The following is a 914675-nucleotide window of genomic DNA, read 5'->3' on the forward strand; positions in this document are numbered from 1 at the left end:
ACCGCAACAGCGGTGCAATCTGCGGCGCGCGTTCGGCGTAGCGTGAGAGAAACGCCGGGTAGGCTTCGGAATGGGTGATGTTCATGCCACCCACACCGGCCAGCAGGAATTTTCGCCCCACCGAAGGCATGCCGTCGTACAGGTCGACCTTGATCCCGGCCTGACTCAGCACTTCGGCCGCCATCAAACCGGCGGGGCCGCCACCGATGATGGAAACGTGGGGGGAGAGGGCGGTTGAAGGCTGAGTCATGGAGTGCGCTGCGGTTTGGCGGGATAAGCGGCGCATTCTACCAGCACAGATCCCTGTGGGAGCGGGCTTGCTCGCGAAAGCGATTTAACATCCAACATTGATGTCGACTGATACACCGCTTTCGCGAGCAAGCCCGCTCCCACATTGGAACTGTGTCGTTTCAAATGGCTGGTTAAAAAATAACCACCGCTGTGCAGGCTATATCCAGCATGGCCTGTAGGAGCTTTCACTCAGGTTATCCACAGGCAGTTCCACAGGCATTGTGGGTAAAGACTCATACCTCAATGACAGCCTGATGACTGCCAGACCCGTTGCGCACTGTGATGCAGGATTCCATGACGGCGCGCCAACGCCTTGCGGTCCTTGCTGTAGCCGCCGCCGATGACCCCGACCACTGGAATATCCCGGCCCAGGCAATGGCGCATAACACTTTCATCCCTGGCGGCGACGCCTTCGTCTGTCAGCTTCAGGTAGCCGAGCGCGTCATCTTTATGCACATCGACGCCGGCGTCGTACAACACCAGGTCAGGTTGGTAGAGCGGGAGCAAATAGTTGAGCGCATCGTCCACCACCTTCAGGTAATCGGCATCGCCCATGCCCTTGGGCAGTGGAATGTCCCAGTCACTTTCGGCTTTGCGTGCAGGAAAGTTCTTCTCGCAGTGCAGGGAAACGGTCACCGCTTCCGGGGTGTTGTGCAGGATCCGTGCAGTCCCGTCGCCCTGATGCACATCGCAGTCGAAGATCAGCACCCGATTCACACGGCCACTTTCCAGCAGGAAATGGCTGATCACCGCCAGGTCGTTGAAGATGCAGAACCCGGCAGGATGGTCGTAATGCGCGTGATGGGTGCCGCCGGCCAAGTGACAGGCCAAACCATGTTCCAGCGCCTGCTCGGCCGCCAGCAGCGAGCCGCCAACCGCACGTACTGTGCGCCGGGCCAGGGCTTCGCTCCACGGCAGGCCGAGGCGCCGCTGGTCTTCGCGGGACAACTCGCCGCCCATGTAGCGTTCGATATACGCAGGGTCATGTGCGAGCGCGAGAATCTCTGGCGGGCAGAGGTCGGGGCGCAGCAGGTCGGCGTCGCGAGTCAGTCCGCTGTCCACCAGGTGATCGCGCAGCAGGCGAAACTTGTCCATGGGGAAGCGGTGATCCGCCGGGAACTCGGGACTGTAGTCTTCGTGGTAGATCAGGGGCAGGGGCATGGCTGATTTATACAGGACGGTCGGTAGGAATGAGTGAAGGATCCTACCAGCGATGTAGACTTGCGGCATGGGAACGGGGGGGCTGATGGAACCGATACTGGAACTCGAGAGCGCGCGACTGCTGTTGCGGCAGTGGCGCGACGAGGATTTGCCGGAGTTTGCGGCGATGTGCGCCGATCCACAGGTGATGCGATATTTTCCGGCGCCCTTGAGTCGTCTGGAAAGTGCCTCGCTGATCGGACGGATTCGTGGCCATTTCGCCGAGCATGGCTTCGGTCTCTGGGCGCTGGAGCGCAAGGACACCGGGGCATTTATCGGTTTTACCGGGCTCCTGGTGGTCGGCTTCGACGCGCGTTTTACCCCGGCCACCGAAATCGGCTGGCGCCTGGCCCGAGAGCACTGGGGCCTTGGCTACGCCAGTGAAGCGGCGTGGACCGCTCTGCGCTGCGGGTTTGACCGGTTGGCGCTGAAAGAGGTCGTGTCCTTCACCACCGAAACCAACACGCCGTCGCAGAAAGTCATGCAGGCAATCGGCATGCACCATGATTCAGCCGATGATTTCGACCACCCGATGCTCGCGGCCGATCATCCCCTGCGTCACCATGCGCTGTACCGCATCACCCGTGAACAATGGCTGCAAACCTTGCATGGATAAGCCTGCACGGACGTTTACAATGGCTCCCATGGGCCCTGGCCAGAAATTGAATCGACCGTCGCAGCCAAGACTGCGCGGCATGCGTTGTGTGAGGAGAGTCTGAATGAGCCAAGTGTTGGATGATCTGGTTGACCTGCTGACCCTGGAACCGATTGAAGAAAACCTGTTCCGTGGCCGCAGCCAGGACCTGGGTTTTCGTCAGCTGTTCGGTGGTCAGGTGATCGGTCAGTCCCTGTCGGCGGCCAGTCAGACGGTCGAAGAAGCGCGCCATGTGCATTCGATGCACGGCTATTTCCTGCGTCCGGGCGATTCTGCGTTGCCTGTGGTTTATCAGGTTGATCGGGTGCGCGACGGTGGCAGTTTCAGCACGCGCCGGGTGACGGCGATCCAGAAGGGCAACCCGATTTTCACTTGCAGTGCGTCGTTCCAGTACGACGAAGAAGGCTTCCAGCATCAGTCCGAGATGCCCACTGTAGTCGGCCCGGAAAACCTGCCGTCAGAGCTGGAGCTTGCTCAGCAGCGTGCGCACCTGATTCCCGAGCACATGCGCGAAAAGTTGCTGTGCCCGAAACCGATCGAGTTCCGACCGATCACCGAGAAAGATCCCTACAACCCGCAACCATCCGATCCGATCAAGTACGTCTGGTTTCGCGCCGACGGTGCCTTGGCCGACTCTCCGGCGCTGCACAAATACCTGCTGGCCTATGCCTCGGACTTCGGTCTGTTGACCACGTCGATGCAGCCCCATGGCAAATCGGTCTGGCAGAAAGACATGCAGGTCGCCAGCCTCGATCACGCGCTGTGGTTTCATCAGGATCTGCGCGCCGATGACTGGTTGCTGTATGCGATGGACAGCCCGTGGGCCGGCAATTCCCGTGGTTTCTCCCGTGGCAGCGTGTTCAACCGCGCCGGGCAACTGGTGGCGTCGGTCACTCAGGAAGGTTTGATTCGCCACCGCAAGGATTGGGCATGAGCCTGGCCGAGGTGCGGCACTGGGTGTTCGACATGGACGGCACCCTGACGGTGGCCGTGCATGACTTCGCGGCGATCCGCGTGGCGTTGGCGATTCCTGCCGAAGACGACATCCTGACCCACCTCGCCGCGCTGCCGGCCGATGAAGCCGCCGCCAAACATGCGTGGTTGCTGGAACACGAACGGGACCTGGCGCTGGGGTCGAAAGCGGCACCGGGCGCGGTAGAACTGGTGCGTGAACTGGCCGGGCGCGGTTATCGCTTGGGCATTCTCACGCGCAATGCTCGCGAACTGGCGCACGTCACGCTGGAGGCGATCGGCCTGGCCGACTGCTTCGCGGTGGAGGATGTGCTGGGTCGTGATGAGGCACCGCCAAAACCGCATCCCGGTGGGTTGTTGAAGTTGGCCCAGGCCTGGAATGTCCCGGCCAGTGAGATGGTGATGGTCGGTGATTATCGTTTTGATCTGGATTGCGGTCGGGCGGCAGGGGCGCGGACGGTGTTGGTGAACCTGCCGGATAATCCCTGGCCTGAGTTGACGGATTGGCATGCTGCCGATTGCGTGGTGTTGCGGGAAATGTTGTCGGTTTGAGGGACCCATCGCGAGCAGGCTCGCTCCCACAGGGGATCTTCAGTGTTCACAAAACCAATGTGGGAGCGAGCTTGCTCGCGATGGCGTCAGGTCAGGCACCACAAAAACTCACTGACCGAACAACGCCTTCTGCCCCTGCGGCGAGTTAAACATCCCATCCCCGTCATGCCCGACCCCGGGCACTTCAATCAGTTGCTGACTCAACCCCTGAGGATGCAGCCGCTTCAGATAAGCAAAATAATTGCGCCCGCGAGCCAATCGATTGGCTCCCTGAGCTTGGGCCTCACAGCTTTTATCCAGCGCCGGCTGCTTCGGGTCGTTGTCCTGCTGCCCGAGTAGATAAACGACATCGCGTTTGACGTAGTTTTCCTTCAACTGCTTGGCGGTTTGCCCTTCGGCATAGGCGGGTAAATCCGCCAGTCCATATTTCCAGCGATTGAAATTCGGGCAACCGGCGTGTTTGAACGCCACCGGCCGTCGCTCGTCGAAGTACGCATAAGACGACGGGTTGGCAATGACGTAACGCACCTGTATGTCGGCCTCCTTGAGCGCTGGCTGCTCGTGGCCCAGCAACGCGTATCGCTGCACCACCTGAGCGCCGCCGGAGTGACCGGCGATGACAATCTGCTTCACGTCCGGAAACTGTTTTCGATCACCGATTCGGGCGATGATTTCGTCGAGCGCCGCGTAGGAACTCATGGAAAACGGAGCGCTGGATTCACCGCCCGCCATCCAGTCATTGCCCTGCCAGCGCAATACGCTGTCAGCCACGGGATGGGCCGCGACGTCGGTTTCATTGAGAAATTGCGGGGCGATCACCAAGGTGCTCGCGGTTTGCCCGGCCTGTTCGGTCGCGTGCACGGCGCTCTGGCGATAGGTGTCGGCATTGCGCAATCGACCATGGATGATGATCAGCACGCGTTCGATTTTCGTCGGCGCCGTGCCGATGCCCACCGCGATTTCACCTGCAGTCAGCAGCAGGCGTCCGGAGCTGACTTCCTTGACCGCATGCTCGGCAGCCTGGGCGTTTGCGCAGGTGATCAGTAGAGCTAACAGCCACTTATTCATTTATAGGTTTTTCGCTGCAAAGGTGTCGCACTGGCCAACCTGGCCTTGCGCGAATCCGGTTTTGAACCAGCGCACCCTTTGCGCCGACGTACCATGAGTAAACGAGTCCGGCACCACACGCCCCTGACCTTGCTGCTGCAAACGGTCATCGCCGATGGCATTGGCGGCGTTCAAGGCTTCTTCGATGTCACCGGGTTCCAGCCAGTTCAGCCGTTTCTGCGCATTGTTGGCCCAGACTCCGGCCAGGCAATCGGCCTGCAGTTCCTGGCGTACCAACAAACCACCGTCGCCTTCCATCTGACGGCCCTGTTGGCGGGCGGTCTGAATTTTCGCCGACACACCGAGCAAGGTCTGCACATGGTGTCCGATTTCGTGAGCGATCACGTAGGCCTGAGCGAAGTCGCCAGCGGCGGAAAAACGTTGGGACATTTCCTGGAAGAAACTCATGTCCAGGTAGACCTTCTGGTCCGCCGGGCAATAGAACGGGCCGGTCGCCGATGTCGCCAGGCCACAGGCCGAGTTGACGCGGTTGCTGAACAGCACCAGGGTCGGGTCCTTATATTGACGACCGGCCTGCTGGAAAATCTGACCCCAGGTGTCTTCGGTATCGCCGAGGATCGAACGCACGAACTCGGCTCCTTCATCAGTGGCCGGTGGCGCCTTGCGGGTTTGAGTCGGGGCCGGTGCCGACTGCTCGCTCATCTGCCCGGTCAGTTGTCCGAGGATTTGCATCGGGTCCTGGCCGGTCATCCAGCCGATCCCGACGATCAAGATAATCGCCGTCAGGCTCAGGCCCTTGCCGCCCCCAAAGCGCATCCCGCCGCCACCGCCGCCGACATCATCTCCACGGGCATCGACCACGTTGTCGCTGCGTCGGCCTTTTTTCCATAGCATGTGGGAATCCTCTGATTGTCCGTGGGGATGAGTGTTGCTGCTGAGTAGGAGCGGCGCCAGTCCGGTCGTCCATCTTTTGTTGCGCACAGCAGCCTTCCCGGCAACCTGTGGTGGGTGGCCGGGAGTCTTCCAGACTCGTATTGAACACGGACAACCCATCTAATTCCTTCAGGCGACGGGTTTTTATCGAGCAGGCGACCGCCTGCGTCGAGGGAATTACCGGTCGAACGCCTCCCACACTGCTGGCACCAGACTTTGTGGTGAGGTGGATTTGATCGCGAGGGGTAGGGTTCCAGATTTCGCATTCGGACGGTTGTCTTCTAGAATCGGACAAATTTTGTGTGGAACCTCCCATGGCCGGCAGTCAGATCGAACGTGTTTTCAGCGTGCTTGAAAGCCTCACCGGAGACCCTCGTGGCCTGCCGATGCAGACGCTGGCGGCGCAACTGGATATTCCCAAAAGCGCGACCCATCGGTTACTCGCCGAACTGATTCGGCTGGGTTACGTGCGACAGAATCCGGAGAACCTTCGGTACCACCTGTCGACCAAACTGGTGGCCATGGGTTTCCGTTACCTCTCGGGCAGTGGCGCCGATATTGTGCAGCCGGTGCTTGATCGCCTCGCCCAGGAAACCGGCGAGCTGGTGCGGCTTGGGGTGATTGAAGGTGAGCGGCAGATCTGGATCGCCAAATCCCAGGGCGCCCGTTCCGGCCTGCGCTACGACCCGGACATGGGCCGCGATGCACCGTTGTTTTACACCGCGTCGGGGCACGCGTGGCTGGCGTGCATGAGCGATGCCGAAGCCTTGTCGCTGGTGGAGCGCCAAGGTGACGAGCGGCCGAGGGACCTCGGGCCGAATGCACCGCGTTCCAACATCGAACTGCTGGAACGCCTGCGTATGGCGCGGGAGCAGGGTTATGCCTGGGTCGAGGAGAGTTCGGCGGTGGGCACCTCGGCGATTGCTGCGGTGGTGCGGCATCCGAGTGATGGTCGAGTCATCGGTGTGCTGAGCATCGCCGGGCCCAGCGCGCGGATGCCGGGGGCGCGACTGCATGAGTTGGCGCCGCTGTTGTTGAAGTTTACCGAGGAGCTGTCGGCGGCCAGTCTGGCGTCTGAGCTGTTCAGTTGATGGTTTCCCCTGTAGGTGCAAGGTTTGCTCCTACAGAAGCTGTGCGCTGTTCGCACGCTTTCTCTGTTTGCTTATGTGAGAATCTGGAATCGGGTTCTAAATTATTGGTGTTCGTCTTTCCTGTAAGGGATGCTTTTAAATAGTTGATGCAATACACAAGGGATACCGAATGACCGTCAGCACTCCGCTCTCCGGCGTAAACCAACCCTTCAAAGGGATTCTGCTGATCGTCGTTGCGACCTTCCTGTTTTCCAGTCACGACGCCTTGTCGAAATACCTCTCGGGCTTCTACCCGATCGTCATGGTGGTCTGGGCCCGGTATGTGGTTCACACCTTACTGATGGCCGGGATTTTTCTGCCGCAATCCGGACTGGGTGTCCTACGAACCAAACGGCCGTTACTTCAGCTGTTGCGGGCGTTGTGCTTGTTGGGCACCAGTCTGTTTTTCACCACCGGCTTGCAGTACATCCCCTTGGCCGAAGCCACTGCGGTCAACTTTCTTGCACCGGTTCTGGTGACAGCGCTGTCGGTGCCACTGCTGCGCGAGCACGTCACGCGTGGCCAGTGGATTGCGGTGATTTGCGGATTCATCGGCGTGTTGATCATCGTCCATCCCGGCGGAGAACTCTTTACCCCAGCGGTGTTGCTGCCGCTCTGCTCGGCGCTGTTTTTCTGCTTCTATCAGTTGCTCACCCGCAAGCTAAGCAACATCGATAGCCCGACCACCAGCAACTTTTTCGCTGGGTTGTGCAACACATTGGTGATGAGTGCGCTGGTGCCATTCTTCTGGCAAGTCCCCAGCCTGGGCCATGGATTCATGATGGTGGCGCTGGGCGCCTGCGGGATGACGGCTCACCTGTTTCTGACGCAAGCCTTCCGCCACGCCGCCCCCGCGTTGTTGGCGCCGTTCGGTTATTGCCAGATTGTCTTTGCCGGTTTGCTGGGCTGGTTGCTGTTTTCTCACACGCCGACCCTGACCACCGTGGTCGGGATCGCGGTGATTTGTTGCAGCGGGTTGGCAGCAGCCTGGCAGCAGAGTCGTCGGTGAGAGCAGCAGGGCAGGCCTGGAATCAGGCCTGCCGGGGGAGGGGGGGTTTACGGGGTGACGGTCGGAATCTTGCGCGGTGCCATGAAGTACATCCAGATCAGCGCGATGAAGTACATCGCCGGAATCATGGTGAACAGCACGGTGTAGTTGTTGTTGGTGATCGTCAGAATGTGGCCGACCAACTGGGTCATGAACATCCCGCCGATGGCCGCGCACATGCCACCGAAGCCGAACACCGTACTCATCATGTGTTTAGGTGTGTAGTCCATCACCAGGCTCCAGATGTTCGCGGTCCAGGCCTGGTGCGCACCGATGGCCAGGGAGATGGCGAACACGGCGACCCACAGGTTGCTTGAGCCGGCAGCCATGATCACGCCGATGATGCAGCAGGCGAACAGGAACATGGACATCAGTCGCGCCTTGATCGGGTTGACCCCGCGGCCGATCAGGAACGAGGACAGGATCCCGCCGCCGACGCTGCCGAAATCGGCAGTGAGGTAGATGATGATCAGCGGGATACCCATTTGGGTCACGTTGATTCCCAGGTTGTATTGCTGATTGAGGAACGGTGGCAGCCAGTAGAGGTAGAACCAGAACACCGGCGCGGTGATTGCGTAAGCCAGGGCGAAGGCCCAGGTGCCACGCATGCGCAGGATTTTCGAGAACGGTACGCGGGATTGTTCCGGTTCGACTTCCTTCTGGATGTAGTCCAGTTCCGATTGTTTAACGCTCGGGTGATCTTCCGGGTTGAAGTACTTCAAACCCCAGAACACCAGCCAGATCCCGCCCAGTGACGCCATGCACAGGAACGCGGCCTGCCAGCCCCAGACATGCAGGATCAGCGGCAACAACATGGGGGTGAACATCGCACCGACGTTGGTCCCGGCGTTGAAGATGCCGGTGGCCACGGCGCGTTCGCCGGCCGGGAACCACAACCGGGTGGTCTTCACGCACGCCGGGTAGTTGGCGGCTTCCGTCAGACCCAGAATGAACCGGCAGACCATGAAACCGACGGCCGAAGTGGCCAGGCCATGGGCGCCGGTCGCCAGGCTCCAGAGCAGCACGGCGAAGAAGAACACGCGCTTGACGCCGACCCGATCGATCAACCGGCCTTGCAGCACGAAACCGATGGCGTAGCCGACCTGGAACCAGAAGTTGATGTTGGCGTAGTCCATCGCCGTCCAGCTCATTTCCTTGGCGAGGATAGGCTGCATGACGCCCAGTGCGGCGCGGTCAATGTAGTTCAGGGTGGTTGCGAAGAACACCAGCGCCAGCATGCCCCAACGGGTTTTGCCGACCGCCATCGCGCCGCGGATCTTGTCGCCGATGCCGCCAGTGGCAGGAGTCATGGAGGAGCGCTCCACGGGAGAGCTTTGAGAAGGAGTCATGTAGGCCACCGATTATTTTTATGTGGTGTTCTGGGTCTTTGGTCACCGAGACCGATGTGTGTGACCGGGCTCAATGTGGAGTCGATGTTGCGCAGTGGACGAAAAATCGTCAATTCGCCAAGGGCCATTGTGTTCGATAATCGCACGCAAAACTAACCGGGTAGTACACTTTGAATTGCTGTGTCGATTCGACCGGCCAATAATTCGCTCACAGATAAACGCGATCCCTGTAGGAGCTGTCGAGTGAAACGAGGCTGCGATCTTTTGATCTTAAAAACCGACATCAAAAGATCGCAGCCTCGTTTCACTCGACAGCTCCTACGTAAAAGCGAAAGCGTGCGATGTCGATAACAAGACTGTCTCCAACACCGGGAGTCGAAATATGCAGCGTTCCATTGCCACCGTGTCCTTGAGCGGTACCCTGCCGGAAAAAATTGAAGCCATCGCCGCCGCCGGTTTCGACGGGGTGGAGATTTTCGAGAATGACCTTCTCTACTACGACGGCAGTCCGCGGGAAATTAAACAGATGTGCGCCGATCTCGGGATCGCGATCACGCTGTTTCAACCCTTCCGGGATTTCGAGGGCTGCCGCCGCGACCGTCTGCCGCGCAACCTGGAGCGGGCCGAGCGCAAGTTCGACCTGATGCAGGAACTGGGCACGGACCTGGTGCTGGTGTGCAGCAACGCCTCGGCCGACGCCATCGGCGATGAACAGATTTTAGTCGACGACTTGCGCCTGCTGGCCGAACACGCCGGTGCCCGTGGTTTGCGGATCGGCTACGAAGCGCTGGCCTGGGGCCGCCACGTGAACACTTATCAACAGGTGTGGAACATCGTCCGTCAGGCCGATCACCCAAGCCTCGGCGTATTGCTGGACAGCTTCCACACGCTGTCGCTCAAGGGGGACCCGAGCGCGATTGCCGAGATTCCCGGCGACAAGATTTTCTTCGTGCAAATGGCCGACGCGCCGATCCTGGCCATGGACGTGCTGGAGTGGAGCCGGCATTTCCGTTGTTTCCCGGGCCAGGGCGAATTCGATCTGCCGGGTTTCCTCGCACCGATCATCAAGAGCGGTTACACCGGGCCGTTGTCGCTGGAGATCTTCAACGATGGCTTCCGCGCCGCGCCGCCACGGGCCAATGCCGCCGACGGTTTGCGCTCGTTGCTGTACCTGGAAGAGAAAACCCGCGAGCGTCTGGCGCAGGAATCCACGCCACCGGCCACTGTCGACATTCTGTTCGAGACGCCCAAGGCCAGCGAGTACAACGGCATCGAGTTTCTTGAATTCGCCGTGGACGAAAGCCTTGGCGCCAAGCTGTCCCATTGGCTGGAGCGGCTGGGTTTCGTCAAGGCAGGGCAACATCGTTCCAAGAGCGTGAGCCTGCTGCGCCAGGGTGATATCAACCTGATCCTCAACTCCGAGCCTTACTCGTTTGCCCACAGTTTTTTCGAAGCTCACGGCCCCTCGCTGTGCGCCACCGCCGTGCGGGTCAAGGACAGCGCCAGTGCGCTGGCGCGGGCCGTGGCCTATAAAGGTCAGCCGTATCGCGGGCTGGTTGGCCCCAATGAACTGGAACTCGCCGCGGTGCGCGCGCCGGATGGCAGCCTGATTTATCTGGTGGACCAGGACGCCGATGTCTACGGTACCGACTTCAATCTGCAACCCACTGCCGTGGCCAGCGGCGGCCTCAAGCGCATCGACCACATGGCCATGGCGCTGCCGGCCGACAGCCTCGACAGTTGGGTGCTGTTCTATAAAAGCCTGCTGGATTTTGAGGCCGACGATGAAGTGGTGCTGCCTGACCCGTACGGTTTGGTAAAGAGTCGGGCGCTTCGCAGCCGGGACAGTTCGATCCGCTTGCCGCTGAACATTTCCGAGAACCGCAACACCGCGATCTCACACGCGCTGTCGAGTTATCGCGGCTCCGGTGTGCATCACATCGCCTTCGATTGCGACGACATCTTTGCCGAAGTCAGGCGGGCCAAGGAGGCGGGCGTACCGCTGCTGGATATCCCGCTCAATTACTACGATGACCTCGCCGCACGGTTCGATTTCGACGACGAGTTTCTCAGCGAACTGGCTTATTACAACGTGCTCTACGACCGAGATGCCCAGGGTGGCGAGCTGTTCCATGTGTATACCGAGCCGTTTGAAGGACGCTTCTTCTTCGAGATCATCCAGCGCAAGAACGGTTACGCAGGTTACGGCGCAGCCAATGTCGCGGTGCGACTGGCGGCCATGGCCAAATCCCGCAGTGGTGCCTTACGTCAGGCAAAGTTGTAGGAAAATCGTAAACACGGGTACAAACCGCTGCCGCGCGGCTTCCTTCACTGTGCGGCGCGGCCCATAATCGCCAACCTGTGCAGTGATGGCCGTGAGCCCGCAATGACGATAACTTCAGAACTCTCCGCAGCGCCCGACGAGCCGATTGTCGAGCCGCGCAAGAGTCGCAAGAACAACCCGGAAAAGACCCGCGAGAACATCCTTCAAGAGGCGATTGTCGAGTTCGTCCAGCAGGGACTTTCCGGCGCTCGCGTCGATGCGATCGCCGAGCGCATCCACACCTCAAAACGCATGATCTATTACTACTTCGGCAGTAAGGAACAGCTCTATGTCGAGGTGCTGGAGAAGCTCTACGGCGATATTCGCAGCACTGAAAACCGCTTGCACCTGACCGAGCTGGCTCCGGTCGAGGCTATTCGGCGGTTGGTGGAATTCACTTTCGACCACCATGATCACAACGTCGATTTTGTGCGTATCGTCAGCATCGAGAACATTCACAACGCTGAATACGTGAAGCGCTCCGATGCGATCAAGGCGATGAACAACACCATTCTCGATTCACTGGGCGAGATTTTGCGTCGCGGTGCTGAGGACGGTGTGTTCCGTGCGGGGCTCGTGCCGTTGGATGTGCATCTGCTGATCAGCTCGTTCTGCTTTTATCGCGTGTCGAACCGCCATACTTTCGGTGAGATCTTTCAGGTCGACTTGCCGGACGAAAGCATCAAGCAGCGTCATCGCGAGATGATTTGCGAGTCGGTTTTGCGCTATCTGCAGGCCTGATGTGGGGTGAGGGGATTGCCCCCTCGCCACATCCGTTCAGCCATTCATGCTCTGAAAATGTTCCAGCATTCGCTGCGCATCCGGCACCACGCCACTGAACAACTCAAACGCCTTCACCGCCTGAAACACGGCCATGTTGCCGCCATCCAGCGTGCGGCAACCCAACGCGCGGGCATTGCGCAGCAGTTCGGTTTCCAGCGGGAAGTAAACGATCTCCGCCACCCACAACTCACCGCGAAGCAATTCCACCGGCACTGGCATGCCCGGCAGTTTTTTCATGCCCATGGGGGTGGTGTTCACCAGGCCGTCAGCCTGGGCCAGGGTGCTCGGCAAGTCATGGCCCGCCACAGCCCGGCCGACGCCGAAATGTTGATTGAGATTGTCTGCCAGGCTCTGGGCACGGCTGATTTCCACGTCGAAAATGCTCAGCAGCTGTATGCCTTCACTCAATAGGGCATGGGCCACTGCCGCGCCAGCGCCACCGGCGCCCATTTGCACGACGCGCTCAAGGGCAACGCCCTTCAAGCCTCGACGAAAACCCTCGGCGAACCCCAGGCAATCGGTGTTGTGGCCGATGCGTTTGCCGTCCTTCAGCACAACCGTGTTTACCGCCCCAATGCCTCGGGCTTCCGGTGACAATTCGTCGAGCAGCGGGATGATCGTTTGCTTGCACGGAAAGGTGATGTTCAGGCCTGTGAAGTTCATCCGCTCGGCGGCTGTCAACAGATCGGACAGGGCGCCGCTGTCGAGTTTCAACTGATCCAGATCGATCAGGCGATAGAGGTAACGCAAACCCTGGGCATCGCCTTCATGCTCGTGCAGCGCCGGGGTGCGAGAAGCCTGGATGCCGGCGCCGATCAGTCCCGCCAATACCGCGTTGTTCTGAGCCACGGCCTTCACCCCTTCAAACGTTGACTGAAATGCTCCAGCGCCAGGCGATAGCCGTGGCTGCCGAAACCGGCCATCACCGCCGTGGCGATGGCCGAAACAAACGAGTGGTGGCGGAAGGGTTCGCGGGCATGAACGTTGGACAGGTGGACTTCGATCACCGGCAATTCGCTGGCGACCAGGGCATCGCGGATCGCGACCGAGGTGTGGGTCCAGGCGGCCGGGTTGATGACGATCCCGGCGCAACGGCCGCGCGCGGCGTGAATCCAGTCGAGCAGTTCGCCTTCATGATTGGTCTGGCGAAATTCCACTGCCAGGCCGAATTCTTCGGCGGCACGACCGCATAACGCTGAGATGTCGGCCAAGGTTTCGTGGCCGTAAGTCGCCGGCTCGCGGGTGCCGAGCAGGTTCAGATTCGGGCCGTTGAGCACCAGAACGATAGGGGGCATCGGAGTCTCTCCACTTATTATTTTTGGCATTGGCCGAGGGTTTCAGCCTGTGGAGATAAATTGTACTAGCTGGTTAATTTGGTCAATTGAAGAGGCGGTTCTCAGGGTTAATGTGTGCGGTGATCGGACGGTTTCCGCTTTTCAGCGGGGCAGATGCTCCACCAGAAAATCGATGAAGGCCCTTAAGCGCAGCGGCATATGGCGAGTTTGCGGGTAGAGCAGGGTGAACGGTCGCGAGCGTCCGCCATAAGGCTTGAGCACTTCCACCAGCGAACCATTGGCCAGTTCGTTTTCGACGATGAAACGATAGGTCTGGAACAGTCCCGCGCCATGTTTGGCCAAGGTCACGCCGCCCAGTACGTCGTCGGAACAACTGAGATTGCCCTCGGCCAGAATCTCCCGGTGCACGCCATTGTCGTTGAACAGCCAGGCAATCCGCCGACCGCTGCTGGGTAACTCATACTGGATGCACTCGTGCTGTTTGAGATCGTCCAGTGTTTGTGGAATACCCGCGTGCTTGAGGTAGTCGGGGCTGGCAATCATCACCAGCGCGGCATCTTCCAACTGTCGGGCGATCAGGCCGGAATCCGGAATCGCCCGCACGCGGATGGCCATGTCATAGCCTTCACCAACGAAATCGATGTTGCGATTGCTGATGTGCGACTCGACCTTCACCGCCGGAAAGCGGGCCCGAAATGCCGGCAACAGCGGCAGAATCCGGTGATGGGCATAGGTGGTGGGAATGCTGATGCGCAAGGTGCCGGAAGGCTGTTGCTGCTGACCCATGACCTCACGCTGGGCCTCGACCAGTTGCGCCAGCGCCGGGCGACATTCCTCGTAATACCGCCGACCACTGTCGGTCAGTTTGACGCTGCGGGTGGTGCGGGCGAACAACTGCACGCCCAGGCGTTCCTCCATGCGCGACACCGAGCGGCTCACGGCTGCGGGCGTCACACCCGCCACCAGCGCGGCGGCGGTAAAACTGCCGGCTTCGGCCGCCAGACAAAACAGTTCGATGCTGCCCAGCTGAAGATCGTCGAATTGACGCTGCATGATTGATTACGCCGAGGATCAAATGAAGTGTGTGACTCAGTGTTTATCAGATGCCTGCACACAGATACAGCGAGTTCGTGATGAGCAAACCAGTCGGGCTGATTTCCTGACAAGCCAAGACAGCCGTCCTCGGGACGGCTTTTTTGTAGGCGCGAGGAAAGGATTGCTTACCATTTTGCGGTGTTATCCACCGGCCCGAGCCGAGCCTTGGCGCTAGTCTCAAAAGTCGCAGTGATGATTCAACACAGCGCCGGTTATCGGATTTTCCAGGGAATGTCGGGTCTTCGGGCTCATTAACCTAACGGATGGGTTAGCATGAGATTATTCAGCTACAAAGGGTTTTCAATGGTGATCATGTTGCGCGATGAGCACTGCCCGCCGCATGCGCATGTGGATGCCGGCACCTGGAGTGCGCGCTTCAAATTCAGCTTCTGGCACAACAGTGTCGAGCTGTGGGACGTGGTTCCTCATTCTCGCAGGCCACCTGTGGCGGTGCTGGAAGGGTTGCGTCACGCGCTCGGACAACCCGCTCATTTGCGCCGCGCCCGGTGTGTCTGGTGGGACAAGCTGCACACGGTCTGCCTCGATCATCAGATATGGGACTGGCAAACCTGCGAAGTCGTGGTGGTGAAAAGGGTCGCCAGTACGACCTGCATGATTGGCTCGGCTTGCTATGAGCCCGATACGAACAAGACCCTGCTGGCGCTGATGGGCGTTCCGGAGGGCGTGGAGATCGAACTATGAAAACGATAACAGCAAAAATGTTGGTGGATCGGCCCGTCACCGAAGCCGTGCTGGATGAAGCCGTCCAGCGTGGCCAAGTGCGCCACAAAGGCGGCCTGCGGGCGACGTCGGTGACTTTTGTGGAACCGTGCCTGGCGGTCAATTTCATTGATGGCAGTGGCGTGCTGTTGCCCGTGCAGCACTATCCGGAGTTCGATGATTTCGACGTCGAGGATTTCGCAGACCTGAAAGTCGGCTTTTCCGGGACAGCCCTTTGCCACGAGGGCAAGGATCTGCAGGTCTCCATCGCCGGGATGGTTTCGGCCAGCAAGCCGCTGATGGACATGGCCGCGTCGGTCATCGCCTCGCGTAATGGTCGCCAAAGCAGCGCCGCCAAAGCAGAGGCTGCGCGGGCCAATGGCCGTAAGGGCGGGCGCCCGCGCAAGACAGATATCACCCTTTAAGCACGCACAAAAAAGCCGTCGTGATGACGGCTGATTTGTTTCTGCCAACGGCAATCAACGACGGGTCAACAACACCCCGGATTCCATGTGGTGGGTCCACGGGAACTGGTCGAACATTGCGCATCGGGTGATGCGATGGGTGTCGTGCAACTGGGCGATGTTGGCCGCCAGGGTTTCCGGGTTGCAGGAGATGTAGAGGATGTTGTCGAAGCGACGGGTCAGCTCGCAGGTGTCCGGGTCCATGCCGGCGCGAGGCGGATCGACGAAGACGCTACCGAACTCGTAGCTCTTCAGATCGATACCCTGCAGACGACGGAAAGGACGAACTTCGTTCAGGGCTTCGGTCAGCTCCTCGGCGGACAAGCGCACCAGGGTGACGTTATCCACAGCGTTTTCACTGAGGTTGCTCAACGCCGCGTTGACCGAGCTCTTGCTGATTTCGGTGGCCAGCGCTTTGCGTGCGCGAGTGGCGAGGGGCAGGGTGAAGTTGCCGTTGCCGCAATACAGTTCCAGCAAATCGTCGGTGCGATCGCCCAAGGCATCGTAAGCCCAATTCAGCATCTTCTGGTTCACGGTGCCGTTGGGCTGGGTGAACGCGCCTTCCGGTTGGCGGTAGCTGAAGGTGCGGCCGCCGACTTCGAATTGCTCGACCACATAATCATGGCCGATGACTTCGCGCTTGCCCTTGGAGCGACCGATGATGCTGACGTTCAGGTCCGCCGCCAGTTTCGACGCGGCGGTGTGCCAGTGCTCGTCCAGTGGGCGGTGATAGCACAGCGTGATCATCGCATCGCCGGCCAGGGTGGTCAGGAACTCCACCTGGAACAGCTTGTTGCTCAGGGCCGCACTGGCTTGCCACGCCGCTTTGAGCTTGGGCATCAGCTCATTGATGCGCAGGCTGGCGATCGGGAACTCTTCGATCAGGATCGGCGTGCGTTTGTCTTCCTGGGAAAACATCGCGTAGTGACGATCACCGGCTTCGCGCCACAGGCGAAACTCCGCGCGCAGGCGGAAGTTTTTCAGTGGCGAGTCGAACACCGCAGGTTCTGGCGCACCGAACGGGGCCAACAGATCACGCAGGCGCGTAACCTTTTCTTCGAGTTGAACGGCGTAAGCCTGGGAATCAAAAGTCATGCGTTGAACCAACCCAACTTGATCACGAACAGAATCGACAGAATCACCAGTGCCGAGTTCAGCTCACGGCCGCGGCCGGACAGCAACTTGATCGCGGTCCAGGAGATGAAACCGAAGGCGATGCCGTTGGCGATGGAATAAGTGAACGGCATGGCCAGAGCGGTGACCACGACCGGTGCGGCGACGGTGATGTCGTCCCAGTCTATTTCGGCCAGGCCGGATGTCATCAATACCGCGACGAACAGCAGTGCAGGCGCGGTAGCGAAGGCTGGAACACTGGCCGCCAATGGCGAGAAAAACAGCGCCAACAGGAACAGAATCGCCACGACAACGGCGGTCAGGCCGGTGCGGCCACCGGCACTCACGCCGGCTGCGGATTCGATGTAGCTGGTGGTGGTCGACGTGCCCAGCAGCGAACCGGCCATGGCCGCGGTACTGTCGGCGATCAGGGCACGGCCCATTTTCGGCATGTGGCCGTCCTTGCCCATCAGGCCCGCGCGCTTGGCGACGCCGATCAGGGTGCCGGAGTTGTCGAACAGGTCGACGAACAGGAAGGAGAAGATCACGGTGACCAGACCGACGTCCAGGGCACCTTTGATGTCCAGTTGCAGGAAGGTCGGGGCCAACGACGGCGGCATCGACATCACGCCGCCGAACGGAGTAAAGCCCATCACGATCGAAGCGATGGTCACCGCCAGAATGCCGATCAGTACCGCGCCGCGCACTTTCAACGCTTCAAGCGCCACGATCAGGGCAAAGCCGAGGGTCGCGAGGATCGGGGCCGGTTGTTTCAAATCGCCGAGGCCGACCATGGTGGCCGGGTTGCTCACCACGATGCCCGCGTTATGCAGGGCGATCAGGGCCAGGAACAGGCCGATACCGGCGGCAATCGCCGAACGCAGCGGCAACGGGATGCTGTTGATGATCCATTCGCGGATGCGGAAGATCGACAGCAAGAAGAACAGCACCGCCGAGATGAATACCGCACCCAGCGCCACTTGCCAGGTGTGGCCCATGTGCAGGACAACGGTGTAGGTAAAGAAGGCGTTCAGGCCCATGCCCGGCGCGAGAGCGATCGGGTAGTTGGCGATCAGTCCCATCACCGTGGAGCCGATGGCGGCTGCCAGGCACGTGGCGACGAACACCGCGCCCTTGTCCATGCCGGTCTCGCCGAGGATGCTCGGGTTGACGAACAGAATGTAGGCCATGGCCAAAAAGGTCGTGAAGCCCGCCAGAATCTCGGTCCGCACGTTGGTGTTATGTGCCTTGAGTTGAAACAGCCTTTCCAGCATGTCTGCTCCCCGTGGCGCGCCAGGCGCCGTGAATGTATCGACCTCAACAGCAAAGCACAGACCGCTGCAGGCGCCTGGTAATTTTCTGTGGGTCGGAAAAAGCCGCGCATCATACCAGCAGCGTGGGGCTATGGCTGCTTATGGCTGCGATCGTCGTCGATGTTTTGCGGTAAAGCCAAGTGCGCCATACTGCGCGCTGGTTTTGGGGGTACTTATGTATTGCATGAATAAACGTCTGATTGCCGTATTCGCAACGGCGATCGCCATGTTCCTGGGGGCACACACCGCCTCGGCCGCATCGGCGGCACCGCTGAGTCAGGTGAAAGTACTCAAGGTCGAGTCGCCGGGCTGTGGTTTTGAAGATATTGCCGAGGGGCAGGCGCAGACCCGCTGCAATCACAGCGGACCGAACATAAAGATCTACGTGCTGGAAGTCGGTTACGGTCGTAGCGCGCATGTCGGGCTGGACGGTTTTGAGGTGAACGGCACCCGGACCCCGGTCTGTGCTTTTGATAACGGCAACCTGACTGAGTGCACCGTCGGGAAAAAAACCGTCGGCTATCTGTATGTCTTCGATCTGGCGGGTAAACAGGAAGGCACGTTCACCTTCAGCAACACGTCGATCAACGCCCCAGGCAATACGCTGTCGACGCAGCTTTACATCAAGTAACGGCGGGCTCGAACAAGGGGCAGGAAAGCTGACTACGCTTTAAAGATCTTCCAGTGGACTGCGCCCATGACCTTTAGAGCTCTGATTACCCTCGCCGAGGGCATCGATGACCTGCAAGCAGTGACCCTGATCGATGTGCTGCGCCGTGCCAAGGTTGAAGTGGTGGTGGCCAGCATCGAGGGACGGCGCATGCTCACCTGCGCGCGCGGCACCCGAGTGACGTCCGATGCGATGTTGGTGGACGTGCTGGCACAGCCGTTCGACCTGATTGTCCTGCCCGGCGGCGCTGTGGGGGCACAACATCTGGCGGCGCATCAACCCCTGCAACAATTAATCAAGGATCAAGTGGCGGCCGGGCGCCTGTTCGCCGGCATCGCCGAGGCCCCGGCGCTGGCGCTGCAAGCCTTTGGCGTACTGCGTCAGCGGCGCATGACCTGCCTGCCTTCGGCCAGCCATCAACTGTCGGGGTGCAACTTCGTCGATCAACCAGTGGTGGTCGATGGCAACTGCATCACTGCCCAAGGTTCAGGGGCGGCGTTGCAATTCGCCCTGACGCTGGTGGAACAACTCTGCGGCAAAGCCACGCGAACGACGGTGGCGGGGGAGTTGGTGGTCTAGAGAGTGCCCCGGGCAAACTGCTTCAAGCCTTCACTTCTTCCGCCGCCACATGCATGCGGTCGCGGTTAGCCAGTGTCGGGAACAGTTTGATCCACGCCCCGGTCACCACCAATGTGCCAATACCGCCCATGACCACCGCTGGCACGGTGCCGAACCAGTGGGCAGTCAAGCCTGATTCAAACTCGCCCAACTGGTTCGAAGCGCCGATGAACAGACCGTTCACGGCACTGACCCGGCCGCGCATTTCGTCCGGGGTTTCCAGTTGCACGAAGGAGGCGCGGATCACCATGCTGATCATGTCCGCCGCGCCCAACACCACCAACACCGCCAGGGAAAACCAGAACGAGGTCGACAGGCCGAACGCAATGGTCGCGACACCGAATACACCCACTGCGGTGAACATGACTCGTCCGACTTTGCGTTCCACGGCAAATCTCGCCAGGTACAGCGACATCAGCAACGCACCGACTGCCGGCGCCGAACGCAAAAGGCCCAGCCCCCAAGGGCCGGTCAGCAGAATGTCCTTGGCGAACACCGGCAGCAACGCCGTCGCACCCCCGAGCAATACCGCAAACAGATCCAGAGAAATCGCCCCGAGAATGTCCGGACGACTACGAATGAAACGGATGCCCGCCAGCAGCGAATCCAGGGTTGCCTTGCCCTTGTTCAGCGGTGTCTGCCGTGCAGGCAGGTTGAGCATCAGCATGCACGCGATGATGTAGAGGATCACCGTCGGACCGTAGACCCAGACGCTGCCGAAGGCGTAAAGCAACCCACCGAGGGCCGGGGCAACGATAGTCGCCGATTGCTGTGCGGATTGGGCGGCGGCAACGGCGCGGGGAAACAGCGCGCTGGGCACGATGCTCGGCAACAGGGCCTGGGTGGTCGGCATCTCGAAGGAGCGCGCGGCACCGAGCAGGAATGCGAGGATGAAGATCATTTCCCGGGTGACATTGTCGGTCGCGCTGCCGATGGCCAGCGACAGGGCGATCAATGCTTGCAGGGACTGACAGATAGCCGCGACCTTGCGCCGGTCATAGCGGTCCGCAACATGCCCGGTGTGCAGCATGAACAGCACTCGCGGGGCGAATTCCACCAGGCCGACCAGGCCCAGGTCGAGCACATTGCCGGTCAATTGGTAGAGGTTCCAGCCAATGGCCACCGTGAGCATCTGGAAACCGCTGGCGGTAAACACCCGAGCCAGCCAAAACGCAATAAATGGGCGGTGATGACGTAACAGCAAGGGCGCTTGGCTGGGCATCTGAGGGCCGGTCTTGAGCGAGGGGAGGGTCGAGATTATCACCAAACTGTAACCAAAAGTTGCAGGGCTGGGGAATTTCGTTAGCTAGACACCGATATGCCTGGCTGTCATCAGTGAGGCAACCTGTCACGCGTCAAAAGACCACACCGTCCATCGTCAAAAATGGGACTACTCTTTTAACGTTGCTTGATCCAGATCAAGACCGCTCGTGGAATTGATCCGGTGGCCAGATGGCCAGACTCCCTACGTTGTGATGTTTGTAAAAAAAGAACGAATTCAAATTCGCCACACTCCATATCCGTGGGGGCAGTGGGTGTAGGCCAAAAGCCTTCAGCCGGTATTACCTGACAGAGGAAGACTTATGTTCGGTTTGGAGGCACTTGATCTCGCCCGGATGCAGTTCGCGTTCACCATTTCGTTTCACATTCTATTTCCCGCCATCACCATTGGCCTGGCGAGTTACCTGGCGGTGCTCGAAGGCCTGTGGCTGAAAACCCATAACGACACATACCGCGATCTGTACCACTTCTGGTCGAAGATCTTTGCCGTCAACTTCGGCATGGGCGTGGTCTCCGGGCTGGTCATGGCCTATCAGTTCGGCACCAACTGGAGCCGTTTCTCGGACTTTGCCGGCTCGGTGACCGGTCCGCTGCTGACGTACGAAGTACTCACCGCTTTCTTCCTCGAAGCCGGTTTCCTCGGTGTCATGCTGTTCGGCTGGAACAAGGTCGGGCGCAATCTGCACTTCTTCGCCACGGTCATGGTCGCCATCGGCACCTTGATCTCGACCTTCTGGATTCTCGCTTCCAACAGCTGGATGCAGACGCCGCAAGGCTATGAAATCGTCAATGGCCAGGTCATTCCGGTGGACTGGCTGGCGGTAATCTTCAACCCGTCGTTCCCGTACCGTCTGTTACACATGTCGACGGCGGCGTTTGTCGCGACTGCTTTCTTCGTCGGTTCCTCGGCGGCCTGGCATTTGCTGCGTGGCAAGGACAACCCGGCGATCCGCACCATGCTCTCGATGGCCATGTGGATGGCCTTGATCGTGGCGCCGATTCAAGCCGTCATCGGTGACTTCCACGGCCTCAATACGCTCAAGCATCAGCCGGCGAAAATCGCCGCGATCGAAGGTCACTGGGAGAATCATGGCGATGAACCGACCCCGCTGATCCTGTTCGGCTGGCCGGACATGAAAGAAGAGCGGACCAAATTCGCGGTAGAGATCCCGTATTTGGGCAGCCTGATCCTCACGCACTCGCTGGACAAACAGGTCCCGGCACTCAAGGAATTCCCGCCTGAAGACCGACCGAATTCGACCATCGTGTTCTGGTCGTTCCGGATCATGGTCGGGCTCGGCTTCCTGATGATCTTCACCGGTTTGTGGAGTCTGTGGCTGCGTAAACGCGACAAGCTCTATACCTCGCGTCCGTTCCTGTACCTGGCTTTGTGGATGGGGCCGTCCGGCCTGATCGCGATTCTTGCCGGTTGGTTCACCACTGAAATCGGCCGTCAGCCGTGGGTGATCTACGGGCTGATGCGCACGGCGGATGCGTCCTCCAATCACAGCTTCATGCAGATGAGCATCACGTTGATCATGTTCGTCGTGGTCTATTTCGCGCTGTTTGGTGCCGGTCTTGGCTACATGATGCGCCTGGTGCGCAAAGGGCCGAAGATCGACGAAGGCAAGGAAACCAATGAGGGTGGTCCTGGCCAGAAACGCACGCCGTCCCGTCCGCTGTCCGCCGCCGATGACAACGGTGACGGCGACCACAGCCCCAGCCTGACCAAGGAGATTTGACTCATGGGTATTGATCTTCCGCTGATCTGGGCCGTGATCATCATCTTCGGCATCATGATGTACGTGGTCATGGACGGTTTCGATTTGGGGATCGGGATTCTCTTCCCGTTCATTCCGGGCAAGACCGATCGTGACGTCATGATGAACACCGTCGCGCCGGTCTGGGACGGCAATGAAACCTGGCTGGTGCTAGGGGGCGCGGCATTGTTTGGCGCCTTCCCACTGGCGTATTCGGTGGTGCTTTCGGCGTTGTACCTGCCGCTGATTTTTATGCTGATCGGGCTGATCTTCCGCGGTGTGGCCTTCGAGTTCCGCTTCAAGGCCAAGGACGACAAGCGCCATCTCTGGGACAAGGCGTTCATCGGGGGCTCGCTCGCCGCGACCTTTTTCCAGGGCGTTGCGTTGGGTGCGTTCATTGATGGATTGCCGGTGGTCAATCGCCAATTTGCCGGTGGCTCACTGGACTGGTTGACGCCGTTCACGCTGTTCTGCGGTGTGGCGCTGGTGGTGGCTTATGCGCTGCTCGGTTGCACGTGGCTGATCATGAAGACCGAAGGCAAGTTGCAAGAACAGATGCATGACCTGGCTCGGCCACTGGCTTTCGTGGTGTTGGCGGTGATCGGTATTGTCAGCATCTGGACCCCGCTGGCCCACGCCGAGATTGCGGCTCGCTGGTTCACCCTGCCGAACCTGTTCTGGTTCCTGCCGGTGCCGATTCTGGTGCTGGTGACCATGTACGGTCTGATCCGAGCGGTGGCTCGCAATGCGCACTATACGCCATTCCTGCTGACCCTGGTGCTGATCTTCCTCGGCTACAGCGGTTTGGGCATCAGCCTGTGGCCGAACATCGTGCCGCCGTCGATCTCGATCTGGGACGCCGCCGCACCGCCGCAAAGTCAGGGCTTCATGCTGGTGGGCACGCTGTTCATCATCCCGTTCATCCTGGGTTACACCTTCTGGAGCTACTACGTGTTCCGCGGCAAGGTCACCCACGAAGATGGCTATCACTAGAGCACGCGACAGTGGCGCAGGGCTGAGACCTGCGTCATTTCGTCAGAGGAGATTGCGATGAAGGCGGGTAAACATTCCTTACAGGAAATCGAAGCAGCAGAGAAAAAGCCGCTCTGGCAGCGACTCGGCTGGCTGGCGATGATCTGGACCGGCAGCGTTGTGGCGCTGTTTATCGTGGCCAGCCTGATGCGGATGTTCATGAATGCCGCGGGCCTGACGACCCACTGATTTTTTGTGTCAGATCCCATCCCGTTGCCTTGCGGCACGGATTTACAACCCTCCTTCGCTGGAGGGTTTTTTTTGCCTGGGATTATTTTCGGGCTTTAAGGATCACGAACTTGGGTGTGGCCGCCACTTGCTCGACGCCGCGGAACAACCGCGCGAGCTTGCTGTGATACCCCAGATGACGATTGCCGACGATGTACAACGCGCCGCCAACCACCAGAGCCTCTCGGGCCTGCTGGAACATGCGCCAGGCCAGGAAGTCGCCGACGACTTGTTGTTGGTGAAACGGTGGGTTGCACAGTACGACGTCCAGAGACTGAGGTTCCTGACCTGCCAAACCATCACCAGCCCGTACAACCACTTCCCGGTCACCCAGCGCCGCGCGCCAGTTTTCGGCTGCCGATTGCACGGCCATGTACGACTCGTCCACAAGCGTGTAGTGGGCCTCGGGGTTTTGCAGGGCGCTGGCGATGGCCAAAACCCCGTTGCCACAACCGAGGTCGGCAACCCGCGCTGAGCCGAGGTTTTTTGGCAGGTGCGGCAAAAACGCTCGCGTGCCGATGTCCAGCCCTTCGCGGCAGAACACATTGGCGTGATTCAGCAGTTCGATCTCAGGGGCGTCGAGTCGATAACGGGTCGGGTAGGGGGACACAACGGGTGCTTTGACCTCAGCGGTCGCGATCAATAGCCGAGCCTTTTTCACCGCCAACGAGGCTTGCACCGGGCCGATGTAGCGTTCCAGCAGATCGCCTGCGGCTCGGGGCAAATGCTTGATCATCGCTGCAGCAATCACCTGAGCCCCCGGCGCCAGTTGGCCCTGCAAGCGAATCAATTGCTCTTCCAGCAAGGCGAGGGTTTTCGGTACCCGAATCAGTACCCGGTCAAAGGGGCCTGAAAAGGCCTCACTGGCAGGTACGCTTGGCACCGCATCAAACGCCTGGCCATTACGGATCAGATTTTTTTCCAGTCCCTGAAAGGCCAGGAACGAGTCGCCGCTGCTGGTCACTTGAACCTTGCCCACCAGGCTGGCGGCCACTGCGCCGAAGCTGTCGTTGAGCACCAATACCCGAGTGTCGGCCGAGGGTTGTTGGTCAGCCAGATGGGTGAGCAGGTATTCGTCTGCGGCATCAAACGCCTGCAGCGGTTCGTTCTGCTGTTCGGGCTGGCGGATCAGGTCGAGTCGGGCGAAGGGTGTTTCGAGCAAGGGCATGAGGCGGGGCTCTGGGTAATCAACGGGGTCATCAACAGGTGTCCCGCGGCCCAAGGGCGTTGAAGCGGGCGAGACCGTCCGAGTGTACTGCGTCGTGAAGGTTCACACGTCATCACTCAAGAAGGACCGCAAATGGTACGTTTTTTTCTTTTGGATTACTTGCAGGTTTTCTGGATCAACGCATCGCGCTGCTATTTAGAAAACCATCCTTGGCGGCGGCGATGACTGCGGAAATCTTGTTATTGACTCCCAGTTTCAGAATCGCGCTTTGCACATGAAAATTGACCGTACGTGCGCTGAGATTAAGGATTCTGGCACTCTCATACGCAGTCTTGCCATCAGCCGCCAGTTTCAACACATCGATCTCGCGGGGGGACAAATGCGGCACGGGTGGCTTCGTCGATTTCCTGGGCAGTGTCTGTACGATCAACGCATGCAGATGGCGCCCGATGAACACTGAAAAACCGAGGTTTTCATACAGCTCAAAGGCAGTGATCGGGCAATGGCTTCTGGCCAGGCTCAGAATGCTGCAAACACCACTGTCCTCGTCATGGACCGATTGCGACCAGCCGTGCTGCAGTCCTTGTTTCTCAAGCGAGTCCCATAACCACGGGGTCTTGGAAAAAAGTTCTTCGCTCCAAAGGACAGGCAACCTGGAATGATTGCAGTGAGCCACTACCGGGTCTATTGCGTTGAAATTTTTTTGTTCATATTCAATGTTCCAGTCCGTAGGGTAGTTGTTGAGCTGGACTGTATTAAAGTGGTCAGTTTTTGTTGGGTATGTTGTTGAAAAGGCGAAAAATTTAAAGCCTATATTTTTCGCGAAACCCAGTGAAATCCGGTAGGCGACATCAATCTCCGTTGTTCGCGATAATTGGTTGAGTTGTGATTCCTTCCACCTCTCCATTGTGTCTCTCCAGGTGTGGCATTACTTGGGGTGTCTTTTTGGATCCAAGATCCTGCAAGAGCCGAGTGTAGGAGGTTTCCTATATTCGTGTGAGACTTTTTGGCTTTATTTGCGATTTTTAAATAAGTATCTGGTTCTAACGTTGGCGAGAGCTGGTGTAGATAACGAAATGTCGGGCTTATTACAATCAGGTTTGGATTTGTGTGTTAACCGGGTGGTTAATGTTAAGTCGTATGATGAAGTTAATATGAATGAAGCTCTGGCTAAAGCCACTACAAATCACCGGTGTTTAAGCCACCCGCTTTGCGGGACACTAGGGTTATCTGTTGAATGGAGCACCCCATGACCGCCAGTGCAGAAAAATTCACTCGTCAGACCTTGCTCGACGTCCAGTCGCTGACCCCCAGTCTGTTTACCCTGCGGACCACCCGGGATCCGGGTTTTCGTTTTCGTGCGGGGCAATTCGCCCGGCTGGGCGTAACCAAGGCTGACGGCAGCACCGTATGGCGCGCCTATTCCATGGTGTCGTCGCCCTATGACGAGTTCCTCGAATTCTTTTCCATTGTGGTGCCAGGGGGGGAGTTCACCAGTGAGCTGAGTCGGCTGGGAGTCGGCGATACGCTGCTGGTCGAGCGCCAGGCCTTTGGTTACCTGACGCTGGATCGCTTTGTCGACGGCCGTGATCTCTGGTTGTTATCCACAGGCACCGGCCTGGCGCCGTTTCTGTCGATCCTGCAGGACTTCGAGGTCTGGGAGAAGTTCGAACGAATCATCTTGGTCTACAGTGTGCGCGAAGCCCGGGAACTGGCTTATCAGGATCTCGTCAGCGGGTTGGCCCAGCGCGACTATTTAGCGGAGTTTGCGCACAAGCTGCAGTTCATCACCACGGTCACGCGCGAGCAGCATCATGGCGCTCTGAGCGGGCGGATCACTGCGCTGATCGAAAATGGCGAGCTCGAGCGGGCGGCAGGCCTGACGCTGACGGCCGAGCACTCGAGGGTCATGCTCTGCGGCAATCCGCAGATGATCGATGACACGCGCAAATTGCTCAAACAGCGCCACATGCACTTGAGCCTCAGTCGCCGACCGGGGCAAGTGGCGGTGGAAAACTACTGGTAAAAAAAACGGCGCCTCAAGGGCGCCGTTTCTTGTTTGACTAACGTGTTCAGGGCCGATTGTTCTGAGCCTTGAGCAAATCGCGGATCTCTTCCAGCAGCTCTTCTTCCTTGGTCGGAACCGGCGGCAGCGTTGGCGCAACGGCTTCTTCGCGTTTCAGACGGTTGATGGCTTTGACGCCCATGAAGATCGCGAAGGCGACGATGATGAAGTCAATCAGGCTCTGGATGAATTTGCCGTACGCCAGCACTACCGCCGGGATATCGCCGTTGGCTGCTTTGAGCGTGACGGCCAGGTCACTGAAGTCCACCCCCCCGATCAGCAGGCCAATGGGTGGCATCACCACGTCGCCGACAAACGATGAAACGATCTTGCCGAAGGCGGCACCGATGATGATACCGACGGCCATGTCGACCACGTTACCTTTGACCGCGAAGGCCTTGAACTCACTTATCACGCCCATAGGTTATTTCCTTGTTACAGATGAGGTTGGTGAGAACAGTGTAAATCAGCATGATGCTTCCTGCTCGAAACAACTGCTTACAGAGCTTGCCGGCTACATTGCCATCACTCTGCTCGGGTAGCCGGGACTAAGGGGCTCCAGCGCGCTCGCTGAACATTTTATCCGTCGATCACTCGCCTCAGCCGAGTGGAAGGAGGTGCAGGATAAAACTATAGAAAGTAGGGGTATTCGCACTGGGTTGATGCAAGGCAATGTGCGGTAGATGAAGTTTTATATGAATGGTTTGCAGGGTGTAAAGACTCGCGCCTCAAACAAATTACCTGTGCTAAATATCTGAAGGCCATTATATTGCCATTGGCTTGGTTGTTCATATTGTAAGTTTGGCTTAACAGTTGGGTTGTACGTTCGGGTTTTAAATGGCTAAGATTTGTACAAGTTTCGATTTTTGTTTCATTGGACAAGACTAGTATTTGATTGGGTGTGTCGGGGCGGGAAGTTGTACAAATTTTTATAATTAGTAATGCAGTGAATATATTCCAGGGGCTGAACAAGTTGCTACCGGCGATCCGCTGGGTAACTTCGCCGCGCTGATCCGCACCAGCTGAGCTATCATCGCGTTTTTTGCCGGGAGTTCAGATGGCCAAGGCCAAGCGCATGTACGGCTGCACCGAGTGCGGCTCAACCTTCCCCAAGTGGGCTGGCCAGTGCGGTGAGTGCGGGGCCTGGAACACCCTGACTGAAACCATGGTGGAGAGCGGTGGCGCCGCAGCCCCCAGCGGTCGCACCGGCTGGACCGGTCAACAGGCGCAGATCAGGACCCTTGCCGAAGTCAGCGTCGAAGAGATTCCGCGTTTTTCCACAGCCTCCAGCGAGCTCGATCGAGTGCTGGGCGGTGGTCTGGTAGACGGTTCGGTGGTGCTGATCGGCGGTGATCCGGGTATCGGCAAATCGACCATCCTGCTGCAAACCTTGTGCAACCTCGCCAAAGTCATGCCGGCGCTGTACGTCACCGGCGAAGAATCCCAGCAGCAAGTGGCCATGCGCGCCCGCCGTCTCGGTTTGCCTCAGGATCAACTGCGGGTGATGACCGAAACCTGCATCGAAACCATCATCGCCACGGCCCGTCAGGAAAAGCCCAAGGTGATGGTGATCGATTCGATTCAGACGATCTTCACCGAGCAACTGCAATCGGCACCGGGCGGCGTGTCCCAGGTCAGGGAAAGCGCGGCGTTGCTGGTGCGCTATGCGAAGCAGAGCGGCACGGCCATTTTCCTGGTCGGTCACGTGACGAAAGAAGGTGCATTGGCCGGGCCGCGAGTGCTGGAGCACATGGTCGACACGGTTCTGTATTTCGAAGGCGAATCCGATGGGCGTTTGCGTTTGCTGCGAGCGGTGAAAAACCGTTTCGGCGCCGTCAACGAACTGGGCGTGTTCGGTATGACCGACAAGGGGCTGAAAGAAGTCTCCAACCCGTCAGCGATTTTCCTGACCCGTGCGCAGGAAGAAGTGCCGGGCAGTGTGGTCATGGCGACGTGGGAAGGGACGCGGCCGATGCTGGTGGAAGTCCAGGCACTGGTGGATGACAGCCATTTGGCCAATCCCCGTCGGGTAACGCTGGGGCTGGATCAGAATCGTCTGGCGATGTTGTTGGCGGTGCTGCACCGTCACGGCGGCATTCCGACCCACGATCAGGATGTGTTTCTCAACGTGGTTGGCGGGGTGAAGGTGTTGGAAACGGCCTCCGATCTGGCGCTGATGGCGGCGGTCATGTCCAGTTTGCGCAACCGGCCACTGCCCCATGATCTGCTGGTGTTCGGCGAGGTGGGGCTTTCCGGCGAAGTACGCCCGGTGCCGAGTGGCCAGGAGCGCTTGAAAGAGGCTGCCAAACACGGCTTCAAACGCGCCATCGTGCCCAAGGGCAATGCGCCGAAAGAGGCGCCGCCGGGGTTGCAGATTATCGCCGTGACGCGTCTGGAACAGGCGTTGGACGCGCTGTTCGAATAAATTTCCAGACAGAACACAATCCCTGTGGGAGATTCTATGGTTGAGGGGAAGCCCTCAACTGACCTTTGACTGATATTCGCTTTGCCCTTTCAGCAAGGCGAATGCCACCCGCGCAAGCTTGCGAGCCAGCATCACCAGCGCCTCAGTGGTGCTGAAACCCCGGGCTCTTTGGGCTTCGTAAAACCCTTTCCAGGCTTTCGTACGGCTAGCCGACATCGCTGCATTGTGCAGAAGCCGGCGAGCCTCGGGGTCACCGCGCTTGGTCAAACTGCGGCGACCGTCCTTCTGTCCTGATTTAGACACCCGTAAATCCATGCCCAGGAAGGCGATAAACGCATCCGCGTTTCTAAAATCCCCGCGCTGAAACGCAGTTATCAAGCGAGCCCCAGTCAAAAATCCAATGCCTTCAACTTTCAGGCAACGTTTCAGTTGACCGAGTAAACCGGCTTCTTTGAGCTGATCGTTGATCGTCTTTTCGATCAGCGTTTCAAGCTGCTGCATGGACTTCACTTGTTCTGCAAAAGCCGCCTTCAGCAGCGACTCATTCGACCAACTCTGCACCAGGCCAACCCTAGCCTGGACCAAGGCAGCCCGGCGACGGAAGAGGCTCAGGAGCTGGCGGTACAGCGGTGATGGTGGGGTCCAAGGGCGCAACTCCTCGGCTTCGTTCTTCAGGTAACGGGCCAGCAACTTGGCGTCCAGCGCGTCGGTTTTGGCGCGGATCTTTACGCCTTCGCGATAATGTTTGAGTTCATAGCCTCCCACCATGTAAATCGCGCATCCGGCCTCATAGGCTAGATCAGCAAAGTCCAGGTGATAGATGTTGGTCGCCTCAATGGCAATAGCCACCGTCCCCGGCAACGTCTTCAGCCACTGCTTGATGGATGTTTTAGTGTTAGGAATCTCTTCAAGCAAATCGTTATCCGCCTGATAAATCACCAGTTCATTCTTGGCGACATCCACGCCCACGATCGGTTTTGATAGAGAGACCGGCATTGCCATAGGATTTCCTCCGAGATAAGGTTTGAGCACTTGAAGGGCTCACCCAGAGGCGCAGGCTTGTTCCTATCGTCGGTCTAGCCAGATGCATTCTTTATCGGCGCTTGGGTGAAAGGAGGAGGGGCGAAATCTCCCACGGTCTGTACTGCGTCAACAGTCAGAATCGAGCCTTGTCCCTCCTCCTCCCTTCAAGTCCTACCATACAAGCGAGCTTGCTCCCACAGGGTTTGTGTTGGGCTGTCAGACTTCGATCAAGGCGCCCAATTCGCGCTCCAGTTCCTCGGGATCCCCCAGGTTGAGTTCAACCAACCGCCGCAGGCGTTCGATGGATTCCAGGCTGATGTGTTTGCAGACGAAGCCGAGCTGGCCACGGTCATCGTGGGTCAGCAGCACATCCATCTTGATAGCGACTTCATCAGTCAGATGAATATCGACGCAAAAGTGATGCTCCCGATTCCCCAGCCACGGTTCGGGCTTTTCGATCAACAGTCCCTTGAGTGACAGGTCGATCAACTTCACAGGCCAGATGAATTCCCCTTGGCTCAGCTCGGTTCGGGCATCGAACGCGATACGTTTGAAGCGGCGGCGATCGGCAGGGTGCTCGCTCATGGCGCAATCCTCGTAAATGTTCGCTGACTATAGACCCGCATTGTCAAAGGCGGCCAGCAAAGTGATGGCTCAACCCATGTCGGGGGATGGCCTTTGCGGCCGTTAGCGCTAAACTCGGGATGGCTGTCTTTCTTGTCCACCCTGGCTGGAATCATAAAATGAAAAATAATAATAGCCTGCTACGCCACTTACCCTGGCTGCTGCTGGCAATCGTAGGGGCGTGCGCCCTTGGTGTAGTGGCATTGCGCCGAGGCGAGGCGATCAACGCCTTATGGATTGTGGTCGCCGCTGTGGCCATCTATCTGGTTGCGTACCGTTACTACAGTCTGTTCATCGCTAACAACGTGATGCAACTCGACCCGCGACGGGCCACCCCCGCCGTGCTCAATAATGACGGTCTGGACTACGTCCCCACCAACAAACACATCCTCTTCGGTCACCACTTCGCGGCCATCGCTGGCGCGGGGCCGTTGGTCGGTCCGGTCCTGGCGGCGCAGATGGGTTACCTGCCCGGTACGCTGTGGCTGATTGCCGGCGTGGTGCTGGCCGGTGCCGTTCAGGACTTCATGGTCCTGTTCATGTCCACTCGCCGCAACGGCCGTTCCCTCGGCGACATGGTCCGTGAAGAAATGGGCCGCATCCCCGGGACCATCGCGCTGTTTGGCTGTTTCCTGATCATGATCATCATCCTCGCGGTGCTGGCGCTGATCGTTGTGAAAGCCCTGGCCGAAAGCCCTTGGGGCATTTTCACGGTGATGGCGACCATCCCGATCGCGATGTTCATGGGCATTTACATGCGCTACATCCGCCCGGGCCGCATCGGTGAAATTTCCGTGGTCGGCGTACTGCTGCTGCTGGGTTCGATCTGGCTGGGCGGGCAGATTGCCGCTGATCCGGTCTGGGCCAAGGCGTTCAGCTTCACCGGCGTGCAGATTACGTGGATGCTGGTTGGTTACGGTTTTGTGGCCGCCTCGTTACCGGTCTGGCTGATTCTGGCGCCGCGTGACTACCTGTCGACGTTTCTGAAAATCGGCACCATCGTGGCGTTGGCGATCGGCATCCTGATCACCATGCCTGAGCTGAAAATGCCGGCGCTGACCCAGTTTATCGACGGTACGGGGCCGGTGTGGAAAGGCGGTCTGTTCCCGTTCCTGTTCATCACCATCGCCTGTGGCGCGGTCTCCGGTTTCCACGCGCTGATCTCCTCCGGCACCACGCCGAAACTGCTGGATAACGAAGTCAACGCCCGTTACATCGGTTACGGCGGCATGCTGATGGAATCCTTCGTCGCCATCATGGCGATGGTGGCGGCGTCGGTGATCGAGCCAGGTGTGTATTTCGCCATGAACAGCCCGGCGGCAGTCGTCGGCAGTGACGTGGTGGCTGTGGCTCAAACCGTCAGCAGTTGGGGCTTTGCAATTACCCCGGAAGCGTTGCAAGCGGTGGCCAAGGACATCGGTGAAACCACCATCCTGGCCCGTGCCGGCGGTGCGCCGACCCTGGCGGTCGGTATCGCACAGATCCTGCACAGTGTCCTGCCGGGTGAAAACACCATGGCGTTCTGGTACCACTTTGCGATTCTGTTCGAAGCGCTGTTCATCCTGACCGCCGTCGATGCCGGTACCCGTGCCGGCCGCTTCATGCTGCAGGACTTGCTCGGTTCCTTCGTGCCAGCGCTGAAACGCACTGAATCCTGGACCGCCAACCTGATCGCAACCGCCGGTTGCGTGGCGATGTGGGGTTGGTTGCTGTACCAGGGCGTGATCGATCCGCTGGGTGGCATCAACACCTTGTGGCCGTTGTTCGGTATCTCCAACCAGATGCTGGCCGGTATCGCGCTGATGCTGGCGACCGTTGTGCTGATCAAAATGAAACGCCAGCGCTACGTCTGGGTGACCATGCTGCCCGCTGTGTGGCTGCTGATCTGCACCACCACCGCAGGCTTCATCAAGCTGTTCGACGCCAACCCGGCGATCGGCTTCCTGTCGCTGGCCAAGAAGTACAGCGATGCGCTGGCCAACGGTCAGATCCTCGCCCCGGCCAAGGACATTACGCAGATGCAGCACGTAATCTTCAACGCCTACACCAACGCAACGCTGACGGCGCTGTTCCTGTTCGTGGTATTCAGTATCCTGTTCTATGCGCTCAAGGTCGGTATTTCCGCCTGGGGCAGCAAGGAACGTACGGATAAAGAAGCGCCATTCCAGGCTCTGCCGGATGCGTAATCGAGGAGTGCAGCATGTTCAATGACCTGAGTCGCCTCGGTAAATACCTCGGTCAGGCCGCGCGCCTGATGGTCGGCATGCCCGACTACGACAATTACGTCGAGCATATGCAAACCAAACACCCGGACAAACCGGTGATGACTTACGAGATGTTCTTCCGGGAACGCCAAGAGGCTCGTTACGGTGGCAAGGGTGGGCCGAAGTGCTGTTGATCTACTAGTAGCGGGTTATCAGATGTAATGTGGAGCGGGCTTTTGTGGGAGCGAGCTTGCTCGCGATGCAGACAACTCGGTATATCGTCAACACCGAGGTGATGCCATCGCGAGCAAGCTCGCTCCCACAGGACCGCTCCCTTTTTTTGTGTAGTAGAAGGAGATCCAGTTTGTCCTCTCCCATCCCAGTCACAATCCTCAGTGGCTTTCTCGGCGCGGGAAAAACCACGCTGTTGCGCTACCTGCTCAAAGCCGAACATGGCCTGAAAATCGCCGTGATCGAGAACGAATTCAGCGACGCCGGTATCGATACCCAACTGTTGGGCGACGAACCGGTGCAAGTGATGACGCTGTCCAACGGCTGCGTCTGCTGCACCATCCACACCGACCTGACCAAGGCTTTGTACCTGCTGCTCGAACGCCTGGACAGCGGCGAAATCGCCTTCGACCGTCTGGTGATCGAATGCACCGGCCTGGCCGACCCGGCACCTGTGGCCCAAACCTTTTTCATCGATGAAGAGCTGCGCGAGCGCTACATCCTTGACGGCATCATTACCCTGGTCGATGCGGCGCACGCGGACACTCACCTGACTCAAACCATTGCTCAGGCGCAGATCGGTTTCGCCGACCGCTTGCTGGTGAGCAAACGCGATCTGGTGGACGAGGCGACCTTTAACGCGCTGAGCGAGCGCCTGACCCGCATCAACCGTCGCGCACCGATCCGCGTGGTCGAGCACGGCAAGATCGATCTGGCCGAATTACTCGACGTGCGCGGTTTCAATCTCAATGCAGACCTTGGCGGAGGTGTCAGCCTGCGCCCGGTGAGCAAAACGCCGTCCATCGACCGCATTTCCAGCCTCGTGCTGCGCACCGACAAGCCGCTGGATATCGATAAACTCAGCGAGTTCATGAATGAACTGCTGGAGGACCATGGCAAGCAATTGCTGCGCTACAAAGGCGTGTTGAACATCCTTGGCGAGCCGCGACGCATGGTGTTTCAGGGTGTGTTGAAGTTATACGGATTCGATTGGGACACGGAGTGGGCGGACGATGAAACGCGTGAAAGCGTGATCGTGTTCATTGCCGATGATTTGCCGGAAGAGAAAATCCGTGAGGGGTTTGCGCGGGTGGCTGCAACCTGAAGCACTGTCGGCGTCTGCTATGGCCTCATCGCGAGCAGGCTCGCTCCCACATTGGATCTCCTGTGGACACAGAATATCTGCGCGCCGCGGATCAACTGTGGGAGCGAGCTTGCTCGCGATGGCGATTTAACCGGTAACACGATTTTGGCTAGAAACCGAAACAGTATTTAGCAATGTTTCCTCCAGCAGATCCAGATGCCGGCTCAGTAGCGTCTCGGCCTTCCGAGCATCCCCGCGCTCAACCGCATCCAGAATCCCCTCATGCGCCTGCCACACGCAATAACCCTCGGCCTGCGCATCAAACTGCGCAATCGCCAGCGAAGTAAGCGGCACCAGGCTGCCAAGAAAATGCGCCAAAGGTGCATTCCCCGCCATTTCGGCCAACCGTAAATGAAACTCCCCGGACAACCGAATTGCCGGGCCACGCTGATCGCGCTCCAGACACCGGCGCTCACTATCGATCAAGTCGCGCAGACGATTGAGGTCTTTCGGGCGAGGCTGCTGACAGGCCAGCCGTACCAGCGTGAGCTCGGTCAGTCGTCGGGCATGCAGCGTCTGCCGAGTCTGCTCGGCATCGGGCGCGGCGACTCGGGGACGATGATGGGTCCGAAGGATAATGATCTGCTGATGGGACAGCTGCGTCAGCGCGCTACGAATGTCACTGCGTCGAGCGCTGAACATCTGCGCCAGGCTGTCTTCAGTAAAGCGACTGGCTGCATGGATGCGCTGTTCGAGAATGGCATCGAATACCCGTGAGTAAAGATCATCCGCCGACGGCTTCCCAGTGTTCGTTCGGGGGAAGGGCAGGGCAGTGAGGGTTTGCGGTGAGGCGAAGCTGTTCATGGCCTGTCTCCAGTTCGAAGCGGACTCAACTGACGAGGTTGTCGTCCGGAATATTCAGTTCGATGCCCATCCGCTGGCCTTCCCGAAGGATGTGCCGACGCATTTCGGCGCTGGCCTGGGCGCTGTTTTTACTGCGAATAGCGCGCACCACGGCTTCGTTCTCCTCAAGGCGCTCAGCCAAATGCTCCGGGGAGTTGCGCAGCACGTCGGCGCTTTGCTTGAGGGCGTTGCTGGTCTGTTGCACCACACTCTGGAAAATAGGGTTAGAGGTCAGCGTGAACAGCTCTTCGTGAAACGCGATGTAGGCGTTCACCCCGGCTTCGCTGTCGTTGGCTTCCAGCGCTTCGCGCATGTCCATCAGGGTCAGGCGTAGTTGCCCGACTTCCTTGCTGCTGATCGATTGCGCCACCAGGCCGACAATGAACGGTTCAAGCGTGTAGCGCAGTTGCAGCACGTCTTCCAGACTCGCACCGGCGACTGCGCTGTCGTGGCTTTGGCTGTCGCTGAGATTGGCCTCCAGCACCACCACACCTTTACCCGGCATGGAGCGCACCAGTCCGAGGGTTTCCAGCACGATGACGGCTTCGCGCAGGCTCGGGCGGCTGATACCCAGTTGTTCGGCCAGCTCACGCTGCCCCGGCAGCATTTCGCCGGAGCGCCACTGACCACGGGCCAAAGCGGCCCGGAGTTTCTCTACGACTGAATTGACGACGGTTGACGTGGTGATCACTGTTCGCTCCATGAGCATCCAAAACGATTGATGACCGTGCCTGCCCGTGGGCAGGCACGGCGATTATTCAGAATTCCTGCTGATGCGCAGGGCCGACAGGTTTTCTCGGCTGGAAGGTATAACCCACCTGGCCAGAAAGTACTTTGTTCGCCCGTTGAATATCGATGTCCTTTTCCCAGCGCGCGATGGCCACGGTGGCGACGCAGTTGCCGATCAGGTTGGTCAGCGCCCGGCCGATGCCCATGAACCAGTCCACTGCCAACACCAGCACCAGGCCGACCACCGGAATTGCCGGGATCGCCGTCAGTGTCGCCGCCAGAATCACCAGCGCCGAGCCGGGAATCCCGTGGGCACCTTTGGAGGTGATCAACGACACCAGCAGAATCGTCAGCAGGTCGGTCATGGCCAGCGGCGTGCCGGTGGCATTGGCGATGAACACGATGGCGAGGGTGAGGTAGATCGAGAAACCGTCCAGGTTGAACGAGTAACCGGTCGGAATCACCAGCCCGACTGTCGAACTGCCGATGCCCAGATGCTCAAGCTTGCGCATGATTTGTGGCAGCACGGCGTCAGAAGAAGCGGTGCCCATGACAATCAGCAGTTCTTCGCGCAGGTACTTGAGCAACGGCCACATCTTCAGGCCCGAAAGGCGCATCACCAGGCCGAGAATCAATGACACAAACGCGAAACAGGTCAGGTAAAACAGGCCAACCAGGCTACCCAGGTGCTGCAGCGAATCCAGGCCATATTTGCTGGTGGTGAAAGCGATGGCGCCGAACACGCCGATCGGCGCCAGACGCACGATCATGCCCATGATGCGGAAGATCACGTGGCTCAGCTCATTGATCAGCCGGGAAATCCCCGACGCTGCTTCGCCCACCAGGTTCAGCGCACTGCCGAACAGCACCGAAAACAGCAGCACTTGCAGAATGTTGTTCTCCGCGAAGGCGCCGATTACCGAGGTTGGAATCAGGTTCATCAGGAACTGGGAAGTGGTTTGCATGTGCTGACCGCGCTGGGCGATGTCGCCCATGTCGGCAGCGGAAAGCTGATCCAGATGAATGTTCGCGCCGCTGCCGATGCCGGTGGTGAAAGCGAACACCAGACCAATCACCAGGGCGATGGTGGTCAGGATTTCGAAGTAGATCACCGATTTCAGGCCGATGCGTCCGACTTTCTTCAGGTCGCCAGCACCGCTGATGCCGCTGACCACTACGCAGAACACGATCAGACCGATGAGCATCTTGATCAGTTTGATGAAGCCATCGCCGAGCGGTTTGAGCTGGGCGGAGTATTCAGGAAGGGTCAGCCCGCAGACGATGCCGAGCACCAGTCCGAGAACCACTTGGAGGAAGATTGAACGCGAGCACCATCTGAGCATGGGAGGAATCCTGGTCGGTGTCCTGGCTGCCGTGCGCTACGCGCATCAGATTCAGGACTTAATTATTGTGGTCTTACCGGTATGTCCAGTGCAGGCGCAGTCTAGGCGCTGTTTTTGGGTGATCGCAAGCAGATTTTGAGTAATTGGCATGACCGGTCTTACCAGTTGGGTGCAATGCCCCGACCTTGAGCCTTTTCGCGGTTTGAAAAAAAAATGCGGACGAAAAAAAACCGGCCATCACTGGCCGGTTTTTTCATTGCTGCGGTTTAGCGGGCTGATTAAGCGCCGTATACCGGCAGCTTCTTGCAGATGGCCTTGACCTTCTCACGAACGGCGTCGATCACCGCTTCGTTGGAAAGGTCAGCCAGGATGTCGCAGATCCAGCCGGCCAGTTCTTTGCACTCTGCTTCCTTGAAGCCACGAGTGGTCACAGCCGGAGTACCGAAGCGCAGGCCGGAGGTGACGAACGGGGAGCGTGGATCGTTTGGCACGGAGTTCTTGTTCACGGTGATGAACGCTTTGCCCAGAGCGGCGTCAGCGTCTTTACCGGAGATTTCCTGCTTGATCAGCGACAGCAGGAACAGGTGGTTTTCAGTACCGCCCGATACCACGTCGAAACCGCGCTCGATGAACACACCGGCCATGGCCTTGGCGTTCTTCACCACTTGTTGCTGGTAGGTCTTGAACTCAGGCTGCAGCGCTTCCTTGAAGCAGATCGCTTTAGCGGCGATCACGTGCTCCAGCGGGCCACCCTGGGCGCCCGGGAATACCGCGGAGTTCAGTTTCTTCTCGATGTCGGCGTTGGCGCGAGCCAGGATCAGGCCGCCACGTGGACCGCGCAGGGTCTTGTGCGTGGTGGTGGTCACGACGTCAGCGAAAGGCACCGGGTTCGGGTAGACGCCAGCGGCGACCAGACCGGCCACGTGGGCCATGTCAACGAACAGGTAGGCGCCAACTTTGTCAGCGATTTCGCGGAAACGCGGGAAGTCCAGAATCTGCGAATAGGCAGAGAAACCGGCCACGATCATTTTCGGCTTGTGTTCAACCGCCAGACGCTCGACTTCGTCGTAGTCGATCAGGCCGTTGCCGTCGATACCGTACTGAACGGCGTTGTACAGCTTGCCGGAGGAGGAAACGCTGGCACCGTGGGTCAGGTGACCGCCGTGCGCCAGGCTCATGCCCAGGATGGTGTCGCCCGCTTGTAGCAGAGCCAGGTAAACGGCGCTGTTGGCTTGCGAACCGGCGTGCGGTTGAACGTTGGCGTAATCGGCGCCGAACAGTTCTTTTGCACGGTCGATGGCCAGTTGCTCGACCACGTCGACGAACTCGCAACCACCGTAGTAGCGCTTGCCCGGGTAGCCTTCGGCGTACTTGTTGGTCAGTACCGAGCCTTGAGCTTCCATGACCGCAGGGCTGGTGTAGTTTTCCGAAGCGATCAGCTCGATGTGTTCTTCCTGGCGCTGAGCTTCTTGCTCCATGGCGGCAAAGAGATCGGCGTCGTACTTGGCAATAGTCAAATCACGGCTGAACATGGCGGTCCTCAAGGATCGGGGCAGAAAAGGGGGGCATTCTAACCCAATGGGTTTTAGATGGCATATGAAAGGACATCATGTCGCAGACAAGTGGGCTTCATGACGGGATCAGCGGTGATCGTGCCAGCGGGTGATAGGTGATCGTTCCCACGCTCTGCGTGGGAATGCCTCACTGGACGCTCTGCGTCCGCTTCGGCATGTGACGCGGAGCGTCACTGGCTGCATTCCCACGCAGAGCGTGGGAACGATCAACCTCAGTCGAACATGAAGAGCGCATCATTGCTGAACTGCGCCTCAAACCGGCTCGCCGGCATCGGCCGCCCGAACAGATAGCCCTGAACCTCGTCGCAACCATGCTCACGCAGGAAGTCGAGTTGCTCGTGGGTTTCCACGCCCTCGGCGATAACCGCCAGATTGAGGCTGTGGGCCATGGCGATGATCGCGCGGGCAATCTGTGCATCCTGCTCGCCCGACGGCAGGCCGTCGACAAAGGTGCGGTCGATTTTCAGCACGTCGATGGGGAACTGCTTGAGGTAGTTGAGCGATGAGTAACCGGTGCCGAAGTCGTCGACCGCGATGCTCAGGCCGAGATTTTTCAGCCCGGCGAGAATCTGCATCGCTTCACTGACTTCGCGCATCAGGATACTTTCGGTCAGCTCCAGCTCCAGGCACGCTGGCGGCAGGCCGGTTTCCTTGAGGATGGTGGCGATCCGCGTCCCGAGTTGGCCGTCGGAGAATTGCCGGGCCGAAATGTTCACCGACACCTTGGGTACCCGGACCTTGGCCTGATGCCAGGTCTTGAGTTGACGGCAGGCCTCGCTGATCACCCAGTCGCCGACATCCACCACCAGCCCGAGCTCTTCGAGCACCGGAATGAAGTCTCCCGGTGGCACCAGACCGCGTCGCGGGTGACGCCAGCGCAACAAGGCTTCGGCGCCGGTCAGGCGTTTGCCATCGCCGCTGAACTGCGGCTGGTAATACAGCACAAATTCGTCTTGCTCCAAGGCATGACGCAAGTCGCTTTCCAGCTCCAGACGCTCCAGGGCGCTGGCGTTCATATCGGCCTGATAGAACTGGAAGTTGTTCTTGCCACGCTCCTTGGCGTGATACATCGCGGTGTCGGCGTTTTTCATCAGCTGGCTGAGTTCGTTGCCGTCCTGAGGGCTCAGGGCGATGCCGATACTGGCGGTGACGAAGAACTCGCGGCCTTCAAGCACGAACGGTTTCACCAGGCTGGCGAGAATCTGTTCAGCCACATGAATTGCCCGGTTCAAGGCGATTTCACGGTTGGCCCGCGGTTGCAGCAGCAAGGTGAATTCATCGCCGCCCATGCGCGCCACGGTGTCGTCATCATCGACACAGCCGAGCAGGCGCGTGGCCATTTCCTTGAGCATGCGATCGCCGGCGGCGTGGCCCAGGGAGTCGTTGATCGGTTTGAAGCGGTCCAGGTCGAGGAACATCAGCACCACCCAGGACTTTTGCCGTTCGGCCGATTGCAGCGCCGTGTGCAGGCGATCCTGGAACAGCGTGCGGTTGGGCAGGTGGGTCAGGGCGTCGTAATAGGCGAGGCGGTGAATCCGCTGCTCACTGGCCTTGCGTTCGCTGATGTCGCTGAAGAAGCACACGTAGCTGGCCAGATCACCTTCGTCATCCAGCACCGCCGTGATCCCGACCCAGGCCGGGTAATGCTCGCCATTGCGTCGTTTGAGCCAGACTTCGCCTTCCCACGTGCTGTGCTGATGCAATTGCTTGAGCACGTAACGCAGGTGGGCTTCCTGCTGTTCGTCGACGGTCAGCATGTTCGGCAACTGGTCGAGCACCTGCTCTACCGCATAACCGCTGACGCGGCTGAAGGCTTCGTTGGCCTGGACGATGTAGCCGGCCGGGTCGGTGATCAGGATCGCCGAGGTCGAGTGCTCAAATACGGTCGCGGCCATGCGCAGGTCTTTTTCGGCCCTGCGTTGCTGACTGATGTCGCGACCGACGCCCAGCACGCCCTCGAATGCACCGTGTTCGTCCCAGACCAGCACCAACCGCAGTTCGATAGGAATCTTGCGCCCGTCGGCCCGCAGGCAGTCGAACAAAAACAGTTGGGTCTGCACCTGGCTGCGCAACAGCGCCAGTTGCTCCGGTTTATTCAGCGCTTTGCTGACCCGGTCCATCAGGCTGTAAATGCCGGTCAGCTGTTGCGGGTTGGCGATGGTCGATTGCCAGCCGTTCTGGAAAATCCAGTCGGCGTCGTAGCCCAGCACGGCTTGCACCGACGGGCTGACGTAGTTGAGCGCCATCTTGCTGTCGGTCGAGAAAATCACGTCGCTGATGCTTTCTGCGAGCATCCGGTAACGCTGCTCGCTGTCGCGCAGGGACTCACTGGCTTCAATCTGATCGGTGATGTCCTTGGCCACGCCGATGATTCGCGTGACCTGATCGTGCTTGTCCCGCGCCAGCGCCTGTTCGCGGATGTCGAAGCGCCGCCATTTACCGTCCCGGTGGCGGAAGCGCAGCTGGCATTGCATCAATTGTCTGTAACCGGTCTGGCGCTGGGTTTGGCGCGAGCGGTGGTAGAAGTCGGCATCTTCGGGGTGCAGCAGAATTTCCCAGAAATACTCGCCCATCTGGTGCAGTTCGGTTCGGTTGTAACCGAGCGTCTGGCCCAGGTGATGGTTGCTGAAAATCATTCGCTGGCTGATCACGTCTTGCACGTACAGATGATCCGGTACGGTGCGCACCACGTCGGACCAGAATCCTTCGCGCTCCAGCAGCGACAGTTCGACGAGCTTGCGGCTGGTGATGTCGGTGATGCTCAGGATTACCGCTTTATAGTCATCCTGGTCTTCTGGCAGACGCAGGACCAGCCACAAGTGCTGGTCTCGGCCATTGGCGTCTTGCAGTTTGATTTCCAGTTCAAGCTGTTTCTGCTGGTTGAGCACCGCATCGAGCACTTGATTGCCGATCGCGGTTCCGTCCTGCGGGTTACCGTCGATCAGCAGTTTCCAGGCTTGATCGCACGTGTTGACGTTGAGCAGTTGCAGGGCGACCAGGTTGACCTCGGTGATGCGCAGTTCCTGCAGCAGTTGCTGGCGCTGTTCCGGTGTCTCGAGCCAGGCCTTCAGTTGTTCGCTGCTGTGCAACTGAGCCTTGTCGAAGAAGCTTTTGAGCCCGGACACGTCGAGTACACACAAGGCGACGCCGGTGCCTTCGAAAATATCCTGGTAACGTCGACGGCCTTCGTGCACCTGGCGTTGACGGCGGCGCATGTTCAGCAGGGCGATGAACGGCAGCAGCGAGAAGGCCAGGCCCAGAAGGCATTTGCCGATGAACGCCGGCAGCAGCTGTTCGATCATCCGTTGCCGGTCGAACAACCCGCGCAGTTGCCAGTCGCTACTGCTCAGGGGCACGGTCAGCACGCTGTTGGCCACATCGTCCTCGGTCAGTTCGCCGGGCTTGGCCAAGGGTAGTGACTCATCGCGACTGATGACTTGGTGATTGAAGCGGTTTTCCACCAGCCACAGCGGACGAATTCCGGTTTCGTTTTGTTGGGTCAGCGATGAGAAAAATGTCGGCGTCAGGCGCAGAACCCAGTAGCCGCGAGTGCTGCCGCTGGCTTGATGCAGCAGCAGATGCACCACCGAGCCGTCATTGGCGTTGCTGAAATAATGGGCCTGGGCGTGACTGCGCCGGACCAGTTCGCTCAGGTAGTCGGCATCGTCGCTGTTGTCGGCGCTGTCGGTGAGGACTTTTCCGGAAGGGCTGAGCAGCGCGAGGCTGCGCAGGTCAGGCAAGGATTTTTGCAGTTTGCGAAACAGCGCCTGCTGTTCGTCGGCGCTTTGCGGTTGTTCGACGATCGGTAGCAGGTTGAGGGCGATCTGGGCGTTCAGCGCCATGTTCAGGCTGACTTGCGAGGCCAGATCGGCGGTGTAGTCGATGGTGTACTGACGCTGGTGTTTTTGGGCATCACGAAGCTGATCCAGCAACTGCCAGAACAGCAGTGCGAGCAACAACAGGACGAGCGCCGCCAGCGCGCCCTTCAAGGATCCACGCAGGGGTGAGCCGGTCGCAGGATTGAGTGCGCTCACGGAAGATGGGGGAGTGACATTAGACAAACTGTAATCCTGCGGTTTGGCTGGACTGGCGCGACGTGCACTATAAGCCGGACGCCCGAAGGGCGGCTAGCATGCCTTGAGTTGTGGCAAAGTGCCAGTCCCGCTCGGCTGGACTGCCTTCCGTCAATCAGGTAGCTTTGCCGGTTACGCGGGAGCGTTCCAGCTCCTAGAATCAGGCTTTTTCAGCGCGCACGCATTGATACCCCTCAATCGGACGACGCGCACGGCCTGGCCGGGCATCGCCCGCGCCCCAATCATTCATCGTTCACTGACCCTAGGTTCTCCATGGCTCAATACGTATTCACCATGCATCGGCTGGGTAAAGTTGTTCCGCCGAAGCGGGAAATCCTGAAAAACATTTCGCTGTCGTTCTTCCCGGGCGCCAAGATTGGCGTACTCGGCCTCAACGGTTCGGGTAAATCCACGCTGTTGAAAATCATGGCGGGCGTCGACACCGAGTTCGAAGGCGAAGCCCGTCCGATGCCGGACCTGAACATCGGCTACCTGCCGCAAGAACCGATCCTGGACCCGACCAAGACCGTGCGTGAAGTGGTCGAGGAAGCGGTCAGCGTGATCAAGAACGCCCAGGCGCGCCTGGACGAGGTCTACGCGGCTTACGCTGATGAAGATGCCGACTTCGACAAACTGGCCGCCGAACAGGCCAAGCTCGAAGCCATCCTGCAAGCCAGCGATGGTCACAACCTGGATCGCCAACTGGAAGTCGCCGCCGATGCGCTGCGTCTGCCGGCCTGGGATGCCAAGGTCGAATTCCTGTCCGGTGGTGAGAAGCGTCGTGTGGCCCTGTGCCGCCTGCTGCTGTCCGCACCCGACATGCTGCTGCTCGACGAACCCACCAACCACCTGGACGCCGATTCCGTCGCCTGGCTGGAGCACTTCCTGCACGATTTCCCGGGCACTGTGGTAGCGATCACGCACGACCGTTACTTCCTGGACAACGTTGCCGGCTGGATCCTCGAGCTCGACCGCGGCGCCGGTATCCCGTACGAGGGCAACTATTCGGGTTGGCTTGAAGCCAAGTCCGATCGTCTGGCTGCCGAATCCAAGCAGCAGTCGGCTCACGAAAAAGCCATGAAGGAAGAACTGGAGTGGGTGCGCAAAGGCGCCAAGGCCCGCCAGTCCAAATCCAAGGCTCGTCTGCAACGCTTCGAAGAAATGCAATCGCAGGAATTCCAGAAGCGCAGCGAAACCAACGAGATCTACATCCCGGCCGGTCCACGCCTGGGCGACAAGGTCATCGAATTCAAGAACGTTTCCAAGGGGTATGGCGATCGCGTGCTGATCGACAACCTGTCGTTCTCCATGCCTAAAGGCGCCATCGTTGGCGTGATCGGCGGTAACGGTGCCGGTAAATCGACCCTGTTCCGTATGTTGATGGGCAAGGAAACACCGGATTCGGGCAGCATTGAAGTCGGCGAAACCGTGCAACTGGCGTGCGTCGATCAGAGCCGCGAAGACCTGGACGGCAGCAAGACTGTGTTCCAGCAAATCTCCGACGGTTCCGATCAGATCCGCATCGGCAACTACGAGATCCCGTCGCGCACCTACGTCGGTCGCTTCAACTTCAAGGGCGGCGATCAGCAGAAGTTCGTCAAGGACTTGTCCGGCGGTGAGCGCGGTCGCTTGCACCTGGCCCTGACCCTGAAAGAGGGCGGCAACGTCCTGCTGCTCGACGAACCGTCCAACGACCTCGACGTTGAAACCCTGCGTTCCCTGGAAGAAGCCCTGCTGGACTTCCCGGGCGCTGCCATTGTGATCTCTCACGATCGGTGGTTCCTTGACCGCGTCGCGACTCACATCCTGGCGTACGAAGACGACTCGCAAGCGGTGTTCTTCGAAGGCAACTACACCGAGTACGAAGCCGATCGCAAGAAACGCCTCGGCGAAGCGGCTTCCCAGCCGCACCGCGTCCGGCACAAAAAACTGGCCTGATTTCAGGTTGGTTGTATGAAAAAACGGAGCCTTCGGGGCTCCGTTTTTTTTTGTCTTTCAGATAGACCGAGGTGCGACATTCGCGAGCAAGCCCGCTCCCACATGGGATTTATCCAGGCGGAAAATCTTTAATCCAATGGAGATCTACTGTGGGAGCGAGCTTGCTCGCGATGGCGATTCCCAAATCAGTGCAAACCGGGATCTGATAATCCCTAATCGGGTGCAATAAAGAGCTTTTCAGGTGCGTATTTATATCAAGCGCACCATTTAATTTCATAATTGCGACATTTTGTTCTGTCATGGTGCGCAATCAGTTTGCTAAAGTCCGGCCCAATCTGTTCCAACGACAATAAATTTGCCGAGACTTTTCCATGATCGAATCCGTTGAATCCTTCCTTGCCCGCCTGAAAAAACGCGACCCCGATCAGCCTGAATTCCACCAGGCTGTGGAAGAGGTGCTGCGTAGCCTGTGGCCGTTTCTTGAAGCCCATCCGCACTATCTGACATCCGGTATTCTGGAGCGGATGTGCGAACCGGAGCGGGCGGTCGTTTTCAGGGTTTCCTGGGTCGACGATCAAGGCAAAGTGCAGGTCAACCGCGGATTCCGCATCCAGATGAACAGCGCCATCGGTCCGTACAAGGGTGGGCTGCGTTTCCATCCTTCGGTGAACCTTGGCGTGTTGAAGTTCCTTGCCTTCGAGCAGACCTTCAAAAACTCGCTGACGTCGTTGCCGATGGGCGGTGGCAAGGGTGGTTCGGATTTCGATCCCAAAGGCAAAAGCGACGCTGAAGTCATGCGGTTCTGCCAGGCCTTCATGAGCGAGTTGTACCGTCACATCGGTGCAGACGTTGACGTTCCGGCCGGTGATATCGGCGTCGGTGCTCGGGAGATCGGTTTCCTGTTCGGCCAGTACAAGCGCCTGAGCAACCAGTTCACCAGCGTGTTGACCGGCAAGGGCCCGAGCTATGGCGGCAGCCTGATTCGCCCGGAAGCCACCGGTTTCGGCTGTGTGTACTTCGCTGAAGAAATGCTCAAGCGCAGCGGTGAAACCGTCGAAGGCAAGCGCGTGGCCATCTCCGGTTCCGGCAACGTTGCGCAATACGCGGCGCGCAAAGTCATGGACCTGGGCGGCAAAGTGATTTCGTTGTCCGACTCCGAAGGCACGCTGTACTGCGAAAGCGGTTTGACCGAAGAGCAATGGCTGGCGGTGCTGGAGCTGAAAAACGTCCAGCGCGGGCGCATCAGTGAACTGGCCGGCCGTTTTGGCCTGGAGTTCAAGGCCGGCCAGCACCCATGGGCGCTGAGTTGCGACATCGCGCTGCCTTGCGCGACACAAAACGAACTGGATGTCGAAGCAGCTCGCACGTTGCTGCGCAATGGCTGCATCTGCGTGGCGGAAGGCGCGAACATGCCGACCACCCTTGAAGCGGTAGACCTGTTTATCGAGGCGGGGATTCTGTTCGCGCCGGGCAAGGCGTCCAACGCCGGTGGCGTCGCGGTGAGCGGGCTGGAGATGTCGCAGAACGCCATGCGCCTGCTGTGGACCGGTGGTGAAGTGGACAGCAAACTCCACGCGATCATGCAGTCGATCCACCACGCTTGCGTGCATTACGGCGAAGAGAATGGCCGGATCAACTACGTCAAAGGCGCGAACATCGCCGGCTTCGTCAAAGTTGCCGACGCGATGCTCGCCCAGGGCGTGGTTTAAGCCGGTTCGATACGGATGATCTCGATCACCTGATCGCCCGCCGGACGTTGCCACAGCACCTCGTCGCCGAGTTGCGCCCCGAGCAGCGCCCGGCCCAGCGGTGAACCCCAGTTGATCAGGCCCGCAGACGCGTTGGCCTGGTCTTCACCGACCAGTTGCACGGTTTGCTCGGTGCTGTGTTCGTCGGCGAAGGTCACGCGGCTGCCGATCTGCACTTTTTGCGTTGAGTTGGCGGCGGTCACGACCTGAGCGCTTTGCAGGCGCTGGTTAAAATACCGCAAATCGCGTTCAAGGTCCGCCAGGCGCTGCTTGTCGGCGTGCTCACCTTTGGCCGATTGCTCGCTGTGCAGGTGTTGTAATTCGGCGACTTTCACCTGCAACTGGGCCAGTCCCGTGGGCGTGACGTAATTGGGCTGTGCGCTGACTTGCCGTTCGACAGGCTGATCGGCTTGCGCGGCGGCGTTATCTTCATTGACGAAGGCACGACTCATGGTTTTCTCCCGTTATAGGGTTTGGGCCATGGTCGCAGGCTTTTAGTTTCGACAGATATCTGTGGGCGACTTATTGCGAGCGAAAAGCACGAGCGGCGTCCTGATCCTTCTGCTGCTGCCAGGCTTTGTCCCGGTCGTCCCAATGGTGGCTGCGATAATCCTCACGGTCCTCGCTTTCGCGCATTGCCTGACACTGACGGAAGCCATCGCTCCAGCCCTCGGCGTATTGCTTGTCCTTGAGGTAACGCGGAACGTTTTTACGAAACTCTCCGGTGATTGCCCCCGCCGCCTGCCGGCCACTGCTGCACCCGTCATCGAAGCCATCGGCGAATGCCGGTGGATAACCCTTGGCGATCAAATCCTCGTGGGTCGTCTGGCAACCCGCGATCAACATCAGCAAACCCACCACACCCACGCAACGCCACATCTCAGACTCCCAGGCCGTCAACGGCCTATGGGAGAAGTCTAGGAGTGGATTCGTGAGGTGTTTGTAGAAGGTCTGTGAAAAAACCATTCAACACCTCAGTACAACTGTGGGAGCGAGCCTGCTCGCGAAGGCGGTGGATCAGCCAACATTGATGTCGACTGATACTCCTCATTCGCGAGCAGGCTCGCTCCCACATGGGAATTGCGGTGTTTTCGAGCTAGTAGTGATACCACTTCACCTCAAGCATCACTTCGTTCTCGGGCGAAGCCAGGTGGCTGAATTCGCGCTGGGCACTCAGGCGCAAACCCAGGTTGCGCGATAATTCCCACTGCTGGTTCAGACTCACGCTACGGCGCACTTCGCCGTTGGTGAAGAAGTCGCCCTTGGCTTCCAGGCTGAAGTTGCCCAGCGGGTTTTTCCACAGCACGCCGCTGTTGAAGCCTGCTGCCGGGGCGATGAAGCCGGCGAAGTCGTTGTTGTGCTCAACGCGCACGGTGCCCAAAGCAAAGCCAAGCATGTCGTCGCCCAGTTGCCAGGTCCCGCCGCCACCGCCATTGACGTGGCTGACCAGGGTTTCGTCGTCATGCTTGCCCGGCACGCGCTCCAGGCCGCCGGTGACTTGCCACGAGAGTGGTTGCAGCAATTCATTGCGCGGGGTCAGGGAGCGGATGGTCGCCAGGTCCAATTGCTGCAACTGCCAGTGATTGCCTTCGTACTGGCGCAGTTTCATTTGCAGGATTTCAATCTGCGCGCCGAGGGGGAAGCTTTCGGCGTTGTCGTTGAGGTCGTGATACGCCATGCGCAAGCCATACTCGCCAAACGCCTTGTCGCCCCGAGTGCCGATGCCGGCCTGCCAGGTGCGCGATTCATGGCCGTCCTCGGGCAAGCCGGGTTGCGGGATGTCCAGTTCCGGTGCCGGGTTCTGGTTGATCGCCCGCAGCAATTCAAAACTGCGCTGCGCCCGTTGCGGATCGCGTTCCTGGCCGTTGGCGCGGTAGCGCTCCAGGCGATAGGCCGCGTCGATGATCAGCGCCTGACGGTCCTTGGGTTGAGCCTTGAACGCCGGCTCTTGCAGTTGCTTCTGGTCGGCGCTGACTTTCAGCACCCATTCCTCTTCTTCATGGGTCAACGGCTCGGCGCGGCTCAGCAGTTCACGTTCGCGAGACGGTCGATACTGAATGGACTCCACCAGTCCGGCTTCTTTCACCGCTTTGACGGTGTCCGTAGGAATCGCGGTCAGCGGGAACTGTTCGGTCAATCGCAGGCTCGGGCGGGCGACTTGCAGCAATTCCAGCAGACGATAAGAGCAGTTTTCATCGAAGAAAAAATAATCGAACTGGATCTGCTTGAGCTCCCAGACGTGCTCGACCATGCGCTCGGTTTCTGCCTGGGTCAGATTGAGGCGGTATTCCCACAGATCGCGGTTCTCGAGACTGCGGTACTCCGAGAGTTTTTCTTGATACGGCACCAGCGCAAACAAGCCGGGATAGCCGCCCATCAAGCCTTTCCAGGCATACAGGATGCTGTTGTCCGAGCCTTCGATGTACGCGCCAAAGTTGATTGCATAACTGAGCAGGGCAGTTTGATCGCTCTGCACATTGGCCTGGTCGATGCGCAGCAATGTGTGGCCGAACATCGATGACGGACTGTTCAGATACGCCGCCGGGAAAATCATCACCGCACTGTGGGGCGAAACATCCTTGAACCATTGCTTGAATTCACTGCAGTCCAGTGTCGGCAAATCGTTCAACTTGAGCTGCGCCTTCAGCCAACGGGTGCGGGCCGGGTAGACGCATTGCGCATGCTTTTCACCGGCACTCGCCGGGGCGTACAGCGCTTGCACGGTCGCCGCCAGTTCACGGTCAGGATGTTCATTGCCATCGGCGGCGAGGAAGAATTTTTTGTCGCTGACATAGCTGCGCCAGCCGCCGAGTTTGGCGGTTTCGTAGTGACCCAGGGAAATCCAGAAGGGGTCATTGGCCAATTGCTGCAAACGTTGATTGTCGATTTTGGGCGTGGCAGACAGCGGGGCGCAGACACAGAGCGCCAGCCAGACAAGGCGTTTGAGCATAGTGAGCAACTTAAGTCGAAAGGAACAAAAACCCAAAGGGGCAGGCCAAAAGGGCCAGGTTCAAAAAATAAAACCCGCTCCGAGAAGGAGCGGGCATGTCGAGCTTAAGCTTGCGTAGCGTACTTGGCCAGACGAGGATCGCTCTTCAGAACGGCCAGGGTGTTGGTATGCACGTCGTCAGCGGTCACGTCAGCCTTGCTGAAGATCTGCTGGAAGTGCTCATGAGTGACGGCGGCGAAATGCGCACGGTCTTCCGGCGCCACGCCCAGTACCACGGCGTAAGTGGTCAGCGCTTCGCCCTGACCTTTTGCCATGTCTTCAGAGAGCTCGTTCATCATGCCATTCATGGCAATCCAGGATTTGCCGCCATAGGTCAGCGACGCATTAGTCGAGCAACCGTTGGTACCCGAGGTCATACCGAACGTTGCGTTGCCGGAAGTGCCGTTGGTGGTGGATGCCAGGAAGTGAGCCGGGGTGCCACGCTGACCTTCGAACAGCATGTTGCCCCAACCGCAGTCCGGGCCGCCTGGCGCCTGAGCCATGGCGTTGATGGATACAGCGGTGAAGAGAGTACCGAGAAGAATCCGTTTCATAGCTTTGTTCTCTTTATGTGCATACCAATGGACAGGGGTCTGGCCCGATCTGGCGCCAGTGGGCCGGTTATTGTTCCAGCCGCGCAGTTTGGAGTTTAGGCACGTTCCGCAGGTTCCGTGATTTTTTGCGAAACATTCGTTGAAAACATTGATTTAGGCCCGTCCCGCCTGGAGATGCCGCTTTGTCTATGCTTTGGCTAGAGGCGCGCCTTGCAAGTGAGGTATGGGCAGCGCCAGAATGCCGCTATCTGCCCCGCCTGATGTAAGGAAGCCCGATGCCTGATCCTGTTGCTGCCAGCTTGCGTCTAGCGCCCGAAGCGCTGACCCGTCCGTTTTCCGCTGAACAGTTCAGCTTCTCTACCACCAATGATTTGGAGCCCTTCCGCGGTGTGCTTGGCCAGGAACGTGCGGTCGAAGCCTTGCAGTTCGGTGTGGCAATGCCACGCCCCGGTTACAACGTATTCGTCATGGGCGAGCCCGGCACCGGCCGGTTTTCGTTCGTCAAACGCTACCTGAAAGCCGAAGGCAAACGCCTGCAGACCCCGGCGGACTGGGTCTACGTCAACAATTTCGATGATCCTCGCGAACCTCGCGCGCTGGAGTTGCCGTCGGGCACCGCTGGCGCCTTTATCGAAGACATCAACGGCTTGATCGACAACCTGCTGGCGACTTTCCCGGCCGTGTTCGAGCACCCGTCCTATCAGCAGAAGAAAAGCGCCATCGACCGCGCCTTCAACCAGCGTTACGACAAGGCGCTGGACGTGATCGAGCGCCTGGCGCTGGAGAAGGACGTTGCGCTGTACCGCGACAGTACCAATATCGCCTTTACGCCGATGAGCGAAGGCAAGGCCGTGGACGAAGCCGAATTTGCCCAGTTGCCGGAAGCCGATCGCGAGCGTTTTCACGACGACATTTCGTGGCTGGAAGAGCGGCTGAACGAAGAACTCGCCAGCCTGCCGCAATGGAAGCGTGAGTCGAGCAATCTACTGCGCCAGCTCAACGAAGAAACCATCACCCTGGCCTTGCAGCCATTGCTTTCTCCGTTGTCCGAGAAGTATGCGGAAAACGCGGCGGTCTGCGGTTACCTGCAAGCCATGCAGGTGTACCTGCTCAAGACCGTGGTCGAGCAACTGGTGGACGACAGCAAGACCGACGCCATCGCCCGCAAGCTGCTGGAAGAGCAATACGCGCCGAGCCTGGTGGTCGGTCATCCGTTCAGCGGCGGTGCGCCAGTGGTCTTCGAGCCGCACCCGACTTACGAAAACCTGTTCGGCCGCATCGAGTACACCACCGATCAGGGCGCGCTCTACACCACGTATCGACAGTTGCGTCCGGGTGCGCTGCACCGCGCCAACGGCGGCTTCCTGATTCTCGAAGCGGAAAAAATGCTCAGCGAGCCGTTTGTGTGGGATGCACTCAAACGCGCGCTGCAATCGCGCAAATTGAAAATGGAATCGCCGCTGGGCGAGATGGGCCGTTTCGCCACCGTGACCCTGACTCCGCAACACATTCCGTTGCAGGTCAAAGTGGTCATCATCGGCGCCCGACAGCTCTACTACACGCTGCAGGACCTCGATCCGGACTTCCAGGAGATGTTCCGCGTCCTGGTGGACTTCGACGAAGACATTCCGATGGTCGACGAAAGCCTGGAGCAGTTCGCCCAGTTACTTAAAACCCGCACCTCCGAAGAAGGCATGGCGCCGCTGACCGCTGATGCGGTGGCACGCCTGGCGACTTACAGTGCTCGCCTGGCTGAGCACCAGGGGCGTTTGTCGGCGCGGATCGGTGATCTGTTCCAACTGGTCAGCGAGGCGGATTTCATTCGCCAACTGGCCAGTGATGAAATGACCGACGCCGGGCACATCGAACGTGCGCTCAAGGCCAAGGCCACGCGTACCGGGCGCGTCTCGGCGCGGATTCTCGATGACATGCTGGCCGGGATCATCCTGATCGACACGGACGGCGCGGCGGTGGGCAAATGCAACGGGCTGACAGTGCTGGAGGTCGGCGACTCGGCGTTCGGTGTGCCGGCGCGGATTTCCGCCACGGTCTATCCGGGCGGTAGCGGCATCGTCGACATCGAGCGCGAGGTCAACCTCGGTCAGCCCATTCACTCCAAAGGCGTGATGATTCTCACCGGGTACCTGGGCAGCCGTTACGCCCAGGAATTCCCGCTGGCGATTTCCGCGAGTATCGCCCTGGAACAATCCTACGGTTACGTCGATGGTGACAGTGCATCGCTGGGCGAGGCTTGCACCTTGATTTCGGCGTTGTCGAAAACCCCGCTCAAGCAGTGTTTTGCGATCACCGGCTCGATCAACCAGTTCGGTGAAGTGCAGGCGGTGGGTGGGGTCAACGAGAAGATCGAAGGCTTCTTCCGGCTCTGCGAAGCCCGCGGACTGACCGGTGAGCAGGGCGCAATCATTCCCCACGCCAACGTTGCCACGCTGATGCTCGACGAGAAAGTGCTGACGGCGGTGCGTGCGGGGCAGTTCCACGTCTACGCCGTGCGCCAGGCTGATGAAGCCCTGAGCCTGTTGGTCGGCGAGCCGGCCGGTGCGCCGGATGCCGATGGCCAGTTCCCAGAAGGCAGCGTTAACGCGCGGGTGGTGGAACGCTTGCGGGTCATCGCAGAAATGATCAGCGAAGAAGACCTCAAGGAAGCCGAGAAAGAAGCTGCACAGGAAGCACTGGTCGAGGCCAAGCCGGCCTGACCGATCTGAAGGATCACACCGATCCATTGTGGGAGCGAGCCTGCTCGCGATGAGGCACTGCCATCCAACACATGTGTTGGCCGGAAGTCCGCTATCGCGAGCAGGCTCGCTCCCACACTTGTATTAAGTGAACGCTGAAAAAAGTGCCATCACTCTGGCGTCAATATTCACACAATGACCATTCGGCGCCTTCTGGTCTAACTTGACGTGCTAGTCAGACTTTTCCTCTATTCTCAGGTCAAGGATATCGACAGTAATCACTGGATCGAGACAGCCCTCCCGTGGGGGCTGAACACCGGATCTACCGAGGGTCGCCGCCATGTCGCGCAACCTCTGCCTCACCCGTCAATGCCTGGGCCTTGTGACCCGTATCGAGTGTGCCATCCGCCCATTGGCGGGGGATACGGGCATGTGGACCTTACTCTTCGCTGCTGGAATGGCCGGCGAACAACCTTCTGCCATCAAAGCCCAGGGCCCGTTTCATGGTCCTTTTGTGGCTGAGTCGATCCTCGACACCATTGTTGAAAGTCTCACCCTGCACGGCTATGAGCTGGCCGATGATCCGCAAATCTGGTGCCTGCACCTGCAAGCCCAGCTGCGGGAAATCAATGGTGGCCGCTGCCGCAACCCTGGAGGTTTCGAGTTTCGGCCCGAGCACTGAACAGGCTATTGAGCAAGGCTGGACGTGTCCGCCTTGTCGAGTTTGACCTCGAAGCCATATTGCACGGTGGAGAGATCGGTTCGTTGATAGGTTTCCAGACGGGCAGGCTGCCCGTAGAAATAATGCACCCCCAATAATGCCGGGCCTTCTGCGCTCGCATCGTGGCTGACCGAAAGAATCTCCTTCAGATAATTGCCGCTGTCGTCCTTGGCGAAGAAACGCCAGTCCTGGGCGGGAAACTGTTTCAGATCAACCACCAGCGCATTGCCTTTGAGCGCCAGGCCTTTGGGCAACTGGTGGGCGTCGATGGTTTTCTTTTCGACGGTGGCGAGAAACAGCGGCATGGAGCCCACCGCATAAGCCGGAGTTTCTGGAAACAGGTTCAAGTCGTAGGTGATGGTGCCGCGCAAGGGATCGACCTGGTAAGCCTCTGGCGGCAATTCGATCGGCTCATCGCGTTTGCCGTTACCGTCCTCGGTAAAGAAGCTGACCGGGCTTTCGCCGGGGCTGAAGGAGGTGCCGAGCAGCTCATCATTGAAGCTTTTGGGGTGATCGAACTCGATACGCGCGGCGCTGGGGTCTTCGACCGACTGACTGATGCTGACGCTCTTTTTCAGTTGTTCCTCGCCAAGCGTGGCGCCCTTGAGCCAGATCGGGGCCTGGTCGTCGTACACCACCACTGGCAGCGTCAGCGGCTGGATGGTCTTTTGCGTGGTGTGTGGGTCGAAGCGAAGTACCGGCAGGTTCAGGTCCTTGCGGGTCACCGTGGCGGTTGAAAAGTCCAGTACGCTGACCTCAAGCGTTTCGATCGGCCCGTTGAAGTACACCTTGGAATACTGGTGGCTCTGTTGCTTCTCAAAGGCGCGATGCTCTTCCTCGATCTGTTTCTCGAAGCTCTCGCTCCAGGCTTTCTGCTGTTGCATTTTCGCCAGTTGCTTTTGATAGAAGGCTATTTGTGCTGCCGTTTCGTTGATCGAGCCTGAGCGCGAGAGAAGTTGTCCGGTGCTGTCCTTGGCCTGGACGATCAGCGGGTTCAGCGGTGTTTCGCCGAGCTCGGGGGCCTGTGGCGCGCTGTTGTTGAATTCGATTTCGGCGTAGTTGTTTGCAAGGTTCAGCAGGGTGACGCTGAGGTTGTCGTTGGTGCGAGTCTGGCCAACGTCCTTTTTCGTCAGGTCGAAGCTGTAGAGCCGGCGCGGCGCGATCACTTCCACCTTGCCTTGCAGGCTCACCGGTTGTGGCTGGTTCTTGTTTTCGACATCCAGACCATCGATGAAGGGGTAGGTCACCGTCAGGTCGTCGGGGTTGGTCAGGTTTGAGCTCGATGGGCTCAGTTGAATTCCAGGATCGGTTTCAGACCATTCCGGCTGAAACGGGATGACGCGTTTGTTGCTCAGAGTCACCGACTGCCATTCAAGACTATGGGGAAAGAGAAACGCGGCCGGAATGTTGAAGTTGAAGGGGAACACCGGTTGCAGGTCGGTCAGATAGTCAGAACTGGAATCTTTGTACAGCACGAACAGACCGTTGATGTACGTGTCGACCAAGGCTTGTGGGGTGGGGTAGTGCTTGAGGACGGCGAGGGCGTCCTCGCCATATTCTGTTTCCACCGGTTTGCTGTCGAGCTTGAGTTGCGCACGCTCGAGCAACAACAGTGAGCCGCCGAGTTCAGCCACGGCTTCCTTGAGTTTTGGGTCCTGAATCGCATCCAGAGACTTCTCGAACTGTGCAGTCTTTTCCTCGAGGCTGACCTGGCGCTTCTCATCGCTGGGTGAGCAAGCGCTCATCAGCAAAGCCAGGCAAATTCCGGCGCTCGTTAAAGGCAATCGCACATCCATTTCCCGTCTTCCTGTCCGATGTCGCTGAGCTGTCAATGCTTTGGACACTAGCAGAAAAACCTTGTCACACACGCGCAGGTTGCGGATTTCCCGATGGTTTCCGGCTGCTTCTGGGTATAGACAGGTGGCTGGTATACTCGCGGACATTTCCAGTCCAATGTGTGAGATTTAATGGAACGCTTTATCGAAAATGCAATGTACGCCAGCCGCTGGCTGCTGGCGCCGATCTACTTCGGTCTCTCCCTTGGGCTGCTGGCCCTGGCGCTGAAATTCTTCCAGGAAGTCTTCCACGTCATCCCTAACGTGTTCTCGATGGCCGAGTCGGATCTGATTCTGGTGCTGCTGTCACTGATCGACATGGCGCTGGTAGGCGGTTTGCTGGTGATGGTGATGATTTCCGGTTACGAGAACTTCGTTTCCCAACTGGATATCGATGACGACAAGGAAAAGCTCAACTGGCTGGGCACCATGGATTCCTCTTCATTGAAGATGAAGGTGGCCGCTTCCATCGTGGCCATTTCGTCCATCCACCTGCTGCGCATTTTCATGGACGCCAAGAACGTCGATCCCGAGCATTTGAAGTGGTACGTCATCATCCACATGACCTTCGTGATTTCGGCGTTTGCCATGGGTTATCTGGATAAGCTGACCAAGCACTGATCGTTTTATCGCTATACCCAACCGCCCGTCTGTTGCGAAACAGACGGGCGGTGTCGTTTGTGGCTTGTACTTTGATGCGCCGAGGCCTATGCCTGTAAGGATCTTGGCTCGCCACTGTGTGAGGTGTGTTCATGAACCTGCAAGAGTTGAATGCCTATGCCATCGCCGGGAAGGTTGATGAGCTCAACCTGATCTCGATGGAAGGCGGGATCTACCTGTTGGAAGCGCGGATGCATGGCGCGGCGTATCCATTGAGTGATGCCCGCGGCCAGACGTTTCATCTGCGTTCGGTCGAGCATGCGCGTGAATTGCTTCATTCCTTCCCCAACTTGCCATTCAACCTTGTGCACACCTCGGTTCATGATGAAATGTGCGGGCTGGGGGGCAGCACCGAAGAGAGTCTGAAGGTCCCGATCGGGTGTCAGCACTGACGCCCCTCATCAACACAATGGCATCTGTGCTAGTCTGCTGGCCCTTTTGGTTCCGGGCGCTCCGGGGCGCGCTGTGTACGCACGGCAAGTTCCAGGGCTGTCCGCACAGCGGAGCAGTGTCATGTCCGAAGTAAATCTGTCCACCGACGAAACCCGCGTCAGCTACGGTATTGGCCGTCAGCTGGGCGATCAACTGCGCGACAACCCGCCACCGGGCGTTAGCCTGGACGCGATCCTGGCAGGTCTGACCGACGCTTTCGCCGGCAAGGAAAGCCGTGTGGGTCAGGAAGAAATGTCCGCGAGCTTCAAAGTCATTCGCGAAATCATGCAAGCTGAAGCAGCTGCCAAAGCTGAAGCCGCTGCTGGCGAAGGCCTGGCATTCCTGGCTGAAAACGCCAAGCGTGACGGCATCACCACCCTGGCTTCCGGCCTGCAATTCGAAGTGCTGACTCAAGGTGAAGGCGCCAAGCCAACCCGTGAACATCAAGTGCGCACTCACTACCACGGCACTCTGATCGACGGCACTGTGTTCGACAGCTCCTACGATCGTGGTCAGCCTGCAGAATTCCCGGTTGGCGGCGTGATCGCTGGCTGGACCGAAGCCCTGCAACTGATGAACGCCGGCAGCAAATGGCGTCTGTACGTGCCGAGCGAACTGGCTTACGGCGCTCAAGGCGTTGGCAGCATTCCGCCGCACAGCGTACTGGTATTCGACGTCGAACTGCTCGACGTTCTGTAAGACCTGGCCCGATGCTACGTCGGGCTAATGTGGGAGCGAGCTTGCTCGCGATAGCGGCTTATCAGTTGACAGAGATGTTGAATGCTAGCCAGTCATCGCGAGCAAGCTCGCTCCCACAGTTTTTTGCGGCGTCTCATATTTCGATCTTGTGGTGCAGTTCGCTTGTCGGGCGCAATGCCCGGGCATAGCAGAACAGAAACAGATTGCGCACCAGTTCCTTGAGCACCACCGGCTCGCTGGAACTCAAGCCGTTGACGTCCAGATCGCCCTGATCCTGCAGCTCGTTCAAGGCTTCTTCTTCAAGCACCGCACAGACTTCCCCGGTTTCCCGATGCAGGATCCTGAGGTAAGGGTGTGGGCGGTCCAGCCAGGCATCGATCAAATAAGTCATGGGTCTCATCTCCATTGATTGGGTTTCAATGAGAATAATTCTTATTCATCAAATAGCAAGGACCTATTGGCAGTTTGTGTTTTTTTAAGGGTAAAGGTTGCGTAAGGTCAAAACGGCTGGCGTTTGGCTATTGCGAGGGATTGTTGGGCGAAGCGGGGAGGATGAAGCACCATCCCACGCAGGACGCGGGATGGAATACAGCAGGCTCAGACTTTTCTGACGAACTCGGATTTGAGCTTCATCGGGCCGATGCCGTCGATCTTGCAGTCGATGTCGTGATCACCATCGCACAGGCGGATGTTCTTGACCTTGGTGCCGACCTTGACCACCAGCGACGTGCCTTTGACCTTGAGGTCCTTGATCACGGTGATGGTGTCGCCGTCCTGCAGGACGTTGCCGACCGAATCCTTTTTCACGGTGTCATCGGACACTGCTTCGGCTTCGCCGCTGGCGGACCACTCGTGGGCGCACTCAGGGCAGATCAGCTGGGCGCCGTCTTCGTAGGTGTATTCGGAATTGCATTTTGGGCAGGGTGGCAACGTGCTCACTAAAGCTCCTTGGATTGAGGATCGCTAAAAGTCGCACATTATATAGGGTTTTAGGCGGAGGAGGGGTGACAGCGAAAGATCGCAGCCCCTAAGGAGCTGCCGCAGGCTGCGATCTTTTGATCTTGCTGTAAAAATCAGTGCGTGCGGGCGACCGCAAACTCACTCAATTCGACCAGTGCATCGCGGTATTCGCTGGCAGGCAGCGCGTCGAGGCATTTGATCGCGCGGGCCACGTAATCACGGGCCAGTTGCGCGGTGTAATCCAGCGAACCTGAGGCTTCCACGGCTTCGCGGATGCTTTCCAGGTCTTCGATGCCGCCTTTCTGAATCGCCTTGCGCACCAGTGCAGCCTGCTCCGGCGTGCCTTCGCGCATGGTGTAGATCAGCGGCAGGGTCGGTTTGCCTTCAGCCAGATCGTCACCGACGTTCTTGCCCAGGGTCTCGGCGTCGCCTTTGTAGTCCAGCAGGTCGTCAACCAATTGGAACGCCACGCCCAGATGATCGCCGAATGTACGCAGGGCTTCTGACTGTTCCGATGTCGCTTCGCAGAGCGCTGCAGCACTGTGGGTTGATGCTTCGAAGAGCATCGCGGTCTTGCCGCGGATGACTTCCATGTAGGTTTCTTCGGTGGTGCTGGCGTCACGAACCTTGGACAGCTGCAACACTTCGCCTTCGGCGATGATGCGCGTGGCTTGCGAAAGGATTTTCATCACCGGCATGGAGCCCAGTTCGACCATCATTTCGAAGGACCGCGAATACAGGAAGTCACCCACCAGCACGCTAGGGGCGTTGCCCCACATGGCGTTGGCCGTCGAGCGGCCACGGCGCATGCCGGACATGTCGACCACGTCGTCATGTAGCAGGGTGGCGGTGTGCAGGAACTCGATGGTTGCGGCCAGCAGGCGCAGGTCATCGCCTTCGCGACCCAGAGCCTTGCCACACAGCAACACTAATAGAGGGCGCAGGCGTTTACCGCCAGCCGAGGTAATGTAATCGCCGATTTTCGATACCAGCGGCACTCGGGAAGTCAGCTGCTTCTTGATGATGCCGTCGACGGCGCTAAAATCGTCCGCCACCGCGCGGTAGAAAGCTTGGGGTTGCATCAGCGACAGTTGCTCCAGAAGGGTTGCGCGGCATGCTAGGACCCACGTCGGCAGGTGTCAAGGTACGATGGACGGCCTCTTGCATCGCCCCGGCAGCTTGCGTACAATCGCGCACCCTGAACTTCCTGGGCAGCACCTGCCTTACGCAATTGCAAACAGGCCTTCCAGCCCAATGCAGCCATGCCAGCCAATACCTCTTCTTATAAAGAGCTGGGTGAGCAGGATTATCGGAGAAATACCATGTCGTACGCAGTAATTGTTACTGGTGGCAAGCAATACAAGGTCGCCCCAGGTGAATACCTGAAGATCGAAAAACTGGAAATCGCTACCGGCGAATCCGTTACTTTTGATCGCGTTCTGTTGGTCGCCAATGGCGATGACGTGAACATCGGCGCTCCAGTTGTTGCTGGCGCTACCGTTGTGGCTGAAGTGATCTCCCAAGGTCGTCACGATAAAGTCCGCATCATCAAGTTCCGTCGTCGTAAGCACCACATGAAGCGTATGGGCCACCGCCAGTGGTACACCGAGATCAAAATCACCGGTATTCAGGCTTAATTTCAGCCTAATTCCTCACTAGGAGAATTGACTCATGGCACACAAAAAAGCTGGTGGTAGTACCCGTAACGGTCGCGACTCAGAAGCCAAACGCCTTGGCGTGAAGATGTATGGCGGCCAGGTTATCATTCCGGGCAACATCATCGTGCGTCAGCGCGGCACCCAATTCCACGCCGGTTACGGTGTTGGCATGGGTAAAGATCACACTCTGTTCGCTAAAATCGACGGCGTGATCAAGTTTGAAGTAAAAGGCGCTTTCAACCGCCGTTACGTGAGCATTGTCCCGAAGACTGAAGTCGTCGCGGCATAATTACGTAGTTGCTGGAAAAGCCCTGTCTCGCGACGGGGCTTTTTCGTTTGTGGGGTGAGTCTCTTGCAAAGCTGTTTGTGATGGGCTCCAGCGCTGGATTTGCGGTCGTTGATTGAGGTCGCTGCGCTCATTTTTGCAAGAGTCTTATGTCTTAGTGTTTTTCGGCTCGTCCGTATGACGAGAGGCGTTTTGTTATGAAGTTTGTTGATGAAGTATCGATTCGAGTAAAGGCCGGCGACGGCGGCAACGGTTGCATGAGCTTCCGTCGCGAAAAATTCATTGAAAACGGCGGCCCGAACGGCGGTGACGGTGGTGATGGCGGCTCGGTCTACATGATCGCCGACGAAAACCTCAACACCCTGGTGGACTACCGTTACACCCGGCACTTTGATGCCGAGCGTGGTTCCAACGGCGGCAGTACTGACTGCACCGGCAAGAAAGGTGAAGAGCTGGTCCTGCGCGTTCCGGTCGGCACCACTGTCATCGACTCCGCTACTCAGGAAGTGATTGGCGACCTGACCAAGGCCGGTCAGCGTTTGTTGGTTGCTCACGGCGGCTGGCACGGTTTGGGTAACACCCGATTCAAGTCCAGTACCAACCGTGCTCCGCGTCAGACCACTCCGGGCAAGCCGGGTGAGGCGCGTGATCTGAAGCTGGAAATGAAAGTGTTGGCTGACGTCGGTCTGCTGGGCTTGCCGAACGCTGGTAAAAGTACCTTCATTCGTTCGGTATCGGCTGCCAAGCCGAAAGTCGCCGACTACCCGTTCACCACGCTGGTGCCGAACCTGGGTGTGGTCAGCGTCGATCGCTGGAAAAGCTTCGTGGTCGCGGACATTCCGGGCCTGATCGAAGGTGCTTCCGATGGCGCGGGCCTGGGGATTCGCTTCCTCAAGCACTTGTCGCGTACCCGTTTGCTCCTGCACCTCGTGGACATGGCGCCGCTCGATGACGCCAGCGCCCCGGATGCTGCTGAAGTGATCGTCAGCGAGCTGACCAAGTTCAGCCCGTCCCTGGCTGAGCGTGATCGTTGGTTGGTGCTGAACAAGTGCGACCAGATCCTCGAAGAAGAGCACGATGCTCGCGTCAAGGAAATCGTCGATCGCCTGGAATGGACCGGTCCGGTCTACGTGATCTCGGCTATTTCCAAGCTGGGCACCGAGCGTCTTTGCCACGACATCATGCGTTACATGGAAGACCGTGCTGATCGCCTGGCTAACGACCCGGTTTACAAAGAAGAGTTGGCCGAGCTCGATCGGAACATCGAAGACGAAGCCCGTGCTCAGCTGCAGGCCCTGGATGACCAGCGTGCCCTGCGCCGTAGCGGCGTGAAGTCGGTCCACGACATCGGCGACGATGATTGGGACGAAGAAGATGTGGATGACGAAGACGGTCCGGAAATCATTTACGTGCGTGACTGATTCGTTGCGATAAACTTAAACGCCGCTCACTAGAGCGGCGTTTTAGTATCTGGAAATCGATAGTTGGTCACGAATAACCACGAATAACGTTATGGGCAGTGCCAGGTCGCGCTGTCCTCAAGCTAAGGTTGAAGATGATGCGGAGCAAGGTGACAGGTGCGCAGCGTTGGGTCGTGAAGATCGGCAGCGCTTTGCTGACGGCGGACGGCAAGGGCCTGGATCGCGCGGCAATGGGTGTTTGGGTCGAGCAGATGGTGGCTTTGCATGAGGCTGGCGTCGAGCTGGTGCTGGTGTCCTCCGGGGCAGTGGCGGCCGGCATGAGTCGCTTGGGCTGGACCGTACGACCCAGTGCGATGCACGAGTTGCAGGCCGCTGCCGCCATCGGTCAGATGGGGTTGGTGCAGGCCTGGGAGTCGAGCTTTGCCGAGCATGGCCGGCATACCGCGCAGATTCTCCTGACCCACGACGACTTGTCCGACCGCAAGCGCTACCTGAACGCCCGCAGCACCTTGCGCGCGTTGGTCGAGCTGAAAGTTATTCCGGTGATCAACGAAAACGACACTGTGGTCACTGACGAAATCCGTTTCGGCGACAACGACACGCTCGCGGCGCTGGTGGCCAACCTGGTCGAGGCTGATCTGTTGGTGATCCTCACAGATCGCGATGGCATGTTCGACGCCGATCCGCGCAACAACCCTGACGCCAACCTGATTTACGAAGCGCGCGCTGACGATCCGGCGCTGGATGCGGTGGCGGGCGGTACGGGTGGTGCGCTGGGTCGTGGTGGCATGCAGACCAAATTGCGTGCTGCGCGGCTGGCGGCTCGCTCCGGTGCGCATACCATCATCGTTGGTGGGCGTATTGACCGTGTGCTGGATCGCCTCAAGGCGGGCGAGCGCATCGGCACCTTGCTGTCGCCTGAGCGTGGCCTGTTGGCGGCGCGCAAGCAATGGCTGGCCGGGCACCTGCAAACCCGCGGCACGCTTGTGCTGGATGCCGGTGCGGTGACTGCGCTGTCCAAAGGCAACAAAAGTTTGCTGCCAGTGGGTGTCAAACTGGTCCAGGGCAGCTTCCGTCGTGGCGAGATGGTGGTTTGCGTGGCGCCGGACGGTCGTGAAATCGCCCGAGGCCTGGCCAACTACAGCGCGCTGGAAGCACAAAAAATCATTGGTCAGTCGTCTGAGGCGATTGTCGGTCTGTTGGGTTACATGGCGGAGCCGGAACTGGTTCATCGCGATAACCTGATCCTGGTCTGAAGGAATACCTGAATGCGCGTGGCAAAAGGATTGTTGGGTCTGCTGTTGGCGATGCCGCTGCTGGCCTCGGCCGAGGAGATTGGTCAGGTGTCGACGGTGTTCAAGTTTGTCGGTCCGAACGACCGCATCGTCGTCGAAGCGTTTGATGATCCAAAGGTTGAGGGCGTGACCTGCTACCTGTCGCGGGCCAAGACGGGGGGCGTGAAGGGTGGCTTGGGGTTGGCTGAAGATCGCGCAGAAGCGTCTATCGCTTGTCGTCAGGTCGGGCCGATCAGCTTCAAAGGCGAATTGAAGGATGGTGACGAGGTGTTCAAGGAGCGCACGTCACTGGTGTTCAAGACCATGCAGGTGGTGCGATTCTTCGACAAGAAGCGCAATACGCTGGTGTACCTGGTCTATAGCGATCGTGTGATCGAAGGCAGTCCGCAGAATGCGGTGACGGCGATTCCGATTTTGCCGTGGCGTTAAGCTCTGTTTGATTGACTGGCGAGCCGTTCGGCTCGCCATTTTTTTGTTTGTTGAATTGATGTGCTTCCAGCGCGAAGGGATTCGTATGCGTTCGTTTTTACTGTTGTCGGTTTTTTGCTGTTCGGTTTCTGGTTGGGCGTCGGCCGAGCCGTTTTATGCCGCAAAGTCGCTGGCGCACCCGGTGATAAAGGGTTCTCAGGACAGTGGCGCGACGCTGGCGTTTATTCGTGAGGCGGGCGGGGTCAGCGCTTATTCCTGTGTGTGTGAATCGCCCGGCGATGCGCCGCAGCTACTGGAAAACTACGGAGATGCGAGTGTCGAGTCGGTGTTCTATGCCAATCTCGACGGCGACCTCCAGACGTTGATTGTGTTGACTCGGGCTCAGGGGCGCTCGGCCCTTCATGGTTATCGATTCATCCCGCAGGCGGGCAAGTACCGCCGACTCGAAACGCTTCAGTCAGTACTGGATCGAATCGCCAGCAGCCAAAAAAACCTCAATGCCGCGCTGGTCCAGCGTGAGCTGGGCAAGTTGCCGCCTTATGACTACGGTCGGTCCATGGTGAAAACCGGCGTCGCCGAATTTGATGCGCTCGATCCTGTTGGTGGAACACTGGTGGGGTATTTCGGCGTTGATGGTGTGCCGGCCAGCGCAGGGCAGGGGCCGGATGATGGTCATCGCGACACTTACAAAAAGACTTTCGAGCAGCGTGAGGGGCGTTGGCTGACGCTCACGTACGAGCGTGTCTATCGCGCTGAGGATGATGTCGGCTCTGCCTATCGGGTTAGCCGGATGGCTTGGGAGGCCGATCCGAAGCGCTATAGAGGGACAGAAGATGGTGTGTCGGTGTTGCTGAGTGAGGGGAGGCTGCTGGCGCGAGGTGCATTTGTTCAAGGCAAGCAGTCTGGCGACTGGGTCATCGTCGAAGACTCGGGTGATGAGTCCAGGGGTGCCTACGTGGACGGGTTGCGTCAGGGCCGCTGGATTATCAGCGACGGCGAGACCGTTTCCGAAGGTCTGATTGTCGACGACTTTTATGAGGGGCGTTGGACGGTTCGTGAGGGCTCCAGTGAAGACGAGCTGACGGGATTCGATACCTACAAGCACGGCGAGCCTGATGGTCCTACCGAGCGCCTGCGTAATGGCGCGATTGTCCTGCATGGCGATTTTGTGCGGGGCAAACAGCAGGGTTACTGGATAACCACGTGGGGTGAGGGCAGTTATCTGTCGGGTGTCCGGGAAGGCACCTGGAAGTTGAAGGTTGAAGACGGGCGTGTACAGACCGTCAACTTTGTCGGCGGCAAAAAGCAAGGGGAGTTGCGCGAGGTTGATGCGGCAGGCGTTCTGCGGCTGGTTGAGCACTATCGCGCCGATGTTCTTGATGGGCTCAGGCAAACTTATGCTGCCAATGGCAAGCTCACCTATTCGGCCACTTATGCCAATGGTCAGATCGAGGGGCGAGCGCTGACCTATAGCGACGATGGTGTTGTGCTGCGTTCGGATGTCTCATGGCGGAACGGTTCGATAGACGGCGCGTTTCGTGACTATCACCCCAATGGGCAGCCCGACAGGGTCGCTACCTACGAAGCCGGCGAGCCGATCGGCAATCTTCAGTCATTTGATGAAGCTGGCGTGTTGGTCGAGGATAAAAATTATTGCCATGTGGCGGATGGCAAATACACCAGCATCAAACTCTGCGGCAAGCAGCGCGGCGGCTTTAATAACGGCAAATTCGACTATGAGGCCGAATATCTCTTTGGCAGTGAGCAAAGTATTCGGGTCGAGAAAGATGGGCGGAAGGTTCGCGAGGTGTTGTTGGGCCCGGATGATCGGGTCACGCGCAACGACTACTACCCCAACGGGCAGTTGAAGTGTTCGGAGGCCATGCAGGGTTTTCGCCTGATCACCGTCGAGGGAAAAGAATACAAGGACTACGCTTCTGCCAGGCGTGAGGGCGAGAAGGTCTGCTATTACCCTACGGGCGTGGTCGAGCGGCGCTTCAACTTCAAGGATGACAAGTTGGTAGGTTGCTACACCGGTTACGACGAGGCGGGTGTGCAGAACTTTCCGCCGCCACAAGGATGTCCGCCACCGAAGCCGGTTGTATTCAATTTTGGTGAATAAGTGAGGGGTGGGTGAGCGCATCCGTGGGTGGATGTGCTCCCTGCGCGGGGTTTTGGTCGGGTTATACAGCCAAATCGCAGGCAATAAAAAACCGACCCTGAGGTCGGTTTTTTAACAAGCTTATCGCTTATGCGGCAACAGCAAGGTTCAGAGCCTTGACGTGACCGTTCAGGCGGCTCTTATGACGAGCAGCCTTGTTCTTGTGGATGATGCCTTTATCGGCCATACGGTCGATAACTGGCACGGCCAGAACGTAAGCAGCTTGAGCTTTTTCAGCGTCTTTTGCGTCGATGGCTTTAACTACATTCTTGATGTAGGTACGAACCATGGAACGCAGGCTGGCGTTGTGGCTGCGACGCTTCTCAGCCTGTTTTGCACGTTTTTTGGCGGAAGGTGTGTTGGCCACCGTCGAGCTCCTCGAAAGACTTTTTAGGAAATAGCAAACAAAATAGGCCGCGAATCATGCCGATGAGTTGATGTCTTGTCAAGGGCGGTTGAGACGTTCCGCTAAGTGGTAGGTATAAAGAGGCGGGATATTTATTTCCGGCGCTTGACCTGTAAACTCGCGAGCTTTGGCTCTGTGCTGCTGCGGCGCGGAGTATCGCATAAGTAGGCGCTTTGTTCGCCTGCTGTTTATCGACAGGCACAAACTCTTTCAATGAATCTGCTCAAATCGTTGGCCGCCGTCAGCTCTATCACGATGCTTTCCCGGATTCTGGGGTTCGTTCGTGACACCCTTATCGCGCGAACATTTGGCGCGGGGATGGCGACCGACGCCTTCTTTATCGCCTTCAAACTGCCTAATCTGCTGCGGAGGATCTTCGCCGAGGGGGCTTTTTCCCAGGCATTCGTGCCGATTCTTGCCGAATACAAAAGCCAGAAGGGCGAGGAGGCGACGCGAACCTTCATTGCCTATGTCTCGGGCCTGCTGACGCTGGTGCTGGCATTGGTCACCGCTTTGGGCATGATCGCTGCGCCGTGGGTCATCTGGGCGACCGCGCCGGGTTTCGCCGATACGCCGGAAAAATTCGAGCTGACAGCCAGCCTGTTGCGCGTGACCTTTCCTTATATATTGCTGATCTCCCTGTCTTCATTGGCCGGGGCGATCCTCAACACCTATAACCGTTTTTCGGTGCCGGCCTTTGTGCCGACTTTGCTCAACGTCAGCATGATCGTCTTTTCGGTGTTCCTGACGCCGTACTTCGATCCGCCGGTCATGGCGCTGGGCTGGGCAGTACTGGTGGGCGGTCTGGCGCAATTGCTCTATCAGCTGCCGCACCTGAAAAAGATCGGCCTGCTGGTGTTGCCGCGACTGAACCTGCGTGACAGCGGCGTCTGGCGGGTCATGAAACAAATGCTGCCGGCGATTCTCGGTGTATCCGTGAGCCAGATTTCGCTGATCATCAACACCATTTTCGCCTCGTTCCTGGTCGCCGGTTCCGTGTCATGGATGTACTACGCCGACCGTTTGATGGAATTACCGTCCGGTGTGCTGGGCGTGGCGCTGGGCACGATTCTTCTGCCGACCCTGGCCAAGACCTACGCCAGCAAGGATCGCCAGGAATACTCGCGGATCCTCGATTGGGGGCTGCGCCTATGCTTCATGCTGGTGTTGCCGTGCTCCCTGGCGTTGGGGATTCTCGCCGAGCCGTTGACGGTTTCTTTGTTCCAGTACGGCCAGTTCAGCGCGTTTGACGCCTCCATGACCCAGCGGGCGCTGATCGCTTATTCGGTCGGTTTGCTCGGGATTATCGTGATCAAAGTGCTGGCGCCTGGCTTTTATGCGCAACAAAACATCCGCACTCCGGTAAAAATTGCAATTTTCACCCTGATCGTTACCCAATTGTTCAACCTGGTGTTGATTGGCCCGCTGGCCCATGCCGGCCTCGCACTGGCCATCAGCATCGGTGCGTGCATTAACGCCGGCCTGCTGTTCTATCAGCTGCGCAAGCAGCAGATGTATGAGCCGCAACCGGGTTGGGCGAAGTTCAGCTTCAAGCTAGTGATTGCAGTGTTGGTGATGTCCGCTGTGTTACTGGTCGGAATGCATTTCATGCCAGCCTGGGATCAGGGGCATATGCTGGAGCGGTTCCTGCGTCTGGGCGCGTTGGTCGTTGCCGGTGTGGGGGCTTATTTCGGCATGTTGCTGTTGATGGGCTTCCGTTTGCGCGACTTCAATCGCAAAACGCTGAGCTGAGGTCACGACCTCGATAAACACGGGCGAGCCGGCGGTTTTGTCGGCTCGATCACTTTGGGTTACGGTGTTGCCTGTCGTCGGCCGCCGGGTGTGGTTATAATCGACCACTTTATGAGCAAGAAGCGCGTTATGCAGCTGGTTCGAGGCCTCCACAACTTGCGCCCCCAGCATCGGGGCTGTGTCGCCACTATTGGCAACTTTGACGGTGTTCACCGTGGCCACCAGGCTATCCTGGCGAGGCTCCGTGAGCGTGCGCTCGAGTTGGGCGTGCCCAGCTGCGTGGTGATTTTTGAGCCGCAGCCGCGAGAGTTCTTCGCGCCGGACACGGCGCCGGCTCGTCTGGCCCGGCTGCGGGATAAACTGCAGCTGCTGGCCGAGGAAGGTGTCGACCGGGTCCTGTGCCTGGCCTTCAACCATCGCCTGAGCAAACTCAGCGCCGCCGAATTCGTCGACACCATTCTGGTGGACGGCCTCGGTGTACAACATCTTGAGGTCGGTGACGATTTCCGTTTTGGCTGTGACCGGGTAGGGGATTTCGATTTCCTGCAACAGGCCGGCGTCCTGCAAGGCTTTACCGTCGAAGCGGCGCAAACCGTCGAGCTGGACGGTATTCGCGTCAGCAGCACCCAGGTCCGCAATGCCCTGGCCGCTGCCGATTTTGCCTTGGCCGAGCGACTGCTCGGGCGTCCGTTCCGGATTGCCGGGCGGGTCCTGCATGGCCAGAAGCTGGCGCGCCAGTTGGGTACGCCCACAGCCAACATACAACTCAAGCGTCGTCGCGTGCCGCTGACCGGGGTTTACCTGGTCAACGTCGACATCGACGGCAAGACCTGGCCAGGCGTCGCCAACATTGGCGTGCGGCCAACCGTTCAAGGTGATGGCAAAGCCCACCTTGAAGTGCATCTTTTAGATTTTGCCGGCGATCTGTATGACCGGCGTTTGACGGTGGTTTTCCACCACAAGCTGCGTGAAGAGCAGCGTTTCGCCTCTCTGGAGGCGCTTAAGACGGCGATCAATGCGGATGTTGCCGCCGCCCGTGCCCTGTCGCACCTAGCGCCAATCGCTAATGAAGAGCCTTAAATGACCGACTATAAAGCCACGCTAAACCTTCCGGACACCGCCTTCCCAATGAAGGCCGGCCTGCCTCAGCGCGAACCGCAGATTCTGCAGCGCTGGGACAGCATTGGCCTGTACGGTAAGTTGCGCGAGATTGGCAAGGATCGTCCGAAGTTCGTACTTCACGACGGTCCTCCGTACGCCAACGGCACGATTCACATCGGTCATGCGCTGAACAAGATTCTCAAGGACATGATCATCCGCTCGAAAACCCTGTCGGGTTTCGACGCGCCTTATGTTCCGGGCTGGGACTGCCACGGTCTGCCGATCGAGCACAAAGTCGAAGTGACCCACGGTAAAAACCTGGGCGCGGACAAAACCCGCGAACTGTGCCGCGCCTATGCCACCGAGCAGATCGAAGGCCAGAAGTCCGAATTCATCCGTCTGGGCGTGTTGGGCGATTTCGCCAACCCGTACAAGACCATGGATTTCAAAAACGAGGCCGGTGAAATCCGTGCCTTGGCAGAAATCGTCAAGGGCGGTTTCGTGTTCAAGGGCCTGAAGCCTGTGAACTGGTGCTTCGATTGTGGTTCGGCCCTGGCTGAAGCGGAAGTCGAGTACGAGAACAAAAAGTCCTCGACCATCGACGTGGCGTTCCCGATTGCCGACGAAGCCAAGCTGGCTGCCGCTTTCGGTCTGCCGTCGCTGGGCAAACCCGCTTCGATCGTGATCTGGACCACCACCCCGTGGACCATCCCGGCCAACCAGGCGTTGAACGTCCACCCGGAATTCAACTACGCCCTGGTCGACGTCGGCGACAAACTGCTGGTGCTGGCTGAAGAGCTGGTCGAGTCGTGCCTGGCCCGTTACAGCCTGGAAGGCTCGGTCATTGCGACCACCACCGGTAAAGAGCTGGAACTGATCAACTTCCGTCACCCGTTCTACGACCGTCTGTCGCCGGTTTACCTGGCGGACTACGTTGAACTGGGCGCTGGCACCGGTGTGGTTCACTCCTCGCCAGCCTACGGCGTGGATGACTTCGTGACCTGCAAGAAGTACGGCATGGTCAACGATGACATCATCAACCCGGTTCAAAGCAACGGCGTTTACGTACCGTCGCTGGAATTCTTCGGCGGCCAGTTCATCTGGAAGGCCAACCCGGCCATCGTCGACAAGTTGACCGAAGTGGGTGCGCTACTGCACACCAGCATCATCGAACACAGCTATATGCACTGCTGGCGTCACAAGACCCCGCTGATCTACCGCGCCACCGCGCAGTGGTTCATCGGCATGGACAAAGAACCTGTGACCGGCGACACCCTGCGCAAGCGGGCGATCAAAGCCATCGAAGAGACCAAGTTCGTTCCGACCTGGGGCCAGGCGCGCCTGCACTCGATGATCGCCAACCGTCCGGACTGGTGCATCTCCCGTCAGCGCAACTGGGGCGTGCCGATCCCGTTCTTCCTGAATAAGGAAAGCGGCGAGCTGCACCCACGTACCGCCGAACTGATGGAAGAAGTCGCCAAGCGCGTCGAAGTCGAAGGCATCGAAGCCTGGTTCAAGATGGACGCCGCCGAGCTGCTCGGTGACGAAGCGCCGCAATACGACAAGATCAGCGACACCCTGGACGTCTGGTTCGATTCGGGCACCACGCACTGGCACGTTCTGCGCGGTTCGCACCCGATGGGCCACGAAACCGGTCCGCGTGCCGACCTGTACCTGGAAGGCTCGGACCAGCACCGTGGCTGGTTCCATTCGTCGTTGCTGACCGGTTGCGCCATCGACAACCACGCGCCATACCGCGAACTGCTGACTCACGGCTTCACCGTCGATGAGTCCGGTCGCAAGATGTCCAAGTCCCTGGGCAATGTGATCGCGCCGCAAAAGGTCAACGACACCCTGGGCGCCGACATCATGCGTCTGTGGGTCGCTTCCACCGATTACTCGGGTGAAATGGCAGTTTCCGAGCAGATCCTGCAGCGCAGTGCGGACGCCTACCGGCGGATCCGTAACACCGCGCGCTTCCTGCTCTCCAACCTGACCGGCTTCAACCCGGCCACCGACATCCTGCCGGCCGAAGAAATGCTGGCGCTGGACCGTTGGGCCGTGGACCGCACCCTGCTGCTGCAACGCGAGCTGCAAGAGCACTACGGTGAATACCGCTTCTGGAACGTCTACTCCAAGATCCACAACTTCTGCGTGCAGGAGCTGGGCGGTTTCTACCTCGACATCATCAAGGACCGTCAGTACACCACTGGCGCCAACAGCAAGGCCCGCCGTTCGGCGCAAACCGCGCTGTACCACATCTCCGAAGCGCTGGTGCGCTGGATCGCGCCGATCCTGGCATTCACCGCCGATGAACTGTGGGAATACCTGCCGGGCGAGCGTAACGAATCGGTAATGCTCAACACTTGGTACGAAGGTCTGACCGAGTTGCCGGAAAACGTCGAGCTGGACCGCGCCTATTGGGAGCGGATCATGGCGGTGAAAGTCGCGGTCAACAAGGAAATGGAAATCCAGCGCGCGGCCAAGGCCGTCGGTGGCAACCTGCAAGCCGAAGTGACGCTGTACGCCGAAGAGGCGCTGAGCGCCGACCTGGCCAAGCTGAGCAACGAACTGCGCTTCGTATTGATCACTTCGACAGCTACCGTTGCGCCTTTTGTTCAGGCACCGGCGGACGCGGTAGTCACCGAAGTCAGCGGTTTGAAACTGCAAGTGGTCAAGTCGAGCCACGCCAAGTGCGCCCGTTGCTGGCACTGCCGTGAAGACGTCGGCGTGAACCCGGAACATCCGGAAATCTGCGGTCGTTGCGTCGATAACATCAGCGGCGCAGGCGAGGTTCGTCACTATGCCTAATGCGGCTGGCCGTTTCGGACGGCTGAGCTGGCTCTGGTTGAGTTTGCTGGTCCTGGTCATTGACCAGGCCAGCAAGTTCTACTTCGAAGGCAAGCTCGAGATGTACCAGCAAATCGTGGTGATCCCCGATTTGTTCAGCTGGACCCTGGCCTACAACACGGGCGCGGCGTTCAGCTTCCTGGCCGACAGCTCCGGCTGGCAGCGCTGGTTGTTTGCCCTGATCGCGGTCGTGGTCAGTGCGGTGCTGGTAGTGTGGCTCAAGCGTCTGGGGCGCAACGAAACCTGGCTGGCCGTCGCTTTGGCGCTGGTGCTGGGTGGCGCGTTGGGTAATCTGTATGACCGCATTGCCCTGGGCCATGTGATCGACTTCATTCTGGTGCATTGGCAGAACCGCTGGTATTTCCCGGCGTTCAACTTTGCCGACAGTGCTATCACTGTCGGTGCCGTAATGCTTGCGCTGGACATGTTCAAAAGTAAGAAGACCGGAGAAGCCGTTCATGACTGAACAGGTATTGGCTGAGCAACGCATCCGCCAGAACACGGAAGTCACTTTGCACTTTGCACTGCGCCTGGAGAACGGCGACACCGTCGACAGCACCTTCGACAAAGCCCCAGCGACCTTCAAGGTCGGTGACGGCAACCTGTTGCCAGGGTTCGAAGCTGCACTGTTCGGCTTCAAGGCTGGCGACAAGCGTACGCTGACGATTCCGCCGGAAAACGCTTTTGGCCAACCCAACCCGCAGAACGTACAGATCATCCCACGCTCGCAGTTCAAGGACATGGAACTGTCGCCTGGCTTGCTGGTGATCTTCAACGATGCGGCGAATACTGAGCTGCCTGGTGTAGTGAAAGAGTTCGATGACGAGCAAGTGACCATCGACTTCAACCACCCGCTGGCCGGCAAGACATTGACCTTTGACGTCGAGATCATCAACGTCAAATCGCTGTAACTGACTGAATAGGGTCAAATGTGGGAGCGAGCTTGTTCGCGATGAGTATCTGACATTCAACATTGAAGTTGACTGACACTTCGCCATCGCGAGCAAGCTCGCTCCCACATAGGTTTTTCATTGTTTTCGCGCGCAAGACACGAGGCACAGCATGCAAATCAAACTCGCCAACCCCCGTGGCTTCTGCGCCGGTGTGGACCGGGCGATCGAAATCGTCAACCGCGCCCTGGAAGTCTTCGGGCCGCCGATCTACGTGCGCCACGAAGTGGTCCACAACAAATTCGTCGTCGAAGACCTGCGCGCTCGCGGGGCGATCTTCGTCGAAGAACTGGATCAGGTGCCGGACGACGTCATCGTGATCTTCAGTGCCCACGGTGTTTCCCAGGCCGTGCGCACCGAAGCTGCCGGTCGTGGCCTGAAGGTGTTCGATGCCACCTGTCCGCTGGTGACCAAGGTACACATTGAAGTGGCGCGCTACAGCCGCGACGGCCGTGAATGCATCCTCATCGGCCACGCCGGTCATCCGGAAGTCGAAGGCACCATGGGCCAGTACGATGGCAGCAATGGTGGCGCGATCTATCTGGTCGAAGACGAGAAAGACGTCGCCTCCTTGCAGGTGAACAACCCTGAAAAACTGGCGTTCGTGACCCAGACCACCCTGTCCATGGACGATACCAGCCGCGTCATCGACGCCCTGCGTACACGCTTCCCGGCGATCGGTGGCCCGCGCAAGGACGACATCTGCTACGCCACGCAAAACCGTCAGGATGCGGTCAAGCAACTGGCCGACGAGTGCGACGTGGTACTGGTGGTCGGCAGCCCGAACAGCTCAAACTCCAATCGCTTGCGTGAACTGGCCGAGCGCATGGCTACCCCGGCCTACCTGATCGACGGCGCCGAAGACCTGCAAAAGAGCTGGTTCGAAGGTGTCGAGCGAATCGGCATCACCGCTGGCGCCTCCGCACCGGAAGTCCTGGTGCGTGGCGTGATCCAGCAGTTGCACGCGTGGGGCGCTACCGGCGCCGATGAACTGGCCGGTCGCGAGGAGAACATTACCTTCTCCATGCCTAAAGAGTTGCGCGTCCGCTCCCTGCTTTAACGCTTTTGCCCCCTGGGCACAGCGCCTGCTCAGCCTTATGGCTGCGCAGGCTGACGCGACCGGTCGCGGCCAGCACCACCTGGAGCTGAGTGACCGGTTCGCGGGCTGCGCAAATGTGCAATGTCCCCGCTTGAAAGGCCCGTCCGGGCATCTGTGGTTCGCCAATACTGTTGAAACGTATGTATCGCCTGACCGGCCAATTACCGACAATCTGCACCCGAGTGTCACTCGCGCGCTCAATCAGCAGCGGATTGCTGTTGTCCTCCGCCCCTTTGCCACTGATATCCAGAATGATCCGCCAGCCCTGACTCCAGTCGTCGTTGATGCCGTGAATCACGACGCTCTGGTTGCGTGTGATGGCAACGGTTCTGGCGTTGCGTATACCGCTGATAAGCGACTCTGCCACCTGCTCGCGATGGTTCGATTCAGTCAGTGCCGCAAACGCCGGACTGACCAACAGCAGAACAATCCCGACAATTGTCAGTCCCATGAGCAGTTCGATCAGGCTGAAACCTCGCTGATGCATGTCATCTCCCTCCCTGGAGTGCTGCGGCCCGCGCGATCCCTGCGCGAGTAATGGCAAAACAACCGTACATCCGCCGGTCGAATGTTCTAGCGTGTAGAAGCAGGTATAGCCGACGGCAACGGAGGGCACCGATGGATCATCGTACAAAAGGTTTCACGCTGATCGAGTTGCTGATCGCGCTCGCGGTGCTTCTGATCCTGATCACGCTGGCCGTACCGGCATTTACCCGTTCAGTGCAAAGCACCAAGGCCGACACCGAAATCGGCGATCTGCAACGCGGACTCAATTTCGCCCGACTGGAGGCTATCGACCGTGGTGTCACCACCCGGCTGCGCCCGACGGCCGGCGGCAGCGTCTGGACCGGAGAATTAACGGTCTTTGACGGTACTGGCAATCCGGCCAATGTATTGCGGGTTGTTCCAGCGATGAGCAGCGGTGCGACTCTGACGCTAACCTCAGGAGTGACCGCCATCGATTTCAACAACCTTGGCGGGTTGTCGGCACCGTCCACGGCGGTGGTGATCAGCTACGTACGGGGGGCGCAAAGCAGGACACTGAATGTGTGTTTGAACGGACGAATTCTATTGGGTGGAAGCTGCGGATGAGGGGATGGAGCAAGCGTGCACAGGAGGGCATGACGCTGATCGAAGTCTTGGTTGCGTTGTTGATTCTGACGGTGGGGCTGTTGGGGGCGGCAGCGATTCAGCTCAATGCGCTGAAGTACACTGACAGCGCGCGGATGACCAGCCAGGCGAGTTTTATCGCCTACGACATGATGGACCGCATTCGCGCCAACTCCGGTGCCGACTACACCGTCACGCCTCCGACCTCAGGCAACCTGAGCGTCGCCCGGGATCAGGACCTCTACGACTTCACCACCAACATTGTCAATTTCGGCGGCGCCACTGCCACTGGAAGCGTTACGCTCAATCAGCGGGTGTACACCATCACCATCACTTGGGATGACTCGCGGGCTGCGAATATTGCCAATTCGCGGCGCAGTTTCGTCCTGACCAGTCGCGCCACCGTCGATCCGATGCCATGAACCAGACCAACAGAGGTTTCGGCCTGATCGAGTTACTGATCGCCCTGGCGTTGAGCCTGGTCGTGGTCCTGGGCGTGGCGCAGATTTTCATCGCGGCCAAGAATACTTATGTCAGCCAGAACACAGCTGCCGCCATGCAGGAAGATGCGCGTTTCGTGATGAGCAAGCTGATTCAGGAAATTCGCATGGTTGGCATGTTCGGATGTTTGGGGACAGTCACCGATTCAAGCTCGGCAGGTGACTTCAAAGCCAGCCAGACAACGCCGATCAGTTGGGACAGCGCCAATCTCAAACTGACACTGGTGACTGCCGATGTTGGCGGCAGCGGCGGGGTGCCGACCTGGACGGTGGTTTCCGATTGTCGGAACAATGCAACGGCCTACACCGGCACCCGAGTTCCGGCGTCGGGCGAGTTAGCGTTTCCGATCCGGCGCTTGATCTACAGCTTCAGCAACAATCAACTGCTGATGGGTGTCGGCACCGGCACGCCGACTCAGGCGGTGCTGGTTAACAACGTCAGTGCCTTCAACGTGAGCTTCGGCCTCGCCAGTTCCGCTACTGATGTGGCCGCCTCAAGTTACAGCAGCAACCCCTCTGATTCGGCGCGAATTCGTAGTGTTCGCCTGACGTTAACCCTCACCGACCCGAACAACCGGGTACGCAATCAAACCTTCAACGTGGTTGCCGCTCTGCGCAACCGCTTGCCATGAGGGGAGGGCCGATGAGTATTTCTTCCGTGACCCCTCACACCCAGCGTGGCATGGCGCTGCTGGTTAGCCTGGTGTTTCTTCTGTTGCTGACATTGATCGGTCTTTCATCGATGCAAAACGCCACCCTGCAGGAAAAAATGGCTGCCAGCGTGACCTTGCGCAATCAGTCGTTCCAGGGCGCCGAGTCGGCGTTGCGCGTAGGTGAAAGCGCGGTGCAACTGGAGACCTTTTCGTTGCCGGTCTGCAGCGGCACCACCCGATGCGCGCCACCGGCCGAGTCGTCGACAATCACTGGCGCCGGATTCAATTCCACCTCGGGGGTGACCTGGATCGCCTCCGGCAGCGGTTTTTACGGGGTGCAGAACATCGGCACCACCCTGACCGCCGTGAATGTGCCAAGCAACACCTCGACAACTCTGTACCGGGTGACCGCAGTCGGCATCGCGGGTAACTCGCGCAGTGTGGTGGAGAGTATCTATGCGAAGTACTGAACGGCACGCCGGTCTGTGGCGCCTGGTTTGCGGCGTATTGTTGGGTTTTTATCTTTCAGCGCCCGCGTATGCCTTCACTCCGTCGGATTCACCGCTACTGAGCGCTGCAGCCGTCGCACCAAACGTGATGTTGTTGATCGACGATTCGGGCAGCATGAACAGCATCATCTACGCTGCGGGGTTCGATCCGGCAGTGCACCGAACCCCGGCCCGGCAATGCAATGCGCTGCTGGGGCTGTGTCTGGGTTTCTCCAACATCACCGGTGACACGGTCTTCCTCTCCAGCTTGCCGACGTCCGGCTGCTCCAACGGTTACTACGCGTTTTACAACAACAACCTCACGCCCCAGTGCCTCAAGCTGCCCGATCCGGTAGGTAACGAAAATACCCGATATTCAGCGGATTACATTTCGTACTTGGTGGGGCTGGCCAACGGTAGCAACCGTGATTTCACCACGGGCTCAATCCCCACCGATTACCGCATGAACGTTGCGCGCAAGGCGGCCACCGATCTGGTGACCACGAACCGCGGGCTGCGTATAGGTCTGGCAACGTTCAACCCGGTCAACAGCAACAACGCTGGCAATGGTGGCTACATCGCCCGTTCCATCAGCGATCTGGCGGACCAAGCCAACTACAGCGCCCTGATTACCTCGATCAACGGTTTGAGTGCGGTCGCCAACACGCCGCTGGCGGAAACCTATTACGAAGTCACCCGCTACATGCGCGGCATGGCGCCGTTCTACAACTCGACGCCCGCCACCTACACCAGTCCGATCCAATACCGCTGTCAGAAAAACTACGGTGTGGTGATTACCGATGGCTTGCCCACCTTTGACCGGACCTTCCCGACCACCGATACCTTGGGCGGTACCCGACTGCCCAATTGGGACGGTGTAAACAACGACGGCCCCGGCGGCGACGATGAGGGCGACACCCTTTATCTGGATGACATTGCCAAATTCGCCTTCGACATCGACATGCGCACGACGGGCACCGATTCTGCGAGCAAAAGCTGGGACGCAGCAGATTTTCCAAAGCAGAACATGAACACCTACACCGTCGGTTTCGCCACTGCGAATCAGATGTTGTCGGACGCGGCGGCTTACGGGCAGGGCAAGTATTACCAGGCGACCGACAGTGCAGGCCTCAACAGTGCACTCTCGTCCGCCCTGAGCGACATCACCTCCAAGGCCGGCTCCGGCGGCGGTGGCGTCGCCAGCGGGACCACTGTGGCCAGCGGTTCGAGTTACTTTCAGACCAGTTTCGATCCCAAGGACTGGCGCGGCACGATAAAGTCCTACGGATTTACCTCCGCTGGCACGGTCAACACCGCCTCGGTGTTGTGGACAACCGATACCGCCATCGTGCCCGGTGCCACGGCGCCGATCTATCAATCCTGGAACACCCTGACCAATTCGGCTGTGACACTGGCCTACGCCAGTTTTTCCCCTGCCCAGCAAACTTCCCTCAACCAGAGTTTGCCCACCGGCATCACCGGCAGCGATCTGGTGGAGTGGAGCAAGGGCACCAACAAGGCCGGCCTGAAAGTGCGCAGTGTGCTGCTTGGCGACATCATCAATTCGCCGTTGGCCCTGGCATCGCCCACGGATAAAACCGCGTCCGATCTGTCAGGCGACACCACTTACAGCACCTATCTGGCAACCAAAGCGGCAAGCATGAACGCCAGCCTCGTGGTGAACGCCAACGACGGCTTTGTAAACGTCATCAGCACGGCCAACGGCACACGGCGTTACGCTTTTATGCCGTCCAGTGTGTTGCCGTCACTGCGCTACATCGCCGACCCGACTTACATAAACGGGGTGAGCCACAAGTTTCTGGTGGACGGCCAGGTGGGCGTGTTCGATGCCCAGCTCAACAGTGCCTGGAAAACCCTCGCGTTGGGCGGGGCAGGGGCGGGGGGGCGAACCTTCTATGCGCTGCAACTGTTCGACGCATCGGCCGGTAACGTAACGAAAGCGTTGTGGGAGATCAGCGCTCCGGCCACAGCAAATACGGCGAACGTTTTCAATGATCTGGGTTATGCCTACGCACGACCGGAAGTGGCACGCTTGGCCGACGGTCGATGGGCGGCATTCATCTCCAACGGTTATGGCAGCAACTCCGGGGTGGCAGCGTTGTACGTGGTCGACATTCGCGACGGCACGCTGATCAAGAAGATAGTGGTCGACGGTGCCGAGACCACCAACGGCCTGTCGTCGGTGAAGCTCAGGGTCAACTCGCAGAATGTGGTGCAGGCAGCCTATGGCGGCGACCTGAAAGGGCGTCTATGGAAGTTTGATTTGAGCGCCACCGCCCCGGAGTCGTGGGATCTGGCGTTTTCCCGCAAACCGCTGTTTACCACCGCAGGTGGCGTCACCCAGCCGATTACCGCGCAACCCTTGCTGGCAGACAACTCGCTGGGAGGGAAGGAAGTATTTTTCGGTACCGGTAAATTCAATGAGACTGCTGACAAGACCAACAAAGACCTTCAGTCGTTCTATGCCGTGTGGGATGCGGAAGGTGGCTCCGGGCAAATCACAACATCCAGCTTGCAGGCGCAGTCGGTGACGGGCGTGTTCTCGGGTAGCAGTGGGCAATTCATCACCACCAGCCAGAACGACGTGACCTATCCGGCGAAAAAAGGCTGGTACCTGCCGCTGGTGTACAACAACGTGCTAACCGGTGAGCGGGTGATCAATCAGGCCAGTCTGGTGGCCGGCCGGATCGTGTTCACCACGGCCAGCGTGGACACCACCGACCCATGCGCCAGTTTCGGCACCGGCAAACTGGTCGAGCTGGATGCATTCAGCGGTAAGATGCTCAATTACGCCGTGCTCGACAGCAATGGCGACGGGTTGGTCGACATCAAGGATTCGATTTCCAGCGGGGTGATTTTCACCGGTGGTATTCCGACGCTGAACGCGATCGTCAACAATGCGTCCAGCAAGATTGTGAGCGACTCCAGTGGTGGCATCGGCTCCCTGGCGGAAAAGCCCGGCAGCGGCGGCAGTCGTCGCATCATGTGGCGACAAATACAGTAAGTGAGAGTTGAGGCATGCGCAGATCCAACCGAGGTTTTACCCTGATCGAAATCATGATCGTGATTGCGATCATCGGGATCGTCATCACCATTGGCTACCCGAGCCTCACCGAGTACGTAAAAAAGGGCCGTCGAACTGAAGTCGCCGGCCTGCTCTCCGAACAGGCGCAGATCCTTGAACGCTTCTATTCGAAGAATAATGTCTACACCAATGCCACCGGGCTGAGCGCCGGTAATGACTTTTACACCATCAAGCCGACCATGACCGATCAGACCTTCCTGCTGACGGCGGAGCGCAAGCCAGGCAAGGCCATGGCTGCTGACAAGTGCGGTGATTTCACCATCACCAACACTGGCGTCAGAAGCATGGTCAATGCGACGGCCACGACTAAGGATTGCTGGGGTCGTTGAGTTCCTTTTTCGGGTGCCTTTTGTGCCCTCTGTCTATTTAACGGTTGGATCAGAACATGACCAGGCAACAGCAAGTGGTGATTGTCGGCGGCGGTGTGATTGGCTTGCTGACGGCGTTCAATCTCGCGTCTGAAGTGCACAGTGTTGTGCTGCTGGATCGTTCGAGCGTCGGTCAGGAGTCGTCCTGGGCGGGTGGCGGCATCGTTTCGCCGCTTTACCCGTGGCGCTACAGCCTGGCGGTCACCGCGTTGGCGCATTGGTCCCAGGATTTTTATCCACAGCTCGGTGAGCGACTGTTTGCTGCCACCGGTGTCGATCCCGAGGTGCATACCACCGGGTTGTACTGGCTGGATCTGGATGACGAGGCCGAGGCGCTGGCTTGGGCTGGGCGGGAAAACCGTCCGTTGCGGGCTGTGGATATCTCGGCGGCTCACGACGCGGTGCCGGTGCTGGGGAGCGGTTTTTCCCGGGCGATCTACATGGCCGATGTGGCCAATGTGCGTAATCCGCGGCTGGTAAAGTCCCTCAAGGCTGCGTTGCTGGCGCTGCCGAACGTGACGATTCATGAGCAGTGTGAAGTCAGCGGGTTTATCCGTGAAGGCGCAACGGTGGTCGGGGTGCAGACCTCGGCGGGAGCGATTCATGGCGATCAGGTAGTGCTGACCGCAGGTGCCTGGAGCGGTGATTTACTCAAGAGCCTGGATCTGGAGCTGCCGGTCGAGCCGGTGAAAGGGCAGATGATTCTGTACAAATGCGCAGCGGATTTCCTGCCGAGCATGGTTCTGGCCAAGGGGCGTTATGCGATTCCCCGGCGCGACGGGCACATTCTGATCGGCAGTACGCTGGAACATGAAGGCTTCGACAAGACGCCAACCGAATCTGCCCTGGAGAGCCTGAAGGCGTCGGCGGTGGAGTTGATTCCTGCACTGGCGGATGCCGAGGTTGTCGGCCACTGGGCCGGGTTGCGACCGGGCTCACCGGAAGGCATTCCCTACATCGGTCGGGTGCCAGGGTTCGAAGGGCTTTGGCTCAATTGCGGGCATTACCGTAATGGCCTGGTGTTGGCGCCGGCGTCATGTCAGTTGTTTGCGGATGTGATGCTGGGGCGTGAGCCGATCATTGATCCGGCGCCGTATGCACCGGCTGGACGGATCTGAGACTCAATCCAATCCAAGTTTCTTGAGCCTGTAGCGCATCGACCGGAATGAAAGATTCAACCGCTGAGCCGCCGCCGTGCGGTTCCAGCGGGTTTCTTCCAGGGCCTGGAGGATAAGGTTGCGTTCGACGTTTTCCAGGTAGTCTTCCAGGTTGTCGATCTGTGTCAGGTCCGGCACACCGCCTTCCGGGTTGCAGTTGCCTTCGGCCAGTCGCAGGTCGCTGGCTTCAATTTGTTTGTTTTCGCACAACGTGTGCGCCCGTTCGAGCACATTCTCCAGTTCCCGCACATTGCCGGGGAAGCGATAGCTTTTCAGCGCATCGAGGGCTTGGGGGTGGAGTTTTGCGGCGGGTTGGCCGGTGCTGATGGCCAGGCGTTTGAGCACATGGCTGGCGAGGGATTCGATGTCGTCACGGCGTTCGCGCAAGGGCGGCACCCGTAGTTCGATGACGTTCAACCGGTAGTACAAATCCTGGCGAAAACGTTCGGCGGCGACTTCGGCGTCGAGGTCTTTATGGGTGGCGCAAAGAATACGCACATCGACCACGGTTTCCTGCTGCTCGCCGACACCGCGAACGGCTTTTTCCTGTATTGCCCGTAGCAGTTTGACCTGCATCGCCAGCGGTAAATCAGCCACTTCGTCGAGGAACAGGGTGCCGCCATGGGCCGCCTGGAACAGTCCGGGTTTGTCTTCGATGGCGCCGCTGAAGCTGCCTTTGCGATGCCCGAAAAACTCGCTCTCCATCAATTCCGACGGAATCGCCCCGCAATTGACCGGGATAAACGGTTGGTTGGCGCGGGGGCCTTGCTCATGGATCAGTCGCGCGACCAATTCCTTGCCACTGCCGGATTCTCCGCTGATGTACACCGGCGCCTGGCTGCGGGCCAGTTTGTCGATGTGTTTGCGCAGAGCGCGCATGGGCAGTGAATCACCCAGCAGCCGGCGATCGATGGCGATGCCGGTACCGCCCGGCGCAGGCAACCGAAGCGCGCTGCTGACCAGTTCCCGCAGGCGAGTGAGGTCCACCGGTTTGGTCAGGAAGTCGAAGGCGCCGGCCTTGAGGGCGTTGATCGCCGTTTCCAGGCTGCCGTAAGCGGTGATCATTGCCACCGGTACATTTGGGTGGCGTTGCTGGATGTGCTGCACCAGCTCAAGGCCGGTACCGTCCGGCAGGCGCATATCGGTCAGGCACAGGTCGAACGTTTCTCGCGACAGCAGGGCCTGGGCTTCGCCGAGGTTGCGGGCACTGAAGGTGTCGAGTTTCATCCGTCCCAGGGTGATTTCCAGGAGTTCGCGGATATCCGGTTCGTCGTCGACGATCAGGACTTTTTGCCGTGGGCTCATGTTCAACTTTGTTTCCGTCCGTGAGCAAAGGTGATGCGAAAGCAGCCGCCGCCTTGGCGTGGATTGAAGTCTAGGCGGGCCTGGTTGCTTTCGCACAGCTCACGGGACAGATAAAGCCCCAGACCGGTGCCTTGGGGGCTCGTGGTGAAGAACGGTTCGAACAAGTGCACATAATGCTCCGGTGCCACGCCGGGGCCGTCGTCCAGGATTTCGAGGACCGGCAGCTGGCTGTCCGGGTCGACGAACAACTCAAGCCAGACCTGCGCCAGGTCGTGATTCAAGGCGCTATGGCGCCAGGCGTTGCGCAACAGATTGTCGAGAATCTGAGTCAGTTGGTCTGGATCCATCAGGGTTTTGAAGTCTCCTGAGCCGATGCGCAGATGAATTTGCTGATGTTCGGTCGCCCCCTCGCGGGTTTCGTTGACGAACTGTTCCAGCCACGGCTTCAGATCAAGCCGTTGCGCCACGGTTTGCTGGCGACGGGACAGTTGCAGGACGTTTTCGATTACCCGATTCATTCGCTGAGAGTGGTCTTGAATAATCTGTGTCAGACGTCGATCCGCGCGGTTCAGTTCCTCCGATTCCTGCAATAGCTGCGCGGCATGACTAACGGCGCCCAGTGGATTGCGGATTTCATGGGCGATACCGGCGGTCAGGTGACCGAGGGCGGCGAGCTTCAATTGCTGGGCTTGTTGAGCGATTTGCGCGAGGTCTTCGAGAAAGACCAGGGTCTGGTGGTGTGGGCTTTGGTCCAGGGCAATGAAGCTCGGTTGCAGCTCCAGACTGCTACTGGCGACTTTCAGGCTCTGGGGGCGCAGCGTCGGATTGTTGAGCCACAGTTGCAGGCGTTCGACCAGGCTGGGTAGGTAGTCGTCGATCAGCTCGCCTGAAAGATTTTCCCTGCCTAACAGGTTCAAGGCGCTGTGGTTGGCCAGTTGAACCCGCCGCTTGTCGTCGAGTACCAGGATGCCGGTACGCATGCGTTGCAGGATCAGTGCGTTGAGGGCTTCGAGGCCGACGACTTCGCTGGCCCGTTGTTCGGCGAGGGTTTCGCTGACCTCCAGGCGTCGGCTCAGCCCTTGCACCAGCAATGCCGCAGCAAAACACAAGGCACCGAGCGTGCCGACTTGCAGGTAATCGTTGGGGGTGGCGGGATGGCTGAAACTCAGGAGGAAGCTCAGCCCGACGATGCCAAGTGCGCCAACGGCGGCAATCAGCAGGCCGATGCGCCCTCGCAACAAGGTGTTACTGATGGCCACCGATACGATCAGCAAGTTGCCGATGGCGCTGGCCACACCGCCGGCGGCGTAGAACAGACCGCACAGAAGCAGGACGTCGGTCAGCGCCAGGCTGAACAGTTGCGCCGGGCGCCGGGTGTTCCCGAGGAATACCACCAGCAGGATATTCAGCACCAGGTAAAACCAGCTGCCACTGCGCAGCAGGTCATCATTGCTGAACGTCAGCAGCTGGTTGTCCATGTTGCTGGAGATCAACAGCACCAGGGTGATGCCGATGCTCAAACGGTAAAGGTGATAGAGGCGCAGCAGTCGCCGGGCCTGTTTGCTGCCGGGACTGGAGGTCTCAGCGATCACTGGAGCCCGGGCCTTGCTCAAGATGAGCCTGGCTGCAATACCACTGTTGTTGAAGGCTCAGCGCGCGGTCGCGTGGCAGGTGTACGCCGCAATGGGCGCAGCGGACCATCGGGGCCGCTTCCAGCTCGGCAGAGGACTTGGGCACGGAAGCCTGGCCCTTGAACTTGCGCCAGAACCATACCGCAGCGGCAATCAGGGCGATCCAGAACAGTAAACGAAGCATGATGAGCTGCTATTCGACGAGTGATGAGTGAGTTTAGCCAAGGACATGACCAGCGCACAGCGTAATCATCGAGCCCATAAAAAAGGAGCCTCGAAAGGCTCCTTTTTGTACAACCCGATGCGTCAGTCAAACACGCCGAAGGTCATGTAGCTGAACCACGAGCGGTCGCTGTTGTTGGCTTCGGACTCGTGTTCCTCTTCTTCGATCACGTCGCCATTTTCATCTTTAGGCTTGAGATCGTTCGGAATCGCGTCCTTGGCGTCCTGGAACTGCTTCTGCACGTCCTGGTTGGCGCGGGTTTCGCCCGGCGGCAGCGGTGGACGGGACTCGATCAGGCCCAGGGTTGCCTTGCTCAGCCACGAACGGTTGTCGGCTTCGGCCACCGAAGGCTGGAACTGACCGTCGACCAGGCTTGGATGGTTCGGGTAGTTGAGCTTCAGGGTTTCAAGGCTGGTAGCGGCCAGGTCGTCCAGGTGCAGACGCTGGTAGGCCTCTGTCATCACCGCCAGGCCGTCACCGACCGAAGGGGTTTCCTGGAAGTTTTCCACCACGTAGCGACCACGGTTCGCGGCGGCGACATAGGCCTGACGGGTCAGGTAGTAGTCGGCAACGTGAATCTCGTAGGCCGCCAGCAGGTTGCGCAGGTAGATCATGCGCTGCTTGGCGTCCGGCGAGTAGCGGCTGTTGGGGAAGCGGCTGGTCAGTTGGGCGAACTCGTTGTAGGAGTCGCGAGCGGCGCCCGGGTCACGCTTGGTCATGTCCAACGGCAGGAAGCGCGACAACAGGCCGACGTCCTGGTCGAAAGAAGTCAGACCCTTGAGGTAATACGCGTAATCCACGTTCGGGTGCTGCGGGTGCAGGCGAATGAAGCGCTCGGCGGCGGACTTCGCCGCTTCAGGCTCGGTGTTCTTGTAGTTGGCATAGATGAGCTCGAGTTGAGCCTGATCGGCGTAGCGACCGAACGGATAACGCGACTCCAGCGCCTTCAGCTTGGCTGTGGCGGCGGTGTAGCTATTGTTGTCCAGATCGTGCTGAGCCTGCTGGTACAGCTCGACCTCGCTCAGGTTTTCGTCTACGACTTCCTTCGATGAGCAAGCAGCGGTCAATGCGAGGATGGCGATCAGCAGCAGGTGTTTCACTTGCATGGCGGCTTGCGTCCCTATGACGGCCGCTGTCTTGGGCGGGGCCGTCCTGTTATGATGAGCGCCCCGTTGAATAGCCTCGGGGCAAAAGACGCCGTATTTAACCACAAGCGCGCAGCCGAAACCAAAGGCTGTGCCGACGCCTAGTCTGAGCATGTCCGATAAAATTGAACTTCGCGCAGAGGTGCCGTCCGAATTGGGCGGCCAACGCCTCGATCAAGTCGCCGCACAATTATTCGCTGAGCACTCGCGCTCGCGCCTTTCCGCCTGGATCAAAGACGGCCGCCTGACTGTGGATGGGGCGGTTATCCGCCCGCGAGACATCGTTCATGGTGGTGCCATTCTTGAACTCACTGCCGAGCAGGAAGCTCAGGGCGAATGGATCGCTCAAGACATCGAGCTGGACATCGTCTATGAAGACGACGACATCCTGGTGATCAACAAACCCGCGGGTCTGGTGGTGCATCCTGCCGCCGGCCACGCAGATGGCACCTTGCTCAACGCCTTGCTGCACCACGTGCCGGACATCATCAATGTGCCCCGTGCCGGTATCGTGCATCGCCTGGACAAGGACACCACCGGTCTGATGGTAGTGGCCAAGACCATTCAGGCGCAGACACAGCTTGTCACGCAATTGCAGAGCCGCAGCGTAAGCCGGATCTACGAGTGCATCGTGATCGGTGTGGTCACTGCCGGCGGCAAGATCAACGCGCCGATCGGTCGTCACGGTCAGCAACGCCAGCGCATGGCCGTGATGGAAGGTGGCAAGCAAGCCGTCAGTCATTACCGCGTGCTCGAGCGTTTCCGCTCCCACACTCACGTGCGGGTGAAGCTGGAAACCGGTCGTACGCACCAGATTCGTGTGCATATGGCTCACATCAACTTCCCGTTGGTCGGAGATCCTGCCTACGGCGGTCGTTTCCGTATTCCGCCGGCAGCCAGTGTGACCATGATCGAATCGTTGAAGGCGTTCCCGCGTCAGGCGCTGCATGCGCGGTTCCTGGAGCTGGATCACCCGACCACCGGTAAACGCATGAGCTGGGAATCGCCACTGCCGGACGATTTCGTCTGGTTGCTGACGCTGCTCAAGCAAGACCGCGAGGCGTTCATCGGATGAGTGACTGGCTGATTCCCGACTGGCCTGCGCCTGCCGGGGTGAAAGCCTGCGTTACCACCCGTGCGGGCGGCGTCAGTCTGGCGCCGTTCGACAGCCTCAACCTCGGCGATCACGTCGATGACAGCCCAGAAGCTGTTGTCGAAAACCGCCGTCGCCTCACCGATCACTTCTCTATTCAGCCGGCCTGGTTAAAGCAGGTTCACGGCATTGCCGTGGCCCATGCAGACCCAAGCCTTACGGCCACTGCCGATGCCAGCTGGACGGCAACGCCCGGTATCGCCTGCACGGCGATGACCGCGGATTGCCTGCCGGCATTGTTTTGCGACCGTGCAGGCACTCGCGTCGCGGCGGCCCATGCCGGTTGGCGCGGATTGGCGGCGGGTGTGCTGGAAGCGACTCTAGACACGCTGGCCGTGCCACCAGAAGAAGTGCTGGTCTGGCTCGGTCCTGCCATTGGCCCGCAAGCCTTTGAAGTCGGCCCTGAAGTGCGCGAAACCTTCGTCGAGCAATTGCCCGAAGCCGCCAAAGCCTTTGTGCCGAGTCAAAATGCTGGCAAATTCATGGCCGACATTTACGAGCTGGCGCGCTTGCGTCTGGCGGCTCGCGGCGTCACCGCTGTTTATGGTGGCGGTTTCTGCACCGTGACCGATCCTCGCTTCTTTTCTTACCGCCGCAGCCCGCGCACCGGTCGGTTTGCCTCTTTAGTCTGGATCGAACGCTAGACTTCTCTGATCTACATCAACTGTACGACGCTTGAATCTTCCAGAATCGACCACATCTAGTGAGGTATCCGGCAGGCTTCTTCATTCAGGATGTTTTATAGGTCCGGCCTGCTCAAAAGGAAGGTGACCCATGCGTATAGACCGTTTAACCAGCAAGTTGCAGTTAGCCTTGTCCGACGCCCAATCCCTGGCCGTCGGCCTCGATCATCCGGGCATTGAACCGGCGCACTTGATGCAAGCCATGCTTGAACAGCAGGGTGGTTCGATCAAACCCCTGCTGATGCAGGTTGGTTTCGACGTCAATAGCTTGCGTAAAGAGCTGACCAAAGAGCTCGACCAACTACCAAAAATCCAGAACCCGACCGGCGACGTCAACATGTCGCAGGATTTGGCACGCCTGCTCAATCAGGCCGATCGTCTGGCCCAGCAGAAGGGCGACCAGTTCATCTCCAGCGAGCTGGTGTTGCTCGCCGCCATGGACGAGAACAGCAAGCTCGGCAAATTGTTGCTCGGTCAGGGCGTCAGCAAGAAAGCCCTGGAGAACGCGATCAACAACCTGCGCGGTGGTGAGGCCGTCAATGACGCCAACCACGAAGAGTCGCGCCAGGCGCTGGATAAATACACCGTCGACCTGACCAAGCGCGCCGAAGAAGGCAAGCTCGATCCGGTGATCGGCCGTGACGACGAAATTCGCCGGACCATTCAGGTCCTGCAACGCCGAACCAAGAACAACCCGGTGCTGATCGGTGAGCCTGGTGTTGGTAAAACCGCCATCGCCGAAGGCTTGGCCCAGCGCATCATTAACGGCGAAGTGCCCGATGGACTGAAAGGCAAACGTCTGCTGTCCCTGGACATGGGGTCGCTGATTGCCGGTGCCAAGTACCGTGGCGAGTTCGAAGAGCGCCTCAAATCCCTGCTCAACGAACTGTCGAAGCAGGAAGGGCAGATCATTCTGTTCATCGACGAACTGCACACCATGGTCGGCGCCGGTAAAGGCGAAGGCTCGATGGACGCGGGCAATATGCTCAAGCCTGCGTTGGCCCGTGGTGAACTGCACTGCGTCGGCGCGACCACGCTCAACGAGTACCGCCAATATATAGAGAAGGACGCGGCCCTCGAACGGCGTTTCCAGAAAGTCTTGGTGGACGAGCCGAGCGAAGAAGACACCATCGCGATTCTGCGTGGCCTGAAAGAGCGCTACGAGGTTCACCACAAAGTGGCGATCACCGACGGCGCGATCATCGCTGCGGCCAAGCTCAGTCATCGCTACATCACTGACCGTCAGTTGCCGGACAAGGCCATCGACCTGATCGACGAAGCGGCTAGCCGCATCCGCATGGAGATCGACTCCAAGCCGGAAGTGCTCGATCGACTGGAACGTCGTCTGATTCAGCTGAAGGTGGAATCCCAGGCGCTGAAGAAAGAAAGTGACGAAGCCGCGATAAAACGCCTGGAAAAACTCCAGGAAGAAATCGTTCGCCTCGAACGTGAGTATTCGGACCTGGAAGAAATCTGGAACGCGGAAAAAGCCGAAGTTCAGGGTTCTGCGCAGATCCAGCAGAAAATCGAACAGTCCCGTCAGGAACTGGAAGCCGCCCGCCGCAAAGGCGACTTGAACCGCATGGCCGAGTTGCAGTACGGGATCATCCCGGACCTGGAGCGCAGCCTGCAAATGGTCGACCAGCACGGCAAAACTGAAAACCAGTTGCTGCGCAGCAAGGTGACTGAAGAAGAGATTGCTGAAGTCGTTTCGAAGTGGACCGGTATTCCGGTGTCGAAAATGCTCGAAGGCGAGCGCGACAAGCTGATGAAGATGGAAAGCCTGTTGCACCAACGTGTGATCGGTCAGGACGAAGCGGTGATTGCCGTTTCCAACGCCGTGCGGCGGTCCCGCGCCGGTTTGTCCGATCCGAATCGCCCGAGCGGTTCGTTCATGTTCCTCGGCCCGACCGGTGTCGGTAAAACCGAGCTGTGCAAGGCGCTGGCCGAGTTCCTCTTTGATACGGAAGAGGCGATGGTGCGGATCGACATGTCCGAGTTCATGGAGAAACATTCCGTGGCTCGTCTGATCGGCGCGCCACCAGGCTACGTAGGCTATGAAGAGGGCGGTTACCTGACCGAGGCGGTGCGTCGCAAGCCTTATTCGGTGATCCTCCTGGACGAGGTCGAGAAGGCCCACCCGGACGTCTTCAACATCTTGCTGCAAGTGCTGGAGGATGGCCGACTGACCGACAGTCATGGCCGCACGGTGGATTTCAAAAATACCGTGATTGTCATGACCTCCAACCTCGGCTCGGTGCAGATCCAGGAATTGGTCGGTGATCGTGAGGCGCAGCGTGCGGCGGTGATGGATGCGATTTCCACGCACTTCCGGCCGGAGTTCATCAACCGGGTCGATGAAGTGGTGATCTTTGAGCCGTTGGCTCGGGATCAGATCGCGGGCATTACCGAGATCCAGTTGGGTCGCCTGCGCAGTCGCCTGACCGAGCGCGAGCTCAAGCTTGATCTGAGCCCTGAGGCTATGGATAAGCTGATCGCGGTAGGTTACGACCCGGTTTACGGCGCGCGGCCGCTCAAACGAGCGATTCAGCGCTGGATCGAGAACCCGCTGGCTCAGTTGATTCTGTCCGGTCGTTTCATGCCGGGCGATACCGCCAACGGCGTTGTGGAGAACGACGAAATCGTATTCGTCTGATTCACGGCGGCTTTAAAATTGAAGAGGCCTCGCATTGCGAGGCCTTTTTTTCGCCAGGCTGTTGAACTGAAAGGAAAAGGCTTGTAAAGTGCGCCCCGCAGTAAGTCGCTCCGAAGGGTTCCAGCTCCCCAAGCCGGAATCTGAAATAAGTTGCAAATCATTAACTTGAAAGCAATTTAGGGGGTTGACAGAGGTGCTTAAAATTGTAGAATAGCGCGCCTCAGACACACGAACGCAGCGATGCGAACGGGTCGAAGAGAACGCAAAAAGCTTCATCGTTGTAAATTGAAATATGTAGTTCCGTGATAGCTCAGTCGGTAGAGCAAATGACTGTTAATCATTGGGTCCCAGGTTCGAGTCCTGGTCACGGAGCCAATTTCAAGCCGGGGTATAGCGCAGTCCGGTAGCGCGCCTGCTTTGGGAGCAGGATGTCAGGAGTTCGAATCCCCTTACCCCGACCATTTTTGGGTCGTTAGCTCAGTTGGTAGAGCAGTTGGCTTTTAACCAATTGGTCGTAGGTTCGAATCCCACACGACCCACCATTTTTGAAACCAGTTCACGCTGGAATCAGATCTTAAGATCAGAGGCCAAAAGCACTGATCGAAGAAGGCGACTTTTTAAAGGTCGCCTTTTTATTACCGGGGTATAGCGCAGTCCGGTAGCGCGCCTGCTTTGGGAGCAGGATGTCAGGAGTTCGAATCCCCTTACCCCGACCATATTAAAAATCCTCGTATCGAAAGATACGGGGATTTTTTTTGTCTTCGAAAAATGTTCCAGACGCAAAAAAGCCGCGCTTCTCGACGGAAAAGCGCGGCTTGGTTCTCAGACGCTTAGGCGCCGTCTTGGTCTTTCAAGTGCTCGAACAGGCCTTTTGGCATTTTCTTGCCATTGGCTTCGTAGTTAGCTTTCACGTTATCGAATGCCTCTTGCTCGTCGATGAAGCCGTCATGGTTGGTGTCGATCTTGTCGAAATTGGACTTCGGCGCGACTTTCTGGAATTCGGCACGGGAGACCTTGCCGTCGTCATCGGTGTCGGTTTTTGCCATCGACGCATCGCCACACTTGCCTTCGCCACATTTGCCTTCAGGCGTCTTCACGACCTGTTCGGCCGAGGCCAGCAGGTAACCCTGAGTCAGGGGTTGCGAGGCGAACACAGCGCCGGACAACATCATGCCACCGGCCAAAACAGCGCCGAGCAAACCGATAGTGTTTTTGGTGGTACGGGACATTTCAATACTCCTGGGTTGCACGACACAACCGTTCGATAAAGGACGCCACGTCAGTGCGGCGATAACCGTAGCAGGCGGGGTGCCTTGCTCGGGTGTGGCCATTTAGCGGGCGTGGTGTATCGCTACTGTGTCGCGTAAGGGGGAGTTTGTAAGCGAAGGGGATGAAACGGCGGGGGAGATACAGTGAGACACAGTTCTCCAAATCAATGAATAACAAATGTGGGAGCGAGCTTGCTCGCGATAGCGGTCTGACATTCAGCGCATCTGTTGAATGTTAAGCCGTCATCGCGAGCAAGCTCGCTCCCACAGTGGATGTGTGTCAGTGCAGTTTGAGTCGCGGCTCAGTCCCGCGACCGATCTTGCTACCCAACATCAGCATCGCCGTGCGAAACGCGCCATACAGCGCCATCTGGTGCATGCGGTACAGCGACACGTAAAACATCCGCGCCAGCCAGCCTTCCAGCATCACGCTGCCGGTGAGGTTGCCCATCAAGTTACCCACAGCCGAAAAACGCGACAGCGAGATCAGCGAGCCATAGTCGGTGTATTTATACGCAGGCAGAGGCTTGCCTTCGATCCGCAACTTCAGCGATTTGGCCAGCAACGAAGCCTGCTGATGCGCAGCCTGGGCGCGCGGCGGCACATTGCGATCGGTGCCCGGCTGCGGGCAGGCCGCGCAGTCACCGAAGGCGAAGATGTTCTCGTCGCGGGTGGTTTGCAGGGTCGGCAGTACTTGCAGCTGATTGATCCGGTTGGTCTCCAGGCCATCGATGTCCTTGAGGAAACCCGGTGCACGAATCCCGGCGGCCCAGACTTTCAGGCTGGCGTTGATGACTTTGCCATCGGCGGTAATCAGGCTGTCGGCCGTCACTTCACTGACGGCGGCATTGGTCATGACGTTGACCCCGAGTTTCTCCAGGGTTTTATGCACAGGCCCGCCGATACGTTCCGGCAGGGCGGGCAGCACCCGTGGTCCGGCTTCGATCAGGGTGATGTGCATGTTTTCCGGTTTGATCCGGTCAAGACCATAGGCGGCCAATTCATGCGCAGCGTTGTGCAGTTCTGCGGCCAGTTCTACTCCGGTAGCACCGGCGCCGACGATGGCGACGCTGATCTGCTCGACCTTGTCGGTCTGCCCGGCATGGGCGCGCAGGTAGTGGTTGAGCAATTGCTGATGGAAACGCTCGGCCTGTTTGCGGGTGTCGAGGAACAGACAGTGTTGCGCCGCGCCCTGAGTCCCGAAATCGTTGGTGGTGCTGCCGACCGAGATCACTAGCGAGTCGTAACCCACTTCGCGTGCCGGGACCAGTTCAATGCCGGCCTCGTCGTAGGTGGCGGCGAGCTGGATTTTCTTCTGTGCGCGATCAAGCCCGCTCATGCGCCCCAGCTGGAACTCGAAGTGGTTCCATTTCGCCTGGGCAACATAGTTGAGTTCGTCTTCGGAAGAGTTCAGGGAACCTGCCGCCACTTCGTGCAACAGCGGTTTCCAGATGTGGGTCAGGTTCGCGTCGACCAGCATCACACTGGCCGTGCCGCGCTTGCCCAGAGTCTTACCCAGACGGGTAGCCAACTCCAGACCGCCGGCGCCGCCGCCAACGATGACAATACGATGAGTCATGGGGATATCTCGCAAGGCTAAAAGAAATCGGTGCAATTACCCGAGCGAGCGCGATGCGGCTCATAGCGTCAGGTAACTGATAAATCGGCTCAACAGGCCTAAACCAATGGTCACTGCCAACACCACCACCAGGAGCATCCACGGCCGGAAAGGCCGGCGCTCGACTTGGTGCTGGGACAGTTGCAGGTACTCTTCGACATGCTTTTGGTCGTCGGGGTTCAGGCGGCTGGTCATATTGGGCCTCGTCAGGGGGTAGACGTTGCTAAATGTGTAGAAGCTACAGCAGGCTTTAGCCCACATTGAACGGAGCATAGCCGCTGGCAGGAATGGGCTCGACGCTCACCGTATCGTCCAGGCGAATGATTCCACTTTGTAACACCCGGGCGGTGATTCCGCCATGTCCGCGAACGGCCTGAAAGGTCCCGGGGCCGAGGTTGTTCTCGAGGCGGGCGCAGGGCTGACACCAGCCCGTAGTTTCGAAAATCGCCTGTCCGATCCTGAAGCGACGGCCCTTGAGACTGAAGAGATTGATGCCGCTGACGACGATGTTGCGTCGCAAATCCTGCGCTAACACCGGTTGATCCGCCGGGCGGCCCATCAGCGAGTTGATCACCGCCAGATGCTCCCATTGAATCAGCGTGACCTGCCGCGCATTGCGTATGCCGGGACGCGTGTGATCACCGGTCAAACCGGCTTCAAGCCGCGCCTCCACGGCATCGAGTTCGATCATCTGAGAACGTGACTGCGGCCGCACGCCGATCCAGCGAACGCGACCCGTTTGCGGCACTTCGGCAATCAGCTCCTGCAATGGACTCACAGGCTGATCCCGACATCGAAAACAATGCTGCGGCCCAGGTTGCTGCGCAGGAAATCCGGTGCGTCCGGGTGTGCGAACAGCACACGGGCGAAGGTTGGACCGACCAGCGACAACGAGCGCCAGCCCTGGCGCAGGTATTCGGTCGGTGGCGGGAAATGGCTGTTGAGGTCCAGCACTTCGCGCTTGAGGCTGGCGAAGGCGATGATGTCCAGTTCGCCCAGGTCCATGCCGCGTTCTTTGTAGTTGTGCGCTTTTTTGCGCAAGGTCGGCGCCAGTCTCAGCAGAAACTCATTGGCCGGAATGCGCCGGGGCTTGGCCTCGCGGCGCACCAGCGAACTCAGGGAAAACGCGCTGCGCCGGCGTTGCAGCTCGTCGCGCCATTCGTCGTTGAGGCGTCGGCCTTCATCGAGCACGAAAAACACTTCGAAACTGGCGTCACGAAACAGCACGTCCGGCGGCTCTCCGGCGGGGGCGAATTCATCGGCGCGATAGGGAATGTTCAGGCCTTGCAGCAGGCGCTGACAAACCCAACGCTCACGCTCCCATTTGCGGGCATTGGACAGGAACGCGTTGGCTTGCTCGGCCGCGATGGTCAGCAGGCGTAAATAATCTGAGTCATCCATAGGCCCAAGCTTAGCGTTCATTTGCGACAAGCAGAAAGCGTGAAACGGTAAAGAGGGGAACTGGGCACTTGGAAAGGGCGGTGTAGACTGATGGCCATTACGCATATGCGCTCAAACGAGGAGTCGAACGTGAAATATTGGCCGGTGTTGTTGCTCAGTCTTCTGCCTCTTTGGGCGCAGGCGCTGGAGGTGGGTGAGCGGCTGGCGCCGTGGACCTTGCTTGATCAGTTCGATCAGGCCTTCACGCTCGATAATCAGACTCAGACGCTGCTGGTGGCGCGCAGCATGGACGCCGCCAAACTGGTCGGCGCCGCTCTGCAGGGTCAGCCCAAGGGCTACCTGGAGGCTCGGCACGCGGTGTTTGTGGCGGACATCCAGCGCATGCCTCGAATGATCGCGAAAATGTTCGCAGTACCGGCCATGCGCGATTATGCCTATCGAGTGATGCTTGACCGTGATGGGCGCGTGGCGCCGCGCTACCCCGGGTCCGTGGATAAAGTGCTGTGGCTGCAGCTCAAGGACGGTCAGTTGGTGGATCAGCACGAATACGCCACGGCTGCGCAATTGCGTGAGGCGCTGGAGAAGGCCCTGCCTTGATCGGCGCAAAGCTTGCGTAACCGCAGACACTGACAACATCTGGGTCATCCATAGGCCCGTGCTTAGCGTTCAAATGTGATCGCAATGAAGGCAGTTCATCGCAGAGGTTGCGACCTGCCGGATTTGCGGCCTGCCATCCCCCGCAACACTCCTCATCCCACGCCCGGTTCAGGGCATTGCACAAAACGGATAGCGATCTGCGTAAAGCGGATATTGCCCCGTGCCTGTCGCCTTTACCCTCGGCTGTACGGACGTTAGCCGTGTTGCCGACGATCTTAAAATAACAACAAGAGATAAATGCCATGCGCAAGATCGACGTACATGAGGTTATCGACAACGCACGATTCAACCGCTTTCACTGGATGGTGCTGTTCTGGTGTGCCCTGATCATCATTTTCGACGGTTACGATTTGGTGATCTACGGCGTGGTGCTGCCGATGCTGATGAAAGAGTGGGGGCTCAGTCCTCTGCAAGCGGGCGCACTGGGAAGTTATGCACTGTTCGGGATGATGTTCGGCGCGCTGTTCTTCGGCCCGCTGTCAGACAAGATCGGCCGCAAAAAAGCCATCACGATCTGCGTGATGCTGTTCAGCGGTTTTACCGTGCTCAATGGTTTTGCCCGCAACCCCACCGAGTTTGGCCTCTGCCGGTTCATTGCCGGGCTTGGCATTGGCGGGGTGATGCCTAACGTCGTGGCGCTGATGAACGAGTACGCGCCGAAGAAAATCCGCAGCACGCTAGTGGCGATCATGTTCAGCGGCTACTCGGTGGGCGGCATGCTTTCGGCGGGGCTCGGTATCGTGCTGATCCCGAGTTTTGGCTGGCAATCGGTGTTTTACGTGGCGGTGCTGCCGTTGCTGTTGTTGCCGTTGATCATGTACTTCCTGCCCGAGTCGGTGGGTTTCATGCTGCGTCAGGGGCGCAATGAAGAGGCGCGCAACATCCTGCAGCGGATTGAGCCGGCTTACGTCGCGCAAACTGGCGATCAGTTGCACATGAGCGAAGTGAAGGGCACTGGCACTCCGGTGTTGCAACTGTTTCGCGAAGGTCGTGCGCTGCGCACGCTGATGTTGTGGCTGGCATTTTTCTGCTGCTTGCTGATGGTCTACGCCTTGAGTTCGTGGCTGCCAAAACTGATGGCCAACGCTGGTTACAGCTTGGGCTCGAGTCTGTCGTTCCTGCTGGTGCTCAACTTCGGCGCCATTTTCGGCGCGGTGGGCGGCGGTGTGCTGGGGGACAAACTCAACTTGCCTCGGGTGTTGGCGGTGTTCTTCGCCGTGGCTGCCGTGTCGATCACCTTGCTGGGTTTCAACAGCCCGATGCCGCTGTTGTACCTGTTGATCGCCATTGCCGGCGCCACCACCATCGGCTCTCAGATCCTGTTGTACGCCTGCGCCGCGCAGTTCTACTCCATGACCATTCGCTCCACCGGTTTGGGTTGGGCGTCAGGTATCGGGCGCAACGGTGCCATCGTCGGACCGCTGCTGGGCGGTGCCTTGCTCGGGATCAGCCTGCCGCTGCAACTGAACTTCATGGCCTTTGCCTTGCCCGGTGCGGTGGCCGCCATCGCCATGACCGTGTTCGCCATCAGCAGTCGGCACAGTGCTAAACAAGCGCTGTCGGGCCTGCGCAACGAATCGCCTGACGGGGCTGTCGGCGAGGTTTCATGAAAACCTTATTCCAGGACTTTTCCCTGTCTGCGGCAGTCGCCGGATTTGTCGCCACGGTGATTTCCTACGCAGGCCCGTTGGTGATCATCTTTCAGGCTGCCGAGACCGCGCACCTCTCGCGGGAGGTGCTGTCTTCCTGGGTCTGGGCGATTTCCGTCGGCAGCGCGGTGCTCGGTATCGGTTTGAGCCTGCGTTACCGCGTCCCGGTGATCATCGCGTGGTCGGCGCCGGGTTCGGCGTTGCTGGTGGCGCTGTTGCCGGGGATCTCCATGCCGGAAGCGGTCGGCGCGTATCTGGTCAGCAGCCTGATTATCTTTCTGGTCGGGGTGTCGGGGGCGTTTGACCGGATCATCGGCAAACTGCCGGCGGCGATTGCGGCAGCGATGCTGGCGGGAATTTTGTTCAGCTTCGGCACCGGGTTGTTCGTCTCGTTGCAGGGCAAGCCGCTGCTGGTGCTGGCGATGTTTGTCACGTACCTGATCTGCAAACGGTTGATGCCGCGGTATGCGGTGTTGATGGTGCTGGTGGTGGGCTGCTCGATGGCTTTTCTCGCCGGTGATTTGCACCGCGAGGCGTTGGTGATCGGGTTGGCCACGCCGGTGTGGATCACCCCCGCGTTCAGCCTGAGCGCGACCCTGAATATCGCCTTGCCGCTGGTGATGGTGGCGCTGACCGGCCAGTTCGTTCCCGGCATGGCGGTGCTGCGCGCCAGCGGTTACGCAACACCGGCCGGCCCGATCATCGCCAGCAGTGCGGTGGGCACGGCGCTGTTGGCGCCGTTTGGTTGCCATGGGCTGAATCTGGCCGCCATCACCGCGGCGATTTGTACCGGGCGCGAGGCCCATGAAAGTCCCGGCAAACGCTATGTGGCCGGGGTTGTGGGCGGGCTGTGTTACCTGGTGCTGGGGATCTTCGGCGCCACCCTGGTTTCACTGTTTTCGGCGTTCCCCAAAGAACTGATCGCGGCCTTGGCCGGGCTGGCGCTGTTTGCTGCGATTGCCGGGGCGTTGGCCGGCGCAATGGCCGTGCCGAATGATCGCGAAGCCGCGTTGGTGACTTTTTTGACCACCGCGTCGGGCATGTCGTTGTTGGGTTTGTCCGCCGCCTTTTGGGGGCTGATTTTCGGCATGGTCACGCACTTGTTGTTAAACGCCCGTCGTCCCGTTCCCCACCGCGAGTCCGCGGCGGCTGAAGCACTTCAACCTGTCGATCAATAAAAATAAGAGAAAAAACGATGAAGCAGATTCTTCCAACAACCGGTTCAGTGTTGTCCATGGCTGTCGTCTCGAGTTTCTCCGCCGGTGCGATAGCGGCCGAGAGTGGCTTCATCGAAGACACCACTGCGACCTTGCAAGCACGCAATTACTATTTCAGTCGGGACTTCTCCGACATCGTCGGGGCCAACCAACAATCGAAGGCCGAAGAGTGGGCGCAGGGCTTCATCCTTAACGTCAAATCCGGTTATACCCAAGGCCCCGTCGGTTTTGGAGTGGATGTCATTGGCCTGCTCGGCCTCAAGCTCGACAGCAGCCCGGATCGGGTCAATACCGGTTTGTTGCCGGTGCAGGGTGACGGGCGCGCGGCGAATGATTACAGCCGTCTGGAAGGCGCGTTGAAGGTGCGTGTCTCCAAAACCGAACTGAAGGTGGGTGAGTTGCAACCCAACCTGCCGGTACTGGCCTTCAGTGATATCCGTTTGCTGCCGCCCAGCTATCAGGGTGCGAGCATCAGCTCAAACGAGATCAATGGCCTGACTGTGCAGGGTGGCCACTTGAGTTCGACCAGCCTGCGCAACGAGGCTGGCGACGAAAAGATGCAAGCCATGCTCGGTCACGTACCGCAGCGTCAGGTCAGCAGTGATGGCTTCAACTTTGCCGGCGCCGATTACGCTTTCAACGATAAACGCAGCTCGGTCAGCGCTTGGTTCGGGCAACTGGAAGATATCTACAACCAGCGTTTTCTCGGCCTCAAGCATAGCGAGCCACTCGGTAACTGGATCCTGGGCGCCAACCTTGGTTATTACGATTCGCGCGAAGACGGCAAAAAGCTGCTGGGCAACATCGATAACCAGGCGTTCTTCTCCTTGCTGTCAGCCAAGCGTGGCGGCCACACGTTCTATGTCGGCTATCAGGGCATGTTCGGCGACAGTGCATTCCCGCGAGTGTTTGCCAACATCAGCCCACTGGGTAACGAGGTGCCGACCTACGAGTTCGCCTACACCGATGAGCGCTCCTGGCAGGCGCGTTACGACTACGATTTTGCGGCCCTCGGCGTGCCGGGGCTGACCAGCACCGTGCGCTACATCACCGGCAACAATGTCGATACCGGCAAAGGGTTCGAGGGCAAGGACCGCGAACGCGATCTGGACATCGGCTATGTGCTGCAGAGCGGCAGCCTCAAAGGCCTCGGGATCCGAGTGCGCAACGCGATGGCCCGCTCCAACTACCGCAGTGATATCGACGAAAACCGCTTGATCCTCAGTTACACATGGACGCTGCTATGACCACTGAAAAAGAACAACCCACTTACAAAATCGGCTTGCAGGTCAAGCTGGAGCAATTGACCGAGTCCGTGCTGCAAACCGAGGAAGACATGCGCTTTGCCAATCAACTGGCGCGCACGGCAGGTGAGCGGGTGAAGGCGAGTGCGCTGAGCATGCAGTCTTCGGCCAGTGTGCTGGAAGACCTGAACCTCTACATGCAGCGTCTGGATCAAGTGTTCGACGAGCTCGGCAGTCAGTCGATGCGCATCGGCGCGATTGTCGGCAGCATCCAGGACATTTCCCGTCAGACCAACCTGTTGGCGTTGAACGCAGCCATTGAGGCGGCGAGGGCGGGCAGCCATGGCCGAGGGTTTGCGGTGGTGGCCGATGAGGTGCGCAATCTCTCGCGTCAGGCCGCGGACTCCAGCGCGCAGATCCGGCAAATCGCTACGGGGCTGGAACAGTCCGCTGAACAGGCACGCCAAGGTCTTCAGCAGTTGTCCGGCTCCACACGTCTGGGTCTGGAAAAGGCCGGAGTGGCCCTGCACTCGATGGGCGAACTGCAAAGCGGTGCGGTTGCCAGGGTCGAGGTGGTCGAACGCATCATGGCGCGCTTGGCCGGTTTGCATGATCTGGCCTTGCAGGCGAAACGAATGATCGTGTGAGTCGTGCTGCGTGCCAGTGATTACAGGTTGCTGGTGCAATCACCCATGACTTCGTACGTCACGCGATGGGTCTGGCCTTGATGATCGACGTACTCCATGGTCGCCGGCACAACCCCGCAGGCGGTCGCGGTGTTCGACACTGAAACCACTTCGGCGATGTCCAGAGGCTGTGCAGGGTTGTACGAGGTAGCGGTGGGTTCGTTGCCGGCGGCCATGGCCGAGGTGGCGACAACGGTCAGAAACAGGCTGATCAGGGTTTTCATTTTTCTGTGCTCCGTGTTGATTCCGATACCTGAATTCTAGTCTTTGCCCGCGACCGATAAAGGGGCCCGCGCCTGATGCAGCCTTACATGAAACGTAACAGTCACCGCCCGTGGAGGGCTTATGGATCTGCTCAATAACTTGCGGGTGTTCGTCCGCGTGGTGGAGTGCGCAAGCTTTACCGCCGCCGCCGATGCGCTGGACCTGTCGACCGCGCAAGTGTCGCGACTGGTGGCTGATCTGGAGCAGCATGTGCAAGCTCGCTTGCTGCAACGCACCACGCGGCGGTTGAGCCTGACTGAGGCCGGTGAACGCTTTTTGGTGCGCAGTCGGCAAATACTCGAAGAAATGGAGGTGGCAACGGCAGAGGCCCGCGGCGCCCATCTGAAACCGAGTGGACGGCTGCGGGTTCACAGCATGAATGGCCTGGGCGTGCTGATCACGCCATTGATCGCCCGTTACAGCGAGCTTTACCCCGATGTGGTGTTTGAGCTGACCCTGTCGCAGCGCAATCCCGATCCACTGGAGGAAGGGCACGATGTGGTGATTTCGATTGCCCATGAACTGGCCGACTCGCAAATGGTTGCCCATGCGATCGGGCAGATTTATAGCGTGCCCTGCGCCTCCCCGGAATACCTGCAACGGCATGGCGTGCCGCACACACCGCTGGCGCTGAACGATCATCGGTGCCTGCGCATGCTCGACCCGTTGTACAGCGATGAATGGGTGTTCCGGGACGAAGTGGGAGAGCATGCCGTCAGCCCGGCCAGGACCTTTCAATGCAACGTCGCCGAGTCGATGGTCAAGGCGTCGGAGGCCGGCATGGGGATTAGCCTGATTCCGTTCTACACCGCGACGCGCTCCTTGAGCGATGGCACCTTGTTGCGCTTGCTGCCGGCCTGGCGCCCCCGTGAGCGCAACGTGTATGCGTTGTACCCGTCGCGGCGATTTCTCGATGCCAAGGTCAGGACCTGGGTGGACTTTCTCAAGGCCGAATTGCCCAAGCTATTCGCTGAACACGAGGCGGTGATGAACGATCCACGGCATTGGGCCTGACGTCGAAGGGCGTGCGAAGGGCGGTGTAGACTGAGGGCCTGTTCTCTTTCGGCAAGACAAGGGAGTGTGCGCAGCCATGATCGGCGCCGAGTTGCTGTCACCTGAAACCCTCACGGCAGGGTGGTTGATCTATGTACCCGTGCTGATCTGGGCCGTTGCGCGAGCGCCGTGGGTCGAACTGTTCAGCGACAGTCGCCGCCAACATCTGTTGTTCGGCACGGTGTTCGCGCTGTTCATGCTCTGGCTGGTGCGACAAGACTTCGACACCGGCGTGTCCTACCACTTCATTGGCATGACCGCCGTGACCCTGTTGCTCGACTGGCCGCTGGCGATTGTCGGCGGGTTGGTCGCGCAAGCAGGACTCGTGCTGCTCGGGCGGCAGGATCTGGCGGCGATGGGGGTCAACGGCGCGCTGCTGATTCTGCTGCCGGTGCTGATCACCGAGTGCTGCGCGATCCTGGTGGAGCGAGCGCAACCGCGTAATCCCTTTGTGTATATCTTCGTGTCCGGGTTTTTTGCAGCGGCGCTGTCGGCGTTGCTGTGCCTGCTATTGGCGCTGTGGCTGCTGTGGTTCGACGAACGTTTCGCCATGCCGTATTGGCTGGAAGATTTTGTCGGATATCTGTGGCTGCTGATTTTCCCGGAAGCGTTCATCAACGGCATGGTGGTCAGCGCGCTGGTGGTTTTCTGCCCCGAGTGGCTGGAGACGTTCAATCGCACGCGCTACCTTTCGGCACCCTGGAAGGACGACGATCCCAAATCTTGATCCACATCAAAGGCAAAAACCGCTCACGAATCCATGCTCTGGAAAACCTTCAGGAGCATCGAAATGAGTGTCTACGAATGGGCAAGGCAGGAGTTGCGTCAGAGTCTGGATGGGGCGCAGGAAGTGGGGTTTGATCCGGGATTGAGCCTGCGCGCCTTGCTCAGTGCAGTGGTGCAACAGAGCAAGGCAGTGCGCAGCGCCGAAGACCTGGCCGATGAGTTGCGTTTTCTTGCGGAAAACCTCGATGACAGCCAGGACTACGGTTTTATGCGGCCTTGAAGATCAGTGGCGCGGCTCGAAGTCTTCGCTGAACAGGTCGTCTTCGGCATCCGGGCTGACCGGAATCTTGTGTTCTTCCGACGCCCAGGCGCCCAGGTCAATCAGCTTGCAACGGTCCGAACAGAATGGCCGGAATTTGTTTTCCGGGCTCCATTCAACAGGGGCGCCGCAGGTTGGGCAATCGACGGTTGGGGTTTGGCTCATGACTGGCCTCCACGCAAAGTAAGGTAAAAGTGATGCAGGCGTTCGACCTCGCTGTGCAGCCAGGCGAGGTCGCGGTCGTTGACCACCACATCGTCGGCATGGCTCACGCGGTCCTGTCGGCTGGACTGGGCCTTGAGGATCGCCTGGACCTGTTGCTCGCTGGTCTGGTCACGCTGCAGGGTGCGCTCGATCTGTAGTTGTTCCGGGGCATCGATCACCAGTACCCGTTGGGTCATGGCGTACTGCCTGGACTCGATCAGCAGCGGCGAAACCAGAATCGCGTAAGGCGATTGTGCCTTGGCCAGATGATCGGCGATTTCCTTGGCGATCAACGGATGCAGCAACGCTTCGAGCCAGCGGCGTTCCTCAGGCACTTCGAAGATCAGTTTGCGCAACGCCGCGCGATCCAGCTGCCCGTCGGCTTGCAATACGCCGGGGCCGAAGTGTTCGGCGATTTTGGCCAGCGCCGGGCGACCCGGTTCTACCACCCAGCGCGCCGCGTGATCGGCGTCCACTACGTGCACGCCCAGGTCGATGAAGTGCTGGGCAGCCGCGCTTTTGCCGCTGCCGATGCCGCCGGTCAGGCCGAGAATCCAGGGTTTTTCCACAGGGGTATTCATTTCAAACCGACAAACTGCCAATAGAAGTCGGTTATTTGACCACCCCAGAGCAAGGCAATCCAGCCGGCAATTGCCAGAAAGGGTCCGAAGGGGATCGGCGTGGAGGTTTTCGCGTTGCGCAATCGCAGCAAAATCACGCCGACAACGGCGCCCACCATCGACGATAACAGGATGGTCAGTGGCAAGATCTGCCAGCCACCCCAGGCGCCGAACATCGCTAACAACTTGAAATCACCGTGGCCCATGCCGTCCTTGCCGGTGATCAGCTTGAACAGCCAGAACACCGACCACAGCGCCATATAGCCGGCCACCGCGCCCCACAACGCTTCATGCAAGGACACGAAAAGTCCGAAGCTGTTGACGATCAGCCCCAGCCATATCAGCGGCAGCACCAGCACATCCGGCAGCAGTTGGTGCTCGGCATCGATCAGGCTCATGGTCAGCAACCCCCAGCTCAGAACCAGCGCCATGCAGGCCTGCCAGCCGAAACCGAAATGCCAGGCGATGAACGCCGAGAGCAGACCGCAGGCCAGTTCGGTCAGCGGGTAGCGTTTGCTGATGGCTGCCGTGCAGTTCGAGCATCGACCCCGCAAGAGCAGATAACTGAGCACCGGAATATTTTCCCAGGCGCGGATTCGATGGCCGCACTGTGGGCACTGGGAATGGGGCAGCATCAGGTTGAAGGTTGGCAGCGGTGTTTCGCCTGGCAAGCCCAACACTTCACGAGCCTCCTCACGCCATTCGCGATCAAGCATTTTTGGCAGGCGCCAGACCACCACGTTGAGAAAGCTGCCGATCAGCAGGCCGACCAACAGGGCGGCGATCACGAAGGTCAACGGGTGGAGGGTCAGAATGTCGTTCAAGGGCATGTCAGATCGCTGTGCCGAGTTGGAAGATGGGCAGGTACATCGCAACCACCAGGCCTCCGACGATAACACCCAGCACCACCATGATGAACGGCTCCATCAGACTGGTGAGGTTATCGACCATGTTGTCCACTTCGTCCTCATAGAAGCTCGCGACCTTGTCGAGCATATCGTCCAGCGCGCCGGACTCTTCGCCAATCGCGGTCATCTGGATCGCCATGTTCGGAAAGATACCGGAGGCGCGCATGGAAAAATTCAGCTGCATACCGGTCGATACGTCCTGCTTGATGCGCAGCACCGCGCGCTTGAACACGATGTTGCCGGTAGCGCCGGCCACCGAATCCAGGGCTTCCACCAGCGGCACTCCTGCCGCAAAGGTCGTCGACAGCGTGCGGGCGTAACGGGCCACGGCCGACTTGTACATCAGCGTGCCAATCAGCGGCAGTTTCAGCAGCCAGGTGTCCATTCGGTCCCGAAAGGCTTGCGACGTTTTAAACGCGTGGCGCACACCGAAGATGGCCGCGATCAGCACGCCGAGCATCGCCCACCACCAGTCCTGCATGAACTCCGAGAGGCCGATGACCATCACCGTGAAGGCTGGCAATTCGGCGCCAAACCCTTTGAATACCGATTCGAACTGCGGCACCACTTTGACCAGCAGAATCCCGGTCACAATGATCGCGACGAACACCACTGCCAGTGGGTAGGTCATGGCTTTCTTGATCTTGGCCTTGAGGCTTTCGCTCTTTTCCTTATAGGTCGCCACTCTCTCCAGCAGGGTATCGAGGGCACCAGCCTGCTCACCGGCATCGACCAGGTTGCAGTAGAGCTCATCGAAGTATTTAGGCTTTTTGCGCAACGACGCGGCGAAACTGTTACCCGCCGCGACTTCCTGCTTCACCTCGTCGACCAGTGTGCGCATGGCCGGGTTATCGAAGCCCTCACCGATGATGTCGAAGGACTGCAACAGCGGCACACCGGCTTTCATCATGGTCGCCATTTGCCGGGTGAACAGGGCAATGTCCTGGGCCTTGATGCGCTTGCCCAGGTTGAAAATCGAGGTGGACTTCTTGCGTACCTTGCCGGGGGTGATGCCCTGCTTGCGCAATTGGGCCTTGATCAACGCCGGGTTCTGACCGCTCAATTCGCCCGTCATTCTGGTGCCTTTGCGGTCTGTGCCTTCCCAGGCATAGACGCTGATTTTTGCTGCTTTGACCGCCATATTCAGTCCTTGGTGACCCGGTTGATTTCTTCAAGGCTGGTGATGCCTTGCATGGCCTTGAGCAGGCCTGACGTGCGCAGGTCGTTGAAGCCGTCTTTACGCATCTGACTGTCGATTTCCAGTGAATTGCCTTCGGCCATGATCAGCCGTTGCAGGTCCTGTGTGTTCTTCACCACTTCATAAATCCCGACTCGCCCTTTGTAACCGCCGTTGCAGTAATCGCAACCGACCGGTTCAAAGATCGTGAACGAGCCGATGCGTTCCTCGGGGAAGCCTTCCTTGAGCAGCGCTTCCCGGGGGATCTCGATGGGTTTCTTGCAATGGCTGCACAGCTTGCGTGCCAGGCGCTGGGCAATGATCAGGCTGATCGAAGTGGCAATGTTGAAACCCGGAATGCCCATGTTATGCAGGCGAGTCAGGGTTTCGGCGGCGCTGTTGGTGTGCAGGGTCGACAGCACCAGGTGTCCGGTCTGGGCGGCTTTGATGGCGATTTCGGCGGTTTCGAGGTCGCGGATCTCGCCGACCATGATCACGTCCGGGTCTTGACGCAGAAACGAGCGCAGCGCCTGGGCGAAGTCCATTCCCTGTTTGGGATTGACGTTGACCTGGTTGATGCCTTCCATGTTGATCTCTACCGGGTCTTCGGCGGTGGAGATGTTGATGTCCACGGTGTTGAGAATGTTCAGCCCGGTGTAGAGCGATACGGTCTTGCCCGAGCCGGTGGGCCCGGTCACCAGAATCATCCCCTGTGGCTGCTTGAGGGCGGCCATGTACAGGTCTTTCTGGTCGGGCTCATAGCCGAGGGCGTCGATGCCCATTTGAGCGCTGGACGGGTCGAGGATCCGGATCACCACTTTCTCGCCCCACAGGGTCGGCAGGGTATTGACCCGAAAGTCGATGGATTTGCTCTTGGACAGGCGCATTTTGATCCGCCCGTCCTGGGGGCGGCGCCGTTCGGAGATGTCGAGACTGGCCATGACTTTCAGTCGCGCGGCAATGCGATTGGCCAGGTGAATCGGTGGCTTGGCGACTTCACGCAAAATACCGTCGGTGCGCATCCGCACTCGGTAGGTCTTTTCGTAGGGCTCGAAATGCAGGTCGGAAGAGCCGCTTTTGATCGCGTCCAGCAACATCTTGTGAACGAAGCGCACCACGGGCGCGTCCTCGGCATCCTGGCCGGCGATGGCGTCTTGCTTGTCATCGATCGACTCGATGTCCACGCCATCGAGGTCGACGTCGGCCATGTCTTCGAGGCCAGTGCCTTGGGTATCGAAAAATTTTTCGATGGCGTCGCTGAGCTTGTCGTCCTCCACCAGGATGGCTTCGGTAGTCAGCCCGGTACTGAACTGGATGTCATTGATGGCCTGATGATTGGTCGGGTCGGAAACGCCCACGAACAACTTGTTGCCGCGCCGCCAGAGGGGCAGGGCGTGGTGCTGGCGAATCAACTTCTCGCTGACCAGACCCTTGGGTTGGGTTTCCTTGTCCAGACAGTTGAGGTCGAGCAAGGCCATGCCGAAGTGTTCCGAAGCGATCTCGGCGACCTGGCGACTCTTCACCAGTTTGTTCTGCACCAGATAACTGACCAGGGAGATTTTGTTGCGTTGGGCTTGCTGAAACGCCTGTTGCGCGCTTTTGTCAGTGAGCAGCTCGGCCAGGACCAATTGCTTGGCCAGACCGCTAAGGGCGATGTCATTCATTGGGATACCGGACGCAGACAGTTCATGACTTATAGCCTAGTCAAGCGGTGGAACCAAACCAGCGGCGTTCAGGTGACAAAAAGTGTCAGATAGTGCGGATTCTGGGGGTAGGAAAGGGCGATGCACTCGCCTCAGGTCCCCGCCAACAGGGAGCGCGGCGCTTGGCATGGGCTGTGCTGCGCCTAGCTCAGATCATGAGATTTCGACTCATGCATGGAGCTTGTCTATGAAGACTCAAAAAGGTTTTACCCTGATCGAGCTGCTGATCGTGGTGGCGATCATCGGGATTCTGGCGACGTTTGCGTTGCCGCAGTACTCCAAGTATCAGGCCCGGGCCAAGGTAACTGCCGGGCTTGCAGAGATTACGGCGTTGAAGGTTCCGTTTGAGGACCTTATGAATCAAGGGACCAATCCGGATCTGGCAACCGTCGGCGGAACCCTCACGACCTCCAACTGCACAACCACAGTCGCTGGGGTCGCGACTGATGGTACCGGTACGATCGGATGCACGATTCTCAACGCGCCGGGACCGGTTCTGAGTAAAACAATCACGCTGACGCGTGCGCTGACTGGCTGGACGTGTGCCACCACCGTTGCTCAGGAATACTCGCCTAAAGGCTGCACAGGCGTCTGATCCTTACGCGCTGATGAATACCCCGCCTCTTCCGATGCGGGGTATTTTTTTGTTCGCCGTTCGGGGCAAATTGAAGTAATTGAGAAAACTTCCAACAATTCATGGCCTTAGGCCTGCGGCAAAACCCGCAACTTGCATGTCGATAATTTCCAAGTCATGCAATTTGCATGATTCCGAAAATCAGGTGTTTTTGTAAGTTGTTGATTTATATGTATTTGTTGACTGTTTCAAAGTTGGCACAGCGTTCGCACTATCTCCAGTAACCCTGCTGACAAGACACGCAGCAGACTTTATGAAAAACAGGAGTTACTCGTATGAAGAAGTTCGCTATCGCTGCCGCTACTGCTACCGCGCTGACCCTGACCATGGCCAACGCTGCATTTGCACAGACCACTCAAACCACCCAGGCTCCGATGACTCTGGCGGCGGGTGAAGTGACCAAGGCCAAGGAAGCTACTTCCGACACCTGGATCACCACCAAAGTCAAAAGTGACCTGGTGACTGAAAAAGGCATTCCTGGTACCGATATCAAAGTTGAAACCAACAAAGGCGTCGTGTCCCTGTCGTCCACCGTTGCGGTGACTGAAGCTCAGAAAGCCACCGCCGTGGCGATCACCAAGAAAATCAAAGGCGTCCAGGCGGTCTCCGCTGACGGCCTGAAAGCCGAGTAAGACAAGACTTCTCGCCTGGACTGGGAGAAGGCGCGACAGGCGGGCCGAGCAATACGTCTGCCGCCTCAGGAGAGTTCATGCGAAAGGCCATAAGGATGTGGCCATTACAGGCCCCGGCATTCGTGTCAGGGCCTGTTCTATTTGTGAGCGACGCAAAACCAAATGTGGGGTCTACGTAAGATTGTGGTGGACTCAGTTACCGCGCTTGCTGGTGATCTGCTTCAAACGATTACCTTCAAAACGCAGGTACTGATACATCCCGCCGTTGGGTCCGTAGGTCCATTCCTCGACTTGAAACTCTTCCCGTCGGTTAGCGCTGCGCTTGTAGCCCAACAGATCACGGCTGACCGGTTCACCGCATTTCTGCAGCACTTCGCTGGACCTGTCCCCGACACTGACCAATTGACTGCCACAGCGCAGGGTGTCGGCTGCCGAGGCCTGACTGGCGGCCATCGCCAGAGCCAGGCTCATCAGCCATTTCGCGCCCATCACTCGGCGTCCAGGTGCAGCGGCGTAACCACCCGACCGTCACTTTCCGCTTCACCGAGGCTAGCGTCGATGAAGTACACGCGGTCATCGGCCAACTGACCCTTGTCGACCAGATAGTCCTTGATGCTGCTGGCGCGTTCCTGACCCAACTCACGCAACAGCACGTCGCTGGAACTCCAGAACTTGATCACGCCTTCGCGCATTTTTACCGTGCGTTCTTCCTTGCCCAGGTCCTTCCATTCGGCGGGCGGCTGGGTTTTCAGGCGCGTGCGGTAGATCCCTTCCAGCAGTGGACCTTTTTCGTTATCAGGTACTTCCAGCAATGAAGCCTTGGCCGGCACCTTGTCACCGCGACGCTGGAGCATTTTGTAGTAGTTGTACTGATACTCCCGTTCCAGACGTTGTTCGGCGATCAGCGGGCCATCGCTGCTTGCAGCTGCCGTGCCTTCGATTTCCAGGCGCAGGGCCGGACGTTCCTTGAGGGCCTGGGACAGTTTGACCAGCGAGCCCTCGGCCTCCTTGCTCAGGTCGCTTGAACCCGGGGCAAACGACACGGTGCCCAAATCTTCCGAACCACCACCACTGACCAGTCCGCCAATCATTTTGAATGGCGCTGCGGCGGCTTTGACGATCAGGTTGCGCAAGGTCTGCCAGACAATCGGCATGATGCTGAACTGCGGGTTGTTCAGGTCGCCAGTCACCGGCAGTTCAATGGAAATCTTGCCATCGACGTCCTTGAGCAACGCGATCGCCAGTTTCAGCGGCAGGCTCACGGCGTCTGGGCTGTCGACTTTCTCACCCAGTTGCAGTTGCTCGACCACCACTTTGTTTTCGGCCTTGAGCTGGCCCTTGGTGATCATGTAATGCAGGTCGAGATTGAGGCGGCCCTTGCGGATGCGGTAACCGGCGAACTTGCCGGAGTAGGGCGTGAGCGTGGTCAGTTCAACACGTTTGAAACTGGTGGCGATGTCGAGGCTGGCCATTGGGTCGAACGGGTTGACCGAGCCCTTGATGGTGACCGGTGCATAGCGGTCGACCTTGCCTTTGATATCCACGCTGGCCGGTTTCGCCTGACGGCTGTCGATGGTTCCAATTTGCCCATTGAGCTGTTGAACGGCCGTGGCGAAATTCGGGGTCAGGCTGAAGTCGGCGAAGTTGGCCGAGCCGTCATTGATGGCAATGCCACCCACGTGGATGCCCAGCGGTTTTTCCTTGCTGGCAGGTTTAGCCGCCGCGGTTTTGGCACCGGAGTCGGCCGGTTGCGGGATCAGCAAGTCGTCGACGTTAGTGGTGCGGTCATCGTTGATCATGAAGCGCACATAGGGCTGGAACAGGTTGACCTTGTCGATCGACAGGCTGTCGCCGTGCTGATAGTTCAGGCCTTCGAGCACCAACTGCTGCCACTTGAGGAAGTCGCGGGTTTTAAGGGTGTCGAGGGTATGCAGTTGATCGACCTGAGCACGGCCGGTGACGCTGAATGCCAGCGGCTCGGTGCTTTTCAGATCGACCGCCAGATCACTGCCGAGCATGCCGCTGCGCAGTTCCAGGCGAATGAACGGGTTGATATAGGACTGGGCGACGCGCAGGTCGATGTCCCTGGTTTGTACTTTTAACCTGGCGCTGACCGGGGCGAGATTGACGACGCCGTCTGCGGTGATCTTGCCTTGTTTGCCCACGCCCGTATCGAGCTTGAGGTTAAAAGGCGAGCCATTGAGGCTGTCGAAATTCTGCAGGTCCAGGTTCAGCGGGCCGACATCCAACGCGACGGCAGGTTGCGCCTTGCGGTCAGCCAGATGCACCTGGTAATTGCGCAGTTGCACGTCTTTGAGCAGCACCTGCCATGGTTTGCTCGGTGGCGCCGGGTCGGGTTTCGGTGAATCGGCGGCTGCCGGGGTGCTGGCCGGTTCGGCGTTGGCTTTGGCGGCCGGTTTGGACGGTTGGCTGGCGAACAGTTTTTGCCAATCGAGTTGCCCGTCGGCTTCGAGGGCGGCCCAGGTTTCCAGTTTCTGGCTGCGGATCTTGCCGACGACCACTTGCTGCTTGGCCAGGTCGACGGTGGTTTCGCTGATGTCCAGACGCTCGAGTTTCGCCAGCGGTCGACCGTCTGGTGCCTTGATCGCGAACGGCGCGATGCTGACGGCGACGTTGCTCAACAGCAGTTCGGTCTCTTTGGATAGGTTCAGTTTGTAGTCGGTGCTGAGGTTCATGATGCCGTCTTCGAGTACCAGTGGCACCGAGTCACGCACGTAGGGCCAAAAGGATTTCATCTTGCCGTCGGTGATTTTCAGCTTACCTTCGGAGGCGAGCGGGATCAGGCTGAAATTTCCGGTCCAGTCAAGCTTCCCACCTCCCGGGCCAACGGCCATCAAGGTCATATCGGCACTGTCTTCTGGCAGGGTGCTGAGGTTCTTCAACTCGAAATCGAGTTGGTCGTAGAGGAATTCAATGGGCTCGCTGGGCCGCGCATCCTGGAAGTGCACATAACCACTGGCGAGTTTGATCCGCTCAATGCGCAACGGGAACGGTTTGGCGTCCGGGTCGGCCGGGGTCGGTTCACTGGCGGGGATTTTGAACAGGCCAAGCAGATTGAGCTTGCCGTCCTTGCCGAAGAGGATTTCGGTCTTGGGTTTGTCTATTTCGATATCGGACAGGTGCAGCGCCTTGGTCCAGAGGCTGTCGATCTGCAAGTTTGCATACAGCCGCTCGAAGCCGACCTGCTCCTTGCCCGGCTCGCCGATGATCAGGCCCCACAGGGTCACTTCAAGGCTGAAGGGGTTGAGTTCGATACGCTGGATCGTCGCGGGCGTCGTCGCGTAGTTGGCCAATTGTTGATTGGCCACCCGCAACGCGATGCCCGGCAAAATCAGAAACCCCAGCAGGCTGTAGAGGGCTAGAGCGGTCAACAGAGCGCCAATAGCGCGAATCAATCCTTTGGGCATGTGCGGCTTCATCTGTCTGAATCGGAGTGCGTTGGAGTATGGCACGCGATTCCGGTTCCGAAGTGATCATGCTTTATAGGATTTATCTGATTTTCCGGACGAATCTCAGAGCTGCAGAATCAGGGTTTTCAGTGGCGGCTGCTCATCCATTGACGGAAAATCGCCGCCCGGCTTCATCACGGTCCACTCGCGCACCGGCCGGCCGGCTTTCTCTGCACAACGCAAAACCTGCTCGCGCCAGTCGTCCATGCTGACTTTTGCCAGGTTGTTGCAGCAGATCAACACGCCATTGTCGGCGGTGGTCAGCAGTGCCGGCTTCAGCAGGCTCTGATAGTCGCGCAGCAGGTCGACGGTGCCAAAAGCGCTCTTGGCCCAGGCCGGCGGATCCAGCAGCACCAGGTCGTACTGACGCTGTTCCAGACGCTGATAGCTCGGCAGTTTCTGCCCGCGACGCTGGCTGATCGGCAGGCCGGCCAACTGGCGGATGGCTGGGAAGTAGTCGGACTGGACGAAGTCCATGGTCGGCAACTGCGGATTGAGCAGGCCGTTCTCACGGCCGACGGCCAGGTTGCCCTCAGCGAAATCGAGGTTGCAGACTTCGCTCGCGCCACCGGCCGCCGCACTCAGGCCAACGCCACAGGTGTAGGCGAACAGGTTCAGTACGCTTTTGTTTTTGCTGTGCTGCTTGACCCAGCCGCGCGTGTTGCGCAGGTCGAGGAACAGCAGCGGATCCTGGCCGGCGTGGCGGCCGCGAACCCGGTAATTCAAGCCCCATTCGTGACCGATCAAGTCTTGCAGGGCGGCCTCGTCGGCGCGGTAGACGGTGTCTTCACGGTCGATACGCGAGTTGCCACGGGAGCGATCGTTGTAGACCAGCAGCGTTTCGAGACCCAGGTGCTGATTGATGGTGTCATGCAGTTGCAGCAGCGCATCTCGTTCCAGCGACTGGTGAAAGCTTTGCACCAGCAATTGTGGGCCGTAGCGGTCGATCGTCAGGCCGCCGGCGCCTTCCTGGCTGCCGTGGAACAGACGATAGCAATCGGTGCCTTGCTGATGCAGTTCGGCCAGCAAGTCCTGACGACGATCGAGGGCGGCGCGCAGCGCCTGATTCAAGGAAGACATGCCGGGCGCCTTGCAGGAGGGAATTTGGCGCGGGAGTTTAACAGCATTGCACCTGATCCCGAGTCACTGATCGTTCCCTCACTCTGCGTGGGAATGCCTCTATGGACGCTCTGCGTCCGCTTCTGGGACGCGGAGCGTCCCGGGCTGCATTCCCACGCGGAGCGTGGGAACGATCATGCAGGCAGGATCAGGTCAGCAAACCCATCCGTCGTTTGGCGCGGTGCACCGAGCCGTTACGCACCGCCCAGCGCAGCATCGGCACGCTGCGATTGACGCTGGCGCGGATCAGCTTGCGTTGCAGCGGGCTCTGGCTGACGCCAAGCATGTCACTGGCCCAGTCCGGCAGCAGGTCGATCCCGGCCTTCATCATCAACCCGCCGAAAGGTCTGGCCAAACGGCTGGGGGATGGGGCGTTCAACAACAGCCGTAACACCTCTCGACTGCGCTCATCGCACAGCAGTTGTGGGCGAATGCGTTCAAGGTAATCGGCAATTTCCACCCGCGAACGCGGTACGTCACGGGCGCCGAGCCGTTCGGCGACCAGCGCGATTTCCGCGTAGTAACGGTTCTGATCAGCAAGGGAAAGGTTGGGATTGCGGTAACGCAAATGGGCGGCGAGGAAGTTGCTGACTTCGGCCACGTGCACCCAGGTCAACAGATCGGGATCGCTGGCGGCGTAGGGCCGGCCATCCGGTGCCGTGCCGGTCACTTGCAGGTGGATGGTGCGGACTTTCTCGATCAACCAGTCGGCGTCCTTTCGCGAACCGAAAGTGGTGCCGGAAATGAACTGCCCGGTGCGGCGCAGTCGGCCGATCATGTCCTCGCGAAAATTCGAATGGTCCCAGACACCGGCCAGGGCCAGTGGATGCAGTGCTTGCAGCATCAGGGCGCTGATGCCGCCGATCAGCATGCTGCTGAAGTCGCCATGCACTTGCCAGCTCACCGAGTCGGGGCCGAACAGGCCGGGATCACCCTTGGGGTTTTCCAGGTCGAGCTTGCCCAGGGACAGACCGGTCAGGCTCATGATCTGGGTTTCGATGCGGGTTCGAATGAATTCCATGGCGACTCAGTGGCGGAAAAGGAGGCGCGGCCATTAACGGCCGCGCAGGCTTTTGACACAAGCGATTACTGGTTCAGGCGTTTATCGACCAACTCCTGAACCACGCTCGGGTCAGCCAGGGTCGAGGTGTCGCCCAGGCTATCCAGTTCGTTGCAGGCGATCTTGCGCAGAATGCGCCGCATGATCTTGCCCGAACGGGTTTTCGGCAAGGCCGGCGCCCACTGGATCAGGTCCGGTTTGGCGAAGCTGCCGATTTCCTCGCTGACGTGAGCCAGCAGTGCTTTCTTCAGTTCGTCACTGGGCTCGGTGCCGTTCATGGGGGTGACGAAAGCGTAGATGCCCTGACCCTTGACGTCGTGCGGGTAACCGACCACCGCCGCTTCGGCGATGCTGTCGTGCAGCACCAATGCGCTTTCCACTTCCGCGGTGCCGATGCGGTGTCCGGAAACGTTGATCACGTCGTCGATGCGCCCGGTGATCCAGTAGTCACCATCCTCATCGCGCCGTGCGCCGTCGCCGGTGAAGTAGTAACCGGGGTAGGGCTTGAAGTAGGTGTCGACCATTCGTTGCGGGTCGCCGTAGACGCTGCGGATCTGCGCCGGCCAGCTGGATTTGATCGCCAGCACGCCGCTGCCGGCGCCTTTGATTTCCTTGCCCACTTCATCAAGCAGCACCGGTTGCACACCGAACATCGGTTGTGTGGCGCAGCCGGGTTTGATCCGTTGAGCGCTGACCAATGGGCTGAGCATGATGCCGCCGGTTTCGGTCTGCCACCAGGTATCGACGATCGGACAGCGCTGTTCGCCGACGGCATTGAAGTACCATTCCCACGCTTCCGGGTTGATGGGCTCACCGACACTGCCGAGTAATCTGAGGCTCGCGCGGGAAGTTTCCTTCAACGGTTCGGGGCCTTCACGCATCAGGGAACGCAGGGCGGTCGGGGCGGTATAGAAAATGTTCACATGGTGCTTGTCGATCACCTGCCAGAAGCGCGAGCTGCTCGGATAGCTCGGCACGCCTTCGAAGATCAGCGTGGTCGCGCCGTTGGCTAGAGGACCGTAGACGATGTAGCTGTGGCCGGTGACCCAGCCGACATCGGCGGTGCACCAGAAGACTTCGTCGTCGCGGTAGTCGAGTACGTACTTGAAGGTCATCGCCGCTTGCAGCAGGTAGCCGCCGGTGGTGTGCAGCACGCCTTTGGGTTTGCCGGTGCTGCCAGAGGTGTAGAGGATAAACAGCGGGTCTTCGGCGTCCATCGGCTCAGGCGGACAATCGTCGCTGACGTCGCGCAGCGCCTGGTGATACCAGATGTCCCGGCCCTCGACCCAGTCCACTTCGCCCTGAGTGCGCTCGACCACGATGACGGTGCTGACGTTCGGGCAACTGAGCAGCGCCTTGTCGACCTTCTGCTTGAGCGGCACGACTTTACCGCCGCGCACGCCTTCATCGGCGGTGATCACGGTGCGGCAGTCGGCATCGAGAATCCGGTCACGCACAGAGTCCGGAGAGAAACCACCGAACACCACCGAATGCACCGCACCAATGCGCGTGCAGGCGAGCATGGCGTAGGCCGCTTCGGGGATCATCGGCATGTAGATGCACACGCGGTCGCCTTTTTTCACGCCACGGCTTTTGAGCACGTTGGCCAGGCGACAGACGTTGTGATGAAGTTTTTTGTAGGTGATCTGAGTGGATTCGGCAGGGTCGTCGCCTTCCCAGATGATCGCGATTTGATCGCCGCGCTTTTCCAGGTGACGGTCGATGCAGTTGTAACTGACATTCAACTTTGCGCCGGCGAACCAGCTGGCCTCACCGGTTTTCAGGTTATAGCGCTGGACGGTATCCCACGGCTTACTCCAGTCGAGAAAGCGTGTGGCCTGTTCGGCCCAGAAGGTGCTGGGGTGTTCGATGGATTGGCGGTACAGGCGCTTGTAGTCGTCTTGACTTAATTGTGCAGCCCGGCGGACGGCATCGGCTTGGGGGAACGTGCTGATATCGAACATGACGGTTCCTTATTCTTGTTTTGCGACAAGAGGGGAGCTGCGCGACCCTCGTAGGAGCTGCCGAAGGCTGCGATCTTTTGATCTTGTTTTTAACAATCAAAATCAAAAGATCGCAGCCTTCGGCAGCTCCTACAGTGATAGCGCACGCCACCGATTTTGCGGTAAACCCGGTGCCGTGGAATTGTCGATGTTGTAAGTAGAAGGGGCGGGTAAGCCGCCCCTTCAGCCTATCACCCGCGGTGACGACCGCGGAAGTAGTTGATCAGGCCTTGGGTCGAAGCATCGTCAGCCGGGGTTTCTTCGCTGCCGACCAGGCGGTTGTAGACGCCTTTGCCCAGCTCTTTACCCAGCTCCACGCCCCACTGGTCGAAGGCGTTGATGCCCCAGATCACGCTTTGTACGAAGACTTTGTGTTCGTACATCGCCACCAGTGCGCCGAGACGACGCGGGCTGATGCGCTCAACCACCAAAGTGTTGCTCGGACGGTTGCCCGGGATCACCTTGTGCGGTGCGATTTTGTGCACCTCTTCTTCGCTCATGCCTTTGTCGCGCAACTCGGCTTCGGCCTCGGCAAGGGTTTTGCCCAGCATCAGCGCCTGGCTTTGCGACAGGCAGTTGGCGTACAGCCACTGGTGGTGGTCGGACACCGGGTTGAAGCTGACGATCGGCACGATGAAGTCGGCCGGGATCAGTTGGGTGCCCTGGTGCAGCAACTGGTGATACGCATGCTGACCGTTGCAGCCCACGCCACCCCAGATCACCGGGCCGGTGTCGGTGGAAACCGGGGTGCCGTCCTGACGCACGCTCTTGCCGTTGGATTCCATGTCCAGCTGTTGCAAGTGCTTGGTGATGTTACGCAGGTAGTGGTCGTACGGCAGGATCGCGTGGCTCTGTGCGCCCCAGAAATTTCCGTACCACACACCGAGCAGGGCCAGCAGCACCGGCATGTTCTGCTCGAACGGCGCGCTCTGGAAATGCTGGTCCATGGTGTAGGCACCGGACAGCAGTTCCTTGAAGTTCGACATGCCGATGGCCAGGGCAATCGGCAAACCGATGGCCGACCACAGCGAGTAACGGCCGCCAACCCAGTCCCACATCGGGAAGATGTTTTCTTCGCGGATCCCGAATGCCACCGCCGCTGCATTGTTGCTGGAGACAGCGATGAAGTGACGATACAGCTCGGCTTCCGAGCCACCCTGAGCCAGGTACCAGGCGCGTGCGGCCTGGGCATTCTTCAGGGTTTCGAGGGTGTTGAAGGATTTCGACGAAACGATGAACAGCGTGGTCTCGGCGCGCAGTTTCATGGTCAGTTCGTGAAACTCACTGCCGTCGATGTTCGCCAGGTAGTGGCAGCGCACGCCCTTCTGGGCGTAAGACAGCAGCGCTTCGGAGACCAGCTCCGGGCCGAGGAACGAGCCACCGATGCCGATGTTCACCACGTCAGTGATCGGCTTCTCGGAGTAACCGCGCCACAAACCGTCGTGGATACGGCCCACGAGGTCGGTGATCTGGTTCAGGACCTTGTGCACTTCCGGCATCACGTTGACGCCGTTGACCTTCAGCTTGTCGCCGACCGGACGACGCAGGGCGGTGTGCAAGGCCGGACGACCTTCGGAGGAGTTGACGATTTCGCCTTCGAACAGCGCTTTGATCGCGCCCTGGAGGTCGACTTCGTTGGCCAGGCCCACCAGCAGATCGCGGGTCTGAGCGTTGATCAGGTTCTTCGAGTAGTCGAGAAACAGGCCGCAGCTGCTGAGGGTGAATTGGGTAAAGCGCTGCGGATCGGCATTAAAGGCTTCGCGCATGCTGAAATCTTGCATGGCTTGGCGGTGGTCATTCAACGCTTGCCAGGCGGGCAGAGCGGTAACGTCTTGAGGGGTGCGGTAATACGCCATCGCTGCGGGTTTCCTTTTTACTTGAACGGCCTTTTGAACACTAAAAATACCGGAGCGCTGTGGGGTGGGCGTCCGGTCAACTGCGTCGACACGATTTCATGACACAGGGCGAATACAGTAAACCTCGCGCTGCGATCTGTCTTGACTTTGTCTGACCCGTTCCCGGTACTTTTTTATACATCAAGCAGGGAACGGTCCGACAAACGGAAGGGGGAGGGGCTAAGACGGGATCAGGCGACCTGAACCGGGGGGGCTTCGGCGCGATGCCGCTTGGCTTTGAGCATGATGGCGTGCATGAGTGTTTCCCCAGGTCGAAATCGAACGGCGGGCATTGTGCCCAAAGGCTTGAGGGCCAGCAATGGGGCGTGTGGAGTCACCGCCGAACCCCTGTGGGAGCGAGCAAGCTCGCTCCCACAGGGGCAATGGGGTGCTTTTAGGCAGTAGCGTCGAGGTTCAGATGCAGGTTATCGATCAACCGCGTAGTGCCCAGGAACGCTGCCACCAGAATCACCAGATCCCGATCTTCCGCCGTTGCCGGGCGCAAGGTCTGGGCATGACGAATTTCCAGATAGTCAGGACGCAAACCCGCCGCTTCAAGCTGCTTGATCTGCGCACCGATCAACGCTGGGAAATCCCGTTCGCCCTGTTTGATCGCGTCGGCAATCTGGCTCAAGCCGCGATACACAATCGGCGCAACGGCCCGCTGTTCTTCACTGAGGAAACCATTGCGCGACGACAGCGCCAAACCATCGGCCGCACGTACGGTCGGTTCGCCGATGATCTGGATCGGCATGTTCAGGTCATGCACCAGGGCGCGGATTACCGCCAGTTGCTGGAAGTCTTTCTGGCCGAAGATCGCCAGGTCTGGCTGGACCATGTTGAACAGCTTGGTGACTACCGTCGCCACACCTTCGAAATGCCCGGGACGGCTGGCGCCGCAGAGGCCTTCTGAGAGTTGCGGAACGCTGACGCGGGTCTGACCGGCCATGCCGTCGGGGTACATTTCTTCAACAGTTGGCGCGAACAGCAAGTGGCAACCGGCCTGGAGCAGTTTCTCCTGATCGGCTGCGAGGGTGCGCGGGTATTTGTCGAGGTCTTCGCCGGCGCCGAACTGCAACGGGTTGACGAAAATGCTCGCGACCACGAAATCCACCCGTTGGGAGGCTTTGGTCACCAGTGCCACATGACCGCTGTGCAGGTTGCCCATGGTCGGCACGAAGCCGATGCGCTTGCCTTCACTGCGGGCACGGGCCACGGCGGCCCGCAATTCGCGTACGGTTTTTACGGTGTTCATGCAGAGAATCCGTGTTCGATACCTGGGAAAGTCGCCGCTTTGACTTCAGTGACGTACGCACCGAGCGCTGCTTGAATGTTTTGTTGCCCGGCCATGAAGTTCTTCACGAACTTCGGTACACGGCCAGTGATCGACAGGCCGAGCATGTCGTGCAGAACCAGTACCTGGCCGTCGGTGCCACTGCCGGCGCCAATGCCGATCACCGGAATACCCACAGCCTGGGTGATTTCCTGGGCCAGTTCACTCGGTACGCACTCGAGCAACAGCATGGCTGCACCCGCCTGTTCCAGAGCGATGGCATCAGCGCGCATCTGGCGTGCCTGGTTCTCGCTACGGCCCTGGACTTTGTAACCGCCGAGGATATTCACCGATTGCGGTGTCAGCCCCATGTGCGCGCACACCGGGATACCGCGTTCGGCCAGCAGACGGATCGAGTCCGCCAGCCACAGCGCACCTTCAACCTTGACCATGTGCGCACCCGCCTGCATCAACAGGGCGCTGTTGGTCATGGCTTGTTCGGTGGTGGCGTAGGCCATGAAGGGCAGGTCGGCGAGGATCAACGCATCGGTGTTACCGCGTTTGACGCACGCTACGTGGTAAGCCATTTCAGCGGTGGTGACCGGTAGGGTGCTGTCGTGACCTTGCAAAACCATGCCAAGGGAGTCGCCCACCAGCAGCACTTCGACACCAGCCTCGTTGCAGGCGTGGGCGAAGGTCGCGTCATAGCAGGTCAGCATGGTGATTTTTTCACCTTTTTGCTTGAGACCTTGCAGAGTGGTCAGGGTGATGGCTGGCATGAAAAGTTCCTCATTCAGGCGCTATGAAAACTACTGCGAGTAACGCGCGTGATTCTTCGTTAAATACAGGCGCACGGTCTGTTGTCGTGCTTTTAAGGCCTGGATTGCGCCCTTCAACGCCGTGTTGGCGGCAGCGGGACGCCTATAGTCGTGAGGAGAACTCGGGAAGTCAATTGCGTGTGTTACCGCATTGTTACGCGTGGGGTGTTACCGGGGTAACTGATGCGATTCAGCAACTACCAATCTCATGTTCGACACAAAACCAATGTGGGAGCGGGCTTGCTCGCGAAGGCGGTGTGTCAGTTAATATTGATGCCGAATGGCACACCGCCTTCGCGAGCAAGCCCGCTCCCACAAGGGATTTGCATTAATTCGGAGGGAGGCGTTCCAACCCGACGAACGGGCAGGCAGCGAGCAAGTCACTCAGGCTGCGGCCATCGGCCAGACGCAAATCCGCAGGCGCCAGTTCGGCCAGTGGATAGAGAACGAAAGCTCGTTCCTGCAGATGGTAGTGAGGCACCTTGAGGCGAGGTTCATCGATCAGCCGGTCACCGAACAGTACGATGTCGAGATCCAGCGTACGCGGCCCCCAACGTTCAAGGCGCTCGCGGCCCTGTCCGTTCTCGATGGCTTGCAGCGCATCCAGCAGCTCCAGCGGCGGGAGCGTGCTGTCGAGGGCGGCAACCGCGTTGGTATAACGCGGTTGACCGGGCAACAGCGAGTCGCTCTGATAAAACGTGGAAACCCCGATCAGTTCGGTCTGCGGCAATTGTGCCAGCGCCTCGACGGCGCTGCGCAATTGTTCGGCGGGGTCAGCCAGATTGCTGCCCATGCCGATGTAGATGCGTTCCATGGATTACTCGCCCGTGGCGCTCGGTGCGCCGGCGGTGCGTTTGCGCTTGGCGCCACCGCTACGGCGACGTTTGCGTGGAGCGCCAGTGCCGTCATCCTTGCCGCTGAGGTCGCGGATCATGTCGCGACGTTCGCTGTCATTGGCGTCCTGATAATCCGTCCACCATTCGCCCAGGCCATCGGTCTGCTCGCCAGCGCTTTCGCGCAGCAGCAGGAAGTCGTAACCGGCACGGAATCGTGGGTTGTCCAGCAACAGGTCGGCGCGCTTGCCGCTGCGGCGTGGCAGACGCTCCTGCATGTCCCAGATCTCGCGGATCGGCATGGTGAAGCGTTTCGGAATCGCGATGCGCTGGCACTGTTCGGCGATCAACTCGTGAGCCGCTTCCTGCATGGCCGGAATCGGCGGCATGCCACGCTCTTGCAGGCGCAACACGCGGGCCGGCAGGGCAGGCCAAAGCAGCGCCGCAAACAGGAACGCCGGGGTCACCGGTTTGTTCTGTTTGATCCGCAGATCGGTGTTGATCAACGCTTCGCTGATTAGCGTGTGGGTATAGGTCGGGTTGTATTCCAGCGACTCGGCACTGGCCGGGAACAGCGGATCGAACAACTGCAGGTCGACCAGCATCTCGAAGGTGTCCGCGGCATGGCCGGAGAGGAACAGCTTGAGCACCTCTTCGAACAGACGGGCCGATGGGATCTCGCGCAGCATCGGCGCCAGTTCGCGGATTGGCGCGGCGCTGTGTTTTTCGATGCCGAAATTCAGCTTGGCGGCGAAACGCACGGCTCGCAGCATCCGTACCGGATCTTCCTGGTAGCGTTGCTTCGGGTCGCCGATCAGGCGGATCAGGTGATTGCGGATGTCGTGTACGCCGTTGGCGTAATCGAGGATGCGCTCGCTGACCGGATCGTAATACAAGGCGTTGATGGTGAAGTCGCGGCGTTGCGCGTCTTCTTCCAGCGTGCCGTAGACGTTATCGCGCAGGATGCGCCCGCTCTCGTTTCGCGAGGACTGGTTGCTGTCTTCCTCTTCGTCGTTTTGCGGGTGATTGGCGCGGAAGGTCGCGACTTCAATGATTTCGCGGCCAAAGTGGATGTGCACCAGCTTGAAGCGACGACCGATGATCCGCGCGTTGCGGAATTCGGCTCGTACCTGTTCAGGCGTGGCACTGGTGGCGACGTCGAAATCTTTTGGCGTGATGCCGAGCAGCATGTCACGCACACAGCCGCCGACCAGGTAAGCCTGGTAACCGGCGTTCTGCAGGCGTTCGACGATGTTCACCGCGTAGCGACTGAATTGGGCTTTTTGCAGCGAATGTTGGCCGCTGTTGAGCACTTCAGGCGTACTGCGAATGTGTTGCGTATGACGCTTGGGAGAACGGAATGACTGGAACAGCTTCTTCAGCATGGGATGCACTGTTTGAAGGAATGTTCGGCCAAAACGAAGAATGACCGCATGATGGGCGGGGATTCTAGCATTTAGTCGGGGGATGGTGTAGGAAGCTGCGCAAGCGCTTGAAGGAGTGGGCTTGTTGGTGCGGATTGGCTCTATGTAGCAGCTGCTACAAAGTCTAAACGCCAGAAACTACAAGGGGAGCCGAAGCTCCCCAAGAAAGTAGTTGCATGCTCTATTTTTATTTTTGATTCGGGCTTTTTGTTTTTGTTAAGTGCCCTCGCCATGAAGCTTTTCCTTCATGGCCCTCCCAATCGGGAGCCAAGAGCAAACGGATTGCTTTGGTCGCTGTGTTGCAGTGATCTTGCGATCCAACCAGTTCAGGCTCTGTCTTGTGACAGTTTTTGTTGTTCTCGGCCTGGTCGTGGGGCAAGCCCCAAATACAACGCCTCTCCAAAAGAATCAGTTAGCTGCGCCTCTCGCCGTCTTGTTTTTATTGTGCGTGAGTCGATACGTCTTATTTTTATTGTCTTGTGCATTGCTTGTTATTGTTCTTGTACCAAACATATAGCAGGGGGCGTGCCAACTTTTGCGAGACCCAGCAAAACAAGGGGTTAGGCCGGCGAGTGTGCTTTTCAGAGGCCAAAAAAAACCGGGGCTTCGTTACCGTAAGCCCCGGCTTCTGTTACGTGAAAAAACTGAGGTAACAGTTTTTCCACAGTGTCACGTGTTGCCCGCACATCAGACAGGTGCGGTTCAGCTCTCGCTGGCCACCCCGGTCTTGCGCCGCGGAATGCCCAGGCGCTGACGGCGTTCCCACAGGCATTTGCGACTGACACCGAGTTTGCGCGCCAACTCGGTTTCGGTCATGTGGTCCTGATGCTCGAGAACGAAGTGCTGGAAGTAGTCTTCCAGTGACAGGTCTTCGGTCGGCTCATGGCTATTGTTACCGGCAGCGCTGCCCTGTTGTGGAGGCAGGCCGATGAAATCGTCATCGTCCAGATCGCTCAGTTCAATGTCGATACCCAGCAGCTCGGCGGAAATCTCCGGGCTCTCGCACAGGATGACCGCACGTTCTACTGCGTTTTCCAGCTCCCGAACGTTACCCGGCCAAGAGTAATGACGAATGGCCTGCTCGGCATCCGGGGCGAACTTCAGGTCGGTGCGGTTGACCCGTGCGCTCTGCCGCGCCAGGAACGCGGTGGCAATTTCATTGACGTCGGCGCCACGTTCGCGCAGGGCCGGTAGTTTCAGGGCGATCACGTGAAGGCGGTAATACAAGTCTTCACGGAACTGGCCGATCTTCGCCAGGCTCTTGAGGTCCCGGTGAGTCGCGGCGATCAGGCGCACATCGACTTTCTGGGACTGCACCGAACCCACACGACGAATTTCACCTTCCTGCAGCACGCGCAGCAGGCGGGCCTGGGCTTCCAGTGGCAGTTCGCCGATTTCGTCGAGGAACAAGGTGCCGCCGTCGGCCGCTTCGACCAGGCCGGCACGCCCGGCGCTGGCGCCAGTGAACGCGCCTTTTTCGTGGCCGAACAGTTCGGACTCGATCAGGCTTTCTGGAATGGCCGCGCAGTTCACCGAAATCATCGGCGCCTTGGCACGTTTGGACAGGTTGTGCAGGGCGCGCGCCACCAGTTCTTTACCGGTGCCGGATTCGCCCTGAATCAAAACATTGGAGTCGGTTGGCGCGACTTTGCGGATCTTGCTGTACAGATCCTGCATCGGCGGGCAGGAGCCGATGATGCCGATTTCGCCGTTGTTGTTGCTGGCGCCCGGTTTCGCGGCGCCGTTGCCGGCTTTGCTGACGGCAGGCTCACCGCTGGCTTGCACAGCTTGACGGTCACGCAGGATTCGCGCGACGGCCTGGAGCATTTCGTCATGATCGAAAGGCTTGGCGATGTAATCCACCGCGCCCATCTTCATCGAGTCGACCGCCGAACGCAGGCTGGCGTAGCTGGTCATGATCAGCACCGGTGTGCCCTGGCCGAGTTTGATCAACTCGGTGCCAGGCGCGCCAGGCAGACGCAGGTCGCTGACGATCAGGTCGAACGTGGGAATGGTGAAGCGTTCTTGTGCTTCCTGCACTGAACCGGCTTCGCTGACCTGGTACTGGTTACGTTCCAGCAGGCGGCGCAAGGCGGAGCGGATAATTGTTTCGTCTTCGACGATCAAAATGTGCGGCATTGATTCGATACTCTCGACGGTCTCAGTTCACAGCGGACGTCGCTTCGACATGACGCGGCAAGGTCACCCGGATACGGGTGCCGCGTTGGCTTTGAACATCAGCCGGGCTGTCGATGGTGATTTGTCCATAATGCTCTTCAACGATGGAATAGACCAGTGCAAGGCCCAGACCGGTGCCTTCGCCAGGATCCTTGGTGGTGAAGAAAGGTTCGAACAATCTATCCATGATGTTCTTCGGAATACCGCTGCCTTCGTCTTCCACGATCAAGTCGACCGTGTGTTCGCCGGCTTCGCTTTTGACCCGCACCGCACTGCCGGGAGGCGAGGCATCGCGGGCGTTTGAGAGCAGGTTGATCAGTACTTGTGCAAGCCGCTGCGGATCGCCTTCGACCCAGTGATCGGGATCGCACAGGTTGTAGAACTGCACTTCGAAATTGCGCCGGTTCAGGGCCAGCAAACCGATGGCATCCTGGGCCACTTCCGCCAGACAGACGGGCTCGTCGCTGTGCTGATGACTGCCGGCGTGGGCGAAGCTCATCAGCGACTGAACGATGCGCGACACGCGTTTGGTCTGCTCCAGGATCTGCCCGCTGATCTCCTTCAGTTCGCTGTCTTCTTCGCGCTCTTCGCGCAGGTTCTGCGCCAGGCAAGCGATGCCGGTGATCGGGTTGCCAATTTCATGGGCCACGCCGGCAGCCAGTCGACCGATACTGGCCAGACGCTCGGAGTGCACCAGTTTGTCTTCGAGCATCTGGGTTTCGGTCAGGTCTTCTACCAGCAACACCAAGCCGCTGTTACCCGGTGCGAGCGGTTCATCGATCGCGGCTTTGTGCAGGTTCAGCCATCGGGTCTGGCCGTCGAGGGCCAGGTGCTGTTTGTGCAAATGTTCGTCCGGCAGATTGATGAAGCCTTGCAGCAGCTCTTTCCATGGATCGGCGATGGTGCTCAGGCGCGAACCGACCACACGCTGCGCGGCAATCCCGGTCAGCTCCTCCATGGCTTTGTTCCACATGAGGATTTCCTGATCCTTGGCCAGCGAGCAAACGCCCATCGGCAATTCCTGCAGGGTCTGGCGGTGATAGCGGCGCAGGGCATCGAGTTCGGCGGCAAGCCCGGTCAGGCGTGAATGGTAATCCTCGAGGCGACTTTCGATGAAGTGGATGTCTTCGGTGACGTAGTTTTCGCCGCCGGCCTTATAAGGCAGGAAAGTCTCGACCATGTCCTGAGCCACACTCGGCCCCATCAGGCCGGAGAGGTTGGCTTCGATGCGGTCGCGCAGGCGGCGCAAGGCATAAGGCCGGCGCTCGTCGAATGGCAGATAGAGGTCGCGCAGTGCTTGTTCGACTTCTTTCTGCGCAGCCTTGGCGCCCAAGGGTTTTGCCAGCTGCGTGGCGAATTCCTGAGGCGAGGCGGCGTGCAATTCGCGGCGTTGCGGGCGACGTACGTTGTCCACGGCGCAGGCTTCGGCGGCGCTGGCTTCTTCCGGGCTGGCGTTGGTGAACAGCGAGATCAGGGTGAACATCAGCACGTTGGCGGCCAGCGAGGCGATCGCTGCCATGTGCCAACTGGTGTCGTCCAGCACGTAGATCATGTTCAGCAGCGGGATGTAAAAGCCCTGCAGATTGCCGACCAGAGGCAGCAGCATGGTCACCAGCCACACCAGAATCCCCGCGAGCAAGCCGGCGATGAAACCGCGGCGGTTGGCGGTCGGCCAGTACAGTACCGACAGCACGCCCGGCAGGAACTGCAGGGTGGCGACAAAGGCGACGATGCCCAGATTCGCCAGATCCTGTTCCGCGCCCAGCAGCAGGTAGAAACCGTAACCGGCCATGATGATCGCGACGATCAGTCCCCGGCGGGTCCACTTCAGCCAGCGGTAGATATTGCCTTCGGCCGGCGGCTGATAGAGCGGCAGCACCAAATGGTTCAGCGCCATCCCGGACAGGGCCAGGGTGGTGACGATGATCAACCCGCTGGCTGCCGACAAACCGCCGATATAGGCCAATAGCGCCAGGGCCTTGCTGTTGGCGGCGATGCCGATACCCAGCGTGAAGTATTCCGGGTTGGTGGTCGCGCCGAGTTTCAGACCGGCCCAGAGAATCAGCGGTACCGCCAGGCTCATCAACAGCAGGAACAGCGGCAAGCCCCAGCTCGCACTGACCAGCGAGCGTGGGTTGAGGTTTTCGGTAAATGTCATGTGGTACATGTGCGGCATCACAATCGCCGAAGCGAAGAACACCAGCAGCAGCGTACGCCACGGGCCTTCCTGCAATGGCGTGTGCAAAGCGGCGAGGGCGGTCTGGTTTTGCAGCAGCCACAGTTCCAGCTGTTGCGGGCCGTCGAACACGCCGTACAGCGCGTAGAGACCAACGCCACCGATGGCAATCAGTTTGATCACCGACTCGAAAGCAATCGCGAACACCAGGCCTTCGTGTTTCTCGCGGGTGGCGATGTGGCGCGAGCCAAAGAAAATCGTGAACAGCGTAATCAGTGCGCAGAAGCTCAGGGCCACGCGATGCTGCACCGGCTCGCGGGTGAGGATGCCGATGGAGTCGGCCACCGCCTGAATCTGCAACGCCAGCAACGGCAGCACGCCGATCAGCATGAAGATTGTGGTCAGTGCGCCGGCCCAGGTACTGCGGAAGCGGAAGGCGAACAGATCGGCCAGCGACGACAGCTGATACGTGCGGGTGATTTTCAGGATCGGATACAACAGCACCGGCGCCAGCAGAAACGCGCCGGAGACGCCCAGATAGCTGGACAAAAATCCGTAGCCGTATTGATAGGCCAGGCCCACCGTGCCGTAAAACGCCCACGCACTGGCGTAAACGCCCAGCGACAGGGTGTACGTCAGCGGGTGGCGAATGATCGCCCGGGGGATCATGCCCCGTTCGCTGACCCAGGCTACGCCGAACAGCACCGCCAGGTAGGCGGCGCTGATCAGGATCATCTGGGTCAGGCTAAAGCTCATCGGCATCTTTTTGGCTCTGCAGGATGAAGGTCACGACGATCAGAATCAGCCAGAGCAGATAAGGGCGATACCAGGCGCCAGTGGCGTCGATCCACCAATCCATGATGGCCGGGGAGAACAGATAAATCCCCACTACCAGGAGCAGGACCAAGCGATAGATGTACATCCCGGCCTCTCTTTTTTATGCGCGTGCCCGAAAACGTGCGGCGATGGTAACGGATGGGCGCGCCACTGCAAGTGTGATCACTGTAGTTGCGCTTCGGGCAGGTTGAGTGTGCGCGGGATCAACACGGCATCCCAGTGGGCGATGCCCCAGTTCAACACTTCCCGTGGGGTGGCGTAAGCCAGTTCGGCACCTGGATTCTGCCCCAGTGCGCGCAACGCACGCAGCAACAAGGGAGTCGCCTGATCTTCGGTCAGCGGCGGCGAACGGTAGGACTTGCCGAGCTTGTTGCCATCGGGCTGGGTGATCAGCGGGATATGCAGATAGCGCGGTTGCGGCAGGCCAAGCAGTTCTTGCAGGTAGAGCTGGCGCGGTGTGGAGTCGAGCAGATCAGCGCCACGGACAATATCGGTGATGCCTTGCCAGGCGTCGTCCAGCACCACCGCCAGTTGATAGGCGTAGAGCCCGTCGCGGCGGCGGATCACGAAATCGCCGACCTCCCGGCCCAGGTGTTGTCGGTATTCGCCTTGCACCCGGTCGATGAAGTGATATTCCAGCTCGGGGACACGCAGGCGAATCGCGGCGTCTTCAGTGCCATGGCCGGCGTTGCGGCACAGCCCAGGATAAATCCCGTGATAGGGCGCAAGAGTTTTGCGTGAGCAGGTGCACGCGTAGGCCAGGCCGTGATTGAACAGGCGATTGAGGACTTCGGCGTAGGCATCGTGCCGGTCACTTTGTCGGACCATTTCGCCATCCCACTCGAAACCGTAGCTTTCCAGGGCTTTAAGGATCGCCGCTTGAGCGCCGGGCTCTTCCCGTGGCGGATCGAGATCTTCCATGCGCATCAGCCAACGGCCACCCACCGAGCGCGCGTCGAGGTACGAGGCCAGCGCTGCAACCAGCGAACCGAAATGCAGATGTCCACTGGGCGTGGGGGCGAAGCGTCCGATGTAGGGGGAGGAGACGATGGCAGTCATAAGGGCGATATTACTTGCATGGGCGTGCACCAACTACCTGTGGTTTTATGCCGAGGCGAATGTCAGAAACAAAAACGGAGCGTTCGCACGCTCCGTTTTTCGTTCAAGTCGAGATTACTTGCCGACTTGCTTTTCCTTGATTTCCGCCAGGGTCTTGCAGTCAACGCACATGTCGGCGGTAGGGCGGGCTTCCAGTCGCTTGACGCCGATTTCGACGCCGCAGGACTCGCACCAGCCATATTCTTCGTCTTCGATCAGTTGCAGCGTCTTGTCGATCTTCTTGATCAGCTTGCGCTCGCGGTCGCGGGCACGCAGCTCGAGGCTGAATTCTTCTTCCTGGCTGGCACGGTCTGCCGGGTCCGGGAAGTTGGCCGCTTCGTCTTTCATGTGATCAACCGTACGGTCGACTTCCTGCATCAAGTCCTGTTTCCACTTATTCAGGATCTTGGTGAAGTGAGCGCGCATGGGCTTGCCCATGTATTCCTCGCCCTTTACTTCTTTGTAGGGTTCGAAACCGCTGATCGACTGGTTTTGCTGCTTTGCTTGGGTGGGCATGAAATGGACCGCCTCTACTCTTGTAATCCATTGCGCAGGATTGCTCCATCACCGACACCTGCCGGCCCTGCGGCTGCAAGCGGGCGAACTTACCAGATCAAATCGGACCGCGCTACTCCCGGATGTCGAGGTAGTGGCCCGTTGTGCTTGCAAATGATTGCAAAGCCTTGTCTGGCGGTGCTGGAGGCCTGATCAATTATTGATTTTAGTCAAACCTGAGACACTCGCTTGAGTCGTTTGAGACCAGCGTTATATCGGTCTGACCGCTTTAGGTTCTCGCTCGTTCCTGCGCTTGGGTAGAATTGGTTTTTTTCCCCGTTGAAGGAAGGCTAATGGCTCAGTCCTACAGTGCCCGCAGTCGCGCGATCGAACCTTTCCATGTCATGGCGCTGCTGGCGCGGGCCAATGAGCTGCAAGCCGCTGGTCACGACGTGATCCACCTGGAAATCGGCGAACCCGACTTCACCACCGCCGAGCCGATCATTCAGGCCGGCCAGGCCGCATTGACGGCGGGGAAGACCCGTTACACCGCCGCGCGCGGCATTCCCGAGTTGCGTGAGGCCATTTCCGGCTTTTACCAGCAGCGTTACGGTTTGAACATCGATCCGCAGCGAATCCTCATCACGCCTGGCGGTTCCGGTGCGTTGCTGCTGGCCAGCGCCTTATTGGTGGATCCGGGCAAACACTGGCTGCTGGCGGACCCGGGATACCCGTGCAACCGGCACTTTTTGCGGTTGGTGGAAGGCGCGGCGCAGCTTGTTCCTGTAGGTCCGGACGTGCGCTATCAACTGACGCCGGACCTGATTGCCCGCCATTGGGATCACGACAGCGTCGGCGCCCTGGTGGCGTCGCCCGCCAACCCGACCGGGACGATCCTGACCCGCGATGAGCTGGCGGGCCTGTCTGCCGCGATCAAGGAGCGCCACGGTCATCTGGTGGTGGACGAGATCTATCACGGTCTGACTTACGGGACCGATGCGGCCAGCGTGCTGGAAGTCGATGACAGTGCCTTTGTACTGAATAGTTTTTCCAAGTATTTCGGCATGACGGGATGGCGACTTGGTTGGCTGGTGGCACCTGAAGCGGCGGTCGGTGAGCTGGAAAAACTCGCCCAGAACCTCTACATCAGCGCCCCGAGCATGGCTCAGCACGCCGCTCTGGCCTGCTTCGAACCCGCGACCATTGCCATTCTCGAAGAGCGTCGCGCCGAATTCGGCCGTCGTCGGGATTTCCTGCTGCCAGCCCTGCGAGAGTTGGGCTTTGGTATCGCCGTCGAGCCTGAAGGCGCGTTCTACTTGTATGCCGATATCAGCAAGTTCGGCGGCGATGCCTTCGCGTTCTGCCGACATTTCCTCGAAACCGAACACGTGGCGATTACTCCGGGTCTGGACTTCGGTCGTTATCAGGCTGGCCACCACGTGCGGTTTGCCTACACCCAAAGTCTTCCGCGCCTACAGGAAGCGGTCGAGCGGATTGCGCGCGGCTTGAAGAGCTGGCAAGGCTGATGCGTTTTCATCCTCCCCTCGAAGAAGGCCGTTTGATTCGTCGTTACAAGCGTTTTCTCGTCGATATCGAAACCGTTAACGGCGAGTTGCTGACCATTCACTGCCCGAACACCGGTTCGATGCTTAATTGCCAGGTTGAAGGCGGACAAGTCTGGTTCAGCCGTTCCAATGACCCCAAGCGCAAGTTGCCCGGCACTTGGGAAATCGGCGAAACCCCGCAGGGACGCTTGTTTTGTGTGAACACCGGACGGGCCAACGGATTGATCGAAGAGGCACTGCGAGCCGGTGTCATCACCGAATTGAACGGCTTTACTGAGCTGAAACGCGAAGTGGCCTACGGTCAGGAAAGCAGCCGCATCGATTTCCGCCTCGATTACCCGAACGGGCCGGCTTACGTGGAAGTCAAAAGCGTCACTTTGGGCTTCGATGGCTCATCGGTAGCGGCATTTCCCGATGCAGTGACCCAGCGCGGGGCCAAGCATTTGCGCGAATTGGCGCATTTGGCCCGGGACGGAATTCGTGCCGTGCAGTTGTATTGCGTCAATCTCACCGGCATCGACGCTGTGCGTCCGGCAGAAGAAATCGATTCGGCCTACGCCGCAGCCTTGCGTGAGGCGGTGTCGTGCGGGGTCGAGGTGCTGGCCTATGGCGTGCACTTGACCCACGAGGAAATGCAGGTCGATCGGCGCCTGGACGTGTTGCTCAACGGTTAAAGACTGACCCAGATCCCTTGCTCGTCTTCGCGACAGGCGACGGTGGTCAGGGACTGCCCGGCGCAAGGGCCGGCGACGCATTCCCCGTCTTCGATCAAAAACAGTGCGCCGTGGGTCGCGCACTGGATCAGGCTGTTGCTGGGATCGAGAAACTGGTCGGGCTTCCATTCCAGTCCCACGCCACGGTGCGGGCAGCGATTGATGTAGACGTAAACCTGGCCGCCACGGCGCACGGCAAAGAGCTTCTGGCCATCGATGTCGAAACCGCGACTGCTGGCATCGGCCAGCTCAACGCCTGCACAAAGAAACTTCATGTCTATCCTCAAGTCCTGCGGCTCGTGACTGGATATGTCCGAGCTTGACGTTCAAATGCAAACAATTATCAAATGGCTGCCTTGCCTGTCGGGTTCAGGTGCCAGATGCCGAGGATACTTGGCCTGTCATCTCGATGCCCGGGAAAACCCTTAAAGGAAGCTGTTTATGCGCTTGAGTACCCGCGTTGCTGCGCTCTGTGTCGGACTCCTCGTCAGCCACCACGCCGCAGCGGCCGAGTTGCCACAACGTTGGGTCAGTGCCGGTGGAGCTTTATCGGAATGGATCAGCGCGCTGGGTGGTGAATCGAAACTGGTCGGTGTCGACACCACCAGTCAGCACCCGGAATCGCTCAAGGCATTACCAAGCATCGGGTATCAGCGGCAGCTGTCAGCGGAGGGTATTTTGAGCTTACGCCCGCAGATACTGGTCGGCACCGAGGAAATGGGACCGCCACCGGTACTTTCGCAGGTTCGCAGTGCAGGCGTGCAGGTCGAACTGTTCTCGGCCCAGCCGGATCTGCCAACCTTGCAGGGCAATTTGCAGCATCTGGGCAAGTTACTCGGCGCTGAAGTTCAGGCTTCGCAGGTGTTTCAGACTTATCAACAGCAACTCGATCAACAAAAGATCCGGGTCACTCGGGCACAGTTGAAGGAAAAAACGCCGGGCGTGCTGTTGTTGCTTGGCCACGCGGGCGGCAAACCGCTCATCGCTGGCAAGGACACCGCCGCCAATTGGTTGCTGCAACAGGCCGGCGGGCACAATCTGGCCACGCATACCGGCTACAAACCCTTTTCTGTCGAATCCCTGGTCAGCCTGGATCCCGAGGTGCTGGTGTTTGCCGATCGTGCTCTGACCGGCGATGCGGCCCGTGCGGCGTTGTTCAAGGAGAACCCGATCCTGTCATCGACCCGCGCGGCCAAGGACGGGCGAGTCATGGAGCTTGATCCGACTTTATTGGTAGGGGGCTTGGGGCCGCGGCTGCCCGATGCGTTGAAAAACCTGTCTGACGCTTTCTACCCCGGTTCGGCCGGCCAATGACCATCCTGGTTAAACCCCGCGCTTTATTCATTGGTCTGATCCTGCTGTGTTTGCTGGCCATCTGGCTGTCGTTGGCGCTTGGGCCGGTAAGCTTGCCGCTGTTCGACACCTTGCGTGCGGCCCTGCGGCTGGTGGGTGTACCGATCGCGCCCGACGGACTGGAGCAGGCCGAACTGATCCTCGGGCAGATTCGCTTACCGCGAACTTTGTTGGGTTTGGCCGTGGGAGGGGTGTTGGCATTGTCCGGCGTGGCGATGCAGGGGTTGTTTCGAAATCCTCTGGCTGATCCGGGGCTGGTCGGCGTCTCCAGCGGTGCGGCGTTGGGCGCGGCGATTGCGATTGTCGGTGGCTCGGTATTCGGCGGACTGCCCGAATCCTTCGGGCCTTATCTGTTATCGCTGTGCGCATTTCTCGGCGGGCTTGGCGTGACGGCGTTGGTGTATCGACTGGGCCGGCGCAACGGGCAGACCAATGTCGCGACCATGCTGCTGGCCGGTATTGCGTTGACTGCGCTGGCCGGCTCCGCTGTGGGGCTGTTCACCTATCTGGCGGATGACGCGACGCTGCGCACCCTGACGTTCTGGAACCTGGGCAGCCTCAATGGCGCCAGCTATTCGCGGCTCTGGCCGTTGCTGCTGATCAGTGCCGGCGTGGCGTTGTGGCTGCCGCGCCGGGCCAAAGCCTTGAATGCGTTGTTGCTGGGTGAGTCGGAGGCCGGTCACTTGGGTATCGATGTCGAAGGGCTCAAGCGCGAATTGGTGTTTTGCACAGCGTTGGGTGTCGGTGCGGCGGTGGCCGCGGCGGGGATGATCGGGTTTGTCGGCCTGGTGGTGCCGCATCTGGTGCGATTGCTGGCGGGCCCTGATCATCGTGTGCTGTTGCCAGCGTCAGTACTGGCGGGGGCCAGTCTTTTGTTGTTTGCCGACCTGGTGGCGCGACTGGCCCTGGCGCCGGCCGAATTGCCGATCGGGATCGTCACGGCTTTCATCGGTGCGCCGTTCTTTCTGTATTTACTGCTCAGAGGGCGTGCCTGATGTTGCGAACGCAAAATCTGCAAATCCGTCGAGGCCCAAAGATTGTCCTCACGGACATCACGCTTGAGCTCAAGCCGGGCGAAGTCCTCGGTGTGCTGGGACCTAACGGGGCCGGTAAAAGCACCTTGCTCGGCGCCTTGTGCGGCGAGTTGCATGCCGATCACGGCAGTGTCTGGCTTGACGAGCGCGAGTTGAGCGATTGGAAGGGGACGGCGCGAGCGCAGCGCTTGGCGGTATTGCCGCAGGTCTCGACCCTGGACTTCGCCTTTCGTGTCGAAGAAGTGGTCGGCATGGGCCGCTTGCCGCATCAAAGCGGCCGGGTTCGCGATGACGAAATAGTTGCCGCCGCATTGCGCGCAGCCGATGCCGGGCATTTGAGTGGCCGCAGCTATCTGGCCTTGTCCGGTGGCGAACGTCAGCGAGTGCATCTGGCGCGGGTTCTGGCGCAGCTCTGGCCGGGCGAAGCAGGGCAAACATTGTTGCTCGATGAGCCAACGTCGATGCTCGACCCGCTTCATCAGCACACCACGTTGCAAGCCGTACGCGAGTTCGCCAATCGCGGCGCGGCGGTGCTGGTGATCCTGCATGATCTGAACCTGGCAGCGCGCTATTGTGATCGCCTGTTACTGCTCGAAGGCGGGCGTCCGGTGGCGCTCGATACACCGGAGCAGGTGTTGCGCCCGGAACCACTGAAGGCCGTGTTCGGGCTGGAAGTGCTGGTGCAGCAACACCCGGAGCGTGGGCATCCGCTGATCATCGCCCGCTGAGTTTTTTATGGAGTGAAAACATGCGTGGGATTTTGATGCTGGCCTTGCTGATGCTGAGTGCCTGTCAGCATGTTTCGACTCCGCCGCCGGTTGTCGGCGAGATCCGGGACCTGCGCAGTGGTCAGGCCCTCACGGCAGAGGAGCTGGTTGCGCGGTTGGAGACGCCTTCACGGCTGATCGTGGGCGAGCAACATGACAATCGCGATCACCATGAACTGCAATTGTGGTTATTGCAGTCGCTGGGCGAACGGCGAGCTCAAGGCAGTCTGTTGCTGGAAATGCTCACGCCAGATCAACAGCCGCGTGTCGATGATGTTCGTCACGCCTCGACACCATCGGCGGATTTGCCCAGTGCATTGGCCTGGCAGTCTGGTTGGGAATGGAATCTGTACGGGCCGATCGTTCGTTTTGCCCTGACCCAGCAATACCCGCTGCTGGCAGCCAATCTGGACACGCTTGAAGTCCGTGCCGTTTACGCTAACCCTCCGACATTGAGCGGTTCGCGCTCCAACGCTGCTTCAGTCAAAGACGAGTTGCTGATGCAAGTCAGCGACTCCCACTGTGGCCTGCTGCCGAAATCGCAGATGCCGGCAATGCTGGCGGTCCAGCAGCAACGTGACCGACGGATGGCCGAGCGCTTGTTGGCGGCACCCACGCCTTCACTGCTGTTTGCCGGCGCTTACCATGCGCGCAAGGATGTCGGCGTGCCGATTCATGTGCTTGATCTGGGAGAACCCCAGGCGCCTGTGGTGTTGATGCTGGCGGAGCAGGGTAGCGAGGTCACACCGGCCATGGCTGATTACGTCTGGTACACACCTGCCACGCCGCCTCAGGATTACTGCGCGCAAATGCGTAAGCAGTTTGGCAAGTGATCGAACGACTTTTCTCCAGGCAAAAAAAGACCCGGCAAGAGCCGGGTCAAATAACCGTGATTAGCCTGATGAGGAGATATCTGAGAGTCCGAACCAAGGGCTTTTCAAATATCGACCAGTCTCGCGACCAGTTGTGATAATCATAGCGATTCTCATTACCAAGTCAACCGCTGATTCCTCAATTATTTGAAATGCGCTGTTAGTATGTGGGAAACGCCCGTAACCATTGGGTTTCAGCCTGTGCGGTTGAGCGAGCTCAGCTGAATGATCTGCTTGTTCAGCAGGTCGATGCGTCGGGCCATGCTCTCGATCAGACTGTGGGCGATCTTCGGATTGTTTTGGGTCAGGCTGAGAAACTGATCCTTGGGGATCAGCATGACAGTGCTGGGTTCGCTGGTGATCACGCTAGCGTTACGCTTCTCGCCGGTGAACACCGCCATCGCGCCGAAAATCTCGTCCTTGGGTACATCGCCGACTTTATGCCCGTCGACAAAGGCTTCGGCGTGGCCATCAATGATGACGAATACGTGATCCGCGTCTTCGCCCTGATGGATCAACACTTCGCCACTGGCTACGCGCTGAAAACCATTTGTGCTTCGAAATTCGGGTTGTTTCAGGCGGGCGAGTGCGTCGGACAGCAGGGCGGACTGACCGGCCATGTATTGAAGAAACAACTCCGAACGCTCCGGGTCGGCGTAGATGTGCTGAAAAACCTCGGTGCGCAGATACGGCGTCAGAGCCAAAGGGCTATCGCTGCGAAAGCGGCAGCGCGGCAGTTCCATGCCCTGACGCAAGCCGACCAGATCTCCCTCGTGCAAATAGAACAATGCCCGATCGTCGATGCATCCATGCAGCAGGCCATTGTCCAGCACAAACAGTTGATCGCCGGGTAACAGGACGGCCAGATCATCGACGGCTGAAAATTCCAGGCTCGGTCCGCAGGGCATCAAACCTTCCAGCAGCCGGACGGGAATATGTTGCAGTCGGTTGATCAGCGCGTCGGCGTAAGCCGGTTGTTCCCCAAGTAGGTACATGGTCGCTGCGTCCGTTCAGTTCTTGTGACGTGACGAGATAGCTTCCAGCTGTTTGTTCAAGGCGTCCTTGCGCTCGGCGGGAATGTCGTTCCAGTGCACATCCATCAGGGCACCTTCGATGGCATATAACAACACCTTGGACGCCCGAAACCCGCGCGTGCGCACGGCCCGATAAGCATCCACCGCCCCCAGGCGACGCAAGTCCGAGGCGCTGTGGATGCCCACGGCATGCAGCCACTGCGCCGACGTCTTACCGAGATTCTTCAGGTGCTGCAGTTCATCATTCATCAAGCCTCCTTGCGACGGCCGAACGGTGCGTGGGCGAGCTTCTCAGGAGTGTAGCCATCAGTAGGAAAAGCGTGATTGTTTGGTCGGTTTCGACGCAAAAGCTTCTAAGAAGCAGATGTCTGGAGAGAGAGGAAATGTCTGCGAGTGCAGGAGAGGCAGGCAACACAATCCCTGTGGGAGCGAGCTTGCTCGCGAAGACGTAGTGTCAGTCGACATCAATGTTGAATGTCATACCGCCTTCGCGAGCAAGCTCGCTCCCACAGGGATCGTGTCAGATGCGGGTATTAGCGGGTGCGATAACGCAGGCGTGTACCGAAATTCATCGACATCAGGATCTCGTCAGCACTCAGCTCTGGCGGGAAGTAGGCGCCGGAGATCTGTGCGTGAGCAAGGCTTGCACCTTCCAGGGAGGCATTGCGAAAGTCGATGCCGCGCAAGTCGGCGGAGCGGAAGTAGGCATCGGTAAAGTCGACGCCGTCGGCGTTCAGTTCACGCAGGTCCAGACCCCGGAAATCGCCACCGACCATGTCGATAGGTCCGTCTTTTGGGCGCTCGTTGTTGAAGCCAGTGATGTCGTCTTTGTGCAGCAACGCATAAAGCGGGGTGTCGAGAAGTTTCGGCTGGCTCATGTCAGATCACCTGTTGGTTTTATGACGCCAGTATAGTGCCACTATTTGGCAGCCGTGAAGCCGGCGAAGGCTTCACGGCTGAAATAGTTTCTTACAGACCCGGCAGGCGCTGGCGAATCTGTGCAACGACTGTGTCGAGGGTTCCGCTTTCATTGGTCTGAACGCGTTTGCTGCAGAGAATCTCTGCTGGCGTCAGAGCCTCGCGAGTCGCTTGCTGGGCTTCGATAACCGCCAGGTTGGCGTCGGACGGGTCCTTTTTGTCTGCCTGACGCAGGGCCAGCCAGCTCTCGATCACCGCTTGCGGCGCATTGCAGTCGAGGATCAGGAATGGCGCGCCGGTGGCTTCGGCGATTTTTGCTGCGCCGTCACGCTGGTCGCGCTTGAGGTACGTCGCATCGATCACCACCGGGAAACCAGCACGCAGGATCAGCGCGGCAATTTCATGCAGGTGGGTGTAAGTGGCGGCGCTGGCGTCGGCGCTATAGATGCCGGCCTGAGGGTCGTTTGGCACGGTTTGCTCGCCGAACAGACGTTTGCGCTCTACATCGGAACGCAGGCGAATGGCGCCCAACGCTTCCACCAGGCGCATGGCCACGCGGCTCTTGCCGACGGCAGAAACACCGTGGGTGATGGCCATGAAGCGCGAAGGGATGGTGCTGTAGCTTTCCGCCAGGTTGGCGTAATTGCGGTATTGACGCAGGGTGGTGGCTCGCTGCACAGGATCGGCCTCTGCCGGCATGCTGAACAGGCTGACCTTGGCGCGAACCAGTGCGCGGTAGGCTTTATAGAAGTTCAGCAACTCCAGGCCCTGGTAATCGCCGGTCAGTTCCAGGTACTGGCTGATGAAGCGGCGCGCCAGGCTCTTCAGGCCACGGTCTTCCAGGTCCATCGCCAGGAAGCCGGTGTCGGCATAAACGTCGGTGAAGCGGAACGGTTCGTTGAACTCGATGCAGTCGAAGATCACGACCTTGCCGTCGATCACGGTGGCGTTGCCCAGGTGGATGTCACCGTGGCATTCACGAATGAAACCTTCTGCCTTGCGTTGGGCGAACAGTGGCTTGAGGCGTTCGAAGCTGCTTTCGGCCCAGGCTTGCAACGCATCCAGTTGCAGCAGATCGGCCTTGTCGCTGAGGAACGGGCGGATCTGTTCGAAGTTCTGACGTACCGGCGCCATCACGCTGTCCGGCGTGCCGGCTTCGTGTTCGGCAGGCACTTTCGGTGCGCTGAGGTGGAATTGGGCAATCTGCGCGGCCATCTCGTCGATGTGCGCGGTAGTCAATTCGCCGTTGGCTTGCAGCGTGCTGAGCAGTTGGCTCTGTGGGAATTGACGCATTTTCAGTGCGTAATCGACGACCGGACCCTCGCCACCCAGTTGTGGTGCTTCGGCGCTGCCGGTGATTGGCAACACTTCGAGGTACAAATCGTTGGTCAGGCGCTGGTTAAGACGCAGCTCTTCCCCGCAAAAATGCTTGCGGGCGTCGAGGTTGGTGAAATCCAGGAAGCCGAAATTCACGGGCTTCTTCACTTTATAAGCAAAGGGGCCGGTGAGGATTACCCAGGAAATATGGGTTTCGATGACCTGGAACCCGTCTACGGGATGCGGGTAGAGGGCCGGGTTTTGCAGGGCAGCGATCAGGGACTGGCTCACAGGCGATCCTTCAGAGTCTGGGGAAAATTCACGGCCGCCATTATGGCCGCAAGTCCGTCTGACGCAAACCTCGGAGGGCTCCTGTTGAGTATGAATAAAGTGCGTATAATCCGCCGCCATGACTCGTACTCGATCCCCCCGCACCCCCAAAAAACCACCTTCCAAGGGCCTGCGCCCCTGGCTGGGCTGGGCCCTTAAACTCAGTCTGGTCGGCCTTGTGGTGCTGGCCGGGTTCGCGGTTTACCTCGACGCGATCGTCCAGGAGAAGTTCTCCGGCAAGCGCTGGACCATTCCGGCCAAGGTGTACGCGCGCCCGCTGGAGCTGTTCGTCGGACAAAAGCTCAGCAAGGACGATTTTCTGACCGAACTCGATGCCTTGGGCTATCGACGCGAAAGCGTGAGCAATGGACCCGGCGCGGCGGCGGTCAGCGGCAATACTGTCGACTTGAATACCCGTGGCTTCCAGTTCTATGAAGGCATGGAGCAAGCGCAACCAGTACGGGTGCGTTTCTCTGGCGACTACGTGGCCGAACTATCGGCGACCAACGGTTTGAAACTCTCTGTGGTGCGGTTGGAGCCGCTACTGATTGGCGGGATTTACCCGAAAAATCTCGAAGATCGCATTTTGATCAAAATTGATCAGGTCCCGCCGTATTTGCTCGAAACACTGGTCGCTGTGGAAGACCGGGATTTCTACAGCCACTGGGGCGTGTCGCCCAAGTCGATTGCCCGAGCCATCTACGTCAACACCTCGGGCGGCAAGATGACCCAGGGCGGCAGTACGCTGACGCAACAATTGGTCAAGAACTTCTACCTGACCAGCGAACGCAGCCTGACCCGTAAACTCACCGAAGCCATGATGGCGATGTTGCTTGAGCTGCATTACGACAAACGAGAAATTCTTGAGGCTTACCTCAATGAAGTGTTCGTCGGTCAGGATGGGCAGCGCGCGGTGCACGGTTTCGGCTTGGCAAGCCAGTTTTTCTTCGGGCAGCCGTTGTCTGAACTGAAGCTGCATCAAGTCGCGATGCTGGTGGGCATGGTCAAGGGGCCGTCCTATTACAACCCTCGTCGTAACCCTGAGCGGGCGCTGGAGCGGCGCAATCTGGTGCTCGATGTTCTGGGGGAGCAAGGCGTTGCCACCGCCGAGCAGGTTGAGGCGGCGAAGAAAATGCCACTGGGTGTGACCACTCGCGGCAAGTTGGCGGACAGCTCGTTCCCGGGCTTCCTCGATCTGGTCAAGCGTCAGCTGCGTGAAGACTATCGCGACGAAGACTTGACCGAAGAAGGTCTGCGGATTTTCACAAGTTTCGACCCGATCCTGCAGATGAAAGCCGAGGCGTCGGTCAACGACACCTTCAAGAGGCTCTCCGGGCGCAAGGGTTCCGATGAGGTTGAAGCGGCCATGGTTGTGACCAACCCGGAAACCGGTGAAGTCCAGGCCATGATTGGTAGTCGTCAGGCAGGTTTTGCCGGCTTCAACCGTGCGCTGGATGCTGTGCGACCGATCGGTTCTTTGATCAAACCGGCGGTTTATCTGACAGCCCTTGAGAAGCCGAGCCAGTACACCTTGACCAGTTGGCTGTCGGACGATTCCTTCTCGGTCAAAGGCGCGGACGGTCAAGTCTGGAAACCGCAGAACTACGATCGCCGCTCCCATGGCACCGTATTTCTGTATCAGGGGTTGGCGCATTCCTACAACCTGTCGACCGCGCGTCTCGGGTTGGCGGTGGGCGTACCGAATGTCCTGAAGACCCTGGCACGTCTCGGTGTGAGTCGTGAATTCCCGGCCTTCCCGTCGATGTTGCTGGGTGCTGGCGGTCTGACCCCGATCGAAGTGGCGACCATGTACCAAACCCTGGCCAACGGTGGTTTCAATACGCCGATGCGCGGGATCCGTAGCGTATTGACCGCTGAAGGCGAACCGCTCAAGCGTTATCCGTTTCAGATTCAGCAACGTTTCGATCCGGCCTCCATTTACCTGATCCAGAGCGCCATGCAGCGGGTCATGCGTGAAGGTACCGGCAGTTCGGTTTACAACGTGTTGCCGAAAACCCTGACCCTGGCCGGCAAGACCGGTACCAGTAACGATTCGCGGGACAGCTGGTTCGCCGGTTTCAGTCAGGACCTGCTGGCTGTGGTCTGGCTGGGTCGCGATGACAATGGCAAGACACCGTTCACCGGTGCCACCGGTGCGCTGCAGGTCTGGACCAGTTTCATGCGCAAGGCCGATCCGCTGCCGCTGGACATGCCGCAACCAGACAACATTGTTCAGGCCTGGGTTGATTCGCGTACCGGACAAGGCTCTGATGCCAACTGCCCAGGTGCCGTGCAGATGCCGTATATTCGCGGCAGCGAACCGCCTCCCGGTGCCGCTTGCGGTGGCGAAAGCCCTGTTTCCGGCGAAACGGTGATGGATTGGGTCAAGGGCTGGATGAATTAAGCAAAGAGGGTTTCAAGTGAACAAGTGGTTGATTCCAGCGGTTACCGCCGTGGCTTTGCTCAGCGGTTGCTCCTCCGTACAGCGCGGGTCGATTCCGGTTGTGGATTCCGGTAGCGCCGTTTCGAACAGTGAACGGGTTTCGGCAAATGGCGGTTTCCGTCAGACGACGACTAAGCGTCCTGCGCAAGCCCAGACCCAGGCAATTCCACAAGGTGATACCGGCGTCGTTGTGATGGTGCCAGGTGGTGGTGCAGTGTCGTCGGCACCGATCAGCACTGCGCCGATCACGCCCGGCCCGATTACCCCGGGGCCGATCGATACTTCGCCGGTCCAGTCGGCACCGATCAATCAGGGCAGCTACAGCATGCCGTCGACGCCGAGCGGGATTCCTTCGGCGAACTCCGGCGGCTTGTCTGCCGACGAGCAATTGGACGGTCCGGTTCTGGCCTTGCTGACTACCGCTCAGCAGCAACAGGCGAGCGGTGATCTCAACGGTGCTTCCTCCAGCCTCGAGCGCGCCCAGCGTGTTGCGCCGCGTGAGCCGCAAGTGCTTTATCGTCTGGCTCAGGTGCGTATGGCCCAAGGCGATGCGCCACAAGCCGAACAGTTTGCTCGTCGTGGCCTGACCTTCGCCAATGGTCGTCCGGCACTTCAGGCCAGCCTGTGGGGATTGATCGCTCAGGCGCGTGAGAAACAGGGTGATTCTGCTGGCGCAGCATTGGCCCGTCAGAAGGCCAAGGTTTCGCTGTGATGGACGCGCGTTTTCCGAAGATTGCCGAACAGTTGCTGTTGATCGAGCGCGAGCTGCGGGTTCAGGGTTGGTGGGACGAGGTCTCGCCCTCCACCGAAGCGCTTTCCAGTGTCGAACCCTTCTCGGTCGATACGCTGGATTTCGAGCAGTGGCTGCAATGGATCTTCCTTCCGCGGATGAAGGTGATCCTCGAGCAGGATCTGCCCTTGCCAAACGCTTCGGGAATTCAGGAGATGGCCGAAATGGTCTTCGCCGCCCGTAATGTCCAGGGCAAGGACCGGCAGTTGCAGGTGCTGCTCAAAGAGTTTGACTTACTGATCACCGCCTCCCGCTAAACCGGAGGCGGCCAGTGTCTACTGGCAGTTATCCGCAATCTGCTTTTGTGCTTCGGTGATGCGCTCCTGACGTTGCTGGTCGGTCAGGCGGCGCATCTCGCCTTCGACATCCTCCCGTATTCGCGGATTGTTCTGCAGTTGAGCCAGGTTCGTCCGCGCCTGTTCGCAGAACTCCTTTAGCTGGGCTTGCTGCTCGGTGACCTGTTTTTTCACTTTTTTGTCGATGGCCTGTTGATCGCCAATGGCACCGCTGCGTGGCGGCGGTGTTTGGTTGCTGGCCGGCGAGGAGGGCGTGACCACGGTGGTGGCTTCCTGACCTTGCGGCGGCTGGGCGTCGAAGTGGGTAACGCCCTGGGCGTCGACCCATTTGTAGATCTGAGCGGCCATGCACAAAGGGCTGATGCCAATCAGCAGGCTGACGGTCAGGAAAAACGTTCGCATGCCATTTCCTTGTATTGGGTTGCGCAATTGAAGCTAACACAGTTGCTGTTTAGCGGTTTTTTCTTGCTTTCTCATGTGCTTAGTTCAATAAAGCACATAGACGACTTGACTTGGAGAGGACGAAACAGAAGAATCCAAAGTCCGCTGTAGAGGGACTGCCAGAAGCAGGCCCGCTCAGCAGATCATGAGGCGCACATCCGCGCCGACCTGTTACACCCGCAACGCGTTACCTCGCGCTGGGTGGGAAAGGCCCGCAACACTTGGGACGATCCCAATACTTGCTCAGTCAGTGCTGACGTAGTCGGCGACCACCGTCGCTCATGCTCTGCTGAGAAGTAAACCTATTAAGACCCGTCCTCTTTTATGTGGGCGGTATTCTGGCGTTTTAGAGGTGAACAACGTGGAGCTTTTATCTGGCGGTGAGATGCTCGTCCGCTTTTTGCGTGACGAAGGCGTCAAATATATCTACGGGTACCCGGGTGGTGCTCTTCTTCATGTCTACGATGCCCTGTTCAAAGAACCGGAAGTGACCCACATCCTGGTTCGTCACGAACAGGCTGCGACCCATATGGCTGACGGCTATGCCCGTGCCACCGGTAAAGCCGGCGTGGTACTGGTGACTTCCGGTCCTGGCGCAACCAATGCCATTACCGGCATTGCCACCGCCTACATGGACTCCATTCCGATGGTGGTCATTTCCGGCCAGGTGCCTAGCAACATGGTGGGCACCGATGCGTTCCAGGAAACCGACATGATCGGTATCTCCCGGCCGATCGTGAAGCACAGCTTCATGATCAAGCACGCGTCGGAAATCCCGGAAGTCATGAAGAAGGCGTTCTACCTGGCGCAATCCGGTCGTCCTGGTCCGGTCGTTGTCGATATCCCGAAAGACATGACCAACCCGGCCGAGAAGTTCGAATACATCTTCCCGAAAAAAGCCAAGCTGCGTTCCTACAGCCCGGCCGTTCGCGGCCACTCCGGGCAAATCCGCAAGGCGGCAGAAATGCTCCTGGCGGCCAAGCGTCCTGTGATGTACGCAGGCGGCGGCGTGATTCTCGGTGGTGGCTCCGCGCCGCTGACCGAATTGGCGAAGATGCTCAACCTGCCAGTGACCAATACCCTGATGGGGCTGGGTGCCTACCCTGGCACCGACCGTCAGTTCATCGGCATGCTCGGCATGCACGGCAGCTACACCGCTAACCTGGCGATGCACCATGCCGATGTGATCCTTGCAGTCGGCGCTCGTTTCGATGACCGCGTGATCAACGGCCCGGCCAAGTTCTGTCCGAATGCCAAGATCATTCACATCGACATCGACCCGGCTTCGATTTCCAAGACCATCAAGGCAGACGTGCCTATCGTCGGTCCGGTCGAGAGTGTCCTGACCGAGATGGTCGCGATCCTCAAGGAAATCGGCGAGACCCCGAACAAGGAGTCCGTTACCAGTTGGTGGAAGCAAGTTGATGAGTGGCGCGGTGACCGCGGCCTGTTCCCTTACGACAAGGGCGACGGCAGCGTCATCAAGCCGCAGACCGTGATCGAAACCCTGTGCGAAGTCACCAAGGGCGATGCCTTTGTGGCCTCCGACGTGGGCCAGCACCAAATGTTTGCGGCGCAGTACTACGCGTTCAACAAGCCGAACCGCTGGATCAACTCCGGTGGCTTGGGCACCATGGGCTTCGGTTTTCCAGCGGCCATGGGCATCAAGCTGAGCTTCCCGGATGACGACGTCGTTTGCGTGACGGGCGAGGGCAGTATCCAGATGAACATTCAGGAACTGTCCACCTGTCTGCAATATGGCTTGCCGGTGAAAATCGTCATCCTGAACAACGGTGTTCTGGGTATGGTTCGCCAGTGGCAGGACATGAGTTACGGCAGCCGTCACTCGCACTCTTACATGGAATCGTTGCCTGACTTCGTCAAGCTGGCCGAGGCCTATGGTCACGTCGGCGTGCGCATCACCGAATCGAAAGATTTGAAGTCGAAGATGGAAGAAGCGTTCGCCATGAAGGATCGTTTGGTGATCATCGATGTTTCGGTCGACACCAGCGAGCACGTCTACCCGATGCAGATCAAAGACGGCTCCATGCGCGATATGTGGCTGAGCAAGACGGAGCGTACTTAATCATGCGGCACATTATTTCCTTGCTTCTGGAAAACGAACCCGGCGCTCTGTCTCGTGTAGTCGGCCTGTTCTCGCAGCGCAACTACAACATCGAAAGTCTGACCGTGGCACCTACCGAGGACCCGACATTGTCGCGTCTGACGCTGACCACGGTTGGTCACGATGAAGTTATTGAGCAGATCACCAAAAACCTGAACAAGCTGATCGAAGTGGTCAAGCTGGTCGACCTGTCGGAGAGTGCTCACATCGAGCGCGAGCTGATGCTGGTCAAGGTCAAGGCCACCGGTGCCCAGCGCGCCGAGATCAAACGCACTACCGATATTTATCGTGGGCAGATCGTTGATGTCAGCGCTAGCGTGTATACCGTTCAATTGACCGGTACCAGCGACAAGCTAGACAGCTTCATTCAGTCCATTGGCACCGCCTCGATTCTGGAAACCGTCCGCAGCGGCGTAACCGGCATTGCCCGCGGCGACAAAGTACTCAGCATCTAAACCAAATTAGCGAATGGCCTGAACGGCCTGGATATATAGGGGAATTTCATGAAAGTTTATTACGAAAAAGACTGCGACCTGTCGATCATCCAGGGTAAGAAAGTTGCCATCATCGGTTACGGTTCCCAGGGCCACGCTCAAGCGTGCAACCTGAAAGACTCCGGCGTTGACGTTACTGTTGGCCTGCGTAAAGGTTCGGCCACTGTTGCCAAAGCCGAAGCTCACGGCCTGAAAGTGACCGACGTTGCTTCCGCTGTTGCGGCTGCCGACCTGGTCATGATCCTGACCCCGGACGAGTTCCAGTCCGCTCTGTACAAGAACGAAATCGAGCCGAACATCAAGAAAGGCGCCACCCTGGCCTTCTCCCACGGCTTCGCGATCCACTACAACCAGGTTGTTCCGCGCGCTGATCTCGACGTGATCATGATCGCGCCGAAAGCTCCGGGCCACACCGTGCGTTCCGAGTTCGTCAAAGGCGGCGGTATTCCTGACCTGATCGCTATCTATCAGGATGCTTCCGGCAACGCCAAAAACGTTGCACTGTCCTACGCTGCTGGCGTTGGTGGCGGTCGTACCGGCATCATCGAAACCACCTTCAAGGACGAGACTGAAACCGACCTGTTCGGCGAACAAGCCGTTCTGTGCGGCGGTACCGTCGAGCTGGTTAAAGCCGGTTTCGAAACCCTGGTTGAAGCTGGCTACGCGCCGGAAATGGCCTACTTCGAATGCCTGCACGAACTGAAACTGATCGTTGACCTCATGTACGAAGGCGGTATCGCCAACATGAACTACTCGATCTCCAACAACGCTGAATACGGCGAGTACGTGACCGGTCCGGAAGTGATCAACGCCGAATCCCGTCAGGCCATGCGCAACGCCCTGAAACGTATTCAGGACGGCGAATACGCCAAGATGTTCATCAGCGAAGGCGCTACCGGCTATCCTTCGATGACCGCCAAGCGTCGTAACAACGCCGCTCACGGTATCGAAATCATCGGCGAGCAACTGCGCTCCATGATGCCGTGGATCGGTGCCAACAAGATCGTCGACAAAGCTAAAAACTAAGTCGCGCACTTGTACGAAAAACGCGGCCTAGGCCGCGTTTTTTCGTTTGGGTGGCTGGTTCTGGTATAAAGCTGCATCGTTTGCGGCCGAACCGTCGTCCCAGACACCTGTCCAAACTTTCCACCCCGTTGCAAGGTAATGTCCATGAGCGAACGTCCCGAAGAGCCAAACCAGGCTTCTGACGCCGAAAGCCTGCTGCCCATCGATGAACACATCGAGGAAGGGCATGACGCTGAAGGTCGTAAAGTCCGGCATCGTGGTATCTATCTTCTGCCGAATCTGTTTACCACTGCGAACTTGTTCGCAGGGTTTTATTCCATCATCAACTCGATGAGTGCCCAGAGCGCCTTGAGTGCCGGTGATTCGATTGGTGCGAGCAAGTATTTTGCTTTTGCAGCGATCGCGATTTTTGTCGCGATGGTGCTCGACGGCCTCGATGGTCGCGTTGCCCGTATGACCAATACCCAGAGCGCCTTCGGTGCCGAGTACGACTCGCTGTCCGACATGGTCGCCTTTGGTGTTGCGCCAGCATTGTTGGCATTCGGTTGGGCCTTGGGCGACATGGGTAAGGTCGGCTGGATGGTCGCCTTCATTTATGTAGCCGGTGCGGCGTTGCGTCTGGCGCGTTTCAACACCCAGGTCGGCACTGCGGACAAGCGCTACTTCATTGGTCTGGCCAGTCCGGCTGCTGCTGGTGTGGTTGCAGGCATTGTCTGGGCGTTCAGTGATTACGGCATTCAGGGCTCGAAGATGTCCTTCCTGGTTGCGCTGATGGTCGCTGCCGCCGGCATGCTGATGGTCAGCAACATCAAGTACAACAGCTTCAAGGAGTTGGATCTGAAAGGGCGCGTACCTTTCGTGGCCATCCTCGCGGTGGTGTTGGTGTTTGCCGTAGTGTTCAGTGATCCGCCGCGCATCCTGCTGCTGGTTTTCCTCGCTTATGCGGCTTCTGGTCCGGTGCAGTACCTGTTGCGTCTTCGTCGGCACAAAAAAGCCGAGTGATGTAATTTCCCTCATACTCCGCAGTCTGTTGGTGCATCTGTTCTCCAATGCTGCGGAGTTGCCATGCTGATCAAAGTCTCCAAAGCGTCTGACTGCCATGAGTCGGACGTCACGCCTGAATCCTTCTATCTATCTCGCCGCAACGTACTCGGTGCCGCTGTCGCCGGCTTGGCCGTGAGCAGCTTGCCGCGTTGGGGCAGTGCTGCCGATGCTGCGCGTTATGCGGATGTCGAGCCTGGCAAGGCGCCTTCCTGGTTTGCCGAAAAACTGCCTGCTACCAAATGGGGGGCGGTCAACGTCAAGGATGAGGCGATCACGCCATTCAAGGATGCGACCCATTACAACAACTTCTATGAGCTCGGCACCGATAAAGGTGATCCTGCCGCCAACGCGGGCGCACTGAAAACCGAGCCTTGGAGCGTGGTAGTAGACGGGGAGGTGGGCAAGCCGGGGCGGTATGCACTGGAAGACTTCATGAAGCCTTATCAGTTGGAGGAGCGTATTTACCGTCTTCGCTGTGTAGAGGCCTGGTCGATGGTGATTCCATGGATCGGATTTCCCATCTCGGCCCTGCTCAAGGAAGTCGAGCCGACTTCCAAAGCCAAATTCATTCGCTTCGAAACCCTGCAAGATCCCAAGAGTTTGCCGGGGCAGCGCTCCGGTTTTGCCTTGATCGATTGGCCATATGTGGAAGGGCTGCGCCTGGATGAGGCGATGAACCCGTTGGCGATTCTTGCCGTGGGTATGTACGGGCGGGAGTTGCCGAATCAGAACGGCGCGCCTCTGCGTTTGGTGGTCCCGTGGAAGTACGGCTTCAAGAGCATCAAATCCATCGTGCGGATCAGTCTGGTGAGTGAGCAGCCGAAAACCACCTGGCAGAGCATTGCCTCGGATGAGTATGGCTTTTATGCGAACGTGAATCCTGCGGTCGACCACCCTCGTTGGACTCAGGCGCGTGAGCGGCGTTTGCCGAGTGGATTGTTCAAGCCCAATGTACGGGACACGCAGATGTTCAATGGCTACTCGGATGAAGTCGCCTCCTTATATACAGGGATCGATTTGCGGAAGAACTACTGATGCGATTTCCGTTTTGGCGAATTGGCGTCTTTACAGCTGCTGCGGTCTGGCCGCTGCTTTGGTTGTATCAGGCCTGGGAGGACGTGCTGGGGCCTGATCCGGGCAAGGTGCTGGTTGACCGGTTGGGGCTGGGGACGCTTGTCCTGCTGCTCATTACGTTAAGCATGACGCCTGTGCAGAAGCTTACCGGTTGGGCGGGGTGGGTTGCTGTCCGGAGGCAACTGGGGTTGTGGTGCTTCGCTTATGTGGTTTTGCATTTGAGTGGGTATACGGCGTTCATCCTCGGCTTTGATTGGTCGCAGCTGGGTGTCGAGTTGCGGAAACGGCCGTACATTATTGTCGGGACGCTGGGTTTTCTCTGTTTATTGGCCTTGGCGGTGACCTCAAATCGCTATAGTCAGCGGCGTTTGGGGGCTCGCTGGAAGACATTGCATCGTCTTGCCTATGTGGTTCTCGGCCTTGGATTGCTGCATATGTTGTGGATCGTGCGTGCTGATCTTAAGGAGTGGGCGGTTTATGCCTCTATAGGTGCATTGCTACTAGTGTTGCGACTACCCCCCGTAGCCCGCCGAATCCCACGATTAATAGCCAAAAAGACATCTCCTGCACGAAAAGCGTAATTAGGTGTTGACGGCAGATTCTGGAAGTCTATAATTCGCCCCACTTCCGGCGCAGTCGAAACGGAAAATTCCTTGGTAAACAAAGAGTTACGCGGTTTTCGGCAGTGAGTTGCTTCAGGTCATCGAAGCGCGAAAGGGGTTGAAAAAGAGGTGTTGACAGCAGCGAGTAACGCTGTAGAATTCGCCTCCCGCTAACGAGAGATCGAAAGCGCAAGTGGTTGAAGTTGCAAAGGAAACTTTGAAAGCTTCGAAAAATAACCGCTTGACAGTAACAGAGGCTGCTGTAGAATGCGCGCCTCGGTTGAGACGAAAGATCTTAACCAACCGCTCTTTAACAACTGAATCAAGCAATTCGTGTGGGTGCTTGTGGAGTCAGACTGATAGTCAACAAGATTATCAGCATCACAAGTTACTCCGCGAGAAATCAAAGATGTAACCAACGATTGCTGAGCCAAGTTTAGGGTTTCTTAAAAACCCAAAGATGTTTGAACTGAAGAGTTTGATCATGGCTCAGATTGAACGCTGGCGGCAGGCCTAACACATGCAAGTCGAGCGGCAGCACGGGTACTTGTACCTGGTGGCGAGCGGCGGACGGGTGAGTAATGCCTAGGAATCTGCCTGGTAGTGGGGGATAACGCTCGGAAACGGACGCTAATACCGCATACGTCCTACGGGAGAAAGCAGGGGACCTTCGGGCCTTGCGCTATCAGATGAGCCTAGGTCGGATTAGCTAGTTGGTGAGGTAATGGCTCACCAAGGCGACGATCCGTAACTGGTCTGAGAGGATGATCAGTCACACTGGAACTGAGACACGGTCCAGACTCCTACGGGAGGCAGCAGTGGGGAATATTGGACAATGGGCGAAAGCCTGATCCAGCCATGCCGCGTGTGTGAAGAAGGTCTTCGGATTGTAAAGCACTTTAAGTTGGGAGGAAGGGCATTAACCTAATACGTTGGTGTCTTGACGTTACCGACAGAATAAGCACCGGCTAACTCTGTGCCAGCAGCCGCGGTAATACAGAGGGTGCAAGCGTTAATCGGAATTACTGGGCGTAAAGCGCGCGTAGGTGGTTTGTTAAGTTGGATGTGAAATCCCCGGGCTCAACCTGGGAACTGCATTCAAAACTGACAAGCTAGAGTATGGTAGAGGGTGGTGGAATTTCCTGTGTAGCGGTGAAATGCGTAGATATAGGAAGGAACACCAGTGGCGAAGGCGACCACCTGGACTGATACTGACACTGAGGTGCGAAAGCGTGGGGAGCAAACAGGATTAGATACCCTGGTAGTCCACGCCGTAAACGATGTCAACTAGCCGTTGGGAGCCTTGAGCTCTTAGTGGCGCAGCTAACGCATTAAGTTGACCGCCTGGGGAGTACGGCCGCAAGGTTAAAACTCAAATGAATTGACGGGGGCCCGCACAAGCGGTGGAGCATGTGGTTTAATTCGAAGCAACGCGAAGAACCTTACCAGGCCTTGACATCCAATGAACTTTCCAGAGATGGATTGGTGCCTTCGGGAGCATTGAGACAGGTGCTGCATGGCTGTCGTCAGCTCGTGTCGTGAGATGTTGGGTTAAGTCCCGTAACGAGCGCAACCCTTGTCCTTAGTTACCAGCACGTCATGGTGGGCACTCTAAGGAGACTGCCGGTGACAAACCGGAGGAAGGTGGGGATGACGTCAAGTCATCATGGCCCTTACGGCCTGGGCTACACACGTGCTACAATGGTCGGTACAGAGGGTTGCCAAGCCGCGAGGTGGAGCTAATCCCAGAAAACCGATCGTAGTCCGGATCGCAGTCTGCAACTCGACTGCGTGAAGTCGGAATCGCTAGTAATCGCGAATCAGAATGTCGCGGTGAATACGTTCCCGGGCCTTGTACACACCGCCCGTCACACCATGGGAGTGGGTTGCACCAGAAGTAGCTAGTCTAACCTTCGGGAGGACGGTTACCACGGTGTGATTCATGACTGGGGTGAAGTCGTAACAAGGTAGCCGTAGGGGAACCTGCGGCTGGATCACCTCCTTAATCGACGACATCAGCTGCTCCATAAGCTCCCACACGAATTGCTTGATTCATTGAAGAAGACGATAAAGAAGCAGCCCGAAATTGGGTCTGTAGCTCAGTTGGTTAGAGCGCACCCCTGATAAGGGTGAGGTCGGCAGTTCGAATCTGCCCAGACCCACCAATTTTGTGTGGGAACCTGTAGAAATACGGGGCCATAGCTCAGCTGGGAGAGCGCCTGCCTTGCACGCAGGAGGTCAACGGTTCGATCCCGTTTGGCTCCACCACTACTGCTTCTGTTTGTTGAAAGCTTAGAAATGAGCATTCCATCGTGATGATGGTGAATGTTGATTTCTAGTCTTTGGATTAGATCGTTCTTTAAAAATTTGGGTATGTGATAGAAAGATAGACTGGACAACACTTTCACTGGTGTTGGATCAGGCTAAGGTAAAATTTGTGAGTTGCTCTTAATTGAGTATTATCGAATTTTCGGCGAATGTCGTCTTCACAGTATAACCAGATTGCTTGGGGTTATATGGTCAAGTGAAGAAGCGCATACGGTGGATGCCTTGGCAGTCAGAGGCGATGAAAGACGTGGTAGCCTGCGAAAAGCTTCGGGGAGTCGGCAAACAGACTTTGATCCGGAGATGTCTGAATGGGGGAACCCAGCCATCATAAGATGGTTATCTTAAGCTGAATACATAGGCTTAAGAGGCGAACCAGGGGAACTGAAACATCTAAGTACCCTGAGGAAAAGAAATCAACCGAGATTCCCTTAGTAGTGGCGAGCGAACGGGGACTAGCCCTTAAGTGGCTTTGAGATTAGCGGAACGCTCTGGAAAGTGCGGCCATAGTGGGTGATAGCCCTGTACGCGAAAATCTCTTAGTCATGAAATCGAGTAGGACGGAGCACGAGAAACTTTGTCTGAATATGGGGGGACCATCCTCCAAGGCTAAATACTACTGACTGACCGATAGTGAACTAGTACCGTGAGGGAAAGGCGAAAAGAACCCCGGAGAGGGGAGTGAAATAGATCCTGAAACCGTATGCGTACAAGCAGTGGGAGCCCACTTTGTTGGGTGACTGCGTACCTTTTGTATAATGGGTCAGCGACTTATTTTCAGTGGCGAGCTTAACCGAATAGGGGAGGCGTAGCGAAAGCGAGTCTTAATAGGGCGTCTAGTCGCTGGGAATAGACCCGAAACCGGGCGATCTATCCATGGGCAGGTTGAAGGTTGGGTAACACTAACTGGAGGACCGAACCGACTACCGTTGAAAAGTTAGCGGATGACCTGTGGATCGGAGTGAAAGGCTAATCAAGCTCGGAGATAGCTGGTTCTCCTCGAAAGCTATTTAGGTAGCGCCTCATGTATCACTGTAGGGGGTAGAGCACTGTTTCGGCTAGGGGGTCATCCCGACTTACCAAACCGATGCAAACTCCGAATACCTACAAGTGCCGAGCATGGGAGACACACGGCGGGTGCTAACGTCCGTCGTGAAAAGGGAAACAACCCAGACCGTCAGCTAAGGTCCCAAAGTTATGGTTAAGTGGGAAACGATGTGGGAAGGCTTAGACAGCTAGGAGGTTGGCTTAGAAGCAGCCACCCTTTAAAGAAAGCGTAATAGCTCACTAGTCGAGTCGGCCTGCGCGGAAGATGTAACGGGGCTCAAACCATACACCGAAGCTACGGGTATCACTTAGGTGATGCGGTAGAGGAGCGTTCTGTAAGCCTGTGAAGGTGAGTTGAGAAGCTTGCTGGAGGTATCAGAAGTGCGAATGCTGACATGAGTAACGACAATGGGTGTGAAAAACACCCACGCCGAAAGACCAAGGTTTCCTGCGCAACGTTAATCGACGCAGGGTTAGTCGGTCCCTAAGGCGAGGCTGAAAAGCGTAGTCGATGGAAAACAGGTTAATATTCCTGTACTTCTGGTTATTGCGATGGAGGGACGGAGAAGGCTAGGCCAGCTTGGCGTTGGTTGTCCAAGTTTAAGGTGGTAGGCTGGAATCTTAGGTAAATCCGGGATTCTAAGGCCGAGAGCTGATGACGAGTTACCCTTTGGGTGACGAAGTGGTTGATGCCATGCTTCCAAGAAAAGCTTCTAAGCTTCAGGTAACCAGGAACCGTACCCCAAACCGACACAGGTGGTTGGGTAGAGAATACCAAGGCGCTTGAGAGAACTCGGGTGAAGGAACTAGGCAAAATGGCACCGTAACTTCGGGAGAAGGTGCGCCGGTGAGGGTGAAGCATTTACTGCGTAAGCCCATGCCGGTCGAAGATACCAGGCCGCTGCGACTGTTTATTAAAAACACAGCACTCTGCAAACACGAAAGTGGACGTATAGGGTGTGACGCCTGCCCGGTGCCGGAAGGTTAATTGATGGGGTTAGCTAACGCGAAGCTCTTGATCGAAGCCCCGGTAAACGGCGGCCGTAACTATAACGGTCCTAAGGTAGCGAAATTCCTTGTCGGGTAAGTTCCGACCTGCACGAATGGCGTAACGATGGCGGCGCTGTCTCCACCCGAGACTCAGTGAAATTGAAATCGCTGTGAAGATGCAGTGTATCCGCGGCTAGACGGAAAGACCCCGTGAACCTTTACTATAGCTTTGCACTGGACTTTGAATTTGCTTGTGTAGGATAGGTGGGAGGCTTTGAAGCGTGGACGCCAGTTCGCGTGGAGCCAACCTTGAAATACCACCCTGGCAACTTTGAGGTTCTAACTCAGGTCCGTTATCCGGATCGAGGACAGTGTATGGTGGGTAGTTTGACTGGGGCGGTCTCCTCCTAAAGAGTAACGGAGGAGTACGAAGGTGCGCTCAGACCGGTCGGAAATCGGTCGTAGAGTATAAAGGCAAAAGCGCGCTTGACTGCGAGACAGACACGTCGAGCAGGTACGAAAGTAGGTCTTAGTGATCCGGTGGTTCTGTATGGAAGGGCCATCGCTCAACGGATAAAAGGTACTCCGGGGATAACAGGCTGATACCGCCCAAGAGTTCATATCGACGGCGGTGTTTGGCACCTCGATGTCGGCTCATCACATCCTGGGGCTGAAGCCGGTCCCAAGGGTATGGCTGTTCGCCATTTAAAGTGGTACGCGAGCTGGGTTTAGAACGTCGTGAGACAGTTCGGTCCCTATCTGCCGTGGACGTTTGAGATTTGAGAGGGGCTGCTCCTAGTACGAGAGGACCGGAGTGGACGAACCTCTGGTGTTCCGGTTGTCACGCCAGTGGCATTGCCGGGTAGCTATGTTCGGAATAGATAACCGCTGAAAGCATCTAAGCGGGAAACTAGCCTCAAGATGAGATCTCACTGGGACCTTGAGTCCCCTGAAGGGCCGTCGAAGACTACGACGTTGATAGGTTGGGTGTGTAAGCGCTGTGAGGCGTTGAGCTAACCAATACTAATTGCCCGTGAGGCTTGACCATATAACACCCAAGCAATTTGCGTCGAAAGGCCAGATTGCGGTGTGTGAAGACGAAACGAACCGAAAGTTCGAGATACTCACAAAACACCCAACTATCGCATACCCATTCGCTGGAGCGTGAACCGAAAGGTAAACGACCTGGCTACCGAATTTCTTGACGACCATAGAGCATTGGAACCACCTGATCCCATCCCGAACTCAGCAGTGAAACGATGCATCGCCGATGGTAGTGTGGGGTTTCCCCATGTGAGAGTAGGTCATCGTCAAGATTAAATTCCGAAACCCCTATCTGCGTATGCAGGTAGGGGTTTTGTTTTGCCCGCAGGAAAGTGGCTTTCAGTTAAAGCACAAATTTGCACAGTTATTTTCGATCCATGACACTAGAATAGGTCCAACTTTTTCGGAGCCAGAGCCTTTATGCCAGATCCGGTTGACGCCCCAGGGCTGTCAGAATTACCGCTGGACGACTTGGTAGCGTGTCATGAGTGCGACTTGCTGATGCGCAAGCCGGAACTTGCCCATGGCGAGAAAGCGCTCTGTCCGCGCTGCGGTTACGAGCTCTACGCCCATCGGCATAACGTCGTACAGCGCAGTCTCGCGTTGGTTATCGCCGCTCTGTTGTTGTATATCCCTGCGAACTTTTTACCCATCATGCAACTCCATCTACTCGGGCAGTCATCGCATGACACTGTCTGGAGCGGCGTTGTTGGCCTGTTCGATACCGGAATGCAGGGTGTTGCAGTCGTGGTGTTTCTCTGCAGCATGGGAATCCCGTTGCTCAAGTTGCTTTGCCAATTGGTTGTACTGCTGAGTATTCGTTTTGATATCGGACGCAGTTACGGCCTGTTGCTCTACCGCATTTATCACCATTTACGCGATTGGGGGATGCTCGAGGTCTACCTCATGGGCGTACTGGTGGCGATCGTCAAACTGGCAGATATGGCAGCAATTACCGTCGGGCTCGGCCTGGCGTGCTTTATCGGTTTGTTGTTGGTTCAGGTCTGGTTGGAGGTTGTGATGTCGCCCCATCAGATCTGGCAGGCTTTATCAGGAGAGGATGCCCATGCGGGCGATTGATGCAGGCATTCTGATTTGCGCCGAATGCCATGAACTGAACAAGCAGGAAGCGGACACCGACGAACAGGTCTGCACCCGTTGCGGTGCGCTGGTTCACGCCCGTCGCCCGAACAGTGTGATGCGTACCTGGGCGTTGCTGGTGACCGCCGCGGTTCTCTACATCCCGGCCAACGTGCTGCCGATCATGACCGTCAGTTCACTGGGGCAGGGTGATCCCAGCACGATCATGTCTGGTGTGATCCAACTGGTTCAACACGGCATGATTCCAATCGCCGCCGTGGTTTTTATCGCCAGTATTCTGGTACCAACGTTCAAATTGGTGGGCATCGCACTGCTGCTGTTTTCCGTGCAGCGCCGGCAGCCACTGTCGGCTCGCCAACGCATTTGGATGTACCGCTTTATTGAGTTCATTGGCCGCTGGTCAATGCTCGATATCTTTGTGATCGCCATCCTGGTGGCGGTTGTGAATTTCGGCCGGCTTGCCAGCGTCGAAGCCAATCTTGGCGCCATCGCTTTCGCCAGTGTGGTGATTCTGACGATGCTTGCCGCAGTAACTTTCGATCCCCGACTGATTTGGGATAACACGGAGTCGGACGACGACCATGACTGATTTGCCTACAGCAAAAACCCGACCGGCCTCGAACTGGTCAGCTATTTGGGTGTTGCCCCTGATCGCCCTGATCATCGGTGGCTGGCTCGGCTGGCGTGCCTACAACGAGACCGGCATCGAGATTCAGGTGCGTTTCGAAAGTGGTGAAGGCATTCAGGCCAACAAGACCGAAGTCGTCTACAAAGGCATGTCGGTGGGTAAGGTAAAGACCCTCAAACTTGATGATGAAGGCAACTCCAAAGGCGTGATCGCCACCGTCGAAATGAACAAGGACGTGGAGCCATACCTGCGGACCAGCACCCGTTTCTGGCTGATCAAACCGAGCGTGACGCTGGCCGGCATCACTGGCCTGGAGACACTGGTCTCGGGTAACTACATCGCGATAAGCCCGGGCGAGGGTGAGCCGACGCGCAAGTTCAAAGCCCTGGCCGAAGAGCCGCCGCTGTCGGACGCCCAGCCCGGTTTGCACCTGACGATCAAGGCTGATCGCCTTGGCTCGCTGAATCGCGGCAGTCCGGTGTTCTACAAGCAGATCAAGGTTGGCCAGATCAAAAGCTACTTGCTCTCCGAAGACCAAAGCACCGTCGAGCTCAAAGTTTTCATCGAGCCGACCTACGCCAAACTGGTGCGCAAACACACGCGTTTCTGGAACGCCAGCGGCATCAGCATCGACGCCAACCTGTCGGGTGTGAAAGTGCGCAGCGAGTCGCTGGCGAGCATCGTCGCCGGCGGTATCGCGTTCGCCACACCGGAGAACCGCAAGGACAGTCCGCCAACCGATCCGAGCCTGCCGTTTCGTCTCTACGAAGATTTCGATGCAGCCGCCGCCGGTATTCGGGTCAAGGTCAAACTCAGCGACTTCGAAGGAATGCAGGCTGGTCGTACACCGGTTATGTACAAAGGCATCCAGGTCGGCAATCTGAAAGCGCTCAAGATCGATCCAGATCTATCCAGTGCCACCGCCGAATTGACCCTCGATCCTCTGGCTGAAGATTACCTGGTCGAAGGCACCCAGTTCTGGGTGGTCAAACCGTCGATCTCGCTTGCCGGTATCACCGGTCTCGAAGCGTTGGTCAAAGGTAACTACATCGCCGTGCGTCCAGGAGACAAAGGCGCCGCACCGCAGCGCGAGTTTGTCGCACGGCCGAAGGCACCGCCGCTCGACTTGCGTGCGCCAGGATTGCACCTGGTGCTGTTCACCGAAAACCTCGGTTCGCTGGAGGTCGGCAGCCCGATTCTCTACAAACAGGTCAAGGTCGGTTCGGTCCAGAGTTATCAGTTCTCACGCACTAAAAAGCAGTTAGTGATTGGTGTACACATCGAGAAGGAATACGAAGGTCTGGTCAACGCCTCGACACGATTCTGGAATGCCAGCGGCATTACGCTGACGGGTGGATTGACGGGTGGAATCCAGGTCAAAAGTGAGTCGCTGCAAAGCCTGATGGCCGGCGGCATTGCCTTCGAAACCCCGGAAGCCAAGGCACCGTTGCAGAAGCGGATTCCGCGTTTCCGTTTGTTCGCCAGTCATGATGAGGCGACGCAAAAAGGCGCCGTGGTAACGATCAGGGTTGATCGCGCCGATGGTTTGCGCAGCGGCACGCCGATTCGCTTCAAAGGCCTGGATGTCGGCAAGATTGAAGACGTCGACCTCAGCGATGACCTGCAATCGGTGCTGCTGACGGCACGAATCACCGAAGTGCCGGAGCGTATCGCTCGGGTCGGTAGTCAATTCTGGGTGGTCAAACCTGAACTGGGTCTGATCAAGACGTCCAACCTCGAAACGCTGGTCACTGGCCAATACATCGAAGTACAACCGGCCGCGAAAAACCTCGGCCCGCAGAAGAACTTCGTGGCCCTGGCCAATCCGCCGGAAACCGCTAAACAGGAAGCCGGTTTGAGTCTGGTGTTGAGCGCTGCCCGCCGTGGTTCGCTGAAAACCGGTGTGCCGGTCACTTATCGCGAAATCACCGTGGGCAAGGTGACAGGCTATGAACTCGGCCAGACGGCGGACCGTGTGTTGGTGCACATCCTGATCGAGCCGAAGTACGCGCCGTTGGTGCGCAGCGGCACGCGGTTCTGGAACTCCAGTGGTTTTGGCTTTGATTACGGCTTGTTCAAGGGGGCGACGATGCGTACCGAATCGCTGGAGACGCTGATTCAAGGCGGCATCGCTTTCGCCACGCCAGATGGCGAACGCATGGGCAGTCCGGCGCTAGCTGAGCAAACGTTCCCGCTGTTCGATAAGTTCGAAGACGAATGGCTGACCTGGGCGCCGAAGATCTCAATCGGCAAGTAATCTAGCGGCGTCTGCGCTGCCGCCATCAAAGCCACTGAGAGTCGTCAATAAAAAAGGCCGCAATCCAATGGATCGCGGCCTTTTCGTATCTAACGGTTTAACTCAAACCGCATCCAGCTCCGGCTCGTCCGCTTCAACATTAACGGCAGCCTTCACTTCATCGTGACGACGAATGTACTTCCAGTCCGCCTCATCGATGTAGATCCCGTTCGGCCCGCTACCACCTTCCAGGTCAATCGCCACACTGGCGCAGACCTGCGGCTTCACACTCGCCAGGATCGGTACGAAGCCCAGTTGCAGGCTGGTTTCCAAGAGCGCTGCCTGGTTCTTCTCGTCGATGTCCGCTGCCTCGTCGAGGTAGTACGGCAGGCGCACGCGACCGGCTTGGTCGCGGTCCATCAAGTGCAACAACAAGTACATGTTGGTCAGCGCTTTGATGGTCATCGTGGTGCCGTTGGATGCCGCTCCGTCGATGTCGGTGTGGATAACCGGCTGACCGTTGACCTTGGTGATCTCGAACGCCAGCTCGAACAAATCCTTGAGGCCGAGCTGGTTGTGGTTCGCCGCCACCAGCCGCGCCAGATATTCCTTGGCTTCTTCGTTCTTGTTGTCCTGATCGGCGCTTTGGCTCAGGTCGAAGACCGAAAGGGTTTCGCCTTCTTCGTACTGGCCGGCGCTGTGGATGATCTGGTCGATGTGCTTGAGCGCTTCCTTGTTCGGCGCCAGTACGATGCGGAAGCTTTGCAGGTTGGAGACCTGACGCTTGTTGATCTCGCGGTTGAACAGCGCCAGTTGATGCTCAAGGCTGTCGTAGTCGCTGCGGATGTTGCGCAGGGTCCGGGCGATGTCGGTAACGGCGGCACGACGCGCCTTGCCAAGGGTCAGGGCTTCGTCGGTGCGGTGTGCGTAAGCGTTGATCAGCAGTTGCAGGCGACGCTCCATATCGTCTTCGCTGTCGAACTTGGCCACACCCTTGAGGCGGACCTGAGCGTACAGCGCCTCGATCTGACCGTCGCTGCGCTGCAAACCTTGCCAGCTGTCCTGATAGTCATTGAGCAGCGGCAACAGGTTGTCCATGGAATCGTCGATCGGGTCCATGAACGGCGTACCGAACGGCAGGTCTGCAGGCAACAGTTGACGGCGGCGCAGGGCGTCGTCGAGGGTGCGTTGCTTGGCTTCCATGTCGCCGATCTGCCGGCCGACCAGTTGCAGTTTGGCCGACAGTTGCTGGACGCGTTCGGTGAAGGCATCGCTGGAGCGCTTCAATTCGTCCTGCGCCGCTTCCATCTGCGCCAGTTGTTCCAGTTTGTCGCCTTCCTCGGCGCTCAGGGTTTGCGCGCGGCGGAAATCTTCCAGGGCTTTCTGCGCATCCAGCACTTGCTGGTACATCGCTTCGGTCTGGGTCTTGCTCGCGGCGCGGTCGGCGGCCACGGCTTGCTGGGTTTTCAGTTGCTTGAGTTCTTTGTCCAGACGCTCTTTCTGATCGCGCAACGCGGCGCGGTCAGCCAAGGCTTGCAGGGCCGGCGGCTCGATGTGCGAGATGTCGATGGACAGTCCCGGTACTTCGAAGCGCTCGCCTTTGAAGCCGTCGAGAATCAGCTCCATGGATTTGACCCACTGACCGTCCTCGTCCAGCGTAATACCGTGCTCACCCAACGGCAGGCTGAACAGTGCGCTGTTGAACAGGCGCATCAGACGCTCGACATCCTGTTGCGAGAATTCCTCGCGCAGACGGGCGTAGCTGTTGTTGTCGGCATGATCGAGTTGCTGTTTCACCGACTTCAGGCGTTTTTCCAGATCCCGCAGACGCTCTTCCAGATCTTCGGCGCTGAACTGTCGCGACTGCGCCAGCGCACCGGCCAGTTCATCGTGCGCGTCCTTGGCCGCGAGCAGTTGCTGCTCAAGGACTTTGACGTCAGTGACCAAGGCGAAGCGATGCTTGAGCACCGACAGCTCGCCGAGCCAGCGCTGGATGCCGGAAATTTCCCGCTCCAGACGCATCAGCTCTTGAGTGCCGCCGCGCTGATCGTTTTGCAACGCGTCTTGCTCGTTGCGGTAGTGCTCGGCCTGAATCGTCAGTTCTTCCTTGCGCGCACTGGCGTAGTCCGACCAGGTGCCGAGCAGGGAATCGAGCAGCGGCGAGATCCGGTGCAGTTTGCCGCGCAGGATATTGCGCTGGGTCACGCCTGCCGCAAGGGCTTCGACCAATGGGCCGGCAGTGACTAGCGAGTTGTAGTCCTGTTCCATGCGACGGACATCGCGGAAGGCTTCTTCGCATGCGGCGATGTAGTCGACGCTACCGGAACGCAGGCTGTGTTCAAACGCATCAAGAAACAGCTGCTTGAGCTTGGCTGCGGTGATTTCGCGCATGTGCAGCAGGTTGATGAACAGTGCGCGGAAGGTCTTCAGGCTCTGCTCGCTGGTGGAGCGCAGCGGGATCAGCGTCAGGTCCAGCGGGATCGAGGTGTGACCGCCGACCAGCAAACGACGCAGTTCATCAGGCTTCAACTCGTAGGCTTTCAGTCCTTCGCGCTCAAGGTTGGTGAACAATTCTTTCTGACGCAGGCAGGTGTCGTTTTTCTGGTAATGGGCCAGATCCAGTTTGCCAGCGTAGGCAAAGAACTGGTGACCGAAACCACCGCCCGGGCCGCGACCGACCACACCAATCACATGTGGACCGTGAGGCAGCGAGACTTCGACCAGGATGTAGCTGGTGTCCGAGGCGAAGTAGAAGCGCCGGGATTGTTCCAGGCTGTACTTGCCGAAACTCATGTCCGACATGCGCGCCAGAATCGGGAACTGCAAGGCGTTGATCGAGGCGGATTTGCCGAGGTTGTTCGCGCCGTAAACCGACAACGGTTCTTCCAGCGGGAACAGGCCGAGGCTGTAACCGGCGGTGTTCAAAAGGGCAAAGCGGCGAATGCCGTAGCGTTCCTTGCTCATGCGTCGGTCTCCTGTTCTTCGGCAATGGCGCGGGCCATGGCGTCTTCTTCGCTTTCTTCAGCGAAGTCGCTGAGATCGAGCGGGTCATCGGTTTCCAAAAGCTTTTCGTCGCTGTCGTCATCGATCAGCACCGGAACCGGCAGAGGCAAGACGCTGTGCAGGCTGGCGGCCAGGTCACGGTCTTGCTGGACCGACAGGCAGACATCGAGGAAGCGGTGCATCGGCGGCAGGAAACGGTAGATGCCGTTTTCTTCGCCGGCAAAACCGAGCTGGGTCATGCGGCGCATGATTTTTTCTTCGAGTTCTTCGACGGTCTGCACTTCGGCCTGGATAAACAGGTCGCGGTACTTCTCCAGCAGCGATGGCAATTCATCGCGGCCGAGGCTGCCACCGTCGAGCACGGCGACTGGATCGCGGCCCTGGTCGGCCAGATGCTCGACGAGAATGAAGGTGAACAGCGCCAGACGTTGTGCGGTCTTGTTCACCGCCGCAGCAGCGAGGTCCGGGACGAAGTAGTAGAAACCACGGGTGTCGCAGACCAGTTCAAAGCCCAGCGCCTTGAACAGCGTGCGGTACTGGTCCTGGAAGTTCGACAGTTGCGCGTACAGCTCGGGGTCGCGGCGGCTGACGTGATAGCCCTTGAACAGCTCGCGAAAGATCGGCGCCAGCTGGGACAGTTCGTTTAGATCAAGATGCATGAGGGGTGCTCGCAGAATCCTCGGCGGCGGTGTCGCGGGCCGAGAGCAGGGCGAAGGAGCGCAGGCTGACCTGATGCTCGTGAGTGTGGTAATCGCGGCGTTCCAGACGCTCGCGTGTGAAGCGCTTTTCCCGCGACAGGCGCGAGAACCAGTAAAGCAATTCGTCGGTAGCGCCGTCCGGCTCCTGCTCCAGCAGCCAGGTCATCAAGTCCGGCATCGGCAGGGCGTCTTCGCAGCGTTCGAGCATTTCCCGAACCGTGCGTGGCGCGCGCGGCGCTTCGCCTTTCTGAGTCTTGTGGGCCTTGGGGAAGCGCGCCGGTTTCGGCTCGAAGCGGGCCAGCGCATAAACGTAGGCTTCAACCTGACTGGCACTGCCGAGGAACGTGCTTTGCGGGCGGGTGAACATCGGCATCGCCGCTTGTGGCACCGCATCGATGCCTTTGCGACGAATGGCCGACAAGGCCAGCGCCGCGCCGCGGGTCACGGCGTTGTGTCGACGGGCTTCTTCACGCAGCGGCAGCAACAGCTCGCGGGCGTGACGCAGGGTCAGCTGGGCGCTGGTCTGCATTTCGAGGATGCGCGCGTGGGTGCGCAGCAGCATGTCGTCATCGACCAGATGGCCGAGGCGCTGCTGCTCCGTGAGCATTTTCAGCAGCACGTTCTCGACCTTGCGCACGCCTTGTTCGAAGGCGCCGTCGGCGTTCACCAGCTGAATCATCGGCTCGACGTATTCGTCCCAGGTCGCCAGTACTTCAGCGTAACGCTGACGCAGGGGAATCTGTCGGTCGCTGGTCTTGGCTCGCTCGGCGACGGCCACCAGGGCCTGTTCGTCGTTGGCGAGTTTTTTCAATACGTCCCGTACGCGCATGTCGAGCAGGCGCAACTGGCGCGCCAGGTCGTGGCCGTCGCGGATGTCGAAGGCGTCCTGGATATAACCGGCCAGGCGCTCGAGATGGCGCAGATAGGCTTCGATCTCCAGGCACAGGCCCAGACGGTGCTCACGGCGCAGGTAAGCGAGGAAGTCGTGGATCTGCGCATTGAGCTCGAAACGGTTCGGGCTTTTCGCCACGGGAACCAGAATGTCGAGGCGGATCCACACGTCCAGCAGGCTGGTGATGTCCTGCGGCGTACTGTCGAGTTGCTGGGCGGCCAGTTGCGTGCGCAGTTCGTTGAGGCTCAGTGTGCCTTGGTCGAAGTGCTCGCACAGTGGCTCCAGAAGTGCCCAGTGTTCAGCGAGGGCGCGCAAGACGCGCTTGGGTTCGATCATCGGAATGGCCGGCTGGTTGACGAATAAAAGCAGCGATTGTACTGCATCACGCCCGTTGCGATTCACTCTCGGGACGGACAGTTGGCTTTCTATCGATCAAGCGTGGGCGATCTTGAGCGAAGGGCGGTAGAATCACCGCACTTTAGTTATCCACAAGTGGCCGACCTTTGCTTATCGAGTCCCGTCGCCGCGCTTATTTGACCGCCATGCAGGTGGTCAACTGGCTGCCGCGCACCGAATTGCCCTTTGCAGCGCCCTCGCGCCCCGAATTGCTGGAGATGCCCGAGCCGTTGGTCGTCGCGCCGGTTGCTCCGGTTGCGCCCGTGCCTGTGGCTGATTCGCCCGTGGAACCAGTGGCCAAACCGGTCGAACGGGTGAAAATCGAGGTGCCACGGCCATCGCTGGCCAGCACGCGCACGAATGCCAAGGTTGAAGAGCAGGCCGCTCCGGTTGTGGCCAAGGCGCCAGTCGTGCCGCCACCGCGTTTCGCCCTGCAATTACTGCGGGCCGGGCGTTGCCTGCTGCTGGTGGAGTTACCCACAGGCGAATCCTTCCAGACCCGCGACCCCGCCTATCTGTTGCTCAAAGACATGTTGCGCGCCGCCGGTCTGCCGGACAGCCCGCAGATCGTCGGCGAGCCGGTGCGTTGGCCGCTGTTGTCTCGGGGCACCATGGATCAAGGCCCGGAAGCGGCTCGCGACTTCGTGCAAGGTTTTCTCTCCGCCCGGCTGGAAGACGCACCGTGCGTTTGCGTGTGGCTGATCGGCCTGCCGGCGGTGCGTTTTGCCGGTGAGGCGAACGCTGAATCCTTCAACCGTGAACTCCAGGTCGACGGCCTGGGCTCGGTCTGGGCCCTGCCGGGCCTGGAATTATTAATGGAAGAGCCACAGCGTAAGGCTGATGTCTGGCAAGCCATGCGTCGGCTGATGGCGCGCTGGAAAGAATCGAATGAGTGACGCTGTATCGTTCCGCCCGATGACCGAGGTGGACCTGGACGCTGTACTGAAAATTGAATACGCGGCTTACAGCCATCCCTGGACTCGCGGGATTTTTCTCGATGGGCTGGGCAAATATCAAATATGGCTGATGTTTGAAGGCCAGCAGCAGGTCGGCCACGGTGTGGTGCAGATCATCCTTGATGAAGCGCATCTGCTGAACATCACCGTCAAACCGGAGAACCAGGGCCGTGGCCTGGGCTTGACGTTGCTGGAGCATTTGATGTCCCGGGCGTATGACGCCAAGGCGCGGGAGTGTTTTCTGGAAGTGCGCGACAGCAACCGTGGCGCGTTCAAGTTGTATGAGCGTTATGGGTTTAACGAGATTGGGCGTCGACGTGATTACTACCCGGCGGTGGGTGGGCGTGAAGATGCGGTCGTCATGGCCTGCACCCTCGTTGACTGAGCTGTTTTAAAAGCTTCGCGAGCAAGTCGGATCGCCGCACCGCCGCTCCCACATTGATTCCAGTCGATCACAGCATTTGTGTACGACACCGATTCAATGTGGGAGCGGGCTTGCTCCGGGCGGCGATCCGACGAAGGCGGCTTGTCAGGCGCTAGAGAATCAACGATTACCGTCCATCGGATCCCGCCGCGCCAGTTCCTCTTCATCCAGCCCATTGCCTCCGCCGATGTCGTCTTCATCGACAATGCTCAAATCCCAATCGGCCTGGCCACCTTCACCCGCTTCGTGGGCGTCGCGTGCGCCGTCTTCACGGATCAGGGTTTCCGGGCTCATGTCGTCGTCGGTGGACTCATGGTCATCGGTCGAGGCCCCGGTCATGCCGGCTTCACGTACGCGTTCCCGAGGCATCAGGCGTTCACGCTCCGTTTGCGTCAGCTCGTCGCCGATTTTGGCGCTGGGTTCTTCCTCGTCGAAATCCAGCTCATGCATCGAACCCATGCGGTCTTCGTTGTCATCGATGGGCTCGGGTTGCACCGCATCGTACGGACGTCGTGATTCAGTCATGGCAATTCCTCATACTGTAGGCCTTACTAGGGTGGACCCCCTGGGCTGCTGAGAATTCCTCCGGCATGGAAAACCGGGTATCTGCATCTGGCGCGTGACCCCGACAGATGGTTGTCTGTCATAGAAGCGCATCATTCTCGAGGCTTCATTGCATGAACGAATTACAAGATCTGATTGATAACAACGAGCGCTGGGCTGACGCAATCACCAAAGAAGATCCTGATTTCTTCGCCAAGCTGGCCCGTCAGCAAACCCCGGAATACCTGTGGATCGGTTGCTCCGACGCCCGGGTGCCGGCGAACGAGATCGTCGGCATGCTGCCTGGCGATCTGTTTGTACACCGCAACGTGGCCAACGTGGTGCTGCACACCGACCTCAACTGCCTGTCGGTGATTCAGTACGCGGTCGACGTGCTGAAGGTCAAACACATCCTCGTGACCGGCCACTATGGCTGCGGCGGCGTGCGCGCCTCGATGCAGGACCGTCAGTTGGGCCTGATCGACGGCTGGCTGCGCTCGATTCGCGATCTCTATTATGAAAAACGCGAAGAACTCGCCAAATTGCCGACTGAAGAAGAGCGGGTCGACCGCCTCTGCGAATACAACGTGATCCAGCAAGTGGCCAATGTCGGGCACACCAGCATTGTGCAAAACGCCTGGCACCGCGGGCAGAGCCTGTCTATTCACGGCTGCATCTATGGCATCAAGGACGGTCGCTGGAAAAGCCTGAACGCTACCATTAGCGGTTTCGAGCAATTGCCGCCGCAATACCGTCTGCGTCCGGTCGAGGCGTTGTAACGCCCTTCAGCATAGACTTCGCCGGCGCCAGTGCTGCAGAAACAACTGGCCGTCGGCGTTCGGCGATTCATCGTAGCCGGTGATCCAGCCTCGGCAGTCGAACGAGCCGCACTGGCAGGCGAACTGACGCAAGAGTTTGTCTTCGGTGGAAGCGTAGTCCATCGTCAGTCGGTCGCCTTTTTTGATGTCCTTCAGCGCCCACAACCACAGCTCGCTCATGTCGAGAAATACGTTTGGGTCGCAGGAGTGTCGCAGCAGCCCGCAGAAGCGCGGGTCGTAGACATGGATGCCATGGGCCAGTTGCCGGGTATGCCGGCACCGATAAGGCAGCAGATGCCCCGAAGCCCGACAAATTCGGCTGATGCGTGGAAAATCCCGAAGTACTGCGACGGCTGCCGCCGATCCGTTGGTGTTGTCGATAATCTCGAAGTCGGCCCTGGAGGGGAATCCCAGGCGAACGGGCAGCTCCGCAAATGGATAAATCCCGTCGGGAGGTTGTGCAAGCGTCTCGTGCAGGGCGTGGGTTTTCATAACGATCCTTGTCGGCTGGGTGCTGCGACTTCCATCAGCTGACGATCCTGTCAGCTCTGCAACACATGGGTACGACTCAAGCCTCTCGCAAATGAAATGGCGGGTCTACTGTCAGTTATGACAGTGGATCCGCCGTTCATCGTTTTACAGGGTCGGAACAGGGGTCGCAGGCGCGGGTATCGGAGCTTTCAGCTGTTTGAGCTGAGATTTGATCGGTGCCGTCGCGCACTTGGCCACGGCTTTTTCGGGCGTCAGGTTGCGAATCGAGGTGTAGAACAGCTCGCAGGTTTTGTCTGCCTGGGCCACTTGCCAGGTCTGGGTGCAACTTCTCAGTTCAATGTCGGGATTGCTGTCCGGTTGGCGGCCCATGGCGGCCTGCCAGCACGCGGCACTCAAATCCTGGCCCATGACTTTAAGGCCTGCGGCATCGGCCTTGGCCTGGGCATCGCTGCCGGTATAGCTTTCCGGGTCGGCGGCGTACCAAATGTAGCTTGGGTGGTTGGAACCCAGCACTGGCACTTTCACCCCGTCGCTCGGACTGATGCTGACCAGGCCCAGCACGTTCACGGTCGGCCCGTATTGCTGCTTGATCCAGTTACGCACTGGCGCGCCGAAGGCGACCATCGGCAACGCCAGACCACTGGCATTCTGGCTGAGTTGCTTGACCATCGTGGTCTGATAGTCCTTGAAGTAGTCGTAGACGCCTTCCAGATCTTTGCCAGCGTTTGACGGCGCTGCAATCGGTGCAATGTCGATGATGGTCTGGTAGCCCGGCGTCTGGTCGGCCGGAATTCCGTTGACAGTCAGCAGTGTGGCCCAGCGATCGGTGGTGGCGGATCGCAGGTAATCCTGAGCCTGGGTCAACGAATAGTCGGGTGGGAAGTGCAACAGTTCAACGCTTTTGCGGTTTTCCAGGGCCATGCCCAGTGGCAGGAACAGATACCAGCTATAAGCCCACTTGCCGTCGGCATTCAGCTTGCTGGCGCCGGTGTAGGCGAGATCACCGGCATCGAGCAACGCCGCCAACGGTTTTTCATAGCCACGGGGTACGCCGCTTATTTCGGCGTAGAGCTGCTTGTTATCGGTTTTGACCAGCACTTTCGCCGCGCTGTAACCATCGCGCTGCACGCTTTGGGTCAGGTAATGCTCGACCGTTTGCTCCAGCGTCCAGTTGCGAAAGCAGATCACGTTGCAGTTGTTGGGGTAAGCGAACAGGCGGGTGACGCGTTCGGTACTGCCCAGCTTCAGGTCGACATCGGCATGGGCGGCGGCACTCAGGGTGAGGGCCGCGAGGGTGAGTCCTGCGAATTTGAACATGCTCAGATCCTTTTCAGCGTGTGGGCCCTTGGCTTCGGGACGCATACATACTGAAACAGACTAGACCGAACATGAAGTGGGGGCCGATAGATATATCGGCCCTTCTTTGCGTTAAGGCATCACCGGCGGCGTATACGTCAGCGTCGTCCCCAACGCCCACAGCAGAAACAGCACCAGCGGCGTGTGCACCAGCAGTTGCACGAACGAAAACCCGATCAAGTCCCGCGCCTTCAATCCGAGCACACCCAGCAGCGGCAGCATGTAGAACGGGTTGATCAGGTTCGGCAGGGCTTCGGCGGCGTTGTAGATCTGCACGGCCCAGCCCAGGTGATAGTTGAGGTCGGTGGCCACTTGCATCACGTACGGCGCTTCGATGATCCACTTGCCGCCGCCGGACGGGATGAAGAACCCGAGGATCGCCGAGTACACGCCCATCAGCAGCGCGTAGGTGTCGTGGGACGCGATTTGTACGAAAAAGGTCGAGATGTGGTGAGCCAGCGTCTGAGCGTCAGTCCCTTTGACGGTGGTCATCAGTGCGGCGATCGAACCGTACAACGGGAACTGGATCAGTACGCCCGTGGTGGTCGGTACCGCGCGGGACACCGCGTCAAGGAAGCTGCGTGGGCGCCAGTGCAGCAGGGCACCGAGCATGATGAACAGGAAGTTGTAGGTGTTCAGCCCGGAAATCGCACTGATCGCCGGTTTGGTCGAGAACTCGTGGAACAGCCATCCGGCCGCCAGCAGCACCAGCAAAATCGTCAGCAGCGGGCTGTGCTCCAGCCATTCGCCGGGGCGGGTGCGCGGTTGCAACGGCGGCAGGTTAAAGCTCGGATCGATGCCGCAGGCTTTGGCATCACGGGCCGAGTTCGGGCCGGGTGCAGTGGCGTAGGCAATGATCAGCGAGATCACAATCAGCGCCAGCAACATCACGCCGGACTGCCAGAGAAAGATTGTTTGCGTGAAAGGAATCACCCCGGTGATCGACAGAATCGACGGCGGCAGGCTGGCCGGGTTGGCCTGCAATTGTGCGGCGGACGAGGACAGGCCCAAGGCCCACACCGCGCCGAGACCCAGGTAGGCGGCGGCACCGGCGGCACGGTAATCCATTTTCAGATCGGTACGGCGGGCGAGGGCGCGCACCAGCAAACCGCCAAACACCAGCGACAGCCCCCAGTTCAGCAGCGAAGCGACCATGGAGATCAACGCAACCCAGGCCACGGCCGAGCGGCCGTTTTTCGGGATCCGCGCCAGCCGGTCGATCAGCTTCACTGCCGGTGGCGAGCTGGCGACCACATAACCGCCGATGACCACGAAAGCCATCTGCATGGTGAACGGGATCAGGCTCCAGAAGCCGTCACCGAAGGCCATGGCGGCGTCGGTGGGTTTGGCGCCCATGAACAGAGTGGCCACGGCGACGATAATCACCGCCAGTGCGGCAAACACCCAGGAGTCGGGAAACCAGCGTTCGGCAAAACTTGAGCAGCGCAGGGCAAAGCGGGCGGAGCGGGTATCTTCGATATCAGCGGCCACGGGTGTACCTCGAATTTTTATGTTTGTTGTGGTCTTTGGGGCCGCAAAGGCCCGTCTAGACAGGTGCCAACAGTAAAACAATCGGTTCTATTTTGTGACGAAGTTTTACGAGTCTAGGACTTTGGTCTAACGGGTTGTCCGTTGGCGCGTTTGCGTAGACCATGGGCGCCTTGGTTTTTCGCCTATGCCAGAGTTCTTTTCATGACCGCCAACACCCACGCGCACCCGGCGCCGTTCACCCGCTCGGACTACAAGACCCTCGGCCTTGCGGCCCTGGGCGGCGCGCTGGAAATCTACGATTTCATCATTTTCGTATTTTTTGCCCTGACCCTCAGCCAGCTGTTCTTCCCACCGGAAATGCCTGAGTGGCTGCGACTGCTGCAAAGCTTCGGGATCTTCGCTACCGGTTATCTGGCGCGGCCGTTGGGCGGGATTCTGATGGCACATTTCGCCGACCGACTGGGCCGCAAGAAGGTCTTCAGCCTGAGCATCCTGATGATGGCGCTGCCCTGTCTGCTGATCGGCATCATGCCGACCTACGCGCAGATCGGTTATTTCGCGCCGCTGCTGCTGTTGGCCCTGCGAATCCTCCAGGGCGCGGCGGTGGGCGGCGAAGTGCCGAGCGCCTGGGTGTTCGTCGCCGAGCATGCACCCGTCGGGCATCGCGGTTATGCCCTCGGTTTCCTGCAGGCCGGGCTGACGTTTGGTTACCTGATCGGTGCACTGACGGCGACGTTTCTGGCACAGGCGTTCACCCCGGCAGAAATCCTTGATTACGCCTGGCGTTACCCGTTCCTGCTGGGCGGCGTGTTCGGCGTAATCGGCGTCTGGCTACGCCGCTGGCTCAGCGAAACCCCGGTGTTCATGGCCATGCAGGCGCAACGTGATGCGGCCGTCGAACTGCCGCTGCGCACGGTCTTGCGTGAACACCGTCTGGCCATGCTGCCGGCGATGATCCTCACCTGCGTACTGACCTCGGCGGTGGTGGTGTTCGTGGTGATCACCCCGACCATGATGCAGAAAACCTTCGGTATGACCGCCAGCCACACCTTCGCCCTGAGTGCCTTGGGCATTGTCTTTCTGAATATTGGCTGTGTACTCGCCGGGCTGCTGGTCGACCGCATTGGCGCCTGGCGCACGGTGATGCTCTATAGCCTGCTGCTGCCGTTGGGCATTGGCGTGCTCTATACCTGCCTGATCATCGGTGGCAGCTGGATCGGTCTGGCGTATGCGGTGGCCGGCCTTGGTTGCGGGGTGGTCGGCGCGGTGCCGTCGGTGATGGTCAGCCTGTTCCCGGCGCGGATTCGTGTCTCGGGGATTTCCTTCACCTACAACATTGCCTACGCCGTCTGGGCGAGTATCACACCGTTGTTGCTGATCGGTCTGATGCCGTGGAGCCCATGGGTCTGCGTGATTTTCTGCGCGGTGATGGGGGTTGTGGGGGTGAGCTGTGCCGCGTATTTCGGGACGCGGATGCCTAATGTCGGGAGCCGTAGCGTGGCTTCAAGCCAGGGCAAATCGTTGAAAGACTGCGTTAATCCGTAACAGGCACCGACTTCCCGCGTAGCGGGTGAGCGGGATAAAAAATGGGCACGCCAACGAGGTTGGGTGCCCATTTTTTTATGCCTGACGAATCAGCTGACTCGGCTTTGTTGCTTGGCGAAAATCGCCGCTATCTCGGGTTCATCCAGATAATCCAGCATTCGCTCCACCAACAAATGCACGCCGTCAGCCATGCGGCTGAGCGCCAGGGCTACGGAGCGGCGTGAGCCGTCCACATCATCGGCGAGGTTGGCGGCAATAGCGCTGATGGACAGCAAATCTTCCGAGGCATTGGCGAGAAGGGTTTCAGGGTTGATGCCCGGGCTGACACTGAAGAGCTGGCCGTTGCGTTTTGGTGGTTTTGGGTCGGCTGGCGGGAAGTGATGGTCGAGGGCGCGCTCGGCGGCTTCGTTGAGTTTGTTTGAATCGGAGCTTTCGTAGGGGGAGATTGGGTCGGCGTCTGGCGGGTTGGGTGTGACTTTGAACATGATCTTCAATTCCTTGAATGATGCTGACAACACTTCGCCGACTAAACGAAGGGGTGGCAGCTGTACGCAGGTTAGTCGGACCGGGGAATTGAAGAAGCCGGCGCACCCGAAGGTGCCCTACGCACAGCCACCATCAAATGCAGGTAGGAAATACCTGTCTGACAGAAGCTTGTGCAACTTCAATTACCAGCGAGCGACTAAACCCGATCACTGATGGGCAGTGACAGGAACCAAGTTACCGACCGCCCCCAAGGCGCACAAGCCGGCGGATTCTGGCGTAGCCGTAGGCAACGACGCAAGGTGTTGTAGCTTGCAGGAAGTAACCTAGAGGCGTTTTAAACAAGCGCTGTCGAGCGGTGTTTAGTTTCCGGAAATGTTGGGAAGAAACGATGTCTCGACAACCATTCGGCTTCTGGCGACACGACGCGCATCAAGATGCCTAACTATTTTTGTAGGACAACCCTGAAACACTCTTCAGAAAATATCCCCCAGGCCGATGGCTAGGCTGCATACCGCTTTCTATCCCTGTCCATCGGTGTATCCCCATGTTCAACAAACGCTTGAAGCAGGAGCTGTCGGCTCTTCGCGAAGAACTCTCCAGCCTCCAGCAAGTGAAGGAAAGTCTGGAAAGCGAGATGCTGGTCCTGACCCTCGATGCCGATGGGCGGATTCAATCGGTCAACCAGAACTTCATCGGCGAGATGCTCTACAAAAGCAGCGACCTGATAGGGCGGCACATCGAAGACATCGTCCCGGCCCATGTGAAGTCCGACGAATTCCACCAGCGCTTCAAGGTCGCGTTGACCCGTGGCGAGCACTTTGCCGGCACGGTGCGATTGTTGCGTGGCAATGGCCAGGAAGCCTGGCTGCGCTCGATCGTGCAGCCGGTCCGGTCCGCAGGCGGCCAGATCAAGAACTTCTCGATTTATTCCAGCGACCTGACCCGCACCATCGAAGCGTCTCGTGAGCATGAGAACCTGATCGGCGCGCTTGTGCGCTCCACGGCAGTGATCGAGTTCGACCTCAATGGCAACGTGCTGGCGGCCAACGAACGGTTCCTCAGCGGCATGGGTTACAGCCTGGCGCAGATCAAGGGCAAACATCACCGCATGTTCTGCGAACCCGAGGAAGCCAACAGCGCCGGGTATCAGGACTTCTGGCGCCGCTTGAATGCAGGCGAGTATGTCGCCGAGCGTTTCAAACGGATCGACAGCCACGGTCGCGTGGTCTGGCTGGAGGCCTCCTACAACCCGGTGGTCGATGCCAACAACAAACTCTACAAAGTGGTGAAATTCGCCACGGTGATTACCGATCAGGTCAATCAGGAGCAAGCCGTCGCCGAAGCGGCCAACATTGCCTACAGCACCTCGCAGCAAACCGACAGCAGCGCGCAGCGCGGTAACGCCGTGGTGACTCAGGCGGTCAACGTGATGCGTGATCTTGCCACGCACATGCAGACCGCCGGTGAAGGCATCGAAGCGCTGAACGAGCAGTCGCTGGTGATCGGTACCATCGTCAAAACCATCAGCGGGATTGCCGAACAGACCAACCTGCTGGCGCTCAACGCGGCCATCGAAGCGGCCCGGGCAGGGGAGCAGGGACGTGGTTTCGCGGTGGTGGCGGACGAGGTCCGGCAATTGGCTTCGCGCACCAGCCAGGCAACCGATGAGATTGTCGGCGTAGTGCGGCAGAACCAGGACATGGCGCGCAACGCCGTGGCGCTGATGACCGAGGGCAAACTCCAGGCTGAACAGGGGCTGGCGCTGGCGGCAGAGGCGGGGACGGTGATTGTCGAGATTCAGGACGGCGCACAGAAAGTGGTGAACGCGGTCGGGCAGTTTGCCAATCAGTTAGCGACTTGATGCCTGCCATCGCGCCGTAAATCGCTACAATCGGCGTTTTTCCCAGGAGCAGCCATCATGAGCGTTTCTCACCGCCGTCCGGTTCCCTTGGCCAAGGCTTATCGCCTGCTTAATCACGGCCCGACCGTGTTGGTCAGTGCGGCCCATGACGGTCAGCGCAACATCATGGCGGCGGCCTGGGCGATGCCGCTGGATTTCGAGCCGCCGAAAATTGCCGTGGTGCTGGATAAGTCCACCTGGACACGGCAATTGCTCGAGGCTTCGGGCACGTTTGTGCTGAATGTTCCCTGCGCCGCCCAGGCCGATATTGTCCAGACCGTGGGTTCGACGTCCGGCCTGGAATTGACCCGGGACCAGGGCCGGGACAAGTTCCAGGTCTATGGCTTGGCGACCTTCAGCGCTGAATTGATTGATGCGCCGATGCTCGAAGGCTGCGTCGCCTGGCTGGAATGCCGACTGCTGCCGGAGCCAGGCAATCACCAGCAGTACGATCTGTTCCTGGCCGAAGTGATTGCCGCTCAGGCAGACGAGCGGGTGTTCAGTGACGGTCGCTGGCACTTCGAAGGGCAAGACGCGTTGCGCACCTTGCACCATGTGGCGGGCGGGCATTTCCTGAAAATCGGCGATCCGGTGGACGGCAAAACCTTGCAGCCGTAAGCAGCCAGCCTTTCACACCCAGACGTCATTCTGCGCCGTGCGCTCGCCACCTTCGTTGCCCGTGTTCAGCACGCCTTTGGGTTCGATCAGCAGGAGTTTCACCTCCTGCTCGGCGAACGGTTTGTGCTCGACACCTTTTGACACCACATACATTTCGCCGGCGTTCACCAGCACGTGGCCATCGCGTAAGTCGATGCGCAGTTGCCCTTCGAGCACGATGAAGGTTTCGTCGGTATCAGGGTGATCGTGCCAGATGAAATCCCCCAGCAGCTTCACCACCTTGAACTGGTAGTCGTTCATTTCGGCGATGACCCGAGGCGTCCAGTACGGTTCGATCCTGGCGATTTTTTCAGCGAAGTTCAGGCTTTCGTAAGCTTTCATGAAGCAGCTCTCGTGGTTGATCGTAAATCCACGATAGCCGGCGCATCGGCGTGCTTCTTGAACGATTGTGCGTGGCTCAGCGGCGGTGCATTTTCATCCAGCGGGCCGGCGACAGGCCGTAGGTTTTGCTGAACTGCCGGGTCATGTGGCTTTGATCGGTGAAGCCTGCGATCAGCGCGGCGCTGACCAGTGACTGGCCCTGGAGCAGCAGCGAGCGGACCAGGTCGAGGCGGCGCATGGTCAGGTATCGATAAGGGCTGGTGCCGAACAACAGGCGAAAATCCCGCGACAGACTCCAGCGATCGCGACCGCTGTGTTGCGCCAGTTCTTCCAGCGTCACGGTGCGATCCAGCGCGCTGTGGATGAATTCCCGCGCGCGTTCGGCGGCCACGTAGTCGAAGCTTTGGCGGGTGGCAGGCACTCCGGAAACGCTGTTCAAGGCTTGGGCCAGATCGAACAGCGCATCCTGCTCTTCCAGAGGATCGAGGGGGCAATCGAGGCTTCGCAGCAGCACGGCGGTGGCGGCGAACAAACGTGGATCGTTCGACAGGCCCGTCTTGATGAATGGCAACGGCTGGCCGCCGAGCATCTGCTGGATCAGCGCCGGTTCGATGTACATCATTCGATACTGGAACCCGGTCTCGGTGCCGGCTTCGCCATCGTGAACTTCGTCCGGGTGCAGCACCATGGTCCCGCCCGGCAGACTGTGGCGCCAGCCACCGCGGTACTGAAAACTCTGCACACCGGCCAGGGTATGGCCGATGGCGTAGGTGTCGTGGCGGTGAAGGTCGTAGCCGTGACCAGCAAAAAACGCTTCGAAACGCTGAAGCCCGCCGACGTCGGGCGCGCGGTGGAACCAGTCGATAGGGGGCGTGTGCTTGGCCATGGTGGTGTTGCCTTGAACTCGATGCTGAACACGTTACCCCACTGACTAGCCGCCTGTCTGCTGCCGTTCGAATCACCCAGCGGGTAGAAAATCCCGGACTAATGTTGCAAGGTGTTGCATATTTTTTAAGCCACGAAGGCGATCCCACATCATGGAAATATCCCACCTGAGTTACGCCGCTCCGTTGTTGTCGTTGGCGCTGTTGTGGACGGTTGCGGTGGTGACGCCGGGGCCGAACTTCTTCAACACCGCGCAACTGGCTGCCAGTTGCTCCCGGCGCCACGGGGTTGTCGCCGCACTCGGCGTGGCCACGGGCACGGTGCTGTGGGGATTGGCGGGTGGCCTGGGCATCAAGTCGCTGTTCAGCGCTGCGCCGACGCTCTACCTGAGCTTCAAGATTGCCGGCGGTTGTTACCTGATCTATCTGGGATTGAAGCAGTTCAAGCGCAAACCACCGAGTGTACCGGGCGATAGCGGCTCGCTGAATGGCGCCGGTTGCACGTTGTTATCGGCTTATGGCCGGGGCTTTGTGGGCAACATGACCAATCCCAAGGCTGCGCTATTCGTTGCAACGATTTTCGCCACGGCCATGCCGGCCTCGCCGCCACCGATGTTGCTGGCGCTGGCCGTGCTGACCATGGCGACCTTGTCATTCAGTTGGTATTGCAGCGTGGCGCTGCTGTTCGCCAACCGTCGGGTTGCGGGTGCCTATGATCGTTCGCGTAAATGGCTGGATCGCTTCGCCGGCAGTTGCTATCTGTTGTTCGGCGCACATTTGGTGGCCAATCGTTGAGGAGTTTTGAATGAGCAAACTGCGGGTAGGCATTATTTTTGGCGGCCGTTCGGCTGAACACGAAGTGTCGCTGCAATCGGCGAAAAACATCGTCGATGCGCTGGACCGTTCGCGCTTCGAGCCGGTGCTGATCGGCATCGACAAGCAAGGCCATTGGCATCTGAACGACCCTTCGAACTTCCTGCTCAACCAGGAGAACCCGGCGCTGATTGCCCTTAACCAGTCCAACCGTGAACTGGCCGTCGTGCCGGGCAAGGCCAGTCAGCAATTGGTGGAAACCTCCGGTCAGGAACTGCTGGGCCACGTCGATGTGATCTTCCCCATCGTACACGGCACCCTGGGCGAAGACGGTTGCCTGCAAGGCTTGCTGCGTATGGCCGATCTGCCGTTTGTCGGTTCCGATGTGCTCGGTTCGGCCGTCTGCATGGACAAGGACATCAGCAAGCGCCTGCTGCGTGACGCCGGGTTGGCGGTCACGCCGTTCGTCACCCTGACCCGCGCCACCGCGGCGCGCACCGGGTTCGCCGAGGTGCAAGGCAAACTCGGTCTGCCATTGTTCGTCAAACCGGCAAACCAGGGATCTTCCGTTGGCGTAAGCAAAGTGAATGACGAAGCCGAGTACGCGGCAGCAGTCGAGCTGGCCCTGGGTTTCGATGAGAAAGTCCTGGTCGAGTCCGCCGTCAGCGGTCGCGAGATTGAATGCGCGGTACTCGGCAACGAAGACGCCATCGCCAGCGGTTGCGGCGAGATCGTGGTGCGCAGCGGGTTCTATTCCTACGACAGCAAATACATCGACGCTCAAGCGGCTGAAGTGGTGGTGCCGGCTAACATCAGCATCGAAGCCAGTGAGCGCATCCGTGCCCTGGCCGTCGAGGCGTTTCAGGTGTTGGGCTGTTCCGGGCTGGCGCGGGTCGACGTGTTCCTGACCGACAGCGGCGAAGTGCTGATCAATGAGATCAACTCGTTGCCCGGCTTCACCCGCATCAGCATGTACCCCAAGTTATGGCAGGCCACCGGTATGACTTACAGCGAGCTGGTCAGCCGTTTGATCGAACTCGCGCTTGAGAAACATCAGGCGCGACAGGCGCTGAAGGTCTCTCGCTAGGCTGAGTACAGCGTGTGCCGGCCTGACTTCCGGAGTCGACCCCTGATCAAGCCTGCTTTATCGGTTTGATCAGGCTTTGCGCGGGTATACCGAACAAATCGTGAAGTTTCCAGATCATCGGAAGCGTCAACGCACGTTTGCCATTGAGCACTTCATACACTCGGTTTGTGCGGCCAATGGCGGGTGCGAGGTCAGCAGCAGACAGACCGGACTGCTCCATACGAAACTTGATTGCATCGATCGGATTGGGCAGATCCACCGGAAACTGCTTCGATTCATAGGCTTCAATAAGCGTGATCATAATGTCGAAGTAATCACCCTCAGGGGTGCCAGGCTCTGGTTCGTTGTCGAACAGCGCTGACACGTTCTTAAGGGCTGCACGATAGTCCTCGTCAGTGTGAATGGGGCGAATGTTCATGGGTTACTCCATCTCGACGGTATCAGCGTCGATTGCGTCGTACTGTTTGTGAGTGCCAACTCTATCCAAGAAGCAGTCATTTGCAGGTAGGAAAAGGCTGCGTGAAGTGGCTGATCAGGATTTATCAGGCATAAAAAAGGGCCTACCTCCCGGTAAGCCCTTGCTCATTCTCGCGTACGACTCAATCCCCCAACGCCGCCCCCTCACGCCGCGGATCGGCCCCGCCCGCCAACGACGTTTTCCCTTGCGCATCCTTCACCCGGACAATCGCCTGGGTCCCGCTGGTCATGTCGATCTCGTTCACGCTGTGCCCTTTGTCTTTCAGCGCCTGAATCAGTGCCGGGCTGAACTGCCCCTGTTCCAGCTCCGTCGGGCCGTTGCGGCTGCCGAAGTTGGGCAGGCTGATGGCGGCTTGTGGGTCGAGGTTCCAGTCGAGCAGGCCGATGGTGGATTTGGCGACGTATTCGATGATCTGCGAGCCGCCGGGGGAGCCGATGGTGGCGAGGAATTCGCCGCTCTGGCGGTCGAAGATCAGGGTCGGTGCCATGGACGAGCGTGGGCGTTTGCCGGGTTCGACGCGGTTGGCAACCTTCTGGCCATTCTCTTCGGGGATGAACGAGAAGTCGGTCATCTGATTGTTCAGCAGGAAACCCTGAACCATCAGGTGCGAGCCAAACGCGGATTCCACGGTGGTGGTCATGGACACGGCGCCGCCTTCGTCATCCACCGCCACCACTTGCGAGGTGGAGATGCGCAGCGGCGAACGGTCCGGTGCGTAGGCGACCTGAATGCCCGGCGGGGTGCCGGGTTTGGCCGTGCCCATGCTGCGATCGCCGATCAGGGCGGCGCGGTCGGCCAGATAGGCTGGGTCCACCAGACCTTTGACGGGGACGGGCAGGAAATCTGCGTCGGCCACGTACAGCGCACGGTCGGCGTAGGCCAGGCGTTCGGCCTCGGAGATCAGGTGTACGGCTTCAGGCGCCGGTTCGATGCCCGCAGGTTTGTTTGTCTTGACCGGTTTGAGCGGCGCCAGGGCAAAACGTGGGTCGCGGGTTTCCAGGGCCTGCAAGGTGCCGAGGATCTGCGCCACGGCGATCCCGCCTGACGACGGTGGTGGCATGCCGCAGACCTGCCAGCGTTTGTAGTCGGTGCACAGCGGCGCTCGCTCCTTGGCGCTGTAGCCGTTGAGGTCGTTCAGCGACAGGCTGCCCGGGTTGGCGTGGCCCTGAACCTTGGCGACGATCTCCTGTGCGACGGGGCCTTTGTACAACGCATCCGGTCCTTCCTTGGCGATGCGTTTGAACACCGCGGCCAGTGCCGGGTTTTTCAGTTGTGTGCCTGCGGCTTTCGGGCTGCCATCGGCATTCAGGAAGTAGGCCGCCATGTCCGGCGAGCGTCGAATGGACGAGTCCGAGGCGATCAACTGGTGAAGGCGTGGCGAGATGGCGAAGCCTTGCTCCGCGAGTTTGATCGCCGGTTCGAACAGCTGCGCCCACGGCAGATGACCGTGTTTCTGATGGGCCAACTCAAGCGCTCGCAACACGCCCGGTGTCCCCACCGAACGACCGCCAATCTGCGCCTGGGTGAACGGCATCGGTTTGCCGTCGGCTTGCAGGAACAGCTTCTCGGTGGCGCCGGCCGGAGCGGTTTCGCGACCGTCATAAGTACGTACAGCTTTGCCATCCCACAGCACGATCAACGCACCACCGCCAATGCCCGAGGATTGCGGCTCGACCAGGGTCAGCACGGCTTGCATCGCAATCGCGGCATCGATTGCCGAACCGCCCCGGCGCAACATTTCCCGCCCGGCCTCGGCCGCCAGCGGATTGGCCGCGGCCGCCATGTGTTTCGAGGCGTATTGGGTTTGCAGGTCTGTGCGATAACCCGAAGCGACTTCCGGCGCAACAGGCAACGTCGAAGTGGTCGGGGCACTACAGGCTGCGAGGGTTAAAGCAGCGGCGATCAGCGAAAGGGCTGACAGGCGATAGCGGCTCAAGTGGAAGGCTGAGAACACGTGGGGGCACTCCGTCCGTGGGAAAGATCAGGGGACTTTATCGGCCGAAAGGAAGTGACGCAAACCAAGGTCTACAGCAAAGATGCTTTTGCCCTTCATGACTCCACGGATTTTCTGTAGGGTCGAGGGCAACAGACTGGCCAGAAGATCAACAAGAGGTAGACATGCAGACCGAGTTCCCCACCCAGCCAAGTTACCGTACCCAGCGTGATCAATTCCTGGCCGTCGCGACCGCGGCCGGTGCGACGCTGACCGAGTACCCGCATCCGCTCAAAGGGCCGTTCGGTGAGCCGTTGAGCACCGATGTGGCGGTGCTGGGTGATCCGGGCGCCAAGCGTTTGCTGATTGTGCTGAGTGGCACCCATGGCGTCGAAGGCTTCTATGGTTCGGGATGTCAGATCAAGTGGATGCAGGAGCTGGGCAAGCGTTCGCTGCCGGCCGATGTCGCAGTCGTGATGATCCACTTGATCAATCCCTGGGGTACTGCGTGGCTGCGTCGGGTCAACGAAGACAACATTGACCTGAACCGCAATCACCTGAACTTCGACCACGCATTGCCAGATAATCGGGCCTACGCAGCGTTGCATGAAATCTATGCCTGCACGCAGTTGCAGGGCCCGGAGCGTGATCGCGCCGATGCCTTGCTCGATGAGCAAATCGCCGAACACGGCTGGCCAGCGGTGATGTCGATTGTCGAGGGCGGCCAGCACCGTCATCCCGAGGGTTTGTTTTACGGCGGATTGGCACCGAGCTGGTCGAACCGCACGTTGCATCAGATCATTCAAAAGCATGTCTCGCATGCAGAAGTGGCGATGTGTTTCGACTTGCACACCGGTGCCGGGGAGTACGGGCATCCGATGTTGCTGACCATCACCGAAGCGGCGTATCCAGCGCTTGCAGATGCGCAGGCCATTTATGGTCCCTGGCTCTATACCTTGCACACAGGGGCCGACACGCTGAGCGAAACCGGCGTCGCCGCCACCGCCACCGGCTACACCTCGCAGGCGTTGATCAATGCGTTGCCGAACGTGCGGTTGATGCCGTTTGTGATCGAGTGCGGGACGTATCCCGGCGCCGAGGTTCATCGTCATCTGCGCGATGATCACTGGCTGCACTTGCATGGCAATCCGAGTGATGCCGTGGGGCGCGGGATCAAACTGAATCTGGTTGAGCAGTTCTATCCCGCCGACAGCGACTGGCAGGCGATGGTCTGGCTGCGCACCTGGCAGATTTGGGAGCGGGCGTTGTCAGCATTGCCGGCCATTCGCTCCTGACGTGATTTACGGGGAAGTGGCCTCTGGTTGCCCGAACTCGTGCGGTTCAAATCCTCCTGCAACCGCAGCAGGCTTTCTTCGCCGACGCGGATGAAGCCACTGCGGGGCTGATCCAGGTCGAGGGTGATGGTGAAGACCATGGCAATCAGGATCGCGAAGACGGCCGTCGAACCGTGCCGTCGACGGTGGCCCAGGCCATAGCTGTAAGCGATCAAACCCAGCGCACCGATGGCCACGACGAACAGCAGATTGATGACGGTTGCCGGGACATGATTGTCCTGCGCGGCGCGGCGCTTTTCATTGACGTTGTAGACGTCGGTCAACGATTGGATCACCAGGTTCATGGCGGCTGTCGCTTCGCCCTGGGCCTCGGCGGCGGCAGCCAGATTCCATAACTGATCTTCAATCGCCCTGGACGATTCGCTGGCTGCTTTCAGCAATTTCTCGTCCGTGCCGGCGCGCATGAATTCAATCCGCGCCGAGACATAATCCTTGAGCAACGCCGACATCTTTGCGCGCAGATCAGACGGCAGCAGCTTCGTTCGAAGATAGGTTGAGCCGATCACCGTGACTTCATCTTGAATCAATGTTTTGCGCGCTTCGAAACGTGAGGTGGCCATGGCGAAGTTGAAACCCAGCAACAACGCGAGCAGACCGAGGAGGGCGGTTTGCAAAACGGTGAGGTGGGATCGGTTCGAATCACTGCTGTGCGTTCGGTGATGACGGCCGAGACGAAAAGCGAGTTCCAGCACCACGCAGAAGATGGCGACCACGATGAAAAACAGAATGATCTCGTCCAGGCCCCAGTGCATAGGGTGGTCTCTCTGCGTTTAAGCTTTGGCATTAACTGTAGGAGAGAACCGCGAAGAGCGGGCATTAACCGCTCTGTGGGCCGGGAGCACTTTTCTCGAGGCATAAAAAAACGGCCTACCTTTCGGTAAGCCGTTTTTAGTACTTGGTGGCTACACAGGGACTTGAACCCCGGACCCCAGCATTATGAATGCTATGCTCTAACCAACTGAGCTATGTAGCCAAGTGGCGCGCATTATTGGCTCGTAACAGAGATGTGTCAAGCGTAAATCTAAAATATTTCTCTACGCTTTCAACCGCTTATCCGCCTGCCCCGAAAAAACGGGTCAGGAAAGGGCGTCAACTGAGCTGAAATCTCCCGGTATTGGCACTCAAGGCCTTGCTGCCCTGGCTCAAGGTGTCCGCCGCCAGGTTCACCGCCCGCGCGCCTTCGAGCAAGCGTACCGCCGCCTGATCGACTTGCTGGATGTTGCCGCTGACCTCGTCGGCGGTGGTCGCTTGCTCGTCGACCGCTGTGGCGATCTGCGCCAGGGTGTCGGTGACGCTTTGCACGGCACTGGCAATTTCCCCCAGGCGTTCGCCGAGGCCAGTGACGGCCTGGGCGTCGGACTGAGCCTGGCCGCAAGCGGCTTCCATCAGGCTCACCGCTTCGTTCACGGTACTGCGCAGGCTGTCGACAGTGCCGGCAATCTGCGCGGTGGAGGACTGGGTGCGTTGCGACAGGCTGCGCACTTCATCGGCCACCACCGCAAAGCCACGGCCTTGCTCACCCGCGCGAGCGGCCTCGATGGCGGCGTTAAGTGCCAACAGGTTGGTCTGCTCGGCCACCCCGCGAATGGTGTCCACCACCAACTGAATCTGCTGCCCTTGTTCACTGACCCGGCCCAGTGCCGCCGCGGTGTCGTTCAAGCGCTGATTGAGTTGCTGAATACTTGCCGTCGTGCGCTGGCTGTCACGGCTGCTGTCGGCGGCGATGCGCTGAGTGTGCTGAGCGCTGCCGGAAGCCTGTTCGCAACTCTGGGCGACCCCTTGAGAAGTCGCGGCCAATTGCGTGGCTGCCGCCGCGATCTGGCTAATCTGCAACTGCTGAGCTTCGACTTCCCCAAGGGCACCGCTGGAGTGATGGTTGAGGGTGCGCACCGCGTTGCTCAGCTGCAAGGTTTCGTGATCGACACCCAGCAGGCTGTTGCGCAGTTGCACCACCGCGACGTTGAGGGCGGTGCTGATGGCGGCCAGTTCGTCGCGGCCTTCTACCGGGACTTGCAGGCTCAGATTGCCATCGCGCAAGGCTTCGGCCAACAGGGTAATGCCGCTGGCGCTGCGACGGATCGAGGCCTGCAAGCAGATGAACAGGTACAGCGCGGCCAGCAGCAGGCAGCCAAAAATGGTCGCTACCAGGATGAACTGGCGGATGGCAGAACCGTGGTAATAGTCCAGACGCTGATCCAGCGACACCAATGACTGCTGACGCAGCGAAGCGAGGTCGGAGAGCAGGGTGTCGAGGCTGCGTTCGAACTCTTCCGGCTTGAGCTTGATGCTGCCGCCGAACACGCCGTCATCGAGCACTTTCAACTCGGCGTCCAGGTGCTTGAGGCTGTCATGGTATTGCCCGGCCCAGGCTTGCAACGCGCTGGGCAGTCGGGCTTCCAGCAGGCTGGCGGTTTTGACCAGCTGCTCCCGGGCATCGCCGATGCGGCTGCGCAAGTCGCGCAATTGCAGACGGCTTTGAAGGGTGAACTGCCCGGACACCACTGATGCCTGGCCAACGCTGGCGAGACGGCCGACTCGCTCAATCAGGTCTGGCGCGTGCTGCGTGGAGATCTGGGTCAGCAGATAAGTTTCCAGCCACGGCGCCAGCGTCAGGCGATTGTCCATGGCAATTTGCTCGCGCAAGGCTTGCAGGGCACTCAAGGCATTGGTGAAACGATCGTAACCGTCCGGCCACCAGCCGACGCTGCTCAAGCTTTTCGAGTCGAGGCCGTTGAGGGCGGTTTGCAGGGCTTGATAACGAGCCAGGGTTTCGCCCTCGGCGCCTTCGGTTTGCAGTGCGTTGCCGAGGTCCGAGGTGGCTTGGGCGACGGCGGGCTGAACCGTATCGAAAGCAGCCATCGCCGCGATCGTCGCGGGTGTCGGCTGACGATTGGTTTCCGTGGCGCGCCAGCGAGCCGCGCGGTCACGCTGGGCGGCGAGCAGATTATCCAGTGCATCGAGGGCGAGCAGTTGCCGAACCCCGGCACGCTCGCCGGAGATCAGGTTCAGTTTGTCGCGATAGTCCTGACCGATCATCCACAGGCTGCCCGTCAGCGGCAGGATAAACAGGAGAAACAACAGCTGAAATTTGCGTGCGAAGCCAAAACGCCCCAGCAGCCCGATCCCCGGTGATAAAAAAGCCTGCATGCCCCATGACTCCTCTGGACACCACGCGCCATTGGCGTGCGTCACAACCGTTGCGGTCGCGACCTGTGCCCTTTTAAAAGGCCTCGAAAGTTCACCCTCGTCAGCTCTGTAGGCCGACTCTGTAGCGAAACTTCCCATTCTCGGTCCCCTTTGTAAGGGGCCGCGTTGAAGCGGATTACCAAGGCAAGATTCAGACCATGGCGTTGCGCTATCACCTTTTCAGTGATGAAAATCGAAGTCGTTAGCAGGCTAAGGGGATGGCGCTGCTGCACCGAAAAATGGCACATTGACGCACCTGCCCGTGTGCACCCATCTGTTGTACGGAAACTCTTATGGCTATCAGCAATGTCCAGACCGGCGCGCAGCCGGCATCCGCGACTTCACAAAGCAGCCCTTTGGTCATGCGCATCATCGGCGCCGTGGCGCTGGCGCATTTGATCAACGACTTGATCCAGTCGGTGCTGCCGTCGATCTATCCGATGCTCAAGGCCAACTATGGCCTGACCTTCACCCAGGTTGGCCTGATCACTTTGACGTTCCAGCTGACGGCTTCGCTGTTGCAGCCGTGGGTCGGTTACTACACCGATCGGCACCCCAAACCCTGGCTGTTACCGGCCGGGACGGTTTGCACATTGATCGGCATTTTGATGATGTCGGTGGTCGGCAGTTTTCCGATGATTCTGCTGGCTGCAGGGTTGATTGGCATCGGCTCCTCGACCTTTCACCCGGAAGCTTCTCGCGTGGCGCGATTAGCGTCTGGCGGGCGGTTTGGTTTGGCGCAGTCAACGTTTCAAGTCGGCGGTAATGCGGGTTCGGCCCTCGGCCCGTTGCTCGCTGCGGCGATCATCATTCCGTTCGGTCAGGGCAATGTGGCCTGGTTCGGACTGTTCGCGGTGTTTGCGCTGTTCGTGCTTTATCGGATCAGCCGCTGGTACGCCAACCACCTGAGTCTGTTCAAACTCAAGCAAGGCCAGGCGGCGACGCATGGCTTGTCGAAGAACCGCGTGATCAGTGCACTGGTGGTGCTCGGGTTGCTGGTGTTCTCCAAGTATTTCTACATGTCCAGCCTCACCAGTTACTTCACCTTCTACCTGATCGAGAAATTCGACCTGTCGGTGGCGAGTTCGCAGTTGCATCTGTTCCTGTTTCTCGGAGCGGTAGCGGCGGGGACCTTCTTCGGTGGGCCGATCGGAGACAAGATCGGGCGTAAGGCGGTGATCTGGTTCTCGATCCTCGGCGTCGCGCCGTTCACCCTGATTCTGCCCCACGTTGATCTATTCTGGACCAGCATCCTCAGCGTCGTGATCGGCTTCATCCTGGCGTCAGCATTCTCGGCGATCGTGGTGTATGCGCAGGAACTGGTGCCGGGCAATGTCGGAATGATTGCCGGGGTGTTCTTCGGATTGATGTTCGGCTTTGGCGGGATTGGTGCGGCGTTGCTGGGGCATCTGGCGGATGTACACGGCATTGAATACGTGTACTTCCTGTGTTCGTTCCTGCCGTTGTTTGGTGTGCTGGCGATCTTCCTGCCAAGAACCAAAAAGGCTTGATAGCTCACCGTCCTGTAGGAGCAAGCTATGCTCCTACAGGAGCGTGGGGTACAAGAAAGCCGCGTATGAACGCGGCTTTTTCTTGGGCGAGTGTTTGACGCGTTATCAGACTTTGGCGGGGTTCTGTTTCTCCGGATCAATGCCATAAAGAGCAATCGCCTCGGCTACTTTCTCCCGCGGAAAAGTGCCTTCGTCCGCCAGAGCCTTCAATGCGGCGACGGCAATAAAGTGGCGATCGACCTCGAAAAATTTGCGCAGTGATTCGCGCGTATCCGATTGGCCGAAACCATCTGTGCCCAGCGCGATGAAGCGACGTTTGGGCACGAAGGGGCGGATTTGATCGGCGAATATTTTCATGTAGTCGGTCGCGACCACGATGGGCCCCTGTTTGTCCTGCAAGCTGCTTTCTACATGGCTGACGCGTGGCGTCTCTTGCGGGTGCAGCAAGTTCCAGCGCTCGACGTCCTGACCTTCTCGACGCAGTTCGGTCAGGCTCGTCACGCTCCAGACTTCACTGCTGACGCCGAAGTCCGACTCCAGCAGTTGTGCGGCGGCGATGACTTCCAGCAGGATCGAGCCGCAGCCCATCAGTTGCACATGCTTGTCGTCGGTCTGCACGGTAGTGGCCGGAAGCGGGTAAAGGCCTTTGAGAATCCCTTGTTCGGCTCCTTCGGGCATGTCCGGGTGGGCGTAGTTTTCGTTGAGCAGGGTGATGTAGTAGTAGATGTCCTCGTTCTCGACGTACATTCGCCGCATGCCGTCCTGGATGATGACGGCCAACTCGTAGGCGTAGGTCGGGTCGTAGGACACGCAGCAGGGGACCGTTGAAGACAGCACGTGGCTGTGGCCGTCGTCGTGTTGCAAACCTTCACCCATCAAGGTGGTTCGGCCTGAAGTTGCGCCGAGCAGAAACCCCCTGGCGCGCGCATCACCGGCGGCCCAGGCGAGGTCGCCTACGCGCTGGAAGCCAAACATGGAATAGAAGATGTAAAAGGGGACGGTCATGACGCCGTGGGTGCTGTAAGAGGTACTGGCCGCAATCCAGGAGGAGATCGCGCCGGATTCGTTCAGCCCCTCCTGCATGATTTGCCCGTCCTTGGCCTCTTTGTAGTAGCTGAGTTGGCCCGCGTCCTGGGGCGTGTAGAGCTGGCCGACATGGGAGTGGATGCCAATTTGGCGAAACAGGCTTTCCATGCCGAAGGTCCGTGATTCGTCCGGGACGATGGGCACGATCACTTTTCCGATATTCGGATCCTTAAGCAGCGTCCCCAGGATGCGTACGAAAGCCATGGTGGTGGAGATTTCGCGTTCGCCCGTACCTTTGAGCTGTGTGTTCAGGGTCGATAGCGGTGGGATCAGCAAGGGCTGCGCAACACTGACTCGCTCTGGAATGTAGCCACCCAGCTCGGTGCGCCTGGCTTGCAGGTAGCGCGCTTCAGTACTGTCCACAGCAGGTTTGAGGTAGGGCATATCACCCAGTTGATCGTCCGTGATTTCCAGCGAGAAACGATCGCGGAAGGCCTTGATCGCATCGTCGCCCATCTTCTTGAGCTGGTGATTGATGTTCTGTCCTTCGCCCGCTTCGCCCATGCCAAAGCCTTTGACGGTCTTGGCCAGGATGACGGTCGGTCCGCCGGTGTGGCGCATGGCCGCAGCATAGGCGTTGTAGACTTTTTCCGGATCGTGGCCGCCGCGAGAAAGCTTCCAGATCTGTTCATCCGTCATGTCGCTGACCAATTCCAGCAACTCAGGGTATTTGCCGAAGAAGTGCTCGCGTACGTAAGCGCCGTTCTGGGATTTGTAATTTTGATATTCGCCGTCAACGCACTCCATCATGCGCTGGCGTAGCAGACCGCTTTTGTCCTTTTCCAGCAAGGCATCCCAGCCACCGCCCCAGATCACTTTGATCACATTCCAGCCTGCCGCCCGGTACAGGCTTTCGAATTCCTGGATCACTTTGCTATTGCCGCGAACCGGGCCGTCCAGGCGCTGCAGGTTGCAGTTGACGACGAAGATGATGTTGTCGAGCTTTTCCCGGCCCGCCAGGGAGATGGCTGCCAGGGACTCTGGTTGGTCCATTTCCCCATCGCCCAGGAACGCCCAGACTTTTCGACCCTGGTGTTCCTTCAGGCCGCGATCTTCCAGATAGCGCATGAAACGTGCCTGGTAAGCCGCGGTAATCGGCCCAAGCCCCATGGATACAGTGGGAAACTGCCAGAAATCGGGCATCAGCCGAGGGTGTGGATACGAAGACACGCCATCGCGATCGGTCTCGCGACGAAAGTTATCCAGTTGCTCTTCGCTCAGTCGACCTTCGAGGTAGGCGCGCCCGTAGATGCCTGGTGAGGAATGGCCCTGGATATACACCATGTCGCCTCCGAACTGCTCGGTCCGGCCACGGAAGAAATGATCGAAACCGACGTCGTAGAGGATGGCGGCCGAGGCATAGGAGGCGATATGCCCGCCAACGTTCGAATGCTTTCCGGCGCGCAACACCATGGCCAGGGCATTCCAGCGGATGTAGGCATTGATCCGTCGCTCCACGCCCAGGTCGCCGGGATAAGCTTGCTGCCGGTCCACGGCAATGGTGTTGACGTAGGGAGTGGTGACACGCCCATAAAAGTCACCGTGCTGGCTGACATCGAAATCCAGCAACTGATCGATCAGGTAATGGGCTCGAGGGCGGCCTTCGACGTTCAAAACCGATTCAATGGATTCGAGCCATTCGCGAGTCTCTTGTGGATCCTCGTCGAGAAACACTGATTGTTGTGCCATCGTCGTCTCCTGGATAGTGCAGCGGGGACACCGAGCCGTTCGGTGCCCTGGCGAAGGGGGCGGTATGCGCCGTTTCTTCAGAATTCTTGTAGTTGCAAGTGCAACTATGTGCGGAACTTATCGTGCTGCGCGCTACAATTGCAACTAAATCGATTTCATTGGAAGGGTGAAACATGTCTTCAAGCGAGCCGGATACCTGGTTCAGATTCGTCAGGGCCCACCGGTGCCTGATACGGGAAATCGAGCGCCGCCTGGCTGCGGCCGGGTTGCCTGCTTATGCTTGGTATGATGCGTTGTGGGGGCTGGAAAGCGGACCAGGTGGCACTCGACGCATGAATGAACTGGCAGATGTGATGGCTATCGAACGCTACAACCTCACGCGCTTGATCGACCGCCTGGAAGCCGAAGGGCTGGTGGAGCGCAGTCGTGCCAGCGAGGATGGTCGCGGAGCCTGTGCCTCCATCACTGAGAACGGCAAAGTGTTGCGCAAGAAGATGTGGCTGGTTTACGAAAGCGCCGTTGACGAATTGTTTCTGTCGCAATTCGATGATCAGCAACAACGCTTCTTCAGTGACGCCCTGGAGCGCGCGGCCAGTGCCGCACGAAACAGCGCGCGGGCGGAGTGACCAGTGACTGTTCATTGCAGAAGATAGCGCCGCATTGCCTGCTCGACGTGCTCCTGTGGAATCTTGTTTTCCTGGGCCAGGGCGCGCAGCGCCAAGGTGACAATCCAGCGCTTGTCCACCCTCTTGCCTGAGATCGGATTGGCCGATAGCGATTCGGTTGAGTCAGCGCCAAGGGCCACGAAACGGGAAGTGATGTGCGCACCGATCTGATCGGCTACATGCTGTGCGTAGCCGGTCACGGCAATGACCGGGGAGTCCTCTGCATTCAAGCATTCGCGCAAATGCGAGGTGCGCCGGGGCATGCCGGGATGCACTCTGTTCCAGTGTTGCGCGCTATCGGCATCCCGCGCCAGACGGGTATAGCTGGGACAACTCCAGAGCTCGCTGGCCACGCCCCAATCGTCACGCAACATCCGTGCAGCCGAAATCACTGCGCGCAAGGTCAACCCGGCGCCCAGCAGGCGAACTTTGGGTTGCTCTGTGCCGGTGTCCATCTCGTTGACTTTGTACATTCCCTTGAGGGCCTGGCTCGCACTGAGACCACTTATTGGTCCAATGAAGTCATTGGGCTCATCGTGAAGTGCCATGTAATAAAACCCGTTGCTGCCGTCGACATACAAACTCTGCAAGGCCGCAATCGCAATAGCGCGCGCCTCAGCGCCGCTGGCTGGATCGTACGGAAGGCATTGCGGATTTGCGGTCAGCCAGAGCGGCACCCAGGGATGAGCCCCCTTGGGCCAGGCGCAGGACACCGTTTCAATGTCATTGCAGAAAATCCCACGCTGATCGGACTCGCTCGACAGTGCGCAAAGCTCTGCCGAAGTCGCGGAACTGGTTAGATACAGCAGGGGCTTTTCGCTGGCGCAGGCCTGTGGGCTGAACCGCAGTGGCCAGGCGCTGATTCGTGTGTGCGCTGCTTCAACGCCAGGTTGCTTGTTGGATCGCACTACCCAAATGTTCTTGGCTGTTCCCGGATCTCGTTCCAGGCGATTGGCGATATCGATCATGGTGTAGAGCGGTGAAGAGAATCCCTCATTGGCCTGATGCGCAAACGTCTGGATTTTTTCGATGCAGGCCTGGGCTGCCAGGCCGGTCTCCCGCGTTGTGCTGAAACTGGAAAAACCGATCATATTTCAAAGCACTCCGTGCGTTCCGTCGTCCTTGCACCATACTGCACGCCTCGATATGATTGCAAATGCAATGATATTCAGAGCCGCCAAATGGAGTCGAGCTATGACCATGAGCGTCATTGGTCGCGTACTCAATCAACAATTCGGATGGAGGAAGATGGCAATCCCAAGACAAAAAAATCCCCGTATCAGCGAGTGATTACGGGGATTTTCAGTCTATCGAGTTCCGTGTAAATCCACGGTCACCGTTACACGTTGAAACGGAAGTGCATCACGTCGCCGTCTTTAACGATGTAGTCCTTGCCTTCCAGACGCCATTTACCGGCTTCTTTGGTACCGGCTTCGCCTTTGTACTGGATGAAGTCGTCGTAGGCGATGACTTCGGCGCGGATGAAGCCTTTTTCGAAGTCGGTGTGGATCACGCCAGCGGCTTGTGGTGCGGTGGCACCGACGCGGACGGTCCAGGCGCGGACTTCTTCGACACCGGCGGTGAAGTAGGTTTGCAGGTGCAGCATTTCGTAGCCGGCGCGGATTACGCGGTTCAGGCCAGGCTCTTCGAGGCCCAGGGCTTCGAGGAACATGTCTTTCTCTTCGCCGTCATCCAGCTCGGCGATTTCGGCTTCGATCTTGTTGCAGACCGGAACCACCATGGCGCCTTCTTCTTCGGCGATGGCTTTGACGATGTCCAGCAGCGGGTTGTTCTCGAAACCGTCTTCAGCGACGTTAGCGATGTACATGACCGGCTTGGTGGTCAGCAGGTGGAAACCACGAATCACCGCTTTGTCGTCGGCGCCCATGGTCTTCATCAGCGTGCGCGCAGGCTTGCCGAGGGTGAAGTGAGCAATCAGTTGCTCCAGCAGGCCTTTCTGGACCACGGCGTCCTTGTCACCACCCTTGGCGTTGCGAGCGACTTTCTGCAGTTGCTTCTCGCAGCTGTCGAGGTCGGCGAAGATCAGTTCCAGGTCGATGATTTCGATGTCGCGTTTCGGGTCGACGCTGTTGGAGACGTGAATCACGTTCTCGTCTTCGAAGCAGCGGACTACGTGGGCGATGGCATCGGTTTCACGAATGTTGGCGAGGAACTTGTTGCCCAGGCCTTCACCTTTCGAGGCGCCGGCCACCAGGCCTGCGATGTCGACGAATTCCATGGTGGTCGGCAGGATGCGCTTGGGATTGACGATGGCTGCCAAGGCTTCCAGACGCGGATCCGGCATCGGCACGATACCGGTGTTCGGTTCGATGGTGCAGAAGGGGAAGTTCTCGGCCGCGATCCCGGATTTGGTCAGGGCGTTGAATAGGGTGGACTTGCCGACGTTAGGCAGGCCGACGATGCCGCAATTGAATCCCATGGTGTTTTCCCCGAGGAGTGAGTCAGGCCTTCTGGCTGTGCAGGTTTTTCATCGCACGGTTCCATTCACCGGCGAGGATATCCGGCAGCACGCCGAGGGCAAAGTCGATGCTGGCATCGAGTTTTTCCTGTTCGGCGCGTGGCGCACGACCCAGGACGAAATTTGAAACCATACTGGCAACGCCCGGGTGGCCAATGCCAAGCCGCAAGCGGTGAAAGGTATTCTGATTGCCCAATTGCGCGATGATGTCGCGCAACCCGTTGTGCCCGCCATGGCCGCCGCCCTGTTTGAGCTTGGCAACACCCGGTGGCAGGTCGAGTTCGTCATGCGCCACCAGTATTTCTTCAGGCGTAATGCGGAAGAAGCCGGCAAGTGCCGCGACGGCTTGGCCGCTGCGGTTCATGTAGGTGGTGGGAATCAGCAGACGAACATCCTGACCCTGATGCGAATAGCGCCCGGTCAGGCCGAAATATTTGCGATCCGCCACAAGGTTTACGCCTTGTGCGTTCGCGATGCGCTCAACAAAAAGGGCCCCTGCGTTATGCCGGGTCTGTTCGTATTCAGCGCCTGGATTACCCAGGCCAACGATCAGTTTGATGGCAGTCACGATAGGGGCCCTTCCTTGGAGTGGTGGATAACATCGCCGCGACAGTGGTGTGCGGCGAAAGTGGACGACAAGTGCTCATTTACCATTATGTAAACTCCGCGTTCTCGCCCGCTTTCTCGCTACGCTCTAGTCCGCGATGTTTCCGGTCACTCCGGCGAACAGAGTGAAATTACTCTGCTGCGCCTTCTTCAGTAGCTTCTGGAGCAACACGTGGCGCGTGAACGTTGGCAACAGCCTTGTCATCGCCGTGTGCCAGAGCAACAAACTCAACGCCTTTAGGGGCTTTGAGGTCAGACAGGTGAATGATCGAGCCGACTTCGGCGTTAGTCAGGTCAACTTCGATGAATTCAGGCAGGTCTTTTGGCAGGCACGAAACTTCGATTTCAGCAACAACGTGCGAAACTTCGCCGCCTTTCTTGATCGGAGCTTCTTCACCAACAAAGTGTACAGGCACGATAGCGGTCAGTTTCTGGCCAGCTACAACGCGTACGAAGTCAGCGTGCAACACGTGGCCTTTGGCCGGGTGACGCTGCAGAGCTTTGATGATTACGTTTTGCTTGGTGCCGCCAACGTTCAGCTCGATGATGTGGCTGTAAGCCGCTTCGTTTTCGAGCAGTTTGGCAACTTCTTTAGCCAGCATGCTGATGGATTCAGGGGCTTTTTCGCCACCGTAAACTACAGCAGGTACCAGGCTTGCGAGACGACGCAGGCGGCGGCTCGCACCTTTCCCCAGGTCGGAACGCACTTCAGCATTCAGAGTAAATTCGTTCATGTTGTATCTCCAAAATAACCACATTCGCCCCAGCGTTTGCGACCAGCGCTAAAGGCGATATGGGCAAAAAAGCCCCGCCCCGACAGGAATGCCGGGGCGGGGCGCTTTTCGTCAACGAGATAATCGAAAAGGGCAGGGCCCTTAACGGAACATCGCGCTGATCGATTCCTCGTTGCTGATGCGGCGAACCGCTTCGGCAACTACCGGCGCGATATCCAGTTGACGGATACGCGAGCAGGCTTGAGCAGCAGCGGACAACGGGATGGTGTTAGTCACCACCAGTTCGTCCAGCATTGAATTTTCGATGTTTTCGATCGCCCGACCGGACAGCACAGGGTGTGTGCAGTAGGCGAAAACCTTGGCAGCGCCATGCTCTTTCAGGGCCTTGGCCGCGTGGCACAGAGTGCCGGCGGTATCGACCATGTCATCGACCAGAATACAGGTACGCCCTTCGACATCACCGATGATATGCATCACTTCAGAGTGATTAGCTTTCTCACGGCGTTTGTCGATGATCCCGAGATCCACGCCCAGGGATTTGGCAACAGCACGTGCACGCACGACGCCGCCAATGTCCGGGGACACGATCATCAGGTTTTCGAAGCGCTGATCTTCAATGTCATCCACCAATACGGGGGAGCCGTAGATGTTATCTACCGGAATATCGAAGAAACCCTGGATTTGGTCAGCATGCAGATCAACCGTGAGAACACGGTCGATGCCGACTACGGTAAGCATGTCAGCAACGACTTTCGCGCTGATAGCTACACGTGCGGAACGCGGACGGCGATCCTGACGGGCATAACCAAAGTAAGGAATAACAGCAGTGATACGAGTAGCCGAGGAGCGGCGGAAGGCATCAGCCATCACTACCAGTTCCATCAGGTTATCGTTGGTCGGAGCGCAAGTCGGCTGAATAATGAAAACATCTTTACCGCGGACGTTTTCATTGATCTCGGCAGTAATTTCGCCGTCGGAAAACTTACCGACAGAGATGTCACCGAGAGGGATATGCAGCTGACGTACAACACGCCGAGCCAGATCGGGGTTAGCGTTCCCCGTAAAGACCATCATCTTGGACACGCGCAGTACCTAGAGGCTGAGGGTAACCTGGATGAGTATAGAAAATGGCAGGGGCGGCTGGATTCGAACCAACGCATGGCAGGATCAAAACCTGCTGCCTTACCGCTTGGCGACGCCCCTGTATCTGTTGCAACGAGTACCCAGTACTCGATTCCTTTTAGAGCAGACTTTGCAGCTTGCGATGCAACATCGAAACGTTGCTTCCCTTTGCTACAAACCCTGTAAGGGTCTCTGTAAGAAGGGCCGAGACTTTATCAGCTTCAGCTTTGCTTGGGAAGCCCCCAAACACACAACTTCCAGTTCCGGTGAGTTTTGCTTCGGTAAATTTGCCTAACAAATTCAATGCGTTACGTACATCTGGGTAACGCCTTGCTACCACCGGTAAGCAGTCATTTCGACTGTTTCCCTTGGGAACGGGGCGCACTTTAATGGGAGAAGAGTTACGTGTCAACAACGGATCTGAAAAAATTTCTGCTGTACTTACAGAGACTTGCGGCACAAGCACGAGATACCAAGGTTCTTCGGGGTCTACAGGGGTCAGTTTCTCCCCCACGCCTTCGGCAAAAGCCGCGTGCCCACGCACGAAAACCGGGACGTCGGCGCCAAGCGTCAGGCCCAAAGTGGCCAACCGATCCTCATCCCAACCCAGTTGCCAGAGATGATTGAGGCCGAGCAAAGTCGTCGCGGCATTTGAACTGCCGCCACCGATGCCACCGCCCATGGGCAGGATTTTTTCGATCCAGATGTCGATACCGAGCGAACAACCGGATTGCTCCTGAAGTTTTTTTGCTGCTCGAACAATCAGATTGCTGTCGTGAGGAACGCCATCGAATTCGGTGTGCAACCGAATCACGCCGTCATCACGAACGGCGAACGTGATTTCATCGCCGTAATCGAGAAACTGAAAAATAGTCTGCAACTCGTGATAACCGTCTTCACGGCGGCCGAGGATGTGCAACATCAGATTGAGTTTGGCCGGGGAGGGCAGCGTCAAGCGCGGAGCGGTCATGTTCACTGCCCCAGTTTGCGAGGTTGCCATTCCTTGATCACCAGCGTGACGTCAAGGTCGGTGCCGTGCAGTTTGATCCGCTCGGGCAGCCAAAAGCCGTTTTGCTCGGCATAGCTGAGGTATTCGACCTGCCAGCCATCCTGCTCAAGATTGGCCAGGCGGCTGTCGGCATCCAGCGTCAGGCGGCTTTTACTGTTCGGGGCCGGGAGCCCGCGAACCCACCAGGCGAGATTGGACACCGGTAACTTCCAGCCCAGTTGTTCTTCGACCAACACTTCAGGTGTCTGCGCTTCATAGCGGCCCTGGTTGGCGACTTCCAGCGAGACCTTGCCGGGGCGACCGGTCAGGCGTGCTGCACCGCGACCCAGGGGGCCGGAGAGGCGAATGTCGTAGTAATCCTGTCGCTGCAGCCAGAACAACGTGCCACTGCCCGAGTCTTTCGGGGCGCGAATGCCGATCTTGCCGTTGATCTGCCAGCCGTCGAGGCTGGTCAGTTGCTGTTTGTACTCGCGCCACTGGGCCGTGTTGCCTTTGCCTTGGACTGATTCGCGGGCACCGAAGCCCGCGCAACCGGCGAGCAGGGCGATGAAGCTGAAAACAATGAGGTGGCGCAAAAACATAATCTTAAAGAGTCTCTGATCCGGTCAGGCGCTTGATGGTGCTGCGCAGGATGGGGCTGTCGGGCTGTTCCTTGAGGAACTTGCTCCAGATTTGCTTGGCTTCCCGTTGCTTGCCATTGGCCCACAGGACTTCGCCCAGGTGCGCGGCGACTTCCTGATCGGGGAAGCGCTCCAGCGCCTGGCGCAGCAGGCGTTCGGCTTCGTCGAGATTGCCCATGCGAAAATTCACCCAGCCGAGACTGTCGAGTACCGCCGGGTCTTCCGGATTGATCTTGTGTGCCTGTTCGATCAGGGCCTTGGCTTCGGCGTAGCGTGTCGTACGGTCGGACAGGGTGTAGCCGAGGGCGTTCAACGCCATCGCATTGTCCGGGTCGCGCTTGATGATCAGGCGCAGGTCTTTTTCCATCTGCGCCAGGTCATTGCGTTTTTCCGCTTGCATGGCGCGGGTGTACAGCAGGTTCAGATCGTCCGGATATTGCTGCAAGGCTTGCTTCAATACATTCCAGGCCTTGTCGGGCTGTTTATTGGCGGACAGGGTTTCGGCTTCGATCAAATACAACTGAATCGCGTAATCGGGCTGCTCACCGCGCTCCGCAGCCAGACGGCTTTGGGCTTCGGCGGTCTTGCCATTGCTCATCAGGATATCGGCCTGACGCAATTGCGCTGGCAGGTAATCGTTGCCCGGGCCGACCTGGGCGTACTCGATCAGCGCGCCTTGAGGGTCGTTGCGCTCTTCAGCGATACGACCGAGGTTCAGGTGCGCCGAATCGACGTGGCTTTCCCGGGCAATCAGGTCTTCCAGATAGCCCTTGGCCTCATCCCAGGCCTTGGCTTCCAGGCAGACCAACGCCAGGGAGTAACGCAGTTCGTCGTCTTCGGGGTACTGCTGAACCAGTTTCGAGAACTCGACTTTGGCATCGTCCATGCGGTTCTGTTCAACCAGCATGCGCGCGTAAGTCAGGCGCAGGCGTTTGTCGTCCGGGTATTTCTTGATGCTTTTTTGCAGCAGCGGCAAGGCTTCATCGCCACGACTGAGCGTCTGCAGCAGGCGTGCGCGCAGCAGGATGGGCGCTATTTCGCCTTCGTCCGGTGGATTGTCTTCCAGCAGGCCCAGCGCACCCTTGGCGTCACCGTCCTGTTGCAGGAGCAAGGCTTTGCCGAAAATCAGCTGACTGTTGTTCGGATGGCGCTGCAATAAACGGTCAAAACTTTTCATCAGGCCGTTGCGCGTGTCCTGGTCGGTATCGGCCGCAGACAGGGCGAGGAAGTCGAAATGCGTGTCGCCCTTGCCTTGCAGGACTTTCTCCATATAGACCATGGAGTCGTCATAACGCCCGGCACGAGCCAGTTGCACAGCAGCGGCCCGTTGCGCCTCAAGGTCTTGCGGCGCGTTTTTCGCCCAGATCAACGCGGTGTCCAGGGCAGCCTGATCGGCGCCCAGGTACTCGGCGATACGGAATGCCCGCTCGGAGATGCCCGGGTCCTGAGTATTGATCGCCTGGGTCACGTAGTTGTCCAGGGCAATGTCGAAACGATTGCGCTGGCCAGCCAGTTCGGCACTCAACAGGCTGAAGATGGTTTCTTCACTGAATGAGCTGTAAACCTTGGGCTTTTCAGGGGCCGGAGTGCTGTCTTCGACCGGCGGCGTACCGTCCGACGAAACGGGTGCCAAGGCCTGGCAGCCGCTGAGGAAGACAAAAGCGAGGAGCAACGCGGAAGATCTATTCATATAGGAAGAGGACGACTAACCTGCGGTCGGATCATCATGACACAAGCCTTCAGCCAAACATAACCGAGTCTCAATTGGTGTCTTTATAGAGGCGGGTCATTGGGACAATAGTCAGCGGTAGTTGTTCTGGCTCTGTCGAAGTAGGACAATTGCCGGCTTCACGTCACCATCAGCGACTTTGAATGGCCTTCCTTGCACTCGGTATTAACCACAAGACTGCTTCAGTAGGCGTCCGCGAGCGCGTGGCCTTTACCCCTGAGCAGCTGGTGGAGGCCTTGCAGCAGCTCTGCCGACTCACCGACAGCCGCGAAGCTGCGATCCTCTCCACCTGCAATCGCAGTGAACTCTATATAGAACAGGATCACCTTTCGGCAGACGTCATATTGCGCTGGCTGGCCGATTACCACCATTTGAGCCTCGAAGAGCTGCGCGCGTGTGCTTATGTGCACGAAGATGATGCGGCAGTTCGTCACATGATGCGGGTGGCCTCCGGGCTCGATTCGCTGGTGTTGGGCGAACCGCAGATTCTCGGTCAGATGAAATCGGCCTACGCCGTGGCCCGCGAGGCCGGCACCATCGGTCCGTTGCTCGGGCGGCTGTTCCAGGCCACGTTCAATTCGGCCAAACAGGTGCGCACCGACACTGCCATTGGCGAGAACCCGGTGTCTGTGGCGTTTGCCGCGGTCAGTCTGGCGAAACAGATTTTCAGCGACCTGCAACGCAGCCAGGCCCTGCTGATCGGCGCCGGCGAGACCATCACCCTGGTTGCCCGCCATCTGCACGAATTGGGTGTAAAGCGCATCGTTGTCGCCAACCGCACCCTGGAGCGCGCGAGCATTCTGGCCGAGCAGTTCGGCGCCCACGCGGTGTTGCTTTCGGACATCCCGGCGGAACTGGTGCGCAGCGACATCGTCATCAGCTCCACTGCCAGCCAGTTGCCGATCCTGGGCAAGGGCGCGGTGGAAAGCGCCTTGAAACTGCGCAAGCACAAGCCGATTTTCATGGTGGATATCGCCGTCCCCCGGGATATCGAGCCAGAAGTCGGCGAACTGGACGACGTTTACCTCTATAGCGTCGACGACCTCCACGAAGTGGTCGCCGAGAACCTCAAAAGCCGCCAGGGTGCAGCCCAGGCGGCGGAAGAGATGGTCTCGATCGGTGCCGAAGATTTCATGGTCCGCCTGCGTGAACTGGCGGCGGTGGATGTGCTCAAGGCCTATCGCCAACAAAGCGAACGCATGCGCGACGAAGAATTGCAGAAGGCCCAGCGAATGCTGGCCAACGGCAGCAGCGCCGAAGACGTGCTGGTGCAACTGGCGCGGGGCCTGACCAACAAACTCTTGCACGCACCGAGCGTGCAGTTGAAAAAGCTCTCTGCCGAAGGCCGCCTCGATGCGCTGGCCATGGCCCAGGAACTCTTTGCCCTGAATGAGGGCTCATCGGATAGCTTTTCGGATAAGAAACCGCAATGAAAGCGTCACTGCTCAATAAGCTGGACATCCTCCAGGACCGTTTCGAGGAATTGACCGCCTTGCTTGGCGACGGCGAAGTCATTTCCGATCAGACCAAATTCCGCACCTATTCCAAGGAATACGCGGAAGTCGAACCGATTGTCGAAACCTATAAACAGTTGCTCAAGGTACAAAGCGATCTCGAGGGTGCCCAGGCGCTGCTCAAGGACAGCGACCCGGACATACGCGAAATGGCCGTGGAAGAAGTCCGCGAAGCCAAAGAGCAACTGATCGACATCGAAGCCGGCCTGCAACGCATGCTGCTGCCCAAGGATCCGAACGATGGGCGTAACGTGTTCCTCGAAATCCGCGCCGGCACTGGCGGTGACGAGGCGGCGATTTTCTCCGGCGACCTGTTCCGCATGTATTCGCGTTACGCCGAGCGTCGCGGCTGGCGGGTGGAAATCCTCTCGGAGAACATCGGTGAGCATGGTGGCTTCAAAGAAGTCATCGCCCGCGTCGAAGGCGACAACGTCTACGGCAAGCTGAAATTCGAATCCGGTGCCCACCGCGTACAACGGGTTCCAGCCACCGAGTCCCAGGGCCGCATCCACACCTCGGCCTGCACCGTAGCGGTGTTGCCCGAGCCGGACGAGCAGGAAACGATCGAGATCAACCCCTCGGATTTGCGCATCGATACCTACAAATCCTCCGGGGCCGGTGGTCAGCACGTCAACAAGACGGACTCGGCGATCCGCATCACGCACTTGCCATCCGGTATTGTCGTTGAGTGCCAGGAAGAGCGTTCCCAGCACAAGAACCGCGCCCGGGCGATGTCCTGGCTGTCGGCCAAGCTCAATGATCAGCAGACCAGTGCCGCTGCGAACGCTATCGCAAGCGAGCGTAAATTGCTGGTCGGTTCGGGCGATCGCTCGGAGCGGATCCGGACGTATAACTTTGCCCAGGGGCGGGTCACCGACCATCGGGTCAACCTGACGCTGTATTCCCTCGACGAAATCCTCGCGGGTGGCGTCGATGCGGTGATCGAGCCGTTGCTGGCCGAATACCAGGCCGACCAATTGGCAGCGATAGGTGAGTAAATGACGATCATTGCCAGTTTGTTACGCGCCGCCGACCTGCCTGATTCGCCTTCCGCGCGCCTGGATGCCGAGTTGTTGCTGGCCGCTGCGTTGGGCAAGTCCCGCAGTTTTCTGCACACCTGGCCCGAGCGCATTGTTCCAAGCGAAGCGGCGCTTAAATTTGCCGAGTATTTGCAGCGCCGCCGTGGCGGCGAGCCAGTGGCCTACATCCTCGGGCAGCAAGGTTTCTGGAAGCTTGATCTGGAAGTGGCGCCGCATACGCTGATCCCGCGCCCGGACACCGAACTGTTGGTAGAAGCGGCGCTTGAACTCCTGCCAGCCACACCTGCCAAGGTCCTCGATCTCGGCACCGGCAGCGGCGCCATTGCGTTGGCCCTGGCCAGCGAGCGTCCGGCCTGGAAGGTGACCGCCGTGGATCGCGTGCTCGAAGCCGTGGCTTTGGCCGAGCGCAATCGCCAGCGCTTGCACCTGAACAACGCCACCGTGCTGAGCAGTCATTGGTTCAGCGCTTTGGAAGGTCAGCGCTTTCAACTGATCATCAGCAACCCGCCTTACATCGCCTCCGCCGACCCGCATCTGGTGGAAGGCGATGTGCGCTTCGAACCGGCCAGTGCCTTGGTGGCTGGCGTCGACGGGCTCGACGATCTGCGTCTGATCGTCGCCCAGTCGCCGGATTATCTGGAGGCGGGCGGTTGGCTGATGCTTGAACACGGTTACGATCAAGCCACTGCGGTACGCGATTTACTGCTGACCCGCGGTTTTGAAGAAGTCCACAGCCGCACCGATCTGGGCGGTCACGAACGTATCAGCCTGGGGCTCCTGCCGTGCTGAATGATCAGGAATTGTTGCGCTACAGTCGGCAAATTCTGTTGCAACACGTCGACATCGACGGCCAGTTGCGGCTGAAAGAAAGCCGCGTATTGATCGTCGGTCTTGGCGGTCTCGGCTCGCCGGTTGCGCTGTATCTGGCAGCCGCCGGCGTCGGTGAATTGCATTTGGCGGACTTCGACACGGTCGACCTGACCAACCTGCAACGCCAGATCGTCCATGACACCGACAGCGTCGGCCTGAGCAAAGTCGACTCGGCGATCCGCCGACTGACTGCAATCAATCCCGAGATTCAGTTGATCGCCCATCGCACCGCGCTGGACGAAGATTCCCTGGCCGCCGCCGTGGCTGCGGTGGATCTGGTGCTGGACTGTTCCGACAATTTCTCCACCCGCGAAGCGGTTAACGCTGCGTGTGTCGCCGCCGGCAAACCTCTGGTCAGCGGCGCAGCGATTCGGCTCGAAGGTCAGTTGTCAGTGTTTGACCCGCGCCGTCCGGAAAGCCCGTGCTACCACTGTTTATATGGTCACGGCAGCGAAGCCGAACTGACGTGCAGCGAAGCCGGTGTCGTAGGCCCTTTGGTTGGCCTGGTGGGCAGCCTCCAGGCGCTGGAAGCCATGAAATTGCTGGTCGGGTTCGGCGAGCCGCTGGTGGGGCGCCTGTTGTTGATCGATGCCTTGGGCTCGCGCTTTCGTGAATTGCGGGTCAAGCGTGATCCGGGCTGCAGTGTCTGTGGTTCGAAGCATGCGTGAAGCGCCGATCGGCGTGTTCGACTCCGGCGTCGGTGGGCTTTCGGTGCTGGCCGAGATCCAGCGTTTGCTGCCCAACGAGTCACTGTTATACGTCGCCGATTGCGGGAATATTCCCTACGGCGAGAAAACCCCGGAATTCATCCGTCATCGCTGCAGCGTGATGGCCGGTTTTTTTCAGCAGCAGGGCGCCAAGGCCTTGGTGCTGGCCTGTAACACGGCGACGGTCGCTGGCGTTGCAGACTTGCGGCGCGATTATCCCGAGTGGCCCATCGTCGGCATGGAGCCGGCGGTCAAGCCGGCCGCTGCCGCCACCCGCAGCGGTGTGGTCGGTGTGCTCGCCACCACCGGCACCTTGCAGAGTGCCAAGTTCGCCGCGTTGCTCGACCGATTCGCCACCGATGTGCGAGTCATCACTCAGCCGTGCCCCGGCCTGGTGGAGCTGATTGAAAACGGCGATCTGCACAGCGAGGCATTGCGCCAGTTGCTGGCCAGGTATGTCGAACCGCTGCTCGGTGCCGGGTGCGACACGATAATTCTTGGCTGCACGCATTATCCCTTCCTAAAGCCGTTGCTAAAGCAGATGATCCCCGATGACATCAGCTTGATTGATACCGGCGCCGCTGTAGCGCGGCAACTTCAGCGATTGTTGGCCGAGCGGGAGTTGCTCGCCGAGGGGCCTGCACGTGCTGCGCAGTTCTGGACGAGTGCCGATCCGGAGCATTTCAGAAATATCTTGCCGATACTGTGGAATACCGCTGGCGTTGTGCGAAGCTTCAAGGAGTAAACAAAACTCGGGGCAAGCGAGTAATTGGGGTGAACTTCTGATTAAGCGTCGACTTCTATAGCATCAAGCAACAAAAAAACCATACGAAATCGTTCGGAAAAGGATGTTTCTAATGAAGCGACTATTCTGCTTGGCCGCGATTGCGGCCGCACTGATGGGGCACAGTTTTACCGCACAGGCGGCAGGCGTGGAGTTCGCGGTCGGCCAGACTAGCGAGTCGACCATGACCTATCGACTGGGCATGCAATTCGATTGGGACAAGAGCTGGTTGCAGAGTGATATCGGTCGTTTGACCGGTTACTGGAGCGGTGCCTACACCTATTGGGAAGGCGACAAGACCTCCAGCAACCACAGCCTGTCGTTCGCGCCGGTGCTGGTTTACGAGTTTGCCGGGCAGACCATCAAACCTTATGTTGAGTTGGGGGTTGGCGTAGCAGTGTTCGCCAATACCGAAGTCGAAAACAACAATCTCGGCAATGCCTTTCAGTTTGAAGACCGGTTCGGTTTTGGGCTGCGCTTTACGGGCGGACATGAAGTCGGGATTCGTGCGACGCACTATTCAAATGCCGGGCTGAGCAGCCCGAACGATGGTGTAGAAAGCTACGCGCTGCATTACACGATGCCGTTGTAAGCCTAGGCATCGATAAATGTGGGAGCGGGCTTGCTCGCGAATGCGGTTGATCATTCAACATTGATGTTGACTGACAGGCCGCCATCGCGAGCAAGCTCGCTCCCACATTAAATCTTCATTGGTCTGACTTTCAGCGATACGCCGTGGTAATCCCTTGGCGTTCTTCGATGCATTCCGGTGCGCCCATCTCGAACTCCCGGCAGATCAACGGGCGTTTTTCATAGATAGTGCACATCATCGTGTTGCGATCCAGCGCGGCGCACCAGCCGTCATCCAGACGCAGCATGACTTCCCCGCCCCAGTCATCGGTATCGATAAAACGTTCGGGCACGCCCGTGTCCGTGATCAGCATGACTTCGAGCTGACAGCAGCAAGCTGCGCAGGTCGAGCATGTGACCGCAGGCTCGGCGATTTGCGTATGGGGAATGGTTTTCATGGCGCCCAGTGTAAGGCAGTGGGCCGGTGCTGTGTGAAAGGCCTGACGGACGCTTGGTCGTCGGGTTCGAACAGGTTGATCTCATGGCTGCGATTCAGCAGCCAGGTGCGATCAGCCCCGAGATGCGGGTGATTTCACGGCTGGTCCTTGATCGGCGGATTGCTGCGCACCATGCGTTTACCGATCGCCAGTTTCCCCCGGTTGGATACTTTCGATAATGGCCAAAGGTCGGCCATGAACAACGCCGGAAAGGCTAATTCCAACGGACGATTCTTTAGTTCAGCGAAGATGTAGCGTGCGGACTTGTCCACCGGCCAGCTGAGTGGCATGGGGGCGTTTTGCGCCGTCAGCGGTGTCTCGACAAACCCAGGACTGACCACGGTGACTTCGATGCCTTGCGGTGCAAGATCAATTCGCGACGATTCAAACAGGTAACGCAGCCCGGGCTTTGAGGCGCCATGAGCCTCGGACCGCGGCAGCGGCAGGTAGGTGACCGAGCTGGCGACGCCCACCAGATGCGGCGCGGTGCCAGCGCGCAAGAGTGGCAGGGCAGCCTGAATGCAATAGCTGCTGGCAAGCAGGTTGGTGCGCACTACGTGCTCGACGATCGACGAATCGAACTGCTGAACGTCGACGTATTCGCAAGTGCCGGCGTTGAGGATCACCGTGTCCAGAGCTCCCCACGCCTCAGCGATCTGCTCGCCGATTTCTCGCACGGTCTGGCTGTTGGTCAGGTCACCGGCCACCACCAGCACTTGTCCCGGATAACGCTGGGACAAGACTTTGAGTGGCGCCACCGAGCGAGAGCTCGCGGCGAGGTGAGCACCGGTTTTCAGTATTTCTTCGGCCAGCGAGGCGCCAATGCCGTTGCTGGCACCCGTCAACCAATATCGCCGTGGAGGTGTAAAACTCATCCCATTCTCCTTTTCAGTCAGGTCATTGCCCGGCATTTTGTCGCGATGGCAGGTTCTTGAAAGCGGCCAGCGCCCGTTGGCGAGAGGTGTTCAGATTGACGATCGGCGACGGATAATCCACCGCGCCAAACAGGCCGCCGAGGTTCGCCGGGTTGTGCACTTCTTTCTTGTTCAGCTTGGCCAGCTCCGGCAGCCAGTGCTTGATGAACAGCCCCTCGCTGTCGAATTTCTCCGACTGGCTCAGCGGGTTGAAAATCCGGAAGTAGGGCGCCGAATCGGTGCCAGTGGACGAGCTCCACTGCCAGCCACCGTTGTTCGCCGCCAGGTCGCCATCGATCAGATGACGCATGAAAAAACGCTCGCCTTCACGCCAGTCGATCAGCAGGTTCTTGGTCAGGAACATCGCCACCACCATGCGCAGGCGATTATGCATCCAGCCGGTTTCAAGCAATTGGCGCATGGCCGCGTCGATAATCGGCAGGCCGGTCCGCGCCTCTTGCCAGGCCAGGAGTTCATCTGGGGCATCGCGCCAGGCGAGGGCTTCGGTTTCCGGGCGGAAGGCGCGATGACGCGAGACCCGTGGGTAGCCCACCAGTATGTGTTTGTAGAACTCACGCCACAGCAATTCGTTGATCCAGGTGACGGCGCCGACCTTGCCACTTTCGAACTCGCCCTGATTGCTTTGCAGCGCGGCGTGCAGACACTGACGGGGGGAAATCACCCCGGCTGCGAGATAGGCCGACAGCTGACTGGTGCCCGGTTTGGCCGGGAAATCGCGTTCGTTTTTGTAGTGGTCGATCTGGGCATCGGCGAAGGTGATGAGGCGACGCTGGGCTTCGGCTTCACCGGCTGGCCAAAGGCTGCGCAAGCTGTCGCTGGGCGTGGCGAAGCCTTCAACGTTTGATGGGACCTTGTCGCTGCTGATCGCCAGCGTCGCCTGTACGGCGGGTGCGGTGACCCGCCTCGGTAACGACCCGTGCAGGCGGTCGTAACACACCTTGCGGAATTGGCTGAACACCTGAAAGTAAGTGCCCGTTTTGGTCAGTACGGTGCCTGGTTTGAACAGCAATTGATCAAGGTAGCTGTAAAAGTCGATGGCATTGGCTTTCAGTGTTTCGGCCACGGCTGCGTCACGACGGCTTTCATGAATGCCGTACTCCTCGTTGACGTGCACCGCGTCAATCTTCAACTGTTGGCAAAGATCGAGCAGCACCTTGGGTGCCTCATCCCAGCGAGATGCCTTGCGGATCAACAAGGGAATGTTCAGCTCACCCAACGCGCTGCGTAACTCGCTCAGGTTGCGCAGCCAGAAATCCACTTTGCACGACGCGTCATCGTGCTCCAGCCATTGCTCCGGGCTTAGCAGATACACCGCCACAGTCGGGCCGCGGGCTGCGGCGGCCGAGAGGGCGGTGTTGTCATGGAGGCGCAAGTCGCTGCGCAACCAGATCAATTGCAGAGAGGGGTCCGCACGATTCATTAAAAATTCGCCATTAAATGAGCCCACGTTGAACCAGGCCCTGATGCGCCGCTAACGGATCTTCAGCCAGGAACAAATCAGTAATCTTGAACGTTCGTGCGGACAACTCGGCGTGGTGGATGCAAACCGTGGGTCCGGCAATCATTTTTGGGCAACTGACACCATTCAAAAGTTTCGGCAGCTGCGAAAGGTTCATCGCTTTGCTGGAATACAGCAGTACGCCGCGGGCTTGAAGGTGATCGACCGCCAGCGCGAGTTCGCCGGCGGGAAGTGGCCAGTCGAACACCTCCACCGGGCAATCGGCGCTGCTGATCAGCCAAGCGGTCAGCCACAGGTGAGGTTCCAGTGGCAGGTCCGATTGATTGATCAACAACAGTGGCGCGGTGCGTAACTGACGGTTGTTATGGTAGATGCGTGCGCCAAATTTGCTGCGTAACCAGGAGTAAAAAAACACCCGTTCCATCTGTGCACCGAACTGTCCTTGCCACCGTTGCTCCAGTTCAGCCAGTAATGGCATCAGCAGTTGTGCGCACAAGGTCCGCGGTGGATACAGCGCCATCGCCTGATTGACGGTGTCATCGAGGGTGCGTTCGTTCAGTTGAGTGACTGCTTGCAGCAGCGTATGGCGCAGCACTTGCCAATCGCTTTCGACGGACTCGGTAAAGGCCTGGGGGGTGTTGAGCAGTTGCTTGACCTGGCTGACGGCCACGCCGCGGTTGAGCCAGGTGAGAATCGTCAGGATGCGTTGAACGTGTTCGGCAGAGAACAGCCGATGCCCCTTGGGCGTGCGTTGCGGCACGATCAGGCCATAACGCCGTTCCCAGGCCCGCAGGGTGACGGCGTTGACCCCGGTCTGCCGCGCGACCTCACGGATCGGCAGCCAGCCTTCGTCGAGGGCTTTCTTGAAGTCGGCGCCGAGGTCTTCGCTGGCGCTGGTGTCGAGTGGGCTTTTCATTCGATTGTCATTAGATCGCGTTTCGCAGGCTGAGATTTTCTGGATGCGGTTGCAGGTAAACCTGTTGCGCAATGTATGGATCCGGGTGTTGGCGGAAGTAGTGTTTGAGCAGCGTCAACGGCACCACCAGCGGCACGATACCGTGGCGGTATTGGCCGATGACGTGCTGCACTTCCTGTTTGTCTTCAGGGCTGATCGTCTGTTTGAGATAGCCACTGATGTGTTGCAGGACATTGGTGTGGGTGCGGCGTGTGGCGCATTTTTTCAATGCCGCCATCAGCTCGCTGAAATAGCGTGGACCGAGTTCGTTCGGGTCGGTCTGACCCATGTTGCCCAGCAGGTTGCCCAGCGTTTTGTATTGCACCGGGTTGTGGGCCATCAGCAGGTATTTGTAGCGCGAGTGAAAGTCCGTTAGACCACGGCGAGTCAGGCCTTCGCGCAGCAACTGCTGCCAGGCGCTATAGGCGAACACGCGGGTAAGGAAGTTTTCCCGCAGTACCGGGTCGTTGAGTCGGCCGTCTTCTTCCACCGGCAAATCCGGATGCCGCGCGCAGAACGCCTGGGCGTAGATGCCACGGCCACCACCGTCCACCGGCGCACCGTTGGCGTGGTAGACCTTGACCCGGTCCAGGCCGCATGACGGGGATTTCTGCATGAAGATGTAGCCGCAGAGGTCACCCAGTTCGGCGGCCATTTTCTGACCGTACTCGGCCAGCGGCTGAGTGACATTGAGTGTTGTGTTAACGGTTCCGACGGCTTCGGGATGTTGTGGATCGCCAACCAGACGGATCGGCTCCCGAGGAATACCGAGGCCGATGGCGACTTCGGGGCAAACCGGGACGAAATCGAAATAGTCAGTGAGGGTGCGACTGCACAGCTGCGACGCCTTGTGCCCGCCGTTGTAACGCACTTCTGCGCCCATCAGGCAGGCGCTGATGGCAATCTTCGGTTTCACGGTGACGTCGGGCATCGGAGCACCTCGAATCTAAACCTATACAGACTGCTTGGTCTGTACAACATAGCTTCATCATAGATTCAAAGGTGTACAAGTCAAACTGTTTGTATAGGTTTTACAGTGGGCCTCCTGCCGGCACGTTGCGGTTCACTGCAGATGCGCATGCAAGCGGCGGGCGGCTTCCTGACCGCTGAGCCAGGCGCCTTCGACGCGTCCGGACAAGCACCAGTCGCCACACACATAGAGGCCCAGATCGGCATCGGCCAGGGCTCCCCATTCATGGCTGCTGGCGGGGCGGGCGTAGAGCCAGCGGTGGGCGAGGCTGAAGGTCGGGGCGGGCATGGCGTCGTGTAGCAGCTCGGCAAATGCGCCGTGCAATTGCTCGATCACCGCTTCCTTGGACAGGTCGATATGTTGCCGGCTCCAGGCGCTGGTGGCGTGCAGAACCCAAGTGTCGAGTGTGTTGTCTCGCCCGGGTTTGCTACGGTTGCGAGCCAGCCAGTCGAGCGGGCTGTCCTGTACGAAGCAACCTTCCATGGGCGTATCCAGCGGTGTCTCGAACGCCAGCGCGACAGCCCAGGTCGGGTCCATTTTCACTCCGGCGGCGGCACCGGCGAGTTTCGGCGCGGAGGCCAGCAGTGCAGTCGCCTGAGGCGCCGGTGTGGCAATAATCACATGACTGAACGGGCCGTGGGTGAAGCCTTCGGCGTCCTGCAGGTGCCAGTGCTCCTCGCCGCGATAGACCTCGGTGATGCGGCAGGCGAAATGCACTTCCAGGTCGCCGAGCAGGCCGCGGGTAATGGCGCTCATGTGCGGCGTACCGACCCAGCGCGTCTGTTCGTCAGGCGACAGGCTGAGCTGGCCGCCATGGTAGGTGTAGAGCTGCGGCATCCATTCAGCGACCCAGCCGTTGCCTTGCCAGCGCTGGACTTCAGTGACGAAGCGGCGATCGCGGGCAGTAAAATATTGAGCGCCCAAGTCCAGAGCACCCGCATCGCTGCGCTTGCTCGACATGCGTCCGCCACTGCCGCGGCTTTTATCGAAAAGTTGAACGACATGCCCGACCTCTGTCAGGGCCTGGGCGGCGGAGAGCCCGGCGATGCCGGTGCCGATGATTGCGATTGGTACAGTCATAGGGGCCTCGTTTACCTTTCTGTACAGACTACGCCGTGGTTGAAACCTGTACAATATTGTTTTTTGGTATAACTTTTAGCGTTCTCGTTCTGACAGCTTGGCCTATTGTTAATCACAGAGCCTGCCCGATACCAAAGATCCCTGCTTATAAAAATAGACTAGTGATCAGGGTAAAACGCTACGCGAGGAAGTAGTCATGCACATATTGCTGACCGGCGGTACTGGTTTGATAGGACGTCAACTCTGCCGCCTCTGGTTGAGTCAGGGACATCGCCTGACGGTCTGGAGTCGCAAACCTGAAAAAGTCGCGAAAATCTGCGGTGCCCAAGTGCGCGGAGTGGCTCGCCTCGAGGACATTGGCCGGGAGCCGGTGGATGCGATTATCAACCTCGCAGGTGCACCGATTGCTGATCGTCCCTGGACAACCAGACGCAAAGCGCTGTTGTGGAGTAGCCGCATCACCCTGACCGAAACCCTGCTGGCCTGGCTCGAAACCCGTGAACAAAAACCACAGGTGTTGATTTCGGGGTCTGCGGTCGGTTGGTACGGTGACGGGGGCGAGCGGGAATTGACCGAGAAGTCTCCACCGGTCATCGATGATTTCGCCAGCCAGTTGTGCATCGCCTGGGAAGAAACCGCCCAGCGTGCCGAAGGCTTGGGCATTCGCGTGATCTTCATTCGCACCGGGTTGGTGTTGTCGGCTGAAGGCGGCTTTTTGTCGCGGCTGTTGCTGCCGTTCAAAGTGGGGCTGGGCGGGCCTATCGGCAGTGGTCGGCAGTGGATGCCATGGATCCATATCAACGATCAAATCGCCCTGATTGATTTTCTTCTGCATCAGGAAGACACCAGTGGTCCTTATAATGCCTGCGCGCCCAAGCCGGTGCGCAACCGCGAGTTTGCCAAGACGTTGGGCAGCGTGCTGCACCGCCCGACGTTCATGCCCATGCCAGCCCTGGCGTTAAAGGTGTGTCTGGGCGAGTTGTCATTGCTGTTGCTGGGCGGCCAGAAGGCCGTACCGGCTCGCTTGCTGGAAGCGGGTTTCACTTTCCAGTTCACTGATTTGCGCGCGGCACTGGACGACCTTTCCAGCCGCCTTTGAAATAGGACGTTGCATGACTGATCACGCATTGCTTCTGGTCAATCTGGGCTCACCGGCCTCCACTTCGGTGGCGGATGTGCGCAGTTACCTCAATCAATTTCTGATGGACCCGTATGTGATCGACCTGTCATGGCCGGTGCGACGTTTGCTGGTGTCGCTGATCCTGTTCAAGCGCCCCGAGCAGTCCGCCCACGCCTATGCCTCGATCTGGTGGGAAGAGGGCTCGCCGTTGGTGGTGCTCAGCCGTCGCCTGCAACAAGCCATGACTGCCCAGTGGACCCACGGTCCGGTGGAGTTGGCGATGCGTTACGGTGAGCCGTCTATTGAATCGACGCTGGTGCGCCTGGCGGCTCAGGGTCACAAGAGGATCACGATCGCGCCGCTCTATCCACAGTTCGCCGACAGCACCGTGACCACGGTGATCGAGGAGGCCAAGCGGGTGGCGCGCGATAAGCAGCTGGATGTGCAGTTTTCGATTCTCCAGCCGTTCTACGATCAACCGGAATACCTCGATGCGCTGGTGGCCAGCGCCAAGCCGTATCTGCAGCAGGATTACGATCACTTGCTGTTGAGCTTCCACGGTTTGCCGGAGCGGCATCTGAAGAAAATCGACCCTACCGGTCACCATTGCTTCCAAAGCGATAATTGCTGCCTGAACGCTTCGCCAGAAGTATTGGCGACCTGCTACCGCGCCCAATGCCTGCGCACTGCCTCCGAGTTTGCCAAGCGGTTGGGGCTGCAGGACGGCAAGTGGTCAGTGTCGTTTCAGTCGCGATTGGGTCGGGCGAAATGGATCGAACCCTACACCGAAGCGCGCCTTGATGAGTTGGCTGGAATGGGCGTGAAGAAAGTGCTGGTGATGTGCCCGGCGTTCGTCGCCGATTGCATCGAGACGCTGGAAGAAATCGGTGATCGCGGCAAAGAGCTGTTCCGCGAAGCGGGGGGAGAGGAGTTGGTGCTGGTGCCGTGCCTTAACGACGATCCGCAGTGGGCGCGGGCGTTGAGCACCTTGTGCGAAAGAGCCCCGTTGGCGCTTTAAAAGCTTCGCGAGCAAGCCCGCTCCCACATTTGATCGGTGTCGAACACAAAATCTGAGTTCACCGAATATCAAATGTGGGAGCGGGCTTGCTCGCGAAGGCGTCCTGTCAGTCAGCGATAATCTTGAGCCTGCTTACAGCAGCGACTCATTCGCCTTCTTGTGCTTCCAGCTGTCATTACCCGGCAGCAACAGGTTCAGCGCAATCGCCGTCACCGCGCACAGCGCGATGCCTTTGAGGCCGAAGTCGTCCGGCCCTGTGCCGGTGCCGACCAGTACGCCGCCAATCCCGAACACCAGGGTCACCGAGACAATCACCAGATTGCGCGCTTCGCCCAGGTCGATCTTGTGGCGAATCAGCGTGTTCATGCCCACGGCCGCAATCGAACCGAACAACAGGCACAGAATCCCGCCCATCACCGGCACCGGAATGCTTTGCAGCAGCGCGCCGAACTTGCCGATGAACGCCAGGCTGATGGCGAAAATCGCCGCCCAGGTCATGATCTTCGGGTTGTAGTTCTTGGTCAGCATCACCGCGCCCGTTACTTCGGCATAGGTGGTGTTGGGTGGACCGCCAAACAGGCCGGCTGCGGTGGTGGCAATGCCATCGCCGAGCAGGGTGCGGTGCAGGCCGGGGTTCTTCAGGTAATCGCGACCGGTCACGCTACCAACTGCGATCACGCCGCCGATGTGCTCGATGGCCGGGGCCAGAGCCACCGGAACGATGAACAGAATCGCCTGCCAGTTGAATTCCGGCGCGGTGAAGTGCGGGATCGCAAACCACGGTGCAGCGGCAATTTTCGCGGTATCAACGACGCCGAAGTAGAACGCCATCGCAAAACCCACCAGCACGCCAGAAATGATCGGTACCAGGCGGAAAATGCCTTTGCCGAACACCGCGACGATCAGGGTGGTCAGCAGCGCTGGCATCGAGATCAGCATCGCCGTCTGATAATGAATCAGCTCGGTGCCGTCGCCAGCCTTGCCCATCGCCATGTTGGCGGCGATCGGCGCCATGGCCAGGCCGATGGAAATGATCACCGGGCCAATCACCACCGGTGGCAGCAGACGGTCAATGAAACCGGTGCCTTTGATCTTCACGGCAAGGCCGAGGAAGGTGTAGACGAAACCGGCTGCCATCACGCCGCCCATGGTCGCCGCGAGGCCGAACTGGCCTTTGGCGAGAATGATCGGGGTGATGAAGGCAAAGCTCGACGCCAGGAACACCGGTACCTGACGCCTGGTGACGATCTGGAACAGAATCGTCCCCAGGCCTGCGGTGAACAGCGCCACGTTCGGGTCGAGGCCGGTAATCAGCGGCATCAACACCAGGGCGCCGAAGGCCACGAACAGCATCTGCGCACCCGACAACACCGTGCGCCAGAGCGGATCGTTGAACTCTTGCTGCATGCTCAAGCGTCCTTCTGCTTGGTGCCGAAGATCTTGTCACCGGCATCGCCCAGGCCTGGGATGATGTAACCGTGTTCGTTCAGTTTTTCGTCAATGGACGCGGTGTAGATGGTCACGTCCGGGTGAGCCTTCTCTACGGCGGCAATGCCTTCAGGGGCAGCCACCAGCACCATCGCGCGGATATCCCGGCAACCGGCCTTTTTCAACAGGTCGATGGTCGCGACCATGGAACTGCCGGTGGCGAGCATCGGGTCGATGATCATCGCCAGGCGTTCGTTGATTTCCGGAACCAGTTTTTCCAGATAGGTGTGGGCCTGCAGGGTCTGCTCGTTGCGGGCCACGCCGACGGCGCTGACTTTGGCGCCCGGGATCAGGCTCAGCACGCCTTCGAGCATGCCGATGCCGGCGCGCAGGATCGGCACTACAGTAATTTTCTTGCCGGCGATTTTCTCGACCGACACCGTGCCGCACCAGCCTTCGATGTCGTAGCTTTCCAGCGGCAGGTCTTTGGTGGCTTCATAGGTCAGCAGGGCACCGACTTCCTGAGCGAGCTCACGGAAATTTTTCGTGCTGATGTCGGCGCGGCGCATAAGGCCGAGTTTATGGCGGATCAGCGGATGGCGGATCTCGAGGATGGGCATGGGAAAGGCTCCGGCGGCGGGCAAAAAAACCGGCCTAGATTAATCTATCCGAGGGTGTTGTCCTATAGACATACAGAACGTTAGTCCACAAACGCTTGATCTGGCCTCGCTTGATGCGTACCTTTGCCCGCTTTTCCTGAACCGCCACCCCCTGGAGAACGCCATGCCCGCAGATCTCGAGCATATCCGTCAAATCATGCGAGAGGCTGACTGCCTGTACACCGAAGCTGAAGTCGAGGCGGCCATCGCCCGCGTCGGTGCACAAATCAACGACCAGCTGGCTGAAAGCAATCCGGTGGTGTTCTGCGTGATGAACGGCGGGCTGATTTTCTCCGGCAAGCTGCTGACCTATCTGAACTTCCCGCTGGAAGCGTCCTACCTGCACGCCACCCGTTATCGCAACGAAACCAGCGGCGGCGATCTGTTCTGGAAAGCCAAGCCGGAAGTCTCGTTCCTCGACCGCGACGTGCTGATCATCGACGACATCCTCGACGAAGGTCACACCCTGGGCGCGATCATCGACTACTGCAAACACGCCGGCGCCCGTGCTGTGCACACCGCCGTGCTGATCGACAAGGACCACGACCGCAAGGCTCGCCCGGACCTGAAAGCCGATTTCGTCGGCCTGCCATGCATCGACCGTTACATCTTCGGTTACGGCATGGACTACAAAGGTTACTGGCGTAATGCCAACGGGATTTTCGCCGTTAAAGGCATGTGAATGAGGTGACTGTCTGCGCAGTTTGCTTGAGCTGCGCGCTCAGCCCTGTCCGGCCAGCCAGCGTTCGCTTTTGCGACGAGCCTGTTCCAGATTATTCACATAGGCCAACTGGCGCTGCTCCCGATGAATCCCCGCGCGCCTGAGTTTCAGGCGCACCCGTGGGGCGGTTCCTACCAGAATCAGGCCGATGCCGTCGGTGCGGTAATCCCTGAGGATATTGTCGAAGGCAGCCAGCGCCGTCATGTCCAGCATGGGCACAGCGCTCATCTCGACGATCACCACTTTGACCTCCGGACTGAATTTGCGTAGCACGCCCAAGGCTTTTTCGGCCGCGCCGAAGAACAGCGGCCCGCGTATCGCATAGCAACGAACATGCTCCGGCATATCCCGTAAGGCTTGATGGAACTCGCGAGGCAGTTCGGCGGTGTCCGTGAGATCGCTCATGCGTTTGATGAACAGACCGGCGGCCAACAGCAGGCCGACGGCGACAGCCATCACCATGTCGAACAGCACCGTCAGGCTCAGGCAGGTCAGCAAGACCAGCACATCGCTGCGGGGCGCAATGCACAAGGTATGCAGCACGTGCCGGGCTTCGCTCATGTTCCACGCCACCATGACCAGCAACGCGGCCAATGCAGCCATCGGCAGGTAGCTGAAAAGTGGCGCGAGGACGAGTATCGCCATCAGCACCACTGCGCTGTGAATAATGGCGGCCAATGGCGAAAAGGCTCCGCTGCGCACGCTGGTGGCACTACGGGCAATCGCCGCCGTGGCGGTAATGCCGCCGAACAGCGGTGCGATCAGGTTGCCCAGGCCCTGGCCCAGCAGTTCTGCGTTGGGGTCGTGTTTGCTGCCGGTCATGCCATCTGCCACCACCGCACACAACAAGGATTCGATGGCCCCGAGCATGGCAATGGCGAACGCCGGCGCCAGTAACTGACGGATCAAGTCGTAAGACAGGTGCAGAGGCTGGCCGTCGGGACCGGGTAAATTCCACGGCCAATCGAAGCTTGGCAGGAACGGCGGAATGCCCGGATGGCTGACGTTTTCGACCATATAACTGAAACGCTCACCCAATGTCGCCACCGCCAACCCGCTGTGTTCCAGCGCCAACCCCAGGAGCGCCCCGATGGTCAGCGCCACCAGATGCCCCGGAATCCTCGGCACCCACCGTGGCCAGACAATCAGAACGGCCAGGCATGTGATGCCTATGATCCCGTCCCCCAACCGGGCGCTGGGCAACGCCAGTATCAATACACCCAGCTGTTCGATGTAGTGTTCTGCCTGGCCAGCGGTGTTCAGGCCCAGCAGGTCCTTCAATTGCAGGGTGGCAATGACAATGCCGATCCCGGCGGTAAAGCCCAGGGTGACCGGATATGGAATGTACTGAATCAACCGTCCGGCTCGGATCAGCCCCAGGGCAATGAGGATGACGCCGGCGAGCATGGTGCAGAGCAGCAGGCCGCCCAAGCCATATTGTTGGGTGATGGGCAGCAGAATGACCACGAACGCAGCGGTCGGCCCGCTGACGTTGAAACGCGAACCTCCTGTCAGCGCGATTAAAGGCGCGGCGATCAGCACCGTATACAACCCTTGCTGGGGGGGCACACCCACGGCAATCGCCAGGGCCATGGCCAACGGGATGGCGATAATCCCTACCGTCACCCCGGCACTGATGTCGCCGCGTAAGCGTCTGAGGGTATAGCCGGCGCGCCAGGTCTGACGCCAGGCGGCGAACAACGGGGGAACGGAGAACGACATGAGCACTCCACGGAAGACGGCGCACCGTTGAACGACGGCTGAAAGCTCTTTCAGTATGGCCAGCCTCGCACTGCGAAGTATTGACCCATATCGCTAATTCGCGCGGTTGATCCTCATGCTAGAGTGCTCGGCTTCGCCTTGGGAGCCTGTCATGAGCCTTTTGATCCGCAGCTGCGCCGCCCTGTTGCTGACCCTCAGCCTGCCTCTGGCGGCCGCCCCGGCGCCGATGCACGCGCAGTTCCTGCCCCCCGATGATCTGACCCTGCGTGACGCGGAACCCGAGCAGCAACAGCTGTTGCAGGTCACCGAATACTCGGTGGTGGTCGGCAGTCAACGCCAGTCCAACCAGCAGCCGATTCCGGTGACATCACCGTTATTGATCCGTCTCAAGGGCAAATCCTTGAACAAGGGCGCGACCATCAACCAGGTGCTGGTCAATTTCGATGGCGAAAGCAAAAGCCTGAAAAAGCCGATCTACGACGACAAAAGCAAAACCCTGACGCTGTTTTATCCGATGGCTCAGTACCGGGTGGTGATCGACTTGTTGCGCAATGACACGGTGTATTGCCAGTTCCTCAGCTACGCCAATGGCCATGTCTGGGCCGATCTGCACACGGGCGCTGTTCGTCCGCGTTGAGCCCGGTGGCAAGGGAGGGGTAAACTGCCCGCCCCGTGAAATGTCTGCGAGCTGGAGTCGGCAATGCGTAAAGATAAGAAGCAAGTGATTGGTGACGAGATCGGCGATGAGCAGATCAAGCTGTTCCTCGATTTCGAACCGGTCGACGCCACGTCGCCGTCGCTGCACAAACTGATCAAGGCCTATCGCGGCCTGCGCATCGATGACTTCGGGCGTTTTCTGGCGTTCTTCGTCGAAGCCGGTCTGGATCTGGACGGCAAGGATGAGCACGGCAATGACTTTGTTGCCCTGATCAAGGATCAGCGTAACGCGGCCGAGTACATCGAACTGATTGCCAAGGCCCGCGGTTAAACGGCTGCCCGAATCGGTGGTGTTTGTGCTGGCCCCATCGCGAGCAAGCTCGCTCCCACATTGGATCTGTGTCGTTCACAAAACCCCTGTGGGAGCTTGCTCGCGATGAGGCCGGGACTAGCCCTGGATATCCCGGATCATCCATTTCAGCGGCCATAAAAAAACGCCCCGCTCTCAATGAGAACGGGGCGTTTTTTATGCGGCCAAATCAAGCGTAGCTTTCGGTCTCGTTGCTGGCTTCAACCAGTTCCAGCGCGACGTTGTTCTGCACGTTGATCTTGCGATAAAGCGCAGCGTCGGTTTCCAGAACCTTTTCCCGGGCCGGGAAGATTTCCGCCAGTTTGGCAGCCCATTCACCAGAAGTTTTGTTCGGGAAGCATTTTTCGATCAGTTCCAGCATGATCGAAACGGTCACCGACGCGCCAGGCGAAGCGCCGAGCAGGGCAGCAAGCGTACCGTCCTTGGCCGCGACCAGTTCGGTACCGAACTGCAGAACGCCGCCCTTTTTCGGGTCTTTCTTGATGATCTGCACCCGTTGGCCGGCCACTTCCAGGCGCCAGTCTTCGGCTTTCGCTTCAGGGTAGAAGCGACGCAGGGAATCCAGGCGCTGCTCCATCGACTGCATCACTTCGCTGACCAGGTACTTGGTCAGGTCCATGTTGTTTTTCGCCACGGCCAGCATCGGGCCGATGTTGCCGGCGCGAACCGACATCGGCAGGTCCATGAAGGAGCCGTGCTTGAGGAACTTGGTGGTGAAACCGGCGTAAGGTCCGAACAGCAGGGACTTCTTGCCATCGACTACGCGGGTGTCCAGGTGCGGCACCGACATCGGTGGCGAACCCACGGCCGCCTGGCTGTAAACCTTGGCCTGGTGGTGTTTGACCACTTCCGGGTTGTCGCAACGCAGCCACTGGCCGCTGATCGGGAAGCCGCCGAAGCCTTTGCTTTCTTCGATGCCCGACGCTTGCAGCAGCGGCAGTGCCGCGCCACCCGCGCCGAGGAACACGAATTTGGCGTCGACGTCACGGGAATTGCCGTTGTTGACGTCCTTGATGCTGACGGTCCAGCCACTGCCGTTACGCTTGAGGCCGGTCACGCGCTTGCAGTACTTGACCAGGGCATCGGGTGCGCTGGTCAGGTGCTTGAGCAGTTGATTGGTCAGGGCGCCGAAGTTGACGTCGGTGCCGTTCATGACGCGGGTGGCGGCGACGACTTCGTCGGCCGGCCGGCCAGGCATCATCAGTGGCATCCACTCGGCCATGGTGGCCTTGTCTTCGGTGTACTCCATGTCCGAGAAAGCGTGGTGCTTGCTCAGCGTCTTGAAGCGTTCCTTGAGGAAGGAAACGCCATCGTCGTTCTGGACGAAGCTCAGGTGCGGCACCGGGCTGATGAACGTCTTGCACGAGCCGAAGGTGCTTTTCTTGGTCAGGTAGGACCAGAACTGCTTCGACACCTCGAACTGGGTGTTGATGTGCACGGCTTTCTTGATGTCGACGGTGCCGTCGGCGGCCTGCGGCGTGTAGTTGAGCTCACACAGCCCGGCGTGACCGGTACCGGCGTTGTTCCACGGGTTCGAACTCTCCGCGGCACCGGAATCCATCAGCTCGACGACTTCCAGCTTGATCGCGGGGTCGAGCTCTTTGAGCAGTACAGCGAGGGTGGCACTCATGATGCCCGCCCCAACCAGTACTACGTCGACTGCTTCGTTATGCGCCATTTAACGCGTCTCCAAAATCTGCAGCACCAAATTGTCGGCATGGCTGCCAGGCGTTCAGGGGCGTGTCAGTGATGCCCCAAGTACCCATGGCAGTATCGCCATGTCCGAATCTTCGCAATTTTTCGCAACTTCGACGGACGCTACCGGCCGGGTCTAAAAGAGTTACATGAACTCACTTCAACGCGCGGCTGGCAATTCGACTTATGGTCGATACATCCGTTTGTGCAACCAAATCCGTAGAGGACAGGCTTCAGGATCCGGTATTCGAGGCGTACTCGGTCCTGTGTCGTTGGGCTGTTTCAGACGCTAATGGTGCATATTCAGACGCAAAACTATTCATTTGCTCGCCACACTCTTGTGAAGTTGTGAAAACCCGTTTTTTTCACGCTCTTTTGAAGACGTGAACCTCAAAAAAGGGCTGCCCCAGCCTGGCACCGTGCCCGGATGGATTGCCGCCATGGGATACATGACAGGCAAAACGGGCAAACAGCTCAGTGACCGAGCGTAATGACAGCTCTGCAGATTCGCGAAAAGTGGGGTTTTTGCTCAAGGAACAGCAAGCGCGCCAGCTTCACTCGATCTGTGTGGGCGGCTCTCTGTAGGGCGGTGCGGGGTGTCAATACAAGCGCATTGACGATGCTGCGAGGCCCGATCAGGAGACGTCCTTATAATCGGGGGGAGATTGTAGCGAAGAAACGCAGGGAAATGGTCGTGTTTAATGACTTTTATTAGGTGTTCGGTCAGGTGGTCAACAGGTGTTGAGCCCGCGCACGTGGCTGGCGCTGGCTGACACGGGCGCTAGGGGGCAGGGGATGGTGCAGCCAGTTGAGACGGATTTCTTCGATTTCGACCCAGTCATCACCCATCGGCTGGAGGCTGCACTGTTTGAATGCCTGGCAATGGCCGTTGCGGTCGAGCAGGGCGAAGCAGCGATGCAGAGGGCGTGGGTTGAACAGCGAAATGAGATAGCGCATGGCGAAGTACCTTGTGGGGTGACTGCTGTGAAGGTTGCCAGCGAGCCGTGACGAGCAAGTGTATGGGCGGTGACATCTCTGTGACAGGAACCGCGGTCTGAAGGGTTTGTCAGAGATTTCAGTAATCACTGTGGGGTGCTGGTTAGCCGCAGTGGCGCACCGCTATACTGCCGGCCTGTTTGTGCCTGATTCTGGAGAGAAGAGCATGTTGCAACGCCTGTTGTTCGGTTTGATCACTGTGACCAGTTTGACCCTGGTTGGCTGCGCCCACAGCCCGCAACAACTGAATCCGGAACCCAAGCTGACGACTCAGCTGGCACCGGTCGGTCATGGTCAACCGGTGGTGGTGCGTGTGGTGGACGGTCGTCCGTCGCCGACGTTGGGCACCCGTGGTGGCCTGTACCCTGAGACCAGCGCGATCACCGTGCAGGGCGCGCAGATTCTGCCGAAGTTGCAGGCCCAGGCCGAAGCGGCCGTGCGGTTGCTGGGTTTCACGCCAACCAACAATGCACCGAATGCACCGCAAATAACCGTGACCCTGGCCGAGCTGAAGTATCAGTCGCCTAAAGAAGGCATGTACGTGACCGAAGCGACCATCGGCGCGACGTTCCGCTCCGATGTGCAGAATGCCAATCGTCGTTACAGCGGTCGTTACGGTGCGTCCCTGGATCAACGTTTTGGTATGGCGCCGAATCAGGAAACCAATACCAAGCTGGTCAGTGATGTGCTGAGCGATGCGTTGACGCGTCTGTTCAAGGATCCGACCGTGGGTCAGGTTCTCGGCGAATAAACTTTCGTCGAAATCAAAAAAGCCCGGTGCCAGCAATGGCCCCGGGCTTTTTCATGCTTGCTGATTTTTGGTGGGAGTGCGCCCATCCCCTGTGGGAGCGAGCTTGCTCGCGATGGCGGCGTGTCAGGCGGCATCAGTGCTGAATGTTAAACCGTCATCGCGAGCAAGCTCGCTCCCACAGGGGGGCAGCGGTGTCAGGCCGCTTGTGAATAAAAATCCAGAACACTCACGCCCGTCAGCAAATCCGTCTCCGGCAAATCCGCATGCTGATGCCCACTCAATGCGCAGTACACCAGCCAGTGGCGGTCCTGGACATTGAAGGCGAGGCTGCCAACGAGGTTTTGTTGTTCGTCGCTTTGAGCAATGAGGTAGAGGCGATCCTGGTTTTCGGCGTGCAACATGACGGTTTCCGTGTCCGTTTTGAGGGGCGCCAGACTGGCGTATTCAAATGACGGCGCCGTGACACAGGACAGGAATCGGTCAAATGGTTCGTTATTTGTCGGAAAGCAAGGGCAGGTGGCGAGGCTTTCGGTAGAATTCGCGCCGCGGTCGTCGGTTCGGCGTCTGCCACCTGTTTTGCTGAGGTTCGTGATGTCGTTGCATTTGATTTCGCTGTTTACCAACCATCCCGCCAAGTTGATCAACCTGTTGGCCTTGTTGTTTGCCTTTCCGGGCGGCTGGTTGCTGCATGCCACTCGCCGCCGCGAACAGCGCGCGCTGGCCATTCTCCAAGCGCAAAGCCAGAGCCGTCGTATCGATGAACCGACGTTGATGCTGGATGGGGCGACCTTGCGCATGAACCGGTTTTTCTATGGGTTCGGTTTTGCCTGCCTGGGGTTGGCGCTGCTGGTGTCGTGGATCAGCACTCGGGTTTGAATTGCTAAAAAGCAAAAGATCGCAGCCTCGTTTCACTCGACAGCTCCTACAGGGCGAACGCTATCCCCTGTAGGAGCTGTCGAGTGAAACGAGGCTGCGATCTTTTGATCTTGCTTCAAAAAGACGTTACAGCGGTAAACCTGCTTTCACACGGTACTGATTGCGCACCGGCGTCGCGTATTGCAGGACCATGAACGGACGATGCTCCTCAGGGCATGCGTCCAGACGCTGTTGCCATTGCTCCTGAGCCTTGGCCAGTTCATCGGCCGCAAACACCTCGGAGGCTTTCGGCACCTGCAATTGCGGGTCGGCGTCTTTCCACTGGGCGTAAGCCAGATAATGCACCGGGAACAGGCGGTAGCCGCCGAGGATCTGCCGGTCCATCTCGATCGCCAATTGCTTGGTGTCGTCGAACAGTTCAGTGATCGGCGAGGCGAAGTTCACATGCACGCGGCCCTTGTAGCCGGTGATGCCCTTGGCAATGCTCACATCGTCCTCGCCCGGCACTTTGGTGTAGCTGCCGGTGGTGGCGCGGATGAACAGTTCGCGCGCCTTGGCTTGATCGCACGGGTCATATTCGTAGCTGATCGACACCGGGGTGAGGTTCAGCGAGCGAATGACTTCGCCAAACGGCTCGTCCTTGCGGCTCATGTGGAACATCTTGAGGATGGCCGACTCAGTGCGGTCGTCGCCGTCCTTGGCCCGGCCTTCGGCCTGGGCGATCCAGATCGAGGCGCAATCCTTGCGGATCGAGTGGTTGATGTAGGCCGACAGCAGCTGATACGCCGCCATCTTCTCGCGTCGACCGGCGATTGAACGGTGCACGATGAAGCTCTTGTTCAGGCGCATCAGATCGCTGACGAAGGGCTTTTGCAGCAGGTTGTCGCCGATCGCGATGCGCGGTGTCGGCAGGCCGGCGTGGTACACGGCGTAGTTGACGAAGGCCGGGTCCATTACGATGTCGCGATGGTTGGCGATGAACAGGTAGGCGCTGCCGGACTTGAACTGCTCGACGCCGGTGTACGTCACACCGTCCGTGGCTCGTTCGATGGTGTGGTCGACGTACATCTCGACTTTATCCTGCAACGTGGCCACCGACGTAACGCCGGCGAACTCACGGCGCAGCCGATGAGCTATAAGAGGTTTGAGCATCCAGCCGAAAGCACCGGCAAAACGCGGGAAGCGGAAGTGGATGAGGATATCTAGAAACGCCTTGTCGCCGAGCAGCCGGTCCAGCACTGCCGGGACTTCGCTGTCATTGTAAGGTCGGATGGCATCGAATTCGCCCATCATGCTCTCTTGTTAGAAACGGCTAGGGTAAGTAAAGGTTTTGATCGAAATCCAACGGGGTACGGTCTGAAAAGTTAGCCAGACAAAAATAGCCCTGCAAATAGACCGGCGATTATACGCACAAGTCACCTGGGAGACCGCGATGCTGGAAACCGAGCGCTACGAATGTCCGTATTGTGGTGAAGAGGCTGAGGCCGTTCTGGACTTGTCCGGGGGCGATCAGACCTATATCGAAGACTGTCCGGTGTGTTGTCGCCCCATCACGTTTGTTCTGCAGACTGACGGTCAGGAATGGTTGCTCGAAGTTCACAGCGAAAACGAATGAAAGGGGCACCCCATGCAGCGAATCTACGAGCCGGAAAACCTCATGGAAGGTGAGTTGCTGCAAAGCATGTTGGCCAGTGAGGGCATTGAAGCGCATCTGGTGGGGCGCGATTTGCTCGGTGGCAGCGGCGAATTGCCGATCTTTGGACTGCTGGGCTTGTCAGTCGATAACGACGAGGCCGAGTACGCCCGGGAGTTGATCACCGCGTACAATGCCGCGCTGCCACTGCCCGGCGATGAACCGGAGAGTTTTCCCGGCACGCTGGTCTGTTAGGCTGACGTTCGTTTATCAAGAGTCGTGTTGCCCCATGTGTGGACGTTATGCCCTGTTTCGCTGGAACCCCGCCTTCGCGGCCCTGCCTGGCTTCCCCGCCGATCAGCAGGCCCAGTGGAATATTTCTCCCAACGATTCGGTGCTGATGCTGCGAGCCGGCGTTGACGGTCAGCGTGAGCTGGCCCGCGCGCGTTGGGGTTTGACGCCGCCGTGGCTGACCGATTTGTCCCGCACGCCAGCCCATGCCCGGGCCGAAACCGTTGCCGAACAACCGATGTTTCGCCAGGCCCTGCGCGAACGCCGTTGCCTGCTGCCGGCCAACGGTTTTTACGAATGGCGCGGCACGACCCGCAAGCGCCCGTATTGGCTGACCCCGGGGGAGGGCTCGACGCTGTTCTTTGCGGCGATTTGGGAAGCGTATCCAGTGCAAGAGCAGGTGTGGCTGAGTACGGCGGTGATCACTCAGCCGGCGGCGAGTCAGCGCCGGCCGTTGATACTCGATGCGGCGGGGCAGGAGGCGTGGCTTAATCCCGAGACTCCGCTGCATGCCTTGCAAGCGTTGCTCGCCAGTGAGCCCGCGGCGTTGCGCGAGCGGGTGTTGGCGAATCTGGTGAATGATCCGAAGCTCAATGGGCCGGAGTGTTTGACCCCCGGCTGATGAGTTGTCTGGGCTGGCCCCATCGCGAGCAAGCTCGCTCCCACAGGTTTTGTGAACGCCGCAAATCCCTGTGGGAGCGAGCTTGCTCGCGATAAGGTCCGCAGGACCTTCCAGCTATTTTTAAACCTTGAACTGATTGATCAACCGCCGCTGCTGCTCAGCCAGCTTGGTCAGGTCCGCACTCGCCGCACTCGATTCATCCGCTCCGCCCGCCACTTCATTGGCCACTTGCCCGATGTTGATCACGTTCCGATTAATGTCATCAGCCACCGCACTCTGTTCCTCAGCCGCACTGGCAATCTGCGTGTTCATGTCGTTGATCACCGACACCGCCTGAGTAATCGTCTCCAGTGCCTCGGCCGCTTTCGCCGCGTGCTGCACGCTTTCGTCGGTACGGTTCTGACTGTCCTCCATCACCCGCACCACATCGCGCGTGCCTTGTTGCAGCTGCTGAATCATGGTCTGGATTTCTTCAGTGGCTTTCTGAGTCTTCTGTGCCAGGTTGCGCACTTCATCGGCTACCACCGCAAAACCGCGTCCCTGTTCGCCGGCGCGGGCCGCTTCGATGGCGGCGTTCAAGGCCAGCAGGTTGGTCTGCTCGGCAATCCCGCGAATCGCCGTCAGGATCGCATTGATGTTCTCGCTGTCCTTGGCCAAGGTTTGCACCACGCCGACAGCCTTACCGATTTCTATCGCCAGTACGCCAATGGAGTTCGACGTATCGCGCACGATTTGCATGCCCTGCGCCGCTGCCTGATCGGCATGGCTGGCGGCTTGCGCAGCCTGGGTCGCGTTGCGCGCCACGTCCTGGGCGGTCGCTGTCATTTCATGCACCGCCGTGGCCACCTGATCGATCTCGGCCATTTGCTTGTGCACGCCGATGTTGGTGCGGATGGCGATGTCGGCGGTGTGTTCCGACGAGTCGCTGACGCTCTGCACCGAAGTCACCACTTGGGTGATCATCACCTGCAACTTGGCCAGGAAGGTGTTGAAGCCTTTGGCGATTGAGCCCAGTTCGTCGGCGCGGTCGCTGGTCAGGCGGCGAGTCAGGTCGCCTTCGCCCTGAGCGATGTCGTCGAGCATCGCGACCATCTGCTTCAGCGGCCGGGCAATGCCGTGGCCCACCAGCCAGATCACCAGCAAGCCGACACCGGCAATCAACAAGCCGACCATGGCCATGCCGAAGGTGTCGGACTTGCGCTGGGCGTCCAGATCGCCCTGAAGTTTTTGCAGATCGGCCATCACTGCGTTCAGCGGCAATTGCAGCATGAGGGTCCAGCGAGCGTCGGTCTGGCCAATACCGAACGGCAGGTACAACTCGATCCGGCCCAGGGCCTTGTCGACGGTGTAGGTGACTTCGCCGCGCTTGAGATTGGCCATGTTGGCGATCTGCTGGCTGTCGAGGATGTCGCTGACTTTCTCGCCGAATTTGCTCGGATCCTTGGTGTAGGCAACGATCCGGCTGTTGCCGCCAATCAGGGCCATTTCGCCAGCGCCGCTGTACAACTTCTGATTCGCGCCGAGGAGCATTTCCTGGATGAAGTTCACCGACAGGTCGGCGCCGACGATGCCTTGAAAGGCGCCGTTGAGCATGATCGGTTCTATAAAGGAGGCGAGCATGACGATCTTGTCGCCGACCTTGTAGGGCGCCGGATCGATCACGCAGGATTTTTTGGTTTCTTTCGAGCACAGGTAGTACTCGCTGGCGCGAACGCCGGTGGACAGGGTTTTCTGGTCGTCGACGTCCACCAGTTTGTCCAGGCCCAGGCTGCCGTCTTCGTTGCGGAACCACCACGGCAGGAAGCGACCGTTGCTGGCGTCGATGCCGACCACCTGGGTGTCGACGTAGGCCGCATCGTTGTGATCGAGGGCGTTTTTTTCCCAGCCGATGTAGGTGCCGAGAATTTTCGGGTTCTTGGTGACGTTTTCCTTGATCAGGCTGATCAATTGCTCACGGCTCAGGTTTAACTGTGGCTGGCCATCGGCACCCGGTGTGCCGATCAATGCGTTGACTCGCACCAGTCCGCCGGCAATCAGTAGTGGCGCTTCGAGCTCGCGCTGGATCTGGCTGACCTGGGTTTGCGCCAGTGACGTCAGGCGCTGTTCGATGACTTGCTCGAATTGTGCCTGGGTCCGCTGCTGGACCATGTCTTGTGTCCGTGCGCCGGAAAACAACGCGTACAGCACCAGGGCTGCCACGACACTAAGAACGATGGCGCCGGCGAGGGCCGCCACGGAAAACTGGATCGACTTGAATTTCATGGGTGCTCCGCACGCAAGAGGACGTCTGCGGTGCTGTATCGGCGGGGTGTCGATGGCCATGAGCGGGGTTTGGCGAATTGGCTGTTTTGGAATGTTTGATGTCGTAAATGAATTAGTGTGTGCTACACGTCCGTTGTATCTGGCGTCGATACAATTCCACGCCTAGGATACGCCGCATGTTTTCAGGGAGATTTTTGATGAGTAAGACATTGGTTTTGTGTGCATTGAGCGCAGGTTTGCTGCTCGCCGGTTGTCAGTCGGTCAACACCACCAGTGGTGGCGCGGTGGGCGTTGAGCGTAAACAGTACATGTTCAGCATGCTCTCGACTGACGAGGTCAACCAGATGTACGCCCAGTCCTATCAAAAGACTGTCGGCGAGGCGAACACCAAAGGCGTGCTGGACAAGACCAGTAACGAGGCCAAACGTGTCCAGGTCATTGCCGACCGGCTGATTGCCCAGGCGCCGGTTTTCCGTCCGGATTCGGCCCAATGGAAGTGGGAAGTCAACCTGATCAAGAGCGACGAACTCAACGCCAACTGCGGGCCTGGCGGCAAGATCATTTTCTACACGGGGCTGATCGACAGCCTGCAACTCACCGACGATGAAATCGCCGCGATCATAGGTCACGAAATCGCCCACGCCCTGCGCGAGCATGGTCGTGAAGCGATGTCCAAGGCTTACGGCATCGAAATGGCCAAGCAAGGCGCCGGTGCCTTGTTCGGTCTGGGTCAGGACAGCCTGGCGTTGGCGGATACCGTGGCCAACTACGGCATGACCTTGCCCAACAGTCGCGCCAATGAAAACGAGGCGGACCTGATCGGCCTGGAGCTGGCCGCTCGCGCCGGTTACAACCCAAACGCCGCGATCACCCTGTGGAACAAGATGACCAAGGCCTCGGAAGGTTCGCCGCCGGAGTTCATGAGCACTCACCCGGCGTCGTCGAGTCGTATTGCTTCGTTGCAGGCGGCGATTCCGAAAGTCATGCCGTTGTACGAGAAAGCCAAGAAGTCCTGACAGTCATGTATTGAGGCTTCCGGCCTCATCGCGAGCAAGCTCGCTCCCACATTGGTTTTGTGATCGACACTGACCCCTGTGGGAGCGAGCTTGCTCGCGATGAACGATGACGCGGAGTCACTGACTTACCGCGTCAAACCCACCCGCTGCTCTGCATCGCCTTGTACACCGCGACAATGGCGAGGATGAAGAACGCCGACGCCGCCAGGCGACGGATCAGGGTGAGCGGCAATTTATCCGCGGCAAAGTTACCCGCCAAAACCACCGGCACGTTGGCAATCAACATCCCGACGGTGGTGCCGATGATCACCAGCCACAGTTCCGGGTATTGCGCCGCGAGCATCACCGTGGCGACTTGAGTCTTGTCGCCCATCTCCGCAAGGAAAAACGCGATCAACGTGGTCAGAAACGGTCCGAACTTGCGGGCGGTGCTGGCTTCGTCGTCGTCCATCTTGTCCGGCACCAGGGTCCACAATGCGGTCGCGGTGAAGCTCGCGGCGAGGATCCAGTGCAGCGTCGCATTCGAGAAGAAACTACCGACCCAGGCGCCTACCGCGCCGGCTGCAGCGTGGTTGGCCAGGGTTGCAGCGACGATACCGGCGATGATCGGCCAGGGTTTGCGAAAGCGAGCGGCGAGAATGAGCGCGAGCAGTTGCGTCTTGTCGCCGATTTCGGCCAAGGCAACGATTGCGGTGGGAACGAGAAGTGAATCCAGCATCAGGGTTTTCCTAAGGGGCGGGTCGACACGGCTATGACACGTACAGCCTTCCCGCCCCGGGTAAGGTGTTCGTGTCATAGGTCTTGTCAAACCCTGCGATCCGTCTGATGCGGACGCTTGGGTCGCATACGCCATGGTCTGTTGACCAAGTATGTTGACGTATGCCGGACGAGCATGGCGCTCGTGGGAGACTACTCCCCTAGGACGGAGCGGATTCTGCCTAGGCAAAATCCGTTAGGCAAGCACTTATTTATCAGCCGCGTTTGGCCCGATAGATTCTGAAACCCTGTCCCTCGGCCTTGATTGCACACACGCCGAGGTGCTCTTCGATCAGCGGTTGGTACTTCAGGAAGCTGTTGGCTACCAAGCGCAGTTCGCCGCCGTTTTTCAGATGTTTGGCTGCTTTTCGCAGCAAGTTCTCGGTAGCGAAGTAGTCGGTGTGAACCCCGACATGGAACGGTGGGTTGCTCAAAATCGCACTCAAACCCATCGGTGCTGCGTCGATGCCGTCACCGGTAATCACATCAGCTTCCAGACCGTTGGCAGCCAATGTCATTTGACTACTGGCAGCCGCAAACGCATCCACATCAAGCAAGGTGACCTGGTTGTGTGGATAACGGCGTTTCACCGCTGCTCCCAACACACCGGCACCGCAACCGAAGTCCAGCAAATGGCCGCTCGGCAATTTGTCCAGATGCTCCAGCAACAGTGCGCTGCCGCGATCCAGTCGACCGTGGCTGAACACGCCCGGCAGGCTGATGACTTTTAGCGGACCTTCGGCCAGCGGCAACTCGTAAGTCTGGGCCAGGCTTTCCAGCGACTTGGCTTCTGGCGCCGTGGCCACGGTAACCAGCCAGAGTTGGCAATGCCGCGCGCTGTCGAGCTTGCGCGGTTTGCCGAAGGGGTTCAGCTGTTTGGCCGCGCCTTCGATGCCGCTGCGTTTTTCACCCACCAGATACAGTTCACGACCGGCCAGTCTGGAGGCGAGGGCGTTGAGGATGTAGTCGGTCAGGTCCTTGGACTTGGGCAGAAACACCACGGCGGTGTCGAACGCGCGCTCCGGTGCATTCACACCGAAATGGCTGCGCTCGGCGAAGCGGGCATCCAGCGCTGCTTGATCGCCGGCATGCCAGCACCAGCCATGAGCGTCGGGCAGACGGCCTAGCAGGTCATCGGCGGGCAAACCGGCCAGCAGCACCGAACCCTGGAATAACTCGGCCTGACGAAGCAGTACTTCACTGCGCGGATCCATACTCTGCTCCTGTAAAAAAGTGCCGCAGTCTATCAACTGACGACCCGCAGTGCTTTACCGCTGAAGTATCCCTGCGCGTTTTCGGTCAACTGGCCCACGATCCGCTGGCGTGCCTCGCGACTGCCCCAGGCGTTGTGCGGGGTGACAATCAACCGTGGAATGTCATGGGCCAGCAGCGGATTGCCAGCGGTCGGCGGCTCGACGCTCAACACGTCGGTGGCCGCGCCACCCAGGTGACCGTTGCGCAAGGCATCGGCCAGGGCCTGTTCGTCGATCAGGCCGCCGCGTGCGGTGTTGACCACGAACGCACCGGGTTTCATCGAGGCCAACTCACGGGCTCCGATGAAGTGGCGGGTGTGTTCGTTGAGCGGGCAATGCAGGGTCAGCGCGTCGATCTGCGGCAGCAGCTCATCCAGTGGCAAACGATCCGGCCGGGCAGGGCGCCCGGGAATCTGACCGAGCAGTACGCGCATGCCAAAGGCTTCGGCCAGTCGTGCGACCGCGCCGCCCAGTTCGCCGTGACCGAGCAGGCCGAGGGTTTTGCCTTCCAGTTCGACAATCGGGTAATCCAGCAGACAGAACTGTTTCGCCTGCTGCCAGCGACCTTCGCCCACAGCCTTTTGATAATCGGCCAGGCGCGTTGCCAGGTTGAGCAGCAACATGATCGTGTGCTGCGCCACCGACGGCGTACCGTAACCCTGGCAATTGCACACGGTGATCCCGTGGGCGCGGGCGGCGGCGAGGTCGACGTTGTTGGTGCCGGTGGCCGTGATCAGGATCAGCTTCAGCTCGGGGCTGGCAGCGATGGCGGCGGCGTCGATCAGGATCTTGTTGCTGATGGCAACGGTGGCGCCCTTGAGGCGTTCGATCACCTGGTCCGGCGTGGTCTGGGCGAAAAGCTGTAAGTCGCTGAAACACTCTTGCAGCGGGCTGAGGTCGAGGTCGCCCAGGTCCAGGGACGGGTGGTCGAGGAAAACGGCGCGGTGAGTGTTCGTCATCAACTGTACCTTTTGTGCAATGAACTGAAGGCGTACTCTGCCGAGCCTACCAGATGAAACAAACAGTTACGCTTGGCCAAAAGGAAACCCCATGTACTGGACAGAGTTTTTGACCGTCGCCCTGATTCACTTGCTGGCCGTGGCCAGCCCCGGCCCGGACTTTGCGGTGGTGGTGCGTGAGAGCGTGACCCATGGTCGTCGCGCGGGCACCTGGACGGCGCTGGGTGTCGGCACGGCCATTTTCCTGCACGTTGGCTATTCGTTGCTCGGCATTGGCCTGATCGTGTCCCAGTCGATCGTGTTGTTTAATGCCCTGAAATGGGCGGCCGCCGCATACTTGCTGTACATCGGCTTCAAGGCCCTGCGAGCACAGCCGGCCCAACCTGCGGCTGACGATCTGCACAAGGAAGCGGGCGAGCGCACTGCTCGCGGCGCCTTCACGTCGGGTTTCGTGACCAACGGCCTGAACCCGAAAGCGACGCTGTTCTTCCTCTCACTGTTCACCGTGGTGATCAACCCGCACACGCCGCTGACGGTACAGGCGGGCTACGGCCTCTACCTCGCAGTGGCCACCGCGGTGTGGTTCTGCCTGGTGGCGATGCTGTTCAGCCAGCAGCGCGTGCGCGCAGGTTTTGCCCGGATGGGGCACTGGTTCGATCGGACGATGGGCGCGGTACTGATCGCCATCGGTGTGAAACTCGCGTTTACCGAGATGCATTGATCGCGCTACGCGTCATGGAAATGAAATACCAGCAGGTGCTGGCGCAACGCTAGCATTTGCACGACTTTGCAAATCATTCCTTTGGCTGATTTGGCTGGCGTCCAAGGGCACTAAAGTGCTTACTTTCAGCCACGACCGTGCAGTCAGAAAAGGGACTCTTATGTTGCAGACTCGCGTTATCCCTCCAGCCGAAGGCGCTTACCAGTATCCGCTGCTGATTAAACGGCTGCTGATGTCCGGCGCTCGTTATGAAAAAACCCGCGAGATCATTTACCGCGACCAGTTGCGCTACAGCTATCCGACCCTGATCGAACGGGTCGCCAGGCTGGCCAACGTGCTGACGGCGGCCGGCGTCAAGGCCGGGGATACCGTGGCGGTGATGGACTGGGACAGCCATCGTTATCTGGAATGCATGTTCGCCATCCCGATGATCGGCGCGGTGATCCACACCATCAACGTGCGCCTGTCGCCGGAACAGATCCTCTACACCATGAACCACGCCGAGGACCGCTTTGTGCTGGTCAACAGCGAGTTCGTCGGGTTGTACCAGGCCATTGCCGGGCACCTGACCACGGTAGAGAAAACCCTGCTGCTGACCGACCTGCCGGAAAAAACCGCCGACCTGCCGAACCTCATCGGCGAGTATGAGCAGTTGCTGGCGGCGGCGAGCACGCAGTACGACTTCCAGGACTTCGACGAAAACTCGGTCGCGACCACGTTCTACACCACCGGCACCACCGGTAATCCCAAAGGTGTGTACTTCACCCATCGGCAGCTGGTGCTGCACACCATGGGTGTGTCGACCATCATGGGCGCCATCGACAGCGTGCGGTTGCTGGGCACCAACGACGTGTACATGCCGATCACCCCGATGTTCCATGTGCACGCCTGGGGCCTGCCGTATGTGGCGACCATGCTCGGGCTCAAGCAGGTCTATCCCGGTCGCTATGACCCTGAGTACCTGGTGGAGCTGTGGCGCAAGGAGAAGGTCACCTTTTCCCATTGCGTGCCGACCATCCTGCAAATGGTCCTCAATTCAAAAGCGGCGCAAGGCACGGATTTCGGTGGCTGGAAAATCGTCATCGGCGGCAGTGCACTGAACCGTGCGCTTTACGACGCGGCCAAGGCCAAGGGCATTCAGCTGACCGCCGCTTATGGCATGTCGGAAACCGGGCCGTTGGTGTCGTGTGCACACCTCAACGATGAGCTGATGGCCGGCACCGAAGACGAACGCACCACTTACCGGATCAAGGCCGGTGTGCCGGGGCCATTGGTGGAGGCGGCGATCGTCGACACCGACGGCAACTTCCTGCCCGCCGATGGCGAGACCCAGGGCGAACTGGTGCTGCGTGCACCGTGGCTCACCGAGGGCTATTTCAACGAACCGCAAAAGGGCGCCGAGCTCTGGGCCGGGGGCTGGCTGCACACCGGTGACGTAGCGACCCTGGACAGCATGGGTGTGATCGACATCCGCGACCGGATCAAGGACGTGATCAAGACCGGCGGCGAGTGGATCTCCTCCCTGGACCTTGAAGACTTGATCAGCCGCCACCCTGCGGTACGCGAAGTAGCAGTGGTGGGCATCGCCGATCCGCAGTGGGGCGAACGTCCGTTCGCACTGCTGGTGGTCCGCGAAGGCCATGAGATCGGGGCCAAAGAACTGAAGGAACACCTCAAGCCGTTCGTGGAACTGGGGCACCTGAGCAAGTGGGCCATCCCGAGCCAGATCGCCCTTGTTACTGAAATTCCCAAGACCAGTGTCGGCAAACTCGACAAGAAGCGCATTCGCGTCGACATCACCGAATGGCAAGCCAACAACAGCACCTTCCTCTCGACGCTTTAAGCGTCACCCGGCGTGCCCAAAAGGGCACGCCAGCCCCACCAAGCAAGCGCTTGGCTTGTCAAATCTGAAATTTCAGCCATTCTTGCCGTGCCGACGGGCGTCGGCTTGGCAAAGGACTGTTCCAGAGTGGCTAGCAGCTGCAAATCACACTTTAGAGGGATCAAGCAGTACTACCTGCTGGCTATAGTCCGCTCACGGATTTTTAAGAACGGAGCAAACGCACACACCGGGGCGATGCAACTTTGGAATGACTTAGGGACATCTTGGCTCCCAGTCATCCACAGCGTTTTTAGAAGTGCTAACTGCCATAACAATAATGCACATGGAGTAGCGTCGATGACATCAGTAAACCAGTTCTGGCGCCGGGCAAAACTGCCCCTGGCGGTCAGTCTTGCCTCTACGCTCGCCGGGCCAGCATTCGGCGTCAGTTTCAACGTTGGTGAAATCGAAGGTCAGTTCGACTCGTCCCTGTCGGTCGGTGCCAGTTGGTCTACTGAAAGTGCCAACAAGAACCTCATCGGCGTCAACAACGGCGGCCGTGGCCTGTCCCAGACTTCCGACGACGGTCACCTGAACTTCAAGAGCGGCGAAACGTTCTCCAAGATCTTCAAGGGCATCCATGACCTCGAATTGAAATATGGCGATACCGGCGTTTTCGTCCGTGGCAAATACTGGTACGACTTTGAACTCAAGGACGAAAGCCGTCCGTTCAAAGACATCAGCGACAGCAACCGCAAGGAAGGCGCCAAGTCCTCCGGCGGCCAGATCCTCGACGCCTTCGTCTACCACAACTATTCCGTTGCCGATCAGCCGGGCTCCGTGCGTCTGGGCAAGCAAGTAGTGAGTTGGGGCGAAAGTACCTTCATCGGCGGCGGTATCAACTCGATCAACCCGATCGACGTGTCTGCGTTCCGTCGTCCAGGTGCCGAGATCAAGGAAGGCCTGATCCCGGTCAACATGTTCTACGTGTCCCAGAGCCTCACCGAGAACCTCTCGACCGAAGCCTTCTACCAGCTCGAATGGGACCAGACCGTTACCGACAACTGCGGCACCTTCTTCTCGCAACCGGATGTGATTTCGGATGGCTGCGACAACAACCTGGCCGTACTGCGCACCCGTAACGGACTCAACAGCGCACTGACGGCTGCGGGGCTGCCGGCTTCGTTGCGTAATGCCAGCATCAACACCCTGGCTGCCAGGGGCGTGACCTGGGGTGACCCGGATGAAGGCGTCATCGTTCGTCGCGGTCCGGATCGCGATGCCCGTGACAGCGGTCAATTTGGCGTGTCCTTCAAATACATGTTCGATCCGCTGGACACCGAGTTCGGCGCCTACTTCATGAACTACCACAGCCGTGCGCCGATTTTCAGCGGCAAAGGTGCTCCGGCGAGCGCTTACAGCGCGGCGGGCCTGGTGGGCTCGCTGGTGGCCAGGGGTGTTCCACTCGCTGTCGCGCGTAACCTGGCACCGACCTTGTTGCCATTGAATGTGGCCGGTAACTCCAGCTACTACGTCGAGTACCCTGAAGATATTCGCCTGTATGGCTTGAGCTTCTCTACCACGTTACCCACAGGTACTGCGTGGAGTGGTGAAGTCAGCTACCGGCCGAATGCTCCGGTTCAGCTCAACACCACCGACATTCTCTTTTCCGGTCTGACACCTCTGAACCCTAACGTTTCCGTACTCCAGGGCACGCCAGGGGAGGATCAGAAAGGCTATCGTCGCAAGGAAGTGACCCAGCTCCAGACGACCCTGACTCACTTCTTCGACCAGGTGATGGGTGCCGAGCGACTGACCCTGGTGGGCGAGGTCGGCTTTACTCACGTGGGTGGTCTGGAAAGCACTAACAAAGCGCGTTACGGCCGTGACCCGAGCTACGGCCCGGGCCCGTTGCCAGGTGGGCAGTGCCAGACATTGAACAGCGGCACCCTGGCCGGCGGACCACAAAACAACGTGAGTCGCTACTGTGAAAACGACGGGTTCACCACTGCAAACTCCTGGGGTTACCGCGGTCGTGCCATCTGGGAATACAACGACGTATTCGCCGGTGTAAACCTCAAGCCGAACGTGGCCTGGTCCCATGACGTGGAAGGCTACTCGCCTGGCCCTGGCGGCAACTTCGAGGAAGGTCGCAAAGCGGTGAGCCTGGGCGTCGATGCCGAGTACCAGAACACCTACACCGCGAGCCTGGCTTACACCAACTTCTTTGATGGCAAGTACACCACCGTCGATGACCGCGACTTCGTTGCGCTCAGCCTCGGCGTGAACTTCTAAGCACTGCATTATCAGGACGAACACACCTATGAAAATAACAAAGAGTCTGTTCCACGTCGGTGTTCTGGGGCTTTCGCTGCTGGCGACCGGCGTCATGGCGGCGGTCCCTGCGGCCGAAGCGGACAAACTGGGCAAGAGCCTGACCCCGATGGGCGCCGAGATGGCGGGCAATGCTGACGGATCGATCCCGGCCTGGAAGCCGATGGCGAAAAACGCCGGCACCGCCGACAGCAAAGGTTTCCTGTCCGACCCGTTCGCCAGTGAAAAACCACTGTTCACCATCACCGCGCAGAACGTCGACCAGTACAAGGACAAACTCGCACCGGGCCAGTACGCGATGTTCAAGCGCTACCCGGAAACCTTCAAGATGCCGGTCTACCCGTCCCATCGCGGCGCGACCGTGCCGGATGCCGTGTTTGCCTCCATCAAGAAAAACGCCACCGCCACTAACCTGGTGTCCGGCGGCAACGGTCTGGAGAACTTCGAAACCGCCGTTCCATTCCCGATTCCGAAGACCGGCGTCGAAGTCATCTGGAACCACATCACCCGCTATCGCGGTGGCAGCGTGACTCGTCTGGTGACCCAGGCCACGCCTCAGCCGAACGGCTCGTACAGCCTGGTGTACTTCCAGGACCAGTTCGTGTTCCGCGACAAGATGAAGGACTACGATCCGGCGAACCCGGGCAACATCCTGTTCTACTTCAAGCAGAAAGTGACCGCTCCGGCACGTCTGGCCGGTGGTGTGCTGCTGGTGCACGAAACCCTCGACCAGGTGAAGGAACCACGTTCGGCGTGGGTCTACAACGCCGGTCAGCGTCGTGTTCGTCGCGCACCACAAGTGTCCTATGACGGGCCGGGTACCGCAGCCGATGGCCTGCGTACCTCCGACAACCTGGACATGTACAACGGTGCACCGGATCGTTACGACTGGAAGCTCGAAGGCAAAAAAGAGATGTACATCGCCTCCGACAGCTACAAGCTCGACTCGCCGCAACTCAAGTACGACGACATCATCAAGGCCGGTCACATCAACCAGGACCTGACTCGTTACGAGCTGCGCCGGGTCTGGCATGTGGTGGCTACCTTGAAGGAAGGTCAGCGCCACATCTATGCCAAGCGTGACTTCTACATCGACGAAGACACCTGGCAAGCGGCCGTGATCGACCACTACGACGGTCGTAATCAACTGTGGCGTGTGGCGGAAGCTCACTCCCAGAATTACTACAACGTTCAAGTGCCGTGGTACACCCTGGAAACCTTGTACGACCTGCAATCGGGCCGCTACCTGGCACTGGGCATGAAGAACGAAGAGAAATCGGCGTATGACTTCGGCTTCACCGCCACCACCAGCGACTTCACTCCGGCGGCTCTGCGCCAGGATGGTGTTCGCTAAGCTGCCCTGAACAGAGGCCGCATCCTCGAGAAACGCCCCGACTGGTTCGGGGCGTTTTTTTTGTCCGGGATTTGGCCAATGGATTTTCGGTGCCTGTGATGGCCTCTTCGCGAGCAAGCCCGCTCCCACATTTGATCTCCAGTGTTCACAGATGTTATGCCCACCGAAGATCAAATGTGGGAGCGGGCTTGCTCGCGAAGGGTGCGACACGGGTTGTCAGAAAACTCCTTCTGCAGACCGGCAACTTCTGCTTGTATTCTTTTTGTAGCCATTTGTAGCAATAACCTTCATTCCCTCTTCGTTTACCGCTAGGCTGCGGACATCTGCAACGCCGCCAACCGCCATTCAAACAAGAGCCGGCCATGACTGATCTGTCCCCACACCCGGGCCCTGCAAACGTTGCCGTCGCGGCACTGGACGGGCGTTTTTTTCGGCCTCCGTTGCCCGACGGCCATGTGCTGCGGCCTCGTCTGTGCGAGCGCCTGAGTGCGGGTCTCGGTGGCAGGCTTTTGCTGGTCAGCGCACCGGCGGGGTTTGGCAAGAGTTCGTTGGCGGTTGAGTTCTGCCAGGGCTTGCCGGCTCACTGGCAAAGTCTGTGGCTGGGGTTGAGTCCGCGAGACAGCGATCCCGGTCGTTTTCTCGAGCGGTTGCTCGAAGGCCTGCAGGACTTTTTTCCGCAACTGGGCAGCAAGTCCCTGGGCCTGCTGAAAATGCGCCAGCGGCATCAACCGTTTGCCTTTGAAGAATGGCTGGACGGTTTGCTCGATGAGTTGGCCGTGCACCTGTCTACGAGTACGCCCCTGCTGTTGGTGCTGGATGACTACCATCTGGCGCAGGGTCCGGTTCTCGATCGCTGCCTGCAATTTTTCCTCAATCACCTGCCTGACGGCTTGCTGGTCATGGTCACCAGTCGGCAGCGGCCGGACTGGCATCTGGCGCGCCTGCGGCTGTCGCGGCAACTGCTCGAGTTGAATGAACAGGATTTGCGCCTGACTCACGATGAAGCCCTGACCCTGCTTGATCGGCACAGCAGTTCCTTGCGCGGCGAAGCGCTGGAGAGTCTCATCCAGCGCAGCGAAGGTTGGGTTGCCGGACTGCGTTTCTGGCTGTTGGCAGCGTCTGAAGCGGGCGCCCAGGGTGCTTTTCCGCAGGCCTTGCATGGCGGGGAAGGGCTGATCCGCGATTATCTGCTGGAAGAAGTCATCGATTGTCTGCCCGCCGAGGTGCAGTCATTCCTTTACGACACCGCACCTCAGGAACGCTTTTGCAGTGAACTGTGCGACGCCGTTCGCGAAGCCCATGACAGTGCCGAGATCCTGCGTTTTCTGCTGGCCCATCAGGTGTTCCTGGTGCCACTGGATGAAAACGGTCACTGGTATCGCTACCACCATTTGTTTTCCGACCTGTTGCGCACCCGGCCTACCGCGCAAGCGATGGTGCCGGCGGCCAGCCTGCACCTGCGCGCCTGTCGCTGGTTCAATGCCCAGGGGCTGCTCGATGAAGCGGTTGAGCAGGCGTTGCGTGCCGGGCACCTGGACGTCGCGGCGAACCTGGTGCAGAACCTGTCCGAAGAACAACTGCTGGCCGAACAGAACGTCGGCATGTTGCTGCGCTGGAAAATGGACTTGCCCGACAGCCTGCTGATCAGCACACCACGGCTGATCGTGCTGTACAGCTGGGCGTTGGGGCTGGCCTGTCAGCTGGACGCCGCCGAGGAGCTGGCCAGTCATTTGAGCCGCTTCCTGCCGGCCCCGTCGGCCACTGCGCAAAAATCCATGCTGGCGCAATGGCTGGCCCTGAGCGGGATCATCGCTCGCGGGCGCGGCAATCGTGAGCTGACGCTGCTCTATTGCACCGAAGCGCAGGAGAGCCTGCCCGCCAAACGCTACGGTCAGCGCCTGATGTGCCTCTCGACCCTGTCCAACCTGGCCATTGCCGACGGCGACTTGTGGCGTGCACGCGGGTTGAACCGTGAGTCTCTGGAGTTGGCGCAACGGGTCGGCAACCCGCTATTCGAAGCGCTGGCTCATTACGACCGCGCTCGTGTGCTGCAGGCGCGAGGGGAAATCCTTCGTGCGCTGGATGAGGTGCGCCAGGGGCTGCAACGCCTGCAAGGGTTATCCCCGCAACGGCTGTATGCCGTCCGCGCCCGACTGACTTTGTACGAAGGTTTTTTGTTAGCCCTGCGCTTGCAGCCCCAAGCCGCACGGGCACGCTTGCAAGCCGGTTTGAATGAAGCACGCGCCTGTCGTGATATCAGCGTATTGATCGGTCACTGCGTGATCGCCAGGCTTGAGGGCAGCAGCGGCGAATACGCCAAAGCCTTCGCCGAACTCGCCGAAGCCGAGCGCCTGATGCACATCTGGGACGTGCCACCGATCTACTACCTGGCGATGATCACCCTGGTCAAATGCGAACTCTGGCTGGCTCAGGGGCGAACCGATCTGGCCGAAGCCTGGCTCGCTCGCTTGGGGCAGACCTATAACGGCGAACACGCAGCAGCCCCTCCGGAATTTCATCCGCAACTGCCGCTGCATATCGAGTTGCAGCAAGCCTTGCTGGAGGTCATTCAGGGACAGCCGATGCTGGCCGAAGGACGATTGAACGCGTTGCTTGAGCATGGGCAGCAAACCGGCAGGCAGCTGCTCAGCGTGATGGCGCTGACTCAGAAAGTGACGTTATTGCTGGGGTGCGGACGCGAACCCGAGGCCCGCAAGGCACTGAGTCAGGCGCTGGAAGCGGCGGCCGGTGGAGTGCTGCAGCCGTTTGACAGGTTGTTGGCTGAACATCCGGACTGGCTGCGTAGCCAACTTCAACTCGGTGTGCCGACGCCCGTTTCACAGAGTCTTTCAGAACAACTTCCGACAGTCGCAGCCCGTCCCACAGTGGAGTCATCCGCCGCAGCGGAACAACTCAGTACGCGGGAAATGGCTGTCCTGCGACTGATCGCCCAGGGGTGTTCAAATCAGGAAATCAGCGATCAGCTGTTTATCTCGCTGCACACGGTGAAAACCCATGCCAGCCATATCAACAGCAAGCTTGGGGTGGAGCGGCGAACGCAAGCGGTCGCCAGGGCGAAAGACTTGGGTGTATTGCAGTAATCGCCGTTTGAAGACCTCTGAAACAAGTTGGGCCTTGCGATCAGAGGTTTTCGGTCATTTCTCCTCTGAGACAGTCACTCCGGATGTCTGCCCCACGTCGATGGAGTGCTTCAGGATCGACAGTAAGCCTATGGAGCAGTCATCTTCGGTTTGACTGGCAATGGACTGTTGCAAGTTGTCACCCAACACGTCCCTCATTTTTTTTCTGGGCAACGTTGCATTCCACTCCAGCAGCTTTTGGATCGCCGGGGCGGGGACGCCGCTGGATTTGTCATAGAGACTTTGCGCGGTGCCGTCGCTCATGATCGCGAAGCCAGTCGTGGCTTCGATTTGCCCACGGTACAACCTGAGCCGCGACGCCGCTTTATGGTCAGTCAGCAACGGGACGGTACTGGCCGACTCACCATTTTCCGGATGAGAAAGGGCCAGAAGTTGACCGCCCGCATCAACGCTTGCGATGACGCCATCGCCCAAGTGACCTGCGAGGTAGCGGCCTTGTGAGTAAGCGACAAACGACAAGGTACAGGCCAGGTCGTTGATATCGCCGCCAAGTTTTGCAGCTTTGCGTCTGAACGCGTCCAGGCAGCGATTAACCAGGCGCTGGGCTGCCTTCGCGTTGTGTTTGTCCATGTTTTGCCAGAGGCTTTCAAAGTTTTTGCAAACAAAAGCCAGGGTCGCCGTGACCGCTACTTGGGCGCCGATATCGGATCTGGCTCTGGAGCCAGCCCCAACCGCCAATGAAATGCAGGTCACCTCGTTGGACTCCCTGGCCGCGACATAGTCCTGGCAAGGCGTTTGAGTGCTGAGGTGCTCGCGTCCTGCCACATACGCGCAGGCCGTTTTACAGCTGAAGTCTTCCGGATTCTCAGGCATGGTTCAGACCTGCGCCCAGGCTTCGATACCTTTACTGTCCTGACGAAGGAGATAGTCTTCTTGCATGGAATTATCCTTTTGGGCTGAGCGTTACAAAAAACGCTTCAAGAGTCGTTTGAACCAGACATTGGCTTCCTGCCGTCTTGTTTCAATTTAGGCGCGGCGCGAGGATAACCTATCAATTTTGCGGATCATAACCGCAGTACCCAGCCCTGGCACCAGGATTAAACGCATGCAAACCCCGAATACAGCCCTCATCCGAGAAACCTTCCCCGTCGGCCCTTTGCAGTGCAACTGCACGATCATCGGCGACCCGATCACCAAAAAGGCCATCGTGGTGGATCCGGGCGGTAATCATGAACTGATCCTCGCGCGGCTCGACGCGCTGGGCCTGAAGGTGGTCAGCATCATTCATACCCATGCGCACCTCGATCACTTCCTGGCGTCCGGTCAGTTGAAGGAGAAAACCGGCGCAACCCTGCATCTGCATAAAGAAGATCAATTTTTGTGGGACAACCTGGAGATGCAGTGCCAGATGTTCGGTGTCCCTTATACGCCGGTGCCGCCGCCGGATCGCTGGTTGGCCGATGATGAAGAACTGGCCTGCGGTTGCGGCGTGGCGTTGCATACGCCGGGTCATACGCCGGGTCATACGCCGGGTTCCATGAGCTTTTGGTTTTCAGAGGCTAAGCTGCTGATTGCCGGTGACACGCTGTTTCGTCGAGGGGTAGGGCGCACGGATTTGTGGGGTGGCGATCAGGCGACCATCGTGCGGTCGATCAAGCAGCGGCTGTATACCCTCGACGAAGAGGCGACGGTGGTGACCGGGCATGGTCCGGACACACGTCTGGGCGATGAAATGCGCGAGAACCCTTTTGTGCGGGCGTGATATCTAACGTTGTGAGGGGCGTGGCGGAATTATTTTCATCCGCAATGATCCAACGCCCGCAAAGGTTTAATGCCTTAGTCCGTTGCACCACAGAATGCAAAAAGTAGGAGCTCTTCATGTTCACCAAGCAGCGTTTGATTATTGTCGCTACGGCTGTGGCCTTGCTGTCTGGCTGCGCCACGCCTAACCCTTACGACAACCAGGGCCAGGCCGACAGTGGTTCCACGGGCATGAGCAAAACCGCTAAATACGGTGGCCTCGGCGCTTTGGCCGGTGCTCTGGCCGGTGCTGCCATCAGTCACGATAACCGTGGCAAGGGCGCGCTGATTGGCGCTGCGGTGGTGGGTGCTTCCGCTGCCGGTTACGGTTATTACGCCGACCAGCAAGAGAAAAAGCTGCGCGCCAGCATGGCCAACACCGGGGTGGAAGTGCAGCGCCAGGGTGATCAGATCAAACTGATCATGCCGGGCAACATCACCTTCGCCACTGATTCGGCGAACATCGCGTCGGGTTTCTATCAGCCGCTGAACAATCTGGCGGGCTCGCTCAAGGAGTTCAGTCAGAACCAGATCGAGATCGTCGGCTATACCGACAGCACCGGCAGCCGCCAGCACAACATGGATCTGTCCCAGCGTCGCGCCCAGAGCGTGGCGACTTACCTGACGTCGCAGGGCGTGAGCGGTGCCAACCTGTCGGCTCGCGGTGCCGGGCCGGATAACCCGATTGCCAGCAACGGTGACGTCAATGGCCGGGCGCAGAACCGCCGGGTCGAGGTCAACCTGAAGGCGATTCCGGGTCAGCAGTATGGTGGTCAGCAGCAAGGTACCGTTCAGCAGTATCCATAATCGTCTGACTGAACCCCAGGCGTAAAAAAGCCCGCCCGATCCTGAACAGATCGGGCGGGCTTTTTTTGTGTCGCCAGTTGTGGCCCCATCGCGAGCAGGCTCGCTCCCACAGTTGAAATGCGTTCCCCTGTGGGAGCGAGCCTGCTCGCGATGGGGCCAGAGCAGGCAACAAAAAAACATCAGCAATTAAAAAGCCCCCGGACAAATCACTCATCCGGGGGCTTTTTCATGTCGCGCGAAACCTGATTACTTCTTCAGGCCGTAATGCTCATCGAGCATGCCCGGCGCGTTCGGGGCTTTGGGGGCGTAGTCGCGAGGCGGCTCCTGATTGCGCGGCGGCGTCAGGCGTTCCCGTGGGGCGGTTGCCGCATCGGCGTGCAGCGCGGCCAGCAGGCGTTGGCGGGTTTGCTCGTCCAGGGCCAGGCGGTTGGCGCCCTCGGCGAGGTGATCCTGCACTTCCTGATAGCTCTGAGTCAGCTTCTTGACCAGTGTTGCAGTGCTGTTGAAGTGGGTGACCACCTCGTTCTGATAACTGTCGAAACGTTCCTGAATGTCATCCAGCTGACGTTGTGTGCTGCTAGGCGCGGCATTCGGCACCAGGCGAGCGATCAGGAAACCAATGGCGACACCCACAACCAGGGCAAGAGTCGGCAACAACCAAACTAAGAGCGAGTGTTCCACGAGTCCTTCCTCTATAAACGGCTTTGCTTTACGTTAACGGCTCGAACCTGCGCTGTATACCGCGATTCACTCGCAATAGATTGGCACAGACAATTTGCTAGACGAGTCGACCCGATTTGAGGTCACGGAGTTCCTTCCTTGCTTATGCGCGAAACCCCTGTAGTGATTGATGGCCCGGTCGGCCAACTGGAAGCACTTTACCTGGACAGTGACCAGCCCCGTGGCCTGGCGCTGATTTGCCACCCGAACCCGGTGCAGGGCGGCACCATGCTCAATAAAGTCGTCTCGACCTTGCAGCGCACTGCGCGTGACGCCGGTTTGATTACTTTGCGTTTCAACTACCGTGGCGTGGGTGCCAGTGAAGGCGCGCACGACATGGGCACCGGCGAAGTCGACGATGCCCAGGCGGTCGCCGAATGGCTGCGGGCCAAACATCCAGACTTGCCGCTGACCCTGTTCGGTTTCTCCTTCGGCGGTTTTGTTGCCGCCAGTCTCGGCGGACGTCTGGACGCGAAGGGCGAACAACTGAAACATTTGTTCATGGTCGCACCTGCTGTCATGCGTCTCGGCGATCAGGATCAACTGCCGCAACACGGCGAGCTGACCCTGATCCAGCCAGAAACCGACGAAGTCATCGACCCGCAAGCTGTCTACGACTGGTCCGAGAAACTCGAGCGCCCCCATGAGCTGCTGAAAGTGGCAGAATGCGGACACTTTTTTCATGGCAAGCTGACCGATCTCAAGGATCTGATCCTGCCGCGTCTTTCGAATTGATTGCAGTCTGACAAGCGATTACCCATGACGACTCGTACCCGTATCCTCACCGGCATCACCACCACCGGCACGCCGCACCTGGGCAACTACGCCGGCGCCATCCGCCCGGCGATCATCGCCAGCCGTGACAGCAATGCCGATTCGTTCTACTTCCTGGCCGACTACCACGCCCTGATCAAATGCGATGACCCGCTGCGCATCCAGCGCTCGCGTCTGGAAATCGCCGCGACCTGGCTGGCCGGTGGCCTGGATGTGGAGCGCGTAACGTTCTACCGCCAGTCCGACATCCCGGAAATCCCTGAGCTGACCTGGTTGCTGACCTGCGTCGCCGCCAAGGGCCTGCTCAATCGTGCCCACGCCTACAAGGCCTCGGTGGACAAGAACGTCGAAACCGGCGAAGACCCGGACGCCGGCATTACCATGGGCTTGTACAGCTATCCGGTGCTGATGGCTGCGGACATTCTGATGTTCAACGCCCACAAGGTGCCGGTTGGTCGTGACCAGATCCAGCACGTGGAAATGGCCCGTGACATCGGTCAGCGCTTCAACCATCTGTTCGGTCAGGGCAAAGAATTCTTCACCATGCCCGAGGCACTGATCGAAGAAAGCGTCGCCACGCTGCCAGGCCTCGACGGTCGCAAGATGTCGAAGAGCTACGACAACACCATTCCGTTGTTCAGCAGCGCCAAGGAAATGAAGGACGCGATTTCGCGGATCGTCACCGACTCCCGTGCGCCGGGCGAGGCGAAAGATCCGGATAACTCGCACCTGTTCACCTTGTTCCAGGCCTTCGCCACCCCGGCGCAGTCCGACGAATTCCGCAGCGAACTGTTGCAGGGCCTGGGTTGGGGCGAGGCGAAGAATCGTCTGTTCCAGTTGCTCGACAGCGAGCTGGGTGAGTCCCGCGAGCGTTATCATCAGCTGATTGAACGCCCGGCGGACCTGGAAGACATGCTGCAGCTCGGCGCCAAAAAGGCTCGCTCGGTGGCGACACCGTTCCTCCACGAACTGCGTGAAGCGGTGGGTCTGCGCTCTTTCGTCGCTCAGACTCAAGTCGCTGCCACCACCAAGAAAAAAGCCGCGAAAGCCGCTCGTTTTGTCAGTTTCCGCGAAGAAGACAGCAGCTTCCGTTTCCGTCTGCTGGCGGCCGATGGCGAGCAGCTGCTGTTGTCGCGCAACTTCGCCGACGGCAAAACAGCAGGTCAAGTGACCAAGCAGTTGCAATCGGGTCAACCGTTGGATGTGCGTAGTGAAGACCGGAGTTTCAGCGTCTGGCTGGAAGGCGAGTGCGTGGCCGACAGCCCGACGTTTGCTGACGACGTCGCTCGCGACGTCGCCATCGACACCTTGCGGGTTGCCCTGACCCCGGTTCAGGAATAATCAACGGCTCAGTCCGACCAAGGGCTGATTGCCATTCCCACGGGCCGTCGCTACAGTGACGGCCCGTTTTTGTTGCCTTGCTAACGAATTATGACGCCCCTAGAACGATATCAAGCTGATCTGAAACGCCCGGAATTCTTCCATGACGCCTCGCAGGAAACTGCGGTGCGCCACTTGCAGCGCCTGTACGACGATCTGGTCGCGGCCTCGCACAGCAAACCGAGCCTGTTTGGCAAACTGTTTGGCAAGAAAGACGCAGCACCGGTCAAGGGCCTGTACTTCTGGGGCGGCGTCGGCCGTGGCAAGACCTATCTGGTCGACACCTTCTTCGAAGCGCTGCCGTTCGAGGAAAAGGTCCGCACTCACTTTCACCGCTTCATGAAGCGCGTGCACGAAGAGATGAAGACCCTCGGCGGCGAGAAAAACCCGCTGACCATCATCGCCAAACGTTTCTCTGACGAAGCCCGGGTGATTTGTTTCGATGAGTTCTTCGTGTCCGACATCACCGACGCGATGATCCTCGGCACGCTGATGGAAGAGCTGTTCAAGAACGGCGTGACCCTGGTCGCGACGTCGAACATCGTGCCGGACGGTCTGTACAAGGACGGCCTGCAACGTGCGCGCTTCCTGCCGGCCATTGCGCTGATCAAGCAGAACACCGAGATCGTCAACGTCGACAGCGGCGTCGATTATCGTCTGCGTCACCTTGAGCAGGCGGAGCTGTTCCACTTCCCGCTGGATGATGCGTCCCACGAAAGCCTGCGCAAGAGCTTCCGTGCCCTGACGCCGGAATGCACGGCAGCCATCGAGAACGATGTGTTGATGATCGAGAACCGCGAAATCCGTGCCGTGCGCACCTGCGATGACGTGGCCTGGTTCGACTTCCGCGAACTCTGCGACGGCCCGCGCAGCCAGAACGATTACATCGAACTGGGCAAGATCTTCCACGCCGTGTTGCTCAGCGGTGTCGAGCAGATGAGCGTCACCACCGACGACATCGCCCGACGCTTTATCAACATGGTCGACGAGTTCTACGACCGCAACGTGAAACTGATCATTTCCGCTGAAGTCGAGCTCAAAGACCTCTACACCGGCGGTCGCCTGAACTTCGAGTTCCAGCGCACCCTGAGTCGTCTGCTGGAAATGCAGTCTCACGAATTCCTGTCCCGGGCACACAAGCCGTAGGACATTTCGGTAAATGAAAAAGGCCTGCATTGCAGGCCTTTTTTGTGCGCAGTAGATCCCTACTGTCTGCTGGACCCCTGTGTCAGTCTTCTAAGAGATACCGCGCCAGTTCATCTTCTCGTTGGCAGCCAATGAGCAGCCACAGCAAGACCCGGGCTTTGCGCGGGCAGAGGAATCCGGCCATCGATGCACCTTTACGAATCAGGTCCATCTCGCCGCCAATAAAGCCGTAGGAAGATTGCGCGGTGGAACCGGAACCGGTCCGGGTTGCGATGATCACCGGGATTTTCTTGGCAATGTGCTTGATAACCTCGGCCCAACTCTCCGAAACATGTCCAGCACCGAAACCGCCGATCACCAGTCCGTCATAGCCAAGTTCGAGGATGTTCTCCAGTAACAGCGTGTCGGCAGAGAGCGACGCCTCCAGCATCGCAACCTTCTGTGTGGTCTGTTGCGGCAACGGCAAAACCGTTCGATGGGCCGGTGGGCGCACATAGCGGACGACGTTTTCGACGAGCATGCCGGCGGGGCCAAAGACTGGAGAGGAAAACGCCTGCACTGCCAATGAATCGGTTTTACGCACGCGGCATGCCGGGTGAATCTGCCCGTTCATGACCACCTGAACGCCTCGCAGTCGACTGTCTTCAGCCAGTGCGACTCGGCAAGCATCCAGCAGATTTGCCGGACCATCAGCCCCCGGCTGGGCTGCCGAGCGCATGGCACCGGTCAGGATCAGCGGTTCTTCGTGGTCCCACAAATGGTCAAAAAACGTGGCTGTTTCTTCAAGCGTGTCCGTGCCCTGGGTAATGACGACACCGACGGCACCTTGCTTGATCTGGAAATTCGCCCAGGAAAGGGCACTCAGCAGAAAGTCGAAATCCAGTGAGGCACTGGGCAACAGTCCGAGCGTTTCTACGGTGACCCGTGCCAAGGTCGTCAACTCTGGCACCGAGGCCAGCAGGGTTTCGCCGCTGATGGTAGGGATTACCCCTTCGCCAGCGTTCCTGGCTTGCATGCTCACGGTGCCGCCGAGCGCTGCAATGGCCAGTTTGGGCAGGTCCATGTGATACCTCATTAGCGTGTGATGAGAGGTGGCTGTATCCGGATTTGAGTCCGTGATACAGCCCAGTCGCGACGTTTGTCAGCTGGCTACCAGCAGTCCAATAAACGGAATGATCAGCAACGTGCTGATAGCCATGGCCAGTACATTGCCGATGAAACCGTGCATGTCGGCCGGCAACCGCTTGGCAATCGCGCACGCCAGCGGTGGCGCAATCAGTGCCCCGAGCAGTGCGCTTGAGGCGATGACCTGCCAACTGCCGCCGTACGTCAGAACGGCCGCCGGTACGACTGACACCAACGGTACGTAGGTGGGATACCAGCCGCGCAATATCCATTGCTGACGCCAGATCACTACGCCTAGCGCCGAGGTTAACGCTTGCGCGGCGATCAGTTGGGGCAGCAAGCCCGTGCCATACACCGGGCTTGTGGGGTTCAAGGTGTAAGCCATCAAGGCGCCTGCGATCAAACCGAGACTGGCCCATTCATTGCCAAAGAACGGCGCTTCCGAAAAGTCGGCCAACACCCGGCGCAGGCTCCACACGACACCGTAATCGGGCGTTTTGGTGATGGCGGGTACGGGCACAGGGGAGGGCGGTTTCTTGGGTGGGGCGGACTTCACCAGGCTCGGCAGGTAACGACAGAGCAGAAAAGCGCCGACGCTGGCGACCGCCATGCCCGTGACATTGCCGATCACCGCCGGCAATCCGAGGGGGTTGCAGACGTAATTGACGATCAACAAGCACATCGGAGTGACGAACACGGCGCCCATGATTGCGCCATTGATTGTGACCTTCCAGCCGCCGCCAAATATCAGCACCATCGCCGCTGGCAACGAAACAAAGGCGGCAAACGTGGGTTGCCAACTGGTGGCCGTGACCGTCCAGCCCCACAGCAGGTTGCTCAACAACAGGCCCAGCAACGAGCTGGTAACGAGCCACGGCCATAATCCGCTGCCGTAGCAAATGGTAAAACCTTGCCAGGCTTTTCCCGTTCTATTCGCCCAGTAGGCCAGATAGGCGCCTGCAAGCAACCCGATCGAAGCGAACTCATGTTTGTAGAACGCCACCTCGCTGATGTCTCCCAGGACCCAACGCAGCCAGGCACTCGGCTCCGGGAGTCTCGATACCATGTGACTGTAGTCTGGCCAATGGGCTGACCAGGATGTCCGGAAGGTGAATGAAAGCCAGATGATCAGCAATGCCGTGCCGAGCATCAGCCAGATGATCGCCGTATCCAGTGGTGACCTGGCGGCGAGCCGGTTTTGCGTTTTTTCGTTTGCGGTTTCCATCAGTCATGCCCCCTTATCAGCGCGGCAGACAAGGGTGCTGGGTGTAACCGAGCATCTGATCGTAGAGATCGGCTCGACGATCGCGGTGCAAATCGTTCAGGTTGTTCCAGATGGGCGCGCTGCGCGAGCTGGTCAGGTCGATGTCGGCAAACAGGATTTCCTGTTTGTCCGCTGAAGCCACCTGGCCAATCGGCCAGCCGTTGGTGCCCGCGATCAGCGAGCAACCCAGGTAACGTGCACCTCGCTCTTCGCCGATCCGGCTCGCCGCCGCAATAAACACATTGTTGACGTGAGCCGCCGTCATCGTCAGGTACGACGCCATGCACTTGCCGGCGTCATCGAACAGGGGCGGCGGGGTCCACACCCAGTTGTTCAGGCTGCAAATGATGTCCGCGCCTTGCTGACTGAGGATTCGCGGCACTTCCGGGAACCAGATATCCCAGCAGATCAACATTCCGATACGGCCAATAGGCGTATCGAAAACTGGAAAGCCCAGATCTCCCGGTGTGAACCACAGCTTCTCCAGGTTCCACAAATGGGCTTTGCGATACTTGCCGATAAAACCGTCAGGCCCGACCAGAACGCCGGTGTTGAACAGCCGCATGCCATCGCGCTCGGTCAAGCCGGCCACCAGGTAAACCTTGTGCTGGCGGGCGAAGTCCACCCAGATTTGCACACTTGGCCCGTCGGGAATCACCTCCGAATGGTCGAACGCGTCTTGCCGATTGCTGAAGAAATAACCGGTGCTGCAAAGCTCGGGCAGCACGATGAGATTGGCACCGCCATTTACCGCTTCCAGGACCAACTCCAGACCATGACGCAGATTATCTGCACGTTTCTCTTTGCCGACTTGTGGGTCGAATTGCACGACTGCTACACGAACAGGACTTGTTGGCTCGCTCATTCTCGATGACCTCTTTTTTATTGTTATTCACGCTGTTTAGTTGCGTGTTTATAAGAGTTGAAATGGCATTTTTGCGTAAGTCAGCGGCTTCCGTTTGAGCTGTAGTCCGTGTCCGAAGATCGCGCAGGGCAGAGCGCCCGAATACTTCTGCCGGGGCGCAAGATGGCGTAATAGAGCGATTACGCAGAGACAGAACCAACGCGCAGGGCGCATTGGTTCCGAGAGGGAGCCGGGTGTCAGTTGCGGGTGCGGTAGTGTGGGTAGTCGCTCATGCAGAATCCGCCGTTGAATACCGCTGCGGTTTTATTGCAGATATGAATCACGGCATCCACGGCACCGCGAAAGCAGGGCTCTGTCCAGCCGGCATCGACTGAAAACGATTCGCCGGAAAAATACAGGCCGGACACATGCGAGAAATCCCGGTTGTACTTCATCAGGCTCACCGCGTCGTAATAAGTGCCGGGCCTGTATAACTTTGCGCAGCCCAAAGCGTTTCTGTCCGTCATCCAGCGTTGGACCACGGCATGTTCAGTTTTAATGTAGGGAGAAATCTTCTGCTGGATATTGGCGGAATTCATCAGTATCCGGTCAAGTTCCTCTACGCACTTCGCCACCAGTTCCTGGTCGTTAAACAACGCCAGTTTGGTGGCGTCATCTTCCCATGTGTAACTTAATAATATGCAGTCGTATGGATAATTCTCGTTATAGCGATAGCTGTATACGTCATGAATGAAACTGTCGGTCACAATGGCGTGGGGGATTCGGGTTTGGCTTGAAAGGAATGATTTGTTTAAGGGGGCGTACACTTTGCAACTTGTTTCCCAATGTGCTGTTTTGTAAGCGTTGATCATCGCGAATGGCAGCATCTGCTGATTGAAGTTTTCGAGTCGGATACCTGTTTCAATCAGCCATGAAGGCAGGGTCATGATGACAGCGTCAAAGTCATCGAACAGTTCCTGCGATTGACAGGGCTGGCTGAATTTCCATGTGTAGTACACGCGTACTTTTTGATCGTCCAGCTTCTTCAGTTTGTTGACGGATGAATCGGTGAGAAAACCGCCGCCTCTTTCAAGACAATGTTCGTAGAACGACGTGTGCGCGCTGTCGGTGTTCATGAACAGCAGGCATTCGTCCAGCGCCGCGAGGCCGATGTAGCGCGGACTGTCGAAAGGCAGACCCTTCGCATCGAGAACAGCGTCGCTGTGCAAGTAAGGCGCGGGAAGCGGTTCGCCGCACGAATCGACCCGACCGTGAACCAGTTGCAGGCGACTGCTGAATCCGAAAATGGCGGTGCGCAGCGGGTAGAGCGCGCACACGTCATAAAAAGCGCCCCAGCTACCATCGCCGATGCCGATCGAATAGAACAGGGTTGATTCATGCGAGGTCATTCCGACTCCGCCGAAATCCCCGGGTTTGTCCTTGTTCCAGGTTTCCAGCACAGCCATGCAGACCAGGTCGCGAAACGAAACACGCTCGTACCTTTCGACGATGGCCGCCCAGACCGCTTCCCACTCCTGCGTGGCGTAGATCAGCGCAATCTGGCGAGTCATCCTGGTGGCAAAGGCCTTCCACTTGGCATAAACCGTTTGCAGCGCCTCGTCGGGTGGAGGCGTCAAGCCGTCTTCATTCGTCCAGATCAACATGTGCGGATCCGCGCGACCACCCAGGCTGCCTTCCTGAAGATAAATGCCTGTCGAACTCACCCACTGACTTCCCGGATTGGGGAAGTCCGATAGCGCCAGGTCAAATGCCTTGGCGTAGTAAGCCATCAGCGATCGACCCTCTTTGGGTGGCTCGTTTTCTCTATTGAAGAATGGCAGGCGCATGGCGCCCATCTCGAAAGGTGTATGACTTTCTTTTATTGGATGGCTGCCATGGACGGTCAGGTGCCTGCCGCCAATGCGTGTGGATTGTTCTATCAGTGTCACGTCGGTAAAACCGCAACGATAAAGTTCTCGGGCAGCAGTGAGTCCGGTAACGCCTGCGCCAATGATGCATATTTTATGGGTGGGATCAGTTGCCTTTGCTACGCCGTGTTCCTGCTCAATTAACGCCCGGTAGTCAAAGCATAAGTCCGGCGGATTTGGGAATCGGCCTGACCATTTCTTTTTAGCCTGGAGATTTTCGGTCTTGTCGTTAAGTGAGAGAAGCTGGGAACTTGTATCTGTTGTCATTGTTGATCTTCCCTGAAATGCAATTCAGCTGGCGGGAAGAATAGAGTGGGTTTTCAGTCAGCGGCTCGCAAGCGTCCAAAGGACCAGTTCGGTACTCCGCATTCCGTTTTTCATGTAAGGGAAATAATCACGCGATCGTTAACTTTAAACGTTGTTGGTATTTGCAGTTTAATTCTGAAGCAGGCGCCGCCTGGCAGTTCCGTGACGACGCCTATATCAACAGTTATGCAGCCTGCTGAAACTGCTGTCGATACTGGTTCGGCGACAGCTCGGTGTGCTGGCGGAACAGCCGCGCGAAGAAGCTCGCATCGTCGTAACCGACTTCATAGCTGATGGTTTTGATGCTCTTGCGGCTGCCGGAGAGCAGACCCTTGGCGGTTTCGATGCGCAGTCGTTGCAGGTAATGCAGCGGCTTGTCGCCGGTAGCGGTCTGGAAGCGCCGCATGAAATTGCGGATGCTCATGCCGTGTTCGCGAGCCACGTCTTCGAAGCGGAATTTGTCGGCGAAATGTTCTTCGAGCCAGTGCTGGATCTGCAGGATGATCACATCCTGGTGCAGCTTCTGACCGCCGAAACCGATTCGTCCTGGCGAGTAGCTGCGCTGCACTTCATAAAGAATGTCCCGCGCCACGGCCTGGGACACGTTGGCGCCACAGAAGCGTTCGATCAGGTAGATGTAAAGGTCGCAGGCCGACGTGGTACCGCCTGCGCAATACAGGTTATCGGCATCGGTCAGGTGCTTGTCCTGATTGAGCTGAACCCGCGGGAAGCGTTCGGCAAACGCATTGAAGAAGCGCCAGTAAGTGGTCGCTTCCTTGCCGTCGAGCAGCCCGGCCTCGGCCAGCCAGAACACCCCGGTGGCTTCGCCGCAGAGCACTGCGCCGCGAGCATGTTGCTGGCGCAGCCAGGGCAGCACTTGTGGATAACGTTGGCAAAGGGTGTCGAAATCGTCCCAAAAGGCTGGAAGGACAATGATGTCGGCATTTTCCAGGCCGCCGTCCACCGGGATGATCACATCGCTGAAGCTGTTCACCGGTTTGCCGTCGGGGCTGACCAGGCGGGTTTCGAACGCCGGCGTCAGGCCTTGGCCCAGTTGTTTGCCGTAACGGAGGCTGGCCAGGTGGAAGAAATCCTTGGCTTGCATGAGGGTGGAAGCGAAAACCCGGTCGATAGCCAGGATGCTGACGCGCCGCAAGGGCGTGGAGACTTGGTTAGACATAATTCAACTTTATTCTTATAGGGGAAAGTGGTCACCAGACGGCTGGATCGTCTTATTTTTTGTCTGATGTGTCCAGTGTCCTGTATCGGATGCGGGGCATAGTCTCTGAAGGTCAATTCCGGCTAACAGTAACGACAGGTGCCGCATGATCCCCAGAACCTTGTTCAGTTCCGAGCACGAACTTTTTCGCGACAGCGTACGAACGTTCCTCGAAAAAGAGGCCGTGCCGTTTCATGGGCAATGGGAAAAACAAGGCTATATCGACCGCAAACTCTGGAACAAGGCAGGGGAGGCGGGGATGCTCTGTTCGCATCTGCCGGAAGAGTACGGAGGCCTGGGGGCGGACTTTCTCTACAGTGCGGTGGTGATCGAAGAGGTTGGTCGTCTCGGCCTGACCGGTATCGGTTTTTCCCTGCATTCGGACATCGTTGCGCCGTACATCCTGCATTACGGCAGTGAAGCGCTGAAACACAAATACCTGCCGAAACTGGTGTCTGGCGAGATGGTCACGGCGATTGCCATGACCGAGCCGGGTGCCGGTTCCGACCTGCAAGGGGTGAAAACCACCGCGGTGCTCGATGGCGACGAGTATGTGATCAACGGTTCGAAGACGTTTATCACCAACGGCTATCTGGCGGACCTGGTGATTGTCGTGGCCAAGACCGATCCGAAGGCTGGCGCGAAAGGCACCAGCCTGTTTCTGGTGGAAGCCGAAACCCCGGGCTTCGCCAAGGGCAAGCGTCTGGAAAAAGTCGGCATGAAGGCTCAGGACACCTCGGAACTGTTCTTCCAGGACGTTCGGGTGCCCAAGGAAAACCTGCTGGGGCAGGCCGGAATGGGCTTCGCTTACCTGATGCAGGAATTGCCCCAAGAGCGTCTTACCGTTGCCATCGGCGGGCTGGCTTCGGCTGAAGCTGCGTTGCAATGGACGCTGGATTACACCCGCGAGCGCAAGGCATTCGGCAAGGCGATCGCCGACTTCCAGAACACTCGCTTCAAACTGGCGGAGATGGCGACCGAGATTCAGATCGGTCGGGTCTTCGTCGATCGCTGTCTGGAACTGCACCTGCAAGGCAAGCTCGACGTGCCGACCGCGGCGATGGCCAAGTATTGGGGCACCGACCTGCAATGCAAGGTGCTCGACGAATGCGTGCAGTTGCATGGCGGTTACGGTTTCATGTGGGAATACCCGATCGCCCGGGCGTGGGCGGATGCGCGGGTGCAGAGGATTTATGCGGGGACCAACGAAATCATGAAGGAGATTATTGCGCGGTCGCTTTGACCTTGCGATGACTGTTAGACCGCCATCGCGAGCAGGCTCGCTCCCACAGGGATTGCGCAAAACCTGTGGGAGCGAGCTTGCTCGCGAGGGCTTTTTACCTGGCGATCAAGGTGCCGGATTCGGGTGATCCTTATGAATCGCCTCAATACCTTCCAGCACTTCATCGGAAAGTTTCAGATCGAAGCTGGCAATGTTGCTTTCAAGCTGCTCCATCGTCGTCGCGCCAATGATGTTGCTGGTCACAAACGGCTGCTGAGTGACAAACGCCAACGCCATTTGCGCCGGGTCCAGGCCGTGTTCACGCGCCAGTGCCACATAACGACTGCACGCTGCTTCCGACTGCGGGTTGAAATAGCGGCTGAAGCGGCTGTAGAGGCTCAGGCGGCCTTTAGGCGGACGCGCGCCACCTTCGTACTTGCCCGACAGGAAACCGAACGCCAGCGGCGAATAGGCGAGCAGGCCGCACTGTTCGCGGATGGCGATTTCCGCCAGGCCGACTTCAAAGCTGCGGTTGAGCAGGTTATACGGGTTCTGGATCGACACCGCGCGCGGCCATCCACGAGCTTCGGCCAGGGCGAGGAAGCGCATGGTGCCCCATGGCGTTTCATTGGACAGGCCGATGTGGCGGATCTTGCCGGCCTTGACCTGTTCGTCCAGCGCTTCGAGGGTGTCCTCCAGCGGCGTGAGGTTGGCTTCGGTCTGGTGTTTGTAACCGAGCTGGCCGAAGAAATTGGTGCTGCGCTCCGGCCAGTGCAACTGGTAGAGGTCGATGTAGTCGGTCTGCAAGCGCTTGAGGCTGGCGTCCACGGCTTCGGTGATGTGCTGGCGGTTGTGCCGCAGGTTTTTGTCGCGGATGTAGTCGATGGTGTTTCCGGGGCCGGCGATCTTGCTGGCCAGGATCCAGTCAGCGCGATCACCACGGCTTTTGAAGTAATTGCCGATGTAGCGTTCGGTGGTGGCGTAGGTTTCGGCCTTGGGCGGTACCGGGTACATCTCGGCGGTATCGATGAAATTGATCCCGGCACTCTTGGCCCGTTCAATCTGGGCGAAGGCTTCAGCCTCACTGTTTTGCTCGCCCCAGGTCATGGTTCCGAGGCAGATGGCGCTCACATTCAGATTGGTTCGGCCTAGCTGTCGATAGTCCATCGGGTGCTCCTTGGGCAAAACAATCATAAAAGCAGGTTGAATTATTTTTCGCAATCTGCATAATTGCGCACCTCTTTCTGCAGTGGAAGTGATGCGCCGCCGCCGAAGAATCTTGCCGTTGAACGGACGCGCCGACCCGAGCCCCCGAAAGCGTCTGTATCCGGCTGCCTTTGACTTGTCAAAGTACGCACTATTCAGTAAGATCCGCCGTCTAATTTACAGGGCGGCCCCTGAGGCTATAAAGAATGAAAACTTTTACTGCTAAACCGGAAACAGTACAGCACGACTGGTTTGTCGTCGACGCTGCAGGTCAGACCCTGGGTCGTCTGGCCACCGAAATCGCGAGCCGTCTGCGTGGCAAGCATAAAGCTGAGTACACTCCTCACGTTGACACCGGCGATTACATCGTTGTTATCAATGCCGAGCAGATTCGTGTAACCGGTGCTAAAACCACCGACAAAATCTACTACTCCCACTCCGGTTTCCCGGGCGGCATCAAGTCGATCAACTTCGAAAAGCTGATTGCTAAAGCCCCTGAGCGCGTGATCGAGACCGCGGTCAAAGGCATGCTGCCTAAGAACCCACTGGGTCGCGACATGTATCGTAAGCTGAAAGTCTATGCGGGCGCTGTACACCCTCATACTGCTCAGCAGCCCCAAGAACTGAAGTTTTAACGGAATAGTTCATTATGTCGGCGACTCAAAATTACGGCACTGGCCGTCGCAAGACCGCAACCGCACGCGTTTTCCTGCGTCCGGGTACTGGTAACATCTCCATCAACAACCGCACCCTGGAAAATTTCTTCGGCCGCGAAACTGCCCGCATGGTAGTTCGTCAGCCGCTGGAACTGACTGAGACTGTCGAGAAATTCGACATCTACGTCACCGTGATCGGTGGTGGTGTAAGTGGTCAAGCTGGCGCAATCCGCCACGGTATCACTCGCGCACTGATGCAGTACGACGAAACCCTGCGTGGCGCTCTGCGCAAAGCTGGCTTCGTTACTCGCGATGCACGTGAAGTTGAACGTAAGAAAGTTGGTCTGCGTAAAGCGCGTAAGCGTCCGCAGTACTCGAAGCGTTAATTCGCTTTTACGTTCAAAAAGAACGCCCAGTTTCCTCGCGAAGCTGGGCGTTTTTTTATGGGCGAGATTTATCAAAGAATTGCTCTGTGACAACTTGCCACAGCCGTAGAAGCCCTATACTGCAAGGCTTGGCAGTGGAGCCCCTCGGTAATTACCTTGTCAGAATTGGGGCTTTTCATTACCATTCGGCAAAATTTTTATAAGTTCAGATTTTTACTTAGTAGACGCCTGATTTAACAGGCCACAAAGCTGATGGGAGAGGACTGAATGAGCAATGACGGCGTGAATGCAGGCCGGCGTCGCTTCTTGGTAGCAGCCACATCCGTGGTGGGTGCTGCAGGAGCGGTGGGGGCTGCGGTCCCGTTCGTGGGGTCATGGTTTCCCAGTGCCAAGGCGAAAGCCGCAGGTGCACCGGTGAAGGTGAATGTCAGCAAGATCGAGCCAGGCCAGCAGATGATTGCTGAGTGGCGCGGTCAGCCGGTGTTTATTGTCCGCCGTACCGAGGAAATCCTGGGGAATCTGAAAAAGATCGAGGGCCAGCTGTCTGACCCGACCTCCAAGAACTCGACACAACCGACCTATGTCGACCCGGAAACGCGATCGATCAAGCCAGAGGTTCTGCTGCTGATCGGTATCTGCACGCACCTGGGTTGTTCGCCGACCTTCCGTCCAGAAGTGGCACCTGCGGATCTGGGCAAGGACTGGGTAGGTGGATATTTCTGCCCTTGCCACGGTTCCCACTACGATCTGGCTGGCCGCGTCTACAAGTCGCAACCTGCGCCTTTGAACCTGCCAGTTCCCCCGCATTCCTATGAGACCGATGACATCATTGTCATTGGCGTCGATACGGAGAAAGCGTGATGAGCAAGTTCATGGATTGGGTTGATGCGCGCTTTCCCGCGACCAAAATGTGGGAAGACCATCTCAGCAAGTACTACGCCCCGAAGAACTTTAACTTCTTCTATTTCTTTGGTTCCCTCGCACTGCTCGTTCTGGTCAACCAGATCGTTACCGGTGTCTGGCTGACCATGAGCTACACCCCGTCGGCGGAAGAGGCGTTTGCTTCCGTCGAATACATCATGCGCGACGTCGAGTACGGCTCGATTCTGCGCCTGCTGCACTCCACTGGCGCTTCGGCGTTCTTCATCGTGGTCTATCTGCACATGTTCCGTGGCTTGCTCTACGGTTCGTACCAGAAGCCGCGTGAGCTGGTGTGGGTCTTCGGCATGCTGATCTATCTGGCGCTGATGGCTGAAGCCTTCATGGGTTATCTGTTGCCGTGGGGGCAGATGTCCTACTGGGGTGCCCAGGTGATCATCTCGCTGTTCGGTGCGATCCCGGTCATCGGCAACGACCTGACTCAGTGGATCCGTGGTGACTACCTGATTTCCGGTATCACCCTGAACCGCTTCTTCGCCCTGCACGTTGTGGCCTTGCCGATCGTGATCCTCGGTCTGGTGGTGCTGCACGTTCTGGCGCTGCACGAAGTTGGGTCGAACAACCCGGACGGCGTGGACATCAAGAAATACAAAGACGAAAACGGCGTACCGCTGGACGGCATTGCCTTCCACCCGTACTACACCGTGAAAGATATCGTCGGCGTGGTGGTGTTCCTGTTCATCTTCTGCTCGATCGTGTTCTTCTTCCCGGAAATGGGCGGCTACTTCCTCGAGAAGCCGAACTTTGAAGTGGCGAACGCCTTCAAGACGCCAGAGCACATCGCTCCGGTCTGGTACTTCACCCCGTTCTACGCGATTCTGCGGGCGATTCCGGACAAGCTCCTGGGCGTTATCGCCATGGGCGCGGCCATCGCTGTGCTGTTTGTCCTGCCATGGCTCGATCGTAGTCCGGTCAAGTCGATGCGCTACAAAGGCTGGATGAGCAAGATCTGGCTCTGGGTGTTCTGCATCTCGTTCGTGATCCTGGGCGTGCTGGGCGTATTGGCCCCAACCCCTGGTCGGACGTTGCTGTCGCAGGTATGTACCTTCCTGTACTTCGCCTACTTCATTCTGATGCCGTTCTACACCAGGCTTGAGAAGACCAAACCGGTTCCGGAAAGGGTGACTGGCTGATGAAAAAGCTATTTGCTGTACTGATTCTTGCGGCGATGCCTGTGTTCTCGTTCGCCTCGACAGCTGGCGCTCCCGAGTTGGAAAAGGTCGATATCGACGTCTCCGACAAAGCAGCCATGCAGGACGGCGCACGTACGTTCGCCAACTATTGCATGGGCTGCCACAGCGCCAAGTTCCAGCGCTACGAGCGTGTGGCCGATGATCTGGGCATTCCTCATGAGCTGATGCTTGAGAAGCTGGTGTTCACCGGCGCCAAGATCGGCGACCACATGAGCATCGGCATGCAGCCGGCTGACGCCAAGACCTGGTTCGGTGCGGCGCCGCCCGACCTGACCCTGGTCGCTCGCGTTCGTGGCACTGACTGGCTCTACGGTTACCTGCAATCTTTCTACGAAGACCCATCGCGTCCTTGGGGCGTGAACAACAAGGTGTTCCCGAACGTCGGGATGCCTAACGTTCTGGTCGGCCTGCAAGGTCGTCAGGTGGTAGGCTGTAAACAAGTTCAAATCGTCGAAGACGGCAAGAAGCAATACGATCCGCTGACGGGCACGGCTTTGACTCATGAAGCCTGCGACCAGCTGACCGTGCTGCCGAAAACCGGCACGCTGAACGAAGAGCAGTTCGACGAGAAGGTCAAGAATCTGGTGACCTTCCTGGCCTACTCGGCCAACCCGGTGAAGCTGCAGCATCAGCGCATCGGTACCTATGTGTTGCTGTACCTGGCGTTCTTCTTCGTATTCGCATATTTGCTCAAGCGTGAATACTGGAAAGACGTCCATTGATATTGCTGTAAAATTGCTGTCAATCGCGCGCGCCCAAGGGCGTCTCTGAAGGTGTAACGAGCCTGGTGATCCAGGCGTTACGAGAGGCGCCCTCTGGGCGCGCGCGTTTTTCCGTTTCCGATAATTTCAACAAGCGAGGAGGACCGCCATGGGCGTGACCAATCGGTTGGCCTGTTACTCCGACCCCGCCGACCACTATTCCCACCGAGTGCGTATCGTACTTGCAGAGAAGGGTGTCAGCGCCGAGATCATTTACGTGGAAGCTGGTCGCCAGCCGCCTAAACTGATTGAAGTGAACCCTTACGGCAGCTTGCCCACCCTGGTCGATCGTGACCTGGCGTTGTGGGAGTCGACCGTGGTGATGGAATATCTGGATGAGCGTTACCCGCACCCGCCTTTACTGCCGGTTTATCCAGTGGCGCGTGCCAACAGCCGTCTGCTGATTCATCGTATTCAGCGTGACTGGTGTGGCCTGGTGGATCTGATTCTGGATTCCAAGTCCAAGGAAGCAGCCCGTGTCGTGGCTCGTAAAGAGCTGCGCGAAAGCCTGACCGGCGTGTCGCCGTTGTTCGCCGACAAGCCGTTTTTCCTCAGTGAGGAACAAAGTCTGGTGGATTGCTGCCTATTGCCAATACTCTGGCGATTGCCGATTCTGGGTATTGAACTGCCGCGGCCTGCCAAGCCGCTGCTTGATTACATGGAGCGCTCGTTTGCGCGTGAGGCTTTCCAGGCGAGTCTGTCTGGTGTCGAACGCGATATGCGCTAAGGCTTAAGGAGCCGCTATGAACTCCAGTCGACCTTATCTGGTCCGCGCGCTCTACGAGTGGATTGTGGACAACGATTGCACCCCGCACATGCTGGTCAATTCCGAGTATCCGTCGGTGCAGGTGCCTCAGGGGTTTGCCAGTGACGGACAGATTGTCCTGAACGTATCGCCGGCAGCCGTGCGTCATCTGCACATGGACAACGAAGCGGTCAGCTTCGAAGGGCGTTTCGGTGGCGTGCCGCATACCCTGTACGTGCCTATCGCATCGATCCTGGGCATTTACGCCCGGGAGAACGGTCAGGGCATGGTGTTCGATCTGGAATCGCCTATGGAAGACGAGGAAGAGATCGAGCCGGATGACGATATTCCGCCACCCGACAGCGAGCCGCCGCGTCCCAGCGGTCGACCGAGTTTGAAGGTGGTGAAGTAATAAAAAAGGCGATCCGGATGGATCGCCTTTTTTGTGCCTGCGTGTTGCGTGTCAGTCGATGTACTCAAACAGTTTCACGATCTTCTGTACGCCGGAAACGCCTTGCACCAGGTTGGTGGCCTGAGCGGCTTCCTGCTTGGTCAGCAGGCCCAGTAAGTAGACAATGCCGTTCTCGGTGACAACCTTGATGCGCGAGCCCGGGATGTTCGGGTCGGTGAGCATCTGGGTCTTGATCTTGGAAGTCAGCCAGGTGTCGTTCTGGCGGGCAAGGAAGCCGGAGGGTGGCAGGACTTGCAGTTCGTTGTGGACTGTCTTCACGCGCTGAACAGCCGCAGCGGCCTGTTCGGCCTTGGCCTTGAGGTCGGCACGCGGAGTTTGCCCGGCGAGCAGTACGACACCGTTGAAGCTGGTGACGACGATGTGCGAATCGTTGTCCAGGGCTGGATCGGCCTTGGCGATGTTCACGCCGACCTTGGTGTCGATCAGAGAGTCGTCGATCTTACTGCCGAAGGTGCGGGTGCCGCGGTCATCTTCGATCGGTGCTTCACGGCTGGCGTTAACCACCGAGGTGCAGCCGCTGATGCCGAGGCACAGGGTCAAGGCCAGAAGGCCTAGGCGATTAGGGGTCATTCTTCACTCCCGAACAGTTGGCTGTCGATCAAATCGCAAAGGCAATGGATCGCCAGCAGGTGGACTTCCTGAATACGTGCGGTGACGTTGGCCGGTACGCGAATCTCGACGTCCTCGGGCAATAGCAGCGACGCCATGCCGCCGCCATCGCGACCGGTCAATGCTACGACAATCATTTCGCGATCATGTGCGGCCTGGATCGCTTGAATAATGTTTGCCGAGTTGCCGCTGGTGGAAATCGCCAGCAATACGTCACCCGGCTGGCCGAGGGCGCGGATCTGTTTGGAGAAGATTTCGTTGTAGCTGTAGTCGTTGGCGATCGAGGTGATCGTCGAGCTGTCGGTGGTCAGCGCAATCGCTGGCAGGCTCGGACGCTCGCGCTCAAAACGGTTGAGCAGCTCCGACGAGAAGTGCTGGGCATCACCGGCAGAGCCGCCGTTACCGCAGGACAGCATTTTGCCTTCGTTGAGCAGGGCGTTGACCATCACCTGGCTGGCTTGCTCGATGTGCGGTGCAAGTACGTCCATCGCCATTTGCTTGGTATCGATACTGGCCTGAAAAAGCTGGCGAATTCGGGATTGCATGTCCATCTGTGTGACCTTAATTAGCGCGGCTACTCGGCACATGAATGTGCAGCCCGCAAAGCAAAGAGCAAAAGTGTTGGGTGGAGGTGTCCGGTTCGGTGTGCTCGCGATCAGCTGTCGAAGGCATTCTGCAACCAATTCAACTGATCGAGGTTGCTGTCGATGGCAACCACGTCGAAACGGCAAGGGGAATTGGCCCAGCGCGACTCGCGCTGAAGAAAATATTGCGCGGCAAATATCAGCTTCTGCCGTTTGCGCTCATCAATGCTATCGAGCGCGCCACCCCATTGAGTGTTTTTTCTGTAGCGGACTTCAACGAATACTACTGTATCGCCATCAAGCATGACCAGATCAAGCTCGCCGCGTTTACACAACCAGTTCTGCGCCAGCAGGCGCAGACCCTGTTGTTGAAGATGCTCGAGCGCATGGCGCTCGGCATCTTTACCGCTTTGCTGGCGTGATCTGTCGGGCATCAGCGCGGGGTGTCCGGGAGGCGTTGAACCTGGCCGCTGACGAACTGTGCCCATGGCAACTGACGCACGACTCGCTGGTTAGCAGTCATGCCCAGGCTGCCCGATTGACCTTCGATGCGGCTGTCCGGCAATGCCTTGAGTTGTCCCAGGCGCGGAGCCAGACGATAGGCGTCAACGCCCATTGCGTACAGACGACCCAGGCTGCCACCGGCCTGTGGCCATTGAGCAGTGACCTGTTTGCGCAGTGGATCGTTGGCCTCCAGCAACCATGGGGTTTCGCAGAAGCGAATGCCGTTCATGTCGTTGTACTGGTTCACATCGCCGCTGGCGCTGAATACGTGGGAGGTGGCGTAAACCGGCACATCACCAGCGTACTGGAAGTTCAGGGTCGGCTTGATCTGCTGGGCTTGCTGAGGCGTTGCAGCCAGGAAGATGAACTCGATGTCCTGGCGACGCGAAGGCTGGGCGGCTACCTGCCCGCCAACGGTGCTTTGCAGGCTCTTGGCGCGACCTTCGCTCTGACGCAGCTGGAACATGTCGGCAATCTGCTGGGCCAGTTGAACCGGTTGGTCGACACGTTCGGTAGCGACAATGCTGCCACCGTTGGCCTGCCAATCCTGGCTGAACGCTTTCAAGACGCGATCACCCCATTCGCCTTTCGGCACCATGATGGCTGCGCGATGCAGGCCATCGGCGCGAGCACGGCGGGACACTTCGCGGGCTTCGTCTTCAGCCGCAAGACCGAACTGGAACAGTTGGGCCGGGCCTTGTGCGCCTTCGCTGTAATTCAGCGCCAGGGTGGTGATCGGCAGTTGCGGGCGAGCGCTGAGCTGTTTGACCAGCGGTTTCTCCAGCGGGCCGACGACCAGTTGCACGCCGTCGGCCTGGGCCTTGCGATAGAACTCGTCGAGGGACGTCAGGCGCGAGCTGTCATAGAACTCGATGGCTGGCGGCTTCTGCCCGGCTTGTTGGGCCTGGTAGTGAGCAGCCATGAAGCCTTCGCGCAGTGCTTTGCCGACCGACGCCAACGGGCCGTCTTGTGGCAGCAGCAGGGCGATTTTGCTCAAGGGCTGGCTGGCCAGTTCCTTGAGCTTGGTCAGTGGCAGCGGCAACTGAATGGCGGCCGGGTGCTTTGGATTCTGTGCGCGCCAGTTGTCGATCGCGGCTTGCTGCTGTTCCAGGGTGCCGGCAGTTTTCACCGCCTGTGCCAGGCCCATCCAGCCGCCGAGGTCGTCGGTGGCGCTCGGCTGCAATTGATCAGTCGGCAGCGAGGCGATCAGGGTCCAGATAGCTTCGTGGTTTTTGCTTGCCGCTTCGCCTTCAAGCATTGGCGCAATGAAGATGCGCTCCCGTGCGGCAGCCAGGGTCTGGCCATCGGCTTCAAGGGCGCGGGCATGAACAGTGCCGGTGCGAACCTGTTGCTCAACCGGCAGTTCACTCAGGCGTTGCAGGCTCGGATGACTCAAGGCTGTCAGCGCCGCTTTGGGCTGATTGCGAACCATGGCCAGTTCAGCCGCCAGGGTACTGGCGAAAACCTGTTGGCCAGGCTTGAGTGTTTCGACGGGGACCTGTTGCAGGATTTGCGCGGATTGGCCGGCGTTCCCCTGACGATAGGCCAGGTCTGCCGCGCTCAGGCGCAACAGGGAGGCTTTTTCCGGGTCTTTGCTTTGAGCGGCCTGTGCGAGCAATTGCTCGATACTGGCATCCGGGGTCCGTGGAAGTTCGCCAAGGCTGGAGGAGGGCGAGCTGGCGCAAGCCGCCAGCAAGGCAGCGAGGCAGAGGGCAGTGAGCAGCCGCAGGCAAGCGATCATGTAAGTGTTCCTGATACTCGATCAAATTAGCGTGGAATTGTACCCAAGCACTGGCCGGGGCGCGATGTTACTGGTGTGAATCGATCAATTTAGCTCGTGCAAATGTTGCGGCACTGCACAAAAGGCTGCAAAACCGAGGGTTGCTTGCGCGTATCGCGAACGTCATGACGCGCTACAATGGCAGCTTTTACCGATCATGAGGTGTGCGCTTTGACTGCTCCAGGTGCTTTGAATTCCGCTGCTGGCTCGCTTTATGTGGTGGCGACGCCCATCGGCAACCTGGACGACATCAGTGCGCGTGCACTGAAAATCCTGCGCGAGGTCGCCCTGATCGCCGCCGAAGATACCCGTCACTCTCAGCGATTGATGCAGCATTTCGGCATTCCTACACCGCTGGCAGCCTGTCATGAACACAATGAGCGGGATGAAGGTAGCCGCTTTATCACTCGCTTGCTTGCCGGCGACGATGTGGCGCTGATTTCCGATGCCGGCACGCCGTTGATTTCCGATCCGGGTTATCACCTTGTGCGTCAGGCTCGTGCTGCGGGTATCAATGTGGTGCCGGTTCCGGGCGCCTGCGCGTTGATCGCGGCGTTGTCGGCGGCGGGGTTGCCGTCGGACCGTTTCATCTTCGAAGGCTTCCTGCCGGCCAAGGCTGTCGGTCGGCGCGCCCGTCTTGAGTTGGTAAAGGAAGAGCCGCGCACGCTGATTTTTTATGAGGCGCCACACCGCATCCTTGAATGTCTGCAAGACATGGAACTGGTGTTCGGTGGGGAGCGCCCGGCTTTGCTGGCCCGTGAAATCACTAAAACCTTTGAAACCCTTAAAGGCTTGCCGCTGGCCGAGTTGCGCGAGTTCGTCGAGTCAGACAGCAATCAGCAGCGCGGTGAGTGCGTGGTGTTGGTGGCGGGTTGGTCTGCCCCCGAGACCGAGGATGCCGTCAGCAGTGAAGCGATGCGCATTCTGAATCTGTTGCTTGAAGAAATGCCGCTCAAGCGAGCCGCGGCGTTGGCGGCGCAAATTACCGGCGAGCGCAAGAATGTGCTCTATCAGGTCGCGCTGGATAAACAGAAGGGCGAGTAAAAATCGACGTGCAGGCGTAGCCCACGGCGTTTAGCGCTTGTCCTTCGGCTGCTCTGCCGTTAATCTTCGCGGCGGAGAGTCGATCGGACAGTCGCTGCCCTCTATGAAAATTAGGGGGGGGAGGAAAGTCCGGGCTCCATAGGGCGAAGTGCCAGGTAATGCCTGGGAGGCGTGAGCCTACGGAAAGTGCCACAGAAAATAACCGCCTAAGCGCTTCGGCGCCGGTAAGGGTGAAAAGGTGCGGTAAGAGCGCACCGCACGACTGGCAACAGTTCGTGGCTTAGGTAAACCCCACTTGGAGCAAGACCAAATAGGGTCCCAAGGCGTGGCCCGCGCTGGGACCGGGTAGGTTGCTAAAGATGTCCAGTGATGGCCATCGTAGACGAATGACTGTTCAAGACAGAACCCGGCTTACAGATCGACTCTCCACCTTTTTCCCCTCCCTGCTTTAATCATTGAGCAGGGCGCCTGTAGTAGCAATTTCCCTCCTTACAGAATCAACAGCAGAAGCACTTTCGTAATACCAAAAAAATCTTACTCTTAACAAATTACTTTAACTTTCGAGCGCAGCCTTCAGTGCTGGTTCAAGTTATTGAGCAGGATGACACGTCAGATTCTCGCTACCCCTCCTTTTACGCTCCTAAATCTCAGTTCTGTAAGGCTTTTCCTTTAATCCGCGCCTTGACGGTGCGGTGGCCGCATTCCTATAGTGTGCACAAGTGGCGGAAAGTGGCATGAAGTGGGTTTTTTGAGCTCAAAACGCTAATATTTGGAGAAAAGCTGACGTGTTTCGCGGAGCTAACGCTATCAGTCTCGACGCAAAGGGCCGTCTCGCTATGCCGAGCCGGTACCGTGACGAGCTCGTTTCGCGTAGTTCCGGTCAGTTAATCGTCACAATTGATGCCGTTGATCCGTGTTTGTGTGTTTACCCCCTCGATGAGTGGGAAATTATTGAAACCAAACTGCGCGCACTGCCTTCGCTTCGCGAAGAGAACCGCCGCCTGCAACGTTTACTGATTGGTAATGCCGTCGACCTCGAGCTCGATGGCAGTGGTCGTTTTCTGGTTCCGCCGCGTCTTCGTGAATATGCCAAGTTGGATAAGCGCGCGATGTTGGTAGGCCAACTGAACAAGTTCCAATTGTGGGACGAGGATGCCTGGGATGCGGTTTCTGCCGCTGACCTGGCTGCCATTCAACAACCGGGCGCCATGCCTGATGAACTGCGTGATTTGATCCTGTGACTATTGATAGCGGCTTTAACCACATCACCGTACTGCTTGACGAAGCCGTGGAGGCTCTCGCCGTACGTCCTGATGGCTGCTATCTGGACGGTACGTTCGGGCGCGGCGGACACAGCCGGTTGATCCTCAGCCAGCTCGGTCCCGATGGTCGAGTGCTCGGATTCGATAAAGATCCTCAAGCGATTGCCACCGGGCAAACGCTAGCGGCCGAAGACGGCCGCTTTGTCGTTGTGCAGCGCAGCTTTGCCGAGCTCGGTTCGGAAGTCGCCGAACGTGGTCTGGCCGGCAAGGTCAGCGGCATTTTGCTCGACCTCGGCGTGTCCTCGCCGCAGCTCGACGACCCTGAGCGCGGCTTCAGTTTCCTCAATGATGGCCCGCTGGACATGCGTATGGATCCATCCCGCGGGATCAGCGCTGCCGAATTCGTCAACACCGCCCCCGTGGAAGAAATCGCCCGGGTGTTCAAGCAATACGGCGAAGAACGTTTCTCCGGCCGCATGGCCCGTGCCGTGGCCGAGCGTCGCGACATCAAGCCGTTCGAGCGCACTGCCGATCTGGCTGAAGTCCTGAAAGTCGCCAACCCTGCATGGGAAAAGGGCAAAAACCCGGCGACCCGTGCGTTCCAGGGCCTGCGCATTCACGTCAACAACGAACTGGGTGATCTGGAAGCCGGCCTCGAAGCCGCGCTGGAATGCCTGGAAGTCGGCGGCCGCCTGGTCGTCATCAGCTTCCACTCGCTGGAAGACCGCATCGTCAAACTGTTCATGCGCAAACTGGTGAAAGGCGAAGCCGACAACCTGCCGCGCAACCTGCCGGTACGTCACGTCGCCTTCGAACCCATAATCAAAATCCATGGCAAAGCGCAGTCCGCCTCCGAGGCCGAACTCAAAGCCAACCCACGTTCCCGTAGCGCCGTCATGCGCGTCGCGGAGAAGCTGCGGTGAGCAAGCTTTTCGCCAAGCCACTTCCCGGCGGAAGCTTTTTCATGTTTCTGCTGTTTATTGGCGTGCTCGTGTCGGCCATCGGCGTTTCCTATAGCGCCCACTGGAACCGTCAACTGTTGAACTCGCTGTACAACGAGTTGAGCGTGCGCGACAAGGCGCAAGCGGAGTGGGGCCGTTTGATTCTCGAACAGAGCACCTGGACGGCCCACAGCCGTATCGAAGTCCTGGCGACCGAGCAACTGAAGATGCGCATTCCTGGCGCCGCTGAAGTGCAGATGGTGGCGCCATGATGAAACTCGAGGGCGCACTCTTTCCATGGCGGTTCCGACTGGTGGTGGGTTTGCTCAGCGTCATGGTCGCAGCGATTGCCTGGCGCATTATCGATCTGCAAGTAGTCGACCGTGCCTTTCTTAAAGGTCAGGGCGATGCGCGCAGTGTTCGTCATATTCCGATTCCGGCTCACCGTGGTCTGATCACCGACCGTAACGGCGAGCCTTTGGCCGTGAGTACCCCAGTCACCACCCTTTGGGCCAATGCCAAGGAAATGCAAACGGCCAAAGAAAAGTGGCCTGCACTGGCGGCTGCCTTGGGGCAGGACCCGAAAGCCCTGGCCGAACGACTCGAGGCCCAGGCCAACAAAGAATTCATTTATCTGGTGCGCGGGCTGACCCCCGAACAGGGCCAGTCCGTGCTCGATCTGAAAGTGCCGGGCGTTTATGGCATCGAAGAATTCCGGCGTTTCTACCCGGCCGGTGAAGTCACTGCCCATATGGTTGGTTTTACCGACATCGATGACCACGGTCGTGAAGGCGTCGAGCTGGCCTACGACGAATGGCTGGCCGGGGTCCCCGGCAAGCGACAGGTGATCAAGGATCGGCGTGGCCGACTTATCAAGGATGTTCAGGTCACCAAAAACGCCAAGGCCGGAAAGCCCTTGGCGTTGTCCATTGATCTGCGTCTGCAATACCTGGCCAACCGTGAACTGCGTAACGCGATCATCGAGAACGGTGCCAAGGCCGGCAGCCTGGTGATCATGGACGTAAAGAGCGGCGAGATCCTCGCCATGGTCAACCAGCCGACCTACAACCCGAACAACCGTCGCAACCTGCAACCGGCGATGATGCGTAACCGCGCGATGATCGACGTGTTCGAACCGGGTTCGACCATGAAAGCGATTTCCATGAGCGCCGCGATTGAAACCGGACGCTGGAAGCCGACCGATACCGTTGAGGTCTACCCAGGCACCTTGCAGATTGGTAAATACACCATCAAGGACGTATCCCGGAGCGAAGGTCCGGTGCTCGACCTGACTGGCATCCTGATCAACTCCAGTAACGTCGGCATGAGTAAGGTCGCCTTCGATATCGGCGGCGAAACGATTTTCCGTCTGGCGCAAAAAGTCGGCCTCGGCCAGGACACCGGCCTGGGCTTCCCGGGCGAGCGCGTCGGCAACCTGCCGAACTACCGCGAATGGCGCAAGGCTGAAACCGCCACGCTGTCTTACGGCTACGGTATTTCCGTGACCGCGATCCAGTTGGTCCACGCCTTCTCGGCCCTGGCCAACAATGGTCGCCTCGCGCCGCTGACCCTGATCAAGACCGACAAGCCACCGCAAACCACACAGGTATTGCCGGAGGCGGTCGCGAAAACCATGCAAGGCATGCTGACGCAAGTGATCGAAGCCCCGCGTGGTGTCTTCCGTGCGCAAGTGCCGGCGTACCACGTGGCAGGCAAGTCGGGTACTGCGCGTAAGACATCTGTGGGCACCAAAGGCTACGCCGAGAATTCCTACCGTTCGCTGTTCGCAGGCTTCGGCCCGATGAGCGATCCGCGTTACGCCATTGTGGTGGTGATCGATGAGCCGACCAAGGCCGGCTACTTCGGTGGTCTGGTATCGGCCCCGGTGTTCAGCAAAGTGATGTCCGGGACCTTGCGCCTGATGAACATCACCCCGGACAACCTGCCACCTACTCAACAAGCGAACGCAGTACCGGTCGTTCCGCTGAAAGCCAATGGAGGGCGAGGCTGATGTCTCTGAGTCTGAACAAGATTTTCGCCCACGCCGGCCGCGATCTATTGATCCGCGAACTGACCCTGGACAGCCGCAATGTGCGGGCTGGCGATCTGTTTCTCGCCGTCCCTGGCGGCAAGTTCGACGGTCGCGCGCACATCGCCGACGCCCTGCAACGCGGCGCTGCCGCTGTGGCGTATGAAGTCGAAGGCGCGACCGTATTGCCGATTACCGATGTTCCGCTGATTCCGGTCAAAGGCCTGGCGGCGCAGCTGTCGGACATCGCCGGGCGTTTTTACGGTGACCCGAGTCGTCACCTGAACCTGATCGGCGTGACTGGCACCAACGGCAAAACCAGCGTGACGCAGTTGGTTGCGCAAGCCTTGGATTTGCTCGGCCAGCACTGCGGCATCGTCGGCACGTTGGGCACCGGCTTTTACGGCGCACTCGAAAGCGGCTTGCACACCACGCCGAACCCGATCGCCGTGCAGGCAACCCTCGCCGACCTGAAAAAGGCGGGTGCCAAAGCCGTCGCCATGGAAGTTTCTTCCCACGGTCTGGATCAGGGCCGCGTGACTGCACTGGCGTTCGATGTGGCGGTGATGACCAACCTGTCCCGCGATCACCTGGATTACCACGGCACCATGCAAGCCTACGGCGAAGCCAAGGCCAAGCTGTTTGCCTGGAATGATTTGAAGTGCCGGGTGGTTAATCTCGACGACGAATTCGGCCGCCAGCTGGCAGCCGATAAACGCGAGTCGCGCTTGATCACCTACAGCCTGGAGGACTCCAGCGCCTACCTGTATTGCCGTGAAGCGCAGTTCGATGACGAAGGCGTGCGCGCCACGCTGGTCACGCCGCAGGGCGAGCATCACTTGCGCAGCACCTTGCTCGGTCGTTTCAACCTGAGCAACGTACTGGCCGCGGTCGGCGCCTTGCTGGGGCTGGACTACGCGCTGGACGAAATTCTCAAGGTCCTGCCGAAACTCGAAGGCCCGGCCGGACGCATGCAGCGCCTCGGCGGCGGTACTCAGCCGCTGGTGGTGGTCGATTACGCCCACACACCGGATGCGCTGGAAAAAGTCTTGATGGCCCTGCGTCCTCACGCCAAAGGCCGTTTGCTGTGCCTGTTCGGTTGCGGTGGTGATCGCGATCGCGGCAAACGTCCACTCATGGCTGAAGTGGTCGAGCGTCTGGCTGACGGCGTGCTGGTGACCGATGACAACCCGCGCACCGAAGACCCGGCAGTGATCTTCGACGACATCCGCGCCGGTTTTACCGCTGTGGATAAAGTCACCTTCGTCGCTGGTCGTGGCCAGGCGATTGCCCAATTGATCGCCAGCGCTTCGGCGGAAGACGTGATTGTCCTGGCCGGTAAAGGTCACGAGGACTATCAGGAAATCAACGGCCAGCGTCACTCTTTCTCCGATCTGGTCGAGGCCGATCACGCCTTGACCGCGTGGGAGGTGGCCCATGCTTAAGGCCTTGAAACTGAGCGAACTGACCGGCGCACTGAATGCCCGCTTGGTCACTGCCGATGCCAGCTTCGACGGCGTCAGCATCGACAGCCGCGCGATCAAACCAGGCCAACTCTTTATCGCCCTGACCGGCCCGCGCTTCGATGGTCATGACTATCTCAATGACGTCGCCGCAAAAGGCGCCGTAGCGGCGCTGGTCGAGCGCGAAGTCGCCGACAGCACGCTGCCGCAATTGCTGGTGAAAGATACTCGTCAGGCGCTGGGGCAACTCGGTGCGTTGAACCGTGCGGCTTACACCCATCCTGTCGCAGCGATTACCGGTTCCAGCGGCAAGACCACGGTCAAGGAAATGCTCGCCAGCATCCTGCGCACGCGCGGTCCGGTGTTGGCGACCCGTGGCAATCTGAACAATGATCTCGGCGTTCCGCTGACCCTGCTCGAACTCGCACCGGAACATACCGCTGCGGTGATCGAGCTGGGTGCTTCACGTCTCGGCGAAATTGCCTACACCGTCGGCATGACCAAGCCTCATGTGGCCGTGCTCAACAACGCCGGGACCGCCCACGTCGGCGAGTTCGGCGGGCCGGAAAAAATCGTTGAAGCCAAGGGCGAGATTATTGAAGGGCTGGATGCCGATGGCGTCGCCGTTCTCAATCTTGACGACAAGGCGTTCGACATCTGGAAGACCCGCGCTGCCGGTCGCAAAGTGCTGACCTTCGCCCTGAGCAATGTCAGTGCCGATTTCTACGCCAGCGATCTGGACCGCGACGCTCGCGGTTGCCCGGCGTTCAACCTGCACACTCCTGAAGGTATGGAGCGCGTTCAACTGAACCTGCTCGGCACCCATAACGTCGCCAATGCCATGGCCGCCGCCGCCGCCGCCCATGCGCTGGGCGTGTCGCTGTTCGGCATCGCCACCGGCCTTGGCGCGGTGCAGCCGGTCAAAGGTCGCACCGTCGCGCAACTGGCCAGCAATGGCATGCGCGTAATCGACGACACCTACAACGCGAACCCCACCTCCATGTGCGCCGCTGTTGATATACTTGCCGGCTTTTCCGGCCGCACCGTTCTGGTGCTCGGAGATATCGGCGAGTTGGGCGATTGGGCGGAGCAGGGGCACCGCGATGTGGGCGAGTACGCCCGCGGCAAGGTTTCCGCGCTTTACGCTGTCGGGCCAATGATGGCTCACGCCGTGAACGCTTTCGGCGAGCAGGCTTATCACTTCACCACTCAGGCTGAACTGATCAAGGCCCTCGGCGCCGAGCAAGACACAAACACCACCATTTTGATCAAGGGCTCGCGCAGCGCTGCGATGGAAAACATCGTCGCCGCTTTGTGCGGGACCAGCCTGGAGAAACATTAATGCTGCTGCTGCTAGCGGAGTATCTGCAACAGTTCTACAAAGGCTTCGCGGTCTTTCAGTACCTGACCCTGCGCGGGATTCTCGGTGTGCTGACCGCGTTGGTTTTGTCGCTGTGCTATGGCCCGTGGATGATCCGCACTTTACAGAACCGTCAGATCGGACAATCCGTTCGTAACGACGGTCCACAGTCGCACCTGTCCAAGTCCGGCACCCCGACCATGGGCGGCGCGCTGATCCTGTCGTCCATCGGCGTCAGCACGTTGCTGTGGGCTGACCTGAGCAACCGTTACGTGTGGACCGTGCTGTTGGTGACTTTGCTGTTCGGCGCCATCGGCTGGGTCGACGACTACCGCAAAGTGATCGAGAAGAACTCCCGTGGCTTGCCGAGCCGCTGGAAGTACTTCTGGCAATCGGTGTTCGGCCTGGGCGCGGCGATCTTCCTTTATATGACTGCAGCGACGCCGGTGGAAACCACCCTGATCCTGCCGATGCTCAAGGACCACAGCATTCCGCTGGGCATAGGCTTCGTCGTCCTGACCTACTTCGTGATCGTTGGCTCGAGCAACGCGGTCAACCTGACTGACGGCCTCGACGGTCTGGCAATCATGCCCACCGTAATGGTCGGCGGCGGGTTGGGGATCTTCTGCTACCTGTCGGGTAACGTGAAATTTGCTGAATACCTTCTGATTCCGTATGTGCCGGGCGCAGGCGAGTTGATCGTGTTCTGCGGCGCCTTGATCGGCGCGGGCCTCGGGTTCCTCTGGTTCAACACGTATCCGGCTCAGGTGTTCATGGGCGACGTCGGCGCACTGGCGCTGGGCGCGGCACTGGGCACCATCGCGGTGATCGTCCGTCAGGAAATCGTCCTGTTCATCATGGGCGGCGTGTTCGTGATGGAGACCCTCTCAGTCGTCATCCAGGTTGCTTCCTTCAAGCTCACCGGTCGCCGTGTGTTTCGCATGGCACCGATTCACCACCACTTTGAACTCAAGGGCTGGCCCGAGCCGCGCGTGATCGTCCGTTTCTGGATCATCACCGTGATTCTCGTGCTGGTTGGCCTTGCCACCCTGAAGCTGAGGTAGAACGAGTGTCTCTGATCGCTTCTGACCACTTCCGCATCGTTGTCGGCCTCGGCAAGAGCGGCATGTCCCTGGTTCGCTTCCTGGCGAACCGGGGCACGTCGTTTGCTGTCGCCGATACGCGGGAAAATCCACCGGAACTGGCCACGCTCAAGCGTGACTATCCGCACGTGGAAGTGCGTTGTGGCGAGCTGGACGTCGAGTTCCTGTGCCGCGCCGACGAGCTCTACGTGAGCCCCGGCCTGGCGCTGGCGACCCCGGCCCTGCAGGCTGCCGCCGCCCGTGGCGTGAAATTGTCCGGTGATATCGAGCTGTTCGCGCGTAACGCGAAGGCGCCGATTGTTGCCATCAGCGGTTCCAACGCGAAAAGCACCGTCACCACATTGGTTGGCGAAATGGCCGTAGCGGCCGGCAAGCGTGTTGCCGTTGGTGGCAACCTCGGTACGCCGGCGCTGGACCTGCTCAGCGACGACGTCGAGCTGTACGTGATGGAACTGTCGAGCTTCCAGCTCGAAACCACCGATCAGCTCAACGCCGAAGTGGCGACCGTGCTCAACGTCAGCGAAGACCACATGGACCGTTACAGCGGTCTGCCGGCCTATCACCTGGCCAAGCACCGGATCTTCCGGGGTGCGAAGCAGTTTGTGGTCAACCGTCAGGATGCCCTCAGCCGTCCGCTGATAGGCGAAGGTCAGCCATGCTGGACCTTCGGTTTGAGCAAACCTGATTTCAAGGCGTTCGGTATCCGCGAAGAAGACGGCGAGAAGTACCTGGCCTTCGAATTCCAGAACCTGATGCCGGTGCGCGAGTTGAAAATTCGCGGCGCCCACAACCAGTCCAATGCCCTGGCGGCATTGGCGCTCGGCCACGCCGTCGGCTTGCCGTTTGATGCCATGCTGTCGAGCCTGCGCACTTTTGCCGGGCTTGAGCATCGCTGCCAATGGGTCCGTGACCTGAATGGCGTGAGCTACTACAACGATTCCAAAGCCACCAATGTCGGCGCCGCACTGGCTGCCATCGAAGGACTGGGCGCGGACATTGACGGCAAACTCGTGCTGATCGCCGGTGGCGACGGCAAGGGTGCCGAGTTCAAGGGCCTGCGTGATCCGGTGGCGGCCAACTGCCGCGCCGTAGTGCTGATAGGGCGCGACTCCGAGCTGATCGCTCAGGCCATCGGCGATGCCGTGCCACTGATTCGCGTCAACTCGCTGATCGAAGCGGTCGAGCAATGCCGCTCCATCGCAGAGACAGGCGACGCCGTGTTGTTGTCGCCGGCTTGCGCCAGTTTCGACATGTTCAAGAACTACGAAGACCGTGGTCACCAGTTCGTCCGCGCTGTGGAGGATCTGGCATGAGCCTGATGAACATCATCAAGCCGTATCCGTCGCCGATCATCACCGGGCGCGGCATCGACCTCGACTTCCCGATGCTCGCCGGCTGCCTGGCATTGATCGGCCTCGGGCTGGTCATGATTGCATCGGCCTCGACCGAAGTGGCGGCTGTGCAGTCGGGCAGCGCCCTGTATTACATGATTCGCCACCTTATCTACATCGTGCTGGGCCTGGGTGCCTGCATTGTCACCATGATGATTCCGATCGCCACCTGGCAACGCCTGGGCTGGCTGATGCTGATTGGTGCGTTCGGTTTGCTGGTGATGGTGATCATCCCGGGGATCGGCCGTGAAGTGAACGGTTCGATGCGCTGGATCGGCTTCAGTTTCTTCAACGTTCAGCCGTCGGAAATCGCCAAGGTCTTTGTCGTTATTTACCTGGCCGGTTACCTGGTGCGTCGTCAGAAAGAAGTGCGTGAAAGCTGGATGGGCTTCTTCAAGCCGTTCATCGTTCTGCTGCCGATGGCGGGTCTGTTGCTGATGGAGCCGGACTTCGGTGCCACCGTCGTGATGATGGGGGCTGCTGCTGCGATGCTGTTCCTCGGCGGGGTCGGGCTGTTCCGTTTTTCCTTGATGGTTGTCCTGGCGGTCGCGGCGGTGGTGTTGCTGATTCAAGTGCAGCCGTATCGAATGGCGCGCCTGACCAACTTCGCGGATCCGTGGGCCGACCAGTTCGGTGCCGGCTATCAGTTGTCTCAAGCGTTGATCGCTTTTGGTCGCGGCGAATGGCTGGGCGTTGGCCTGGGCAACAGCGTGCAGAAACAGTTCTACCTGCCGGAAGCCCACACCGACTTCGTGTTCTCGGTCCTGGCCGAAGAACTGGGTGCCGTCGGTTCTTTGTGCACAGTAGCGCTGTTCGTCTTTGTCTGTATTCGTGGCATGTACATCGGTTATTGGGCCGAGAAGGCCAAGCAGTTCTTTGCTGCCTACATCGCCTACGGCTTGTCGTTCCTGTGGATTGGTCAGTTCCTGATCAACATCGGGGTGAACGTCGGGCTGCTGCCTACCAAGGGGCTGACCCTGCCGTTCCTCAGTTATGGCGGTAGCTCGTTGGTGATCTGCTGTGCCTGTCTCGGTTTGTTGCTGCGCATCGAATGGGAGAGTCGAACCCACTTGGGCAGTGAAGAGATGGAGTTCCATGAGAGCGACTTCGCCGAGGAGCCGACCCATGGGCGCTAACGTATTGATCATGGCGGGCGGCACCGGTGGCCACGTGTTCCCGGCGCTGGCGTGTGCTCGCGAATTCCAGGCCCGTGGTTACACCGTGCATTGGCTCGGGACCCCGCGTGGCATCGAGAACGATCTGGTTCCGGTGGCCGGCATTGAATTGCATCGAATCAATGCCAGCGGTCTGCGTGGCAAGGGCAAGCTGTCCCTGCTCAAGGCACCGTTCATGTTGCTCAAGTCGATCTGGCAGGCGCGGGCGATCATTCGTCAGCTGCGGCCGGTGTGTGTTGTCGGCTTTGGTGGTTATGTGACCGGTCCTGGTGGCGTTGCAGCCAAACTGGCCGGCGTGCCGGTGATCGTTCACGAGCAGAACGCCGTGGCCGGTACCGCCAATCGGTTGCTGGTGCCGTTGGCCGCCCGAGTCTGTGAAGCATTCCCCGACACCTTTACCCTGTCGGGCAGCCGTCGGACCACCGGTAACCCGGTGCGCACCGAGCTGTTCCTCGAAACACCGCGACAGGCTCTGGCCGGTCGCAAGGCGCGTTTGCTGATCCTGGGTGGAAGCCTGGGCGCAGAACCGTTGAACAAGTTGCTGCCTGAAGCCCTGTCGCAAGTCGCACCCGACCTGCGCCCGGAAGTGTTTCATCAGGCCGGCAAAAACCACGATGAAGTGACTGCAGAGCGCTATCGCGCGGCTGGCGTCGAGGCGCAAGTGCAGCCTTTCATCAAAGACATGGCCCAAGCCTATGGCTGGGCCGACCTGGTGGTGTGCCGCGCAGGCGCGCTGACCATCAGTGAACTGGCCGCCGCCGGTCTGCCCTCGATGCTGGTGCCTTTGCCCCACGCGATCGACGATCACCAGACCCGCAACGCCGATTATTTGGCCCGTGAAGGCGCTGCCTTCCTGATGCCGCAAAGAACGACTGGCGCAGCGGATCTTGCCGCACGCCTGACAGAGGTCCTGATGCAACCACAACGACTCACCGACATGGCTACCGCGGCACGCCGCCTGGCCAAACCCGATGCAACCCGTAACGTGGTCGATACCTGCCTGGAGGTGGCCCATGGTTGAGAATCAGAAAGCCATGCCGCAACCGGAAATGCGCCGCATCCGTCGCATCCACTTCGTCGGCATCGGCGGCGTGGGCATGTGCGGCATTGCCGAAGTGTTGCTGAACCTGGGCTATGAAGTGTCCGGTTCCGACCTGAAAGCTTCGCCGGTGACCGAGCGTCTCGAGTCCTTCGGCGCCCAGATCTTTATCGGCCACCGCGCCGAGAACGCCGCGAACGCCGATGTACTGGTCACCTCCAGTGCCGTGAACACGTCCAACCCGGAAGTCGCCACCGCCCTGGAACGCCGCATTCCGGTGGTGCCTCGCGCTGAAATGCTGGCTGAGCTGATGCGCTACCGCCACGGCATTGCCGTCGCCGGTACCCATGGCAAAACCACCACCACCAGCCTGATCGCATCGGTGTTTGCCGCCGGTGGCCTGGACCCGACATTCGTCATCGGTGGCCGTCTGAATGCCGCGGGCACTAATGCCCAGCTTGGCACCAGCCGTTACCTGATCGCCGAAGCTGACGAAAGCGATGCGAGCTTCCTGCACTTGCAGCCGATGGTGGCCGTGGTCACCAACATCGACGCCGACCACATGGCGACCTACGGCGGTGACTTCAACAAACTGAAGAAAACCTTCGTCGAGTTCCTGCACAACCTGCCGTTCTACGGTCTGGCGGTGGTGTGCCTGGACGATCCGGTGGTGCGTGAAATCCTGCCCCTGGTGAAACGTCCGACCGTCACTTATGGCTTCGGCGACGACTGCGACGTGCGCGCAATCAATGTGCGTCAGCAGGGTATGCAGACCTTCTTCACCGTGCTGCGTCCTGATCGCGATCCGCTGGATGTCTCGGTGAACATGCCGGGTAACCACAACGTGCTGAACGCACTGGCAACCATCTGCATCGCCACCGATGAAGGCGTCAGCGATGAAGCCATCGTCCAGGGCCTGTCCGGGTTCCAGGGTGTCGGCCGACGCTTCCAGGTCTACGGCGAACTGCCGGTAGAAGGCGGCAATGTGATGCTGGTCGACGACTACGGTCACCACCCGACCGAAGTCGCCGCGGTCATCAAGGCCGTACGCGGTGGCTGGCCGGAACGCCGTCTGGTGATGGTCTACCAGCCGCACCGTTACAGCCGCACCCGCGACCTGTACGACGATTTCGTCAATGTATTGGCCGACGCCAACGTCCTGCTGCTGATGGAAGTCTACCCGGCCGGTGAAGAACCGATCCCCGGTGCCGACAGCCGCAAGCTGTGCAACAGCATCCGTCAGCGCGGTCAGCTCGACCCGATCTACATCGAGCGCGGTGTTGACCTCGCGCCTATCGTCAAGCCGCTGCTGCGTGCCGGCGACATCCTGCTGTGCCAGGGCGCCGGTGACATCGGTGGTCTCGCACCGAAACTGTTGAAAAGTCCGTTGTTCGCTGGCGCCGTTGCTGCGCCGAGCGTGGGGAAGTTGAAATGACTGCTGCGTACGCCAACCTCGTCTCCACCCTTTTGCCGAAAGATTTCGGCCGCGTCGCCGTGCTCTTCGGCGGCAAGAGTGCCGAGCGTGAGGTTTCTCTCAAGTCGGGTAACGCGGTTCTCGACGCGCTGCTAAGCGCCGGTGTGGACGCGTTTGGTCTCGACGTGGGCGACGATCTTTTGCAGCGTCTGCTGAACGAAAAAATTGATCGCGCCTTCATCATTCTCCACGGTCGTGGCGGTGAAGACGGCAGCATGCAGGGCCTGCTGGAATGCCTGGGTATTCCGTACACCGGCAGCGGCATTCTGGCCTCGGCACTGGCCATGGACAAGCTGCGCACCAAACAGGTCTGGCATAGCCTCGGTATTCCGACGCCACGCCATGCCGTACTGAGCTCCGAGGCCGATTGTATTTCGGCGGCGACGGAACTGGGCTTCCCTTTGATCGTCAAACCGGCCCATGAAGGTTCAAGTATCGGGATGGCCAAAGTGACCTCCGCGTCGGAGTTGATCGACGCGTGGAAAGCGGCCAGTACCTACGATTCGCAAGTGTTGGTCGAGCAATGGATTCAAGGTCCGGAGTTCACCATCGCCACCCTGCGTGACCAGGTGTTGCCTCCGATTGCCCTGGGCACGACGCACAGCTTCTACGACTACGACGCCAAGTACGTGGCTTCCGATACCCAGTACCGGATCCCGTGTGGCCTGGACAGCAACAAAGAAAAAGAACTGATGGACCTCACGGCGAAAGCCTGTGAGGCGCTGGGTATCGCCGGTTGGGGCAGGGCAGACGTGATGCAGGACGCCGACGGGCAGTTCTGGTTCCTGGAAGTCAATACCGCACCGGGCATGACCGATCACAGTCTGGTGCCGATGGCGGCCCGTGCTGCCGGTCTGGATTTCCAGCAACTGGTTCTGGCGATTCTGGCCGCAAGTATCGAGCCGCGAGGTTAAGACCATGCAAGGCGCACAGCTGAGACATCAGCCCTCCGCACCACCCGGCCGCAAGCCGGTACCGCGGGGTGCCAGCCGAATGGTGGCCAAAGAGCCGATGTCTGCGCGCCTGCCGAAAGCCAATTTTGGTTTTCTGAAATCCGTGTTCTGGCCGGTGCTGTTGGTCGCGCTGGGTTTCGGCACTTACGAAGGCGCGCAGCGATTGTTGCCGTACGCCGACCGGCCGATCACCAAGATCAACGTGCAGGGCGACTTGAGTTACATCAGCCAGCAAGCGGTGCAGCAGCGGATCGCCCCGTACGTGGCGTCGAGCTTCTTCACCATCGACCTGGAGAGCATGCGCACCGAGCTTGAAACGATGCCATGGATTGCCCACGCCGAAGTGCGTCGGGTGTGGCCGGATCAAGTGGTGATCCGCCTGGAAGAACAACTGCCGGTGGCCCGTTGGGGCGATGAGTCGCTGTTGAACAACCAGGGTCAGGCGTTCACCCCGCGAGAGCTGGCGAATTACGAACACTTGCCACAGCTGTTCGGCCCACAACGGGCCCAACAGCAAGTGATGCAGCAATACCAGGTGCTGAGCCAGATGCTCAGGCCGTTGGGCTTCTCGATCGCACGCCTGGAGTTGCGTGATCGAGGCAGCTGGTTCCTGACCACTGGCGCAGGCAGCGCGGGCCCGGGAATCGAACTGTTGCTGGGACGCGGCAACCTGCTGGAAAAGATGCGCCGCTTCATTGCCATCTATGACAAGACGCTTAAAGAACAGATTACGAACATTGCGCGCATCGATCTGCGCTACGCCAACGGCCTCGCTGTTGGCTGGCGGGAACCTGTAGCGCCCACGACAGCCCAACCCGCTGTCGCGAAGAATTAAGAAGAGGCAGGACCCATGGCAAACGTGCAAAGCGGCAAAATGATCGTCGGTCTCGATATCGGCACCTCCAAGGTGGTGGCGCTGGTCGGCGAGGTCTCGGACGACGGCACGCTGGAAATCGTCGGGATCGGTACCCATCCGTCCCGTGGCCTGAAGAAAGGCGTGGTGGTGAACATTGAGTCCACCGTGCAATCGATCCAGCGCGCGATCGAAGAGGCGCAACTGATGGCTGGTTGCCGAATTCACTCGGCGTTCGTCGGCGTGGCCGGCAATCACATCCGCAGCCTGAACTCCCACGGCATCGTGGCGATTCGTGATCGCGAAGTCAGCGCCGCCGACCTCGAACGCGTTCTCGACGCTGCTCAGGCTGTAGCGATCCCGGCTGACCAGCGCGTGCTGCACACCCTGCCGCAGGATTACGTGATCGATAACCAGGAAGGCGTTCGCGAGCCTCTGGGCATGTCGGGCGTACGTCTGGAAGCCAAGGTTCACGTGGTCACCTGCGCCGTCAACGCCGCACAGAACATTGAAAAATGCGTGCGTCGCTGCGGCCTGGAAATCGACGACATCATTCTCGAGCAACTGGCATCGGCCTACTCGGTCCTGACCGACGACGAGAAAGAACTGGGCGTGTGCCTGGTGGACATCGGTGGCGGCACCACCGACATCGCGATCTTCACCGAAGGCGCGATCCGTCACACCGCGGTGATCCCGATTGCGGGCGATCAGGTGACCAACGACATCGCCATGGCGTTGCGCACTCCGACCCAGTACGCCGAAGAAATCAAGATTCGCTACGCCTGCGCCCTGGCCAAACTGGCCGGTGCCGGTGAAACCATCAAGGTTCCAAGCGTTGGCGACCGTCCACCGCGCGAGCTCTCCCGCCAGGCCCTGGCCGAAGTGGTCGAGCCGCGTTACGACGAGCTGTTCACGCTGATCCAGGCCGAACTGCGTCGCAGCGGCTACGAAGACCTGATCCCGGCCGGCATCGTGCTGACCGGTGGTACGTCGAAGATGGAAGGCGCGGTCGAACTGGCCGAAGAAATCTTCCACATGCCGGTCCGCCTGGGCGTGCCGCATGGCGTCAAGGGCCTGGACGACGTGGTCCGTAACCCGATTTATTCCACTGGCGTTGGCCTGTTGATGTACGGCCTGCAGAAGCAATCCGACGGGATTTCGTTCTCGGGCATCAGCAGCCGCGACAGCTACAGCAATGAAGAACCGAAAGTCGCCTTGCTCGATCGCTTCAAGAGCTGGGTACAAGGCAACTTCTAAAGATTTACCGCAGCACCGTTGTAGATACAGGCAGTAGGCGAAAAAACTAGAGAAATGAAAGGAGAGGGAAAATGTTCGAACTCGTAGACAACATCCCCGCAAGCCCGGTTATTAAAGTTATCGGTGTTGGCGGAGGCGGCGGCAACGCCGTCAACCACATGGTCAAGAGCAACATTGAAGGCGTTGAATTCATCTGCGCCAACACTGATGCCCAGGCGCTGAAATCCATCGGCGCGCGGACCATCCTGCAACTGGGCACCGGCGTGACCAAAGGTCTCGGCGCTGGCGCCAACCCTGAAGTAGGTCGTCAGGCCGCTCTCGAAGATCGTGAGCGCATTGCCGAAGTCCTGCAGGGCACCAATATGGTGTTCATCACCACTGGAATGGGCGGTGGTACCGGTACCGGTGCTGCGCCGATCATTGCTGAAGTGGCCAAGGAAATGGGGATTCTCACCGTTGCGGTGGTAACTCGTCCGTTCCCGTTCGAAGGCCGAAAGCGCATGCAGATCGCCGATGAAGGCATCCGTCTGCTGTCTGAAAGCGTCGACTCGTTGATCACCATTCCCAACGAGAAGCTGCTGACCATCCTTGGCAAGGACGCAAGCCTGCTGTCCGCATTCGCCAAGGCCGACGATGTACTGGCCGGTGCCGTTCGCGGTATCTCCGACATCATCAAGCGTCCGGGCATGATCAACGTCGACTTTGCCGACGTACGGACCGTGATGAGCGAAATGGGCATGGCGATGATGGGCACTGGCTGCGCCAGCGGTCCGAACCGTGCACGTGAGGCCACCGAAGCGGCCATTCGCAACCCATTGCTGGAAGACGTGAACCTGCAAGGTGCACGCGGCATCCTGGTGAACATCACCGCCGGTCCTGACCTGTCCCTGGGTGAGTACTCCGACGTGGGTAGCATCATCGAAGCCTTCGCTTCCGAGCACGCAATGGTCAAGGTCGGTACCGTTATCGATCCGGACATGCGCGACGAGCTGCACGTGACCGTGGTTGCCACAGGTCTGGGCGCGAAAATCGAGAAGCCTGTAAAGGTTATCGACAACACCATGCACACGTCCGTGGCTTCGCAACCGCAGCAACAAGCGCCTTCGCGTCAGGAAGCGCCAGCGGTAAACTACCGTGACCTGGACCGTCCGACCGTCATGCGCAACCAGGCTCAGGCCGGTGCTGCGACTGCCGCGAAGATGAATCCGCAAGATGATCTGGACTATCTGGACATCCCGGCTTTCCTGCGTCGTCAGGCCGATTAATGGAATGTATCAGGGCTATGAAGGTGATTGGTGTTCAGCAAAGGTCTGGTCTGCTATCATCGCCAGCCTTTGTTGATACCAGTTCGCAATTTGCGCTGAAGCGGCCCAAGCCATGATTAAACAACGCACACTGAAAAATATTATCCGTGCTACAGGTGTAGGCCTGCACTCCGGGGAGAAGGTATACCTGACCCTCAAGCCCGCACCTATCGACACCGGCATTGTGTTTGTTCGTGCCGATCTCGACCCTGTGGTGCAGATTCCTGCCCGCGCGGAAAACGTTGGTGAAACCACGATGTCGACCACATTGGTCAGTGGTGACACCAAAGTGGATACGGTGGAGCACTTGCTCTCGGCCATGGCTGGCCTGGGCATCGATAACGCCTACGTCGAGCTCTCCGCGTCTGAAGTTCCGATCATGGATGGTAGCGCTGGACCTTTCGTATTCCTGATCCAATCGGCCGGCCTGGAAGAACAGGACGCTGCCAAGAAGTTCATCCGGATCCTGCGGGAAGTGACAGTGGAAGATGGCGACAAGCGCGCCACTTTCGTCCCTTTCGAAGGTTTCAAAGTGAGCTTCGAGATCGATTTCGATCACCCGGTTTTCCGTGACCGCGTACAAAGTGCAAGCGTGGATTTTTCCAGCACTTCGTTTGTAAAAGAAGTCAGCCGCGCCCGTACCTTTGGTTTCATGAGTGATATCGAGTACCTGCGCAAGCACAACCTCGCACTCGGCGGCAGCGTTGAAAACGCTATTGTGGTCGACGCGGATGGTGTACTGAACGAAGACGGCCTTCGCTATGAAGACGAATTCGTGAAGCACAAGATCCTCGATGCAATTGGTGACCTCTACCTGCTGGGCAATAGCCTGATTGGTGAGTTCAAGGGCTTCAAGTCCGGACATGCATTGAACAACCAGCTGCTGCGCAAGTTGATTGAGCAGACAGATGCTTGGGAAGTCGTGACTTTCGAAGACGCCAGCACTGCACCGATCTCTTACATGCGTCCAGTTGCGGCCGTGTAAGTAAAAAACCTCTCTAGTTTTTTAAAGGCTACCTTCGGGTGGCCTTTTTTTATGCCTGCGGGAAAGGCCTCAATCCGCAGCGATCACCCGATTGCGCCCACTTTCCTTGGCCTGATACAGCGCCTTGTCCGCTGCAAACAATAGCTGTTCCAGGCTGATCTCGGCCGAGGTGGTCCAGGTACTGATACCAATACTGACAGTAATCGGCGACTCGGCACCTGCTACCAGCGGTAATTGCTCCACTGTCGCGCGGATGTGTTCGGCAATCTGTTGCGCACCCTGGCTGTCGGTTTCCGCGAGAATCACCGAAAACTCCTCACCGCCGTAACGGGCGACCAGATCCGCTGGTCGCCTCACATTGTCGGAGATCACCTTGGCCAACGAGCGCAACGCATCATCACCAGCCTGATGCCCATGACGATCGTTGAACGCCTTGAAGTGGTCGGCATCAATCATCAGCAGCGACAATGGCTGGCCGGAACGTTGAGCGCGGAACCACTCATGACGCAGGACCTGATCCAGCGTTCGGCGGTTGGCCAGGCCAGTCAAGGCATCGGTGGCCGCCAGTTGCGCCAGCTCCTGTTCCGCGTTGTGGCGCAGACGCAGTTCCCGGTTGAGCAGCCAAGTCAGCCAGAGCAAGCTGATGCACAGCGCAATAGTCGCCACGCTGACCACCACCGCCGTGCGCTTCCACGAGGCAAACACTTCATCACTGGACAGTGCAACGATGACGATCAACGGCAAGTTGCCCACCTTGGAGAACGTGTACAGGCGTTTGTCCTTATAGCGGCTTGAATCACCGGTGAAGCTGCCGTTGCCTTCTTTGACGATGCGCTGAAAGTTGGGGCGGTTGCTGAAGTCCTTGCCAATAAGCTCTTCGGCCAGGCGGGGTTCCTGGGCCAGAAGAATCCCGTCCGAGCTGATCAGGTTGACCGAGCTGTCACGACCGATGCTCAAGCTGTTGAACAGCTGATCGAAGTAACTCAAGCGCATGGCGGCTTCGGCCACACCGAGGAATTCGCCCTGTGAACCGCTGACACGGCGACTGAAGCTGATTCGCCATTCATGTTCAGCCTGCCTGGACCGGAAGGGACGGCTGATGAGCATGCCCGGGTCGCGATTGTTCACGTGCGACTGAAAGTACTCGCGGTCAGCAAAATTGCCCTTTCTGGGCTCTACCGAGGCCGAGTCGGCGATCACGTCGCCCTTGTTGTCCAGCAACAAAATGTCGCCCTTGTACGGCGCGGCAGTGGCACGGTCAAACAAGGCCAGATGGCGGATGGCAGGGGAAACGCTCTTGAGGTCTTCGCGCTGCGAGGCAGCGACCAAGCCGAGCAAGGACAGGTCATAGAGTTCGACATTGCGCAGCACGTCGGCGTCGATCAATTGCACGATATTGGTTGCTGCGCGAGTGGCAGATTGTTCAGCATTGGCGCGTTCGCGAATGAGCAGGAATGCCACGATGCTCAATATCGCAATCACCAATAGCAAACTGCCGAGAACCAGAAGCCGCTCCGATCGCGTCGACCTGATCGGATGGTGAGATGTTGCACTGCTCACACTCATGGTTCTGACTTCTGCTAATGAGGCGTTATGAAGGTGTTTTGCAAGACTCAGGCAGAATCCCGGAAACCGTTTGCGTTCGGAGCGCCTGTATAAATCCCGGATAAAAAAAAGGCCAGCAAAACATGCTGGCCTTTTACTTATTGAAGCTTAGAAGACATTGAGCGGGTAGTCGACGATCACCCGGTATTCATCGGTGTCCTGATCCAGCGCGCCGTAGCCGTTGCCGCCACGGTTGGTCGCCCATTGCAGGCGCAGTGCGAGGTTTTTGGCCTTGCCGCCCTGAACCACATACTTGAGATCTATGTCGCGTTCCCAGTGCTTGGCGTTTTTGCCGTCAGCGCTGTACCACGAGGCATGACCGGGGCTGTCCGGATCAACTTTGGTCAGGTCCAGTTCACCTCGGGAGTAAGAGACCGCCGAGGTCAGGCCGGGCAGGCCGAGCCCGACAAAGTCGTAGGCGTACTTGAGTTTCCATGAGCGTTCGTTCGGGCCGTTGAAGTCCGAATACTGCTGGGAGTTGTCGAGGTAGACGCTGTCGCCCTGGCTGATGTAGTCAAACGGCGTGTTGCCGTTGACCCGCTGATACGCGGCGGTAACGCTGTGATTGCCCACACCGACGGTGAAATGCAGGCTGTACGTGTTGTTGTCGATGTTGCCCAGCAGCGCATTGCCGGTGTCTTGCGTGTGATAGGCGTGCAGGCCCGGGTTGAGGCTGACCAGATCATTCAGTGCGTAGGTGTAGTCCAGATCGTAGTAATACTGGTTCCAGATGTCCTTGAGCTCGGAAGCATAAAGACTGCTGGTCAGCCCCGGCAGACCGCTCCAGGCGACGCCGGCCCAGTTCAGGTGCCGGCTTTCGTCACCGTCGGCCAGGCTGCCATAGGACGTGCCGATTCGGGTGTGTCCGCTCTGGTTGTATGGCTTGGTGAAACTTGCCTGGCCACCTTCAATCATCCAGCCGTCAAAGCTGTGGTTGGTCAGGCTGACGCCGCGAAAGGTCTGGGGCAGCATGCGGGTTTCGCCGCCGGCGATCACCGGGTTGGTGAGAAACAAGTCACCGGCCTTCAGTTCAGTATCGAAGGCACGCATTTTCAGCGTGCCGCCCGCCGTCGAGAACGAACCTGGCGCTTTGCCGTTGCCATCGCTGACCGGCAGGATGCTCGAATTATCAGTGCCGCCACCGCCGTCGAGCTTGAGCCCGAGCATGGCGTGGACATCAACACCGAAACCGACGGTGCCTTGGGAGTAGCCCGACTCGAAGAGGCCGAGGAAACCCTGGCCCCATTCAATGTTGTCGTCCGTCTGCTGCAGGCGGTTGCGGTTCATGTAGTAGTTACGGGCGTTGAGATTGAGGCTCGAGCCTTCAACAAAACCTTCGGCGTTTGAGTTGTCTGCGGCGTGAGCAGCAGGTGCCATCGTTGCAGCGATTGCAATGAATAACGGGCTGTATCTAAGAGGGAAACGCACTAGCGGTAAAGCTCCTTGGGTCAACTTAGAGCCTCATTGTTTTGAGACTCCGGATGTTTCTTGTTAGAGAAGACGAACTGAAGCTGTTTAAAACCACAACGAAAAAAAGCCGCTGATAGCAGCGGCTTTGAAGACAACTTTTCAAAGGGAAGAGCCGATGAAAAGTGTCGAGGGAAACAGAGCGATACTTAATGATCAGCTGTCTTTCTCAACCCGTGGCTGGGCGTGAGTGCTCGACGCTTGAGGGGTTTGCGCAGCTTCCTGAGCCTTGGCCGTCATTTCGCTCTGATACTGTTCGAATGCAGCAGCGCGTGCGGAATTTTTCGCGACGAACGTCTGCGACTCTTCAGCGGTGGCGAACGGAGACAGAAACAAAGAGGACAAAACGAAAGCGCTGGCAATACCCATAGTGTTGGACATCTTTAAAACCTTCTTGCTTGGCAAGTGCTGTTTGGTGCGGCAAAGATAAGGGGGATTGGAGAGGGGAAAAAGAGCGGATTCATGAAAGGACTGTTGCGCTAAAAGCAACAGTGGCGTGCTGAACGTTCCCACGCTCTGCGTGGGAATGCCTCAACGGACGCTCCGCGTTCGGCTTGGGATGGGACGCGGAGCGTCCCTGGCTGCATTTCCACGCGGAGCGTGGGAACGATCATTTGGCGGGGTTAAACGGGGAGGTGGATACCGAACGTATTCATCCCATGATCACTGCGCACAAACACATCCCCGCCGTGCATCAGCGCAATCGCCTTGACGATCGCCAGCCCCAGCCCATGGTTGTTGCCACTGTTGCCACTGTTGCCACTGTTGCCACTGTTGCTGCGCGACGCATCGACTCGATAAAAACGTTCAAACAACCGCGGCAAATGCTCGCTGGCAATCGGTGACCCAGGGTTCGCAACCCCGATGCTGACCTGATGCTCCTCAACTTCGATCCGCACCTCAATCACCTGGCCCGGCTCGGTGTGCTGCACCGCATTGCTTAGCAGATTAATCAACGCCCGGCGCAGATGAGCGATCTCGATCCGCACTTGCGCGTCACCACTGACCTGCACCTGAACCTGAGCGTCTTCAAGAATGAAATCCAGGTACTCCAGCGTCGTCGCCACTTCATCGGCCAGCGAGGTGGACGTAAGTTTGGTGGCTTTGCTGCCCTGATCCGCGCTGGCGAGAAACAGCATGTCATTGATGATCGAGCGCAGCCGCTCAAGCTCTTCAAGGTTCGATTGCAGCACTTCAAAATAGTGTTCGGCGGATCGCCCGCGGGTCAGCGCGACTTGGGTCTGGCCGATCAGGTTGGTCAGGGGCGAGCGCAGTTCATGGGCCACATCCGCATTGAACGACTCAAGGCGCGAGTAAGCCTGTTCGACTCGCTCCAGTGTCGAGTTGAACGAGTTGACGAACTGATTCAGTTCCGGCGGCAGCGGCGACAATTGCAGGCGACCGGACAACAGCGGTGGGGCCAGTCGCTGGGCTTCCTGGGACAACTTGATCAGCGGTTTTAAGCCGATCCGGGCCACCCAATAACCGAGGGCCGACGCCAGTAATACACCGATGATCGCCAGGCTGATCAGGGCTATCAGCAAATGGTGCTGAGTCTGCAGAAACGTCTCGGTGTCGATGCCGATCATGAAGCGCAACGGTGGGCGTTGATCCTTGGCCGGGAACTGACTGACCAGCACTTTCAGTGGATAAGGCTGATCCGGCATTTGCATGTCGCGCATGCCCAGCGGGCCTTCGGCAAAGGCGCGGATCTGCGGCGTCAGGTTGCCGTATTCGTAGTGCGGATCACCGCTGATGATCCAGAAACTGATGCGCTTGTCTTCTTCGCCGAGCAGCTTGAGCTTGTTGTTGATCTTCACCCAATGCTCGTGTGTGCCGTAACGGCCGACGGTGGATTCGAGCACGCTGTAGCGCGCGTCCAATTCAGCCTCGGGCAACAAACCCAGACCTTTATCGACCTGTTGATACAGCGCCCAGCCGATCAACAGAAACACCAGCAGCGCTACCAGCGTGAACATCCCGCTGAGGCGCAGGGCAATAGAATTACTGGACACCACGGCTCTCCAACACATAACCCATGCCACGAATCGTGTGCAGCAGTTTCTCTTCGAACGGCCCGTCGAGCTTGGCGCGCAAGCGTTTGATCGCGACTTCGACCACGTTGGCGTCGCTGTCGAAATTGATGTCCCAGACCATTTCGGCGATGGCGGTTTTCGACAGGATTTCACCCTCACGGCGGGCCAGTACACTCAGCAGCGAGAACTCCTTGGCGGTCAGGTCCAGACGCGTGCCGGCGCGGGTGGCTTTGCGGCTGATCAAGTCTATCCACAGGTCGGCGATGCTCACCTGCACTGGTTCGTGACCGCCGCTGCGACGGGTCAGCGCTTGCAGGCGCGCCACCAGTTCGAGAAAGGAAAACGGTTTGCCGAGGTAATCGTCGGCACCGTCGCGCAGGCCTTTAATGCGATCTTCCACACGCTCGCGGGCGGTGAGCATGATCACCGGGGTTTGCTTGCGCGCACGCAATGCGCGCAGTACGCCGAAGCCGTCGAGGCCTGGCAGCATGACGTCGAGGACGATCACCGCGTAGTCGCTTTCCAGCGCCAGGTGCAGGCCTTCAACGCCGTCGCGCGCCAGGTCCACGGTGTAACCCTGTTCCGTCAGGCCGCGGTGCAAATAGTCCGCGGTTTTTTCTTCGTCTTCGATAATCAGAACGCGCATGACCCCGCCTCAGTCTGTAGTCGCCAGTGCCGGCAATGGCTCTGGTTTGGGCCTATGAAATAGCCGCTCAAGCCACAAGTATATGACCGGAGTGGTGAACAACGTCAGCGCCTGGCTCACCAGCAAACCGCCGACCACCGCGATCCCCAAGGGCTGGCGCAATTCGGCGCCGGTGCCGTAGCCGAGCATCAATGGCAGCGCGCCGAGCAGGGCGGCGAGGGTGGTCATGATGATCGGCCGGAATCGTGTGATACAGGCCTGGTAGATCGCTTCTTCCGGCGGCAGGCCGCCCTTGCGTTGCGCTTCGAGGGCGAAGTCGATCATCAGGATGCCGTTCTTCTTCACGATCCCGATCAGCAACACCAGCCCGATCAGCGCCATGATCGAAAAGTCCTGCCCGCAAATCCACAGCATGATCACCGCGCCGAGCCCCGCTGACGGCAGCGTTGAGATGATGGTCAGCGGATGGACGAAGCTTTCGTACAGCACGCCGAGAATGATGTACACCGCCACCAGCGCCGCCAGGATCAGCCATGGCTGACTGGCCAGCGAACTCTGGAACGCCTGGGCCGCGCCCTGGAAGTTACCGCTCATGGCCGCCGGCATGCCAATCTCAGCTTTGGCCTGGTTGAGCATGATCACCGCGTCGCCCAACGCCACACCGGGCGCCAGGTTGAATGACAGGTTGGCGGCCGGGAACATGCCGTCATGGGCGATGGACAGCGGACCCACGGTCGGCGCATCGAATTTCGCCAGGGCCGACAGCGGCACCATTTCCCCGCTCAGCGGCGAGCGCAGATAGAAATAGTTGAGGCTTTCGGCCTTGCCGCGCTGCTTGGTGTCCAGTTCCAGAATCACGTTGTACTGGTTGATCTGCGTCTGGAATTCGTTGATCTGGCGCTGACCGAAGGCGTCGTACAGCGCTTCGTCGACATCGCTGGCGGTCAGGCCGAAACGCGCGGCAGCGCTGCGATCGATGCTGATGTGGGTGATGCTGCCGCCCAGTTGCAGGTCATTGGAAATGTCACGGAACGCCGGGTTGGCGCGCAGTTTTTCCGTGAGGCGCTGGGTCCAGGTGCTGAGGGTCGTGCCGTCGTTGCTCTTGAGCACGTATTGGTACTGGGCGCGGCTCGGGCCGGAGCTGAGGTTGATGTCCTGCCCGGCGCGCAGGTACAGCACGATGCCCGGGACTTTCATCAGTTGCGGACGAATCCGGTCAATGAACTGACTGGCGGAAACGTCGCGGTCGCCGCGTTTTTTCAGGGAGATCCAGAAGCGACCGTTGGCGATGGTCTGGTTACTGCCAGCGACGCCGACCGAGTGGGAAAACGCCGCTACCGCAGGATCCGCCGCGACGATTTCGGCCATCGCGAGGTGTTTTTTCACCATGTCGCCGTAGGAAATATCAGCGGCTGCTTCGGTGGTGCCGAGGACGAAACCGGTGTCTTGCACCGGGAAGAAGCCCTTCGGAATAAAGATGTAACCGGCAATCGCCAGGCCCAGAGACAGGCAGAACACCCCGATCATCAGCTTCTGGTGGGCGAGGGCGCGGCGCAGAAGTTTTTCATAGCCTGTCAGCAAGCGTTCGCCAAACGTAGGTTTGCTGTGGGCGTGATGCACCGGCGCACGCATGAACAGCGCGGCGAGCGTCGGCGCCAAGGTCAGCGAGACCACCACCGAAATCATGATCGTCGAAGTGGCGGTCAGGGCGAATTCCTTGAACAGCCGTCCGACCACGCCGCCCATGAACAGCAACGGAATAAACGCCGCCACCAGCGAGAAACTGATGGAAACCACGGTAAAACCAATCTCGCCGGCACCTTTGATCGCCGCCTCGCGCATGCCGTCGCCAGCTTCAAGGTGACGGTGAATGTTCTCCACCACCACAATCGCATCGTCGACCACAAACCCCACGGCCACCACGATCGCCACCAGCGTCAGGTTGTTCAGGCTGAAACCCATGATGTACATCAGGGCGAAACTGGCGATCAGGGACACACCGAGCACGGCGGATACGATCAGCGTCGCCGACCATTGGCGCAGGAACAGCGCCATCACCGCCACCACCAGCATGATCGCGATCAGCAGGGTAACTTCCACTTCGTGCAGGGAGGCGCGGATGGTCTGGGTGCGGTCGACCAGCACCTTGACCTGCACCGATGCCGGCAGCATGGCTTCGAGGCCGGGCAGGGCGGCCTGGATGCGATCCACGGTTTCGACGATGTTGGCGCCCGGCTGCCGGGAAATCACCAGGTTCACCCCAGGTTTATCACCGGCCCAGGCTTGCACGTAGGCATCTTCCGAACCGTTGACGACTTTCGCCACATCCTTGAGGTGAACCGGGGCACCGTCCTTGTAGGAAACGATGAGTTGACTGTATTCCTCAGGGTGGAACAACTGGTCGTTGGTCGACAGTGTCGAGATGCTCGACTCACCGTACAACGCCCCTTTGGCCAGGTTGAGGCTGGTGTTCTGGATCGCCAGACGAATGTCCGCCAGCGTCAGGCCGATGGCCGCGAGTTTGTCCGCCGAGGCCTGTACACGGATCGCCGGACGTTGCTGGCCGGTGATGTTGATTTGGCCTACACCGTCGATCTGACTGATCTGACGGGCGAGCAGGGTTTCTACCAGGTCGCTGAGTTCGGTGCCGGGCATCTGGGTCGAGTTGACGCTGAGGATCAGTACCGGGCTGTCGGCCGGATTGACCTTGCGCCACGTCGGCAAGGTCGGCATGTCTTTGGGCAGTTTGCCGGCGGCGGTGTTGATCGCGGCCTGCACTTCCTGAGCGGCGGTGTCGATGCTTTTGTCGAGGGTGAATTGCAGGGTCAGGTTGGTTGAGCCCAGTGCGCTGCTCGAGGTCATCTGGGTCACGCCCGGGATGGCGCTGAATTGCACTTCAAGCGGTGTGGCCACCGATGAAGCCATGGTTTCCGGACTGGCCCCGGGCAATTGCGCGGCTACCTGAATGGTCGGAAATTCTGCTTCCGGCAATGGCGCGATGGGCAGGCGCGGGAAAGCGATGACACCGAGCAGCACCAGCGCAAAGGTCAGTAGAATCGTCGCAACCGGATGGTCGATGCACCAGGCCGAGACCGAGCCATGGCCCTTCATGGTTTCGGCTCCGATTGGACCACTTGCGGCGGGTCGGTCACTACGTGCACCGTCGAGCCGGGCTTGAGCCGCGACTGGCCGTCGCTGACCAGCACGTCGCCCGGTTTAACGCCTTTGATGATGTCCTGGCCGCTGCCTTGATAGACCATTTGTACGGTGACGGTTTCGACCTTGTCGCCGTTGACCCGGTACACGAAATGTTGATCGAGGCCGCGTTGTACGACGGTGGGCGGTACCACCAGCGCATCTTTATCCAGTGCTGTCTGAATTTTTACCGTCACCAGCAGGCCCGGCCAGAGTTTCTGCCCGGGGTTGTTGAATTCGGCTTTGGCGCGAATGGTCCCGGTGTTGGCGTTGATCTGGTTGTCGATCAGGGTCAAATGACCTTCGCCCAGCAGATTGCCGGTTTCGCCGTCAGTGTCGGCGCCAATGTAGGCCTTCACTTTTGCACGTTGTGGGTCGCCGATCAGACCCTGCAGGGTCGGCAGCATTTGCTGTGGCAGGGAGAACTCCACGGCGATCGGGTCGATCTGGGTCACCGTGAACAGGCCTTGAACGTCGGTCATGCGCAGGAAGTTGCCTTCGTCCACTGTGCGAATACCGACGCGACCGGTCACCGGGGAGCGAATCTGTGTGTAGGAGAGCTGCACCTGAGCAGCGTCGATCGAGGCCTGGTTACCTTGGGCGGTAGCTTTGAGTTGGTTGACCAGGGCTTGTTGCTGGTCATAAGTCTGTTTGGAAACGCCGTCGTCCACACTCAATAGCTTGTAGCGCTTGAGGTTGACCTGCGCCACTTGCAGTTGCGCCTGGCTTTCACCGAGTTGCGCCCGGGCCTGATCGAGGCTGGCGCGGATCGAACGGTCGTCGATGGTGGCCAACAGGTCGCCTTTGTTCACCAGTTGGCCTTCCTTGACCAGGATTTTGGTGAGGATACCGTCGATTTGCGGGCGCACGACCACGCTGTGCAGCGACAGCACCGAGCCGATGCCGCTGACGTAGCGGGGGACATCTTTTTCGGTGACGTTGACGACCCGCACCGGGATGGTGGTCGGGGCGGCCAGTTTTGCCGTGGCGGGTTTGGTGAGGTACCACGTGCCCAGCGCTGCCAAGGCAATCAGCAGACCTGCGATCAAGGCGTTTTTTTTCTGAATTCGCATGCGAGTGGGGCGCCGGTCTAAGTGGTCGGAGTTTTGTCGGGTTTATACCTTCCTTTATAAACCTCTTAGCCCGTCAGGAAAGTGACTGCTAACTGACGGCGCTGTCAGTTTTGTCTCTGATTTTTGTGGGCAAGCGGATTGTTCTCGATGGCACGGCTGCAGTTTCAGGCTGAGGTGGCTTGCGGCGTCTTTTCCCACGAAGTATTCGTCTTCGGCTGATTGTGTCGCGCATACAGAAGGTGAGATCCAGTGGGTAACGCAGGCTAGGGAGATCACTCGGATTTTGACCTAGGCCCTATTGCTGTCTGCGTGTGCAAATCCAGTTCTCAGCCCTTTCATCCAGGAGCTTTCCATGACTCGTTTTTTTTCGGCTATTCGGTTTGGCGCACTTCTGGGCGCCGCGTGTCTCACGGCATCAGCAGACATAAAAGCGTCCTCGTTCCCTGACAGCAATTTCGATAGCCGTCGGTTGAACGCCGATGCTGCCCATTACTCACCTGACCAACAGACAGGCCTGTCAGGGCCGGATTCACCGCCACAGTATGTGCCAGCACGAAAAGGAGCGCCCGCATCCTCAGCCGTGCGTGCAGGCAACGTCCTGTACCTGTCGGGATTGTTGGGCAGCGGTCCGGATGGGCGCATTGTTGGAGATGTCTCGGCTCAGACGCATGCCGTGATGGGACGACTTCGGGACGTATTGGCTCGAAATGGCTCATCACTGGGACACGTCTTGCAGTGCACGGTGATTGTGACGGATATCCAGACGCTGCCGGAGGTCAACGCGGTCTACATTCAGTATTTTCCCGAAGGTCGTTTGCCCGCGCGAACTGCCTTCGAAGCGTCCCGCCTGGCAGCCAATGCCTTGGTGGAAATCGAGTGTAAGGCCTACGTCAATCAGACCGAGCTGCGCTCTTGAATGGTCATGCCTGTCACGCTGATGCATGTCCCGTTCCGGTAGTCACTGCACCGATGCCGGACATGTGATCAGTGGGTCGCGGATTGTTGCTTCAGCTGTTGATCAAGATTGCGCTCCGCCGTATCCGCATAGGCGGCGCAGGTCAGCGGTGCACGGTGAGGGGCGGTGGTATTGGAATAGTCCCAGCCGCTGCCCTCGGCGTGCGGAGTCAGCAGTAGGTCGCAGGGCAGGCTACGAATTGTCGTGAAGCTTTGTCGGAATGCCTCTATCAGCCGGGGATAGCTCGAATTGTTGGCAAGCTTGTAGCCGGGTGCACTAAGACTGTCGACATAGGCGATGCGCAGCGGTTTGCCTTCGCGCGTGTCCGTCCAGGTCCAGCTCATGCTGCCCGGTGTATGGCCTGGGGTGAAGTGTACGGTGAAGTCCATGTCGCCCAGTCTGATGGACTCGCCGTCCTGTACCAAGCGGTCGGTGTGCACCGGAGCGAAGGTAATGGCATCGCCAAAATGCAAGTCGCCCGCGCCGCCGCGTTGCAGCAGCACGGCAGATTCGGCGTTGCTCACCAGCGTGGCGCCGGTGGCCTGTCGCAAATCGGCTAGCGGACCGGCGTGATCGGTGTGGGCATGACTGTGGAGGATGAAGCGCACATCCGTCGGATCCATTCCCACGCGTTTGATGTTGTCGAGGATCAGGTTTGCCTGTTGCGGCATCCCCCCGTCGATCAGTACCGCGCCGTCTTTGGTTTTGACCAGCAGTACGGTCAGGCTCGCAGTGCCTATTTGCCAGACGTTGTCGCTGATTTTGACTGGCGCAATCGGTGTTAGCCAGACAGGGGGCACCTCGTACGCTTTCAACTGGGCAAGGGGCGTGTTATCGGCCAAGGCGGTGAGAGGCGACAGCAGCAGGGTGATCGCGAGGCTGTTGATACGGCGCATGGGAAGTCCTTTTTCAGCAGGTAGCGGGGGCTCCGATCGTAGCAGCGAGAAGAAGTGACACCTCCTCCATTAGTGTTACAAGAATTTGGCCCCCTCCCACTAAACCCGACGGACTCGCTTGCGGCTTGAAGCTTGCTGCTTCCGACACAGGTATACTGCCGCCTTTCGCGGCTCGCTGACCGGGCCCGACTCTATGGCATCCCCCGGAGCTTTCATGACTTCCCCGACCCAACCGCCGGTTGCCGACGCTTTGAGCGACGGCCAGGCAGACCTGCCAGACAGCGTCGACTCCAGCGCAGACAGCGAAACCAAGGCCGCGATCCCGGCGTTCAAGTTCCCGTTCAAACCGGGTGAGTTGGCTGGTGCGAAGAACGCCAGCCAGCCTTGGTACAAGAATGGCGCCAAGAATGGCCACACCAAGACGCCGGGGGCAGCGCCTCCTGGCACTCGGCGCACTATGGGTAAACGGTGACTGTCAGGCATTTTGTTGAGCGGTAATTGTTCTTCCTGTCATTGAGACAGTTCCCACAAGGATGAGCGATTCGTCCTCTGGGAAAGTCGGCGGCTACTCGTCAAAGATTCATACCCCTGAATTTTTGATGAAGGCCGCCAAAATGCCTCTTGTAAAAACCCTCTCTCTCCTTTCGCTGGTGGCCCTAACCACCGGCTGCATGTCGTTTGTGCCCGAGCCGCAGATCCGTTTCGGTGTCGAAGCCCTGGTTCCACCGTTCGAGAGTCGTAACGACGAGGGTGAGCTGGTCGGATTGAATATCGAGTTGGGCAATGCACTGTGTGGCGAACTCAAATCCCGCTGTGTCTGGGTTGATCAGGATTACGCGACCAACATTCACGCCCTCGAATCCAACCTTTTTGACGTGATCATGCCGATGACGGCAACACCGGCGCGTCGAGAGCGGGTCGATTTCACCGATAATCTTTACCCCCTGAGCAGCCGTCTGGTGGCGCGCAAAGGGGCTAATCTTCAACCGGATGTGCAATCGCTCAAGGGCAAGCGTGTCGGCGTACTGACAGGCACCAGCCGCGAAGCGTTCGCCAAGGCCCGTTGGGCCCCGGCCGGAGTGACGATTCGCAGTTTCGCTCTCAACAATCAATTGGTCGATAGCCTGCTGGCGGGGGATATCGATGCAACCCTGCAAGACTCCATTGAAATTACCCAAGTGTTATCAAGCCTGCCCCAAGGGCAAGCTTTCGAGTTCGCCGGTGCCCCTCTCAAGGACTCCATGCTGGGCAGTGGCGTGGCCATGGCTGTGCGAAAAACCGACACCCTGCTGCGCGATAACCTGAATGCGGCACTTGAGCGTCTTAAGCAAAATGGCCAGTACCAGGCGATTACCCAGCGTTATTTGCCACCCGCAGCACCAGACTCACCACGCTACTTTCCGAATGAGGAAGGTCTGCCATTCTCCGATGCGGTGCAGGTCGGCGAAACCCTTTACTTTTCCGGGGTGATCGGCCTCGGAGCTGATGGTGAGCTGGTGAAGGGCGGCGTGGGCCCGCAGACGACCCAGGCCATGGAGAACTTGCGTACCGCGCTGCAACGCAACGGTTCGTCCCTGGCTCAAGTGGCCAAATGCACGGTCATCCTTGCCGACATAAGGGATTTTTCCGCCATGAGTGCTGTGTATCGCAGTTTCTTTCCGGCGGATCGTTTGCCCGCACGTACGACGTTTGCCGGCAAGTTGGTCGAGAACGCGAGGGTAGAAGTGGAATGTCTGGCGGTGACGGCCAGTTAACTGTTTTGACGACGAGCCACTGCGCGACGGGATTGCGCAGTAGGTCCGAAGTCTTTCGTCTTAGGCGGCCCGCAACGAAATGAACGCGTAATTCTCGGGAGCATCAGTCGCCACGTGCGCCCCGGCCGCCTGCACTTGCCCGGCAATGTCCTCGCCCGACACATGAAACAACCAGTCAGCGCCTGACCCGGCCACAGGCTGCGTCGCAACCTGGTCGATGACTCTCGTAAACGCCGTCATGTCCGGCAGATAAGCAGTAAAGCCATCGCCCTTCAGTGCCGTAGTCCGAATCCCCAACAACGCACAAATCGCATCCTTGGCCCGAATGTCATCGCGATCCGCCTGACGGGAGCGCTGGATTAATCCGACCAGTTCCTGATCCACCAATTCACCACCCACAATCAGATCCGGTCCTTTTTCCCACGATTCGGGCGGACATTCCTTTACGGCAATGTTCAGGGGGATGTGCGGATTGATTTCCATCGGGTAGATGCGGCACACCAGCGGCCGGCGTTCGTAGATGCGGCAGAGGTTGTCTTCGTCAAGATTCCGGCAAGGACCGACGTTGTAGGCGGCAATGGTGATGGCTATGTACGCCTCGCAAGCGCCGCTTCGAACCCTCACCGAACGGCGTTCGGCGTGTTCGCGTTGCTGTGTCGGCAGCCCCAGGCCATTGCCCAGGAAACCTTCCACCAACACAATCACCTGACCGCCATCGGCCGCCCACATCCGGGCTTCGGGCAGGGTCAGGGGCACGTGGTGGTCGTTGCAGCATTTGCCACAGCCTACGCAGGAAAACGTCGTATTCATTGAACGGCCAGTCGCATAAAAGGACATGAAACGGCGACAGAATGCCGCCGCACAGGCCGCTATCGAAGCAAGTTATGCGCCAGTCACTGCGCCTTGGCGGTGGGGCGGATGGAGTCCCATTCGGTGATGTAAGCGGTTTTGCTTTTCTTGTTGTAGAGACACAGTTCGGTGCCTTGTTGGCCTTTCATGTGTTTTTGCGGGTATTGGCCTTGCAACAGAAGTGCGGTGTAGCCAACCCGGTCATCGAACTGCGCGGCGTTGCCCACGGGTTTGGCATTCGTCAAACCACTGGCCTTGGTGCAACTGGCGAGCACGGCTTTATCGTAAGCAGCCCAGGCGTCGGAGCTGGAGGCGTGGGCCTGGGAGGCGAGAGCGGCGAGGCAGAGGAGGGTTAGGCTTGCTGCTTTCATGGGGTCGGGCATCCTTGGGGGGCAAGGTTGGAGTATGCCTGATGGTTTCAGGTTGAATGTGTCGGCCCCCTCGCCACAGTCAGGCCGGAACCGGTTCCCGGCGGATCACACGCATTCCGGCGTTTTCATACAAACGCTGCGCCCGTAGGTTGTCTTCCAGCACCTTCAGATCCACAAAACCTTCGCGTCGTTGCTGAAATATCTTGAAAGCATGTAGCAGCAACGCGCGTCCTAATCCTTGCCCCTGAGCCCGTGGATGCACCACCAGGTTTTTGATATAGGCGCTGGTCCAGCACTGGCATACGCCGACGATACCTTCGGCATCCAGAGCGATAAAGCACAGGCTCGGATCATATTCAGGATCGGTTTCAAAACGCTGTTGCCAGACGTCCAGTGCCGGCACGCGACCGCCACCTTGCTGAAAACCGAGCTCCATCAGACGATGAACGGCTACTGACAGTTCGGGGCGGTAGTCGCTGAGGGTGATTCCCTGAGGCCACGTGATCGCGGGCACACCTTCAGCAAGGTTGCGCCGCATCAGAAAGCAGAAGTCCTTGCTCAAGCCTCAATAACCTTGTTCAGCGACAGCCTTGGCTGCTTCGATCAGGCACTTGGTCAGTTCTGGCGAGGAGAACTTGGTCAACACCGCGTTCGCGCCGGCAAGACGGGCCTTTTCGCTGTTCATCGCACTGTCCAAAGAGGTGTGCAGCAGAACATAAAGGTGCGAAAAGTCCGGAGTTTCACGCAAGGTGCGGGTGAAGGCGTAGCCGTCCATTTCGGACATTTCGATGTCCGAGACGATCAGGTTGATCTGCTGGGCCGTGCCTTGCAGGTCCAACAGGCAGTCAATGGCTTCCTTGGCGCTGCGGGCGGTGTGGCATTGCAGGCCGAGGTTGCGCAGGGTATGCACCGATTGCTGCAACGCCACCTGGCTGTCATCGACCACCAGAATCCGCGCGTTACCGAGCACTTCGGCGTCTTCCATGCTCAGTTCGGTCGGGGCCGTTTCGATCTGGGCCGGGGCGATGCCATGGATGACTTTTTCGATGTCCAGTACCTGTACCAATGTGCCGTCGACCGAGGTTACGCCTGTGATGTACGAACGCACACCGCCAGAGCCAAAGGGCGGCGGACGGATGTCGGTGGTCAGGCAGTGGACGATTTTGCTCACGGCTTGAACGTGCAAACCTTGCTTGGAGCGGCTGACATCGGTGACGATCAGACAGCCACCGTTCGGGTCTTCCAGCGGCCGTTCGCCGATGGCGCGGCTGAGGTCGATCACCGACAACGAGGCACCGCGCAGGGTGGCGATGCCTTTGACGTGGGGGTGCGACTCCGGCAGCTTGGTCAGCGGCGGGCATGGAATGATTTCACTGACTTTCAGCAGGTTGATCGCCATCAGCTTGCCGCTGCGCAAGGTAAACAGCAGAAGCGAAAGTGAATCTGCGCGGGCTTTGTTTGAAGACATAAAAACCTTCTGTGGAAAAAGGTGATGGGCGACCGCGAAGATCGCCAACAGCTATCGATGCCGGGTTATCGACTTGTTGCGTACAGGCTTTAGCAATTCAGGTGAATGGTATGACGCCATCGTCGGAACGCCGCCCGGAGCAAGCTCGCTCCCACATTGGAATGCATTCCCCTGTGGGAGCGAGCTTGCTCCGGGCGGCGTTCCGACGATGGGGCCTTCACTTCATGCCGAGGCGTTTGGCCATTCGCCCAAGATTCGCCCGATCCAAGCCTAGCTCACGCGCGGCACTCGCCCAATTGTTATGGTGCCGTTCCAGACAGGCGTCGATCAGTCGACGCTGATAATCCTCGGTCGCCGCCCGCAAGTCTCCCGAGACCAAAGCCGCAGGGCTGATGGGGGCGGGTTCGGTTGCAAGCTCAACCCTGCCAGTGGGCAAATCCAGATCCGCCGCACTCAAGCTGAGAATCTTCGGCCGCTCCTTGCAGTTGCCCAGCGCCTTCAAGGCACTGCGGCCAATCAAGTGCTCCAGCTCCCGCACATTGCCCGGCCATGCATACGCCAGCAGTGCAGCTTGTGCATCGCTGTTCAGACGCAGGCTGTTGAGGCCCATGCGAGAGCGGTTTTGCTCCAGGAAGTAGCCGCTGAGCAGCAGCACATCCCGCCCACGGTCACGCAGTGCTGGCACCAGCAACGGATAAACGCTCAGGCGGTGATAGAAGTCGGCACGGTAGCGGCCGCTGCGCACTTCCTCGGCCAGGTCGCGGTTGGTCGCGGCGATCAGCCGTACGTCCACCTGATGTTCTTTATCCGACCCCAATCGCTGCAATTGACCGCTTTGCAACACTCGCAATAATTTGGCCTGGACGGTCAGGGACAGCTCACCGACTTCATCGAGAAACAGCGTACCGCCATTGGCCAGTTCAAACTTGCCGCGCCGATCGTTCATCGCGCCGGTGAAGGCGCCGCGGACGTGGCCGAACAATTCGCTCTCCACCAGCGTGTCCGGCAGCGCGGCGCAGTTGAGGCTGATGATCGGCTTGTCGGCCCGGGGCGATGCGGCGTGGATGGCTTGGGCGACCAGTTCCTTGCCGACCCCGGTTTCGCCGGTGATCAGCACAGTCAGATCACTGCCGCCCACCAGATTGATTTCTTCCACCAGCCGTTTGTGGGCCTTGCTCTGGCCAATCATCTCGCGGTTTTGCTGGCCGCTGGCTTGTCGGTAAACCTCGGCACGCTGATGTTCGTCTTCGACACGATTGGCCAGGCGTTCGATGCGCTCGGCGGCGTTGACCGTGGCGGCGGCGAGGCTGGCGAAGGCTTCCAGGGCGTCCAGTTCGATCGGTTCGAAGCGCTCTGGATCGAGTGCGTCGAGGGTCAGCAAACCCCACGGACGTTCGTCGATAAACAGCGGGCAACCCATGCAGTCGTGGACTTCCAGATGATCGTCGAGGCCATCGACCAGGCCGTCGTAAGGGTCGGGCAAGTCGCTGTCGGCGGCGAAACGGGTCGGACCGTGGCTGCTGAGCAGCGCTTCAAAACGCGGGTGTTCGCTGACTTTGAAGCGTCGGCCGAGGGTGTCGGTACTCAACCCGTCGACGGCCAGTGGCACCAGCCATTCGCCATCGAGGCGCAGCAGTGCGGCGGCATCGCAGGGGAGCAGGGCGCGCATGGCTTCGAGCAAGCGCCGATAACGCTCGCCTTCGGGGAGTTCGCGGGACAGGTCGGCGACCAGTGGCAGCAGGGTGGTGAGCAAGGCTTTTGCAGTCATAGTGACTCCATGTAGTCGGTATGACTATAAGTCAGGGTGTGTCGATATGACTATAAATAATCTAACTAGTTGATTTTAAAGGTTTTATTTTTTGGCACGAAAACTGATAAGTACAAGGCAGTCAGTTAGCAATCCAAGTAGATCAGGAGTCGCCTTATGCTTAGCGTTCTAGACCGTGCAATCGTCAAATCCACCGTGCCCTTGCTGGAAAGCGGTGGCGAAGCATTGATCACTCATTTCTACCGCATGATGCTTTCCGAGTATCCGGAAGTTCGCCCGATGTTCAATCAGGCCCACCAGGCCAGCGGTGATCAGCCGCGAGCTCTGGCAAACGGTGTCTTGATGTATGCGCGGCACATTGACCAGCTCGACCAGTTGGGCGACCTGGTGGCCAAGATCATCAACAAGCACGTCGCCCTGCAAATTCTCCCGGAACATTACCCGATTGTCGGTACCTGCCTGCTGCGAGCCATCTCCGAAGTGCTGGGCGACGAGATTGCCACCCCTGAAGTGATGGCCGCCTGGGGGGCTGCTTACGGTCAATTGGCCGACATCCTGATCGGTGCCGAAACCAGCATCTACGACCAAAAGGAACAGGCACCGGGCGGCTGGCGCGGGGCGCGGGAATTCATCGTGGTATCGAAGGTCGAGGAGAGTGCGGAAATCATCTCGTTCTACTTCGAACCTGCGGACAAAGGCCCGATCCTGGCGGCAGAGCCGGGCCAGTACATTGGCATGAAACTGATCCTTGATGGCGAAGAGATTCGTCGTAACTATTCGCTGTCGGCCTTGGCCAACAAGGGCCAGTACCGGATCAGCGTCAAACGTGAAACCGGTGGCCGCGCCTCCAACCATTTGCACGATCAACTGCATGTGGGCTCCAGCATCCAGCTGTTCCCGCCATCGGGCGAGTTCACCCTGACCGACAGCGATAAACCGCTGGTGCTGATCAGCGGCGGCGTCGGCATCACTCCGACCCTGGCAATGCTCGAAGCGGCGCTGGCGACCGAACGGCCGGTGCACTTTATCCACTGTGCGCGTAACGGTAGCGTTCATGCTTTCCGCGACTGGATCGATGGCTTGGCTGAGCGTCATCCGCAACTCAAACGCTTCTATTGCTACGACGAAGATGATGGCGTGAGCCCGGCGGCGCACAAGGTTGGCCTGTTGAGCCAGGAGCAACTGGGCGAGTGGTTGCCGCAGCAACGTGACCTGGATGCTTACTTCCTCGGGCCTAAAGGCTTCATGGCGGCGGTCAAGCGCCACCTCAAAGCGTTGGGTGTACCGGAGAAGCAAAGCCGTTACGAATTCTTCGGGCCGGCTTCGGCATTGGAATAGTACGCAAAACCTCTAGGAGCCGGGCTTGCCGGCGAAGGCGTATTCGAGATCGCCTTCGCCGGCAAGCCTGGCTCCTACAAATACGTATCAGCCCTTCAATTCTTTCAAATGTTTGTACACCGTCGCCCGCCCCATGTTCAGCACGTTCGCCACATAGTTGGAGGCGCTTTTGCCTTTGAAGGCGCCTTCGGCGTGCAGTGCCAGCACCAGTTCGCGCTTATGGTCACGGGTCAGCAGGTTCAGGCTTAGCTGACGTTCGCGCAGCCAGGCGTGGAGGAAAGTGTTGATCCGCTCCTGCCAGTCATCGCGAAACAGCGAGTCCGGTTGCGGAATCAACTTGCTCGGCGACAGGAACAGATCCAGAGCGGCCTTGGCATTTTCGAACAACGAAATATTCAGATTAATGCACAGCACCGCCAGTGGATGACCTTCACTGTCGCGCAGCACACTGCTCAGGCTGCGAATCTTCTGGCCATCCCAATTGAGCTTTTCGTACGGCCCGATGTTTCGTTCGCTGATATCGTCGCTGAGCATGTCCTCCAGCGCCGAGTCGTCACCGATTTCCCGTTTGGACAGGTTGTTGGCGATGTAGTCGACCTTCTGCGTACGCAGATCGTGCAGCACCACCTCGGCGTGAGGAAAGAACAACGTGGCGATGGCATCGGCGATCGCGCGGAAGTTGTCCAGCGGCGAGCTCTTCAATGCAGAGTCATCACCGGCTGGTTCTTGTTCTTGGGCGTTCATAAAGTGGAGCTCCAGACAGCATCAGCGCCCCGTAAAAAAAGGCGCTGGAAGTTTGCCGCAATCGTGTCGACACGTCACCTGCGTCCGAAAGTCAGCCCAGTCGCGTAGGGGAGAGCATTTGGGGGTTCAGGCCGAAGCGAGTCAGTTGCTCGGGCAAGGCTTCGCCGCGTACCAGTGCAGCGCTGGCCTGGCCCATGGCCGGCGAGGTCTGAATGCCATAACCGCCTTGTGCCGCCACCCAGAATAACCCCGGTACCTGCGGATCGAACCCCGACAACAAATCACCGTCGCTCACGAAACTGCGCAAGCCGGCCCAGGTGCGGGTCGGACGGCGGATGGTCAGGGTGGTGGCTTCTTCGATCTGGTAGATGCCCATCGCAATGTCCAACTCTTCAGGCTGCACGTCGTGTGGTTCCACCGGGTCGGCGTTGGCTGGCGAGCCGAGGAACATTCCGGCGTCGGGCTTCATGTAGAAGGATTCATCGAGGCTGACCAGCATTGGCCAATGGTGGATGTCCACGCCCTCGGGGCCGGCGAAGATGAACGCCGCACGGCGCTTGGGTTGCAGGCCCAGAGGTTTGGCACCGGCCAGCTCGCCGATTTTGTCGGCCCAGGCGCCTGCCGCGTTGATGATGATCGGGGCGCTGAAGGTCTGACCGCTGGTTTGCACGTGCCACACACCTTCGGCGTCGCGGGTCAGGCTCAGGACTTCGCTGTCGGTATGAACTTCGCCTTTATTGCGTCGGATACCGCGCAGGTAACCCTGGTGCAAGGCATCGGTGTCGATGTCGCTGGCGGTCGGGTCGTAAATCGCACCATGGACTTTTTCCCGGCGCAGAATCGGCAGGCGCGCGCAGGCCTCGTCGGCGCTGAGCAGTTGCATCTCCGGCACCGTGGCTTTGGCACTCAGGTATTGATTGTTCAGTTCGGCCGGGTCACCGGTGAAGTCCACGGTCATCTCGCCACGCGGGGTCAGCAGCGGGTGTTCGCAGAAACCGGATGGGGGCGCGTCGAAGAAGTCGCGGCTAGCCTGGGTCAGCGCCCGAACTTGAGGCGTACCGTAGGCGGCGGTGAACAGTGCGGCTGAACGTCCGGTGGAGTGGTAAGCCGGATGGGACTCGCGTTCGAGCACGATTACTCGGGCGTGCTGCGACAACCAGAATCCGGTGGAAGCACCGGCAATCCCGCCGCCGATGATGATGAAATCTGCCTGGCTCATGAACGTCTCCTGATGGGCGCAAATGCCAAAATTGTAGAGATCCCTTGTAGGAGCTGACGAGTGGAACGAGGCTGCGATCTTTTGACTTTGCTTTTATAGGCAAGATCAAAAGATCGCAGCCTCGTTCCACTCGTCAGCTCCTACAGGGTTTGTGGTGTTAGTGCTGTAGGCGGTAGATGGCATTGGCCAGCGCGATGTCTTCCAGGCCCAGACCAATGGAGCGGAAGAACACATGACGGTCATAGCCAGGGCGCTGGACTTTTTCGCTGAGCAGATCGGGCAGGTCGCCGATGATCGCGTTCTTGTCCCAGCCATGCTGTTCACCGGCAATCAGCATCTCGCCGGCCGAGCCCGGGGTGGTCAGACGATAGTCGCAGAACACTTGCATGTCATTGAGGCTCTGCGGCGGTACTTCATGGGCACGCGGCGCGTTGGTGCTGATGGAGGTGATCAGCGCCGGTTTGCTCAAACTTGACGGGTCGATCACCGGGCCTGCGGAAGAGGTGCAGAGCATGATGACATCGGCGTCTTGCACGGCCGTTTCACGACTGTCGACGATGGTCAGCCGAGGATCGAGGCTTCTGAGCTGCGCCAACACTTCGGGATTCTTGTCGCTCAGGCTCGGCGAGTAGAGGCTGATGCTCTGCCAGTCGCGCAGACCTTTGACGTAGTGCAAATGCGCCTGGGCAACCTTGCCGCTGCCGATGATCGCCAGGCGTCGGGCCTTCAGCGGGGCGAGGGCGTCGACCGCCACTGCTGTGGTTGCAGCGGTGCGCGCCGTGGTCAGTTCGCCGGCATCGCAGAGCAACAGCGGCTGGCCGGTCTGCATCGACATCAGCAGCGTCCAGGCGGTCACCAGCGGGCCTTGTTCACGCACGATGTAGGGCGAAGTCTTGACCCCGTAAACGCAGTCTTCGGCCAGCACGCCCAGGTAGTTGATGAAGTCGCCAGCGCCCTGCGGGAACTCCACCAGTTGCTGCGCGGGTTGCACGGCTTGCCCGGCGGCGAGGTCGCGGAACAGTTTGCGCAGGATCTGCGGCACGTCGACCTGCGCCAGCAGCTCGCGGGCCTGAGGTTGGGTGATCACGTAAGGCGTACTGGACATGGTCGGCTCCGGGAGCTGGAAGTAAACTAATTTGTCCATTATGGACTTTTAGTTGTCTCGATCAATGTCCGGACGAAAAAAAAGCGCAGTCCGTTTCCGGCTGCGCCTCTTTTAACGCGACCCGCGTTACGGGCGCTTGCGCTCAACCGCCCGCAGCAGATGCGTCGGTGGCGTTTCACAGCTGATCTTGCGACCTAGCAGCGCCTCGATGGACGGTAGCTGGTAGGAGTCGTCTTCACCGGCAAAACTGATGGACACGCCATCGGCGCCGGCACGACCGGTACGACCGATACGGTGCACGTAATCGTCCGGGACTTCCGGCAGGGTGAAGTTGATCACGTGGCTGATGCCGTCGATGTGAATGCCGCGACCGGCAACATCGGTGGCGACCAGGACGCGGATCTTGCCTTCGCGGAAACCTTCCAGGGTCTTGATGCGCTTGTGCTGCGGCACGTCGCCGGACAGCTGCGCGGCGTTGACGCCGTCACGCACCAGACGTTCTTCGATGCGCCGCACTTCATCCTTGCGGTTGGCGAACACCATCACCCGCTCCCAACCGTTGTCGTTGACCAGGTTGTAGAGCAGTTTGTATTTGTCGGCACCGGCCACGGCGTAGATGTGCTGCTCGACGTTTTCGCTGGCCACGTTCTGCGACTCGATCTCGACGATCGACGGGTCGGTGGTCCATTGCTTGGCGAGGTTCATCACGTCTTCGGTGAAGGTCGCGGAGAACAGCAGCGTCTGACGCTCGTTCTTCGGCGGAGTCTGGCGAATGATCTGACGCACTTGTGGGATGAAACCCATGTCGAGCATCCGGTCGGCTTCGTCCAGGACCATGACTTCGACCATGTCCAGGTGCACGTCGCCGCGCTGGTTGAAGTCCAGCAAACGGCCCGGGGTGGCCACGAGGATGTCGCAGTGACGGGCTTCGAGGTGCTTGAGCTGCTTGTCGAAGTCCATACCACCAACGAACGTCATGACGTTGAGGCCGGTGTACTTGGTCAGGTCGGCCGCGTCCTTGGCGATCTGCACCACCAGTTCACGGGTCGGAGCAATAATCAGCGCCCGCGGCTCGCCCATGTAGCGCTCTTTCGGCGGCGGGGTTTCCAGCAACTGGGTGATGATCGAAATCAGGAACGCAGCAGTTTTGCCGGTGCCGGTCTGAGCGCGACCGATGGCGTCTTTGCCTGCGAGGGTGAAGCCAAGCACTTGTGCCTGGATCGGCGTGCAATACGGGAAGCCCAGGTCCTGGATGGCGTGCATCAGTTCGGGGGCGAGTTTGAAATCGTGAAAACGGGTTTTGCCTTCCTGGGGTTCGACAGCGAAGTCTTCGAGTTTCCAGGGGATAACCGGTGCTTTTGGCTTCGGTTCGCGACGCGGTCGGGCAGGTTTCGCAGCTTCGCTGCTCGGTTCTTCAGAGGCCTGAGCCTCAACGGGTTGGACGGCCGGTGTGGTCATCGGCTCGTGCATCGGTACCGCTACGGTTGCGGTCCGGCCAGACTGATTACCGTCGGTGCGGTGGCTGGGATTGTGAGACGGAGCGCTGGAGACTGGCGCGAGCTGCTCAGTCTCGCTTTTACCGAACATTTTCTTGAGTGCTTTGAGCACGGTCATCTCATCAATTGGTTAAGGAATATACGCCGGCCAGTGTAATGCAAGAATCGGGCGCGGCGTAGTGGGATGGATCAATGGGCTGCTTTTCACATAAACAGTTATCGCAAGCGCTCGGCGAGCCAGACACCAATGTCGCGAATCTCCTCGGGTAACACTTCGTGGCCCATTGGGTATTCCTGCCATGTCACGGTGACACCATGCTGCTTTAAATACTCGTAAGCGGTGCGGCCCATGGAGTTTTGAACGACGTCATCGTACTGGCCGTGTAAAGACAGCACGGGGATGCGTTGCTGGCTGGCGGAAAGCTCCAGTTCATCGCTGAAGGTCGGTGCGTAGGTGGAGAGGGCAAGTACGCCACCCAGCGGCCCCTGCCATTTCAGAAACGCGGTGTGTAACGCCACCGCGCCACCTTGGGAAAACCCTGCCAGGAATATCCGCGAGGCGTCTATTCCGATGGCGCGCTCCACTTCGATCAAATTGACGATCCTCTGCGCCGACTCTTCCAGCTGCTCGCGGTTGATCGCGCGCGCGGGGCTCATGGCCAATATGTCGTACCAGCTCGGCATCTCGTAACCACCATTGATGGTCACGGCGCAGGTCGGTGCCTGAGGGAGAACGAAGCGGGTGGTCAGCAGGCTTTCCTGCAACGCCTCGGCCACCGGCAAGAAGTCGTAGCGATCGGCGCCCAGGCCGTGCAGCCAGATAACGCAGGCGTCTGCGGGCTTGACGGGCTGAAGAATCAAGGGCTCGGTCATGGTTGCTCCAATTTTGTGCAGACGCTCTCATTGGGTGCGAGGCCCGAGTGCACGTCTGGTTGATCAGTTAATAAGATGTCGCAAGGCTACAAGTTTTGCTATTGACCTGTCGCGCAATCGCTTCGGCGAGCGGTCTGGTACGGGGTTTGCTATGGGGAAACGGTGCAACCCATCTCGCGCCTTGCGGTAACACTATCAGTGTACTGCTGGCGGTGGGATAGCAAAGAATCCGGTGATGGATGTTCGCCAGTGGCCGCTACGGGCTTCGCGAACGTGAAAGGGCTACCGCCCGTTCGGCCGATTGGTGAGAAGTGAGTTGTCCATGATGTGGATTTTCTCCTACTAGACTCATAGCGCAGGTCTTACGTCGGTTGACCCCAAAAAAAGCCAACACGGGTCAACAACGCCTCATAAGGGTGCGACTGGACTCAAGCTCCGACACAACAAGAGCAAAACTGGAGGTTTGAATGAAGATGTTGAAATCCACCCTGGCTATCGTGACTGCAGCCGCAGTACTCGGTGTCAGTGGGTTCGCTCAGGCGGGTGCAACCCTGGATGCAGTGCAGAAGAAAGGTTTCGTACAGTGCGGCGTCAGTGACGGTCTGCCTGGTTTTTCGGTACCGGACTCGACTGGCAAGATCATCGGCATCGATGCTGACGTCTGCCGCGCTGTGGCCGCTGCCGTATTCGGCGATGCGACCAAGGTCAAATTCAGCCAGTTGAACGCCAAAGAGCGCTTCACCGCGCTGCAGTCCGGCGAAATCGACGTGCTGTCGCGTAACACCACCTGGACCAGCTCCCGCGATTCGGGCATGGGCCTGGTGTTTGCCGGTGTGACTTACTACGACGGCATCGGCTTCCTGGTGAACAACAAGCTGGGCGTGAAGAGCGCTAAAGAGCTCGACGGCGCCACCATCTGCATTCAAGCCGGTACCACCACCGAGCTGAACGTTTCCGACTACTTCCGCGGTAACGGTCTGAAATACACCCCGATCACCTTCGACACCTCCGATGAAAGCGCCAAGTCGCTGGAATCCGGTCGTTGCGACGTGCTGACCTCCGACAAATCCCAGCTCTACGCACAACGCAGCAAGCTGGCGACCCCGACCGACTACGTCGTTCTGCCGGAAACCATCTCCAAGGAGCCTCTGGGCCCGGTCGTGCGTAAAGGCGACGAAGAATGGTTCAGCATCGTCAAGTGGACCCTGTTCGCGATGCTCAACGCTGAAGAAATGGGTATCACCCAGAAAAACGTTGAAGCTGAAGCCAAAGCCACCAAGAACCCGGACGTTGCTCGTCTGCTGGGCGCTGACGGTGAATACGGCAAAGACCTGAAAGTGAAGAAAGACTGGGTCGTGCAGATCGTCAAGCAAGTGGGTAACTACGGTGAAGTGTTCGAGAGAAACCTCGGCAAAGGCACTCCACTGGCCATCGACCGCGGGCTGAACGGCCTGTGGAACAACGGCGGCATTCAATACGCACCACCAGTGCGCTGATGGTTCTATCACCCGGTGGGCCAACCACCGGGTGATGTTCTGTTCCATTATTTGCGGGGCACTTCATGCAAAATTCAATCGGCGCACCAAAGCAGAGGCTCAGCCTCAGCGATCCAAAAGTGCGTGCGTGGCTATTTCAGATCATCACCATTGTGGCGGTGGTCTCGATGGGCTGGTATCTGTTCGACAATACGCAGACCAACCTTCAACACCGGGGCATTACCTCCGGTTTCGACTTTCTGGAGCGCAGTGCCGGTTTTGGCATCGCTCAACACCTGATCGACTACACCGAATCGGACAGCTATGCCCGGGTGTTTGTCATCGGCCTGCTCAACACGCTGCTGGTGACTTTCATCGGCGTGATCCTGGCGACGATCCTCGGGTTCATCGTTGGTGTGTCACGGCTGTCGAAGAACTGGATCATTGCCAAGCTGGCGACGGTGTATGTAGAGGTTTTCCGTAACATCCCGCCGCTGCTGCAAATCCTGTTCTGGTACTTCGCGGTGTTCCTGACCATGCCGGGGCCACGCAACAGCCATAACTTCGGTGACACCTTCTTTGTCAGCAGCCGTGGCCTGAACATGCCGGCCGCGTTGGCTGCGGATGGTTTCTGGCCGTTTGTGGTCAGCGTCGTCGTGGCCATTGTCGCCATCGTGCTGATGAGCCGCTGGGCGACCAAACGCTTCGAAGCGACCGGCGTACCGTTCCACAAGTTCTGGGTGGGCCTGGCGCTGTTCCTGGTGATCCCTGCGCTGTGCGCATTGATCTTCGGCGCGCCAGTGCACTGGGAAATGCCGAAGCTGCAAGGCTTCAACTTCGTCGGTGGCTGGGTGCTGATCCCGGAACTGCTGGCGCTGACCCTGGCCCTGACCGTGTATACCGCGGCGTTTATCGCCGAGATCGTGCGTTCGGGCATCAAGTCGGTCAGCCACGGCCAAACCGAAGCGGCGCACTCGCTGGGTTTGCGCAACGGTCCGACCCTGCGCAAGGTGATCATCCCGCAAGCCCTGCGCGTGATCATTCCACCGCTGACCAGCCAATACCTGAACCTGGCGAAGAACTCCTCGCTGGCGGCCGGTATCGGTTATCCGGAAATGGTCTCGTTGTTTGCCGGTACGGTGCTGAACCAGACCGGGCAGGCGATCGAGGTGATTGCCATCACCATGAGCGTGTACCTGGCGATCAGTATCAGCATTTCCCTGCTGATGAACTGGTACAACAAGCGCATTGCGCTGATCGAGCGGTAAGGAAAAGCGCATGACGACTCATACTTTCAAGCCTGACATGCCTCCACCGAACAGAAGCATCGGTGTGGTGGCGTGGATGCGCGCGAACATGTTCTCCAGCTGGCTCAACACCCTGCTGACCCTGTTCGCGTTCTACCTGATCTACCTGGTGGTCCCGCCGATCCTGAGCTGGGCGATTCTCGATGCCAACTGGGTCGGTACCAGCCAGGCCGACTGCACCAAGGAGGGCGCCTGCTGGGTGTTCATCCAGCAGCGCTTCGGCCAGTTCATGTACGGCTACTACCCGGTGGACCTGCGCTGGCGCGTTGACCTGACCGTGTGGCTGGCGGTCATCGGCGTGGCACCGTTGTTTATCTCTCGCTTCCACCATAAAGCGGTGTATGGCCTGAGCTTCCTGGTGCTGTACCCGATTGTTGCCTGGTGCCTGCTGCACGGCGGCGTCTTCGGCCTGACCCAGGTGGCGACCAGCCAGTGGGGCGGCCTGATGCTGACTCTGGTGATCGCCACCGTCGGTATTGCCGGTGCATTGCCGCTGGGTATCGTCCTGGCGCTGGGCCGTCGTTCGAACATGCCGGCGATTCGGGTGGTCTGCGTGACCTTCATCGAGTTCTGGCGCGGCGTACCGTTGATCACGGTGCTGTTCATGTCCTCGGTGATGCTGCCGTTGTTCCTGCCTGAAGGCATGAACTTCGACAAATTGCTGCGGGCACTGATCGGCGTGATCCTCTTCCAGTCGGCCTACGTGGCCGAAGTGGTGCGTGGCGGTCTGCAAGCGATTCCCAAAGGTCAGTACGAAGCCGCTGCAGCGATGGGCCTCGGTTACTGGCGCAGCATGGGCCTGGTGATTCTGCCGCAAGCCCTGAAGCTGGTAATCCCTGGCATCGTCAACACCTTCATTGCGCTGTTCAAGGACACGAGCCTGGTGATCATCATCGGCCTGTTCGACTTGCTCAACAGCGTCAAACAAGCCGCCGCCGACCCGAAATGGTTGGGCATGGCCACCGAAGGCTATGTGTTCGCGGCCCTGGTGTTCTGGATTTTCTGTTTTGGTATGTCGCGCTATTCCATGCATCTGGAACGCAAGCTCGACACTGGCCACAAGCGTTAGGAGTTCTGTAATGAGCGAAGCAATCAAAAAGCCTGTGAGCCCTGAAGGCATTATTCAGATGCAGGGCGTGAACAAGTGGTACGGCCAGTTCCACGTGTTGAAAGACATCAACCTGAACGTTAAACAGGGCGAGCGTATCGTCCTGTGCGGCCCGTCGGGTTCCGGCAAATCCACCACCATCCGTTGCCTCAACCGTCTGGAAGAACACCAGCAGGGCCGCATCGTGGTTGATGGCGTGGAGCTGACCAACGACCTCAAGCAGATCGAATCGGTGCGCCGTGAAGTCGGCATGGTGTTCCAGCACTTCAACCTCTTCCCGCACCTGACCATCCTGCAGAATTGCACGCTGGCGCCGATGTGGGTGCGCAAGATGCCCAAGCGCAAGGCCGAGGAAATCGCCATGCATTACCTGGAACGCGTCCGCATTCCGGAGCAGGCGCATAAATTCCCGGGGCAACTGTCCGGCGGTCAGCAACAGCGTGTGGCGATTGCCCGTGCCCTGTGCATGAAACCGAAAATCATGTTGTTCGACGAGCCGACCTCGGCACTCGACCCGGAAATGGTGAAAGAGGTTCTGGATACCATGATCGGCCTGGCCGAAGACGGCATGACCATGCTCTGCGTGACCCACGAAATGGGCTTCGCCCGCACCGTGGCCAACCGCGTGATCTTCATGGACAAGGGTGAAATCGTCGAACAGGCTGCGCCGAACGACTTCTTCGATAACCCCCAGAATGAGCGTACCAAGCTGTTCCTGAGCCAGATTTTGCATTGATTGGCGCTTGGCAGTGAAATAAACCCGGACAGTGTTCCGGGTTTATTTTTGTCTGGGTTTTGTGAGTCAGGAAGCAAGCGCGGCTTGGCGCTCCTGATCGAGGCTCGCCATTAAACGGCGCAAATCTGCACCTTCGCAAAGTGCTTGCACGTCGCCCAGCAGCTGTGGGTGCCGATCCAGCAAGCGCATCAGCATAAAGAGCGGCTGAGGCGGTGCCAGCTCGGCGCGCTCGTAGCGGGAAAAAGCATTGTGGCCGCCGCCGGAAAGCAATTTCACCGCTTCTTTCTGCGAGAGTTTCAGCTTGCGACGGATACGCTTCATCTCGGCAGCCATGAGTTGACGGCAATCGATCAGCAGTTGATCACTAGCCTCTGAATATCGCTCGGCGCTGCCGTCATCGAATTCGATTTCACCGCAGACCCGACACTCGTAGCCTGAAATGTTACCGACCTGACGTGCCATCTTTTTGAAATCGATAGTGAAGCTACGCCCTTCGAAATACTGCAACCCATCATGAGTGCCGCAGCTGAAACATTGCTTTCCATTCATGCGTCTTTCTCCTTGAAGGAGATTACCGGAGGCCCACCACCGGGGCGGTAAGTCACTTTGATGTAAATCTCCAGACTGTGAGTCTTCATGTGATAAACGTCCTGCCAGATACGGTGATCGGCAAAGGTTGTCATCGATTTGTACAACATTCTGTTTTCCAGCGCGCAGACGATTTGCAGCATTTGGGAAAGGCTTAAATCCATTCGTCGGCCGCCTTCCCGTGCTGCACCGGTAAATGCCTTTGTCCCTAATCTGACAACCTCCGCCTTGACCACCGCCAAGTCGTAATGAGGTGTGTTCTTTTCCATAAGACACTTCAACTCTGAGATAAAAATTACCCTTAAAGGGTAATTTTAACAATCGAAAATCCCGCTCCTTTTCCCGCCCCTTAACCCTAGGCGGTTGTCCTCTCGGACGAAGCTGACTAACATGTCAGAAAATTCATCCTATGATTGGATGAAAGGGCGAATTCCATGTCAGACATTTCTCCATTAGTTAAACGATCCCTGGTCGACCAAGCGCTGGACCAGTTGCGCCTGCGCATCACCGAAGGCGTCTGGACGGTCGGCCAACGCTTGCCCACCGAACCTGAGCTGTCCGCCGAGCTGGGCATCAGCCGCAACACGGTGCGCGAAGCCATGCGCGTGTTGGCGTTTTCCGGGTTGATCGAGATCCGCCAGGGCGACGGCAGCTATCTGCGGGCGGTGGTCGATCCGCTCGACACCCTGAAGGCGTTGTCCCGCTGCTCCCACGAGCAAGCCCGGGAAACACGGCACATTCTGGAAGTCGAGGCCATCGGCCTGGCCGCGTTGCGTCGTACCGACGAGGACCTGGTGGCATTGCGCGAGGCGTTAGGTGTCAGTGGCAGTCACTACCACGGCGATCTCGACACTTATATCGCCTGCGATCTGGTGTTCCACCGCCGTCTGGTTGATGCCGCACACAACCCGACCCTCAGCGAGCTGTACCGCTATTTCTCCAGTGTCGTCGGTGCGCATTTGCGCGAAACCCTGAACATTTCACCTCGACGCCAAGAGGTGTTCGACCTCCATATCGAACTGCTTGATGCCGTCGAGCAACGCGACCCGGAACGGGCCAAAGCCCTGTCGAGGCAGTTGATCAATGAACCTTGAAACCGAGAACCCCATGTCCAGCCAGCAGGTCAACAACAGCAGCATCCCCCAGGCCAAGCGCACGGCGGAGCTCGAAGAGCTGCTGATCGACGCCGAGGCGGATGACGAACAGGTCCAGCAAAGTCACCCGATCCTGCGGCGGCCGTGGCTGCTGTTGCTGGGCCTGATTCTGGTGGCGCTGAACCTGCGCCCGGCGCTCTCGAGCATGGCGCCGATGCTCAGCGAGGTGTCGAAAACCCTCGGTTTGTCGGCAGCCCAGGCCGGTTTGCTGACGACGTTACCGGTGCTGTGCCTTGGCTTGTTTGCACCGCTGGCGCCCGTGCTGGCACGACGTTTTGGCGCCGAGCGAGTGGTGCTGGGCATTCTCTTGATGTTGGCCGGCGGGATCATACTGCGCAGTTCGTTCGGCGAGATCGGCCTGTTTGCCGGCAGCGTGCTGGCCGGCGCGAGCATCGGTGTGATCGGCGTATTGCTGCCCGGCATCGTTAAACGCGACTTCGCGAAACACGCGGGCACCATGACTGGCGTCTACACCATGGCCCTGTGCCTGGGGGCGGCGATGGCCGCGGGCGCGACCGTGCCGTTGAGCGAGCATTTCGACAAGAGCTGGGCCTTGGGCCTCGGCTTCTGGGTGGTTCCGGCATTGGTCGCGGCGATTTTCTGGTTGCCACAAGTCGGCCAGAAACACGGCGCGCACAACGTCGCGTATCGGGTTCGCGGTCTGTTGCGTGATCCACTGGCCTGGCAAGTGACGCTCTACATGGGCCTGCAATCTTCGCTGGCCTACATCGTGTTCGGCTGGTTGCCGTCGATCCTGATCGGCCGCGGCCTGACGCCGACCCAGGCGGGTCTTGTGCTGTCAGGCTCGGTCATTGTTCAGTTGGCGAGTTCACTGGCAGCGCCATGGCTGGCGACGCGTGGCAAGGACCAGCGTCTGGCGATCATCATCGTCATGCTGCTGACCCTTGGCGGCTTGTTCGGTTGCCTCTACGCACCGATCGAAGGCTTGTGGGGCTGGGCGATCCTGCTCGGTCTGGGGCAGGGCGGCGCGTTCAGTCTGGCGTTGACCCTGATCGTGCTGCGCTCGCGGGACGCCCATGTCGCGGCGAACCTGTCGAGCATGGCCCAAGGCTTCGGTTACACCCTGGCCTCCATGGGGCCGTTCGCGGTCGGCATCGTGCATGACTGGACCGGTGGCTGGAATGCCTTGGGCTGGATTTTCGGCATCATCGGTCTGGGGGCGATCGTCGCGGGTCTCGGTGCCGGACGTTCGCTGTACGTCCAGGTCGAAAGCGAAAAGGTCTGACACCCCGCACACTGTCGGTATTCGGCTCACGAATGCCGATAGTGTTTCGCGCCTTTGTTGACTATCGTGCAGGCAATCCTTTGAAACCACTTTGCACATCAGGGAGCCTGTCCATGAGTGATGCCCACAACGCATTGATCACCCAGTTCTACCAAGCCTTCCAGCGGCTGGATGCCGAGGCCATGAGCGCCTGTTATACCGACGACGTGGTGTTCAGTGATCCGGCGTTTGGCGAACTGCGCGGCCAAGAGGCCGGCGACATGTGGCGGATGCTTACCACTCGGGCCAAGAATTTTTCCCTGACGTTCGATAACGTGCGCAGCGATGAGCGCACGGGCGGCGCCCATTGGGTGGCGACGTACCTGTTCAGCCAGACCGGCAACACCGTGGTCAACGACATTCAGGCACGCTTCGTTTTTCGCGACGGCAAAATCTGCGAGCATCACGACAGTTTCGATCTGTGGGTCTGGTCCCGACAGGCGCTGGGTTTCAAAGGGCTGTTGTTGGGCTGGACGCCGGCTGTGAGAAACGCCGTGCGCGCGCAAGCCTTGAAGGGGCTGAAGGCATTCCAGGCCAGTCGCTGATAAGATCGCGGCTTGTTTCCTACAAGCCTTGATCTTCACGTGAACACCGCCAGCGAATCTTCCGTCATTGCCGCCGAACCGGCGCTGCCTGTCAGCAAACCCTGGTTCGTCTACCTCGTTCGCGCGGCCAATGGTTCGCTCTACTGCGGGATAAGCGACGATCCCGTGCGCCGCTTCGCCACCCACCAGAGCGGCAAGGGCGCGCGCTTTTTTCTCTCCAGCCCTGCCGTGGCGTTGGTTTACACCGAAGCCTGCCGCGATAAAGGCGAAGCGCTGCGTCAGGAACGGCTGATCAAAAAACTCAAGAAAAGCGCCAAGGAATGTCTGGTGGCGAGTGTCGCTGCGGGCTTATCAATCTGACTGATAAGTGCCCATCAGGCGGATCGGTGGGCTGCACATGGAATGCGCGCTAAGCTGCGGATTCCTTATCCGTGCGGCGGAGCCGAGCATGTCCGAGTTGATTTTGCATCATTACCCGACGTCCCCTTTTTCTGAAAAGGCCCGCTTGCTGCTGGGCTTCAAAGGGTTGTCCTGGCGCTCGGTGAAGATCTCGCCGGTGATGCCAAAACCCGATCTGACCGCGCTGACCGGCGGCTACCGCAAGACGCCGGTATTGCAGATCGGCGCGGATATCTATTGCGACACGTCGCTGATCGCCCGTCGTCTGGAGCAGGAAAAAGCGTTGCCGGCGTTCTTCCCGGAAGGTCAGGAAATGATTGCCTCCACGTTCGCCGCATGGGCGGATTCGGTGGTGTTTCAGCACGCGGTCAGCCTGGTGTTCCAACCGGAATCGATCGCCGTGCGCTTCGGCAATATGCCGCCGGAAGCGATCAAGGCGTTCATTGCCGATCGCGCGGAGTTGTTCAGCGGTGGCAGCGCCACACGGTTGTCGGCAGAGCAGGCCCGGCATCAATGGCCGACCATCATGACGCGTCTGGAGCAACAGCTTCAGCGCGAGCAGGGCGACTTCCTGTTCGGCGAGCCGTCGATTGCCGACTTCGCCCTGGCCCATCCGTTGTGGTTCCTTAAGGCGACGCCCGTCACTTCACCGTTGGTCGATGCTTATCCGGCGGTTTCGGCGTGGCTGGGTCGTGTACTGGGCTTCGGTCATGGCGCGTTCAGCGAGATGAGCTCCGAGGAGGCGCTGGAGGTTGCCCGCAATGCCACGCCGGCCGCATTGCCGGATGAGCAATTCGACGAGCCGAATGGTTTTGAGGCTGGCCAGCAGGTGGTCATTGCTGCCATCGACTACGGCGTTGACCCGGTGGCGGGTGAATTGCTGTTTGCAGGCAGTGAAGAATTGATTCTGCGTCGCGAAGACGAGCGGGGCGGTGTGGTGCATGTGCACTTTCCGCGGTTCGGGTTTCGCATCGAAAAACACTGACACAACCATCTGTGGCGAGGGGATAAATTCCCTCGCCACAGATGAATGTGAGCCTGATCAGTTATTTCAACGCGGCGAGAATGCTGTCCGGGTCATACCCGCGAATCAACGTCCCGTTCACATCGATGATCGGAATTCCGCCGCCACCCAGCGCCTCGTAGGCCTTGCGCGCCTCGGCATCCTTCTCGATATCGAATTCCTTGTACGGAATGCCCTTCTGATCGAGAAAGCGCCGGGTCAGTTTGCAGTAGCCACACCATTCGGTGGCGTAGAGCACGACGTTGGCCTTGGCCTGAGTCTGCTCGGACACCACCTGCGCCGGATGGAATACCCGCTCGATCTTGCCCCAGTTCTGGTAGACCACGACCACCAGCAGGATCAGCAGGCATTTCTTCAGTACGCCGCCGAGCATCAGTTACGTCGCTTGAGCTGGTCGGTGAGCTGGGTCGGCAGACCTTTGATGATCAGCGTGCCGGCTTCTTCGTCGTATTCGATCTTCGAACCCAGCAGGTGCGCTTCGAAGCTGATGGACAGGCCTTCGGCGCGACCGGTGAAGCGGCGGAACTGGTTGAGGGTACGTTTATCTGCCGGAATCTCCGGCGACAGGCCGTAGTCCTTATTGCGGATGTGATCGTAGAAGGCCTTCGGGCGCTCTTCGTCGATCAGCTCCGAGAGTTCTTCCAGGCCCATGGGTTCGCCCAGTTTTGCCTGGCTGCTGGCGTAATCCACCAGGGTCTTGGTCTTCTCGCGGGCGGATTCTTCCGGCAGGTCTTCGCTTTCGACGAAGTCACTGAAGGCCTTGAGCAGGGTGCGGGTCTCGCCGGGGCCGTCGACACCTTCCTGGCAGCCGATGAAGTCGCGGAAATACTCCGAAACCTTTTTGCCGTTCTTGCCTTTGATGAACGAAATGTACTGCTTGGACTGCTTGTTGTTCTGCCACTCGGAAACGTTGATCCGTGCCGCCAGGTGCAGTTGGCCCAGATCCAGGTGCCGGGACGGGGTCACGTCCAGCTGATCGGTCACTGCAACGCCTTCACTGTGGTGCAGCAGCGCGATCGCCAGGTAGTCGGTCATGCCTTGCTGATAATGCGCAAACAGCACGTGGCCGCCCACAGAGAGGTTCGACTCTTCCATCAGCTTTTGCAGATGTTCTACCGCCACCCGGCTGAACGCGGTGAAATCCTTGCCGCCATCGAGGTATTCCTTCAGCCAGCCGCTGAACGGATGCGCCCCGGACTCGGCATGGAAGAAACCCCAGGCCTTGCCTTGTTTGGCGTTGTAGCTCTCATTGAGGTCGGCAAGCATGTACTCGATGGCGCTCGACTCGGCCAGTTCGGAGTCGCGAGCGTGGAGAACTGCGGGCGTGCCGTCGGGTTTTTTGTCGATCAAGTGGACGATGCAATGACGGATCGGCATGGGCTTCTCGGCTGATTGAAGAGAGGAGGGCGTGCTCCCCCAAAAAGTGCCAAGTGTACCGCAACCACTGGTTTTGGCGCGGCACGAAGGGCAATTCGCAGGCGTCCGATGGCGCTTATGCTGTTTTTTACAGTTTTAGAGCAATAAAGCTGACCAAATGGGTAGCTAGAGGCGGATATTTCCCCGTCTCTGTGCTAGTTTTGCCCGGTCTTACGCGAAGTCACTGCGTTAAGCGTGCATTCAGCATTTGTCAGGTCGAACCAAACCCTGATTTCGGTATCTATAACCCCGACTCGTCGTGGTTATGGCCGAGGGTGCCAGATCCAGAAGATCGGGCTCGATGGCTGACACTGCACTCTGCAATCCATATGAATTTGATAGGGAAGGAACATTACATGGCTCTTACTAAAGACCAACTGATCGCCGACATCGCTGAAGCTATCGACGCGCCAAAAACCACCGCGCGTAACGCTCTGGACCAACTGGGCCAAATCGTTGCTGATCAGCTGGAAAACGGCGGCGAAATCACCCTGCCAGGTATCGGCAAGCTGAAAGTGACTGAGCGTCCTGCCCGTACCGGCCGCAACCCTTCGACTGGCGCTGCCATCGAAATCGCTGCCAAGAAAGTTATCAAGCTGGTTGTGGCCAAAGGCCTGACCGACGCTGTTAACAAGTAAGACGCAGTAAAAAAAAGCCGTGCTCCGGAGTGATCCGGGCACGGCTTTTTTGTGTCTGCGATTTGATTACTGGCCCACAAACACCACAAAACCAGTGTGGGAGCGGGCTTGCTCGCGAATGCGGTGTGTCAGTCGACTTAAATGGTGACTGATACACCGCATTCGCGAGCAAGCCCGCTCCCACAGTTGATTTGTGTCGGTCAGTTACTCAGCTTTTTTTAACCCAGCGTTCGCGCCAGACCTGCTGCTCGGATTTGGTCTGGAAGGTCCAGGCGACGAAGCGGCTTTGCTTCTGGCCCTGAGACATTTCCACAACCTGGCTTTCCAGTACGCCGGCCTTTTTCAGCGCCGTCTGAATCGCCGGCAGGTTGGAGGCTTTCGAGACCAGGGTGCTGAACCAAAGCACTTTGTGTTGGAAATGCGCGCTCTCGGCGATCAGTTGCGTCACAAACCGCGCTTCGCCACCTTCACACCACAATTCTGCCGATTGACCGCCAAAGTTCAGCACTGGCAGTTTGCGTTTTGGGTCGGCACGGCCCAGGGCGCGCCATTTCCGCTCGCTGCCCTTGGTGGCTTCGTCCATCGACGCGTGGAACGGCGGGTTGCACATGGTCAGGTCAAAGCGTTCACCGGGTTCGAGCAGACCCAGCAGAATGTGCTTGGGATTACTTTGCAGGCGCAACTGGATGGCCTTGTTCAGCCCGTTGGACTGGACGATGGCTTTGGCGGCGGCCACGGCCGTCGGGTCGATTTCCGAGCCGAGGAAGTGCCAGCGGTAGTCGCTGTAGCCGATCAACGGATAGACGCAGTTGGCGCCCATGCCGATATCCAGCACCTTGACCGGCGCGCCGCGAGGGATCTCGCCGTCGTTGACGCTGGCCAGCAGGTCGGCCAGGAAGTGCACGTAATCGGCACGGCCCGGAACCGGAGGGCAGAGGTAATCGGCCGGGATGTCCCAATGGGCGACGCCGTAGAACGACTTGAGCAACGCACGGTTGAACACCCGCACTGCGTCCGGGCTGGCGAAGTCGATACTTTCCTTGCCGTACGGGTTGATGATCACGAACTTCGCCAGTTCCGGCGTGGTTTTGATCAGCGCCGGGAAGTCGTAACGACCCTGATGGCGGTTGCGCGGGTGCAGGCTGGCCTTCTCACGAGGCTCCACGGCTTTGGCCGGGGTGGCGGTGTCAGGCTTCTTGCGCGCGGGGCGGGGTGTGCGGGGGGCGTTCATGGGCGTGGTCGATTCGGGTATGGCTAAAAGTGGCGGGTATTGTCCCACATCCACGGAGGATTCTCGGCGCAAAAAAAACGGGAGACCATTTGGCCTCCCGTTTTCATTGCGATTTGCCGTTACAGGCTGGCAATCCGCGCATGCTGCTCGGCCAACTTGCCCAAAGCCTGTTCAGCTTCAGCCAGTTTGGCGCGTTCCTTCTCGATGACTTCGGCCGGGGCCTTGTCGACGAAGCCGGCGTTAGACAGCTTGCCACCCACTCGCTGAACTTCGCCCTGCAGACGCAGGATTTCCTTGTCCAGACGCGCCAGCTCAGCATCTTTGTCGATCAGGCCAGCCATCGGCACCAGCACTTCCATCTCGCCAACCAGTGCGGTGGCGGACAGCGGTGCTTCTTCGCCGGCAGCCAATACAGTGATCGATTCGAGGCGAGCCAGCTTCTTTAGCAGGGCTTCGTTCTCGGTGAGGCGACGCTGATCTTCGGCGCTGACGTTTTTCAGGAACAGGTTCAGCGGCTTGCCCGGTCCGATGTTCATTTCGCCACGGATGTTGCGCGTGCCGAGCATCAGGCCCTTGAGCCATTCGATGTCGTTCTCGGCGCCCTGATCAATGCGCTCTTCATTGGCCACTGGCCACGGTTGCAGCATGATCGTCTTGCCTTCGATACCGGCCAGCGGCGCGATGCGCTGCCAGATTTCTTCGGTGATGAACGGCATGAACGGATGCGCCAGACGCAGCGCGACTTCCAATACCCGAACCAGCGTGCGGCGGGTGCCGCGCTGACGTTCGACCGGCGCGTTTTCGTCCCACAGCACAGGCTTGGACAGTTCCAGGTACCAGTCGCAATACTGGTTCCAGATGAACTCGTACAAGGCCTGTGCAGCCAGGTCGAAACGGAACTGATCGAGTTGACGGGTCACTTCAGCTTCGGTGCGTTGCAGCTGCGAAATGATCCAGCGATCCGCCAGCGACAGCTCGTAAGCCTCGCCGTTCTGGCCGCAGTCTTCGCCCTTGTCCAGCACGTAGCGCGCGGCGTTCCAGATCTTGTTGCAGAAGTTGCGATAGCCCTCGACGCGGCCCATGTCGAACTTGATGTCGCGACCGGTGGACGCCAGCGAGCAGAAGGTGAAGCGCAGGGCATCGGTGCCGTAGCTGGCGATGCCGTCGGCGAACTCGTCGCGGGTCTGCTTCTCGATCTTCTTCGCCAGTTTCGGCTGCATCATGCCCGAGGTGCGTTTCTGCACCAGGTCTTCCAGCTCAATGCCGTCGATGATGTCCAGCGGGTCCAGGACGTTGCCCTTGGACTTGGACATCTTCTGGCCCTGGCCATCACGCACCAGGCCGTGCACATAAACAGTCTTGAACGGAACCTGCGGCGTGCCGTCTTCGTTTTTCACCAAGTGCATGGTGAGCATGATCATCCGGGCAACCCAGAAGAAAATGATGTCGAAACCGGTGACCAACACGTCGGTGGAGTGGAATTTCTTCAGGAATTCGGTCTGCTCAGGCCATCCGAGCGTGGAGAAGGTCCACAGGCCCGAACTGAACCAGGTGTCGAGAACGTCGTTGTCCTGTTGCAGCGCAACGTCCGGGCCGAGGTTGTGCTTGGCACGCACTTCGGCTTCGTCGCGACCGACGTAGACCTTGCCCGACTCGTCGTACCAGGCCGGAATCCGGTGGCCCCACCACAGCTGACGGCTGATGCACCAGTCCTGGATATCGCGCATCCACGAGAAGTACATGTTTTCGTACTGTTTCGGCACGAACGCGATGCGACCGTCTTCAACAGCGGCGATGGCTGGCTCAGCCAATGGCTTGGTCGACACGTACCACTGGTCGGTCAGCCACGGCTCGATGATGGTCCCGGAACGGTCGCCTTTCGGCACTTTCAGGGCATGATCATCAACGCTGACCAGCAGGCCGGCGGCGTCGAATGCAGCAACGATCTGCTTGCGCGCTTCGAAACGGTCGAGGCCGGCGTATTCGGCCGGGATCTTGCCGTCGATGCTTTCGTTGAGCGTGCCGTCGAGGTTGAAAACCTGGCAGGCTGGCAATACGGCGGCGTTCTTGTCGAAGATGTTCAGCAGCGGCAGGTTGTGGCGCTTGCCGACTTCGTAGTCGTTGAAATCGTGGGCCGGGGTGATTTTCACGCAGCCGGTGCCGAATTCAGGGTCGCAGTAATCGTCGGCGATGATCGGGATGCGGCGGCCAACCAGCGGCAGCTCGACAAACTTGCCGATCAGGGCTTTGTAGCGCTCATCGTTCGGGTTTACCGCGACGGCGGAGTCGCCGAGCATGGTTTCCGGGCGAGTGGTCGCGACGATCAGGTAATCATTGCCTTCAGCGGTCTTGGCGCCGTCGGCCAGCGGGTATTTCAGGTTCCACAGGAAACCTTTCTCGTCGTGGTTTTCCACTTCGAGGTCGGAAATCGCCGTGTGCAACTTGGTGTCCCAGTTGACCAGACGCTTGCCGCGATAGATCAGGCCGTCTTCATGCAAGCGCACGAAAGCTTCTTTCACCGATTCCGACAGGCCGTCGTCCATGGTGAAGCGCTCGCGGCTCCAGTCCACGGACGAGCCGAGGCGGCGGATCTGACGGCTGATGTTGCCACCGGACTCATCTTTCCATTCCCAGATTTTTTCGAGGAATTTCTCGCGGCCCAGGTCGTGGCGGCTCTGGCCTTTTGCTTCGAGTTGACGCTCCACCAGCATTTGCGTGGCGATACCGGCGTGGTCGGTACCCGGCTGCCACAGGGTGTTACGACCCTGCATGCGGCGGAAACGGATCAGGGCGTCCATGATCGCGTTGTTGAAGCCGTGACCCATGTGCAGGCTGCCGGTGACGTTCGGCGGCGGGATCATGATGGTGTAGGACTCGCCCGCGCCTTGCGGGGCGAAGTAATTCTCTGACTCCCAGGTGTTGTACCAGGAAGTTTCAATGGCGTGCGGCTGGTAGGTCTTATCCATGCGCGGCGGGACCCTATTGGCATTTATTCAGGAAAAGCCGGCAAGTATAGCGGGGCATGGGGCGCAGGGCGAGTGAGTGCAGACAGGGCGCGTTATCAAAGGCGCCGCAGATCCAATGTGGGAGCGGGCTTGCTCGCGAAGGCGTTGTGTCAGTCAGCATAATTATTGAATGTCAGACCGCATTCGCGAGCAAGCCCGCTCCCACAGGGGTTTGTGTTCGGTTCAGTCGTTGTACTGGCTGAGGAGCCGTTCCATCCGCGCGCTGAGGCGGCGTTTGATTTCGGTTTCGATGTGCGGGGCGAAGTCGTCGATCACGTCTTGCATGATCAATTGCGCGGCGGCGCGCAGTTCGCCATCCAGGTGCAGCAGGTCGTCGGGGCTCTTGCTGGCGGCGGGCGCCGGTTGGGCGGCAGGGGCAGCAGGGGCGGGTGGCGCCGGTTCGAGAATTGGCGGGCTGGCGCCGACCGTATCGAACAGCATCGGAATCTGTTCCTGGTCACCTTCCTCGACCGTATCGGTGAGCAAGGGCGGTTGCAGGTTGTCATCGCCGAGCAATTGACGGATCGACTCAAGGTCATCCAGCAGGTGCGCGGACTTTTGCTGCGGTTTTGGAGTGTCCATCGGAATGCTCAGAGTCGCTGTAAACGGTGATCTTGCAGAGGATAGCCCTGTTCGCGGTAGAAACGGAAACTCTCCCGCGCAGCCGTACGAATCGTCGGATCTTCCACCACCACTTCCGCCACGCGGGCGAACTTGTTGGCGAATGCCGGGACTTTCAGGGCGAGATTGACCAACAGGTCCTGATGCGGACCGCAGTCATCGCCAAGGCCCAACACAATCAAATTGTCCGGCTCATTTTCAGCGGGGCCGTGAGGCACAAAGCTTTCGCCCTTGAAGGCCCACAGGCGCGCATCGAGATCGTCGCGTTGGGCGGCATCGCTGCAATGCAGGTAGATGCGGTGGCCCATGCGCCAGGCTTTTTCGGTGAGCTTGCAGGCAAAGTCCAGCCGCGCCGAAGGATCGGCGCTGGGCAGGATATAGAAGTCGACTTTGGTCATTGCGGTTCCTGAGCCAAGGGCGGCGTCACCCGGAAGTGACGCCGCCCTGGGTCATCGGTTTCAGGCTTTGGCGCGGTCCAGCAGGTATTGGGTCAGCAATGGAACGGGACGGCCAGTGGCGCCCTTGTCCTTGCCGCCGCTGGTCCAGGCCGTGCCGGCGATGTCCAGGTGCGCCCAGTTGAGGTTCTTGGTGAAGCGCGACAGGAAGCAGGCAGCGGTGATGGTGCCGGCTTTCGGGCCGCCAATGTTGGCGATGTCGGCGAACGGGCTGTCCAGTTGCTCCTGGTACTCATCGAACAGCGGCAGTTGCCAGGCGCGATCGTCAGCCGATTGGCCGGCGCTCAGCAGTTGGCCGATCAGCTCGTCGTTGTTGCCCAGCAGGCCCGACGTGTGGGAACCCAGCGCAACGATGCAAGCGCCGGTCAGGGTGGCGATGTCGATCACTGCTTGCGGCTTGAAGCGCTCGGAGTAGGTCAGGGCGTCGCACAGCACCAGACGGCCTTCGGCGTCGGTGTTGAGGATTTCCACGGTCTGGCCACTCATGGTGGTGACGATGTCGCCAGGACGCGAAGCATTACCGCTCGGCATGTTCTCGGCGCAGGCCAGGATGCACACCAGGTTGATCGGCAGTTTCAGCTCGAGCACGGCACGCAGGGTACCGAAGACACTGGCAGCGCCGCCCATGTCGTACTTCATTTCGTCCATGCCGGCGCCCGGTTTCAGGCTGATGCCGCCGGTGTCAAAGGTGATGCCTTTGCCGACCAGCGCGTACGGCTTCTCGGATTTCTTGCCGCCGTTGTATTGCATGACGATCAGGCGCGGTGGCTGGGCGCTGCCCTGGCCGACGGCGTAGAACGAGCCCATGCCCAGGTCCTTGATCTTCTTCTCATCGAGGACTTCGACTTTCAGGCTTTTGAATTCTTTGCCGAGGTTCTTGGCTTGTTCGCCGAGGAACGTCGGGTGGCAGATGTTCGGCGGCAGGTTACCCAGGTCGCGGGTAAACGCCATGCCGTTGGCGATGGCAGTGGCATGGGCCACGGCGCGCTCGACTTCAGCCTGGGCAGCCTTGATGGTCACCAGGGTGACTTTCTTCAGGGCGCGAGGCTCGGCTTTCTGGCTTTTGAACTGGTCGAACGTGTATTCGCCGTCCACCAGGGTTTCGGCCAGCAGGCGGGTCTTGCCGTAGCTGTCGCGGCCTTTGACCACGACTTCGTCCAGGGCCAGCACCGCATCGCTGCCGCCCAGTCCTTTAAGAGTGTTGAGGATGCCGGCGATGATTTTGCGGAACGGGCGGTCGCCCAGCTCTTCGTCCTTGCCAACGCCCACCAGCAGCACGCGCTCGGCCTTGAGGTTCGGCAGGCTGTGCAGCAACAGGCTCTGACCGACTTTGCCAGCCAGGTCGCCGCGCTTGAGCACAGCGCTGATGGTGCCACCGCTCAGTTCGTCGAGTTGTTTGGCAACGGCGCCGAGCTTGCGGCCTTCGCCGACGGCGACCACCAGAGTGGCGGTTTTCAACGTTTCTGGGCTAACGCTTTTTACAACCAGTTCCATGTCCGGGTCCCTGAATTAATGGTCAACACGCAAGAGCTCGACGGCATGCGTTCGAGCTTGCTTATAAATAGAAAGACGCAGGTCACGGCCCGCGACAAAGGCCGCAGTTTGAACCTCGCGCCCCGAGCCTGACAACCCTCGCTCGTACGATCTTCAACGCTTTACCCGCCTGCTTGAGCATGCGCAGTGACAGGCGCACCCAATCACAGGATAATGCGCCAACTTTTTCGGCGGCTCTGCCCTGCGGGCCGTCTGATACGTTTGCTTGTTTGGCCGCCTTAGCCTGACAACCCTGGAGTGTCTGGTTTGATCGTCTTCCGTTACCTATCCCGCGAAGTCCTGTTGACCTTGAGCGCCGTCAGCGCTGTGCTGCTGGTCATCATCATGAGCGGTCGCTTCATCAAGTACCTCGCCCAGGCGGCCTCTGGCCTCCTGGATCCGGGCTCGCTGTTCCTGATCATGGGCTTTCGTCTGCCGGGTTTCCTGCAACTGATTCTGCCGCTGGGGCTGTTTCTCGGAATTCTGCTGTCTTACGGTCGCCTGTACCTTGAAAGCGAAATGACCGTTTTGTCTGCCACCGGCATGAGCCAGCAGCGCCTGTTTGTCATGACCCTTTTTCCGGCCACCCTGGTTGCACTGGTGGTGGCGTGGCTGAGCCTGAGCCTGGCGCCACAAGGTGCCAATCAGTTCCAGTTGCTGTTGAACAAGCAGGATGCCCTGACCGAGTTCGACACCCTCGAACCGGGCCGCTTCCAGGCGCTGCGTGACGGTACGCGGGTGACCTACACCGAAACGCTGTCGGATGACCGCATCAACCTTGGTGGCGTCTTCATTTCGCAGAAAAACGTCTCGTCCGACAAGAAGGATCGCGGGATTTCCGTGCTGGTGGCCGAGAAGGGCCGTCAGGAAATTCGACCCGACGGTAACCGTTACCTGATTCTCGACAACGGCTATCGCTATGACGGCAATCCGGGTCAGGCCGACTACCGGGCGATCAAGTACGAGGAGTACGGCGTATTGCTGCCCAAGCCGGACGTCAGCGACGAAGTGACCGACCGTGACGCGATGACCACCCGTTCCCTGATCGGCAGTGATGACATTCGCTCCCGCACCGAACTGCAATGGCGTTTGTCCTTGCCATTGCTGGTCTTCATCGTGGCCTTGATGGCGGTGCCGCTGTCGCGGGTCAATCCGCGTCAGGGCCGTTTCCTCAAGCTGCTGCCGGCGATTCTTCTATATATGGCTTACCTGTCCATCCTGATTGCCGCCCGTGGCGCCCTTGAAAAGGGCAAGATCCCGCCGGCTCTGGGGTTGTGGTGGGTGCATGCAATCTTCCTGGTCATCGGCCTGGGCTTGCTCTATTGGGAACCCTTGCAGTTGAAGCGGGCGAGTCGCCGCAGCGCGCTGGAGGTGGCTCGTGGATAAGCTCGATCGCTACATTGGTAGCAGCGTGTTCGTGGCAATTCTGGCTGTACTGGGGATTATTCTCGGTCTGGCGACGCTGTTTGCGTTCATTGATGAAATGAGTGAGGTCAGCGATACCTACACCCTGGTCGACGTGTTGAGTTATGTCCTGTTGACCGCGCCACGTCGTCTCTACGACATGTTGCCGATGGCAGCGCTGATCGGTTGCCTGATAGGCCTCGGCAGCCTGGCCAGTCACAGCGAGCTGACCATCATGCGCGCTGCAGGCGTGTCGATCGGGCGGATCGTCTGGGCGGTCATGAAGCCAATGCTGGTCCTGATGGTGGTGGGTGTGCTGATCGGCGAATACGTCGCGCCGGCCACCGAAGTCACCGCTCAGGCCAATCGCTCCCTGGCTCAGGGTGGCGGAGATGCGCAGAGCGCCAAGCATGGTTTGTGGCATCGCCAGGGTGATGAGTTCATTCACGTCAACTCGGTGCAACCCAACGGTCTGCTGTACGGCGTCACCCGTTATCGTTTCGACAATGAGCGTCATATGCTGTCTTCCAGCTTCGCCAAGCGGGCGAAGTTCGATCAGGATCACTGGCAATTGAGCGACGTCACCACCACGCTGTTCCATGAAAAGAGCACCGAAGTGGTCACCACCCCGGACGAGCGCTGGAATGTCGCCTTGAGTCCGCAGCTGTTGAGTACGGTGGTCATGTCGCCTGACACGCTGTCGATCAGCGGTCTGTGGGGTTACATCCACTACCTGGCTGACCAGGGCCTGAACAATGGTCGTTACTGGCTGGCATTTTGGGTCAAGGTGTTGCAACCGCTGGTCACCGCCGCTCTGGTACTGATGGCGATTTCCTTCATCTTCGGTCCATTGCGCTCGGTGACCCTCGGTCAGCGAGTATTCACCGGCGTGCTGGTGGGCTTCACCTTCCGTATCGTTCAGGATTTGCTCGGTCCTTCGAGCCTGGTGTTCGGTTTCTCGCCACTGTTTGCGGTGCTGGTTCCGGCGGGTGTTTGTGCCTTGGCCGGGGTCTGGTTGTTGCGCCGGGCCGGTTGATCAAGGGTTTCTCCTGACCTTGCAGGTCACTCAAAACGCCCCTGTCGCAAGACCGGGGCGTTTTTGTAGGCGCCGTCTGACCTGCGAGCGTGACGCTTGCGCCGTGGATCAGGTACAATTCCCGGCTATTTTTCGGCGGGCTATGCCTGCAGCCTTTTTGAGTGTTGATCCGTGAGTGATTTGAGTCATATCCGCAATTTCTCCATCATCGCCCACATTGACCATGGCAAGTCGACGCTGGCCGATCGCTTCATCCAGATGTGTGGCGGCCTTGCCGAGCGCGAAATGGAAGCCCAGGTTCTGGACTCCATGGACCTGGAACGTGAACGCGGGATCACCATCAAGGCCCATAGCGTCACCCTGTACTACACCGCTCGCGATGGTATCAAGTACCAGCTGAACTTCATTGACACCCCGGGCCACGTTGACTTCACCTACGAAGTCAGCCGGTCCCTGGCGGCCTGTGAAGGCGCATTGCTGGTGGTCGATGCCGGTCAGGGCGTTGAAGCGCAGTCGGTAGCCAACTGCTACACCGCGATTGAGCAGGGCCTGGAAGTGATGCCGGTCCTGAACAAGATCGACCTGCCTCAGGCCGATCCGGACCGCGTGAAAGAAGAAATCGAAAAAATCATCGGCATCGATGCCACCGACGCGGTCGAGTGCAGTGCCAAGACCGGTCTGGGCGTCGACGAAGTGCTGGAGCGTCTGGTCAAGACCATTCCTGCGCCGACCGGCAACTACGAAGATCCGCTGCAAGCGTTGATCATCGACTCCTGGTTCGACAACTACCTGGGCGTTGTTTCCCTGGTTCGCGTGCGCCACGGTCGTGTGAAGAAGGGCGACAAGATCCTGGTCAAGTCCACCGGCAAGATCCACCTTGTGGACAGTGTCGGTGTCTTCAACCCGAAACACACCGCCACCGTTGACCTGAAGGCTGGCGAAGTGGGCTTCATCATCGCCGGCATCAAGGACATTCACGGTGCACCGGTCGGTGACACCCTGACCTTGAGCTCCACGCCGGACGTCGACGTGCTGCCAGGCTTCAAGCGCATTCAGCCACAGGTATACGCCGGCCTGTTCCCGGTCAGCTCCGACGACTTCGAAGATTTCCGTGAAGCCCTGCAAAAGCTCACGCTCAACGACTCGTCCCTGCAATACACCCCGGAAAGCTCCGACGCCCTGGGCTTCGGCTTCCGGTGCGGGTTCCTCGGCATGCTGCACATGGAAATCATCCAGGAGCGCCTGGAGCGCGAGTACGACCTGGACCTGATCACCACGGCGCCGACGGTAATTTTCGAGCTGCTGCTGAAAACCGGTGAAACGATTTACGTCGACAACCCGTCGAAGCTGCCAGACCTGTCCTCGATCGAAGACATGCGTGAGCCGATCGTGCGGGCCAATATTCTTGTGCCGCAAGAGCACCTGGGCAACGTCATTACCCTGTGCATCGAGAAGCGTGGCGTACAGCACGACATGCTGTTCCTCGGTACCCAGGTCCAAGTGACCTACGATTTGCCGATGAACGAAGTGGTCCTGGACTTCTTCGACCGTCTGAAGTCCACCAGCCGTGGCTATGCTTCGCTGGATTACCATTTCGATCGTTATCAATCGGCTAATCTGGTGAAACTGGATGTGCTGATCAACGGTGACAAGGTCGACGCCCTGGCGTTGATCGTGCACAAGGATAACGCGCACTACAAAGGTCGCCAGTTGACCGAGAAGATGAAAGAACTGATTCCACGCCAGATGTTCGACGTCGCGATCCAGGCCGCCATTGGCGGGCAGATTATTGCGCGGACCTCTGTCAAGGCACTCAGAAAGAACGTATTGGCCAAATGCTACGGCGGTGACGTTAGCCGTAAGAAGAAACTGCTTGAAAAGCAAAAGGCCGGTAAGAAACGCATGAAGCAAGTCGGTAACGTGGAAATTCCACAAGAAGCCTTCCTTGCAGTGCTCAGGTTGGATAGTTAGGTCCTATGTCACTAAATTTCCCGCTGTTGCTGGTCATCGCCGTGTTCGTCTGCGGCCTGTTGGCGTTGCTCGATCTGGTTTTCCTGGCGCCGCGTCGGCGTGCCGCCATTGCCTCCTATCAGGGCAGCGTCAGCCAGCCTGATGGGGTGGTGGTCGAGAAACTGAACAAAGAGCCGCTGCTGGTCGAATACGGCAAGTCGTTCTTCCCGGTGTTGTTCATCGTGCTGATACTGCGTTCGTTCCTGGTGGAACCGTTCCAGATTCCTTCCGGCTCGATGAAACCGACCCTGGACGTTGGCGACTTCATTCTGGTGAACAAGTTTTCTTACGGGATCCGCTTGCCGGTGATCGACAAGAAAGTCATCGAAGTCGGTGATCCACAGCGCGGCGATGTGATGGTGTTCCGCTTCCCGAGCGATCCGAACGTCAACTACATTAAACGTGTGGTGGGCCTGCCGGGTGACCAGATTCGTTACACCGCTGACAAGCGTCTGTTCGTCAACGGTGAGTCGATTGCCGAACAACTGGTCGGCTCCGAGCCGGGCACGTTGGGCAGCGCTGAGCTCTACAAGGAAAAACTCGGTGTTGCCGAGCACCTGATCCGCAAGGAAATGAGCCGTTACCGCGCAACGCCGGACCGTTCGTGGACCGTGCCTGCCGGGCACTACTTCATGATGGGCGACAACCGCGACAACTCGAACGACAGTCGCTACTGGGATGATCCGAGCATTCCCAAGGATCTGCTGGGCATGGTTCCCGACAAGAATATCGTCGGCAAGGCCTTCGCAGTCTGGATGAGCTGGCCGGAACCCAAACTCAGTCACCTGCCGAATTTCTCGCGGGTTGGCCTGATCAAGTAATCACACACGGCGCTGTTGAACACAGCGCCGAATGCATTTCTGGAGCCGGCACAATCGGCATCAGAAGCATGAAAACAATGATATTCAGGACGTTATTTTTGAACACAGCGTTAATTGTCCCAAGCCTGCGCCGCATCACGGCGATGGCGGTGGAATCCAACCACGAACTCAGCGTGGGTAAACCGTGAGCGTCTCCTTAAGCCGTCTCGAGCGTCAGCTCGGTTACACCTTCAAGGATCAGGAACTGATGGTCCTGGCCCTGACTCACCGCAGTTTTGCCGGGCGTAACAACGAACGCCTGGAATTCCTCGGTGATGCCATCCTTAACTTCGTCGCTGGCGAGGCGCTGTTCGATCGCTTCCCGCTGGCTCGCGAAGGTCAATTGTCGCGCTTGCGCGCACGCTTGGTGAAAGGCGAGACCCTGGCCGTACTGGCCCGTGGTTTCGATCTGGGCGATTACCTGCGCCTGGGTTCCGGTGAATTGAAAAGCGGCGGGTTCCGTCGCGAGTCGATTCTGGCCGATGCCCTTGAAGCGCTGATTGGTGCGATCTACCTGGATGCCGGCATGGACATGGCACGCGAACGCGTGCTGGCTTGGCTGGCCGGGGAGTTCGAAGGCCTGACGCTGGTCGACACCAACAAAGATCCAAAAACCCGTCTGCAAGAGTTCCTGCAGTCGCGGGGTTGTGAGCTGCCGCGTTACGAAGTGGTGGATATCCAGGGTGAGCCGCATTGCCGGACGTTCTTCGTCGAATGTGAAATCACCTTACTGAATGAAAAAAGCCGAGGTCAGGGTGTGAGTCGTCGTATTGCCGAACAGGTAGCGGCCGCTGCAGCACTGATTGCCCTGGGCGTGGAGAATGGCCATGACTGATTCAACTGCAACTCGCTGTGGCTATGTCGCCATCGTCGGCCGTCCCAACGTGGGCAAGTCCACGCTGCTGAACCACATCCTCGGTCAGAAGCTGGCGATCACCTCGCGCAAGCCTCAGACCACTCGCCACAACATGCTCGGCATCAAGACCGAAGGCGCCGTGCAGGCGATCTACGTCGACACCCCCGGCATGCACAAAGGTGGCGAGAAAGCCCTGAACCGCTACATGAACAAGACCGCTTCGGCGGCGTTGAAAGACGTCGACGTGGTGATCTTCGTGGTTGACCGCACCAAGTGGACCGACGAAGACCAGATGGTCCTCGAGCGCGTTCAATACGTGACCGGCCCGTTGATCGTGGCGCTGAACAAGACCGACCGCATCGAAGATAAAGCCGAGCTGATGCCGCACCTGACCTGGTTGCAGGAACAGTTGCCGAACGCGCAGATCATGCCGATCTCGGCCCAGCACGGGCATAACCTCGAAACGCTGGAGCGCGTGATTGCCGGTTACCTGCCGGAAAACGATCACTTCTTCCCGGAAGACCAGATCACCGACCGCAGCAGCCGCTTCCTCGCCGCTGAACTGGTACGCGAGAAAATCATGCGCCAGATGGGCGCCGAGCTGCCGTACCAGATCACCGTCGAAATCGAAGAGTTCAAGCAGCAGGGCAAAACCCTGCATATTCATGCCTTGATCCTCGTCGAGCGCGACGGCCAGAAGAAAATCATCATTGGCGACAAGGGTGAGCGGATCAAACGCATCGGCACCGAGGCGCGCAAGGACATGGAGTTGCTGTTCGACTCCAAGATCATGCTCAACCTTTGGGTCAAGGTGAAAGGCGGCTGGTCCGACGATGAACGCGCCTTGCGTTCGCTGGGTTACGGCGACCTGTAACACCGGTTCCTGATACACCGAAGTACCCTGTGGGAGCGAGCTTGCTCGCGATGAGGGCCTGAAATTCAACATCCATGTTGACTGACAGACCGCAATCGCGAGCAAGCTCGCTCCCACATTGGTTTTGGGTAGTTTATAAATCTGTGCTGACTGATTGAGAACGCTGACTTCCATGTCTCCAAACCCACCCATCGGCCAACCCGCCTTCGTGCTCCACAGTCGCGCCTACCGCGAAAACAGCGCGCTGGTGGATTTCCTCACGCCGCAAGGTCGGCTGCGGGCGGTGTTGCGCAGTGCTCGGGGCAAAGCCGGGACGTTGGCACGGCCATTCGTGCCGCTGGAAGTCGAGTTCCGTGGGCGTGGTGAATTGAAGAACGTCGGTCGCATGGAAAGCGCTGGCGTCTCCACCTGGCTCAACGGTGAGGCGCTGTTCAGTGGTCTCTACCTCAACGAGTTATTGATCCGTCTGCTGCCCTCCGAAGATCCCCATCCCGCCGTCTTCGATCACTACGCCGCGACCCTGCTTGCGCTTGCCGAAGGTCGACCGCTGGAACCGTTGTTGCGTTCCTTCGAGTGGCGGCTGCTCGATGATCTCGGTTACGGCTTCGCCCTGACCACCGACATCCATGGCGAGCCTATCGCGCCGGATGGTCTCTACCGTCTGCAAGTGGATGCGGGACTTGAACGGGTCTACCTGCTTCAGCCCGGTCTGTTCAATGGCACCGAACTGCTGGCCATGGCCGATGCAGATTGGTCTGCCCCTGGCGCGCTATCGGCAGCCAAGCGCTTGATGCGTCAGGCACTGGCCGTTCATCTGGGCGGTCGTCCCTTGGTGAGTCGCGAGTTGTTTCGCAAGCCATAGGGTCTGTTGATGCTTGGCAACGGCCGCGCCGGGCTGCGTTGCTCGGAACTTATTTGGAACAACCAAACTACGTTCCTCGCGCCTTGCCCTGCACCAAGTGGTCATCCGTCGCGGCCGCTGCCAAACATCAACAGACCCTATCTCCCCGTGTATGCTGTGCGCCGAACTTTCCCATTTTCAGGAGCGCTTCCGTGACCACCAGCAATCGCATTCTTCTTGGCGTGAACATCGACCATGTTGCCACCCTGCGTCAGGCCCGGGGCACGCGCTATCCGGATCCGGTCAAGGCAGCACTGGACGCGGAAGAGGCGGGCGCTGACGGCATTACCGTGCACCTGCGCGAAGACCGTCGGCACATTCAGGAGCGCGACGTGTTGCTGCTCAAGGATGTGCTGCAAACCCGCATGAACTTCGAAATGGGCGTCACCGAAGAGATGATGGTGTTCGCCGAACACATTCGTCCGGCGCACATTTGCCTGGTACCGGAAACCCGTCAGGAGCTGACGACCGAAGGTGGTCTGGATGTAGCGGGGCAGGAAGCACGGATTAAAGCAGCGGTGGATCGCCTGTCAAAGATCGGCTGTGAAGTGTCGCTGTTCATTGATGCTGACGAGCGGCAGATCGAAGCGTCCCGTCGTGTTGGTGCGCCGGCTATTGAATTGCATACCGGTCGTTACGCCGATGCCGAGACGCCGACCGAAGTGGCTGAAGAGCTCAAGCGTGTGGCGGATGGCGTGGCGTTTGGTCTGGCTCAAGGCCTGATCGTTAACGCCGGTCACGGTCTGCATTACCACAACGTTGAAGCTGTAGCGGCGATCAAGGGCATCAACGAACTCAACATCGGCCACGCGCTGGTGGCTCATGCGTTGTTCGTCGGGTTCAAGTCGGCGGTGTCTGAAATGAAAGCACTGATCCTGGCCGCTGCAAAAGCCTAAAGCCAAACACAAAACCAAATGTGGGAGCGGGCTTCTCGCGAAAGCGGTGTATCAGTCAAAGTTGATGTCGACTGACACACCGCTTTCGCGAGCAAGCCCGCTCCCACATTTTTGATGGGTGTTAGGCCTTAAAGCTGTGGGGTTTCCTGATTCGGCTTGGTCTTGTCGACCCCCGGCACATGCAGGTTGCCCTCGGCGACCTGATTGCCTTCCAGCTGTGGCTGCGTCACCCACGTCAGGATGTCGTAGTAGCGGCGGATGTTCGCCACGAAGTGAACGGGTTCGCCGCCACGGGCATAGCCGTAACGGGTTTTGCTGAACCACTTCTTCTCGGACAGGCGCGGCAGGATCTTTTTTACGTCCAGCCACTTGTCCGGGTTCAGTCCTTCCTTGGCCGCCAGTTTGCGCGCGTCATCCAGGTGACCGCTGCCAACGTTGTAGGCTGCCAGTGCAAACCATGTGCGATCCGGTTCCTGGATCGACTCATCCAGCTGGTCCTTCACATAAGCCAGGTACTTGGCGCCGCCCATGATGCTTTGTTTGGGGTCCAGTCGGTTGGACACACCCATGGCCTGCGCAGTGTTCTGGGTCAGCATCATCAGGCCGCGCACGCCGGTCTTCGACGTGACCGCCGCTTGCCATAGCGATTCCTGATAGCCGACCGCGGCCAACAGGCGCCAATCGACTTTCTCTTTCTTGGCGTACGCCTTGAAGTGCTGTTCGTATTTGGGCAGACGTTGCTGCAAGTGTTGGGCGAAGGTAGTGGCGCCCATATAACCCAGTACATCGACGTGCCCGTAATAGCGGTCTTTCAGACGTTGCAGGGTGCCGTTTTTCTTCACCTTGTCGAGGTAGTCGTTGATCTCGTTGAGCAAACTGTTGTCGTCGCCAGCGGCCACTGCCCAGCTCTGGTTGCTGGCGTCACCGAGGTCGAAGGCTACCCGTACGTTGGGGAAGTAGACCTGATTCATCGCGACTTCGTTTGAGTCGACCAGGGTCAGGTCTATCTGATCTTCATCGACCATTCGCAGCAAGTCGACGACTTCAACCGCGTCGGACTCTTCGTATTCAATGCCGGGATATTTCTTTTTCAGCTCCGCCAATTGCTCGGCGTGGGTGCTGCCCTTGAGCACCATGATCTTCTTGCCTACCAGATCCTTCGCGTCGGTCGGCCGCGATTGGCCGTTGCGATAGATGATCTGCGGGGTGACTTCGAGATAGGAGTGGGAAAACCGCACCTGCTTTTTGCGGGCTTCGCTGCTGACCAGGCCGGCAGCAGCGATCACCGGGCCGTTAGGCTTGCCCACCTGATTAAACAGGTCGTCGAGGTTGTCGGCGGTTTCGATTTTGAGTTCCACCCCCAGATCGTCGGCGAAGCGCTTCACCAGCTCGTATTCGAAGCCGGTTTCACCGTTGCGATCCTGAAAGTAAGTGGCGGGACTGTTACGGGTAACCACCCGCAGCACGCCATCCTCCTTTACGCGCTCCAGCGTGTTGGGTTTATCAACACAGCCACTGAGCACCAGGAAGAGTCCGGTTGCGATCAGCCATTTGGCGAACCGCGGACGCAAAGCCGTTGGGGAAAACATTTGCGCAGTATACGCAAAGGACCACGAGCGCCATATCTCGACAGCGAAGGGCTTGTCTGCTAGGCAGCTGAAAACCGCTCCGGAGCCCGCAGGAATGGGCTCGAGCAGCATTTTGTGACAGAAAAAATAACGCTCAGTGCTCGCCTGTTTGAGGTCCGAACACCCGGCCCGACGCCCGGGTGCAGCCGCCCGTACCGTTTCGGGTGATGTCGCGGCCTGTTTAGGCTAGAATGCACGGCCTCAAAGCACACCCCTTCCCGAGGCTGTCCCGAAGATGTTGATCCTGCGCGGCGCTCCTGCCCTTTCTGCCTTTCGCCACAGCAAACTCCTTGAGCAACTGAGCCAGAAAGTCCCGGCTGTCAGCGGCTTGTATGCTGAATTCGCTCACTTCGCCGAAGTTACCGGCGTCCTGACCGGCGACGAACAGCAGGTGCTCGCGCGCCTTCTGAAGTACGGCCCAAGTGTTCCGGTACAAGAGCCGACCGGTCGTCTGTTCCTGGTGTTGCCGCGGTTCGGCACCATCTCGCCATGGTCCAGTAAAGCCAGCGACATCGCTCGCAACTGCGGCCTGACGAAAATCCAGCGTCTTGAACGCGGCATCGCCTTCTACGTCGCCGGCCAGTTCAGCGACGCCGAAGCACAGTTGATTTCCGACACCTTGCACGACCGCATGACGCAGATCGTTCTGGCTAACCTTGAACAAGCCGCCGGCCTGTTCAGTCATGCCGAGCCGAAACCGCTGACCGCGATCGACGTGCTGGGTGGCGGCCGCGCCGCGCTGGAAAAAGCCAACACCGAGCTGGGCCTGGCCCTGGCCGAAGACGAGATCGACTACCTGGTCAACGCCTTCGTCGGCTTGAAGCGCAACCCGCACGACATCGAACTGATGATGTTCGCCCAGGCGAACTCCGAGCACTGCCGTCACAAGATCTTCAACGCCAGTTGGGACATCGACGGTCAGAGCCAGGAAAAAAGCCTGTTCGGCATGATCAAGAACACCTACGTGATGCACAGCGAAGGCGTTCTGTCGGCTTATAAGGACAACGCTTCGGTGATCGTCGGCAACGTCGCCGGTCGTTTCTTCCCGGACCCTGAAACCCGCCAGTACGGCGCGGTGCAGGAACCGGTGCACATCCTGATGAAAGTCGAGACTCACAACCACCCGACCGCGATTGCCCCGTTCCCGGGCGCATCCACTGGTTCCGGTGGCGAGATCCGTGACGAAGGCGCAACCGGTCGCGGTGCCAAGCCAAAGGCTGGCCTGACCGGTTTCACCGTGTCCAACCTGCAAATCCCGGGCTTCGAACAGCCGTGGGAAGTGCCGTACGGCAAGCCTGAGCGCATCGTTACGGCGCTGGACATCATGATCGAAGGCCCACTGGGTGGCGCCGCGTTCAACAACGAATTCGGCCGTCCAGCCCTGACCGGTTACTTCCGTACCTTCGAACAGTCGATCACCACCCCCCGTGGCGACGAAGTTCGCGGTTACCACAAGCCGATCATGCTGGCCGGCGGCATGGGTAACATCCGTGCCGAACACGTACAGAAAGGCGAGATCACCGTTGGCTCCAAGCTGATCGTGCTCGGCGGCCCGGCGATGCTGATCGGTCTGGGCGGCGGTGCCGCTTCCTCCATGGCCACCGGCACCAGCTCGGCAGACCTGGACTTCGCTTCCGTACAGCGCGAAAACCCGGAAATGGAACGTCGCTGCCAGGAAGTCATCGACCGTTGCTGGCAGTTGGGTGAACACAACCCGATCAGCTTCATCCACGACGTCGGCGCGGGCGGTCTGTCCAACGCCTTCCCGGAACTGGTCAACGATGGTAACCGTGGCGGTCGCTTCGAACTGCGCAACATTCCAAACGACGAGCCGGGCATGGCCCCGCACGAAATCTGGAGTAACGAATCCCAGGAACGCTACGTTCTGGCGGTCGGCCCGGCTGACTTCGAACGCTTCCAGGCGATCTGCGAACGCGAGCGTTGCCCGTTTGCCGTCGTCGGCGAAGCCACTGCCGAGCCGCAACTGACGGTCACCGACAGTCACTTCGGCAACAGCCCGGTGGACATGCCACTGGAAGTGCTGCTGGGTAAAGCCCCGCGCATGCACCGTTCGGCCGTTCGCGAAAACGAACTGGGCGACGATTTCGATCCGTCGACCCTGGAGATCGCAGACTGCGTCGAGCGCGTTCTGCATCACCCGGCCGTGGCGAGCAAAAGCTTCCTGATCACCATCGGCGACCGCACCATCACCGGCCTCGTGGCCCGTGATCAGATGGTCGGCCCGTGGCAGGTTCCGGTCGCCGACGTTGCCGTCACCGCCACCAGCTTCGACGTTTACACCGGTGAAGCCATGGCCATGGGCGAGCGCACTCCGCTGGCTCTGCTGGACGCTCCGGCGTCGGGCCGCATGGCCATCGGCGAAACCCTGACCAACATCGCGGCTTCGCGCATCAACAAGATCTCCGACATCAAACTGTCGGCCAACTGGATGTCCGCTGCCGGTCACCCAGGCGAAGACGCGCGTCTGTACGACACCGTGAAAGCAGTCGGCATGGAACTGTGCCCTGATCTGGGTATTACCATTCCGGTGGGCAAGGACTCCATGTCCATGGCCACACGCTGGAACGACGAAGGCGTCGACAAGACCGTCACCTCGCCGATGTCCCTGATCGTGACCGGTTTTGCGCCTGTGGCTGACATCCGTCAGACCCTGACGCCGGAACTGCGCATGGACAAGGGCACCACCGACCTGATCCTGATCGATCTGGGCCGTGGTCAGAACCGCATGGGCGCCTCGATCCTGGCCCAGGTTCACGGCAAGCTCGGCTCGCAAGCACCGGATGTCGACGACGCCGAAGACCTCAAAGCCTTCTTTGCCGTGATCCAGGGCCTCAACGCCGACGGTCACCTGCTGGCTTACCACGACCGTTCCGACGGTGGTCTGTTGACCAGCACCGTGGAAATGGCTTTCGCCGGCCACTGCGGTCTGAGCCTGAACCTCGACGGTCTGGCAGAAACTTCTGCCGACATCGCTGCGATCCTGTTCAACGAAGAACTGGGCGCCGTGATCCAGGTTCGCCAGGACGCTACTCCAGACATCCTCGCGCAGTTCAGCGCTGCCGGTTTGGGCGAGTGTGTGTCGGTGATCGGTCAGCCGATGAACAACGGCCAGATCAACATCACCTTCAACGGCGAAACCGTGTTCGAAGGCCAGCGTCGTCTGCTGCAACGTCAGTGGGCCGAAACCAGCTACCAGATCCAGCGTCTGCGTGATAACGCCGACTGCGCCGAACAAGAGTTCGACGTGCTGCTGGAAGAAGACAACCCGGGCCTGAGCGTCAAGCTCAGCTACGACGTCAACCAGGACGTCGCCGCGCCTTACATCAAGAAAGGCATCCGCCCACAGGTTGCCGTGCTGCGTGAGCAGGGCGTCAACGGTCAGGTGGAAATGGCGGCCGCGTTCGACCGCGCCGGTTTCAACGCGATCGACGTGCACATGAGCGACATTCTGGCCGGCCGTGTCGACCTGAACGAGTTCAAAGGTCTGGTGGCGTGCGGTGGTTTCTCCTACGGCGACGTTCTCGGTGCCGGCGAAGGCTGGGCCAAGTCTGCGCTGTTTAACAGCCGTGCTCGCGACGCGTTCCAGGGCTTCTTCGAACGTAACGACAGCTTCACCCTCGGCGTGTGCAACGGTTGCCAGATGATGTCCAACCTGCACGAGCTGATCCCGGGCAGCGAGTTCTGGCCGCACTTCGTGCGTAACCGTTCCGAGCAGTTCGAAGCCCGTGTGGCGATGGTTCAGGTCCAGGAGTCGAACTCGATCTTCCTGCAGGGCATGGCCGGTTCGCGCATGCCGATCGCTATTGCTCACGGTGAAGGTCATGCCGAGTTCGCCAGCGAAGAAGCGTTGCTGGAAGCCGATCTGTCGGGTTGCGTGGCGATGCGCTTCGTCGACAACCACGGCAAGGTCACCGAAAGCTACCCGGCCAACCCGAACGGCTCGCCGCGCGGGATCACCGGTTTGACCAGCCGTGACGGTCGCGTGACGATCATGATGCCTCACCCGGAGCGTGTGTTCCGCGCGGTGCAGAACTCGTGGCGTTCGGAAGACTGGAACGAAGACGCACCTTGGATGCGTATGTTCCGTAATGCACGCGTGTGGGTGAACTAAGCGCCGTGTACAAGCTGAGTTTTTTTGTTCCGGCCAGTCATGTGGAACAGGTCAAGAGTGCCGTATTCGCCGCCGGTGGCGGACGGATCGGCGCTTATGACCATTGCGCGTGGCAGGTGCTTGGCCTTGGCCAGTTTCGCCCATTGGATGGCAGTCAGCCGTTTATTGGGGAAGCGGGGCAGGTCGAGCAGGTGGAGGAATGGAAGGTTGAGCTTGTGGTCAGTGACGAGTTGATTCGCGCTGTGGTGTTGGCTCTGAAGCAGAGTCATCCCTACGAGACGCCGGCTTATGAGGTGTGGCGGTTGGAGGATTTTTGATCTGCCTGCCGCTGAAATGAGAAACCCGCTGAATTTGCGTTCAGCGGGTTTTTTGTTGCCTGAACAATCAATGAATGCACACACACCTTGTAGGAGCTGTCGAGTGAAACGAGGCTGCGATCTTTTGATTATGATTTTTCAAGATCAAAAGATCGCAGCCTCGTTTCACTCGACAGCTCCTACAGAGAGCGTGGTTTAAACCTTGGCACTCACCTCACTGCGATTTACCAGCGCCTCCAGTGCATCATTCAAACTCGATGCCTTTTCACCAATCAACAGATGCCAAACCCCACCTTCCAACTGACTCACACCCTGGCAACCCAGCGCCTTCAGATCACATTCCGACAATGCCTTGCCATCTGCCAGTTGCAACCGGATCCGGGTCATGGCGATGCAGTCCATCTGCAACACGTTCTCGCCGCCACCCAAAGCGTTCAGCCATTGCTGTGCTTCTGAATTCGCCACCGCAGCAGGTTTCGGCGCATCGGTAACCGCAGGAGGGGAGGAAATGATCGCGCGGCCCAATGCAGGCATCGCCAAGCGAATCTCATCAGCAATGCTGTCCGCCATCGGGCCGACCACCACCTGCAAACTCCCGCCTTTACCCGGACGCACCACCGCCATCGCACCCAGCGCTTTCAACTCCGCATCGTTTGCCTTGTTGCGATCTACCATGTCCAGCCGCAACCGAGTGGTGCACGCACCCACGGTGATCAAATTCTGCGCACCGCCCAGCGCCTTGATGTAAGCCCCGGCCCGTTCATGCTCAGCGATGACCACTTTGTCGCCATTCAGAGCACCTTCACGCCCCGGCGTTTTCAAGTTGAACCGACGAATGCAGAAATCAAACACCACGTAGTAGATCACCGCATACGCCAGGCCGACCGGTACCATCAACCAGCCGTTGGTGGATTTTCCCCAGCCGAGAATCATGTCGATCAAGCCACCGGAAAACGTAAAGCCGAGGTGAATGTTCAGCAGGTTGGTGATCGCCATCGACAGCCCGGTCAGCAACGCATGCACTAGATAAAGCAGCGGCGCGAGGAACATGAAGGCGAATTCGATCGGCTCGGTCACGCCGGTCAGAAACGACGTCAGCGCCATCGACAGGAAAATCCCGCCCATGACCTTGCGGCGTTCCGGCAGGGCATTGCGGTACATCGCCAGGCAGGCGGCGGGCAGGCCGAAGATCATCATCGGGAACATGCCGGTCATGAACTGGCCGCCCTTCGGGTCACCGGCGAAGTAGCGCGACAGGTCGCCGGTGACGATGGCGCCCGTGGTCGGGTCGGTGAAGTTGCCGAAGACGAACCACGCCATGTTGTTGAGGATGTGGTGCAGCCCGGTGACGATCAGCAGGCGATTGAAAACGCCAAAGACGAACGCGCCGAAGCTGCCGCTCTCCATCATCAAGGTGCCGAAGCTGTTAATGCCTTGCTGGATCGGTGGCCAGATCAACCCGAAGATCACGCCCAGGCCGACGGCGGCAAACCCGGTGACAATCGGCACGAAGCGCCGGCCGCCGAAGAACGCCAGGTACTCCGGCAGTTTGATGTCCTTGAAATGGTTGTACAGCGCGCCGGCCATCAAGCCGCTGACGATCCCGGCGAGCATGCCCATGTTGATGCTCGCGTCGAGCACCTTGAGCGTGGAGATCATCACCAGGTAGCCAATGACGCCGGCGAGGCCTGCGGTGCCGTTGTTGTCCTTTGCGAAACCGACCGCGATGCCGATGGCGAAGATCATTGCCAGGTTGGCGAAGATGACTTGGCCGGCGTCGTGGATGATCGCGATGTTCAGCAGGTCGGTGTCGCCCAGGCGCAGCAACAGGCCGGCGATCGGCAGGATCGCGATCGGCAGCATCAGCGCGCGGCCGAGGCGTTGCAGGCCTTCGATGAAGTAGTGGTACATGGCGGTTCTCCCTGGATTTTTGTTGTTTTGTTGGTGAGAGCTCAGCTCAGAGGCCATTGCTGGTGACAGGCGTGACGCACGGCCGCAGCGCTGCTCAACTTGAGCAGGTCCTGGCTGATGCGTCGGCATTCGCTCGCGTCGAGGTGACGGACGCGGTCCTTGATTTCACCGATCTGCACTGGGCTGACCGACAACTCGCTGACGCCCAGGCCAATCAGTACCGGCGTGGCCAGCGGATCGGAGGCGAGCGCGCCGCAAACACCAACCCAACGGTTATGCGCCGCAGCACCGGCGCAGGTCTGGGCGATCAGCCGCAGCAGTGCCGGGTGCATGGCGTCCACCCGCGAAGCGAGGCCGGCGTGGTCGCGGTCCATGGCCAGGGTGTATTGCGATAAGTCGTTGGTGCCGATGGACAGGAAGTCCGCATGCTCTGCAAGCTGCTCGGCCAGCAGCGCAGCGGCCGGGACTTCGATCATCACGCCCAGCGCTGGGCGCTCAAGCACACCGAGTTCAGTGCACAACGCGTCGAGACGCTGGCGGATGTGCAGCAACTCATCGACTTCAGTCACCATCGGCAACAGGATCCGGCAACGCGAAAGCGGATTGATGTGCAGCAGCGCACGCAGTTGCTGATCGAGAATTTCCGGACGGACCTGAGCCAGGCGAATACCGCGCAGGCCAAGCACGGGATTGGCCTCGGCCGGCAGCGGCAAATAGTCGAGTTGTTTGTCGCCGCCAACGTCGATGGTGCGGATGATCACCGACTTGTCGCCCATGGCGTCGAGCACGGCTTGATAAGCAGCGCGCTGTTCCTCTTCGTCCGGTGCGGTGTTGCGATCCACAAACAGAAACTCGGTACGCAGCAAGCCGACCCCGTCTGCACCATTGGCCAACGCCTCGGCCGCTTCAGCGCTGGAAGCCACATTGGCGGCGACCTCAATCTGCAAACCGTCGAGCGTCAGCGCCGGGGTGTGAGCCTGAGCCTGTTGTTCGGCGCGGCGCTGTTGATGATCGAGTTGCGCCTGATGCACTTCGGCCAAACGTTCGGCACTTGGCATCAGTTCGAGGCGACCGCCATCGGCATCCAGCACAACCGCTTGGCCTTGCTGCTGATCCAGCAGCGTAGAACCCAGCGCGACCATGCACGGCAAACCTTTGCCGCGAGCGAGAATGGCGACGTGAGACGTTGCGCCGCCCTCGGCCATGCACAACCCGGCGACACCTTGCTGACTGAGTTGCAGCAGATCGGACGGCGTCAATTCATGCGCGGCGACGATGGCGCCTGCCGGCACGTCGTAGTGCCAGGTTTCACCGAGCAGGGCGCGCAGCACGCGTTGTTTGAGGTCGCGCAGATCATTGGCGCGCTCGGCCAACAGCGGGCTGCCGAGTTGCTGGAGCACTTCGCACTGCACGTCGATCGATTGGCTCCAGGCGTGGGTCGCGGCCATGCCCTGATCGATGGAGGTGTTTGCTGCGTCTAGCAGCGCCGGGTCTTCGAGCAGGGCGAGGTGGGCGGCGAAGATCGCTTCTTCGTCGGTGTTTTTATGTTTCCTGGCTTGGGCCAGCGTGTGGTCGATTTCACTGCGCACAACAGTCAGCGCGGTATCGAGAGCGTGCAGCTGTTGCTCGGGATCATGGTGGCCGGCGTCCACCGGAAGGCTGATTGCGGTCAAGCGGAACAACGGGCCGCCAACCAAACCGGGAGCGGCGCAGACGCCGTGCAGCACGCCTGCTTCGGCAGCTCGGGTGCGACGGGCAAGCGGTGCCGGCGCGGCGGCATGGCTGTCTTCGGCCAGCGCTGTGGATAACGCGATCAGCAACGCTTGCAACGCGGCTTCGGCGTCCGGCCCCTGGCAACTGACTTGAACCTCGTCCTGTTCGCCGATGGCCAACCCCATCAGTCCGATCAAACTGTCGCAGGTCGCCGATTTGCCAGCGAAATGCAGCTGCGATTTGCTCTTGAAACCTTGCGCCGTCTGACGAATCAGCGCCGCCGGACGAGCATGCAACCCGCCACGATGGGCGATGCGAATGTGGCCATGAATCTCTTCCCCGGACAGCTCCGCTTCAGCCTGCGCGCCCGACGCGTGCCGACGAATGATGTGCAGCAATGGCTCGCCCACTTTCACCGACTTCAGCGTGATCGGCCGCGCCTGAAAGTCCTGGCTGTTGGTCAGGATCATCAGGCTGACCAGGCTTTTGCACTGCTGCGCGACCTTGTCCAGGTCATAGCGCAACAACGGTTGGCCATTGCTGACTCGCGCACCTTCCTTGACCAGCATCGAGAAGCCTTCGCCCTGCAACTCAACGGTGTCGAGCCCCAGATGCAGCAGCAATTCGGCGCCGTTGTCGGCACGCAAGGTGACGGCGTGGCCGGTGCGCGCGACGTGCACCACGACGCCGGCGCACGGGGCGTGGAGGGTGTCGTTCAGCGGATCGATGGCGATCCCGTCGCCCATGGCGCCGCTGGCGAACACCGGGTCCGGGACTTTGGCGAGCGTGAGCACCGGGCCGCTGAGCGGGGCGCTGAGGGTCAGCTCTTTATTATTGTTGTGCATGGCTCGGTCTCATCAGGAAATACGTACGGGTTCGGACTCAGTGCGTGCGGGTCACTTTGCTCAAGTGCCGCGGCTGGTCCGGGTCCATGCCTCGGGCGACGGCCAAACCGGCGGCCATGACGTAGAAACTCTGGATTGCCAGAATCGGGTCGAGGGCCGGGTGCTCGGCGCGGCTCAGGGTGAGGTCGCGTTCGGCAATGTCATCCGGTGCGGCCAGCAATACGCGGGCACCGCGCTGGCGCATGTCGGCGGCGAGGCTCAGCAAACCGGCCTGCTCGGCACCGCGCGGGGCGAAGATCAGCAGTGGATAATTCTCGTCGATCAACGCCATCGGGCCGTGACGGACCTCGGCGCTGCTGAAGGCTTCGGCCTGGATCGCCGAGGTTTCCTTGAATTTCAACGCAGCTTCCTGGGCGATGGCGAAACCGGCGCCACGGCCGATCACCATCAGGCGCTGGCAATCGCGCAGGGCATCGATGGCCAGGCTCCAGTCCTGTTTCGCCGCCTCGCGCAAACCGTCCGGCAGCGTGAGACCGGACTGCAGCAGTTCCACGTCCTCTTTCCAGTGGGCGATCAAACGGGCGCTGGCGCTGAGGGTGGCGATAAAACTCTTGGTCGCGGCGACGCTGTTTTCGATGCCGGCACACAGCGGCAGGCTGAACTCACACGCGGCCTCCAGCGGCGAACTCTCGGCGTTGACCATCGAGATGCTCAGGGCGCCACGCTTGCGCAGTAGACGCATGCTGTTCACCAGATCGGGACTTTGCCCGGACTGCGAGAAGGCGAACGCCACCTGGCCGCTGACCTTCAGCGGTGCTTGCAGCATGGTCACCACCGACATCGGCAACGACGCCACCGGGAAGCCCAATTGCTGCATGGTCAGGTAGGCGAAGTAACTGGCGGCATGATCGGAGCTGCCGCGAGCGACGGTCATCGCCACTTGCGGCGGCTGACGGCGCAGGCGCCCGGCGATCTCGATCATCTGCGGGTCGAGTTGCTGCAATTGGGCTTGCACGGCCTCGAACGAGGACAGCGCCTCTTCAAGCATTTTTGAAGTCAATGTCTTCTCCTTCGACCATGACGGCGGTCAGTGTGAGTGAGCGATCGAGCCGCACGCAGTCGGCCCAGCTGCCGGGTTGCAGGCGTCCGCGGTCGTTGAGGCCGAGGTAGTCGGCGGGGAATTGCGAAAGGCGTTGCGAGGCCTCGGCGATCGGCAAACCGATCTTCACCAGATTGCGCAGGGCCTGATCCATGGTCAGGGTGCTGCCAGCCAAAGTGCCGTCGGGCAAGCGCACACCGCCCAGGCATTTGGTCACCGTGTGGCTGCCGAGCTTGTATTCACCGTCGGGCATGCCGGCGGCGGCGGTGGAATCGGTGACGCAATACAGGCATGGGATCGAGCGCAGGGCGACACGGATGGCGCCGGGGTGCACGTGCAGCAAGTCCGGAATCAGTTCGGCGTATTTGGCATGAGCCAGTGCTGCGCCGACGATGCCTGGCTCGCGGTGATGCAGCGGGCTCATGGCGTTGTAGAGGTGGGTGAAACTGCTGGCGCCGGCGTTCAGCGCGGCAACGCCTTCCTCGTAGCTGCCGAGGGTGTGGCCGATTTGCATGCGCACGCCACGGGCGCTGAGAGCGCGGATCAACGCATCGTGGCCGGCGATTTCCGGGGCGATGGTGATCACCCGGATCGGCGCCAGTGCCAGGTATTCTTCGACTTCGGCCATCAACGCGGTGTGGGCGAAATTCGGTTGGGCGCCGAGTTTTCCGGGGTTGATGTACGGGCCTTCGAGGTGCACGCCGAGGACTCGGGCGCTGCCTTTTGGGCGCTGCTCGCAGAACTCGCCGACGTCCTTGAGTACTCGCGAAATCTCTTCGTTCGGCGCGGTCATGGTGGTCGCCAGCAGCGACGTGGTGCCGAAACGCACGTGGGTTCTGGTGATGGTCTCGAAGGCTGGTGCACCTTCCATGATGTCTTTGCCGCCGCCGCCATGAACGTGCAGGTCGATGAAACCCGGCAGCAGGTAAGGCAGGTCGTTGTCGGCCGGATCGCACGGTTGGCCTTCGATCGACACGACTTTGCCGTGTTCGTGAATCAGCCGGCCGCGAATCCAGCCGCGGGCGGTGAGGATGTTGTCTTCGGACATGATCAGTTCTCGGTTGCTTGTCTAGCGACGAAGCTCTGCGACAAAGTCGTAGTAGTCGTTGCGGCAATAGGTGTCGGTGACTTCGATTGGCGTGTTGTCTTCCAGGTAACCGACCCGGGTCATCAGCAGCATGGCGGTGCCGGGGGCGATTCCTACCAGGGCGGCGAATTCGTCCGAGGCGTTGATCGCTTGAATGTGCTGCAGGGCGCGGACGATCGGCTTGCCGATGCCGTCGAGGTATTCGTAGAGGGAGTCGCCCACCGCTTGTGGCTTGGGAATGATCGAGGCGGGCAGGGTGCTCATCTCGATTGCCATCACCGTGTCGTCGGCTTTACGCAGGCGTTTGAGCCGCGCGACCTTGTCGTTCGGCGAGAGACTGAGGCGGATCAGTTCTTCGTGGGTCGGCGGAGTGATTTCACGCTCCAGCCATTGCGAGCCTGGGACGAAGCCCTTCAACCGCAGCATTTCGCTGAAACCCGAGAGGCGCGACAGCGGTTGTTCCAGGCGTGGGGTGATGAAGGTGCCGGAACCTTGGTTGCGGCGGATCAGGCCTTGCTCGAACAGAACTTCCAGCGCTTTGCGGGCGGTGACGCGGGAGATGCCCAGCAGCTCGCTGAGGTTGCGCTCCGACGGCATGGCCTGTTCGGCTTTCCACTGGCCGGCATGGATCGCCGCTTCCAGATTGCGCGCCAGTTGCAGGTACAACGGCGTGGGTTGGGTGTCGTCAGGGCGTAGGGCCTGGAGGTCATTCATGTAGGTTCGGTCCGATGCGGATATAGGATTGTTGTCGCCCGGTGGTGGGATGAAACCTAATACCACTTAAATACCATGTCAATGCCAGTACTTTGCTATGGGCGCGAGAAGGCCTGCCCAATTGGGTGGGCTGAAGGGCTGTAGGTTTTAAGTGGTATTAGAGGTGGGGATTTCAACAGCAAAGATCGCAGCCTTCGGCAGCTCCTACGGGTGAAATTGGTATCTACCCGGTAGGAGCTGCCGAAGGCTGCGATCTTTTGATTTTATTTTTTGAGGAGCGACGGAAGGTAGCCGTTACGGGCGGATTTCGATCATCGTGCCGTCCGGCACCAAACCCCAAACCTCGCGCATGTCCATGTTGCGCATGGCAATGCAACCGTCGGTCCAGTCCAGCGTGTGGAACAGGTCTTCGGGATTTTCCTCAGTGTCCGGGGTGCCGTGGATCATGATCATGCTGCCGGGTTCGACGCCTTCACGACGGGAGCGCACGGAGTCACTGATGTTCGGGTAGGAGATGTGCATCGCCAGATTGAATTTATCGCTAACCTTGCGCCAATCCAGCCAATAGAAACCTTCAGGCGTGCGCTTGTCGCCTTCCATGAGTTTCGGGCCGATGGGGCGTTTGCCCAAGGAGATGCGATAGGTCTTGAACGGCTTGCCGTCATTGATCAATTGCAATTGGTGGGCGGACTTGAGCACCAGAACTTTTTCGATGACTTTGCCGTCCAGTGTTTCCGCAACGGAAGCCTGGGAGACAGCGACGAACGACAAGCAAAACAGGGCAAGCAACCAGCGCATTGAAACGATATCCCTAAAAGGTGTCGCGACTATTAAGTTATAGGTGATTTTAGAGCCAGGAGCTTTATGTGTTGGCAGGCTGAGCAAGCGGCGGGATCGACTCGGACCGCACGGGGTAGACCTCGGTCCGCCGGTCAGCGAAGAAGCATTCTAAGGTACGGCCCACCGTGCGGAAAGCCAGCTCGGACCAAGGGATGTCGGCTTCTTCGAAAAGCGCCACTTCAAGGCTTTCGGGACCAGCGGAAAAATCCAGGTCCACCAGCTCGGCGCGGAAGAATACATGCACCTGGCTGATGTGCGGCACGTCGATCAACGTATAGATGCTCAGGTTGCGCACCCGCGCGCAGGCTTCTTCGGCTGTCTCGCGAATGGCCGCCTGCTCGATGGTTTCACCGTTTTCCATGAAGCCGGCGGGCAGGGTCCAATAACCGAGCCGAGGCTCGATGGCGCGTCGGCACAGCAAGACCTTGGAGCCCCAGGTCGCCACGCAACCGGCGACGATATTGGGGTTCTGGTAGTGAATTGCCTGACAGCTGTCACAGACAAAACGCAGGCGCGAATCGCCCTCTGGAATGCGCTGGGTCACCGGGTTGCCGCACTGACTGCAAAATTTCATGCTTGGGTTCCTGAATGCTGCGCCTATCTTGGCGTGCGGCGGTGTCTGTCGGCAAGTTGTCGTTTAGCGACATGCAGTGGTTATGGGCTTGGGCGGTCGGTTCGATTGGTGCATGATGCGAGGTAGCGAACAAATCGAGAAGTCTCATGCTGGACGAGCTACTGCATCGAGTAAGCAACCACACCCCACGCACACTGGAAACCGATAAACGTTTCCCCGAGGCCGCGGTCCTGGTGCCCATCACTCGCAGTGACGAACCGGAACTGGTTCTGACCCTGCGCGCCAGCGGACTCTCGACCCATGGCGGCGAAGTCGCCTTTCCCGGCGGGCGACGCGACCCCGAAGACCCTGACCTTATTTTCACCGCCCTGCGCGAAGCCGAAGAAGAAATCGGCCTGCCGCCGGGGCTGGTCGAAGTGATCGGCCCGCTGAGCCCGTTGATCTCCCTGCACGGCATCAAGGTCACACCCTATGTCGGTGTGATTCCGGACTTTGTCGAGTACCGGGCCAACGATGCCGAGATCGCCGCAGTCTTCAGCGTACCGCTGGAGTTCTTCCGCAAGGATCCGCGCGAACACACCCATCGCATCGATTACCAGGGCCGCAGTTGGTACGTGCCGAGCTATCGTTATGGCGAGTACAAAATCTGGGGCCTGACGGCGATTATGATTGTCGAGTTGATCAACCTGCTCTATGACGCCAAAATCAGCCTGCACCAGCCACCCAAGACGTTTATCAACACCTGAAGCCATCGCCCGTATGGCGTGAACCCCGCTTTTTGCAAGTGAGCCTGCCTGGCCTTGAGGACAATAAGATGAAATATCGCCTGGGCGACGCCCGCGTCGAAACCCATCCGCAGAGCTGGGTCGCACCCAATGCCGTGCTGGTGGGTAAGGTCAAACTGGAAGAGGGCGCCAACGTCTGGTTCAACGCTGTGCTGCGTGGCGACAACGAACTGATCCTGATCGGCAAGAACAGCAACGTCCAGGACGGTACGGTGATGCACACCGACATGGGTTATCCGCTGACGATCGGCACCGGCGTGACCATCGGCCATAACGCCATGCTTCATGGCTGCACGGTGGGCGATTACAGCTTGATCGGGATTAATGCGGTGATCCTCAACGGCGCGAAAATCGGCAAGAACTGCATCATCGGCGCCAACTCACTGATCGGTGAGGGCAAGGAGATTCCAGACGGCTCGCTGGTCATGGGCTCCCCCGGCAAAGTAGTGCGCGAGCTGACCGAGCCACAGAAAAAAATGCTGGAGGCCAGCGCTGCTCACTATGTGCATAACTCGCAACGTTATGCCCGCGATCTGGTTGAGCAGGAAGAATGAGTACCACTGAACGGCCGGTGCTATCGCCCTGCGTGAACATTTGTGCGTTGGACGACGATGACATTTGCACCGGGTGCCAGCGCACGGTGGAAGAGATCACGCGCTGGAGCCGGATGGACAACGAAGAGCGGCGCAAGGTGCTGGGGTTGTGTCATGAACGGGCCAAATCCAGCGGGATACTCTGGATGATCGGTAAAACTCCCAACCTGTAGGAGCTGACGAGTGCAACGAGGCTGCGATCTTTTGATCTTGCCTTTAAAAAATAACGTCAAAAGATCGCAGCCTCGTTGCACTCGTCAGCTCCTACGGTACCCTGTGCGCCAAATTGACAGGTATCCCGCCGCCTCATGTTCTTCCTGATCGCTTACATCAGCAGCGTCGTGCTGATCAACTTCGCCTTTTCCACCGCTCCGCACCTGGACATCATCTGGTCAGCCTGGGGTGGTTTGGTGTTCGTTTTGCGCGACATGGTGCAAACCCGTTTCGGCCATGGCGCGATCGCGGCGATGCTGGCAGCGCTGGTGTTGTCCTATGTGACGTCCGATCCCTCCATCGCGCTGGCCAGCGCCACGGCGTTCGCGGTGTCCGAATGTATCGATTGGCTGGTGTTCAGCATCACCAAGCGTCCCTTGCACGACCGCCTGTGGATAAGTTCGGCCCTGAGCATTCCTCTCGATACCTTCATCTTCTTCGGCATGATCGATGCGTTCACCCCGGGCGTGATCCTCACCGCCATGGGCTCGAAGTTCGCGGGCGTGACCGCCGTGTGGCTGATCATGGCCTGGCGCTTGCGTAAGCAGGCCGTCGTCAGCTGAAGCCAAACCCGCCGGTTCATGTAAAATGCCGCGCTTTCTCCCCATGGGAAGCGCGCCAGTTGCCGCGACCCTCGATGATCCGCTTCTTGAGGACCTGAGATGACCCGTATCGGAACTCCATTGTCGCCAACCGCGACCCGCGTATTGCTGTGTGGCTGTGGCGAGTTGGGCAAGGAAGTGGTGATCGAGCTGCAACGCCTGGGCGTTGAAGTGATTGCCGTGGATCGCTACGCCAATGCGCCTGCCATGCAGGTTGCCCATCGCAGCCATGTAATCAACATGCTCGATGGCGCCGCCCTGCGTGCGGTGATCGAAGCCGAAAAGCCGCATTTCATCGTGCCGGAAATCGAAGCCATTGCCACCGCGACCCTCGTGGAACTGGAAGCCGAAGGCTTCACCGTGATCCCGACCGCTCGCGCCGCGCAGTTGACCATGAACCGCGAAGGCATCCGTCGCCTGGCCGCTGAAGAGCTGGACCTGCCGACCTCGCCGTACCACTTCGCCGACACCTTCGAGGATTACAGCAAGGCTGTCGAAGACCTCGGCTTCCCATGTGTGGTTAAACCGGTGATGAGTTCGTCGGGTAAAGGCCAGAGCCTGCTGCGTAGCGTCGATGACGTGCAGAAAGCCTGGGATTACGCTCAAGAAGGCGGCCGTGCCGGTAAAGGCCGCGTGATCATCGAAGGCTTCATCGATTTCGACTACGAAATCACCCTGTTGACCGTGCGTCACGTTGGCGGCACTACGTTCTGCGCACCAGTCGGTCACCGTCAGGAGAAGGGCGACTATCAGGAATCGTGGCAGCCACAAGCCATGAGCCCGATTGCCCTGGCCGAATCCGAGCGCGTTGCCAAAGCCGTCACTGAAGCCTTGGGTGGCCGTGGTCTGTTTGGTGTTGAGCTGTTTATCAAAGGTGATCAGGTGTGGTTCAGCGAAGTCTCGCCGCGTCCACATGACACCGGTCTGGTGACGTTGATTTCCCAGGACCTGTCGCAGTTCGCGCTGCACGCACGGGCGATTCTGGGCCTGCCGATTCCACTGATCCGTCAGTTCGGTCCGTCGGCTTCGGCGGTAATTCTGGTGGAAGGGCAGTCGACTCAGACGGCTTTCGCCAATCTGGGGGCTGCGTTGAGCGAGCCGGACACGGCGTTGCGTCTGTTCGGCAAGCCTGAGGTCAATGGTCAGCGTCGGATGGGTGTGGCGTTGGCGCGTGATGAGTCGATTGACGCGGCTCGCGCCAAGGCGACCCGCGCCTCTCAGGCTGTCGTAGTAGAGCTGTAAACCGAGTCGCGCCATTCGCGAGCAAGCCCGCTCCCACACTTGACCGGGGTGAATACAGATTTTGTATACATCCAAAATCTAATGTGGGAGCGGGCTTGCTCGCGAAGCTTTTGCTTTTTCTTCAGGCAACCCGATTCAGATCGTTATCGCGCGTTTCTTTCAGGCACAGCACAGCGATCAAGCTCAGCACCGCCGCCCCCGACACATACCCGCCGACATAACTCAAACCGCCCATCGCCACCAGCTTCTGTGCGAAGAACGGCGCCGCCGAGGCCCCGACAATGCCGCCCAGGTTGTAGGCTGCCGACGCACCGGTATAACGCACGTGGGTTGGAAACAGCTCCGGCAGCAGCGCGCCCATCGGCGCAAACGTCACGCCCATCAGAAACAGCTCGATGCACAGGAACAACGCCACGCCCCAGGTCGAACCTTGGGTCAGCAGCGGCTCCATCAGGAAGCCGGACAGAATCGCCAGCACGCCGCCGATGATCAGCACCGGTTTGCGCCCGTAACGATCACTGGCCCAGGCCGACAGTGGCGTAGCGGCGGCCATGAACAGCACGGCGAAGCACAGCAGTGCGAGGAAGGTCTCGCGGGTGTAGCCGAGCGTCGAGACGCCATAACTCAGCGAAAACACCGTCGAGATATAGAACAGCGCGTAGCACACCACCATCGCCCCGGCACCCAGCAACATCGGGGCCCAGTATTGGCTGAACAGCTCAACCAGCGGGATTTTCACCCGTTCCTGACGGGCCATGGCATTGGCGAATACCGGTGTTTCATGGAGCTTGAGGCGCACGTACAGGCCGACCATCACCAGAACGGCGCTGAGCAGGAAGGGAATCCGCCAGCCCCACGAGCGGAACTGTTCGTCGTTCAGGGTCATTGCCAGCGTCAGAAACAGGCCGTTGGCCGCGAGGAAGCCGATCGACGGGCCAAGCTGCGGGAACATGCCGAACCAGGCGCGTTTGCCCTTGGGGGCATTCTCCGTCGCCAGCAGCGCAGCGCCGCCCCATTCGCCGCCGAGTCCCAGGTCCTGGCCGAAGCGCAGCACGCAAAGCAGGATCGGCGCCCAGGCCCCGATGCTGTCGTAACCCGGGAGCACGCCGATCAGTGTGGTGCACACGCCCATCAGCAGCAGCGAGGCCACGAGGGTCGATTTGCGCCCGATACGGTCGCCAAAATGGCCGAACAACGCTGAACCCAGAGGTCGAGCCAGGAAGGCGATGCCGAAGGTGAGGAACGCCGACAGCATCTGGGCCGTGCCGGAGGTCTGCGGGAAAAATACCGGACCGATCACCAGCGCAGCGGCAGTGGCGTAGACGTAGAAGTCGTAGAACTCGATGGCGGTGCCGATGAAACTCGCGGTCGCCACGCGGGTGGCGGAGTTCGTCGGTTGCGCAGGCGCGGTGTCGTTATAAGTCGTGCTGGTCGTCATGCGGTTATCCCTGACAGTCATGTGCCCCAGTGGAGCGAATTATTATGGTCGAACACCCAGGGATGTGGGAGTGAGGCGCGGCCGCTGTTCAAGGTAGGAACAGTCGTCGGTGTGGTGCGGATATTGTCGATGATCTGGCCGGAACCTGCTGAGTGCGGGGTAAGCACCTGGTCCGGCGGAGGCTTGGGTAAGCGGATCGATTATAGGAAGGAGGCTAACGATCAAACAAGTGGCCAAGTGCTGGCGATGACAATAAGTGGCTAAGGGCTGGCAATGCAGTTGTGGCGAGGGGATTTATCCCCGCAGGGCAGCGAAGCGGCCCCAAAACTTCAAATGAGGTTTGGCAGATAAAAATACAGTTACAGAGGTTTTGGCACTGCTTCGCAACGCAACGGGGATAAATCCCCTCGCCACAGATAAACCCCACACCGCAGGGGAGGTGCCACGGTTTAGATTACTGCCGGAACCGAGCTGGTATGCCAGATCAGTACGCGACTGACGCGATTGTCTTCCGTCTCCAGAATCTCCAGCCGATAACGCCCGATCTTCAGGCATACCGCACTGTCCGGAATCGTCTCCAGCGCCTCGGTCACCAACCCGTTGAGGGTTTTCGGACCGTCGCTTGGCAAGTGCCAACCCAGGCTCTTGTTCAATTCGCGAATCGACGCGGCCCCTTCGATCACCAGGCGGCCATCGGCCTGTGGATGGATGTGCGGGTTATCCAGGCTGTGCTGGCTTTCGAACTCGCCGACGATTTCTTCGAGAATGTCTTCCAGGGTCACGATACCGAGCACTTCGCCATACTCGTCGACCACCATGCCCAGGCGTCGCTGTTGTTTGTGGAAATTCAACAGCTGCAGTTGCAGTGGGGTGCTTTCCGGCACGAAGTAGGGGTCGTGACAGGCTGCCAGCAGTGCGTCTAGGGTCAGGCTGGCGTCGGACAGGAGATGGCGGATCTGCCGGGTATTGAGTACCGCCTCGACCTGATTGATGTCGCTGTGGAAAACCGGCAAGCGCGTGCGTTTATTGGTGCGAAGCTGCTCGATGATTTCCTCGAGGGAGTCGTCCAGGTTGACCCCTTCGACGTCACTGCGCGGCACCAGAATGTCGTTGACCGTGATGTTGTCCAGCGCATGGATGCCTGACAGCGGGTGTGGGCGACAGACGGCGTGTTCGTGATCGTCGTGCCGATCGTTCGGGGCTTCGTCTTCGCTCTGCTGCACCACGTTGACTTTGCGGGCGAACGGTCGCATCAGCAGCTGGCTTATGCCATTGAGCGCCCAGGCGGCGGGATAGATGATTTTCAGTGGCGCGCCAAGCAAGGTGTTGCCCAGGGCCAGGACGGCGTCCGGATAGCGGACGGCGAGGGTGCGCGGCAGGTAGTCGGCGAACACCAGAAGCACGGCGCCAGCCCCCAGGCAGGCCACCCATGGACCGTTTTCCGCCCAAGTGAAAATCGCCAGCAAGGTGCTGATGACCACGACCAGTGCGCGGCACAGGGTGTTGCAGAGGATCAGGCTATTGAGCGAAAAGCTCAGTTTTGCCACCGGCTTGTCGCTCGAACGCGAAGCGGTCCGCTGGGCGAGCAAGTGCTGTTGTGCCGCTTCGATGGCGGTAAACAGTCCCGACCATAAAATCAGCAGGGCCACTACCGCGATCATCGGCCCTATGGGCAAGTCGTCCATTAATGCCGCCCGTCAGATATGCAGGATGTATTCACGAACCAGCTTACTGCCGAAATAGGCCAGCATCAGCAGGCAGAAACCGGCGAGGGTCCAGCGAATGGCCTTGTGTCCGCGCCAGCCGAGGCGGTTACGGCCCCAGAGCAGTACGCTGAAGACGATCCAGGCGAGGCATGCCAGCAAGGTTTTGTGCACCAGGTGCTGGGCGAACAGGTTGTCGACGAACAGCCAGCCGGAGATCAGCGACAGCGACAGCAGGGTCCAGCCGGCCCAGAGGAAACCGAACAGCAGGCTTTCCATGGTTTGCAGCGGCGGGAAGTTCTTGATCAGGCCCGACGGGTGTTTGTGCTTGAGCTGATGGTCTTGAACCAGCAGCAACAATGCCTGGAATACCGCGATGGTGAACATGCCGTAGGCGAGGATCGACAGCAGGATGTGGGCGAGGATGCCGGGTTCTTCGTCGATGATCTGCACCGTGCCGGCGGGGGCGAACTGTGCGAGCAGCACGGTGGCGGCGCCGAGCGGAAACAGCAATATAAGCAGGTTCTCCACCGGGATCCGCGAGCAGGCCAACAACGTCAGGGCAATCACCGCGGCGGCAATCAGGCTGGCGGCGCTGAAAAAATCCAGGCCCAGGCCAATCGGTGTCAGCAGGTGGGTGAACAGACTGGCGCTATGAGCCAGCACGGCGAGCACGCCGAGCGTGACAAGCAGGCGTTTGTTCGCCTTGGCACCGGTGGCCAGACGAGTGCCCTGATAGAGGGTCGCAGCGGCGTATAAGCAGGCGGCGGCGAGGGTAGCTAGCAAACTGGGTGACAAGGGGAGCATAAATCCTGTTAGGCAAGCCCGAAAGGCGCTGAGTTTGGCATAGAACCCCCGTAGCACGAAAGACCATGCAACCTGACGACGAGGTGTCCGCCAGACGCAGTCTTCGCTATAATCCGCGACCTGCCCACGCCGCAGGCTCGCCGAGCTCATGTTTATTCCGGTCTGGGCCGCCATTATCCCGGTCTACACAGGGCCTGAAAGGATCGCGCAATGTTTGAAAACTTAACCGACCGTCTCTCGCAGACGCTGCGCCATGTCACCGGCAAGGCCAAGCTGACCGAAGACAACATCAAAGACACCCTGCGCGAAGTGCGCATGGCGTTGCTCGAAGCTGACGTCGCCTTGCCGGTGGTGAAAGACTTCGTCAATTCGGTCAAGGAACGCGCCGTCGGCACCGAGGTGTCGCGCAGCCTGACGCCGGGCCAGGCCTTCGTGAAGATCGTCCAGGCCGAACTCGAAAGCCTGATGGGCGCGGCCAACGAAGACTTGAACCTGAGCGCCGTTCCTCCTGCCGTCGTGCTGATGGCCGGTTTGCAGGGTGCGGGTAAAACCACCACCGCCGGCAAACTCGCGCGCTTCCTCAAAGAGCGCAAGAAGAAGTCGGTCATGGTCGTATCTGCGGACGTTTACCGTCCGGCAGCGATCAAGCAGCTGGAAATGCTCGCGGGTGAAGTCGGCGTTACCTTCTTCCCGTCCGACCTGAGCCAGAAGCCGGTCGACATCGCGCAAGCGGCTATTAAAGAAGCAAAACTGAAATTCATCGACGTGGTCATCGTCGATACCGCCGGTCGCCTGCACATCGATGAAGAGATGATGGGCGAGATCAAGGCCCTGCATGCCGCGATCAACCCGGTGGAAACGCTGTTCGTGGTCGACGCCATGACCGGTCAGGATGCCGCCAACACGGCCAAGGCCTTCGGCGATGCTCTGCCGCTGACCGGTGTGATCCTGACCAAGGTCGACGGCGACGCCCGTGGCGGTGCCGCACTGTCGGTGCGCGCAATCACCGGCAAGCCGATCAAGTTCATCGGTATGGGCGAGAAGAGCGACGCGCTCGAACCGTTCCACCCGGAGCGTATTGCTTCGCGCATCCTTGGTATGGGCGACGTACTCAGCCTGATCGAGCAGGCTGAACAAACCCTCGACAAGGACAAGGCCGACAAACTGGCCAAGAAGCTGAAGAAGGGCAAGGGCTTCGACCTCGAAGACTTCCGCGATCAGCTGCAACAGATGAAAAACATGGGCGGCCTCGGCGGCCTCATGGACAAACTGCCAAACATGCCCGGTATGAACCCGGCGCAGATGGGCAACGCCCAAGGCGCGGCAGAGAAACAATTCAAACAGATGGAAGCCATCATCAATTCCATGACTCCGGCCGAGCGTCGCGACCCTGAGATGATCAGCGGTTCGCGCAAACGCCGGATCGCCATGGGTTCCGGCACTCAGGTGCAGGACATCGGTCGCTTGATCAAGCAGCACAAGCAGATGCAGAAGATGATGAAAAAGTTCTCCGCGAAAGGCGGAATGGCCAAAATGATGCGCGGCATGGGCGGTATGTTGCCCGGCGGCGGCATGCCAAGAATGTAAAGAATTCACGCAAGGGCTTGCCCTTGCACCTCCCACATGGAAGTGGGATCTCCAGCAAACCCGCGCTTGGCGGGAGCTGACTGGCCGTTTTCAACGACGGCTCTATAGCAAATCTTGATGGCGACTGAAAGGCCGCCGGAAAAAGACATTTGCAAAAGTCCGGATATTCCTTAGAATATGCGGCCTTTCGGGCACCTATGCCCGCTGTGCCTTTAGATTTGCAGCACCGACTACAGGAACGATGTTCACATGCTAACAATCCGTCTTGCCCTTGGCGGCTCCAAAAAGCGCCCGTTTTACCACTTGACCGTAACCGACAGCCGCAACCCGCGCGACGGTTCGCACAAGGAACAGGTTGGTTTCTTCAACCCTGTTGCTCGTGGTCAAGAAGTCCGTCTGTCCGTGAACCAAGAGCGCGTAGCCTACTGGCTGAGCGTTGGTGCACAACCTTCTGAGCGTGTTGCTCAGTTGTTGAAGGACGCGGCTAAGGCTGCGGCCTGAGCAATATGAACGCGACGCCAGCTGTTGCTGATGATTTGATCGTTATCGGCAAAATTTATTCGGTTCATGGCGTTCGCGGCGAAGTGAAGGTGTATTCCTTTACTGATCCGACTGAAAACCTGTTGCAGTACAAAACCTGGACGCTCAAGCGCGAAGGTAGTGTGAAACAGGTTGAGCTGGTCAGCGGACGTGGGAACGACAAGTTCCTGGTCGCAAAGCTCAAGGGTCTTGATGATCGTGAAGAAGCGCGTCTTCTGGCCGGTTATGAGATCTGCGTGCCGCGCAACCTGTTCCCTGAATTGACCGACGGCGAGTACTACTGGTACCAGCTGGAAGGTCTGAAGGTCATTGATCAACTCGGGCAATTGCTCGGGAAAATCGATCATCTTCTGGAAACCGGCGCCAATGATGTAATGGTGATCAAGCCTTGCGCTGGCAGCCTGGATGATCGCGAACGCCTGTTGCCCTATACGGAGCAATGCGTGTTGGCCGTCGACCTTGCCGCAGGCGAGATGAAGGTGGAATGGGATGCGGACTTCTAAGCGTGGCTAACTTGCGCGTAGAAGTGATCAGTTTGTTTCCCGAGATGTTCTCCGCCATCAGCGAGTACGGCATCACCAGTCGTGCGGTGAAACAGGGGCTCTTGCAGCTCACCTGTTGGAATCCGCGAGACTACACGACGGATCGACATCACACTGTGGACGATCGCCCATTTGGCGGTGGTCCGGGCATGGTGATGAAGATCAAGCCCCTGGAAGATGCGTTGGTTCAGGCCAAGGCAGCAGCCGGGGAGGCGGCGAAGGTAATTTACCTGTCCCCCCAAGGCCGTCAACTGACTCAGTCGGCGGTACGCGAGTTGGCGAATCTGGATGCATTGATCCTGATTGCCGGTCGCTATGAAGGCATTGACGAGCGTTTTATAGAGGCTCATGTCGATGAAGAGTGGTCGATTGGCGACTATGTACTGTCTGGCGGCGAGCTGCCGGCGATGGTCCTGATCGATGCGGTTACACGACTGCTGCCTGGAGCTTTAGGGCATGCGGACTCCGCCGAGGAAGATTCCTTTACGGATGGTTTGCTGGATTGCCCGCACTACACCCGACCGGAGGTGTATGCGGATCAGCGTGTTCCCGACGTATTGCTAAGTGGCAATCACGCGCATATCCGGCGTTGGCGTTTACAGCAGTCCCTTGGTAGGACCTTTGAACGACGCGCCGATCTTCTGGAAAGCCGCTCGCTTTCTGGAGAAGAGAAGAAGCTGCTCGAGGAATACATCCGCGAGCGGGACGATAGTTAACAACGTATCGATGGTAGATCCGACGATTTACCTTAGGAGCACAGCATGACTAACAAAATCATCCTTGCACTCGAAGCAGAGCAGATGACCAAAGAGATCCCTACCTTTGCCCCGGGCGACACTATTGTCGTTCAGGTGAAAGTGAAGGAAGGCGACCGTTCGCGTCTGCAAGCGTTCGAAGGTGTTGTTATCGCCAAGCGTAACCGCGGCGTAAACAGTGCTTTCACCGTTCGTAAAATCTCCAACGGTGTTGGCGTAGAGCGTACTTTCCAGACCTACAGCCCGCAAATCGACAGCATGGCCGTTAAACGTCGCGGTGACGTACGTAAAGCCAAGCTGTACTACCTGCGTGACCTGTCCGGTAAAGCAGCTCGCATCAAGGAAAAACTGGCTTAAGTCCAGCTTCCGATGCAGAAAAAAGCAGCCTACGGGCTGCTTTTTTGTTGCCTGCGATTTATCTTCCCTGGCCGTACTGTCGGTCTTGCCTGAGCCTTTATGCCCGCCATCGATCATCCACTGATAGACCAATTCCTCGACGCTCTGTGGCTGGAGAAAGGTCTTTCCGATAACACCCGCGATGCCTATCGCAGTGACCTGGCCCTGTTCAACGGCTGGCTGCAGGAAAAAGGGCTGGAGTTGATCAATGCCGGCCGCGAATTGATCCTCGATCACTTGGCCTGGCGACTGGAGCAAAATTACAAACCCCGCTCGACGGCGCGATTTCTCTCCGGCGTGCGTGGCTTCTATCGCTATTTGCTGCGGGAAAAGCTGATTGCCGTCGATCCGACCTTGCGTGTCGACATGCCGCAGCTGGGTAGGCCATTGCCAAAGTCCTTGTCGGAAGCGGATGTGGAGGCCTTGTTAAAAGCCCCCGACCTGAGCGAAGCCATCGGCCAGCGTGACCGCGCCATGCTCGAAGTGCTTTATGCCTGCGGCTTGCGTGTGACGGAGCTGATCAGCCTGACACTGGAGCAGGTCAATCTGCGCCAAGGCGTGCTGCGAGTGATGGGCAAGGGCAGCAAGGAGCGGCTGGTGCCGATGGGCGAGGAGGCGATTGTCTGGGTCGAGCGTTACCTGCGCGATGGCCGCCAGGAGCTGCTTGGCGGGCGTCCCAGCGATGTCATGTTCCCCAGCCAACGCGGCGAGCAGATGACTCGGCAGACCTTCTGGCATCGCATCAAGCATCAGGCCAAGGTGGCCGGGATCGGCAAGTCGCTGTCGCCGCACACCTTGCGCCATGCCTTCGCCACGCACTTGCTCAACCATGGCGCGGACTTGCGGGTGGTGCAAATGCTGCTCGGCCACAGCGATCTGTCGACCACGCAGATCTACACCCACGTCGCCCGCGCCCGTTTGCAGGACCTGCACGCCAAACACCACCCGCGCGGATAGCGCAGGCTCTAAATTTAAAATGCCTACCTGTGGCGAGGGGATTTATCCCCGTTGGGTTGCGAAGCAGCCCCAAAAATGGGACTGCAGCGCAGTCCAGCGGGGATAAATCCCCTCGCCACAGTGCATTCGGCCACACGGGCCTTATGTGGTAGGCTTTGCCGGTTTGCACGATGGGCGTTTATGACCCGGTGTTTCGGCACGGGCGTTCTGATCGTCCCATTTGTCCGCCTTCAGGAGTTCTCATGCGTCTGACCCAGATTTTCGCCGCCGCAGCCATTGCGTTGGTCAGCACCTTTGCCGTCGCCGATGACGCGGCCGACAAAGCCATTCGTAAAAGCCTGGAAAACCTCCAGCTCGAGGTGCCGGTAGAAACCATCACAGCCAGCCCGCTGCCAGGTCTGTACGAAGTCAAACTCAAAGGCAGCCGCGTGCTCTACGCCAGTGCCGACGGCCAGTACGTCGTTCAGGGTTACATGTTCCAGCTCAAGGACGGCAAACCGGTCAACCTGACCGAGAAGACCGAGCGCCTGGGCGTCTCCAAACTGGTCAACGAAATTCCAGTGGCTGAAACCGTGGTCTACCCGGCGATCGGCGAAACCAAATCGCACATCACCGTGTTCACCGACACCACCTGCCCGTACTGCCACAAGCTGCACGCCGAAGTGCCTGAGCTGAACAAGCGCGGCATCGAAGTGCGTTACGTCGCGTTCCCGCGCCAGGGCCTTGGCTCGCCGGGTGATGAACAGCTGCAAGCGGTCTGGTGCTCGAAAGACAAGAAAGCTGCCATGGACAAGATGGTCGATGGCAAGGAAATCAAGGCCGCCAAGTGCGATAACCCGGTTTCCAAGCAGTTCGCCCTCGGTCAGTCGATCGGCGTGAACGGTACACCGGCCATCGTTTTGGCCGACGGCCAGGTCATTCCGGGCTACCAGCCTGCGCCACAAGTCGCCAAACTGGCGCTGGGCGCGAAGTAAATTCGCATCGTCACGGTCAGCCATTGACGATCATGGTTCGGCGACAGCGTTCGCCGAGCCATTAATAGAGAACCGCGAGTATGCGGTTGTTTTCACGGCCGGCCTTGAGTCGGCCGTTTTATGGGGAGTTCACAGTGAAACCGGTCAAAGTAGGCATCTGTGGGTTAGGGACCGTCGGTGGCGGTACCTTCAACGTACTTCAGCGTAACGCCGAGGAAATTTCTCGTCGTGCCGGGCGTGAAATCGAAGTGGCACAAATTGCCATGCGCACGCCAAAGCCTCAGTTCCAGACGACCGGTATTGCGATTACCAACGATGTCTTCGAAGTGGCCACGAACCCTGAGATCGACATCGTCATAGAGCTGATGGGCGGCTACACCGTTGCCCGCGAGCTGGTACTCAAAGCGATCGAGAACGGAAAACATGTTGTGACCGCGAACAAGGCGTTGATCGCCGTTCACGGTAATGAAATTTTCGCCAAGGCCCGGGAGAAGGGCGTGATTGTGGCGTTCGAAGCCGCCGTGGCCGGTGGCATTCCGGTGATCAAGGCGATCCGTGAAGGCCTGTCGGCCAACCGCATCAACTGGGTCGCCGGCATCATCAACGGCACCGGTAACTTCATCCTCACCGAAATGCGTGAGAAGGGCCGGACTTTCGAAGACGTACTCGCCGAGGCGCAAGCCCTGGGTTACGCCGAAGCCGATCCGACCTTCGACGTTGAAGGCATCGACGCGGCCCACAAGCTGACGATCCTGGCGTCCATCGCGTTCGGTATCCCGCTGCAGTTCGACAAGGCTTACACCGAAGGCATCACCAAGCTGACCACTGCTGACGTGAACTACGCCGAAGCGCTGGGCTATCGCATCAAGCACCTGGGCGTGGCGCGCAGCACCGCGGCCGGTATCGAGTTGCGCGTGCACCCGACGCTGATCCCGGCCGATCGCCTGATCGCCAACGTCAACGGCGTGATGAACGCGGTGATGGTCAACGGTGATGCCGCCGGTTCGACCCTGTTCTACGGCGCTGGCGCGGGCATGGAGCCGACCGCTTCGTCGGTGATCGCCGACCTGGTGGACGTGGTTCGCGCCATGACCTCGGATCCGGAAAACCGCGTACCGCACCTGGCCTTCCAGCCGGATTCGCTGTCGGCCCATCCGATCCTGCCGATCGAGGCTTGCGAAAGCTCCTATTACCTGCGCATCCAGGCCAAGGACCATCCGGGCGTGTTGGCGCAGGTGGCGAGCATCCTGTCGGAGCGCGGCATCAACATCGAATCGATCATGCAGAAGGAAGTCGAAGAACACGACGGCCTGGTGCCGATGATCCTGCTGACTCACCGCGTGCTGGAACAGCACATGAACGACGCGATCGCCGCCCTCGAAGCCTTGGCTGGCGTGGTCGGTCCGGTCGTCCGGATCCGCGTCGAGCACCTGAACTAAGCCGTTATCGTTCACCGGGTTCGCCTGCGGGCCCGGGTTTGCGAACACTGTCTATTGGAGCCAGTCATGCGTTATATCAGTACCCGCGGCCAGGCACCGGCCCTGAATTTCGAAGACGTCCTGCTGGCCGGTCTGGCCACGGACGGCGGTCTGTACGTCCCGGAAAACCTGCCACGTTTCACCCAGGAAGAAATCGCTTCCTGGGCCGGCCTGCCGTATCACGAGCTGGCCTTCCGGGTGATGCGCCCGTTCGTCACGGGCAGCATTCCCGATGCCGATTTCAAAAAGATTCTTGAAGAAACGTATGGCGTGTTTTCCCACAACGCCGTGGCACCGTTGCGTCAGCTGAACGGCAATGAATGGGTGCTGGAGCTGTTCCACGGCCCGACCCTCGCGTTCAAAGACTTCGCCTTGCAGCTGCTGGGTCGTCTGCTCGACTACGTGCTGGAAAAGCGCGGTGAGCGCGTAGTGATTGTCGGCGCCACCTCCGGCGACACCGGTTCGGCCGCCATCGAAGGCTGCAAGCACTGCGAAAACGTCGACATCTTTATCCTGCACCCGCACAACCGTGTGTCCGAAGTGCAGCGTCGCCAGATGACCACGATCTTCGGCGAGAACATCCATAACATCGCCATCGAAGGCAACTTCGATGACTGCCAGGAAATGGTCAAGGCCAGCTTCGCTGACCAGAGCTTCCTCAAAGGCACGCGTCTGGTCGCCGTGAACTCGATCAACTGGGCGCGAATCATGGCCCAGATCGTTTACTACTTCCATGCAGCCCTGCAGTTGGGCGGCCCGGCACGTTCGGTATCGTTCTCGGTGCCGACCGGCAACTTCGGCGACATTTTCGCCGGTTACCTGGCGCGCAACATGGGCTTGCCGATCAACCAGTTGATCGTCGCCACCAACCGCAATGACATCCTGCACCGCTTCATGAGCGGCAATCAGTACGTCAAGGACACCCTGCACGCCACGCTGTCGCCGTCGATGGACATCATGGTGTCGTCGAACTTCGAACGCCTGCTGTTCGACCTGCACGGTCGCAACGGCGCAGCGATTGCAGGACTGATGGACACCTTCAAGCAAGGTGGCGGTTTCAGTGTCGAACAGGAGCGCTGGACCGAAGCCCGCAAGCTGTTCGATTCGCTGGCCGTGGATGACGCTCAAACCTGCGAAACCATTGCCGAAGTTTTTGAGCAAACCGGCGAACTGCTGGATCCGCACACCGCTATCGGGGTGAAGGCGGCGCGCGAGTGCCGTCGCAACCTGGATATCCCGATGGTGATCCTCGGTACGGCGCATCCGGTCAAATTCCCGGACGCAGTGGAAAAAGCTGGCGTAGGAAAAGCGCTCGAACTACCTGCACATCTTTCTGATTTGTTTGAGCGAGATGAGCGCTGCACCGTGCTGCCAAATGACCTGAAAGCCGTGCAGGCCTTTGTCAGTCAGCATGGCAATCGCGGCAAGCCTCTGTAACCGATTAAATCTGTCACATTTTGAAGCCCGTCTCCTGACGGGCTTTCTCATTTCTGCATGCCACACTTGTCGGGTTTCGTAAATGAAGAGCCGCCTATGAAGGGCGGGCGAGACGATCACCAAGGAAGTGGCAATGCTGTTTTTCAGAGGGTTAAAACCAGCCGCGTGCTGGATGTTTTTTTTAGTCGGCGCCCTGGGATTTGCTCAATGGGGGAGCGCGTCGCAATTGGCGGCGACCGATTCCAAAGGATCGGTTGCGGGCCCAATGATCGAGCTGGACGCTCAGGAGTTGAAATGGATTGCCGAGCATTCAAAAGTCATCGTCGCATCGGTGCAATATCCGCTGTATCTGTTCAAGGATGAGCGCGGCCACTGGGGCGGCTTGAACAATGATCTGCTCAACCGCATCAGCGCGATGACGGGATTGCAGTTTGTTCACGAAGAATCGTTTTCCACCGATCAGTTACTCGGGCGACTCGAAAGTGGCGCAGCGGACATGAGTACGACGCTGGCGATGAATGACGAACGCAAGACGTTTCTGGATTTCAGTCATGCGTTCGGTGGCGCTGGCTGGGTGTTCGTCGGGCGGGCCGGGGCGCCAGAGGTGCAATCCCTGGAGCAGCTGTCGGGAAGGGTTCTGGTGTTGCCGACCCGGCATGCGCTGGAGGCCACGATTCGCCGCGACTATCCGGACATCGAGCTGCGCTCGGTTAAAACCTACGCGGAGGCCCGGGCGCTGGTCGAGAGCGGTGAGGCCTATGCCACCATCGAAAACGAAACCGGAGCACAACTCTATCCGTCCGGGCAGCTCAAGGTCGGGTATACGGTGGAGGGCAAATGGGAGGCGGACCACCTGGCCGTACGCAAAGGTCAGCCTCAGCTGTCGAGCATCCTCAACAAGGCGCTTGAGGCGCTTGATCCAGCTGAATTGCGCGCCATTCGCCTGAAATGGCTCAATGGGATTGCCCCGGTCAAGGTGCCCGGCGCCTGGCAACGACTCGCCGAGTGGGGCTGCTGGGGAATGTTTATCGTCAGTCTGTTCGGCCTGTTGTCCCTGCTCTGGAACCGACGGCTCACGGTATTGATCCAGCAACGCCTGGATGCCGAGAAAAGTCTGAGTGATCAGCTTGCCTTCCAGCATGCGTTGATGGATGCCATGCCCGATCCGATGTTTGTTCGTGATCTGGAAGGGCGTTTGATCATGTGTAACAAAAGTTATGAAGAGGGCTTGTCGACCCGTTTCGACCAGGTTCAGGGACGACAGCTGATTGAACTGGACGTCTTGCCCAAAGAGACCGCCGAACTGCTGCATGCAGAGTTCATGGCCCAGCTCGGTACGCGCAAGACGCGCTTCAGTGAGCGTCAGTTGACGTTCAACAACGGCGTCAGGCATGTCTATCAGTGGACGGTGCCTTTTTACGGTGCCGATGGACAGTTGCGGGGGCTGCTGGGTGGATGGACCGATATCGGCAGGCGTAAGCAGCAGGCGTGAGACGGCTGTTTTTTCTCTGTCATCTTGGCCGTGCATGCTCTATTGACCAGAGGCGCAGGTTCACCAGCAGTCGGTATCCAGAACTTTCTTCTCGAGCCAGTGGTCATTTACTGTAGGTACGCCCCAGGCACTTTGTTTTCGGACTATTGAGTGGTGATCGAGATGGAAAGTATTAGTCTATTGCTCGGTGAAGCTCTGAGCCCGTATCAGGTAACGTTGACCCCGTCGGGAACCCATGGCGAATGCCTGGTGACTCTGAAAAATGCGACCGGAGCGATCGTGGTCGAGCGGGCGTTCAATCAGGCCCAGTTGACCAGTAAACGTCTGCTGACGGATGTCGTCGACGGATTGCATCGCGACGTGCTGATCGCTGAAGGTCGGCTGGAGCCCTGCGTTATCGCGGCGTTGCGTAATGCGGCTCAGGACAAGATCCTGGCCAACCGAAATTGAATTGTTTTTTGTGGGAACCTTCCTGCGCTTAGGTCAGTCAGACCTTGTAACAGCAGGATCAAGCATTGTGCTCCGGTGCTTGTAGCTTGCTGTTACTGGTCTTTATGTAGGCCACGTTTAACCCCGAGTCGTCTCCCCACTTCTCGGGGTTTCTTTTTGCCTGTGATTTGTCATTGCTCGCTCTGCTGTATGAAAAATACCCGACTGGCTTCCAGGTAGTCGCTGCGACTTTCTGGGTCCAGCCAGGCGGCGTATGCCTCGCTCAAATGATCGTGGGGCAGGGTGCGCAGCAGTTGGTTGATCTCGATGATCGCCTGCCGGCCCTGGGGGGTGTCGGTACAGCCGATGTAACCGGACAGGTATTTGCCCGTGCCGCGAATCGGGTAGAACTGCAATTCATCTTCCGCGATCCCTTGTTGCTGGGCCTGGTAGCGGATCTCCGAGCGGTACCCCAACAGCATCCGCAAGCGCCCCAGGCGTTGCATTTGCAACAGGCTGCCCAACGCGTCGTTGCCGTAGTGGAGGGTCAGTGAGTTGGCTGGCGCTTGTTTGAGCAGCGCGTCGAGATATTCGCCGTAGTTGCGTTCGGCAATAATGCCCAGTTTCTCGCGGCCACTGGCCAGCAGGGCCGCCAGGTCCACTTCGTCGTCCTTGATAAAGGGCGCCAGCACCTCCCGATCAACGCGGCGCACGGCCAGGCCATTACTCATGGCCCGAAAGACCGGGATGGAAAACGCGATCCAGTCATCGCGCTCCTTGCTCCAATTCAGCGCCGCATCGCACGTGAGAGATGGCTCGTGGAGCATTTGCAAGCCGCGAGCGCGATTGACTCGCATCAGGGTGTGTTCGTATTGCGGCATGCGGGCGATCAGCAGCGGCAGCAGTTGATCGATGACGCCTTGTCCCTTTTTCGATCCTTCGAAAATCATCAGCGGTGGAAGGTCGCGCAACAGCCAGACCAGGGTTTCCTTCGGTTGCGCCAACGTTGGCTGAGCCTGGCCGGCGAGCAACAGGAAAAACGCGAACGCGCACAATGCTCGTCCGCCGCGCGTCAGGCCGTGGTTGACGGACCGCGCAAGCAGGCGCCTCAGCTTAGATGGCCCCGTCTTCACGCAGCTTTGCGATCTGTTCTTTGTCGTAACCAAGATCGTTGAGTACCTGCGCATTGTGTTCGCCCAACTGCGGCCCCACCCATTCCGAAGTGCCGGGTGTATCAGAGAGTTTCGGCACGATTCCCGGCATCTTGAAATCTTTGCCGTCCGGCAACTTGGCCTTCAGGAACATCTCCCGGGCCAGGTACTGCGGATCACTGAACATATCTTCCGCACTGAAGATCCGGCTGGCCGGTACGTCGGCCTGATTCAACTGCTCGATGATGGTGTCCAGCGGCAGCGAGTTGACCCAGCGATCAATCACCCCATAAATCTCGTCGCGACGACTGTCTCGTCCGTCATTGCTGGCCAGCACCGGGTCATTGGCCAGGTCCTCGCGACCAATGATCAGCATGAAGCGCTTGAAGATCGCGTCGCCATTGGCGCCGATCTGCACATGTTTGCCGTCGGCACTGGTGTGGATCGAGGAAGGCGTGATGCCCGGCATGATGTTGCCGGTGCGCTCGCGGATGAAGCCGAACACGTCGAACTCGGGGACCATGCTTTCCATCATGGCGAAGATCGCTTCATACAGCGCCACATCCACCACTTGGCCGAGGCCACCGTTGACCTCGCGATGACGCAACGCCATCAGCGCACCGATCACACCCCAGAGCGCAGCAATCGAGTCGCCTATGGAAATACCGGTGCGTACCGGTGGCCGGTCTTCGAACCCGGTGATGTAACGCAGACCACCCATGGATTCACCGACGGCGCCAAAGCCTGGCTGATCCTTCATAGGCCCGGTCTGACCGAAACCCGAGAGGCGCACCATCACCAGTTTCGGGTTCAGTGCGTGCAAGACGTCCCAGCCAAGACCGAGTTTTTCCAGCACGCCCGGGCGAAAATTCTCGATCAGAATGTCCGCTTCGCTGAGCAGTTTTTTCAGGATCGCCAGGCCCTCAGGGTGTTTGAGGTTCAGGGTCAGGGACTTCTTGTTGCGCGCCTGGACGAACCACCACAGCGAGGTGCCTTCATACAGTTTTCGCCATTTGCGCAACGGATCGCCGCCATCGGGGGACTCGATTTTGATCACCTCGGCACCGAACTCGCCGCAAATGCGCGAGGCAAACGGCCCGGCGATCAGCGTCCCTAATTCAATGACTTTCAGACCTGAGAGCGGTTTTCCGGTGAGCGGCATGCTGGATCCTGTAGGACAAAGGTTGAGCGGATACAGGGTTTTAACATAGCCGAACGTCAGACGACCAAGGTTGATCGCCTTCAATTCGTGGATTGCCTACCGCATCGGTTAGACTTGCCGCCTTTCCCCGTATCAAGAAGCCCGTTCATGGCCCAGCCGTCCACGACCTACAAGTTTGAACTGAACCTTACCGACCTCGATCGCAGCGTGTACGAGAGCGTGAAGCAGACCATCGCCCGTCACCCTTCGGAAACTGAAGAGCGCATGACCGTGCGGCTGCTGGCCTACGCCTTCTGGTACAACGAGCAGCTGTCGTTCGGTCGCGGTCTGTCAGACGTGGACGAACCTGCCCTGTGGGAAAAGAGCCTGGACGACCGTGTTCTGCACTGGATCGAAGTCGGCCAGCCAGACGCCGATCGCCTGACGTGGTGCTCGCGTCGCACCGAACGCACCAGCCTGCTGGCTTACGGCAGCCTGCGCGTTTGGGAGACCAAAGTGATCCCGGCGATCAAAAATCTGAAAAACGTGCACATCGCTGCTGTTCCGCAGGACGTACTGGAAACCCTGGCCAAGGACATGCCCCGCGTTATCAAGTGGGACGTGATGATCAGCGAAGGGACTATTTTCGTCACCGACGACCGTGGTCAGCATGAAGTCCAGCTGCAGTGGCTGAGCGGCGAACGCGGCTGATTATCCGCTGCTGGTCCGCGTTACTCGCTTTTATCCTACGTATTCAAGAGAAGCACCTGTCACCCCATGCGCATCGAACCTCGCCTGTTGCCCGACACCCTGCCATTCCTCGGTGATCTGCCGCCGCTGCTGACCCGTCTGTACGCGGCGCGGGGCGTGCTGTCCGAGGCTGAACTGGACAAGAGCCTGGCGCGGCTGATTCCGTACCAGCAACTCAAAGGCATCGATGCGGCGGTGGATTTGCTGGTGACGGCGCTCGAGCAGCGTCAGCGGATTCTGATCGTCGGTGACTTCGACGCCGATGGCGCGACGGCCAGTACCGTGGGCATGTTGGGCTTGCGCCTGCTGGGCGCGGCGCACGTCGACTATTTGGTGCCGAACCGATTCGAGTACGGCTACGGCCTGACGCCGGAAATCGTCGAAGTGGCGCTGACCCGTACACCTCAGTTGCTGATCACTGTGGACAACGGTATCTCCAGCGTTGAAGGCGTGGCGGCGGCGAAAAAGGCCGGGCTCCAGGTGCTGGTCACCGACCACCACTTGCCCGGGGACGAGTTGCCGTTGGCCGATGCCATCGTCAATCCCAACCAGCCGGGTTGCGAGTTTCCGAGCAAGGCGCTGGCCGGCGTCGGGGTGATTTTCTATGTGCTGATGGCCCTGCGTGCGCGTTTGCGCAGCCTCGGTTGGTACGAGAGCAAGCCGCAGCCGAACATCGGCGAGTTGCTGGACTTGGTGGCGCTGGGCAGCGTCGCCGACGTGGTACCGCTGGATGCCAACAACCGGATTCTGGTGCACCAAGGCCTGGAGCGGATTCGCGCCGGGCGCGCGCGGCCGGGGATCAAGGCGATCCTCGAAGTCGCCAAGCGTGACCACACGCGCATCACCTCTACCGACCTGGGTTTCATTGTCGGCCCGCGTCTGAACGCGGCGGGGCGTCTGGATGACATGAGCCTGGGCATCGAATGCCTGCTCACCGAAGATGCCGGTCTGGCGCGTGAAATGGCGGCTCAACTCGACGGCATGAACCAGGACCGTAAATCCATCGAGCAGGGCATGCAGCGTGAAGCGCTGGCTCAACTGAAGGATTTGCCGGTCGAGTCGATGCCGTTCGGCTTGTGCCTGTTCGATCCCGAGTGGCACCAGGGTGTCATCGGAATCCTCGCATCGCGTATGAAAGAACGCTATTTCCGTCCGACCATTGCCTTTGCCGATGCCGGCGATGGCCTGCTCAAGGGCTCGGGGCGATCGGTTCAGGGTTTTCATATTCGCGACGCGCTGAGCGTGGTGGCGGCGCAGCATCCGAACCTGATCAGCAAATACGGCGGCCATGCGATGGCCGCCGGTCTGACGCTGCCGGAAGCGAATTTTCCGTTGTTCGCCGAAGCCTTTGATGCGGAAGTGCGTAGGCAATTGCGTGAAGAAGACCTTACCGGGCGATTGCTGTCGGACGGCACGCTGGCGGTCGAGGAGTTCCACCTGGAACTGGCCCGCGCCCTGCGTCATGCCGGTCCTTGGGGGCAGCACTTCCCGGAGCCGTTGTTCCACGGTGTGTTCCAGCTGGTCGAGCAGCGGGTGGTCGGCGAGCGGCACCTCAAAGTGGTGCTGAAAAGCGAATGCGGCTCGGTGAAGCTGGATGGCATTGCCTTCGGAATCGACCGCGACATCTGGCCGAATCCGACCATCAAGTGGGTGGAATTGGCCTACAAACTCGACCTCAACGAGTTCCGTGGAAACGAGACGGTGCAGTTGATGATTGCCCACATCGAACCGCGTTAAGCCCTTCGCGAGCAAGCCCGCTCCCACATTGGTTTTGTAAACACTGCAGATCCAATGTGGGAGCGGGCTTGCTCGCGAAAGCGATTTCCCTCACACCGAATCCCTATGAACCCTCCCTCATCCCCCGATGTCGACTAGTCTCTAAGCACTGCTTGATTATCCTTGTGACGTCTTGTCGAATTTTTTGCCCGCGGGGGCGGGTGCTGCACCTTTTTCCTGTCACTCGTCGACTTTCAAACAGAACCCTGGAGCCTGCCCACTGATTCGAGAGGTGCCCCATGAGTCTGCTGCTTGAACCCTATACCCTTCGCCAATTGACCCTGCTCAACCGCATTGCGGTGTCGCCGATGTGCCAGTACTCCAGCGTTGATGGACTGGCCAATGACTGGCACCTGGTCCACCTCGGCAGCCGCGCTGTCGGTGGGGCCGGCCTGGTGTTTACCGAAGCCACGGCGGTGACCGCCGACGGACGCATCACCGCCGAGGACCTCGGCCTGTGGAACGATGAACAGATCGAACCGTTGCAACGCATCACGCGCTTCATTGCGGCGCAAGGCGCTGTGGCCGGCATTCAGTTGGCTCACGCCGGGCGTAAGGCCAGCACCCATCGGCCGTGGATCGGCAAACATGGCAGCGTCAAACCCGAAGACGGTGGCTGGATCCCGGTGGGTCCATCGTCGATTGCTTTCGACCCGCAGCACACACATCCCAAGCCGCTTGATGAAAGCGAGATCGCTGAGGTCATTCAGGCCTTTGTCGCTTCGGCCCAGCGAGCACTGACCGCCGGTTTCAAAGTGGTGGAACTACACGCCGCCCACGGTTACCTGTTGCATCAGTTTCTTTCGCCCCTGAGCAATCAACGGCGCGATCAATATGGTGGCTCATTCGAGAATCGCATCCGGCTGGTGTTGCAAGTCACCGAAGCGGTGCGTGCGGTGTGGCCTGAAGAGCTACCGCTGTTCGTGAGGGTGTCGGCCACCGATTGGGTGGAAGACGGCTGGAACCCGGATGAAACCGTGGAGCTGGCGCGACGCCTCCACGCGTTGGGCGTGGACCTGATTGACGTCTCGTCGGGCGGTACGGCGGCCAACGCCGAGATTCCTACAGGTCCCGGGTATCAGACCCGCTTCGCTGAACGTGTGCGCAAAGAGTCAGGCATTGCCACCGGCACGGTAGGAATGATCACCGAGCCGGCACAGGCCGAGCACATTCTGCGCACCTGCCAGGCCGACATCATCTTTCTCGCCCGTGAGCTGCTGCGTGATCCGTACTGGCCGCTGCATGCCGATGATGACCTGGGGGGACGCAAGGCCATCTGGCCGGCGCAGTATCAGCGAGCCACCCATCGTGAACAGCCGATTCATGAGTCGGATTTGCGCGACTGAGTGATGCTGTAAAACCAAAAAGCCCCGGTCGAGTTGACCGGGGCTTTTGCATTTCTACAGCTGTCAGGTGTATTTGCGCTTCTCAGGTGCAGGCGGGAAGTACTGGTACAACCAGGTTTCACTCAACGTCCGGTCATTGGTGCGAATGAACAACCGCAGCTCAACTGGAGCCACGCTGTCATTGGTCGGGTACCAGTCAAAGGTAATGCGGTAACCCTTGATGTCATCCAGCACCAGCACGTTGAAATCCTTCACTTGCCCATTCGAGCACGTGACCACCGGCTCGATCCCCGCGCCTTCCGGCAAGCGGTCCAGACCGCCGCCCGTGAAGTCCACGGCAAACCGTCGAGCCCAAACCTCCGGGTAATGCTCACCAGGCGCCCAGCCTTCGATGAAGCCGCCCATGCCCGAACGAGTGGCGTTGACCCGCGCCAATGGCGTGCTGACAGGTGGCAGTGCGCTCCAGTACAGCTTGTAGCCGTAGTTCAGTGAGTCGCCGGCCGCGACCGGTTTTTTCGGGGTCCAGAACGCGACGATGTTATCGAGGGTTTCGCCGGTCGTAGGAATTTCCAACAGATCGATAGAGCCTTCGCCCCACGCGGTCGTAGGTTCTACCCACAGGCTCGGACGCTTGCTGTACCAGTCGACGGTGTCTTGATAGCTGTCGAACTCGTGATCGGTCTGCACCAGGCCGAAACCTTTCGGATCGGTGTCGGCGAAGGCGTTGAATTGCAGGGTGGCCGGGTTGTTCAGCGGGCGGCAGATCCACTCGCCGTTGCCGCGCCACATGGCCAGGCGATCAGAGTCGTGGATTTGCGGGTGAATCGTGTCGCACATGCGCCGTTCATGGGTGCCGCAGCTGAACATGCTGGTCATCGGCGCGATGCCCAGTTGTTCGATGGCAGTGCGCGCATTGATGTGGGCATCGATGCCCATGACAACCTGGCTGGCCTGACAGTCGATGTCGAAACGGTAAGCGCCGGTGGCGCTCGGTGAATCCAGCAGGGCGTAGACCACGAAGCGGGTGCTGTCCTTGTCCGGGGTCTCGAACCAGAACTTGGTGAAGTCCGGGAACTCCTCACGCTTCTTGGCATAGGTATCGATCGCCAGGCCGCGTGCCGACAGACCGTACTGGCCCGAGGCATCGACCGCACGGAAATAGCTGGCGCCGAGGAAGGACAGCACGTCGTGCTGGTCCAGCTCCGGGGCCTTGAACAGCTTGAACCCGGAAAACCCCAGGTCGCCCGTGAGCTGTTTGGTGTCGACCGTGGTTTTTTCATAGTTGAACAGGGAAGGGCGGAAATGCACCTCTCGCGCTTGACGCGTCTTGGGGTCGACGCTGTACATGCGCACCGGTTGCTTGAAACCCATGCCGACGTGGAAAAACTGCACATCCAGCTGACCGTTGAGGTCATTCCACAGCGAGTGGTTGCCGTCGTAGCGGATCGCGTTGAAGTTCTGCGGCGTCATGGTCGCCAGGGTCGGCGGCAGCACCTGCTTGGTGTCTTGATAGCGATTGCCGGCGAGCTGCTTGGCCTGGATCTTCAGCGCTTCGAAGTCGAATGCCTGAGCCTCGCCATCCGCCGCGCCGGTACCGGCCCAGGCCCGCGAAGCCAGCAGGCCGGTGGCGGATAATCCAGTGTAGGCAGCGATGGCCATGGATGCTTTGAGCAAATTCCTGCGGTGCATAAGTTCAACCTGTCGTGAACAATCCCGCGCCGTTCCTGGCACGTGCTGGATCAAAAATAAAGGTTCGGACATGCCTTCGGCCAAACGCAACGGACATTAAACAGATAACAAATAGCTTAAACCGTTCGGTTGCGTAGAAAAAATGATTGGTAGCACTTTGGCTTCATGGCAATGAAACAAGAAATGTCGGTTAAGTTTTCCGACAGTACTTTCTGATTTATAGGGCATTTCTGCTTTTTTTGACTAATTACTCTAAAAACCGCTTTTCAGCGCCCGGATAGTTTCTATTCTGTGCTCATGACCGGTTTCTGCCCTTCAGGCCGGCGACTGACAAAAAGGAGAGGGCGATGCGGTTTTTGAAGTTTTCTCGGGCTTATAGAAGGACATCGTCCATGACGAAAGTACAAGGCATCACCCAGTTGCTGGGAATCCTTCCTTGCTTGACCACTGTGCGCCGAAGGCGTCGGGTCAGTTCGGACGAGATGAAGTTGTTGGAGCGCTATCGGGAGCTGTCGGAAAGCGACCAGATTGCGATGCGGTATCTGGTGGATGCGATGAGGAGTGTTTCGCGGTTTTAAGGAGGTACGACGTTCAGCCGCCGCGATAGTGTTGTGGCTGAATGTCGCCGATTACCAATTTTGCGATCGCTCTGCCCGCTGGTGCAGAACACGCAGTACCTGTATCTGGCCATGCATCAATCGATAGGGAGCAATGAATGGATAACGACCGAATACCAGCTCACGTACATCCGGTACTACTGACGGCCTTCCTGACCCTGGAAACTGCTCCAGTTGATGGAAGGATTGCAGAAAAATCGCTATGACCTCCAATGCGGCATCAGCACCAAGGATGCCTTGGTAATACTCATGAATAGAATCGAGGTCACTTTCAGCTTTTTCAGTCAGTACTACGCTCGGCACGTTTTGCCCACTTAGCCTTTACGGCATCCAGATCGGTGAGTTTTCCTGCGTCGGCGTCTTTTATGCCGTCGCTTATGGCTTGCAGATGCCATGACTCGGCTTCTACATATCGAACCAATGCACGCTTGAGATGGTACTGACGGTCTCGATCGGTGGCCGCTGCCAGACTATCAAGCTGTTGGGCGAGCGTTTCTTCAACTCGAAAAGACAAAACGGGCGAGGCCATGGCGGCTCTCCTAAAAATGTATACGTTGTAAACGACGTAAACACCCTAGGTCTTACTGGCTTGTTCGTCAACCGATTGCCTTGCATTGGTTTGAAGAAACCTTAGCGGGCGAAAGAAGAACAGGAGGAGGGGATGTATTTCGAAATGCAATGAGTGCCCCGCTGCCATTGGTGGCACCGGGGCAAACCCGTTGACCGACAAACCTTTCAAGCATCCCCCAGGCTCACGCCTACGCCGGGCTGCTTTGCTCTCGCTGATTCACTCTGCCTTCAGCTACAGGTGCCCATGATCGGGAATGGTCGCTGTGCCTGCATCAGATCAGGCATGTCCCGCCACTTGATCCAGGCCTGATGCTGCCAATGCAGCAGCGGCACCGAAATCCCGGCCCACTGCAACGAACTCAGGCTTGGGATGTTATCCACAGGCGTCGCGTCTGCATCACGCAGCATTGGGATGACCACGTTGCTCAACCATTGGCGCAGGTTTCGGTTTTCCGGGACGAAGTGGTGCACCAGAAGGGCGTACATCCCTGATTCGCTGACCATTAGTGATTCGACCGTTTTGCCGCTCTTGAGCAACCAAACATATCGGCGCTGATCGGGATCGAGTTTCAGGGTGAGGCGTTGGTCCATCGGGCGGCCCATCAAGCGACCGAGATCCTGGACGCAGAACCAGGCTTGGTTGTCCTGCATGAAGGCGTGGAGGAAGCGGTTGTGGCGGGGGAAGACGGTAGGGGTGAAATGCGGATGGATTTCAGGCGGATTTTGGGTGTACTCAAGCATTTTTTCGACTCCATGTTGAAAAAGGAGCCGCCACTAATCCTTCGACAGATTTGGGTGGCGGACCATGTGGCGTTCGAAGTCGGAACATTCTCGATCAACACGGAAGCCGAGAGGCCCGCGCCACACGGCCCACCATAAAGCGAAGCTGAAAGGCAAAAATTGCCCCAGTTCATATGGGGGCGCGGATGCGCCATGTTGATAGTGTTCCGGCTTCGACCCCGGGTCGCTGATTTGGCAGCGACGAGGTAAAGCCTATCGTTCAGGCGCTCGCGGCGCCAAGTCTACCTTGGCGCCGCATGCTGTAGGAATCGGTGTCTTTTCGGGAAGGGCTCGTCTGTAGGAGAGAACACGACAACGAACCCTGCCCGCATCACTGCGGGCAGGGTAAGTAACGTTACCGACTAACCTTCCAAGCATCCCCCGCAGGCGCAGTCCCATGGTCATACGGCTTGGCAAGCCACATATAAACCAGCCCCAACCCAATCACGATCGCTGTACTCAACACCATCGCGTAGTTGATGTACCACGCTGCATCCGGCGTGCGCGGCCAGGCCATGTTGATGATCGCGCCGACGCCATACACCAGCGCGCCGATGTTCACGGCCCAGCCCCAGGCGCCGAGGGTGAATTTGCCGCTCGGTTTCCAGCCTTTCATGCGCGCGTAGAGTGCCGCGAGCACGATCATCTGGAACGCCAGGTAGATGCCGATGGCCGCGAAGCTGACGATGGTTGCAACCGCATCCTGCAGGAAGAAGCCCAGCACAATGATCAGCGCCGGCAGGACGCCGGACACGAACAGCGCAGCAACCGGAACCTGGGTCGTAGGGGAAATCTTCTTCAGCAGTGAGCTGCCGATGACCATTTCGTCTCGAGCGTAGGAATACAGCAGACGACTCGCCGCGGCTTGCAGGCTGATGACGCAGGAGATGAAGGAAATCATCACCACGCCCATCACCACTTTCGAACCGACCGGGCCGAAGGCGTTGTTGAGGATGGTGGTGACCGGGTCCTTGTCGGTGCCGTTAATCACCGCTTGCATGTCTGGCACGGCGAGGATCAGCGCCAGGCAGGCGAACATCGCTGCGATGCCGCCGATGTAGATGGTCATGCGCATGGCCACCGGGATCTGCTTGCTCGGGTTAGGGGTTTCTTCGGCCACATCGCCGCAGGCCTCGAAGCCGTAGTACAGGAACATCCCCGCCAGCGAGGCGGTGAGGAACGCCGGCAGATACGAGCCGTCGATGCTGATATCGAAGGTGTTAAACAACACACTGATCGATTGATGACGTTCGAAGACCAGCAGGTAAACGCCGACGATCACCGCACCGACCAGTTCGCACAGGAAGCCGAACATGGCGATCCGCGCCAGCACTTTGGTGCCGCTGAGGTTGACCAGGGTGGCGAACAAGGTCAGGAACAGTGCGATGACGATGTTGGTGTTGTTGCTCGGTTCAAAGCCCATCATGGCGGCCAGGTATGGACCGGCGCCCACCGCAACGGCGGCGATGGTGACGCACAGGGCGATGGAGTAGATCCAGCCGACCATCCACGCCCAGCGCTTGCCCACCAAGCGGCGAGCCCATGGGTACACGCCGCCGGAAATCGGAAACTGCGAGACCACTTCACCGAAGATCAGACACACCAGCAACTGGCCGCAACCGACCAGCAAATAGGCCCAGAACATCGGTGGCCCACCGGCGGCGAGGCACAGGCCGAACAGGGTATAAACCCCTACGACCGGAGAGAGATAAGTGAAGCCCAGGGCGAAGTTTTCCCACAGGCTCATGCTGCGATTGAAGTTTGAGGTGTAACCCAGCTTGCGCAGTTGCTCGGCGTCGCTGTCAGCGACGGGTACAGCGAGTTCGGGTGTTGAATCCATGGTGTTAGCTCCGGAAAATCGGCAGATTTCGGATGTCCGAAACCGTGGCAGGGCCATGACGGCGCTGCCCGGATCGGTGGTTATTGTTTTGGCTTCTTTGGGGTGGAAACTGGGTGGTGCTAAGTGCAGTTTTCTTCCTTGATTTTGCGGTGACGCCATCGCGAGCAAGCTCGCTCCCACAGGGGAATGCATTCCAAATGTGGGAGCGAGCTTGCTCCGGGCGGCGATCCGACGATGCTTTTAATGCTTGAACATCACATGCCGAACGACGGTGTAGTCCTCCAGACCGTACATGGACATGTCCTTGCCATAACCGGACAGTTTCTGACCGCCGTGCGGCATTTCGCTGACCAGCATGAAGTGCGTATTCACCCAGGTGCAGCCGTACTGCAAGCGTGCGGACAAGCGATGCGCACGACCGACGTCCGAGGTCCAGACCGACGATGCCAGGCCATAGTTCGAATCGTTGGCCCAACCCAGCACCTGTGCTTCATCGGCGAATTTGGTCACCGACACCACCGGCCCGAACACTTCACGACGGACGATTTCGTCGTCCTGTTGCGCGTCGGCCAACACCGTCGGTTCGAAGAAGAAGCCATTGCCTTCAACAGCCTTGCCGCCGGTGATCAATCGGATATGCGGCTGCGCCACGGCACGCTCGACAAACCCGGCCACGCGGTCGCGATGTTGCGCGGTGATCAACGGGCCGAGTTCGGTGGACGGATCATCCTGCAAACCGTACTTGATGCTGCTGACCGCTTCGCCGAGCTTCTCGACGAACCTGTCGTAGATGCCTTCCTGCGCATAGATGCGGCAGGCGGCGGTGCAGTCCTGACCGGCGTTGTAGAAACCGAAGGTACGGATGCCTTCCACGGCGGCGTCGATGTCAGCGTCGTCGAAGATGATCACCGGGGCTTTGCCGCCCAGTTCCATGTGCATGCGTTTGACGCTGTCGGCGGTGCTGGAAATGATGTTCGAACCGGTGGCAATCGAGCCGGTCAACGAGACCATGCGCACTTTCGGGTGTGTGACCAGCGGGCTACCGACCGTAGGACCACGACCGAACACCAGGTTAAGCACACCGGCTGGGAAAATCTCCGACGCCAGTTCCGCCAGACGCAGCGCGGTCAGCGGGGTTTGTTCCGACGGCTTGAGCACCACGGTATTACCCGCCGCGAGGGCCGGGGCGATTTTCCAGGCAACCATCATCAGCGGGTAGTTCCACGGTGCGATGGAGGCGATCACGCCGACCGGGTCGCGACGGATCATCGAGGTGTGGCCGTGCAGGTATTCACCGCCCGCCGAACCGCTCATGCAGCGGCTGGCGCCGGCGAAGAAACGGAACACGTCGGCAATCGCCGGAATCTCGTCGTTCAGTGCAGCGCTGTAAGGTTTACCGCAGTTGTCTGATTCCAGTTTGGCCAGCTCTTCGCCGTGGGCTTCGATGGCGTCGGCGAGTTTGAGCAGCAGCAGCGAACGTTCTTTCGGCGTGGTTTGCGACCAGCCTTCGAAGGCGCTGTCGGCGGCACGCACGGCGGCATCGACCTGGGCTTCACTGGCTTCGTTGATTTCCACCAACACACGACCGAGGGCCGGGTTGAACACCGGTTGGGCGGGGCCTTCGCCGTCGATCAGTTGGCCATTGATCAAGAGTTTGGTTTGCATGGCTTTGTCCTCTTTGAAGCTGTTGTTTTTTCTCTGTCGGAACCGGATCAATGTGGGAGCGAGCCTGCTCGCGAATGCGGTGGGTCAGCCAACATCATTGTTGGATGTGATGGCCTATTCGCGAGCAGGCTCGCTCCCACATTGGGTCCGGGTTCCACAGGGAGTAGTCGTTGTTCGTTATTTCCCGCCACTGCCCGCAACGCTTTCGCCGCCACGGGTCAGGTAATAGGCGCCGAGGATCGGCAACATGGTCACCATCATCACCAGCATCGCGACGACGTTGGTCACCGGCACGTCCCGTGGGCGGCTGAGCTGGTTGAGCAGCCACAGCGGCAGGGTGCGTTCATGGCCGGCGGTGAAGGTGGTGACGATGATTTCGTCGAACGACAGGGCAAACGCCAACATGCCGCCGGCCAGCATCGCCGAGCCGAGGTTCGGCAGGACGATGTAGCGGAAGGTCTGCCAGCCATCGGCGCCGAGGTCCATCGAGGCCTCGATCAAACTGTGAGAAGTGCGACGCAAGCGGGCGATGACGTTGTTGTAGACGATCACCACACAGAAGGTCGCGTGACCGACGATGATGGTGAACATCCCCGGTTCGATCCCCAGCGTCTTGAAGGTCGCCAGCAACGCGATACCGGTGATGATCCCCGGCAAGGCAATCGGCAGGATCAGCATCAGCGAAATGCCTTGCTTGCCGAAGAAATCCCGGCGGTACAACGCTGCCGATGCCAGCGTGCCGAGGACCAGCGCGATCAACGTTGCGACGGAAGCGATTTGCAGCGACAGCTTGATCGCTTCCAGCACGTCGGGACGGGAGAACGCCACGCCGATCCACTTCAACGTGAAGCCTTTAGGCGGAAAACTGAACGCGGCGTCTTCGGTGTTGAAGGCGTACAGGAAGATGATCAGGATCGGAAAGTGCAGAAACACCAACCCGCCCCAGGCGGCGATGCGCAGGCCAAGCGAGGCTTTCTCGCCGTGGGTTTCTGGCGTTTGTTTTTTCGCATCAGAGCGCATCGAAGGCCCCCAGTCGTTTCACGACAGTCAGGTAAATGGCGATCAACACAATCGGCACCAACGTGAAGGCCGCGGCCATCGGCATGTTGCCGATCGCGCCTTGCTGGGCGTACACCATGCTGCCGACGAAGTAGCCCGGCGGGCCCACCAGTTGCGGCACGATGAAGTCGCCCAGGGTCAGTGAAAAGGTGAAGATCGAACCGGCCGCGATGCCCGGTATCGACAGCGGAAGCGTCACTTGCATGAAGGTCTGGCGTGGCTTGGCGCCGAGGTCGGCCGAAGCTTGCAGCAAGGACGGTGGCAGACGTTCCAGCGAGGCCTGGATCGGCAGGATCATGAACGGCAGCCAGATGTAGACGAACACCATGAACCGGCCCAGGTGCGAGGTCGACAAGGTACTGCCGCCCACCCCTGGAATGCCCAGAATGAACTGCAAAACCGGCTCAAGCCCCAGGTGCTGAACGAACCACTGCGCCACGCCGCCCTTGGCCAGCAGCAAGGTCCAGGCATACGCCTTGACGATGTAACTGGCCCACATCGGCATCATCACCGCGATGTAGAAAAACGCCTTGGTTTTGCCGGTGGTGTAGCGCGCCATGTAGTAGGCAATCGGGAACGCGACGATGGCGCTGGCGATCGACACGACGACGGCCATGCTCAAGGTGCGCAGGATGATGTCGAAGTTCGACGGCTGGAACAGCGCAGCGAAGTTCGCCAGGGTCAGGTCAGGCGTGACCGCCATGGTGAAGTCATCGAAGGTGTAGAAGCCTTGCCACAGCAGAACCAGCAGCGAGCCGAGATAGATCGCGCCGAACCATAGCAGCGGCGGCACCAGCAGCAGCGACAGGTAAAAATTAGGCCGGCGATACAGCAGGTTGGAAAACCTGCGCAACGGCGAGCCGCCGTCCGGGGTTTGAGGGAGAGCCACGCTGTTCATCTCACACCCCGCCGACAGCGTTGTCGTGCAGCGGGATCATCGCTTCCCGTGCCCAGCGCGCGCAGATGCGTTGGCCGGTCTGATGTTGCGCGCTGACGTCCAGCCACTGGACGTTGGCCTGGCTGATGTTAAGGGTCTGGCCGTTTTCCAGTTTCAGTTCATAGCGCGTGGCGCTGCCCTGGTACTGAATGTCGTGGAGCAAACCGCTGACTTCGATTTCATGGCTGGCCAGCGGACCTTCGGCGAAACGCACGTGCTCCGGGCGAATCGAAAACGGCTGTGGATTACCGTTCAATTGTTTCGCCAGGTCGCCGCGAATCACGTTGGAAGTGCCAACGAATTCCGCCACAAACGTTGTAGCCGGTTTCATGTAGAGGTTGCGCGGGGTATCGACCTGCTCGATGCGCCCCTTGTTGAACACCGCCACGCGATCCGACATCGACAGTGCTTCGGTCTGGTCGTGGGTGACGAAGATGAAGGTGATGCCGAGCTGGCGTTGCAGCTTCTTCAGTTCACTCTGCATTTGCTCGCGCAGTTTTAAATCGAGGGCGCCCAACGGTTCATCGAGCAGCAGCACGCGCGGACGATTGACCAAGGCGCGGGCCAGGGCCACACGCTGGCGCTGGCCGCCGGACAGTTGCACCGGTTTACGCTCGCCATAACCGCCGAGGGCGACCATGTCGAGGGCTTCTTCGGCGCGTTTCTGGCGTTCAGTTTTGCCGACGCCTTTGACTTTCAAACCGTAGGCGACGTTGTCGAGTACGTTCATGTGCGGAAACAGCGCGTAATCCTGGAATACGGTGTTCACGTCACGCTGATACGGCGGGAGCCCGGCGGCTTCTTCGCCGTGAATACGGATAGAGCCTGCACTCGGTTGTTCGAAACCGGCGATCAGGCGCAGACAGGTGGTTTTGCCCGAGCCGGAAGGGCCCAGCATGGAAAAGAACTCGCCGTCCTGGATATCGATGGAAACCCGGTCAACGGCCTTCACTTCGCCGAACTGACGGGAAACGTTGGTGAACTGGACTGCAAGCGTCATGGTGCGGTGCTCCAAAAATCTAAACCTTAAAAAGCATCGCGAGCAGGCTCGCTCCCACAGGGGAATGCGGTCGAATGTGGGAGCGAGCCTGCTCGCGAAGAGGGCTTAACGACCACCCATGATCGCGATGTAGTCCTGGGTCCAGCGGCTGTACGGCACGAACTTGCCGCCTTCAGCTTGCGGGGTTTTCCAGAAGGCCAGGTTCTCGAATTGGTCGTAACCGTTGGTCTTGCAACCTTCGGCGCCGAGCAATTCGCTTTCCTTGCACCCCGCCGGAACCGCCGGCAACGAACCGAACCAGGCCGCCAGGTCACCCTGGACTTTCGGTTGCAGCGACCAGTCCATCCACTTGTAAGCGCAGTTCGGGTGCTTGGCTTCGGCGTGGAGCATGGTGGTGTCGGCCCAACCCGTTGCACCTTCCTTTGGAATGACCGAGGCAACCGGCTGCTTGTCCGCCACCAGTCCGTTGACCATGTAACCCCACGTACTGGACGCCGCGACGCCTTCGTTTTTGACGTCACTCATCTGGACGGTTGCGTCATGCCAGTAGCGGTGGATCAAGGGCTGTTGCTTGCGCAGCAGCTCCAGCGCCGCTTTGTATTGCACTTCGTTGAGCTGGTACGGGTCTTTGATGCCCAGTTCCGGTTGTTTCGATTTGAGATAAAGCGCCGCATCGGCGATATAGATCGGGCCGTCGTAGGCCTGGACCCGACCCTTGTTGGACTTGCCGTCCGGCAGGGTTTGCTCTTCGAACACCACACTCCAGCTGTCCGGCGCTGTTTTGAAGATATTGGTGTTGTACATCAACACGTTCGGGCCCCATTGGTAGGGGGTGCCGTAGGTTTGTTTGTTGACGACGTACCACGGGCCATCCTTGAGGCGAGGGTCAATGTTCTTCCAGTTCGGGATCAACGCCGTGTTGATCGGCTGCACACGCTTGCCGACGATCAACCGCAGGGAGGCATCGCCGGATGCAGTCACCAGGTCGTAACCACCCTTGGCCATCAGGCTGACCATCTCATCGGAAGTGGCGGCTGTCTTGACGTTGACCTTGCAGCCGGTTTCCTTTTCGAAGCCAGTGACCCAGTCGTAGGCCTTGTCGCTTTCGCCACGTTCGATGTAGCCAGGCCAGGCCACAATATCCAGCTGACCTTCGCCGGCACCGACGGCTTTCAGCGGTTCGGCGGCCTGGATACTGGCACTGGCCAGCAGCGCGGTAGTGATTGCACTGAGCAGTGCGGTCTTGTGCACGAACATGGGGTTTCCCTCTTCTTTAATTATGGTCGGGGCAGTTTTGAACGTGGTGAAGCATGCCGTTAGCGGCTTGTTATAAGCGTAGTCAGAGATGCTGGCCGTGACGGGCCATGATGTGCCGCACCACGCTGTAGTCCTGAAGCGAGTCGCTGGATAAGTCTTTGCCATAACCCGAACGCTTCAGGCCGCCGTGGGGCATTTCGCTGACCAGCATGAAATGGCTGTTGATCCAGGTGCAGCCGTACTGCAAGCGCGCCGCGACCTGCATCGCCTTGTCCAGGTTCTGGGTCCAGATCGAGGAAGCGAGGCCGTATTCCGAGTCGTTGGCCCAGTCCACGGCTTGTTCGAGCTGATCGAAACGGGTCACGGTGACCACCGGCCCGAACACTTCGCGCTGGACGATTTCATCGGTCTGCTTACAACCGGCCAGCAGCGTCGGCTGGTAATAGAAGCCGGCACCGGAATGCACCGCCGCGCCGGTCACCCGCTCGATGTGCGGCTGGCCGAGGGCGCGCTCGACGAAACTGGCCACGCGGTCGCGCTGGCGGGTGCTGATCAGCGGGCCGATCTCGTTGTCGGCGTCACGCTTGCCGGCGAAGCGCAGGCTGCTGACCGCTGCGCCGAGTTCGGCCACCAAGCGATCATGAATCCCGGCTTGTGCATAAATTCGGCACGCTGCGGTGCAATCCTGGCCGGCGTTGTAATAGCCGTAAGTGCGCACGCCGTCGACCACGGCTTGAATGTCCGCGTCGTTGCAGACGATCACCGGGGCCTTGCCGCCGAGTTCGAGGTGAGTGCGTTTCAGGGTTTTCGCCGCGGCCTGGAGGATTTTTTGCCCGGTGACGATATCGCCGGTCAACGACACCATGCGCACTTTAGGATGACTGACCAAGTGGCTGCCGACGCCTTCACCGCCACCGCAAATGATGTTGATCACACCGCGCGGCAGGATCTCGGCCAGCGCGGGCGCCAGCGCCAGAATCGACAGCGGCGTGTGTTCGGACGGCTTGAACACCAGCGTGTTGCCGGCGGCCAGGGCCGGGGCGATTTTCCACGCGGCCATCATGATCGGGTAGTTCCACGGCGCAATCGACGCGACCACGCCAATTGGATCGCGGCGGACCATGCTGGTGTAACCCGGCAGGTATTCGCCGCTGAGCTGGCCGGTCTGGCAACGCACGGCGCCAGCAAAGAAGCGGAACACATCGACCGTGGCGCTCAAGTCATCCTGACGCGCCAGGTGCAACGGCTTGCCACAGTTCAGCGATTCGAGGCGGGCGAGGAGGTCGGCTTGTTTTTCGATGGCGTTGGCGATGTCCAGCAGTTTGTTCGAGCGTTGTTGCGGCGTGGTGCGCGACCAACCGGCAAAGGCGCGGTGGGCGGCGAGAATGGCGGCTTCGACTTGCTCGGTACTGGCTTCGGCGATGTGGGTCAGCACTTCCCCGGTGGCCGGGTTGAGGATTGGTTCGACAAACCCCTGGCCCGCGACCAATTCGCCATCGATCAATAACGCGGTGAACAACGGGGTCTGCGCGCCAGCCATTTTTCGGGTTCTCTTTTCTTGTGTGGCCATGCTGCTCCCTGTGACTGGGGCGCGGCCGTCTTATAGATGTACCAAGACTAGGCGCCGCACCCGAGGTCGACAAATACTAAATACTGAAGGTGGCGTTCGATTAAATAGATGGCTTGCGCCCGCCGTGGGGTTGCTCGCGGGCGACGGTCAGGAACGGGTCCACCAGCGCTGGGCGCGCGGTGCCGCGACGCCAGGCCAGGCCGACGTCCAACGTCTGGCTCAAGTCCGCTATCGGGCGCGCTTCGATGATGTCGCCCTCCAGTGACCACGGGCGGTAAGTCATGTCTGGCTGGATCGATACGCCCAATCCCGCGGCCACCAGGCTTCGGACCGCTTCCGTAGACGCCGTTCTTAAGGTAATGCGCGGTTGCAGCGAAGCCGCCGCCCACATGCGTTGCGCATTGCGGTCCATTTCATCGACGTTCAGTTGAATCAACGGTTCGCGGGCCACGTCGGCGAGGTTGATGCTGTCGTGTTCCAGCAGCGGATGCTGGGCCGGCAGCCATAACCGATGGGGCGAGTGCGTCAGCACTTCGGTCTGCAAGGCGTGGCGGTCTTCGAGGTTTGAGAGGATCAACACTCCGACATCGATCTCGCCGCTGACCAGCAAATGCTCGATGTAAGGGCGCTCGTCCTCCATCACCCGGATCTCGACGTTGGGGTAGGCGCGCTGGAAACGGGTGAGTAGATCGGCGAGGTAGTAACCGGCCACCAGGCTGGTCACGCCGATGATCAACTGGCCGGCGACCTGGTCGGTGCTTTGTTGCAGGCTGCGTTTGGCGTTGTCCACGGTGGCCAGGATCAGGTGCGCCTGGCGCAGGAATTGATGGCCCTGGTGGGTCAGGCTCATACCCTTGGCGTGTCGGTTGAACAGGCCGACGCCAATCTCTTCTTCGAGTTGCTGGATCGCCAGGGTCAAGGTCGATTGGGAAATGAACGCGGTTTGCGCGGCGGCGGAGATCGATCCGGTCTCCGCCACGGCGATGAAGTGACGAATCTGACGCAAGGTCATCATGGGAAATACCCGGTGGGCGGTTTTTATAGATTCGCATGAGTGTATATCGCTTTAATCGATGGCCAGGTTTTTCCAGGCAACATCCAGAAGCACTCTCGTTCCCAGTCGCCGGGCACTTTCGATCTAGGCTGGTGGCCTTATGTGTCCGGTTAACCCCTTTCCTGGAGGCGGCAAAATGAATACGCGTGGATTGCTCGATCAACTACTCAAGTCCGGTCAGGACCTGATGCAGAACAAGGCCGGCGGAAATCAAAACAAGTCGTCCAGCGGTGGACTGGGCGGATTGCTCGGCGGCGGCGGTGGTTCGGGCGGCCTCGGCGGTCTGCTCTCCGGCGCAGGTGGTGGTGCCTTGGCGGCTGGCGCGATGGGGCTGTTGCTCGGCAGCAAAAAGGCCCGCAATGTCGGCGGCAAAGTGGCGATCTACGGTGGCCTCGCTGCGCTTGGCGTGATTGCCTACAAGGCTTACGGCAACTGGCAGGCCCAGCAGGGCACTGCGCCGAAGACCGAGCCACAAACACTCGATCGTCTGCCACCCGCGCAGGTCGAGCTGCACAGCCAGGCGATTCTCAAGGCGCTGGTCGCCGCGGCCAAAGCCGATGGCCACGTTGATGAGCGTGAGCGTGCATTGATCGAAGGCGAGTTCACCAAGCTCGACAACGATCAGGAATTGCAGCAGTGGCTGCATGCCGAACTCAGCAAGCCGCTCGACCCGACAGAAGTCGCCCGCGCGGCGAGCACGCCGGAAATGGCTGCCGAAATGTACATCGCCAGCGTGATGCTGGTGGATGAGGAGAGCTTCATGGAGAAGTCCTACCTGGATGAACTGGCGCGGCAGCTGAAGCTGGAGCCGGGGTTGAAGGCGGAGTTGGAGAAGCAGGTGCGGCAGGCGTCTATGTAGGCCGATTCAGAACCCTTTGACGTGTTTTTTGTGTTGAATGTTGGATAACACCACTCATCGGAATCCGACGGCTACTGTCAGAGTTGACAGTAGCCGGTCAGCTTGTTTCAGGCGTTCAATGCTTTTGTCAAAACCATTGGCAGGAGCCATTACCATGACCACTATCCCATCTGACACTAGCAATAACTTGACTAACTCCCCCCAAACTTTCGAAATTCCGGTAAACCCCAGGCCAATTTCTGTTGCTTTCAGCAAGGATGAAAAACGTGCTTTTGTCTGCCACGACAATGACGAGGGTGATGTTTCAGTGATCGATGTTGAGTCTTCCACGGTGGTGGAGGTCATCAAAATAGGTCGCAAGGTGAGAGCTATCGCCGTCAGTCCTGATGACAAGCGTATTGTGGTTTGTAATCAGGGTGAAGTGTGGGTCATTGATGCTGGGACGTTAGTGGCTACAAAAGTCGAAGAGGATGTTGGCGCTGACGTGTCTGTAGAGTTTAGCCCCGATGGTGGACTTCTTTATTTCGCCCGCTTGAGCGCACCGCAATTTGTGGTCCTGAATGGCAAGAGCCTGATACCCGAACATTCGATATGGAATGCAGCCTCTCCAAAGGCTATTGCTGTAAGTCCGAATAAACCGAAAGTTTATTTTGCGGTAGAGAATAAAGCAGCAGTTGATGTGTTTGATGTCGATGCTCGGGAGATTGTAAAAAGTATAAAGGTCGGGGTGGGTCCCTTCGATGTTGCCCTCACAAGGGATGGCCGATACCTTTGCGTATGCAATTACGAAGATAGTTCTGTGTCATTTATTGATACCGAAACAGAGGCAGTGATCAAGGCCGTGCCTGTTGGTAATTGGCCTGTCGCAGTCACGCCTAGTTCTGATGGGCGTTATATGTTTGTCGCCCTGAATTCGGTCAATAAAGTTACAGTAATCGATGTCGAAACGTTTGAGGAAGTTCGTCGGTTTTTCGTCGGCTCATCCCCGTTCGACATCGCGGCTACTGCAAAATCTGTTATTTACACCGCAAACTTGGGGTCGAATTCGGTCTCTGTAGTAAGTCTGGCTTCTGGTCAGTAACGAGGATAAACATAGCGGTTATTGGGGGGCGGATTTTTTTAGCCCTTTCCCATCACTAGAGCGGTCAGTCAACAGCGTCAACGTTATTCGCGAGCAGGTTCGTTCCCACCATTGACCGAGTTGTCAGACCGTACACGGTCCATATAGGAGCGAGCCTGCTCGCGAAGGCGTCTTCAGGCCCAAAATATAACCAATGACCAATTACAGTCTTTCTGCAGATCCACCCTTTCCGAAGCGATAGCGCAATGTCTTCGCGCGGGCCGTTACCAGTCGTTGCTTTCGCCGTGTCCAGATTTTTCGGGCTGTATCCCGCTTATTGGTTTTCCATCGCGCTGGCCATCATGAGTTCGTACTGGTTTTTGTCGACGCCTGTCCCGGTTAATACGCTACTGGTCAACATGACGATGTTTCATGCGATCTTGAAGGTGCCTGATTTTTTTACCGTTTACTGGACGTTCATCATCGAGATGTTTTTTTATATTTCATGCGCGGCGCTATTCAGCGTCGGTTTGCTGGGGCGAGTCTCCGTACGGTTCGGCGCGGCGGTCGGGCTGTTGGTGCTGGCGCTGATGTTTGACATCGGGCTGCTTCGGCCGACAAATGGAGCCATTGAACGGGTTCTGGTCAGCAGCAGAGGCATGACACCCGTCTTATAAATGAAACACCCTCAGCTATACTCCGCAGCATTTGAACCGCCCCGAGGACTGACTGTGAAGAACTGGACGTTGCGCCAACGCATCTTGGCGAGCTTTGCGGTGATTATCGCCATCATGTTGCTGATGGTCGTCGTGTCGTATTCCCGTTTACTGTCGATTGAGTCCAGCGAGAACGTTGTGCGCTCGGACAGTGTTCCCGGGATTCACTACAGTTCCCTGATTCGCGGTGCCTGGGTCGATGATTACGTGCTGACCCAGCAACTGATCGGGCTGGGGGGCGGTCGAGGCATGACCCAGGCTGACAAGGATCTGTACCAGGGTATTGAGGAAAGGCTGCAACGCTCGATGGCTAGCTACCGGAGTACCATCTTCGAGAAAGATGATCAGGCAAGGTTTGAGGAGTTTGAAAAACTGCACGATCAATATGACAAGCAGCTCGAAGAGGTACTCGATGTCTACCAGCATAAGGACTTCGAACAGGCCCGCCGCCTATTCACCGAAGAGCTGACCCCAGCATGGGCTGCCGGCCGCAAACAGCTGGACGAACTCATTGAATTCAACAGGGACGCGACTGAGGCGGCCACTGACTCGATCATTTCGTCGGTAGCGGTGGCGAAGCTGATCATGGGCATTTCGTTACTGGTCGCCGTCCTTAGTGCCGGGTTGTGTGGTCTTTTGTTGATGCGCGCGATTATGGCGCCGATGAACCGCATTGTGCAGATCCTCGAAATAATGCGTACCGGCGATCTCAGCAGCCGTCTGGACCTGGCGCGCAAGGACGAATTCGGCGCCGTGGAAACCGGCTTCAACGACATGATGACCGAGCTGACGTCGCTGGTGTCCCAGGCCCAGCGTTCCTCGGTGCAGGTCACCACCTCGGTGACCGAGATCGCCGCCACCTCCAAGCAACAACAGGCGACCGCCACCGAAACCGCCGCCACCACTACCGAAATCGGCGCGACGTCCCGTGAGATTGCGGCCACTTCCCGGGATCTGGTGCGCACGATGATCGAAGTCTCCACCGCCGCCGATCAGGCCTCGGTGCTCGCCGGTTCCGGGCAGCAAGGCCTGGCGCGGATGGAAGAGACCATGCACTCGGTGATGGGCGCGGCCGATCTGGTCAACGCCAAACTGGCGATCCTCAATGAGAAGGCCGGCAACATCAACCAGGTGGTGGTGACCATCGTCAAGGTCGCCGACCAGACCAATCTGCTGTCGCTCAATGCAGCGATTGAGGCCGAAAAAGCCGGTGAATACGGCCGCGGTTTTTCCGTCGTCGCCACCGAAGTGCGGCGTCTGGCGGACCAGACCGCCGTCGCCACGTACGACATCGAGCAGATGGTGCGCGAGATCCAGTCGGCAGTGTCGGCCGGGGTCATGGGCATGGACAAGTTCTCTGAAGAAGTGCGCCGCGGCATGTCCGAGGTGCAGCAAATCGGCGAGCAGCTGTCGCAGATCATCCATCAGGTTCAGGCGCTGGCGCCGCGGGTGTTGATGGTCAACGAGGGTATGCAGGCCCAGGCCACGGGCGCGGAGCAGATCAACCACGCGCTGGTGCAGTTGGGCGATGCCAGCAGCCAGACCGTCGAGTCCCTGCGCCAGGCCAGTTTCGCCATCGACGAGCTGAGCCAGGTGGCCGTAGGGCTGCGCAGTGGCGTTTCGCGATTCAAAGTCTGATGAGCGAACCCACGGCCAAGCGCACCGCCGTGAAGCCGGCGCTGCAATCACTGTTTCTGGTGTTTCGCATCGGCAACGAGCGCTATGCCTTGCAGGCTATTGAGGTGGCGGAAGTGCTGCCGCGTCTGCCGTTGAAACCGATTCCCCGCGCGCCGGACTGGGTCGCCGGGGTGTTCGCCTACCGCGGCGCGGTGGTGCCGGTGATCGACCTCAGTGCGCTGACCTTCGGCCAACCGGCTCAGGCCCGCACCAGCACGCGCTTGGTGCTGGTCAATTATCGTCCGGATGAGTTCGCTGAGGCGCAATTGCTCGGGCTGATTCTGGAACAGGCCACCGACACCTTGCGCTGCAGCCCGGCGGATTTTCAGCCCTATGGCCTGGACAATCGCCAGGCGCCGTACCTGGGGCCGGTGCGCGAAGATGCCCAGGGATTGCTGCAATGGGTGCGGGTCGCTGATCTGCTGGACGAGAAGGTTCGCGCGCTGCTGTTTCCGTCGCAGCCGTTGGACCTGGCGCTGTTTGAGGAGCGGCCATGAGCAGCGATCAGCGGTTTTTCGATTTCCTCAAAGAGCGCATCGGCCTCGACGTGACGTCGGTAGGCCCGGCGATCATCGAACGTGCGGTGCGTCAACGCAGCATGGCATCCAAAGCGCTGACGGCCGATGAGTACTGGCACACCTTGCAGGGTTCGCGGGACGAGCAGCAGGCGCTGATCGAAGCGGTGATTGTCCCCGAGACCTGGTTTTTCCGTTACCCGGAATCCTTCGCCACGTTGGCGAAACTGGCTGCCAAACGCCTGAGCGACATCAACAATATGCGCGCGCTGCGGATTCTCAGCCTGCCGTGTTCCACCGGTGAAGAACCGTATTCCATCGCCATGGCGTTGCTCGATGCCGGGCTACAGCCGCACCAGTTCAAGGTCGAAGGCATGGACGTCAGCCCGTTGTCGGTGGAAAAAGCCCGGCGCGCGCTGTACGGCAAGAATTCGTTCCGTGGCCAGGACATCGCCTTTCGCGACCGGCATTTCACCGCTGAAGGCGAGGAGGGCTATCGCCTCAGCGGGCGAGTGCTCGAACAAGTGCGTTTGCAGGTCGGCAATCTGCTGGATCCGATGTTGCTGGCCAACGAGCCGCCTTATGACTTTGTGTTTTGCCGCAACCTGCTGATCTATTTCGATCAGCCGACCCAGCAGCAAGTGTTCGAAGTGCTCAAGCGTTTGACCCATGTGGATGGCGTGCTGTTTATCGGCCCGGCCGAGGGCAGTTTGCTCGGCCGTTTCGGGATGCGTTCGATCGGCATCCCGCAGTCCTTTGCGTTCAGTCGCCAGAGCGCACCAGAGCCTGCGCCCATTGCGACGTTCGTTCCGACGCCTCTGCCCGTGCGCCAGCCGGTGCGCGGCGTGGCACCGCCGCCCGTTCGCAGTCGGCCCTTCGCAACGGTGGCACCGCTGCCTGTCGTGACGAAAGTCGCCAGCCCGGACACCGCCGCGCTGCTGGCGAACATCGCCGCGCTGGCCAACGAAGGCAAAAGCGCCGAGGCCCGCGCCGCGTGCGATAGCTATTTGCGCAGTCACGAGCCCGTGGCCCAGGTTTTTTACTGGCTGGGCTTGCTTAGCGATGTCGCCGGCAGAGTCCTTGAGGCTCAGGGTTTTTATCGCAAGGCGTTGTACCTCGACCCGCAACATCCCGACGCGTTGATGCACCTGGCGACGTTGCTGCAATCCTTGGGTGACACGGCAGGCGCCAGACGATTGCAGGACCGCGCCGCCCGCAGTGAGCGCGCCACTGACAGTGAGCGTAAACGATGAACGCCGCCGACACCTTTAGCCTCACCCATGAAGATGCCCAGGCCATCGACGATTGCTGGAACCGTATCGGTATCCACGGCGACAAGTCCTGCCCGCTGCTGAGCGATCACATTCACTGCCGCAATTGCGCGGTGTATTCGGCCGCGGCGACGCGCTTGCTCGACCGCTACGCGTTGCAACAGGAAGACCGTGGACAAGTCTCCACGGCGGTCGATAGCGACGTAAAAACCCGCTCGCTGTTGATGTTTCGCCTCGGTGAAGAATGGCTGGCCCTGGCCACTCGAAGTCTGGTGGAAGTCTCGCCGCTGCAAGCCATTCATTCCTTGCCGCACCAACGCTCCCGGGCCTTGCTCGGCGTGGCGAATGTGCGCGGCGCGTTGGTAGCGTGCCTGTCGCTGGTGGAACTGCTGGGGCTCGACGGCGTCAGCAGCGTGGCGTCCGGCGCGCGGGTCATGCCGCGCATGCTGATCATCGCCGCCCACGGCGGACCGGTGGTGGTGCCGGTGGATGAAGTGGACGGGATTCACGCCATCGACGAACGCATCCTCGAGGCGGCGTCCCGCTCCGGCACGCAGGCCAGCGCCAAATACACCCGTGGCGTGTTGCAATTCAAAGGTCGCAGCCTGCGTTGGCTGGATGAAGAACAGCTGCTGTCCGCCGTGACCCGGAGCCTCACATGACCCCCGAGCAAATGCGCGACGCCTCTTTGCTGGAACTGTTCAGTCTGGAAGCCGAGGCCCAGACCTTGGTGCTAAGCGCCGGCCTGCTGGCGCTCGAGCGCGATCCGACCCAGGCCGATTACCTCGAGTCGTGCATGCGCGCGGCCCACTCGCTCAAGGGCGCGGCGCGGATTGTCGGGGTCGATGCCGGGGTCAGCGTCGCCCATGTGATGGAAGATTACCTGGTCAGCGCCCAGGAAGGGCGCCTGTACCTGCGGCCCGAATACATTGATGCACTGTTGCAAGGCACTGATCTGCTGATGCGAATTGCGACGCCGGGCAACGCTCCGGCGCCTGCGGATATCGAAGCTTACGTCGTCTTGATGGGACGGCTGCTTGATCACATGGCGGCTACCCCCATCGCGCCGCCGATGGCAGAACTTCAGCTGGAACCGCCGACGCCCAAGGTTGAGCCGCCCATGCCGGCCGCCACCGAAGCCCCCCCGGCAGCGCCCGCCGAGCCAACGCCCAAGACTAAACGCACCATCGAAAATGGCGAGCGCGTATTACGCGTCACGGCCGACCGCCTGAACAGCCTGCTTGATCTGTCGAGCAAATCCCTGGTGGAAACCCTGCGGCTCAAACCGCACCTGGCCACCATGCAACGCCTCAAGCGTATGCAGAACAACGGCCTGCGGGCCCTGGAAAACCTCAACGTCCACCTCAAGGAACATGCCTTGAGTCTGGAAGCACAGGAAGCCCTCGAAGTCGCTCGTCGGCTATTGGCTGAGTCTCAGCAATTGCTGGTGGAAAAGAACGCCGAACTGGATGAGTTCGCCTGGCAGGCCAGTCAACGGGCGCAAGTGTTGTACGACACCGCGCTGGCCTGCCGCATGCGGCCGTTTGCCGATGTGTTGAGCGGGCAAGAGCGCATGGTCCGTGACCTCGGTCGCAGCCTCGGCAAGCAAGTGCGACTGGAGATCGAGGGCGAGAAAACCCAGGTTGACCGCGACGTGTTGGAGAAGCTTGAAGCGCCGTTGACTCACCTGCTGCGCAATGCTGTGGATCACGGCATCGAATCCCCGGAGCAACGGCTATTGGCGGGTAAACCCGCTGAAGGCTTGATCCGTTTGCGCGCTTCCCATCAGGCTGGTCTGCTGGTGCTGGAACTGAGCGATGACGGTAATGGCGTCGATCTGGAAAAGGTCCGCCGCAGCATCATCGAGCGTCAATTGTCCCCGGCTGAAACCGCCGCGCAATTGAGTGAAGAAGAGCTGCTGACCTTCCTGTTTCTACCGGGTTTCAGCCTGCGCGACACGGTCACCGAAGTCTCCGGGCGCGGCGTCGGACTGGATGCGGTCCAGCACATGGTTCGCCAGGTGCGCGGCGCGGTCGTGCTGGAGCAGGTGGCGGGCGAGGGCAGTCGTTTCCATCTCGAAGTGCCGCTGACCCTGTCGGTGGTGCGCAGTCTGGTGGTGGAGGTCGGTGACGAGGCGTATGCCTTTCCGCTGGCCCACATCGAACGGATGTGCGATCTGGAGCCGGCGGACATTGTCCAGGTCGAAGGCCGTCAGCATTTCTGGCACGAAGGCCGGCATGTCGGGCTGGTCGCGGCCAGTCAGCTGTTGCAGCGTCCGGCAAGCCAGAACAGTCAGCAAACCCTCAAAGTGGTGGTGATTCGCGAGCGTGAAGCGATTTACGGCGTGGCGGTCGAGCGCTTTATCGGCGAGCGGACGTTGGTCGTTTTGCCGCTGGACGAGCGTCTGGGCAAGGTGCAGGACATTTCCGCCGGGGCCTTGCTCGACGATGGTTCGGTAGTGCTGATCGTCGACGTCGAAGACATGCTGCGCTCGGTGGACAAGCTGCTCAATACCGGGCGTCTTGAGCGCATTGCTCGTCAAGGCAGCCAAGCGGTTGAAGCGGCTCGAAAACGGATTCTGGTGGTCGACGATTCGCTGACCGTGCGTGAGTTGCAACGCAAGTTGCTACTCAATCGCGGCTACGACGTGGCGGTGGCGGTGGACGGGATGGATGGCTGGAACGCCCTGCGTTCGGAGGATTTCGATCTGCTGATCACCGACATTGATATGCCGCGCATGGATGGCATCGAACTGGTGTCTTTACTGCGCCGGGACAATCGCCTGCAATCCCTGCCGGTTATGGTGGTGTCTTACAAGGATCGTGAAGAGGATCGTCGCCGTGGACTGGACGCTGGAGCCGACTATTATCTAGCCAAAGCCAGTTTTCATGACGACGCCCTGCTTGACGCAGTGGTTGAGCTCATTGGAGGAGCGCGTGCATGAAAATAGCGATCGTCAACGACATGCCCATGGCGGTGGAGGCCCTGCGCCGCGCCCTGGCATTCGATCCGGCGCACGAGGTGGTCTGGGTCGCCGGTAATGGGGCCGAGGCGGTGCAGCGTTGCGCTGAAAACACGCCGGATCTGATTCTGATGGACCTGATCATGCCCGTGATGGATGGCGTGGAGGCGACCCGGCGGATCATGTCCGAGACGCCGTGCGCGATTGTCATCGTTACGGTCGACCGCCAGCAGAACGTGCATCGGGTGTTTGAGGCCATGGGCCACGGCGCGCTGGACGTGGTCGATACGCCGGCCATCGGTGCCGGCAATGCCCAAGAGGCAGCGGCGCCGTTGCTGCGCAAGATCATGAACATCGGTTGGCTGATTGGTGACCGGGGCAATCGGGAGCGAGCCGCCCCGAGCCCGCTGCGCAGTTCGGCTTCGCGCCAGCACCTGATCGCCATTGGCTCATCGGCAGGTGGGCCGGCCGCGCTGGAAGTATTGCTCAAGGGGCTGCCGCGAAACTTTTCGGCCGCCATCGTGCTGGTGCAGCATGTTGACCAGGTGTTCGCCGCCGGCATGGCCGAATGGCTCAGCAGCGCCAGCGGCCTGGATGTGCGCCTGGCCCAGGAAGGTGAGCCACCGCAGGCCGGCTCGGTGTTGCTGGCGGGCACCAATCACCATATTCGCTTGTTGAAAAACGGCACGCTGGCTTACACCGCCGAACCGATCAACGAGATCTACCGGCCCTCGATCGATGTGTTCTTCGAGAGCGTGGCCAATTACTGGAACGGCGATGCCGTGGGTGTTTTGCTCACCGGCATGGGGCGCGATGGCGCGCAGGGGCTTAAACTCATGCGCCAACAGGGATACCTGACCATCGCTCAGGATCAGAACAGCAGTGCGGTATACGGAATGCCGAAGGCGGCAGCGGCCATCGACGCCGCTGTGGAGATTCGCCCACTGGAAAAGATAGCGCCACGATTGTTGGAGATTTTCCCCAAATGAAGACTTATCACAGCAATCTGGCCCAAGTAGTACTCAGGTGACTGCCCATGAATGACTTACAGCTCGACGGCTTCAAAACCGACGAAAACGCCGCCATGGTGTTGTTGGTGGACGATCAGGCAATGATCGGCGAGGCGGTGCGCCGCGGGTTGTCGAACGAAGAAAACATCGACTTCCACTTCTGCGCCGACCCGCACCAGGCCATCGCCCAGGCGATCCGCATCAAACCGACGGTGATCCTCCAGGATCTGGTGATGCCCGGTCTTGACGGCTTGAGCCTGGTGCGCGAGTACCGCAACCATCCGGCGACCAAGGACATCCCGATCATTGTCCTGTCGACCAAGGAAGACCCGCTGATCAAGAGCGCGGCGTTTGCGGCCGGGGCCAATGATTACCTGGTGAAGTTGCCGGACAACATCGAACTGGTGGCGCGCATCCGCTATCACTCGCGTTCCTACATGACATTGCTGCAGCGCGACGCCGCTTATCGCGCGTTGCGGGTCAGCCAGCAGCAGTTGCTCGACACCAACCTGGTGCTGCAACGCCTGATGAACTCCGACGGCCTGACCGGGCTGTCGAACCGCCGGCATTTCGACGAATACCTGGAGCTTGAGTGGCGCCGTTCGCTGCGTGACCAGAGTCAACTGTCGCTGCTGATGATCGATGTCGACTACTTCAAATCCTACAACGACAGCTTCGGCCACCTTGAAGGCGATGAAGCCCTGCGCAAAGTGGCCACGGCGATTCGTGATGCCAGCGCGCGACCTTCGGACCTGCCGGCCCGTTACGGCGGCGAAGAATTCGCTCTGGTGCTGCCCAATACTTCGCCGGGCGGCGCGCGACTGGTCGCGGAAAAACTCCGCCAGACAGTGGCGTCGCTAAAGATCCCGCATGTTTTCCCGGCTGAAGGTTCAAGCCTGACCATCAGCATCGGTTTGTCGACCATGACCCCGCAATCGGGCGGCGATTGCCGTCAACTGATCTCGGCGGCGGACAAGGGGCTGTATCTGGCGAAGAACAATGGGCGTAATCAGGTGGGCATCGAATAACTCACACCCCTAGCGCTGTAGCACAGTAGCAACTGACGAGCCCGCGAGGCAGCGTTCGGCGGCGCAGCCGTCGTAAAACCAGGCAACGCGGTCGTTCAGGAAAAACCGCGTACACAGGTTTTGCGAGGACTTCGGTCGAACGCGGCCCCGGCTCGAACGCGGCCTCGCGGGGCTCGACCGCTGCTACAAGTGTTTGCCGTTTGCCAAAACCATTCACCCCTAAAGCCGCCAGGCGGGCTGCCGTGACAGCCTGATTACGTTATACTCGCCGGCTTTCAAAAGTTCGCCAACGAGTGCTGCCCGCCATGGAAATCAACCCGATCCTTAACAGCATCAAGGACCTGTCCGAGCGCTCCGAAACTATTCGGGGGTATCTTTGACTACGATCAAAAGCATGAGCGTCTGACTGAAGTCAATCGCGAGCTTGAAGATCCGGCTGTCTGGAACAACCCGACGTACGCTCAGGAGCTGGGCCGCGAGCGGTCCCTGCTGGCTCAGATCGTCGAAACCCTCGACGAAATGCACACAGGCCTGGCCGACGCCAAAGACCTGCTGCTGATGTCCGCCGAAGAAGAAGACCAGGCCGCCGTCGATGACGTCGCTGCCGAAGTCGAACGTTTGCGCGAATCCCTCGAAAAACTCGAATTCCGTCGCATGTTCAGCGGTGAAATGGACGCCAACAACGCCTACCTGGACATCCAGGCCGGCTCCGGCGGTACCGAGGCTCAAGACTGGGCCAACATCCTGCTGCGCATGTACCTGCGCTGGGCCGACAAACGCGGTTTCGACGCGACCATCATGGAACTGTCGGCCGGTGAAGTCGCCGGTATCAAAGGCGCCACACTCCATATCAAGGGTGAATACGCCTTTGGCTGGTTGCGTACCGAAATCGGTGTGCACCGTCTGGTGCGCAAGAGCCCGTACGACTCCGGTAACCGTCGCCACACCTCGTTCTCGGCCGTGTTCGTGTCGCCGGAAATCGATGACAACATCGAAATCGACATCAACCCGTCGGACCTGCGCATCGATACCTACCGCTCCTCCGGTGCCGGTGGTCAGCACGTAAACACCACCGACTCGGCCGTACGGATCACCCACGTACCGTCCAACACCGTGGTCAGCTGCCAGAACGAACGCTCCCAGCACGCCAACAAAGACACCGCGATGAAAATGTTGCGGGCGCGCTTGTACGAGCAGGAAGTACAGAAACGCAATGCCGCCTCCCAGGCCCTGGAAGACACCAAGTCGGACATCGGCTGGGGTCACCAGATCCGCTCGTATGTACTCGATGCGTCGCGAATCAAGGATTTGCGCACTAACATCGAACGCAGCGACTGCGACAAGGTGCTCGACGGCGACATCGACGAATACCTGGTGGCCAGCTTGAAACAAGGCCTGTAAACCGCCAGTCATGACCTTAAGTCCCCTGCCATCGGTGGGGGCAACGAACCTGTGATGGAATTTTTAAAGACATGAGCGACCTAGAACTCGACCCGCAAGCCCTGCAACAGGAAGAAAACTCCCTGATCGCCCTGCGCAAGGAAAAGCTGGCTGCCGAGCGCGCCAAGGGCAATGCCTTCCCGAACGACTTCCGCCGCGACAACTACTGCGAAGACTTGCAGAAACAGTACGCGGACAAGACCAAGGAAGAGCTGGCAGAGGCTGCGATCCCGGTCAAGGTTGCCGGTCGCATCATGCTCAACCGTGGTTCGTTCATGGTGATCCAGGACATGACCGGTCGCATTCAGGTCTACGTCAACCGTAAAACCCTGTCCGAAGAAACCCTGGCCTCGGTGAAAACCTGGGACATGGGCGACATCATCGCAGCCGTTGGCACCCTGGCGCGTTCCGGCAAGGGCGACCTGTACGTCGAAATGACTGAAGTGCGCCTGCTGACCAAGTCCCTGCGTCCGCTGCCGGACAAACACCACGGCCTGACCGACACCGAACAGCGCTATCGTCAGCGCTACGTTGACCTGATCGTCAACGAAGACGTGCGCCAGACCTTCCGCGTTCGTTCGCAAGTGATTGCGCACATCCGCAGTTTCCTGATGCAGCGTGACTTCCTGGAAGTGGAAACGCCGATGCTGCAAACCATTCCGGGTGGTGCGGCAGCCAAGCCGTTCGAGACTCACCACAACGCGCTGGACATGGAAATGTTCCTGCGCATCGCGCCGGAGCTGTACCTCAAGCGTCTGGTGGTCGGTGGTTTTGAAAAGGTGTTCGAGATCAACCGCAACTTCCGTAACGAAGGCGTTTCGACTCGTCACAACCCTGAATTCACCATGTTGGAGTTCTATCAGGCTTACGCCGACTACGAAGACAACATGGACCTGACCGAAGAGCTGTTCCGCGAACTGGCGCAACTGGTTCTGGGCAGCACCGACGTGCCTTACGGCGACAAAGTGTTCCACTTCGGCGAACCGTTCGTGCGTCTGTCGGTGTTCGACTCGATCCTCAAGTACAACCCTGAGCTGACCGCTGACGACCTGACCGACATCGACAAGGCCCGCGCCATCGCCAAGAAGGCCGGCGCCAAGGTGCTGGGCTTCGAAGGTCTGGGCAAGCTGCAGGTGATGATTTTCGAAGAGCTGGTCGAGCATAAGCTGGAGCAGCCGCACTTCATCACTCAGTACCCGTTCGAAGTGTCGCCGCTGGCCCGTCGTAACGACGACAACCCGAACGTCACCGACCGTTTTGAGCTGTTCATCGGTGGCCGCGAAATTGCCAACGCCTACTCCGAGTTGAACGACGCGGAAGACCAGGCCGAGCGCTTCATGGCGCAGGTGGCGGACAAGGACGCCGGCGACGACGAGGCCATGCACTACGACGCCGACTTCGTTCGCGCGCTGGAGTACGGCATGCCGCCAACGGCCGGTGAAGGTATCGGCATCGACCGTCTGGTGATGCTGCTGACCAACTCCCCGTCGATCCGCGACGTGATCCTGTTCCCGCACATGCGGCCACAAGCGTAAGTGTTTCAATAAAAAAGCCGCCTAAAACAGGCGGCTTTTTATTGCCTGTCTGGTACAAACGTATCAATTGGTTACTTTTGAAGTAGAGAGGAATACCTGTCGTGAACCGTGCAATTGCTCAAGAGGGTGCAGCGGACGTCGCCACTGCGGTCGCTGAAAGTGTTCAGTACCAGGGTCGCAAGGCCAGCCGACAGGGCAGTGAACAGCGTCGACAGGACATTCTCGATGCGGCGATGCGCATTGTCGTGCGCGATGGCGTGCGGGCCGTGCGTCACCGCGCGGTGGCCGCCGAGGCCGGTGTGCCGCTGTCGGCCACCACTTACTATTTCAAGGATATCGATGACCTGCTCACCGATACCTTTGCCCAATACGTGGAACGCAGCGCGGCGTTCATGGCCAAGCTGTGGACCAACAACGAAGGCCTGCTGCGCGAAATGGTGGCTTATGGCGATGGCAGCCCCGAGTCCCGTTCACAGCTGGCTGACGATATCGCACGCCTGACCGCCGATTACGTGCAGCGCCAATTGCACAACCGTCGCGAACACTTGATGGCCGAGCAGGCGTTCCGTCAGGAGGCGCTGTTGAACCCGCGTCTGGCGGAGTTGGTGCGCTCGCATCAGCAAATTCTTCTGCAAGGCACCTGCCATTTTTTCGAGGTATTGGGTTCCCGCGAGCCACAACAGGATGCCAAAGTGTTGACGGCGATTATCGGACGGATGGAATATCAGGGCCTGCTCAACGACGCCGAGCCTGTCGCCGAAGCCGAAATGCTCGGCATCCTGACCCGCTACATGCATTTGGTATTGGCGTCGGTGTAACCCTTGTGGGAGCGGGCTTGCTCGCGAATATGGTGTGTCAGTCGACATTAATGTTGAATGTTCAACCGCATTCGCGAGCAAGCCCGCTCCCACATGAGGTCCGTGTGTGTTCAAAGGGAGTGTTGAATGAAAGCCTGGCGTGTCGTTGTGATCGCCTTGTCGTTCCTGCTGCTCAACGGCTGTCTGGTGACCTTCAAGGAACCGCTGCCCTCGAGCGAGCCCGCGCCTAAAGGGTTGCTCGGCAAATGGACCAGCACCAACGCCTGGGGCGAACCGCTGAATCTGGAGCTGACGCGCCTCGGCGACAATCACTATCAGGCCGTCAGCTACTTCAAGGCTAAGCCCAAGGAACGTGAAGCCTATCCCTTCACGGTGACCCGCCATGGCAGTCGCTGGTACCTGTCGGCCAAGGTGCCGGCGCAATTCGGTGGGCATTTCACTGTCTTGGGTTTTGAACTCACCGATAAACATGAACTGGTGGTCTATAACCTCGACCTCGAGCAGATCAACCAGGCCCTGAGGCAAAAAGTCCTCAGCGGCGAAGGCTTCCAGACCGACGACGGCGACGGCGTGTTGATCAACAACAATCTGGACCAGGTTTTCGCCTACCTCGACGACCCGGCCAATTCCGATGTGTTCGTCGAGGCGGTGCGCTATCAGCGCCTGGCCAAAGCCAAATAAACCCAGCACGTAAACGGTTTTTCTACAGGAGTTTCGGGTGGACGATTACCAGCAGACGATACGCATGTTGTCCGATCGCATTGTGCTGGCGCAGACGCCGATTCGCGTCCTGGATGCGGTGAAGTGGGACGACAACATCCGCAAGGGTTTCCTCAAGGCCAAGGGCAAGGAAATGCCGGCGGTGGACCGTGATTATTACCTGAACCGGCCGCTGGCGTTCGACTCCAGCAAGGTGAAACTGGAATTCCAGAACATCGAGCGCGACATCACCCGTCAGCTCGGACAGTTCAACCCGGTCGGCCAGATCATGCGCCGCATGTGCAAGGAATACCGGATGGTGGTGCGCATGCTCGAAGCGCGCGGCACCGAGGATTTCGGGCTGATTTCACAGGAGCTTTACGGTGCCGCTTCCGACGCGTTCCACGCCGGCGATCCGACCCTTTCCGACCTGGGCCTGATGCTCTCCGATTATCTGAACAATATCGATGGCCGTGGCGACCTGAAGGACGAACCGAAAATCCTCACCGCCAAGGAAGCCGTCCACCTGCTGCAAACCCGCTTGAACAAGGTATTCGGCGAGGCCGAGGAAACCATTCGGGTGTTCGAGTCCGACGGGATCGTCGCCGATGCCGCGGCTGGCGCCGACTACATCAAGATCCGCGCCGACGCGATGTTCAACGACCGTGACGTCCGCGCCCTGGAAGTCCACGAAGGGCTGGTACATGTGGGCACCACGCTCAATGGCCTGAACCAGCCGATCTGCACCTTCCTCTCCAAAGGTCCGCCGTCGTCGACGGTGACTCAGGAAGGCCTGGCGATCCTGATGGAAATCATCACGTTCGCCTCGTACCCGAGCCGCCTGCGCAAACTGACCAACCGCACCCGCGCCATTCACATGGTGGAAGAGGGCGCGGACTTCCTGCAGATCTTCGAGTTCTTCCGCGAGCAAGGCTTTGAAATGGCGGAAAGCTACGGCAACGCCAGTCGGGTTTTCCGTGGCTCGGTACCGACAGGTCTGCCATTCACCAAAGACTTGTCCTACCTCAAGGGCTTTATCATGGTTTACAACTACATTCAGTTGGCCGTGCGTAAAGGCAAGCTTGAGCAGATACCGCTGCTGTTTTGCGGCAAGACCACGCTGGAAGACATGCGGACCTTGCGCCAATTGGTGGATGAAGGGCTGGTGGTGCCACCGAAGTATCTGCCGGACCAGTTCCGTGACCTGAACGCGCTGTCGGCGTGGATGTGCTTCTCCAACTTCCTCAATCACCTGAGCCTGGACCGGATTGAAGCGGATTACTCCAATATCCTCTAACGATAACGCGGACCATTGTGGGAGTGAGCCTGCTCGCGATAGCGGACTAACATTCAATAGATGTGTTAGCTGATACACCGCCATCGCGAGCAGGCTCGGCTCCCACAGGTACTGTGTTCCAACTCCATTTTTGCGAGGTTTCAACGGATGAGATTCCTCGGGATTTTTTGCCTGCTGCTGACCTTGAGCGGCTGCAGCTCGCTGCTGTTCTACCCCGAACCCGGCCAGCTGTTTACCCCGGAAAAAGCCAAACTCGAATACCGCGACGTCACCCTGACCACCGCCGACGGCCTCAAGCTGCACGGCTGGTGGTTGCCGGCCAAACAAGGTGTCGAGGTCAAAGGCACGGTGCTGCATTTGCACGGTAACGGCGGCAACCTGCCCATGCATCTCGGGGGGAGTTGGTGGTTACCGAAAGAAGGGTATCAAGTGCTGCTGCTGGACTATCGCGGCTACGGTCTGTCCGAGGGTGAACCGACGCTGCCAGAGATTTATCAAGACATCGACGCCGCGTTCAAATGGCTCGACCAGGCGCCGGAGGTCAAGGGCAAGCCGCTGATCCTCTTGGGGCAAAGCCTCGGTGGTTCGATGGCCGTGCACTATCTGGTTCAACATCCCGAACGCCAAAAACAACTCAAGGCTTTCGTCCTCGATGGCGTGCCCGCCAGCTACCGCAGTATCGGTCAATTTGCCCTGAGCCATTCCTGGCTGACCTGGATGTTTCAGGTGCCGCTGTCCTGGCTGGTGCCAGACGGCGACAGCGCGATCCACTCCATGGCGCAGCTCAATGGCGTGCCGAAACTGATCTACCACAGCATCGACGATCCGATCGTGCCCCTTTCCAACGGCATCCGTCTGTATCAAGCTGCGCCGCCGCCGCGAGTGCTGCAACTGACCCGTGGCGGTCATGTGCAGACGTTCGCCGACCCGGTCTGGCGCAAAGTCATGCTGCGTTTTCTCGATGACCCGCAGCATTTCAACGGTCTGCGCCGCCTGGGCGAAGTCCCGAATTACCCGGCGCCGAAAAATTCTCAAGATGAACCACCAGAGAGTCCGCAATGAGTGAAGAACGTAACGCCATCCCGCTGATCATCACCGGTATCTGCACCATCCTCGGCACCGTCGGAGCCCTGTGGTTCTACGGCTACCTGCACTTCGCCAAACCCGAAGATGCGCTGCTGCTCAGCGACTTCACCATGCTCAAGACTGTGCCGGGCGAAGACTACAAAGTTTCCCTGGAGCCGGCCGCGCAAGTCGCGCAGTGCATCGATGGCGTGCTGGTGATGTTCGACACCGAACAGAAAGGCCTGAGCGGCGTTTTGGTCAACAACAAGAAAAAAGCCGTGCGTTGCATAGGCCGGGAAGCCCCGCAGAAGCTCGAGCAGTAACCTGGGTCTGTGTTCACCAAATATCCCCTGTGGGAGCGAGCTTGCTCGCGATGGCGGTCTAACAGCCGACATTGATGTGGAATGTTGTGGCCTCATCGCGAGCAAGCTCGCTCCCACAGGGTTGTGTGTTTGCCAAGCAAAAGCCCCGCCTGATCAGATCAGGCGGGGCTTTTGTGTTTCAGCAGACGAAGCTTAGTTCGAGCTAACCGCCGAACGCGGGATCACTGGCTGGTTGTCGTTGGAAATGGTCACTTCCACCCGACGGTTCATCGCACGGCCCGAGACGCTGCTGTTCTCGGCCACCGGGTATTCCTTGCCGTAACCCTGCGCCACGATACGCGCGGGATCAACGCCCATTTTCACCAGCGCCATGCGCACGGAACCGGCACGACGTTCGGACAGCGACTGGTTGTGGTTCGCGGTGCCCGTGCTGTCGGTGTAGCCCTCGACGATCGCTTTGCGATCAGGGTTTTCCGAGAGGAACTGCGCCAGTTTGTTGATATTCACCAGACCGCTGGACTTCAGATCAGCCCTGTCAGTGGCGAACAACACATCACCGAACGTCACCAAGGTACCGCGATCGGTCTGCTTGGCGTTCAGGCTGTCCTGCAATTGCTTGATCTGCGCATCGCGGGCATCCAGACGGGCCTGGGCGCGCTGCGCAGAAGCACTTTTCAGATTGGCTTCGGCGTTGCGCAGGGCGATGGTCTGCTTCGCCACTTCAACACGTTGATTGGTCAGGTAAGCCAGTTGGTCGACCTTGGCCTGGTCCTCTTTGTCCTGGTAAGCCTTGTTGGCCTTGTCCAGGTAATCGCTGGCTTCTTTGGTTTCCAGCGCCGCGACTTTGCTCGCTTGCGGGTTGGTTTGCAGGCCGGTGTAGTTGGTGCGGGCCTGTTCCAGGTTCGCGTTCGGCGGCGTGGAGCAGGCGGCCAGTGCAACGCTTGCGGCCAGCAGGGCAGGGATCATCAATTGTGTACGCATGGTGGTTTCGTCCTTTTAGTCGAGTAAGAAGTGCGTCATGCCGGCCGTTTATTGAACGGTGCGCTGGCTTTCCTGACGCAGTTCTTGAACACCTTTCTGAGAGTCCTTCACAGCCTGTTCAGCTTTGATCGCCTGGGCTTTGCGCTCAGCCACGCGAGCGTCCCACTCGGCCTGTTCGGCCAGGACCTTGGCTTCGGCGTACTTCTTGTCGTGCATGGCGATTTCGGCTTGTTTGAGCTTGTCTTGGGCGGACTTCATTTCCACTGCCGCGAATTCGGTACCGCCGGCACTGACGGCGCTGTTGACCGCCGATTCCGTCACGGCGAATTGCTCGCTTGGCGGGTTACCGGCACAACCGGCCAGAATGAAGCTGCTGCCGATGGCCAGTGCAGCCAGTTTCAGGCTACGCAGAGGGGGGAACGAGGATTTGGCAGTTCGGGTTTTCATGGTCTTCAACTCCATTGGAATAACTCCTGAAAAACTTAAAAATCCATCCTGGGTATGGAGCCGCAACCTTCAATTTTCGGGGGTGTTTTGAAACGGCCGTCCCAGGCGTGGTTAATGGGTGTGACCTGCGGCGTTTTTCGAAAGTTCAGAGAATATGGCCCATTGCCCAAAAAAACTTTGACCGAACGGACAAGGCTCTAGCTCGGGAGTTCTTACCGCAAGCAGCCGTATTCCCGGCCCTGCAGGGGGTCAGGAATACGTATTTTTGGAGGGGAAAAGAAGTGCGGTAATCAGTGTTTCTGTTTGTCGTCGACGGCCGACAAATCGTGCAAATGACGACGGGACAATGCGAGAAAACGCGGTGTCGGACCGACGTCTTCGTACAGCGGATCACCTTCTTCGTCGGTGGCCACGACGGTCGAGCCCTTCACATACGGGAAGCTTTTTTCGAGCTCTTCCAGGGCGGCGCCGATCAGCTCGCCGAGCAGTTCTTCGGGGTGTCGTTTGGGGTACATTTCGATAATGGCCGCCAGCCGTGCGGCGGCCTCTACATCCAGATGAATCGAGTATCCGGTGTCGGTCAGTCGACCCTTGGCGTTTTCTTCCCAGTGATGGGCAAGCTCGCGGATTTTCATAGTGACCTCAATGCGCACCTGCTCGTGGCAGGCAGTGTCAGTGTCCGGCAATCGCCGGCGGCAGCCGTTGTAGGGCTTACTCTTCAGACTAGCTTTAACGCCGAAGGTTTAAAGTCCCTTCGTCGTCTTATGGTGAACGTTGCCTTGGTGCTTCGGGCGTTCACGCTCATTTGTGGCGGGGGGATTGGGTGTATATCCGTTTCTTCGGTGATGGCTGCTGGCGGTTTCGCTCTTACAGCGAGTCACTTGGAAAAGCCCCAAGTAACCAAGGGCTCTTGCCACTTTCGTTCGGTGCCTCGCCTAGGCTCGGCATGCCCTCGCTCCGGTCCTGCTCCGTGGGCCCGCCGCCATCGGCCATCCATGGCCGGGGGCGGCTAACCCGGCATCCATGCCGGGTTGCCCACTGCGCAGAACCTCCACTCGGCCTCTCGAGGCGGCGGTGCATCAAGATCAAAAGCTGCAGGCGAGCTAACGCTCGGCCTGTTGAGTGGTGAGGGGCGTGCGTACACCGCCTCCCCCCTGTAGGAGCTGTCGAGTGAAACGAGGCTGCGATCTTTTGATCTTGCTGTGGCTGTGGCTGTGGCTGTGGCTGTGGCTTTTGATTTTGATTTTGATTTTGATCTGTTGCCCCTTTCCCAGAGGCCGAACGCAGGCGTTGCGCAGGGGGCACCGCGGCAAGGATGCCGCGGTAGCCGCCCCCGGCCATGGATGGCCGATGGCGGCGGGCCCCCGGAGCAATGCCGGAGTGAGGGCATGCCGAGCCTAGGCGAGGCACCGAATGGAGGGGCAAAGCCTTTTGCTTACTTTTCGGCGTTTGGAAAAGTGAGTCGCTGTAAAAGCGAAACCGTAATCAGCCATCACCGCAGAACCGGATATGTACCCCACCAATCCCAATCCCAATAGCATTCCCTTCGCCGTCCGCTTGTAAGAACCGCTTTACAGCGGCACTCTCTAACCCAAGAGCATGGACACCAAGTCACCCGGATTTTCGCTGGAGAACTGCTGATGACCGATATTGATGCACGCTTGCGCGAGGACGTTCACCTGTTGGGTGAGCTGCTGGGCAACACCATTCGTGAACAGTACGGGGACGGTTTTCTCGACAAGATCGAGCAGATCCGCAAAGGCGCCAAGGCCGACCGTCGCGGTTCAATGGACGCTGAACTGAGCGCCAGCCTCAACCAATTGAGCGAAGAAGAGTTGCTGCCGGTGGCGCGGGCGTTCAACCAGTTTCTCAACCTGGCCAATATCGCCGAGCAATATCAGCTGATTCACCGACGCGAAGAGTCACAGCCTGCGTCGTTCGAAGCGCGGGTACTGCCGGAACTGCTCGCCCGCCTGCTTGCCGAAGGTCATGGCGCCGAATCCCTGGCCCGGCAACTGGGGCGGCTGGAGATCGAACTGGTCCTCACCGCGCACCCGACCGAAGTGGCGCGCCGCACGCTGATCCAGAAATACGATGCGATTGCCGCGCAACTGGCCGCCCAGGACCATCGCGACCTGACCACTGCCGAACGCGAGCAGATCCACACGAAGTTGCAGCGCCTGATCGCCGAAGCCTGGCACACCGAAGAAATCCGCCGCACCCGCCCAACCCCGGTGGATGAAGCCAAGTGGGGCTTCGCAGTGATCGAACATTCGCTGTGGCAGGCGATCCCCAACTATTTGCGCAAGGCCGATAAAGCCCTGCATGACGCTACTGGCCTGCACCTCCCACTGGAGGCAGCGCCGATTCGCTTTGCCTCGTGGATGGGCGGTGACCGGGACGGCAACCCCAACGTGACTGCCGCCGTGACCCGTGAAGTCTTGCTGCTGGCGCGGTGGATGGCAGCGGACTTGTACCTGCGCGATGTCGATCACCTGGCGGCCGAGTTGTCGATGCAGCAGGCCAGCGACGACTTGAAGGCCAAGGCCGGGGACAGCGCCGAACCTTACCGCGCGGTGCTTAAACAGCTGCGTGAACGCCTGCGCGCGACGCGTAACTGGGCTCACGCCTCCTTGACGAAGACCACGCCGGCACCCGCCGACGTGTTGCAAAACAACCGCGAGCTGCTTGACCCGCTGGAGCTGTGCTACCACTCGCTGCATGAGTGCGGCATGGGCGTGATCGCTGATGGGCCGCTGCTCGATTGCCTGCGTCGGGCGGTGACGTTCGGGCTGTTCCTGGTGCGTCTCGATGTGCGTCAAGACTCGACGCGGCATACCGCGGCCATGACCGAGATCACCGACTACCTGGGCCTTGGGCGGTACGAGGACTGGAGCGAGGAAGAGCGCATCGCTTTCCTGATGCGCGAACTGAATAACCGTCGGCCATTACTGCCGGCGTACTTCAAGCCATCGGCCGACACCGCCGAAGTGTTGGCGACCTGCCGGGAAATCGCTGCCGCACCGGGCGCATCGCTCGGTTCCTATGTGATCTCCATGGCCGGCGCCGCTTCCGACGTGCTGGCCGTGCAACTGCTGCTCAAAGAGTCAGGCGTGTTGCGGCCGATGCGCGTGGTGCCGCTGTTCGAAACCCTTGCCGACCTCGATAACGCCGGCCCGGTGATTGAAAAACTGTTGCTGCTGCCCGGTTATCGCGCGCGCTTGCAAGGGCCGCAGGAAGTGATGATTGGCTACTCCGACTCGGCCAAGGACGCCGGCACGACGGCAGCGGCCTGGGCGCAGTATCGGGCGCAGGAGCGCTTGGTCGACATCTGTCGCGAGCAGCAAGTGGAACTGCTGTTGTTCCACGGTCGTGGTGGCACCGTGGGGCGCGGCGGCGGCCCGGCACACGCAGCGATTCTGTCGCAGCCGCCGGGTTCGGTGGCGGGGCGTTTCCGTACAACCGAGCAGGGGGAAATGATTCGTTTCAAATTTGGCCTACCAGACATCGCCGAGCAGAACCTCAATCTGTACCTGGCGGCGGTACTGGAAGCGACCTTGCTGCCGCCGCCACCACCGGAGCCAGCCTGGCGCAATCTGATGGACGAATTGGCCGCCGACGGTGTCAGCGCTTATCGCGCCGTCGTGCGGGAAAATCCGCAGTTCGTTGAGTATTTCCGCCAGTCCACCCCAGAGCAGGAACTGGGACGCTTGCCGCTGGGCAGTCGTCCGGCCAAGCGCCGCGCGGGCGGGATTGAAAGCCTGCGGGCGATCCCGTGGATCTTCGGCTGGACCCAGACGCGGCTGATGTTGCCGGCGTGGCTCGGCTGGGAAGCGGCGTTGAGCAAGGCGCTGGAGCGCGGCGAAGGTGAGCTGCTGGGGCAGATGCGCGAACAGTGGCCGTTCTTCCGCACGCGCATCGATATGCTGGAAATGGTATTGGCCAAGGCCGATGCTGATATCGCCCGGTCTTACGATGAGCGCTTGGTCGAGCCGGAACTGCTCCCTTTAGGTGCGCATTTACGCGACCTATTGTCGCAGGCCTGCTCGGTGGTCCTGGGGTTGACCGGTCAGTCGCAGCTACTGGCACATAGCCCAGCCACACTTGAATTCATCCGCTTGCGCAACACTTACCTCGACCCTCTTCATCTATTGCAGGCTGAGTTGTTGGCGCGTTCGCGACAACAGGAAGTGGCACAGGGTAGCCCGGTAGAACAGGCGCTGCTGGTGTCTGTGGCGGGGATTGCCGCTGGTTTGCGTAATACCGGCTAAGGTTTTTGTCGTGGGACAAGGTACTCGACGCGAGCGTCGGGTGCCTGTGGGCTAGGGGGTTGAAAAGTGCTGCCAGGCGACAGTTAGTGATGGGGTTGCGACTAGGGTTACCCCGACGAAAGGCCACATCAGGCGCGGGTTTCTCCGACTTTCGGCGGCTTGTGTGCGTAGGATCTGCTGTGTATCTTGAGCAGCCTTTGGCCGTTTGGGCGGTCACGACCCGTATTTTGAGATTGGCCCCACGAGGCGAATCTGACGTTATCTATATAAAAAATTGAGGAGCACATCGATGCGCGTCATTCTGCTGGGAGCTCCCGGGGCCGGTAAAGGTACTCAGGCTAAGTTCATCACCGAAAAATTCGGCATTCCGCAAATCTCCACCGGCGACATGCTGCGTGCAGCGGTCAAGGCCGGCACCGAGCTGGGCCTGATCGCCAAGAGCGTCATGGACAGCGGTGGTCTGGTTTCCGATGACCTGATCATCAATCTGGTCAAGGAGCGCATCAGCCAGGCCGATTGCGCCAACGGTTTCCTGTTCGACGGTTTCCCGCGCACCATTCCTCAGGCTGAAGCCCTGGTGAAAGCCGGCGTGGAACTGGATCACGTGGTCGAAATCGCCGTCGACGACGAAGAAATCGTTCAGCGTATCGCCGGTCGCCGCGTTCACGAGGCCAGCGGCCGCGTGTACCACACCGTCTACAACCCGCCGAAAATCGCCGGCAAAGATGACATCACCGGTGAAGCACTGGTGCAGCGCAAGGACGACACCGAAGAAACCGTGCGTCATCGCCTGTCGGTCTACCATTCCCAGACCAAGCCACTGGTAGCGTTTTACCAGAACCTGGCCGCCGATCAGGGCAAGCCGAAGTACAGCCATATCGAAGGCGTCGGCTCGGTCGAAGCGATCACCGGCAAGGTGCTTGAAGCGCTGAGCTGAAAAGTCTGAATCGCTTCATCTTCTACGGCCCGCTTGCGGGCCGTAGTTGTTTATACTGGCGCACTTTTTCTGACCTCTCTTACGGAAACATCGATGAGCACCTTGCTGGCCCTGGACACCGCGACTGAAGCTTGCTCCGTTGCCTTGCTGCATGACGGTAAAGTCACGAGCCATTACGAGGTGATCCCGCGCCTGCATGCACAGAAGCTGCTGCCGATGATTCAGCAACTGCTGGCGGATGCCGGGACCACCCTGCAAGCGGTCGATGCAATCGCTTTCGGCCGTGGTCCGGGCGCGTTCACCGGCGTGCGGATCGCCGTCGGCGTGGTGCAGGGGCTGGCGTTTGCGCTGGATCGTCCGGTGTTGCCAGTATCGAACCTGGCCGTGCTGGCGCAGCGGGCCTATCGCGAACACGGCGTGAGCCAGGTGGCGGCCGCCATCGATGCGCGCATGGACGAAGTGTATTGGGGTTGCTACCGCGAAACAGCGGGGGAGATGCGGCTGGTCGGCAATGAAGCGGTATTGCCGCCAGAAGTGGCTGCGTTGCCGGCTGACGCCAGTGGTGAGTGGTTTGGCGCCGGCACTGGCTGGGGGTATGCCGAGCGAATCGCCGTCAACCTGACCGGGCAGGATGCGGGCATGCTGCCTCACGCTGAAGACCTGCTGACCCTGGCGCGTTTTGCCTGGGCGCGTGGCGAGGCGATCGTGGCTGATGAGGCTCAGCCGGTGTACCTGCGCGATAAGGTTGCGACCCCTAAAGCGCGTTAAATTCCAAGACCGAGTTGGTCCTATCGCGAGCAAGCTCGCTCCCACAGGGTTTACGCTAACCCCTGTGGGAGCGAGCTTGCTCCGGGCGGCGATCCGACGATGGCGGACTGCGCAACGCAGCCAATCGTCGTTTTATATCCCCAGCTTTTAAACCTTTTCCATTTTCTGTGTTCTAGTTATCACTCGGCGGTTTGCGAAGTGGGTTGTGCGCCACTAAACTGCCATCATTGATACCGGACATGTACTCATGCGTATAGACGGCGTTCCCTCTCAGTCCTACCCCATCAAACGCAAGCCTCGCAAAGGCCCTGTGGCGGATGACGACTACGTCGATATCGACGGCGAGCTGGAAATTCCGTCCGAAGAGCAAATGGCTGCCCGCGCTGCCAAGGCCTCTGCGCAACGCTTGAGTAATCTCCCCGCCCGTCAACAAGACATGCTTTATCACCGTGCCATGAGCAGCAGCGTCGCGAAGGCCCTGGCCAGCTACCTGAGCACCGCCGGTTTTGTCGATTGGGATTCGGATGTGCTGGGCCTCGACCTGTACATCTGATGCGGCTGCCTTACTTCCTTGGCTGTCCATCCTGGAGTGAAAACGCCTGGCGCGATTATCTTTATCCGCCGGACGCCAAACCCGCCGAATTTCTGAATCTCTATTCCCAAGTGTTCAACGCCGTGGAAGGCAATACGACCTTCTACGCGAGCCCGGCTGCGACCACCGTGCAGCGTTGGGCCGAAACCATGCCCGAACACTTTCGCTTCACCGCCAAGTTCCCCGGCGACATCAGCCACAGCGGCGACCTGCGCGAACAATTGACCGCTGCCGAAACCTTCCTGCAGTTGCTCAGCCCCCTCGGCGAACGGGTTTCACCGCTGTGGCTGCAACTGTCCAAAAGCTTTACGCCGCAGCGGCTGTCGGAGCTTGCCGGTTTTATTGATGCGGTGGACCGGCCTCTGGCGGTTGAAGTGCGGCATGACGAATTCTTCGCCAAGGGCGATGCCGAGCGAATGCTCAATCGCCTGCTGCTGGATCGCGGTGTCGAGCGTATCTGCCTCGATCCCCGCGCGCTGTTCAGCTGCACATCGACCGATCCCTCGGTCCTTCACGCCCAATCGAAAAAGCCCAGGGTGCCGCCCCGTCCGGCAGCCTTCACGCAATGTCCGCAGGTACGCTTCATCGGCCATCCGCAGCTTGAGGCCAACGACCCGTTCCTCGTGCCGTGGGTCGAGAAAGTCGCCGCGTGGATCGAAGAGGGTCGTACGCCCTATATCTTCCTGCACACCGCCGACAACCTGCTGGCCGCCAAACTGGCGCAACGTTTCCACGCAAAACTGATGCTGCGTTTGCCTGGCCTGCCGCCGCTGCCTGAGCTATACAGAGAGCCCGCTGCCGAGCAACTTGGCCTGCTCTGAAGCGGATTTCTTGTCTTTTTCAGGAGCCTGCCAATGGATGCGCAAACCCTTCGATCCCAAGCGTTCAAAGTACTGCACGAACGCGCGGGGGCTTTTGTCATTCCCAACCCTTGGGACGCCGGCTCGGCGAAAATACTCGCCAGTCTTGGTTTCGAAGCGCTGGCGACCACCAGTGCCGGATACGCCTTTTCCAACGCCCGCCCCGATGGCGCGCTGACGCTGGACGACACCCTGGCAAACGTTCGGGCGATTGTTGCGGCAACTGATCTGCCAGTCGCCGTCGACCTGGAAAACGGCTTCGCTGACGATCCAGCCGAATGCGCACAGAGTATTTCGCGTGCGGCAGAGGCCGGTGCGGTCGGCGGTTCGATCGAAGATGCCACGGGCCGGGAAGAAACGCCGATCTACTGCTTCGAGCATGCTGTCGCGCGCATTGAGGCTGCCGTGGCAGCGGCTCGCAGCTTGCCGTTCCCCTTTGTACTGACGGCCCGGGCCGAAAACTTTCTGCACGGCAATCCTGATCTCGCCGATACCATTCGCCGCTTGCAGGCGTTTGCCGAGGCGGGTGCCGACGTGCTTTATGCGCCAGGTCTGCGCAGTGCTGAAGATGTGTTGGCGGTGGTCCGCGCCGTGGCGCCGAAACCGGTCAATGTGTTGATGTCTGGCGGACTGAAATTGACGGTCGAGCAGTTGAGCGAAATGGGCGTCAAACGTATCAGTGTCGGTTCGGCTCTGGCCCTGGCAGCGTATGGCGAGTTCTTCCGCGCTGCCGAAGAGATCAAGACGTCGGGCACGTTCGGCTTCACATCGCGATCCATGCCGTACGCCCAGGCCAATCAATTGTTCAAAGGCTGACGATGCGGTTTCGGTGGTGGCTGCTGTTGATGCTGTTGATCGTCGGCACGGCGGCGATGAGCGTCTGGCGTGGCTGGATCTCATTGCCGCCGCAGTGGAATCCCTGGGCGCCACTGGACGTGAAAGCTGCGCCCAATTTTCTGACCCGCTACAAACTGATGCGCCTGAGCGATGATCCGCAGTTGTGCGATCAAGCCCTGAGCAGCTCTGGATTGCGCGTAACCCATAAGGCCGACAGCCCCGACGCGACATGCCCGTTGATCAATACCTTGCGTGTACAAGGCGGCGAGGTGGCGCTGAGCAGCAGTTTCCTCGCCAGTTGCCGCCTGGCGGTGTCGTTCGCCCTGTTTGAACACCACGCCCTGCAACCCGCGGCACAGGCGGTCTACGGTCAAGCGGTAACGCGCGTCGACCATCTCGGCAGCTTTGCCTGTCGCAACGTCTACAGCCGCGAAAATGGCCGACGCAGCCAGCATGCCAGCGCCAATGCGCTGGATATCGCCGGCTTTCGCTTGGCCGATGGCCGATCCATCAACGTGCTCAAGGATTGGCCGAAGGATAATCAGGACGCACGGTTTTTACGTCAGGTCCGCGATAGCGCTTGCGACATGTTCAGTGTGGTCTTGAGTCCGGATTACAACGCCGCCCATCGCAATCACTTTCATGTGGATGTCGGGCCGTGGTGGGTGTGTCGCTGAGGGCTTGTTATTGAAAGTCAGGCGGCGATGCGCAGGTTTTGCAGGACGATCGGGCGAGCCCAGCCGTTATCGAAATCGAGTTGTTTCTGTTGCTCCACCAGCTCTTCGGGCGAGAACGGCGGGAATGGCTTGTCCAGCAGATCGAGTTCGAATTCGGCGATCGGCAGGTGCAGCGGACGCGGTTGTGGCGCGGCGCCAGACGCTGGCAGTGGTTGACCGGCCGTGAGCACGATCGGGCGGACCCAGCGGCTTTCGAAGTCCTGCTGCTTCTGTTGAGCGACGATTTCTTGTGCCGGGAACGGCGGGAAAGGTTTGTCGGCCAGGTCCATTTCGAACTCGGCAATCGGCAGGAACAGTGGCTCGGGAGGGCGGACCTCGGTTTCTTTCACATCGCATTCGCGCTGGGAAATGATGTGAGCCAGCAGTTCGCTGCCAACGGTGGGTTCGACCGGGCTGTCGAGATCGACCGGTGGAAAGTTGAGAGAAGCCGGTACGACATCGCCCGACTGATCGGCCAGGGCCTGGGCAAAGAAATCCTGCCAGAGGTGACTGACGCTGCTCAGTGCTTGGGAGTTTCGTAGACCAAAATCGCCGTGGGGCGAGATGTAGTCTATCGATGTGCGTTGAATGTCTGACATTTCTCTCGGTCGACGCTCAGCTCTGGCAAAATGCTCGATAGTTTTGTTATCGGCCGTTTTTGCCGATCATTAATTTTTTGAGCGTGTTTTCCCATGATTGAGCAACCTGCGGCCTGCCGCATCCATGTCGAGGCCTTGGCCGCGACTTTTCAGCCACAGGCCGAACAATGGGCCGAGCGCCTGGGTTTGCCGATGCAGGTGGATGACGGTGAGTTCGCCTTGCAGGTCGGCGACCAGGGTTTGCAGCTGCAGCAACTGGGCCCGGACGCGCCGGGGCCGGTGCGGGTGGACTTTGTCGAGGGCGGTGCGGCCCATCGCCGCTTGTACGGCGGCGGTAGCGGCCAGATGATCGCCAAGGCTGTCGGGGTGGCCCAAGGCGTGCGTCCGCGCGTGCTGGATGCCACGGCGGGGCTGGGCAAAGATGCGTTCGTGCTGGCGAGCCTGGGCTGCGAGATGAGCCTGATCGAGCGTCAGCCACTGATTGGTGCGTTGCTTGAAGATGGCTTGGCACGCGGCGCGGAAGACTTTGAGGTGGCACCGATCGTGGCGCGGATGCGTTTGCTCAAGGGCAATTCGATCGAGGTGATGCGCAATTGGGAAGGCGAGCCGCCGCAGGTGATCTACCTCGACCCGATGTTTCCCCATCGTGAGAAAACGGCCCTGGTGAAGAAGGAAATGCGCCTGTTCCGGCCGCTGGTGGGCGATGACCCGGATGCGCCTGCACTGCTCGAAGCCGCGTTGGCGTTGGCCAGCCACCGGGTGGTGGTCAAGCGCCCGCGCAAGGCGCCGTGCATCGAAGGGCCGAAGCCGAGTCATGCGCTGGACGGTAAATCCAGCCGGTATGACATTTATCCGAAGAAAGCGCTGAAACCTTAAGACCGAGTCGCCCCTATCGCGAGCAAGCTCGCTCCCACAGGGGATCTACGGTGTTGCAGAGATCCAGTGTGGGAGCGAGCCTGCTCGCGATGGCGTCAGCTCAGACGACCAATATCTATCAGGCTGTCGCTGGTCGATACGCCCGCATAAACAACTCCACCACTTCCTGCACATGGCTCTCGGCCGCGTCCCCGGTCAGCGGCTCGCCACAGCCATAAAGCAGCCTGAAGTTCCCCGCACCCTTGAGCAGGCAGAAGAAATGCTCGGCCGCATTGCGCGGTTTGTCGATGCTCAACGCGCCGCTCTGATCAACCTTGGTCAGCAACCGCTCCATGCCATGCAGCATGCGTTCAGGCCCGGCCTCGAAGAAGATGAGCGAGAGTTTCGGGTCCTGGCTGCCCAGCGTCATCATCAGTCGATGCAGGTTGACCGATTCGTCGCTGTTGATCAGCTGATGAAAACCGCGCGCTATGTTCAACAGCACCGTTTCTACGGCAGTGCCGTCCGGCAATTCGAAAAACAGCGTCGGCAATTGCTCTTCGCACTTGGCCATTACGGCGGCGGAGAACAGCGTCTCCTTGTCGTTGAAATGGCTGTAGACCGTCAACTTCGACACACCGGCCTCGGCCGCGACGGCGTCCATGCTGGTATTCGCATAACCTTTGCTCAGAAACAGAATTTTCGCCGCATCGAGGATCGCCTGGCGCTTGGCCAGATCCTTGGGGCGGCCTGGGCCGTTGGGTACTGAAAGATTGTTAGGCATATGCGCTTTTATTACTGGACTGGTGAGTTTGCTATTAATAACATACCGCTCAGTATAATTATTCCAAGCATCATTAGCGAAAGGTCCTTCACCATGTTCCGCTATGCCTTGCCCCTCGCGTTGCCGGTCAGTCTGGCGTTTTTATTGTCTGCGTGTGGTCACGAAGAGGCGCCTCAAGTCACCGTTCGCCCGGCCATGGTCGTGCAGCCAGAGCCGTCGTCCCAGGCGATGGAAAGTTTCCCCGGTGAAGTCCGCGCACGGTATGAGCCGGAGTTGGCGTTTCGCATTGGCGGTAAAGTCAGTCGACGACTGGTCGAGGAAGGGCAGCGGGTCAAGGCCGATCAACCTCTGGCGGAACTCGATCCTCAAGACGTGCGCCTGCAACTGGAAGCCACCCGCGCCCAGGTCGCTGCTGCCGAGGCCAATCTGAGCCTGGTGCGCGCCGAACGTGATCGCTACAAGACCCTGATGGACCGTCAGATGGTCAGCCGTTCGCAGTACGACAATTCCGAAAACCTTTACCGATCCGGTGAAGCACGCCTCAAGCAAATCAAAGCCGAATTCAACGTATCGACCAATCAGGCCAGTTACGCCGTGCTGCGTGCGCCTCAGGATGGGGTTGTGGCTAAACGAGCGGTTGAAGTCGGGCAAGTGGTGGCGGCGGGGCAAACCGTATTTACCCTCGCCACCGATGGCGAACGTGAAGTATTGATCAGCTTGCCGGAGCAAAGCTTTGGCCGCTTCAAGGTTGGTCAGCCAGTGTCAGTGGAACTCTGGACCCAACCCGACCAACGTTTCGCCGGGCGCATCCGCGAGCTGTCGCCCGCTGCCGATCCAAAATCGCGCACCTTTGCCGCCCGCATCGCCTTCACTGCCGGCAAGGTCCCCGCTGAGCTCGGCCAGAGTGCCCGGGTGTTCGTTCAGACCTCCGATGTGGTGCCGCTGTCGGTGCCGCTTTCCGCACTGACCGCAGAAAACGGCGCGACCTACGTCTGGGTCGTCAACGCCAACAACACCCTGAAGAAAACCCCGGTACGGGTAGGAGCCTTCGGCGAGAAAACCGTACCGGTGCTCGAAGGCCTGAATGCCAGCGACTGGGTGGTGGCCGCTGGCGTCCATGTGCTGCTTGAAGGGCAACAGGTGCGTCCGGTGGATCGCTCCAACCGCGTGGTCAATCTGGCGGGCAAGGAGTAATCCCCGATGGGTTTCAATCTTTCCGAATGGGCGCTGCGTAATCGCCAGATCGTACTGTTCCTGATGCTCTTGCTGGCAGTTGTCGGCGCACTGTCCTACACCAAACTCGGCCAAAGTGAAGACCCGCCGTTCACCTTCAAGGCCATGGTGATTCGGACCAACTGGCCGGGGGCCACGGCGCAGGAAGTGTCGCGCCAGGTCACCGAGCGCATTGAAAAGAAGCTGATGGAAACCGGCGAGTACGAACGCATTGTGTCGTTCTCCCGTCCGGGCGAATCCCAAGTGACGTTCGTCGCCCGTGATTCCATGCACTCGGTGGAAATCCCGGACCTCTGGTATCAGGTTCGCAAGAAGATCGGCGACATTCGTCAGACCCTGCCACCGGGCATCCAGGGGCCATTCTTCAATGATGAGTTCGGCACAACGTTTGGCAATATCTATGCGCTGACAGGCGAAGGTTTTGATTACGCGGTGCTCAAGGACTACGCCGACCGCGTGCAGATTCAACTGCAACGGGTCAAGGATGTGGGCAAGGTTGATCTGCTCGGACTACAGGACGAGAAGATCTGGATCGAACTCTCCAACGTCAAACTCGCCACCCTCGGCCTGCCTTTGTCGGCGGTGCAGCAAGCCCTTGAAGAGCAAAACGCAGTGTCCACCGCCGGGTTCTTTGAAACCAGCAGTGAACGCTTGCAGCTACGCGTCTCGGGGAATTTTCAGACGGTCGAAGAGATCAAGAGCTTCCCGATCCGCGTCGGTGATCGTACGTTCCGCATCGCCGATGTGGCGGATGTGCGTCGGGGTTTCAACGATCCGCCGGCGCCGAGCATGCGCTTCATGGCGGAAAACGCCATCGGTCTGGCCGTGGCCATGAAGGAGGGTGGCGACATTCTGGTGCTGGGCAAGGCGTTGGAAATCGAGTTCGACCGGATCCAGAAAAATCTCCCTGTCGGTATGCAGCTGCGCAAGGTCTCCGACCAGCCCGCCGCCGTGAAAAGCAGTGTCGGTGAATTTGTTCAGGTGCTGGTGGAAGCGCTGGCAATCGTCCTGCTGGTGAGCTTCTTCTCCCTTGGTGTGCGCACCGGCATGGTGGTCGCACTGGCGATTCCTTTGGTATTGGCGATGACATTCGCCTGCATGTATTACCTGGGAATTGGCCTGCACAAGATCTCTCTCGGGGCATTGGTACTGGCGCTGGGTTTGTTGGTGGACGACGCGATCATCGCCGTGGAAATGATGGCGATCAAAATGGAGCAGGGCTTCGACCGGGTCAAGGCGGCCAGTTACGCCTGGACCAGCACCGCATTCCCGATGCTCACCGGTACGCTGATCACCGCTGCCGGCTTCCTGCCGATTGCCACTGCGCAATCGGGTACCGGCGAATACACCCGTTCGATCTTCCAGGTGGTGACCATCGCGTTGCTGGCCTCGTGGGTTGCCGCCGTTGTGTTTGTGCCTTATCTGGGGGAAAAACTCCTACCGGATCTGGCGAAGATTCATGCAGCCAAACATGGCACCGGCGACGGCCAGCCCGACCCTTACGGCACGCCGTTCTATCAGCGCGTCAGACGCCTGGTGGAGTGGTGCGTACGGCGGCGCAAGACGGTCATTGTCCTGACGGTCGTGTTGTTTATCGGTTCTGTCATCCTGTTTCGCTTCGTGCCGCAACAGTTCTTCCCGGCATCGGGTCGCCTGGAGTTGATGGTCGATCTGAAACTGGCGGAAGGCGCCTCGTTGAGCAACACCCGCGATGAGGTCAAACGCCTCGAAGCACTGCTCAAGGATCACGCCGGTATCGACAACTATGTCGCTTATGTGGGCACCGGTTCGCCACGTTTTTACCTGCCGCTGGATCAACAACTTCCTGCAGCGAGCTTCGCGCAGTTTGTCGTCCTGGCCAAAACCATTGAGGAGCGCGAAACCCTGCGCACCTGGCTGATCGAAGCCCTCAAGGAACAATTCCCGGCCCTGCGCGCGCGGGTGACACGTCTGGAGAACGGGCCGCCGGTTGGTTATCCGGTGCAGTTCCGGGTCACCGGTGAGCACATCGAGGAAGTCCGCGCGCTGGCCCGTAAAGTCGCGGCCAAGGTTCGCGAGAACCCGCACGTGGTCAACGTCCATCTGGATTGGGAAGAACCGAGCAAAGTCGTTTATCTGAACATTGATCAGGACCGCGCCCGGGCGCTTGGCGTGAGCACTGCGAACCTGTCGACGTTTCTGCGAAGCTCTCTGACCGGTTCCAGCGTCAGCCAGTACCGTGAAGACAACGAATTGATCGAGATCCTGTTGCGCGGCACGTTGCATGAACGCACCGAACTGTCATTGCTGCCAAGCCTGGCGGTGCCGACCGACAATGGTCGCAGCGTAGCGTTGTCGCAAATTGCGACCCTGGAATACGGCTTCGAAGAAGGCGTCATCTGGCACCGCAACCGCTTGCCGAACGTGACGGTGCGTGCCGACATTTACGGCAAGGAACAACCGGCGACGCTGGTGAAGCAGATCATGCCGACCCTCGATCCGATTCGCGCCGAACTGCCGGACGGCTACTTGCTGGAAGTCGGCGGCACGGTGGAGGACTCGGCTCGCGGGCAGAATTCGGTGAAGGCCGGTGTGCCGCTTTTCATCGTGGTGGTGCTGACGTTACTGATGCTGCAACTGCGCAGTTTCTCACGCACGGTCATGGTGTTTCTGACGGCGCCTTTGGGTTTGATCGGTGTGACTTTGTTCCTGATGGTGTTCCGTCAGCCGTTCGGTTTCGTCGCCATGCTCGGCACCATCGCGCTGTCCGGGATGATCATGCGTAACTCGGTGATTCTGGTGGACCAGATCGAGCAGGACATTGCTTCCGGGCTCAAGCCTTGGCAGGCGATTATTGAAGCCACGGTGCGGCGTTTCCGGCCGATTGTGTTGACTGCACTCGCGGCGGTGCTGGCGATGATTCCGCTGTCGCGTAGCGTGTTTTTCGGTCCGATGGCGGTGGCGATCATGGGCGGGTTGATTGTGGCGACGGCGCTGACATTGCTGTTTCTGCCGGCGCTGTATGCGGCGTGGTTCCGGATCAAGAAAGACCCGGTCTAACGTCCTACGTGTATTTCAGATCCCTCTGATATTGAGTCAGAGGGGTCGGAATGCTGTACTCAAAACTCAGTTTTACGAGTTTTTGAGACAGCAATAATGAAGAAACCGCCCATTTTGAGGGGAAGGACCGACCCGGTATTCGACCTGCTGGGGAAGTCACCCCACAAGGAACGCCTCTCGGACTACCTTGCCCTGCTCAAGCCGCTGGACGATCAGGGGCGTTATCTGCCTTTTGATGAGTTGCGCTACCGCTGGGCGTCGGGGCTGGATTCGAATCTGTGCTGGGCGCTGGTGAAGAAAGCCCGGACTGCGCAGTACTCAAGTCTTTTGCCGCTGGGCGAGCCGCTTCAATGGGGCAAATTCATGCTCACGCCGTTGGCGCAGAAAGCTATTTCCGCCGTCGATCGGCAAGCCACAACGGCCGCGCTGGAGTACATGAGCAGTCAGATTGGCGAGCATGCGCACTTCAGCTATCTGCTCAACGATTTGATCGAAGACGAAGCCATCAGCAGCAGCCAGCTCGAGGGCGCGGCGACCACCACGCGGGTCGCCAAGGACATGCTCAAGCGCAATCGCCTGCCGCGCACGCCGGATGAGCGAATGGTGATCGGCAACTTCAAGATGATGAATTTCGCCTGGGAAAAGCGTCATGACGCCCTGAGTGTCGAACTGATTTCAGCCATGCACCGGGTGGGTGTCGAGGGTATTGATGACACGCAATATTCGCCGGGGGCGTTCAGGGGCAACGATGATGTAGTGGTGCAGGACGGCGAGGGCAATACCGTGCATACACCGCCGCCGGCAGCAGGGCTAGTGTCACGATTGCGGGTGCTGTCGACGTGGATCAACCAGCCCCACAACGATCCCGATCAAGTGGATTACCTTCATCCACTGACCAAAGGCATCGCACTGCATTTTGCACTGGGCTATGAGCATCCTTTCCGCGACGGCAACGGCCGGGTGGCGCGGGCGCTGTTTTATTGGTTCATGTTCAAGAATGACTACTCAGCCTTTCGCTACATTGCGATCAGTATTTTGCTTCGTAGTGCGCCGGTGAAATACGGACGGTCTTATCTGAACACTGAGGCTGATGACTTGGACCTGACCTATTTCATCGACTTTCAATGCTCGGTGATCCTGCGGGCTGTCAGCGGTTTTACCGATGCTTATCGGAAAAGTCTGGCGTATACCGAAAGCTTTGATCGCTGGTTGTTGGAGTCCGGCTTTTTTGACCGATTGACCGAGAAGCAGCGAGCCGTATTCCAAGTGGCCAAGAGCGGGATGGCCAAGGAATTTACGGCGGTCAATGTGAAGGAGAATCTGGACTGTTCTTACAACACCGCGTCGGCAACTCTGAACGGGCTGGTCGAATTGAATGTGTTCGAGAAAAGGAAGATCGGTCGCGAGTGGGTGTTCTTTCTGCGGGCTGCATCGACTGCTTGACCTATGTGGGAGCGAGCTTGCTCGCGATGGCGGTGTATCAGCCACAGTTAATGTCGACTGACACGGCCTCATCGCGAGCAAGCTCGCTCCCACAAGGTCGGTGTTAAGGCTTAGAGCGTACCGAAGACTTTCTTCGCCAAACTGGTCGCTGCCGCTGCAGGATTCTGGCGAATGGTTTCTTCCTGTTTACCAATCATCTCGAACAGACCGTTCAGCGCCTGCTCGGTCACGTAGCTTTCGATGTTGGCGCTCTTCGCATCCACCACACCCATCGTCGCGGCTTGCCCGGCGAACGAGTTGTACTGCTTGGCCAGGCCCACCTGGTCGGTGGCTTGCTTGACGATCGGCAGGAACTTGACGCGGATCTGTTCGCGGCTGGTTTTGCTCAGGTACTGAGTGGCCGAGTCCTTGCCGCCGCTGAGAATGCCCTTGGCATCCTCCACGCTCATCTTCTTCACTGCGTCCACCAGTATCGGCTGGGCTTGCGTTACGGCGGTTTCAGCCGCTTTGTTCATGCTGGTTTCCAGCTGATCGACCTGGTCACCCATGCCGAACTGTTTCATCTTGCTGGCGACTTTGCCCAGTTTGCCCGGCAATTCGATTTTCACATCCGGGTTGTTGCTGAAGCCGCCCGGCGTGCCGAGTTGTTTCACGGCCAGTTGCGCGCCTTGGGTCAGCGCATCCTTGAGACCGCCAGTGGCGTCGTTTTGCGACAGGTCGTTGAGCGACAGCGCCAGGGCGCTGGCGGAGATCATCAAGCCAGCGCACAGGCCGGCGAAGCGAAGGGTAGGGCGGAACATGGCAGCTTCCTTTGTTCAAAAATTGAGAGTTAGCGAGCGGCGTCTACGCGGATTTTCAGTGGTTGCGGATCGCTTCCATCCAGCTGCACGGCGTGATGTTCGGTGGTGATGAACATCAGTTCGCCATTCACTTCGATACGGGCGCTGACCGAGTAACGATGACCCGGTTTCACCTGCGCTGGATCGTAACTCAGATGAAACGGCAGCGGCACCTGGCCTTTGACCGGGCCTTTTTACTCGTCAAGGATCACTGCGGGCGCGTCGGCCAGGGAAACGTCCTGCAAGCTGACGCTTAAGGTGGCGCTCGGCGGGAGGGCAATGCGTTGCAGGTAGAACACTTCGCCATCAAGGCTGGTTTTGGCGGCAGGTTGCATCGACTGACAGGCGCCCAACAGAGTGGTCATGGCCAATAGAGAGAGTTTTTTCATCGGAGATCTCCGTATCGAAGGCGCCAGAAGTAGCCTGGCGCCCGTAGGAACTTAGTCGGTTAGAGTTGGAACTGCGACCTGATCCGCCGCATCTTCACTGCGATGCAACGCGACCTGCCGGATCGACAAGCGAATCTCCGCCGGCAACACCCGCTTGGCCGCGCCTTCGGCCAGTTCGCCGAGCAGTGCGTGATAGCTCAGCTTGCCGCCCTCGTCGCGCTTGAGCACGTCGAGGTCCAGCATGGTCTGGATGAAGTGGCGGAACAGGCTCTTGTCGAAGAACTCCGGGGCGTTGAGGCCATGGAGGATCGACAGGCGCTGGGCCATGACCGTGCACAGGTCTTCCAGCTCTTCGGCGCTGATGCTGTTCTGACCGCTGTTGAGCAGCAGCGAGACCGTCATGTAGAAGCGCTGCAAGGTCTGGGCGATGCTTTTCGACAGCAGGGTCAGCAGCACGAAATGCCGCGAGCTCGGCGCCGGGCGCAGGTAGACATCATTCTCAAAACGCAGCAGACCTTGCTCTACGAAGGCTTCGAGCCATTGGTCGATCACCGCATCCAGCTCATCCAGCGACCAGCGAATGAACAACTCCGATTGCAAGTACGGATAGAGCGCGCGGGTGTAGCGCAGGATCTGTTCGCGGCTCATGCGCGAGGCGCTCTGGAAGAAGCTCGCCAGCAACGCGGGCAAGGCGAAGATGTGCAAAACGTTGTTGCGGTAGTAGGTCATCAGGACAGCGTTCTGTTCGTCCAGATACAGAATCTTGCCCAGGGCATCGCTCTGCTCGGACAGCAGATCCATGTCCTTCACATGCTCGATCAACGCGCGGCCGTCACCTTCCGGCAGGGTGGTGTGCGGCGAATACGGGACCTTGCGCAACAGCGCCAGGTACAGATCGAGCACGCGCGCCATGGCGCGATCATCCAGCGCCAGACGGCTGGTGGACAGCAGCGCCAGGGCCACGAGGTTGACCGGGTTGATTGCCGCCGCTTCGTTCAGGTGCTGCGCGACTTTCTCGCCCAACCGGTTGGTAGTTTCGTTGAGCCAGGCCGGTTTGAACTGCGGGCCGAGTTCCTGTTTACGCCAGTCCGGCTGCTCGCTGTCGAGGAATTCCGCCAGTTTGATTGGCTCGCCGAAGTTCACCGCCACTTGGCCGAAGCGCTGCTTGAGCGCGCCGATGACTTTGAAGATATCGAAGATCGATTCTTTCTTCTTGGTCGCACCACGCAGTTCGCCGAGGTAAGTCCGGCCTTCCAGCACACGTTCGTAACCGATGTAGACCGGGATGAAGACGATCGGCATCCGCGACGAGCGCAGGAAGCTGCGCAAGGTAATCGCCAGCATCCCGGTTTTCGGCTGCAGCATGCGCCCGGTGCGCGAGCGGCCACCCTCGACGAAGTACTCGACCGGGAAGCCTTTGGTGAAGAGGGTGTGCAGGTATTCGTTGAACACCGAGGTGTACAGCGGGTTGCCCTTGAAAGTACGGCGCATGAAAAACGCACCACCGCGACGCAGCAGGCCGCCGATCCCCGGCATGTTGAGGTTGATCCCGGCGGCGATATGCGGCGGAGTCAGGCCATTGCGGAACAGCAGATAGGACAGCAGCAGGTAGTCGATGTGGCTGCGGTGGCAGGGTACGTAAATCACTTCGTAACCCGGGGCGACCTTTTGCACGCCTTCGATGTTGTTGACCTTGATACCGTCGTAGATTTTGTTCCAGAACCAGCTCAGCACTACTTCCATGAAGCGAATCGCGGTGTAGGTGTAGTCGGAGGCGATCTCGTTGCCATAGCGCAGGGCCTGGGCCTTGGCTTTCTCCGGGGAGATGTTTTCGCGTTCGGCTTCGTCGAGGATCGCTTGCTTGACCAGTGGCTGGTTGAGCAAACCTTTGACCAGATTGCGTCGGTGGGAAATGTCAGGGCCGATGACGGCAGCTTTGAGATTGCGGAAGTGCACCCGCAGAATTCGCTGGGCCATGCGCACGGTGCGCTCGTGGCCCTTGTTGTGGTCGATCAGTTCGCGCAAATGGATCGGCGCGGAGAACTGCACGCGGGTTTTGCGCCCCAGCACAATGATGCTCAGCAACCGGCGCAGGCGCCCGGTGACTGCCCAGCTGTCGGCGAACAGCAACTTCCACGGGCTCGATTCGCTGTCTGGCGACTGACCCCAGAACACGCTGACTGGAATGATCTGCGCGTCTTCGGCGGCGTTCTGGCTCAGGGCGCTGACCAGGCGAGTCAAGGTTGGCGGTGCACCACGTTTGTCCTGACGGCCGAGCCAATCAGGTTCCGGCGTCAGGTAAAAGAACGCGGCGGGTTCCTCCAGCGTACCTACCGAGACCGGCAATACCGGGCGGGGCAGGCCAGCCTTGCTGCACTCGGTATCGACCACGGCCAGGTCGGTCAGCGAAGGGTTTTGCAGGACGTAGAACACCGGACGGCTGCGGTCGAGGTTGAGGGTGAACGACGACTGATTGATCGTCTCCGAGCGAACCCAGAGGTAGAGCAGTCGGCGCAGGGTGCCAAACACAAGACGGCGGAACGGGGAACGGGTCATACGGCTTCTGCGTGAGTGATTAAAACCAAGCAATTGCTTGGGCGGCCTAGTGTGCCGTATTCGCCGAAAATCGGCAAAAAAGCGCCTAAGTAAAGTTGAGTTGAGAGTTTTGGCGGCTGTCATATACTCGGCCGTTCAAAATAAAAACAAGGGGGTACTGACATGGCTACGCGCGAAACCGGCAATGTGAAGTGGTTCAACGATGCCAAGGGTTACGGATTCATTCAGCGCGAGGACGGGGTGGACGTGTTCGTGCATTACCGCGCGATTCGCGGCGAAGGGCACCGCTCGTTGGCTGAAGGTCAGCAGGTTGAATACGGCGTGGTGACTGGCGAGAAAGGCTTGCAGGCTGAGGATGTGGTGGGGCTGTAAACCCATTCTTCAGATCACCCAAAACCACTGTGGGAGCGGGCTTGCTCGCGAATGCGGTGTATCAGTCAACGTTGATGTCGACTGATACACCGCATTCGCGAGCAAGCCCGCTCCCACATTGGATTGGTGTTGCTGCTGTTACACGGTTTTCCAGGTGATCTCTTCTTCACCATCCGCGCTGATGCGCATCCAGCGATCGGCTGTCTCTTCACCTTCTTCCTCGACCCAGCTACCCGGCGCGCAACGCACTTCGACGTTCAGCGCGGCAAACGCGGCGCGGGCGCAGGCGATGTCGTCTTCCCACGGAGTCTGGTCGCTGTCCAGGAACAGGCTGTTCCATTTGCCCACGGCTTTCGGCAACCAGGTGACCGACACGTTGCCGGCCTTGCACTTGTAGGTCTGGCCCTTCTTGACCCATTCACTGCATTGGCCCAACGCTTCGCTAAGCCAGTCTGCAACGGCTTTGTAGTCGACGTCGGCGTCTTTCAGGTAAATCTCGATATCGGGTTGGCGCATGGATGTCCTCACTGCGGTCTTGAAAAATCCATTCGCGGATTTAGCCGGCCTCAAGCTATTGCTCAAAGCCAAAAATTATTGAAGTACGAAGTAATCGTAGCGCATTGAAACAGTGACCTCGAAGGGCTCGACCTGTTCGATGACCGCCGCCCGGCGTTCAGCACTGGCGCGCCAGCCGTGGGGGGTCATGGCCAACAAGTTCGCACGGTCCTGACCACTTGCAAGCAGCAGTTTGAACTCCAGGGTTTCGCTGTGCTGCAGCGTCATGCCTTCCGGCACCAAAGCCAGATGCTTGTCGTCGGTGTATTCACGCACCTCGTCGTACAGACGTTCGCGCAACTCCATCAGATGGCCGCTGGTCGGCCCGACTTTCATCAAGCCACCACCGGGGCTGAGCAGGCGTTTGGCTTCCTCCCAATCCAGCGGGCTGAAGACGCTGGCGAGAAACTGGCAGCTGCCCGAGGCCAACGGCACCCGCGCCATGCTGGCGATCAACCAGGTCAGTTGCGGGTTGCGTTTGCAGGCGCGTTTGACCGCTTCCCGGGAAATATCCAGCGCGTAACCGTCAGCGTTCGGCAAGGCTTCGGCGATTTGCGCGGTGTAGTAACCCTCGCCACAACCGATGTCCAGCCAGCGCTGCGGTGCGTACTGAGCGGCCAGTTCTGCCAGACGCTTGGCCACCGGCGCGTAATGGCCGGCGTTCAAAAAGTCGCGTCGGGCTTCGACCATCGCCAGGTTATCCCCAGGGTCGCGGCTGTTCTTGTGCTGCACCGGCAACAAGTTCAGGTAACCCTGACGCGCACGGTCGAAACGATGCCCGGCGGGGCAGGCCACGCCGTTGTCCACCGCGTTCAGCGGTTCACTGCAGATCGGGCAGGCGAGCATCAGGCGAGCAACTTGATCAGAGTCTGGTAGTAAATTTCGGTCAGCACATCGAGGTCGGCAGCCAGAACACGTTCGTTGACCTGGTGAATCGTCGCGTTGACCGGGCCCAGTTCAACAACCTGAGTACCCATGGTCGCAATGAAGCGCCCGTCGGAGGTGCCGCCGCTGGTGGACGCCTTGGTCTCACGACCGGTGATGTCCTTGATGCTCGATGCGACAGCATCCAGCAACGCACCCGGTTCGGTGAGGAACGGCAGACCGGACAGCGCCCAGTCGATGTGCCAGTCCAGACCATGCTTGTCGAGGATGTCAGCGACGCGCTTTTGCAGGCCTTCGACGGTGGATTCGGTGGAGAAACGGAAGTTGAACACCGCCACCAGGTCACCCGGGATCACGTTGGTCGCGCCAGTGCCGGAATTCACGTTGGAGATCTGGAAACTGGTCGGCGGGAAGAAATCGTTGCCGTGGTCCCAGTGCTCGGCGGCCAGTTCGGCCAGCGCCGGGGCGGCGAGGTGGATCGGGTTCTTCGCCAGGTGCGGATAGGCCACGTGACCTTGCACGCCGCGCACGGTCAGCTTGGCACCGAGGGAGCCGCGACGGCCGTTCTTGACCACATCGCCCACCAGGGTGGTGCTCGACGGTTCGCCGACGATGCACCAGTCCAGACGCTCCTTACGGGCGGCAAGGCGTTCGATCACCGCTTTGGTGCCGTGGTGCGCCGGGCCTTCTTCGTCGCTGGTGATCAGGAAAGCGACCTTGCCCTTGTGATCCGGGTAGTCGGTGACGAAACGCTCGGCCGCCACAGTCATGGAAGCCAGGCTGCCTTTCATGTCCGCCGCGCCACGGCCGCAGAGCATGCCGTGTTCGTCGATGACTGCGTTGAACGGGTCGATCTGCCAGGCGGTCACCGGGCCGGTCGGCACCACATCGGTGTGGCCGGCGAAGCACAGCACCGGACCGTCGTGTTTACCGTGGGTAGCCCAGAAGTTATCCACATCTTCGATGCGCATTGGCTCAAGCGCAAAACCGGCATCGCCCAGGCGCTGCATCATCTGCTTCTGGCAATCGGCGTCGACCGGCGTCACGGACGGACGGCGGATCAGGTCGATGGCGAGTTGAAGGGTCGGCGAAAGGTCGGCGTGGGCCGTCATGGGGAACTCCGAAAGCGGTAAATGTGGGAGCGAGCTTGCTCGCGATGGCTTAGTAACAGCCAACATAGTTGTTGAATGTGACGGACTCATCGCGAGCAAGCTCGCTCCCACAGGTATTGGGTCAGGCCATTGGGCCCAAGCCCTGCAAAATGGCGGTTATCTTAAAGCAAAACGGCGGCCATTGGCCGCCGTTTAGTGCATCTGGAACGATTTAGACCGCCGGTGACGTCACACCCTCGACCGCCGGTTTCGGCAGCGAAGACAAGAACGCCATGATCAGCGCCGCCAGGTACGGCAGCGACTGTACGAGCAACATCGTCACCCAGAAGCGCATGTCGTTACTCGGCAGGCCGTTCACCAGGAAAATCCCCAGCGCCGCGCTCCACAACAGCAGCATGATGAACATTTCTTCGCGAGCTTCCGAAATCGCCACCCAGAAGCCGTGGTTATCGGCGTTTTTCGGGGTGCGGAAGAACGGAATGCTGCTGGTGAAGAAGCCGTACAACACCGCTTTGGCGATGGTGTGCGACAACGCCAGCCCTGCCAATGCCGCGCAGAAAGCGTCCTTCAGGTTGACCCCGACCGCACGGCGGTACAGGAAGATGATCTTGCCAACCTTGAACACGAACAGCGCCAATGGCGGGATTGCGAAAATCAGCAACGGTGGATCGACCCGCTGCGGCACGATGATCATCGCCGCCGACCACAACAGGGCGCCCACGGTGAAGAAGATGTTCATGCCATCCGCCACCCACGGCAACCAGCCCGCGAGAAAGTGGTAACGCTGGCCACGGGTCAGTTCGGTGTCCTTGCCGCGCAGCAAACTGGCGGTGTGACGCTTGATGATCTGAATCGCTCCGTAAGCCCAGCGGAAACGCTGTTTCTTGAAGTCGATAAAGGTATCGGGCATCAGGCCTTTGCCGTAGCTGGTGTGGTAATACGCCGCTGACAAGCCTTTCTCGAACACGCGCAGACCCAACTCGGCGTCTTCACAGATGCACCAGTCAGCCCAGCCGAGTTCCTCGAGCACCGAGCGCCGGGTCATGGTCATGGTGCCGTGCTGGATGATCGCGTCACGGTCGTTACGGGTAACCATGCCGATGTGGAAGAAGCCTTTGTATTCCGCGTAGCAGAGCTTCTTGAAGGTGCTTTCGTTCTGGTCGCGGTAATCCTGTGGCGACTGCACCACGGCGATTTTCGGATCGGCGAAGTGCGGCACCATGTGCTTGAGCCAGTTCGGGTCGACGCAGTAGTCCGAGTCGATCACCGCAATCACTTCGGCATCCTTGGCGGTGTGCGGAATCAGGTAATTCAGCGCGCCACCCTTGAAGCCGGCCAGTGGTGCAACGTGGAAGAACTTGAAGCGCGGGCCGAGGGTTTCGCAATAATCGCGCACCGGTTCCCAAACCGCCGGGTCCTTGGTGTTGTTGTCGATGATCAGGACTTCGAAGTCCGGATAATCGAGATTGGCCAAGGCGTTGAGGGTCTGTTTGACCATCTCCGGCGGCTCGTTGTAGCAAGGCACGTGAATCGAGACTTTCGGTCGGTAGTCCGAATCGCCGACCACCGGCAGAAATTCACGTCGACGTTTGTGAGTCCAGACCGCTTCGGCCAGTTCATGCGCCTCGGTCAGCAAAACGATAAACACCCCGAGTGCGCCGAGCGCGAGCAAGAAGCCCACCGTCAGGCTGAACCAGGTGCTGTATTGCTGGCTGTAGTCGTAACCGATCCACACCAGCACCGAACCACAGAGGAACGCGATGAAGGTCAGGAAGGTGCGGCCACGTTGACGCAGGGCCGAGCCGTCGATCATCAGCAGGGTCAGGGACAGCAGAGCCAATACCACGGAACCGATGGCCAGCACGCGCCATTGCGGGATCGCGACGACCGGGCCTTCAAAGTTGAATTTCTGCTGGCGCGCGGCGTTGAAAACGCCCCAGTAAGCGCCCACGGAACCTTCGTCACTGGCCTTCCACGGTTGGTCAAAGGCTTCGATCACGAAGTAGTTGAAGCCCTGGCGATTGAGCTTGTTGACCAAGGTCCGCAGATAAATCGCCTGGTCTGCCGGCGACGCGTCGGCACCACCGCGCATACGGCCGTTGCTCGGCCAGCCGACTTCCGACAGCAGCAGCGGTTTTTTCGGGAACATCTTTTTCAGGTCCCGGGCGCGGTCGAGTACGAACTGCCCGGACTGCTCCATCGGAACATGTTCCCAGTACGGCAGGACGTGGGCGGCGATCAGGTCGACGTGCTTGGCCAGGCTCGGGTTTTCTTCCCAGACGTGCCATTGCTCGGAGGTCGTCACCGGTACTTTCACTGCTGCACGGACGCGATCAAGGATCACGCTCAGTTCGGCGGCGTTGATTTCCTTGCGGAAGATTGCCTCGTTGCCCACCACCACGCGAACCACGCTGCGGGAGGTATTGGCCAGATCGATGGCGCGCAGGATTTCACGCTCGTTGCGCTCAAGGTCCGGGCTGATCCAGATGCCCAGTGTCACGCGCAAACCGAATTCTTCGGCGAGCTTGGGAATATCCCCCAGGCTGCCATCGACCGAGTAAGTACGGATGTTGTCCGTCAGCTTGCTCATGATCTCCAGATCGCGACGCATTTCATCGTCGGTCGGGTATTGGTCTTTTTGCGGGTACTGCCCTTGCTGGAACGGCGAGTACGAAAAGCCGGAGATCTGTTCTGGCCAGTTGGGGGCGGTGACCGGGCGGTTGATCAGCGCCCAGAAGCCGGTAAACAAGGCTGCGATGGCGAGCACCACGACCAGGTTGAGTCCAAATTTACGCGATGACATAGCTTTTTCGGGTTCCAAAGGCTGTGGAACGAAGGAACGGTTTGCGGCTGGCTGCCAGGGGGCAGGGGCGCGCATCCTACACTGGAGGTTCTCTGACCGTACAGCGAACAGGGAAATGCCCGACATTGGGCACTCTGGTTTCATATAAGTTCTTTCACTTGTCGCTGGAAGGTTAAAAGTTCTCGCGCTGTGGCCCTATAATGCGCGCCGGTTTTTGGGGTAATGGTCATGAGTACAGAAGATCCGCGGTTTGCAGGCATCGCCCGTTTGTATGGCATCGACGGCCTGGAGCGCCTGCGCGCGGCCCACGTGGCGATCGTCGGCGTCGGTGGCGTCGGTTCCTGGGCGGCGGAAGCCGTCGCCCGTTGTGGCGTGGGCGAGATTTCGCTGTTCGACCTGGACGACGTCTGCGTCAGCAACGCCAACCGTCAGTTGCACGCGCTGGACAGCACCGTCGGCAAACCCAAGGTTGACGTGATGGCCGAGCGCCTGCGCGGGATCAACCCGGACTGTACCGTGCACGCGGTGGCGGATTTCGTCACCCGCGAGACCATGGCCGAATACATCACGCCGAACATCGACTGCGTCATTGATTGCATCGACAGCGTGAATGCCAAGGCGGCGCTGATTGCCTGGTGCAAACGCCGCAAGATCCAGATCATCACCACCGGCGGCGCGGGCGGGCAGATTGATCCGACGTTGATTCAGGTGTGCGATTTGAACCGGACCTTCAATGATCCGTTGGCTTCGAAAGTGCGCTCGACCTTGCGCCGGGATTACAACTTCTCACGCACCGTGACCCGCCATTACAGCGTGCCGTGCGTGTTTTCCACCGAACAACTGCGCTACCCGAAACCGGACGGCAGCATTTGCTTGCAGAAGAGTTTTGTCGGTGATGGCGTGAAGCTCGACTGCGCCGGAGGGTTTGGTGCGGTGATGATGGTGACGGCGACTTTTGGCATGGTCGCGGCGACCAAGGCTGTGGATAAGATTGTGGCGGGTGTGCGTCGCCCATCGGATCGGGTTAAACCTGAGGTTTAGAGGGCTGCGGATGGCCCCTTCGCGAGCAGGTCGAATCGTCGCACCGTCGCTCCCACATTGGAATGCATTCCCCTGTGGGAGCGAGCCTGCTCGCGATGGTGATTAACCAGCCAACTCGTTCATCCGTTGTAGCACGGCATTGAGGCCATTACTGCGCGAAGGGGACAGTTGCCGGGAAAGCCCAAGCTGATCAAACCAATCCGGCAAATCCACCTGCTGCAACTCAACCGCTGACAACCCGTTAACCCGCGCCAGCAGCAACGCCACCAACCCGCGAATCAACCGTGCATCGCTGCTCGCGGCAAACTGCCAGTGACCATCCCGCAATTCACCCACCAACCACACCTGGCTTTCACAGCCATGCACGCGGTTGGCGTCACTCTTATCCACATCGCTCAACGCCGGCAGACGGTCGCCCCATTGCATCAACAGCCGCGCCCGTTGTTCCCAACCGGCAGCCTTCTGAAAAGTCTCCAGCGCCGTGGCTGCATCGGCAGGCAAGTTCATCGCAACAACTCCAGCGCCTGATCCAGCGCGTCAAAGAACCGTTCCAAATCTTCGGAATCGTTGTACAGCGCCAACGACACCCGGATGGCCCCAGCCAATTCAAAGCTTTTCAGCAGCGGCATGGCGCAGTGATGACCGGCGCGCACTGCGATTCCCTGTTCCGTCAGCAAATGCGCCAAATCAGAGTTATGCACACCCTCGACGACAAAACTGGCCAGCGCCAGTTGCGGCTTGCCCAACAACCGAATGCCGTTGCGTGCTTCAAGGCCTTTGAGCAAATAGTCATGCAGCGCTGCCTCATGGGCGGACACGGCGTCCTGATCGAGCCCCGCCAGATAATCCAGCGTCGCCCCCAAACCAATCACACCGGCAATCGGCGGTGTACCCGCCTCAAAACCCAGTGGCGCCGGGCGGAACCGTGCGCTGTGGTAATCCGCATCCAGCACCATTTCGCCGCCGAATTGCCAGTGGCGCAGTTGCTCAAGCGCTTCATTGCGACCGAACAGCACGCCCAGACCATCGGGGCCATAGAGCTTGTGGCTGGAAAACACATAGAAGTCGCAACCCAGCGTCTGCACGTCATGCCGGCCATGAACAACGCCTTGGGCGCCATCGACCACGGTCAGCGCGTTATGCGCCTTGGCCATCGTCAAGAGTGCGGGCAACGGTTGCCAGGCACCGAGTACGTTGGACAGCTGACTGACCGCCAGCAAGCGAGTTCGCGGACCGATGAGCTGCGCGGCAGCATCAAGGTCGATCAAGCCGTCAGCGTCCAGTGGCAGGATCACCAGCTTCAGGTCGCAACGATGGGCCAGTTGCTGCCATGGCAACAGATTGGCGTGATGCTCCAGGGCGCTGATGACAACTTCATCGCCCGGATTGAAAAGATGTTCCAGGCCGTAAGCCAGGAGGTTCAGCGCAGACGTTGCGCCGTGGGTAAAGATGATCTGCCCGCAATCGCCGGCATTGAGCCAGTGGGCGACTTTGCTGCGGCTGGCCTCGAACGCCTGGGTGGCGTGGGCGCCGGGCAAGTGTTGTGCCCGATGCACGTTGGCCGCGCCGTTGGCGTAGTAGTGCGCCAAGGCATCCAGCAGGGCTTGAGGTTTTTGCGTGGTGGCGGCGTTGTCCAGATACGTCTGGTCTTGCCGTTGCAATGCGGCGATGGCCGGAAAATCGGCGCGCCAGGGGGAGGGAATCATCATGTGTTGAGCCCTGTGAACTTGGGCGGGGGTACACCGGACCTTGTGGGAGCGACCGTCGCTCCCACAGGTGCCGGCGGCACTTAGTTGTGAGCGTGCAGCGCTTCGTTCAGTTCGATCGCCGATTTGTGGGTTTTGCATTCCACAGCGCCGGTTTCCGAATTGCGACGGAACAGCAGGTCAGGTTGACCGGCCAGTTCACGGGCTTTCACGACTTTGACCAGTTTGTTGTTTTCGTCCAGCAGCGCCACTTTGGTACCAGCGGTCACGTACAGGCCCGACTCAACGGTGTTGCGATCGCCCAATGGAATGCCGATACCGGCGTTCGCACCGATCAGGCAGCCTTCGCCGACCTTGATCACGATGTTGCCGCCACCCGACAGGGTGCCCATGGTCGAGCAACCGCCGCCCAGGTCCGAACCCTTGCCGACGAAAACGCCAGCGGAAACGCGACCTTCGATCATGCCCGGGCCTTCGGTACCAGCGTTGAAGTTGACGAAACCTTCGTGCATCACGGTGGTGCCTTCGCCGACGTAAGCGCCCAGACGAATACGTGCCGCGTCAGCGATACGCACGCCGGCCGGAACCACGTAGTCGGTCATTTTCGGGAACTTGTCCACCGAGAACACTTCCAGCAGCTCGCCGCGCAGACGGGCTTCCAGTTGATGTTCGGCCAGTTCGGCCAGGTCGATTGCGCCCTGGCTGGTCCATGCCACGTTCGGCAGCAGTGGGAACACACCCGCCAGGTTCAGGTCGTGCGGCTTGACCAGACGATGGGACAGCAGGTGCAGCTTGAGGTAAGCCTCAGGCGTGGAAGTCAGCTGAGCGTCTTCGGCCAGAATGGTCGCGACCAGCGGCTTGTGACTCTCGGCCAGACGCGTCAGCAAGGCAGCCTGGGCAGCGTCAACGCTTTTCAGGGCTTCAGCCAATTGCGAGGCCTGAGCGGTGGTGAAGGCGATGGCCTGGTTGCCTTCGGTGTAGCCCAGAGCCGGCGCGATGGCGGCGATCAGTTCGGCCGAAGGGTTGAGCAGTGGCTGCGCGTAAAACACTTCCAGCCATGCGCCTTGACGGTTTTGAGTGCCGACACCAAAGGCCAGGCTGAACAGGGTAGTGGACATGTTGATACCTCTAAAAATGGAACGGGCTGCTTTACTTGAGCGCTGCCGCGTAGATATCTGGCTTGAAGCCAATCAGGGTTCGGTCACCGAGATCAAGCACCGGGCGCTTGATCATCGAGGGTTGTGCGAGCATCAGTTCGATGGCTTTCGGCTGGTCGAGATCGGCTTTGCGTTCGTCGTCGAGCTTGCGAAAGGTCGTGCCTGCACGGTTCAACACCACTTGCCAGCCGTGCTCGTCGCACCATTGGGTCAGGTGTTCACGGTCGATTCCGACCGTCTTGTAATCATGAAAGTCATAGCTGACAGCGTGTTCATCGAGCCAGGTGCGCGCCTTTTTCATGGTGTCGCAGGCTTTGATGCCGAAAAGGTGCAACGTTTTGCTTGAAACGGTCAAGGAATTGCCCCCTTTGCAGGTGCTGGAAATAAAAGGTGACGGATTATGCCATGACCGGACGGTTTCGCGTCGGCCGTGGTCGGGTTTGTCGTTTTGTCAGGGCGATCAGCGGTTGCATGCGGCATTGGTGTAACGGCTCGCCTGCAGTCTAAGCGGCTAATATGGCACTTCAATGCTGTCGATTGCAGGGGGAGACGCTGCGGATTGGCTGCAGCGCAATACGCTTGAAAGCGCTGCGGGCGCTGCGCCTGGAGTTTTAACCGCCGAGCCGTCAGCACCCGATCAGCGATGACGTGCTGCGGGATATGTGGAGTGAGCTAGATCTGAATGAATCAAATCGGGGGGCGGGTCAAATAGAGGTCATTTTCAAGAACTCGTTTAGAGAACCTTCCAGGGCACATCATCCGGATCTTCCGGATAAGTGCGTTTTGCCATTTTTATATCCAGCTCACTCAGTACGGTATTTTTGCTGACTTCCCAGACTCCGTCGGTCAGCTCTTTCTCAACCTCGTAGTGCATGATGGAGTTCTTATCGTATTCGGTGTCGACTATCGCCCCCGAATAGGGCGTCAACACGTTTTCATCTACGCGCTGTTTGTCCCATTCGTAATGCTCGAAATAATGCTCGTAAACTTTTTCTCGGTTCCAGGGGATGGCCGCGTCGCGGTGCAAGTGCTCGTGCAGGTAGCCAAGTGCATGACCCATTTCATGGAGTACGGTCGATTCAAAGTATTCGTCGCTTGGGGTTGTTTCAAGGTACATCGTCGCTTCGTCTTGATCAAAAGTCAGTGCGTCGGTGCCTATCAATGATTTGTTGTGTTCGCTGACGGTGGTGATTCGGATGTCTGCGTCGCCCTTGGACACTACTAAGAACTTTAGATTTACATGTTTTATCCAGGGGGTGATTGCCTTGTAAAAGGCGCGTAAGAAGCTCGATGAAACATCTTCAAGGAAACGGATTTTCAGTTCGCGACCTGGCGTCCACAATTTTTTGTAGTCGCCCAAGCCTAATATGGATAATTCGTTGTTTGAGGCGTTGTTCGGGTTTTCTGTAATGGCTGCACTGTATGATGCCAGTCGATCTTTTGGAGGGATTATAGAACAGGGTTTGGCGTTTTTCATTTTGGTCTCATTAATTTAAAGTCGTCTGATTCGCTCGTTGCCCAGAGGGACCTGCGCGAAGTATTGGGGGTATTTGATTCAAGCGAAGCGGACCTGGGGCAAGTCAAATAACGCTACTTTAATGGAGCGTTATTCATTTTTCGTCGGGTAGGGATAGGCCTTGGCCATGAAGGCCTTGTCTTTTTCGCTGAGATCAAAATTGAGAAAAACCTGGAAGTCGCCTTCGGTCCAGGATTGGTGGATGACGTAGTGCATGATCGACTTTCGGTCGTACTCTGAATAAACGCTTGCATCTGGGGTTGCGCGATCCAGGTATGAGTGGTGCAGCCATTCTCGCGTCACTCTGGCTTGGTAGTCGTCTTCTTCAGGGTTATCGGTTATTCCATATCGTGCATAAAGGGCTGACGTGTTCCAGGGGATGTTTGCTGTCGGGTGGGTCTGCTCATGTTCTGCCCCCAGCATATGGCCGAATTCATGCATTACATTGGCCGCAAAATAACGTGCGAGGTTGGGGCTGTGTGGCCAGAGTGTCATTGTTGGCTCATCTGTAAACAACAGTGCGTCTGTGCCGACGTTGGACGAGAACGTTCCTTCCTGGCTAAGTATACGGATGTCGCCTTCTTTACCTTCGACGAATTCGAATTTCAAATTGATATGCGGCAGCCAATGGTTGGCTGCCGAGATGGTCGCGGCTTTGAATTCTTCGGTGCCATTGAGGAAGGCGATTCGAAGAGTGCGGCCGGGCGTCCAGAATTTGGAAGGGTTTTTCTTGGCCCACATTATTTTGCAACTCCTGAGAAAAACTGAGTAGGCGTGAGTGCTGTATTTGCAAAGTTGCAGAGGACTTCTAAGTCTTCGGGCTCCGTTGTAGAAAAAGTTATGCTGGAATGCATGGTCTAACTTCCTTGTTTGATTGATAGAAGTGCGGCTTTTGTGCTGAAGTAGAATTTAGTGTTGGTTGCAGGTTTAGTAAAGTGGAAAACTAGCGGGGTGTGTTACTTGGTGTTGTTAGAGTTGGCGGGTATTGCACTCGACAACCTGTATGGCTTCGTAAGAACTTTAGTGTCTTATGATGAAGTAGGGGTGGTTGTATTGAAGTCGGATCTGATATTACTCAAACCGCCTGCATCGCCTTGCCGCAGTTACTGCGCGGCATCGAGAAAAGCCCGGACGACAAGCGTCGCAATGAAGTACGTGGCGCCTGTAGTGGTACAAGCTCAGACGTCATCACCAGATGGGTGATGACGTGCGGCGAGAAGTGTTGGGAGAACTGGGTTTGAGTGAGGCCCACCAGGGATCGGTTAAGTAGGTCTTCATGGTGAATGGCGACGTCACCAGACAATCGCTCAGCCTGTGCGTTCGCGGGACTCAGTCAGCGTCGTTCGGCTGATATTTTGGATAGGCTTTGCGCATGACTCGCCTGTCCAGCATGCTGATTTTGGTGTTGGTACCCACTTCCCAATCCTCTGTCGTCAGTTCGTTCGGGACTGGGTAGTGCATGATCGAATCCTTGTCGTAGCGGCCCCATAGATGGTCGCTGCCTCCAAGGGGCGTCAGGACGTGAAGATCAGTGTCTTTCTCGGTCCACCCATAGTGGGTTTGATAAAACTCGTAAACCTTCGGTTTATCCCAGGGAATGTTCGCTTTTGGATGCAGCTGCTCGTGCTGCAGACCCAACGCGTGACCGAACTCATGCAGTACGGTTGCTTCGAATTCTGGATGGTCGATTTCAATATTCAAATTCAGCGTCGGTTCATGTTGTTCGTACAGCAACGCATCAGTTCCTACTGCGGAGCTGTTATTCGCGCTGGATGTTGAAATCCTGATCTCGCTTTCGCCTTGGTCAATAAATTCGAACTGTAAGTTCACAGAGGGTTGCCATTGCTTGATCAACGCTTCGATGGCAAGCCTTTTCGTTTGAGTGGGAGTATCCACGAACGCGATTCTTAACGTCCGGCCATTACTCCAGAATTTGCTCCAGGTGCCAATGGCACGCTTGGAGCGTCGGCCTGCGGAAGAACGTTGGGCGTTGTCGGGGTTTTCCAGGATGGCTGCGTCGTAAGAGGCGAGTTCATCCATTGCGCGGATCATTTTACAGGGCGTACTAATGTTCATAATTGATTTGCTTATAGGTGCTTGTAGTCGTTTGGATAGCGGCAGTGCTCGTCCGTTAACTTGAATGACGATGCCCCTGTTCTCGATCATTACAAATGAATAAGGTTTTAGCGTTTGGGATAGAGCAGTTTCATCAATCGCTTATCTTTTTTGCTGATCTTGCGGTTGATTGGAATGTCCCAATCGCCCAATGTCAGGGTGTTCGCCACTGGATAGTGCATGATCGACTTTCTATCGTACGGCGTATAAATAGCTTCGATTGTATCGAAGGGCTGAAACAGGTTCATGTCGACTAGTTCTTTGGTCAGCGGATTCATTTCTCGATTCTGGTAGAACGCATACACTTTCGGTTTATCCCAGGGGATATTGGCCTCAGGGTGTTGGTGTTCATGCATCGCGCCTAAGGCATGTCCAAACTCATGAGTCACGATCACTTCGAAATCTTCATGTTCAGGTTTGACACCCAGATCCATGGTCTGCCAGTCCGGATGAATCAACAGCGCGTCAGTGCCCAGCACGGAGCTGTTGTCATTGTTTTTGGTTGCGATTCGGATATCACCTTCGCGCCCTTCAACGAAATCGAAGCTCAGATTGATATAGGGCAGCCACTGGCTGGCAGCGTCGATGATCTTCTGTTTGTGCTCATCATCGGGGCCGTCAATAAAGGCGATTTTGAGTGTGCGTCCGTTTGCCCACAGCTTTGAGTAATTGATCAGAGAGCGCTTGCGACGAGTGCCGCCGCCGGTGCCGGCATTCTCAGGGTTCTCGTTGATGGCGGCTTCATAAGATTGTTGATCGTCGGGCCACTGGATAAGGGTGCAGTGTTCAATACTGTTCATTGGCTACTTCTTCCTTGAAGTAAGGTCGTGTGAATGCGCACGCTAATGCACTGCATGAGAGTAAGGGGAACTCTGCAGTTCGGTGAACTTTAATTTCGGATGAAGTGTAACTGTCTATATAAGAGTGCCCGCACTGCGTTGCACAGTGCGGGCTGGGATACTTACTTGTTGCGGGTAATAAACTCGCGAATTCTCTTGGCCGCTTCCACACATTCGGCCAGCGGTGCGACTAGTGCCATGCGCACACGGCCAGCGCCTGGATTGAACCCTTCCACTTCTCGGGACAGATAAGAACCCGGCACCACGGTCACATGTTCTTCAACGAACAGATCACGGCAGAACGCTTCATCATCGCCGTCAACGCTCGGCCACAAATAGAAACCGCCATCCGGCCGCTGCACGTCCATCACCGGGCTGAGGATTTCCAGCACCGCATCGTATTTCTCGCGATACAACGCACGGTTGGCGCGCACGTGCACTTCGTCATTCCATGCGGCAACACTGGCCAGTTGGGTCTGAACCGGCATCGCGCAGCCGTGGTAGGTGCGATAGAGCAGGAAGCCTTTGAGAATGTCCGCATCACCGGCCACGAAGCCTGAGCGCAGACCTGGCAGGTTGGAGCGCTTGGACAGGCTGTGAAACACCACGCAACGCTTGAAGTCCTTGCGGCCCAGTTCCACGCAGGCGCTGAGCAGGCCGGCCGGTGGGGTTTGTTCGTCGAAATACAGTTCGCTGTAGCACTCGTCGGCGGCGATCACGAAGTCGTATTCGTCGGCCAGGGCGATCAGCTTCTTCAGGGTTTCGACCGGGATCAAGGCGCCGGTCGGGTTGCCTGGCGAGCACAGGAACAGGATCTGGCAGCGTTTCCAGATGTCAGGGGAAACGGCGTCGAAATCCGGATTGAAGCCGTTTTCGTCCAGGCACGGCAGGTAATGCGGCTTGGCCCCGGCAAGGAACGCGGCGCCTTCGTAGATCTGATAGAACGGGTTCGGGCTGATCACCAGTGCATCGTCGCCACGGTTGACCACGGTCTGGGTGAAGGCGAACAGCGCTTCACGAGTGCCGTTGACCGGCAGCACATTGCGCGCCGGGTCGAGCCAGCCGTTCGGAACGCTGAAACGACGTTCGCACCACGCGGCGATGGCTTCACGCAGGGCCGGAATTCCGAGGGTGGTCGGGTACACGGCCATCTTATCCAGATTGCTTGCCAGTGCTTCGGCGACGAAGCTCGGCGAGCGGTGTTTCGGCTCGCCGATGGACAGCGCAATGGCACGCTTGTCCGGGTTTGGCGTGACGCTGCCGAGCAGGGCGCGGAGCTTCTCGAACGGGTAGGGCTGCAACTGGTTCAGAGCGTTGTTCATCGGTACGGGGTCTCGTTCAAAGCGGCTGAATCCTGGCGCGCAATCAGATGCTGATGCGCGACAGTTTGATATCGGGTTCGTTACTGACGGTCAGCTGTTCGACAATTGCATCCTGCAAGCGGCTGCACAGCAATGGGTCGGACAACGGCTGGTTGTTCGCATCGGTGATGAAGAACACGTCTTCCACGCGCTCGCCGAGGGTCGCAATCTTGGCGTTCTGCAACGACAGATCGAACTCGAGGAAGATCGTGCCGATGCGTGCAAGCAGGCCTGGGCGGTCGGGGGCGCTGAGTTCCAGCACGGTCACCGGACGCTGGGCGTCGTTGTGGATCGTCACCTGCGGCGCAAACGCGAAATGCTTGAGCTGGCGCGGTACCCGACGCTGAATGATGGTCGGGTAGTCGTCCGGGTTGCGCAGGGCTTCGGTCAGGCCTTCGCGAATCTGTTTGACCCGCGCCGGGTTGTCGCCAATCGAGTCGCCGTCGGTGTCGAGCACGATGTAGGTGTCGAGGGTGAACTGGCTGCTGGAGGTGATGACCCGGGCGTCGTGAATGTTCAGGTTGAGCTGGTCCATTGCAGCCACGGTCACGGCGAAAAAGTCGTGCTGATCCGGCGCATAGATAAAGATCTGCGTGCCGCCTTCGAATTCGCGCTGGGTGGTTTCCTTGATCAGCACCAGCGGCCCGCCGTCGGCCGGTTGCTGGAGGATCGCGTCGCTGTGCCAGGCCACGTCGCCGGCGGTGTGGCGCAGGAAGTAGTCATCGCCCAATTGCGCCCACAGCTGCTCGACGTCGTCCGGATCGGTGCCGCCGCGCACCAGAATGTCCAGCGCTGCGCTCTGGGTCTGGCGGATCTGTTCTTCGCGATCAACCGGGTTTTCCAGGCCGCGGCGCAAGGCACGCTTGGTCTCGGTGTAGAGCTGGCGCAACAGACTGGCGCGCCAGGAATTCCACAGCGTCGGGTTGGTGGCGTTGATGTCGGCGACGGTCAGCACGTACAGATAATCGAGGTGAGTTTCGTCACCGACGATTTGCGCGAAATCGTGGATGACCTGCGGGTCGGACAAGTCCTTGCGCTGGGCGGTGGTCGACATCACCAGATGGTTCTGTACCAGCCAGACGATCAGGCGACTGTCCCACACCGGTAACTGGTGGCGCTGGCAAAAGGCTTCGGCATCCACGGCGCCGATTTCCGAGTGATCACCATGCCGGCCCTTGCCGATGTCGTGGTACAGGCCGGCCAGGTAGATCAGCTCGGGTTTGGGCAGTTTGCCCATGAGCTTGCTGGCCAGCGGGAATTTTTCCGACACTTGGGTGTACTGCAACTTACGCAGATGTTTGATCAGGTTCAGGGTGTGAGCGTCGACCGTATAGATGTGAAACAGGTCGTGCTGCATCTGCCCGACGATGAAGCCAAACTCCGGCAAGTAGCGCCCGAGGATGCCGTAACGGTTCATCCGTCGCAGATTGCGGTGGATACCGATCTTGCACTTGAACAGTTCGATAAACAGGCTGGTATTGCGGATGTCGTTGCGGAAATCGTCGTCGATCAGGTGACGGTGTTCTCGCAGCAGGCGAATGGTGTCGGCGCGCACGCCTTTGATTTCCGGCTGCTGGGCCATCAGTACGAAGATTTCCAGCATGGCGAACGGTGTACGGCGGAACACGTTGTCGTTGCGCGCCTCGATGTAACCGTCGTGCAGCTGGAATCGCGAGTTGATCGGCTGCGGCGGCGCTTCGTCTTCCGGTGCGAGGATGACTTCCTCGAAGTGCTGGATGATCAGGTCGCTGAGCTGGGCAATGCTCATGACCACTCGGTAATACTGCTGCATGAAATTTTCGATGGCTTGCTTGGCGTCATCGCCTTTGAAGCCCAGCAACCCGGCAATGGTGCGCTGGTGGTCAAACAGCAAGCGGTCTTCGGAGCGGCCGGCGAGCATGTGCAGGGCGTAACGAACCTTCCACAGGAACTCCTGGGAGGAGGCCAGCAGCGCGTTTTCGCTCTCGACGAGGAAACCTTCGCCGGCCAGGGCCCGCAGGTTCAGGGTGCCGTATTCACGACGGGCCACCCACAGAATCGTCTGAATATCCCGTAGGCCGCCGGGCGAGCCTTTGACGTTGGGTTCCAGGTTGTATTCGGTGTCGTTGTATTTGTGGTGACGGGCCTTCTGCTCGGCGCGTTTGGCCAGGAAAAAGTCCTTGCTCGGCCACATGTGCGCGGTGCTGGTGACATCCAGCATGCGCTGGCGCAAGCGCTCGGGGCCGCAGATGGTGCGGCTTTCCATCAGGTTGGTGACGACCGTCAGGTCGGCGCGGGCCTCCTGGACGCATTCGTCCACTGAGCGAACACTCTGGCCCACTTCAAGGCCGATGTCCCACAACAGCGTCAGAAAACGCTCGATCGAATCTCGGAAAACTTCGTGATCGGCGCTGTCCAGCAGGATCAGCAAATCGATGTCGGAATAAGGGTGCAACTCGCCGCGACCGTAGCCGCCGACCGCGACCAGCGCGATGTCGGCGTCTTCGCTCCAGTTGAACTGCTCCCAGGCCTTTTGCAGGATGTTATCGACGAACCAGGCGCGATCCTCGATCAACCGGCGAATGTCGCGGCCGCTGCGAAAGCGCTCGTCGAGCACCTCGCGGGCCTGGCGAATTGCCTTCTTGAAGGCCGCGATCGGGCTTGCCTTCAGGGCTAGTTCAGCCTGGAACTGGCCACGGTCGAAGAGTTCGGGATCCACCTGCGGCATCGATTGGCTTTCCTGTCTATAAGGCTGAGGAGCTGCGCGCCCGGATCAGGCCGAAACGCGCGGGATGGTGTCGTCGGCGCGCAGAGTGAAGATCTCGTAACCGGTTTCGGTTACCAGCAGGGTGTGTTCCCACTGTGCCGACAGCTTGCGGTCCTTGGTGATCGCGGTCCAGCCGTCGCCCAATACCTTGGTGTCGGCCTTGCCCTGGTTGATCATCGGCTCGATGGTGAAGGTCATGCCGGCTTTCAGTTCCATGCCGGTGCCGGCGCGACCGTAGTGCAGGATCTGCGGCTCTTCGTGGAACACCTTGCCGATGCCGTGACCGCAGAATTCGCGAACCACGGAAAAACCGTTCTTTTCAGCGTGCTTCTGGATCACTTCACCGATGTCGCCCAGGCGGCAGCCGGGTTTGACAATTTCGATGGCCTTGTACATGCATTCCTGGGTCACTTGCGACAGGCGCTCGGCCCAGACCGGCACGGTACCGACGTGGAACATGCGGCTGGTGTCGCCGTGGTAGCCGTCCTTGATGACGGTGACGTCGATGTTCAGCGTATCGCCATCCTTCAAGGCCTTCTCGTTCGGAATGCCGTGGCAGACCACGTGGTTGATCGATGTGCAGATCGACTTCGGGAAGCCCTTGTAGTTGAGCGGGGCAGGGATGGCTTTCTGCTCGTTGACGATGTAGTCGTGGCAGATGCGGTCCAGTTCTTCAGTGGTTATGCCCGGCTTGACATGTTCGGCAATCATTTCCAGCACATCGGCGGCCAGTTTGCCGGCGATGCGCATTTTTGCGATGTCCTCTGGGGTTTTGAGGGTGACGGTCATACAGGCTCTCTCTGCGCTCGATGGCGCCTTCTAAAACGGAATGGGCGTTGCGCGGTCGATCTTCGCGGCCCTGAAAAACGCGATTCTAACAGACGAGCAGCGCAAATCTGAGCCTCTGTGCATCGCTTCTCCTTATAGAATGGCGCATTCTTGGAGGATTCCAAGGGACGGAACCAAGGCGCGCACCAGGATTTAACAATCCGGGTTTCGTTTTTTTCAGCCTTGTGATATAAAATGCGCCGCTTTCCGGGGATCCCCTGAAAAGCCTAAATCCACACACGTGTCGACACGATGACCTGGGTGCCTTCAGCTGATGCTGCTGGTTGGTCATTGGGATACGTGGAGGCCAAACCCGACTTATTAAGGAACTATCATGTCCCAAGTCAACATGCGCGATATGCTGAAGGCCGGTGTGCACTTCGGTCACCAGACCCGTTACTGGAACCCGAAAATGGGTAAATACATTTTCGGCGCGCGTAACAAGATCCACATCATCAACCTTGAAAAAACCCTGCCAATGTTCAACGAAGCTCTGACTTTCGTAGAGCGTCTGGCCCAGGGCAAAAACAAGATTCTGTTCGTCGGCACCAAGCGTTCCGCTGGCAAGATCGTTGCTGAAGAAGCAGCACGTTGCGGTTCGCCGTACGTCGATCATCGCTGGTTGGGCGGCATGCTGACCAACTTCAAAACCATCCGTGCTTCCATCAAGCGTCTGCGTGACCTTGAAGTGCAAGCCGAAGACGGTACTTTCGCCAAGCTGACCAAGAAAGAAGCGCTGATGCGCACTCGCGATCTTGAGAAGCTCGATCGTTCCCTGGGTGGTATCAAGGACATGGGCGGTCTGCCAGACGCACTGTTCGTTATCGACGTTGATCACGAGCGCATCGCGATCACCGAAGCCAACAAGCTGGGCATCCCGGTTATCGGCGTAGTCGATACCAACAGCAGCCCGGAAGGCGTTGACTACATCATCCCAGGCAACGATGACGCAATCCGCGCTATCCAGCTGTACATGGGTTCGATGGCTGACGCAGTAATCCGCGGTCGCAACCACGTTGCTGGCGGCACCGAGCAGTTCGTTGAAGAAGCTCCGGTAGCAGCAGCTGAGTAATTGACGCCTTGGCGTTGACTCAGTAAGCAAAAAGGGGGCTTGGCCCCCTTTTTGCCACCTCGAAAACCGTTTGTCGGCAGCGCAGTTACAGTCTTTGTAACCTGCAGCAGCCAGCAAGGGTGGTTCGGGAAGAATTGATCGCCCGTTCGATCGGGTGGAATGGTTGAAAACCTATCCAAGAGGAATTTTGAAATGGCAGAGATTACTGCAGCGTTGGTCAAAGAACTGCGCGAGCGTACTGGCGAAGGCATGATGGACTGCAAAAAGGCCTTGACCAAGGCCGGCGGCGACATCGAAAAAGCCATTGATGACATGCGTGCTTCGGGCGCCATCAAGGCTGCCAAGAAAGCAGGCAACGTGGCTGCTGAAGGCGCTATCGCTCTGAAGGAAGACGGTAAATCCGCCGTTCTGCTGGAAGTGAACTCGCAGACCGACTTCCTGGCTTTGCAGGATGACTTCAAGGCATTTGTTGCTTCCAGCGTTGAAAAAGCGTTCGCTGACAAACTGACTGACGTTGCTCCTCTGATCGCCGCTCAAGAAGCCGATCGCCTGGTTCTGGTCGGCAAGGTTGGCGAAAACGTCAACATCCGTCGCCTGGCTCGCGTTGAAGGTGACGTTGTTGGTGGTTACCTGCATGGCAACAAGATCGGTGTTGTGGTTGCCCTTAAAGGCGGCAGCGTTGAGCTGGCCAAAGACATCGCCATGCACGTAGCGGCGACCAACCCTGAATTCCTGCTGCCATCGGAAGTTTCCGCTGAAGCGGTCGAGCGTGAGAAGGGCGTGTTCCTGACCCTCAACGCTGACAAGATCGCCGGCAAGCCAGAAAACATTGTTGAAAACATGGTCAAAGGCCGTATCAGCAAGTTCCTGGCTGAAGCGAGCCTGGTTGAGCAGGCGTTCGTCAAGAACCCTGAAATCAAGGTTGGCGAACTGGCCAAGAAAGCCGGTGCTGAAATCGTTTCCTTCACCTACTTCAAAGTAGGCGACGGCATCGAGAAGCCGGTCGACAACTTCGCTGAAGAAGTTGCTGCCCAGCTGGCTGCCGCCAAGCAATAAGACGGTTTTTAACTGTCGCCCTGAAGAGGCTGCCCGCTCACGCGCGCAGCCTCTTTTCAGATGGGGCACCAATTTTTAATTGGTTTCCTTTTGGAACTGGCTTACAAAGCCATGTTCCGATGGCGCTGAAGCAGCGCCAAGTTAGAGTGAACGCCAGCTGTAAACAGCTCGCAAAGAATTTTTAAAATACGCCGCAGGAGAGATTCGCAATGGCTCAGCAGGGCAGTGGTTATCAGGCTCGCTATAAACGCATTCTACTCAAGCTTAGCGGCGAGGCCCTGATGGGCTCGGAAGAGTTCGGGATCGATCCGAAAGTTCTGGATCGCATGGCGCTGGAAGTCGGCCAACTGGTCGGCATCGGTGTTCAGGTCGGTCTGGTGATCGGCGGCGGCAACCTGTTCCGCGGTGCAGCGCTGAGCGCGGCCGGCATGGATCGGGTCACCGGCGACCACATGGGCATGCTGGCCACTGTGATGAACGCCCTGGCCATGCGCGATGCGCTGGAACGTGCCAATATCTCGGCCATCGTGATGTCGGCCATTTCCATGGTTGGCGTGACCGATCACTATGATCGTCGCAAAGCCATGCGCCACTTGAACGCCAAGGAAGTCGTGATTTTCGCGGCCGGTACCGGCAATCCGTTCTTCACCACGGATTCGGCAGCGTGCTTGCGTGCAATCGAAATCGATGCCGATGTCGTGCTCAAGGCGACCAAGGTCGATGGCGTCTACACCGCTGACCCATTCAAAGACCCGCATGCCGAGAAGTTCGATCATCTGACTTACGATGAAGTACTGGATCGCAAGCTGGGCGTGATGGATCTGACCGCCATTTGCCTGTGCCGCGACCACAAGATGCCGTTGCGCGTATTTAACATGAACAAGCCCGGCGCCCTGCTGAACATCGTACACGGCGGCGCTGAAGGGACCCTGATCGAGGAAGGCCAACAATGATCAACGAAATCAAGAAAGACGCTCAAGAGCGCATGAAAAAATCCGTCGAGTCGCTGGCGCACAACTTCGGCCGTATTCGTACTGGCCAGGCTCACCCAAGCATTCTCGAAGGCGTGATGGTGCCGTATTACGGTTCCGACACCCCGATCAAGCAAGTGGCGAACATCACCGTCAAGGACGCTCGTACCCTGCAAGTGGTTGCCTTTGAGCGCAACATGCTGGGTGCCGTCGACAAGGCCATTGGTAGCGCGGGTCTGAACCTCAACCCGACCAACCTGGGTGAGTTGCTGCTGATCTCCATGCCGGCCCTGACCGAAGAAACCCGCAAGGGCTTCACCAAACAGGCTCGCGATGTTGCTGAAGATGCTCGTGTTGCGGTGCGCAACATCCGTCGTGACGCGAACAGCCAGCTCAAGGATCTGGTCAAGGAAAAAGAAATCAGCGAAGACGAAGAGCGTCGCGCCACTGGCGAGATCGATGATCTGACCAAAAAGTACGTGGCTGAAATCGACGCGAATCTGGCGCAGAAAGAAAAAGACCTGATGGCCGTATAAGGGTCGCGTTTTCATGGAAAAGACCAAGCAGACTGCGCCGCCCGCGGTGCCGCGCCATGTCGCGATCATCATGGATGGTAATAATCGCTGGGCGAAAAAGCGCTTTATGCCGGGTGTCGCCGGTCATAAAGCGGGCGTGGATGCGGTTCGTGCGGTGATCGAGGTGTGTGCTGAGGCCGGGGTCGAAGTATTGACCCTGTTCGCCTTCTCCAGCGAGAACTGGCAGCGCCCGGCCGACGAGGTCAGCGCCTTGATGGATCTGTTCTTCAAGGCATTGCGTCGCGAGGCCAAGCGCCTGAACGAAAACAACATCAGTTTGCGCATCATTGGCGACCGTTCGCGCTTTCATCCAGAGCTTCAGGCTGCCATGCGTGAAGCCGAGGCAATGACGGCGGGCACCAATCGCTTCGTTCTGCAAATTGCTGCCAACTATGGCGGACAGTGGGACATCGCGCAGGCCGCACAGCGTCTGGCTCGGGAAGTTCAGGCCGGGCACCTGCGTCCGGAAGACATTACTCCGGAGCTGTTGCAAACCTGTCTGGCTACCGGCGATTTGCCGTTGCCGGACTTGTGCATCCGTACCGGTGGCGAGCACCGCATCAGTAACTTCCTGCTGTGGCAACTGGCTTACGCCGAGTTGTACTTCTCCGACCTGTTCTGGCCGGACTTCAAACACGATGCCATGCGTACCGCGCTGGCCGATTTTGCTTCTCGGCAGCGCCGCTTCGGTAAAACGAGCGAGCAGGTCGAGGCTGGAGCCCGGGTTTAATGCTTAAACAACGAATCATCACTGCACTGATCCTGCTGCCGATTGCCCTGTGCGGGTTTTTCCTGCTCGAAGGCACCGGTTTTGCGCTGTTCATCGGGCTGGTCGTGACCCTCGGTGCATGGGAGTGGGCTCGCCTGGCGGGCTTCACTGAGCAGCCGATCCGCATTGCCTATGCGGCTGTGGTCGCGTTGATGCTGTTGGTCATGCATATCCTGCCTGGGCTCGCGCCTTGGGTATTGGGCGCGTCGGTACTTTGGTGGGGCGTTGCAACCTATCTGGTGTTGACGTACCCGCGCTCCAGCGAACTCTGGTCCAGCGCTGCCTGCAAGCTGGTGATCGGCCTGCTGATCCTGCTGCCCGCCTGGCAAGGTCTGGTTCAGATCAAGCAGGAGCCTTTGGGCAACTGGCTGATCATGGCGGTGATGGTGCTGGTCTGGGGCGCTGATATCGGTGCTTACTTCTCCGGTCGGGCCTTTGGCAAGCGCAAGCTGGCGCCACAGGTCAGTCCCGGCAAAAGCTGGGAGGGTGTCTACGGCGGCCTCGCGGTGAGTCTGGTCATTACTGTCATTGTCGGTCTGGTTCGAGACTGGACGGTGGCGCAGTTGTTCAAAGGTCTGATGGGTGCAGCCATCATCGTGTTTATCTCGGTGGTAGGTGATCTGACTGAAAGCATGTTCAAGCGTCAATCCGGGATCAAGGACAGCAGTAATCTGCTGCCGGGTCACGGCGGCGTGCTGGACCGAATCGACAGCCTGACTGCAGCGATTCCAGTGTTTGCCGTGCTGCTGTGGATGGCGGCACCGTGAGCCGCCCGCAGCAGATTACCGTCCTGGGGGCGACCGGTTCGATTGGTCTGAGCACGCTCGATGTCATCGCTCGCCATCCCGAGCGTTATCAGGCTTTCGCCTTGAGCGGTTTTACCCGTCTGAGCGAGCTGTTGGCGCTGTGTGTTCGTCATACGCCGCGGTTCGCCGTGGTGCCTGAGGCAGGTGCTGCCCGAGGCTTGCAGGACGACTTGCGCGCCGCAGGTCTGTCGACTCGCGTGCTGGTGGGTGAGGAAGGCCTGTGTCAGGTTGCTTCCGATCCTGAGGTCGATGCGGTCATGGCGGCCATCGTTGGCGCTGCGGGCTTGCGACCGACCCTGGCGGCGGTCGAAGCCGGCAAGAAAATCCTCCTGGCCAACAAAGAAGCACTGGTGATGTCCGGTGCACTGTTCATGCAGGCGGTGCGCAAGAGTGGTTCGGTGTTGCTGCCGATCGACAGCGAGCACAACGCGATTTTCCAGTGCATGCCACAGGATTTCGCTCGTGGGCTGGGTGCCGTCGGGGTGCGTCGTATTTTACTCACGGCCTCTGGCGGTCCGTTCCGACAGACACCTATGGCTGAGCTGGTGCATGTTTCCCCTGAGCAAGCGTGTGCCCACCCGAACTGGTCCATGGGGCGCAAGATTTCGGTGGATTCGGCCAGCATGATGAACAAGGGGCTGGAGTTGATCGAAGCCTGCTGGCTGTTTGATGCCAAGCCGTCCCAGGTCGAAGTGGTGATTCATCCTCAAAGCGTGATTCATTCGCTGGTCGATTACATCGACGGTTCGGTATTGGCCCAGTTAGGTAACCCTGACATGCGCACGCCGATCGCCAACGCGCTGGCGTGGCCGGAGCGAATCGACTCGGGTGTTGCGCCGCTGGACCTGTTTGCAATTGCGCGGCTGGACTTCCAGGCGCCTGATGAAGAGCGATTCCCATGTCTGCGCCTTGCGCGTCAGGCGGCTGAATCCGGCAATAGCGCGCCGGCGATGCTGAATGCAGCGAATGAAGTGGCGGTCGCGGCCTTTCTCGACGGGCGGGTTCGCTACCCGGAAATCGCGAGTATCATCGAAGAAGTGTTGAATCTCGAGCCCGTGGTTGCAGTTGACGATCTCGAGGCAGTGTTCACGGCCGACGCGAAAGCGCGAGTACTGGCAGAACAATGGTTGAGTCGTCACGGGCGGTAAGTGCTGCAATACGTTGACCCATGCGGCACTGGACAGGATTGCGGAGAAAGTAGATGAGCGCGCTCTATATGATTGTCGGCACCCTGGTGGCTTTGGGTGTGCTGGTCACCTTCCACGAATTCGGCCATTTTTGGGTCGCACGTCGCTGTGGGGTCAAAGTGCTGCGTTTCTCCGTGGGCTTCGGTATGCCGTTGCTGCGCTGGCACGACAAGAAAGGCACTGAATTCGTCGTCGCCGCGATCCCGCTGGGCGGTTACGTGAAAATGCTCGACGAGCGCGAAGGTGAAGTGCCCGCCGATCAGCTTGATCAATCCTTCAATCGCAAATCCGTCCGCCAACGCATTGCTATCGTATCGGCGGGGCCGATTGCCAACTTTTTACTGGCGATGATTTTTTTCTGGGTGCTCGCCATGCTCGGCAGCGAGCAAGTGCGCCCGGTCATTGGTGCGGTCGAATCCGGCAGTATCGCCGCCAGGGCTGGTTTGAGCGCAGGCCAGGAAATCATTGCCATCGATGGCGAGCCAACTTCCGGCTGGGCCGCGGTGAACCTGCAGTTGGTCCGTCGTCTTGGGGAGAGCGGTTCCCTGCAGTTGCTGGTCCGTGATCAGGGTTCCACAGTGGATTCACCCCGTGAGTTGATGCTGGATAAATGGCTCAAGGGGGCCGATGAGCCGGATCCGATTCGTTCGCTGGGTTTGCGCCCTTGGCGTCCGGCGCTGCCACCGGTCCTGGCTGAACTTGATCCGAAAGGCCCGGCGCAGGCCGCTGGCCTCAAGACCGGTGACCGACTGTTGGCTCTGGACGGCAAGTCGCTTGATGACTGGCAGCAGGTGGTGGACACGGTCCGTATGCACCCTGATACCAAAATCATGCTGCGCGTCGAGCGTGATGGTGCTCAAATCGACATCCCTGTGACGCTGGCCGCTCGCGGTGAGAAGAAGGCACCGAGTGGTTATCTGGGGGCTGGGGTGAAGGCAGTTGATTGGCCGCCAGAGATGATTCGCGAAGTGAGTTATGGTCCTGTGGCGGCAATTGGGGAGGGTGCTCGACGCACCTGGACCATGAGCGTACTGACCCTCGATTCGCTCAAGAAAATGTTGTTCGGTGAGCTCTCGGTAAAAAACTTGAGTGGACCGATAACCATTGCTAAAGTGGCGGGCGCTTCTGCCCAGTCGGGTGTCGCTGATTTCCTGAATTTCCTTGCTTATCTGAGTATTAGCTTGGGAGTTCTGAATTTGTTGCCCATTCCTGTACTGGATGGGGGGCATTTGTTGTTTTATCTGATCGAGTGGGCGCGTGGTCGCCCCTTGTCAGATCGGGTGCAGGGTTGGGGGATACAGATCGGTATCAGTTTGGTGATCGGGGTGATGTTGCTTGCTCTTGTCAATGATCTGGGTCGACTGTAACGCTTCGCTGAATTGCGAATCTGCCGCATTGTGCGGCAGTTTGTTTATTGCCAGTTGGAATAAGAAAGGACTTCATGAAACGTCTGCTGCTAACTGCGGTTCTCACCGTATTGATGATCGCCGAAGTTCACGCCGAGTCCTTCACTATCTCTGATATTCGCGTCAATGGCCTCCAGCGGGTCTCCGCGGGTAGCGTCTTTGGTGCTTTGCCGTTGAACGTCGGTGAACAGGCGGATGATCGTCGCCTGGTGGAATCCACTCGTGCGTTGTTCAAAACCGGTTTCTTTCAAGATATCCAGCTGGGCCGCGATGGCAACGTCCTGGTCATCACGGTAGTCGAGCGGCCGTCGGTCGCCAGTATCGAGATCGAGGGTAACAAGGCGATCTCCACTGAAGACCTGATGAAAGGCCTCAAACAATCCGGTCTGGCCGAAGGCGAGATCTTCCAGCGCGCCACCCTCGAAGGTGTGCGTAACGAGCTGCAGCGCCAATACGTCGCTCAGGGTCGCTACTCGGCTACCGTCGACACTGAAGTGGTGCCGCAGCCGCGTAACCGCGTTGCGTTGAAGGTCAATATCAACGAAGGCACCGTTGCTGCTATCCAGCACATCAACGTGGTGGGTAACACCGTCTTCCCTGATGAAGACCTGATCGACCTGTTTGAACTCAAGACCACCAACTGGCTGTCGTTCTTCAAGAACGATGACAAGTATGCTCGTGAAAAACTTTCCGGTGACCTGGAGCGTCTGCGCTCCTACTACCTGGACCGTGGCTATATCAACATGGATATCGCTTCGACCCAGGTGTCCATCACCCCGGACAAGAAGCACGTCTATATCACCGTCAACGTCAATGAAGGCGAGAAGTACACCGTCCGTGACGTCAAGCTGAGCGGCGACCTGAAAGTCCCTGAAGACCAGGTCAAGTCTCTGCTGCTGGTCCAGAAAGGCCAGGTGTTCTCGCGCAAGTTGATGACCACCACGTCCGAACTGATTACCCGCCGCCTGGGTAACGAGGGTTACACCTTCGCCAACGTCAATGGCGTGCCTCAACCTCACGATGAAGACCATACCGTCGACATCACGTTCGCCGTCGATCCGGGCAAGCGTGCTTACGTGAACCGCATCAACTTCCGTGGCAACACCAAGTCCGAAGACGAAGTGCTGCGCCGTGAAATGCGTCAGATGGAAGGCGGCTGGGCTTCGACTTACCTGATCGACCAATCCAAGACTCGTCTTGAACGTCTGGGCTTCTTCAAGGAAGTGAACGTCGAAACACCGGCCGTGCCGGGCGTCGACGACCAGGTTGACGTGAACTACAGCGTTGAAGAACAGGCTTCCGGTTCGATTACCGCCAGTGTTGGTTTTGCCCAGAGCGCCGGTCTGATCCTCGGTGGTTCGATCACCCAGAACAACTTCCTGGGTACGGGTAACAAGGTCAGCGTCGGCTTGACTCGCAGTGAATACCAGAGCCGTTATAACTTCGGTTATGTTGACCCGTACTGGACTGCTGATGGCGTGAGCCTGGGTTACAACGCGTTCTATCGCACCACTGACTACAAAGACCTCGACGTCGACGTAGCCAGCTATGCCGTAGACAGCCTGGGTGCAGGCGTGAGCGTCGGTTATCCGATCAGCGAGACTTCGCGTCTGACCTTCGGCCTGACTGCTCAACAAGACAAGATCAAGACCGGTCAATACACCGTTGACGAGATCTTCGACTTCGTTAACAAGGAAGGCGATAACTACCTGAACTTCAAGGCTTCGGCCGGCTGGTCCGAATCCACACTGAACAAAGGTGTATTGGCGACCCGTGGTCATTCCCAAAGCCTGACACTGGAAACCACCACGCCTGGCAGCGACCTGTCGTTCTTCAAACTTGATTACCGTGGCCAGTTGTTCCAGCCATTGTCTGAAAACTACACCATGCGCCTGCACACCGAACTGGGTTATGGCGATGGTTATGGTTCTACCGATGGCTTGCCGTTCTATGAAAACTACTATGCTGGTGGTTTCAACTCGGTTCGTGGCTTCAAGGACAGCACCCTCGGTCCTCGCAGTACGCCGAGTCGTGGTGCGGGTGAGACAGGTAACGCGGGGACCCTCAGAGACCCGGACCAGGACCCGCTGCCGTTCGGTGGTAACGTTTTGATTCAGGGTGGTGTCGAGGTTCTGTTCCCGCTGCCGTTCGTCAAGGATCAGCGTTCCCTGCGTACTTCGGTATTCTGGGATGTGGGTAACGTATTCGACTCCAAGTGCGAAAAAACGACAAACGCCAATGTCGGTTCAACCGCTCAAACAGCGTGTAACGACATCAGCCTGAGCAACATGGCCAGCTCCGTCGGTGTAGGCGTGACCTGGGTTACCGCACTGGGTCCTCTGAGCTTCGCGTTGGCCATGCCGGTCAAGAAACCGGATGACGCTGAGACTCAAGTGTTCCAATTCTCCCTCGGCCAGACGTTCTAAGCGTCTGACCCAAGATAACGACAATGGATTTTGTAGGAGTGCATCGTGCGTAAGTTGACTCAATTGGTTCTCCTGGCGACCGTACTGGTAGCAGGTCCGGCTTTTGCCGACATGAAAATCGCCGTTCTGAACTATCAGATGGCTCTGCTGGAATCCGACGCGGCCAAGAAGTACGCCGTTGATGCCGAGAAGAAGTTCGGTCCACAGCTGTCCAAGCTCAAGACTCTGGAAAGCAGTGCCAAAGGTATCCAGGACCGCCTGATGGCTGGCGGCGACAAGATGCAGCAAGGCGAGCGTGAACGCCTGGAACTCGAGTTCAAGCAAAAGGCTCGTGACTTCCAGTTCCAGTCCAAGGAACTGAACGAAGCCAAAGCCGTTGCTGACCGTGAAATGCTGAAGCAGCTCAAGCCGAAACTGGACAGCGCTGTGGAAGAAGTCATCAAGAAAGGTGCTTTTGACCTGGTCTTCGAGCGTGGCGCAGTGATTGATGTCAAACCTCAGTACGACATCACTCGCCAGGTTATCGAGCGCATGAATCAGCTGAAGTAACCATGACAGCGACTATAAAGCTCGGCCAATTGGCCGAGTTCCTCGGCGCCACACTGCGTGGCGACCCGGAGAAAGAAATTACTGGGCTAGCCACTTTGCAAGAGGCTGGCCCAGCTCAGTTGAGCTTTCTCGCAAACCCCCAATACCGTAAATACCTGGCGGACAGCCGGGCTGCAGCGTTGTTGCTGAAGGCCGCTGACGCTGAAGGTTTTGCAGGTAATGCACTGGTGGTGCCTGATCCGTATCTGGCGTACGCGCGGATTTCCCATCTGTTCGATCCCAAGCCGAAGGCGGCTGCCGGTATTCATCCGACAGCGGTTGTGGCAGCGGATGCAGTGGTCGATCCGGCGGCGAGCATTGGCGCCTTTGCGGTGATCGAAAGCTGCGCGCGTATTGCTGCGGGTGTGACCGTTGGCGCGCACTGCTTCATCGGTGCCCGCTGCGAGATTGGCGAGGGCGGTTGGTTGGCCCCGCGAGTCACGCTGTATCACGATGTTCGCATCGGTAAGCGTGTGGTGATTCAATCGGGTGCCGTACTCGGTGGCGAAGGTTTCGGTTTTGCCAACGAGAAAGGTGTCTGGCAGAAAATCGCCCAGATCGGTGGTGTGCTGGTCGGTGATGACGTGGAGATTGGCGTGAATACCGCTATTGATCGCGGTGCACTGGCCGATACCGTTCTGGGTAACGGTGTGAAGCTCGACAACCAGATTCAGATCGCCCACAACGTACAGATCGGTGATCACACCGCCATGGCGGCGTGTGTGGGGATCTCCGGCAGCACCAAAATCGGCAAGCATTGCATGCTCGCCGGTGGCGTAGGGCTGGTGGGGCATATCGAAATTTGCGACAACGTTTTTATCACCGGGATGACCATGGTGACCCATTCGATTACCGAAAAGGGTTCCTATTCTTCCGGTACGGCGATGCAACCGGCAGCCGAATGGCGCAAAAGCGCGGCACGCATCCGTCAGCTCGATGACATCGCGCGGCGGTTGCGACAGCTGGAAAAGCGTGTAGGGGAAGTGACCCCTGACGGTAATGCTTCATCAGATGGCTGATACCATTTCCATATCAAGTGTGCACAGCCGCTAGACTGCCTCCTTGATTTGCTAGAGGGGTGCGCGTCAGTCGCGCCTCCCAATCTTTACATAGGCTTCCCCCCGAAATGATGGACATCAACGAGATTCGCGAATACCTGCCTCACCGTTACCCGTTCCTGCTGGTGGACCGGGTCGTGGATCTGGATGTGGAAGGCAAGCGCATTCGCGCCTACAAGAATGTCAGCATCAACGAACCCTTCTTCAATGGTCACTTCCCTGCGCATCCAATCATGCCGGGTGTGTTGATCATCGAAGCGATGGCTCAGGCTGCCGGCATCCTTGGCTTCAAAATGCTCGACGTGAAGCCTGCCGACGGCACGCTCTACTACTTCGTCGGCTCCGACAAGCTGCGTTTTCGCCAGCCTGTCACCCCAGGCGATCAGTTGATCCTCGAAGCCCGCTTCATCAGCTGCAAGCGTCAGATCTGGAAGTTCGAGTGCCAGGCTTCGGTCGATGGCAAGCCAGTCTGCTCTGCTGAAATCATCTGCGCGGAACGCAAACTATGAGTTTGATTGACCCTCGCGCAATCATCGATCCGACGGCTATCCTGGCCGACGGCGTCGAGGTCGGCCCTTGGTCGATCATCGGTGCAGGTGTGGAAATCGGCGAGGGGACAGTGATCGGGCCGCATGTGATTCTCAAAGGCCCGACCCGAATCGGAAAGCACAACCGCATCTACCAGTTTTCTTCGGTAGGCGAGGACACGCCCGATCTGAAATACAAGGGTGAAGAAACCCGTCTGGTCATCGGTGACCACAACGTCATCCGTGAAGGCGTGACGATTCACCGCGGGACCGTTCAGGACCGTTCTGAAACAACCCTGGGCGATCACAATCTGATCATGGCCTATGCCCACATCGGCCACGACAGCGTCATCGGCAACCACTGCATCCTGGTCAACAACACCGCGTTGGCGGGCCATGTGCACGTTGAAGACTGGGCGATTCTGTCCGGTTTTACCCTGGTTCACCAGTATTGCCATATCGGCGCCCACAGCTTTTCCGGTATGGGCACCGCCATCGGCAAGGATGTCCCTGCGTACGTCACGGTGTTCGGCAACCCGGCCGAAGCCCGCAGCATGAACTTCGAAGGCATGCGTCGTCGCGGTTTCAGCGAAGATGCGATCCACGCGCTGCGTCGTGCCTACAAGGTGGTTTACCGCCAGGGCCTGACGGTAGAGCAGGCACTCGCCGAACTGGCCGAGCCTTCGGATCAGTTTCCGGAAGTCGCGGTGTTCCGTGATTCCATCCAGGCTTCGACCCGCGGCATCACTCGTTAATCATGGCTAATTTGCGTATTGCGCTGGTAGCGGGTGAGGCTTCCGGCGACATTCTTGGCGCGGGTCTCATGCGCGCACTCAAGGCTCAGCACCCGGCGGTGGAGTTCATCGGTGTCGGCGGTCCGCTGATGCAGGCTGAAGGTCTGACTTCGTATTTTCCGATGGAACGCCTTTCGGTCATGGGCCTGGTGGAAGTACTGGGCCGCTTGCGCGAGTTGCTGGCACGTCGCAAGAAACTGGTTGCCGACCTGATCGCCGAGAAGCCAGACGTGTTCATCGGTATCGATGCTCCGGACTTCAATCTCAATATCGAACTCAAGCTGCGTCAGGCCGGGATCAAGACCGTGCATTACGTTAGCCCGTCGGTTTGGGCGTGGCGCCAGAAACGGGTGCTGAAGATTCGCGAAGGCTGCGATCTGATGCTGACGCTGTTCCCGTTCGAAGCGAAATTCTATGAAGAGAAGGGCGTGCCGGTGCGGTTTGTCGGGCATTCCCTGGCTGATGCGATCCCGCTTGAAGCGGATCGTGCCGCCGCGCGGGCTGAGCTCGGTTTGCCCGACGGGCCTCTGGTTGCTCTGATGCCTGGCAGTCGCGGTGGCGAAGTTGGCCGGCTCGGCGCGTTGTTCCTCGATACGGCCCAGCGTCTGCGAGCCCTGCGCCCTGGTGTGCGGTTCGTCATGCCTTGCGCCGGCCCCGAGCGCCGCAAGCAACTTGAAGAGCTGCTGGCGGGCCGAGACCTGCCGCTGACATTGCTCGATGGCAAATCCCATCTGGCCCTGGCGGCCTGCGACGCGGTACTGATTGCCTCCGGAACGGCGACGCTTGAAGCGTTGTTGTACAAACGGCCGATGGTGGTTGCGTACCGCTTGGCACCGCTGACGTTCTGGATTCTCAAGCGCATGGTGAAAAGCCCCTATATCTCCTTGCCGAACCTGCTGGCCCAGCGCCTGTTGGTGCCCGAGTTGTTGCAGGACGATGCGACCGTTGAAGCCTTGGCCCAGACGCTGTCGCCACTGATCGAAGGCGGTGAAGAACAGACCCGCGGCTTCGATGAAATTCACCGTACCTTACGTCTGGACGCCTCCAATCAGGCGGCGGACGCGGTACTGAACCTGATCGGCAAAACACAATGAGCAAAGCAAGCATTCAGATGGGCCTGGACTTCACCCTGGTCGCCGACGTTGGAGATCTGGTCGCCGGTGTTGACGAAGTCGGTCGCGGCCCACTCTGTGGTGCGGTGGTGACAGCTGCGGTGATCCTCGATCCGAGCCGTCCGATCCTGGGCCTGAACGACTCGAAGAAGCTCACCGAAGCACGCCGCGAAAAGCTCTACGACGAGATCTGCGAAAAAGCCCTGAGCTGGTGCATCGCCCGGGCCGAAGTCGAAGAAATCGACGAGCTGAACATCTTGCACGCTACCATGCTGGCCATGCAGCGCGCTGTCGAAGGTCTGCACATCACGCCGAAACTGGCGATGATCGATGGCAATCGTTGCCCGAAGCTGTCGATGCGTGCCGAAGCGGTGGTGCAGGGCGACGGTAAGGTACCGGCCATCGCGGCAGCGTCGATTCTGGCCAAGGTCAGCCGCGACCGCGAGATGGCAGCGTTCGAATTGATTTACCCGGGGTACGGCATCGGTGGCCACAAAGGCTATCCAACGCCCGTTCATCTGGAAGCGCTGGCCCGCTTGGGGCCAACGCCGATTCACCGTCGCTCGTTCGCCCCGGTACGCCTGGCTTACGAGGCGCGGGAAAGCCTGATCGAGAGTTAGTCGCAAGGCTGATGTTTTTGCCAAGGCCCGGTACAATCCGGGCTTTGTTGTCTTCACGTTTCTAGTTTCTAGACAGGATCACTATGCCGGCTTCATTCGTTCATCTACGCCTGCACACTGAGTATTCCCTGGTCGACGGTCTGGTGCGGATCAAACCGCTGGTCAAGACCCTGGTCGGCATGAACATGCCCGCCGTAGCGGTCACCGACCAGAACAACATGTGTTCCCTGGTCAAATTCTATAAAGCCTCCATGGGGGCCGGGATCAAGCCGATCTGTGGCGCCGACTTGTGGCTGTCGAACAAGGATCCGGATAACGCTCTGAGCCGGATCAGTCTGCTGGCGATGAACGCCGTGGGTTATCGCAACCTCACCGAACTGATCTCCCGCGGCTTCATCGACGGCCAGCGCAATGGCTCGGTCATCATCGAGCGTGAGTGGGTGGCCGAAGCCAGCGAAGGCTTGATCATGCTGTCGGCGGCGAAAGAAGGCGAGATCGGCCTGGCGATGCTCAGTGGCAACCCGGCCGAAGCGGAAAACCTGGCACGCGAATGGATGGCCGTGTTCCCGGATCGCTTCTACCTGGAAATCCAGCGCACCAACCGCCCCAACGACGAAGAGCAGTTGCACGGTGCCGTAGCCCTCGCTGAAAAAATCGGTGCGCCGCTGGTCGCGACCAACGACGTGCGCTTTATCAAGCAGGAAGACTTCGCCGCGCACGAAACCCGCGTTTGCATCGGTGAGGGCCGTGCCCTCGACGATCCGCGACGCTCGAAAAACTACAGCGATCAGCAATACCTCAAAAGCGCCGAGGAAATGGCTGAGTTGTTCAGCGACATTCCCGAAGCGCTGGAAAACACCGTCGAGATTGCCAAGCGCTGCAACATCGATGTGAAGCTGGGCACTCACTTCCTGCCCAACTTCCCGATCCCCGATGGCATGACCATCGACGAGTATTTCCGCAAGGTTTCCTTCGATGGTCTGGAAGATCGCCTCAGCGTTCTGCTGCCCAAGGACACCACCGAAGACTACGAAACCAAGCGTCAGGTCTACGTCGACCGGCTGAATTTCGAGCTGGATATCATCATCCAGATGGGTTTTCCCGGTTACTTCCTGATCGTTATGGACTTTATCCAGTGGGCCAAGAGTAACGGCGTGCCGGTAGGTCCAGGCCGTGGATCGGGTGCCGGGTCGCTGGTGGCCTACGTGCAGAAGATCACCGACCTCGACCCGCTGGAATATGACCTGCTGTTCGAACGTTTCCTTAACCCGGAACGGGTATCCATGCCCGACTTCGACGTCGACTTCTGCATGGACGGTCGCGACCGTGTAATCGACTACGTGGCCGAGAAATACGGCCGCAACGCGGTAAGCCAGATCATCACCTTCGGCTCCATGGCGGCCAAGGCTGTGGTCCGTGACGTGGCGCGGGTGCAGGGCAAGTCCTACGGTTTGGCGGATCGTCTGTCGAAGATGATCCCGTTCGAAGTCGGCATGACCCTGGAAAAGGCCTACGAGCAGGAAGAAATCCTCCGTGACTTCATCAAGGTCGATGAAGAGGCCGCGGAAATCTGGGAAATGGCCCGCAAGCTTGAAGGCGTTGTGCGTAACGTCGGCAAGCACGCTGGTGGTGTGGTTATTGCGCCGACCAAACTGACCGACTTTTCGCCGATTTATTGCGATGAAGCCGGCGATGGTCTGGTCACCCAGTTCGACAAGGATGACGTTGAAGCTGCGGGTCTGGTGAAGTTCGACTTCCTCGGTCTGCGGACCCTGACGGTCATCGATTGGGCGCTGAAAACCATCAACCGTGATCGTGCCAAGGTCGATGAGCCGCCGCTGGACATCGCGTTCATCCCGCTGGATGACAAGCCGACCTACCAGTTGTTGCAGAAAGCTGAAACCACCGCGGTGTTCCAGCTTGAGTCGCGCGGCATGAAAGAGCTGATCAAAAAGCTCAAGCCCGACTGCCTGGAAGACTTGATCGCACTGGTGGCCCTGTTCCGTCCGGGCCCGTTGCAATCGGGCATGGTGGACGACTTTATCAACCGTAAGCACGGTCGCGCCGAACTCGCGTACCCGCACTCGGATTACCAGTACGAAGGCCTCAAGCCGGTTCTGGCACCGACTTACGGCATCATCCTGTATCAGGAACAGGTGATGCAGATTGCCCAGGTCATGGCCGGTTACACCCTTGGCGGCGCCGACATGCTGCGTCGAGCCATGGGTAAGAAAAAACCCGAAGAAATGGCCAAGCAGCGCGGCGGTTTCATCGACGGTTGCAAGACCAACAATATCGACGCCGACCTGGCCGGTAACATTTTCGACCTGGTAGAGAAATTCGCCGGTTACGGCTTCAACAAATCCCACTCCGCTGCTTACGGCCTGGTGTCATACCAGACCGCGTGGCTGAAAACGCACTACCCGGCGCCATTCATGGCCGCGGTGCTGTCGGCGGATATGCACAACACCGACAAGGTCGTGACCTTGATCGAAGAAATTCGCACCATGAAGCTGCGTCTCGACGCGCCGGATGTGAATACTTCGGAGTTCAAGTTCACGGTGAATGACGAAGGCCGGATTATTTACGGCCTCGGCGCGATCAAAGGTGTGGGCGAAGGTCCGGTGGAAGCCATCACCGAGGCGCGTCAGGAAGGTCCGTTCAAGGATCTGTTCGATTTCTGCGCCCGTGTCGATCTCAAACGTATCAACAAGCGCACGCTGGACGGTTTGATCCGCAGCGGTGCGCTGGATCGTCTGGGCCCATACTTCCATGACGAGCAGAAAGCCTATCAGGCCAATATCGACCGCAACCGGGCGGTCTTGCTGAACGCAATGGAAGGGGCGATCAAGGCGGCCGAACAAACCGCGCGCACCCACGACAGTGGTCATGTCGACCTGTTTGGCGGTCTGTTCGTCGAAGAGGACGCCGATGTCTACGCCAATCACCGCAAAGCCAAGGAGCTGACCCTCAAGGAACGCCTGAAAGGGGAGAAAGACACCCTGGGCCTGTACCTGACCGGTCACCCGATCGACGAATACGAAGGCGAAATCCGCCGTTTCGCCCGTCAGCGCATCATCGACCTGAAACCGGCCCGTGATACCCAGACCGTCGCGGGCATGATCATCGCCCTGCGAGTCATGAAGAACAAAAAGGGCGACAAGATGGGTTTCATCACCCTCGACGACCGCTCTGGACGGATCGAGGCCTCGCTGTTCGCCGAAGCATTCCATTCGGCGCAATCGCTGTTGCAGACCGACGCGATGGTGGTGGTCGAAGGCGAAGTCAGTAACGACGATTTCTCCGGTGGCTTGCGGCTGCGGGTCAAACGGGTGATGAGCATGGAGGATGCGCGCACCAACCTGGCCGAAAGCCTGCGCTTGAAGCTGCAGACCCAGGATTTGAAAGGCGATCAGCTACGCTGGCTCGGTGAGTTGTTCAAGCGTCACCGTGGCGCGTGCCCGATCACCATGGAATACACCAGTCCCGATGCGAAGGCTTTGTTGCAGTTCGGCGAGACCTGGCGGATCGACCCGGCGGATGCCTTGATTCAAGCCCTGCGTGACCAGTTCGGGCGAGACAACGTCTTCCTCCAATACCGTTGACGGTCAGGCCCTATAGTTAGGGCCTGATCTCGACCTGAATTTTTAATCTCGACCTGAACGCGCCTCTCCCTTAAGGTAGGCGCGAATAGACAACCGGCCGGCCCAAGCTCTCTTGGATGTCGACCCAAGACGGACGCCTATGAACCCGAATTTTCTAGATTTCGAACAGCCGATCGCCGACCTGCAAGCCAAGATCGAAGAGTTGCGCTTGGTCGGTAATGACAATTCGCTGAATATCGGCGATGAGATCTCCCGCCTGCAGGACAAAAGCAGCACATTGACCGAAGACATCTTCGGCAAGCTGACCAGCTGGCAGATCGCGCGTCTGGCGCGTCACCCGAAACGTCCGTATACCCTGGACTACATCGAACACATCTTCACCGAGTTCGACGAACTGCACGGCGACCGTCACTTCTCCGACGACGCTGCGATCGTGGGCGGTATCGCCCGTCTGGACGACCAGCCGGTGATGATCATCGGTCACCAGAAAGGCCGCGAAGTGCGCGAGAAAGTTCGCCGCAACTTCGGCATGCCGCGTCCGGAAGGCTACCGCAAGGCGTGCCGCCTGATGGAAATGGCCGAACGTTTCAAAATGCCGATCCTGACCTTCATCGACACCCCGGGTGCTTACCCTGGTATCGACGCTGAAGAGCGCAACCAGAGCGAAGCGATTGCCTGGAACCTGCGCGTCATGGCGCGCCTGAAAACCCCAATCATCGCCACCGTGATCGGTGAAGGTGGTTCCGGTGGTGCGCTGGCGATCGGCGTTTGCGATCAACTGAACATGCTGCAGTACTCGACTTATGCGGTGATTTCGCCGGAAGGTTGCGCCTCGATTCTGTGGAAGACCGCCGAGAAAGCACCGGACGCCGCTGAAGCCATGGGCATCACTGCCGAGCGCCTGAAAGGCTTGGGTATTGTGGACAAAGTGATCGGCGAGCCTTTGGGCGGCGCACACCGTAATCCGGCCGCTGCAGCTGCATCGATCCGTGCCGAGCTGAGCTCGCAGCTGGCGATGTTGAAGAAGTTCGATAATGACGCGCTGCTGGCTCGCCGTTACGAGCGTCTGATGAGCTACGGTCTCTGATCTGACCTCGGCTTCAATGTGGGAGCGGGCTTGCTCGCGAAGGCGGTATAACAGTCAACCGATGTGTTGATTGTTAAGCCGTCTTCGCGAGCAAGTCGAATCGTCGCACCGCCGCTCCCACATTTGATTTGTGCGAAGTGATCGATATGAGTCAGCCCATGATTGATCTTCCTGCCAGTCTCTTGCGGTATCTCAAGCCTTGGCGCAACGCCGCAACCTGGCGCATCGCATTCTCCGGTGGTCTCGACTCCACCGTTCTGCTGCACCTTCTCGTACACCTCGCAAAAACCGAATCCCTGCCAGCGCTAAGCGCTATCCATGTTCATCACGGCCTTCAGGCTGTGGCTGATGCGTGGCCGAATCATTGTCAGTCGGTCTGTGATGCGCTGGGTGTGCCGCTGCAGGTTGTTCGTGTGCAGGTTCAACCCGGCGCCAGTATTGAGCGTGCAGCCCGGGATGCGCGATATGCCGCGTTCATCGAGGCGACTCAGGCCAATGAAGTGCTGATGACCGCCCAGCACCGTGACGATCAGGCGGAAACGTTGTTGTTTCGGCTGTTGCGTGGGGCAGGGGTGAGGGGGTTGTCGGGGATGCCACGCCAGCGCCCGCTCGGTAAAGGACAGCTGCTTCGGCCATTGCTCGATGTCACACGGGCTGAACTTGAGGCCTATGCGGCGGAGCATCGGCTGAGCTGGATCGAAGACCCATCGAACCACGATCGGCAATTCTCGCGAAATTTCCTGCGCCATCAGGTATTCCCGGTATTGACCCAGCGCTGGCCGCAAGCGGTAACGACCATCGCTCGCAGCGCTGCGCATCTGAGCGAAGCGCAGGGATTGCTTGATGAGCTTGCGCAAATCGACCTGGCTGACGCCAGCACTGCCAACGACTTTGATTGGCTGGGATTGCCGTCCCTGGAACTGGGGGCATTGGAAACGCTGTCCGCTGCTCGTCAGCGTAATGCGTTAAGTCATTGGCTCGAACCGCTGACGCGACTGCCGGACAGTGACCATTGGTCGGGTTGGGAGGATTTACGGGATGCCGCTGGCGACGCCCGCCCGATTTGGCGGCTGGCGGATGGCGAACTGCATCGGGCGGGTGGGCGTATCTGGTGGTTGTCCGGCAGTTGGTTGCGCACGTTGCCCGCCGTCGGAAACTGGCCCGACCCCTCGCTATCGCTGGTGTTGCCGGACAACGGCGTGCTCACACTCACCGGCCAGATCCCCGATGGCCTGCTGCATATCCGCTATCGTGAGGGAGGTGAGGTGATGAATTTGCCCGGTCGCGGCCATCGCGATCTGAAACGATTGCTCAACGAAAGTGGCGTGCCGGGTTTTGCCCGTGGCAGATTGCCGCTGCTCTACCGAGGCGAGCAATTGCTGGCGGTGGCCAACCTGCGGGGCTTGGACGGCAGTGCAAAGGACCGTTGGAATTTTCATTGGCAGCCGCCGCACGAAGATCAAGGTTTGAGCTGAAAGGGGCTTTCCGGTAGACTACGCTCCCTTCTTGATACAACTTCTGTGGATTCGCCTGAATTGCAGGAGTTGCCGATTACCAAGCAGTCTTTGCTGGGCGATTCCAAAAAATGTGTAGCGAGCAACGTACCGGTGTTTCATCTTCCGGTCTGTCCCAACGCGGCGGTTTTTTTGAAAGGTGCACTGTGATTAATGCAGGTGATCGGGGGCTTCGGCCTTCCTTCGCTTTCCCCGGCGGCTCGGACCGCTTTAACGCAGACTTCTAGGGTTTTTCATGACGCGCTACATATTCGTCACGGGCGGTGTTGTTTCTTCATTGGGGAAAGGCATCGCATCGGCTTCATTGGCGGCCATCCTGGAGGCGCGGGGACTTAAGGTCACCATGCTGAAGCTGGACCCGTACATCAACGTTGACCCGGGCACCATGAGCCCGTTCCAGCACGGTGAAGTGTTCGTCACCCACGACGGCGCCGAGACCGACCTGGACCTGGGCCACTACGAGCGGTTCATCCGCACGACCATGACCCAGAACAACAACTTCACCACCGGCCGTGTCTACGAACACGTCCTGCGCAAAGAGCGCCGTGGTGATTACCTGGGCGCCACCATCCAGGTGATCCCGCACATCACCGACGAAATCAAGCGCCGGATCATCAAGGGCGCCGGCGATGCCGACGTGGCCATGGTCGAGATCGGTGGCACCGTGGGTGACATCGAATCCCAGCCGTTCCTCGAAGCGATCCGTCAATTGCGTTTCGAAGTCGGTGCCAAGCGCGCGATGCTGATGCACCTGACACTGGTGCCGTACATCGCCACTGCCGGCGAAACCAAAACCAAGCCTACTCAGCACTCGGTCAAGGAACTGCGTTCCATCGGCCTGCAGCCTGACGTGCTGGTCTGCCGCTCCGATCACCCGATCGATATCTCCTCGCGTCGCAAGATCGCTCAGTTCACCAACGTTGAAGAACGTGCGGTAATTGCGCTGGAAGACGCCGACACCATCTACAAGATCCCGGGCATTCTGCACGCCCAGGGCCTGGATGATTTCGTTGTCGAGCGTTTCGGCCTGCAATGTGGCGGCGCCGATCTGTCCGAGTGGGAAGCCGTGGTCGACGCCAAGCTCAACCCTGAGCACGAAGTCACCATCGCCATGGTCGGCAAGTACATGGAACTGCTGGACGCCTACAAGTCGCTGATCGAAGCGATGAGTCACGCCGGCATCAGCAACCGCACCAAGGTCAACCTGCGCTACATCGACTCCGAAGACATCGAAAACCAGGGCACTGCGCTTCTGGACGGTGTCGACGCGATCCTGGTACCCGGCGGCTTCGGTCTGCGTGGCGTGGAAGGCAAGATCACTGCCGTTCAATACGCTCGCGAAAACAAGGTTCCGTACCTGGGCATCTGCCTGGGCATGCAAGTGGCCGTGATCGAGTTCGCTCGTAACGTGCTGGGCTGGAAAGACGCCAACTCCACCGAGTTCGATCGTGCAAGCGGTCACCCGGTCGTGGGTCTGATCACCGAGTGGGAAGATGCCACCGGCGCCGTCGAAACCCGTACCGAAACGTCCGATCTGGGCGGCACCATGCGCCTTGGCGCTCAGGATTGCCTGCTGGAACCGGGTTCCCTGGTGCACGATTGCTACGCCAAGGACGTGATCGTTGAGCGTCACCGTCACCGCTATGAAGTGAACAACAACCTGCTGCCGCAAATCATCGAGGGCGGCCTGAAAATCACCGGTCGTTCCGGTGATGGCGCCCTGGTAGAAGTGGTTGAAGCTCCGGATCATCCATGGTTCGTCGCTTGCCAGTTCCACCCTGAGTTCACCTCGACACCACGCGACGGTCATCCGTTGTTCAGCGGTTTCGTTAAAGCAGCATTGGTTCAACACCAGAAGAAGGCGTAAATCCGATGGCCCAGAAGATTATCCGCGTAGGCGATATCGAGATTGCCAACGACAAGCCAATGGTGCTTTTCGGTGGCATGAACGTGCTGGAAAGCCGCGACATGGCGATGCAGGTCTGTGAAGAGTACGTAAAGGTCACCGAGAAACTCGGTATCCCTTACGTGTTCAAGGCCAGTTTCGACAAGGCCAACCGTTCCTCCGTGACCTCTTACCGTGGCCCCGGCCTGGAAGAGGGCATGCGGATTTTCCAGGATATCAAGCAAGCGTTCGGCGTGCCGATCATCACCGACGTCCACGAGCCTGATCAGGCCGCGGTCGTCGCTGAAGTCTGCGATATCATCCAGCTGCCGGCCTTCTTGTCGCGCCAGACTGACCTGGTGGTCGCGATGGCCAAGACCGGTGCGGTGATCAACATTAAGAAAGCCCAATTCCTCGCGCCTCAGGAAATGAAACACATCCTGAGCAAATGCGTGGAAGCGGGTAACGATCAGTTGATCCTCTGCGAACGCGGATCGAGCTTCGGCTACAACAACCTGGTTGTCGACATGCTCGGCTTCGGCATCATGAAGCAGTTCGAATATCCGGTGTTTTTCGACGTGACCCACGCGCTGCAAATGCCGGGCGGACGCTCCGATTCTGCCGGTGGCCGTCGCGCCCAGGTCCTCGACCTGGCAAAAGCCGGTATGAGCCAGTCGTTGGCTGGCCTGTTCCTCGAAGCGCACCCGGACCCGGACAACGCCAAATGCGACGGCCCTTGCGCCTTGCGTCTGGACAAACTGGAGCCATTCCTGGCCCAGCTCAAAGCTTTGGACGAACTGGTGAAGAGTTTTCCGACGGTAGAAACCGCGTAATCCTCATTTCTCCGGTAAAGTACCGCACGAATTAATGCTCAGGCCCTCGGGTCTGAGCCTTATCGTCCGCAAGTCTGCCTGCTGCACATCACTTGCCGGCGATACAAGATTTCCTTCAGCTGCGTCGTTTTCGTCAACTTTGGAGTGTTTACAACAATGGCAAAAATCGTCGACATCAAAGGTCGTGAAGTTCTCGACTCCCGTGGCAACCCCACCGTGGAAGCGGATGTGCTTCTCGATAACGGCATCATCGGCAGTGCTTGCGCGCCGTCCGGTGCTTCCACTGGCTCGCGTGAAGCGCTCGAGCTGCGTGATGGCGACAAGAGCCGTTACCTGGGCAAAGGCGTTCTGAAAGCCGTCGCCAATATCAACGGTCCGATCCGCGACCTGTTGCTGGGTACAGACCCAAGCGACCAGAAAGCGCTGGATCACGCGATGATCAAGCTCGACGGTACTGAAAACAAAGGTTCCCTGGGCGCCAACGCGATCCTCGCCGTTTCCCTGGCAGCCGCCAAGGCAGCCGCACAGGACCAGGACCTGCCGCTGTATGCTCACATCGCCAACCTGAACGGCACTCCGGGTGTTTACTCGATGCCGGTTCCGATGATGAACATCATCAACGGTGGCGAGCACGCCGATAACAACGTCGACATCCAGGAATTCATGGTTCAGCCAGTAGGCGCCAAGTCTTTCTCGGAAGGTCTGCGCATGGGCACCGAGATTTTCCATCACCTGAAAGCTGTTCTGAAGGCCCGCGGCCTGAGCACTGCTGTTGGTGACGAGGGTGGTTTCGCACCGAACCTGGCCTCCAACGAAGACGCTTTGAAAGTGATCTCCGAAGCTGTGGCCAACGCCGGTTACAAGCTGGGCACCGACGTGACCCTGGCGCTGGACTGCGCGGCCAGCGAATTCTACGAAGACGGTAAATACAACCTGTCCGGCGAAGGCCAGGTGTTCACCGCTGAAGGTTTCGCTGACTACCTGAAAGGCCTGACCGAGCGTTATCCGATTATCTCGATCGAAGACGGTCTGGACGAGTCCGACTGGGCTGGCTGGAAAATCCTCACCGACAAGATCGGCGAGAAGACTCAGCTGGTAGGCGACGACCTGTTCGTGACCAACACCAAGATCCTGAAAGAAGGCATCGATAAAAAGATCGCCAACTCGATCCTGATCAAGTTCAACCAGATCGGCACCCTGACCGAAACTCTGGAAGCGATCCAGATGGCCAAGGCCGCTGGTTACACCGCCGTAATCTCGCACCGCTCCGGCGAAACCGAAGATTCGACCATTGCCGACCTGGCTGTGGGCACCGCGGCTGGCCAGATCAAGACCGGCTCCCTGTGCCGTTCGGACCGTGTTTCCAAGTACAACCAACTGCTGCGTATCGAAGAGCAGTTGAATGGCAAAGCCAAGTACAACGGTCGCAGCGAATTCCGCGGTTAATAGAGTGCCGAGCCTCGCCAATACTGCTCCTTTTTGACGGTGTCTGTTGCCGTCATACTGCGTTGCCGCTCCTCGCCATAGCCAGCTATGACTCGTCGCGGCGCCTTGTCTGACGACAACAGTCACTCGTCAAAAAAGGAGCGTATTGGTGAGGCTCGGTACTAACGTGGTAAAAAGACACCGGATTGTGTCGGAAAAATCGCTACAGCGATGGATTTGCCACTAATCTGATGCCTTATAAGCACAAGCCTGGGGCTTCCAGGCTTCGTGCTATCAGAAGCTTCAAAGTTTTGGCATGGCTGTCTTTTTTCACTGGATACCTGATATTCGATGCGCAGTCCCAATTGGTTGTTCCTCGTCTTGCTCCTGCTGCTGGCTGGCCTGCAATACCGCCTGTGGGTGGGTAATGGCAGTCTGGCGCAAGTGGCCGAACTGACTCAGCAGATCGCAGATCAACACGCTGAGAACGAGGGGCTGCTTGAGCGCAATCGGGTGATGGACGCTGAAGTCAGTGAATTGAAAAAGGGCATGGAGACCGTTGAAGAGCGGGCTCGTCATGAGTTGGGCATGGTCAAGGACGGTGAAACCCTTTACCAGTTGGCTCAATGAACCCCTCGTTACCGGCCTTCTGGGCTGTAATTCCTGCCGCGGGCGTCGGTGCCCGTATGGCCGCGGACCGTCCCAAGCAATACTTGCAACTGGGCGGGCGCACAATTCTCGAACACAGCCTCGGCTGTTTCCTTGATCATCCTTCCCTGAAAGGGTTGGTGGTCAGTCTTGCTATTGATGATCCTTATTGGCCGAACCTGGCGTGTGCATGTGATCCGCGAATTCAGCGGGTTGAAGGTGGCTCCGAGCGTTCCGGTTCGGTACTCAATGCGTTGCTGCATTTGCATGCACAAGGCGCTGACGATGAGGATTGGGTGCTGGTTCACGATGCTGCGCGGCCGAATCTGAGCCGTGATGATCTGGACAAGTTGCTGGGTGAACTCGCAGATGACCCGATTGGCGGGCTGCTGGCGGTTCCGGCACGCGATACCCTCAAACGGGTCGACAAACACGGTCGTGTGGTCGAAACCGTGGATCGCAGTGTGATCTGGCAAGCCTATACACCGCAGATGTTTCGCCTTGGTGCATTGCATCGGGCGTTGGCCGACAGTCTGGTGGCCGACGCGGTCATCACTGATGAAGCTTCGGCGATGGAGTGGGCAGGTATGGCGCCACGACTGATCGAAGGCCGGTCTGACAACCTAAAGGTCACGCGCCCCGAAGACCTAGAATGGTTGCGTCAGCGTTGGGCGAACCGTCGCTGAGTTGTTCGTTATCCCTTAAACCGCTATCGCGAGCAAGCTCGCTCCCACAGAAGGGGCTGTGGCGAACACTGAAAGGGCGTGCAACATAAAACAAATGTAGGAGTGAGCCTGCTCGCGATAGCGGCTGGGCAGACAACGCATAACTTAACTCCGGTACTCCGGCCGTTCGGCCAATCCTTCCTTCAAGTAATCCACCAACTTGCGCACCTTCGGTGACAGATGCCGTTGCTGTGGATAAAGCGCCCACACGGCAGTGTTCGGCGGTTGGTGGGCTTCCAGCAGCGAAATCAATTCGCCGTTTTTCAGATGCTCCAGCACGTAATAATCCGGCAACTGACACAAACCCACGCCCTGTAACGCCGCATCCAAAACTGCTTGCCCACTGTTGCAGCGCCAGTTTCCCTGCACTCGCTGGGAAAATTCTCGCCCGTTCTGTTCCAGTTGCCAGATATCCGAGCTGCCGATGAGGCAGTTGTGGCGGCTTAGTTCCGACAAGCTATGCGGGCGACCGTAGCGCTCCAGATAGGACGGCGATGCGCACAGGTACATTCGCCGTGGTGCCAGGCGTGTTGCGACCAGTCGAGAATCCTGAAGGCGACCGAGGCGGATCGCCAGGTCCAGGCCTTCATGGACCAGGTCGAGTTGGCGATTGCTCAGTTCTATGTCGATGCGCAGTTGCGGATAGAGCCCCATGAAACGGGTCACCAGCGGCACGATGAATCGTTCGCCGTATGCCACGGCGCAGGTCATGCGCAGCATGCCTTTGGGTTCGCTGGTCAGGTCGCCAACCGCGCGTAAGGCTTCTTCGCGGCCATCCTGCAAGCGCTGGCAATGTTGCAGAAAGGTTTGCCCTGCCTCGGTCAGCGTGACCCGGCGGGTACTGCGATAAAGCAGTCGCGTCTGCAGCCGTTCTTCGAGGCGTACTATTTGTCGACTGATATGGGAGGAAGAAACCCCGAGGCGTTCCGCGGCAGCCGTGAACTGGCTGCACTCGGCCACGGCGACAAATTCGTCGATACCTTCCCAGCGGTTTTCGGACATCAAGGATTATCCCTGTATGGCAATAATGTTTTGCTTTTGTCCGGATTATTCACCGTCAGGCGGTGTATTACACTCCTTGTCTCGTTTTTATTCACTGGAGAACCCACATGATCAAGTCGCGCGCTGCCGTTGCCTTCGAGGCCAAGAAACCCCTCGAGATCGTTGAAGTCGATGTCGCCATGCCCAAGGCCGGTGAAGTCCTGCTGCGTGTGGTTGCCTCCGGTGTTTGTCATACCGATGCCTACACGCTATCGGGCGCGGACCCGGAAGGTATCTTCCCCTCAATCCTCGGCCACGAAGGTGGCGCGGTGGTTGAGGCGATCGGTGAGGGCGTGACCTCCGTCGCAGTCGGCGATCATGTGATCCCGCTGTACACCCCGGAATGCCGCCAGTGCAAATTCTGTCTGTCGGGCAAAACCAACCTGTGTCAAGCGATTCGCGCGACTCAGGGTAAAGGCCTGATGCCGGATGGCACTTCGCGCTTTTCCTACAAGGGCCAACCAATTTTCCACTACATGGGGACGTCGACGTTCTCCGAGTACACCGTACTGCCGGAAATCTCCGTCGCCAAAATTCCAAAAGAAGCGCCACTGGAAAAAGTCTGCCTGCTGGGCTGCGGTGTCACCACCGGCATCGGTGCAGTTCTTAATACCGCCAAGGTAAAACCAGGTGATACCGTCGCCATCTTCGGCCTCGGCGGCATCGGTCTGTCGGCGGTGATCGGCGCGGTCAAAGCCAAGGCTGCGCGGATCATTGCCATCGACATCAACCCGGCCAAATTCGAAATCGCCAAGCAGTTGGGTGCAACCGATTGTGTGAACCCGAAAGATTTCGATCGTCCGATCCAGGAAGTCATCGTCGACATGACCGATGGCGGCGTCGACTTTTCCTTCGAATGCATCGGCAACGTGCAATTGATGCGTGCTGCACTTGAGTGCTGCCACAAGGGTTGGGGCGAGTCGGTGATCATCGGCGTCGCCGGTGCTGGCCAGGAAATCTCCACGCGTCCATTCCAGCTGGTGACCGGTCGCGTCTGGCGTGGTTCGGCGTTCGGTGGTGTGCGTGGCCGTACCGAGTTGCCAAGCTATGTCGAGATGGCTGAAACCGGCGAAATCCCGCTGGATACTTTCATCACCCACACCATGGGTCTGGAAGATATCAACAAGGCGTTCGACCTGATGCATGAAGGCAAGAGCATCCGTTCCGTCATCCATTTCTGAGGTCGGTCATGAGCCTGGAAAATATCTCCTGCCAGAAAAGCTTCGGCGGCTGGCACAAACGCTATCGGCACCGCTCCGATGTGCTCGGCTGCGACATGGTGTTTGCCGTGTACCTGCCGCCGCAAGCGGAGCAGGGCGGCAAGTTGCCGGTGCTGTACTGGTTGTCCGGCCTGACCTGCACCGACGAAAACTTCATGCAAAAGGCCGGCGCCATGCGCATGGCCGCCGAGCTTGGGCTGATCATCGTTGCACCGGACACCAGTCCTCGCGGTCCCGATGTGCCGGGTGATCCGGATGGCGCCTGGGACTTCGGTCTTGGTGCCGGGTTTTATCTGAATGCCACGCAGGAACCCTGGTCGCGGCACTATCGGATGCATGACTATGTCGTGCAGGAATTGCCCGCATTGGTCGAAGCCCATTTCCCGGCGTCGGACAAGCGCGGCATCAGCGGTCACTCCATGGGTGGCCACGGTGCACTGGTCTGCGCGTTGCGTAATCCGGGGCGTTATCAGTCGGTGTCGGCGTTCTCGCCGATCAACAATCCGATGGACTGCCCATGGGGGCAGAAGGCCTTTTCTCGCTACCTGGGGGAAGACCGATCGAAGTGGCGCGAATGGGATGCCTGCGCGTTGATTGCCGAGGCTGATGAGAAGTTGCCGCTGCTGGTCGACCAAGGTGATCGCGACGATTTCCTGGCCACCCAGCTCAAGCCTGAAGCCTTGCAACAGGCCGCCAAACTGGCTGGTCATCCGCTGACGTTGCGCCTGCAACCCGGCTACGACCACAGCTATTTCTTCATCGCCAGTTTCATCGACGACCACTTGCAACATCATGGGCGCGCTCTAAGCGCCTAATGTTCGACAAAGCAGGTAGAATCACGCCCTGACAAAAATCGGGGCGTTTTTTTATGCGTATTGGCCACGGCTATGATGTGCACCGTTTCGCTGAAGGCGATTTCATTACTCTGGGCGGCGTGCGGATTGCACACGGCTTCGGGCTGCTCGCTCACTCCGACGGTGACGTCCTGCTGCACGCCTTGAGCGATGCCTTGCTCGGCGCCGCTGCGCTGGGTGATATCGGCAAGCATTTCCCGGACACCGACCCGACATTCAAGGGCGCCGACAGCCGAGTGCTGTTGCGTCACGTCGTCGCACTGATCCACGCCAAGGGCTGGAAAGTCGGCAACGTCGATAACACCATCGTCGCCCAGGCGCCGAAAATGGCCCCGCATATCGAATCGATGCGCGCGCTGATTGCCGCGGATCTTCAAGTTGAGTTGGATCAAGTGAACGTGAAAGCTACCACCACTGAAAAGCTCGGCTTTGTCGGTCGCGAAGAAGGCATTGCCGTGCACTCCGTTGCCTTGTTGCTGCGCACATGAACGAACTGCAATTGCTCGGCCCACGGGCCTATGGCGAAGCCCTCGGCACCGCAGTATTGAAAGCCACGGCGGAAGATTTTCAAGTCGATGAAGTCCTCAATATCCCCCTCAGTGGCGACGGCGAACACTTGTGGATCTGGGTGGAAAAGCGCGGTCTGAATACCGAAGAAGCGGCACGGCGGATCGCCAAGGCAGCGGGCGTGCCATTGCGCACCGTCAGTTACGCGGGCCTCAAGGATCGTCAGGCGCTGACTCGCCAGTGGTTCAGTGTGCAGCTGCCGGGCAAGGCCGATCCTGATCTGTCGGCGGCGGAAAACGATACGCTGAAGATCCTCAAGACCGGCCGGCACAAACGCAAGCTGCAACGCGGTGCTCACTCCGCCAATGGCTTCACGTTGCGACTGACGCAATTCGCTGGCGACAAAGCGGCGATCGAGGAGCGACTGCAACTGATCGCCAAGCAAGGTATCCCCAATTATTTCGGTGCCCAGCGTTTCGGGTTTGACGGCGGCAACGTGGTCGATGCCCGTGCATGGGCGGCGCGTAAAGCGTTGCCGGAGCAGCGCAACGTGCGTTCGCGTCTGCTCTCTACGGCGCGCAGTTTTCTGTTTAATCAGGTGTTGGCGGCGCGTGTCGCCGATGGCAGCTGGCAGCGTGCCCAGGTTGGCGATCTGCTGGCCTTCACCGACAGCCGCAGCTTCTTTCCGGCCGGTGAAGCGGAGTGCAGTGATCCGCGTCTGGCGATTCTCGATCTGCACCCGACCGGTCCGCAGTGGGGCGAAGGTGACTCGCCGACGACGGGCGCTGTCCATGAACTGGAGCAGGCAATCGCCACTCGCGAAGCGGACTTGCGTGATTGGTTGATTAACGCCGGAATGAGCCACGAACGTCGCATCCTGCGACTGCCCATTGGTGGGTTGACGTGGCATTATCCCGAGCCTGACATTCTGCAACTGGAATTCGTCCTCCCGGCCGGATGCTTCGCCACCGTATTGGTGCGCGAGCTTATTGATCTGGTGCCGGTGGGGCAGACGGACAGCCCATGCGTATTCTGATTTCTAACGACGATGGGGTAACCGCACCCGGTCTCGCCGCGCTTTATGCTGCGCTGGCGGATTACACCGAATGCGTGGTTATCGCCCCGGACCAAGACAAAAGCGGCGCCAGCAGCTCGCTGACGCTCGACCGTCCGTTACACCCGCAAACCCTGGCCAACGGCTTTATCAGCCTCAATGGCACACCGACCGATTGCGTGCACCTGGGCCTCAATGGCTTGCTGGAACGCGAGCCGGACATGGTGGTTTCGGGCATCAATCTGGGCGCCAACCTGGGTGATGACGTGTTGTATTCCGGCACCGTGGCGGCGGCCCTTGAGGGACGTTTCCTGGCGCGTCCCTCGTTTGCCTTTTCGTTGGTCTCACGGCAAGTGGAGAACCTTCCCACCGCCGCGTACTTTGCGCGCAAACTGGTAGAGGCTCACGCGGACCTTGAACTGCCACCGCGCACGGTACTGAACGTGAACATTCCCAATTTGCCGCTGGACCACATCCGCGGTATTCAGCTGACCCGCCTCGGACATCGCGCACGTGCTGCAGCGCCGATGAAAGTGGTCGATCCGCGCGGTAAATCCGGTTACTGGATTGCGGCGGCGGGGGATGCCGAAGATGGCGGTCCGGGTACCGATTTTCATGCGGTGATGCAAGGCTATGTTTCAATCACCCCACTGCAACTGGATCGCACCTTTAATGATGCCTTCAGAAGTCTCGATGGCTGGCTGGAGGGGTTGAACTAATGGCTCGTGAACAAGACGATATTCTGCGTCGTGGCATCGGGATGACCTCGCAACGGACCCGTGAGCGCCTTATTCAGCGCCTCTATGAAGAGGGGATTTGCAACGCCAAGGTGCTGGAAGTCATTCGCCGTACACCGCGTCACCTGTTCGTCGACGAGGCGCTGGCTCACCGTGCTTACGAAGACACGGCGCTGCCGATCGGCAATAACCAGACCATCTCGCAGCCTTATATGGTGGCTCGCATGAGCGAGTTGCTGCTGGAGGCTGGTCCTCTCGACAAGGTGATGGAAATCGGCACCGGCTCGGGCTATCAGACGGCGGTGCTTTCGCAACTGGTCGAACGGGTATTTTCCGTCGAGCGCATCAAGGTTCTGCAGGACCGGGCCAAGGAACGCCTGGTGGAACTGAACCTGCGCAACGTGGTGTTCCGCTGGGGTGATGGTTGGGAAGGCTGGCCGGCGCTGGCACCTTACAACGGCATTATCGTGACCGCGGTGGCGACCGATGTACCTCAGGCGTTGCTTGATCAATTGGCGCCGGGAGGGCGGCTGGTGATCCCGGTCGGATCGGGTGAGGTTCAACAATTGATGCTGATCATCCGGGAAGAGCAGGGCTTTTCCAGGCGTGTTCTGGGGGCTGTTCGCTTCGTCCCGTTACTCAATGGGCCACTTGCCTGAGCATTTGTTCCAGGGCGCTGAATTCTCTTCGATTGCTCCTGTCTTACAGCGGCATCGATCAGTTAAACGGAATTCATCGTCAGGCAGCAAACGTGTGCGCGAAGCCATTTCGCTTCATTAAAGGTAAAGCCTGCACGGCCCGTTATACTTGCGACATTTCACGCCGGAACACGGCAATCCACATTTTCAGCCACCACAAAGGGAGCGGCGGGTGAGTCTCACAGTCATTGCGCAGCGAATGGGTAAAACGAGCTATCAGCGCCTGGTGACTGGCCTTGTCTTGAGCACCTTGCTGGTCGGTTGCTCCAGTAACAAGTCGAGTGAAGTACGCGTCGTCGATCGCAACAACGCCGTCGCCCAGCGTCCGGCAGTGACCACGGGTCAATACGTCGTCCGACCTAAAGACACCTTGTTCTCCATCGCCTTTCGCTACGGCTGGGACTACAAAGCCCTCGCGGCACGCAACAACATTCCTACGCCTTATACGATCCATCCGGGTCAGACGATTCGCTTTGACGGTCGCACCGGTTCAACGCCGACGCCGGTGGCCAGCTCCATAGATTCAACGCCTTCTTCGTCGCTGAAAACCACGGTTATCCGGCGCCAGGCGAATGGCGCAACCACCAGCACAGCAGTGGTTACACCGTCCGTCGCCAGCAAGTCGACCCCTGCTCCGATGCCTCCTGCCGGCCCAGCCCCGACCGGCTGGGGATGGCCATCTAATGGCATTCTTATTGGTAAATTCTCTTCAAACGGCAGTTTGAATAAAGGAATTGATATCGCCGGGGATTTGGGACAGCCTGTTTTAGCTGCGTCTGATGGGACGGTGGTATACGCCGGGAGTGGCTTAAGGGGCTACGGCGAATTAGTCATCATCAAACACAGCGATACCTACGTCAGTGCCTACGGACATAACCGCAGGCTGTTGGTTCGGGAGGGGCAGCAGGTCAAGGTCGGACAGACAATTGCCGAAATGGGGTCAACGGGTACAGACCGGGTGAAGCTGCATTTTGAGATTCGCCGACAAGGTAAACCTGTAGATCCGCTGCAATTCCTGCCGCGTCGTTGATCGCTATCCAGCCTGTTCCGTCGCGTAGAGGGAACAGGTTCCAGCGTTGCCAGGGATAAAGGCGCCGCTTGAGCCTGAGGTCGAACTCACCAAAGGACTATAACAATGGCTCTCAGTAAAGAAGTGCCGGAGTTTGACATCGACGATGAGGTTCTCCTGATGGAGACCGGCATCGGGACGGATTCGATGTCGAATGATGAAGGGGCTGCTCCACCTTCCGTTCGTGCCAAATCCAAACACTCCGCTTCGTTAAAGCAACACAAGTACATTGACTACACGCGTGCACTCGATGCCACGCAGCTGTACCTCAATGAGATTGGCTTTTCCCCTCTGCTGTCCCCCGAAGAAGAAGTTCATTTTGCGCGCTTGTCGCAAAGTGGAGATCCGGCTGGGCGCAAACGCATGATTGAAAGTAACCTGCGGCTGGTGGTGAAAATCGCCCGGCGTTACGTCAATCGTGGCCTGTCGCTGCTGGACCTGATCGAAGAGGGCAACCTCGGGCTTATCCGGGCGGTAGAGAAGTTCGACCCCGAACGCGGCTTCCGCTTTTCGACCTACGCGACCTGGTGGATTCGTCAGACCATCGAGCGCGCGATCATGAATCAGACCCGGACCATCCGGTTGCCGATTCATGTGGTCAAAGAGCTCAACGTGTACCTGCGGGCTGCACGGGAGCTGACGCAAAAACTCGATCACGAACCCTCGCCCGAAGAAATTGCCAACCTGCTGGAAAAACCAGTAGGAGAGGTCAAGCGCATGCTCGGCCTGAACGAGCGGGTTTCTTCGGTCGACGTCTCGCTGGGTCCGGATTCGGATAAAACCCTGCTGGACACCCTTACCGATGACCGTCCAACCGATCCATGTGAGCTGTTACAGGATGACGACCTGTCCCAGAGCATCGATCAATGGCTCTCGGAGCTGACCGACAAGCAACGCGAAGTGGTGATACGCCGCTTCGGCCTGCGCGGTCACGAGAGCAGCACGCTTGAAGATGTAGGCCTGGAGATTGGCCTGACCCGGGAGCGGGTCAGACAGATTCAGGTTGAAGGCCTGAAGCGTCTTCGGGAGATTCTCGAGAAGAATGGCCTGTCGAGCGAGTCGCTGTTTCAATAAGTGATTTGTTGGCTGGCATTAAGAAGCCCCGACTGGTTCGGGGTTTTTTATTACCTCGGAGACAGGTTGGGAGTTACCTCTGTCATCACATCTGCTTCGTAGTCTCTCGCTGTAAGTGTTTGCTTACTCTTTCGTAAGTGTTCGCTAATTTCATAGGTAGCAGCCGTACATATTCCTACGTGAGACATGATTAACCAATTGATTTATATGCTTATTTTTTAAGGTTAATAACTTGTGACAGGCAGTTTCAGCTAACGGGGGCGATTGCTCTTGGTAGGGAACTCTCTAGTATCTGAACTGTGTCGACGGACAGACACGCCCTTCAAGGATGAGGGGAAAGGACATCGCAGGAAGCGATTCATCAGGACGATGAAAAGGAACGCAGGGAATAGGGAAAAAATGTGGGCGGGTCAAACCGCCCCTTTTTTTGCCTGCAGAAAAGCAAAAAGGCCCACAAGGGGCCTTTTCGAGAACGCGGGGGTAATCAGCGTTCGAGGTCTTTGATCTTGCCTTTGACGCCATCCCACTCTTCGGCATCGGGCAATGATTCTTTCTTCTCGGTGATGTTGGGCCAGATTTCCGCCAGCTCAACGTTCAGCTGAATAAATTGCTGCATGTCTTCCGGGACTTCATCTTCGGAGAAGATGGCCACGGCAGGGCATTCTGGTTCGCACAGTGCGCAGTCGATGCACTCATCCGGGTGAATCACCAGGAAGTTCGGGCCTTCGTAAAAGCAGTCCACCGGACAGACTTCTACGCAGTCGGTGTACTTGCACTTGATGCAGTTGTCGGTGACGACGAAGGTCATTTCTAATTTTCTCCTCAGGCGGCGGCAGCGGAGCCCCTTCACGTTGGGGTCGCCAGGTTTGGGAGCGATAGTCTGCTGGTCAGGCTATAAGCCAGCAGCATCCCAAACCGCGCGAGATTCTAACAGCTTGCAGGCGGTTGCGTTAGATCCGTGTCTTTAGTGTATAGAGCATTTCTAGCGCCCGGCGCGGTGTCATGTCGTCCAGATCAAGTTTGGCCAGATCATCCAGCACCGGATGCGGCAGGCTGGCGAACATGTCGCTCTGCTGCGGCGCGGCCGGTTTGCCTTTGGCCGTCTTGGGAACTTCATGAGGCAGGGCGGTCGCTTCAAGCCGGCCCAGGTGTTCGCGAGCGCGCACGATCACTTCGCTCGGCACGCCGGCCAACTGTGCAACCGCAAGGCCGTAGCTCTGGCTGGCAGGCCCTGGCAGCACGTGGTGCAGGAACACGATGCGTTCGTTGTGCTCAGTGGCATTGAGGTGCACGTTGGCTACCAACGGCTGGGCTTCCGGCAAAACGGTCAGCTCAAAGTAGTGGGTGGCGAACAGCGTGTAAGCCCGCAGATGTGCCAGGCGTTCGGCCGCAGCCCACGCCAGGGACAGACCGTCGAAGGTGCTGGTGCCGCGACCGACTTCGTCCATCAGCACCAGGCTGCGCTCGGTGGCGTTGTGCAGAATGTTCGCGGTTTCGCTCATTTCGACCATGAAGGTCGAGCGCCCGCCGGCCAGGTCATCGCTGGAACCGATCCGGGTAAAGATCCGGTCCACCAGAGACAACTCGCAACTGGCTGCTGGCACGAAGCTGCCGATGTGTGCCAGCAGCACGATCAGAGCGGTCTGGCGCATGTAGGTGGATTTACCGCCCATGTTCGGACCGGTGATCACCAGCATGCGGGTGTTGTCGTCGAGGCTCAGGTCGTTGGCCACGAACGGCGTGGTCAGCACTTGCTCGACCACCGGGTGACGACCCTGGCTGATGCGCATGCACGGCTCGCTGACGAAGCGTGGGCAGTTCAGATCGAGGTTCAGCGCACGTTCGGCAAGATTGCTCAACACGTCCAGTTCGGCCAGTGCCGCGGCGGTGTCTTGCAGCGGTGGCAACTGGGAGATCAGATCTTCGAGCAGTGCTTCATAGAGCATCTTCTCGCGCGCCAGGGCGCGGCTCTTCGCCGACAGGGCCTTGTCCTCGAACGCCTTCAGTTCCGGCGTTATGAAACGCTCGGCACCTTTCAACGTCTGGCGACGGATATAGTCTGCCGGCGCCGACTCAGCCTGCTTGCTTGGCAACTCGATGAAGTAGCCATGAATGCGGTTGTAACCGACTTTCAGATGAGACAGGCCGGTACGGGCCTTCTCGCGGGCTTCGAGGTCGATCAGGAACTGCCCGGCGTTTTCGCTGAGCGATTGCAAATCGTCCAGTTCGGCGTCGTAACCGGTTTTCAACACGCCGCCGTCACGGATGACTGCAGGCGGGTTGTCGATGATGGCTTTTTCCAGCAGGGCCGCCAGTTCCGGGTAGGTGCTGGTGGTCTTCGCCAGTTGAATAATGTGCGGAGCTTCCAGCTCGGTCATCGCCACTTGCAACTCAGGCAATGCACCGAGCGCATCGCGCAGGCGAGCCAGGTCACGAGGACGGGCGTTGCGCAGGCCGATCCGCGCCAGGATCCGCTCGATGTCGCCGATTTCCTTGAGCTGCGGTTGCAGTTTCTCGAAACGGTAACCGTCGAGCAGGCAGGTAATCGAGGTCTGGCGCGCCAGCAATACGGTCAGATCCCGCAGCGGACGGTTCAGCCAGCGGGTCAACAGACGGCTGCCCATGGCGGTCTGGCAGCGATCGACCACCGATTGCAACGTGTTGTCGCGACCGCCAGCCAGGTTGGTGTCCAGCTCCAGGTTGCGACGGCTCGCGCCGTCCAGCACCACGGTGTCGTCCAGGCGTTCATGGCGCAGGCTGCGCAAATGGGGCAGGGCGGTGCGCTGGGTTTCCTTGGCGTAGCTGAGCAGGCAACCGGCGGCGCCGATGGCCAGGGTCAGGTTCTCGCAACCGAAACCTTTCAGGTCTTGGGTCGAGAATTGTTGGCAGAGACTTTTCAGCGCCGAATCACGTTCAAAATCCCACGGAGCACGGCGACGAACCCCACGACGTTTCTCCGCCGGCAGATCCTTCGGCCAGTCGTCCGGGATCATCAGCTCTACCGGATTGACCCGCTCCAGTTCCGCCAGCAGGTTTTCCCAGCCCTTGATCTCCAGCACGGTGAAGTTGCCGCTGGTGATGTCCAGCACCGCCAGGCCGAACAGACGCTCGTCACCCAGCACCGCCGCGATCAGGTTGTCCCGACGCTCATCCAGCAGCGCTTCGTCACTGACCGTACCCGGCGTGATGATCCGCACCACCTGACGATCCACCGGACCTTTGCTGGTCGCCGGATCGCCGACCTGCTCACAGATCACCACCGACTCGCCGAGCTTGACCAGTTTCGCCAGGTAACCTTCCGCTGCGTGGTAAGGAATCCCACACATCGGAATCGCCTGACCCGCCGACTGCCCACGGGCTGTCAGGGTGATGTCCAGCAACTTGGCGGCTTTCTTCGCGTCTTCGTAGAAGATCTCGTAGAAGTCGCCCATGCGGTAAAACATCAGCTGGTCAGGGTGCTGGTTTTTCAGGCGCCAGTACTGCTGCATCATTGGCGTGTGGGAGGACAGATCGGAGAGCGCTTTATTCATCGGATAATCAGGCAAATTCGTTGAAAGGTGTAGGGCAAAGGAGGGGCATCGGCCCGGCTTTTCCGCGATGGGCGCAAGGTTAACATGGGCGGTCCACCCGACGCAGGCATGAAAGCCCTGCGATACATTTCTTCTGTCTATGCACGACATATGCGCAATTTATGCAATTTGGCATTTGTCTTCCGTGAAAAGAACAAGCACTATGCGCTTTATGCAAAAACGCAATGTTTCTACCGTCTTAAGAGCGCTGCTCGATCAGCACGGGATCTCCCCCACGGAGCTTCACCGTCGCACCGGCGTGCCTCAATCCACTCTCTCGCGGATCCTCAGCGGGAAGATCGTCGATCCCTCGGATAAACACATCTCGAAGATCGCCGAGTACTTCGCCGTGAGCACCGACCAGTTGCGGGGCCGTGCGGATGTCGCGCCGGCAGCCAGCATCGGGCGCGATCAATTGCATTCGGAACTCAAGGACATAAGTCTGTGGGACGACGATACGCCCGTCGATGATGACGAGGTATCGGTCCCCTTTCTTCGCGAGGTTGAATTGGCTGCAGGATCAGGAAGGTTCGTCATCGAAGAGAGCGAGCGCTCTAGCCTGCGCTTTGGCAAGCGGAGTCTGCGCCACAACGGCGTTCAGTTCGATCAGGCCAAATGCGTGACGGTGCGTGGCAACAGTATGTTGCCGGTACTGCGCGACGGCGCCACCGTCGGTGTTAATGCCGGCAAGTGCGGGATCGGCGATATCGTGGATGGCGACCTTTATGCCATCAACCATAACGGCCAGCTGCGGGTGAAACAGCTTTATCGCCTGCCTACCGGGATACGCCTGCGCAGCTTCAATCGCGATGAACATCCGGACGAGGACTACACCTTCCAGGAAATTCAGGAAGAGCAGATCGTCATCCTCGGTCACGTCTTCTGGTGGGGCATGTACGCCCGTTAACCTCACCGCTGTCAGATAGAACCCGCCATTGAGCGGGTTTTTTTCGCCTGCCGAAAAGCCGTCAACGCCTTTACCTGCGGGGGTTTAATGCGTCAGTGCATTGTAGGTGCATAAATAAATGCGTTTATGCATTGACTGTATATGCATCCATGCATATTCTTTGTCTCGAGCCGCTCAACAAAGCAGCTCGAAACGAAGCTCTTTAGTTCCACCACAAAGGCAGCGATGAACCGGCCTCAACGGTTCAGAGGGTTGGCAACTGACCCGGGTGTGCAGCGTAAAGCACCACAAGCAGTTATCCGGCGGGCAGGGACCGCGGTCGGAAAAACAATATGAATCGATCCGTACCGCGCCAGTAGCGCCGAAAGGTCAACGCGAAGGACCGCATTACTGAAAAGCCCGGCCAATGCCGGGCTTTTTGGAATGCCTACCTAACGTCAGGCACCTCAAGAGACACCGTTTGAAAGACACACACACATCACTCATCAATCACCCCGGGAGGCGTGACATGACAAACGAGCAACAAGCGTTGCTGGACATGCCGATCTGGCTCGTCATCGTCCTCGCCCTGGTGGGCGGGGTGTCCGGCGAAATGTGGCGCGCCGACAAGGAGGGCGCCCGCGGCTGGTCATTGCTGCGGCGTCTGGCCTTGCGCTCCGGGGCCTGCATGGTCTGCGGGGTCTCGGCCATCATGCTGCTGTATGCCGCCGGCGTGTCGATCTGGACGGCTTGCGCGTTCGGTTGCCTGACCGCGATGGCCGGGGCAGACGTTGCCATTGGCCTTTATGAGCGCTGGGCGGCCAAGCGGATTGGCGTTTGCGAAGTGCCGCCGCGAGATACCCGCCAGGATCACTGAACACCAAGCCCAATGGAATGGCGAGCAGCGGTGCCGACCGGCATCCGACCCGCAAGGACGCGGGTTTCCCAAGGCCAGTACCTTTCACTCAAACCCGCCAGCCAGCGGGTTTTTTATTGCCCGGTGAAGACACCATGAAGATCACCCCCCTGATTGCCCAACTTCGTGATCACTGCCCAACCCTCGCCGGTCGCGTGGCTGCCGGCATCGACCTCGAAACGCTGCAAGCCAGTACCCCGCTTTCAACTCCTTGCGCCTACGTGGTGCCGATTGCCGATCTGGCGGGCGCAAACGCGGTGCAAAACGCTACGCGGCAGACCATTCGCGACCGCTTCGAAGTGACCCTGGTGCTTGACACCACCGACGCTACAAAAGCGCTGGATCTGTTGCACGACCTGCGGGCCGAACTGTGGCGGGCGCTGGTGGGTTTCAAGCCCGGCGGTGATTACGACGCCATCGCCTACGACGGCGGCGAACGGGGTTCCATCAACAGCAACCGCGTGCTGTATCGCCTGCGCTTTTTTGCCGAGTTCCAGCTCGGCCGCAATCTGCCTGGTCAGCCTGCGGAGAGCTGGCACGAACGTGAACTGGACGGTTTGTCGTCCTTTACCGGGGTCACCGTGCGGGTCGATGCGATCGATCCGGCGGACCCCAATCTGAAACGCCCAGGCCCCAACGGACGCCTGGAACTGACTTTCTCTGGAGACGTAACCCCATGAGCAAACGCATCACCGTGCTGCCGGCCCCAGGCCGCGCCGTGCCCGACCCGGAAGCGGGCGATCTGTTGCCCCTCGAGGGCCGTGAAGTGCCGGACAACGCCTGGTGGCGTCGACGTCTGGCCGATGGCGATATCACTACCAAAGCCGTGAAAGCGGCGAAACCACAGGGAGCCAAATAATGGCGATCGGATTCAGCAACATCCCCGCGGACATTCGTGTTCCGCTGTTTTACGCCGAGATGGACAATTCGGCCGCCAATAGCGCGTCGTCGGCCATGCGCCGTTTGATCGTCGCTCAGGTCAACGACAACATTGCGCCGGCCGAGGTTGGCAAGCTGGTGTTGGTGTCCAGCGTCGCGCTGGCCAAAAGCATTGGCGGCCAAGGCTCGATGCTCGCCTCGATGTATGAAACCTGGCGCAAGACCGACCCGATCGGCGAGATCTGGTGCCTGCCGCTGCACAACACTGAAGGCAGCATCGCCAAAGGCGTATTGACCCTGACCGGCGCGGCCACTCAAAGCGGTGTGCTCAACCTGTACGTTGGCGGTGTTCGTGTTCAAGCGGCCATCGTCAACGGTGCCTCCGCGGCTCAAGCGGCCACCGCACTGGCGCTGAAAATCAACGCCTCGGCCGATCTGCCGGTCAGCGCTGCAGCCGTTGAAGGCATCGTGACCCTGAGCGCCAAATGGACTGGCGACAGCGGCAACGACATCAGCCTGCAATTCAATCGCCTGGGCAAGAGCAACGGCGAAGAAACCCCGGCCGGCCTGACATCGGCGATTACCGCCATGACCGGCGGTGCCGGTGTGCCAGATCAAGTCGCTGCCGTGGCGGCGCTGGGAGATGAACCGTTCGAGTTCATCTGCATGCCATTCTCGGACCTGTCGACCCTCAACACTTGGCAAGCCGTCATGGATGACAGCACCGGTCGTTGGTCCTGGGCCAAGCAATTGTTCGGTCATGTCTACAGCGCCAAGCGCGGCACCATCGGTACTCTGGTGGCGGCCGGCCAGGCGCGTAACGATCAGCACATGACCCTTCAGGCGCTGGAACCGGGCGTACCGCAACCGTTCTGGGTTCAGGCCGCTGCATTGGCTGCGCGCACCTCGGTGTTCATCTCCGCCGACGCCAGCCGTCCGACCCAAAGCGGCAGCCTGCCTGGTCTCGACCCGGCACCCGCCAGCGAGCGTTTCACCCTGACCGAGCGTCAGTCGCTGCTCAACTACGGGATCGCCACCGCGTACTACGAAGGCGGCTACGTGCGCATTCAGCGTTCGATTACCACCTATCAGAAGAACGCCTACGGCCAGGCAGACAATTCCTACCTGGACAGCGAAACCATGCACCAGTCGGCCTTCATCGTGCGTCGTCTGCAAAGCGTGATTACCAGCAAATACGGTCGCCACAAACTGGCCTCTGACGGCACCCGTTTCGGCGCCGGCCAGCCGATCGTGACCCCGAGCACGATTCGCGGCGAGCTGATCGCCCAGTACGCCAAGCTCGAACTGGAAGGCCACGTCGAAAACGCCGAGCTGTTTGCCGAGCACCTGATCGTCGAGCGCGACGTGCATGACCCGAGCCGGGTCAACGTGCTGTTCCCGCCGGATTACATTAACGGCCTGCGCGTGTTCGCGCTGCTCAACCAATTCCGTCTTCAGTACGACGACGCCGCTTAAAAACCGCGTTTGAACGTGTGATTTCAGCCCACCTCGCGTGGGCTTTTTATTTGAAGGGAGAAACACCATGGGTCAACTGATTGCGGGCACCTGCTACGTCAAAGTGGACGGCGCTCAACTGACCATCAACGGCGGCTGCGAAGCGCCCTTGTTGGCTGTGAAACGGGAAACCGTCGTACCGGGTTTCTACAAGGAAACCGACATCGCTCCGTCGTTCAAAGTGACGGCGCTGCACACCGCGGACTTCCCGCTCAAGCAACTGATCGCAGGCACCGACATGACCGTCACCTGCGAATTCAGCAACGGCAAAGTCTACGTACTGGCCGGCGCCTACCTGGTGGAAGAGCCCGTCTCCAAGGGCGACGACGCCACCATCGAACTGAAGTTCGAAGGCATCAAGGGGACCTGGCAATGACTGGCGCCGTGAAGCTTCAAGTCGCGATCGAAGCTCACGGCGAGCCCTTGACCGAACTCAACCTGCGCCGCCCGACGGTGCAGGAAGTTCGAGCGATCAAGGCGCTGCCGTACAAGATCGACAAGAGCGAAGAAGTCAGCCTCGACATGGACGTCGCGGCCAAATACATCGCGGTATGCGCCGGCATCCCGCCGTCGTCGGTCAACCAGTTGGACCTGGCTGACCTCAACGCGCTGAGCTGGGCTGTCGCGAGTTTTTTCATGAGTGCGGCGTCGGAGCCATCACCGACCTGATTTCAGTCGCCTATGACCTGGCCTGGTTCTGGAAGGTTGACCCCGAACAGATGATGGCCAGGCCACTGGATGTGCTCCGCGAATCGCTGGAGCACGCGCAACGGATCAATGCGATGCAGCAGGTGCAGTGATGGCAGACGAAGACACGATAAAAAAATCGGTGCTGTTGACCGGCATCGACGAACTGTCCCCCAAGCTCAAAGCCCTTGTTTCGAAGGTCGACAGCTTCAAAAATAACCTTGAGCAGGCCGGCCTCGGCAAGCTGGATATCAGCGGTCTGTTCAAGGGCGGTAGCGTGATCACGCCGTTCGTGGACGGGATCAAGGCGTCCGATGCGTTCAAGGGGAAATTGGCCGAGGTCAGTGAGTCGGCCAAGGCGGTTGACCTGCCGAGCGCACCCGAGAGCGCCGCGCAAGGCATGAATATTTTCAGCGCGTCGATGGCCAAGGTCTCGACCTCCATCGACGCCGCGCTGGCACCGGCGGTCGCCACGCTAGTGGTCGGTCTTGAGCCCTTGTTGACGGGTATCGGCAGCTTGCTCAACGACAACCCGAAACTGGTTGAAGGACTGGCGATCGGTGCCATGGCGTTCTCGGCGATGCAAACCGCCGTGACCGGTGCGACCCAGGTTTTCGATCTGATGAACAGGGTGCTCAAGACCAATCCGATCATGCTGATTGCCATGGGCGTCGCGTTGGCGGCCGGCTTGATCATTGCCAACTGGACGCCGATTTCAGCGTTCTTCATCAACCTTTGGGACGGCGTGAAAAATGTCGCCACGAAGGCCATAGCGGTGTTGAGCACGGTATTCAGCTGGACGCCGCTGGGGATGGTGATTGCCAATTGGGCGCCAATTGCCGGGTTCTTTTCCGGTATCTGGGAGGGCATAAAAGCGGTGACCGCATCGGTTGTGGGCTTCCTCAAAACGGCTTTTTCCTGGACGCCCTACGGGATGATCATCGACAACTGGGCCGGGTTGACCGGTCTGTTCTCGGCGATCTGGGAATTGCTCAAGGCCCTGACGGTGCCGGTGATCGACTTCCTCAAAGGCCTGTTCGACTGGACTCCGCTGGGCATGATCATCAACAACTGGGGAGCTATCACTGGTTTCTTCAGTTTGCTCTGGACCGCTCTGCAAGCCTCGGCGCAAGTGGTGAAGGATTTCTTCATCAGTGTGTTCGAGTGGTCGCCGATGACGCAGATCGCGGCCAATTGGCAACCGATCAGCGAGGTGTTTTCGGCGTTGTGGGGCGTGGTGCAAGCATTGGCCGCGCCGACGCTGGAGTTCCTGCACGGGATGTTCGAATGGTCGCCGCTGGGGCAAATCATCAAGAACTGGGAACCGATCACCGAGTGGTTCAGCAGTCTGTGGAAAAAGCTCCAGGACGTCATCGCGCCGATCAAGGAGTTGTTCGAAGGCGGCTTCGCGGGCGTGATCGCCAAAGTCACCGGCAAGGTCGAAGGCCTGGCCGAGGCGCAGAAGCAAACCAATGCCGAAGGCAAGGGTGAATTGGCACCGGCGTTCTTTGGCGCCAGCACCGAACCGGCGTCGAGTACAGAGTTGTTGCCCGCAAGCTTGCCGCAAAAACCGTCGATGCTGATGGGCTCGTTGACGCAAAACTCCAGCGCGCTGATCCAGCAAACCGCCGCCAACAACCGCACGCAACTCGAAGGCGGCCTGACCGTGCGCTTCGAAAATGCGCCGGCCGGCATGCGTACCGATCAGCCGCAAACCAATCAACCGGCGCTGGCGCTCAATTCGCGCATCGGCTACCGCACACTGTCCCTTGGAGGTTCCAATGAGCTGGCGTGATCGTTTGATGCCGGCGTCGTTTCGCGGCGTCCAGTTCTGGGTCGATCAGGCGAAAAACCCGGTCGGCCAAAAGGGCCAGTTGCACGAGTACCCGCAGCGCGATCTGCCTTATTTCGAGGGACTTGGCCTTCAGGCGAAGATTCACGATTTGACCGCATTTGTCGTTGGCCCCGATTGCCTGGAGCAGCGCGACAAACTGCTCATGGCGCTGGAGCAGGGCAGTGGTGAGTTGGTTCACCCGTGGCTGGGGCGTCTGCAGGTCAAGGTCGGCGAATGCGACATGACTCACACCCGCCAGGACGGCGGGCTGGTGACCTTTACCCTGAAGTTTTACCCCGATCAACCGGTGCCGTTTCCGACGGCAGCGGTCAGCACGCAGAAGCTATTGCTGGTGTCCGCGGACAGCCTGCTGGGTTGCGCGGTGAAACGCTTCGAAGACGCGATGACCTTGATCAAGGCTGCGCGGATCGGCATTGCCAATCTGCGCAACAGCATCAAGGAGGCTTACGAGGTGATTCAGCAGCACCTCCAGCCGTTGATCGATGAGTACCAGCAGATCAGCGATCTGGTCAAAGCCGTCAAGGAACTGCCCAAGGATGTGGCGGCGGAATTCAAGGGATTGATCGGCGACATCAACGAACTGAAGGACTTCGCCCGTGAAGGTTATCGTGGCGTGATTGCCAACGTCTCCCAACAGGTCGAAGCCATCAAGAAGGCCGACGCGCCGAAGTTGACCACTGGTAAGGACACCACCGCCGCGGCCCAGGCGTTGACCAACCTGGTGCAGGACACTTTGATTGTGCAAGTGGCCCAGTGGGTCGCGTCGATGCCGGTGGCTTCGCAGGCAGTCAAGCGGGTCACCAACCTGCCGGTCGGGCATCAGGCTGTGCTACCGACCACGCACCAGGACGTTCCGGTGGTCGACGATTTAGAGGCCTTGCGTGTGGCACTTGAGGAGGTGTTCAGACTGCCCGAGGCCAAGGCGGATCCTGCGCACTATCTGGCGATGAGCAATCTGCGCCAGGCGCTCCGGGCGCATTTGAAGGCGGTCGCGTCGTCGGGCGTTCGACTGGTCAGCAAGTCTTTCAAGCAAAGCCTTCCGGGGCTGGTGGTGATCTATCAGCAAAGTGGAGACGCCACGCGAATCGCTGAAGTACTACAGCGCAACGGCATTATTCATCCGGGGTTTCTCCCGCTGGACGACGTGAAAGTCTTGGGGGAATAGACCATGAATGAACTCGACAACAGCGTGTTGCTGACCGTTGACGGTCTGGAGTACGGCGGCTGGAAAAGTGTTGAAATCACCGCGGACCTGGAGCGTCAGTTCCGCACTTTCAAACTCGACATCACCTGGCAATGGCCGGGGCAAACGGTCGACCGACCCATCCGCCCGGGTGCGCCCTGCCAAGTGCGAATCGGTTGCGATCTGGTGCTCAGCGGGTATGTGTTCAAGGCGCCGATCAGCTATGACGGGCGGCAGATCAGCCTGAGCATCGAAGGCAGTTCCAAGACTCAGGACCTGGTGGACTGCGCGGCGATCAACACGCCCAACCAATGGCATCAGCAATCGTTGCTCAGCATCGTCGAAGCGCTGGCTGCGCCTTATGCCGGGAAAGTGGTCAGCGAGATTCCGGAAACCACGCGGCTCGGCAGCCACACCCTCGTGCCGGGGGAAACGGTCTTTCAGTCGATCGACCGCTTGCTCACGCTGTTTCGGGTGTTTTCCACCGATGACGCCGAAGGCCGGGTGGTACTGGCCCGGCCGGGCAGCGGTGGGCGAGCCAGTGATGTGCTTGAGCTGGGCAAGAACATTCTGTCGGCCAACGCGCCGATGGACTTCAGCCAGGTGTTCTCCGAGTACCGGGTGATTGGCCAGCACAAGGGCGGCGACGAGAAGAGCGGTGCGGCGGTGAGCGAAGTGTCCGGGGTTTCCACCGACCCGATTATCGGACGCAAGCGGGTCACCGTGATCAGCGAAAGCGCGCAATTGACCCCGGAACTGGCGCAGCAACGTGCCGATTGGGAAAGCGGTATTCGCGTCGGCAAGGCTGGCACCACGACCTATCGGGTACAAGGCTGGCGGCAGTCCAACGGTGATTTGTGGAAGCACAACACCTTGGTGCGGGTGATCGACAAGGTGTTGGGTTTCGACCACCACATGCTGATCTCCAAGGTGACTTACTCGCTGTCCGAACAGGGCTCGGTGACCACACTGCAAGTGGCGCCGCCTTACACCTTCGATGCGAACCCGGTGCCCCCCAAAACCTGACACCCCGACAAGCCTCGCTCCTACAAGGTAATCCACATGAGCCTACTGACACGCCTCCTGGCGCGCGGCACTGTCGTGCTCGCCAACTCGGCTACCAAGCTGCAATCGCTGCAAATGCGCCTCACCGCCGGCGAAGTGAACGACGACATGGAGCACTTCGAACCCTACGGTTTCACCAGCAATCCGCTGGCCGGCGCTGAAGGCATCGCCACGTTTCTGGGCGGTGATCGTTCCCACGCCATCGTGCTGGTGGTCGCCGACCGCCGCTATCGCCTCAAGGCACTGGCCCAGGGCGAAGTGGCGATCTACACCGACGAAGGCGACAAGATCCACTTCAAGCGTGGACGGATCATCGACATTGAAACCGCCACCCTGAACATCCGCGCCAGCACCGCCGTAAACATCGACACACCGACCCTGACCCAGACCGGCAAGATCGTCTCTCAGGGCGATCAGATTGCCGCTGGCGTCAGCCAGATCAAGCACGTGCACGTCGGCGTGCAAGCGGGCAATGGCCAGACCGGCGTGCCGGCGGGAGGCCAGTGATGTTTATCAGCCAAAACCTCCACGCCGCACTGACCCGATCAGTGCTGATCAGCCTGTTCACCTGGCGCCGCGCCGCCGATGACGATGCCCTCGATGACGAAGACCGTTTCGGCTGGTGGGGCGACACTTTTCCTACGGTCGCGGACGACCGTATCGGCTCACGCCTGTGGCTGTTGCGCCGGGTCAAGCTGACCCGGCAGACCCAGATGGACGCCGAGTTCTATGCCCGCGAAGCCTTGCAATGGCTGATCGACGACGGCCATTGCAGCGCCATCGACATCATCAGCGAACGCCTCGACGCCCAGCGCCTGAACCTGCGCACGGTCCTGACCCTGGCCGACGGCGAGCGCCTGGACATCAACCCTGATAACAGTTGGCAGGTGATCTATGCCGTTTGAAACCCCTTCGCTGCCGGTGCTGATCAAACGCACCCAAAGCGACCTGGCCAGCGATTCGCTGCGTCAGTCCGATGCGCAAGTGCTGGCCCGCACCCTCGGTGGCGCCGCCTATGGCCTGTATGGCTATCTGAACTGGATCGCCGAGCAGATCCTCCCGGACAAGGCCGATGAGTCGACCCTGGAACGGATCGCCGCACTGCGCCTTAACCAGCCGCGCAAAGCCGCACAATCGGCCAGTGGCAGCGTCAGCTTTACCGCCAGCGCTGGCGCTGTGCTGGACGTTGATACTCTGCTGCAATCGAACGACGGTCGGATTTACAAAGTCACTTCCGCCCGCATCACCAGCAATGGCTTGAACGGCACCACCATCGCCGCCCTCGACGCCGGCAGTCTCGGGAATGCCGACGTTGGCATGTCGCTGATTCCGGTGCAGCCGATCCTGGGCATTATCGGCAACAGCTTCACGGTGCTGGCGCCGGGGTTGACCGGCGGGGTTGCTCGGGAAAGTCTGGAGTCCCTGCGGTCCCGGGTGATTCGCTCTTACCGGATCATTCCTCACGGCGGTTCGGCGCAAGACTACGAAACCTGGGCGCTCGAATGTCCGGGGGTGACCCGTGCCTGGTGTCGTGGCAGCTATCCCGGCCCTGGCATTGTCAGTCTGTACATCATGCGTGACGACGATGCGCAACCCGTCCCCAATCCCGAGCAATTGGCTGAGGTCCAGGCCTACATCGAACCGCTGCGGCCGGTCACCGCCGAGTTGCGTGTGCTGCCACCGGTACAAGTGCCGATGACTTACCGACTGAGTCTGAAGCCCGACACCACGGTCGTACGCGCCGCCGTTGAGGCGCAACTGCGCGATCTGCATAACCGCGAAGGAGGCCTGGGCGACACCCTGCTGGTGAGCCACATCCGTGAAGCCATCAGCAGCGCGACCGGCGAAAGTGATCACGATCTCAAGTCGCCTACCGCCGACGTCGATGCTGCGAGCAACCAGTTGCTGACCTTCGGAGGTTGCGTATGGCAGTAATCAGAACCGCCGCGCAATACCAGGCCCAACTGCGCAGCCTGCTACCCAGCGGTCCCGCGTGGGACCCGGAGCGGGTCCCGGAACTCGAAGAAGTCCTTGAAGGCGTCGCCCAGGAACTGGCCCGCCTCGACGCTCGCTCCGCCGACCTGCTCAACGAAATGGACCCGGCTGGCGTGAGCGAACTGGTGCCGGATTGGGAACGGGTGATGAACCTGCCCGACCCGTGCCTGGGCGCGACGCCACTGTTCGACGACCGACGTCTGGCCGTACGCCGACGACTGCTCGCCGTTGGCAGCCAGGCCATCAGCTACTACGTCGAGATCGCCAAGAGTCAGGGTTACCCGAACGCCACCATCACCGAGCTTGATGTCCCGCGAATGGGACGGGCCCGGTTTGGTCAGGCGCATTTCGGAACATGGCAGGCGCATTTCATGTGGACGCTCAACACCGGTGGCCGCCTGCTGCTGGGCCGGCGTTTTGGTGCGAGTTACTGGGGAGAGCGCTTCGGCGTGAATCCGGGTTCTGCGCTCGAATGCCTGATCCACCGCAGCACACCGGCGCATACCAAGGTGCACATCAATTATGACTAGGGAGTAGAGGGATGGATTATCCGAGAAGTGTGCCCAGCGCCGGGTTGGTGAATGGGAAGTTTGTGGATGAGAACCCGTTGACGGGGACGCCGGGGTCGTTGATTCCGGCGGACTGGGGGAATGGGGTGACGGAGGAAATCGTGAACGTCATCAAGGCCGGGGATTTGACGCCGGATGAGACGAATTACAAACAATTGCTGCAAGCCATTCAGAGCATTTCGGCCAAGGGCTGGAATCTGGATTCGGCATTGCCGATTGGGTCGTTGCCACCGGCTACGGTGGCCACAGCTGATGGGCGTTTGGCGGTGACGCCGGTCGCCGCGGCTACGAATGGTGGCAAGGTTTCGATTCCGGCGGGGGTATTTGTCAGTATCGGACAGGAAGTCGTTGCGGGCCAGTTGGGCCGTCCTCGAACGTTTACGACTCAAGCATGGAGCAGTGCGGATCTGTTGCCGATGTCCAGTTATTTTCTTCGGGTCCAAGTGATCGGCGATGCACTGACTTTTTACATGCAGCGCGGTGCTTTGTATGACGCGCAACCTGAGGGGCTGAAGGGTACCGTCAATGGCGCGGCAGGCGGTGGTTTCCAGTCCACGCCGCTGGATATGTGTATCGCATGGGTTGTGACGGCAGCCCCGGGCACGACGCCAGTGATACGACTGATCTACAACCGCAGCAGACTGTCCTGGACCCAGACCGTGAACGGAAATGGGGTGGTTTATCTACCGCTGGATCCCCAAGCCCGTGCTGCACGCCTTGTGGTGGGCAATCCGACGCCTCATCCAACGGCAATTACTGGCGTTTCTTTCGCGCCGGGGGGATGGGCGGGCGGCAACTACTCTTATTTATCTCCGGTTAGCACGGGGGTTAGTAATTGGGATGGTTGGGCCACAGTCGGTGCATCGGCTTGTATTTTTACAAGTAACGTCGTTAACGATGCAACGGTCTCCACCCTGACCGCTAGCTTCGACCATTCGGAGTTACGTTCGCTCTGGCAGACGTATCAAGCCGAGCATACGTTTAACTCCGGGATCGCTACCAGTGACGAGTTGCTTTTCTCTATGGGAATCAAATTCTTCTCTCAACCTGACTATTCAAATGGCATAGCGGTCAACTTTTCTGCTGCGGTCAACGTTAACTTTTCCTGGGAGTTGATTCGATGAATGTCATTCAAGAACTTCACCTGTTTGAAGACGGACTTCGTCCGGCCCGGCCCTCTCCATCCCATGATTGGGATGGTGAAACGTGGGTGTTGGATTCTTTGAAAGTCGCAGAGCTGGAACAACAGGAAACCGAACGCCTGTGCGCCAAAGTCGATGCTGCTGCAGACAACGCACGCACTGCTCTGGCCGGTGATTCACTCAAGGCACTGGAATATGCCCAGGCCGCCGTTGCCGCCCAAGCCTACAAGGACGCGGGCTACCCGAAAAAGGACGTGCCGATGGCCGTCTCCGCATGGGTCGTTAAAGGCCGAACAGCTAAACAAGCCACCGAGCAGATCCTGAGCAAAGCCGCACAGTTAAGTGACAATTTGCTGACCCTGCGCACCTTGCGTCTCAAGGCGAAAATGCAAATCCGCGCGCACGCGGCCAAGAGCAAGATAGATCTGGCCCGCAGCGCTGGTGATGAAGCATTGGTGGCTATTCGTGAATTCGTCAGTGGCATGGCTGACTAAGCGAGAACCCTTCAACTCCCCTGTTCAGGCCCACGTATTCGTGGGCTTTTTTTTCTTGAAAAAACCGTGGGCGCGATTGCACCGATAACCGCATCGACACGGTTCATTTGTTATTTCAGAGGAACGAGAGACGTATGGATTATCCAAAAAGCGTGCCCAGCGTCGGACTGGTCAATGGCCGGTTCGTCGATGAAAACCCCGTGGCCGGGACGCCGGGTTCGTTGATCCCGGCAGTCTGGGGGAACAGTGTGACCGAAGAGCTTCTGGCCGTTATTACAGCGGCCGGAGTGACGCCATCCGAGGGTGTTAACGATCAATTGTTGGTGGCCTTCAGGACGCTCCTGAATTTGGCCAGCCCCATGTCTTCGCGGGTGACTGAAGTATCGACATCAAGGGCGTTAATGCCAGAAGAGCTGGGGCTGGTACTGATTAACGCCAGTGCGACGGAGACGACTATTACCCTGCCGGCAGCAAGTTCGTTGTCAGGTGTTCGGGATGTCGTTGTTCGACGGACTGACAACAGTGTTAACCGCTTGGTGGTACAGGCCTCAGGTAATGATCGAATCAAGTTCCACACTCACTTGTCGCCAAACGGATACCCGTTTCTGGTTTTGATGGGGGCGGGTGATTGGTGGCACTTACGAAGCGATGGGGCGAGCAATTGGTGGCCCGTCGGGCGCTTCGATGCAACGCCATTGGGAAGGATTGTTCTTGAGACGACAACCGCGTTCAGTCCTGGTGGTTATGGCGCGTTGAACGGCAGAGAGTTTTTTCGCTCCGAATGGCCCTGGCTTTGGGATCACGCCGTTCAGTCCGGAATGTTGCGCGCAGAAGTCGACCGCACCGGAGGTTGGAGCAGTGGCGATGGGATCAAGACGTTCCGCGCCCCGGAAGTTCGAGGTGAGTTTATCCGCGTTCTCGATGAACAACGTGGCGTCGATACTGCGCGCGCAGCCGGGACCTGGCAGACGGGTACCAATATCACGGGTGATAACGGCGCCGCTCCAGCGGTTCAGGGTATTGCCAACATTGCGACAGTAGGGGCTGACCCAACAACCTTTACCGGTCTCTGTTACTACGTATCAGCCACCATGACCGAGAATCTGGGCAGTACTTACTGGGGGATGACTCGCCCCAGGAACATTGCTTATCCAGGTCGATTGAAACTAATTTGAGGGACGTATGGCTTATTACTATTTAAATGAAAGTACTCAAGAGTTGACCGGTCCTGTCGAGTTGCCGGTCATTCCAGGTATGGGCGTTGTATTGCCGGGCAATGCGATCGAGTTACCAGAAGTTCTGCCTTCCGCCGAAACCGGTTATGTATGGGTTTGGCGTACCGGTGCCGCTTCGCAACTGATCGATTTGCGCAACCGCCCGATGTATCGCAAAGACACAGGTGGCCTTCAATTCTGGTATGAGTTAGGCCCGTTGCCTGACTATCTGACTGTCAAGCCTCGACCCGGCGAATATCATGTTTGGCTAAATGATGACTGGGCGCTGGATTTGGCTGCCGAACGAACAGGCAAAACCGCTGAAGCCGGCGCGGAGCGAGACAATCGTCTGCGTGAGATTGTTATTCGCATCGCGCCGCTGCAATACGCTTATGAACTGGGTGAGGCCACCAATGTTCAACTGGCCACTCTGCAAGAGTGGAAACGCTATACGCTCAAGTTGATGAGCATTGAACAACAACCGGACTTCCCACTGGTCGTTGACTGGCCGGCTTCACCTGTCAGCGTCGTAGTTGTATAAACCCTGAAACTTATTAATAACTGGAAGTGCAGTCTCGTGTTACCAGCACGCGGCTGCCTGCAAAATATCAACGGAAGGATATACCGTGGACTATCCCAATAGCGTCCCCAGCGCCGGTCTGGTGGACGGCAAGTTTGTCGATGAAAACCTGATTACGGGGACTCCGGGCTCGTTGATCCCCGCCCGCTGGGGTAACGGTGTCACTCTGGAGTTGTTGAAAGTCATCGAGGCTGCCGGTATCAAACCGTCAGAGGCGAGTAACGATCAACTGTTGACGGCGTTGCGCAGCAACAAGCTGTTTGTGACCGCGCCACAGTTCGACAGCGATCAGTCAGTTGCCACCACTGAATTCGTGACCCGCAGCGGTCTACAGTTTTCAGGTTTCAACGTCTTTCCCGCGAGCGCTACGCTGACCGCAGCCAACGTGGGCGGGGTGGCGAGTTTTGCCAGCGCCACGCCGATCACGGCGACGTTGCCGTCCATCAATGGACTTGCCCATGCCAGCACGATCCATGTCATCAACGCCGGAAACGGCGTGCTGACCATCAACCCGGCTGGCGCCGAAGTCATCGAGACCTGTAACAGCACGTTCGGGCCGGTCAAGCTCGGCGTCGGTGACTCCGCGCACTTCATCAAGCTGAGTAACGAGTGGCGCTTGTATGGGGGCTCGGTCAGCGACAAGTACGCATCGTCCTTCTCCGGCGTCTACGGCAACGTCGGTTACCAGAAGTATCCCAGTGGCAACATTGAACAATGGGGCGTCGGCACCACGGATGCCAATGGCGATGTCTATATCACCTTCCCGATCTCGTTCCCGACCGCTTTTTCTTCGCTCGTGGCCACCCATGTGGGCGGCGACGGGGCGATGGTCATCCTGGTCGGGGGCACCGGGACCAAACAGGGCTGCCGCCTGAAGGTTCGGAGTTTTTCCGGTCAGGTGCAGGCGGGATGGAGCGTGAATTATTTTGCAAAGGGCTATTGAATGAACGCGTTCAATGTTTTGTTTAGCGCAAGTACCTGTGGTGTTTATGTTCCTGGAATCAATGCGTCGGATATCCCTTCCGATGTCATAGAAATCCCCCAGGCTTATTGGATTTCGTTACTCCAACAGTTGGCTGTAACCCCGAAAATGATTTCTGTACGGGCCGATAATGGCTATCCCGTTCTTGTGGATACACCGCCTCTTGTGCCGGAGGAAGCAGCGAAGGCCGAGCGCCTTTGGCGTGATACTCAGTTATCGGCCACGGACAGCATGGTTGCCCGCGACAGGGACGAGCTGGAGGATGGCGGTGGCACGACGCTGACCACCGAGCAATACGCCGAGTTGCAGGCCTATCGCCGTGCACTTCGGGATTGGCCGCAAGGGTCGTTTTTTCCTTTCACTGAACATCGACCCACCATGCCACTTTGGCTGAATGGATATCTTTGACACGAACCAGACACTCGTCAGGGCCTGGGGGTTATATGACCGTTACGCAGCAACAACTACAGATCGTTATGCCCAACGCCCGCTCTCAAGCGGGCGTTTTCATTTCCGCCCTTAATTGCGCCATGACCCACCGCAACATCAACACCGCCAAACGCATCGCCGCATTCCTCGCGCAAGTCGGCCATGAATCGGGGCAGTTGCAATACGTGCGCGAACTGGGCAACAACCAATACCTGAGCAAATACGACACCGGCACCTTGGCCTCACGTTTGGGCAATACCCCGGAGGCTGATGGTGACGGCCAGAAGTACCGCGGTCGGGGGCTGATCCAGATCACAGGTCACAATAATTACCGGGAATGCAGCCTCGGCCTGTTTGGCGATGAACGTCTGCTGGCGCTGCCGGAGCTGCTGGAACAACCGCAATGGGCCGCCGAATCTGCTGCGTGGTTTTGGGACCAGAACGGACTGAACGAACTGGCCGACCGTGACCAGTTCAACAGCATCACCCGCCGCATCAACGGTGGCCTGAACGGTTTGCAGGATCGCTTGCAACTCTGGGCGCGGGCGAGGGCGGTGTTATGCCAGCCTTCGGTTTGATACCGATTTCTTACCGCGTCATTGGCATTGTTGTGTTTCTGGCTGTGTTGGCCGGTGGCTCCGCGGCGCTGGCCTGGCGCTTTCAGGATTGGCGTTATGGCGGGCAACTGGCGGAACAGGCGAGAGTGCACGCCGAGGCGCTGAATCAGGTGACCCTGGCAGCCGCGACGCAGCAACAGGCCGAGCAGAACAAGCGCCTGGCGCTGGAACAGCGACTGTCGGCCAGCGAACAAACCCATTATCGAGCGCTTAGCGATGCCCAACGTGATCAAGTTCGCCTGCGCGATCGTCTTGCCACTGCTGATGTGCGCTTGTCAGTCCTCCTCGATGCCCATGACATCGCCTCTGTCTGTGCAATGCCAACCGGCTCCGGAGCCGGCAGCGTGGATCATGGAGTCGCGCGAGCCCGACTTGACCCGGCGCATGCTCAGCGAATTATCGCCATCACCGACGCCGGCGACCGCGGACTGATTGCCTTGCAGGCCTGTCAGGCTTACATCAGAGCCCTCGCTCGCTAACATTTTGATCGATCCTGCGCCTTGCAAGCGCGTTACGCTCGTGTACGGTAGTTCTCATTCCGCTTGCTCAGGAGATGACCGTGAAAGAAATCACCCAACTGGCCGCTGAACTTGGCAGGCGCTTGCAGGTTCTCAATGCTCACGTCACCGCCGCCGAGTCCTGCACCGGCGGCGGGATCAGCGAGGCGATCACCCGGATTCCGGGGAGTTCGGCATGGTTCGAGGCTGGTTATGTCACCTATTCCAATCGCCAGAAAACCGAGCAATTGAATGTCCCGGTCGAGTTGTTTGCAACGGTGGGGGCGGTCAGTCGCGAGGTGGTCGAGGCCATGGTCCGAGGCGCGCAGGAGAAAAGCCGGGCGCGTTTTGCCGTGGCGGTCAGTGGTGTGGCGGGACCGGATGGTGGTTCGCCGAGCAAGCCGGTGGGTACCGTGTGGCTGGCCTGGGGCGTTGGTGAACAGGTGTTCAGCGAGGTGCAGTACTTTCCCGGCAACCGTGACGAAGTCCGCCGACAAACGGTGAAGGCCGCGCTAGAGGGGCTGCTGCGCCATGCCACTGGAGAAATCTCAAATCAGGGGTAGGCGATCCTGAAACGCTGTGGAATAATACTGGCTACTTATACAGGTGTTGGCCGTCAGGCCTTATTGATTACGTGAGGACTTTAATGGACGACAACAAGAAGAAAGCCTTGGCTGCGGCCCTGGGTCAGATCGAACGTCAATTCGGCAAGGGTGCCGTAATGCGTATGGGCGATCAGGACCGTCAGGCGATCCCGGCTATCTCCACTGGCTCTCTGGGTCTGGACATCGCGCTCGGCATTGGCGGTCTGCCAAAAGGCCGTATCGTTGAAATCTACGGTCCTGAATCCTCCGGTAAAACCACGCTGACACTGTCGGTGATCGCCCAGGCTCAAAAAGCCGGCGCGACCTGCGCATTCGTCGATGCTGAACACGCCCTCGACCCTGAATACGCCGGAAAACTGGGCGTCAACGTCGACGACCTGCTGGTTTCGCAGCCGGACACCGGCGAACAAGCCCTGGAAATCACCGACATGCTGGTGCGTTCCAACGCGGTTGACGTGATCATCGTCGACTCCGTGGCTGCTCTGGTTCCAAAGGCTGAAATCGAAGGCGAAATGGGTGACATGCACGTGGGCCTGCAAGCCCGTCTGATGTCCCAGGCGCTGCGTAAAATCACCGGTAACATCAAGAACGCCAACTGCCTGGTTATCTTCATCAACCAGATCCGTATGAAAATCGGTGTGATGTTCGGCAGCCCGGAAACCACCACCGGTGGTAACGCGCTGAAGTTCTACGCTTCGGTTCGTCTGGACATCCGCCGTACTGGCGCGGTGAAAGAAGGTGACGAGGTTGTTGGTAGCGAAACCCGCGTCAAGGTTGTGAAGAACAAGGTGGCTTCGCCGTTCCGTCAGGCTGAGTTCCAGATTCTTTACGGCAAGGGCATCTACCTCAACGGTGAGATGATCGACCTGGGCGTGCTGCACGGTTTCGTTGAGAAGTCCGGCGCCTGGTATGCCTATGAAGGCACCAAGATCGGTCAGGGCAAGGCTAACTCGGCCAAGTTCCTGGCAGACAATCCGGAAATCGCCAAGAAACTTGAGAAGCAGCTGCGCGACAAGTTGCTGACTCCAGCGCCGGACGTCAAAGCATCGCCAGTCAAAGAGACTGCTGATGACCTGGCTGACGCTGATATCTGATTGATCCGATGACCGCCGTACTCGATACACTCGTCGCGGTGCGGCGAACCGCAATGGACCTGCTCGCGCGACGCGAGCACGGTCGAGTCGAGTTGACGCGTAAACTGCGTCAACGCGGCGCCCTCCCTGAAATGATCGACACGGCACTCGACCGTTTGACGGAAGAAGGCCTGCTGTCCGAATCGCGTTACCTCGAAAGCTTTGTTTCCTACCGTTCCCGTTCCGGTTATGGCCCTTTGCGTATTCGTGAAGAGTTGAGCCAGCGCGGCCTGCAACGTACCGACATCGAACTCGCTTTACGCGAGAGCGGTATCAACTGGCAGGAACAACTGGAAGACACCTGGCGGCGAAAGTTTTCCGGGCACTTACCGATAGACGCCCGGGAACGTGCCAAACAGGGCAGGTTCCTGAGTTATCGGGGATATTCCATGGAAATGATCAGCCGCTTGTTCAGCGGCCGAGGGATGGACGATTGACTGAAACGGCTCGCTATTTCGATAGCGGGCCGTTTTTTTTTGTCTACGTAACCTTGGACGGCTCCCGCGAGCGCTGTTGCGCCAGGGGTTGGGATTGCGCCCAGTTTTCCGGCAGGTTGATGTAGTCCACCAGTTCCCGCAGGCGTCCATGATCTCGGGCGTTGAAGGTGAAGGCCAGTCGCGCCAGGTGGCTGAACTGCGGTTCGTCGTGTTCCTCTCCACTGTAAGCATGTTGATGGAAATGATCGCTCAGGCACAGGTCGGCAAATGCCTCTTGCATGTGTTCGAGCGCCTGGTCGCTGAGCTTGTGATTCATGCGGATCACGAATTGATGCTTGAGCCAGCGGCTGGAGTGGAAGTTGCTGTAGAACTGGTTGATTTGCTCCACAGCCTCTTCGGCGCTGTAGACCAGACTCACGAGTTTCATATCGGTCGGCAGGATGTAGCGATTTTCCTCCAGTTGATGGTGAATGAAGTCCAGTGCGCCTTGCCAGAACTTGCCGCCGGGAGCGTCCAGCAATATCACGGGCACCAACGGGCTTTTGCCCGTCTGGATGAGTGTCAGCACTTCCAGCGCTTCATCCAGAGTGCCGAAACCGCCAGGGCACAGGACCAGCGCATCGGCTTCCTTGACGAAGAACAGCTTGCGGGTAAAGAAGAAGTGGAAGGGCAGCAGGTTGGTAGTGCCGTTCACGGTGGGATTGGCATGCTGCTCGAAGGGCAGGGTGATATTGAATCCCAGGCTGTGTGCCAGGCCGGCACCTTCGTGGGCCGCCGCCATGATGCCGCCACCGGCACCGGTGATGACCATCAGGTCTGAGCGCGCCAGCGCTGCGCCGAGCTCTCGGGCCAGACCGTACAGCGGATGTTCTATCGGCGTTCGGGCCGAACCGAAAACGGTGACCTTGCGGCGCCCCCTGAATTGCTCGAGCACACGAAAGGCGTGTTCCAGTTCACGCAGGGCTTGAAGGGTGATCTTGGCATTCCAGCGATTGTGATCTTCCTGGGCCATGCGTAGCACAGTCAGGATCATGTCGCGGTAGATCGGGATGTTCGGGCTGTTGGGTGAAACAAGGTTGAGTTGCTCTTCGACCTTGCTGATGAGGTCGTGGCCGCTTTCTTCAAAATGACGGCTCAGGAGGTCATTCGGTTGGTAAGGCATCAACTTCTCCTTCCATACAGGCTCTGTTTTTCCCTTGGATGAAGGAAACATTCGCACAACAAGACGTGCAATGGGCAGCCCCTTTCCTGCCCTGAAAAGTAAACGTGAACACTATGAATCTAGACCCTCATAGCGTTTTTCGCTGACTTGATCATTGCGCTGCAAAGTCTTTCCTGGCAACCGCTTATTGGCGATTTTCAAGGTGCTTTCACCGCTCGTCTGAACGCAAGGCGAGTGTCTGACAGTCTGATTTACTGAATTACAGGCACGACACGACAACTTTGCGTCAAAGGCAGGACGTACGGTACAAGCGGTTCAAGGATTTTATCGCTCAAGCAAGGGCGAGGTGCAGGGAGGCGGGAAGCGATGGCCAGAGTCATTCTGGAGATCGATACGCAATTGTATCGATTACTGAAGTCATCGGCCGAGACCAATCATTTGAGTCTCGAGGAGGAGTGTTGCCGGCGCCTGGAGGTGGCCGACCGACGTTCCCGTTATTTGCAGGCGTTGTTGGCAGAACTGCGCGCCGAGGATGAACAGCGGCGCGCCAATTCCCGATGATTACTTCTTCTTGGTCGGAGCCGCTTTCGGGCAGTCCGATTCCTGATAGCTGGCTGAGCCGACGGAGCGGTTGGTCTTCACCTCAGTGAAGTCGTAACGCATGACCGCGCCCTTGGCCATCAGTTTGCGGAACGATGGGTTGTTGCATACAGAGGCGCCAAGCTGGAAATACACGGCTTTGGGGTCGGCACGCATCTTGTTGGCGTGGCTGCTTTGTACGCTCAGATGGTTGATCAGCGTGTTGCCTTCGACGGTGTAGCCCTGATCAAGAATGTCTTCGTTGATCGCCCGTGGAGTACCAACACTGCTTTGTGTGGCGACGTTTCGCAGCTCTCTGTTGAGATTCTGCTCACTCAAGGAAGCAGCCTGAGCGCTGAAGGACGACGCCAGCAAAATGGCAGCGGTGGGAACGATAAGGCGCAGCATGAAACTCTCCTGGTTCAGTGACTGGTGGTTCGACCCGTCACATGACTGTGCGTTCAGTGGCGGCGAATTATAGGGGACGAGGCCTGGACGGTACAGGCTTGCGCCGCCTGCTCTGATAAACTGCCGCCACTTTCTGCCCTGCCGAGTGTTTTTCGTGTCGATTTTCTTCCCCTGCCGGCGTTGCCTGCGATGAACCCTGCAACCCCACGCTTTGCTGCAAACGCAGTAGCCCGCTTGCGCGATGAGCGAGAGGAAGAGGGCATCAAGCCGATTCAGGCCCGAGGCTGGAGGGCGCCGCGTTGCCGAGCCTGCCGCGTGATCGAGAGCCACTGCCTGTGCGCCTGGCGCCCGCAGGTGGAGGCCCGCTCAGGCGTGTGCCTGATCATGACCAACAAGGAAGTGTTCAAGCCGAGCAACACTGGTTGGCTGATCGCCGATGTGGTGCGCGACAACCATGCGTTCATCTGGTCGCGTACGGAAGTTGATGAGCAACTGCTGGCGCTGCTGGCCGACCCGCAATGGCAGCCCTATCTGGTGTTTCCGGGTGAGTATGTCGAGCCCGAGCGTGTCACAAACAGCGTCGATGCCGATAGTTCGAAGCGTCCGCTGTTCATTCTGCTGGATGCCACCTGGACGGAAGCCCGGAAGATTTTCCGCAAAAGCCCCTACTTTGATCGGCTTCCGATCCTGAGCCTGTTGCCCGAGAAACTGTCGCGGTACCGGTTGCGCCGATCGACGCGCAGCGAGCATTTATGCACCGCCGAAGTGGCGGCACTGTGTCTTGATCTGGCGGGTGATACTGAGGCTGCGTCGGCGCTGGACGCTTATTTCGACGTGTTCAGCCAACATTACCTGGATGCCAAACATCAGCTTGAAATGGATGTTTCAACACCGGCACACGCCGAGCTGATGCCTTTTGTGTAAATCGGTGCCCTGTCACGCGCTGATTGTCGCCCATACTGCAAAGAACTGTACTGGCCATGCACCTTGACCACCCCGACTTCGCTGGGCATGCTTGGCGCCGATTAGGGCGCGGCCAAAGTTTGATACGCCGTATTCTTTACGTGGGTAGCCACGTGATTGGCGTTGAACGTGCCCTGTTGGTACAGCTCCGTGGCTGTACCTCGAGTTGTTTGAAAAACAGGATCATTTGAAAAATGGCCACATACGAAATCCTGATTGCCGATGACCACCCTCTTTTTCGTAGCGCCCTGCATCAAGCGTTGACCCTGGGCCTGGGCCCGGAAGTCCGTCTGGTGGAAGTGGCAAGCATTGCGGAGCTGGAAACCCGTCTGGACGAAAAATCCGACTGGGATCTGGTGTTGCTGGACCTGAACATGCCGGGGGCCTACGGTTTTTCAGGGCTGGTGTTGCTGCGCGGTCAGTATCCGCAGATTCCGGTGGTCATGGTCTCGGCGCAGGAAGAAGCCTCGATCATGGTCAAGTCTCGTGAGTTCGGCGCCAGCGGCTTCATCCCCAAGTCCAGTGATCTGAGCGTCATCCAGAAAGCCGTACGCGCGGTGCTCGACGGTGATGTGTTCTGGCCGCCCCAGGCGTTCGAGGCGGTCAGCGTTTCCGCCGAAGCCAAGGCCGCGAGCGAAGGCCTTGCGAGCCTGACGCCTCAGCAGTTTCGTGTTCTGACCATGGTCTGTGAAGGCTTGTTGAACAAGCAGATTGCCTACGAGCTGAGCGTTTCCGAAGCGACGATCAAGGCGCATGTGACGGCGATTTTTCGCAAGCTGAATGTGCGGACCCGGACTCAGGCGGCGTTGCTTCTGCAACAACTGGAGTCAATTTCGAGCTGATCAGGCGCGGCGCCTTCACGCTTTTTTGACTTTGCTTAATCTAGCTTTCCCACTTCCTTTTTGGTCAGTTGCCTACTTTATGTCACCTTTCAAAGGCCAAACCGGCCTAAAACGCATCCTCAACGCCTCCGGCTATTCGCTGGACGGTCTGCGCGCAGCCTTCACCGGCGAAGCGGCCTTTCGGCAACTGGTGTTGCTCAACGTCATATTGATCCCGCTGTCGTTCTTTCTGAACGTCAGTCGCGTCGAGCAGGCGTTGCTGATTGCAGTCTGCCTGTTGGCGTTGATTGTCGAATTGCTCAATTCGGCAGTGGAAGCGGCCATTGACCGCATTTCCCTTGAGTTGCACCCGCTGTCCAAGAACGCCAAGGACATGGGCAGCGCCGCTCAGTTCGTAGCTTTGAGCATGATCGCGCTGGTCTGGGCAGTCATCCTGCTTTAAGCGATGGTGGGCAGAACGATCTCGTCGCTGCGCTGAACCCCAGCGGTGAAAGCGCGGCACAGGTCGAGGAATTCACGCATCGCCGACGTCTGATATTTCTGTTTGTGCCAGATGAAATAGAACTGCCGCGCCAGATCCAGATCCGGTGTCTCCACCGGCACCAGGCTGCCACGGCGGAACGCGTCGCGTAGCGCCAGACGCGAAATGCAGCCAATCCCCAGCCCGGACTCCACCGCACGCTTGATCGCTTCGGTGTGTTCCAGTTCCAGCCGGATATTCAGTGAACTGCGATGGTGACGCATGGCCTGGTCAAAGGTCAGTCGCGTGCCGGAGCCCTGTTCCCGCAGAATCCAGGCCTCGTGGGTCAGCTCTTCCATGGTCGCCGTGCCGCGCTTGGCCAGTGGATGCTGGGGCGCGCAGAACACCACCAGTTCATCCTCGACCCAGCTCTGCACTTCGATGTCCGGATGGCTGCAGTCGCCTTCGATTAGACCCAGATCAATTTCATAGTGGGCGACTTGCTGCACAATGTTGGCAGTGTTCTGCACGTGCAGCTTCACCTGGCTTTCCGGATGGCGCTGCATGAAGCTGCCGATCAGCAAGGTGGCCAGGTAATTGCCGATGGTCAGGGTCGCGCCGACCGCCAGAGAGCCGAATCCCGACTTGCCATTGAGCAAGTCTTCGATTTCTTTGGACTGGTCGAGCAGCGCCACCGCTTGCGGCAACAGCTGTTTGCCGAGGGCGTTGAGGCTCAGCCGTTTGCCGGCGCGGTCGAACAGCTGACAGCTGGACTGACGCTCTAGCTCGGTGATCGAGGTGCTCGCCGCCGATTGTGAGAGGTTGAGCAGGCCCGCAGCACGGGATACGCTTTCCTGCTGGGCGACGGCGACGAATACTTGAAGTTGACGGAGAGTAAATCGCATATCGATATAACCGATAACCCTTATCTTAATAATCCAGTTAACAGATATTGTCGCTGCCATTAGAATGCGATGCAATTGCGCACAGCAGCTCATTTTTCGCAGAGCGGGCGCAGAGCACGCGCAGACCAAATCTCCAGGAGTCCCACGTACATGAGCAACATGAACCACGAGCGTGTCCTCAGTGTTCACCACTGGAACGACACTCTGTTCAGCTTCAAGTGCACCCGCGACCCGGGCCTGCGCTTCGAGAACGGTCAGTTCGTGATGATCGGCCTGCAACAGCCCAACGGCCGGCCGCTCATGCGCGCTTACTCGATTGCCAGCCCGAACTGGGAAGAGCATCTCGAGTTCTTCAGCATCAAGGTGCCTGATGGCCCGCTGACTTCCCAGCTGCAGCATCTGAAGGAAGGCGACGAGATCATCATCAGCAAAAAGCCTACCGGCACGCTGGTGCTGGATGACTTGAAGCCGGGCAAACATTTGTACCTGCTCAGCACCGGTACCGGTCTGGCGCCGTTCATGAGCGTCATCCAGGACCCGGAAACCTACGAGCGTTTCGAAAAAGTGATCCTGTGCCACGGCGTACGTTACGTCAACGAAGTCGCTTACCGCGAGTTCATCACCGAGCACTTGCCGCAGAACGAGTTCTTCGGCGAGGCCCTGCGTGACAAGTTGATCTACTACCCGACCGTGACCCGCGAGCCATTCGAGAACGAAGGTCGCCTGACCGACCTGATGCGCAGCGGCAAGCTGTTCAGCGACATCGGTCTGCCACCGATCAACCCGCAGGACGACCGCGCCATGCTGTGCGGTAGCCCGAGCATGCTCGACGAGACCAGTGAAGTGTTGAACAGCTTCGGCCTGAAAGTGTCGCCGCGGATGCGCGAGCCGGGTGATTACCTGATCGAGCGAGCGTTCGTCGAGAAGTAAGCAACAGCTCTGCTTTACCTGTGGGAGCGAGCTTGCTCGCGATGGGGGAGTGTCAGTCGATATCAATTTCGACTGTCACACCCCCATCGCGAGCAAGCTCGCTCCCACAGTTGTTTCTGGTGTTCAGGTCTTTGCGGGGATGACTTCGAGAACGCGGATAATCCCGGCCTCGGGATAATGCCAGCGCACGTCCAGGTCCCAGAACTGTGCGCCGTATTCCCGTTCAGGTGTAGGCATCTGGTACGCCGGACGTGGGTCTTGTGCCAGGCATTGCTCGATCAGCTCCACCAGCGGTTCTTCAAGGCGCTGAGCATGGCCGTGAGCCTGTTGCAGTGCTGAATCCGTCCACTGCACGGGAATCAGCTGCGGCGCAGCGCTGGCAATGCTGTTGGAGGCCGTATCGATGATGTCGGCGTAAGGCACGTAGGGTTTGATGTCGAGAATCGGCGTGCCGTCCAGCAGGTCGATGCCGGATATCCACAAGCGATTGGCTTCAACCTTGTCCAGCTTCACCACGGATTGGCCGATGCCATTGGGCCGATGCGTCGCCCGGGTGGCGAACACGCCCATGGATTTGTTACCGCCGAGACGAGGAGGGCGGACTTTCAGCCGTGGCTTTTCTTCCAGTGCCTGATGAAACAGGAACAGCAGCCACACGTGGCTGACCTGCTCCAGACCTTGCACCGCATCGCCCTGATCGAACGGCGCCACCAGTTCCAGTACACCGCGAGCGGCCGGGGCCAGTTGTGGCTGGCGCGGGATGGCGAACTTCTCCTTGAAGCAGGAGCGCACAAAGCCGATGGGGGAAACGCTGTAGGTCATGGTCTGGGGTCGAGGCGGGGTGAGGGCGGGCATGATAACCCGATCAACTGTCAGATCGGTGGTGCCTGTCTATCCGCCATCGCGAGCAAGCTCGCTCCCACAGTAGATCTCCTGAGCACCATAGATCTACTGTGGGAGCGAGCCTGCTCGCGATTGGCCGCGCTGCCGATCTAAAGACTAAACCCACCATCCAGTGGAATGATATTCCCGGTCATATAAGCGCCGGCCGTACTCGCCAGACTGATCGCCAGCGCCGCCATCTCTTCCTCCCGGCCCCAACGCTTCATTGGAATCAACGCCGTGTCGTCGGCCAACGCCTGCTCATCATTCCCAATATGCTGCGTCATCTTGCTCGGAAAACGCCCCGGAGCGATGACGTTGACGTTGATGTGCTGGCCCACCAGTTCCCGCGCCAGAATCCGCGACAGTTGATGCAGGGCCGCTTTACTCGGTCCATAGGCATAAGCCTGCTCGCCGAAGGACGAAATGCCCGCCACTGAACCGATATTGATAATCCTCGCCGGATTCGCTGCCGAACCGGCTTTACGCAGCAGTGGCAAAAACTGCTGAATGCAGTTGAACACCGAGGTCACGTTGAGCTGCATGACCTTTTCCCAGCCCTTGATCGGGTAACTCTCCAGCGGCGCGCCCCACGTGGTGCCGGCGTTGTTCACCAGAATATCCAGCTGGGTGATCTGTTCTCCCAGTTGCGTGGCCAACTGGAGTACACCTTCTTCAGTGGCGAGATTGGCCACCACGGCATGGCAGCGACCAAGCGTGCTCAGCTCATCAGCCGTTTGCTGACAGGCTTCGGCATCCCGGGCGCAGACGTACACTGTGGCGCCGGCCTCGACAAAAGCCTTGGCGATCATTTTGCCGATACCACGGGTGCCGCCGGTCACCAGAGCGGTGCGGCCTTGCAGGGAAAAGTACGCGTGCATGGCGAATCCTGAGAGCTGAGGGTCAATACACCCTAGTCGTCAGCCGCCGGAAGCGGAGCCACTATTTTTGCGAGGAATGAGGGTCTATACAGCCTGGCTTTGAGCCGCAGGTTTGCAGCTCAAGGCCGGCGGGTACTTACTGCGGGCGAACGCGCAGGGTCAGGCCCTTGAGGAAGTTGCGCAGCAACTGGTCGCCACACGGACGGTAGTTGGTGTGACCGAACTTGCGGAACAGCGCGCTCAGCTCAGGTTTGGACACCGGGAACTCGGAGGCCTTGAGGATGGCGTGCATGTCGTCTTCTTTCAGTTCGAAAGCCACACGCAGCTTCTTCAGGATGATGTTGTTGGTCACCGGCACTTCGATCGGCTGTGGCGGACGGCTTTCGTCCTTGCCGCGCTTGAAGGTCACCAGACCGTCGAGGAAATGCGCCATGACTTCATCCGGGCAGCGTACGAAGCCTTCCTCGTCTTCCTCTTTCTTGTCGAGGTACGTCACCAGGTCTTCCAGGGTCACGTCCATGCCGCCGAGCTTGATGATCTCGATGACTTTCTTGTCGCTGATGTCGAGCATGTAGCGCACGCTGCGCAGTACGTCGTTATGAATCATGGTGTGCAGTCCTGATATTCAGCAGTGGGCGCCGCATAAGCAGCGGCGCCAAAATGTGTGGCGGCGTGAGAAGTCTTAGAACTTCTCTTTGCCGGACAGGTAACGCCATTGCCCCAACGGCACTTTGCCGATGGACACGCCGCCAATGCGGATGCGGCGGATGGCGACAACCTTCAGGCCTACGGCCTGGCAGAACAGGGCGATGACGCCCGGTTGTGGGTTCTTCATCGCAAAACGCAGGCGGTTTTCGTTCTGCCAGCTGGCTTTGACCGGCGGCAGTTCCTTGCCCTTGTAGGTCAGGCCGTGGTTCAGGCGGTTGAGGCCGTGAGCCACCATGTCGCCTTCGACTTCGACCACATACTCTTGCTCGATCTTGGCGGAGTCGGCAGTCAGTTTGCGCAGGATCTTCCAGTCCTGGGTGAACACCAAAAGACCGCTGGCGTTGGCCTGCAGGTCGGTGCTGGCGGTCAGGCGCAGGAAGTGGCCCTTGAGCGGACGTTTGCTGAAGCGGTGTTCTTCGCTCAAGGTCTCGGCGCTGATCGTCGCCATGGCCGTTTCCGCATTCATGCCCACGGGCACGTTCAGCAGGATAGTCACCGGTTCCGGCGCAGTGGCCTTGGCTTCTGGATCAAGCTCGACTTTCTGGTTCTCGACCTTGAACTGCGGCTCGTCGATGACTTCACCGTCCACGGTGACCCAGCCGCCCTCGATGAACAGCTCAGCCTCCCGACGGGAACAGCCGACGAGTTCGATGAGGCGTTTGGAGAGACGAATCGGGTCAGTCATGACAGGGCCGTAACAAAAAAGGGGTGGGCATTGTACCTGCCTGGCGCCGGTTAATCCCGGCTCCATTTGCGCCGTGTGGCTTTTTGTGGGAGCGGGCTTGCTCGCGAAAGCGCTAGATCAGTCAATTATCTGTTGAATGACACACCGCATTCGCGAGCAAGTCGGATCGCCGCACCGCCGCTCCCACAGTTGTTCTGTGTGGTGTCAGCCATGCCGTGAATGTTGCTGGTTTTGGCGCAAACGCATGTGCAGCAGCGGATAAGGCTGGCCCATGCCATCGACTTCCGAACGGCCAATCACTTCGAAACCCTGTTTGAAGTAGAAACCCAAGGCTTGCGGGTTTTGTTCGTTGACGTCCAGTTCATCGGCATTCAGGTGTTCCATCGCATAGCGCAGCAACTGCTTGCCCAGGCCCTGACCACGGTGAGCCGGGTCGATGAAGAGCATTTCGATCTTGCCCGCTGCGACCCCGGCGAACCCGGTGATGCGCTGGCGCGGGTCTTTGGTGCAGATCAGCATCACCGCATCGAGGTAGCGAGTCAGCACCAGGTTCTTCAACAGTTCGATGTAGCTGTCCGGCAGAAAGTCATGGGTGGCGCGCACCGAGGCTTCCCACACCTGAGTGAGTTCTTCGTAGTCGCTCTGTTTCGGCGTGTGGATGACCGAATGTTGGCGCATGGCCGGCTGCCCCTTTTCCTGTGAGTGTCGAGAATCCTTTCCTCACAAAACGATAGACGTAAAAAAGCCCCGCATCTCGTCAAGAGAGCAGGGCTTTTCGTATTTTTTGCGTTTAGATCTGTTCAGCCCACAGGTCGTATTCGTCGGCGTCAGTCACTTTGCACCAGACTTTATCGCCTGGTTTCAGGTTGCTGCCGTTGTCGATGAACACGTTGCCGTCGATTTCCGGGGCATCGAAGAAGCAGCGGCCAACCGCGCCTTGCTCGTCGACTTCATCGACCAGCACTTCGATTTCACGGCCAACGCGCATTTGCAGGCGAGCCGAGCTGATCGCTTGCTGGTGCGCCATGAAACGGTCCCAGCGGTCTTGCTTGACGTCGTCCGGCACGATGGCCGCGTCCAGCAGGTTGGCCGGTGCGCCTTCGACCGGCGAATACTGGAAGCAGCCGACGCGATCGAGTTGCGCTTCGGTCAGCCAGTTCAGCAGGTACTGGAAGTCTTCTTCGGTTTCGCCGGGGAAGCCGACGATGAAGGTCGAACGGATGATCAGGTCCGGGCAGATTTCGCGCCAGTTCTTGATGCGGGCCAGGGTCTTGTCTTCGAAGGCTGGGCGTTTCATGGCTTTCAGGATTTTCGGGCTGGCGTGCTGGAACGGGATGTCCAGGTACGGCAGGATCTTCCCGGCGGCCATCAGCGGAATCAGCTCGTCGACGTGCGGGTACGGGTAAACATAGTGCAGACGAACCCAGACGCCGAGGGTGCTCAGGGCTTCACAGAGTTCGGTCATGCGGGTTTTCACCGGCGCGCCGTTCCAGAAACCGGTACGGTATTTCACGTCGACGCCATAGGCGCTGGTGTCTTGGGAAATTACCAGCAGCTCTTTGACGCCGGCCTTGACCAGGCGCTGAGCTTCGTCGAGTACGTCACCGACCGGGCGGCTGACCAGTTTGCCGCGCATCGACGGGATGATGCAGAAGCTGCAGCTGTGGTTGCAGCCTTCGGAAATCTTCAGGTAGGCGTAGTGGCGCGGGGTCAGCTTGATGCCTTGCGGCGGCACCAGGTCGATCAGCGGATTGTGATCCTGGCGCGGCGGCACGGCATCGTGCACGGCATTGACCACTTGCTCGTATTGCTGCGGACCGGTCACGGCCAATACGCTTGGGTGCACCTTGCGAATGTTGCCTTCTTCGACGCCCATGCAGCCGGTCACGATGACCTTGCCGTTTTCCTTGATGGCTTCGCCGATCACTTCCAAAGACTCAGCCTTGGCCGAGTCGATGAAGCCGCAGGTGTTGACCACCACGACGTCAGCGTCCTCGTAAGTGGACACAACGTCATAGCCTTCCATGCGCAGCTGGGTAAGGATGCGCTCGGAGTCGACCAGTGCTTTGGGGCAACCCAGGGATACGAAGCCAACCTTTGGATTGGCCGGCGCAGGAGTGGTGGACATGTCTATCCTCGGTATTTGTGACGCCTCCAGCCGAAGTCGGCAAGGCGACAAACGGGCGCTTTGCTGCGCCTCTGATCAAAAAGTGCGCAATTCTAGCGATGAGAGACGCACTTGACCAGCTTTATGCAGGGAAATACGACGAGTGCTGCGCTATGCTTCGCGCCGTTACGCTTTACCGATTTTTTACAGTCAACAAAACGTCTGTAACCGTAAGTAAAACAGCGCATGCTGCACGGCAAAGCATAGTGCTTCTTATAAGAAGTCCGGGTCTGAGTAGTAGGAGTTTTGGATGGGGCAGGCAAGTAGTCAGACGGCGGGCTCTGAGCATTCGGCGGCAAAGCCGATCGGCATGCTGGTCGCGGCGGTCGGGGTGGTTTATGGCGATATCGGCACGAGCCCGCTGTACACCCTCAAAGAAGTGTTTTCCGGTGGCTATGGCGTGCCCGTCAATCATGACGGGGTCCTGGGAATTCTGGCGCTGATCTTCTGGTCGCTGATCTGGGTTGTGTCGATCAAGTACATGATGTTCGTACTGCGTGCCGACAACCAGGGCGAAGGCGGGATCATGGCCCTGACCGCCCTCGCTCGGCGGGCTGCGGCCGGGCATCCGAAGTTGAGGGGGTTCCTGGTGGTCTGTGGGCTGATCGGCGCGGCGCTGTTCTATGGCGACAGCATGATCACCCCGGCGATTTCCGTGCTTTCGGCGATTGAAGGCCTGGGACTGGCTTTCGAGGGTATCGACCATTGGGTCGTCCCGTTGTCGTTGGTGGTGCTGGTGGCACTGTTCCTGATCCAGAGTCACGGTACCGCGCGGATCGGCATCCTGTTCGGCCCGATCATGGTGACCTGGTTTGTAGTGCTGGGGGCGTTGGGTGTCTACGGCATCCTGCAGCATCCGGAAGTGTTGAAGGCGATGAACCCGGTGTGGGGCGTACGCTTCTTCATCGTGCACCCGGGCATGGGCGTGGCGATTCTCGGTGCGGTGGTGCTGGCGTTGACCGGCGCCGAAGCGCTGTACGCCGACATGGGCCACTTCGGTCGCAAGCCGATTGCCCGTGCGTGGTTCATCCTCGTGCTGCCAGCGCTGGTGCTGAACTACTTCGGTCAAGGTGCGTTGTTGCTCGGAGATCCGGAAGCCGCGCGCAACCCGTTCTACCTGCTGGCACCGAGCTGGGCGCTGATTCCGTTGGTGGGGTTGTCGACCCTGGCCACGGTTATTGCTTCTCAGGCGGTGATTTCCGGTGCGTTCTCCCTGACCCGTCAGGCGATTCAGCTCGGTTACATTCCGCGCATGCACATTCGGCACACTTCCAGCGCCGAACAAGGCCAGATTTACATCGGCGCGGTGAACTGGGCGCTGATGGTTGGCGTCATCCTGTTGGTGCTGGGCTTCGAGTCCTCCGGCGCGCTGGCCTCGGCTTACGGCGTGGCTGTGACAGGTACGATGCTGATGACCACTGTCCTGGTGTCGGCGGTGATATTGCTGCTGTGGAAATGGCCTCCGGTCCTCGCGGTTCCTCTGTTGCTCGGTTTCCTGCTGGTGGACGGTCTGTACTTCGCTGCCAACGTGCCGAAAATCATTCAGGGCGGGGCATTCCCGGTGATCGCCGGTATCGTGCTGTTTGTGCTGATGACCACCTGGAAGCGCGGCAAGCAATTGCTGGTCGACCGTCTCGACGAAGGTGGATTGCCGCTGCCGATCTTCATCAGCAGCATCGCCGTGCAACCGCCGCATCGCGTTCAGGGCACTGCCGTGTTCCTGACCGCGCGGCCGGATGCCGTGCCCCACGCGCTGTTGCACAACTTGCTGCATAACCAGGTGCTGCACGAGCAAGTGGTGCTGCTGACGGTGGTGTACGAAGACATCCCGCGGGTACCGGCATCGCGGCGTTTCGAGGTCGATTCCTACGGCGAAGGTTTCTTCCGGGTGATCCTGCACTTTGGCTTCGTCGACGAGCCGGACGTGCCACAAGCGCTGAAGCTGTGTCATCTCGATGACCTGGACTTCAGCCCGATGCGCACCACCTACTTCCTCAGCCGCGAGACGGTCATCGCCTCCAAACTCGAAGGCATGGCCCGCTGGCGTGAGGCGCTGTTCGCCTTCATGTTGCAGAACGCCAACGGCAATTTGCGCTTCTTCAATCTGCCGTTGAATCGGGTGATTGAACTGGGGACGCAGGTCGAGATGTAAGCAACATCAAAAAGCCCCCGTTGCCATTGTGGTAGCGGGGGCTTATTTGTGTCCGATGACTTGAATCCACTTGCTATCCCCTGTGGGAGCGAGCCTGCTCGCGAAGAGGCCATTACATTCAACATTTGCGCTGGCTGATAGGTCCTCTTCGCGAGCAGGCTCGCTTGTATGGTAGGACTTGAAGGGAGGAGGAGGGACAAGGCTCGATTCTGACTGTTGACGCAGTACAGACCGTGGGAGATTTCGCCCCTCCTCCTTTCACCCAAGCGCCGATAAAGAATGCATCTGGCTAGACCGACGATAGGAACAAGCCTGCGCCTCTGGGTGAGCCCTTCAAGTGCTCAAACCTTATCTCGGAGGAAATCCTATGGCAATGCCGGTCTCTCTATCAAAACCGATCGTGGGCGTGGATGTCGCCAAGAATGAACTGGTGATTTATCAGGCGGATAACGATTTGCTTGAAGAGATTCCTAACACTAAAACATCCATCAAGCAGTGGCTGAAGACGTTGCCGGGGACGGTGGCTATTGCCATTGAGGCGACCAACATCTATCACCTGGACTTTGCTGATCTAGCCTATGAGGCCGGATGCGCGATTTACATGGTGGGAGGCTATGAACTCAAACATTATCGCGAAGGCGTAAAGATCCGCGCCAAAACCGACGCGCTGGACGCCAAGTTGCTGGCCCGTTACCTGAAGAACGAAGCCGAGGAGTTGCGCCCTTGGACCCCACCATCACCGCTGTACCGCCAGCTCCTGAGCCTCTTCCGTCGCCGGGCTGCCTTGGTCCAGGCTAGGGTTGGCCTGGTGCAGAGTTGGTCGAATGAGTCGCTGCTGAAGGCGGCTTTTGCAGAACAAGTGAAGTCCATGCAGCAGCTTGAAACGCTGATCGAAAAGACGATCAACGATCAGCTCAAAGAAGCCGGTTTACTCGGTCAACTGAAACGTTGCCTGAAAGTTGAAGGCATTGGATTTTTGACTGGGGCTCGCTTGATAACTGCGTTTCAGCGCGGGGATTTTAGAAACGCGGATGCGTTTATCGCCTTCCTGGGCATGGATTTACGGGTGTCTAAATCAGGACAGAAGGACGGTCGCCGCAGTTTGACCAAGCGCGGTGACCCCGAGGCTCGCCGGCTTCTGCACAATGCAGCGATGTCGGCTAGCCGTACGAAAGCCTGGAAAGGGTTTTACGAAGCCCAAAGAGCCCGGGGTTTCAGCACCACTGAGGCGCTGGTGATGCTGGCTCGCAAGCTTGCGCGGGTGGCATTCGCCTTGCTGAAAGGGCAAAGCGAATATCAGTCAAAGGTCAGTTGAGGGCTTCCCCTCAACCATAGAATCTCCCACAAGGGCTGCGGTGTTACTTGCTTTCGGGCCGCTATTTTTTAGATTCGGCTTTTGTCCGGGCAGGTGGTGGCGTCAGTACCTTCACCGCATCATCAATCACGGCCTTGCTCATTGCCGTCAGGTAATGCGCGGCCCAGGCATGTCGGTCGGTGTCTCGGGCATAGGCAGCGTCTTTAGTCAGCTCCTTGGCAAGGAACAGAAAATCAGAGGCCATGGCTAGCGCATCGCTGAGGGGAACGCCGTGACTGACATGGAACAACGCTTTGTTGGAGCAGTAGATGAGGGGAGTGAAGCCGATGGTTTTCAGTTCGTCAGGTTCTGACGGATTTGTTTTGGTCATGGTTTTTCTCCTGGGTTCGAGGAGCTGCCATTTTCGTTACCACACGAAAGGGAGGCAGCTGTACGCAGGGTGGTAAACCGGGAACCAAGGAAACCGGCACGCCCGAGGGCGTCCCACGCACAGCCGCCATAACTCGAGATCGCAGACATAAAAATGCCTGTGTTCGGGATGAAGGCGCTGTTGCGCTGGTTTCGCCGGGTTACCACACCCGATCGCTGAATGGTCAGCGACGTCCAGAGAGTATCCCGTCGAAGAAAAGCGCAACAAGGCATCAAAGTGCCCAAACGCGAGATTCGGAGTTTGCCTACAAGGTCTGCGGGCGTCATCCGATATTGCGAGATCTTTTAGTAAACGAAACTAAACATGCTCAGTGAGCTTGAAAAATGCAGCGTGGTAAATTTGCGTTTTTTGCAGCTTGCTGTATGTCGAGTTCGACGCAATGCTCTGCGTGGAGCTGTGTGTTCAAATTTGCATGATTGTGAAGAGAGATAGGTATGACGGCATCTTTAGAGCGTGCTGACCAAGCGATATCGATGCCTGAAATAGTCAGGGGCTTCAGTGCGAGACTCAAGGAAATCTCCAGCCGTGCCACTGAGCGCCTGGTCATTTTTAAAGATAATCGGCCAGTAGCTGTCATCATCAATGTCGATGTGTATCAGGAAATGCTCGACGAGCTTAAGGATCTTCGTGTTGAAGCAGCAGTTGGGGAGCGATTGATCTGTTTTGATCAGGCCAAGGCAGTTAGTCACGACGATATGCGGGCACGGTACGCCAGGAAAGACTAAGAGCTCGCGGGCGGTAGACGCATCCGCACAGGTGATACGCAGATTCTGTGGGAGCGGGCTTGCCCGCGATGACGGCGGCAGATCCAACATTGATGTGGCAGACATGCCGCCATCGCGAGCAAGGGATCTGTTGCGTCTGCGAGAATGAAAAAAGCCCTCGCAACCATAGGCTGCGGGGGCTTTTTCGTGGGCGGGACTCAGATCACTCCTGAGCCGCCGTCTCCTTCGCTTGACGCTTCTCGATCACATCCACCAATCGCTGCGCCAGTTTCGGGTAGTTCTCGTCGAAGTGATGACCGCCAGGCAATTTGATCGCCTCTCCAACCGCGGTCTTGTCGGTACAGCCGCTCTCGTCGACTTCTTCTTCACCGTAGATGCACACCACTTTCTCCGGCGGCAGCTTGGCCATTTCCGGGCCGGTGGCGGCTTCTTTGCCGGCGTTGCCGAGCCAGCCTTCAACTTCGATCTCGAAGCTGCCGGTGCGGGCGAAGGCCAGCAGGATGATCGCGTCGACCCGTTGCTGTTCCGATGGCTCCAGGCGGTTGTAGATGGCGGGCAGGACGTCGGCGCCGAACGAGTAACCGGTCAGGATGAAGCGCTTGGTGCCCCATTTCTGCCGGTAGTGCTGCATCAGTTCGGCGAGGTCCAGGGCGCTTTGCTCGGGGCTTTTGTGCTGCCAGTAATAACGCAAGGTGTCGATGCCGACGACCGGGTAGCCGATCTTGGCCATCTCGCCCGCGACGTCGCGGTCCAGGTCGCGCCAGCCGCCGTCACCGGACAGGAATAGGGTCACGGTGTCCTTGGCTTGGCCGGCGGGCACTTCGACCACGGGGATCTGCAGGCCGCCAGCGGCTTTATCGCCACCCACGAGGATCTTGCGCAGTTCGTTGTTCAGCACTTGCGGCAGGTTGATGTCGTAGTCGCTGATGCTGGTTTCGGCGTTGGGTTGGTCGCGCACGAAGCCGGCGCTGGTGTCGTCCGGGTTGTCGTTCCAGGCCACCAGCCAGTGCCCGTGAGCGGCGCTTTTCGGTAGCAGGTGCGTGCAGCCGGGTTTTTCCAGGGCCAGGTCCACAGAGACGGCTTGAGCCTTGTCGTCCTTCTGTTCCGACAACCAGCGCCACGCCAGTACGGCGCCAGGGCCGATGCCGCTGACCAGGGTCGCCGGGCTTTTGAGTTCTCTCAGGGCCGATTGCAGGGCGCGACTTTGCAGCAGGCAGTCTTTGGGCAGGATCACCTGAACAATCTGCGCCGAACCCGTGCGGCTCAGGGTCATCAACTGTTTGTTGCTGAGCTTCTGGTCTTCATTGACCGCCACCAGCACCTGGGCGCGTGGCGTGTTGCCGGGGATGACGCGGGTCATCGCGGCGCCATCGGCCGGTGTCAGCTGTTCGAGGGTCGGTTCGGGTGCCGGGCGTTTCAGGTACCAGTAACCGCCACCGAGAATCAGGGCCAGCACTACCAGTGTGGCCAGTACGTACCGCAAGGAGCGTTGAATCATCAGCGTTTCACCAATCCGGTCAAGCCGCCCGCAATCAGGGCAGCAGTGTCGGCCAGGGCAACCAGCGGATCGAGTCCGGCGGGCACGGCCATATAACGGGGTTCCCAGTCAGGCTGGAATTTGTCTTTGAAACGGCGCAAGCCTTGAAAGTTGTAGAGCTGCTCACCACGGCGGAAAACCATCGAGCCCAGACGCTGGGTCAGTGGTGCGCCACGACGGGGTTGCAACCCCGACAACGGCACCATGCCCAGGCTGAAGCGCGCGTATCCATGATTTTTATAATGTTGAATCAGGCCGACCATCATGAACTCCATGGTCAGCTTTGGGGCATCCGGGTGCGCGCGCATCAGATCGAGGCTGGCCAGTTCATGACCATAAGTCTCGAGCAGGTTGGCGAACGCCACCGGACGCCCTTCGAAACGAATCACCGCAACGCGGAAATGTTTGAGGTAGTCATCGCTGAAGCGGCCGAGGGAGAAACCTTTCTCGCGCACATTTTTGCCGGTCAGCCAGGCATCGGAGATTACCTTGAGTTCTTCCATCGGTGCTTGCCCCGGATCAAAGATCTCCAGCGACAGGCCATCGCGAGTGCCACGGTTCCAGGTGTAGCGCAGGTCTTTCATCTCTTTGCCTTTGGCCTCGAGATCAAAGCGAAGCAGATCGACCCGGGCTTCCTCGCCGAGCTTGATCGCGGTCAGGCCGATGTCCATGTAGTACGGCAGGTTCTCGGCGCGCACTTGATAGAACACAGGGCGGGCGTGGTGGATGTCGCAAAGGTCGCGGAACTGCCAGATCATTTCCGCCCGTTGCTGGGTCGGGCCGATCGGGTCATACAAGGCCACCAGGCTGCGACCACGACGTGCGTACATCAGGAACGCCTCGTCATTAGGGTGAAACAGCAGCGCCTTGTCACCGGTCAGGGCGAGGCCGCCATCCGGTTGTGCGGAGGCCATGAGGATCTTTACCGCGCGGTCCAGTTCATCGGGCGTTGGCAGATGGATTACCGGGCGTGCGGTGCGCAGCAGCCAGGTCAAGGAAACCACCACCAGCAACACCGCAGCGCCCAGCAGCGAGCGCAAGCCACGCGGGGCATCGGCGTCGAGGGTGAACTGCCACCAGAGCTGATGGCTGTACGGGACGTCCTGATAAGCGAACAGCAGCAACCAGATCGACGCACCGAGTACACACAGGCTGGCCACCAGATACAGCGGCGAGAACGGCACCTCGGTCAGACGGCTCGGGCGATAGAACGAGCTACGGAAAACCCCCAGCAAGCTCGCAGTCAGCGTCAGCAGACACGCTTCTTCCCAGTCGAAACCCTTGAGCAAAGAGAGCAGGGCAGCGACCAGCAACAAGATGGTGGTCAGCATCCAGGCGGCCGACAGTCGGCGGCGCAGCCCTTGAGCCAGCAGCAAGCAAAGCACGCCGATCAGGCTGGCACCGAAGTGCGAGGCGTCGACCAGTCGATGCGGGATCAGAAAGCCGATGTGTTCCAGGCGTGTGTCGATTTCCGGGGTTGCGCCGGAGAACAACAGCACCACGCCGGACAGAAAGACCAGCACCGCCAGAATCGGCGCGGCCAGGCCGGACGCCACCCTTAAGGACTGACGCGATTGAAACAGGCGCTGACCTTCGTTGATCAGCAGGAATACGCAGGCCACCAGCAACGGCAGCACCACGTAGATCAGACGATACAGCAGCAGCGCGGCAGCGAGTGGCGCAGCGCCGAGTGTGTCGGAGAAGGCGGCCAGCAGAATCGCTTCGAATACCCCGACCCCGCCGGGAACGTGGCTGAGCACACCGGCGGCCAGGGCCAGCAAATACACCAGCAGGAACGCGCCGAAGGGCGGTGCTTCCGGCAGCAGCAGATAAAGCACGGTTGCCGCGGCGGCGACGTCCAGAGCAGTGATGATCAGTTGCAGGAACGTCAGGCGACGGCCCGGCAGGCGCAAGGTGCGGCGTCCGACCTTGACCAGCAAGTTATCCGGGTAAGGCTGATCTGGCAGGCGGCGGCGGTAGATGCCGATGGCCAGTCCCGTGAACAGCAACAGTACGGCCACGGCGATGGCACCCAGCAGCGTCTCGGACAAACCCAGAGCGGCAGAGGTGCCAGGCAGGTTGCTGAGGGTGGCGAGGGCGGCCAGTGGGGGCAGGGCGCAGCCGAGCGAGAGGCTGGCGAACAGCGTCATGTGCGCGACTTCAGAAGCGCCCAGACCATGACGTGCATATAAACGGTAGCGAACCGAGCCCCCCGAGAGCATCGAAAGGCCAATGGCATTGCCGATGGCGAATGCAGTGAACCCACCCAGAGCCAGGATTCGCGGCGCCAGTGTCACGCCTGCGTAGCGGCTGGCCGACCATTCATAGCCCAGCAGGATAATGAAGCCGACCACGGTCGCGCCCAACGCGCCCAATAATGCCGGTTTCGGAACGTCGAGAATCGAGTCGTGCAGAGCGTACAGATCGAGTTCGCTCAGCAGGTGGCGACAGGCAATCAGCGCGATAGCGAACAACAGCAAAGTGACTGCCAGGCCGATGGGCTGGCGGTATTTGCTGATTCGATCAAGCAAGCGCAGACGCTCGGCCTTGAGCGGTTGTGTCGCTGTGACGGTGTCTTGTGGGTCAGACGAGTTGGCGCGCATCAATCACCTCTTGGATTGTGCGCGACAGGATGGGGGTATCCAGCCAAGTTACCAATCCCTGTAGAAAAAAATAGTTACAAATACTAACGCCTCTCACCGGGTATCGGCGATGGTGCGTCATCAATCGTAGAGGGTTCTGTCTGTGGCTCAGCATAGTCTGGGCTCAGCGCATGGGTGATCCCGAACGGCTCGCTACACGGTGGCAGATCATTGTTGCGAAAGGACTTTTTCAGCAGACACAAAAAAGGCCACTCTTTCGAGTAGCCTTTTTCGATGTTTGGTTGCGGGAGCCGGATTTGAACCGACGACCTTCGGGTTATGAGCCCGACGAGCTACCAGACTGCTCCATCCCGCGTCTGTGTGGCGGCATTCTACAGGCGAACGCCGGAGTGTCAACCGTTAATCCTGAATAGGGTCATATAAGCCTAAATGAGCGGCGAACGGTCGTGAGGGAGACTTAAGTTTCGGAATCAGAACGATTTCTCGTTTATGCGCCGTCAGCCGTTACCCGCTCGTATCTATGCTCATATTTACAAAAGGGACGCGCACAAAAAAGGCCACTCTTTCGAGTAGCCTTTCTTGATGTTTGGTTGCGGGAGCCGGATTTGAACCGACGACCTTCGGGTTATGAGCCCGACGAGCTACCAGACTGCTCCATCCCGCGTCTGTGTGGCGGCATTCTACAGGTGAACGCCGAAGTGTCTACCGTTAATCCTGAATAGGGTCAAATAAGCGTAAATGAGCGGCGAACGGTAGTGGGGGAGACTTAAGTTTCTGAATCGGAACGATTTCTCAATCCTGCATGTCAGGCGTTACCCGCTCTTTCTATCTCGTGTTTACAAAAGAGACGCGCACAAAAAAGGCCACTCTTTCGAGTAGCCTTTTTTGATGTTTGGTTGCGGGAGCCGGATTTGAACCGACGACCTTCGGGTTATGAGCCCGACGAGCTACCAGACTGCTCCATCCCGCGTCTGTGTGTCGGCATTCTACAGAGGATCGGCGGGCTGTCAACCTTCAATCCAGAGAAAACCTCTTCCCGTTCAATCGCTTAGCTTGAAAATAGGGCTGGGCGATTGGCTGTAAGGTCGGTATGGCAAGGCTTTCAGCTCTATTGGGTGAAGCGCTTCGATTAAGAAAATAAATTCATCAGGCACTTTTCCTACAAGTAGAAAAGAACATTCGGAGTACTGGTGCTATATACAGGTGTCAGTGAGATACTGCCGATCTGACTCGCCAATACGCCATTTCTTCACCATGAACACTGCATTTATATGACGCAGCGAAAAATCATCCACGTCGATTGTGACTGCTTCTACGCCGCCATCGAGATGCGTGACGACCCGCGCCTGGCTGGGAAGCCTCTGGCAGTGGGCGGGTCTGCGGATCGGCGTGGCGTGATCGCTACCTGCAATTATGAGGCGCGGGCTTATGGGGTGCGCTCGGCCATGTCTTCCGGACATGCCTTGAAGCTGTGCCCGGACCTGACCATCGTCAAGCCACGCATGGAGGCCTATAGAGAAGCCTCCAAGGAAATTCATACGATCTTTCGCGATTACACCGACTTGATCGAGCCTCTTTCACTGGATGAGGCCTACCTCGACGTGTCGGACTGTGCGCATTTCGGCGGCAGCGCCACGCGGATCGCCCAGGACATTCGTCGTCGCGTCTCTAATCAGCTGCACATCACTGTTTCGGCTGGCGTTGCGCCGAACAAGTTTCTGGCCAAGATCGCCAGCGACTGGAAGAAGCCCAACGGTTTGTTCGTCATTACGCCGGATCAGGTCGAGGATTTTGTCAGTGGTTTGCCAGTGAGCAAGTTGCACGGCGTTGGCAAAGTGACCGCGGACAAATTAGGCCGGCTCGGCATCGTCGATTGTTCGCATCTGCGCGAATGGGACAAGTTGGCGCTTGTGCGCGAATTCGGCAGCTTCGGCGAGCGACTCTGGAGCCTGGCCCGTGGGATTGACGATCGATTAGTGCACAACGACAGTCGCCGGCAGTCGATCAGTGTCGAAAACACCTACGACGTGGACCTGCCGGATCTGGTGAGCTGCCTCGACAAATTGCCCGAGTTACTGGAGACCCTGGCCGGCCGTATGGCGCGAATCGACAGCAGCTATCGACCGGGCAAGCCATTCGTCAAAGTGAAATTCCATGACTTCACCCAGACTACGCTGGAGCAGGCCGGGGCAGGGCGGGATTTGGGGAGCTATCAGTTGTTGCTGACCCAGGCGTTCAATCGCGGCGGGAAACCGGTGCGGTTGCTGGGGATTGGAGTGCGGCTGGAGGATTTGCGGGGCGGGTTTGAGCAGATGGAGTTGTTTGAACGTTGAAAGTCAAAAGCAAAAGATCGCAGCCTTCGGCAGCTCCTACATTGGAATGCGTCCTCAGTAGGAGCTGCCGAAGGCTGCGATCTTTTAAGGGGCCTTATTCGGTCCCGGATCCGCGACCAGTCGCCCGGCATCCTTGGTCAATGACTTGAGGAATTCGGTCTGCAACTCAGGATCGTTGCGCGTCAGTTCGATCAGGCTTTGTTCCAGCTCGGTGGCTTCTTCTTCCAGACCCAGTTCCGACAAGCGTTTGACCCGGTGTACCCACTGGCTCACTTCGTCGTCTTCGAGGTCGTCGTAAATCAGCCCGTGAGCTTCGAGCAGCTTGCCACGCAAGGAACTACTGACCGCCAGGGACGAATTGGTGTGCACGTCGTCCTGGGCATCCTGGACGCTGATCAGCAGCCGGCTCAGATGATTGATGTCATGTTCGGCGAACGGGCTGTCCAGCAGGTTCACGCGCAATACACCGTTTTTGTCGGTGCTCAGCTCGAACGTTTCCTTGCCGGCCTTGACCTCAACCGGACGCTCGCTCCATGGCAGGCTCGAGTATTCGGTGCGCTTGTCGAGCTGAACCTCGTCGATTCCCGCCAGGTTCTGTTGCGCACGACCATGAGACTGCACGTTCATGAACGGGTTGAGCCCGGCAAAACCATAGCTCAACCAATCTTTCGTAACGCTGTCCGGCAGATTGCCGAGAGCGAACACGTTGACCACGTTCGCACCGACACCGGCCACCACGGCCACCGCACCCAGCGGAATCTCGTAAGCCTCCCGCCAGGGTTGGTAAGGCGTATAGCGGTCGTAATGGCGTGTGACTTCGAATTCGGTGACTTCGAAAGTCTTCTGCTCGTGGATCTTCACCCGACGTTGCGGCAGCTCAAGCACCTTTGGCTCGCCGACATCAATCTGCAGGCTGTGATCGAGCAATTTACGCTCGACACGTTCCTCGTGCTCGCTGCGTTGTGACATGTGATTGGCACAGCCGCTGACCAGCAGGGTGCCGCACAGGGCGGCACCACCGAGGCCTAAGGTGTTTCGCTTGAACATGACTTCTCTATCTGGTGTCAGCGGCGGATACGGGACTGAAGGAAGGACAACACGTCTGAGACCGGCAGCGCTTGCGCTTCGGGCTCGGTGCGGCTCTTGTATTCAAGATTGCCTTCGGCGAGGCCGCGGTCACTGACCACGATCCGGTGAGGAATGCCGATCAGCTCCATGTCCGCGAACTTGATGCCCGGGCTGGTTTTCTTGTCGCGGTCGTCCAGCAGTACTTCGAAGCCGGCAGCAGTCAATTCTGCATACAGCTTGTCGGTGGCTTCGCGAACCTGTTCGGTTTCGTAGCGCAGCGGTACCAGGGCGATCTGGAACGGGGCCAGCGTGTCACTCCAGATGATCCCGTTGGCGTCGTTGTTCTGCTCGATGGCCGCAGCCACCACGCGGGAAACGCCGATGCCGTAGCAACCCATTTCCAGGGTCACTGGCTTGCCATTCTCGCCCAGCACTTCGCACTTCATCGCTTTGCTGTACTTGTTGCCCAGCTGGAAGATGTGCCCGACTTCGATGCCGCGCTTGATTTCCAGGGTGCCCTTGCCGTCCGGGCTCGGGTCGCCGGCGACCACGTTGCGCAGGTCGGCAACGGTCGGAACCGGCAGATCACGCTCCCAGTTCACGCCGAAATAGTGTTTGTCATCGATGTTGGCACCGATGCCGAAGTCGCTCATCAGCTCGACGGAACGGTCGATGATGATTGGCAGCGGCAGGTTCAACGGGCCGAGGGAGCCAGCGCCGGCGCCAATGGCGTCGCGCAGTTCGGCTTCGGAGGCCATCACCAACGGGCTGGCAACGCCAGGCTGGTTGCCGGCCTTGATTTCGTTCAGCTCGTGGTCGCCACGGATGATCAGGGCAATCAGCTTGCCTTCCTCTTCCGCGTGAACAACGAGGGTCTTGATGGTCTTTTCAATCGGCAGGTTGAAGCCTTCGACCAGTTGCGCAATGGTCTTGGCGTTCGGCGTGTCGACCAGACGCAGCTCTTCGGCAGGTGCGGCGCGGGAGGTTTCGCGTGGCACGGCTTCGGCTTTCTCGATGTTCGCCGCGTAGTCGGAACCGTTGCTGAAGACGATATCGTCTTCGCCGGATTCGGCCAGCACGTGGAACTCGTGGGAGCCGGCACCACCGATCGAGCCGTTGTCGGCTTCAACCGGGCGGAATTTCAAGCCCAGACGGGTGAACACGTTGCAGTACGCCTGGTGCATGCGGTCATAGGTGACCTGCAGCGATGGCTGGTCAGCGTGGAAGGAGTAGGCGTCCTTCATGATGAATTCGCGGCCGCGCATCAAACCGAAGCGTGGACGGATTTCGTCACGGAATTTGGTCTGGATCTGGTACAGGTTGATCGGCAGCTGTTTGTAGCTGCTCAACTCGTTGCGCATCAGGTCAGTGATGACTTCTTCGTGGGTCGGGCCGGCGCAGAAATCGCGACCGTGGCGATCCTTGAAGCGCAACAATTCAGGGCCGTATTCTTCCCAGCGACCGGATTCCTGCCACAGCTCAGCCGGTTGGGTGCTCGGCATCAACACTTCGAGAGAGCCCGCGGCGTTCATTTCTTCACGAACGACGGCTTCGACCTTGCGCATCACTCGCAAGCCCATCGGCAGCCAGGTGTACAGGCCCGAGGCGAGTTTGCGGATCATGCCGGCGCGCAGCATCAGCTGATGGCTGATGACGACCGCGTCGGAAGGCGTTTCTTTCTGTGTGGCGAGCAAAAATTGACTGGTGCGCATGGTTGGCCGTTGTCGGTTGCTGATGACGAGAAATGACGGAGCATTGTACGGGCGAGATTTGCTGGCGTACAGGCGTGCGGTCGGCGGGGGTTGGCGGGAGCGCGGGAATCCCCGCGCCCTCTGTGCTGCTTCCTGCTAAAGAACCTACGATTCTTCCGCGACCTGGGTCGGAACCGGTTCTGGTGTCGGCGTTGGCGTCGGGCCTTCGCGGCGGCTCTCCTGGAACCAGTGCAACGCGATCAACAGCAGCGTCGGTACGCCCAGCAGGGCAGTGATCAGGAAGAAGTTGTGATAACCGAATTTCTCCACCATGACTCCCGAGTAGCCGCCGATCAGGCGTGGCAGCAAGAGCATGATCGAGCTGAGCAGAGCGTACTGGGTCGCGGAGAACTTGAGGTTGGTCAGGCTCGACAGGTAGGCAACGAATGCCGATGTCGCCAGGCCCGAGCTGAAGTTGTCCAGGGAGATGGTGCCAATCAGCATGTTCAGGTTGGCCCCCATGTCGGCGAGCATCAGGAACAGCAAGTTGGTACCGGCTGATGCAATGCCGCCGATCAGCAGAATCGGCAAGATGCCGAAGCGCACGATCAGCAGGCCGCCCATGCCGGCGCCGACCAGGGTCATGATCAGGCCAAAAATCTTGCTGACGCTGGCAATCTGATCCTTGGTGAAGCCTTGGTCGATGTAGAACACGTTAGCCATCACGCCCATGACCGTATCGGACATCCGATAGGTGGCGATCAGCCCAAGTAACAGGAACGCTTGCCAGCGGTAGCGCAGAATGAAGTCGTTGATCGGCGTCAGCACCGGCGCCAGGCCTCGGCGGCCAATGGCCGACAGGCACATGGCAGTGAGGGTGGTGTAGAGGATCGCCCGCAGGAACGCGCGGTCTTCGAGCAGCAGGTCGAGCACGCTTACGCCTTCGAACAGCACGCTGGCGAAATCGGTGTTGTACAGCTGAGTGAACATGGCCGGCACGGAAACCAGCAGCACGATCAGCACAAACACCGATGCGAGTTGATGCACAAAGCTGTAGCGCCCGGCCTGAAGCTGCGTGCGCAGCGGCACCGGCGGTTCGCGCATGAAAAAGGAGGTCAGCAGCGCCGGAACCATCAAGGCGCCGAACAGGATGTAGGTGCCGGCCCATGCCGAATGCTTATAGTTGAAACCGGTGGAGCCGAAGCCTTCAGCGAAGAACAGGGCGCCGGCGGTGGCCAGCAGCGCGGCGATCCGATAACCGGACATGTAACTGGCGGCGAGCGCGGCCTGGCGGGTGTCGTCGGCGATTTCCAGGCGATAGGCGTCGACCGCGATGTCTTGCGTCGCCGAGGCGAAAGCAACGACCACAGCAATGGCGATCAGCCAGGACAAATGCTTTTGCGGGTCGCAGAAACCCATCCCGATCAGGCCGAGGATGACCAACGCCTGGGAAAGCACAAGCCAGGAACGTCGACGACCGAGCTTGCCGAGAAAAGGCAGGCGCCATTGGTCGAGCAGCGGTGACCAGACCCATTTAAAGGCGTAGGCCAGGCCGATCAGGCTTGCATAGCCAATGGTTTCGCGAGCCACACCGGCTTCGCGCAGCCAGACCGAAAGTGTCGAAAACACCAGCATGTAGGGCAGGCCGGCGGCGAAACCAAGCAGCAACAGTACAAGCGTCGAGGGGCTGGCATAGGCGGCGAGCGCGGCGCGCCAGGTTTTACGGGGCATGGGCTGGAGTCTGCCTCAAGAAATACGGAAACAAAGCGCGCACTCTAACCGCTGTGCTCTACCGGGCGCCAGCCATGGCGCTGAATATCAACACGATTGTTCAGGATACTGATGCCCTCCATGCGCAAACGCGCGCGTTGTTCATCCCCCGAAGGGCTGCCTGCAGGCAGGCTGATACGCCCGCCGGCGCCGAGCACGCGGTGCCAGGGTAATTTGCTGTCGCCCGGCAGTTGGCTCAGCGTCCGTCCGACGAAGCGGGCGGCGCGACCCAGCCCCGCCAACTCGGCGAGCTGCCCGTAACTCACGACTTTGCCCTCCGGGACTTGCGCCAGTGTCAGGTACAGCGCCGTGCGTCGGATTTGCGCCGGACTATCGGTTTCAGTGGTTGAGTCGGTCACGTCGGCAGTTCCTGAAAAAGTTCGTCTTACCGTCTGTAGAGTAAATCCTGGATCGCCTATTGAGAAATGAACTCAATAGAAATAGTCGGGTCAGTCCTTGCTAGGGTCTTATTCGTATGGATAATGCCGACTTTTTTTCGCAAACTTGAGCCTGTATTTGCTTATGTTGTCCAGAACCCTGCTGTGCCTTGCTGTCGTCAGTGCCTCCACGCCCTTGCTCGCCGATACCGTCTGGTTGAAGAACGGTGACAAGCTGAGCGGAAAGATCACCGTTTTCGATGGCGGCAAGCTGCTGATCCAGACTGAATACGCCGGTGCCGTCCCGATCGACTGGAAGCAGGTCAAAACCCTGGAAAGCGATCAGCAGTTGCTGGTCAAGCAGGATGCCTACACCGGTGAAAAGGCCAAGGCACTGCATGCAGCAGAAGACGGCAAGGTCACCCTGGCCAATGGCGACGCTCCCAAGACCGTCGAACTGGCCAGCATTCAGCAGATCCTCAAGCCCAAGCCGGTGGTAGAGGATTTGGTGTGGAAGGGTAATGTCGATGCAGCGCTGGATTATCAGCGGGCCGAGAAAGACACTGACGATTACGATATCGACTTCAAGACCACTGCGCGTCATGGCAGATGGCGACACACCGCAGAAGGCGAGTACAACCGCGAATTTCAGGATGACGTGGTCACTACCGACAACTGGCGGGGCGAATACTCGCTCGACCGCTTCCTGACCGAAAAATGGTTCTGGCAAGGACGCGCGGTCTATAAGCGCGACAAGGTCGAAGAGCTTTCCCGCCAGCGCACCGTCGGTACCGGTCCGGGTTACCAGTTCTGGGACGACGAGCTGGGCGCATTCTCGCTGGGCTCGCTGGTCAACCGCACGGACTATGAGTTCGCTGACGGTGGTAAAGAAAACTTCTATTCCGTGGCGATGAAGTGGGACTACAACCGCTACCTGATCGGTAAGAGGGTGGAGTTCTTCACGAACGGCGAAGTGGGCAAGCCGTTGTCGGGCGTTGCGGAGTACGCGCTCGATGCCGAAATGGGCTTGCGCTACAAGGTGACCGAGTGGGCGTCGCTTAACCTGAAGGCTGAGCGCGATATCATCAGCGGCACCGACGATGCTGATTTGGACAAGACGCGCTACACCGCAGGGTTTGGCGTGGCCTGGTAAGACGCAAAAAATCGCAGCCATGGGCTGCGATTTTTTTTGCCTGCAAAACAGACAGGCACAAAAAAGCCCCGCTTTTGAGGGCGGGGCTTTTTACTAAAGCAAGTACAAGTTAGATAACTTGAACTTCTTCAGCTTGCATGCCTTTCTGACCGCGGGTAGCGATGAAAGAAACCTGTTGGCCTTCTTTCAGGCTTTTGAAGCCGTCGGATTGGATAGCTTTGAAGTGAACGAACAGGTCGTCACCGGATTGTGGAGTGATGAAGCCGAAGCCTTTTTCATCGTTGAACCACTTAACGGTACCAGTTTGGCGATTAGACATGGTGTAACTCCTTGAACAAAGATAACTGCGACGCAGGAAGAACCCTGGCCGAGACTGAGTGCAAAGAGCAGGAAAAATTCTTGTAGATGGTTGGATCGAAATTCAACATATCGTGTAGAGATTCTCAGTGACACAAGCAGCACAGTGGCGCCACCTTAACCCTTTTTCCGGAACGTGCCAATGCTTCCTGCGAAGGTTTCTCTGTTTTCATGACTGACGGTCCGCCGGTTTTCCCGCAAGACCCGGGAATTACGGGGGATCGGCAAGATTTGTGCCCCAGACTTTGAACCCGAAGCGCGCGCCCGGTAAGATGCCGGACAGATTTTTTCCACCTCGCTATTCAGGACACCCGCCATGAGCATCAAATCGGACAAGTGGATTCGCCGCATGGCGCAAGAGCACGGCATGATCGAGCCCTTCGTAGAGCGTCAGGTGCGCGGCAGCGACGATAGCCGTGTGATCTCCTACGGCGTGTCAAGCTACGGCTACGATGTGCGTTGCACAAATCATTTCAAGGTGTTCACCAACATCAACTCGGCTATCGTCGACCCGAAAAACTTCGATGCTGGCAGCTTCGTCGACATCCACAGCGACGTGTGCATCATTCCGCCGAACTCCTTCGCCCTGGCCAGCACCGTCGAATATTTCCGCATTCCGCGTAATGTATTGACCATTTGCCTGGGTAAAAGCACCTATGCGCGCTGCGGTATCATCGTCAACGTCACGCCGCTTGAGCCTGAGTGGGAGGGTCATGTGACCCTGGAATTCTCCAACACCACCAATCTGCCGGCGAAAATCTACGCGAACGAAGGCGTGGCACAGATGCTGTTCCTTGAATCCGACGAAGAGTGCGAAGTGTCCTACAAGGACCGTGGCGGCAAGTATCAGGGCCAGCGCGGCGTTACCCTGCCACGCACCTGATCCGTCCGTCAGGCAAGTCGTGGGAATTCTTGAGCGGGTAGACACTCTATTGGGTGTACTGCCCGGTTCGCGCAATGCGGACGGGCCATCGCTCAGGAGTGCCCTATGAAGATCGATCCGCGAATAAGTGCCGAACTGGCAAGGCTTGAGCCCAATCAGGTTGGCGTTTTGGCCTGGTCCTTGTTGGCACATCCACCTATCAGCATGGCAGGGGGCATCCCCGGTCAGCCTGATCCCGATACCCCCAACGAACAACCCACCGAGCCCGGTGAGCCTACGCTGCCGGATGAGCCGCCTCCCGCGCCTGTTGCTTGATTGCCGCCTGTGAAAAACGAATGGCCAGTCAGCTGATGTCTTCAAAGACTTCAGCTGACTGGCCATATTTCGTTGTAGCGGTGAGAAGTGAGGCTATTTCAGGTTGCCGCTCAGGAACTGCTTCAACCGTTCACTTTTCGGATTGCCCAGCACATCGTCCGGCGCACCTTCTTCTTCCACCAGCCCTTGGTGCAGAAACAGCACCTGGCTCGATACTTTGCGGGCGAAGCTCATTTCGTGGGTCACCATAATCATGGTGCGGCCTTCTTCAGCCAGGCCCTGAATCACGCGCAGTACTTCGCCCACCAGTTCCGGATCGAGTGCCGAGGTCGGTTCGTCGAACAGCATGACTTCTGGTTCCATGGCCAACGCCCGAGCGATGGCGACCCGTTGCTGCTGGCCACCGGAAAGAAACGCCGGGTATTGATCCGCCACGCGCGCCGCCAGCCCGACCTTGTCGAGGTAGCGCCGTGCGCGGTCTTCGGCTTCCTGCTTGCTGCATCCCAGCACCCGACGCGGGGCCATGGTGATGTTTTCCAGCACCGTCATGTGGCTCCACAGGTTGAAGTGCTGGAACACCATGGCCAGGCGGGTGCGGATTTTTTGCAGTTCATCGGCATCGGCCACGTGCATGCCGTGGCGATCCTTGATCATGCGGATGTTCTGGCCATCCAGGCTCATGGCGCCGTCGTTGGGCTGTTCGAGAAAGTTGATGCAACGCAGGAAGGTACTTTTGCCCGAGCCGCTGGCGCCGATCAGGCTGATGACGTCGCCGGTGTTGGCCTTGAGTGAAACGCCTTTGAGTACTTGATGTTCGCCATAGCTTTTATGCAGGCCTTCAATGGTCAGTTTGTACATGGGGCATGCATCCTCAAGGCGAAAGTAGGTAGCCGCTGCGATAGGCTTCGGTGCCCGCAATGTGGGCGATCACCATGCCGGCAGTGGCCATGCGCCGTAGCGAACGGGCGTACATCAACCCGGCAACGGTGCAATGAACGGGGGTGACGCGGTCAAAGATAGGGTCGATGATTTCAGCGATCAGTTGCCCGGCTTCGAGGTATTCCCCAGGTAGCGCGGTGAACACCAGCAGCCCGCCGACCGGTGTTGCCACCGGTTCAACACCGGCCAGCGGCGTGGCCGGGTAGGGCAGTTCAGGCAGCGAAGCGGGTTCGCCAGCGATGGCGCCGAAGTGCGTCAGGTAATTGATCAGCGCCTGGCAATCGAGGCTGGCCAATGGATGATTGACGTCACCCTGACCGCGTAACTCGACGGTGACCGAAAAGCTGCCCAGCGGAATATCAAAGTGTTCGCCGAAGCGTTCCTTCAACTGCCACCAGAGCAGGGTGAAGCATTCATCGAACGACTGACCGCCGGAGTCGGTAGCCAGCAGGCTGGCTTCGGCGCCGATGTAGCGCGCCAGCGGCTCGACCTGCGGCCACGCCTCGGGCGTGGTGTAAAGGTGGGCGACCGCTTCGAAATCGCAATGCAGGTCCAGGACGATGTCGGCATCGCAGGCCAGCCGTTGCAGAGCCAGGCGCTGGGATTGCAGTTGCGTGCTGGCAGTCTGTCGGGCGAGGGCATTGCGCAGGCTGCTGCGAATCAGTTCGAGGTTGCGTTGCGGATCGTCGCCGAGCAGGCCTTCAATCTCGTTGCCCACGGCTTCGCTCAGATCGACGAACCAGCGATTGAAGTTCTGCCCGCTTTCGAGGTCGTAACGGCCCAACGGTACATCCATCAGCACTTGTTCGAGGCCGACCGGGTTGGCCACAGGCACCAGCACGATTTCACTGCGCAGACGGCCGGCGGCTTCAAGTTCCGCCAGACGTTGCTTGAGGTGCCAGGCAACCAGCATGCCCGGCATTTCGTCGGCGTGCAGGGACGACTGGATGTAAATTTTTCCTTTGGCCGATGATGGGCCGAAGTGAAAGCTGTGAATTTGTCGAGCGGTCCCCGGCAACGGGGCCAGCAGGTCATGAATCTGGTGGCGCATGTCTCTTTATCCCTAAAGCGGGTCCTAGTGGGTCGGCCCGAGGAAGGCCAGCCATCGGCGTTCGGCGAGGCGGAACAGGCCGACCAGCGCAAAGGTAACGGTCAGGTAGATCAGCGCAGCGATGCCGAACGACTGGAAGGTCAGGAAGGTCGCCGAGTTGGCGTCCCGCGCGACTTTCAAGATGTCCGGGATGGTCGCGGTGAAGGCCACGGTGGTTGAGTGCAGCATCAAAATCACTTCGTTGCTGTAATAAGGCAACGAACGACGCAGGGCCGAAGGCATGATCACGTAGGCATACAGCTTCCAGCCTGTCAGGCCGTAAGCCTTGGCCGCTTCGACTTCACCGTGAGCCATGCTGCGAATCGCCCCGGCGAAAATCTCCGTGGTGTAGGCGCAGGTGTTCAGGGCGAAGGCCAGGATCGTGCAGTTCATCGCATCGCGAAAGAACGCATCCAGTACGGGTTGGGCGCGCACGGCGGCCAGACTGTAAATCCCGGTGTAGCAGATCAGCAGCTGAATATAGAGAGGCGTACCCCGGAACAGATAGGTGAAGAACTGAACCGGCCAGCGGACGTAGAAGTGTGGCGAAACCCGGGCGATGGACAGCGGGATCGACACCACGAAACCGATGAAGATCGAGGCGCTGAGCAGCCACATGGTCATGGCCAGGCCGGTGATGTTGTAGCCGTCGGTATAAAGGAAAGGTTTCCAGTACTCCTGCAAGAGTTCGATCATCGTACGGCCTCCCGGGAACCGGCGGCGTAGCGGCGTTCAAGCCTGCGCAGGACGAAATTGGAGGCACTGGTGATCAGCAGGTAAATCAGCGCTGCAAGCACCAGGAAGTAGAACAGCTGATAAGTGCTTTTACCGGCATCCTGCGCAGCCTTGACCAGGTCGGCGAGGCCGATGATCGAGACCAGCGCTGTGGCCTTGAGCATCACCATCCAGTTGTTGCCGATACCCGGCAGGGCAAAACGCATCATCTGCGGGAACACCACGATCCAGAAACGCTGGCCGCGCTTGAGGCCATAAGCGGTTGCCGCTTCGACCTGGCCCCGTGGAACCGCGAGAATCGCGCCACGGAAGGTTTCGGTGAAATACGCGCCATAAATGAAGCCCAGGGTGATGACCCCGGCGCTGAACGGGTTGATCTCGATGTATTCCCATTCCATGAAATCGGTAAACGACGTCAGCCAGGTTTGCAGGCTGTAGAAGATCAACAGCATCAGCACCAGGTCCGGCACCCCGCGAATCAGCGTGGTGTAGAGCTGGGCCGGTACGCGCACCAGTTTGACTTTTGACAGCTTGGCACTGGCGCCTAGCAGCCCGAGCAATACGGCCACCAACAGCGACAACACCGACAATTTGATGGTCATCCAGGTGCCTTCCATCAGCAACGGGCCGAAGCCCTGAAGGCTGAAGGCTGAGAGCCCCAGGCTTTGTAATAGGTTTTCGAACATAAATCAGCAACCTGATCGGATGAAAAAAGCGCCCATCGCAAGATGGGCGCCGGGCATTATTTGCCGCTGTACAGATTCAGATCGCCAAAGTGTTTCTTCTGAATGGTGGCGTAGGTGCCATCGTCGTGTAACGCTTTGATACCTTTATTCAAAAGGTCTTTGAGGTCTTTGTTACCTTTAGAGATACCGATAGCTGTTTTGGCTGGCAGCAATTCGCTGTCCACTGGCTTGCTGATTTCGTAACCGGCGCCATTTGGCGACTTCAAAAAGCCCAGTTCGGCTTGCAGCATGTCCTGGATGCCGGCGTCGAGGCGACCGGAAGTCAGGTCGGAATACACTTGGTCCTGGTTCTGATAGGCCTGGGTTTTCACGCCCGCCTTGTCCAGAACGGCTTTGGCATAGGCTTCCTGGATGGTGCCTTGTTCGTAGCCGACAGTTTTGCCCTTCAGCGAAGCGACGTCTGCGGTGACGCCAGAACCTTTCTTGGACACGTAGGCGGTTGGGCCGGAGAACAGCTCGTTGGAGAAGTCGATGACTTTTTCGCGGGCCGGGGTGACGGTCATCGAAGAGATCACACCGTCGAATTTATTGGCCTTCAGGCCCGGAATCATGCCGTCGAAATCGCTTTCGACCCACTTGCACTTGACCTTCAGCTCGGCGCAGATCGCGTTACCCAGATCGATGTCGAAGCCCACCAGGTTACCGTCAGCCGCTTTTGACTCAAACGGAGCGTAGGAAGGATCAACGCCAAAACGCAATTCCTTGTATTCCTTGGCCAGCGCGGAACCGGCTGCCATGCACAACGCCAGTGCAGAAAGGGTCAGCAATGCTTTTTTCATTATTCAATCCCTAAAAACCAATATGAGCGCTTGTGGCGCAGAATTATTGTTACTGGAAAGCGTAAGACCCTATGAAAGTAGCAATTTCCGAACCAGAGTCCCGAACAAGTGTTTTAAAAGGTGATTCAAGAAATGGCAAGGAGGGATTTGTGCACGAAAACGGGCGTCGGAAAATAGCTGCACCAACTTGATCCAGAATGGCGCAGATCCATGTGGGAGTGAGCCTGCTCGCGATAGCGGAGTGTCAGGCAGTAAAGTGTTTCCTGATACACCGCTATCGCGAGCAGGCTCGCTCCCACAGGGAACTTGGTTAGCCCAGTAAGTCCTGCAGAGTTGTGAGATTGTCAGCTTCTTCGACCGACTTATCCTGCCGCCAGCGCAGCATCCTCGGAAACCGCACCGCAATCCCGCTCTTGTGCCGCCTGGACAGGGCGATGCCCTCAAATCCCAGTTCAAACACCAGACTTGGCGTAACGCTGCTCACCGGCCCGAATTTCTCTACGGTGGTCTTGCGCACGATGCTGTCGACCTGGCGCATTTCTTCGTCTGTCAGCCCCGAATAGGCCTTGGCGAACGGCACCAGTGCGCGTTCGCTCGCGTCAGGCGGCCCGTCCCACACGGCGAAGGTGTAATCGCTATAAAGGCTGGCGCGTCGACCATGGCCGCGTTGCGCATAAATCAGCACCGCATCGACGCTGAACGGGTCGACTTTCCATTTCCACCAGATGCCCATGTCCTTGGTCCGCCCGACGCCATACAACGCATCCCGAGCCTTGAGCATCATGCCTTCGACACCGAGCTTGCGGGAGGCTTGCCGTTGTCGGGCGAGGTCGAACCAGTCTTCGCCGGTGAGCAGGGGTGAAAGGAGTAACACCGGGTTGTTGCAGCGGGTGACGACGTGCTCCAGTTGAGTGCGCCGCCTGGCCTGAGGCTGGTTGCGCCAGTCTTCACCCTGCCATTCCAGCAGGTCGTAGGCGAGGATCACCACCGGCACGTCTTCGAGGATTTTTTTGTCCAGGGTTTTACGGCCGATCCGCTGTTGCAGCAGAGCGAAAGGTTTTACCGCGGGCGAAGCCGGGGAGTGAGGGTTGAAGGCGTCCTCGGTGGTGGGTTGTCCGGTTTTCCAGGCGACGATTTCACCGTCGATCACCGTACCCTCGGGCAAGCAGTGAACCAGACGCTCGAGTTCGGGAAAGCGCTCGGTGACCAGCTCTTCGCCTCGCGACCAGATCCACAGTCGCCCGTCGCGTTTGACCACTTGGGCGCGGATGCCATCCCACTTCCATTCCACTTGCCAATCGTTGGCCGGGCCGAGCAGGGCTTCGAATTGTTCAACGGGTTGTGATAGCGCGTGGGCCAGGAAAAACGGGTAGGGCTGACCGCCCCGTTGGCCATGTTCGTCAGATGATTCGGCGGCGATCAACTTCAAATAACCCGACGCGTTCGGGCGGTTGGACAGGTCGGTGTAACCCACCAGTCGCTGGGCGACGCGTTTGCTGTCGAGCCCGGCCATGGCCGCCAAGGCGCGGGTGACCAGCAATTTGGAGACGCCGACGCGCAAACTGCCGGTGATCAGTTTGATGCAGAGCATCAGGCTCTGGCGGTCCAGTTGCGACCACAGGGCCGGCAGTCGCTCGGCGAGGACTTGCGGGGTTTCACCGCGCAGCGGCAGCAGTTTGTCTTCAATCCAGACCGCCAATCCATCGTTGGAGCTGTGAAGCGTTTCGGGCAGCACCAGCGAAATGGTTTCCGCCAGATCGCCGACCGCCTGATAACTCTCTTCGAATAGCCACGGCGAGAGGCCGGAGATCTCCACCGCCAACTCTCGCAGAATGCGCACCGGCACCAGTTGTCGAGGCCGTCCGCCGGACAAAAAGTAAACAGCCCATGCGGCATCTTTCGGCGCTGCCTCGGCGAAGTAGCGTTGCATCGCCACCAGTTTGGCGTTGCTCGACGTCGTGGCATCGAGTTCGGCGTACAACTCGGCGAACGCCTTCATGGCAGCACCTCGTCGCTCTCGGGTTCGACGGCTGCGTTTTCTTCCTCATCGTCGCCGTACTCGGTGTTGAAACTCATGGCATCGAGGCCCCGTTCGCGCAGATGGCGCACCAGTGCCCCGACCGAACCGTGGGTCACCCTCACTCGCTCAGCACCGGTCTGTTCGATGGCCCAGAGCAGGCCGGGCCAGTCGGCGTGGTCAGACAGTACGAAACCACGGTCCACGCCACGTCGCCGCCGTGTGCCACGCAAACGCATCCAGCCGCTGGCGAAGCCGTCGCTGTATTCACCGAAGCGACGCATCCAGGTGCTGCCGCCAGCCGAAGGCGGGGCCAGGACTAACGCCTTGCGCATCATGGGGTCGCTCTTTTTTACCTCGCCGGCATAGATCGTTGGCGGTAAATAAATACCCCCTTCGCGATAAACCTGATTGAGCGGTTCCACGGCGCCGTGCACCAGAATGGGGCCGAGGCTGGCATCGATGCCGTGGAGAATTCGCTGCGCCTTGCCGAACGCATAGCAGAACAACACGCTGGTTTTGTCGGCGGCGGCGTTGGCTTGCCACCACTGATTGATCTCGGCGAAGACGTGCGCCTGAGGCTGCCAGCGATAAATCGGCAGGCCGAAGGTCGATTCAGTGATGAAGGTGTTGCAGCGCACGGGTTCGAACGGCGCGCAGGTGCCGTCGGGCTCGATCTTGTAGTCGCCCGAGGCGACCCAGACTTCGCCGCCGTATTCCAGACGCACCTGTGCCGAGCCGAGGACATGGCCGGCGGGGTGAAAACTCAAGGTGACGCCATGGTGGGTCAAGGGCTGACCGTAGGGCAGGGTTTGCAGGTTGATGTCCTGGCCCAAACGCGCACGCAAAATCCCTTCGCCGGGAGCCGCCGCCAGATAATGCTGATTGCCGGTGCGGGCATGGTCGCCGTGAGCGTGGGTGATGACTGAACGTTCGACCGGCCGCCACGGGTCGATGTAGAAATCTCCGGCCGGGCAGTACAAACCTTCAGCGCGCGCGATAACAAGATCCATGTTGTTACCAAAATGGAGGGACTTGTTAGCTATGAGGTTTGCGCGAGGCTAGAAGTTCTATTGATTTTTCAGAGATCAGAAGCAAAAGATCGCAGCCTCGTTTCACTCGACAGCTCCTACAGGGGATACGCATTTCAATGTAGGAGCTGTCGAGTGAAACGAGGCTGCGATCTTTTGATCTTGCCTTTTGCCTTATTTGCCCGGTGTCAGCGTCAACCGCGTCTTCCCATACACCTTGTCAAAGTTCTGCGGCTGCATTGGCAGACTCATGTATTGCCCCTTCAGCCACGGATCAATGCTGTCGAGGTAGTTCGGACTCGCCGGATTACCGGATTGCCCGGTACCGTTCTGCCCCATCAGCGGTTCGGCCTGGCCGAAGTCGACGATATAGCGCATGGCCGGTGCCAGCGTGGTGTTGAAATTCTGACCCCAGGCGAACGCTGCGGTATTCAGCGTGGTGTGGTCACCGCCGGCCGCAAGCGGACCGCGTACCGTCTGGCCACTGGCGTTTTTCCACTCGTAGCGGTGCAGTTTGCCCCATTGCCAGGCTTTGTGATCGCCGCCCAACTGGCTGTCGCCCGCGCTGATCGCGGCTGCCAGGCTGCGGGCGAGGATCGCCGGTTTATCTTCTTTTTGCGGTGTGCGAGCGTCATCCCAGAACGGACTGTCCTCACGCCCCAGCAGATGATCAGCCTGGGCCGCGTAGGACAACTTGCCGTTGGCGATAAAGGCTTTCCACGCCGGGCTGCTTTCCGGGCCCAGTTCATCGAGGAAGATTTGCTGGGTGCTTTGCTGCAGGAACAGCTCATAGATCGCCGCATCGGCCGAGGTCGGGCTGAGTTTGCCATCGAAGGCCATCAGGCGGGTATACGCCTCGCGAGCCTTGCCACGATCCGCCTCAGGCAACGCTTCAATGGCCTGCTTGAGTGGCTTGGCCATGCCCGGTGCTTCGAACATTTTCTTCAGCTTGGCAGCGAAAGTGGTGGTCTGGTCGTATTGCATGGCGATCAGGCTGCGTGTGTCGTGTTTGCCCACGCCCGCCAGTTCGGCCAGGCGTTCGCCACGCTCCGGTGCCGACCATGAATTGGACAACTGCATGCCGTAGCCATGGGGAATGACGCGCTGGTTGGCAGTGCCTAGCCAGCCTTGGGCCGGATCCTGGTCATAGGGATGGAGCATCGGGTCGGCGTAACCATCCCAGTCATAACGACCTTCCCAGCCGGGCGATGGCAGCAGGCCTTCGCCTTCGCGACGGTTCGGGTAGCGACCGGTGACTTGCCAGCCGATGTTGCTGGCGTCGGCAAATACCAGGTTCAGCGCGATGGCGCGGATTTCGCGGCTGGCGTCCGAGGCTTTCTCGACGGTCTGGGCGCGGGACAGGTCGAAAAACGCGTCCAGGGTCTTGTCGTCGGTGAAGTTCGGCGTCTGCAAGGCGAGGCCAAAACCGTTAGCCAGCGTCGTGCCCTGGGCACTGTTGAGCAGCGGGCCATGGCGGGTTTCGTACACCACTTCGCGAATCGGCCGCTGGCCTTTGACGAAGTAGGTTTCGTTACGAACGATCGCCGGCTGCCATTTGCCGCCCACCTCGTAGGAAAGACCATTGCCCTGGCGTTTGATTTTTTCCAGGAACAGGTCCTGGTTATCGCCCATGACGGTGGTCATGCTCCACGCCACTTTGCCGTTGAAACCGCCAAGCACCATCGGCAAACCGGCAATCGTCACACCGGAAGCCTGGTACTTCGGCGCGCGAATCTGCACGTAACTGAACAACGACGGCACGCCCAGTGGCCCATGGCTGTCGCTGGCCAGCAGGCTTTTGCCGCTGCGGCTGCGTTGCGGGCCGATCGCCCAATTGTTCGACGAAGTGGCGCCCAGCATATTGAGATCAGACAGTTGGCTCGTGGCTTTGCTGATCTCGGCCAGGCCCGGGATTTGCCCGTTGAGCTTGATGCCCTGAAGTTTTTCAGCTTCGCCCAGCGGCAGTTTTTCGTCAGGAGCGGATGGCGTCAGCCACGGGAGTTTGTCGGTGCTGACGGTCTGGGCCAGCATCAGCGAGGCAATCTCTTCCGGCAGGTTGGCCGACTGGCTGAAGTTCAGCAGGCAGAAAATCAGCGCCGAATCTTCCGGCTTCCAGTATTCAGGTTTGTAGCCCGTGGCCGCGAGGTCCGCCGGCAGCTTGTCGCGATAGCGGAACAGGTAGGCGTTGACGCCGCGGGCATAGACTTCGAAGAAGCGTTTGAGGCGCGGCGAAGACGCCTTGTACAGCTCGCCGGCGCTTTTCTTCAGATTGACGGCGCGCATGTAGCGGTCAGCGTCCAGCAGGTCCGAACCGGACATCTCCGACAAACGGCCCTGAGCCAACAGGCGCAGGGTGACCATTTGCGTGATGCGGTCGGTGGCGTGGACGTAACCCAGGGTGAACAGCGCGTCGTGGAAGGTGTTGCTTTCGATCAACGGCATGCCCATGGCATTGCGGCGTACCGAAACGTTCTGCGCCAAGCCCTTGAGCGGCTGCACGCCGGTGGTTGGCGGGAGGGTGTCCTGGGTGTTCCAGGTCTGACAAGCGGTCAGGCTCAAAACACCGGCCACTGCTGCGGCAACGCCGAACCGGGGAAGAAAATGTGTAAGGGCTGGCGAGGCCATGGCAAAGCTCCTGCGGGGGGGTAGCGTCATTAAAGGCGCTACGTTAGTGAGCAGGAGGTGCCCGCGCAAGCGGGGTATCAGGTTATTTCAGGATTTGTCTGGGGATCGCAAAAGATCGCAGCCTCGTTTCACTCGACAGCTCCTACACGGTTTTGCATTCCCTGTAGGAGCTGTCGAGTGAAACGAGGCTGCGATCTTTTGATCTTCCATCAGGATTTAGGCGGATTGACCTTGGCCACCAGGGCATACGCCTTCACCGTCGCCGGACGGTTCTGGATGTGGTTGAACCAGCGCAGCACGTTGGGGAAATCTTCCAGGTTCTGACTCTGCCACTTGTGGGAAACGATCCACGGGTAGATCGCCATGTCGGCAATGCTGTATTCGCTGCCGGCGACGAAGTCTTTATCGGCCAGCTGCTTGTCGAGGACCCCGTAGAGGCGGGCGGTCTCGTCGATGTAACGCTTGATCGCGTAGGGGATTTTCTCCGGGGCGAACTGGCTGAAGTGATGATTCTGCCCGGCCATCGGCCCCAGGCCACCCATCTGCCAGAACAACCATTGCAGCGCTTGCTGGCGACCACGCAGGTCTTTGGGCAGGAACTTGCCGGTTTTCTCTGCCAGGTACAACAGAATCGCCCCGGACTCGAACAGTGCCAACGGCTCACCGCCATCGGCCGGTTCGGGATCGACGATGGCCGGAATTTTGTTGTTCGGGGAGATTTTCAGGAATTGGGGTTTGAACTGGTCGTTCTGGCTGATGTTGATCGGGTGCACGTTGTAGGGCAGGCCAGCTTCTTCCAGGAATATGGAGATTTTGTGGCCGTTGGGGGTGGTCCAGTAATACAGGTCGATCATGGAGTACTCCAAATCAAAAGATGTCGTTACTTGCGGACAGCAAACGCCGGCATCAGGTCGTCCTGTTTGCGTTCGATAGCTTGCCTGTAGGAGGAGGTGATGCTGAAGTGTGGGAAATTCAATGACCCCGCATGAGAAAAACGGCATGGAGCTCAAAACAAACGCGGCGCTGATCATCATCGATCAACAAAAAGGCATCCTGCATCCCAAGCTCGGTCGCCGAAATAATCTTCAGGCCGAGCAGCGAATCCTCGATTTGCTAGGGCATTGGCGTCGAACCGGGCGACCGGTCATTCATGTACAGCACCAGTCCCGTTCACCTGACTCAGTGTTCTGGCCGCAGCAATCGGGGGTGGAATTTCAGGAGCGGTTTCAGCCACAGACCGATGAGCAGCTGATACAGAAGCAGGTGCCGGATGCGTTTTGTTCGACGGGGCTGGAAGCGAGTTTGCGAGAGGCAGGGATCGATCAGTTGGTCATTGTCGGCGTAGCGACCAACAATTCGGTGGAATCCACGGCACGAACGGCCGGGAATCTGGGGTTTGAAACGTGGGTGGCGGAGGATGCGTGCTTTACGTTCGACAAGGCTGACTACTTTGGTAAAGCCCATACAGCCGAGGAAGTGCATGCGATGTCGCTAGGAAATTTGCACGGGGAATATGCGACGGTCGTCAGCACCGCACATATTTTGAAGGCTGACTGAAACCTGTGAGAGCGGGCTTGCTCGCGAAAGCAGTCTGTCTGAAATATTTCTATTGGATGTGCCGCAGTCATCGCGAGCAAGCTCGCTCCCACAGGGTTTTGCATCGAACACAAACTATGTGAACACCCGAATTCCAATGTGGGAGCGAGCTTGCTCGCGATAGCGATTCATCAGGCGAAGAAGATCTTCGCCCCAAGCATCAAGCGCCGTGGCACTTCTTGAATTTCTTGCCGTTGCCGCATGGGCAAGGGTCGTTGCGGCCGACGTCTTTCAGGGCGTTGCGCACCGGTTCCTGGTGGGCGTGGCCGCAGTTCGGGCCGTGGACATGGCCATGGTCGTGATCATGGTGGTCGTGATGATCATGATCATGATCGTGGTTGCAGTCAGGGCCATGGACATGGGGTTGCTGGGTCATCGGTTTTGCTCCGGAATTAAATCGGCGGCGATTATCACGCCATTGCGCGCCAGGTGCACGTAGTGCGCGATGAATAAACCGGTTTCCAGTTCACCTTCCAGACGATAGGGGATGGGCTGCTCGGGTTTTTTCAGCAGTTTCACCAGATCCCGCACCTTGGGCCACAGGTTGGTGCGGATTGGCACTTTAAAGTAGGCGCTGCGTTTGGGACCGACTGTGAACCAATGCTCGTGCTCACCTTCAGTCAGCAGCATGTCGCCCAAGTGAATGCGGTACTCGATGCCCCGCACGGTCAGATCGCTGTCTTTAGGGTTGTCGACGCGAAAGTGCAGCAGGAATTTTTGCTGCATCAGTTTGGCCTGGACGACTTCGACCTTGACCAGATGCACCTGCGGTTCCGGTTCATCGTCGACGAACCAGGACGCACAGCCGCCGAGCCCCAGAAACAGGAATAGGATGAGGGTTTGAAAGACGCGCCGCTGACTGAGCATGGAGTGACTCCCTTTGATGCCCAGTCTAGCCTCTTGCGATTACCTCAACTGCTGAAATAGCCCGCACAACACTTCTTGAACTTCTGCCCGCTGGCGCAAGGACACGCATCATTGCGCCCGGCCTTGAGTTGTACGGTGGGGTCGATGAAATACCAGCGGTCGGCGTTCTGCACGAACGATGAGCGCTCGCGGTGGCTGTGTTCACCGCTACCGTCGTGCCAGCGTGCGGTAAAGGTCACGAAGGCATGTTCCGGCTGACCGCCCAAGACCTCGGAGCTTTCGACTTCAAGGCCCAGCCAGGTGCTTTGGGCGCTCCAGTCGCTGATGGACTGTCGATCCAGGCCTGCCTGTTGTGCGGGCAGGGTGGTCGCCACCAGATAATCGATCAGCCCCAGCACATAGGCGCTGTAGCGCGAACGCATCAAGGCTTCGGCACACGGCGCCGGATGGCCGGCATGGTAATGGCCGCAGCAGGCATCCAGCAGGGTGCCGCTGCCGCAGGGGCAAATGGATGTACTCATTGCATTACCACCAATATTTCCCGAAGTTTTCCGGATTGGCCCAGAACCGTGAGTTGAGCCAGTCGGGGACTTGTTTGTAGTCAAGCAGATCATAGGTGAACAGGGTCAGCACTTGATCGTCGCGCTGGAAGCGTTCGCTGGCTTGCAGGGCCAGGGAGAAAAAGTCGGTCTCCTGCCAGCCGGCGGCCGGCAAGTCCGCCAGCACCGCGATGCGACTGGCGTTGAGGTTACGAATCCCGCCAAGCAGGTTCAGGCCGTCGCGTTTGGGCAAATGTTCGAGGCAATCGACCACCAGTGCCAGGTCAAACCGGCGCGCCGCCAGTTCGGCCGGCAACGCTCCGGGTGCCGCATGGGCCACACAAGTGTCCGGGTGCGCCAGCTTGAAGGCCTCAAGCGCGGGGAACTCGCTGGCGCCAATCAGCAACAGGCGCGCGGGGGCGTAACGATCAAGCAAAGCGGCCAACGCCTGCTGGGGCGTGCGCGAAGAAATACCTGCAATCATCGAAGATCCTCAATCAGAGCTGCCAAGACTAGCCTGCTCAAAGGGCCGGGCCTAGAGCAGGTTCGTCCTAAAAGCGCCGATCGGCCGTGAACACGGGTTAAAACGGCAATGGCCTATTGCTGGCGGAGATTAAAACTCGGGTCTTTACTACCTGAATCGGTTCTAAGCCGATCCCCTCAGGAGAAAACTAGATGAGCATAGTTCGCACAGCATTACCCTTGGTTCTGCTAACCAGCGTGTTGACTGGTTGCGCAGGTTTGCAGAAAACCGACTGGCCGACCTGTGCGGCGGTCGGTGGTGTCGTGGGTGCCGGTCTCGGTGCCACAGAAAGCACGTCATGGGCGGGGTATGGCGCGTTGGCCATTGGCGGCATGGCTGCGGCCTATTGCTGGGTTCACGGTGATGGCGACGAAGACGGCGATGGCGTGCCGGATAGCCGCGACAAGTGCCCGGGAACACCTAAAGGCGTGCGCGTCGATGCCGACGGTTGCCCTCCACCGGTGCCTGCACCTGTGGTCGAAGAAGCAGCCGTGGTTAGAGAAGAAGTCATCGTCATTCGCGATGTTCACTTCCAGTTCGACAAGGCCACGCTGACTCCTGCCGACAAAGTGGTACTCGATAAAATCGCCACTCGTTTGAAAGGGGAAGCGCCTAACGCCCAACTGACTGTCACCGGTCACACCGACAGCGTTGGCAGCGATACCTATAACCAGAAACTGTCGGATCGTCGTGCGCACTCCGTGGTTGAATACCTCATCCAGGAAGGCGTGCCTCGCAGCAGCTTCGTCTCTGTCACCGGTGCCGGTGAAAGCCAGCCGGTTGCCGATAACAAAACCGCTGACGGCCGTTCGATGAACCGTCGCACGGAAATCAAAATCAACCGCTAAACCCCTCGTACTCCGCGGCTTGTGCAGTCGCGGATGCGGGTCTTTACTCCTGTGTGACCGGCATTGGCCGGTAACACAGGAGCTTTCACCATGAGTGTTCTCACACGGACCGTCTTGCCGGTTGTGCTGCTTGGCAGCCTGTTGACCGGTTGCGCGACTCACAGCGATGGCACTGCCCCCCTCAATCAACGAACCTGGCCAATCTGCAGCGTTATCGGCGGCCTGGTCGGTGGCGGTCTGGGCGCTCTCCAAAGTAGCGGTTGGGCGGCCGGTGGGGCGGCGCTGGGTATCTTGAGCGGTGGCTTGATCTGTTACGCCCAGGATGGCGACGAAGACGACGATGGTGTCTTCGATCGACGTGATCGCTGCCCTGATACGCCGGCCAATACCCCCGTGGAACATCATGGTTGCCCATTGCCGCAGTACCCGGCCAGCGTGAAACCTGAACCTGTGCAATCGGAGGTCATCACCCTGAGCGACGCGGGCGACGTACTGTTTGCCTTCAACCAATCCGAACTGACCCCTGCCGCGCAGAGCAAGCTGGATTCGCTGATGCCCAAACTGCAAAGTGCCGATGTGGTGAGCATCAAGGTGATCGGTCATACCGACAGCGTCGGCTCGGACACCTATAACCAGGCACTCTCGGAACGTCGCGCCAGTAGCGTGGCGGCCTACCTGTTGAGCCAGGGCCTGGCGCCGAATAAGCTCACCAGCGAGGGCAAGGGCCAAAGCCAGCCGGTGGCCGATAACGAAACGGAAGAAGGACGGGCGAAAAACCGTCGGGTGGAGTTGCACGTCAATCGCTGAGCCCCGAGATAGAGCTGTCGGACGACAATTGAAGTCGGTCCGGCAGCCATTCGGCGGCCTTAATGAAGAATTTTCCGTTGCCCTCTGGCTTATCCCGCGTGGAAGCCGGTACTGTGCGCGCAAAGAATAATTCTCAACGGGGGAGCGTATGAACGTGTTTTGGGGGCTGGGGAAGTTGTTGACCCTGCTGTTCTGGCTGGTGGTGCTGGTCAATCAGCTCATGCCGTTTGTCAATCCTCTGCACCTGCTGGTCGATCTGGCCGGCGGCCTGCTGGCATGCCTTCATCTTCTTGAGGCGGTGTTCTGTTTCCGCAGCCTCAGAGGTCGCGCCCACCCTTGGCTTGATCGCCTGAAGATCCTTTTTTTCGGCGTTTATCACCTGCAAACCATCCCGGCTCCGACCGCGACTAAGGCTTCCCATGCGTAAACTCTGTCTGCTTGCTGCACTCATCAGCCCGTTAGCCTGCGCCCAGGTGGTGAGCGTCGAAACCAACTCGCTGATGCGTTTGCCCAATACCGCCAGCACCTTGCAGCTGGAACGCCTGGAAGTGGCCGACTACGGCACGTTGTTGATTCCCTCGAATGTGACCGAGGTATCCGTCGGTGAATTGCGTCTGGGTCGTGAAGCGCGGATCGCTATCGTTCCCGGCGAACAGCCGCTTGAACTGAAGGTCATTCGTGCGCAGTTGTCGGAAGGCAGCCAGATCACGGCTCGCGGCGCGCCGGGGACGTATCTCAAGGCCGCCCGCTCCGGGCGTAACCTGAACTTGCAGATCAAGGCACTGAGTGCGCCGCAATTGTTGGTGGACGCTCGCGGCGGCGCGGGCGCACCGGGTTTCGTCGGTCTTGATGGGGCCAACGGTCAGGCACCGGGTTGTACTTGGGGCCAGGCCGGTCGCGGTGCCGATGGCAGTGATGGCAGCGACGGTCAGCCGGGCGCGCCGGGTGCACTGGTTCGTCTGGAAGTGCCGCGCGATTACCCGGCGGAACTGATCAAGGTTCAGGTGGCCGGCGGCGACGGTGGTGTGGCCGGGCCTGGTGGTAAACCGGGCGCGGGTGGCAAGGCCAAGGGCTGCTTCGTCTACAAAGCGGATGGCGGCAAGAACGGCAGACCGGGTGTTGACGGTCAGCCGGGGCCTGCCGGTGCGGCGGGTTCGGTAACAGTGCAGCGGTTGTAACCCTTTAATTGATTGTTCCCACGCTCCGCGTGGGAATACAGCCCGTGACGCTCCGCGTCACTGGACGCGGAGCGTCCCTTGAGGCATTCCCACGCAGAGTGAACTGACCCCACAAAGTTGGACGATTTTCTATCTATGCCTGAGCGGCCTGAATTCTGTATTCAACAGGACTCAGGCCGTTTAGCTTCAGTCTGATACGCGAGTGATTGTAATACTGGATGTACTCGTCGATGCCTGCGTGAAGCTCATCCAGGTCGTTAAATTTATTCAGATAAAAAAATTCGGACTTCAGTGTGCCGAAGAAACTCTCCATGGCCGCGTTGTCATAGCAGTTACCCTTGCGCGACATGCTCGGCGTAACGGAGCATTTTTTGAGAGCCCGCAGGTAAATGGGCATTCGATACTGCCAGCCCTGGTCTGAGTGCAAAACCGGTTTTTCATGCGGCTGAAGCCGCTTGAATGCACCTTTGAGCATCTTCCCGACCATATCGAACAACGGTCTTCTGGCAACCTCGTAGGAAATGATTTCGCCGTTGTACAGGTCCAAAACGGGAGACAGATAAAGCTTCTGACCTCCAACTTTGAACTCTGTAACGTCGGTTACCCACTTTTGATTGGGTGACGGAGCTTCGAACTCACGCTTCAAAAGATTAGGCGCTGCCTTGCCTACCTCTCCCTTGTAGGCCCGGTATTTCTTCACCCGCACCAAGCTCTTGAGCTGAAGCTGCGCCATCAGTCGCTGAACAGTCTTGTGATTGACGAGATGACCAGCGCTCCGTACAGCAGCCGTTATGCGGCGATAGCCATACCGGCCCTTGTGCTCGTCGAACGTCGAGCGAATCTTGTCTTTCAGCTCTGCGTACTTATCAGCCGCTTGCAGCGCCTTTTGCTGATAGTAAAAGGTGCTGCGTGCCAAACCGGCAAATTTCAGCAGGCTTTCGAGAGAATGCAGCGGCCTCAGTCCTATTACGATTTGCGCTTTTTCTGCTGCGCTATTCGTTTCTTCTCCTGAACCAAGGCATCGAGCTTTTTTAGGTAGTCGTTTTCCATCCGCAACTGCTTCACCTCGGCAAGCAAATCATCGCGTGAGCGCGATTCGTCATCGATTGAGCTGGGTTGAACAGGAGGAATGGTGGTCGGCATTTTTTTCGGACGTCCGGCTCTATTAGGCTGCTTGGTAAGGGCATCAAAACCGCCCTCATCAAAGCGGCGTTCCCAGAGGCCGATGATGTCGAACTTACGGATGTCGAACAAGGCCGCCGTCTGCCGATAGGACAGCTGTTCCTCACGCATACGTTTCAAAACAGACAGTTTGAAGTCGTTGCTATAGCGCTGCAGCTTTTTCTCTTTAAGCCCAGCAACGCCATGCACTTGATAGGCCGCGACCCACTGGCGAAGGGATGAAAAGTCCACATTGTGACGGTGTGCAACATCCCTCAAACCCGCGCTACCGGAACAATAGTCCTGCACGGCTGCGAGTTTTGCTTGCTCTGTGTACTTACCCATGACACCCCCAAAGGTTGTGTCCAACCTTTGGGGGTCAGTTCAGAGCGTGGGAACGATCACGGTCGAGCCGCAGCAATCGCCACCAGCACCAACCCGACCATCAGATTAATCCCCACCAACTTGCGAATTTTCCCAAGCGTCGCAGCCCCGGTCGGCCAGTCCTGCGCAGCCACCGCTGTGCGCAACTCCGGCAACAACAACGCCTGAATCCGGATAAACAACGCCGTCATCACCACGTACAACCCCATCATCACCTGCACATACCGCGGCGCCGCTTCAAAACCGCTGTACTGCAGATGAATCATGCCCACACCGCTGATCGGCAACAGCACCACCGCGACCCAGACCCAGCGGAAAAAACCTTGAAACACTTCTACCCACAGCTTCAACCGGGCAGGGCCTTCCAAAGCCTTCATCGCCGCAGGGCGCAAGACCATCCACGCGAAAAACATGCCGCCAACCCATACCAGGGCGGACAGGACATGCAGGGTATAAACAAGGCCAAAAGGTGTCATTGAGGTACTCCGTTCTGCGCGGGATTAATTAGCGCGGTATGATAGCCGCCGATCCGAACCACTGAAAATTTATCCAGCGTTTTTTGCGCCCGACAATCCATGATCAGCACTGAACTCAAAACCACGATCCAGGGCGCCTACTCGCGTTTTCTCGAAGCCAAGAGCCTCAAGCCGCGCTACGGCCAACGCCTGATGATCGCCGAAATTGCCAAGGTCCTCGGTGACATCGACACCGACGACGAAGGCCGGCGCAGTGGCGACCCCGCGATTGTCGCGGTGGAAGCCGGCACCGGTACCGGCAAAACCGTGGCCTACAGCCTGGCCGCCATCCCGACGGCCAAGGCCGCTGGCAAACGCCTGGTGATCGCCACGGCCACCGTGGCCCTGCAAGAGCAGATCGTCTACAAGGATTTGCCCGACCTGATGCGCAACAGCGGGCTGAACTTCAGCTTTGCCCTGGCCAAGGGGCGCGGGCGCTACATGTGCCTGTCCAAGCTCGACATGTTGCTCCAGGAAGGTCACGCGCAAACCGCCACGGCGCAGCTGTTTGAAGAAGAAGGTTTCAAGATCGAGGTCGACGAGGCCAGTCAGAAGCTGTTCACCAGCATGATCGAGAAACTCGCCGGCAATAAGTGGGACGGCGACCGCGACAGTTGGTCCACCGCACTGGAAGACGCCGACTGGGCGCGCCTGACCACCGATCACAGCCAATGCACCAATCGCCATTGCCCGAACTTCGGCCAGTGCGCCTTCTACAAGGCCCGCGAAGGCATGGGCAAGGTCGACGTGATCGTCACCAACCACGACATGGTCCTGGCCGACTTGGCCCTGGGTGGCGGCGCCGTACTGCCGGACCCGCGTGACACCATCTATGTGTTCGACGAAGGCCACCACCTGCCGGACAAGGCCATAGGCCATTTCGCCCATTACACGCGTCTGCGCTCCACCGCCGACTGGCTGGAAACCACCGCCAAGAACCTCACCAAATTGCTGGCCCAGCATCCGCTGCCGGGCGACCTGGGCAAGTTGATCGAACAGGTGCCTGAATTGGCCCGTGAGATCAAAACCCAGCAGCAATTCATGTTCAGCGCCTGCGAGCAGGTCGCCGATTTCAAACCCGGCGAAGACGTCGAAGGTCGCGAGCGACCGCGTCATCGCTTCGTCGCTGGGGTCATTCCCGAGCACATGCGCGAAATGGGCGTCGAGCTGAAGAAGGGCTTTGCCCGTCTGACCGACCTGTTCACCCGGCTCACCGAACTGCTCAAGGAAGGCATGGACGGCGAGGTCAATATCGGCATCGCCAGTAATCAGGCTGAAGAGTGGTATCCACTGTTCGGCAGTCTGTTGTCCCGTTCCTCGGGCAATTGGGAATTGTGGGTGGCGTTCACTGCTGAAGACCCGGAAGACAACCCGCCCATGGCCCGTTGGCTGACCCTGGCCGAAAGCGGCTCGCTGTTCGACATCGAGGTCAACGCCAGCCCGATCCTCGCGGCGGAAATGCTCCGTCGCAATTTATGGAACGTGGCCTACGGTGCTCTGGTGACCTCCGCGACCTTGACCGCGCTCGGTACCTTCGACCGCTTCCGCATGCGCGCCGGTCTGCCGAAAAAAGCCGTGACCGCAGTGGTCCCGAGCCCGTTTCATCATGCCGACGCTGGCGTGCTGCGGGTGCCGGACCTGAAGGCCGATCCGCGTGATGCGCCGGCCCACACCGCTGCGATCATCCGCGACTTGCCAGCCTTGGTGGAAGGTTCGCGCGGCACCCTGGTGCTGTTCTCCTCGCGCAAACAGATGCAGGACGTGTTCGACGGCCTCGACCGCGACTGGCGCAAGCAGGTGTTCATTCAAGGCAACCTGTCGAAACAGGAAACCCTGAACAAGCACAAGGCGCGGGTCGATGGCGGCGATTCCAGTGTGTTGTTCGGCCTGGCGAGTTTCGCCGAAGGGGTCGACTTGCCCGGCGCTTACTGCGAGCACGTGGTGATCGCGAAGATTCCATTCTCGGTGCCCGATGATCCGGTCGAAGCGGCCCTGGCCGAGTGGATCGAGGCTCGGGGTGGCAATCCGTTCATGGAAATCTCCGTGCCGGATGCTTCGCTGAAGCTGGTCCAGGCCTGTGGTCGCTTGCTGCGCACCGAAGAAGACCGCGGCACCATCACCTTGCTCGATCGACGTCTGGTGACCCAGCGTTATGGCAAAGCGATCCTCAATGCGTTACCTCCCTTCCGTCGTGAAATTTCCTGATACACCGGTGGGCAAATTTGCCCACCGCGTTGTCTATCTCTCTGCCATCGCTTTTCCACTGGCCCATCCGGGTCGTTAGGGAGAATTTCGTTCTCATGATTCGCCGTTCGCTGCGCCCTTCGTTACCTGCCGTTTTCGCTCTGATGTTCGCAGCCCCTTTGCTGGCGGCTCCTGCCGGCCAACAGACGCTGTTCAACTTTGTACGCCCCGCCGATGTGGTCCAGGTGGCGACTCAGGACGCCAGCCTGCCGCAATCCAACGCCGAGCAAACGGCCGAAGGCGAGGTGCTGCGTCGGGTGACATTCAACCCGGTGGCCCAACCGACCTTGCGTCTGACCCCGCAGACGGGCGCCTGGGACTGGTCGCAGTCGGGCTTCATGAGTTTGCGGATTCAAAGCGCAATGAACTGGGCCGTGACCCTGTACGTGAAAATCCAGAGCAACGACGGCAAGACATTGGTCAGTCGCGTCGATTTGCCGGCCGGCCCTGCGCAAACCTTATTGGTGCCGCTGCAGCCCTTTACGCCATTGAGCCTGGGCCTGAAAGCCGGCCCACCGATGCCGATCACTTTTGAGGGGCAGCGCGTATTGCTGGCCAGCAGCACCGGTGAGCTGGAGCGCAGCCAGGTGGTATCGGTGACCTTGTCGATGGATCAGCCGAAAGTCGCGCAAAGCATTCTGCTCGAACGCTTTGGCGTGCAGGACGGTGATGCCGTCACCCAAGCGGCTTTTGGCGGCCTTGTAGACGCTTACGGCCAGTCGACCCGGGCCAAATGGCCAGAGAAAGTCAGCAGCGACGAGCAACTGAAAAGCGCCGCAGCCAAAGAACATCAGCAGCTGAAAACCTGGCTGGTCGAGCGCGAGAAGTCATCCCTGGACAAGTTCGGTGGCTGGAACAAAGGCCCGGCATTCAAGGCCAGCGGCTTTTTCCGCACGGAGAAACGCGACGGCCGCTGGTACCTGGTGACGCCGGAAGGCCATCCGTTCTATTCGTTAGGGGTCAACACTGTCACCCCGGACGTCGACCAGACCTACGTCGCCGGCCGCGAGTGGATGTTTGAATCGCTGCCCAAACCCGACGAGCCTCTGGCCAGCCACTATGGCGAAGGCGACAACCGTGGCGGCAACGGCGCCGATCAGGGCCGTGGCTACAATGCCGGTCGCTGGTACGACTTCTATGGCGCCAACTTGCAGCGTTTGTATGGTCCGCCGTGTGTGGTGACCAGCGACACCAAGGCCGGTGTAGCCGAAGCGGCCAAGGCTGACGCGGTTGCGGCAACGGTGGAGAAGGCTGCTGAGCAACCTGTCGTTCCTTCGACGGCCGAATCCGGGGTCGCCGAAGCCGCGAAGACCGGCGCCGTTGAAGCGACCGCCGCGAAAGCCGCTGAACAAACGCCTGCCGAACCCTGCAAAGCGGTGGTTGATGAACAGCGCTGGGCCAGCCACACCCTTGATCGTCTGCAAGCTTGGGGCTTCAACACTATCGGCAACTGGAGCGCTCCGGGGTTGGCCAACGCTGATCGCGTGCCGTACACCTTGCCGCTGTCGATCGTCGGCGATTACGCCAGCATCAGCACCGGCACCGACTGGTGGGGCGGCATGCCCGACCCGTTTGACCCGCGTTTCGCCATGGCCACCGAACGTGCCGTGGCCATCGCCGCGCGCGACCATCGCGACGATCCATGGCTGATCGGCTACTTTGCCGACAACGAATTGGCGTGGGCCGGACCCGGCGACGACCCGAAAGCCCGTTACGCCTTGGCCTACGGCACCTTGAAAATGACCACCGACGTGCCGGCCAAACGCGCGTTCCTCAAGCAATTGCGGGATAAATACCGCAATCAGGCGGGCCTTTCCAAAGCCTGGGGCATTGATCTGCCAGCCTGGGAGTTGATGGAAGATCCGGGTTTCGTGGCGCCGCTGCCAAGCGCCGAATACCCGGAAATCGAAGCCGACTTCAAATACTTCCAGAAGGTCTTCGCCGACACGTACTTCAAGACCCTCTCCGATTCGCTCAAGTGGCACGCGCCGAATCAGCTGTTGCTGGGCGGCCGGTTTGCCATCAGCACCCCGGAAGCGGTTGAGTCCTGCGCCCAGTATTGCGACGTGTTGAGCTTCAACATGTACACCCTGAAACCGCAGGACGGGTATGACTTCGCCAAATTGCGCAGCCTGGACAAACCGGTGCTGATCACCGAGTTCAACTTCGGCTCGGCCGATCGTGGCCCGTTCTGGGGCGGCGTGACGCAATTGGCGAAGGAAGAAGACCGTGGGGCCGCTTACGCCAATTTCCTCAAACAGGCGATGAGCGAACCGTCGATCGTCGGCGTGCACTGGTTCCAATACCTCGATCAACCGGTGACCGGTCGTCTGCTGGATGGCGAGAACGGTCACTTTGGTCTGGTGGGCATTACCGATCTGCCGTTCCAGGGGTTCGTCGACAGCGTGCGCAAGAGCAATTTGCAGACCGTCGATCAGCTCGGTAAAGAAGCCGAGAAGGCCAAGGCTGAGGCGGATAAAGCCAGCCAATCAGCTGAGGGCGGCAGAAAAGGCGAGGCTGGCAAAGGCGCAGGGCAGGGCGCTGGCCATGCGGGTGGGCATTCCGGTAATGGCCACTGAGTGCTGGCAGGTACGTAAGATTTTCTGAGTGTTTCACCCGGGTGGGATGGCGACCGCCCGGCCCGGCCCTGTTCCCAAAACCTTCAATGGCTGGAACAATGCGGCCACTTTGTAGAACGTTTATCCAGAGGAGTTGCGGGTGCAGATTCAGGGTTTTTACGAGCTGAAGTTCGAAGCGGTGCGTGAGGCTTTCGCGGCGCTGTTCGACGATCCTCAGGAACGTGGCGCAGCGTTGTGCATCCAGATCGGCGGTGAAACCGTGGTCGACCTTTGGGCCGGCAGCGCTGACAAGGACGGCACCGAAGCCTGGCACAGCGACACCATCGCCAACCTGTTCTCCTGCACCAAGACCTTCACCGCGGTGACCGCCCTGCAACTGGTGGCCGAAGGCAAGCTGCAACTGGATGCTCCGGTTGCCCGCTACTGGCCGGAGTTCGCCGCCGCCGGCAAAGAGTCCGTGACCCTGCGTCAATTGCTCTGCCATCAGGCCGGTCTGCCGGCGCTGCGTGAGCTATTAGCCCCGGAAGCCCTTTACGACTGGCAAACCATGATTGACGCCCTGGCCGCCGAAGAACCGTGGTGGATGCCGGGGGGCGGTCACGGTTACGCCGCGATCACCTACGGCTGGCTGGTCGGTGAGTTGCTGCGTCGTGCCGACGGTCGTGGGCCGGGTGAGTCCATCGTGGCGCGGGTCGCGAAGCCTTTGGGTCTGGATTTCCACGTCGGTCTGGCGGACCAGGAGTTCCATCGCGTGGCGCACATCGCCCGTGGCAAGGGCAATGTCGGTGATGCCGCCGCCCAGCGCTTGCTGCAAGTGACCATGCGCGAGCCGACGGCCATGACCACGAGGGCGTTCACTAACCCGCCGTCGATCATGACCAGCACCAACAAACCCGAGTGGCGACGCATGCAGCAGCCGGCCGCCAATGGCCACGGCAATGCCCGCAGCCTGGCCGGGTTCTATGCCGGTCTGCTTGATGGCAGTTTGCTGGAAGGCGAAATGCTCGACGAAATGACGCGCGAGCACAGCCTCGGCGAGGACAAGACTTTATTGACCCGGACCCGTTTTGGCCTGGGTTGCATGCTCGATCAACCGGACGTCCCCAACGCGACCTACGGCCTCGGCCCTCGTGCGTTCGGTCATCCGGGAGCGGGCGGTTCCACTGGTTTTGCGGACCCGGAACACGATGTGGCCTTCGGCTTTGTGACAAATACCCTAGGGCCGTACGTCTTGATGGATCCGCGCGCACAAAAGCTTGCGCGCGCACTGGCCACTTGTCTGTAAATCACGCTCAGGGGTTCCAGGGCCGGAACCTCAAGGCCTTTATGGTTTCCAAGCGTCTGTTTATCCGGGTCAACCCGGCCTGATTTTTCATTACTTCATTTTGTGGATATCCAATGTCATCCAATAAAACTCTCGCTTTGGCCCTGTGCTTCGCTATTACCGGTTGCGCACAAACTCCACAAAATGACTCGGATGGCAGCAGCTGGTGGCCGTTCGGTTCCTCCGACAAAGTCGCCGCTAAAGGCCCGGCTCCGGCCCCGACGCCAGCCCCGGCACCTTTGAAGCCTGCCGCGACCGCTCCGGTGGCCAAGGCTGAAAGCTCCAACCCTTGGTACTGGCCGTTCGGTTCCGAAGAGGTTCTCGACAAGAAGCCAGAGGTGAAAGCTGAAGTTAAGCCTGAAGCCAAACCGGTCGAGGTGGCCAAGACTAAGGCTGAGGCTGATGCGGGTGGCAAATGGTGGTGGCCGTTCGGCGGCAAAGAGCAAAACACCGCTAAAGCCGTGCCGATGCCCGATCCTAAAGTTACCCAGGCCTGGCTCGACGATTACGAACCGCGTCTGCGCGCAGCGATCAAGGACAGCAATCTGCAGCTCGAGCGTCGTGAAAACGTTTTGGTCGTTACCGCACCGGTAGAAGGTTCGTTCAACCCTGACCGTCCAGCCATGCTGCTGCCGGTGACCCTCGGCCCGTTCACGCGCGTCGCGAAAATCCTCGAAGTCGATCCAAAGACTGCCGTGCTGGTACTCGGCCACAGTGATACGTCGGGTGCCGCACCGGCCAACGTGAAGCTGAGCCAGGAGCGTGCCCAGTCCGTGGCAGCGATTTTCCGCCTCAGCGGTCTGCAGCGTGATCGCCTGATGCTGCGCGGTATGGGTGGCGAAGCCCCGCGTGCTGCCAACGACAGCAATGAAGGCCGTGCCTTGAACCGTCGCGTCGAACTGCTGGTGACCCCGCAAAACACCATGGTCGCGTTGCTGAGCAAGTACAACATGCCGGCCCCGGCGCCAGTGAAGTTGGTCGCTGTCCAGGACGTCAAGCCAGTGGTCAAACCGGTTACCCCGGCGCCAGCCGCGAAGAAAGCGGCTGTGCCTGCTGCGAAAAAAGCCCCGGCCAAGAAAGCAGCCGCCAAGAAGGCACCGGCTAAAACCGCGACCCCGGCGAAAAAGACTGCTCCGGCCAAAGCCACTGCCGAGACGAAAAAAGTCGCCGCCGCCGATACTGTAAAAAAGTGATTCGTTAACCAAAAGGAATGCGCCATGACCCAGGGCCTGGCTGATATGCGTCGCGACTACACCCGTGATGGCCTGACCGAGGCGCAAGCCCCGGCCGAGCCATTTGCGCTGTTCCATCAGTGGTTCGCCGACGCGGTGAAAACCGAGCAGGCACCGGTGGAAGCCAACGCCATGACCCTGGCCACCGTCGATCAGGACGGTCGGCCGCATTGCCGCATTCTGCTGCTCAAGGGGCTGGACGAGCAGGGCTTCACCTTCTTCACCAACTACGACAGCGCCAAGGGCCAGCATCTGGCCGCGAACCCGTTCGCGGCCATGACCTTTTTCTGGCCGGCCCTGGAACGCCAGGTGCGCATCGAGGGGCGGGTGGTGAAAGTCACGCCAGAAGAGTCCGACGCCTACTTCCAGGTCCGTCCACTGGGCAGCCGCCTCGGTGCCTGGGCCTCGCCCCAGAGCCGGGTAATCGCCGATCGCGCCGAACTGGAAGCGCTGCTCAAAAACACCGAGCAACGTTTCAGCGACACGCAACCTCATTGCCCTGAGCACTGGGGTGGTTACCGTTTGTTACCGGAGCGCATCGAGTTCTGGCAAGGCCGTTCGAGCCGCCTGCACGATCGCCTCAACTACCGCTTTCAGGGCGCCGACTGGATTCTTGAACGTCTGGCACCTTAAGCCGTCTACCGATCGGGATAACCTGCCGCAGCGGCTTCAAGCCACTGGGGCAGGTCTCGGCGCTTGATCTTCTGCGCTTGAGCGTTCGCCAGTTGCTGGAGCATGAACGCCTTTTTCTGCTCGTCTTTACCTGCCAGTGCCAACGCCAGATCGCGGTCCATCCAGCGTTTGATCCGCACGTATAGCCACCAATGGAAATACAATCCGGCAACGGTAGTGACGACAATGATGAAGTAATCCATGACAATCCTTGGTTCAGCGGCGCAGATTCCGGAATTTGACGCTACTGTGTGGTGAGTTCGTGGAGCTGCCTGTACCGGGCCTGAATCAAACCAATTTTATCCGGGCGATGCCGTGACAGGCGTCAAGCTGCGGAGTTTAATGAATACCTGTCCTTTGGAGTTGATGCTATGCGTAAGTCTGTTCTGCTGGTTGCTTCCTTTTCCACGATGGCGATGTTGCTCACGGGTTGCCAGTCCAGCCTGACCGGTGACTCCTACTCCCGTGACGAAGCGCGTCGCGTGCAGACCGTTCGCATGGGCACCATCGAATCCCTGCGTCCGGTGAAAATCGAAGGCACCAAAACCCCGATCGGCGGCCTTGCCGGTGCGGCGGTGGGTGGTGTTGGCGGCAGCGCTATCGGTGGCGGTCGCGGCAGCATCGTTGCTGCGGTTATCGGTGCCGTCGCTGGCGGCCTGATCGGCTCGGCCACAGAAGAAGGCCTGACCCGCGCCCAAGGCGTGGAAATCACCGTTCGCGAAGACGACGGCAGCATGCGCGCCTACGTACAACAGGTTCAGGAGAACGAAGTGTTCCGTGTTGGTGAACGGGTGCGGATCGCTACTGTTGATGGGACTAGCCGCGTTTCGCACTAAGCGGGAATACGGGTAAAAGAAAACCCCGATCAGGTGACTGGTCGGGGTTTTTTATGCAAGTAGACAATTACTTGCTTGCATGACTTCCGATCTGAAAATCGTACTTCGGGTCTTAGAACGTAATGCCGATCAAAGCTTCCAACTGAGTTATCTGAGCACTATCAAGATCGTAACCATAGATTTCGTCTTCTGGTTCGCTCCACTTCATTATTATTCTCAGCTGTTCAATATTCTCCCTGGGGATGGGCACTTCAAACACTAAAAATTCTGTTTTTTTATCAAAAGCTTCAACTGCATGGCGTACCGCTGGATAGCTCCGAGTCATTCTGTGCATACCAGTTGTACGATGTTATTTGCACCCATGAGGGATTTTCCTGTCCAGTCTTCCAATACCTTTACTTGTTCTGGGGATAAGTCGTGACCGTCGAATTCGTCGTCCGGTTGCTGCCAGTTCATCAGAACTCTCAAAGCCTTACGTCGACTGCCAGGGACATCTACGGTAAGAAGCAGATCTTCAGTCTGACGGTCGAAAACCTCTATTACATGTTTCATTTTTCTACTCTCCTTGCCGGATCGGCAGGTTTTGTCTGCTCTCCGGTTTCCGGGTTGTACTCTCCCAGATGTTTTCCTTGTTTCGTGTACAACTCAACCTTGCCATGTTGTGAGTCCCATTCATAAATTCTCCCTGACGGATCCTTCCAGCGTCTGCGTTTTTTTCCGCCGCCCCGCACGGAAGTTTTCATCGGCGCAGGTTTTATATCTGGAAAAGCTGGTAATGCTGTTGGCGCAGGGTGGTACTTCAGGTCTCCCGGGACACTCAGAACGATGTAAACCGGCTGCACCCCCGACCCCACCGGAAACACAAGAATGAAATCCTTGTACTCAGGCGGATACACCGGATTCACGATGATGCTATCCGCCGCTTTCGTCGGCGGGTAAACCCAGATGTGCGGCGCTTGCGGTGCAGCCTCCAGCGCTGGAATACCGAGGATGTCGGAACCATCCACAGCCGGTGTCCAGATCAGCTCAACACCATCCCCCAGATCCGCCACTTGCTGACTGTCGCGCAAGCTGAACTGCACGACATCAACCATTTCCCAACCGCGGTTTTTTCCGGTGTAGAAACCGTATCCCTTGAGGCTGCCGTCAGCCTGTTGCTCGACTCTTAGCCGAACGCGGGTTCGAGCCTGTTTCAGGGCGCGCAATTGGTCTTCGGTGTAGAGCGCGCTGTCGCCCAGGCTCGGCGTCCAGAAAAACGCGACCAGGCCGGCCAATATGGCGGTTCCAGCAGCACTGAGTGCTGCGGTGGGAACGGCGAGAGTCGGTGTGCGAAGAGCCACTCGGCCGATGCCGAGCGAGACGGTGCTGCCACTGATGGTTTCAAGATTCAGCAGCCCGGCGTCGTCTACCTCGCGAGCGCCTAGCCAGGCGACTTCTCCGTAGTCCTTGAGGCTGTCGGTGGGAACCACCCCCGAAGGATTCGAGTAATCGATGATGGCGTCCGGCAGCTTGCAGGATTTGGCAAAGACGCAGCCCGCGCGAACGGCTTCGAGCTTTTTCACGCCCACCTCACGACGCCGTTCGAAGGCGTCTTGCCTCGCGAGCATGGCGTCGTAAGCGTTTTGTCGGGCATCCCGCGCGGCCATTTCGGTGGCCGTCATAAAGCGGTGAGTGACGTGATGACCGTCGCCTGACGGAGGGTTCTGAACCCGGGGAATGTCCTTATTGCCAGCCACTGATCTTCCTTGCGTTCGTCCGTCGACAGCCCCCAACAAAGGGGCTGTGCGACGTTAACGAACCAGGCTGATCGTGGCTGTAGGACGAGTCTTGAATGACTCTAAGAGTTGTCTCTGTTTATCAGGATTGCAGAACGGCGCTCTTGCGACTCGCTGCCGCCGTCACCGCATAACCAATCAATGCAGCCAATATCGACCCGGTCAAAATCCCCATCCGATCCATCCCGGCGTATTCACTGACACCCGGTACAAACGCCAGAGAACCGACAAACAGGCTCATGGTGAAGCCGATGCCGCAGAGGATTGCCACGCCCATTACCTGGCCCCAATTGGCGCCTTGGGGCAGGGCGGCGATGCCGATTTTCACGGCCAGCCAGGTCAGGCCGAAGACGCCGAGGGTTTTGCCCAGCAGCAGGCCGACCGCGATGCCCATTGGCACGTGGTGGGTGAAGCTTTCGACGGTCACGCCGCTCAGGGACAGGCCGGCGTTGGCGAAGGCGAACAGCGGCAGGATGCCGTAGGCCACCCACGGATGCAGGGCGTGTTCCAGGGTCAGCAGCGGCGAAGGTTCGGCGTTTTTCGTGCGCAGGGGAATGCAGAAGGCCAGGGTCACACCGGCCAGTGTCGCGTGGACGCCGCTCTTGAGCACGCAAACCCAAAGGATCAGGCCGATGATCATGTACGGCCCGAGCTTGACCACCCCGAGCCGGTTCATCGCAATCAGTGCCACGATGCACGTTGCGGCCAGAGACAGCGAAAGGGTCGAGAGCGTACCCGAGTAGAAAATCGCAATGACGATGATTGCGCCGAGGTCGTCAATAATCGCCAAAGTCATCAGGAACAGCTTCAGCGACACCGGTACCCGCTTACCCAGCAGGGCCAGTACGCCGAGGGCGAAGGCGATGTCGGTGGCCATCGGGATGGCCCAGCCACCCAGGGCTGCCGGGTCTTCGCGGTTCAGAAACCAGTAGACCAGCGCCGGAACCACCATGCCGCCGATCGCCGCCGCACCGGGCAGGACGATTTGCGACGGTTTCGACAGCTGGCCGTCGAGAACTTCGCGCTTCACTTCCAGACCGATCAACAGGAAGAACAGGGCCATCAGGCCGTCGTTGATCCACAGCAAGGCCGGTTTGGCGATTTGCAACGCGCCGACCTGTGCCACGACTGGAGTGTCCAGGAAGCTGCTGTAAAGCCATGACAGCGGGGAGTTGTTGATGATCAAAGCCAGGGCCGCAGCGGCGATCAATAACAGACCGCTGGCAGCTTCCAACTGGAAGAAACGCGTGAAAGTGCTACGCAGAGGCAAGGTCGCTCTCCATCGATGAATTCAAAAGGTGGCACACCCTAACCCGTACCGTTAGTTGTTAAAACAAAAGTTATATTCTTTTTTGTTATATGCCGTTACAACGTGAACGACCAGCAGGGATCTGAGCCTAGCAGTTGTCGGGCGTATTGAACCTCAGCTGTACCTGTGCGTGATGTAGGTTTTTTCCTAAGCTTGTTAGCTGAGCCTTGAAACAAGGCCGACTCAATGAGAAAACCACCATGAGCGACAACCGACAGTGGGCCCGCGAAGCCATCCGGATCATCGAAGCCGACTTCCAGCGCAGCGCCGACACCCATCTGATTCCCTTGCCGCTGCCGGGTTTTCCGGGCATCGAGTTGTATATCAAGGATGAGTCCAGCCATCCCACGGGCAGCCTGAAGCACCGCTTGGCGCGCTCGCTGTTTCTGTATGCGCTGTGTAATGGCTGGCTCAAACCCGGTGCGCCGGTGATTGAAGCGTCCAGCGGTTCGACGGCGATTTCCGAGGCGTACTTCGCCCGTTTGCTGGGCTTGCCGTTCATTGCAGTGATGCCGGCGACCACCTCCAAGGAGAAGATCGCGCAGATCGCCTTCTACGGCGGCAAGAGTCATTTGGTCGATGATCCGACGCAGATCTACGCCGAATCCGAGCGGCTGGCTCGCGAACACGATGGGCATTTCATCGACCAGTTCACCTATGCCGAACGCGCTACCGACTGGCGGGCGAACAACAACATCGCCGAGTCGATCTTCCAGCAAATGCGCTTCGAGCTGCACCCCGAGCCGAGCTGGCTGATCTCCAGCCCCGGCACCGGCGGCACCACCGCGACGCTGGGCCGTTACGTGCGTTACCGCCAGCATTGCACCCGCGTGCTCTGCGCCGATGCAGAACGCTCGGTGTTCTTCGATTACTACCAGACCGGCGACGCCAGTCTGCGCCTGGATTGCGGTTCGCGGATTGAAGGCATTGGCCGGCCTCGGGTGGAAGCGTCGTTCCTGCCCAAAGTGATCGATGCGATGGTCAAGGTGCCGGACGCGTTGTCGCTGGCGGCCATGCATTACCTGGCGCAGCGTTTGGGACGTCGGGTCGGCGGGTCGAGCGGGACTAACCTGATCGGCGCCTTGATGGCGGCCCAGCAGATGGTGGCGGCGGGGGAGTCGGGGTCGATCGTGGCGATTCTGTGTGATGGCGGCGAGCGCTATGCCACCACCTATTACGATCAGGCTTGGCTCAAGGCCCAGGGGTATGAGTTGAGTGGGTTGATGGATGCCGTGGCGGGGAGTGTCGAGCGCGGCGAGCCGCTGCCGGCCACCGTTCTGCGTGCCAATATCTGAGATTGTTCAAGCACTGAAGATCCAATGTGGGAGCGAGCTTGCTCGCGATAGCGGTAGATCAGTCAACACATGTGTTGAATGTAGTTCCGTCATCGCGAGCAAGCTCGCTCCCACAGGGGATTTTGGTCAGGCTTCGAGGCCGAGGATGTCGCGGGCCACCGCTTCTGCAATCCGAATCCCGTCGACACCCGCCGACAGAATCCCGCCCGCATAACCCGCGCCTTCACCTGCCGGGAACAAGCCTTTCACGTTCAGGCTCTGCATCGACTCATCACGGGTGATCCGCAGCGGCGACGACGTACGCGTCTCGATCCCGGTCAACACGGCGTCGTGCAGCGAGTAACCGCGAATCTGCTTCTCGAACGCTGGCAACGCTTCGCGAATGGCTTCGATGGCGAACGCCGGCAAGGCCAACGCCAAATCACCCAAGGCAACCCCAGGTTTGTAGGACGGTTCTACGCTGCCCAGCTCGGTGGACGGCTTGCCGGCAATGAAGTCACCGACCAGTTGCGCCGGTGCTTCGTAATTGCTGCCGCCCAGCACAAAGGCGTGGGATTCCAGACGTTCCTGCAACTCGATCCCCGCCAGCGGGCCACCCGGATAATCGACTTCCGGGGTGATCCCGACGACGATCCCGGAGTTGGCGTTGCGCTCGTTTCGCGAGTACTGGCTCATGCCGTTGGTGACCACGCGGCCCGGCTCGGACGTCGCCGCTACCACGGTGCCGCCCGGGCACATGCAGAAGCTGTAGACCGAACGTCCGTTGCTGGCGTGGTGCACCAGTTTGTAGTCGGCAGCCCCGAGTTTCGGGTGGCCGGCGTACTTGCCCAGCCGTGCGCGGTCGATCAGCGATTGCGGGTGTTCGATGCGGAAACCCACCGAGAACGGCTTGGCTTCCATGAACACACCGCGGCCGTGGAGCATGCGGAAGGTGTCGCGGGCGCTGTGGCCGAGGGCCAGAATCACGTGTTTCGAATGGATCTGCTCGCCGCCATTGAGCTCGACGCCGACCAGTTGGCCGTCCTCGATCAACACGTCGGTAACGCGCTGCTGAAAGCGCACTTCGCCACCCAACGCGCGAATCTGCTCACGCATGTTTTCCACAACGCCGGTCAGACGGAACGTACCGATGTGCGGTTTGCTGACGTAGAGGATTTCTTCCGGCGCGCCGGCCTTGACGAACTCGTGCAGGACTTTGCGACCGATGAATTTCGGGTCTTTGATCTGGCTGTAGAGCTTGCCGTCAGAGAACGTCCCCGCGCCACCTTCACCGAACTGCACGTTGGATTCCGGGTTAAGCACGCCTTTACGCCACAGACCCCAAGTGTCCTTGGTGCGCTGGCGCACTTCGGTGCCGCGCTCGAGGATGATCGGCTTGAAACCCATTTGCGCGAGCAGCAGCCCGGCGAAAATCCCGCACGGACCGAAACCCACGACGACAGGACGCTGCTCCAGATCAGCCGGCGCCTGGCCGACCGCTTTGTAGCTGACATCCGGCGCCACGTTGACGTTACGGTCATCGGCGAACGTGTGCAGGACCGCCGCCTCATCGCGAACGTTGAGGTCGATGGTGTAGATGAAGCACAGCTCGGAGGACTTTTTGCGCGCATCGTAGCTGCGCTTGAACAAGGTGAAATCGAGCAGGTCATCACTGGTGATGCCCAGGCGCTGCACGATGGCAGGGCGCAGGTCTTCTTCGGGATGGTCGATCGGCAGCTTGAGTTCGGTGATTCGTAACATGACAGGATCCGGTTCGCGGGGCGCACAACTGCGCCAAGGCGTTTGAAGCCCGCGATTATAAGCCTCAACGAATGATTCCCGTGAGGCTAAAACGATCAGTCGTTACGCGATCCGCCGAAATACCCGCAGCCACGTTGAACCTGGCCGTCGACGCGCAGTTCGGCGCTCATGTGCTGGACACTGCCGGTGCTGCTGTCGACGCAACGTTGCGGTGCGACCCACAACTCGATGTGCTGGTTATTGGCTTCGGTGCTGAGGTTGAAGCGGCCATCGCCCAGTTGCTCTTCAACGTAGGGCACGGCCAATGGCGGCTGGCCGGCGCGCTCGATGACCATGCCTTTGCCGCTGACTTTCACATTCCACTCAGGCCCATGGCCGGCGGCGCGCAGGATAAGCACTTTGAAATTCGGATCGTTGCACGCGGTGCCCGAGCGCTCGACGCGGTACAGCTGCGCAAGATCGAGGCGACTATCGACGACCCGCCCGCGTACGTCAGCAAAAAGCTTCCCTTGGTCATCGGCCAGGGTTGCGGCCTCTTGCAGGACGCTGGTGCCGCCGGTGTCGTTGACCACATAACTGCGCTGCTCATTGCACGGCTGGAACAACAGCTTGCCATCAGCCGCCGTCAACTGGCCTTGCATGCGGGTCTGGCCCACGTGGGAGGCACTTTCACGCGGGCCATCGAAAAACTGGCAAGCGGCGAACAACGGAAGCAGGGCAACAAGGACTAAGGAACGGGCAACACGCATCTTTGAGTCTCCAGACAAGTGCCGCCACGTTACTCAGCCTGACCGTTCATCACAAGGGTTTAGCCCACGTGAAAGGTCTGACCTGTTTGCAGGCCTTCCACGCTTTTGGCGTAGGCCAATGCCACATCCGCTGCCGGAACCGGTTTGTAACCACGGAAATACGGCGCGTATTTGCCCATGGCCTCGACCAGTACGTTAGGGCTCACCGAATTGACGCGCAGGCCGCGAGGCAGTTCGATCGCTGCGGCACGGACAAAGCTGTCTAGGGCACCATTGACCAGCGCTGCCGAGGCGCCGCTGCGAATCGGATCGTGGCTGAGCACGCCAGTGGTGAAGGTGAACGAGGCGCCGTCATTGGCGAACTCGCGGCCGATCAACAGCAGGTTGACCTGCCCCATCAACTTGTCTTTCAGGCCCAGCGCGAAGCTTTCTTCGGTCATTTCATCGAGGGGGGCGAAGGTCACGTTGCCGGCGGCGCAGACCAGTGCATCGAACTTGCCGGTTTGTTCGAACAGCTTGCGGATTGAAGCGCTGTCGCTGATATCCACATGGAAATCACCGCTGGTGCGGCCGATGCGGATGATCTCGTGACGCTCGGACAACTCCTTGTCGACCGCTGAACCAATGGTGCCGCCTGCGCCTATCAAAAGAATTTTCATCGTGCTGTTCCTCGAAGTGGTTAAACGAGGTTGAAGTCTAGAGTGGTTTTTTCCATCGATAAGCGTGCTAATAGGCAACCTTTGGTTTTCAAATGGAAACAATCCATGAGCGAAATGGATGATCTGGCGGCGTTTGCGGTGTTGATCGAAGCGGGGAGTTTCACCTTGGCGGCGCAACAATTGGGCTGTAGCAAGGGCCAATTGTCCAAGCGCATCAGCCTGCTGGAAACACGGTTTTCCGTGGTCCTGCTGCAACGCACCACCCGCCGTTTGAGCCTGACCGCTGCGGGTGCGGCGCTGTTGCCGCAAGCCCAGGCGCTCGTAGTCCAGGTCGAGAGGGCGCGTCAGGCATTGGCGCGGCTGAAGGACGACATGGCTGGTCCGGTGCGTATGACGGTTCCGGTATCGCTGGGGGAAACCTTCTTCGATGGCTTGTTGCTGGAGTTCTCTGGCAAATATCCCGAGGTACAGATCGAGCTGGACCTGAGCAACAACTACCGTGATCTGTCCCGCGACGGGTTTGATCTGGCGGTTCGCTCCGAAGTGGGCAATGACGAGCGGCTTGTGGCCCGCCCGTTATTGGCCTGGCACGAAATGACCTGCGCGAGCCCGGCTTACCTTGAGCAGTACGGCGAACCGTTGACGCCTCAAGCACTCGCTGAACACCGCTGTCTGCTCAACAGTCATTACAGCGGTCGCGAAGAGTGGCTCTATCACCAGCAACACGAGTTGTTGCGGGTTCGCGTGTCGGGACCGTTCGCCAGCAACCATTACAGCCTGCTGAAAAAAGCGGCACTGGCCGGCGCCGGCATTGCGCGGTTGCCGTCGTACCTGCTGCAAGCGGAATTGGCTGACGGGCGATTGCGCTGGCTCCTGCGTGACTATCAGACCCGACGCATGCCGATGTACCTGGTTCACCCGTATCAGGGCGGTTTGCCGAAGCGCACGCAGGTGTTGGCGGACTACTTGATTGGCTGGTTCAAGCGCAGCGGCGAAGCGCTGGATCGGCTGCGCTAGTTGATGCCTCAGGATTCCTGTGGGTCGAGGGTGTCCAGCGCCCGATTCACCGCCAGCTCACCCAGCATGATGCTTTGCTGGATACCGAGCAGCATGTTGCGGTGCGAACCTTCCAGGAAGGCGGCAAAATTGCTGGCCATCACACTCGCCGACGCTAGTGATTCGCAGGCATGGGCCAGCAGGGTTTGCACATCGATACCGGGCGCGACGACAAACATCGGGCTGGGATTGTGCGGGGGATTGGGGGTGTTCTTGAACATTTACGGGTTCTCTCTATATGAGGCTGCAACCCGCTCGCGACTGAACGAAAAGGTGGCGGCTGTGCACAGGTTAGTCGACCGATCGAGACCCCCGGATATCGGCGCGCCCGAGGGCGCCCTGCACACAGCCACCGTCAAGCGCAGGGATGGAAGACCTGACTTTTTGGCACTTATGCGATCCGGGAGAACTACCGAGCGACTAAACCCGACCACTGATGGGCAGTGGCGGAGAAACGATAGAGGCCAGGCCCGAGGCGCACAAGCCGGCGGATTCTGGCTTAGCTGTAGGCAACGACGCAAGGCGATGTAGCTTGCAGGAAGTAACACTGACACTGATTAAACACACGTTCCCAAACACCCAAAAAACCATTCTGCTCCTGGTTCAGATCAATTCCCGCCAGCGTTGCTTCGAATTGATGGGCAGCCCAGATCGCGACCACGGCGAAGCCCGAATTCAGCAGGCTCCTCAAAGGCTGCGCATCGTCGGCGTGATAGGTCATTACCCGCGCGTTCCAGTCGTGCGACATCCGCCAGGTACGGCACGCTGGCTGCGGGTGCAAAACCTTCGATGAGGCGCCGTATCGTTGCCGTAAACGTTGATCAGCGGGCCTTGGGGCGGGTGTTCCTGCAGGTTTTTTGAACAACAAACTGGCTCAAATACCAAGCGACCGTTCGTCGTAAAACAGCGCTTACCTGTTATTTCTGACAGTAGCCAACCGCCTGTCGAGGGTGTTCCATAGTCGCCTGTACGGCCCATTCTCCCGGGCCTCATGTGCCAAGGACGGTGTCTCATGACGGACGATCAATCAGACTCAGGTTCGAAGTTGCCGTGGACTTTGAAGTTTGCGGGTGGCGAGAGCGGGTCGCTTGTCACCGAAAGGCAGACCTTGAGGTCGGTAATGTACGCAGCCATGCGTTCGTTTTTTGCCCTGGCCTGCACTCTGCCCTTGATGTTCTGTACGGTTGCAGCCCAGCCGCTGCTCGATCCGCTCGACACTCTTAAGCGTATCAACCACAACTACAACACCCTTAAGGACGCTTGCCAGGAACCCGATACCGGCGCCGCGCGCGGTCTCTACTACTGCAGCGGCGTGACCTTGCGCATGGTCAACGACGGGCCCTTCAACCCCTGGGACTACAGCCCCTACGCGATCAAGATCGGCGCGACGTCCTATTCATGGATCCGCAAGGATCTGAGCACCCGAATCCTCATTCACCCGGCCGGTTTCATCCTGCGAACTCCAACAGATGCCGCGGCGTTGAACCTGCCGGTCAAGGAGCAGGGCTGGACCTGCATCTACGCCTTCGATGGCGGTACGGGACCGGAGCGCAAGTGGTACGGCTGCGGCTTTTTCGACAGCCGCGAGCCGCCGCGTGCGGCCCAAGGCGTGATGAACAACCGCAATTCCGCCTTGGCTTACGGTACCTGCGCTGAAGCCGGGGTGAGCACCGACGAGCAATGGACCCGGAAATACACCGGGTTGATGAAGGGACCGATCCAAACCAGTCAGTGCTCCTGGAACGCGGAAAAACCCAGCGACTGGAACGCCATGATCCGGACTCACGAGTCCCGGCTGAACCCCACCAGCAAGGACCCCTACGCCTTCAGTGGCCAGGTCAACGAGCTCATGTTGAAGAATGCCTCGGCAACCAACGACGGCAGCGAAAACATGAAATACATCGATGCCTTCATCTACGACGTCAACGCTACGCGGAACTTTGCTACCCGCGGTGACCAGGCACCACCGAAACAGGAGAATGGCCTGAACAGCGCGCGCAACTTCCAGAAAAAACTCCAGGCCCAGGGCTACAGCGTGCCGATCCTGCGGCTGGATTTCACCAAGCCGGCGGAGCAGCGTTTCAGCTATATCGCCACCGACCAGGCGATAGACCTGACGAGGGCCAGCGGTGCACAGCCAACGCCGGTTGCACCTGCGCCCAGCTACGTCGCTGAGGCCACCTGGATCGAGCGTTACGACCCGGGCAGCAAGAAAAACGAATGGTCCCTCAAGGTCACGTCCACCGCCCACGGCAAGGCGATTCAGGCCAGCGACCAGGACGCCTTGTACAAGGAACTGTTCGAGCTGCGTGGGGCCGATAGCCAGTGGCGCGACAACGAGAAATCACCGGGCAGCATGCGCCAGCAACTGAGCTGTCTGATCCAGAACTATCCGGCCAAGACCGAATGGAACCTGGAGCCTTTCCGTCCCAACGTCAGTCCTCAGGAAGCGGCCAAGGCAGGTTGCAATCCACTGCCGCTTCAGGCACCGCAATACATCGCCTCTGCCGATTGGATCAAGCGTTACGACCCCGGTACCCGCAAGGATGAATGGACCTTGAGTGTGGTGCCCACGGCGACGGGCCGCGCCTTGTCCAACGAGCAGGCCGGGGCTCTGTACGACCAGCTTTTCGCCCTCAAAGGCGCAGACAGCAACTGGCGTGACAATGAACATTTCGCCGGCAGCATGCGCCAGCAATTGAGCTGCGTCCTGGCCAATTACCGGACCAAGACGCCTTGGAATCTCGAGCCTTTCAGGCCCGCTTTGTCGGACAGCGAGACGCGGGCCGCGGGTTGCAACCCGGTCCCGCGTTGAAGGTGTGTTTTGGCTAATCAAGGAGATGCAAGCCATGAAAAAACGTCTGAGCAGGATCGCTCCATTTCTCATGTTTGCGCTGTTCTTGCAAACGACATGGGCCAATGCCGAGTCATGCGAAGAGACGCTGAAAAAGGTTGAAACGTTGTACAACAAAACAGTCGATAGTTGCGGCCCGGATCCAGCGTCGGACTGTTCGGGATTGATGATCAGGGGCACTCACCGGGCCGATCCGGCAAAGGGGCAGAAATGGGATGTGTGGAATCCAAGCCCGAAAGCAATAGAACTGGGTACTTTCGCCGCTTCCTATATGCGTGCCGATAGCATCAGCTATGCAGATCCAGGCATGAGTACTCAGAACGGCTACATCATCACTCCGATAGATCTGGTACGCGAGCCCGAGACTCCGGTGCATGTCTACTGTGCGTTTCCTAACGACGCCTGGACCGACTATCGAGATGATCGAGGCTGTGGAAACAACAAAAACACTGTCCAGACAGAAGCCGTATGCCAGGCCATGCCGCCACCTATCTTGAACGCGAAAGACTGGGTCGCGCATTTCACAAAGTTCAACAACGACAAAAACCAGGATCAGTTGCAATGTGGCTTCAATATGCGCAATCCCATGAGCAGCAAGGATCGGGTAGACGCCTTTCGCAACTTCATCGGGGCGCGGAAAGTCATCAATAGCCGTGAGTTTCAAACCCAGACAGAATTGCGCCTGGGTAACCCTAAAACCGACGAACTACCGATTCTGGCGTTTTTTTACAGCGATCAACGTGGTTTGAACGATGCCTTGGCCAATCAGCGGGACTATAAAGCCAAGACAGGCAAGGATCGCAACATCGTCAAGATTGATTTCCCCAAAACCCCGGTCAGCAAGGCCACCTTCTCGTGCGTCAAAACCACGCCGCCGCCGACGCAACAATTCTGTGACAAGTACATCGAATCAAGCACCTGGGTAAAACGTCCCGATCCGGAACTTGGGCCGGACACCTGGTCGCTCGTGGTGGTGCCTACCGCTTGCGGCCGCGCTATCAAGGATGATCAGACCGACAGAATGTTTGCCGAGCTGTACAACAAACATAAAGACGATGAGCAATGGCGGCAGTACAGCGTCAATGGCGGGTCACTCCGCCGGCAAATGGTTTGCCATCTGGCGGCAACCTACGACGGCAAGCCTGTCAGGAACAAACCCGAGTGGAATCTTGAACCGGCGCGGCCATACGTCGACCAAGCCACGGCCGTAGCGAAGTACTGCAATCCGTACTGAGGCTGTTCAGCGGCAAAACCCGATCTGCCGATACCCCAGGTATTGGCAGATTATCTGCAATAAAAAAACGGCCCGAAGGCCGTTTTTTTGTTTACCGCAAAGGCTCAACCGCCCAGGTACGCTTCGCGCACTTTCGGATCAGTCAGCAGCGCCTCCCCAGAGCCTGTCATCACCACCCGGCCGTTCTCCAAAACGTACGCACGGTCAGCGATTTTCAGCGCCTGGTTGGCGTTTTGCTCCACCAGGAACACCGTCACACCGTCCTTGCGCAGCTGTTCGATGATGTCGAAGATCTGCTGGATGATGATCGGTGCCAGGCCCAGCGAAGGTTCGTCGAGCAGCAACAGCTTGGGTTTGCTCATCAGCGCACGGCCGATGGCGAGCATTTGCTGTTCGCCGCCGGACATGGTGCCGCCGCGCTGGGCGAAGCGTTCTTTCAGGCGTGGGAAAAGTCCGAGGACCTTGTCCATCTGTTCCTGATAATCGCCCTTGTCGGTGAAGAAACCGCCCATGGCGAGGTTTTCTTCCACGGTCAGACGGGCAAACACCCGACGACCTTCCGGAACCACGGCGATGCTCTTGCGCATGATCTGCGCCGAGGACTGCCCCACGAGCTCTTCACCCATGTACTTGATGCTGCCGCTGTGGGCTTGCGGCGAACCGCAAAGCGTCATCAGCAAGGTGGATTTGCCCGCGCCGTTGGCACCGATCAGGGTGACGATTTCGCCCTGGCGGATTTCCACGTTGACGCTGTGCAGGGCTTGGATCTTGCCGTAGAAGGTGGAAACGTTTTCGAATTGCAGCATTTACGCTTCCCCCAGGTAGGCTTTGATCACTTCGGGATTGTCACGGATCTGTTCCGGCGTGCCGTCGGCCAGAGGGGTGCCCTGGTTGATCACGACGATGTGGTCGGAAATGCTCATGACCAGTTTCATGTCGTGTTCAATCAGCAGCACGGTGACGTTGTGCTCTTCACGCAGCATGCTGATCAGCGCCTTCAGGTCTTCGGTTTCCTTCGGGTTCAGGCCGGCGGCCGGTTCGTCGAGCATGAGGATCCGCGGGCGGGTCATCATGCAGCGAGCGATCTCCAGGCGACGTTGCTGACCGTAGGCCAGGGTGCCAGCCGGACGGTTGGCGAACGCCGTGAGGTTGACCTTGTCCAGCCAGAACTCGGCGAACTCCATGGCCTCGCGTTCGCTCTTGCGGAACGACGGGGTCTTGAACAGGCCTGCCAGGAAGTTGGTGTTCAGGTGACGGTGCTGGGCGATCAAGAGGTTCTCGACCGCGGTCATGTCCTTGAACAGCCGCACGTTCTGGAAGGTGCGCACCACGCCTTTGAGGGCGATCTTGTGGCCGGGCAGGCCCTGGATCGGCTCGCCGTCCAGCAGGATGCTGCCGCCACTCGGCTGATAGAAGCCGGTCAGGCAGTTGAACACGGTGGTCTTGCCGGCGCCGTTGGGGCCGATCAGTGCCACGACCTGTTTTTCCTTCACGCTCAGGGCTACGCCGTTGACCGCCAACAAGCCGCCGAAGCGCATGCTCAGGTTTTCTACTTTGAGGATCTCGCGGCTCATTTGCGCAGCTCCATGTGAGGACGTTGCATGGGCAGCAGGCCTTGAGGACGCCAGATCATCATCAGCACCATCAAGGCGCCGAACATCAACATGCGGTACTCACTGAACTCACGCATCATTTCAGGCAACAGGATCATCACCACGGCAGCCAGAATCACGCCCAGTTGCGAGCCCATGCCACCCAATACGACGATGGCGAGAATGATCGCCGACTCGATGAAGGTGAAGGACTCCGGTGTCACCAGGCCCTGACGTGCAGCGAAGAAGCTGCCGGCAAAACCGGCGAAGCTGGCGCCCAGGGTGAAGGCCGACAGCTTGATAACCGTAGGATTGAGACCCAGTGCACGGCAGGCAATTTCGTCTTCACGCAGCGCTTCCCACGCGCGGCCCAGAGGCATGCGCAGCAAACGGTTGATGACGAACAGCGCAGCCAGTGCCAGGAACAACGCAACCAGGTAAAGGAAAATCACCTTGTTGATCGAGTTGTACGCCAGGCCGAAGTACTCATGGAAGGTCTGCATGCCTTCGGCTGCTTTACGTTCGAAGGTCAGACCGAAGAACGTCGGTTTCTCGATGTTGCTGATGCCGTTCGGACCGCCCGTGAGGCCGGTCAGGTTACGCAGGAACAGACGGATGATTTCACCGAAGCCCAGGGTCACGATCGCCAGGTAGTCACCACGCAAACGCAGCACCGGGAAGCCGAGCAGGAAGCCGAAGGTGGCTGCCATCAGGCCGGCAATCGGCAGGCAGATCCAGAAGCTCAGACCGTAGTAATGCGACAGCAATGCATAACTGTAGGCGCCGACGGCGTAGAAGCCGACGTAGCCAAGGTCGAGCAGGCCGGCCAGGCCGACCACGATGTTCAGGCCCAGGCCGAGCATCACGTAGATCAGCACCAGGGTGGCGATATCCACCGCCCCGCGAGAACCGAAGAACGGCCAGACCAGCGCACCGGCGATCAACGCAATGATGATCCAGCGCTGGGTGGTCGGCAGGGTCAGGAAGTTGCTGGCCTTGGCCGGAATCAGCGGCATGCTTGGCGAAGACCGCCAGGCCGAGCTGATCTGCTGGTCGAACAGCACCCGCAGGAACATCAGCACCGAGCACACGGCGATGGTGATCAGGGTTGCGTTGCTGGTGCCATGGACTTCGAGGTTGATGCCGACAATGGTCAGTTTCAGACCGAGTACCGGGTAGGCCACGGCCCACACCAGCAAGGCGCTGAACAACGCCTGTTTAAGATTCCTAGTCATACTTTTTCAACCTCCGGGCGGCCCAACAGGCCGGTTGGCCGGAACAACAACACCAGAACCAATAGACCGAACGCCACAACGTCCTTGTACTGGTCGCCGAAGATATCGGCACCAAAGGCTTCCGCCACCCCGAGCACGATCCCGCCGAGCATGGCGCCGGGGATGCTGCCGATACCGCCCAATACCGCTGCGGTGAAGGCCTTGAGGCCGACCAGGAAACCGGCGTTCGGGTTGATCACGCCGTATTGCATGCTCAGCAGCACGGCTGCGATGGCCGCCAGAGCGGCACCGATAACGAAGGTCAGGGCGATGATGTTGTTGGTGTTGATACCCAAGAGGTTGGCCATCTTGATGTCTTCGGCACAGGCGCGGCAGGCGCGACCCAGGCGAGAGCGGGAGATGAACAGCGTCAGGCCGAGCATGGCGACAAAGGTCACCACGAACACCACGATTTGCATGTAGGAAATCAGCACTTCATGTGCGCCACCTGGCCCGAAGGAGATGTTACCGGGGATCAGGTTGGGGATGGATTTGTCCTTGGAGTCTTGCGCCAGCAGAACCGTGTTCTGCAGGAAGATCGACATGCCGATGGCGGAAATCAGCGGGATCAGACGGTTGCTGCCGCGCAGGGGGCGGTAGGCGATCCGTTCGATGCTGTAGCCGTAGGCACTGGTCACGACGATGGTCGCGAGAAAAGCAGCGGTCATCAACAGTGGAACACTGTCGAGTCCCATCATGGTCAGGCCCGCAATGGCAATGAACGCCACATAGGAGCCAATCATGTACACCTCGCCGTGGGCGAAGTTGATCATTCCAATGATGCCGTAAACCATCGTATAGCCGATGGCGATCAGGGCATACGTGCTGCCAATGGTGAGACCATTAACCAGCTGTTGGAAAAAGTGATAGATGTCAGGCATTACAGCGCTCCTAAAAACCTGATACGCATTTCACTGGTGGAGTCATTTTCCCGCTCGAACCCCGTGGATCTGCACCCACTTCGAATTCGAGATTTGCCAGCGAACCGCTGATGACGGTTTTGAGATTTTCAGGTGGGGAGACTGGCGGATCACGCCAGCGCGGCCCAATACGTTCGTAAAACAAAGCCCACGGCACGCCGTGGGCTTTATTGGCAGTCAGTCAGGCAACGCCTTACTGAGGCTTGGCTTCAGTTTTAGGTTTGCCGAAGTGCCACTCGTAAACCACAAATTTGAAGTCTTTCAGGTCGCCCTTGGCGTCGAAGCTCAGGTCGCCAGTCGGGGTTTTGAAAGTGCCGGCGTGGATGGCTTCAGCCACTTTGGTAGCGTCTTCGCTCTTGGCAGCCTTGATGCCGTCGGCAATCACGGTCACAGCCGAGTAGGCCGGGAACACGAATGGACCGCTCGGGTCTTCTTTCTTGGCTTTGAACGCATCAGCCAGGGCGATGTTGGCCGGATCCTGGTCGAAGGATTTCGGCAGGGTTACCAGCAGACCTTCGGAAGCGTCTTTGGCGATCTGCGAAATGGAGTCGTTACCCACGCCTTCCGGACCCATGAACTTGGCTTTCAGGCCTTTTTCCTGGGCTTGACGCAGGATCAGACCCAGCTCCGGGTGGTAGCCGCCGTAGTAGACGAAGTCGACGTTGGCTTGCTTGAGCTTGGAGATCATCGAGGAGAAGTCTTTGTCGCCGGCGTTGATGCCTTCGAACACGGCAACCTTGACGTTTTTGCTTTCCAGGGTTTTCTTCACGGCGGTGGCGATGCCTTCACCGTATTGCTGTTTGTCGTGCAGAACAGCAACGATTTTCGGTTTTACGAAGTCGGCAATGTAGTTACCGGCGGCAGGGCCTTGGGCGCTGTCCAGACCGATGGTGCGGAACACCATTTTGTAACCACGGGAAGTGATGTCCGGGCTGGTGGCAGCCGGGGTGATCATGATCACGCCTTCGTCTTCGTAAATGTCCGAAGCCGGTTGAGTGGAGCTGGAGCACAGGTGACCGACCACGAACTTGACGCCGTCGTTGACGACTTTGTTCGCGACCGCGACCGCTTGTTTTGGATCACAGGCGTCATCGTATTCAACGGCTTCGAGTTTCTTGCCGTCTACGCCGCCTTTGGCGTTGATCTGTTCGATGGCCATTTTGGCGCCACTGAACTGCATGTCGCCGTATTGGGCTACAGGGCCGGTTTTAGGGCCGGCGATGCCGATCTTGATGGTGTCAGCTGCGAACGAATGGCTGGCAACCCCGGCCAGAACCATAGCGGCAAACAGTTTGGAAATCTGCTTAGTAGCCTTAGTCATAGTGCTCCACTCTTACTGTTGTAGTTTTTATAGTCCTGGCGCCGTAGCAGCAGAACCGGGTCAGATATCTTCGATATCCTCCGGAAAATGCCCCCGACAACTGTACCGGTACAGTGTAGAGCGCCAATTGTTAGCCTGGGAAGCTGGCGCCAGGGGGCAAAATCAGAGGGTGTCGCTTTTTTGAAAGAAAAAGACAGAATGGCGGCGGGGGTTATAGCTGAAATATCAGCAATCCTTGGCTTTCCTGCTGTTTTCAATCGTTAACTCAATTGCATCCGGGTTTTTCTGCCAGACCACCAACGTTATGATTACGTCGATTTCTTTTCCGGACAGGACCCATGACTCAAGAACCTAGCACCCTCTATGCCAAGCTGCTTGGTGAAACCGCATCTATTACCTGGAAGGAGCTGGAGCCGTTCTTCGCCAAGGGTGCCCTATTGTGGGTCGACCCCGGCCTGGATTTGATTGCTGCAGCGGAGGCAGTCGCCACCGACGAAGGCGAGAAAGTGGCTGCCTGGCTGGCCGCCGACAAGGTCGCCAAGCTGTCTGAAACGCGGGCGCTGGATCTTTTCGAACGCGATCCGGAGCTGTGGGCAGTGGTCGTTTCGCCGTGGATTCTGATCCAGGAAAGGGCGACGAACTGAAGGCTCGCACTCTATTGGTGCGCGACTGTGTCAGGCAAAAGTGTGTAGCCGAGTAGCGTGATGGCATGTTGCCGTAGAGAAAGGCCACAGAAGGGTCTTGGCGAGGGTGACGTAAACGTAACGGGAACAGTTTATTGAGCAGCCTTATGGCTGCTTAATTGTTTCTGAATGTTGGATTTGTAGTGAATGTGAGGTCGCCATCGCGAGCAGGCTCGCTCCCACAGTTGACCGCGTTTCTTCAGAAAGAACGCGATCCCTGTGGGAGCGAGCTTGCTCGCGATCGGGGCGCCGCTGATTAAGCGGTCTTACCGGTATGGTTATTCAGCGAAATAACCTTGGTCTTGCCAATCCGGTGACGGTAAATCTCGCGCAAGTACTTGATCGACTTCTTCACGCAGTCCCGGGATAGACGAATGTCATTGATCGAGACGAACTTGTCTTTGTCGTTGATCAGCTCGCGGTACTTCTTCTCGTACATCGGTTTGATCGCGTACCAGTTGGTGTCGAGGATCTTCGCCGGGTTCTCGAATTCATTGAGCAGCTCGTCGATCCGGTCCTCGTCGAACTCTTCATTAATGATGAAGTCCAGGATCGAGTTATCCAGGGTCTCGTCAAAGCGGTACGGGTTTTTCGCGAAGCAACGCTTGATGAAGGCCACGATCAGCGTCAGGAAATCGTCCGACAGGCACGGGCTCTTGGCGATCAGAGTGGTCAGCGACAAGTTGGCCGAGGCGCCGATGACCAGCGCATAACGCTTGAGCGTGGTGTTCGGGAACAGGCTGTTGAGGTGGGTCTTCAACCGGTTCAAGTCCATGTAGGACAGCTTGTAGTCCTTTGGCAGCGAAACAATCGAGACCACCGACGAGCAGTTCTTGAAGAAGTGCAGGTCGTGCAACGCGGCCGCGTCATACCCCGAATTCTTGTACTGCTCCAGCGAGGCGCGATAGCGCTTGGATTCGATCGGCAACAGGCTGATGCCTTCGATCGCCTGGGTCACTTTGTTGAAGTGCGGCAAGTCGATGGAACGGAAGAACAGGTCATCGATGTTCAGGCGCTGCGGTTCTTTCTCGAACACTTTGAACTTGTCGCTGCTCGGTGGCGGGGTTTCCGGCACCACGGACTCGGCGTAGGCAATGGCGACGGGGCCGGCCAGGCTCATGAACAGGTCGTTGGCGTCCAGGCGAATGGTTTCGCCAATGTCGATGCCGGCGCGACGGAAATAGTTCTGGTCGTAGTCGGTGGTGACCGCTTGCGCCGTCAGAATGTTGAAGATCTGCTGTGAGATGTATTGGTTAGCGTGCTTTTCCATCGCGTTGACGTCGATGTTCTGAATGTTGCCGTCATCGCTTTCTTCGGCATAACGCATGATGTCGTTAGAGATCAGCATCATCGCGTTCCATGGGCGGATACGGCCCATGACGCTGGCTTCGCTGCTGTCTTCATTGTCGAAGTTGTAGGAGAAGTCCCACTCTTCCGACAGGTATTTGCACAGCAGGCGACCGGCGTTGATGTGCAGCGCCTCGGACATTTCGCTGCGGTGATCGGAAATGTTCGGCAACACGCAAATGCCGCTGGTGAAGATCGGCTCGAAGACGAAGGAATGACCGCTCTTGCTGTCGTGCTCGTCCATCGGCTTGGTGTCGAACGTCTTGTTCATGTACGAGTGCTGCTGGGCCAGACCGAATTCCGAGGCCATGCCCGAACCGGTACCGCCACCGGCACTGAAGATGGAGAAGTACAGGCGCGACTGGTTGGCCTTGATCCCGCAGCTGTCGATCAGGTACGAGTGGATCATCTTCCAGTCAGGGCTGGAGAAACGCTGGGTGTCCTTGTTCAGGATGATCTTGGCCAGGTATTGGCCGAGGATCGGCGCGTTACCGGCGCCACCGGCGTGGACTTCCGACAAGTCCATGATTTTCATTTTGCTGTAGTCGCGCAGGAAGCCGCTTTTTTCGCCCTTGCGCGAGAAGCGGATGCGGCCGGCGATGTCTTTGTCCAGGTCGCCGAGCATGACCAGCGGTTCTACCAGGAACACCGGTTTGGTGGCCTTGTTCGGCCCCAGGCGCAGGTTGTTGCGAATCCACTGTGCCGGGCTGTAGCCCTTTTCGGCGAAGCGCTTGTCCGGCGACAGGCGATCTTCGTTATTGAATTCGTTGAGGTAGAACTTGCGGGCGTTGTACACCAGCTCCGCGACGTCCAGCGCGATGTTCGAACCGCAGCGGCCCAGGCCGATCAGGCACACCGACGGGAATTCCTGATCGCTGTGATGTTCGCTGTCGCCTTCCAGATGCGGTGGGCGCGGGAACACCATGTCGCGCAGACCGTCGAGGTTATCGAGGATGCGGTCGGTATTGGTTTCGGTGAAGTACAGGTATTGCTGAGTGGCCAGCGGGCGCGATGGCGTCAATGGCTTCGATGGTGCGGGGCTGTATGCCGCGGGGCTCAACGTCAGATCGGATATCGCAGGGGCCGGATTGTTTTTAGAAGTCATTGTGCGCCATGTGCCTGGGCTGGTTGGTTGGGCGACACGATGTCGTCGAACCATCACGGATGGGATCTCGCGTTTTTTTTTAGCGCGTATTTGGCCCAAGCGTCAGGGCCGTGGCCTGAGCATCGCTCGGGGGAATCCTTTCCTAAGTCATGATGAATCGGCCAATATTCGATGATCTTTAATCAAAAGGAGGCCAAATGATGGCAACGTTACCTTCGCTCGGGTTTGCCGGGGTCGGCCTGATGGGCCTGCCAATGTGCCAGCGCTTGCTGGCAGCGGGTTATCCGCTGACGGTGTGGAACCGCAATCCAGCCAAGTGCGCGCCGTTGGTCGAGGCCGGTGCACGACAGGTCGCCACGCCAGCTGAGCTGTGCCGGCACGCCGACGTGGTGATGTTGTGTCTGGCGGACACATCGGTGGTGCGTGAGGTGGTGTTTGGCGCGGCAGGGATTGCGCAAGGTGCGAAAAGCGGTCAATTACTGGTGGATTTTTCCAGCCTGGAACCTACCGAGACGCGGGAAATGGCGACAGCGCTGGTCAGCCAAACCGGCATGAGCTGGCTGGATGCACCCGTGTCCGGCGGAGTGGTCGGTGCCGAGGCCGGCAGCCTGGCGATCATGGTGGGCGGTGAAACGGCGGATCTTGAGCGCGTCAGGCCCGTGCTGTTGAGCCTCGGCCAGCGCGTGACTCACATGGGCGCCGTTGGAGCGGGGCAGGTGACCAAGGCTTGTAATCAGATGATCGTCGCCTGCAACGCGCTGGTGATCGCCGAAGTCGTGGCATTGGCCGAGCGTTCCGGCGTCGACGCTCGTCTGATCGCCGAGGCTCTGGCCGGCGGTTTCGCCGATTCAAAACCGTTGCAGATCCTTGCTCCGCAAATGGCCGAAAGCCGTTTCGAGCCGGTGAAATGGCATGTGCGCACGCTGCTCAAGGACCTCGACACCGCGGTGAAGTTTTCCCGTGAGCAAGGCTCGGCCACGCCGATCAGTGGACTGGCCGCACAATTGATGCGACTGCATGGGAGCCAGGGATTCCTGGAAAAAGATCCGTCGACGCTAGTGCAGCTGTACCGCGAGCCAGACTCAAAGGGCTGACAGTGTGCGAGTGCTTGCGCTGGTTGATTTCGCTCAGTACGGGACGCAATTGCGCCAGCGGTACCGGACGACTGAGCAAGTAGCCCTGCACGAAGTCGCAGCCGTTACGCTCCAGAAACTCGTATTGCTCAAGGGTTTCGACGCCTTCGGTCACCACCTGCAGATGCAGCGTGTGGGCCATGACGATGATCGCTTGAACGATTTCCATGTCCTGGGTGGCCGTGGGAATGTCCTGAATGAACGAGCGGTCGATCTTCAGCGTATTGAGTGGTAGGCGCTTGAGGTAGGCCAGAGAGGAATAACCGGTGCCGAAGTCGTCAATCGACAGTGAAACGCCGAGGGCGCGAATCTGGCGCAGCAACACCGCGGTGTTGGCGATGTTGCCCATCAACGCGTTCTCGGTCACTTCCAGTTCCAGCCGCTGCGGCGCCACTCCGGCGCGCCGCAGTGCGTGTTCGATTTCATCGGCCAATTCTTCGCGCGCCAGGTTCAGGGGCGAGCAGTTCACGGCGATGTGGAGTTCTTCGCAACCCTGACGCGACAACTCGCCCAGATCCTCACAGGCTTTGCGCAGGACCCAGTGGTCCAGTTCGGCGATCAGGCCGTTGGCCTCGGCGATGGCAATGAACCGGTCCGGTGCCAGCAGACCGTGAACCGGATGTTGCCAGCGGATCAGCGCTTCAAGCTTGCTGACCTGGCCGGTTTTCAGGTCGTAGATCGGTTGGTAATAGAGCATCAATCCGGTGTTTTCGCGCAGGGCGTGGCGCAGTTCTTCTTCCAGTTGCAGTTCCAGCGTTGCGCGGGTTTTCAGGTCTTCGCTGAAGAAATTCAGGCCATTGCGTCCGCTGTCCTTGGACTGATAAAGCGCCAGGTCAGCGTTTTTCAGCAACTCTTCACAGGTCTTGCCATCGTCCGGAAACAAGCTGATGCCGATACTGGTGGTCATGACCATGCGCCGCCCGGACAGCTCGATGGGCTCCTGCATTTTCAGCATGATGCGTTGGGCCATGTGCCGCGCTTCTTCACGATCGTGCAGGCCGATGAGGATGCAGAATTCGTCACCGCCGAAACGCGCCACCACGTCTTCGTGGCTGCGCACCGAACCCTTGATGTGGCTGGCCAATACTTTGAGCAATTCGTCGCCGGCATCATGGCCGAGGCTGTCGTTGATCCGCTTGAAATGGTCGATGTCCAGGAACAGCACCGCCAGCATGCCGCCTTCGTTGGTTTTCTCGATGAGTTTCTCGGCAAAAAGCTGGTTGAAGCCACGACGGTTGATCAGGTTGGTCAGGGCGTCGTAGTGCGCCACCTGTTGTAACGACATCCTCGCCTGGTCCAGTTGACTGAGCAGGGCGTTGACCCGTTGCAGGTCGCGCTCCTTGTTTTGCAGCTTCTTGTCCGCCAGCGCCGCGCTGATGCTGCTGCCGATGATCAGCAGCGTCATGACCGCCACCGTCAGACCCAGTTGCAGATGATTGTTTACGCCGGGCAGCGGCTGGAGGCTGTCGGCGGGCAGCACCAGATTGAAGGCAGCCATGCCGGTGAAGTGCATGCAGATGATGCCTGCCCCGAGCACCAGGCTGGCGCTGTATTTGAGCAGTTGATGGAACAGCCCGGTGCCGTCGCGCAGATGACTTGATATCAGCAGGGCTGCAAGGCTGGCACCGATGGCGATCACAATGGAGAGGGCGAATAGCGTGGGTTGGTAATAGGCCACCGCACTCGAACGCATGGCGGTCATGCCCACGTAATGCATGGTGGCGATGCCCAGGCCGATGCAGATCGAAGCCTGGAGATATTGCCAAAAACTCAGGCGGGGATGACTGAGCGTATGCATGGCCAGCCACGAGGCGAGCAGGGCGATCAACAGAGAAAGGAGAGTGATGGGTAAGTCATATTGAATGTCGATCGGCGCCTGAAACGCTAGCATGCCAATGAAGTGCATGGCCCAGATTCCGCCCGCCAGGCAACTGGCGCCGACCCAGCGCCAGAGCCGCTGCGAGGCTGGATTTTCCACGTGACCGACCCGTTCGGCCATGTCCAATGTGGCAAAGCTGCCGACACAGGCGACCAAATAGGCCAGCAGTACCAGAAAAGGGTCATGTGTGCAGTTGAGTATTACCTGGCCGTTCGCCGTCAGCTCTGTAATGAAACGCAAGCCAAGCCACTCCATAGCATGCCCCATTGTCATCCTGGCTGGCGCCATGACCGCTGGCGAATGCTTTGGAGTATAGAAGGCATGTTTAGAGTGCAAACGATAGTGGCACTTGGGCCCTAACCATTTTGGAATGAGCGTTAGAGCGTTTTGAAATAAATGTTGTATCAGCTGCGACATCTTCCATGGGCGGATATCAGCTTTACAAATAATGACAGACAGCTCTGGCGGGTCTGACTAGATTGCAGGTTCCGGGCTCGGATGCGCAGGCAGTGAAGCCCCAATAACAATAAAAGAGACGGACCCATGCAGAACTCGACCCAAGCGGCGAATGCCTGGCGCATTCTGTTCCTGCTGTTCCTGGCCAACCTGTTCAACTTCTTCGACCGCACCATTCCAGCCATCATCATCGAACCGATCCGCATGGAATGGCACCTCAGCGACTTTCAGCTGGGGATCATCGGTACCGCATTCACCCTCGTTTATGCCATTGCCGGCCTGCCTCTTGGGCGGATGGCCGATACCGGTTCGCGCAGTAAATTGATGGGCTGGGGCCTGGCGGCGTGGAGCGGGCTAACAGCGGTCAACGGACTGGTGGGGAGTTTCTGGGCTTTCCTGATCGTTCGCATGGGTATCGGCATCGGTGAAGCCAGTTACGCACCGGCCGCCAACTCGCTGATCGGCGACCTGTTCCCGGCTCACCGCCGTGCACGGGCGATGGGTATTTTCATGCTCGGCTTGCCGCTGGGGTTATTGCTGGCATTTTTCACCATCGGCTGGATGGTCAAGGCCTTCGACAGCTGGCGCGCGCCGTTCTTTATCGCGGCAGTGCCGGGGCTGATCCTGGCGGTCTTCATGTTCTTCATCAAGGAACCGAAACGCGGCGCCGCAGAGAGTGTGCAAGTCTCGCAGGAGCGAGTCGACCGGCCGATCCGTCGGGTGTTGGCGGTGCCGACTTTCCTGTGGCTGGTGATGGCGGGGCTGTGTTTCAACTTCGCCACGTATGCCTGCAACTCGTTTCTGGTACCGATGCTGCAGCGTTATTTCCTGATGCCGTTGCAGGAAGCGGCGGTGGCGACCGGGGTGATCGTCGGCGTGACCGGGTTGTTCGGCCTGACACTGGGCGGTTGGGTGGCGGACAAGATTCACCAGCGGGTGGCTAATGGGCGACTGCTGTTTGCCGCGTTCAGCTTGATCATCTCGACGGTGTGCACGGCTTGGGCGCTGCATTCCGGGCGGATCGAGATCGGCGTGTTTGTGGCGGTGTTCAGTGTGGGCTGGTTGTTTGCCTACAACTTCTATACCTGCGTTTACACCGCCATTCAGGACGTAGTCGAGCCGCGCTTGCGGGCTACGGCCATGGCGCTGTTCTTTGCCGGGTTGTATTTGCTCGGTGGTGGCTTGGGGCCGGTGGTGGTGGGCGCATTGTCCGACTACTTTGCGCATACCGCGATGCTCTCGGCCGGTGCTGAACAGATGACAGAGGCGTTCAAGGCTGTCGGTTTGCATGACGCGATGTATTTGATCCCGGTGGCGCTGTTTTTCACCATGGTGTTTCTGTTCCTGGCTTCGCGGTGTTTTGTGCGCGATGCCAAGCGGATGAAGGAAGGGTTGGTGGCGGTGGTTGAGCCTGAAGGTACTCCGGTGACTGCGTAACCGCCATCGCGAGCAAGCTCGCTCCCACATTTGGAATGCATTCCCCTGTGGGAGCGAGCCTGCTCGCGATGAGGTCATCAGCAACACCTTAACAATCAAGCAGACAAAAAAAGGCCCGCATCGCTGCGGGCCTTCTTTGTTTTAGCGGGGTAGAGCAGGGGCGTTAACCCGCCACCAACACCCGAATCGCTTCCAGTCGCAGCGCAGCCTTGTCGAGCATGGCCAGGCCTTGCTCGCGTTGCTTGCGCAGGGCAACCAGTTCGCTGTCACGCACGGTCGGGTTGACCGCTTGCAACGCGGTCAGGCGCGCCAGTTCTTCGTCGGTGTCGGCGGCCAGGCGACGCTGCGCCTCAGCCACGCGCTCGGCGTGACGCGGGAAGATCTTCTCTTCGCCGGCGTTGATCCGAGGCGTCAGCTGATCGCGCTGGGCCTGGATGAACTTGTTGGCGCTGGCACGTGGCACGCTTTCCAGCTGATCGTTAAGGGTTTCGAACGACACCCGGGCCGACAGGTCATTACCGTTGGCATCGAGCAGGCAGCGCAGGGCGGCCGGCGGCAGGTAACGGCCCAGTTGCAGCGAACGCGGAGCAACCACTTCGCTGACGTAGAGCAGTTCCAGCAACACGGTGCCAGGTTTCAGCGCCTTGTTCTTGATCAGCGCCACGGCGGTGTTGCCCATGGAACCGGACAAGACCAGGTCCATGCCGCCCTGAACCATCGGGTGCTCCCAGGTAATGAACTGCATGTCTTCGCGAGACAGCGCCTGGTTGCGGTCGTAAGTGATGGTCACGCCTTCGTCGTCGCCCAGCGGGAAGCTGGCGTCGAGCATTTTTTCGCTCGGCTTGAGGATCAGCGCGTTTTCCGAATGGTCTTCGCTGTCGATGCCGAAGGCGTCGAACAGGGTTTCCATGTAGATCGGCAGGGTGAACTGGTCGTCTTGCTCAAGGATGTCCTCGACCAGTGCATCACCTTCGCCAGCGCCGCCGGAATTGAGTTCCAGCAAGCGGTCACGGCCGGTGTGCAGCTCGGCTTCCATGCGCTCGCGCTCTGCGCGGGCTTCGTCGATCAGCGCTTGCCACTCGCCGTCGTCGGCATTTTCCAGCAGCGGCAGCAGGCGCGGGCCGAACTGATGCTGCAGGGCGTTGCCGGTCGGGCAGGTGTTGAGGAACGCGTTCAGCGCTTCGTGGTACCACTGGAACAGGCGCTCTTGCGGGCTGGTTTCCAGGTACGGCACGTGCAGTTCGATAATGTGCTTCTGGCCGATCCGGTCCAGACGACCGATACGCTGCTCGAGCAGGTCCGGGTGCGATGGCAGATCGAACAGCACCAAGTGGTGCGAGAACTGGAAGTTACGACCTTCACTGCCGATTTCCGAGCAGATCAGCACTTGTGCGCCAAATTCTTCGTCGGCGAAGTAGGCCGCGGCGCGGTCACGCTCGAGGATGTTCATGCCTTCGTGGAAGACCGTGGCCGGGATGCCGGAGCGCACGCGCAGGGCATCTTCCAGGTCCATGGCGGTTTCGGCGTGGGCGCAGATCACCAGCACTTTGGTGCGCTTGAGCATCTTCAGCTGATCGATCAGCCACTCGACGCGCGGGTCGAATTTCCACCAGCGTTCTTCTTCGTTGGCGTCCGGCTGGGCCTGGAAGCTGACTTCCGGGTACAGCTCGGCGTGATCTCCCAGCGGCAGTTCGAGGTATTCGTCGGGGCATGGCAGCGGGTACGGATGCAGCTTGCGCTCCGGGAAACCCTGCACGGCGGCGCGGGTGTTGCGGAACAGCACGCGGCCGGTGCCGTGGCGGTCGAGCAGTTCGCGGACCAGGCGGGCGCAGGCTTCGGTGTCGCCATCGTTGACCGCAGTCAGCAAGGCTTCGCCTTCGTTGCCGAGGAACCCGTGAATGGTCTTGTGCGCTTCAGGCGACAGGCGTCCCTTGTCCAGCAACTCCTGAACGGCTTCGGCCACCGGGCGATAGTTTTCGCTCTCGGCGCGGAAGGCGTGCAGGTCATGGAAACGGTTCGGGTCGAGCAGGCGCAGACGCGCAAAGTGGCTGTCCTGGCCCAGTTGTTCCGGGGTCGCGGTCAGCAGCAGGACGCCGGGAATGACTTCGGCCAGTTGCTCAACCAGCGAATACTCCGGGCTGGCCTTGTCTTCGTGCCACACCAGGTGGTGCGCTTCGTCGACGACCATCAGGTCCCAACCGGCGGCAAACAGCGCGTCCTGGGCCTTCTCGTCTTCCACCAGCCACTCGAGTGCAACCAGCGCGAGCTGGGTGTCTTCGAACGGGTTGGCGGCATCGCTTTCGATGAAGCGTTCTTCGTCGAACAGCGCAACTTGCAGATTGAAGCGGCGGCGCATCTCGACCAGCCACTGGTGCTGAAGGTTCTCCGGAACCAGGATCAGCACGCGGTTGGCGCGGCCCGAGAGCAGTTGGCGATGGATCACCAGACCGGCTTCGATGGTTTTGCCCAGGCCCACTTCGTCTGCCAGCAAAACCCGCGGTGCAATGCGGTCGGCGACTTCACGGGCGATGTGCAGCTGGTGCGCGATCGGTTGCGCACGCACGCCACCGAGGCCCCAAAGTGCGGACTGCAATTGGCGGCTGGTGTGTTCCAGGGTGTTGTATCGCAGGGAAAACCAGGCCAGCGGGTCGATCTGCCCGGCGAACAGACGATCGCTGGCCAGACGGAACTGAATGAAGTTCGACAGTTGGGTTTCCGGCAGGGTAACCACTTCGTTCTGCCCGTTGAGGCCGTGGTAAACCAGCAGGCCGTCGACGTCGTCGACTTCTTGTACGGTCAGTTTCCAGCCTTCGAAGTGAGTGATCGAGTCACCCGGCGAAAACCGCACGCGGGTGAGGGGCGCATTCCGTAGCGCGTACTGGCGAGTCTCGCCAGTGGCCGGATAGAGCACGGTCAACAAGCGGCCGTCCTGTGCCAGAACGGTGCCTAAACCCAGCTCGGCTTCGCTGTCACTGATCCAGCGTTGCCCCGGTTGATACTGCTGCGCCATGCTGCCTGACTCCCACCTTGAAAAAGCGGGCTATCTTAACGGAATGAGGGCTTCAGGGCCAAAGGACTCTCATAAAAACTCGCAGTCTTACGTTAGTCCAACGAGCAACGCTTGCAGGTCGGGGCACCTATTGGTGCCAAACGGGTCACAGTTTGCGACCGATGGCTCAAGTCGCCATCCCCGCAGCCGACAGCCTGCTGACAGGAGACTAATAATTATGCTGCCACCGATGCTCCCCTTGAGTGCCGTGCCAATCACCTCACAGCAGGATCCGATTCGCCAGCGGCCGGATATTCCCCCCGTGGTGCCGGTGCAGGAAAGCTCCAACGAAAGCACTATCGACCTGCAACAGCGCGATCCGCAAGAGGCGGCGTTTCAGCTGCGCGAGGAACAGCGCCGCAAGCAGGAACAGCAAAGGCGCCGCCGTGAAGCCGATGAAGATCCTGAAGAACACCTGGCGATTCCCGGTGACGAGCTCAACGCCGACAATACCGTGCCAGTGGCGCCATTGATGGACGATCAACCGCGGCAGGGGTTATGGGTCGATATCCAGATTTGAGGTTGTGGCTGGTCAGCGCTGCCATCAGACCGCATTATTGGTGCATCCCTGCCAGCAAATACGGCAACTGAACTTCATTCCAAGCGATGCACTGAGCACCATGAGCCAAGACGACAAGCTGATCGACCTCAACGCCGAACGCGCCAAGCGGGTTCATGACCTTAATGAAAAGCGCCTGAACGAAGTACGCCAGGCGTTCGAGCACGCCATGCCGCTGGGTAAAGCGAAGAAGAAACCGAAGAACAAACCGAAAAAGCGTTGAAACACCCTGCATCGGTTGATGCAGGTCAGTTATTCCCCCTCCTTTACGCCCAGTCTCGGGCGACATTGATCCCGGTCAATTTCTTCTCCTGCCTGATTGGTTAACTTAGCCCTATCGCAACAAGGCAAGTGCAGGAGGCCAGTCATGTTTTTCGACAACGTGGTGATCGCCGGAGTGCTGACAGTCGGCCTCATGGTTCTGTTTTTTGCAGGGTTTGGATATTTCATCTGGAAGGATTCGCATAAGCGCAAACCGTAGGTCTTTCTGGAAGCAATGAGCACGCAAGGCATTTTGGGCAACTTCGGTTGCCCTTTTTTTTGCCTGAAATTTAGATCTGGCAATACAAAACCCTTGTAGGAGTGAGCCTGCTCGCGATAGCGGTGTGTCAGTCACGTTAATGCTGGATGTGCCGCCGCCATCGCGAGCAGGCTCACTCCCACAAGGGTTCACCCTTGAATTAGAAATTGCGCCCACAAAAAAGCCCGACTCAATGGTCGGGCTTTTTCATTACTCAGCGATGGATCAGCTGCCCAGTGCCTTCGACGCCAGCCAGAACAGGCCGGCCGAAAGGGCCACTGTGGCTGGCAGGGTCAGGATCCAGGCCAGCAGGATGGTTTTGACGGTGCCACCTTGCAGGCCGCTTTTATTGGCGACCATGGTGCCGGCCACGCCCGAGGACAGGACGTGGGTGGTGGAAACCGGCAGGCTGAAGATGTTGGCCATGCCGATCAGGCTCGCGGTAGTGATCTGTGCCGACATGCCTTGGGAGTAAGTCATGCCCTGCTTGCCGATCTTCTCACCGATGGTCAGAACCACGCGCTTCCAGCCCACCATGGTACCCAGGCCGAGGGCCAGGGCGACCGCCAGAATCACCCAGAACGGGGCGTATTCGGTGGTAGTGGTCAGGTCTTTGCGCAGCTTGTCCAGGTCTGCCTTTTCACGGGGGGCGAGGCCAGGAAGCTTGCTGACTTTCTTCGCCGTGTCGTCCAGGCAGAGCAGGTAGCGACGCACTTCGATGCGGCTTTCTGACGGCAGCGAGTGGTAGTCCGCTACACCTTTAAGGGTGCCGAGCAGGGCGGTGATGGTCGGTTCGGTCTGTTTCGGATTGCAACGAAATTTCTCCGGCAGGTCGCCTTCCACGCTTTTGCCCAAGGCCAGGAATTCACCCAGAGTATCGGCATTGCGCTTGTAGAACTGGCTCAGGTGCAGGGTCGCGTCGCGAGTTCGTTCGATCTGGTAGGTTGTGCTGCCCAGGTCGAGTACGAACTGCGCCGGCACGATACCGATCAGCACCAGCATGATCAGGCCGATACCTTTCTGGCCATCGTTGGAACCGTGCACGAAGCTCACGGCCATGGCCGAAATGACCAGCACCAGGCGGTTCCAGAACGGCGGGTGTTTCTTGTCATCGATCTTGCGGCGCTGTTCCGGTGTCTTGTGCATCTTCGACAGTGGACGCCACCATTTAAGGCCGATCAATATCAGAGCGGCGACCAGGAAGCCCGCCATTGGCGAGAACACCAGGGACGCACCGATATCGATCGCTTTCTGCCAGTTCACACCATCAGCCAGCGGAATATCATTGATCAAGGCGTTGGCAAGGCCGACACCGAGGATCGATCCGATCAGCGTATGGGAGCTGGAAGCCGGGATACCGAAGTACCAGGTGCCCAGGTTCCAGGTGATGGCGGCGGCGAGCAGCGAGAACACCATGGCCAGCCCGTGACCGGTGTTCACATTGATCAGCAGTTCTACCGGCAGCAGGTGAACGATGGCATACGCCACGCCAACACCGCCCAGCAGCACGCCAAGAAAGTTGAACACACCGGAAAAGAACACCGCCAGATGAGGCGGCATGGCTTTGGTGTAGATAACAGTGGCCACCGCGTTAGCGGTGTCATGAAAGCCGTTGATGAACTCGAAGGCGAGGACAAAGGCCAGGGCGAGCAAGAGGCTCACAAGCACCCAAGCATCTAGTCCGCTGAATAAATCGATCATGAAGGTTTTCTGACCCGGTCGTAAGGGGGCGCGATTATGCCAGAAAAGACTGCTAATCGATGCACTAGGTGCTCATCGGTAACATTCTTCAACGAATTAATTTGTGGCAGCGGCCCAAGCCCCAGGTTTTTACTGGGTTTTGCAAGTCATTGAATTTCTTTGAAAAGGCCGCAGCCACAAGGGGTCCTCTCGTAGGAGCAAGAGGTTTTAACGCTTGTGTGAAATATCTGAAAAGAGGGCCATACATGAGCCATTTGCCTCATCCGGGGGGGGTGAGGTGGCCGCTGCCCGCTGGTAGCGGGCGCGAAAGGCATCATCGATACATCCCGCTTTTAACGGGTGCAGACGCAGACCCTTGAAAGGATTCAGGCCGAGGGCTTATGGCTCTTCGGCTTTGAGTTCCTTTTCCATTTTCTGTAATTCTTGAGTGAAAGCCTGATCCTGAACGGTGGCGCGTTTACGCCAGGGTTTGCGTTCCGGTTCGGGCTGAGCGGCGTAGGTGGTGACTTCCCCGCCGTAAACTTCCTTGTAACGTTGTTCCTGGCGCTCAAGTTCCGCGCGCAGTTCGTCTTTCGTCACAGTGCTACCTGATTGAGTTGAGATAAATTCTGGTGAAACGCGCTGCATCAAATGTATTTGACCACGCTCGCCGAAAGGACAAGGCCCGCAAAGGCATCATTTTTTACGGCATTGCGATCAACTACTTCCATGTTACAGGCGGCCACGACACCAGAGATAAATAGCTGACGCAGCATCAGATTCCTGTTTCAGCGAACGCCTTGGCGAAGCATATGAAATGAGTGTCAGGCGCTTGCTGCGGGCAACGACGATGGAGCATCGCGCTACCGGGTGGCGGAATCGGCAATTAATAACCGGTCACCACTGTATTGCATTATAGCGGTCGATTCAAAGAACACTATCGCCAAAGAGTTAAAAGTGGGTCTTGATGTGTGATTGTTTTGTTACTCGCAACTTTATACGGCTAACTAGGTCGTTCGGCGGCGCGACGTTACAGTGATGTCTTTCTGACGCCATTAAGTCGAACAAGTTAGGACAATAACATCGACCCTTCTAGTCTGCGTCAGAGCCAGTGTAAAAACAGGTGCAAGCCCGTTCAATAATCGACGGGACCGATTGCGATTACCGGTCGGTGGTTCGATAATCGCACAATCTTGGCTGCTCGGGCTTGTGTGAGGGACCGGCTGCCGCTTGTAATAGCCGCTGAACCGTGTGGGAAAAGGACCTTATATGAACGATCAAATGCGCAACTCCTTCGCTTCAGTGGCGCCCCCGATCGTGGCCTCGCCCGCCAAGCGGATCCAGGCACTGACCGGCGACCCGGATTTCATGACATCCCTGGCCCGTGGCCTGGCCGTGGTGCAAGCGTTCCAGGAGCGCAAACGTCACCTCACCATCGCCCAGATCAGTCACCGTACGGAAATTCCTCGCGCCGCTGTGCGACGTTGCCTGCACACGCTGATCAAACTCGGCTACGCCACCACCGACGGCCGCACCTATTCGCTGCTGCCCAAAGTGCTGACACTCGGCCATGCCTATGTGTCCTCGACGCCGCTGGCGGTTTCCGCTCAGCCCTATCTGGACCGCATGAGTGAGCAACTTCATGAAGCCTGCAACATGGCCACTCTGGAAGGCGATGACATCTTGTACATCGCTCGTTCGGCCACCACCCAGCGACTGATTTCCGTCGACCTGTCGGTGGGTGGACGTCTGCCAGCCTATTGCACCTCTATGGGTCGGATTCTTCTCGCGGCGCTGGACGATACGTCACTGCGCGAGTACCTCGACCATGCAGAGCTGCAAGCCAAGACCAGCCGAACCCTGCACACCCCCGAGGCGTTGCTCGAATGCCTGCAAGAGGTGCGGCAGCAAGGCTGGTGCATCGTCGATCAGGAACTGGAACAAGGCCTGCGCTCGATTGCCGTTCCGGTGTACGACGCTTCCGGCCAAGTCGTGGCGGCGTTAAACGTCAGTACCCACGCCGGTCGAGTCAGCCGCAACGAGCTGGAACAACGTTTCCTGCCCGGCCTTCTGAGCGCGAGCCGCGACCTCAGCGCGCAACTCTTTGCGTAAGCCATTTGCCTAAGCTGTTCGATAAACGCACAGAGTCGCGTTTATCGAATTGACGCTCTTTCCCCAAGATCACTAATGTCGCGGCAGCGCCAGCCTTGGCTGGCTCCAATCCGACTGCGTTCTTGCGTGGAATAAAAATAATGAACCAGCCTCAGTCTGCTGTAGGAAACTGCCTCGACGTGCAGTCCTTCATCAATGCTCAACCCATTTCGCGCTACCAATGGCGAGTGGTAATCCTGTGTTTCCTGATTGTTTTCCTCGACGGCCTCGACACGGCGGCCATGGGTTTCATCGCGCCCGCCCTGTCTCAGGATTGGGGCATCGACCGCGCCAGTCTCGGCCCGGTGATGAGCGCGGCGTTGATCGGCATGGTCTTCGGCGCACTGGGTTCTGGCCCATTGGCTGACCGTTTCGGGCGAAAAATCGTACTGGTGGGCGCGGTGCTGTTGTTCGGCGCGTTCAGCCTGGCTTCGGCATACAGCACCAACGTCGATCAGCTGCTGGTGCTGCGTTTCCTCACTGGCCTGGGCCTTGGCGCTGGCATGCCGAACGCCACGACGCTGCTGTCCGAATACACCCCGGAGCGCAAGAAATCCCTGCTGGTGACCAGCATGTTCTGCGGCTTCAACCTCGGCATGGCGGGCGGCGGTTTCATTTCCGCCAAACTGATCCCGGCGTTTGGCTGGCACAGTCTGCTGATGATCGGCGGGATTTTGCCGCTGATCCTCGCCGTCGTATTGCTGTTCTGGCTGCCGGAATCGGCGCGCTACCTCGTCGTCCGCAATCGCGGCACTGACAAAGTGCGCAAGACTCTGGCGCCCATCGATCCAGTCGTCGTCGCTCAGGCTTGCAGCTTCAGCGTGCCAGAACAGAAAACCGTGAAGGCCCGCAACGTGTTCGCGGTGATCTTCTCCGGCACCTACAGCACCGGCACCTTGTTGTTGTGGCTGACCTATTTCATGGGACTGGTGATCGTTTATCTGCTGACCAGTTGGTTGCCGACGCTGATGCGAGACAGTGGCGCGAGCATGGAGCAGTCGGCATTCATCGGCGCGTTGTTCCAGTTTGGCGGGGTATTGAGCGCGGTGGGCGTGGGCTGGGCGATGGACCGGTTCAATCCGCACAAGGTTATCGGCATTTTCTATCTATTCGCCGGGGTGTTTGCCTACGCGGTAGGGCAGAGCCTGGGCAACATCACGCTATTGGCGACGTTGGTGCTGGTGGCCGGGATGTGCGTCAACGGTGCGCAATCGGCGATGCCTTCACTGGCGGCGCGGTTTTATCCGACGCAGGGGCGGGCGACCGGGGTGTCGTGGATGCTCGGGATTGGCCGCTTTGGCGCGATCCTTGGTGCGTGGATGGGCGCAACGCTGCTGGGCCTGGGCTGGAACTTCGAGCAGGTGCTGACAGCGCTGGTGATTCCAGCGGCATTGGCGACCACGGCGGTGGTGATCAAGGGCATGGTCAGCCATGCGGATGCGACTTGAGGACAGGCTTCTGATTTTTCGTTGAACCTGCGGCCCTCATCGCGAGCAGGCTCACTCCCACAGGGGAACGCGGTCAACTGTGGGAGTGAGCCTGCTCGCGATGCTTTTAATCGATCAGTGTGGAGATCGGTAGCCAGACAACAATGTGTTCGATAAACGAACACTCAGTCGATTATCGGATTGTTAGACGATTTTCAGGGGCTTACTCTTCAGTCATTCCGGCGCTGCGCATCGCGCCTTTTTCTTCCACTGTCGGTTCATAACAAAACGGGAGCCTGCCCCATGGCTGAAATCCTTTCGCTGCACGACGCGGTGAAGCAATTCGTAAACGACGGCGATACGGTCGCGCTCGAAGGCTTCACTCACCTGATCCCTACGGCAGCGGGTCACGAAATCATTCGCCAGGGCAAGAAAGACCTGACCCTGGTGCGGATGACGCCTGACCTGATCTACGACCAGTTGATCGGCGCCGGTTGTGCTCGCAAGCTGATTTTCTCCTGGGGCGGAAACCCGGGCGTCGGTTCGCTGCATCGCCTGCGTGACGCCGTCGAGAAGCAGTGGCCGCACGCGCTGGAAATCGAAGAACACAGCCACGCTGACCTGGCCAATGCCTACGTCGCTGGCGCTTCCGGCCTACCGTTCGCGGTGCTGCGTGCTTACGCCGGCTCCGACCTGCCGAAGGTCAACCCGCTGATCAAAACCGTCACTTGCCCGTTCACCGGTGAAGTATTGGCGGCCGTGCCTTCGGTGCGCCCGGACATCACCGTGATTCACGCACAGAAAGCCGACCGCAAAGGCAACGTGCTGCTTTGGGGCATTCTCGGTGTGCAGAAAGAAGCGGCACTGGCTGCCAAGCGCTGCATCGTCACCGTCGAGGAAATCGTCGACGACCTCAATGCACCGATGAACTCCTGCGTTCTGCCGACCTGGGCGTTGAGCGCGGTCTGCCACGTTCCCGGTGGCGCGCATCCGTCCTACGCTCACGGCTACAACGAGCGTGATAACCGTTTCTACCAGGCTTGGGACCCGATTGCCCGCGACCGTGAAACCTTCACCGCGTGGATCAACGAGTACATCCACGGCTGCGCTGACTTCAGTGAGTTCCAGGCCAAACTGGCCGCTGCTTCGGAGGCCAAGTAATGACTTACACCACCAATGAAATGATGACCGTCGCCGCTGCCCGCCGTCTGAAAAACGGTTCGGTGTGCTTCGTCGGCATCGGCCTGCCGTCGAAAGCCGCCAACCTGGCGCGTCTGACTTCCTCGCCGGATGTAGTCCTTATCTATGAATCGGGTCCGATCGGTGCCAAGCCGAGCGTACTGCCGCTGTCGATCGGTGACGGTGAACTGGCGGAAACCGCCGACACCGTCGTCCCGACCGGTGAGATTTTTCGCTATTGGTTGCAGGGCGGGCGCATCGACGTCGGTTTCCTCGGTGCCGCGCAAGTCGACCGCTTCGGCAATATCAACACCACGGTCGTTGGCGATTACCACGCGCCGAAAGTCCGCCTGCCAGGTGCCGGCGGTGCGCCGGAGATCGCTGGCTCTGCGAAAAGCGTGCTGATCATCCTCAAGCAGTCGGCGCGTTCCTTTGTCGACAAACTCGACTTCATTACCTCGGTCGGCCACGGCGAGGGCGGTGATTCGCGCAAGCGTCTCGGCCTGCCGGGCGCCGGTCCGGTCGGCATCATCACCGACCTGTGCATCATGGAGCCGGAAGCGGATACCCATGAATTCGTGGTCACCGCGCTGCACCCAGGCGTGACCCGCGAGCAAGTGGTCGCCGCCACCGGTTGGGCGATTCGCTTCGCCGATCATGTTGAAAACACCGCCGAGCCGACCGAGGTTGAACTGAAGGCACTCAGGGATCTGGAAGCCCGCACTGCCGCGGCCCATGGCCAAGCACCCGGAGAAGCCTGATGCGTGACGTTTATATCTGCGATGCGATTCGCACCCCCATCGGCCGTTTCGGCGGTGGTCTGTCGGCGGTTCGCGCCGACGACCTGGCCGCCGTGCCGATCAAGGCGTTGATGGCGCGCAACCCGTCGGTGGACTGGAACGCGGTGGACGAGGTGTTCCTCGGTTGCGCCAACCAGGCCGGCGAAGACAATCGCAACGTGGCGCGCATGGCGTTGTTGCTGGCGGGCCTGCCGGAAACCATTCCGGGCGTGACTCTCAATCGCCTCTGCGCCTCGGGCATGGACGCGATCGGCACTGCCTTCCGCGCCATCGCCAGTGGCGAGATGGAGCTGGCGATTGCCGGCGGCGTCGAGTCGATGTCCCGCGCACCGTTCGTGATGGGCAAGGCGGATGCGGCGTTCTCGCGCAACATGAAGGTGGAAGACACCACCATCGGCTGGCGTTTCATCAATCCGTTGATGAAAGCCCAATACGGCGTGGATGCGATGCCGCAGACCGCCGACAACGTGGCTGACGATTACGAAATTTCCCGCGAGGATCAAGACGCTTTCGCACTGCGCAGTCAGCAGCGGACAGCCGCCGCGCAAGCCGCAGGATTTTTCGCCGAAGAAATCGTTGAAGTGCGCATTGCCCACAAGAAGGGTGAAAGTGTCGTCAGCCAGGATGAGCATCCTCGCGCCGACACCACGCTGGAAACCCTAGCCAAACTGAAACCGGTCAACGGTCCCGACAAAACCGTCACCGCCGGCAATGCTTCCGGGGTGAACGACGGTGCCGCAGCGTTGATTCTGGCCTCGGCCGAAGCGGTGAAAAAGCACGGTCTGACGGCTCGTGCCAAAGTACTGGGCATGTCCAGTGCCGGTGTCGCACCGCGTGTAATGGGCATCGGCCCGGTGCCGGCGGTGCGCAAATTGACCGAGCGCCTCGGCTTGGCCGTCAGCGATTTCGACGTGATCGAACTCAACGAAGCGTTCGCCAGCCAAGGTTTGGCGGTGCTGCGTGAACTGGGGTTGGCGGACGACGCTGCCCAGGTCAACCCGAACGGTGGTGCCATTGCCTTGGGCCATCCGTTGGGCATGAGCGGCGCCCGCCTGGTACTGACCGCGCTGCATCAGCTGGAAAAGACCGGTGGCAAGAAAGGCCTGGCGACCATGTGCGTCGGCGTGGGCCAGGGTCTGGCACTGGCGATCGAACGGGTCTGACGTGCTGCGTCACTAATAAGAACTGAGGAATGCTTCATGACTGACAAGCCTGGTTACCGCCGCCCGCAAGAGGGCACCCAGCCGGAATACCTGCACCCGGCCTATCAATCCACCAACCGTCGCTCGCCGTCCAAGCCGTTGGTGTTTTTGCCCCATTCGCTGTCGGAAATTACCGGTCCGACTATCGGCGCCGAGCGGGTGCAGGAGAAGGACAACGACCTGACCGCCCAGCACAAGGGCGAGCCATTGGGTGAGCGCATCATCATTCACGGCCGCGTGCTGGATGAAGATGGCTTGCCGGTGCCAGGGATTCTGGTGGAGATCTGGCAGGCCAACGCCGCCGGTCGCTACAACCATGATCGCGACCTGCACGATGCGCCGCTGGACCCGAACTTCACCGGTACCGGCCGCACCGTGACCGACGCCGATGGCTGGTACCAGTTCCAGACCATCAAGCCCGGCGCCTATCCGTGGGGCAACCACCACAACGCGTGGCGCCCGGCGCACATCCATTTCTCGCTGTTTGGCCCGAGCATTCTGACGCGCCTGGTCACGCAGATGTATTTCCCGGGCGATCCGCTGCTGGCCTACGACCCTATCTACAACTGCGTGCCCGATACCAGCGCCAAAGAGCGTTTGATCGCCAGTTTCGACCTGGAAAAAACCATCCCTTCCTATGCCCTCGGTTATCGCTGGGACATCGTCTTGCGCGGCCGCGAAGCCACGCCGATGGAGAAATAAGATGACGCTGAACGCGACCACCTCCCACACCGTCGGGCCGTATTACCACATCGGTTTGACCTGGCTGAACCGCGAAGACCTGACCGTCGAACAAACCCTGGGCGAGCGCGTGGCGATTACCGGGCAAGTCATCGATGGCAACGGCGACGTCGTCAACGACGCGATGCTGGAAGTCTGGCAAGCCAACGCCGCCGGCAAGTATGACCACCCCGAAGACGATCAGGACAAACCCCTGGACCCGAACTTCGAAGGGTTTGGCCGGGTGCCGGTGGATGCAGAAGGGCGCTTCCGCTTCACCACGATCAAACCGGGCACGGTGGAAGGCTTGAAAGGCACGACTCAGGCGCCGCATCTGGTGGTGCTGGTGTTTGCTCGCGGATTGGTGAAGCACTTGCTGACGCGGATCTACTTTGATGGCGAACCGGCCAACGTGGCGGATCCGCTGCTGGAATGTGTGCCGGCTGAACGTCGCAGCACGTTGCTGGCGAAGAAGGATGCGTCCGGTGTGTACCAGTGGAATGTGATTCTGCAGGGCACCGATGCCGAGACGGTGTTCTTCGATTATTGAGAGAACGCCACAAAACCTGTGGGAGCGAGCCCGCTCCCACAGGGATCTACATCGCTAATGCATCTGTGGAACGGGACTGTTGCAAAGTGTGTCTAGACTCTCACAGTCCCCATTGAGTAAAAAACAATGACAACTAACACCGCTACTACAGCGCACTACACCGGTGAAGAGCGCAGCAAAAGGATCTTCGCGATTGTCGGCGCCTCGTCCGGCAACCTCGTCGAATGGTTCGACTTCTACGTCTACGCCTTCTGCGCGATCTATTTCGCCCCTGCCTTTTTTCCGTCCGATAACCCGACTGTGCAGCTGGTGAATACGGCTGGCGTATTCGCCGCCGGGTTCCTGATGCGGCCCATCGGCGGCTGGATCTTCGGCCGGCTGGCGGACAAGCACGGGCGCAAGAATTCGATGTTGATCTCGATTCTGATGATGTGCTTCGGTTCGTTACTCATCGCTTGCCTGCCGACCTACAAGGACATCGGCGTTTGGGCGCCGATCATGCTGCTTTTCGCCCGCCTGATTCAGGGGTTGTCGGTGGGCGGTGAGTACGGCACCACCGCGACCTACATGAGCGAAGTCGCCCTCAAAGGCCAGCGCGGTTTCTTCGCCTCCTTCCAGTACGTGACGCTGATCGGTGGGCAACTGCTGGCGGTGTCGCTGGTGGTCATCCTGCAACAGTTCCTCACTGAGGATGACTTGCGCGCCTATGGCTGGCGGATCCCGTTTGTCGTCGGTGCGGCGGCGGCGTTGATTTCGCTGTTCCTGCGCCGTTCGCTCAAGGAAACCAGCAGCAAGGAAATGCGTGAAAACAAGGACGCCGGCAGCATCCGTGCGCTGTTTCGCGACCACAAGGCGGCGTTCATTACCGTGCTCGGTTACACCGCCGGTGGCTCGCTGATTTTCTACACCTTCACCACGTACATGCAGAAGTACCTGGTCAACACCGCCGGCATGCAGGCCAAGACCGCCAGCTACATCATGACCGGCGCACTGTTCCTTTATATGTGCATGCAGCCGCTGTTCGGCATGCTCGCGGACAAGATCGGCCGACGTAACTCGATGTTGTGGTTCGGCGCGCTGGGGACGTTGTTCACCGTGCCGATCCTGCTGAGCCTGAAAAGCGTCAGCAGTCCGTTCCTGGCCTTTGTGCTGATTACTGTGGCGCTGGCGATCGTCAGTTTTTACACCTCCATCAGCGGCCTGGTAAAAGCCGAAATGTTCCCGCCGGAAGTGCGCGCATTGGGTGTCGGCCTGGCTTACGCGGTGGCGAATGCAATCTTCGGTGGTTCGGCGGAATACGTGGCCCTGAGCCTCAAGGCCGTGGGCATGGAAAACTCCTTCTACTGGTACGTGACGGTGATGATGGCGGTGGCGTTCCTGTTCAGCCTGCGCTTGCCGAAACAGGCGAAGTATTTGGAAAACGACCTTTGATCTTTACCCGTGGGCCTGACCGGCCCACGCCTCCAGGGACTGTATATGAACGAGCGACCGGGCAATCAATTGTTTGATGCCTATTTCACTGCCCGCGACATGCGTGAGGTGTTCTGCGATCAGGGTCGGGTTCAAGCGATGCTTGATTTCGAAGCAGCACTGGCGCGGGCCGAGGCGCGAGTCGGGCTGATTCCGCAGACGGCTGTCGCGCCGATTGAAGCGGCCTGCCAGGCCGGGCATTACGACTTCGCCGCCCTCGGCGAGGCGATTGCCACGGCGGGCAATTCGGCGATTCCGTTGGTCAAGGCGCTGGGCAAACAGATCGCGGCCAACCACGCCGAAGCCGAGCGCTACGTGCATCTGGGCGCGACCAGCCAGGACGTGATGGACACCGGTCTGGTGTTGCAACTGCGCCGGGCACTGGAGCTGATCGAAAGCGATCTGGCGCAACTGGGCGAAACCCTCTCGGCCCAAGCCCAGCGTTACGTCGCCACACCGCTGGCCGGGCGCACCTGGTTGCAGCACGCGACACCCGTCACCCTCGGCATGAAAATCGCCGGTTGGTTGGGCGCCGTCACTCGCAGTCGTCAGCGTCTGCGCGAACTCAAACCGCGGCTGCTGGTGCTGCAATTCGGCGGCGCCTCTGGAACCCTCGCGGCCCTCGGCGAGCAGGCGATGCCGATTGCCCAAGCGCTGGCCGAAGAACTGAAACTGACACTGCCGGATCAACCTTGGCACACCCAGCGAGACCGCTTGGTGGAGTTTGGCTCGGTACTGGGATTGATCGCCGGCAGCCTCGGCAAACTGGGGCGCGACATCAGCCTGTTGATGCAGACCGAAGCGGCTGAAGTGTTCGAGCCTTCTGCGCCGGGCAAGGGTGGTTCTTCGACCATGCCGCACAAACGCAATCCGGTGGGCGCGGCGGTACTGATCAGTGCGGCGACTCGGTTACCTGGTTTGCTCTCGACCCTGTTCAGCGCCATGCCTCAAGAACACGAGCGCAGCCTGGGCCTGTGGCATGCCGAGTGGGAAACCCTGCCGGAAATTTGTTGCCTGGTGTCCGGCAGCCTGAAGCAGGCGCGGCTGGTAGCGGACGGACTGGAAGTGGACGCCGAGCGCATGGCCCGCAACCTCGATCTGACTCAAGGGCTGGTGCTCGCCGAAGCAGTGAGCATCGTCCTCGCTCAACGAGTGGGGCGCGACTCAGCGCACCATTTGCTGGAGCAATGCTGCAAGCGCGCAGTGGCTGAACAACGTCATCTGCGAGCGGTACTCGGCGACGAGCCGCAAGTGACCGCCGAACTGACGCCTGCTGAACTCGATCATCTGCTGGACCCCGCCCACTACCTCGGTCAGGCCCATACCTGGGTCGAGCGAGCGGTGGCTGAACATTCTGCGTTGACTGCCTGAAGGAGATTGCTGTGGCTTTCGTACAACTCGCCGAGGGCGAACTGCACTACCAAATTCAAGGGCCGCAACTCGATGGCCCGGCGGATGCGCCGGTGCTGGTGTTGTCCAACTCGCTGGGCACCGACCTGCACATGTGGGACGCGCAGATTGCGGCGTTCACCGAGCATTTTCGCGTGCTGCGTTTCGACACCCGTGGCCATGGCAAATCGCTGGTCACGCCGGGGCCGTACAGCATCGAGCAACTGGGCCATGACGTGCTGGCGCTGCTGGATGCGTTGCACATCGAACGCGCGCATTTCTGCGGTCTGTCCATGGGCGGGCTGATTGGCCAGTGGCTGGGGATCAACGCTGGTGATCGCCTGAACAAACTGGTGGTGTGCAACACCGCAGCGAAAATCGGTGATCCGTCGGTATGGAACCCGCGCATTGAAACCGTGCTGCGTGACGGTCCGGCCGCCATGGTCGCGCTGCGTGATGCGTCGATTGCGCGCTGGTTCACCGCGGATTTTGCTGAAACCAATCCTGCTGCCGCGAAGAAGATTACTGACATGCTCGCGGCCACCTCGCCCGAAGGCTATGCCGCGAATTGTGCCGCCGTGCGCGATGCCGATTTCCGCGATCAGTTGTCCTCGATCAAGGTGCCGCTGCTGGTCATCGCCGGCACCGAAGACGCGGTCACGCCGCCGTCCGGCGGGCACTTCATTCAGGAACATGTGCAGGGCGCCGAGTACGCTGAGTTCTATGCGGCGCACTTGTCCAACGTCCAGGCTGGCGCTGCGTTCAGCGAGCGCGTGTTGGCGTTTTTGTCAGGTCATTGAGGTTTTTTTTGTGGACGAGAAACAACGTTACGACGAAGGCCTGAAAGTCCGTCGCGCGGTACTCGGCGACGCCCATGTCGACCGCAGCCTGAACGCGCTGACCGAGTTCAACTCGGAGTTTCAGGAAATGATCACCCGCCATGCCTGGGGCGACATCTGGACCCGTCCGGGCCTGCCGCGTCATACCCGCAGCTTGATCACCATGGCCATGCTGATCGGCATGAACCGCAACGAAGAGCTCAAACTGCACCTGCGCGCCGCCGCGAACAACGGCGTGACCCGCGGCGAGATCAAGGAAGTGATCATGCAGAGCGCAATCTACTGCGGCATTCCGGCAGCGAATGCGACGTTTCACCTGGCGGAGTCGGTGTGGGATGAATTGGGGGTTGAATCGCGGGAGTGATCTTCGGGATTTTCGGTGTCTGAGCTGTCGCCATCGCGAGCAAGCTCGCTCCCACATTAGACCTCATTCTCCCTGGAGGAACTCGGTCAACTGTGGGAGCGAGCCTGCTCGCGATGGCGATGCCATGGCCTACACAGTAGCCACAATAAAGATCCGCTTGAACGGAAACAACGTGTGCCCGTCGCTCTCCGGCGGGTAATGCGCATGCACGCGCATCAGGTAGTGGTAGATGAACCGCGCCTGCTCATCGTCCTTCAGTCCCTGCATCACCGGCCTTAGCGCCGAGACTTTGACCCAGTCATAGATCGGCGACTTGCCGTCGACAACCTGTAGCTGCTCAGTCTCCCAGATATCCAGTGTCTGGGTGATCGGTGAGAGCAGCCGGTAGTAACTTTCCAACGACAACAGCGGCCGCGCAGCCATGGCGTCGCGCAACTGCGGGGTGCCGAGGGGTTTGCCACCGGGGCCTGCCTCTTCAAGGGTGTCGAGCATCAGTTGATACCACAGCGCATCCCGCCAGTCGGGCATGTGCGCCGCCAGGCATCCACCCGGATTGAGCTGGCCGAGCAGTCGCGGCAACAACTGTTCGTGACCACTGACGAAGTGCAATACGGCGGCGGCGAACAGCAGGTCCGCCGGTTGTTCGGGTTGCCAGTCGAGTAGATCGCACTGTTTCCACAACGCCTTGATCGGCAGGCAACGGGCCTCGTCCAACATTTGCTTGGAACTGTCGATGCCCTGCAACTGCGCTCGAGGCCAACGCTTGGCCAACAGTTGCGTGGCGATGCCGGTGCCGCATCCCAGGTCGTAGATGCGCTTGGGCTGTTTGAGTTCGACACGGTCCAGCAATTCATTGACCGGTCGTTGCCTGAGGCGGGAAAACTGCTGGTACGTCTTGGCGTCCCAGTCGGTGCAGGCTTTCCCTGCCGATTCAAGTTTGACGCTCATGAGGTGATCCTCTCTGGCGGTTACAGCTGCCTTCCGATGACATTCAGTGTTTTCAGGACAACCGCCACGCCTTTGCGCGTGTCCGGGTCGTTCAGCAGTTTGATCAACGCATAGGCCCCCGGCGGCTCGGGGGCGGCGGCGACCTCGGCCTTGGCCAGGCGCACGGCGTTACTGACTGTCCAGGTGGCTGCCGTAGCGTTTTCGAACAGCCGCGCCAGTTTTTCCACCATCGCTGCGTCCAGCAGGTCGGTCATGTCCGAGACCAGCGAGAGCACATCGACAATGTTGTCGAGCCGACCGCCGTCGATCAGCGGCTGAAGTTTTGCCATCAAGGCGGTGAGCCCCGGCGACTCTGGCAGGCCGGCAGCGCTGGTCGCCAGTGTTTCATCTGATAGGTTTGTCACGGTTTACGCCTCCCTGAGCAATCAAAGCATTCCACGGGCAACCGCCCAGTACAGGCCACGATTGAAACCATTTCTCAGCAGACCGCCGAGTTTGGTCGGCGGAGTCGGCAGGACGTCACGGGCGTAGTCGTACCACAGCGGCATACCGGCGTTGAGACCCATCTGGGCCACGGCCTGAACCCGCCCGTCGTAGACGCTATTAGGCGCGCCGAGGCGAATCTCGGCGGCAATGTTGTTGGCGATGACCGGCGCCTGGTTATGGCAGGAACCACCGGCCTTGCTCACCGGCAGATCGACGGTGTCGCCAATCACGTAGACGTGTTCCAGGCCGTAGACCTGCAAGGTCTCGTGGTGGGTCGGCAGCCAGCCTTCGTTGTTGGGCGCTTGCGACGCTCCGGACTCCAGCACCGCATCGACAGCGCGGATCGGCGGTGTCGCCATCAGGATGTCGAAGGGTTGCTCTTCGCCTTCTTCGGAGTAGGCGATTTTTCGCTCGGGATCGACACGGCTGAGGGTGAAGCCGCGTTGGAAGCGGATGTTCTTCTGCTCGAAAATGCCGGGCAGGATTTCCCCGGTGGGGCGTTGCAGAAACAGGCAGTTACGCAGCAACTGAGCCGTGGTCGGGTAGGTGTAGACGATTTCCACCTGGTCCCGCACGCCCCGACGACGCAGGAAGTCGTCGAGCATCAACGTCGTTTCTACCGGCGCAATGCCGCATTGGTGCGGCACGTTGGGTGTCTGCGGGAAAGACACCGTGATGAAGATCCGGCCTTTTTTTATCGTGCTCAGCCGTTCTGCCAACTGCCGGGCGGGCTGATATTGGTAGAAGTGGTCGCCGGCTTCTTTCAAGCCTTCGATGCGCTCCGGCGCGGGTACGCAACCGGTGGCGATGACCAGAAAGTCATAGCCATAGCGCTTGCCGTTGCGGGTTCTCAGGCATTGTCCGGGGAAATCGAAACCCGTGACCTCTTCGACGTAAAAGCTGATTTCCGGGCGCAACAGTGAGCGTTCCGGGCGCTTGAGTTCTTCTTCAAAGAACTGATTGAACGCCACGTACATGAACGCAGGTTTGTAGTAGTGATCGGGGGAATTGGACAGCAGTGCAATCGAGACTTCGCCGCGCAGGATTTCTGGATACAGCTTGCTGGCCAGTTGATTGGCCAACATGGTTCCACCTACGCCGCCACCGACGATAACTATTCGCTTGCTCATACCTGACCTCCGTGGTCATGGCAGCTTCGCGTACAGCATCCGGAGATAACGGAAGAAAAAAGGGGCTCCTACATCAGGATGGAGAATTAAACACGCTTCCTGACTGTATCTGTGAACACACAAAGCGCCAGTTTGTACCGACCAGCGGTGAGAGGCACGCGACCGCCTTAATCCTGCGGTCGCTGCCTGAACGCGGTTATAGCAGGCTGATCGGATAGCTGACGATCAACCGGTTCTCATCGAACTCGTTGTTGCTGAAGTCACGGCGAATGGTCGAATTGCGCCATTTGAGGTTGAGGTCCTTGAGCGCGCCGCTCTGCACGGTGTAACCCAGTTCGCTTTCGCGGCCCCATTCCTTGCCGTTGGTGATGGTGCCGGTGTGGACGTTGTCGCCGCTGATGTAGCGGTTCATCAGGGTCAGGCCGGGAATGCCGAGGGCGACGAAGTTGTAGTCATGACGTACCTGCCAGGATTTTTCTTTCGCATTGTCATAACTGGCGTTGTAACTGTCGTTGGCCAGGGTGCCGCCGCTGGTGCCGTTGACTCGCATCCAGGCGTTGTCGCCGGTAAGTTTTTGCAGGCCGACATAGAAGGTGTTACCGCCGTATTTGGCCGAGAACAGGCCTGACCAGGTCTTGTTGTCCAGCTCGCCGGCCCGGGCGCTGCCGTCATCCTTGCCGTAGAAGAAACCGAGGTTGGCGCCCAGGGTCCAGTCGCCGATGGGCTGGCTGTGGATCAGATTCACGTATTGCTGGCTGTAGATGTCCTTGAGTTCGGCGTTCCATATACCGATCTGGGTGCGCTTCTCGTTGAAGGCGTATTCGCCGCCCTGGAAGTTGAAACGGTCGGAGGTGAACGCTGGTTTTCCGGTCATCGACATGTCGTTCATGCTGCTGTCGTCACGCGGGCTGTTGGCGCGGAACTGGCCGCCGTAGAGCGTCAGGCCGTTGATTTCCTTCGAGGTGATCTGACCACCACGGAAGGTTTGCGGCAGGGAACGTCCGTCGTCTGAACGCAGGATCGGCAGCACCGGCATCCATTCGCCCACCTTCACTTCGGTCTGCGACAACTTGGCCTTGAACGCCACGTTGGTGCGACCGAAGTTGTCCGCCGGGCGACCGTCGTGATCCAGCGGCAGCAACTGCGTACCGCCCGTGCCCTTACCGCCGTCGAGTTTTACCGAGTACAGCCCCAGCACATCCATGCCGAACCCGACGGTGCCCTGAGTGAACCCGGACTTGGCGTCGAGGATGAAGCTTTGTGTCCACTCTTCTGCCTTGCCCTGAGCTTTGGTCGGGTTGGTGAAGTTGCGATTGATGTAGAAGTTGCGCAGGTTCAGGTTGACCTTGGCACCTTCGACAAAGCCTGACTCCTCGGCCATGGCGGGCAGAGCCGTACTGGCCAGTGCAACGGCGATGAGGCTGGGGAACCAGTATTGCGTAGTGGAAGGTGTCATGTGCTCGGGTCTCTCTAGTTTTTAGGCGTGAAACGGGGTGCTGCCGCAACCTGGGGGTTGCAGACAAAAATTTGAAATCAGGGCAAAAACGAACGGGATCAGCCGGACAGGGCAGGGCGCGGGGGCATGGTGTCGAACCTGTTGTTATTGGTCTTGTGCGACGAATGGTGCGGGGGATGGGCGGGAGGGTTCAATTGGCTAAAGAGGGTTTTGGGCGATTATCGAACATAAGATTGGCTCGGGGGTTTTGAGTCGTTTGTGCTGGCCCTATCGCGAGCAAGCTCGCTCCCACAGTTGATCTCTGTTGGTCATCAATAGGGTGTTCACCCTAGATCCCCTGTGGGAGCGGGCTTGCTCGCGAAGGGGCCAGACCAGACAACCCCCTTTTCCCGCAGACAACAAAAAGCCCACCAAAAGGTGGGCTTCGTGTTCATAGCGCTATCAGAACAACTTCAGCTTCGGCGCTTCTTCTTTCAACGGCTCGTTCTTTGCCGTTTGCTCGTTCCAGCCACCGCCCAGTGCCTTGTACAGATTGACGGCACTGACCAGTTGCGCCAGACGGTCGGTGATCAGTACCTGTTCAGCACTGAACAGCTGACGCTGGGCATCGAGGAAGGTCAGGTTGCTGTCGACACCAATGCGATAGCGACGCTCGGCCAGACGGTAGTAGTCCTGGTTCGCGGTGACGAAATCTCGCTGGGCCTGCAACTGATCGGTGTAGGTCTGGCGGGCGGCCAGGCCATCGGCGACTTCCTGGAAGGCTGTTTGAATGGACTTCTCGTAGTTCGCCACGCCGATGTCTTTCTGGATTTTTGAATAATCCAGGCTGGCGCGCAGGCTGCCGGCGTTGAAGATCGGCAGGTTGATCTGCGGCTGGAACAGCCAGGTGCCCGAACCGCCCTTGAACAGACCGGACAGGTCCGGGCTCAGGGTCCCGGCGTTGGCCGTCAGGCTGATGCTCGGGAAGAACGCCGCCCGTGCCGCGCCGATGTTGGCGTTGGCGGCTTTCAGGTTGTATTCGGCCTGGAGGATGTCTGGACGACGTTGCAGCAAGTCCGATGGCAGACCCGCCGGCACTTCGCTCAGCAGGTCGTCAGCCAATGGCTTGGCCGCTTGCAGATTGGCCGGGACGCCAGTACCGAGCAGCAACACCAGGCTGTTTTCATCCTGGGCGACTTGACGGGTGTACTTGGCCATTTGTGCGCGGGCGTTTTCCACCGAGGTACGCGACTGGGCCAGGTCCAGCGCCGAGGCGACCCCCACTTCGTTGCTGCGGGCGGTGAGCTTGTAGCTCTCCTCGAACGCAGCCAGGGTGTCCTGGGTCAGTTTCAGCAGTTCCTTGTCGGCCTGCCAGGCCAGATAGGCGTTGGCCACACTGGCCACCAGGCTGATCTGGGTACTGCGGCGCGCTTCTTCAGTGGCGAAGTATTTCTGCAGCGCTTCTTCGCTCAGGCTGCGAACCCGACCGAACAGGTCGAGTTCATAAGCGCTGATGCCGACCGTGGCCGAGTAGGAACTGGTGATGCCCGCTTCGCCGGTCTGCGAGGCCCGAGCCGGGACTCGCTGACGGCTGCCGCTGCCGTTGGCCGACACGGCCGGGTACAGATCGGCACGCTGGACGCGGTATTGAGCCGCAAAGGCGTCGATGTTCAGCGCCGCGACACGCAGATCACGGTTGTTTTCCAGAGCGACCTGGATCAGCTGTTGCAGCGCAGGGTCATGGAAAAACTGCTTCCAGCCCTGTTCGGCGGCAGCCTGGGCAGGCGCCTGGGCCGACGAATACGCCGGACCTTGCGGGTACTGGCCCGCCACCGGTGCTTCAGGCTGCTGATAATCGGGAATCAGCGAGCAGCCGCCGAGCACGAAAGCGGCAACAGCCAGGGAGAGTAGCGACTTGCTCATTAGCCAGCCTCTTTAGAAGGTTCAATAGCGTCGTCCTGGTCAGCGGTTTTGCGCTGCCCCATGGCCGACACGGTGACGAAAAACAGTGGGACCCAGAAGATCGCCAGGATCGTGGCCGTGAGCATACCGCCAATCACCCCGGTACCGATCGCATGTTGGCTACCCGAACCTGCACCCGTGGAAATTGCCAGTGGTACCACACCGAGGACGAAAGCGAGCGACGTCATGATGATCGGTCGCAAACGCATCCGGCAGGCTTCGACTGCGGCATCGCGCAGGCTACGCCCTTGTTCATGCAGTTCCTTGGCGAATTCGACGATCAAAATGGCGTTTTTCGCCGCCAGACCAATGGTCGTCAACAGGCCCACCTGGAAATACACATCATTGGACAGACCGCGCAGGCTGGTCGCCATCAGTGCACCGATGATCCCCAGCGGTACCACCAACATCACCGCGATCGGGATCGACCAGCTTTCGTACAGCGCCGCCAGACACAGGAACACCATCAGCAGCGACAGGGCGTACAACGCTGGCGCTTGCGAACCGGACAACCGTTCCTCGTATGACAGGCCGGTCCAGGAAATACCGACACCGGCCGGCAGTTTCTTGGCCAGGGCTTCGACTTCGAGCATGGCTTCACCGGTGGAATAACCCGGCGCCGGGGCACCGAGGATTTCCATCGCTTCGACGCCGTTGTAACGCGACAGCTTCGGTGCGCCGTAAATCCACTCACCCTTGGCGAAGGCCGAGAACGGAACCATGGTGCCGGCGCTGTTGCGCACATACCATTTCTTGACGTCTTCAGGACTCATGCGCGCGCCCGGCTGGCCTTGCACGTACACCTTCTTCACCCGACCGCGGTCGATGAAGTCGTTGACGTAGCTACTGCCCAAGGCAATCGACAGGGTGTTGTTGATGTCGGTGAGGGTGATGCCCAGGGCACTGGCCTTCTCGTCATCGATTTCCAGCTGGTATTGCGGTTCGTCGTTCAGACCGTTCGGGCGGACTTGCGACAGCACCTTGCTCTGCGCCGCCATGCCGAGGAACTGGTTGCGTGCAGCCATTAGTGCGTCGTGACCGATACCGGCACGGTCTTGCAGGAACACGTCGAAACCGGTGGCGTTACCGAGCTCCAGCACCGCCGGAGGTGCGAACGCAAACACCATGGCGTCACGGAAGGTGAAGAAATGCTGTTGGGCACGGGCCGCGACTTTGAACACGCTGTTTTCGGCGTTACGTTCGTCCCACGGTTTGAGCATGATGAACGCCATACCCGAGCTCTGGCCACGGCCGGCGAAGTTGAAGCCGGTCACGGTAAACACCGAGGCCACCGCGTCGCCTTCACCACCGTCCGCGCTCGGACGCAGCAGGAATTCACGCATTTCATCCACGACCACTTGCGTGCGCTGGGCACTGGAACCGGCCGGGGTTTGCACCTGGGCAAACAATACGCCCTGGTCTTCTTCCGGCAGGAACGCCGTTGGGATGCGGGTGAACAGCCAGATCATGCCGACCAGGATGACGAGGTAAGCCAGCAAGTACGGGGCCTTGTTCGCGAGCATGTTGCCCACGCCACGCTCGTAGCTTTTGACGCCACGGTCGAAATTGCGGTTGAACCAGCCGAAGAAGCCGCGTTTCGGCACACCGTGCTCGCCTTTCGGAATCGCCTTGAGCATGGTCGCGCAGAGCGCCGGGGTGAAGATCAGCGCGACCAGTACCGACAGGGCCATGGCCGAGACGATGGTGATCGAGAACTGCTTGTAGATCACACCGGTGGAACCGCTGAAGAACGCCATCGGCAGCAGTACCGCCGACAGCACCAGGGCGATACCGACCAGTGCACCCTGGATCTGCCCCATGGATTTCTTGGTGGCCTCCTTGGGTGACAGGCCTTCTTCGCTCATGACCCGTTCGACGTTTTCCACCACGACGATGGCGTCGTCCACCAGCAAACCGATGGCCAGCACCATACCGAACATGGTCAGGGTGTTGATGCTGAAGCCAAACGCCGCGAGGATCCCGAAGGTACCCAGCAATACGACTGGCACGGTCATCGTGGTGATGACGGTGGCGCGGAAGTTTTGCAGGAACAGGAACATCACCAGGAACACCAGCACGATCGCTTCGACCAGGGTTTCAACCACACCCTTGATCGACTCGGTCACCACCGGCGTGGTGTCGTACGGGAACACCACTTCCATCCCTTGCGGGAAGAACGGCTTGAGGGATTCGATGGTCTTGCGCAGCGCTTTGGCAGTGTCGAGGGCGTTGGCGCCGTTGGCCAGTTTCACTGCCAGACCGGAGGCCGGGCTGCCGTTGAACTGGGCGCTGATCGAGTAGTTTTCACCGCCCAGAGCCACGTCGGCCACGTCGCCGACACGCACTTGCGAGCCATCCTTGTTGACCTTCAACAGGATTGCCTTGAACTGCTCAGCCGTTTGCAGACGGGTCTTGCCGATGATTGTCGCGTTCAGTTGCTGACCGGCCACGGCAGGCAAACCGCCGAGTTGACCGGACGACACCTGAACGTTTTGCGCAGCGATGGCGGTTTTCACGTCCACCGGGGTCAGGTTGAAGTTGTTCAACTTGGCCGGGTCGAGCCAGATCCGCATCGCGTACTGCGCACCGAAGACCTGGAAGTCACCGACACCGGCGGTCCGCGAGATCGGGTCCTGCATGTTCGACACGATGTAGTTGGACAGGTCGTCCTTGGTCATGCTGCCGTCGCGCGACACCACGCCGATCACCATCAGGAAGTTTTTCACTGCCTTGGTCACGCGGATACCCTGTTGCTGCACTTCTTGCGGCAGCAGCGGGGTGGCCAGGTTCAGCTTGTTCTGGACCTGAACCTGCGCGGTATCGGAGTTGGTGCCCTGCTCGAAGGTCGCGGTAATGGTCATGCTGCCGTCGGAGTTACTTTCCGACGAGACATAACGCAGGTTATCGATACCGTTGAGCTGTTGCTCGATCACTTGCACCACGGTGTCCTGCACGGTTTGTGCGGACGCGCCCGGGTAGGTCACCGAGATGGCAATGGCCGGAGGCGCAATGCTCGGGTATTGGTTGATCGGGAGTTTGAGGATCGAGAGTGCCCCGACCAGCATGATCACCAGGGCAATTACCCAGGCGAAAATCGGACGGTCGATAAAAAATCTGGACATGGTTTATTCCCCTTTGCCGCTGGAAGCCTTATTAGCTGCCTGTACGGGGGCCGGGTTCTTTGCGCCAACGTTAGTCGCTTCAGTGGCTTTTACTTCAACGCCAGGTTTGACGTATTGCAGCCCTTCGGTGATCAGTCGATCGCCGGCCTTCAGGCCGTCTTCGATCAGCCATTGGTTTCCGACGGTGCGGCTAGCCTTGAGCTGACGCAGTTCGACCTTGTTGTCCGGACCGACGACCAACGCGGTCGGGGTGCCTTTGAGATCACGGGTCACGCCTTGTTGCGGGGCGAGGATCGCCGCGCTGTTCACACCGGCCTGCAACTGGGCGTGTACAAACATGCCTGGCAGCAGGATGTGGTCAGGGTTCGGGAATACCGCACGCAAGGTCACGGAACCGGTGGTCTTGTCTACCGAGACTTCCGAGAACTCGAGTTTGCCTTCCTGTTTGTACTGGCTGCCGTCTTCGAGGGTCAGATTGACCTTGGCCGCGTTGTCGCCGGATTTTTGCAGACGACCGCTTTCCAGTTCGCGGCGCAGTTCCAGCAACTCAACGGAAGACTGGGTGACGTCGACGTAGATCGGGTCGAGTTGCTGAATCACTGCCATCGCGTCGACCTGACCGCTGGTGACCAGCGCGCCTTCGGTCACGGTCGAGCGGCCGATGCGGCCGGAGAGTGGCGCGTAAACCTTGGTGTAGCGCACATTGATCTGGGCGCTTTGCAGGGAGGCTTCCGATTGCAAGCGATTGGCCAGGGCCGTGTCGTATTCCTGACGGCTCACGGCCTGTTCGTTGACCAACTGCTTGTAGCGGTCGGAGATCGATTTGGTCTGTTGCAGGTTGGCTTCGGCGCTTTTCAGGGTGGCTTCATAAACGGCCGGATCGATCTGATACAGCTGCTGGCCGGCCTTGACGTCGCCGCCTTCCTTGAACAGGCGCTTGAGAATGATGCCGTTAACCTGAGGGCGAACTTCGGCGATGCGGTACGCGCTGGTACGGCCCGGAAGCTCGGAGGTCAGGGTGAAGGCTTGAGGTTGCAGAGTAACGACGCCGACCTGAGGGGGTGGTGCGGCAGGTGCCGCCTCTTCCTTTTTGCATCCGCTGAGCAGCGATGCCAAGGCGAGGGCGGTGACCAGAGCGGTAACAGCTGGCTTGAATTGCATGAAAATCCTCGGGTCAGGCGCGCAAGTTGCGCACTAGAAATGTGGAAAGGTAAAAAATGTGCGCTGAGTGGATAAGTAGCTTGCTAAGGAATATACTTACGTTCATGGTTGTTTGTAAATACCTTGGCTGCGTATCCACACCATTACAAAAGCCGTTCAAGGGTTCGAATTGTAGGCCGGGGACGACGCCCAAGAGCGCTCGCCCCACTTTTATTCAGCGGATGTTCAGGCATCGCTGAAGCATCCTGATTGAGGTTGTACTGCCATGGTCCGTCGTACCAAAGAGGAAGCTCAAGAAACCCGCAGCCAGATTCTGGAAGCGGCAGAAAAAGCCTTTTACGAAAGGGGCGTGGCGCGCACGACACTGGCGGATATCGCTACCCTGGCCGGGGTCACGCGCGGCGCTATCTACTGGCATTTCAGCAACAAGGCGGATTTGGTGCAGGCTATGCTTGATACCCTGCAAGAGCCGCTGAATGAAATGGCCAAGGCCAGCGAAAGCGAAGATGAGCTCGACCCCTTGGGCTGCATGCGCAAGCTGCTGATTCATTTGTTTCATCAAGTTGCCCTGGATCCGAAAACCCGACGCATCAATGAGATTCTGTTTCATAAGTGCGAATTCACCGATGAAATGTGCGACCTGCGCCAGCAGCGTCGAGTGGTCAGCCTTGATTGCAATGTGCGAATCGCCCTGGCGCTGAGTAATGCGGTCAATCGGGGGCAGTTACCGGAAAACCTCGATACGGCCCGCGCAGCCATCAGCCTGCATGCTTACATCGACGGCATCCTGTATCAGTGGCTGTTGGCGCCCGACAGCTTTGAACTGCACATCGACGCCGAGCGTTGGGCCGATACAGGGTTGGACATGCTGCGCTTGAGTCCCAGCCTGCGCAAATGAAACAAAACGCGTAATTGGATCCGGTTGTGTCAAGGTTTGAGGCGAGTAGAGACCTGTCTTTCGCTCGCCTTATCGCAATGGGATGCATTTATATACGGACGTTTGCCAGGTTGATAGGTAGCGAGCTACGTATTTTGTAGGGATTTTGTGTCGGGTGTGTGAATGAATGTTAACAACCCGGGCTACAAGGGCGCCGAGCAGCCGATAAAGGGTATCGCGCTGATCTGCCTGGCTGTTTTGTTGTTCGCCAGTCACGACACGTTGTCCAAGTACCTGTCCGGGTTCTATCCTATCGTGATGGTGGTTTGGGCACGCTACGTGGTGCACACCTTGTTGATGCTGGTGATTTTCGTACCACGCAGTGGTTTCTCGGTGGTAGTGAGCACCAAGCGTCCGGGTTTGCAGTTGTTACGCGCTCTGTGCCTGATCGGCACCAGCCTGTTTTTCACTACCGGCCTGCGTTACATCCCCTTGGCTGAAGCCACCGCCGTCACTTTTCTAGCCCCTTTATTGGTGACCGCGTTGTCCGTACCGTTGCTGCATGAGCGGGTAACCCGCAATCAGTGGCTGGCGGTGCTGGGTGGATTTGTCGGCGTGTTGATCGTCGTGCGGCCCGGCGGTGCGCTGTTCACCCCGGCGATCTTGTTGCCACTGTGCTCGGCCTTGTGTTTTGGCTTCTATCAGTTGCTCACCCGCCTGCTCAGCGGTATCGACAGCCCGACCACCAGCAACTTTCTCACCGGCATTCTCAACAGCCTGATCATGACTGCTCTGTTGCCGTTCTTCTGGAGCACGCCGACGCTGCTGCATGGCCTGTTCATGATTGGCCTGGGCACTTGCGGCATGCTCGGTCACATGTTGCTGACCCAGGCCTTCCGCCATGCGGCACCGGCGATGCTGGCACCCTTCAGTTACGGGCAGATCCTGTTTGCCGGGATATACGGGTATTTGATCTTCGACCATACCCCGGACAGATTTGGCGTGATCGGTATCGCGGTGATTTGCCTCAGCGGTCTTGCAGTCGCCTGGGGACAGCGCAAGCGCTGACAAACTCCTATATTCGAATGGCGTACACCCTGTAGCTGCCGAAGGCTGCGATCTTTTGATCTTCCATATGCAAAAGCCCCGGCTCTTTCGAGTCGGGGCTTTTGCATTTCAAGGATGGACGCTTACAACACCGGGTAGTCGATGTAGCCGACCGCGCCCTTGGAATAAAACAGCTCGGGACGTGGCTCATTCAGCGGCGCATCGGCCTTCAAACGTGCCGGCAGGTCCGGGTTGGCAATGAACGGCACGCCGAAAGCGACTGCATCAGCCTTGCCGCTGGCCAGCCAGGCGTTGGCGCTGTCCTTGGTAAAACGCTCGTTGGCGATGTACGGGCCGCCGAACGCTTCTTTCAATTGTGGGCCCAAGCTGTCGCCATCTTCTTTCTCGCGGGAGCAGATGAACGCGATGCCACGTTTGCCCAGTTCGCGAGCGACGTAAGTGAAGGTCTCGGACAGGTTGTCGTCGCCCATGTCATGGAGATCGGCACGGGGTGACAGGTGCACACCCACGCGGCCTGCGCCCCAGACTTCGATCGCGGCATCGGTCACTTCCAGCAACAGGCGCGCACGATTTTCCACGGAACCGCCGTAGTTGTCGGTGCGCTGGTTGGTGCTGCTTTGCAGGAACTGGTCGAGCAGGTAACCGTTGGCACCGTGGATTTCCACGCCGTCGAAACCGGCCGCCTTGGCGTTCTCCGCACCGACGCGGTAAGCGTCGACAATGTCGGCGATTTCAGCGGTTTCCAGGGCGCGTGGGGTTGGGAAGTCGGCCAGTGGGCGAACCAGGCTGACATGGCCTTTTGGCTGAATGGCGCTTGGTGCGACCGGCGCTTCACCGTCCAGGTACGACCCGTGGGAAATACGACCGACGTGCCACAGTTGCAGGAAAATCTTGCCGCCCGCGCCGTGGATCGCCTTGGTCACGTTAGCCCAGCCACGCACTTGATCGTTGGACCAGATGCCCGGGGTGTCCGGGTAACCGACGCCCATCGGCGTGACCGAAGTGGCCTCGCTGAGGATCAGGCCAGCCGAGGCGCGTTGTACGTAGTACTCGGCCATCAGCGCGTTTGGCACGCGGCCTTCGTCGGCGCGGCAGCGGGTCAGCGGCGCCATGATGATGCGGTTGGCCAACTCAAGGTCGCCCAGTTTGATCGGATCGAAAATAGTCGTCATGAAATAGCTCTCTTGTAGAGATCAGTTGGTAGCAGGGGCCAGTTCGGGATTGCCGCTCTGACGGAAAGTAATCAGGGTTACCAGCAGGGCGAGTACCGCCAGTGCGGCTGCCGCGAGAGGAACGCTGGTCAAGCCAAAACCGTGGGCGATGACGCTGCCACCGACCCAGGCACCCAGTGCATTGCCGATATTGAAAGCGCCGATGTTCAGGGTCGACACCAGGTTCGGTGCGGCCTTGCCGTAGGTCACCACGTTCACTTGCAGGGCGGGCACGGCGGCAAAGCACGCGGTGGCCCAGAGGAACAGGGTGATTTCGGTCGGAATCAGCGCGACGCTGGTCCAGGTCAGTACGGTCGAGATCACGGCCATCGAGATAAAGACGCCGATCAACGTTGCAGCCATGCTTTTGTCAGCCAGCTTGCCGCCGATGATGTTGCCGACCGTCAGGCCCAGGCCGATGAGCATCAGGGTCCAGGTCACGCCTTTGGGCGAGACTCCGGTGACATCGCCGAGCAGCGGGGCGACGTAGGTGAACAGGGTGAATACCGAAGCTGCGAACAACGCGGTCATGCTTAACGACAGCCAGATCCCGGCGCCTTTGAGGGCGCGCAGTTCGGCGCGCATGTCGAGTTTCTCTTCATCGCGCTTGGCCGGCAGGAAGCGGATCAGGCCGATCAACGCGATCACACCAATCACGGTCACCGCCCAGAAGGTCGAACGCCAGCCGGCTTCCTGACCGAGCGCGGTGCCCAGCGGAACGCCGAGCACGTTGGCCAGGGTCAGGCCGGTGAACATCAGGGCCACGGCCGAAGCACGTTTGTTCGCCGGAACCAGACCTGCAGCCACCACCGAGCCAATGCCGAAGAACGCACCGTGGCAGAGGGCGGTGACCACACGGGCAAACATCAGCACGTTGTAGTCGGTGGCCATTGCACAGAGCAGGTTGCCGACGATGAAAATCCCCATCAACGCTACCAGCGCGGCCTTGCGCGGCAATCGTGAGGTGGCCAGTGCCATGAATGGCGCACCGATGGCCACGCCCAGGGCGTAACCGGTCACCAGCCAGCCGGCGCCGGGAATCGACACACCGAGGTCGGCCGCCACATCGGGCAGCAAGCCCATGATGACGAACTCGGTGGTACCGATGGCGAAGGCGCTCAAGGCCAGAATGAGTAGCGAGAGGGGCATTGTTGATTCCTTGTCGGCTTGCTGACGTTAAGGGTCAGAGCTCTTTGCTGAAGGTGCTGAGGAACTCCTGAATGGTTTCCTCATTACGTTTGAAAAAGTGCCACTGGCCGACTTTGCGGCTGCTGATCAGGCCGGCGCGTTGCAGGGTCGCCAGGTGTGCAGACACCGTGGACTGCGACAAACCGCAACGTTGATCGATCTGCCCGGCGCAGACGCCGTGCTCGTTACTGTGGGACTGATCGGGGAATTCGACGGTCGGGTCTTTGAGCCAGTGCAGGATTTCTCGCCGTACTGGGTGAGCCAGGGCTTTTATTATTTCGTCGAGATTAATGGTCATGGTGTTGGGCTCGTGATGAGTAAAACGCTATATCGCGATGAGGCGAACTTTAAATCGTTGATTCGCGATATACAAATATGATTTTGGTCTGACGACCGAGCAATTCGGTATATCGAGTTATAACGATATGTTGAGTGTAACGATACAAAGCCGCAGTGCTAAGCTGCGCCCATGAACTATCTCGCACATCTGCACCTCGGTGGCCAGCGCCCCGGTCAATTGCTCGGCAGTCTTTATGGCGATTTCGTCAAAGGGCGGCTGCAAGGGCAGTTCGATCCGGAGATCGAAACGGCCATCCAGTTGCATCGCAGCATCGATGTCTTTACCGACCGCCATCCGTTGGTGGACATTTCATTGTCACGGTTTTCCCTGACCCGCCGGCGTTACGCCGGGATCGTGCTCGACGTGTTTTTCGACCATTGCCTGGCCCGGGACTGGACGCTTTACTCGGATCAGCCGCTGGAACGATTCACCTCGGATGTGTATCGGGTGCTGTCCGCCGAGGCGCAATTGCCGGAACGGCTGGCGCAGATCGCGCCGCACATGGTGGCCAATGACTGGTTGGGTTCTTATCGGGAATTTGCGGTGCTGGAGCAGGTTCTGCGGGGGATTTCACGGCGGCTGACGCGACCGGAGGAGCTGGCCGCAGCGATGCAGGAGTTGCGGGTATTGTATGAGCCGTTGAGCGAGGACTTTCGGTTGTTTTACCCGCAGCTTCAGGACTTCGCCCAAAACCATCCAGCGACATAACCCCATTGTGGGAGTGAGCCTGCTCGCGATAGCGATTTTACATTCAATGATAATGCTGAATGTCACATCGCTATCGCGAGCAGGCTCACTCCCACAGGGTATGTGTGTTTAAGCCGCGATCGCGGGGCGCAGCGGTTCCGGTTGTGCCTGCGGAATCGCCCCAAACAACGCCTTCTGCACCGCTTGCTGTGCCTCGAACGCCAGTGCCGCACGCTCGCGACCTTCACACGCGATCGGCTTGAGCAGATGAATCTCCACCTCACCCCGATCATGGGCAAACAAACGCATCAAGTGCGAGAGCAAATCATCATCGCCAATGAACGGCGCCAGCGGATCGAGCTTCCCGTCGCGCAGATAACGAATCGCCACCGGCTGCAACTTCACTTCGGAGTCGATCGCCGCAGACAGCAATCGACCGTGGAACGTGCGCAACGAACGGCCATCGGTGGTGGTGCCTTCCGGGAACATCAGCAGCGGATGTTCCTGCTCCAGATGACGGGTCATCTGTTTGCGAATCAACTGGCTGTCGCCCGACCCTCGACGAATGAACAAACTGCCGGCCTTGGCCGCCAGCCAGCCCGCCACCGGCCAGGTGCGCACTTCGGCCTTGGACAGGAACGACAGCGGCGTGAGCATGCCCAGCAGCGGAATGTCGGTCCAGGACACATGGTTGCTGACCCAGAGCATCGGCGCCTTCGGCAATTCACCGTGCAGGGTCACGCGAAAGGGCAGGGCATTGCTCAGGCGCGCCATGAAAAATCGCGACCAGCGCTGGCGACGGACCATCGAATGAGCAATCCCCAGACGTTCGAACAACCCGAACACCCCGGCCATGCTCAAACCCAGCGCCACCACCACCAACACTCGCGCAATCCGCGCGTACACCCGTAACCGACTCATTACACGGCCGCCTTGAAGTGCTTGGCATAACGCGGGCAGAGTTCGTCGCGCTTGAGCAGGATGAATACGTCGGCGACCTGGAAATCTTCGTCCCAGCACGGCTCGCCGCAGATCTTCGCGCCAAGACGCATGTAGGCCTTGAGCAACGGTGGCATTTCGGCGATGACGTTGGACGGAATGTCGAGGCTCGGCAGCGGTTTTTTAGGTTCGGCCCGCAGGTGTTCGGTGCACAGGTAGCGTTCGCGCAGGCGCTGCATGATTGCGTGGGCCTGAATGCCGCCGTCCTGCATCGGGATGCTCGCGCAACCCATCAAATAGCTGTAGCCGCCCTGGTTCAGCACTTCGGCCAGCTCGCCCCAGAGTACGGCGATGGTGCCGCCGTTGCGGTAGGCCGGGTCGACGCAAGTGCGGCCGATTTCCAGGATCGGGCCTTTGAGATGGACCAGGCCATGCAGGCTGAATTCTTCTTCGCTGTAGAACTTGCCCAGGCTGCTGGCGGCCGTGTGGTCGAGCAAACGGGTGGTCGCCACCAGACGCCCGGTGTTCAAGTCACGCACGCCGATGTGGGCGCAGTGAACATCATAGTCATCCATGTCCAGACCCAGCTCCGCGCCTTTCAACTTGGCGTTGAATTCGCCGCTGAACACGTTGAAGCGCAGGGCCTGGGCTTCCTGCAAGGCCTCGGCGCCCACCAGGCGTTCGGCTTGCAGGCGGCGTTCATTGCCGGTGTCGCTGATGCGGGCGATCTGAGTCATTGCGAATCTCCGTACGGGCCGGTCACCCGTCTTGGGTTGCAGCCGATCGACTTTCTTTATGCAGCCGTGTTGTGCAAAGTCAGGCTATGTAGCCCCGGTGTCATCGCCATGAAGCTTTGGTGATGCTTATATGACAGCCCACGAGGAGCCTCTTATGCCCTGGCAAAACCTGCTGCGCCGCTGTGAACGTCTGCCCGCCAACCCGGACTTGGGCGAGGGGTTCGCGACCTTGTTGCACCAGTTGGGCAACGTCACGCCGTTCGAATTGGCGGTGGCCGGCGGGCGTTTGATGTCGACGCCGGGGTTGGCGTTTCTGGTGGGCTATCAGGCGGCGTTGCGCATGCTCTGGCCGAGCGCGCCGCTGAGCCTCGGCGCCTTGTGCGCGACCGAACAGCGCAGCCTGCGGGTGACGGATATGCAGACCCGTCTGCACGATTTGCGTCTGAGCGGGCGCAAGGATTTTGTCACCGCAGGCGATGCCGCCGATTGGCTGCTGATCGCGGCCCGCAGTGAAGCTCCCGACGAAAAACCGCGCCTGAGTCTGGCGGTGGTCTATCCCGATGAGCCCGGCGTGCGTCTGGAGAAGTTACCGGCGATCCCGTTGATGCCAGACATCAGCCATGGCCGGCTGTTTCTCGATAACGCTCAGTGCGAACTGTTGGCGGGGGATGGTTGGGATGCTTACATCAAACCGTTCCGCACCCTTGAAGACATCTATGTGCTGAGCGCCATGACCGCCTGGTTGTACGGCATCGGGCAGGACAGCAATTGGCCGCAAGCCTTGCAACTGCGTTTGCTGGCGCTGCTGGCCGGGTGTGCGGAAGTCAGCCGACAGGCGCCGAATAATCCATCCGGGCATGTGTTGCTCGCTGGCTTGTTTGCGCAGTTCGATGGGCTCAAGGCCGAAGTGGCTCAGGCACTGGCCGATGGTCCTCAGCATTGGGCGGCGATGTGGCAACGCGATCAGGGCGTGATGGATTTGGCGGCGGGTGCGCGGGGCAAGCGGTTGGCCAAGGCTCTAGCGGGATCTTCGCTGGATTGACTGGCCCCTTCGCGAGCAAGCCCGCTCCCACAGGGGGGAATGCATTTCAAATGTGGGAGCGGGCTTGCTCGCGAAGGCGGCCGCATTGATGACACAAATCCCGGAACTGTCATCAACCTGAACTAGGCTCAGCAGGTCCATCCCTCCGAGCCCCTACCATGTTCAAAGGCTTGTCCCTGATTTTCGGGCTGTTGCTCAGCCTCACGGCCCACGCCGAATACTGGCCTGCCGAGCAATGGTCAACCGGCCCGACAGTCACCGGGCCGGCGCTTCAAGCGCTGGAGACTTACGCCTTCCCACCCCGTGATGAGGCCACCCGAAAAGGTATTCGCACTGACGCCTTGCTGGTGATCCGCGACGGTCAATTGATCTACGAACGCTACGCTGGCCCGACCACCGCCGATACCCCGCACCTGACCTGGTCCATCAGCAAAAGCCTGATGGCCACGGTCCTCGGCGTGGCCTATGGCGAAGGTCTGTTCAAGCTCCAGGACCCGGTGCAGAAATTTTATCCACCGCTGGAAAAACACCCGACGATGACCATGGCCGACCTGCTGCACTGGGCCTCGGGGCTGGACTGGCAGGAAGACTATGAATACGCACCGTTGAAATCCTCGGTGGTCGCGATGCTCTACACCCGTGGTCACCCGGACATGGCTGCGTTTACCGCCGATCACGGTGAATACGCCAAGCCCGGTCAGGCATTCCGTTATTCCAGTGGCGACAGCAATCTGTTGTCCGCTACGCTGAAAACCATCGTCGGCCCGAGCCGTTATCCGGACTACCCATGGACTGCTTTGTTCGAGCCTTTGGGGATTCGCCACGCCGTCTGGGAACGCGATGCCACAGGAACATTCGTCGCTTCATCCTATGCCTACCTCACCGCCAGGGATCTGGCCCGCGTCGGTCTGCTGATGGCCCGCGACGGCCGGTGGGGCGAGCGGCAATTGCTGCCCAAAGACTGGGTCGCCTTCAACCGCGAACCGTTCGCCCGCTATCAAGCCAATCAAGACGACGCCGTACCCGGCGGCCATTGGTGGCTTAACCGCGCGGTGGAAGGTACGGCAAAACCCTGGCCCGATGCCCCCGACGACACCTTCGCCGCGCTGGGTCATTGGGGTCAGGCAATGTACGTGATTCCCAGCGAAAACCTGGTGATCGTGCGCTACGGCGATGACCGCGACGGCAGCTACCGGCACAACGATTTGCTCAAGCTCGCGCTCAAGGCCTTTGCCGCGAAGGTGCAGCCATGAAGCGTCGTCGACTGTTCAGTACGCTGTCGTTGATCCTGCTGATCACCTTGCTCGGCTGGATCTGGCAGGAGCGCGTGGCGCTGTGGGCGTTCCCGGACATCATCAGTGGTTACACCGCCAAGGAGTATTGTTCGTGCCGTTACGTGATGAACAACCCGGCCGAGTACTGCCACAGCTACGTGAAGCAGTGGCTGCCGACCAGCGGCTTTACCGATGACGCCGCCAGCAAGCGCATCACCGTCAGCGGCATGGGCCGCAGCAACAGCGCCGAGTGGGTCGGCGAACGCCAGGGCTGCCGCCTGTCGCCATGACTGCGCAGATGCTCTTTGTGGCGAGGGGATTTGCATCGACCTGTAATTCTCAGGTTCCACGTAGTGGAACCACATTCGATTGTCCTCGCGCCGAACTCGCGGTTATCTGGCGGTGAGCGCGACCTGCCTTGATGTGTCGCGAAATCACTGCGAACAAAAAGAACGGGAATACACCCGGCCCGAGGACAATCGTCATGACCCGACATCAGCACATTCTTGCCTGGCTCAACGACGTGGCCAGCGACCTGCACGCCACCCGCCAGGACATCCACGCCCACCCGGAACTCGGCTTCGAGGAAAACCGCACCTCGGCGCTGGTGGCCAAATCCCTCGCAGAGTGGGGTTATGAAGTTCACACAGGGATCGGCAAGACCGGAGTGGTTGGCGTCCTGCGCAATGGCAGCAGTTCACGCAAACTGGGGCTGCGGGCGGACATGGACGCCTTGCCGATCCTCGAGAATACCGGCGCGGCTTACAGCAGTCGGCATCAGGGCTGCATGCACGCCTGCGGTCATGACGGCCACACCACAATGTTGTTGGGTGCTGCGCGCTACCTCGCCGCGACCCGTCAGTTCGACGGCACCCTGACCCTGATTTTCCAGCCAGCCGAAGAGGGGCAGGGCGGCGCCGAAGCGATGCTCGCCGATGGTCTGCTGGAACGTTTTCCCTGCGACGCGCTGTTCGGCATGCACAACATGCCGGGCTTGCCGGCGGGGCATCTGGGCTTCCGTGAAGGGCCGATGATGGCGTCCCAGGATTTGCTCACGGTGGTCATCGAAGGCGTAGGCGGACACGGCTCGATGCCGCATCTGGCAGTGGATCCGCTGGTGGCGGCGGCCAGTGTGGTCATGGCCCTGCAAACCGTGGTCGCGCGCAACATCGATGCGCAGCAGGCCGCCGTGGTGACCGTTGGTGCCTTGCAGGCCGGCGAGGCCGCCAACGTCATTCCGCAACAAGCCATCTTGCGCCTGAGCCTGCGTGCACTGAACGCCGACGTCCGCGAAAAAACCCTCGACCGCGTGTGCGCGATCATTGAATCCCAGGCCCGCAGCTTCGGTTGCAGTTCGACAATCGAACATCGCCCGGCTTACCCGGTACTGGTCAACCACGCCGCCGAGACCGAGTTCGCCCGGCAGGTCGGCGTCGAGCTGCTCGGTGCCGACGCGGTGGACGGCATCACGCCCAAACTGATGGGCAGCGAAGACTTTGCCTGGATGCTGCAACGCTGCCCCGGCGCCTATCTGTTCATCGGCAATGGCGTTTCGCGGCCGATGGTCCACAACCCCGCTTACGACTTCAACGACGACATTCTGCTGACCGGCGCGGCGTATTGGGGCGCGCTGACCGAGAGCTGGCTGAAGCCCGCCTGACCACCTCACTTTCTACTGTCGCTGGATCGGGCGCGCATCGCCGCGCCCGTTATCGCCCAACAGGTTTCTGGAGAGTTCCCCATGCAGACTTCGAGCACAGGCGTTTCGCGCACCCGGCAGGTGGTCGCCGCCGTTATCGGCAATGCGCTGGAATGGTATGACTTCATCGTTTACGGCTTTCTGGCGAGCATCATCGCCCGGCAATTCTTCCCGTCCGAGGACGAATACGCGTCACTGTTGATGGCCCTGGCGACCTTTGGCGTCGGTTTTTTCATGCGCCCTGTGGGCGGCATTCTGTTGGGCATGTATTCCGACCGCAAAGGCCGCAAGGCCGCGATGCAGATGATCATTCGTCTGATGACGGTGTCCATCGCGCTGATCGCGTTCGCGCCCAATTACGCTGCCATCGGCATGGGCGCGCCGTTGTTGATCGTGGTCGCGCGGATGCTCCAGGGCTTTGCCACGGGCGGCGAATACGCCAGCGCCACGGCGTTTCTGGTGGAAAGTGCCCCCGCGCACAAAAAGGGTTTGTACGGTTCCTGGCAATTGGTCGGGCAATGCCTGGCGGTGTTTTCCGGAGCGGGGATGGTGGCGTTGTTCACTCATCTGCTTTCCCCCGAGGCGCTGGATAGCTGGGGCTGGCGGATTCCGTTCATGATCGGTTTGTTGATCGGCCCGGTCGGGCTGTGGATTCGCAAGCACATGGAAGAGCCGGAAGAGTTTCTGGAGGCACGCAAACAGGCCAAAGGCGTGAGCCCGAGCTTGCTGCAAGTGATCCGCGAACATCGGCGCAGCATTCTGGTGTCGATGGGCCTGGCGTGCGGCGCGACAGTGTCGTTTTACGTGGTGCTGGTGAACATGCCGACCTTCGCCCATAAAAACCTCGGTCTGCCGCTGGACCAGGTACTGCTGGTGCAGATGCTCGCCGTTGCCGTGATGACCGTGATCATTCCACTGTCCGGCGCGCTGTCGGACCGTCTCGGGCGGCGCCCGGTTTTGATGGCGTTCACGTTGGCGTTTTTCGTGATGGTGTATCCGCTGTACGTATGGGTCGCGGCGGCACCATCGGTGGAACGTTTGCTGGTGATGCAACTGTTGCTGTGCAGCGCCATCGGCGGGTTCTTCGGCCCGGCCCCGACTGCGCTGGCTGAACAGTTTCCGATCGAAGTGCGCTCTACCGGGGTGTCGGTGGCGTACAACGTTGCAGTCATGGTCTTCGGCGGTTTCGCGCCGTTGATTGTCACCTGGCTCAGCAAGGCGCTGGCGACCCCCGTGGCGCCGGCCTTCTATGTCCTGTTCGCTTGCGTGCTGACGCTGATGGGCACTTACTGCATGCACGAAGCGCCACGCGCTAAAAAATCCGAAGCCCTTAATCTTGAGGTGAAGCCTTGAGCATCAATCCGATTGTTGAAATGGACGCCGATGCGTTGTCTCGGGCGATTCACGCCCGCCAGGTTTCCTGCCGCGAAGTGATGCAGGCGTATCTGGCGCAGATCGAACGCTTCAATCCGCAGGTTAACGCGCTGGTCTCGCTACGCCCGGCCGAGGCGTTGCTGGCGGAGGCCGACGCCTGCGACCGGCAGTTGGATCAGGGCCAGTCCCGCGGCTGGATGCACGGCATGCCGCAAGCCATCAAGGACCTGGCGGCGACTGCCGGTTTGCGCACGACCATGGGCTCACCGCTGTTTGCCGAGCAGATCCCGCAACACGACGCGATCAGCGTGGCGCGGGTTCGCGACTGTGGGGCAATCATCATCGGCAAGACCAACGTCCCGGAATTCGGTCTCGGCTCGCAGACTTACAACAGCGTGTTCGGTACCACCACCAACGCCTACGACCCGACGTTGGTCGCCGGCGGCAGCAGCGGCGGGGCGGCGGTGGCGCTGGCGTTGCGCATGCTGCCGGTGGCCGACGGCAGCGACATGATGGGCTCGCTGCGCAACCCGGCGGCGTTCAACAACGTGTTCGGTTTTCGTCCCTCGCAAGGCCGCGTGCCTCACGGGCCCGCGCCGGACGTGTTCGTCCAGCAACTGGCCACCGAAGGGCCGATGGGCCGCAGCGTGACCGATGTCGCCCGTTTGCTCGGCACCCAGGCCGGTTATGACCCGCGCGTGCCGCTGTCGCTCACGCAGAGTCCGGCTATTTTTGCCGACACGCTGGTGCAGGATTTCAGTGATGTAAGGCTGGGTTGGCTGGGGGACTACAACGGCTATCTGCCAATGGAAGATGGCGTGTTGAGCCTGTGCGAATCGGCCCTTGAGGATTTCGAGGCACTGGGTTGCCGCGTCCAGGCCTGCCAGCCGGACTTTTCCATGGAGCGCCTGTGGCAAACCTGGCTGGTGCACCGACACTGGCTGGTGCAGGGCAGCCTCGGCGCGTTGTATGCCGACCCGCAAAAACGCGACCTGCTCAAACCCGAAGCACAATGGGAAATCGAGGGAGGTCTGCGCCTGACGGCGGCGGATGTTTACCAGGCGTCGGTCAGTCGCAGCGATTGGTATCGGGCCTTGAGCGAGTTGTTCGAACGTTACGATTTTCTGCTGTTGCCCACCGCCCAAGTGTTCCCTTTCGATGCACAAACCCCTTGGCCACGCATCGTTGGCGGGCAGAGCATGGACACTTATCACCGCTGGATGGAGGTGGTGATCGGGCCGACCCTGGCCGGTTTGCCGAGCATGAATGTGCCGGTAGGGTTCAGCCCGGGCGGGCTGCCCACGGGCCTGCAAATCATCGGCCCGGCCCAGGCCGATCGGGCGGTGCTGCAACTGGCTTACGCCCATGAGCAACTGACGCAAAGGGTTAAGCGCCGGCCACCGGGTTGTCTGCAAGACGCCTGAGCTCGAAGAGCGGGCCCGCATCTTGCTGCAAAAAGCGATCATCCATCCGGGCTATTCCATCCGGGCTTAGGGAGGTCAAAACCATGGACAGGAAGGCAGAAACCGGCAGCGTGCGTTCCGTTGAACGGGCGCTGGCCATCGTCGAACTGCTGGGCGAACATCAGGCGCTGGGTCTGGAGGAGTTGCACTACCTGACGACCCTGCCCAAGGCCACGGTGTCGCGGATGTTGCAGACCTTGCAAGAGCAGGGCTGGATTTATCGCGGTTTAAGCGACCGGCGCTATCGGCTGTGCGCCAAGCGTCTGTTCGGCGACAGTCAGCAGCGTTTCAAACGGCGACTGGTGGAAAGCGCCGCGCCGCTGTTGCTGGAGTTGAGCGAGCGCACCGGGCTGGTGGCGGACCTGTCGAGCTTCGATGGCGAGCGGGTGGAAGTCATGGAAAGCGCGATCCCTACGGTGCTGCGCAAACGCTACCCGAACAACTGCCAGATCGTCGGCCAGCACGCCAGCCTGTTTCATTCGGCCATGGGTCGGGCATGTCTGGGTGAACTGGATACTCAAGAAGTGGAACGCTTGGCCAGTCGTGAACGGCTGACGGATGAGAGCCTCTTCAGCGCCAGCGAGCAGGCGTTGCATCAGGGCTTCGGCCAGCGCACCGAAGGTTACTGGGAATACCCGGTGCGCCTGCCGTTTCTGATTCGAGCGGTGGCCTTGCCGCTCCATGCCGACGGCCGACTGGTCGGCAGCATGGCGCTGCACTGGCCGATGGATCAGGCACCGGTGGAACGGGTGCTGAGCCTGCACCTGAGCAGCCTGGCCGCCACCATCGGCGATGTGCAGCACGCGTTGGCGTGACTCATAAAAGATCGCAGCCTGCGGCAGCTCCTACAGGATCGGGCTCCATTCGTGGGGGCGCGATTGCATGGCCGCAATGCAATCCCATGTAGGAGCTGCCGCAGGCTGCGATCTTTTGATCTTCGCGGTTTGCAATGCGCTCACGGGCGGTTAAGGTTCGTGCAGGTTTATCTGCCCCATGAGTCTCTATGTTCAACCGCTTCCTCTGCAAAACCCTCGCCTTCCTGCTGCTGGCCGGTGCCACCGTGTCGGCCCACGCCGATTGGTATCTGGATGGCGAGTCCTCGCGGCTGTCGTTCATCAGCACAAAAAACACCCATATCTCCGAAGTGCAGCGCTTTCTGGTGCTGCACGGCAAGGTCGATCCCAAGGGGTTGGCGCAGGTTGAAATCGAGGTGGACTCGGTCAACAGCGGTATTCCGTTGCGCGATGAACGCATGCGCAAGGATCTGTTTGAAATCCAGACTTTCCCCGAAGCGCTGATCACTGCGCAGATTGATCTGCGGCCGATCAACGACCTCGCACCCGGCGCGCAACTTGAATTGCGCCTGCCGCTGACGGTCAACCTCCATGGCAAACAACACGAATACAACGCCGAACTGCTGGCCACCCGTCTCGATGACCGGCGCTTCCAGGTGGTGACCCTCGAACCGCTGATAATCAACGCGGCGGATTTCGACCTGGTCCCCGGCCTGGAAAGTTTGCGCAAGGTCGCCGGTTTGTCGGCCATCAGTTTGTCGGTGCCGGTGAGTGCGGTACTGATTTTCACGGCGCGCTGACATGGCCGGCGCGATTTTCCCCTGGCGTGAAGGCAACCGTTTTGAACTGTTGATCGACGGTCCGCAGTTTTTTCCACGGATGTTGGTGGCGATTGCCCGCGCCGAAGAGCAGGTCGAGCTGGAGTTGTACCTGGTGGAGGCGGGCGCCTGTGCCGAGGCGATGGTTCAGGCGTTGGTCCAGGCCGCCGAACGTGGCGTGCGCGTACGCTGCCTGTTCGATGATTACGGCAGCCTCGCGTTCACCCTGAATTTGCGTCAGCGTTTGATGGCGGCGGGCGTGGAGCTGCGTTTCTACAATCGCCTGAGCTGGCGGCGCTGGGTGGGCAACTTCTACCGCGATCACCGCAAGCTGTTGCTGGTCGATCAGAGCATGGCCGTGGTGGGCGGCACCGGGGTGACCGACGAATTCTGGACGCCGGGCGAAGACACCAGCGAATGGCACGAAGTGATGGTGGAAATCACCGGCCCCTTGGTTATCGATTGGCAGTTGCTGTTCGACCGCCAATGGATCGCCAACCGGCATCGGCGCGCCTGGAAGCCGGCTTCGCATTTTGGCTTGCCGCGTCTGCCACGCGTGCCGTCCATGGGCGAGGGCATGGGCCGGGTTGCCTATGCCGACGCCCGCCAGCACCGGGACATCCTGCAATCGCTGATTCGCGCGCTGAACAGCGGCCAGCGACGGATCTGGCTGGCGACGCCGTATTTCCTGCCGACCTGGAAAGTCCGTCGCTCACTGCGCCGGGCGGCCGCCCGCGGTGTCGATGTGCGCCTGCTGTTGACCGGGCCACGCACCGATCACCCGTCGGTGCGCTACGCCGGGCATCGCTACTACCCGCGATTGCTCAAGGCCGGGGTGAAGATCTTCGAATACCAGCCGTGTTTCCTGCACCTGAAAATGGTCCTGATCGACGACTGGGTGAGCATCGGCTCGTGCAATTTCGATCACTGGAATCTGCGTTTCAACCTGGAAGCCAACCTTGAAGCGCTGGACGCTGGGCTGACGCAGGCGGTGGCGGCGAGTTTCGAGAGGGACTTTGCGCAGAGCCAGGAAGTCAGCCTGGAGGCATGGCAACGCCGGCCGCTGTGGCGGCGGGTGAAGCAAAGGATTTGGGGATGGGTGGATCGGCTGGTGGTGAATCTGCTGGATCGACGGGGATAGTCGTCGTCCAGATCGTTCCCTCGCTCTGCGTGGGAATGCCTCTAGGGACGCACCGCGTCCAGTGACGCGGAGCGTCACGGGCTGCATTCCCACGCGGAGCGTGGGAACGATCAGTGCGCCGGGATTACAGCAGCTCAAAGCTCTGCTGCGTCACGTCCTGGGAATCCAGGCCGATCTGCACGTTGAACTTGCCCGGCTCGGCAGCGAACTTGAGCTGGGCGTTGAAGAACTTCAGGTCATCCTCGGTGATGGTGAAGTGCACGACTTTCTGTTCGCCGGCCTTGAGCATGACTTTCTGGAAGTTCTTCAGTTCCTTGATCGGGCGGATCATCGAGCCGGTCACGTCCTGGATGTACAACTGCACCACGGTTTCGCCGTCACGCTTGCCGGTGTTTTTCACCATGACGCTGGCGTCGAGCTTGCCGGTTTTGTTCAGTGTGGTCGACGACAGCGCCATGTCGCTCAGGCTGAAATCGGTGTAGCTCAGGCCGAAACCAAACGGGAACAGGGGCCCGGTAGTGTCATCGAAATACTGCGAGGTGTAGTTGCCCGGTTTGCCCGGCGTGAACGGCCGGCCAATGCTCAGGTGGTTGTAGTAGGTCGGAATCTGACCCACCGAGCGCGGGAAGGTGATCGGCAATTTGCCCGACGGGTTGTAGTCGCCGAATAGCACGTCGGCGATGGCGTTGCCGCCTTCGGTGCCGCTGAACCAGGTTTCCAGAATCGCGTCAGCCTGTTCCTTCTCTTCGAGAATCGACAGCGGACGGCCGTTCATCAACACCAGCACCAGCGGTTTGCCGGTGGCCTTCAGGGCCTTGATCAAATCGCGCTGGTTGGCCGGGATGTTCAGGTCGGTGCGGCTCGACGATTCGTGGGACATGCCACGGGACTCGCCCACCGCTGCCACCACCACATCGGCATCCTTGGCGGCTTTCACCGCTTCATCGATCAGCACTTGGGCCGAACGCGGATCGTCCACCACTTCCGGTGCGTCGAAGTTGAGGAAGTTCAGGTAATCCAGGACCTTCTTGTCGCTGGTGATGTTGGCGCCGCGGGCGTAGATCAGCGTCGATTGCGCGCCCAGTGCGCTGGTCATGCCGTCGAACAGGGTCACCGACTGCGAGGGTTTGCCGGCGGCGGCCCAGCTGCCCATCATGTCGATCGGTGCCTTGGCCAGCGGGCCGACCAGGGCAATTTTTGCAGTTTTCTTCAACGGCAGGGTTTCGCCCTGGTTCTTCAGCAACACCATGCTGCGGCGCGCGACGTCACGGGCCTCGGTGCGGTGCAGGCGGCTTTCGGCATACGTGTCGGCCGGATCATCCTCAACCTTGCCGATGCGCAGGTACGGGTCCTTGAACAGGCCCATGTCGTACTTGGCGGCGAGCACTTCACGCACGGCGTTGTCGATGTCGCTTTGCTGGATCTCGCCCGCCTTCAACAGCCCCGGCAGCTCTTTGCCGTAGAGGGTGTCGTTCATGCTCATGTCGATGCCGGCCTTGATCGCCAGCTTCGCGGCTTCACGACCGTCACGGGCAACGCCGTGTTTGATCAGCTCGAAAATCGCCCCGTGGTCGCTGACGGCCAGGCCTTTGAAGCCCCATTGTTTGCGCAACAGGTCGTTCATCAGCCAAGTGTTGGCGGTGGCCGGCACGCCGTTGATCGAGTTCAGCGCGACCATCACCCCGCCAGCACCGGCGTCGATTGCCGCACGGTACGGTGGCAGGTAGTCCTGGAACATCTTGACCGGGCTCATGTCGACGACGTTGTAGTCGCGGCCACCCTCGACCGCGCCGTACAGGGCAAAGTGCTTGACGCTGGCCATGATGCTGTCGGCCGCGTTCGCGCCCGTGCCCTGGAAGGCTTTGACCATCACGCCGGCGATGCGCGACACCAGGTACGTGTCTTCACCGAAGCCTTCGGAAGTCCGGCCCCAACGCGGATCGCGGGAGATGTCGACCATCGGCGCGAAGGTGATGTCGAGGCTGTCCGCTGCGGCTTCCTTGGCGGCGATGCGCCCGGACCGGCCGATGGCGTCCATGTCCCAACTCGAGGCCAAGGCGATCGGAATCGGGAAAATGGTGCGGTGGCCGTGGATCACGTCATAGGCGAAGAACATCGGGATCTTCAGCCGGCTGCGCATGGCCGCGTCCTGCATCGGACGGTTTTCCGGGCGGGTGATCGAGTTGAACGTGCCACCGATGTTGCCGGCTGCGATTTCCTTGCGGATCAGCTCCCGAGGCATTTCCGGGCCGATGCTGATCAGGCGCAACTGGCCGATTTTTTCATCGAGGGTCATTTGCTTCATCAGGTTGCTGATGAACGCGTCCTTGTTTTCCAGAGGTGTGGGCGTCGTGGCGGCCAATACGTTATGACTGGCCAGGCTGACGAACAGGCCCAGCAAACACAGCTTCTTCATGAATAGTTTTCTCAAAAGCCTAAACGGCAGTGAATACGCGCCGGTCAGCCAAAATTTAGGGAGCGACTATTGTTGTTCAGGTAAATGCAGCACACTTCTGCGTGTTTTCGCGCTGGGGCATCTTTTAGCCCATTGGCTCGATGCAATCCAGTAGCGGCGGCAGATTATGCCCCAAGAGCCGGGTTCAAAGTTCGAAGGTTGTTTTTCAACGGAATGTGCAAGGGAGCATCAACCAGATGAATGTACGACACCACTATCGATCGAGCCTGCAGGTTGCAGCCTTGATGTTGCTGACCACACTGCTGGCCGGCTGCGGCATCAACACGATCCCGACCCTCGACGAACAGGCCAAGGCCGCCTGGGGCCAGGTGCAGAACCAGTACCAGCGCCGTGCCGACCTGATTCCCAACCTGGTGGAAACCGTCAAGGGCTACGCCAAGCACGAAGAAGAAACCCTGACCGCCGTGATTGAAGCCCGGGCCAAGGCCACTTCGATCCAGGTCGATGCCAAGACCCTGGATAACCCGGAAAAACTCAAACAGTTCCAGCAGGCCCAGGATCAGCTGACCGGTGCCTTGAGCCGTTTGATGGTGGTGTCCGAGCGTTACCCGGACCTCAAGGCCAACCAGAACTTCCTGGCGTTGCAATCGCAACTTGAAGGCACCGAGAACCGCATTGCCGTGGCGCGTCGGGACTTCATCCTCGCCGTGCAGAAATACAATACGGAAATCCGTACATTCCCCGGTCGCCTGTGGCACAGCGTGATGTACAGCGATTTGCCGATCCGCGAAACCTTCGAGGCCACCAGCCCCGATGCGGAAAAAGCGCCTCAAGTGAAGTTCCAGTAAGCGCCGCAAGGGGCTTGAAGCGTCACCAAGGATGAGGTTGCCAATGCGCGTGTTGAAAGTTGGCCTGGTGCTGTTGCTCTGGGTATTTGCCCTGACGGCCCAGGCTGCGTTGAAGTTTCCGGAACTGACCGGGCGGGTGGTTGATAACGCCCAGATGATCGAGCCTGCGGTGCGTGAGCAACTGACGCAACAGCTTCAGGCTCATGAAAAATCCACCGGCGAGCAGCTGGTGGTGGTCACGTTGCCGGATTTACAGGGCACCGACATTGCGGACTTCGGTTATCAACTGGGGCGCTACTGGGGCATCGGCCAGAAGGACAAGAACAACGGCGCGCTGCTGATCGTTGCGCGTGACGATCGCAAGCTGCGGATTGAAGTCGGTTATGGCCTGGAAGATCGGCTGACCGATGCGCAGAGCTCGGTGATCATCAATCAGGTGATCACCCCGGCTTTCAAGACCGGTAACTTCAGCAAGGGCATCAGCGACGGGGTCGCGGCGATGCTCGTGGTGCTGGGTGGCAATCCGCTGGATGAGCCTTCCACGGTGTATGACTCCGGCGGCAATCAGGAAAGCGACTTTGTCTCACGGCATCCGGGGATCTTCGTGTTTCTGGTGATGCTGTTCATCCTGACGATGTTTGTCTGCCAGATGCTCGGGATCCTGCCCAGCGGCGGTGGGCGAGGCGGTTCGAGCGGCGGGTTCGGCGGTGGAGGTTTTGGTGGTGGCGGTGGAGGCGGGGGCTTCAGCGGCGGCGGGGGCAGTTTCGGGGGAGGCGGTTCCTCGGGCGGCTGGTGATCACACAACAATAGCGAGTGGGCATTCTTAGACATGGCATTACTGACCGAACACGAACAACGCAAAGTTGCCGAGGCGATTGCCCGGGTCGAGCGCGACACCGACGCCGAACTGGTGACCGTGCTCGCGGCCCGCGCCGACGACTACGCGTACATCCCGCTGCTCTGGGCCAGCCTGCTGGCGCTGGTGGTGCCGGGTGTCGTGCATTACCTGACCGGCTGGCTGACCCTGCACAGCTTGCTGATGGTGCAATGGATCACGTTCATCGTGCTGTGCCTGGTGTTCCGTATTCCGAAAATCACCACGCACCTGATCCCGCGCTCGGTGCGTCATTGGCGCGCCTCGAACCTGGCGCGCCGGCAGTTTCTGGAGCAGAACCTGCACCACACAGTGGGCAGCACCGGGATGCTGATTTTTGTCTGCGAGGCTGAACGCTATGTGGAAATTCTGGTGGATGAAGGGATTTCCAAGCGGCTGGACAACAAGAACTGGGATGGGATTGTTGCGGCGTTTACTGAGCAGGTGAAGCAAGGGCAGACGTTGCAGGGGTTTGTGACGTGTGTGGAGGCGTGCGGCGAGTTGCTCAAGGTGCATGTGCCGGTGACGCATGTGAGGAATGAGTTGCCGAATCGGTTGGTGGTGTTGGGCTAAAAGCCCCCCTCACCCTAACCCTCCCGAAACGTCGGACCGCCCCGAGAGGCGAGGGGACTGACCGATGTGTTCTCTAGATATTTTTCGACCGGGGAAATCGAGTCGAACTCAGGTTTGAAAAGCTTGAAGATCGGCTCCCTTTCCCCCTCTCCCCATTTGGGAGAGGGCTGGGGTGAGGGGTGGTTTTCAAACCGTTCGGTAAATAACTGCGTGTCCCCAACCCCCATCCCCCCTAAAATACCCGCCATTCCCCGATCCGCACCGCCCGAGGCCGTTTTTCCCATGTCTGTCACCGCCACTCCCGCCAGCCTCGCGCCGGATCATCACGCCCAGTTCATTGACCTGCTGCAATCCAGTCTTGACCAGAACGCCTTCATCAAACTGGTGCTGGCCAAGTACGTCGGCACTGAAGTGGACTTGCAGCGGCTGATCATCAAGCAACTAACGGTCAAGGATCAGCCCTGCCTGTCCTTCGTCTACCGCTACAAAACCCGCGACATCACCAAGAATTTGCCAATTGCCGAGGGCGTAGCGACCATCGCTGCACTCTTGCCGGCATCGTTCAAAAATGCGCATTTGCTGTCGCTGACGGATGAAGCTCAGCTGGAATACAGCAAAAAGGGCAAGTCTTCACTGTTCAAGAGCAAACCTCAGCAATTGCGTGAAGTGCCGTCCGCCGAGCACAACCGCGAGAAGAACCGCTTCCTCGACCTGAGCCGGCCGTTCCTCGCCGACCTCGGCGTGACGAACAAGCAACACGAGCTGATCCCGGCGATGTCGCGTAAGTGGAAGCAGATCAACAAGTTCATCGAGGTCTTCAGCCATGCACTGACCACCTCACCGCTGGCGCTGGACAAACCTGTTCAGGTGGCGGATTTCGGTTCGGGCAAGGGTTACCTGACGTTCGCGATCCATGACTATCTGCGTAACACCTTGAAGGCCGAAGGCGTGGTCACCGGTGTCGAGCTGCGCGAAGAGATGGTGGATTTGTGCAATGCCGCGGCCGCAAAGCTCGAGCATCCGGGGCTGGTGTTCAAGTGCGGTGATGTGCGCAGCGTCGCGCCGAGCGAGCTGGACGTGATGATCGCGCTGCATGCCTGCGACATCGCCACCGACTACGCGATCCACACCGGCATTCGTTCCGGCGCCTCGATCATCATGTGCTCGCCGTGCTGCCACAAGCAGATCCGCCTGCAGATCCAGAGCCCGGCGCTGCTCAAGCCGATGCTGCAATACGGTCTGCATTTGGGCCAGCAAGCGGAAATGGTCACCGACAGTTTGCGTGCGTTGTTCCTGGAAGCCTGTGGTTATGAGACCAAAGTGTTCGAGTTCATTTCACTGGACCACACCAACAAGAACAAGATGATCCTGGCGGTCAAACGTGCCGAGCCGATTGATCCGGCCCAGCTGTTGGTGAAGATTCAGGAACTGAAGGATTTCTACCACATCAGCGAACATTGCCTGGAAACCCTGCTGCGGGCCGATGGTTACCTCTGACCCCTGTGGGAGCGGGCTTGCTCGCGAAGGGGCCGTTAGATCCAGCATCTACGTTGGCTGTTAGTCCGCTTTCGCGAGCAAGCCCGCTCCCACACTTGGTTTGATGGCGGTCTTGCGTCCCAGCATCACGGTCACGATCACCCCGGCGGCAAACAGCCAGGTGATCGGCTCGATGTGTTCGCCGAAGAACAGCGCCGAAAAAGCGATGGTGAAGAAGATCTGCAACAGTTGGATCTGACTGACCCGGGCGATGCCGCCCATCGCCAGCCCGGCGTACCAGGCGAAGAAACCGATGAACTGCGAAAACAGCGAGACGTAACCGAAGGCCCACCAGGTCTTGGCCGAAATCTCGCCCTGATGTTGCAGCGCCAGGTACACCACCGGCCCGATCAGCAGCGGCGTCGACAGCACCAACGCCCAGCAAATCACCTGCCAACCGCCCATCTCCTTGGCCAATCGGCCGCCCTCGGCGTACCCCAAACCGCCCACGGCAATCGCGCCGAGCATCAGCAAATCACCGGCCTGAATGCTGCCGGCCCCGCTGATCAGCGCATAACCCAACACCAGCGCGCTACCTAGCGCGGCACAGGCCCAGAAGGCTTTTGACGGTCGTTCGTGGGACAACCACGCGGCGTACAGCGCCACGCACAACGGCTGTAATCCATTGACCAGTGCGCCGTGAGACGCCGGCAAGGTTTGCATCGCCCAGGCGGACAACACCGGGAAGCCGAGGATCACCCCGGCAATCACCAAGGTCAGGCCTTTGACCTGTTTCCAGGTCGGCCACTTTTCCCGGCGCCACAGCAACAACATCGCCGCCGGAACCGCCGCGAACAGCGCACGGCCCAAGCCGTTGAGCAGCGGATGGAGTTCCTGCATGACGATCCGTGTGAAGGGCAGGGTGAGGCTGAAGATCACAACGCCGAGCAGGCCGAGGGCCATGCCGGTGTTTTCGCGCGAGGACATGATGGCAACCAGAATCTAGGGTGGCGGGAAGACCTTCATCTAGCCATAAACCGCGGGGATCGCGCTGTTACAGCTAGGCGCAGAGTTATCCGTACAGTTGCGAGTAATGCTCGCAACGTAGGAGCTGCCGAAGGCTGCGATCTTTTGACTTTGATTTTTAAAGATCAAAGGATCGCAGCCTTCGGCAGCGCCTACAGGTGATTTGCGTAGTAGTCGGGTATTACCTGCCATGCTGATTAAGGACTACCTTGAATACTCCTGCAGGCCCACGTATTTCCCAGAGGAGTCCTCCCCATGGCGGCTAAAAAAATTCTGATGCTGGTCGGCGATTACGTCGAAGACTACGAAGTGATGGTGCCGTTTCAGGCGCTGCTGATGGTTGGCCACACGGTGCACGCCGTTTGCCCGGACAAAACCGCCGGTCAGACCGTACGCACGGCGATCCATGACTTTGAAGGCGACCAGACCTACAGCGAAAAACCCGGTCATCTGTTTGCCCTGAACTTCGACTTTGCCAAGGTCAAGTCCGAGGACTACGACGCCCTGCTGGTGCCGGGCGGTCGTGCGCCGGAGTACCTGCGCCTGAACGAAAAAGTCCTGGAACTGGTGCGCGCGTTTGACAAGGCCGGCAAACCGATTGCCGCTGTGTGTCACGGCGCACAATTGCTGGCGGCCGCGGGGATTCTCGAAGGTCGCGAGTGCAGCGCTTATCCGGCCTGTGCCCCAGAAGTGCGCCTGGCGGGCGGTACGTTCATCGATATCCCGGTGACGGAAGGCCACGTACAAGGCAATCTGGCCACTGCGCCAGCCTGGCCGGCGCACCCGAGCTGGCTCGCCGGTTTCCTCGGGTTGCTGGGCACCAAAATCACGCTGTAACGAGGGACCTTTCCATGTGCGAGCTCTACGTCAAAGCCGATCCGATTCTCTACGAATCGCGCTCCCGCTCGCTGCGCATCTGCGGGGTGGTCACCACCCTGCGGCTGGAGAATCAGTTCTGGGACATCCTCAGCGAAATCGCCGAGGTCGACGGCATGACCACCAACCAGTTGATCGCCAAGCTGTATGAAGAGGTGATGGACTACCGCGGCGAGGTGGTGAATTTCGCCTCGTTTTTGCGGGTCAGTTGTACGCGGTATTTGAGTCAGCGACGGGTGCAGACACCGGAATTATCGGTGGTGCGTGCGGTGGTGAAGTAGGGCAGGTTGGTCTTTACTCTGAAGCGCGAAACCTCTCAATTGCCAAGGAGTAAGAGCATGTCTGGATGGTATGAAGTGAGCAAAAGCAGCAATGGTCAGTTCAAATTTGTACTGAAGGCCGCTAACGCGGAAACCATTCTGACCAGCGAGCTGTACACCACCCGCGCTGCCGCTGACAAAGGCATCGTGTCGGTTCAGAGCAACAGCCCGAAGGATGAACGCTACGAGAGGAAAACCACCAAGGATGGCCATCCTTACTTCAACCTCAAGGCTGGTAACCACGAGATCATCGGTAGCAGCGAGGCTTACACCTCCACTGCCGCGCTGGAGAAAGGCATCGCCAGCGTGAAGGTCAACGGGCCGACCACGGTGATCAAGGACAAGACCCTGCCGGTGCTCTAAACACACCGGCTACCTAATGTGGGAGCGAGCCTGCTCGCGATGAGGCCATAACAGTCAACATAAATGTTGAATGTCAGACCGCTATCGCGAGCAGGCTCGCTCCCACAGTGTTTTGTGTGAATCTGACGATCAGCGCAATGCGTTCAACAATCCCTGCAACTGACTGCAACCCGCCTCGCCGAGTGGAAACACCGGCAACCGCGGATCGCCCGCTTCCAGCCCGGTGGCGCGCAAACCGGCCTTGATGGTCGCCGGCAAGCCACCTTTCAGAATGAAATCCAACAGCGGCAACTGGCGATAGAACAGTTCGCGTGCCTTGCCCAAGTCGTTGGCCAATACCGCTTCATACAAATCAAGATTGAGCTGCGGGATCAGGTTGGGTGCCGCCGTGCACCAGCCTTTCGCGCCTGCTGCAAAGGCTTCCAGCGCCAATGGATTACAGCCGTTGTAGAACGGCACCTGACCTTCGCCGAGTCGTTGCAGCTGGTGCATGCGCTGGATGTCGCCGGTGCTTTCCTTGACCATTGTCACGTTGTCCACGGTATTGAAAATCCGCAGGATCAGGTCCACCGACATGTCGGTACCACTGGTGGCCGGGTTGTTGTAGAGCATGATCGGTACGCCGATGTTCTCGCCGATGGTGCGGTAGTGGGCGAGGATTTCCGCTTCGCTGAGTTTCCAGTAGGAGGTCGGCAGCACCATCACCACGTCGGCGCCGTGGGCTTCGGCGAAACGTGCCCGGCGCACGGCTTTGGCCGTGGTCAGGTCAGACACACTGACAATGGTCGGTACACGTTTGGCCACGTGCTTGATGCTGAATTCGCTGACCTGATCCCACTCCGCGTCGCTCAGGTAAGCGCCTTCGCCGGTGCTGCCCAGCGGTGCGATAGAGTGGACGCCGCCGTCGATCAGGCGGTCGATGGAGCGCCCGAGCGCGTCGAGATCAACGCCTTCGCCGTTGGCGGTGAACGGAGTGATGGTGTAGCCGATGATGCCGTGAATGGTTGGGGTCGACATGGCGACTCTCCTCTTGAAAATGAGTGGTTTCAGTTCAGGCAATCGGCGTGTTGACGCAGGTTCTGCCGAGCGTAGTAGTTGAAAGCGGCGGCGTGACGTTTCGGCCTGGCGATCCAGTCATGGGCTTCGCGGCCCAACTCCGGCAGGATCGGCTTGATGGTCCCGGCGCTCATGGCCAGCAATTGCAGCTTGGCCGCTCGTTCAATCAGTTGCGCAATGACACAGGCTTCTTCGATGGTCGCGCCGGTGGACAATTGGCCGTGGTGCGAAAGCAGGATCGCCCGTTTGTCGCCCAGAGCGGCGGCAATCAGTTCACCTTCCTCGTTGCCCACCGGCACGCCCGGCCAGCCTTCGAGAAACGCGCAATCGTCGTAGAGCGGGCAGAGGTCCATGTGGGAAATCTGCAGCGGCACTTCGAGCATCGACAGCGCGGCAACGTGGGTCGGGTGCGTGTGGATGATGCAGTTCACGTCTGGCCGCGCGCGGTACACCCAGCTGTGGAAACGGTTGGCCGGGTTGGGCATGCCGTGGCCTTCAAGCACGTCCAGGTCTTCGTTGACCAGCAGCAGATTGCTGGCGGTGATTTCGTCGAAACCCAGGCCCAGTTGTTGAGTGTAGTAGGTGCCCGGTTGCGGGCCGCGGGCGGTAATCTGCCCGGCCAGGCCAGAATCGTGGCCGTTCTCGAACAGAATCCGGCAGGTCAGGGCCAGCTTTTGCCGGTCGGTCCACGTATTATCCGCCAGGGTATTTTGCATCTGGGTCAGCGCTTGCTTGACCAGTTGCTCTTTGGGTAGTGCTAAGGTCTTGGCCATATCGGTGTCCTTTGGGTGGTTCAATGGACGTCGGATTTGCCGTTCACTCGTTGCTCGCAAGGTCATGGGTGAATGCAAATGACACAAGTGATGCTATATGACACTTTGTGTCATTGGCAAGGAACAATCGTTGCTCCCTTGATGGATTAATCGCTCTACATGTCTATCCGTTTGAAATTACTGAGAAAAAAACTCGGCGTGACGCTGGAGGCCTTGGCCGAAAAGTCCGGCATGACCAAGAGCTATCTGTCGAAAGTCGAACGCGGGTTGAACACCCCGTCGATCGCTGCCGCCCTGAAACTGGCCAAGGCACTGAACGTGAAGGTCGAGGAGTTGTTCTCCGAAGACAACGTCAGCCTCGACAGTTACAGCCTGGTGCGCAGCGATGAGCGCCAGTCACTGGCGGCCAACGATGACAGCCCGGGTTACGCGGTGCTGGCCCATCAGGTCAGTGAGCGCAGCTTGCTGCCGTTCATGATTTACCCGCCGACCGAGTTTACCGACAAGTCCTTCAAGGAACATTTGGGGGAGGAGTTTCTGTTCGTGCATGAGGGGCAGGTGGAAGTGGACTTCATGATCGAGCGAGTGCTGCTCAATCGAGGGGACGCGTTGCACTTCAACGCGCAGAAACCGCACCGGATACGGTCAGTGGGCGAGGTTCAGGCGCAGTTGTTGGTGGTCGTACATAGCGCTGAGGAATGAGTCGATTGGTCTGACGCCTTCGTCGGAACGCCGCCTGGAGCAAGCCCGCTCCCACATTGGAATGCATTCCCCCTGTGGGAGCGAGCCTGCTCGCGATGGCGTCAGCCGCGTCGCCGCTAAACCTCGACCGGCACCGTGAGCTTCGGGCTGCCCAACGCATGCGTCTTCGAATCAAAAAACCGCAACTCACTCCCGGTCCCCTCAAACACCTTCGCGTAGTGCCGCTTCTGGTGCTGAATGAACGCCTTGCTGCGCGGATAAATCGAGATCGCCACCACCTGCGGTTTCGCCTGGCGCAAGGCGTGGATGATGTGGCTGTCCTGCTCACCCAGGGCATGGCCAAACAGGCACAACCCGTCGCCATGACCAAGTAACTGGCCGTAGCAGAACGACAGATAGTCCGAGCTGCGAATGGTTTTGAGCTTGTCCTGCGCCGGACCTTCATTGACGAACAGCGGCACGTCGTCGAGGGTCTTGATCGTGTTGTTGATCGCGAAACTGCCGAGCAATGTGCCCTCGGTCGATATCAGTTTGCGCGCCGTGCCGTCTTGATTCCGCACCAGATGCAACCCGCCATGCAAGTAAAGCAGCCGGGTTTTATCGGTCGCCGTGGCGCTCAGGTCAAAGCTTGATTCTGCGCCCTGAAACAGGTCGCTGATCGCATCAGGCTGGTGCTGAGTTGCCCAGTAATTGAGCAAGTCATAGTTGGTGGTAAACACGGTCCGGTAACGGCCCAGTTCCTGATTGATCGCCGCCAGCGTTGAAGGCACCACCAGCCGCCACGGGATGTGCACGGCGTGCACGGTGTTGATCAGCGCTTCCTTGATCGCATAGTAGCGATTGCGTGGTGCCGCGGAACTCACGGCCAGGGCCTTGTTGACCCGGCTGGTGGTTTTCAGCGCGCTGAGCACCTGCTCGAAGTTGCGCGTCTGCAGGGCGTCAAACACGCTCAACTCGGACTGGCTCAGGGGTTTTTCTTCGACGGTACGGGCGTTTTCGAACAGCGAGTCGTAGCCGAAGTCGTCCCACACGGCGCGACTGGCGCCGTTGCCCACCAGCAGGCCGCTGAACGAGGCGGTGGCGCGCAAGGCGTTCCAGTCTTCAAGTTGGGCATCAACATCCTGGAAATCGGTCATTGCGTTCAAAGTCTCAAAGCAGAAGGTCTGATGGGCGGCGACTTTATCACGACCAAGACTTGAGCCAGATCAAGTTACTTCATAGCCGATAGGTCGATCCTGTGGGTACCCGCCAGATCGGCGCTGCCGATTCGGCCTCAGCCAGGAGACTCGCTCATGAGCAGCACGTTTTTCATCCCCTCCGTGAACATCATGGGCATCGGTTGCCTCGACGAAGCCATGGACGCCATTCGCAAGTATGGTTTTCGCAAGGCGCTGATCGTCACCGACGCCGGGCTGGCCAAGGCGGGTGTCGCGAAGATGATTGCCGAGAAGCTGGCGATGCAGGACATCGATTCGGTGATTTTCGACGGCGCCAAGCCTAACCCGAGCATCGCCAACGTCGAGAGCGGTCTGGGTCTGCTGAAAGAAACCCGCTGTGATTTCGTGGTGTCCCTGGGCGGCGGTTCGCCCCATGACTGCGCCAAAGGCATCGCGTTATGCGCAACCAACGGCGGGCAGATTCGCGATTACGAAGGCGTCGATCAATCCACCCAACCGCAACTGCCGCTGATCGCCATCAACACCACCGCCGGCACCGCCAGCGAGATGACCCGTTTCTGCATCATCACCGACGAATCCCGTCACGTGAAAATGGCCATTGTCGATCGCAACGTCACGCCGTTGCTGTCGGTCAACGACCCGGCGCTGATGGTCGCCATGCCCAAGGGCCTGACGGCTGCCACCGGCATGGACGCGTTGACCCACGCCATCGAAGCCTACGTTTCCACTGCTGCCAATCCGATCACCGATGCCTGCGCACTGAAGGCGATCACGTTGATCAGCAACAACCTGCGCCTGGCCGTCCGCGACGGCAGTGACATGGCCGCGCGGGAAAACATGGCCTACGCGCAGTTCCTCGCCGGCATGGCGTTCAATAACGCATCCCTGGGTTATGTCCACGCCATGGCTCACCAGTTGGGCGGGTTCTACGACTTGCCGCATGGTGTGTGCAACGCGGTCTTGCTGCCTCACGTACAAAGCTTTAACGCGCTGGTTTGCGCCGATCGCCTCACCGATGTCGCCCTTGCGATGGGCGCCGATGTTCACGGTTTCACCCCGGAAGCGGGCGCCCAGGCGGCCATCGTGGCGATCCGCAGCCTGTCTAAAGACGTGGAAATTCCCGCCGGTTTGCGTGAGCTCGGCGCCAAGCTCAACGACATCCCGATCCTCGCCACCAATGCCTTGAAAGATGCGTGTGGCCTGACCAATCCTCGTGTGGCGGATCAGCGCCAGATCGAAGAGATTTTCCGCAGCGCGTTTTAGGAGGTTTTGCGACCGGGCGCGAGCATCACGCAGAGCATCGCGCCTAACGCCAGCAAGGTACACAACAGCGACAACGGCCATGCTTGCGGGCTCGCGATCAAACTGGCGATCCCGCCGATAACGGCGGCCATCAGTTGATGAATGAAACCGCTCAACGCCATCGCATACGCACCACCGACCGGCGATCCGTCATTGGCCAGGGACAGGCTGATCGGGTAAGTCAACGACTGGCCGAACACCGCAACGCAATAAGGCAACCAGAACAGCAGCGCCACTGAAGTACCCGCCAGACTCCCCAGCAACATCACCGCGCTGCCGACCAGCACCAGCCCTACGCCCGCCGTCATCAACCCGCGTTGACCGGTGCGAAGTACAAAGCCATTGACCGCCAAAGCCCCCAGAAAATAGGCCGCGCTGATCGGCCAGCCCAACAACCCGTATTCCACGGCCGACCAGTTGAACGGTCCTTGCAGAATCAGCGGCGCTGCGGTGTTGAACGCCACAATCACCCCGTACCCAAGGCCGCCGGTGAGGGCCGGCAGCAGAAAGGCTCGATGACGCAAAATGCGCCAGTAGCTCGGCCAGGCGGATGACGGGGCATTCTCCTCGGCCAGCACCGGGAACCTGACCCGAGCCACGACCAACCCCATCATCAGGCTCACACCTCCCAACAAGTAGAAAATCGCTGGCCAGCCCAGCGCCACCTGGATGATCGACCCCAAGTATTGGCCGATCCCCAGCGCCACCACAAAGGAAATCGAAATCCAGGACAACGCCTTGGCCAGCAGGTCGCCGCGGAAACTGTCTCGAATCAGCACCCGAGCCATGACCGAAATGCCGCTGGCGCCAATGCCCTGAACCAGTCGAAACGCCAGGAACGATTCAAGCGTCTGGCTCAGGGGCAGGGCCAGATTGCCCAACCCGTAGATGCCCAGCGCGGCGAGCAGCACCGGTTTGCGACCGATGCGCTGGCCCAGGCTGCCCCAGAACAACATCGGCAACGCCATGCCAATCAGATACACCGCCAGCCCCCAGGACACCTGCGAGGCGTCGGCGGACAGATCCCGGGCCATGTCCGGCAGCGCCGGCAGGTAAATGCTCATGCCCAACTGGGCGAGGAAAACCGTGCAGCAGGTGACGAGGAGGGTGGTGCTGCTCTTCATTGAAACTTCTCTGATTTCAGTTCAACAGCCGATGTCCCGGCCTTGAGTGCGTAAAAGCTCGGTAATGAGTTCACAAAAGTGGCGGATCAGCGTCGGTTCCATGTCGGCGCGCAGGGTGATTCTGATGGCTGCCTTGCCCTGTGCGACCACCGGGAAAAACACGGCCGAGGTGAAGAAACCGTGATTGGCCAGTTCCATGGCGATGCTGTTGGCCAGCGCTGCTTCGCCGCAGTTGACCAATCGAATGGCCATGTTGCTGTTGTGTTGATCGGTGCGGATGAGGCTGTCGAAGAGCTGGATATTACCCTGAAGTTTTTCCTGCAACGCGGCAAATTCCGGCGTGCGATGAAGCTGAATGGACGCTATGCCCGCGCCAATGGCTGCACTGTTCAGGCTTTGCGACCAATTGCTGGGGCCGCCGTAACGTGCAATGAGCCTCTTCTGCCGTTCATTGCCCAGCATCACCAGACCACCGCTGGCGCCAAACGACTTGGCCAGCGAGGCGACGATCAGGCAGTCATCCCCCAGGGTGTGCAACCTGGGGCGCACGAGGCCAGCGCCGAATGTTCCGACGGCGGACAGCGCGTGGGAATCGTCCAGATAGAGAAACAACCCATAGCGGTCCTTGAGATACAAAAGACTGTCCAGGTCTGCGACCCCGCCCATGCTGTAGGCACTGTCCGCGACATACGCGACGGTGCGGTGTTGCTGGCATTGCTTCTCGAGAAAATCCATGTCGTTATGAGGACAGGTCACGACCGTGGTTTCATCGGCGCAGGCGGCTTTGAGGTGATTCATCGAGTAGTGCGCCAACCGGTCGAAGACCATCACGGGAGGGCGGTTTTCCGTGAACACGCCGCTGGCCAGCAACGGCAGGATTCCGGCACTCGCTGCACTGCACGACAAGGTGCTCAGGCAACTGGCGCCGAACAACTCGGACAGTTCGGTTTCGTACTGCTCCAGAATCGCCAGCTTGCAGCGGTTCTTTGAGTTGGCGACGCGCAGGGTGCCGGTTTCCCACAGGGTATTCATGGCGCCGTCGAGAATGTCGGGATGGTGATCCAGGCCCAGGTACGACGTCGTGCAGAAATGATGAAACGCGCGCCCGTGCTGATCGAGCATCCGGTTGGCACTTTTGATTTCGACGTTAAGCCCCGAAATTTTCCCGGCTTCAGCGCTCTCCCAATCGTGATCGGCCAACGCGATGACTTTGCGGTAGTTGGTGTAGCGGTTTGCCGCCTGTGCTGTCTGGTCCATATGAAAATGACTTTCCTTGAGTGAAACGATCCATGGGTTTGTTGCAGTTCGTGTGTGTTTCCAGACTTTACAGAGCGCGGCGGAGGCTTTGAATCGGCTGTTTCCGGTACGGCTGAGTGTTACAAGAGATTTATGTGTAGGGCGATGCCTCGTGATGTTGTGGGCAATTTGCTTTTCCGAGTCGCGTAGAAACAGGGCTATCCTGCCGGCTCAGTCGAACAGAAGTCATCGAGCCCTCCATGCTGCAAAAAAGCCTGATCCGCCGCCTCGACCTGATCACTCTCCAGCTGTTTGTCGCCGTTCATGAGGAGGGCACGCTGACCCGTGCCGCCGCGCGTGAAGCCATCGCCGTGTCGGCGGCCAGCAAGCGGCTGATGGAGTTGGAAGAAGCGCTGGGCATCAGTCTGTTCGTGCGCCAGGCGAAGGGCATGACCCTGACGCCGGCCGGTGAAACCTTGTTGCACCATGCCCGGCAGATGCTGTTCAACGTCGAGAAAATGGGGCTCGAACTGGGCGAGCACAGCCACGGTATCCGCGGCTATGTGCGGATGCTCGCCAACCTGTCGGCGATCATTCAGTTTCTGCCCGAAGACCTGCGGGACTTTTCCGAGCGTCATCCTCAGGTCAAGACCGACCTCGAAGAACGCCCCAGCAGCGGGGTGATTCAGGGTGTGCTGGATGGCGTGGCCGACCTTGGGATCTGTTCCAGTGACAGCGACGTCAAAGGTCTGCACAGCGTGTTTTATCAACAGGACAAACTGATGGTGTTGATGCTGCCCGATCATCCGTTGGCGAATCGTTCCAGCCTGGCTTTCGCCGATACGCTGGACAGCGATTACGTCGGTCTGCATTCCGCCAGTTCGATCAATATGCGTACCCACGCAGCCGCGCGCCAGGCCGGCAAAGTATTGCGGCTGCGGATTCATGTACCGGGTTTCGACGCCATGTGCCGGATGGTCCAGGCCAACATGGGCATCGGCATCCTGCCGCAAAAGGCCTATGAACTGTTTGGCCGGGCGCTGGGCTTGCACGCGGTGCCGTTGACGGATGACTGGTCGGATCGCGCGTTGGTTCTGGTGGTGCGCGATGAAGCGGCGCTGTCGCCGGTGAGCCGGATGTTGTTCGAGCAGTTGCGTGGCCAGGTCTGATCAGTCTCGATTGGATGGACTGGCCCCATCGCGAGCAAGCTCGCTCCCACAGTTGATCTGCGGCGCACATAAACCCCCTGTGGGAGCGAGCTTGCTCGCGATGGCTGACCTGAGGTCGCAGCAATCTTCAAGGCGTTCGCGTTTCGCGAACGTTCGTTGCCAACTGAAGGTTGGATTCCAGGCACCGTGGTCCTCTAGCCTTGGCTCATATTCCAAGAACAACATGAGGTACCCCGCGATGACTGCCCCCTTGAGTGCAATCAAAGTGATCGAGATCGGCACGCTGATTGCCGCGCCGTTCGCCGCACGCATGCTCGCCGAGTTCGGCGCCGAAGTGATCAAGATCGAAGCCATGGGGCAGGGCGACCCGTTGCGCAAATGGCGCAAGCTGCACGAAGGCACGTCGCTGTGGTGGTACCTGCAATCGCGAAACAAGAAGTCCCTGGCGCTGAATCTGAAATCCCCCGAAGGCATTGAACTGGTCAAACAACTGGCGACCAGCGCCGACGTGTTGATCGAAAATCTGCGCCCCGGCGCCCTGGAAAAACTCGGCTTGGGCTGGGACGTATTGCATGCCCTCAACCCCAATCTGACGCTGGTGCGCATTTCCGGTTATGGCCAGACCGGCCCGTACCGCGATCGTCCCGGGTTCGGTGCCATCGGCGAGGCCATGGGCGGAATCCGCTACACCACCGGCACCCCCGGTTCACCGCCGGCCCGGGTGGGTGTCAGCCTCGGCGATTCCCTGGCTTCGCTGCACGCGGTGATCGGTGCCTTGATGTCGCTGCTGCGGGTCAAGACCGGGCAGGGCGGTGGGCAAGTCGTCGATGTGTCCTTGGCTGAAAGCGTGTTCAACGTCATGGAAAGCCTGGTGCCGGAATACGACATGCTCGGCCATGTTCGTGAGCGCAGCGGCGGGGCCTTGCCGGGTATCGCGCCGTCCAACACTTACCTCACGGCCGATGGCGCCTACGTGGTGATCGCCGGTAACAGCGACCCGATCTACAAGCGCTTGATGGACGTCATCGGTCGCCGTGATCTGGCCGATGCGCCGGAATTTGCCCATAACGACGGGCGTGCCGCCAAGAGCAACGTGCTTGACGCGGCGATCACTCACTGGACCAGCAGCCTGCCGATCGACGAGGTGTTGTCGGCACTGGAAGCTGCCGAAGTCCCGGCCGGGCGCATCTATTCGGTTGCCGACATCGTCGCCGATCCGCACTATCAGGCGCGGGACATGCTGCTCAACGCCGACCTGCCCGGCGGCGCCACGGTGAAGATGCCGGGTATCGTGCCGAAAATGTCCGAAACCCCCGGTGGCGTGAACTGGTCCGGACCTACGCTGGGCCAGCACACCGACGGCATCCTCGCGGAGCTGGGCCTTACCGGTTCGGACATCGAACGGCTGAAAGCTGCAGGGGTGGTGCAATGATCACTGATTTTTCCGAGGCCCTGATTGTTCAGGAAGTCTCCCCCCGCGACGGCTTGCAGATCGAGCCGACCTGGGTCGAAACCGTCGACAAGATTGCCTTGATCGATCAGCTGTCGCTGGCCGGTTTCAGTCGCATCGAAGCAGGTTCGTTCGTTTCCCCCAAGGCGATTCCGGCGCTGCGCGACGGTGAGCTGGTGTTCAAGGGCATCACTCGGCAACCGGGGGTGATCTACGTCGCGTTGATCCCCAACCTGAAAGGCGCGCAACGGGCGCTGGCAACGAGGGCCGACGAGTTGAATCTGGTGATGTCCGCCAGCCAGACCCACAACCTGGCCAACATGCGCATGCGTTGCGAAGCCTCATTGGCCGCGTTCGGCGAGATCGTGCAATTCGTTCGCGGGACGACGGTGCGACTCAACGCGAGCATCGCCACCACCTTCGGCTGTCCGTTTGAAGGCAAGATCGATGAGGATCGCGTGCTGCAAATCGTCGAGGCTTATCAGGAGCTCGGGATTCAGGGTATTACCCTGGCCGACACCACCGGCATGGCCAATCCGCGGCAGGTTGATCGTCTGGTGCGGCGGGTCTTGCAGCGGGTTTCGCCGGCTGACCTGACCCTGCATTTCCACAACACTCGCGGGCTCGGTCTGTGCAACGTGCTGGCCGCCTACGAGGCCGGTGCCCGACGCTTTGACGCGGCACTGGGCGGGCTCGGCGGTTGCCCGTTCGCGCCGGGTGCCTCGGGCAATATTTGCACTGAAGATTTGGTCAACCTGTGCGATGAAATCGGCATTCACACCGGCATCGATCTGCCGCTGTTGCTGCAACTGTCGCGAGGATTACCCGCGCTGCTGGGCCACGAAGTGCCCGGACAGCTGGCCAAGGCCGGACGCAATTGCGATCTGCATCCGACGCCGTCCTGACCCAACTCAAAACCTTGTGGGAGCGAGCCTGCTCGCGATAGCGGTGGGGCAGTCAATTGCTATGTCGGATATGACTCAGTCATCGCGAGCAAGCTCGCTCCCACAGAAAAGCTCGTAAACAGATCCTCTCAACCAGACAACAAAAACAATCGGACACCCACGGGGCAGTCCGCCTGGAGAACCATCATGAACCTTAATGTACTGGAGGCGGGCGCGAGCCCGTCCGTTAGCCACGACGAAGAAAAAGCCCTGGTCAGCAAAGTCGCCTGGCGCCTGATGCCGTTGATCATGGTTTGCTACCTGTTCGCGTTTTTCGACCGCATCAACATCAGCTTCGCCAAGTTCCAGCTGCAGACCGACCTGAGCCTGAGCGACACCGCTTACGGCCTCGGCGCCGGGCTGTTCGTGGTCGGTTACGTGATCTTCGAAGTGCCGAGCAACATGATGCTGTACAAGGTCGGCGCCCGGCGCTGGATCGCCCGGATCATGATGTCCTGGGGCCTCGCCACCGCCGCCATGGTCTTCGTCAATAGCGAATGGCAGTTCTACGCGCTGCGCTTTGTGATTGGCGCGATGGAGGCCGGTTTTGCGCCGGGTGTGTTGTATTACCTGACGCTGTGGTTCCCGCAGCACTATCGCGGGCGCATCACGTCGATGTTGTTTCTGTCGTCGGCGTTTGCCGGTCTGGTCGGCGCTCCGTTCTCCGGGCTGGTGTTGCAACACCTCGACGGCTTTATGGATATGCGCGGCTGGCACTGGCTGTTTTTGCTCGGCGGTGTGCCTTGCATCGGCCTTGGCTTGCTGGTGCTGACGTTGCTCAAGGACCGCATCGAAGACGCCCATTGGCTGACGCCGTCGGAGAAAACGCTGCTGGCCAGCCGTATCGCTCACCATGAACCGCACAAGAGCGGCGGCTCGTTGCTCGCCGCACTGCGGATTCCGGGTTTCCTGACCCTCGGGTTGATCTACTTCCTGATTCAGGTGGCGTCCTACGGCTTGAACTTCTGGGCCCCGCAACTGATTCGCAGCGCTGGCACCGAAAGCCCGGTAATGATTGGTTTGCTGACCGCCATCCCTTACATCTGCGGCGCCATCAGCATGGTGGTGATCGGGCGGTTGTCCGACTCGACCGGTGAACGACGCAAGTTTGTCGCAGGTCTGGTCGCGGTGGGTGCGGTGGGGTTCTTCTGTGCGGGGATTTTCGCTAACCACACGACCTTCCTGATTGTCGCGCTGGGCTTGCTCGGTGCCGGAATCATCGCGTCCATCCCGAGCTTCTGGACCCTGCCGCCCAAACTGCTGGCCGGTGCTGGCGCAGGGGCTGCTGGCGGGATCGCGGTTATCAACACCCTTGGCCAGTTCGGCGGCATCGTCAGCCCGGTGATGGTAGGGCGAATCAAGGACCTGACCGGCAGCACCACGCCGGCGCTGTATGTCATCGGCGTCGCGGCGCTGATCGCCGTCGCGCTGCTGCTGTGGGGGTTGCCGCAGAAGCTTCGTACGCTCGACAAGTTTTAAAAGTTTCGCAGGCTACCCCAGCCCCTACATGGACCACGCATCCCTGTTGGAGCTGGCGCCGCCTGCGATCAAGACGTTGCTGTTATCGTTTTTTCCAATGTGCCACCGAACTGAATCAACACCACTCCAGCCATTAACAACACCGCCCCAAACACCCGCGGCACTGTTATATGCCGCTCCACCAACCCAAACCACCCGAAGTGATCCAGCACCAGCGACGCCACCACCTGTCCCGCCAGCGCCAAAGCAATAAACCCCGAGGCCCCGAGTTTGGGCAGCAACATCAGCGCCAGCGAAATAAAGCACACCCCAAACGCGCCACCGGTCCACATCCACAGTGGCGCCTTGCTGATGAACGCCAGCGACGGCAACGGCAAACGCAACGCCAACATAACCGGCAACACCACCACAATACTCACCAACAACGACGCGAGGGTCGCCCACAATGGATGGCCCAAACCGCGCCCGAGGTTGGCGTTGATCGCGCTTTGAAAAGGCACCACCGCCCCGGCTATCACGGCCAGCAGCAACAGCCCGGCCCAATGCAACGTACTCATGATGAATCTCCAACAGGTTTTGCTGGACTCTAGAGTATTCGTAGCGCAGATTTAAATTCCAAATAGCTATCCAGAACATGCATCAGATGAATGATCTTCGGCGCGTCGACCTCAATTTGCTGGTGATCCTCGACGCCTTGCTCAGCGAACAACACGTGACCCGTGCTGCCGAGCGCCTGCACCTGAGTCAGCCGGCCGTCAGTCATGCCTTGGCGCGGTTGCGTGATCTGCTCGGCGATCCTTTGCTGGTCCGGGCAGGCGCCAGCCTCGTGCCAACCCCGCGAGCCCTGGAGTTGATAGCACCTTTGGCCGAAGCACTGGCTCAGGTGCAATCGCTGCTGGCGCCGAACACCTTTGATCCGGCCACCGCCAAGCGCACGTTTCGACTGGCGATGTCCGACTATGGCGCTGCAATCGTTCTGCCGAGGTTGATACGGACCTTGCGCCGGGAAGCACCGGGCATCGACCTGCAAATCAGCCATGCCAGCCGCGAAGGCATGCTCGATGGAGTGCTCAACGGCGACATCGACGTGGCGGCAGGCGTCTTTCCAGAGTTGCCGAACGAGTTGCGCAGCACGCCGCTGTTCGAAGAGCACTACGCCTGTCTGGCAGACCGCAACAGCCTGCCCGCCGATGGCGTGCTCGACCTGCCGACCTACCTCGCCCGCCCCCACGTCCTGTTGGAAATGCGCGGCAGCGGCACCCCGGAAATCGAACGGGCCCTGACAGCCCTGCGTGAACGCCGTCGCGTGGCGATCAGCCTGCCGCACTGGAGCGTCGCCCCCGAGTTCATCAGCGGCACCGACCTGATCCTCACCGTCGCTTCCCGAGGGTTGCTTAATATCGATGAGCAGTCGTTGATCGTGGTTCCGCCGCCGTTTCATATTCCGTCGTTTACGTTTGTGTTGGTCTGGCACAAGCGGCGGGGCGGGGATCAGGCGTTGAATTGGTTGAATGGGCGGATCGAGGAGGGGATCAGGCGGGATTGATCTTCAGGGTGGCGCACGCTGAAATCTACCAATTGGTGGGGGGAAGTCGCCGAGTATGGAAGATCCTGAGCACTTGCAAGCGACCTTGGCGAACTCGATAGGGAATCAGATACGGCCGGTCGGGCAAAACCCATTCACGAGTCCCGGGCAAGCGACCTTCTCGACCTGTCGCGGGAAATCGAGCAAGGTGATCAACGCTGTCGAGAATGGCTTGAACGAAATCTGCCGCCGCCTTTGGGTTTTCCATCGCGATGTACGCGGCTTCGTCATCGAGATTCTTTAATGCAGTAAGCAGCCACTCAACGCGCATTGGCTGTCCACTTGTCGGCGATTGCATTCACTTCTTCCGGCGTTGCGAAGTCACCGGCATCGGCTTCTTTCAGCGCTTTCTGAATTTCTTCAACTTGCCAGGCTTCCCTCGCGAGATATTCACGCAGAGCATCCACTGCGAGAAATGACTTACTGCGACCCGTGGCCCTGGCAAGGTTGGCGAGCGTATCGGCTAGTTCGTCTGGCAAGCGCAAAGACATGACGGACATGACGGTCTCGATGTAGTGGTTTGTAATACAACATACTACCGCGTCATGCGGGGGGGTAGGCCACCCCCGTTCGTCTGCCGTAACAAATGATTGAACAGACCTACCGAGCCGGGGATAGTGCGCGGCTGAAATCGTCTGGTTTTTTGAAGTAAACAAGGAGCAGGGCATGACATTGAATTCTGGGTTGATGGGGAGTTTGGCTGCGTGCAGCCTGATAATGACGAACCAGGTGTTCGCTGAATGTGCATCACCGCCGTTGAGTGACGAATTCGGTTTTTCCGTTTGCAAGGACTGGCCCGCTTATCCCGGCCTTACCCTTACTGCCACTTCGCAGCACGAAGTGAATCCGTCTTTCGAAAGTTCGGGTCGTGACGGGATCTATGACCTTAGTCTTGCGGTGGTGTCGGGCAGTGAATTGAAACCCTTGGCGTCTTTTCATCAGGCGTCTGCCTTCGTGTCTGACGCATTTGGTATTGAAGACCTTCAACTGGATACTGCTCGCTACACACTCACTCCAGAACGGCGAGCCTTTGGTGTACGGATCAGATTCGGCGGTTCTTCTCGCGCCAATCCCATGGCTGAAACCTGGCTGTCGCTCTATGTAAAAGAGGGCAATCAGTTGCGAGCAGTCCTGGACAGGCTCATCACGGAAGCGGAGAGCGGCGAATGGGATACCAATTGTGCTGGTGAGCGCTACAACACCGTTCGAACCGTCGAGATCGGCAAAACCAGCTCACATGGATTTGCGGATCTGATCGTCAAATCGGTGGCCACCCGTATCATCGGCAAAGGCGAGGGAGAGGCTTGTGAATCCAGATCAATCACCGCCAAACCCGTGCTGACGACACTCCGATACAACGGCAAAGCCTATGTCCTTCCAAAAGGGTTCAAGGGCGTTTAAGTACTACGAGCGATTCGTGACGATCAGGGAAGACTATGACTACTATCAGGAAACTGCTGAATTCACTCGCCTTACTCAGCCTCGTCACAGCTGTCAGCCAAGCGCAAGCGGGTTGCGAAGACGCGCCCTTCGGCGAGCGAACGTTCACCATTTGCAAAGTATGGCCGGCGTATGACGACCAGAGCATTGTCGCCACGTCGACGTTCAAACCGGATTCCGGCGACGCCAACAACGATGGCGGAAACGTCGATCTGGAACTGTCGCTCATCCATTCATCGAGTTCGAAACGCCTGGCCAGTTACCATAAAAAAGACGCCTATTATTCGGACGCTGTGGCGTATGAAGGGTTGTCCATTGATACTGCACGCTACAAGTTGACGACGGACAGTCGCGCTTTTGGCATTCGTTCGAGTTTTGAACACAGCTCAAGCGTCAACCCTTACCACAAAACGGAGCTTGCCTTATATCTCAAGGAGGGCGATACATTGCGCCCGGTATTGGAGGGACTGGTCATTTCTACGAGCAGGGGCGAATGGGATGGTAACTGCGCGGGAGAGGGCGAGCGAACACAAAGAACCGTCGATATCGGCAACACAACTCATAACGGATTTGCAGATCTTGTTGTCAGTTCCACCGTGACGGAGACCAAAAACTTCCTGGTTGGCGACGAATGCAAAGATACGTCCCGCAAGTTGAAAACAACCCGAGTTACCCTGAACTACGACGGCAAGCAATACGTAGTACCAGAAGCACTTAGAGGTTAATCGGTTGGCAGCGGCCCTTTGCGCGGATGAAGTTCTTCGACGATCTGTAAGTCGGGTTCCGGGAACCTGAGATAGACTTGCGTGCATTCAACCCGGCTCAACAGGACTTCCAATGACCCCATCGCTGCTAATGGCTGTTCTCGCCTCGGGTTTTATCTACGGCATCACGCCGGGGCCGGGTGTGTTGGCGGTGTTCGGCATCGGTGCGGCGCGTGGTCGGCGGGCCGGGGCGGGGTTTCTCTGCGGGCATTTGCTGGGGGATGTGGTCTGGTGCAGCACTGCGCTGATCGCGATTGTCGGTGCGCGGGAGATCGGCAGTACCGCGTTCGATGTGCTGGGCGTACTCAGCGGGCTGTACCTGTTTTGGCTCGGTCTGCGCGCCATTCGCGCTCGTCGCAGCAGTGACGAAGCACCTCAAGGCCCGGCGCGGCAGCCGTTCTGGCACGGCATTCTGTTTGGCCTGACCAATCCGAAGGCTTACCCGGTGGCGGTAGCGACTTTTACGGCGCTGCTGTCCAGCCGTGCCGAATTGCTGCACTGGTCGATGCTGCCGTGGCTGATTGTCTTGAGCTTCGTTGGGGGCCTCATGGCCTACGCTATCCTCATTGGCATTGTCGGCGCGCGGCAGGTGCGCACGTTGTACCAGCGCCATGAGCTGTTGATCACCCGGTTGTGTGGGGTGATGTTTATCGGTTTCGCCATCAACGCCCTGGTGCATGCATTGCCGGGGTTGGTGACGAACAAGGCGTGAGGCTGATCGCATGGAGGCGTCAGTTGTACTGAGGGGGCAGGGAAGGTTCTTTATTGCTGCATTGTCCGGACACGCTCACCGCACTATGGCAACCAGAAATTCCGCGCCGTTGGCGAGCTTCATCGATCTCTTGCTGGACGCCGTCTGTGCGGTCGACAAACAAGGTCGCTTCGTATTTGTCAGCGCGGCCTGCGAGCGTATTTTCGGTTATACCCCCGAAGAGCTGATCGGCCGGCCGATGATCGACCTGGTGCATCCCGCCGATCGTCAGCGCACCCTCGATGCCGCGCGGGAGATCATGGGCGGCGACCCCAAGCTCAATTTCGAAAACCGCTACCTGCGCAAGGATGGCCGAGTGGCGCACATCCTCTGGTCGGCGCGCTGGTCGGAGGTCGACCAACTGCGCATCGCCGTTGCACGCGACATCACCGAGCGCAAGCAGGCAGAGTCCCGGCAAGCGGCGTTGTATGCGATCTCCGAAGCGGCCCATGCGGCGGAAGATTTACTGGCGCTGTTCAAACGCATCCATTTGATCATCGGAGAATGGCTGCCGGCGCTGAATTTCTCCGTGGCACTGTATGACGAACACTGTGCGCAGCTGAATTTCCCTTATCACGTGGACGACCTGGAGCTGCAACCCGAGGAGCCCGGAACGATCACCGGACGTATCTGCGCCGAGGTGATTCGCAGCGGCCAGCCGATTCTGCTGACCCCGGATCAGGACAGTCCACTGGAGGGGTTTGAGGCGCTGGTCGCGGGCCAGCATTCACCTTGCTGGCTGGGCGTGCCGTTAAGTTCACAAAACGGCACCATCGGTGCGCTGATCGTTAAAAGCGTGCCCGGTGGCGAGCGCTACACCGAACAGGACAAGGAGCTGCTGCAATACGTTTGCGCCCAGGTCGCCACAGCGATTGAGCGCAAGCAATTGCATGCCAGGCTGCAGCGCATGGCCCAGTACGACCAACTGACTCAACTGCCCAACCGAGAGTTGCTCCGTGACCGGCTTAAAGACTCACTGACGCTGGCTCGGGCGAATTCCGGGCGTATGGCATTGTTGTATGTCGACCTCGACCGTTTCAAGGAAGTCAACGACACCCACGGCCATGCGGTCGGCGACATGTTGTTGCAAGCGGTCGCCAACCGGCTCAAAGGCTGCGTACGAGAAACCGACACGGTGGCGCGCATCGGCGGTGATGAGTTTGTAGTGTTGTTGCACAGCATCCACGCCTCGGAAGACGCCGACAGCGTGGCGGGAAAAATCCGACAGGTCCTGGCTCAACCCCTGCGTCTTGACGGTCACAGCCTGATCATCCAGACGAGCATCGGCGTTGCGCGATATCCCGACCACGGCACTGAAGAAAAGCAGCTGTTCCGACATGCCGACGAGGCCATGTACGCTGCCAAGCGCCAACATCACCAGCGGCTCGGGGCCTGAAAAATCTGCCACCGTTCGTCGCAGCGATTTCAACTTTTCTAAACCTTTGCGGTGATCGAAATTCTGATTCTATGCGGGCTCCTGCTCGCCGCGATCATCACCAAGAGGTAGAGAATCATGCCTAATTCAAGAAACTCGAACTCGGGAAATTTCGCCAATGATCGAACGAAGGCGTCTGAAGCCGGTCGCAAAGGTGGGAAAACTACCACCACGACCGTCGATAAAGACCCTGCGAAACCCGATATGGGCCGCAAAGGTGGTCAGAAATCGAAGTAGCGGTGAAGGTAGTTTTGATTGAGAGGCGGGAGCGTAAGCTCCCGTTTGAATTTTTTACGAGGAGGGCGCGACCATGAGCCGGATGGCCACCCGATTACGCAATGCCAGTTTTGCCACGTTACTGGGCCTGTGCGCCAGCAGTGCCTTTGCCCAGTCCCCCGCCGAATTCATCAACGATGCATCGGCCAAAGGCATGGCCGATATCGAAGCCAGCCGCCTGGCGCACCAGAAAACCGAATCCAAAGAGGTCAAGGACTACACCATCGTCGTCATCAACGACCGCACCACCGCCAACCAGCACCTGGCGAAAATCGCCAAGCAACTGGATTTGCCGGTGGCCCCGCGCGAAGAGGTCGTCGATAAAGCCAAAGCCTTGATGCCGCAAGTGCAGGACGGCGCGAGCTTCGACCAGGCCTACGCGGCCAGTCAGGTGAAAACCACTCAGGAAGCCATCGAACAGCTTCAACAGGCAGCGCAAACCACCGACGTGCCTGAAATCAAAGCCTTCGCCGAAGAAACTCTGCCCAAATTGCAGAGCCATCTGCAAATGGCCAAGGCGCTGCAAGCCAGTCGCTAACCCACGAAGTACGCGGGTGACCCCGGGCCACCCGCGATGTCCCGATCAGCATTCATTCAAATCCTGTTTACCTTTTTCCTGGACGACGGTGCCGTCCAGGGAAATCGTTTCGCCCTCGCCCAGTTGCCGATACTGCTTTCTCAGCGCTTCCAATTGCTTGAGGTCCAGCGCCTCAAGCCCCAGCATCGCGTTCTGCGCCTCCTTCGTCACCCGCAGCAACTCATCGACCTTCAAATGCAAGATGTCCGTGTCGCGGTTCTGGGTGTTCTGGATCAGGAACACCATCAGGAACGTGATGATGGTGGTCGACGTGTTGATGATCAGCTGCCAGGTGTCGTTGAAGTGAAAAATCGGCCCACTCAGCCCCCACAGAAAAATCAGAATGATCGCCCCCATGAACGTCTTGGGGCTGCCCGCCCACAGGGCAAGTTTCTGAGCGACTTTTGCGAATTTCATAGCCGTGTTCCTTATCGGGATGCACCTGATTTTCAGACAGCGTGGGCATGATGAAAATTCTGATTAAATTCTGGGTTCAATGAAGAGCCGGCAGCTTGTACTTCGGTAGGTCGGAGGAGCTGGAGAAGGCTGCGAGCTGGCGATACCTGACTTCTGTTTTCGCCCTCGTTGGGCGATTTTGCTGATGGCAATTCGACACAGAATTCGCCGGAGCGCCCCAGCCCCTGATGTTGCCTTTAGGTCTTGACGCTTGATTCTCGGCGTGCTAGCGGGTGCTATACTCCTTTCTGGTTGCATGAAATGTGCAACGTTCCCCACGGGTACTGATACCGACTGCAAATCTCGACCAGCAGCTGCAAGACAAAGGAGGTCTACGGCAAGCACGAGATGGGAGGTGTGGCATGAATCGACACTATTACATCAGCAACAATCTCGACGATCTTGAAGCCGTTGAAAATGAGCTGGAAGCCAGCGGCATCAATTCCGAACAAATTCATGTGTTCAGTCAACACGTCGCCGATGTTGAACAACATCACCTTCACGAAATTAACTCGTTAATGGAGCAGGATGTTGTCCGCTCTGGCGAAATTGGTGCAGTGATCGGTGTGCCACTCGCGGCGCTGGTTCTTGGCGGCGCCTATTGGCTGGGCTGGACCGAATCCGCCGCAGGCTGGATGCCTTTTATCTTTCTTGCCATTGTTGTATGTGGCTTCTGCATCTGGGAAGGCGGTTTTTTTGGTATCCAGGTGCCAAACACTCATTTCCGCAGTTTTAAACAGGTCGTAGACGAGGGAAAACATATTTTCTTCGTAGATGTCGAGCCGGCTCAGGAGTCGGTATTGGACGGGGTTATCGATCATCACCCAGCGCTGGAGATTGCCGGCACGGGAGCGGCCGCCCCCCACTGGACAGTAGCCTGGCAACACAAATGGCATCAGTTCAAGCGAGTGATATCGGGTTAGTCCCTGAGACTGAAGGCCATCCGGAAGCTGCTTATTGGCCGAAGGAAATGACCCGACTGAGGAAAACATAGTCCGCTTCGGTGGCCATCAGTCCGACAAGTACCAGCAAACACAACGGTGGCACGAGTATGGCGTAGACTATGGCCAACCGTTCCCAGGCCATATGCATGAAGATGGAGACAATTAGACCTGCCTTCAACAACATGAAAGTGATAATCAGGGACCACCGAAGGTAACCATGGAAGTGGAAATAGTCGACAAGGTACGACAGCGTGCTGAGGACGAATAACAGCCCCCAGATTTTAAGGTACAAACTGATTGGATGTTGCTGACCTTGACCTTGAGCATGTGCCATCACCCGTGCTCCTCTACCATAAATAGAAGAAAGCAAAAATAAACACCCACACCAAATCCACGAAGTGCCAGTAAAGCCCGGCTATCTCGACATTCTGATAGTTGCCGGAGCGCTCATAATCTCCTCGAAATACTTTCATCGCCACAATGCTGAGGTAGATAGCGCCGATTGACACATGCAGTCCGTGAAAACCGGTAATCATGAAAAAGCTGGCGCCAAACTGCGCCGCCCCCATAGGGTTCCCCCAGGGACGCACGCCTTCTGCGATGAGCTTGCTCCATTCAAATGCCTGCATGCCGACGAAGGTCACACCCAAGGCAGCGGTCGCCAGCATCAGGGCAGTGGTTTTCGCACGATCACGGCGATAGGCGAAATTGACGGCCATGGCCATGGTGCCGCTGCTACTGATCAGCACAAAGGTCATGATGGCGATCAGAATAAGTGGGATCGCCTGACCGCCAATCGTCAATGCGAACACTTCACTGGGGTTCGGCCAAGCGGTGGTGATGGTCATGCGTACCGACATGTAGCCGGTTAAAAAACAGGTGAATATAAAAGTATCGCTGAGCAGGAATATCCACATCATCGCCTTGCCCCAGGGGACCTGCTTGAAGGCCTCCTTATCCGAGGACCAGTCGCTGGCGATGCCCTCCCATCCTGCAGCAGCAGGCGGCAAGCTGGGTGGATTGGATGAACTGGACTCGCCTGGGGCAAGTGGGTGCGATGCCATGGCTGTTCACCTCAGGCCGCAGAATCTGGCGATCGCTTCATAGGTTTGCGGTGTGCTGGTCAGCAAAGCGAATAGCACGAACCAAAGACCCAGTAAGTAATGCCAATAGATGGCACACAGCTCTACGTTGGCGCTGAGTTGCGGCAACGGCACGCGCTGCAGGAATTTAGCAACGATGATGCCCCAGGCTATCAGCCCGCCCAGCAGGTGGAGCGCATGCAGGCCGGTCAACAGATAGAAGAAGCTGTTGGCCGGATTGCTGGCGAGAAAGTAACCCCAGGCGACAAACTGCTGCCAGACCCAGAGCTGTCCCGCCAGAAAAGCAATGGCGAATACGCCCGCCAATGCAAAACCAATCACAGTTGCACCCGGTCGAGCCTTTCGGGCGGCCATACGCGACCACTGAAGTGCGACGCAACTGAGGACCAGAAAAGCCGAATTCAGCCATAGCTGCCAGAGATTGGCTAACGGTGCCATGGGCTCTGTCAGGGGTAGCCAGTCGGTCATTTGTGAACGGGCGATAAAGGCGAGCACGAAGAGAAAGAATAACGAACTCACCACGACCAGAAACAAGCGCAGACCTGTTCTTGCGATTTGGCTTCGATCGGCACCCTCACCGGCCTGAATACCCTCCGGATCGCGATTCCAACTGCCGCCGGGGTCAGCGCCATCGGCGTTTCTCAATAGCAACCTGCTCATGTTTTAACGTCCGCTATCTGGGTTCCGGCACTCAGTTGCCGCATCTGCTCCAACTCCTCGGCGGAGACTGTTTGCGGAACGAAATCCTGTTCTATCCCCGGCACACTGTAGTCATAGGCCCAGCGATGCACGACCGGCAGCTTCGCTCCCCAGTTACCGTGTATCGGCGGGGTGTTCGGCGTTTGCCATTCCAGACTGGCCGCGCCCCAGGGATTACTGCCTGCGGGTTTGCCTTTAAACGCACTCCAGGCCAGGTTGAACAGGAACAGCAGTTGGGAAACACCAACGGTCAATGCGACCACCGTAATGAAGGCATTCAACTCTTGCGCCGACTGCGGGATGAACGCGTAGTTTTCATAGGCGTAATAACGGCGTGGCATGCCCTGGAAACCCAGGTAGTGCATGGGGAAGAAGATGGCGTAGGTGCCCAGGAAGGTAATCCAGAAATGCAGCTTGCCCAGGGTGTCGTTCAACATGCGCCCGGTGACTTTCGGGAACCAATGATAAATGCCGCCGAACACCACCAGCACCGGCGCGACACCCATGACCATATGAAAATGGGCTACGACGAAATAGGTGTCCGAGAGCGGAATATCCACGATTACATTGCCGAGAAACAAGCCGGTCAGACCGCCGACCAGGAAGGTGACGATAAAAGCCAGGGCAAACAGCATTGGCACGGTCAGATGGATGTCACCGCGCCACAGGGTCAGCACCCAGTTGTAGACTTTCAGTGCGGTCGGCACCGCGATGATCAAGGTGGTGACGGCAAAGAAAAAGCCAAAGTAAGGGTTCATTCCGCTGACATACATATGGTGCGCCCAGACCACAAAGCTGAGTACGCCAATCGCAATAATGGCCCACACCATCATTCGGTAGCCGAAGATATTTTTACGCGCATGCGTGCTGATCAAGTCGGAGACCAGACCAAACGCAGGAAGAGCAACGATGTAAACCTCCGGGTGGCCGAAGAACCAGAACAGGTGCTGGAATAAGATCGGGCTGCCACCTTGGTGATCGAGCTGCTGCCCCAGCGAGACCATCGCCGGCATAAAGAAACTGGTGCCCAACAGCTTGTCAAACAGCATCATGACCGCACTGACGAACAACGCCGGGAAGGCCAGCAAGGCCATGATCGAGGCCATGAAGATTCCCCATACGGAGAGCGGCATTCGAAACAATGTCATGCCGTGCGTGCGCGCTTGCAACACCGTGGTGACGTAGTTCAACCCGCCCATGGTGGCGGCGACAATAAAAATCGCCAGTGAGACGAGCATCAGGACGATGCCCCACTCGACCCCCGGCGTCCCCTGAGAAATGGACTGTGGCGGATAGAGCGTCCAGCCCGCACCGGTGGGGCCGCCCGGTACAAAGAAACTGGAGAGCAACACCACTACCGCCAGCAGGTAGAACCAGTAGCTCAGCATGTTGACGTAGGGGAAGACCATGTCGCGGGCGCCCACCATCAGCGGGATCAGATAGTTGCCGAAGCCCCCCAGAAACAAGGCCGTCAGCAAATAAATGACCATGATCATGCCGTGCATGGTCATCGCCTGATAGTAAGTACTGGCGTCCATGAACGCCAACGTGCCGGGGAAGCCAATCTGTATGCGCATCAAGCCGGACAACACCAGGGCGATAACGCCCACGAATATAGCCGTCAGGGAATATTGAATGGCTATGACCTTGTGGTCCTGACTCCAGATATATTTGGTCAGGAAGCTTTTGGGTTCGTGTAGTGCTTCTGTTTCGGCTTGCTCCGCATAGGCCATCACGTCATCCTCCGGTTCGAAGTTTCGGTGCATTCCTGGCTGCTTTACGGCTACTTCCCTGGCTCCGCCTTGCTCGCATCAGCGTCGGCATTCGCTTTGGATTTGATAAAAGCGATCAGTGCGTTCAACTCCTGATCACTCGGGGTAAAGGCCGGCATGACGGCTGCATAGCCTTTGACGATTTTGGCGCCGGGATTAAGGATCGAATCCTTTATATAGCCCTCATCGGCCTTTATCGTCGAACCGTCGGCAAGGGTTACGGTCTCGCCATACAGGCCCTGCCAGCTGGGGCCGACGCCCTTGCTGCCATCGACACTGTGGCAGGCCAGACAGCCGAGCGACTCGGCCAGCCGCTGCCCTTGCGTCGCCAAGTCGTCACCTCTGTCCAATTTTTCGCTGGCAGAAGGTTCTTGCTGCGCGGTACCCAGTGATTTGATCAGGGCGACGACAGCACCCAGTTCATCTTCAGTGAGAGTATAGGCCACCATGACCGGCGGATAACCCTGTACCAGTCGGGCCTTCGGATCGAGGATCGACTCTTTCACGTAGGCCTCATCGACCCGCGCACTGGTGCCATCGGCAAACTGTTCAGTGCGGCCGTACAGCCCCTTCCATCCCGGGCCGAGACTGGTACTGCCATCCTGGCTATGGCAGGCACCGCAGCCGTATTTTTCGACCAACAGGCGACCTTTTTCCAGCACGCTGTCCTGACTGGGTTTGGTTGCGGTCGTTAATGTCTGCGCAAAAGTCGGTTGGCTGTTCAGCCATTGATCGAAGGTGGCCTGGTCTTCCACGATCATATGGCCGCGCATGTTGTAATGACCTACGCCACAATACTCAGCACACAGGACTTCATACTTCCCGATTACAGTGGGTGTAAACCAAAAGTACGACACCATCCCCGGCACCATGTCCATCTTGCTGCGAATCTGCGGTATATAGAAATTGTGCAGTACATCTTTGGAACGCAATAAGACTTTCACCGACTGATTGAGCGGAAGGTGAACTTCATTACTTTTTATAAGCGCATCGTCCTGCCCGGCAGGATCCCTCGGATCAAGGCCGAGAGGATTGGCCGAATCAACAAACTTGATATCCGATTTGCCCAGCTTTCCGTCCTGACCCGGAAAGCGAAAGGCCCATTGCCACTGCTGGGCGACCACTTCAAGTTCATAAGAATTTTTTGGCACCCGGATGAAATCACTGTAAACAACCAGGCCTGGCGCCAACATTGCGGCAATACCTACCGAGGTCACGATAATCAGCCATGTTTCCAACTTCTTGTTTTCTGGCTGGTAGGCCGCCCTGGCACCTTCCTTGTGACGGAAACGCATCACGGCCACCGCCATGAATACGGTGATGGCGATGAAAAATATTCCGCTGATGATCAGGGTGATGAACAGGGTGGTGTCTATTGATCCCCAGTTGGACGCTGGCGGTGCCGCATGCCAAGGCGCTAGTACATGGAACAGCACAGAGGCAATAACGATTAGTACAAGAATAATTGCCATTGCCATTTTGCTTTCATCCTATTCCTGTTACTCATCGGTATGCCTGAGCATCGCCACAGAACAACATCGTCAAATCAATACTAATCTGACGCCAAAACAGGCTGGACAAATACCAACTATCTTCGTGGTAAAGTCCGCAGGAAGTATAGTTCATGGTCGTGGCAAACGCTTTTTCTGAAAAGGATATTCCAACTTCAGCATCAACTTGATCGCTTGAAGCCTATTCGCTATATATAACTGTAACTATTAAGCAACACCTCTTGCCTGAACGACACGTCGAGCAAGCGAGGCCCGGTTGCCAGCTATAATCAGGTTTGATGACGGAAGGCAAAGATCGGCTAAAAGCGCCCGCAAAGATCCTCGCCTATGCATAGCGGTCAGACAAGTGACGGCCAGGAGCGAGAGCGTCCAGCCGCCCACAACGGAGATTTCGTCATGAGTGCCTTGACGATCGAAGGCTGGTGCAAAGTCAACGGACAACAAAAGTCGACCCCGATGGGTGAAATCCATTTTTACGTCGATGGCCCCCTCCATAAGGGTCTGGAGGACGCTGAAGAACGCCTGCAGAAGACCCATGAGCGTGAAGCCATGGTCGATGTCGACATGAGCACTCTGGAATTGATCTTGCCAGAGGGATATGGACCATTGTCCGACTGCCAAATGCGCGTCTACATAAGCGACGAGCGCGGTCAGTTCCATTTGGTCGGGCATCGAGCGAGTGATGGAAGCTTGATTTATAGCAACGCGGTTTTGATTGATCAGCTGCTTGATTAGCGACGGTTTTTCCCTGTGGGGGAAATACTCCCAATGCGTGACCATTGAAAACTGAACTGCCAGGCACGGATTCGCTCTGCAATTGCCATATACACCTTCAGGGGAGGGCAGATCGACATGGGCGCGGTATCTTAACGGCCGGGGCTATTTACCCGTGTTGAAGAAAACGCACCGACAGGAGAACGCAATGAGTTGGTCCGCCAAACAATACGTCGCTTTTGAAGATGAACGCACCCGTCCAGCCCGTGACTTGCTGGCCGCGATACCGGACATGGACGTGCGCTTGGCAATCGACATCGGCTGTGGCCCGGGAAACTCGACCGAGTTGTTGGTGAAACGCTTCGCCAACGCCAAGGTGCGGGGGCTGGACAGTTCGACCGATATGATTGAAGCCGCCCGCAAGCGCTTGCCGCAGGTGCAGTTCGACACCGCTGACATCGATACCTGGAACGATACCGGCCCGTTCGATGTGATTTTCGCCAACGCGGTATTGCAGTGGGTTCCTGATCACTCGACATTGCTGCCTGCATTGGCGAGCAAGCTTGCACCCGGGGGTAGCCTGGCCATTCAGATGCCCGATAACCTCAATGAGCCCTCCCATCGATTGATGCGTGTGGTGGCAGCCGATGGGCCTTGGGTCGGTAAACTGGCTGGCGCCGCAGGGCAGCGAACAGAGATGGCGGATGCCAGCGGTTATTACTCGATGTTGCGCGCTCACTGTTCTCGTGTCGATGTATGGCGCACGACTTACCATCACCCGCTCGCGGGCGGCGCAGCGGGGGTGGTCGAGTGGTTCAAGGGCAGCGGTTTGCGACCTTTCCTTGATCCGCTGGATGAAGAGGAGCGGGCGCAATACCTCAAGCAGTATCAAGCTGCGATCGAGCGGGCGTATCCAGCGCTGAGCGATGGTTCAGTACTGCTACCGTTCCCGCGCGTGTTCATCGTCGCGACTCGCTAGTGCAAAAAGGTCGAGCCAATGGAGCGGGCCCGTCTGGCTGCATGGCTGTCGTCATATATTGAAATGGTTTTGCTTGGACGGACCTTTGCTGCCGCCCGCAGAATGATGGGCGACGCGCTGAATCGTTGCGCCACATTGCGTGAACTGCAGCGTGGCGCGACAAGTTAATGTCTCAAAAAATGCAGTATCTGGTTAAGCTGGCCCGCTCTCATGAGGCTCAGCTCGAGTTCTCCGGAACCGTCCGCAATTTTTTGCCTTGAATCTATACCCGGATACATTGTTTTCCGGTCCAGCGGAATCTGGCAGCCCCCTATCAAAAAAGATATCACTGCGGCCGCATCTACAAGCGAGGTAAACGATTGTGATCTGGTTTCTCGAAGGGCAATCCAGTCAGCGTGACGTCATTATGGGCGCCCGCGAGGCGTTGCCGGCAGACGTGAAAGTCTTCGCCTCACATCGCCAGGACCGCCCTGAAATAACGTCACTTGCTGATGTTGGTTTCACGGAGCCGCAGGACAACCAGGCGCGCATCGAGTGGGTTATCGCTACCGCGCAAGCGCACAACATCAAGGTCATCCTTGCCGGTCGTGTCGGCCATGTTTTTGAGCATGCACGCGGGCGGTTCGAGCATGCAGGTCTAGAACTGGTCACCGGCGGCATGTCCGTTCACACCTTCGACATGGTCGACGACAAGAGCAAATTTACCGCAGAGGCAGAGCGGATTGGCTTGGCCTGCGTACCTGCAATCACTGCATCCAGCGCAGAGGAGATGTTCAGCGCTTACAAGACCCTCTCGGCGTTTGGAGAGGTCTGTGTCAAACCTGCTGTCGGGATTTATGGCCAGGGTTTCTGGCGATTCAACGTGGATGCTGATCCGTTCCGTTGCTTCGCCAACCCTGATGCGCGCGAAGCGAATTTCGAAACGTACATGCGCGCTTACTGCGAAGGCGCTACTCCGCCGCCGATGCTGATGATGCCTTACATGGCCGGAAGCGAATGCTCGGTCGACATGGTGTGTGAGTCGGGTCGACCCATTGCATTCGTCGGTCGCCGCAAAGAAGGCCTGCATCAAACGTTTGAACGAGACGGGGCGGCAGTTGAGCTGGCCCTGAAGGCTGCAGAGCACTTCCAGTGTGACGGGATTATCAATGTTCAGACCCGTGATGACGCACTCGGCAAGCCGCATTTGCTGGAAATCAACGCGCGATACTCGGGTGGGATCGGTTACACCCGGGCGACCGGCACGAACCTGCCTGGCATATTTGCCACGCGCCGGCTGGGCCTGCCAGAGCCGGCGACCGTCTGGCGGTCGAATGTTCGCGTGAAGGCCATCACCGTTGCGGCTGTAGCATCATCCTGATATTAAAGAAATATCAGAAGTTTGATACCATTTGCGTTGCTGCACTGAAGCAGTGGGCGGTTAGCAGTCAAGGAGAGATCAAGGAATGATGGTGCTAGCGCCTGGCGCAAACACCGCGGTATCGAGCGCACGGAGTGAATGGACTCTGGAATGCGGTAACTCTTCGGCCTTCGGAGAGTACGCAGCGGTTGCTATATTGCCGGTAGATGACAAACGCCGCCCGACCGGAGAACCGGCTCTGTTCCAGACTTCACGTGCCTGGATGGAGTGGAGTGGGGCTCAGGAAAAAGTCGGCTGTACGTTGAACCTGGCTGATCTCCCTGAGGGGAGTGATCGGGTGCTTCTCATTGTCTACACCTTCTCTGCCGCCGGCCCTGTCAGTGACCTTCGGACGCTGCGCTTGCAGGTTGATGGCCAGATCGAATACAGCCTCGACCTTCGCGAAAACGGCGAGTCTGCGATCATCATCGGTGAGTTCTACTGCCGCCTCCAGCAATGGAAATTCCGCGCTCTGGCTGAAGGCTCTGCCTATGGCTTGTCGGCACTTGGCCGGCGAATCGGGCTCGATATCAATGATGCTCATCCCAAGGGGCGCTCCAACCCCTCGGACTCCGGTCGTAGCGGTGCTACAGGTACCGGCTTTGCCGTTTCCCCGACCCACGTCCTGACCTGCGCCCATGTCATTGAAGACATGAGTGAGATCCACATTTCCTCCTTTGATGGACGGTACCGCGCCGAGTCCGTAGTGGTCGATCGTCGCAACGACATTGCCCTGCTCAGGGTACTGGAATCTCCACCGCTAAAGCCTGTGTCGTTCAAGGAAGGATTTGGTTGTGACCTTGGCGAAACGATTGTCGCCTTGGGCTTTCCTCTTGCCGGCTTCGCGGGTGGTGGTGTTCACGTCACTCAGGGCGGTGTGTCTGCTTTATTTGGTCTGCACAACGATGCAAGCCTGTTGCAATTTACTGCCCCCATTCAACCAGGCTCCAGCGGCAGTCCCCTATTTGATTGTTCAGGGGCTGTAGTCGGTCTGGTTACGTCAACAATGCCTGATGCGCAGAATATGAATTTTGCGGTCAAGTCTTCGCTCCTCCTGTCTTTCCTTGACGCGTGTCGTGTCGAGGCTTGCAAAACGCCTATCGGCAAGACCTTCACAACGGCGCAGTTGGCTCGAGAAGCCCAGTCCTCCATGTGGCGTATCGACGCTAGAAACGCCTGACCCGATTTTGACTTGAATCCCACGGAAGAGGCGTTAGGTCATCGACCTCATGCCAATTTAGGAATGTTGTACATGGAAAGTAACGCAGCTACACAAACGCTCAGCGCGCAACTGATGCGCGGGCGACTCGATGTCAAAGTTGATAATTCACTTATCGACCCGGACTCACTGTTCGGCTTTGCCGAGCGCCGCAACCCTAAGCGTGCGTTTCTGTTCGTGTCCAAAGTGCTGGGCCGGCATATCCCTGTGCGTCCGTCCACGATGGACGCAAGCTTCGAAAGCCTGGCTGCGCAAATCCCTGCGGACTTGCCAGGCCCGGTGCTCGTTATCGGCATGGCGGAGACTGCGGTGGGCCTGGGTGCCGGTGTTCATCGCGCCTACAGTGCCACCCGCCCCGATGCGGTTTACATGGTCAGCACGCGGCACCCGACCGGTACTGAACTGTTCGCTCGATTTGAAGAAGAACACAGCCACGCCAGCGCTCACTTGATCCACATGCCCGTCGATCTCGACGTTCGGGAAATGATGCTGAATGCCCGTTCGTTGGTGTTGGTCGACGACGAGGCTTCCACCGGCAAGACGTTCATCAATCTGCATCGAGCGCTGGTCGATGCGGGTCTGACCCAAGTCGAGCGTGTTGTGACGTGTGTGCTGACGGATTGGTCCGCTGGCGCAGTCCGCAACACCATCGGTGCATCGACACATCAAGTTTCCTTGTTGCAGGGCGCGTACACGTTCCTTGAAGACACCGACGCCCCTTTGCCGCAAATGCCTTCGGTGGGCACTGTCGCCGCTGGCGAGTGGCCTTTGTCGCCGCAGAATGACTGGGGCCGTCTTGGCGTTCGCAAGGTTGAAGACACCCTGGCACCTGATCTGCAGATCAAGGCGGGTGAGCGCATTCTGGTGGTTGGAACCAGTGAGTTCGTCTGGCGTCCATTCCTGCTCGCCGAGCGCCTGGAACGTGCAGGTGCTGACGTGCATTTCAGTTCAACCAGTCGTTCGCCCATCGCGCTGGGCCATGCCATCGAACACGCATTGTCGTTCTCGGATAACTACGGCCTCGGCATCCCCAACTTCCTCTACAACGTGCGCCCGGGTCAATTTGATCGCGTGTTGATCTGCTCGGAGACTCCTGCGCAGGCCGTTCCCGCCGAGCTTGTTGAAGCCCTGAACGCGCAGGTGATTGTCGATGCTCAGTAATCGCCCACTGGCTCTGGCCGACCTCGACGACACGCTGTTCCAGACTGCACGCAAAATGCAGGAAGGCACGCCACGCCATCCTGCAACCCTCGACGTCGATGGACAGCCCAACGGCTACATGAACCCGGTTCAGAAGTCCTTCGTCGAATGGCTGTTGTCGTCGACCGACGTTGTACCGGTCACGGCTCGCAGCGTCGAAGCCTTCAGCCGGGTGAAGCTGCCCTTTACCCACGGCGCTATCTGTTCCCACGGCGGGGTGATTCTTGGTCCTGACGGAAAACTCGATCAGGAATGGCAATCGCACATGCGCGCAATCCTGGCCGACTTCCAAAGTCGTCTTCCCGACCTGAGCAAAGAAACGCTCGCCATCGGTAAAGAGCTTGGCATTTCATTGCGCGGGTGGGTGGTCGAAGAGGAAGGTCTGCGCAATTACGTGGTGACCAAGCACAACGAATCCAATGACGAAGTCCTGAGCACGGTTCTGGCTGAAGTCCAGGCCCGCGGTTTGCTGGACGGTATGCACATTCACGCCAACAGCAACAACCTGGCCTTCCTGCCGGCGGGTTTGTCGAAGCGAGTGGCGGTCCAGGAATTGTTGCGCCGTGATCGCGAAGTCAACGGTGAACGTCCGGTGCTGGGCTTTGGCGACAGCATCACTGACCTTGGCTTCATGGATACATGTCACATGTGGGCCACGCCGGCGCGCAGCCAACTGGCGAAGCTTGTGGGCTGCACGCTCGATGATTAATACCTTTGCTGACCTCAATACTGTGGGTAGCGGAAGCTATGCACCTGACGACGTTCACTTCCTGCTTCAGCCTGTTCAGATGGAAGTGACTGATGTCGAAGAGAAAGAGCGTCTGATTCAAACGAAGCAGAAGCACTATTCCGAGATGATCAGTCTGGAAAGCGCTCCGACGGACGTTCACAAGGCGCTCTACGCGCGGGCACTTGCGCAGAATGGCGCCCGTATGGCCACGGACGTCCAGTCCCTGGCGCTGGCGTTGAATGAAGCGTGTACCGGCTCTTCGATTGTTCTGGTGTCCTTTGTTCGTGCTGGACTTCCGCTCGGTGTACTGCTGCGCCGTGCGCTGATCGACATGGGTCGAGACGCCTGCCATTACGGGATCAGCATCGTTCGCGATCGCGGAATCGACACCGTTGCGCTGGAAGCCATCGTCCAGGCTCACGGTGCCGAGAACATCGTCTTTGTCGACGGTTGGACCGGCAAAGGTGCGATCTCTGGCGAGATCAAACGGTGCCTGAACGGTGACTCGCGTTTCCCGGCCGAGCCGCGACTGGTCGTGCTGGCTGATCCGTGCGGTCGAGCCTGGCTGGCCGCTTCGGCAGAAGACTGGGTCATTCCGTCCGGCATCCTGGGCGCCACAGTATCGGGTCTGGTTTCACGTTCTATCTGGCCTGCCAATGGCGGGCTGCATGGCTGTGTGGTCTACGACCACCTGCATGAACATGACGTGACCCGTGAGTTCATCGAGCAGATTGAGGCGCAGCGTAAGGCCGTGGGGCCGGTGCCTCAAGCTTCGCCGTGGACCGACAGCCAACGACTGGAACTCCAGGGCGCAGCCATGCATGTGGTTGAGTCTTTGGCCGCACGTTTTGACATCACCAATCTGAACCGGGTCAAGCCAGGTATCGCCGAGGCAACCCGCGCCGTGTTGCGCCGCGTCCCTGACCATGTCCTGGTCCGGGATCGTAACGACAGTGATGTTCAGTTGCTGATGCACCTGACCGAGAGTGCTGGCGTTTCGGTGGAAGAGGTCGGTGCCGCTTTAGGGCCGTACAGAGCCGTGACCATCATTCGGAGTCTGAGTTGATGAAGATTCTTTCTCCTTATGCCCTCGGGGCCACGCTCTACATGCCGGCCACGCGAGCGGATCTGCTCGATGTGGTTTTCGGTACCAAGCTACCGGAACTGCGCTCCTTGGTGGTGTGCCTGGAAGACGCCGTTGCGGACATTGATGTCGAGACGGCGCTTGGCAACTTGCGAGTCCTGCTGACCGCAATCAACGAGCGCGGAGGGCGCCCGGTTGATGGCCCGTTGTTGTTCGTTCGTCCCCGGGATTCGATGATGGCGGCCGTGCTGAATGAATGGCCGTTGATGGCGCACGTGGACGGGTTTGTCGTCCCGAAGCTCACGTTGCGCAACCTTGACGCATGGGAACAGGCGGTCACGAACCCGGCTTTATTCCTCATGCCGACGCTTGAAACTATCGACGTTTTCAATCCTGGCGCCATGGTCGAGTTGGGTCAGGCGCTCAAGGCGAACTTGAATCACCGCATCATCGCGCTGCGCATTGGCGGCAATGATTTGATGGGGTGCCTGGGGGTTCGACGCAACCCGGTCACAACGCTCTACAGCACGCCGATGGGCTATGTCATTCCGATGTTGGCCGGGGTAATGGGGTCGCAGGGGTTTGCGCTCACCGCGCCTGTATTCGAACAGCTGGCTACGCCGCATTTGCTGAAAGAAGAGCTGGATCTCGACATTGCCCACGGGCTGGTTGGCAAGACAGCGATTCATCCGAGCCAGATCAACATCATCCAGGACTCGCTGCGCGTCAGCCTCGAAGACTTCAACAGCGCGAAGCTGATCGCCAGCGACGTTGCCCCCGCCGTGTTCAAACACAACGATGTGATGTGTGAGCCGGCGACCCATTACAAGTGGGCGGTGAAGATCCTCGAGCGAGCGCAATGGCATGGCGTGCGGCATGCAGATGCCGGCAGTGGCGATACACCGATTCGTTTGGCTGAGGCGGCTCGATGACACAGGTCATGCTCGGGGCTGAGACAGACGTCAAAAAGGTGCTGTCGGTGTTTGATTTCGACGGCACCCTGACCCGGCATGACAGCTTCGTTCCCTTCCTGAAATTTGCATTTGGAAGGCGCGAGTTCAGTCGGCGTGTGCTGATGCTCGCGCTCCCCAGTATTCGTTTTCTCGCTCGACGAATGAGCCGAGACGAACTTAAAGCACAACTGGTCAGTACGTTTCTGACGGGAGTGGAGGCTGATTGGGTGCGCCAGCAAGCCGTGAATTTTTGCGCGGCCTATTGGCTCCAGCTCATGCGCCCTTCGGGGGTGAATTCGATCGCGGCCGAGATTGAGGCGGGTGCAGTCGTAACGCTTTGCTCCGCCTCTCCGGCCTTGGTACTCCAACCGTTTGCTGATCGCTTGGGCATCAAGCTGATCGGTACGGAGCTTGAGGTTGTCGACGGCCTGTTGACCGGGCGCATCACCGGCAACAACTGCCGGTGCGAGAACAAGGTGCTCAGGCTTGAGGCGGTTTATGGACCGCTGAGTCAATACCGTCTCAAGGCATGGGGCGACACCCGCGGCGACCATGAACTGCTGGCCGCGGCACAAGAGGCACATTGGCGTCATTTTCATCCGGCATGGCGTCGTGGACGCCTGCGGGGAACCAAAGGCGGGAATCCAGGTGTGAGCGACGTACCACTCACCCACCTGCAAGCAGCGATCAAACCTGATCGCCACGCGAACACTGACGATAAACAAGGAGCGTAACGATGGCACTTACCCTGAGCAAACAACAATCCATCTCCCTGGAAAAAACCGCCGGCAGCGCTTTGTCCAGCATCAGCCTGGGACTGGGTTGGGACCCGGTGAAAGCGGGCTTTCTCGGCAAGTTGATGGGCAGTGGCGGCGCGATCGATCTGGACGCATCGTGCATCCTGCTCGACGAAGGCCTGCAACCTGTTGATCTGGTCTGGTTCCGTCAACTCAAGTCCCAGGACGGGTCGATCAAGCACTCCGGCGACAACCGCACCGGTGACGGGAGTGGTGACGATGAAACCATTCACGTTGACCTGCAGCGCCTTCCGGCGGCAGTCAAACATCTGGTGTTCACGGTAAACAGCTTTACCGGGCAGACGTTCGAGAAAGTTGAAAATGCCTACTGCCGTATCGTGAATGCCGGCAATAAATCGGAGTTGGCACGCTTCAACCTGTCCGAACGTGGCGGCCACACCGGCATCGTGATGGCAAGCCTGACGCGCGAAAACGGTGACTGGCAGTTCAAGGCCATCGGTAAAACCACCAATGGTCGCACCGCTGATGATCTGGTGACTCTGGCTGTTCAGGCATTGCGCTAATGCCGACTCTCGTACCTGGTGGAAATGCGCCGGTTGCCAGCGGCCAGCTACGCGTTGATATCAACTATTCGCCGATTACCGGGGCTGACATTGATGTCTCGGCCTTCGTTCTGGGCGCTTCGGGCAAAGTCCGCGGCGACGGCGATATGTGCTTCTACGGTCAAACCAGTGTGCTGGGTGGCGCGGTGCAGATGACTGAGTCTTCTGCCGGCCGCGCCGTGTTCACGCTGGATCTGAGCCGTCTGGAGCCTGCTGTCGAGAAAGTGGCGCTGACGGCCACGATTCATGAGAACAAGGCCAGCTTTGAGCGCGTCTCGCAGCTGTCGGTCGTGGTGTCGGGTGGGATTGAAGCTCAGTTGCCTACCGGTGGCATGAAGGAAACTGCGCTCATCCTCGGCGAGTTTTATCGCCGCCAGGGTGAGTGGAAGTTCCGTTGCGTGGCTCAAGGATTCGCCGGGGGCCTGGAGCCATTGGCCAAGCACTTTGGCGTTGAAGTCGCAGCCCCGACGCCTGCCCCGGTACAAGCCGCACCTCAACCAGTTCCTGCTCCAACTCCGTCGGCAGCACCCAAGTCGTCGATCAGCTTGAGCAAGGTCACCCTCGACAAGACACGCACATCGATCAGTCTCGAGAAGACCTCGGCCGGTTTCGGCGAGATCAAGGTGAACCTGAACTGGAACAAGGGTGGTTCTGGCGGTTTCTTCAGCCGCAGCAAATCCATCGACCTCGACGTGGGTTGCCTCTACGAGCTTCAGAACGGTGACAAGGGTGTGGTTCAAGCCTTGGGCAATTGCTTCGGCAGTCTGAAGCAGGAGCCTTACGTCCAGTTGATGGGTGATGACCGGACGGGCTCTGTTGCCGGAGGCGAGTGGCTGCACATTAACGGGACCCAGTGGAGTGAGGTTCGCCGCATTTTGATCTTCGCCTTCATCTACGAAGGGGCGCCGAACTGGAGAGAGACCGATGGTGTAGTGACCATCTACATCCCTGGCCAGCCGGACATTGAAGTACGCCTCAACGAGGAGGGCGGTCGTGACGGAATGTGTGCGATTGCCATGCTTGAAAATGTGAACGGCGCCGTGAAGGTCTCCCGACGGGTCGACTTCCACCGGGGGCATTCGGCGGTAGACAAGGCCTACGGTTGGGGCATGAGCTGGCGCGCCGGCTCGAAATAAGAATTTTGGCGGGATCCTTTGATCCCGCCTTTTGAGGGGAACTCAAATGCTGGCATGGCTTAAAGAAAACGCGGCATTGGCACGCGACAAACTGACCACTGAGGTCGGGAAATTCAAAAACCAGAAGTTCATGGAAGCAATGACGGCTGCTTGCGCAGTGATCTCGGCAGCCGATGGCGATATCTCCTCTGCGGAAAAGCAGAAGATGAGCGGTTTCATCAGCAACTCGCCTGAGCTGAAAGTCTTCAACATGGCCGATGTGATCAAGTCCTTCAGCGCCCATTGCGAGAAGTTCGAGTTCGATTTTCAGATCGGTCAAGCGGAAGCGTTGAAGGTTATCGGCAAGATCAAAAGCGACCCGGGTGCTGCACGTCTATTGGTTCGAGTTGGATGCTCCATTGGCGCGTCGGATGGCAATTTCGACGAAAAAGAAAAGGCGGCATGCCGCTTGATCTGTGCCGAGCTGGGCCTGAATCCAGCTGATTTCGACCTTTAAGGAGCTGTACTTTGGAAACGAACATCGGATTTCCTCCGTTGACCATGGCGGTTTTTGTAGGGCTCGCGGTTGGCGCCCTTCTGCTCGACATGGTCACTCACCGTGGCGACAAACCCATTTCGCTGGTTAAAGCCTCGATCTGGTCGATTTTCTGGATCGCCATATCGTTGGCATTCGCAGGTTTCCTGTACGTACAGCACGGACCTGAAGTCGCAAGCCTATTCGTGACGGGCTACGCCTTGGAAAAAGTCCTGAGCGTGGACAACCTCTTTGTCTTCATGGCGATCTTCGCCTGGTTCAAAGTGCCGGATGGCCTGCGTCACCGTGTTCTGTACTGGGGCATCATCGGCGCTATCGTTTTCCGCGGCGTGTTCGTTGCTATCGGCACCGGCCTCTTGGCGTTCGGTCCGTGGGTCGAGATTGTTTTCGCGGTGATCGTCGCATGGACTGCCGTCATGATGCTGCGTGCCGGCGGTGATGGCGATGAAGAAGAAGACTACTCCAAGCACATGGCTTATCGCTTTGCACAGAAGCTGTTCCCGGTGTGGCCAAAGCTGCACGGACACAACTTCTTCGTGACTCGCAAGGCCCTTCAGGTAGAACTCCTGAAGCCTGAAAACAAAGGCATGACACTGGCTGCAAAAGGGACCTTTTTTGCTACTCCGCTGTTCCTTTGCCTGGTGGTTGCTGAAGTGTCTGATGTGCTGTTCGCATTTGACTCCGTTCCGGCGGTCATCGCGGTCAGTCGTGAACCGCTGATTGTCTATTCGGCAATGCTGTTCGCCATTCTGGGCTTGCGGACCATGTACTTCGTCCTCGAAGCGCTGAAACGCTATCTGGTCCATCTGGAGAAGTCGGTCATCGCGCTGCTGTTTTTCATCGCCGTCAAGCTCGGCTTGAATGCGACTGACCACATGTTCCACCACGGTTACACCATTGACGCTAACACCAGCCTGCTGATCGTTATGGTCGTCCTGGCTATTGGCGTTGTGGCGAGCCTGGTCTACCCGGGAAAAGAAGAAACTCAACCCGAAAGCAACTGAGTTAAAGCACCCACCCCAAGGAGAAATACCCAATGGCACTGACTCTTCAAAAAGGCGGCAACCTGTCCCTCTCGAAAACCGATCCGAACCTGACCAAGATCCTGGTCGGTCTGGGCTGGGACCCACGCGCCACTGACGGCGCTGAGTTTGACCTGGACGCCAGCGCTCTGCTGCTGGGTGCGAACGGCAAAGTGCGTAGCGAAGCCGATTTCGTCTTCTACAACCAACTGAAGAGCGTGGACGGCTCCGTTGAGCACGCTGGCGACAACCGTACCGGTGCCGGCGATGGTGACGACGAAGTGGTCAAGGTTGATTTGAGCCGCGTTCCGGCCGACGTCGACAAAATCGTATTCATCGTCACCATCCACGATGCAGATGGCCGCAAGCAGAACTTTGGCCAGGTTGGCGGCTCGTTCATTCGCGTCGTCAATGAAGTGTCCGGTGCCGAAGTCGTTCGCTACGACCTGGCCGAGGATGCCTCGACCCAAACCGCAATGGTCTTTGCAGAACTGTACCGCAGCAATGGCGAGTGGAAATTCCGCGCCATTGGTGAAGGCTACGCTGGCGGCCTGAAAGCCCTGGCAAACAACTACGGCATGAACTTCTAAACAACCCCCCGAAAAAAGGAATCTTGCAATGGCTGTAAGTCTGTCTAAAGGCGGTAACGTCTCGCTGTCGAAAGAGGCCCCGGGCCTGACCGAAGTCATCGTTGGCCTGGGCTGGGATGCACGCGTCACCGATGGCGCTAAATTCGACCTCGACGCCTCGATCTTCATCGTCGGCGAGAACGGCAAAGTTATCGACGACAATAGCTTCATCTTCTACAACAACAAAAAGTCTACCGACGGTTCGGTTGAGCACTTGGGTGACAACCAATCGGGCGAAGGCGAAGGCGATGATGAACAAGCCACCGTCAAATTGAATGGCCTGGCTGCCGCAGTGAAGAAACTCGTTTTCGCTGTGACCATCCACGATTCGGTTGAACGCAAGCAGAGCTTCGGCCAGGTTGCCAACGCTTACATCCGTGTACTGAACAAGGCTGACGGTAAAGAACTGGCTCGCTACGACCTGAGCGAAGACGCTTCTACCGAAACGGCCATGATCTTCGGTGAGCTCTATCGCGCAGGCGAAGAGTTCAAGTTCAAGGCCATCGGTCAAGGTTTCGCTGGCGGTCTGAAGCCTTTGGCTGAAGCTCACGGCGTGAGCATCGCCTAACCCGAAAGGGTTGAGAAAGCCCCCTGCGTTTGCCGGGGGCTTTTTCTTGCCTGCAGAGTTTTCACCGCGGGCTGGAGCAAAACAAGGAAGAAGGGAAAATCGATGATGTTTCGCCTCAACATTGCCTCAGGCCTTTTCGCCTTGGTGCTCGCTCTGTGTTCCACGCAATCGCTGGCCGCGAGTTTCGATTGTGCAAAGGCGGGAAGCTTTGCAGAAAAAACCATCTGCACGGATTCCGGACTCAGCGTTCTGGATGAGCAGATGAACGCTGAATATATTCGCGCTCTGGACGCCGCTCAGAATCAGAGCCAGGTTCGCCAGGAGCAACGTGACTGGTTGCGTCTGCGCGACAACTGCACGACAAGAAGTTGCTTATCGACTTCGATGTCGGACCGGGTCAAGGTCCTTGCCGGCCCGCTATTACCGCAAGCTCAATCGACGGCTGATTTCGACATCAAGCGTATCGAGCAATCGGTAGCGGCGCGCGCACCTGTTGCAGCAACGCAAGAGCCCTCAATGACCAAGCCCGCGCCGACAACTAAAAGCGCGAAAGACGACCATCAAGCGGTTCTGAACCTGAAAATCGCTCTGTTCTTGATGGCCCTCCTGCTGCTGGTCTGCATTTGGTTGCACCACAGAGGTTCGATGACGATCTACCAGGACTACACCGATGCGCTTTGGACAAGCCTGACCCCAATCCTTGCGATCGGCGTCTACTTCCTCTTTAGCGCCTGGCTGGAGATCCCCCGAAACTATTCCGTCATCGCGGCGTGCCTGGTCGGCGCACTCATGTCGCTGCAGGTGATTGTTCAAACGTATCGTAGCAATGGGATTTCTCTGTTTTTCCTGCTTTCACTGTTCGCCAAAGTTGCACTGCTGACTTTCTACTTCTTGATGATGGCTCTCCTTTTGTTCGGTGGTGCGCGTAACAAACGAGAAGCTCGCCGACAGCGCGGCTGGGCCGTGGCCGCGACGACGGTCTTCGTGTTTTTGTCCGGATGGATGTGCAGGAACAGGCAGTTCTCATCGGTCGACGACTATATTGCCGGCCGAACCTGATCCGTAAGCGTTACCTGGCCGGGTGCAGGTCCTGGCCGTCCAGGAAACAGAATCAAGGAACGATCATGGGATTTCGATTCAGCAAGCGGATAACGATCGTGTCAGGTGTTCGCCTCAACATCAGTGGCTCGACCGTTCTGCGCGTTTTGCGCAGGTGACCCCGTTGGATATTTCCGTTCTGGACTGAGTGGCAATCCAATCGCGCGGCGAGCGGTATCAAAGGCTCTGACTTGGTTTTTTTTTCGCGCGTTTTAAGTGGTGCGTCATTCGGGGTGATGGCAATATGCTACGCCTCGTTGCGTGCACCGGATTTTCCAGGGACTGACGTTTGAATTTCTGACAAGGAATAGTTGGATGCTAGTCGCACTTGTTGTTTTGAACGCGCTCTATTTGATCTGCAGCCTCCTGTTCAACGCCGAACTGTTGAATATGGCGGGGGCCGATATTCCACTCAAAAAACTCGAAGTCCTTGAGACCTATAGCCAGGTTCTGGCCGCCACCAGTATGTGCCTGCTTGTGTGGCGGATCTGCTATCGCCGCTATCAAGGCAAGGGCAGGGTGCTCTGGTTCTGGCTTGCGGCTTCGACCGCGCTCGTTACGCCCGTCACCTGGTGGTTCCAGGGCGCCGCCCCGGACTGGATAGCCGAGAAATTCCCGGGTTCACTGCGTGTCAGCAGTCTCTACGCCTACGTCACTAAAAAGGGGCTGCTCTACGACTCGCTGACCATTCCGCAAATCCCTTACAAGGCCTACAAGGACCAGGGTGAAGGCAAAGCCTTCATTGCCAATCTTGGGGTTCTGATGAGTGTTCAAGGCTCGTACGTCGAGCGCATCGACAAGAACTTCCAGGGATTTTCGGCGGCAGTTTTTCGCGGCTATACGGCCCGAAATGGCGATGCGCTCTACGAGCGTCTTCAAGAAACCGTTGTGCCTTCCATCGACGACATCATCAGAACCTACGCAAAGCTCGAAGGCTTTCGTGCGGCGGGAATTCCAGGAAATGAATGGAAGCCCATCCAGTGGCCAAGTGCCGGGGCGGAGCTGGGTTACGAACCCGGAATTGACGAGTACGCCCGATCAATCAATCCGGGCGTCAGAAGCCGGGACGCGCTCGTCAACACTACTGAAGTCCGTCATATGGCAAGGAGCGCCCTTGGCCCACTTTACGTGCGAGGTATGAACTTGCTTGCCACCCGTGAGCAGTTCCAGGGCTACCTGCCAGGTATTGCCGACAACATGGCATTCGACGTTGCGCATACCGATATTCACGGTGCGGAAGGCCTGAATGTGCTGAAGAACATGTGGTTTATCCCTTTCTCACTCATGAGCGGATTGTTCTTCGGAGCCATCAGTCTTGTGGTCCTGATCATTTCGGGCATTGAAGCCTTGAGACGGCTGCCGGGCCGAATTCGCTTCGTGCGACCGCTCGCCATTGCTTCGATCGTTTTAGTCCCCCTGGTAGTCGGCAACGGGATTGTCGACAGCGCCGGCTACAGGGACGCGTTCAGGAGTCAGGGAAAGCAACCCCTTTTGCTGGCGTCGGTTTTCAGCTGGGCCATGTCCTCGCAAGCAATGCTTTACAACCTCACAAAGCCTCTGCTCAAGGCAGAGTGAACTTACACACAGGGAGAGTCACCGTGCGGAAAAAGTTTATCGTCACAATGCTGGCAGTCGCCATCGCAGCCAGCTCGGGTTGCGCTCAGTTGGGCATCAACAAGCAACAGGCCGGTACCGCTGTAGGTGTCGTCGCTGGCGCGGTCGTCGGCTCCTTCATTGGTAAAGGCAATGGCAAGATCGTAGCTGTCCTGCTGGCCAGTACGATCGGCGGTTTCATCGGCAACAAAATTGGCGCAATGCTCGATGATCAGGACAAGCAGGCGCTTGCCCTGCGCACTCAGGAAGCCCTGAGTCTGCCGGCAAATGATTCCGCCCAACCGGTGTCATGGACTTCCGCGCACTCGGGTGCAAGTGCACAGATCGTTCAAGGCAAAGAGTACACCCAGACCAAAACGGTTGAAGTGAAGCGGGCTCCGAAGATCGAGGCGGTTCCGTCGATGAAACTCATCAACGAACAGTATCTGACCAAGAGCAGCTCCAATGTTCGTGCGGCGCCAAACAAAAACGCCGACAAGGTGGGTGGCCTCAAAGCGGGTACCGAATTCACGGCCGTTGGGTCAACCGGTGACTGGATTCTGGTCGGCCGCAAGGGTGTGACCGTTGGATACATCAACCGCTCACTGGTTACTCCAAAATCCGAAGCGGTCGCCAAGAATGTGAAGCCGGCGGCCAACCTCGACGAAATGAACGTGGCTGCTGATAAAGAAACCAAGGCCTTCGACCTGGATGCGATCCCGACTCTGCCATCCCAGCAAGTTGCAGCAGAAACGTCTTGTCGGCCGGTGACCGTGAGCCTGAAAGCGGCAGACGGTAATACCGAGCAGGAACAAAACACGTTCTGCAAACAAGCCAACGGCACCTGGGAACTCATCTAAGGATCTCCATGAAAAACCGCGCACTCGCACTCGCTGTAGTGAGTGCTTGCGGCCTCGCGCCACAAGCATTTGCACACGAGCTTGCCTACTCGAAAACAGAACAGATCCACGTCATTGTCGAGGGTGAAGCAACCACCTGGTGCAAGCCAGAATTGGCCATCACCATGCAGCGGCCAACCTGGGGTGACCAGAAGCCATTGAATGGTCTTTTGAGTAAGTTGCCCTTCATCCTCGGGCAGGAATGTCCGACCGCGAAAGTCACCTGGAAGGCTGTCGACGCCAAGGGGGCTGTTTACGCGACTGGCGCAGGCAATGCGACCAACCTGGGCATTGCCACGTTGACTGCACCGCCTGCACCTGCACCTGCACCTGCACCTGCACCTGTTGCGGCCGCGGTGGCACCGGCCCCCGCGACTCCAGTCGTGGCTGTTGCGCCAGCGCCAGCACCAGAAGTTCCAGTAGCTCCCGTAGCTGTGGCCGACGCCCCGGTGGTTCCGGCTCCAGCAGCAACCCCCGTTGCACCTGCACCTGCGGTTGTCGCCCCGGTCGTTCCAGCGCCAGCACCAGCGGAACCCGTCGCCGTCGCCCCGGTAGCACCGGCCCCCGTCGTTTCCGCGGCTGTAGTGGCCCCACCGGTAGCACAAGCACCCGCTCCAGCTCCATCAGCAGCACCTCAAGCGGCTATCGCTACGGTACCGAGCGCTGACTTCGGCCGTTCATTGGTTCTGGCTAACAAGAACCTTGTCGGAATCGCTGACGGTAGCGGCTGCAAATGGCTAATCAGCAAGTCGGCGATCGATGAGAGTGACCCGAGCCTCGCCTTCGCCTCGACGCCAGCAATGCCTTGTGGCGCCTCTGGCTATGCTGAAGGTGCATTCGATAAATTGCGTTGGTCGATTCCGAACACCTATCGCGGTGATACGTGGTCCCGGACTTACGTCCATCCGAGCGGCCTGATGTTCAATCAAGCCATCAGCTCGGCGGTGAAAGGCAAGGCTCTGTCCTTCCTGAGCAACAATGCCGACCAGGCCCTCTTCCAGGTCGGCGAAATTCCGGCCCGCGGCATGAAGGTCTATCTGGCATTCCAGCGCTCGACCTATAACGTTCTGTCGCCGTTCGGGAGTGACCCGTACTACGTTGCAATCACGGCAGACGAAAGCTTTGCCCTTGATCCGGCGGAGTACAAGCGGGCGGTGCTTGAGCTGTATCAACTGGTGAAGGCAACCTCGCCGTCGACGGTTGATCTGTCGAACCTCTACATTGCGAAAACACTGGAGACCCTGTATCCGGAGTCCGGCTACTCCTCCGATGACAAGGACAAGATTGTCCGCAACCGCATGGGTGAAAACCGCGGCGCGTTCTACTTTGACGCCCGTGAAGGCACCAACTATGCGCTGTATCGTGAAGAGGTTCGGGTACGAGAGGTGCGCCGTCAGCAGCAGCAGATGGCTGAACTGCATCATCGCGTACTGGCCCGTTATGAGCAGCTCAAAGCCGGTATGAAAGAGTTCGAAGGCCGTGAAGCTGAAGCCCTGGCCCAGATGGCTGGCATCAAGGTCACTTTCTCCTCGCCGATGGCAATGCTCGACCCGTCATCATCCAGGTCGGCTGTGCCGATGATGATTCACGTCACCGGCAAGAGCGGCGATTTCTACGAGATCGACTTCCCGCGTAAAGGACGGGTCCAGGCCGATGTCGAACTGGAAAACCAGTGGTACGTCATCCACGCGGCCAACATGACGCCGTACGTTGCGCTCGAAGACGGCCGCTCAATCCCGACCTTCCGTGTGTATGCCGCCGGCATCCCCGAGGCCTGCAAGCAAGATCACTGCGCAGACAGGGTGTCCTTCGGCGCAGTCCTGGCCAAGGAGTTTCCGAACGCCGGAATCGACTTCAGTTGGACGCCACAAGTCTCCGAGCAGTACGTGACTGCCTGGCAGCAAGCATCCGCCCAAATTCAGTAAGGCCTCGCCATTATGAAATCGATGAACAAGAAGCACATTCTCATCGCCGCTGCGGCCGCGGGTATTGCGATCCTCGTTGGGGGCTCGATGCTATCCAGCGCAGGGAAGAAGGAAACGCTGAGCTATTACGACGAACTGAAGGAGCAGTTTTACCTTGAGGGCGTTCTGAACGAGGGGGATGTGTCCTATTCCTTCTGGTCTGGCAATCTCACTGTGGAGTCGCCCGAAGTTCGTTTGGTGGCCGCACAAACCAACGGCGCCGAAAAATTCCTGAAGGGCATGATGGGGTTGCTGGGAGGGAAGGACGCGGGGGCTACCGAAACCGGTTTGGCAGCCTGGTCGCGGTACTTGCTGGCGTCCACCACAGGAGGCGGTAATGCCGGCGGTGTATATCTCAAGGCCGACGCCCTCAAGGTCAGTCGCTCCGGTGACAACAAGGACGGTGAGATCCACGTCCAATTGTTGGGCCTGGACATGAGCAATCCCTATATCTCGCACAAAGGCGCTGATGTCGTTCTGGTGTCGGAAGTCAGCGATGAAATCCAGCCGCGGGCGGACGTCGATCAATATGGTCGGGTCGTTAATTCGAACTACTCGTGGGGCAGCAACATCGTCTCCCGCCTGCCATTCACGGGTGCGTTTATCAGTGGCGCAACCGGCGAGATCGGGGTGAAGGTCGACCTGGATTTCACCCTCAAGCGGTCTGACGATGGTGAAGGCTCGATGAAGTTCGTGGTTGTTCATCGCAACGACGGCAGCGAGGTTGGCCGGATTGTGCGCGAGGCTCAGTTCGCTTCAATCCCGCCGCTGGATGATGTTCAGGAGCAGCTCAAGGGCGCCTTCAGTGGCTTCATCATGGGGGCTTACAGCACCTCCATGGGCCAAGCGGTTATTGCCGATGCCGCGGGCAACTTTGCCCGCAAATCCAAGGTGGCCAGCTATTCGCTGACCTACAAAGGATTCGAGCCACTGAAGGACGGGTTCGACGAATACAAGACCGCCACCAAACGCCAGGAATTTGCTGGCTACTGTGCGGAAACCGGTCTTTCAACTTTCCAGAACGACTTCGGTGCCAAGGGTAAAGAGCACAGCGACTCGGAATGTGCGATCGCAGAGAAGCTCGCCACTGATGGCAAGTTCGAAGAGAGCTACACGTTCAAGGAAGAAAAATCGCTGTTTGCCGGCTTGTTTGTCAGCAAAAGCTACACGCTTGAGACTAACTGACCGACTCGACCTGAACCCTGGAGCTCGGTCCGCCGTGCTCCTCGGTCTACCTCATTTATCCCGGCAAGCCCAAGTACAGGACATCTCATGATCACTATTTCCAAATGGGCAATGACGGCTCTTTGCGCGGCGCTCCTGGTGGGCTGCGGCTCCAGCAAGGACAAAGCTGAAGAACTCGTCAACGTCATGGACCTGGATACCCAGTACAAGATGGTTATCCAGGTTGCCACAGCCGGCTACTCTTCCAAGTACCGCGACCTGTCTTCGGCTCAGATCAAGACCGTCATCGAAGACAATATCCCCAAAGAACTGCTGAACGACACACTCGTTGAGGTGTACGCCGACCATTTCGACGCCGATGAGCTCGAGCTGATGATTGAAGCGAACAAGCATCCCGAGAAGGCAATGGCGGTGATCCTGGGTTCGAAGGGAGGGATGGCTCTGGCTAAAAAATCAGTGGAAGTTCAGAGCGAGTTGCAGCGCGATATGGCGAAGGCCTTCGAAGACCGCGATGAGGATATCGTGGACGAACTGGACGATCTGCAGAAAGAAGCCCGCGGCTGAGCATGCCGCTGCAGGTAGCAAAAAGCCCGGCCAATGCCGGGCTTTTTCGTGACTGGACAATGCCGGTGTTTATGGCCGTGTCACATACCACGCCGTTTCAGACGGCGCCTTACGACAATGACTACAAGCAGAAGTACTAATGTGGTCACGCCGAAGAATAGCGTGTTGAACCAGGGGAAAGGCTGGTCACGGCTTGTGGTTGCCTCGATGTTCGTAATATTTGGGAATACCGACAAAATCTGAATGCGCCAACCGTAATAGCGGATGAGTGCCAATTGCTGTGCATCACGGGAGTAACCCTGAGCCTTCGCCTGTACGTCGGCCGAGTCAAATTTGAAATACCAGGGAAAACTCCAGCCGGTGTCTTCGTTGCGATAGACCGTGACTGCCTTTGAATCAGGGTCCTCGGTGTTGATGAAATACACGTCCCTGGTAGGGCCATCGGCCGGGTTTTCTGCATTGATCACCCCGTCATGGTCGACCCGTTTGACTTCAACACCTGTGACCAGCACCACCTCGTGTTGAGGCAGCACATAGTAAAGACCCAGTGCGCCAGCACCGGCCACCAGGAAGATCGCACCCAGAACCAACCCCTTGAACCACTTCATGTCGACGCTCCATTTTAGATCGTCGGAATTCTGCCCCAATTCAGTCGATTGATGGCGAATTTTAGTCTCGACGGTGAACGGGTCTAAAAACTATGGAAAGGCGGGACGTTCTGGCTCAAGCAGGTATGAGAGGTCGATATGAAGCGGCAATGGAAAACATGCAGACACAAAAAAACCGGTCATATAGGCCGGTTTGTTTGGGTTTCAGCTGCTCGCCGGTTTAGGCGGGAACATGCTGGAACAAGAAAGTGGAGCGGGTGAAGGGAATCGAACCCTCGTTATCAGCTTGGGAAGCTGGAGTAATGCCATTATACGACACCCGCTCAGAGCGGCTGACTTTGTACCAGATGTGGGCGTGGAAATGAAGTTTTTCTTTGCGTGGGACGGCTTTAGCGCAGGTGAAACAAAAACAGAGACCGCATGATGGTCTATCGCGGGCAAGCCTTGCTCCGATACGGCGAAGCTTGCTCGCGATGACGCTGTTTCAGATGGCCAATGCATGTTGGTCCTGGACGTAGTGATAACGCGGTCGACTTTCGTGTTGCGAAGGTTTCAGAAAGCCCAGCAGTGCGTTGCGGCTATCTCGGCAAGCGGCTTTGTGTTCCATGTCGAGAAAGTGGCCGGTGGCCTGCAGGGTGGTGAAAGTAGCGTGTTGGACGTGGTTGGCGAACAGTTGAGCGCCGTCGGCAGCGGTGTACTCGTCCCATTCGCCGTTCATGAACAGCACCGGTACGTTGATTTTCTCCGCGGCTTTGAAGAAGCACTGGCGATCACTGCGCAGCAGATCGCTGATGTGGAAGTGCATCTGCCCGTACTCATGCTCGGCAAGGGAACTGACGTGCCGATAATTGAAGCGCTTGAACAGTGTCGGCAGGTGTTTGCCGATGGTGCTGTTCACCAGGTTGCCGACCCGGTCACCGTCCCGGCTGCCGAGGTAATCGATGCCGCGCTCGAGGTAGTCGAGCATGTGCGCGTTGATCTCCGGGGAGAACGAGCTGATCACGGCTTTCTCGATGCGTCGTGGCTGCTGGGCCAGGGCGACCAAAGTCGCGGCGCCACCCCAGGAAAACGACAGCACGTGTTCGGCGGCGAAGTGGTCGATCAGCTCCAGGAGGATCTGCCCTTCGATTTCCTTGGTCAGCAATTTCTCGTGCAGGTTGTGGGCTTTTGACTTGCCCGCGTAGGGCTGGTCGTAGCAAACCACATTGAACTGCGGATGAAGGTTTTTCACGGTTTGTGCAAACGACGCAGTCGTGGCCATCGAGCCGTTGACCAGAATAATGGTCTTCTCTGCGGCGTCTGCGCGATAGAACTCCGTGTAAACCCGGTACTGACCCTGTATATCCAGCACAGCGATTTCTGGCCTCATGTCATAAGACTCCTGGCAAGCGGGTATGCGTGCAAATCAGATTGCACGAGCTTTGTGACAGGTAGGCATACGCCTGGAATTTGAGAGGCCCATGTCGATCCATTGCAGTCCGGTCGACGGGTATTGTTATTGGCGGGCAGTCTGCCGGGGGAAAGCGGAACCTGAGGGTTCTCTACCGGCAAAAAGTTTCTTAGAAGTATGTTGTGACTCGTCGGTCACATTTCGGCCGACGTCCTGATTCAAGCAGGGGTCACGTCATCGCGCAAGTATCTTTGGCAAATTGTTCGACAACTTCTGCTGAGCGGTCGCCTGCTTAGATCAATTGAATCTCTTCGGTGCGTAATGCGCGGTACTCGCCCGGTTTCAGGGCACTGTCGAGCACCAGCGGGCCCATGCTTTCGCGGTGCAGGCGCAGCACCTTGTTGTCGAAATGGCCGAACATCCGCTTCACCTGATGATAACGACCCTCGACGATGCTCAGTCGTGCGGATGTTGGTCCGAGTACCGCCAGCCCGGCGGGTTGGGTGGTGAGGTCTTCGAAGGCGAAGTACAGGCCTTCGGCGAATTTCAATGCGTATTGCGGGCCAATCTCTTGCTCGGTCTCGACGTAGTAGACCTTGGGCAGTTTGGTTTGCGGCTGGGTCAGGCGTCGCGACCAGCTGCCATCATTGGTGATCAGCATCAGGCCGGTGGTGTTGAAGTCCAGGCGCCCGGCGATGTGCAGGTCCTCCTTGTCCGGCTCATGGATCAGGTCGAGCACGGTCGGGTGTTGCGGATCGCGGGTGGCACTGACGCAGCCAGAAGGTTTGTGCAGCATGAAGTAGCGTGCAGGCTTGCCGACTTGCAGCAGCTCATCGTCGACTTCCACGCGGCTGAATTCCAGTACGTCGGCGTGAGGGTCGCTGACGATTTTTCCGTCGATCCTGACGCGCTTTTCCACCAGCAACAGACGCACCTGCTTACGGTTGAAGCGCGGCAGGTTGCTGAGGAAACGGTCAATGCGCATGACGAGGGATCGGTAGGAAAGGGGCGCGTATCTTACGTGATCGGTTGTGCGGTTGCTTACAGCTGCGCCTCGACTTGCGCACAGCGTGGGCACAAACAGGATTTGTCGCGCAGTTCGGGCGGCAGAGCCTCGAGCACTGCCGGGTCGATGCTGACGCCGTAGCACCAGCAGGCCCGATCGGCGGTTCGCGGGTCGGCCAGCGTGCAGTCGTTGGAGGCGCCGCAGGCCGGGCAGAAATCTGGCTTGTTCATGTAGGGTTATTCATAACTGGAGTGAGGCATTTCCACGCAGGTGCGGTTACGGCCGGCTTGCTTGGCCCGGTACATCGCATGATCCGCTCTCGAGAGCAGCGTGTGCAAGGTGTCATCGGTCTGCAGGGTGGTCAGGCCGATGCTCACGGTCAGCTGCAAGGCCTTATCGTTGTAGGCATAACGCTGCTGCTCGACATGCTGACGAATTTTCTCGGCGACCATCAGACCGGTCTCACCGTCAGTGTCCTTGAGCAGCACGATAAATTCCTCCCCGCCCCAACGGCAGACGATGTCGGAGTGCCGCAGGCAACTCTCCAGGTCCCGTGCAAAGCCGATCAGCACCTGATCGCCGGCAAGGTGACCGTAGGTGTCGTTCAAGACTTTGAAATGGTCCAGATCCAGCAGCAACGCGGTCAGCGGTTTGGGCTCGCGCTGGGCTTCGTGCATGGCTTGCGCCGCCAACAGGTCGAAACCGCGGCGGTTCGGCAATTCGGTCAGGCTGTCGAGAATCGCCTGGGCCTGGATCTTGCCCTGGTAGCGCTTGATCACCCGGTTGAGCAGGGCCAGCACAATCAGCGTGACGATCAGGCAGATCAGCAGGTTGAGGTACAGCGACTGGCGGATTTCACTGAGGGCGCCGTCTTCGCGTTTGTCGACGAACAAGTACCAGTTCAGCTCCGGGATGAACCGTACGTTCAGGAAATGTCCCTGGCCCTGGACGGAATATTCGTAACTGCCGCTGTGCGGTTTTGGCAACTGACTGACAAGGCTTTTCATGCTGTCGAGTTCGCCGAGCCTCTGCCCGATCTTCGCGCCTTGCGGGCCGCCCTCGGCCCCGGTGAGCACCAGGCGCCCGAAGTTGTCGACGAAGTACACGCTGCGCTGGTAACGCTGCTGGTATTTGTCGATCAGCTTGATCACCGCATCGACCGTCAGACCGACGCCGGCCGCGCCAATGAAACGGTTGTTGTAGTCGTAGACCTTGTAGTTGATGAAGAAGGTCAGGTTGTCCTTGTTGGCAAGGTCCGGGTCGACATTGATCTCGTAGGGATCGGCCATGTCTCGTACGCGGAAATACCACGCATCGCGGGGTTCAGTGACTTTGACCTGTTTGAGTACGCCCTTGGCGTGGTAGTAGGTGAGGCTGGCGTTTGAGACGAAAAATGCGGTGTAGGCGCCGTAGTGGGTCATCACCTCGTTGAGGTAGCGGGTCATTTTTTCGGGATCTTGCTCGCCGTTTACCACCCAGTCACGCATGAAGGTGTCGCGGGACATCATCGAGGAAATCAGGATCGGTCTGACGAGGTCTTTCTGGATTTCCGAGTAGACCGTGTCCGACGTCAGCGGCAGTTCGGTGTTGACGATGTTGTCACGGATCGACGCTCGCGAGGCGTAGTAACTGAGGAAGGACGTGGCGAGAAAGCCTGCGCCCAGCAACGCGATCAGCGTGAGGACCAACGAACGTTGCGAATACAGCGGCGAGCTAAGCGGCATGACGATTCCGTTGGCAGTGACCCGATGGCAGGCATTCTAATGGCACCGCCGGGAAATAACTGCTCTATGTGCAGGGCGAATGATCGTTCACACGCCCCCCGAGATTATGCCCGGACCTTGTGGGAGCGAGCTTGCTCGCGATGGCGGACTGTCAGACAACATGGTTTTTGCCTGTTAGACCGCCATCGCGAGCAAGCTCGCTCCCACAGGTTAGGGTCATTCTTTCGCGCTATGAACGGGACTGCAGATACGTACGCCATCCGCCTAAATGGCTGATATCGGCTGCCCCCTCCAACCCATACGCCTCACAAATAAACCCACTTTCCCAACGCCCATCCGCCAATTGCACCTTGCCTAATCCCAGCGGTGCCGGTATCCCGGTCAAAAACGAACCCAACTCACGGCTCGGCAATTCCCAAACCTCCACGGCAATCGCCACCCCCCCGTCCTTCACGCGAACCATCCCGGGGCGAAACGGCGGACCACCGGCCAGGGCATGCAGTTGATAATCCGGCGAGCTGAACGTCGTCTCGACCAGTCGAGCCCCGCGCTGCTTCAACTGCCAATTCAGCGCCAACCCATCCAGATGCGCCCCACACACCACCAATCGCGCCCGGTCATTACGTGCGACAGCCGTCGGCGCAGGTGCGAGCAAACCTTGCTGACGCTGCAACGCATCCGCCACACCCAACAAATACTGATCAGTAAACGCCCGGCCGAATAACGTCACGCCCCAAGGCAAGCCATTGCCCATGAAACCGCTGGGCACGGCGACGGCGGCGTAATCGAGCAGGTTCATGAAGTTGGTGTAGTAGCCCAGTTCCGAATTGCGCAGCACCGGCTCGGCGTCCAGTTCCGCCCGCGTGACGGGGCGGCCGATGGTAGGTGTGAGCACGCAATCGAGGCCGTCCAGCGCCTGGTCGCACAGGGCTTTCAGCGCTTGAAGCCGGTACTGAGAACGGAAAGTTTGCACACCGTTGACCGCTGGCGCCTTGGCCAGCACCGCGCGAATCACCGGCAGTACAGCTTCAGGATTTTGCTCCATCAATTCGCCGGCGACGCTGTAGCGCTCGGCCACCCACGGCCCTTCATAGAGCAATCGCGCCGCTTCAAGGAACGGCGACAAATCCAGTTCCACGGCTTCACCGCCCAACGCCTTGAGCTGATCGATGGCATCACCGAACAACAGCGGCCCCTCAGGACAACCGAAGAACTCCAGATCCTGTGCACGCGGTACGCCGAAGCGGAAGGGGCGAGGCGCACCAAACGCCGAGCCGTCATTCCACAACGGATTGCTACGGCTGTATTCATCGCGGGGATCGAGCTGCGCAGTGAGCGCAAGCAACTGACTGGCTTCCCGAGCAGTCGCGGTGAACGTGGTCACGCAATCGAGGGTGCGACAGGCCGGAACCACACCGGCCGTGGAGATCAACCCTTTGCTGGCTTTCAACCCCACCAGATTGTTCAGCGCCGCCGGCACGCGCCCGGAGCCTGCCGTGTCCGTGCCCAGGGAAAAACTCACCACGCCGAGCGCCACCGCCAGCGACGACCCGGCGCTGGAGCCGCCCGACGGATACTCCGGCAACACGCTGTTCGGGCACGCGCCATACGGTGAGCGACTGCCGTTAAGCCCGGTGGCGAATTGATCAAGATTGGTCTTGCCCAACGGAATCGCCCCCAGCGCCAGCAACTGCTCGACGATGGTCGCCGAACGCTCCGGCACATAGGCAAATGCAGGGCACGCCGCGGTCGTCGGAATGCCGGCCAGGTCGATGTTGTCCTTGATCGCGAACGGCACGCCGTACAGCGGCAGGCTTTCGATATCGCGACCATCGAGTGCGGCGAGGTACGGTTCCAGTTCTTCAACACTGAGCAAGTGGATGAACAGGTGATAGTCCGGGTTCAACGCCGCGGCTTTATCGCGCAGGCTCAGCAGCAGTTCACGGGGCGTGATGTTGCCGATGCGATAAGCGCTGCGCAGGGCGTCGAGTTGCAGATTGATGTTCATCGCGTTAATCCTTTTCAAAATGGGTTCACTCAAGTTCCAGCACCACGACGCGCTGTCCGGCGCGCACCGCCGAACCCGGTTGCACGCGAATCTCGCGCACCACCCCGGCCATAGGCGCGAGCAGCGGGATTTCCATCTTCATCGACTCCAGAATCACCAGCACATCACCCGCGGCGACCCGGCTACCGGTTTCAACCTGAACCTGCCAAAGGTTGCCGGCGATGTGGCTATCGACGCTTTGTTGACCGCTGGCCAGCGGCGCGTCTTCGGTCAACTCCGGGACCAGTTCTTCACTGTCGAAATGCGCCTGGCCACTGGCGATCCAGCGCTCGCGTTCGGCGTTGAACGCACCTTTTTGCTGATCACGAAACGCGGCAATGCTCTCGGCTTCCTTCGTCAGGAAGGCTTGGTAATCCGCCAGATTCAGCTGACTGTGCTCGATGTTCAGATCGAAGCGCCCGAGTGGGAAATCCCGACGAATACGCAGCAGTTCATCGGCACTGACCGGGTAGAACCGGATCTGATCGAAGAATCGCAGCAGCCACGGTTTGCCATCGAATGCGGCGACCTCGCGATAGCGATTCCACATCTGCAACGTGCGGCCGACGAACTGATAACCGCCAGGGCCTTCCATTCCGTACACGCACATGTAAGCACCACCGATGCCCACCGAGTTTTCCGCGGTCCAGGTGCGGGCCGGGTTGTACTTGGTGGTCACCAGGCGATGACGCGGATCGAGTGGCGTGGCGACCGGTGCACCGAGGTAGACGTCGCCCAGGCCCATCACCAGGTAGCTGGCGTCGAACACGGTGCGCTGCACTTCGTCGAGGTTTGGCAGATCGTTGATACGGCGGATGAACTCCAGATTGCTTGGGCACCACGGGGCGTCCTTGCGCACGGTGGTCATGTATTTTTCGATCGCCAACTGGCAGGCCGGGTCGTCCCAGGACAAGGGCAGATGGACGATGCGCGAGGGCACTTGCAGGTCCTTGGCGGCGCACACGGCGTCCCATTCGCCGGCGACGATGCCGAGCAGATCGGCCAGCGGCAGTTGCTCGGGCTGGTAGTGCACTTGCAGTGAGCGGATGCCCGGTGTCAGGTCGATGACGCCGTGCAGGTTTTGGCTTTCCAGTGCTTGCATCAAGGCGTGGGCGCGGAAGCGCAAGACCAGGTCAAGTTCGGGGGCGCCGATTTCCAGCAGCAGATGAGTGTCGCCGGACAGTCGCGCCACCAGCCGCGTATCGTCCTGACCAATATCCAACACCACCGGCGACACAATCCCTTGTGGGAGCGGGCTTGCTCGCGAAGAGGTCGTGTCAGACGACGTTGATGACACAGACACACCGCTTTCGCGAGCAAGCCCGCTCCCACAGTGGGTATTCCATTTCAGGGCGAGATTGCGGGCGGTCTTCAGGTCGACGGGGAGGAACTGCACTTTGTCCCCAGCCTTGAGTTGCCCAAGCTGCCAGAGGTCGGCTTCGATCACCGTCACCGGGCAAACAAACCCGCCGAGGCTAGGGCCGTCGGGACCGAGGATTACCGGCATGTCACCGGTGAAATCCACCGCCCCAATGGCGTACGGATTGTCATGAATATTCGACGGATGCAGACCCGCCTCGCCACCATCGGCACGCACCCATTCAGGCTTCGGCCCGATCAACCGCACACCGGTTCGGCTGGAATTGAAATGCACTTCCCATTGGGTGGCGAAGAAGGTGCCAATGTAGTTTTCGGTGAAGTATTCCGGTGCGCCATGAGGGCCGTAGATCACCCGGATTTGCCGCAGAACGGGCAGCTCGGTGACCTGTTCTTCAGCCAATTGTTGACCGGCGCTGCGGTCGTTCAAAGCAGGGAGATGCAACACGTCGCCCGCCCGCAATGCACGCCCGCCATGCCCACCAAACTGGCCGAGGGTGAAGGTGCTTTTGCTGCCCAGATAATCCGGCACTTGCAGGCCGCCGCGCAGGCACAAATAACTGCGCGCGCCGGCTCCGGCAATCGTACCAAGGCTCAAAGTAGCGCCCGCCGGTACCAGTAAAACTGTGTCCATCGGCACCACTTCACCATTGAGGGTCAGTGGAATCACTGCCCCGATCACCGCCACCACCGCGTCGCAATTGAAGCGCAGCAACGGCCCGCTCATGGTGATTTCCAGCGCAGCGGCGCCTTCGTCGTTACCGAGCAAAAGGTTGCCAAAACGCAGCGCGCGACTGTCCATCGGCCCTGACGGCGGCACGCCCACGGCCCAGTAACCGAGGCGGCCGGGATAGTCCTGCACGCTGGTTTGAGTGCCGGCGCTGAGCACTTCAAACGTGTTGGCCTGATACATCAAACTTTCCAGGCAACGGGTCCACGGCTGACCGCTGGCGAAGGGCGCATCGAGCAAAATCTGCCGCAGATAATCGCGGTTGGTTTCCACCCCGTAGAGCAGGCTGTCGCCCAACGCTTGATGCAAATCGGCAGCGGCTTCTTCGCGGGTCGGCGCCCAACTGATGACCTTGGCGATCATCGGATCGAAGTACGGCGGAATTTCGCAACCGGCCTCGACCCAGGTGTCGATGCGCAGCTGCTTGCCATCGGCGGCAGGGAAGTTCACGGCGGTCAGCAACCCCGGACTTGGCTGAAAATCCCGACCCGGATCTTCGGCATAAAGCCGTGCCTGAATTGCATGGCCGCAGGCTTTCAAGCCTTGGCTCAACGTGCTCAGCGGCAGCAAATCCCCGGCCGCCAGTTCGACCATCCAGCGCACCAGATCCACGCCCCAGACTTGCTCGGTGACGCCGTGCTCCACCTGCAAACGGGTGTTCACTTCGAGAAAGTAGAAACGCTGAGCCTCGCTGTCGAAGACGAATTCAACGGTGCCGGCGCTGCGGTAATTCACCGCTTTGGCCAGTTTGATCGCCGCCGCACACAGTTCCTCAGCCATGCCCTCGGGCAGGTTCGGCGCTGGGGTTTCTTCGAGGACTTTCTGGTTGCGCCGCTGCACCGAACAGTCGCGTACGCCGAGGGCAATCACTTCGCCTTGGCCGTCGCCGAACACCTGGACTTCCAGATGACGGGCGCGCTGGATGTACTTCTCGATGAACACCCCGGCGTCGCTGAAGTTGTTCTGGCCGAGGCGCTTGACGGCCTCAAAGGAATCGCTCAGTTCGGCAGCGCTGCGGCACACGCGCATGCCGATGCCGCCACCGCCGGCGGTGCTTTTGAGCATCACCGGGTAGCCGACCTGTTCGCCGGCAATCAGCGCCGCGTCGAGGCTGTCGAGCAACTCGGTGCCTTCGAGCATCGGCACGTCATGTTGCTTGGCCAAGGCGCGTGCGGTGTGCTTGAGGCCGAACACTCGAAGCTGCTCTGGCGTCGGGCCGATGAAGGCGATGTTGGCGGCTTCGCACGCTTCGGCGAACGCGGCGTTTTCCGAGAGGAAACCGTAGCCGGGATGGATTGCCGTGGCGCCGGTGGATGTGGCGATGGCGAGGATTTTTTCGACGGCCAGATAGGTGCTGGCGGCTGCGCCTTCACCGAGGCTGTGGGCTTCGTTGGCTTGCAGGATGTGCAGGCTGGCGGCATCGGCTTCGGAGTAAACGGCAACGCCCTGAACCTGCAATTCACGCAGGGTGCGCAGGATGCGACAGGCAATGGCGCCACGGTTGGCAATCAGGACTTTTTCGAACATGGCATAACCCCTGGAGGCGATAGCGCATCAGCCTCGACCTGGGATGCGGGCCGTCCCGCAGTTTTTCTTGATGCATCCGGGCCGTCCCGGATGAAAAATCAGATTTCTCAAACGCCGCTGTTCCCCTGTAGGAGTGAGCCTGCTCGCGATAGCGGTGGGTCAGTCGACATCAAAGGTGACTTTGCTGACGCCATCGCGAGCAGGCTCACTCCTACATTGGATTGTGGTGTTTTGGCTGTTTGAGGCACTGCCCGGAACGGGCCTGGCACAACGCAAACAACCATTTACGCAACCGCACGAATTTCAGTTCCATACCAGCAGCTCCGCAGGTGTCGGGTTGTAGGCGTTGCACGGGTTGTTCAGTTGCGGGCAATTGGAGATCAGCACGATCACGTCCATCTCGGCCCGCAGGTCGACGTATTTGCCCGGCGCCGAAATCCCGTCTTCAAACGTCAGCCCGCCATCCGCCGTGACCGGTACGTTCATGAAGAAGTTGATGTTCGGCCCGATGTCGCCCTTGCCCAATCTCCCGTCGTGGACGCAGGCGCGCAGGTAGTTGTCGCGGCAGCTGTGCATGTAGCGTTTCTCCAACGCGTAACGCACGGTGTTGCTCTCTTGTGCGCAAGCGCCGCCGAGGGTGTCGTGACGGCCGCAGGTGTCGGCAACGATGGTCAGCATCGGCTTGCCGAGGTTGGAATAGAGCACGCTGCCGGTGCTCAGGTAGACGCTGTTCTGCCGGCGCAACGTGCGTTGCACGTCATAGCGTTCCTTCGGGTTGGCAACGCTGTAAAACAAGGTGTCGACAGCTTGGTTGCCTTCCAGGTCGAGGATGCGCAAGGTCTGGCCGGCCTTGACCTCCATCAGCCACGGTTCGCCGGCCGGGATGGTGGCGCGGTAGACCGCGGTTTCGGGCAACTGTTGAGCGGTAGCGATTGCGAGTGACATGGCAGCGATCCTCAGGCGAACAGACGGTCGGTGTTGATGAAGCCGCGCTCGTTTTCCGGGCGCGAGGTGCGGCAGTGTTCGGCGACGCTGGCGTCAGCATTCATCCAGCTGAGCTTCAGCGGTTTCGGCGCGTATTCAGGCGAAGGGTCCATCGGGTGTTGCAGCGCGGTGAGCACCACCAGCGTGTCCATCGGCGCATACAATTCGATGTAGTCACCGGCCCTGGAATTGCCTTCGACGAAGTGAAAACGCCCGGCCTCATCGACGTTCACGCGGCTGAACAAATTGAGCGTCATCAGCAGGTCGGACAGGCCCAAACCCCACTTACCCAGCTCCACCAGCAGGTTGTCGGTGCCGTTGCGGAAAAAGCCGTTGCGCAGTTCCTGATAGCGGCCCTGGCCGTATTTTTCTGCGACCTCTTCAGCGCAGAGCACACCACCGAGGCTGTCGCTCCAACCGCAGGTGTCAGCAGTGATGGCGGCCAGCACGCGGCCCATGTCTGAGTAAAGGCAATGGCCGGCGGTGAGCTTGGCCGTGTGTTGGCATTTGAGGCTGTCGGGCAGGTTCAGTCGTTCGGTTTTTTCGTTGGCGTTGAGCAACGTCAGGCTGACGTTGGCGCCGCCGCGCAGGTCGCTCAGGCGCAGCAATTGGCCGCGCTTCAAGACGAAGGAGCGATGGCCGCCGCCGGGGAGCATTTCTTCGGCGAAGGGCGGGAACAGTTGGGTCGAATCAGTCATATGAAAATCCTCTTAAGCGGTACGAAGCGTGCCTGCCAGCTCAGCCGGCAAGGCATCGACGGCGGCACGGTTGGTGCGGCGGTCGCTGTTCAAAGGGATGTCGTAAGTGATGCGTGCGCCATAGGCGCCGGGGGCGTGCGGATCAATGCGGACCTTGTCGAACACCAACAGGCGAGTGCCGAGGCTGAAGCCTTCGGACAGGTCGTGGGTGACCATGAACACCGTCAGTTGCGTCTCGCGCCACAGCTCCAGCAGCAGGCCATGCATGTCTTTGCGGATGCCTGGATCGAGGGCGCCGAACGGTTCGTCGAGCAGCAACACGCGGGGTTTCATGATCAGCGCCTGGGCAATCGCCAGCCGTTGTTGCATGCCGCCGGAGAGCTGCGCCGGGTACTTGTCCAGCGAATGGCCGAGACCCACTTTGTGCAGCAGCACCGAAGCTTGTTCGCGTGCGTCTTTTTTAGCGCTGCCGAACAAGCGTCCGAGCAGAGGAGAACGTGGCAGTTCGAGGCCGAGGGCGACGTTGTCCAGCACCGTTAAATGCGGGAACACCGAGTAGCGCTGGAACACCACGCCACGGCTGGCATCCGGTTCACCGGCCAGGGCTCGTCCGTCGAGCAGAATCTCACCGCGACTGGCGCGTTCCTGGCCCAGCAACAGCCGCAGGAAGGTCGACTTGCCGCAACCCGACGCACCTACCAAGGTGCAGAACTCACCCTCGTTGACGTTCAGGTTCAGCCCTTCGAGCACCACCTGATCGGCGTATTGCTGCCAGACATTTTTCACTGTGATGAAGCTCATGCGCGGACCCCCTCATACCAAGGGAACGCCCGTTGGGTCAGGCGTTTCAGGCCCCAATCCATCAGCCAGGCGAGCAGGGTGATCCAAACCACATAGGGCAGAATCACGTCCATCGCCAGATAGCGCCGCACCAGGAAAATCCGGTAACCGAGGCCGTCGGTGGAGGCGATGGCTTCGGCAGCGATCAGGAACAACCACGCCGAGCCGAGCATCAGTCGTAGCGAGATCAGCAGGCGCGGGAGCAATTGCGGCAGCACCACGCGCAGCATCAGCGTCCAGGTCGAAGCGCCGAGGGTCTGGGCCTTGATCAGCAACTCGACGGGAATTTCCCGGGCGCGTTGCTCCAGATCACGAGCCAGGCACGGGGTGATGCCGATCACGATCAGCATCACTTTCGACAATTCCCCAAGGCCGAACACAATGAACAGAATCGGCAGAATCGCCAGCGGCGGCACCATCGACAACACCGTCAGCAACGGCGACAGCGGCGCGCCAAACAGCGGCAAAGTCCCGGCGGCGATGCCCAGGCACAGCCCGGCCAGCGCACTGATGCCGAGGCCGATGGCCAGGCGTCGAAGGCTGGACGCGGTGTCTTGCCACAACAGGTATTCACCGGTGCGGGTGTCGGCAGTGAAGGCCAGGCGTTTCACCGCGTCGGTCATCTGCACGGCGCTCGGCAGCAGCTTGTCATTGGGGTTGTCCGTCAGCCGCTCGGCCGAGCCCATGAAGTAGGCGAACAGCACCAGGGCGAATGGCAGGATCACCAACAGCAGGCGACTCGGGCGATCCGGGTGGCGATTGATCAGGCGCATGGCCAGGTCCTCTTGATTACAGCTTCGCGTCGGCGGCCATCTGCACGTAGGTCGGGTCGAAGCGCAGCTTGAGGTTGGTCTTGTCGCCGCTGGTCACGCCGTTGGCGAACGCCATGCCGACCGCGCTGGTGTCCTTGGCGCCTTCACCCAGCAAGCCGTGCTGGAACGAAAACTCGGCGACTTTGCGCATGGTTTCCGGCAGTTGCTTGCTGGTGGAGAACGCCAGGGCTTCTTTCGGTGTGGCGAACAATTTGGTGGTGTCCAGTTGCGACTGGAAACCGGCCAGATCGGTGCCGGAAGCTTTGGCCATGTGTTCGAGGGCGGCTTTGCTGGCGGCGTTTTTGGCGTTCATCAACTCCACCACTTCAAACCAGGCGCCGGTCAGCGCTTTGCCCAGCGCCGGGTTGTCTTTGAGGGTCGATGAGTTGACCACCATCATGTCCATGATTTCGCCGGGGATCTGGCTGGAGTTGAACACTTCGGTCACCGCAGGCTTGGCCTTGATGTCCGAAAGCATCGGGTTCCAAGTGGTGACGGCGTTGACCTGATCGGTGTTGAAGGCGGCGGAGATATCGGCGTCAGAGGTGTTGACCACCTTCAGGTCTTTCTCGGTGAGATCGACTGAATCCAGCGCCCGGGCCAGCAGGTAATGGGAGACAGAGAGCTCCACCAGATTGACGTCCATGCCTTTGAGGTCGGTGACTTTCTTGCCGTCGCCCTTGAGCACAATGCCGTCGTTGCCGTTGGAGAAGTCGCTGACGATCAGCGCGGTGCTGTCGACGCCACCGGCCGCCGGAATGGTCAGCGCATCCATGTTGGTCATGGTGCAGCCATCGAACTGGCCGGCGGTGTATTGGTTGATGGATTCGACGTAGTCATTGAGCTGCACGACATCGATCTTGATGCCGTACTTCTTCGCCCATTTGTCGACGATGCCTTGGCTGCCGGCGTATTCCCAGGGCATCCAGCCGGCGTAGATGGTCCAGCAGACGCTGAAGTGGTCTTTCTGTGCAGCCTGGGACGAGACGCTCACGAAGGCTGCGAAAGCAGCGGCGAGCAGGGCGGGTAAACGAAGCTTGAGCATGGTGGTTCTCCAGTTGATCAAGGGCGGGCAGGAGTCAACGCGGCACCGCGAGCGGTGGCTTGTCTCCCGGGCTTTTATCCCGCCGTGTAACCTCAACTGGAGGTCGCCAACTCTCGGACCAGCCACTCGCCTTAGCGAGCCGGAACCCTAGTCAGCCATTGCAAATTGTGGTGCCGCGAACCTGTGATGACTCCTGCATGTCTTTGCTAAAGCGAGAGCCGTGCCAAGTCGGCTTGAGCGCTCTAGCGTGGGCGATTACGCAATTGGCGCGTTGGGGGGAGGTGGCGGCGTTGCCTTGTGATGGTGCGTGGATGCACCGCAATGGATCGGGCCGGCCGCTGATCTGAAGGTCCGGGCGGCTCGGCACTCGGTGGAGCATTTCCAGTCAAAACAGGTGTCAGCCGGCCTGTTCCGGCTGTGGGTCTTTCAGGAGGCCGCCATGTTTCGTCGACTGTTGCTTGGTGTTGTTCTCGGTCTGGGATTGTCCGGCTGCTACTACTACGCCGGTGGCTACGATGTGTATTCCGCGCCTTATTACTACCCCGGCTATTCACCCTATTCCTACTATTACGGACCGCGTTATTACTATGGTCCGCGCTTTTATGGTGGCTATCGCTACTACTATTGGGGCGGGCATTCGCCTCGTTACTACGGAGGTGGATATCGTGGTGGCCACCATTAATCGGTGGCTGAATGATGAAAAACCTTTCATCGGCGACTTGTTTCAATGTGTTTCAGGAACGCACCAGATTTGGAAAACGATGTCTGATCTTTCGACAGTCACCGAATAATTGACTGTCGCCTGCCAGCGTCGCTGGTGCGGCTCACTCGCGGTCCAGGAGGCCGCCATGTATCTGCGAATTCTTCTGATTGCTGTATTGGGATTGTCTCTTGGTGCATGCGTGCCCTATTCCGATGGAGGAGCCAGCTATTACCGTTCCGAGGTCTATACCTCGCCATCCTATTATGACGGCGGGCCTTACTACTCAGGTGGCGGCGGTTATTACACACAACCCCGCCGGTACTACGCCCCGCCAGCGCGGTATTACCAGCCAACACCGCGGTATTACCATCAGCCGCGGGTTTATCAACCGGCACCACGCTATTACCAGTCGTCGCCACGAGCCGATTACCGGGCTCATCAGAATCGCGGCTGGGACGGCAATAACCGTGGCGGTTGGGACGGCCGTAACCGCGGTGGAAACAACGACTATCGCGGTGGCCATGGCGGACGCGACAACCGTGGCGGAAGGGGCGACCACAACGGTCGCGGCGATCACGATGGCCGAGGCGGCCACCGTTAAACACTCATAAAAAAAGCGGCGCATGAAGCGCCGCTTTTTTATGTCTGGATTTCAGTATTCCTACAGATCGGCCAGAGGATGCCGGCCTTCCCAGGCCTTGTGGAAATGCGCTTCTACCACCGCATCCGGCAGATTATTGATGTCTGGCCAGTGCCAATGGGGCTTTTGATCCTTGTCGATCAACCGTGCGCGCACGCCTTCGCTGAACTCCGGGTGACGGCAACAGTTGAGGCTCATGGTGTATTCCATCTGAAAGACTTGAGCCAGCGACATGTGCCGGGCGCGGGCGATCTGTTCCCACACCAGATGAGCGGTCAGGGGCGAGCCTTCGCTCATGGTTTTCGCGGCACGGCTGAGCAGCATATCCGTGCTGTCACGCAGCTGGCTGATGGCCTTCCAGGCGCAGCGCACGTCACTGACATCCAGCAGCTCATCGATCTGCTGGCGTCGCGGTAGCCACTGGGCTTCGGGCATCTGCGCGATGGCTTCCTGCTGCAGGGCTTTGAGCAAACTGTTGAGCTGCATCGGCGTCTGTTCCTGCCAGTTCAACTGCAGCAGGCCTTCCATCAGCTCTTCCTGCTGTTCATCGAGCAGGAAACGGTCGGCCAGGTCGAGATCGATCGCATCGCGACCGTTGATATGGGCGCCGGTCAGGCCGAGAAACAATCCGAGCTTGCCGGGCAGGCGCGACAGAAACCAACTGGCCCCGACATCCGGGTACAAACCGATGCTGATCTCCGGCATCGCCAGGCGGCTGGTGGGCGTGACAATCCGGATGTTCGCCCCTTGCAGCAGCCCCATGCCGCCGCCGAGCACATAGCCATGCCCCCAGCAGATCAGCGGTTTTGGGTAAGTGTGCAGATTGAAGTCCAGGCGATATTCCGCCGCAAAGAAATGCGCGGCCAGCGGCGGCACTTCGCCGGGGTGGGCGCGACAGGCTTCCACCAGGCTGCGGACTTCGCCACCGGCGCAAAAGGCTTTGGCACCGTTACCGCGCAACACGACGCAGACGATTTGCGGCTCTTTGGCCCAGGCGTCCAGTTGATCGCGCAAGGCGTTGATCATCGGCAAGGACAGGGCATTCAGGGACTTTTCGGCATCCAGGCTGGCGACTCCGATGCGTGCGCCGTCGGTGCCAGTGAGTTCTTCGAAGTGCAGATTCATCGTGACCTCGATCGGGAATTTGAGCGTTCAGTATGATCGCTATGTAGGAAAGTGCCGGATCTGCGTCAGATCAATTGACAAGCGTGATGGGCTTTCCTAGGGTTCGCCCCATTGTTTTTGCCGGATGTGACCATGACTGCTGACGACCGTATCAAACTCGAACCGAGCTGGAAGGAGGCACTGCGTGCCGAATTCGACCAGCCCTACATGGCAGAGTTGCGCGACTTCCTGCAAGAGGAGCGCGCGGCGGGCAAGGAAATCTACCCTCCAGGACCGATGATTTTCAACGCGCTCAATTCGACACCGCTGGATAAAGTCAAAGTCGTCATCCTCGGCCAAGACCCGTACCACGGTCCGGGACAGGCCCATGGCTTGTGCTTCTCGGTGCAACCGGGCGTACCGGCGCCGCCGTCGCTGGTGAACATCTACAAAGAGTTGAAACGCGATCTGAACATCGACATCCCGACCCACGGTTGCCTGCAAAGCTGGGCCGACCAGGGCGTGCTGATGATCAACACCACCATGACCGTGGAACGCGCCAACGCCAATGCGCACAAGGACAAGGGCTGGCAGTTTTTCACCGATCGGATCATCGAAGTGGTCAGTGAACATCAGCCGCATCTGGTGTTTATGCTGTGGGGCGCCCATGCCCAGAGCAAGCAGAAGCTGATCGATGCCACCAAGCACCTGGTGCTGACGTCGGTGCATCCGTCGCCGTTGTCCGCCTATCGTGGCTTCCTTGGGTGCGGGCATTTCAGCCGAACCAATAAGTTTCTGGAGCAGAATGGCGAGACGCCGATCGAGTGGCGGTTGCCGCCAGTTTGATGCGTTGACCCAGTTGACCCAGTTGACCCATTCGCGAGCAAGCCCGCTCCCACAAGGATCACGCGAACCCTGTGGGAGCGAGCCTGCTCGCGAAAGGGGCGACTCGGTCTTTCAGACAGATTCAGGCACCCGATTCCAATACTTGAACAACGGCTCCGCCAGAAACAACACAAACAACAGCCGCATCACCTGCATCGCTGTCACCAGCGGCACCGACAATTGCAATGTCTCTGCCGTCAGGCTCATCTCCGCAATCCCGCCGGGCATCATGCCGAGCGTCAGCGAACGCAAATCCAAATGCGTCAGCGCACTCAACCCCAATGCCGCCAGTGTGGCGATCAACATGGTCAGCACCGTGCCGATCAAGGTCCGCCCCATAAAAGAAGGCGCACGCCGGAAAAACTGCCGATTGAAGTGACACCCCAAGCCGCTGCCAATCAGCCATTGGCCGATCTGGCTGCCGCCGTTGGGCAAACTGATGTGCAGATCCCAGCCAATGCTCACCGCCGCACTCACCAGCAACGGCCCGAACAGCCACGGATTGGGTTGCCGCAGACGCTCCCAGAGCCAGGCGGCGAGGGCGCCCGCCGGGAACAGAAGCGCCAGCCAGCGCCAGTCAACGGAAGTGGCATGGGCCAGCGGTGCACCGTCACCCAACAAATACTTGAACGCCGCCGGCACACACAGCACCACCACCAACACCCGCAGACTTTGCCCCGCCGCAACACGACTGAGCACCGCGCCGTTACGCGCGCCGAGGTTGACCATCTCCCCGGAGCCGCCGGGCATGCTGGAAAAGAACGCCGTGGCGCGATCTTCACCGGTACGCCGCATCAACCAGACCCCGACTACGGCCGACAGGCTGGTGACCAACGCACCGAAGAAGATCAGACCGAAGTGGCTCAGGACCTGCTCCATCACCACCGGCGTGAAGTGCAAGCCGATCCCGATGCCGACAATCCACTGGCCGCACTTGCGGCCGCCAGGGATTTCCGCCAATTGCCAGGGTGTCAGGCAACGCACCAGGATGATCGCCAGCAACGAGCCGACCATCCACGGCAGCGGCCAGCCGATCTGGCTGGCGAGGTAACCGCCCAGCAGACCGACCAGCGGTGTTCCCCACCAGGCTTTGAACGGTGTTCGATCAGACATCGGCGATTGCGCGCTGAGCGGCCGAACGTTTGCGCCAGATCCGCAGCAGTGGCATCAGCAGCATGATTGCGGTCAGTACCCAGACACCGAAGGTGATTGGGCTCGACCAGAGGATTTCCAGCGCACCGTTGGAAATCGACAGGGCGCGACGCAGGTTCTGCTCCATCAAGCCGCCGAGGATGAAACCCAGCAGAACCGGCGACAACGGGAAGTCCAGCTTGCGCAGGATGTAACCGAAGATACCGATACCGATCATCAGGAACAGGTCGAAGGTGGTGGCATGCACCGCGTAGACGCCGATCCCGGTGATGATTGCAATCACTGGCACCAGCGCCCAGTTCGGCACGGCAAGGATGCGGGTGAAGATGCGGATCATCGGAATGTTGAGGATCACCAGCATCACGTTGGCGACGAACAACGACGCGATCAGGCCCCAGACAATGTCCGGTTGCTGTTGGAACAACAGCGGGCCCGGGGTGATGTTGTACAGCGACAGCGCGCCGATCATCACTGCCGTGGTACCCGAACCCGGAACGCCGAGGGTCAGCATTGGCACCAGGGCACCGCAGGCCGCGCCACCGATAGCGGTTTCCGGAGCCGCGAGGCCACGCATGTCGCCTTGTCCGAAAGTGCCCTTGGCGCCGGCGATACGTTTCTCGGTCATGTAGGCCACGGCGCTGGCCAACGTCGCGCCGGCACCCGGCAACACGCCCATGATGAAGCCCAGCAAACCGCAACGGATGTTCACCACGAACACCGCCGAGGCTTCCTTGAAGTTGAACATCATGCGCCCGGTGGCTTTCACCGCTTCCTGGCCGCGATGGGTTTTTTCCAGCAGCAGCAGGATTTCACTGATGGAGAACAAGCCCAGTACCAGCACAACGAACTGAATACCGTCCGTCAAATGGATGTTGTCCCCGGTGAAACGGTACACGCCGCTGTTGGCATCGATCCCGACGGTCGACAGAAACAAACCGATCAGCGCAGCGATAAAGGTCTTTAGTGGTCGGTCGCCGGCCATGCCGCCGAGACAGACAATCGCAAACACCATCAGCACGAAGTATTCCGCAGGTCCGAAGGCAATCGCCCATTTCGCCAGCAGCGGGGCAAACAGCACCATACCGCACGTCGCGATGAACGCACCGATGAACGAGCTCCACGCCGACAGCGACAGCGCCACACCGGCCAGGCCTTTGCGGGCCATCGGGTAACCGTCGAGGGTGGTCATTACGGTGGAAGCTTCGCCCGGAATGTTCAGCAGGATCGAGCTGATCCGGCCGCCGTATTCGCAACCCAGGTACACCGCCGCCAGCAGAATCAGCGCCGACTCCGGTGGCAGGCCGAGGGCGAATGCGATCGGAATCAGCAACGCCACGCCGTTGATCGGGCCCAGCCCCGGCAACAGCCCGACGACGGTGCCGATGAGGGTGCCGCACAGCGCGGTCACGAGGTTGTACGGGGTCAGCGCGACGCCGAAGCCCTGACCCAAATAGCCAAGAGTATCCATATCAGTTCTCCAGAACGTCGAGCACGCCCAGCGGCAGTGGCACGTCCATCACTTTGTCGAACAGCAGATAAAGACCGAAAGCCATCAGGCTGATGATCACCGTGCTGTGCAGCCAGCGACCGCCATACAGGCGTGCCATGGGGATTCCAATCAGAATGCTGGCGACGATGAAACCAAGGGGTTCGAAGGCCCCGGCGAACACCAGCAACAGCAGCACGCAGATGCCGATTTTGATCAGGGTTTCGCGGTCCAGTTTCGGGTCGTCATCGCTGTGGATGATTGGTGTCGGGCGAAACACCATGTACAGCAGACCAAGGCCCATCAGGCCGAGCATCAATAATGGAAAGGCGCGCGGCCCCACCGGTTCGTAGGAAAAAGACGCTTGATACGGCCACGCCATCAGCGCCAGGCCAACACAGGCCAGCAACAGCGCCGAAGCGAAAATGCGTTGTAAGAGCATGGGAAACTCCTGTGCCGCGGCCCCGCAGAACGGGGGCCGCAGCCGCTAGACAGAGGCGATCACTGAATCAGGCCGAACTCTTTGGCCAGCACTTTGTAGTCCGCAACCTGCTTCTTCACGTAGGTGTCCAGCTCCGGGCCGGTCATGGCGAACGGGAAGAGCTCACGTTGATCGCGCAGTTTGGCAAAATCGTCGGACGCCAACAGTTTGTCGAAAGCGTCTTTCCACCAGGCGTAGTCTTCGTCGCTGACCTTTGGCCCAAGGTAGAAGCCGCGAACCACCGGCCAGACGATGTCGTAGCCTTGCTCTTTGGCGGTCGGAATGTCTTTCATTTCCGGCTCGTCCAGACGCTTCTCGGAGAACACGGCCAGCAGGCGCATGTCACCGCTCTGGATGTGCGGCATGGAGTCGGAGATGTCGGTGCTGCCGACCTGGATGTGGCCGCCGAGCAGGGCGGTGGCGATTTCACCACCGCCTTCGAGGGCGACGTAACGCAGGTCGCGCGGGTTGATCCCGGCAGCCTTGGCGATCAGCGCGGTCTGCATCCAGTCCTGGCTGCCAACGGTGCCGCCGGAGCCGATCACCACTTTGCTCGGATCTTTCTTCAACGCCTGAACCAGATCGTCCAGGGTCTTGTAAGGCGAATCGCTTTTCACCGCGATGGCGCCGTAGCTTGTTCCGACCGCCGCCAGCCAGCGCACGGCGTTTTCATCGAAACGACCGAACTTGCCTTGGGCCAGGTTCAGCAGCGAGCCGCTTGACCACGCCACCAGCGTGCCCGCGTCGGCTGGACGTTGAGCGACCACCGCGTTGTACGCCACCGCGCCGACACCGCCGGGCATGTAGGTCACGCGCATCGGTTTGGTCAGCAGTTTTTCGTTGACCAGCGCGCTTTGTGCCAATTTGCAGGTGAGGTCGAAACCGCCGCCGGGCGAGGCCGGGGCGATGCATTCCGGGCGTTTCGGTTCGGCCATCAATTGGCCGGCAAACAGCACACAGCTGGCGGCTAGAGCAACTTTACGCAGTGATAAGTTCATTTGAGTCTCCACGGGCATTCATTATTGTTATTGAACGTGATGTTTACCAAAGGGCAACGCTATAGCTCACCAGCAGACGCACTTCATCGGCATCGCGAGCGGAGTAGTTGGAACGGTAGGTGGCATTACGCAGGCGTACGGCGACATCTTTCAGAGCGCCGCTTTGTACGACGTATTTGATTTCGGTGTTGCGTTCCCACTCTTTGCCTTCGTCACCGTTCTTGAGCTTGATGTTGTCGCCGCTCAGGTAACGGCTCATGAAACTCAGGCCCGGAATGCCGAGTTTGGCGAAGTCAAAGTCGTAACGTGCCTGCCAGGAGCGTTCTTCGGCGCCGGCAAAGTCGTTGATCTGAACGAAGTTGACCAGGTACGGGTCACTGCCATCGACATAAGGGAAGGCGCTGTCACCGGACATGTGCTGATAGCCGGCGCTGAATTTATGCCCGCTCAAGGCGTAGCTCACTAGGCCGTTGAGGGATTTGTTGTCGATATTGCCGCCACGGGCCGCGCCCTGGTCATCACTGATGGCCAAGCGCAGATCGGTGCCGAAAGTGCCGGGGCCGAACGGTTGCGAAGCGACAACACCGAGGAAGTGCTGGTTGTAGACTTCATCAAGTTGCGCGAAGTGGTAACTGCCGGTGATTTTGTCGGTGAACTTATAGTCCACGCCGCCAAAGTCAAAGTGCTTGCCGGCAGCGGTGCCAGCAAAACGGCTGTTCTTGTTGTTGAGGGCGATGTCCTCGAAGTCGGTGCTGTCACGGTCCTTGGCTTTCTCCAGACGCCCGCCGGTGAAGGTCAGGTTCTTGATCTCTTTGGAGGTCAGCAAACCGCCCTCAAAGGTCTGCGGCAAGATGCGCCCGTCGTTGGGCTTGAGGATCGGCAGTTCCGGAATCAGGCTGCCGATTTTAAGTTCCGTGGCGGAGATTTTCACTTTGCCGGTCAGGCCAAGCTTGGAGTACTCATCGGCCGCGCGGCCGTCGTCATGGGTTGGCAGCAGGCCGGTGCCGGTGCGGTCGGGACTCGAATCGAGTTTGACCCCCAGCATGCCCAGCGCATCGACACCGAACCCCACGGTGCCATCGGTGTAACCCGATTGCAGGTTGAGCATGAACCCCTGAGCCCATTCGTCCCGCTTGGATTGCTGGGCGCTGGTACCGTCGCGAAAGTCGCGGTTGAAATACATGTTGCGGGTTTCGAGGGTTGCCGTACTGTCTTCGAAGAAGGCAGCCTGACTCAACGGCGAAAAGCCGGCGAGGGCGGCGGCACTGGCGAGGGCGGTGTGGCTGAGGCGAGAAAAACGAGCAGGCGGGCGAGCCTGAAGCTGCATGGACAGCATGGTGTCGTACTCCGTTTATTGTTCTTATTGGCGAAAACGCTTCGAGGCGTTTTTCGTACGCTATGTGCGGTAGCGACGGGCAGTCGAAACTGTCCGTGGCTGGACTCTAACCGGCCAACCTTTCGCTAACCTTTCAGCTGACTTTCACGGTTTTCGGGCTTCACAGCGGCGGTTGCGGCTGTAAACTCCGCGCCAAAGAATGGCGCCGACCATCCCTGAATGAGGTAAAGATCCATGCGTGTTCTGCTCGTCGAAGACCATCTTCAGCTCGCCGAAAGTGTCGCCCAGGCGCTCAAGAGCACCGGGCTGACCGTGGATGTGCTGCACGACGGCGTGGCGGCCGACCTGGCGTTGAGCAGCGAGGAATACGCCATGGCGATTCTCGACGTCGGCCTGCCGCGCATGGATGGATTCGAAGTGCTGGCGCGCCTGCGGGCGCGGGGCAAGAACCTTCCGGTGTTGATGTTGACCGCCCGCAGCGACGTCAAGGATCGGGTTCACGGCCTGAACCTCGGCGCTGACGATTACCTGGCCAAACCTTTCGAACTGACTGAACTCGAAGCCCGGGTCAAAGCCTTGCTGCGCCGCAGTGTGCTCGGCGGTGAACGCCTGCAGCGCTGCGGCGTGCTGGCCTATGATCTGGACACACGGCGCTTCACCCTCGGCGAAGAGTTGCTGACCCTGACCTCCCGCGAGCAAGCCGTGCTCGAAGCCCTGATCGCCCGTCCCGGCCGGGTGATGAGCAAGGAGCAACTGGCCTCGCAAGTCTTCGGCCTGGACGAAGAAGCCAGCCCCGACGCCATCGAGATCTATGTCCATCGCTTGCGCAAAAAGCTCGATGGCCAACCGGTGGTCATCGTGACCTTCCGCGGTCTCGGCTACTTGCTGGAAAGCCGCGATGCATAAGCCCAGCAGCCTGCGCTGGCGGTTGCTGTGGAATCTGGCGCTGTTGCTGGTGGTGTTGATGCTGGCCAGTGGTTTGAGCGCTTACTGGAACGGTCGCGAAGCTGCTGACACCGCCTATGACCGGACCTTGCTGGCCTCAGCGCGGACCATCGCGGCGGGCGTCTCCCAGCGTGACGGCACGCTGAGCGCCGACGTGCCGTACGTGGCCCTCGACACCTTCGCCTACGACAGTGCGGGACGGATTTTTTACCTGGTCAACGACATCAATCAGAAGCTGATCTCGGGTTACGAAAATCTGCCGCCACCGCCGCCGGGAACCCCGCGAACGGACGACTATCCGGCACTGGCGCGTTTCTATAACGCCAAGTATCAGGGGCAGAACGTACGCGTGGTGAGCCTGCTCAAACCCGTGAGCGAGCCGAACATGAACGGCATGGCGGAAATCCGCGTGGCGGAAACCGATGAGGCGCGGGTCAGCATGGCCCGCAGCCTGGCAGCGGACACATTGCTGCGTCTGGGCATGCTGGCGATCGGTGCGTTGTTGTTGGTGTGGTTTGCGGTCAGCGCCGCGTTGCGTCCGCTGGAACGCTTGCGCACTGCGGTGGAAGAGCGTCAGCCGGACGATCTGCGGCCACTACCGTTGGTGGAAGTGCAGCACGAATTGTGGCCATTGGTTCGCGCGCTCAATCACTTTACCGAGCGCCTGCGCGGGCAGTTCGAACGTCAGGCGCAGTTCATCGCCGATGCCGCCCATGAGCTGCGTACTCCCTTGGCGGCGCTCAAGGCACGACTGGAACTGGGCTTACGCTCGACCGAACCGCAAACCTGGCGCAGTACATTGGAAACCGCCGCCCAAGGCACGGACCGTTTGACCCACCTTGCCAATCAACTGCTCTCGCTGGCGCGGGTCGAAAATGGCGCCCGGGCCATCGCCGAGGGCGGCGCGCAGTTGCTTGACCTCAGTCAGCTGGCTCGCGAACTCGGCATGGCCATGGCACCGCTGGCCCACGCACGTGGTGTGGCGTTGGCGCTGGAAGCGGACGAACCGGTGTGGTTGCGCGGCGAGCCAACGCTGTTGAACGAACTGTTGAGCAATCTGGTGGATAACGCGCTGGCCCATACGCCGTCGGGCGGCAACGTGATTCTTCGAGTCACTGCACCGGCCGTGTTGGAGGTCGAGGACGACGGCCCGGGCATTCCTCTTGAAGAGCGCGATCGGGTGTTCGAGCGCTTTTACCGCCGTAACCAGCAGGTGGCCGGTTCGGGATTGGGGCTGGCGATTGTTGGCGAGATCTGCCGCGCACACCTGGCTCAAATCAGCCTGCACGATGGCGAACAGGCGGGGTTGAAGGTGCGGGTGAGTTTTATTGCAGGGGAGTGATGGTGTCTGTGCTGGCCTCTTCGCGGGCAAGTCGGATCGCCGCACCGCTCGCTCCTACAGGTTTGTGATGACCTGTAGGAGCGAGGCTTGCCCGCGAAGCTCTTAATAGAACATCGACCGCGACTCTTCCAGATCGCGGCACATCGCCTCGTTCTCCGGATCAATCCCCAGCTTTTTGAACGCCGGCACGCTGGATGCGTCGATGCGCGCGAGAGGATGGTCGGTGTCCTTGTGGCAATACAGGCTGGCCACTTGCACCAGATCGACATAATCGACCCGCTCGGACTGTCGATTGAAGTCCAGATAAAGCCCCGGCACCTGAACCAGCATTTCCGGAAACTCCCAGACCCTGAGCAGTTTGTCGCCGAGCAGGGGATGAATGTGATCGATCACATGGTTGAGGCTGACCGGGTCAGCCAGCAGTTCATAGTGATCTTCGGCGTAGGTCAGGATCGGCAGCACACCGATCTGATGCACCAGTCCGCCAAGGGCTGCCTGATCGGGCTTGAGTTGGGTGTACCTGCGGCACAGTGCATAGCTGATCCCGGCGATTTCCAGGCTTTTGCGCCAGACATCGCGCATTTTGTGTTCCACCACCTCGGAGCGGGCATGGAAAATCTGTTCCATGACCAGACCGATGGCCAGGTTGCTGCTGTAATTGATGCCCAGTCGAGTGATTGCCGTGTGCAGGTCAGTGACTTCCTGGGTCGCGCGCAACAGCGGGCTATTGACTACTTTGATCAGACGCGCCGACAGCGCGGTATCGCGGCCGATCACTTTGCTCAGGGTGCTGACGCTGATTTCCGGGTCTTCAGCGGCCTTGCGAATCTGCAGGGCCACTTCCGGTAACGTTGGCAGAACCAGGTCATCGTTATCGATGGCCTCAACCAAATCCTGTTGGACCTTTTCCGCCAGCTCGCTCATTTCGTTTCTCTAGGTATTGCGACAAATGCTGCTGTTAACGCTGGATTTCGCGATCGCGATCCAGTTGGTAAGGCAGGTCGAGCAGGTGCAGGGCTGGCCCTTCGAGCGCGCCCAGATGGATATCACCCCCTTCTGCTGCTTCGGCTTGCAGTACGGCCAGGAGTTCAATGTTTTGCCCGGCGTTGGCGGCCAGCACCACTTCGCCGATAGAGCTGCCGTGGGTAGGGGAAAACAATTGTGTGCCAGGTTCAGGCAACTCGTTGGCATCCAGTTTCAGGCGATACAAGCGGCGCTTGAGTTTGCCCAGGTACTGCATGCGCGCGACGATTTCCTGGCCGGTGTAGCAACCTTTCTTGAAGCTCACGCCGCCCACGGCTTGCAGATTGAGCATCTGCGGGATGAACAGCTCGCGAGTGCTCGGCATGACCTGGCCGATCCCTGCGCGGATCTGCCCCAACAGCCATTGATTCAGATCGCCTTCGGCCAATACGGCGGACAGCTTGCCCTTGATAAGGTCGGCCTGGTCGGCGGCGACCCAGAGTTCGGCGCGGTCCGGCGAGACGCGAATGGCGATCAAACCGTCATTGCGCGCGACGCTGTCGGTGTCGGCCGGCAGCTCAAGACCGAGGCTGATCAGTGTCGCATCGCCATGGTCGACGCCGAAGCGGACCCAGGCGGCGCTTTCATCGGTCAGTTTGGACTTGGAAAACACTGCGTACTTTTTCAGGTCCGCCAGTTGCGGTTCCAGCAGTTCGGTGGCCATGGCCATCAGAACGCCGTCGCTTTCCAGCAGGATGCGGAAACTCGACTGCATCCGGCCCTTCTGCGTGCAGCGGGCGCCGAGGCTGGCCTGGGTGTCACTCAGGTAATTGAGGTTGCAGGTCAACTGGCCTTGCAGGAATTTGCCGGCATCCGCGCCGCGTACTGCGAGAACGCCTTCGTGAGACAGGGTGCAGAAAAAAGCAGAATCGGCCATGGGTCATCGCAGGGTAAAGAGTCTGGGGGACATCATAAGGGGGCGCTCTTGAAATGGGTAGTTCACAAAGGATCGTTGGTGGCCGACCAAAGCCGAGTGTTCGACTGTGCCTGGGGCTGTATACTTGCCGCCTATTTGAGGAGCGCTCCATGGTCGAAGATGTTGAACTGAATCGCCTCTACTGGCACAGCCGCCGCGGCATGCTTGAGCTTGACGTGTTGCTGGTACCGTTCGTGAAAGAGGTTTACCCGCACCTCAACGAAGTTGATCGCGCATGCTACGTCAGGCTGCTCGAATGCGAAGATCAGGACATGTTCGGCTGGTTCATGGAACGCGCCGAATCGGAAGATCCGGAGCTTCAGCGCATGGTTCGCATGATTCTGGATCGTGTCCAGCCCAAGTAATGCGTTCGAATGCCGCTGGCATGCCTCACGGCAATTGCTGGCGGCGTATCTTCTGGCTCAGCTGTTCGCGCTGGGTCGCTGTCCTTTCTTTCTATACCGATGTGGGCCTGTCTGCTTGGCGCTTTTTGCTGTCTGGCTCACGGCGCTTGGGCGTTACCGCGACAGATTCTGTTGACACACCCTCAGGCATTTCGCGGCTTGCGTCGCAATGCTGATGGCTGGCAGTTGTGGAATGAGGAGGGTTGGCAATCGGTGCAGCTACGACCGGACAGCCTGGCGCTACCTTTGCTCGTTGTGCTGCGTTTTCGTCTGCGAGGCGAGCGGCGGGTCAGATCAATCTGCGTTCCCCGCGACTCGCAGGCGGCGGATCTGCACCGGCGCCTGCGGGTTCGGCTTACGTTCAGTCGACGTAGGTGGGCGGCACCAGAATAGTGTCCAGGGCAACCGGCAGCATGTTCGGATAGTCGAGGGTGTAATGCAGGCCGCGACTCTCCTTGCGTTCCATGGCTGACTGGATCATCAGCTCGGCTACTTGGGCCAGGTTACGCAATTCGATCAAATCCCGACTGACCTTGTAGTTGCTGTAGAACTCGTCGATTTCATCCAGCAACAGCCGTACGCGGTGCTGTGCCCGTTGCAAGCGCTTGTTGGTGCGCACGATGCCGACATAGTCCCACATGAATCGGCGCAGCTCGTCCCAGTTGTGCGCAATGATCACGTCTTCGTCTGAATCGGTAACCTGGCTCGCATCCCAGACGGGCAGGGCGATCGGAGTCGAAACCTGCGGCAGCTGCTCAAGAATGTCCGCCGCCGCCGAGCGGGCGTAAACGAAACACTCCAGCAACGAGTTACTGGCCATGCGGTTGGCGCCGTGCAGGCCGGTGAAGCTGGTTTCGCCAATGGCATATAGCCCCGGCACATCGGTGCGACCCTGCTGGTCGACCATCACGCCGCCGCACGTGTAGTGCGCCGCCGGAACCACCGGAATCGGCTGCTTGGTGATGTCGATGGAGAATTCGAGGCAGCGTTCGTACACCGTCGGGAAGTGAGTCTTGATGAACGCTTCCGGCTTGTGACTGATGTCCAGATAGACGCAATCGACGCCCAGGCGCTTCATTTCATGGTCGATGGCCCGGGCGACGATGTCGCGGGGTGCCAGTTCGGCGCGAGGGTCGAAGCGTTGCATGAAACGTTCGCCGTTGGGCAACTTCAGGTGTGCGCCTTCGCCGCGCAGGGCTTCGGTGATCAGGAAGCTTTTGGCTTGCGGGTGATACAGGCAAGTGGGGTGGAACTGGTTGAATTCCAGATTCGCCACCCTGCAGCCTGAACGCCAGGCCATGGCAATGCCATCACCGCAGGCGCCGTCGGGGTTGCTGGTATAGAGATAGACCTTTGCTGCGCCACCCGATGCGAGGATCACAAAACGAGCGCCGTAGGTGTCGACTTCGCCGGTCCCGCGATTGAGGACGTAGGCGCCGAGGCAGCGATCACCTTCAAGGCCCAGGCGCTTTTCGGTGATCAGGTCGACCGCGACCCGCTGTTCCAGCAGTTCGATGTTCGGTCGTTGCCTGGCCTTGTCGAGCAAGGTTCTGAAAATCGCTGCGCCCGTGGCATCGGCGGCATGGATGATACGCCGATGGCTGTGACCGCCTTCGCGGGTCAGGTGGAACTCGAATCCGCCATCTTCGGTGCCGGACTGTTCATCGCGCGTGAAGGGTACACCTTGGTCGATCAGCCATTGAATCGCCTCTTTACTGTGCTCGACGGTAAAGCGCACGGCGTCTTCGTGGCACAGGCCACCGCCAGCATTGAGGGTGTCATCGACATGTGATTCAACGGTGTCGGTGTCATCCAGGACGGCCGCGACGCCACCCTGGGCCCAGAAAGTCGAGCCATTGGCGAGGTCGCCTTTGCTCAGTACGGCGATGCGCAAATGACCGGGCAAGGTCAGCGCAAGGCTCAAGCCGGCAGCACCGCTGCCAATTACCAGAACATCGTGTTGAAACTGTTGGCTCATTTCAGGATTCCGCTCAAAGCGACCCGGGTCGGGGTTGGCGCAAGACGCCTGGATCGGCGAGTCAAGACAGCCACACAGCCCACTAGTATATAGAGGGGGGGAGCGGCACAATAGCGAGCGCACATGGCATTGTGAAACTACTGTGACGGGAAATACCTGACGCTTCGTCGGATGGTTTTTGGGCCGGTTCGGCGACAAGACGACTGTATCAACGATTTAACAGTCTTTTTCTATTCACGGTTGCACAATGTCGGTCTTGCGCGGCTATAAATATTTGGAACTTTTGCCAAAGGCCCAAGATCAATAGACCGTTGCCTGATTCAAGGGACAGTGTCGGCTTCAACGCGGGATCGGTGATTTGATCCTTGCCGGCGAATCCGATGACAAGATTATTCGCGCAGCCGGGTTGACCCGCGCTGCGCTTTTCGTGCGTGCCAAATCAGAGCCCGCAGGAAACTTGCTTGGAGGGGGAGAACTTTTGCGAAAAGCCCGAGTCTATGTTTGCAAGTCTGGTTGTTTAGTTATGCAAGCCTCCTCCGAGCTTATCGAGGAGTGTTCATGCTAACCCAGGAAGAGGATCAGCAACTGGTCGAACGCGTTCAGCGCGGCGACAAGCGAGCTTTCGATCTGCTAGTGCTGAAATACCAGCACAAAATTCTCGGGTTGATCGTGCGTTTCGTGCACGACACCCATGAAGCCCAGGATGTGGCGCAGGAAGCCTTTATCAAGGCGTACCGTGCACTTGGAAATTTTCGCGGAGACAGCGCGTTTTATACGTGGCTTTACCGCATCGCCATCAACACGGCGAAAAACTATCTGGTTTCACGCGGCCGTCGGCCGCCGGATAGCGATGTCAGTTCCGAGGATGCAGAGTTCTACGATGGCGATCATGGCCTCAAGGATCTCGAGTCGCCAGAACGTGCATTGCTGCGGGATGAGATCGAAGGCACCGTCCATCGAACCATTCAGCAACTGCCAGAAGATTTGCGTACGGCTTTAACTTTACGTGAATTCGATGGTCTGAGTTACGAGGACATTGCAGCCGTCATGCAGTGTCCGGTGGGTACCGTGCGCTCCCGGATTTTCCGCGCTCGGGAAGCCATCGATAAAGCCCTGCAGCCGTTGTTGCAGGAAAACTGAGACAGCGGCGACAGCCAAGAGAGGAACGCCATGAGTCGTGAAGCCCTGCAGGAATCGCTGTCCGCAGTGATGGATAACGAAGCGGACGAATTGGAATTGCGTCGGGTATTGAATGCCTTTGACGATGTTGAAACCCGTGATACCTGGGCTCGTTATCAAATCGCTCGGGCAGTCATGCACAAGGATTTGCTGCTTCCACGTCTGGATATCGCTGCGGCAGTCTCTGCTGCGCTGGCTGACGAAGCCGTACCTGCAAAAGCCACCCGTGGTCCATGGCGCAGCCTGGGTCGTCTGGCGGTCGCTGCATCGGTAACTCTCGCCGTACTGGCAGGTGTTCGTCTGTATAATCAGGACGAGATCGCTGGGGTCGAACTGGCTCAACAATCCAGTCAACCAGGTCTGGCCGTTCCTCAGGTCAAGGGTCCAGCTGTATTAGCAGGCTACAATGAGAGTTCGGAAGCCACTGGCCCTATGGCCAACGGCGTATTGCAAGGTCAGCCAGGCTGGCACGATCAGCGTCTGCCAGGCTACTTGCGCCAACATGCTCAGCAGGCTGCACTGAAAGGTACTGAGAGCGCTCTGCCTTACGCTCGTGCAGCCAGTCTGGAAAACCGTTAAGGAGGATCATGCGCGCCATCCCTCTACTTACGCTTCTGCTCGGTGGCTGGTTTGTTGTTCCAGCCCATGCTGATGAAGCCCAGGACTGGTTGACCCGTCTGGGCCAAGCCGAGCAACAGCAAAGCTTTCACGGTACATTCGTCTACGAGCGTAACGGTAGTTTTTCTACCCATAACATCTGGCACCGCGTCCAGGATGGCAAGGTCCGCGAGCGGTTACTCCAGCTCGACGGCTCGGCACAGGAAGTCGTGCGCATTGATGGGCGTACTCAATGCGTTAGCGGCATTCTGATAGCAGGGCTTGGAGATTCTTCCAGCTCCACTGCTCGTACACTCGATCCACAAAAGCTAAAGAATTGGTATGACCTTGCCGTCATTGGCAAGTCGCGCGTGGCCGGGCGTGCGGCAGTGATCGTTTCACTGACGCCTCGCGATCAACACCGCTACGGTTTTGAATTACATCTGGATAAAGAAACTGGCCTGCCTCTCAAATCATTGCTTCTGAATGAAAAAGGGCAGTTGCTGGAGCGATTCCAGTTCACTCAACTGGATACCGCCGATGTTCCGTCCGACAGCGACTTGCAGCCTGGCGCCGATTGCAAAACGGTTGCCCTCGACAGCGACAAGGCTTCTGCAATCAAGGCGACCCAAGTATGGCGGTCGGACTGGTTACCACCTGGTTTCGAACTGACCAGCAGTACGTCCCGCAAGGACCCAGAGACCAAAACCCAAGTCAATAGTCTGATGTATGACGATGGTCTGGCCCGTTTCTCGGTTTTCCTTGAACCGTTGAATGGCGCAACAATTACTGACACTCGCACCCAGTTGGGGCCGACCGTTGCAGTTTCCCGACGCTTGACTACCCCGCAAGGCGAGATGATGGTGACCGTGGTCGGTGAGATTCCGATTGGCACCGCTGAACGGATTGCGCTATCCATGCGCAGCGACGCCACTGCAACCAAGTAGTGAGCTGAAATCGAAATGTTTGGTGAGCATTTCAACTTGCAAATATCCCCGATTTTTTCTATAGGTCAGAGCCCCTCGGCTCTGGCCTTGTTTGTTGTTCCCGGAACAAAAATACCGGCGTATCGTTCCCGGTGTTCCTTGCTCCATATCGCTTAACCATGCTCGTCGTAACGGGAGCCGTATGTCGATACCACGCTTGAAGTCTTATCTCTCTATTTTTGCCACCGTGCTGGTGCTTGGTCAGGCGGTCGCTGTTCAGGCGGCCGAGTTGCCTGACTTCACACAGTTGGTCGAGCAGGCCTCGCCCGCGGTGGTGAACATCAGTACCACGCAGAAACTGCCGGACCGCAAAGTGTCGAGCCAGGAGATGCCTAACCTTGATGACTTGCCGCCAATGCTGCGCGAGTTCTTTGAGCGTGGCATGCCGCCACAGCCTCGTACGCCACGCGGTGATCGTCAGCGTGAAGCCCAGTCCCTGGGTTCGGGCTTCATCATTTCGCCTGATGGCTACATCCTGACCAACAATCATGTCATCGCCGATGCCGACGAAATTCTCGTTCGTCTCGCCGACCGCAGCGAATTGAAGGCCAAGCTGATCGGCACCGATCCACGTTCCGACGTGGCGCTGTTGAAAATCGAAGGCAAGGATCTGCCGGTCCTCAAACTTGGCAAATCCCAGGATCTGAAAGCCGGCCAGTGGGTCGTGGCTATTGGCTCACCATTCGGTTTCGACCATACCGTGACCCAAGGCATCGTCAGCGCCATCGGTCGCAGCCTGCCGAACGAAAACTATGTGCCGTTCATCCAGACCGACGTGCCAATCAACCCGGGTAACTCTGGTGGTCCGCTGTTCAACCTTGCCGGTGAAGTGGTGGGCATCAACTCGCAGATCTACACCCGTTCCGGCGGCTTTATGGGCGTGTCGTTCGCGATCCCGATCGACGTAGCCATGGACGTTTCCAATCAGCTCAAAAGCGGCGGCAAAGTCAGCCGTGGCTGGTTGGGTGTGGTGATTCAGGAAGTGAACAAGGACCTGGCCGAGTCGTTCGGTCTGGATAAGCCAGCCGGCGCGCTGGTGGCTCAGATCCAGGATGACGGCCCGGCTGCCAAGGGTGGCCTGCAAGTAGGTGACGTGATCCTGACCATGAACGGCCAACCGATCGTCATGTCCGCCGATCTGCCACACTTGGTGGGCGCGCTTAAGGCGGGCTCGAAAGCTGATCTGGAAGTGATTCGTGAAGGTAAGCGCAAGAATGTCGAGTTGACAGTCGGCGCGATCCCGGAAGAAGGCAAAGAGCTGGATTCGCTGCCGAAATCCAGCACCGAGCGCAGCAGCAACCGGCTGGGTGTTTCCGTGGTTGAGCTGACGGATGAACAGAAGAAAACCTACGACCTCAAAGGCGGCGTCGTCATCAAGGAAGTCCAGGACGGTCCTGCTTCTCTGATTGGCCTGCAGCCAGGCGATGTGATCACACACCTGAACAATCAGGCAATCGGTTCCGCCAAGGAGTTCACGGATATCGCCAAGGCGCTGCCGAAGAACCGCTCGGTGTCGATGCGGGTTCTGCGTCAAGGACGCGCCAGCTTCATCACCTTCAAACTGGCTGAGTAATCCGGTTGTTGGCTGAATAAAAAACCGCCTCGAAAGAGGCGGTTTTTTTATGTCTGCCATTTTTTCTGACAAGCGTCAGCCCATCATGTCCTTGATCATGCGCTCCTGTTCCATCAGCTCACGTTGCCGTGCGTCGATTCGCGATGACAGCGGGAAGTTGGTACCTGCCTTGCGCTTGGCGAAATCCAGTTGCTGAATGGCCTGACGGTAATCCCCGACCAGGGCGAAATACTCGGCGCGGGCCTGATGCAGGCCGATGATGTTGCCTGACAGACCTCGAGTCTCGGCCACCATGTACCAGACGTCCGGATCGTCCGGACGGCTCTTGAGCAGATTCTCCAGTGCTTTTTCCGCGTCGGGCGCACGGTTCTGCTTGAGCAGCAGGTCAACACGCACCGAATTCAGCGGATAGTTGCCGGGATACTGCGTCAGCATCCGGTCAACCCGGGACTGGGCGTCCGGCAGACGATTGTTAGTGATGTCCAGATCGACCTGCGCCAGGTTGTAGATGATCTCGTTTGGCGACTTGGCCAGAAGCACCTTGAGGTTTTCCCGTGCTTCATTCAGCTGGCCACCCTTGATCTGGGCGATGGCCAAGCCATAGCGAGCGACATCACTTTTCGGGTTTTCATCAAGCTGGGCGCGAAAACGTTTGGCGCCCAAGCCTGGGGTTTCTTCATAGATCAATTGGACCCGTGCACGAATCAGCTGATATCGCAGAGTGTCTTCGATGCCACCGGCTTTGGACTGTTCGGCGCGGTTGCGCGTGTCCGCGATCCGCGACTCGGTCACCGGGTGAGTCAGCAGAAATTCCGGTGGCTTGGCGTCAAAGCGGTATTGGCGCGCCAATCGCTCGAACATGGTCGGCATCGAGCGTGGGTCGTAGCCGGCCTTTTCCAGATTGAGGATGCCGATACGGTCAGCTTCCTGTTCGTTCTGGCGAGAGAAGCGCCGCTGTTCCTGAATGGCTGCCGCCTGCGTGCCCGCAATGGCCGCGATCCCGGCATCGCCAGCGCCGGCTGCGGCAATCACGATCCCGGCCAGTAGCGCGGCCATCATCGGCACCTGCATGCGCTGTTGGGCTTCGACACCACGGGCGAAGTGGCGCTGCGACAAGTGAGCCAATTCGTGAGCGAGTACGGAGGCGTATTCGCCTTCGGTCTGGGCATTGAGGAACAAACCGCCGTTAACCCCGACAATGCCGCCTGGTGCCGCGAAGGCGTTGAGTTGCGGGCTGTTGATCAGGATGAACTCCAGGCGCCGGTCATTGACCTGGCTGGTCTCGACCAGCCTGTAGACGCTGGATTCGACGTAGTCCTTGAGCTGTGGATCGTTGAGCTGCGAAACCTGGCTGCGCAACAGCGCCAGCCAGGCACGGCCCAACTGGTGTTCCTGTTGCGGCGAGACGATGGCAGAACTGGCGTCGCCGAGTGACGGCAGGTCGTCGGCGAAGCCCGGTGAGGCGAGCAGGCAAGCGAGCGTCAGCAGGGTAGGGCGCAAAAAAGTCATGCACAAAGCCTTAGTCGACAAAGACCTTACTGTAGCCGGACACTACGCTTCGGACCAGATATTCTAGCCACTCGACCACCTGACCCCGGAGTGATGCAATGACCGACGCTGTAGCCCATGACGCCGAGCTCGACGCCAGCGGCCTGAACTGCCCCTTGCCGTTGCTCAAGGCCAAGCTGGAACTCAATCGACTGGCCAGCGGCGCAGTGCTGAAGGTAATCGCCACCGATGCGGGCTCGCAGCGTGACTTCCGCACCTTTGCCCGATTGGCGGGTCATACGCTGCTTCGTGAAGAAGATGAAGCGGGTGTTTACCGCTATTGGTTGAAAAAAGCCTGAATTCTACTGCGTTCGTTTCTAAGGATTATTGATGTTCAAGGTGTTACGCGACTGGATTCAGCGCTACTTCTCCGATGAAGAGGCCGTGGTGCTGGCGGTCCTGCTGTTTCTGGCGTTTACCGCCGTGCTGACGCTGGGCGGCATGCTTGCGCCAGTGCTGGCCGGGATGGTGCTGGCGTATCTGATGCAAGGGTTGGTCGTCACTCTAGAGCGCCTGCGCATGCCGGGCGGGGTGGCGGTGGGGTTGGTCTTTGCGTTGTTCATGGGGCTTTTGCTGGTGTTCATCGTGGTTGTGGTGCCGTTGCTCTGGCATCAGTTGATTACGCTGTTCAACGAGTTACCCGGCATGCTCGCCAAATGGCAGTCGCTGTTATTGCTGCTGCCCGAACGCTACCCGCATCTGGTATCCGACGAACAGGTGCTGCAGGCCATCGAAGTGGCGCGGGGCGAGATTGGCAAGTTCGGTCAGTGGGCGCTGACGTTCTCGCTGTCGAGTCTGCCGCTGCTGGTGAACATCATGATTTACCTGGTGCTGGTGCCGATCCTGGTGTTTTTCTTTCTCAAGGACCGGGAGATGATCGGTCACTGGGTGCGTGGTTACCTGCCCCGTGAGCGGGCGCTGATCACCCGCGTCGCTCACGAGATGAACCGGCAGATCGCCAATTACATTCGCGGCAAGGTCATCGAGATTTTCATTTGCGGTGGCGTGACCTACATCGGTTTCGTTGTTCTGGGGCTGAACTACGCGGCGCTGCTGGCATTGCTGGTGGGCGTGTCGGTGGTGGTGCCTTACGTCGGCGCAGTGGTGGTGACCGTGCCGGTCATGCTGATTGCGCTGTTCCAGTGGGGCTGGAGCGATCAGTTCATCTATTTGATGGCGGTCTACGGAATCATCCAGGTGCTGGACGGCAACGTGCTGGTGCCGCTGCTGTTCTCGGAAGCGGTCAATCTGCATCCAGTGGCGATCATCTGCGCGGTGTTGTTGTTTGGCGGGTTGTGGGGCTTTTGGGGTGTGTTCTTTGCGATTCCGCTAGCAACCCTGTTCAAGGCTGTATTGGACGCATGGCCGCGCAAGGAACCAGTGGTGGCGCCGTTGCTTTAACAGCTAGCCAGAATGGAGGGTGGGGCTGATGGCCTCATCCCGAGCAAGCTCGGTCCCACATTTGATCTGTGTGAACACAAAACCAATGTGGGAGCGAGCTTGCTCGCGATAGCGCCCGATCAGGTGCCAGATGAATCAGGCTTTGTTCAGCGCCTGAGCGGCAGCCAGAACAGCATCCACATGCCCCGGCACCTTCACACCACGCCATTCCTGACGCAGCACACCGTCCTTGTCGATCAGGAACGTGCTGCGATCAACGCCCATATATTCTTTGCCATAGAGCTTTTTCAGCTTGATCACGTCGAACTGCTGGCAGAGCGCTTCTTCCTTGTCGCTGATCAGCTCGAAGGTGAACGCCTGCTTGGCCTTGAAGTTTTCGTGTGATTTAAGGCTGTCGCGGGACACGCCGAAGACTTCGGTGTTGGCGGCTTTAAAGGCGTCGAGCTGGTCACGAAAGCCCTGACCCTGAGTGGTGCAGCCTGGCGTGCTGTCCTTCGGATAGAAGTAAATCACCACCTGCTTGCCTTTGAGGCTCGCGAGGTTGACGGTCTGCCCGCTGGTGGCGGGTGCTTCGAAGTCGGCAACCGGTTGGTCGATGGCAACGGCCATGAAAGCTTCCTTACATTGGGTTTTGTGGGCGCCACGGTTCGATCAGGGCATCCAGGTTCAGCGCATCGGCGAAATCCAGGAACTGATCGCGCAGCCAGCTGATCTGTACGCCGGCCGGCAAGGTCACGGTAAACGTGGCATTGAGCATGGTGCCGCCGGTTTGCGGAGCCTGATAGGTGTCGCAGGTCAGGTTCTCGAGCTCGACGTTGTGGTCCATGAAGAACTGACACAGCTCGTTAATGATGTCCGAGCGGTAAGCCGAGCTGACATAAGCGACGTATGGCAGGGCTTGAGGACGATTCTCAAGCGCTGCGCTGCGCACCACATTGACCGTAAAGGCGTGCTTCTTGGCGAGGCTCGGCAAGCTGCCTTCGAGGCGCGCCAGGGCGTCCCAGCTGCCGGAGATCTCGAGGATCAACGCACTGCACTCGCCATGACGCGTCAGGCGAGAAGTGACCACGGCGCAGCGGTTTTCATGGCTGGCGCGGCACAGGACGTTAGTCAGCTCCATGGGGTTGGCGCCGAGGGCACTGATGACAAGGAATTGTTCGCGAACTGTGGGGGTGGACATGCAGCATTCCTAAAGCGATGAGCGGTCGATACTTCTACGGGCTTTTTTTACCGGGAGCGAGCCTGCGGATGCGAATTCAAAAAACCCGAGCCGCAAGGTTGCAACGTGCTCCAGAGTGGCAAGAGCGAGGGGTGGCAACGCTGGATCGGGGCTTGTGATGCCGAAAATGGAGGCTGGAACCCGGCGTACGAGCTTATCAGTACCGATCAAAGTCTGAAGGGTAGCGAAAAGCAGCGCCAAGGGGAATGGCAGCAGCGCAGTACTTCGCTTGTACAAGCATCTTGGCGCCAGTACCATTACCGCTCTCTTTTTCCGGCAGGAGCGGTTTCATGATTGCGGGCAGTATGGTGGCACTGGTCACACCCATGGATGCACAAGGGCGTCTTGACTGGGACAGCCTCAGCAAACTCGTGGACTTCCACCTTGAAAACGGCACCCATGCCATTGTCGCGGTCGGTACTACCGGCGAGTCGGCAACCCTCGATGTAGACGAACACATCGCCGTCATCAAGGCCGTGGTCAAGCAGGTCAATGGCCGCATTCCCGTCATCGCCGGTACCGGCGCCAACTCGACCCGCGAAGCCGTAGAACTGACCCGCAACGCCAAAGAGGCCGGTGCCGACGCCTGTCTGCTGGTCGTTCCGTACTACAACAAGCCGACCCAGGAAGGTTTGTACCTGCACTTCAAGCACATTGCTGAAGCGGTCGACATTCCACAGATCCTCTACAACGTTCCTGGCCGCACCTCCTGCGACATGCAGGCCGAGACCGTGATTCGCCTGTCCACTGTGCCGAACATCATCGGTATCAAGGAAGCCACCGGCGACATGAAGCGTGCCAAGGCAATCCTTGATGGCGTGAGCAAGGACTTCATCGTGCTGTCCGGCGATGATCCGACCGCTGTCGAGCTGATTCTGATGGGCGGCAAGGGCAACATCTCCGTCACCGCCAACGTCGCCCCGCGCGAAATGGCTGACCTGTGCGAGGCCGCGCTCAAGGGCGACGCCGAGACTGCACGGGCAATCAACGAAAAATTGATGCCGCTGCACAAGGATCTGTTCATCGAAGCCAACCCGATTCCGGTGAAGTGGGCTTTGGTCGAAATGGGCCTGATGCACGAAGGCATTCGCCTGCCGCTGACCTGGCTGAGCGCACCTTGTCATGAAACGCTTCGCACGGCCCTGCGCCAGTGCGGCGTCCTGGTTTAATTGAGGAAGTACTACGCATGAAGCGATTGGCCGGACTTTCCGCACTTGCCTTGATCATCTCCAGCACCAGTGGCTGCGGATGGGTCTGGGGCCCGGAAGGTTATTTCCGTGACCGCGGTAGCGATTACCTGGAAGCGCAACAGACTGCACCCATGCAACTGCCTTCGGATGTCAGCACCGCCAAACGTCTGGATCCGCTGTTGCCGATCCCGCGTAACGTGGCCGATGACAGCGTCAAGGGCGAGTACATCGTTCCTCGTCCGCAGCCGTTGTCGGCAGCGGCTGACGCCAGCGCCTACTCCCTGCAAAAGACCGGTGACTCGCGTTGGATCGTTGCTCAGAACCCGCCGGCCGAAGCCTGGCCAGTGGCTGTGCAGTTCTTCCAGGACAACGGTTTCCGCCTGGACGAACAGCGTCCGCAAACCGGCGAATTCACCACCTCCTGGCAGCATTCCGACGAACTGTCCGCCGCAATGGCCAAGCGCCTGAGCGCAGCCGGTGTCGGCGCCGACAGCGAAACCCGCGTGCGGGTCCGCATCGAGCCAGGCGTGCAGCGCAACACCAGTGAAATCTACGTGGTCAGCGCCGAGCGTCCTGCCGGCAGCACCTCCGACGTGGCCTTCACCAACCGTTCGGTCAACACTGGCCTGGACGCGGCACTGGTCGACGACATGCTCGCGAGCATGAGCCGCACCTCGGAGAAGGGCGGTTCGGTCTCCATGCTGGCGTCGCGTGATTCCGATACGCCAAGTCGTGTCAGCCTGAGCGAAGACGGCAGCGGCAACCCTGTCCTGAACGTCGGCACCGATCTGGATCGTGCCTGGTCGAGCGTCGGTCGTGCGTTGGAACAGGGCGAATGGCGCGTTGAAGACATCAACCGCAGCCTGGGTCTGTACTACATCAACCTGTCTGAAAAAGCCGAGAAGAAAGACGAGAAACCTGGTTTCTTCAGCGGCCTGTTCGGCAGCGCGCCGAGCAAGGAAGAAGTTGAAGCCCGTGCCGAGCGTTATCAGGTTCGCCTGAGCAAGGTTGGCGAAAACGTCCAGGTCACCGTCGAGAAAAACATCAACACCGTGGCGCCGGCAGATGTGGCGCGCAAGGTATTGAGCGTGATTCAGGACAACCTGGGCTGATCACATGCGTTTTGCCGTTCTCGGCAGCGGTAGCCAAGGGAACGGCACGCTGATAGCCAGCGCTGACACGTATGTGCTGGTGGATTGTGGTTTCTCCCTGCGGGAAACCGAAAAACGCCTGTTGCGCCTGGGTGTGAACCCTGCGCAACTGAGCGCGATACTCGTGACCCACGAACATGCCGACCACGTGCATGGCGTGGGTTTGCTGTCTCGGCGCTACAATCTGCCTGTCTACCTCAGTCGCGGTACCCTGCGCGGGATGCGCAAACCAATTGAACCGGCTGGCCTTCTGGCCGGCGGCGAGCAACTGCAGATCGGCGCACTGAGCATCGGCGTCATTGCCGTGGCCCATGATGCACAGGAGCCGACGCAATACGTCTTCAGTGACGGTGAGCGGCGTTTCGGCCTGTTGACCGACCTGGGTTCGTACTGCAACAAAGTGCTGGACGGCTATCGGGACCTCGATGCGTTGATGATCGAGTCCAACCATTGCCGTGACATGCTGGCTCGCGGTCACTACCCCTACTTTCTCAAGCAGCGGGTAGGCGGTGAACTGGGGCATTTGAACAACCATCAGGCGGCATTCCTGGTGTCCGAGTTGGGCTGGCAAGGCCTGCAACACCTGGTCCTGGCCCATCTGAGCAGCAAGAACAACCTGCCGCAGCTGGCCCGGCAATGTTTTGTCGACACCCTCGGGTGCGACCCGGACTGGCTGCAACTGGCCGATCAAGATTCAGGGCTCGACTGGCGACACATCGCCTAGCCCACCTACTTAGCAAGCGGAGCCCATCATGGAAAAACGTGAAGAACTCTACCGCGGCAAAGCCAAATCGGTTTTCAAGACCGACGACGCTGACCGCTTGATCCTGCTGTTTCGCAACGACACTTCGGCGTTCGACGGCAAGCGCATCGAGCAGCTCGACCGCAAAGGCATGGTGAACAACAAGTTCAACGCCTTCATCATGCAGAAACTTGAAGCGGCCGGCGTGCCGACTCAATTCGACAAACTGCTGGGCGACAACGAATGCCTGGTGAAAAAACTCGACATGATCCCGGTCGAGTGCGTCGTGCGTAACTACGCCGCGGGCAGCCTGGTCAAGCGCCTGGGCGTTGAAGAGGGCATGAAGCTCAACCCTTACACCTTCGAACTGTTCCTGAAGGACGACGCCAAGGGCGACCCGTTCATCAACGAATCCCACGTCGTGGCATTCGGTTGGGGCACCGCCGAGCAACTGGTTCGCATGAAAGAACTGTCGCTCAAGGTCAACGAAGTCCTGAGCAAACTGTTCGACGACGCCGGCCTGCTGCTGGTCGACTTCAAACTGGAATTCGGCGTGTTCTCCGACGGCTCCATCGTCCTGGGCGACGAATTCAGCCCGGACGGCTGCCGTCTGTGGGACAAGGCCACCGGCAAGAAAATGGACAAGGACCGCTTCCGTCAGGGCCTCGGTGACGTCATCGAAGCCTACGAAGAAGTCGCCAATCGTCTGGGCGTACCGCTTTAATCGACGCAAGCATCTGATAGCACGGAAAAATTTCGCTTAGGGGGTTCGCTTCCGGCAAAAGTGTTGTTATGATGCGCGCCGTTGGAGAGATGCCAGAGTGGCCGAATGGGACGGATTCGAAATCCGTTGTACCTTCACCGGTACCTAGGGTTCGAATCCCTATCTCTCCGCCATACATAGAAAAGCCCCGTAATTCAATGAGTTACGGGGTTTTTTCGTTTCTGGTTCTACTACTCGTTTCTACTACTCAAATACCTCTGTTTTACTCTGTGTAGAAGATCTTTGATGCAGTTGAGTTTTGCATCAGATTGATTGAGTGTGTGCAATCTGATCGATTCACGTAGCTCTCACTGCTCCTAGCAATCTCTTCTCCATTCTTAGCGTAATAGATCCAGTACCACTGCCTAGAATTGTCTTTTTTCTGCCAGTAGCACGGATACGTAACCTCGCCCATTTCCTACTCCTTCTATTCAGGCGGACACCATGTCCAGCGTGAAGCGTAGGCGAGTCTTGATTTTGGACAAGCACCCAATCCCCCTAGAACTCCATATGCCAGTTCTCGGTGCAAAACCCATCGCATCGAGAGGAAATATGCACACTGAAGGAGATGACTGACTGAATTGCCATCCATCGCAGACAGATTGAACATTACCATTCATACAGATACTGTTTATGCGTACAGTATCTGGTGTGTGTGATGGACGAAGATTTGATTGATGATTCTGGGTTTGAACTGGGCTTCCCCACTCGTGAGGAAATGCTCAAGCACCAATGTGATCTACTGTGTTCTGAGCTTGAGACGACACGTAGAGACTTACGCAGGGCTCACAAGACCATCGCCGGAATGATCGTAATGTACCGCGAAAGCTCGACGGAGCTGGCAGCATTGAAGGTTGAATACGACCGGCTGAAGTGGACCCTGAGTGACATGTACCAGCGTGAGCGGGAACAGGGAACGACACAGCTGGGGTACGCCTACGGTGACTACTCGCCCAAGGAAAATACCTAGACCTAGTTCTACTCTGTGACGTGATGGCAGGCAGGGCACCCGGCAAACCCACCTCTTCGATACAGCACTACACGGAAAGTGGAACATGGCAGAAGAGCTGGATCGGACAGACGATCTTGAAACGCCTCAGGAGACGCTAGGGCATCGACACTAAATAGCCACACAAGACAAATGGTTGATAGCAGTACGCCACGGCAAGCAGTAGCATCTAGGGATACAGGAGACCCGCATGAAAACTACTAGGTTGTTAACCAGAGGCGTGCAACATGCCAGCCAGTGACGAATGGACGGAATGGCACCTAACGCCTAGGGGCTGGAAGTGTGGCGCTGAGCAGAAGGATTATCGGCGAGTGGACCGCTCACCACCGACAGACCGTGTACTAACCAGCAGATTCAGACTGTACTTGAAATCATCAAGCTCGATGGTGGACAAAGGAAACGAAGATATCTGGCGATCTCCCGACAGCGATGTGGTGGACGAACTTCTCAAACTGTATGGCACCGCACCTGAACACCTTTAAGTAACCAAGACCGTTTTCCACAGTCGCTTGCGCAGGGGCATTAAGCAGTACTTGATTTTTCAATGGCAGGGGCCGCTATCTTTGCCGAATATCTGATGTTTCAGGGGCGCTTGAAGCTACCCCGGGCGTTGTATTGGGAGAGGCGCTAGAACGTCTCAGAAGGGTGGAAAAGCCCCTGTAATAGCCCGTTTCGACTTAGGGAAAGGTGATACCGAGGCGTTGAACCAATCGGCTCACTGTCATGGGGGTGAACTCAGCACCACGGCTAGTCTTGATCGACTGATTGTTGAGATAGGCTGCTACCCCAGCAAGAGTTTTGATTCCGTCAAAGCTTGCTGCCTTGATGTGGTTCTTAACAGTCTGAGCGTAAATGTCTGCCTTCTCTACCTTGGCTGCTGTTGCTGCCTTAGGTCCAACCTTATGAGCCTCCTTACGACCAGCATCACGCCTTTCAATCTTAGCCTGAGCCGATGCATCCCCATTTTCAGCACGTTGCTTCAGCGAGCCTAGAGCGTCTTTGGTGCGTTGGCTTATGAACTCTCGTTCCTGCTGTGCAAGTGCGGCGTAAATGTGAAGCTGGAAAGCATCAGCGTCTGGCATTGTGGCGACCTTGAAGGAAGCCCGTTTCATCAGACCCGCGATGTGTTCAACATCACGTGAGATACGGTCGAGTTTTGCCACTACGAGGATTGCACCAGCCTCCTTAGCCGTGTTCATTGCCTTGATGCATTCAGGGCGATCTGTTGGCGCTATCGTGCCCGATGCGGTATCAACGAATTCAGCGATGATTTCCCAGCCTTTCGCCTTAGCTGCAAGGGCGATGTAGTCACGCTGAGCTTCCAGACCCAAGCCCGACTCGCCTTGTTTGACTGTACTGACTCGAAGATAGCTGACTACTTTCATGGTGGTGATTCCCGTCAATTCCTGTTGATGGGTCGATCATATCATATCGCAGACGAACGTCAATGGAATGATATGACTGGTTTTCACTACAGCCAGCGCTTGATGGAACCCTCTTGCAGTGGCAATCTGCCTTACACTTAGGCATGTAACGTCTTCTGCCAAACCATGGAAGGCCCGTAAGATGGAATTTTTCTATGTGCTCCTGATCACGTTCGTAATCTACTACGTGGCTGAGTTTTGGAGGTGGCTTCGCTCCAATCAACCTTGGGTGATCAAAAAAGTGAATCCTTTGGTTGGGCGTTTTGCTGATAGGGCTGAAACGGTCCCTGTCGATTATGAGGAAGACGATTATGAGGAAGAGGTGAGCTACCCATTGTCCGTCCGAGAAAGGAAGGAACAGCACACCCAACGTCGGGAAGCGGAAGCTGCATCAAACAACCAAAGAAACGAAGAGATCTTTCGAGCTTACAAAAGCATCTTGAGGGAAAGTCTTGCAGCGACGCATTCTCTTGATTTCAATACGCTGTATGACTATGTGCCGCTACCTATCTCTTCTGTCCCCGCTGAACTTGTACAAGCCGCTTCGCTACCAAAGGTAGAAAACTACAGGAAAAGCAAGATCAGGGAGTCGTTAAGCAGATTTTATCCAGGCCATGAAAGACGGCAAATTGATGCCGATGAAGAGCAATCTTATCTTTATCATCATGCTGTAGTCGCCTGGGAGCAAGGCGAACAGAGCCGGATCGCCTCTCTACTGTTGCACAAGACTGAATTTGAAAGACAGCTTTCTGAAGCCGTTGCCCATAATGAATCTGTACACCAAAAACGCGATAGACTCTCCCATAATTATTTGGCCGGTGATGAGTTCGTTGTTGCGGCTTATGCCAAAAAAATACTTGAGGCTTCTCCTTACCCCAAGTGGCTATCTCGAAAAATAAAAACCGTTTACGCCAGCGCTTCTAAGCAGTTGATAGTCGACTTTGATCTACCTAGGGTTGAAGTGGTGCCCCATTCCGGTGATTTTAGATTTGTAAAAGCCAGCGATAAGATAGTCAGTAGGAACAGAAAACAAAAAGACATTGACGATGACTACACTGGGCTGATTTCCGCTATCGCCTTGAAAGCGCTCTATGAGGTGTTTGAGTCAGACAGGGGAAGCCTGATAGAGGTTTGCTGTTTCAACGGCTATCTGGACACGATAGACCGGTCAACGGGCATCAAAGTCAGGCCATGCTTGATATCGACCAGGGTGACGAAAGAGAAATTTCAGCAAATTGATCTGGCTCATGTCGATGCTAGATTATGTGTCCGAAACCTTGGCTCCCATGTATCTGGGAGTGCTTCGGATTTGCAAGCTGTAAAACCTATTATAGAATTCAATATGAAAGACCGTCGCTTTGTGGAACAGGGAGATTTGTCCTTCTTAACGTCAGCTCAGAATCTCATGGATCTAAACCCGTACGAGTTTGAGAAGCTGATAGTTAAGCTATTCCAAGACATGGGGCTGGATGCTAAATTAACGCAGTCATCAAGAGATGGAGGAGTTGACTGTGTTGCCTATGATCTTCGTCCAATTATTGGCGGTAAAGTAGTTATTCAAGCTAAGAGGTATAGACATACCGTTGGAGTTTCAGCGGTACGAGATTTGTATGGGACCATGAGGCACGAAGGGGCGAACAAGGGTATTTTGGTCACAACAAGCGGTTACGGCCCCGATGCATTCAATTTTGCAAAAGATAAGCCTATTGAATTAATCGACGGTGGTGGATTGCTGCACTACCTTCAAGAAGTAGGCGTGAATGCACGAATAGTTATGCCAATGGAATAAGCTCAGTGCCTGCGTAGGTCAGCTCGTAGGTGTTAACAAATGCAGGGAATGCCCCAGAGTCCCATGGCCCACCAACGGCTATGCCACTAACGAACACAGCGCCATTTATCCAGCTCCGTGACATCGCAGTAAGCCCGTAATATAAGCCTACGGCTTCGCTGGGAGTGACTTCAGATTCAATCTGCACTGACCAGCGCCCGGACCTATCTAGATACTGCCAGCGCTCTTTAAGTGGCGAGAACAGGCTAATAGAAGGCTTTGTGTTGCTGTCTGGATTGTCTGTTGAACTCTTTAAGATGAACCAGTAAAAATACGTCATTGGCTACGGCCTTGCAGCATTTTGATTCGAGCATCTAAAATTCTAACGTGTGCTTCCATATCGTTATTTACCCTGTCTTGCCTTTCAGCAGTATTATTAATTTTCTGTTCGATGTAGTGAGCCAGTGAATCCATTCTCTGCCGGATCGCATCATCACTACTATGGTCAGCCTTCGCTGTGATCAAAGCAAATGTCAGCAATGAAATACAGATAACACTTATGAGTCCGAACAGGCCTAAGACGGCAATTGCAACATTATTCAATCTCTAATCCTTCTTATTTGATATCGTTTTAACTTATTATTCCTCTGCGCGTTATAATATTACATTATTGGCGGAGAAATGCATCGTGCTAAACAGTTGGAGTCAATAATCCAACAAACATGCAGGGTGTAAAGGAGTGGGAAGACTTATGCCTCCCAATCTCCTGTTAGCTCGATTCCTGCTTGCTTAATCCTGTTTAGGGAATCTCTTCAATAGTATCTCCTTGGTGTGATCTACAGGTTCTGTAGGCTTGCTCGCTTCAAGCAACAGATCTACATAGACTTGAATCTCATCATCTGACAGCTTTGGCTTTACAGCGGCTACTGGTTCAGCAGGCTTTGGGGCGTTTGCAGTCTTGCTGAAATACTGGGCGCTTAGAAGTTTCTCTTCGCGGGTCTTTGGAAATAACACATTCTTCATCATATTGTAACTCCGTACTTATTGGATTAATTGGTGTTGAGGTTCTGGAATACTTCCTGAGCTTCAGCCAAAGCAGCGGCCATTTCCTTCTCTTCTTTTACTTGAAGAGCCTTGGCTTCTTTTGCTTTCTTTTGATCGAACAACTGCTGAGCCAGGAGCTGAATGTTTCGTTCCTTGTCTGCTTCCAGTTCAAGTTCGTATTGCGCTTTCACCTCTTGTTCAATTCGCTGAAGCTCTTCTTCCAGATTTTCTTTCTCAAAACATACGAGCAGATATCCGTTCAGGTTTTGAGGGGTGCGGAACTGACTGAGTTTTCGTCCTTTCTGTGCCATTTCCATAATCTTTGGAACTGCAAGAGATACGGGCAAGTGAATAGTTTCCAATGCTGCCGCTGAGCTTTTGAAACTGAAGATGGCGTTCTTCAATCGTTTATCAAATACTTCCTGATCGAACTGGAAGCTTTGAAGGCTAACGTGTTGTTTGGTACTGGTCATATATTATTTCCTTCTATGGTTAAGATGCCTTTACGGCTTTGTGTAGGCAAAGAGATTGCCTGTATCGCTCTTATTGCAAGAGCAGATTCTTTTGTGTTAATTGTCTGAGAGCCTTGATATATAAGGCTTAGAGTGTGAAGTGTGAATCAGTTGTACTATCTAGTAGGGTGTTGTTAGAAGTCGCAGAAAATAGGTTCGATGTGCTTCTTTATCCGTGGGTTGTTTGGGTTAGGGACGTAATCGTCCTCTATCTGAATATTGATCGTTGAATAATCATGTTCGTCTGTACATGTTTCGTATCCAAAGCTCTCAAAAATCGCCATTTCCCTATCGGCTTCACGAACCTTTTCAAGATATTCATATTCTTGAATGCTGTTACACACTCCCACAGCCAATATAGCCTTTTGAATCACAGGCACCTGAGAGTAGAAATTAGCATACTGATCTCTAAACGCTGATTGCATGCTGCTATTACTACGGCTGTAGTCAGGGGTCATTGCGGGAACGTGTAGATACTTGCGCAGAGTGTTCAAGATCATCTTTCTATCAAGTGGTGCTCCTTGCATCGTCTGGAAAGTCTGAAAGGCGATGAAATCCCGAAAGTCAGAAGCATCCATTCCGTCGCGAAGCTCTGCCGGGTTCCAATACACGCCGTAAGGGCGATCTAGAATTGAAGCTAGGCCATCTTGCTCGTCCTGCCGGCTCAGCCACGCTCCAGCGACAGTTAGCACGGGAATGAGGAAAGCTATGTCGTCTCTGTGTTTGCCGTGTGGGAGCTGCTTAGAAAGCCTTACAGCCTCATCCAGCGCTACGACGATTGATCGCTTGGTAGAAAGATCCATTTGATAGACCTCTTTCTCTTCAAACGCAGCCCTGATCTTCCTTAGCTCCGTCATGCCCATGCGCTCAAGCTTCGCTAGCGTGTGAACACAGCCCGTCACGTTCTTATGAATCCATTTAGCCAACGACAGCCGTTGACTTGTGCGAATAGGATTAACCTTGGCATATTCGATCAATACTGGCCCTAGATACTTCTGCACCTTCTGTAGGATTTTCGGATCAGGCATGTCTTCAGAAATCAACCAGCGGGATTGGAGATTAAAGCGACTGATGTCCAACCCCACGTTCTGATAAAATTTCGTGCTGTGAACTTGATTCGCTAAGCTAGGGCCGATGAACAGGTTATGAGGATGAAGCAGACCTACTGTGTTTTGACCTTTAACCGGCTGGATATGGCAGAGATGAAACTTACTTCTCTTCTTTTCAAAATCGAAGTCGTATGTTTTGTATTTGTAGTTGCGGAGTTCGAAAAGCTGTTCAAGTGTTTCTACTGTATGAGAATGCAAGCACTCGACTGTACCCGCTCGTCTAACCTCTCTTGCAATCCAAAGCCACTCTTCAGATACAGGTAATTTTACAACTCGTTTCTCTGCAAGCTTCTGACGTTTTTCTTTTGTTTTACAGATCTTCTGAGCGGTTCTGCAGTCTTCACCGCAATATTTGCTTTTGACCTGGGCTGTGACATATGGATTATTGCAGTGCAGGCATGTTCTGTTTCTTGTGATGGTCATGTGTATCCTCACTAGGGGATTGTTGTTTTAAGAGTTGCATGAGGTGGAACAATGCTACGTTAGCTGTATGTGTTGGTGATTTATGACCATACATATCCATAAGCTTCAATAGCAATTCACTCGCCTCTTGAGAGAGACTTACTTTTATCTTTGGCATTCTTATTACCTGTTGAATGGCTAGAGGCCTTTAAATATCAAGGTTTGAGGTGGATGTAGGAATCATCTATACTATCTACCGCAGCTTACTAAACTCTTTCTTCAGTTCTTGGTGTAGGAAGTATCGACGTACAACGGCTTGCACAGTCTTAGTGAAGCTTTCATAGTCGCGGGCTTCTTCTTCCAGCAAAGCAATCAAATCTAAGGGAAGAGCAATTCGAATTACTTTTGTGTCATGGCTGGCTTGTGTCATTTTTAATTCCTTCTGCAATGTATTTGTTTACCAGTTCGCTAACGCTGACGTTTTGTCGCAAACTGAGCCCTTGAAGACCGGCGAGAAGGCAAAGCTCAATTAGCAGTGTCTCTTTCGTGTAGCATTTATCGTTTATGTAGATATTGTTTCTCATGTAAAAACCTCTAATACGTCTTGAAGAGATGTATCAAACGTCTTGAGAGCATCAGGAGTTCTCAATGTCTTCAAGGTTGCGTTAATTTGCTCTCTTACCTTTTTACGCAAGCCGTAAATACGGACCACGCACAAATTGGAACAGTATTTATGGTTTGCGTTGGTCGGTTCAAAGTCAGCGTTACAAACTAAGCATTGGTTCATAGGTTTCTTCCTCGGCTGGTGTCTCATGGGTGGCTTCAAGTTCTTTCTTGTACAGTGAGATGATGTCATTCGTGTTCAGACCAAGCTTGACTCTTCGTTTATGCATTTTCGAATGACAGAGATTTGAGCAGGCGTACTTGTTGTTTCTTGCGCATTTCATAAGGGAGTGACAAACGATGCAGGGCCTAATTGTTATAGGCATGGGTATTTCTCCAAAGGGAATTGGTGAGCTAAATTGTGGGTGGAATAAAAGATTTAAATCAAAAAACAAACCACACTCGGCCTACATTGCTAGCACGAGATGTGGTTTGAAACTCAAGGAGTTTTTTAATGAGGTGACATTGCAAGAAGGAACAATATCAACTCACATTGACCTGCGGGAGCAAACTCTAATAAGCACCATCAGGTCGATGTTTTTTATAACGAGGGGTAAGCGAGAGGATGGAGCTGACTTAATAAAAGAGAGAGGCAGATTTTTTTCATCTCTGCTTTCTTCCCTTTCTCATCTTATTATACTAAATAAAACTCGATTTTGTACAGATACAGTTAAACAAAGTTAAACTTATATTACCAGTACAGTTGGGCTAGAGTATCTAAATTACATGAATCTAGGCTTGCGCTTAATAAAAACTGCCAGTCCATAAAGAATATCAAACTTTAAAGCTAATTACTTATCTAGTTGCGACAACTAGTTGCAATTGTACGACGAATATAACCACTTCTTAAGGGCACGTACCTAGCCGAACCATAAAAAGGCCAGCTAACACGAAAGAATAAACTAGCGAGGGCATCCATTCTACAGTATTAAACAAGTTTTGGGAATTGGTTGGTTTAAATAAAGTTTCAGTGGAAGAGCTAGCCTTCAAAACGACGTTAACCTCAAAACCAACCACGGACACGGGTTTAAGCTGGAAACGTCTCCAACCTTTAAAAACTCCCCCGAAATACCGTGATCACATACGTTTAAATGCACGGCCCTTGCTCTATTTCGTGACGATCTACCCAGAGTCAATTCGCAAGGTGTTATGAAGGAGGTATCACGTCAAATTAAATTTGTACGAAAGTAGCTCAATCACTTTGGTCTTTTGTTCAAGGCTTGGCCCTGCCGAATATAGGTCGAAGGTGATCATTCCGGTTTCATGACCAAATAATGCAGGCATCACTGATACATCTGCTCCGGCCCGATGCACCTCAGTGATTGCGGTTTTGCGAATTGAGTGCAGCACAAATGATTTATCAAATTTTGCAGCAGTCTTTAGACGTCCAAAGCGTTTTCCTACAGCATCAAGTCGGTTGCCATATTTGTTGGTTTCCCCAAGCGCTCGACCTTTTAGCAGGTATCCGTCTTCTGATGCATCTAATAGGGACTGAACAAGCGGGGCAATGGCGATATGGATCGGAACCTCACGGACACCGGCCTCTGTTTTGCTCTCTAAAATTGAGAAGGCAATCGGAACATTATCTTTGAGGGTGATGGTGTCGCGGTGGACTCGACCTATCTCCTCAAGCCTTGCCCCTGTGTAGGCGGCTAGGGCGATCAGGTCAGCCAGCGGCTTGTCTTCCTTCTCCAAGGCAGCAGCGTGCAATCGCTCCACGTCCTTGCGACTGAATACAGCCCAACTGACTGACTCACCTTTGACCACGGGTAGGTCGTGTTTTTCAAATGGGGAGGGCTGGCCTTTGTACTGCTGACGCCAGTCTTCATCATATTTGATGGCCCATTTCCAGAACGTGTTACCTGCCCATATATGCTGCTTCTTGGTCTTGGATGTGAGCGGTACACCTTTAGTGTCTGTGAGCTGATCCAGATAGGCAGACACAAGGTCAAAGCTGATGGGTAGCCCTTGCTGCCGTACATAGGCACTGAATAGCTCTACGCGCTTCACTAAGGTGTCGATGGTCTTGGGATCTTTGCCAACCTTCTCAAGAAACGCCCTCAGCTTCAGCACACGGGCTGGAGTGATGGGTGATTTGGGCTTATAGCTTTGAGGATCGGTGGCAAGCTCCTGCATGTCCTGACGCTCATCCGGCGATAGGTCGTAATACTCGGCTGTGATCTCCATGTGCAGCTTTGCAAAGGCATCTGAGATTTTCGCCCCAAGGTCAGCGCCTTGCCCCGGCGTCATCTTCTGGCTCAGACCTTCCAGGTACTCGTTGTAGGTTTCAATGAACGCTGCGACCGGACCCTCCATGCCTCCGTCATATAGCTCCTTAAGAGTCGGAGCCAGCGATTCCGTATATGCCAGTATGTCTTGGGATGGAGTGGCATCCTTGGAGCGAGGCAGGAAGAGGGTTGGAATCCATTTTTCCTTGCTTGCTTGATTCCGTCGGGTCAGGTCTTGGATTTCCTCTTTCCATTCATCCCGCTGTGACAGCTTCCTGTCTCTGGCAGCGTTGATATCGGCTTTCCATCTAGCGAGCCAAGCTAGGCGGCGTTCCATGGCCTCAGAGCGTAGGCCTGTCTTCAGCGATTGGATTAGCACCTTGCGATTGTCAAAGGCCAACTGCACGTCTTTAGGAATGTCGAGACGTACATACCAAGTGGATTCGCCTTTCTTTTGGAAAATATGGTCTGCCATGAGTCGCCCTCGGATGAGAGCTGAATTCTACTACTATTTTCTACTACTATACGAGCTTAAGGCCCTGTAATACCGTGGTTGCTGGGGTGGGTAGATGGTTTTCGAGAGTCCCTATCTCTCCGCCATTATTGAATAAGACTAAGCCCCTGAAATTGTTAAAGATTTCAGGGGCTTTTTCGTTTCTGGCATTTCGTTCCGGGCGCTCTTTGCTATCGAAGCTGAACTCTCGCCTGGATCACCCACAATCCCAGCAAAGTCAGAACAGCAAAGCCCCCACCCATCAAGAACGTGCCTTGGAAGCCTACCGTGTCCCACAGTGCCCCGGCGATGACGCTGGCCAGCAGCAAGGCCAACCCGGTCAACAGATGGAACATGCCAAATGCCGTCCCGCGCAGTTCAGCAGGCGCGCAATCGGCGATCAGGGCGGCGAATATCCCTTGGGTAAACCCCATGTGCAGCCCCCATAGAACGACGCCGACGACCAGGCCTTCGATACCTGGCGCGAACGCCAGAGTCAGGTCGGCAGCAATCAGCAAGATCAGGCCTACGCCGAGCACCGCCACGCGGCTGACACGATCAGACAAGGCTCCGGCGGGATAGGCTGACAGTGAGTACGCCACCCCCATCAGGACAAGCACCGCTGGCGCCCACATCGGCGCGAGCCCGACGGCCTGACCGCGCAGAATCAGAAACGCTTCGCTGAAACGCGCCAGGGTGAACACCGCAGCGACACCCATCACCCACCAGTAGCCTGCGCCCAGTCGGGCCAATTCCCGCCGGCTCAAAGGCGCACGCACCCGGCGCGTGCCTTCCACTTGTTTGGGCTCATGAACGAACACCAGCAGCACCGCGACGGCAAGGAAGGCCGGGATGACGGCCACCCAGAACACAGTCTGGAAGTGATTCGCGGTTAGCCACATCAATCCGATCGCCAGCAACGGCCCCAGGAATGCACCCACGGTATCCAGCGTTTGCCGCAGGCCGAAAGCTGCCCCCCGTATCTCGGGCGGCGTGATGTCGGCCACCAATGCATCGCGCGGGGCGCCGCGAATACCTTTGCCAATGCGGTCGATAAAGCGAGCCCCGATCAGCCAGTCCAGCGAGCCCGCCAAAGGAAAGATCGGTTTGGACAGTGCCCCCAGCCCATAGCCCAGCGCCGCGAGCAGTTTGCGCTTGCCCAGTCGATCACTGAGTGCCCCGGAGAATACCTTGGTGATCGAGGCTGTAGCCTCGGCTATGCCTTCGATGAGACCCACGGCCAAAACGGAGGTACCCAGTACTGTCACCATATAGAGCGGCAACAATGCATGGATCATCTCTGAGGAGATGTCCATCAGCATCGAGACGAAGCCCAACGCCCAAATGCCACCAGGCATGGTGCGCCAGACATTGCCGGTTGACGCCTTCTCGATTGGCGCAGTAGTCGAAATGCCATCCGACTTGTCAGTGGTTTTCATCATGGGCCTCGAAAGCCTGTTTGGCATAAGGCAGCTTATAGCGCCTCGTGATCCCACATCTGCTTTTTCTGGCTTACGTTGTAACCCTGGTCATTAGCTATCATGCAATACAGAGCAAATCACCGGATGACGGGGGAATGCATGAACAGATGGCGACGGTTTTGGGTGTTTGTGAAGCTGGTGGCAGCATTTGCGGCTTGCCTGACCGTTGCTGTTCAGGCTTTTAACTACATGTTGGAAAGCCCCGACGCAGCGCAGATGCACCCCTTGAGCATTTTGGTGGTTGGACTGATCTTTGGCTTCATTACCTATGGAATCCTTTCACTGATTGAAAGGGCTGTACGGGGTTTCCTGCCCCATCCTGACCCGGCTCAACCTCAAACAGAACTTGAGGAAGATGCCGTGCTGATGGAAGAACAGCCTTTGGCCCTGTCAGCTGACGATTCAACTCAGCAGAAAAATCAGTGAACAGTCTGTATGGCAAGGATTACTGGGCGATCACCCAAGGCTCGAATCAGGGTTTTTGTGTCGGACCAGACAGCACCGCAGCGTAAGAAAAATATGCCTCTTCAAGGGAAAAGTTACTCAGCGCAGTCACCCAATTTACCGCCCCCCGAATCTATTGGTCGTCCCGCCAATCAAGGCTGGATCTGCGAAACATCCCCTGACATTGAAAGACTCTGCCTCAAAAAAACCTCATCTACTCTGGTTTCGCAGATCACTGATCTGCCGTCATCAGCAATCGCAAGGAGCGAGCAATGTATTTTGAGATTTACAGGCAAACCCGCGGCATCGCACAGACAGGCAAAGGTCAATGGCGGTGGCGTTTGAGGGCGGGAAATCATGAAACGATTGCCAGCGGGGAGGCTTACGTCAACAAGTCTGATTGTGTGCATGCCATCAGTTTGATCAAAGGGACCCACCTTCAGACGCCGGTCAAGGAAATCTAGGCTTCAGGTGGTGAAGCTGCTCGGTCAGAGCAGCTTCGTTTTTATCGGGCGGCTTTATGGTTGTGAGTGGCCCAGTTTTCGTTTGATCAGGTCGTAGACATCCTTGTGAGTGGAGTTGTGCAGGGAATTATCCTTGCAGGCCGACCTGAGGAACGTTTTTACCTCTTCCTTTGCGTGAGGGTAAAGGCCGGCGACGTAATCGGCTTCATGGTCCTGGGTGCAGTTGAAGTGTTTGTCGTCTTTCGCTTTATCTCTAGCCATGGGTAGGCTCCCTTGAGTTCAATGGTTTTCGATGGCCAGGGCCGTTTTGCCCCAAACGTTGCTGAGCTTAGTGGCGCAAGCGAGTCCCGCCATACGAGCAACGAAATCAGGAACGGGATGTAGGATTGGTCGGGTGTCTGCATTTTCGTTAAACGGAATGTGCTTGAGTCGCATAGACGCCGATTGCGACAGCTACCTAAACTGTCATCAGATTTGGGAGCGGGGTCAGTGGATGAATCGTAACGAACTACGCAAGGCCGACATCAACCTCATGGTGGTATTTGAAACGCTGATGCTCGAACGCAACGTCACCCGGGTGGCGGAAAAGTTGTTTCTCGGCCAGCCGACCATCAGTTCGGCGCTCAATCGCTTGCGCACGATGTTCAATGACCCGCTGTTCATACGTGTCGGGCATCGTATGGAGCCGACGGCGCGGGCCGAGGAGATTATTCTGCACCTGTCGCCGGCGCTGGATTCGTTGTCGGTGGCGTTGAGCCTGACCCATGATTTCGACCCCGCCAGCAGCACCATGACGTTTCGTATCGGGCTGTCGGACGATGTCGAGTTTGGCCTGCTGCCGCCGTTGCTGCGTGCCTTGCGCCAGGAAGCCCCGAAGGTGGTGTTCGTGGTGCAGCATGTCGATTACTGGCGGATTCCGGATTTGCTGGCGTCCGGCGATATCACCGTTGGTATCAGCCAGACTCGCGGGCTGCCAGCCAACGCCAAGCGCAAGTTGTTGCGTCACATCCTGCCCAACATTTTGCGCGCCGACGCATCGGACACACCGTTGACGCTCGATGAATATTGCGCGCGACCGCACGTGCTGGTTTCCCACACCGCCAATGTCAGTGGTTACGCCGATGAGTGGTTGGCGGAGATTGGTCGTACGCGCCAAGTCGTCCTTTCCGTGCCGCAATACAGCTCGCTACCGGCCTTGCTGGCCGGGACCGATCTGATCGCCAGCCTGCCGGATTACGCCGCCGAAGCGATGGCCGCGTCCGGCCAGTTGTTCAAGGAACCGTTCCCGTTCAAGACGCCGACCCTGGATCTGTCGATGGTCTGGCTCAGTCATGTCGATACCGACCCCGCCGAGCGCTGGTTGAGGTCGCGGCTGGAGGCGTTCATGAGTGAACGCGCCCTTTTACCGCCCGAGTGAGTAGGGCGATGCTGTGTTATATGTACGACCTTTCTGCCCACTTTCAGGAGCTCAGTCATGCCTCACCTGCACATGGAATACACCGCCAACTTGCCCGAGCTCAATGCCGACGTGGCGTTGATCCGGCTCAACAATGCGTTGGTGGCTTCCGGTCAGTTTGCTGCCGAATACGACATCAAGAGCCGAGCGGTGAAGGTTGAGACGTTCAAGGTCGGCACGGTGTCAGGTGAGCGAGCCTTTGTGCATGTGAAACTGGCACTGTTGAGCGGTCGCTCAGCGCAGATCAAGAAGCAGTTGTCCGAAAGTTTGCTGGCTGTGGTGCAGGAACTGTGTGATTGGCCAACGGACATTGAAGTCCAGTTGGCCGTGGAAATCCTCGACATCGATCGAGAGTCCTACACCAAGATTGCCATCAGCCACTGAGTTTCAGGCCATTTCCTGCTCGGTGCAGGCCTTGACCACTTGCTCGCGCAGCCAGGTGTTGGCGCTGTCCTGATCGACATTCTGGCTCCACTGCATGTCGAGGCTGAAACCCGGCAAGCCGTTGGGCGCTTCGCAGTGATTGAAGATCGTGTCGTTGGCCAGCAATTGCTGGATACGCCGAGGCAGGGTCAGGATGAAGTCGGTGCCGGTGATCATCTTCAGTGCCGCGCTGTAGCTGTTGGAACGCGCGACGATCTGCCGTTTTTGCGCCTGCTGGGCCAGCCAGCCGTCGACCATGTTGGTGGTGGAAGTCCAGGGTGTCGGGAACACGTGCCGGCGTTCGACGAAGGCTCGCAGGCTTAAACGCGGCTCCGGCGGTGTGGCGCGTTTATCGAAGACACAGACCAGGTCATCCTCCAGCAGTATCCGGGATTTGAAATCACCGTGATTGCGATGAAAGTTCGGGCCGAAGCAAATCACCAGGTCGAGGCTGCCGTCGCGCAGCTCTTCAGCCGGGATGTCGGTTTCGAACTTGTGCATGTTGACCATCACTGGCAGGTCGGCGAAATCGAAGCTTTTCAACAGGCGCGGCAGGATCAACTGCTCGAAGTATTCCGGTGCACAGATATTGAAGGTGACTGGTTGCAAGGTGGGGTCGAATGCTGGCGCGCCGGCGTGACACAGGTTGATGCTTTCGAGGATCTTCAGCACGTGGGCGTACATGGTGCTGGCTTTGTAGGTAGGGCGCATGCCCGCGCGGGTATTGATGAACAACTCGTCTTCGAAACTGGTGCGCAGCTTTTTCAGGCAGTAACTCACGGTGGACTGGCTGACGCAGAGTGCCTCGGATACACCGCTGACGCTGCTTTGCTCATACACGGCGATAAATACCATGAGGTCCTGCATATCGAGCTTTCTAAGCAAGTTACTGTTCAACATCCGCTTCGTCTCGCTGTGCTCCTTGCGCTGACTGTGCGCAAACTTGTGCGAGCGATCCTAACGGAACGATGGTGCCAGGAGAATGCCTTGTAGGAGTTTTCATGGAAAGTTGTGGGGCGATTCCAGAGTCCTTCAGCCCTGAACGGCTGCGGGCACCCCGCGGCGGCTGGACATCAGCAGTGCCCACATACCGACTCCCACCAACAGCGCGCCGATGATTTCCAGCGGCAGTGGCGACTGACGTAACCAGAACCAGTGAAACAATGTGAGGAGCAGCGTGCTCAGGTAAATGTAGGAAATGACCGAGGAAGGGGCGATGACGCCGATGGCCCGATGCAGCAACCAGAAGGTCGCCAGCGTGGCGAACACCGCCAGGTAAATCAGCCACCAGAAATCACTCACGGTCAGCAATGACGCCGATCGCCAGCCGCCGCTGAATCCGCAGAGTGCCAGCAGAAACAGCGCGCCGAACAGCATGTTCCAGAAAGTCATGCCCTCCGGGCCGCGACCCTTGAGGCTGCTGGCTTTGAGCCGTTGACTCAGGGGCGAGTAGAGCGCCATCGCCAGGCAACCGACGCCATACACCGACACTGCATACGGCGAAGGCAGTTCACCAGGGCCTGCGCCTTTCAAAACCAGCAACACGGCCCCGCCAGCGGCAATCAGCATCGGCAGCACCCGCTGTTTCAGATTGCTGTCGGGCATCAATATGGCTTCGAACAGCAATGTCAGCAGGGGCACCAAGGTGAACATCGTTCCGGTGTTGACGGCCGAGGTGTAGCGCAGTGCCTCGAACAGCGAGCCGAAATACACCGCCAGTAGCAAACCGAGCATGGCGTGGCCGAACAGTCCGCGGGCGGTCATGGCGGTATCGCCCTTGATCAGCAGCAGCGGCAAAAACACCAGGGCGCAGAACAGCAGGCGCAAAGCGGTCAGCAGGATCGGGTCGATGGCCTGGCTGACCTGCGCTGCCGCAGAAAACGAAGCAGCGATCAACAACGCCCAGAGCAGCATGCCGACGTGAGCGGCGACGAAACCGGTGTGTTTCATGGCGGGGTGTCCGGGTCAGTGAATGTGTTGGGCGTAATGCCGTGGGTCGAAGCGCAAGACCATCAGGATCATCAGTGCCATAACGCCGGTGAGTGACCACCAGGCCCATTCGAAGCTGCCGAGCTGGTCGCGGATCAACCCGGCAATCAGCGGCGAGAGACCGGCGATCAGGTAGCCGATGCCTTGCACGAATGCGGTCAGGCCGCCGGCACGCTGGGGATTGTCCAGATGATCCAGGGACACGATCAGGCTCATCGGGAACAGTCCGCCAATGCCGAGCCCCAATAGACATGGCCACAACAGACTCAGGTACTTCGGGCTGAGAATGAGCCCGCAGAAACCGGCCATGATCAGCGCCAGCAACACCACGAGCACCACGCGTCGGTCACGGCTGCGGTTGGCGATGGCCGGCGTCAGCAAGCCGGACAACACTTCCATGGCGGTCAAGAAACCCAGCAGCAACCCGGCGTTTTGTTCGCTCCAACCCTTTTCCACGTAGTACGGCGCTAGCCAGGCCAGCACACAGGTGTAGGACGCCGTGCCCAAGCCGAAGAAGATGGCGAGTAACCAGGCGCGGGAATTGCCGAAGAAGGAGCCATTGCGCTGCGCCTGAGCAGGCTGCGCCGGCAGCCTTTCACGTTGCACGCACCAAAACAGCAACGCTACCAGCGCCAGCGCCGCCCAGATCGCCAAGCCTACGCGCCAGCTGCCGGTGCGGATCATCACCAGCGGTGCAAACGACGCCGCAATCGCTGCGCCGCCCATGATCGACGTGACGTAGAGCCCCATGCACACGGAAACGTTGTCGCTGAAGCGGGATTTGATCAGCGCCGGCATCAATGCCTGGATCAGCGCGATACCGATACCCGCCAGCACGGCACTGAGGATCAGTTCGGCCGCTGAATCGAGGAACAACCGCGACACTGTGGCCACTCCGATGATCAGCAGCGAGAGCACCACGGTGCGTTGTTCGCCGATTCGTTGGCTGACGCTCAGCCCAAAGAACATCGCCAGCCCCATCGCCATCACTGGCAGCATGGTCAACAGCGAGGCCAGGCTGAAACTCAGTGCAATGTCACCGCGAATCGCTGACAGCAAAGGACCCACGGCGGCCATGGACGGCCGCAGGTTCAGGGCGACAAGAATGATGCTGAGCATCAGCCAGAGGGCGGGGCGGGAGGTTGCGCGAACGTTTTCCATCTATCAGACCTTGAATGACAAGGCGCCGATTAGGCGCGCGAGGTTTGCGGGCCGCAAATCAGAAAGTCCGAAGAGGTATTTAGAAATTAAATAGTTCTGCTGCGACGCGAGCCCCAATGTGAATGTTTAGCCAACCTGCAACCAAAGTTCTTCAAATCCCGATTGAACGACTTAACCTCCCGTGTGACGCTGCGGGTCATCTGTTCTCTGCGGTTTTTTCTATGGACGGTTGTCCCGTCGCACTTCCCTCCGAATTAGCCTTTTGGGCGCTGTGGCACTGCCGTCACGCGCGCCCACCGGATTCCTGCATTCCTCGTTGATTGTTCTTACAGGTCCCGCGCTATCCGCCGGGATCAAAACGGCGACGCCTGTGCGTTTGCCTGACGCGGAAAAAAGAGAATTCCCATGAGTGTTGCCACAACATCCTTCGCCTCCAAGCAAGAAGCCCTGACCTTTCTGGAACAAAACCCGGATATCGAGATGTTCGAGTTGTTCATCCTCGACAACAACGGCGTACCTCGGGGTAAGTTGCTGCACCGCGATGAATTGCTGGCGGTGTACGAAAGCGGGCGGCCATTGCCGAGCACCATTCTTGGCCTGACCATCAACGGCGATGACGTAGAAAACTCCGGCCTGGTCTGGGACGTTGGCGATATCGACTGCCGGGCGTACCCGATCAGCGGCAGTTTGACGCGCATGCCGTGGCGGCTGATTCCTACGGCGGCGGTGCAGGTCAGCATGCACCCGAAGGAGGGCATGCCCGCGACGATTGCCGATCCACGGCATCTGCTGGCGAAAGTCATCGAGGGCTTGCAGGCCGACGGTTATTACCCGGTGATGGCGGCAGAGCTGGAGTTCTACCTGCTGGATCAGCAGCGCGACAGCAACGGTCGGCCGCAGCCGGCGCGGGATGTCGATGGCGGGCGGCCGCGAGGGACTCAGGTCTACGGCTTGCGTGAACTGGAACAGATCGAGCCGTTTCTGGCCGATCTTTATAGCGCCTGCAAACTCCAGGGCATTCCGGCGCGCACGGCGATTTCCGAATACGCGCCGGGACAAGTGGAAATCACCCTCGAACACCGCACCGACGCCTTGCAGGCGATGGACGAAGCGGTGCGCTACAAACGGCTGGTCAAGGGCGTGGCCCACAAACACGGGATGACGGCGTGCTTCATGGCCAAACCGTTCGATGACCTGGCGGGCACTGGCATGCACATGCACGTCAGCCTGGCGGACAAGGACGGCAACAACCTATTCGCCAGCGAAGCCCCGGAAGGTACGCCGCTGCTCAAGCAAGCGGTCGGCGGGATGCTCAGTACGTTGCTCGATTCGTTGCTGCTGTTCTGTCCGAACGCCAACTCTTACCGTCGCTTCCAGACCAACAGCTATGCGCCGCTGGCACCCACGTGGGGCGTGGACAATCGCACCGTGAGTTTGCGTGTGCCCGGCGGGCCGGCGTTTTCCCGGCATATCGAACACCGCATCTGTGGCGCCGACGCCAACCCGTATCTGGCGGCTGCGGCGATTTTGGCCGGGATCCATCGCGGTATTCGCGAACAACTCGATCCTGGTGCGCCGGTGGAGGGCAATGGGTACGCCCAGGCCACGGAACTGTTGCCGACTGACTGGCTGACCACGTTGCGGGCGCTGGAAGGTTCGAGCTGGGCACGGGAAGCGTTCGGCGGTGAGTTCCTCGGCGTGTACCTGGCAGTAAAACGTGCCGAGTATCGACAGTTCATGGGCGAGGTCGGCGAACAGGATTGGCGCTGGTATTTGCATCAAGCCTGAACAGAACCTGAACCATTCTCAAATAAGTTAAAAGTTTTGGCCTAGTGCCACGAGCCAACTAATCGTTGGCTTCTTTTTCACAAAAAATTGATGGTTGGCTGCCTAAAGTTAGTGCTGTCTCGGTAAATGAAATTTTCACATTTACCGAAGGCACTTCTTTTCAGGAACAGCCGATCATCATGTTGAAGATTAAAGCCGTGCGCCCCGAGTGGGTGACACTGATTGCCAGTGCCTTTCTATTAACGGGCTTCAACCTTGTTCTCTGGCAACACCTGTTTGAAATCACGGCATCTGACGGTCAGGGCATCGTCATGCGCGTGGCTTTCGGCTTGATGATCCTGGCTGCCTTCAACATAGTGCTGACCCTGCTGGCGTTCCGGCCTGTGCTCAAACCGGTCTTGACCCTGCTCTTCATGGTCAGTGCTGGCGTGGCGTACTTCATGAGCCAGTATGGTGTTTTGATTGACACCGGCATGTTGCGTAACTTTGCGCAAACCAATGCGACGGAAGTGCGTGACTTACTCTCGATCAAGTTGCTTGTTTATATTGTTTTGCTCGGTATTTTGCCGTCCTGTTTGTTATGGATGACGCCGGTTAGTTACCGTCGCTGGCACCGTGAACTATTCAGTAAAGTTCTCGTGAGTGCCGCATCAGCTGCAGTGATTGGTGGTGTCGCCCTGGTTAACTATCAGGGCCTGTCCTCATTGTTTCGCAATCACCATGAGCTGCGCCTGATGGTGGTGCCGAGCAACTACATCGGCGCCTCGGCTGGCTATCTGCGTGAGCAGGTCGCGTCTGCGCGGCAACCCTTCGTCACGCTGGGCGAAGATGCCCAGCGAAATCCCGCCTGGCAAACCCACGGCCGCAAATCCCTGACCGTGCTGGTGGTGGGCGAAAGTGCCCGGGCCGAGAACTTCGGCATCCTGGGGTATGACCGTGACACCACACCCAAACTGGATAAAGAAGCCGGCCTGATCGCCTTTACCGATGTGCATTCCTGCGGGACGGAAACAGCCGTATCGGTGCCGTGCATGTTCTCCGACATGGGCCGAAAGGATTACAACGCCAGCAAGGCAAAGAACCAGGAAGGCCTGCTGGATGTTCTCAAACGCGCGGGTCTCGACGTGATTTGGCGCGATAACCAATCGGGCTGCAAAGGCACTTGCGATCGGGTCACCCTCGACGACGTCAGTAACCTGAAAGACCCGGTGCTGTGCGCCAATAGCGAATGCCGCGATGAAATCCTGCTGCAGGGTTTGCAGCACTTCATCGATACCCTTGATAAAGACACGGTACTGGTGTTGCACCAGATGGGCAGTCACGGTCCGGAATACTTCAAGCGCTATCCGAAAGAATACGAGCGCTTCACCCCGGTTTGTGAAAGTAACGCCCTGAACAATTGCAGTCGCGAAAGTATCGTCAATGGCTACGACAACACCTTGGTGTATACCGATCACGTGCTGTCCACCCTGATCGATTTGTTGCGTAACAATCAGGACAAAGTCGACACCGCGATGCTCTATCTGTCGGACCACGGCGAATCCCTGGGCGAGTACAACTTGTTCCTGCATGGCACGCCTTACATGCTGGCACCGGAACAACAAAAACATGTCGCGATGCTGGCCTGGTTTTCCGACAGCTATCAAAAGTCGTTCTCGGTGGACACCCATTGCCTGCAACTGAGTCGTGAAAAGCCCTTGAGCCAGGACAACCTGTTCCATTCGATGCTCGGTTTGCTGGAGGTCAAGAGCAAGGTCTACAACCAGGACCTGGATATGTTTGCCGGGTGTCGCGCAGCGGTGATCGACGGCGTGTTGGCCAAAGAGTGAGAGCTTCAACCTTTTTTCACGCACCGGCCGCTAACCTGCGGCCGGTTAGAGTTTCCCCCCCGAGAACCATTGCACATGTCCGCTCAACCTCCATCCGCCATCGAGCTTGAGATCGCCCGGCGCTACGATCAGGAGCACGCCCGCGTCTGTCTTCAGCCGCGACCGCGTGGCCTGGCCGGGCGGTTGACGTTCTGGCGTGACGAGCAACTGGTGCGCAACGCGCTCAAGGCTGCCGGCGAACCGGGCCTGGTTCTCGATCTGGCCTGCGGTGTCGGACGCTTCTGGCCGGTACTGGCCGAGCATGCAAATCGGGTGATTCTCGCGGCCGACCCGTCGCAGGACATACTCGATCATGCCCGCACCCACCATCCGCAGAGTCTTCTGAAGCGGGTCAAGACCTTTCAGAGTTCAGCGTTCGACATCGGCTTGTCGGCGAATGCGGTTGACTGCATTTTTTGCATGCAGCTGTTTCAACACATCGCCTGCCCCGAACATCGTTTGGCCATGCTCAAGGAGTTCCATCGGGTCAGTCGCGATACGGTGATTGTGGCGGTACGGGTCGATGCTCATTTCAAAGGCCAGCGCACGGATGCACAGGGCGTTCCGGCCCGCCCGTTGGCCAGCAAGGCCGACGTGGAAGCCGAGTTCAAGCGCGCAGGTTTGCGCTTGCTCAGTCATCAGGACTTCCTGCCCGGCTGTGCGCGGATGCGCGTCTACGTACTGCGTAAGGCCAGTTAGTCTCCGCTTGTCAGACATTTCTTGCTGTCCGGCAGGCATTTTCGCTAAAGCTCTTGTTCAGTGGATGCGCGGAAAACGCCGGGGGCGATATATACTGCGCGCCATTCTTCAAGGGAGAGCCGTGTGGCCATCGATATTCACTGGATTCGCGACAACGATAGCCTCGGTCAGTTTTGCGCCGAGTGGCAGCAGCTGCCATTCGTTGCCCTCGACACCGAATTCATGCGGGTCGACACCTTTTATCCGATTGCAGGCCTGCTGCAGATCGGCGATGGCGTACGCGCTTACCTGATTGACCCGCTGAGCATTGATAACTGGCAGCCGCTGGCCGCGTTGCTGGAAAACCCGGCCGTGGTCAAAGTCGTCCATGCGTGCAGCGAAGACCTCGAAGTCCTGCTGCGCCTGACCGGCAGCCTGCCGACGCCGCTGTTTGACACTCAGTTGGCCGCCGCTTACCTGAACCTCGGTTTTTCCATGGGGTATTCGCGGCTGGTGCAGGAAGTGCTCGGCATCGACCTGCCCAAGGGCGAGACCCGTTCCGACTGGCTGCAACGTCCGCTTTCCGACACCCAAATTAGCTACGCCGCCGAAGATGCTTTGCACTTGGCGGAAGTTTTCGTACAGCTTCGTCCGAAGCTTTCTGACGACAAGTACGCCTGGGTCCTTGAAGACGGCGCCGAGCTGGTGGCCAACCTGCGCCGCGAAGTTGATCCGTATGAGGTCTATCGCGAAGCCAAGCTGGCCTGGAAGCTTTCCCGCGCCCAACTCGTCGTATTGCGTGAGCTGTGCGCCTGGCGCGAGCGCGAAGCCCGCGCCCGTGATCTGCCGCGCAACCGCATCGTGCGTGAGCATTCCCTGTGGCCGCTGGCGCGGACCCAGCCGGACAACCTCGGCGCGTTGGCGAAAATCGAAGACATGCACCCGCGTACCGTGCGTCAGGACGGCGAGTTTCTGCTTGATCTGATCAAGCGCTCTGGCAGTGTGTCGCCTGATCAATGGCCGCCTGCGGTGCCGGAGCCTTTGCCGGTGGATGCCGCCACGCTGGTTAAACAGCTGCGTGCGATCGGCCAGGCCGAAGCCGAGCGCCTGAACATTGCGCCGGAGCTGATGCTGCGCAAGAAAACCCTGGAAGCGCTGCTCAAGAGCGGCTACCCCAACGGTCCCTACCAATTGCCTGATTCGCTGCGTGGCTGGCGCCGCGAATTGATGGGCCAGGCGCTGCTCGACAGCCTGGCCACCGCCGGAGAACAGCCTTGAAACGTATTTGTTCCATCTACCGAAGCCTGAAGAAAAACGAGATGTACCTCTATGTGCTCAAAAGCGATGCACTTGAGCGCGTCCCGGAAAGTCTGATGGCCGCCTTCGGCAAACCGCATCACGCCTTCGACCTGGTGCTGAGCCCCGAGCGCAAACTGTCGCGCGAGGACATCACCGTGGTGCTGGAAAACCTTGAGAAACAGGGTTATCACTTGCAAATGCCGCCGGCCGAAGACGAGTACATCGAACATTTGCCGGAAGAATTGCTGCGCCGCAACGACCCAATGTGACCGGCAGACAGGCTCTGTTCAGAGCCTTTATGAAACACTGGAATGATTTTGGCGAGGGCCAGGGCGATGGAGCGTTACTCCATCGGCGGCCGTCTGCACTGTTTTTGAAAGGTTTGAATCATGCGCGTTCTGATTGCTGAACACGACCACCCGGTGTACGCCCAGCTGTTGCGTCAAGCAGCGCCCGACCTGGAAGTGCTGACCAGCGGCGACTCCGCCGAACTGGCCAGCCACGCCGCTGATTGCCCGATCTGGCTCGGTCAGCCGGACTTGCTGGCGACCTTGCTGCGTCAGGGCCACGAGCCACAATGGCTGCAATCGACCTGGGCGGGCATCACGCCGCTGCTGGCCGACGGCTTGCCTCGTCACTATCGCCTGACCCGGGCGGTGGGGATTTTCGGTCAGGTCATGGCCGAATACGTGCTGACCTACATGCTCGGCCACGAGCGCGAAGTGCTGCCGCGGCTGGTCAGCCAGGTCGAGCGCAAGTGGGACAGTCGCCAAGGCCAAAGCCTGGCTGGGCGCAAAGTATTGATCGTCGGCACCGGTGACATCGGCCAGACCGTGGCGCAGTTCCTTCTGCCGTTTGGCGTCGAGTTGTATGGCATCGCCAGCGAAGCCCGTGAGCAGGCGCCGTTTGTCGAAGTCGGGGCGCTGGCTGATTTGCCGCGTCTGGTGGGTGAAGTGGATTACGTGATCAATCTGCTGCCCAATACGCCGAACACCCACGACCTGTACGACGCGGCGCTGTTCAAGCAATTCAAGCCGACCGGGTTGTTCATCAACGTCGGGCGCGGCGTGGCAGTGGTCGATGCGGACCTGGTGGAAGCCTTGAAAGAAGGGCATCTGGCCGGCGCTGTGATCGACGTCTGCCGTCAAGAGCCGCTGCCGCAACGTCATCCGTTCTGGACCGCCTGGGGCTTGCTGCTGACTGGTCACAGTTCGGCACCGACCTCGCCACAGATGATGGTGAATCTGTTTGTCGAGAACTTGCGGGCGTATCAGGCGGGTGAGGCATTGCGCGGGGAAGTGGATTTCAATCGCGGGTATTAGATCCACCACCAATCAAATGTGGGCGCGGGCTTGCTCGCGAAAGCGGTCTGTCAGTCGATATCAATGTTGACTGACACGGCCCCTTCGCGAGCAAGCCCGCTCCCACAGTTTGAATGCAGTGTGGCTTAGAGGGTGAAGTCGCCTTCAGCCGCCAACTCGCTCAGCGGACGACGTGGGCTTGGCTCTTCACGCGCTTGCAGGTAGTCCGCCAGCGTCGCCTTGTCGCCCAGTTTGCCCACCGCCACCGCCGCGTGCAGCGCATAACCCTCAGGAATGTTCAGCTCTTTGCGGGTCAGGTCCTGGTCGAAACCGGCCATGCCGTGGGTGTGCCAGCCGCTGATGCTCGCTTGCAGCGCCAGATGACCCCAAGCGGAACCTGTGTCGAAGGTGTGCCACAAGGCCGGGGTTTCTTCGGTGGCGCCAGGCACTGCGAAGGTGGTTTTCGAGATCACGATCACCAGTGCCGAGGCGTGTTGCGCCCAGCTGCGGTTGAATTCATTCAGCAGTCCCAGATAGCGCTCCCAGTTTGGCGTGTCGCGACGCGCATACAGAAACCGCCAAGGCTGTGAGTTGTAGGCCGACGGCGCCCAGCGTGCAGCTTCGAAGAAGCTCAGCAGGGTTTCTTCGGAGATCGCTTCGCCGGTGAAGGCGCGGGGCGACCAGCGATCGGTGAACTGAGGGTGGATGGCATAGTCGGCAACGCGTGGATTGGCACTCATCAAGAGATTCCTTGCTACGTTTGAAGGTGTGGGGCGACGCAAAACCCTACTGGGCGGCGCAATAACTGACAAGCTCGTTCTTACCGGCAGTCGCCAACGCTTGGCCCACAAGGGCCTTGGCACTAGACTGGCGGCCTTTTCACCACCTGATGTTGATGCTTGAGCCATGGCCGTCGAAGTCGAACCGTTCTGGATACGCAAAACCCTCGATCAACTCGATCAAGAGGAATGGGAATCGCTGTGCGACGGCTGTGGCCTGTGCTGCCTGCAAAAGCTCGAAGATGAAGACGATAACAGCGTCTATTACACGCGTATCGCCTGCAAACTGCTGGACCTGAAAACCTGTCAGTGCACCGATTACCCGAACCGCCGCGATTTCGTCCCCGACTGTATCCAGCTCACGCCAGGCAAGGCCGATGAGTTCAAATGGCTGCCGCCGACCTGCGGCTACCGACTGGTCAGCGAAGGCAAGGACCTGCCGCTCTGGCACCATCTGGTGTGCGGTGATCGCGATGCGGTGCACCACGAACGTATTTCCCAGTCCGGGCGCATGCTCGCCGAAGGCAGCGTGGCCGAAGACGATTGGGAAGACCATCTGATTTTTCGGGCGGGTTAAACGCCAAGCGTATTAGCGTTTCACGAAGGAGTGTGTATGGCTGTGGGATTGCGGCTGGCGTTGGCCTTTGGGCTTTTGGCTCTGAGTTCGCCCGTATGGGCGGCGAAGAAGGTCGATCTGGATTACCACGTGCGCCTGTTGCCGCAAAGCGATCAGGCTGAAGTGCGGCTGACCCTGGCTCAGGGTTCGGCGGTGCGCAGTCTGGATTTCGACCTCGGCGATGGCAGTCACTACAGCGACTTCAAGGCCGACGGCCAATGGCAGCTCACGCCGGGCAAGCAGGCCCGTGGTGTCTGGCGTCCGGCCGCCGACAAGGCCAGCCTGACCTACCGCGTAAGCATCAGCCACGGACGCAAGAGCGGCAGCTTCGATACGCGCATGACCCCGACCTGGGCGCTGATGCGCGGCGACGATCTGGTGCCGGCGGCCAAACTCGATCAGCAGGATGGCATCGAGCTGGTTTCACGCCTTGAATTCGAATTGCCCAGTGGTTGGAAAAGCGTTGAAACCGCCTGGCCGCGAATCGGCAAGAACAAGTTCCGGGTCGACAACGTTTCCCGCTTGTTCGACCGGCCCACGGGCTGGATGCTCGCGGGTCACCTTGGCAGCCGTCGCACGCGGCTTGGGGAAACCGAAGTCACCGTCGCCTCGCCCCAAGGCCAGGGCATGCGCCGCATGGATGTGCTGACGCTGCTGACCTTTGTCTGGCCGCAAGTGCAGGCGGTGTACCCCCGTCATCCCGTCAAACTGCTGATCGTCGGTGCCAGTGACCCGATGTGGCGCGGCAGTCTGGGCGCGCGCGAATCGATCTATCTGAACACCCGTCTGCCGCTGGTCAGCGAAAGCGGCAGCAGTGCGCTGGTGCGGGAATTGGCGCAGGTGTTCGCACGGATCAACGACCAGCAGCGCAGCGACTGGATCAGCGAAGGATTTGCCGAGTATTACGCCATCGAATTGGTGCGCCGCGCCGGCGGCATGAGTGATGAACGGTATGAGAGTTTGCAGAAGAAGTTGGCCAAGGACAGCCAGAAAGTCACGACCTTGCGCGCTGAGCAGGTCAGCCCGGCGCAGGTGTCGAAAGCGGTCGTGTTACTGCAGGAACTGGATCGCGAGATTCGCCTGAAGACCCGCAACAAGCGTTCGCTGGATGATGTGTTGCGCGGGGCGATGCATCTGGAGAGCGTGGATACCAAGGAATTTGTTCAACTCGCCGAAAGCATCATTGGCGAGCCCTCCAAAGTCCTCGATACCGAGTTACTTCAGTAACACCGCCATCGCGAGCAAGCTCGCTCCCACAGGTGACCGCATTCCAATGTGGGAGCCGAGCTTGCTCGCGATGAGGCCGTACGCCTCACCACAATGTCTGGATCAAACCCCGGTTTTCGGCGACTTCAACGAATCATTACCGGTCACGGTAGCGGTATTGGTCGCCGCTTCGGCATTCGCCTTCAACCGGTTCAATTCTTCACCCGCCCGCTGAATCTTCGCCCGCACGTTGTTCATGTCCTGACGGCTTTTCTCCAGCAGGCTTTTCGCCGAACTGTGCCCGGTTATACCGCGCGCCAGTGCCACACCGCCGATCGCCACTTGAATCAAGCCGAACACACCACCGCGACGCAGGCCCTTGCCCACCATCACCACGCCGCCGGCCAGGGAACCGATGCGCTCCCAACCCTGCACGTTCTGCTCGGTGTGAGTCTGGAACGGGGTGGATTCGATGCGTTCTACGCGTTTGAGTTCGCTCATGATCTGTCTCCTGGCTGAAATGGCTTTCAAGAATAGATAATTAAGCTGACTGCCAAGGCGGGCGGCTTGTTCCATCGGATGTGCGGTGCTTCAGCGAAATTTCGCCCCGGAGCGGGTGTTGAGTCCCTTGGACATGCGGTCATAGAGCACGACGTTGACGGTGGCCGCCAGGTTCATGCAACCGGTGGTCGGGATGTAGACCACGTCTTCGCACCAGTCACGAATCTCTTTATCCAGCGAGCCGTCTTCCGGGCCGAAGATGTACAGCGCGCGGTCCGGATGGGTGTATTCCGGCAGCGAGCGAGCGCCGTCCACCAGTTCCACAGCAACCGGAACGCAGCCAAGTGGCAGGATTTTTTTCAGGTCGTCGATGCCGATCAGCGGAATGTCGTAGTGGACGCGCTTGGTGTCGGTGACGAAGTCGGCGGCGCGTTCATAACGTTTGCCGGTGTAGAACACGGACGCCACGCCATAGCAGCCAGCGGCGCGCATCACCGAACCGACGTTCTCCGGTGATTTGGGGTTATACAAACCAATGCAGCTGTACCGTTTGTCTGCCACGAGCGGGTGCCTTCGGGGAAAAAACGGCGATTATACGGGGATTGGGGGAGGGGTGTTCGGTGATCGTTCCCACGCAGTGAACTGACCCCACAAAGTTGGACGATTTTCTATCTATGCCTGAGCGGCCTGAATTCTGTATTCAACAGGACTCAGGCCGTTTAGCTTCAGTCTGATACGCGAGTGATTGTAATACTGGATGTACTCGTCGATGCCTGCGTGAAGCTCATCCAGGTCGTTAAATTTATTCAGATAAAAAAATTCGGACTTCAGTGTGCCGAAGAAACTCTCCATGGCCGCGTTGTCATAGCAGTTACCCTTGCGCGACATGCTCGGCGTAACGGAGCATTTTTTGAGAGCCCGCAGGTAAATGGGCATTCGATACTGCCAGCCCTGGTCTGAGTGCAAAACCGGTTTTTCATGCGGCTGAAGCCGCTTGAATGCACCTTTGAGCATCTTCCCGACCATATCGAACAACGGTCTTCTGGCAACCTCGTAGGAAATGATTTCGCCGTTGTACAGATCCAAAACGGGAGACAGATAAAGCTTCTGACCTCCAACTTTGAACTCTGTAACGTCGGTTACCCACTTTTGATTGGGTGACGGAGCTTCGAACTCACGCTTCAAAAGATTAGGCGCTGCCTTGCCTACCTCTCCCTTGTAGGCCCGGTATTTCTTCACCCGCACCAAGCTCTTGAGCTGAAGCTGCGCCATCAGTCGCTGAACAGTCTTGTGATTGACGAGATGACCAGCGCTCCGTACAGCAGCCGTTATGCGGCGATAGCCATACCGGCCCTTGTGCTCGTCGAACGTCGAGCGAATCTTGTCTTTCAGCTCTGCGTACTTATCAGCCGCTTGCAGCGCCTTTTGCTGATAGTAAAAGGTGCTGCGTGCCAAACCGGCAAATTTCAGCAGGCTTTCGAGAGAATGCAGCGGCCTCAGTCCTATTACGATTTGCGCTTTTTCTGCTGCGCTATTCGTTTCTTCTCCTGAACCAAGGCATCGAGCTTTTTTAGGTAGTCGTTTTCCATCCGCAACTGCTTCACCTCGGCAAGCAAATCATCGCGTGAGCGCGATTCGTCATCGGTTGAGCTGGGTTGAACAGGAGGAATGGTGGTCGGCATTTTTTTCGGACGTCCGGCTCTATTAGGCTGCTTGGTAAGGGCATCAAAACCGCCCTCATCAAAGCGGCGTTCCCAGAGGCCGATGATGTCGAACTTACGGATGTCGAACAAGGCCGCCGTCTGCCGATAGGACAGCTGTTCCTCACGCATACGGTTCAAAACAGACAGTTTGAAGTCGTTGCTATAGCGCTGCAGCTTTTTCTCTTTAAGCCCAGCAACGCCATGCACTTGATAGGCTGCGACCCACTGACGAAGGGATGAAAAGTCCACATTGTGACGGTGTGCAACATCCCTCAAACCCGCGCTACCGGAACAATAGTCCTGCACGGCTGCGAGTTTTGCTTGCTCTGTGTACTTACCCATGACGCCCCCAAAGGTTGTGTCCAACCTTTGGGGGTCAGTTCACAGAGCGTGGGAACGATCAGTAAGCGGGTTATTCGTCTTTCTTCATCAAGCCGGCCAACGCGGCAAACGGGTTATGCGTCGCCTTGGCGATTTTCGGCGAGCTCAGCGAGCCTTCATCGAAATACTGTTGATCGGTGTACCGCGAGTGTTCGTTGTCGTGGCAGTACAGGCACAACAATTCCCAGTTCGAGCCGTCCTGCGGATTGTTGTCGTGGTTGTGGTCGCGGTGGTGCACGGTCAGTTCGCTCAGGCGCTTGCCGGAAAACTCACGGGCGCAGCGACCGCACACGTGCGGGTACATTTTCAGGGCCTTGTCGCGGTAACCCATTTCCTTGTCGCGCTGGTTGTCGGCAAGGATGCGGTCCAGTTTCGACGTGTTGGTCGGTGGCGTTGACGAACTCATGGGTTCACCTTTGTAAAAAGACTAATGACGGTTATGAGCCAAGTTTAGCTCAGCCCTTGAGCTTCTCGGCAATCCAGATGGTGTGGCGGGTGCCTTTGTTGCCGTGGGCGAACACCTGGACTTCCTCGGCCTTGAAGCCGGCTTTCTTCAGTTTGTCGGAAAACTGTCGGTCCGCGCTCGCGGACCAGACAGCCAGCACGCCTTTGGGCCGCAGGGCCTTGGCGCAGGCGCTCAGGCCGCCAGCGGAGTAGAGCCAGCTGTTGGCTTTCTGGGTCAGGCCTTCAGGGCCGTTGTCGACGTCGAGCATGATCGCGTCGAAACCTTGCGGCTCGGCCTGCAGGACTTTGGCCACGTCTTCCATGCGAATGACGGTGCGCGGGTCGAGCAGCGGGTTCCCGGATTTTTCGCCCAGCGGCCCACGGTTCCACTCCACCACCCCCGGCACCAGTTCGGCGACCACCACTTCAGCGGTCTTGCCCAAATGCTTGAGGGCCGAGGCGAGGGTGAAGCCCATGCCCAGGCCGCCGATCAGCACGCGCGAATTCGGCCGGCCGGCCACTTTACGGCACGGAATCTCCGCCAGAGCGTCTTCCGAGCCGTGCATGCGGGTGTTCATCAGTTGCCCGCCGTCGCCGCCCTGGATCTTGATGACAAAATCTTCGCCGTATTCGAACAGGCACAAGGCACCGCCATTTTCAGGAATTGGAGCGGTGTCGAGCAGAACGAAACGTTTCATGGGACTCACTTGAGGACAAATTGGCATAAGAGGGGAAGGCAAACACGCGCAGTTGGGAGTAGCCTGCAAAACGACAACAAGGCCAACGGAGCCATTGATGAAGCGCACCATTCTAACGGTCATTGCCTTGGCCGCGCTCTCGATAACTGCAGTGCAGGCCCAGCAGTTGCAAACCATTCCGACCAGCCCTGCGCCGCCGCCCGGTTCGCCCGGTACCGCGACCCCTGCGCCGTACCCGAAAATTTCCCCGACCACCTTGCCCAAGGCCGGAACGGGCAGTGGCGGCCCACCGCTGGTGCCGATCGAGATGCCCAGTCCTCCGACCAAGGATCAACCGTTGCCAGGCCTTGAGCCAAACAGCACGAAGATCAAGTCACCCGGCGGTTAAACCTGCTGCGAGAGCAGTTGCCCATAGGCCATGCGCAAGCGTTTGGAGAGGGAGACGGCGAGGGCGCGGATGATTTTGGCGGCGATTTTCGGCGCGTCGTTGAGCATCTTTTCCAACGAGTCCTTGCCCAGATTGAGCAACTGGCAATTGCTCGCGGCCACACAACTGGCCGAGCGGCGTTCGCCGTCGAGTACGGCCATTTCGCCGAACGCCCGACCGCTGCGCAACGTTGCCATGGTCACCAGGTGCCCTTCGCTGTTGGTTTTCTGCACCGCCACCTGGCCGGTGTGGATGATGCACATGAAGCTGCCGGCATCGCCCTCATGGAAAATCTCTTCGCCCTGAGCAATGGTGCTGATGCTGAAGTAGCCCGAGGCCGCGGCGAAGTCCGCCGGCAGCAGTTGATCGAACAGGCCACAGTCCATCAGCCAGTCGCGAATTTCGTTGTTCAGTAAGGTCGGTTCTGACATGTCGTCACGGTCTTTTTCTTGTGTCTGGTTCCGGTTTTCTGGACGTCCCCAATCCCCTGTGGGAGCAAGCTCGCTCCCACAGGGGGATGTGTTGTACCGGGCCCGGTGTTCGGTGTTAAGACCGACACGCCGGGCCAAGTTCCTCAGGCGATGCCCAAAACCTTGAAAACAAATGCGTATTCGAGTGCTACGTCACGTAATCCCTGATAACGACCGCTCATCCCGCCATGCCCGGCACCCAATTCGGTCTTGAGCAGCAGGGGATTTGCGTCGGTTTTGGTCGCGCGTAATTTCGCCACCCACTTCGCCGCTTCCCAGTACTGCACGCGGCTGTCGTTGTAGCCGGCGATCACCAGGGTCGCCGGGTAAGCTTGTGCGGTGACGTTTTCGTACGGGGCGTAGGCCTTGATCCGATCATAGACGTCCGGTTCTTCAGGATTGCCCCACTCGTCGTATTCGGTGACGGTCAACGGCAGATCCGGGTCGAGCATGGTGTTCAGCACGTCGACGAACGGCACTTCGGCAATCGCCGCGCCGAACAGCTCCGGCCGCTGATTGAGCACCGCGCCGATCAGCAGACCACCGGCACTGCCGCCGCTGATCGCCAGTTGCTGTGAAGTAGTGAAGCCATTGGCGATCAGGTGTTCGGCGCAGGCGATGAAGTCGCTGAAGGTGTTGTGTTTGTGTTCCTGCTTGCCAGCGCGATACCAGGCTTCGCCCAGTTCACCGCCGCCACGCACGTGAGCGATGGCGAACGCCACGCCACGATCCAGCAGACTCAAACGAGCGTGGGAGAACCACGGGTCGAGGCTTTCGCCGTAAGCACCGTAGCCGTACAGATAAAGTGGCGTCGGTTTACCGAGGGCTTCGCGTTTGACGACGAGGCTGATCGGCACTTTCGTACCGTCCGGTGCGGTCGCCCATAGGCGCTGACTGACGTAGGCATCGGCGTCGAACGGGCCGAGCACCGGTGTTTCCTTGAGGACTTTCTGCTCGCCGCTGCCCAATACCAGTTGGCGGATTTGCGCCGGACGGTTCAACGCTTCGTAGCGCAGGCGGATCCTGTCGCTGACGAATTCCAGACTGTTCTGCACGTGGAGGCTGTAGGCCGCATCCGGCAATTGCACACGGTAGCTCGGCAGGTCTTGCGGATGAACTTCGATGATCGGCAAGCCACCTTCACGCAGGCTCAGGGTCATGGCCCCGGTATTCAGGCTCATGCCTTCGATCATTACCGTGTCGCTGTGCGGGATCAGGTTCTGCCAATCGGCCTCGGTCGGCGCCACGCCGGTGTCTACGGCGTGGTACAGGGCAAAGTTGATGCCGTCGCGGTTGGTGCGAATGAACCAGGTCCATTGACCGTCGAGCGCGCCGTGGTCGACGTCGTACTCATGGTCTTCAACCCTCGGTGCGATGCAGGTAAACGCCTGCTGCGGCTGGAACGCGTCGAGTACCCAGACTTCGCTGGTGGTTTTGCTGCCCAGGGACAGCAGCAATTGCTGCTCGGAACTGGAGCGGTAGCAATGCATGAAGAATCGACCGTCCGGCTCATGGAACACTTCTTCGGCCGCCGTACCGTCCAGCCGATAGCGGAACAGTTTGTGCGGGCGATGGGTGTCGTCCAGTTCACCGAAGAACAGCGTCAGGCTGTCATTGGCCCAGGTCATGCTGCCGTCGCAATCCTGGAATTCCAGTTCACTGACACGGCCGTTGGACAATTCCTTCACGAACAACGTGAAAATCTCATCGCCCGTGGCGTCGATGCTATAGGCCAGACGCTGGTGGTCAGGGCTGATACTGAAGGCGCCCAGGGAAAAGAAGCCGCCGTTGGCCAGTTCGTTCGGGTCCAGCAGCAGTTGTTCCTGGCTTTCGTCGAGCTGCAGGCTGTCATCGGCCGGGCGCGGGCAGCGGTAGTGACGGGCATATTCATCACCGGCCGTGGTCCGCGTGTAATACAGGTAAGGGCCCCAAGGGGAGGGGAGGGACAGGTCGGTTTCGAGAATCCGGCCCTTGATCTCTTCGAACAGGGTTTCACGCAACCCGGCCTGATCGGCGGTTTGCGCCTCCTGGTAGCGGTTTTCCGCTTTCAGGTAGTCGAGCACCGCGTCGGTGTCGCGCTCCTGCAGCCAGGCATACGGGTCGTCGCCTTCGGCCTTGCGGGCAATGGGAGCGTCGGAAACGTTGACGGATAGGGGCATGAAGGACTCTCGAGCAATGTACAGAATAAGGGCTTCGCAACTTGTGGGAGCGGGCTTGCTCGCGAAGAGGCCAGCACGTTCAACATCTCGGTTGACTGACCCACCGCTTTCGCGAGCAAGCCCGCTCCCACAGGGGTTGCGCTTTACAGACTGGTATTGGGGCAGCCTGACGTGCGAAAAGTCGTTACTATAAGCGCCTCTTTGCCTGCCTTGCCATGGACACCATGACCGAGAACGACTATCTGATCGCTTGGGGCCTCTACGCCTTTGCCGCTTTGGGCTGCCTGTTGGTGTGGATGCGTATCACCCGCTGGATGTGGCGCTGGCTGCGTGAGCCGCTGCGGCTATTGGTTGCTGTGTTGCTGTTCAGCCCGACCATCATTGATCCGGTGAAGGAAAAGGTCGCTCCGGCCATTGCCATCACGGCCCTCGATCTGATGTTCAAGGTCGGTAACAACGCCTGGCGCGCAGTTTCCGACCTGTTCATGTACGGCATGATCGCCTTCGGCATTTACCTTGTATTCGTGGCGATCCGTTTCCCTATCGAACGTGCGTCCAACGCTCGCAAGGAACAGGCTGCCGCTGCCAAGGCTGCTGCCCGGGCCGATGACCCTGAAGAGGATCATCCTTTCGGCGGTGCGGGCGATGATCGTTACGGTCGTCCACCGGTGCCGAGCAACCCTCAGCGTTTGCGGGTTGAGCCGCGTCTGTAACCTTGCCCCTGCCTTTCAGCGAGAATCCGAGCATGTGTGAGTTATTGGGCATGAGCGCCAATGTCCCGACCGATATCGTGTTCAGCTTCACCGGGCTGATGCAGCGCGGCGGCCGCACCGGTCCGCACCGTGACGGTTGGGGCATCGCCTTTTACGAGGGCCGTGGCCTGCGCCTGTTTCAGGACCCGGCGGCGAGTTGTGAGTCCGAAGTCGCGAACCTGGTGCAACGCTATCCGATCAAGAGCGAAGTGGTGATCGGGCACATCCGCCAGGCCAATGTCGGCAAAGTCTGCCTGTCCAATACCCATCCATTCGTGCGTGAGCTGTGGGGCCGTAACTGGTGTTTTGCCCACAACGGCCAGCTCGCGGAGTTTCAACCGATCAAGAGTTTTTACCGCCCCGTTGGCGATACCGACAGCGAAGCGGCGTTCTGCGATTTGCTCAACCGCGTGCGCGCCGCGTTCCCGGAGCCGGTAGAGGTCGAAGAATTGCTGCCAGACCTGGTGGCCGCCTGCGCCGAATACCGCAGCAAAGGCGTGTTCAACTGCCTGCTCAGCGATGGCGATTGGTTGTTCTGCTACTGCTCGACCAAACTGGCGCAAATCACTCGTCGTGCACCCTTTGGCCCGGCGCGCTTGAAGGACGTCGATGTAATCGTCGATTTCCAGGCCGAAACCACGCCCAACGACGTGGTCACGGTGATCGCCACCGAACCCTTGACCGAAAACGAAACCTGGACCCGCTACGAACCGGGCCAATGGAGCCTCTGGCGACGCGGTGAATGCGTCAGCCAGGGCAAGACCGAATAAGGATTTCCCCTCATGTTGCTCAGTTATCTACGGCTGGTGTTGTTTGCGGCGGGCCTGTTGATCGGTGTCCAGGTGCCAGGGTTCATCAGCGATTATGCCAAACGGGTCGAAGCGCATCTGATTGAGGCGCAGACCAGTCTGAGCGGTTTTCAGGGCACGGCGAATCAGTTCTTCAAGGGTGACATGCAGGCGTTGGTGGCCCATTACCGCGCCAGCGAAGACCCGATCTTTCGCAGCGATGCCGACAGCCTGAGCACCTTGTTGACCCGTCAACTGGCTCTCGATAAACAGTTCCAGGCCATGCAGGGCCCGTGGTACATCCGCTTCCTGCAGGTTGCACTGGCGGCTGATGCGGATATTCGCAAGGAAACCTGGAATGGCTACAGCTACCAGATCCTGCTGACGCCGGAAGCGATGATCTGGGGCATGAGCGGGGCGTTGCTGTTGTCGTTCGGCATTGAATGCCTGTTCCGTCTGATCGACTGGGTGGTGCTGGGTGGCAAACGCCTGCGCCAGAGCCGGCCGATCGAAGATCGGGATGTGCGCGGGCTGTAAGATTGATCGTTCCCACGCTCTGCGTGGGAATGCAGCCGGGACGCTCCGCGTCCCTTCCGAAGCCGAACGCGGAGCGTCCGTTGAGGCATTCCCACGCAGAGCGTGGGAACGATCAGGATCACGATCAGCGTGCGAGGAGGATGTAGTTCTCACCCACCTTCTTCGCATACCCGTCCAGCACCTGCTGACACAACGAAACAATCTCCTCGACCCACTCCACGCCAACCCGCCACGACACCACCACCTGCAAATTCGGTGGCCGTTGATCGATGGCCAGCAAGGTCAATTCCCCCCGCGCCAGTTCCTCGGCTACCAGCACCGGCGGCAGCGCGCCAATACCGAAACCGTCCCGCAACAACCGGGTGATCGCCGATACCGAGTTCACGCAGTTCAACCGTGGCGTCATGATGCCGTTGGCCTGCATCAGGGCGAGAATCTCCTGATGCGGATGGGAGTTTTTCGAATAGGTAATGATCCGTTCCCGCGCTAGGTCGGCAATCCCTGAATACTCGCGGTTGTAAATCGAATTCGTCGCCACAATCCAGCCCATCGGGTGACTGGCCAGCTCCAGGCTGCGCACACTTTCCTGACGCAACAGGTCGGTTTGCAGGATCAGATCAAGAAAGCCTTTTTGCAGCTGATCGCAGAGGTTGAGCGCGGTATCGGCCACTAACTCGATTTCCACCAGCGGATAGTGATCCATCATTTGCGCCACCAACGGGCTCAGCCAGGTATGGATGACCGTGTCCATCACGCCGATGCGAACCCGCCCGACCTTGCTCGAACGGGTTTCGATCGACTGCTTGAGCGCTTGCATGGTGTCCATCATTTGCTCGGCGTACTCGAGCACTTTCAAGCCTTCGGGCGTCAGGCTCACGCCACGTGAATCGCGCAGGAACAGCTTCACCCCGAGCTCGCCTTCGAGCACGGCAATGCGGCTGGAAATCGACGCCTGGGTGGTGAAGAGCTTGTCTGCCGTCAGGCGAAAACTCTTGAGTCGGGCGACCCAGACAAAGGTCTCAAGAAACTTCAGGTTCATGGGGACAAGTTTTTCTTATGTCTAAAGCGGGTTTTTATTAGTTGGACGCAGCAGTGCAAAGCGCCCAAAAATCAGGCCATCCGGTTCCCACGATAGGCGTCGTCGGGGCTCAGAACAATACCAATAAAAATTAGCGCGGAGATTTGCCATGAGTGCGCCCGACACGCTCGACATCCCCAAAGCCACGGTTCGTCCAGGACCTTTCGACTGGTACCGCAACATCAACAAGCAGGAACGCCGCACGTTCTGGAGCTGCAAGATCGGCTATGGCCTGGACGGCATGGACACGCAGATGCTCAGCTTCGTGGTGCCGACCCTGATTGCGATGTGGGGTATCACCACCGGCGAGGCCGGGTTGATTCACACCAGCACCCTGATCGCCTCGGCCATCGGCGGTTGGGTGGCAGGGATTCTCTCCGACCGCATCGGTCGCGTACGCACTTTGCAACTGACCGTTCTGTGGTTCGCTTTCTTCACCTTCCTCTGCGGTTTCGCCCAAAACTATGAACAACTGCTGATCAGCCGCACGCTGATGGGCTTCGGTTTCGGCGGCGAATGGACCGCCGGCGCGGTGCTGATGGGTGAAGTGATTCGCGCCAAAGACCGCGGCAAGGCTGTCGGCATGGTGCAATCCGGCTGGGCATTGGGTTGGGGGCTGACGGCGATTTTGTATGCGCTGCTGTTCTCGGTACTGCCGCCGGAAGATGCCTGGCGCGCGCTGTTCATCCTTGGCATCGTGCCGGCGATCTTTGTGATCTTCGTCCGCCGACTGGTCAAGGACCCGGAAATCTATCGCGAAGCCAAGGCCAAGGAAGAACCCAGCAATCCGGCAAAGTTTTACGAGATATTCGCTCCCGGCATCCTGTTCACCACGATTCGCGCGTCGGTGCTGACCACCGGTGCTCTGGGCGGTTACTACGCGATCACCTCCTGGTTGCCGACCTTTCTGAAGAACGAACGCGGTTTGAGCGTACTCGGTACGGGCGGTTATCTGGCGATGGTGATCGTCGGTTCCTACGTCGGTTACGTCATCAGCGCGTATTTGACTGACATCCTCGGGCGTAAAAAGAACTTCATTCTGTTCGCGGTCGGCTCGTTCACCATTGTTCTGCTCTACACCCAATTGCCGGTCAGCAATGGCGTGATGCTCTGGCTGGGCTTTCCTCTTGGCTTCTTCGCTTCGGGGATTTTCAGTGGCATGGGCGCGTTTTTGACCGAGCTGTTTCCAACGCGGATTCGCGGTTCGGGTCAGGGCTTTTGCTACAACATCGGCCGGGCGCTGGCGGCGTTGTTCCCGCTGTTGATCGGTGTGATGAGCCAGAAGGTGCCATTGAGCGTGGGAATCGGTGCTTTTGCGGCGGTGTCCTACGGGGTGGTGATCCTTGCGGCCCTGAGCTTGCCGGAAACCCGTGGCAAGCAACTCGAAGCCCAATAACTTAATGCCCAGCAACTGATAATCTGCGGGCCTGCCGTTACAAAAACTGTCCCGCAGCTAAAAAGAATAAAACTTACAGGAGTGTTCACCGTGAGCCGCCTGCTATTGAACTGCGACATCGGCGAGAGTTTCGGCAACTGGACCATGGGTCTGGACGCCGAGGTCATGCCCTTCATCGATTGCGCCAACATCGCCTGCGGCTTCCATGCAGGCGACCCGAGCATCATGCGCAAGACTGTCAGCCTGGCCTTGAGCAACGGGGTTCAGATCGGTGCTCATCCGGCGTATCAGGATCTGGTCGGCTTCGGCCGCCGTTCCATGGCCTACACCGCCCAGGAACTTCAGGACATTGTGCATTACCAGATCGGCGCTCTCGACGGCATATGCCGGGCTCAGGGCGGGCGGGTGAGTTACGTCAAGCCGCACGGCGCGATGTACAACGACATGATGGCCAACCCGGCGCAATTGCGCGCGGTGCTTCAGGCTGTGGCGTCCTATGATCGTGAGTTACCGCTGATGTTGATGGCCACTCGCGACAACAGCGCCGCCCAGCAGTTGGGCGATGAATACGGTGTGACCCTGTGGTTCGAAGCCTTCGCCGATCGTGCTTACGACAGCGCGGGAATGCTGGTCTCACGGCAACTGCCAGGCGCGGTGCATCACGATCCCGAAACGATCATCGAACAGGCGCTGACCATTGCCCGCGGCGGCAACCTCACGGCCAGCGATGGCAGTGCCTTGCACTTGCAAGCCAACACCCTTTGCGTACACGGCGACAATGCAAGTTCGGTAGCCGCCGTGCGGCGTATCCGCGAAGCACTTGATCAGCAGAGCGCGTCATGAAACTGCGGGTAGAAGTGGTGGCGCTGGATTGCCTGATGGTGCGCCTGTTCGATGAGATTGCCGAAGCGAACATGCCGTGGATGCTCGCCGCCAGTGAAAGTCTGCGTGCTGCATTCGCCGGGCATCTGATCGATCTGGTGCCGTCCTATACGACGGTGATGGTGCATTACGATCTGACCGCGTTGAGTCCGGCCCAGGCTCGGGAGCTGATCGCCGAGGCCTTGATCGATCTGTCGCCCAACGCCTGCACCCGTGGCAAATGTCATGTGCTGCCGGTCTGGTATGACTTGAGCGTTGGCCCGGAGTTGAGCCTGTTGTCCCAGCTCAGCGGATTGGCCGTCGATGAAGTGATCCGCCGCCACAGCGAGCGCGAATATCAGGTGTTCGCCTTGGGTTTCGCGCCGGGTTTCGCCTTCATGGGGTTGGTGGAAGAAGCACTGGCCGCGCCGCGTCTGAACACTCCGCGTAAAAAAGTGGCGGCGGGCAGCGTCGGCATCGCCGAACGCCAAACCGCCGCTTATCCGGTGGTGTCCCCCGGTGGCTGGAATCTGATCGGCCGCACCCCGGCCAAATTGTTCGACCGTGAACGCGACGGCTACAGCCTGATGCAACCAGGCGACACGGTGCGCTTCGAAGCCGTCAGCCATGCCGAATTCATCAATCTGGGCGGTGATGACACACCGTTGGAGGCGCAGGTATGAGCCGTCTATCAATAGAAGCGAGTACACCGCTGTGCCTGTTGCAGGACGCTGGCCGTTTCGGCGTGCGGCATCTGGGCGTGACCCAGGGCGGGGCGGCGGATTGGCGATCGATGTCGTGGGCCAATTGGTTGCTGGGCAATGGCCTGGATGCACCGGTGATTGAAATCACCCTCGGCGGGTTTACTGTCGTTGCCGAAGAGGATTGCGTGCTGGCGATGGCCGGCGCGGATCTGGGGGCGCAGGTGGATGGCGAGGCGTTGGCGCCGTGGCGCAGTTTCAGGCTGAACAAAGGTCAGCAATTGCAATTCACTCAGCCGCTGCTTGGGGCTCGGGCTTATTTGGCAGCCCCGGGCGGATTTGATGCGCCAAAGGTGTTGGGCAGTAGCGCAACCGTGGTCCGTGAGGAACTCGGCGGGCTGGATGGCATGGGCCGGGCGTTGGCCAAAGATGCGCAGTTGAGCTACTCGGGCAGCTCGCTGCTCTTGCTGCGGGAATTGGCGAGCGAACAGGTGCCGGATTTCAAACGCAACGCGCCGCTGGACCTGGTGCTCGGTGCCCAGATCGGCGAGTTCAGTGGGCAGAGTTTGTTCGACGCGTTCAACAGCGTCTGGACCCTCGACAGCCGTGCCGACCGGATGGGCATCCGCTTGCTGGGAACGGCGTTGCAGTATCAGGGGAAGCCGATGATTTCCGAAGGCATCCCGCTGGGTGCGGTTCAGGTGCCGCCGGACGGGCAGCCGATTGTGTTGCTCAATGATCGGCAGACCATTGGTGGTTATCCGCGATTGGGTGCGTTGACGCCGTTGGCATTGGCGCGATTGGCGCAGTGTCTGCCGGGGACAAAGGTACGGTTGAAACCGGTGGTGCAGGATGTCGCGCATCGGGAGCAGGTCGAATATCTACGCCGGTTTTTAGAACGCTAAAAGCTTCGCGAGCAGGCTCGCTCCTACAGGGAAACTCGGTCAACTGTGGGAGCGAGCCTGCTCGCGATAGCGGTCGAACAGACGACGAAGATTACTTGGAAAGAAACCGCATCCCTTCTTCCAACCCCCGCAACGTCAGCGGGTACATCTGATCGTTAATCAAGTCCCGCACAATGTTGGTCGAAGACGTATAGCCCCACGTATCTTTCGGATACGGGTTGATCCAGATGACCTTCTTGTACTTCTCCATGAACCGCTGCATCCACACATAACCCGCTTCTTCGTTCCAGTGCTCGACGCTGCCGCCGGCCTGGGTGATTTCGTACGGCGCCATGGCGGCGTCACCAATGAAGATCACTTTGTAGTCGGCGCCGTATTTGTGCAGCAGATCCTGGGTCGACGTGCGCTCGGAACTGCGGCGCATGTTGTTCTTCCACACCGATTCATAAATGAAGTTGTGGAAGTAGAAATACTCCAAGTGTTTGAACTCGGTCTTGCAGGCCGAGAACAGCTCTTCGCAGATCTTTACGTGGGCGTCCATCGAGCCGCCGATGTCGAACAGCAGCAACAACTTGACGGTGTTGCGCCGCTCCGGACGCATCTGGATGTTCAGCAATCCGGCATCGCGCGCGGTGTGGTCGATGGTGCCATCGATGTCCAGTTCTTCTGCCGCACCCTGGCGCGCGAATTTGCGCAGCCGCCGCAGGGCGACCTTGATGTTGCGCGTGCCCAGTTCCACTGAATCGTCGAGGTTCTTGTACTCGCGCTGATCCCAGACCTTGACCGCTTTGCCCTGGCGCTTGCCTGCATCGCCGACGCGGATACCTTCCGGGTTGAAGCCGCCGGAGCCGAACGGGCTGGTGCCGCCGGTGCCGATCCACTTGTTACCGCCGGCATGACGTTCTTTCTGTTCTTCGAGGCGTTTCTTGAACTCTTCGATCAGCTTGTCCAGGCCGCCGAGGGACTGGATCGCCGCCCGCTCTTCTTCGGTCAGCGAACGCTCGAATTCCTTGCGCAACCAGTCTTCCGGGATCAATGCCTGAAGATGATCATCGAGTTTTTCCAGGCCGTTGAAATAGGCACCGAACGCCCGGTCGAACTTGTCGAAATGCTTTTCGTCTTTCACCAGAATCGCCCGGGACAGGTAATAAAACTCGTCCATGTCGGCGAAGGTCACGCGCTGCTTCAACGCGTTGATCAGGTCCAGCAGCTCCCGTACCGAGACCGGCACTTTGGCTGCGCGCATTTCATTGAACAGGTTAAGCAGCATGGCTATCGCCCTCTATCTTGTTAAACAGAGGGATCAGCGAGTGCCGCGACGGCTCATGAACGCCAGACGTTCAAGCAACTGCACGTCCTGTTCGTTCTTCACCAAAGCGCCGGCCAGCGGTGGAATGGCCTTGGTAGGATCGCGCTCGCGCAGCACCGCTTCGCCGATGTTGTCGGCCATCAGCAGCTTCAGCCAGTCCACCAGTTCGGAGGTCGATGGTTTCTTCTTCAGGCCCGGCACCTTGCGCACGTCGAAGAACACGTCCAGCGCTTCGCTGACCAGGTCTTTCTTGATGTTCGGGTAGTGCACATCGACGATCCTCTGCATCGTGGTGCGATCCGGGAAGGCGATGTAGTGGAAGAAGCAGCGGCGCAGGAAGGCGTCCGGGAGTTCTTTCTCGTTGTTGGAGGTAATGATGATGATCGGACGCTTCTTGGCCTTGATGGTCTCGTCGATCTCGTAAACGTAGAACTCCATCTTGTCGAGTTCTTGCAGCAAGTCGTTCGGGAACTCGATGTCGGCCTTGTCGATTTCGTCGATCAGCAGGATCACCCGCTCTTCGGATTCGAAGGCTTCCCAGAGCTTGCCCTTTTTCAGGTAATTGCGAACGTCGTGAACCTTTTCGGTGCCCAGCTGCGAGTCGCGCAGACGGCTGACCGCGTCGTACTCGTACAGGCCCTGATGCGCCTTGGTGGTGGATTTGATGTGCCAGGTGATCAATTTGGCGCCAAAGGACTCGGCCAGTTGCTCGGCGAGCATGGTTTTACCAGTGCCCGGCTCGCCCTTGACCAGCAGCGGACGCTCCAGAGTGATGGCGGCGTTGACCGCCAGCTTCAGGTCATCGGTGGCGACGTAAGCCTGGGTGCCTTCGAACTTCATCTGCTAATCCTCGAACGGTAACGCCGACCTGAACGAAGCAGGGCGGGGCGCAATAATTGTAGTACCCGACTATAACGCGGTGCCCGGTCGACTGTGAACGCAGACGGCTTATTCAGTCTCTGAATGGGGCGTCACATCTTGACTCAGTCTCGGCCGCTAGCCAGTATTGAGCTATCGCCATTTTGGCGATAGCTTGCGAGGCATGTCTACTAAATACCGGTTTCGCGATACGTACCGCATTCAGTTGCGCGAGAAGGATCATCCGCCGCCCCATGTCCACCTGACCGGTGGCGGGCTGGACGTCATGCTCAGCCTGGAAACCGTCGAAGTGATGGTGGGCAAGGCGCCGCCGCTGATTATCAAGGAAGCGCTGGCGTGGGTCAGGGCCCATCAGGTGCAATTGCTGGAGGATTGGAAACGATGTTACCCATGAAACGACCACGGCTGTCGTCCGTGCAGGCGTTGCCGGATCACCGCTTGGCGCTGACCTTTATCGACGGTCAGCAACTGAACCTGGATTTGAGTCGGGACCTGCGCGCCTATCCAGGGTTGCAGCCGTTGTTGGAGGCTGGCGCTTTCGAAGGGGCAGCCCTTGGCGACGATGGCTGGAGTGTCGAGTGGCCTGACCTGGACATCCAGATCGGCGCTGACACCCTTTATCTGGATGCTCTCGCACAAAATGCAGTGGACGAAAATACCCGGATCTTCATCGACTGGCGCGCTCGTACCGGGCTGCCGCTCAATCAGGCGGCCGAAGCGTTAGGGGTCAGTGCCCGCAGCATTACGCGTTACAGCAGTGGTCGTGAAGCCGTACCGCGATCGCTGGCACTGGCCTGCCTGGGCTGGGACTTCTTGCAGCAGCAATCGAACCCGGCGCGAGCGGCGGAAGAAACCGGTCGCTATACCGTCACACGCAAGCCTTAACCGGCGTCCGGCTTGGGCCGTTCGTATTGGGCATTGAACGCCTGGATGAAGCCGTTGCGTAAAATCTGCAAAAAAGCCTCGAATGCGCTGATATCTCGGCGATGCACATTGCCGCTCAGTTCCACGCGAGTCGCAAACTGGTTCTTTCCCTGGTTTTTCAGCACCGTTTCGGAGCCGCCGACGATGGCCTCCCAAATGGAGCGGAAAATCCCTTTGTCCTTGTTCTCGACGTCCTGCTGCCAATTGAACACGTCGACGTCTTTTAGCAGCGGTTTGATGTAACCCGTTAATTGAGCTTTTTTAGCCTGCGCTTCAATGACCACATCACCGTGACCTGCATTGAAGTCGAACTTGCCATAGGCTGAGGCAAAGTCGTTCATGCGTTTGAGCTCGATGTCTTTGGCCCGCAGGCGGAACTCGAAATCTTCGAAGTTGCTTAAAGGGTCGAAGGTGGCGGTGGTTTCCAGTGGCGCGTGCCCGAGCAGCAGCGCTTTTCCTTCGAAGCGAGCGTCGCGTTTGCCCTTGGTGTCGACCACGTTGGTCAGGTTGTAAATGCTGGCGTTGACCTGAGTGGCGTTCATGTTCACGGGGGGCTTGGAATTGAAGTTGCGGAAACTGATCTTGCCATCGTTGATCCGCACTTCGTTCAAGGTGATGGGTGCCAGTTTGCTCAACTGCGCACGCCAGTCGGTGCCCTGACCGGTCTGGGAGTTTTGCTTGTTGGCGCCGCCGTCGACGAAGTTCACCTCGGGTTTGAAGAACTGCACCTCGGCCACGACGGCGTGGTCGTACCAGAGCGAATGCCAGCTGACGGAAAGATCGATCAGCGGCGCGTTGACGAAAGGTACGGGGACCTTGCCCTCGACCTTGACGATTTTCAGCCCGTTGATTTTGTACGCACCGCGCCACAGGGCCAGGTCCACATCAGTGATCTGGCCACGGTAGTCGCCCATGTTCGCCAGTTTGTCATTCAGGTAGTCGCGCACCATGTAGGGCAGGGCGATGTGCAGGGCAATCAGCAGCACAACAAGGCCGGCGAGGGTCCACAGGGGCCAACTGTATCTGCGTTTCATGATGGCAAATCTCTGGCGTTGTAAAACCATTGACTGCTGCGGTTGCGGGACGTTCGACTGACTGGACGACCAAGGGCAACAGGCATACCTTGGAGAGCTTATTTAACGCTGTATAAGGACCCAGCCATGAGCCGTATTTACGCTGACAACGCCCATTCCATCGGCAATACACCGCTGGTGCAGATCAACCGTATCGCCCCGCGCGGCGTGACCATCCTGGCCAAGATCGAAGGGCGTAACCCCGGTTACTCGGTCAAGTGCCGGATCGGGGCAAGCATGATCTGGGACGCCGAAAGCACCGGCAAACTCAAGCCTGGCATGACCATCGTCGAACCGACCTCAGGCAATACCGGTATCGGCCTGGCGTTCGTCGCTGCGGCTCGCGGCTACAAGCTGATGCTGACCATGCCGGCGTCCATGAGTATCGAACGCCGCAAAGTGCTCAAGGCACTGGGGGCCGAACTGGTACTGACCGAACCGGCCAAGGGCATGAAAGGAGCCATCGAGAAGGCTGCTGAAATTGTCGCCGGCGACCCGACTGCCTACTTCATGCCGTCACAGTTTGAAAACCCGGCCAACCCGGCCATCCACGAAAAAACGACCGGTCCGGAAATCTGGAACGACACCGACGGTGCAGTCGACGTACTGGTGGCAGGCGTCGGAACGGGTGGAACCATTACCGGGGTTTCGCGGTATATCAAGAATACCCAGGGCAAGCCGATTATTTCGGTGGCGGTGGAGCCAGTGGTGTCGCCGGTCATCACGCAGGCAATGGCCGGTGAAGAGATCAAGCCGAGCCCTCACAAGATCCAGGGTATTGGTGCCGGTTTTGTGCCGAAGAATCTTGATCTGTCGATGGTCGATCGGGTTGAGTTGGTCAGCGATGAAGAGTCCAAGGCCATGGCCCTGCGCCTGATGCAGGAAGAAGGGATTTTGAGCGGTATTTCCTGTGGTGCCGCCATGGCGGTGGCCGTCCGCCTGGCGGAAACCCCGGAAATGCAGGGCAAGACCATCGTGGTGATCCTGCCGGACTCCGGTGAACGCTACCTGTCGAGCATGCTGTTCAGTGATCTGTTTACCGAGCAGGAGAATCAGCAATAGGCGTTGCGATTTTTGATCCAGTGGGAGGGGTTGATTCAGGTCAGCCCCCGTTCAGGAACCTTATGTTAAGAAGTGCTTTATTGCGTAATCCTCAACACTGAATGTTGGGATACACGGGTGTTTCCCGAGGCCGGTAATGTTTATCATGGCCGGCTGCCACGTCGGGTAAATGGCGTTGTGCAAAGTTGTCTACTATCAAGGAGTTGTTGATGACCGTTTCCCTTGCCGCAAAGGCGTCGCTTTTGTTGCTGTTCTTCGGCAGCACTCTCTATGTGCATTTGCGCGGCAAGGCGCGTTTGCCGGTCTTGCGTCAGTTCGTCAACCACTCGGCTTTGTTCGCGCCCTATAACGCCTTGATGTACCTGTTCTCCAGCGTGCCATCCAAACCCTATCTTGACCGCAGCAAGTTCCCGGAACTGGATGTGCTCAAGGACAACTGGGAAGTCATCCGCGACGAAGCGATGCATTTGTTCGACGAGGGTTACATCCGCGCCGCCGAAAGGAACAACGACGCCGGCTTCGGTTCGTTCTTCAAGAAAGGCTGGAAGCGCTTTTACCTCAAGTGGTACGACAAACCACTGCCATCGGCCGAAGCCCTGTGCCCGAAAACCGTGGCACTGCTCAGCAGCATTCCCAACATCAAAGGCGCCATGTTCGCGTTGCTGCCAGGCGGCAGCCACCTCAACCCGCACCGTGATCCGTTCGGCGGTTCCCTGCGTTATCACTTGGGGCTGTCGACGCCCAACTCCGACGATTGCCGGATCTTCGTCGACGGTCAGGTCTACGCCTGGCGTGATGGCGAAGACGTGATGTTCGACGAAACCTTCGTGCATTGGGTCAAGAACGAAACGGACAAGACTCGGGTCATCCTGTTCTGCGACATCGAACGACCGCTGAGTAACCGCCTCATGACCCGCATCAACCGCTGGGTCAGTGGCTTTTTGGGTCGCGCCACTGCACCGCAGAATCTTGATGATGAACGTGTTGGCGGGATTAACCAGGTTTATGCCTGGAGCAAGAACTCCAGCGACAAGTTCAGCGGTGTGGTCAAGCGGTGGAAGCGTCGTAATCCCAAGGCCTACCGCGTGCTGCGGCCGGTGTTGGCGGTGGTGGTGCTGACGATGTTGGGGTATTGGTTGTTTGGTTGAGGCCGGCATCTGAACAAAAAACCGCTCGATGTGAGCGGTTTTTTTATGCGGGTCATATTGGCGGAAAACCCAGCGAGCCCCGGTCGGTTCTGTGCGCGCGCGCGCTCCCGACGTGGTCGACTCGCACAAAGCGCCATAGAGGGACGCAAGCCGTTAAACTCCCTCCTGCGGTACGGCTCTGAAGGACAGGTTTTTCCTTTAGCTGGCTCGCGCAATCCCTCAATGAAGGCGCAGTACACAAGCAGTGTGCTGCCATACATCCCATGGAATAGGCGACTCCCATTGAATCAATCCCTCAAACCCGGCGAGAACACCAGCCTCAGCATGCCCAAAGGGCAGGTAGTGGTCACCCATGCTGCTGGCGACAACCTGGACGTTAACCTCACGGCCTTCCTCGTCACCGAAACCGGCAAGGTGATGGATGACAGCGGCATGGTTTTCTTCAACGCGCCGGAACACGCTTCAGGTGCCGCCACCTTCATCGCGCCGCTCACGCAAAGTGGCGCCGTCAGTCACCGAATCGGCTTTGATTTGTCTCGCCTCCCGGCCAGTATCACGAAGATCGCGATTACCCTGACGCAAGATGGCAGCGCCGGCGGTTTTGCCGCGGTCAAGGACCTGCGCGCCCAAGTCATAGTCGGCGACCAAGTGCTGGAACTCGCGCCTGGGTCGTTCTCTCAGGAGACTGGCATTATCGTGCTCGAGTTGTACGTTCGAAACGACCAGCTCAAAGCGCGCTCGGTATGGCAGGGGTTCGCTTCGGGACTTGCCGGGCTCTGCGGTCTCTATGGGATTGAAGTTGACGACGAAGCGCCATCTGCCCCGGCGGTCGCACCGACCCTGCAACCGGTCAATATCACCAAGTCCGTCATCACCCTGGACAAGCCAGGCACCAGCCACAAGGTGTCACTGGAAAAAGGCCCGTCCGCACCGAAGGTCATCCGGGTCAGCGCGACCTGGATTGATAACGGCGATGATGAGGACAATGACGATCTCGACCTCAGGATCGGCATCCTTCGGCCTGATGGCCGAATGTCCATCATCCAGGCCCCCGACAAAAGCGGTGCCTTTGACATCGATCCCTTCGTTTTCCACACCGGAGACGTGGTCAGCGCCAGCGCTTCTGCGCCGGCTATAGAAACGGTCGACATCAACCCTGCGATCTCGCAGCGTATGGGCGGTAAAGTCGCGCTGGTCTGCAGCGTTTACTCCGCCGTCGGCAATGGTGCCGTCTCCGTGGCTTCGCTGAAACCGAAGATGCGTATGGAATACGGCGACCAGGTCGTTGAGTGCGCTTTTGAGTTCAAGGGCGGTTCTTTCAGCGATGCGGTCTACACCTATGTAATCGGCTTGATCGAGATAGATCTGGATCACATTGAGCTGAGTCCTTCCGGTGTGACCTCCAAGACAGGCAGCGAAGCGACACCCTGGCTGTCGCGCAAGGGTGACACGCTAGTGATCACCATGGATGGACCCCCCGTGTTTAAAGGGTGTCCTGCGGAAAAAAGCGGTAAGAAACAATACGTCTGAGTCCGTACTGGCGTGTGGCACTCCTCGAGTCGCTACACGCCAGAGTGACGCGTTGCTGGCTTGCAGGTCATTTCGGCAAGTCATTGCAATCCATCTCACACGCTGGTTATAGTCGGCGCTCGGTGTTTTCCAACCCACCTTTCTACCCTTCAAAAAGATCAGCCCATGCCAGCTTCCCTCATCAACGCGGTAGTCGATTCAGCGGTCAACGCTGGCGTCGTGCCGTGCGGGAATCAGCAGCCTGCGCAGATCAGTCATTACCCTCCACCTGTCAGTAGCACGCCGGTGTGCGCAGTCGTATCACCGCCAGGCGTTGGCTTCTCGGGCTGATCAGCTTCTTTTTGCTGTTTCCTCCCTCCGCCTGAAAAAACTACTGAATTTCAGCTTCGGCTGAGTTGGCTTTTTGCCTGACTACAGGTGGTATACATGTTTGTCCTTTCGAAACAATCCGCGCTCGCGGCGGCGTCCACGAGCCTGTTCGTTCTGCTGTGGAGCAGCGGGGCGATCTTCTCCAAATGGGGCCTGGCCCACGCGTCACCCTTTGCTTTTCTGTTGATTCGCTTCGCTTCGCTATCGCAATCTGCGGATTGGTGCTGCTGGTGCCGTTGCTCAAATTGAAGCTGCCCAAGGGCGGCAAGCCGATGGTGTATGCGATGGCCACGGGTGTGGTTTTGCTGGGGGCTTATCAGATTTTCTATCTGCTGGCCCTGGACCTGAAAGTCACACCGGGCGTCATGGCAACGATCATGGGCGTGCAACCGATTCTCACCGTGGTGATCATGGAGCGTCAGCGATCAGCCAGCAGAGTGTTCGGTCTGGCACTGGGTTTGGCCGGGTTGATCATGGTGGTTTACCAAGGCATCGGTCTGGCCGGTATGTCATTGGCCGGCATGCTCTTCGGTTTGCTGGCGCTGGCGAGCATGACGTTCGGTTCTGAAGTCAATGTAGTTTGTGCCAGTGCAGTACCTGGCAGGGCTGTTGCTCTGCGGGATCTTCGTACCTTTCCAACCCTTTCATTTCGAACACAGCACCGGTTTTATCGTGCCGGTGCTATGGATGGGATTGGTGGTGTCGGTGCTTGCGACCTTGTTGCTGTATCGGCTGATTGCACGGGGCAATCTGGTGAATGTCACCAGTCTGTTTTACCTGGTGCCGGCGGTAACGGCGGTGATGGACTACCTGATTTTCGGCAACCGGCTGGCGGCGTTGAGCATGCTTGGCATGTTGCTGATCATCATCGGTCTGGTGTTCGTATTCCGTAAAAACGCCTGAAACAAAACAAGGCCTGGGGCATGAGCTCCAGGCCTTTTTTATCTGGCCAGCGCATGCTCGGCTCGCACCGAATTCACATCGGCCGCATCACAAAACTACTTGGCAACCACCTCTTTCGACTTCACCACCGCCGACTTCAACACCAGCCACAACGCTGCCGCAATCAACACCCCGCCATAGATGTGCGCCATCGACAACGGCTCATCCAGCAACAACGCCCCCCACAACACCCCGAACGGCGGGATCAGGAAGGTCGTGGTCATCGACTTCACCGGCCCGACCGAGCTGAGCAACCGGAAGTAAATAATGTACGCAAGCGCCGTGCACACCAGCCCCAAACCCAGCAACGACAACCAGACACTCCAGCCGCCCCAGCTCTCCGGTGGCTGGCTGATCACGCTGTAGCCAAACAGCGGCAGCAAAAACAACGTCGCGCCGAGCATGCTGCCCACCGCCGACAGACGACTGTCGAGACCACCGGCCTGATCAAGCCAGCGGCGCGCGAGGAACCCGGCGAAACCGTAGCAGGTCGTGGCGAGCAGGCAGGCGAGGGCGCCCATCAGCAGTTCCATGTCGAACGCCACCGGACCGGCTCGGGTCAGGATGCCCACACCAAGCAGCCCGAGGAACACACCGCCAAGTTTGGCGGCGGTGAGTTTTTCATGGAAGAACAGACCGCCGATCAGCACGCCCATCAGTGGCGTGGTGGCGTTGAAAATCGCCGAATAACCGGCCGGCAGCACTTGCGCAGCCACCGAATAGAGGGTCGCCGGAATCCCGGAGTTGATCACGCCGAGCAGCATCACGGTTTTGAGTTTGCCTTTGAAATCCCAGCTGATGCGCATCAGCCCGAGAATCACCAACAGGCCGGCCGCGGCAATCGACACGCGGAAAAAAGCAGTGGGGATTGTGCCAATCACCGGGGCGATGATGCGCATGAACAGAAAACTCGCGCCCCAAATGGCGGCAAGCGACAACAAACGCAGAGTATCGACGGGGTTCACAGCGCTTTCCTTCCTTGATTGGCGCGCAAGTGTCGCGCCAGTCAGGATGCAAGGCAATGGTTGCGTTGCGTAACAAAGGGCCACTAAGCTCAGGCCCCACGATAAGCATCAGCCGCCGAGGTTTTACCTATGCCGCAGCAATGGCCAGCCGCCGACATCGCCCGAATGATCCTCGATGGCTTTGACGATTACCGCGAGCATTTCCGCCAGATCACCGACGGCGCCCGGGCTCGCTTCGAGCAGGCCAAGTGGCAAGAGACGCAATCGGCGTCGGCCGCGCGGATCAATCTCTACGAAGAAAAAGTCGGCGAAACGGTGGGGCGGCTGCACATCGCTTTCGACGCCGACACGCTGGATGTCAGCTGCTGGCCGCTGGTCAAAAGCGCTTACATCGCGCTGATCGACCTGCGCTTCGACGATGAACTGTCCGAAACCTGGTACAACTCGATTTTCTGCGGGCTGTTCAGCCACGACCTGATCAGCGACGGCTGCATGTTCATCCACACCACCCGACCAAGCCTGCGCCGGGCCCGTGCGGCACAAACCCGCACGTACAAGCCCCAGGGACAGTTGTCCGGGATGCTGGCGAGCATTTTTGCCGACTACCGCTTCAGCGAGGATTACGCCAACCTGGCGGGCGACCTGTCCCGACTCGAAGGGCAATTGCGCGAGAACCTGCCGGACTGGGTCTGCAAGGACCCGGAACTGAGCGTCGAACTGTTTTCCTCGGTGCTTTACCGCAACAAAGGCGCGTATCTGGTCGGGCGCATCTACACCCAGGACGAACAATGGCCGCTGGTGATTCCGCTGCTGCACCGCGAAGGTCGCGGGATTCAGATCGATGCGCTGATCACCGATGAAGCGGACGTGTCGATCATCTTCTCGTTCACCCGTTCGTATTTCATGGTCGACGTGCCGGTGCCGGCGGAGTTCATCGGTTTCCTCAAACGCATCCTGCCGGGCAAGCACATCGCCGAGCTGTACACCTCGATCGGCTTCTACAAACACGGTAAATCCGAGTTCTACCGGGCGCTGATCAACCACCTGGCCAACACCGACGACCAGTTCATCATGGCCCCGGGCGTGCGTGGCATGGTGATGAGCGTGTTTACCCTGCCGGGCTTCAACACCGTATTCAAAATCATCAAGGACCGCTTCTCGCCGTCAAAGAACGTCGACCGCGCCACGGTGATCGAGAAGTACCGTCTGGTGAAAAGCGTCGACCGGGTCGGGCGCCTGGCCGACACCCAGGAATTTGCCGACTTCCGTTTCCCGTTGAGCAAGTTCGACCCGGCCTGTCTGGAAGAATTGCTCGAAGTGGCAGCGTCCACCGTGTCGGTAGAGGGTGACACCGTCCTGATCCGCCACTGCTGGACCGAACGGCGGATGACGCCGTTGAACCTGTATCTGGAGAACGCCAACGATGCTCAGGTCCGTGAGGCGCTGGAAGATTACGGCCTGGCGATCAAGCAACTGGCGGCGGCGAACATCTTTCCCGGCGACATGTTGCTGAAGAACTTCGGCGTTACCCGTCATGGGCGGGTGGTGTTTTATGACTATGACGAGATCTGCTTCCTGACCGAGGCCAACTTCCGGCATATCCCGCAACCGCGCACGCCGGAAGATGAGATGGCGTCGGAGCCTTGGTATTCCATCGGACCGCTGGATGTGTTTCCTGAAGAGTTTCCGCCGTTTTTGTTTGCTGATTCGGGGCAAAGGAAGTTGTTTGATCAGTTGCATGGTGAGCTTTACAACGCCGATTACTGGAAAAGCCTTCAGGAAGCCATTCGGGCCGGGAAGGTGATTGATGTGTTCCCGTATCGGCGTAAGGGCTTGGACAACGAATAGGGCCGGAAAATCACCCCTCACCCCAGCCCTCTCCCCACGGGGGAGAGGGGGGAAGGGAGCCGATCTGTGGTGGTTTCAGAGCGTGTATTCCCCTCGATATCTCAGGTCGCAAATTTTCGAAAGTCACATAGGTCAGTCCCCTCGCCCTCCGGGAGAGGGCTAGGGTGAGGGGATTGGGGCCCCAACTGACACGCCAAACACCCCGCAAATCTGCGACAATCCGCCCCCTGCGCCACTAGACGACTTATTGCGTACCTGATGACTGACGAATCGCCTTCCATCGACAAACTGCTGAAAAACCTCGATCACGCCATGCTCGCCGACCGCCACCGGCTGCGGCGGCAGTTGCTTGAGCTGCGCAAAAAACCTGACGAGGCCAAACTGGCCCAGTGGGTGACGCGCACGCAGGCGTCCTGTGATCAGGTGTTGGCGCGGCGGGCCAGCCTGCCGGTGATTCGTTACGACGACAGCCTGCCGATCGCCGCCAAGCGCGACGAAATCAAAGTAGCGCTGCTCAAGCATCAGGTGCTGATCATTGCCGGTGAAACCGGCTCGGGTAAAACCACCCAGTTGCCGAAGATCTGCCTGGAAATCGGCCGCGGTCAGCATGGCCTGATCGGCCACACCCAGCCCCGTCGAATCGCCGCTCGCAGCGTGGCGAGCCGGGTCGCCGAAGAACTGGCGACGCCGTTGGGTGCGCTGGTTGGCTATCAGGTGCGGTTCGAGGACCAGAGCGATTCCAACACCCTGATCAAATTGATGACCGACGGCATCCTGCTGGCGGAAACCCAGAACGATCGCTACCTCGAACGCTACGACACGATCATCGTCGACGAAGCCCACGAACGCAGCCTCAACATCGACTTCCTGCTCGGTTACCTGAAAACCCTGCTGCCGCGTCGTCCGGACCTGAAAGTCATCATCACTTCGGCGACCATCGACCTGGAGCGTTTCTCCAAGCATTTCGATGATGCGCCAATTGTTGAAGTCTCGGGCCGCACCTTCCCCGTGGAAACCTGGTACCGCCCGCTGACCCTGGAGCAGGACGAAGAGGGCAACCGCGTCGAGGATGACTTGACGGTGGATCAGGCGATCCTCGCCACCCTCGACGAAATCGCCGCGTTCGAACGCAGCGAGCGCAAGAGCCCCGGCGATGTGCTGGTGTTCCTGCCCGGCGAGCGCGAGATTCGCGACGCGGCGGACATGCTGCGCAAGGCCCAGCTCAAGCACACCGAAATTCTGCCGCTCTACGCACGACTGTCGCCAGCCGAACAGCAGCGGATTTTCCAGTCGCACCCAGGCCGGCGCGTGGTCCTGGCGACCAACGTCGCGGAAACCTCGCTGACCGTGCCGGGCATTCGTTACGTGATCGACAGCGGCACCGCGCGCATCAGCCGTTACAGCTACCGCGCCAAAGTCCAGCGCCTGCCCATCGAAGCCATTTCCCAGGCCAGCGCCAACCAGCGTAAAGGTCGTTGCGGACGGGTCGAGCCGGGTATTTGTATTCGTCTATACGGCGAAGAAGATTTCATTGGTCGCCCGGAATTTACTGACCCGGAAATCCTGCGCACCAACCTCGCAGCGGTGATTTTGCAGATGCTGCATCTGCGCCTTGGCGAGATCACCGATTTCCCGTTTATCGAGCCGCCGGATGGCAAAGCCATCAGCGACGGTTTCAACCTGCTGCAAGAACTCTCGGCAGTCGATCGCAACAGCCAGCTGACCCCGCTCGGTCGCCAGTTGGCGCGGCTACCGGTGGACCCGCGCATGGGCCGCATGTTGCTGGAAGCGGCGAAACTCGGCAGCTTGCAGGAAGTGCTGATCGTCGCCAGCGCCATGTCGATTCAAGACCCGCGCGAGCGTCCGCCGGAGCGTCAGCAAGCGGCGGATCAGGCGCATGCGCAGTGGAAAGACGTGGACTCGGACTTCGCCGGGCTGGTCAATCTGTGGCGTGGTTTCGAAGAACAGCGTCAGGCGTTGACCGCCAGCCCGCTGCGCAATTGGTGCCGCAAGAACTTCCTGAATTACCTGCGTCTGCGCGAATGGCGCGACTCTCACCGTCAACTGAGCCTGATCTGCCGCGACATGCAGTTGAGCCTCAATAAAGAGCCGGCGGATTACCCGAAACTGCACAAAGCCGTGCTCTCGGGGCTGCTCAGCCAGATCGGTCAGAAAACCGATGAAGGCGATTACCTCGGTGCGCGTCAGCGGCGTTTCTGGATTCACCCGTCATCGGGCCTCGGTAAAAAGCGTCCGCAATGGCTGATGGCCGCCGAACTGGTGGAAACCACCAAGCTTTACGCGCGCATGGTCGCCAAGATCGACGCCGACTGGATCGAACCACTGGCCGGGCACCTGATCAAGAAGAACCACTTCGAACCCCACTGGGAGAAGAAGCGCGGTCAAGTCGTAGCTTTCGAGCAAATCACCTTGTTCGGGTTGATCGTGGTCGGTCGCCGACCGGTGCATTACGGGCCGATTGATCCAGTCGTTTCTCGTGAGTTTTTCATTCGTGAAGGTCTGGTGCGCGGCGAGATTCAGTCCAAAGCCAAGTGCCTGACGGCCAATGCGCAATTGCTGGAACAGCTCGACGAACTGGAAGCCAAGGCTCGCCGTCGCGACATTCTGGCGGACGAAGAAACCCTGTTCGCTTTCTACGATGCGCGACTGCCGGCGGAGATCCACCAGACCGCGACCTTCGACAGCTGGTACCGGGTCAACAGCCAGAAAGACCCGCAACTGCTGATCATGCGCGAAGAAGACGTGCTGGCCCGCGAGGCCAGCGAAGTCACCGCTTTGCATTACCCGGACACCTTGCACATCGGTGATCTGGAGTTGGCGCTCAGTTACCACTTCGAACCTAACCATCCGCGTGACGGCGTGACCCTGCGTGTGCCGGCGCCGTTGTTGCCGATGCTGCCGCCAGAACGCCTGGAGTGGCTGGTGCCGGGCGTGAACGAGGCCAAGTGCATCGCGCTGGTGCGCAACCTGCCCAAAGCCCTGCGCAAGAATTTCGTACCGGTGCCGGACTTCGTCAAAGCCGCATTGCAACGCATGACTTTCGCTGAGGGCTCGTTGCCTCAAGCGTTGGGCCGTGAACTGTTGCGCATGACCGGTGCGCGGGTCAGCGATGAAGCCTGGGCCGAAGCGTCGCAGCAGGTCGACAGTCATTTGCGGATGAACCTGGAAATCGTCGACGGCCAGGGCAAGTTCCTGGGCGAAGGGCGTGATCTGGCGGAACTGACCGCACGCTTTGCTGAAGCCAGTCAGGCCGCGTTGGCTGTACCGCAAACTGCGAAAAATCAGCAACCGGTGGAGCCGAAAGTGTTTGCCGCCGTTGCCGAAAAAACCCAGCAGAAGATCGCCGGGCTATCGATGACGGTGTATCCGGCGCTGGTGGAAGAGAGCGGCACGGTCAAGGAAGGACGTTTCTCGACGCCGGCCGAAGCCGAGTTCCAGCATCGTCGGGCCTTGCAGCGTTTGCTGATGCAGCAACTGGCCGAACCGGCGAAGTTCCTGCGCAGCAAGTTGCCGGGGCTGACCGAACTGGGCCTGATGTACCGCGACATGGGGCGCATCGACAGTCTGGTCGAAGACATCCTGCTGGCCAGCCTCGACAGCTGCATTCTCGACGGCGAAGACCCGTTGCCTCGCGATGGCGCCGGGTTGGCATCGCTGGCCGAACGCAAGCGCGGTGGCTGGACCGAGCACGCCGAGCGCCTGGCCAAACTGACGCTGGAAATCCTCAAGCTCTGGCACGGCCTGCAAAAACGCTTCAAGGGCAAGATTGATCTGGCGCAAGCCGTGGCCCTGAACGACATCAAGCAGCAGCTCAGTCATCTGGTGTATCCGGGGTTTGTCCGTGAAACCCCGATGCAGTGGCTCAAGGAATTGCCGCGTTATCTGAAAGCGGTCGAGCAGCGCTTCGAGAAAATCGGCGCTCAGGTGCAGAGGGATCGGGTCTGGAGTGGCGAGTTGTCTGGCCTGTGGACGCAATATCAAACCCGCGCCAACAAACATGCCCAGGAAGGCAAACGCGATCCGCAGCTGGAACTCTATCGCTGGTGGCTGGAGGAATACCGGGTTTCCCTGTTCGCCCAACAATTGGGGACGAAGGTGCCGATCTCCGACAAGCGCCTGAACAAGCAATGGACCCAGGTCGAACCCTAGAGTCGAGGTTTGCACAATCCACTGTGGGAGCGAGCTTGCTCGCGATGAGGCCATCACATTCAACATCTATGTTGCCTGTCAGGCCGCCATCGCGAGCAAGCTCGCTCCCACAGGTTTTTGTATTGCCTGTAGGTGGAAGTCATTCAGCAAAATGGCGCCAAAACCCAATGTTTATGGCAAACTTCGCGCCTATAAACGCCGGCCCCGCGGTTTTGAGCCTTCACAGGTCTGGGCGGATCGGAATAAAGCGATGCCAGGTTTGCTCCCCCTGAAGGGAGCAGATCCTTTGTGTGTTGGTACGTCGGTGCCAACACTTTCTGCCTGAACAGATTAGAGAAACGACCATGCATAACGTCGTCATCAGCGGCACCGGCCTGTACACCCCGGCCAACAGCATCTCCAACGAAGAGCTGGTGCAGTCTTTCAACGCTTACGTCGCGCTATTCAACGCCGACAATGCCGACGCCATCGCGCGCGGCGAAATCGAAGCGTTGACCGAGTCCAGCGCGGCGTTTATCGAAAAGGCGTCTGGCATCAAAAGCCGCTTTGTCATGGACAAGGAAGGCATCCTCGACCCGCAACGCATGGCGCCACGCCTGCCGGAACGCTCGAATGACGAGTGGTCGGTGCTTTGCCAAATGGCCATCGGTGCCGCTGAGCAAGCCTTGCAGCGTGCCGGCAAGACCGCCGCGGACATCGACGGCGTGATCGTCGCCTGCTCCAACCTGCAACGGGCCTATCCGGCCATCGCCATCGAAGTCCAGGAAGCCTTGGGCATCCAGGGTTTCGGTTTCGACATGAACGTCGCCTGCTCCTCGGCGACCTTCGGCATTCAGGCGGCGACCAACAGCGTGCAACTGGGCCAGGCCCGGGCGATCCTGATGGTCAACCCGGAAGTCTGCACCGGGCACTTGAACTTCCGCGACCGTGACAGCCACTTCATCTTCGGCGACGCCGCGACTGCGGTGATCATCGAACGTGCTGACCTGGCGACGTCCAAGTATCAGTTCGACATCGTCAGCACCAAGCTGCTGACCAAGTTCTCCAACAACATTCGCAACAACTTCGGCTTCCTCAACCGCGCGGCGGAAGAGGGCATCGGCGCCAAGGACAAACTGTTCGTGCAGGAGGGCCGCAAGGTGTTCCGCGATGTCTGCCCGATGGTCGCCGAGCTGATCGCTACGCACCTGGAAGAGAACACGCTCAACATCAGCGACGTGAAACGTTTCTGGCTGCACCAGGCCAACCTCAGCATGAACCACCTGATCGTCAAGAAACTGCTGGGCCGCGAAGCCACCGAAGTAGAAGCCCCGGTGATTCTCGACACCTACGCCAACACCAGCTCCGCCGGTTCCGTGATTGCGTTTCACAAGAACCAGGACGATCTGGCCGCCGGTTCGCTGGCAGTGCTCAGCTCGTTCGGCGCCGGTTACTCGATTGGTAGCGTGATTCTGCGCAAGCGCTGAGTTTGCATTAAAAGATCGCAGCCTGCGGCAGCTCCTACACGGGATTGGATTTCAACGCGATATCGCGGTTGGAATACGGTCGGTGTAGGAGCTGCCGCAGGCTGCGATCTTTTTTTGCGCCAAAAAAAACTCGCGCTGCAATATCGGACGGATGATGGGGACCGATACCACAACGCGAGTTTGTAAAAGCGTCTCGGGCTTCCTTGCCCGAGTCGTGTAGCGGGGAATCAGAACTTGGCTTCAGCATCCAGTTGCAGGGTGTTGATGTCCGAGTCTTTCAGGTTGGCGTTGGTGTAGTCAGAGTTAGCCATGAAGTACGACGCACCCAGGGCGAAGTTCTTGTCCAGCTCGTAACTCACTTTCAACTTGCTGCCACGCGAACCGGTGAAACCGTTGGCGAAGTCGGAGTCGGTGAAGGCGCCGACCACCGCGTTACGTTGTACGTCGCGGTAGTTGTAGTCCACTGCGAAGCCGTAGAACTTGGTCTTTACACCGGCCAGCCAGGCAGAATCCTGATCGTTGCTGGCGTCTTGGTTGTTCACGTACTGACCGTACAGCGAGAGCGGCATAGGCAGGCCACCGATGTCGAGCTGACCAAAGCCTTCGTACAGTTTGAATTGCTCGTTCGGGCTGTTGCCGTTGATGGCCAATGCGGCTGGAATGCTGGTGCCGCCTGTGCGGATGTCGTCGTCGTTGTCGTAGCCGTAGACGCTGCCACCCAGGGTCAGTTTCAGGTTGTCGGTGATAGCGAAGCGCGCGCCCAACTGACCGGCGTACAGACGCAAGTCGTGTTTGAATTGCACGCCGTCGCCATCGACGTTGTCCTTGAGGGTGTAGTGACCGGCGCTACCGAACAGTTCGGTGCTGGCGCCCAGCGGGTATTTGTACGCCACCGACAGACCTTCCGGGCTGATGTCGCTATCCCAGATGATGTCGCCCATGCTCACCCATTGTTGCGGCATCTTGCCGCCAACGATGTGCAGGTTCTTGATGGCGTCCGGGTGGTAGTCGACGTAACCCTGGTCCAGCCAGATCTGCTTCTTGTCGAAGTAATTGTCCAGACTCTGGTTGGTGGAGCGAGCGTCGTCGTTGTTACCGGTGGCGATACGGATGCCGGTGTCGACTTGCGGGTTGATCTCGCTGTAGGCACCCAAGCGGGCACGAATGCGCTGACGGTCCTGGTCTTTGCTGTTTGAAACGCCATCGTTGTGGACGTTTTCCTGACGGAAACGCACGTCACCCTTGAATTGAGTCTTGGCAGCCCACGCCAGTTTCTGGTCGAAGGTGCTCAGTTCATTGGTTTTCTTCGCAGTCGCTGCGATCTGCTCGTTAGTCTCTTGTTGAGCCTGGCGGGCTATTTGCTGGTCTTTTTGATCCCTGGCCAGCTCGGCTTGCAGTTCGGTGTACTGCGCAGGCGAAATCGAGCCGTTTGCCTTGAGCATGTCGAGCAGTTTAGCGTCGACTGCGGCGCTGGCCGGAACACTCATGGCCAGCAGCAACCCGCCACACAAGGCCGCCGCAGTTTTCGTGGAAGCAAGACGCATATCAATCTCCGAAGATGTAATGGGATGACTGAGCCATCCAGGACACAACCGACCGTTGACGGACGGAAAACAGTGACCAGGTTTAGAACCCGGCGCTCTAAAAACAGGCGCCAGTATCGCGATGGTTTATGACAGTGCAGTGGCAAAGTGATGGCGTCTCGATGACGATACAAATATGGCGTACACCCTTGTCCAGAGCCCTGTCGGCGGATTGCTCGTGTGGATTTTTTGGCGATGGGCGATACTCGCCGGGCTTTCACGCAAAGAAGTAGGGAAGAACTGATGCCGCTGCAACGTCTGGAAAGTCTGTCCGAAATCGCGTCGCAGACGTGGGATGCCCTGGTGCCCGAGAATCAGCCCTTTCTGCGCCACGCCTTTCTCAGTGCGCTGGAAGACAGCGGCAGCGTCGGCCCGCATTCCGGCTGGCAACCCGAGCATTTGTTGCACATCGAAGGTGATCGCCTGATTGCCGCGCTGCCCAGCTATCGCAAATGGCATTCCTACGGTGAGTACGTGTTCGATCACGCCTGGGCCGATGCCTGTGAGCGTGCCGGTATCGATTACTACCCCAAGCTGCTGACGGCGGTCCCGTTCAGTCCGGTCAGTGGCCCGCGTTTACTGGCGGCCACGCTCGAGGACGGTTTCGAACTGTTGAAAAGCCTGCCGGGCTACCTTGAAATCGAACAACTCTCCAGTGCCCACATCAACTTCACCGATCCGTTCACTGACGCGGCCTTGGCCGAGCAGCCGGGCTGGTTACAGCGTATCGGCTGTCAGTACCACTGGCAGAATCGTGGCTATCGGGACTTTCAGGACTTCCTCGACGCCCTCAGTTCGCGCAAGCGCAAGCAGATGCGCAAGGAACGCGAACAAGTGGCGGGGCAGGGCATTGATTTCGAATGGCTTGAAGGCAGGCAACTCGATCAGGCGCAATGGGATTTTGTCTATGCCTGCTACGCCAATACCTACGCAGTGCGTCGGCAAGCGCCCTATCTGACGCGGGAGTTTTTCAGTCTGCTGGCCGAGCGCATGCCAGAGTCGATTCGTGTGGTGCTGGCCAAGCAAGGCTCACGGCCGGTGGCCATGGCCTTCAGTCTGGTGGGTGGCGACAGTTTTTACGGTCGTTACTGGGGGTGTCTGGCAGAGTTCGATCGTCTGCACTTCGAGACCTGTTTCTACCAGGGCATGGACTACGCGATTGCCAATGGCTTCCAGCGTTTCGATGCCGGTGCCCAGGGCGAGCACAAGTTGATTCGCGGGTTCGAACCGGTGATCACTCATTCATGGCACTACTTGCGTCATCCCGGCCTGAAAGCTGCCGTCAAAGACTTCCTGCAGCAAGAGCGCGTCGGTGTGTTGGCGTATGCCGAGGAAGCGAGGACGGCCTTGCCTTACCGGCAAGACTGATGGGGGCAAGATCGTTCCCACGCTCTGCGTGGGAATGCAGCCCATGACGCTCCGCGTCACTGGACGCGGAGCGTCCCTTGAGGCATTCCCACGCAGAGCGTGGGAACGATCATCAGGTTAGAGACTTAATCTATCCCGACAAATCCACCCGTCTGGTGCTGCCACAACCGTGCATACAACCCGCCATGGGCCAGCAGTTCGGCGTGGCTGCCGGTTTCGGCGATCTTGCCTTTTTCCAGCACCACCAGCCGGTCCATGCGGGCGATGGTCGAGAGCCGGTGGGCGATGGCGATCACGGTTTTGCCCTGCATCAGGGTTTCGAGGCTTTCCTGGATCGCTGCTTCGACCTCCGAATCCAGCGCTGAGGTGGCCTCATCCATGATCAGGATCGGCGCGTCCTTGAGCAGCACGCGAGCAATCGCAATCCGCTGACGCTGACCGCCGGAGAGTTTCACCCCGCGTTCACCGACGTGGGCATCAAAACCGGTGCGGCCTTCGGAGTCTGACAACAACGGGATGAACTCGTCGGCGCGGGCCTTGTGCACCGCCTCCCAGAGTTCGGCATCGGTGGCGTCGGGTTTGCCGTACAGCAAATTGTCGCGGATCGAGCGGTGCAGCAGGGATGTGTCCTGGGTGATCATGCCGATGCGCTCGCGCAGGCTTTCCTGGCCGACTTCGGCGATGTTCTGGCCGTCGATGAGGATGCGTCCGCCCTCCACGTCATAGAGGCGCAGCAGCAGGTTGACCAGGGTTGACTTGCCTGCGCCGGACGGACCGATCAGGCCGATTTTCTCGCCGGGCTTGATGGTCAGGTTGAGGTCGCCGATGATCCCGCTCTTCTTGCCGTAGTGGAAATCCACGTGCTCGAAACGCACTTCGCCACGGGTGACCAGCAACGGTTTGGCCTGCTCGCGATCGGTGACGCTGACCGGTTGAGAAATGGTCTGCAAACCGTCCTGAACCATGCCGATGTTTTCGAAAATGCCGGTGACCACCCACATGATCCAGCCGGACATGTTGACGATGCGGATCACCAGGCCGGTGGCCAGGGCAATCGCGCCGACGGTGATCAGCGACTGCGTCCACAGCCACAGGGCCAGGCCGGTGGTGCCGACGATCAGCAAGCCGTTCATGCTGGTGATGACCACGTCCATGCTGGTGACCACCCGGCCGGCCAGTTGGGCTTTTTCGGTTTGTTCCTTGATCGCTTCGCGCGCGTATTGCTGCTCGGAGTTGGTGTGGGCGAACAGCTTCAGGGTGGTGATGTTGGTGTAGCCGTCGACGATCCGCCCCATGAGTTTGGAGCGCGCATCGGAGGACACCACCGAGCGTTCCTTGACCCGTGGCACGAAGTAGTAAAGGGCACTGATGAAGGCGACGATCCAGGTCAGCAGCGGGATCATCAGGCGCCAGTCGGCTTCGGCGAACAGCACCAGCGAGCTGATCGCGTAGATCAGCACGTGCCACAGCGCGTCCACCGCTTGCACAGCCGAATCGCGCAGCGAGTTGCCAGTCTGCATGATGCGTTGGGCGATGCGCCCGGCGAAGTCGTTCTGGAAAAAATTCAGGCTCTGTTTGAGCACATAACTGTGATTCTGCCAGCGGATCAGGCTGGTCATGCTGGGGCTCAGGGTCTGGTGCACCAGCAGGTCATGCAGGCCAACAAAGATCGGCCGAAAAACCAGGGCTACCACCGCCATCCAGGCCAGCTCGATGCCGTGTTCCTTGAAGAAATCGACGTTAGGCGGGCCTTGGGTCAGGTCGATGATGCGACTCAGGTAACTGAACAGCGCCACTTCAATCAGCGCACCGATCAGACCGACGAACAGCAGAACGGCAAAACTCGGCCAGACCTGCTTCAAGTAATAGGTATAAAAAGGCAGAACCCGATCCGGCGGAGCGGCCGTCGGGGCCTCGCGGAAAATGTCGATCAGTTTCTCGAAACGGCGATAAAGCATCAGTTCTCCGCCCGCGCACGGGCTCTCCTTTGAACAGTGTGAGCGGCGCACTCCGGCAGCCGCTCAATACTTCCTGTGTAGCTTAGTCGATGACTTTGGCCGACTTGATGAACACAGGGTCGGCTGGCACATCTTTCATGCCACCACGGGTGGTGGTTTGCGAGTTGACGATGACGTCCACCACGTCCATGCCTTTCACGACTTTACCGAAGACCGCATAGCCGTCACCGCTGTCGAGGAAGTCGTTGTCCTTGACGTTGACGAAGAACTGGCTAGTGGCCGAATCAGGATTAGAGGTGCGGGCCATCGACAGCGTGCCACGGACGTTATGCAGGCCGTTTTTGGACTCGTTCTTGATCGGTGCCTTGGTTTCTTTCTGCTGCATTTGTTGAGTGAAACCGCCGCCCTGGATCATGAACCCTGGAATCACACGGTGAAAAATCGTGTTGTTGTAGAAGCCGCTGTTGACGTAATCAAGGAAGTTCTTGGAACTGATCGGCGCCTTGACCGGGTCCAGTTCGATCTCGATCTGGCCGTTGGTGGTTTCCAGCAGCACGTGCGGCGCCTTGGCGGGCGTTGCGGCCATCAGGTTGGCGGCAAACAGAACGGAGCCAGCGACGAGGGCGATTTTTTTCAGCATGGGTCAGTGATCCTGAGTGAGGTGGTGTCGACTGCGGTGAGAAACTCGAGCAGTGTTTGGTTGAACATTTCGGGTTGATCCAGCGGGGTGGCGTGGCGCGAATCGGCGATCACCACCAGCCGGGCATCGGGCAGCAGTTTTACATAGGTTTCTTTCAGCGAGACCGGTGTGTAGTCACGGTCGGCGCTGACGATGAGGGTTGGACAGGAGACCCTCGAAAGTCGTTCCTGAACCCCCCAGCCAACGATTGCATCGAAGCTGGCGAGATAAGCATGTTTGTCGTTTTTTGCCCAGCGCTCGGCCATTTTTTGTCTCAGGTCGGCCTGTTCGGGTTTGGGGAACAGCTTGCCGCCCAGGGCCTTGCCGATGGCGCCCAGACTGAGGGCGCGCATCAGGCTCCAGCGCTTGAACCACTGCCAGTAATCGTCGCGGCTGCGCAGTTTGACCTCGGGGCCGCTGTTGACGATGCACAGGCTTTTGAGCAATTGCGGTTGATCCACGGCCAGTTGAAAACCGATCATGCCGCCCATGGACAGGCCCACGTAATGAGTGGGGCCGAGGTTCAGGTGTTCAATCAGGGCGATCAGGTCGGCGCTGAACCCGGCGATGCTGTAGCGCTCGCGGGGTTTGTCGGAGCGACCGTGGCCGCGTACATCCGGGACGATCACCCGGTAGCGGGCCGACAGCGCCGGGATCTGCTTTTCCCAGTCCAGGGTGCTGGAGCCCAGCCCGTGGACCAGCAGCAACGGCGTGCCGTGGCCATATTCCTCATAGTGCAGGTTGCAACCTTCGTGTTCGAAATAGGCCATGCGTACACTCCGTGTCAGGCTTGTTCAGGGGCGGCGAAAGGTGCATCCAGCGGCGCAGTGTCGAAAGTGCGCAGCAGTTCGATGAGAATCTGCGTGGCCGGACCCAAAGGTTTGTCCTTGTTCGAGTACAGATAGAAGCTCGGGTTGCGGCTGCCACCCTGGTCCAACGGTAGCAGCTTGAGCAGACCTTCCTTGAGTTCCCGTTCAATCATGTGCCGAGGCAACCAGGCGAAACCCAGGCCACTGCTGACAAACGTTGCCGCGGTGGCCAGGCTGCCGACGGTCCAGCGCTGTTCCGCGCCGAGCCAGCCGACGTCCCGTGGCTGCTGGCGACCGGAGTCGCGGATGACCACTTGCATCTGCGATTCCAGATCCTGGAAGTTCAGTTCGCGGTTCAGACGATGCAGCGGGTGTTCGGGGTGAGCGACAGCCACAAACTCTACGTCGCTCAATTCCGCACCCAGATACCCGGGAATGCTGAAGCCAGTAATGGCCAGATCAGCCACGCCTTCGAGCAAGACTTCCTCTACCCCCGACAGCACTTCTTCGCGCAGACGCACCCGGCAGCCACGGCTCTGCGGCATGAACGCGGTCAAGGCGCGGACGAGGCGGGCGCTCGGATACGCGGCGTCGACCACCAGCCGCACTTCCGCTTCCCAGCCTTGTTCCATGTGATGGGCCAGATCTTCCAGCTGACTGGCCTGTTTCACCAGTTGCCGCGACCGGCGCAGCAACACGCCGCCGGCTTCGGTCAGCACCGCTTTGCGGCCGTCGATGCGCAACAGCGGCACGCCGAGCTGGTCCTGCATGCGCGCCACGGTGTAGCTCACCGATGATTGCGAGCGGTGCAGCGCTTCGGCGGCCTGGGCGAATCCGCCGTGGTCGACCACGGCCTGTAACGTTCGCCATTGATCAAGGGTCACGCGGGGCGCTTTCATGAATAGCTCCTCTTGTCCTAAGCTGGCAGTCCATATTGGAGACTGCTGAATGAAAAAGCTTTGTTGTGTGGTATCGGGTTGTGTGCTGCTGGCGATGCTGCCGCTGACGGCGTTTGCCTATCCGATCGACGTTGAAAAACAGCTGAACGGCATGAGCATCGACTACAACGCGTATGACACGGATAGCGACATCGCCTCCATTCAGGTGAACAACTACGGCACCACCGATGCGGCCTGTAAGGTCGTTTTCAACAATGGCCCGGAAGCGCCACGCACCCGCAATATCGAAGTGGCCGCCGGTAAACACAAAAATGCCACCGCCAAGTTCAACCGAAGCATCATCAAGATGCGTATCAAGCTGACCTGCACCCCAAAATGACATTACAACCGTGTGGGAGCGGGCTTGCTCGCGAAAGCGGTATGTCAGTCAACATTGATGTCGACTGACACGGCCTCTTCGCGAGCAAGCCCGCTCCCACAGGGCATGCTCCGCTTATAAACGAATTTATTGATGGTTTATAGCAGTTATTTGCGCTTTTTCATCGATTTAACTCTGTTTAACCTTCACTCCATCGACTTACAACATTCTCAGATGGAGGCTACATCCCATGTCCCGCGTTCTGATCATCGAAAGCAGCGCCCGTCAGCAAGACTCGGTTTCGCGTCAACTGACCCAGACCTTCATCAGCCAGTGGCAAACCGCGCACCCGAACGACCAGATCACCGTTCGCGACCTGGCCGTCAACCCGGTGCCGCATCTGGACATCAACCTGCTGGGCGGCTGGATGAAACCTGCCGAGCAGCGCAGCGACATCGAACAGGTTTCCCTGGAACGCTCCAATCAGTTGACCGACGAACTGCTGGCCGCTGATGTACTGGTCATGGCCGCGCCGATGTACAACTTCGCCATCCCGAGCACCCTCAAAGCCTGGCTCGACCACGTGCTGCGTGCCGGCGTGACTTTCAAGTACACCGACACCGGCCCGCAAGGTTTGCTCAGCGGCAAGCGTGCCTACGTGCTGACTGCCCGTGGCGGGATCTACGCCGGCAGCACCGCGGATCACCAGGAACCCTACCTGCGGCAGGTCATGGGCTTCATCGGGATCCACGACGTGACGTTCATTCACGCCGAAGGCATGAACCTGGGCGGTGACTTCCAGGAGAAAGGCCTGAGCCAGGCCAACGCCAAGCTTTCCCTCGTCGCCTGAGGCTTTAATCGCCAGATAATCCCTTGATGTTCAAGTGGCCTGGCGCAACCCCTTCAAGGCTTTACGCGCATCGAACCTCCCTTTGCACTTGTTGCTCCTGAGTGCTGTCGCCCGATTGAACGCTTTAGCGAGATCGGGCTTTTTTTTGCCTGCGATTTAGTGAATGAGCACACAACCCCTGTGGGAGCGAGCCTGCTCGCGATAGCGGTGTGTCAGCCAACATCAATGTTGAATGTAACGCCGTCATCGCGAGCAGGCTCGCTCCCACAGGAGGCTGTGTTGCCTGACAGGTCGCGATGGCTGGCAAAAACCGCTATCGTCGCCGCCATTCGAAACGAGGCGAGCATGGGCTATCTACTTTTTGTCACGCTGATTCAGGCGTTTTCCTTCAGCTTGATCGGCGAATACCTGGCCGGTCATGTCGACAGTTACTTTGCGGTGCTGGTGCGAGTGGTGCTGGCGGGGCTGGTGTTCATTCCGTTGACCCGCTGGCGTTCGGTTGAACCGGCGTTCATGCGCGGCATGCTGCTGATCGGCGCGTTGCAGTTCGGCGTGACCTACGTCTGCCTGTACCTGAGCTTTCGGGTGCTGACAGTGCCGGAGGTGTTGCTGTTCACCATCCTCACGCCGCTGCACGTGACCTTGATCGAAGATGCGCTGAACCGGCGCTTCAATCCGTGGGCATTGGTCGCGGCACTGGTGGCGGTGATGGGCGCGGCGGTGATTCGCTACGACCGGATCAACCCGGATTTCTTCATGGGTTTCCTGCTGCTGCAACTGGCCAACTTCACCTACGCTGCCGGGCAGGTGCTCTATAAGCATCTGGTGGCCCGCCATCCGAGCGATTTGCCGCATTACCGGCGCTTTGGCTACTTCTATTTGGGTGCATTGGCGGTGGCGTTGCCGGCGTTTCTGTTGTTTGGCAAACAGAACTTCCTGCCCGAAGCACCGCTGCAATGGGGCGTGCTGGTGTTCCTCGGCTTGGTCTCGACTGCGCTCGGGTTGTACTGGTGGAACAAGGGCGCGTGCCTGGTGAATGGCGGGACGCTGGCGGTGATGAACAACCTGCACGTGCCCGTGGGGTTGCTGATCAACCTGCTGATCTGGAATCAGCATGAGGAGTTGGGGCGGTTGTTCCTCGGTGGGTCGGTGATTCTGATGGCGGTGTGGATCAGTCGGTTGGGCGTCAGGCGAGAAGTGCTGCCCTTGCGGGAACGGCCATGACGGACCTGATCGCCGCCATCGAGCAGATCTACAAGCCCGCAGGCATTACATTAACGGATGAAGCTCGGCGCGAGGAGGAGAGTGCCGACTACGGCGCCTGCCGCTTCGGCCTCGATGGTCAGGTGATTGTCTTCCGAGTGGCGAAAACCACGCCGACCAAGATGGGTCAGTTCGTCACGCTGTGGAAGCGGCCAACGCCGACCAGCGAGATTGCACCGCTCGATAGCGGCGATGGCATCGCCTTTGTGGTGGTGAGCGTTGCTGATGAAACCCATCGCGGGCAGTTTGTGTTTGACCAGAAGATACTCGCCGCCAAGGGGGTCATGTCGATGGATGGCGAAGGTGGCAAGCGGGCGATTCGCGTCTATCCGCCGTGGTCCAGGCCCGTCGCCAAACAAGCTGTGAAAACGCAGCAATGGCAGCTCAAATACTTCCTTGGGCTTGACCAAAGCGGTAATGCCGATCCTGTTCAGGTGCGCCGGCTCTTTGGAAAATAGCCCTTAAACACCTGCGGGAGCGAGGTGTTACATGACGTGTTTTTCATTCTCGGGAACATGGCTTGCGCCCAACACCACGCCAGTTCTTGAACGACTCGGACTTCAGGCGCCAGGTCGGAATCGAAACGATGGTCTTGTCGACCCCATAAGCCCATCAGCCCATTGACTGGCGGTGCATACAGGCTGTGCTAGGGTTTCGGAACCAATTCTTCACCTTTGGGCCCCAGCCATGGACGAGACTATCGTTGACGTTACTACCGCGAAGTTCAACGCGTTAATCGCGCTGGTGCAACAGTATGGTGCCGCTTTCGCGGTGAAGATCCTCTCCGCCATCGCCTTCTGGATCGTCGGACGCTGGCTGATAGGCTTTGCTGTCGGCATGGTGCAGCGGGCCCTGGGCAAACAGAAGGTCGACCCGACCGTGCTGCGCTATGTTGGCTCAGCCATTACCGTGACACTGAACATCATTCTGGTGATCGGTATCCTCGGCTACCTGGGCATGCAGACGACCACCTTCGCCGCGCTGCTCGCTGCGGTCGGTCTTGCGATCGGTCTGGCCTGGTCGGGGTTGCTGGCCAATCTGGCGGCGGGCGCGTTTATTATCGTCTTGCGCCCATTCAAGGTCGGCGACTTCATCTGCGCGGGAGGGGTGACGGGTACGGTCACCGAGATCGGTCTGTTCGCTACCGCTATCAACACCCCGGATAACGTGCTGACGCTGGTCGGTAATAACAAGATTTTCAGCGACAACATTCAGAACTTCACCCACAACCCGTTCCGCCGTGTCGAACTGAAAGCACAGCTATCGGGCGCTGCCGACTGGAAAGCGGCGGCGGCCTTGCTGAAACAACACATTGCCACGATCCCCAATGTGCTTGCCGAGCCGGCAGTGGAGGTGGAGATTTTAGAGTTCAATCTGGTGGGTCCGGTGTTGGCGGTACGTCCTTACTGCCACAACGAGCACTATTGGCAGGTTTATTTCGACACCAACCGCACCATCAAAGACTCCCTCGGTGAAGCCGGTTTCCCGGCTCCGATGCCGGCGCAAACTGTGATCATCCAACAGCAAGCCGGGTGAGCCGAGGTGGTTACATGATGTGTTTTTCTGGCTCAGGGATGTGGCTTGCGCCCAGTATCGCCGGGAGCAGCCCGGCTCTTAAGTCACCTCCACTCGGCTGCTGATACAGGCTCAAGCCAAACTCCGGTAACACCGCCAGCAAGTAATCAAAAATATCCCCCTGAATCCGCTCGTAATCCGCCCACACGGTGGTGCGGGTGAAGCAGTAGATCTCCAGCGGAATGCCCTGAGCGGTGGTCTGCATCTGGCGGACCATGCAGGTCATGTTCGGCTGGATTTCCGGGTGACTCTTCAAATACGCCAGTGCATAGGCGCGGAAGGTGCCGATATTGGTCATCCGTCGACGGTTGGCCGACATCGCCGCCACATTGCCCTGGGCTTCGTTCCAGGCCTTGAGTTCGGCCTGCTTGCGGCTGATGTAGTCGGTCAGCAGATGCACCTGGGACAGCTTCTGCTCTTCGTCATCGCGGATGAACCGCACGCCACTGGCGTCGATAAACAGGCTGCGCTTGATCCGTCGCCCACCGGATTGCTGCATGCCGCGCCAGTTCTTGAACGACTCGGACATCAGGCGCCAGGTCGGAATCGAAACGATGGTCTTGTCGAAGTTCTGCACCTTGACCGTGTGCAGCGTGATGTCGACCACATCACCGTCGGCGCCGACTTGCGGCATCTCGATCCAGTCGCCGACCCGCAGCATGTCGTTGCTGGTCAGCTGCACGCTGGCGACGAACGACAGCAGGGTGTCCTTGTAGACCAACAGGATCACCGCCGACATGGCGCCCAGACCCGACAGCAGCAACAGCGGCGAACGGTCGATCAGCGTGGCGACGATGATGATCGCGCCAAATACGTACAAGACCATTTTCGTCAGTTGTATGTAGCCTTTGATCGAGCGGGTACGGGCATGTTCGGTGCGCGCATAGATGTCGAGCAGCGCGCTGAGCAGGGCACTGACCGCCAACAGCAAAAACAGAATGGTGAATGCCAGCGCGACGTTACCGAGGAAGATCAGACTGGTCTTGCCCAACTCCGGCACCAGGTTCAAGCCGAACTGGATCACCAGCGAGGGTGTGATCTGCGCCAGACGATGGAAGACTTTGTTATGCCGAAAGTCATTGATCCAGTGCAATGCCGGCTGGCGACCGAGCATTTTGGTCGCATGCAGAATGAGGTAGCGCGCCACTCGTCCGAGGACCAGCGCAACCACCAGCAATACCACCAATGCCAGGCTGGAATGCAGGAGAGGGTGCTGATCAAGCGCACCCCAAAGGTCTTGGACGTTGAGCCAGAGCTGTTTGATATCCATGGGTAAAAACGGTTCTTCTGTAGGACGCGACGGGGCGATTAGAGCATTTAAGACGCTTTGGATGACGTTTGAGGACAAAAGACGCAACAAAAAAACCACTCTTTAGCGCCGTTTGTATAAAGAAACTCGGCCTGAGCGCTCGAAACCGTTACCCTATGCAGCTGTTTTTTTGTATTTCTTCGAGGTAGCACCCGTGTTTTCCCAATTCGCCCTGCACGAACGCCTGCTCAAAGCCGTGGCCGAGCTTAAATTTGTCGAGCCAACGCCAGTGCAAGCAGCGGCTATTCCGCTGGCGCTCCAAGGGCGTGACCTGCGGGTGACAGCGCAAACCGGTAGCGGCAAAACCGCTGCATTCGTTTTGCCGATCCTCAACCGTCTGATCGGCCCGGCTAAAGTCCGCGTCAGCATCAAGACCCTGATCCTGCTGCCGACCCGCGAGCTGGCCCAGCAAACCATCAAGGAAGTCGAGCGTTTCGCTCAGTACACCTTCATCAAGTCCGGCCTGATCACCGGCGGTGAAGACTTCAAGGTCCAGGCTGCCATGCTGCGCAAGGTGCCGGACATCCTGATCGGTACGCCGGGCCGGATGATCGAGCAACTGAACGCCGGCAACCTCGACCTCAAGGAAGTCGAAGTACTGGTCCTCGACGAAGCCGACCGCATGCTCGACATGGGCTTTGCCGAAGACGTCCAGCGTCTGGTGCAAGAGTGCACCAACCGTCAGCAGACCATGCTGTTCTCCGCCACCACCGGCGGTTCGGGCCTGCGCGAGATGGTTGCCAAGGTGTTGAACAACCCTGAGCACCTGCAGCTCAACAACGTCAGCGATCTGAATGCGACCACTCGTCAGCAGATCATCACCGCTGACCACAACCAGCACAAAGAACAGATCGTGAACTGGCTGCTGGCCAACGAGACCTACCAGAAGGCCATCGTGTTCACCAACACCCGGGCCATGGCCGACCGTATCTACGGCCGCCTGGTGGCGCAGGATTACAAAGCGTTCGTCCTGCACGGTGACAAAGACCAGAAGGACCGCAAGCTGGCCATCGACCGCCTGAAGCAGGGCGGCGTGAAAATCCTCGTCGCCACCGACGTCGCCGCTCGCGGCCTCGACGTGGACGGCCTGGACCTGGTGATCAACTTCGACATGCCGCGCAGCGGCGACGAATACGTTCACCGCATCGGTCGCACCGGTCGCGCCGGCAACGATGGCCTGGCCATCTCGCTGATCTGCCACGGCGACTGGAACCTGATGTCGAGCGTCGAGCGCTACCTCAAGCAGAGCTTCGAGCGCCGCACCATCAAGGAAGTCAAAGGCACCTACGGCGGACCGAAAAAGGTCAAGGCCTCGGGCAAAGCCGTTGGCGTGAAGAAGAAAAAAGTCGACGCCAAAGGCGACAAGAAGAAAACCGGCGCCAAGGCACCGACCAAACGCAAAATCGCCAACCGCCCGAAGACCGACGCCCTGTCGCTGGTCAGCAAGGACGGCATGGCGCCGCTCAAGCGCCGCAAGCCGGAAGCGCCGGCTGCTGAATAAGCAGTTCTAGCGACCCATAAAAAAACCGGACCAATGTCCGGTTTTTTTATGCCTGAAATTCCTGAGTTTGATTAGCTCTCGGCTTTCTTCTCGGCCGATCCCAACTCCTTGAGTCGCTGATCGATCAGTTGGCACTTGTCCGGCAAATCCTTGCTGGCCGTCCCCAGATCCATCTTCTGCAGCTCGGCGTTGATCTCCTTGGCTTTGGCTGGGTTCTGCTCGGTGAGCTTGGCGACTTCCTTCGCCAGCTGTTCGCGCTTAATGGTGGCTTCTTCAGGTGTGCAGGCCCAAGCGGGGAGGGCGCAGGCTAGGGTGGCGGCGAGGGTGAGTTTCAGCAGGGTTTTCATAGGTGGCCTCGGTTCCGTGTCGGGCGGTTAATCGGTTGAGGCCGTGTGGTTGTGAAAGTTCACTCGGACGCCACCGGCACCCTACGTGCGACCACCCCGTTCATCGTCCACCTCAACAGCCAACTCCCACCGGACCTGGCTCAACAACGGGTCGATCCCCTGACGTTGCCGGGCTTCGTGTTGCCGCAAGGTACAAACGGCCTGTTCCGCCTCAGCACGCAGGGCACCACTTCCGGCGCCGCCAACAACGGTCCGCAAAGCTGGACCCTGGGCGGTGCCAGCATCACCCCGACGCAGCGGCAGCAAACGGTACCGGCCATCAGCGCCGTCACGATCAACCGTGTCCAGGGCGTACCGGCCAACAGTGCTCCGTCCAAACCGCAGAAATACCTGATCGAAACCAACCCGGTACTCACCGACCTCAAGCAATTCATGAGCTCGGACTACCTGCTGTCGAACCTCGGTTACGACCCGGACAACAGTGCCAAACGACTGGGCGATGGCCTCTTCGAACAACGTCTGGTGCAACAGGCCGTGGTCGCCCGCACCGGCCAACGCTTCATCGATGGCCAGACCAGCGACGAGGGCTTGTTCAAATACCTGATGAACAACGCCGTCGCCAGCAAACAGGAGCTCAACCTGTCGCTGGGCGTCAGCCTGACCTCCGAACAAGTCGCAGCCCTGACCCACGACATTGTCTGGATGGAAACTGCCGAGGTGAACGGCGAGCAAGTGCTGGTGCCGGTGCTCTACCTGGCGCAGGCCAACAACCGTTTAGCACCCAACGGCGCGTTGATTGCCGGCAACGACATCACCTTGATCGCCGGCAAGGACCTGAACAACGCCGGCACCTTGCGCGCCTCCAACAACCTGTCGGCGACCGCCAGCAACGACCTGGTCAACAGCGGTCTGGTGGAAGCCGGTGAACGACTAACGCTCAAAGCCGGCAACGACCTGACCAACAAGGCCGGCGGCATCATCGCCGGGCGTGACGTCTCACTCACCACCACCCGTGGCGACGTGATCAACGAACGCACCGTCAGCAGTTACGACGACCAGAACGGTCAATGGTCCTGGTCCCAGGGCTTTGCCGACAGCGCGGCGCGGATCGAAGCGGCCAACACCCTGACCATTGGTGCCGGACGCGATTTCAACACTATCGGCAGTGTGGTCAACAGCCGGGGTGAGCTGACGATTAAAGCGGGCCGGGACGTGAACATCGTGGCGGCGCAGACGGCCAACAGCATCACCGATGGTCGGGATCATAACGATGCGTCGGTGACTCAGCTTGGCTCTCAGGTCTCCGCGGGTCGCGACATGACCATTACCGCTGGCCGCGACCTGAGCGCCATTGCCAGTCAAATTGATGCCCAAGGCGACATCGCCATGGCTGCCGCAAACAATCTGACCCTGGCCTCGGCGGCGGATGAACAGCACTCGTACGAAAAAACCAAGACAGTCACCAGGCAGGAAGACCACGTCAGTCAGGTGTCCACGGAGATCACCGCGGGGGGGCAGCGTTGCCCTGAATGCGGGTAAGGATTTGACGCTGATCTCAAGCAAGGTCACCGCCGGGGATGAGGCCTATCTGGTGGCCGGTGACAAGCTCGAGTTGCTGGCGGCGCAAGACCGCGACTATACGCTGTATGACATGAAGAAAAAGGGCGGTTTCGGCGCCGAGAAAACCCAGCGCGATGAAGTCACTGATGTGAAAAACATCGGCAGTGAAATTACCGCCGGGGGCAACCTGACCTTGGTCAGCGGTGGGGACCAGCGCTATCAGGTGGCGAAGCTGGAGAGTGGCAAGGACATCATTCTCGACAGTGGCGGGGCGATCGTTTTTGAAGGGGTGAAAGACCTGCATGACGAGAGCCACACCAAGAGTGATGGCGATGCTTTCTGGACCTCATCGAAAGGCAAGGGCAATACCGACGAGACACTGCGCCAGACCCAGATGATTGCCAAAGGCAACATCACGATCAAGGCCGTGGAAGGTCTGCAAATCGACCTCAAGCATATCGACCAGAAGAGTGTCAGCCAGACCATCGATGCAATGGTCCAGGCCGACCCTCAACTCGCCTGGCTGAAACAGGCCGAAGCACGCGGCGATGTGGACTGGAGGCAGGTCAAGGAAATCCATGAGTCGTTCAAGTACGAGAACTCGGGGTTAGGCCCGGCTTCGCAGATCATCATTGCGATTGCATTGGCTGCCGTCATGGGGCCGATGATGGCTGGCATGAACACGATGTTGCAGGCTGTCGCTGTGAGTGCGGCGACAAAGGCCACTGTTAGCACCATCGACAACCGGGGCAACCTTGGGAAGGTCATCAAGGACGTTACTTTGAAAGACAGTATCAAAGGCTATGTGACAGCCGCCGCGACAGCCGGCGTGATGCAAGGGCTCAATTACAATCCGGGCGCACTGGGGCTGGATGCCAAGAGCATGCAGATTGTGGCGATCAAGGTCACCGCCGATGCTCTGATCAAAACGGCTGTCTACGGCGGAAGCCTAAAGGACAATCTGGCCAGTTCGGCTGTCAGCGTGGCCGCAAGTATTGGTGGCGCGGTCGGCGCCGGGGAAATCGGCGATCTGCCCCTCCCAGAGGGCGGTTTGGCAAAAATCCTCTTGCATGCGGGCTTGGGTGGTTTGCTGGCTGAAGCGATGGGCGGTGATTTCCGCACTGGAGCGTTGGCGGGTGGCGCTAACGAGATACTGGTCGGATTGCTCGGAGACAAACTTCTACCCTCAAACATCGTCCCGGGCTCTGCGGAATACAACCAGGCCCAGGCCAACCTCCTCGCGCTGTCGCAAATTGTCGGTGTGCTGGGTGCGGCGGCTTCGAGTGGGGATGTCGGGGTTGGTGCTGCGGTGGCGGCGAATGCAGCGCAGTACAACTACCTGACTCACCAGGCGTTTGATGAGGTTGATAGTTGCCTGTCGGGCAGAACTTGCTCCACTCAGCAGCAGAAAGACGCTGCGATCGCGAAGGCTGAGAAAATGAGTGAGTTTCTGGATTCTGAAATCCGTAGCATGTGTGATAAAGCTCCTCAAAGTGATGGTTGCCGGACGGCGGTGAACGCTGCGATAAAATACATCGCCATGCAGGATGCATGGAATATCATGCACAGTGATGTGTCTCGCACATCGAAAAGTACCTTTAACTATCTCTATAATACGGAAGGTGCGTCCGACCGGTTGGTTACTTATCTGAATACTATCGACAATCGAGCAAATTTTTTTGGAGCCAGTAATCTCTATGAACAACAACTTGGGATAGGGGCCAAGTGGTTCTGGGGTGTGGAGGCCGTTTCTAGGGCGCCATTGAATGGGTTAGGTGCAGATGGAAATGCATCTTACATAACCTTTGGTCTGGGTTGGTTGTTGGCTCCAGTATATAACTGGCGTACAGCGGCTGGTGATGCACTGATCAACGGCGGGTTCGATAACTTCAAGGATCTATTCAATAAAGTCAGTGCTGACCCTGTTGCTTGGGATATAAATCAATTAAAGACCGAGCAATCTTTGCTGCAGTCAATTCATGAAAGATTTCTGGAGGGACACATTATTTTTCAGAATGTTGGAAGGCTAGCTACTGATACTTCAATTTGGCCCGATTCTATTGTTGGTGCCAATGGTGGGGTGTCTATTTTGGACTATAAATCTCGGGTGGAATTTGGTTGCAAATTACTGGGGTACTCTAAGAGTCAAGGTTGTGTGCCATGAATGGAGTCATTTATCCACGTCGTAAAGTTTTTCTGGCTTTTTTTCTTTGTCCGCTAGTACTTGGATTCATTGCCGGAATTATCAGAACAGTAGCAGTGCTCGCCGAGTTGGTGAGTAATCCAAAATTGTTGGGTTCGGTGAGGGGGGCTGAATTACTGTTAATGCCGTTTTTGACCCCTCTTCTCATACAGTTAGCTTTCTTTCTGCCGTTTCTGGGTTACGCTCTGGCGATTGCATTAATTAAAGTCAAGAAAACACCGCGCAACTGTATAGTGGTTTCTTTTTTTGGAGCTTGTATAACAACGTTGTGGGTATTGTTGTTTATTTCTAATGTGGTACAAAATATTAAGGGGGCTCAGTACTCAGACTATGTCATTGAGCTTCTGATACTGTTCGTCGCATCGATGGCTACCTGTTGGTTAACGGCCCATTTCTTTTTGCCTGAGGAAAGTTGTGTCGAAGATTAAATGTGGTAGGGTGCGTTGGGAAAGCATTGAATCGTTGATTTTGGCGTGGTCTGTCCGACATTGTTTCTACAGGTTTAACTATCCATAAAAATCTGAGAGATTTTTTGCAGGGGATGGCCGTGAATAATAAGGTCACTTAGATCACCAGTTAACTTGATTTTATTTTTTCGATAAGGAGTGCTCAATGCGTTTTTTTGGCTGTTGGCTCCTATTGAGCTTGGCAGCGCTGCTGTCAGGCTGCAACACCACCCCCTACGACAAGGCGACGATTTACTACGATCGAGCGCAGTTCCCTGAACAAATCGTGAAAGACTATCCGGCGTTGAGTGATCCCATTCTCCAGCACGGACGTTGCTCGCTGATTATTGCTACGCCCGGTTCGAACACTGGTACTTACTACTTCTGCACCTATGCGCTGACGGCGAATGGGCTTTATGTGCAAGGATGGGACGCCAAGGTGCTGAAGTATGTGGAGATCGTGCACGTTGATTTGTCGATGCTCAAAAAAATCTCCCTTTATTCATTCTTGCGAACCAACCAGCTTCAGTTGACAGAAGAGCGACGTCAGATAGCACTGAGTGAATCCATTGACGAGGGCGGGTATGTCGATACTGCAGCCACTGAGCGTTTGTTCGAAACGATCAAACGCAAGGGTGTTCTCGTGGTGAAAAGCGAAGGCATGATGAGTCCGCCTGCACTTGCGACACCGATGATCATTCCAATCATCGTTCCGAAGTGAAGGCGCAATGGGGCAACTTTGGTTGAATGCGCAATGTGAAATGGGCGACCTATAGGTCGCCCGTTTTTCATTCACTCCGCAGCCTGCGCCCGCAACCGCCGACCGATCACATCCATCAAGTCACAGCCATCACGCAACGGTATGGCCAGCAGTTTGGAAAAGTCAGAAAGCACCACCGTGTCGCAGCCGATCTCGGCGCGGAAGGCGATGTTTTCCAGGACTTGGGTGACGGTGCGGATGCGGTAATCCGCCATGGCTTGCAGGACGTCGAGCGGCGCTTGGGTGTCGATGAGCAGAGAAGCCGGGATCAGGTCGATTCCGGTGAGGGGCATGTATCTATCCATAGGTGGAGTCTCTCGTAATTAAAAAGGACTCTCTGTGATCAGGTCGGATGCACTCTACAGAACAGCATGGAACCATGTGGTTTTGCTTCGAGTGGTTGACGCCCGGGGGGATTGATTTCTGATAAGCGGCTGACGTAGGCTATTTCCGTTGATCGTGTCAGTCGTTTCTCAAGGTTGAGTCGGATGACGGCACACATCAGTACCAGATCAGGACGCTTCATTTTTACAAGGGTTGGTGGGCGTTTTTTGTTGCCTGCCTGTAATCGAACACGGCGAGTGCGTTGGTAAAAGCGTTTGCGAATATCTGGTTATTGATACTTTCATGTCTCCTTCCGTATTGAGCCCACATCGATTCATTGTGCGTGTCCGCCCGGATGTCGCCCTTTTCGATAGCCATGTTGCGAACAGTCGTCGTCGCAGCATTTTGTTTGCCTTTACTTTCTCTCCTCCCCCCCAAAAACGCTAAGTCGTTATTGAACCTATTGCCTTCCTGATAACTGGCCGGGTGCTTTGCCCTGCCTGTCAGCGATTGCCTGAGCCTTTTTAACGGGACGTCCTCTTGGGTGGGGCGGGTCTATTGATGCATCTAACAGGGAGTTCACTGCATGTGGTGGAAGAGTCTTGCTCGGCAAATTCAGGAAAGAACTGCCGATAACAATGGGGTCGTCGCGTTTGGCGCGGGTTTTGGACCCTCCGGGCTTCCCCATATCGGAACGTTGTGTGAGGTGTTGCGCGTCAGCATCGTAAAAACGGCATTCGAGAAAATATCCAGCAAAGAAACCCGGCTGTTTATTGTTTCCGACGATCTGGACGCGCTGCGAAAAGTACCTGGGACATTCCCTCAATCGCAGCTCCTGCAAGGTTGTCTGGGGCTACCGTTGTGCGATATTCCCGACCCTTTCGAACAGGCGGGAAGTCTGTCGGCAGGTATTAACGCTCGACTTGACCAGGCACTGATGCCCTATGCGCTGGACTATCAGTTGGTTGAAAACAGTGCGCTCTATCGATCCGGTTACTACAACTCGACCATCAAGCAGTTTCTCTCTCGAATGGAGGCGATCAATCAGGTTGTGGCCTCACGTCTGGGGATTACCCGTAGAAAGAGCTACAGCATGTTCATGCCCGTTTCGCGTTTTTCCGGGCGGGTCATCGAGCATCTGGTGGTCCGGCACGTTGATCTGCAGCGCGGGGAGATTGTCTATCAAATTCCGCCGGACCTGCTGATCAACCGGCCGGGCGAGGAATACAGCATCACGTCCCAGGAGTACTACGCCGACGAGCCGATTGGCGAAGACATCACCACGTCGGTGTTGGACGGTCACTGCAAGTTGCAATGGAAGGCCGATTGGGCAATGCGCCTGATTCACCGCAATATTGCTTTTGAAATGCATGGCGAAGACCTGACTGACTCGGCGAATACGGTGCGCGATATCTGCCAGGTACTGGATGTGCGAGCACCGATTCTGATGAAGTACGGGCTGTTTACCGACATCGCCGGCAAGAAAATATCCAAAAGCAAAGGCAACGGGTTTTCTCTGGAGCAAGTCAGCAAGTACATGCCCGAGGGGGCATTGCAGCATTTCATGTTCAACAACCCTTATCGCACCACTCGTTTCCACCCTCAGGTGTCGATCAAGGCGTATGACGATTACCGGGCCGACCATGCGCGTATGGTCGAGGGAGACGATGACAACCCCGTCGGTTATTTCCATCGTCCACCGACCCATGGCAAGCGTTGCACTACCTACCAGCGGATGCTGAACATCTTTACCGCCTGCCATCCAGGTGACATTGATGCGGCTTACCACTACCTGCTCCAACACGACAAAACCCGACAGGACATCGTGGCGGAAGACGCCTTTACCGATGTGGTACAGAAAGCTTTTACCTATTACCAGGAACGGGTTGCCCCACGTTTCCAGCCACGGCTGCTCAATGAGTACGGGGAGTCGGTGCTGTATCGGATTTCAGAGCAGTTCAAACAACTGGCGGTTCACCCTGGACCGGTTACTCGCGAACAGATCACGCAAGTCTTCGATCAGGTTGGCGTCACCAGTCACAGCGCTGCTTACCGGATGCTTTACGCCTGTCTGTTCGGCGAGGAAAGCGGGCCGCGACTGCACGGGTACATCAATCGTCTGGGTGTTCAGGCTTTTTGTTCGGAACTCGAATCACGGATCAAACAGGCTGTTCAATACAGGGAGAGTGAAACCATGAGCGATGTGCAGATCAATCAAGCCAATACCGAGTCGTCCGAGGCCCCGCGCCCGATGGCCCCGATCGAGCCGCCACAAGAGGCCGGACGCGTGCTGGAAGCCATCGATTTCGAAGAGGTCAAAGTCCGAGCCGCGGCGTTTGCGCAGCATCTTCGAAGCAACAGTGAGGCGATCGCCGAGAGCCTTTCGGGGTTCGAGTGCTACAACGTGGCGGTGGATGAGATTGAGCGGTGTGTCGAGTTTCTTGAGTGCCTGGAGCTTAACAGTCCGTTCTTTGAACGCAGGGTGCGTTGCGTTACCAGTTACTTGCCGCTCAATCAGCCGATCTATGCCACGACGTGCTTCGGCATTATTCCTTCATTGCTGGCCGATTCAGCCTGGCTTCGGCCGCCGACGGCGATGCACTCGCACTATAGGAAATTGCTGGAGTCGTTGCAGCTGGAGCGTTTCTTTCCGAACCTGAATGTCTCTTTTGCCGACAAAGAGACGTTCGTCAGCCAGACCGCAGCAATGTCCGATGTGGTTATTTTTACCGGTACGCCGGAAAACGCGACCAAGGTCAGAAAGTCCTACCTCAAGCGCACCTTATTCATCCTCAACGGGGCGGGCCATAACCCACTGGTGGTGTCGGCTGATGCATCGATCGACACCGCGATCGAAAGTGCGCTGCGGGTGGTGTTGTACAACCAGGGGCAGGATTGCGCCGGTCCCAACAGCATCCTGGTGCATCGACAGGTCTACGGTGAGTTCATCCGTCGGTTGCGCGAAGAGCTGGTCAAGTGCGAGGACTATGTGGGCGATTACGCACGCAAAGAGAACATCGTCGGGCCTAACAGCGACCCTGACCATACGTTGAAAGTGGTGAAGATGTTCAAGGAGTATCGCGAACACTGCACTTATGGTGGCGAGATCAATCCGATCAGCGGATTGATACGTCCGACCGTGTTCGAGCGCCCATTGTCGCTGGGCGGTAACTACAAAGAGTTCTTTGCCCCGGTGTTCTTTGTTCAACCTTATGCAGACGACGGGGAGCTGGTGGGCTATTTCGAACATCCGCTCTATGCGCCCAACTCCATGTACGTGTCGTTGTTTGGCAGCAGTGGCTACATCGACGGCCTGGTGGCGTCCGGCAAACATGACGCGGATACGGTGCTGAACAACACCGACCTGCATGTCGTGGAGAAGGGCTACAACCCTTACGGCGGGTATGGGGTCGCGGCGTCCTGCCTGTACGTGAACGGCGTGCGGATTGCCAAACCGACGTTGCCACAACGGGATATCCACGAGCATCTCGTGGCGGTTTGAACGTGCGTGGGCCGGCTATCGACGGGCAGTGAGCCTGAGGTGTGATGAATGAATAGATTATTGTTGGCGGCGCTGGTACTCGGCGTTTCCATTGTCGGGTTATGTATCGGTTCGACCGTGCCAGTGGTCGCGTTGCGCCTGTACCAGGCGGGAGCGTCGAATGTGCATATCGGCGTGATGTCTGCGTTACCGGCGGCCGGCATGATGCTGTCAGCCTTTCTGGTGGACTGGATCTGCCAGCGGTTGAGCCGTCGACATATTTATTTGGGTTGTTTCGCGCTGTCGGCCCTGAGTGTGGCCGCCGTCGAGGTCTTCGCCTCTACGGTGTACGGCCTGGCACTGGCCCGGTTGGTGATGGGGCTGGTGGCGGGGATCATCATTATTCTGGGGGAGTCCTGGGTGAATGAAATCGCCGAGGATTCCCACAGGGGCCGGGTTGTCGCGATCTACACCACCTGCTTCACGGTTTTCCAGCTACTTGGGCCGGGGATGGTGGCCCTGTTCGGCACCGCTGGACCAGAGGTGATCGGTGTGGTGATTGCCGGGCATCTTTTGGCGCTAGGGGTGATCTGGTTCACCTTGCCCAGACAGGTGGGGTATCACGGGCATTCGGAAAGCAAGACGTTCTCGGTGCTGGGCTTCATTCAAGTGGCGCCGGCGCTGTGTATGGGCATCATTTTCTTCTCGTTCTTCGATAGCGTGATCTTGTCGATGTTTCCGGTTTACGCCGCCGATCATGGCTATGCCATCAAATTCGCTGCGCTCATGGTGACGGTGATTCTGCTCGGTGACGCGGCCTTCCAGTTCCCGCTGGGCTGGCTCTCGGACAACGTTGCCAGGCCGATTATCTACTTGGGGTGCGGTGTGCTTTCTCTGGCAATCGGTGTGTGCCTGCCGTGGTTGATGAACTATCCCTTCTTGCTCTGGCCAAGTCTGGTGGTGCTGGGGGCAGTCGCTGGCGGGGTCTACACCCTGGCGATCATTCTGATCGGCGAAGGGTTTAAGGGCCCGGATCTGGTCACGGCGAATGCCAGCGCGGGGTTCTTATGGGGGGTAGGCAGTTTGCTCGGGCCCCTGGTCAGCGGCGCAGCGATGACAACCAGCGCCCACGGTCTGCCGTTGGCGCTGTCTGCCGCGGCGGCGCTGTTTGTGTTGTTTGCGTTGCCGCTGTTCAGGAGGACGGTCGGGGTGAAGGCGCTGGATTGAACGTCTAAATCACCACAAAGCCGGAGCGGGGTTGATCGCGAGGGCCACGATTCGGTCTCTGAACTCTATCCCCCATGGCAGCAGGCCGCTGAGGCATTGTCTTCATACTGATCGTGAAGCCTTACCCACTCCATGATCTCCTCTTCATTACGCCCCTTCGGCGTGAGGTCGAGGTAGTTATAGGCCCCGACCAACATGTCCAGACCGCGGGCATAAGTGGAATAGGTGTGGAAAATCTCTCCAGCTTCATTGCGATAAAACACGCTAAGGCCAGGGAGTTCTTCTTCGGCGCCGTCGGATTTTTCGTAGTTGTAGGTGGCTTTACCGGCGGTGACGTCTTCTGCTCGGGCCGAGACGCCGAAGTCGTAATTGAAATCGCAGCCTTCTGACGACACCCAATCGAATTTCCAGCCCATGCGTCGTTTGAAGGCCTGGAATTCGGCGAACGGTGCGTGGGAAACCGCCACCACGGCGACGTCATGATGGGCCAGGTGTTGGTTGGCGCCGTCGATGTGATCAGACAGGAACGAGCAGCCGGAACAGCCTTCGTCCCAACCTTTGCCAAACATGAAGTGGTAGATGACCAACTGGCTGCGGCCGCCGAACAGGTCCGCCAGTTTCAGTTCGCCGTTCGGGCCCTGAAAGTGGTAGTCCTTGTCGATTTTCACCCAGGGCAGGGCGCGGCGTTCGGCGCTTAGTTTGTCTCGCTCTTTGGTGAAGGCTTTTTCGTGGGCCAGGTGTTGCTTGCGGGCGGTGAGCCATTCTTCTCGGGAGACGACGGGATGATTCTGAATGTTCATTGGGATTCTCCTGCGGGGTGCTGGGAGGTGACTTACACAGCCTAGTCGTTTGACCTACGCCCAATTCGACATACCGCCGGTCGATGCTGTTCAAAACCTCGGCTGAACGGCTACGAACCGCGCCGGTCACAACCTATGAAGGCCATCTCACTCGCGGGCACTGGAGGTTGAATCAGGATGACGACTTATAACTGGGATTTGATTGAACGCTTGCTGCACGAGGTGCAGAACAGCGCCGGCCACAGCTTTACGCCACGGCCCTACGCCGAGCAGTACGCGGCAGAGAAAGCGGCGAACGGCGAGGCGATTGAGAACCTGGACCATCTGAAAGCAGTAGCCGGTGAGTATGAAAAGTTACTGTTGGCGCGCGGCTATATTGAGCCTCGGCCTGAGGATCAAGGTGGCAACGGTTCGAACTACATTTTGACGCCTCGGGGCTCGAGTTTATTGAGCCTGATCGACAGCAGTATTCCGGGGAATGACCATCCGCGGCAGGTGTTGGATGAGCAGGAAGATGCGCTGGATGAGGTGAGCTTTGATGAGATCGCATCAAGGGCGCAGATTGCCTGACGATCACCCCATAACCCAGTGTGGGAGCGAGCCTGCTCGCGATTGCGGTACATCAGTAACATCATAGTTTACTGATACACCGCAATCGCGAGCAGGCTCGCTCCCACATTGGATTGGCGTTGCGCTTAGCTCTGTTGTGCCGCCTTCAGGCACTTCAAATCATTGAAGTCCTTACGCACCCCTTCTATTTTCTTCAGCAACTGCTGGCGCTGTTCCGGTGTGCTTTCGGCCATCAAGTCCACAAATAGCGCCCGTGCCTGGGCTTCGGTGCTGGCGTAGGCCTGGCGATAAGCGGGCGTCCACAAGCTCTCTCGATTCACCAGAAGCGTCTCGATTCTCTGTGGGAACTCTGGACTCTGGCGCTGCGCAACTGCCGCACTGAACTGCTTCTGCCAATGGACACGATTGGCTATCCATTGCGTATTCTGGTCCCCCAGGGCGTTGGACCACTCAACAACGCGTAGCTGCTGGGTTGCGCTGAGCGGGCCGAGCCAGTCGTTCAGGCGTTTTTCCATACGCTGGCTGCGCGCCTTGATCTGTTGATCGAGAGACGGTTTGAGGTATCGCTCCTGACGCTTGTTCTGGTCCTTGGCAAAGGCGTCGTTCATCTCTGCGACTTGCTTGTCATCCAGCCCCTGCAACAGCTCAATGGCCGACGGGGTGATTTCCCTTGCGGTCTGGGCGATGGCTTGTTTGGCTTCCTGGACGCGGGTTTGCAGCGCAGCGTCGGTGACCTGGTTGGTCTCGACCATGACCTGCAAGCGATCCAGCCAGTCGAGGTAGCCCGGCAGTTGCGTGGTGCAGTGCCAGCTCAGGTGTTCCTTGAGGCGCTCGTTGAACCAGCCTTTCTGCTCGCCGTTCATGTCCAGGTAGTCGCTGAGCGTCCACGGAATGATCACGTCGAGGTTGCGATAGGCCAGGCCCACGCGGCTGCACGCACCGAGGGCGAGACTGAGGGTGATAACGACGGCGAGACACTTCAACCAGCGCGACATGGGCGAATCCTTTGCGAAGGCCTGGCTTTTTAATGGGCTTCTTTATGTGAACGCAGGATGAGCCTCGCAGTTCAGCCGATCAATAAAAGGCGCGTTCGGCCTTGAGGGTGACCAGCCCATCGCATTGGCTGTTGTGCCCGGAATAGGCGGAGCAGCTGCTGCCACTCAAGCTGGAGTCACTGTAGATCAGGTCCAGATCGACGCCCATGAACGGGCGGGAAAGTTTCACTGACCAGTCGGTGAAACTGCCTACATACCCACCGTCGACGGACACCGGCGTGTTGAGCTGGTGAGTGGTGTATTTCATGCTGATCCCGATGCCGAACGGCTGATTGCCGCCGAGGTCAGCGAACACGGTGCTGTTCTGTTTGTCCGGGTCGTTGCTGAACGCTGCGCCGAAACGGCTGCCCAGAAAGGTCAGGCCACCGAAAAGCTCCTGGCTGTCGAGGGTGTCCACTTCCGGGTAGCTGTAACGGATCATGCCGACTTCGTACCCGAGGGTACTATCGAAAGGCTGTTTAAAGCCCATGTAGGAGTCGACTTCAAGGTTGGCCCCAGGCGTTAAACCCATGCTCGGTGCCCATTGGCCCACGTAAAAACCGCTGTCGTGACTCAGGTCGAGACCACCGTGGAACGAGCCGGTGCTGGAAGGTTTGACCAGTCCCTGGGCCATGCTGCGGCTGGGGGTAGTGCCGAGTTTGAGATCGAAGTCGCCCAGTTCACGCTGAAAGATTTGCGCATTGGCGATCGAACACGACAGCAGGGTGCCGAGCAATAAATAGGAGGGTTTGAGCATGCGTCACTCCATGACAGCGAGGTGCAGGCACTAAAAACCTACTGAAACGCTTGATCTAGACGTGTGCAAGCATACCGGCGAATGCTCGGCATCGAGGGCCGTTCGTCGATTTTTGAAATATTGGTTTGTTTGCGGGGGTGTTGCGAGGAGGTTCCAGTCCAAGCGCTTCGAAGCTCAAAGCGCTTAGGGACCAGGTGACGCGGCGGATCTTGGGGAAGTTACTTCTTGCCCAGGGTGATCTGCTTGGACGGGCCGAACGTCTGGCCGCTGACGCCTTTGGCAATTTGCTGGATCTCTCCGCCGGACTTGAGGAACGCAGCAATCTGGTTGTTGATCGATTCGCTGGTTTCAACGGCTGGAGCTGGCTTTGCTTTGCTGTTGGATGCTTTTACACGCATGGCGGCCATTAACCTATAGAAAATTAACTTGGCCAGGCATCGTACAGGAAATACTTGACAATTGCTTGGTAAATATCCCCCCGAAATACACAGGGCAGATGAAGAATTAATCACAAGTTATTATTCTGAATAGGCCTCTAAGCTGCTGTTTTAACTAAGAACGGTCGTGAAAAATTACAGTTTTCGGCCTGGCGGACAGGTGTGAGAATCGCCAGAACGGCCTGACGAGCGGCCTGGCGCGTGCGGTAAAGCCCAGGAAAATTAAGCCCTTCAGAGGATTTTCTTGCGCCACCGGGCTGGCCAGCGAACGCGGCCCGCAAAACCGGGTAGAATGCCGCCCACGCAATGAGGGTATTGGAAATGGCTTTAGTCGGGCGCTACAACAGTTTGCAAGTGGTTAAACACACTAACTTCGGTTTATATCTGGACGGTGGCGCGGATGGCGAAATCCTCCTGCCTAATCGTTATATTCCCAAAGATATTCCCAGCGAAGATGAAGATTGGCTCAACGTTTTTGTTTATCTGGACAGCGATGACAAACTCATCGCAACTACCGAAAAGCCGAAAGTTCAAGTCGGTGAATTCGCCAGTTTAAAAGTCGTTGAAGTCAACAGCATCGGTGTTTTCCTGGATTGGGGTTTGCCGAAGGATCTGTTGCTGCCGTACTCCGAAGAAAAGCGCCAGATGACCGCCGGTGAATATGTCGTGGTGCATGTCTACCTCGACAAGCACACCCGCCGCATCACCGCGACGGCGCGTCTGGACCGCTACCTCGACAAGACCCCGGCCAACTACACCCCTGGCCAGGAAGTTGATTTGCTGGTTGCCGAAGCCACCGATATGGGCTTCAAGGCGATCATCAACAACAAGCATTGGGGTCTGATTCACAAGAACGAAATCTTCAAGTTCATGCGCGCCGGTAAAGAAGAGAAGGGCTTTATCAAAGAAGTCCGTGCCGACGGCAAGATCAGCCTGAGCCTGCAACCGGTCGGCGAAGAAGCCGCCACCAGCCTGAACTCGAAGATTCTCGCCAAGTTGCGCGACAACAATGGCAGCCTGCCGGTCAGCGACAAGAGCGACCCGACGGTGATCACCAGCATGTTTGGCGTCAGCAAGGGCAACTTCAAAAAGGCCATCGGTGCGTTGTACAAGAACGGCCAGATCGTTATTCACGCCGATCGCATTGAACTGAGCTGACCTCGCGCCCGCCCTCATGTAATGCGATTGCATAGGGTTGGAGTGTGATGAAAAAGTCCCGGCTCTGTGTCGGGGCTTTGCTTTTTACTGCCGAGTGACTGCCATGTTTTGTGTTGTCGAGGTGTTCCGGTGAGCGCCACCCGGCGCAGCGCCGATGGGTTTGCCCTGCAAGTGATGATTGGGTTGTGCCTGATCTGGGGTATTCAGCAGGTGATGATCAAGTGGGCGGCACCGGACATCGCGCCGGTCATGCAGGCCGCCGGGCGCTCGGGTATTTCCGCGTTGCTCGTAGGACTGTTGATCTGCTGGAAGGGCGGCTGGGATCAAGTGGGCAACACCTGGCGCGGTGGACTACTGGCTGGCGCGCTTTTTGGCCTGGAGTTCTTCTTCATTTCCGAAGGCTTGCAACTGACCACGGCCGCGCACATGTCGGTGTTCCTTTACACCGCGCCGATCTTCACTGCATTGGGCGTTCATTGGCTATTGCCGAGTGAGCGTTTAAGACCGGTCCAGTGGCTGGGGATTTTCCTCGCCTTCGTCGGGATCGCCATCGCCTTTGCTGGGGGAGTGTCGTGGGATAACCTCGATCACCGCATGTTGATGGGCGATGCGCTGGGCGTGCTGGCTGGCGCGTCATGGGGGGCAACGACGGTGGTGGTGCGCGCTTCGCGCCTGTCGGAAGCGCCGGTGACGCTGACGCTGTTCTATCAATTGATTGTCGGTTTCGTTGGGCTGTTGCTGATTGCGATCCTCAGCGGCCAGGTCACTCACGTCAGCCTGACCACCGTCGCGGTGGCCAGTGTGTTGTTTCAGGGATTGGTGGTGTCGTTCTTCAGCTACCTGACCTGGTTCTGGCTGTTGCGCCGTTATCTGGCGGCGAACCTGGCGGTGTTTTCGTTCATGACGCCGCTGTTCGGCGTCACGTTCGGCGTGGTGCTGCTGGGCGAAGAGCTGAGCTTCAACTTCGTTGTCGGCGCGGTGCTGGTGTTGTTGGGCATCACGTTTGTCAGCGCTGAGCAGTGGGTGCGCCGTCGCTTGCGCAGAGCTGACCGGACGCAGTAACAGACCGCCGGCGACCATCAAACCACAGCCAGCGAACACCAGGGCTGGCTGCAAACCACCACTGAAGTGGCTGCTCAACGCCGCCAGCAACGGCCCGCTGAGCTGGCCCACCGCAAAGCATGCCGTCAGCAGCCCTGCGTTGCGCTGGGTGGTGTGGGGCGCCAGTTCCCGGGAACGTTGCATCACCAATTGCATGCAAGCCAGGAACGGCGTGCCGCAGAGGATCACGCCCAAGGCCAGGCCCGGGCCGCTGCCCAACAAGCAGGCGAAGACCCCGGCGGCTTGCAGCCACAACGTTGCCATCAGCCAATAACGAGTGCCCTGCGGGTGTTGTCGACGCAGACTCACCAGCACCACCCCGATGGCCGAAGCAAGACCGAAGCAGGGCCAGAACAGATCGGCCTGCCATTGGCCATGGAACTGCGCGTTGGCCATTTGCGAGAGGAAAGTGGCCGGAATGATGTAGCCCAAACCGTACAGCCCATAGACCACGCCTAAACGGCCGATGCCACGATTACCCGAGCCAGCGACGCTGGGAGCGGCAGCCACGCTCGTGGCCGGTTGCGGCAGGAACGGCAGAATCCCCAGCAGCATTGCCAGTCCGACACCGGCATACACCAGCCACAAGGTTGCAGAAGTCTGCCCCAGCAGGTTCGATCCCAAGGCCAACAAGCCCGTCAGAAAAATCCCCAGACCCGGTCCGGCAAATACCAGGGCGCCAAGCCGTGGACGACCGGCCGCCGCGGCCAGTGGCTGGCTCAACGCAGTGATCATCACCAGCACCCAGGCGCTGGCCACGCCGGTGCCGAAGCGCAGCACCAGATGGGACCAAAAACCGTTGGCCCAGAACGAGGCCAGCGTCAGCAATACACAGAGCCATAAACCGCCCAGCAAACGCCGGCGCACTTGCTCGGGGCGGCGAGAGAACATCGCGTCCACCGCACCGACGAAGTAGCCGAGGTAGTTGGCTGCGGCAATCAGACCGGCGGCAGTCAGGTCAATCTGACCTTCGCTGAGCAGGTGCGGCAACTGAGGCGTGAGGGCGAAACGCCCGATGCCCATGGCCATCATCAGGGCGATGAAACTGGCGAGTAAGCGAATCAGAGGGGACATAGTCTGAGTTCCAGCAGAGGATCAATGACCGTCAGGCTAGGACTGATTGACTTTCTTTTAAAATGAATAATAGTGAGTAACTTGTTCTGATTTGGAGAAAGGTGTGGAATTCAGCCAATTGCGGATTTTCCAGGCGGTAGCGCAGGAGGGTTCCATCACCCGCGCTGCCGAACGCCTGCACCGGGTGCCATCGAACCTGTCGACCCGGCTTAAACAGCTGGAAGAGCAACTCGGCGTAGAACTGTTCGTGCGTGAACGTCAGCGTTTGCAGTTGTCGCCTGCGGGAAAAGTCCTGCTGGACTACACCGCCAAGCTGTTCAATCTGCGCGACGAAGCTCAAGCGGCGGTGCAGGGCGGGCAACCGGCCGGGGACTTTGTACTTGGCACGATGTACAGCACGGCGGCGATTCATCTGCCGGGGTTGTTGGCGCGTTATCACCGCACTTATCCGGCGGTGAACCTGCAAGTGCAGTCCGGGCCAAGCGGCGAATTGCTTGAAGGTTTGCTCACCGGGCGCCTCGATGCGGCGCTGGTGGACGGTCCGCTGGAGCTGGCCGGGCTCGACGGCGTGCCGTTGTGCGACGAACGGCTGGTGCTGATCAGCGAGGCCGATCACCCGCCGATCCTCAGCGCGCTGGATGTGGAAGGGCGGTCGGTGTTCACCTTTCGGCAGGGTTGTTCCTACCGGATGCGCCTGGAAGCCTGGTTCTCCCATTACCACGCGGCCATGGGCCGGGCGATGGAAATCGAGTCTTATCCGGGAATGCTCGCCTGCGTGATCGCCGGCTCAGGCGTGGCGCTGATGTCGGAGTCGATGCTCGCCAGCCTGCCGGGTCGCGAAAGCGTGGCGGTGCATCCGTTGGCCGAGCCGTTTGCCAGTGCCACCACGTGGCTGATGTGGCGTAAAGGCATGCTTGGGGCGAACTTGAACGCCTGGCTTGAGCAGCAACAATTGGTCTATCCGTCGGCGCCGAGTCAGGCTCGGGCGATGGGTTGAACTATCGGTCAGGTATTTTGATCAATTCAGTAACAGATCATTGCGACTTTGGGCGAGCATTGCGTAGGACTTCGGACTATTATCAGTGCGAAGTGGCTACAGAATTTAGGCCACTCGGCACTACCCTGAAGGGGGCACCATGAAAGAGAAAATCCAAAACTGGCTGCACGACCTGGGTGTTGCACTCGGTTTGATCGAACCGCCTCTGCAACCTGTGCCTATTCGCACTGACGACGAACAACGCCGACGCCAGCAGCGTCGCCGGTAAGCGTAACGCAGCCGTTGTTGTAGCAGCAGCCGAGCACCGCGAGGCTGCGTTCGGCTCGGGCCGCGTTCGGACGGAGCAGGCGTAAACCCTGCGTGCAGGGTTTTCCTGACACACCGCATCGTCTGACTTCACGACGGCTTCTCCGCCGAACGCAGCCTCGCGGTGCTCGGCAGCTGCTACAGGGAGCCAGGCGAATTCAAGAGAGTGGGCGGGCTTAGTGTCTTCCGATCTCCATCAAAAACCGGCTGCTTCTTTATCCAATTCCAATTGCGCCAGGCTCGCGTTGTCGTCGAAGTCATCCTGACTCTCCAGCAGGCTTCAGGCGTGCAAGCGCTGCCACTCGTCAATCATCGTGCGCAAATGTTCCCCGGAAAAACTCCCGAAATGCCCGCCATGCACCGTGCGGATCGGCAACTTGCGCAAACGCTGCAGGCTGCGGGCGTAGTCGTCGAGGTTGGAGTGGTAGGCGTCTTCGATCAGCGGCCCGTCGTAGATGATGTCGCCGCTGAACAGGGTCTCGGTCGCGGCTTCGTACAGGCTGATGCCGCCCGGTGAATGCCCCGGCGTATGCAGCACTTGCAGTGTGCGGTTGCCCAGGTCCAGCACGTCGCCTTCTTCGATCAAACCTGTGGCTGGTGCGGCTTTGACCCGATACTCGGCGTAGCACAACGGGCAATCGGGATGCGCTTCGAACATGTCGTCGCCGACAAAGGCTTTGCTCAAATCGTTGTCGCCGTCGGGTGCGGCGAGGATGTCCGCTTCTGCCGGATGCACCAGCCGCTCAGGGAATTCGTGATGACCGGCGATGTGGTCGAAATGGCAATGACTGGCCACGGCGACCAGCGGCCGTTCGGTGATCCACGGCAGTTGCTCGCGCAGGCTGACCAGCCCGGAACCGCTGTCGAGCAGCAAGTCCTTGTCGCGACCCTGAATGTGCCAGAGGTTGCAGCGATAGAAGGGGCGGATGTAAGGCTCGTGAATCAGGCGAATGCCGTCACTGAGCTGTTTCACCTCGAACCACTGATCGCGAGAAACAATCTTCATCAAAGGTTTTTCTCCAGACGAAAAAAAACGGGTGTGGCAACCGACGCCACACCCGTCGAAGAAAGCATCAAGTCGTTATGTTCAGCTTAGGCGGCGCTGGCCACCACTGCTGGGCGAGGGGACAGCAAGCTGACCACCACGAAACTCACCAGACCTACGCCGAGGCTGTAGTAGATCGGGGTGTTGGCATCCAGACCGTCTTTGAACATGAACAGCAACGCTGTGGCGAAGCCCATGCCCATGCTGGCGATAGCGCCCGCGGTGTTTGCGCGTTTCCAGAAAATCGCACCGATCAGCGGGATCAGCATGCCGCCCACCAACAGGTTGTACGCCAGGGTCAGGGCGCTGATCACATCATTCACGACCAGAGCGATGCCGAGTACCACGATGCCGGTCAACAGGGTGAACAGGCGGTTGATGCCCAGCGTCGACTGTTTGCCGCCGCGCAGTTTCGGCAGCAGGTCTTCGGTCAGGGTGGTGGCAGCGGCGAGCAGGCCGGCGCTGGCGGTGGACATCATGGCCGCCAGGGCAGCCGCAATCACCAGGCCGCGGATACCGTCCGGCAGGGACAGTTTGACGATGGCGGCGAAGGCGTTGTTGACGTTGTCCAGATCCGGGATCAGCACATGAGCGGCCATGCCGATCAGGGCGCAGGCCAGTCCGTAAAGGATGCAGTAGAAGCCTGCGAATGTACCGGCGACCTGAGCCACTTTGGCGCTCTTGACGGTGAACACACGCTGCCAGATGTCTTGGCCGATCAGGATCCCGAAGAAGTAGATCATGAAGTAGGTGATGATGGTGTCCCAGCCAATCGTGGTGAAGCTGAAGGCAGTTGCCGGCAGTTTCAATACCAACTCATCCCAACCACCGACGCGGTACAGGCAGATTGGCAACAGGATGAACATCAGGCCCACGGTCTTGATGACGAACTGGACGATGTCGGTCAGGGTCAGGGACCACATGCCGCCGATCGCCGAATAAATCACCACCACGCCACCGCCAACCAATACCGACAGCCAGAACGGCAGGTCGAACAGCACTTGCAGTACGGTGCCAATGGCCAGGATCGAGACCACACCGATCATCAGCGCATACGCCAGCATGATCACCGCGCTCGCGGAGCGGGCCATCGGGTTGTAGCGTTTTTCCAGCACCTGGGTAACGGTGTAGATTTTCAGTTTCAGCAGCGGTTTGGCGAGGAACAGGTTCAGCGCCACGATCCCGCAACCGAGGGCCGCGCAGAGCCAGAAACCGGAGATGCCATGGACGTAGCCCAGGCGCACGGTGCCGACGGTAGATGCGCCGCCCAGAACGGTTGCGGCCATGGTGCCCATGTACAGGCTCGGGCCGAGGTTACGACCGGCGACCAAAAAGTCTTCGTTGGTCTTGGCCTTGCGCATGCCGTAGTAGCCGAGTATCAGCATCGCGGCGGCGTAGATGAGTACGACGAATAAATCCAATGCCATGATGGCGTGTCTCCGATTGTCTTTTTTATGGTGAAACAAAGGCGTTTCTGTGGGGTTGCTCTCTGTGGGAGTGAGCCTGCTCGCGATAGCGGTCTTGCAGTCACATCATCGTTGGATGTGCTGCCGTCATCGCCGGCAAGCCGGTCTCGCTCCCACAGGTGGATCAGTGTCAGGCGGGCTGACGGAGTTCAGGCTTTGCCATGGTGTGGGTGCCCTTGCTGCGTGGATCGTTTGGACCGAACACCGCGGCCGATTCTGGGAACAGGCTCAGCAGCGCCAGGTACACCAGCGACGCCAGGCCAAGGGTGACCGGCAGGCTGATGTCGATGCCGCCGGCCAGTTCACCGAGCGGACCCACGAACTGCCCAGGCAGGTTCACAAAGCACAAGCCCACCGCAGCGCTCGGGATCCAGGCACCCAGACCACGCCAGTTCCAGCCATGCGTGAACCAGTAACGACCCCCTTTCTCGCCGCGGGTGAACACTTGCAGGTCATCCGGGCAGTAGAAGCCGCGACGCACCAGCAGACCGATGATCATGATCACCATCCACGGGGTGGTGCAGGTGATGATCAGCACGGCGAAGGTCGACACGCTCTGCACCAGGTTCGCGGCGAAGCGTCCGATGAAGATGAAGGCAATCGACATCACGCCGATCAGCAGCGTGGCCTTGACCCGCGACAGCACTCGAGGGAATACGCTGGACATGTCCAGTCCGGTGCCATAGAGCGAAGTGGTGCCGGTGGACATGCCGCCGATCACCGCTATCAGGCACACCGGCAGGAAGAACCAGCTCGGCGAGACGGCCAGCAGACCGCCGACGTAGTTGTTGGCGGCGATGTAGTCTGGCGCCTTGATCGCTACGATGGTGGCGGTGGCGAGGCCGAACAGGAACGGGATGAAGGTTGCGATCTGCGAGATCACCACCGCCGCCATGATCCGGCGCTTGGAGGTGTCACGCGGGATGTAACGCGACCAGTCACCGAGGAACGCGCCGAAGGAAATCGGGTTGCTCATCGCGACCAGCGCCGCGCCGATGAAGGCCGCCCAGAAACCCGGTTGCCCCATGCTGACGGTGCCGGCGTAGTTCACATCGAACGGACCGATGAAGGCGAAGATGCCCAGCAGGAACAGCAGGCTGGCGCTCCATACTGCGATCTTGTTGACCCACAGCAGGAAGCGGAAACCGTAGATGCAAACGGTCAGCACCAGGATCGCGAACAGACCGTAGGCCAGGCCCAGGGTCAGGTCGGTTTCCGGAAGACCGATCAAGCGTTTGGCGCCACCGATCAGCGCATCACCCGAACTCCACACCGAGAGCGAGAAGAAGGCGATGGCGGTCAACAATGACAGAAACGAACCGACGATCCGCCCGTGCACGCCGAAGTGCGCACCGGAAGACACGGCATTGTTGGTGCCATTGATCGGACCGAACAGGCCCATTGGCGCGAGGATCAGCGAACCCAGCAATACACCCAGCACAATCGCCCAGACGCCCGCCTGAAAAGACAGGCCGAACAGTACCGGGAAACTGCCGAGCACGGCGGTAGCAAAAGTGTTGGAACCCCCAAAGATCATCCGGAACAAATCCGTCGGGCCTGCGGTGCGTTCACTGTCCGGGATCTGTTCGACCCCGTAGGTTTCAATGTGCGTAAGGCTTTGGTCTTTGTTGTTGTTATTCATGATCAGCTCCGATCATAAAGGCGCGCTCATCGTGTGTGAGCGTCACCTGTTTGGCTAAGGGGTTGGCAGCCCTTCCGGCATCGCGGACAAATGTTCGTGGCAGGCCAGCCATAGGCCTTGTTGTTGTCGGCGAAACACAATCGTCTCGCGCTCCTGGCTGAAGTGTTGCTCCCCTTGCATGCGCAGCTCGGTGGCCACGTCATGGATGAAAATCGCCACGTCACCCTGCAGGCTGACGAAGGCGTTGTTCGAGGTGCACGAAAGCACCTCGAAGCCATCCTCCGAACGCCAGGTGTCCCACAACGCCTGATAGGCATCGCGCGACAGCAGGGGCTGTTCGAGGGTGTAGAACATGAAGCTCGCGTCGGTGCTGAACGCACCGAAATAGGCTTCGCGATCGTTACGGGCAAAGGCGGCTACCAGATCGGCAGCGGCCTGGAGTACCTGATCACGTTCGTTCACGACCAATCCTCAGCGATGGACTACGCCAGGCAGTACGCAGAGCATTTCGTACAGCAGGTTGGCGGCCAGCAGCGAGGTGTTGCCGGTGGTGTCGTAAGCGGGCGAGACTTCTACCAGATCGCAGCCGACCAGGTCGAGGCCTTGGCAACCGCGAACGATTTCAATCGCCTGAATGGTCGTCAGACCACCGATTTCCGGGGTGCCGGTGCCTGGCGCCCACGCTGGATCGATGCCGTCGATGTCGAAACTCAGGTACACCGGACCGCCGCCGACTTTCTCGCGAACTTCTGCCATCAGCGGGGCCAGTGATTTGTGCCAGCACTCTTCGGCCTGAACCACACGGAAACCCTGGTTGCGGCTCCAGTTGAAGTCGTCAGCGGTGTAGCCCTGAGCGCGCAGACCGATTTGCACCACGCGGTCCGGATCCAGAAGGCCTTCTTCGACAGCGCGACGGAAGGTGGTGCCGTGGGCGATTTTCTCGCCGAACATGTGATCGTTCACATCCGCGTGAGCGTCGATGTGCACCAGGCCGACCTTACCGTGCTTCTTATGGATCGCACGCAGGATTGGCAGGGTGATGGTGTGGTCGCCGCCGAGGGTCAGGGGGATCACATTGTGTTCGAGGATCTTGTGGTAGGACTCTTCGATGATCCGTACCGCGTCCAGCAGGTTGAACGTGTTGATCGCCACGTCACCGATGTCGGCAACCGACAGCGAGTCGAACGGTGCAGCGCCGGTGGCCATGTTGTACGGGCGGATCATCACCGATTCAGCGCGGATTTCGCGAGGCCCGAAACGGGTGCCGGGGCGCAGCGAGGTGCCGATGTCCAGCGGAACGCCAACGAAGGCAGCATCCAGACCGGCAGCGGTTGGCACATGGGGAAGTCGCATCATGGTGGCGATGCCGCCGAAGCGCGGCATTTCATTGCCGCCCAGTGGTTGGTGAAGAATCTTGTCCACGGGTAAGGCCTCATCGTCGTTGTTTTATTTATGTCGGTTGACCGATCGGGGAGACACGGGCACCGCTGTGGGCCGATTCTGCGAAATGTAGTGGCCGGGAAGAATCGCTACGGACAAATACTTAGTTCAGATTTTTCTAAACTAATGGTCGCGGCGGCGATAGACTTCTCCGCACGATCGTTCCCACGCTCTGCGTGGGAATGCATCCACGGACGCTCCGCGTCCCGCTCTTTTGTGTATGTGACGCAGAGCGTCACGGGCTGCATTCCCACGCAGAGCGTGGGAACGATCTATGGAGTCACCATGGCCAACGCGTTACCCGACCTGAAACTGTTGCGCATCTTCGTCAGCGTGGTTCGCCATCAGGGGTTTGCCAACGCCCAGCAAGAGCTCAACCTCTCGACCTCGGCCATCAGCACTTACATGAGCCAGCTCGAAGCCGCCCTCGGCCTGGTCCTCTGCCATCGCGGCCGCGGTGGTTTCAGCCTGACCAGCAAAGGCGAGCTGTTCCATCAGGAAACCCTGCGCCTGCTCGGCGAACTCGAAGGCTTCGAGCAATACGCTGCGGCGCTCAAGGGCGAACTGCGCGGCACCTTGAACCTGGGGGTGATCGACTCCACCGTCAGCGACAAGGCCTTGCCCTTCGCCGAAGCCATTGGCGCTTACAGCCAGGAACACCCGGCCGTGCATTTGCACCTCTCGGTGATGAGCCCTTACGAGCTGCAACTCGGCGTGCAGGACAACCGCCTCGACCTGGCCATCGGCGCGTTCTCCACGCGCATGAGCGGTCTGGTCTACATGCCGCTGTACCGCGAACAACACTGGTTGTATTGCAGCAGTCGTCATCCGCTATTCACCGAGCGGCGCATTCCCGAGCAAGTCATCACTCAGCAACGCATGGTTGGCCGCGGCTACTGGAGCCAGGCGGAACTGGCACGTCACGGTTTCAAACACAGTGCGGCGACGGTGGAAAGTATGGAGGCGCAGCTGATTCTGGTGCTGTCCGGCGCCTACATCGGTTACCTGCCGGAGCATTACGCCCAGGCTTGGGCCGACAAGGGCGATTTGCGGGTGCTGCTGCCGGCGACTTTCGGCTATCAGGCGCCGTTTTCGATGATCGTGCGTCGTGGCCGCAGCCGCGAGCCGCTGATCCAGACCTTCCGCGACCTGCTCAAAGCGCAACTGAATCAGGCTTGAAAAAATGTCCAGAATCCAATGTCCGCGCTGCCTGCGTCCGCAAACTCACTGTTTGTGCCCACTGATTCCGAACCTCGACAGCCGCACCCGAGTGCTGTTGTTGCAGCATCCGAGCGAAGTGAACCATGCGCTGAACACCGCACGGTTGGCGGCGTTGGGGTTGAAGAATGCCGAGTTGATAGTGGGCGAGGTGTTCGAGGATTTGCCGGCATTGTTGAATCAGCCGGGTTATCAGGCGCGGCTGCTGTTTCCTGCCGATGATGCGCAGCCGTTGCAGGCTTACACGGCGACTGATCAACCATTGTTGCTGGTGGTCCCGGACGGCACCTGGCGCAAGGCGCGCAAGATGCTGCACCTCAACCCGCTACTGGCGGCGCTGCCGAGGGTGACGTTGGCGCAGGGCGGGGTGTCGAGATATCGATTGCGCAAAGCGCCGGGGCCGGGCGCGTTGTCGACGGTGGAGGCGATTGTTCAGGCGTTGCAGACCCTCGAAGCACCGACCACTTTCGAACCATTGCTACGGCCGTTCGAAGCGTTGATCGAGGGGCAGATTGAGGCGATGGGGGAGGAGACCTTTCGGCGCAATCATCGGCCGAAATGATCATTGCCTGTGCGGGCCTCATCGCGAGCAGGCTCGCTCCCACAGTTGACCGAGTTCCTCCAGAAGAAATGCAATCCACTGTGGGAGCGAGCCTGCTCGCGATAGCGGTAGAACAATCACAGAAAATCCCGGCCAGAGACTAGCGTTCGCGCATCGCCTCGGTCCGGGCTTTAAGCACCGGTTTGAGCAAGTAATCCAGCACGCTTTTCTCCCCGGTAATGATGTCCACCGTCGCTACCATCCCAGGAATAATCAGCAACGGCTTCACATCCCCGCCCAAGTGATTCTTATCCGTTCTCACCTGAATCAAATAGAAGCTGTTGCCCTTGTCATCCGTAATCGTGTCCGCCCCAATCAACTCCAGCTTCGCAGTCAGCCCGCCATAAATCGTGTAGTCGTAAGCACTGAACTTGACCATCGCTTTCTGCCCGGGATGCAGAAACGCCACGTCCTGCGGCCGCACTTTGGCTTCGATCAGCAAGTTGTCTTCAATGGGTACGATTTCCACCATGTCGCTGCCCGGCTGGACCACGCCGCCGATGGTATTGACCTTCAGCACTTTGATAATCCCGTGCACCGGCGACACCACCGTGGTGCGGGTTACGCGGTCATCGATCGCAATGCTCGATGCCGTGATTTTCGACAGGTCGGTGCGTTTTTCATTCAGCTCTTTCGCCGCGTCGGAGCGGAAGGATTGTTCGGACTCATCGATCTTGCTCTTGATCTCATTGATCGCCGATTCCGCACGAGGAATCGCCAGGGTCGTGGCATTCAAGGAGCCGCGAATCTCCACCGCGCTGCGTTTGAGTCGCAGGATTTCCACCGGCGAAACCGCCCCGGTGCCCACCAGCGGGGCGGACATGTTCATCTCTTGTTGCAGCAATGCCAGGCTTGAACTGAATTGGCCTTGTTTGGAGCGGAACTCTGCCAGTTCCTGGGTTTTTTGCCGAAGTTGTTCACTCAGCGTGCGCTGCTCACTCGCCAGTCGGCGTTGCCGTTGCTCGTACAGCGAGCGCTCGTCTTCGGCCACTTGCGGCGCCTTGGCGATCACTTCGGGGGAGAGCTTGAACGGCCGGCCTTCCGCTTCGGCCGACAGCCGTTCGACCTGCGCGATCAGCGCAAAACGATCCGCCTCGCTTTCGCCCTTGTTCGACAGGAATCGAGTGTCATCGAGGCGCAGCAAGGTGTCGCCCTTGTTCACCATTTGCCCTTCTCGCACGAAGATCTCGGTGACGATGCCGCCTTCCAGGTTCTGGATCACTTGAACCTTGCTTGACGGAATCGCCTTGCCTTCGCCCATGGTCACTTCCTGCAGCACCGCAAATTTGGCCCAGACCACCGCGGTGATAATCAGCGCGGCCGCCAGCCACACGGTGATCCGCGACCAGCGTGGTGAATCCTGCAGCGAGGCGCCCGCGGTTTCCGGCATGAATTCGCTTTCGGCGCTTTTGCTGAAACTGCCAAAGTAGCCGCGCGGCTTCGAATTAGACGAGGTGTCGGATGATGAACGGGCCATGGCTAGCTCCTAGACAGCCGCAGAGCCGACACGGCCCTTGCGCAGTGCATCGATGACCACTTCTTTCGGACCGTCGGCGACGATCCGCCCGTTGTCCAGCACCACCAGCCGATCCACCAGGCTGAGCATCGAGGTACGGTGGGTCACCAGCAGCAGGGTTTTGCCCTGGACCCAGCGGTGGAGTTTTTGCCGCAGAACGTCTTCGCTGCTGTTGTCCATAGCACTGGTGGGTTCGTCGAGCAACATGATCGGCGGGTCCAGCAACAAGGCGCGGGCCAGCAACACCGCCTGACGTTGCCCGCCCGACAGCAGTTGCCCGCGTTCACCCACCGGCCGGTCGAAACCTTGCGGATGCTGACGCGCGAGCTCGGTGACGCCGGTCAGTTCGGCGACTTCGAGCATCCGTGAATCGCTGATGTAGCGTGCGCCGAGGGTCAGATTGTCGCGCAGGCTGCCGGCCAACAGCGGCAGGTCATGGGCGACGTAACCGATTTGCTGACGCAGGTCGGCGACGTCCAATTGCCGCAGGTCCAGGCCATCGAGCAGCAGTTGGCCTTCTTCCGGCGCGTAGAAACCCATCACCAGCCGCGCCAACGTACTTTTGCCCGAACCGCTGCGACCGATGATGCCGATCCGCTCGCCGGGTTTTACGCTGAAGCTGATGTTGGCCAGGGCCGGAGCGTTCTGGCCGTTGTAGTGGAACGTCACACTGCTGACGTCTATCGCGCCTTGCAGTTGCGTGCGTTCCAGCGGCCGTTGTTTGGCGTCGCGTTCCTGCGGCAAGGACATCAGTGCATCAGTGCTTTTCATGGTCAGTTGCGCTTGCTGATAGCGCGTGATCAAACCGGCAATCTGCCCCAGCGGCGCGAGCACCCGGCTGCCGAGCATGTACGTCGCTACCAGCGCGCCGACGCTGAGGTTGCCGGCGATGATGCTGTAGACCCCGGCGACGATGGTCGCCATGCCGGAGAATTGCTGGATGAACAGCGTGCCGTTGGTGGCCAGCGCCGAGAGATTGCGCGCATGGCTGTCGAGGCGGGTGAGGGCGCCGTGGGTGCTTTCCCATTTGTGCTGGCGTTCGCTTTCGGCGCTGCAGGCCTTGAGGGTTTCCAGACCGCCGAGGGTTTCGATCAGCAGTGCCTGGCGTTCGGCGCCCAGGGTCAGGCTTTTCTGTACCGTGTCGCGCAGACGCACCTGGATCACCATCGCGAAGATGATCGTGATCGGAAACGCCAGTAACGGAATCACCACCAGCCAGCCACCGAGCAGGCCGATCACCACCAGCATCAGCACGGCAAAGGGCAGGTCGATCAGGCTGGTGAGGGTCACGGCGGTAAGGAATTCCCGCAGGCCCTGGAAGTCATGGATGCTTTGGGCGAAACCACCAATGGTCGCCGGCCGCGCTTTCATCGCCATGCCGGTGATGCGTTCGAACAACGTGGCCGAAAGGATCACGTCGGTTTTCTTCCCGGCGGTGTCCAGCAGGTGCGCGCGCACCACCCGCAGCACCAGTTCGAAACCGGTGCCGATCAGCAAGCCGATCGACAATACCCACAACGTCGACGTGGCCTGGTTCGGCACCACCCGGTCGTAGGTCTGCATCACGAACAGTGGCACCATCAGCCCCAGCAGGTTGATCAGAAAACTCGCCAGAATCGCATCGCTGTACAGCCACTTCGACAGCTTCAACGTGTCGCGAAACCAGGCCTCAACCCGCGGCACCAGCGGCGAACGCAAGTCTTCGAGTTCATGCCGTGGCCGGGCGAACAAGGCCTGGCCGCTGTAATTCTCGGCCAGCTCGTCCGTGCTGACCCATTGTTCACCGCCGTCGGATTCGCTCGGCAAAATCAGCAACTGCCCGTCATCGCCGAAGCGTCGTAGAACGGCCGTACGGCCGTTGTTGAGGATCAGCATCACAGGCAGGTTGAGGGCGGAAATATCCGCCAGTTCCCGGCGCAGCAATCGTGCCTGCAAACTGGCCCGAGCCGCTGCGCGAGGCAGCAGGTCCAGGCTCAAACGTTGTTTGTTCAGGGGCAGCCCGGCACTCAGGCTGGCGCGACTGACTGTCGCGCCGTGGAGTTTGCAGAGGATCAACAGACCGTCCAGAAGCGGGTCATCGAAGCTCAGGCGCGGATCGACACCGATGTTGCCGGGTTCCATGCTGGTCACATTGATCTCTCCACAGGCCTACTTCAGTTCAGGCAAACGGGCTTCGTTTTTTACTTCCGTGGAGGCGATCGCATCGGCGGGCAACACCACCCGTTGTTTGCTCAGCAACTGACCCATGTTCGCCAGCACGCGGTACATCGAGAACTCCTCGGTGTAGCGCACTTCGGTGTAGCGGCGGTTGGCGTTGTAGAGCTCGTTTTCACTGTCCAGCAGGTCGAGCAGGGTGCGTTGGCCGAGGCCGAACTGGTCCTGATAAGCCACGCGCACGCGTCGGCTGGTATCCGCGTATTCGCGGGCAGTCGGGGTTTGTTTCTTGGCATTGACCATGGCGTTCCAGGCCAGGTGAATGTTCTCGTTGAGTTGGCGCAGCGCATTGTTGCGGATGTCCATCGCCTGGTTGATCTGGTGCGCATTGGAGGCCAGGCGCGCCTTGTCGCTGCCACCGCGGAACAGGTTGTAGTTCATCACCACGCCGACTCGCCACTCGTTGTCGTGGCCTTCATCGCCCTGCACGTTGTTGTTCGCACCCACGGCGGCTTCAGCGTCGAAGCGAGGGTAGAACGGCGACTTGGAAACTTCGTACTGGCTCTCGGCCGATTGCACATCGGCCTGGGCGGATTTCAGGTACGGGTTGTTTTCCACCATGCTTTGCTGGGCTTCCGGCAGGGTGGCGGGCAGTTCGCCGCGGGTCGAGGGCGGCGCTTCGAGTTCATCGGGCAGGCGCCCCACGACGGCGTAGAAGTTCGACTCGGCATCCGCCAGATCGACTTCAGCGGTATCGAGGTTGTTTTGCGCCAGTGCCCGGCGAGCGACGGACTGGTCGGAGTCGGCGGTGCTGCCGATACCTCGCTGGGTGCGCAGACCGATCTGATCGTTGACCCGCATGTGAGCTTGCAGGTTGTTCGTGGCCAGGGTCACCAGTTCGCGGCGCTTGAGCACTTCGAGGTAGACCTCGATGGTGCGCAGGGCCAGATCCTGAGCGGTGCCCTGAGCGTAATAGGCCCGGGAATTGACCACGCCTTTGGTGCGCTGGACTTCGTTGGAGGTGTTGAAACCATCGAAGAGCATCTGCCGCAGACGCAATTCCGATTGGGTGTAGGTCAGGATTTCGGTGTGGTGATTACCCAATGCCCGGGTGTTGGTGTTATCGCTGTACCCGCGCCCGTAGGCGGCATTCAGATCAACCGATGGATAAAATCCTCCCTTGGCGACTTTCACTTGCTCATCGGCCGAGAGGCGGCTGTCTACACGCGACGCCAGCTCCGGGTGGGTCGCGATGGTGCTCTGGATCGCCTCCGTCAATGACATGGCTTGAGCCTGAGAAGTGCAGGCCATGGCCAACAGAATTGCGCTGCAGAGGGGGGTTAATACGCGCATGGGTGCCTCTCCCTGATTCCTAATGGTGCTTATTAGTCGCCAAATATTTGACGGCATTTATAGTGAAAACCGTTTCATGCTTGTAACAACAGAGCTAAGAACATTCTAGGGAAAACCATAGAAGAATTTTTCATAACGGTTATGCCAAAAAAAACTTATGCGCTCTGCAAAATCCAGCACATTGTTCACTGCGAAAGCCCTTGATTTATGAGCGTTAGGGCGCTTTGCGGGGCTTGAGGAAAGTTCCAAACCACATATCGATATAGGGCGGGGAAGTGCTGGAGGGGAGGGAAGCGGACGGTTTTAAGGTGACGGTTTTTTGTCACTTTGGTGGATCAAAACCGTTACGCATCGCTCAAAGGGCGACTTGTTGCGCAAGTGGATCCCGATGCCATTGATTGCATAGGGTTTTATCCCGCAGCAGACACGTCGCCCGCGAGCGACACGCTTGGCGAGAACGGCGCCAGGGCAGCGGCTTACTTCAGGTAACCGCTGCCAGCAGGCGATTCCGCCAGGTAACCCGTTGGAGCCAGGAGCACGTTCTTCGCAAAAACAGGATGCCGACAGCAGTTGGCAGCGGAGGAAGTGCACATGGCTACGCTCATCGGTATTGTCAGTAAGGTCATTGGTCAGGTGTTCGCGGTTGCGAGCGATGGCACCCGACGCGCGCTGGTCGAGGGGGACCGGTTATTCGCCGGCGATCAACTGGTCACCGGGGCCGAAGGCGCGGTGGCGGTTCATCTGCAGAATGGCCAGGAGCTGACACTTGGGCGTGGCAGCAGTATGGAGATGACGCCGCAGTTACTCGCGCATCAGGCACCCCATGTGGACACCGCTGAAGCGGTGACGCCGACTCAGGCGCAACTGACCGATGTCGAGCAACTGCAAAAAGCGATCGCTGCCGGCGACGACCCGACCCAGACCGCTGAAGCCACGGCGGCCGGACCGGGTTCGAGCGGCGCACCTGGTGCACTGGGCGGCGGCCACACGTTTGTCATGCTTGAAGAGACGGGCGGGCGGGTCGATCCGATCATTGGTTTTCCTACCGCAGGCTTCAACGGCATTCCCGAATTTCCCCTGGAGCGGCTGGCCGGAAACCCGGACAACGGCGACAACGGTGCAGGTGGTTCAGGAGGTTCAGGAGGTTCGGGTGGTTCAGGAGGTTCAGGAGGTTCAGGCGATGTTCCTGTAACACCGGTCGTTCCTGATGTGCCGAACAATCCGGTCACCCTCACCGGCCTGTCGGTGGCAGGGGGCGAACAGACCCTCAATGAGGCCAACCTGGCGGACGGTTCGGCCCCCAACCCTGGCGCACTGACCAAGACCGGCACGTTCAGCGTGTCTGCTCCTGACGGGTTGACCAGCCTGAGCATCGGAGGGGTCAATGTGATCAGCGGTGGCGTTGCCGCCGGCTTCCCGCAGTCGATCACCACTCCGTTGGGCAACACCCTGACCGTCACCGGCTACAACCCGGTCACGGGGGTTGTGAGTTACAGCTACACCCTCAACGACAATGAAACCCATCCGGCCGGTGACGGCACCAACACCCTCAGCGAACACTTCACCGTGGTGGCCGGCGACAGCAATGGCGATACCACCACGGGTTCCCTGGACGTCAATATCACCGACGATGTGCCCAAGGCGTTCGATGACAGCAACGCCAGCACCGCGTCGGAAACCCTGGTGACCCTGGCCGGCAGTGTGCTTCCCAACGACGTTCAGGGCGCTGATCGCATTCCTGCCGGACCCGAGAGCGGGCCAGTGGTTGGCGGCACTTTCACCGGTCAATATGGCACGTTGGTGCTCAACGCCAACGGCACTTACACCTACACCCTGAACACCAGCGACGCCGACTTCAAAGCCTTGCACGCGGGTGGCAGCGGGACCGAAACCTTCACCTACACCCTGACCGATGCCGACGGCGATACCAGCACTGCCAAGCTGGTACTGAACATCCATAACAACGATGACCCGGTCACAATTGGCGGCCTGAACGTCGAAGGCGGCGAAATCACCGTCTACGAAAAAAACCTCACCTACGGCACCGACCCTGACACACAAGCCCTGACCCAGAGCGGCACCTTCACCGTCAACGCTCCGGATGGCCTGCAATCCCTGACCGTGAGCGGTGTCGCGGTGGTCAGCGGTGGGGTGGCGGTCGGTTTCCCGCTATCGGCCACTACCGGGACGGGCGCCACCTTCACCATCACCGGTTACGACCCGGCCACGGGCGTGGTGAGCTACAGCTACACCCTCAATTACGACAGCGACCACCCCAACGCCAATGGCGCCAACAGCATCTACGAGAACTTTGACGTCGTCGCCACCGATGCCGACGGCAGCACGGCGACCGGGCAAATCAACATCAACATCGTCGATGATCTGCCGACCGCCAACCCCGACGCGGTCTCGGTCGCAGAGGGTGGCATCGTCAGCGGCAGCGTGTTGGGGAACGATGTCACCGGCGCCGATGGCCCCGCCGCAGGGGGCGCGGTGGTCGGCGTGCGTGCCGGTTCCGACACCTCGACCCCGGTCATCGGTGGCCTGAACACTCAGATCAATGGCACCTACGGTTACCTGACGCTGGAAGCCAACGGCAACGCCATCTACCACAGCAACCCGAATGCCGTGAGCGGCCCCGGGGCGACCGACGTGTTCACCTACACCATCCGCGATCGCGACGGTGACGAAAGCACCACCACCATCACCATCGACGTGCACAACAGCAGCATCAGAGCGGTCAGTGACAGCGACGTGACCGTCTACGAAAAAGCCCTCGACCTGAACCAGGACGGCCAGGATCTGGCGCCCGGCACCGTTACCGGGAGCCTGCCGGGCAACACCGGCGAAACCGCCAGTGGCACGCTGGTCGGTTCGGTCAGCGGCGCGGTCGGCGTAATCACCTACACCCTGGTCGGCAGCGCCACCGGTACGTACGGGCAAATCCTGCTCAATCCCGATGGCTCCTACACCTACACGCTGACCTCGGCGCCCAGCACCACGCCGAACGCCAACGACGGCGCCAACACCTTGAGCGAAAGCTTCACCTACAAAGCCACCGACTCTCTGGGCAACAGCACCACCAGCACCATCGTGGTCAAAATCGTCGATGACCTGCCGACGGCTCATGCCGACGAGGCTTCGGTCGCCGAGGGCGGCGTTGTCAGTGGCAACGTGCTGTGGAACGACGTCGGCGGCGCCGATGGCCTCGCCGCAGGCGCCGTGGTCGGCGTGCGTGCAGGTTCCGACACCTCGACCTCAGCCGTTGGCGGCCTGAACACTCAGATCAATGGCACCTACGGTTACCTGACGCTGGACGCCAACGGCAACGCCGTCTACCACAGCAACCCGAACGCCGTGAGCGGTCCGGGGGCGACCGACACGTTCACCTACACTGTGCGCGATGCCGACGGTGACCAAAGCACCACCACCATCACCATCGACGTGCACAACAGCGGCATCACAGCGGTCAGCGACAACGACGTGACCGTCTACGAAAAAGCCCTCGACCTGAACCAGGACGGCCAGGATCTGGCGCCCGGCACCGTTACCGGGAGCCTGCCGGGCAACACCGGCGAAACCGCCAGTGGCACGCTGGTCGGCTCCGTCACGGGCGCGGTCGGCGCGATCACCTACACCCTGGTCGGCAGCGCCACCGGTACGTACGGGCAAATCCTGCTCAATCCCGATGGCTCCTACACCTACACGCTGACGTCGGCGCCAAGCACCACGCCGAACGCCAACGACGGGCCGAACACCCTGAGCGAAAGCTTCACCTACAAAGCCACCGACTCTCTGGGCAACAGCACCACCAGCACCATTGTGGTCAAAGTTGTCGATGACCTGCCGACGGCTCATGCCGACGAGACTTCGGTCGCCGAGGGCGGCGTTGTCAGTGGCAACGTGCTGTGGAACGACGTCGGCGGCGCCGATGGCCTCGCCGCAGGGGGCGCGGTGGTCGGCGTGCGTGCCGGTTCAGACACCTCGACCTCAGCCGTTGGCGGCCTGAACACTCAGATCAATGGCACCTACGGTTACCTGACGCTGGACGCCAACGGCAACGCCGTCTACCACAGCAACCCGAACGCCGTGAGCGATCCCGGTGCGACCGACGTATTCACCTACACCGTGCGCGATGCCGACGGTGACCAAAGCACCACCACCATCACCATCGACGTGATCAACAGCTGTATCAGAGCGGTCAGCGACAGCGATGTGGCCGTCTACGAAAAAGCCCTCGACCTGAACCAGGACGGCCAGGATCTGGCGCCCGGCACCGTTACCGGCAGCCTGCCGGGCAACACGGGCGAAACCGCCAGTGGCACGCTGGTCGGCTCCGTCACGGGCGCGGTCGGCGCGATCACCTACACCCTGGTCGGCAGCGCCACCGGTACGTACGGGCAAATCCTGCTCAATCCCGATGGCTCCTACACCTACACGCTGACGTCGGCGCCAAGCACCACGCCGAACGCCAACGACGGGCCGAACACCCTGAGCGAAAGCTTCACCTACCAAGCCACGGACGCCCTGGGCAACAGCACCACCAGCACCATCGTGGTCAACATCGTCGATGACCTGCCGACTGCTCATGCCGACGAGACTTCGGTCGCCGAAGGCGGCATCGTCAGCGGCAACGTGCTGTGGAACGACGTCGGCGGTGCCGATGGCCTCGCCGCAGGGGGCGCGGTGGTCGGCGTGCGTGCCGGTTCAGATACCTCGACCTCAGCCGTTGGCGGCCTCAACAGCCAGATCAATGGCACCTACGGTTACCTGACGCTGGACGCCAACGGCAACGCCGTTTACCACAGCAACCCGAACGCCGTGAGCGGCCCCGGGGCGACCGACACGTTCACCTACACCGTGCGCGATGCCGACGGTGACCAAAGCACCACCACCATCACCATCGACGTGCACAACAGCGGCATCACAGCGGTCAGCGACAACGACGTGACCGTCTACGAAAAAGCCCTCGACCTGAACCAGGACGGTCAGGATCTGGCGCCCGGCACCGTTACCGGCAGCCAGCCAGAACGCACGGCTGAAACCGCCAGTGGCACCCTGGTCGGTTCGGTCAGCGGCGCGACGGGCGCGATCACCTATACCCTGGTCGGCAGCGCCACCGGGACGTACGGGCAAATCCTGCTCAATCCCGATGGCTCCTACACCTACACGCTGACGTCGGCGCCCAGCACCACGCCGCACGCCGACGATGGCGCGAACACCCTCAGCGAAAGTTTCACTTACAAAGCCACCGACGCCCTGGGTCATTCCACCACCAGCACCATCGTGGTCAACATCGTCGATGACCTGCCGACCGCCAACCCCGACGCGGTCTCGGTAGTGGAGGGCGGCATCGTCAGTGGCAACGTGCTGGTGAACGACTTCAGCGATGCCGATGGGATTGGGGTGGTCGGCGTGCGTGCCGGTTCAGACACCTCGACCTCGGCTATCGGCGGCCTGAACAGCCAGATCAATGGTACCTACGGTTACCTGACGCTGGATGCAGCAGGCAACGCGGTCTATCACAGTAACCCGGACGCCGTGAACGGTTCCGGTGCGACCGACGTGTTCACCTACACCTTGCGTGATGGCGATGGCGACGAGAGGACCACCACCATCACCATCGACGTGAACAATAGCTGCATCAGCGGCAACGACGGTGACCTGCACAGTTCGACGTTAACGGCCCCAGTCATTGCGAACGCGCCACCGGTAGCGGTCGATGATCACATCATCACCAACGTGCTGTCGGGCAACATCGTGGTCCCAGGCGAGTTGTTGCTGGCCAACGACACCGATCCGAATGGCGATCCGCTGACCGCTTCGCCGACCACCATCAGCACCGGTTGGATTGCCAAAGGCGCGGACTTCACCGGCACCAATAAAAACGTCAGCTTCACCGGCGGTAACGAGCAGGCGGTGACCCTCGCCCGCAGTGCATTCGTCGCCAACACGGCAGCCATGACGGCGGTGTTGGTGGTCAGCGGGGCGCTGGGAGCGGTCAACAACCCCCACGATGAGGACCGCATCACCGTCGACCTCAAACAGGGTGAAACCCTTAACCTGGATCACAACCTGGCGGCCGGTCATGTCGCCATGGAGTACTCAATCAACGGCGGCGCATGGATCGCCCTTGCGGACGGACAAACCCTCACTGCAACGTCGGACAGCACCTACCAGATCCACATCACCAACATCGACAACGGTGGTCCGGGCAACAGCGGGAAGGGGGCGGAAAACTACGAGCTGACCATGACCGTCAACTACGCTGGTGCCCACGACGTCGCGCCAGATGTCCACGGCACCTACGCCGCCAACGACAGCCATGGCGGCAGCGACAACGCCGCTGTGACCATCACCTATCAGGACGGCCACACCCTCACCGGCACGGCGGGCGATGATGTACTGGTGGCGGGCACCGGCAACAACGAAATGCACGGCGGCGCCGGCAATGACTTGCTGTACAGCGGTGCAGGCAACGACCTGCTCGACGGCGGCACTGGCGTCGACACCGCGAGCTATGCCCACGCCACCGCCGGGGTTACCGTTGATCTGGGCGTGCTCGGTGCGCAGAACACCGTGGGCGCCGGGACCGACACCCTGACAGCGATCGAAAACCTGACCGGTTCGAACTTCAACGACAGCCTCACCGGCGATAACCACAGCAACATCATCAACGGCGGCCTGGGTAACGACATGCTCAACGGCGGGGGCGGCGATGACTTCCTGATCGGCGGTCTGGGCAACAACACCCTCACCGGCGGCAGCGGTGCCGACACCTTCCAGTGGCTCAAAGGCAACAGCGGCCATGACGTCGTCACCGACTTCACACCGGGCATCGACAAACTCGACCTGTCGCAACTGCTGCAAGGGGAAAACAGCACGGCGGCGTCGCTGGATGACTACCTGCAATTCAAAGTCACCGGCAGCGGCGATTCACTGGTCACCAGTATCGACGTCAGTGCGATGGCCGGGGCTGCACCGAATCAGACCATCGACTTGGCGGGCGTCAACCTGGCCAGCCATTACGGCGTCACGCCGGGGGCGGGTGGGGTGATTGCCGGGGGGCACGATACGGCGACGATTATTAACGGGATGTTGAATGATCATTCGTTGAAGGTGGATACGGTGTGATCGACCTTTGATTCGGGCCTGAAACGACAAAACCCGCCGCCCGGTTAAAGGGACGGTGGGTTTTTTCTGTCTGAAGAGATGTGTCGTCGGTGAGTCAGCCTTCGCGAGCAAGCCCGCTCCCACAGTTGATCCTCAGCGATCACAGATTTTGTGTTCGACAACGATACAATGTGGGAGCGGGCTTGCTCGCGAAGGGGCCAGAATGGACACCGAATCAATCAGTAAGTGTTCCTCAGGCCTCGGTCAGCCCGGCAACTCCAGATTATCCAGCACCCGATTCACCGCCAGTTCCCCGAGCATGATCAACTGCGCAATCCCCAACACCGTCCGGCGCTGCGGCCCCGGCAACTGGCCGGCGAAGTCCAGGGCGATGGTCTTTGCCGAAGCGAGTGTTTCGCAGGCATCGGTCAACAGTTCCTCGTTTTTTGTGTCCGCGGTCACGGCATACATCCTGCGGGTTTTACGTGGGGGCGGCATGGAGCCGGGCGGGCAGAGGTAGTGGTCGAGCGCGCGGTCAGCGGCTTCGTGGAGTTTTTTCGAGTCGAGGGATTCGTAGGGGGAGGAGGGGGCGGTTTCGGGCGGGTTGGGTGTGGGTTTGATCATGGTGAAGCTCCTTGAGAATGGAGCCGTCAACCATCGCTGCTAAACGAAGAGGTGGCGGCTTTACGCGGGTTAGCAGACCAGGCTCAAGGATCCCGGCGCACCGAAGTGCCCCACGCAAAGCCGCCATAACGTCGTGGCGGTACCTGCGTGCCTTGAAATTGTCAGGCTGCTAAACCCGATCACTGAAAATTCAGCGACCGGACCACAATAGAACCCACCCCCAAGGCGCACAAGCCGGCGGATTCTGGCGTAGCTGTAGGCAATAGCGCAAGGATGTGTAGCCTGGAAGGCGTGTCCGGAAGTCTTTTTAAACGCCATAGTTTAAAAGCAATAGATCACAGCCCCCGGCAACTCCAGCAGGATCAAATGCAATCCGCTGTATGAACTGTCGCAGGCTGCGATCTTTTTAAGCGCTCAACATTAAATAGATCGGTCCCCTTATCCTGAGGGTGATCAATAAATGCGTTTGCTTTCTTCACGTCCCCCTTCTTCACTCGGATCAAGGGGGCGGAATGCCATGATGCCCCGTGAATTCTCGGCTCATCCGATCCTGAGAACTGCGATCCGGTAGCCCGAGGTCATGCAAGCATAGGCTAGAGTTCCATCGGGACTCAAAGCGATCCCGTACACCGTTCCCCCACCCAGAGGAATGGTATAAATAACTTCCTGACGTCGGGTCTCGATCACAGAAATCGTACTGCTTTCGTAGTTGGTGACATAGGCGAATGTTCCCTGATTGTTAATAACCACCGCGTATGGTTTTTTTCCGACTGTAATGTATTTCGAGACTGTCAATGTTGTCGTATCGACAATCGCAATTTGTCCCGTATACCAAAGCGTGACGTAAACAAAGCGTCCGTCAGGACTGGCGGAAGCGTAATGAGGATACGAGCCGGCTGGTAGATCGACTCGTTTAATTACGGCGTGGGTAGCCGCGTCAACGATATCCAGTCGAGCTGACTGCCCACTGTAGTTGTTGACTGCGATATAGATAAGTCTTCCGTCAGGACTGAAAGTAATTCCCCATGGACTTTCGGTGATTCTGATTGATGTGTTTTCCGTCCCGGTCACGGGATTATAGACTTTGATATTTCCATATTCCCAAGTGCTGATGTACACCAGTTTGTTATGAGGGCTGACACTGATCGTCGCGGCTCTCTCTGAGGCGATAGGTATGGTTCTTGTTACCACTTGTTTGACTGTATCAATTTCATAAACCTTGTTAGAGCGGTTGCAGGTGTAAGCGCGCAGACCATCAGAACTGAGCGCAATGGCTTGAGGGATAATATCTACTGGAATGTGCTTCTGGATCTCCAGCGTCTCAGTATCAACAACCGCAACAGATAGTGAAGTAGGGAGGGGAGCATAGAGATGTTTTCCGTTCGACGTGATCGCAATCTCAACAGGGGCGCTGTCCATTGAAATCCAATCGATCACGCTCGGCTGACTGACGTCCACCGATGCCGAAGCTGTTTGTGCGTCGCTGCTTGCATTTAGCGTGTATGTGCCTGTGGAGGCAGGGGCTCTCACCTCACCGACGATGGCCACACCACGGTTGTCAGTGATAAAGGCTCGTGATCCCGTGCCACCATCGGCAAAGGTGAATCCGCTGGGGAGAGTCAGAACGACGGGTTTGTGCGGCACAGGTTCACCGGCTTGCATCAATTCGAGAGTGACGTTGTTGATAAGCCCGTTAGCCATCGTAAAGTACGGTGCATTCCCGAAGGTCAGAGCCGCTTCTGGTAGCAAAATCCGCAGACGCAAAACAGGAGAAGGCGTCTTCACGCCCTTGCTGATCAATACCCAACACAATCTGAGCCTTCTGCCCTGATGTGCCTTGAGCAACTCGGGGCTTAGCGTGAAGTTGGCGCGCTTGTTCTGGTTCAACTTGACCGTCGCAAACTCCGGTGTGCCTGGAAGTGCATTGAGCGCCTCCAACCGCGCTTCGTCGCCCTCTTGAGCAGTCAGGTGTTCGACTCGCACCTTCACCCCTTCCGGATAAAGAGACGATTCAATCGGGTTCTTGGCTGGTGCCACCAGAAACGGTGGCTCCAACACAATTTGCGCCGCATCGCCAAACATCAATTGCAGCAATTGCGAAAACACTTCCACCTCACCCGGATTAGTCACCGTGCATTGCACGACCAACGGGGTGCTGGCGTAGGGGGCGATGTAGTAGGCAGGCACCTGGAAGATGACGGGTTGTGTCGGGTCGGTGACGACCTGTTGGAAAATGAACAGGGCCTTAATCCCGTCCTGATCGGTGGTTTGCCAGTTAAGTCTGACGATCGCGCCTTTTTTCAAGGGCCAGTACTCGGCGACCTGCACCGTGGCCGCGACGGTGTCGACCGGTAGCTTGTTGTCCACCAGCGGATCGACAATCGGCAGGCCCAACGGCAGGGACGTGCCGGTGAAAGTCGCATCGGCGGGTTTCGAGGGCTGGGTCTTGCCTGTTTTTGTCAATGTATAGGAGGCCCGCGCCGAACCTCCAATCAGGTTGCGTACCCACTCATTCAACACCGGAAAGTTCACTGTTCTGCCCGCGGCGACCAGCATCACTTTGAAGGTATGGGTGACGGGATCGCCACCTCTGGTGAGTCCTTCCAGGGTTAGCTCGATCAGATCATTTACTGCAAATACCCCGGTGACCAGGATCACCATGGCGTCGCCCGCGAGCCCATCGTGATTCACCACATTGTCGGGATCGGCCGGTTCAAAAATCGGCGCGGCCAGCAACACCATGCCGGGTTTGAAAGTGAGCATGAGTGCATCCGACCAGCCGCTGGCGTTTTCCACCACGTCGAACACTTCCCAACGCACCACCAAGCTGTTGGTGGGTGCCAGGGTGGCGAGCATTTCCGGTGTCAGCTCAAAGACAATGTCACCTAACTCAATGACCGTGAACTCAAGGAGCAGTGATCCGAAGGCAAGCACCACCACGTCATCGATGGACTGATTGAAATATTCCGGCACGGTCACGAACATGCCGTCATCGATCACTGTTTGATCGACGACGCTTTCCGAGGCGATTGGCAACTTCAGGCCCTGGTTGAATGGCTTGCCGCCGTCAGTATTCGCTTCGCCCGGCGCCGGGTATTTGTAGAACATCGGAACAGGCGGCGATTGTTCGGTGCCGTTACCGCTCACGCGCAGAACCTCGAACCAGAAGGCCTTGTTCTCTGACTGCAGAGGCAGAAACCTGGCTTCCATGTCTTGGGCGGAGATATAGAACGGAATGTTTTTCGCTTTCCCTTCAGCATCAAAATGCGCTTCGGTGACCGGGAATTCAGCGACGGGAGCATTTTTTGTTTCGATGTAAACCTTAATGTTGTCGCCGATGGCCATGTTCAGATAAGCCAGGATGTAAACCAGCAATCCGTCACGGTCCCCGTGCACCATGTTGATGTTGATCCCCAAGGCCCCGTCGTTCTGCGGTTTGAAACCAACTGGGTAGGGTGGTGCGACGGCCAGCACGCCGATGCCGCGATCGGGTGGAAATACAACGACTTGTCCACTGGACGCGGGGGCAGCGTTTGTTATTGGGCTGTTCATGAATGCGTACCTTCCATAAGAGGCGCCCGGCTTCCCGAATGGGCGGCACCGATAGGGATGGATTAGATAGTCGGCGTGAGTGTTTGCCTACTGTCATATCTGACAGGTACACACAGGTTTAAGACGAGCGGTCGCCCCCCTTACATAGGCTCCGGCGGCCCAATCAACCGGCCCATCACCCCAAACAACCCCAACTCCCGGATCACTTCCAGCTCTCCTTTGGTTTCCACCATCTCCGCAATCAATGGCAAATCAATGCTGTTCGTCGCCCGAAATATCGCTTCGATAAATAGCCGTTTATCACTCTGCTCATCAATGTGACGGATGTACGCCCCATCGATTTTCAAGTAAGCCAGCCCCAGTTGAGTCAGGTTGCCGATCTGGCCGAAGCTGCCGCCGAAATGCTGCAGACCAATGCGGTAACCGGTGGTGAGCAGGCTGTGGCTAAGGCGTTGCAGTTCTTCCTGAGGGGGCAGTTGGCGTTCGTCGATTTCCAGAATCAGCAGGGGGGCGAGTTCGGGCAGCGATTCGAGCATGTCGAGGATGTGTTGCAGCTGCGCTGGATCGCGCAGGGTGCTGCCGGACAGGCTCAACGCCAGCGGCCAACGATTGACGATGAGGTAGTCGAGGGTGGCTTCGAGCATGGCCAGGTCGAACCGCGCCGACCAGCCGAGTCGCTCGATCCACGGCAGGAACTGCCCGGCGGCTATCGCCTCGCCCTGTGGGTCGAGCAGGCGCGCGAGAACTTTGTGATGCAGCACCTGGCTGGTGTCGGCGCATTGCACCACCGGCTGGAAATACAACTGCATCTTGCCTTGGTTCAGGGCGTCGTCGATCCAGGTTTGCCAGTCGTTCTGGGAAGGGTTTGGTGCGGTGATGGAATCGGCCAAGTGGACCCACGGGCGCTCGGGATGTTGCCGGGCTTCGGTCAACGCCTGATCCAGTCGCGTCAGCACGTCACTGGCCGGCTCACCGGGGTGGTAAGGGGCGATCCCCAAATGCGCCACCGGCATGGCGTCGCTGGCGCCGGTCAGGCGCAGGTTTTCCAGGGTGGCGCTGATTTCGCAGGCCAGGCGTGCGGCGTCGGTGCTGTCCAGGCCTGGCGTCAGCAGGCTGAATTCACCGCCGCGATTGCGCGCTGCAAGCCAGGTGCGACGTTCCGGTGGCTGGGTCAGGCGTTTGAGCAATTCACCGACGGCACTGATCAGCGCATCGGTGCGCTGGCCGCCCAAGCGTTGGTTGAGACCGACCAGATCGTTGATCCGCAGCATCAGCAAATGGCCGTCGCTGCTCTGCTCGGAGACCAGCAACTCATCGGCCAGTTCTTCATCCAGCAAACGTCGATTGGCCAGGCCTGTAAGGCTGTCCTGATAGGACTCGATCCGCAGCTTTTCACTGCGTGCGACCTCTTCGGCGAACAGCGCCTTGAGCTTCTCGACCATCTGGTTCATGGCCAATACCACGCGTTTCAACTCCGGTGTGCGCGGCAGTTTCGGCAGGCTGAGGAACTCGCGTTTGCTGATGGCTTCGGCCTGTTTGACCATGGTGTCGAGTGGACGAAATTGCCGGCGCAGCAACCAGCCTCCAAACACGGCACTGAGCAGGCCGCACACCAGCAACCAGATCAGGCTGCCGAGGGTGCTGTCCCAGAGTTTGGCCAGGGCAAACTGCGGATTGCTCAGCACTTCAACCCGTGCCGCCTGGACCCAGCCGCGCATGATCAGCGCTTCGCCACCGGGTGGGTGCAGGTTGACCAGGTTCACGAACCAGGCGGGAACGCCGTCGATTTGCCCCGGCGCACTGCGCTCGACCAGCACCTGCGCATCCTCAATGTTGATGATTCGAATACTGCTGAAGTAACCGCTGTCGAAAATCGAGCTGACCATCAATTCGATCATGGCCGGGTCATCGATTTGCGCCGTCAACGACAAACCCAACGCGGTGGCGGCGTCCTGGGCGTGGGAGCGCAACTGGCCGAGCATCTGGTCGCGAGAGCTTTCCAGGCTGACAAAAAAACTGCCGCTGAACGCCACCAGCAGGAACAGGCAGATGGCGAGAAACAACTGTTTACGCAGTGACATAAATCGCTCCTTGCTCAGGTGGCTAGCCGTCGCCCACGGCGAACCCTTCGGCCTGCATCTTTTTTAGTACGTCCTGCCAGCGCGACAGTTTTTTCGAGTCGCTGCTGCGTTTGCCGCCATTGGCTCCCGGCAAGTACAGGCCTTCTGCGTTGAAGGCGTACACCGGCAGCAAGTCTTTGCGTTGGGAGGCGGGACGGACCTCGCCGATCAAGTTGTCCAGCACCAGCGGATCAGCCGTGGGGCTGTTGTAGAAAGTCAGCACCATGTGCGCCTGGTTCTGGGTCAGGGCTTTCACGTAGGTGATGCGCAGTTTTTCGCTGGGAATTCCCAGGTAGCGCAGGCTGAAATATTTCGCCAGTGCGTAGTCCTCGCAATCAGCGGCACCCTTGATCAGGGATTCGACGGGCGTGGCCCAGTAATCGGTCTGATGCCAGATGCGGGTGTCGTCCAGAAAGCTCAGCTGCTGATTGAAGAAGCGATTGACCGCGTTCAGTTGCTCGCGCTCGGGGGCGTTGACTTCGCTTTGCAGCATCTGACTCCAGGCCTCGATCCTTCCCCGTCCCTGGCCAAGGGTGCCGTAGCGATTTTCGGCAGTTTGCAGAATCTGCGTAAAACTCCAGTTGGCCCCGACACTGCCCAGCCCGGCCAACAGAAAAGTGATCAGCAACAGCCATCCGCCGAGCCGAAGTCGGAGCGTTGACCATCCTGGACTACGCGGACTGCGGGACATGTCTGGCCGCTCGGGTGCAGATGCCTGAAGTCTAGGCGGTGTTTTCAGCCAGGCAGGACAGATCGTCGGCCTACAAAGCAAAAGATCGCAGCCTTCGGCAGCTCCTACAGGGTGTACGCCATCCAATGTAGGAGCTGCCGAAGGCTGCGATCTTTATCGGGTGCGCTTGAATATCAAGATTTGCGCAGGGTTTTCTGCCGGAGGATGTAAACCGTCACCAGCACCGCGCTGGTCAGCATGAACCCCCGCGCCCACGGCAGGGGCACCAGGTAGCAGGAAAGCAGGATGCTCGCCCACATCAGGCTGATGGCGTAGACCTTACCCTTGAGCGGGATGCCGTTGCCGCTCAGGTAATCGCGAACCCACGGCCCAAGCCGCGGATGTTCAACCAGCCAATGATAGAAACGCGGCGAACTGCGGGCGAAGCAGGCGGCCGCCAGCAGCAGGAAGGGCGTGGTGGGCAATACCGGCAGGAAAATCCCGATCACCCCCAGCGCTACGCTCAACCAGCCGATGGCCAACAGCACGTAACGCAACATCAGGGAGCGGTTGCCTATGGGGTTGTCCATAGGCAAAACCTTAGTGGTGACGAGGCTTGAGAATCGCCGGTTTTTCGTCTGGCGCTTGGCACAGCAGATACAACGCAGTCAGGGCTTCCGGGATCTGCACGATCATGTCGTCCATCAGGTTGGCGTCTTTGGCGATGTCTTCGAACTCAGGCTGTTCGTCGAACAGGCCCGAACCGACCATGATCGGCAGCAGCATTTCGCTGACTTCGTCTTCGGCGGTTTCGAACCAGGCTGCTTCGCGCAGGAACACGCCTTCCATGAAGCCGATACACCAGCCGCGCAGGTCGGAGTCATCCGGCTCTTCGCCCAGGTCCAGGTCGCAAGGCAGCTCGAACTCTTCATCGGACGCCAGTTGGCGTGCGATGTGAGCCTTGAGGGCCAGCAGGGTGGATTCAATTGCTTCACGCTCGGTGTCGTCGGCGTAATGCGGCTCTTCGGCGAAGAGGGCGTCGATCCATTCACGGTCGGGAACGGTTTCGGAACAGATCGACAGCGCAGTGAGGTAGCCGTGGGCGGCCACGTAGTCCAGCGCCTCGTCATGCAGCTCGTCGGCGTCGAGGAAGACTTGCAGGCGGGTTAGTTGCTCAGCGAAGGACATTAAAGGGCTACCTTGGGAATTAACAGATGCGGGAATTCTAGGCCTTCTTGAGCGCTTGGGCCAGCCGCGCGGCATTTTTGAGCCCTCACAAGAACAGGCAACCCTGCAATCTCTGTGGGAGTGAACCTGCTCGCGATAGCGGTGGGCCAGTCAACTCTGATTTTGAATGTAGCGCCGCTATCGCGAGCAGGCTCACTCCTACAGGGGTCTTCATGGCATTGGGTTCATGTGTCTTATCAGTGGTGCCCTGCGCAAGGGAGGGCTCGGGTATACTCGCGCGTTTTGTGATGCCCTGCTGGCGTCGCGGCTGAAATGTGAAGCGTCATGCAATGCGCACTTACGATTTGTCGGTGCAGCCTTCGTGGTTCTGAACCAGCCTTGCAGGGATGTTTTTGTGATTTTTGGAGTTTCTATGCTCGAACAGGCTCAACGCGTCCTCAAGGACATCTTCGGCTACGACAGTTTCCGTGGCCGTCAGGGTGCAATCATTGAGCGCGTGGCCAGTGGCGGCGACGCCCTGGTGCTGATGCCTACCGGTGGCGGCAAGTCCTTGTGTTTCCAGGTGCCGGCGCTATTGCGCGAAGGCCTGGCGGTGGTGGTGTCGCCGCTGATCGCCCTGATGGACGACCAGGTCGCCACCCTCGAAGAGCTGGGCGTCGCGGCGGCGGCATTGAACTCCACGCTCAGCGCCGAGCAGCAGCGCGATCTGGCGGCACGGATCAAGCGCGGTGAAGTGAAAATGCTTTATCTCGCGCCCGAGCGTCTGGTTCAGCCACGGATGCTGGCGTTCCTGCAAAGTCTTGAAATTTCCCTGTTCGCCATCGACGAAGCCCACTGCGTGTCCCAATGGGGCCACGACTTCCGCCGCGAATACCTGCAATTGGGCCAGTTGGCGGAATTGTTCCCCAACGTCCCGCGTATCGCCCTGACCGCGACCGCCGACAAGCGTACCCGGGAAGAAATCGTCGACCGCCTTCATCTTCAGGATGCCGAGCGTTTCCTGTCGAGTTTCGACCGCCCCAACATTTTCTATCGCATCGTGCCCAAAGAGCAGCCGCGCAAGCAGTTGCTGGCGTTCCTCGCCGAGCGGCGCAGCGATGCCGGCATCGTCTATTGCCTGTCGCGCAAGAAAGTCGACGAAGTGGCGGTGTTCCTCAGCGAGCAAGGCTTCCCGGCGCTGCCGTACCACGCCGGTCTGCCCAACGATACCCGGGCCCACCACCAGAAGCGTTTCCTCAACGAGGAAGGCCTGATCATGGTCGCCACCGTGGCGTTCGGCATGGGCATCGACAAGCCTAACGTGCGCTTTGTCGCTCACCTCGACTTGCCAAAATCCCTTGAGGCTTACTACCAGGAAACCGGTCGCGGCGGCCGAGACGGCCTGCCGGCAGACGCCTGGATGGCTTACGGCCTGCAAGATGTGGTGATGCTCAAGCAGATGTTGCAGAACTCCGAGGGCGATGAGCGCCACAAGCGTCTGGAGCAGCACAAGCTCGACGCCATGCTCTCGCTCTGCGAAGAAACCCGCTGCCGTCGCCAGACGCTGCTGGCCTACTTCGACGAAGACATGCCCGAGCCATGCGGCCATTGCGACAACTGCGTCGATGGCGTGCAGACCTGGGATGCCACCGAGCCGGCCCGTCAGGCGCTTTCGGCGATCTACCGCACCGGCCAGCGCTACGGCGTCGGGCATTTGGTCGATGTATTGCTGGGCAAGGACAACGAAAAGGTCCGCAACTTCGGCCATCAACATCTGTCGGTATTTGGTGTAGGCAAGGCGATGGGAGAGAGCGAATGGCGCTCCTTGTTCCGTCAGCTGGTTGCCCGCGGTCTGGCAGACATCGACCTCGAAGGCTACGGCGGCCTGCGCCTGAGTGACACCTGCCGACCGCTGCTCAAGGGCGAAGTGACTCTTGAGCTGCGCCGCGACCTCAAGCCGCAAACCACGGCCAAAAGCAGCAAGAGCCAGGCGAGCCAACTGGTTCGCGGCGAAGAACGCGAACAGTGGGAAGCCTTGCGCGCCCTGCGTCGCAAACTCGCCGAAGAGCATGGTGTGCCGCCGTACGTCATCTTCCCCGACTCGACACTACTGGAAATGCTCCGCAGCCAACCGACCTCGCTGTCGGAAATGGCCACGGTCAGCGGCGTTGGCGCGCGCAAGCTGGAGCGTTACGGCGAGGCCTTCCTCGAAGTCCTCGGCGGGCAAGTCGAGGCGCCGAAAGTGGTGGCCGACCTGCGCCACGAACTGATCACCCTGGCCCGCGCCGGCATGACACCGTTGCAGATCGCCGGTCAGCTGCAATGCTCGGAAAAGAACGTCTACACCCTGCTCGCCGAAGCGATTGGCAAGCAGCAGTTGTCGCTGGAGCAAGCGCTGGATCTGCCCGAAGAGTTGATGGGTGAAATCCAGGACGCGTTCCTCGACGGCGAGGGCGAATTACCGCCGGTGTCGGAGATTACCGCGCTGTTCGCCGGGAGAGTGCCGGAAGGCGTTTTGTACTGTGTTCGGGCGGCGCTGCAATCCGAATTCGAGATTTAGGTGATCTGCCACATAGATGTAACGATTCAGTACAGAGCAAGCCTTGCCTCTGGCCAAGGGTCATGCTTAGCTGACTAATAATTAGTTTTTCTTTATTTCAGTCTAATCATGAGTGTTTTATGCCGTTAACCGACCAACACCGCTTTGGCATGCAACTGGCCCAGATGTCGCGCGGCTGGCGTGCCGAACTGGACCGCCGTCTGGCTGGCCTGGGGCTGTCCCAGGCGCGCTGGCTGGTGCTGCTGCACCTGGCGCGTTTTGATGATGCCCCGACCCAACGTGAACTGGCGCAGAGCGTCGGCGTTGAAGGGCCGACCCTGGCTCGTCTGCTCGACAGCCTCGAAGGCCAGGGACTGGTGCAACGTCAATCGGTGCTGGAAGACCGCCGGGCGAAGAAAATCGTCCTCTGCGCTCCGGCGCGTCCCTTGATCGAACAAATTGAAACCATTGCCACCCAACTGCGCCATGAGTTGTTCGAAGGCGTCGATGAGGCGGATTTGAAGATCTGCATGCGTGTCCACGGGCACATTCTGGCCAACCTGGAAAAGTCTTGAGGCATAAACGCTCCCTGGACTTTTGAGATACCCCGTTGGGCAGACTATAAAGAACTACTTGGCAATATCGTGTTCGTACCGGATGTGCGAACGCGTACAAGATGGTTCTGGTTATCTAAGGGATGCTCATGCTCGAGAGTTGGCACGTGGCTTTACGGTGTTGCGCCAGGCTGCTTCTGGTCGGTGGTGCTGTCACTTACTCGGCATTGGCGCCCGCGTTGGGCTTGGGTGATATCACCCTGCATTCGGCGCTGAATCAGCCGTTGCGCGCTGACATCGCCCTGGAAGATGCCGCCGGTCTGGAGGAGGGCGAGCTCTCGGTCAGCCTGGCGACAGCGGAGGAGTTCAGCCGCGCCGGCATCGATCGGGTGTTCTTCCTCAATAATCTGAAATTCACCCCGATCCTGCGGGGCAACCGCAGCCTGATTCGGGTGAGCTCCAGCAAACCGGTCAATGAACCTTTCCTGAATTTCCTGGTGCAGCTCAATCAGCCCAACGGGCGTGTGCTGCGCGAGTACACGGTGCTAATCGATCCGCCGGGTTCGCCGGGGATTGTTCTCGTCACTGACGAACCGGTGACCGACGTTCAGCCCTCTGGATTCCCAACGGTTGAGCCGGCTGTTGCGAAGCCTCCTGCGGTGAAAAGCAAAAAGTCGCCACCCCCTCCTGCCGCAGCGCCTGTGAGTGATCCCGTTGCCGAACAACTGGCCGCCAGCGTGCTGCGAAACCAGCAGCTGCAAGCAACCATCGATGAATTGACTGCGAAACTCCAGGCCCAGGAGGAGCAGGTCGCCGGTCAGAAAAAGCAGATGACTGAACTGCAAACCCAATTGGCGGAAATCAAGACCGCAGCGGTGGAGCCGGTTGCACCCGCCGTTGTGGCTCCCGCGCCGGCCATTGTTGAAGAGCCTGAGGCTACCAACTGGGGGCTGATCGGCGGGTTGTTGGCGGTGGTGGCTCTGGTGTTGCTGGGGGTGTTCGTTCGGCGTCAACGACAACAGGGTCAGGCATTGCCCGATGCTTTAGCTGTTTTGCCGTCACGGCATGAACCGGTGCTCAATCGCACTGCAGAACCGGTTATCCAATCTTCCGAGTTGCAACCGGCAACTGAATCGGGTGAAGAGTCGCCTGCAGGCGATGTGCTTGAAGGGGTTGATATCTATCTGGCCTATGGCCGTTTTTCCGAAGCGGCCGGTTTGTTGCGAGAGGCGCTGATCAAGGAGCCGCACCGCACGGATCTGGCCGTTCAGCTGTTGGAAGTCTTGGGTAAACAGGGTGACGTGCCTGCCTATGAAGCACAGGAAAACATCCTGCGTGACGCCGGATACGACCTGCAAGAACTTCAGAGTATTCGCACCCGACACCCGAAATTGAGCAGTGCGGTAGCGTTGACCGTCGCAGCGCCGATCACTCTCTCCAAGGCTGCGATACCCGAAGCAGCGCCCAGGGATGAATTTCAGTTGAACCTGGATGACCTGTCGATGGATTCGAGTTGGGACTTGATCAGCCCTTTTGAGCACTCGCCGACCGCCTCGAAGCCATCGAGCGAATCCGCACCGGTCGAGCCGCCGTTTGTCTCAAACCTGCACGTCTTGCCCGAGGTGTTTGAAATGCCCGACGACTCGACGCTGGACGAGCCCGAACTTGAATGGGTCGCAGAGCCAGACTCTCAGTCTCTGGATGACACCTTTCTCAACGAGTTCAGCGATCCCGGCCAGTCGCTGGAACTGGAACCGCTGAACCTGGAACCGGCCGAGCCAAGCAGCGCCGACAAACTCGAACAAGCCCAGACCTGCATTGATGATGGCGATGTGGACAGCGCCATCGAACTGCTCAACGAGTTGCTCAAGGAAGGTAACGAGCCGCTGAAGCAGACCGCCCGGAACCTGCTCGCCGGGCTATCATAGCGGCGCCCTCTGGCTCAGGAGTTTCGCCGATCATGACTGCACGCAAACCGGAAATCATCATCACGTATTGCACGCAATGCCAGTGGCTGTTGCGTGCGGCTTGGCTGGCCCAGGAACTACTCAGCACCTTCGGTGACGACCTGGGCAAGGTGTCGCTGGTGCCCGGCACCGGTGGGGTGTTTCACATTTTCTGTGACGATGTGCAGATCTGGGAGCGCAAGGCTGATGGCGGTTTCCCGGAGGCCAAAGTGCTGAAGCAGCGGGTCCGCGATCAAATTGATCCGGACCGCGATCTGGGGCACAACGACCGCACTCAGTGAGAGGCGGCTTCTGCCGCAACGGTCTTCTTGCTTGAGCCGCCCGAGAGTCGGCTGGAGACCACGATCGCCACGATGATCAGCGCGCCACCGATCAGCATGCGCAGTGTCGGGTTTTCATCAAACAGCAGCCAGGCCACGGTGATACCGTAAATCGGCTCCATGGCGAACACCACTGCCGCGGTTCGCGCCTTGATCACTGCCAGGCTGGCGACAAACAGACTGTGAGCGACGCCGGTGCAGAACACCCCGAGCAGACCGATCCACAGCCAGTCGATGGCGCGCACTTCGCTCAACTGCGGTGCCGCCACCGGTAACAGGCACAACGCGACCACCACGTTCTGACACAGCGCAGCCTGCACCGCCGGGATTCGCCCAGAGCTGGCGCGGTTGGTCAGCGACAGCAGAGAGAACAGCAAACCTGAACCCACCGCCCACAGCAGACCCATTGTGGCGCCGCTGGCCAGATCGAAATCAGGGGTGACCAGCACCAGCCCGACACTGACCAGCACCACCAGCAGGATTTCGTTGGCGCGAATTCGCTCGCGGAAGATCAACCCTTCGAGGATCACGGTAAACGCCGGGAAGCTGGCGAAACCCAGGGTCGCGATTGCCACGCCTGCGACCTTCACAGCGATGAAAAAACTCACCCAGTGTCCGGCCAGCAGTAAGCCGCTGAGCAACAGTCGGCGCCAGTCCACAGCCTCGAGTTTCTGCCAGCGAGTCGTGCTGGCGAACCGCGCAAAAACGGCTAACGCCAGCACGGCGAACGCGGCACGCCCGAAGACGATGACGGCGGGGGAGGCGGCAGCCAGTTTGCCGAACACACCGGTCAAGCCGAACATCAGTGCGCCGATATGCAGGGCGCCAAGGGCGGTACGGGGAGTCATTGCAATCCTTAACAAAACGTATAAAACCAGGCCGGAGACAACGCCGTCCCCTGTAGCAGCCGGACGCAGGCTTCGCCAGCTGTTCCATTTAATCGTGCAATGCCCTGTTGTGTCTGTCGGCAAACTATTGCCTTTTGTCGCCAACCTCGCGCCGCAATTTGCCGGGTGAGGCACCGAACTCCCGCAGCACCGCCGCCGCGAAGGCGCTCTGCGAACTGTAACCGACCCGACTGGCAATCTCGCCGATCGGCAGCGCCGAATCCCGCAACAAGCCCACGGCCATGTGCAAACGTCGACTGCGGATGTAATCCATCGGCGTCTGCCCGCATTCAGCAACGAACCGTGCATGCAGCCGAGCGCTGGACAGACCGGCGATGCGCGCCAGATCGGCGACTTGAAGCGGGTAGGCTGCGTATTGATCGATGTGCGAATTCAGCGCCGCATAAGGCAGGCGCCGGCCACCGACGATCTCGGGTTTGGCATTGTTGAGGCTGGCCAGCAACAACACCGCGCCTTGTTGCGCGATCAGTGGATCGCTGACCTGACTGCCCGCCAACCAGCTGACCAATTGGCTTTGCCCGGCGTCCAGCGGCAGGCGACCGGCGTTGTCGAGCAAACGACGGCTGGCCTCGGCGTGTTCACCAAGAGACTGAGAAACCCATTGGTCGCTGGGCACATCCAGCACCAGGCAACGGCTGCCATTGGCACTACCGCAGGCGTGATGGAAACCGGACGGCACCACCACGAAACTCTGCTGGACTACCTGGCTGCCATGCCCGTCGACCTCGAAATCCAGCGCACCCGACAGCCCGAACACCAGTTGCGCGTGGTCGTGACTGTGGACGATCAGGTCATGCGTGTATTGGCGTAGCGTGAGGATCGGTCTCATCGCAGGTCTCCCGGGCAAGGCTGCCAGTCTACACCGAGGGCAAACGTGGGGCGCTGTCACAGGACTGACTCGCCACTGTCATGGGCAATTAACCCGACCGGCGCAAAGTTGCAAAAACTTTTCCAGAGGGTTGCCCATGACCAGCGCCGAGCTCGCCAAACCCAGTCGTAAGCAACGTGTGCGAACCTTGTGGATTTCCGACGTGCATCTGGGCACCCGGGATTGCCAGGCCGAACACCTGTCGCAGTTTCTCAAGGGCTACCACGCGGACAAGATCTACCTGGTCGGCGACATCATCGATGGCTGGAAGCTGCGCGGCGGCATGTACTGGCCGCAGGCGCACACGAATGTGATCCGCCGCCTGCTGACCATGAGCAAGCGCGGCACCGAGGTGATCTACGTCACCGGCAACCACGACGAATTTTTGCGCCGCTATTCGAAGCTGATTCTGGGCAATATCCAATTGGTGGATGAAGCGGTGCACGTGACCGCCGATGGCCGGCATCTGCTGGTGATCCACGGCGATCAGTTTGACGTGATCACCCGCTATCACCGCTGGTTGGCCTTTCTCGGTGACTCGGCCTACGAATTCACCCTGACCCTCAACCGCTGGCTCAACCATTGGCGCGCCCGTTATGGCTACGGTTACTGGTCGCTGTCGGCGTACCTCAAGCACAAGGTCAAAACCGCGGTCAGCTTCATCAGCGATTTCGAAGAAGCCATCGCTCACGAGTGCGTCAAACGCGAGTTGCACGGCGTGGTGTGCGGGCACATTCACCATGCCGAGATTCGCAAGGTCGGCGGAGTGGATTACCTCAATTGCGGGGATTGGGTGGAGTCGTGCACCGCGCTGATCGAGCATTGGGACGGATCGATCGAGTTGTATCGATTGGCGGATGCCCAGGCGCGGGAGGCGGAGTTGAAAGCCGTCAAGGTTGCAGAGCCCGCCTAAAAATCAGGGTGTCTGGTCTGGCCCTATCGCGAGCAAGCTCGCTCCCACATTTTTGATCGTGTTTTCCTGAAACAACTCGGTCACCTGTGGGAGTGAGCCTGCTCGCGAATGGACTGCGCAGCAGTCCCTAGCAGTTTTCAGGCTGGTGAATGTTCTTCCATCGCCGTCTTGTAAATTGAATGCTTGGGGTGTGCAAACAACCGTTCCATCATCGGTTCAAAGAAGCTCAGCGGCAGCGTGTCATACGCCGGATCAAACGCCGCGGCGTCATATTTGGCGCAAAACTCAATGGTCGCCTGGTACTGCGGATGCCCGCTGAATTGCTCGCGCAAATGCCGGTCCATCCCTAGATGATGAAAGAAGTAATACCCCTGGAAAATTCCGTGTTTCTCGACCATCCACAGGTTCTCGGCGCTGACGAACGGCTTGAGAATCGCCGCAGCGATGTCCGGGTGGTTGTAGGAACCCAAGGTGTCGCCGATGTCGTGAAGCAGCGCGCAGACTACGTATTCTTCATCGCGGCCATCACGCCAGGCACGGCTGGCGGTTTGCAGGGAATGGGTCAGACGATCCACCGGGAAGCCGCCAAAATCACCCTCCAGTAATTTCAGGTGCGCCACAATCCGTGTCGGCAATTGCCTCGCATAGGCACTGAAGTCTGCGGCGATGATCGCCCAGTCTTCCTGCGTGCCGTCCTGCATGTGGGTGAACCGGGCGTTGGCATTCATCGGCTGTCCTCCTGTGGTTCATTGCATCTAGAACGGCACGCGACCCAGAATCATGTCTCGGTACATGACGAAATCGCCGAGCAGGCTGTAAAACGGATGTTGAAAGGTCGCGGGACGGTTCTTCTCGAAGAAGAAATGCCCGGCCCAGGCGAAGCTGTAACCCGCCAGCGGAAGGGCCCATAACAGCAGCCAGGCGCCTTTGCCGATGGTCAGGGCCAAAACGAAAATAACCAGCGTCGTGCCGATAAAGTGCAATCGTCGGCAGGTACTGTTGCTGTGTTCGCTGAGGTAATACGGGTAGAACTCAGCGAAGCTGTTGAAACGTCTGATGTTTTCCACGACTGCGATCTCTGTGGTTATTGTTCTGACTGCAAGATGTTCTGCGGGTAGCTTATTTGAGTCTAGAGTGATCATTGGCATCAGCCAGTGACAATGGGCGCCACTTTAGTATCCTTCGGAAATTGGCCGTAGCATGCGGCTCATCATGTAAGTGGACGACATGAGCGAACGAACGACTTCTGCAAGCTGGGCGATGGGGATTGTCAAAGCACTGGAGATGGACGGCCTGGATTGCCGGGTACTGTTCAAGCAGCTGGGGCTCGACTACGCGGCGCTGGATGATCCGGACGCGCGCTTCCCGCAAGATTCCATGACACGCCTGTGGCAGCGCGCGGTTGAGCTGTCCGGCAACCCGGCGATTGGCCTGAACATGGGCAAGGTGGTGCGACCGGCCTCCTTTCATGTGGCGGGCTACGCCTTGATGTCCAGCCAGACCCTGGCCGAAGGCTTTCAACGGCTGGTGCGTTATCAGCGGATCATTGCGGAAAGTGCCGACCTGAGTTTTCGATTGTTGGAAGAAGGCTACGCGCTGATTCTGACGGTCCACGGCGACCATCTGCCACCGACCCGGCAGAGCGCCGAAGCGTCACTGGCCTGTGCCCTGGCGCTGTGCGGCTGGTTGACCGGGCGCACCCTGCAACCGCGCAAGGTGCTGGTGCAGGGCGATGAACCCGTCGATCTCGAACCCTATAAACAAGCCTTCCATGCGCCTTTGGTGTTCAACGCGCCTTATGACGCCTTGATCTTCGAACGTGCTGACATGGAGGCACCGCTGCCTACTGCCAATGAGGCGATGGCGCTGTTGCATGACCGGTTTGCCGGTGAGTACCTGGCGCGGTTTTCCGAGAGTCGCGTGACCCACAAGGCGCGACAGGTGCTGTGTCGTTTGCTGCCCCAGGGCGAACCCAAGCGCGACACCGTGGCGCAGACGCTGCACCTGTCGCAACGCACCTTGCAGCGACGTTTGCAGGAAGAGGGCACAAGTTTTCAGACGTTGCTGGACGACACCCGGCGTGAACTGGCCGAGCAATACCTGGCGCAGCCGACCATGACCCTGCTGGAAATTGCTTACCTGCTGGGGTTTGCCGATCCGAGCAACTTCTTCCGTGCCTTCCGACGCTGGTTCGATGCCACCCCCGGCGAGTACCGGACGCGGATGATGGGCGCGCCTGCGCCTGTCAGTGACGCCAGAACGCCGGAATACACAGAACAAACACCGTAATGATCTCGAGTCGGCCCAGCAGCATGCCGAACGAGAGAATCCACTTGGCGGCGTCCGGCAGGGTGGCAAAGTTGCCCGCCGGGCCAATCGTCTCGCCCAGTCCCGGACCGACGCCGGACACCGTGGCTGCCGCGCCGGTGAGAGCGGTCATCCAGTCCACGCCGAGCAGCGACAACAGCAGCGCGATCACGCAGATGGTGATGGCGAAGAAGAAAGAAAAGGTCAGAATCGAACGCACGATCTCTTCGTCGAGGCGGTGACCGTTGTACTTCTGCTTGATCACCGCGCGCGGGTGAATCAGCTGGTTAAGGTTGGCCTTGAGCAGGATGTACGCGACCTGGAAGCGGAAAATCTTGATCCCGCCGGCGGTCGAGCCCGAACAGCCGCCGACAAAACCCAGATAGAAGAACAGCATCAGCGAGAAGTTGCCCCAGAGGCTGTAGTCCCCCAGCGCAAATCCTGTGGTCGTTACCACCGAGGTCACGTTCAGCGCCACATGCCGCAGTGCCTCCAGCCAATGCAGCTGGGTAGTCCACCAATACCAGGTGCCGAGCACCAGCCAGGTCACCAGCAACATGCCGATCAGCCCCTGAACCTGTTCATCCTTGATCAGTGCTTTGCGGTTACCGCGCAAGGTCGCTACATACAGGGTGAACGGCAGAGCGCCGAGAATCATGATGACAATCGCAACCCAATGCACCGCAGGCTCCGGCCACTTGGCCAGAGACTGGTCGGACGTTGAGAAACCCCCGGTGGAAATCGCCGACATCGCGTGGTTGATCGCATCGAACGGGCTCATCCCGGCCCACCAGAACGCCAGGCTGCCGATAATGGTGATGCCGACGTAGGCCGCAACGATCAAACGCGCCACCATGTGCGAGCGGGGCATGACTTTTTCGGAACGGTCTGACGACTCGGTCTGAAACAGCCGCATGCCACCGATGCGCAGCAGCGGCAGAATCGCTACCGCCATGCCGATAAAGCCGATGCCGCCGAGCCAGTGCAGCAACGAGCGCCACATCAGGATGCCGGGGGACATGGTGTCCAGGCCGCTGAGCACTGTCGCCCCGGTGGCGGTAATGCCGGACATGCTTTCGAAGAACGAGTCGGTGTAGCTGATGTGCTGGGTCAGCAGGAACGGAAGCGCGGCGAAGATGCACACCACCAGCCAGCTGCTGACCGTCAGCAAATACATGTCTCGCGGGCGCAGGTGAATGTGTTCGGGACGGCCGGGGATGACCAGGGCCAAACCCGCGACGAAGGTAATCATGCTCGCCCAGAGGAACGACGGCAGGTCGCTGGTGCGGTCGAAAATCACCAGGGTGGCCATGGGCACGACCATGGCGATGGCCAGCGTGATCAGGAAGATGCCGATGATGAAACCAATAATCCGTAAGGTCGGCAACGCCATGAAGTCCGCTCGGGCTGAAATAGGGAAGGGCGCCATTCTACCTGCGGGGCAGGGCATGTAAACCGGCGCCGCCTGCGCAGTTGCAGGGCCTGCCATCAATTATTGCCTGTGCGGCGCAGGCAATAATTGATGGCAGGCCCTAGAATAGCCAAACATTTTTTTCAGGAGGTGGCCGATGCAGGCTCTCGACGCTTTGCTCAACCGTGTTTCCGTTCCACGACTGCTCGAACCGGCACCGACCGCAGACCAACGCGAAGTGCTGTTTGGCGCCGCGATGCGAGCACCAGACCATGGTCACTTGCAGCCTTGGCGCTTCCTGACAGTCGAAGGCGCGGCGCGCGAGCAAATGGGCGAGTTGCTGGCCGAAGCGGCGAAGCTGCAGGACAGTGAGGTGTCTGAGGCGGCGTTGGACAAGGCGCGTAACGGTCCACTGCGCGCCCCCCTGGTGGTTGTGGTGATCGCGCGGTTGCAGGATCACGTTAAATATCCGAAGTCCGAACAACTGCTGGCGGCGGGCTGTGCGGCTCACGGGATTTTGCTGGCGGCTTATGCGCAAGGGATTGGCGCGGTGTGGCGCACGGGTGAACTGGCGTATTCGGCACATGTGGCCAAGGGCTTGGGATTGGCGGAAGGGGAAGAGGTGATTGCGTTTCTTTACCTTGGCACGCCGCAGAAGGAACCGCGTGTGGCGGAGAAAGTCGACCTGGCTGAGTTTGTCAGCGCCTGGCCGGGGAAGTCCTGACCACACCGATCAAATAGATGCGAGCTTGATCGCGATAGCGGTGGGTCATTCAATATTGATGTTGAATGTAACACCGCCATCGCGAGCAAGCTCGCTCCCACAGGGTTCAGGGTTGGACTACGGCCCCCGGCACCAACGGCAATTCCAGGCTGGCGATAAACCCGCCATCGGGATGATTAGCCAGCACCAGACTCCCGCCATGACGCTCCGCCGCACGGCGCGCAATCGCCAATCCCAAACCATGTCCAGCCGCCGACTGCCCCGGCGCCCGATAGAACGGCTCACCCAACTGGCTCAAATGCGCAGCCTCTACGCCCGGTCCATGGTCACGCACACTGACCACAATCCGCTCACCCTGACGCACCGCCTGCATTTCAATCGATTGCCCCACCGGGTTGAACCGCTGAGCATTGCGCAGCAGGTTGTCGACGGCGCGCTCGATCATCGTCGGCCAGCCTTTCAGGTTCAGCTGCGGCTCGGCCTCAAGATGCACGTTCTGCTCCGGGGAACCCAATTGAGCATCCTTTTGCAGAGTGTTGAGCAGCGCATTGAGATCAACCTCTTCAGCGCTGGCGTTGTCGGCGTCGACCCGCGCCAGAACCAGAATTTCGCTGATCAGCGCTTCCAGTCGGTCGCACTCCCGAGTGAGGCGCGGCCAGAGTTTTTCCCGTTCTTCAGGGTTGGCCCGCTCGGCGAGTGCCAACGCAATGCGCAGCCGGGCAAGCGGTGAACGCAGCTCATGGGACACATCCCGCAGCAACTGCCGTTGGCTGCCGATCAAGCTTTGCAGACGCGCGCCCATCCGGTTGAAGTCGTTGGCCAGCACGCCGAACTCATCGCGCCGGTTGGCCAGTTTCACCAGGCTGTTTTGTTGATAGGTGGTTTGCCCCAGGTCATGCACCGCGCCGCGCAAGCGGTTGAGTGGCCGAGTAATGGACAGCGTCACGAACAGGCTGAACAAGGTCAGCACCACCAACGCGATACCCAGCGCACTCAATGGCCAGAGCAGGCTTTCGCGGTGCCAGGAATCAAGTTCCGGGTGCGGGATGCGATAAATCAGCAGGTAGGTGTCACCGGTTTTTTCGCTGGTGTACTCCGCCGTCAAGCGACGCCACGGCAGGCGCCGATCATCGTTGTTCTGTCGCGCTTCGAAGGCAGCCGCCCTGCGTGGGAACGTACCGCGCACCACCGGATCGCCGCTCTCGTTGAGCACTTGAACGTCGATGTGATACTGGCGCTTGCGCTGTTCCAGAATGTCCTGGGCCGCGTCTTCACCCTGTGATTCGTAGGTTTGCGTCCACTGCTCGGCCAGGGTATTGAGGCCGGGATGGCGACTGAGAATCCACGCGTCCTGATTGAGCATATGCCCCAGCAGAATGGAAAGCCCTGCAACCAGAGCGATGGCCAACCAGAAGCTGGCCAGAATACGCCAGAACAATGAGCGCACAGAAAATCCTCAAGCAAAGAAAGCCCAACGGCGATCAACCGTTGGGCTGTGACATGACGCTAGAACATTATTGCGCCTTTTGCGGCTGTTGCGCTTTCCAGGCCTTGAACTCGGCCCATTCGGCGCGACGCTCAGCCTGTTTTTTCTGGATCTCGTCGAATTGCTTCTGTTGATCCGGTTTCAGCAAGGCACGCACGTTGGCTTCAGCTTTCTTGTGGTTGGCCGCCATTTCATCTTTCATGGCCTTCTGGTCGGCTGGCGAGAGTTTTTCCAGATACTTGTCGACCACTTGCTTACGCTCGTGCATCTGCTCGCCCATGATTTTGCGGATCTGTTCACGCTGTTCGCGGCTCAGGTCCAGCTGGCTGTACGGGCCTTTGCCGTGCATGCCGTGCATCTGACCGCCATGGCGTGAGCCGTCCATCGGGCCACCCATCGGGCCGGCACCTTCAGGCATGGCCATGGCAACGGTCGGCAGGGCGGCAGCGAACATCAGAGCGATAAGAGTCTTGCGCATGGTGAATCTCCTTGTCTCGTTCCCGGTACGTTCCGGATGAGTACAGATTACGGAGATCAAGGTCAGCGGCGGTCAGCGGAGCGTAAAGCTTGGGTAAAGACGATTTTGTACCTTGCTGACAAATCCATGTCCCTGACGAACATGACCGGTGTAGCAGCTGTCGAGCCCCAGCGAGGCTGCTACGAAGGTTTGCGTCGGGTTTCAGAGGCTGTAGTAGTAACCGCGGCTGCGCAGGGCCACGATGCGTGGGCGGCCGTCGGGGTGCGGGCCGATCTTTTTGCGCAGGTTGCTGACGTGCATGTCCAGGCTGCGGTCGTACAGCGTCAGCTTGCGGCCGAGGGCGATTTGCGCCAGTTCCTGTTTGTCCAGCGGCTCGCCGGGTTGCTTGAGCAGGGCTTCGAGCAAACGGCTTTCGGAAACGGTGAGAGTGAATTCCTGTTCATCGATGCTGACCACGCCGCGCACCGGGCTGAAACACAGGTCGCCCAACTCGAGTTGACTGGAGACTGCTGCCGGATGACTGCGGCGCAGTACGGCGCGCAGGCGGGCCGTCAGTTCCCGTGGGTCGCACGGTTTGGCCAGGTAATCGTCGGCGCCGAGTTCCAGGCCGAGGATGCGGTCCAGCGGCTCGCCGCGAGCCGAGAGCATCAGCACCGGCAAATCCGGGTGATCGCTGCGCAATTGCTTGAGCAGCTCCAGGCCGCTGCCGTCCGGCAGCATCACGTCCAGTACCACGGCTGCCGGCGACGTTTCGGCCAGTGCGCGACGGGCGCTCTGGCCATCGTGGCAGGCGCGGACCTGGAAGCCTTCCTGGCTCAGCCAACTGCTCAGGAGCTCACACAGCTCCTGGTCATCATCAATTAATAACAGCTCGCTCATGACTCACTCAATTTAGCCATTGCCTACGTTTTCTGGTGGCACCACTGGCGAAGATACCGCAGAGCAGCGCCAATAGCGCTACTGCGGCGCCGATGACGAACCACTGTTGCTGATCGGTCAATAGACGCGGTAGCGGGCTGCTGGCCTGGACTTCCTTGAGTTGCAGCTTGAGGCGCTGATTCTCTTGGCGCAACCGGCTCAGCTGGGCGCTTTCGCGTTCTGCATCGGTATTTTGCAGTTGTTTGCTCAGTACTTCTCGTTGCTGCTCGCTTACCTTCAAGCGCTGTTGCAACTCGGTGATCTGGCTGCCGGCGCTCAGGGACAGCGGTGTGGAATTACCGCCCTCGGCGCTTTCTTCACCATGAGCAGGGGCCACAATCGACAACGTCACCAACATCAGACACAACGGACCTTTGCGCATCGCCACTCCTGATTCCAATACGAGTATTGGGCAGGTTGTCGGCCGGTAAACGAGAATAATGAGCGTTGAGCGCGCGATGAACCGATAAGGTTCATCGCGCTGGAGGGATATTACGGCAGGACTTGCTTGAACGGCTTGACCGAAACGTTGGCGTAGACACCTGCTGCGATGTACGGATCAGCGTCGGCCCAGGCTTGTGCGGCACTCAGGGAATCGAACTCTGCGACGATCAGGCTGCCGGTGAAACCCGCAGCGCCCGGATCATTGCTGTCGACCGCCGGGTGTGGACCGGCCAAAACGATGCGTCCTTCACCTTTGAGCACTTGCAGGCGCTCAAGGTGTGCAGGCCGTGCGGCCAGGCGGGCTTCCAGGGAGTTGGCGACGTCTGTGGCAATGATTGCGTAAAGCATGTCAGTCCTCGGTTTTTGGCGTTGTGGTATCGGCGTCGTGCAGGTGGCGGGACAAATAAATGCCCTGGGCGACCAGGAACAGCAGCGTCATGCCCAGGCTGCCGAAGACTTTGAAGTCAACCCAGTAGTCCTGAAAGGTGAACGCGACGAACAGGTTGGCGGCACCGCAAAACAGGAAAAACCCGATCCAGGCGATGTTCAGACGGGTCCAGACCGGCTCCGGCAGGGTCAGCGCGTGGCCCATGATGCGTTTGATCAGCAATTGCTCACCGATGAAGTGGCTGCCAATGAACGCCAGGGCGAACAGCCAGTTCACCACCGGGGCTTTCCATTTGAGGAAGGTTTCGCTGTGGAACGCCAGGGTCAGGCTGCCGAAGACCAGGCAGGCGATGAGGGTCAGCCACTGGCTCTTCTCGAGCTTGCGCTGCTTGATGAACAGCGTGCCGTAAACCACCAGGGAACTGATGATCAGCATGGCAGTGGCGCTGTAAATACCGCCTACAGTCAACTCATGACCGGCGATGTCGACGACCCGTGGATCGAGTTTGAAGACGATGAAGAACAGCAGAAGCGGGATGAAATCGATGAATTGTTTCACAGTGGCAGCCAGAAGCAGGATGTGGCGGCATAATAACAAACATATGGGCGCGCGATAGCGCCAGCTGATTTGAGGTAAAAAAGTCCTGTGAATGTTGATTTGCACTGCCATAGCACGGCCTCCGATGGTGCTCTCGCGCCTGCAGTACTGGTTGCGCGTGCGTTCGAGAAAGGCGTGCGAGTCCTGGCCTTGACCGATCATGACACCCTTGAGGGCCTCGACGAGGCTCGCAGTGCGGCGACCGCGCTGGGGATGCAATTGGTTAATGGCGTCGAATTGTCCTGCACCTGGGGCGGCGCGACCATTCACGTTTTGGGCTACGGATTTGATGTCAATGCCGCGCCATTGGTCGAGGCCATCGCTAAATTGCACGATGGCCGCTGGCTACGGTCCGAAGAAATAAGCCGAAAACTGGCATTGAAGGGCATGCCGGGCGCGCTCGAAGGGGCTCGGGCCATCCAGCAGGAACTGGGCGACAGCGGCAACGCGCCAGCCCGCCCGCATTTCGCCGACTGGATGGTGCGTGAAGGTTTCGTCAAGGATCGCGCTGAGGCGTTCCGCAAATGGCTGGGCGCCGGCAAGCTGGGGGACGTCAAGCAACACTGGCCGACCCTGGAAGACACCGTCGAAACCCTGCGCGCCGCCAAGGCCTGGGTCAGCCTGGCGCATCCGTGGCACTACGATTTCACTCGCAGCAAACGTCGCCGGCTGATTGCCGACTATATTCAAGCAGGGGGCCACGCTATCGAAGTGGTCAATGGCCATCAGCCCGCCGAGCAAGTGGGCAGCCTGGCGATTCTCGCCCGTGAGTTCGGTCTGCTGGTCAGCGCCGGCAGTGATTTTCATGGCCCTGGAGGCTGGTCCGAGATCGGTGAATACCGCCCGCTCCCGGAGGATCTGCCGCCACTGTGGTGTCGATTCAAACATGACCCAATTATTGCCGCCGTCTGAACAGGTAGAGAATGTGAGTCAATTTTTCCAGATTCATCCGGAAAACCCGCAAGCGCGCCTGATCAAACAGGCTGTCGAGATCATCCGCAGCGGCGGGGTGGTGATTTATCCCACAGACTCGTCCTACGCCATTGGTTGCCAGATCGGCGACAAGAATGCCGTGGAGCGCGTGCGCCGGTTGCGGGGCCTGGATGACAAACACAACTTCGCGCTGATTTGCAGCGACCTGTCGCAGTTGGGGGTGTTCGCCAAGATCGATACCGGCACGTTCCGCCTGCTCAAGGCGCACCTGCCAGGGCCGTACACCTTCATTCTCAACGCCACCCGCGAAGTCCCGCGGCTGTTGTTGCACCCGAAAAAACGCACCATCGGCCTGCGCGTGCCGAGTCATCCGATTGCCCTGGCGCTGCTGGAAGAACTCGGCGAACCGCTGATGAGCGTGACCCTGATCATGCCTGGTGACACCGACCCGATGACCGATCCTTACGAAATGCGTCAGTTGCTCGAGCATCAGGTCGACCTGATCATCGACGGCGGTTTCGGCGGGATCAAGGCGTCCACCGTGATCAATCTCGCCGACGGCGAGCCGGAAGTGATCCGCGTGGGTTGCGGCGACCCGACGCCGTTCATGGCCGAGGCATAGATGTCTGCAGTAGAACCCGTTGTCGACAGTCAGGCCGGAGCCCAGCAAGAGCTGCCCTTCGCGATGGTCTATGGCCAGGCGGTCATGGAAATGCCGCTGGACCTGTACATTCCGCCGGACGCGCTTGAGGTCTTCCTTGAAGCGTTCGAAGGTCCCCTGGACCTGCTGCTGTACCTGATCCGCAAACAGAACATCAACATCCTCGACATCCCGGTGGCGGAAATCACCCGTCAGTACATGGGCTATGTCGAGTTGATGCAGTCGGTGCGCCTGGAGTTGGCCGCCGAGTACCTGGTCATGGCCGCGATGCTGGCCGAGATCAAATCGCGGATGCTGCTGCCGCGTGCCGAAACGATCGAGGCCGAAGAAGACGACCCCCGCGCTGAACTGATCCGCCGCTTGCAAGAGTACGAACGCTTCAAGGCCGCAGCCGAAGGCATTGATGGCCTGAGCCGTGTGGGTCGTGACGTGGTAGTCCCCAAACTCGACGCCCCGGAAGCCCGGGCACGCAAGCTGTTGCCAGACGTGCGTCTTTCAGAGCTGTTGTTGTCCATGGCAGAAGTGTTGCGCCGTGGCGACATGTTCGAAAGTCACCAGGTCAGCCGCGAGGCGCTGTCCACGCGCGAACGCATGAGCGATGTGCTGGAGCGCCTCAAGGGCGGCGGTTTCGTGCCCTTTGCCGAACTGTTCACCGCTGAAGAAGGACGTCTGGGGGTGGTGGTAACCTTTATGGCGATTCTCGAACTGGTCAAGGAATCCTTGGTCGAGCTGGTGCAGAATGAGCCGTTCGCAGCGATCCACGTGCGGGCCCGAGCCGAATAACGAGTTGAATCATGAACCTGACTGAACCCCGCGAGCTGGCGCCATTGCTTGAAGCTTTTCTGTTGGCCTCGGGAAAACCGCAATCGCTTGAACGCCTGTTCGAACTCTTCGAAGAGGGCGAGCGGCCGGAGCCGCCGGTCTTCAAGAAAGCCCTGACGATTCTCGCCAAGTCCTGCGACGGTCGGGCCTTCGAGCTGAAGGAAGTCGCCTCCGGGTATCGCTTGCAGATCCGCGAAAAGTTCTCGCCGTGGGTAGGACGTTTGTGGGAAGAGCGGCCGCAGCGCTATTCCCGCGCCATGCTCGAAACCATTGCGCTGATCGCCTATCGCCAGCCGATCACCCGGGGCGAGATCGAAGACGTGCGGGGCGTCGCGGTCAACAGTCACATCGTCAAAACCTTGCTGGAGCGCGAGTGGATCCGCATCGTCGGCTACCGCGACGTGCCCGGTAAGCCGGCGATGTTTGCGACTACCAAGGCCTTTCTCGACCATTTCAACCTGAAGAACCTCGACGATTTGCCACCGCTGGCCGAATTGCGCGAGCTTGAGCCTGATCCGGTGCTCGACTTTGATGACGCACCAGTGCCTGCCGGGTTGCAGGAACTGGCGGATGCCAGCGCCGAGCCGGAAGAGCCGAAGGAAGAAACCAGTTTCCATACGCTGTTGCTGGAACTCGACACGATGGAGGAGGGGCTCAAGACTGACTTTGACGATTTGTTGCGCGATGGCGAGGTGACCAAGCCCGAAGAGGTTTTGGAGCTGCCGGAGCCCGAGCTTGAGCCTGAAATCGAAATTGAACTTCAGGTCGAGCCCGAAGCTACAGTCGAAGAAGAGCAGGAAGATGATGTGCTTGGCGTTGCCGAGGCGCGGGAAAAACTCCTGGCCGCTGTAGCCGCGCTCGAACAGTCGAAACCTGAGCCCGAGTTGACCGACGAAGAAGCCGAAGCCAAGGCTTTGGCAGAAGCAATCGAGGCCGAGCGTCGTCAGTTCGAAGATTGACTCGGATCCTGTGGGAGCGAGCCTGCTCGCGATGAGGGAGTGTCAGCCAACATCATTGCTGCCAGGCACACCGCTATCGCGAGCAGGCTCGCTCCCACATTGGATCTGTATTGAATTCGAAATTGGTGCCACCGGTCGGCGGAAATCCAGGTAAGTCACCCTTGATCAGCTAGTCTCTGATGCGCGAACGCTCCCATGAGCGTATGATTCGCGACCCTTCGGCGATCCCTTCGCCCTAGACCCTGCTTTCAACTCTTCAGGTCCCTCACTTCAGAGCTGCCTGAACAGACCACACCGGGAGGTGCCCAGATGAGTATCAAAGACCAGAAAGACGACCAGGAAATCGGCCCAGCAGGCGAAAAACTGCAGAAAGTCCTCGCCCGTATCGGCGTCGGCTCGCGCCGTGACGTAGAAGCCTGGATCAGTCACGGCCGCATCAAGGTCAATGGCAAAGACGCCACCCTCGGGCAGCGCGTCGACATGCATGACGCCATCACCATTGATGGCAAGGTGATCAAGCGCGAAGAAGCCGCCGAGTCGGTACGCCGCGTGATCATGTACAACAAGCCGGACGGCGAAATCTGCACCCGCCTTGATCCGGAAGGCCGTCCGACCGTTTTCGACAAGATGCCGCGCCCGAAAGAAGGTCGCTGGATCAACATCGGTCGTCTGGACATCAACACCACTGGCCTGCTGATGTTCACCACCGACGGTGAGCTGGCTAACCGCCTGATGCACCCTTCCTACGAAATGGACCGTGAATACGCGGTACGTGTGCGTGGCGAAGTCGATGACGAGATGATCGAGCGTCTGAAAGCAGGCGTCGTCCTCGAAGACGGCCCGGCCAAGTTCACCGACATCAAGCAAGCGCCGGGTGGCGAAGGTTTTAACCACTGGTACCACTGCGTGGTGATGGAAGGTCGCAACCGCGAAGTCCGTCGTCTGTGGGAATCCCAAGGCCTGGTGGTCAGCCGTCTGAAGCGCGTGCGTTTCGGTCCGGTGTTCCTCAACTCTGACCTGCCGATGGGCCGCTGGCGCGAAATGAGCCAGTACGAAGTCGACATTCTGAGTGCTGAAGTTGGCCTGACGCCTGTGGCCATGCCGCAGATGAACGCCAAGAGCAAAGACAAGCTCGACCGTATGCAGCGTAAATCGTCGCGTCCGATGGGCAAGACCGAGCGCGTGCGTTCGTTGCGTCCAGCGATCGGCAACCAGACAGCGGCTACTCCACGTGATACTCGTGAGCCGCATATCGAAGGCGAGCGTCCAGCCCGCAAGCCAGCAGCACCTCGTGCTGACGGTGAGCGCGGTCCACGCACGCCACGTCCGGCCAATGGTCGCACCGAGCGCGGCGAAGGCCGTGGTGCACCAAGCGGTGGTCGTAGCGATCGCGGTGCTCCAGCCGGTCGTGGTGAGTCTCGTGGTGAGTCGGGTCGCGGTACGCCGGTGGCAGACCGTCCTTCCGACACCAAGCGCCCGACCAAGGCTCCGGCGAAGAAGCGTCCAGGCATCGTTCTGGTCGACAAGGACGCGCCATCGGGCAAGCGCCGTGGTGCGCCAGCCGGTTCGGGCCAGCGTCCAGGCTTCGGTCGTCGCAAGCCTGAGTAATCGGTAAGCGCTACATGAAAAAACGCCAACCTTCGGGTTGGCGTTTTTTTTGGTCTGGCTGATCGTTCCCACGCTCTGCGTGGGAATGCCTCAAGGGACGCTCCGCGTTCCAATGGGACGCAGAGCGTCCCGGGCTGCATTCCCACGCAGAGCGTGGGAACGATCATTCAGAAGACAAACCGCCCATCAAACACCGGCTCATCATCCAGCGCCAACACGCCGCTGGAGAAGATCAGGTCCAGATGATGGCTACCCTTCGCGCCACCGCCCAATCCCAGGTGCAGCCCGCAATGACGCTCCTCAAACCCGGCATTGCGCGCATACAACGCTTTAACGCCTTCATTGGTGCCGATCCCCAACTCCTCGATGCGTCGATTGGATGGATTGGCCTCCAGGTACTTGTTGAAGTCATGTTCCAGCCCCGGCACCTCGGTGGCGATTTTGCTGATGGTCGAGTTCTCGATCCACAACTCTAGCGGCGACTCCAGCACCCCGTATTTGCGGGCAAAGGGAATCGTGCTGAGAAAAGTCCCCATGAACTTGACCCGGCCGTTAATGGCCTCGCTGTGCGTGGCAATTTCACCGGGCGCCAGATCGAAGTTGCCGACACCGTTGATGTCGGTCCACTTCTTGATACTGCTCAACGGTGTTTCGAACCACGAGCCGTGATCATCTTTGAAACTTAATGTGGTGGCATGGGACATGCGCTGGATCAAGTGGCTGTTCAACCCGGCAATGCGCTGCGGGGTGACACTGAACGTGTCGTAGAAGTAATCGCCGTAATCCTTGAATAGCAGCGACTTCTTCCAGTTCTCGGCCATGACGCCTTGCAGCGCGCGGACAAATTCCGGGCCGTCGGGGCGTGGGTTGGGCAGGGTAGAAGAGTCGTAGAAGAAAATGTACAGATCGCTGTCGGCAATCGCTTGGGCCAGCAATTCCGTGGGTTCCAGATCCAGTCGCAGTGCGCTGAAACTGAACCGTGGGCTGTCACCGACCTGTTCGGCGATGGCGCTCGTCAGTGCCTGGTAATCAGCCGTGTGGCCGAGCAAGACCTTCGCCGGGTTGATACCGGCAAGGGCTGGGTGATGTTCGAGGTAGTAAAGGAAATGCGAAATGGCGCGTTGCTTATCCATGTAGTCCTCCCTGACAAACCGAGAAAAAGTGGCAGGCACAACCGGCCGGATCGTGCCTGCCGGGATGTCTTACAGAGGCCACATTGCCGTGCCGAACGGAACAACCGCATCGGCTTGCATCATTTCAACGGCGGCGTCATGGGTCGGTGCTTCAAACCAATCGTCCAGTTGCAGTTCAGTTTCCAAGTCTTTTTCAAGTGCTTGCATTGTGAATCTCCTAGATGACTTTTCGGTAAGTGCTGCGGCGCGTTTTCAGTCATTGAATAACCCGCCCACTTGCTGATTGATGCGTCTCGGCAAGTCGCTGAAAACCTAGTTCAGAGGTTTTTAAATTGCAAAAAAATAATCAAATAATATTTGTTTGAACTTTTTATTCTATTTTTAATTAGACAATTTGTTATTAAAAAACAAAAAACTAACTCGACCTTTTCCTAAGGAAACGTCCTACCGTCAATTTGCAGTCAGTCTACAGCCAGATCTGATTCGGCAAATTTACGTTACGGCATGTAAAGAAATCCTGACGAAATCAAGCCTCAAAGCCTATGGTTTGACGCTTGCGCAAGGGATGTAAGGAAAACCTTCCGCCCAACAACCAATTAACCCTTGCGCAGGGCTCTGGCCCGCTTGTTTCAGGCGCGGTTGAAGGGTGAGATGCGCCCCATGCCTGTCGTGCAGGTGCATAACAAGAAGGAGGCGCAATGTACGCCGTGACTCATCTCCATCTCTCCCGTGGGGCGATTTTTCCGCCGCCCCCGTCGATGACCCGCAAAGGTCTGACTCTATTTTTGCAGCCGCCCGAGACCCTCGAGGCGGACACAGGCAATCCCGGCAAATGACACGCTGATCCAGTGGTGTCTGGCAGCAGGGGGTTACAGGTGTACAATGCGCCGCGTTTTAACTGTGACCTCCTGCGCATCTGCGCAAACCTCAAGGCTATCCGCCTTGTTCACTCCGCCGCGCCACAAGCGTGTCGGGTTCGATTTCGTCACAGATAAAAACAAACAGGTGACGCATGACCGTTGTAAAAACGCTGAACTCCTTTTGCCTTCGCTGGGGTTTGATCGGCGCTGCTTGAAATCGCAACCGAGCAGCAACGTCTAACGAACATCATCAAACCTTGCGTGAGACCCTTTTCATGAGTGGACAAAACTCGCATTCAGGCGAGCTGAAACGCGGCCTGAAAAATCGCCATATTCAACTGATCGCCCTCGGTGGCGCGATCGGTACCGGGCTGTTCCTCGGCTCGGCCGGCGTCCTGAAATCCGCTGGCCCGTCGATGATCCTCGGCTACGCCATCTGCGGCTTCATCGCCTTCATGATCATGCGCCAGCTCGGTGAAATGATCGTCGAAGAGCCTGTGGCCGGTTCCTTCAGCCACTTCGCCCATAAATACTGGGGCGGTTTCGCCGGCTTCCTGTCGGGCTGGAACTGCTGGATTCTGTACATTCTGGTGGGCATGTCGGAGCTGACCGCGGTCGGCAAATACATCCACTACTGGGCGCCACACATCCCGACCTGGGTCTCGGCAGCCGGCTTCTTCGTCCTGATCAACTTGATCAACCTGGCGAACGTCAAAGTCTTTGGTGAGGCCGAGTTCTGGTTCGCGATCATCAAGGTCGTGGCCATCGTCGGCATGATTGCGCTCGGCAGCTACCTGCTGGTCAGCGGCGACGGCGGCCCGCAAGCGTCGGTGACCAACCTTTGGGTCCACGGCGGCTTCTTCCCGAATGGTGTCAGCGGCCTGGTGATGGCCATGGCGATCATCATGTTCTCCTTCGGCGGCCTGGAAATGCTCGGTTTCACCGCAGCTGAAGCCGACAAGCCGAGAACCGTGATCCCGAAAGCCATCAACCAGGTGATCTACCGGATCCTGATTTTCTACATCGGTGCGCTGGTTATCCTGCTGTCGCTGACGCCATGGGACAGCCTGCTGGCGACCCTGAACGCGTCGGGTGATTCCTACAGCGGCAGCCCGTTCGTTCAAGTGTTCTCGATGCTCGGTAGCGACACCGCTGCGCACATCCTCAACTTCGTGGTCCTGACGGCGGCATTGTCGGTGTACAACAGCGGCACCTACTGCAACAGCCGCATGCTGCTGGGCATGGCCGAGCAGGGCGATGCGCCGAAAGCCTTGTCGAAGATCGACAAGCGTGGCGTGCCAGTGCGTTCGATCCTTGCGTCGGCGGCGGTGACATTGATTGCCGTATTGCTGAACTACCTGATCCCGCAAAACGCGCTGGAACTGTTGATGTCGCTGGTGGTTGCCACCCTGGTGATCAACTGGGCGATGATCAGCTTTTCGCACTTCAAGTTCCGCCAGCACATGAACAAGACCAAACAGACGCCGCTGTTCAAGGCCCTGTGGTATCCGTACGGCAACTACGTTTGCCTGGCGTTCGTGGTGTTCATCCTTGGCGTGATGCTGCTGATCCCGGGCATCCAGATCTCGGTGTATGCGATTCCGGTGTGGGTCGCGTTCATGTGGATCTGCTACGGCATCAAGAACAAGCGTCGTGACCGGCATGCGCTGCAGGCTGCGGGTTCCGCTGCCAAGTAAGTGCAAAACGCAGAAACAACAAACCCGGCCGTGTGCCGGGTTTGTTGTTTTCAGAGTTCTTACAAAACCCTTGTAGGAGTGAGCCTGCTCGCGATAGCGGTGTGTCAGTCAACATCTTGGTTGTCTGACGCACCGCTATCGCGAGCAGGCTCACTCCCACAGGGACCGCATTCTTTCAGTTCATTCGCGGTATCCTGAGCGCCCTGAATCCGGACGCTTTTCCATGCTGGTGATTTCCAACAACGTGCATCTGCCGGATGCCGAGATCGAGTTGACCGCCATCCGCGCCCAGGGCGCTGGCGGGCAGAACGTCAACAAAGTCTCCAGTGCCATGCACCTGCGTTTCGACATTCCGGCCTCGTCCTTGCCCGAGTTCTACAAGGAACGGCTGCTGGCGCTGCGCGACAGTCGCATCACCAGCGAAGGGGTGTTGATCATCAAGGCCCAGCAATACCGCACGCAGGAAGCCAATCGCGCGGATGCGCTGGAGCGGCTGACCGAGTTGATCCTCAGTGCCACCAAGGTCGAAAAGAAACGTCGTCCGACCAAACCGACCCTCGGTTCGAAGAAGCGTCGGCTGGAATCCAAGACCAAACGCGGCAGCATCAAGGCCGGGCGTGGCAAGGTTGATTTTTAGCGGGCTTGGCGCTCTTCCCGGTACTTTTCATTGAGATGTTTCGGCGCCTGCCGGTACAAGTAAACACTCAGTGCCAGACCGCTCAACGCGGCGAGTGCAGCGAACAGGAAGATCGAGGCAAAACCAAAGCCTGCCGCAATCGCACCGGCCAGTGGCCCGGTAATCCCCAGCGACAAATCGATGAACAGCGAATAAGCCCCGACTGCCGCGCCACGACTTGAGGCCGGCACCAGGTTGACTGCTTCCACGCCCAGTGCCGGAAACACCAGCGAGAAACCGAACCCGCTCAGTGCCGCACCGGCCAGTGCCCAATGAGCGTCCGGCGCCAGCCATAGCAGCAACAGCCCCAGTGTTTCCACCGACAGGCAGACAATCGCCACGCGAAAGCCGCCGAGGCGATTGATCAGATTGCCGAACAGCAGCCGCGCACCGATGAAACTGGCACCGAACACACTCAAGCACAGCACCGCGTTGTCCCAATGCTGCGTGGCGTAATACAACGTGATGAACGTCGCGATAGTGCCGAAACCGATGGAGCCCAGCGCCAGGCCGCAACCATGTGGCAGCACGCGCCCCAGCACATGCATGAACGGCAAACGCTCACCGACTACAATCGGCGCGGCGGTTTTCGGCCAGGCCAGCAGCAGACCGAGGACGGCCAGCAACACGATGCTCACGCCCATGCTCCACAAGCCCAGCTGATTCACCAGCAGCACGCCCAGCGGCGCGCCGACAGCCAGTGCGCCATAACTGGCGATGCCATTCCAGGAAATGACTTTGGCGGTGTTCGCCGCACCAACCCGGCCGATGCCCCAGCCGATCGAGCCGGAGCCCACCAGGCTTTCCGCGCTGCCGAGCACCAGACGGCCGATCAACAGGCTGATCAGGCTCAAGGTCGGCAGGCTCTGGGTCCAGGCCGAAATCAGCATGAACACGCCGCTCAAACCGCAGCCGGCGAGGCCGTACATCACGGCGAGTTTGCTGCCCTTGTTGTCGATGATTTTCCCGGCATACGGACGGCTGAGCAGGGTGGCCAGGTATTGCACGCTGATCACCAGGCCCGCGATGACCGCGCCGAAACCCAGATCGCTGTGGACGTAGCCCGGCAACACGGCCAGGGGAATGCCGATATTCAGATAGCCGATGAAGGTGAACAGGACGATGGAAACGACTTGCAGCGTGACCGCCAGGGGGCGCTGGTTTTCAGACATGGGTAAAGATCCACGGGAAAGCAGGATAGATAGGCTGCTTATGATAGCGGCGCAAGCGGCTGCGGGTCGTGGAAAAAGTAAAACTATTTGCCGGGCGGCGATGAATCAGGGTTTGGCGGGAGCGACCAGGTGCGTGGTGACCAGGGCGGCCAAGGCGTTTTCTTCGGTACCGAAGCGGGCCAGGAGGGCGGCTTGCTTTTCGGGGGACAGGCGATTCCAGATATCGATCATCTTTTCGGTGGTGCCGATCAGCACGCTGGCCTGGGTTTCGGAGAAATCATCGGACATGGTGTGGGGCTCAAGGGTTCAGGCGGTGTGGAAAGCGCATGTTAGCGCTTTCCACACGGTCTGGCATTGCAGGTGAATCAGTCTTCGCTGTCGGCCTTGCGGCGTTCAGTGGCTTCTTTTGGCTCGGGCTGTTGGGCACCGGCTTGTTGCGTGGGCGTCTGCTCAGTTTCGTGCAGGCTTGGGAAGGGGAGATTAGGGATCTCGTGCATATCGCGCTCCTCGCAAAGTCTGTTGATAGATCTGGTAGATCCGCGCTTTTAAAAAGCTTGGGGAGGATACAGCAGAAAAAATGACAAATAGACTTTTATATCTAATTGTTGCGACGGATGGGATTGTCTAGACAGGTCTGGAAGAGGGAGCGACACAAAGCAAATGTGGGAGCGAGCTTGCTCGCGATAGCGGTGGCACATCCAACATCAATGTGTCTGAAGAATCGCTATCGCGAGCAAGCTCGCTCCCACAGGGGACCTGCGGTGCTGGAGGGTTATTTGCAGACTTCGGCGATCGCCTCAGCCAGCAGATCCAGGCGCGTTGCATCAATCCCGGCCACGTTGGCCCGGCCTGAGTTGACCATGTAGACGCTGTGGTGATCGCGCAGTTGTTTGACCTGGTCCGGCGTCAAACCGGTGTAGGAAAACATCCCGCGTTGCACGCCGATGTGCGCAAAGCGCTCGCGCAAACCATGAGGTTCAAGCGCTTCAACCAAACCGCTGCGCAGTTGGGCGATACGCAAACGCATGGCTTCCACTTCGTCAGCCCAGAGGCTTTTCAGCTCCGGATCACCGAGGATGGTTGCTACTACGGCAGCGCCATGATCCGGCGGTGTCGACCACAGGTTGCGAGCGATGTTGGCCAGTTGGCTGCGGATGTCCACCAGCTTGTCAGCGGTTTTCGCGCAGACAATCAGCGCACCGGTGCGGTCGCGGTACAGGCCGAAGTTCTTCGAGCAGGAACTGGTGATCAGCACTTCCGGCAACGCGGCAGCGAACAACCGGGTTGACCATGCATCCTGTTCCAGGCCATCGCCGAAGCCCTGGTAGGCGAAGTCGATCAGTGGCACCAAATCGCGACTGCGCACCACGTCCAGCACCCGGCGCCAATCGTCATGGGACAGATCGAATCCGGTCGGGTTATGGCAGCAAGCGTGCAGCAGCACCACATCGCCCTTCGGCGCTTCGTTGAGTACCGCGAGCATCGCCTCGACGTCGAGGCGGTTATCGCTGCCGACGTACGGGTAATGACTGACCTTGACCCCGGCTGCCGCGAAGATGGTTTCGTGGATTGGCCAGGTCGGATTGCTCAGCCACACGCCACGGCCCGGAAGGCATTGGGCGATGAAGTCGGCACTCAGGCGCAGCGCGCCAGTGCCGCCCGGCGTTTGCGTTGCGCCGGCCCGTTGTTCGGCGATCAGCGGGGAATCGGCACCCAGCACCAATTCAACGATGGCCTTGCCGAACGCCGGTTCACCGTGACCACCGATGTAGGTTTTGGTGGTCTGCCGATCCACCAGGCGCTGCTCGGCGAGCTTCACGGCCTGGGGAATCGGTGTCAGGCCCTGGGCATCTTTATAGACGCCCACGCCGAGGTCGAATTTGCGCGGGTTGGGGTCCTGCGCATAGGCCTCCATCAGGCCGAGAATCGGGTCGCCGGGTACTCGACCTATGGCGTCGAAATGCATTATTTACGGCCCTCGGCGTCCTTGGCCACTTCGTCAGTGCGCGCGGCCATGATGAAGTCGTTGCGATGCAGACCTTTGATGGAGTGGCTCCACCAGGTCACGGTGACTTTGCCCCACTCGGTCAGCAGGCCTGGGTGGTGACCTTCGGCCTCGGAGATTTCACCGACGGCGTTGGTGAACGCCAGTGCGTGCTTGAAGTTCTTGAACAGGAAAACTTTTTCCAGCTGCATCACGCTGTCGCGCACTTCAATGTTCCAGTCAGGAATCTGCTTGATCAGTACCGGCAGTTCTTCGTCGCTGACCTGAGGGGCATCGGCGCGGCAGGCTTCGCAATGGGCTTGGTTCAATGTGGACATGATGGGTTCCTGAAATCGAATTATTGGAATTCGGCCGTCAATTCACCACGCTAAACCAAAGCGTCGGTTCCTGACAGGCTCACTTGATTCTAAAAGCTGCGGATCACGCAGCCTTTGGCGGAAATTTTGGTGTGTGCAAGCCCAGCTGCATGCCTTGCTTGACCATGCCCATGATGTCTTCGTGGGCGAGATCGAACAGGCGCTTGAGGTTCGGCAGGACAAAGTACAGCGGTTGCAGGATGTCGATGCGGTACGGCGTGCGCATGCATTCCAGCGGATCGAAGGCCTGATGCTCAGGTTCGTTCGACAGGCAGTAAACGGATTCTTTTGGAGAAGAAAGAATGCCGCCGCCGTAGATGCGCATGCCTTCTGAAGTGTCGACCAGACCGAACTCGATGGTCATCCAGTACAAACGCGCCAGGTACACGCGTTCTTCCTTGGTAGCCTGTAGGCCGAGTTTGCCGTAGGTGTGGGTGAATTCGGCGAACCAAGGGTTGGTCAGCAGCGGGCAGTGGCCAAAGATCTCGTGGAAAATGTCCGGCTCTTGCAGGTAATCCAGCTCTTCGCGGGTACGAATAAACGTCGCTACCGGGAACTGCTTGTTGGCGAGCAATTCGAAAAAGGTCTGGAAGGGGATCAGTGCGGGTACTCGGGCAACCTGCCACCCGGTGGTTTCACCGAGGACTTTGTTGATTTCACCGAGTTGCGGAATGCGGTCGTGGGGCAGACCGAGTTTTTCGATACCGTCCAGGTATTCCTGGCACGCACGACCCTCGATCACTTTCAGTTGGCGAGTAATCAGCGTGTTCCACACCGCGTGTTCTTCGGCGGGGTAGTCGATAAAACCTTGCGCATCGGGCTCGCGAGCCACGTATTGCGTCTGCTTCATGCTGCTCTCCTGCTAGGGGATTTCGTTCTTGTTATGTCCTGCTATGGACCTAGAAATACCTCAAGAAATGCAGTGTTGCAGCACGCGAGTCCCGTCGTGCGTAGGAAAATTCATCGATTTTCGTAAAGTTTTCGTTACGGATCAGTCGCTGTGGCGCAGGGATTGAGATTTCCGGGTTTAAAATGGTGTGCAGGTGTCACATAATCTTGACGACTAAGTTGGCGCCTGTGCAGAAAAATCCGTGCTCAGGCCCTCGATCACTCCTGTTTCGGGCCTTTATATGCGTATCAAAGTCCACTGCCAGAACCGCATCGGTATCCTGCGCGACATTCTCAACCTGCTGGTGGAGTACGGGATCAACGTCGCTCGCGGCGAGGTCGGCGGTGAGCATGGCAACGCGATCTACCTGCATTGCCCTAACCTGATCAACATTCAGTTCCAGGCGTTGCGTCCGAAATTCGAATCGATTGCCGGGGTCTTCGGCGTCAAGCGTGTAGGGCTGATGCCCAGCGAGCGTCGGCACATGGAACTCAATGCGTTGCTCGGCGCCTTGGAGTTTCCGGTGCTGTCGATCGACATGGGCGGTTCGATCGTCGCGGCCAACCGCGCGGCGGCGCAGTTGCTCGGCGTGCGGGTGGATGAGGTGCCAGGGATTCCGCTGTCGCGTTACGCCGAGGATTTCGACTTGCCGGAACTGGTGCGCGCCAACAAGTCGCGGATCAACGGCCTGCGGGTGAAGGTAAAGGGCGACGTGTTTCTCGCCGACATCGCGCCACTGCAATCGGAGCATGACGACAGCGAAGCCATGGCCGGCGCGGTGCTCACGCTACACCGCGCCGACCGGGTAGGGGAGCGCATCTATAACGTGCGCAAGCAGGAACTGCGCGGTTTCGACAGCATTTTCCAAAGCTCGAAGGTGATGGCTGCGGTGGTGCGCGAAGCCCGACGCATGGCGCCGCTGGATGCGCCGCTATTAATAGAAGGTGAAACCGGTACGGGAAAAGAGTTGTTGGCGCGAGCCTGCCACCTGGCGAGTCCGCGGGGCCAGTCACCGTTGATGGCGCTCAACTGCGCCGGCCTGCCGGAATCCATGGCTGAGACTGAGCTGTTCGGCTACGGCCCCGGCGCTTTCGAAGGGGCGCGGGCCGAAGGCAAACTCGGGCTGCTGGAACTGACGGCGGGCGGTACGCTGTTTCTCGATGGCGTCGGGGAAATGAGCCCGCGTTTACAGGTGAAATTGCTGCGTTTCCTGCAGGACGGTTGCTTCCGTCGTGTGGGCAGCGATGAAGAGGTTTATCTGGATGTGCGGGTGATCTGCGCGACGCAGGTCGACCTGTCCGAGTTATGCGCGCGCGGGGAGTTTCGCCAGGACTTGTATCACCGCTTGAACGTGCTTTCGCTGCACATCCCGCCACTGCGCGAATGCCTCGATGGTCTGACGCCGCTGGTGGAACACTTCCTCGATCAGGCCAGTCGGCAGATCGGTTGCCCGCTGCCGAAACTGGCGCCGGCGGCGATGGAGCGGCTCAGTCACTACCACTGGCCGGGCAATGTTCGGCAATTGGAGAACGTGTTGTTCCAGGCGGTTTCCTTGTGCGAGGGCGGGACGGTGAAGGCCGAACATATTCGCCTGCCGGACTACGGCGTGCGTCAGCCACTTGGCGATTTCTCGCTCGAGGGCGGGTTGGACGAGATTGTCGGGCGCTTCGAGAAAGCGGTGCTGGAGCGTTTGTATTCCGAGCACCCGAGCAGTCGGCAACTGGGCAAGCGGTTGGGGGTTTCGCATACGACCATTGCCAATAAGTTGCGTGAGTATGAAGTTGGTAAAGACAACACCTGAAGATCAAAAGATCGCAGCCTTCGGCAGCTCCTACATTTAGATCCCGATACCTGTAGGAGCTGGCGAAGTCTGCGATCTTTTGATCTGTTGCCGCGAAGCGGCATAACACCGCCGGTTTTTCGTCTTCGACACAATCCTCCAATCCCTCCTGAATCCCTCAAGTCCTTTGTTTGCCGGGCCCTGCGCCGCCAGAAAAAAGTTGGTCTGCAAATTGCTTATGGCTCAGCAGTACAGCAGTGGGCGGCAAACGTCCGGCATGCAGAGGAAAGAGTGTGGACAAGTACCTTTATGTGGCAATGACCGGCGCCAGCCAGAATGCACTGGCGCAGAAGGCTCATGCGAACAACCTGGCGAACATCTCCACCAACGGTTTCCAGAAAGACCTGGAGCAGGCGCGTTCGATGCCGGTGTTCGGTGACAGCTTTCCGGCGCGTGCGTTTGCCCTGTCCGAACGTCCGGCCACCGATTTCTCCCCTGGCGCATTGGTGGAAACCGGTCGCGACCTCGATGTCGCGGTGCAAGGCAATGGCTGGATCGCCGTGCAGAACCCTGACGGCGGCGAAAGCTACGTGCGCACCGGCAGCCTGAACGTCGACGCCCTGGGCGTACTGCGGGCCGGCAACGGTATGCCGGTGATGGGCAATGGCGGGCCGATTGCCGTGCCGCCCGAGCAGCAAATCGAAGTGGGCGAGGACGGCACCATCAGCATTCGTGCGATGGGCGAAGGTCCTCGCGTGATGGCGGAAGTCGACCGCATCAAGCTGGTTAATCCTGACTTCAAGAACATGACCAAAGGCCTGGACGGTTCGATCCACACCAAGGACGGCAAGCCGGCGCAAGCCGATGCCGACGTCAAACTGGTGTCCGGTTTCCTTGAGTCGAGCAACGTCAACGCCGTGGAAGAGATGACCTCGGTGCTGGCCTTGGCCAAGCAGTTCGAACTGCACATCAAGATGATGAACACCGCCAAAGAAGACGACCAGGCCATGGCTCGGGTCTTGCAGATCAGCTAATTATCAGAACGTCGCGCCGTAAAACAGGCGCACGAGGAGAATCGAATGCTTCCGGCTCTATGGGTTGCCAAAACAGGTCTGTCCGCCCAGGACACCAACCTGACGACCATTTCCAACAACCTGGCCAACGTGTCGACCACGGGTTTCAAACGTGACCGCGCCGAGTTCCAGGACTTGCTCTACCAGATCAAACGCCAGCCAGGCGCCCAGTCGACCCAGGACAGTGAACTGCCGTCGGGTCTGCAATTGGGTACCGGTGTGCGCATTGTCGGCACCCAGAAAAACTTCACCGCCGGCAGTCTGCAAACCACCGAGCAGCCGTTGGACATGGCCATCGACGGTCGTGGTTTCTTCCAGATTCTGCAGCCGGACGGCACGACTTCCTACACCCGTGACGGTACGTTCCACCTGGACTCCAACGGTCAGATCGTGAACTCCAGTGGCTTCGCCCTGGAACCGGCCATTGTCATCCCGAACGATGCCCAGACCTTCACGGTCGGTCGCGACGGCACCGTTTCCGTCACCGTTGCCGGCAACCCGGCCTCCCAGGTGATCGGCAACCTGCAAACCGCCGACTTCATCAACCCGGCCGGTCTGCAGGCTGTGGGCAACAACCTGTTCCTGGAAACCGCGGCCAGCGGCGCGCCGCAAGTCGGCACCCCGGGCCTGGCCGGTTTCGGCACCACGCTGCAGAACACCCTGGAAACCTCGAACGTCAGCACCGTTGAAGAGATGGTCAACATGATCACCACTCAGCGCGCTTACGAGATGAACTCCAAGGTGATTTCCACCGCCGACCAGATGCTCTCGTTCGTAACGCAGAATCTGTAATCAAGTCTATGAGGCGACCATGAGGTCGCCTGCAACACCGTGAGGTAGGGTCATGAATCGCTTCGTATCTGTTCTGGCACTGAGTGGGGCCGTCGTGCTCGCGGGCTGCGTTGCCCCGCCGCCCAAGCCCAATGACCCTTACTACGCCCCGGTGTTGCCGCGCACACCATTGCCGGCTGCCGCCAACAACGGCTCGATCTACCAGGCCGGTTTCGAACAGAACCTGTACAGCGACCGCAAGGCGTTCCGGGTCGGTGACATCATCACCATCACCCTGAACGAACGCACCCAGGCCAGCAAGAACGCCAATTCGCAAATGGCCAAGAACAGCAAGACCGACATCGGCCTGAGCTCGTTTTTCGGCGGCGGCCTGAGCACCAGTGATCCGGTGGGCAGCGGTAGCCTGAGTCTGGACGTTGGTTACGAAGGTGACCGCGCAACCAAGGGCGACAGCAAGTCCGGCCAGAGCAACAGCCTGACTGGTTCGATCACCGTGACCGTCGCTGATGTGTTGCCCAACGGCATCATCGCCGTGCGTGGCGAGAAGTGGCTGACCCTCAACACCGGTGATGAGCTGGTGCGGATTGCCGGGCTCGTTCGCGCCGATGACATCGCCACCGATAACACTGTGTCGTCGACCCGTGTCGCCGATGCGCGCATCACCTATTCGGGCACCGGTGCATTTGCCGATGCGAGTCAGCCAGGCTGGTTCGACCGTTTCTTCCTCAGCCCGCTGTTCCCTTTCTAGGTGGCCACGTTGAATCTTAAACACCTCATGGTGGCCGCCCTGATGCTGTCCGCAGCGTTCAACGCTCAAGCCGAGCGGCTGAAGGACATCGCCAGTATTTCCGGCGTTCGTTCCAACCAATTGATCGGCTACGGCCTGGTGGTAGGACTTAACGGTACCGGCGACCAGACGACGCAAACCCCGTTCACCCTGCAGACCTTCAACAACATGCTCTCGCAGTTCGGCATCAAGGTGCCGCCGGGTTCGGGCAACGTGCAGTTGAAGAACGTCGCGGCGGTGTCGATCAGTGCTGATTTGCCGGCGTTCGCCAAGCCGGGTCAACAGGTCGACATTACCGTATCGTCCATCGGTAACTCCAAGAGCCTGCGCGGCGGCACCTTGCTGCTGACGCCGCTCAAGGGGATCGACGGCAACGTCTATGCGATCGCCCAGGGCAACCTGGTGGTCGGCGGTTTTGATGCTGAAGGTCGTGACGGTTCGAAGATCACTGTCAACGTTCCGTCGGCCGGTCGTATCCCGGGCGGTGCATCGGTTGAGCGTTCGGTGCCGAGCGGTTTCAACCAGGGCAACAGCTTGACGCTGAACCTCAATCGTTCGGACTTCACCACGGCCAAGCGCATCGTCGACAAGATCAACAATATGCTCGGCCCTGGCGTTGCCCAGGCCATCGACGGCGGTTCGATTCGCGTCAGTGCGCCACTCGATCCGAGTCAGCGCGTCGACTATTTGTCGATCATCGAGAACCTTGAAGTCGACCCGGGTCAGGCGGTGGCGAAAGTCATCATCAACTCGCGGACCGGCACCATCGTGATCGGCCAGAACGTCAAGGTTTCCCCGGCCGCCGTGACCCACGGCAGCCTGACCGTGACCATCACCGAAGACCCGATCGTCAGCCAGCCCGGTCCTCTGTCCAATGGGCAGACGGCGGTCGTGCCGCGCTCGCGGGTCAACGCCCAGCAGGAAGCCAAGCCGATGTTCAAGTTCGGTCCGGGAACCACCCTCGACGAAATCGTGCGTGCGGTGAACCAGGTCGGCGCGGCGCCGGGTGACTTGATGGCCATCCTCGAAGCACTGAAACAGGCCGGCGCGTTGCAAGCCGACCTGATCGTGATCTGAGGACGGCGACCATGGATATGCGCAAGGGCGGATTGGGGGTCAGCAGCAACGATTCGGGTTCCTATTCGGACCTGAATCGCTTGAACCAGCTCAAGGTCGGCGACAAGGACAGTGACGCGAACATGCGCAAGGTTGCGCAGGAATTCGAGTCGTTGTTCCTCGGTGAAATGCTCAAGTCCATGCGCTCGGCCACCGACGCGCTGGGCCAGGACAATCCGCTCAACACGCCGGCAGCCAAGCAGTACCAGGAAATGTACGACCAGCAGTTGGCCGTTTCCATGTCCCGCGAGGGAGGTGGTATTGGTCTGGCTGACGTGCTGATGCGTCAGATGTCGAAGAACAAACCGCTGGCTCCGGGCGAGGCCGCTGCCGCGTCAGCCGCCAAGCAAGCTGCCGCGAAAGCCGCCGTGGAAACCCCGATTGCCGCGGGTACGGTCGGCACCAACGGGCCGCTGTCGCGCCTCAATGGCGAGCGTCCGCTGTGGGCTTCGCGCTCGGTGAAGTCGCCAGCCAACGCGGGCGAGGGCGCTCATCGCAATGACATGGCGCTGATCAATCAGCGGCGCCTGGCGCTGCCGCCGAAACTGGCCGACCGCTTGCTCGCAGGGCTGGTGCCGTCGGCATCGACCACTGCCGCGACCACCGCGACGGCGCAGAACAATATCCAGATGCCGCAGAGCACCAAGACCGGTGCCGGTCCCCTATACAACGGCGATTGGCTGGCTTCGCAAACGGATGCGACATCCAGCGGGCGTCTGCAGGTTTATGGCCGTGCCATGGCGCAAATACCGCTGGCACCGGCGAAGAAAGCGTTCAGTTCCGCCGACGAATTCGTCAACACCATGCTGCCGATGGCCAAAGAGGCCGCCGAACGCATTGGTGTTGATCCCCGTTACCTGGTGGCGCAGGCCGCCCTGGAAACCGGTTGGGGTAAATCGGTCATGCGCGCCCAGGATGGCAGCAGCAGCCACAACCTGTTCGGCATCAAGGCCGGCAGCAGTTGGAAGGGCGAATCGGCGCGGGCAATTACCAGCGAATTCAGGAATGGCGAGATGGTCAAGGAGACGGCGCAGTTCCGTTCCTATGACTCTTACAAGGACAGCTTTCATGACCTTGTGACGCTGCTGCAAACCAACAATCGCTATCAAGATGTTGTGAAGTCGGCCGATAACGCAGAACAGTTTGTGCGCGAGTTGCAAAAGGCCGGTTATGCAACCGACCCGAACTACGCAAGCAAGATTTCGCAGATAGCCAAGCAGATGACGAGTTACCAGAACTACGCTGCGGCGGGCGCTACCACCACGCCTCTATAGGCATAAGCTATAAGGTCTGAACCATGAGTTTGCTCAATATCGGGATGTCAGGGCTGGCTGCTGGCCATTCCTCATTGCTGACTACCGGCAATAACATCGCCAACGTCGATACCGCGGGTTACTCGCGTCAGCAGACCGTGCAGGGCACCAAAGCCTCGCAGCAGTTCGGCAATGTCTACATCGGTACCGGCACGACCCTGGCCGATGTTCGTCGGGTGTACAACAGTTACCTCGATGCTCAGTTGCAGACCACTACTTCACTCAATAGCGATGCGCAAGCGTATCTGGGGCAAGCCACGCAAGTAGACAAGCTGTTGTCCGACAGCGGCACCGGTATTACCAAAACGCTGCAATCGTTCTTCTCGTCGTTGCAAACGCTGTCCGCCAACTCCAATGACAGCGCTGCACGTCAAGCGTTGTTGACCAATGCACAAGGGTTGAGCAGTCGCTTCAATGCCATCTCCCAGCAATTGAATCAGCAAGGCACGTACATCAACGATCAGCTGGGCTCAATGGCTGATCAGGTCAATAAGCTGGCGGCGACTGTTGCGGCCTACAACAAGAAAATCAGCGAGGTCGGTAGTTCGGGCGGTATGCCCAACGACCTGCTGGACCAGCGCAACGAGACCGTTCGCCAGCTCTCAGAGCTGGTGGGCACACAGGTCACCGAAACCAACGGCAGGCTGGATATTTATCTGGGCAGTGGTCAGCCGCTGGTCATCGGTGATACGGCCAATACGTTGCGCGTGGAGGCTGACAAGAATGACCCTACCCGGTCCTCGATCATCATGGATCGCGGCAGTTCGACGATTGATATCACTTCCCGGGTCAGCGGCGGCGAGATGGGCGGCCTGTTGCGTTACCGCGATGACGTGCTGACGCCAGCCGTCAACGGCCTGGGTCGCATCGCCATGGTGGTGGCCGATCAGGTCAACAAACAGTTGGGGCAGGGGCTGGATCAGAACGGCAATTTCGGCTCGGCGTTGTTTAACGACATCAATAGCCTAAAGGCCATCAGCCAGCGCAGTATCGCCAATGGCAACAACAACCCGGCGTCCGGCAACCTCAACGTCACCATCAAAGACACCAGCAAGTTGGCGGCCAGCGATTACCAGGTGACCTTCACCAGCGCCACGGGCTATAGCGTGCGTCGTCTGTCGGACAACTCCGACATGGGCAGCTTCACGCTGGGCGCTACCCCGGCACCGGTCATTGACGGCTTCAGCCTGAGCCTCAACGCTGGCCCGGTGAACGCTGGCGATACCTTCAAAATTACCCCGACACGCAGTTCCGCGGCGGACATGGCCACTGTCATGACTGACGCCAAGACCTTGGCCACAGCCGCTCCGCTGACATCCACCAAGGCCTCGGGCAATGACGGCACCGGTGCTGTCAGCCAGCCAACGTTGAGTACTGCACTGGATATCTACGATCCGGTGCAGCGCCTGGAAGTACAGACGGCGGTCAAGGCGGCGATGCCGGTTCGCCTGCTCATGACCAGCAGCACCGCTTATGAGGTGTTCGACGCCAAAGGCACCAGCATCGGGACCGGCAGCATCGTGCCTGGTCAGAACAACGATCTGAGTATTTCGGTGCCTTACACGGACGCCGGGGGCGCTGCGAAAACCTTCAAGGTCGCAATGACCGTCAGCGGCAGCCCTGCCAAGGACGACAGTTTCAATATCTCGATGACGGCGCCCGGCAGTACTGACAACCGCAACGCCCAGGCGCTGCTCGGTCTGCAGACCAAGGCCACGGTCGGCGCCAACGCCACCAGCCCGGGCGTGAGTTTCACCGATGCCTACGGTGGTCTGGTCTCGTCAGTCGGCTCCATGACCAAACAGGGGCAAATGGATGCCACTGCCACTGGAGCCATCCTGACCCAGGCCCGGGATTCTCGCGATTCGCTGTCGGGTGTCGACCTCGATGAAGAGACCGGTAACCTGATCAAATACCAGCAGTACTATTCGGCCTCTTCGCAGATCATCAAGACTGCGCAGGAAATCTTCAGCACTCTGATCAATGCCCTTTAAGGAGCCGTAGAACATGCGTATTTCTACTGCACAGTATTATGCGACGACGGCTGCCAACTATCAGCGCAACTTCAATAACCTGCTGAAGTCGGCCGAGCAGGCCAGTAGTGGTGTGAAGCTTGAGACAGCGGCGGATGATCCGGTCGGTGCGGCCCGCTTGCTGCAACTCGATCAGCAAAAAGCCATGCTGGGTCAGTACACCACCAACATCAGCGCCTTGAACACCGCTCAGGCGCAGGAAGAAAGCGTGCTGGACAGCATCAACAACTTGCTGCAAAAAGTCAGCGAGTTGGCGGTACGTGCCGGTGGTGGCTCGTTGAACGACGACGACCGTAAATCCATTGCGGCAGAACTCGGTCAGGCTGAAGAACAACTGCTGAGCCTGATGAACAGCAAGGATGCCAACGGCAAGTACATCTTTTCCGGCGCCAGCAACAATACTCAGCCTTTTACACGCAACAGCGACAGTACCTACAGCTATCAGGGTGATCAGACGCAGCTGCAATTGAAGATCGGTGACTCGATGTCGCTGGGTCTTAACGATACCGGTTGGGATGTGTTCCAGCAGGCGATCAATGCCGCCCGAAGTTCGACCACCATGACCGCGCCGGCCGTCAATGACGGGCGTGTAGCCTTGTCGCCAGGCCTGGTGAGTTCCGGCCCGGCTTTTGATGCAGGTTTTCGCAGTGGTCAGCCTTATACGATGTCGTTTACCAGCAGCACCCAGTTCGTGATCACCGATGCCCTGGGCAATGACGTGACTGCCGAGGCGACGGGGGGCGGCAAGTTCGACCCGGGCGAGAAGGGCGGCTCCGACGTCAACTTCCGTGGCGTCACCTTCAAGCTGGATATCACTTTCCAGGCAGGCGACACCCCGGCCGATAGCGCCAGTGCCGATGCCGTTATCGCCGGTCATAGCTTCCAGTTGACGGCCAAGCCGGACAGCTTCGTTGCCAATCGTGCGCCGGGTAATGCTTCGACGGCCGTCATGACGCAGTCTTCGGTGACCAACGCTGCCGATTACAAGAGCTTTTTCCCTGAAGGCGGCGCGGTCATGAAGATGACCGGCCCGGGCACCTTCGATCTGTACGCGCGCCCGTTGACCAGCAGCAGCACGCCGGTTACCTCCGGAACGGTGACAGCTGGCGTGGCAACAGCGGCCGGTGTGAGCTTCACCTTCGGTGGCGGTCCATTGGCGGCGGGTGATCAGTTCGACATCGCGGTCAATACACACCAGACCCAGAACGTGCTGGATACCATCAGTCAGCTGCGTCAGGCGCTTGACTCGCCGACCCAGGGCAACCCGACCGCGCAGCGCTTTCTGGAAGACACAGTGGCTTCGGCCATTGCCAACCTGGGTAACGCCAAGAACCAGGTCGATCTGGCCCGTGGCGCTATCGGTGCACGGGGTAACGTGATGGATATGCAGGCCGAACAAAACCAGAGCACTAGCCTGATCAACGATTCAACGCAGAACGGAATCAAGAACACCGATCCAGCTGAAGTGCTGACTCGCCTGACCTTGCAGCAAACCATGCTGCAGGCGGCCCAATTGGCGTTCTCGAAGATTTCCCAGTTGGGCCTGTTCAACAAGCTTTGAGTCGGTCTTGACGGCTCGCGGCCAGTCCCTGTCATCAGGGGCTGGCTTTTTTTTGCGTTTTTTTTGAGAAGATCGAGGCAGGTCCGCACTGAGCTGGGGTCACAAAATGAAATAAAGCACTGATCTCTGAGTGACCCGCCAGTCAAAACGCGCATCTTCACTGTATCCTGTCTGCGGGCGGTGAAGGTGGGGGCCTGCTCAAGGTGATCCTTGAGTCCCGACGTTGCCTCCTCTGGGGGCAAGCCCTGACTGTAGACGCCCTCGATTCAGCGAGCGGCGATATTCAGCTGTTTATTATTGGGAAGCCATAATGATTGGCATAAAAAACATAGCGAGTTACGTGCCGGCAGCCGGGGTTGACAACTACGCCCAGGGTGCAAAGTTCGACAAGGACGAAACCTTCATTCTTGGCAAGATCGGCTCGGCGTTTTTGCCGCGCAAGGGTGCCGATCAGGAAACTTCGGATCTGTGCGTCGAAGCAGTCAATGCCCTGTTCGCCGCCAGTCCCGAACTCAAACGTGAATCCATCGATTGCTTGATCGTCGTCACCCAGAACGGTGACGAAGAAGGTTTGCCGCATACCGCTGCAATCGTTCAGGACAAACTGGGTCTGCCAACCCATGTCGCCGCTTTTGATATCTCTCTGGGCTGTTCTGGTTACGTTTACGGCATCTATGCCCTCAAGGGGTTCATGGAAGCGACGGGGCTGAAAAATGGCCTGCTGGTAACCGCTGATCCGTACTCGAAGATTGTCGACCCGGAAGACCGCAACACCACCATGCTGTTCGGCGATGCCGCCACCGCGACCTGGATGGGCGAAAACGCTGTCTGGCAGCTGGGCAAATCGAAGTTCGGCACTGACGGTTCCGGCGCGCCGCACCTTAAGGTCAGCGACGGTGTGTTCTTCATGAACGGCCGTCAGGTCTTCAACTTTGCCTTGCTCAAAGTCCCGGCGCATTTGCATGAGCTGTTGGCGGAGTCCAATTTGCAGGCTGGCGATATCGATGCCTTCTGCATTCACCAGGGCAGCGCGGCGATTGTCGATGCCGTTGCGCGCCGTTTTGAAGAGGGCGAGCCGGAGAAGTTCATCAAGGACATGCTGGAAACCGGCAACACCGTGTCGTCGAGCATTCCGCTGCTATTGCAGAACCATGTGTTCGATTCGAAGTGGACGCGTGTGGCCATCAGCGGTTTTGGTGTGGGTCTGTCGTGGGGTTCGGCGATTCTCTTTCGCGGCTGACGGGATACACCTTGTAGCTGACATAAAAACGCCCGGAGGCGAAAGTCTCCGGGCGTTTTGCGTTTTACTGGCGCCGAATTTCCGGCTCTAAAGCCTTGAAATTAAAGGGCTGGCAAGCTGCCACTAAAAATTTGCAAAAAACCCCTCAAGCAAAGCCTCTTCACGACGATAACTATTACGTAGGTTCTCTAGGCCACACCCGGCGGATGCCAGGGCCGGAAGCCGCAGTATCCATCCAACGAGGATTTCGTCATGGCTTTAACCGTAAACACCAACCTTGCTTCGCTGAACGTTCAGAAGAACCTGAGCAACGCTTCCAACGCTCTGCAGAACTCGATGCAACGCCTGTCTTCCGGCCTGCGTATCAACAGTGCAAAAGACGACGCAGCTGGCCTGCAGATCTCCAACCGTCTGACCAGCCAGATCAACGGCCTGGGCACTGCCATCAAGAACGCCGGTGACGGTATTTCCATCGCGCAAACAGCTGAAGGCGCGATGCAGGAATCCACCAACATTCTGCAAAAAATGCGTACCCTGGCCCTGGCTTCCGCGAACGGCTCGCCAAGCGCTGACGACCGTAAGTCGAACAACGCTGAATACGCAGCTCTGACCTCCGAGCTGACCCGTATCGCTACCACCACTACTTTCGGTGGTCGTAACCTGCTGGACGGTTCGTTCGGTACTACTTCTTTCCAAGTTGGCGCCAACGCTAACCAGACCATCAACATGACTCTGGGTGACGTATCGGCTAACAACATCGGCTCTCAGCAACTCAAGAGCACCGCTATTGTCCCGGCTGCTGGCTTTACTGCAGATACGCTCACTGTTACCGGTGGCGGTCAAAGCAAGCCTGTGGCTATCCTGACCACTGACTCCGCTGGCTCTATTGCTTCCAAGCTGAACGGCGCAGTCGGCGGCTTGGCTGCCACTGCGAGCACTGAAGCTGAGTTCACTATCGACGCTGCTGTGACCAAGCCTGGCGCTCCTGCCAACTTCACAATGGACATAGGTTCTGCGTCGGTTAAATTTGTCGGCGTGACCAGCACTGCTGACTTGGCAGAACAGTTGAAGTCCAACGCTGCCAAGTTGGGTATCAGCGTCAACTATGATTCCAAGCTGGGTAGCCTGTCGATCAAATCCGACGCGGGCGAAAACATCAAGTTCACTGGCACTGGTGGCTCTGTTGCCGGTATCAAGATCAACACCAAGGGTGCTGATGGTGCGTACGTTCCTGCCAACGCTACTGTGCTTGCTGACAACATTGTTGCAGTGGGTGCGATCTCGCTCAACTCCAGCAGCGGCTACTCGATCAGCGGTACTGGTACTCAGTTGTTCGGTGCGGCTGCTGTCAGCTCTACCAAGACCAACGTTTCCAACACCAATGTGTCCACCGCAGCCAGTGCTCAGGACGCTGTTGACGTGATCTCCCAAGCGATCGCCAACATCGACTCCCAGCGTGCTGACCTCGGTGCGGTACAAAACCGTTTCGACAGCACCGTGGCCAACCTGCGCAGCATCTCGGACAACTCCACGGCTGCTCGTGGCGTGATCCAGGACGTTGACTTCGCCTCCGAAACCGCTCAGCTGACCAAGCAGCAAACCCTGCAACAGGCTTCCACTGCGATCCTGTCCCAGGCTAACCAGCTGCCATCGGCTGTACTGAAGCTGCTCGGTTAATTCCAGCGCTTGGTAAATAACGGAAGGGCGCGTTTACGTGCCCTTTCGTTTTTTCATGATGAGGAGAGTTGGCATGGACATGAGCGTCAAGTTGAACCTGTCTTATCCGGCTGTTGCAGCGCACAGTACGGCGCCCTCGGCCACAGTTACCCCTGAGAAACCCAAGGCTGAAGCTGAGGTGCCGAAAGTATCGGAGCCCAGGCGTTCGGACTTGGAAAAGGCGGTGACCGATATTCAGGAGTTCGTCCAGGCTGCCCAGCGCAAACTGGATTTCTCCATTGATGATTCCTCCGGCCGGGTCGTGGTCAAGGTCATCGCCACCGAAACCGGTGACGTGATTCGCCAGATCCCTTCGGAAGCTGCATTGAAACTGGCGCAAAGCCTGACGGACGCCAGCAGCCTGCTGTTTGACGGCAAGGCCTGAGCTGGCACGAATTTTGTTGCTGTCGCTGCCTGAGGCGTTCTTCGTCAAGAAAGCGACAGCCACTGCAAAAGGAGATGGATGATGGCAGGTATATCGGTTCCCGGTATTGGTTCGAACATCAAGACCGCGGAAATTGTGCAGTCCCTGGTGGCTGCCGAGAAAGCGCCCAAGCAGACGCAGATTAACAACCAGACGCTGAAAGCCACTACCTCGCTGTCGTCTATCGGTAAGATCCAGGCCGCGCTGGAGGCGTTTCGCGGTGCGTTGAAGACCATGGGCACCACGGCCAGTTTCAGCGGGCTGGCGGGTACGTCTTCGGATGAGAAAGTCGCCACGGTTACAACGGGCAATGGCGCGGCGGCCGGCAACTTTTCGTTGGTGGTAGAAAGTCTGGCCACGGCGTCGAAGATTTCCACGCCAGTGTTTGCCGGTGGTTCCAAAACTGTCGTTAATACGGGCGCGGCCCCGACCACGCTGACCATCCAGCAGTCGGGCAAGAACTATGGTGTCAGTATTCCCCCTGATGCCACGTTGCAGCAGGTGCGCGATTCGATCAATTCGCAGTATGCCAACCAGGGTTTGAGCGCCAACATCTTGAGCGATGCCAACGGCTCGCGATTGGTGCTGACGTCGAATGTTACTGGCGTAGGAACGGATTTGACCCTGTCGGGCGATTCCGGATTGGAGGTTGGCACTTCGGTGATCACTCCGCCGGCAAATGCCAAGTACAAGCTGGACGGTCTTCCGATGGAGTCGACAAGCAATACGATCTCCGATGCGGTGAGCGGTGTCAGCATCAAGTTGCTGTCGACCTCGCCGGTGCCGACCAAGCCCGACGGCACACCGCTACCGGCTACGCCGATCACCATTTCGGTCACGGCCAGTAGCTCGACCTTGAAATCCTCGGTCAAGGGCTTTGTCGATACCTACAACGCCTTGATCAAGGCGGTGAATGCTGAAACCCAGGTGACCACGAACCCTGACGGTTCGATGACGAGCGGCGCCCTGACCGGCGACGCTTCGCTGCGCTCGCTGCTGTCATCGGTGCGCAACGAGTTGAACGCATCGTCGGGCTCGGGGCCGATGAAGGCGTTGGCGCAGTTCGGCGTGCAGACAGACCAGAAGACCGGCGTGCTGTCGATCGATGACAAGAAGTGGGACGCGGCAGTGCTCACCAATGCTGCGGACATCAACAGTATCTTTACCGGCGACACCGGTTTGCTGGCACGCCTGACGAAGGCAACCGACAGTTTCGCGCAGACGAAGACGGGGGTTTTTGCGGCCCGTTCGACCTCCTTGTCCGATAGCCTGAACGACTTGAAAAAGCAGCAGGACACGCTGGACGCACGGATGGTCAGTCTGACCACTAGCCTGAGCGCCAAATACAACTACATGGACTCTTTGGTGGCCAAGCTCAGAGCTCAGGGTGACAGCATCATGACTACGCTCAACGCGCTCAACAACCCAAAGTCTGACTGATCGGATGACCGATAGAAAAAACCCAGGCCGGCCACTCAAGGCGCCTGGGCTTTTTCTTTGGCGGACGGCGTGCGTTAAAGTTTTTTGCGACGCTGTCGACACAAAGAACAGAGCAAACCCTTTTTAGTTGTGCCTGTCACGAGGTAGAAACATGAATCCCATGAGAGCCCTTCGCCAATATCAGAAGGTCAATTCCCATGCACAGATCTCTGAAGCCAATCCCCATCGCCTGGTGCAGTTGCTTATGGAGGGCGGGCTGGATCGCATGGCTCAAGCCAAGGGCGCAATGGAGCGGGGTGACATCGCACTCAAGGGATTGATGCTCGGCAAGGCCGTGGACATCATCATTGGCTTGCGTGACGGTCTGAATCCGGAGAAGACTGAAGACCCGGCTTCGCTTCAGCAGCTCGACAACTTGTACGCCTATATGATGACGCGGCTGATGGAAGCTAACCGCAACAACGATGCAGCGATCATCGACGAAATTTCGGGCCTGCTCGATACCCTCAAAAGCGGCTGGGATGCAATTGCAAATCAATAGGCCTGCGGGTCTGAGGATAGCGCTATGAGTCAAGCACTGCAGCGGATTGAAGAGACACGCGAAGCCCTGGTCGATGCCCTGGCGGCACGCAACTGGGATGCGATCGGTGAGCTGGACGTGGCTTGCCGCGAATGCGTCGACGAGGTGCTCAGCGAGGCACCTATCGATGAGGAAGCATTGCGCACTAATCTTGAAGGCTTGCTGGCCGTTTACAAAGAGTTGCTGACGGCCACGATGGGGGAGCGCCAAGCGATCGTCGACGAGATGTCGCAGATCACCCATGCACAGAGCGCGGCAAAGGTTTACCATCTGTTCGGTTAATCCCCGGTTAATCCAAACATAGTGCGCCATAAATTTGACTGTGCACGGTTTTTTGACTTAACTAGTGGCTGATTCCAGATTTCAGGCGTCTACAGGCATCAACGTGTCTGCAAGCGTCTAGCTTGCCCCCTCATTTCGGGCATTGAGTTGACTAGGGAAGTTGCTATTGCATGTGGCGTGAAACCAAAATTCTGCTGATTGATGACGATAGCGTCCGCCGCCGCGACTTGGCGGTGATTTTAAATTTTCTTGGCGAAGAAAATTTACCCTGCGGTAGCCATGACTGGCAGCAGGCTGTCGGCTCATTGTCATCAAGTCGTGAAGTAATCTGTGTCCTCATCGGGACGGTCAATGCTCCTGGCGCACTCGTGGGCTTGTTAAAGACACTCTCAACCTGGGATGAGTTCCTTCCGGTTTTGTTAATGGGTGATAATTCTTCCGTTGACTTGCCTGAAGACCAGCGTCGCCGAGTGCTTTCGACCCTCGAAATGCCACCCAGCTACAGCAAATTGCTCGACTCCCTGCACCGTGCCCAGGTCTATCGCGAGATGTACGACCAGGCCCGCGAGCGCGGCCGTCACCGTGAACCCAATCTTTTCCGCAGCCTTGTCGGCACCAGCCGGGCGATTCAACACGTCCGTCAGATGATGCAGCAAGTCGCCGACACCGACGCCAGTGTGCTGATCCTCGGTGAGTCCGGGACCGGCAAGGAAGTGGTCGCGCGCAACCTGCACTATCACTCCAAGCGTCGTGACGCGCCGTTCGTACCGGTCAACTGCGGGGCGATCCCGGCCGAGTTGCTGGAAAGCGAACTGTTTGGCCACGAGAAGGGCGCCTTCACCGGGGCAATCACCAGCCGCGCCGGGCGTTTCGAACTGGCCAATGGCGGCACGCTGTTCCTCGATGAAATCGGCGACATGCCGTTACCGATGCAGGTCAAGTTGCTGCGCGTATTGCAGGAACGCACTTTCGAGCGCGTGGGCAGCAACAAGACCCAGAGCGTCGATGTGCGGATCATCGCGGCAACTCACAAGAATCTCGAAAGCATGATCGAGATCGGTACCTTCCGCGAAGACTTGTACTACCGGCTGAACGTGTTCCCGATCGAGATGGCGCCACTGCGCGAACGTGTCGAAGACATTCCACTGCTGATGAACGAGTTGATCTCGCGCATGGAGCACGAGAAGCGTGGCTCGATCCGTTTCAACTCCGCGGCGATCATGTCGCTGTGCCGCCACGGCTGGCCGGGCAATGTCCGCGAGCTCGCCAACCTGGTGGAGCGCATGGCGATCATGCATCCGTACGGGGTGATCGGCGTGGTCGAGCTGCCGAAGAAATTCCGTTACGTCGATGATGAAGACGAGCAACTGGTCGACAGCTTTCGCAGCGATCTTGAAGAGCGCGTGGCTATCAACGGTCACACCCCGGATTTCTCGGCCGGTGCCATGCTGCCGCCAGAAGGCCTGGACCTGAAGGACTACCTTGGTGGTCTGGAACAAGGGCTGATTCAGCAGGCGCTGGATGATGCCAATGGCATCGTGGCGCGCGCCGCCGAACGGCTGCGTATTCGTCGCACCACGCTGGTGGAAAAGATGCGCAAGTACGGCATGAGCCGTCGTGACGGAGATGAACAGGCGGATGATTGACGCCTGTTTTTCAAGTCCTTCATTTGTAAGCGGTTTTTTTTAGGCACGGGTATTGCTACATCCCTCGCAACGTTCCGTTTAACTGACGGTCAGCCAAGCGAGAGAGCACAATGCCCCAAGCCGCCCAGATGTCTCCTGTCCCCGACACTTCGGGACAACCGTCGTCCGTAGAGCAGGCGAGCCGGCTTGGCCTTGAGCAGGCGTTTGCGCTGTTCAACCAGATGTCGAGCCAATTGACCGATTCCTACAGCATGCTCGAAGCCCGGGTCACCGAGCTCAAGGGTGAGCTGGCGGTGGTCAGCGCTCAGCGCATGCAGGAGCTGGCGGAAAAAGAACGCCTGGCCAACCGGCTACAAAACCTCCTGGATCTGTTGCCCGGCGGCGTCATCGTCATCGACGCCCAAGGCATCGTGCGCGAAGCCAACCCCGCTGCCTGCGAACTGCTCGGTCTGCCCCTCGAAGGCGAGCTGTGGCGTCATGTCATTGCCCGCTGCTTTGCGCCCCGTGAAGACGACGGTCACGAAATATCGCTCAAGGACGGTCGGCGTTTGTCGATCTCCACTCGCTCGCTGGATGCCGAGCCTGGTCAGTTGGTGTTGCTCAATGACCTGACTGAAACCCGTCATCTGCAAGATCAGTTGGCCCGCCACGAACGTCTGTCGTCCCTCGGCCGAATGGTCGCTTCGCTGGCTCATCAGATTCGTACCCCCTTGTCCGCCGCCTTGCTCTACGCCAGTCATTTGACTGAGCAAGCGTTGCCGGTCGAGACCCAACAGCGTTTTGCCGGGCGCCTGAAAGAACGTCTGCATGAGTTGGAGCATCAGGTTCGCGACATGCTGGTGTTTGCGCGCGGCGAGCTGCCGCTGACCGATCGCGTCACACCCAAAGTGCTGATGCAGTCACTGCAGGCGGCCGCATTGACCCATGTGCAGGACCTGCCGATTCGCTGGCAATGCGACAGTCATTCGGGCGAGTTGTTGTGCAATCGCGACACGCTGGTCGGGGCGATCCTGAACCTGATCGAGAACGCCATCCAGGCCAGTGGCGGTGACGTCCGCTTGAAGGTCCACCTGTATACCCGTGACAACAACCTGCGCGTATCGGTCAGTGACAGCGGCAGTGGCATCGATACGAAAGTGCTGGCACGACTCGGCGAGCCGTTTTTTACCACTAAGACCACCGGGACCGGCCTTGGCCTGACCGTGGTCAAGGCAGTGGCTCGTGCTCATCAGGGAGAATTGCAGCTACGCTCGCGGCTGGGTCGCGGCACTTGCGCGCAGGTCATCCTGCCGCTTTTTTCCGGTGAAAAGCCCCACGCTCAGGGAGCGGAGTGAAGGACATGGCAATCAAGGTTTTACTGGTCGAGGATGACCGCGCGCTACGCGAAGCACTGGCGGATACGCTGCTGCTCGCGGGGCACGACTACACGGCGGTAGGCTCGGCAGAAGAAGCGCTGACGGCGGTCGGTAATGAGGCGTTCAACCTGGTGCTGAGTGACGTCAACATGCCGGGCATGGACGGTCATCAGCTGCTTGGATTGCTGCGGGCTCGTCAACCGCAGCTGCCGGTGTTGTTGATGACGGCTCACGGCGCCGTAGAGCGGGCAGTCGATGCGATGCGTCAGGGCGCAGCGGATTATCTGGTCAAGCCGTTCGAGCCCAAAGCCTTGCTCGATCTGGTGGCGCGTCATGCGCTGGGCAGTCTCGGTGCGACCGAGGGCGAGGGCCCTGTAGCGTTTGAGCCGGCCAGTGCGCAATTGCTGGAATTGGCCGCACGGGTGGCGCGCAGTGATTCCACGGTGTTGATCTCCGGTGAGTCCGGGACCGGCAAGGAAGTGCTGGCGCGTTATATTCATCAGCATTCCCATCGTGCCAGTCAGCCTTTCATTGCGATCAACTGCGCAGCCATCCCCGACAACATGCTCGAAGCCACGTTGTTTGGTCATGAAAAGGGCTCGTTCACCGGCGCCATCGCGGCGCAGGCCGGCAAGTTCGAACAGGCTGATGGCGGGACCATCCTGCTCGACGAAATTTCCGAAATGCCTCTCGGGCTCCAGGCCAAGTTGCTGCGAGTTTTACAGGAGCGCGAAGTCGAGCGAGTCGGCGCACGCAAGCCGATCACGCTGGATATTCGGGTCGTGGCAACCACCAACCGTGACCTGGCCGGTGAAGTGGCAGCGGGACGTTTTCGTGAAGACCTTTACTATCGCCTGTCGGTGTTTCCGCTGGCCTGGCGTCCGTTGCGCGAACGTACCGCCGACATCCTGCCATTGGCCGAGCGTCTTCTGGCCAAGTACGTCAATAAAATGAAGCATGCCGCGGCAAGGCTTTCGCCTGAGGCTCAGGCGTGCCTGATCGGTTATCCATGGCCGGGTAATGTGCGTGAGCTGGATAACGCGATTCAGCGGGCGCTGATCCTGCAGCAGGGTGGATTGATACAGCCTGAGGATTTTTGTCTGGCCGGGCCGGTCGCCTGTGCGCCTTTGCCAGCCTTGGCGCCAGCGTCCGTGCGAATCGTCGAGGTCGAATCCGAGTCGGCCGGGGCACTGGGTGATGATCTGCGTCGCCGTGAATTCCAGATGATCATCGACACCTTGCGCTCCGAGCGCGGTCGTCGCAAAGAGGCCGCCGAGCGCTTGGGCATCAGCCCGCGCACCCTGCGCTACAAGCTGGCACAGATGCGTGATGCCGGAATGGACGTGGAAGCTTATTTGTTCGCCACCTGATTCGATTTTGGTAGCAGTTGGCTTCGCCAGCTGCTGCGAATTGCATTACGACTTGAAAGACTGGGCTTTTGTTTGAAGCGGTCACGGAGCTGGCACCCTTGTTGCTAACACCTCACTACCCGCCGAGTGAGTGTCAAAAAAATCGCGGGTCGCCAAAGACGTAGCTCGTCAAAGAGAGAAACCATGAGCCAAGGTATTGAATTTAATCGATTGATGTTGGATATGCGCTCCATGCAAATGGATGCTATGTCTGCGTCGAAATCGACTGCCGCAGTCCCTCAACTGGGTGGCAGCAGCTTTTCCGACATGCTCGGTCAGGCCGTCAATAAAGTGAGCGAGACGCAGCAGGCGTCCAGTCAGTTGGCCAGTGCCTTCGAGATCGGCAAGAGTGGCGTCGACCTGACGGACGTGATGATTTCCTCGCAGAAGGCCAGCGTGTCTTTTCAAGCGTTGACCCAAGTACGCAACAAGCTGGTTCAGGCATACCAAGACATCATGCAGATGCCGGTTTAAGGACGATTTGAGTCATGGCAGAAGCAGTCGCCGATAATGTTCCGGCCAAGGCCACTCCAATAGACGGCAAGCCGCCGCTGTTCGGGTTGTCCTTCCTGGAAAACCTCTCCGAGATGACCATGTTGCGTCAGGTGGGCCTGTTGGTCGGCCTGGCTGCGAGCGTGGCGATTGGCTTTGCCGTGGTGTTGTGGTCCCAGCAGCCGGACTACCGGCCTCTTTACGGCAGTCTTGCCGGTATGGACGCCAAACAGGTCATGGATACCCTGGCCGCAGCCGACATTCCCTATACCGTTGAACCGAACTCCGGTGCCTTGCTGGTCAAGGCCGATGACCTGTCCCGTGCGCGAATCAAACTCGCGGGCGCTGGTGTCACTCCCAGCGACGGCAACATCGGTTTTGAAATTCTCGACAAGGACCAGGGCCTGGGCACCAGCCAGTTCATGGAAGCGACCCGTTATCGTCGCGGTCTCGAAGGCGAACTGGCCCGCACCATTTCCAGCCTGAACAACGTCAAGGGTGCCCGCGTGCATCTGGCGATTCCGAAAAGTTCGGTGTTCGTACGCGACGAGCGCAAGCCGAGCGCCTCGGTTTTGGTGGAGCTGTATTCCGGTCGTTCGCTGGAGCCGGGTCAGGTACTGGCGATCATCAACCTGGTGGCCACCAGCGTTCCCGAGCTCAGCAAATCCCAGATCACTGTCGTCGACCAGAAGGGCAACCTGCTGTCGGATCAGGCGGAAAATTCCGAACTGACCATGGCCGGCAAGCAATTCGATTACAGCCGTCGCATGGAAAGCATGCTGACCCAGCGCGTGCACAACATTCTGCAACCGGTGCTGGGCAACGATCGCTATAAAGCCGAAGTGTCGGCCGATGTGGATTTCAGTGCCGTCGAGTCGACCTCCGAGCAGTTCAACCCGGACCAACCGGCGTTGCGCAGTGAGCAATCAACGTCCGAGCAACGCACCGCCAGCAATGGCCCGCAAGGTGTGCCGGGTGCCCTGAGCAATCAGCCACCCGCGCCGGCTTCTGCGCCGCAAACCACCGGTGGCGCTACCGCGTCGGCCGGCATGGTGCAGCCAGGCCAGCCACTGCTGGATGCCAACGGTCAGCAAATCATGGACCCGGCCACCGGCCAGCCTATGCTTGCACCGTACCCGGCGGACAAGCGTCAACAATCCACCAAGAACTTCGAACTCGACCGCTCCATCAGTCACACCAAACAACAGCAGGGCCGTTTGAATCGGCTCTCGGTGTCGGTGGTGGTGGATGACCAGGTCAAGATCAACGCGGCCAACGGTGAAACCACTCGTGCGCCGTGGACCGCCGATGAATTGGCGCGCTTCACTCGCCTGGTGCAGGATGCCGTCGGCTTCGACGCCAGTCGTGGCGACAGCGTCAGCGTGATCAACATGCCGTTCTCCGCCGAGCGCGGTGAAGTGATTGCCGAAATTCCGTTCTACTCCCAGCCGTGGTTCTGGGACATCGTCAAGCAAGTGCTGGGTGTCTTGTTCATCCTGGTGCTGGTGTTCGGTGTGCTGCGTCCGGTGCTCAACAACATCACCGGTGGCGGCAAAGACAAACAGCTGGGCATCGGCAGCGACGTCGAGCTGGGTGGCATGGGCGGCCTGGACGGCGAACTGGCCAACGACCGCGTCAGTCTCGGTGGCCCGACCAGCATTCTGCTGCCGAGCCCGAGCGAAGGGTATGACGCACAGTTGAACGCAATCAAGAGTCTGGTGGCAGAAGATCCGGGTCGTGTGGCCCAGGTCGTGAAAGAGTGGATTAACGCAGATGAGTGATAACCGAGCCGTTGCCGCCAAACTGTCCAAGGTCGACAAAGCCGCGATCCTGCTGCTGTCCCTGGGTTCGACCGATGCCGCCCAAGTGCTGCGCCACATGGGGCCCAAAGAGGTCCAGCGTGTGGGTGTGGCCATGGCCCAGATGGGTAACGTGCACCGCGAGCAGGTCGAGCAGGTGATGAGTGAGTTCGTCGACATCGTCGGCGACCAGACCAGCCTCGGCGTCGGCTCCGACGACTACGTGCGCAAAATGCTCACCCAGGCCCTGGGCGAAGACAAGGCCAACGGCCTGATCGACCGCATCCTGCTGGGCGGCAACACCAGTGGCCTCGACAGCCTGAAGTGGATGGAACCGCGCGCCGTCGCCGACGTGATCCGTTACGAGCACCCGCAGATCCAGGCGATCGTGGTGGCGTATCTCGATCCGGACCAGGCCGGCGAAGTGCTCGGCAACTTCGACCACAAGGTGCGACTGGACATTATTCTGCGGGTCTCCTCGCTGAACACTGTGCAGCCAGCAGCCCTGAAAGAACTCAACCAGATTCTCGAGAAGCAGTTCTCCGGCAACTCGAATGCCTCGCGCACCACCTTGGGTGGCATCAAGCGCGCGGCGGACATTATGAACTTCCTCGACAGCTCGATCGAAGGTCAGCTGATGGACTCGATCCGCGAAGTCGACGAAGACCTGTCCGGTCAGATCGAAGACCTCATGTTCGTGTTCAACAACCTGTCCGATGTCGACGATCGCGGCATTCAGGCGTTGCTGCGCGAAGTGTCTTCCGACGTGTTGGTGCTGGCCCTCAAGGGTTCGGACGAAGGCGTCAAAGAGAAGATCTTCAAGAACATGTCCAAGCGGGCGGCCGAACTGTTGCGCGACGACCTCGAGGCCAAAGGCCCGGTGCGCGTCAGCGACGTGGAAACGGCGCAGAAAGAAATCCTCACCATTGCCCGCCGTATGGCCGAAGCCGGAGAAATCGTTCTCGGCGGGAAGGGCGGCGAAGAGATGATCTAAGGCCACTATGTCGTCCAAACATGATGAGTCCAACACCGACCTGATCCGTGGCAAGGACGTCGGTGGTTTCGACGTCTGGTCGCTGCCCAGTTTCGATCCGTTCGTGCCGGAACCCGAGCCTGAGCCGGAACCCGAGCCGCCGGAAATGGAAGAAGTGCCACTGGATGAAGTCCAGCCACTGACCCTCGAAGAACTCGAAAGCATTCGCCAGGAGGCCTACAACGAAGGCTTCGCCACGGGCGAAAAAGAAGGTTTCCACAGCACCACGCTCAAGGTCCGTCAGGAAGCCGAGGTGGCGCTGGCTGCCAAGATTGCCGCTCTGGAGCAATTGATGGGGCATCTGTTTGAGCCTATCGCCGAGCAGGACACCTTGATCGAAAAGTCCCTGGTCGACCTCGTGCAGCACATCACCAAACAGGTGATTCAGCGCGAACTCGCCATCGACTCGACGCAGATCGAGCACGTGATGCGTGAAGCCCTCAAGCTCTTGCCGCTGGGCGTGGGCAATGTGCGGCTGTACATCAATCCGCAAGATTTCGAACAGGTCAAAGCCCTGCGCGAGCGCCATGAAGAAACCTGGCGCATCGTCGAGGACGAGGCCTTGTTGCCCGGCGGTTGCCGGGTCGAGACAGAACACAGTCGTATCGACGCCACGGTCGAAACCCGCGTTACGCGGGTCATGGACAAGCTGTTCGATCAATTGCACGAACAGGCCTTGCACCCGGCCGAACCGGATCTGAGCCTGGAACTGCCGATCAGCGACAAGCCAGCGGTCTCGCCGGTCGAGCCTGAGCTGGACGTTCCCGATGCGCCTTGATCGCACCAGCTTCGCCAAGCGCCTCGGCAGCTACGCCGAGGCCACGGCGCTGGAAGGCGCGCCGATCCTTGAAGGCCGCTTGCTGCGCATGGTCGGCCTGACCCTCGAAGCCGAGGGTTTGCGCGCCGCCATGGGCAGCCGCTGCATGGTCATCAATGACGACAGTTATCACCCGGTGCAGGTCGAAGCCGAAGTCATGGGCTTCTCCGGCAGCAAGGTGTTTCTGATGCCAGTCGGCAGTGTTGCCGGCATCGCTCCCGGTGCCCGTGTGGTTCCTCTGGCTGATACCGGCCGTCTGCCAATGGGCATGAGCATGCTCGGGCGGGTGCTCGATGGCGCCGGTCGCGCGCTGGACGGCAAGGGCGGAATGAAGGCCGAAGATTGGGTGCCGATGGACGGCCCGACCATCAACCCGCTCAAGCGCGAACCGATCAGCGAGCCGCTGGACGTGGGCATTCGCAGCATCAACGGATTGTTGACGGTCGGTCGCGGTCAGCGTCTTGGCCTGTTCGCCGGTACGGGCGTGGGCAAGAGTGTGCTGCTAGGCATGATGACCCGCTTCACCGAGGCCGACATCATCGTCGTTGGGCTGATCGGTGAGCGGGGTCGTGAAGTTAAAGAATTCATCGAGCACATCCTCGGTGAAGAAGGCCTCAAGCGTTCGGTGGTGGTGGCGTCCCCGGCGGACGATGCGCCGCTGATGCGTCTGCGCGCGGCGATGTACTGCACGCGAATCGCCGAGTATTTCCGCGACAAGGGCAAGAACGTCCTGTTGCTCATGGACTCCCTGACCCGTTTCGCCCAGGCCCAGCGGGAAATCGCCCTGGCCATTGGCGAGCCGCCGGCGACCAAGGGTTATCCGCCGTCGGTGTTCGCCAAACTGCCGAAACTGGTGGAGCGGGCCGGTAACGCGGAGAAGGGCGGCGGTTCGATCACCGCGTTCTACACCGTACTGTCCGAAGGCGATGACCAGCAGGACCCGATTGCCGACGCCGCGCGAGGCGTGCTCGACGGGCACATCGTGCTGTCCCGGCGCTTGGCCGAGGAAGGTCATTACCCGGCCATCGATATCGAAGCGTCCATCAGCCGGGTCATGCCGTCGGTGGTTACGCCCGAACACATGATGCGCGCCCAGTATTTCAAGCAACTGTGGTCGCGTTATCAGCAGAGTCGTGACTTGATCAGCGTCGGCGCCTATGTGGCCGGTGGTGATCGGGAAACCGACCTGGCGATCTCCCTGCAACCGCAGCTGGTGAAATACCTGCGCCAGGGCCTGAACGACAGCATCGGCCTGGGCGAAAGCGAAGCCTATCTCGGCACGATTTTCGCTCCCGCGGCCGGCGGCTAACCGACCATGGCCCAGAGCCGAGCCTCGCGCCTGGCCCCCGTGGTCGAAATGGCCGAAAAGGCCGAGAAAACCGCGGTCCTGCGTCTAGGGCACTTCCAGGGGCAAGTCCGTCTGGCCGAAAGCAAACTCGCCGACCTCGAAGCTTTTCGTCTCGACTATCAAGAGCAATGGATCGTGCGCGGCAGCAGTGGCGTGTCTGGCCAATGGCTGCTGGGTTATCAAGGCTTCCTGGCGCAACTGGGGACCGCCATCGACCAGCAGCGACAAAGCCTGGTATGGCATCAAAACAACCTGAACAAGGCGCGGGAATCCTGGCAGCAGGCGTTTGCGCGGGTCGAAGGCTTGCGCAAACTGGTGTTGCGCTACATGGATGAGGCGCGGCGGCTGGAAGACCGGCGTGAGCAAAAGCTGCTGGATGAGTTGTCCCAGCGGTTGCCGCGTCAGGATCCCTATTGATCAGGCAGGGTTCAACCGTTTTCCCGCCTTGCTCCTGCCCTCGCCAAGTGCTAAACCTTGTACACGTACGTTCACCAATGACAAGGAAGCCGTTAAATGCCAGTTGTTACAGAAGTCTCCCCAGATGGGCAAAAGCTGACGATATCGGTCAAGGGACGATTCGATTTCGCCAAGCATCAGGAATTTCGTGAGTCCTACGAAAATCTTCAGCCAAAACCCGAATCCTTCGAAGTGAACCTGAAAGACGCCACCTACCTCGACAGCTCAGCGCTCGGCATGCTGTTGCTATTGCGTGATCACGCTGGCGGCGAGAATGCCGAGATCACGTTGACCAACGCTAACGCAGATGTGCGCAAGATTCTCGCCATCTCCAACTTCGAACAAATCTTCGACGTGGCGTGACCGCCATGCAGTCCATGTTCGAACCGCTGACGATCCTGATCGCCGAAGACAGCGCGGCCGATCGCATGCTGCTGTCGACCATTGTTCGTCGTCAGGGGCATGAGGTGCTGACGGCCGCCAACGGTGCCGAAGCCGTTGAAGCGTTTCGCCAGCAACGACCGCAACTGGTGCTCATGGACGCGATGATGCCGGTAATGGATGGTTTCGAGGCGGCTCGGCAGATCAAGGTGTTGGCGGGGGAAACCCTGGTGCCGATCATCTTCCTCACCTCGCTGACCGAAAGCGAAGCACTGGCCCGCTGTCTGGAGGCCGGTGGCGACGACTTTCTGGCAAAACCCTACAATCAGGTGATCCTCACCGCCAAGATCAAGGCGATGGACCGCTTGCGACGATTGCAGGCCACGGTGTTGCAGCAGCGCGACCAGATCGCCAGGCACCACGAGTACCTGCTCAACGAGCAGCGCGTGGCCAAAGCCGTGTTCGACAAGGTGGCCCACTCCGGCTGCCTGAATGCACCGAATATCCGCTACCTGCAATCGCCTTATGCGTTGTTCAACGGCGATCTGCTGCTGGCCGCGTTTACCCCGGCCGGCGACATGCATGTGCTGCTCGGCGATTTTACCGGTCACGGTTTGCCGGCCGCGGTGGGTGCCATGCCCCTGGCCGAAGTTTTCTATGGCATGACCGCCAAGGGTTACGGCCTGTCCGAGACCTTGCGCGAGATGAATGCCAAGCTCAAGCGCATCCTGCCGGTGGACATGTTCTGTTGTGCAACGCTGCTGTGCCTGAGTTTTCAGCGACGCTCGGTGGAGGTCTGGAATGGCGGGATGCCGGACGGTTACCTGCACAGCATCGCCAGCGGTGAGCGAACGCCGCTGAGGGCTCGGCATTTGCCGCTCGGCGTGCTGAGCCCGCAATCCTTTGATGACCGCACCGAGGTGTTTCCGATGGCGGTCGGGGATCGGGTCTTCCTGTTGTCCGACGGGGTGATCGATACCTGCGATGCCAACGAACAGTTGTTTGGTGTGGAGCGATTGCAGCAGGTGTTTGCGGCCAATCGTCAGCCTGATGAGTTGTTCGAAGAGATCGAGCAGGCGTTGCGGGATTTTCGCGGCGAGGCCCGTGATGACGTGAGCATGGTCGAGGTCAGTCTGCTGGAGGCCAAACAACTTAGCCCGTCGGCGCTGGTGTATTCCGACAGTGGTCAGTCCTGCCCGCTGGACTGGTCAGTGAGTTTCGAATTTCGCGCCGCCACGCTCAAACGCTTCAATCCGCTGCCGTATCTTCTGCAATTGCTGCTTGAGGTCCACGGTCTGCGGGCTCAGAGCGGGGCCCTCTACAGTGTGTTGGCCGAGCTGTATTCCAATGCCCTGGAGCATGGGGTGCTGGGCCTGGATTCGAGTCTCAAGCGCGATGCCTCGGGTTTCACCCGCTATTATCAACAGCGCAATGCGCGCCTGGACGCTTTGCAGGACGGCTTCGTGCGGGTGCATTTGCAGGTGACACCCAAGGGCGAGGGCGGGTGCTTGACGGTTCGGGTTGAAGACAGTGGCAAGGGTTTCGATGTCGCGCGGGTGATGGAGCGGCCCGTCGATGGTGTCCGTCTGTCGGGTCGTGGCGTCAGTCTGATCCGTCAGCTGGGCCATAATGCGAGTTGGTCTGATGATGGTCGATGTGCCCGCGTGGAGTTTTTCTGGGAGGCTCTGGCATAATCCACGCATTCTTGATCAAGGAGTGAGCAAGTGGCTGACACACACCTGGACCGCGACGTGTTGAACGCGTTGCAAGAGGTCATGGAGGATGAGTATCCGACGTTGCTGGATACCTTTCTCGCCGATTCCGAAGAGCGTTTACGCATCTTGCGAAAGGCTGAAGATGCCGCGCAACTCATGAATGCTGCCCATAGCTTCAAGGGCAGCAGCAGCAACATGGGCGCCATTCGCCTGGCTGAGTTGTGCCATGAGCTGGAGCAGCGCGCCAAGCAGAAAAGCCTCGCCGGCATTGAAAAACTGGTGGGCGAAATTGAGGACGAATTCGCGTTTATCCGGCCGCTCTATGAGGCTGAGCGCCAGCGTTCTCTCTCTGCCAATGAGACCGTTCGGCGCTTTTAGCGCCTGTCACTCAAACCTGGCGCGACCTTTGCAATAATCTCCGTCAACTGTACCTACGATCCCAGCGCAGCGGAGACCGTTCCATGCCCGTTACCCCCAATATGCTTCTTCAGGCCGCAGCGCAGGCCAAGACTCAAGCCGCTTCCGCCAATACACCGGCGCTGGCCGCTGAGCCTGGGGACAAGGCATCCAGCTTCGCTCAGGTCTACGCCAATCAAGCCCGGAACAAACCCTCTGCGGTGGGTGATGGATCGGCTAAGCCGATACGCGATAAAGCGCCGGACAGCCCCGATAAAAAGGACGTCAGCAACGACAAGTCTGCCGCCCCGGAACCTGCGGTTGCCGATAGCGGCAAATCCTTGCCCGCCGATAAACCGGCGCAGGCTGACGACAAGGTCGCCAGCGATGACGGGTCGGACACTGCGCAGACGCCGGTCGCCGATGCCGCGCCCGTTGACCCGACGCTGGATCCTGCGTTGATGCAGGCAGTACAACCTGCTGTGCCAGCGCCGGTACCGGCAGCTCCGCCCGTTGTAGTCACCCCGCAACCGCAGGTCGAGGTGGCTGTGACGGCGGCAACGACTCCGCTCGTTGCAAGCACTGACACCGATTTCGATCCCGAAGCCGATCCCCTCGACGCACTGCCCGCCGTGCGCATGGCCATGGAGCAGGGCGGCCATATTTCGGCTGCGAGTCAGGCTCAGCCAAAAGCGGCACCGACCTCGGCCGAGGCCCAGGCTGACGGCGAGTCCACCTCAGCGCAGACCTTTGCCGCCGGCATGGCGAGCATGCTCAATGTGCAATCCGACAAGGACAGCACCGGCCAAGGCGGCGACAAGGCCTTCAGTGGTCTTGTCGATGACGGTCTCAAGGACCTGAAGTCCGCGAGTAGCGATACCCGGGTCGACGATTTCGCCAACCGTCTGGCGGCACTGACCCAAGCGGCGACGCCGAAAACCGCCAACGCATTGCCGGTGAATCAACCGATCGCCATGCATCAGAGCGGCTGGACCGAAGAAGTAGTGAACCGGGTCATGTACCTGTCCAGTGCCAATCTCAAGGCAGCCGACATCCAGTTGCAACCGGCTGAACTGGGGCGGCTGGACATTCGGGTGAATATGGTTCCGGATCAGCAGACCCAAGTGACGTTCATGAGCGCCCATCCAAGTGTTCGCGAAGCACTGGACGGGCAGATGCATCGCTTGCGTGACATGTTTGCGCAACAGGGCATGGGCCAGGTCGATGTCAGCGTGTCCGACCAGTCCCGTGGCTGGCAGGGCCAAGGGCAGGAACAGGCTCAGCAGGGTCAAGGCCAGGGTGGACGCACCAATGCCAGCGGTGGTCGCGTCGACTCCATGGATGAGGAGCTTGCGCCAACAGTTGCCGAAGTAGCGGCCAGCACGACCAGCGTGATTGGCTCCAGCGCCGTCGACTACTACGCCTGATCAAACGCAAAATCCCTGTGGGAGCGGGCTTGCTCGCGAAGGCGGTGTGTCAGACAACAGAAATGTTGAATGTCCAACCGTATTCGCGAGCAAGCCCGCTCCCACATTTGTTTTGTGGTGGGTCGTCATCCGCCGTCGCCCATCTCCCTTCAGACACTTCTGGCATAACACTTGCTCTTGCCTTGCCGTGCGACTGTGAAAACCCGAATAGTGACGGATTATTGGCATGGCGAAGAGCGAAGCAGCAGTAAAAGACCCCGCAACCAAAGGCAAACTCAAGCTGATCATTGTGATCGTGGTGGCCCTGCTGCTGGCGATCGGTTTGTCCGTGGGAGCGACCTGGTTCTTCATGCACAGCGCCCAGAGCAAGCCTGCCGCCGCGGCTGAAACCGCCCCGGTCGGCAAGCAGCCAGCGATTTTCGAGCCCATGGCGCCGGCCTTCGTGGCCAACTACAACCAGAACGGTCGTCAGCGCTACATGCAGGTGAGCATCACCATGCAGGGTCGCAATCAAGCCGATCTGGAAGCGCTCAAAGTCCACATGCCTGTCATCCGCAATAACCTGGTCATGCTGTTCTCCGGGCAGGACTTCGCCACCCTGGCGTCGCCGGTCGGCCAGGAAATGTTGCGTCAGAAAGCCACGGCCAGCGTCCAGGAAGTGGCGCAGAAAGAACTTGGCAAAGTGGTCATCGAACAGTTGCTTTTCACTAATTTCGTACTGCAGTAGGAACACGACATGGCCGTGCAGGACCTGCTGTCCCAGGATGAGATCGATGCGCTGTTGCATGGCGTCGACGATGGTCTGGTACAGACCGACACCGCTGCCGAACCCGGCAGTGTCAAAAGCTACGACCTGACCAGTCAGGATCGCATCGTCCGTGGACGCATGCCGACCCTGGAAATGATCAACGAGCGTTTCGCCCGTTACACCCGCATCAGCATGTTCAACATGCTGCGCCGCTCGGCGGACGTTGCCGTCGGTGGCGTGCAGGTGATGAAGTTCGGCGAATACGTGCACTCGCTGTACGTGCCGACCAGCCTCAACCTGGTCAAGATCAAACCGTTGCGCGGCACCGCACTGTTCATCCTCGACGCCAAACTGGTGTTCAAACTGGTGGACAACTTCTTCGGCGGCGACGGCCGTCACGCGAAGATCGAGGGGCGTGAATTCACTCCCACAGAACTGCGTGTGGTGCGCATGGTGCTGGAACAGGCCTTCGTCGATTTGAAGGAAGCCTGGCAGGCGATCATGGAAGTGAACTTCGAGTACATCAACTCGGAAGTGAACCCGGCCATGGCCAATATCGTCGGTCCGAGCGAAGCGATTGTGGTGTCGACCTTTCACATCGAACTCGATGGTGGTGGCGGCGACCTGCACGTGACCATGCCGTACTCGATGATTGAGCCAGTGCGCGAAATGCTCGACGCCGGCTTCCAGTCGGACCTCGACGATCAGGACGAACGCTGGGTCAACGCCTTGCGCCAGGACGTGCTGGACGTTGACGTACCGATCGGTGCCACGGTTGCCCGTCGCCAGCTGCGCCTGCGGGACATTTTGCACATGCAGCCGGGGGACATTATCCCGGTCGAGATGCCGGATGAGATGATCATGCGCGCCAATGGCGTGCCTGCGTTCAAGGTCAAGATGGGGTCGCACAAAGGCAACCTCGCGTTGCAAGTGATCGAGCCGATCGAGCGCCGCTGACCGGCGCTCCAAACCCCCTGTGCTTTTAACTGACGGCTCCTGATTGAATGGATGCCCGCCGAGGACAAATTGATGGCTAACGATATGAACACCCAGGACGACCAGGCGCTGGCCGATGAATGGGCTGCTGCCCTGGAAGAAACCGGCGACGCCGGGCAGGACGACATCGACGCCTTGCTGGCCGCCGACGCGGCCAGTTCGCCGTCCAACCGTCTGCCGATGGAAGAGTTCGGCAGCGTGCCGAAAAACAACGAACCGGTCACCCTCGACGGTCCGAACCTGGACGTGATTCTCGATATCCCGGTGTCGATTTCCATGGAAGTCGGCAGCACTGATATCAACATCCGTAACCTGCTGCAGCTTAACCAGGGTTCGGTGATCGAGCTCGATCGTCTGGCCGGTGAACCGCTGGACGTGCTGGTCAACGGCACGCTCATCGCTCACGGTGAAGTGGTAGTGGTCAACGAGAAGTTCGGCATCCGCCTGACCGACGTGATCAGCCCAAGCGAACGCATCAAGAAGTTGCGCTGAGTGAAAAAGGTTCTGGGGTTTGTGCTGGCGTTGCCGTTCAGTGTTCTGGCTGCCGAGCCGGTAGCGACCGCTACTGCGGCCGCTG

General features: G+C 58.9%; 847 protein-coding genes, 13 tRNA genes, 3 rRNA genes, 1 other RNA gene, 12 pseudogenes and 2 riboswitches (2 of these 878 running past the window's edge). Of the genes and pseudogenes, 494 read left to right on the plus strand and 382 right to left on the minus strand.

Annotated elements, in window-relative coordinates; all coding sequences use genetic code 11:
* Window positions 1–250 carry the start of a TIGR03862 family flavoprotein gene (locus tag ACMXYJ_RS05450; protein WP_415759033.1) on the minus strand. 992 nt of this gene lie to the left of the window's left edge, so only the first 250 of its 1242 coding nucleotides appear in the window; the start codon lies at window positions 248–250; its stop codon lies beyond the left edge, outside the window.
* Window positions 251–531: 281 nt separating this feature from the next.
* Window positions 532–1452, minus strand: a complete 921-nt coding sequence (locus ACMXYJ_RS05455) for a histone deacetylase family protein (protein ID WP_033054220.1) — start codon at window positions 1450–1452, stop codon at window positions 532–534.
* Window positions 1453–1537: 85 nt separating this feature from the next.
* Between ACMXYJ_RS05455 and ACMXYJ_RS05460 the strand changes: the two genes are divergently transcribed.
* The 3 genes from ACMXYJ_RS05460 (at window position 1538) to ACMXYJ_RS05470 (ending at window position 3670) form a co-directional block, all read left to right on the plus strand.
* Window positions 1538–2107 carry a GNAT family N-acetyltransferase gene (locus ACMXYJ_RS05460; RefSeq protein WP_415759034.1) on the plus strand — a complete coding sequence of 190 codons (570 nt, stop codon included), beginning with the start codon at window positions 1538–1540 and terminating at the stop codon, window positions 2105–2107.
* 103 nt (window positions 2108–2210) lie between these two features.
* Entirely contained in the window at window positions 2211–3080 is an 870-nt protein-coding gene (gene tesB, locus ACMXYJ_RS05465; protein ID WP_129441008.1) for an acyl-CoA thioesterase II, read from the plus strand.
* A complete protein-coding gene (locus tag ACMXYJ_RS05470; protein WP_150658238.1) occupies window positions 3077–3670 on the plus strand; it encodes an HAD family hydrolase in 594 nt (197 codons plus the stop codon). Before tesB ends, ACMXYJ_RS05470 begins: the two co-directional genes overlap by 4 nt.
* Window positions 3671–3778: 108 nt before the next feature.
* On the opposite strand, the gene ACMXYJ_RS05475 is transcribed toward ACMXYJ_RS05470, so the two are convergent.
* Together ACMXYJ_RS05475 and ypfJ are read right to left on the minus strand one after the other, a co-directional pair.
* Window positions 3779–4738 carry an alpha/beta hydrolase gene (locus tag ACMXYJ_RS05475; RefSeq protein ID WP_415759035.1) on the minus strand — a complete coding sequence of 320 codons (960 nt, stop codon included), beginning with the start codon at window positions 4736–4738 and terminating at the stop codon, window positions 3779–3781.
* Window positions 4739–5632, minus strand: a complete 894-nt coding sequence (ypfJ, locus tag ACMXYJ_RS05480) for a KPN_02809 family neutral zinc metallopeptidase (RefSeq protein WP_415759036.1) — start codon at window positions 5630–5632, stop codon at window positions 4739–4741.
* 353 nt (window positions 5633–5985) lie between these two features.
* Between ypfJ and ACMXYJ_RS05485 the strand changes: the two genes are divergently transcribed.
* Together ACMXYJ_RS05485 and ACMXYJ_RS05490 are read left to right on the plus strand one after the other, a co-directional pair.
* Complete coding sequence (locus ACMXYJ_RS05485) at window positions 5986–6762, plus strand: IclR family transcriptional regulator (RefSeq protein ID WP_415759037.1); 777 nt, start codon at window positions 5986–5988, stop codon at window positions 6760–6762.
* Window positions 6763–6931: 169 nt separating this feature from the next.
* A complete protein-coding gene (locus ACMXYJ_RS05490; RefSeq protein ID WP_056744635.1) occupies window positions 6932–7810 on the plus strand; it encodes a DMT family transporter in 879 nt (292 codons plus the stop codon).
* A gap of 47 nt (window positions 7811–7857) precedes the next feature.
* Here the strand turns inward: ACMXYJ_RS05490 and ACMXYJ_RS05495 are convergent, their stop codons facing one another.
* Window positions 7858–9159 (minus strand): MFS transporter, encoded by a 1302-nt coding sequence (locus ACMXYJ_RS05495; protein WP_415759038.1) that lies wholly within the window; start codon window positions 9157–9159, stop codon window positions 7858–7860.
* A 421-nt stretch (window positions 9160–9580) separates the two neighbouring features.
* On the opposite strand from ACMXYJ_RS05495, the gene quiC reads away from it, so the two are divergent.
* Window positions 9581–11482: a 3-dehydroshikimate dehydratase QuiC gene (quiC, locus tag ACMXYJ_RS05500; protein ID WP_415759039.1), complete on the plus strand. Its 1902-nt coding sequence runs from the start codon at window positions 9581–9583 to the stop codon at window positions 11480–11482.
* Window positions 11483–11584: 102 nt separating this feature from the next.
* Window positions 11585–12262: a TetR/AcrR family transcriptional regulator gene (locus tag ACMXYJ_RS05505; RefSeq protein ID WP_415759040.1), complete on the plus strand. Its 678-nt coding sequence runs from the start codon at window positions 11585–11587 to the stop codon at window positions 12260–12262.
* A gap of 36 nt (window positions 12263–12298) precedes the next feature.
* On the opposite strand, the gene ACMXYJ_RS05510 is transcribed toward ACMXYJ_RS05505, so the two are convergent.
* The 3 genes from ACMXYJ_RS05510 to ACMXYJ_RS05520 all read right to left on the minus strand — a co-directional run bounded on the left by ACMXYJ_RS05510 (window position 12299) and on the right by ACMXYJ_RS05520 (window position 14652).
* Entirely contained in the window at window positions 12299–13153 is an 855-nt protein-coding gene (locus tag ACMXYJ_RS05510; RefSeq protein WP_415759041.1) for a shikimate dehydrogenase, read from the minus strand.
* 5 nt (window positions 13154–13158) lie between these two features.
* Complete coding sequence (gene aroQ, locus ACMXYJ_RS05515) at window positions 13159–13599, minus strand: type II 3-dehydroquinate dehydratase (protein WP_008084592.1); 441 nt, start codon at window positions 13597–13599, stop codon at window positions 13159–13161.
* A 141-nt stretch (window positions 13600–13740) separates the two neighbouring features.
* Window positions 13741–14652, minus strand: a complete 912-nt coding sequence (locus ACMXYJ_RS05520) for a LysR family transcriptional regulator (protein WP_415759042.1) — start codon at window positions 14650–14652, stop codon at window positions 13741–13743.
* Between the two features lie 315 nt (window positions 14653–14967).
* On the opposite strand from ACMXYJ_RS05520, the gene ACMXYJ_RS05525 reads away from it, so the two are divergent.
* Together ACMXYJ_RS05525 and ACMXYJ_RS05530 are read left to right on the plus strand one after the other, a co-directional pair.
* Complete coding sequence (locus ACMXYJ_RS05525; protein WP_415759043.1) at window positions 14968–15396, plus strand: DUF4160 domain-containing protein; 429 nt, start codon at window positions 14968–14970, stop codon at window positions 15394–15396.
* Complete coding sequence (locus tag ACMXYJ_RS05530; protein WP_149628137.1) at window positions 15393–15839, plus strand: DUF2442 domain-containing protein; 447 nt, start codon at window positions 15393–15395, stop codon at window positions 15837–15839. Before ACMXYJ_RS05525 ends, ACMXYJ_RS05530 begins: the two co-directional genes overlap by 4 nt.
* 54 nt (window positions 15840–15893) lie before the next feature.
* Here the strand turns inward: ACMXYJ_RS05530 and trmA are convergent, their stop codons facing one another.
* Together trmA and ACMXYJ_RS05540 are read right to left on the minus strand one after the other, a co-directional pair.
* Complete coding sequence (gene trmA / locus ACMXYJ_RS05535) at window positions 15894–16973, minus strand: tRNA (uridine(54)-C5)-methyltransferase TrmA (protein ID WP_415759044.1); 1080 nt, start codon at window positions 16971–16973, stop codon at window positions 15894–15896.
* Window positions 16970–18265, minus strand: coding sequence for an NCS2 family permease (locus tag ACMXYJ_RS05540; protein WP_415759045.1), 1296 nt, complete (start codon window positions 18263–18265; stop codon window positions 16970–16972). The genes trmA and ACMXYJ_RS05540 overlap by 4 nt, the downstream gene beginning before the upstream one ends.
* Before the next feature lie 214 nt (window positions 18266–18479).
* Between ACMXYJ_RS05540 and ACMXYJ_RS05545 the strand changes: the two genes are divergently transcribed.
* Window positions 18480–18935 (plus strand): DUF4879 domain-containing protein, encoded by a 456-nt coding sequence (locus tag ACMXYJ_RS05545; protein WP_415759046.1) that lies wholly within the window; start codon window positions 18480–18482, stop codon window positions 18933–18935.
* A gap of 66 nt (window positions 18936–19001) precedes the next feature.
* Window positions 19002–19553: a DJ-1 family glyoxalase III gene (locus ACMXYJ_RS05550; RefSeq protein WP_415759047.1), complete on the plus strand. Its 552-nt coding sequence runs from the start codon at window positions 19002–19004 to the stop codon at window positions 19551–19553.
* A gap of 22 nt (window positions 19554–19575) precedes the next feature.
* Here the strand turns inward: ACMXYJ_RS05550 and ACMXYJ_RS05555 are convergent, their stop codons facing one another.
* The gene (locus ACMXYJ_RS05555; protein WP_415759048.1) at window positions 19576–20814 is read right to left on the minus strand and encodes an MFS transporter; all 1239 of its coding nucleotides are present in this window, start codon (window positions 20812–20814) and stop codon (window positions 19576–19578) included.
* Between the two features lie 361 nt (window positions 20815–21175).
* Here ACMXYJ_RS05555 and ACMXYJ_RS05560 point away from each other — a divergent pair, with 361 nt between their 5' ends.
* From ACMXYJ_RS05560 to ACMXYJ_RS05570, 3 genes are read left to right on the plus strand one after another with little or no spacing between them, the layout of a single operon-like run.
* The gene (locus ACMXYJ_RS05560) at window positions 21176–22615 is read left to right on the plus strand and encodes a cytochrome ubiquinol oxidase subunit I (protein ID WP_415759049.1); all 1440 of its coding nucleotides are present in this window, start codon (window positions 21176–21178) and stop codon (window positions 22613–22615) included.
* 3 nt (window positions 22616–22618) lie between these two features.
* Window positions 22619–23626, plus strand: coding sequence for a cytochrome d ubiquinol oxidase subunit II (cydB, locus tag ACMXYJ_RS05565; RefSeq protein WP_415759050.1), 1008 nt, complete (start codon window positions 22619–22621; stop codon window positions 23624–23626).
* A 57-nt stretch (window positions 23627–23683) separates the two neighbouring features.
* Window positions 23684–23854: a DUF2474 domain-containing protein gene (locus ACMXYJ_RS05570; protein WP_082555883.1), complete on the plus strand. Its 171-nt coding sequence runs from the start codon at window positions 23684–23686 to the stop codon at window positions 23852–23854.
* An 82-nt stretch (window positions 23855–23936) separates the two neighbouring features.
* On the opposite strand, the gene ACMXYJ_RS05575 is transcribed toward ACMXYJ_RS05570, so the two are convergent.
* Together ACMXYJ_RS05575 and ACMXYJ_RS05580 are read right to left on the minus strand one after the other, a co-directional pair.
* The gene (locus ACMXYJ_RS05575; RefSeq protein ID WP_415759051.1) at window positions 23937–25061 is read right to left on the minus strand and encodes a methyltransferase; all 1125 of its coding nucleotides are present in this window, start codon (window positions 25059–25061) and stop codon (window positions 23937–23939) included.
* 175 nt (window positions 25062–25236) lie between these two features.
* Window positions 25237–25968, minus strand: a complete 732-nt coding sequence (locus ACMXYJ_RS05580; protein WP_415759052.1) for a helix-turn-helix transcriptional regulator — start codon at window positions 25966–25968, stop codon at window positions 25237–25239.
* Window positions 25969–26310: 342 nt separating this feature from the next.
* Here ACMXYJ_RS05580 and ACMXYJ_RS05585 point away from each other — a divergent pair, with 342 nt between their 5' ends.
* Window positions 26311–27087 (plus strand): ferredoxin--NADP reductase, encoded by a 777-nt coding sequence (locus tag ACMXYJ_RS05585; RefSeq protein ID WP_415759053.1) that lies wholly within the window; start codon window positions 26311–26313, stop codon window positions 27085–27087.
* A 46-nt stretch (window positions 27088–27133) separates the two neighbouring features.
* On the opposite strand, the gene mscL is transcribed toward ACMXYJ_RS05585, so the two are convergent.
* Window positions 27134–27547, minus strand: a complete 414-nt coding sequence (gene mscL, locus ACMXYJ_RS05590) for a large-conductance mechanosensitive channel protein MscL (RefSeq protein ID WP_033054255.1) — start codon at window positions 27545–27547, stop codon at window positions 27134–27136.
* 636 nt (window positions 27548–28183) lie between these two features.
* Between mscL and radA the strand changes: the two genes are divergently transcribed.
* Window positions 28184–29551, plus strand: a complete 1368-nt coding sequence (radA, locus tag ACMXYJ_RS05595; protein WP_033054257.1) for a DNA repair protein RadA — start codon at window positions 28184–28186, stop codon at window positions 29549–29551.
* Between the two features lie 54 nt (window positions 29552–29605).
* On the opposite strand, the gene ACMXYJ_RS05600 is transcribed toward radA, so the two are convergent.
* Window positions 29606–30553 (minus strand): IS110 family transposase, encoded by a 948-nt coding sequence (locus tag ACMXYJ_RS05600; RefSeq protein ID WP_415756263.1) that lies wholly within the window; start codon window positions 30551–30553, stop codon window positions 29606–29608.
* 237 nt (window positions 30554–30790) lie between these two features.
* Window positions 30791–31159, minus strand: a complete 369-nt coding sequence (locus tag ACMXYJ_RS05605) for a PilZ domain-containing protein (protein WP_415759054.1) — start codon at window positions 31157–31159, stop codon at window positions 30791–30793.
* 158 nt (window positions 31160–31317) lie between these two features.
* On the opposite strand from ACMXYJ_RS05605, the gene ACMXYJ_RS05610 reads away from it, so the two are divergent.
* The 3 genes from ACMXYJ_RS05610 (at window position 31318) to yjiA (ending at window position 34738) form a co-directional block, all read left to right on the plus strand.
* On the plus strand, window positions 31318–33384 hold the full coding sequence (locus ACMXYJ_RS05610; protein WP_415759055.1) for a carbon starvation CstA family protein: 2067 nt from the start codon (window positions 31318–31320) through the stop codon (window positions 33382–33384).
* Window positions 33385–33398: 14 nt separating this feature from the next.
* Window positions 33399–33596, plus strand: a complete 198-nt coding sequence (locus ACMXYJ_RS05615) for a YbdD/YjiX family protein (protein ID WP_008154232.1) — start codon at window positions 33399–33401, stop codon at window positions 33594–33596.
* 170 nt (window positions 33597–33766) lie between these two features.
* Window positions 33767–34738 carry a GTPase gene (gene yjiA, locus ACMXYJ_RS05620; RefSeq protein WP_415759056.1) on the plus strand — a complete coding sequence of 324 codons (972 nt, stop codon included), beginning with the start codon at window positions 33767–33769 and terminating at the stop codon, window positions 34736–34738.
* 126 nt (window positions 34739–34864) lie between these two features.
* On the opposite strand, the gene ACMXYJ_RS05625 is transcribed toward yjiA, so the two are convergent.
* The 5 genes from ACMXYJ_RS05625 to ACMXYJ_RS05645 form a co-directional block, all read right to left on the minus strand.
* Window positions 34865–35581 carry a GntR family transcriptional regulator gene (locus ACMXYJ_RS05625; RefSeq protein WP_415759057.1) on the minus strand — a complete coding sequence of 239 codons (717 nt, stop codon included), beginning with the start codon at window positions 35579–35581 and terminating at the stop codon, window positions 34865–34867.
* A 25-nt stretch (window positions 35582–35606) separates the two neighbouring features.
* Window positions 35607–36311, minus strand: a complete 705-nt coding sequence (locus ACMXYJ_RS05630) for a FadR/GntR family transcriptional regulator (RefSeq protein ID WP_123367761.1) — start codon at window positions 36309–36311, stop codon at window positions 35607–35609.
* A gap of 67 nt (window positions 36312–36378) precedes the next feature.
* On the minus strand, window positions 36379–37692 hold the full coding sequence (locus ACMXYJ_RS05635) for a C4-dicarboxylate transporter DctA (protein WP_415759058.1): 1314 nt from the start codon (window positions 37690–37692) through the stop codon (window positions 36379–36381).
* A 278-nt stretch (window positions 37693–37970) separates the two neighbouring features.
* Window positions 37971–39224, minus strand: a complete 1254-nt coding sequence (glyA, locus tag ACMXYJ_RS05640; RefSeq protein WP_415759059.1) for a serine hydroxymethyltransferase — start codon at window positions 39222–39224, stop codon at window positions 37971–37973.
* A 254-nt stretch (window positions 39225–39478) separates the two neighbouring features.
* The gene (locus ACMXYJ_RS05645; RefSeq protein WP_415759060.1) at window positions 39479–43327 is read right to left on the minus strand and encodes a sensor domain-containing protein; all 3849 of its coding nucleotides are present in this window, start codon (window positions 43325–43327) and stop codon (window positions 39479–39481) included.
* A 285-nt stretch (window positions 43328–43612) separates the two neighbouring features.
* Here ACMXYJ_RS05645 and ettA point away from each other — a divergent pair, with 285 nt between their 5' ends.
* Complete coding sequence (ettA, locus tag ACMXYJ_RS05650; RefSeq protein ID WP_415759061.1) at window positions 43613–45277, plus strand: energy-dependent translational throttle protein EttA; 1665 nt, start codon at window positions 43613–43615, stop codon at window positions 45275–45277.
* Window positions 45278–45648: 371 nt separating this feature from the next.
* Window positions 45649–46986: an NADP-specific glutamate dehydrogenase gene (gdhA, locus tag ACMXYJ_RS05655; protein ID WP_415759062.1), complete on the plus strand. Its 1338-nt coding sequence runs from the start codon at window positions 45649–45651 to the stop codon at window positions 46984–46986.
* On the opposite strand, the gene ACMXYJ_RS05660 is transcribed toward gdhA, so the two are convergent.
* From ACMXYJ_RS05660 to ACMXYJ_RS05675, 4 genes are all read right to left on the minus strand, one after another.
* Window positions 46983–47477 (minus strand): GreA/GreB family elongation factor, encoded by a 495-nt coding sequence (locus ACMXYJ_RS05660; RefSeq protein WP_415759063.1) that lies wholly within the window; start codon window positions 47475–47477, stop codon window positions 46983–46985. The two genes, gdhA and ACMXYJ_RS05660, sit on opposite strands and share 4 nt — an antisense overlap.
* A gap of 70 nt (window positions 47478–47547) precedes the next feature.
* Complete coding sequence (locus tag ACMXYJ_RS05665; protein ID WP_074871055.1) at window positions 47548–47904, minus strand: hypothetical protein; 357 nt, start codon at window positions 47902–47904, stop codon at window positions 47548–47550.
* A 217-nt stretch (window positions 47905–48121) separates the two neighbouring features.
* Window positions 48122–49975 (minus strand): Lnb N-terminal periplasmic domain-containing protein, encoded by a 1854-nt coding sequence (locus ACMXYJ_RS05670; protein ID WP_415759064.1) that lies wholly within the window; start codon window positions 49973–49975, stop codon window positions 48122–48124.
* A 104-nt stretch (window positions 49976–50079) separates the two neighbouring features.
* On the minus strand, window positions 50080–50568 hold the full coding sequence (locus ACMXYJ_RS05675) for a DUF3015 domain-containing protein (RefSeq protein ID WP_008154254.1): 489 nt from the start codon (window positions 50566–50568) through the stop codon (window positions 50080–50082).
* A gap of 275 nt (window positions 50569–50843) precedes the next feature.
* Between ACMXYJ_RS05675 and ACMXYJ_RS05680 the strand changes: the two genes are divergently transcribed.
* Window positions 50844–53282: a Lon protease family protein gene (locus tag ACMXYJ_RS05680; protein WP_415759065.1), complete on the plus strand. Its 2439-nt coding sequence runs from the start codon at window positions 50844–50846 to the stop codon at window positions 53280–53282.
* 319 nt (window positions 53283–53601) lie between these two features.
* Window positions 53602–53943 carry a hypothetical protein gene (locus ACMXYJ_RS05685; protein WP_046048783.1) on the plus strand — a complete coding sequence of 114 codons (342 nt, stop codon included), beginning with the start codon at window positions 53602–53604 and terminating at the stop codon, window positions 53941–53943.
* Between the two features lie 5 nt (window positions 53944–53948).
* Here ACMXYJ_RS05685 and ACMXYJ_RS05690 read toward each other — a convergent pair whose 3' ends face one another.
* Entirely contained in the window at window positions 53949–55778 is a 1830-nt protein-coding gene (locus ACMXYJ_RS05690; RefSeq protein ID WP_415759066.1) for a hypothetical protein, read from the minus strand.
* 171 nt (window positions 55779–55949) lie between these two features.
* On the opposite strand from ACMXYJ_RS05690, the gene ACMXYJ_RS05695 reads away from it, so the two are divergent.
* The 3 genes from ACMXYJ_RS05695 (at window position 55950) to ACMXYJ_RS05705 (ending at window position 57608) form a co-directional block, all read left to right on the plus strand.
* The gene (locus ACMXYJ_RS05695) at window positions 55950–56438 is read left to right on the plus strand and encodes a TIGR00645 family protein (RefSeq protein ID WP_033054284.1); all 489 of its coding nucleotides are present in this window, start codon (window positions 55950–55952) and stop codon (window positions 56436–56438) included.
* 131 nt (window positions 56439–56569) lie between these two features.
* Window positions 56570–56869 carry a DUF6482 family protein gene (locus ACMXYJ_RS05700; protein ID WP_415759067.1) on the plus strand — a complete coding sequence of 100 codons (300 nt, stop codon included), beginning with the start codon at window positions 56570–56572 and terminating at the stop codon, window positions 56867–56869.
* Window positions 56870–56990: 121 nt separating this feature from the next.
* Window positions 56991–57608 carry an FKBP-type peptidyl-prolyl cis-trans isomerase gene (locus ACMXYJ_RS05705; protein ID WP_415759068.1) on the plus strand — a complete coding sequence of 206 codons (618 nt, stop codon included), beginning with the start codon at window positions 56991–56993 and terminating at the stop codon, window positions 57606–57608.
* 133 nt (window positions 57609–57741) lie between these two features.
* Here ACMXYJ_RS05705 and ACMXYJ_RS05710 read toward each other — a convergent pair whose 3' ends face one another.
* The 3 genes from ACMXYJ_RS05710 to ACMXYJ_RS05720 all read right to left on the minus strand — a co-directional run bounded on the left by ACMXYJ_RS05710 (window position 57742) and on the right by ACMXYJ_RS05720 (window position 59650).
* Entirely contained in the window at window positions 57742–57999 is a 258-nt protein-coding gene (locus tag ACMXYJ_RS05710) for a PA4570 family protein (protein WP_008154268.1), read from the minus strand.
* A gap of 206 nt (window positions 58000–58205) precedes the next feature.
* Entirely contained in the window at window positions 58206–58547 is a 342-nt protein-coding gene (locus ACMXYJ_RS05715) for a zinc ribbon domain-containing protein YjdM (protein WP_008154270.1), read from the minus strand.
* A 134-nt stretch (window positions 58548–58681) separates the two neighbouring features.
* Window positions 58682–59650 (minus strand): polyprenyl synthetase family protein, encoded by a 969-nt coding sequence (locus ACMXYJ_RS05720; RefSeq protein ID WP_033054288.1) that lies wholly within the window; start codon window positions 59648–59650, stop codon window positions 58682–58684.
* 240 nt (window positions 59651–59890) lie between these two features.
* Between ACMXYJ_RS05720 and rplU the strand changes: the two genes are divergently transcribed.
* The 6 genes from rplU (at window position 59891) to ACMXYJ_RS05750 (ending at window position 65779) form a co-directional block, all read left to right on the plus strand.
* Window positions 59891–60205 (plus strand): 50S ribosomal protein L21, encoded by a 315-nt coding sequence (gene rplU, locus ACMXYJ_RS05725; protein WP_003176051.1) that lies wholly within the window; start codon window positions 59891–59893, stop codon window positions 60203–60205.
* Window positions 60206–60239: 34 nt separating this feature from the next.
* Window positions 60240–60515 carry a 50S ribosomal protein L27 gene (gene rpmA / locus ACMXYJ_RS05730; RefSeq protein ID WP_003215862.1) on the plus strand — a complete coding sequence of 92 codons (276 nt, stop codon included), beginning with the start codon at window positions 60240–60242 and terminating at the stop codon, window positions 60513–60515.
* 194 nt (window positions 60516–60709) lie between these two features.
* The gene (gene cgtA / locus ACMXYJ_RS05735; protein WP_415759069.1) at window positions 60710–61933 is read left to right on the plus strand and encodes an Obg family GTPase CgtA; all 1224 of its coding nucleotides are present in this window, start codon (window positions 60710–60712) and stop codon (window positions 61931–61933) included.
* A gap of 137 nt (window positions 61934–62070) precedes the next feature.
* The gene (gene proB / locus ACMXYJ_RS05740; RefSeq protein WP_150658343.1) at window positions 62071–63189 is read left to right on the plus strand and encodes a glutamate 5-kinase; all 1119 of its coding nucleotides are present in this window, start codon (window positions 62071–62073) and stop codon (window positions 63187–63189) included.
* A gap of 12 nt (window positions 63190–63201) precedes the next feature.
* The gene (locus tag ACMXYJ_RS05745; RefSeq protein WP_415759070.1) at window positions 63202–63657 is read left to right on the plus strand and encodes a CreA family protein; all 456 of its coding nucleotides are present in this window, start codon (window positions 63202–63204) and stop codon (window positions 63655–63657) included.
* 7 nt (window positions 63658–63664) lie between these two features.
* Window positions 63665–65779 (plus strand): toxin-antitoxin system YwqK family antitoxin, encoded by a 2115-nt coding sequence (locus ACMXYJ_RS05750; protein ID WP_415759071.1) that lies wholly within the window; start codon window positions 63665–63667, stop codon window positions 65777–65779.
* A 127-nt stretch (window positions 65780–65906) separates the two neighbouring features.
* Here the strand turns inward: ACMXYJ_RS05750 and rpsT are convergent, their stop codons facing one another.
* The gene (rpsT, locus tag ACMXYJ_RS05755; protein ID WP_008154937.1) at window positions 65907–66185 is read right to left on the minus strand and encodes a 30S ribosomal protein S20; all 279 of its coding nucleotides are present in this window, start codon (window positions 66183–66185) and stop codon (window positions 65907–65909) included.
* A 252-nt stretch (window positions 66186–66437) separates the two neighbouring features.
* Here rpsT and murJ point away from each other — a divergent pair, with 252 nt between their 5' ends.
* The 6 genes from murJ (at window position 66438) to ispH (ending at window position 73937) form a co-directional block, all read left to right on the plus strand.
* Window positions 66438–67976 (plus strand): murein biosynthesis integral membrane protein MurJ, encoded by a 1539-nt coding sequence (murJ, locus tag ACMXYJ_RS05760; RefSeq protein ID WP_415759072.1) that lies wholly within the window; start codon window positions 66438–66440, stop codon window positions 67974–67976.
* Window positions 67977–68105: 129 nt separating this feature from the next.
* The gene (ribF, locus tag ACMXYJ_RS05765; protein ID WP_415759073.1) at window positions 68106–69056 is read left to right on the plus strand and encodes a bifunctional riboflavin kinase/FAD synthetase; all 951 of its coding nucleotides are present in this window, start codon (window positions 68106–68108) and stop codon (window positions 69054–69056) included.
* A complete protein-coding gene (gene ileS / locus ACMXYJ_RS05770) occupies window positions 69057–71888 on the plus strand; it encodes an isoleucine--tRNA ligase (RefSeq protein WP_415759074.1) in 2832 nt (943 codons plus the stop codon).
* On the plus strand, window positions 71881–72393 hold the full coding sequence (lspA, locus tag ACMXYJ_RS05775; RefSeq protein ID WP_033054294.1) for a signal peptidase II: 513 nt from the start codon (window positions 71881–71883) through the stop codon (window positions 72391–72393). Before ileS ends, lspA begins: the two co-directional genes overlap by 8 nt.
* Before the next feature lie 7 nt (window positions 72394–72400).
* A complete protein-coding gene (fkpB, locus tag ACMXYJ_RS05780; protein ID WP_415760682.1) occupies window positions 72401–72838 on the plus strand; it encodes an FKBP-type peptidyl-prolyl cis-trans isomerase in 438 nt (145 codons plus the stop codon).
* A gap of 151 nt (window positions 72839–72989) precedes the next feature.
* Entirely contained in the window at window positions 72990–73937 is a 948-nt protein-coding gene (ispH, locus tag ACMXYJ_RS05785; RefSeq protein ID WP_415759075.1) for a 4-hydroxy-3-methylbut-2-enyl diphosphate reductase, read from the plus strand.
* On the opposite strand, the gene ACMXYJ_RS05790 is transcribed toward ispH, so the two are convergent.
* A complete protein-coding gene (locus tag ACMXYJ_RS05790) occupies window positions 73906–74463 on the minus strand; it encodes a GspH/FimT family pseudopilin (RefSeq protein ID WP_415759076.1) in 558 nt (185 codons plus the stop codon). The genes ispH and ACMXYJ_RS05790 overlap by 32 nt on opposite strands.
* Window positions 74464–74594: 131 nt before the next feature.
* Here ACMXYJ_RS05790 and ACMXYJ_RS05795 point away from each other — a divergent pair, with 131 nt between their 5' ends.
* The 7 genes from ACMXYJ_RS05795 to thiO are packed head-to-tail and all read left to right on the plus strand — an operon-like array spanning window position 74595 to window position 81319.
* Window positions 74595–75068, plus strand: coding sequence for a GspH/FimT family pseudopilin (locus ACMXYJ_RS05795; RefSeq protein WP_415759077.1), 474 nt, complete (start codon window positions 74595–74597; stop codon window positions 75066–75068).
* On the plus strand, window positions 75065–75508 hold the full coding sequence (gene pilV / locus ACMXYJ_RS05800; RefSeq protein WP_415759078.1) for a type IV pilus modification protein PilV: 444 nt from the start codon (window positions 75065–75067) through the stop codon (window positions 75506–75508). Before ACMXYJ_RS05795 ends, pilV begins: the two co-directional genes overlap by 4 nt.
* Entirely contained in the window at window positions 75505–76218 is a 714-nt protein-coding gene (locus ACMXYJ_RS05805) for a PilW family protein (RefSeq protein WP_415759079.1), read from the plus strand. The genes pilV and ACMXYJ_RS05805 overlap by 4 nt, the downstream gene beginning before the upstream one ends.
* A gap of 11 nt (window positions 76219–76229) precedes the next feature.
* Complete coding sequence (locus ACMXYJ_RS05810; RefSeq protein WP_415759080.1) at window positions 76230–76709, plus strand: pilus assembly PilX family protein; 480 nt, start codon at window positions 76230–76232, stop codon at window positions 76707–76709.
* A complete protein-coding gene (locus ACMXYJ_RS05815) occupies window positions 76696–79752 on the plus strand; it encodes a pilus assembly protein (protein ID WP_415759081.1) in 3057 nt (1018 codons plus the stop codon). The genes ACMXYJ_RS05810 and ACMXYJ_RS05815 overlap by 14 nt, the downstream gene beginning before the upstream one ends.
* 14 nt (window positions 79753–79766) lie before the next feature.
* Window positions 79767–80162: a type IV pilin protein gene (locus tag ACMXYJ_RS05820; RefSeq protein WP_415759082.1), complete on the plus strand. Its 396-nt coding sequence runs from the start codon at window positions 79767–79769 to the stop codon at window positions 80160–80162.
* A gap of 56 nt (window positions 80163–80218) precedes the next feature.
* A complete protein-coding gene (thiO, locus tag ACMXYJ_RS05825) occupies window positions 80219–81319 on the plus strand; it encodes a glycine oxidase ThiO (RefSeq protein ID WP_415759083.1) in 1101 nt (366 codons plus the stop codon).
* A 3-nt stretch (window positions 81320–81322) separates the two neighbouring features.
* On the opposite strand, the gene ACMXYJ_RS05830 is transcribed toward thiO, so the two are convergent.
* The 4 genes from ACMXYJ_RS05830 to ACMXYJ_RS05845 all read right to left on the minus strand — a co-directional run bounded on the left by ACMXYJ_RS05830 (window position 81323) and on the right by ACMXYJ_RS05845 (window position 85623).
* On the minus strand, window positions 81323–82663 hold the full coding sequence (locus ACMXYJ_RS05830; RefSeq protein WP_415759084.1) for a sigma-54-dependent transcriptional regulator: 1341 nt from the start codon (window positions 82661–82663) through the stop codon (window positions 81323–81325).
* Between the two features lie 2 nt (window positions 82664–82665).
* The gene (locus tag ACMXYJ_RS05835; protein ID WP_415759085.1) at window positions 82666–84255 is read right to left on the minus strand and encodes a sensor histidine kinase; all 1590 of its coding nucleotides are present in this window, start codon (window positions 84253–84255) and stop codon (window positions 82666–82668) included.
* Window positions 84245–84478, minus strand: coding sequence for a PP0621 family protein (locus ACMXYJ_RS05840; protein WP_008154904.1), 234 nt, complete (start codon window positions 84476–84478; stop codon window positions 84245–84247). Before ACMXYJ_RS05840 ends, ACMXYJ_RS05835 begins: the two co-directional genes overlap by 11 nt.
* Window positions 84479–84600: 122 nt before the next feature.
* A complete protein-coding gene (locus ACMXYJ_RS05845) occupies window positions 84601–85623 on the minus strand; it encodes an outer membrane protein assembly factor BamD (RefSeq protein WP_150658187.1) in 1023 nt (340 codons plus the stop codon).
* Between the two features lie 151 nt (window positions 85624–85774).
* Between ACMXYJ_RS05845 and rluD the strand changes: the two genes are divergently transcribed.
* From rluD to ACMXYJ_RS05880, 7 genes are all read left to right on the plus strand, one after another.
* On the plus strand, window positions 85775–86737 hold the full coding sequence (gene rluD / locus ACMXYJ_RS05850) for a 23S rRNA pseudouridine(1911/1915/1917) synthase RluD (protein WP_046048807.1): 963 nt from the start codon (window positions 85775–85777) through the stop codon (window positions 86735–86737).
* On the plus strand, window positions 86734–87459 hold the full coding sequence (gene pgeF / locus ACMXYJ_RS05855) for a peptidoglycan editing factor PgeF (protein WP_415759086.1): 726 nt from the start codon (window positions 86734–86736) through the stop codon (window positions 87457–87459). The genes rluD and pgeF overlap by 4 nt, the downstream gene beginning before the upstream one ends.
* A 130-nt stretch (window positions 87460–87589) precedes the next feature.
* Window positions 87590–90154, plus strand: a complete 2565-nt coding sequence (gene clpB, locus ACMXYJ_RS05860; protein ID WP_415759087.1) for an ATP-dependent chaperone ClpB — start codon at window positions 87590–87592, stop codon at window positions 90152–90154.
* A gap of 299 nt (window positions 90155–90453) precedes the next feature.
* A tRNA-Asn gene (locus ACMXYJ_RS05865) sits at window positions 90454–90529 on the plus strand.
* A 9-nt stretch (window positions 90530–90538) separates the two neighbouring features.
* Window positions 90539–90615, plus strand: a tRNA-Pro gene (locus ACMXYJ_RS05870).
* Window positions 90616–90620: 5 nt separating this feature from the next.
* Window positions 90621–90696, plus strand: a tRNA-Lys gene (locus ACMXYJ_RS05875).
* Window positions 90697–90793: 97 nt separating this feature from the next.
* A tRNA-Pro gene (locus ACMXYJ_RS05880) sits at window positions 90794–90870 on the plus strand.
* Window positions 90871–90984: 114 nt separating this feature from the next.
* Here ACMXYJ_RS05880 and ACMXYJ_RS05885 read toward each other — a convergent pair.
* The 5 genes from ACMXYJ_RS05885 to ACMXYJ_RS05905 all read right to left on the minus strand — a co-directional run bounded on the left by ACMXYJ_RS05885 (window position 90985) and on the right by ACMXYJ_RS05905 (window position 94441).
* On the minus strand, window positions 90985–91383 hold the full coding sequence (locus ACMXYJ_RS05885; RefSeq protein ID WP_415759088.1) for an HvfA family oxazolone/thioamide-modified RiPP metallophore: 399 nt from the start codon (window positions 91381–91383) through the stop codon (window positions 90985–90987).
* 319 nt (window positions 91384–91702) lie between these two features.
* Window positions 91703–93001 carry an NAD(P)/FAD-dependent oxidoreductase gene (locus tag ACMXYJ_RS05890; protein ID WP_415759089.1) on the minus strand — a complete coding sequence of 433 codons (1299 nt, stop codon included), beginning with the start codon at window positions 92999–93001 and terminating at the stop codon, window positions 91703–91705.
* Between the two features lie 60 nt (window positions 93002–93061).
* On the minus strand, window positions 93062–93235 hold the full coding sequence (locus tag ACMXYJ_RS05895; protein WP_074870992.1) for a DUF3094 domain-containing protein: 174 nt from the start codon (window positions 93233–93235) through the stop codon (window positions 93062–93064).
* 55 nt (window positions 93236–93290) lie between these two features.
* Complete coding sequence (locus ACMXYJ_RS05900) at window positions 93291–93818, minus strand: MOSC domain-containing protein (RefSeq protein WP_415759090.1); 528 nt, start codon at window positions 93816–93818, stop codon at window positions 93291–93293.
* The gene (locus ACMXYJ_RS05905; protein ID WP_008154887.1) at window positions 93815–94441 is read right to left on the minus strand and encodes a DUF1780 domain-containing protein; all 627 of its coding nucleotides are present in this window, start codon (window positions 94439–94441) and stop codon (window positions 93815–93817) included. Before ACMXYJ_RS05905 ends, ACMXYJ_RS05900 begins: the two co-directional genes overlap by 4 nt.
* Window positions 94442–94570: 129 nt before the next feature.
* On the opposite strand from ACMXYJ_RS05905, the gene ACMXYJ_RS05910 reads away from it, so the two are divergent.
* The 5 genes from ACMXYJ_RS05910 (at window position 94571) to ACMXYJ_RS05930 (ending at window position 99855) form a co-directional block, all read left to right on the plus strand.
* Window positions 94571–95038: an FAD/FMN-containing dehydrogenase gene (locus ACMXYJ_RS05910; protein ID WP_415759091.1), complete on the plus strand. Its 468-nt coding sequence runs from the start codon at window positions 94571–94573 to the stop codon at window positions 95036–95038.
* 302 nt (window positions 95039–95340) lie between these two features.
* On the plus strand, window positions 95341–96708 hold the full coding sequence (locus tag ACMXYJ_RS05915) for an aromatic acid/H+ symport family MFS transporter (RefSeq protein ID WP_415759092.1): 1368 nt from the start codon (window positions 95341–95343) through the stop codon (window positions 96706–96708).
* Window positions 96705–97925, plus strand: a complete 1221-nt coding sequence (locus ACMXYJ_RS05920; RefSeq protein ID WP_415759093.1) for a benzoate/H(+) symporter BenE family transporter — start codon at window positions 96705–96707, stop codon at window positions 97923–97925. The genes ACMXYJ_RS05915 and ACMXYJ_RS05920 overlap by 4 nt, the downstream gene beginning before the upstream one ends.
* A 17-nt stretch (window positions 97926–97942) precedes the next feature.
* On the plus strand, window positions 97943–99211 hold the full coding sequence (locus ACMXYJ_RS05925; RefSeq protein ID WP_415759094.1) for an OprD family porin: 1269 nt from the start codon (window positions 97943–97945) through the stop codon (window positions 99209–99211).
* Window positions 99212–99405: 194 nt separating this feature from the next.
* Window positions 99406–99855 carry a methyl-accepting chemotaxis protein gene (locus tag ACMXYJ_RS05930; RefSeq protein WP_415760683.1) on the plus strand — a complete coding sequence of 150 codons (450 nt, stop codon included), beginning with the start codon at window positions 99406–99408 and terminating at the stop codon, window positions 99853–99855.
* Window positions 99856–99875: 20 nt separating this feature from the next.
* Here the strand turns inward: ACMXYJ_RS05930 and ACMXYJ_RS05935 are convergent, their stop codons facing one another.
* Window positions 99876–100118, minus strand: coding sequence for a DUF2790 domain-containing protein (locus ACMXYJ_RS05935; protein ID WP_415759095.1), 243 nt, complete (start codon window positions 100116–100118; stop codon window positions 99876–99878).
* Window positions 100119–100239: 121 nt separating this feature from the next.
* Here ACMXYJ_RS05935 and ACMXYJ_RS05940 point away from each other — a divergent pair, with 121 nt between their 5' ends.
* From ACMXYJ_RS05940 to ACMXYJ_RS05950, 3 genes are all read left to right on the plus strand, one after another.
* A complete protein-coding gene (locus tag ACMXYJ_RS05940; protein WP_415759096.1) occupies window positions 100240–101172 on the plus strand; it encodes a LysR family transcriptional regulator in 933 nt (310 codons plus the stop codon).
* A gap of 76 nt (window positions 101173–101248) precedes the next feature.
* Entirely contained in the window at window positions 101249–101938 is a 690-nt protein-coding gene (locus ACMXYJ_RS05945) for an energy-coupling factor ABC transporter permease (protein WP_415759097.1), read from the plus strand.
* 63 nt (window positions 101939–102001) lie between these two features.
* On the plus strand, window positions 102002–102217 hold the full coding sequence (locus ACMXYJ_RS05950; RefSeq protein WP_033054332.1) for a hypothetical protein: 216 nt from the start codon (window positions 102002–102004) through the stop codon (window positions 102215–102217).
* A 3-nt stretch (window positions 102218–102220) separates the two neighbouring features.
* Here the strand turns inward: ACMXYJ_RS05950 and yacG are convergent, their stop codons facing one another.
* The 5 genes from yacG to pilB are packed head-to-tail and all read right to left on the minus strand — an operon-like array spanning window position 102221 to window position 106829.
* Window positions 102221–102421, minus strand: a complete 201-nt coding sequence (gene yacG / locus ACMXYJ_RS05955) for a DNA gyrase inhibitor YacG (protein ID WP_140681081.1) — start codon at window positions 102419–102421, stop codon at window positions 102221–102223.
* Window positions 102418–103041, minus strand: coding sequence for a dephospho-CoA kinase (coaE, locus tag ACMXYJ_RS05960; RefSeq protein WP_415759098.1), 624 nt, complete (start codon window positions 103039–103041; stop codon window positions 102418–102420). Before coaE ends, yacG begins: the two co-directional genes overlap by 4 nt.
* On the minus strand, window positions 103038–103910 hold the full coding sequence (locus tag ACMXYJ_RS05965; RefSeq protein ID WP_415759099.1) for a prepilin peptidase: 873 nt from the start codon (window positions 103908–103910) through the stop codon (window positions 103038–103040). Before ACMXYJ_RS05965 ends, coaE begins: the two co-directional genes overlap by 4 nt.
* A 1-nt stretch (window position 103911) precedes the next feature.
* Window positions 103912–105129 (minus strand): type II secretion system F family protein, encoded by a 1218-nt coding sequence (locus ACMXYJ_RS05970; RefSeq protein ID WP_415759100.1) that lies wholly within the window; start codon window positions 105127–105129, stop codon window positions 103912–103914.
* 2 nt (window positions 105130–105131) lie between these two features.
* Entirely contained in the window at window positions 105132–106829 is a 1698-nt protein-coding gene (pilB, locus tag ACMXYJ_RS05975; RefSeq protein WP_415759101.1) for a type IV-A pilus assembly ATPase PilB, read from the minus strand.
* Window positions 106830–107055: 226 nt separating this feature from the next.
* Between pilB and ACMXYJ_RS05980 the strand changes: the two genes are divergently transcribed.
* Both ACMXYJ_RS05980 and ACMXYJ_RS05985 read left to right on the plus strand, forming a co-directional pair.
* Entirely contained in the window at window positions 107056–107463 is a 408-nt protein-coding gene (locus tag ACMXYJ_RS05980; protein WP_415759102.1) for a pilin, read from the plus strand.
* A gap of 314 nt (window positions 107464–107777) precedes the next feature.
* Window positions 107778–108134, plus strand: coding sequence for a BON domain-containing protein (locus tag ACMXYJ_RS05985; RefSeq protein ID WP_415759103.1), 357 nt, complete (start codon window positions 107778–107780; stop codon window positions 108132–108134).
* A 192-nt stretch (window positions 108135–108326) separates the two neighbouring features.
* Here ACMXYJ_RS05985 and ACMXYJ_RS05990 read toward each other — a convergent pair whose 3' ends face one another.
* The 15 genes from ACMXYJ_RS05990 to dksA form a co-directional block, all read right to left on the minus strand.
* Window positions 108327–108623 (minus strand): DUF2845 domain-containing protein, encoded by a 297-nt coding sequence (locus ACMXYJ_RS05990; RefSeq protein ID WP_123367810.1) that lies wholly within the window; start codon window positions 108621–108623, stop codon window positions 108327–108329.
* On the minus strand, window positions 108623–111574 hold the full coding sequence (locus ACMXYJ_RS05995) for a DUF748 domain-containing protein (RefSeq protein WP_415759104.1): 2952 nt from the start codon (window positions 111572–111574) through the stop codon (window positions 108623–108625). Before ACMXYJ_RS05995 ends, ACMXYJ_RS05990 begins: the two co-directional genes overlap by 1 nt.
* Before the next feature lie 93 nt (window positions 111575–111667).
* The gene (locus ACMXYJ_RS06000; RefSeq protein ID WP_415759105.1) at window positions 111668–112684 is read right to left on the minus strand and encodes a class I SAM-dependent rRNA methyltransferase; all 1017 of its coding nucleotides are present in this window, start codon (window positions 112682–112684) and stop codon (window positions 111668–111670) included.
* Between the two features lie 187 nt (window positions 112685–112871).
* Complete coding sequence (locus ACMXYJ_RS06005; protein ID WP_415759106.1) at window positions 112872–113744, minus strand: oxygenase MpaB family protein; 873 nt, start codon at window positions 113742–113744, stop codon at window positions 112872–112874.
* 65 nt (window positions 113745–113809) lie between these two features.
* On the minus strand, window positions 113810–115747 hold the full coding sequence (gene acs, locus ACMXYJ_RS06010; RefSeq protein WP_415759107.1) for an acetate--CoA ligase: 1938 nt from the start codon (window positions 115745–115747) through the stop codon (window positions 113810–113812).
* A gap of 230 nt (window positions 115748–115977) precedes the next feature.
* Entirely contained in the window at window positions 115978–117642 is a 1665-nt protein-coding gene (gene pgi, locus ACMXYJ_RS06015; RefSeq protein ID WP_140681103.1) for a glucose-6-phosphate isomerase, read from the minus strand.
* Window positions 117643–118075: 433 nt separating this feature from the next.
* Complete coding sequence (gene panC, locus ACMXYJ_RS06020) at window positions 118076–118936, minus strand: pantoate--beta-alanine ligase (RefSeq protein WP_415759108.1); 861 nt, start codon at window positions 118934–118936, stop codon at window positions 118076–118078.
* Window positions 118933–119733 carry a 3-methyl-2-oxobutanoate hydroxymethyltransferase gene (panB, locus tag ACMXYJ_RS06025; RefSeq protein WP_415759109.1) on the minus strand — a complete coding sequence of 267 codons (801 nt, stop codon included), beginning with the start codon at window positions 119731–119733 and terminating at the stop codon, window positions 118933–118935. Before panB ends, panC begins: the two co-directional genes overlap by 4 nt.
* A gap of 367 nt (window positions 119734–120100) precedes the next feature.
* The gene (gene folK / locus ACMXYJ_RS06030) at window positions 120101–120586 is read right to left on the minus strand and encodes a 2-amino-4-hydroxy-6-hydroxymethyldihydropteridine diphosphokinase (RefSeq protein ID WP_415759110.1); all 486 of its coding nucleotides are present in this window, start codon (window positions 120584–120586) and stop codon (window positions 120101–120103) included.
* Window positions 120587–120589: 3 nt separating this feature from the next.
* A complete protein-coding gene (locus tag ACMXYJ_RS06035) occupies window positions 120590–121990 on the minus strand; it encodes a polynucleotide adenylyltransferase PcnB (RefSeq protein ID WP_415759111.1) in 1401 nt (466 codons plus the stop codon).
* 741 nt (window positions 121991–122731) lie between these two features.
* Entirely contained in the window at window positions 122732–124168 is a 1437-nt protein-coding gene (locus tag ACMXYJ_RS06040; protein WP_415759112.1) for a sigma-54-dependent transcriptional regulator, read from the minus strand.
* A gap of 22 nt (window positions 124169–124190) precedes the next feature.
* Complete coding sequence (locus ACMXYJ_RS06045; protein WP_283181693.1) at window positions 124191–127145, minus strand: sensor histidine kinase; 2955 nt, start codon at window positions 127143–127145, stop codon at window positions 124191–124193.
* Window positions 127129–127305 (minus strand): hypothetical protein, encoded by a 177-nt coding sequence (locus ACMXYJ_RS06050; RefSeq protein ID WP_003176118.1) that lies wholly within the window; start codon window positions 127303–127305, stop codon window positions 127129–127131. The genes ACMXYJ_RS06045 and ACMXYJ_RS06050 overlap by 17 nt, the downstream gene beginning before the upstream one ends.
* Window positions 127306–127382: 77 nt before the next feature.
* Window positions 127383–128279: a tRNA glutamyl-Q(34) synthetase GluQRS gene (gene gluQRS, locus ACMXYJ_RS06055; RefSeq protein WP_415759113.1), complete on the minus strand. Its 897-nt coding sequence runs from the start codon at window positions 128277–128279 to the stop codon at window positions 127383–127385.
* 114 nt (window positions 128280–128393) lie between these two features.
* The gene (dksA, locus tag ACMXYJ_RS06060) at window positions 128394–128834 is read right to left on the minus strand and encodes an RNA polymerase-binding protein DksA (RefSeq protein WP_007902025.1); all 441 of its coding nucleotides are present in this window, start codon (window positions 128832–128834) and stop codon (window positions 128394–128396) included.
* A 332-nt stretch (window positions 128835–129166) separates the two neighbouring features.
* On the opposite strand from dksA, the gene ACMXYJ_RS06065 reads away from it, so the two are divergent.
* Together ACMXYJ_RS06065 and sfsA are read left to right on the plus strand one after the other, a co-directional pair.
* Window positions 129167–130339, plus strand: coding sequence for a pyridoxal phosphate-dependent aminotransferase (locus ACMXYJ_RS06065; protein ID WP_415759114.1), 1173 nt, complete (start codon window positions 129167–129169; stop codon window positions 130337–130339).
* Entirely contained in the window at window positions 130339–131052 is a 714-nt protein-coding gene (gene sfsA / locus ACMXYJ_RS06070; RefSeq protein ID WP_415759115.1) for a DNA/RNA nuclease SfsA, read from the plus strand. Before ACMXYJ_RS06065 ends, sfsA begins: the two co-directional genes overlap by 1 nt.
* Here sfsA and ACMXYJ_RS06075 read toward each other — a convergent pair.
* Entirely contained in the window at window positions 131049–131366 is a 318-nt protein-coding gene (locus ACMXYJ_RS06075) for a Rieske (2Fe-2S) protein (protein ID WP_008153288.1), read from the minus strand. The genes sfsA and ACMXYJ_RS06075 overlap by 4 nt on opposite strands.
* A 166-nt stretch (window positions 131367–131532) precedes the next feature.
* Between ACMXYJ_RS06075 and ACMXYJ_RS06080 the strand changes: the two genes are divergently transcribed.
* Genes ACMXYJ_RS06080 through ACMXYJ_RS06095 form a run of 4 tightly spaced genes read left to right on the plus strand, consistent with a single transcriptional unit; the run spans window position 131533 to window position 135078 of the window.
* The gene (locus tag ACMXYJ_RS06080) at window positions 131533–132405 is read left to right on the plus strand and encodes a heme/hemin ABC transporter substrate-binding protein (protein ID WP_415759116.1); all 873 of its coding nucleotides are present in this window, start codon (window positions 131533–131535) and stop codon (window positions 132403–132405) included.
* A gap of 50 nt (window positions 132406–132455) precedes the next feature.
* Window positions 132456–133439, plus strand: coding sequence for a FecCD family ABC transporter permease (locus ACMXYJ_RS06085; RefSeq protein ID WP_176471622.1), 984 nt, complete (start codon window positions 132456–132458; stop codon window positions 133437–133439).
* A complete protein-coding gene (locus ACMXYJ_RS06090) occupies window positions 133439–134206 on the plus strand; it encodes a heme ABC transporter ATP-binding protein (RefSeq protein WP_415759117.1) in 768 nt (255 codons plus the stop codon). The genes ACMXYJ_RS06085 and ACMXYJ_RS06090 overlap by 1 nt, the downstream gene beginning before the upstream one ends.
* A gap of 20 nt (window positions 134207–134226) precedes the next feature.
* Window positions 134227–135078 carry a ChaN family lipoprotein gene (locus tag ACMXYJ_RS06095; protein ID WP_415759118.1) on the plus strand — a complete coding sequence of 284 codons (852 nt, stop codon included), beginning with the start codon at window positions 134227–134229 and terminating at the stop codon, window positions 135076–135078.
* Window positions 135079–135311: 233 nt separating this feature from the next.
* Here the strand turns inward: ACMXYJ_RS06095 and ACMXYJ_RS06100 are convergent, their stop codons facing one another.
* The 4 genes from ACMXYJ_RS06100 to ACMXYJ_RS06115 all read right to left on the minus strand — a co-directional run bounded on the left by ACMXYJ_RS06100 (window position 135312) and on the right by ACMXYJ_RS06115 (window position 138677).
* A complete protein-coding gene (locus ACMXYJ_RS06100; RefSeq protein WP_415759119.1) occupies window positions 135312–136112 on the minus strand; it encodes a Crp/Fnr family transcriptional regulator in 801 nt (266 codons plus the stop codon).
* Between the two features lie 15 nt (window positions 136113–136127).
* Window positions 136128–136400 (minus strand): TfoX/Sxy family protein, encoded by a 273-nt coding sequence (locus tag ACMXYJ_RS06105; protein ID WP_003228231.1) that lies wholly within the window; start codon window positions 136398–136400, stop codon window positions 136128–136130.
* Between the two features lie 284 nt (window positions 136401–136684).
* A complete protein-coding gene (locus ACMXYJ_RS06110) occupies window positions 136685–137029 on the minus strand; it encodes a pentapeptide repeat-containing protein (RefSeq protein ID WP_008015079.1) in 345 nt (114 codons plus the stop codon).
* A gap of 91 nt (window positions 137030–137120) precedes the next feature.
* Complete coding sequence (locus ACMXYJ_RS06115) at window positions 137121–138677, minus strand: AAA family ATPase (RefSeq protein WP_415759120.1); 1557 nt, start codon at window positions 138675–138677, stop codon at window positions 137121–137123.
* Between the two features lie 118 nt (window positions 138678–138795).
* On the opposite strand from ACMXYJ_RS06115, the gene mrcB reads away from it, so the two are divergent.
* Genes mrcB through ACMXYJ_RS06130 form a run of 3 tightly spaced genes read left to right on the plus strand, consistent with a single transcriptional unit; the run spans window position 138796 to window position 142206 of the window.
* Window positions 138796–141120, plus strand: coding sequence for a penicillin-binding protein 1B (mrcB, locus tag ACMXYJ_RS06120; protein WP_415759121.1), 2325 nt, complete (start codon window positions 138796–138798; stop codon window positions 141118–141120).
* Window positions 141121–141136: 16 nt separating this feature from the next.
* Window positions 141137–141871 (plus strand): tetratricopeptide repeat protein, encoded by a 735-nt coding sequence (locus tag ACMXYJ_RS06125; protein ID WP_415759122.1) that lies wholly within the window; start codon window positions 141137–141139, stop codon window positions 141869–141871.
* Window positions 141871–142206, plus strand: a complete 336-nt coding sequence (locus ACMXYJ_RS06130; protein ID WP_415759123.1) for a YqcC family protein — start codon at window positions 141871–141873, stop codon at window positions 142204–142206. Before ACMXYJ_RS06125 ends, ACMXYJ_RS06130 begins: the two co-directional genes overlap by 1 nt.
* Window positions 142207–142224: 18 nt before the next feature.
* Here ACMXYJ_RS06130 and ACMXYJ_RS06135 read toward each other — a convergent pair whose 3' ends face one another.
* Window positions 142225–142647, minus strand: coding sequence for a DUF4124 domain-containing protein (locus ACMXYJ_RS06135; RefSeq protein ID WP_415759124.1), 423 nt, complete (start codon window positions 142645–142647; stop codon window positions 142225–142227).
* A 400-nt stretch (window positions 142648–143047) separates the two neighbouring features.
* Between ACMXYJ_RS06135 and ACMXYJ_RS06140 the strand changes: the two genes are divergently transcribed.
* The 14 genes from ACMXYJ_RS06140 to ACMXYJ_RS06205 all read left to right on the plus strand — a co-directional run bounded on the left by ACMXYJ_RS06140 (window position 143048) and on the right by ACMXYJ_RS06205 (window position 158443).
* The gene (locus ACMXYJ_RS06140; RefSeq protein WP_415759125.1) at window positions 143048–144772 is read left to right on the plus strand and encodes an acetolactate synthase 3 large subunit; all 1725 of its coding nucleotides are present in this window, start codon (window positions 143048–143050) and stop codon (window positions 144770–144772) included.
* Window positions 144773–144774: 2 nt separating this feature from the next.
* Window positions 144775–145266: an acetolactate synthase small subunit gene (ilvN, locus tag ACMXYJ_RS06145; protein WP_003176102.1), complete on the plus strand. Its 492-nt coding sequence runs from the start codon at window positions 144775–144777 to the stop codon at window positions 145264–145266.
* Between the two features lie 48 nt (window positions 145267–145314).
* Window positions 145315–146331, plus strand: a complete 1017-nt coding sequence (gene ilvC / locus ACMXYJ_RS06150; RefSeq protein ID WP_007948647.1) for a ketol-acid reductoisomerase — start codon at window positions 145315–145317, stop codon at window positions 146329–146331.
* A gap of 144 nt (window positions 146332–146475) precedes the next feature.
* The gene (gene pssA / locus ACMXYJ_RS06155; RefSeq protein WP_076029747.1) at window positions 146476–147333 is read left to right on the plus strand and encodes a CDP-diacylglycerol--serine O-phosphatidyltransferase; all 858 of its coding nucleotides are present in this window, start codon (window positions 146476–146478) and stop codon (window positions 147331–147333) included.
* 63 nt (window positions 147334–147396) lie between these two features.
* Window positions 147397–148410, plus strand: coding sequence for a protein-methionine-sulfoxide reductase catalytic subunit MsrP (gene msrP / locus ACMXYJ_RS06160; RefSeq protein WP_415759126.1), 1014 nt, complete (start codon window positions 147397–147399; stop codon window positions 148408–148410).
* Window positions 148410–149030 (plus strand): protein-methionine-sulfoxide reductase heme-binding subunit MsrQ, encoded by a 621-nt coding sequence (msrQ, locus tag ACMXYJ_RS06165; RefSeq protein WP_415759127.1) that lies wholly within the window; start codon window positions 148410–148412, stop codon window positions 149028–149030. Before msrP ends, msrQ begins: the two co-directional genes overlap by 1 nt.
* Before the next feature lie 487 nt (window positions 149031–149517).
* Window positions 149518–151056, plus strand: a 16S ribosomal RNA gene (locus ACMXYJ_RS06170).
* A gap of 83 nt (window positions 151057–151139) precedes the next feature.
* A tRNA-Ile gene (locus ACMXYJ_RS06175) sits at window positions 151140–151216 on the plus strand.
* A gap of 27 nt (window positions 151217–151243) precedes the next feature.
* Window positions 151244–151319, plus strand: a tRNA-Ala gene (locus ACMXYJ_RS06180).
* 250 nt (window positions 151320–151569) lie between these two features.
* Window positions 151570–154461, plus strand: a 23S ribosomal RNA gene (locus tag ACMXYJ_RS06185).
* Between the two features lie 152 nt (window positions 154462–154613).
* Window positions 154614–154729: ribosomal RNA gene (rrf, locus tag ACMXYJ_RS06190) — 5S ribosomal RNA — on the plus strand.
* The 16S, 23S and 5S rRNA genes sit together here with 2 tRNA genes alongside, the layout of an rRNA operon.
* Window positions 154730–154877: 148 nt before the next feature.
* On the plus strand, window positions 154878–155537 hold the full coding sequence (locus tag ACMXYJ_RS06195; RefSeq protein ID WP_415759128.1) for a paraquat-inducible protein A: 660 nt from the start codon (window positions 154878–154880) through the stop codon (window positions 155535–155537).
* Window positions 155524–156147, plus strand: a complete 624-nt coding sequence (locus ACMXYJ_RS06200) for a paraquat-inducible protein A (RefSeq protein WP_008145542.1) — start codon at window positions 155524–155526, stop codon at window positions 156145–156147. The genes ACMXYJ_RS06195 and ACMXYJ_RS06200 overlap by 14 nt, the downstream gene beginning before the upstream one ends.
* Entirely contained in the window at window positions 156140–158443 is a 2304-nt protein-coding gene (locus tag ACMXYJ_RS06205) for a PqiB family protein (protein WP_415759129.1), read from the plus strand. The genes ACMXYJ_RS06200 and ACMXYJ_RS06205 overlap by 8 nt, the downstream gene beginning before the upstream one ends.
* Window positions 158444–158545: 102 nt before the next feature.
* Here ACMXYJ_RS06205 and mksF read toward each other — a convergent pair whose 3' ends face one another.
* Genes mksF through mksB form a run of 3 tightly spaced genes read right to left on the minus strand, consistent with a single transcriptional unit; the run spans window position 158546 to window position 163351 of the window.
* Window positions 158546–161386 (minus strand): Mks condensin complex protein MksF, encoded by a 2841-nt coding sequence (gene mksF, locus ACMXYJ_RS06210; RefSeq protein ID WP_415759130.1) that lies wholly within the window; start codon window positions 161384–161386, stop codon window positions 158546–158548.
* Window positions 161383–162084 carry an Mks condensin complex protein MksE gene (mksE, locus tag ACMXYJ_RS06215; protein ID WP_008145537.1) on the minus strand — a complete coding sequence of 234 codons (702 nt, stop codon included), beginning with the start codon at window positions 162082–162084 and terminating at the stop codon, window positions 161383–161385. Before mksE ends, mksF begins: the two co-directional genes overlap by 4 nt.
* Entirely contained in the window at window positions 162074–163351 is a 1278-nt protein-coding gene (mksB, locus tag ACMXYJ_RS06220; RefSeq protein WP_415759131.1) for an Mks condensin complex protein MksB, read from the minus strand. Before mksB ends, mksE begins: the two co-directional genes overlap by 11 nt.
* A gap of 206 nt (window positions 163352–163557) precedes the next feature.
* Here mksB and ACMXYJ_RS06225 point away from each other — a divergent pair, with 206 nt between their 5' ends.
* Both ACMXYJ_RS06225 and rimI read left to right on the plus strand, forming a co-directional pair.
* Window positions 163558–164307 carry an energy transducer TonB gene (locus ACMXYJ_RS06225; RefSeq protein WP_415760684.1) on the plus strand — a complete coding sequence of 250 codons (750 nt, stop codon included), beginning with the start codon at window positions 163558–163560 and terminating at the stop codon, window positions 164305–164307.
* Complete coding sequence (rimI, locus tag ACMXYJ_RS06230) at window positions 164300–164752, plus strand: ribosomal protein S18-alanine N-acetyltransferase (RefSeq protein WP_415759132.1); 453 nt, start codon at window positions 164300–164302, stop codon at window positions 164750–164752. The genes ACMXYJ_RS06225 and rimI overlap by 8 nt, the downstream gene beginning before the upstream one ends.
* Window positions 164753–164911: 159 nt before the next feature.
* On the opposite strand, the gene ACMXYJ_RS06235 is transcribed toward rimI, so the two are convergent.
* Complete coding sequence (locus tag ACMXYJ_RS06235) at window positions 164912–165316, minus strand: serine kinase/phosphatase (protein WP_415759133.1); 405 nt, start codon at window positions 165314–165316, stop codon at window positions 164912–164914.
* 152 nt (window positions 165317–165468) lie between these two features.
* Here ACMXYJ_RS06235 and can point away from each other — a divergent pair, with 152 nt between their 5' ends.
* Window positions 165469–166113: a carbonate dehydratase gene (can, locus tag ACMXYJ_RS06240; RefSeq protein WP_074880312.1), complete on the plus strand. Its 645-nt coding sequence runs from the start codon at window positions 165469–165471 to the stop codon at window positions 166111–166113.
* 6 nt (window positions 166114–166119) lie between these two features.
* Here the strand turns inward: can and ACMXYJ_RS06245 are convergent, their stop codons facing one another.
* From ACMXYJ_RS06245 to ACMXYJ_RS06255, 3 genes are all read right to left on the minus strand, one after another.
* On the minus strand, window positions 166120–166644 hold the full coding sequence (locus ACMXYJ_RS06245) for an SET domain-containing protein-lysine N-methyltransferase (RefSeq protein WP_415759134.1): 525 nt from the start codon (window positions 166642–166644) through the stop codon (window positions 166120–166122).
* A 144-nt stretch (window positions 166645–166788) separates the two neighbouring features.
* Entirely contained in the window at window positions 166789–167961 is a 1173-nt protein-coding gene (locus ACMXYJ_RS06250; protein WP_415759135.1) for a hypothetical protein, read from the minus strand.
* A 111-nt stretch (window positions 167962–168072) separates the two neighbouring features.
* The gene (locus tag ACMXYJ_RS06255) at window positions 168073–169491 is read right to left on the minus strand and encodes a short-chain fatty acid transporter (RefSeq protein WP_415759136.1); all 1419 of its coding nucleotides are present in this window, start codon (window positions 169489–169491) and stop codon (window positions 168073–168075) included.
* A gap of 201 nt (window positions 169492–169692) precedes the next feature.
* Here ACMXYJ_RS06255 and ACMXYJ_RS06260 point away from each other — a divergent pair, with 201 nt between their 5' ends.
* Window positions 169693–171036 (plus strand): MFS transporter, encoded by a 1344-nt coding sequence (locus ACMXYJ_RS06260; RefSeq protein ID WP_415759137.1) that lies wholly within the window; start codon window positions 169693–169695, stop codon window positions 171034–171036.
* Window positions 171037–171125: 89 nt separating this feature from the next.
* On the opposite strand, the gene ACMXYJ_RS06265 is transcribed toward ACMXYJ_RS06260, so the two are convergent.
* A complete protein-coding gene (locus tag ACMXYJ_RS06265) occupies window positions 171126–171521 on the minus strand; it encodes a DUF6124 family protein (RefSeq protein ID WP_415759138.1) in 396 nt (131 codons plus the stop codon).
* A gap of 635 nt (window positions 171522–172156) precedes the next feature.
* Here ACMXYJ_RS06265 and ACMXYJ_RS06270 point away from each other — a divergent pair.
* From ACMXYJ_RS06270 to ACMXYJ_RS06280, 3 genes and pseudogenes are all read left to right on the plus strand, one after another.
* Window positions 172157–172795: pseudogene (locus tag ACMXYJ_RS06270) on the plus strand (PAS domain-containing protein); the annotation flags it as partial.
* 150 nt (window positions 172796–172945) lie between these two features.
* Window positions 172946–173383, plus strand: a pseudogene (locus tag ACMXYJ_RS06275) (methyl-accepting chemotaxis protein); the annotation flags it as partial.
* Window positions 173384–173440: 57 nt separating this feature from the next.
* On the plus strand, window positions 173441–174040 hold the full coding sequence (locus ACMXYJ_RS06280) for a flavin reductase family protein (protein ID WP_415759139.1): 600 nt from the start codon (window positions 173441–173443) through the stop codon (window positions 174038–174040).
* A 12-nt stretch (window positions 174041–174052) separates the two neighbouring features.
* Here ACMXYJ_RS06280 and ACMXYJ_RS06285 read toward each other — a convergent pair whose 3' ends face one another.
* Together ACMXYJ_RS06285 and ACMXYJ_RS06290 are read right to left on the minus strand one after the other, a co-directional pair.
* Window positions 174053–174421, minus strand: coding sequence for a cupin domain-containing protein (locus tag ACMXYJ_RS06285; RefSeq protein WP_415759140.1), 369 nt, complete (start codon window positions 174419–174421; stop codon window positions 174053–174055).
* Window positions 174422–174497: 76 nt separating this feature from the next.
* A complete protein-coding gene (locus ACMXYJ_RS06290; protein WP_415759141.1) occupies window positions 174498–175307 on the minus strand; it encodes an AraC family transcriptional regulator in 810 nt (269 codons plus the stop codon).
* 151 nt (window positions 175308–175458) lie between these two features.
* On the opposite strand from ACMXYJ_RS06290, the gene ACMXYJ_RS06295 reads away from it, so the two are divergent.
* Both ACMXYJ_RS06295 and ddlA read left to right on the plus strand, forming a co-directional pair.
* On the plus strand, window positions 175459–176100 hold the full coding sequence (locus tag ACMXYJ_RS06295) for a LysE family translocator (RefSeq protein ID WP_415759142.1): 642 nt from the start codon (window positions 175459–175461) through the stop codon (window positions 176098–176100).
* A gap of 10 nt (window positions 176101–176110) precedes the next feature.
* Entirely contained in the window at window positions 176111–177205 is a 1095-nt protein-coding gene (ddlA, locus tag ACMXYJ_RS06300) for a D-alanine--D-alanine ligase (RefSeq protein ID WP_415759143.1), read from the plus strand.
* Between the two features lie 46 nt (window positions 177206–177251).
* Here ddlA and ACMXYJ_RS06305 read toward each other — a convergent pair whose 3' ends face one another.
* Both ACMXYJ_RS06305 and ggt read right to left on the minus strand, forming a co-directional pair.
* Entirely contained in the window at window positions 177252–177623 is a 372-nt protein-coding gene (locus tag ACMXYJ_RS06305; RefSeq protein WP_033061235.1) for a helix-turn-helix domain-containing protein, read from the minus strand.
* 181 nt (window positions 177624–177804) lie between these two features.
* Window positions 177805–179637, minus strand: a complete 1833-nt coding sequence (ggt, locus tag ACMXYJ_RS06310; RefSeq protein WP_415759144.1) for a gamma-glutamyltransferase — start codon at window positions 179635–179637, stop codon at window positions 177805–177807.
* 164 nt (window positions 179638–179801) lie between these two features.
* Between ggt and ACMXYJ_RS06315 the strand changes: the two genes are divergently transcribed.
* Window positions 179802–180911: a DUF2817 domain-containing protein gene (locus ACMXYJ_RS06315; RefSeq protein WP_415759145.1), complete on the plus strand. Its 1110-nt coding sequence runs from the start codon at window positions 179802–179804 to the stop codon at window positions 180909–180911.
* Here ACMXYJ_RS06315 and ACMXYJ_RS06320 read toward each other — a convergent pair.
* From ACMXYJ_RS06320 to ACMXYJ_RS06330, 3 genes are all read right to left on the minus strand, one after another.
* Entirely contained in the window at window positions 180815–181684 is an 870-nt protein-coding gene (locus tag ACMXYJ_RS06320; protein WP_415759146.1) for a hypothetical protein, read from the minus strand. The genes ACMXYJ_RS06315 and ACMXYJ_RS06320 overlap by 97 nt on opposite strands.
* A gap of 183 nt (window positions 181685–181867) precedes the next feature.
* A tRNA-Met gene (locus ACMXYJ_RS06325) sits at window positions 181868–181944 on the minus strand.
* Between the two features lie 116 nt (window positions 181945–182060).
* Window positions 182061–184118 carry a methyl-accepting chemotaxis protein gene (locus ACMXYJ_RS06330; RefSeq protein WP_223429632.1) on the minus strand — a complete coding sequence of 686 codons (2058 nt, stop codon included), beginning with the start codon at window positions 184116–184118 and terminating at the stop codon, window positions 182061–182063.
* 332 nt (window positions 184119–184450) lie between these two features.
* On the opposite strand from ACMXYJ_RS06330, the gene ACMXYJ_RS06335 reads away from it, so the two are divergent.
* Window positions 184451–185668 carry an MFS transporter gene (locus ACMXYJ_RS06335; RefSeq protein ID WP_415759147.1) on the plus strand — a complete coding sequence of 406 codons (1218 nt, stop codon included), beginning with the start codon at window positions 184451–184453 and terminating at the stop codon, window positions 185666–185668.
* A 105-nt stretch (window positions 185669–185773) separates the two neighbouring features.
* Here the strand turns inward: ACMXYJ_RS06335 and aceE are convergent, their stop codons facing one another.
* Entirely contained in the window at window positions 185774–188443 is a 2670-nt protein-coding gene (aceE, locus tag ACMXYJ_RS06340) for a pyruvate dehydrogenase (acetyl-transferring), homodimeric type (protein WP_415759148.1), read from the minus strand.
* 173 nt (window positions 188444–188616) lie between these two features.
* Here aceE and ACMXYJ_RS06345 point away from each other — a divergent pair, with 173 nt between their 5' ends.
* Window positions 188617–189069, plus strand: a complete 453-nt coding sequence (locus ACMXYJ_RS06345; RefSeq protein WP_415759149.1) for a MarR family winged helix-turn-helix transcriptional regulator — start codon at window positions 188617–188619, stop codon at window positions 189067–189069.
* An 11-nt stretch (window positions 189070–189080) separates the two neighbouring features.
* On the opposite strand, the gene ACMXYJ_RS06350 is transcribed toward ACMXYJ_RS06345, so the two are convergent.
* The 9 genes from ACMXYJ_RS06350 to ACMXYJ_RS06390 form a co-directional block, all read right to left on the minus strand.
* A complete protein-coding gene (locus ACMXYJ_RS06350; RefSeq protein ID WP_415759150.1) occupies window positions 189081–190199 on the minus strand; it encodes a transketolase-like TK C-terminal-containing protein in 1119 nt (372 codons plus the stop codon).
* A 248-nt stretch (window positions 190200–190447) separates the two neighbouring features.
* Window positions 190448–191548: a redox-regulated ATPase YchF gene (ychF, locus tag ACMXYJ_RS06355; protein WP_064675906.1), complete on the minus strand. Its 1101-nt coding sequence runs from the start codon at window positions 191546–191548 to the stop codon at window positions 190448–190450.
* A gap of 22 nt (window positions 191549–191570) precedes the next feature.
* Window positions 191571–192155 (minus strand): aminoacyl-tRNA hydrolase, encoded by a 585-nt coding sequence (gene pth / locus ACMXYJ_RS06360; RefSeq protein ID WP_008153430.1) that lies wholly within the window; start codon window positions 192153–192155, stop codon window positions 191571–191573.
* A gap of 169 nt (window positions 192156–192324) precedes the next feature.
* A complete protein-coding gene (locus ACMXYJ_RS06365; RefSeq protein WP_415759151.1) occupies window positions 192325–192927 on the minus strand; it encodes a 50S ribosomal protein L25/general stress protein Ctc in 603 nt (200 codons plus the stop codon).
* 141 nt (window positions 192928–193068) lie between these two features.
* Entirely contained in the window at window positions 193069–194010 is a 942-nt protein-coding gene (locus ACMXYJ_RS06370) for a ribose-phosphate pyrophosphokinase (protein ID WP_003208392.1), read from the minus strand.
* Window positions 194011–194055: 45 nt separating this feature from the next.
* Window positions 194056–194130 (minus strand) — tRNA-Gln (locus tag ACMXYJ_RS06375).
* 37 nt (window positions 194131–194167) lie between these two features.
* A complete protein-coding gene (gene ispE / locus ACMXYJ_RS06380; RefSeq protein WP_415760685.1) occupies window positions 194168–195019 on the minus strand; it encodes a 4-(cytidine 5'-diphospho)-2-C-methyl-D-erythritol kinase in 852 nt (283 codons plus the stop codon).
* 2 nt (window positions 195020–195021) lie between these two features.
* Window positions 195022–195639 carry a lipoprotein insertase outer membrane protein LolB gene (gene lolB / locus ACMXYJ_RS06385; RefSeq protein WP_415759152.1) on the minus strand — a complete coding sequence of 206 codons (618 nt, stop codon included), beginning with the start codon at window positions 195637–195639 and terminating at the stop codon, window positions 195022–195024.
* 4 nt (window positions 195640–195643) lie between these two features.
* On the minus strand, window positions 195644–197368 hold the full coding sequence (locus tag ACMXYJ_RS06390; RefSeq protein ID WP_415759153.1) for a tetratricopeptide repeat protein: 1725 nt from the start codon (window positions 197366–197368) through the stop codon (window positions 195644–195646).
* A gap of 182 nt (window positions 197369–197550) precedes the next feature.
* On the opposite strand from ACMXYJ_RS06390, the gene hemA reads away from it, so the two are divergent.
* The 6 genes from hemA (at window position 197551) to ACMXYJ_RS06420 (ending at window position 202914) form a co-directional block, all read left to right on the plus strand.
* Entirely contained in the window at window positions 197551–198840 is a 1290-nt protein-coding gene (gene hemA / locus ACMXYJ_RS06395) for a glutamyl-tRNA reductase (protein ID WP_415759154.1), read from the plus strand.
* A complete protein-coding gene (gene prfA, locus ACMXYJ_RS06400; protein WP_415759155.1) occupies window positions 198837–199919 on the plus strand; it encodes a peptide chain release factor 1 in 1083 nt (360 codons plus the stop codon). The genes hemA and prfA overlap by 4 nt, the downstream gene beginning before the upstream one ends.
* A complete protein-coding gene (gene prmC / locus ACMXYJ_RS06405) occupies window positions 199920–200750 on the plus strand; it encodes a peptide chain release factor N(5)-glutamine methyltransferase (RefSeq protein WP_415759156.1) in 831 nt (276 codons plus the stop codon).
* Window positions 200744–201499, plus strand: coding sequence for a molybdopterin-synthase adenylyltransferase MoeB (locus ACMXYJ_RS06410; RefSeq protein ID WP_008153418.1), 756 nt, complete (start codon window positions 200744–200746; stop codon window positions 201497–201499). Before prmC ends, ACMXYJ_RS06410 begins: the two co-directional genes overlap by 7 nt.
* Window positions 201492–202283 (plus strand): glutamate racemase, encoded by a 792-nt coding sequence (gene murI, locus ACMXYJ_RS06415; protein WP_192406193.1) that lies wholly within the window; start codon window positions 201492–201494, stop codon window positions 202281–202283. The genes ACMXYJ_RS06410 and murI overlap by 8 nt, the downstream gene beginning before the upstream one ends.
* A 112-nt stretch (window positions 202284–202395) precedes the next feature.
* On the plus strand, window positions 202396–202914 hold the full coding sequence (locus tag ACMXYJ_RS06420) for an acyloxyacyl hydrolase (protein WP_415759157.1): 519 nt from the start codon (window positions 202396–202398) through the stop codon (window positions 202912–202914).
* A gap of 130 nt (window positions 202915–203044) precedes the next feature.
* Here ACMXYJ_RS06420 and ACMXYJ_RS06425 read toward each other — a convergent pair whose 3' ends face one another.
* The 6 genes from ACMXYJ_RS06425 to ACMXYJ_RS06450 form a co-directional block, all read right to left on the minus strand.
* Entirely contained in the window at window positions 203045–203350 is a 306-nt protein-coding gene (locus ACMXYJ_RS06425; RefSeq protein ID WP_074880229.1) for a YkgJ family cysteine cluster protein, read from the minus strand.
* Between the two features lie 134 nt (window positions 203351–203484).
* Entirely contained in the window at window positions 203485–204264 is a 780-nt protein-coding gene (locus ACMXYJ_RS06430) for an SDR family NAD(P)-dependent oxidoreductase (protein ID WP_415759158.1), read from the minus strand.
* A 22-nt stretch (window positions 204265–204286) separates the two neighbouring features.
* Window positions 204287–205723, minus strand: coding sequence for a deoxyribodipyrimidine photo-lyase (gene phrB, locus ACMXYJ_RS06435; RefSeq protein WP_415760686.1), 1437 nt, complete (start codon window positions 205721–205723; stop codon window positions 204287–204289).
* Window positions 205724–205757: 34 nt separating this feature from the next.
* Window positions 205758–206699, minus strand: coding sequence for a MerR family transcriptional regulator (locus ACMXYJ_RS06440; protein ID WP_415759160.1), 942 nt, complete (start codon window positions 206697–206699; stop codon window positions 205758–205760).
* Between the two features lie 10 nt (window positions 206700–206709).
* Entirely contained in the window at window positions 206710–207669 is a 960-nt protein-coding gene (locus ACMXYJ_RS06445) for a YbgA family protein (protein WP_415759161.1), read from the minus strand.
* A 132-nt stretch (window positions 207670–207801) separates the two neighbouring features.
* Window positions 207802–208788, minus strand: coding sequence for an NAD(P)/FAD-dependent oxidoreductase (locus ACMXYJ_RS06450; protein ID WP_415759162.1), 987 nt, complete (start codon window positions 208786–208788; stop codon window positions 207802–207804).
* A gap of 196 nt (window positions 208789–208984) precedes the next feature.
* Between ACMXYJ_RS06450 and ACMXYJ_RS06455 the strand changes: the two genes are divergently transcribed.
* A complete protein-coding gene (locus tag ACMXYJ_RS06455) occupies window positions 208985–209887 on the plus strand; it encodes a TIGR01777 family oxidoreductase (protein ID WP_415759163.1) in 903 nt (300 codons plus the stop codon).
* A gap of 13 nt (window positions 209888–209900) precedes the next feature.
* Entirely contained in the window at window positions 209901–210926 is a 1026-nt protein-coding gene (gene hemH / locus ACMXYJ_RS06460) for a ferrochelatase (RefSeq protein ID WP_415759164.1), read from the plus strand.
* Window positions 210927–211058: 132 nt separating this feature from the next.
* On the opposite strand, the gene ACMXYJ_RS06465 is transcribed toward hemH, so the two are convergent.
* A complete protein-coding gene (locus ACMXYJ_RS06465) occupies window positions 211059–212333 on the minus strand; it encodes a uracil-xanthine permease family protein (RefSeq protein WP_415759165.1) in 1275 nt (424 codons plus the stop codon).
* Window positions 212334–212335: 2 nt separating this feature from the next.
* Complete coding sequence (upp, locus tag ACMXYJ_RS06470) at window positions 212336–212974, minus strand: uracil phosphoribosyltransferase (protein ID WP_008025893.1); 639 nt, start codon at window positions 212972–212974, stop codon at window positions 212336–212338.
* 163 nt (window positions 212975–213137) lie between these two features.
* Between upp and ACMXYJ_RS06475 the strand changes: the two genes are divergently transcribed.
* On the plus strand, window positions 213138–213695 hold the full coding sequence (locus ACMXYJ_RS06475) for a hypoxanthine-guanine phosphoribosyltransferase (protein ID WP_074880200.1): 558 nt from the start codon (window positions 213138–213140) through the stop codon (window positions 213693–213695).
* A gap of 39 nt (window positions 213696–213734) precedes the next feature.
* On the opposite strand, the gene dauA is transcribed toward ACMXYJ_RS06475, so the two are convergent.
* The gene (gene dauA / locus ACMXYJ_RS06480; protein ID WP_415759166.1) at window positions 213735–215456 is read right to left on the minus strand and encodes a C4-dicarboxylic acid transporter DauA; all 1722 of its coding nucleotides are present in this window, start codon (window positions 215454–215456) and stop codon (window positions 213735–213737) included.
* A 151-nt stretch (window positions 215457–215607) separates the two neighbouring features.
* Here dauA and ACMXYJ_RS06485 point away from each other — a divergent pair, with 151 nt between their 5' ends.
* Complete coding sequence (locus ACMXYJ_RS06485; protein WP_415759167.1) at window positions 215608–216093, plus strand: hypothetical protein; 486 nt, start codon at window positions 215608–215610, stop codon at window positions 216091–216093.
* A 63-nt stretch (window positions 216094–216156) separates the two neighbouring features.
* Window positions 216157–216444, plus strand: coding sequence for a PA4642 family protein (locus ACMXYJ_RS06490; protein ID WP_415759168.1), 288 nt, complete (start codon window positions 216157–216159; stop codon window positions 216442–216444).
* Window positions 216445–216652: 208 nt separating this feature from the next.
* On the opposite strand, the gene mqo is transcribed toward ACMXYJ_RS06490, so the two are convergent.
* Window positions 216653–218161 (minus strand): malate dehydrogenase (quinone), encoded by a 1509-nt coding sequence (gene mqo / locus ACMXYJ_RS06495; protein WP_415759169.1) that lies wholly within the window; start codon window positions 218159–218161, stop codon window positions 216653–216655.
* 740 nt (window positions 218162–218901) lie between these two features.
* Complete coding sequence (locus ACMXYJ_RS06500) at window positions 218902–219135, minus strand: hypothetical protein (protein ID WP_150658978.1); 234 nt, start codon at window positions 219133–219135, stop codon at window positions 218902–218904.
* 205 nt (window positions 219136–219340) lie between these two features.
* On the opposite strand from ACMXYJ_RS06500, the gene ACMXYJ_RS06505 reads away from it, so the two are divergent.
* Window positions 219341–219925 (plus strand): YajG family lipoprotein, encoded by a 585-nt coding sequence (locus ACMXYJ_RS06505; protein ID WP_027925980.1) that lies wholly within the window; start codon window positions 219341–219343, stop codon window positions 219923–219925.
* A 194-nt stretch (window positions 219926–220119) separates the two neighbouring features.
* Here the strand turns inward: ACMXYJ_RS06505 and ACMXYJ_RS06510 are convergent, their stop codons facing one another.
* Window positions 220120–220326 (minus strand): hypothetical protein, encoded by a 207-nt coding sequence (locus ACMXYJ_RS06510; protein WP_282379064.1) that lies wholly within the window; start codon window positions 220324–220326, stop codon window positions 220120–220122.
* A gap of 190 nt (window positions 220327–220516) precedes the next feature.
* Between ACMXYJ_RS06510 and ACMXYJ_RS06515 the strand changes: the two genes are divergently transcribed.
* Complete coding sequence (locus ACMXYJ_RS06515) at window positions 220517–220801, plus strand: hypothetical protein (protein ID WP_415759170.1); 285 nt, start codon at window positions 220517–220519, stop codon at window positions 220799–220801.
* Window positions 220802–220927: 126 nt separating this feature from the next.
* Here the strand turns inward: ACMXYJ_RS06515 and ACMXYJ_RS06520 are convergent, their stop codons facing one another.
* Complete coding sequence (locus tag ACMXYJ_RS06520; protein WP_415759171.1) at window positions 220928–222091, minus strand: 1-acyl-sn-glycerol-3-phosphate acyltransferase; 1164 nt, start codon at window positions 222089–222091, stop codon at window positions 220928–220930.
* A 142-nt stretch (window positions 222092–222233) separates the two neighbouring features.
* Between ACMXYJ_RS06520 and ACMXYJ_RS06525 the strand changes: the two genes are divergently transcribed.
* The 3 genes from ACMXYJ_RS06525 to ACMXYJ_RS06535 are packed head-to-tail and all read left to right on the plus strand — an operon-like array spanning window position 222234 to window position 223347.
* Entirely contained in the window at window positions 222234–222416 is a 183-nt protein-coding gene (locus ACMXYJ_RS06525; RefSeq protein WP_008153387.1) for a CPXCG motif-containing cysteine-rich protein, read from the plus strand.
* A 12-nt stretch (window positions 222417–222428) separates the two neighbouring features.
* A complete protein-coding gene (locus ACMXYJ_RS06530) occupies window positions 222429–222689 on the plus strand; it encodes a putative signal transducing protein (RefSeq protein ID WP_008153386.1) in 261 nt (86 codons plus the stop codon).
* A gap of 34 nt (window positions 222690–222723) precedes the next feature.
* Window positions 222724–223347, plus strand: coding sequence for an SOS response-associated peptidase (locus tag ACMXYJ_RS06535; RefSeq protein ID WP_046048287.1), 624 nt, complete (start codon window positions 222724–222726; stop codon window positions 223345–223347).
* Between the two features lie 120 nt (window positions 223348–223467).
* On the opposite strand, the gene ACMXYJ_RS06540 is transcribed toward ACMXYJ_RS06535, so the two are convergent.
* Window positions 223468–224310 (minus strand): methyl-accepting chemotaxis protein, encoded by an 843-nt coding sequence (locus ACMXYJ_RS06540; RefSeq protein ID WP_370695251.1) that lies wholly within the window; start codon window positions 224308–224310, stop codon window positions 223468–223470.
* Window positions 224311–224373: 63 nt separating this feature from the next.
* A pseudogene (locus ACMXYJ_RS06545) lies at window positions 224374–225669 on the minus strand (methyl-accepting chemotaxis protein); the annotation flags it as partial.
* 137 nt (window positions 225670–225806) lie between these two features.
* Between ACMXYJ_RS06545 and ACMXYJ_RS06550 the strand changes: the two are divergent.
* Window positions 225807–226625, plus strand: a complete 819-nt coding sequence (locus ACMXYJ_RS06550) for a M48 family metallopeptidase (protein WP_415759172.1) — start codon at window positions 225807–225809, stop codon at window positions 226623–226625.
* A 133-nt stretch (window positions 226626–226758) separates the two neighbouring features.
* On the opposite strand, the gene ACMXYJ_RS06555 is transcribed toward ACMXYJ_RS06550, so the two are convergent.
* The 3 genes from ACMXYJ_RS06555 to ACMXYJ_RS06565 form a co-directional block, all read right to left on the minus strand.
* On the minus strand, window positions 226759–227343 hold the full coding sequence (locus ACMXYJ_RS06555) for a TMEM165/GDT1 family protein (RefSeq protein WP_102615272.1): 585 nt from the start codon (window positions 227341–227343) through the stop codon (window positions 226759–226761).
* Window positions 227344–227431: 88 nt separating this feature from the next.
* A riboswitch (yybP-ykoY riboswitch) is annotated at window positions 227432–227556 on the minus strand.
* Window positions 227557–227596: 40 nt separating this feature from the next.
* Window positions 227597–228595 (minus strand): methyltransferase, encoded by a 999-nt coding sequence (locus ACMXYJ_RS06560; protein WP_415759173.1) that lies wholly within the window; start codon window positions 228593–228595, stop codon window positions 227597–227599.
* A gap of 32 nt (window positions 228596–228627) precedes the next feature.
* Window positions 228628–229593 carry a 2-hydroxyacid dehydrogenase gene (locus ACMXYJ_RS06565; protein ID WP_415759174.1) on the minus strand — a complete coding sequence of 322 codons (966 nt, stop codon included), beginning with the start codon at window positions 229591–229593 and terminating at the stop codon, window positions 228628–228630.
* Window positions 229594–229684: 91 nt separating this feature from the next.
* On the opposite strand from ACMXYJ_RS06565, the gene ACMXYJ_RS06570 reads away from it, so the two are divergent.
* The 5 genes from ACMXYJ_RS06570 (at window position 229685) to ACMXYJ_RS06590 (ending at window position 238925) form a co-directional block, all read left to right on the plus strand.
* Window positions 229685–230314, plus strand: a complete 630-nt coding sequence (locus tag ACMXYJ_RS06570) for a LysE family translocator (protein ID WP_415759175.1) — start codon at window positions 229685–229687, stop codon at window positions 230312–230314.
* Between the two features lie 160 nt (window positions 230315–230474).
* Entirely contained in the window at window positions 230475–232157 is a 1683-nt protein-coding gene (locus tag ACMXYJ_RS06575; protein WP_095130433.1) for a fatty acid--CoA ligase, read from the plus strand.
* Window positions 232158–232493: 336 nt separating this feature from the next.
* The gene (locus ACMXYJ_RS06580) at window positions 232494–234431 is read left to right on the plus strand and encodes a DUF1302 domain-containing protein (RefSeq protein ID WP_415759176.1); all 1938 of its coding nucleotides are present in this window, start codon (window positions 232494–232496) and stop codon (window positions 234429–234431) included.
* Between the two features lie 28 nt (window positions 234432–234459).
* Complete coding sequence (locus tag ACMXYJ_RS06585) at window positions 234460–235824, plus strand: DUF1329 domain-containing protein (protein ID WP_415759177.1); 1365 nt, start codon at window positions 234460–234462, stop codon at window positions 235822–235824.
* Window positions 235825–236186: 362 nt separating this feature from the next.
* Window positions 236187–238925, plus strand: coding sequence for a LuxR C-terminal-related transcriptional regulator (locus ACMXYJ_RS06590; RefSeq protein ID WP_415759178.1), 2739 nt, complete (start codon window positions 236187–236189; stop codon window positions 238923–238925).
* Window positions 238926–238979: 54 nt separating this feature from the next.
* Here the strand turns inward: ACMXYJ_RS06590 and ACMXYJ_RS06595 are convergent, their stop codons facing one another.
* Window positions 238980–239798 carry a PP2C family serine/threonine-protein phosphatase gene (locus tag ACMXYJ_RS06595; protein ID WP_415759179.1) on the minus strand — a complete coding sequence of 273 codons (819 nt, stop codon included), beginning with the start codon at window positions 239796–239798 and terminating at the stop codon, window positions 238980–238982.
* A gap of 232 nt (window positions 239799–240030) precedes the next feature.
* On the opposite strand from ACMXYJ_RS06595, the gene ACMXYJ_RS06600 reads away from it, so the two are divergent.
* Together ACMXYJ_RS06600 and ACMXYJ_RS06605 are read left to right on the plus strand one after the other, a co-directional pair.
* A complete protein-coding gene (locus ACMXYJ_RS06600; protein ID WP_415759180.1) occupies window positions 240031–240687 on the plus strand; it encodes an MBL fold metallo-hydrolase in 657 nt (218 codons plus the stop codon).
* A 116-nt stretch (window positions 240688–240803) separates the two neighbouring features.
* Window positions 240804–241532, plus strand: coding sequence for an OmpA family protein (locus tag ACMXYJ_RS06605; RefSeq protein WP_415759181.1), 729 nt, complete (start codon window positions 240804–240806; stop codon window positions 241530–241532).
* A 246-nt stretch (window positions 241533–241778) separates the two neighbouring features.
* Here ACMXYJ_RS06605 and ACMXYJ_RS06610 read toward each other — a convergent pair whose 3' ends face one another.
* Window positions 241779–242213: a YhcB family protein gene (locus tag ACMXYJ_RS06610; protein WP_415759182.1), complete on the minus strand. Its 435-nt coding sequence runs from the start codon at window positions 242211–242213 to the stop codon at window positions 241779–241781.
* A 144-nt stretch (window positions 242214–242357) separates the two neighbouring features.
* Here ACMXYJ_RS06610 and ACMXYJ_RS06615 point away from each other — a divergent pair, with 144 nt between their 5' ends.
* The 3 genes from ACMXYJ_RS06615 to zapE all read left to right on the plus strand — a co-directional run bounded on the left by ACMXYJ_RS06615 (window position 242358) and on the right by zapE (window position 245552).
* Window positions 242358–242987: an alpha/beta hydrolase gene (locus ACMXYJ_RS06615; protein WP_415759183.1), complete on the plus strand. Its 630-nt coding sequence runs from the start codon at window positions 242358–242360 to the stop codon at window positions 242985–242987.
* A gap of 24 nt (window positions 242988–243011) precedes the next feature.
* Window positions 243012–244367 carry a tryptophan--tRNA ligase gene (locus ACMXYJ_RS06620; protein WP_415759184.1) on the plus strand — a complete coding sequence of 452 codons (1356 nt, stop codon included), beginning with the start codon at window positions 243012–243014 and terminating at the stop codon, window positions 244365–244367.
* Window positions 244368–244457: 90 nt separating this feature from the next.
* Window positions 244458–245552: a cell division protein ZapE gene (zapE, locus tag ACMXYJ_RS06625; protein ID WP_415759186.1), complete on the plus strand. Its 1095-nt coding sequence runs from the start codon at window positions 244458–244460 to the stop codon at window positions 245550–245552.
* 82 nt (window positions 245553–245634) lie between these two features.
* Here the strand turns inward: zapE and ACMXYJ_RS06630 are convergent, their stop codons facing one another.
* The 5 genes from ACMXYJ_RS06630 to ACMXYJ_RS06650 all read right to left on the minus strand — a co-directional run bounded on the left by ACMXYJ_RS06630 (window position 245635) and on the right by ACMXYJ_RS06650 (window position 252100).
* Entirely contained in the window at window positions 245635–246615 is a 981-nt protein-coding gene (locus ACMXYJ_RS06630; RefSeq protein ID WP_415759188.1) for an asparaginase, read from the minus strand.
* Window positions 246616–246693: 78 nt separating this feature from the next.
* Window positions 246694–247902 carry a hypothetical protein gene (locus tag ACMXYJ_RS06635; protein ID WP_415759189.1) on the minus strand — a complete coding sequence of 403 codons (1209 nt, stop codon included), beginning with the start codon at window positions 247900–247902 and terminating at the stop codon, window positions 246694–246696.
* A 16-nt stretch (window positions 247903–247918) separates the two neighbouring features.
* Window positions 247919–248806, minus strand: a complete 888-nt coding sequence (locus tag ACMXYJ_RS06640; protein WP_415759190.1) for a nitrilase family protein — start codon at window positions 248804–248806, stop codon at window positions 247919–247921.
* Between the two features lie 236 nt (window positions 248807–249042).
* Window positions 249043–250980, minus strand: coding sequence for a flavin monoamine oxidase family protein (locus ACMXYJ_RS06645; RefSeq protein WP_415759191.1), 1938 nt, complete (start codon window positions 250978–250980; stop codon window positions 249043–249045).
* A 223-nt stretch (window positions 250981–251203) separates the two neighbouring features.
* Entirely contained in the window at window positions 251204–252100 is an 897-nt protein-coding gene (locus ACMXYJ_RS06650; protein WP_176471585.1) for a GlxA family transcriptional regulator, read from the minus strand.
* 244 nt (window positions 252101–252344) lie between these two features.
* Here ACMXYJ_RS06650 and ACMXYJ_RS06655 point away from each other — a divergent pair, with 244 nt between their 5' ends.
* Window positions 252345–253481: an acyl-CoA dehydrogenase family protein gene (locus ACMXYJ_RS06655; RefSeq protein ID WP_415759192.1), complete on the plus strand. Its 1137-nt coding sequence runs from the start codon at window positions 252345–252347 to the stop codon at window positions 253479–253481.
* A gap of 105 nt (window positions 253482–253586) precedes the next feature.
* On the opposite strand, the gene ACMXYJ_RS06660 is transcribed toward ACMXYJ_RS06655, so the two are convergent.
* Window positions 253587–254627, minus strand: a complete 1041-nt coding sequence (locus ACMXYJ_RS06660; RefSeq protein ID WP_415759193.1) for an NADP(H)-dependent aldo-keto reductase — start codon at window positions 254625–254627, stop codon at window positions 253587–253589.
* 245 nt (window positions 254628–254872) lie between these two features.
* Here ACMXYJ_RS06660 and rplM point away from each other — a divergent pair, with 245 nt between their 5' ends.
* From rplM to ACMXYJ_RS06695, 7 genes are all read left to right on the plus strand, one after another.
* Window positions 254873–255301, plus strand: coding sequence for a 50S ribosomal protein L13 (gene rplM, locus ACMXYJ_RS06665; RefSeq protein WP_046048262.1), 429 nt, complete (start codon window positions 254873–254875; stop codon window positions 255299–255301).
* Window positions 255302–255315: 14 nt separating this feature from the next.
* Window positions 255316–255708: a 30S ribosomal protein S9 gene (rpsI, locus tag ACMXYJ_RS06670; RefSeq protein ID WP_003216038.1), complete on the plus strand. Its 393-nt coding sequence runs from the start codon at window positions 255316–255318 to the stop codon at window positions 255706–255708.
* 267 nt (window positions 255709–255975) lie between these two features.
* Complete coding sequence (gene petA, locus ACMXYJ_RS06675; protein WP_007905300.1) at window positions 255976–256569, plus strand: ubiquinol-cytochrome c reductase iron-sulfur subunit; 594 nt, start codon at window positions 255976–255978, stop codon at window positions 256567–256569.
* Window positions 256569–257780, plus strand: coding sequence for a cytochrome b (locus ACMXYJ_RS06680; RefSeq protein ID WP_095130463.1), 1212 nt, complete (start codon window positions 256569–256571; stop codon window positions 257778–257780). Before petA ends, ACMXYJ_RS06680 begins: the two co-directional genes overlap by 1 nt.
* Window positions 257780–258562 carry a cytochrome c1 gene (locus ACMXYJ_RS06685; RefSeq protein ID WP_415759194.1) on the plus strand — a complete coding sequence of 261 codons (783 nt, stop codon included), beginning with the start codon at window positions 257780–257782 and terminating at the stop codon, window positions 258560–258562. The genes ACMXYJ_RS06680 and ACMXYJ_RS06685 overlap by 1 nt, the downstream gene beginning before the upstream one ends.
* A gap of 148 nt (window positions 258563–258710) precedes the next feature.
* On the plus strand, window positions 258711–259328 hold the full coding sequence (locus ACMXYJ_RS06690) for a glutathione S-transferase N-terminal domain-containing protein (protein WP_123410150.1): 618 nt from the start codon (window positions 258711–258713) through the stop codon (window positions 259326–259328).
* Between the two features lie 16 nt (window positions 259329–259344).
* Window positions 259345–259758 carry a ClpXP protease specificity-enhancing factor gene (locus ACMXYJ_RS06695; protein WP_008155980.1) on the plus strand — a complete coding sequence of 138 codons (414 nt, stop codon included), beginning with the start codon at window positions 259345–259347 and terminating at the stop codon, window positions 259756–259758.
* Between the two features lie 51 nt (window positions 259759–259809).
* Here the strand turns inward: ACMXYJ_RS06695 and ACMXYJ_RS06700 are convergent, their stop codons facing one another.
* The 4 genes from ACMXYJ_RS06700 to ACMXYJ_RS06715 form a co-directional block, all read right to left on the minus strand.
* Entirely contained in the window at window positions 259810–260388 is a 579-nt protein-coding gene (locus tag ACMXYJ_RS06700; protein ID WP_008147477.1) for a BON domain-containing protein, read from the minus strand.
* Window positions 260385–260978: a phosphoheptose isomerase gene (locus ACMXYJ_RS06705; RefSeq protein WP_008025961.1), complete on the minus strand. Its 594-nt coding sequence runs from the start codon at window positions 260976–260978 to the stop codon at window positions 260385–260387. The genes ACMXYJ_RS06700 and ACMXYJ_RS06705 overlap by 4 nt, the downstream gene beginning before the upstream one ends.
* A gap of 104 nt (window positions 260979–261082) precedes the next feature.
* Window positions 261083–261445: a YraN family protein gene (locus ACMXYJ_RS06710; protein WP_019582357.1), complete on the minus strand. Its 363-nt coding sequence runs from the start codon at window positions 261443–261445 to the stop codon at window positions 261083–261085.
* Entirely contained in the window at window positions 261445–263256 is a 1812-nt protein-coding gene (locus tag ACMXYJ_RS06715; RefSeq protein WP_415759196.1) for a penicillin-binding protein activator, read from the minus strand. The genes ACMXYJ_RS06710 and ACMXYJ_RS06715 overlap by 1 nt, the downstream gene beginning before the upstream one ends.
* Before the next feature lie 177 nt (window positions 263257–263433).
* Between ACMXYJ_RS06715 and rsmI the strand changes: the two genes are divergently transcribed.
* The 18 genes from rsmI (at window position 263434) to lpxC (ending at window position 282928) form a co-directional block, all read left to right on the plus strand.
* On the plus strand, window positions 263434–264339 hold the full coding sequence (rsmI, locus tag ACMXYJ_RS06720; protein ID WP_165353260.1) for a 16S rRNA (cytidine(1402)-2'-O)-methyltransferase: 906 nt from the start codon (window positions 263434–263436) through the stop codon (window positions 264337–264339).
* Between the two features lie 75 nt (window positions 264340–264414).
* An RNA gene (gene rnpB / locus ACMXYJ_RS06725) (RNase P RNA component class A) lies at window positions 264415–264769 on the plus strand.
* A gap of 355 nt (window positions 264770–265124) precedes the next feature.
* A complete protein-coding gene (gene mraZ / locus ACMXYJ_RS06730) occupies window positions 265125–265580 on the plus strand; it encodes a division/cell wall cluster transcriptional repressor MraZ (RefSeq protein WP_008147486.1) in 456 nt (151 codons plus the stop codon).
* Window positions 265577–266524 carry a 16S rRNA (cytosine(1402)-N(4))-methyltransferase RsmH gene (gene rsmH, locus ACMXYJ_RS06735; protein ID WP_415759198.1) on the plus strand — a complete coding sequence of 316 codons (948 nt, stop codon included), beginning with the start codon at window positions 265577–265579 and terminating at the stop codon, window positions 266522–266524. Before mraZ ends, rsmH begins: the two co-directional genes overlap by 4 nt.
* On the plus strand, window positions 266521–266814 hold the full coding sequence (gene ftsL, locus ACMXYJ_RS06740) for a cell division protein FtsL (RefSeq protein WP_033053422.1): 294 nt from the start codon (window positions 266521–266523) through the stop codon (window positions 266812–266814). The genes rsmH and ftsL overlap by 4 nt, the downstream gene beginning before the upstream one ends.
* Window positions 266814–268553, plus strand: coding sequence for a peptidoglycan D,D-transpeptidase FtsI family protein (locus ACMXYJ_RS06745; protein ID WP_415760687.1), 1740 nt, complete (start codon window positions 266814–266816; stop codon window positions 268551–268553). Before ftsL ends, ACMXYJ_RS06745 begins: the two co-directional genes overlap by 1 nt.
* Window positions 268553–270016 (plus strand): UDP-N-acetylmuramoyl-L-alanyl-D-glutamate--2,6-diaminopimelate ligase, encoded by a 1464-nt coding sequence (locus ACMXYJ_RS06750; RefSeq protein WP_415759199.1) that lies wholly within the window; start codon window positions 268553–268555, stop codon window positions 270014–270016. The genes ACMXYJ_RS06745 and ACMXYJ_RS06750 overlap by 1 nt, the downstream gene beginning before the upstream one ends.
* Window positions 270009–271376, plus strand: a complete 1368-nt coding sequence (locus ACMXYJ_RS06755; RefSeq protein WP_415759200.1) for a UDP-N-acetylmuramoyl-tripeptide--D-alanyl-D-alanine ligase — start codon at window positions 270009–270011, stop codon at window positions 271374–271376. The genes ACMXYJ_RS06750 and ACMXYJ_RS06755 overlap by 8 nt, the downstream gene beginning before the upstream one ends.
* Window positions 271376–272458, plus strand: a complete 1083-nt coding sequence (gene mraY, locus ACMXYJ_RS06760; protein ID WP_095130482.1) for a phospho-N-acetylmuramoyl-pentapeptide-transferase — start codon at window positions 271376–271378, stop codon at window positions 272456–272458. The genes ACMXYJ_RS06755 and mraY overlap by 1 nt, the downstream gene beginning before the upstream one ends.
* Before the next feature lie 5 nt (window positions 272459–272463).
* Entirely contained in the window at window positions 272464–273810 is a 1347-nt protein-coding gene (gene murD, locus ACMXYJ_RS06765) for a UDP-N-acetylmuramoyl-L-alanine--D-glutamate ligase (protein ID WP_415759201.1), read from the plus strand.
* Window positions 273807–275024, plus strand: coding sequence for a putative lipid II flippase FtsW (ftsW, locus tag ACMXYJ_RS06770; RefSeq protein ID WP_095130486.1), 1218 nt, complete (start codon window positions 273807–273809; stop codon window positions 275022–275024). The genes murD and ftsW overlap by 4 nt, the downstream gene beginning before the upstream one ends.
* Window positions 275014–276084: an undecaprenyldiphospho-muramoylpentapeptide beta-N-acetylglucosaminyltransferase gene (murG, locus tag ACMXYJ_RS06775; protein ID WP_046048250.1), complete on the plus strand. Its 1071-nt coding sequence runs from the start codon at window positions 275014–275016 to the stop codon at window positions 276082–276084. Before ftsW ends, murG begins: the two co-directional genes overlap by 11 nt.
* Window positions 276077–277537: a UDP-N-acetylmuramate--L-alanine ligase gene (murC, locus tag ACMXYJ_RS06780; RefSeq protein ID WP_415759202.1), complete on the plus strand. Its 1461-nt coding sequence runs from the start codon at window positions 276077–276079 to the stop codon at window positions 277535–277537. Before murG ends, murC begins: the two co-directional genes overlap by 8 nt.
* A complete protein-coding gene (locus tag ACMXYJ_RS06785) occupies window positions 277534–278490 on the plus strand; it encodes a D-alanine--D-alanine ligase (protein ID WP_415759203.1) in 957 nt (318 codons plus the stop codon). The genes murC and ACMXYJ_RS06785 overlap by 4 nt, the downstream gene beginning before the upstream one ends.
* A gap of 4 nt (window positions 278491–278494) precedes the next feature.
* Window positions 278495–279364 carry a cell division protein FtsQ/DivIB gene (locus ACMXYJ_RS06790; RefSeq protein ID WP_415759204.1) on the plus strand — a complete coding sequence of 290 codons (870 nt, stop codon included), beginning with the start codon at window positions 278495–278497 and terminating at the stop codon, window positions 279362–279364.
* 15 nt (window positions 279365–279379) lie between these two features.
* Window positions 279380–280639: a cell division protein FtsA gene (ftsA, locus tag ACMXYJ_RS06795; protein ID WP_128873758.1), complete on the plus strand. Its 1260-nt coding sequence runs from the start codon at window positions 279380–279382 to the stop codon at window positions 280637–280639.
* A gap of 71 nt (window positions 280640–280710) precedes the next feature.
* Window positions 280711–281904: a cell division protein FtsZ gene (gene ftsZ, locus ACMXYJ_RS06800; RefSeq protein WP_033061342.1), complete on the plus strand. Its 1194-nt coding sequence runs from the start codon at window positions 280711–280713 to the stop codon at window positions 281902–281904.
* Between the two features lie 112 nt (window positions 281905–282016).
* On the plus strand, window positions 282017–282928 hold the full coding sequence (gene lpxC / locus ACMXYJ_RS06805; RefSeq protein WP_415759205.1) for a UDP-3-O-acyl-N-acetylglucosamine deacetylase: 912 nt from the start codon (window positions 282017–282019) through the stop codon (window positions 282926–282928).
* Window positions 282929–282997: 69 nt separating this feature from the next.
* Here lpxC and ACMXYJ_RS06810 read toward each other — a convergent pair whose 3' ends face one another.
* The 7 genes from ACMXYJ_RS06810 to ACMXYJ_RS06840 form a co-directional block, all read right to left on the minus strand.
* Complete coding sequence (locus ACMXYJ_RS06810) at window positions 282998–284494, minus strand: sensor domain-containing diguanylate cyclase (RefSeq protein ID WP_415759206.1); 1497 nt, start codon at window positions 284492–284494, stop codon at window positions 282998–283000.
* 147 nt (window positions 284495–284641) lie between these two features.
* Window positions 284642–285961 carry an OprD family porin gene (locus ACMXYJ_RS06815; protein ID WP_415759207.1) on the minus strand — a complete coding sequence of 440 codons (1320 nt, stop codon included), beginning with the start codon at window positions 285959–285961 and terminating at the stop codon, window positions 284642–284644.
* A gap of 195 nt (window positions 285962–286156) precedes the next feature.
* Window positions 286157–286381 carry a hypothetical protein gene (locus ACMXYJ_RS06820; RefSeq protein WP_415759208.1) on the minus strand — a complete coding sequence of 75 codons (225 nt, stop codon included), beginning with the start codon at window positions 286379–286381 and terminating at the stop codon, window positions 286157–286159.
* A 242-nt stretch (window positions 286382–286623) separates the two neighbouring features.
* Window positions 286624–288015: a heavy metal sensor histidine kinase gene (locus ACMXYJ_RS06825; protein WP_415759209.1), complete on the minus strand. Its 1392-nt coding sequence runs from the start codon at window positions 288013–288015 to the stop codon at window positions 286624–286626.
* Window positions 288005–288682 (minus strand): heavy metal response regulator transcription factor, encoded by a 678-nt coding sequence (locus tag ACMXYJ_RS06830; RefSeq protein WP_415759210.1) that lies wholly within the window; start codon window positions 288680–288682, stop codon window positions 288005–288007. Before ACMXYJ_RS06830 ends, ACMXYJ_RS06825 begins: the two co-directional genes overlap by 11 nt.
* Window positions 288683–288691: 9 nt before the next feature.
* Entirely contained in the window at window positions 288692–291793 is a 3102-nt protein-coding gene (locus tag ACMXYJ_RS06835; RefSeq protein ID WP_415759211.1) for a multidrug efflux RND transporter permease subunit, read from the minus strand.
* Window positions 291790–292950, minus strand: coding sequence for an efflux RND transporter periplasmic adaptor subunit (locus ACMXYJ_RS06840; RefSeq protein WP_415759212.1), 1161 nt, complete (start codon window positions 292948–292950; stop codon window positions 291790–291792). The genes ACMXYJ_RS06835 and ACMXYJ_RS06840 overlap by 4 nt, the downstream gene beginning before the upstream one ends.
* 352 nt (window positions 292951–293302) lie before the next feature.
* Between ACMXYJ_RS06840 and ACMXYJ_RS06845 the strand changes: the two genes are divergently transcribed.
* Window positions 293303–293866, plus strand: a complete 564-nt coding sequence (locus tag ACMXYJ_RS06845; protein WP_415759213.1) for a RidA family protein — start codon at window positions 293303–293305, stop codon at window positions 293864–293866.
* Between the two features lie 68 nt (window positions 293867–293934).
* On the opposite strand, the gene bla is transcribed toward ACMXYJ_RS06845, so the two are convergent.
* On the minus strand, window positions 293935–294801 hold the full coding sequence (gene bla, locus ACMXYJ_RS06850; RefSeq protein ID WP_415759214.1) for a subclass B3 metallo-beta-lactamase: 867 nt from the start codon (window positions 294799–294801) through the stop codon (window positions 293935–293937).
* A 214-nt stretch (window positions 294802–295015) separates the two neighbouring features.
* On the opposite strand from bla, the gene ACMXYJ_RS06855 reads away from it, so the two are divergent.
* Both ACMXYJ_RS06855 and ACMXYJ_RS06860 read left to right on the plus strand, forming a co-directional pair.
* Window positions 295016–295273 carry a hypothetical protein gene (locus ACMXYJ_RS06855; protein ID WP_415759215.1) on the plus strand — a complete coding sequence of 86 codons (258 nt, stop codon included), beginning with the start codon at window positions 295016–295018 and terminating at the stop codon, window positions 295271–295273.
* Window positions 295274–295415: 142 nt separating this feature from the next.
* Entirely contained in the window at window positions 295416–296555 is a 1140-nt protein-coding gene (locus ACMXYJ_RS06860; RefSeq protein ID WP_415759216.1) for a transporter substrate-binding domain-containing protein, read from the plus strand.
* Window positions 296556–296615: 60 nt separating this feature from the next.
* Here ACMXYJ_RS06860 and ACMXYJ_RS06865 read toward each other — a convergent pair whose 3' ends face one another.
* From ACMXYJ_RS06865 to norR, 5 genes are all read right to left on the minus strand, one after another.
* Window positions 296616–297365 (minus strand): YkgJ family cysteine cluster protein, encoded by a 750-nt coding sequence (locus ACMXYJ_RS06865; protein WP_415759217.1) that lies wholly within the window; start codon window positions 297363–297365, stop codon window positions 296616–296618.
* An 83-nt stretch (window positions 297366–297448) separates the two neighbouring features.
* Complete coding sequence (locus tag ACMXYJ_RS06870) at window positions 297449–297775, minus strand: hypothetical protein (RefSeq protein ID WP_415759218.1); 327 nt, start codon at window positions 297773–297775, stop codon at window positions 297449–297451.
* 79 nt (window positions 297776–297854) lie between these two features.
* A complete protein-coding gene (locus ACMXYJ_RS06875) occupies window positions 297855–298313 on the minus strand; it encodes a GNAT family N-acetyltransferase (protein WP_415760688.1) in 459 nt (152 codons plus the stop codon).
* Between the two features lie 27 nt (window positions 298314–298340).
* Window positions 298341–299243, minus strand: coding sequence for a chemotaxis protein CheV (locus ACMXYJ_RS06880; protein ID WP_415759219.1), 903 nt, complete (start codon window positions 299241–299243; stop codon window positions 298341–298343).
* 217 nt (window positions 299244–299460) lie between these two features.
* Window positions 299461–301011 (minus strand): nitric oxide reductase transcriptional regulator NorR, encoded by a 1551-nt coding sequence (gene norR, locus ACMXYJ_RS06885; RefSeq protein WP_415759220.1) that lies wholly within the window; start codon window positions 301009–301011, stop codon window positions 299461–299463.
* 156 nt (window positions 301012–301167) lie between these two features.
* On the opposite strand from norR, the gene hmpA reads away from it, so the two are divergent.
* A complete protein-coding gene (gene hmpA, locus ACMXYJ_RS06890; RefSeq protein WP_415759221.1) occupies window positions 301168–302349 on the plus strand; it encodes an NO-inducible flavohemoprotein in 1182 nt (393 codons plus the stop codon).
* Between the two features lie 87 nt (window positions 302350–302436).
* Here hmpA and ACMXYJ_RS06895 read toward each other — a convergent pair whose 3' ends face one another.
* The 5 genes from ACMXYJ_RS06895 to ACMXYJ_RS06915 form a co-directional block, all read right to left on the minus strand.
* Window positions 302437–303093 carry a helix-turn-helix transcriptional regulator gene (locus ACMXYJ_RS06895; RefSeq protein WP_129441407.1) on the minus strand — a complete coding sequence of 219 codons (657 nt, stop codon included), beginning with the start codon at window positions 303091–303093 and terminating at the stop codon, window positions 302437–302439.
* A 91-nt stretch (window positions 303094–303184) separates the two neighbouring features.
* Window positions 303185–304312, minus strand: coding sequence for an NAD(P)/FAD-dependent oxidoreductase (locus ACMXYJ_RS06900; RefSeq protein ID WP_415759222.1), 1128 nt, complete (start codon window positions 304310–304312; stop codon window positions 303185–303187).
* A gap of 157 nt (window positions 304313–304469) precedes the next feature.
* Complete coding sequence (locus ACMXYJ_RS06905; RefSeq protein ID WP_415759223.1) at window positions 304470–305417, minus strand: ornithine cyclodeaminase family protein; 948 nt, start codon at window positions 305415–305417, stop codon at window positions 304470–304472.
* A 126-nt stretch (window positions 305418–305543) separates the two neighbouring features.
* Complete coding sequence (gene rhlB, locus ACMXYJ_RS06910; RefSeq protein WP_415759224.1) at window positions 305544–307031, minus strand: ATP-dependent RNA helicase RhlB; 1488 nt, start codon at window positions 307029–307031, stop codon at window positions 305544–305546.
* Between the two features lie 98 nt (window positions 307032–307129).
* Entirely contained in the window at window positions 307130–307786 is a 657-nt protein-coding gene (locus ACMXYJ_RS06915) for an alpha/beta hydrolase (RefSeq protein ID WP_046048230.1), read from the minus strand.
* A 467-nt stretch (window positions 307787–308253) separates the two neighbouring features.
* Between ACMXYJ_RS06915 and ACMXYJ_RS06920 the strand changes: the two genes are divergently transcribed.
* From ACMXYJ_RS06920 to ACMXYJ_RS06935, 4 genes are all read left to right on the plus strand, one after another.
* Window positions 308254–309282 (plus strand): amino acid ABC transporter substrate-binding protein, encoded by a 1029-nt coding sequence (locus tag ACMXYJ_RS06920; RefSeq protein ID WP_095130532.1) that lies wholly within the window; start codon window positions 308254–308256, stop codon window positions 309280–309282.
* 65 nt (window positions 309283–309347) lie between these two features.
* Entirely contained in the window at window positions 309348–310529 is a 1182-nt protein-coding gene (locus tag ACMXYJ_RS06925; protein WP_415759226.1) for an amino acid ABC transporter permease, read from the plus strand.
* A gap of 10 nt (window positions 310530–310539) precedes the next feature.
* Entirely contained in the window at window positions 310540–311637 is a 1098-nt protein-coding gene (locus ACMXYJ_RS06930) for an amino acid ABC transporter permease (RefSeq protein WP_415759227.1), read from the plus strand.
* 10 nt (window positions 311638–311647) lie between these two features.
* Window positions 311648–312412, plus strand: a complete 765-nt coding sequence (locus ACMXYJ_RS06935; RefSeq protein ID WP_008147575.1) for an amino acid ABC transporter ATP-binding protein — start codon at window positions 311648–311650, stop codon at window positions 312410–312412.
* Between the two features lie 66 nt (window positions 312413–312478).
* Here the strand turns inward: ACMXYJ_RS06935 and ACMXYJ_RS06940 are convergent, their stop codons facing one another.
* On the minus strand, window positions 312479–312961 hold the full coding sequence (locus ACMXYJ_RS06940; RefSeq protein WP_415759228.1) for a type II toxin-antitoxin system MqsA family antitoxin: 483 nt from the start codon (window positions 312959–312961) through the stop codon (window positions 312479–312481).
* On the minus strand, window positions 312958–313269 hold the full coding sequence (locus ACMXYJ_RS06945; RefSeq protein WP_415759229.1) for a type II toxin-antitoxin system MqsR family toxin: 312 nt from the start codon (window positions 313267–313269) through the stop codon (window positions 312958–312960). The genes ACMXYJ_RS06940 and ACMXYJ_RS06945 overlap by 4 nt, the downstream gene beginning before the upstream one ends.
* A gap of 165 nt (window positions 313270–313434) precedes the next feature.
* Here ACMXYJ_RS06945 and ACMXYJ_RS06950 point away from each other — a divergent pair, with 165 nt between their 5' ends.
* The 5 genes from ACMXYJ_RS06950 (at window position 313435) to ACMXYJ_RS06970 (ending at window position 317368) form a co-directional block, all read left to right on the plus strand.
* The gene (locus tag ACMXYJ_RS06950) at window positions 313435–314094 is read left to right on the plus strand and encodes a FadR/GntR family transcriptional regulator (RefSeq protein ID WP_415759230.1); all 660 of its coding nucleotides are present in this window, start codon (window positions 313435–313437) and stop codon (window positions 314092–314094) included.
* Window positions 314084–315400, plus strand: a complete 1317-nt coding sequence (locus ACMXYJ_RS06955) for a CynX/NimT family MFS transporter (protein ID WP_415759231.1) — start codon at window positions 314084–314086, stop codon at window positions 315398–315400. Before ACMXYJ_RS06950 ends, ACMXYJ_RS06955 begins: the two co-directional genes overlap by 11 nt.
* A 113-nt stretch (window positions 315401–315513) precedes the next feature.
* Window positions 315514–315984, plus strand: a complete 471-nt coding sequence (locus ACMXYJ_RS06960) for a nuclear transport factor 2 family protein (protein WP_415759232.1) — start codon at window positions 315514–315516, stop codon at window positions 315982–315984.
* Window positions 315985–316023: 39 nt separating this feature from the next.
* A complete protein-coding gene (locus ACMXYJ_RS06965; RefSeq protein WP_415759233.1) occupies window positions 316024–316344 on the plus strand; it encodes a GIY-YIG nuclease family protein in 321 nt (106 codons plus the stop codon).
* A gap of 88 nt (window positions 316345–316432) precedes the next feature.
* Entirely contained in the window at window positions 316433–317368 is a 936-nt protein-coding gene (locus ACMXYJ_RS06970; protein WP_415759234.1) for a glutathione S-transferase family protein, read from the plus strand.
* A gap of 61 nt (window positions 317369–317429) precedes the next feature.
* Here the strand turns inward: ACMXYJ_RS06970 and ACMXYJ_RS06975 are convergent, their stop codons facing one another.
* Window positions 317430–317780 (minus strand): glutaredoxin family protein, encoded by a 351-nt coding sequence (locus ACMXYJ_RS06975; RefSeq protein ID WP_415759235.1) that lies wholly within the window; start codon window positions 317778–317780, stop codon window positions 317430–317432.
* Window positions 317780–318784, minus strand: a complete 1005-nt coding sequence (yejK, locus tag ACMXYJ_RS06980; protein WP_008147593.1) for a nucleoid-associated protein YejK — start codon at window positions 318782–318784, stop codon at window positions 317780–317782. The genes ACMXYJ_RS06975 and yejK overlap by 1 nt, the downstream gene beginning before the upstream one ends.
* 395 nt (window positions 318785–319179) lie before the next feature.
* On the opposite strand from yejK, the gene ACMXYJ_RS06985 reads away from it, so the two are divergent.
* Window positions 319180–319461 carry an HU family DNA-binding protein gene (locus ACMXYJ_RS06985; RefSeq protein WP_007905514.1) on the plus strand — a complete coding sequence of 94 codons (282 nt, stop codon included), beginning with the start codon at window positions 319180–319182 and terminating at the stop codon, window positions 319459–319461.
* A 208-nt stretch (window positions 319462–319669) separates the two neighbouring features.
* Here ACMXYJ_RS06985 and rlmF read toward each other — a convergent pair whose 3' ends face one another.
* From rlmF to ACMXYJ_RS07010, 5 genes are all read right to left on the minus strand, one after another.
* The gene (rlmF, locus tag ACMXYJ_RS06990; protein WP_415759236.1) at window positions 319670–320692 is read right to left on the minus strand and encodes a 23S rRNA (adenine(1618)-N(6))-methyltransferase RlmF; all 1023 of its coding nucleotides are present in this window, start codon (window positions 320690–320692) and stop codon (window positions 319670–319672) included.
* Window positions 320693–320811: 119 nt separating this feature from the next.
* The gene (locus tag ACMXYJ_RS06995; protein WP_415759237.1) at window positions 320812–323658 is read right to left on the minus strand and encodes a valine--tRNA ligase; all 2847 of its coding nucleotides are present in this window, start codon (window positions 323656–323658) and stop codon (window positions 320812–320814) included.
* Window positions 323659–323880: 222 nt separating this feature from the next.
* Complete coding sequence (locus tag ACMXYJ_RS07000; protein WP_415759238.1) at window positions 323881–324279, minus strand: DNA polymerase III subunit chi; 399 nt, start codon at window positions 324277–324279, stop codon at window positions 323881–323883.
* A gap of 8 nt (window positions 324280–324287) precedes the next feature.
* On the minus strand, window positions 324288–324716 hold the full coding sequence (locus ACMXYJ_RS07005) for a DNA polymerase III subunit chi (protein ID WP_415759239.1): 429 nt from the start codon (window positions 324714–324716) through the stop codon (window positions 324288–324290).
* Between the two features lie 60 nt (window positions 324717–324776).
* On the minus strand, window positions 324777–326267 hold the full coding sequence (locus tag ACMXYJ_RS07010) for a leucyl aminopeptidase (protein ID WP_415759241.1): 1491 nt from the start codon (window positions 326265–326267) through the stop codon (window positions 324777–324779).
* Window positions 326268–326573: 306 nt separating this feature from the next.
* Between ACMXYJ_RS07010 and lptF the strand changes: the two genes are divergently transcribed.
* From lptF to pdxJ, 8 genes are all read left to right on the plus strand, one after another.
* Window positions 326574–327692 (plus strand): LPS export ABC transporter permease LptF, encoded by a 1119-nt coding sequence (gene lptF, locus ACMXYJ_RS07015; protein WP_415759242.1) that lies wholly within the window; start codon window positions 326574–326576, stop codon window positions 327690–327692.
* On the plus strand, window positions 327685–328746 hold the full coding sequence (gene lptG / locus ACMXYJ_RS07020; protein ID WP_415759243.1) for an LPS export ABC transporter permease LptG: 1062 nt from the start codon (window positions 327685–327687) through the stop codon (window positions 328744–328746). Before lptF ends, lptG begins: the two co-directional genes overlap by 8 nt.
* Window positions 328747–328917: 171 nt before the next feature.
* Window positions 328918–330717 carry a translation elongation factor 4 gene (lepA, locus tag ACMXYJ_RS07025; RefSeq protein WP_008151572.1) on the plus strand — a complete coding sequence of 600 codons (1800 nt, stop codon included), beginning with the start codon at window positions 328918–328920 and terminating at the stop codon, window positions 330715–330717.
* Window positions 330718–330722: 5 nt separating this feature from the next.
* Entirely contained in the window at window positions 330723–331577 is an 855-nt protein-coding gene (lepB, locus tag ACMXYJ_RS07030; protein WP_415759244.1) for a signal peptidase I, read from the plus strand.
* Window positions 331578–331761: 184 nt separating this feature from the next.
* Complete coding sequence (gene rnc / locus ACMXYJ_RS07035; RefSeq protein WP_059403405.1) at window positions 331762–332451, plus strand: ribonuclease III; 690 nt, start codon at window positions 331762–331764, stop codon at window positions 332449–332451.
* Window positions 332444–333346, plus strand: a complete 903-nt coding sequence (gene era / locus ACMXYJ_RS07040; protein WP_008151577.1) for a GTPase Era — start codon at window positions 332444–332446, stop codon at window positions 333344–333346. Before rnc ends, era begins: the two co-directional genes overlap by 8 nt.
* A 172-nt stretch (window positions 333347–333518) precedes the next feature.
* The gene (recO, locus tag ACMXYJ_RS07045; protein ID WP_415759245.1) at window positions 333519–334208 is read left to right on the plus strand and encodes a DNA repair protein RecO; all 690 of its coding nucleotides are present in this window, start codon (window positions 333519–333521) and stop codon (window positions 334206–334208) included.
* Between the two features lie 191 nt (window positions 334209–334399).
* On the plus strand, window positions 334400–335143 hold the full coding sequence (gene pdxJ / locus ACMXYJ_RS07050) for a pyridoxine 5'-phosphate synthase (RefSeq protein ID WP_415759246.1): 744 nt from the start codon (window positions 334400–334402) through the stop codon (window positions 335141–335143).
* A 128-nt stretch (window positions 335144–335271) separates the two neighbouring features.
* Here pdxJ and mltF read toward each other — a convergent pair whose 3' ends face one another.
* Window positions 335272–336732: a membrane-bound lytic murein transglycosylase MltF gene (gene mltF / locus ACMXYJ_RS07055; protein ID WP_415759247.1), complete on the minus strand. Its 1461-nt coding sequence runs from the start codon at window positions 336730–336732 to the stop codon at window positions 335272–335274.
* A 274-nt stretch (window positions 336733–337006) separates the two neighbouring features.
* On the opposite strand from mltF, the gene purL reads away from it, so the two are divergent.
* Both purL and ACMXYJ_RS07065 read left to right on the plus strand, forming a co-directional pair.
* Window positions 337007–340903 carry a phosphoribosylformylglycinamidine synthase gene (gene purL / locus ACMXYJ_RS07060; RefSeq protein WP_415759248.1) on the plus strand — a complete coding sequence of 1299 codons (3897 nt, stop codon included), beginning with the start codon at window positions 337007–337009 and terminating at the stop codon, window positions 340901–340903.
* A gap of 5 nt (window positions 340904–340908) precedes the next feature.
* On the plus strand, window positions 340909–341220 hold the full coding sequence (locus ACMXYJ_RS07065) for a YqfO family protein (RefSeq protein WP_134101900.1): 312 nt from the start codon (window positions 340909–340911) through the stop codon (window positions 341218–341220).
* Window positions 341221–341415: 195 nt separating this feature from the next.
* On the opposite strand, the gene nagE is transcribed toward ACMXYJ_RS07065, so the two are convergent.
* From nagE to ACMXYJ_RS07100, 7 genes are all read right to left on the minus strand, one after another.
* Window positions 341416–343131 carry an N-acetylglucosamine-specific PTS transporter subunit IIBC gene (gene nagE, locus ACMXYJ_RS07070; RefSeq protein WP_415759249.1) on the minus strand — a complete coding sequence of 572 codons (1716 nt, stop codon included), beginning with the start codon at window positions 343129–343131 and terminating at the stop codon, window positions 341416–341418.
* A gap of 41 nt (window positions 343132–343172) precedes the next feature.
* Window positions 343173–345689: a phosphoenolpyruvate--protein phosphotransferase gene (ptsP, locus tag ACMXYJ_RS07075; RefSeq protein ID WP_415759250.1), complete on the minus strand. Its 2517-nt coding sequence runs from the start codon at window positions 345687–345689 to the stop codon at window positions 343173–343175.
* A gap of 37 nt (window positions 345690–345726) precedes the next feature.
* Complete coding sequence (locus ACMXYJ_RS07080; protein WP_415759251.1) at window positions 345727–346749, minus strand: SIS domain-containing protein; 1023 nt, start codon at window positions 346747–346749, stop codon at window positions 345727–345729.
* The gene (gene nagA / locus ACMXYJ_RS07085) at window positions 346730–347836 is read right to left on the minus strand and encodes an N-acetylglucosamine-6-phosphate deacetylase (RefSeq protein ID WP_415759252.1); all 1107 of its coding nucleotides are present in this window, start codon (window positions 347834–347836) and stop codon (window positions 346730–346732) included. The genes ACMXYJ_RS07080 and nagA overlap by 20 nt, the downstream gene beginning before the upstream one ends.
* A 21-nt stretch (window positions 347837–347857) precedes the next feature.
* Entirely contained in the window at window positions 347858–348589 is a 732-nt protein-coding gene (locus ACMXYJ_RS07090; protein WP_415759253.1) for a GntR family transcriptional regulator, read from the minus strand.
* A 294-nt stretch (window positions 348590–348883) separates the two neighbouring features.
* Window positions 348884–349387, minus strand: coding sequence for a L,D-transpeptidase family protein (locus tag ACMXYJ_RS07095; protein ID WP_415759254.1), 504 nt, complete (start codon window positions 349385–349387; stop codon window positions 348884–348886).
* A 64-nt stretch (window positions 349388–349451) separates the two neighbouring features.
* Entirely contained in the window at window positions 349452–350003 is a 552-nt protein-coding gene (locus ACMXYJ_RS07100) for an NUDIX hydrolase (RefSeq protein ID WP_415759255.1), read from the minus strand.
* Between the two features lie 146 nt (window positions 350004–350149).
* On the opposite strand from ACMXYJ_RS07100, the gene ACMXYJ_RS07105 reads away from it, so the two are divergent.
* From ACMXYJ_RS07105 to purT, 5 genes are all read left to right on the plus strand, one after another.
* Window positions 350150–350749, plus strand: coding sequence for a CoA pyrophosphatase (locus tag ACMXYJ_RS07105; protein WP_056743377.1), 600 nt, complete (start codon window positions 350150–350152; stop codon window positions 350747–350749).
* Between the two features lie 68 nt (window positions 350750–350817).
* On the plus strand, window positions 350818–351342 hold the full coding sequence (locus ACMXYJ_RS07110) for a gamma carbonic anhydrase family protein (RefSeq protein ID WP_007954617.1): 525 nt from the start codon (window positions 350818–350820) through the stop codon (window positions 351340–351342).
* Window positions 351339–351554 carry a DUF1289 domain-containing protein gene (locus ACMXYJ_RS07115; protein WP_415759256.1) on the plus strand — a complete coding sequence of 72 codons (216 nt, stop codon included), beginning with the start codon at window positions 351339–351341 and terminating at the stop codon, window positions 351552–351554. The genes ACMXYJ_RS07110 and ACMXYJ_RS07115 overlap by 4 nt, the downstream gene beginning before the upstream one ends.
* A 135-nt stretch (window positions 351555–351689) precedes the next feature.
* Window positions 351690–352157, plus strand: a complete 468-nt coding sequence (locus tag ACMXYJ_RS07120; protein WP_140677754.1) for a preQ0 transporter — start codon at window positions 351690–351692, stop codon at window positions 352155–352157.
* A 99-nt stretch (window positions 352158–352256) separates the two neighbouring features.
* A complete protein-coding gene (gene purT, locus ACMXYJ_RS07125; protein ID WP_033056398.1) occupies window positions 352257–353438 on the plus strand; it encodes a formate-dependent phosphoribosylglycinamide formyltransferase in 1182 nt (393 codons plus the stop codon).
* A gap of 121 nt (window positions 353439–353559) precedes the next feature.
* Here purT and ACMXYJ_RS07130 read toward each other — a convergent pair whose 3' ends face one another.
* From ACMXYJ_RS07130 to ACMXYJ_RS07140, 3 genes are all read right to left on the minus strand, one after another.
* On the minus strand, window positions 353560–354876 hold the full coding sequence (locus ACMXYJ_RS07130) for an MFS transporter (RefSeq protein WP_415759257.1): 1317 nt from the start codon (window positions 354874–354876) through the stop codon (window positions 353560–353562).
* Between the two features lie 449 nt (window positions 354877–355325).
* Window positions 355326–356561 (minus strand): transporter associated domain-containing protein, encoded by a 1236-nt coding sequence (locus ACMXYJ_RS07135; protein ID WP_415759258.1) that lies wholly within the window; start codon window positions 356559–356561, stop codon window positions 355326–355328.
* A gap of 12 nt (window positions 356562–356573) precedes the next feature.
* Window positions 356574–357386, minus strand: a complete 813-nt coding sequence (locus ACMXYJ_RS07140) for a cytochrome C assembly family protein (protein WP_033053429.1) — start codon at window positions 357384–357386, stop codon at window positions 356574–356576.
* Between the two features lie 210 nt (window positions 357387–357596).
* Between ACMXYJ_RS07140 and ffh the strand changes: the two genes are divergently transcribed.
* The 11 genes from ffh to ACMXYJ_RS07195 all read left to right on the plus strand — a co-directional run bounded on the left by ffh (window position 357597) and on the right by ACMXYJ_RS07195 (window position 367994).
* Window positions 357597–358973, plus strand: coding sequence for a signal recognition particle protein (gene ffh, locus ACMXYJ_RS07145; protein WP_415759259.1), 1377 nt, complete (start codon window positions 357597–357599; stop codon window positions 358971–358973).
* A 249-nt stretch (window positions 358974–359222) separates the two neighbouring features.
* Window positions 359223–359474, plus strand: a complete 252-nt coding sequence (gene rpsP, locus ACMXYJ_RS07150; RefSeq protein WP_007944872.1) for a 30S ribosomal protein S16 — start codon at window positions 359223–359225, stop codon at window positions 359472–359474.
* A gap of 5 nt (window positions 359475–359479) precedes the next feature.
* Window positions 359480–360016, plus strand: coding sequence for a ribosome maturation factor RimM (gene rimM, locus ACMXYJ_RS07155; RefSeq protein ID WP_111451377.1), 537 nt, complete (start codon window positions 359480–359482; stop codon window positions 360014–360016).
* The gene (trmD, locus tag ACMXYJ_RS07160) at window positions 359998–360771 is read left to right on the plus strand and encodes a tRNA (guanosine(37)-N1)-methyltransferase TrmD (RefSeq protein ID WP_154503229.1); all 774 of its coding nucleotides are present in this window, start codon (window positions 359998–360000) and stop codon (window positions 360769–360771) included. Before rimM ends, trmD begins: the two co-directional genes overlap by 19 nt.
* A 45-nt stretch (window positions 360772–360816) precedes the next feature.
* Window positions 360817–361167 (plus strand): 50S ribosomal protein L19, encoded by a 351-nt coding sequence (rplS, locus tag ACMXYJ_RS07165; RefSeq protein ID WP_003175895.1) that lies wholly within the window; start codon window positions 360817–360819, stop codon window positions 361165–361167.
* A 99-nt stretch (window positions 361168–361266) separates the two neighbouring features.
* Entirely contained in the window at window positions 361267–362163 is an 897-nt protein-coding gene (gene xerD / locus ACMXYJ_RS07170) for a site-specific tyrosine recombinase XerD (RefSeq protein WP_008151625.1), read from the plus strand.
* A gap of 242 nt (window positions 362164–362405) precedes the next feature.
* Window positions 362406–363137 carry a bifunctional protein-disulfide isomerase/oxidoreductase DsbC gene (dsbC, locus tag ACMXYJ_RS07175; protein WP_415759260.1) on the plus strand — a complete coding sequence of 244 codons (732 nt, stop codon included), beginning with the start codon at window positions 362406–362408 and terminating at the stop codon, window positions 363135–363137.
* Window positions 363138–363271: 134 nt separating this feature from the next.
* The gene (locus tag ACMXYJ_RS07180) at window positions 363272–364576 is read left to right on the plus strand and encodes a homoserine dehydrogenase (RefSeq protein WP_415759261.1); all 1305 of its coding nucleotides are present in this window, start codon (window positions 363272–363274) and stop codon (window positions 364574–364576) included.
* A 66-nt stretch (window positions 364577–364642) separates the two neighbouring features.
* Window positions 364643–366052 (plus strand): threonine synthase, encoded by a 1410-nt coding sequence (gene thrC, locus ACMXYJ_RS07185; RefSeq protein WP_149631259.1) that lies wholly within the window; start codon window positions 364643–364645, stop codon window positions 366050–366052.
* A gap of 133 nt (window positions 366053–366185) precedes the next feature.
* Complete coding sequence (locus tag ACMXYJ_RS07190) at window positions 366186–367544, plus strand: transporter substrate-binding domain-containing protein (protein WP_415759262.1); 1359 nt, start codon at window positions 366186–366188, stop codon at window positions 367542–367544.
* Between the two features lie 162 nt (window positions 367545–367706).
* Window positions 367707–367994, plus strand: coding sequence for a DUF3509 domain-containing protein (locus ACMXYJ_RS07195; protein ID WP_033056390.1), 288 nt, complete (start codon window positions 367707–367709; stop codon window positions 367992–367994).
* Window positions 367995–368164: 170 nt separating this feature from the next.
* Here the strand turns inward: ACMXYJ_RS07195 and ACMXYJ_RS07200 are convergent, their stop codons facing one another.
* A complete protein-coding gene (locus ACMXYJ_RS07200; protein WP_415759263.1) occupies window positions 368165–369028 on the minus strand; it encodes a TIGR02285 family protein in 864 nt (287 codons plus the stop codon).
* 58 nt (window positions 369029–369086) lie between these two features.
* On the minus strand, window positions 369087–370286 hold the full coding sequence (locus tag ACMXYJ_RS07205; protein ID WP_415759265.1) for a CaiB/BaiF CoA transferase family protein: 1200 nt from the start codon (window positions 370284–370286) through the stop codon (window positions 369087–369089).
* Between the two features lie 147 nt (window positions 370287–370433).
* Between ACMXYJ_RS07205 and ACMXYJ_RS07210 the strand changes: the two genes are divergently transcribed.
* The 3 genes from ACMXYJ_RS07210 to ACMXYJ_RS07220 all read left to right on the plus strand — a co-directional run bounded on the left by ACMXYJ_RS07210 (window position 370434) and on the right by ACMXYJ_RS07220 (window position 374137).
* Entirely contained in the window at window positions 370434–370976 is a 543-nt protein-coding gene (locus ACMXYJ_RS07210) for a YaeQ family protein (protein WP_008151638.1), read from the plus strand.
* A gap of 66 nt (window positions 370977–371042) precedes the next feature.
* Window positions 371043–372752, plus strand: coding sequence for a single-stranded-DNA-specific exonuclease RecJ (recJ, locus tag ACMXYJ_RS07215; protein ID WP_095132331.1), 1710 nt, complete (start codon window positions 371043–371045; stop codon window positions 372750–372752).
* A gap of 278 nt (window positions 372753–373030) precedes the next feature.
* Window positions 373031–374137: an NADH:flavin oxidoreductase/NADH oxidase gene (locus ACMXYJ_RS07220; protein WP_415759266.1), complete on the plus strand. Its 1107-nt coding sequence runs from the start codon at window positions 373031–373033 to the stop codon at window positions 374135–374137.
* A gap of 63 nt (window positions 374138–374200) precedes the next feature.
* Here ACMXYJ_RS07220 and ACMXYJ_RS07225 read toward each other — a convergent pair whose 3' ends face one another.
* Window positions 374201–375826: a glucan biosynthesis protein D gene (locus ACMXYJ_RS07225; protein WP_415759267.1), complete on the minus strand. Its 1626-nt coding sequence runs from the start codon at window positions 375824–375826 to the stop codon at window positions 374201–374203.
* Between the two features lie 392 nt (window positions 375827–376218).
* On the opposite strand from ACMXYJ_RS07225, the gene ACMXYJ_RS07230 reads away from it, so the two are divergent.
* Complete coding sequence (locus ACMXYJ_RS07230) at window positions 376219–376404, plus strand: hypothetical protein (RefSeq protein WP_008151642.1); 186 nt, start codon at window positions 376219–376221, stop codon at window positions 376402–376404.
* A gap of 51 nt (window positions 376405–376455) precedes the next feature.
* On the opposite strand, the gene ACMXYJ_RS07235 is transcribed toward ACMXYJ_RS07230, so the two are convergent.
* The 11 genes from ACMXYJ_RS07235 to ACMXYJ_RS07285 all read right to left on the minus strand — a co-directional run bounded on the left by ACMXYJ_RS07235 (window position 376456) and on the right by ACMXYJ_RS07285 (window position 388136).
* Complete coding sequence (locus ACMXYJ_RS07235; protein ID WP_074879858.1) at window positions 376456–376746, minus strand: type II toxin-antitoxin system RelE/ParE family toxin; 291 nt, start codon at window positions 376744–376746, stop codon at window positions 376456–376458.
* Window positions 376724–376972 (minus strand): CopG family ribbon-helix-helix protein, encoded by a 249-nt coding sequence (locus ACMXYJ_RS07240; protein ID WP_414923805.1) that lies wholly within the window; start codon window positions 376970–376972, stop codon window positions 376724–376726. The genes ACMXYJ_RS07235 and ACMXYJ_RS07240 overlap by 23 nt, the downstream gene beginning before the upstream one ends.
* Before the next feature lie 269 nt (window positions 376973–377241).
* Window positions 377242–377754, minus strand: coding sequence for a BRO-N domain-containing protein (locus tag ACMXYJ_RS07245; protein WP_415759268.1), 513 nt, complete (start codon window positions 377752–377754; stop codon window positions 377242–377244).
* A gap of 394 nt (window positions 377755–378148) precedes the next feature.
* Complete coding sequence (locus ACMXYJ_RS07250) at window positions 378149–379633, minus strand: APC family permease (RefSeq protein WP_415759269.1); 1485 nt, start codon at window positions 379631–379633, stop codon at window positions 378149–378151.
* A gap of 240 nt (window positions 379634–379873) precedes the next feature.
* Window positions 379874–381298 (minus strand): gamma-aminobutyraldehyde dehydrogenase, encoded by a 1425-nt coding sequence (locus ACMXYJ_RS07255; RefSeq protein WP_415759270.1) that lies wholly within the window; start codon window positions 381296–381298, stop codon window positions 379874–379876.
* Between the two features lie 177 nt (window positions 381299–381475).
* Window positions 381476–382318, minus strand: a complete 843-nt coding sequence (locus tag ACMXYJ_RS07260; RefSeq protein ID WP_415759271.1) for an ABC transporter permease — start codon at window positions 382316–382318, stop codon at window positions 381476–381478.
* Window positions 382308–383255 (minus strand): ABC transporter permease, encoded by a 948-nt coding sequence (locus tag ACMXYJ_RS07265; RefSeq protein WP_415759272.1) that lies wholly within the window; start codon window positions 383253–383255, stop codon window positions 382308–382310. Before ACMXYJ_RS07265 ends, ACMXYJ_RS07260 begins: the two co-directional genes overlap by 11 nt.
* Before the next feature lies 1 nt (window position 383256).
* Complete coding sequence (locus ACMXYJ_RS07270) at window positions 383257–384294, minus strand: ABC transporter ATP-binding protein (protein ID WP_415759273.1); 1038 nt, start codon at window positions 384292–384294, stop codon at window positions 383257–383259.
* A gap of 105 nt (window positions 384295–384399) precedes the next feature.
* Window positions 384400–385551, minus strand: coding sequence for a putative ABC transporter substrate-binding protein YdcS (ydcS, locus tag ACMXYJ_RS07275; protein ID WP_415759274.1), 1152 nt, complete (start codon window positions 385549–385551; stop codon window positions 384400–384402).
* Between the two features lie 82 nt (window positions 385552–385633).
* Window positions 385634–387121, minus strand: a complete 1488-nt coding sequence (locus ACMXYJ_RS07280) for a gamma-aminobutyraldehyde dehydrogenase (RefSeq protein ID WP_415759275.1) — start codon at window positions 387119–387121, stop codon at window positions 385634–385636.
* 100 nt (window positions 387122–387221) lie between these two features.
* Window positions 387222–388136 (minus strand): LysR family transcriptional regulator, encoded by a 915-nt coding sequence (locus ACMXYJ_RS07285; RefSeq protein WP_415759276.1) that lies wholly within the window; start codon window positions 388134–388136, stop codon window positions 387222–387224.
* Window positions 388137–388311: 175 nt separating this feature from the next.
* Here ACMXYJ_RS07285 and ACMXYJ_RS07290 point away from each other — a divergent pair, with 175 nt between their 5' ends.
* The 17 genes from ACMXYJ_RS07290 (at window position 388312) to ACMXYJ_RS07370 (ending at window position 406450) form a co-directional block, all read left to right on the plus strand.
* Window positions 388312–389034, plus strand: coding sequence for a tellurite resistance TerB family protein (locus ACMXYJ_RS07290; protein ID WP_415759277.1), 723 nt, complete (start codon window positions 388312–388314; stop codon window positions 389032–389034).
* 154 nt (window positions 389035–389188) lie between these two features.
* Window positions 389189–390115 carry a cytochrome D1 domain-containing protein gene (locus tag ACMXYJ_RS07295; protein ID WP_415759279.1) on the plus strand — a complete coding sequence of 309 codons (927 nt, stop codon included), beginning with the start codon at window positions 389189–389191 and terminating at the stop codon, window positions 390113–390115.
* A 245-nt stretch (window positions 390116–390360) separates the two neighbouring features.
* Window positions 390361–390771: a hypothetical protein gene (locus tag ACMXYJ_RS07300; protein ID WP_415759280.1), complete on the plus strand. Its 411-nt coding sequence runs from the start codon at window positions 390361–390363 to the stop codon at window positions 390769–390771.
* 54 nt (window positions 390772–390825) lie between these two features.
* Window positions 390826–392448 carry a methyl-accepting chemotaxis protein gene (locus ACMXYJ_RS07305; protein ID WP_415759282.1) on the plus strand — a complete coding sequence of 541 codons (1623 nt, stop codon included), beginning with the start codon at window positions 390826–390828 and terminating at the stop codon, window positions 392446–392448.
* Window positions 392448–392984, plus strand: coding sequence for a chemotaxis protein CheW (locus ACMXYJ_RS07310; RefSeq protein ID WP_415759283.1), 537 nt, complete (start codon window positions 392448–392450; stop codon window positions 392982–392984). The genes ACMXYJ_RS07305 and ACMXYJ_RS07310 overlap by 1 nt, the downstream gene beginning before the upstream one ends.
* Window positions 392981–394255, plus strand: coding sequence for a CheR family methyltransferase (locus ACMXYJ_RS07315; RefSeq protein WP_415759284.1), 1275 nt, complete (start codon window positions 392981–392983; stop codon window positions 394253–394255). Before ACMXYJ_RS07310 ends, ACMXYJ_RS07315 begins: the two co-directional genes overlap by 4 nt.
* Window positions 394252–394935 (plus strand): chemotaxis protein CheW, encoded by a 684-nt coding sequence (locus ACMXYJ_RS07320; RefSeq protein WP_415759285.1) that lies wholly within the window; start codon window positions 394252–394254, stop codon window positions 394933–394935. The genes ACMXYJ_RS07315 and ACMXYJ_RS07320 overlap by 4 nt, the downstream gene beginning before the upstream one ends.
* The gene (locus ACMXYJ_RS07325) at window positions 394932–397217 is read left to right on the plus strand and encodes a hybrid sensor histidine kinase/response regulator (RefSeq protein ID WP_415759286.1); all 2286 of its coding nucleotides are present in this window, start codon (window positions 394932–394934) and stop codon (window positions 397215–397217) included. The genes ACMXYJ_RS07320 and ACMXYJ_RS07325 overlap by 4 nt, the downstream gene beginning before the upstream one ends.
* Complete coding sequence (locus tag ACMXYJ_RS07330) at window positions 397214–398224, plus strand: chemotaxis response regulator protein-glutamate methylesterase (RefSeq protein ID WP_415759287.1); 1011 nt, start codon at window positions 397214–397216, stop codon at window positions 398222–398224. The genes ACMXYJ_RS07325 and ACMXYJ_RS07330 overlap by 4 nt, the downstream gene beginning before the upstream one ends.
* Window positions 398225–398271: 47 nt before the next feature.
* Window positions 398272–399273 (plus strand): diguanylate cyclase domain-containing protein, encoded by a 1002-nt coding sequence (locus tag ACMXYJ_RS07335; protein ID WP_415759288.1) that lies wholly within the window; start codon window positions 398272–398274, stop codon window positions 399271–399273.
* Between the two features lie 305 nt (window positions 399274–399578).
* Window positions 399579–400674 (plus strand): peptide chain release factor 2 gene (gene prfB, locus ACMXYJ_RS07340; protein ID WP_415759289.1). Its coding sequence is split into 2 segments (ribosomal slippage): window positions 399579–399650 and window positions 399652–400674, totalling 1095 coding nucleotides; the frame shifts between segments, so codons are not numbered across the junction.
* A gap of 71 nt (window positions 400675–400745) precedes the next feature.
* Window positions 400746–402248, plus strand: a complete 1503-nt coding sequence (gene lysS / locus ACMXYJ_RS07345) for a lysine--tRNA ligase (protein ID WP_282482734.1) — start codon at window positions 400746–400748, stop codon at window positions 402246–402248.
* A gap of 101 nt (window positions 402249–402349) precedes the next feature.
* A complete protein-coding gene (locus tag ACMXYJ_RS07350) occupies window positions 402350–403066 on the plus strand; it encodes a TetR/AcrR family transcriptional regulator (RefSeq protein WP_415759290.1) in 717 nt (238 codons plus the stop codon).
* 126 nt (window positions 403067–403192) lie between these two features.
* Window positions 403193–403747 (plus strand): hypothetical protein, encoded by a 555-nt coding sequence (locus ACMXYJ_RS07355; protein WP_415759291.1) that lies wholly within the window; start codon window positions 403193–403195, stop codon window positions 403745–403747.
* 64 nt (window positions 403748–403811) lie between these two features.
* Window positions 403812–405062 carry a flavohemoglobin expression-modulating QEGLA motif protein gene (locus tag ACMXYJ_RS07360; RefSeq protein ID WP_177338882.1) on the plus strand — a complete coding sequence of 417 codons (1251 nt, stop codon included), beginning with the start codon at window positions 403812–403814 and terminating at the stop codon, window positions 405060–405062.
* A gap of 147 nt (window positions 405063–405209) precedes the next feature.
* On the plus strand, window positions 405210–406124 hold the full coding sequence (locus ACMXYJ_RS07365; protein ID WP_415759292.1) for an alpha/beta hydrolase: 915 nt from the start codon (window positions 405210–405212) through the stop codon (window positions 406122–406124).
* On the plus strand, window positions 406121–406450 hold the full coding sequence (locus tag ACMXYJ_RS07370; protein ID WP_415759293.1) for a hypothetical protein: 330 nt from the start codon (window positions 406121–406123) through the stop codon (window positions 406448–406450). Before ACMXYJ_RS07365 ends, ACMXYJ_RS07370 begins: the two co-directional genes overlap by 4 nt.
* Before the next feature lie 192 nt (window positions 406451–406642).
* Here ACMXYJ_RS07370 and ACMXYJ_RS07375 read toward each other — a convergent pair whose 3' ends face one another.
* From ACMXYJ_RS07375 to ACMXYJ_RS07385, 3 genes are all read right to left on the minus strand, one after another.
* Window positions 406643–407431 carry an OmpA family protein gene (locus ACMXYJ_RS07375; RefSeq protein WP_415759294.1) on the minus strand — a complete coding sequence of 263 codons (789 nt, stop codon included), beginning with the start codon at window positions 407429–407431 and terminating at the stop codon, window positions 406643–406645.
* 48 nt (window positions 407432–407479) lie between these two features.
* Window positions 407480–407893 carry a DUF4398 domain-containing protein gene (locus ACMXYJ_RS07380; RefSeq protein WP_415759295.1) on the minus strand — a complete coding sequence of 138 codons (414 nt, stop codon included), beginning with the start codon at window positions 407891–407893 and terminating at the stop codon, window positions 407480–407482.
* Between the two features lie 275 nt (window positions 407894–408168).
* On the minus strand, window positions 408169–408513 hold the full coding sequence (locus ACMXYJ_RS07385; protein ID WP_415759296.1) for a pilin assembly protein: 345 nt from the start codon (window positions 408511–408513) through the stop codon (window positions 408169–408171).
* Between the two features lie 1005 nt (window positions 408514–409518).
* On the opposite strand from ACMXYJ_RS07385, the gene ppc reads away from it, so the two are divergent.
* The 7 genes from ppc (at window position 409519) to ACMXYJ_RS07420 (ending at window position 416820) form a co-directional block, all read left to right on the plus strand.
* Window positions 409519–412149, plus strand: a complete 2631-nt coding sequence (gene ppc / locus ACMXYJ_RS07390) for a phosphoenolpyruvate carboxylase (protein ID WP_415759297.1) — start codon at window positions 409519–409521, stop codon at window positions 412147–412149.
* Between the two features lie 289 nt (window positions 412150–412438).
* On the plus strand, window positions 412439–413086 hold the full coding sequence (gene adk, locus ACMXYJ_RS07395) for an adenylate kinase (RefSeq protein ID WP_201185897.1): 648 nt from the start codon (window positions 412439–412441) through the stop codon (window positions 413084–413086).
* 93 nt (window positions 413087–413179) lie between these two features.
* Window positions 413180–413854, plus strand: a complete 675-nt coding sequence (gene tsaB, locus ACMXYJ_RS07400) for a tRNA (adenosine(37)-N6)-threonylcarbamoyltransferase complex dimerization subunit type 1 TsaB (protein WP_415759298.1) — start codon at window positions 413180–413182, stop codon at window positions 413852–413854.
* 247 nt (window positions 413855–414101) lie between these two features.
* Window positions 414102–414407: a hypothetical protein gene (locus tag ACMXYJ_RS07405; protein ID WP_008156859.1), complete on the plus strand. Its 306-nt coding sequence runs from the start codon at window positions 414102–414104 to the stop codon at window positions 414405–414407.
* On the plus strand, window positions 414407–415267 hold the full coding sequence (locus ACMXYJ_RS07410) for a DUF72 domain-containing protein (protein ID WP_415759299.1): 861 nt from the start codon (window positions 414407–414409) through the stop codon (window positions 415265–415267). The genes ACMXYJ_RS07405 and ACMXYJ_RS07410 overlap by 1 nt, the downstream gene beginning before the upstream one ends.
* Before the next feature lie 33 nt (window positions 415268–415300).
* The gene (locus ACMXYJ_RS07415; protein ID WP_415759300.1) at window positions 415301–416122 is read left to right on the plus strand and encodes an isocitrate lyase/PEP mutase family protein; all 822 of its coding nucleotides are present in this window, start codon (window positions 415301–415303) and stop codon (window positions 416120–416122) included.
* A 2-nt stretch (window positions 416123–416124) separates the two neighbouring features.
* Complete coding sequence (locus tag ACMXYJ_RS07420; protein WP_415759301.1) at window positions 416125–416820, plus strand: extensin-like domain-containing protein; 696 nt, start codon at window positions 416125–416127, stop codon at window positions 416818–416820.
* A 17-nt stretch (window positions 416821–416837) separates the two neighbouring features.
* Here the strand turns inward: ACMXYJ_RS07420 and ACMXYJ_RS07425 are convergent, their stop codons facing one another.
* Window positions 416838–417458: an energy transducer TonB gene (locus tag ACMXYJ_RS07425; RefSeq protein ID WP_415759302.1), complete on the minus strand. Its 621-nt coding sequence runs from the start codon at window positions 417456–417458 to the stop codon at window positions 416838–416840.
* A gap of 93 nt (window positions 417459–417551) precedes the next feature.
* On the opposite strand from ACMXYJ_RS07425, the gene ACMXYJ_RS07430 reads away from it, so the two are divergent.
* Entirely contained in the window at window positions 417552–418334 is a 783-nt protein-coding gene (locus ACMXYJ_RS07430; RefSeq protein WP_008146717.1) for a class I SAM-dependent methyltransferase, read from the plus strand.
* A 118-nt stretch (window positions 418335–418452) separates the two neighbouring features.
* Here ACMXYJ_RS07430 and ACMXYJ_RS07435 read toward each other — a convergent pair whose 3' ends face one another.
* Window positions 418453–419097, minus strand: coding sequence for a TetR/AcrR family transcriptional regulator (locus ACMXYJ_RS07435; protein WP_415759303.1), 645 nt, complete (start codon window positions 419095–419097; stop codon window positions 418453–418455).
* A gap of 93 nt (window positions 419098–419190) precedes the next feature.
* On the opposite strand from ACMXYJ_RS07435, the gene ACMXYJ_RS07440 reads away from it, so the two are divergent.
* From ACMXYJ_RS07440 to ACMXYJ_RS07450, 3 genes are all read left to right on the plus strand, one after another.
* Window positions 419191–420291, plus strand: coding sequence for an efflux RND transporter periplasmic adaptor subunit (locus ACMXYJ_RS07440; RefSeq protein ID WP_415759304.1), 1101 nt, complete (start codon window positions 419191–419193; stop codon window positions 420289–420291).
* Between the two features lie 6 nt (window positions 420292–420297).
* Window positions 420298–423369 (plus strand): efflux RND transporter permease subunit, encoded by a 3072-nt coding sequence (locus tag ACMXYJ_RS07445; protein ID WP_415759305.1) that lies wholly within the window; start codon window positions 420298–420300, stop codon window positions 423367–423369.
* 96 nt (window positions 423370–423465) lie between these two features.
* A complete protein-coding gene (locus tag ACMXYJ_RS07450; protein ID WP_415759306.1) occupies window positions 423466–424812 on the plus strand; it encodes a Fic family protein in 1347 nt (448 codons plus the stop codon).
* 110 nt (window positions 424813–424922) lie between these two features.
* On the opposite strand, the gene ACMXYJ_RS07455 is transcribed toward ACMXYJ_RS07450, so the two are convergent.
* From ACMXYJ_RS07455 to plsB, 3 genes and pseudogenes are all read right to left on the minus strand, one after another.
* Window positions 424923–425612 carry a DUF4197 domain-containing protein gene (locus tag ACMXYJ_RS07455; protein ID WP_415759307.1) on the minus strand — a complete coding sequence of 230 codons (690 nt, stop codon included), beginning with the start codon at window positions 425610–425612 and terminating at the stop codon, window positions 424923–424925.
* A 29-nt stretch (window positions 425613–425641) separates the two neighbouring features.
* A pseudogene (locus tag ACMXYJ_RS07460) lies at window positions 425642–426040 on the minus strand (YbaY family lipoprotein).
* 51 nt (window positions 426041–426091) lie between these two features.
* A complete protein-coding gene (plsB, locus tag ACMXYJ_RS07465) occupies window positions 426092–428596 on the minus strand; it encodes a glycerol-3-phosphate 1-O-acyltransferase PlsB (RefSeq protein ID WP_415759308.1) in 2505 nt (834 codons plus the stop codon).
* Window positions 428597–428758: 162 nt separating this feature from the next.
* Here plsB and ACMXYJ_RS07470 point away from each other — a divergent pair, with 162 nt between their 5' ends.
* A complete protein-coding gene (locus tag ACMXYJ_RS07470; RefSeq protein ID WP_008146705.1) occupies window positions 428759–428968 on the plus strand; it encodes a cold-shock protein in 210 nt (69 codons plus the stop codon).
* A gap of 138 nt (window positions 428969–429106) precedes the next feature.
* Here the strand turns inward: ACMXYJ_RS07470 and ACMXYJ_RS07475 are convergent, their stop codons facing one another.
* The 4 genes from ACMXYJ_RS07475 to ACMXYJ_RS07490 form a co-directional block, all read right to left on the minus strand.
* Window positions 429107–429484: a hypothetical protein gene (locus tag ACMXYJ_RS07475; RefSeq protein ID WP_415759309.1), complete on the minus strand. Its 378-nt coding sequence runs from the start codon at window positions 429482–429484 to the stop codon at window positions 429107–429109.
* A gap of 75 nt (window positions 429485–429559) precedes the next feature.
* Window positions 429560–430369: a putative RNA methyltransferase gene (locus ACMXYJ_RS07480; RefSeq protein WP_415759310.1), complete on the minus strand. Its 810-nt coding sequence runs from the start codon at window positions 430367–430369 to the stop codon at window positions 429560–429562.
* Window positions 430369–431520, minus strand: coding sequence for a succinyl-diaminopimelate desuccinylase (gene dapE / locus ACMXYJ_RS07485; protein ID WP_008146697.1), 1152 nt, complete (start codon window positions 431518–431520; stop codon window positions 430369–430371). The genes ACMXYJ_RS07480 and dapE overlap by 1 nt, the downstream gene beginning before the upstream one ends.
* 211 nt (window positions 431521–431731) lie before the next feature.
* Window positions 431732–434323 carry a glycosyltransferase gene (locus ACMXYJ_RS07490; protein WP_415759312.1) on the minus strand — a complete coding sequence of 864 codons (2592 nt, stop codon included), beginning with the start codon at window positions 434321–434323 and terminating at the stop codon, window positions 431732–431734.
* Between the two features lie 222 nt (window positions 434324–434545).
* On the opposite strand from ACMXYJ_RS07490, the gene tcdA reads away from it, so the two are divergent.
* The gene (gene tcdA / locus ACMXYJ_RS07495) at window positions 434546–435364 is read left to right on the plus strand and encodes a tRNA cyclic N6-threonylcarbamoyladenosine(37) synthase TcdA (RefSeq protein WP_056739143.1); all 819 of its coding nucleotides are present in this window, start codon (window positions 434546–434548) and stop codon (window positions 435362–435364) included.
* Window positions 435365–435466: 102 nt separating this feature from the next.
* On the opposite strand, the gene ACMXYJ_RS07500 is transcribed toward tcdA, so the two are convergent.
* The 6 genes from ACMXYJ_RS07500 to ACMXYJ_RS07525 form a co-directional block, all read right to left on the minus strand.
* The gene (locus tag ACMXYJ_RS07500; RefSeq protein WP_415759313.1) at window positions 435467–435871 is read right to left on the minus strand and encodes a SufE family protein; all 405 of its coding nucleotides are present in this window, start codon (window positions 435869–435871) and stop codon (window positions 435467–435469) included.
* A complete protein-coding gene (locus ACMXYJ_RS07505; RefSeq protein WP_415759314.1) occupies window positions 435868–437073 on the minus strand; it encodes an aminotransferase class V-fold PLP-dependent enzyme in 1206 nt (401 codons plus the stop codon). The genes ACMXYJ_RS07500 and ACMXYJ_RS07505 overlap by 4 nt, the downstream gene beginning before the upstream one ends.
* 80 nt (window positions 437074–437153) lie before the next feature.
* Window positions 437154–438188 (minus strand): 2,3,4,5-tetrahydropyridine-2,6-dicarboxylate N-succinyltransferase, encoded by a 1035-nt coding sequence (dapD, locus tag ACMXYJ_RS07510; protein WP_415759315.1) that lies wholly within the window; start codon window positions 438186–438188, stop codon window positions 437154–437156.
* Window positions 438189–438219: 31 nt separating this feature from the next.
* The gene (locus ACMXYJ_RS07515; protein ID WP_240050488.1) at window positions 438220–438528 is read right to left on the minus strand and encodes an arsenate reductase; all 309 of its coding nucleotides are present in this window, start codon (window positions 438526–438528) and stop codon (window positions 438220–438222) included.
* Between the two features lie 432 nt (window positions 438529–438960).
* Entirely contained in the window at window positions 438961–439704 is a 744-nt protein-coding gene (locus ACMXYJ_RS07520) for a M12 family metallopeptidase (RefSeq protein ID WP_415759316.1), read from the minus strand.
* 129 nt (window positions 439705–439833) lie between these two features.
* Window positions 439834–440484, minus strand: a complete 651-nt coding sequence (locus tag ACMXYJ_RS07525; RefSeq protein WP_415759317.1) for a hypothetical protein — start codon at window positions 440482–440484, stop codon at window positions 439834–439836.
* Between the two features lie 341 nt (window positions 440485–440825).
* On the opposite strand from ACMXYJ_RS07525, the pseudogene ACMXYJ_RS07530 reads away from it, so the two are divergent.
* A pseudogene (locus ACMXYJ_RS07530) lies at window positions 440826–441013 on the plus strand (Na+/H+ antiporter); the annotation flags it as partial.
* 59 nt (window positions 441014–441072) lie between these two features.
* Here the strand turns inward: ACMXYJ_RS07530 and ACMXYJ_RS07535 are convergent.
* The 5 genes from ACMXYJ_RS07535 to map form a co-directional block, all read right to left on the minus strand.
* Window positions 441073–441783, minus strand: a complete 711-nt coding sequence (locus ACMXYJ_RS07535) for a M12 family metallopeptidase (RefSeq protein WP_415759318.1) — start codon at window positions 441781–441783, stop codon at window positions 441073–441075.
* Between the two features lie 143 nt (window positions 441784–441926).
* Entirely contained in the window at window positions 441927–442658 is a 732-nt protein-coding gene (locus ACMXYJ_RS07540; protein ID WP_415759319.1) for a M12 family metallopeptidase, read from the minus strand.
* Between the two features lie 161 nt (window positions 442659–442819).
* Complete coding sequence (dapC, locus tag ACMXYJ_RS07545; protein ID WP_415759320.1) at window positions 442820–444019, minus strand: succinyldiaminopimelate transaminase; 1200 nt, start codon at window positions 444017–444019, stop codon at window positions 442820–442822.
* A gap of 43 nt (window positions 444020–444062) precedes the next feature.
* Window positions 444063–446765, minus strand: coding sequence for a [protein-PII] uridylyltransferase (locus ACMXYJ_RS07550; RefSeq protein ID WP_415759321.1), 2703 nt, complete (start codon window positions 446763–446765; stop codon window positions 444063–444065).
* Between the two features lie 45 nt (window positions 446766–446810).
* Window positions 446811–447593, minus strand: coding sequence for a type I methionyl aminopeptidase (map, locus tag ACMXYJ_RS07555; RefSeq protein ID WP_201185921.1), 783 nt, complete (start codon window positions 447591–447593; stop codon window positions 446811–446813).
* A gap of 373 nt (window positions 447594–447966) precedes the next feature.
* Here map and rpsB point away from each other — a divergent pair, with 373 nt between their 5' ends.
* The 23 genes from rpsB (at window position 447967) to ispD (ending at window position 474282) form a co-directional block, all read left to right on the plus strand.
* Window positions 447967–448704: a 30S ribosomal protein S2 gene (gene rpsB, locus ACMXYJ_RS07560; protein WP_003219330.1), complete on the plus strand. Its 738-nt coding sequence runs from the start codon at window positions 447967–447969 to the stop codon at window positions 448702–448704.
* Window positions 448705–448896: 192 nt separating this feature from the next.
* Window positions 448897–449760, plus strand: coding sequence for a translation elongation factor Ts (gene tsf, locus ACMXYJ_RS07565; protein ID WP_033056302.1), 864 nt, complete (start codon window positions 448897–448899; stop codon window positions 449758–449760).
* Between the two features lie 209 nt (window positions 449761–449969).
* Window positions 449970–450713: a UMP kinase gene (pyrH, locus tag ACMXYJ_RS07570; protein WP_003172271.1), complete on the plus strand. Its 744-nt coding sequence runs from the start codon at window positions 449970–449972 to the stop codon at window positions 450711–450713.
* Window positions 450710–451267 carry a ribosome recycling factor gene (frr, locus tag ACMXYJ_RS07575; RefSeq protein ID WP_007907979.1) on the plus strand — a complete coding sequence of 186 codons (558 nt, stop codon included), beginning with the start codon at window positions 450710–450712 and terminating at the stop codon, window positions 451265–451267. Before pyrH ends, frr begins: the two co-directional genes overlap by 4 nt.
* A gap of 13 nt (window positions 451268–451280) precedes the next feature.
* Entirely contained in the window at window positions 451281–452036 is a 756-nt protein-coding gene (uppS, locus tag ACMXYJ_RS07580; protein ID WP_415759322.1) for a polyprenyl diphosphate synthase, read from the plus strand.
* Window positions 452036–452842, plus strand: a complete 807-nt coding sequence (locus tag ACMXYJ_RS07585; protein ID WP_415759323.1) for a phosphatidate cytidylyltransferase — start codon at window positions 452036–452038, stop codon at window positions 452840–452842. Before uppS ends, ACMXYJ_RS07585 begins: the two co-directional genes overlap by 1 nt.
* Window positions 452839–454029, plus strand: a complete 1191-nt coding sequence (gene ispC, locus ACMXYJ_RS07590; RefSeq protein ID WP_415759324.1) for a 1-deoxy-D-xylulose-5-phosphate reductoisomerase — start codon at window positions 452839–452841, stop codon at window positions 454027–454029. Before ACMXYJ_RS07585 ends, ispC begins: the two co-directional genes overlap by 4 nt.
* A 53-nt stretch (window positions 454030–454082) precedes the next feature.
* Entirely contained in the window at window positions 454083–455435 is a 1353-nt protein-coding gene (gene rseP, locus ACMXYJ_RS07595) for a sigma E protease regulator RseP (RefSeq protein WP_415759325.1), read from the plus strand.
* Between the two features lie 74 nt (window positions 455436–455509).
* Window positions 455510–457900, plus strand: a complete 2391-nt coding sequence (gene bamA, locus ACMXYJ_RS07600; RefSeq protein WP_415759326.1) for an outer membrane protein assembly factor BamA — start codon at window positions 455510–455512, stop codon at window positions 457898–457900.
* Window positions 457901–457945: 45 nt separating this feature from the next.
* Window positions 457946–458449 carry an OmpH family outer membrane protein gene (locus ACMXYJ_RS07605; protein ID WP_010462812.1) on the plus strand — a complete coding sequence of 168 codons (504 nt, stop codon included), beginning with the start codon at window positions 457946–457948 and terminating at the stop codon, window positions 458447–458449.
* A 2-nt stretch (window positions 458450–458451) separates the two neighbouring features.
* Window positions 458452–459507 (plus strand): UDP-3-O-(3-hydroxymyristoyl)glucosamine N-acyltransferase, encoded by a 1056-nt coding sequence (lpxD, locus tag ACMXYJ_RS07610; protein WP_415759327.1) that lies wholly within the window; start codon window positions 458452–458454, stop codon window positions 459505–459507.
* Window positions 459508–459614: 107 nt separating this feature from the next.
* A complete protein-coding gene (gene fabZ / locus ACMXYJ_RS07615) occupies window positions 459615–460055 on the plus strand; it encodes a 3-hydroxyacyl-ACP dehydratase FabZ (RefSeq protein ID WP_008154051.1) in 441 nt (146 codons plus the stop codon).
* Entirely contained in the window at window positions 460052–460828 is a 777-nt protein-coding gene (gene lpxA, locus ACMXYJ_RS07620) for an acyl-ACP--UDP-N-acetylglucosamine O-acyltransferase (RefSeq protein ID WP_415759328.1), read from the plus strand. Before fabZ ends, lpxA begins: the two co-directional genes overlap by 4 nt.
* A 2-nt stretch (window positions 460829–460830) precedes the next feature.
* Window positions 460831–461961: a lipid-A-disaccharide synthase gene (gene lpxB, locus ACMXYJ_RS07625; protein WP_140677641.1), complete on the plus strand. Its 1131-nt coding sequence runs from the start codon at window positions 460831–460833 to the stop codon at window positions 461959–461961.
* An 11-nt stretch (window positions 461962–461972) separates the two neighbouring features.
* Window positions 461973–462599: a ribonuclease HII gene (rnhB, locus tag ACMXYJ_RS07630; protein WP_415760689.1), complete on the plus strand. Its 627-nt coding sequence runs from the start codon at window positions 461973–461975 to the stop codon at window positions 462597–462599.
* 83 nt (window positions 462600–462682) lie between these two features.
* Entirely contained in the window at window positions 462683–466204 is a 3522-nt protein-coding gene (gene dnaE, locus ACMXYJ_RS07635; RefSeq protein WP_415759329.1) for a DNA polymerase III subunit alpha, read from the plus strand.
* A 139-nt stretch (window positions 466205–466343) separates the two neighbouring features.
* Window positions 466344–467291: an acetyl-CoA carboxylase carboxyltransferase subunit alpha gene (locus ACMXYJ_RS07640; protein WP_201114307.1), complete on the plus strand. Its 948-nt coding sequence runs from the start codon at window positions 466344–466346 to the stop codon at window positions 467289–467291.
* Between the two features lie 146 nt (window positions 467292–467437).
* Window positions 467438–468766, plus strand: a complete 1329-nt coding sequence (tilS, locus tag ACMXYJ_RS07645; RefSeq protein WP_415759330.1) for a tRNA lysidine(34) synthetase TilS — start codon at window positions 467438–467440, stop codon at window positions 468764–468766.
* A 274-nt stretch (window positions 468767–469040) separates the two neighbouring features.
* A complete protein-coding gene (locus ACMXYJ_RS07650; protein ID WP_415759331.1) occupies window positions 469041–470672 on the plus strand; it encodes a CTP synthase in 1632 nt (543 codons plus the stop codon).
* Between the two features lie 5 nt (window positions 470673–470677).
* Entirely contained in the window at window positions 470678–471523 is an 846-nt protein-coding gene (gene kdsA / locus ACMXYJ_RS07655) for a 3-deoxy-8-phosphooctulonate synthase (RefSeq protein ID WP_033059920.1), read from the plus strand.
* Window positions 471524–471679: 156 nt separating this feature from the next.
* Window positions 471680–472969 carry a phosphopyruvate hydratase gene (gene eno / locus ACMXYJ_RS07660; protein ID WP_010462792.1) on the plus strand — a complete coding sequence of 430 codons (1290 nt, stop codon included), beginning with the start codon at window positions 471680–471682 and terminating at the stop codon, window positions 472967–472969.
* 330 nt (window positions 472970–473299) lie between these two features.
* On the plus strand, window positions 473300–473578 hold the full coding sequence (ftsB, locus tag ACMXYJ_RS07665; RefSeq protein ID WP_008028992.1) for a cell division protein FtsB: 279 nt from the start codon (window positions 473300–473302) through the stop codon (window positions 473576–473578).
* Complete coding sequence (gene ispD, locus ACMXYJ_RS07670) at window positions 473575–474282, plus strand: 2-C-methyl-D-erythritol 4-phosphate cytidylyltransferase (protein ID WP_415759332.1); 708 nt, start codon at window positions 473575–473577, stop codon at window positions 474280–474282. Before ftsB ends, ispD begins: the two co-directional genes overlap by 4 nt.
* 144 nt (window positions 474283–474426) lie before the next feature.
* Here the strand turns inward: ispD and ACMXYJ_RS07675 are convergent, their stop codons facing one another.
* The gene (locus ACMXYJ_RS07675) at window positions 474427–475323 is read right to left on the minus strand and encodes a LysR substrate-binding domain-containing protein (protein WP_111450999.1); all 897 of its coding nucleotides are present in this window, start codon (window positions 475321–475323) and stop codon (window positions 474427–474429) included.
* A gap of 107 nt (window positions 475324–475430) precedes the next feature.
* Here ACMXYJ_RS07675 and ACMXYJ_RS07680 point away from each other — a divergent pair, with 107 nt between their 5' ends.
* From ACMXYJ_RS07680 to rpoS, 8 genes are all read left to right on the plus strand, one after another.
* Window positions 475431–476543: an S-(hydroxymethyl)glutathione dehydrogenase/class III alcohol dehydrogenase gene (locus ACMXYJ_RS07680; RefSeq protein WP_033059912.1), complete on the plus strand. Its 1113-nt coding sequence runs from the start codon at window positions 475431–475433 to the stop codon at window positions 476541–476543.
* Between the two features lie 8 nt (window positions 476544–476551).
* Window positions 476552–477397 carry an S-formylglutathione hydrolase gene (gene fghA, locus ACMXYJ_RS07685; protein WP_150654836.1) on the plus strand — a complete coding sequence of 282 codons (846 nt, stop codon included), beginning with the start codon at window positions 476552–476554 and terminating at the stop codon, window positions 477395–477397.
* A gap of 53 nt (window positions 477398–477450) precedes the next feature.
* Window positions 477451–477924 (plus strand): 2-C-methyl-D-erythritol 2,4-cyclodiphosphate synthase, encoded by a 474-nt coding sequence (ispF, locus tag ACMXYJ_RS07690; RefSeq protein ID WP_140677625.1) that lies wholly within the window; start codon window positions 477451–477453, stop codon window positions 477922–477924.
* Window positions 477921–478979, plus strand: coding sequence for a tRNA pseudouridine(13) synthase TruD (truD, locus tag ACMXYJ_RS07695; protein WP_415759333.1), 1059 nt, complete (start codon window positions 477921–477923; stop codon window positions 478977–478979). The genes ispF and truD overlap by 4 nt, the downstream gene beginning before the upstream one ends.
* Entirely contained in the window at window positions 478967–479716 is a 750-nt protein-coding gene (surE, locus tag ACMXYJ_RS07700) for a 5'/3'-nucleotidase SurE (RefSeq protein WP_129441651.1), read from the plus strand. The genes truD and surE overlap by 13 nt, the downstream gene beginning before the upstream one ends.
* 41 nt (window positions 479717–479757) lie before the next feature.
* Window positions 479758–480393 (plus strand): protein-L-isoaspartate(D-aspartate) O-methyltransferase, encoded by a 636-nt coding sequence (locus tag ACMXYJ_RS07705; RefSeq protein WP_177327881.1) that lies wholly within the window; start codon window positions 479758–479760, stop codon window positions 480391–480393.
* A 211-nt stretch (window positions 480394–480604) separates the two neighbouring features.
* Window positions 480605–481462 carry a peptidoglycan DD-metalloendopeptidase family protein gene (locus ACMXYJ_RS07710; protein WP_415759334.1) on the plus strand — a complete coding sequence of 286 codons (858 nt, stop codon included), beginning with the start codon at window positions 480605–480607 and terminating at the stop codon, window positions 481460–481462.
* Between the two features lie 105 nt (window positions 481463–481567).
* Window positions 481568–482575, plus strand: coding sequence for an RNA polymerase sigma factor RpoS (gene rpoS / locus ACMXYJ_RS07715; protein WP_008154012.1), 1008 nt, complete (start codon window positions 481568–481570; stop codon window positions 482573–482575).
* A 484-nt stretch (window positions 482576–483059) separates the two neighbouring features.
* Here rpoS and fdxA read toward each other — a convergent pair whose 3' ends face one another.
* Entirely contained in the window at window positions 483060–483383 is a 324-nt protein-coding gene (gene fdxA / locus ACMXYJ_RS07720) for a ferredoxin FdxA (RefSeq protein WP_008154011.1), read from the minus strand.
* A 142-nt stretch (window positions 483384–483525) separates the two neighbouring features.
* On the minus strand, window positions 483526–486105 hold the full coding sequence (mutS, locus tag ACMXYJ_RS07725; protein ID WP_008154009.1) for a DNA mismatch repair protein MutS: 2580 nt from the start codon (window positions 486103–486105) through the stop codon (window positions 483526–483528).
* Window positions 486106–486316: 211 nt separating this feature from the next.
* Here mutS and ACMXYJ_RS07730 point away from each other — a divergent pair, with 211 nt between their 5' ends.
* From ACMXYJ_RS07730 to recX, 25 genes are all read left to right on the plus strand, one after another.
* A complete protein-coding gene (locus tag ACMXYJ_RS07730; RefSeq protein WP_415760690.1) occupies window positions 486317–487051 on the plus strand; it encodes an XRE family transcriptional regulator in 735 nt (244 codons plus the stop codon).
* A gap of 508 nt (window positions 487052–487559) precedes the next feature.
* Window positions 487560–487907, plus strand: coding sequence for a phage holin family protein (locus ACMXYJ_RS07735; RefSeq protein ID WP_056739181.1), 348 nt, complete (start codon window positions 487560–487562; stop codon window positions 487905–487907).
* 134 nt (window positions 487908–488041) lie between these two features.
* Window positions 488042–488626, plus strand: a complete 585-nt coding sequence (locus tag ACMXYJ_RS07740; RefSeq protein ID WP_415759335.1) for a phage tail terminator protein — start codon at window positions 488042–488044, stop codon at window positions 488624–488626.
* The gene (locus tag ACMXYJ_RS07745) at window positions 488623–488805 is read left to right on the plus strand and encodes a DUF2635 domain-containing protein (protein WP_003198311.1); all 183 of its coding nucleotides are present in this window, start codon (window positions 488623–488625) and stop codon (window positions 488803–488805) included. The genes ACMXYJ_RS07740 and ACMXYJ_RS07745 overlap by 4 nt, the downstream gene beginning before the upstream one ends.
* Complete coding sequence (locus tag ACMXYJ_RS07750; protein ID WP_415759336.1) at window positions 488805–490301, plus strand: phage tail sheath subtilisin-like domain-containing protein; 1497 nt, start codon at window positions 488805–488807, stop codon at window positions 490299–490301. Before ACMXYJ_RS07745 ends, ACMXYJ_RS07750 begins: the two co-directional genes overlap by 1 nt.
* Window positions 490302–490368: 67 nt before the next feature.
* On the plus strand, window positions 490369–490716 hold the full coding sequence (locus ACMXYJ_RS07755; protein WP_056739184.1) for a phage tail tube protein: 348 nt from the start codon (window positions 490369–490371) through the stop codon (window positions 490714–490716).
* Complete coding sequence (locus ACMXYJ_RS07760; RefSeq protein WP_046054588.1) at window positions 490713–491009, plus strand: phage tail assembly protein; 297 nt, start codon at window positions 490713–490715, stop codon at window positions 491007–491009. The genes ACMXYJ_RS07755 and ACMXYJ_RS07760 overlap by 4 nt, the downstream gene beginning before the upstream one ends.
* A 130-nt stretch (window positions 491010–491139) precedes the next feature.
* Window positions 491140–492822 carry a phage tail protein gene (locus ACMXYJ_RS07765; RefSeq protein WP_415759337.1) on the plus strand — a complete coding sequence of 561 codons (1683 nt, stop codon included), beginning with the start codon at window positions 491140–491142 and terminating at the stop codon, window positions 492820–492822.
* Complete coding sequence (locus ACMXYJ_RS07770) at window positions 492809–494047, plus strand: DNA circularization protein (protein ID WP_415759338.1); 1239 nt, start codon at window positions 492809–492811, stop codon at window positions 494045–494047. The genes ACMXYJ_RS07765 and ACMXYJ_RS07770 overlap by 14 nt, the downstream gene beginning before the upstream one ends.
* Window positions 494048–494050: 3 nt before the next feature.
* Window positions 494051–495091 (plus strand): phage baseplate assembly protein, encoded by a 1041-nt coding sequence (locus ACMXYJ_RS07775; protein WP_415759339.1) that lies wholly within the window; start codon window positions 494051–494053, stop codon window positions 495089–495091.
* Between the two features lie 36 nt (window positions 495092–495127).
* On the plus strand, window positions 495128–495637 hold the full coding sequence (locus ACMXYJ_RS07780; RefSeq protein WP_415759340.1) for a phage baseplate assembly protein V: 510 nt from the start codon (window positions 495128–495130) through the stop codon (window positions 495635–495637).
* The gene (locus ACMXYJ_RS07785; RefSeq protein WP_415759341.1) at window positions 495637–496035 is read left to right on the plus strand and encodes a phage GP46 family protein; all 399 of its coding nucleotides are present in this window, start codon (window positions 495637–495639) and stop codon (window positions 496033–496035) included. Before ACMXYJ_RS07780 ends, ACMXYJ_RS07785 begins: the two co-directional genes overlap by 1 nt.
* Window positions 496025–497065, plus strand: coding sequence for a baseplate J/gp47 family protein (locus tag ACMXYJ_RS07790; RefSeq protein ID WP_415759343.1), 1041 nt, complete (start codon window positions 496025–496027; stop codon window positions 497063–497065). Before ACMXYJ_RS07785 ends, ACMXYJ_RS07790 begins: the two co-directional genes overlap by 11 nt.
* Window positions 497056–497655 (plus strand): YmfQ family protein, encoded by a 600-nt coding sequence (locus ACMXYJ_RS07795; protein ID WP_415759345.1) that lies wholly within the window; start codon window positions 497056–497058, stop codon window positions 497653–497655. The genes ACMXYJ_RS07790 and ACMXYJ_RS07795 overlap by 10 nt, the downstream gene beginning before the upstream one ends.
* Window positions 497656–497666: 11 nt before the next feature.
* Window positions 497667–498818 carry a phage tail protein gene (locus ACMXYJ_RS07800; RefSeq protein ID WP_415759347.1) on the plus strand — a complete coding sequence of 384 codons (1152 nt, stop codon included), beginning with the start codon at window positions 497667–497669 and terminating at the stop codon, window positions 498816–498818.
* Window positions 498815–499330, plus strand: a complete 516-nt coding sequence (locus tag ACMXYJ_RS07805) for a phage tail protein (protein WP_415759348.1) — start codon at window positions 498815–498817, stop codon at window positions 499328–499330. Before ACMXYJ_RS07800 ends, ACMXYJ_RS07805 begins: the two co-directional genes overlap by 4 nt.
* Before the next feature lie 134 nt (window positions 499331–499464).
* On the plus strand, window positions 499465–500505 hold the full coding sequence (locus tag ACMXYJ_RS07810; RefSeq protein ID WP_415759349.1) for a phage tail protein: 1041 nt from the start codon (window positions 499465–499467) through the stop codon (window positions 500503–500505).
* A 7-nt stretch (window positions 500506–500512) separates the two neighbouring features.
* On the plus strand, window positions 500513–501085 hold the full coding sequence (locus ACMXYJ_RS07815; protein WP_415759350.1) for a tail fiber assembly protein: 573 nt from the start codon (window positions 500513–500515) through the stop codon (window positions 501083–501085).
* A gap of 85 nt (window positions 501086–501170) precedes the next feature.
* Entirely contained in the window at window positions 501171–502067 is an 897-nt protein-coding gene (locus ACMXYJ_RS07820; protein WP_415759351.1) for a gp53-like domain-containing protein, read from the plus strand.
* Entirely contained in the window at window positions 502068–502514 is a 447-nt protein-coding gene (locus ACMXYJ_RS07825; RefSeq protein WP_415759352.1) for a phage tail assembly chaperone, read from the plus strand. It abuts the gene before it with no gap.
* 35 nt (window positions 502515–502549) lie between these two features.
* Window positions 502550–503113, plus strand: coding sequence for a glycoside hydrolase family 19 protein (locus ACMXYJ_RS07830; protein ID WP_415759353.1), 564 nt, complete (start codon window positions 502550–502552; stop codon window positions 503111–503113).
* The gene (locus ACMXYJ_RS07835; protein ID WP_415759354.1) at window positions 503095–503631 is read left to right on the plus strand and encodes a lysis protein; all 537 of its coding nucleotides are present in this window, start codon (window positions 503095–503097) and stop codon (window positions 503629–503631) included. The genes ACMXYJ_RS07830 and ACMXYJ_RS07835 overlap by 19 nt, the downstream gene beginning before the upstream one ends.
* Window positions 503632–503711: 80 nt before the next feature.
* Window positions 503712–504212: a CinA family protein gene (locus ACMXYJ_RS07840; protein WP_415759355.1), complete on the plus strand. Its 501-nt coding sequence runs from the start codon at window positions 503712–503714 to the stop codon at window positions 504210–504212.
* A gap of 83 nt (window positions 504213–504295) precedes the next feature.
* Window positions 504296–505348 (plus strand): recombinase RecA, encoded by a 1053-nt coding sequence (gene recA, locus ACMXYJ_RS07845; RefSeq protein ID WP_150709927.1) that lies wholly within the window; start codon window positions 504296–504298, stop codon window positions 505346–505348.
* An 8-nt stretch (window positions 505349–505356) separates the two neighbouring features.
* Window positions 505357–505824 carry a recombination regulator RecX gene (gene recX / locus ACMXYJ_RS07850; RefSeq protein WP_046046277.1) on the plus strand — a complete coding sequence of 156 codons (468 nt, stop codon included), beginning with the start codon at window positions 505357–505359 and terminating at the stop codon, window positions 505822–505824.
* A gap of 43 nt (window positions 505825–505867) precedes the next feature.
* Here recX and ACMXYJ_RS07855 read toward each other — a convergent pair whose 3' ends face one another.
* A complete protein-coding gene (locus ACMXYJ_RS07855) occupies window positions 505868–506986 on the minus strand; it encodes a TIGR00730 family Rossman fold protein (RefSeq protein WP_415759356.1) in 1119 nt (372 codons plus the stop codon).
* Window positions 506987–507352: 366 nt separating this feature from the next.
* Between ACMXYJ_RS07855 and ACMXYJ_RS07860 the strand changes: the two genes are divergently transcribed.
* On the plus strand, window positions 507353–507547 hold the full coding sequence (locus tag ACMXYJ_RS07860) for a hypothetical protein (protein WP_415759357.1): 195 nt from the start codon (window positions 507353–507355) through the stop codon (window positions 507545–507547).
* Here ACMXYJ_RS07860 and ACMXYJ_RS07865 read toward each other — a convergent pair whose 3' ends face one another.
* Window positions 507548–507973 (minus strand): PA3611 family quorum-sensing-regulated virulence factor, encoded by a 426-nt coding sequence (locus tag ACMXYJ_RS07865; protein ID WP_033053929.1) that lies wholly within the window; start codon window positions 507971–507973, stop codon window positions 507548–507550.
* Window positions 507974–508162: 189 nt separating this feature from the next.
* Here ACMXYJ_RS07865 and ACMXYJ_RS07870 point away from each other — a divergent pair, with 189 nt between their 5' ends.
* The 3 genes from ACMXYJ_RS07870 (at window position 508163) to ACMXYJ_RS07880 (ending at window position 510220) form a co-directional block, all read left to right on the plus strand.
* Window positions 508163–508897 carry a tRNA-uridine aminocarboxypropyltransferase gene (locus tag ACMXYJ_RS07870; protein ID WP_008153983.1) on the plus strand — a complete coding sequence of 245 codons (735 nt, stop codon included), beginning with the start codon at window positions 508163–508165 and terminating at the stop codon, window positions 508895–508897.
* A 233-nt stretch (window positions 508898–509130) separates the two neighbouring features.
* Window positions 509131–509778, plus strand: coding sequence for a response regulator transcription factor ErdR (gene erdR, locus ACMXYJ_RS07875; RefSeq protein WP_046046272.1), 648 nt, complete (start codon window positions 509131–509133; stop codon window positions 509776–509778).
* A gap of 79 nt (window positions 509779–509857) precedes the next feature.
* Window positions 509858–510220 carry a diacylglycerol kinase gene (locus ACMXYJ_RS07880; RefSeq protein ID WP_008010143.1) on the plus strand — a complete coding sequence of 121 codons (363 nt, stop codon included), beginning with the start codon at window positions 509858–509860 and terminating at the stop codon, window positions 510218–510220.
* On the opposite strand, the gene ACMXYJ_RS07885 is transcribed toward ACMXYJ_RS07880, so the two are convergent.
* Window positions 510217–511143, minus strand: a complete 927-nt coding sequence (locus tag ACMXYJ_RS07885) for a LysR family transcriptional regulator (RefSeq protein WP_008153977.1) — start codon at window positions 511141–511143, stop codon at window positions 510217–510219. The two genes, ACMXYJ_RS07880 and ACMXYJ_RS07885, sit on opposite strands and share 4 nt — an antisense overlap.
* Window positions 511144–511293: 150 nt before the next feature.
* On the opposite strand from ACMXYJ_RS07885, the gene fpr reads away from it, so the two are divergent.
* Window positions 511294–512073: a ferredoxin-NADP reductase gene (gene fpr, locus ACMXYJ_RS07890; RefSeq protein WP_003443014.1), complete on the plus strand. Its 780-nt coding sequence runs from the start codon at window positions 511294–511296 to the stop codon at window positions 512071–512073.
* 123 nt (window positions 512074–512196) lie between these two features.
* Here the strand turns inward: fpr and tsaA are convergent, their stop codons facing one another.
* The 6 genes from tsaA to rimO all read right to left on the minus strand — a co-directional run bounded on the left by tsaA (window position 512197) and on the right by rimO (window position 517357).
* Window positions 512197–512895: a tRNA (N6-threonylcarbamoyladenosine(37)-N6)-methyltransferase TrmO gene (tsaA, locus tag ACMXYJ_RS07895; RefSeq protein WP_415760691.1), complete on the minus strand. Its 699-nt coding sequence runs from the start codon at window positions 512893–512895 to the stop codon at window positions 512197–512199.
* Window positions 512896–513065: 170 nt separating this feature from the next.
* The gene (locus ACMXYJ_RS07900) at window positions 513066–513836 is read right to left on the minus strand and encodes an SDR family oxidoreductase (RefSeq protein ID WP_415759358.1); all 771 of its coding nucleotides are present in this window, start codon (window positions 513834–513836) and stop codon (window positions 513066–513068) included.
* A gap of 136 nt (window positions 513837–513972) precedes the next feature.
* Window positions 513973–514443, minus strand: a complete 471-nt coding sequence (locus ACMXYJ_RS07905) for a DUF1456 family protein (protein WP_056739223.1) — start codon at window positions 514441–514443, stop codon at window positions 513973–513975.
* Between the two features lie 75 nt (window positions 514444–514518).
* Window positions 514519–515229 (minus strand): rRNA pseudouridine synthase, encoded by a 711-nt coding sequence (locus ACMXYJ_RS07910; protein ID WP_223433015.1) that lies wholly within the window; start codon window positions 515227–515229, stop codon window positions 514519–514521.
* Window positions 515230–515433: 204 nt separating this feature from the next.
* The gene (locus tag ACMXYJ_RS07915; protein ID WP_008153969.1) at window positions 515434–515907 is read right to left on the minus strand and encodes a GNAT family N-acetyltransferase; all 474 of its coding nucleotides are present in this window, start codon (window positions 515905–515907) and stop codon (window positions 515434–515436) included.
* Between the two features lie 112 nt (window positions 515908–516019).
* The gene (rimO, locus tag ACMXYJ_RS07920; protein WP_008153968.1) at window positions 516020–517357 is read right to left on the minus strand and encodes a 30S ribosomal protein S12 methylthiotransferase RimO; all 1338 of its coding nucleotides are present in this window, start codon (window positions 517355–517357) and stop codon (window positions 516020–516022) included.
* Between the two features lie 289 nt (window positions 517358–517646).
* Here rimO and ACMXYJ_RS07925 point away from each other — a divergent pair, with 289 nt between their 5' ends.
* Both ACMXYJ_RS07925 and ACMXYJ_RS07930 read left to right on the plus strand, forming a co-directional pair.
* Entirely contained in the window at window positions 517647–519548 is a 1902-nt protein-coding gene (locus tag ACMXYJ_RS07925; protein ID WP_415759359.1) for a potassium transporter Kup, read from the plus strand.
* 367 nt (window positions 519549–519915) lie between these two features.
* Window positions 519916–520863 (plus strand): IS110 family transposase, encoded by a 948-nt coding sequence (locus ACMXYJ_RS07930; protein WP_415756263.1) that lies wholly within the window; start codon window positions 519916–519918, stop codon window positions 520861–520863.
* 61 nt (window positions 520864–520924) lie between these two features.
* Here ACMXYJ_RS07930 and ACMXYJ_RS07935 read toward each other — a convergent pair whose 3' ends face one another.
* Window positions 520925–521233: a DUF3077 domain-containing protein gene (locus tag ACMXYJ_RS07935; protein ID WP_415759360.1), complete on the minus strand. Its 309-nt coding sequence runs from the start codon at window positions 521231–521233 to the stop codon at window positions 520925–520927.
* Window positions 521234–521727: 494 nt separating this feature from the next.
* On the opposite strand from ACMXYJ_RS07935, the gene ACMXYJ_RS07940 reads away from it, so the two are divergent.
* Window positions 521728–522018, plus strand: a complete 291-nt coding sequence (locus tag ACMXYJ_RS07940; protein WP_415759361.1) for a type II toxin-antitoxin system Phd/YefM family antitoxin — start codon at window positions 521728–521730, stop codon at window positions 522016–522018.
* 202 nt (window positions 522019–522220) lie between these two features.
* On the opposite strand, the gene ACMXYJ_RS07945 is transcribed toward ACMXYJ_RS07940, so the two are convergent.
* The 5 genes from ACMXYJ_RS07945 to ACMXYJ_RS07965 form a co-directional block, all read right to left on the minus strand.
* Window positions 522221–523516, minus strand: a complete 1296-nt coding sequence (locus tag ACMXYJ_RS07945; RefSeq protein ID WP_415759362.1) for a virulence factor family protein — start codon at window positions 523514–523516, stop codon at window positions 522221–522223.
* Window positions 523516–526158: a bifunctional lysylphosphatidylglycerol flippase/synthetase MprF gene (gene mprF, locus ACMXYJ_RS07950; RefSeq protein WP_415759363.1), complete on the minus strand. Its 2643-nt coding sequence runs from the start codon at window positions 526156–526158 to the stop codon at window positions 523516–523518. Before mprF ends, ACMXYJ_RS07945 begins: the two co-directional genes overlap by 1 nt.
* A 278-nt stretch (window positions 526159–526436) precedes the next feature.
* Window positions 526437–526513, minus strand: a tRNA-Met gene (locus ACMXYJ_RS07955).
* Window positions 526514–526745: 232 nt separating this feature from the next.
* Window positions 526746–526822 (minus strand) — tRNA-Met (locus ACMXYJ_RS07960).
* A 229-nt stretch (window positions 526823–527051) separates the two neighbouring features.
* Window positions 527052–527128: transfer RNA gene (locus ACMXYJ_RS07965), tRNA-Met, on the minus strand.
* 301 nt (window positions 527129–527429) lie between these two features.
* On the opposite strand from ACMXYJ_RS07965, the gene dinB reads away from it, so the two are divergent.
* Window positions 527430–528491, plus strand: coding sequence for a DNA polymerase IV (gene dinB / locus ACMXYJ_RS07970; RefSeq protein WP_415759364.1), 1062 nt, complete (start codon window positions 527430–527432; stop codon window positions 528489–528491).
* Window positions 528492–528575: 84 nt separating this feature from the next.
* Here the strand turns inward: dinB and ACMXYJ_RS07975 are convergent, their stop codons facing one another.
* The 4 genes from ACMXYJ_RS07975 to ACMXYJ_RS07990 all read right to left on the minus strand — a co-directional run bounded on the left by ACMXYJ_RS07975 (window position 528576) and on the right by ACMXYJ_RS07990 (window position 533379).
* Window positions 528576–529538, minus strand: coding sequence for a hypothetical protein (locus ACMXYJ_RS07975; protein ID WP_415759365.1), 963 nt, complete (start codon window positions 529536–529538; stop codon window positions 528576–528578).
* 17 nt (window positions 529539–529555) lie between these two features.
* Complete coding sequence (locus ACMXYJ_RS07980; RefSeq protein WP_415759366.1) at window positions 529556–531271, minus strand: proline--tRNA ligase; 1716 nt, start codon at window positions 531269–531271, stop codon at window positions 529556–529558.
* Between the two features lie 144 nt (window positions 531272–531415).
* Window positions 531416–532981: an AmpG family muropeptide MFS transporter gene (locus ACMXYJ_RS07985; RefSeq protein WP_283183256.1), complete on the minus strand. Its 1566-nt coding sequence runs from the start codon at window positions 532979–532981 to the stop codon at window positions 531416–531418.
* A gap of 44 nt (window positions 532982–533025) precedes the next feature.
* On the minus strand, window positions 533026–533379 hold the full coding sequence (locus ACMXYJ_RS07990; protein WP_008153938.1) for an MGMT family protein: 354 nt from the start codon (window positions 533377–533379) through the stop codon (window positions 533026–533028).
* A 163-nt stretch (window positions 533380–533542) separates the two neighbouring features.
* Here ACMXYJ_RS07990 and ACMXYJ_RS07995 point away from each other — a divergent pair, with 163 nt between their 5' ends.
* The gene (locus ACMXYJ_RS07995; protein WP_415759367.1) at window positions 533543–534550 is read left to right on the plus strand and encodes a DUF481 domain-containing protein; all 1008 of its coding nucleotides are present in this window, start codon (window positions 533543–533545) and stop codon (window positions 534548–534550) included.
* Between the two features lie 109 nt (window positions 534551–534659).
* Here ACMXYJ_RS07995 and ACMXYJ_RS08000 read toward each other — a convergent pair whose 3' ends face one another.
* Window positions 534660–534869 carry a cold-shock protein gene (locus ACMXYJ_RS08000; RefSeq protein WP_002554837.1) on the minus strand — a complete coding sequence of 70 codons (210 nt, stop codon included), beginning with the start codon at window positions 534867–534869 and terminating at the stop codon, window positions 534660–534662.
* Between the two features lie 354 nt (window positions 534870–535223).
* On the opposite strand from ACMXYJ_RS08000, the gene dcd reads away from it, so the two are divergent.
* Both dcd and ACMXYJ_RS08010 read left to right on the plus strand, forming a co-directional pair.
* The gene (dcd, locus tag ACMXYJ_RS08005) at window positions 535224–535790 is read left to right on the plus strand and encodes a dCTP deaminase (protein ID WP_007904652.1); all 567 of its coding nucleotides are present in this window, start codon (window positions 535224–535226) and stop codon (window positions 535788–535790) included.
* 105 nt (window positions 535791–535895) lie between these two features.
* Complete coding sequence (locus ACMXYJ_RS08010; protein WP_017336784.1) at window positions 535896–536105, plus strand: hypothetical protein; 210 nt, start codon at window positions 535896–535898, stop codon at window positions 536103–536105.
* A gap of 93 nt (window positions 536106–536198) precedes the next feature.
* Here ACMXYJ_RS08010 and ACMXYJ_RS08015 read toward each other — a convergent pair whose 3' ends face one another.
* From ACMXYJ_RS08015 to ACMXYJ_RS08055, 9 genes are all read right to left on the minus strand, one after another.
* Window positions 536199–536963: an ABC transporter ATP-binding protein gene (locus ACMXYJ_RS08015; protein WP_415759369.1), complete on the minus strand. Its 765-nt coding sequence runs from the start codon at window positions 536961–536963 to the stop codon at window positions 536199–536201.
* A 13-nt stretch (window positions 536964–536976) separates the two neighbouring features.
* Complete coding sequence (locus tag ACMXYJ_RS08020) at window positions 536977–538095, minus strand: succinylglutamate desuccinylase/aspartoacylase family protein (RefSeq protein WP_415759370.1); 1119 nt, start codon at window positions 538093–538095, stop codon at window positions 536977–536979.
* A 24-nt stretch (window positions 538096–538119) separates the two neighbouring features.
* Window positions 538120–538830 (minus strand): ABC transporter permease, encoded by a 711-nt coding sequence (locus ACMXYJ_RS08025; protein ID WP_415759371.1) that lies wholly within the window; start codon window positions 538828–538830, stop codon window positions 538120–538122.
* Window positions 538827–539555, minus strand: a complete 729-nt coding sequence (locus ACMXYJ_RS08030) for an ABC transporter permease (RefSeq protein WP_415759372.1) — start codon at window positions 539553–539555, stop codon at window positions 538827–538829. Before ACMXYJ_RS08030 ends, ACMXYJ_RS08025 begins: the two co-directional genes overlap by 4 nt.
* 56 nt (window positions 539556–539611) lie before the next feature.
* Window positions 539612–540394 carry a transporter substrate-binding domain-containing protein gene (locus ACMXYJ_RS08035; protein WP_415759373.1) on the minus strand — a complete coding sequence of 261 codons (783 nt, stop codon included), beginning with the start codon at window positions 540392–540394 and terminating at the stop codon, window positions 539612–539614.
* A gap of 310 nt (window positions 540395–540704) precedes the next feature.
* Complete coding sequence (locus ACMXYJ_RS08040; RefSeq protein ID WP_415759374.1) at window positions 540705–542393, minus strand: ATP-dependent DNA ligase; 1689 nt, start codon at window positions 542391–542393, stop codon at window positions 540705–540707.
* Window positions 542390–543424 (minus strand): ligase-associated DNA damage response exonuclease, encoded by a 1035-nt coding sequence (locus tag ACMXYJ_RS08045; RefSeq protein WP_415759376.1) that lies wholly within the window; start codon window positions 543422–543424, stop codon window positions 542390–542392. Before ACMXYJ_RS08045 ends, ACMXYJ_RS08040 begins: the two co-directional genes overlap by 4 nt.
* 192 nt (window positions 543425–543616) lie before the next feature.
* Complete coding sequence (locus ACMXYJ_RS08050; RefSeq protein ID WP_415759377.1) at window positions 543617–546067, minus strand: penicillin acylase family protein; 2451 nt, start codon at window positions 546065–546067, stop codon at window positions 543617–543619.
* A 209-nt stretch (window positions 546068–546276) separates the two neighbouring features.
* Complete coding sequence (locus tag ACMXYJ_RS08055; RefSeq protein ID WP_415759378.1) at window positions 546277–546921, minus strand: glutathione S-transferase N-terminal domain-containing protein; 645 nt, start codon at window positions 546919–546921, stop codon at window positions 546277–546279.
* A 145-nt stretch (window positions 546922–547066) separates the two neighbouring features.
* On the opposite strand from ACMXYJ_RS08055, the gene ACMXYJ_RS08060 reads away from it, so the two are divergent.
* Complete coding sequence (locus ACMXYJ_RS08060; RefSeq protein ID WP_415760692.1) at window positions 547067–547624, plus strand: cysteine hydrolase family protein; 558 nt, start codon at window positions 547067–547069, stop codon at window positions 547622–547624.
* A gap of 199 nt (window positions 547625–547823) precedes the next feature.
* Here the strand turns inward: ACMXYJ_RS08060 and ACMXYJ_RS08065 are convergent, their stop codons facing one another.
* From ACMXYJ_RS08065 to ACMXYJ_RS08080, 4 genes are read right to left on the minus strand one after another with little or no spacing between them, the layout of a single operon-like run.
* Window positions 547824–548039, minus strand: coding sequence for an SEC-C metal-binding domain-containing protein (locus ACMXYJ_RS08065; RefSeq protein ID WP_415759379.1), 216 nt, complete (start codon window positions 548037–548039; stop codon window positions 547824–547826).
* On the minus strand, window positions 548036–548530 hold the full coding sequence (locus ACMXYJ_RS08070) for an LEA type 2 family protein (protein WP_415759380.1): 495 nt from the start codon (window positions 548528–548530) through the stop codon (window positions 548036–548038). The genes ACMXYJ_RS08065 and ACMXYJ_RS08070 overlap by 4 nt, the downstream gene beginning before the upstream one ends.
* A 44-nt stretch (window positions 548531–548574) precedes the next feature.
* Complete coding sequence (locus tag ACMXYJ_RS08075) at window positions 548575–549051, minus strand: YchJ family protein (protein ID WP_415759381.1); 477 nt, start codon at window positions 549049–549051, stop codon at window positions 548575–548577.
* A gap of 4 nt (window positions 549052–549055) precedes the next feature.
* A complete protein-coding gene (locus tag ACMXYJ_RS08080) occupies window positions 549056–549553 on the minus strand; it encodes a DUF6231 family protein (protein WP_415759382.1) in 498 nt (165 codons plus the stop codon).
* A gap of 191 nt (window positions 549554–549744) precedes the next feature.
* Between ACMXYJ_RS08080 and ACMXYJ_RS08085 the strand changes: the two genes are divergently transcribed.
* The 4 genes from ACMXYJ_RS08085 (at window position 549745) to ACMXYJ_RS08100 (ending at window position 552425) form a co-directional block, all read left to right on the plus strand.
* Window positions 549745–550440, plus strand: coding sequence for an OmpA family protein (locus ACMXYJ_RS08085; RefSeq protein WP_415759383.1), 696 nt, complete (start codon window positions 549745–549747; stop codon window positions 550438–550440).
* Window positions 550441–550530: 90 nt separating this feature from the next.
* Window positions 550531–551247, plus strand: coding sequence for an OmpA family protein (locus ACMXYJ_RS08090; RefSeq protein WP_415759384.1), 717 nt, complete (start codon window positions 550531–550533; stop codon window positions 551245–551247).
* Between the two features lie 148 nt (window positions 551248–551395).
* Window positions 551396–551674, plus strand: coding sequence for a DUF1145 domain-containing protein (locus tag ACMXYJ_RS08095; protein WP_415759385.1), 279 nt, complete (start codon window positions 551396–551398; stop codon window positions 551672–551674).
* Complete coding sequence (locus ACMXYJ_RS08100; RefSeq protein ID WP_415759386.1) at window positions 551667–552425, plus strand: collagen-like protein; 759 nt, start codon at window positions 551667–551669, stop codon at window positions 552423–552425. Before ACMXYJ_RS08095 ends, ACMXYJ_RS08100 begins: the two co-directional genes overlap by 8 nt.
* Before the next feature lie 133 nt (window positions 552426–552558).
* Here ACMXYJ_RS08100 and ACMXYJ_RS08105 read toward each other — a convergent pair.
* Both ACMXYJ_RS08105 and ACMXYJ_RS08110 read right to left on the minus strand, forming a co-directional pair.
* A protein-coding gene (locus tag ACMXYJ_RS08105; RefSeq protein WP_415759387.1) for an IS3 family transposase occupies window positions 552559–553931 on the minus strand; the annotation gives its coding sequence in 2 pieces (ribosomal slippage) (window positions 552559–553460 and window positions 553460–553931; 1374 coding nt in all).
* 56 nt (window positions 553932–553987) lie between these two features.
* Window positions 553988–554446, minus strand: a complete 459-nt coding sequence (locus ACMXYJ_RS08110; protein WP_415759388.1) for a CopD family protein — start codon at window positions 554444–554446, stop codon at window positions 553988–553990.
* 99 nt (window positions 554447–554545) lie between these two features.
* On the opposite strand from ACMXYJ_RS08110, the gene dinG reads away from it, so the two are divergent.
* The 5 genes from dinG to pdxH all read left to right on the plus strand — a co-directional run bounded on the left by dinG (window position 554546) and on the right by pdxH (window position 562497).
* Window positions 554546–556690: an ATP-dependent DNA helicase DinG gene (gene dinG / locus ACMXYJ_RS08115; RefSeq protein ID WP_076029975.1), complete on the plus strand. Its 2145-nt coding sequence runs from the start codon at window positions 554546–554548 to the stop codon at window positions 556688–556690.
* A 95-nt stretch (window positions 556691–556785) separates the two neighbouring features.
* The gene (locus ACMXYJ_RS08120; RefSeq protein WP_415759390.1) at window positions 556786–559308 is read left to right on the plus strand and encodes a beta-agarase; all 2523 of its coding nucleotides are present in this window, start codon (window positions 556786–556788) and stop codon (window positions 559306–559308) included.
* A 139-nt stretch (window positions 559309–559447) separates the two neighbouring features.
* Entirely contained in the window at window positions 559448–560593 is a 1146-nt protein-coding gene (locus tag ACMXYJ_RS08125; protein WP_415759391.1) for a serine hydrolase domain-containing protein, read from the plus strand.
* A 113-nt stretch (window positions 560594–560706) separates the two neighbouring features.
* Entirely contained in the window at window positions 560707–561825 is a 1119-nt protein-coding gene (locus ACMXYJ_RS08130) for an OmpA family protein (RefSeq protein ID WP_415759392.1), read from the plus strand.
* A gap of 24 nt (window positions 561826–561849) precedes the next feature.
* A complete protein-coding gene (gene pdxH / locus ACMXYJ_RS08135) occupies window positions 561850–562497 on the plus strand; it encodes a pyridoxamine 5'-phosphate oxidase (protein ID WP_415759393.1) in 648 nt (215 codons plus the stop codon).
* Between the two features lie 5 nt (window positions 562498–562502).
* On the opposite strand, the gene ACMXYJ_RS08140 is transcribed toward pdxH, so the two are convergent.
* Window positions 562503–562739 carry a hypothetical protein gene (locus ACMXYJ_RS08140; RefSeq protein WP_033059010.1) on the minus strand — a complete coding sequence of 79 codons (237 nt, stop codon included), beginning with the start codon at window positions 562737–562739 and terminating at the stop codon, window positions 562503–562505.
* A 168-nt stretch (window positions 562740–562907) separates the two neighbouring features.
* Here ACMXYJ_RS08140 and ACMXYJ_RS08145 point away from each other — a divergent pair, with 168 nt between their 5' ends.
* Window positions 562908–563372: a glycine zipper 2TM domain-containing protein gene (locus tag ACMXYJ_RS08145; RefSeq protein ID WP_017336812.1), complete on the plus strand. Its 465-nt coding sequence runs from the start codon at window positions 562908–562910 to the stop codon at window positions 563370–563372.
* Window positions 563373–563484: 112 nt separating this feature from the next.
* On the opposite strand, the gene ACMXYJ_RS08150 is transcribed toward ACMXYJ_RS08145, so the two are convergent.
* The 4 genes from ACMXYJ_RS08150 to nhaA all read right to left on the minus strand — a co-directional run bounded on the left by ACMXYJ_RS08150 (window position 563485) and on the right by nhaA (window position 566417).
* Complete coding sequence (locus tag ACMXYJ_RS08150) at window positions 563485–563697, minus strand: DUF7683 domain-containing protein (protein WP_415759394.1); 213 nt, start codon at window positions 563695–563697, stop codon at window positions 563485–563487.
* Window positions 563694–563924, minus strand: coding sequence for a DUF7683 domain-containing protein (locus ACMXYJ_RS08155; protein WP_253437452.1), 231 nt, complete (start codon window positions 563922–563924; stop codon window positions 563694–563696). Before ACMXYJ_RS08155 ends, ACMXYJ_RS08150 begins: the two co-directional genes overlap by 4 nt.
* Window positions 563921–565108 carry a colicin E3/pyocin S6 family cytotoxin gene (locus tag ACMXYJ_RS08160; RefSeq protein ID WP_415760693.1) on the minus strand — a complete coding sequence of 396 codons (1188 nt, stop codon included), beginning with the start codon at window positions 565106–565108 and terminating at the stop codon, window positions 563921–563923. The genes ACMXYJ_RS08155 and ACMXYJ_RS08160 overlap by 4 nt, the downstream gene beginning before the upstream one ends.
* A gap of 121 nt (window positions 565109–565229) precedes the next feature.
* Complete coding sequence (nhaA, locus tag ACMXYJ_RS08165; protein ID WP_415759395.1) at window positions 565230–566417, minus strand: Na+/H+ antiporter NhaA; 1188 nt, start codon at window positions 566415–566417, stop codon at window positions 565230–565232.
* Between the two features lie 239 nt (window positions 566418–566656).
* Here nhaA and ACMXYJ_RS08170 point away from each other — a divergent pair, with 239 nt between their 5' ends.
* A complete protein-coding gene (locus ACMXYJ_RS08170) occupies window positions 566657–567751 on the plus strand; it encodes a PLP-dependent cysteine synthase family protein (RefSeq protein WP_415759396.1) in 1095 nt (364 codons plus the stop codon).
* Window positions 567752–567877: 126 nt separating this feature from the next.
* On the opposite strand, the gene ACMXYJ_RS08175 is transcribed toward ACMXYJ_RS08170, so the two are convergent.
* The 3 genes from ACMXYJ_RS08175 to ACMXYJ_RS08185 all read right to left on the minus strand — a co-directional run bounded on the left by ACMXYJ_RS08175 (window position 567878) and on the right by ACMXYJ_RS08185 (window position 570899).
* Complete coding sequence (locus ACMXYJ_RS08175; protein ID WP_150654887.1) at window positions 567878–569491, minus strand: NAD(P)/FAD-dependent oxidoreductase; 1614 nt, start codon at window positions 569489–569491, stop codon at window positions 567878–567880.
* Window positions 569492–569586: 95 nt separating this feature from the next.
* Window positions 569587–570240 carry a COG3650 family protein gene (locus tag ACMXYJ_RS08180; RefSeq protein ID WP_415759397.1) on the minus strand — a complete coding sequence of 218 codons (654 nt, stop codon included), beginning with the start codon at window positions 570238–570240 and terminating at the stop codon, window positions 569587–569589.
* A gap of 59 nt (window positions 570241–570299) precedes the next feature.
* Window positions 570300–570899 carry a short chain dehydrogenase gene (locus tag ACMXYJ_RS08185; RefSeq protein ID WP_415759398.1) on the minus strand — a complete coding sequence of 200 codons (600 nt, stop codon included), beginning with the start codon at window positions 570897–570899 and terminating at the stop codon, window positions 570300–570302.
* 105 nt (window positions 570900–571004) lie between these two features.
* Between ACMXYJ_RS08185 and ACMXYJ_RS08190 the strand changes: the two genes are divergently transcribed.
* Entirely contained in the window at window positions 571005–571916 is a 912-nt protein-coding gene (locus tag ACMXYJ_RS08190; protein WP_415759399.1) for a LysR family transcriptional regulator, read from the plus strand.
* An 8-nt stretch (window positions 571917–571924) separates the two neighbouring features.
* On the opposite strand, the gene ACMXYJ_RS08195 is transcribed toward ACMXYJ_RS08190, so the two are convergent.
* Together ACMXYJ_RS08195 and ACMXYJ_RS08200 are read right to left on the minus strand one after the other, a co-directional pair.
* Window positions 571925–572176: a DUF6124 family protein gene (locus ACMXYJ_RS08195; protein ID WP_415759400.1), complete on the minus strand. Its 252-nt coding sequence runs from the start codon at window positions 572174–572176 to the stop codon at window positions 571925–571927.
* 359 nt (window positions 572177–572535) lie between these two features.
* Window positions 572536–572807: pseudogene (locus ACMXYJ_RS08200) on the minus strand (DUF2063 domain-containing protein); the annotation flags it as partial.
* A 280-nt stretch (window positions 572808–573087) separates the two neighbouring features.
* Here ACMXYJ_RS08200 and ACMXYJ_RS08205 point away from each other — a divergent pair.
* Both ACMXYJ_RS08205 and ACMXYJ_RS08210 read left to right on the plus strand, forming a co-directional pair.
* Entirely contained in the window at window positions 573088–574770 is a 1683-nt protein-coding gene (locus tag ACMXYJ_RS08205; protein ID WP_415759401.1) for a DUF2599 domain-containing protein, read from the plus strand.
* 34 nt (window positions 574771–574804) lie between these two features.
* Window positions 574805–576043 (plus strand): DUF2599 domain-containing protein, encoded by a 1239-nt coding sequence (locus tag ACMXYJ_RS08210; protein WP_415759402.1) that lies wholly within the window; start codon window positions 574805–574807, stop codon window positions 576041–576043.
* Between the two features lie 104 nt (window positions 576044–576147).
* Here ACMXYJ_RS08210 and ACMXYJ_RS08215 read toward each other — a convergent pair whose 3' ends face one another.
* From ACMXYJ_RS08215 to ACMXYJ_RS08235, 5 genes are all read right to left on the minus strand, one after another.
* Window positions 576148–576849 carry an ABC transporter ATP-binding protein gene (locus ACMXYJ_RS08215; protein WP_415759403.1) on the minus strand — a complete coding sequence of 234 codons (702 nt, stop codon included), beginning with the start codon at window positions 576847–576849 and terminating at the stop codon, window positions 576148–576150.
* A complete protein-coding gene (livG, locus tag ACMXYJ_RS08220; protein WP_415759404.1) occupies window positions 576850–577617 on the minus strand; it encodes a high-affinity branched-chain amino acid ABC transporter ATP-binding protein LivG in 768 nt (255 codons plus the stop codon).
* The gene (locus tag ACMXYJ_RS08225) at window positions 577614–578870 is read right to left on the minus strand and encodes a high-affinity branched-chain amino acid ABC transporter permease LivM (RefSeq protein ID WP_307340688.1); all 1257 of its coding nucleotides are present in this window, start codon (window positions 578868–578870) and stop codon (window positions 577614–577616) included. Before ACMXYJ_RS08225 ends, livG begins: the two co-directional genes overlap by 4 nt.
* On the minus strand, window positions 578867–579790 hold the full coding sequence (livH, locus tag ACMXYJ_RS08230) for a high-affinity branched-chain amino acid ABC transporter permease LivH (protein WP_095128022.1): 924 nt from the start codon (window positions 579788–579790) through the stop codon (window positions 578867–578869). The genes ACMXYJ_RS08225 and livH overlap by 4 nt, the downstream gene beginning before the upstream one ends.
* A gap of 232 nt (window positions 579791–580022) precedes the next feature.
* The gene (locus ACMXYJ_RS08235; protein WP_415759405.1) at window positions 580023–581150 is read right to left on the minus strand and encodes a branched-chain amino acid ABC transporter substrate-binding protein; all 1128 of its coding nucleotides are present in this window, start codon (window positions 581148–581150) and stop codon (window positions 580023–580025) included.
* A 338-nt stretch (window positions 581151–581488) separates the two neighbouring features.
* Here ACMXYJ_RS08235 and ACMXYJ_RS08240 point away from each other — a divergent pair, with 338 nt between their 5' ends.
* Entirely contained in the window at window positions 581489–581794 is a 306-nt protein-coding gene (locus ACMXYJ_RS08240) for a DUF2288 domain-containing protein (RefSeq protein WP_285430200.1), read from the plus strand.
* A gap of 295 nt (window positions 581795–582089) precedes the next feature.
* Here ACMXYJ_RS08240 and ACMXYJ_RS08245 read toward each other — a convergent pair whose 3' ends face one another.
* Window positions 582090–584285 carry a hypothetical protein gene (locus ACMXYJ_RS08245; protein WP_415759406.1) on the minus strand — a complete coding sequence of 732 codons (2196 nt, stop codon included), beginning with the start codon at window positions 584283–584285 and terminating at the stop codon, window positions 582090–582092.
* A 197-nt stretch (window positions 584286–584482) separates the two neighbouring features.
* On the opposite strand from ACMXYJ_RS08245, the gene ACMXYJ_RS08250 reads away from it, so the two are divergent.
* Window positions 584483–585379, plus strand: coding sequence for an NAD(P)-dependent oxidoreductase (locus ACMXYJ_RS08250; protein ID WP_415759407.1), 897 nt, complete (start codon window positions 584483–584485; stop codon window positions 585377–585379).
* On the opposite strand, the gene ACMXYJ_RS08255 is transcribed toward ACMXYJ_RS08250, so the two are convergent.
* Complete coding sequence (locus tag ACMXYJ_RS08255; protein WP_415759408.1) at window positions 585270–587552, minus strand: putative bifunctional diguanylate cyclase/phosphodiesterase; 2283 nt, start codon at window positions 587550–587552, stop codon at window positions 585270–585272. The two genes, ACMXYJ_RS08250 and ACMXYJ_RS08255, sit on opposite strands and share 110 nt — an antisense overlap.
* Window positions 587553–587840: 288 nt before the next feature.
* Between ACMXYJ_RS08255 and ACMXYJ_RS08260 the strand changes: the two genes are divergently transcribed.
* On the plus strand, window positions 587841–589190 hold the full coding sequence (locus ACMXYJ_RS08260) for a spinster family MFS transporter (protein ID WP_415759409.1): 1350 nt from the start codon (window positions 587841–587843) through the stop codon (window positions 589188–589190).
* A 163-nt stretch (window positions 589191–589353) separates the two neighbouring features.
* Here ACMXYJ_RS08260 and rapA read toward each other — a convergent pair whose 3' ends face one another.
* Complete coding sequence (gene rapA, locus ACMXYJ_RS08265; RefSeq protein WP_415759410.1) at window positions 589354–592200, minus strand: RNA polymerase-associated protein RapA; 2847 nt, start codon at window positions 592198–592200, stop codon at window positions 589354–589356.
* Window positions 592201–592417: 217 nt separating this feature from the next.
* Between rapA and ACMXYJ_RS08270 the strand changes: the two genes are divergently transcribed.
* The 3 genes from ACMXYJ_RS08270 to ccoM all read left to right on the plus strand — a co-directional run bounded on the left by ACMXYJ_RS08270 (window position 592418) and on the right by ccoM (window position 593279).
* Complete coding sequence (locus ACMXYJ_RS08270; RefSeq protein ID WP_415759411.1) at window positions 592418–592759, plus strand: aspartate-semialdehyde dehydrogenase; 342 nt, start codon at window positions 592418–592420, stop codon at window positions 592757–592759.
* 100 nt (window positions 592760–592859) lie between these two features.
* The gene (locus ACMXYJ_RS08275; RefSeq protein WP_095128014.1) at window positions 592860–593021 is read left to right on the plus strand and encodes a hypothetical protein; all 162 of its coding nucleotides are present in this window, start codon (window positions 592860–592862) and stop codon (window positions 593019–593021) included.
* Between the two features lie 144 nt (window positions 593022–593165).
* Window positions 593166–593279, plus strand: a complete 114-nt coding sequence (gene ccoM / locus ACMXYJ_RS08280; RefSeq protein ID WP_054046898.1) for a cytochrome c oxidase subunit CcoM — start codon at window positions 593166–593168, stop codon at window positions 593277–593279.
* 264 nt (window positions 593280–593543) lie between these two features.
* On the opposite strand, the gene ACMXYJ_RS08285 is transcribed toward ccoM, so the two are convergent.
* The 3 genes from ACMXYJ_RS08285 to ACMXYJ_RS08295 form a co-directional block, all read right to left on the minus strand.
* Window positions 593544–595019: an inorganic phosphate transporter gene (locus tag ACMXYJ_RS08285; RefSeq protein WP_415759413.1), complete on the minus strand. Its 1476-nt coding sequence runs from the start codon at window positions 595017–595019 to the stop codon at window positions 593544–593546.
* A gap of 378 nt (window positions 595020–595397) precedes the next feature.
* Window positions 595398–595598: a hypothetical protein gene (locus ACMXYJ_RS08290; RefSeq protein WP_007935837.1), complete on the minus strand. Its 201-nt coding sequence runs from the start codon at window positions 595596–595598 to the stop codon at window positions 595398–595400.
* Between the two features lie 47 nt (window positions 595599–595645).
* Window positions 595646–595774, minus strand: a complete 129-nt coding sequence (locus ACMXYJ_RS08295) for a hypothetical protein (protein ID WP_415759414.1) — start codon at window positions 595772–595774, stop codon at window positions 595646–595648.
* Window positions 595775–596267: 493 nt separating this feature from the next.
* Here ACMXYJ_RS08295 and pcaR point away from each other — a divergent pair, with 493 nt between their 5' ends.
* From pcaR to pcaC, 11 genes are all read left to right on the plus strand, one after another.
* Entirely contained in the window at window positions 596268–597110 is an 843-nt protein-coding gene (pcaR, locus tag ACMXYJ_RS08300; RefSeq protein ID WP_008147316.1) for a pca regulon transcriptional regulator PcaR, read from the plus strand.
* Window positions 597111–597250: 140 nt separating this feature from the next.
* The gene (locus ACMXYJ_RS08305; protein ID WP_415759415.1) at window positions 597251–598597 is read left to right on the plus strand and encodes an MFS transporter; all 1347 of its coding nucleotides are present in this window, start codon (window positions 597251–597253) and stop codon (window positions 598595–598597) included.
* 282 nt (window positions 598598–598879) lie between these two features.
* Window positions 598880–599737, plus strand: a complete 858-nt coding sequence (locus ACMXYJ_RS08310; protein WP_007947285.1) for a CoA transferase subunit A — start codon at window positions 598880–598882, stop codon at window positions 599735–599737.
* Window positions 599737–600516 (plus strand): CoA-transferase subunit beta, encoded by a 780-nt coding sequence (locus ACMXYJ_RS08315; RefSeq protein WP_415759416.1) that lies wholly within the window; start codon window positions 599737–599739, stop codon window positions 600514–600516. Before ACMXYJ_RS08310 ends, ACMXYJ_RS08315 begins: the two co-directional genes overlap by 1 nt.
* Window positions 600513–601718 carry a 3-oxoadipyl-CoA thiolase gene (gene pcaF, locus ACMXYJ_RS08320; RefSeq protein ID WP_415760694.1) on the plus strand — a complete coding sequence of 402 codons (1206 nt, stop codon included), beginning with the start codon at window positions 600513–600515 and terminating at the stop codon, window positions 601716–601718. The genes ACMXYJ_RS08315 and pcaF overlap by 4 nt, the downstream gene beginning before the upstream one ends.
* A gap of 36 nt (window positions 601719–601754) precedes the next feature.
* Window positions 601755–602459, plus strand: a complete 705-nt coding sequence (pcaH, locus tag ACMXYJ_RS08325; RefSeq protein WP_095128008.1) for a protocatechuate 3,4-dioxygenase subunit beta — start codon at window positions 601755–601757, stop codon at window positions 602457–602459.
* Window position 602460: 1 nt separating this feature from the next.
* On the plus strand, window positions 602461–603027 hold the full coding sequence (pcaG, locus tag ACMXYJ_RS08330) for a protocatechuate 3,4-dioxygenase subunit alpha (protein ID WP_033060947.1): 567 nt from the start codon (window positions 602461–602463) through the stop codon (window positions 603025–603027).
* 126 nt (window positions 603028–603153) lie between these two features.
* Entirely contained in the window at window positions 603154–604458 is a 1305-nt protein-coding gene (locus ACMXYJ_RS08335) for an MFS family transporter (RefSeq protein WP_415759417.1), read from the plus strand.
* Between the two features lie 45 nt (window positions 604459–604503).
* Window positions 604504–605868 (plus strand): 3-carboxy-cis,cis-muconate cycloisomerase, encoded by a 1365-nt coding sequence (locus ACMXYJ_RS08340; RefSeq protein ID WP_415759418.1) that lies wholly within the window; start codon window positions 604504–604506, stop codon window positions 605866–605868.
* A gap of 11 nt (window positions 605869–605879) precedes the next feature.
* The gene (pcaD, locus tag ACMXYJ_RS08345; protein ID WP_415759419.1) at window positions 605880–606686 is read left to right on the plus strand and encodes a 3-oxoadipate enol-lactonase; all 807 of its coding nucleotides are present in this window, start codon (window positions 605880–605882) and stop codon (window positions 606684–606686) included.
* Window positions 606687–606696: 10 nt separating this feature from the next.
* On the plus strand, window positions 606697–607089 hold the full coding sequence (gene pcaC / locus ACMXYJ_RS08350; RefSeq protein ID WP_033060940.1) for a 4-carboxymuconolactone decarboxylase: 393 nt from the start codon (window positions 606697–606699) through the stop codon (window positions 607087–607089).
* Window positions 607090–607218: 129 nt separating this feature from the next.
* Here the strand turns inward: pcaC and ACMXYJ_RS08355 are convergent, their stop codons facing one another.
* The 7 genes from ACMXYJ_RS08355 to emhA form a co-directional block, all read right to left on the minus strand.
* Entirely contained in the window at window positions 607219–608037 is an 819-nt protein-coding gene (locus tag ACMXYJ_RS08355; RefSeq protein ID WP_415759420.1) for a methyltransferase domain-containing protein, read from the minus strand.
* 20 nt (window positions 608038–608057) lie between these two features.
* Complete coding sequence (locus ACMXYJ_RS08360; protein ID WP_415759421.1) at window positions 608058–608441, minus strand: DUF1641 domain-containing protein; 384 nt, start codon at window positions 608439–608441, stop codon at window positions 608058–608060.
* Between the two features lie 21 nt (window positions 608442–608462).
* Window positions 608463–609653 (minus strand): NAD(P)/FAD-dependent oxidoreductase, encoded by a 1191-nt coding sequence (locus ACMXYJ_RS08365; RefSeq protein WP_415759422.1) that lies wholly within the window; start codon window positions 609651–609653, stop codon window positions 608463–608465.
* Window positions 609654–609849: 196 nt separating this feature from the next.
* On the minus strand, window positions 609850–611109 hold the full coding sequence (locus tag ACMXYJ_RS08370) for an OprD family porin (protein WP_415759423.1): 1260 nt from the start codon (window positions 611107–611109) through the stop codon (window positions 609850–609852).
* A 441-nt stretch (window positions 611110–611550) separates the two neighbouring features.
* Window positions 611551–613011 (minus strand): efflux RND transporter outer membrane subunit EmhC, encoded by a 1461-nt coding sequence (gene emhC / locus ACMXYJ_RS08375; protein ID WP_415759424.1) that lies wholly within the window; start codon window positions 613009–613011, stop codon window positions 611551–611553.
* On the minus strand, window positions 613011–616172 hold the full coding sequence (emhB, locus tag ACMXYJ_RS08380; protein ID WP_415759425.1) for an efflux RND transporter permease subunit EmhB: 3162 nt from the start codon (window positions 616170–616172) through the stop codon (window positions 613011–613013). Before emhB ends, emhC begins: the two co-directional genes overlap by 1 nt.
* A gap of 3 nt (window positions 616173–616175) precedes the next feature.
* Entirely contained in the window at window positions 616176–617333 is a 1158-nt protein-coding gene (gene emhA / locus ACMXYJ_RS08385; protein ID WP_415759426.1) for an efflux RND transporter periplasmic adaptor subunit EmhA, read from the minus strand.
* Between the two features lie 265 nt (window positions 617334–617598).
* Between emhA and emhR the strand changes: the two genes are divergently transcribed.
* Together emhR and ACMXYJ_RS08395 are read left to right on the plus strand one after the other, a co-directional pair.
* Window positions 617599–618231 carry an efflux system transcriptional repressor EmhR gene (emhR, locus tag ACMXYJ_RS08390; protein ID WP_415759427.1) on the plus strand — a complete coding sequence of 211 codons (633 nt, stop codon included), beginning with the start codon at window positions 617599–617601 and terminating at the stop codon, window positions 618229–618231.
* A gap of 162 nt (window positions 618232–618393) precedes the next feature.
* Complete coding sequence (locus ACMXYJ_RS08395; RefSeq protein ID WP_415759428.1) at window positions 618394–619278, plus strand: DMT family transporter; 885 nt, start codon at window positions 618394–618396, stop codon at window positions 619276–619278.
* Between the two features lie 122 nt (window positions 619279–619400).
* On the opposite strand, the gene ACMXYJ_RS08400 is transcribed toward ACMXYJ_RS08395, so the two are convergent.
* The 3 genes from ACMXYJ_RS08400 to ACMXYJ_RS08410 are packed head-to-tail and all read right to left on the minus strand — an operon-like array spanning window position 619401 to window position 621975.
* The gene (locus ACMXYJ_RS08400) at window positions 619401–620450 is read right to left on the minus strand and encodes an alkene reductase (protein ID WP_415759429.1); all 1050 of its coding nucleotides are present in this window, start codon (window positions 620448–620450) and stop codon (window positions 619401–619403) included.
* Between the two features lie 21 nt (window positions 620451–620471).
* A complete protein-coding gene (locus tag ACMXYJ_RS08405) occupies window positions 620472–621638 on the minus strand; it encodes an MFS transporter (RefSeq protein ID WP_415759430.1) in 1167 nt (388 codons plus the stop codon).
* Between the two features lie 34 nt (window positions 621639–621672).
* On the minus strand, window positions 621673–621975 hold the full coding sequence (locus tag ACMXYJ_RS08410) for an ArsR/SmtB family transcription factor (RefSeq protein ID WP_033060920.1): 303 nt from the start codon (window positions 621973–621975) through the stop codon (window positions 621673–621675).
* Between the two features lie 171 nt (window positions 621976–622146).
* Here ACMXYJ_RS08410 and ACMXYJ_RS08415 point away from each other — a divergent pair, with 171 nt between their 5' ends.
* Window positions 622147–622725 (plus strand): ACP phosphodiesterase, encoded by a 579-nt coding sequence (locus ACMXYJ_RS08415; RefSeq protein WP_415759431.1) that lies wholly within the window; start codon window positions 622147–622149, stop codon window positions 622723–622725.
* A gap of 108 nt (window positions 622726–622833) precedes the next feature.
* Here ACMXYJ_RS08415 and ACMXYJ_RS08420 read toward each other — a convergent pair whose 3' ends face one another.
* Both ACMXYJ_RS08420 and olsB read right to left on the minus strand, forming a co-directional pair.
* Window positions 622834–623625 carry a lysophospholipid acyltransferase family protein gene (locus ACMXYJ_RS08420; protein WP_415759432.1) on the minus strand — a complete coding sequence of 264 codons (792 nt, stop codon included), beginning with the start codon at window positions 623623–623625 and terminating at the stop codon, window positions 622834–622836.
* Window positions 623625–624380: an L-ornithine N(alpha)-acyltransferase gene (gene olsB / locus ACMXYJ_RS08425; protein ID WP_008152922.1), complete on the minus strand. Its 756-nt coding sequence runs from the start codon at window positions 624378–624380 to the stop codon at window positions 623625–623627. The genes ACMXYJ_RS08420 and olsB overlap by 1 nt, the downstream gene beginning before the upstream one ends.
* Before the next feature lie 154 nt (window positions 624381–624534).
* Between olsB and ACMXYJ_RS08430 the strand changes: the two genes are divergently transcribed.
* From ACMXYJ_RS08430 to ACMXYJ_RS08470, 9 genes are all read left to right on the plus strand, one after another.
* Complete coding sequence (locus ACMXYJ_RS08430) at window positions 624535–625422, plus strand: acyl-CoA dehydrogenase (RefSeq protein ID WP_415759433.1); 888 nt, start codon at window positions 624535–624537, stop codon at window positions 625420–625422.
* A 158-nt stretch (window positions 625423–625580) separates the two neighbouring features.
* Window positions 625581–626675: a serine hydrolase domain-containing protein gene (locus ACMXYJ_RS08435; RefSeq protein ID WP_415759435.1), complete on the plus strand. Its 1095-nt coding sequence runs from the start codon at window positions 625581–625583 to the stop codon at window positions 626673–626675.
* Window positions 626672–626986, plus strand: coding sequence for an amidase (locus ACMXYJ_RS08440; protein ID WP_415759437.1), 315 nt, complete (start codon window positions 626672–626674; stop codon window positions 626984–626986). Before ACMXYJ_RS08435 ends, ACMXYJ_RS08440 begins: the two co-directional genes overlap by 4 nt.
* Before the next feature lie 194 nt (window positions 626987–627180).
* Window positions 627181–628356, plus strand: a complete 1176-nt coding sequence (locus ACMXYJ_RS08445) for a M20 aminoacylase family protein (RefSeq protein ID WP_415759439.1) — start codon at window positions 627181–627183, stop codon at window positions 628354–628356.
* Window positions 628357–628437: 81 nt separating this feature from the next.
* On the plus strand, window positions 628438–629748 hold the full coding sequence (locus ACMXYJ_RS08450) for a citrate-proton symporter (protein ID WP_415759440.1): 1311 nt from the start codon (window positions 628438–628440) through the stop codon (window positions 629746–629748).
* A 20-nt stretch (window positions 629749–629768) separates the two neighbouring features.
* The gene (locus tag ACMXYJ_RS08455; RefSeq protein ID WP_415760695.1) at window positions 629769–631193 is read left to right on the plus strand and encodes an amidase; all 1425 of its coding nucleotides are present in this window, start codon (window positions 629769–629771) and stop codon (window positions 631191–631193) included.
* A gap of 83 nt (window positions 631194–631276) precedes the next feature.
* Window positions 631277–632047, plus strand: coding sequence for an IclR family transcriptional regulator (locus tag ACMXYJ_RS08460; protein ID WP_415759441.1), 771 nt, complete (start codon window positions 631277–631279; stop codon window positions 632045–632047).
* 188 nt (window positions 632048–632235) lie between these two features.
* The gene (locus tag ACMXYJ_RS08465; protein ID WP_415759442.1) at window positions 632236–632826 is read left to right on the plus strand and encodes a YceI family protein; all 591 of its coding nucleotides are present in this window, start codon (window positions 632236–632238) and stop codon (window positions 632824–632826) included.
* A gap of 1 nt (window position 632827) precedes the next feature.
* The gene (locus tag ACMXYJ_RS08470; RefSeq protein ID WP_415759443.1) at window positions 632828–633985 is read left to right on the plus strand and encodes a phospholipase D-like domain-containing protein; all 1158 of its coding nucleotides are present in this window, start codon (window positions 632828–632830) and stop codon (window positions 633983–633985) included.
* Between the two features lie 124 nt (window positions 633986–634109).
* Here the strand turns inward: ACMXYJ_RS08470 and bglX are convergent, their stop codons facing one another.
* Complete coding sequence (gene bglX, locus ACMXYJ_RS08475; RefSeq protein WP_415759444.1) at window positions 634110–636401, minus strand: beta-glucosidase BglX; 2292 nt, start codon at window positions 636399–636401, stop codon at window positions 634110–634112.
* A 236-nt stretch (window positions 636402–636637) separates the two neighbouring features.
* Between bglX and ACMXYJ_RS08480 the strand changes: the two genes are divergently transcribed.
* From ACMXYJ_RS08480 to ACMXYJ_RS08495, 4 genes are all read left to right on the plus strand, one after another.
* Entirely contained in the window at window positions 636638–637249 is a 612-nt protein-coding gene (locus tag ACMXYJ_RS08480; protein WP_033058913.1) for a LemA family protein, read from the plus strand.
* A gap of 43 nt (window positions 637250–637292) precedes the next feature.
* Window positions 637293–638045, plus strand: a complete 753-nt coding sequence (locus ACMXYJ_RS08485) for a TPM domain-containing protein (RefSeq protein ID WP_415759445.1) — start codon at window positions 637293–637295, stop codon at window positions 638043–638045.
* A 33-nt stretch (window positions 638046–638078) separates the two neighbouring features.
* Entirely contained in the window at window positions 638079–638696 is a 618-nt protein-coding gene (locus ACMXYJ_RS08490) for a TPM domain-containing protein (RefSeq protein ID WP_415759446.1), read from the plus strand.
* A 282-nt stretch (window positions 638697–638978) separates the two neighbouring features.
* A complete protein-coding gene (locus ACMXYJ_RS08495; RefSeq protein WP_415759447.1) occupies window positions 638979–640193 on the plus strand; it encodes a class I SAM-dependent methyltransferase in 1215 nt (404 codons plus the stop codon).
* Between the two features lie 60 nt (window positions 640194–640253).
* Here the strand turns inward: ACMXYJ_RS08495 and ACMXYJ_RS08500 are convergent, their stop codons facing one another.
* Window positions 640254–641159, minus strand: coding sequence for a DMT family transporter (locus tag ACMXYJ_RS08500; RefSeq protein ID WP_415759448.1), 906 nt, complete (start codon window positions 641157–641159; stop codon window positions 640254–640256).
* A 294-nt stretch (window positions 641160–641453) separates the two neighbouring features.
* On the opposite strand from ACMXYJ_RS08500, the gene ACMXYJ_RS08505 reads away from it, so the two are divergent.
* The 3 genes from ACMXYJ_RS08505 to ACMXYJ_RS08515 are packed head-to-tail and all read left to right on the plus strand — an operon-like array spanning window position 641454 to window position 642757.
* Entirely contained in the window at window positions 641454–642035 is a 582-nt protein-coding gene (locus tag ACMXYJ_RS08505; RefSeq protein ID WP_008152949.1) for a DJ-1/PfpI family protein, read from the plus strand.
* Window positions 642036–642049: 14 nt separating this feature from the next.
* On the plus strand, window positions 642050–642355 hold the full coding sequence (locus ACMXYJ_RS08510; RefSeq protein ID WP_223449613.1) for a ribbon-helix-helix domain-containing protein: 306 nt from the start codon (window positions 642050–642052) through the stop codon (window positions 642353–642355).
* Window positions 642356–642412: 57 nt separating this feature from the next.
* The gene (locus ACMXYJ_RS08515) at window positions 642413–642757 is read left to right on the plus strand and encodes a YegP family protein (protein WP_415759449.1); all 345 of its coding nucleotides are present in this window, start codon (window positions 642413–642415) and stop codon (window positions 642755–642757) included.
* Between the two features lie 129 nt (window positions 642758–642886).
* On the opposite strand, the gene ACMXYJ_RS08520 is transcribed toward ACMXYJ_RS08515, so the two are convergent.
* Window positions 642887–643774 carry a dihydrodipicolinate synthase family protein gene (locus ACMXYJ_RS08520; protein ID WP_415759450.1) on the minus strand — a complete coding sequence of 296 codons (888 nt, stop codon included), beginning with the start codon at window positions 643772–643774 and terminating at the stop codon, window positions 642887–642889.
* 29 nt (window positions 643775–643803) lie between these two features.
* A complete protein-coding gene (locus ACMXYJ_RS08525) occupies window positions 643804–644586 on the minus strand; it encodes an aldolase (RefSeq protein ID WP_095127978.1) in 783 nt (260 codons plus the stop codon).
* A gap of 159 nt (window positions 644587–644745) precedes the next feature.
* Between ACMXYJ_RS08525 and ACMXYJ_RS08530 the strand changes: the two genes are divergently transcribed.
* A complete protein-coding gene (locus ACMXYJ_RS08530) occupies window positions 644746–645288 on the plus strand; it encodes a helix-turn-helix domain-containing protein (protein ID WP_415759451.1) in 543 nt (180 codons plus the stop codon).
* A gap of 116 nt (window positions 645289–645404) precedes the next feature.
* Here the strand turns inward: ACMXYJ_RS08530 and ACMXYJ_RS08535 are convergent, their stop codons facing one another.
* Window positions 645405–646424, minus strand: coding sequence for a DUF4917 family protein (locus ACMXYJ_RS08535; RefSeq protein ID WP_415759452.1), 1020 nt, complete (start codon window positions 646422–646424; stop codon window positions 645405–645407).
* Between the two features lie 156 nt (window positions 646425–646580).
* Here ACMXYJ_RS08535 and yiaY point away from each other — a divergent pair, with 156 nt between their 5' ends.
* Window positions 646581–647729 (plus strand): L-threonine dehydrogenase, encoded by a 1149-nt coding sequence (gene yiaY, locus ACMXYJ_RS08540; protein ID WP_415759453.1) that lies wholly within the window; start codon window positions 646581–646583, stop codon window positions 647727–647729.
* Here the strand turns inward: yiaY and ACMXYJ_RS08545 are convergent.
* Together ACMXYJ_RS08545 and ACMXYJ_RS08550 are read right to left on the minus strand one after the other, a co-directional pair.
* A complete protein-coding gene (locus ACMXYJ_RS08545) occupies window positions 647726–648892 on the minus strand; it encodes an MFS transporter (protein WP_415759454.1) in 1167 nt (388 codons plus the stop codon). The two genes, yiaY and ACMXYJ_RS08545, sit on opposite strands and share 4 nt — an antisense overlap.
* 21 nt (window positions 648893–648913) lie before the next feature.
* The gene (locus tag ACMXYJ_RS08550) at window positions 648914–650149 is read right to left on the minus strand and encodes an aminotransferase class I/II-fold pyridoxal phosphate-dependent enzyme (protein ID WP_415759455.1); all 1236 of its coding nucleotides are present in this window, start codon (window positions 650147–650149) and stop codon (window positions 648914–648916) included.
* Window positions 650150–650388: 239 nt separating this feature from the next.
* On the opposite strand from ACMXYJ_RS08550, the gene ACMXYJ_RS08555 reads away from it, so the two are divergent.
* The 4 genes from ACMXYJ_RS08555 (at window position 650389) to ACMXYJ_RS08570 (ending at window position 655170) form a co-directional block, all read left to right on the plus strand.
* Window positions 650389–651297 (plus strand): LysR family transcriptional regulator, encoded by a 909-nt coding sequence (locus tag ACMXYJ_RS08555; RefSeq protein ID WP_415759456.1) that lies wholly within the window; start codon window positions 650389–650391, stop codon window positions 651295–651297.
* A gap of 238 nt (window positions 651298–651535) precedes the next feature.
* A complete protein-coding gene (locus ACMXYJ_RS08560) occupies window positions 651536–652729 on the plus strand; it encodes a CaiB/BaiF CoA transferase family protein (RefSeq protein ID WP_095127972.1) in 1194 nt (397 codons plus the stop codon).
* Entirely contained in the window at window positions 652726–653652 is a 927-nt protein-coding gene (locus tag ACMXYJ_RS08565; RefSeq protein WP_415759457.1) for a hydroxymethylglutaryl-CoA lyase, read from the plus strand. Before ACMXYJ_RS08560 ends, ACMXYJ_RS08565 begins: the two co-directional genes overlap by 4 nt.
* Window positions 653653–653838: 186 nt before the next feature.
* Complete coding sequence (locus ACMXYJ_RS08570; protein ID WP_415759458.1) at window positions 653839–655170, plus strand: MFS transporter; 1332 nt, start codon at window positions 653839–653841, stop codon at window positions 655168–655170.
* A 68-nt stretch (window positions 655171–655238) separates the two neighbouring features.
* Here the strand turns inward: ACMXYJ_RS08570 and ACMXYJ_RS08575 are convergent, their stop codons facing one another.
* A complete protein-coding gene (locus tag ACMXYJ_RS08575) occupies window positions 655239–655727 on the minus strand; it encodes a DMT family transporter (RefSeq protein WP_415759459.1) in 489 nt (162 codons plus the stop codon).
* 77 nt (window positions 655728–655804) lie between these two features.
* Between ACMXYJ_RS08575 and ACMXYJ_RS08580 the strand changes: the two genes are divergently transcribed.
* Complete coding sequence (locus ACMXYJ_RS08580) at window positions 655805–656716, plus strand: LysR substrate-binding domain-containing protein (protein WP_415759460.1); 912 nt, start codon at window positions 655805–655807, stop codon at window positions 656714–656716.
* Window positions 656717–656741: 25 nt separating this feature from the next.
* Here ACMXYJ_RS08580 and ACMXYJ_RS08585 read toward each other — a convergent pair whose 3' ends face one another.
* Window positions 656742–657026 (minus strand): type II toxin-antitoxin system RelE/ParE family toxin, encoded by a 285-nt coding sequence (locus ACMXYJ_RS08585; protein WP_415759461.1) that lies wholly within the window; start codon window positions 657024–657026, stop codon window positions 656742–656744.
* Window positions 657016–657255 (minus strand): CopG family ribbon-helix-helix protein, encoded by a 240-nt coding sequence (locus ACMXYJ_RS08590; RefSeq protein WP_415759462.1) that lies wholly within the window; start codon window positions 657253–657255, stop codon window positions 657016–657018. Before ACMXYJ_RS08590 ends, ACMXYJ_RS08585 begins: the two co-directional genes overlap by 11 nt.
* A 166-nt stretch (window positions 657256–657421) precedes the next feature.
* On the opposite strand from ACMXYJ_RS08590, the gene ACMXYJ_RS08595 reads away from it, so the two are divergent.
* From ACMXYJ_RS08595 to ACMXYJ_RS08620, 6 genes are all read left to right on the plus strand, one after another.
* Window positions 657422–658156 carry a hypothetical protein gene (locus ACMXYJ_RS08595; RefSeq protein WP_415759463.1) on the plus strand — a complete coding sequence of 245 codons (735 nt, stop codon included), beginning with the start codon at window positions 657422–657424 and terminating at the stop codon, window positions 658154–658156.
* A 35-nt stretch (window positions 658157–658191) separates the two neighbouring features.
* The gene (locus ACMXYJ_RS08600) at window positions 658192–658920 is read left to right on the plus strand and encodes a hypothetical protein (RefSeq protein ID WP_415759464.1); all 729 of its coding nucleotides are present in this window, start codon (window positions 658192–658194) and stop codon (window positions 658918–658920) included.
* Between the two features lie 112 nt (window positions 658921–659032).
* A complete protein-coding gene (locus ACMXYJ_RS08605) occupies window positions 659033–659671 on the plus strand; it encodes a LysE family translocator (protein WP_415759465.1) in 639 nt (212 codons plus the stop codon).
* An 85-nt stretch (window positions 659672–659756) separates the two neighbouring features.
* Window positions 659757–661106, plus strand: a complete 1350-nt coding sequence (locus ACMXYJ_RS08610) for a sensor domain-containing protein (RefSeq protein WP_415759466.1) — start codon at window positions 659757–659759, stop codon at window positions 661104–661106.
* Window positions 661107–661223: 117 nt separating this feature from the next.
* Complete coding sequence (locus ACMXYJ_RS08615; protein WP_010462447.1) at window positions 661224–661382, plus strand: KGG domain-containing protein; 159 nt, start codon at window positions 661224–661226, stop codon at window positions 661380–661382.
* 73 nt (window positions 661383–661455) lie between these two features.
* On the plus strand, window positions 661456–661959 hold the full coding sequence (locus ACMXYJ_RS08620) for a DUF4142 domain-containing protein (RefSeq protein WP_348124582.1): 504 nt from the start codon (window positions 661456–661458) through the stop codon (window positions 661957–661959).
* 45 nt (window positions 661960–662004) lie between these two features.
* On the opposite strand, the gene ACMXYJ_RS08625 is transcribed toward ACMXYJ_RS08620, so the two are convergent.
* Window positions 662005–662415, minus strand: coding sequence for a low affinity iron permease family protein (locus ACMXYJ_RS08625; RefSeq protein WP_008152989.1), 411 nt, complete (start codon window positions 662413–662415; stop codon window positions 662005–662007).
* Between the two features lie 401 nt (window positions 662416–662816).
* Here ACMXYJ_RS08625 and ACMXYJ_RS08630 point away from each other — a divergent pair, with 401 nt between their 5' ends.
* Complete coding sequence (locus ACMXYJ_RS08630; protein ID WP_415759467.1) at window positions 662817–663377, plus strand: magnesium transporter; 561 nt, start codon at window positions 662817–662819, stop codon at window positions 663375–663377.
* A 31-nt stretch (window positions 663378–663408) separates the two neighbouring features.
* Here ACMXYJ_RS08630 and ACMXYJ_RS08635 read toward each other — a convergent pair whose 3' ends face one another.
* Genes ACMXYJ_RS08635 through ACMXYJ_RS08655 form a run of 5 tightly spaced genes read right to left on the minus strand, consistent with a single transcriptional unit; the run spans window position 663409 to window position 668450 of the window.
* Complete coding sequence (locus ACMXYJ_RS08635) at window positions 663409–663732, minus strand: cytochrome C oxidase subunit IV family protein (protein ID WP_415759468.1); 324 nt, start codon at window positions 663730–663732, stop codon at window positions 663409–663411.
* A gap of 13 nt (window positions 663733–663745) precedes the next feature.
* Complete coding sequence (locus ACMXYJ_RS08640; protein ID WP_415759469.1) at window positions 663746–664462, minus strand: heme-copper oxidase subunit III family protein; 717 nt, start codon at window positions 664460–664462, stop codon at window positions 663746–663748.
* A gap of 6 nt (window positions 664463–664468) precedes the next feature.
* The gene (locus ACMXYJ_RS08645) at window positions 664469–665161 is read right to left on the minus strand and encodes a cytochrome c oxidase subunit 3 (RefSeq protein ID WP_415759470.1); all 693 of its coding nucleotides are present in this window, start codon (window positions 665159–665161) and stop codon (window positions 664469–664471) included.
* Complete coding sequence (gene ctaD / locus ACMXYJ_RS08650) at window positions 665158–666933, minus strand: cytochrome c oxidase subunit I (protein WP_415760696.1); 1776 nt, start codon at window positions 666931–666933, stop codon at window positions 665158–665160. Before ctaD ends, ACMXYJ_RS08645 begins: the two co-directional genes overlap by 4 nt.
* A gap of 50 nt (window positions 666934–666983) precedes the next feature.
* Window positions 666984–668450 carry a cytochrome c oxidase subunit II gene (locus ACMXYJ_RS08655; protein ID WP_415759471.1) on the minus strand — a complete coding sequence of 489 codons (1467 nt, stop codon included), beginning with the start codon at window positions 668448–668450 and terminating at the stop codon, window positions 666984–666986.
* A 429-nt stretch (window positions 668451–668879) separates the two neighbouring features.
* Between ACMXYJ_RS08655 and ACMXYJ_RS08660 the strand changes: the two genes are divergently transcribed.
* From ACMXYJ_RS08660 to ACMXYJ_RS08760, 21 genes are all read left to right on the plus strand, one after another.
* Window positions 668880–669218 carry a hypothetical protein gene (locus tag ACMXYJ_RS08660; protein WP_415759472.1) on the plus strand — a complete coding sequence of 113 codons (339 nt, stop codon included), beginning with the start codon at window positions 668880–668882 and terminating at the stop codon, window positions 669216–669218.
* 187 nt (window positions 669219–669405) lie between these two features.
* Window positions 669406–670176: a trans-aconitate 2-methyltransferase gene (tam, locus tag ACMXYJ_RS08665; protein WP_415759473.1), complete on the plus strand. Its 771-nt coding sequence runs from the start codon at window positions 669406–669408 to the stop codon at window positions 670174–670176.
* Window positions 670177–670537: 361 nt separating this feature from the next.
* Window positions 670538–671536: an ATP-grasp domain-containing protein gene (locus ACMXYJ_RS08670; protein WP_415759474.1), complete on the plus strand. Its 999-nt coding sequence runs from the start codon at window positions 670538–670540 to the stop codon at window positions 671534–671536.
* Window positions 671537–671621: 85 nt separating this feature from the next.
* Complete coding sequence (locus ACMXYJ_RS08675; protein ID WP_415759475.1) at window positions 671622–672755, plus strand: trypsin-like peptidase domain-containing protein; 1134 nt, start codon at window positions 671622–671624, stop codon at window positions 672753–672755.
* 72 nt (window positions 672756–672827) lie between these two features.
* On the plus strand, window positions 672828–673955 hold the full coding sequence (locus ACMXYJ_RS08680) for a phosphoribosyltransferase domain-containing protein (protein ID WP_415759476.1): 1128 nt from the start codon (window positions 672828–672830) through the stop codon (window positions 673953–673955).
* Window positions 673945–674703: a trehalose phosphatase gene (locus ACMXYJ_RS08685; protein ID WP_415759477.1), complete on the plus strand. Its 759-nt coding sequence runs from the start codon at window positions 673945–673947 to the stop codon at window positions 674701–674703. The genes ACMXYJ_RS08680 and ACMXYJ_RS08685 overlap by 11 nt, the downstream gene beginning before the upstream one ends.
* Complete coding sequence (locus tag ACMXYJ_RS08690; protein ID WP_415759478.1) at window positions 674696–675790, plus strand: cysteine protease StiP family protein; 1095 nt, start codon at window positions 674696–674698, stop codon at window positions 675788–675790. Before ACMXYJ_RS08685 ends, ACMXYJ_RS08690 begins: the two co-directional genes overlap by 8 nt.
* Window positions 675790–676740, plus strand: a complete 951-nt coding sequence (locus tag ACMXYJ_RS08695) for an HpcH/HpaI aldolase/citrate lyase family protein (protein ID WP_415759479.1) — start codon at window positions 675790–675792, stop codon at window positions 676738–676740. The genes ACMXYJ_RS08690 and ACMXYJ_RS08695 overlap by 1 nt, the downstream gene beginning before the upstream one ends.
* Window positions 676737–677495 carry an HAD family hydrolase gene (locus ACMXYJ_RS08700; protein ID WP_415759480.1) on the plus strand — a complete coding sequence of 253 codons (759 nt, stop codon included), beginning with the start codon at window positions 676737–676739 and terminating at the stop codon, window positions 677493–677495. The genes ACMXYJ_RS08695 and ACMXYJ_RS08700 overlap by 4 nt, the downstream gene beginning before the upstream one ends.
* Window positions 677496–677497: 2 nt before the next feature.
* Window positions 677498–678082, plus strand: a complete 585-nt coding sequence (locus ACMXYJ_RS08705) for a TerD family protein (protein ID WP_415759481.1) — start codon at window positions 677498–677500, stop codon at window positions 678080–678082.
* Complete coding sequence (locus tag ACMXYJ_RS08710; protein WP_415759482.1) at window positions 678082–679257, plus strand: TerD family protein; 1176 nt, start codon at window positions 678082–678084, stop codon at window positions 679255–679257. The genes ACMXYJ_RS08705 and ACMXYJ_RS08710 overlap by 1 nt, the downstream gene beginning before the upstream one ends.
* Before the next feature lie 46 nt (window positions 679258–679303).
* Entirely contained in the window at window positions 679304–679753 is a 450-nt protein-coding gene (locus tag ACMXYJ_RS08715) for a tellurite resistance TerB family protein (protein ID WP_415759483.1), read from the plus strand.
* Window positions 679754–679797: 44 nt separating this feature from the next.
* Window positions 679798–680796, plus strand: coding sequence for a TerC/Alx family metal homeostasis membrane protein (locus ACMXYJ_RS08720; protein WP_415760697.1), 999 nt, complete (start codon window positions 679798–679800; stop codon window positions 680794–680796).
* 32 nt (window positions 680797–680828) lie between these two features.
* Window positions 680829–681404, plus strand: coding sequence for a TerD family protein (locus ACMXYJ_RS08725; protein ID WP_415759484.1), 576 nt, complete (start codon window positions 680829–680831; stop codon window positions 681402–681404).
* Between the two features lie 28 nt (window positions 681405–681432).
* Window positions 681433–682011, plus strand: coding sequence for a TerD family protein (locus ACMXYJ_RS08730; protein ID WP_415759485.1), 579 nt, complete (start codon window positions 681433–681435; stop codon window positions 682009–682011).
* A gap of 102 nt (window positions 682012–682113) precedes the next feature.
* Window positions 682114–683070, plus strand: a complete 957-nt coding sequence (locus tag ACMXYJ_RS08735; RefSeq protein WP_415759486.1) for a lysozyme inhibitor LprI family protein — start codon at window positions 682114–682116, stop codon at window positions 683068–683070.
* A 354-nt stretch (window positions 683071–683424) separates the two neighbouring features.
* Window positions 683425–684684 carry a hypothetical protein gene (locus tag ACMXYJ_RS08740; RefSeq protein ID WP_415759487.1) on the plus strand — a complete coding sequence of 420 codons (1260 nt, stop codon included), beginning with the start codon at window positions 683425–683427 and terminating at the stop codon, window positions 684682–684684.
* A 23-nt stretch (window positions 684685–684707) separates the two neighbouring features.
* A complete protein-coding gene (locus ACMXYJ_RS08745; protein WP_415760698.1) occupies window positions 684708–685562 on the plus strand; it encodes an SH3 domain-containing protein in 855 nt (284 codons plus the stop codon).
* Window positions 685563–685570: 8 nt separating this feature from the next.
* The gene (locus ACMXYJ_RS08750) at window positions 685571–687526 is read left to right on the plus strand and encodes a hypothetical protein (protein ID WP_415759488.1); all 1956 of its coding nucleotides are present in this window, start codon (window positions 685571–685573) and stop codon (window positions 687524–687526) included.
* A 9-nt stretch (window positions 687527–687535) separates the two neighbouring features.
* Window positions 687536–688750 carry a hypothetical protein gene (locus ACMXYJ_RS08755; protein WP_415760699.1) on the plus strand — a complete coding sequence of 405 codons (1215 nt, stop codon included), beginning with the start codon at window positions 687536–687538 and terminating at the stop codon, window positions 688748–688750.
* 87 nt (window positions 688751–688837) lie between these two features.
* Window positions 688838–689314 (plus strand): hypothetical protein, encoded by a 477-nt coding sequence (locus tag ACMXYJ_RS08760; protein WP_415759490.1) that lies wholly within the window; start codon window positions 688838–688840, stop codon window positions 689312–689314.
* Window positions 689315–689394: 80 nt separating this feature from the next.
* On the opposite strand, the gene ACMXYJ_RS08765 is transcribed toward ACMXYJ_RS08760, so the two are convergent.
* From ACMXYJ_RS08765 to ACMXYJ_RS08825, 13 genes are all read right to left on the minus strand, one after another.
* Window positions 689395–689922: a DUF1523 family protein gene (locus ACMXYJ_RS08765; RefSeq protein ID WP_415759491.1), complete on the minus strand. Its 528-nt coding sequence runs from the start codon at window positions 689920–689922 to the stop codon at window positions 689395–689397.
* Between the two features lie 249 nt (window positions 689923–690171).
* A tRNA-Gly gene (locus tag ACMXYJ_RS08770) sits at window positions 690172–690245 on the minus strand.
* Between the two features lie 161 nt (window positions 690246–690406).
* Window positions 690407–691291, minus strand: coding sequence for an alpha/beta fold hydrolase (locus ACMXYJ_RS08775; RefSeq protein ID WP_415759492.1), 885 nt, complete (start codon window positions 691289–691291; stop codon window positions 690407–690409).
* A gap of 313 nt (window positions 691292–691604) precedes the next feature.
* On the minus strand, window positions 691605–692297 hold the full coding sequence (locus ACMXYJ_RS08780; protein ID WP_415759493.1) for a pseudouridine synthase: 693 nt from the start codon (window positions 692295–692297) through the stop codon (window positions 691605–691607).
* 56 nt (window positions 692298–692353) lie between these two features.
* Complete coding sequence (locus ACMXYJ_RS08785) at window positions 692354–692548, minus strand: cysteine-rich CWC family protein (protein ID WP_008153014.1); 195 nt, start codon at window positions 692546–692548, stop codon at window positions 692354–692356.
* 6 nt (window positions 692549–692554) lie between these two features.
* A complete protein-coding gene (locus ACMXYJ_RS08790) occupies window positions 692555–694042 on the minus strand; it encodes a sensor domain-containing diguanylate cyclase (RefSeq protein ID WP_415759494.1) in 1488 nt (495 codons plus the stop codon).
* A gap of 229 nt (window positions 694043–694271) precedes the next feature.
* Window positions 694272–696050, minus strand: a complete 1779-nt coding sequence (gene atzF, locus ACMXYJ_RS08795; RefSeq protein WP_415759495.1) for an allophanate hydrolase — start codon at window positions 696048–696050, stop codon at window positions 694272–694274.
* 25 nt (window positions 696051–696075) lie between these two features.
* A complete protein-coding gene (gene uca / locus ACMXYJ_RS08800; protein ID WP_415759496.1) occupies window positions 696076–699723 on the minus strand; it encodes an urea carboxylase in 3648 nt (1215 codons plus the stop codon).
* 303 nt (window positions 699724–700026) lie between these two features.
* Window positions 700027–700668: an urea amidolyase associated protein UAAP2 gene (locus ACMXYJ_RS08805; RefSeq protein WP_218437284.1), complete on the minus strand. Its 642-nt coding sequence runs from the start codon at window positions 700666–700668 to the stop codon at window positions 700027–700029.
* A gap of 11 nt (window positions 700669–700679) precedes the next feature.
* Window positions 700680–701405 carry an urea amidolyase associated protein UAAP1 gene (locus tag ACMXYJ_RS08810; protein WP_415759497.1) on the minus strand — a complete coding sequence of 242 codons (726 nt, stop codon included), beginning with the start codon at window positions 701403–701405 and terminating at the stop codon, window positions 700680–700682.
* Between the two features lie 12 nt (window positions 701406–701417).
* Complete coding sequence (locus ACMXYJ_RS08815; RefSeq protein WP_415759498.1) at window positions 701418–702206, minus strand: ABC transporter ATP-binding protein; 789 nt, start codon at window positions 702204–702206, stop codon at window positions 701418–701420.
* A complete protein-coding gene (locus ACMXYJ_RS08820) occupies window positions 702203–703018 on the minus strand; it encodes an ABC transporter permease (RefSeq protein WP_415759500.1) in 816 nt (271 codons plus the stop codon). Before ACMXYJ_RS08820 ends, ACMXYJ_RS08815 begins: the two co-directional genes overlap by 4 nt.
* A gap of 16 nt (window positions 703019–703034) precedes the next feature.
* Window positions 703035–704102, minus strand: coding sequence for a putative urea ABC transporter substrate-binding protein (locus ACMXYJ_RS08825; RefSeq protein WP_415759501.1), 1068 nt, complete (start codon window positions 704100–704102; stop codon window positions 703035–703037).
* A gap of 61 nt (window positions 704103–704163) precedes the next feature.
* A riboswitch (guanidine-I (ykkC/yxkD leader) is annotated at window positions 704164–704264 on the minus strand.
* A 277-nt stretch (window positions 704265–704541) separates the two neighbouring features.
* Here ACMXYJ_RS08825 and ACMXYJ_RS08830 point away from each other — a divergent pair.
* Together ACMXYJ_RS08830 and ACMXYJ_RS08835 are read left to right on the plus strand one after the other, a co-directional pair.
* On the plus strand, window positions 704542–704784 hold the full coding sequence (locus ACMXYJ_RS08830; protein ID WP_415760700.1) for a hypothetical protein: 243 nt from the start codon (window positions 704542–704544) through the stop codon (window positions 704782–704784).
* Between the two features lie 166 nt (window positions 704785–704950).
* Window positions 704951–705406, plus strand: coding sequence for a hypothetical protein (locus ACMXYJ_RS08835; RefSeq protein ID WP_415759502.1), 456 nt, complete (start codon window positions 704951–704953; stop codon window positions 705404–705406).
* Between the two features lie 60 nt (window positions 705407–705466).
* Here ACMXYJ_RS08835 and ACMXYJ_RS08840 read toward each other — a convergent pair whose 3' ends face one another.
* A complete protein-coding gene (locus tag ACMXYJ_RS08840; protein WP_415759503.1) occupies window positions 705467–706570 on the minus strand; it encodes an enoyl-CoA hydratase/isomerase family protein in 1104 nt (367 codons plus the stop codon).
* Between the two features lie 132 nt (window positions 706571–706702).
* On the opposite strand from ACMXYJ_RS08840, the gene ung reads away from it, so the two are divergent.
* Entirely contained in the window at window positions 706703–707395 is a 693-nt protein-coding gene (gene ung, locus ACMXYJ_RS08845; RefSeq protein WP_415759504.1) for a uracil-DNA glycosylase, read from the plus strand.
* Window positions 707396–707506: 111 nt separating this feature from the next.
* Here the strand turns inward: ung and ACMXYJ_RS08850 are convergent, their stop codons facing one another.
* The 5 genes from ACMXYJ_RS08850 to ACMXYJ_RS08870 are packed head-to-tail and all read right to left on the minus strand — an operon-like array spanning window position 707507 to window position 712887.
* On the minus strand, window positions 707507–708547 hold the full coding sequence (locus ACMXYJ_RS08850) for an AbrB family transcriptional regulator (RefSeq protein WP_415759505.1): 1041 nt from the start codon (window positions 708545–708547) through the stop codon (window positions 707507–707509).
* Window positions 708540–710054, minus strand: a complete 1515-nt coding sequence (locus ACMXYJ_RS08855; protein ID WP_415759506.1) for a tripartite tricarboxylate transporter permease — start codon at window positions 710052–710054, stop codon at window positions 708540–708542. Before ACMXYJ_RS08855 ends, ACMXYJ_RS08850 begins: the two co-directional genes overlap by 8 nt.
* A gap of 1 nt (window position 710055) precedes the next feature.
* Window positions 710056–710514, minus strand: coding sequence for a tripartite tricarboxylate transporter TctB family protein (locus tag ACMXYJ_RS08860; protein WP_415759507.1), 459 nt, complete (start codon window positions 710512–710514; stop codon window positions 710056–710058).
* 59 nt (window positions 710515–710573) lie between these two features.
* Entirely contained in the window at window positions 710574–711551 is a 978-nt protein-coding gene (locus tag ACMXYJ_RS08865; protein ID WP_415759508.1) for a Bug family tripartite tricarboxylate transporter substrate binding protein, read from the minus strand.
* Between the two features lie 43 nt (window positions 711552–711594).
* Window positions 711595–712887 (minus strand): OprD family porin, encoded by a 1293-nt coding sequence (locus ACMXYJ_RS08870; protein WP_415759509.1) that lies wholly within the window; start codon window positions 712885–712887, stop codon window positions 711595–711597.
* 234 nt (window positions 712888–713121) lie between these two features.
* Here ACMXYJ_RS08870 and ACMXYJ_RS08875 point away from each other — a divergent pair, with 234 nt between their 5' ends.
* Together ACMXYJ_RS08875 and ACMXYJ_RS08880 are read left to right on the plus strand one after the other, a co-directional pair.
* The gene (locus tag ACMXYJ_RS08875) at window positions 713122–713793 is read left to right on the plus strand and encodes a response regulator (protein ID WP_008153060.1); all 672 of its coding nucleotides are present in this window, start codon (window positions 713122–713124) and stop codon (window positions 713791–713793) included.
* On the plus strand, window positions 713786–715174 hold the full coding sequence (locus ACMXYJ_RS08880) for a sensor histidine kinase (RefSeq protein ID WP_415759510.1): 1389 nt from the start codon (window positions 713786–713788) through the stop codon (window positions 715172–715174). The genes ACMXYJ_RS08875 and ACMXYJ_RS08880 overlap by 8 nt, the downstream gene beginning before the upstream one ends.
* A gap of 102 nt (window positions 715175–715276) precedes the next feature.
* Here ACMXYJ_RS08880 and ACMXYJ_RS08885 read toward each other — a convergent pair whose 3' ends face one another.
* Together ACMXYJ_RS08885 and ACMXYJ_RS08890 are read right to left on the minus strand one after the other, a co-directional pair.
* Window positions 715277–716098, minus strand: a complete 822-nt coding sequence (locus ACMXYJ_RS08885; protein ID WP_415759511.1) for an HDOD domain-containing protein — start codon at window positions 716096–716098, stop codon at window positions 715277–715279.
* 34 nt (window positions 716099–716132) lie between these two features.
* Window positions 716133–717074: a YgfZ/GcvT domain-containing protein gene (locus ACMXYJ_RS08890; protein ID WP_415759512.1), complete on the minus strand. Its 942-nt coding sequence runs from the start codon at window positions 717072–717074 to the stop codon at window positions 716133–716135.
* Window positions 717075–717223: 149 nt separating this feature from the next.
* Here ACMXYJ_RS08890 and ACMXYJ_RS08895 point away from each other — a divergent pair, with 149 nt between their 5' ends.
* A complete protein-coding gene (locus ACMXYJ_RS08895; RefSeq protein ID WP_007898624.1) occupies window positions 717224–717478 on the plus strand; it encodes a succinate dehydrogenase assembly factor 2 in 255 nt (84 codons plus the stop codon).
* Window positions 717462–717910 (plus strand): annotated as a pseudogene (locus ACMXYJ_RS08900) (protein YgfX). The gene ACMXYJ_RS08895 and the pseudogene ACMXYJ_RS08900 overlap by 17 nt, the downstream one beginning before the upstream one ends.
* Here the strand turns inward: ACMXYJ_RS08900 and nadB are convergent.
* Window positions 717879–719495: an L-aspartate oxidase gene (gene nadB, locus ACMXYJ_RS08905; RefSeq protein ID WP_415759513.1), complete on the minus strand. Its 1617-nt coding sequence runs from the start codon at window positions 719493–719495 to the stop codon at window positions 717879–717881. The pseudogene ACMXYJ_RS08900 and the gene nadB overlap by 32 nt on opposite strands.
* A 558-nt stretch (window positions 719496–720053) precedes the next feature.
* Here nadB and rpoE point away from each other — a divergent pair.
* The 4 genes from rpoE (at window position 720054) to ACMXYJ_RS08925 (ending at window position 723830) form a co-directional block, all read left to right on the plus strand.
* Window positions 720054–720635 (plus strand): RNA polymerase sigma factor RpoE, encoded by a 582-nt coding sequence (rpoE, locus tag ACMXYJ_RS08910; protein WP_007944079.1) that lies wholly within the window; start codon window positions 720054–720056, stop codon window positions 720633–720635.
* Between the two features lie 30 nt (window positions 720636–720665).
* Window positions 720666–721253 (plus strand): sigma-E factor negative regulatory protein, encoded by a 588-nt coding sequence (locus ACMXYJ_RS08915; protein WP_046055719.1) that lies wholly within the window; start codon window positions 720666–720668, stop codon window positions 721251–721253.
* 8 nt (window positions 721254–721261) lie between these two features.
* Entirely contained in the window at window positions 721262–722218 is a 957-nt protein-coding gene (locus ACMXYJ_RS08920; RefSeq protein WP_415759514.1) for a MucB/RseB C-terminal domain-containing protein, read from the plus strand.
* 181 nt (window positions 722219–722399) lie between these two features.
* Window positions 722400–723830, plus strand: coding sequence for a DegQ family serine endoprotease (locus ACMXYJ_RS08925; protein ID WP_415759515.1), 1431 nt, complete (start codon window positions 722400–722402; stop codon window positions 723828–723830).
* A 75-nt stretch (window positions 723831–723905) separates the two neighbouring features.
* Here the strand turns inward: ACMXYJ_RS08925 and ACMXYJ_RS08930 are convergent, their stop codons facing one another.
* On the minus strand, window positions 723906–725339 hold the full coding sequence (locus ACMXYJ_RS08930; RefSeq protein ID WP_415759516.1) for a M48 family metalloprotease: 1434 nt from the start codon (window positions 725337–725339) through the stop codon (window positions 723906–723908).
* A gap of 98 nt (window positions 725340–725437) precedes the next feature.
* On the opposite strand from ACMXYJ_RS08930, the gene ACMXYJ_RS08935 reads away from it, so the two are divergent.
* Window positions 725438–725677, plus strand: coding sequence for a sulfurtransferase TusA family protein (locus ACMXYJ_RS08935; protein WP_020300476.1), 240 nt, complete (start codon window positions 725438–725440; stop codon window positions 725675–725677).
* Window positions 725678–725708: 31 nt separating this feature from the next.
* Window positions 725709–726779 (plus strand): AI-2E family transporter, encoded by a 1071-nt coding sequence (locus tag ACMXYJ_RS08940; protein WP_415759517.1) that lies wholly within the window; start codon window positions 725709–725711, stop codon window positions 726777–726779.
* 135 nt (window positions 726780–726914) lie between these two features.
* On the opposite strand, the gene ACMXYJ_RS08945 is transcribed toward ACMXYJ_RS08940, so the two are convergent.
* Both ACMXYJ_RS08945 and ACMXYJ_RS08950 read right to left on the minus strand, forming a co-directional pair.
* Window positions 726915–727388: a peroxiredoxin gene (locus ACMXYJ_RS08945; RefSeq protein ID WP_008153083.1), complete on the minus strand. Its 474-nt coding sequence runs from the start codon at window positions 727386–727388 to the stop codon at window positions 726915–726917.
* A gap of 10 nt (window positions 727389–727398) precedes the next feature.
* Window positions 727399–727959, minus strand: coding sequence for a glycine cleavage system protein R (locus ACMXYJ_RS08950; RefSeq protein WP_008034925.1), 561 nt, complete (start codon window positions 727957–727959; stop codon window positions 727399–727401).
* A gap of 329 nt (window positions 727960–728288) precedes the next feature.
* Here ACMXYJ_RS08950 and dapA point away from each other — a divergent pair, with 329 nt between their 5' ends.
* The 5 genes from dapA (at window position 728289) to ACMXYJ_RS08975 (ending at window position 731978) form a co-directional block, all read left to right on the plus strand.
* Window positions 728289–729167, plus strand: a complete 879-nt coding sequence (dapA, locus tag ACMXYJ_RS08955; protein WP_074874285.1) for a 4-hydroxy-tetrahydrodipicolinate synthase — start codon at window positions 728289–728291, stop codon at window positions 729165–729167.
* A gap of 17 nt (window positions 729168–729184) precedes the next feature.
* A complete protein-coding gene (gene bamC, locus ACMXYJ_RS08960) occupies window positions 729185–730300 on the plus strand; it encodes an outer membrane protein assembly factor BamC (RefSeq protein WP_415759518.1) in 1116 nt (371 codons plus the stop codon).
* 4 nt (window positions 730301–730304) lie between these two features.
* Window positions 730305–731063 carry an MBL fold metallo-hydrolase gene (locus ACMXYJ_RS08965; RefSeq protein WP_008153089.1) on the plus strand — a complete coding sequence of 253 codons (759 nt, stop codon included), beginning with the start codon at window positions 730305–730307 and terminating at the stop codon, window positions 731061–731063.
* A 28-nt stretch (window positions 731064–731091) separates the two neighbouring features.
* Window positions 731092–731805, plus strand: coding sequence for a phosphoribosylaminoimidazolesuccinocarboxamide synthase (purC, locus tag ACMXYJ_RS08970; RefSeq protein ID WP_008034929.1), 714 nt, complete (start codon window positions 731092–731094; stop codon window positions 731803–731805).
* Between the two features lie 83 nt (window positions 731806–731888).
* A tRNA-Ser gene (locus tag ACMXYJ_RS08975) sits at window positions 731889–731978 on the plus strand.
* An 89-nt stretch (window positions 731979–732067) separates the two neighbouring features.
* On the opposite strand, the gene ACMXYJ_RS08980 is transcribed toward ACMXYJ_RS08975, so the two are convergent.
* On the minus strand, window positions 732068–732259 hold the full coding sequence (locus ACMXYJ_RS08980) for a DUF1508 domain-containing protein (RefSeq protein ID WP_181081086.1): 192 nt from the start codon (window positions 732257–732259) through the stop codon (window positions 732068–732070).
* Window positions 732260–732502: 243 nt separating this feature from the next.
* Here ACMXYJ_RS08980 and ACMXYJ_RS08985 point away from each other — a divergent pair, with 243 nt between their 5' ends.
* Window positions 732503–732814 (plus strand): hypothetical protein, encoded by a 312-nt coding sequence (locus ACMXYJ_RS08985; RefSeq protein WP_415759519.1) that lies wholly within the window; start codon window positions 732503–732505, stop codon window positions 732812–732814.
* Between the two features lie 716 nt (window positions 732815–733530).
* Here the strand turns inward: ACMXYJ_RS08985 and ACMXYJ_RS08990 are convergent.
* Window positions 733531–734238 carry a recombinase family protein gene (locus ACMXYJ_RS08990; RefSeq protein ID WP_415759520.1) on the minus strand — a complete coding sequence of 236 codons (708 nt, stop codon included), beginning with the start codon at window positions 734236–734238 and terminating at the stop codon, window positions 733531–733533.
* A 181-nt stretch (window positions 734239–734419) separates the two neighbouring features.
* Between ACMXYJ_RS08990 and ACMXYJ_RS08995 the strand changes: the two genes are divergently transcribed.
* Window positions 734420–736066 (plus strand): restriction endonuclease, encoded by a 1647-nt coding sequence (locus ACMXYJ_RS08995; protein ID WP_415759521.1) that lies wholly within the window; start codon window positions 734420–734422, stop codon window positions 736064–736066.
* Between the two features lie 315 nt (window positions 736067–736381).
* Here the strand turns inward: ACMXYJ_RS08995 and ACMXYJ_RS09000 are convergent, their stop codons facing one another.
* The 7 genes from ACMXYJ_RS09000 to ACMXYJ_RS09030 all read right to left on the minus strand — a co-directional run bounded on the left by ACMXYJ_RS09000 (window position 736382) and on the right by ACMXYJ_RS09030 (window position 743935).
* On the minus strand, window positions 736382–736648 hold the full coding sequence (locus ACMXYJ_RS09000; protein WP_415759522.1) for a hypothetical protein: 267 nt from the start codon (window positions 736646–736648) through the stop codon (window positions 736382–736384).
* Window positions 736649–736834: 186 nt separating this feature from the next.
* Window positions 736835–737071 carry a hypothetical protein gene (locus ACMXYJ_RS09005; protein WP_415759523.1) on the minus strand — a complete coding sequence of 79 codons (237 nt, stop codon included), beginning with the start codon at window positions 737069–737071 and terminating at the stop codon, window positions 736835–736837.
* A 23-nt stretch (window positions 737072–737094) separates the two neighbouring features.
* Window positions 737095–737562, minus strand: coding sequence for a hypothetical protein (locus ACMXYJ_RS09010; protein ID WP_415759524.1), 468 nt, complete (start codon window positions 737560–737562; stop codon window positions 737095–737097).
* Between the two features lie 173 nt (window positions 737563–737735).
* On the minus strand, window positions 737736–739133 hold the full coding sequence (locus ACMXYJ_RS09015; RefSeq protein WP_415759525.1) for a hypothetical protein: 1398 nt from the start codon (window positions 739131–739133) through the stop codon (window positions 737736–737738).
* Between the two features lie 232 nt (window positions 739134–739365).
* Window positions 739366–739542 (minus strand): hypothetical protein, encoded by a 177-nt coding sequence (locus ACMXYJ_RS09020; protein WP_415759526.1) that lies wholly within the window; start codon window positions 739540–739542, stop codon window positions 739366–739368.
* Window positions 739543–740936: 1394 nt separating this feature from the next.
* The gene (locus ACMXYJ_RS09025; protein ID WP_415759527.1) at window positions 740937–742478 is read right to left on the minus strand and encodes a tyrosine-type recombinase/integrase; all 1542 of its coding nucleotides are present in this window, start codon (window positions 742476–742478) and stop codon (window positions 740937–740939) included.
* A 209-nt stretch (window positions 742479–742687) separates the two neighbouring features.
* Window positions 742688–743935 carry an MFS transporter gene (locus ACMXYJ_RS09030; RefSeq protein ID WP_415759528.1) on the minus strand — a complete coding sequence of 416 codons (1248 nt, stop codon included), beginning with the start codon at window positions 743933–743935 and terminating at the stop codon, window positions 742688–742690.
* Between the two features lie 141 nt (window positions 743936–744076).
* Here ACMXYJ_RS09030 and ACMXYJ_RS09035 point away from each other — a divergent pair, with 141 nt between their 5' ends.
* Window positions 744077–744403: a hypothetical protein gene (locus ACMXYJ_RS09035; RefSeq protein ID WP_415759529.1), complete on the plus strand. Its 327-nt coding sequence runs from the start codon at window positions 744077–744079 to the stop codon at window positions 744401–744403.
* Window positions 744404–744693: 290 nt separating this feature from the next.
* Entirely contained in the window at window positions 744694–744885 is a 192-nt protein-coding gene (locus ACMXYJ_RS09040) for a YegP family protein (RefSeq protein ID WP_415759530.1), read from the plus strand.
* A 54-nt stretch (window positions 744886–744939) separates the two neighbouring features.
* Here the strand turns inward: ACMXYJ_RS09040 and ACMXYJ_RS09045 are convergent, their stop codons facing one another.
* Entirely contained in the window at window positions 744940–745146 is a 207-nt protein-coding gene (locus ACMXYJ_RS09045; RefSeq protein WP_074874293.1) for a hypothetical protein, read from the minus strand.
* A gap of 232 nt (window positions 745147–745378) precedes the next feature.
* On the opposite strand from ACMXYJ_RS09045, the gene ACMXYJ_RS09050 reads away from it, so the two are divergent.
* Both ACMXYJ_RS09050 and ACMXYJ_RS09055 read left to right on the plus strand, forming a co-directional pair.
* Entirely contained in the window at window positions 745379–746302 is a 924-nt protein-coding gene (locus tag ACMXYJ_RS09050; protein WP_415759531.1) for a LysR family transcriptional regulator, read from the plus strand.
* 57 nt (window positions 746303–746359) lie between these two features.
* Window positions 746360–746725 carry a 5-carboxymethyl-2-hydroxymuconate Delta-isomerase gene (locus ACMXYJ_RS09055; RefSeq protein ID WP_415759532.1) on the plus strand — a complete coding sequence of 122 codons (366 nt, stop codon included), beginning with the start codon at window positions 746360–746362 and terminating at the stop codon, window positions 746723–746725.
* 3 nt (window positions 746726–746728) lie between these two features.
* Here the strand turns inward: ACMXYJ_RS09055 and ACMXYJ_RS09060 are convergent, their stop codons facing one another.
* The 3 genes from ACMXYJ_RS09060 to ACMXYJ_RS09070 form a co-directional block, all read right to left on the minus strand.
* Complete coding sequence (locus ACMXYJ_RS09060) at window positions 746729–747664, minus strand: LysR family transcriptional regulator (RefSeq protein ID WP_415759533.1); 936 nt, start codon at window positions 747662–747664, stop codon at window positions 746729–746731.
* A 132-nt stretch (window positions 747665–747796) separates the two neighbouring features.
* Window positions 747797–748714, minus strand: coding sequence for a DMT family transporter (locus ACMXYJ_RS09065; RefSeq protein WP_415759534.1), 918 nt, complete (start codon window positions 748712–748714; stop codon window positions 747797–747799).
* A 15-nt stretch (window positions 748715–748729) separates the two neighbouring features.
* The gene (locus tag ACMXYJ_RS09070) at window positions 748730–749914 is read right to left on the minus strand and encodes a cyanate transporter (protein WP_415759535.1); all 1185 of its coding nucleotides are present in this window, start codon (window positions 749912–749914) and stop codon (window positions 748730–748732) included.
* Window positions 749915–750319: 405 nt separating this feature from the next.
* Here ACMXYJ_RS09070 and ACMXYJ_RS09075 point away from each other — a divergent pair, with 405 nt between their 5' ends.
* The 6 genes from ACMXYJ_RS09075 (at window position 750320) to ACMXYJ_RS09100 (ending at window position 756869) form a co-directional block, all read left to right on the plus strand.
* Window positions 750320–751702, plus strand: a complete 1383-nt coding sequence (locus ACMXYJ_RS09075) for a glutamine synthetase family protein (RefSeq protein WP_415759536.1) — start codon at window positions 750320–750322, stop codon at window positions 751700–751702.
* Window positions 751703–751881: 179 nt separating this feature from the next.
* The gene (locus ACMXYJ_RS09080) at window positions 751882–753531 is read left to right on the plus strand and encodes a phosphoethanolamine transferase (protein WP_415759537.1); all 1650 of its coding nucleotides are present in this window, start codon (window positions 751882–751884) and stop codon (window positions 753529–753531) included.
* Between the two features lie 75 nt (window positions 753532–753606).
* Window positions 753607–754269, plus strand: a complete 663-nt coding sequence (locus ACMXYJ_RS09085) for a class I SAM-dependent methyltransferase (RefSeq protein ID WP_415759538.1) — start codon at window positions 753607–753609, stop codon at window positions 754267–754269.
* 123 nt (window positions 754270–754392) lie between these two features.
* Window positions 754393–755526 carry a ribonuclease D gene (gene rnd, locus ACMXYJ_RS09090; RefSeq protein WP_415759539.1) on the plus strand — a complete coding sequence of 378 codons (1134 nt, stop codon included), beginning with the start codon at window positions 754393–754395 and terminating at the stop codon, window positions 755524–755526.
* A complete protein-coding gene (locus ACMXYJ_RS09095) occupies window positions 755523–755816 on the plus strand; it encodes a YcgL domain-containing protein (protein ID WP_133837473.1) in 294 nt (97 codons plus the stop codon). The genes rnd and ACMXYJ_RS09095 overlap by 4 nt, the downstream gene beginning before the upstream one ends.
* Before the next feature lie 120 nt (window positions 755817–755936).
* Entirely contained in the window at window positions 755937–756869 is a 933-nt protein-coding gene (locus ACMXYJ_RS09100) for a D-2-hydroxyacid dehydrogenase (protein ID WP_415759541.1), read from the plus strand.
* A gap of 125 nt (window positions 756870–756994) precedes the next feature.
* Here the strand turns inward: ACMXYJ_RS09100 and ACMXYJ_RS09105 are convergent, their stop codons facing one another.
* Complete coding sequence (locus ACMXYJ_RS09105; protein WP_033054040.1) at window positions 756995–757588, minus strand: nitroreductase family protein; 594 nt, start codon at window positions 757586–757588, stop codon at window positions 756995–756997.
* Window positions 757589–757754: 166 nt separating this feature from the next.
* Here ACMXYJ_RS09105 and ACMXYJ_RS09110 point away from each other — a divergent pair, with 166 nt between their 5' ends.
* A complete protein-coding gene (locus tag ACMXYJ_RS09110) occupies window positions 757755–758204 on the plus strand; it encodes a YcgN family cysteine cluster protein (protein WP_415759543.1) in 450 nt (149 codons plus the stop codon).
* A gap of 36 nt (window positions 758205–758240) precedes the next feature.
* Window positions 758241–759470: a hypothetical protein gene (locus tag ACMXYJ_RS09115; RefSeq protein WP_415759544.1), complete on the plus strand. Its 1230-nt coding sequence runs from the start codon at window positions 758241–758243 to the stop codon at window positions 759468–759470.
* A 102-nt stretch (window positions 759471–759572) separates the two neighbouring features.
* Here ACMXYJ_RS09115 and ACMXYJ_RS09120 read toward each other — a convergent pair whose 3' ends face one another.
* The 5 genes from ACMXYJ_RS09120 to ACMXYJ_RS09140 all read right to left on the minus strand — a co-directional run bounded on the left by ACMXYJ_RS09120 (window position 759573) and on the right by ACMXYJ_RS09140 (window position 763176).
* Entirely contained in the window at window positions 759573–759950 is a 378-nt protein-coding gene (locus ACMXYJ_RS09120) for a YgaP family membrane protein (RefSeq protein ID WP_046046102.1), read from the minus strand.
* A gap of 90 nt (window positions 759951–760040) precedes the next feature.
* Window positions 760041–760511, minus strand: a complete 471-nt coding sequence (locus ACMXYJ_RS09125) for an RNA methyltransferase (protein WP_007944014.1) — start codon at window positions 760509–760511, stop codon at window positions 760041–760043.
* 111 nt (window positions 760512–760622) lie between these two features.
* A protein-coding gene (locus ACMXYJ_RS09130; RefSeq protein WP_415759546.1) for an IS3 family transposase occupies window positions 760623–761995 on the minus strand; the annotation gives its coding sequence in 2 pieces (ribosomal slippage) (window positions 760623–761524 and window positions 761524–761995; 1374 coding nt in all).
* 70 nt (window positions 761996–762065) lie between these two features.
* On the minus strand, window positions 762066–762440 hold the full coding sequence (locus ACMXYJ_RS09135) for a YajD family HNH nuclease (protein ID WP_223432015.1): 375 nt from the start codon (window positions 762438–762440) through the stop codon (window positions 762066–762068).
* 49 nt (window positions 762441–762489) lie between these two features.
* Window positions 762490–763176, minus strand: a complete 687-nt coding sequence (locus ACMXYJ_RS09140; RefSeq protein WP_090317513.1) for a spermidine synthase — start codon at window positions 763174–763176, stop codon at window positions 762490–762492.
* Window positions 763177–763273: 97 nt separating this feature from the next.
* On the opposite strand from ACMXYJ_RS09140, the gene ACMXYJ_RS09145 reads away from it, so the two are divergent.
* Complete coding sequence (locus tag ACMXYJ_RS09145; protein ID WP_415759547.1) at window positions 763274–763564, plus strand: hypothetical protein; 291 nt, start codon at window positions 763274–763276, stop codon at window positions 763562–763564.
* Here the strand turns inward: ACMXYJ_RS09145 and ACMXYJ_RS09150 are convergent.
* Window positions 763561–764034: a cyclic nucleotide-binding domain-containing protein gene (locus tag ACMXYJ_RS09150; protein WP_415759548.1), complete on the minus strand. Its 474-nt coding sequence runs from the start codon at window positions 764032–764034 to the stop codon at window positions 763561–763563. The two genes, ACMXYJ_RS09145 and ACMXYJ_RS09150, sit on opposite strands and share 4 nt — an antisense overlap.
* A 143-nt stretch (window positions 764035–764177) precedes the next feature.
* A complete protein-coding gene (locus ACMXYJ_RS09155) occupies window positions 764178–766232 on the minus strand; it encodes a S9 family peptidase (RefSeq protein ID WP_415759549.1) in 2055 nt (684 codons plus the stop codon).
* A gap of 215 nt (window positions 766233–766447) precedes the next feature.
* Here ACMXYJ_RS09155 and ACMXYJ_RS09160 point away from each other — a divergent pair, with 215 nt between their 5' ends.
* Genes ACMXYJ_RS09160 through ACMXYJ_RS09170 form a run of 3 tightly spaced genes read left to right on the plus strand, consistent with a single transcriptional unit; the run spans window position 766448 to window position 768309 of the window.
* Window positions 766448–766945: an MFS transporter gene (locus ACMXYJ_RS09160; protein ID WP_415759550.1), complete on the plus strand. Its 498-nt coding sequence runs from the start codon at window positions 766448–766450 to the stop codon at window positions 766943–766945.
* 32 nt (window positions 766946–766977) lie between these two features.
* Complete coding sequence (locus ACMXYJ_RS09165; protein ID WP_046046095.1) at window positions 766978–767754, plus strand: class II glutamine amidotransferase; 777 nt, start codon at window positions 766978–766980, stop codon at window positions 767752–767754.
* 12 nt (window positions 767755–767766) lie between these two features.
* Window positions 767767–768309, plus strand: coding sequence for a DUF2937 family protein (locus tag ACMXYJ_RS09170; RefSeq protein ID WP_415759551.1), 543 nt, complete (start codon window positions 767767–767769; stop codon window positions 768307–768309).
* 124 nt (window positions 768310–768433) lie between these two features.
* Here the strand turns inward: ACMXYJ_RS09170 and ACMXYJ_RS09175 are convergent, their stop codons facing one another.
* Window positions 768434–769348, minus strand: a complete 915-nt coding sequence (locus tag ACMXYJ_RS09175; protein WP_415759552.1) for a LysR family transcriptional regulator — start codon at window positions 769346–769348, stop codon at window positions 768434–768436.
* Window positions 769349–769496: 148 nt separating this feature from the next.
* On the opposite strand from ACMXYJ_RS09175, the gene ACMXYJ_RS09180 reads away from it, so the two are divergent.
* The 4 genes from ACMXYJ_RS09180 (at window position 769497) to ACMXYJ_RS09195 (ending at window position 773250) form a co-directional block, all read left to right on the plus strand.
* A complete protein-coding gene (locus ACMXYJ_RS09180; RefSeq protein WP_415759553.1) occupies window positions 769497–770783 on the plus strand; it encodes an MFS transporter in 1287 nt (428 codons plus the stop codon).
* A gap of 90 nt (window positions 770784–770873) precedes the next feature.
* Window positions 770874–771626, plus strand: a complete 753-nt coding sequence (locus tag ACMXYJ_RS09185; RefSeq protein ID WP_033056161.1) for a 5-oxoprolinase subunit PxpA — start codon at window positions 770874–770876, stop codon at window positions 771624–771626.
* Window positions 771623–772327, plus strand: coding sequence for a 5-oxoprolinase subunit B family protein (locus tag ACMXYJ_RS09190; RefSeq protein WP_415759554.1), 705 nt, complete (start codon window positions 771623–771625; stop codon window positions 772325–772327). The genes ACMXYJ_RS09185 and ACMXYJ_RS09190 overlap by 4 nt, the downstream gene beginning before the upstream one ends.
* Window positions 772324–773250 (plus strand): biotin-dependent carboxyltransferase family protein, encoded by a 927-nt coding sequence (locus ACMXYJ_RS09195; RefSeq protein WP_415759555.1) that lies wholly within the window; start codon window positions 772324–772326, stop codon window positions 773248–773250. The genes ACMXYJ_RS09190 and ACMXYJ_RS09195 overlap by 4 nt, the downstream gene beginning before the upstream one ends.
* Before the next feature lie 91 nt (window positions 773251–773341).
* Here ACMXYJ_RS09195 and ACMXYJ_RS09200 read toward each other — a convergent pair whose 3' ends face one another.
* Together ACMXYJ_RS09200 and ACMXYJ_RS09205 are read right to left on the minus strand one after the other, a co-directional pair.
* Window positions 773342–774520, minus strand: a complete 1179-nt coding sequence (locus ACMXYJ_RS09200) for a vWA domain-containing protein (RefSeq protein WP_415759556.1) — start codon at window positions 774518–774520, stop codon at window positions 773342–773344.
* Window positions 774521–774553: 33 nt separating this feature from the next.
* On the minus strand, window positions 774554–775399 hold the full coding sequence (locus ACMXYJ_RS09205) for an AAA family ATPase (protein WP_008153159.1): 846 nt from the start codon (window positions 775397–775399) through the stop codon (window positions 774554–774556).
* Between the two features lie 202 nt (window positions 775400–775601).
* On the opposite strand from ACMXYJ_RS09205, the gene ACMXYJ_RS09210 reads away from it, so the two are divergent.
* Together ACMXYJ_RS09210 and ACMXYJ_RS09215 are read left to right on the plus strand one after the other, a co-directional pair.
* Window positions 775602–775832, plus strand: a complete 231-nt coding sequence (locus ACMXYJ_RS09210) for a DUF4160 domain-containing protein (RefSeq protein WP_076030093.1) — start codon at window positions 775602–775604, stop codon at window positions 775830–775832.
* On the plus strand, window positions 775820–776323 hold the full coding sequence (locus ACMXYJ_RS09215; RefSeq protein ID WP_415759557.1) for a DUF2442 domain-containing protein: 504 nt from the start codon (window positions 775820–775822) through the stop codon (window positions 776321–776323). Before ACMXYJ_RS09210 ends, ACMXYJ_RS09215 begins: the two co-directional genes overlap by 13 nt.
* Here ACMXYJ_RS09215 and ACMXYJ_RS09220 read toward each other — a convergent pair.
* Window positions 776320–777396, minus strand: a complete 1077-nt coding sequence (locus ACMXYJ_RS09220; protein WP_415759558.1) for a DUF748 domain-containing protein — start codon at window positions 777394–777396, stop codon at window positions 776320–776322. The genes ACMXYJ_RS09215 and ACMXYJ_RS09220 overlap by 4 nt on opposite strands.
* 126 nt (window positions 777397–777522) lie before the next feature.
* On the opposite strand from ACMXYJ_RS09220, the gene cysK reads away from it, so the two are divergent.
* The 5 genes and pseudogenes from cysK to ACMXYJ_RS09245 all read left to right on the plus strand — a co-directional run bounded on the left by cysK (window position 777523) and on the right by ACMXYJ_RS09245 (window position 782447).
* Entirely contained in the window at window positions 777523–778497 is a 975-nt protein-coding gene (cysK, locus tag ACMXYJ_RS09225; RefSeq protein ID WP_415759560.1) for a cysteine synthase A, read from the plus strand.
* A gap of 209 nt (window positions 778498–778706) precedes the next feature.
* On the plus strand, window positions 778707–779645 hold the full coding sequence (locus ACMXYJ_RS09230; RefSeq protein WP_415759561.1) for an aspartyl/asparaginyl beta-hydroxylase domain-containing protein: 939 nt from the start codon (window positions 778707–778709) through the stop codon (window positions 779643–779645).
* Window positions 779646–779927: 282 nt separating this feature from the next.
* Window positions 779928–781175, plus strand: a complete 1248-nt coding sequence (locus ACMXYJ_RS09235) for a TerD family protein (protein WP_415759562.1) — start codon at window positions 779928–779930, stop codon at window positions 781173–781175.
* A 165-nt stretch (window positions 781176–781340) separates the two neighbouring features.
* The gene (locus tag ACMXYJ_RS09240) at window positions 781341–781505 is read left to right on the plus strand and encodes a hypothetical protein (protein ID WP_165353262.1); all 165 of its coding nucleotides are present in this window, start codon (window positions 781341–781343) and stop codon (window positions 781503–781505) included.
* 96 nt (window positions 781506–781601) lie between these two features.
* Window positions 781602–782447: pseudogene (locus tag ACMXYJ_RS09245) on the plus strand (DMT family transporter).
* A 95-nt stretch (window positions 782448–782542) separates the two neighbouring features.
* Here the strand turns inward: ACMXYJ_RS09245 and ACMXYJ_RS09250 are convergent.
* Window positions 782543–783451, minus strand: coding sequence for a DMT family transporter (locus ACMXYJ_RS09250; protein WP_415759563.1), 909 nt, complete (start codon window positions 783449–783451; stop codon window positions 782543–782545).
* Between the two features lie 129 nt (window positions 783452–783580).
* Here ACMXYJ_RS09250 and aceK point away from each other — a divergent pair, with 129 nt between their 5' ends.
* From aceK to ACMXYJ_RS09265, 3 genes are all read left to right on the plus strand, one after another.
* On the plus strand, window positions 783581–785299 hold the full coding sequence (gene aceK / locus ACMXYJ_RS09255) for a bifunctional isocitrate dehydrogenase kinase/phosphatase (RefSeq protein ID WP_415759564.1): 1719 nt from the start codon (window positions 783581–783583) through the stop codon (window positions 785297–785299).
* A 258-nt stretch (window positions 785300–785557) separates the two neighbouring features.
* Entirely contained in the window at window positions 785558–789469 is a 3912-nt protein-coding gene (gene hrpA / locus ACMXYJ_RS09260) for an ATP-dependent RNA helicase HrpA (RefSeq protein WP_415759565.1), read from the plus strand.
* 344 nt (window positions 789470–789813) lie between these two features.
* The gene (locus tag ACMXYJ_RS09265) at window positions 789814–790935 is read left to right on the plus strand and encodes a beta-ketoacyl-ACP synthase III (protein WP_415759566.1); all 1122 of its coding nucleotides are present in this window, start codon (window positions 789814–789816) and stop codon (window positions 790933–790935) included.
* Between the two features lie 227 nt (window positions 790936–791162).
* Here ACMXYJ_RS09265 and ACMXYJ_RS09270 read toward each other — a convergent pair whose 3' ends face one another.
* Window positions 791163–792479, minus strand: a complete 1317-nt coding sequence (locus tag ACMXYJ_RS09270; RefSeq protein ID WP_415759567.1) for a putative porin — start codon at window positions 792477–792479, stop codon at window positions 791163–791165.
* A 282-nt stretch (window positions 792480–792761) separates the two neighbouring features.
* On the opposite strand from ACMXYJ_RS09270, the gene ACMXYJ_RS09275 reads away from it, so the two are divergent.
* Window positions 792762–793886, plus strand: coding sequence for a GNAT family N-acetyltransferase (locus tag ACMXYJ_RS09275; RefSeq protein ID WP_415759568.1), 1125 nt, complete (start codon window positions 792762–792764; stop codon window positions 793884–793886).
* Between the two features lie 125 nt (window positions 793887–794011).
* On the opposite strand, the gene ACMXYJ_RS09280 is transcribed toward ACMXYJ_RS09275, so the two are convergent.
* The 4 genes and pseudogenes from ACMXYJ_RS09280 to ACMXYJ_RS09295 form a co-directional block, all read right to left on the minus strand.
* Entirely contained in the window at window positions 794012–795844 is a 1833-nt protein-coding gene (locus ACMXYJ_RS09280) for an ABC transporter ATP-binding protein (protein ID WP_415759569.1), read from the minus strand.
* A gap of 82 nt (window positions 795845–795926) precedes the next feature.
* Window positions 795927–796484 (minus strand): peptidylprolyl isomerase, encoded by a 558-nt coding sequence (locus ACMXYJ_RS09285; RefSeq protein WP_415759570.1) that lies wholly within the window; start codon window positions 796482–796484, stop codon window positions 795927–795929.
* A 3-nt stretch (window positions 796485–796487) separates the two neighbouring features.
* Window positions 796488–797293 (minus strand): annotated as a pseudogene (locus tag ACMXYJ_RS09290) (alpha/beta fold hydrolase).
* Between the two features lie 14 nt (window positions 797294–797307).
* Window positions 797308–798231: a LysR family transcriptional regulator gene (locus ACMXYJ_RS09295; RefSeq protein WP_056742659.1), complete on the minus strand. Its 924-nt coding sequence runs from the start codon at window positions 798229–798231 to the stop codon at window positions 797308–797310.
* A gap of 49 nt (window positions 798232–798280) precedes the next feature.
* Between ACMXYJ_RS09295 and ACMXYJ_RS09300 the strand changes: the two genes are divergently transcribed.
* The 4 genes from ACMXYJ_RS09300 to ACMXYJ_RS09315 all read left to right on the plus strand — a co-directional run bounded on the left by ACMXYJ_RS09300 (window position 798281) and on the right by ACMXYJ_RS09315 (window position 801160).
* Window positions 798281–798610: a 3-phosphoglycerate kinase gene (locus tag ACMXYJ_RS09300; protein ID WP_140677303.1), complete on the plus strand. Its 330-nt coding sequence runs from the start codon at window positions 798281–798283 to the stop codon at window positions 798608–798610.
* A gap of 229 nt (window positions 798611–798839) precedes the next feature.
* Window positions 798840–799439: an FMN-dependent NADH-azoreductase gene (locus tag ACMXYJ_RS09305; RefSeq protein WP_415759571.1), complete on the plus strand. Its 600-nt coding sequence runs from the start codon at window positions 798840–798842 to the stop codon at window positions 799437–799439.
* Window positions 799440–799784: 345 nt separating this feature from the next.
* Window positions 799785–800663 carry a carboxylate/amino acid/amine transporter gene (locus tag ACMXYJ_RS09310; RefSeq protein WP_095127855.1) on the plus strand — a complete coding sequence of 293 codons (879 nt, stop codon included), beginning with the start codon at window positions 799785–799787 and terminating at the stop codon, window positions 800661–800663.
* Window positions 800660–801160 (plus strand): MepB family protein, encoded by a 501-nt coding sequence (locus tag ACMXYJ_RS09315; protein WP_415759572.1) that lies wholly within the window; start codon window positions 800660–800662, stop codon window positions 801158–801160. The genes ACMXYJ_RS09310 and ACMXYJ_RS09315 overlap by 4 nt, the downstream gene beginning before the upstream one ends.
* A gap of 70 nt (window positions 801161–801230) precedes the next feature.
* On the opposite strand, the pseudogene ACMXYJ_RS09320 reads toward ACMXYJ_RS09315, so the two are convergent.
* Window positions 801231–801299 (minus strand): annotated as a pseudogene (locus ACMXYJ_RS09320) (hypothetical protein); the annotation flags it as partial.
* A gap of 90 nt (window positions 801300–801389) precedes the next feature.
* Here ACMXYJ_RS09320 and ACMXYJ_RS09325 point away from each other — a divergent pair.
* Window positions 801390–802238: a mechanosensitive ion channel family protein gene (locus ACMXYJ_RS09325; protein ID WP_415759573.1), complete on the plus strand. Its 849-nt coding sequence runs from the start codon at window positions 801390–801392 to the stop codon at window positions 802236–802238.
* A 10-nt stretch (window positions 802239–802248) separates the two neighbouring features.
* On the opposite strand, the gene ACMXYJ_RS09330 is transcribed toward ACMXYJ_RS09325, so the two are convergent.
* On the minus strand, window positions 802249–803547 hold the full coding sequence (locus ACMXYJ_RS09330; RefSeq protein ID WP_415759574.1) for a mechanosensitive ion channel family protein: 1299 nt from the start codon (window positions 803545–803547) through the stop codon (window positions 802249–802251).
* 193 nt (window positions 803548–803740) lie between these two features.
* Here ACMXYJ_RS09330 and ACMXYJ_RS09335 point away from each other — a divergent pair, with 193 nt between their 5' ends.
* Entirely contained in the window at window positions 803741–805087 is a 1347-nt protein-coding gene (locus ACMXYJ_RS09335; protein ID WP_415759575.1) for a DEAD/DEAH box helicase, read from the plus strand.
* A gap of 71 nt (window positions 805088–805158) precedes the next feature.
* Here ACMXYJ_RS09335 and ACMXYJ_RS09340 read toward each other — a convergent pair whose 3' ends face one another.
* A complete protein-coding gene (locus ACMXYJ_RS09340) occupies window positions 805159–805434 on the minus strand; it encodes a hypothetical protein (protein ID WP_415759576.1) in 276 nt (91 codons plus the stop codon).
* A 432-nt stretch (window positions 805435–805866) separates the two neighbouring features.
* On the opposite strand from ACMXYJ_RS09340, the pseudogene ACMXYJ_RS09345 reads away from it, so the two are divergent.
* The 3 genes and pseudogenes from ACMXYJ_RS09345 to ACMXYJ_RS09355 all read left to right on the plus strand — a co-directional run bounded on the left by ACMXYJ_RS09345 (window position 805867) and on the right by ACMXYJ_RS09355 (window position 810364).
* A pseudogene (locus ACMXYJ_RS09345) lies at window positions 805867–809158 on the plus strand (DUF637 domain-containing protein).
* The gene (locus tag ACMXYJ_RS09350; protein ID WP_415759577.1) at window positions 809155–809625 is read left to right on the plus strand and encodes a hypothetical protein; all 471 of its coding nucleotides are present in this window, start codon (window positions 809155–809157) and stop codon (window positions 809623–809625) included. Before ACMXYJ_RS09345 ends, ACMXYJ_RS09350 begins: the two are co-directional and overlap by 4 nt.
* Before the next feature lie 184 nt (window positions 809626–809809).
* Window positions 809810–810364 (plus strand): hypothetical protein, encoded by a 555-nt coding sequence (locus ACMXYJ_RS09355; RefSeq protein ID WP_415759578.1) that lies wholly within the window; start codon window positions 809810–809812, stop codon window positions 810362–810364.
* A gap of 71 nt (window positions 810365–810435) precedes the next feature.
* Here ACMXYJ_RS09355 and ACMXYJ_RS09360 read toward each other — a convergent pair whose 3' ends face one another.
* Window positions 810436–810708: a hypothetical protein gene (locus tag ACMXYJ_RS09360; protein ID WP_008076699.1), complete on the minus strand. Its 273-nt coding sequence runs from the start codon at window positions 810706–810708 to the stop codon at window positions 810436–810438.
* A gap of 605 nt (window positions 810709–811313) precedes the next feature.
* On the opposite strand from ACMXYJ_RS09360, the gene ACMXYJ_RS09365 reads away from it, so the two are divergent.
* Both ACMXYJ_RS09365 and ACMXYJ_RS09370 read left to right on the plus strand, forming a co-directional pair.
* Complete coding sequence (locus ACMXYJ_RS09365) at window positions 811314–814229, plus strand: aldehyde dehydrogenase family protein (RefSeq protein WP_415759579.1); 2916 nt, start codon at window positions 811314–811316, stop codon at window positions 814227–814229.
* A 48-nt stretch (window positions 814230–814277) separates the two neighbouring features.
* Entirely contained in the window at window positions 814278–815435 is a 1158-nt protein-coding gene (locus tag ACMXYJ_RS09370; protein ID WP_415759580.1) for an MFS transporter, read from the plus strand.
* Between the two features lie 65 nt (window positions 815436–815500).
* Here the strand turns inward: ACMXYJ_RS09370 and ACMXYJ_RS09375 are convergent, their stop codons facing one another.
* Window positions 815501–816235 carry a DUF899 domain-containing protein gene (locus ACMXYJ_RS09375; RefSeq protein WP_415759581.1) on the minus strand — a complete coding sequence of 245 codons (735 nt, stop codon included), beginning with the start codon at window positions 816233–816235 and terminating at the stop codon, window positions 815501–815503.
* Between the two features lie 177 nt (window positions 816236–816412).
* On the opposite strand from ACMXYJ_RS09375, the gene ACMXYJ_RS09380 reads away from it, so the two are divergent.
* Window positions 816413–816805, plus strand: a complete 393-nt coding sequence (locus ACMXYJ_RS09380; RefSeq protein ID WP_415759582.1) for a transcriptional regulator — start codon at window positions 816413–816415, stop codon at window positions 816803–816805.
* A gap of 125 nt (window positions 816806–816930) precedes the next feature.
* Here ACMXYJ_RS09380 and ACMXYJ_RS09385 read toward each other — a convergent pair whose 3' ends face one another.
* From ACMXYJ_RS09385 to ACMXYJ_RS09395, 3 genes are all read right to left on the minus strand, one after another.
* Entirely contained in the window at window positions 816931–817800 is an 870-nt protein-coding gene (locus ACMXYJ_RS09385) for a DUF6279 family lipoprotein (protein ID WP_415759583.1), read from the minus strand.
* 79 nt (window positions 817801–817879) lie between these two features.
* Window positions 817880–818596 carry a TorF family putative porin gene (locus tag ACMXYJ_RS09390; RefSeq protein WP_415759584.1) on the minus strand — a complete coding sequence of 239 codons (717 nt, stop codon included), beginning with the start codon at window positions 818594–818596 and terminating at the stop codon, window positions 817880–817882.
* A gap of 218 nt (window positions 818597–818814) precedes the next feature.
* Entirely contained in the window at window positions 818815–819003 is a 189-nt protein-coding gene (locus tag ACMXYJ_RS09395; RefSeq protein ID WP_017337097.1) for a hypothetical protein, read from the minus strand.
* Between the two features lie 351 nt (window positions 819004–819354).
* On the opposite strand from ACMXYJ_RS09395, the gene ACMXYJ_RS09400 reads away from it, so the two are divergent.
* Together ACMXYJ_RS09400 and ACMXYJ_RS09405 are read left to right on the plus strand one after the other, a co-directional pair.
* The gene (locus ACMXYJ_RS09400) at window positions 819355–820191 is read left to right on the plus strand and encodes a CvfB family protein (protein ID WP_415759585.1); all 837 of its coding nucleotides are present in this window, start codon (window positions 819355–819357) and stop codon (window positions 820189–820191) included.
* Between the two features lie 129 nt (window positions 820192–820320).
* Window positions 820321–821253, plus strand: a complete 933-nt coding sequence (locus ACMXYJ_RS09405; protein ID WP_415759586.1) for a DMT family transporter — start codon at window positions 820321–820323, stop codon at window positions 821251–821253.
* Here the strand turns inward: ACMXYJ_RS09405 and ACMXYJ_RS09410 are convergent.
* Window positions 821224–822366: pseudogene (locus ACMXYJ_RS09410) on the minus strand (MFS transporter); the annotation flags it as partial. The gene ACMXYJ_RS09405 and the pseudogene ACMXYJ_RS09410 sit on opposite strands and share 30 nt — an antisense overlap.
* Before the next feature lie 103 nt (window positions 822367–822469).
* Between ACMXYJ_RS09410 and ptrR the strand changes: the two are divergent.
* Together ptrR and ACMXYJ_RS09420 are read left to right on the plus strand one after the other, a co-directional pair.
* Entirely contained in the window at window positions 822470–823363 is an 894-nt protein-coding gene (ptrR, locus tag ACMXYJ_RS09415) for a putrescine utilization regulator PtrR (protein WP_415759587.1), read from the plus strand.
* A 139-nt stretch (window positions 823364–823502) separates the two neighbouring features.
* Window positions 823503–823631: a PA1414 family protein gene (locus tag ACMXYJ_RS09420; protein WP_007914492.1), complete on the plus strand. Its 129-nt coding sequence runs from the start codon at window positions 823503–823505 to the stop codon at window positions 823629–823631.
* A 318-nt stretch (window positions 823632–823949) separates the two neighbouring features.
* Here the strand turns inward: ACMXYJ_RS09420 and ACMXYJ_RS09425 are convergent, their stop codons facing one another.
* The 5 genes from ACMXYJ_RS09425 to speB form a co-directional block, all read right to left on the minus strand.
* Window positions 823950–824675, minus strand: coding sequence for an MBL fold metallo-hydrolase (locus ACMXYJ_RS09425; protein ID WP_415759588.1), 726 nt, complete (start codon window positions 824673–824675; stop codon window positions 823950–823952).
* A gap of 86 nt (window positions 824676–824761) precedes the next feature.
* Complete coding sequence (locus ACMXYJ_RS09430; RefSeq protein ID WP_415759589.1) at window positions 824762–826141, minus strand: sodium:solute symporter; 1380 nt, start codon at window positions 826139–826141, stop codon at window positions 824762–824764.
* A 169-nt stretch (window positions 826142–826310) separates the two neighbouring features.
* Window positions 826311–827822, minus strand: coding sequence for a purine-cytosine permease family protein (locus ACMXYJ_RS09435; RefSeq protein WP_415759590.1), 1512 nt, complete (start codon window positions 827820–827822; stop codon window positions 826311–826313).
* A 54-nt stretch (window positions 827823–827876) separates the two neighbouring features.
* On the minus strand, window positions 827877–828284 hold the full coding sequence (locus ACMXYJ_RS09440; RefSeq protein WP_415759591.1) for a YybH family protein: 408 nt from the start codon (window positions 828282–828284) through the stop codon (window positions 827877–827879).
* Window positions 828285–828293: 9 nt separating this feature from the next.
* Window positions 828294–829244: an agmatinase gene (gene speB / locus ACMXYJ_RS09445; RefSeq protein WP_008153224.1), complete on the minus strand. Its 951-nt coding sequence runs from the start codon at window positions 829242–829244 to the stop codon at window positions 828294–828296.
* A gap of 303 nt (window positions 829245–829547) precedes the next feature.
* On the opposite strand from speB, the gene ACMXYJ_RS09450 reads away from it, so the two are divergent.
* Together ACMXYJ_RS09450 and ACMXYJ_RS09455 are read left to right on the plus strand one after the other, a co-directional pair.
* Window positions 829548–830441: a LysR family transcriptional regulator gene (locus ACMXYJ_RS09450; protein WP_007945995.1), complete on the plus strand. Its 894-nt coding sequence runs from the start codon at window positions 829548–829550 to the stop codon at window positions 830439–830441.
* A gap of 4 nt (window positions 830442–830445) precedes the next feature.
* Window positions 830446–831042, plus strand: coding sequence for a tRNA-uridine aminocarboxypropyltransferase (locus ACMXYJ_RS09455; protein ID WP_415759592.1), 597 nt, complete (start codon window positions 830446–830448; stop codon window positions 831040–831042).
* A gap of 139 nt (window positions 831043–831181) precedes the next feature.
* On the opposite strand, the gene ACMXYJ_RS09460 is transcribed toward ACMXYJ_RS09455, so the two are convergent.
* The 3 genes from ACMXYJ_RS09460 to ACMXYJ_RS09470 are packed head-to-tail and all read right to left on the minus strand — an operon-like array spanning window position 831182 to window position 836104.
* Window positions 831182–832558, minus strand: a complete 1377-nt coding sequence (locus ACMXYJ_RS09460) for an HlyD family type I secretion periplasmic adaptor subunit (RefSeq protein ID WP_415759593.1) — start codon at window positions 832556–832558, stop codon at window positions 831182–831184.
* Window positions 832559–832567: 9 nt separating this feature from the next.
* Complete coding sequence (locus tag ACMXYJ_RS09465; RefSeq protein WP_415759594.1) at window positions 832568–834727, minus strand: type I secretion system permease/ATPase; 2160 nt, start codon at window positions 834725–834727, stop codon at window positions 832568–832570.
* Window positions 834728–834745: 18 nt separating this feature from the next.
* Window positions 834746–836104 carry a TolC family outer membrane protein gene (locus ACMXYJ_RS09470; protein WP_415759595.1) on the minus strand — a complete coding sequence of 453 codons (1359 nt, stop codon included), beginning with the start codon at window positions 836102–836104 and terminating at the stop codon, window positions 834746–834748.
* 591 nt (window positions 836105–836695) lie between these two features.
* On the opposite strand from ACMXYJ_RS09470, the gene ACMXYJ_RS09475 reads away from it, so the two are divergent.
* Window positions 836696–843238 carry a retention module-containing protein gene (locus tag ACMXYJ_RS09475; protein ID WP_415759596.1) on the plus strand — a complete coding sequence of 2181 codons (6543 nt, stop codon included), beginning with the start codon at window positions 836696–836698 and terminating at the stop codon, window positions 843236–843238.
* A gap of 243 nt (window positions 843239–843481) precedes the next feature.
* Here ACMXYJ_RS09475 and ACMXYJ_RS09480 read toward each other — a convergent pair whose 3' ends face one another.
* The 6 genes from ACMXYJ_RS09480 to ACMXYJ_RS09505 form a co-directional block, all read right to left on the minus strand.
* On the minus strand, window positions 843482–843841 hold the full coding sequence (locus tag ACMXYJ_RS09480; RefSeq protein WP_415759597.1) for a DUF6124 family protein: 360 nt from the start codon (window positions 843839–843841) through the stop codon (window positions 843482–843484).
* A gap of 540 nt (window positions 843842–844381) precedes the next feature.
* Window positions 844382–847393, minus strand: a complete 3012-nt coding sequence (locus tag ACMXYJ_RS09485) for a YncE family protein (RefSeq protein WP_415759598.1) — start codon at window positions 847391–847393, stop codon at window positions 844382–844384.
* 140 nt (window positions 847394–847533) lie between these two features.
* A complete protein-coding gene (gene lapD / locus ACMXYJ_RS09490) occupies window positions 847534–849474 on the minus strand; it encodes a cyclic di-GMP receptor LapD (RefSeq protein WP_415759599.1) in 1941 nt (646 codons plus the stop codon).
* 22 nt (window positions 849475–849496) lie between these two features.
* The gene (gene lapG / locus ACMXYJ_RS09495; RefSeq protein ID WP_415759600.1) at window positions 849497–850204 is read right to left on the minus strand and encodes a cysteine protease LapG; all 708 of its coding nucleotides are present in this window, start codon (window positions 850202–850204) and stop codon (window positions 849497–849499) included.
* A 173-nt stretch (window positions 850205–850377) separates the two neighbouring features.
* The gene (locus ACMXYJ_RS09500; RefSeq protein ID WP_415759601.1) at window positions 850378–850773 is read right to left on the minus strand and encodes a YbaN family protein; all 396 of its coding nucleotides are present in this window, start codon (window positions 850771–850773) and stop codon (window positions 850378–850380) included.
* 10 nt (window positions 850774–850783) lie between these two features.
* Entirely contained in the window at window positions 850784–851371 is a 588-nt protein-coding gene (locus ACMXYJ_RS09505) for a YecA family protein (RefSeq protein ID WP_008156162.1), read from the minus strand.
* A 412-nt stretch (window positions 851372–851783) separates the two neighbouring features.
* Here ACMXYJ_RS09505 and recQ point away from each other — a divergent pair, with 412 nt between their 5' ends.
* From recQ to ACMXYJ_RS09525, 4 genes are all read left to right on the plus strand, one after another.
* Window positions 851784–853910, plus strand: a complete 2127-nt coding sequence (gene recQ / locus ACMXYJ_RS09510; RefSeq protein WP_095127824.1) for a DNA helicase RecQ — start codon at window positions 851784–851786, stop codon at window positions 853908–853910.
* 119 nt (window positions 853911–854029) lie between these two features.
* Window positions 854030–854464 carry a MarR family transcriptional regulator gene (locus ACMXYJ_RS09515; RefSeq protein WP_415759602.1) on the plus strand — a complete coding sequence of 145 codons (435 nt, stop codon included), beginning with the start codon at window positions 854030–854032 and terminating at the stop codon, window positions 854462–854464.
* A 128-nt stretch (window positions 854465–854592) separates the two neighbouring features.
* The gene (locus tag ACMXYJ_RS09520) at window positions 854593–856371 is read left to right on the plus strand and encodes a FimV/HubP family polar landmark protein (protein ID WP_415759603.1); all 1779 of its coding nucleotides are present in this window, start codon (window positions 854593–854595) and stop codon (window positions 856369–856371) included.
* A 32-nt stretch (window positions 856372–856403) separates the two neighbouring features.
* Window positions 856404–856691: a SelT/SelW/SelH family protein gene (locus ACMXYJ_RS09525; protein WP_033055915.1), complete on the plus strand. Its 288-nt coding sequence runs from the start codon at window positions 856404–856406 to the stop codon at window positions 856689–856691.
* On the opposite strand, the gene ACMXYJ_RS09530 is transcribed toward ACMXYJ_RS09525, so the two are convergent.
* Together ACMXYJ_RS09530 and ACMXYJ_RS09535 are read right to left on the minus strand one after the other, a co-directional pair.
* The gene (locus ACMXYJ_RS09530; protein WP_415759604.1) at window positions 856685–857578 is read right to left on the minus strand and encodes a DMT family transporter; all 894 of its coding nucleotides are present in this window, start codon (window positions 857576–857578) and stop codon (window positions 856685–856687) included. The genes ACMXYJ_RS09525 and ACMXYJ_RS09530 overlap by 7 nt on opposite strands.
* A gap of 124 nt (window positions 857579–857702) precedes the next feature.
* Window positions 857703–858467 carry a helix-turn-helix transcriptional regulator gene (locus ACMXYJ_RS09535; protein WP_415759605.1) on the minus strand — a complete coding sequence of 255 codons (765 nt, stop codon included), beginning with the start codon at window positions 858465–858467 and terminating at the stop codon, window positions 857703–857705.
* A 136-nt stretch (window positions 858468–858603) separates the two neighbouring features.
* On the opposite strand from ACMXYJ_RS09535, the gene ACMXYJ_RS09540 reads away from it, so the two are divergent.
* Window positions 858604–859419, plus strand: coding sequence for a UDP-2,3-diacylglucosamine diphosphatase (locus tag ACMXYJ_RS09540; protein WP_201201647.1), 816 nt, complete (start codon window positions 858604–858606; stop codon window positions 859417–859419).
* Window positions 859420–859556: 137 nt separating this feature from the next.
* On the opposite strand, the gene ACMXYJ_RS09545 is transcribed toward ACMXYJ_RS09540, so the two are convergent.
* Together ACMXYJ_RS09545 and ACMXYJ_RS09550 are read right to left on the minus strand one after the other, a co-directional pair.
* Window positions 859557–860147: an HD domain-containing protein gene (locus ACMXYJ_RS09545; protein WP_415759606.1), complete on the minus strand. Its 591-nt coding sequence runs from the start codon at window positions 860145–860147 to the stop codon at window positions 859557–859559.
* A 27-nt stretch (window positions 860148–860174) separates the two neighbouring features.
* Window positions 860175–860486 (minus strand): Mpo1-like protein, encoded by a 312-nt coding sequence (locus ACMXYJ_RS09550; protein WP_415759607.1) that lies wholly within the window; start codon window positions 860484–860486, stop codon window positions 860175–860177.
* Window positions 860487–860646: 160 nt separating this feature from the next.
* On the opposite strand from ACMXYJ_RS09550, the gene ACMXYJ_RS09555 reads away from it, so the two are divergent.
* A complete protein-coding gene (locus ACMXYJ_RS09555) occupies window positions 860647–861708 on the plus strand; it encodes an AraC family transcriptional regulator (protein WP_415759608.1) in 1062 nt (353 codons plus the stop codon).
* On the opposite strand, the gene ACMXYJ_RS09560 is transcribed toward ACMXYJ_RS09555, so the two are convergent.
* Window positions 861665–863119: a TrkH family potassium uptake protein gene (locus ACMXYJ_RS09560; protein WP_415759609.1), complete on the minus strand. Its 1455-nt coding sequence runs from the start codon at window positions 863117–863119 to the stop codon at window positions 861665–861667. The two genes, ACMXYJ_RS09555 and ACMXYJ_RS09560, sit on opposite strands and share 44 nt — an antisense overlap.
* Window positions 863120–863294: 175 nt before the next feature.
* Between ACMXYJ_RS09560 and ACMXYJ_RS09565 the strand changes: the two genes are divergently transcribed.
* Window positions 863295–863861: an NAD(P)H nitroreductase gene (locus tag ACMXYJ_RS09565; protein ID WP_415759610.1), complete on the plus strand. Its 567-nt coding sequence runs from the start codon at window positions 863295–863297 to the stop codon at window positions 863859–863861.
* Between the two features lie 106 nt (window positions 863862–863967).
* On the opposite strand, the gene ACMXYJ_RS09570 is transcribed toward ACMXYJ_RS09565, so the two are convergent.
* From ACMXYJ_RS09570 to ACMXYJ_RS09595, 6 genes are all read right to left on the minus strand, one after another.
* On the minus strand, window positions 863968–865308 hold the full coding sequence (locus ACMXYJ_RS09570; RefSeq protein ID WP_415759612.1) for a sensor histidine kinase: 1341 nt from the start codon (window positions 865306–865308) through the stop codon (window positions 863968–863970).
* Window positions 865309–865375: 67 nt separating this feature from the next.
* Complete coding sequence (locus tag ACMXYJ_RS09575; protein ID WP_415759613.1) at window positions 865376–865825, minus strand: LTXXQ domain protein; 450 nt, start codon at window positions 865823–865825, stop codon at window positions 865376–865378.
* A 201-nt stretch (window positions 865826–866026) separates the two neighbouring features.
* On the minus strand, window positions 866027–866704 hold the full coding sequence (locus tag ACMXYJ_RS09580) for a response regulator transcription factor (protein WP_027922300.1): 678 nt from the start codon (window positions 866702–866704) through the stop codon (window positions 866027–866029).
* A gap of 7 nt (window positions 866705–866711) precedes the next feature.
* Window positions 866712–867125: a translation initiation factor 2 gene (locus tag ACMXYJ_RS09585; protein ID WP_129442124.1), complete on the minus strand. Its 414-nt coding sequence runs from the start codon at window positions 867123–867125 to the stop codon at window positions 866712–866714.
* Window positions 867126–867235: 110 nt separating this feature from the next.
* Entirely contained in the window at window positions 867236–867535 is a 300-nt protein-coding gene (locus ACMXYJ_RS09590) for a YciI family protein (RefSeq protein WP_008156126.1), read from the minus strand.
* A 1-nt stretch (window position 867536) separates the two neighbouring features.
* Window positions 867537–868133: a septation protein A gene (locus ACMXYJ_RS09595; RefSeq protein WP_415759614.1), complete on the minus strand. Its 597-nt coding sequence runs from the start codon at window positions 868131–868133 to the stop codon at window positions 867537–867539.
* 87 nt (window positions 868134–868220) lie between these two features.
* On the opposite strand from ACMXYJ_RS09595, the gene ACMXYJ_RS09600 reads away from it, so the two are divergent.
* The 5 genes from ACMXYJ_RS09600 to rluB all read left to right on the plus strand — a co-directional run bounded on the left by ACMXYJ_RS09600 (window position 868221) and on the right by rluB (window position 873155).
* Window positions 868221–869084: a PHP domain-containing protein gene (locus ACMXYJ_RS09600; protein WP_095127806.1), complete on the plus strand. Its 864-nt coding sequence runs from the start codon at window positions 868221–868223 to the stop codon at window positions 869082–869084.
* Window positions 869085–869097: 13 nt separating this feature from the next.
* Window positions 869098–869727, plus strand: coding sequence for an L-threonylcarbamoyladenylate synthase (locus ACMXYJ_RS09605; RefSeq protein ID WP_156400825.1), 630 nt, complete (start codon window positions 869098–869100; stop codon window positions 869725–869727).
* Window positions 869728–870549 (plus strand): segregation and condensation protein A, encoded by an 822-nt coding sequence (locus ACMXYJ_RS09610; RefSeq protein WP_008156118.1) that lies wholly within the window; start codon window positions 869728–869730, stop codon window positions 870547–870549. It abuts the gene before it with no gap.
* Between the two features lie 11 nt (window positions 870550–870560).
* Window positions 870561–871547: an SMC-Scp complex subunit ScpB gene (gene scpB, locus ACMXYJ_RS09615; protein WP_415759615.1), complete on the plus strand. Its 987-nt coding sequence runs from the start codon at window positions 870561–870563 to the stop codon at window positions 871545–871547.
* Between the two features lie 309 nt (window positions 871548–871856).
* Window positions 871857–873155, plus strand: a complete 1299-nt coding sequence (gene rluB / locus ACMXYJ_RS09620) for a 23S rRNA pseudouridine(2605) synthase RluB (RefSeq protein ID WP_415759616.1) — start codon at window positions 871857–871859, stop codon at window positions 873153–873155.
* 167 nt (window positions 873156–873322) lie between these two features.
* On the opposite strand, the gene ACMXYJ_RS09625 is transcribed toward rluB, so the two are convergent.
* Window positions 873323–874288, minus strand: coding sequence for a leucyl aminopeptidase (locus ACMXYJ_RS09625; RefSeq protein ID WP_415759617.1), 966 nt, complete (start codon window positions 874286–874288; stop codon window positions 873323–873325).
* A 69-nt stretch (window positions 874289–874357) separates the two neighbouring features.
* A complete protein-coding gene (locus tag ACMXYJ_RS09630; protein ID WP_008156111.1) occupies window positions 874358–874495 on the minus strand; it encodes a hypothetical protein in 138 nt (45 codons plus the stop codon).
* 928 nt (window positions 874496–875423) lie between these two features.
* Here ACMXYJ_RS09630 and ACMXYJ_RS09635 point away from each other — a divergent pair.
* Together ACMXYJ_RS09635 and arfB are read left to right on the plus strand one after the other, a co-directional pair.
* The gene (locus tag ACMXYJ_RS09635; protein WP_415759618.1) at window positions 875424–876845 is read left to right on the plus strand and encodes an amino acid permease; all 1422 of its coding nucleotides are present in this window, start codon (window positions 875424–875426) and stop codon (window positions 876843–876845) included.
* Between the two features lie 223 nt (window positions 876846–877068).
* A complete protein-coding gene (gene arfB, locus ACMXYJ_RS09640) occupies window positions 877069–877482 on the plus strand; it encodes an alternative ribosome rescue aminoacyl-tRNA hydrolase ArfB (RefSeq protein WP_007902485.1) in 414 nt (137 codons plus the stop codon).
* Here the strand turns inward: arfB and ACMXYJ_RS09645 are convergent.
* The 6 genes from ACMXYJ_RS09645 to phhA form a co-directional block, all read right to left on the minus strand.
* A complete protein-coding gene (locus tag ACMXYJ_RS09645; RefSeq protein ID WP_415759619.1) occupies window positions 877479–878693 on the minus strand; it encodes an MFS transporter in 1215 nt (404 codons plus the stop codon). The genes arfB and ACMXYJ_RS09645 overlap by 4 nt on opposite strands.
* 105 nt (window positions 878694–878798) lie before the next feature.
* Window positions 878799–878981 (minus strand): hypothetical protein, encoded by a 183-nt coding sequence (locus ACMXYJ_RS09650; RefSeq protein WP_415759620.1) that lies wholly within the window; start codon window positions 878979–878981, stop codon window positions 878799–878801.
* A 77-nt stretch (window positions 878982–879058) separates the two neighbouring features.
* The gene (locus tag ACMXYJ_RS09655; protein ID WP_008156098.1) at window positions 879059–879190 is read right to left on the minus strand and encodes a hypothetical protein; all 132 of its coding nucleotides are present in this window, start codon (window positions 879188–879190) and stop codon (window positions 879059–879061) included.
* A 275-nt stretch (window positions 879191–879465) separates the two neighbouring features.
* The gene (locus ACMXYJ_RS09660; RefSeq protein WP_415759621.1) at window positions 879466–880659 is read right to left on the minus strand and encodes an amino acid aminotransferase; all 1194 of its coding nucleotides are present in this window, start codon (window positions 880657–880659) and stop codon (window positions 879466–879468) included.
* Window positions 880659–881015, minus strand: coding sequence for a 4a-hydroxytetrahydrobiopterin dehydratase (locus ACMXYJ_RS09665; protein WP_008030478.1), 357 nt, complete (start codon window positions 881013–881015; stop codon window positions 880659–880661). The genes ACMXYJ_RS09660 and ACMXYJ_RS09665 overlap by 1 nt, the downstream gene beginning before the upstream one ends.
* 103 nt (window positions 881016–881118) lie before the next feature.
* The gene (phhA, locus tag ACMXYJ_RS09670; RefSeq protein ID WP_415759622.1) at window positions 881119–881904 is read right to left on the minus strand and encodes a phenylalanine 4-monooxygenase; all 786 of its coding nucleotides are present in this window, start codon (window positions 881902–881904) and stop codon (window positions 881119–881121) included.
* 280 nt (window positions 881905–882184) lie between these two features.
* Between phhA and ACMXYJ_RS09675 the strand changes: the two genes are divergently transcribed.
* From ACMXYJ_RS09675 to fliO, 31 genes are all read left to right on the plus strand, one after another.
* Complete coding sequence (locus tag ACMXYJ_RS09675; RefSeq protein WP_415759623.1) at window positions 882185–883744, plus strand: sigma-54-dependent transcriptional regulator; 1560 nt, start codon at window positions 882185–882187, stop codon at window positions 883742–883744.
* Between the two features lie 272 nt (window positions 883745–884016).
* The gene (locus ACMXYJ_RS09680; protein WP_056742140.1) at window positions 884017–884757 is read left to right on the plus strand and encodes a flagellar basal body rod protein FlgF; all 741 of its coding nucleotides are present in this window, start codon (window positions 884017–884019) and stop codon (window positions 884755–884757) included.
* A gap of 45 nt (window positions 884758–884802) precedes the next feature.
* Entirely contained in the window at window positions 884803–885588 is a 786-nt protein-coding gene (flgG, locus tag ACMXYJ_RS09685) for a flagellar basal-body rod protein FlgG (RefSeq protein ID WP_415759624.1), read from the plus strand.
* A 52-nt stretch (window positions 885589–885640) separates the two neighbouring features.
* On the plus strand, window positions 885641–886336 hold the full coding sequence (gene flgH / locus ACMXYJ_RS09690) for a flagellar basal body L-ring protein FlgH (RefSeq protein ID WP_309677797.1): 696 nt from the start codon (window positions 885641–885643) through the stop codon (window positions 886334–886336).
* Between the two features lie 27 nt (window positions 886337–886363).
* Entirely contained in the window at window positions 886364–887452 is a 1089-nt protein-coding gene (locus tag ACMXYJ_RS09695) for a flagellar basal body P-ring protein FlgI (RefSeq protein ID WP_056742131.1), read from the plus strand.
* Window positions 887453–887463: 11 nt separating this feature from the next.
* Entirely contained in the window at window positions 887464–888765 is a 1302-nt protein-coding gene (flgJ, locus tag ACMXYJ_RS09700; protein WP_415759625.1) for a flagellar assembly peptidoglycan hydrolase FlgJ, read from the plus strand.
* A gap of 23 nt (window positions 888766–888788) precedes the next feature.
* Complete coding sequence (flgK, locus tag ACMXYJ_RS09705) at window positions 888789–890798, plus strand: flagellar hook-associated protein FlgK (protein WP_415759626.1); 2010 nt, start codon at window positions 888789–888791, stop codon at window positions 890796–890798.
* 13 nt (window positions 890799–890811) lie between these two features.
* Window positions 890812–892398 carry a flagellar hook-associated protein 3 gene (locus tag ACMXYJ_RS09710; protein WP_415759627.1) on the plus strand — a complete coding sequence of 529 codons (1587 nt, stop codon included), beginning with the start codon at window positions 890812–890814 and terminating at the stop codon, window positions 892396–892398.
* A gap of 310 nt (window positions 892399–892708) precedes the next feature.
* The gene (locus ACMXYJ_RS09715) at window positions 892709–893638 is read left to right on the plus strand and encodes a ketoacyl-ACP synthase III (RefSeq protein WP_415759628.1); all 930 of its coding nucleotides are present in this window, start codon (window positions 892709–892711) and stop codon (window positions 893636–893638) included.
* Between the two features lie 252 nt (window positions 893639–893890).
* Window positions 893891–895315: a flagellin gene (locus ACMXYJ_RS09720; RefSeq protein ID WP_415759629.1), complete on the plus strand. Its 1425-nt coding sequence runs from the start codon at window positions 893891–893893 to the stop codon at window positions 895313–895315.
* A 73-nt stretch (window positions 895316–895388) separates the two neighbouring features.
* Window positions 895389–895739, plus strand: a complete 351-nt coding sequence (locus tag ACMXYJ_RS09725; RefSeq protein WP_415759630.1) for a flagellar protein FlaG — start codon at window positions 895389–895391, stop codon at window positions 895737–895739.
* An 81-nt stretch (window positions 895740–895820) separates the two neighbouring features.
* A complete protein-coding gene (gene fliD, locus ACMXYJ_RS09730) occupies window positions 895821–897218 on the plus strand; it encodes a flagellar filament capping protein FliD (protein WP_415759631.1) in 1398 nt (465 codons plus the stop codon).
* Window positions 897219–897369: 151 nt separating this feature from the next.
* The gene (gene fliS, locus ACMXYJ_RS09735; RefSeq protein WP_415759632.1) at window positions 897370–897759 is read left to right on the plus strand and encodes a flagellar export chaperone FliS; all 390 of its coding nucleotides are present in this window, start codon (window positions 897370–897372) and stop codon (window positions 897757–897759) included.
* Window positions 897760–897783: 24 nt separating this feature from the next.
* Window positions 897784–898080 (plus strand): flagellar protein FliT, encoded by a 297-nt coding sequence (gene fliT / locus ACMXYJ_RS09740; RefSeq protein WP_415759633.1) that lies wholly within the window; start codon window positions 897784–897786, stop codon window positions 898078–898080.
* A gap of 170 nt (window positions 898081–898250) precedes the next feature.
* Complete coding sequence (locus ACMXYJ_RS09745; protein WP_192406794.1) at window positions 898251–899726, plus strand: sigma-54 dependent transcriptional regulator; 1476 nt, start codon at window positions 898251–898253, stop codon at window positions 899724–899726.
* A 128-nt stretch (window positions 899727–899854) separates the two neighbouring features.
* The gene (locus ACMXYJ_RS09750) at window positions 899855–901060 is read left to right on the plus strand and encodes a sensor histidine kinase (protein WP_415760701.1); all 1206 of its coding nucleotides are present in this window, start codon (window positions 899855–899857) and stop codon (window positions 901058–901060) included.
* Window positions 901061–901065: 5 nt separating this feature from the next.
* Window positions 901066–902451, plus strand: a complete 1386-nt coding sequence (gene fleR / locus ACMXYJ_RS09755) for a sigma-54-dependent response regulator transcription factor FleR (protein WP_415759634.1) — start codon at window positions 901066–901068, stop codon at window positions 902449–902451.
* Window positions 902452–902634: 183 nt separating this feature from the next.
* Window positions 902635–902964 carry a flagellar hook-basal body complex protein FliE gene (fliE, locus tag ACMXYJ_RS09760; protein WP_415759635.1) on the plus strand — a complete coding sequence of 110 codons (330 nt, stop codon included), beginning with the start codon at window positions 902635–902637 and terminating at the stop codon, window positions 902962–902964.
* Between the two features lie 14 nt (window positions 902965–902978).
* Window positions 902979–904763 carry a flagellar basal-body MS-ring/collar protein FliF gene (gene fliF, locus ACMXYJ_RS09765; RefSeq protein ID WP_415759636.1) on the plus strand — a complete coding sequence of 595 codons (1785 nt, stop codon included), beginning with the start codon at window positions 902979–902981 and terminating at the stop codon, window positions 904761–904763.
* Window positions 904756–905775 (plus strand): flagellar motor switch protein FliG, encoded by a 1020-nt coding sequence (gene fliG / locus ACMXYJ_RS09770; protein WP_007948903.1) that lies wholly within the window; start codon window positions 904756–904758, stop codon window positions 905773–905775. The genes fliF and fliG overlap by 8 nt, the downstream gene beginning before the upstream one ends.
* 7 nt (window positions 905776–905782) lie before the next feature.
* The gene (gene fliH, locus ACMXYJ_RS09775; protein WP_415759637.1) at window positions 905783–906592 is read left to right on the plus strand and encodes a flagellar assembly protein FliH; all 810 of its coding nucleotides are present in this window, start codon (window positions 905783–905785) and stop codon (window positions 906590–906592) included.
* Entirely contained in the window at window positions 906582–907940 is a 1359-nt protein-coding gene (gene fliI, locus ACMXYJ_RS09780; RefSeq protein WP_140681978.1) for a flagellar protein export ATPase FliI, read from the plus strand. Before fliH ends, fliI begins: the two co-directional genes overlap by 11 nt.
* 6 nt (window positions 907941–907946) lie before the next feature.
* Window positions 907947–908396: a flagellar export protein FliJ gene (fliJ, locus tag ACMXYJ_RS09785; protein WP_033055981.1), complete on the plus strand. Its 450-nt coding sequence runs from the start codon at window positions 907947–907949 to the stop codon at window positions 908394–908396.
* Window positions 908397–908492: 96 nt separating this feature from the next.
* Window positions 908493–908798: an STAS domain-containing protein gene (locus tag ACMXYJ_RS09790; RefSeq protein WP_415759639.1), complete on the plus strand. Its 306-nt coding sequence runs from the start codon at window positions 908493–908495 to the stop codon at window positions 908796–908798.
* Window positions 908799–908803: 5 nt separating this feature from the next.
* Window positions 908804–910510 carry an ATP-binding SpoIIE family protein phosphatase gene (locus tag ACMXYJ_RS09795; protein WP_415759640.1) on the plus strand — a complete coding sequence of 569 codons (1707 nt, stop codon included), beginning with the start codon at window positions 908804–908806 and terminating at the stop codon, window positions 910508–910510.
* Window positions 910511–910540: 30 nt separating this feature from the next.
* The gene (locus ACMXYJ_RS09800) at window positions 910541–910909 is read left to right on the plus strand and encodes an Hpt domain-containing protein (protein WP_415759641.1); all 369 of its coding nucleotides are present in this window, start codon (window positions 910541–910543) and stop codon (window positions 910907–910909) included.
* An 83-nt stretch (window positions 910910–910992) separates the two neighbouring features.
* Window positions 910993–912354: a flagellar hook-length control protein FliK gene (locus ACMXYJ_RS09805; RefSeq protein ID WP_415759642.1), complete on the plus strand. Its 1362-nt coding sequence runs from the start codon at window positions 910993–910995 to the stop codon at window positions 912352–912354.
* A 226-nt stretch (window positions 912355–912580) separates the two neighbouring features.
* Window positions 912581–913081, plus strand: a complete 501-nt coding sequence (fliL, locus tag ACMXYJ_RS09810; RefSeq protein ID WP_033055987.1) for a flagellar basal body-associated protein FliL — start codon at window positions 912581–912583, stop codon at window positions 913079–913081.
* A gap of 9 nt (window positions 913082–913090) precedes the next feature.
* On the plus strand, window positions 913091–914059 hold the full coding sequence (gene fliM / locus ACMXYJ_RS09815) for a flagellar motor switch protein FliM (protein WP_008151077.1): 969 nt from the start codon (window positions 913091–913093) through the stop codon (window positions 914057–914059).
* Window positions 914060–914131: 72 nt separating this feature from the next.
* Window positions 914132–914590, plus strand: a complete 459-nt coding sequence (gene fliN / locus ACMXYJ_RS09820; protein WP_129442187.1) for a flagellar motor switch protein FliN — start codon at window positions 914132–914134, stop codon at window positions 914588–914590.
* Window positions 914591–914675 carry the beginning of a flagellar biosynthetic protein FliO gene (gene fliO, locus ACMXYJ_RS09825; RefSeq protein WP_309676313.1) on the plus strand. Its footprint extends 362 nt past the window's final position, so only the first 85 of its 447 coding nucleotides appear in the window; it begins with the start codon at window positions 914591–914593; its stop codon lies beyond the right edge, outside the window.

This window comes from Pseudomonas arabinosi (genome assembly GCF_047758675.1).
Lineage (GTDB): Bacteria > Pseudomonadota > Gammaproteobacteria > Pseudomonadales > Pseudomonadaceae > Aquipseudomonas > Aquipseudomonas arabinosi.

Coding starts and splice junctions, on each gene's coding strand:
- ACMXYJ_RS05455 (WP_033054220.1), bottom strand. CDS start 1,452: ATGCCCCTGCCCCTGATCTACCACGAAGACTACAGTCCCGAGTTCCCG.
- ACMXYJ_RS05460 (WP_415759034.1), top strand. CDS start 1,538: ATGGAACCGATACTGGAACTCGAGAGCGCGCGACTGCTGTTGCGGCAG.
- tesB (WP_129441008.1), top strand. CDS start 2,211: ATGAGCCAAGTGTTGGATGATCTGGTTGACCTGCTGACCCTGGAACCG.
- ACMXYJ_RS05470 (WP_150658238.1), top strand. CDS start 3,077: ATGAGCCTGGCCGAGGTGCGGCACTGGGTGTTCGACATGGACGGCACC.
- ACMXYJ_RS05475 (WP_415759035.1), bottom strand. CDS start 4,738: ATGAATAAGTGGCTGTTAGCTCTACTGATCACCTGCGCAAACGCCCAG.
- ypfJ (WP_415759036.1), bottom strand. CDS start 5,632: ATGCTATGGAAAAAAGGCCGACGCAGCGACAACGTGGTCGATGCCCGT.
- ACMXYJ_RS05485 (WP_415759037.1), top strand. CDS start 5,986: ATGGCCGGCAGTCAGATCGAACGTGTTTTCAGCGTGCTTGAAAGCCTC.
- ACMXYJ_RS05490 (WP_056744635.1), top strand. CDS start 6,932: ATGACCGTCAGCACTCCGCTCTCCGGCGTAAACCAACCCTTCAAAGGG.
- ACMXYJ_RS05495 (WP_415759038.1), bottom strand. CDS start 9,159: ATGACTCCTGCCACTGGCGGCATCGGCGACAAGATCCGCGGCGCGATG.
- quiC (WP_415759039.1), top strand. CDS start 9,581: ATGCAGCGTTCCATTGCCACCGTGTCCTTGAGCGGTACCCTGCCGGAA.
- ACMXYJ_RS05505 (WP_415759040.1), top strand. CDS start 11,585: ATGACGATAACTTCAGAACTCTCCGCAGCGCCCGACGAGCCGATTGTC.
- aroQ (WP_008084592.1), bottom strand. CDS start 13,599: ATGCCCCCTATCGTTCTGGTGCTCAACGGCCCGAATCTGAACCTGCTC.
- ACMXYJ_RS05520 (WP_415759042.1), bottom strand. CDS start 14,652: ATGCAGCGTCAATTCGACGATCTTCAGCTGGGCAGCATCGAACTGTTT.
- ACMXYJ_RS05525 (WP_415759043.1), top strand. CDS start 14,968: ATGAGATTATTCAGCTACAAAGGGTTTTCAATGGTGATCATGTTGCGC.
- ACMXYJ_RS05530 (WP_149628137.1), top strand. CDS start 15,393: ATGAAAACGATAACAGCAAAAATGTTGGTGGATCGGCCCGTCACCGAA.
- trmA (WP_415759044.1), bottom strand. CDS start 16,973: ATGACTTTTGATTCCCAGGCTTACGCCGTTCAACTCGAAGAAAAGGTT.
- ACMXYJ_RS05540 (WP_415759045.1), bottom strand. CDS start 18,265: ATGCTGGAAAGGCTGTTTCAACTCAAGGCACATAACACCAACGTGCGG.
- ACMXYJ_RS05545 (WP_415759046.1), top strand. CDS start 18,480: ATGTATTGCATGAATAAACGTCTGATTGCCGTATTCGCAACGGCGATC.
- ACMXYJ_RS05550 (WP_415759047.1), top strand. CDS start 19,002: ATGACCTTTAGAGCTCTGATTACCCTCGCCGAGGGCATCGATGACCTG.
- ACMXYJ_RS05555 (WP_415759048.1), bottom strand. CDS start 20,814: ATGCCCAGCCAAGCGCCCTTGCTGTTACGTCATCACCGCCCATTTATT.
- ACMXYJ_RS05560 (WP_415759049.1), top strand. CDS start 21,176: ATGTTCGGTTTGGAGGCACTTGATCTCGCCCGGATGCAGTTCGCGTTC.
- cydB (WP_415759050.1), top strand. CDS start 22,619: ATGGGTATTGATCTTCCGCTGATCTGGGCCGTGATCATCATCTTCGGC.
- ACMXYJ_RS05570 (WP_082555883.1), top strand. CDS start 23,684: ATGAAGGCGGGTAAACATTCCTTACAGGAAATCGAAGCAGCAGAGAAA.
- ACMXYJ_RS05575 (WP_415759051.1), bottom strand. CDS start 25,061: ATGCCCTTGCTCGAAACACCCTTCGCCCGACTCGACCTGATCCGCCAG.
- ACMXYJ_RS05580 (WP_415759052.1), bottom strand. CDS start 25,968: ATGGAGAGGTGGAAGGAATCACAACTCAACCAATTATCGCGAACAACG.
- ACMXYJ_RS05585 (WP_415759053.1), top strand. CDS start 26,311: ATGACCGCCAGTGCAGAAAAATTCACTCGTCAGACCTTGCTCGACGTC.
- mscL (WP_033054255.1), bottom strand. CDS start 27,547: ATGGGCGTGATAAGTGAGTTCAAGGCCTTCGCGGTCAAAGGTAACGTG.
- radA (WP_033054257.1), top strand. CDS start 28,184: ATGGCCAAGGCCAAGCGCATGTACGGCTGCACCGAGTGCGGCTCAACC.
- ACMXYJ_RS05600 (WP_415756263.1), bottom strand. CDS start 30,553: ATGGCAATGCCGGTCTCTCTATCAAAACCGATCGTGGGCGTGGATGTC.
- ACMXYJ_RS05605 (WP_415759054.1), bottom strand. CDS start 31,159: ATGAGCGAGCACCCTGCCGATCGCCGCCGCTTCAAACGTATCGCGTTC.
- ACMXYJ_RS05610 (WP_415759055.1), top strand. CDS start 31,318: ATGAAAAATAATAATAGCCTGCTACGCCACTTACCCTGGCTGCTGCTG.
- ACMXYJ_RS05615 (WP_008154232.1), top strand. CDS start 33,399: ATGTTCAATGACCTGAGTCGCCTCGGTAAATACCTCGGTCAGGCCGCG.
- ACMXYJ_RS05625 (WP_415759057.1), bottom strand. CDS start 35,581: ATGAACAGCTTCGCCTCACCGCAAACCCTCACTGCCCTGCCCTTCCCC.
- ACMXYJ_RS05635 (WP_415759058.1), bottom strand. CDS start 37,692: ATGCTCAGATGGTGCTCGCGTTCAATCTTCCTCCAAGTGGTTCTCGGA.
- glyA (WP_415759059.1), bottom strand. CDS start 39,224: ATGTTCAGCCGTGATTTGACTATTGCCAAGTACGACGCCGATCTCTTT.
- ettA (WP_415759061.1), top strand. CDS start 43,613: ATGGCTCAATACGTATTCACCATGCATCGGCTGGGTAAAGTTGTTCCG.
- gdhA (WP_415759062.1), top strand. CDS start 45,649: ATGATCGAATCCGTTGAATCCTTCCTTGCCCGCCTGAAAAAACGCGAC.
- ACMXYJ_RS05660 (WP_415759063.1), bottom strand. CDS start 47,477: ATGAGTCGTGCCTTCGTCAATGAAGATAACGCCGCCGCGCAAGCCGAT.
- ACMXYJ_RS05665 (WP_074871055.1), bottom strand. CDS start 47,904: ATGTGGCGTTGCGTGGGTGTGGTGGGTTTGCTGATGTTGATCGCGGGT.
- ACMXYJ_RS05670 (WP_415759064.1), bottom strand. CDS start 49,975: ATGCTCAAACGCCTTGTCTGGCTGGCGCTCTGTGTCTGCGCCCCGCTG.
- ACMXYJ_RS05675 (WP_008154254.1), bottom strand. CDS start 50,568: ATGAAACGGATTCTTCTCGGTACTCTCTTCACCGCTGTATCCATCAAC.
- ACMXYJ_RS05680 (WP_415759065.1), top strand. CDS start 50,844: ATGCCTGATCCTGTTGCTGCCAGCTTGCGTCTAGCGCCCGAAGCGCTG.
- ACMXYJ_RS05685 (WP_046048783.1), top strand. CDS start 53,602: ATGTCGCGCAACCTCTGCCTCACCCGTCAATGCCTGGGCCTTGTGACC.
- ACMXYJ_RS05690 (WP_415759066.1), bottom strand. CDS start 55,778: ATGGATGTGCGATTGCCTTTAACGAGCGCCGGAATTTGCCTGGCTTTG.
- ACMXYJ_RS05695 (WP_033054284.1), top strand. CDS start 55,950: ATGGAACGCTTTATCGAAAATGCAATGTACGCCAGCCGCTGGCTGCTG.
- ACMXYJ_RS05700 (WP_415759067.1), top strand. CDS start 56,570: ATGAACCTGCAAGAGTTGAATGCCTATGCCATCGCCGGGAAGGTTGAT.
- ACMXYJ_RS05705 (WP_415759068.1), top strand. CDS start 56,991: ATGTCCGAAGTAAATCTGTCCACCGACGAAACCCGCGTCAGCTACGGT.
- ACMXYJ_RS05710 (WP_008154268.1), bottom strand. CDS start 57,999: ATGACTTATTTGATCGATGCCTGGCTGGACCGCCCACACCCTTACCTC.
- ACMXYJ_RS05720 (WP_033054288.1), bottom strand. CDS start 59,650: ATGCAACCCCAAGCTTTCTACCGCGCGGTGGCGGACGATTTTAGCGCC.
- rplU (WP_003176051.1), top strand. CDS start 59,891: ATGTCGTACGCAGTAATTGTTACTGGTGGCAAGCAATACAAGGTCGCC.
- rpmA (WP_003215862.1), top strand. CDS start 60,240: ATGGCACACAAAAAAGCTGGTGGTAGTACCCGTAACGGTCGCGACTCA.
- cgtA (WP_415759069.1), top strand. CDS start 60,710: ATGAAGTTTGTTGATGAAGTATCGATTCGAGTAAAGGCCGGCGACGGC.
- proB (WP_150658343.1), top strand. CDS start 62,071: ATGCGGAGCAAGGTGACAGGTGCGCAGCGTTGGGTCGTGAAGATCGGC.
- ACMXYJ_RS05745 (WP_415759070.1), top strand. CDS start 63,202: ATGCGCGTGGCAAAAGGATTGTTGGGTCTGCTGTTGGCGATGCCGCTG.
- murJ (WP_415759072.1), top strand. CDS start 66,438: ATGAATCTGCTCAAATCGTTGGCCGCCGTCAGCTCTATCACGATGCTT.
- ribF (WP_415759073.1), top strand. CDS start 68,106: ATGCAGCTGGTTCGAGGCCTCCACAACTTGCGCCCCCAGCATCGGGGC.
- ileS (WP_415759074.1), top strand. CDS start 69,057: ATGACCGACTATAAAGCCACGCTAAACCTTCCGGACACCGCCTTCCCA.
- lspA (WP_033054294.1), top strand. CDS start 71,881: ATGCCTAATGCGGCTGGCCGTTTCGGACGGCTGAGCTGGCTCTGGTTG.
- ispH (WP_415759075.1), top strand. CDS start 72,990: ATGCAAATCAAACTCGCCAACCCCCGTGGCTTCTGCGCCGGTGTGGAC.
- ACMXYJ_RS05790 (WP_415759076.1), bottom strand. CDS start 74,463: ATGCATCAGCGAGGTTTCAGCCTGATCGAACTGCTCATGGGACTGACA.
- ACMXYJ_RS05795 (WP_415759077.1), top strand. CDS start 74,595: ATGGATCATCGTACAAAAGGTTTCACGCTGATCGAGTTGCTGATCGCG.
- pilV (WP_415759078.1), top strand. CDS start 75,065: ATGAGGGGATGGAGCAAGCGTGCACAGGAGGGCATGACGCTGATCGAA.
- ACMXYJ_RS05805 (WP_415759079.1), top strand. CDS start 75,505: ATGAACCAGACCAACAGAGGTTTCGGCCTGATCGAGTTACTGATCGCC.
- ACMXYJ_RS05810 (WP_415759080.1), top strand. CDS start 76,230: ATGAGTATTTCTTCCGTGACCCCTCACACCCAGCGTGGCATGGCGCTG.
- ACMXYJ_RS05815 (WP_415759081.1), top strand. CDS start 76,696: ATGCGAAGTACTGAACGGCACGCCGGTCTGTGGCGCCTGGTTTGCGGC.
- ACMXYJ_RS05820 (WP_415759082.1), top strand. CDS start 79,767: ATGCGCAGATCCAACCGAGGTTTTACCCTGATCGAAATCATGATCGTG.
- thiO (WP_415759083.1), top strand. CDS start 80,219: ATGACCAGGCAACAGCAAGTGGTGATTGTCGGCGGCGGTGTGATTGGC.
- ACMXYJ_RS05830 (WP_415759084.1), bottom strand. CDS start 82,663: ATGAGCCCACGGCAAAAAGTCCTGATCGTCGACGACGAACCGGATATC.
- ACMXYJ_RS05840 (WP_008154904.1), bottom strand. CDS start 84,478: ATGCTTCGTTTACTGTTCTGGATCGCCCTGATTGCCGCTGCGGTATGG.
- ACMXYJ_RS05845 (WP_150658187.1), bottom strand. CDS start 85,623: ATGCAAGTGAAACACCTGCTGCTGATCGCCATCCTCGCATTGACCGCT.
- rluD (WP_046048807.1), top strand. CDS start 85,775: ATGTCCGATAAAATTGAACTTCGCGCAGAGGTGCCGTCCGAATTGGGC.
- pgeF (WP_415759086.1), top strand. CDS start 86,734: ATGAGTGACTGGCTGATTCCCGACTGGCCTGCGCCTGCCGGGGTGAAA.
- clpB (WP_415759087.1), top strand. CDS start 87,590: ATGCGTATAGACCGTTTAACCAGCAAGTTGCAGTTAGCCTTGTCCGAC.
- ACMXYJ_RS05885 (WP_415759088.1), bottom strand. CDS start 91,383: ATGTCCCGTACCACCAAAAACACTATCGGTTTGCTCGGCGCTGTTTTG.
- ACMXYJ_RS05890 (WP_415759089.1), bottom strand. CDS start 93,001: ATGACTCATCGTATTGTCATCGTTGGCGGCGGCGCCGGCGGTCTGGAG.
- ACMXYJ_RS05895 (WP_074870992.1), bottom strand. CDS start 93,235: ATGACCAGCCGCCTGAACCCCGACGACCAAAAGCATGTCGAAGAGTAC.
- ACMXYJ_RS05905 (WP_008154887.1), bottom strand. CDS start 94,441: ATGGATGACTCAGATTATTTACGCCTGCTGACCATCGCGGCCGAGCAA.
- ACMXYJ_RS05915 (WP_415759092.1), top strand. CDS start 95,341: ATGCGCAAGATCGACGTACATGAGGTTATCGACAACGCACGATTCAAC.
- ACMXYJ_RS05920 (WP_415759093.1), top strand. CDS start 96,705: ATGAAAACCTTATTCCAGGACTTTTCCCTGTCTGCGGCAGTCGCCGGA.
- ACMXYJ_RS05925 (WP_415759094.1), top strand. CDS start 97,943: ATGAAGCAGATTCTTCCAACAACCGGTTCAGTGTTGTCCATGGCTGTC.
- ACMXYJ_RS05930 (WP_415760683.1), top strand. CDS start 99,406: ATGCAGCGTCTGGATCAAGTGTTCGACGAGCTCGGCAGTCAGTCGATG.
- ACMXYJ_RS05935 (WP_415759095.1), bottom strand. CDS start 100,118: ATGAAAACCCTGATCAGCCTGTTTCTGACCGTTGTCGCCACCTCGGCC.
- ACMXYJ_RS05940 (WP_415759096.1), top strand. CDS start 100,240: ATGGATCTGCTCAATAACTTGCGGGTGTTCGTCCGCGTGGTGGAGTGC.
- ACMXYJ_RS05945 (WP_415759097.1), top strand. CDS start 101,249: ATGATCGGCGCCGAGTTGCTGTCACCTGAAACCCTCACGGCAGGGTGG.
- ACMXYJ_RS05950 (WP_033054332.1), top strand. CDS start 102,002: ATGAGTGTCTACGAATGGGCAAGGCAGGAGTTGCGTCAGAGTCTGGAT.
- yacG (WP_140681081.1), bottom strand. CDS start 102,421: ATGAGCCAAACCCCAACCGTCGATTGCCCAACCTGCGGCGCCCCTGTT.
- coaE (WP_415759098.1), bottom strand. CDS start 103,041: ATGAATACCCCTGTGGAAAAACCCTGGATTCTCGGCCTGACCGGCGGC.
- ACMXYJ_RS05965 (WP_415759099.1), bottom strand. CDS start 103,910: ATGCCCTTGAACGACATTCTGACCCTCCACCCGTTGACCTTCGTGATC.
- ACMXYJ_RS05970 (WP_415759100.1), bottom strand. CDS start 105,129: ATGGCGGTCAAAGCAGCAAAAATCAGCGTCTATGCCTGGGAAGGCACA.
- pilB (WP_415759101.1), bottom strand. CDS start 106,829: ATGAATGACATCGCCCTTAGCGGTCTGGCCAAGCAATTGGTCCTGGCC.
- ACMXYJ_RS05980 (WP_415759102.1), top strand. CDS start 107,056: ATGAAGACTCAAAAAGGTTTTACCCTGATCGAGCTGCTGATCGTGGTG.
- ACMXYJ_RS05985 (WP_415759103.1), top strand. CDS start 107,778: ATGAAGAAGTTCGCTATCGCTGCCGCTACTGCTACCGCGCTGACCCTG.
- ACMXYJ_RS05990 (WP_123367810.1), bottom strand. CDS start 108,623: ATGGGCGCGAAATGGCTGATGAGCCTGGCTCTGGCGATGGCCGCCAGT.
- ACMXYJ_RS05995 (WP_415759104.1), bottom strand. CDS start 111,574: ATGAAGCCGCACATGCCCAAAGGATTGATTCGCGCTATTGGCGCTCTG.
- ACMXYJ_RS06000 (WP_415759105.1), bottom strand. CDS start 112,684: ATGTCTTCCTTGAATCAGGCGCTGCGCGCCGCCCTCGATCGTCGTCAG.
- ACMXYJ_RS06005 (WP_415759106.1), bottom strand. CDS start 113,744: ATGGAATTCATTCGAACCCGCATCGAAACCCAGATCATGAGCCTGACC.
- acs (WP_415759107.1), bottom strand. CDS start 115,747: ATGTTCGATATCAGCACGTTCCCCCAAGCCGATGCCGTCCGCCGGGCT.
- pgi (WP_140681103.1), bottom strand. CDS start 117,642: ATGGCGTATTACCGCACCCCTCAAGACGTTACCGCTCTGCCCGCCTGG.
- panC (WP_415759108.1), bottom strand. CDS start 118,936: ATGAACACCGTAAAAACCGTACGCGAATTGCGGGCCGCCGTGGCCCGT.
- panB (WP_415759109.1), bottom strand. CDS start 119,733: ATGCCAGCCATCACCCTGACCACTCTGCAAGGTCTCAAGCAAAAAGGT.
- folK (WP_415759110.1), bottom strand. CDS start 120,586: ATGGAACGCATCTACATCGGCATGGGCAGCAATCTGGCTGACCCCGCC.
- ACMXYJ_RS06035 (WP_415759111.1), bottom strand. CDS start 121,990: ATGCTGAAGAAGCTGTTCCAGTCATTCCGTTCTCCCAAGCGTCATACG.
- ACMXYJ_RS06040 (WP_415759112.1), bottom strand. CDS start 124,168: ATGCCGCACATTTTGATCGTCGAAGACGAAACAATTATCCGCTCCGCC.
- ACMXYJ_RS06045 (WP_283181693.1), bottom strand. CDS start 127,145: ATGCCGATGAGCTTTAGCCTGACCCAGATGATCCTGATCAGCGCCGCC.
- ACMXYJ_RS06050 (WP_003176118.1), bottom strand. CDS start 127,305: ATGTACATCTATCGCTTGGTCCTGCTCCTGGTAGTGGGGATTTATCTG.
- gluQRS (WP_415759113.1), bottom strand. CDS start 128,279: ATGACTGCCATCGTCTCCTCCCCCTACATCGGACGCTTCGCCCCCACG.
- dksA (WP_007902025.1), bottom strand. CDS start 128,834: ATGCCCACCCAAGCAAAGCAGCAAAACCAGTCGATCAGCGGTTTCGAA.
- ACMXYJ_RS06065 (WP_415759114.1), top strand. CDS start 129,167: ATGGCTCAGTCCTACAGTGCCCGCAGTCGCGCGATCGAACCTTTCCAT.
- sfsA (WP_415759115.1), top strand. CDS start 130,339: ATGCGTTTTCATCCTCCCCTCGAAGAAGGCCGTTTGATTCGTCGTTAC.
- ACMXYJ_RS06075 (WP_008153288.1), bottom strand. CDS start 131,366: ATGAAGTTTCTTTGTGCAGGCGTTGAGCTGGCCGATGCCAGCAGTCGC.
- ACMXYJ_RS06080 (WP_415759116.1), top strand. CDS start 131,533: ATGCGCTTGAGTACCCGCGTTGCTGCGCTCTGTGTCGGACTCCTCGTC.
- ACMXYJ_RS06090 (WP_415759117.1), top strand. CDS start 133,439: ATGTTGCGAACGCAAAATCTGCAAATCCGTCGAGGCCCAAAGATTGTC.
- ACMXYJ_RS06095 (WP_415759118.1), top strand. CDS start 134,227: ATGCGTGGGATTTTGATGCTGGCCTTGCTGATGCTGAGTGCCTGTCAG.
- ACMXYJ_RS06100 (WP_415759119.1), bottom strand. CDS start 136,112: ATGTACCTACTTGGGGAACAACCGGCTTACGCCGACGCGCTGATCAAC.
- ACMXYJ_RS06105 (WP_003228231.1), bottom strand. CDS start 136,400: ATGAATGATGAACTGCAGCACCTGAAGAATCTCGGTAAGACGTCGGCG.
- ACMXYJ_RS06110 (WP_008015079.1), bottom strand. CDS start 137,029: ATGAGCCAGCCGAAACTTCTCGACACCCCGCTTTATGCGTTGCTGCAC.
- mrcB (WP_415759121.1), top strand. CDS start 138,796: ATGACTCGTACTCGATCCCCCCGCACCCCCAAAAAACCACCTTCCAAG.
- ACMXYJ_RS06130 (WP_415759123.1), top strand. CDS start 141,871: ATGGACGCGCGTTTTCCGAAGATTGCCGAACAGTTGCTGTTGATCGAG.
- ACMXYJ_RS06135 (WP_415759124.1), bottom strand. CDS start 142,647: ATGCGAACGTTTTTCCTGACCGTCAGCCTGCTGATTGGCATCAGCCCT.
- ilvN (WP_003176102.1), top strand. CDS start 144,775: ATGCGGCACATTATTTCCTTGCTTCTGGAAAACGAACCCGGCGCTCTG.
- ilvC (WP_007948647.1), top strand. CDS start 145,315: ATGAAAGTTTATTACGAAAAAGACTGCGACCTGTCGATCATCCAGGGT.
- pssA (WP_076029747.1), top strand. CDS start 146,476: ATGAGCGAACGTCCCGAAGAGCCAAACCAGGCTTCTGACGCCGAAAGC.
- msrP (WP_415759126.1), top strand. CDS start 147,397: ATGCTGATCAAAGTCTCCAAAGCGTCTGACTGCCATGAGTCGGACGTC.
- msrQ (WP_415759127.1), top strand. CDS start 148,410: ATGCGATTTCCGTTTTGGCGAATTGGCGTCTTTACAGCTGCTGCGGTC.
- ACMXYJ_RS06195 (WP_415759128.1), top strand. CDS start 154,878: ATGCCAGATCCGGTTGACGCCCCAGGGCTGTCAGAATTACCGCTGGAC.
- ACMXYJ_RS06200 (WP_008145542.1), top strand. CDS start 155,524: ATGCGGGCGATTGATGCAGGCATTCTGATTTGCGCCGAATGCCATGAA.
- ACMXYJ_RS06205 (WP_415759129.1), top strand. CDS start 156,140: ATGACTGATTTGCCTACAGCAAAAACCCGACCGGCCTCGAACTGGTCA.
- mksF (WP_415759130.1), bottom strand. CDS start 161,386: ATGAGCAAGGAACGCTACGGCATTCGCCGCTTTGCCCTTTTGAACACC.
- mksE (WP_008145537.1), bottom strand. CDS start 162,084: ATGCATCTTGATCTAAACGAACTGTCCCAGCTGGCGCCGATCTTTCGC.
- mksB (WP_415759131.1), bottom strand. CDS start 163,351: ATGATCGAACCCAAGCGCGTCTTGCGCGCCCTCGCTGAACACTGGGCA.
- ACMXYJ_RS06225 (WP_415760684.1), top strand. CDS start 163,558: ATGCAGGTGGTCAACTGGCTGCCGCGCACCGAATTGCCCTTTGCAGCG.
- rimI (WP_415759132.1), top strand. CDS start 164,300: ATGAGTGACGCTGTATCGTTCCGCCCGATGACCGAGGTGGACCTGGAC.
- ACMXYJ_RS06235 (WP_415759133.1), bottom strand. CDS start 165,316: ATGACTGAATCACGACGTCCGTACGATGCGGTGCAACCCGAGCCCATC.
- can (WP_074880312.1), top strand. CDS start 165,469: ATGAACGAATTACAAGATCTGATTGATAACAACGAGCGCTGGGCTGAC.
- ACMXYJ_RS06245 (WP_415759134.1), bottom strand. CDS start 166,644: ATGAAAACCCACGCCCTGCACGAGACGCTTGCACAACCTCCCGACGGG.
- ACMXYJ_RS06250 (WP_415759135.1), bottom strand. CDS start 167,961: ATGTTCAAATTCGCAGGACTCACCCTCGCGGCCCTCACCCTGAGTGCC.
- ACMXYJ_RS06260 (WP_415759137.1), top strand. CDS start 169,693: ATGACCGCCAACACCCACGCGCACCCGGCGCCGTTCACCCGCTCGGAC.
- ACMXYJ_RS06265 (WP_415759138.1), bottom strand. CDS start 171,521: ATGTTCAAAGTCACACCCAACCCGCCAGACGCCGACCCAATCTCCCCC.
- ACMXYJ_RS06280 (WP_415759139.1), top strand. CDS start 173,441: ATGAGCGTTTCTCACCGCCGTCCGGTTCCCTTGGCCAAGGCTTATCGC.
- ACMXYJ_RS06285 (WP_415759140.1), bottom strand. CDS start 174,421: ATGAAAGCTTACGAAAGCCTGAACTTCGCTGAAAAAATCGCCAGGATC.
- ACMXYJ_RS06290 (WP_415759141.1), bottom strand. CDS start 175,307: ATGGCCAAGCACACGCCCCCTATCGACTGGTTCCACCGCGCGCCCGAC.
- ACMXYJ_RS06295 (WP_415759142.1), top strand. CDS start 175,459: ATGGAAATATCCCACCTGAGTTACGCCGCTCCGTTGTTGTCGTTGGCG.
- ddlA (WP_415759143.1), top strand. CDS start 176,111: ATGAGCAAACTGCGGGTAGGCATTATTTTTGGCGGCCGTTCGGCTGAA.
- ACMXYJ_RS06305 (WP_033061235.1), bottom strand. CDS start 177,623: ATGAACATTCGCCCCATTCACACTGACGAGGACTATCGTGCAGCCCTT.
- ACMXYJ_RS06315 (WP_415759145.1), top strand. CDS start 179,802: ATGCAGACCGAGTTCCCCACCCAGCCAAGTTACCGTACCCAGCGTGAT.
- ACMXYJ_RS06330 (WP_223429632.1), bottom strand. CDS start 184,118: ATGCAGGCTTTTTTATCACCGGGGATCGGGCTGCTGGGGCGTTTTGGC.
- ACMXYJ_RS06335 (WP_415759147.1), top strand. CDS start 184,451: ATGGCTATCAGCAATGTCCAGACCGGCGCGCAGCCGGCATCCGCGACT.
- aceE (WP_415759148.1), bottom strand. CDS start 188,443: ATGGCACAACAATCAGTGTTTCTCGACGAGGATCCACAAGAGACTCGC.
- ACMXYJ_RS06345 (WP_415759149.1), top strand. CDS start 188,617: ATGTCTTCAAGCGAGCCGGATACCTGGTTCAGATTCGTCAGGGCCCAC.
- ACMXYJ_RS06350 (WP_415759150.1), bottom strand. CDS start 190,199: ATGATCGGTTTTTCCAGTTTCAGCACAACGCGGGAGACCGGCCTGGCA.
- ychF (WP_064675906.1), bottom strand. CDS start 191,548: ATGGGATTCAATTGCGGCATCGTCGGCCTGCCTAACGTCGGCAAGTCC.
- ACMXYJ_RS06365 (WP_415759151.1), bottom strand. CDS start 192,927: ATGAACGAATTTACTCTGAATGCTGAAGTGCGTTCCGACCTGGGGAAA.
- ispE (WP_415760685.1), bottom strand. CDS start 195,019: ATGACCGCTCCGCGCTTGACGCTGCCCTCCCCGGCCAAACTCAATCTG.
- lolB (WP_415759152.1), bottom strand. CDS start 195,639: ATGTTTTTGCGCCACCTCATTGTTTTCAGCTTCATCGCCCTGCTCGCC.
- ACMXYJ_RS06390 (WP_415759153.1), bottom strand. CDS start 197,368: ATGAATAGATCTTCCGCGTTGCTCCTCGCTTTTGTCTTCCTCAGCGGC.
- hemA (WP_415759154.1), top strand. CDS start 197,551: ATGGCCTTCCTTGCACTCGGTATTAACCACAAGACTGCTTCAGTAGGC.
- prfA (WP_415759155.1), top strand. CDS start 198,837: ATGAAAGCGTCACTGCTCAATAAGCTGGACATCCTCCAGGACCGTTTC.
- prmC (WP_415759156.1), top strand. CDS start 199,920: ATGACGATCATTGCCAGTTTGTTACGCGCCGCCGACCTGCCTGATTCG.
- murI (WP_192406193.1), top strand. CDS start 201,492: ATGCGTGAAGCGCCGATCGGCGTGTTCGACTCCGGCGTCGGTGGGCTT.
- ACMXYJ_RS06420 (WP_415759157.1), top strand. CDS start 202,396: ATGAAGCGACTATTCTGCTTGGCCGCGATTGCGGCCGCACTGATGGGG.
- ACMXYJ_RS06425 (WP_074880229.1), bottom strand. CDS start 203,350: ATGAAAACCATTCCCCATACGCAAATCGCCGAGCCTGCGGTCACATGC.
- ACMXYJ_RS06430 (WP_415759158.1), bottom strand. CDS start 204,264: ATGAGTTTTACACCTCCACGGCGATATTGGTTGACGGGTGCCAGCAAC.
- ACMXYJ_RS06440 (WP_415759160.1), bottom strand. CDS start 206,699: ATGAAAAGCCCACTCGACACCAGCGCCAGCGAAGACCTCGGCGCCGAC.
- ACMXYJ_RS06445 (WP_415759161.1), bottom strand. CDS start 207,669: ATGCCCGACGTCACCGTGAAACCGAAGATTGCCATCAGCGCCTGCCTG.
- ACMXYJ_RS06450 (WP_415759162.1), bottom strand. CDS start 208,788: ATGACTGTACCAATCGCAATCATCGGCACCGGCATCGCCGGGCTCTCC.
- ACMXYJ_RS06455 (WP_415759163.1), top strand. CDS start 208,985: ATGCACATATTGCTGACCGGCGGTACTGGTTTGATAGGACGTCAACTC.
- hemH (WP_415759164.1), top strand. CDS start 209,901: ATGACTGATCACGCATTGCTTCTGGTCAATCTGGGCTCACCGGCCTCC.
- ACMXYJ_RS06465 (WP_415759165.1), bottom strand. CDS start 212,333: ATGCAGCAAGAGTTCAACGATCCGCTCTGGCGCACGGTGTTGTCGGGT.
- upp (WP_008025893.1), bottom strand. CDS start 212,974: ATGCCCATCCTCGAGATCCGCCATCCGCTGATCCGCCATAAACTCGGC.
- ACMXYJ_RS06475 (WP_074880200.1), top strand. CDS start 213,138: ATGCCCGCAGATCTCGAGCATATCCGTCAAATCATGCGAGAGGCTGAC.
- dauA (WP_415759166.1), bottom strand. CDS start 215,456: ATGTCGTTCTCCGTTCCCCCGTTGTTCGCCGCCTGGCGTCAGACCTGG.
- ACMXYJ_RS06485 (WP_415759167.1), top strand. CDS start 215,608: ATGAGCCTTTTGATCCGCAGCTGCGCCGCCCTGTTGCTGACCCTCAGC.
- ACMXYJ_RS06490 (WP_415759168.1), top strand. CDS start 216,157: ATGCGTAAAGATAAGAAGCAAGTGATTGGTGACGAGATCGGCGATGAG.
- mqo (WP_415759169.1), bottom strand. CDS start 218,161: ATGGCGCATAACGAAGCAGTCGACGTAGTACTGGTTGGGGCGGGCATC.
- ACMXYJ_RS06500 (WP_150658978.1), bottom strand. CDS start 219,135: ATGCGCTATCTCATTTCGCTGTTCAACCCACGCCCTCTGCATCGCTGC.
- ACMXYJ_RS06505 (WP_027925980.1), top strand. CDS start 219,341: ATGTTGCAACGCCTGTTGTTCGGTTTGATCACTGTGACCAGTTTGACC.
- ACMXYJ_RS06510 (WP_282379064.1), bottom strand. CDS start 220,326: ATGTTGCACGCCGAAAACCAGGATCGCCTCTACCTCATTGCTCAAAGC.
- ACMXYJ_RS06515 (WP_415759170.1), top strand. CDS start 220,517: ATGTCGTTGCATTTGATTTCGCTGTTTACCAACCATCCCGCCAAGTTG.
- ACMXYJ_RS06520 (WP_415759171.1), bottom strand. CDS start 222,091: ATGGGCGAATTCGATGCCATCCGACCTTACAATGACAGCGAAGTCCCG.
- ACMXYJ_RS06525 (WP_008153387.1), top strand. CDS start 222,234: ATGCTGGAAACCGAGCGCTACGAATGTCCGTATTGTGGTGAAGAGGCT.
- ACMXYJ_RS06530 (WP_008153386.1), top strand. CDS start 222,429: ATGCAGCGAATCTACGAGCCGGAAAACCTCATGGAAGGTGAGTTGCTG.
- ACMXYJ_RS06535 (WP_046048287.1), top strand. CDS start 222,724: ATGTGTGGACGTTATGCCCTGTTTCGCTGGAACCCCGCCTTCGCGGCC.
- ACMXYJ_RS06540 (WP_370695251.1), bottom strand. CDS start 224,310: ATGATCACCCAAGTGGTGACTTCGGTGCAGAGCGTCAGCGACTCGTCG.
- ACMXYJ_RS06550 (WP_415759172.1), top strand. CDS start 225,807: ATGAGTAAGACATTGGTTTTGTGTGCATTGAGCGCAGGTTTGCTGCTC.
- ACMXYJ_RS06555 (WP_102615272.1), bottom strand. CDS start 227,343: ATGCTGGATTCACTTCTCGTTCCCACCGCAATCGTTGCCTTGGCCGAA.
- ACMXYJ_RS06560 (WP_415759173.1), bottom strand. CDS start 228,595: ATGGATCCGCGCAGTGAAGTACTGCTTCGTCAGGCCGAGTTATTCCAG.
- ACMXYJ_RS06565 (WP_415759174.1), bottom strand. CDS start 229,593: ATGACGAACACTCACCGCGCCGTTTTCCTCGACCACCCGTCCCTGGAC.
- ACMXYJ_RS06570 (WP_415759175.1), top strand. CDS start 229,685: ATGTACTGGACAGAGTTTTTGACCGTCGCCCTGATTCACTTGCTGGCC.
- ACMXYJ_RS06575 (WP_095130433.1), top strand. CDS start 230,475: ATGTTGCAGACTCGCGTTATCCCTCCAGCCGAAGGCGCTTACCAGTAT.
- ACMXYJ_RS06580 (WP_415759176.1), top strand. CDS start 232,494: ATGACATCAGTAAACCAGTTCTGGCGCCGGGCAAAACTGCCCCTGGCG.
- ACMXYJ_RS06585 (WP_415759177.1), top strand. CDS start 234,460: ATGAAAATAACAAAGAGTCTGTTCCACGTCGGTGTTCTGGGGCTTTCG.
- ACMXYJ_RS06590 (WP_415759178.1), top strand. CDS start 236,187: ATGACTGATCTGTCCCCACACCCGGGCCCTGCAAACGTTGCCGTCGCG.
- ACMXYJ_RS06595 (WP_415759179.1), bottom strand. CDS start 239,798: ATGCCTGAGAATCCGGAAGACTTCAGCTGTAAAACGGCCTGCGCGTAT.
- ACMXYJ_RS06600 (WP_415759180.1), top strand. CDS start 240,031: ATGCAAACCCCGAATACAGCCCTCATCCGAGAAACCTTCCCCGTCGGC.
- ACMXYJ_RS06605 (WP_415759181.1), top strand. CDS start 240,804: ATGTTCACCAAGCAGCGTTTGATTATTGTCGCTACGGCTGTGGCCTTG.
- ACMXYJ_RS06615 (WP_415759183.1), top strand. CDS start 242,358: ATGCGCGAAACCCCTGTAGTGATTGATGGCCCGGTCGGCCAACTGGAA.
- ACMXYJ_RS06620 (WP_415759184.1), top strand. CDS start 243,012: ATGACGACTCGTACCCGTATCCTCACCGGCATCACCACCACCGGCACG.
- zapE (WP_415759186.1), top strand. CDS start 244,458: ATGACGCCCCTAGAACGATATCAAGCTGATCTGAAACGCCCGGAATTC.
- ACMXYJ_RS06630 (WP_415759188.1), bottom strand. CDS start 246,615: ATGGACCTGCCCAAACTGGCCATTGCAGCGCTCGGCGGCACCGTGAGC.
- ACMXYJ_RS06635 (WP_415759189.1), bottom strand. CDS start 247,902: ATGGAAACCGCAAACGAAAAAACGCAAAACCGGCTCGCCGCCAGGTCA.
- ACMXYJ_RS06640 (WP_415759190.1), bottom strand. CDS start 248,806: ATGAGCGAGCCAACAAGTCCTGTTCGTGTAGCAGTCGTGCAATTCGAC.
- ACMXYJ_RS06645 (WP_415759191.1), bottom strand. CDS start 250,980: ATGACAACAGATACAAGTTCCCAGCTTCTCTCACTTAACGACAAGACC.
- ACMXYJ_RS06655 (WP_415759192.1), top strand. CDS start 252,345: ATGATCCCCAGAACCTTGTTCAGTTCCGAGCACGAACTTTTTCGCGAC.
- ACMXYJ_RS06660 (WP_415759193.1), bottom strand. CDS start 254,627: ATGGACTATCGACAGCTAGGCCGAACCAATCTGAATGTGAGCGCCATC.
- rplM (WP_046048262.1), top strand. CDS start 254,873: ATGAAAACTTTTACTGCTAAACCGGAAACAGTACAGCACGACTGGTTT.
- rpsI (WP_003216038.1), top strand. CDS start 255,316: ATGTCGGCGACTCAAAATTACGGCACTGGCCGTCGCAAGACCGCAACC.
- petA (WP_007905300.1), top strand. CDS start 255,976: ATGAGCAATGACGGCGTGAATGCAGGCCGGCGTCGCTTCTTGGTAGCA.
- ACMXYJ_RS06680 (WP_095130463.1), top strand. CDS start 256,569: ATGAGCAAGTTCATGGATTGGGTTGATGCGCGCTTTCCCGCGACCAAA.
- ACMXYJ_RS06685 (WP_415759194.1), top strand. CDS start 257,780: ATGAAAAAGCTATTTGCTGTACTGATTCTTGCGGCGATGCCTGTGTTC.
- ACMXYJ_RS06690 (WP_123410150.1), top strand. CDS start 258,711: ATGGGCGTGACCAATCGGTTGGCCTGTTACTCCGACCCCGCCGACCAC.
- ACMXYJ_RS06695 (WP_008155980.1), top strand. CDS start 259,345: ATGAACTCCAGTCGACCTTATCTGGTCCGCGCGCTCTACGAGTGGATT.
- ACMXYJ_RS06700 (WP_008147477.1), bottom strand. CDS start 260,388: ATGACCCCTAATCGCCTAGGCCTTCTGGCCTTGACCCTGTGCCTCGGC.
- ACMXYJ_RS06705 (WP_008025961.1), bottom strand. CDS start 260,978: ATGGACATGCAATCCCGAATTCGCCAGCTTTTTCAGGCCAGTATCGAT.
- ACMXYJ_RS06710 (WP_019582357.1), bottom strand. CDS start 261,445: ATGCCCGACAGATCACGCCAGCAAAGCGGTAAAGATGCCGAGCGCCAT.
- ACMXYJ_RS06715 (WP_415759196.1), bottom strand. CDS start 263,256: ATGATCGCTTGCCTGCGGCTGCTCACTGCCCTCTGCCTCGCTGCCTTG.
- rsmI (WP_165353260.1), top strand. CDS start 263,434: ATGGCAGCTTTTACCGATCATGAGGTGTGCGCTTTGACTGCTCCAGGT.
- ACMXYJ_RS06745 (WP_415760687.1), top strand. CDS start 266,814: ATGAAACTCGAGGGCGCACTCTTTCCATGGCGGTTCCGACTGGTGGTG.
- ACMXYJ_RS06750 (WP_415759199.1), top strand. CDS start 268,553: ATGTCTCTGAGTCTGAACAAGATTTTCGCCCACGCCGGCCGCGATCTA.
- ACMXYJ_RS06755 (WP_415759200.1), top strand. CDS start 270,009: ATGCTTAAGGCCTTGAAACTGAGCGAACTGACCGGCGCACTGAATGCC.
- mraY (WP_095130482.1), top strand. CDS start 271,376: ATGCTGCTGCTGCTAGCGGAGTATCTGCAACAGTTCTACAAAGGCTTC.
- ftsW (WP_095130486.1), top strand. CDS start 273,807: ATGAGCCTGATGAACATCATCAAGCCGTATCCGTCGCCGATCATCACC.
- murG (WP_046048250.1), top strand. CDS start 275,014: ATGGGCGCTAACGTATTGATCATGGCGGGCGGCACCGGTGGCCACGTG.
- murC (WP_415759202.1), top strand. CDS start 276,077: ATGGTTGAGAATCAGAAAGCCATGCCGCAACCGGAAATGCGCCGCATC.
- ACMXYJ_RS06785 (WP_415759203.1), top strand. CDS start 277,534: ATGACTGCTGCGTACGCCAACCTCGTCTCCACCCTTTTGCCGAAAGAT.
- ACMXYJ_RS06790 (WP_415759204.1), top strand. CDS start 278,495: ATGCAAGGCGCACAGCTGAGACATCAGCCCTCCGCACCACCCGGCCGC.
- ftsA (WP_128873758.1), top strand. CDS start 279,380: ATGGCAAACGTGCAAAGCGGCAAAATGATCGTCGGTCTCGATATCGGC.
- ftsZ (WP_033061342.1), top strand. CDS start 280,711: ATGTTCGAACTCGTAGACAACATCCCCGCAAGCCCGGTTATTAAAGTT.
- lpxC (WP_415759205.1), top strand. CDS start 282,017: ATGATTAAACAACGCACACTGAAAAATATTATCCGTGCTACAGGTGTA.
- ACMXYJ_RS06810 (WP_415759206.1), bottom strand. CDS start 284,494: ATGAGTGTGAGCAGTGCAACATCTCACCATCCGATCAGGTCGACGCGA.
- ACMXYJ_RS06820 (WP_415759208.1), bottom strand. CDS start 286,381: ATGTCCAACACTATGGGTATTGCCAGCGCTTTCGTTTTGTCCTCTTTG.
- ACMXYJ_RS06830 (WP_415759210.1), bottom strand. CDS start 288,682: ATGCGCGTTCTGATTATCGAAGACGAAGAAAAAACCGCGGACTATTTG.
- ACMXYJ_RS06835 (WP_415759211.1), bottom strand. CDS start 291,793: ATGAAGGGCCATGGCTCGGTCTCGGCCTGGTGCATCGACCATCCGGTT.
- ACMXYJ_RS06840 (WP_415759212.1), bottom strand. CDS start 292,950: ATGCGAATTCAGAAAAAAAACGCCTTGATCGCAGGTCTGCTGATTGCC.
- ACMXYJ_RS06845 (WP_415759213.1), top strand. CDS start 293,303: ATGACTCGTTTTTTTTCGGCTATTCGGTTTGGCGCACTTCTGGGCGCC.
- bla (WP_415759214.1), bottom strand. CDS start 294,801: ATGCGCCGTATCAACAGCCTCGCGATCACCCTGCTGCTGTCGCCTCTC.
- ACMXYJ_RS06855 (WP_415759215.1), top strand. CDS start 295,016: ATGACTTCCCCGACCCAACCGCCGGTTGCCGACGCTTTGAGCGACGGC.
- ACMXYJ_RS06860 (WP_415759216.1), top strand. CDS start 295,416: ATGCCTCTTGTAAAAACCCTCTCTCTCCTTTCGCTGGTGGCCCTAACC.
- ACMXYJ_RS06865 (WP_415759217.1), bottom strand. CDS start 297,365: ATGAATACGACGTTTTCCTGCGTAGGCTGTGGCAAATGCTGCAACGAC.
- ACMXYJ_RS06870 (WP_415759218.1), bottom strand. CDS start 297,775: ATGAAAGCAGCAAGCCTAACCCTCCTCTGCCTCGCCGCTCTCGCCTCC.
- ACMXYJ_RS06875 (WP_415760688.1), bottom strand. CDS start 298,313: ATGCGGCGCAACCTTGCTGAAGGTGTGCCCGCGATCACGTGGCCTCAG.
- ACMXYJ_RS06880 (WP_415759219.1), bottom strand. CDS start 299,243: ATGTCTTCAAACAAAGCCCGCGCAGATTCACTTTCGCTTCTGCTGTTT.
- norR (WP_415759220.1), bottom strand. CDS start 301,011: ATGACTGCAAAAGCCTTGCTCACCACCCTGCTGCCACTGGTCGCCGAC.
- hmpA (WP_415759221.1), top strand. CDS start 301,168: ATGCTTAGCGTTCTAGACCGTGCAATCGTCAAATCCACCGTGCCCTTG.
- ACMXYJ_RS06895 (WP_129441407.1), bottom strand. CDS start 303,093: ATGAACGCCCAAGAACAAGAACCAGCCGGTGATGACTCTGCATTGAAG.
- ACMXYJ_RS06900 (WP_415759222.1), bottom strand. CDS start 304,312: ATGAGCCAGGCAGATTTCATCATCATCGGCGGCGGGATTGCCGGTGCT.
- ACMXYJ_RS06905 (WP_415759223.1), bottom strand. CDS start 305,417: ATGTCCAGTACGCCTTACGTGATCACCCAACCTCAGGCCCGCGAGCTG.
- rhlB (WP_415759224.1), bottom strand. CDS start 307,031: ATGACCGTGCTCAAAGCACTCAAGAAAATGTTCGGTAAAAGCGAGACT.
- ACMXYJ_RS06915 (WP_046048230.1), bottom strand. CDS start 307,786: ATGACCGAGCCCTTGATTCTTCAGCCCGTCAAGCCCGCAGACGCCTGC.
- ACMXYJ_RS06920 (WP_095130532.1), top strand. CDS start 308,254: ATGAAGATGTTGAAATCCACCCTGGCTATCGTGACTGCAGCCGCAGTA.
- ACMXYJ_RS06925 (WP_415759226.1), top strand. CDS start 309,348: ATGCAAAATTCAATCGGCGCACCAAAGCAGAGGCTCAGCCTCAGCGAT.
- ACMXYJ_RS06930 (WP_415759227.1), top strand. CDS start 310,540: ATGACGACTCATACTTTCAAGCCTGACATGCCTCCACCGAACAGAAGC.
- ACMXYJ_RS06935 (WP_008147575.1), top strand. CDS start 311,648: ATGAGCGAAGCAATCAAAAAGCCTGTGAGCCCTGAAGGCATTATTCAG.
- ACMXYJ_RS06940 (WP_415759228.1), bottom strand. CDS start 312,961: ATGAATGGAAAGCAATGTTTCAGCTGCGGCACTCATGATGGGTTGCAG.
- ACMXYJ_RS06945 (WP_415759229.1), bottom strand. CDS start 313,269: ATGGAAAAGAACACACCTCATTACGACTTGGCGGTGGTCAAGGCGGAG.
- ACMXYJ_RS06950 (WP_415759230.1), top strand. CDS start 313,435: ATGTCAGACATTTCTCCATTAGTTAAACGATCCCTGGTCGACCAAGCG.
- ACMXYJ_RS06955 (WP_415759231.1), top strand. CDS start 314,084: ATGAACCTTGAAACCGAGAACCCCATGTCCAGCCAGCAGGTCAACAAC.
- ACMXYJ_RS06960 (WP_415759232.1), top strand. CDS start 315,514: ATGAGTGATGCCCACAACGCATTGATCACCCAGTTCTACCAAGCCTTC.
- ACMXYJ_RS06970 (WP_415759234.1), top strand. CDS start 316,433: ATGTCCGAGTTGATTTTGCATCATTACCCGACGTCCCCTTTTTCTGAA.
- ACMXYJ_RS06975 (WP_415759235.1), bottom strand. CDS start 317,780: ATGCTCGGCGGCGTACTGAAGAAATGCCTGCTGATCCTGCTGGTGGTC.
- yejK (WP_008147593.1), bottom strand. CDS start 318,784: ATGCCGATCCGTCATTGCATCGTCCACTTGATCGACAAAAAACCCGAC.
- ACMXYJ_RS06985 (WP_007905514.1), top strand. CDS start 319,180: ATGGCTCTTACTAAAGACCAACTGATCGCCGACATCGCTGAAGCTATC.
- rlmF (WP_415759236.1), bottom strand. CDS start 320,692: ATGAACGCCCCCCGCACACCCCGCCCCGCGCGCAAGAAGCCTGACACC.
- ACMXYJ_RS06995 (WP_415759237.1), bottom strand. CDS start 323,658: ATGGATAAGACCTACCAGCCGCACGCCATTGAAACTTCCTGGTACAAC.
- ACMXYJ_RS07000 (WP_415759238.1), bottom strand. CDS start 324,279: ATGGACACTCCAAAACCGCAGCAAAAGTCCGCGCACCTGCTGGATGAC.
- ACMXYJ_RS07005 (WP_415759239.1), bottom strand. CDS start 324,716: ATGACCAAAGTCGACTTCTATATCCTGCCCAGCGCCGATCCTTCGGCG.
- ACMXYJ_RS07010 (WP_415759241.1), bottom strand. CDS start 326,267: ATGGAACTGGTTGTAAAAAGCGTTAGCCCAGAAACGTTGAAAACCGCC.
- lepB (WP_415759244.1), top strand. CDS start 330,723: ATGTCACTAAATTTCCCGCTGTTGCTGGTCATCGCCGTGTTCGTCTGC.
- era (WP_008151577.1), top strand. CDS start 332,444: ATGACTGATTCAACTGCAACTCGCTGTGGCTATGTCGCCATCGTCGGC.
- recO (WP_415759245.1), top strand. CDS start 333,519: ATGTCTCCAAACCCACCCATCGGCCAACCCGCCTTCGTGCTCCACAGT.
- mltF (WP_415759247.1), bottom strand. CDS start 336,732: ATGTTTTCCCCAACGGCTTTGCGTCCGCGGTTCGCCAAATGGCTGATC.
- purL (WP_415759248.1), top strand. CDS start 337,007: ATGTTGATCCTGCGCGGCGCTCCTGCCCTTTCTGCCTTTCGCCACAGC.
- nagE (WP_415759249.1), bottom strand. CDS start 343,131: ATGTACCACTACTTCATCGAAGGCCTGCAACGCCTCGGCCGCGCGCTG.
- ptsP (WP_415759250.1), bottom strand. CDS start 345,689: ATGCACAACAATAATAAAGAGCTGACCCTCAGCGCCCCGCTCAGCGGC.
- nagA (WP_415759252.1), bottom strand. CDS start 347,836: ATGTCCGAAGACAACATCCTCACCGCCCGCGGCTGGATTCGCGGCCGG.
- ACMXYJ_RS07090 (WP_415759253.1), bottom strand. CDS start 348,589: ATGAATGACCTCCAGGCCCTACGCCCTGACGACACCCAACCCACGCCG.
- ACMXYJ_RS07095 (WP_415759254.1), bottom strand. CDS start 349,387: ATGCGCTGGTTGCTTGCCCTGTTTTGCTTGTCGTTCGTCGCTGTCTCC.
- ACMXYJ_RS07100 (WP_415759255.1), bottom strand. CDS start 350,003: ATGAAATTTTGCAGTCAGTGCGGCAACCCGGTGACCCAGCGCATTCCA.
- ACMXYJ_RS07105 (WP_056743377.1), top strand. CDS start 350,150: ATGCTGGACGAGCTACTGCATCGAGTAAGCAACCACACCCCACGCACA.
- ACMXYJ_RS07110 (WP_007954617.1), top strand. CDS start 350,818: ATGAAATATCGCCTGGGCGACGCCCGCGTCGAAACCCATCCGCAGAGC.
- ACMXYJ_RS07115 (WP_415759256.1), top strand. CDS start 351,339: ATGAGTACCACTGAACGGCCGGTGCTATCGCCCTGCGTGAACATTTGT.
- ACMXYJ_RS07120 (WP_140677754.1), top strand. CDS start 351,690: ATGTTCTTCCTGATCGCTTACATCAGCAGCGTCGTGCTGATCAACTTC.
- purT (WP_033056398.1), top strand. CDS start 352,257: ATGACCCGTATCGGAACTCCATTGTCGCCAACCGCGACCCGCGTATTG.
- ACMXYJ_RS07130 (WP_415759257.1), bottom strand. CDS start 354,876: ATGACGACCAGCACGACTTATAACGACACCGCGCCTGCGCAACCGACG.
- ACMXYJ_RS07135 (WP_415759258.1), bottom strand. CDS start 356,561: ATGGACGACTTGCCCATAGGGCCGATGATCGCGGTAGTGGCCCTGCTG.
- ACMXYJ_RS07140 (WP_033053429.1), bottom strand. CDS start 357,386: ATGCTCCCCTTGTCACCCAGTTTGCTAGCTACCCTCGCCGCCGCCTGC.
- ffh (WP_415759259.1), top strand. CDS start 357,597: ATGTTTGAAAACTTAACCGACCGTCTCTCGCAGACGCTGCGCCATGTC.
- rpsP (WP_007944872.1), top strand. CDS start 359,223: ATGCTAACAATCCGTCTTGCCCTTGGCGGCTCCAAAAAGCGCCCGTTT.
- rimM (WP_111451377.1), top strand. CDS start 359,480: ATGAACGCGACGCCAGCTGTTGCTGATGATTTGATCGTTATCGGCAAA.
- trmD (WP_154503229.1), top strand. CDS start 359,998: ATGGGATGCGGACTTCTAAGCGTGGCTAACTTGCGCGTAGAAGTGATC.
- rplS (WP_003175895.1), top strand. CDS start 360,817: ATGACTAACAAAATCATCCTTGCACTCGAAGCAGAGCAGATGACCAAA.
- xerD (WP_008151625.1), top strand. CDS start 361,267: ATGCCCGCCATCGATCATCCACTGATAGACCAATTCCTCGACGCTCTG.
- dsbC (WP_415759260.1), top strand. CDS start 362,406: ATGCGTCTGACCCAGATTTTCGCCGCCGCAGCCATTGCGTTGGTCAGC.
- thrC (WP_149631259.1), top strand. CDS start 364,643: ATGCGTTATATCAGTACCCGCGGCCAGGCACCGGCCCTGAATTTCGAA.
- ACMXYJ_RS07190 (WP_415759262.1), top strand. CDS start 366,186: ATGCTGTTTTTCAGAGGGTTAAAACCAGCCGCGTGCTGGATGTTTTTT.
- ACMXYJ_RS07195 (WP_033056390.1), top strand. CDS start 367,707: ATGGAAAGTATTAGTCTATTGCTCGGTGAAGCTCTGAGCCCGTATCAG.
- ACMXYJ_RS07205 (WP_415759265.1), bottom strand. CDS start 370,286: ATGCCGCTCACCGGAAAACCGCTCTCAGGTCTGAAAGTCATTGAATTA.
- ACMXYJ_RS07210 (WP_008151638.1), top strand. CDS start 370,434: ATGGCCCAGCCGTCCACGACCTACAAGTTTGAACTGAACCTTACCGAC.
- recJ (WP_095132331.1), top strand. CDS start 371,043: ATGCGCATCGAACCTCGCCTGTTGCCCGACACCCTGCCATTCCTCGGT.
- ACMXYJ_RS07220 (WP_415759266.1), top strand. CDS start 373,031: ATGAGTCTGCTGCTTGAACCCTATACCCTTCGCCAATTGACCCTGCTC.
- ACMXYJ_RS07225 (WP_415759267.1), bottom strand. CDS start 375,826: ATGCACCGCAGGAATTTGCTCAAAGCATCCATGGCCATCGCTGCCTAC.
- ACMXYJ_RS07230 (WP_008151642.1), top strand. CDS start 376,219: ATGACGAAAGTACAAGGCATCACCCAGTTGCTGGGAATCCTTCCTTGC.
- ACMXYJ_RS07240 (WP_414923805.1), bottom strand. CDS start 376,972: ATGGCCTCGCCCGTTTTGTCTTTTCGAGTTGAAGAAACGCTCGCCCAA.
- ACMXYJ_RS07245 (WP_415759268.1), bottom strand. CDS start 377,754: ATGCTTGAGTACACCCAAAATCCGCCTGAAATCCATCCGCATTTCACC.
- ACMXYJ_RS07250 (WP_415759269.1), bottom strand. CDS start 379,633: ATGGATTCAACACCCGAACTCGCTGTACCCGTCGCTGACAGCGACGCC.
- ACMXYJ_RS07255 (WP_415759270.1), bottom strand. CDS start 381,298: ATGCAAACCAAACTCTTGATCAATGGCCAACTGATCGACGGCGAAGGC.
- ACMXYJ_RS07260 (WP_415759271.1), bottom strand. CDS start 382,318: ATGCGCTCTGATGCGAAAAAACAAACGCCAGAAACCCACGGCGAGAAA.
- ACMXYJ_RS07265 (WP_415759272.1), bottom strand. CDS start 383,255: ATGAACAGCGTGGCTCTCCCTCAAACCCCGGACGGCGGCTCGCCGTTG.
- ACMXYJ_RS07270 (WP_415759273.1), bottom strand. CDS start 384,294: ATGACGCTTGCAGTCCAGTTCACCAACGTTTCCCGTCAGTTCGGCGAA.
- ydcS (WP_415759274.1), bottom strand. CDS start 385,551: ATGTTCGTGCACAAGACCGCACTGCTCAGTGCAATCACTACCGCGCTG.
- ACMXYJ_RS07280 (WP_415759275.1), bottom strand. CDS start 387,121: ATGGCCACACAAGAAAAGAGAACCCGAAAAATGGCTGGCGCGCAGACC.
- ACMXYJ_RS07285 (WP_415759276.1), bottom strand. CDS start 388,136: ATGATGACCTTGCGTCAGATTCGTCACTTCATCGCCGTGGCGGAGACC.
- ACMXYJ_RS07290 (WP_415759277.1), top strand. CDS start 388,312: ATGAATACGCGTGGATTGCTCGATCAACTACTCAAGTCCGGTCAGGAC.
- ACMXYJ_RS07295 (WP_415759279.1), top strand. CDS start 389,189: ATGACCACTATCCCATCTGACACTAGCAATAACTTGACTAACTCCCCC.
- ACMXYJ_RS07300 (WP_415759280.1), top strand. CDS start 390,361: ATGTCTTCGCGCGGGCCGTTACCAGTCGTTGCTTTCGCCGTGTCCAGA.
- ACMXYJ_RS07310 (WP_415759283.1), top strand. CDS start 392,448: ATGAGCGAACCCACGGCCAAGCGCACCGCCGTGAAGCCGGCGCTGCAA.
- ACMXYJ_RS07315 (WP_415759284.1), top strand. CDS start 392,981: ATGAGCAGCGATCAGCGGTTTTTCGATTTCCTCAAAGAGCGCATCGGC.
- ACMXYJ_RS07320 (WP_415759285.1), top strand. CDS start 394,252: ATGAACGCCGCCGACACCTTTAGCCTCACCCATGAAGATGCCCAGGCC.
- ACMXYJ_RS07325 (WP_415759286.1), top strand. CDS start 394,932: ATGACCCCCGAGCAAATGCGCGACGCCTCTTTGCTGGAACTGTTCAGT.
- ACMXYJ_RS07330 (WP_415759287.1), top strand. CDS start 397,214: ATGAAAATAGCGATCGTCAACGACATGCCCATGGCGGTGGAGGCCCTG.
- ACMXYJ_RS07335 (WP_415759288.1), top strand. CDS start 398,272: ATGAATGACTTACAGCTCGACGGCTTCAAAACCGACGAAAACGCCGCC.
- lysS (WP_282482734.1), top strand. CDS start 400,746: ATGAGCGACCTAGAACTCGACCCGCAAGCCCTGCAACAGGAAGAAAAC.
- ACMXYJ_RS07355 (WP_415759291.1), top strand. CDS start 403,193: ATGAAAGCCTGGCGTGTCGTTGTGATCGCCTTGTCGTTCCTGCTGCTC.
- ACMXYJ_RS07360 (WP_177338882.1), top strand. CDS start 403,812: ATGTTGTCCGATCGCATTGTGCTGGCGCAGACGCCGATTCGCGTCCTG.
- ACMXYJ_RS07365 (WP_415759292.1), top strand. CDS start 405,210: ATGAGATTCCTCGGGATTTTTTGCCTGCTGCTGACCTTGAGCGGCTGC.
- ACMXYJ_RS07370 (WP_415759293.1), top strand. CDS start 406,121: ATGAGTGAAGAACGTAACGCCATCCCGCTGATCATCACCGGTATCTGC.
- ACMXYJ_RS07375 (WP_415759294.1), bottom strand. CDS start 407,431: ATGCGTACACAATTGATGATCCCTGCCCTGCTGGCCGCAAGCGTTGCA.
- ACMXYJ_RS07380 (WP_415759295.1), bottom strand. CDS start 407,893: ATGGAGTTGAAGACCATGAAAACCCGAACTGCCAAATCCTCGTTCCCC.
- ACMXYJ_RS07385 (WP_415759296.1), bottom strand. CDS start 408,513: ATGAAAATCCGCGAGCTTGCCCATCACTGGGAAGAAAACGCCAAGGGT.
- ppc (WP_415759297.1), top strand. CDS start 409,519: ATGACCGATATTGATGCACGCTTGCGCGAGGACGTTCACCTGTTGGGT.
- adk (WP_201185897.1), top strand. CDS start 412,439: ATGCGCGTCATTCTGCTGGGAGCTCCCGGGGCCGGTAAAGGTACTCAG.
- tsaB (WP_415759298.1), top strand. CDS start 413,180: ATGAGCACCTTGCTGGCCCTGGACACCGCGACTGAAGCTTGCTCCGTT.
- ACMXYJ_RS07405 (WP_008156859.1), top strand. CDS start 414,102: ATGCGTATAGACGGCGTTCCCTCTCAGTCCTACCCCATCAAACGCAAG.
- ACMXYJ_RS07410 (WP_415759299.1), top strand. CDS start 414,407: ATGCGGCTGCCTTACTTCCTTGGCTGTCCATCCTGGAGTGAAAACGCC.
- ACMXYJ_RS07415 (WP_415759300.1), top strand. CDS start 415,301: ATGGATGCGCAAACCCTTCGATCCCAAGCGTTCAAAGTACTGCACGAA.
- ACMXYJ_RS07420 (WP_415759301.1), top strand. CDS start 416,125: ATGCGGTTTCGGTGGTGGCTGCTGTTGATGCTGTTGATCGTCGGCACG.
- ACMXYJ_RS07425 (WP_415759302.1), bottom strand. CDS start 417,458: ATGTCAGACATTCAACGCACATCGATAGACTACATCTCGCCCCACGGC.
- ACMXYJ_RS07430 (WP_008146717.1), top strand. CDS start 417,552: ATGATTGAGCAACCTGCGGCCTGCCGCATCCATGTCGAGGCCTTGGCC.
- ACMXYJ_RS07435 (WP_415759303.1), bottom strand. CDS start 419,097: ATGCCTAACAATCTTTCAGTACCCAACGGCCCAGGCCGCCCCAAGGAT.
- ACMXYJ_RS07440 (WP_415759304.1), top strand. CDS start 419,191: ATGTTCCGCTATGCCTTGCCCCTCGCGTTGCCGGTCAGTCTGGCGTTT.
- ACMXYJ_RS07445 (WP_415759305.1), top strand. CDS start 420,298: ATGGGTTTCAATCTTTCCGAATGGGCGCTGCGTAATCGCCAGATCGTA.
- ACMXYJ_RS07450 (WP_415759306.1), top strand. CDS start 423,466: ATGAAGAAACCGCCCATTTTGAGGGGAAGGACCGACCCGGTATTCGAC.
- ACMXYJ_RS07455 (WP_415759307.1), bottom strand. CDS start 425,612: ATGTTCCGCCCTACCCTTCGCTTCGCCGGCCTGTGCGCTGGCTTGATG.
- plsB (WP_415759308.1), bottom strand. CDS start 428,596: ATGACCCGTTCCCCGTTCCGCCGTCTTGTGTTTGGCACCCTGCGCCGA.
- ACMXYJ_RS07470 (WP_008146705.1), top strand. CDS start 428,759: ATGGCTACGCGCGAAACCGGCAATGTGAAGTGGTTCAACGATGCCAAG.
- ACMXYJ_RS07475 (WP_415759309.1), bottom strand. CDS start 429,484: ATGCGCCAACCCGATATCGAGATTTACCTGAAAGACGCCGACGTCGAC.
- ACMXYJ_RS07480 (WP_415759310.1), bottom strand. CDS start 430,369: ATGCTCGCCTGCCCGATCTGCAGTGAACCGCTGAACGCGGTGGACAAC.
- dapE (WP_008146697.1), bottom strand. CDS start 431,520: ATGACGGCCCACGCCGACCTTTCGCCGACCCTTCAACTCGCCATCGAC.
- ACMXYJ_RS07490 (WP_415759312.1), bottom strand. CDS start 434,323: ATGTCATCGCGTAAATTTGGACTCAACCTGGTCGTGGTGCTCGCCATC.
- tcdA (WP_056739143.1), top strand. CDS start 434,546: ATGGTCATGAGTACAGAAGATCCGCGGTTTGCAGGCATCGCCCGTTTG.
- ACMXYJ_RS07500 (WP_415759313.1), bottom strand. CDS start 435,871: ATGAACTTGCCTGCCGATGCAGCCACGGCGCTGGAGACTTTTCAGAAG.
- ACMXYJ_RS07505 (WP_415759314.1), bottom strand. CDS start 437,073: ATGATGATTCCCTCCCCCTGGCGCGCCGATTTTCCGGCCATCGCCGCA.
- dapD (WP_415759315.1), bottom strand. CDS start 438,188: ATGTCCACTACCCTGTTCAGCCTGGCCTTTGGTGTCGGCACTCAAAAC.
- ACMXYJ_RS07515 (WP_240050488.1), bottom strand. CDS start 438,528: ATGAAAAAGGCGCGCACCTGGCTCGATGAACACGCTGTCAGCTATGAC.
- ACMXYJ_RS07520 (WP_415759316.1), bottom strand. CDS start 439,704: ATGAAAAACGCCAAACCCTGTTCTATAATCCCTCCAAAAGATCGACTG.
- ACMXYJ_RS07525 (WP_415759317.1), bottom strand. CDS start 440,484: ATGTGGGCCAAGAAAAACCCTTCCAAATTCTGGACGCCCGGCCGCACT.
- ACMXYJ_RS07535 (WP_415759318.1), bottom strand. CDS start 441,783: ATGGATGAACTCGCCTCTTACGACGCAGCCATCCTGGAAAACCCCGAC.
- ACMXYJ_RS07540 (WP_415759319.1), bottom strand. CDS start 442,658: ATGAACAGTATTGAACACTGCACCCTTATCCAGTGGCCCGACGATCAA.
- dapC (WP_415759320.1), bottom strand. CDS start 444,019: ATGAACAACGCTCTGAACCAGTTGCAGCCCTACCCGTTCGAGAAGCTC.
- ACMXYJ_RS07550 (WP_415759321.1), bottom strand. CDS start 446,765: ATGCCGCAGGTGGATCCCGAACTCTTCGACCGTGGCCAGTTCCAGGCT.
- map (WP_201185921.1), bottom strand. CDS start 447,593: ATGACCGTCACCCTCAAAACCCCAGAGGACATCGCAAAAATGCGCATC.
- rpsB (WP_003219330.1), top strand. CDS start 447,967: ATGTCCCAAGTCAACATGCGCGATATGCTGAAGGCCGGTGTGCACTTC.
- tsf (WP_033056302.1), top strand. CDS start 448,897: ATGGCAGAGATTACTGCAGCGTTGGTCAAAGAACTGCGCGAGCGTACT.
- pyrH (WP_003172271.1), top strand. CDS start 449,970: ATGGCTCAGCAGGGCAGTGGTTATCAGGCTCGCTATAAACGCATTCTA.
- frr (WP_007907979.1), top strand. CDS start 450,710: ATGATCAACGAAATCAAGAAAGACGCTCAAGAGCGCATGAAAAAATCC.
- uppS (WP_415759322.1), top strand. CDS start 451,281: ATGGAAAAGACCAAGCAGACTGCGCCGCCCGCGGTGCCGCGCCATGTC.
- ACMXYJ_RS07585 (WP_415759323.1), top strand. CDS start 452,036: ATGCTTAAACAACGAATCATCACTGCACTGATCCTGCTGCCGATTGCC.
- rseP (WP_415759325.1), top strand. CDS start 454,083: ATGAGCGCGCTCTATATGATTGTCGGCACCCTGGTGGCTTTGGGTGTG.
- bamA (WP_415759326.1), top strand. CDS start 455,510: ATGAAACGTCTGCTGCTAACTGCGGTTCTCACCGTATTGATGATCGCC.
- lpxD (WP_415759327.1), top strand. CDS start 458,452: ATGACAGCGACTATAAAGCTCGGCCAATTGGCCGAGTTCCTCGGCGCC.
- fabZ (WP_008154051.1), top strand. CDS start 459,615: ATGATGGACATCAACGAGATTCGCGAATACCTGCCTCACCGTTACCCG.
- lpxA (WP_415759328.1), top strand. CDS start 460,052: ATGAGTTTGATTGACCCTCGCGCAATCATCGATCCGACGGCTATCCTG.
- lpxB (WP_140677641.1), top strand. CDS start 460,831: ATGGCTAATTTGCGTATTGCGCTGGTAGCGGGTGAGGCTTCCGGCGAC.
- dnaE (WP_415759329.1), top strand. CDS start 462,683: ATGCCGGCTTCATTCGTTCATCTACGCCTGCACACTGAGTATTCCCTG.
- ACMXYJ_RS07640 (WP_201114307.1), top strand. CDS start 466,344: ATGAACCCGAATTTTCTAGATTTCGAACAGCCGATCGCCGACCTGCAA.
- tilS (WP_415759330.1), top strand. CDS start 467,438: ATGAGTCAGCCCATGATTGATCTTCCTGCCAGTCTCTTGCGGTATCTC.
- ACMXYJ_RS07650 (WP_415759331.1), top strand. CDS start 469,041: ATGACGCGCTACATATTCGTCACGGGCGGTGTTGTTTCTTCATTGGGG.
- kdsA (WP_033059920.1), top strand. CDS start 470,678: ATGGCCCAGAAGATTATCCGCGTAGGCGATATCGAGATTGCCAACGAC.
- eno (WP_010462792.1), top strand. CDS start 471,680: ATGGCAAAAATCGTCGACATCAAAGGTCGTGAAGTTCTCGACTCCCGT.
- ftsB (WP_008028992.1), top strand. CDS start 473,300: ATGCGCAGTCCCAATTGGTTGTTCCTCGTCTTGCTCCTGCTGCTGGCT.
- ispD (WP_415759332.1), top strand. CDS start 473,575: ATGAACCCCTCGTTACCGGCCTTCTGGGCTGTAATTCCTGCCGCGGGC.
- ACMXYJ_RS07675 (WP_111450999.1), bottom strand. CDS start 475,323: ATGTCCGAAAACCGCTGGGAAGGTATCGACGAATTTGTCGCCGTGGCC.
- ACMXYJ_RS07680 (WP_033059912.1), top strand. CDS start 475,431: ATGATCAAGTCGCGCGCTGCCGTTGCCTTCGAGGCCAAGAAACCCCTC.
- fghA (WP_150654836.1), top strand. CDS start 476,552: ATGAGCCTGGAAAATATCTCCTGCCAGAAAAGCTTCGGCGGCTGGCAC.
- ispF (WP_140677625.1), top strand. CDS start 477,451: ATGCGTATTGGCCACGGCTATGATGTGCACCGTTTCGCTGAAGGCGAT.
- truD (WP_415759333.1), top strand. CDS start 477,921: ATGAACGAACTGCAATTGCTCGGCCCACGGGCCTATGGCGAAGCCCTC.
- surE (WP_129441651.1), top strand. CDS start 478,967: ATGCGTATTCTGATTTCTAACGACGATGGGGTAACCGCACCCGGTCTC.
- ACMXYJ_RS07705 (WP_177327881.1), top strand. CDS start 479,758: ATGACCTCGCAACGGACCCGTGAGCGCCTTATTCAGCGCCTCTATGAA.
- rpoS (WP_008154012.1), top strand. CDS start 481,568: ATGGCTCTCAGTAAAGAAGTGCCGGAGTTTGACATCGACGATGAGGTT.
- fdxA (WP_008154011.1), bottom strand. CDS start 483,383: ATGACCTTCGTCGTCACCGACAACTGCATCAAGTGCAAGTACACCGAC.
- mutS (WP_008154009.1), bottom strand. CDS start 486,105: ATGAATAAAGCGCTCTCCGATCTGTCCTCCCACACGCCAATGATGCAG.
- ACMXYJ_RS07730 (WP_415760690.1), top strand. CDS start 486,317: ATGCAAAAACGCAATGTTTCTACCGTCTTAAGAGCGCTGCTCGATCAG.
- ACMXYJ_RS07735 (WP_056739181.1), top strand. CDS start 487,560: ATGACAAACGAGCAACAAGCGTTGCTGGACATGCCGATCTGGCTCGTC.
- ACMXYJ_RS07740 (WP_415759335.1), top strand. CDS start 488,042: ATGAAGATCACCCCCCTGATTGCCCAACTTCGTGATCACTGCCCAACC.
- ACMXYJ_RS07745 (WP_003198311.1), top strand. CDS start 488,623: ATGAGCAAACGCATCACCGTGCTGCCGGCCCCAGGCCGCGCCGTGCCC.
- ACMXYJ_RS07750 (WP_415759336.1), top strand. CDS start 488,805: ATGGCGATCGGATTCAGCAACATCCCCGCGGACATTCGTGTTCCGCTG.
- ACMXYJ_RS07755 (WP_056739184.1), top strand. CDS start 490,369: ATGGGTCAACTGATTGCGGGCACCTGCTACGTCAAAGTGGACGGCGCT.
- ACMXYJ_RS07760 (WP_046054588.1), top strand. CDS start 490,713: ATGACTGGCGCCGTGAAGCTTCAAGTCGCGATCGAAGCTCACGGCGAG.
- ACMXYJ_RS07765 (WP_415759337.1), top strand. CDS start 491,140: ATGGCAGACGAAGACACGATAAAAAAATCGGTGCTGTTGACCGGCATC.
- ACMXYJ_RS07770 (WP_415759338.1), top strand. CDS start 492,809: ATGAGCTGGCGTGATCGTTTGATGCCGGCGTCGTTTCGCGGCGTCCAG.
- ACMXYJ_RS07775 (WP_415759339.1), top strand. CDS start 494,051: ATGAATGAACTCGACAACAGCGTGTTGCTGACCGTTGACGGTCTGGAG.
- ACMXYJ_RS07780 (WP_415759340.1), top strand. CDS start 495,128: ATGAGCCTACTGACACGCCTCCTGGCGCGCGGCACTGTCGTGCTCGCC.
- ACMXYJ_RS07785 (WP_415759341.1), top strand. CDS start 495,637: ATGTTTATCAGCCAAAACCTCCACGCCGCACTGACCCGATCAGTGCTG.
- ACMXYJ_RS07790 (WP_415759343.1), top strand. CDS start 496,025: ATGCCGTTTGAAACCCCTTCGCTGCCGGTGCTGATCAAACGCACCCAA.
- ACMXYJ_RS07795 (WP_415759345.1), top strand. CDS start 497,056: ATGGCAGTAATCAGAACCGCCGCGCAATACCAGGCCCAACTGCGCAGC.
- ACMXYJ_RS07800 (WP_415759347.1), top strand. CDS start 497,667: ATGGATTATCCGAGAAGTGTGCCCAGCGCCGGGTTGGTGAATGGGAAG.
- ACMXYJ_RS07805 (WP_415759348.1), top strand. CDS start 498,815: ATGAATGTCATTCAAGAACTTCACCTGTTTGAAGACGGACTTCGTCCG.
- ACMXYJ_RS07810 (WP_415759349.1), top strand. CDS start 499,465: ATGGATTATCCAAAAAGCGTGCCCAGCGTCGGACTGGTCAATGGCCGG.
- ACMXYJ_RS07815 (WP_415759350.1), top strand. CDS start 500,513: ATGGCTTATTACTATTTAAATGAAAGTACTCAAGAGTTGACCGGTCCT.
- ACMXYJ_RS07825 (WP_415759352.1), top strand. CDS start 502,068: ATGAACGCGTTCAATGTTTTGTTTAGCGCAAGTACCTGTGGTGTTTAT.
- ACMXYJ_RS07830 (WP_415759353.1), top strand. CDS start 502,550: ATGACCGTTACGCAGCAACAACTACAGATCGTTATGCCCAACGCCCGC.
- ACMXYJ_RS07835 (WP_415759354.1), top strand. CDS start 503,095: ATGCCAGCCTTCGGTTTGATACCGATTTCTTACCGCGTCATTGGCATT.
- recA (WP_150709927.1), top strand. CDS start 504,296: ATGGACGACAACAAGAAGAAAGCCTTGGCTGCGGCCCTGGGTCAGATC.
- recX (WP_046046277.1), top strand. CDS start 505,357: ATGACCGCCGTACTCGATACACTCGTCGCGGTGCGGCGAACCGCAATG.
- ACMXYJ_RS07855 (WP_415759356.1), bottom strand. CDS start 506,986: ATGCCTTACCAACCGAATGACCTCCTGAGCCGTCATTTTGAAGAAAGC.
- ACMXYJ_RS07860 (WP_415759357.1), top strand. CDS start 507,353: ATGGCCAGAGTCATTCTGGAGATCGATACGCAATTGTATCGATTACTG.
- ACMXYJ_RS07865 (WP_033053929.1), bottom strand. CDS start 507,973: ATGCTGCGCCTTATCGTTCCCACCGCTGCCATTTTGCTGGCGTCGTCC.
- ACMXYJ_RS07870 (WP_008153983.1), top strand. CDS start 508,163: ATGAACCCTGCAACCCCACGCTTTGCTGCAAACGCAGTAGCCCGCTTG.
- erdR (WP_046046272.1), top strand. CDS start 509,131: ATGGCCACATACGAAATCCTGATTGCCGATGACCACCCTCTTTTTCGT.
- ACMXYJ_RS07880 (WP_008010143.1), top strand. CDS start 509,858: ATGTCACCTTTCAAAGGCCAAACCGGCCTAAAACGCATCCTCAACGCC.
- ACMXYJ_RS07885 (WP_008153977.1), bottom strand. CDS start 511,143: ATGCGATTTACTCTCCGTCAACTTCAAGTATTCGTCGCCGTCGCCCAG.
- fpr (WP_003443014.1), top strand. CDS start 511,294: ATGAGCAACATGAACCACGAGCGTGTCCTCAGTGTTCACCACTGGAAC.
- tsaA (WP_415760691.1), bottom strand. CDS start 512,895: ATGACCTACAGCGTTTCCCCCATCGGCTTTGTGCGCTCCTGCTTCAAG.
- ACMXYJ_RS07900 (WP_415759358.1), bottom strand. CDS start 513,836: ATGCACGCGTACTTTTCCCTGCAAGGCCGCACCGCTCTGGTGACCGGC.
- ACMXYJ_RS07905 (WP_056739223.1), bottom strand. CDS start 514,443: ATGATTCATAACGACGTACTGCGCAGCGTGCGCTACATGCTCGACATC.
- ACMXYJ_RS07910 (WP_223433015.1), bottom strand. CDS start 515,229: ATGACTGACCCGATTCGTCTCTCCAAACGCCTCATCGAACTCGTCGGC.
- ACMXYJ_RS07915 (WP_008153969.1), bottom strand. CDS start 515,907: ATGCGCCAACATTCGGTCATCCACACGCCGAAACAGAGCGACTACGAA.
- rimO (WP_008153968.1), bottom strand. CDS start 517,357: ATGTCCACCACTCCTGCGCCGGCCAATCCAAAGGTTGGCTTCGTATCC.
- ACMXYJ_RS07925 (WP_415759359.1), top strand. CDS start 517,647: ATGGGGCAGGCAAGTAGTCAGACGGCGGGCTCTGAGCATTCGGCGGCA.
- ACMXYJ_RS07930 (WP_415756263.1), top strand. CDS start 519,916: ATGGCAATGCCGGTCTCTCTATCAAAACCGATCGTGGGCGTGGATGTC.
- ACMXYJ_RS07935 (WP_415759360.1), bottom strand. CDS start 521,233: ATGACCAAAACAAATCCGTCAGAACCTGACGAACTGAAAACCATCGGC.
- ACMXYJ_RS07940 (WP_415759361.1), top strand. CDS start 521,728: ATGACGGCATCTTTAGAGCGTGCTGACCAAGCGATATCGATGCCTGAA.
- ACMXYJ_RS07945 (WP_415759362.1), bottom strand. CDS start 523,516: ATGATTCAACGCTCCTTGCGGTACGTACTGGCCACACTGGTAGTGCTG.
- mprF (WP_415759363.1), bottom strand. CDS start 526,158: ATGCGCGCCAACTCGTCTGACCCACAAGACACCGTCACAGCGACACAA.
- dinB (WP_415759364.1), top strand. CDS start 527,430: ATGACGCAGCGAAAAATCATCCACGTCGATTGTGACTGCTTCTACGCC.
- ACMXYJ_RS07975 (WP_415759365.1), bottom strand. CDS start 529,538: ATGTTCAAGCGAAACACCTTAGGCCTCGGTGGTGCCGCCCTGTGCGGC.
- ACMXYJ_RS07980 (WP_415759366.1), bottom strand. CDS start 531,271: ATGCGCACCAGTCAATTTTTGCTCGCCACACAGAAAGAAACGCCTTCC.
- ACMXYJ_RS07985 (WP_283183256.1), bottom strand. CDS start 532,981: ATGCCCCGTAAAACCTGGCGCGCCGCGCTCGCCGCCTATGCCAGCCCC.
- ACMXYJ_RS07995 (WP_415759367.1), top strand. CDS start 533,543: ATGTTGTCCAGAACCCTGCTGTGCCTTGCTGTCGTCAGTGCCTCCACG.
- ACMXYJ_RS08000 (WP_002554837.1), bottom strand. CDS start 534,869: ATGTCTAATCGCCAAACTGGTACCGTTAAGTGGTTCAACGATGAAAAA.
- dcd (WP_007904652.1), top strand. CDS start 535,224: ATGAGCATCAAATCGGACAAGTGGATTCGCCGCATGGCGCAAGAGCAC.
- ACMXYJ_RS08010 (WP_017336784.1), top strand. CDS start 535,896: ATGAAGATCGATCCGCGAATAAGTGCCGAACTGGCAAGGCTTGAGCCC.
- ACMXYJ_RS08015 (WP_415759369.1), bottom strand. CDS start 536,963: ATGTACAAACTGACCATTGAAGGCCTGCATAAAAGCTATGGCGAACAT.
- ACMXYJ_RS08020 (WP_415759370.1), bottom strand. CDS start 538,095: ATGCGCCACCAGATTCATGACCTGCTGGCCCCGTTGCCGGGGACCGCT.
- ACMXYJ_RS08025 (WP_415759371.1), bottom strand. CDS start 538,830: ATGATCGAACTCTTGCAGGAGTACTGGAAACCTTTCCTTTATACCGAC.
- ACMXYJ_RS08030 (WP_415759372.1), bottom strand. CDS start 539,555: ATGTTCGAAAACCTATTACAAAGCCTGGGGCTCTCAGCCTTCAGCCTT.
- ACMXYJ_RS08035 (WP_415759373.1), bottom strand. CDS start 540,394: ATGAAAAAAGCATTGCTGACCCTTTCTGCACTGGCGTTGTGCATGGCA.
- ACMXYJ_RS08040 (WP_415759374.1), bottom strand. CDS start 542,393: ATGAAGGCGTTCGCCGAGTTGTACGCCGAACTCGATGCCACGACGTCG.
- ACMXYJ_RS08045 (WP_415759376.1), bottom strand. CDS start 543,424: ATGGATCTTGTTATCGCGCGCGCTGAAGGTTTGTACTGCCCGGCCGGA.
- ACMXYJ_RS08050 (WP_415759377.1), bottom strand. CDS start 546,067: ATGGCCTCGCCAGCCCTTACACATTTTCTTCCCCGGTTCGGCGTTGCC.
- ACMXYJ_RS08055 (WP_415759378.1), bottom strand. CDS start 546,921: ATGATCGACCTGTATTACTGGACCACCCCCAACGGCCACAAAATCTCC.
- ACMXYJ_RS08060 (WP_415760692.1), top strand. CDS start 547,067: ATGGAGCTCAAAACAAACGCGGCGCTGATCATCATCGATCAACAAAAA.
- ACMXYJ_RS08065 (WP_415759379.1), bottom strand. CDS start 548,039: ATGACCCAGCAACCCCATGTCCATGGCCCTGACTGCAACCACGATCAT.
- ACMXYJ_RS08070 (WP_415759380.1), bottom strand. CDS start 548,530: ATGCTCAGTCAGCGGCGCGTCTTTCAAACCCTCATCCTATTCCTGTTT.
- ACMXYJ_RS08075 (WP_415759381.1), bottom strand. CDS start 549,051: ATGAGTACATCCATTTGCCCCTGCGGCAGCGGCACCCTGCTGGATGCC.
- ACMXYJ_RS08080 (WP_415759382.1), bottom strand. CDS start 549,553: ATGATTGCAGGTATTTCTTCGCGCACGCCCCAGCAGGCGTTGGCCGCT.
- ACMXYJ_RS08085 (WP_415759383.1), top strand. CDS start 549,745: ATGAGCATAGTTCGCACAGCATTACCCTTGGTTCTGCTAACCAGCGTG.
- ACMXYJ_RS08090 (WP_415759384.1), top strand. CDS start 550,531: ATGAGTGTTCTCACACGGACCGTCTTGCCGGTTGTGCTGCTTGGCAGC.
- ACMXYJ_RS08095 (WP_415759385.1), top strand. CDS start 551,396: ATGAACGTGTTTTGGGGGCTGGGGAAGTTGTTGACCCTGCTGTTCTGG.
- ACMXYJ_RS08100 (WP_415759386.1), top strand. CDS start 551,667: ATGCGTAAACTCTGTCTGCTTGCTGCACTCATCAGCCCGTTAGCCTGC.
- ACMXYJ_RS08110 (WP_415759388.1), bottom strand. CDS start 554,446: ATGACACCTTTTGGCCTTGTTTATACCCTGCATGTCCTGTCCGCCCTG.
- dinG (WP_076029975.1), top strand. CDS start 554,546: ATGATCAGCACTGAACTCAAAACCACGATCCAGGGCGCCTACTCGCGT.
- ACMXYJ_RS08120 (WP_415759390.1), top strand. CDS start 556,786: ATGATTCGCCGTTCGCTGCGCCCTTCGTTACCTGCCGTTTTCGCTCTG.
- ACMXYJ_RS08130 (WP_415759392.1), top strand. CDS start 560,707: ATGTCATCCAATAAAACTCTCGCTTTGGCCCTGTGCTTCGCTATTACC.
- pdxH (WP_415759393.1), top strand. CDS start 561,850: ATGACCCAGGGCCTGGCTGATATGCGTCGCGACTACACCCGTGATGGC.
- ACMXYJ_RS08140 (WP_033059010.1), bottom strand. CDS start 562,739: ATGGATTACTTCATCATTGTCGTCACTACCGTTGCCGGATTGTATTTC.
- ACMXYJ_RS08145 (WP_017336812.1), top strand. CDS start 562,908: ATGCGTAAGTCTGTTCTGCTGGTTGCTTCCTTTTCCACGATGGCGATG.
- ACMXYJ_RS08150 (WP_415759394.1), bottom strand. CDS start 563,697: ATGACTCGGAGCTATCCAGCGGTACGCCATGCAGTTGAAGCTTTTGAT.
- ACMXYJ_RS08155 (WP_253437452.1), bottom strand. CDS start 563,924: ATGAAACATGTAATAGAGGTTTTCGACCGTCAGACTGAAGATCTGCTT.
- ACMXYJ_RS08170 (WP_415759396.1), top strand. CDS start 566,657: ATGAGCGACAACCGACAGTGGGCCCGCGAAGCCATCCGGATCATCGAA.
- ACMXYJ_RS08175 (WP_150654887.1), bottom strand. CDS start 569,491: ATGTTACGAATCACCGAACTCAAGCTGCCGATCGACCATCCCGAAGAA.
- ACMXYJ_RS08180 (WP_415759397.1), bottom strand. CDS start 570,240: ATGCGTGTTGCCCGTTCCTTAGTCCTTGTTGCCCTGCTTCCGTTGTTC.
- ACMXYJ_RS08185 (WP_415759398.1), bottom strand. CDS start 570,899: ATGAAAATTCTTTTGATAGGCGCAGGCGGCACCATTGGTTCAGCGGTC.
- ACMXYJ_RS08190 (WP_415759399.1), top strand. CDS start 571,005: ATGAGCGAAATGGATGATCTGGCGGCGTTTGCGGTGTTGATCGAAGCG.
- ACMXYJ_RS08195 (WP_415759400.1), bottom strand. CDS start 572,176: ATGTTCAAGAACACCCCCAATCCCCCGCACAATCCCAGCCCGATGTTT.
- ACMXYJ_RS08205 (WP_415759401.1), top strand. CDS start 573,088: ATGCGTTCGTTTTTTGCCCTGGCCTGCACTCTGCCCTTGATGTTCTGT.
- ACMXYJ_RS08210 (WP_415759402.1), top strand. CDS start 574,805: ATGAAAAAACGTCTGAGCAGGATCGCTCCATTTCTCATGTTTGCGCTG.
- ACMXYJ_RS08215 (WP_415759403.1), bottom strand. CDS start 576,849: ATGCTGCAATTCGAAAACGTTTCCACCTTCTACGGCAAGATCCAAGCC.
- livG (WP_415759404.1), bottom strand. CDS start 577,617: ATGAGCCGCGAGATCCTCAAAGTAGAAAACCTGAGCATGCGCTTCGGC.
- ACMXYJ_RS08225 (WP_307340688.1), bottom strand. CDS start 578,870: ATGACTAGGAATCTTAAACAGGCGTTGTTCAGCGCCTTGCTGGTGTGG.
- livH (WP_095128022.1), bottom strand. CDS start 579,790: ATGCCTGACATCTATCACTTTTTCCAACAGCTGGTTAATGGTCTCACC.
- ACMXYJ_RS08235 (WP_415759405.1), bottom strand. CDS start 581,150: ATGACTAAGGCTACTAAGCAGATTTCCAAACTGTTTGCCGCTATGGTT.
- ACMXYJ_RS08240 (WP_285430200.1), top strand. CDS start 581,489: ATGACTCAAGAACCTAGCACCCTCTATGCCAAGCTGCTTGGTGAAACC.
- ACMXYJ_RS08245 (WP_415759406.1), bottom strand. CDS start 584,285: ATGACTTCTAAAAACAATCCGGCCCCTGCGATATCCGATCTGACGTTG.
- ACMXYJ_RS08250 (WP_415759407.1), top strand. CDS start 584,483: ATGATGGCAACGTTACCTTCGCTCGGGTTTGCCGGGGTCGGCCTGATG.
- ACMXYJ_RS08255 (WP_415759408.1), bottom strand. CDS start 587,552: ATGGAGTGGCTTGGCTTGCGTTTCATTACAGAGCTGACGGCGAACGGC.
- ACMXYJ_RS08260 (WP_415759409.1), top strand. CDS start 587,841: ATGCAGAACTCGACCCAAGCGGCGAATGCCTGGCGCATTCTGTTCCTG.
- rapA (WP_415759410.1), bottom strand. CDS start 592,200: ATGGCGCAGCAGTATCAACCGGGGCAACGCTGGATCAGTGACAGCGAA.
- ACMXYJ_RS08270 (WP_415759411.1), top strand. CDS start 592,418: ATGCTGCCACCGATGCTCCCCTTGAGTGCCGTGCCAATCACCTCACAG.
- ACMXYJ_RS08275 (WP_095128014.1), top strand. CDS start 592,860: ATGAGCCAAGACGACAAGCTGATCGACCTCAACGCCGAACGCGCCAAG.
- ccoM (WP_054046898.1), top strand. CDS start 593,166: ATGTTTTTCGACAACGTGGTGATCGCCGGAGTGCTGACAGTCGGCCTC.
- ACMXYJ_RS08285 (WP_415759413.1), bottom strand. CDS start 595,019: ATGATCGATTTATTCAGCGGACTAGATGCTTGGGTGCTTGTGAGCCTC.
- ACMXYJ_RS08295 (WP_415759414.1), bottom strand. CDS start 595,774: ATGCTGCGTCAGCTATTTATCTCTGGTGTCGTGGCCGCCTGTAACATG.
- pcaR (WP_008147316.1), top strand. CDS start 596,268: ATGAACGATCAAATGCGCAACTCCTTCGCTTCAGTGGCGCCCCCGATC.
- ACMXYJ_RS08305 (WP_415759415.1), top strand. CDS start 597,251: ATGAACCAGCCTCAGTCTGCTGTAGGAAACTGCCTCGACGTGCAGTCC.
- ACMXYJ_RS08310 (WP_007947285.1), top strand. CDS start 598,880: ATGGCTGAAATCCTTTCGCTGCACGACGCGGTGAAGCAATTCGTAAAC.
- ACMXYJ_RS08315 (WP_415759416.1), top strand. CDS start 599,737: ATGACTTACACCACCAATGAAATGATGACCGTCGCCGCTGCCCGCCGT.
- pcaH (WP_095128008.1), top strand. CDS start 601,755: ATGACTGACAAGCCTGGTTACCGCCGCCCGCAAGAGGGCACCCAGCCG.
- pcaG (WP_033060947.1), top strand. CDS start 602,461: ATGACGCTGAACGCGACCACCTCCCACACCGTCGGGCCGTATTACCAC.
- ACMXYJ_RS08335 (WP_415759417.1), top strand. CDS start 603,154: ATGACAACTAACACCGCTACTACAGCGCACTACACCGGTGAAGAGCGC.
- ACMXYJ_RS08340 (WP_415759418.1), top strand. CDS start 604,504: ATGAACGAGCGACCGGGCAATCAATTGTTTGATGCCTATTTCACTGCC.
- ACMXYJ_RS08355 (WP_415759420.1), bottom strand. CDS start 608,037: ATGAGCGTCAAACTTGAATCGGCAGGGAAAGCCTGCACCGACTGGGAC.
- ACMXYJ_RS08365 (WP_415759422.1), bottom strand. CDS start 609,653: ATGAGCAAGCGAATAGTTATCGTCGGTGGCGGCGTAGGTGGAACCATG.
- ACMXYJ_RS08370 (WP_415759423.1), bottom strand. CDS start 611,109: ATGACACCTTCCACTACGCAATACTGGTTCCCCAGCCTCATCGCCGTT.
- emhC (WP_415759424.1), bottom strand. CDS start 613,011: ATGAGCAAGTCGCTACTCTCCCTGGCTGTTGCCGCTTTCGTGCTCGGC.
- emhB (WP_415759425.1), bottom strand. CDS start 616,172: ATGTCCAGATTTTTTATCGACCGTCCGATTTTCGCCTGGGTAATTGCC.
- emhA (WP_415759426.1), bottom strand. CDS start 617,333: ATGCAATTCAAGCCAGCTGTTACCGCTCTGGTCACCGCCCTCGCCTTG.
- emhR (WP_415759427.1), top strand. CDS start 617,599: ATGGTCCGTCGTACCAAAGAGGAAGCTCAAGAAACCCGCAGCCAGATT.
- ACMXYJ_RS08395 (WP_415759428.1), top strand. CDS start 618,394: ATGAATGTTAACAACCCGGGCTACAAGGGCGCCGAGCAGCCGATAAAG.
- ACMXYJ_RS08400 (WP_415759429.1), bottom strand. CDS start 620,450: ATGACGACTATTTTCGATCCGATCAAACTGGGCGACCTTGAGTTGGCC.
- ACMXYJ_RS08405 (WP_415759430.1), bottom strand. CDS start 621,638: ATGCCCCTCTCGCTACTCATTCTGGCCTTGAGCGCCTTCGCCATCGGT.
- ACMXYJ_RS08410 (WP_033060920.1), bottom strand. CDS start 621,975: ATGACCATTAATCTCGACGAAATAATAAAAGCCCTGGCTCACCCAGTA.
- ACMXYJ_RS08415 (WP_415759431.1), top strand. CDS start 622,147: ATGAACTATCTCGCACATCTGCACCTCGGTGGCCAGCGCCCCGGTCAA.
- ACMXYJ_RS08420 (WP_415759432.1), bottom strand. CDS start 623,625: ATGAGTCGGTTACGGGTGTACGCGCGGATTGCGCGAGTGTTGGTGGTG.
- olsB (WP_008152922.1), bottom strand. CDS start 624,380: ATGACTCAGATCGCCCGCATCAGCGACACCGGCAATGAACGCCGCCTG.
- ACMXYJ_RS08430 (WP_415759433.1), top strand. CDS start 624,535: ATGCCCTGGCAAAACCTGCTGCGCCGCTGTGAACGTCTGCCCGCCAAC.
- ACMXYJ_RS08435 (WP_415759435.1), top strand. CDS start 625,581: ATGTTCAAAGGCTTGTCCCTGATTTTCGGGCTGTTGCTCAGCCTCACG.
- ACMXYJ_RS08440 (WP_415759437.1), top strand. CDS start 626,672: ATGAAGCGTCGTCGACTGTTCAGTACGCTGTCGTTGATCCTGCTGATC.
- ACMXYJ_RS08445 (WP_415759439.1), top strand. CDS start 627,181: ATGACCCGACATCAGCACATTCTTGCCTGGCTCAACGACGTGGCCAGC.
- ACMXYJ_RS08450 (WP_415759440.1), top strand. CDS start 628,438: ATGCAGACTTCGAGCACAGGCGTTTCGCGCACCCGGCAGGTGGTCGCC.
- ACMXYJ_RS08455 (WP_415760695.1), top strand. CDS start 629,769: ATGGACGCCGATGCGTTGTCTCGGGCGATTCACGCCCGCCAGGTTTCC.
- ACMXYJ_RS08460 (WP_415759441.1), top strand. CDS start 631,277: ATGGACAGGAAGGCAGAAACCGGCAGCGTGCGTTCCGTTGAACGGGCG.
- ACMXYJ_RS08465 (WP_415759442.1), top strand. CDS start 632,236: ATGTTCAACCGCTTCCTCTGCAAAACCCTCGCCTTCCTGCTGCTGGCC.
- ACMXYJ_RS08470 (WP_415759443.1), top strand. CDS start 632,828: ATGGCCGGCGCGATTTTCCCCTGGCGTGAAGGCAACCGTTTTGAACTG.
- bglX (WP_415759444.1), bottom strand. CDS start 636,401: ATGAAGAAGCTGTGTTTGCTGGGCCTGTTCGTCAGCCTGGCCAGTCAT.
- ACMXYJ_RS08480 (WP_033058913.1), top strand. CDS start 636,638: ATGAATGTACGACACCACTATCGATCGAGCCTGCAGGTTGCAGCCTTG.
- ACMXYJ_RS08485 (WP_415759445.1), top strand. CDS start 637,293: ATGCGCGTGTTGAAAGTTGGCCTGGTGCTGTTGCTCTGGGTATTTGCC.
- ACMXYJ_RS08490 (WP_415759446.1), top strand. CDS start 638,079: ATGGCATTACTGACCGAACACGAACAACGCAAAGTTGCCGAGGCGATT.
- ACMXYJ_RS08495 (WP_415759447.1), top strand. CDS start 638,979: ATGTCTGTCACCGCCACTCCCGCCAGCCTCGCGCCGGATCATCACGCC.
- ACMXYJ_RS08500 (WP_415759448.1), bottom strand. CDS start 641,159: ATGTCCTCGCGCGAAAACACCGGCATGGCCCTCGGCCTGCTCGGCGTT.
- ACMXYJ_RS08505 (WP_008152949.1), top strand. CDS start 641,454: ATGGCGGCTAAAAAAATTCTGATGCTGGTCGGCGATTACGTCGAAGAC.
- ACMXYJ_RS08510 (WP_223449613.1), top strand. CDS start 642,050: ATGTGCGAGCTCTACGTCAAAGCCGATCCGATTCTCTACGAATCGCGC.
- ACMXYJ_RS08515 (WP_415759449.1), top strand. CDS start 642,413: ATGTCTGGATGGTATGAAGTGAGCAAAAGCAGCAATGGTCAGTTCAAA.
- ACMXYJ_RS08520 (WP_415759450.1), bottom strand. CDS start 643,774: ATGTCGACCCCAACCATTCACGGCATCATCGGCTACACCATCACTCCG.
- ACMXYJ_RS08525 (WP_095127978.1), bottom strand. CDS start 644,586: ATGGCCAAGACCTTAGCACTACCCAAAGAGCAACTGGTCAAGCAAGCG.
- ACMXYJ_RS08530 (WP_415759451.1), top strand. CDS start 644,746: ATGTCTATCCGTTTGAAATTACTGAGAAAAAAACTCGGCGTGACGCTG.
- ACMXYJ_RS08535 (WP_415759452.1), bottom strand. CDS start 646,424: ATGACCGATTTCCAGGATGTTGATGCCCAACTTGAAGACTGGAACGCC.
- yiaY (WP_415759453.1), top strand. CDS start 646,581: ATGAGCAGCACGTTTTTCATCCCCTCCGTGAACATCATGGGCATCGGT.
- ACMXYJ_RS08545 (WP_415759454.1), bottom strand. CDS start 648,892: ATGAAGAGCAGCACCACCCTCCTCGTCACCTGCTGCACGGTTTTCCTC.
- ACMXYJ_RS08550 (WP_415759455.1), bottom strand. CDS start 650,149: ATGGACCAGACAGCACAGGCGGCAAACCGCTACACCAACTACCGCAAA.
- ACMXYJ_RS08555 (WP_415759456.1), top strand. CDS start 650,389: ATGCTGCAAAAAAGCCTGATCCGCCGCCTCGACCTGATCACTCTCCAG.
- ACMXYJ_RS08560 (WP_095127972.1), top strand. CDS start 651,536: ATGACTGCCCCCTTGAGTGCAATCAAAGTGATCGAGATCGGCACGCTG.
- ACMXYJ_RS08565 (WP_415759457.1), top strand. CDS start 652,726: ATGATCACTGATTTTTCCGAGGCCCTGATTGTTCAGGAAGTCTCCCCC.
- ACMXYJ_RS08570 (WP_415759458.1), top strand. CDS start 653,839: ATGAACCTTAATGTACTGGAGGCGGGCGCGAGCCCGTCCGTTAGCCAC.
- ACMXYJ_RS08575 (WP_415759459.1), bottom strand. CDS start 655,727: ATGAGTACGTTGCATTGGGCCGGGCTGTTGCTGCTGGCCGTGATAGCC.
- ACMXYJ_RS08580 (WP_415759460.1), top strand. CDS start 655,805: ATGCATCAGATGAATGATCTTCGGCGCGTCGACCTCAATTTGCTGGTG.
- ACMXYJ_RS08585 (WP_415759461.1), bottom strand. CDS start 657,026: ATGCGCGTTGAGTGGCTGCTTACTGCATTAAAGAATCTCGATGACGAA.
- ACMXYJ_RS08590 (WP_415759462.1), bottom strand. CDS start 657,255: ATGTCCGTCATGTCTTTGCGCTTGCCAGACGAACTAGCCGATACGCTC.
- ACMXYJ_RS08595 (WP_415759463.1), top strand. CDS start 657,422: ATGACATTGAATTCTGGGTTGATGGGGAGTTTGGCTGCGTGCAGCCTG.
- ACMXYJ_RS08600 (WP_415759464.1), top strand. CDS start 658,192: ATGACTACTATCAGGAAACTGCTGAATTCACTCGCCTTACTCAGCCTC.
- ACMXYJ_RS08605 (WP_415759465.1), top strand. CDS start 659,033: ATGACCCCATCGCTGCTAATGGCTGTTCTCGCCTCGGGTTTTATCTAC.
- ACMXYJ_RS08610 (WP_415759466.1), top strand. CDS start 659,757: ATGGCAACCAGAAATTCCGCGCCGTTGGCGAGCTTCATCGATCTCTTG.
- ACMXYJ_RS08615 (WP_010462447.1), top strand. CDS start 661,224: ATGCCTAATTCAAGAAACTCGAACTCGGGAAATTTCGCCAATGATCGA.
- ACMXYJ_RS08620 (WP_348124582.1), top strand. CDS start 661,456: ATGAGCCGGATGGCCACCCGATTACGCAATGCCAGTTTTGCCACGTTA.
- ACMXYJ_RS08625 (WP_008152989.1), bottom strand. CDS start 662,415: ATGAAATTCGCAAAAGTCGCTCAGAAACTTGCCCTGTGGGCGGGCAGC.
- ACMXYJ_RS08630 (WP_415759467.1), top strand. CDS start 662,817: ATGAATCGACACTATTACATCAGCAACAATCTCGACGATCTTGAAGCC.
- ACMXYJ_RS08635 (WP_415759468.1), bottom strand. CDS start 663,732: ATGGCACATGCTCAAGGTCAAGGTCAGCAACATCCAATCAGTTTGTAC.
- ACMXYJ_RS08640 (WP_415759469.1), bottom strand. CDS start 664,462: ATGGCATCGCACCCACTTGCCCCAGGCGAGTCCAGTTCATCCAATCCA.
- ACMXYJ_RS08645 (WP_415759470.1), bottom strand. CDS start 665,161: ATGAGCAGGTTGCTATTGAGAAACGCCGATGGCGCTGACCCCGGCGGC.
- ctaD (WP_415760696.1), bottom strand. CDS start 666,933: ATGGCCTATGCGGAGCAAGCCGAAACAGAAGCACTACACGAACCCAAA.
- ACMXYJ_RS08655 (WP_415759471.1), bottom strand. CDS start 668,450: ATGGCAATGGCAATTATTCTTGTACTAATCGTTATTGCCTCTGTGCTG.
- ACMXYJ_RS08660 (WP_415759472.1), top strand. CDS start 668,880: ATGAGTGCCTTGACGATCGAAGGCTGGTGCAAAGTCAACGGACAACAA.
- tam (WP_415759473.1), top strand. CDS start 669,406: ATGAGTTGGTCCGCCAAACAATACGTCGCTTTTGAAGATGAACGCACC.
- ACMXYJ_RS08675 (WP_415759475.1), top strand. CDS start 671,622: ATGATGGTGCTAGCGCCTGGCGCAAACACCGCGGTATCGAGCGCACGG.
- ACMXYJ_RS08680 (WP_415759476.1), top strand. CDS start 672,828: ATGGAAAGTAACGCAGCTACACAAACGCTCAGCGCGCAACTGATGCGC.
- ACMXYJ_RS08685 (WP_415759477.1), top strand. CDS start 673,945: ATGCTCAGTAATCGCCCACTGGCTCTGGCCGACCTCGACGACACGCTG.
- ACMXYJ_RS08690 (WP_415759478.1), top strand. CDS start 674,696: ATGATTAATACCTTTGCTGACCTCAATACTGTGGGTAGCGGAAGCTAT.
- ACMXYJ_RS08695 (WP_415759479.1), top strand. CDS start 675,790: ATGAAGATTCTTTCTCCTTATGCCCTCGGGGCCACGCTCTACATGCCG.
- ACMXYJ_RS08700 (WP_415759480.1), top strand. CDS start 676,737: ATGACACAGGTCATGCTCGGGGCTGAGACAGACGTCAAAAAGGTGCTG.
- ACMXYJ_RS08705 (WP_415759481.1), top strand. CDS start 677,498: ATGGCACTTACCCTGAGCAAACAACAATCCATCTCCCTGGAAAAAACC.
- ACMXYJ_RS08710 (WP_415759482.1), top strand. CDS start 678,082: ATGCCGACTCTCGTACCTGGTGGAAATGCGCCGGTTGCCAGCGGCCAG.
- ACMXYJ_RS08715 (WP_415759483.1), top strand. CDS start 679,304: ATGCTGGCATGGCTTAAAGAAAACGCGGCATTGGCACGCGACAAACTG.
- ACMXYJ_RS08720 (WP_415760697.1), top strand. CDS start 679,798: ATGGCGGTTTTTGTAGGGCTCGCGGTTGGCGCCCTTCTGCTCGACATG.
- ACMXYJ_RS08725 (WP_415759484.1), top strand. CDS start 680,829: ATGGCACTGACTCTTCAAAAAGGCGGCAACCTGTCCCTCTCGAAAACC.
- ACMXYJ_RS08730 (WP_415759485.1), top strand. CDS start 681,433: ATGGCTGTAAGTCTGTCTAAAGGCGGTAACGTCTCGCTGTCGAAAGAG.
- ACMXYJ_RS08735 (WP_415759486.1), top strand. CDS start 682,114: ATGATGTTTCGCCTCAACATTGCCTCAGGCCTTTTCGCCTTGGTGCTC.
- ACMXYJ_RS08740 (WP_415759487.1), top strand. CDS start 683,425: ATGCTAGTCGCACTTGTTGTTTTGAACGCGCTCTATTTGATCTGCAGC.
- ACMXYJ_RS08750 (WP_415759488.1), top strand. CDS start 685,571: ATGAAAAACCGCGCACTCGCACTCGCTGTAGTGAGTGCTTGCGGCCTC.
- ACMXYJ_RS08760 (WP_415759490.1), top strand. CDS start 688,838: ATGATCACTATTTCCAAATGGGCAATGACGGCTCTTTGCGCGGCGCTC.
- ACMXYJ_RS08765 (WP_415759491.1), bottom strand. CDS start 689,922: ATGAAGTGGTTCAAGGGGTTGGTTCTGGGTGCGATCTTCCTGGTGGCC.
- ACMXYJ_RS08775 (WP_415759492.1), bottom strand. CDS start 691,291: ATGAGGCCAGAAATCGCTGTGCTGGATATACAGGGTCAGTACCGGGTT.
- ACMXYJ_RS08780 (WP_415759493.1), bottom strand. CDS start 692,297: ATGCGCATTGACCGTTTCCTCAGCAACCTGCCGCGCTTCAACCGTAAG.
- ACMXYJ_RS08785 (WP_008153014.1), bottom strand. CDS start 692,548: ATGAACAAGCCAGATTTCTGCCCGGCCTGCGGCGCCTCCAACGACTGC.
- ACMXYJ_RS08790 (WP_415759494.1), bottom strand. CDS start 694,042: ATGCCGCTTAGCTCGCCGCTGTATTCGCAACGTTCGTTGGTCCTCACG.
- atzF (WP_415759495.1), bottom strand. CDS start 696,050: ATGAACATCAATCTGCAACTCGACGCCCTGCGCAGCGCTTATCGCATC.
- uca (WP_415759496.1), bottom strand. CDS start 699,723: ATGTTCGAAAAAGTCCTGATTGCCAACCGTGGCGCCATTGCCTGTCGC.
- ACMXYJ_RS08805 (WP_218437284.1), bottom strand. CDS start 700,668: ATGTCACTCGCAATCGCTACCGCTCAACAGTTGCCCGAAACCGCGGTC.
- ACMXYJ_RS08810 (WP_415759497.1), bottom strand. CDS start 701,405: ATGACTGATTCGACCCAACTGTTCCCGCCCTTCGCCGAAGAAATGCTC.
- ACMXYJ_RS08815 (WP_415759498.1), bottom strand. CDS start 702,206: ATGAGCTTCATCACAGTGAAAAATGTCTGGCAGCAATACGCCGATCAG.
- ACMXYJ_RS08820 (WP_415759500.1), bottom strand. CDS start 703,018: ATGCGCCTGATCAATCGCCACCCGGATCGCCCGAGTCGCCTGCTGTTG.
- ACMXYJ_RS08825 (WP_415759501.1), bottom strand. CDS start 704,102: ATGCTCAAGCTTCGTTTACCCGCCCTGCTCGCCGCTGCTTTCGCAGCC.
- ACMXYJ_RS08830 (WP_415760700.1), top strand. CDS start 704,542: ATGTTTCGTCGACTGTTGCTTGGTGTTGTTCTCGGTCTGGGATTGTCC.
- ACMXYJ_RS08835 (WP_415759502.1), top strand. CDS start 704,951: ATGTATCTGCGAATTCTTCTGATTGCTGTATTGGGATTGTCTCTTGGT.
- ACMXYJ_RS08840 (WP_415759503.1), bottom strand. CDS start 706,570: ATGAATCTGCACTTCGAAGAACTCACTGGCACCGACGGCGCACGCATC.
- ung (WP_415759504.1), top strand. CDS start 706,703: ATGACTGCTGACGACCGTATCAAACTCGAACCGAGCTGGAAGGAGGCA.
- ACMXYJ_RS08850 (WP_415759505.1), bottom strand. CDS start 708,547: ATGTCTGATCGAACACCGTTCAAAGCCTGGTGGGGAACACCGCTGGTC.
- ACMXYJ_RS08855 (WP_415759506.1), bottom strand. CDS start 710,054: ATGGATACTCTTGGCTATTTGGGTCAGGGCTTCGGCGTCGCGCTGACC.
- ACMXYJ_RS08860 (WP_415759507.1), bottom strand. CDS start 710,514: ATGCTCTTACAACGCATTTTCGCTTCGGCGCTGTTGCTGGCCTGTGTT.
- ACMXYJ_RS08865 (WP_415759508.1), bottom strand. CDS start 711,551: ATGAACTTATCACTGCGTAAAGTTGCTCTAGCCGCCAGCTGTGTGCTG.
- ACMXYJ_RS08870 (WP_415759509.1), bottom strand. CDS start 712,887: ATGCTGTCCATGCAGCTTCAGGCTCGCCCGCCTGCTCGTTTTTCTCGC.
- ACMXYJ_RS08875 (WP_008153060.1), top strand. CDS start 713,122: ATGCGTGTTCTGCTCGTCGAAGACCATCTTCAGCTCGCCGAAAGTGTC.
- ACMXYJ_RS08880 (WP_415759510.1), top strand. CDS start 713,786: ATGCATAAGCCCAGCAGCCTGCGCTGGCGGTTGCTGTGGAATCTGGCG.
- ACMXYJ_RS08885 (WP_415759511.1), bottom strand. CDS start 716,098: ATGAGCGAGCTGGCGGAAAAGGTCCAACAGGATTTGGTTGAGGCCATC.
- ACMXYJ_RS08890 (WP_415759512.1), bottom strand. CDS start 717,074: ATGGCCGATTCTGCTTTTTTCTGCACCCTGTCTCACGAAGGCGTTCTC.
- ACMXYJ_RS08895 (WP_007898624.1), top strand. CDS start 717,224: ATGGTCGAAGATGTTGAACTGAATCGCCTCTACTGGCACAGCCGCCGC.
- nadB (WP_415759513.1), bottom strand. CDS start 719,495: ATGAGCCAACAGTTTCAACACGATGTTCTGGTAATTGGCAGCGGTGCT.
- rpoE (WP_007944079.1), top strand. CDS start 720,054: ATGCTAACCCAGGAAGAGGATCAGCAACTGGTCGAACGCGTTCAGCGC.
- ACMXYJ_RS08915 (WP_046055719.1), top strand. CDS start 720,666: ATGAGTCGTGAAGCCCTGCAGGAATCGCTGTCCGCAGTGATGGATAAC.
- ACMXYJ_RS08920 (WP_415759514.1), top strand. CDS start 721,262: ATGCGCGCCATCCCTCTACTTACGCTTCTGCTCGGTGGCTGGTTTGTT.
- ACMXYJ_RS08925 (WP_415759515.1), top strand. CDS start 722,400: ATGTCGATACCACGCTTGAAGTCTTATCTCTCTATTTTTGCCACCGTG.
- ACMXYJ_RS08930 (WP_415759516.1), bottom strand. CDS start 725,339: ATGACTTTTTTGCGCCCTACCCTGCTGACGCTCGCTTGCCTGCTCGCC.
- ACMXYJ_RS08935 (WP_020300476.1), top strand. CDS start 725,438: ATGACCGACGCTGTAGCCCATGACGCCGAGCTCGACGCCAGCGGCCTG.
- ACMXYJ_RS08940 (WP_415759517.1), top strand. CDS start 725,709: ATGTTCAAGGTGTTACGCGACTGGATTCAGCGCTACTTCTCCGATGAA.
- ACMXYJ_RS08945 (WP_008153083.1), bottom strand. CDS start 727,388: ATGGCCGTTGCCATCGACCAACCGGTTGCCGACTTCGAAGCACCCGCC.
- ACMXYJ_RS08950 (WP_008034925.1), bottom strand. CDS start 727,959: ATGTCCACCCCCACAGTTCGCGAACAATTCCTTGTCATCAGTGCCCTC.
- dapA (WP_074874285.1), top strand. CDS start 728,289: ATGATTGCGGGCAGTATGGTGGCACTGGTCACACCCATGGATGCACAA.
- bamC (WP_415759518.1), top strand. CDS start 729,185: ATGAAGCGATTGGCCGGACTTTCCGCACTTGCCTTGATCATCTCCAGC.
- ACMXYJ_RS08965 (WP_008153089.1), top strand. CDS start 730,305: ATGCGTTTTGCCGTTCTCGGCAGCGGTAGCCAAGGGAACGGCACGCTG.
- purC (WP_008034929.1), top strand. CDS start 731,092: ATGGAAAAACGTGAAGAACTCTACCGCGGCAAAGCCAAATCGGTTTTC.
- ACMXYJ_RS08980 (WP_181081086.1), bottom strand. CDS start 732,259: ATGGGCGAGGTTACGTATCCGTGCTACTGGCAGAAAAAAGACAATTCT.
- ACMXYJ_RS08985 (WP_415759519.1), top strand. CDS start 732,503: ATGGACGAAGATTTGATTGATGATTCTGGGTTTGAACTGGGCTTCCCC.
- ACMXYJ_RS08990 (WP_415759520.1), bottom strand. CDS start 734,238: ATGAAAGTAGTCAGCTATCTTCGAGTCAGTACAGTCAAACAAGGCGAG.
- ACMXYJ_RS08995 (WP_415759521.1), top strand. CDS start 734,420: ATGGAATTTTTCTATGTGCTCCTGATCACGTTCGTAATCTACTACGTG.
- ACMXYJ_RS09005 (WP_415759523.1), bottom strand. CDS start 737,071: ATGATGAAGAATGTGTTATTTCCAAAGACCCGCGAAGAGAAACTTCTA.
- ACMXYJ_RS09010 (WP_415759524.1), bottom strand. CDS start 737,562: ATGACCAGTACCAAACAACACGTTAGCCTTCAAAGCTTCCAGTTCGAT.
- ACMXYJ_RS09015 (WP_415759525.1), bottom strand. CDS start 739,133: ATGACCATCACAAGAAACAGAACATGCCTGCACTGCAATAATCCATAT.
- ACMXYJ_RS09020 (WP_415759526.1), bottom strand. CDS start 739,542: ATGACACAAGCCAGCCATGACACAAAAGTAATTCGAATTGCTCTTCCC.
- ACMXYJ_RS09025 (WP_415759527.1), bottom strand. CDS start 742,478: ATGGCAGACCATATTTTCCAAAAGAAAGGCGAATCCACTTGGTATGTA.
- ACMXYJ_RS09030 (WP_415759528.1), bottom strand. CDS start 743,935: ATGAAAACCACTGACAAGTCGGATGGCATTTCGACTACTGCGCCAATC.
- ACMXYJ_RS09035 (WP_415759529.1), top strand. CDS start 744,077: ATGAACAGATGGCGACGGTTTTGGGTGTTTGTGAAGCTGGTGGCAGCA.
- ACMXYJ_RS09040 (WP_415759530.1), top strand. CDS start 744,694: ATGTATTTTGAGATTTACAGGCAAACCCGCGGCATCGCACAGACAGGC.
- ACMXYJ_RS09045 (WP_074874293.1), bottom strand. CDS start 745,146: ATGGCTAGAGATAAAGCGAAAGACGACAAACACTTCAACTGCACCCAG.
- ACMXYJ_RS09050 (WP_415759531.1), top strand. CDS start 745,379: ATGAATCGTAACGAACTACGCAAGGCCGACATCAACCTCATGGTGGTA.
- ACMXYJ_RS09055 (WP_415759532.1), top strand. CDS start 746,360: ATGCCTCACCTGCACATGGAATACACCGCCAACTTGCCCGAGCTCAAT.
- ACMXYJ_RS09060 (WP_415759533.1), bottom strand. CDS start 747,664: ATGTTGAACAGTAACTTGCTTAGAAAGCTCGATATGCAGGACCTCATG.
- ACMXYJ_RS09065 (WP_415759534.1), bottom strand. CDS start 748,714: ATGAAACACACCGGTTTCGTCGCCGCTCACGTCGGCATGCTGCTCTGG.
- ACMXYJ_RS09070 (WP_415759535.1), bottom strand. CDS start 749,914: ATGGAAAACGTTCGCGCAACCTCCCGCCCCGCCCTCTGGCTGATGCTC.
- ACMXYJ_RS09075 (WP_415759536.1), top strand. CDS start 750,320: ATGAGTGTTGCCACAACATCCTTCGCCTCCAAGCAAGAAGCCCTGACC.
- ACMXYJ_RS09080 (WP_415759537.1), top strand. CDS start 751,882: ATGTTGAAGATTAAAGCCGTGCGCCCCGAGTGGGTGACACTGATTGCC.
- ACMXYJ_RS09085 (WP_415759538.1), top strand. CDS start 753,607: ATGTCCGCTCAACCTCCATCCGCCATCGAGCTTGAGATCGCCCGGCGC.
- ACMXYJ_RS09100 (WP_415759541.1), top strand. CDS start 755,937: ATGCGCGTTCTGATTGCTGAACACGACCACCCGGTGTACGCCCAGCTG.
- ACMXYJ_RS09105 (WP_033054040.1), bottom strand. CDS start 757,588: ATGAGTGCCAATCCACGCGTTGCCGACTATGCCATCCACCCTCAGTTC.
- ACMXYJ_RS09110 (WP_415759543.1), top strand. CDS start 757,755: ATGGCCGTCGAAGTCGAACCGTTCTGGATACGCAAAACCCTCGATCAA.
- ACMXYJ_RS09115 (WP_415759544.1), top strand. CDS start 758,241: ATGGCTGTGGGATTGCGGCTGGCGTTGGCCTTTGGGCTTTTGGCTCTG.
- ACMXYJ_RS09120 (WP_046046102.1), bottom strand. CDS start 759,950: ATGAGCGAACTCAAACGCGTAGAACGCATCGAATCCACCCCGTTCCAG.
- ACMXYJ_RS09135 (WP_223432015.1), bottom strand. CDS start 762,440: ATGAGTTCGTCAACGCCACCGACCAACACGTCGAAACTGGACCGCATC.
- ACMXYJ_RS09140 (WP_090317513.1), bottom strand. CDS start 763,176: ATGAAACGTTTCGTTCTGCTCGACACCGCTCCAATTCCTGAAAATGGC.
- ACMXYJ_RS09145 (WP_415759547.1), top strand. CDS start 763,274: ATGAAGCGCACCATTCTAACGGTCATTGCCTTGGCCGCGCTCTCGATA.
- ACMXYJ_RS09150 (WP_415759548.1), bottom strand. CDS start 764,034: ATGTCAGAACCGACCTTACTGAACAACGAAATTCGCGACTGGCTGATG.
- ACMXYJ_RS09155 (WP_415759549.1), bottom strand. CDS start 766,232: ATGCCCCTATCCGTCAACGTTTCCGACGCTCCCATTGCCCGCAAGGCC.
- ACMXYJ_RS09160 (WP_415759550.1), top strand. CDS start 766,448: ATGGACACCATGACCGAGAACGACTATCTGATCGCTTGGGGCCTCTAC.
- ACMXYJ_RS09165 (WP_046046095.1), top strand. CDS start 766,978: ATGTGTGAGTTATTGGGCATGAGCGCCAATGTCCCGACCGATATCGTG.
- ACMXYJ_RS09170 (WP_415759551.1), top strand. CDS start 767,767: ATGTTGCTCAGTTATCTACGGCTGGTGTTGTTTGCGGCGGGCCTGTTG.
- ACMXYJ_RS09175 (WP_415759552.1), bottom strand. CDS start 769,348: ATGAACCTGAAGTTTCTTGAGACCTTTGTCTGGGTCGCCCGACTCAAG.
- ACMXYJ_RS09180 (WP_415759553.1), top strand. CDS start 769,497: ATGAGTGCGCCCGACACGCTCGACATCCCCAAAGCCACGGTTCGTCCA.
- ACMXYJ_RS09190 (WP_415759554.1), top strand. CDS start 771,623: ATGAAACTGCGGGTAGAAGTGGTGGCGCTGGATTGCCTGATGGTGCGC.
- ACMXYJ_RS09195 (WP_415759555.1), top strand. CDS start 772,324: ATGAGCCGTCTATCAATAGAAGCGAGTACACCGCTGTGCCTGTTGCAG.
- ACMXYJ_RS09200 (WP_415759556.1), bottom strand. CDS start 774,520: ATGCTGCTTAACCTGTTCAATGAAATGCGCGCAGCCAAAGTGCCGGTC.
- ACMXYJ_RS09205 (WP_008153159.1), bottom strand. CDS start 775,399: ATGAAGTTCGAAGGCACCCAGGCTTACGTCGCCACCGATGACCTGAAG.
- ACMXYJ_RS09210 (WP_076030093.1), top strand. CDS start 775,602: ATGTCTACTAAATACCGGTTTCGCGATACGTACCGCATTCAGTTGCGC.
- ACMXYJ_RS09215 (WP_415759557.1), top strand. CDS start 775,820: ATGTTACCCATGAAACGACCACGGCTGTCGTCCGTGCAGGCGTTGCCG.
- ACMXYJ_RS09220 (WP_415759558.1), bottom strand. CDS start 777,396: ATGAAACGCAGATACAGTTGGCCCCTGTGGACCCTCGCCGGCCTTGTT.
- cysK (WP_415759560.1), top strand. CDS start 777,523: ATGAGCCGTATTTACGCTGACAACGCCCATTCCATCGGCAATACACCG.
- ACMXYJ_RS09230 (WP_415759561.1), top strand. CDS start 778,707: ATGACCGTTTCCCTTGCCGCAAAGGCGTCGCTTTTGTTGCTGTTCTTC.
- ACMXYJ_RS09240 (WP_165353262.1), top strand. CDS start 781,341: ATGCCAGCTTCCCTCATCAACGCGGTAGTCGATTCAGCGGTCAACGCT.
- aceK (WP_415759564.1), top strand. CDS start 783,581: ATGCCGCAGCAATGGCCAGCCGCCGACATCGCCCGAATGATCCTCGAT.
- hrpA (WP_415759565.1), top strand. CDS start 785,558: ATGACTGACGAATCGCCTTCCATCGACAAACTGCTGAAAAACCTCGAT.
- ACMXYJ_RS09265 (WP_415759566.1), top strand. CDS start 789,814: ATGCATAACGTCGTCATCAGCGGCACCGGCCTGTACACCCCGGCCAAC.
- ACMXYJ_RS09270 (WP_415759567.1), bottom strand. CDS start 792,479: ATGCGTCTTGCTTCCACGAAAACTGCGGCGGCCTTGTGTGGCGGGTTG.
- ACMXYJ_RS09275 (WP_415759568.1), top strand. CDS start 792,762: ATGCCGCTGCAACGTCTGGAAAGTCTGTCCGAAATCGCGTCGCAGACG.
- ACMXYJ_RS09280 (WP_415759569.1), bottom strand. CDS start 795,844: ATGCTTTATCGCCGTTTCGAGAAACTGATCGACATTTTCCGCGAGGCC.
- ACMXYJ_RS09285 (WP_415759570.1), bottom strand. CDS start 796,484: ATGCTGAAAAAAATCGCCCTCGTCGCTGGCTCCGTTCTGTTTGCCGCC.
- ACMXYJ_RS09295 (WP_056742659.1), bottom strand. CDS start 798,231: ATGAAAGCGCCCCGCGTGACCCTTGATCAATGGCGAACGTTACAGGCC.
- ACMXYJ_RS09300 (WP_140677303.1), top strand. CDS start 798,281: ATGAAAAAGCTTTGTTGTGTGGTATCGGGTTGTGTGCTGCTGGCGATG.
- ACMXYJ_RS09305 (WP_415759571.1), top strand. CDS start 798,840: ATGTCCCGCGTTCTGATCATCGAAAGCAGCGCCCGTCAGCAAGACTCG.
- ACMXYJ_RS09310 (WP_095127855.1), top strand. CDS start 799,785: ATGGGCTATCTACTTTTTGTCACGCTGATTCAGGCGTTTTCCTTCAGC.
- ACMXYJ_RS09315 (WP_415759572.1), top strand. CDS start 800,660: ATGACGGACCTGATCGCCGCCATCGAGCAGATCTACAAGCCCGCAGGC.
- ACMXYJ_RS09325 (WP_415759573.1), top strand. CDS start 801,390: ATGGACGAGACTATCGTTGACGTTACTACCGCGAAGTTCAACGCGTTA.
- ACMXYJ_RS09330 (WP_415759574.1), bottom strand. CDS start 803,547: ATGGATATCAAACAGCTCTGGCTCAACGTCCAAGACCTTTGGGGTGCG.
- ACMXYJ_RS09340 (WP_415759576.1), bottom strand. CDS start 805,434: ATGAAAACCCTGCTGAAACTCACCCTCGCCGCCACCCTAGCCTGCGCC.
- ACMXYJ_RS09350 (WP_415759577.1), top strand. CDS start 809,155: ATGAATGGAGTCATTTATCCACGTCGTAAAGTTTTTCTGGCTTTTTTT.
- ACMXYJ_RS09355 (WP_415759578.1), top strand. CDS start 809,810: ATGCGTTTTTTTGGCTGTTGGCTCCTATTGAGCTTGGCAGCGCTGCTG.
- ACMXYJ_RS09360 (WP_008076699.1), bottom strand. CDS start 810,708: ATGGATAGATACATGCCCCTCACCGGAATCGACCTGATCCCGGCTTCT.
- ACMXYJ_RS09365 (WP_415759579.1), top strand. CDS start 811,314: ATGTGGTGGAAGAGTCTTGCTCGGCAAATTCAGGAAAGAACTGCCGAT.
- ACMXYJ_RS09370 (WP_415759580.1), top strand. CDS start 814,278: ATGAATAGATTATTGTTGGCGGCGCTGGTACTCGGCGTTTCCATTGTC.
- ACMXYJ_RS09375 (WP_415759581.1), bottom strand. CDS start 816,235: ATGAACATTCAGAATCATCCCGTCGTCTCCCGAGAAGAATGGCTCACC.
- ACMXYJ_RS09380 (WP_415759582.1), top strand. CDS start 816,413: ATGACGACTTATAACTGGGATTTGATTGAACGCTTGCTGCACGAGGTG.
- ACMXYJ_RS09385 (WP_415759583.1), bottom strand. CDS start 817,800: ATGTCGCGCTGGTTGAAGTGTCTCGCCGTCGTTATCACCCTCAGTCTC.
- ACMXYJ_RS09390 (WP_415759584.1), bottom strand. CDS start 818,596: ATGCTCAAACCCTCCTATTTATTGCTCGGCACCCTGCTGTCGTGTTCG.
- ACMXYJ_RS09395 (WP_017337097.1), bottom strand. CDS start 819,003: ATGGCCGCCATGCGTGTAAAAGCATCCAACAGCAAAGCAAAGCCAGCT.
- ACMXYJ_RS09400 (WP_415759585.1), top strand. CDS start 819,355: ATGGCTTTAGTCGGGCGCTACAACAGTTTGCAAGTGGTTAAACACACT.
- ACMXYJ_RS09420 (WP_007914492.1), top strand. CDS start 823,503: ATGAAAGAGAAAATCCAAAACTGGCTGCACGACCTGGGTGTTGCACTC.
- ACMXYJ_RS09425 (WP_415759588.1), bottom strand. CDS start 824,675: ATGAAGATTGTTTCTCGCGATCAGTGGTTCGAGGTGAAACAGCTCAGT.
- ACMXYJ_RS09430 (WP_415759589.1), bottom strand. CDS start 826,141: ATGGCATTGGATTTATTCGTCGTACTCATCTACGCCGCCGCGATGCTG.
- ACMXYJ_RS09435 (WP_415759590.1), bottom strand. CDS start 827,822: ATGAATAACAACAACAAAGACCAAAGCCTTACGCACATTGAAACCTAC.
- ACMXYJ_RS09450 (WP_007945995.1), top strand. CDS start 829,548: ATGGCCAACGCGTTACCCGACCTGAAACTGTTGCGCATCTTCGTCAGC.
- ACMXYJ_RS09455 (WP_415759592.1), top strand. CDS start 830,446: ATGTCCAGAATCCAATGTCCGCGCTGCCTGCGTCCGCAAACTCACTGT.
- ACMXYJ_RS09460 (WP_415759593.1), bottom strand. CDS start 832,558: ATGGCCCGTTCATCATCCGACACCTCGTCTAATTCGAAGCCGCGCGGC.
- ACMXYJ_RS09470 (WP_415759595.1), bottom strand. CDS start 836,104: ATGCGCGTATTAACCCCCCTCTGCAGCGCAATTCTGTTGGCCATGGCC.
- ACMXYJ_RS09475 (WP_415759596.1), top strand. CDS start 836,696: ATGGCTACGCTCATCGGTATTGTCAGTAAGGTCATTGGTCAGGTGTTC.
- ACMXYJ_RS09480 (WP_415759597.1), bottom strand. CDS start 843,841: ATGATCAAACCCACACCCAACCCGCCCGAAACCGCCCCCTCCTCCCCC.
- ACMXYJ_RS09485 (WP_415759598.1), bottom strand. CDS start 847,393: ATGAACAGCCCAATAACAAACGCTGCCCCCGCGTCCAGTGGACAAGTC.
- lapD (WP_415759599.1), bottom strand. CDS start 849,474: ATGTCACTGCGTAAACAGTTGTTTCTCGCCATCTGCCTGTTCCTGCTG.
- lapG (WP_415759600.1), bottom strand. CDS start 850,204: ATGTCCCGCAGTCCGCGTAGTCCAGGATGGTCAACGCTCCGACTTCGG.
- ACMXYJ_RS09500 (WP_415759601.1), bottom strand. CDS start 850,773: ATGGACAACCCCATAGGCAACCGCTCCCTGATGTTGCGTTACGTGCTG.
- ACMXYJ_RS09505 (WP_008156162.1), bottom strand. CDS start 851,371: ATGTCCTTCGCTGAGCAACTAACCCGCCTGCAAGTCTTCCTCGACGCC.
- recQ (WP_095127824.1), top strand. CDS start 851,784: ATGCTCGAACAGGCTCAACGCGTCCTCAAGGACATCTTCGGCTACGAC.
- ACMXYJ_RS09515 (WP_415759602.1), top strand. CDS start 854,030: ATGCCGTTAACCGACCAACACCGCTTTGGCATGCAACTGGCCCAGATG.
- ACMXYJ_RS09520 (WP_415759603.1), top strand. CDS start 854,593: ATGCTCGAGAGTTGGCACGTGGCTTTACGGTGTTGCGCCAGGCTGCTT.
- ACMXYJ_RS09525 (WP_033055915.1), top strand. CDS start 856,404: ATGACTGCACGCAAACCGGAAATCATCATCACGTATTGCACGCAATGC.
- ACMXYJ_RS09530 (WP_415759604.1), bottom strand. CDS start 857,578: ATGACTCCCCGTACCGCCCTTGGCGCCCTGCATATCGGCGCACTGATG.
- ACMXYJ_RS09535 (WP_415759605.1), bottom strand. CDS start 858,467: ATGAGACCGATCCTCACGCTACGCCAATACACGCATGACCTGATCGTC.
- ACMXYJ_RS09540 (WP_201201647.1), top strand. CDS start 858,604: ATGACCAGCGCCGAGCTCGCCAAACCCAGTCGTAAGCAACGTGTGCGA.
- ACMXYJ_RS09545 (WP_415759606.1), bottom strand. CDS start 860,147: ATGAATGCCAACGCCCGGTTCACCCACATGCAGGACGGCACGCAGGAA.
- ACMXYJ_RS09555 (WP_415759608.1), top strand. CDS start 860,647: ATGAGCGAACGAACGACTTCTGCAAGCTGGGCGATGGGGATTGTCAAA.
- ACMXYJ_RS09560 (WP_415759609.1), bottom strand. CDS start 863,119: ATGGCGTTGCCGACCTTACGGATTATTGGTTTCATCATCGGCATCTTC.
- ACMXYJ_RS09565 (WP_415759610.1), top strand. CDS start 863,295: ATGCAGGCTCTCGACGCTTTGCTCAACCGTGTTTCCGTTCCACGACTG.
- ACMXYJ_RS09575 (WP_415759613.1), bottom strand. CDS start 865,825: ATGCGCAAGACTCTTATCGCTCTGATGTTCGCTGCCGCCCTGCCGACC.
- ACMXYJ_RS09580 (WP_027922300.1), bottom strand. CDS start 866,704: ATGAGCGAGCTGTTATTAATTGATGATGACCAGGAGCTGTGTGAGCTC.
- ACMXYJ_RS09585 (WP_129442124.1), bottom strand. CDS start 867,125: ATGCGCAAAGGTCCGTTGTGTCTGATGTTGGTGACGTTGTCGATTGTG.
- ACMXYJ_RS09590 (WP_008156126.1), bottom strand. CDS start 867,535: ATGCTTTACGCAATCATTGCCACAGACGTCGCCAACTCCCTGGAAGCC.
- ACMXYJ_RS09610 (WP_008156118.1), top strand. CDS start 869,728: ATGTCTGCAGTAGAACCCGTTGTCGACAGTCAGGCCGGAGCCCAGCAA.
- scpB (WP_415759615.1), top strand. CDS start 870,561: ATGAACCTGACTGAACCCCGCGAGCTGGCGCCATTGCTTGAAGCTTTT.
- rluB (WP_415759616.1), top strand. CDS start 871,857: ATGAGTATCAAAGACCAGAAAGACGACCAGGAAATCGGCCCAGCAGGC.
- ACMXYJ_RS09625 (WP_415759617.1), bottom strand. CDS start 874,288: ATGGATAAGCAACGCGCCATTTCGCATTTCCTTTACTACCTCGAACAT.
- ACMXYJ_RS09630 (WP_008156111.1), bottom strand. CDS start 874,495: ATGCAAGCACTTGAAAAAGACTTGGAAACTGAACTGCAACTGGACGAT.
- ACMXYJ_RS09635 (WP_415759618.1), top strand. CDS start 875,424: ATGAGTGGACAAAACTCGCATTCAGGCGAGCTGAAACGCGGCCTGAAA.
- arfB (WP_007902485.1), top strand. CDS start 877,069: ATGCTGGTGATTTCCAACAACGTGCATCTGCCGGATGCCGAGATCGAG.
- ACMXYJ_RS09645 (WP_415759619.1), bottom strand. CDS start 878,693: ATGTCTGAAAACCAGCGCCCCCTGGCGGTCACGCTGCAAGTCGTTTCC.
- ACMXYJ_RS09650 (WP_415759620.1), bottom strand. CDS start 878,981: ATGTCCGATGATTTCTCCGAAACCCAGGCCAGCGTGCTGATCGGCACC.
- ACMXYJ_RS09655 (WP_008156098.1), bottom strand. CDS start 879,190: ATGCACGAGATCCCTAATCTCCCCTTCCCAAGCCTGCACGAAACTGAG.
- ACMXYJ_RS09660 (WP_415759621.1), bottom strand. CDS start 880,659: ATGCATTTCGACGCCATAGGTCGAGTACCCGGCGACCCGATTCTCGGC.
- ACMXYJ_RS09665 (WP_008030478.1), bottom strand. CDS start 881,015: ATGTCCACATTGAACCAAGCCCATTGCGAAGCCTGCCGCGCCGATGCC.
- phhA (WP_415759622.1), bottom strand. CDS start 881,904: ATGAAGCAGACGCAATACGTGGCTCGCGAGCCCGATGCGCAAGGTTTT.
- ACMXYJ_RS09675 (WP_415759623.1), top strand. CDS start 882,185: ATGCGTATCAAAGTCCACTGCCAGAACCGCATCGGTATCCTGCGCGAC.
- flgG (WP_415759624.1), top strand. CDS start 884,803: ATGCTTCCGGCTCTATGGGTTGCCAAAACAGGTCTGTCCGCCCAGGAC.
- flgH (WP_309677797.1), top strand. CDS start 885,641: ATGAATCGCTTCGTATCTGTTCTGGCACTGAGTGGGGCCGTCGTGCTC.
- ACMXYJ_RS09695 (WP_056742131.1), top strand. CDS start 886,364: ATGGTGGCCGCCCTGATGCTGTCCGCAGCGTTCAACGCTCAAGCCGAG.
- flgJ (WP_415759625.1), top strand. CDS start 887,464: ATGGATATGCGCAAGGGCGGATTGGGGGTCAGCAGCAACGATTCGGGT.
- flgK (WP_415759626.1), top strand. CDS start 888,789: ATGAGTTTGCTCAATATCGGGATGTCAGGGCTGGCTGCTGGCCATTCC.
- ACMXYJ_RS09710 (WP_415759627.1), top strand. CDS start 890,812: ATGCGTATTTCTACTGCACAGTATTATGCGACGACGGCTGCCAACTAT.
- ACMXYJ_RS09715 (WP_415759628.1), top strand. CDS start 892,709: ATGATTGGCATAAAAAACATAGCGAGTTACGTGCCGGCAGCCGGGGTT.
- ACMXYJ_RS09720 (WP_415759629.1), top strand. CDS start 893,891: ATGGCTTTAACCGTAAACACCAACCTTGCTTCGCTGAACGTTCAGAAG.
- ACMXYJ_RS09725 (WP_415759630.1), top strand. CDS start 895,389: ATGGACATGAGCGTCAAGTTGAACCTGTCTTATCCGGCTGTTGCAGCG.
- fliD (WP_415759631.1), top strand. CDS start 895,821: ATGGCAGGTATATCGGTTCCCGGTATTGGTTCGAACATCAAGACCGCG.
- fliS (WP_415759632.1), top strand. CDS start 897,370: ATGAATCCCATGAGAGCCCTTCGCCAATATCAGAAGGTCAATTCCCAT.
- fliT (WP_415759633.1), top strand. CDS start 897,784: ATGAGTCAAGCACTGCAGCGGATTGAAGAGACACGCGAAGCCCTGGTC.
- ACMXYJ_RS09745 (WP_192406794.1), top strand. CDS start 898,251: ATGTGGCGTGAAACCAAAATTCTGCTGATTGATGACGATAGCGTCCGC.
- ACMXYJ_RS09750 (WP_415760701.1), top strand. CDS start 899,855: ATGTCTCCTGTCCCCGACACTTCGGGACAACCGTCGTCCGTAGAGCAG.
- fleR (WP_415759634.1), top strand. CDS start 901,066: ATGGCAATCAAGGTTTTACTGGTCGAGGATGACCGCGCGCTACGCGAA.
- fliE (WP_415759635.1), top strand. CDS start 902,635: ATGAGCCAAGGTATTGAATTTAATCGATTGATGTTGGATATGCGCTCC.
- fliF (WP_415759636.1), top strand. CDS start 902,979: ATGGCAGAAGCAGTCGCCGATAATGTTCCGGCCAAGGCCACTCCAATA.
- fliG (WP_007948903.1), top strand. CDS start 904,756: ATGAGTGATAACCGAGCCGTTGCCGCCAAACTGTCCAAGGTCGACAAA.
- fliH (WP_415759637.1), top strand. CDS start 905,783: ATGTCGTCCAAACATGATGAGTCCAACACCGACCTGATCCGTGGCAAG.
- fliI (WP_140681978.1), top strand. CDS start 906,582: ATGCGCCTTGATCGCACCAGCTTCGCCAAGCGCCTCGGCAGCTACGCC.
- fliJ (WP_033055981.1), top strand. CDS start 907,947: ATGGCCCAGAGCCGAGCCTCGCGCCTGGCCCCCGTGGTCGAAATGGCC.
- ACMXYJ_RS09790 (WP_415759639.1), top strand. CDS start 908,493: ATGCCAGTTGTTACAGAAGTCTCCCCAGATGGGCAAAAGCTGACGATA.
- ACMXYJ_RS09795 (WP_415759640.1), top strand. CDS start 908,804: ATGCAGTCCATGTTCGAACCGCTGACGATCCTGATCGCCGAAGACAGC.
- ACMXYJ_RS09805 (WP_415759642.1), top strand. CDS start 910,993: ATGCCCGTTACCCCCAATATGCTTCTTCAGGCCGCAGCGCAGGCCAAG.
- fliL (WP_033055987.1), top strand. CDS start 912,581: ATGGCGAAGAGCGAAGCAGCAGTAAAAGACCCCGCAACCAAAGGCAAA.
- fliM (WP_008151077.1), top strand. CDS start 913,091: ATGGCCGTGCAGGACCTGCTGTCCCAGGATGAGATCGATGCGCTGTTG.
- fliN (WP_129442187.1), top strand. CDS start 914,132: ATGGCTAACGATATGAACACCCAGGACGACCAGGCGCTGGCCGATGAA.